The following is a 752,028-nucleotide window of genomic DNA, read 5'->3' on the forward strand; positions in this document are numbered from 1 at the left end:
CAGAATACGATGGTGTTGCCAGTGAGGTATTGACACTTGTGTTAAATAACATTATTGCGGACGAAAGTGTGACATCGGAACAGGCCTTGACCCAGGCCCTGGAGGAGATGCAGAATCGTCTGCCCGACGTGGTTGTTAAATAAGAGCTGACGGCAAAGGCTGCTGCACAAAAATCAAAAGTGATTCTTTGCTGCGGCAGCCTTTTTATGACAGCAGAAAACCCCCAGGGCACATTTTCTGTTGTCTGCATGACATATAAAGGAGATTATTTATGAATAAACGACAGGCGGGTTCAAAAGGGCTTAGAAAATATACACTTTATTGGCCGCTGTTTTTTCTTGGTCCATTTATCATATGCTTTTTGGCTTTTAATCTGTTCCCCATTTTATTTACTCTGCGAACCAGTTTTTTTGAGTGGGATGGTATGGCGGATAAGGTGTTTGTTGGAATTGCCAATTATAAAAGAGTTTTGTTTGAAGATCCTAATTTCAGAAAATCCATTTTATACACCTTACGGATCATGCTGCTTTCTTATCCGATATCCATATTTCTGGGGCTGTTGATGGCAGCATGTCTGAGTAACCTGAAAAGAGGCAGGCATGTAGCTCAGACAGTGAATTTTCTGCCTTATATTACAACCCCTGTTGCGATTGGATTGATTTTTTCCTTTTTATTTGACTGGTCATCCGGCATTGTGAATAAGATCCTTATGGGGTTGGGGTTGATCGACAAAGGATTAAACTGGCTTGGAGATCCAAAGCTGGCTTATTTTGTCGTGGCATTTATGATTATCTGGAAGAGTACCGGCTATTATATGGCAATCTATCTTGCTGGGATCACATCTATCTCAGAGGATGTGTTCGAGGCTGCACGGGCGGATGGGGCCAGTGCCTGGAAAATATTCTGGAAAATAACCATCCCCATGCTGAAGCCAATCACTGTTTTTGTGGTAGTTACCAGTATTATCAGCGGGCTTCAGATGTTCGATGAACCAAACCTTCTTTTTAACGGCAGCGGCATGGGTTCCGCCTCGGTAGGAGGGCCGAACCGTTCTTGTCTGACCATTGTATGGAACTTTTATGATGTATCCTTTAAAACTACCAGCAGACTTGGATATGGTTCTGCGGTAGCCATCGTGCTGTTTGTTATCATTGTACTCTGTGCCGTCATCGGCATGAAACTGATGAATCGGAAGGAGGAAGTATAAATGAAGAAAAGAGTTGCTAAAATATTAGCGGCAGTAGCATTACTTCTGGTATCGTTGATCTCTCTGTATCCTTTTTTTACCATGATATTAATGTCAACTTATAAAACGGAAGAGATATTCAAAGGTATTCCATTTCTCCCCTCCGATTATTTTATGAAAAATGTGAGTATTGTTATGGAGTCAGGGTTTGTAAGGACATACATAAACAGTCTGATCATATCTGTATCCGCTACGATAGGCTGTATACTTATAAGCGCTATGGCAGGGTATGCCTTAAGTGTATATCCCTTTAAGTGGAAGAAGGCACTTTTTAGTTTTGTAATGATGACCATGATGGTACCGTCACAGATTGGGATAATCGGTTATATGATCGAAATGAAGACGCTGCACCTGGCAGGTACCTTATGGCCCATGATCCTGCTCTGGCTGGCCTGTGGTTTCGGGGCATTTTGGATGACACAGTTTATTCAGGGAGCACTGCCCATAGAGATCGTGGAATGTGCCAGAATAGACGGATGCGGGGAATTGAAAATTTTCTTCCGTATTGCATTTCCTTGTATGATATCCGGTATTACTACACTGGCGCTTTTGATCTTTCTGTGGTCCTGGAACAGTTATCTTGTACCTCTTGTGTTTGTCAATAGCCCAAAGCTTTATACGATACCCGTTTATATCCGCAGCCTTGGAAATGCTTACCGAACAGATTATGCGGCGCAGATCACAGGGCTGCTGCTGGCGACGATCCCTCTGATCCTGATGTTCATCCTGGGTTCCAAAAGTTTTATAAAGGGTTTGACTGCCGGAGCTGTCAAGGGCTGACGGAGTTGGTAATTAATACCATAAATTGTATTGAGGCAGGCGGGGTGGTATGATTAAGTAGAGCAATGCTACCATGACAGAATAAGAGGTGTTTGAATCTATGGAGCAAATCAGGATTTTTCTTGTGGATGATGAACCCATGGCAATCCGCCACATTAAAAGGGTACTGGGTGACAACCAGGAGGCATATCAGATCGTGGGGACAGCAGAAAATGGCAGCCAGGCTCTTGAGAAGCTGGAATCCTGCCATCCGGACATGATATTGGCAGATATATGCATGCCGGTAATGGACGGGCTTGAATTGGCAGGGGCGGTGAAGGCACATTACCCGGAGATCAAAGTGATACTTCTGACCTCCTACAAGGATTTTTCTTTTGTACAACAGGGACTTACTCTTGGGATTTCCGGCTATATGATTAAGAATGAGATCACAAAGGAACAGGTGAACGCGGAAATAGAAAGGCTTTTTCTCGAGTCTAAAATGGAGAAGGAAAAAAACAGGATCTATTTTGAAAAAAATATATATAATTTCCTAAATCACGGGGAAAAAAGTGTCGTCACATTTAACGCACCGAAAGGCTGCAGCACTAGTTATGCGGTGATCTCAATTTTTAGAAAAATTCCTGTAAAGCTGTCAGAAATTCAACAGGAAGAATTCAGACTGGATGAAAATCAGATGGAATCCCTTTTTTACACAGAGAATATGAAGTGCAGAGCAGCGGTAAAGATGTCAGCCGCCTCCTATTGCCTGATTTTTTACGTGCGAAATCTTTCCAGTGAACGGCAGCAGCAGGAACAGCTATGCGGCATTGCAGGCCAGATAGAAGAATTTTTAAAAGAAGAAAAGGCAGATTGTGTGCTGCTGGCCTCCTCAGCTAATTTAACATTTGATGAAATTCCAGCCTGTTATCAGAAACAGAAATCCTGGGAGAGGTATATACATACATTGGATAAGGCACGCGTGCTGTATTCCTGGGAATATGAGAAAAAACGGGATATAGGGCAGCAGGTGGATATCTGGAAGTGGATGGAGGAATTTGTGGACCCTGTCAGCAGAGCGTGGGATTTGGAGACAGCCGTGGATAAACTTTGCAGGTACAGAGATACCATACCGGTGGATACTTATCTACATATAGCAGAGCTGTTATATCAGGAGCTTTTAGGTAAAAGGAAAAAATCGTGTCTCTCTACTTATGAGTTAGAGCAGAAGAAAAACTATATTTTTCAGAATCCCCAGGCTCTGGAAAAGTGGCTGTCTGCAGAAATCAGGAGGACAAAGCAGGAAGAAGAGGCCGACAGCGTACAGTCTTACTCGGAGAATGTGAAAAAAGCATTGGATTATATACACGGAAATTATGAAAAACAAATCACACTGGAGGGCATCAGCAGATATATAGGAATCAGCGAAAGCCACCTGAGGAGGCGCTTCCGCAGAGAAACAGGGATGACCGTGGTGGACTATATTACCAGATACCGTATTGAAAAGGCAAAAAGGCTCCTGGAAACAGGGGAGTATGTCATCGGTGAGATTTATGAAAAGGTGGGGTTTTCCACCAGCCAGTATTTCAGTATCGTATTCAAACGGTATGAAAAAATAAGTCCCGGACAATATCAAAAGAAGTGGAGCAGTCGGCGGGAATGAAGCGAAAAGGTATTAAATATAAAATATTAAACCATATACTGCCCCTGATCCTTTTGTCTTTTTTGATCATAGGCGCTGTATGTTTCGGTTCCGTCCATATTATCTTAAAAGAACAGGCTGTCAGCGGCGAAAAGCAGAAATTGGAGCAGTATGTACAGCATGCCGGATATATTCAGGAGACCACAGAAAATCTGGCTCGTTTAGTAGCTCTTGACAAGACAGTGCAGGAACTGTTCTACAAAGACCAGGATGATTCTTTCAGCCGTTTGCTGTACAAGGATAACCTGGAAAAGAAATTGACAGAGTACATGCTTTCTCAGATAGGCTGTGTCTGTATTTCCATTATAAGTGACGGTGTGTGCTATTCAAAAGAAAGAACAGAATATGACTTTGAAAATGCTGCCTGGTATAAGGAGTTTAAAGAATCCGGAAAACGGACAGGGTTCGCGCCTCCTGGAAATATAGCGGTAATAAAAGCGCATTACAAAGTAGACGTGCTGCCTTATATTTTAACGGGTTTTGATGTGACGGGGAAAAGCAGTGAGCCGATTGATATTGTAGTTGAGATACGGAAGGAGCAGTTTACACAGGAAACTACCATTGACGATGGGCTGGTCCAGGCATTCTTGCTGTATGACGGGTACGGAAACCTGCTCTCGGAGAAAGGAAAAAGCACAGTTGCTTATCAGGATCTCCCTGCGTTTGAACAGGGCAGAGATACCGCTGTAAAGGAACTTGAAAACGGAAATATCCTTCTGATCAACGGTAATATGAAAGGCGGTTGGAGATGTGTTGCGGAAATTTCTGCCCAGTCCATGAACAGGAGGATTGCGGATTCCTTAAGGTTTATTCCGATCTGCATGGGAGTTACAGGATTGCTTCTATTGTTTATACTATATCAGGATGTAGGCAGGATCACACGTCCCTTGCACAAACTGTCCGTTGCAAGCAAGAGGATAGGAGAAGGAAACCTGGACACAAGAGTGGCGATAAATACAACAGACGAGGTTTCAGAACTGGGGGACACTATAAATACTATGGCTGAAAATCTCCAGCAGTACATAAAAAAATCCATTGAATATGAAAAAGATATGGTCAATATGGAAATTGACCGCCTGATGCTGCAGATAAATCCCCATTTTATTTACAATACACTGAGTACCATATCGTATATGGCGGAGGAGGAGGGAAATGACAGGATCGCCTGCTTTTCCAATGCCTTTATTGCCCTTCTGCAGGACACACTGAGGGCAGAAAAGGATAATTATTTCACAACACTGCGGCAGGAAATTAAAAACGTGGAAAATTATATTACACTCCAGAAATTTAAATATGAGGACAGGGTGGAAGTGTTCTATGAAATTCCGGAGGAGCTTCTGGAATGCAGGGTGCCAAATATTTTACTGCAGCCTATTGTGGAAAATGCATTATTTCACGGGATAGTCCCCAAAACAGGCCCCGGCATGATCATTATCCTTGCATACCATGACAAGGGCAGGCTTTGCATCTGTGTTCAGGATAATGGAGTGGGAATGACAAAAGAAAATCTGCAGGCAGTCATGCAGGATAAGAAATTAATGGCAGGAACGCAGCGGAAAATAGGTGTGGGAAATGTAAAAAACAGAATTCAGTATATTTACGGAACCGAGTACGGGTTGGAGATAAAAAGTATGCTGGATGTAGGAACAAGTGTTATTCTGCATATCCCGTGCGAATATGAGGAGGAACGGAATCTATCTTGAGCATATGAGAGTCTGGAGCAGTTGAACGGGCCTGCAGGTTTTAAAGGGATACGAAGTGAAAGTGTATGAAATGGATGAGCAGGTAAATGATTGAAAACTTCCGGGATATCCTTCCGGAAGTTTTTTAAGAAAGACTACTTTTTTTGTCCACTTTCGTGTATAATATCTTAGACGGTTTCAGCATACAGAAGAAAAAACCGCCAGGAGGAAAAAAATATGCTAACGATCGGATGTCATTTATCCTCAGCCAAAGGTTATGAGGCAATGGGGAAAGAAGCGGTTAAAATACAGGCCAATACCTTTCAGTTTTTTACCAGGAACCCCAGAGGAGGGAAAGCAAAAGAGATCAGCCAGGAGGATGTGGAGAAGTTTTTAAAGCTTGGGGAGGAGCAGGGGTTCCCCTGTATTCTGGCCCATGCGCCCTATACATTAAACGGCTGTTCCGCGGATGCGGGTATCAGGGAATTTGCCACAAATACCATGGCAGATGATTTAAGACGCATGGAGTATACACCGGGAAACTGTTATAACTTTCATCCGGGCAGCCATGTGAAACAGGGGGTGGAAACAGGGATCTCCTACATTGCGGACATGTTGAATAAGATCCTGACAGAGGAACAGAATACCACAGTGCTTCTGGAGACCATGGCCGGAAAAGGCAGTGAGGTAGGCAGGACTTTTGAGGAACTGCGGGAAATCCTTGACCGGACAGAGCTTTCCCATAAAATGGGTGTCTGCCTGGACACCTGCCATGTATATGACGGTGGCTATGATATTGTGAATGACCTGGATGGGGTCCTGACAGAATTTGACCGGGTGATCGGCCTTGACAGGCTGAAGGCCATACATTTAAATGACAGCATGTTCGGTCTTGACAGCCACAAGGACAGACATGCAAAAATAGGGGAGGGCAAGATAGGGTTTGAGGCCATGAAGCGCATCATCAACCATCCGAAACTCAGGAAACTGCCGTTTTATCTGGAAACCCCCAATGACTTAGAAGGATACGCCAAAGAGATCGCCATGCTGAAAGAAGCCTATATGGAGTAGAATTACGGGAAGTATGCAGTAATTTCTCGGCAGAGGAAAAAGATTGACTGCTCTGCCGGGAAATTTTTGCTGTTTATGAGGGAATGTGCGGGGAAAGAAAAAAAATGTGAAATTTTTGCCGGAGAAAAAGGAAATCCCTGTTTTATGCGTAATAATGTATATGAGAAAGTTTTTTATACTGGCTTTGCTTTTGAAGAGAGAAGGTGAGCTGCCGAATGAATATCCGTGAGGAGATGGAACAAAGGGAGATGGAACTTTTAAGCCCTTACGCTGCCCACAGCAGGGACAGCAGGGGCAGGGACCGTTATGAGGAGGAGTGCGATATCCGGACGGTCTATCAGCGGGACCGGGACAGAATCCTGCACTGCAAGTCTTTTCGGAGGCTGAAGGATAAGACCCAGGTCTTTCTGGCGCCCCAGGGGGACCATTACAGGAACCGTCTGACCCACACCCTGGAGGTCTCCCAGACTGCCAGGACCATTGCCAAGGCTTTAAGGCTCAATGATGATCTGGTGGAGGCCATTGCGCTGGGACACGATTTGGGACATACCCCCTTTGGCCATGCCGGGGAGAGAGCGCTTGACAGAGTGTGCCCCCTGGGATTTGCCCATTACCGGCAGAGCATCCGGGTGGTGGAATGTCTGGAGAAGAACGGGGCTGGGCTGAATCTCACCTGGGAGGTGCGGGACGGGATCCTGAATCACAGGACCAGCGGTTCCCCCCATACCCTGGAGGGACAGATCGTACGGCTCTGTGATAAGATCTCCTATATCCATCACGATATGGATGACGCCCAAAGAGCAGGGGTCATCACGGAAGATGACATTCCCATCACCCTGCGGCTTTTGCTGGGTGAGAACACAAAAGAACGGCTCAACACCTTCATTCATGATATTGTGGACAACAGCAGAGGGAAAGATGCGATACACATGTCCCCTGAGATTGAGGAGGGACTGCGTGACCTTCGGAACATTATGTTCCAGAATGTCTATCTGAATCCCGTTGCGAAAGAGGAAGAGGAAAAGGCAGAGAACCTTGTGGAAGCCCTGTACGGCTATTACAGCACCAAACCGGACAAAATGTCTGAGGAGTACAAACGGCTGCTTAAGGACGGCGAGGAGATGAACCGGGTTGTCTGTGACTATATTTCCGGTATGACGGACCAGTATTCCATGGAAAAATTCAGGGATATTTTTGTTCCGAAAGGATGGAGTGTTTACTAGATGTTTTATTCCGATGACATAATTGAAGAAGTCCGCATGAAAAATGACATTGTGGATGTCATTTCCGGTTATGTGCGGCTGCAGAAAAAGGGCAGCTCCTACTTTGGCCTGTGCCCTTTCCACAATGAAAAATCACCGTCCTTCTCCGTAAGCCCCGGCAAGCAGATGTATTACTGCTTCGGGTGCGGAGCAGGAGGAAATGTGTTTACTTTTATCATGGAGTATGAGAATTTCACCTTTATAGAAGCTGTGAAATACCTGGCCGAGCGGGCCGGGGTGAAACTTCCGGAAGGGGAATACTCCAAAGAACAGAGGGCTGCCGCGGACTTAAAGACAGTTCTTCTGGAGGTGAACAAAAAAGCTGCCGCCTACTATTACTATCTGCTGAAGCAGGAAGGGGGCAGGCAGGCTTATGAGTATCTGAAGAACAGGGAATTGTCAGACGATACCATCAAGGGGTTCGGCTTGGGCTATTCCAGCAAATATTCGGACAGCCTGTACCGGTATCTGAAGGGAAAAGGCTATTCGGATACTATTTTGAAAGAATCCGGGCTTTTTTCCGCGGATGAGAGATATGGCATGCACGACAAGTTCTGGAACCGTGTCATGTTTCCCATTATGGATGTGAATAACCGGGTGATCGGTTTCGGCGGGCGTGTTATGGGCGATGCAAAACCCAAATATCTGAACTCGCCGGAGACGAAGATCTTTGACAAGAGCCGTAACCTTTACGGCCTGAACATTGCCAGAAAGTCCAGAAAGAATTACCTGATCATCTGCGAGGGATACATGGATGTCATCTCCATGCACCAGGCGGGATTTACCAATGCGGTGGCTTCCCTTGGGACAGCCCTCACAAGCGGACATGCCAGCCTTATGAGCCGCTACACAAAGGAAGTGCTGCTGACCTATGACAGTGATGAGGCAGGGCAGAAGGCAGCCCTTCGGGGGATCCCTATTCTCCGGGAGGCTGGCATCAAGCCCAGGGTGGTAAATCTGGCGCCTTACAAGGACCCGGATGAATTCATCAAGGCAGAGGGTCAGGAGGCATTTGAGAAGCGGCTTTCTGAGGCTATGAATTATTTTCTGTTTGAAGTCCAGGTCATGGAACGGCAGTATGATTTGGCGGACCCGGAGGACAAAACAGAGTTTTACAGGGCGATCGCAAAAAAACTGCTGGAATTTCCTGAGGAACTTGAGCGTAACAATTACATGGAGAGTATTTCCAGGAATTATCAGATCCGTTATGAAGATCTGCGGCGCATGGTGAATAACCTGGCCCTTTCGGGCACGGCAATTTCGGCAAAGCCCAGACCGCCGGTTAAAGAGCGGAGAAAGGATAAGAAGGAGGACGGCAGGGACGCTTCCCAAAAGCTGATGCTGACCTGGCTTACTTCCTATCCAAAGATGTTTGACACCATAGAGGGGTATATAAGCCCTGATGATTTTACTACGCCCCTGTTTCGGCAGGTGGCAGAGCTTTTATTTGAACAGCACGAACAAGGAAAGGTCAATCCGGCTAAGCTTTTGAACCGGTTCACTGACAGCGAAGAACAAAAGGAAGTTACATCCTTATTTCACGCAACCCTGCATCTGGAAAATGACCAGGAGCGCATGCGCGCTCTCAAGGAAACCGTCTGCAGGATGAAACGGGACAGCATTGCGCATCAGAGTCAGACTCTGGCGCCGACGGACATTGCAGGCCTGCAGAGACTTGTGGAGGCAAAAAAACATCTGGAAGAAATTGAAAGTGGAAAGGTAACACTGCATATTTCTTTTGATTGAGGCAAAGATATAACTAAGTAATGAGAGGATGGAACATTTTATGGAAATGAACATGGCGAAATTCAGCGAGAAACTGCAGGAATTGGTGGAGCTGGGAAAGAAAAAGAAAAATGTCCTGGAATACCAGGAGATCAATGACCATTTCAAGGAAATGCCCCTGGACCCTGACGCCCTGGACAAAGTATTTGACTATCTGGAATCCTGTGGTATTGATGTGCTGCGTATTCCGGAAAGTGACGAGGATGTTTTTATAATCAGCGATGATGACGGCATCAATCTGGACGAAGAGGAAGAAGTGGATGTGGAGAATATCGATCTTTCCGTTCCGGAGGGCATCAGCATCGAGGACCCTGTCCGTATGTATCTAAAAGAGATCGGCAAGGTGCCCCTTCTGTCCGCAGAGGAGGAGATAGAACTGGCAAAACGTATGGAAGAGGGAGATGAGGCAGCCAAGAAGCGTCTGGCAGAGGCCAACCTGCGTTTGGTTGTCAGTATCGCCAAGCGTTATGTGGGACGTGGTATGCTGTTTCTCGATCTGATCCAGGAGGGAAATCTGGGTCTGATCAAGGCTGTGGAAAAATTCGACTACAGAAAAGGTTACAAATTCTCCACATACGCTACCTGGTGGATCCGTCAGGCCATAACAAGGGCCATTGCAGACCAGGCACGTACCATCCGTATCCCTGTGCATATGGTGGAGACCATCAATAAGCTGATCCGTGTGTCACGCCAGCTTCTGCAGGAGCTGGGCAGGGAGCCGCAGCCGGAGGAGATTGCAGAGAAGATGGATATGTCAGTGGACAGAGTCCGTGAGATCCTGAAAATATCCCAGGAACCGGTATCTCTTGAGACACCCATCGGTGAGGAGGAAGACAGCCATCTGGGAGATTTTATCCAGGATGACAATGTGCCGGTTCCCGCAGATGCGGCTGCCTTCACACTTTTAAAAGAACAGCTTGTGGAAGTGTTAAATACATTGACAGACAGGGAGCAGAAGGTCCTCAGGCTGCGTTTTGGCCTGGATGACGGAAGAGCCAGGACCTTGGAAGAAGTGGGCAAAGAATTTAATGTGACCAGGGAGCGTATCCGCCAGATCGAGGCCAAAGCACTCCGTAAGCTCCGCCACCCCAGCCGCAGCCGTAAATTAAAGGATTATCTGGATTAAGGATGAGCAGTATGAAGAATGTGCAGCTTTCGGACAGGCTTCGCGCTGTGGCATCCCTGGTGACACCCGGCAGCAGGATCGCGGATGTAGGGTGTGACCACGGTTATATTCCCATTTATCTGTATCTGGAAGGAAGGATACCGGGAGCCATTGCCATGGATGTGAACCGGGGTCCTCTTCTTCGGGCAGAGGAACATATCAGGGAATACGGGCTGGGGAACTACATAGAAACCCGCCTCTCTGATGGTGTAAAAGCTTTATCCCGCGGGGAGGCGGATACGGTTATCATAGCCGGCATGGGCGGCCCGCTCATGGAGAAGATCCTCACTGAGGGAAGCCATGTGCTGGAGACTGTATCAGAGCTGATTCTCCAGCCCCAGTCTGAGATTGGCCGTTTCCGGCATTTTCTGCTGGAACATGGGTACAGGATCACAGCGGAGGATATGGTCTTTGAAGACGGAAAGTATTATCCGATGATGAAAGCTGTCAGGGGCGGGCAGAGTTACACGGAAGAGATTGAGTATCTCTACGGCAGCGGCCTTCTGGACAGCAGAAATCCGGTTCTGAAACAGTTTTTGTTAAAGGAACGATCCTCCGTGGAAAAAATCATGGAACATCTTAAGGCTGCAGATACCAGGACAGGCAGCCGGCGGCTTTTGGAACTGGAACAGGAGCTTATCCATATCCGAAAAGCGCTGGAGCATTATAAAGAATAACAGCCCGTATGAAAGTGCAGCAGATGTGCAGCCCATGGCGAAGGGATTTTTTATGGCCGTATGCTTGTAAACGTTCCTATTCACAGCCCTGCAAAAAACGCAGTTCTGTAAACAGTAACACGCTCCGCGATGCACAGATATGGAGTATTCTGTCCCATATCGCGCTGGCTGCCTCGGGATTTTCATGCGCAAGCGCATAAAAACACCTCGCGGGATAGCCGCCGTGAATAGTAACTTGTAAACGTTCCAATATCTGAAATGTTGCAAAACAGGAGACAAGCAATATGAAATGTAAAGAGATAATAGAAATTCTGGAACAGAAATATGCACCCTCTTTTGCTGAGAGTTGGGACAATGTAGGTCTTCTGGCCGGGGATCGGGAGCGGGAAGTGAAAAAAATCTTCCTGGCTCTTGATGTGACGGATGAGACCTTGCAGGCAGCCATTGATTTTGGGGCGGATCTGATGATCACCCACCACCCGCTGATCTTTTCAGGCATGAAACGGGTGGTGGCGGAGGATTTTATCGGCCGCAGGATCATAGGCCTGATTGGAAATCAGATCAGCTATTACGCCATGCACACAAATTTTGATATTCTGGGTATGGCGGATATGAGCGCGGATTTCCTTGAGCTTTCAGAGCGTGAAGTGCTGGAAGTAACCTTTGAGGACGGACAAAGGCGGGAGGGAATCGGAAGGATCGGTTCTCTGCCCCGGGAAATGACACTGCGGGAGTGCGCTCTCTTTGTAAAAGCGCAGTTTCAGCTTCCACATGTAACCGTATACGGCAGTCTGGACGTTGGTGTGAACCGTGCTGCTGTCTGCACAGGCTCCGGAAAGAGCCTGATGAAGGAAGTGCTTAAAAAGAAGGCACAGGTATATATAACAGGGGATGTGGATTACCACACAGCCATTGACGCGGTGGCCCAGGGGGTAAGCATCATTGATGCGGGACACTATGGGACTGAATATATTTTTATGGAATATATGAGGCAGGAGCTTGCCGAAAAGCTGCCCGGACTGGAAGTGGGCAGGATGGAAGTTCTGCATCCTTGTACCGTTCTGTAACGGTGAAGGTGTCAATCAGATACAGAGGCAGAATAATTGCCCTGTAACGTGCATATATTGTAACAGTTCGGGTATCTGAACGGTTCCATAGACTGATATAAGGGAATTCATCTGTGATGCACCGGCGAAACAGAGCCGGTGCGTTTTTATATAAGAGAACAGGAGGTATCTATGAGCGACAGAAATATAGCAGTGAAGATTTTGGGCAAGACAAGAGAATATCCCTATGGTACTCCATACGCAAAGATCGTGGAGGAATATGAGGGGACAACCCGATATCCCATTGTACTGGTAATGAAAAACGGCAAGCTCTGTGAGCTTCACAAAAAACTGAAAAAACCCGGCATACTGGAGTTTATCACCACAGCGGATGAGATCGGGCATAAGACTTACAAGAGAAGTGCGTCGCTGCTGGTTCTGAAGGCGGTCTATCATGTGGCAGGCCATGAGAATATAAAGAAGGCAGTTCTTCATTATTCTGTCAGCTCAGGATATTATTTCACCATTGACGGAAATGTAAAGGTGGATGAGAAATTCCTGGCTGAAGTCAAAGCATATATGCTGCAGCTAGTGGGGGAAAAGATACCCATTCTGAAGCGGAGTGTAAGTACCGATGAGGCCATTGAGATCTTCCATGATCACGGCATGTATGACAAAGAGAAGCTGTTCCGGTACCGCAGGGTATCCAGGGTCAACATATACAGTCTGGGAGATTTTGAGGACTATTTTTATGGTTTTATGGTAAATCACACAGGCTATCTCAAATATTTTGATCTGTATCCATATGACGAAGGATTTGTACTCCAGCTTCCGGAGCAGAAAGACCCGGAGACGGTGCCGCCTTTCCGTCCGCAGCCGAAGATCTTCCAGGTACAGAAGGAATCCGGCCGCTGGGGTGAGATGATGCAGACTGACACGGTAGGAGACTTGAACGGCCAGGTAACACAGCAGGGAGCCAATGAACTGATCCTCATAGCCGAGGCACTGCAGGAGGGGAAAATATCCAAAATAGCAGACCAGATCGTAATGGCAGGAGACAAGAAATTTATCATGATAGCCGGACCGTCCTCATCGGGAAAGACCACATTTTCCCACAGGCTGTCGATCCAGCTGTCGGCTCACGGCCTGCACCCCCATCCAATTGCTGTGGACAATTATTTCCTGAACAGGGACCAGACACCTCTGGATGAACACGGCAATTATAACTTTGAATGTCTGGAGGCCATTGATATCAAGCAGTTTAATGCGGATATGAATGCCCTTCTTAGCGGAGAGCGGGTGGAACTGCCGTCCTTTAATTTTAAGATTGGACAGAGGGAATACAAAGGGGATCATCTGCAGCTTGGCGCGGATGATATCCTGGTCATAGAGGGGATCCATGGGCTGAATGACAAACTCAGCGAGACACTGCCAAAAGAGAGTAAGTTTAAGATCTATGTGAGCGCGCTGACGCAGATCAATATTGACGAACACAACAGGATACCAACTACAGACGGCAGGCTGATCCGAAGGATCGTCAGGGATGCCAGGACCAGAGGAACGTCGGCAAAGCATACCATTGCCATGTGGAATTCCGTGAGACGGGGGGAGGAGCAGTATATCTTCCCGTATCAGGAGTCTGCAGATGTGATGTTTAACTCGGCATTGATCTATGAGCTGGCTGTACTGAAAATGTATGCAGAGCCTCTGCTCTTTGGAATTACGCCGGAAGAACCGGAGTACAATGAGGCGAAGAGGATCCTGAAATTCCTGGATTATTTTGTGGGAATGCCTGCGGACGCTGTGCCTCACAACTCCATTCTCAGAGAATTTATCGGGGGCGGCTGTTTTGATGTATAAAAACACCTGGCGGGATAGCAGCCGTGAATAGTAACGTATAAGACCCATAGTCTTCGTTTTTGCTGTTTACAAATCCGGAGCGCTGTGTTAAAATGACGTTTGTGTCAAGTAGAATGGATAATCGCGGCTGGCAGGACCGAAAGGGGCCAGGTGAGGAAAGTCCGGGCTTCGCAGGGCAGGATGCCGGATAACGTCCGGTGGAGGTGACTCCAAGGATAGTGCAACAGAAATGTACCGCCAGTGTTTTACTGGTAAGGGTGGAAGGGCAGTGTAAGAGACTACCGCCTCTCTGGTAACAGGGAGGGCATATGTAAACCCCATCCGAAGCAAGACCGAATGAAAAGCAATGTGGCTGCCCGTCACGCTTTTAGGTGGGTCGCTTGAGTCTGCTGGTGACAGCAGAACTAGATAGATGATTATTCACGACATAACCCGGCTTATAGTTCTGCTTGATATTTGAAAACCGCAGCTGCGGTTGTAAAACGCCTGGTATGCGTATCGGATCTGGACTCGGAAGAGTTCCTTTCAGATAAGCATACCAGGCGTTTTGTGGTTTTTGTCTATGGCTGCGGCGTCCCTACTGCTGGCCCAGGAGATAGTCTATGAACTGCTGGGCAGTCCGGCCTGAGAAACCGCCGTGCTGGAGTTCCCAGGCGTTGGCCTTCAAAAGAAGCTCATCACGGTCCATGGTGATGCCGTTTCTGGCAGCCAGGGAAGTGACGATCTCCTGGAATTCTTTTTTGTCCGGGGAACCGAAATAGATGGTCACTCCAAACCGGGAAACCAGGGAGAGCTTTTCCTGGACCGTGTCGTTGGTGTGCAGATCATCGTTTCTGTCCTCTTTGTCGCTGAAGCGCTCGCGCACCAGATGGCGGCGGTTGGAGGTGGCGTAGATCAGGATATTATCCGGCTTTTTCTCCAGGCCGCCTTCAATTACAGCCTTCAGGTATTTGTATTCAATCTCAAAATCCTCAAAAGACAGGTCATCCATGTATATGATGAATTTGTAGTTGCGGTTTTTGATCTGGGCGATCACACCGTTTAAGTCCTGGAACTGGTGCTTGTAGACTTCGATAATGCGGAGACCCTGTCCGTAGTATTGATTCAGGATAGCTTTGATGCTGGAGGATTTTCCGGTGCCTGCGTCGCCGAAGAGAAGGCAGTTGTTGGCACGTTTTCCCTCTATAAAAGCCTCTGTGTTGTCTATGAGCTTTTTCTTTGCAATCTCATATCCCACCAGGTCATCTAACTGGACATGGGCTATTTTGGTAATGGGGACAATACGGACATTGGCTTCTGTCTGCAGGTGCTCCAGACGGAATGCTTTATGAAGGCCTAGCTTTCCAACGCCGAAATCCTTGTAGAATTCCACCATGTCATCCATGAACTCCTCCACATCCGCTGCCTGGCCCAGGCGTCTGCTGAGGGTGCAGATGCGGTCGCGAATCCGCTTGTTGAACAGCTTGCTGTTTTCATCCACATTGGTGTAAACGCAGATCAGGGAACAGCAGGAAGTGCCGAAGGCATGGTCAAGGGAGGTCAGGTCAAAGTCGAACAGCTCTTTAAATATAGTAAAATCATGTCTGGCAAAGTCATTGATGCTGCCTTTCACAGGGCCTACGATCTCACAGGCTGTACTGAAGGCATTTTCGTGGTTGACCAGCAGAAAGGTCAGATAGTTGTGCCAGAGGTTTCCGGCAAACCCAAAGGAGCCTGCCATCTCCACAAGCTGGTTGACGCTCTGAAAGAACAGCTCCTTTCGTTCTTTTAATGCCGCCTCCTCTGTCTCAGAGGCGGAAAATATGGAGAACATATTTTCCAGTGTTTCGCCGTGGTCAAAGTTTCGGTATATGATACATTCGTTGATGTTTTTCATGGTTCTTCCTTCTTTTGTTTTTAGTAGTTTCCGTGTACACGAAGATTTTGGGCTTCGGATCTCAGGCCGCGCAGGGCATTTTTAACAGCACTGTCACTTAAATTTCCCTCGAAATCCACAAAAAAGCGATACTCCCAGTTGCGCTCCATGATGGGACGTGATTCAATCTTGGTCATATTGAGGCCATTGTAAATAAAATGGGAGAGGCTGTTGTACAGACTTCCGCTCTCATGGGGAAGTTCATAGCTGACACTGATCTTACGGGCATCCCGGCAGTAGATCTTCTCCCTGGTCACAATAATAAAACGTGTGGAATTATTCACATTGGAGTAAATGCCTTCTTCAAGGACCGTGAGGCCAAAATGTTTTGCCGCGTGGCGGCTCCCAATGGCAGCCTGGGCGGGGTCCTTTTCATCCGCCACCTTCTTTGCGGCAGCGGCGGTATTGCTCCACTCCATCTGCTGCCAGTCTCTGTGCTCCTCCAGATACTCTCTGCACTGCATAAGAGCCTGCGGATGGGAATAGACCGTGCGGATGTCTGAGAGGGAGGTGCAGGGAAGTCCCATGAGTACATGCTCACAGGGAATGATCTGTTCCCCCACGATCACATGGTCATACTCTGTGAGCAGGTCATAGATATCCTGGACGATCCCCGCAGTGGAATTCTCAATGGGAAGTACGGCAAATTCAGCCCTTCCTGTTTTGATCGCTTCCATGGCGTCCTTCCAGGTATCCACGTGAAAGCTCTTGATCTCCTCACCAAAGAAAGTGTGCATGGCAGCAAAACTGTAAGCGCCCTCCACACCCTGGAAGACAACCGTGGCATGTTCCTTTTTCAGATCCTCTATTTTGACAAATTCGGTTTTTTCCTCCATACCATTTTCCTGAAGAAGCTGGTACTGGCGTTTGCGGCTGATGGACATGATCTGTTCAAACAGTTCCTGCACGCCGCAGCGGTTAAAATCATTATGGGCTTTGCCGCCGAGGGACTCCAGCTTTTCCTGTTCCCTGCTTTTATCAAAGACAGGTTTTCCTGTCTCAATCTTAAACTGCGCCACATCCTCGCAGATCTTCATCCGCTCCTCAAAGAGCTTTACGATCTGGGTGTCAATCACGTCGATGTCATTACGCATTTTTTGTAAATCCAACATACTTTTGTAACCTCTCCATTTCTGAATTAAATCCGCCTTGTTGTTTCAAGAGAAAAGAAAGTACGGCAGGCGGACTTTCTTTTATTTATCATACACCGGCACTTTACAGTACGCAAGCTTTTTGTATAATTCCGTAATGATCCGGTTATTTGAACGGTTACATAATTTCAGCTATTAGAATCCATAATAATAAGAAAAAAACAGGAGATAAAAGCATGAAAAAGCATACCTTTCTGCTCTGCGGCACTGCCGGCTGGTGTATGGAGATTTTGTGGACCGGAGTCCATGCTATTCAGAAAAAGGATTTCCGGCTGATCGGACAGTCCTCAATCTGGATGTTTCCTATTTACGGGATGGCTGCCTGTATCAGGCCGGTTTCAAAAAGCCTGAAAGGATGTTCTACCTTCCTTCGGGGCAGCATTTATATGACGGGGATTTTTGCGGCGGAGCTTTCAAGCGGCGCGCTGCTGAAGCATTTTCATATGTGTCCCTGGGATTACAGCAAGGCCAAGCTTAATTACAAAGGACTGATCCGGCTGGACTACGCTCCGGTATGGTTTGTGACGGGTCTTTTTTTTGAGAAGATACTGTCCGATAATTCTTGAAATTACCCTTGAACTGGTATATGATAGTACATGGTAATCACGCAGGAAGAACGCGCCTGTGTGACTGCAACATGATAATTATATACACAGGAGGTAATCTATGAGACACTTGATGAGTCCGCTGGATTTTTCCGTGGAAGAGCTGGATAAAGTCTTAAATCTGGCCAATGATATTGAAAAGAATCCGGAAAAGTACGCTCATGCCTGCGACGGCAAGATCATGGCGACTTTGTTTTATGAACCAAGTACAAGAACACGTTTGAGCTTTGAATCCGCTATGCTTCGTCTGGGCGGCAAGGTTCTGGGATTTTCCAGTGCTGATTCCAGTTCCGCAGCAAAAGGTGAGAGCGTTGCCGATACCATCCGCGTGGTTTCCTGCTACGCAGATATCTGTGCCATGCGTCATCCAAAAGAGGGTGCGCCGCTTGTGGCATCCATGGCATCTGAAATCCCAGTCATCAATGCCGGAGACGGCGGCCACCAGCATCCAACACAGACTTTAACCGATCTGCTCACCATCCGTTCTTTAAAAGGACGCCTAGACAACATCACCATCGGTCTGTGCGGAGACCTGAAATTCGGCCGCACCGTTCACTCCTTGATTGAGGCCCTGGTCCGCTACACAGGCGTCAAATTTGTCCTCATTTCCCCGGAAGAACTTCGTGTTCCCGACTATATTAAAGAGGACGTACTAAAAGCCAGCGGCCATGAATTTGAAGAAGTGGAGCGTCTGGAGGAAGTCCTCCCGGATCTTGACCTTCTCTACATGACAAGAGTACAGAAGGAGCGTTTCTTCAACGAGGAAGATTACGTCCGCATGAAAGATTTCTACATCCTGGACAAAGCCAAAATGGATCTGGCCGGACCGGACATGCTGGTGCTGCATCCCCTTCCCAGGGTAAACGAAATCTCCACAGAGGTGGACAGCGACCCCAGAGCCGCCTATTTCAAACAGGCGCAGTACGGCGTCTATGTCAGGATGGCGCTGATTCTCACACTATTCGAGGAGGTGGACTTATGTTAAATGTTGGCCGTTTAAACGAAGGTGTGGTACTTGACCACATCAAAGCCGGAAAATGCATGACTATTTACAAAGACCTGAAGCTGGACAAACTGGACTGCTGCGTTGCCCTCATCAAAAACGCCAGAAGCCAGAAAATGGGCAGAAAAGACATCATCAAAGTAGAATGCCCCATCGACACCTTAGACCTTGACATTCTGGGCTTCATAGACCACACCATTACCGTCAACATCATAAAAGACGGAGAGATCGTACAGAAAAAAGAACTCCAGCTCCCAAAACAGATCACCAACGTGATCCAATGCCGCAACCCCCGCTGCATCACCTCCATCGAACAGGAATTAGACCAAGTCTTCATCCTGGCCGACCCCGAAAAAGAAATCTACCGCTGCAAATACTGCGAAGAAAAATACCGCGGCAACCGCAACAAATAATTTTTCTCGCCCAAATCATCTTAAAGAAAAAACCTGCCTCCAGCCCTCATAATAAGAATAGGCCATAGACAGGTTTTTTCTTTTCTCTTTATCTTTTATCTTTTTCTTTTTTCTTTTCCTATGTGGAGCTATAAATAACCAGGAGGAGCCGCGGCGGATGGGACCTGGGGTGTATCTCTGTTGGCGAGGTTAAGTGGAGCGGCCCGAAGATCCACTGGCTGTGAGCACTTAGTGAAGAAGGCTCTCCTGATGAACTTAGTGCGAACGCCAGTTAGCTGAGGGACGCGCAACGTCGAGCCAACAGAGATACACCCCAGGTCCCATCCGCCGCGGCTCCTCCGTCCGTTTATTTATATCTCCCCCTCATTTTTCTCCTCCAACACCCGTATCGCATGATAAAAAAACTCATTCAAAGGCGTCTCCACCCCCACTTCCTTCCCCATCCGGATCACAGCCCCCGCAAAGATATCAACCTCCGTCTTCCTCCCGGCCTCAATATCCTGCAGAGTGGACGGTTTATTCCCATAAGGTATTTTAGGAAACACCTGCCTCTGGGCCACGATATCCTCCTCAGACAGGCCAATCCCTTTTTTATTGGCAATGGCCACAACTTCCCGCATGGCTGCTTCCCGAATGGCATTGGCATGTTCGCTGACCACCCATGCCCCGAACGGGATGCCCAGAATGGCGGCACTCTGATTTTCACTCACATTACACATAAACTTGTGCCACATGTCAAACACCATATCTTTTGGCACAATACATTTGATGCCTGCCCGGTCAAACAGATCTTTTACTGCCTGCACCTGTGGGGAGATCACGGTATTCTCTTTTTCTCCGATCTCAAAACGTGCGGTTTCCTGCTGAAAGCTGACCTCATTTCCCTTCATCACCACACTGACCCTTGCGATGGAATAGAGCAGATGTTCCCATCCGTATGTTTCAGCCACCAGTTCTTCACTCTCCACGCCGTTTAAGGGGCACATTAAAATGGTGTCAGGCCCCACCTGGTTTTTTACATCCTGTACAGCCTGCTTCAGTCCGCCCATCTTTGTGATCAGGATTACCAGGTCAGCAGGCTCCATCTCTTCTTCAGGGGAAACGACATGAAAAAACAAAGGCTCCCCGTTTACAAGAATACCGTTTTTCTCCAGACGTTTCCTGCGTTCTTCGCCTGCAATGATCCGCAGGTTACTGTATTCCAGCGCATATTTTAAATGGGATGCCAGAAAACTTCCTATGGCTCCCAGCCCGATCAGGGCAACTGTCTTGATCTCTTTCATATATTCTCCTCCTAAATATGATCGTTACTGTTTATTTTATCCTTAAATGTCCGGTTCTGCAAGAGGCAACAAAATGGGGATACAAAAGTAAGAAAGGAGGGGCATCTTTTAAGGTGAAATTATGGATATGGAAAAAGAGTTACAGATGTGTTAATATATAATACGGTTGGCCTTAAACGCTAAACATAGGTCCCCTTTGGGAAAACATCAGCAGCCAAGCAAAACTGCCACCTAAGGCGGTAGTGCATGGATATTGCCCGTGACTGTGAAGGTACAGAACAGGTACAACAAATATATATAAAGTAAGGAAGGCATTGAAATGAAACAAAAGAAAGAGACAGATTTAGGCAGAGAACCCATAGGCCGGCTGTTATTCAGGCTGTCGGTTCCCGCAATTACAGCGCAGGTAGTAAATGTGCTCTACAACATGGTTGACCGCATGTATATCGGTCATATTCCCGGATACGGAGCACAGGCATTGACCGGAGTGGGTGTCACGTTTCCATTAATCATGCTGATTTCGGCATTCGCGGCACTGGTGAGTATGGGAGGCGCCCCCCGTTCTTCTATTATGATGGGAAAAGGAAAGAAGGATGAGGCGGAGGAGATCATGGGTAACTGCGCCATGGGGCTTCTCATAGCAGGAATTCTTCTGACTGTATTTTTCCTTATATTTTCCAAGGACCTGCTGCTTTTGTTCGGGGCAAGTGAGAATACCATTGAGTACGCGACGGCGTATATGCAGATCTATGCAGTGGGTACCTTGTTTGTGCAGGCTGCCCTGGGGATGAATGCGTTTATTACGGCTCAGGGGTTTGCAACCGTAAGTATGCTCAGTGTGGTGATCGGGGCTGTGTGTAATATTGTACTGGACCCTATTTTCATTTTCGGGCTGCATATGGGGGTACAGGGCGCTGCTCTGGCAACCATTATATCTCAGGGCGTGTCTGCTGTGTGGGTCATCCGGTTTTTGTGCGGAAAGAAGACCACCCTCAGGCTTCGGAAGAAATATATGCGGATAAAGCCTAAAGTATTTTTTCCCTGTATGGCTCTTGGGCTGTCGCCGTTTATTATGCAGTCCACAGAGAGTATCCTGAATATCTGTTTCAACTCCTCTCTGCTGAAATATGGCGGGGATATGGCTGTGGGCGCCATGACTATTTTGTCCAGTGTGATGCAGTTCTCTATGCTGCCGCTTCAGGGGCTGACACAGGGGTCCCAGCCCATCGTCAGTTATAATTTCGGGGCAGGGAACCCGGACCGTGTGAAACGGGCCTTTTTCCTGCTGCTGCGGTCCTGCGTAATCTATGCAGTGGCTATCTGGGCTGTGGCTATGTTTGCACCGGGTGTGTTCGCGGCTATTTTCACAAGTAATGAGGAGCTTATGCGGACTACCAAATGGGCCATGAAGATTTATATGGCGGTGTCCTGTATTTTTGGAGTCCAGATTGCCTGCCAGCAGACGTTTATTGCGCTGGGGAAAGCGAAGGAGTCGATTTTTCTGGCCCTGCTTCGGAAGGTGATCCTGTTGATCCCTCTGATCTATATACTGCCGGTATTCTTTGAGGATAAGACCATGGCAGTGTTTTTGGCGGAGCCGGTGGCGGATATGCTGGCAGTGACAACTACGGCTGTGTTGTTTGGGGTACAGTTTAAAAAGGTGATCGCTCAAATGCGGAAGCGGGAGGCAGCGGCGCACGGACAGCGGTAAGGAAAGGCCTGGCACACAGTTCAGAAAAAACAGACCTCCGGTCAGGGAACCGAATTTATTCCCTGACCGGAGGTCTGTTTTTGTCTGAGCAAGTCTAAGCCTCCCCCGGGATACAGAGGAGATATTAAGAGGAAATAGAATTGACATGCAGAATAGAAGTGCGTATAATGAACAATGTTCAGTTTGAAAATATAAAAGAGTATCAGCAGAAAGTTTGGTGGAAGGAAAACGGGAGGTTTCAGCGTGAATACAGTAGTGACATCCAGGGAGGAGATTTTGAGGACTGCGGGGGAGATGGTGAAGGAGGGAAAGAAAGAGCGGATCAGTATGAGGGGGATTGCCGGGGCATGTGGGATCGCGGTGGGTTCCCTTTATAATTATTTTCCTACAAAGAATGATCTAATGATCGCAGTGGTGGTGGAATTGTGGAAGGAGCTTTTCTGTGTGCCTTTGAGTAAGATAGAGGGGGAGAGCTTTTTGGAGGTCGTGGAGTGTATCGGGAAGCGGATTGGGAGATACGGAGGGGGAAGTCGGGGATTTTTAGCGGAGCACGCCTTTGTTGTGGGGGATAAGGAGAAGGGACACCGGGTGATGGAGGAGTATCTGGGGCATATGAAAAGAGAACTTCTGACCGTATTATTGGGGGATGAGGCTGTGAGGAGAGAAGTGTGGGATGAAGGATTTTCGGCGGAAGATTTTGTAGGGTTTGTGGTGGACTTTCTGGTGGAGGATCTGATGAGGGGGACGGACGGGTCCGTTTTTTTAAGAGAACTGATCCTGCGTGTGGTTTATGGTAAGAAAGAGAGGATTTGAAATGAAAGTGAGAAAGAATTATCTGCTGCTTATAGCAGCGCTTGTCTGGGCTGTGGCCGGAGGAAATATCCTGCGCATTGGTGTGGAGGCATATGAGACTTACTTCGGATTGCTGAATGTTCTATTGTCAGCCGGGGTTTATCTGGTGTTCCAGATTTTTGTGTTTGGGAAGATGGTGCGTAAGCATACCGTGAGGATTGTGGGGTATGAGGAGGAGAGACAGTTTTTCCTGAAGTTTTTTGACAAGAAGGCCTTTTGCATTATGGCGTTTATGATGACTTTCGGGATTGGGCTTCGCGTTTCCGGGTGGTGCCCGGAGGTGTTTATTGCTGTGTTCTACACAGGGCTTGGGGCTTCCCTTTTGACTGCGGGCGGACTGTTTCTGGTAAATTTTGCGGGAGTGATGAGAAAGAGTATCCAGAGCGCATAGGACAGAAAAATAAAATGATGATAATGATTGAAAATTGAATATACTGGTGCTATACTGCTCTCAGGCGTGTTTCCTGCGTTTACGCTGTACTAGTCAGGATGCAGGAGGCGGGTTGAAACAGGCGGCTTTGTAAAAAAGTGTTTCGGTTTATCCGGGACACTTTTCCTATGCGCAGGGAGCCGTGCCAGGGATGGAACATCCGTCCGTTTCCTGTCCGACAGCCGGAATTATACATCTTATATGAAAAGGAGACTATGGCAGCTATGGAAAAAGATATGACGAAGGGAAGTCCGTTTCGGCTGATTCTGGCTTTTACGGTTCCCCTGATCATCGGTAATGTGTTTCAGCAGCTCTATAATATGGTGGATGCCATTATTGTAGGGCGTACGGTTGGGGTCAATGCGCTGGCGGCAGTGGGGATGTCGGGCAGTATCGTATTTTTGATCCTGGGATTTTTAAATGGACTGACAACGGGCTTCACGGTTCTGACGTCCAGAACGTTTGGGGCGGGGAATCTGGATGGGATGAAGAGATCCGTGTACTCCTCCTCTGTACTGGCGGTTGTGGTCACAGTGATCCTGACGGTCATCAGTGTGACAGGGCTGAAAGGACTGCTGCATCTGATGAATACACCGGAAGAAATATATCAGGATGCTTACCAGTATCTGTTTGTTGTGTTTTTGGGGATTTGGACCCAGGTGCTCTATAATCTGCTGGCCAGTTTTCTGAGGGCTCTTGGAAATAGTAAGATACCCCTGTATTTTCTGATCCTGGCGGCCGTGCTGAATATATTCCTGGACCTGTTCTTTATTCTGGTGCTGCGGATGGGAACAAAAGGCGCGGCAGTGGCGACTGTGATCTCACAGGGAGTTTCCGGTATTCTGTGTCTTGTGTACATAGTGAAAAAGGTGCCGCTTCTGCACATGAAAAAGGAGCACAGGGTCCTGGAGAAAAACTCCGTCCGTTTTCAGATCAAGGTGGGAATTCCCATGGGACTTCAGTTCTCTATCACAGCTCTTGGCATCATGATCCTGCAGAGCGCGCTCAATGGTTTCGGAGCCAGGGCAGTGGCCGGATTCACTGCATCCACTAAGGTGATGCAGCTGATCAATCAGGCCATGATCTCCATTGGTGTTACCATGGCAACCTACTCCTCACAGAATATCGGTGCCGGAAGGTTTGACCGGATCAGAAAAGGGGCCAGGGTTTCCACAGGGATGTCTGCTGTGTATGCACTGGTGATAACGGTGGTTCTGCATTTCTGGGGCAAATATATGGTGCGCATGTTTATTGACAGCGGACAGACAGATGTGCTGCAATACTGCGAGATGTATTTTTCCATCATTGCGCCGTTTATGCTGATCCTGGGAACCATTTTTATATACAGGAACATTCTTCAGGGAATGGGATTTGGTTTTGTGCCCATGATGGCAGGGGCGGCTGAACTGGCAGCCAGGACAGCGGCAGCTTTTACGGCCCGCCATTTTGGCTCCTTTGAGGGAATCTGCTGGGCAGACCCTTTGGCCTGGGTGGCGGCGGCAGCGCCTCTCGTGATCACCTATCTGTGGAGAATGAAGAAATTGGAGAAGGAAGCATATGAAAGAAAATAAAAAAACAGCGGGACATATGATGGCTTTGTTCACCGTGGTTGTGTGGGGGACTACATTTATTTCCACAAAGGTGCTGCTTGGGGCGTTTACTCCCATTGAAATCCTGCTGTTCCGGTTCCTCATTGGATTTGCGGCGCTCTGCCTGGCAGATCACCGGAGGCTGAGACCAAAGGATAAGAGACATGAGTTTTTATTTGCCGCCGCGGGTATCAGTGGTGTCACCCTGTATTTTCTGATGGAGAATATTGCGCTGACTTATACATATGCCTCCAATGTGGGGGTGATCGTGGCAACAGCACCTTTTTGCACGGCGATTTTGGGATTTATCTTTCTCAGGGATGAGAAACTGAAGGCCGGATTTTTTGTGGGATTTCTGATCAGTATAGTGGGTATTATCCTGCTCAGCTTTAATGGGCAGAGATCTTTTCATCTGAATCCCAGGGGAGATGTGCTGGCACTTCTGGCAGCCGTTGTGTGGGCCTGTTATTCCGTGCTTATTAAGAAAATCAGCAGTTATGGGTACCAGACCATACAGATCACCAGGCATGTATTTTTCTACGGCATTCTCTTTATGCTGCCAGCCTTGTTCTTTATGGATTTTCACTGGCAGTTTTCCAGGTTTAAGGATCCGGTGCTGCTGGCAAATATCCTGTTTTTGGGACTGTGTGCTTCAGCGCTCTGTTTTGTCACATGGAATCTGGCTGTGAAGATCGTAGGGGCGGTGAAGACGAGTGTATATCTGTATCTGGTCCCGGTGGTGACCATTGCAGCCTCTGTGCTGATACTACATGAAAAAATATCAGCGGTTTCGGTCCTGGGCACTGTGCTGGTGCTTATGGGACTGGTTCTGTCGGACAAAGGAAAGGCAGCAGGGAAAAATAATTAGAAAATGTTGCCAAAACAACTTTTTTAATCAGAAAAAACGTGTATAATAATAAAAACAAACGTAACGATTCAATAGGTCTGCACATTCACTGCGCTGACCGTAAGAAAGTGTACCACGGCCAAGCAAAAATCCCATCGCCAAAGGCGATCCTGCATGGATTTTTGCCTGTAACTGTGAAGGCACTGAACAGTTACAAACAAAACAATAGAAGGCAGGTTCCACGAACTTTCTATTGTCATAAAGAAGAACCGTTTTTCGGACAATTCCGGAGAACGGTTTTACAATATTGGAGAAAACGGGGATAAGCAAAATGAGAGAGATAGAAACAACAAAAGCGGCAGGACATATTCTCTGCCATGATATTACACAGATCATAAAAGGAGAAAAGAAAGGACCTGTGTTCCGCAAAGGGCATGTGGTGAAGGAGGAGGATATTCCTGTCCTCTTATCGGTGGGCAAGGAGCACCTGTATGTCTGGGAAAAGACAGAGGGGATCCTTCATGAAAATGAGGGGGCTATGATCCTGCGCGATCTGTGCAGGAATGATCATATGTCTGAGTCTGAGATAAAAGAAGGAAAAATAGAGCTGAAAGCCCAGATAGACGGGCTGTTTAAAATAGACAGGAAGAAACTGCTTGCTGTCAATTCTCTGGGGGACATGATGATCGCCTCCCGCCATGGGGATTTTCCGGTAAAAAAAGGCGACAAGCTGGCCGGAATGCGGATCATTCCTCTGGTGATCGAAGAAGAGAAGATGAACCGGGCAAAAGAAGCTGCCAAAGGGGCACCGATCTTTCAGATCCTGCCCTACAGGGAGAAGAAAGTGGGTATTGTGACTACAGGCAGCGAAATCTCCAAAGGACTGATTCAGGACACATTCGGCCCGGTCATAGAGGAAAAGCTTGGGGAGTTCCCCACAAAAGTGATGGGACAGGTGTATCCCGGCGACGACAAAGAGAAGATCACAGAGGAGATACTCACCTTTATTGCCCAGGGCGCAGATATGGTCGTCTGTACAGGGGGAATGAGTGTGGACCCGGATGACCGTACGCCCGGGGCGATCAAGGACACAGGCGCTGAGATCATTTCTTACGGGGCCCCGGTGCTGCCAGGCGCTATGCTTTTGGTGGCCTACTATAAGAAAGACGGGCAGAGTATTCCCATCGTGGGACTTCCGGGATGTGTCATGTATGCAAAGAGAACGGTATTTGATCTGGTCCTGCCAAGGATCATGGCGGATGACCCCATTAAAAAAGAAGAACTGGCAGCTCTTGGCGAAGGCGGACTCTGTCTGAACTGCGACGTCTGTACCTTCCCCAACTGCGGTTTTGGAAAAGGAAGATAATATATGGCTGACAGGAAGATGTATCTGCAGATCGCAGAGCTGTTTGCCCGGAGGGATGAGATTACCATAGAGACCACGCTCTCGGGCGGACAGGCCGGAAGGAAAAAGATCCTGTCCGGGGAGGAGCGTATGCTGCCTCCGGAGGAACATGTATACAGGGAAACACTTTACGGGAGAAGCCGGGCCGTTATCTGCGGCGGGGGACATGTGTCCCTGGCTCTTGTAAGATTTCTGAAAATGCTGGATTTCCATGTGACGGTGATCGACCAGAGAGCGGAATTCGCCAACCGGGAGCGGTTTCCCCATGCGGATGAGATCCTGTGCATGGATTTTCCGGAAGGTCTGGATAGGGGGAACTTTGGGGAACATGCCTATTACATCATTGTGACCAGAGGGCATAAAGATGACTATAGCTGCCTAAGTGCCATCCTGAAAATGAAGCGTGATTATGTGGGCATGATCGGCAGCAGGGGAAAGGTTGTCATGTCCTTTGAAAAGCTGCGGCAGGACGGTTTTTCCGAGGAGGAGATCCGGAAGATCCATGCCCCCATCGGGCTTTCCATCGGTGCGCAGACACCTGCGGAGATTGGCGTGAGTATCTGCGCGGAGATCATTCAGGAGAAGAACAAATATCCCCGCAAGACCCTGGAGGAGGAAGTGCTCAGGGGGATCAGGGATGAAAATGCTGTGACTATGGTAACCGTTGTGGAAAAATCTGGTTCTTCCCCCCGGGGAGAAGGCACCAGGATGGTGGTATGCAGGGATGGGAGCATATATGGCACCATCGGAGGCGGCCCCATAGAATTCGCTGCTGTTCGGGAAGCGCAGAGCTTTTCCGATGCAGGCGGTTTTTCCATCCGGGAGTATGACCTCTCTAATTCCAAAGCAGCCACCCTTGGTATGGTCTGCGGCGGGAAGGTAAAAGTGTTGTTTGAAAAGCTCTGATGATTGCCTGCTGCCCTGCGTCCGCCGGGCGGGATGTGCACAGGAGATTTGACGGACGCAAAAACAGCGGCACGCTTTGTTTGAGCCGGAGATAACACAGATATTGACAAAAGTCAGGGAGGATCACACCATGAAAAAAAGAACATCAGGTCTTTTGGGCATTTTTTTGGCAGCAGCTATGATGACTGCAGGATGCGGCAGTGACAGCAGCCAGGAAGCGGCAAAAGACACGGAGCAGAAAACAGAGGCAAAGGATAATGCTTCTGAGGCAGAGGATAAGACAGAGGCAGAAGACGATGCGGGCGCGGCAGATGAGAAGACGGATAACGCGGACAAAGGGGACAGTGAGGAGCCGGTCACGATTTTAATGGCAGCAGCAGCCAGCCTGGAATACTCCATGAAGGATGATCTGATCCCCATGTTCCAGGAGCAGCACCCGAATATCACTGTGGAAGGTACCTACGACAGTTCAGGAAAGCTGCAGACACAGATTGAATCCGGGATTGACGCGGACTTATTCTTCTCCGCAGCGGAAAAACAGATGACAGCTCTGAAAGACGAGAATCTGATTGATGGAGATTCTATCCAAAATCTGCTGGAAAACAAGATCGTTCTTGTAGTTCCTTCAGATAAGAAGGACGATTACACTAAATTTGAGGATGTGGCAAACGCTGAGACTGTCGCAGTGGGAGACCCGGAGAGCGTACCTGCAGGGCAGTACGCCAAAGAAGCGCTCACAACCCTTGGACTGTGGGACCAGGTATCAGCAAAAGCCAGCCTGGGGACCAATGTGACGGAGGTGCTCAACTGGGTTGCTGAGGGCAGCGCAGATGCAGGTATTGTGTATGCTACGGATGCGGCAACCAAAAAGGATACTTTGTCTGTAATTGCGGAAGCGCCTGAGGGAAGCCTTGCACAGAAGGTAATTTATCCGGCAGGTATTGTGACAGGCTCCACCAAGAAGGATGCGGCACAGCTCTTCCTGGATTTCCTGGCTTCGGACGAGGCCTCGGCAGTATTTGAAGAATATGGATTCACACCAGTGAAATAATACACAGCAAAAAGGCATGGCCGGTCCGCATAAACCGGCTGTGTCATTTTTCTACAGGGGGATAGGCAGATATGGATTACTCACCGATATTAATATCAGTTAAGACCGCGGCACTTACTATCGTGATCGTTTTCTTCATCGGTTTGGCGGCAGCCAAGCTGGTGGCAGGGCTCAAAAACGAGAAGCTCAAGATGGTGCTGGATGGTATTTTCACCCTGCCTTTGGTCCTCCCGCCGACAGTGGCCGGATTCTTCCTCCTATATTTATTTGGGATCCGGCGCCCCATCGGTGCTTTTTTTGTGGAATATTTCGGAGTTAAGATCGCGTTTTCTTGGGGGGGCAACCGTGCTGGCGGCAGTGGTGATCTCCTTTCCGCTCATGTATCGTTCCGCAAGGGGCGCTCTGGAGCAGGTGGATGAAAACCTCATATTCGCAGCCAGGACCCTGGGTTTTTCCGAGTGGCGGATTTTCTGGAAAGTTATGTTTCCCGCCGCGCTGCCGGGTATTGCAGGGGGCGGCATCCTTGCATTTGCCAGAGGACTGGGGGAGTTCGGGGCAACAGCCATGATCGCGGGCAATATTGCAGGCAAGACGCGGACCCTGCCTTTGGCGGTCTATTCCGCAGTGGCAGCAGGGGATATGGATACCGCATATAAATATGTCATGATCATTCTGCTGGTATCCTTCCTGGTGGTAGTCCTCATGAATTATTTTACGGCAAAAGAGAGAACATACGGAAAACGGGGGAAGAAGGCATGAGTCTGCAGGTGGATATTAAAAAAAGATGGAAGGGATTTTCCCTGCAGGTCCGGTTTGAAACAGGGGAGGGACTTCTGGGTATCCTGGGAGCCTCCGGCTGCGGTAAGAGTATGACCCTGAAAAGTATAGCAGGTATTGTGACACCTGATGAGGGAAGGATCCTGTTAAACGGCAGGACACTTTTTGACTCGGAAAAGAAAATAAATTTAAAGCCAAGAGACAGGAAAGTGGGATATCTCTTCCAGGATTATGCCCTCTTTCCCAATATGACGGTCAGGCAGAACATAAGCTGTGCGGTCAGGGGAAAAGAGAAGGAGAAGCTGGCAGAGGAACAGATTCATAATTTCCGGTTAGAGGGGCTGGAGGAGCAGTACCCACACCAGCTTTCCGGCGGACAGAAGCAGAGGACTGCCCTGGCCCGGATGATGGCAAATGAACCGGAGGCCCTGCTTTTGGATGAACCGTTCTCCGCTCTCGATTACTATTTGAAAGAACAGCTCCAGGTACAGATGCTTGATTTTTTGAAAGGCTGCAAAAAGGATATGATCCTTGTCACACACAACAGGGATGAGGTGTACCGCCTGTGCGGAAATCTGCTGATCATGGATGAGGGAGAAAAGATCAGCATGGGACCCACAAAGGAAATCTTTCGGTATCCGGGCTGTGTGGCTGCTGCCCGTCTCACCGGCTGCAAAAATTTCTCCAGGGCCAGAAAGCTGGATGACACCCATGTGGAGGCTCTGGACTGGGGGATCGTGTTGCGTGCAGGAAAAAAGGTGACGGACGCAGTCTGCTTTGTGGGAATCCGCGCACACTATTTTACCCCTTCCGATGACAGCAGCCGGGAAAATACGTTTCCCGCTGAATTGGTGGAGACCGTGGAATCTCCTTTTGAGATGAATGTGGTCATACGGAAGAAGGGAATGACAGGGAAGGAGAGGAGCGAACAGATCTGGTGGAAGATGGCAAAAGAGAACTGGGCAAAAATGCATGGAAACCTGCCGGAATTTCTCCATGTTTCTCCTGAGGATGTGCTTCTTCTCATAGATAAAACAGGAGGGGAGCTTTAAAGATATTTGACAACAGACCGATTACGGCGTAAACTAAAAAAAACATTTATGCCGAATCCAAACAAACCTGCGCGGCAGAATGTCCGGGCAGGTTTCTTTCTATTTGGGCGTACAGGACCGGGCGGATCAAAGACCGCCTGACAGGACAGGAGAGGATTATATGGAACAGGATTTGAGAAGACAGGTATTAAATATTCTGGAAAAAAACAGCAGGCTTTCCGCCGCAGAGATCGCAGTCATGACAGGAACCGATGAGAAAAGCGTGGCAGATATGATCACCAAATTGGAAAAAGAGGGGATCATCTGTGGATACCACACCCTGATCAACTGGGATAAGGAGAATGACGACTCTGTGACAGCCCTCATCGAGCTGAAGGTGACACCACAGGGAGGCGACGGATACAACAAGATAGCAGAGCAGATTTATCAGTATCCCCAGGTGGAGACACTGTATCTCATGTCAGGGGCCTATGATTTTCTGGTGCTTTTAAGAGGGAAGAGTATCAAGGACATCTCTCTTTTTGTCTCCGAGAATCTGGCGTCCATAGAGGAGGTGCAGAGCACGGCCACTTATTTCACCCTCACCAAATATAAGGAGCAGGGAGTCAACCTTGCAAGGAAAAAGCAGGACGGAAGAATGGTGATCACTTTATGAGAGAATTTGTCACAGAGAAAGTAAAAGAGATTAAGCCGTCCGGGATCCGGAAGTTTTTCGATATTGTCAGCGAAATGCCGGATGCCATCTCCCTGGGTGTGGGAGAACCGGATTTTGATACACCCTGGCATATCCGTGAGGAGGGAATCCGTTCCCTGAAAGCCGGAAGGACTTTTTATACGTCCAATGCAGGCCTCATGCCCCTCAGACAGGAGATCAGCAGGTACATAGAGGACAGGCTGGGGCTTTTCTATGACCCGGCATCAGAGGTCATGGTGACAGTGGGCGGAAGTGAGGCCATTGACATTGCATTTCGGACAGTTCTGGAACCGGGGGATGAGGTGATCATCCCGGAACCGGCATTTGTCTCCTACGTGCCCTGTGTGCAGTTAGCGGGGGGCGTGCCGGTGACCATTCCCCTGAAAGCTGAGAATGCGTTCCGCCTGAAGCCGGAGGAGCTGGAGGCTGCCGTCACACCTAAGACAAAGGTGCTGCTTTTATCATATCCAAACAATCCAACCGGTGCCATCATGGAAAAAGAAGACCTGGAGGCACTTCTTGACATCATAGAAAAGCATGACCTTCTGGTGATCTCCGATGAGATTTACAGTGAGCTGACTTATAATTCCCAGCATGTGAGTATTGCTTCCCTTCCGGGAATGCAGAAGCGCTGTGTGGTGATCAATGGATTTTCAAAATCCTATGCCATGACAGGATGGCGTCTGGGTTATGCGCTGGCTCCCGCGCAGATCATGGAACAGATGGTGAAGCTCCACCAGTTTGCCATCATGTCATCCCCCACCACAAGCCAGTATGCTGCCGTAAGCGCGCTGAAAAACGGCAATTCCGACGTGATGGAAATGCGTCTGGCCTATGACCAGAGAAGGCGTTTTCTGCTCCACGAGATGGAGAGGCTGGAAATCCCCTGTTTTGAACCGAGAGGCGCTTTTTACATATTCCCGGATATTACGGAATCCGGTATGAGCTCCGAGGAATTTGCCACAGAGCTTCTGAAAGAAGAGAAGGTTGCCGTGGTGCCGGGCAGCGCTTTCGGGGACTGCGGTGAGGGCTTTATCAGGATATCCTACGCCTATTCCATTGAAGAACTGAAGGCCGCTCTGGCCCGGATCGAGGCGTTTATGAAAAAAATACGTCAAAAAAAGTAGAAAATACTGGACAATTGGCAGTTCAGATTATATTATAAGTTTTATACTTTAACTTAGAAAAGAATGTCACTGTTTCGCAGGGTATTACCCGCAGAAATGGGATAAAGCAGCCACAGCGCTGTAAGTCATTCTGTGCCAATATAGAAAATCAGAATGCGGATGGAAAGATACGAGGAGGATATGAAAGCAATGAGAAAAGTAGTAAAATTCGGCGGCAGCTCCCTTGCCAGCGCAGAACAGTTCCGGAAGGTAGGCAGTATCATCAAAGCAGATGAGAGCAGAAGATATGTGGTGCCCTCTGCACCGGGAAAGCGTTTTTCAGCAGACACGAAAGTCACCGATTTATTATACCAGTGTTACCGGGCAGCCAAAGAAGGCGGAGCAGAGTTTGGTGCGCTTCTTTCGGAGATCAAGAGCCGTTATCAGGAAATCATTGACGGCCTTGAACTCTCTATCTCCCTGGAAGAGGATTTTAAGGTGATCGAGGAGAATTTTAAAAACCAGATCGGGGAGGAGTATGCAGCTTCCCGCGGGGAATTCTTAAACAGTAAGGTCATGGCAGATTACCTGGGCTTTGAGTTTGTGGATGCTGCCCGTATTATCCGTTTTGACGGGGAAGGACAGTTTGATGCGGAGATGACCAACCGTTTGACCAGGGAATATCTGAAAAATATGGAGTATGTGGTAGTGCCGGGCTTTTACGGCGCCATGGAGGACGGCACAGTCAAGACCTTCTCAAGGGGCGGTTCCGACATTACAGGGTCCATTGTCTCCGGTGCTCTGGATGTGGACTTATATGAGAACTGGACAGACGTGTCAGGATTTTTAGTGACAGACCCCAGGATCATCAAGAATCCGGAAGTCATTGACACCATCACATACCGCGAGCTGCGGGAGCTGTCCTATATGGGCGCCACCGTGCTTCATGAGGAGGCTATCTTCCCGGTAAGAAAAGCGGGAATCCCCATCAATATCCGCAACACCAACGCTCCGGATGACGCGGGAACCATGATCGTGGAGGACACCTGCAAGAAGCCGGCGTACACCATCACCGGTATTGCGGGCAAAAAAGGGTTCTGTTCTCTGTTTATTGAAAAATCCCTGATGAATTCCGAGATCGGTTTCGGCAGAAAAGTGCTGCAGGTGTTGGAAGAGCAGGGAATCTCCTTTGAGCATGTACCCTCCGGTATTGACACCATGACGGTATTTATCCATCAGGATGAGTTCGCGGAGAAAGAGCAGCAGGTGATCGCAGGCATTCACCGTATGGTCAACCCGGATTATATGGAGCTGGAATCCGATCTGGCGCTGATCGCAGTGGTAGGCCGCGGTATGCGCTCCAACAGAGGAACCGCAGCCAGGATTTTTGCGGCACTGGCACATGCCAACATCAATGTTAAAATGATCGACCAGGGTTCCAGTGAGCTGAATGTGATCATCGGCGTAAAGAATGAAGATTTTGAAGGGGCTGTGAAAGCGATCTATGACATTTTCGTGACAACACAGCTTTAAGAAATGCGATTAGGCAGCAGACAGCAGGAGGAAGCAAATTGAACAGATATATGAATATGAAAAATATGAGCAGGAAAAACGGAACTCTGAAATGGGTTGGCCTGGTGGAGCTGATCATGGGCGCTCTGAACCTTTCAAACGGCTTGTTATCCATGTATGTCCTGTTCTCACAGGGACAGAAAGTGCTGGATGAAATACAGAAGACCAATAATATCACAGTATCCATGCAGGAGATGACCATCTCCGTTGTGGTGACCGTTGTGCTGGGCGCCGCCATGCTGGGAGCAGGTCTGGTCGCCATGATGTTCAATGGCATCAAAGGGAAAGAAAAGCTGCCGTTTATCATGGGTGTTATCCTTCTCGTATGTATCCTGGCATCCAATATCATCAATATTGTCATGCTGAGAAGTTCCTTTAGCCTCTCTTTCATTTTATGGGTAGTCATCCACGGACTGTATCTGTACGGTGCTTACCGCAACAAGCAGAATATAGAAGCTGAGAACCAGTAGGCAGCGTGAAGAGTATGGAAATTTACAGACATAAGACCCAGTATTATGAGACGGACCAGATGGGCATTGTGCATCATTCCAACTATATCCGTTGGTTTGAAGAAGCCAGGACAGATTTCCTTGAGAAACTGGGGATGGGATATGACAGGATGGAGGCAGAGGGGATCATAAGCCCTGTGCTTTCTGTATCCTGCGAGTACAAGACGATGACTTATTTTGGGGAGACAGTGGAGATCGCCATTGCACTGACAAAGTACAACGGCATCAGGCTGGAGCTGGAATACACGGTCAGCAATGGGGATACCGGAGAAGTCCGGGCCGTGGGCACTTCAAAACACTGTTTTCTGGACAGAGACGGCAGAATCCTTTCCCTGAAGCGGAGCAGCCCCGGGTATCACAGGTTGCTGGAAGAATATAAAAAATAATATAAATTTCCGGTTTCTATTGACAGGAGGCCGGAAATTTTTTATACTGTAAGTGTACTAAGACACATAGTACACTAGATACACACAAATCAGAACCGTGAAGAAAAGAGGAAACTCTATGATTGTGATTGATTACCAGAACCGAAAACCCATTTACGAACAAATTGTGGAGCGCTTTCAGATGTTGATCGTAAGAGGCGTGCTGGAAGCTGACTCACAGATGCCTTCTGTACGTTCTCTGGCGACAGAGCTGTCCATCAACCCCAATACCATTCAGAAAGCCTATACGATTCTGGAACAGCAGGGGTATATTTATCCCATAAAAGGCAGGGGGAATTTTGTGTCCGGCAGCAGAAATCTGGTGGAGCAAAAGAAAGAGAACTTTTTTCAGAAGCTGCGGATCGTGATCAAAGAAGGGATTGAACTGGGCGTTACAAAAGAGGAGTGTGTGAGCCGGACTGCGGCGCTGTACGAGGAGGTTAACCATGATTAAAACGGAACATCTGTCTAAGGCCTTCGGGGAGATTAAGGCTGTAGACAATATCGGCATTGAGATAACGGATAACAGCATATTTGGGCTGGCAGGGACCAACGGTGCGGGAAAGAGCACTTTTCTGCGTCTTTTATCCGGTGTTCTGAAACCGGATCAGGGGAGTATTCTGATAGATGAAAAGTCTGTCTATGAGCAGGAAGAGATAAAGAGAGAGATTTTCTTTCTGCCGGACAGTGCTTATTTTATTCCAAATGCAACAGGGAGATCCATGGCTGATTGGTACAGTACCTATTATCCGAAGTTTGACAAAAAGCGGTTTGATGAGCTTTCAAAAAGACTGGATCTGGATACCAAAAGGAAGATACATACGCTCTCCAAAGGAATGAAGCGCCAGGTTTCCATGCTGCTGGGAATTTGCGCAGGCACGAAATATCTCTTCTGCGATGAGACCCTTGACGGTTTGGACCCGGTAATGCGGCAAGCTGCCAAGAGCATACTGGCCTATGAAGTCACAGAGAGGGAATTTACCCCTGTGATCGCCTCCCATAATTTAAGGGAACTGGAGGATATCTGTGATCATGTGGGACTTCTCCACAAAGGGGGCGTTCTCTTGTCAAGGGAAGTGGAGGATATGAAGCTCCATATCCATAAGATCCAGTGTGTGATCCAGAATCCGGTGCTGGAGGAAGAACTGCTTCGGGAACTGGATGTGGTCCAGCATGAGAAGCGGCTCTCTTTGATGACCCTGGTCGTCCGGGGGGAGAAGGACAAGATCATGGAGATCGTGGAGAGCAAGTTCCCGGTATTTGCGGAGATGATTCCGCTGACCCTGGAAGAAATCTTTATCAGTGAAACGGAGGTAGCGGGATATGACATCAAAGATCTCTTTTACTAAAATGGTGATGCAGAATGTGAAAGAAAGAGGCGCGTGGTTCCTTGTCTCATTTTTGGCGATGCTGATGGCACTTCCGGTTCAGACTATGATGCGGCTGGATAGTGTGGCTGCATACGGATTGAAACCCAAGGAGCAGGCAGCGCAGTCCGCGGAAGTATTTTGGAATACCACAGGTTATGATAATGTGGCTCTTATACTTTTAGTGGTCATCGCAGGTTTTTGTCTGGGGATGACAGGGTATATGTATCTGTACTCCAGAGAGAAGACGGATTTTTATCACAGTCTTCCCATGAAAAGGGAGCGCATGTATTTTGTGTCCTACCTGGGCGGCGTATTGATCTTTGCGGTCCCTTATCTACTGAATCTGCTGCTGGCACTACTGGCCGGTGCTGTGAAGGGCACATTCCCCGCACATACGGTTTCACTGGCCTTGGGCGCATTTTTGACACATATGGTATATTTCCTTATCTTTTATCATGTGGGGATACTGTCTGTGATGCTGACAGGGAATCTGTTTACGGGAGCCATGGCATATGCTGCGTTTCTGAGCTATGGATTTATTATAAAAGAAGTCTTTATCAGTATGGCGGGGCGCTTTTTCCAGGCCGCAACGCCCTACACGTTAAGCGGCGGCAGTTACAATTTTCTGCGGTTTACCTTCCATGCGGGAGGATGGACCCTTTCGCCATTATATAGCTATATGGATATCATACGTGAAGCGATAAATTATGATACAAGAAAAACACCGTGGCTTTTGGCCGCTGCAGGCCTGCTGGCAGCAGTTCTGCTTCTGGCACTCTGCCTTTTGGTATATCATCTGCGGCCTACGGAGAGTTATCACAAGGCAATCGCGTTTAAAAGACTGGAACCGATCATTAAAATTGCGGTCGTATTTCCTTTTTCCGTTTTGATCGCGCTTAATATCAGCCAGGGAATCGGTCAGCACGTATTTGTATGGTTTGTAATGGTTCTGGTATTCTCGGCCTGGGTCATCTCAACCGCCATGGATTTTCTGTACCGGATGGATATCAGAGAAAGCCTGCGTCCCCGCATCTCTACAGGTGTGGTGCTGGTCATGCTGGCTGCGATGACGGTCATCTACCGTTTTGATGTGTTTCAAGTGGATACTTATCTTCCGAAAGAAAATAAGATAGAAAGTATGTCCGTCTATATTAACAGCATGAACGGCCTGTACAGCTATCCGTATAATTCCGTTTATTATCAGGGTGACAGTGAGATAAAAGCCTATCTTAAAAATGCCAAATATGAAGAATTTGACAGTATTTATGACCTGGCTGCCATGGGAGTGGAAGCCCAGAAAGAAAATGATGGTTTCCCAAAACTGAAAGACGGAGAAGATCTGTTGTGCTTTTATGTGAAATATCACCTGAAATCAGGCCGGGATGTGTACCGGTACTATGAAGTGAAGCAGGATGACGCCGCGCTTAAGCTGATGGGAAATATTTACGACAGCTGGGAATATAAACAGCAGACCCTTCCTGTGGAATTTATTGATGGGGAGAAGATAACAGAGATTTCCTTAAATGATATTTTCTCTGCCAACAGACAGGTCACAACCTCGGAGACTGCAATGCAGAATATTTTCAAGACCTACAAAAGCGAGTGGGAGAGCCTGGGATTTCAGGAGAGCCTGGATCAGCAGGTGGTAGGCTTTTTAAACATTGACTGTATCAGCGTTCAACAGGGCAGTGGATTTGAAAATGGTACTGCATCCTTAGATATTACCCAGACATTGTCCCTGCCCCTGTATGAGGGATTCCGGGGTACCAGAAAACTGCTGGAAGAGGCGGGATGCCATGTCTATACAAAAGAGGATGTGGATAAGATGGAGAAGATCGTTGTGGTTTCCAGTGATAATAACGGAAACACAGAAGAATTTACATTTTCGGATAAAGAGGATAGGATGGAGATCCTGGCAAAGTCTGTTTTTGACCAGTACAGCAATCCTGCAAAAGATATCTATCCGGATTATTCAAAGAGTCTGCGCATCTACTGGAAGGATGGGGCAGGTGAGACAAAAGAAGGGGTTTACCTGAGCAATGACCTGCCGTCCTGTGTGAAAAAGGTGCTGAAAACAGAAAACTGACGAACCGTCTGACAGATAGAAATACAGGGGCTGCCGCATAAATGTGCGGCAGCCTTTGTCGTGGTTGACAAGGCAGGAAGAAAGAGGGTAAAATATAACTATCAATGATTCCGGCCCCAGTGATATCCGGCGGAAGGAAGAGGAAAACAACATGAAGAGACAATTATCCTTTGAGAATGAAAAGGAACTGATGCTGGTGGGAAAAGCGCTCTCCTCAGAGATTCGGATTCGTATCCTGAAGCTTCTGGATGAAAATCCCCTGTGCGTCAATGAAATTGCAGAGATCCTGCAGATTCCGGCCTCCTCGGCAGCCTTAAATGTCCGTGTGCTGGAGGAAGCAGGGCTGATCCGTACCGAACTGAAGCCCGGAGTGAGGGGGGCCATGAAGCTCTGTATCCGGCAGAATGAGGAGCTGGTGCTCCATCTGCAGCAGCGGCGAGGACCAAAGCATGAGGAAGTCATCTCCATGCCGGTAGGCAATTATGTGGATTATAAAATCACGCCCACCTGTGGTATGGTTAATGATGAGGAGTATATTGACGGGGAGGACGAGCCCCGGTGTTTTTATGACCCAAGGCGGACAACCGCCAAGCTGGTCTGGTTCTCCTCCGGTTATCTGGAATACCGTTTTCCAAATGCGGGGATCCAGGGAAGCAGGGTAAAGCGTCTGGAAATCTCCGCGGAACTGTGTTCCGAGACTGCGGATTATGATCTGGACTGTCCCTCGGACATTACCCTGTGGGTCAACGGTGTGGATGCGGGGACCTGGACCTGTCCAAGCGATTTTGGCGGCAGGAGAGGCAAACTGAACCCTGACTGGTGGGAAGATAAGAATTCCCAGTACGGCAACCTGAAAAAATGGGTGATGGATACAGAGGGAACCTATCTGGACGGTTTAAAGGTAAGCAGTGTGCCGATATCTGGATATGACCTGGTAGAAGGGCCTTATATCTCCGTACGCATTGGTATAAAAGAGAATGCAGAGCATATCGGCGGTGTGAATATTTTTGGCTGCAGCTTTGGAGACTATCCCCAGGATATTCTGATGCGGATTGAATATTGAAAAAAATATTTCCTGTGTTATAATAAAAGAACAGGAAAAATGTTTTAAAACAAAATTAATATAACTAATAAGCCTGCAGACCTATTGGCTATATTGGAACATAGGAGGAGTGGGAGGATGAAGCGAAAACTGCAAAACCGGTTTTGCGAGCTGTTCGGCGCAGACGGCGACATCCGATTCTATTTTTCACCTGGCCGTGTGAACCTTATCGGGGAGCACACAGACTATAACGGGGGACATGTATTTCCATGTGCCCTCACAAACGGTACATATGGAGCGGCGAGGATCCGGAAAGACCGGAAACTGCGTCTTTACTCCGAAAATTTCAGCAACGCGGGGGTTTTTGAGACCAGCCTGGATGATCTTAGATATCATGAGAGAGCCGGTTGGACCAACTATTTAAAAGGTGTTATCTGGACATTCACCACAAAAGGTTATCCTATAGAAAAAGGGCTTGACCTGGTGATTGGCGGCAATATTCCCAATGGATCGGGACTTTCCTCCTCCGCTTCCATAGAACTTCTCATGGCTATGGTTTTAAAAGACTTATATGGCTTTTCAGATTTGACAAAAACAGATATGGCCCTTTTCGGACAGTATGCGGAGAATAAGTTCTGCGGCATGAACTGCGGGATCATGGACCAGTTTACTGTGGCAATGGGGAAGAAAGGCCATGCGATTTTCCTGGATACCAGCAATCTGCGCTATGAATATGCGCCTATCAGACTGGGGAATGCGTCCCTTCTCATTTCGGTCAGCAATAAGAAAAGAAGGCTGACGGACTCTAAGTACAATGAACGCAGAAGGGAATGCGAGGCAGCACTCAAAGAGCTTCAGTCCATTGTGAATATCCGTTCTCTGGGAGAATTGACAGGGGAGGCCTTTGAGGAAGTAAAAGAGATCATCAAAGACCCGGTGCATGTGAAACGCGCGCGTCACGCGGTCTACGAGAATCAGCGGACCATACAGGCAGTAAAAGCGCTGAAAGAGCAGGATCTAAAGAGATTTGGCATGCTTATGAATGAGTCCCACATCTCATTGAGAGATGACTACGAGGTCACGGGAAAGGAGCTGGATGCCCTGGCAGAAGCAGCCTGGGACCAGCCCGGCGTCCTGGGTTCCCGCATGACGGGGGCAGGCTTTGGAGGCTGCACAGTCAGCATCGTGGAGGATGACTTTGTGGAGGCATTTATTCGGAATGTGGGCTCTGTTTATAAGAAAAAAATCGGTTACGGTGCGGATTTCTACAGGGTGGAGATCGGTGACGGGGCCAGAAGAATCGGATAACAGGAAGGGGAAATACTATGTTAAACAACAGTATTAAAAAACTTGTGCAGTACGGATTAGAGACAGGCCTGGTGCCTGCATGTGAGAAAAATTATACCATCAACCTGCTTCTGGATCTATTCCGTCAGGACGACTATGAGGAGCCTCAGGAGGAGTACAGGGACGTGGATCTGGAGGAAACTTTGGGCGAACTGCTGGATGAAGCTGTAAAACGCGGCCTGATCGAGGACAGTATCGGCTACCGTGACCTATTTGACACCAAGATCATGAACTGTCTTATGCCCCGCCCGGCACAGGTGCAGGAAAAATTCTGGAAGGAATATGAGAAATCCCCGGAGACTGCTACGGATTATTTCTACAAACTGAGCCAGGACAGTGACTACATCCGCCGTTACCGCATTAAGAAGGACAGAAAATGGACCGTGGACAGCACTTACGGCACCATTGATATCACCATCAACCTTTCAAAGCCGGAAAAAGACCCCAAAGCCATTGCAGCAGCCAGGAATGCGAAACAGAGCAGCTATCCAAAATGTCTCCTCTGTATGGAGAATGAGGGATACGCAGGCCGTCTGAACCATCCGGCCAGAGAGAACCATAGGATCATTCCCATCACGGTCAATGAAAGCCCCTGGGGATTCCAGTATTCCCCCTATGTGTACTACAATGAACACTGCATTGTTTTCAACGGGCAGCATGTGCCTATGAAGATCGAGAGGAATGCTTTTGTAAAGCTTTTTGATTTTGTAAAGCTGTTTCCCCACTATTTCCTTGGCTCCAATGCGGATCTGCCGATCGTAGGAGGTTCTATTTTAAGCCATGACCATTTCCAGGGAGGCCATTATACCTTTGCCATGGCAAAAGCACCCATAGAGGAGAGCGTGACCATACCCGGATATGAAGATGTGGAGGCCGGTATCGTAAATTGGCCGCTGTCTGTGCTCCGCATCCGCCATAAGGATGAAAAACGACTGATCGACCTTGCTGCGCACGTGCTTGATAACTGGAGAGGTTATACGGATGAGGAGGCCTTTGTCTTTGCTGAAACAGACGGGGAGCCTCACAACACCATCACCCCGATTGCAAGAAAGATTGGGGATACCTTTGAACTGGATCTGACACTGAGAAATAATATCACCACAGAGGAGCACCCCCTGGGTGTTTATCATCCTCATGCACAATATCATCATATTAAGAAAGAGAACATCGGTCTGATCGAGGTCATGGGACTGGCGGTACTTCCGGCCAGGCTGAAAGACGAGCTGGAACTGCTGGCCTCCTACATTCTGGAAGGCAGAGACCCGGCAGAAAATGAAATGTTGGAAAAACACGCAGACTGGGTAAACGAATTCCTGCCGAAATACCGGGATATCAATGAAAAGAATGTGATGGATATTCTTCAGGAAGAGGTGGGACAGGTCTTTGTCAAGGTGCTGGAGGACGCTGGCGTGTACAAATGTACCCCTGAGGGAAGGGCTGCTTTCAAAAAATTCCTTGCCACATTATAAATTCTTGGATATAATAAGATACAAAAAAGACAGGTCGGGTGCCTGTCTTTTTTGTTAAAGGTATGCTATACTGGTAACAGTTCAGACAAGCCGAACCGTTAGGCATCCAGCCATAAAAAATCGCTTCGCGATGGGCTGGAGATCAAGAGTCCGGTGAAACAGACAGAAGAGAGTGTGAAAACATAGTATGAAAGAAAAAAGGGTAGCGGATTCCCAGACAGAGCAGACGTATCTCATGCGTCCAAAGTATCTGAATGGCTACGGCAAGCTTTTCGGCGGACAGCTCATGGGCTGGATTGACGAGATCGCCAGCATTGTAGCCATGCGGCACAGCGAATCCGAGATTACGACTGCTGCCATAGATAATTTAAATTTTAAAGAAAGCGCCTCTGTGGATGACGTGATCGTCCTGAGAGGAAAGATCACCCATGTGGGACGTACATCCATGGAAGTGCGGGTGGACACCTATGTGGAGAGCCGCCGGGGGATCAGAAAGATCATCAACCGCGCCTATGTGGTCATGGTGGCAGTGGATGACTGCCAGCATCCCAAACCGGTGCCGGGACTGCTTGTGGAGACAGAGGCAGAAAAAGCGGAGTGGGAAGGCGGAGAAAAGCGCTATGCTTTGCGCAAACAGAGGCGTATAGAAGGATATTGAGCAACGATGAAGCAGGTCTGCGCATTCACTGCGCTGACCGTAGGAAAGCATTCCGCAGCCAAGTAAAAATCCCATCGCCAAAGGCGATCCTGCATGGATTTTTGCCTGTAACTGTGATAGAACTGAACAGTTACGATATTGATTAAAAGGAGATTAAAATGAGCGAAAAGATCCTGCTGATAGACGGACACAGTATACTGAACAGAGCTTATTACGGCCTGCCTGAACTAACCAACTCAGAGGGGCTTCACACCAATGCCATATATGGATTTTTAAACATCCTGTTCAAGACCATAGAGGAGGAAAAGCCGGATTATCTGACGGTAGCCTTTGATCTGCATGCACCAACCTTCCGGCACCGGATGTATGAGGCCTACAAGGGGACCAGAAAACCCATGCCTCAGGAGTTAAGGGAGCAGGTGCCTGTGATGAAGGATGTGCTTGCAGCCATGGGTGTGTGTATGATCTCCAAGGAAGGGTATGAGGCAGACGACCTTTTAGGCACCCTCGCAAAGAAGAGCGAGGAGAAGGGCATGGAAGTCACCGTCCTCTCCGGAGACAGGGACCTTCTGCAGCTTGCCAGCAGCCATATCTGTATCAGGATCCCCAAGACCAGGTTCGGCAAGACCACAGTGGAGGATTATTTCGCTGATGACGTGAAAGAAAAATATCAGTTAAGCCCCCAGCAGATCATTGAACTGAAGGCACTCATGGGCGATGCATCCGATAACATTCCGGGACTGCCGGGAGTGGGAGAAAAGACTGCCACAAAAATCCTGCTGGAGTACGGAAATGTGGAAAATGCCTACGCGCATGTGGAGGACATCAAGCCGAACAAGGCGAAAAACGCGTTTCTTGAGCACTACGATCTGGCTGTCCTCAGCAAGAAGCTGGCTGCCATTAATATAGACAGCCCTGTGGATTATGACTGGGAAAGTGCCAGGATCAAAGATTTTTACACACAGGAAGCCTATGATTTCTTTAAAGAGCTGGAATTCAAGAACTTTCTCTCCCGATTTGAGGACACCGGTGCCTCCGCTGAGGCGGAGAAAAGCTTTTCAACGGTGACAGAGCTTGATCAGGCTGAGGAGATCATTGGGAAGGCCAGGCAGAAACCGGAGCTGGGACTTCACATTTTAAAGGAAAACGGTGTGTTTCTGGGAATGGGGCTTTCCTTTTCGGATGAGGAAAAAGTGCTGTCTTACTGTTTCCTTCCCCAGGGATTTTTGACGGAGGCCTATCTGCTTGAACAGGCGCAGATGCTTTGTCAGGAGGCAGCCATGGTATCCTCCCTGGATGTAAAATCCATGCTGCGCCATATGGACCTGGAGAACCACACGAAAATGTTTGATGCAGGGATTGCGGCCTATCTGCTGAATCCGCTGAAATCTGCCTACACTTACGATGATATAGCAAAAGAGTACTTAGGAGAAATGCTTCCCGCAAAGGAGGACCTGCTGGGAAAACTGAACTATACAAAAGGGATGAAAGACCAGGAGGAACAGGCAGCGTTGTCTGTCTGCTACATGGCATATGTGGCCCTGAAAAGCAGGGAACCCCTGAAAAAGGCCCTGGAGGAGACAGAAATGCTGCATCTCTTCACAGACATTGAGATGCCCCTTCTCTTTACCCTCTCCGAAATGGAGAAGGAGGGGATCCGGGTAAATGCCCAGGCTTTAAAAGAGTATGGGGACCAGCTCTATGTGAGGATTTTGGAGCTTGAAAAGGAGATCTACCAGGAGGCAGGGGAGGAATTCAATATCAATTCCCCCAAACAGCTCGGTGTGATCCTGTTTGAAAAGCTGAAGCTGCCGGGGGGAAAGAAGACCAAGACCGGTTATTCCACAGCGGCGGATGTCCTTGAAAAACTGGCTCCTGACCATAAGCTGGTGGCAGACATCCTGGAGTACAGGCAGCTGGCAAAGCTGAAATCCACCTATGCGGACGGCCTTGCAGTCTATATCGGGGAGGATGAGAGGATCCATTCCACCTTCAACCAGACAATCACCGCCACGGGGCGTATCAGCAGCACAGAACCGAACCTGCAGAATATTCCCATCCGTATGGAGCTGGGGAGGCTTATACGCAAGGTCTTTATCCCAAGAGACGGGTACGTGTTTACGGATGCGGACTACTCCCAGATCGAGCTTCGTGTGCTGGCACATATGTCGGGGGATGAAAAACTGATCCAGGCTTATCAGGAGGCTCAGGATATCCACCGCATGACAGCCTCCCAGGTATTTCATGTCCCCTTTGATGAGGTGACGGATTTACAGAGGAGAAATGCCAAGGCAGTCAATTTTGGTATTGTCTACGGCATCAGTTCTTTTGGCCTTTCCCAGGATTTGAGCATTACCAGGAAAGAGGCTGCCCAGTATATCGAAAATTATTTCGAGACATACCCGAAGATCAAGGGATTTCTGGACGGTCTGGTGACAGAGGCAAAAGAGAAGGGATATGTGACCACCATGTTCGGCAGAAGACGTCCGGTCCCGGAATTGAGATCCAGCAACTTCATGCAGCGCTCCTTCGGCGAACGGGTAGCCATGAATTCGCCGATTCAGGGAACCGCGGCTGATATTATTAAAATCGCCATGATCCGGGTGGGAAAGGCGCTGAAGGAACAGAATTTAAGATCACGTCTGCTTCTGCAGGTGCACGATGAACTGCTGGTGGAGACCGCAGAGGACGAGACCGCACAGGTTTCTGCCATTTTGGAAAAAGAGATGAAAAATGCCGCTAGGCTTGCTGTATCCCTGGAGATTGATATGCATACAGGAAGCAACTGGTATGAGGCAAAGTAAAGATACAGGGATTAAGGGGAGTACAAGGGATAAAGGAGGAACTGTTATGAGAGTCATAGGTGTGACCGGAGGGGTAGGCTCCGGAAAAAGTTTTGTACTGAATTATATTGAGGAACATTTTGATGCACGGGTGGTGAAGGCGGATGACGTGGGGCATCTGCTGATGATGCCCGGCCAGGTCTGCTATGAGCCGGTTATCCAGCTTTTTGGGGACTGGGTGGTGAATGAGGATGGTTCTCTTAACAGGGAGACGATCGCCCAGATCGTATTTGAAAAGAAGGACATGCTGGAAAAACTGAATAAGATTATTCATCCCGCAGTGAAAAAATATATTATCAGAGAGATTGAGCGCTCCAAAAAAGAGGAGACAGAATTCTTCTTTATTGAGGCGGCTTTATTATTGGAAGATAATTATGATGAAATTTATGATGAATTGTGGTATATTTATTGCGAAAAAGAAGTACGCATGGAAAGGCTTCGCCGCGACAGGGGCTATTCTGAGGAAAAAGCCAGGAAAGTGATGGAAAATCAATTGTCTGAGGATGAATTTGAAGCCAAATGTGACTTTTTATTATATAACGATGAAGATGTGGCCCATACCTATCTTCAGATTGAGCGAAGGATGAGAACATATTATGAATCTATGTAGTATTGCCAGCGGAAGCAGCGGCAATTGTATTTATGTGGGCAGTGACCATGCAGGCATTCTGGTGGATGTGGGCATCAGCGGCAAGAAGATTGAAGAAGGCCTCAATACCATTGACCGCACCACAAAGGACTGCGACGGTATCCTGATCACCCATGAGCACTCTGACCATATCAAGGGTCTGGGTGTTATCTCCAGAAAGTATAAGATTCCCATTTACTGTACCCAGGGAACCATGGAGGAGATGCAGCGCATGTCCACTCTCGGCAAGATGCCGGAAGGGCTGTACCGGGTCATACGGGCAGACGAACCATTTTCTATCGGAGATCTGGACATCCATCCCTTTAACATTTCCCACGATGCGGCAGAGCCGGTGGGATACCGGGTGAATCATGAAGACAAGTCTGTGGGGATCGCCACGGATTTGGGCAAGTATAATGATTACATAGTGGAACAGCTCCAGGGTCTGGACGCCCTGCTGCTGGAGGCAAACCACGACGTGAACATGCTGCAGGTGGGAAGTTATCCCTATTACTTAAAACAGAGGATCCTGGGCGAGAGAGGCCATCTGTCCAATGAGTCAGCAGGCAGGCTTTTATGCCGTCTGCTCCACGGCAAAATGAAACAGATCATGCTGGGTCATCTGAGCCGTGAGAACAATTACGAGGCATTGGCTTATGAGACCGTATGCTCAGAGGTGACTATGGGGGAAAATCCATGGTGTTCCTCTGACTTTAAGATCTCTGTAGCACACAGGGATTGTGCATCAGAGCTGATCACCGTATAGACGGCAACTATAATATGTTACTATTCACAGCCCTGCAAAAAACGCAGTTCTGTAAACAGTAACACGCTTCGCGATGCACAGATATGGAGCATTCTGCCCCATATCGCGCTGGCTGCCTCGGGATTTTCATGCGCAAGCGCATAAAAACACCTCGCGGAACAGCAGCCGTGAATAGTAACTATAATATACATTTACGAGGAGAAAAAAATGAAGAAGACAATCATCAGCGTAGTAGGACAGGATACCGTAGGGATCATTGCCAGAGTCTGCACCTATCTGGCAGAGAATAATATTAACATCCTGGATATTTCCCAGACCATCATTGACGGCTATTTCAATATGATGATGATAACAGATGCCAGCAGATCCGAGAAAAAGCTGGATCAGATTTCCGCAGAGCTTTCAAAACTGGGTGAGGAGATTGGCGTTGTGATCCACGCACAGCATGAGGATATCTTTACAAAGATGCACCGTATCTAATCTGGAAACCCAGGAAAGGACAAGAGAAGAATATGATTAACATGTTTGAAGTAAATGAAACCAATAAGATGATCGAGCAGGAAAATCTGGATGTGCGTACCATTACCATGGGTATCAGCCTTCTGGACTGTATTGACTCTGACCTGCAGCAGGTAAACCGAAAAATCTACAATAAGATCACTACCCTGGCAAGAAATCTGGTGGAGACCGGTGATGAGATCTCCGGAGAGTACGGCATCCCTGTTGTAAACAAGAGGATCTCCGTAACCCCCATTGCATTGGTGGGCGGAGCGGCCTGTAAAGCACCGGAGGATTTTGTGACCTTGGCAGAGACGCTGGACCGGGCGGCAAAAGAGGTTGGCGTAAACTTTATCGGAGGCTACTCTGCCCTGGTTTCAAAAGGCATGACAAAAGCAGATGAAATACTGATCCGTTCCATTCCGGAAGCCCTGGCTGCCACAGAGAGGGTCTGCAGCTCCATCAATCTCGGTTCCTCCAAGACAGGCATCAATATGGATGCGGTTAAGCTCATGGGAGAGATCGTACTGGCTACCGCCCAGGCCACCAGAGAGCAGGATTCCCTGGGATGTGCAAAACTGGTTGTGTTCTGCAATGCGCCGGATGACAATCCTTTCATGGCAGGTGCTTTCCACGGAGTGACGGAGGCGGACGCCATCATCAATGTAGGCGTATCCGGTCCGGGTGTTGTGAAGACAGCGCTGGAAAAAGTCCGCGGAAAAGATTTTGAGGTTCTGTGCGAGACGATCAAGAAGACAGCTTTCAAGGTGACACGGGTGGGCCAGCTGGTTGCCCAGGAGGCCTCCAAACGCCTTGGGATTCCTTTTGGCATTGTGGACTTATCCCTTGCACCCACTCCGGCCATCGGGGACAGTGTGGCGGACATTCTCCATGAGATCGGCGTGGAGTACGCCGGTGCTCCGGGCACAACGGCGGCCCTTGCGCTTCTCAATGACCAGGTGAAAAAAGGCGGCGTTATGGCTTCCTCCTATGTGGGCGGCTTGAGCGGAGCTTTCATTCCGGTCAGCGAGGACCAGGGCATGATCGACGCGGTGAATGCCAATGCCCTGACCATAGAAAAACTGGAGGCCATGACCTGCGTATGCTCTGTAGGACTGGATATGATAGCTATTCCGGGAGACACCAAAGCCAGCACCATCTCCGGCATAATTGCAGACGAATGTGCCATCGGCATGGTGAATCAGAAGACAACGGCTGTCCGTTTGATTCCCGTTATCGGAAAGAGTGTGGGAGAGACCGTGGAATTCGGGGGCTTACTCGGCTATGCGCCGATCATGCCTGTAAACCAGTATTCCTGTGAGGCCTTTGTGAACAGAGGGGGAAGGATACCGGCTCCTATCCACAGTTTTAAAAATTAAAGTAACTGTTAAGTACCCTCACAGTTACAGGTAAAAATCCATGCAGGATCGCCTTTGGCGATGGGATTTTTGCTTGGACGCGGTACACTTTCTTACGGTCAGCGCGGTGAATGCCAGACCTGCTGAATAGTGCAGTGAATGCGCAGACCTGCTGAATAGTGCGGTGAATGCGTAGACCTGCTGAATAGTTACGAGACAATTGAACATGTAAGTAGAAAAGTCATACAGGGACAGTGTTTCATTATATGGAACGCTGCCCCTTCTTTTTTGGAAAAATGCGCCAAAATAGTTAAAAAGTTGTTGACAAGACACGTTAGGGTGTGCTAACTTATAAGTGGTTAGAAAAACCTAACTCGATGATGCATGATAAATAAGGAGTGGTGAAAAATGCCTTTAACTATGGCTTCGGCAGGAGAAACAAAACAGGTTAAAAAAGTGGGCGGCAAAGAAGACGTAAGACGCCATCTGGAGAATCTTGGCTTTGTAACAGGAACGGATGTGACCGTTGTTTCCCAATTGGGCGGCAATGTGATCGTCAATGTGAAGGATTCCAGAATTGCCATCAGCAGTGAGATGGCTAACAGGATCATGGTATAGCAAAGAGAAAATAGATTTGGACCTGCCTTATGGAACAGGTATGGTTACATAGAAAGAGGAGGATATGCAGAAATGGAGACACTGCGGAATGTAAAATGCGGACAGAGCGTCAAAGTGGTGAAGCTGCATGGAGAGGGCGCTGTCAAACGCCGTATTATGGATATGGGGATCACCAAAGGCACAGATGTCTATGTGAGAAAAGTGGCACCCCTGGGTGACCCCATAGAGGTTACTGTGAGAGATTATGAGCTTTCCCTGAGAAAAGCAGACGCAGAGATGATTGAAGTTCAGTAGAAGGGCTGCCGGCTTTTGAAGGCCGCAGCATTTTTCGGGATTTATGGTTAGAATATTCTAACCATATTTTTTGGAAATGAAGTTAGCCAAAGCTAATTTCATAGAATACAAAAGGGGAATAAACCCGCCTGCTGCACTAGACACACTCTAGGGACCAAAAAGATTTCTGCAGGAGGAGAAGATAGAGGAGGAAGAGAAAATGTCAGTTAAAATTGCGCTTGCCGGCAACCCTAACTGTGGTAAGACCACACTGTTCAATGCGTTGACAGGGTCTAATCAGTTTGTGGGAAACTGGCCCGGTGTTACAGTAGAAAAAAAGGAAGGTAAGCTGAAAGGGAACAAAGATGTTATCATCATGGACCTTCCGGGAATTTATTCCCTGTCACCTTACACACTGGAGGAAGTGGTAGCCAGAAACTATCTGATCACAGAGCGTCCGGATGCCATATTAAACATTGTGGACGGCACGAACCTGGAGAGGAACCTGTATCTGTCCACCCAGCTTATGGAGCTTGGTATTCCTGTCATCATGGCAGTGAACATGATGGATGTGGTAGCAAAAAACGGAGATGTCATTAAGATCCGTGAGCTGTCCGGACAACTGGGCTGTGAAGTGGTGGAGATTTCCGCGTTGAAAGGTACCGGGATCCGGGAAGCAGCCGATAAGGCAGTGCAGATTGCCCGGAAAAAAAGTGCAGGGATGCCTGTCCATAAATTCCAGAAGCGTGTGGAGGAGGCACTGGATGAGATCGAAGCTCTGCTGGGCGGAAATATTCCGGAGGAACAGAGGCGTTTCTATGCGGTAAAACTTTTCGAGAGAGATAATAAGATCGGTGAGACCATTTCCGGTCTGCCGGATGTGGAATCTATCATCATAGCCGTGGAAAAAGACCTGGATGATGACTCGGAGAGTATCATCACCAATGAGAGATACACGTACATAGGAAATGTGACCAAGAAGGCATACAATAAAAAGAGCAAGGGGAAGATGACAACCTCAGATAAGATTGACGGGATCGTTACAAACCGTTTCCTTGGCCTTCCCATTTTCTTTGCGGTGATGGCCCTGGTTTATTATATATCTGTGAGTACAGTGGGCGGATGGGCGACTGACTGGGTAAATGACGGTGTGTTTGCGGATGGATGGAACTTCCTGGGGATTTCTTCCCTACACGTTCCCGCCATACCTGAACTGCTGAATAACGGCCTGGAGGCCATCAACTGCGCGGCATGGCTGCAGAGCCTGATCGTGGACGGTATTGTAGCAGGTGTAGGTGCAGTCCTTGGATTTGTGCCCCAGATGCTGGTATTGTTTTTATTCCTGGCATTCCTGGAAGGATGCGGATACATGGCCAGAGTTGCCTTCATTATGGACCGTATCTTCCGTAAATTCGGTCTTTCCGGAAAGTCCTTCATCCCTATGCTGATTGGTACGGGATGCGGTGTTCCGGGCATTATGGCATCCAGAACCATTGAAAATGACAGAGACCGTAAGATGACTATCATGACAACCACATTTATCCCGTGCAGCGCAAAACTTCCCATTATCGCCCTGATCGCAGGCGCCCTGTTCGGCGGTGCATGGTGGGTGGCACCCAGTGCGTATATTGTGGGGGTTCTGGCAATCATTTGTTCCGGGATCATATTAAAGAAAACCAGGAAATTCGCTGGCGACCCGGCTCCTTTCGTCATGGAGCTTCCGGCATATCACATGCCAACCGTGGGAAATGTCCTCAGGAGCATGTGGGAGAGAGGCTGGTCCTTCATTAAAAAAGCAGGTACGGTCATTCTTCTTTCCACAATCTTTATCTGGTTTACCCAGGGATTCGGTTTTGAGAACGGTTCCTTTGGTATGGTTGATGATATGAATCATTCCCTGCTGGCAGCTATCGGCAAAGGTATCTCCTGGCTGTTCATTCCTCTCGGATGGGGAGACTGGAAAGCAGCCGTTGCAGCCGTCTCCGGACTGGTTGCAAAGGAAAATGTGGTTGGTACTTTCGGTATCCTTTACGGATTTGCGGAAGTGGCGGAAAACGGGTCTGAGATTTGGGGAACACTGGCAGGCAGCTTTACAGCCGCTGCTGCATATTCCTTCCTGGTGTTCAATCTTCTGTGTGCACCCTGCTTTGCAGCTATGGGAGCCATCAAACGTGAAATGAACAATGCAGGCTGGTTCTGGTTTGCCATCGGATATCAGACCTTGCTGGCGTACTGCTCATCTCTGGTTGTCTACCAGATCGGACATCTTTTGGAGGGCGGAGCGTTTGGTTTCGGCACCGTTGCGGCAATCCTTGTATTGGCAGTTTTCCTTTATCTGCTGTTCAGGCCGTACAAAGAAAAAGGTACATTAGATGTGAAGATCAAGACAGGTAAGGCGGCGAAGGCATAAATGCCTTCCGGCCTGTCCGGAAAGGTGGGATAGATATGAATGCTGGGACAATCATAGTGCTGTTACTTTTACTCTGTGTTGTGGGGCTGGTCGTCAGAAAGATGGTGAGAGACAAGAAGGCCGGCAATACCTGCGGAAGCTGCGGCGGCAACTGCAGCTGCTGCCACGGGGCAGCAGAAGAGAAAGTAAAATAAAAGTGCTTTTACGCAGCCGGATGGAACACTGGCGTGTGTCGGGCTGAAGTTTCAGACACACGCTAAAGGATAACGGGAGGCTTTTGTATATCATTTACAAAAGTAGTCCCGTTTTTTTGTGTGCGGACCGTTTCATACAGGTTGGAGGCAAACAAGTCCTGCCGGAATTTTTTCCGGGCTGTCTCATCCAGCAGCTTTTGGTAGTCCGCCGCTTTGGTGATGAGAGGAATTTCCGCCTTTTCTTTGATTTCCCGAAGAAGGCCCCTGTCAGCCTTTTTAAAGCCCAGTATTCGAGCATATGGGGGCACGGAGAGAGGGCGTTCCTCTGCTTTTATGTTGAGAAGCACATGGAGAAGCGCCCGGCTGATACGGGTGTACGTCAGCTCTCGTGTTTTTAACAGGGCCGAAAATTGAGAAAAGCTTTGGTATTCGTTTAAACGGGCATGGATACGTCTGGCCAATTCCGGGGACATATCAGAATACATGCTGAGTTCTTGGGGAGTATGCAGCATCAGTTTGTAGCGGAGCAGCAGTGAAAAATCATCCTCCCAAACAGGAGATTCCCCGGAGAGCCTGTCCGCTGCCAGCAGGGCGGCTGAACTTGGCATGGTATTTGTGAGAAATCCATCATAGCCGGACGGTATCTTTTTATCTCCTGCCGGGATTTCCTTTAAAAAGTTTCGGATGGCGGTGGCACTGGGAAAAGAAGCGGACAAGTTCTTGTCATGATATCCCGCGCCTTCGCGCTTCAGTGCAAAGGGCTGTATTTTACTGTTTGACCGCTTCAGGGCCTTTATATATTCCAGGCCAAGGATATTGTTGGGGGAATCCAGAAGCCCGGCCAGAGATTCAGGGCGGTTAAGGTCTGCAAAAGCTTCTTTGCGGGCAGCGGGAAAAGAATAGCCCTTTTTTAAGAGGGAACGGAGCGTATGCTGATAAGCGGTGTGTTCCGTTAAAAGAGCTTCCGCACATGCAGCCAGGGCCGCCGTATCCCCGGATTCGCTTCCAAAACAGAGCGCATCCACACAGCCAAGCCGATCCAGCACCTGGACGGCACCGGAAGCAAAATATTCCGCGCTTGCGCAGGCGCTTGAAACAGGCAGTTCCAGCACCAGATCCGCACCGTTCAAAAGAGCCATGCGGGTGCGGAGATATTTGTCAAACATGGCAGGCGCTCCTCTCTGCACGAAATCTCCGCTCATGATCACTACAAGGTGCTCAGCGTCTGTAAGTTCTCTGGCCTTTTTAAGATGGTACGCATGGCCTTTATGAAAAGGATTGTATTCGGCAACGATTCCGGTGATTCTGCTCATAGGATCCCTATTCCCTTCTTTAATGAAAGTCTGTTCCACTTGTCCTGTATTATTGGTTTAAATATAACAAATATTCTGTCTCCGGACAACCATTTATATTTTCCCGTTACATGTTCCTAAAAGAATACAAAATTTGCCCGTAAATTTAAACAGTGCCCTTGTACCATTTTTTGAAAAGATGTATAATGATACCAAACGTGGCTGTTTTGGCCGCGAAGATGTATGATAACGGAGGAAAAAACATGAACGTATTAGTAGTAAACTGCGGAAGTTCATCCCTGAAATTCCAGTTGATCAATTCTGACACAGAAGAAGTGGCTGCAAAAGGCTTATGTGAGCGTATCGGCATTGACGGAAGACTGGTTTATCAGCCGACAGGCGGAGAGAAAGAGACAACAGAAGCAGCAATGCCAACCCATACAGAGGCCATCAAAATGGTCCTTGACGCTTTAGTAAACCCGAAGACAGGTGTATTAAAGAGCCTGGACGAAGTGGAAGCCATCGGACACCGTGTCCTGCACGGAGGTGCTAAGATTTCCGATTCCTGTATCATTGATGACGAGGTTATCTCTGTTATTGAAGAGTGCTGTGACTTGGGACCGCTGCACAACCCGGCTAACTTGATGGGTATCCGTGCATGTATGGAACTGATGCCCGGCAAACCAAACGTGGCAGTGTTCGACACCGCTTTCCATCAGACTATGCCGGAGAAAGCATACATGTATGCGATCCCGTACAAATATTATGACAAATACAAAGTCCGCAAATACGGTTTCCACGGAACTTCCCATCGTTTCGTATCCAAAGAGACCATTAAATTCCTGGGACTTGACCCGGACAACTCCAAAGTGATCGTAGCGCATTTAGGAAACGGTTCCTCCATCAGCGCAGTTGTGAACGGCAAATGTGTGGATACCAGCATGGGCCTGACTCCTCTGGAAGGTCTTGTGATGGGAACACGTTCCGGTGATCTGGACCCGGCTGTTCTGGAATTCATCTGCGGAAAAGAAAACATTGATGTAAAAGAGATGGTCCGCATCCTGAACAAAGAATCCGGACTGTTAGGTCTGTCCAGAGGTCTGTCCAGCGACTTCCGTGACTTAAACGAAGCCAGAGAGCAGGGCAACCCGGATGCGGGGAGAGCCGTTGACTGCCTGTGCTACCGTATTGTAAAATACATCGGTTCCTATGTGGCAGCTATGAACGGCGTGGACGCCATCGCTTTCACAGGCGGTATCGGTGAGAATGCCATCCCGGTTCGTGAGACGGTTGTCAACAGCCTTTCTTACCTGGGAATCACCCTGGACGAGGAAGCAAACCAGAAACGCGGAGAGAACATGATCATCTCCACAGCAGATTCCAAAGTGAAAGTTGCCGTGGTTCCCACCAACGAAGAGCTTGCAATCTGTCAGGAAACAGCAGAATTAGTCAAGAATGAGAAATAATAGTTGACAAATTGAAAATCCCTATGTATAATTTACTAGGTGTGATTAGGAGACTATTATGCTAATTGATTTATCAGAAATTTTATCCCTAGAAGGAAAGACACAGGTCGTAGAAGCACCTGTTTCCATGGATTCCTTTCAATCGAAACTAGGCAGCTTTCCTGTGAAGGTAAAAGAGCCTGTAGTACTTACAATAACGAATACCGGCAAAAAGGTTCTGCACCTGGAAGCAAGAGGCAGTGTAACTCTGTCCATTCCCTGTGACCGCTGTTTAAAAGAGGTTCCGGTGGACTTTCCCTTTGCACTGGAAAGAGATATGGATATGAAGGTTTCGGAGGAAGACAGGATAAAAGACTTAGATGAAATTAATTATGTCACAGGTTGTAGCCTGGATGTTGAGCAGTTAGTGCATAATGAGATTTTAATCCGTTGGCCTTTACGGGTCCTGTGTAAAGAGGACTGCAAGGGAATCTGCAGCCATTGCGGCAAAGATTTAAATGACGGCCCCTGTTCCTGCGAGCAGGAAAGCCTCGATCCGAGAATGGCAGCAATCCGTGATATATTTAGCAAATTTAAGGAGGTGTAACTATGTCCATCTGTCCAAAAAATAAAACTTCAAAAGCAAGAAGAGATAAAAGAAGAGCTAACTGGAAAATGAGCGCTCCGAACTTAGTAAAATGCAGCAAATGTGGAGCTTTAATGATGCCACACAGAGTATGCAAAGCTTGCGGAAGTTACAACAAAAAAGAAATCATCAAAATGGGTGAAGAATAATCCATGCATGAGAAAGGCCTTCTGGACAACCAGGAGGCCTTTTTGTAATATTTTTGTAATAAATTTATAAAAAACCTTGCGGTTTATGTAAAAACAAGTTAATATAGAACTGGAATTACAACTGATGAAATAAAGATCACATGTAACAGTTCAGACAAGCTGAACCGTTACGCATCCAGCCATTAAAAATCGCTTCGCGATGAGCCGGATGCCTGCCGGTACTACTTTTTCATACGGTCAGCGCAGTAAATGTGCAGACCTGTCTGAACTGTTACGATCACATTTCTATTAAAGGAGGAAGATGGATGAATAAATGGTTAAAGAAAGGGATTCTGCTTCTTGCAGTCGGATGCCTTACTTTTGCCGTGACGGGCTGCAGCGGGGAAAAGGTGATGGACAAGGTTCTGGAAAAGACAGACCCCAAGCCAGAGAATACAGATAAGAGCAGTGAGAAAGAAGATGAGGATAAGACGCAGGAACCGGAGGTTGCGGTTGCAAAACCGGAGTTCACTACAAATCTCAGCGGTTCCGTTACTTATAAGACCGGAGATAAGGCAGAAGCCCTGAAAGTGGAGGTAAAGACATCGGACAAAGGTGTCATCACTTACCAGTGGTACCAGAGCCAGACGAACACCAACGGAGGCGGTACTCCGGTGGAAGGAGAGACAAAGAACACCTTTACCCCTCCTACCAATGAGGCGAAGACCATGTTCTATTATGTGGTGGCCACCAGCACCATCGGTTCCTCCACAAATGGCATAACCAGTGATACGGCAGAGATCATCGTGTCTGACGACGCGGAAAGCAAGGATGCCGAGAAGAAAAAATCAGAGGAAAAGAAGGACGAAAAGAAAGAGAAGAAGGAGAAAACCTCTGGAACCTGGACAGAATCTGATAAAGGCTGGTGGTACGATTACGGAGACGGCACCTATCCCAAGAGCCAGTGGCTGGAGATTGAGGGCAAGTGGTATGCCTTTGATGACCATGGCTATATGAGAAAAGGCTGGTATCAGGAAGGCAGCGCCTGGTATTATCTGAAAGATGACGGTTCCATGGCAGTAGATACCGATGTGGAAGGCTATCATCTGGGCAGTGACGGAAAAATGCAGTAAATAAGAAATAGCAGTAACTATTTAGTAGGTCTGCGCATGCATTGCGCTGACCGTAAGAAAGCGTTCCGCAGCCAAGCAAAGATCCCATCGCCAAAGACGATTCTGCACGGATCTTTGCCTGTAACTGCGAGGATACTGAACAGTTACAAATAGTATAAAAATGGCAGGCGGCTGCTGTAAAAGAATATCTTTTACAGCAGCCCTCTTGCGGTTTTAAAGGATGTCTGGTAAAATTATCTGCAGAATACAGGAGGCAGAATATGGAGAATATGACAATTGTGGCAGTGGATGCCATGGGAGGCGACAATGCACCGGCGGAAATTGTCAAAGGTGCAGTGGACGCTGTGAAAGAAAAAGCAAACCTGAAGGTACTTCTGGTAGGCCTGGAAGAGGCTGTAAAAAAAGAATTGGAGGCCTGCGGCAATCCCGGAGATAGGATTGAAATTGTTCCCGCATCCCAGGTTATAGAGACAGGAGAACCGCCGGTTGCCGCGATCCGGGGCAAAAAGGATTCCTCCATCGTGGTTGGGATGAAGCTGGTGAAGAAAGGGGAAGCAGACGCTTTCGTATCCGCAGGAAGCTCCGGAGCCATCCTGGTGGGAGGCACTACCATTGTGGGCAGGATCAAAGGTGTGGAGAGAGCACCTCTGGCCCCGTTGATCCCCACAAGAGACGGTGTGTCTCTCTTAATAGACTGCGGTGCCAATGTAGATGCCCGCTCCTCCCATCTGGTGCAGTTTGCCCGTATGGGGTCCATTTACATGGAGCATGTTATGGGGGTCAGCAAGCCACGTGTGGGAATCGTGAACATAGGCGTTGAGGAGGAGAAAGGAAATGCTCTGGTAAAAGAAACATATCCGCTTCTGAAAGCATGTGAGGATATTAATTTTATCGGCAGCATAGAGGCCAGGGAAATTCCCAACGGGGCGGCAGATGTCATAGTGACAGAAGCCTTTGTGGGAAATGTGATCCTGAAGCTTTACGAGGGCGTGGGTGCCACTTTGATCTCCAAGGTGAAGCAGGGCATGATGACAACTCTGCGCAGCAAAATAGGCGCCCTTTTGGTGAAACCGGCACTCAAATCCACATTAAAAAGCTTTGATGCCAGCGAGTACGGCGGAGCGCCGCTTTTAGGCCTGAAGGGACTTGTGGTAAAATGCCATGGAAGTTCCAAGTCTTCGGAGGTGAAGAACTCCATCATCCAGTGTATTTCGTTCAAAGAACAGAACATCAGTGAACGGATCGGGAAGAATATTATTTCATCAAAATAGGCCATGCTGTACCCGGTGAATGACCGGGTGCGGAGGGAAACATCAGATAAAAAGGAAAAGCATAAGGAGGAAAAGAGATGGAACTGGAAAAATTACAGAAGATTATTGCGGAGGTTTTAAATGTGGATTCCCATGAGGTTACCATGGAGACCACATTTGTAGAAGACCTGGGAGCCGATTCTCTGGATATTTTTCAAATCATCATGGGCATTGAGGAGGAGTTCGATATCGAGATCCCCACAGAGGAGGCCGAGAAAATCGTATCCGTAGGCGATGCGGTGGAAGAGATTAAAAAACTGATTGGTTAATGACAAATCGGATGTCCCAAATCCGGCTGCCAGATTCAATCTGAATCTTCCGGGGATTTGGTGACATCCTCTTTTTCTAAAACAATAAAAAAATGCGGGATAAGTCCCGGAAAGGAAAACTATGAAAAATTTGAAAAAACTCATGGAACTGGAGGCAAGGACAGGATATAAATTCCAGGATTTCGATCTGCTCATAAATGCCATGACCCACAGCTCCTATGCCAATGAACACAGAATTTCCTATGTGGGAAACAATGAGCGTTTGGAGTTTTTGGGAGATGCGGTGCTGGAACTGACATCCAGTGAATTTTTATTTGAAAAACATCCCCAGATGCCGGAAGGGGAACTGACGAAGAAGCGTGCCAGCATGGTCTGTGAGCCTACATTGGCCCTCTGCGCAAGAGAACTGTCGCTGGGGGAATATCTGCTTCTGGGCAAAGGCGAGGAGGCCACAGGAGGCCGCAGGAGAGATTCCATCGTGTCAGACGCCATGGAAGCACTGATCGGTGCCATTTACCTGGATGGCGGTTTTGCTAATGCAAAAGAGTTCGTTCAGAAATTTATCCTGAATGATATTGAGAATAAACAGCTCTTTTATGATAGCAAGACTACACTTCAGGAGATCGTGCAGGGCAGGTACGAGGAGGATGTGCGCTATGTGCTCCTTCGTGAGGAAGGGCCTGACCACAACAAATCCTTTTATATGCAGGCACTTCTGGGAGAAAAGGTGCTGGGAGAGGGCTGCGGCCACACCAAGAAGGCAGCAGAACAGCAGGCAGCCTACTGCGCCATCAAAAAACTGAAAAACGACAAAGGTGATTTATGTATCTAAAGAGCATTGAAGTGCAGGGATTTAAATCCTTTGCCAACAAGATAACATTTGAATTTCATAACGGCATCACCGGTATTGTAGGGCCAAACGGCAGCGGCAAGAGCAACGTAGGCGATGCCGTCCGCTGGGTACTGGGCGAGCAGAGTGCCAAACAGCTTCGAGGGGGCAATATGCAGGATGTTATCTTCTCCGGTACGGAGACGAGAAAACCCCTGGGATTCGCTTACGTTGCCATTACTCTTGACAACAGCGACCACCAGCTCCCCATCGACTATGAGGAGGTCACTATAGCCAGAAGGCTGTACCGCTCCGGGGAGAGTGAATATCTCATGAACGGCACCTCCTGCCGGCTGAAGGATGTAAATGAGCTGTTCTATGATACCGGTATCGGAAAAGAGGGCTATTCCATCATCGGACAGGGCCAGATCGACAAGATCTTGAGCGGCAAGCCGGAGGAGAGAAGAGAGCTTTTTGACGAGGCTGCCGGAATCGTGAAATTTAAGCGGAGAAAAGCCTCAGCGCTTAAAAAACTGGAGGAGGAACAGCAGAACCTGACCCGTGTCAGCGACATTCTCTCAGAACTCACAAGACAGCTGGCCCCTTTAGAAAGACAGTCTGAGACAGCCAGGATCTATCTAAAGAAAAGAGAGGAATTAAAAGGCCTGGATACCCAGATGTTCCTCTCGGAGATGGAGCGGATCAAAGAGCAGCTCCGTGAGGTGGAGGGAAAATACGGGATCGCCCAAAGCGACCTGGAGGAGACCACCAAAAGCTTTGAAACCACAAAGACTGAGTACGAACAACTGGAAAAAGAGCTGGAGGAGCTGGAGGAGAATATCCAGCAGTTTAGGGAGGAATCCACCCAGAAGGCCTTATTGAAACAACAGCTGGAAGGTCAGATCAATGTGTTGAACGAGCAGATCCACGCGGCGAGGCAAAGCGATGAGCAGTACCGGGAGCGGGTAAAGCACCTGGAAGGCGAGATCGCCAGACGCCGGGAGGATGCAGAAAAATACACAGGGGAAAAGAGTGAGCTGGACGCTAGACTTGCGGAGGCGGAAGCAGCCCAGGAAGGGGCGAAGAAGCAGTTCCGGGATCTGGCCATTGAGATCCACAAACTGGAGGAAAAGATCGAGGAGGACAAAAATGAGATCATAGAGATCCTCAATATGCGGGCCTCCACAAAAGGAAAGATGCAGCGCTATGACGCTATGATGGAGCAGATTTCCCTGAGAAAGACAGAGTTAAACCAAAAGCTCCTGCGCCTGAAAAGTGAGGCAAGCCAGCAGAGGGACGCAAAAGAGCGCTATGAAAAAGAGCAGCAGGAGATAGAGGAGAACATAGAAAAGCTCACCAGACAGAGCAATCACAGCGAGGATGAGATAAAACGCTGTCAGGCGCTGATCTCCAAAGCCGGCAGAGAGCTGGATATGGGACAGACAGCTTATCACAGGGAGGCTTCCCGCCTGGAATCCCTGCAGAACATCACGGAGCGCTACGACGGATACGGCAACAGCATCCGCCGTGTTATGGAGCAGAAGAAAAATGTCCCGGGCATCCGGGGTGTTGTGGCGGATTTGATCAAAGTCCAGAAGAATTATGAGACAGCCATCGAGACTGCCCTGGGCGGCAGTATCCAGAACATAGTTACAGACAATGAGGGCACAGCCAAGGAGCTGATCACCTTCCTGAAACGGAATAAATATGGCCGTGCCACGTTCCTGCCCCTTACCAGCATGAAAAATAAAAAGCCCTTTGCCAATGCCGCGGCCCTGAAAGAGCCGGGCGTCATCGGGGTTGCCAGTGAGCTGGTGACTGTGGATGCGGAATATGAAGGGCTTACCAATTACCTGCTGGGCAGAACCCTGGTGGTGGACCATATTGACCACGGTATCGCCATTGCCAGGAAATATCAGTATACCATCCGGATGGTGACCATTGAGGGGGAATCTCTGAATCCAGGCGGTTCCCTGACAGGCGGTGCCTTTAAGAATAACAGCAACCTGCTGGGACGCCGGCGGGAAATCGACGAGCTCAGAAACAGTGTGGAAATGCTGAAAAAGGATTTGGAGGAGAAGCAGGCGGAACTGGACGGTTATCGGGAGAAGAGGAACCACTTCCGCGACGAGGTGGCCCGTCTGGGAGAGCTTCTGCAGGAACAGTACCTGCGGGACAACACAGTGCGCATGAACCTGCAGTCCATGGATGCCAAAAAACAGGAGATCGCAGATGGCTATGAAAGCCTGAAAAAAGAGAATGCGGAGCTGGAAAAACAGGTGGCTGAGATCTCTGAGAACAGTGATTCCATCCGCCTGGAACTGGAGACAAGCGCGGCGCAGGAAAAAGCCCTGGAGGATGCCATCACCATTAACCAGGAAGCTCTGGATGAGAAGAAAAAGTTGGAGACTGCACATTCCAGAAGTCTGGAGCAGGCACATTTGGAAACGGCCAATCTGACGTCAAAGCGAGGATTCCTGGAAGAAAACCTGTCAAGGCTGAAAGAGGAGACGAACAGTCTGAAGGAGCAGATGGAATCTCTGCTTGGAAGTCTTAAAAACGGCAAGGCCGATATGGAGAAAAAAGTCAGGGATATTGAGGAAATACGGCTGACCATTGAAGGCGCCGAGAAGGAGGCGGTGGAGGACGAGGCAAAGATGCAGGAGTACCTTCAGCGCAAGGAAGAGATGAACCGAACGCATAAATCCTTTTTTGACAAGCGGGATGAGCTGTCGGCCAGAATGAATCTCTTAGACAAGGAGTGTTACCGCCTCACCGGCCAGAAGGAAAAGCTGGAGGAAAGCCAGGAGAATCAGGTCAACTATATGTGGGAAGAATACGAGATGACCTACGGCCAGGCTCTGGGCCAGGAGTTCGGGGAGCTGATGGAGCGTTCGGAGATCAAAAAAGCTCTGGGAAGTGTCAGGGAAGAGATCAAAAAGCTGGGCAATGTGAATGTGAATGCCATTGAGGAGTACAAGGAGCTGTCAGAGCGTCACACCTTCTTAAGCACCCAGCATGCGGATCTGGTACAGGCAGAACAGACACTTCTTGGGATCATAGATGAACTGGACACAGGAATGCGCAATCAGTTTGAAGAGAAATTTTCACAGATACGCATCGAATTTGACAAAGCGTTCAAAGAGCTGTTCGGCGGCGGAAAAGGTACACTTGAACTGGATGAGGATGCGGATATCCTGGAGGCAGGCATCCGTATCATATCCCAGCCCCCGGGCAAAAAACTGCAGAATATGATGCAGCTCTCCGGTGGTGAGAAAGCCCTGACCGCCATAGCACTGCTGTTTGCTATCCAGAACCTGAAGCCGTCCCCCTTCTGTCTGCTGGATGAGATTGAGGCGGCCCTGGATGATTCCAATGTTACCCGCTACGCAAAATATCTGCACAAGTTGACAAAAAATACACAATTTATTATTATAACACATAGAAGAGGTACCATGACGGCTGCGGACCGTCTGTATGGTATCACTATGCAGGAAAAAGGTGTGTCCACACTTGTTTCCGTTGATCTTATAGAAAATGATTTGGACAAATAGGAGGGCATATGGCAGAGGAAAAAGAAAAAAAAGGCTTTTTTCAGCGCCTGGTGGCGGGACTTTCCAAAACCAGGGCAAATATTGTATCCGGCATAGATTCCATTTTCAGCGGATATTCCAGTATTGATGACGATTTTTATGAAGAGATAGAAGAAATCCTTGTTATGGGTGATCTGGGGATCAATGCAACCACCCATATTGTGGAGGAGCTAAAGGCCCAGGTGGCGGAGAAGAAGATCAAAGACCCCCAGGAGTGCAAACAGCTCCTAATGGAAAGCATCAAATCCCAGATGGCTGTGGGGGAGACTGCGTATGAGTTTGAGCACCGCAAGTCCGTGATACTGGTCATTGGGGTAAACGGTGTGGGTAAGACCACATCAGTGGGCAAGCTGGCAGGCAAGCTGAAAGACCAAGGGAAAAAAGTGATCTTGGCAGCAGCAGACACCTTCCGGGCAGCGGCAGGGGAACAGCTTACCCAGTGGGCGAACCGGGCCGGCGTGGAGCTGATCGGCGGTCAGTCAGGCGCAGACCCTGCAAGTGTGGTCTATGACGCCATTGCGGCGGCAAAAGCCAGAGATGCGGATGTGCTTCTGTGTGACACAGCAGGGCGTCTTCACAATAAGAAAAACCTGATGGAGGAGCTGAGAAAGATTTACCGCATCATTGAGCGGGAATATCCGGAGGCCTATCTGGAGACACTGGTTGTCCTAGACGGCACCACAGGGCAGAATGCCCTTCTGCAGGCCAGACAGTTCAATGAAGTTGCCAACGTGACAGGCATCATATTAACGAAACTGGACGGAACGGCAAAAGGCGGAATTGCAGTGGCAATCGAATCTGAGCTAGACATTCCGGTGAAATATATAGGGGTAGGAGAGAGCATTGACGATTTGCAGAAATTTAATTCCGATGAATTCGTAAACGCGCTTTTCGACATCAAGGAGTAAAGGAGAAAAATTATGCTGACCCTGGAGAAATTTGAAGAAGCGTCGGAAATCGTAAAAAAAGTGACGCAGGACACCAAGCTGGTCTACAGCGACTATTTCAGTGCCCAGACCGGCAACAAAGTTTACTTAAAACCGGAAAATATGCAGGTGACAGGAGCTTATAAGCTCCGCGGCGCCTACTATAAGATCAGCACGCTGTCTGAGGAGGAGCGCGGGAAGGGCCTGATAACAGCCTCAGCGGGCAACCACGCCCAGGGCGTTGCTTACGCGGCAAAAGCATTTGGTGCAAAAGCCGTCATCGTCATGCCTACCACCACACCGCTGATCAAAGTGGAACGTACCAAGAGCTACGGGGCAGAGGTGGTGCTCTATGGAAATGTCTATGATGAAGCCTGTGACTATGCCTATAAGCTGGCGGAGGAGCACGGATACACCTTTATTCACCCCTTCGATGACCCGGCTGTGGCCACGGGACAGGGGACCATTGCCATGGAGATCATCAAGGAGCTGCCGTTGGTGGATTACATTCTGGCACCCATCGGGGGAGGCGGCCTGATCACAGGGGTATCCACTCTGGTAAAGCTTCTGAATCCCAATATCAAGGTGATCGGCGTGGAGCCGGCGGGCGCCAACTGCATGCAGGCATCCTTAAAGGAAGGGGAAGTTGTGACCCTGGACGGCGTAAACACCATTGCGGACGGTACTGCAGTAAAACGCCCCGGAGATCACATTTTCCCTTACATCCAGAAAAATGTGGATGAGATCATAACCGTTGAGGACTCTGAACTGATCGTGGCATTTTTGGATATGGTGGAAAATCACAAGATGATCGTGGAGAATTCAGGCCTCCTGACTGTGGCGGCCTTAAAACATCTGAAGTTTACCGGCAAGAAAGTGGTATCCATTTTAAGCGGCGGCAATATGGATGTGATCACCATGGCCTCTGTGGTACAGCTGGGACTGATCGCGCGGGACAGGATCTTTACCGTATCGGTCCTTCTGCCGGATAAGCCGGGTGAACTGGTCCGTGTGGCATCTGTCATTGCCCAGCAGCAGGGCAATGTGGTGAAACTGGACCACAACCAGTTTATCAGCGCCAACCGTTCCGCTGCCGTGGAGCTTAAGATCACCATCGAGGCATTTGGCACAGACCACAAGAACCAGATCATAAAAGCGCTGGAGGATGAGGGATACCGTCCGAAACAGATAACCGCCAATCTGTAAACAACGGAATGATATGATAGGCGGGATGCCGGCATTTTGGTACGAAAGTTACCAAAATGCCGGTATTTTTGTGTTATAAAGATGTCCATTGACTTTCAGATTGCCCTTTGGACCTTTTTGCATGGCAAAACAATCTTCAGATAGAATATGATTTAACCGTAACTATTCAGTAGGTCTGCGCATTCACTGCGCTGACCGTAAGAAAGTGTACCACGGCCAAGCAAAAATCCCATCGCCAAAGGCGATTCTGCATGGATTTTTGCCTGTAACTGTGAGGGTACTGAACAGTTACATTTAACCATTTAATATATCACAGTTGTAAAATGGACTAAAAACAAGACTGTAAAATTGGTATAATTAGATAAATATTCAAAAATTAGGCGTAAAACATTGTAAAAACAATGACGAAATGCTATTGTATATTTAAAAGACTGACCGGTTTCATGTCACTGAAAATACCTTGGAAACAAGGCCGCTGTCAAAGAGAGTGTGATATGTATGAAGGAAAAAGAGGGAAACAGTAAGAGGAGTTCCGGAATCAGTAAGTCATTGAGACGGTTTTTTGGTGTAGGAGATATGGGTTTTAATTTGATGACCAATATTGAAACCTATTATTTCCAGTTTTTCCTGACGGATGTTGCCAAGTTTGCACTTCCAATCGTAACTTTGATCTCCACAGTGTCCAGTCTTGTGGATGCAGCGCTGTCCTGGGCGTACGGCGCGTTTTTAAACACCATGAAGCCCATGAAATGGGGCAGATACAGGTCATGGCTTGCGGTGATCCCATGGCTTGTTCCGTTTCTCTATGCCTTTCAGTTTATAAAGCTGAATGACGGAGTGGCGGCGGTTGTCATTATCATCATTGCCACGATCACCAGCCATATTGCATGGAACATACCTTTTGTGGCAAATATCTCCATGATCAATATTGCGGCAAAGACGCCGGAAGACAGGATGGCACTTTCCTCCACAAGAGCTGTCTGGGCAACCCTGGGAATGGTACTGTACTCCTATGTAGGTCCCGGAACCGTGGCGATCCTGGCATCTGTAGTGGGTGCAAAAAATTCCTACGGTGCAGCAGCGTTTGTGTTTGGCGTGCTGATGGCAGCAGGTTATTTTGCACACTTTAAGATGTTTGAAGGATATGAGGAGACCGGTGCGGAGGAGATCGCACGTCTGCAGAAAGAGAAGGCAGCCCGCAAAGAAGCACACGGCAAGAAAGAACATGGTATGATCAAATCGCTCACATCCAACCCGTATCTGCTGGGTTTGATCGTAGCGGATCTGACGAAGTATGTCTATTTATTTGTATCAAGCGGGATTGCAGTTTACTATTTTACCTATGTCGCAAAGCAGCCGGGACTGACAGCCACATTTATCCTGGTCTCCAATCTTCTGGGCGTTGCGGCATCGTACCTTTCAAAGAGTGTAGCGGGAAAGGTATCAGCCAGAAATACCGTAATATATTCTTATATTGCCATGGTAGTGGTATTGGTATTAGGTTTTGTTTTCTACAGCAGTACATGGGCAGTGCTCATATTCGTCAGTATCGCCCAGTTTTTCTGTACCATGACAAACGCCTGTGCGCCTGCACTCTACGCTGACTGTGCTATCTATAGTGAGTATAAGACAGGTGTCAATGCAACCGGGCTGATCATGGGCCTGAGCAATATCCCGCTGAAAATAGGCGTGGTGAGCCGCGGGATATTGATCAATGCATGTCTTGCAATGGCCGGATTTTCATCAGCGATCGTACAGTCAGGGGAGACGACTGCCAAGCTGGCAAGAGGGATCAGCATGGGATTTACATTGATCCCGGCAGTAGCAATGGTGATCGGTGCAGCTGTTATGGTATTTGGATACCGGCTGACCGGAAAAGCAGTGGAGGGATACTCGGCTGAAATTGAGCAGAGAAAGAATAGGGAATAAACAGGTAAAAAACAGATAGAAACAGATAGAAACAGATAGAAACAGAGGAATAAGGGTGCGGATTGACCGGTAAGTCTAAAAAAGCCCTGCCAATCAGGCAGGGCCGTGAGCCGGCGGAGTCAAAACATCTGACCGCCAAAGCGGAGATGTCTTGGCCCGCCAGGCTCATTTTTTATTTCACTTCTACAAGTTCGTACTCTTTCTGACCGAGACCGATTTTTACACCATGCTCAATGGATGATTCCCAGTTAGTCTCAGGGAAGATGGTGTGGAAGTGGTCGTGATGGGCCTCTTCTTTTTTCAGTTCTCCCAGGCGGCTGTTGGCAATCTCAGGCTGGGCGTTTACTGCATCCGCACAAGCCAGGTCCAGAGCAATGGGGTCAAAGGAGGCAAACATCCCCACATTGGGAACGATCGCTGCGTCGTTTTCCGCATGGCAGTCACAGTAGGGAGATACATCGATCACAAGACTGATGTGGAGGCAGGGACGACCATCCACAACCGCTTTTGTATATTCTGCAATCTTGCAGTTTAAGATGTCATTGGATTCATCCGAAGCCGGCTGTACGGCATCCTTGGGACAGACACCGATACATCTGCCGCAGCCTACACATTTGTCATGGTCAATAAAGGCTTTTTTGTTCTCAAACTGCGGTGCATTATGGGCGCAGACCTTAGCACACTGCTTACAGCCAATACACAAATCCTGATCTACGTGAGGTTTTCCGGCACTGTGCATTTCCATTTTGCCTGCACGGGAACCGCATCCCATACCGATGTTTTTCAGTGTACCGCCAAATCCGGTGGCTTCATGGCCTTTAAAATGGGTGAGGGAAATGAAAACGTCCGCATCCATAACTGCGCGGCCGATTTTGGCCTCTTTCACATACTGGCCGCCCTCCACAGGCACCAAAGATTCATCGGTTCCTTTCAGGCCGTCGGCGATCAATACCTGGCAGCCGGTGGTGAGAGGATTAAAGCCGTTTAGATTTGCGCTGTCCAGATGGTCCAGGGCATTCTTCCTGCCGCCTACATACAGGGTGTTACAGTCCGTAAGAAACGGTTTTCCTCCCAATTCTTTTACCACGTCAGCAACGGCCTTTGCGTAGTTTGGGCGAAGAAAAGCCAGATTTCCGGGCTCTCCGAAATGCATTTTGATGGCAACGTACTTGTCCTCAAAATCAATTTCACCAATACCGGCTGATTTAATCAAACGCTGAAGCTTTGTCAGCAGGTTGTCTCCATTTTTTACACGAAGGTCTGAGTAATATACTTTAGATGCTGTCATTTGTTTCATCCTCCAATCTATGTATTCTGGAGATAATTTTAGCATTTTACGATAAGAGATACAATAGAAAAACTTAAAAATAGCAATATTTGAACAGTTATATGCATATATGTCAATTTCTGACATTTTCAGTTCTGCAAAAGTGTGATAAAATAAATGTAACTGTGAGGGTACTGAACAGTTACAGGCAAAAATCTATGCAGAATCGCCTTTGGCGATGGGATTTTTGCTTGGCCGTGGTACACTTTCTTACGGTCAGCGCAGTGAATGCGCAGACCTACTGAATCGTTACAAATAAATAGCGTATGCGAAGGGACTCATGGGACCGGATGGTGCTCCGGCAAACATCCGATTGATAAAAATATACATAGACAGGAGCAGAAAAATGAGCAGAGAATTATATCTGGAATGTTACTCGGGGATCAGCGGTGATATGACAGTTGCCGCACTTCTTGATCTGGGTGTGGAAGAATCCTATTTAAGGCAGGAACTGGAGAAGCTGCATCTGGACGGCTATGAAATAAAAATATCACGGACAAAGAAAAATCAGATCACTGCAATGGATTTTGACGTGATCCTGACAGAAGAGGGGGAAGGGCATCACCATCACGGAGAGCATGTCCACAGCCATTCCCACAACAGTTTTAAGGAGATCTGTGAGCTGGTCAGCCGGTCGGACTTAAATGCCCATATAAAGGAAATGACCTTAAAGATTTTCCGCGTCATTGCAGAGGCGGAAGCAAAAGTCCACGGTACGCCGGTGGAGGAGGTACATTTTCATGAGGTTGGAGCAGTGGATTCCATTGTGGATATTACAGCAGCAGCCATATGCCTTTACAGGCTGGGATTTGACAGCATAACGGCATCTGAGCTTTGGGAGGGGAAAGGTACCACCTGGTGTCAGCACGGTAGGATCCCGGTACCGGCGCCCGCTGTGCTGGAGATGCTGGCAGAACACAGGGTCCCTGTTAAATTCACACCTGTGGAGGGAGAGATGATCACGCCTACCGGGGCCGGAATTGTGGCGGCACTGTCTGGGAGAAGAAAACTGCCTGACAGCTTTGTGGTGGAAAAGACGGGAACCGGCGCGGGTAAGAAAGATTTTCCCCATGCCAATATTCTGCGCGCTATGATATTGAATACAGAGACAAGGGCCGGGTTCATAGAGTGCAGGATGGACCGGACGGACGCAGAGGCTGCCGGCTGTTTTTCGGGGCAGGCTAAGGAGGCTGATAAAGAAAATACCGGGATCACACAGAACGTGGTATCCGTGTTAGAGACAAATGTGGATGACTGTTCCGGCGAACAACTGGGGTATGCAATGGAATGTCTGTTGGACGCCGGTGCGTTGGATACCTGCTGTATGCCGGTATATATGAAAAAAAACCGCCCGGCCTACATGCTTCAGGTTATATGCAGACCGGAAGATGAGGAGAAAATGGAAACAGTTCTATTCCGGGAGACCACAAGTATCGGCCTGAGAAAATACAGGGAAGAGCGGAGTATACTTCCAAGGGAGATCATAACCGTTACACTTTTGGACGGGCAGCAGGTCAGGGTCAAGAAATGCAGCCATCACGGGCAGGAATTCTACTATCCGGAGTACGAGGATATCAGGGCAGTCAGCAGGGCGGCAAACCGCAGTTTCCCGGAGATGTGCAGGGAAGCCGCAGAAGCGGCAGGCAGGAATAAAGACGGAGAGTGAGAATGGAGCAGAAATTTACAGAGAAAGAAGAAACCTTATTTTCTATTATGAAGAAATATACCGGCGAGGACGTATGTATCGCCTTTTCCGGCGGCACGGACAGCAGTCTTCTGCTCAAGGTGGCTGTGGACTGTGCCAAAAAGGACACAAAAATATATGCAGTGACTTTTGACACAGTCCTGCATCCTTCCTGTGACCTGGAGATCGCAAAAGAAGTGGCGAAAGAGATGGGGGCTATCCACCAGGTGATATTTATCAATGAGCTGGAGAATTCGGATATCAGGCACAATCCGGTGGACAGATGCTATCAGTGTAAGAAAATGCTGTTTGAAGATCTGATGGCATTTGCTGAAAAGGTCCACGCAGCGACGGTCCTGGAGGGAACCAATGAAGATGACCTGCATGTATACCGCCCAGGGCTGAAGGCCGTGAGGGAGCTGGGAGTAAAAAGTCCCCTTGCCGAGGCGGGCCTGACAAAACAGGAGGTGAGAAGCCTTGCCCATAAACTGGGAATATCCGTGGCAAACCGTCCGGCTGCCCCCTGTCTGGCCACCAGGCTTCCTTATGGGGCGGATTTACAGCCGGAACTTTTAAGAATGCTTGAGCGTGGGGAAACTTATCTGAAAGAGGCAGGGTTTTCCGTGGTGAGGCTTCGCCTGCATGGAAATATCGCCAGAATTGAGATTCCCGTATCAGATTTTGCTGCCTTTTTTGAAAAACGGGAGGAAATTACAGAGAAACTAAAAGCGATGGGCTTTTCTTATATCACCCTGGATATGGAAGGATTCCGCAGCGGCAGCATGGATGAGACACTGCAGGAAAGGAAAGTCGAAAAATAAAATACGGTTCTGCTTGCAGACAGGGAAAAAATGGTATATGATATATTCTATGGAAAAGAAAATATAAAATATCTCTAAAACGAGGGCGTTGTGAAACCGGAAAGTTTCGCAGCACCCTCGTTGTGCGTCTGTCCTGCATCCTGCAGTTATGTATCAGGGCAGCATATGAATATGGGAATAATCCAGTCCGGCAGATATTTCATTGGCTTTTTTCTGATTCTGCTGAATGATCACCGGGCTTAATCCTGCAATACGGACCGCTATGGTGGGAAGCAAGTCTAAAAGCCGTTGGAAGTCGCTGCTTCTGATATCTACATCTTTATTTTGTAAGATCAATTCACGTCTTGCACCGTACTCTGCGGTGGCACACCAATAATAAGATTCCGGTGTAATATCCACATGGAAATATTTCAGGATCTCCACCTGTTTTTTTCTGACTGCCTGATGGAATTCGCCGGGAACCAAGTCACTCTCATTGACTTCCAGATGGAAAGAAAGAATGTGCGGATCACTGAAAATCTGCATCATCATAATATTAGACTGCACCATGTGCACCTGCAGCTCATTGTCCAGAAGCCCTTCAACCTGACTGGCAATGAAATCCTTTATTTGATGGAGATAATCCATATATATTCGGTTCAGCAACTCCTGTTTTTTAAAATGATAATTGACCAGCCCTACCGGTACAGCGGCTTTTTGGGCTATCATCTGATAAGTGGTCTTTTTGTATCCGTTTTCGTACATCAGCTCCCGTGCAGTCTGATAGATCATTTCCTTTGTCAAAATCCCATTGGCATACTGCATGAAATCCCCCCTTATTTTTCTGCGTTACGTTTCATTCCGTGACCAGAAATTTTTTACGTTACTGTTTACTCCGTGTCCAGTAACACACTTCGTGATGCACAGATATGGAGCATTCTGTCCCATATCGCGCTGGCTGTCTCGGGATTTTCATGCATCCGGCATGAAAACGCCTCCTGGTACAGTGGCCTGTGAACAGTAACCTTTTTACATCTTTTTTTACATAATATCACAGATTGCGTAGACATTACAACGAAAAACTGTTACAATGAATATTATATAAATTGGAATTTGTTCAAAATTAACCGGAGAAAGAAGAACAGGCGACTGTGCGGAAAAGGAGGATAAGATGGGAGAAAGAAAAGAGAGACTCGGAGGGTATTTGAAGGTTTCATATGGCCTTGCAGATTTGGGATTTATCTTTATGGTTACCATGTCGAACACGTATCTGCTCATGTTTTATACGGACGTGGCCGGGATCACGGCGGCAGCAGCCGGGACGCTGATGATGGTTGGAAGGATCATTGACAGCTGCAGCCCGCCGGTCATCGGGGCTGTGATCGAAAAGAGCCATATGAAGTGGGGGAAATACAGGTCCTGGCTGATCATCGGGGCGCCGCTTATTTTTATCACGAATGCGCTCATGTTTCTGAACAACAGTATTCCCATGCCGGCAAAGGCGGTTCTGGCCTGCATTGTCTATGCTGTGTTCTGCATTTCCACGAATATTGCATACACGGGATATACGTCCATGAATTCGTCCCTTACCAATGACCAGAAAGAGCGTGTGCAGCTTTCCACTTTCCGGGGACAGGGCAACGCACTGGGGAAATGTCTGGCAGGATTTCTTCTGATCCCTATGATAACCATGCTGGGCGGGAGCAAGGAGATGAATGCCAGGGGATTTTTTATGTCAGCCATAGCAGCAGGCATAGTATGTGTACTACTGTACGGAAATCTGGTATATGCTTCAAAGGGAAAAGACATCCGGAGCATTCCCGGGGAATCAGGCGAAAAAGACAGTTTAAAGACAGGAGAGATGCTGGGGCTGGTTTTCAAGAACAAAAACCTGATGCTGCTGTTTTTGACAGATGTGGCCCGTATTTTAAGTATGCTGGTTATGTACGCCATGTTTCCTTATTTCTTTAAATACGTGGTGCACGATATCAATGGCGCGGCACCGTTTTTCGGGATAGTCAATATCCTGGCCTTTGTGGGAGCCAGCAGTGTGCCCTTTGTCACAAAGTTTTTATCCAAGAGAAACGCATATATCACAGGAAATCTCATACTGGCAGCAGGAATGATCCTGGCTATACTGTTCAGCAGCAGTGTCACAGCCATTATCGCACTTATTTCTGTAGGATACATTGGATACTCCTGGGGTAATGTGGTGAATACATCCATGTATGCTGATACGGTGGATTATGGCGAGTGGAAGACCGGGAAGAATGCCAGGGGGCTGTACTTTTCCATGTTCCAGCTTTCCATTAAGATAGCTGCGGTTTTCAGCACAGCCATTGCCGGTTTTGGTCTGTCCATTGTGGGATATGTGGCGAACACGGAGCCGACACAGCAGGTTATACACGGCATTCGTGTCATTTCCATGGGACTTCCGGCGGGACTTTTGATCCTGGGGGCAGTACTGCTTTTGTTCTATGACCTGAGTCAGAAGAAGATGGATAGGATACGGGAGGAACTGGAAGAAAGGAAAAGTGGAAAATAAATGTTGAGATGCAAAAAAACAGGCGGATAACAGTTTATTGCTATGAGGATGCCTGTGAACGGTCATAACAATCCTGTTTTTCAGAAAGATGTCAAGAAAAAATACTTGACACCGTGAAAAAGATGTTGTATGATACACAAGGTGATGACGAGTGGAAAAAATTGTTGAACAGACTTTACTATACGATTTCTATGGTGAGCTCCTAACCGAGCACCAGCGCAGAATATACGAGGATGTAGTGCTGAATGACTATTCTTTGAGCGAGGTAGCCGAGGATTTGGGAATCAGCCGGCAGGGTGTTCACGACAATGTGAAGCGCTGCGGTAAGATCCTGCAGGATTACGAGGACAAACTGCATCTGGTGGAGAAGTTTGTGAGTATCAAGGAAAAGATCCACCGCATCCGGGAATTGACCGGACACTGTGAGGCCATGAGCAAACAGGAACTGGTCACAGAAGTGGAACACATTTCCCAGGAAATATTAGAGGAGTTATAGCAGATGGCATTTGAGAGCTTAACCGATAAACTTCAGAATGTATTTAAAAACTTGAGAAAAAAAGGCCGTCTGACCGAAGCTGATGTAAAAGCAGCGCTGAAGGAAGTAAAAATGGCACTTCTGGAAGCTGACGTAAGTTTCAAGGTGGTAAAGCAATTTATGAAATCCGTTCAGGAGCGGGCGGTAGGTGCTGATGTCATGTCAGGATTGAATCCGGGCCAGATGGTGATCAAGATTGTAAATGAAGAGCTGGTCAATCTGATGGGCAGCGAGACTGCAGAGCTTATGTTAAAGCCGGGCGGAGAGATAACCGTCATAATGATGGCAGGTCTCCAGGGTGCAGGTAAAACCACCACAACAGCGAAGCTGGCCGGAAAGCTGAAGTCAAAAGGACGCAAACCTCTCCTCGCAGCATGTGACGTGTACCGTCCGGCAGCCATCACCCAGTTACAGGTGAACGGGGAAAAACAGGGCGTGGAAGTTTTCTCCATGGGAGATAAACAGAACCCTGTGGATATTGCCAAAGCAGCTTACGAACATGCAAAAAAAGAAAAATTCAATGTTTTGATTTTGGATACTGCAGGCCGTCTTCATATAGATGAAGACATGATGAAAGAGCTTGCAAACATCAAGGAAGCCATTGAAGTGGATCAGACCGTGTTGGTAGTAGATGCCATGACCGGTCAGGACGCGGTAAATGTGGCAGAAACCTTTGGAGAGAAAGTCGGCATTGATGGGGTGATCCTCACCAAATTAGACGGCGATGCCAGAGGCGGTGCAGCATTATCCATCAAGGCGATCACAGGCAAACCCATTTTATTCGTGGGTATGGGAGAAAAACTATCGGATCTGGAGCAGTTCTATCCGGACCGTATGGCATCCCGTATTCTGGGAATGGGCGATGTAATGAGCCTGATCGAGAAGGCCCAGGCGAATCTGGACGAAGAAAAAGCCAAGGAGATGGAGCAGAAATTCCGCAAGAATTCCTTTGGTTTTGACGACTATCTGGAAAGTATGAACCAGATGAAGAACATGGGCGGCTTATCCAGCGTATTGAATATGATACCGGGTATGGGCAGTCAGATAAAAGATATTGACAGCATGGTGGACGAGAAAGATATGGCAAGAAAAGAGGCCATGATCTTATCCATGACACCGAGAGAGCGCTCCCATCCGGAAATCCTGAACCCATCCAGAAAGGCGAGGATCGCCAAAGGGGCAGGTGTGGATATGGCGGAAGTCAACCGTCTGGTCAAACAGTTTGAACAGGCCAAGAAAATGATGAAACAGATGCCCGGACTCATGGGCGGTAAAGGTGGTAAAAGAGGAAAATTCAAACTTCCCTTTTAACATATAGAAGAAAAAATAAGCCAGGAGGTGAAAGAGATGGCAGTAAAAATCAGATTAAGAAGAATGGGACAGAAAAAAGCTCCTTTCTATAGAATCATCGTTGCAGATTCCAGATCCCCGAGAGATGGTAAATTCATCGAGGAGATTGGAACATACGATCCGAACCAGGATCCCAGCGTTTACAAAGTAGACGAGGAGGCAGCAAAAAAATGGCTGGCTAACGGTGCACAGCCTACAGAAGTTGTTGCTAAAATCTTCAAAGCAGCTGGTATCGAAAAATAGGATTCCGGGAGGTAGCTTGTGATGAAAGAATTAGTAGAAGTAATTGCAAAGTCTCTTGTAGATTATCCGGATGAAGTTGCGGTAACGGAAACAGAAGAGGACAATGCCGTACTGGTAGAGCTGAAAGTGGCTCCGGCAGACATGGGCAAAGTCATCGGCCGTCAGGGTAGAATTGCCAAGGCAATCCGTACCGTAGTGAAAGCTGCATCTTCCAAAAGCGACAAGAAAGTAGTCGTAGATATTTTACAATAACTGAACCGGCCGCCGAAAGGCGGAATTCCGGCGCAGGTGAGGAATACGACGGATTTTATCCGTTCTGTGTAAGCGGGAGCTGTCGCGGTAAATTTTACTGCACCAGCCCCCTTTTTTTCATTAAAAAGGAAAATGGCCGCGGCTGGCCGTGTCCGGCGTGAGAGTCCGGCTGTATGGACTCTTTATCCTGATAACGTGATATCTTTATAATAGGAAGGAATTCGATGATGGAAGACTTATTACAGGCAGGTGTGATCACCACAACCCACGGGATCCGCGGGGAGGTCAAGGTGTTTCCCACCACTGATGATGTGCATAGATTTGAGGACCTGGACAGTGTATTACTGGATACAGGCAGGGAATATATGGAGCTGGAAATTGAGAATGTCAAGTATTTTAAACAGTATGCGATCCTGAAATTCAAAGGGATTGACAATATCAATGATATAGAGAAATACAAAGGCAGAAGTCTCTATGTGACCAGAGACCAGGCCATTCCTTTGGAGGAGGATGAGTATTATATTGCGGACCTCATCGGACTTGATATATACCTGGAAAACGGGGAAAAGTTTGGCGTACTGAAAGATGTGATGGAGACCGGAGCCAATGATGTTTACATTGTGGAGACGGAGGAAGGGAAAGAGGTGCTGATCCCTGCGATCCATGAATGTGTATTGGATATTGATGTTGAGGAGAACCGGATGGAAATACATCTGATGGACGGGCTTCTGGATTAGACAGCCGATTTGGGTGGAGATGTTACTATTTGTGCTGCCAACAGGCAGCGGAATGGAGAATGCTATGAATTTTCATGTGTTGACCTTATTTCCGGATATGGTGCGGCAGGGGCTGGATACCAGCATAATCGGCCGTGCCATGAAAGAAAAACATATTTCGCTGGAAACTGTCAATATCCGGGACTTTTCCGATAATAAACATAACAGAGTTGATGATTATCCATATGGCGGGGGAGCCGGCATGGTCATGCAGGCAGAGCCTGTCTACAGGGCCTATGGTTCTGTTGCCGAAAAATCCCTGGCAGCGGGAAAGGGCAGGAAGCCACGCTGTATTTATCTGACGCCTCAGGGGAAGGTCTTTAACCAGACTATGGTGGAGGATTTTGCCCAGGAGGAGGAGCTTATCTTCCTCTGCGGTCATTATGAAGGGATAGATGAGCGGGTTTTAGAGGAGATCGTGACGGATTATGTCTCCATTGGAGATTATGTGCTTACCGGCGGGGAACTGGCTTCTATGGTCATGATAGACGCTATCTCGCGGTTTGTGCCAGGTGTTTTGAGCAATGAGGAATCCGCCCAGTTTGAATCCATGCAGGATAACCTGCTGGAATATCCTCATTTTACACGGCCTGAGACCTGGCATGACAAGAAAGTGCCAAAGGTTCTGCTGACCGGTGATCATAATAAAATTGAAGCCTGGAGATGGGAACAGTCTCTGAGGCGTACAAAAGAGAGGAGACCGGATCTTATGGAAAAAAACAAGACTTTGACTGTGGCGTATTTCAGTCCCACGGAAGGGACAAAAGGAGCAGCGGAGATCCTGGCAGGTATGCTGTCACAAAATCCGCAGTATCTGGATCTGACCAGGAGGAAACTGAGAAAACAGAAACACAATTTTTCAGAGAAGGATCTGCTGCTTGCGGCAGCGCCTGTGTACGGCGGACAATTGCCGAGGCTGAATGAAGCACTGTTTACAAATCTGCATGGGGAGAATACACCGTGTATTCTTATGGCAGCATACGGAAACCGGCATTATGACAATACACTTGCCCAGATGCGGAAAATACTTGAGGACAGAGGATTTCATTGTATCGGAGCCATTGCGCCGGTCATTCCGCATATATATTCCGGGAAGCTGGGGAAGGGGCGGCCGGATGAGTCAGATATACAAAAGTTCCGTAGATTTGCTGTGACAGTGAAAAAACGTCTGGAAGAAGATTTTCATGAACAGATAGAACTTCCCGGGGCCGCTGAACCGGAACCAAAACAGATGAAACCTGTGGCAAAATTCTGGGATGCTGAGAAATGCAACGGGTGTCAGGCATGCGTGCAGAAATGTCCCGCAGCAGCCATTGATAAGGAGACTTATGCGGTGGATGAGAGTCTGTGCATCAACTGTATGAGATGTGCAAAAGTCTGTCCCGCCGATGCCAGGAGTTATGACTGCGGGGATGTTGAGAAATATCTGGAATCCAACTTTATGGAGAGACGGGAAATAGAAAGCTTTTAAGAAAATAAAAGCGCTGGAGGCATAGTGTTGGTACTTTGCCTCCAGTGCTTTTTTATGGAACTTGTCTGCTATTTTCATTTGCTTTACAGTTTAGGATCGGAATAGTCATCCGGAAGGCTGCTGCCGGGTTCTGGGTCTTGGTTAAGCCGATTGATTTGAACCAGACACATTAACAGAATGCCGAACATGGAGCCGACCAGGAACGATACAGCGATAAAAACGATCATACGATAAACCCAGCCCTTCTTTTCATGATTTTTGTGAATACAACGTTCTAATATATATTATATTGCAAATATGGGATGTTTATTCAGTAATAGGAATAATAGACAGATAATCAGGCGGATTTATATTTACAATAAATTTTTTGGAACCGGTAGAAGGAGATGGTTTCGTCTGTGTCCATAAAGAATGCGGCGCTTAGTTCACTGCCTTTAAGTAAGAAGTGATGATGTCAAGTAAATGTGAGAGTTTATCCGGAGGGCAGGTTTCTATCAATGTTTTAATAGAATCTAAATCATTTAGATTTTTTTGTTCACCAAACAACAAATAATCAATATTTATGTGTAAAGCAGATTTGAGTTTACACAAAGTGTTCACGGACATTCCTTTTTGCCCCAGCTCCAGATCATAGCAGAAGCGGGGCGTAATATCTGCCTTTTCCGCCAGTTCTTCCCGTGTATATCCCAGCAGCTCCCGTTGCTGCAAAATCCTTTTTCCTATACTTAGTTTATCTAGTTCATTCATTTTTACATCCTCCGTATATTTTTTAATGGGAAAATATCCCTTTGACTACGATACCAGAAATAAAATGGTTAAAAATGAACTGCAAGGAGATAAAATATGTGCTCAAGGTTCGTTTTCATTACCGCTGTAAGACGATAAAATCTAAGTTACAATTAAATGTTATATTTTTACAGGCACTTTTTATTGGGGTTATTATAGTAGGATACGGAAAGTGCTGTTTTTTATGCGTATGGTCCGTCGAAAGAAATGTATTTTTAAGGTGTGATGTCAAATGCTGGAAGATATATAATCATATTATGGCGGAGGAAATCCTCATAATCCTTTAATAATACTTTGATAAAATGTAGAGGAAATATTTTGTTGTGTTCTTTTTATCAATTAAGGAGTGAATATTTATGGGCTATAGCAAAAAAAGCCGAAAAACTTAAAGCTATATGGTTATATTTTGGAATTATAAAGAAAAAAAGAAACTTGTTGAGATTATTTTTGGTTAATCTGAAAGCAAATGTACAGAAAAAGATGCAGTTCGTTGCTTGACATAATATGTCAAACACGTTAGAATGTACAGGAACAAAGGAATAAATAAGAGATTATTGGCTGGCGCTCCTTGTTGAAAGCGATCGTTTTCATTTTATTACAGGGTGGAGTGTACAGCTTTTCCTATACGGCTGGATTGAACGTGCAAAGTTTTCGGATAATCGTGTAAAATAATTCTGCCAAATGCTGCAAAAATGCGGCAAAATCATTGAGGGATTTGGGAGTTCATTATGTATCAGAAGAATGGTAGTAGTTGGTTAAAACATTTGGATTTTATCATTTTAGATTTAATCTGTATGGAAGTTTCATTTCTGCTGAGTTATGTCTTTAGAAACGGAAAGATGTTTCGGTTATCCGATGACAATTATCGTGACGTGGAGATCATCTTGCTGTTTATCTTTTTCGTTGTTGTATTTTTCAATGAAAGCTACAGTGGCATTTTGAGGAGAGGCTATTTTAAAGAGTTTGTGGCTGTATTTAAACATGTGACTTATATTATAGCTACCATGCTGGTGTATCTGTTTTTTGTAAAACAATCCTCTACATATTCCCGTGTTATTTTTATCAGCATGTGGGGCATTTATATTGTGCTGTCTTATGTTACAAGGCTGGCATGGAAACAAAATATTAAGAGAAGAGTCGACAGGCAGGAAGGGAAGCGTTCTCTGCTGCTGGTGACGTCTGCAGATGTGGCCTCTGAAGTTGTGAAAACGATCCTGAGAAATAACTTTGAAAGTTTATACTTGGACGGGATCGCCATTATTGATGTGCAGATGACCGGCAAGAAGATCCTGGGCGTTCCAGTTGTTGCGGATAAGGACAGCATGGTCTCTTATATCCAGAAGAACTGGGTGGATGAAGTGTTTTTTAATCCTTCTGAAGAGACGGTTATACCAAATGAGATGATAAAGAGCTGCGCTAGTATGGGCGTGACGATACATATGAAGCTGGCTAAACTGGAAGTGCTGGGAAATAACCAGATTGTTGAGAAGATGGCCGGATATACGGTGCTTTCCAGCAGTATTAAGATGGCTTCACCGAGAGATATGTTTTTGAAAAGAGCTATGGATATTGTTGGGGGATTGGTCGGTGTGCTGATGACAGGGATGCTGACTGTATTTATTGCGCCAATTATTAAGATAAAATCTCCGGGACCGGTGTTCTTTTCGCAGATTCGGGTTGGGAAAAACGGGAAGAAATTTAAAATTTATAAATTCCGCTCTATGTATATGGATGCTGAGGCGCGGAAGAAGGAATTGATGGAGAAGAATAAGATTCAGGATGGACTGATGTTTAAGATGGATAATGACCCCAGGATCATTAAAGGGATTGGGAATTTTATCCGGAAGACGTCTCTGGATGAGTTTCCGCAGTTCTGGAATGTGCTGAAGGGTGATATGAGCCTGGTTGGGACAAGGCCGCCGACTGTGGATGAGTGGGAGAAGTATGAGGTGCATCATAGGAAGAGACTGGCGATCAAGCCGGGGATCACTGGGATGTGGCAGGTTAGTGGGAGAAGTGAGATTACGGATTTTGAGAAGGTTGTGGAGTTGGATACGGAGTATATAACTGAATGGAGTTTGGGGTTGGATTTAAAATTGTTGTGGAGGACTGTTGTGGTTGTTTTTAGAGGGGAGGGGTCGATGTAATGTAAATATATTTAGATAAGTAATATTATAATAAATATGAACATTTGAACGCGTAATTCTAGTGGAACAGAATTTTAAAAAATTACCATTTCCGCAATTGGGATAGAAGTCTGGATAAGAATAAAGCCATTTATATTTTAAAACTGTGTGAAATCAAGGAAATATGTGGTTTAGAGAACTGAATTAAAGTGACAGAAAAGATGAGGCTGATTGAGAAAGTGAATAATCTGAAATACTTTGTTGTAGAGAATAAATCATCAAGAAGCACATGAGTATATCAAAGAGGATTTAGTGAAAGAAATAGATAGTTTTAAGATGAATGGGGTTAAAGTAGTGATGGGAAAAAAGAAAATTAGGTGAAGCGTTAAGTGATTTATTTTGATAAATAAAGAATTAGATGTGGCGAAGTAGTATGCTGAAAGGTTTATATGGAGAACGAAGTTATGAATTATAAGGAAAAATACGAGCAGTGGTTAATTGACAGTTTCTTTGATGAAACAACGAGAAATGAACTTGCGGTAATTATTGATGAAAAAGAAATAGAAGATCGATTTTACCGTGAACTTGAGTTTGGTACTGGCGGCCTACGTGGTGTCATGGGTGCTGGAACGAATAGGATGAACAAATATACAATTGGAAAAGCAACTGCTGGCCTGGGAAAATATCTCTTGGATACATATGGAACGCAGGTTTGTAAAGTGCGAGGTGTCGTTATCGCATATGATACCCGCAACAACAGTGAATACTTTTCAAAAATTACGGCTAATGTTTTATCTGGTATGGGAATCCGTGTTTATCTTAACGCACATGCTTGTCCTACGCCCCAGCTTAGTTTTTCTATAAAGTTCTGGAATGCTCTGGCTGGTGTGGTTGTAACGGCTAGTCACAATTCGAAAGAGTACAACGGATACAAAGTATATGACGAGTTTGGTTGTCAGATTGTTCCCAGGCAGGCAAAACAAGTTATAAGTTATGTAAATGCTATAACGGATTACCGCACAATCAACTTTGTTGGCGATGATTCACTAATTATTATAGCTGATGTGACTGAGAATTTTGTTGAGGCAGTCATAGAGCAGAGTAGATATGATAACAGAGAAGCAAAAGCTAATTTGAAGGTCATATATACTCCGCTCCACGGTACTGGAAACGTTCCGGTTCAGAAAGCGCTACGTCTGGATGGTTTTATAAATGTTGATTTTGTTGCGGAGCAGATTATCCCGGATGGTAATTTCCCAACAGTGATATCGCCAAACCCGGAAGATCGTCATGCTTTGGAGTTAGGAATTACACAGGCAAAGCATACAGGTGCCGATATTGTTTTGGGTACTGATCCAGATAGCGACCGAGTGGGCATTGCAGTGAGAACGGCAAATGATGGTTATCAACTTATAACTGGCAATCAGGTTGGTGTTTTGTTGATGAATTTTATTTTAAATCATACAAATATGAGTAAGTATCGGCACCCAGCCGTGGTCAAGACAATTGTTACCTCCGAACTGGGAGCGGATATTGCCCGTAAGCACGATATAACAGTGTTCTCAACATTAACTGGATTTAAGTACATCGGTGAGAAGATCACTGAGTTTGAACAGGCTAAGTTGAATGGCAATAGAGAACAGGATTACGAATTTTTGTTTGGCTATGAGGAATCTTATGGTTATCTTGCCGGAACTCATGCTCGTGATAAAGATGCTGTTGTATCTTGCCTTCTAATTTGCGAAATGGCTGCAGAAGCGAAGGCAAACAGTAGAACGCTCTTGGATGAGATAAATGAAATCTATGCAGAATATGGCTATTACCATGATGCTCTGAACAGCTTCACTTTAAAAGGCAAGGATGGGCAGGAGAGGATTGGATCTATGATGACGGAATTGCGTACATCTGCATCTCCGTTTGAGGGAACGAAGTCTGTGATAGATTATAGCGTTCCTGTTGCGGCAGAGTTAGGATTCGGCACTTTGCCTACGTCTAATGTTCTGAAATATATCCTGGAGGATGGCTCCTGGATTGCAGTGCGGCCATCTGGAACAGAGCCTAAAATTAAGATTTATTACGGCGTCAAGGGTACTGATAAAGAGGCAGTTGAGAAAAGGCTGGAAGAAATCCAAAATACGATTAAGATAAAATTGGGTCTGAAATAGGAGGATAAGACGTATGAATATCATTTTGCTGTCTGGCGGAAGTGGCAAGCGTCTGTGGCCTCTTTCTAATGATGTGCGTAGCAAACAGTTTATTAAGCTGTTAAAAGATGAACAGGGAGAATATGAATCTATGGTTCAGCGTGTCTATCGCCAAATCACTACGGTGGATAAAGACGCTAAGGTAACGATTGCAACCAGTAAGTCACAGGCGAGTGCCATTAAAAATCAACTGGGAGAGAAAGTGGGTATCTGTGTAGAGCCTTGTCGCCGAGATACATTTCCGGCGATTGTATTGGCTGTAACATATCTCAAAGATGAGTTGGGCGTTGACACAGAGGAAACAGTTGTGGTTTGCCCAGTTGACCCTTATGTAGATAATACTTATTACGAAGCTGCTATGGCTTTGCAGGAGATTACTGATGCGGGTGGTGCAAGCTTGACATTGATGGGCATTGAGCCTACATACCCCAGTGAGAAATATGGCTACATTATACCGGAAAATAGTAATTATGTCAGTAAAGTCAAAGAGTTTAAGGAGAAACCGGATACAGAGATGGCAAAGAAATATCTAGCGCAGAGTGCGCTCTGGAATGCCGGCGTTTTTGCATTTAAGCTTGGTTATCTGTTGGATAAAGCACACAGCATGATTGATTTTGAGGATTACCGGGATTTGTTCAATAAATACGATATGCTGACGAAAATCAGCTTCGATTATGCAGTTGTTGAAAAGGAATCTAGTATTCAGGTGTTACGTTATAGCGGTGATTGGAAAGATGTTGGAACCTGGAATATGATGGCAGAGGTTATGGCCAATAAAACTAAGGGAAAGGCAATTCTCGATGAATCCAGTGATAATACTAATGTGGTGAATGAGCTAAATATTCCGATTCTCTGCATGGGTTGCAAGAACATGATTGTTGCGGCAAGCGGCGACGGTATATTGATAGCCGACAAAGAGCGCAGCGGTAATATGAAACCTTACGTTGAAAAAATCGAGACAGAAGCCATGTATGTCGAAAAGTCATGGGGATCCTATACGGTTATTGATGTGCAATCGGGTTCGATGACCGTCAAAGTGTCTATGAAGGCTGGGGAGCATATGAGCTACCATATGCACAATTATCGTGAGGAAGTTTGGACAGTTGTTTCTGGCAAAGGTAAGGCAATAGTGGATGGCATGGAGCAGCAGCTACGTACTGGGGATGTAATCACGATTGCAGCTGGCTGTAAGCATATGATTGAGGCAATAACTGATTTAGACATTGTAGAGATTCAAATTGGTGATGAAATTAGTGCCAGTGATAAGGTAAAGTTTGCAGTGGAATGAGAGGGCAGGAGTTAAGCCATGGAGATTTTTAGATTACAGCCTGCTGGTAAGGATTATCTCTGGGGCGGTGTACGTCTCAGAGAAGAGTATGGGAAGAAAATTGACATTACTCCACTGGCGGAGACGTGGGAATGCTCTGTACATCCAGATGGTTCAAGTATGATCGCAAATGGTTCTTTTAGGGGAGAAACGCTGGCGGAGGTTTTGGAACAGCATCCAGAATATTTGGGGACAAAGGTGAATGGTGGTGAACTCCCTATTCTGGTGAAGTTCATCGATGCAAAGAGAGACTTGTCTGTTCAAGTACATCCTGATGATGAGTATGCAAGGGAGCATGAGCATCAGAATGGCAAAACAGAGATGTGGTATGTCATTGATGCAGAGGATGGAGCAAATTTGATATATGGGTTTCGGCATAGAGTGACAGAGCAAATTTTAAGGAATGCTGTAGAAACGGGAACATTGGAAAAGCAATTGCAAAAAGTTCCGGTACACCGTGGAGATGTGTTCTATGTTCCCGCAGGAACAGTTCATGGAATTGGAGCTGGAATTCTCATTGCAGAGATACAGGAAAGCTCAAATGTAACTTATCGTGTTTATGATTACAATCGGATAGATAAGAGTGGAAAAAGGAGAGAATTACATTTTGACAAGGCTGTTCAGGTCATGGATATGAAGGTTGCATCGGAGGCAAAGCAAAAGCCTCGAATGATAAAGCATTATCCAGGATGTTCACGGGAATTGCTATCCCGTTGTAAATACTTTGAAACGGAACGGATACAGGTAACAAAAGGTTTTTCTTTTTCAGTAAAGGAAGAATCGTTTCAAGTTCTGATGTGCTTGGATGGATATGGACAGATAGAGACGATGGATGCAGATAGGAAGCCTGTACGGTTTTGCAAAGGAGAGACGCTGTTTTTACCTGCTGGATTGGGAAGATGTTTGGTTATTGGTGATTGCACAGCTTTAAAAATAAGATGTTAGGGAATAGTGAATAATGCAGTGTATTGTTATAATGGCATAAAAGCCCAGATACTTTACGGTAATTATTATCTATACATTAGAGATTGCATCGGATTGATAATAGTAATGTCCTATTAAGACGAAAAGTTAAAGCAAATTCTTAGTGGATGGAAATTCTAATGGAGAGGCAGAAAAATAAAATCAATTAGATTAATTATGTTAAGGATAGGAGAAAGCAATGGCTAGAATCAAATTTATGAATACAGAAATTGATAATCTAACAATGGATGAGACCTTGCAGGTAGTCGATAACCTTATTAAAGAGAATAAAAATGCCTATGTTGTTACTCCAAATGTTGATCATATTGTACAATTGGAAACAAATAAGGAACTACAAGCTGTTTATGCCAATGCTTCTCTAATTTTAACTGATGGAAAACCTCTTATTTGGATCTCAAGGTGGTATGGAACACCAATTAAGCAGAAAATATCAGGATCAGATTTATTTCCGCTACTTTGCAAGATGGTGGCCGAAAAAGGATATAAGATGTTCTTCCTTGGCGCGGCAGAAGGTGTTGCAGAACAGGCTGCAAAGAATCTTTCTAAACGTTTTAAGGGACTTAAAGTAGTTGGCACTTATTCTCCGCCATTGGGATTTGAAAAAGACGAAAAGGAAATAGCTAAGGTTAAGCAGCTAATAAAGGATACTAATCCTCACATTTTAATAATTGGTCTTGGGTGTCCGAAACAGGAAAAATTCATGTATTATTATAGCAAAGAACTTGGTGTTCCAATTTCTTTTGGGTTTGGAGCGAGTCTTGATTTTGAGGCAGGTAATGTCAGACGAGCGCCGAAATGGATGGCTGATAATGGCTTAGAATGGCTATTCAGGATAACGCAAGATCCGAAACGAATGGTAAAACGGTATCTTATTGACGATCGAAAGATTCTTGGATTGGCTATTAAATACAAGAAGGAAGGCCTAGAAAGGAAGAAAAGTAAATGCAAGTACTGATTGATTTAACTTCTCTGGCCGATAACTTTTCTGGAATAGAGCGATTTGCATTATGTATTACAAAAGAACTTCTGGTCGCAGAGAATAGAAAAGATATAAAATATATTCTTGTTTTCAAGAATGAAGTACAGAGGGAATTTATAGACAACGAAAATGCAGAAAATATAGTTTTATATGGAAAGAATAAACTGATGTTTAATCAGGTAATTCTACCTACAGCTTTGGCAAAAATTAAGGCTGATTATTACTTTTTTCCCGCTTTTCCAGCTCCATTTTTCTTTTTCAATAAAAATGCAATTAGTGCTATACATGATGTTGGATGTTGGGATAGTCCTAGCAAAAATAAGAAATATATGATTGCATATTTTAAAATCATGTATCGTAAGGCCGCATTCGGAAAAAAGAAAGTTGTGACGGTATCGGAATTTTCTAAAAAAAGAATAGTTACTATCCTAAAAAAGAATCCAGAGGAAATTATGGTGATTTATGATGGCTTATCAGACGGTTTTGATATGTTTCTATACGATACAAGTCGAGAAAAAAAAGCAAAGGATGAATACAAACTACCCCCCAAATATATTCTATGCTTATCTACACTTGAGCCACGTAAAAATTTGAAATTACTAATTAAAGCATATGATGAATTATTGCAGAATAAAGAAATAGATATTGAATTGGTTTTGGCTGGTAGAAAAGGATGGGCAATTGATGATTTGTTGAATAATCTAAATAAAGAGACAGTTGAACGGATTCATTTTACGGGATTTATTGATGATGATTTGTTACCATATGTGTATAGAAATGCTGATTTCTTTGTTTTTCCGTCTGTATATGAAGGATTTGGAGTTCCGCCAATTGAGGCAATGTCTATGGGAGTACCAGTCATCTCTTCAAATGCCGCATCATTACCAGAAGCATTAGGTAATGCGGCAATTTATTTTCGTAGTGACGACCTCATAGATTTAAAGGAAAAAATCATAAATATTCTTTCACTAAAAAAAGAAGAACTTAATACGATTAAAGAAAGGGGATTTATTCAGGCACATAAATTCAAGTGGAAAACAGAGGCAATAAAACTGCGTGATGGTTTGTTTAGATAATCTTAATTAGGTATAATGTCATAACAATTATAAATAATCAATTAATGACGAGAGTTTCACTAAAGGAGTAAACAGCTATGGCAAAAGTAATAGCATTATATTTACCACAATTTCATCCCATTCCAGAAAATGATGAATGGTATGGTAAGGGGTTTACGGAATGGACAAATGTGGCAAATGCAAAACCGCTGTTCAGAGGACATAAGCAGCCTAGGGTTCCGGCTGATTTAGGATTCTACGATTTACGAGTACCAGAAACCCGTTATCAACAGGCTGAAATGGCTAGACAATATGGACTGGATGGATTTGCATTTTATCATTATTGGTTTGGTAATGGGAAACAGCTTCTGGAAAAGCCATTTCAAACTATTTTGGAAGATAAGAAATATAGATTCCCATTTATGCTGCATTGGGCTAATGGCTCATGGTCAAAAAAGATGTGGAATCCTAATGGTGAGGGAGATAAACTTCTTATTGAACAGACATATCCCGGAGAGGAGGATGCTATACTTCATTTTTATGCTTTACTTCCAGCATTTCGTGATGAAAGATATATGCGAATGAATGACAGAATTATGTTTACTGTCGATCAGCCAATGAAGTCACCAGAAATATTATATATGTTTGATATATGGCGGGACTTAGCACGTAAAGAAGGTATAGGGGATTTTTTTTTCATTGCGCACTCTGCGCATAATGAAGAGGTGACAAAATTAAAAGAAGGCGGAGTGGATGCACTTATGTCTAAAGATGGACTCTATAAGGGGGCATATGATGCAATGATTGATTCACAATATAGAAAAATAATGTATAATGATCTGACTGCTAAAGCAAAGTTCATTATGCGTAAGAAACTGGGATTACCGAATGTTTATGAATATAAAGATGCAATCAAGTGCGCGTTTGGGGAATATGATAAGGATGTTCGTGTATTCCCTGAGGTATTTCCTCGATTTGATCATTCTCCGAGGTCAAATGGGAAGGAATTGATTTACATAAATGATACGCCAGAGCTTTTTGGCGAATATATGTCAAAGGCACTTGATATCATTAAAGATAAGCCGGAGGAAAGGCAATTGGTTTATATTAGAGCATGGAATGAGTGGGGGGAAGGGAATTATCTTGAACCTGATTTAGATTCAGGACTCGGATATTTAGAGGCAATAAGGAAGGCTGTAAATGAGTTTAAGTAATATTAATATTATAGGCTATAAGTGTTGTGGATGTGAAGCTTGTTATGCTGTATGTCCAAGGGATGCTATATACTCATTAAGAGGGGCAAGAGGAGAGCTTGTTTACAAAGCGGGTGACTTATGTATCAACTGTGGCAAGTGTCTTAGTGTATGTGCTGCTAAAAGCGCAAAAACATATGAAGCGACTGATGTTTTCTTTAGAGGTATAACAAAACAAAAAGATGTGTTAAAGAAATCTTCGTCGGGCGGGATTGCCTTTGAAATGGCAAGAAAAATCCTTACATACGGGGATATTATATATGCAGCAGTATGGGATGTCGATAAGCAGATGGTGAGGCATTCGAGGATTACTTCATTGCGAGAATTACCTTCTATGCAAGGAAGCAAATATGTACACAGCACAATTGAAAAAGAAACATATGTTAGTATTCTAGAGGATGCAAAAACACACAAAGTGTTGTTTATAGGATGTCCGTGTCAAGTATCAGCCGTAAAAAATATTGTGGGGGATAATGATAATTTGATTTGTATTGACCTTGTATGCCATGGAGTTCCAAGTGCTGAAATGTTAGAAGAACAGCTACGAATCTTAACTAAGAAACCAATTAAAATGCTTTCGTTCAGACACGGATTAGACTTTACTCTTGATATAGAAGATTCTAGTGGCAAGGTTTATTCTGTTAAGGGGTATGACAATCCGTATTATTCTCTTTTTCTTAGTTTTTCTTCGTTAAGGGAAAGCTGCTATTCTTGTAGTTACGCCAATAGGAAGAGAGTTGGAGATCTTACAATTGGAGATTACACTGAGGACGGAACGGGATATTCCTGTGTTATTCCTAATTCAGACATAGGGAAACAGCTCATAAAGGAAACAGTGTCAATTATTGATTACAAAAAAAGAAACGCGTGTTTGTTATTAGAAAATGATGCACTAAATCATCCTACATATAGAAACGCTAAGATGAAAGATTTTACTGATAGATATAATAAGTATGGATTATATTTTGCGTATTATAGAACTTTTTATATTTTTGTTATAAAACGAGTTTGTAGAAGAATTTTGGGAGATAAGCTCTATGATAAGTTTTTAAAACGCATAAAAAAGAAATAGAGGCAGGGAATATGCAGGAAGGTGGTGATAGTTTGGGTTTGTTTTTTTTAACTTGTTACACAGCCATTACATGCGCAATTACAATTAGATCAATAATAAAGAAAAAAAATATAATATACTGTGCGCTATGGTGTGAATATGCACTATCGGCGGTCTTCTGTGTGTTCTGTAAAGTGTACCAGGCTGATTTGGTTGGATTTAGTACATTGCATAATAGATGGTACGATTTATCAGATACAACATGGTGGGGATATTTTCTGATTATTGTATGTAATCTGATTGCATTTAAACCCTTCGAAGTTTTTGACCATGGTTCTTCTTTAGGGAGTATGGGAAAGAGAAAGGGTGCAAAGCAATATATGAGCTTTTATGCATATATTTACATTTTGCTGGCGTTTGTTTTTATTATATTTGCATTTGATAATATTAGAAATATATTAGGAATATCAGACTTGGGAGCGTTACGATCTTCGCTATATGGGAACAGCGATAATGAATCTATACTTGTAATAACAAATAATTTTATTGCAAATTTATGTTACAAACTTTGTACACAATTTAAGTACATGAGCATTTTTGTGGCTTTGCTTATGTTTAAGGAAAGGCATCGTGTGAAGACAGCAGTAGGTTTACTTGTAATGACTTTTGCAATTTATTATATTTATGCTTCTGCAAATGCTGCGCGTGGAGGCCTGCTTATTTTTGTGTTTTGTTCGTTTCTTATGATACTGGCATTCTTCAAATATATGAGTGGTGGATCAAAAAGAAAGCTTATTATTTTGTGCTCTGTATGCTGTGCGCTTGTTGTTTCTTTCTTTTTTGCCGTTACAATGTCAAGAGTTGCAACAGATACTGGTGGAGGGAATCTGTTGCTTAGAAATATTTCGTTTTATTTAGGACATGGACCGATTGAATTTAGTAAAATTACAGGTTCTTTAGAAAATTTTGCATATGGGGAGACAATCATCGGAAGACTAATGAACCACTATTTTGGAACTGCATACAGTTGGGAGCATATACAGTCAGAAATAGGATACCCTGATATCGGCCCTGTATTTATTACATATTTAGGATATATATATACAGACTTTGGTATATTTAGCTGTATTGGTTTTACATGGACTTGGTCATTTTTTATGTGTAGGTGGTTGAAAAAACCGAAATTGCATATCAGCACAATCTTCATTTTTATGTATTATTTGAGTTTCTATGTGACGGGAAATTTCGCAGTAGGGCGTTTGGAGTATGCAGGTCTGATTACTGCACATATTATAGCGTTAATAATTCGCCTAATAGAAGAGCAGTTAAGAATCAGAACTAGAAGAAATTCATTACCTTATGTATGTGGTGATAGTGTGTATGAAAAGAGGTAGCAGTGGTGTTCGGAATAAAGAATAAGATACGAGAAGTTATTTTCAAATATAAATGGAAGAAACATAATCCCCATAATTTCACAAGTGCGAATTCTCTTTTTGATGAACAGCAGGTATCGGTTGGAAAGAAGACTTATGGGAAATTGAATATAAATCTCGGTACTAACCCAGTGCGTACAATAAAGATTGGCAATTTTTGTTCGATAGCCCCAGGTGTTCAGTTTATTATTAATCCCCATAATTATCGTTTTTTCTCATCATGGGGATGGCAGATATATGAGTATCATGAACGATGGTATGAATGGGAAAGGAAGACCAGTATCATTGTTGAAGATGATGTCTGGATTGGTCAAGGAGCGACAATTCTTGGAGGAGCTATTTTGCATCAAGGTTGTGTCATAGGCGCAGGTTCTGTAGTGAGCTGTGAGATTCCACCTTACGCTATATATGCAGGCCACAGGATTATTAAGTATAGGTTTAGCTCAGAAGTATGCCAAAAATTAGAACAGATAGATTATTCTCAATTTGACCAAGAAATTATAGAAAGAATCAAAGGCTGGCACAAGATAGAGATTAATGAATCTAAAATAGATGACTTTCTGAAACTTGTGCCACTAAAGAAAGTGAAAATTTAGTCAAAGATTATATTAAAAGGATGTTTTTGAGATGAGAATATTATTACCATACCATTTGGGAAGCGGAAATCGTGGTTGTGAAGGTATAGCACGGGGTATTGCTAATATTATGAAATTAAAAAAGAACCAGTTTATTTTATTTGATATATCCCCATACGATTATGAAGAAGATTCAAGACTTGAATTAAATAAAATAGGAGAACTGCGGTATACAAAGCAGAGTAAAGTTGTGGAAGTTGCAAGACTGGTAAGCCGTGTGTTACAGAAAATGCGAATATCCTTTTTTTATAATCAAGTAATGAGCAGTTATTATGTAAGCTATGCGAAAACCGATGATGTAATTTTTATTACAGGTGGTGATATCTATTGCTATGAAGGTACAGCAGAGTTACCAAACCTTATTGTGAAGAAAGCAAAAAAGGAAGGAATCAAAACAGTTCTTTTTGGTGTTTCAATGGAAGAGAAGTTCCTTACAAAGGAAGTTGTTAATGGATTGAAAAATTATGACTTGATAATCACACGTGAAACCATTTCAGCAAAGACAATGGCAGAAGCAGGTTTGAGTAATTATCTCTATCCAGATCCAGCATTTTCTCTTAAGCCTTTAAAGTGTTCACTGCCAGAATATTTTGATAAAGATGTCGTTGGTGTTAATTTTAGTCCGTTTACAGATATAGATGAATTATTTAAAGAAAACATGAACAGGCTTATTGATTATATATTATTGCAGGGGATGGAAGTTTGTTTTATTCCACACGTCTTCTGGAAAGAGCAGGATGATCGAAGATCTATTGCAAAGTATATGATGAAATATGGAAATCGAATTCATGTATTAGATTCGGAAAAGATGTCGTATCTTCAAATTCGATATGCCATATCAAAATGTAAGTATTTTGTGGGCGGGCGCACTCATTCTGTTATCTCTGCATACAGTACTCATGTTCCTTGCATCGCGCTTGGTTACTCTGTAAAAGCCAGGGGAATTGCTGGAGATATAGGTATGCCAGAATATACAGTTATTGACAGTAAGCATTTGAAGAGTAGGAATGATTTGTTGGATGCATTTATGAAACTAGAGGAGAGTCAGGTTGAGATAATGCAGATATATAAAGGAATGGATTCTTATATTAAGCAGATAGATGGATTAAGACAATTAGTTCTAAGATAGTGCAAGTAGAGACTATCGGGCAGGAGGAAATTATATAGTGGTACATAAAGATAATAGATACTATAAATTAATCGTGAACACATTTTTATTTGCACTTGGAAATCTCGGATCAAAATTTTTAGTGTTCATTCTCATGCCACTATATACTAATGCCCTTACAACAACAGAATATGGCATTAGCGAACTTGTAATTACAGGAACTAATTTGCTTATACCATTTGTATCTGTCTCTATTCAGGATGCTACGTTAAGATATACATTGGATAAGAATAACAAATCAGGTGAAGTATTAAAAAATACTATCTTAATTCTTGCTGTAGGATCAATTGTAACTTGCGTTTTGTATCCTATTATGGGATTGTATGAAGCTATAGATGGATGGACAAAGTACCTTATGGTTTTGACCGTTGTCTATATGGTACGTAATGCACTTTCAATTTATTTAAAAGCAGTAGGAAAAACGAAATTTTTTGCTATTGATTCAATTCTATATACATTACTCCTTATGATAAGCAACATTCTTCTTTTATCTGTAGCTAAAATGGGACTTAGGGGATATTTCAATGCAATAATCATTTCAACAGTTGGATCAATAATTTTACTGTGCCTTTTTGGGGACATATGTGGGAGTTGTAAAAATAGCCATATCAATAAAAAATTGTTAAAAGATATGGTGTTTTATTCCCTACCTATGATTCTAAATAGTGTTTCGTGGTGGATTATTAATTCGTCTGATAAGGTAATGATAGTATATTTTGGCTCAGCATCGGCTTCTGGTATTTATTCTGTAGCATCTAAAATACCATCAATTCTTACAACGCTTACAAGTATATTTAACCAGGCGTGGATTATTTCCTCGGTGTCAGAATTTGATACAACAAGAGATGGAAATTTTTATTCTAGAATATTTGCAGTATTTAATTGCATGCTGGTTATGGTAGCATCAGGGATTATTCTTATAATAAAACCATTTATGCAGATTTATGTGGGATCTAGCTTTGCAGAAAGCTGGCAATATGTTCCGTTGCTTTTACTTGGAAGTATTTTCCAATCTTATGCTGCTTTTTTTGGAGCCATATACACATCTGCAAAAAAGAATATTAGTATAATGTTAACCACAATAATAGCTGCTGCAATTAACATCATTTTCAATGCAACTCTTATACCTGTGGTAGGAATTCAAGGAGCTGTAATAGCCACAGCTATAGCATATTTTGTTGTATTTGTTTTTAGAATGATTGATTCACAGAAATATATACAGTTTAATGTTCATGTTGGTCGAGTACTTGTATCAATGCTTGGTTTAACAGGCCAGTGTATACTGATGATTACCTTGGATAGCATGCTCAGGTATGTGACGTCTGTTGTTTGCTTCCTATTGTTGTTTACAATAAATAGAAAGGCAATTATTTTGTTTTTTAATATGTTTAAAAGAAATAGAAGGGCGGATAAGCCTTAAAAATAAGTAAAACTAAATAAATTTGGAGAGATGGTTAAGTTAATATTGGGGGAATTTTAGTCATAATTGGATATACCGGTGAGGTAAAAAGGTCTGTCCGTAGTTTGGAGCCCTCCATGCCAAAAGCGCAGGTGATATAGGTCTTACCGCTTCCTGTGGCACCAGTTTTGAACAAATTTTGGCGCTCTTCGATATACTCACGGGTTGCAAATCGTTCGATCGGTTTATTAGTATGGTGGTTATATTTTTTCCTACCATTAAGCGCAGTTTTTGAGTCATCATATGACGCTATTCCGGTTTAAACTGCACGGTATGCTGATGTTATTCAGGGAACGACCTGTTTGAAAGTACACGATTCAGAGCCTTGTATTAAGTATTCCTTGGAAATTTCAAGGCCGTACAAGGCTGTACGACAGATTATTTCAGAAAACAACATTAGCAGCGTTGCAGATATATACGCACTCCTGAAAGACAGTTTTAAGGATATTCTTCAGGAACTTATGGAAGCTGACTGGATGCCACACTTGGATATGAGAAAAATCAAAAAGGGGAGCTGTCTACTGACAACAAGAGAAATGGACATTCTCCAAAGACTCTCAAAAGCCAGTATGGAGAATTCCAGGTAGATATTCCCAGAGACCGCAAAGGGGAATTTGAGCCGAAACTCATCCCTAAATATCAACGCGACATCTCTGGCATAGAGGAAAAGGTGCTCTCTCTTTATGGCCGCGGTATGAACACAAGGGATATCCATGACCAGCTCAAGGACATCTACGGCATTGAAATATCAGCGGAGATGGTCAGAAAGATCACGGATAAAATACTTCCTGAAGGACGGTGTGAAATTTTTTCTGTAAATTCAGATCTTCTATGATAATAGATGCGGCTTGACAGCAGTTTTCTGCTGTTGAGCCGTTGTTTATTTAATAGCAAAAATAAGCTGGCATGTCAAGACCGCCCAGAAAAATCTTGTTATTAACTTGTGATAATGTCTCCTTAAGAATCACTTGAGATTTTTCCCTTTTTGATAAACTATAAAAGTTATGAAAGAAGGTAAAATTTCATTGTCACAAGAACAACTAAAAACATTTACTGTCATCAATCGTTTCATCGACAAGTCTATTTCCAGACAACAGGCAGCTTCACTTCTTGGCCTTTCTACCCGCCAGATTACACGTTTAAAGAAAGGGGTCCTTACTTCTGGCGCTGAATCACTTGAGTATTCCGGGCGTTTTTAAACCGCCATTCCGGAGGCACAGTACCGCGAATCCGGTTTGGTGGATACCGCCATTCCGGGCATTGGATACCGAGATTCCAGCTAAATGATACCGTTTCCTTTATAATGTATCTATGCGCTTTGAAGCGTAAATACATTACAAAGGAGGTCACCTCTTATGACCAAGTATCGTGAGATCATCCGACTGTCTGGATTAGGTCTCAGCCAAACCAACATTGCTCTCAGCTGCAGCGCATCTAAAACAACAGTCAATAAAGTACTGAAGGCCGCAAGAGAGCAGGGCCTTTCATGGCCTCTGGATCCTAAGCTGACGGATCCAGTCCTTAACAAACTGCTTTTTTCTGATGCAAAAGAAAAACCTGCCACATCAAAGCGGATGCCTGATTATAATCACATCCGCAAAGAGCTTCTCCGTAATGGAGTGAACAAGAAACTCCTTTGGACAGAGTATCTTGAGGAATGCCGTCTTGCCGGAGATGAGCCACTTATGTACTCTCAATTCTGCTATTACATCCAGCAGGATGAACAGAGACGCCGTGCTACCATGCATATCAATCGCAAGCCTGCAGAACAGGTTGAGGTAGATTGGGCCGGAGATCCGGCGCATATCATTGATCCAGATACTGGCGAGATCCTGGATGCTCACATTTTTGTAGGAGTAATGACCTATAGCCAGTACCCATACGTAGAAGCATTCAGGGATGAAAAGCAACCGTCATGGATCGCTGCACATGTCCACATGTATGAGTACTTTGGCGGTGTTGCAAAGATCCTCGTGCCGGACAACTGTCGTACTGCCGTGGATCACAACAAGGGCTGGAAAGACCAGCGGATCAATGCTGTTTATCAGGAAATGGCAGAGCACTATGGCACAGCTATTATTCCAGCCCGCGTCAGGGCCCCTAAAGATAAGCCAAATGCCGAGGGCAGTGTAGGTAATATCTCCACCTGGATCACAGCTGCCCTGCGTAATGAGCAGTTCTTTTCTCTCAGCGAATTAAACCAGGCAATCCGTCAGAAACTGGACTCTTTCAGCCGCCGTCCCTTCCAAAAGAAAGAGGGCAGCCGATACGAAATCTTCCGCGATGAAGAACTGCCATTGCTGACACCGTTACCTGCTACCCCATATGAACTGGCGGAATGGAAACAAGCCACCGTTCAATTCAATTATCACATATCTTTTGCCGGAATGCTATACTCAGTCCCTTATGAGTATATAAAACGCAAAGTTGATGTGAGGGTTACAGATAAAACCATTGAGATTTTTTACAACCATAACAGGATCGCGTCCCATCGCCGGCTTTACGGCCGCAAGGGACAATACAGCACAGTTACAGAGCACATGCCGGCTTCCCACCAGCAATATCTGGAATGGAACGGTGATCGTTTCCGCAAATGGGCAGAGCGGATCGGCTCCAGTACCTATCAGGTTGTAGATGCGGTCCTTACCTCCAAACGTGTAGAACAACAGTCCTACCGCAGCTGTATGGGGCTTTTAAAACTGGCCGACAAATATTCTGTAGACCGTTTGGAAGCTGCCTGCCGGAAGGCACTCTCTTTTACGGCAGCTCCCAGCTATAAGAGTATCAAGAACATCCTTGATACCGGAAATGACCAGCCAGAGAAGTTGGACAAAGAGCCGACAACTGGCAGCCATACAGAACCAGCAAAGAGCAGCCATGCGCTTACAAGAGGCGCTGATTACTACAGGAGGTAAGGAATCATGACTACACAAAGCACCATAGATAAGCTCATTGAAATGCGCCTGACTTCTATGTCAGATGCATTCCGTAACCAGATGGAAGACCCCCGGATGAAAGAGATTCCTTTTGAGGATCGCTTCGGGATGCTGGTGGATATCGAATACAGCAACCGTAAGAGCAACAGTCTGAAACGTCTGATCTGCAATGCCGGGTTTGATCAGCCGGACGCATACATAGGCAATATCAATTATACTTCCGGGCGAAAGCTGAACCGGCCACTGATCGAACGGCTTGCAACTTGTGAATATATCGTAGAGCATAGGAATCTCTTTATCACAGGAGCTACTGGGAGTGGGAAGACCTATCTGGCCTGCGCGTTCGGGATGGAAGCCTGTAAACAGCGCTACAAGACGAAATATATCCGTCTTCCGGATCTGCTCCTCGAATTGGAGATGGCACGCAATGACGGCACATATAAGAAAGTCCAAGGGAAATATGCCAATCCAGTCTTGCTGATCATCGATGAATGGCTTCTGCTGAAGCCTACAGAATCGGAACAGCATGACATTCTGGAACTACTCCATAGGAGACGTAGGAGGTCATCCACCATCTTCTGTTCCCAGTATGATCCCAGTGGATGGTACGATCAGTTGGGCGGGGATGACAGCCCTCTTTCGGAAGCAATTTTGGACCGCATCAAACATGATGCATACAAGATCAACATTATCCCGACAGATCCGGCGAATTATAGATCCATGCGGGAAGTATACGGATTAGATCCTGCATTAAGCGAGTAAACTCGCAGGTAACAATCTGCTAAGTATGGTATCTCTATTCCGGACTTGCGGTATCATAGTCCCGGACTTGCGGTATCCGTTCCTCCGGAACAGGGGTACATTTTCATCGTAATATACAATCACTGATTCATAAAAATACTGGTAGAAAGCCTGCTCACGCTGTTACAGATGAAACGAAGGAAGCTGTCCTTAAGATTTATTCCCGCCCGGAATTGTCTAGGGCCAACTTCCTCCATTTCAAAGACATACTGCTCGCAGATTTTGGAATCGCTCTTTCCTATTCTGCACTTTCCAGTATACTAAAAAATGCAGGTTTTGAAAGCCCCAAAAAGAAAAAAATCCGTCACCGGACACCCCGGCGGACGCGAAAACCACACCCCGGCGGACGCGAAAACCACACCCCGGCGGACGCGAAAACCACACCCCGGCCAGCTCATCCAGATAGATGCTACTCCCTATGAATGGTTTGGCGGAAACACGAAATACGCCCTCCATGGGGCAATTGATGATGCCACGGGCAATGTCGTCGGTCTTTTCCTCACACAGAACGAATGCCTTTATGGCTACCTCGAGACGATGCGCCAATGCTGTGTGGACTTTGGTGTCCCTCAAACCATTTACTCAGACAACCACACCATTTTCCGTTCCCCAAAAACAGGAAAGCTCACCATGGATGAACTGATCGCCGGAAAGACGGTCCACCTGACCCAGTTTGGACGTTCCATGCATGAACTGGGAATAGACCTGATTTTTGCGAAGACGCCACAGGCCAAAGGGCGCATTGAACGTTTATGGATAACCTTACAGAGCCGTCTCCCCGTCGAATTCGCTAAGCGTGGAATCACCACCGTAGCAGATGCCAACCGCTTCTTGGAAGAAGAATACAAAGAGCTGTTCAATCAGAGGTTTTCCGTTGAGCCAGAAGCAGAATCTATCTTCGTTCCTCTGGCAGAAGGAATGGATATTGATACCATTCTCTGTGTGAAGCATAAAAGGAAGACCGATGCAGCTGGAACCTTTTCGTTCAAAAACCGATGTTTCCAGATCTTAGACGAAGGATTTCCGATTATTAATGCGAGAAGGGAGATCGAGGTGCTCCTCAATCCCCGGTATGGGATTCGTATTGCTTATGGAGGACGCATATACGAAACCATACGGTATCTAAAGCCACAAAACAAGAATGCCAGCATAAAAGTGTCCAAAAAGGTGGTCAAAACCGTAGAACCCCATTTACAGCTACGCCATAGCAGCGATGAATGGAAAGCCATCTGGTGGATGGAAGATTACAACCTGTCGCTAAAATTTTTATATGAACTATTCTTTGAGAAACAGCGGTCTGCTTCGTAAAAGGGCAAAAGCCCTTTTACAGAAGTGACATTTTCTCAAGTGAAACTGAACAATAAAAAGTGACATTTTCAAAAGTTCTTGACAGACCGCCCAGAAAAATCTGGGCGTATATTTACTCTTGATATTCCAGCTTTTTTTGCTATATCAGCATCCTGTCTGGAAACATAATCTCTAATTCACCACGAACTTTTCCCCAGTTTCTGATCGGCATTGTCCACTTTTTGGCAATCTCGAAAGTACTCAGGTATAGTGCTTTCATCAGCGCTTGTGAGCTTGGGAAGACGCTGCGCTGTTTATTCAGCCTACGATAGCAGGAATTCAATGATCCAATGGCATTTGTGGTATAAAATGCGGTACGTACGTCTTTAGAAATCTTGTAGATTGGAGATATCGCGTTCCAATTCTCATGCCAGCGATTCATGGCGCTTGGGTATTGATCAGACCATTTCTTGGTTACAGCCTCTAACTGCTTCCTGGCAGCCTCCTCATCCGCTGCGGTGTAGATTGTTTTTAAATCCTTTGCGAATGCTTTCATATCCTTGTTTGCAACGTATTTAAGCGTATTTATCACCATATGTACGATGCAACGCTGCTGTTCTGTTTTAGGGAATGCCGCAGAGATTGCATCCTTTATTCCGGTCAATCCGTCTGAGCAGAGGATGAGAATATCCTGGAATCCGCGATCCTTCAGGCTGTTCAATATAGACAGCCAGTACTTACTGTTTTCATTTTCGCCCACGACAATGCTTAGGACTTCTTTCATGCCGTCTTCATTGATGCCAAGTAACACGTATGCTGCCAGCTTTCTGATTACCCCATCATCGCGTACAGAGAAATGTACAGCATCAATGAAAACGATTGGGTATACAGGTGACAGCGGACGATTCTGCCATTCCTCAATTCTTGGGAGAAGCTTATCTGTGATATCGGATACCATGCCTTCACTTACTTCAAAACCATAAATATCCTCTATGGTCTCTGAAATCTGTCGTGTGGTCATCCCCTTTGCATACATTGCAATAATCTTGTCATCAATTGAAGAAATATCTTTTTGACGCTTTGGAAGCACTTGCGGTTCAAAGGAACTCTGGCGATCCTGAGGCACATCTACCTCAAATTCACCGTATTTACTACGAACTGTCTTAGGCTTTGTACCATTGCGGTAGTTAGGCTCACCAGATTTTTCATAGCGATCATAACCAAGATGATTATCCATTTCCGTTTCAAGCATATCTTGAATTGTTCTGGAAGGCAGATCTATTAGTGCATCCTGAATATCCTCTGCAGATTGGATATCGTACTCCTGGAGCAGTCCCTGGATAAGATTTCTTTTTCTTTCGGTCATTGGTTTTGGTTTGTAAACTTCTTTTTTTCTGTTTGCCATAATAAAAGGCCTTCTACTACAATAAGTTTATGGTTAATAACCCTTACAGCCAGTAAGGAATTATCAAACTTATTGCTCAGGCTGTATAATGATGGAGCAATTGGTATCCTCCAGTGACATAAGTTCATTGGTAAATCTGATTAAGTCCGTAGACGGTGAATCTCGTGTTATAATGGAACATACAGGACGCTATTATGAAGCCTTGACTCATCAGCTTTCAAATGCCGGTATTTTCACTTGTGCTATAAATCCTAAACTTATCAAAGACTTTGATAATGATAGTCTCAGAAAAGTCAAATCTGACAAAGCGGACGCTGTTAAGATTGCCCGCTATGCCCTTGACAAGTGGGACAACGTCAAACCACATAGTGTTACGGATGTAATGCGCAACCAATTAAAAACTATGAATCGCCAGTTTGGTTTCTACATGAAGCACAAGACAGCAATGAAAAATAATCTCATCGGTATTCTTGACCAAACATTCCCTGGAGTAAACACCTTCTTTGATAGCCCCGCACGTAGTGATGGTAGCCAGAAATGGGTTGATTTTGCATCTTCTTACTGGCATGCGGACTGTATTCGTAAAATGTCTTTAAATGCCTTCACAGAGCACTATCAGAATTGGTGCAAACGTAAGAAGTATAACTTCGGCAAATCGAAAGCTGAAGAAATCTACGGATTGTCCAAGGAACTTGTTCCTATACTTCCAAAAGATGAGATTACCAAACTTATTCTTAAACAAGCCATTGATCAACTTAAGGTTGTTTCTAAAACTGTAGAAGAATTTCGAAGCATCATGTATAAAACAGCATCAAAACTCCCAGAATTTCCTGTCGTTATGAATATGAAAGGTGTAGGTCCATCTCTTGGTCCCCAGCTTATGGCAGAGATAGGAGATGTGTTACGCTTTACTCACAAAGGAGCGCTCACCGCTTTTGCGGGTGTTGATCCCGGTGTAAATGAATCAGGTTCTTATGCACAAAAAAGCGTGCCTACTACCAAACGAGGATCTTCTGAACTTCGTAAAACTCTGTTTCAAGTCATGGATATATTAATAAAAACAAAGCCACAAGAGGATTGTGTTTATAAGTTCTTGGATATCTTAAAAAAATTTGACTTGACTTTTTATTTGCAGGCTATGATTTTAATATTTTATCATAGAAGACCTTTGTATTGTCTAATTTACAGAAATTTTTTCACAGGCTCTTGGGATGGGATTTTTGCATATTTTTCAAATATTCCGGATACTTCTGAAACGCGGATTCTGGGATATCACAAATGATAAACTGGATATTTTTTTATGGATTTAGTCCATTTACCTTTGTAGTTTCTCAGAGTATATTCAGGTACTGGCTTCCGTTCCTTTGGGGAATTCCAGGTAAAGGCTTCTCTCAGTCTCGATTTTGTAGAATCCCCGCAAATACTTCTTATGTCCATGCTCCCAAAGCCTTCAATGCAGGCTTTCCTGTATCGGATACTATTCTACCTTCCGGTGATAATACCTACAGATTTTCCGGTTTACGGACTGCCTGTGCCGATATGGCTGGCTGCTTGCGGACTATTAACATCCTTTGTTGGAGACTCTACAAAATATCTGTGGAAATGCGTCCATTAGAAACATCCTTTCATGCAGCAGACTATGCTTATATATTACAATACCAAACTTCATCTGTATATCTATTAGTTGAAGGTCTTATTATTCTAAATCTTTTATATCTTTCCCCCATTATACACCAGTTCCTGCTTCAATTTAGCATTAGCTTTTATTCCATAAAAACTACAACCATTTATAGCTATACCAGGCGTATAAAGTATTTCTATAGATTCCCCATGACCAGCTTTTTTTAATAGCATGAGATGATATTGTTCATAACAGGAAAGCAAGGAGTCTGAAAACCAAGGGATTACAGTATCCCAATATGAATATGCTATCTCATCAGAAGTTTTTTCTCCGTTATTGTATACATATCTTTCGGAAGTTGGATGAACGGATAAATCTTTCCAATAAGTGATATTATGATGATCGAATATCTCGATAACTTGGGAAAAATCATTTGAACAATATGAGTAATTGTTACAATTTCTTTCAGTACGGTATTGAGTAGCAAGAGCAAAATCATGACGACAGAATATCATTTGCAACCTTCCGAAATTTTTAGTGATTTTTTGTTCCCGATTACCAATAAACTTACTACAACGGATGTGCCGGAAGGCATCATCATCTGGAAAATCATGCAGAAAGAACCCGCAAGTACACCAGTAAGTTTGATATTCCTTTTCAGTATAGGAGCACCCATTTCCTATATCATAGCTGTAGTGAAGAAAATTTGCTGCGGTCTCATGTGTCAGTGTAGGCATATAGTATCGCCAGTCTTTTTTATATACAGTATTTTTTGAGGTATGATTTACAAAATAGTGGTCGCAGTGTGGTTCAATACGAGGTTTATCATAATTGAAATGTTCCACAATGGCAATGCGTATCATAGGTCTTTCTTCATCTGTATAACTACCGTCTATGAATAATTCGTTATCACCTGCTTTTTCTACTAAAAAGGTTTTCTTAGAAGAGAGATGGTACTCCATGCATTTATCTTCAAGTGTAATCAACAGATATCTTCCGTCAGGATGGAATTGTATGCTTTCCAGTGTTTCGTGGGCAAGGAGTGTAGAAAAAACAATTTCCCGCTTGCTGGTCTGGAGATTAATGATTTCCACATATTCGTGGCTGGCCTTACTGAACATGATTGCTAGGTTTTGTGTGACTTCATGATAACAACAGCCGCTTGCATAATACTCTGTATTAGGATAGCAGTATGCGTTAACCAGTTTTGGAATTCTACCGCTGAAAACGGAGATGCCATTAAACTGATGTACAAGAATCCCGAGATCATGTATTTTATCCAAGATCATATCTCGACATTCATAAAGGGCGGTATTATATCTCCGGCGTAAAGTGTCATTGGCAGTATCCCATTCATAAGTGTTTTCTGAATTTCGTATAATAAAACGATTTCGGTTTGGTATAACATTGGGGTAGAAAATCAGTTCTTCCATTTCACTGTCATTATTTATGAGCTTGCTCAATGCAGATACATCATACTTCATCAGAATTCCATTTTGTTTATGAGTAACAAGATCTACATTATAACTACATTGGGGATAGATAATATAGCATTCTTTTGGATGACCGGGACAGTATTGAATCGAGGAAGGTGAAGCGTTACCGTTTTCTATAGTGAGCTCTTCCCATACAATCTCAGCTTCTTTGTGGGAACAATTAAATTTTTCCAGTTGTCGGTTTTCTTCATTAAAAAGAAGAAAGCAATCAAGTGAAGAAAAGTATTTTGCTATTGGGTAAGTTCCGGGTTCACCTGAAAAACTATAAAGTTCTTCTATTTCTTGAGAAGACGGTATGCATCGTAAGAGCACACAGGGAGTTGGAATTGAATTTTCCTCCCAATCTGTATCGGAATCAATATCTTCAATATATGGAGAATTGATGTTTTCTTCCGGCAGTGATTCCTCGTCTTCATACTCCGGGTAAAATTCAGTACAATCAAAGAAATCATATTCACCACTGAATGCATAAATCACAGAATATGCTGTGGACGCATATAATTCGGTCTGCTTTAGAAATTGCTCACAATGACAGGAGTAGATTTCCTTTTGTGTTTCAATGTCAAAGCAGTATATATCATGTTGGTCAGCTAGATACAGGATACTTTTATTGTCATCTGTAAAGGAAAAACTGGTGATTTTTCTATGCTGTTTGTTGGGGGTCAGGGATACCGGGTTTTTGTCTGGTTTTGCCAGATTAAAAACATACAGGCATGCGGAACAGTCGTTAGCTTCGTTTTGATATACCTTAGCTGCAAGCCATTTCCCGTCTGATGAGATTTTCATTAGCCCGTTAGGGGAATAATCGTATTGACCGTTTGGAGCACCGGAACGTAGTATATATTCCAGACATCCAGAAAAAATATCCCAGCATTTTATTGTTCCTGCATTATCCAGAGTATAACAATACTGACCGGAATAGGCATATTCTTCTATATTGTCTACATGGTCTTCTGGCTGCAGAAAATAGTCAGGCAGTATAGAAGCATCGAAGTGAGCAGCCAGAGTAGAGGTTGCACCTTTTTTACTGCATGGTATAGCAAATATATTGAAGTGTTTGAAATTCAAGTCTGTTAAGTCCATTCCTGATAATTCTTGTCTCCCGTAAACGATTGCCATTAGTGCGTTATGAAGAAGATAGTGAAGCGGATATATTTTCCCGAACATTCTGCAAAAATCTATGGCATCGCTTAGTACTTGCTGTTCATTCGTATCAAATTTTGGAAGATTCCAGTTTTTTGAAACTGAGTTTAGTTTTGGTTTATTCCGGTGTTCCATTAAAATCTGACTAATCAGCTCTTTTTTATTCTGATTCCAGAAATGGGAATTAAGGAATTGGCTATAAGTATATGTAGATAATTCATTTTCAAAAAATAATGGTATCTCTATGAAAGGAAGCATACGCAGCAGTTGTATATCCAGGATGGCGGAAAAATAGTCACGGAAATGATGATGGATAAAGGAATACTGTCGACATTGTGCGATATTTTTTTCCGGCGCATTGTATTGATACAAGATTCCCAGATAATCAAAAGCACATGCGATGATTTTATGTCCGGAATCTTTTCTTTCTGTCAAAGAAAGATGAATGTGATTCAAAATATCTCTGCTGTACATGAAATCTTCGTATGGAAGAGAAGGAACTGCTATCAGCAGGTTTTTAATAATATTCAGAGCATCCTGAATAATTTGTGTTAACTGAGGTTCAGATAATGAAAAAATATCATTCTGTTCCATTATCCAGCCAATGTATGGGAGAATAAAATCAAGAACAAGTGCAGTCTCTAATTCATTCAGTGGATTAGTATGTGTATCTTCAGCGTGCTTTCTTATATTATAGAAGAAAGAATTTCTATGGAAGAAACTATATAGGATTTCTCCGGGAGTTTCTGGGAGTACCAAATTATCGGCCTGCTTGGAATAGGAAAACATACATAGAAACAGGGGGATACGGAGACACTTTACTAGGGTTTTATTGGCAAGCGTAATCCCAATAGACGCGTCAGAAAACATACATTTCCTTAAATAATCTTTTATATCGTCATCTTCCAGTCCAATCAAGTAAACATTCTGGAAGGTGGAGGTAAAGTAAGCGGATTGCGTTTTACGACTGGTAGCAATAATCCTTACATTAGCGTATTCCTGATGAATAACAGAAATTTCGTTGCTCAACAAGGCACGGCAGGATCGTGAAGTACCTTGTTCCGCAATACTTACTTCATTAAAACCGTCTAGGAGAAGCATATATTGTGGAATATCGTCTTCCGGAATACGCTGCATTTCTTTTTCAACTGAGGTTAGAACTTCTGCGGACACAGAATTCAATGAACTATGGTTTTCCAGCATCTGTCCAATATAACGTGTAATGAAATTGGTTTTTTTATAGATATCTTCATACCACTGGTCAATTTGGGCTGGGCAGCGTCTTAATTCTATAAAAATAGGGATTGGTCGTCCACTGGCATACACGGTGGGCTTTTTCTCTTTATCCCAAAATTCTTCCTCCAGAAGCTGTTGAAGGAATGTTGTCTTTCCAATACCCCCTTCTCCGATTACGGAAATATCTTTATTCTCTTCTTTACAAATATCCACTAGAGAACGAATCCTGCCATCTGTTGTTTTGGCACGCATATGAAAATTATTTTTAGTTACATAGCCTTTTGGAAGCAGCCGTTGGATAATATTCAAATCATGGAAACGGTTTCCTTCTTTATGAGAAATTAGAAATTCCTGCTGTGAGCATTTCCATATTTTCTTAGAAAAAGGAATTGTTATGACCTGGCGGTCCAGGTTCATAAAGTCAATTCCAAAGCGGTATTCGGTATCTTTTACTTTCGCATTCATTTGATTTGAATGATAGCTGCCACAAAGAATGCAGGCTGCAATGAAGCGAGCCAGTTGATAAGTGTTTTCCGGCATACAGGATGAAATCAACTGCTCTTTGTAAGACTCAGGGAGCTGTTTGCTGTTTTCTATAAGATTTCTTAATTGATTATAGATTGAAGTATGTTGTCTGACCAATGTGAGATAGTTCTTCTTGATTTTTTCTGTAAGACGGATAAATCCGCTCTCATTACAATACTCCATACTTACTTTTTCGGTCAAACCACGATTACTAAATACCTTCTTAGCTGCGTCATTATAAAAAACCAGGTTTTCATTTGTATCATCAGTAAAAAGCATTATATAAAGGGAAGTGTTTTTTATGCCAATAGAATCAACTTGTTTTTGAAGAATATGCAATACATCACTGAGAATCATAAAATAGTCTCCTTGTCACTGTTTTGGCACCGCCATGTCACCGACAAAAATTGTGACGTGTGGTTCAATTATTTTATAAGAAACTGATAGAACAATTATATCATAATTTCTTATGGCTGTACAAAAAACAATGTCACTTGGGACTTTGGTTCCGCTAATAAAAAAAATAGCGGAATCGGGGTCTGTTTTGTGTAGTTATTGTCTCTATCTGAGAAGATATATGTATACAACCTCGTTGGTTTCCGCTGGCGAGGAGGTATATTGTGATAATTGTATTTACGTTTGTAGATGACCAGAGGTATGAGGTAGAAGTGCAGGGAGAAATCGAAAATTTATATCTTGAATTTGCAGGTGTTAAACCGGAAAATGCCCCGAAAGTGCTTTATCTTAACAAATTAGAAGACCGTATCGATCGCAAACATTTTAGAACTCATAAGCATACTGGTGTTCCTATTTCATATGAAAGTGTTTTTGAAAATGGTGGACAAGTGGCAGACAAAAAGGATGCGTTTGACCAAATTGAATTAAATATAGATTTAAAGAAAGCATTAAGCGAATTAACTGAAATCCAGCGTCATTGTTTTGTGCAAGTATGTATAAATGGTAAGACACAAAGAGATGTTGCAAAAGAATTAAATAAGTCCAAAACAGTCGTTGCACAAGCTATCTTAGGAGCAAGGAAAAAACTCAAAAAATATTTTAAAAGAATATGACCAAACTTCTTCTCCGGCGGCTATATAGTGAAGGGTGAAACAACCCCGAGAATTACCGTAACGCGCGAACGGGAGAAAAGAAATAAAAAATCAGGAGGATTACAAAATGAAAAAAACTAGTAAAAAAATTAATGGTATGGTATCGAGAGCTTCATTGTATTCTGCACGTGCAGGGGCAGGCATTATAAGCCATTGGGGATGGTATCAGCCGAAAGTTCCTAAAAGGATTACCAAATAGCAGGTAAATCTTTACAAATATTTAAGCAAGTGATATCCTTGATATTGGCACCCGCTTTTGCTATTTAAAAGTGGGTGTCAGTAACATTATTTAGCTACCTAATGTGTATATCAGATGGTAGATACGGAGGGGATATGAAAATTGTAATTTGTGAAGATAACAAACCAGAACAGAAACAGTTGGAAAAAAGTATAAAAAACTGGGCTGATGCAAGTGAAGTAGATATAGATATATTATGCTACTGCAGTGCAGAAGAGTTTTTATTTGCATGGCCGGATACAATAGTTGACGTAATATTTATAGATATAAAAATGAAGGAAATGACAGGGCTAAAATTGGCTGAGAAGATACGCGAAGTAGATAAAAACTTGCTTATTGTTTTTATAACAAACCATCTTCAATATAGTACAAAGGGATATGATGTTAATGCCCTTCATTTTTTAGTTAAACCGGTATCAACAGATAAACTTTTTTCAGTATTGGATAAAGCATATAATATTTGGAGCTCCAGTGAAAAAGATATAATAATAGTTACAAACGATTCCGTCCAGGTTAAGTTGCATTGTGGTGATATATATTATGTTAAAATGAATTCACATACAGCCGAATTACATATGAAGAAGCAAATATTTGAAATACGAACTACAGCAGAAGAAATGACTAAACTGCTGCCATATTATTTTGTGCGCAGTCATCGGTCCTATATTGTGAACCTCTTTAAAGCTGATTGTGTATACAAAGATATTATTCTACTGTCAACAGGAGAGAAACTTCCAATCAGTCGTAAAAATTCCAAATATGTAAATGATGCTTTCGTGCGTTTATTCAAGGGTTAAAAGATGAGTAGAGAATGGATAGTAGTAGAAACAATATCAATGTTAGTGGATAATCTTGTATGCATATATTTTCTTAACAGCCGTTTTAAATCTAAATATAACTCTATTTGGCCACAATTAGGTGTATGGGTTGTTTTAGTGGCCTGTGGTTTGATAGGCACAAGTTCCAATATTATGATACTTAGTATTATAATCTATTGCATAATGTTTATATACTTACTGGTTTTCAAACATGGAACGATGTTACAGAAAATCGCTGGAGTATTAATAGTTTGTTCAATTGAGATTGGTACGTCCATTATAGGCGCAGGATTGGCTTCTTCTATTGAGTCTACAACAATAAGTCATACCTTAGAATATCAGGACACATCACGATTGTTAGCTATGCTATTTATTAAAATGATACAGGTGGTTGTTTTCTATGCTCTATCTAAAAAGCATGAAAATATTCGGGATTTACAGAAAGGTCCCGTTATTGTGCTGAGTGGAGTGGTATTAGTCGACTTTATTTTTCTGATTTTGGTTCGCATGTATGTGGAGTCGTCTGATTTCCAACCACGACAAAACCGTTTACTTGTTTGGCTGGCAATTGGAGCATTATTGGTGGTAGTTGCGGTATTCATGATTTATGAATTATTTATCCGTGAAGAGATGAAAAGTGTAGAACTAGCCATGAAATTACAGCGCATAAAATTGGAAGCGAATTATTTAAAGGAAATAGATAATATCTATTCAGATATGCGCACTTGGCAGCATGATTATAAAAATAATCTTAATGCATTACGAATATTGGTAGATAATGCAGAGAAACGAAAAGCACTTGAATATATTGATAATATGTATGGTGAAACCTACAAAAGTGCGATTATGTTACAAACGGGGAATTTAGCTTTGGATGCTATTGTTAGCTCAAAACTGTGTCTGGCTAAATCACAAAATATAGAAGTTAATATTCAAGCTGTTTACCCCGAAAACAACATTATTAATGACAACGATCTCTGTGCATTAGTGGGGAACCTGCTTGATAATGCAATTGAAGCTTGTATCCGCATGGAGAACACAACGGAAAAAAAATATATTGATTTTTCGCTTATGGTCAAGAGAAAAAACTTGCTGATATCAGTAAGCAATAGTTATAGTAATGAGATACAGCGTAAGGGTAACCGCTATATTACAACAAAGAATGAGCCATTTCATGGGATAGGCATTTCACATATTGATGCTATTGTGGCTAAACACCAGGGACATGTTTTACGTTCACATGAGAATGGAATATTTGAAACGCACATTATGCTGCCATTGCTGGCACCCGGTGCCGATTAAGATAGTGAAGAAATATAATGTTAGTAGAGATAGGTTTGGGGAGGGGTGAGGATGTTCACGAGAATCATTCAAAAAACAGTAAGTAATTGGGTATCAGAAAAGTTGATCAGTGATTATGACAGAGATATATACGAATATGGTTTTGAGTTGATTTTGTCTTCTGTCATTAATATAGTGGTAATTCTTATTTCAGGTATATTGGTTGGGCGATTGCCGGAAAGTATTGTATTATTGGTTGTTGTAATCCCATTACAGAGCTGCGGTGGAGGTTATCATGCAAAAACACATCTACGATGTTTCCTTATTATGTATATAGGATGGTGTGTAGTTATTAAAATCCTTCCTTATGTTAATGAGCTAGCTGTGTTATTTATAGCTGTTGCTTCATTAGTGGTTATTTTTGCTTTGGCACCGGTACTTCATGAGAATGTTACAATGAGTGATGAACGGTTTCGGAAAATGAAAATGTTTGTGAGGGGGATTGCTGTTTGTGATGTAACTATGGGGATTTGGTTATCATGGATTACAAAGGGTAGAAATAATATTGGCTATTCTATCATAATTGGAGTGGGTGTAGTTTCACTTTCGATGTTTGTGGCTAAATTTGTGAAATGGTTGCCTAGAAAGTAAGAAATTGTTTATTCTATACGCAATATGAGTAGTTTGGGAGTAATTATTTGATATCTAAAAGCAATAAAAGTAGCGTGGATGGTAAATATAACCATTCACGCTATTTTTGGTGCTCTTTAGGACAAAATAAACTACATATGTCGAAATTGTGCTAAAATGTTACAAATTATGACGATAGAATAAATAAATTTAAAAGGTGTAATTAGCATTGTGACCAATTAACTGCTGGTTTCAATCTATCTGAGTAGAAGGCCCAGTTGTAGAGAGGCATATGGAATACTCATTTTGGGCACTGTTACGGTGTCCTTTTGTATCTATAGGAAGGGAGACACACAGGTGGAAAGAGAAGATGTTCTCGATATATATACAGAATGGTTACAAAGAAATTTAGATAATTATTATTATTTGGATGAAGATGCTGAAATATTAAAAAAAATGATTATTGGATGTGACTTATCAACAGATGATGGCAGAAACGAAATAAAAGATTATTATTTGATATTTGTAAAGATGCTTTCTGACAATCCTTTGAAGACGGTGTTAATTAGAAAAGAAATGACAGGAATAACTTTTCAAGATGTCCAGTATAAGTTTTGCTATAATGACAATCAGATGGCGGTTCCTTTTCCTATATATGTCAAATTGAGCGGCCTGCAGAATAAAGAACGGGCAGACAAGTTTTGGGAGAGTATGCAGAATGATATATTGAATAAGTGGACGGAAGAGGCTAAGCGGGAAGAAATAAAACTAATTAGCATATTAGACGAACAATTCAAGGAGATGGAAGAAAAATATGGGAAAAAGATGAATGGACATCTGATGCCTTATGCAGTGCTAAAGCTATTTTGTGGTGTCCTGATTTTCTATTACAGTATAGTGATTTTTGTAATGAAGCCGGATTCATTGATGAATAGTAATCTAATTTTAATCTCCAGAGGAGTTGCTGGTATGGCAATGGTATATTTCCTGCTTCGTCTGATATTTGGAATCTCTACATTGCCTCATATTCGTGATATAGAAAAGTGTCGCGAAGAATTAAAGAGTCAAGAGAGGCTTGTGAAAGCAAAAGTGAATGATATATGCGAACAATTAAGTGATATGGGAAAGAAAATACAACTGAAAAAAGATTTTGATGAGGATTTTGATAATCTTTATTTGAATGTTGACCCATATAAAGAAAGCAATTGGCAGAGTAGATGTCAGAGGTGTATTTCTGCAAATTCTAATTTTCCCAAAACGTGGCTAAAAGCTAGGCATTTTGTCCTGATTATTTTAACTATATGTCTGTTGGCTTTCCAGACGGAAGCAAAAAATCCGGTATTTTATATGGCAAAAAATATTTTAGGTAATGCTGTGGGTAATTTTGGTGATTTTCTGGAACGTTCACATATGGATGTTTATGCAGCTGATGAATACGGAACACATCAGAGAGAAATCCAGGAAAATCTTCTTGCCCAGCTTACACGGGATACGGAACAGGGGGCAAATAAGACGATTTTTAAAGTTAGAGGATGGGAGAAGAGCGAGAACGGTGAACCGGTAATCAAAGGTGTAAAAGAAGACGGATTAGAAATAAAAGTGACAGCCAATGCATTGACTTTATATTATCCAAATTATAAGGGGATTTTGGACATTCAGGGAAATACGGGAGGAAAAATAATTGAGGATAAGGAAGGATTAAAGGCACTGGGAGACTGGAAAAGTTCTACGGTATGGAAAAATGAGGGGAAAGTACTTCCTGAGTTTACATTTGTATTTGATTTAAACCAGGAAGACATGTTGGTGGATATGATACATATTGGAAACGGAGATCTGACATCTGAGGAAAATTATAAAGCAAACAGCAGAATAAAAAAACTTAAGATAACAGCGAACCAGACGGAGTATTATGTGGAACTGGAGGATAGTTTTGAACCTCTGGGACTCAATATTCCGTTGCCGGAACAAATAACTCCGAATCTTTTGAAAATAGAAATACTGGACGTATATGATGGGGAAAAGGATAAGAAGTTAAGTATAGCAGGATTTGATTTTTATAAAAGTTGACAGAGGATGGAAGAGAATATGAAAAAGTTTTTAAAATATTTTGGGGTAGTAATGATATTTGCATTTATGGGAAGTATTACGGTTTCCGCAGCACAAAATGATTATGTGGATAAGGGAATGGATGTAGTTATTGTCATGGACGGAAGCGGTTCTATGACAAGAAATGATCCGGAACGTTTGGCTATTGAAGCCGCAAAAATGTATGTGGATTTGATGGAAAACGGATCTTCCCGTGTAGCAATTGTACCCTTTACCCATGAACTGGGAGGAATTACGGAACTTACGGATGCCAATACACCAGAACAGAAAGAGTCACTGAAGACTAAACTGGATAAACTCGTGTATGACAAGGATGGAGATACGGATATTGGCTTAGCGCTTAAAAAGAGTTGTGATATATTAGAAAAAGAAAATGATAAAGACAGAAATCAGTTAATCCTATTCTTTACAGATGGACAGATAGATCTGCCAAAGAGTGAAATCAGGACAAAAGATGCTTCTTTAAGGGATACAGCATCTTCCATTGAAAAGGCATCCGGGATGGGAGTAAAGATATATACAATTGGTCTGAACGTCAATGGAGAGGTTGATACAGAACTGATAAAAGGTATGGCTGACCAGACTCTGGGACGTAGTTATGTGGTTACAGATGCGGCGGGATTGCCTGATATTTTCAATGAAATTTTTGCGGATTTTATTAATTCCATTACCATTGAAATGGGAATTATTAAGACAGACGGAAAAAAATTTTCCGATTTGAAGTTTAACATCTCCAATGACAATGTCATGGAGGCAAATGTTATCATGCTGTCTTCTAAAAAGGTACAGGAGATACATCTTCTGGACACCGATGGAAACGAAGTGGAAGTAGGAGGGAACAAAGCCACTGTCAGCCAGTCTGATAAATACGGAATACTTAAGATATATTCTCCTGAAAAAGGCGATTGGACTCTGCGTGTCAAAGGAGAAGAAGGATGCACCATTCATGTTAATATGATTTTTAATTACAAATTGGAATTGAGAGTAGAGGTTAAGAGCGAAAAAGGGAAAGCGGCCATAGAGGCATATTTTGAGAATGAAGGTCAGAAGGTCGAAGATGAGGGGCTGTATAAACAGTTCAAAACAGTAGCTAAAGTAAAAAATAATAAGAAAGAAGAGAAATACGAGCTCACTCTGAACGGAACCTCCTTTATCGGTGAAGTTCCGGTTCCGGAATCTGGCAAAACAGAAATCGTAGTTTTAGCGGAAAGTGACAGTTTATATCGGGAATCGGAACCAGTTGTTTTAAGCAGTTCTGAGATAGCGGCTAAAACAGCTGGAGCAGAACAGAAAAAACAGGAGACAAATAATAAATCAAAAAGTAATTCCAATATTTTTCCGGTAGTGGCAATCATTATTACGGTTTTGCTTTTAGCCGCATTGGTTAGTTTAGGTATTATAAAAATTAAAAAGAAAAACCACAGGAATTTTGGGAATATTTTATGGGCAATGATAGATAACAATAATTTCGGCGCGGGTTCCAAAGTGCAGAATTATAATCTGGGGTATGAAAGAGGTGATGTACGTCTGAAAAAAATTATAACAGACATGTCAGCCCAAGCTATGGGGCTGGAGAAGATTTATGTGGGAACAAACCCAAAGACGAACAATTCCTTGTTAATTACGAATAATTCCGAATGTGAAATGTGCCAGGGATTCGGCGGGGCACCTGTGAAAAAGGCAGAACTTCAGGAGAACGACTTTGTTTTAATTACCAAACATGGTGATATGGAAGATACAACATTGAAGCTTACCTTTACTTCTTATGATACTATATAAAATGTAGTGAAAAGACAGAATATTTGGGTAATAAACTAGGAAAAGAATAATATAAAAGGAGCGCAGAAAATGGATATTGATCAAAAGAAAAAATTAAAGGCGAGTATGGATTATGACGGGGGAGGAAAACTTTCTACGGTTGCAAATAAGTCGAATGCGCTGGATGCACCTATTCTCATTGTAGGGCTGGGGGGGACCGGTTTTGATGCCTTGCTGGCTACAAAAAAGTTGATTTACGATACACTAAATTGTGATAAAACCGGTGAAGTTTTTTCCGATAAGCCAAAGAATATAGAATATCTGGCGATTGATACGGATAGAGATGACGAGACAAAATCTCTGCAGGGGATAAGTTTCAATAAAAGCAATAAGGAGTTACAGATTTATACCTGCCAAGATGTGAAAGGGATTATAAAAAATCCTGACAGACTGCCAACTTCTATTCGTGCTTGGTTGAATACGGACATAACGGAGGAACAGGTTATTAATGGAGCCGGTGCAGTTCGTCAGTTGGGACGGCTGATGTTGATGCAGAACATCCAGGTAGCAACAGAGGCTATTGAAGAAAAAATCAGAAGGATAACCGGTTCATATAATAATTCTACACCGCTCTATGTTTTTCTGTTTGCAGGAATTTGCGGCGGGACAGGAAGTGGAACCTTCCTGGATGTACCATATATTATCCGGTCAGTAGCCCATAAATTGGATAATATGCGACCGGTAAATATTACAGGTGTATTGTTTATGCCGGATGTAAATTGTAGCAAGCCTGGAATTGGTGGGGTAAACAAAGCTGCCATTAAGAAAAACGGTTATGCTGCGTTGAAGGAACTAGAATACCTTATGAATGCTCCGAAAATGGGAGATAAATTTGTACAGGAATATGGCCTCTATTCTGTGGGAATGAATAATGCAGCGGCAGCTGCCCCTTATGATACTTGTATGCTGATGTCTGTTAAGGATAAGCAAGGTGTTGTCCAGACAGGAAATTCTTATGATTATGTTATAAATGTGGCTGCTGAAACTGTTTTAAATTTTGTGGCCTCAGAACCAGCAAATGATGCAGGAGGCAATACATTTGCTATTAATTCGTTCCTTGCCAATGAAGTCAATAACAGGGGTACATACAAAGCACTGCTAGGGAAAAACCGTCGTCCGGTTTCGTATTCATATAGTATTGCTGGAGCATCCTCGGCTATATTGCCTTTAGATGATATTATGAGCTATATGACATATCTGGCATTTAAAAAGATTGATAAGTTCTGGAACAGGCGGCCTGTGGATGCAGAAGTTGTAAAGGTGCTGGAATACTTTGGCCTGGATGACAAAAATCAGGAAATGATGCTGATGTCTAATCTGCCAAGGGTCCAGAATTTAGACAAACATACATTTGTATTGATTAAACAGACGCCTGATGTGATAACAAATGACTTCAAAGCTGTGTATACACGACAGGTGGAATATATTAACCATACTGCAGGAATATTGGTTGAACAAATGAATACTCATATACAAGAACAGAATAACATTATTAATAATCTGTTTAAGAACTTAGAATACGGACCAATTTATGCACAGCAATGCCTGTATACAACGTCAGACCAATTGAGTGTAACAAAAGCACTTGATACAATGGCACAGAAGTTTATGTCTTCCCGTCCCACAGGAAACCAGATAGACACGGCTGCTAGGCAAGCAGATATGGCTTTAAATAATTTGATGTCCAGTACTCCGATACTACCGGGAGCAAAAGAAAAACTAAGAACTGCATATGTGAAGGCTCTTGAGAATCAGTATCAAATGAAAACAACAGCATATGCATATGAGAAACTGGCCTATATTTGTAATGCATATAGAAATTCATTTATTGCAAAGAATAATGAGATTTATGACTCTATTGCTGAATTATTAGGAACCTTGGTAGAATTGTTCCAGAAATATGCCTCCATCAAGACGGAAACAACAATAGATGGAGATGCATCTGGAAACCAGACGATGTCCTGGTCATTAGTAAATACACCCCAATTTATTGACGCTCTTGAAAAAAGAATGTCTGTAGATGACAATTTAAATGTGGATTTAGATTCTTTTATCCGAGGATTTTATCAATATCTGTTTGATAATGCAGATATCTGGTCAGGAGAACGGAAAGAAGACATGGTGCAGAGCTTGAATCGTTTTATATCACAGGCTTTTGCAAATATATTGAATAAATCAATGGATTATTATCTGGATTTTTATGCCGTGTCACAGGGAAAAACTCTGTCATCTTATTGTGATGAGATTGTAAACAAGCTTTATAGTAGAGCTAATATTATGTTTCCTACATCAAATAGTTTTGCCGTACCGGTTCCTCAACCAGGTTACTCTTTTGCATCTATTCCGAATAATGCGCAACAGGTAATCCAATGTATGAAAGACAAAGTGAATAGGGAAAGTATTGTAAAGCAGAGTGGTATTTTAGAACGTATCTTTATGATGAATTTTCTGAGCGCAACACCTTTAAGCTTTTACGCAGATATTCAGGATTGCTATGAAACATATGATCAATTGTCAAAAGATTCTCCGGGTCTCCATTTGTTTGAGAAAAATAAATATAATTCCATAGACTGGAAAGAATTACCTTCTCCATATCCGGAATCAGAATGGGTATCGGGATTCAGCATTGAGGAGGAAAAAAGAAGAAACAGGATTTATAGAGAAGTATTTGATAAGGCTGTCAAATATGGCTTTATCGTCATTGATAACATGGCAATTAAGGCATACTGCTGCTGGGGCGATCCTATACCGGTAAATCAGATTTTGGAATCAGAAGATTTGAATCCTGAAAGTGAAGTGCTGGATATGGGTGCCGCAAAGAAATGTTCCAGAAAGCTGAAAGAGGCTATGGCGGATGAGAAACGATTAAATAAATCTCATGAGGTACCGGAACTGATTGCAGATGAGACATTAGATAAAGATGGTAATGAGCAAGTAGATATCAAATTTGCTAAAAATATGTTCATACAGATGTTCAACATTAGAAATAAGGTAAAAGAGATGGTTGAAAATTATGAATATTGTCAGGAAACACTGAAAAAGATATCGGTAGATGACAGCGTGGCAGAGAACTATGTAAAAGCCATGTACCTGCACCTTATCTTTAAGAAAAGAATCGAATATGTATATCTGAACCGCCGTGGTGAAGTGCAGTCTTTTGTGGAACTTAGTGGAAGACAGAATAAATATGCCGATTTTTATCTGTATCAGGCTTACGCAAAACTGGAACGCAAGCAGAAAGACGAAATAGAACAGCAAATTGATTCTGTCCGCAGGGAAATGAGCAGAGCGGATGAAGATTATGATAAGATGAAATTATGGGCTGAAGAATATCATAAGAGTCTTAAAGATATTTTATATGATTTGAAAATAGACTATCGGGATATTGACGATGGTGAGGCTTATCTGAAAGTATACCGTATGCTGGAAGAAATTGCTGATGCAGAATACAATAACTTTTAAGAAAAGTGGCATTGTGGGAAGAAACTCCCCAATGCCATTCTTCAAAAGGAGATAAAGATGAATTTTATTAAATTTATTGAAAAAAAACAGAAATTGAAACAAAAAAAGAAACAGGAGTATATTAAGCTGAAAAAGCCTGTCCTAAACTATTTTCTGGGCGATTATACAAAGGAAGAGATACATGCTTTGTCGGATACGCTGGAGGAAAGAGTAGGAGGACAGGAGAAAATTTTTTATACATTTTTTAATCAGGAAAGTTTATTGGAAGAATTTACTTCACAGGAATTTCAAAACCAGATGATAGAGGAGTTGGAAGAAAAAGAGTATACACTATTAGCCAGACAGGCTTTACAGGTGAATATAGAAAATTCGTTTGTTCTGGAGCCAAAGCTGCAGGATTTTGCTATATATGTATTTAACCATGCATCAAAAGTACAGTTTATGCATAAAGGAAGAATACATGTTAACATTTTTGTGAAAGCGGACCATAAAAAAGCCTGTCTGTTACGGCAGATGACAGAAGGAATTCGGGAATCCTTTGTGGAATTTTATTCTTCTGGCTGTACTATAGATGTTTTTCTTCTGTTGGATCAGGCAGCTTATGCCAGTACAGAAAAAGGAATGGAAAAAAAAGCCTTTACTTATTTGACCCTGAAAGAGGCAGAGTGCATGGTAAGGGAAAAGAAAATCTCTATGGCTTATTGTATGTCGAATATGAATAGTCAGGGAATCTTAAACCGTGAGCCTTCTGTAGTATATGAAATGCTTTCTAATGCTGCACTGATGACTATTTTAAAAGAAGGAATTCCGGCAGATGTCCAGGGGGATTATGAGGCTTATAAAGATGAGTATATGAAAATGAATGCCAGTGTTAATAAAGGTACTTTTTATTCCATTGGTTCCTTCAAACTGGAAGGAATTATGGATGTGATATCCCTGATAGTGTATCGCACAGTTTTTCTGGAAATGATGAAAGAGAGAGAGCATCTGGATGTAGCGCAGCATATACAGAGATTTGAGATAAGCCGAGAAGGGATTAACCAGTTTTTAAATCAAATTTTTCCACAGATTCCTTTCAATGAGCTTATCTGGGAAGGGATTATCAGAAATAAAAGATATAATGGAACAGAGCTTGCCAATATATCGGCAGGGGATGGAATTAAAAAGATTTATGGCAGAAATCTGGATTTGATGTTGGAATTAAATTGTGTGAAGTTTTTTGAAACACAGGAAAAAGAGTTTATGGTTCAGAAAATATCTCAATTGAAAAACAGAATTAACGATTTGTATTTTTCAGAGAATTTTTCTATCTTTGAAATATGCAAAGTGGTAAACGAAATGCTGTCTGTACTGAAGGAGGAAAAGGAACACAGCAGTCAGATGTACGAGGCTGAACTGAATACTTTAAAGAGCTGGGAGCTTTCAGCATTCCCCTTAGGACAGTTGAAAGATAAGACAGAATATAGCAAAGACTCCAAAATTCTATATGTATTGGCCGGGACTTATTTACAGAAAAAACAAAGAGTTTTAAATAGCAAGGCAAGGATCCAGATTGTAGAACAGATGGAGCAAGGACTTCGGAAAGTGGCTGAAAAATATCTGGCCTTTGCAGACTCTGTCCGTTATACGGCTGAAGAATTACAGAAAAGTATCAGGTATGCAGTAGAGGATGAATTGGAGCTCAGAGTAGGTAATTGTGAAAATTATTATAAAATGATTACAGAAAAGATACTAGATACCAATGAAAATTTCAAAAAGTTTATCCGGGATGTAAATCAATCCATAGGAAGTGGAAATTTTACAGTGGAAGAACTGTTTTCAGAGGTTTTGGATTTTTGTGAGAAGGATATTTTTACACGACCGGAATTCCATAGGGATTTTTCAGAGGAGATGCTTCTGCGTTTGAAGAACTATAGGGAATTTGAGACAGACCAAATGGTCTATGATTTTGCCTTTAATACTATAATGGACAATCAAATTTTTATGGCGGATCAGCATGGGTTTATGGAACCATATAAGGAAGTGTGTTTTCTGATTAACAGAAATAATTTATTTGTCACTGCAACAAACCAAAGGATGGCGGAACTTAAAGAAAGCCATAGAATGAAAATATTTTATGAAAATTATTATGAGGATATGGATGTGCTTTTTATCGAGGGGTGTTTTGATCCGGCAGATTTACACGCTTATGATGTCTACGAAAAAAATTATAACAGGCTGGCCAAACAGGAAGGGGTGTATATAGAATATGGTGAGAATAATAAATAATTTCGCAGAAGATGATATGATAACCAATATTTCCGGAAATGTATTGGATAGTAACGAGGTAGTGTTGAAGTGGGAATTTTCCAGAAATAGACAGTATGATTTATGTGTTATTTTCGATTTAGAAGAAAATGAGGAGTATTCACTGGAAGAATTGATTGAAAAAAAAGTACCAAAGACAGTATATGACGATTCTTTTGGCATTACCCATAAGGTGCAGATTAAAGGGGAAAGTCTTGGATTTGCTATTTACCCTGCAAAAAAATGCAGTGGAGATTTATGCATTGTGAATCAGAAGAAGGGGAACATAACGGAGAGATACCGGAAAAAGATAAAATTATATTATCGTGTTACTTATGAACCCCTGAAAAGTTTATGGGGGTTAAAATCTTTGCCGGCTAAAAAAGCAGTTCTTATGTTTACCAATATAGGTGCTGCTGAGGGAAGTTATTTGTGTTACCGATGCCGAGGAGCAGACCGTGATAACCTGATTTATGCTTTGGATTTAGGAGCATTTGGACAGGAAGCCCGTTTTGAAATTTTTATAAATAAAGACGAACAGATAGTTGTTGAATTAACAGAAGAACAAAAAAAATATGCAGAAATAATATTGAGAAATTAGGAGGAATTACATATGAAAAAGATTATTTGTCCATATTGCTGTAAAGAATTCATGCCGGACCAGGTGGATTTTCGTCTGATGAAACCTGTTTCTAAGGTGGAAGAGACTGAGGAAGCCAACTATGAGAATTATGAGAATGTCTGGGATAAAAAAGAAGAAGGGGGCAGCAGCAGCGGCCTTGTACTCGATAAGCAGTTGGTGAATTATTATATGGAATGTTTAAACTATAAGGAGGAGGATGCGAAAGCAAATGCCATGAGACTTCCTGCTGTGTCCATAGACTATACAGACAATACAAAGGTATGGTTTGATCAAAAAGAGTACTGGGAGTATGGATATGTGATAAAAGTAAAATACCAGGGGCAGGAATTGGATGAAAGATTATGTCCCTATTGCCACAATCATGTGGTTTACCATGCTGGTGAGCATGAGATGAAGCTGATTTCTGTTATCGGGGATACAGAAGTTGGAAAGAGTATATATCTTACAATTTTAGAGCAGATGCTTCAGGAAGATTCCTATTTTAAAGGAACTATGAAATTTATGGGTACCCCAGAAGAAAAAAACCTGTATTTTGGAAAGATAGAAGAACTTTTGAATAAAAAAGAAATGCATGAAGCAACTGAAAGGGAAAAGATTCCACCCATGCCATTTTTATATCAATATAAAACTTCCGATGGAAAAGAACATTCCTATCTTATTGTTTTTTGTGATATTGCAGGCGAGGACTGCCGTGAAAAGGAAACACTCCGGCAAAATGGATATCATTTGAAAGCCTCATCAGGACTTTTGTTTCTGATTGATCCGACACGGTTTGCGAAAGTGAAAAATGCAATAGATGGGGAAAATGATATATCTCAGCGTTATCAACAGGAAATTTTGACGGCAATTGATCAATACCTAATTGCAGAAACACATGGAAAAAAGACAAAAATACCAGCAGCTATAGTGCTTACTAAGTCGGATATGTTAAAAGAAATCGGTGCAGTACGCGGTAGTGAAAAGTATCAGTATGTGTTGGAAGACGCTGAGGGAAATGAAAAACATCCGGGATTTTTCAATAAAGAAGTGGCGGCTAATTTAAATTATGTGGTGCCAAGACTGATGTCAGACTTAGGCGCTGCAACACTTTGCAATGTGGTAGAGGGCAGCTTTGAAACATTTAATTATTTTGTGGTATCTGCTCTTGGAAAAAGTCCCGAAAAAGTTGAAATTGAGGATGGTGGGATTGCAAGAAAAATAAAGCGTATAGAAGGCCATATTGCTCCTTATCGCGTTACGGAACCGCTTTACTGGCTGTTAAGCCAGTCAGGCTGCATTCCCTTTAAATACAGGGAAGTCCTGAAAAATAAAAAAGAGGAAACAAGGGTAATAGAAACTTATTACTACGAAGATGAGTTAGACGGTTCATTTCAGAATCGCCTGGAAGAACTGAGAAAAAGTAAATGTGCAAATTTTTTTGGCAGCATGAGAGGATGGCAGATTATAGAGAGGAGTATTATCTAAGGAGGGGAAAATATGATATATCAATATTTGCATGGCCGTGATCAGGTAAGCGGTAAAGCATATGGTAGTATAAACGAGCTGGATGGCAAAATGTTTTCAAAATCCGATGAAGATAGTTTGCAAAGGACTATATTTTACAAACCAGTTCCTGGCATTAACAATAATGTACCTCCGGAATGTTATTATTATTATTCCGGAGAACTGACGAACGGATATGTCTCAATTGCTGGAAAAACCACGTATCTTTTGCCTGGAGATAGCCCACTCAGTGGAGATAGGACTTCCCTTTTCAGCCACTTGTATATATTTGCAGGAGAAAGCCAAAAAGAAGTTGTGGGGAATGCGAGCAAACTGTTTTCTATAAGCCCGTACTGTTGTCGACTGGAAGATGTTAAAAGGCAGGAACAAGGAAAATTAATTCAGTATTATGATGATAAAAATCAGCAGGTTTTTGGAAAAGAAGAGATAGTAGATGAAAGCCTGCAGGAACTGCTGTCTGCCTTTGGAATTGAGGAAGAAGATTACGATACTCTTATATATTCAATTTTGGATGCCTGTGGCAGCCAGGAAAAAAGGATATGTCTGGTGCTGCCAGAGAACAGCAAAAAAGGGACGGACCTGGCACTGAAATTAATGCAGTGTATTTTTGAAAATTTACCTGTGTGGCTGAAAGAAAGCTGTGGTTATATGACATATTGTTCATCTCTGCAGAATCTTTTTCCGGCGAATATGCAGATTATTTTTATTCCCGAAACGGTAGAAAATGTTCGCTCTTATATGACACAGGAAGTAAGATATTATATATTTGATAAAAAGAACCAGCGCATGCCGCATATACCGGAATTGAATGACCGTGACATTAAAAAAATCGTGGAAAGTTTTAAAATCCTTTTATTTGATAACGAACAGACAAAGTATTATGAAAATATGATATCGCTCATAATGACATATGGAGAATGCCATCGTGCATTTACTCCACTGCAGATAAAGCGTTTGAAGCAATTTTGGTGTGCTATAAAAATGATTTCTGAGGATCGCATTCTTTATAAAGGGAACGAATGGAAGACGATTCTGGATGATATTCTAAGCATGGTGCCAAAACTTTGCATAAAAATCCGGGAGGACATGGAAAATTATGCAAAAACATATATGCAGTGTTTTAGCAAAAAAGGGGAAGAAGACTGGGTTCTGAAAATGTTTTATGCCATTCTTCCTGATATTAAGGAAGAAATCATAAGTTATTTTTGCGGGCAGATTTGCGATTATGACAGTTTCATTTTTGTTATGCACTTTACCGAAGATATGAAAGAACTGAATGGACAGATAAAAAAATCTATCTATAATGATAGGAAATATTTTAAGGCCACAGAAGCTTATGAAAATGAAAAACTGAGACAGAAATTAGAAAGTTTAGAAGATGCTGAGAGCCAATTTGCATGTGTAATTAAATGCATGGAGGAGATATCTCAATTACAATGTATGTTTTTGACAAGCGAAGAGTATTATAATATGTTACGGTCAAACCTGAAGCAAATTATAACATGGGATTCCTGTAATATATTAGAAGTTAGCCAGTTTTATCAGGAATTTCAGGATGCATTAAATAAGTATGAGTTAGACGAAAAAGACGTTTTTTCCCATATGTTTTTTGAGGTGTTAAAAAATTTTGTAAGTGAAATTGGAAATATCCAAAAACTTACGGATAAACAGCTACAGGAACTGAGTTTGTGGAATAATACTATTTTTGACAATCCGCAGTATTTAGAATTTGCGGATATCAAAAACAGTGTTGCGGAAGAAGTAAAACTTCGGGAACAGGCAGCCATCTTTAAGAATGATGACTTAGAAGAAATGTATGGAGATATTAAGAAATTAATAGAAAGTAATCCTAAAGACATAGAAAAGCTATTTAGAAACAAAGAAATTCTTAAAGATACAAATAGGATCAGAGTGCGGTTACAGGAGCTGCCGTATAAAAAATATAAGAAAAATAAGAGAAGCAGTATGGAAGAAGTGTTTGACGGACTTTACGAAATATGTTTTCGTTATGATGTTACGCATCGGGAGGAAATCTGCAGCCAAATCATGAATAGTAAATGGGGTGGTTTTCTTAGTCTGAGTAAAATATATAGAAATGTATGTGGAATGACAAAAGAGGAGAAGAAAGAAATTTCTTTTATGATGAAGAGGACAATAGAATCCTTTTATAATTTTCATCCGTTAAATGCAGAGGAGCGTAACGCATTGAAAGAAGAAATCGGTGTTGCAGAGAAAATCGAAGTGGCACATTTGTTAAAAGAGGAGGAACAGAATCTTTTTAAGAAATTTTTAGGGCACTTTTCTTCAAAAGAGGAAGTTACTTTTTATAAAAACAATAAGGGAAAAAAACAGGAGAAACAGAAAAAAAGCAAAAAAGAGATAACAAAAAAAGAGATAAGAAGCACAGAAGAAGAGCCTTTTGGAAAATAAAAAGCAGGAGGTAAGGGAATGAGTTGGCAGCAAAATAATTCTTCCAATCCATTTGGAAATCAAAATCCTTTCAGTGATTCATCGTTTGATGATACAAAGTCGAATCCTTTTGGTGGAGAGGGTTCTCCATCCTTTGGAGGCAGTCCATCACCCTTCGGGGATGATTCTTCTCCTTTTGGGGAAGAATTCCTCAAAACGCATGGAGAGCAGGGTAGAGAGGATACTTACAAAAAATCATCTGAACTTTTCGGGCGGCAGAGAATAAAAGTTAAAACGAAAAGTTCGGCAAATTATGCGGTTGGTATTATACAAAATTTGCAGGAACGACCGGTGCGTGATTCCGCATGGATTAGATTTACACGTTCATTGGCCCATGGTATTTCTTATGGCAAATATGATACCAGATATTCTTTTAATGTCATTTCGCATGATGTTATGAATTCTGCTGATTCCATGTACGCCCGCAGTGATGCGGTAAATGTATATGGTGAAATCAGAGGAGGGGATTTGTACAATGGACAGAATGTGGAAGTATGGGGTAGCCGGAGCCACGGGGTGCTTATTGCCACTAAAATTGTATGTACCAGTACAGGTGTGCAGACGAAAATGCAGGCAGGTATTCCGGGGGTGGTTATCAGGGCGGTAACGTTAATTGTATTATTATTCCTATTTAGCTTAATAAAAAGGAATGTCGGATTGTTAAACGGATTTTCACCAGGGCAGTTTATCCATGGGATTTTGGGTAAGGTAATGCCGGTTATTTTAATTGCAGGATGTATTGTGGTATTGGTGGCAGGCAGAAGTATATGCCGGACATTTCATATTTCTTATGGTGTGTTGTATATGTTTCTCATCGTGGCGGCCTGCATATTTATACCGTCTATTGGTTCCATTTTTATAACAATAGCAGCTATTGTATATTTGTTGAAAATACTTGTGAAATAATGATTAGGGGAGGTACATGGGAATGGCAGGAAAACTGGATGCATCTCATTTGAATGAAATTTTGTGCAGAACTTTGCTGAGTGAACTGGAAACAACGGGTATTGAAAAACTGTCTGCAGAGCGTTTTCAGAGGTTTGATAACCTGAGATGGTTTCGGATTGACGGCATGACTAGGTTTTGGGAATCAAATGCCAATCTGGAATATAACAATGTATTTGCAGATATATTGAGCAGTCTGGTAGTCAAGAACACAGTATTTGCCTTTTTGCTGGCAGGGACAAAACAAGGTATTCATTTTTATATAGGAACGCAGACAGAAGCTGCACCAGGTCTGGCGGAGACATACCGCTCCTATGTACCAGGAATTGACCTTTTTGCAGATATTGATTTTAAACAGTTAGATATTCCGGTGGAACATGTGGGTGTTATGACCGGGTATCCTGTTGATAAGGCAGGAGAGGGAAAAGGAAATGAAAAAAAGAGTATTCTTCAGATTGATAACATATGCCGTGGCATGCAGGGAGAAACCTTTGCTTATTTAATTGAAGCACAGCGTCTCCCTGCATATTATGGGAACCTGGCCAATGAAAAATTGCGTCGGGATTTGCAACAATGCAGCATGGAGCTAAATGTAACGCAGGCTATTCAATCAGAAGGCGGAAGCTATACGAGACAGACAACGAACTATGAAATGCAGTTTTATGCCGAAAATCTGCAAAAGCTGAGTGCTTTGCTACAAGGGGGAATTGCGAGCGGTCTTTGGAGCATGCAGGGATTTTTTATGGCAAATGAATATTGGACAGCAAAAAAACTACAGGGAATTATCAAAGCGGCATATTGTGGAGCAGACGATGAGAATTTTGAGGAATTCCGCTGCATGATGCTTAAATTTCCAGTGCCTGGTTTAAAAAGTGCGATTGGAATGCTGGGAGATTATGATCCTAAAGGAAATATGCATCCCTTGGGAATAGTGTCCCCAAACAATATAAAAATTTATCAGTATATGTTCCAGACAATTATGAACAGCAGGCAGCTATCCGTTTTCTGCCGCTTGCCCAAAACAGAATTTTCGGGCTTTTATATTGATGATTATGTTGAATTTGATACTTCTATGAGAAAAGAAGTAGAATGTGGTGTTAAAATTGGGAGGATTACAGCACCAGGACGCAACATAGAAAATGCATTAGATAATGATTATGAAGTGGAACTGGATGATTTTACAAGGCATGCACTGATTATCGGAATAACAGGTGGCGGAAAGACAAATACCTCTAAAGCAATACTGAGTGAGTTGTGGCTTACACATAATAAACCTTTTTTGGTTATTGAGTCGGCCAAGAGAGAATACTGGGAGCTTATGAATCTTGCAGGGAAAAAAGTGAGGAGTAGCCAGGGAAATATGGAGGAGAGGGACTTTAGTAAATTAAAAGTCTTTACTTTAGGTTCAGAGGAAAAGGAACGGTCTGTGAAATACCGGATCAATCCTTTTGAGAGAGTGGGTACAGTGGCATTGCAAACGCATATTGATTATCTTTTGTCCACATTTAAAGCTAGTTTTGAGCTTTATGCACCTATGCCGTATATTCTAGAGACAGCAGTTTATGAAATATATAAAGATAAAGGATGGGATATCGTCGAAAACAAAAATATTTATGGCTTGAAAGGTTACCCTACTTTAACAGATTTGTATTACAAGATAGATTCGGTAACAGATAAGTTGGGATATCATGCAGAAGTACAGTCTAATGTAAAAGCTGCGCTGAAAGCAAGAATCCAATCTTTGAGAATCGGTGGAAAAGGCGCTATGATGGATACACCCGGAAGCATGCCTATTCAGGAGTTGCTGAATACTCCTTCTGTTCTGGAACTGGAAGATTTAGGTGATGACGATACAAAATCCTTTGTAATTGGTATTTTACTGGTTCAGTTATATGAATATAGAAAAAGTCAGGTCAGAGCTGGGAAAAAAGGATTACAGCATATCCTAATGATTGAGGAGGCACATAGGCTTTTAAAGAACGTACCAGTTTCCGAAGGGGGAACCAGAGCAAAATCCGTAGAGTTTTTCTGTAATATGCTGGCTGAAATAAGAAGCTTTGGACAGGGCATTCTTATTGCAGATCAGGTACCCACAAAATTAGCGCCGGACACAATAAAAAATACAAACCTTAAAATCCTGCATCGGACGGTTATGAAAGAAGATAGGGAAGCAATGGGCTTTGCTATGAATATGACACAGGAACAGATTGAATATATTAGTTCTCTGCAAAGAGGGTGTGCCTCAGTGTACGCAGAAGGTGACAGTAAGCCCAAATTAGTACGAATGCCCCTTATAAAAGACGGCTTTTCTATGAGTAGAGAAGAAGTCCTGCAACGTGTCAGAGAGAATTTGTATATATCCCAGGGTGAGTACGAGAAAAAATATGATTACCATAAAGGATGTATGATGTGTGGGCAGCCGTGTAGGTATTATGAGAAGATAAAAACTCTTCTAGATCAGTTACCATTTAAGCAGTATGTAAAGATGGTCAAGGAAAAAGGTATTACAATTGCGGAGCTTCAAAAATTTATTAATTCACTTGATAAACGTGAGGAAGATAAGCTATCTGTTTTTGGGAAACTTTGTGCAGTCGGATTTTTTCTTCAGGCTATGAACCTTCCGGAAGAAAAGGAAGCGGAATATCTAGTTAGATATGCGGTATGGTCATTTGAACGTGATTTGAAATTAGAGATAGAGTAGGGGGGACAAGATGGATTTCGGTGGTTATAAAGGAGATAGTTGGCAGGGGAGCTTTGACAGCGGTTTCGATAGTAGTTTGGATAATAGACTGGACAGCGGATTCAATGAAGTAAGCGATGAAGATTTTGAAGGCGACCTGGATTTAGATTTAGAATGCTTTGATAGTTATATGAAAAAGGATGAAGAGTATGCACAAGATATTGGAGAGGATTTTGAACAGGATTTAGATTTTGATTTAGAGAATTATTCTCAGGAAGAAGAAAATGAGCAGTTTGAGGATGTTTTAGAAGCAGATTTGGATTCTGATTGGGAAAATGAAGATGAAGCAGTAAAAGAGGAGAAATTCATAAAAGAAGTATATGTGCAGGCAGATGAAACAAATGACAAGGCAGATGAGGAAATAAACGGAGAAGTAGTGCCATACATGGAACTGGAGGATTCTGGAGAAGAGGCAGAAAAAGGTTTGGAGCTGGAAAAATCTGAAGAAGAAATAAAGGAAAGCAAGGAATTAGAAGATTCTGAAGGTGAAATAGAAGAAAATAAGGAACCAAAGGATTCTGAAGAAGAATTAAAGGAAGGCATGGAATCGGAGGAGTCTGAAGAACAAGTTAAGGGAAACGAGGAATCAGAAGATTCTGGAGCAGAAATAAAGAAAAACAAGGAATTGGAGACGTCGGAAGAGGAAATAAAAAAAGATGTGGAGGTAGAAGCATCTGAAGAAGAAATAAGGGAGGAGAAGGAATCAGAAGATTCTGGGGTAGAAATAAAGGAAGACAAAGAATTGGAGACGTCTGAAGAGGAAATAGAAAAAGATGTGGAGGTAGAAGCATCTGAAGAAGAAATAAGGGAGGAGAAGGAATCAGAAGATTCTGGGGCAGAAATAAAGGAAGACAAAGAATTGGAGGCGTCTGAAGGGGAGATAGAAACAGACGTGGAAAAGGAAAGTGCGGAATCGGAGAAACTCGATAAAGAAATAGAAGAGGATTTGACGCCGAAAGAATCTGGAGAAAAAGAGGAGGAATTTAAAACTCCAAAACAGATTTCTGAGGAAATGCATAGAAGTATACGTGAAACATGGATGAAGGGGTATAATCCGGAAGAGCAGCTTGGAAGTATAAAAAATCAACAAGAACGGATGGAATTATATAAGCAAGGTTTAGCTGAAATGGGAAATTTAGAGCTAAGTCAGGTGAAAGAGTTAACGTCGACAGAAATTGTTGCGTTATATCATTCTTTACAAAAAATGGAAAGTTCTGAAATGAGTTCCAACTTGAGTCAGGAAGTAAAAATACAGAAAGCATATGAAGAAATAAAGGAAAAGAGAGAGAGAGAGCAGATTGTTTACCGGAAAAATTTAGAAGTGGCAGAAGAATACTTGGAACAGGATTCACAGGAATGGAATCGGACTTTTGTTACAAATGATGGACGGGAACTTACTTATAAGGCTGCAGTGGTGGAAGTACAGCGGGATGCTCAAGGCTTGTTGGAGCAGATTGAAAAAGAAAAAGACATTACTTTTAGCGCTGAAATCAGAGATAAGCTAAATGAAAAAATTTTACTGTCACTTGCCATGCAGCAGAAGAAGACAGACCAGCGGGGAATTGGTGAGCATGGTGTCAAACATATATATGGGAATTACCAGAGAACAAAAAATGCTCTTAGTGAACAGAGGCCAGAGGTAAGATTGGCCGGTTTAATTAGTCAGATTCATCATGATGAAGGTTATTCGACCAATGAAATACATAATAGTTCTGATGAAAAAGCACGCAGGGCAGCGGAAAAGCTGCATGATGTGTATAGTGGGGAAATTTTTGCAAGAAATCATGAAAAATTTTATCAAAAAATCTTTGGAAATATTGATGACACTGATAAAAAAGACTTGATGTATGGCATAAAAGAAGCCATAGATAAGCACAACACCAGTCGTCCGAATGAAATAAAAAAGCATATAAATCCTGAAAATAAGGAGGGATTATCAGATGAAGCACACCTGGTTGTATCTGCGGTTCATATTTCTGATAAAATTGCACTTGGTGAGCGTGAAAAAATGGCTGAATTTTATGAAACACCGGAAGTGGCTTCCATCCTTCAGAAAGTCTATGATTTAGACTCCATGATAAAGATAAAGGAGCCTGACCACACACAGGGCAATACAAAAATATATGATTATTTAAAGATGAAATCCGACCAGGCTCATGAAGAGATAAAGTATTCTCTTCAGGATAAATTAGTACAAATAATAAATGAAAATGAAAGCTATCCTAAAGAACTTAAAAAGGATTTTTGCGAGGCAGTCCGAAAGGATGTCAGTCAGCAGTCGGCAAAATTTGTCAATTCCATGAATGTAGTTGATACTCCTCCTGATGCTTTAAAGTATGTAAAGACAAATGAGGGCATAAAAGCAGAAATTTCTCTTAATGCTATTGATGCGGAAACATTAGAAAAGAGTATCGGCAAGAATCTGGTTCAAAGACAGTTTGCTAAATTATTTGAAGATTTGGGGTGCAGTGAAAATGTAAAAGAGCAGTTGGCGGCTGAGTTATTAAAAAATGGGAAAGTGGAGTTGGACGAGCAGAACGTTGTTGTAAATCTTCGGCACTTATCCCTGGAAGAAGTAAGGCAGCAAGCAAATGAGGCAGGTGTATTAGAAAAAAGACTGGATGTTCGGCAGGCATTAGAAAATTTGAAGCTGCACGAGTATAAGAGAAAAGATGAAATTCAGTTGCTGAATGAGACAAACCAAATTTTATCAAAAGGGAAAGAAAAAATAGACAAAGCAGACATTTTAGTTTTGAAGAGATGCTGCAATATAATACAAGGGGATATAGGGCGCAGCACCATGCAATGGATAAATGATTGCATGAGATCAAGCAATTATAGGGAAGCAGCGTATTCTTTAGCAATAGAAATGAAAAAAAATATATTAAAGGGGGTCATATGCAATGAATAGATTAGAAGTATATGTAGCTTTGAAGGAACTTATAAAAGAAATGGATGGAGGGAAAGAAATACTTGAAAGTTCGGGAGAAAGAGGAAGTCTGGCTTATTTTGTGGACAAATATTATGACAAAAAAGGGTTTGATAAAATCTTGGAAGAATTGACATTTTACTGTAATACGAATGAACGTAACCGCTTTTGCTGGAAATTGTGTCAATTAATTTCAGATGCCTACGAGAACGAAATAAGGGAAAAAAGTGAAAATGTGAAAAATGATCTGTATATGTTACACAGTCTGATGTCAACAGCAAAAGAATGTTATCAGGAAAATATATTGAGAGATTTCTGGCTGATACGTACGGAAAATTACCCGAATTGGTTTTTTGCATATGATCAAATTGAGACCTTTGCAGGAGGAAAAGAGGAAAATGGCGAGAAGCATTAATATGGATGGGGAGAAGAAGCTGAATATATCTTTACTGCTTGCTTGTATAATTGGTGGAGTGATTGGGGCTGCCGTTGGAAATGTATTATATAATAAACTCAAAATGGATTGGAATCCAATTATATTAGTAGGGGTATATTTTGCTCAGCTAACCTTGTTTGTGACTTTATTTGGCTTTATAAGTGAATGGATTACCTATCACATGAGAGGAGCTGCATGGGATGGCAAAGAGATTTTAACTGCGCTAGGAGTTATAATGACTGGTGTTGTAGTGATGCTTATTCTCGGAATGCTGTTTCAATTTTTATATGGACTTGGCAGAACAAAGAACGGGATAAAAGATATTGATGATTACATAATTTTGATCGATAATTCAGGCAGCACAAGTGAAACAGATCCTCAAAGTGAACGGTTTTCAGCAATTGTTGACTTTGTAAAGCAGTTGGATAAAAAGCAAAAAATAATGTTGGATGTGTTTGATGACGGTACTCAAAATATACTTCCTTTAAAATATGTAGATAATGAAACTGCGCAGCAGTTGGAAGAGAGTCTGGCTGAGTTTCAGTCAGGCGGAGGAACGAATATTGAGGGAGCGTTACAAGATGCATATAGTCGATATGAAAAAACAGATAGAAAAGGTGCCGTGATTCTTTTATCTGACGGTGCCAGCGGCGGAAGTTATAAAAAGATTATAAGTAAATGTAATGATGCAAATATAAATATTTATACTATAGGATTTTCAGACATTGGTTTTTTTGGAAAAAATGTTTTGAACAAGCTTTCTGCAAGAACGGATGGATGTTATTATCAAATTGAGGAGCTAAATAACTTAACATCGACGATTGAACAGATGACAAAATATGCCAATCAGAGAGTGCTACTTGATTATCGCACCGGTACAGAACATGGAAAAGTTGTATTTATGATTTTGAGGGTGCTGTTTATTCTTCTATTGAGTCTTTGTCTCGGGTGTATTGTGGGTTTTGCTGTTGACTCGGAACAAATTGCTCTGAGACTATTGCCAATGAGACTGGGAATCAGTCTGGTTGCGGGCATAGTCCTGGAAGCAGGACTGTATATGTTTTTTTCTGAAGCACTGATCAGATTTATTATGTGCGTGATTATTTCTATTATTTTTGTTCATTATTATAAAGCCGCATACAGAACAGAAGATTATCAGAGCTGGGGTGGAGCAGATTTACGTTTCGGCCAGGATACCATTGATTTTGGAAAGGATTTTGGAAACGGAATTGGAGATGGTTTTGGAAGCGGTAAGTCTTTTTTATGAGGGGAGAGAAAATGAAAGAGTATAGAGATTCAATAATTACATTTTTTCTATGTGGACTTATTATTATGTTGATTTTTATAAGATTTCTTTAGCTTTAACAGAGAGGAGGATATGTATGGAATGTCCTAAATGTAAAACTCAGCTAGACAGCAAGGATATATATTGTAGTGAATGCGGTTTTGTTTTTGATGATGTAGATGATAGCAGAAAAATAGAAAATGATACAGAAAAAATAGAATTAAAATATAAATTGCTGTTGCTGTTTCTGCCTGTTTTTGTAGTTATTATATGGCAAATACTATAGAAAAGAGGAGTTAAAGTTGCGGAAAGATAAAAGATTTTTTAGAAACTTTATGATAATAATGAGCACATTGATTGCACTAGTTATTTGCATGCTTACTACTACGAAGGAGCATCCGGCATATATGAAGGTGGAGTCATATGCAGTATCTGATTATTTGGCTGAATGGACAGAGAGCAATGTGGTCCAAGCTGAGCCGCAAGGAGATACACAAGAGGGTGAGGATACCTCAAATGAAAATACTCAAAATGAAAATACTGAAAACGAATATATCTTTCAGGATAGCGCTGAGAGATATTTAACAGATGAAGATTTGGAAGGACTTACATTACAGCAAATAAATTATGCGAAAAATGAAATCTATGCAAGACTAGGACGTTTGTTTGTGTCGCAGGAATTAATGGATTACTTTGGGGCAAAGTCTTGGTACGAAGGCAGAATTTCGCCGAAAGAATTTAATGAGGGCATGTTAAATGATTATGAACGTGCCAATGCTAATAAACTAAGTGAGAAAGAATACAGCATGAATAGTGAGGGATATCAACTGTATTAAGGAGTGATTCGGATGAAAGTTAAAGCGGTTATAGTTTGGTGTTTAGCCATAATTCTGTTGATTGTAGGCGGGATTTTTTTAAAAGTAAATTATCAAGAGTTAAAGGAGATACAGACGGATATTAACAAAATTGAGAATAGGATGGCGGATGCCGAAAAAGAAAAGCGTTGGGAAAATGCAGATTCTGCGGCAGTTGATAACAATGAAGCTGAAAATATGAAAGAAAACAATGTGCAGGGAAGTGGCAGCCAAGAGCAGATTCCAGTTAAAGAGAAAAAGATTGCACTGGATCCCGGACATCAAAGTGAAAATGTGGATATGAGCGAGATGGAGCCTATGGGACCAGGTTCTTCTGAAATGAAGGCGAAAGCGAGTACAGGGACAGTCGGTAATACAACGGGAAAGCGGGAGTATGAATTGAATTTAGAAATTGCATTGAAACTTCGTGAGGAATTACAGACAAGAGGCTACGAAGTTATCATGACCCGTGAAGATAACGACATAGCTATCAGTAATAAAGAAAGAGCGGAGCTGGCAGCGCAGGAATGTGCAGATATTTTTGTACGCATTCATGCAAACAGCAGTGAAGACTCTGAAGTACAGGGAGCCATGACAATGGTACCGTCAGAGGAAAATCCATATGTGGGTGCACTGTCTGCAGAGAGTAGCAGGTTAGGACGTTGCATTATTGATTCTTACTGCGAAGCCACAGGGATGCTAAATAAGGGTGTACAGTATTATGATAATATGACGGGTATTAACTGGAGTCAAATTCCAGTCACAATCATTGAAATGGGATTTATGAGTAATGAAGAAGACGATACAAATATGGCAGACGCAGATTATCAAATCTCCATGGTTCAGGGAATTGCAGATGGAATTGATGAATATTTTGGAAATGTAAGCGAATAGAGGTGTCATTATGCGGAGGAATAAGGTAAAGCGATATCGTAAAACACAGGCCTATAAGCTTTGGTCTAAGATTTTTATAGCCGGATGTGTTTTATTGTTTTGTGGTATAATACTGCTTAGTGCAGATTTTTTCTTATATCAGAAAAGAAATGAGAAACAGGAACATCTGAAAGAATTAAAGCAGCAGGAAGAAGAGATGCAACAAGAAGTGACAGCAGTTACAAGTTCGCAAGGAGAAGATAAAGCGGCAGAAAGTTCAGAATCTTACCCCAAAGAATCTTTGGACGAAAATGAACTGACGAAACAACTGACCCAGGAAATCCAACAATTAGATGGAGACTGGTCAATTTACGTAGAGCAGATAAATACAGGAGTTATATGTGACATAAATGATCAGAAGTACCCGGCCGCCAGTCTTATAAAATTATTCATTATGGGAACAGTATATGAAGAGTATGATGAATTATGTGAAAATTATGGACAGGAAGATGTGGACCGATATCTGGAGCAGATGATTACTGCCAGTGATAACGATTCTGCAAATCAGTTGGTTTCCATGCTTGGAGAAGGAATTGACGAAGCTGGAAGAAACAGAGTGAATTTATACTGTCAGGAAAATGAGTATAATAATACCAATATGGGAAGAATGCTTCTTGAGAGTACTGAAAACGGAGAGAACTATACTTCTACAAAAGATTGCGGAGAATTTCTGAAAAAAGTTTATTTGAATAAGTGTAATCATTCTTTAGATATGCTTGAGTATTTGAAACACCAGGAACGTACGGAAAAAATACCATCGGGTGTGCCTGAAGGCATAGAAGTTGCAAATAAAACAGGAGAACTCAGTGATGTAGAAAACGATGCAGCTGTAGTTTTAATAGGAGATGACACATATAGCATTACAGTAATTGCATCCAATCTTTCAGATACTTCATCTGCAAGAGTTAAAATAAGAGAGTTTTCATCAGAAGTGTATCACTATTTTGTAGAATAATCGTTAAAAGAAAATACAAATATTTTTGTATAAAACGTCGGAGATATTTCGTAAATTGTACAAACTTTTAAAGTTGGATTTCTTTAATTATACAGTATATTTGCTAGATAAAGCAGAGGCTGTATTTTTGATTGAGAAAGTTACAATGGTATAAGCTGCTACAAAACGCAGGAGGTTAAAGTAAAACCGGACGAAGATATCGGACATGTGTTAATATGTGCATACGATTCCAAGATCATATACAGATAGCGCCATTATAGATTTACGTTTTGACGCTATCTTTTTCTTGCACCTTATAGTATTTAAGGGTAAAATACTATAAAGAAAGCCATATAAACTGTCTAGATAATTATACCTTAAATAAAGAAAGGATTTCCACATGGATAACTCAGCTGAAACAATAACCCTTAACAATCTATGGGAAGTAATCGCCTCCCATCAGGGAGAAACCTTCTACACAAAGAAAATGCTCCCCTTCACTTATACTATAAAAGGCGGTGAAATGTTTACAGACCGCAGAGAACGTTCCATAACAAAAAGTACTTTTGAAACAGCGTATTCAAAAATAAGAGAAAATCCAGATAAAATAACCGGTCCAAAAGCCCTAAACATGTACGGCGCACCCTATGTATGGGCAGTGTTATCAAAAGTAACAGATATATGTAATACATAATGACAAAATACGTACATCGAAAAAATTCCATTAGAGCCTGAAAACCTACCACCTGACATCTTTATTATAAGTGAGGTAACAATAACCATGCCCGGCTACATCATCCACCTAACCGCAGCGAATTTCTTCCTGAATTCGCTGCCATTCTCCCACCCCCTAAACCAACCAAAAGCCAAAAACGCCTTCCTGGTTGGTAATTTACTCCCCGACACCGTAAAAGACAAATTCCAATCCCATTTCCGAAGTCCGGACACATTACAGGAAATTGTCCAATATCCCATATTGTCTAAGTTTCTTTATAAATACCGCAGACTTCTTCCAGACCCCAGTGTCCAGGGCTATCTTTTTCATCTATACACAGACTACCGTTTTTTCACCGAATACATGCCCCGTATTGTACGCTTCACAGACAAAAGAGGCAGCAGCACTACAAAGAAAGATGACATTGTCTGGGCAGAAATCCAAAAAACAAATATAAAAATAAAACCAGCCGACTTCTTTTCCGAAGACTACTACTATGGCGATTACACACGTATGAACACCTGGCTGGTGATCCATTACAGACTTCCTCTCCAGTTGGATGTCAATGTATGCAATCCCGGAATCGAAGAGGTGTGCTATTCTGATATCGCAGAGATTCTTGAGGAATTAAAATCCTACCTCATTATGCCCCCGAAAGCAGCAGACGACCTTGCCGTCTTTAATAGGAAGGAACTTCTCAATTACATTCGCTCCATTGCCAATCCAAAAGAATTAAAAAAAGTAATTGATTAATGATTTGTGTAATGTTAATATAATAATGTTGTTTGAAATGGGAAAGAATAGAAATTATGGTATAACTACTCAGCAGGTCTGCGCATTTACTGCGTTGATCGTAAGAAAGTTCCCTCGGGAAAAACAGTGAGCAGCACTTTCTTATTTTAAATATATATGAGAGGAATGGAAAGAAGATGAAAAAAGGTTTAATTGCTGCAGCAATTATAGTATGCATCGGGATTACAGCCGGTACCGTATATCTGGTACTTAATCGGGACAAGACAGCACCGGAGATAAAAGTTCCTGCGGACAATACGCTGACTTATGTGGCGGGGCAGGATAAAAAACTTCTGCTGGAAGGTATCACAGCAGTTGATGACAAGGACGGAGATGTATCAGATACACTTATGGTGGAATCGGTTAAACCAACTTCTGATGGTACCCAGGCTGAAGTTACCTATACGGCAATGGATAACAGCCGCAATGTTGCAAAAAAGAAGATCATGGTAAGTTACCAGGCTTCCGGTGAGGCGGCCCCGACAGACAGCGGCCAGACACCGGAAGGAACGGATGCGAACCCGGAAAACGGTGAAGCAGGTACAGAGGCTCCGGCTCCTGAAGGTGAGGGGACCGGCGAGGGCGATGTACCGGCGGACGCCCCGGCAGATACTCCGGCTGACCCGGCTGCTACAGAGCAGCCCCCGCAGGAGACGGCAGGCGGTGCAGAGGCAACGGAAGCGGCGATCGCGCAGCTTCCGGCCGGAAGTCCTCAGTTCAGGTTGAATCAGTATGAAGTGACGCTCCCTGTGGGAAGTAAATTTGATTACAGTACATATATTCAGGATATCACGGATGATAAAGATGACAGGAGCGCTCTTTTCAGACAGATCCAACTGCAGAATCCGGTGGATACCAATACACCGGGAACCTATGAAGTTGTGTATTATGTTGTCGACAGCGACGGAAATCAGTCAAATACTGCCATTTTAAAGGTAAATATCCAGTAGACAAACAGAGCACTTTCCTTTATAATGGTGGATGAATTTATGGTAAAGGTGGATAAGATTATTGATAATAGACACACACTGCCACATTTTGCCCGGTGTAGATGACGGAGCAAAGAATGCGGATGAGACACGCAAGATGCTGCGAATGGCGTTTAAGGACGGCATCGACGAGATTATTGCTACACCACATTTTAACTGTGACATGGATGCATCCGTTCTGGAAAAAAGGATGGGGGCCTATCTGCGTACCTGTAAATACGCTAAGGAAATGAATCCAAAGTCCAGGATATATCTGGGAAATGAATTGTTCTACAGCGAGGAAGTGGTGGATGCCCTTGACAGAGGTGACGCACTGACTCTGAATGAAACAAAATATGTTTTGGTAGAATTTCCTGTCTACGCGGAATTTCGTTATATACGGCACGCTGTGCAGCATTTGCAGTACGCGGGCTATATGCCTGTGATTGCTCATATTGAGCGGTATCAGGGGATGAAGAAGGAAGAACAGGTTGCAGAGCTGGCCGGAATGGGAGCCTGCATGCAGGTCAATGTTTCCAGTGTCATGGGTAAAGCAGGCTGGAGCACAAGATGGTATTTGTTGAAGTTAATGAGACACGGACTCATTCACGTACTGGGCACAGATGCCCATGGAGTGACACACAGACGTCCGGAGATGAGGGACTGCCTTTCTTACATTGATAAGAAAATCGGAAAGACATACCGGGAAGAGATCAGCACAATAAATCCGTCAAGAATTATCAGAGGAGAATACATAAGTGGATAAGTTAGAAATCAAAGGAGAAGTTTCATTATCAAGCCGGGAACGTGAAGTTTACCGTACCTTGAGGACCAACCTGGAATTTACAGGTGTGGAGAACCGGGTCATTACAGTCACAAGCTGTACACCCAATGATGGAAAGAGTACAGTGGCCTATAATCTGGCGCTGGCTTTGTCAGAAAGCGGCAGGAATACACTGCTGATCGATGCGGATATGAGAAAATCCGTATTGGTTCATCGTTTGAGACTGGAAGGAGCGATCAAAGGACTCAGCCATTACCTTTCCGGTCAGGCTGAATTAGGGGATGTGGTATACGGGACAAATAAGAGAAATCTCTTCCTGCTTCCAACCGGAATTTTCCCCAGCAACCCAACAGAGCTTCTTGGAAATGAGAGGCTTCAGAAGCTGCTCACAGGTCTGAAGAACACATTTGATTATATTATCATTGATACACCGCCTCTCGGAAGCGTTATTGATGCGGCGGTAATTGCCCAGGTGTGTGATGGTTCCATACTTGTATTGGCAGCAGATAATTCCTCCAGGGCAGAGGCAAAAGGCGTAGTTGGACAGTTAAAAGCAGCCAACAGCAATCTCCTGGGAGTTGTTCTTAACAAGGTAGATGTACATACAGGAAGCTACTATGGCAAGAAGTATGGCGGGTATTATGGAAATAAATACGGCGGATACTATTAAGATCAACAAGACACCGTAAGAAAAATTTTGCAATGAAAGAGGAACAAAATGAATAATAAAGAATACGATGACGAAATTGAGATTGATTTAGGTGCCCTATTCCATATACTGCTGCGTAAGTGGTGGCTGATTGGTATTTGTGCGATCATGGGTGGCGTACTGGCGCTGGGCGGTACGGCGCTTCTCATCACGCCTAAGTATGAATCAAAAGCTCAGCTCTATATTTTGAACAAGACCACCAGTGTTACATCTTTGGCAGATATTCAGATCGGTAGTGAACTGACAGCCGACTTTGAAGTCATTGCTACCAGTAAGCCGGTTATTGATGCTGCAATAGAGCGTATTAAAGAAGAAGAGGACAAGATATTTTCCAGAAAAGAGATATTGGATGTACTTACTGTAGTCAATAAGTCAGGTACACGAATTCTGGAAGTTAAGGCCATAGATGAAAATCCGGCAGATGCCTGCATCATTGCAAATGCAGTTGCCGAGGAAACGGCAGACAGGATGGCATCTATTATGAAATCCGATCCGCCTACAACAGTGGAGAGCGCTGAAGTATCAGAAAAACCGGTCAGCCCCAGCCTTTTGAAAAATACGGCAATCGGTATTTTGCTGGGTATCCTGCTTGTATGCGGAGTGCTTACCGTGAAGTTTATCATTAACGACAACATTAAGACAGAAGAAGATGTTGAGAAATATCTGGGACTTTCCACACTGGCTATTGTTCCTTATGTGAAAGGTAAAGATAAGAAGAAAGATGAGCTTCGCAAACTGAAAGAGGCAGATAATGGAAAAGAAAAGAAGAAGTAAATTATTCTGGGTATTTTTGATCATATTTCTTGCAGCCGCAGCTTTTGCTGTATATTACTATACAAGCCAGCAAAAGAAAGAAGAAGTTTATGATAAGCTGAAAGAAAACAATAAGAAGACGGAAGAACCAGTAGTCAAAGAAGAACCAAAACAGGAACCGGAGCAGGAGCAGGAAGTGGAGGCAGAACCTGAACCTGTGGATATTCCCATTGATTTTGCAGAACTCCGGAAAATGAATCCTGAAATTTACGCATGGATCCGAATCCCTGGTACAGAAGTGGATTATCCCATTGTGCAGCGGCCTGAGGATGACGCGTATTATCTGGATCACACAATAGAAGGAGAAGCGGGACTTCCGGGTTCCATATACACAGAGTCTCTGAATAAACAAGATTTTACAGACAAAAATACAGTTATATACGGGCATAATATGAAAGACAACACCATGTTTGGCAGCCTGAAGGATTATAAGGACAGCGCTTATATGGATGAGCATTCGGAAGTGTATATTTATACACCGGAACATATTTTTACCTATAAGATTTTTGGAGCAGTAACTTATGACAGCAGGCATATTATGGTGGCCTTTGACTTTAACCAGGATGAGCAGTATCAGGCATATCTGGACTCCCTTAGCCAGGTAAGAAATATGGCGTCTTATATCAATACAGATATTCCGGTCACAACGGCTGACCGTATTATCACAATGTCCACCTGCAATGGAAATAATGACCAGCGTTTTCTTGTAGAGGCGGTATTAATCGATGAAAAGTAAAGAAAAAAAGAGACTGGTTGTGATACTGTCTGTGATGATTCTTCTGCTTTTAGCAGCAGCAGTGGCTGTCTATGTTGTGAAAAATAACAGCAGGGCTAAGACTGTTGCTGATAACATGAAGAAGAGCACAGGCGCATCCGTTTCCCAGGCCAGCGATGATACCATCACTTATGATGGTCAGAAATACAAGTATAATAAAAATCTTACAAATATTTTATTCATGGGCGTGGATAAGAAAGAGACAGTCACACTGAAGGATACTCCGGGAGTGGCTGGACAGGCGGATTGTATTATGATCATATCTCTGGATAAAGAAGCACAGACAGCCCGTATCCTGCAGATATCCAGGGATTCTATGACCGATATTGACATTTATGATGCGAATGGGAATTATTATACATCTGTGAATGCACAGCTTGCCACCCAGTATGCCTACGGAAATGCAGAGCAGAGCAGCTGCTGGGCCATGAAAAAGACGGTTTCAGAATTGCTTTTTGATCTGCCCATTGACGGATATGTGTCGCTGAACATTGATGCCATCAGCACCATGAATGATGCTGTCGGGGGAGTGGAGATTACTATACCGGAAGATTATACAGCCATTGACCCTGCGTTTGTAAAAGGCGAGACTGTAAAACTGACAGGTGAGCAGGCGGAAAAATATGTGCGCTACAGGGATATCAATATGCAGGGCAGTAATAATGGCCGTATGCAGCGTCAGGTACAGTATATTCCGGCCTTGATCTCAGCACTGCGGAATAAAGTTGGTGCGGCAGGTGATTATTATGAAGCATTTTATCCGGTGATCAAGCCATATCTGGTCACAGATTTAAACGCTGATCAGATAAACGATTTAGCGCGCTACCAGCTTGATGACAGTGAGACGGCTTATGTACCCGGTGAAGCGGTTGCAGGGGCGGAACATGAAGAATTTCATGTAGATGATGAAGAATTACAAAAGTTATTGATAGAAATGTTTTACCAATTACGAGAGTAGTGCTATAATCGGATTTCTTCAGATTTAGCAAACAAAAACACCCGTGATCCCAGTAACATGAAGGGATTGCGGGTTTGTTGCTTTGTCCTGTTTTTTTGAGGGATTTACAGTTATTAATCACGGCTGCTATCCCGCGAGGTGTTTTTATGCGCTTGCGCATGAAAATCCCGAGGCAGCCAGCGCGATATAGGGCAGAATACTCCACATCTGTGCATTGCGAAGCGTGTTACTGTTTTCAGAACTTCGTTTTTTGCAGGGCTTTGAATCGTAACGATTTACGGTTTTCCGGTATCTGCTAAAATTAATTTTATTTCGCACAAAGTACGAATCCGCTTTGCTGGTTTCCTATCTGCATTTCGTTATCTTGAAGGACTTTTTAGTCTTCCAACCCCCACGGCAGAAATCTGTAATTTCATCATCCGGTCATACCATATCATTTGCTAAAATAATATAACAGCCATAAAAAGATCTTATTTTGTATTCAGAGTTCAACAAGACGGCCCATATAAATGTGATAAAAACAATTAAAAATTTAGCCTGAACACAAACATATGGTACTGCGGAACTGTGAGAACACAATATATCCCCTGAAAGGCGGCTATGGGGGCCGAGAAGGAAGAATTTCACGTAGATGATAAAAAATTACAAAAATTATTGATAGAAATGTTTTACAAATTACGAAAGTAGTGTTATAATAACTTCAAGCTTGTTAAATGTAATAAAGCAAGAAGAAACAAAAGGAGGATTTTATCATGAAGAAACTTATTGCTTTTGTGTGCGCAGCTGTTATGACTGTTAGTTCAGCCGTTGCAGTATTCGCACAGCCAAGTGTACAGGTTACAGGTGTTGTAACCAAGGCTCAGGCCGCTACAGACGCTGACGGAAACGCAGTTACTGTAGAAATCAAAGCGGTTCCTGACGAGTACAAAGAAGCGGTTGAGAACGTTAAGAAAGAGGAAACTCTGAAAGAAGTTCTCGGAGCAGACTTCAAAGAAGGTATGCAGGTTGTAGATGTTAAAGACATCTCTGTTCCGGACGGAACAACTTTCCCTGTAACCATCACATTTGAAGTTGCTGGTGTTACAGAAGGTTCTTCTGTTGCAGTTCTGCACTACAACGGAAGCGCTTGGGAGAAAGTAGAAGCGAAAGCTGGTGCTGGTACAATCACAGCTACCTTTACATCTCTGTCTCCTGTAGCATTTGTTGTTGACAAAGATGCAGCAGCAAAAGCATCCACATCTCCTAAGACAGGTGAAACAAATGTCATGATGTGGACAGGTATCGTAGCTGTTATTGCAGTAGCTGGAATGGCTGTTACATACAAAAAAAGAAGAGAAGCATAATTTATAATGCTTAGGAACCCGGGCGAAAGCCTGGGTTCTTTTTTTTCTAAAAACGTCTAAAAAACCCTTGACAGTGACCTTACGTCACCCCTTATAGTAACCTTATCAGAGAAAAAGCAAAGGAGAATACCACATGAAAGTATTAGTAACAGGCGGTGCCGGTTTTATCGGAGGAAACTTTGTACATCACATGGTGAATAAATACCCGGATTACGAAATTGTAAACCTGGATCTGCTCACTTATGCCGGCAATCTGGAAACTTTGAAACCAGTGGAAGATAAACCGAATTACAAATTTGTCAAAGGCGATATTGCGGATGAACCGTTTATTATGGATCTGTTTGAGAAGGAAAAGTTCGATATTGTAGTGAACTTTGCCGCAGAGAGCCATGTGGACCGTTCCATTGAAGATCCGGGCATTTTTGTCCAGACGAATGTAATGGGAACCAGAGTGCTTCTGGATGCTTCCAGAAAATATGGTGTTAAGCGCTACCATCAGGTGTCCACAGATGAAGTTTACGGGGATCTGCCGCTTGACAGGCCTGACCTGTTCTTTACAGAGGAGACACCCATCCACACATCCAGTCCGTATTCCTCCTCAAAGGCCAGCGCAGACTTATTTGTACTTGCTTACTACAGAACATTTGGTTTACCGGTGACCATATCCAGGTGTTCCAACAACTATGGACCATACCATTTTCCGGAAAAATTGATTCCGCTGATGATCAGCCGTGCATTGGCGGATGAAGAGCTTCCGGTATACGGAAACGGCGAGAATGTGAGAGACTGGCTGCATGTAGCAGACCACTGTGAAGCCATTGACCTGATCATCCATAATGGAAGAGTCGGTGAGGTTTACAATGTAGGCGGCCATAATGAGAGAACAAACCTTCAGGTAGTCCAGACAATTCTCAAAGCCCTGAATAAACCGGAAAGTTTGATTAAATATGTCAAAGACCGTCCGGGACATGACATGAGATATGCGATCGACCCCACAAAGCTGGAAACAGAACTTGGATGGAAGCCGAAATATAATTTTGATACAGGAATAGCACAGACCATTCAGTGGTATCTGGACAATGAAGACTGGTGGAAACACATCCTGAGCGGTGAATATTCCAATTATTTTGACAAGATGTACAAAGAGCGTCTGTCATAAAAAACGTCGTTTTTCATAGGCGGCTTTTGACCCGCGTGGTATTTCAACGGAAGATACTGCACAATATGCTGTAAATTTGGGGGCAGTACCATGAGAAAAAGGCAGAAGGGAGGGATTTTATGGGGCACTTTTATACCACCGGAGAATTTGCGCGGATGGCACATGTGACGATCCGGACGATTCGGTATTATGATAAGAACGGATTACTGAAACCCAGTTTTGTCAATGAATCGGGATACCGTATGTATTCTGATGAGGATTTCCTAAAACTCCAGAAAATCCTCTCCCTGAAATATCTGGGATTTTCTTTAAAAGAAATTTCCAATATGACCATACATGACACCAGTTCCGATATTCTGGAATCCTTAAAGCTGCAGATTGACCTGGTGCAGAAGAAAATTGAGAATATGAACCAGATGGAGCACGCCCTGCAGAATACCATGCAGATCGTTCAGCAGACAAACCAGATAGATTGGAATGAAATCCTGAACCTGATCCATCTGACCGATATGGAGAAGACGCTGGTAGAGCAGTATAAAAACGGAGCTAACTTAAATATCCGTATTTCTCTGCATGAACAGTATTCCTCTAACCCCAAAGGATGGTTCGCATGGCTGTATGAACAGATTAACTTTGACAAGGTGAAAAATCTTCTGGAGGTGGGATGCGGCAACGGCCAGCTCTGGAAACATGCTCCCGATGCTGTGCTTCATGGCAAGTACATCTGTCTGTCCGATGCGTCTGGCGGAATGGTCCGGGATGCGGCGGCCAATATCGGAAGAGAGAGAAAGAAATATTTTGATTTCAGAGTGCTGGACTGCCAGGAACTACCTTTTCCTGACGGGCACTTTCAGCGGATCGTTGCCAATCATGTGCTTTTCTATGTGCAGAATATGGCGAAGGCTTTGGAAGAAACCAGCCGTGTCTTGAGCAAAGACGGTATTTTTTACTGCAGTACCTATGGGACGGGGCATATGCATGAGATCACGGAACTGGTACAGGAATTTGATCCCAGGATATCTTTGTCGGAAGTGGCGTTGTATAAGCTGTTCGGTTTGGAAAACGGGCAGAAGCTGTTGGAGCCTTATTTCTCCTCCGTGGAAAAACGGATGTATGAGGACAGTTTGTGGGTGGACAAGCCGGAGCCGCTGCTTGATTACATTTTATCCTGTCATGGGAACCAGAGTGAGCTGCTGTATCCCAGGCAGAGAGCGTTTAAGAAGTTTTTGGAGGAGAAGATCCAAAAGAACGGAGGCATCTCCATCACCAAAGAAGCGGGGATTTTTATTTGCAGGAAATAATTTTACTCTGCCGGGCATAATAGGTGCAGAGAAGAGAAAGGATGAAGGTTATGAGAGTTTTAGTGACAGGTGTAAAAGGACAGTTAGGACACGACGTAATGAACGAATTGGCTAAAAGAGGCCATGTTGGCGTTGGTGTGGATGTTGAGGAGATGGATATTACAGATCCACAGGCATGCAGACAGGTGATTGGGGAGGCAGATGTGGAAGCAGTTGTCCACTGTGCAGCCTATACCGCGGTCGATGCTGCGGAGGATAATATAGAAGTCTGCCGGAAAGTCAATGCTTACGGTACGGAAAATATTGCAAAAGTCTGCCGGGAACTTGGCCTGAAAATGATGTATATCAGCACAGACTATGTGTTTGACGGTGAGGGCACAAGACCGTGGGAACCGGACGATGAGAGAGAACCCTTGAACGTGTACGGACAGACAAAATATGAGGGTGAAGTAGCAGTTACGGATCATGTAGAGAAGTTCTTTATCGTGAGGATTGCCTGGGTATTTGGCGTGAACGGCAAGAACTTTATTAAAACCATGCTGAATCTGGGTAAGAAACATACGGATATCAATGTGGTGGAAGACCAGATCGGTTCTCCTACTTATACCTATGATCTGGCTGTCCTTCTTGTAGACATGATCGAAACAGAAAAATACGGTTTCTACCATGCCACAAATGAAGGGCTCTGCAGCTGGTTTGATTTTGCTTCTGAAATATTCCGTCAGGCAGGTATGAACGTAAATGTACATCCTGTCAGTTCAGAGGAATTTCCGGCGAAGGCAAAAAGACCTCATAACAGCCGGATGAGCAAAGATAAGCTGGAGGCAAACGGCTTTAACCGCCTTCCTGCATGGCAGGATGCACTGGCACGTTATTTGCAGACAGAAGAGCTGCAGAACCTGCTTCACGATAAGTAAGCTGCAGAATGATGGGAAAAAGTTCAAAAACTGCGTGAATCCCGCAGTTTTTGGTCGAAAATATAAAATACAGGAAGAAACAGAGGTACTAGTATGAAGGGAATTATTTTAGCAGGCGGATCAGGCACCAGACTGTATCCACTGACCAAGGTGACATCAAAACAGCTTTTGCCTATATATGACAAACCCATGATTTATTACCCACTGTCCGTACTTATGGAGGCAGGGATCCGTGAGATATTGATCATCTCCACACCGGAGGATACCCCCAGGTTTGAGGCACTTTTGAGCGACGGCCATCAGTTTGGCCTGGAGCTGTCCTATGCAGTTCAGCCAAGTCCGGACGGACTGGCGCAGGCTTTTGTTATCGGTGAAGATTTTATCGGTGACGACGGTGTTGCCATGATCTTAGGTGACAATATCTTCTACGGACACGGCCTGAAAAAAAGGCTGTGTGCAGCTGCTTCACGCACGGAAGGCGCCACTGTATTCGGCTATTATGTGGACGATCCGGAGCGGTTTGGAATCGTGGAATTTGACAGTGACGGAAAGGCAGTCTCCATTGAGGAGAAACCGGCGAAGCCCAAATCCAACTACTGTGTGACAGGTCTGTATTTCTACGACAATAAAGTAGTGGAGTATGCCAAGAATCTGAAGCCTTCCGCAAGAGGAGAGCTGGAGATAACAGATTTGAACAGGATTTATCTGGAGCAGAATGAATTGAATGTGGAACTTCTGGGCCAGGGATTTACCTGGCTGGATACAGGGACACATGAGTCTTTAGTGGAGGCAACGAATTTTGTAAAGACCATGGAAGACCATCAGCACAGAAAAATTGCCTGCCTGGAGGAGATTGCCTACCATAACAAATGGATTTCCAGGGAAGAGGTTATGGAAGCGTATGAAGTTCTGAAAAAGAATGAGTATGGTGCTTACCTGAAAGATGTACTGGACGGGAAATACCTGGTATAGTAAAATAGAAAGCATTCCCAAGGCCGGAGCAGTTTACACGGCAGGGAATGCTTTTTTCGGAATAAGGGAAGCCGCGCTTCTGCATAGAAGTATGGAAATGAGAGGCTTTGCCGGTAAGGACAGAATGGGAGCACTTGGATATGGGACAATATACCGTGAAACTGATACACTATGTAATTCAGGATATTGCAGATGTGGGAAAATATTTTTTTGCGGGATTGACGGCGTTTCTGACAGTCGGGATTTTGGCTGTGATCACGGCGAAAGTTCGGGGACAGGTGGGCAGCCGGCGCAGTTCTTTTTTTGCAGCAGCGGTTTTTGCAGGATATCTCTGTATGCTTTTGTTTATTACTTTTTTATCCAGGGAACCCGGCAGCAGGGACGGAATTGACTGGACACCTTTTGGAACGCTGGGCAGCGGTCCCAGGGGTGATGCTTTTGTCCTGGAAAATGTACTGCTGTTCCTCCCTTTGGGTGTATTGCTGCCGTCTGTGTCTATAAAGATGAGGCGGTTTTGGAACGTTCTGGGTATGGGATGTGCGGTCAGCCTGCTGATCGAAGTTTGTCAATATTTCACAAAAAGAGGATACGCACAGTTGGATGACATACTCACCAACGTTTTGGGGACGGCTTTGGGGTATATTTTCTACATTATATTCCGCCGATGGATCAAAAAATGGTAAAAAACGCTTGCATTCTCCCTGTACGCATAGTATAATTATACTCGTTGTAAAAAAGAGATGGTCCTCTGCTGCTGACTGCATTAAGAACATCCAGAGTATAAGGAGAAAAAATCATGAACGATATCATTAAAAACATCGAAGCTGCTCAGATGAAAGCAGAAGTTCCGCAGTTCAATGTGGGAGATACCGTAAGAGTACACGGTAAGATCAAAGAGGGTAACCGCGAGAGAATCCAGATTTTTGAAGGCGTTGTGCTGAAAAAACAGGGCGGAAGCAATCGCGAGACCTTCACAGTGAGAAAGAATTCCAACGGAATCGGCGTTGAGAAAACATGGCCGCTGCATTCCCCGAATGTGGAAAGAGTGGAAGTGATCAGACGCGGTAAAGTAAGACGTGCGAAACTGAACTACTTAAGACAGCGTGTCGGTAAAGCAGCTAAGGTAAAAGAATTAGTAAAATAATAATGTTTTTTAGAAGACAGGGACACATACTTATGTATATGTCCCTGTTTCTGAATGAATAAGAGGATGCTGCCATGAAGAAAAAAGAAAGTAAGGGACCGGAGTTTTCCAAGGACAGTAAAATGCGTCCGCTGCTTATATGGGTATTTGAGATCGCGGTGGTCCTGGTATTGGCTGCAGTGGTGTCCATTTTCTTCTGCCAGACCATTGTCATGCAGGAGGGCGGTATGGAACCCACCCTGGCTACGGGGGATAAGGTACTGATCAATAAAGTGTCGTATAAGCTGGGAGACCCTGAGAGAGGCGATATCATTGCATTTAAGAAGGATGCCAAGGAGCATTCCAGTATGCATATCAAGCGGATCATAGGTCTGCCGGGGGAAACTGTGCAGATAAAGGACGGGCTGATTCTGATCAACGGGGAAACTTATATGGAAAAGAAGGATTTTCCGAAGATCAGCAATCCGGGACTGGCAGAGACCCAGGTCACACTGGGGAAAAATGAATATTTCGTTCTTGGCGATAACCGGAATAACAGCGAGGACAGCCGCTTTGCAGAGGTGGAAAATGTAAAGCAGAAATATATTGTGGGCAAAATCTGGCTGCGCGTTTCCCCGTTTGGAAAATTCGGTCTCATCAAGAGCTGACAGACAGAGAGGAACAAATATGAATTATCAATGGTATCCTGGACACATGACGAAAGCAAAGCGCATGATGCAGGAGAATATAAAGCTGATCGATCTGATCATTGAGGTGGTGGATGCCAGGATCCCTGTTTCCAGCAGGAATCCTGATATTGATGAGCTGGGAAAAAATAAAGCCCGGCTGATCCTGCTGAACAAATCCGATTTGGCGGATGAGAGACAGAATGAAAAATGGACCCAGTATTTTATGGATCAGGGGTTCTGTGTGGTCAAGGCCAATTCCAAGAGCGGGGCGGGCATCCGTCAGGTGCTCCCTGTTATCATGGAGGCCTGTAAGGAAAAAATCGAGAGAGACCGGCGAAGAGGCATTAAAAACCGTCCCATAAGAGCCATGGTCGTGGGAATCCCCAATGTGGGAAAATCCACATTTATCAATTCCTTTGCGGGAAAAGCCTGTACAAAGACAGGAAACAAGCCGGGTGTGACGAAGGGAAAACAGTGGATCCGCATAAACAAAAATGTGGAGCTTCTTGACACACCGGGAATCCTCTGGCCAAAATTCGAGGATCAGAGTGTGGGGGCTAAGCTGGCTATGGTGGGCTCTATCAAGGATGAGATTCTGAATCTGGAGGAGCTTTCCCTGGAACTGCTGGGGTATCTCCAGAAGTATTATGAAGGTATTTTGAAAGAGCGCTACGAAGTGGAAGAGTCGGATGACCGTTTGAAAATGCTGGAGGCAATTGCGGTAAACAGAAACTGCCTGCAGAAGGGCAGTGAACTTGACTATGGCAAGGCATCCAATATTCTGCTGGAGGAGTTTAGAAACGGCAAGATTGGCAGGATCACGCTGGAACAAGTCTGAAACCCCCAGGATCATTACAGTTTGACAAAGGATGAGACAAAAGATGAAAAGTATTCAGGAAATCCGCGCAGAATTTCAGGCTGCAGCGGTGACAGAGCTGGATGCTCTGTGCGCAGTTTATATAGAAGATGAGCGGAAAGGTGTACAAGCCCTGATCGGGAAGGCGAAGAAACAGCGGGAAAGGCTGGAAGCGGAGCGGGCACGCACGGAGAAGATGAAAGCTTATGAGTATCAGTATGAGCATCTGGGCTATGTCTGCGGTATTGACGAGGCCGGAAGGGGACCGCTTGCGGGACCTGTGGTTGCCGGTGCTGTGATCCTTCCCAAGGACTGCGGACTCCTGTATCTCAATGATTCCAAACAGCTTTCCGAGAAAAAACGTGAGGAATTATATGATGTGATCATGGAAAATGCGGTCAGTGTGGGTGTTGGGTTTGCCAGTCCGGCCAGAATTGATGAGATTAATATTCTGCAGGCGACTTATGAAGCCATGCGGGAGGCAGTGTCCAAACTTACGGTCCGCCCCCAGATCCTGTTAAATGATGCAGTGACCATCCCGGGTATGGAGATTCCCCAGGTTCCTATTATAAAGGGGGATGCAAAAAGTATTTCCATTGCCGCCGCCAGTATCATTGCAAAAGTGACCAGGGACAGGCTTATGAGAGAGTACGACAAAATAATGCCTGAATACGGATTTGCCTCCCATAAGGGATATGGGGCGGCTTCCCATATAGAGGCCATAAGGAAATACGGGCCATCTCCCATTCACCGGACCACGTTTATCAAGAATTTTATTACATGAGGGACAGATATGAAAAAATCCGCCAGAGAGACGGGAGCACAGTATGAAGAGAGGGCTGCTCAGTATCTGGAGCAGCAGGGATACCGGATCCTTGAGAAAAATTTCTGCTGCCGGAGTGGCGAAATTGATTTGGTAGCCATGGACGGAGAATACCTCTGTTTTGTTGAGGTGAAATTCAGAGAGAACTCTGACTGCGGTGGTCCGTTTCTCGCAGTGGATAACAAAAAACAGCGCCGGATATGTCAGACGGCGCTGTTTTATCTTATGAGAAGAGGATTGCCAGAGGAAACACCCTGCAGATTTGACGTGGTGGGGATCACACCGGATGACACTGCGCTTATCAAGGATGCGTTTCCTTACCATACATAGAAGGGAGAGCGAAGACATGAAAAACAGTACAGGCGGTACTATGGAAATCAATTGGAAGGCCGGCATAGATGATCACATGAAGGTCCGCAAAGCAAACGGCGTCTGGTACCTGACATACCCGGCTTTTGAGGAAATCCCGGAAATTGTACATGGATTTTCCACCAGGCTGGGGGGAGTGAGCAGGGGGGACTGCACATCCATGAACCTGAGCTTTGCCAGAGGCGACCGTGAGGAAGATGTCAGGGAGAATTACAGAAGGCTTGCTGCTGCTGTGGGATTTTCCCCTGAGCAGATCGTCTGTTCTGACCAGACCCATACCACCAATGTGCGTGTGGTTACAGAGGCGGACAGGGGAAAAGGTATTACTATACCCAGGGATTACACAGATGTGGACGGACTTGTAACGAATGTTCCGGGTCTGGTGCTTGCCACCTTTTATGCGGATTGTGTCCCATTATATTTTGTGGACCCTGAAAAGCGCGTCATTGGTTTATCACACTCCGGCTGGAAGGGAACTGTGGGCAGGATAGGAAAAGTGACGGTGGAGACCATGAAGAGGGGATACGGGTGCAGACCGGAGGATATCCTGGCCGCCATAGGCCCTTCTATCTGCCAGGAATGCTATGAGGTCAGCGGGGATGTGGCAGAGCAGTTTCAGGAGGCATTTCCGGTTTCGGAGCACGGGAAGATCCTGAAGGAGAAAGGCCATGGCAAATATCTTTTAAACCTTTGGGCAGCCAATGCGCTGATCTTCCGGGAGGCAGGTATCCTTCCGGCTCATATCTCTTATCCGGGAATCTGTACCTGCTGTAATCCCCGGTTTTTATTCTCCCACAGGGCCAGTAAAGGAAAAAGGGGAAATCTGGGAGCATTCCTCGGATTGCGCGAAATCAATTGACTTAATGCATAAATTTCAGGGTTGTTTTTTTGTGAATATTACATAGTTGTTACAAAAAATGTAAAAAAGCTTTGCATTTAGTAATCTGTGTGTTATAATTAGGTTCGTAATGAAAAAAGGAGCTTAGAATATGAGAAATAAAAAATGTACAAGCTTATTTTTGACATTCCTGATTGCGAGTCTTACCATAACTCCGGTATACGCGTCTGCAACCCAGAAAAAGATTACAGAAGCGGAACAGCAGAAAACTGAGACACAAAGTAATTTGAACGCCTCACAGGATAAGATCAGCTCTCTGGAAGCCAAAAAAGGTGATCTGGAGGGATACCTTACGGAGTTGAACCAGCAGCTTACGGACCTGAGTAAGAACCTCTCAGATTTACAGGAAAAGTCAGATGCTAAGCAGGCAGAGTTACAACAGATCGAAGAGGAACTGGATGATGCGAAAGCCCGCAGGGAAGAGCAGTATGAGAGCATGAAGCTTCGTATTCAGTACATGTATGAGAATGGAAATGATTCGTACATGACCATGCTGACAGAAGCAAAGGACTTTACAGACTTCCTGAACAAGGCAGAGAACATTATGCAGCTCACAAAGTACGACCGGAAGATGCTGGACCTCTACAAGGAGACACAGCAGGAGATTGAAGACAAAGAAGCCGGTGTGAAAAAAGAGCAGGAAGCGCTTGAAGAACTGAAGCAGGAAAGTATGGACAAGCAGGCGGAGGTATCCGACTTGGTCAGAAATACATCCAAGCAGATCGATACATACAGCTCACAGATCGACAGTGAGCAGAGCGCAGCAAAGGAGCTGCTGGAGAAAGTAAATTCCCAGGAAGCCGTGATTGACAGCCTGATGAAACAGCAGAAGGATGAGGAAGCAGCAGCAGCGCTTGCAGCGCAGAAGGCCCAGGAGGAAGCAGCAAGAAAGGCAGCGCAGGAAGCCGCAGAACAGCAGGCTGCAGAGCAGAGTGCCTCACAGGGATCCTCCCAGGATTATGACGACGTACAGGAAGAAACTCCTTCCAATACGGAAACTTCACAGGAAAGCACAGAGCAGGAAGATACCTCCTCAGATGATTCCCAAGGAAAATATCTGGGCAGATTCAGATTGACAGGTTATTGTAACTGTGCTCTCTGCCACGGACAGGGATACACAGCCAGCGGTACGGTTCCCCAGGCGGGAAGGACCGTGGCTATGAACGGTATTCCGTTTGGGACAAAGCTTCTGATCAACGGAGGCGTATATGTTGTGGAAGACAGAGGTGTACCTTACGGCAATGTGGATATCTACCATGATACACATGACCAGGCACTTTCCTTTGGTGTGGGATATGCGGAAGTATATCAGCTGAATTAAAAAATATCTCCGTACAGGCGTTTAGAAGCGTTATGTACGGAGATTTTTTACTGTATGAGAAAGTGTTCCCCGGAAAAAGATTAAAAAAGCTGTACAAAACCGTATGACGGGCATTGTACAGCTTTTTGCTTTTCGGGCAGAACACCAAACTTTCAGAGTTTGGTTTCTATGATTTTATGTTTAGGAAAAACGGTTCAGCAGCTTATTGATCTTCTTTGTTGTAGAGCGAACCTTTTCTACGGACAGGTCATGGTTCAGAATGTCCATAATGCTTGCCAGATATTTGCTCATATCAGCTTCCAGATAGTAAGGACGGTTCAAAAGATCCGGGTTCCTGTAATTCAGGTTGGTGGTGATGACACGGTAAATATACTCTTTTTCAAAGTAGTCATCAAATTTTTCCAGACCGTCAGTGAAAAGTCCGAAGGTAGTGCAGACAATGACCCGCCTTGCCTTCCTGTCCTTTAACTGTTTTGCCACATCCAGCATGCTTTCCCCTGAGGAGATCATGTCATCAATGACGATCACGTCTTTTCCTTCCACGGAATCACCTAAAAATTCATGGGCCACGATGGGGTTCCTGCCGTTAATAACGGTAGAGTAGTCCCGGCGTTTGTAGAACATACCCATATCCACACCCAGAATATTGGAGAAGTAAACCGCGCGCTGCATAGCACCCTCATCCGGGCTGATGATCATCAGGTGCTCGTTGTCGATCTTAAAGTCGTCAATGGAAGCACACAGTGTCTTCAGGAACTGATAGGTGGGCATAAAATTGTCAAATCCTGAGAGGGGAATCGAGTTCTGTACCCGCGGATCGTGGGCGTCAAAGGTGATGATATTGGATACACCCATCTGCACCAGTTCCTGCAGAGCCAGAGCACAGTCCAGGGATTCCCTTTTGCTTCTCTTGTGCTGACGGCTTTCGTAGAGGAACGGCATGATAACATTGATCCTGTGTGCTTTTCCTGTAGCAGTGGCGATAATACGTTTTAAATCCTGGTAGTGGTCATCCGGGGACATGTGGTTTACATGTCCGCTGACTTTATAAGTCAGGCTGTGATTGCACACATCTACCATAATAAAGAGGTCCGTGCCGCGCACGGATTCATTGATGATGCCCTTCGCTTCACCTGAGCCGAAGCGCGGACACTTGCAGTCAAGTAAAAAAGTATCTGCTGTATAACCGCGGAAATTAAGTCCGGACTGATTGTGAGAATCTAATTCCTTTCTGAATTGTACCAGATGGGAATCCACCTGCTGGGCCAGCTCGCCACAGCTGTCCAGGGCTGCTATTTTAATAGGAGCCACCGGAATGGACTTCTCCAGTAAACTGATATTGACCATAATGACCTCCGTTAGAGTTTTTTTGACATATAATTACACATTAAGTTATAACATCTGAAAGTGAGCAGCGTCAAGGAAATTATTGCTTTTTTTATGCTTTATTGGTATGATAATAAATAGCGGGCATAAAATGACCCGTTTAGAAATGAGGAGAAATTGTGAAAAAATGCAGACATATCATCCGGGAAGTGGAAGCCGGAAGCATTGCCGAGGAGCTGGAACTGGCTTGTGGGGATGAACTTCTGTCGATCAACGGACAGGAGATTGAGGATGTCTTTGACTATCACTACCTGGTGAATGATGAGTATATAGAGGTTCTTGTGCGGAAAGCTGACGGCGAGGAATGGGAGCTGGAGGTGGAAAAGGAGTACGAGGAGGATCTGGGAATCGTATTTGAGAGCAGTCTCATGGATGAGTACCGTTCCTGCAGCAATAAATGCGTCTTCTGTTTTATTGACCAAATGCCTCCGGGTATGAGAGAGACCCTCTATTTTAAAGATGATGATACCCGTTTGTCATTCCTACAGGGAAACTATGTGACGCTCACAAATATGAGTGACCATGATATTGACAGGATCATCCGTTATCATCTTGGCCCCATTAATATTTCTTTCCATACGACCAATCCAAAGCTCCGCTGCCAGATGCTCCACAACCGTTTTGCCGGGGATATTTTCCCCAAGGTACAGAGGCTGTATGAGGCTGGAATTGAGATGAACGGGCAGATCGTACTGTGTAAAGGACTGAATGACGGCAAAGAACTTGAGAGGAGCATTGAGGAGCTGGCAGGCTATCTGCCTCATCTGAAAAGCGTCTCTGTGGTGCCGGTAGGATTGAGCAAATACAGGGATGGGCTGTACCCTTTGGAGCCGTTTGGAAAAGAAGAGGCACAAAATGTCATTTCCCTGATTGAAACATGGCAGAAACGGTTATATGAAGAATATGGCTTACATTTTATCCACGCAAGTGATGAGTGGTATCTGACTGCCGAAAGAGAGCTGCCCCCTGAGGAAAATTATGACGGCTACCTGCAGCTCGAAAATGGTGTGGGAATGCTGCGGCTGTTGGAGAGTGAAGTGCAGGAGGCCATGAAAAACCTTTCCGGGGACGAAAGAAAGCTGGAGGTATCTTTTGCCACCGGTCAACTGGCATATCCCTTTATCCGCAGATACGCGGATCAGGTGGAAAAGTGCTATCCTTATGTTAAGATCCATGGCTACTGTGTGGAGAACCGTTTCTTTGGGGAAAAGATCACGGTGTCAGGGCTTTTGACCGGACAGGATATCATGGAACAGCTTCAGGGCAGGCCTCTCGGGGAATACCTGCTGCTGCCCTGTAATCTGCTCAGAAGCGGTGAGAATGTGTTTCTCGATGATGTGACCGTAGAGCAGGTGGAAAAACAGTTAAATACTCCCGTTAAAATAGTGGAAGAGGACGGCGCCTCCCTGGTGTCGGCACTTCTGGAAAAAGAAGCGGGAAGAGCACATAGAAGGAGACAGATGTATGAGCAAACCGATCGTAGCAATCGTTGGACGACCTAATGTGGGAAAATCCACACTTTTTAACGCCCTGGCAGGAGAGAAGATTTCCATTGTAAAGGATACGCCGGGCGTGACCAGGGACCGTATATATGCGGATGTGAACTGGCTGGATAAATCCTTTACTCTGATAGACACCGGCGGTATCGAGCCGGACAGCAAGGACATTATCCTTTCACAGATGCGGGAACAGGCACAGATCGCCATTGATACCGCGGACGTGATCATTTTCATCACCGATGTGCGCCAGGGGCTGGTGGATTCAGATGCCAAGGTGGCAGATATGCTCAGGAGAAGCGGCAAACCCGTGGTTCTGGTGGTAAATAAAGTGGACAACTTTGACAAGTTTATTATGGATACCTACGAATTTTACAATCTGGGTATCGGAGAGCCGGTGCCTATCTCCTCCACAGGAAAGCTGGGTATTGGTGATATGCTGGAAAAAGTGGTGGAGTATTTTGATGAGGATGCAGAGGACGGCGATGAGGAAGAGATTCCGAAAATCGCGGTGGTGGGAAAACCAAATGTGGGAAAATCCTCTCTCATCAACAAGATGATCGGAGAATCCCGTGTCATCGTATCCGACATTGCGGGAACCACCAGGGATGCCATTGATACCAGGGTGGAATGGAAGGACAGAGAATACATTTTTATTGACACGGCAGGACTGAGAAGAAAGAGCAAGATTAAAGAGGAGCTGGAACGTTACAGCATTATCCGTACCGTGACGGCCGTGGAGCGTGCGGATGTGGTCGTTATGATGATTGATGCCACAGAGGGCGTGACAGAACAGGATGCCAAGATTGCAGGAATTGCCCACGAGAGAGGCAAGGGAGTCATCATTGCCGTGAATAAGTGGGATGCCATCGAGAAAAACGATAAAACGATATACAAATTCACAGATAAAGTAAGGGAAGTGTTGTCCTACATGCCCTATGCGGAGATCATTTTCATATCCGCTGAGACAGGACAGAGGATCCCCAAGCTGTTTGAGACCATTGATATGGTGCTTGAGAATCAGACTTTAAGAGTCCAGACAGGTGTGCTCAATGAGATCATGACAGAGGCTGTGGCAATGCAGCAGCCGCCCTCTGACAAAGGAAAACGCCTGAAGCTGTTTTATATTACACAGGTGGCGGTTAAGCCTCCTACCTTCGTTATTTTTGTCAATGATAAAGAGCTGATGCATTTCTCCTACACCAGATACCTGGAGAATAAAATCAGAGATACCTTTGGATTTAAGGGAACATCCCTGAAATTCATCATAAGGGAACGCAAAGAAAAGGAGTAGGATGACAAATGCTGGTACGAATTGTGAGTCTGCTGATCGGTTATGCGTTTGGTCTGTTCCAGACCTCTTATATTTACGGAAGAAAAAATGGAATTGATATCCGGGAACACGGAAGCGGGAATGCGGGGACAACAAATGCGCTCCGCACCCTGGGCAAGAAGGCAGGAGCTGTTACTCTTTTGGGGGACTGCCTGAAATGTGCCCTGGCGATCCTGGCGGTCTATCTGCTTTTCGGCAGCAGCCACCCTCAGCTGGTAAGGCTGCTGGAGCTGTATGCCGGTGCAGGATGTATACTGGGACATAACTTTCCCTTCTATCTGCGCTTTAAGGGGGGGAAGGGGATTGCGGCCTCTGTCGGGCTGGTGGCAGCTTTTGACTGGCGGTTATTTTTGATCTGTGCGGTTGTGTTCTTTACGGCATTTTTCCTGAGCCACTATGTGTCTCTGGGGTCTCTGCTGGCATATTTCTTTTTCGCTGTGGGCGTGATCGTATCAGGACAGATAGGCAGGTATGATGTGGACCCGGGAGTTCTCCACGAGATGTACATACTGGCACTGCTTTTGATGGCGCTGGCTTTCTGGCGGCACAGACAGAACATTGTGCGTCTGATCCGCGGAAATGAGAATAAGATTTTTCTGGGAAAACATTAAGTGATTATTTGTAACGATTCAGTAGGTCTGTGCATTTACTGCGCTGACCGTAAGAAAGTGTACCACGGCCAAGCAAAAATCCTATCGTAAAAGGCGATTCTGCATGGATTTTTGCCTGTAACTGTGAGGGTACTGAACGGTTACGATTATTTTATGGAGGATAGCATGGCAAAAGTAAGTGTGATTGGAGCAGGGAGCTGGGGAACCGCCCTGTCCATGCTGCTTTGCGGCAACGGACATGACACGGTTTTGTGGTCTCACAGGGAGGAACAGGCAGAAGAACTGCGAAGGACAAGGGAGCATAAGACTAAGCTGCCCGGTGTCAGGCTGCCGGAGGAGATTTGTATAACCAGCAGTCTTAAGGAGGCGCTGGAGGGGAAAGATGTGATCGTCATGGCAGTGCCCTCCGTGGCAGTCCGGGCCACCGCGAGAAAGATGAACCCTTTTATCCGCTACGGGCAGCTCATTGTGAATGTGGCAAAGGGGATTGAGGAGCATACCCTTACCACCCTCACGGATATGATAGAGGAGGAAATCCCCAATTCTCAGGCATGTGTTCTCTCAGGACCAAGCCACGCGGAGGAGGTAAGCAGGAATCTGCCCACAACCTGCGTGGTGGGGGCAAAACGGAAAGAGACTGCGGAATATCTGCAGAATATTTTTATGAGTCCTGCATTCCGTGTATATATCAGCCCGGATATGCTGGGTATTGAATTGGGGGGAGCCCTGAAAAATGTCATTGCCCTGGCTGCGGGAACCGCGGATGGTCTGGGATACGGGGATAACACAAAAGCAGCGCTGATCACCCGCGGAATGGCGGAGATCGCAAGACTGGGAATTGCCATGGGAGCGCGCCCGGATACCTTTTACGGACTTTCCGGGATCGGCGATCTGATCGTTACCTGCGCCAGTGTTCACAGCCGTAACCGCAAAGCCGGATTTCTCATGGGGCAGGGGCGTTCCATGGAGGAAGCAATGGATGAGGTGAATATGGTGGTGGAAGGTGTCTTCTCCGCAAAGGCTGGAAGGGAACTTGCAGAGAAATACAAAGTGGAAATGCCTATCATAGAACAGGTAAACCGGGTACTTTTCGAGGGAAAGACTCCGGCGGAAGCAGTATCTGACCTGATGGTGAGAGACAAGAAAATTGAATCCTGGGACGGCAGTTGGAAATGAGGGCGCAGTATGCCCTCATTTCCTTTCTAAAGAATTCTTTAGAGAACGTTAAGAAAAGTTTTCGGATTTCCAAATTGACAATTTAAGATTTGTGATGTATGGTTGTACTAATGATGTAGTACAATTAAAATTGCACTGCATTTGGAAGATGCAGGGGAGGATGTGTGTATGGAAAACTATACAGAAATGAAAAGAGAAGAAACAGTGCAGAATCTGATACAGCTCTCCGGAATCTGCAAAATATACAATCCGGGTGAAAATGAAGTGCGGGCGTTGGATCATGTGGACCTGCAGATTGATGAGGGGGAATTTGTGGCGATCATCGGGCAGTCCGGTTCAGGCAAATCCACACTCATGAATATGCTGGGCTGTCTGGATGTGCCCTCGGAAGGGTCTTACTGCCTTCACGGACAGGATGTATCTCACCTGAGAGATAACCAGCTGTCAGAAATCCGCAACAGGGAGATTGGATTTATCTTTCAGGGATTTAATCTGATCGCCAATCTGAATGCGCTGGAGAATGTTGAGCTTCCTCTTATCTACAGAGGTCTTGGCAGACAGAAGAGAAGGCAGCTTTCCCAGGAGGCCCTTAAAATGGTGGGGCTGGAGAACCGTATGGACCACAAGCCATCTGAGATGTCCGGCGGACAGCAGCAGAGAGTTGCCATAGCAAGGGCCATAGCGGCCAGGCCGCCGGTGATCCTGGCAGATGAGCCCACGGGTAATCTGGATTCCGCATCCAGCAAGGAAATCCTGCAGATTTTAAAAGAGCTGCACAATGAGGGCAGAACCGTGATCCTGATCACCCACGATGACGGTATAGCCGCACAGGCACGCCGTATCATCCGTATTATGGATGGAAAAATTGAGTCAGACAGATTAAATGAGCATTATGAGGAAGGAGCACATCATGTTGAGAAAGAATAAGGAAAATCTTCCCGACACTGTGAAAACAGGAAAGAAAAAGAAAAAAGTGCCGCTGATCATCGGCGGCGTTGTGGTGGCGATCATTGTTGTCAGCTTTGCAGCGTCCAAACTGACACCCAAGGCACTGCCCCAGGTACCGGTAAGCGCTGTGACAAAAGAGGATCTGACGGCAAATGTGGATACCAGCGGAACGGTGGAAAGTCTTAAGACGAAGACCTATTTTTCTCCGGTCAATGCCACCATATCCCAGTATCCTCTGAAAGTAGGGGAAGTGGTGAAGCCGGGAGACTCCCTGGTTGCCTTTGATGTATCCACACTGGAGCAGGATAACCAGAAGGCACAGTTAAATGTGAGTGCCACGGTCAACGGCTCAAAGGACAGTGTGGCAAAAGCGGCGGAGACACAGCAGAAAGCCAACGAAGCTGCCGGAAAAGTCCCCACACTCCAGGCCAATGTGGACAGCTATCAGGAATACGTGGCGTCTTTGAAGACCGCTATAGCGGACAGGACAAGAGAACTGACTGATTGGGCAAAACAGGAATCCACAGATGCCAGTGTTGCCCTGACCCAGGCCCAGGCGGATCTGACAAAGCTGCAGCAGGAGCTTGAAGGTCAGAAAGCAGAACAGCAGCAGTTAAATGCCCAGGCCGAGGAACTGAAGGCGGCCATTGCTGAGGCAAAGAAAAATAATCAGGATACCGCTGATCTGGAAAGACAATGGAAGGATTTAAATGCCCAGGCGGAAAATATGGATCCGGCCATTGACGACCTGACTTCACAGATGAATGATAAGAGCGATGAGGTGACTCAGCTCCAGATCAACCAGATTGAGAACCAGTCTGCCCAAGATCCCACAAGCGACGCACAGATCGTGGAGTGGCAGAATGAACTGGAGAGTGCTACCACAGAACTTTCGGAGATGCAGTCAGAGCTTGCGGAGCAGAAAAGCCTGGCTAACAGTGCGGACGGTGCGAAGGTGACAGAGGCCGCCAAAGCCCAGATGCAGGCCACCAACAACATTGCTGAGCTGGAAGCAGCATCCCTGGAAGAACTTTTGGAAAAAGGAAAACAGGGCCTGCAGGCAGAGTTTTCCGGTATCGTATCCAAAGCCGACGCCTCACAGGGCTCCGCAGCCTCACAGGGTATGGAGCTGATCACCATTGCCAGCAACGAAGAGGTGGCAGTGAATGTAACCGTGTCAAAATATGATTATGACAAGCTGAAAGAAGGCCAGAAGGCATCTATCACCATAGCGGACCATACATACAAGGGAACTGTTTCACGTATCAGTAAAATGGCAACTACCAACGAAAAAGGTGCACCGGTTATCTGGGCAGAGGTTAAGATCGACAACCCGGATGACAATATCTTCCTGGGTGTGGAGGCAAAGGTTTCCATTGAGACGGGCAGTGCAAAAGGTGTTGTAAGCGTTCCTGTCAACGCTGTAAATACAGGAAAAGACAGTACCTTCTGTTATGTAGTGAAGGATGGCGTGATCGCCAGACAGGATGTTGAGACAGGAATCTCATCCTCCGAGTACACAGAGATCAAAAGCGGCCTGAAGCTGGGGGATTCCGTGATCGCTGAGCTTCCGGACGGATTTGCGGAGGGTATGAAAGTGGAAGAGGCGGCTGCGGGCAGCACATCCGGCGCGCAGACTGCAGATGCGGTAAAGGAGTAGCCTATGGCACAGTTAGCAGAATACTTGAAAATGGCCCTGCAGAATATCAGGGCAAATAAAGGCCGCTCCCTTCTCACCATGCTGGGTATCATTATAGGTATTTCATCTGTCATTACCATTATGTCTGTCGGTTCCGGGTTCCAGGGGGAGATGAACCGGCAGCTGAATTCCATTGCAGGAGGGCAGATTTGTATTTATTCCAATGAAGAGGGAATCAAACGGGAAGAATACATGAATGCGGAGGATTTTGCGGCTATTGAGCAGGAAATCCCGGGAGTTACCGGAACTTCGCCCGTTTTTTCCGATACAGGGACTACCCAGTCCTCAAAAGGCCAGTTTGATCTGTCAGTCACCGGAGGAGGCACAGCGCAGCAGGAGATTTCCAAATGGAAAGTGCTGAGCGGCCGCTATTTTAACCAGAGTGATATTGATACGGGGAATAAAGTCTGTGTGATCAGCAAAAAAGATGCCATTTCCCTTTTCGGCACAGATGATGTTCTGGGAATGAGCCTGGAATTCAGTCTCTATCAAAACACTTCGGACTTTACCATTATTGGCATTGTGGAGCAGGAGAATATGGGCAATATGGTATCCATGGATTACGGGGATGTCAAAAGGATATCTGCAGATATTCCCTATACGGCTATGGAGAATTTCGGCTATGATACTTCGGAGACCAGCTATCTGTATATTACTACAGACGGCAGCGCAGACACTGGTGATGTGGCAAATAAAGCCATTGCGCTTTTAAATCAGCGCCACTACAGCCAGGGAAAGACATATTTTGATATGGAGGACTTCAATGACCAGATGCAGCAGATCAACTCCATGCTGAATATGATCACGGGATTCATTGCCCTGGTAGCCGGAATATCCCTGCTGGTAGGCGGTATCGGTGTCATGAACATCATGCTGGTGTCCGTCACAGAGAGAACAAGAGAGATTGGTATCAGAAAATCCCTGGGAGCCAGAACCTCCTCTGTCATGGTGCAGTTTCTTGCTGAATCGGCCATTATCGCCTGTATCGGCGGTGTGATCGGAATCATTATCGGTGTGCTGCTGGCGTATGCTGTCTGCTCCATACCTACCCTGGGATTTGCACCTGGGATCAAGGTTTCCACAATTCTTATTGCGACCTTGTTTTCTTCGGGAATCGGCATTCTGTTCGGTGTATATCCGGCCAGAAAAGCTGCCAGGCTCAGCCCTATTGAGGCGCTCAGGAGAAATTAAGAAAAGAACAAATAGATTGGGAATAAAAAGTACCGCACAGAGCAAAAAATACTCCTGCGGTACTTTTTATTGTTTGGGAAGAATGCCCAATATGTATGACTGAACCAAAGAGTCAGTCCTTATAGTACGGAATCATATCCTCTGGGATACTGGCAGTACGCTGGTGTGCGTCCATAGCGGTAATGGCCTCCATCTCTTCCTGTGTCAGGGAAAAATCGAAGATTGCTGCATTTTCCAGGATACGTTCCTTGTGCACGGATTTGGGAATCACAGAGATTCCCTGCTGGATGGCCCAGCGAAGGCCGATTTGGGCGGTGGTCTTCTGGTATTTTCTTCCGATTTCCAGAAGCAGCTGGCTGTGCAGATAAGCGCCCCGTGCAAGGGGAGCATAAGCCTGTACCGCAATTTTGTTGTCTCTGCAGTAGGACAGAAGTTCCGGCTGGTTGAACAGGGGATGGAATTCCACCTGATTGACAGCGGGTATCACATCAGATACTTTTTTCAGCATTTCCAGGTCGTGAACGTGAAAATTTGATACGCCGATGGATTTTACCCGCCCCTGGGCCTGTAGTTTTTCCAGAGCTTTCCAAGTGTCTGTGTAACATCCGGGTACAGGCCAGTGGATCAGATATAAATCCACATAATCCAGTCCCAGGCGCTCTAGGCTTCTGTTGAAGGTATCCTCCACATCACCGATCCTCTGTGCCGTGTTCCATATTTTCGTTGTTACGAATAATTCCTCTCTTGGTATGGTAAGTGCCTTGATCCCGCGTCCTACACCGTCTTCGTTTTTATAAACGGAAGCAGTGTCAATGAGACGATAACCGGCATCTGCAGCATCTGCGATCGCCTGTTCCACTTCGTTCTCGCCGACGGCTTTGTAGACGCCTAAACCCAGCAGCGGCATCTGGCGGCCATCGTTCAGAATGACTTTTTCATTGAAAGACATAACAGCCCCTCCTTTAAATATAACCTTAAACACTTAGACAGTTTACCATAGAAATGTGAAATATTTACTCCGAATTTATTAACTTTTTAATAAATCCATGCTACTATTATAAGAAGTGCAAGCTAAAATCCAACGAAATGACAAAATATGGCAATGGAGGATAAAGAATGAAATTTTTTCATATGGCGGACCTGCATCTGGGGAGAAAGCTTTTAGGAGAGCCGCTGTGGAAAGAACAGCAAGATATACTCAGCCAGGTGTTAAGGATGGCGGATGAGGAGAAACCCGGGGCCGTTCTTCTCTGCGGTGATATTTATGATAAGTCCATTCCTTCCCAGGAGGCGGTGGGACTGCTGGACTGGTTCCTGGAAGAAATGTCCGTCCGTGGAATACAGGTGTTTGTGATCAGCGGCAACCATGACGGAGCCCAGAGGCTTCAGTTTGCCAGCGGGATTTTGAAAAAAGAAGGGATCCATATTGCGGGTACCTTTAGAGGCCGTGCAGAGCACATCATGCTGACAGACGAATTCGGTCCGCTGCATGTGTGGATGCTGCCCTTTTTGCGGCCTGGCATGCTGCGCCCCTTTGCGGAGGAAATTCCGGAAACTTATGAGGAGGCCGTGAAAACCGCACTGCCGGGTGCTAAGCTTCACAAAGAAGAGCGGAATGTGCTGCTGGCGCATCAGTTTGTGACAGCCGGCGGGGAGCGGCCAGAGACGTCGGATTCGGAACAGCTTTCTCTGGGGGGCATAGACCGGGTGGATGCTTCGGTCTTTGAAGCGTTTGACTATGTGGCGCTTGGACATATCCACCGACCCCAGAAGATCGGAAATGTAAAGATACGGTATGCAGGTTCTCCCCTTAAATATTCTTTTTCCGAATGGAAACAGACAAAATCCGTGACTGTGGCAGAGCTTGGAGAGAAAGGAACGCTGTCTGTGAGAAAACTTCCCCTTGAGCCTAAAACAGAGATGGCGGTCTTAAAAGACACCATGGAAGCTTTGGTTTCAGATAAATATGAAAGATACAGAGAGGGATATTACCTGTCTGTTGTGGTGACCGATGAGGAGATCCTGGAGCATCCCATGGAGCGGCTTAGAAAAATATTTCCGGGTATGCTGGAATTTGCCGTCGAAAACCGCCGGAGCAGGTCAGGGGGCATTTCGGGCAGCGCGGAGCTGCAGTGTCTGAAAAAAACGCCTCTGGATCTGTTCGGGGAGTTTTATGAGAAACAAAATGGGATTCCCATGTCAGACGCGGAACAGGAACTGCTTCAAGATATTATAGAAAGTATGGAAGAGGTGGGATCATGAGACCGGTAGAACTGGAGATGGAGGCTTTTGGGCCTTATGCAGACAATACACTCATCTCATTTGAAAAGTGTGAAAAGGCGGGTTTGTTTTTAGTCTGCGGAGATACAGGGGCAGGCAAGACCACCATTTTTGACGGCATTGCTTTTGCCCTGTATGATGCCGCCAGCACGGAAGTCAGGAAGCCGGAAAACCTTCACAGTGACTATGTGGAGGAAAAAGCCATGAGCAAGGTGCGTCTGCTTTTTACTCACAAAGGAGAAGCGTATCAGGTTACTAGGACGTTTAACTTAAACAGGAAACATGAAGCACTTTTGGAGTGTCCGGATAAAAGTGTGTTGACGGGAAGGAAGGCAGTGAACCGGAAGCTGCAGGATATACTGGGACTTGACTACCGTCAGTTTAAACAGGTTTCCATGATCGCCCAGGGGGAATTTATGAATCTTCTTCTGGCAAAAAGCGACATGCGCAGTGAGATCTTCAGGAAAGTTTTCGACACGGAATTCTATAAGCTGATTTCCGACCGGCTGAAAAACATGAGTATCAAGGAGCGGGAGGAGGAGAAGTTAAGGGAGGAGCGCCGCAGGCAGGTTCTGGAATCCTGGGATGCGCTGCATCCTGACTGTCCTCTGGCGGACAGGGACACAGAGGAGATTTTCAAGATCCTGGACAGCCGCATCCGCCAGTCACGGGAAAAGGAGAAAAGCGGCAGAAAAGAAGAACAGCGTCTGGAGAAGGAAAAGGACAGGGCGCTCAAAAATCTGGAACGTATCCAAAAGGACAACGGGGAGCTCAAGACACTGCATGCCCTCAGGCAGGAACTGGAGGGCACAAAACTGCGCGCCGGTGAGATCAGAGAGCTGGAGAAGCGGATTTCGGAGGGGAAGAAGGCAAATATTTATATAAAGCCCCTGGCAGATGACTGTACAGAGAAAAAGAAGATTCTTGCTGATGAAGAAGCCCATGCAGGAGAGATAAAAAAAGAGATCAGAGAGCTGGAACAGGAGAAAAAAGCCCTGCTTGTCCAAATGGCGGCAGCCAAAAGGGAAGAAAAGCTTGGGGCAGAGATACAGGAATTGACAGAACGTCTTCTGGTTTACGAAAAGTGGCAGCAGGAGGCAGAGGTGCTCCTGGAACTGGAAAGGCAGAAGGAAAAGCTGCTCGAGTCGGCGGAAGACCAGATCACGGTACAGAAGGAACAGGGGATCGCCTATGAGAGTTACAGGGAAGAATTCTTCAGAAGCCAGGCCGGCCTGCTGGCCAGGAAACTGGAGGAAGGAAAGCCGTGCCCGGTCTGCGGCTCCACAGTGCATCCGGTAAGAGCTGCCTGCGGGAAAAGAGAGCTGAGTGAAGCCGTACTGAAGGAAATGGAGGTTCAAAAGGAAAAAACTTCCGCAAAACTGCAGAAAACCCTTACTGCCCTGGCAGAGAACGAAAAGGAATGGCAGACCAGGATGGAACACCTGCGCAGGGAGACGGCTCTTTCCGGCAAAAAGAGCGGAGCTGCTATGAGTAAAAAAGCAGCTTCCCTGATCAAAGAGGCCGGCGGGCGTCTGGAGAAGAAAAAGGCGAAGAGCACTCCGGGAATCCTCTGTGCGGAGACGATCAGAAAAAACCTGGAGGAGAATGCGCAGCGCCGGGCAGCAGCCGGGAGAGAGATCCAGATTTGTGAAAAACGTGTGACAGAGATCGCAAAGGAACAAAAAGAGGCGGAAGGGAAGCTGCTTTTGGAAGTGAAACAGCAGAAATTCAAAAGCAGGGCAAAAGCTATGGAGGCATGTCTGGACAGTGAAGAGATGGCCCGTATGGAAAAAGAGACGCAGGTTTATGAAAACCATGTGAGAGAACTCCAGATCAGGATCAGAAGCCTGGCTCCTACTCTGCGCGGCAGGAGGCTGTGCCCGGAGGAGGACGTGCGGGAGCAGATCCAGAGAGCAGAGCAGCAGCTGAAAACTGTGCGGATGCAGCTTCGGGAAGAGTTCAGTGCTCTTGACAGGACAAAAGAAGTGCGCAGGCAGCTGGAGGTATTGTTTGAGGAGAGCAGCAGGACGAAAAAACGCCGGCTGTCGCTTCAGAGCCTTTCGGATACGGCGTGCGGCACGCTGAAAGGAAAGCCTAAGATCTCCCTGGAGCGTTATGTACAGTCTGCCTATTTCCGCATGATCGCCCTTGAGGCCAACAGGCGGCTGGAGCGTATGTCCTCCGGCAGGTATGAACTGCTTGTGCGGGAGGAAAAAGAGAACCTGCAGTCCAGGTCCGGCCTGGATCTGGATGTCTATGATTACCACACCGGAAAGGTCAGGAGCATCCGCTCCCTTTCCGGCGGGGAGAGCTTTCAGGCGGCCTTAAGCCTGGCCCTCGGAGTATCCGGAGTCATCGGTCAGTTTGCCGGTGGGATCCGGGTGGAGACCGTATTTATCGACGAGGGGTTCGGCAGTCTGGATGAGCAGTCCCTGGAAACTGCCGTGGAGACTTTGTCGGCCCTATCCAGGGAGGACTGCCTGGTGGGGATCATTTCCCATGTTCCCGAGCTTAAGGAACGTATAGAATGCAGGATCGAAGTGGAAAAAAACAGGGGTGGGAGTTCCGTGTTTTTCACCTCTTGAACCTCTAAAAAAACATAAGAATAACTTGATAAAAAAGCGGAAAGCATGTATAATGAATTTATTGATAAATTATTGTCATTTACTGCGCCCAAACGGGATAAAAGCAGTAGGGAAAGGATGGAAAAATGCATTTAATCAACGACGAAAATGGCAACATGGTTCCTCACGGACATGACCATGAGCATGACCATGGTCACAGCCATGAGCACAGCCACGGCTGCAGCAGTTGTTCAGAGGGCGAATGTGGCGGAAATTGTACAGAGGAAGTGGTAGCACTTTTGAACTATATGCTTTCCCACAATGAGCATCATGCACAGGAGCTTGACCAGATGGCAGAGAATCTGTCAAAGCTTGGAATGGAAGATGCAGCCAAGACCATTAAAGAAGGCGTTGCTGATTTCCAGAAAGGAAATATGCGCCTGGGCCTGGCCCTGACACTGGTAAAAGAACATTTGAAGGAGGCGTAAGCTATGTGTCTTGCAACGGTACAGAGAAGCGATGACAACACGGTCATCTGCAAAAATGTAAGCAGGATCGACGTGGATGGCGAAAAGCTTATCCTACGGGACATTATGGGTGAGGAGAGGACTATTGTCGGTAAAATATTGATGGTAGACCTTGGGAACAGCCTTGTTAAGCTGGACTGCCAGTAAGGCAGCGGAAAAGTTGGAGGACTTTCTGCTGTATCAACAACGGTTTTAGGGCTTCGGCCTTAAAAATAAATAAACAAAGCGGAGGTAGTAACTATGAAATTATCTGAGGCAATGAGGAACAAAATGCTCGTTTCTTTTGAGCTGTTCCCGCCGAAGACAGACAAAGGAATGGAAAATCTTCCGGGAACCATTGAGCATCTTTGCAAGTACCGGCCGGAGTACATTTCCTGTACATACGGTGCGGGCGGAACCAATGTGGGCAAGAACATGGATGTGTGCAAAATGATCCAGAATGCCGGTACCATACCGGTCACACATTTTACATGTATCGGCAATACCGCAGAGGGGATCAAAGAACAGCTTCAGAATTACCTGGACAACGGCATAGATCATATGCTGGCGCTCCGCGGTGACCTTCCATTTGGATGGACAGGGACCGGTGGGGATTTCGCTTATGCAACAGATCTGGTGGCTTATGTCCGCAAAGAATTCGGCGATAAGATCGAGATCGCTGTGGCGGGTTCTCCGGAAGGACATATTGCTTGCCGCAGTCTGGAATCTGACATCGCTGTCCTGAAACAGAAACAGGATAACGGTGCTGACTACATCATGACTCAGCTTTGCTGGGATATGGAGCAGTTCAAACGCTGGCTGGACGCTATCCGCACCGCAGGCATCACAATGCCGGTTGATGTGGGCATCATGCCGATCCTGGATCAGGCTGCTACGATCAATATGGCACTGTCACGTAATGGTTGTGTCATGCCGCGTAAACTTTGCGAGATTATCTCCAAAAACTGGATTTTCCCGAACCCGTTCGACAAAGATCCGTTCGATGCAGCTGCCGATGAAAAGAAAGCAGCATTCAAAGAGGCTGGTATCGAGTATACCATCAGTCAGATTGATGAATACCGTGCACTTGGCGTTAATGGTATCCATCTGTATGCTCTGAACAAATGGAAAGACGTATCTGAAATTATTGACAGATGCGGTCTTCGTACACTTGTTTAAAACGTATTAAAATCATATTTTAGGAGGTGCCCTTTTCATGGCACATGTAATTGCAATTGCCGGCAAAGGCGGCGTAGGCAAGACGACTCTGACAGGACTTATCATCCAGTATCTGGCTGAAAAAGGCAAGGGTCCGATTCTTGCGGTAGATGCAGATGCGAATTCAAACTTAAATGAAGTTCTCGGTATGGAACTTGAGGCAACTCTGGGCGATATCCGCGAGGAAGTGGCCCGTGCGGAGATGTCAAAAGAAAATCCCATTCCGGCCGGAATGACAAAAGCAGATTATATGGAGTTCAAGTTTGATGATGCATTGATTGAAAATGATGATTATGACCTGCTTGTCATGGGACGTACCCAGGGGAAAGGCTGCTACTGCTTCGTGAATGGACTTCTGCAGGCTCAGCTTGCAAAGCTGCAAAAGAATTATCCATATATCATCGTGGACAATGAAGCCGGTATGGAGCATATCAGCAGAGGGGTTCTTCCCAACATGCAGACAGCGATTCTGGTCAGCGACTGCTCCAGAAGAGGTGTACAGGCGGTGGGCAGGATCGCGGAACTGATCAAAGAATGTGACATGCACCCAAGGCAGGTTGGTTTGATCATCAACCGTGCACCGGGCGGGGTACTCAATGCGGGCACAAAAGAGGAGATAGAGAAACAAGGCCTCACCCTTTTGGGAATCGTACCGCAGGATGAAACTGTATATGACTTCGACTGCGACGGTACTCCGATCGTGAAGCTCCCGGAAGATTCACCGGTGAGAACAGCGGTCAGGGATATTGTGAGCAGGCTGGAGTTATAAAAACCGGGGAAGCGGACCCGGATAAAAAAGCAAAAAGAGGCGAAAACAAGGAGGATATTCATGAGTGAATTCAAATTAACCACAGTAGAAGAATTTGAAGCTGCTACTGCACGTCTCCTGGAAACAGGTGCAAAAGTCGGCGCTGACGCTTGGCAGTTCCGCGTAAAAAATCAGACACCCCATTGTAAATTTGGTGAAGAAGGCGTTTGCTGCCGTATCTGTACAATGGGACCATGCCGTATCACAAAAAAGGCTCCGAGAGGAATCTGCGGATGTGATGTACACGGTATTGTAGGTCGTAACTACCTGAAATTTACTGCAGGCGGTTCTGCAACACACTCTGACCATGGCCGTGAAATCTGCCATACCTTATATGAATCTGCAGCTGATGGCTGTTATAAGGTAAAAGATCCGGATAAGCTGATCCGTATCGCAAAAGAGTGGGGGATCGAGACCGAAGGAAAAGACATCTATGATCTGGCACACGAAGTTGCTGAGACAGGTCTGATGGAGTATGGTAAACCTTTCGGAACACAGAGATTCTTAAAGAGAGCGCCGGAGTCACAGCAGGAACTGTGGGAAAAGAATGAACTTGCTCCAAGAGCGATCGACCGCGAGGTTTCCTGTTCCTTACATATGAGCCATATGGGATGCTCTTCCAAACCGGAAGCACTGGTAAAACAGGCTATCCGTGCAGGCTTAAGTGATGGATGGGGCGGTTCCATGATGGGAACAGAGTTCTCAGATGTATTATTTGGAACTCCGAAGCCGATCGAGACAGAAGCAAACTTAGGAGTTATGGTTGAGGATAATGTCAATATCGTTGTTCATGGACATGATCCGAGTCTTTCTGAGATGATCTGTGAATTCGCAGATGATCCGGAAATGATCGCATACGCAAAAGAGCAGGGTGCAAAAGGCATCACTGTATCTGGTGTGTGCTGTACTTCAAACGAAGTTGCAATGCGCCGCGGTATCCCCATGGCCGGTAACTTCCTGCAGCAGGAAAACGTTGTTCTGACAGGTGCATGTGAAGCAATCGTCGTAGACGTACAGTGTATCTTCCCGGCACTTGGTCCTTTAAGCAAATGTTTCCACACAAAATTCATCACAACTTCTCCGATCGCTCAGATGCCGGATTCTGAATTCATCAGATTCGATGCACACACAGCAGGCGAGAAAGCCAAATTGATCGTTCGGACAGCTATTGAGAACTTCAAGAACAGAAAACCTGAACTGGTACATATTCCGCAGATGAAACAGAAAGCAACTGTCGGATACTCTACAGAAGCTATCGTTAAGGCTCTGGACGGCGTAACCAACTCACAGGTAGACGAGCTGGGAACCACAAAACCGTTATTAGAGTGTATCACCTCCGGTGTTCTCCGTGGTGCTGTCGCAATGGTTGGATGTAATAACCCGAGGGTTCGTCCTGACTTAGCTCATATTGAACTTATGAAAAAACTGGTTGCTAACGATATCATCATCATCGCTTCCGGATGTTCTGCACAGGCAGCTGCAAAAGCAGGTCTGATGGACAAGAGAGCGAAAGATGTCTGTGGCGCCGGACTTAAGAGAGTTTGTGAACTGGCTGACATTCCGCCGGTACTGCACATGGGCTCCTGCGTAGATATCAGCCGTATGCTGGTTCTGGCAGCTACCCTGGCAAAAGACGCAGGCCTGCATATTTCCCAGCTTCCGGTTGTTGGATGTGCTCCTGAGTGGATGTCTGAAAAAGCAGTTTCTATCGGTAACTATGTAATCGGTTCCGGTATTGATACCTTCTTAGGTGTTGACCCATATGCCTGCGGTTCCAGTGAAATGGTTGAAATCCTGACCAACGGAACAAAAGAATGGGTAGAGGCTGCATTTACAGTTGAAAAAGATATTGAAAAACTGGGCGATGCTATGATCGCAAAAATCGAAGAGAAGAGAGCTGCTCTTGGAATCTAATCTTTATCAGGAAAGGTGAATGACATGAAAATTGCAGTGACAGGAAAAGGCGGCGTTGGAAAGACTACTTTTGCTGCGACGCTGGCGCGTTTATATGCGGATGAGGGAAGAAAGGTGCTTGCTGCGGATGTGGATCCGGATGCGAATCTGGGGCTGGCACTTGGGTTTGATGATGAAACCCTGGATTCTATCATCCCCATAACAAAGATGCGGAAGCTGGTGGAAGAACGTACCGGAGCTAATGAAGAGAATCAGTTCTACCGGATCAATCCAAAGGTGGACGATATCCCGGATACATATTCCAAAGAAGTGAACGGAGTCAAGCTGCTTGTGCTTGGTACTGTGGAAACCGGCGGCGGCGGTTGTGTATGCCCGGAGCACGTCATGCTTCGCAGAATCATCAACAATTTGGTGCTTCACAGGGATGATGTGGTGATCATGGATATGGAAGCTGGATTAGAGCACCTCGGCCGGGGTACTACGGAATCCATGGACCAGTTTATCGTGGTCATAGAACCGGGTGCCAGAAGCGTACAGACCTATAAGAACGTGAAAAGGCTGGCAAAGGACCTGGGTGTAAAACAGGTGCGTGTTGTGGCCAATAAGGTTCGGAACGAAGAGGATGAGGCGTTTGTCAAAGGACATATACCGCAGGAGGATCTGCTGGGATTCATTCACTATAATACCGAAGTGATGGACGCGGACCGTCAGGGCAAGTCTCCATACGACTTCAGCAATACTGTAAAAGAGGAAATTACAAACATTAAACACATAATCGACCAAGGATTATGAGAAGGTCAGGAGGAAGAGAACATTGACATTATTTGAAACCGTATTTAGTGGAAATGACGCTGTCTATGGATTAACAGAAGGCGCTATTAATGCTGCAATCGAACAGCATGGTGCTGACAAAGCTGTCAGCTTCCCGAACACCGCTTACTGCTTACCGTGCTACTATGCAGTGACAGGTGTGAAGGTTAAAACTTTAGGAGAATTAAAAGAAGCTTTAGGTGTTGTAAAAACTTTGATGACAAGAGAGATGAGATTAAATGACGTATTTATGTCAGGCGTTGCAACTGCTCTCTGCGCAGAGTTTATCGAAGTTCTGAAATATATTGACGGTGCAGAACCGTACACAGAGCCCTGCTACGGACATCTGGCAGATGCTGTGATCCGTGAACTGGGTGTACCCCTTGTAACAGGTGATATCCCTGGTGTTGCTGTTATCCTGGGAAGCGCTCCTACAAAAGAGGAAGCAGTTGCCTTGGTTAAGAGCTATCAGGCACAGGGTATACTGGTAACACTGGTTGGCGGTGTGATCGACCAGGTTGCTGAAGCTGGCATGAAGACCGGTGCAAACTTACGTGTTATCCCTCTGGGCAAAGACGTAACAAGCGTGATCCATGTAGTATCCGTTGCATTAAGAGCAGCGCTTATCTTTGGTAATGTAACACCCGGAGATGCAGCAAATCTGATGAAGTACACCTTCGAGCGTGTACCGGCATTCGTAAACGCATTTGCTCCTCTGGATGATGTGATCGTTGCCTGCGGTGCAGGTGCCATTGCACTTGGCTTCCCAGTTATCACAAACCAGGAAGGCGTATCCACAGTACCGAAGAGCTTGATCTTACAGCCGGATGTTGCTAAATTCAACGCTACATCCCTGGAAGCTCGCGATATCAAGATCAAAATCACCAATATTGATATTCCGGTTGCTTTTGCATCCGCATTCGAGGGTGAGATCATCCGCCGCGGCGACATGCAGGTAGAGTTTGACGGTTCCCGTGTAGACTGTGCAGAGCTGGTTCAGTCAGCAGAGGCTACAGAGATCGAAGACCACAAGATCACCGTGATCGGACCGGAAGCAGATGAAATGGAACTGGGCAGCAAGAACAGCATTGCTTATGTTGTAAAAGTTGCAGGCAAGAACATGCAGTCTGACTTTGAGCCGGTTATCGAGCGTAAATTCCATAACTACATCAACTGTATCGAAGGTGTATATCACACAGGACAGCGTGATATGCAGCGTATCCGTATCAGCAAGGATGCATTCAATGCAGGATTCCGCCTGAAACATATCGGTGAGGTTCTGTATGCATCTGTTAAGAATGAATTTGATGCCGTTGTTGATAAATGTGAAGTTGTTATCTACACAGATCCTGCAGAGTGTAAGAGAATCCGTCACGAAGTGGCAATCCCTACATTCAACAAACGTGATGACCGTCTGAAATCCCTGACAGATGAGTCTGTAGAAGTATACTACAGCTGTATCCTGTGCCAGGCATTCTCCCCGTCTCATGTATGTGTGGTAACACCGGAACGTCTGGGCCTGTGCGGTGCTGTTTCATGGCTGGATGCAAAGGCAACCAACGAGCTGGATCCTAACGGACCATGTCAGGTTATCACAAAAGAGAAATGTATTGATGAGAGAATCGGTGAGTACGAGGACGTTAACGAAGCCGTACGCAAATTCTCCCAGGGTGCTCTGGAAGAGGTATCTCTGTATTCCATCATGGAAAAACCGATGACAAGCTGCGGATGCTTTGAGTGTATCTGTGGTATTGAGCCATTCTCCAATGGTGTAGTTATCACAAACCGTGAGTATGCAGGTATGACACCACTTGGAATGACCTTCCCGGAACTGGCTTCCATGACAGGCGGCGGTGTGCAGACACCAGGCTTCATGGGACATGGAAAACACTTCATCGGTTCCAAGAAGTTCATGAAGGCAGAGGGCGGTATCGAGAGAATCGTTTGGATGCCGAAAGAGCTGAAAGAATTTGTTGCTGAGAGACTGAATAATACAGCAAAAGAATTATACGGTATCGACAACTTCACAGACATGGTTGGTGATGAGACCATCGCAACAGATCCGGAAGAATTAGTTGCATTCTTAACAGAAAAAGGACATCCGGCTCTGGGTCTGGATCCGATGATGTAAGATTTTGGAAGACAAAATCGCTTAATTGTAGTATCATGTAAACGGTGAATGCGCGTTTTACCGTGTTCACCGTTTATAAAAAATATATTAAGGAGGCTAATGAGAAATGCCGTTTAATCAAAAACCACAGAAATTCAATGCAAACATAAACACAGTTGAAATTGGCTGCGGGGACAAAGCAATCAAATTAGGAGGGGAATGTACATTTCCTTTCTATTCCTTTGATGCTCCCACGGAAAATGCACCAAAAGTAGGCGTGGAAATTTCCGATATGGGACTTATCAATGTTCCGGGAATCCAGGAATATTATGCAGGTGCTGCCACAATGGCCGAGATCGCAAAAAAAGCGGAAGCAATGGAAGGTGCGGACTTCGTATGCTTACGTCTTGAAGGCGGGGATCCGAACGGCGCAGACAAATCTATTGATGAACTGATCGCAGTTGTCAAAGAAGTCGGCGAAGCTGTTTCCTGTCCTTTAGTTGTTGAAGGATGCAAGAATGTGGAAAAAGATTCTGAATTACTGCCGAAAGTGGCAGAAGCACTTCAGGGCAAAAATGTTTTAGTCCTTTCTGCAAGAGAAGAAGATTACAAAGCAGTTGGTGCAGCAGCAGGCCTTGCTTACAATCAGAAGGTTGGAGCAGAATCCGCAGTGGATATCAACCTGGCAAAACAGCTTAACGTTGTTACAACTCAGTTAGGCGTAAAAGCTCAGGATATCGTAATGAACGTTGGTTCTGCAGCAGTAGGCTATGGTTTTGAGTACGTGGTATCCACAATGGACCGTATTAAAGGTGCAGCTCTTTCCCAGAATGATAACATGTTACAGATGCCGATCATCACTCCGGTTGCCGATGAGACATGGGGAGTAAAAGAGGCTATGGCTTCTGAGGAAGATATGCCGGAATGGGGACCGCTGGAAGAGAGAGGTATCAGTATGGAAGTACAGACAGCAGCAGCAGTTTTAGCTTCCGGTTCTGACGCTGTCATTCTGAGACATCCCAAATCTGTTGCAACAATCTCAAAAATGATTAAAGAATTAGTGTAATCGTAGAACAGGAGGATAAAAACAAATGGGATTATCAGGTATTCAAATTTTTAAACTGACACCAAAAAAGAACTGTAAAGAGTGCGGCTGCCCAACATGTATGGCTTTCTCCATGAAAGTGGCTCAGGGTGCTCTGGAAATTTCCAAATGCCCGCATATGTCTGAGGATGCTCTGGCTCAGTTATCTGAGGCAACAGCTCCGCCGATGAAGACGATCAAAGTCGGAAGCGGTGACAATGAATTTACTTTAGGCGGCGAGACTGTTTTATTCAGACATGAAAAAACTTTCGTTAGCAAAACAAGATATGCAGTTTCCCTGTGCACATGTATGGATGATGCTGCGATCGACGCTAAACTGGCAGCAATTCCGAAGGTAGACTACGAGCGTATCAGCGAGAGAATGTTCGTTGAAATGATTTACGTGAACTACGAAGACGGCGCTGACAAAGACAGATACGTTGAAATCGTAAAGAAAGCAGCAGCTCTTGGAAGAACTTTAGTTCTGGGCTGCAAAGATATCGAAGCTGCAAAAGCAGCTCTGGCTGTATGTAAAGACGGCAAACCGGTATTAAACGGTGCAGATGCTTCTAACTACGCTGAAATGAGCGCAGTTGCAACAGAAGCAGGTGTTGTACTTGGCGTTACAGGTGCTGACCTGAACGAGTTATATGATACAGTTGCAGCTCTGGAAAAAGCAGGCAATAAGAACCTGATTCTGGATGTTGGAACAAAATCCATCAAAGAAGCTTACGGCAACGCTGTACAGATCCGCCGCGCAGCTTTAAAAGATCAGGACAGAACCTTTGGTTATCCTACACTGGTAAACCTGTCAGTTCTGGCTCATGGCGACAGAAACCTGCAGCAGGCACTGGCTTCCATGTTCACAATGAAATATGGTTCCATTGTGGTTATGGAGCAGCTTGAGTATGCAGAAGCTCTGCCGTTATTCGGTCTGAGACAGAACGTATTTACAGACCCGCAGAAACCAATGAAAGTGGAACCGGGTATTTATGCTTTAAATGGTGCAGACGAGAATTCTCTGTGTCTGACAACCGTAGACTTTGCTCTTACATATTTCGTGGTATCCGGAGAGCTGGAGCGTTCCGGTGTACCGTGTAACCTGATCATCAGTGATGCAGGCGGACTTTCTGTACTGACCGCTTGGGCTGCAGGCAAATTATCTTCCACTTCTGTATCAAAATATATTCAGGAAAATGTAGAAGATAAAGTGAAATGCAGAAAACTGATCATTCCGGGTAAAGTTGCCGTATTAAAGGGTGATATCGAAGCAAAACTTCCGGGCTGGGAAGTGATCGTTGCTCCGTTGGAAGCAGTTCAGTTAGTAAAATTCTTAAAAGACCTGACTGCATAATATGAGAAATACAGGCTGACAGAAAGGAGGCTTTTTCGCCCCCTTTCTGTCCGGCCAAAATGAATAATTTAAAAGGAGAACTATTATGGCAAAGTTTGTTACAATTGGTGAGAGAATTCACTGTATTTCCCCGTCTATCCGCAAAGCGATGGCAGAGCGTGATCCGGAACCAATCTTAAAACGTGCAAAAGAGCAGTTAGAGGCTGGTGCTACCTATTTGGACGTAAACATCGGACCGGCTGAGAACGACGGAGAAGATTTAATGAAATGGGCGGTTCAGTTGATCCAGTCCAACTTCGACAACGTTCCTCTGGCACTGGATACTGCCAACAAAAAAGCAATCGAGGCAGGTATCTCCGTATACAACAGAAGCAAAGGAAAACCGATTGTAAACTCTGCTGATGCAGGCGGAAGAATCGAGAATATCGACCTGGCTGCAGCAAATGATGCTATCGTAATCGCTCTTTGCTCTGCAGAAGGTATTGCAGCAGACAACGATGAGCGTATGATGCACTGCCAGAACATGCTGGAAAGAGGTATGATGCTGGGTATGGAGCCTACAGACCTGTGGTTTGACCCGTTATTCCTGGTTGTAAAAGGAATGCAGGACAAACAGATGGAAGTTCTGGAAGCAATCAAAATGTTCAGCGACATGGGACTGAATTCCACAGGCGGTCTGTCCAATAACTCTAACGGTATGCCGAAACATATCCGTCCGATCATGGATTCCGCAATGGTTGCAATGTGCATGATGCAGGGCTTAACCTCCGCTATCGTAAATCCATGTGATTTAAGACTGATGGAAACAATTAAATCCTGTGATGTTTTCAAAAACAACACATTATACGCTGACTCTTACCTGGAGATCTAATCGCAGGCAGAATCGTGTAACAAAAAAGCGCCGGGGATATTTTTATCGCCGGCGCAGATAAAAATATACAGAAAGGCTAAATTCCTATGTTCAAAGTGACTTTTAAGTTTGAAAATGGCGAAGACGTCACAACTTTCGCCCAGGAAGGAGAAATCCTTTTAGAAGTAGCGAGAAAAACGAATGTGGCTATCGATGCCCCCTGTTCCGGCAATGCCTCCTGCGGTAAATGCAAAGTTAAACTGGTGACAGGTGAAATGAATTCTCCAAAGACCCGCCACATCTCCGATGAAGAGTATGCAGAGGGATGGAGACTGGCATGTGTGAGCAAGCTGACAGGTGATGTGGAGGTACAGGTACCCGACATTGCATCCGCTTACAGAAGCCGGATGAAAGTCGCAGATTTGAGTTCCAAGGAGGAGATTGCCATATTTGAACAGGCAAAATCCGATGTGGAAGCAGCAGGAATTGTCTTGAAAAATAGTCTGGATATTATCCATGTGACCATGGATGAACCGTCTCTGGATGACACCATGCCGGATAATGAGCGTCTGATGCGGGCAATCAAAAGAGAGACCGGTGTGGAAAGGGTGCGTCTGCCCTATTCTGCACTTCGGAAAATATCTGTTGTTTTCCGTGAGAATCATTTTGATGTAAAATGCATTGTGCGCAGAACAGAAGATGATATTTTCGTGTATGATGTCTATGGCAGAGATGAAAAAGTGGTCATCGGCGGTTTGGCTGTTGATATTGGTACAACAACGGTGTCTGCACTGCTGATCAATATGCAGACAGGTGAGATCCTGGGAAAAGCTTCAGCTGGAAACGGTCAGATTCGTTATGGTGCGGATGTTATCAATCGTATTATTGAATCTATGAAACCGGGCGGCAGCGAGAAACTGCAGCGTGCAGTAGTGGAGGAAACCATCAATCCAATGATTGCACAGATGTGCCGTTCCTGTGGATTCAGTCCTCTGCATATTTACCGTATGTGTATTGCATCCAATACTACTATGAACCATCTGTTGACAGGAATGAATGGCGACCCGATCCGTATGGAGCCATATATTCCTACATTTTATAAAACAAATTCACTGTTTGCCTCTGATATTGGAATCAGGGTGAATCCGGATGCACATATTATACTGGCGCCTAATATTGGAAGTTATGTGGGTGGGGATATCACAGCAGGTACTTTGGTCAGTATGCTGTGGAATCGTCCTGAATTTTCTCTGTTTATTGATTTAGGTACAAATGGCGAGCTTGTATTTGGCAATTCAGACTTTATGATGAGTTGTGCCTGCTCTGCAGGGCCTGCCTTTGAAGGCGGGGATATCAGCTGCGGTATGCGCGCTACGGACGGCGCTATCGAGGCCTGTACCATTGATGCAGAAACCATGGAACCCAGTTATTCTGTCATAGGGGATCAGGGTGAGAAACCGATCGGTCTCTGCGGTTCCGGTATCATTGATGTGATCAGCGAATTATTCCGTACCGGTATCATCAATCCGAAAGGAAAGTTTATCCGGGAAGGGAAACGTGTCCGCCATGATGAATATGGCATGGGCAGCTATGTGCTCGCCTTCGAGGAGGAGTCGGGCAGTGTCAAGGAAGTGGAAATCAATGAGGTGGATATTGATAATTTCATACGGGCTAAAGGTGCTATTTTCTCAGCTATCCGTACGATGTTGTTATCCCTTGATTTTGATATTTCCATGATTGATGATGTCTATGTGGCCGGAGGGATTGGCAGCGGCATCAATATGCAGAATGCCGTGAGAATTGGAATGTTCCCGGATATTCCTTTAGAGAAATTCCATTACATCGGAAACTCTTCTCTGTCCGGTGCATATACAATGCTCCTTTCAAAAGAAGCAGAGCAGAAATGTTATGAGATCGCGTCCAATATGACATACCTGGAGCTTTCCGCTGTACCGAGTTATATGGATGAATTTGTAGCATGCTGTTTTATACCACATACGGATACGTCCTTGTTTCCGTCTGTAACAGAAGAATAGAAGTGCGCGATGCGGACTTTTATTGTCACGAATAAATAGACTGACTGAGGTGAAAAGATGAATTTTGAATACGCAAAGGACAGTAAAGAGCAGCGTCCTTATGAACATTATTTGAACGCATACAGAGAGATGGACCCGAAAGAGATCAGCGGGCGAACCGGTATTCCTTATGATGAGGAAAAGGGGCTTTTTACCGTGAAATTGATGGGAAGTACATACCAGGTATCTTTTCCGGATTATGAAATTCATCACGTGGAGGATTCCGCCAAAGTATATCCTCTGGAGGAGGCCATGAACGCTAAGATTCTCATTGTCCGTTTTTTGACAGAGAGAAGTGCAGCACCGGCATCAGGAAAATTTGTGACCTATCATGATGTTCCCTGGGGTGAGGTATACTTCCGGCAGTTCCAGGGCAGGTGCCTGTTCCGTCTGGCATTTGGCTATGGAAACAAGCTGCCTGTGTTCCGGAAGATTATGGAGCACTTGGGAGCAAAAAAATGTTCAGAGGGAGACTGTTCCTATGAACTGGAATTTATGGACAATTTGTATGTGAAGTTTATCTTGTGGGAAGGGGATGACGAATTCCAGCCTTCTGCACAGATATTATTTTCTGATAATTTTGCCGTCTCATTTGCCGCGGAGGATTTGGCGGTTGTGGGCGATATCAGCATTAACATGATGAAAGCATTGGAAAAAAAGTTGTCTTAAATTAAGATTGTTATAGTAGAGTAGGTATTACGCGTTAAGTGTCATGGGATGGGAAGTTGTCCATGAACGAAGGCAGCCGCAAGGCTCCACGATGTAATATTGCGTCCGCTACTACATTAAAGACAGATATGAATTCTTCTCTTTGGTGTAGTAAACTACTATGCCATAAGTACACAACGAGAAGGGACAGTTATGCTGTTCCTAGGAGACAACAGATGAAGGAGGATTTATATCTGATGAAAAAAGTGAATAATGTGAAAGTTTTGGCATTTACAGGTGTTCTGGTGGCAATGAGTATTATCCTGACCAGGGTAGTTGCGATTCCCATTGGTACCAGTATTCGGCTTACCGTAGGTCAGACTCCGGTATACCTTTGCGGCTTTTGGTTTGGCCCTTTGGTAGGGGGAATCTGCGGCTTTTTATCTGATTTCCTTGGGGCGATTCTTCAGGGTTATGCACCAAATCCCATGATTTCTGTCACTGCTGTTCTGGCTGGCGTGCTGCCGGGACTGTTTCGGCATTTTTATGCAAAGAAACTGGAAATCTGGCATGTACTTGCAGTGATCGTAGTTCATGGAATCGTAGGTTCTCTTGGATTTACATGTCTGGGACTTCATATGTACTACGGAACACCGTGGGCTGTTTTGTATGCCCAGAGACTGGTTCAGACGCCTCTTCTGGCAGCTCTGAATACTGTGCTGGTGTTCTTCCTCTACAAGAGCCCTTTGACTGCTATGGTAAATAAGAGCACTATGCTGAAAAATGGGTCTGTAAATGTAACTGACCACGCAAAATAATTCCCGAAAGGGAGTTGATATAAAGCCGGAGAGATCCGGCGATCAAAGAAAGAGAGGTATGTGAGAGATGGGATTTTCAACTGTACCATGTAATGAATTTGTGGAAGTATTAGCATCAAAAGCACCGGTTCCGGGCGGCGGCGGAGCATCTGCTCTGGTTGGCGCAGTGGGAACAGCCCTGGGTAATATGGTGGGCAGCCTGACAGTGGGCAAGAAGAAATACGCAGAAGTAGAAGACGAGATGTGGGAGCTGAAGAAGAAATGTGATGCTCTGCAGAAAGATTTCTTACGTCTGATAGAGAGAGATGCGGAGGTGTTTGAACCCCTGTCAAAAGCCTATGGTATGCCTCGTGCAACCGAGGAAGAGAAAGCGGAGAAAGCCAGAGTGATGGAAATCGTTCTGAAAGACGCCTGCTCTGTACCCATGGAAATAATGGAAAAGTGCTGTGAAGCCATCGAAGTGATCGTAGAATTTGCAGCAAAAGGTTCCACACTGGCCATCAGTGATGCAGGTGTAGGAGCAGCATTCTGTAAAGCAGCGCTGAAAGGTGCCAGCCTGAATGTATATATCAATACAAAATCCATGGCTGATAAAGCTTATGCGGAAGAGCTGAATAAGAAGGCTGACGCGATGCTGGAGAAATATACAAAAATCGCTGATGAGACCTTTGACAGTGTACTTTCCAGACTGAAATAATAGTTACATAGTTTTGCTTTATAATGACACAAGGAAAGACTAGTACAGCATTGCAGAGTGTCATTTCAGAAAAGTCTTATACCGCAGGCGAATGCGATGTAAGTTATGGTATGCCCGGATGGGTATGATAAAAAGATGCAGGAGGATTCATAGAGAATGGCGAAAAGATTACTGGGTAAGGAAGTAACAGCAGCATTAAATGAGAGAATCAAAGCGGATGTGGCAGCACTGGAGGAGAAAGGTGTAAAACCGACTCTTTGTATTATCCGTGTAGGTGAAAATGAAAGCGATATCTCCTACGAGAGAGGCGCAACCAAGCGCTGTGAAACACTGGGTGTTGCATGTGAGAAAATTCTGCTTCCGGCAGATGTAAGTCAGGATGAGCTGTTGGCAGCCATTGATAAAGTGAATAAAGATGACAAGGTTCATGGTGTTCTCTTATTCCGTCCGCTGCCGAAACACCTGAATCAGTCAGTGATTGAAAACGCACTGGATCCGGCAAAAGATGTTGACTGTATGACAGATGGCTCCATGTCAGGTGTATTTACAGGAAAAAATGTAGGCTTCCCGCCATGTACACCCCAGGCATGTATGGAAATTCTGGATCATTACGGAATTGACTGTACAGGTAAAAAAGCAGTAGTTGTAGGACGAAGCCTGGTAGTAGGTAAACCGGCAGCTATGATGCTGATCAAGAAAAATGCAACTGTTACAATCTGCCATACCAGAACTGTGGATATGCCTTCTGTTGTAAGAGAGGCAGATATCGTTATCGTTGCGGCAGGCCGTGCCGGCGTTATTGATGATACTTATTTAAGCGCAGGTCAGACCGTGATCGACGTTGGAATTAATGTAAATGCAGAAGGTAAACTCTGCGGAGATGTTGATTTTGAGAAGGCTGAGCCTGTTGTAGATGCCATCACTCCAGTTCCGGGCGGTGTTGGAAGTGTAACAACTTCCGTTCTGGTTGGACATGTAGTGGAAGCTGCAAAACGTAAATTTTCATAATGGCAGCGTAAAAGTAACGGTTCCGTATCTTCACAGTCACAGATAAAGTTCTTGCTAAATGACCTTTACCAGTAGAATGGTTGCTTGGCTGCGGAATGTTTTCTTGCGGTCAGCGCAGTAAATGCACAGATATACGGAAGAGTTACGAGTAAATACATATGTTTTTTACCCCTGGAAATTCACATTCAATTGGATTTCCGGGGGTTTTTGGTTCATGGGCACGAAGGAAACTGCACGGTTGTGAGGGGAAAGTCTGAGTGTTCAGCAGTTTATAATACTTTAAGAAATGTTCATGGGATTATTCTTGACTTTTTTCACAGAAAGCAGTATGGTGCCCTATGATAATTTCCGGAGTATGATAAGGAAAACAATAAAGGGTGAGAAGAATGAAAAGGTTTAAAATTCGATGGCTGCTGTTTGTGTTGGCGTTTTTTCTGGTTTATCTAATAGCCGGGGCAGTAGGACCGTTTCTTTACTATAAAAAAGTGGCAGAGGAGACAAAAAAGAATTTTTCTGCATCAGACTGTTACAGCGATACTGCAGGTGTGGACAGAGCAATGCTGCTGGAGACAAATAAAAGTGCCTGGGATGAAAGGATTCGCCTGTTTCATCAGGCAAAAGAAAGGATCATACTCTCCACATTTGATATGAGGGATGGAAAGAGTACAAGAGATTTGCTTGCTGTTCTGTATCACAAGGCAGAGGAGGGCATCAAGATAAAGATCCTGGTAGATGGGGTAAGCGGTACGATCCGTATGGAGGAAAATGAACTTTTCTATGCGCTGTCCTCTCATCCGAATGTGGAGATAAAAATATACAATAAACTGAATGTGGCAATGCCGTGGAAGACGCAGGGAAGGATGCACGATAAGTATGTGATCGTAGATGAATTGGCCTATATTCTGGGCGGAAGAAATACCTTTGATTATTTCATCGGAGATTATCCAAACAAGAATATGAGTTACGACAGGGAAGTGCTCATTTATAATACAGATCCTCAACAGCGCCAGGGGGATAAAAGTTCTCTGTATCAGGTGGAAGCGTATTTCAGCCACATGTGGAAGAAAAAAGAATGCAGGTTATTTCATGATGAGGAAAGTCTGAGTAAGGATGAAAAGGTAAAGAGTATGATTGACATGCTCATCAAAAGATATGAGAAGCTGAAGACGAAGAATCCTGACTTATTCAAGCCCTGTGACTATGACTTGATGACCTGTGAGACCAACAAAGTGACACTACTTTCAAATCCCACAGGGATATATGGGAAGGAACCGGTATTATTTTATGAGCTGTCCGAATTGATGAAACAGGCAAAAGAAAGGGTTATCATCCATACGCCCTATGTAGTCCTGAACGGATATATGAAGAGGGAATTGACAGAGATCGCAGGAAAGGTTCCGGATAGCAGGATGGTGATCAATTCTGTGGAAAACGGTGACAATTTTATGGCATCCAGCGATTACCTGTACAGGAAGAAAGGTGTTTATAATACAGGTCTGTCTCTGCTGGAGTATGACGGCGGAGTCTCTTATCACGGGAAGTCTGTTGTGATCGATGAGGATATGTCAATTATCGGTTCTTACAACATGGACCTTCGGAGCACGTATGTGGATACAGAACTGATGCTGGCAGTGCAGAGTAAAGAACTTACGGAGGAATTGACCGGATATATGGATGCGATGGAAAAAGACTGCCGTGTTGTGACCGGACCGGATACCTATGAAGTACCGGTACATATCCGGGTGGAAGAAATAGGGGTTTGGAAAAAGATTGCAATGCGGGTAGTCGGTTTGATCATGCAGCCGTTTCGTAGTTTAGTGTAAAGAATATCAAAAGGAAAGGAGCTGGATATTATGTCCATACGCGGTGCTGTTATGGTGCCTCATCCTCCGCTTATTATACCGGAGGTAGGAAGAGGGCAGGAAAGAGGAATCGTAGATACGATCGCAGCATACGAGAAAGCCGCGCAGCATGTGGCAAAGCTTTGTCCGGATACCGTTGTGGTGACAACTCCCCATTTTGTCATGTATGCGGATTATTTTCACATCTCTCCGGGGAGGGGAGCATCCGGGAATTTTGGAGAGTTTGGGGCAAAGGAGGTACGGATTGAGGCGGAATACGATATGGAACTGCGCAGTCAGCTCTGCGGACTTCTGGACAGGGACGGATTTATGGCGGGAACCAGAGGAGAACGGGACCCCAGGCTGGACCATGCCACTATGATCCCACTGTATTTTCTGAAAAAGCACAATGTCAGATGCCGAGTGCTGAGGATTGGATTGTCAGGGCAGCCATTGGAAGCCCATTATCGGCTGGGGCAGTATATCAGTCAGGCGGCAGATATATTGGGCAGAGATGTGGTCATGATCGCAAGCGGTGATTTATCCCATAAGCTTTTAAAGGAGGGTCCTTATGGTTATCAGAAGGAAGGACCGGAATATGATGGAAGAATCATGCAGGTTATGGGAGCCGGAAATTTTGGAGAATTATTTGGTTTCCAGGATGATTTCTGTGAGAAAGCAGCAGAGTGCGGCCACAGATCCTTTGTGATCATGGCAGGAGCTTTAGATGGAAAATCAGTAAAAACAGAGCGCTTGTCTTATGAAGGTCCCTTTGGAGTCGGGTATGGAATCTGTACTTATGAGGCTTTTGGTAAGGATGACACCAGATCGTATCTCAGGCAGTATGAAAAAATGCAGAGAGAAAATCTGGAGCATAAAAAGGCGGCTGAAGATATCTATGTGAAACTGGCGAGAAACTCTTTGGAGACTTATGTGAGAACAGGTAAAAAAGTTACAGTACCGGATAATCTGCCAAAAGAACTTTGTTTGAGGCGCGCAGGTGTGTTCGTCTCGCTTAAAATGCATGAAAGGCTGCGCGGATGTATCGGAACTATCTCTCCTGTAACAGATTCCGTGGCAGAGGAGATTGTGGAGAATGCTGTCAGCGCAGGGTGCCGTGATCCAAGATTTCCGCCTGTCAGGGAGGCGGAACTAGATAAGCTGGTTTACAGTGTGGATGTGTTGGGAGATACAGAAATCGTATCATCGGCAATGGAACTGGATGTGAAAGAGTATGGTGTGATCGTGAGTAAGGGAAGGAAGAGAGGTCTTCTGCTCCCGAATCTGGAGGGCGTGGATACCGTGGAGGAACAGATATTGATTGCCAAGCAGAAAGCTGGTATTGATGAATGGGAGGAGGGTGTAAAACTGGAGCGGTTCCGGGTAGTCAGACACACGTGAAGATATGAAAGGAATGAGGGGAGCGTCTTATGAGTACAACGTGCAGAGTATGCATGCATCACTGCAGGCTGGAAGAGGGAAAGACAGGAAGATGCAGGGCAAGAAAAAATGTGGAAGGCAAAATAGAGTCTGTCAATTACGGAATGTGTACGGCTCTTGCGCTGGATCCGGTGGAAAAGAAACCGCTGCAGAGGTTCTGTCCCGGAAAAATGGTTCTATCAGTGGGCAGTTTTGGTTGTAATTTGTCCTGCCCGTTTTGTCAGAATCATGAAATTTCCATGTGTGGGGAGAAGGCGCTTCGCTGTGAATATTTCAGCCCTAAGGAACTGGCCCAACAGGCAGAAAAGCTGAAGGCACGGGGAAATCTTGGTGTTGCATTTACATATAATGAGCCTCTTGTGGGATATGAGTATGTGCGGGATACTGCCAGGGAGGTGAGAAGAAGAGGAATGAAAACGATCCTTGTCACCAATGGGGCATTTACAGAAGAGACAGAGGAAGCCGTGCTGCCTTATATAGATGCTATGAATATTGATCTGAAAGGCTTTACAGAGGCATATTACAAAAAGCTAGGGGGCGATTTGGAAACGGTGAAGGCATTTATAGCAAAGGCTGCCAGAGTATGTCATGTGGAGCTTACAACACTTGTGGTTCCGGGAGAAAATGACTCTGCCGGGGAAATACAGGAACTGGCTGAGTGGGTGGCATCTGTGGATTACGAGATTCCGCTGCATGTGACCAGATTTTTTCCAAGGTGGAGAATGACGGACCAAAAGGCAACGGAAGTGGAAGCTGTATACCGCCTGGCCGGGGAGGCAGGCAAGTATCTGAAATACGTTTATACAGGTAACTGCTGAGGGGGACTTTGCTGCCTGCCTCGTCGGCTTCCGCGGGCTTACTGTCCATAACAATAGAATGTGTGCAAAGGCGTTTTCTATTGCTGGAATTCAGGCATATGTTTCCGGTACCAGATTGGGAGCATATTGCGCTGGCAGCGGGGATTTTTGCGCTGTTCGATGCCGATGGTCTGAAAAAAGGATTTCCAGAGGCCAACATATGGGTCGAAGCGGTCTTTTGAGGCTTCCATGTAGGTAAGTTCTTCAGGTGATACAGGGGTTAGGAAGTAGTCGCTGTCGGCAGGATGTACAACAGACAGCATCCGTGTCTTGTCCACGATCATCCAGTGCTCTGAGGGCATACGGTCTTCAAAGTTGGGAGCAAGGATGGTGAGAACATTACATTTTGGTTCAATGATGGACAACAGAATCTGGTTTTTCAGCCGGGAGAAACGGACGAATTCCCGAAACAGGTGTGCTTCATTGGCTACTTTGCGGTTTAGTTCAAAGAGGGCGGAAACGGCGGGATCGCCCAGCATCTGGGAAGTTTTTTCTTTGTAAACAAAGCCCAGGATCATGTAACGGTAGATGATGTCCAGCTTGTCGGGATGGTACGACATGGCGGCACGGTAGATGTCATGGTAGGATTTTTCGGAGATTTTCTGCTGGATGGAACGGATCACTTTTTGGACTTTTTCTTCATCGGGGTCTATGTGGCGGTACTCACAGAAAAGCTCCGGGGACCAGATGGGTTCGGTCCGGAGTTTTATGTTGCTGTGGCCCAGACGGGCGGACCAGGCGTCGTAGATGCAGGTCATCATGGATTCAAAGGTGTCTTGGCAGGTGAATATTACCATGTGGGTGGGCTCCTTTCAAGTGTTTATAAGGGGGGCGGGTGGGAAACTCGGGTGGGAGAGGCCAGGGGCGCCGTGTCTGCGGTGAGCGAAGGGTTCCGCTGGTCCGGAGCTAACCTGCTGCCATTCACTAAGTTCATCGCCAATGGGCTCTTCACTAAGTGACTGGCGCAGGTGGATCTCCGGGCCGCTCCACTGTACATCGCTTACCGCAGACACGGCGCCCCTGGCCTCTCCCACCCGAGTTTCCCTGGGTATTGGCGGTTGAACGGTGTGAAAAAGATAAAAAATAAAAAGATAAAATACAAAAAGATAAAAAATAAAAAGCAAAATAAAAAGATTATAATTGGCCGCTTAGGGTTTTTAGGGGGTCTTCGGGGGCGGGGGTGGTTAGGTTTAGGTCGTCGAAGAGGGAGAGCTGGCGGTAGGTTTGGGGGTGGTCCAGGGACCAGGTGGTCTTTTGGTCGGTGCAGGTGAGCTGGCGGGTGATGAAGTCCTCTTCGATGGGGGTGCGGTAGAGCATTTTACCGCTGCAGGTGATGAAGTATTGGGCGCGTTTTAGGACGACGCCCAGTTTTTTTAGGGCTGGGAAATCCAGACGGTTGGTCCGGCGGGCCTGGACAATCCGATAGGCGGATTTGTTGCCCAGGCCGGGGACTTTCAGCAGGTCTTCGTAAGATGCAGTCTGGATCTCAATGGGAAACAGTTCCAGGTGGCGCAGAGCCCAGTCGCACTTGGGATCCAGGAGGATGTTGAAGTTTGGGCGGCCGGGGTCTAAAAGGTCCTCTGCATGGAAACCGTAAAAACGCAGAAGCCAGTCTGCCTGGTACAGACGGTGTTCTCTTAGGAGGGGCGGGGCTGTGTCCAGGGAGGGAAGGCTGGAGTCTTCGTTCAGCGGAACATAAGCGGAAAAGAAGACTCGTTTTAAATCAAACTGCTGATACAGGGATTGGGTCACCTGCAAGAGCTGGTAGTCGTTTTCCGGGGTGGCGCCGATGATCATCTGGGTGCTCTGGCCTGCAGGGACAAAGGAGCGGCTTTGGGCCGCAGGCAAGGCGGGGGCGTCCTGGCGGAAATAGAAGGACGGACTTCCCGCAAAGGAAGAGGGCGCGGTCATGTTCCGGGAGTCGGAAGGGCGGATGACGGAGGAAGTTACCGTGGTTTCCGTATTTCCTGACAGGGGTGAAGGCGCAGGGGTGGCGGAATGCGGACCGCCAGAGGCCAGAGGACCGTTTAAGGTTCCGGAGCGGGAAGTGCCGGTGATGGTGTCCTGCGTTTCTTTTTTTGCTTTGAAGATGGAATTGGGGAGGTAGCGGTTGGCGCTGCTTCGTTCCATCTGGGCAGACTTGCCGATGGAGAGGCGGTAGTCTGTGATGCCGTGCTGAATCTGCTTTATGGGTTTTAGTATGTTTTCATGGCTTTTTCCGGGAGCCAGGGCCTGGAGAGACTCTCTGGTGGGTAGTTCCATGTTGACACTCATGCGGTCAGCCAGATAGCCGATCTGTTCGATGATCTCCGGGGCGGCTCCGGGTACAGCTTTGGCGTGGATATAGCCGCGGAAATGGTATTTGGTGCGCAGCAGATAAAGGCTCCGGTACATAAGCTCCATCGTGTAGGTGGGATTCTTTACTACGCCGGAGCTGAGGAAGAGGCCTTCTATATAGTTTCTTTTATAAAATTCCACGGTGAGGCTGCAGATTTCGTCCGGGGTGAAGGTGGTGCGTACCTTATCGTTGGAGCGGCGGTTCAGACAGTATTTGCAGTCATAGATGCACTCATTGGATAATAGTATTTTTAAAAGGGAGATACAGCGTCCGTCGGAGGCAAAGCTGTGGCAGATGCCGGCAGCTACGGAATTGCCCAGACTGCCCTTTTCCCCGCGGCGGTCAGAGCCGCTGGAGGTACAGGCCACATCGTATTTGGCTGCATCGGATAATATTTTCAATTTTTCTTCCAGAGTCAGGGATGATGATAAGTACATAGTGATCAAATCCTTCCGAATATATGTTCTGATTACAGAATAACACAGCGGCAAAAAAGTGTCAAGAACAAATGTTCGATATCGAAAATCCCGAGGCAGCCGGCGCGATTTGGGGCAGAACGCTCCATATCTGTGTATCGCGAAGCTTGTTACTGTTTACAGAACTGCGTTTTTTGCTGGCTGTGAATAGTAACGCTTTTTGTTCTTGTTCGCGGTACTGCGTTTTTTCAGGGCTGTGACAGTAACGTTTTTTGAAAGAAAGGGAATATCTGAGGGGCCGGGAGCATATAATTTAGCAGTACGATAAGGGGGTATTTTCATGGATACATATAACATTTATAAAGACATACAAGCCCGCACCAGAGGAGAAATTTACATAGGGGTAGTGGGACCGGTACGGACGGGAAAGTCCACGTTCGTCCGCCGCTTTATGGAGCTGGCGGCACTGCCCAACATGGAAGAGACAGCACAGAAAGAGGTAAGGGACCAGCTTCCTTTGAGCGGTTCCGGAAAACTGATCACCACGGTGGAGCCAAAATTCATTCCAAAAGATGCCGCTAAAATTAAGATCGGTGATGATGTGACTGCGAAAATACGTCTTATCGACTGTGTGGGGTATATGGTGCCCGATGCAGCAGGAAACATGGAGGACGGCAAGGAGCGTATGGTGAAGACGCCCTGGTTCGGCTATGAGATACCTTTCCATCAGGCAGCGGAGACAGGCACAAAAAAGGTGATCGAGGAGCACTCCAACATCGGCCTGGTCATCACATGTGACGGCTCTTTTGGAGAGATTCCCAGGAATAATTACATAGAGAGTGAGGAGAAAACCGTTGCGGAGCTTAAAAAAGCGGGAAAGCCGTTTTTGATCCTGGTAAATTCCCAGAAGCCCTACAAGGAGGAGACACTTGCTCTGTGTGAGGAGCTGAAACAGAAGTACCAGGCAGGTGTCCTCAGTGTAAACTGTGAGCAGCTGCGCAGGGACGACGTGACAAGGATCATGGAAAAGGTGTTATATGAGTTCCCTATTGTGCAGATGGAATTTTTTATTCCGAAATGGGTGGAGATCCTTCCCACAGACCATTACCTGAAGGCAGAACTGTTAAGCTGTATCCGGGAACTTATGGGAAAGATGAAATATGTGAAGGATGCCACCAGGGATAAGATGGTCCTCAAGTCCCAGTATGTGCGCAATCTGGTACCGGAAGCCCTGGATCTGTCCACCGGCAAAGTGCGGATACGGGTGGATATGGATGAGAACTGGTATTATGCAGTTCTAAGTGAAATGACCGGAGTTTCTATTTCAGATGAGTATGAGCTGATCCACACCATGCAGGAGCTGGCTAAGATGAAGGAAGAATATGTGAAGGTGCGTGAAGCAATCTCCTCTGTCAGGGGGAAAGGCTACGGTGTGGTGACCCCAGATAAATCGGAGATCAGGCTGGAAGAGCCCATGGTTATCAAACAGGGCAGCAAATACGGCGTGAAGATCAAGTCAGTCAGCCCGTCCATCCATATGATACGGGCCAATATTGAGACAGAGATCGCACCCATCGTGGGTAGTGAGGAGCAGGCAAAAGATCTGATCGAATATATCAAGACCAGTGATGAGCGGCAGGAGAGCATCTGGCAGACCAATATTTTTGGCAAATCCATCGGACAGCTGGTGGAGGACGGCATTCACACCAAGCTGGTACAGATCAGTGATGAAAGCCAGGTAAAACTCCAGGATACCATGCAGAAAATTGTCAATGACAGCAAAGGCGGGCTGGTCTGCATCATCATCTGACAGAACTTCTTTTTACATTGACTTTTCCTAGGGAAAATTATATAATTACAACAGTGATTATATGACCCGGAAACGTTACGGAAGCAGGTGAAATTCCTGTGCAAGTCCGTTACTGTACAGCCAGATACGTGCGGAGCCGGAGATGGGGACGTCTGCGGCAACCGGACAGTTCAAGACAACAGGATAAGTGTATCATTTTTATTCTGCTGTAACCCAAAAGAGAAAAGATCCGTTGTCAGTTTTCTGGCAGCGGTTTTTATTTTAGAAAGAAAAGCGGCAGACTTTGGCCGATTCGGAGACAAGTACATATGACACATAAGACTGGTTTGGAAGACTATTACATTATCAGGAATAATAAGAAAATGCGTTTTGGCTACACGACCGGAACATGTGCAGCCGCGGCCTCTAAAGCTGCAGTGCAGATGCTTTTGTCAGGAGAGGAGATCCGGGAGATCCCTTTTTTGACACCCAAAGGAATACGGCTGAATCTGGAGATCGGGCATATTGAAAAAGGGGAGGATCATGTGTCCTGCGCCGTGCGTAAGGATGCGGGAGATGATCCGGATATGACGGATGGCCTGGAGATTCTTTCCCGGGTAAGGAAAACAGGGGAAGCAAAGATCGTGCTTGACGGCGGATCCGGGGTGGGACGTGTGACAAAAAAGGGTTTGGAGCAGCCGGTCGGAAATGCGGCGATCAACAAAATACCCCGCAGTATGATCCTGAAAGCAGTGGAGGATGTCTGCTCAGAGTATGATTATGAGGGCGGCCTGGAAATCATCATAAGTGTCCCGGGAGGGGAGGAGGCAGCAAAAAAAACCTTCAACCCTAGACTTGGCATTCAGGGCGGTATCTCCATATTGGGGACCTCCGGTATTGTGGAGCCTATGAGTGAAAGCGCACTGATAAAGACCATAGAAGTGGAAATGCGCCAGCGGGTGGAAAACGGCAGCCGTTTTCTTCTGGTGACCCCCGGCAATTATGGCTCCGCATATCTGAAGGAGCATATGGACCTTCCCCTTGAGGAAGCCATGAAATGCAGCAACTACGTGGGTGAGACGATTGACATGGCAGTTTCTATGGGAGTGGAAGGCATTCTTTTTGTATCCCATATCGGAAAATTCGTAAAAGTGGCAGCAGGTATCATGAACACCCATTCCCGCTGCGCGGATGCCAGAGCCGAGGTTTTGGCCTCCAATGCCATGCGTGCAGGAATATCCGCTTCTGCGGCGCTTAAAATTTTAAATACAGTCACTACGGATGAGGCCTTGGTCCTTATTGAAAGAGAAGGAAAACTACAGGAGACCATAAAGGAGATAACAGACAGGATCTCTTATTATCTGCATCATCGTGCATACGACAGGATGATGTTGGGCGCTGTTATTTTTTCAAATGAATTCGGTTATCTGGGGGAGACAGAAAAGGCCGGGGAACTGACGGCGCTACTGAGGGAACAGGATATTAAAAAAGAGAACAAGTGATAACTGTTCCGTAGGCCTGTGCATCCACTGCATTGACCGTAAGAAAGCATTCCTCCGTCAGGCAAATGCCATGGCGAAAGGCGATCCTGCATGGTTTATTGTGTGACCTTGAGGATTCCGAACAGTTACAACAAGATACTAAAAGATAAAGGAGATAGTACAGATGAAAGGTATATTATTTGGATTAGGGGTGGGACCGGGAGACCCGGAACTGCTGACACTCAAAGCACTCCGCCTGATAAGGGAAAGCGAAGTCATTGCCGTGCCCGGTAATAACGTAAAGGAGAGTGTGGCTTATAAAATCGTAAAGGGCGCCTATGACGGCCTGGATGAGAAAAAACTCATTCCCGTTGCCATGCCCATGACAAAGGACCCGAAGGTTCTGGAGGCAAATCACGACAAAGCGGCAGACGATGTGGAGGCCTGGCTGAAAGAGGGAAAAAACGTGGCCTTTCTCACCTTGGGAGATCCCACCGTGTATTCTACTTACCTCTATGTACATAAAAGGATTGTGGAGCGCGGATATAAGGCGGAGATCGTAAGCGGCATTACCTCCTTCTGTGCAGTGGCGGCCAGACTGAACATGGGGCTTGTGGAAATGGCAGAGCCTCTTCATGTGATCCCGGCCACGTATAATGCGGATACCATGGATGATATCCTGAAGCTTCCGGGCACAAAGGTGCTGATGAAGACAGGAAAGAAACTGAAACAGGTGCGGGAAAGCATACTGGAAAGCGGACAGGCAGCCGTTATGATCGAGGACTGTGGTATGCCCACAGAAAAAATTTATGAGCGTGCAGAGGATATACCGGAACAGTCCGGTTATTATTCCCTGATCATTGCAAAAGAGAAGGAGACATTATGATACATTTTGTTGGAGCGGGGAGCGGTGCCCCGGATTTAATCACCCTGAGAGGGAAAAAATTTCTGGAGGAAGCAGATGTGATCATCTATGCAGGTTCCCTGGTGAATCCGCAGCTTCTGGAATATGCCAAAGAAGGCTGTGAGATTTTCAACAGTGCCAAAATGACACTGGAGGAAGTGCTGGAGGTTATGCGCAGAGCCGAGAGTGAGAAGAAAATGACCGTGCGCCTCCACACAGGAGATCCCTGTCTGTACGGTGCCATCAGAGAACAGATGGATGTACTGGATGAAGAGGATATTGCCTATGACTACTGTCCCGGTGTAAGTTCCTTTAGCGGGGCTGCAGCAGCCCTGGATCTGGAATATACCCTGCCGAATGTGTCTCAGAGTGTGGTCATTACAAGAATGGCAGGCAGAACCCCTGTGCCGGAAAAAGAGAGCATTGAGTCTTTTGCCGCACACCATGCAACTATGGTGGTATTTTTGAGCACAGGCCTTTTGGAGGAACTTTCCAAACGGCTGATCGCAGGCGGTTATACTGCAGATACGCCGGCTGCCATTGTATACAAGGCTACCTGGGAGGATGAGAAATCCTTTGTCTGTACGGTGGGTACCCTGGCTGAGACTGCCAGAGAGAACCATATCACCAAGACGGCACTTATGATCATCGGCGATGTGGTGGCACACAACGGGTATGACCGTTCCAAATTATATGATCCCGGATTTACAACAGAATTCAGAAAGGGTACGGATTCCATATGAAAGTTTCCATTATCAGCTTCAGCCGTGCGGGATACCGTCTGAGCGAAATGCTCTACTGGGTGATGAAAGAGCGCGGGTATGAGGTGGAGTCATATACAAAAAGCAAATATACGAAAAAAGTCATGGACGAGTCACAGCTTGAGGTGGATGATAGATCCTTCCGCAATGTGAAGCAGTTTGCAAAGCCGGTGGATGCCTCCATTAAAGAGTGGGCAGGCAGGAGGTTCCAGGATTCCGACGCCATTGTGTTTGTGGGGGCCTGCGGAATCGCTGTGCGCAGCATTGCTCCTTTTGTGACCAGCAAGAAGATAGACCCGGCTGTCATTGTGGTGGACGAGCAGGGCGGTTTTGCCATTTCCCTGCTTTCCGGTCATATCGGAGGAGCCAATGAACTCACGGAAGAGATCGCCGATATCCTTCACGCCACACCGGTCATAACTACAGCGACGGACATCAATAAAAAGTTCGCAGTGGATGTGTTTGCCAGAAAAAACGGGTGCTATATCTCTGACATGGATCTGGCGAAAGAGATATCAGCCGCGCTTGTGGATGGAAAGGAAGTGGGATTTGCCAGCGATTTTCCGTGGATCGGGGACATTCCCTCTGAATTGGTGCTCCTGGATGAGGAAAAAGAGAAGCCGGAAATCGGTATCTATGTGACAAACAGTTACCAGAAACATCCCTTTGTCCACACGCTGTATCTGGTGCCCAGAGTGGTGACTGTGGGCGTGGGCTGCAGAAAGGATACCCCAAAGGAAACGGTGGAACGGGTCATCAGAAGAGCCTGTGATGAACTTCTGGTCCCCTCTGTATCCATGGAGCGGGTGGCCAGCATTGATCTGAAAAAAGATGAGGCGGGCATTATCGGTTACTGCCGGGACAGAAATCTGCCTTTTGTGACTTACGCAAAGGAAGAATTGGCTTTGGTGGAAGGTACCTTTGCGGAGTCAAGATTTGTGGAAGAGGTCACAGGTGTTGACAATGTCTGTGAACGGAGTGCAGTCCTCGGCAGCAGCCAGGACGGTGTGAAGAGTATGCTGATCTTAAGAAAATACGCGGAGGACGGCGTGACCGTTGCTCTTGCCAGAAGGAAATGGAGTGTGCATTTTGAATAAATTATACGTGGTAGGCATCGGTCCGGGTGCCTATGAGAAGATGACGATCGAGGCCGCAGAGGCCCTGAAGAACAGTGATGTGATCATTGGATATACCGTGTATGTGGACCTGGTAAAGGACCATTTTCCGGGAAAGGAGTTTCTCACAACGCCCATGAAGAAGGAAGTGGAGCGCTGTGTAATGGCCTTTGAGGAGGCTATGAAAGGAAAGACAGTTGCTATGATCTGCAGCGGGGATGCAGGTGTATACGGCATGGCAGGCCTTATGTATGAGGTGGGCACAGGATATCCTGACGTGGAGCTTTCCATCATTCCGGGGGTCACGGCAGCCACCGGAGGGGCAGCAGTCCTTGGTGCGCCCTTGATCCACGACTTCTGTCTGATCAGCTTAAGCGACCTGCTGACACCATGGGAGAAAATTGAGCGCAGGCTGACAGATGCGGCGCACGGGGATTTTGTGGTCTGCCTGTATAACCCGTCCAGCAAAAAACGCCATGACTACCTGATGAAGGCCTGTGACCTGATGATGAAATATAAGGCAGAAGACACGGTCTGCGGAATCGTGGGCAATATCGGAAGGGAAGGGGAGGAGATGAAGGTCATGACCCTGAAAGAGTTAAGGGAGACAAAAGTGGATATGTTTACCACAGTCTTCGTTGGCAATTCCCAGACAAAGGAGATTGGCGGCAGGATGGTGACGCCCAGAGGTTACAAAAATGTGTAAGGTCCTTGTGTTTGCCGGCACCACGGAAGGACGTAAGATCGCTGAATTTCTGGACAGCCAGTCGATCCCTTCCCATATCTGTGTAGCCACGGAATACGGAGAAGAACTGCTGCCGAAGAGCGGGCGTATGACCGTCTCCCATACCCGCCTCGACAGGGAGGAAATGGAAAGGCTTATGGTGGAGATCCAGGCGGACCCGGTCATTGACGCCACCCATCCCTATGCGGCTGAGGTGACAAAGAATATCCGCGCTGCCTGCGAGAAGGCAGGGTGCCGTTATGTACGGCTTCTTCGCAGCAGCAAAGACAGTGGGGAAAAGAATGATCGGGCAGTTTACGTGTCCAGTGTGGATGAGGCAGCAGAGTATCTGAAGGGCACCCGGGGAAATATTTTGGTGACCACCGGGAGCAAGGAGATCGCAAAATACACAGTCATTCCGGGATATAAGGACAGAGTGTTTGCCAGGGTGCTCTCTTTGGCAAATGTGGCAGAGCAGTGTGCGGCACACGGATTTGAAGGGAGAAACCTGATCTGTATGCAGGGGCCTTTTTCAAAAGAGATGAACAGAGCCATGATCGAGCAGCTTGACTGCAAATACCTGGTCACAAAAATGTCGGGCACTACCGGAGGATATCAGGAAAAACTGGATGCGGCCCGGGAGACAGGCTGTGTGCCTGTGGTGGTGGGAAGGCCTCTTTTGGAGGAAGGGATCTCCCTTTCCCAGTGCAGAAAAATGCTCTGCAGTCAGTTTGCCCTTTGCCCGCCAAAAGAGATCTCTCTTGTGGGGATCGGTGTGGGAAGCCCAATGCTCATGACAGCGGAGGCGCAGCAGGTTCTTGAAAAGGCAGAGCTGGTGATCGGCGCCAGACGTATGGTGGAGGCAGCAGCCCTTGAGGGGCAGGATGTCTGCATAGAGTATGACAGTGATAAGATCAGCAGGTACATAGAGGAACACCCGGAATATGAGAAAATTGCGGTGGTATTGTCCGGGGATGTGGGATTTTACAGCGGCGCCAGAAAACTTCTGGAAAAGCTTTCCGGATATCATGTACAGATCATCTGCGGAATTTCCTCCCTGGTTTATTTTATGGGAAAGATTGGGAAATCCTGGGATGATGCGTTTATCACCAGTGCCCATGGAAGAAAGGCAAATCTTGTGGCAGCCATCCGCACCCATGAGAAGGTGTTCTCCATCCTGGGCAGCAGTGACGGTGTGTCGGCTCTGGCAAAAAAGCTGAAGGAATACAATATGGACCGGGTGCGTCTGTTTGTAGGGGAACAGCTCTCCTATGCCCAGGAAAAGATCCTGACCGGATATCCTGAGGATTTTGTCTCTTATACCGGAGACGCCCTGAGCGTCGTATATGTGGAAAATGAAACATATGTGCCAAGGCCTGCCACCCATGGAATTCGGGATGAGGAATTTGTAAGGGACAAGGTACCCATGACAAAAGAGGAAATACGGACCGTTTCCCTTGCAAAACTAGGTCTTTTAAAAGATTCTGTCTGCTGGGATGTGGGAGCCGGAACCGGTTCGGTCTCTGTGGAAATGGCTCTTCGGGCAGCAGAGGGAAGGGTATATGCCATTGAGAAGAAATCTCTGGCAGCGGAACTGCTTCTGAAAAACAAAATGAAATTTGCTGCAGATAACCTGACCATTGTGGAAGGGGAGGCACCGGAGGTACTTCGCGGCCTGGAGGCACCCACCCATGCGTTTATCGGGGGTTCGTCAGGGAACATGAAAGCGATCATGGAACTTTTGCTCCACAAAAATCCCCGTGTCAGGATCGTGATGAATTGCATTGCTTTGGAGAGTGTGGCGGAAGCCCTGCGGTGTCTGAAGGAACTGCCGGTCACAGACACAGAGGTGGTGCAGCTCAGTGTGGGAAGGGCCAGGAAAGCAGGGCCTTACCATATGATGATGGGGGAAAATCCGATCACCATTATTTCCTGCACAGGGGATATCAGATAGGAGAGATGATATGAAAATACCGCGTGTACTTCTTTGTGCCGGTGCCAGCGGCAGCGGCAAGACTCTGCTCACCTGCGGGATCCTGCAGGTCTTAAAAAACCGTGGGCTTAGGACTGCTTCCTTCAAGTGCGGACCTGACTATATTGACCCTATGTTCCATACAAAAGTCATTGGAACCAAGTCCAGGAACCTGGACACCTTTTTTACGGACGGCGATGTGGTGCGGTACCTGCTTGCAAAGAACAGCTGCGATATGGATATTGCGGTCATGGAAGGCGTCATGGGGTATTATGACGGGGTGGGCGGAATCACCAGCAAAGCCAGCGCCTACGAACTGGCCAATGTAACGGAGACCCCTGCGGTCCTGATCGTGAACTGCCGGGGTATGAGCGTATCTGTGCTCCCTTACATCAAGGGATTTGCGGAATACAAAAAAGACAGCCGGATCGCAGGTGTGATCCTGAACCAGATGACAGCCATGTTGTATCCAAGGGTGAAAAAAATGATCGAGGAGGAACTTTCCATACCTGTCCTGGGATATGTCCCCAAAGTGGAGGACTGTGTTCTTGAAAGCCGCCACCTGGGTCTTGTAATGCCGGAGGAAGTGGAGGGGTTCCGGGAAAAGCTTATGAAGCTGGCCGGAATTTTGGAGCAGACACTCTGTGTGGATAAAATCCTTGAGATCGCCGGAAATGCCCCTGAGATTTCACCCAAAAGGCCATGGAAGGAGGACAGCGCCTATGCGTTTTGTCTGCCGGAGAAGGTGAGGATCGGAATCGCCAGGGATGAGGCGTTTTGCTTTGTCTATGAGGACAATCTAAAGCTTTTGGAGCAGATGGGAGCAGAGATCGTATATTTTTCTCCTATCCATGACAAGCGGCTGCCCGAGGGGCTTTGCGGCCTGATCTTTTACGGTGGGTATCCGGAGCTTTTGGGCAAAGAGCTGGAGGATAATTATTCTGTTCGCCGGGCCATTCTGGCAGAATATCAGAGAGGGATCCCTGTTCTGGCAGAGTGCGGGGGATTTATGTACCTCCACGAGTCCATGGAGGATATGGACAAAAATCCATGTGACGGTGTGGGCATCATACCGGGCCATGCGTACAGGACAGAAAAACTGGGACGGTTCGGGTATGTGACACTCACCCAGAGGGAGGGAACCGTTTTTGGAAAAAGGATTGGGAAGAGTCCGGCCCATGAGTTCCATTACTTTGATTCCACCTCCTGCGGAGAAGACTTTCTGGCAGAGAAGCCTATGAGCAGCAGGTCCTGGAGCTGCCTGCACGCTTCCGACCATCTGCTGGCAGGATTTCCCCATTTTTATTACTATGGAAATCCCAAGCTGCCGCAGGCGTTTCTGGAGAAGTGCCTAGAGTACAGAAGAACAGGAAAATAAAGGAAATAGAAATATACAGAGGAAGAGAGGAAAGGAACATGAAACTGGAAGAGGCTTTAAAAAGGATTGAACCGGTCAATGAGAAAGTGATGGAGGAGAGCAGGAAGCGCTGGGACAGCATCGCGCATCCCCTTCACAGCCTGGGTAAGCTGGAGGACCTTCTGGTACAGATCACCGGTATCACGGGATGCCTGGATATCCATCTGGAAAAGAAAGCACTTGTCCCCATGTGTGCGGACAATGGTGTGGTTGAGGAGGGCGTGACCCAGACCGGTCAGGAGATCACAGCCCTTGTGGCAGAGAACTTCCTGCAGACAAAAGCGGTTTCCAGTATTATGTGTAAAACCGTTGGCGCGGAAATCTTCCCTGTAGATGTAGGGGTGGCAAAAGAGGTAAGCATCTTAAACCGCAAGATTGCCTACGGGACAAAAAATATGACAAAGGAGCCGGCCATGACAAGGCAGCAGGCCATCCGGGCCATTGAGACGGGCATCGAGATGGTGGAAATGCTGAAAGAAAAGGGCTATGGCGTGATCGCCACCGGTGAGATGGGAATCGGAAATACCACCACCAGCAGTGCGGTGGCTTCTGTGCTCCTTGATATGCCTGTGGAGAACATGACAGGCCGCGGCGCGGGACTTTCCAGTGAGGGACTGAACCGTAAGATCAATGCGATCAAAAAGGCTGTTGAGGTAAACAAACCGGATAAAAATGATGCGATTGATGTGGTGGCAAAAGTGGGCGGATTTGATATCGCAGCCATTGCCGGACTGTTTTTGGGCGGCGCTGCCCTTAAGATCCCGGTGGTGATAGACGGTGTCATTTCAGCTACTGGCGCGCTGGTTGCAGCCGGAATCTGCCCCACTGCGAAACAATATATGATTGCCAGCCATGTATCCAAAGAGCCTGCGGGCCATCTGCTCCTTGAGGCTCTCGGAAAGGAAGCCTGTCTTCACTGTGACATGTGCCTGGGAGAGGGGACAGGAGCAGTGGCGTTCTTCCCGCTTCTGGATATCGCAACAGCGGTATTTTACGGCATGAGTGATTTCGGCGGTATCGGTATGGATGCTTACGTGCCTTTAGATTGATCCACGGGAAGGTTACCATGTGACGGGTCATAGGCCGCTGTACCGGGAGATTGGAGCAAATTATGATAACTTTGGTGACAGGGGGAAGCGGGAGCGGAAAATCAGCCTTTGCGGAGGATGTGCTGACAGGATTCGGCGATGGCGACAGGATTTATATAGCTACCATGTACCCCTTTGATGAGGAGAGCAAGAAGCGTGTGGAACGCCACAGGCGTATGCGTGCGGAAAAGAAATTTACAACGATAGAGTGTTACACAGGGCTTAAAAACGTGCAGGTGCCAAAAGGCGCCTGCGTACTTCTGGAATGCTTGTCCAACCTGACAGCCAATGAGATGTTTCAGGAAGACGGTGCCGGGAGCCGGACGGTGGAGGCGGTTCTGGAGGGCATTGCCTCCCTGGAAGCACAGGCAGCGGAGCTGGTGGTCGTGACAAATGAGATTTTTTCAGACGGGATCGAGTATGATGAGGAGACCAGGCAGTACCAGAAATATCTGGGGGAGATCAACCGGGAAACAGCACGCCGGGCCTGCCAGGTCACAGAGGTCGTGTATGGACTGCCCCTCACATACAAGAGCAGGACAGATAAAAATGACAGGATGGGGGAAATGTGTGATGAGACAGAGTAAGGCGGGACAATTTTGGAACAGTTTTAAGATAGCGTTTTCCATGTATTCCAAGATTCCCATGCCACAGAGTGAATGGACAAAGGAAAATATGCGCTATGTCATGTGCTTTTTTCCATTGATCGGCGTGGTGATCGGAGTTCTCTCCTGGCTCTGGGGGACATATGCCCCAAACGTTCTGGACAGCCGTGTTTTTATGACAATAGTTCTGCTTTTGATACCCGTTGCCATAAGCGGCGGCATTCACTTGGACGGCCTTCTGGATACCTCGGATGCCCTGAATTCCTATCAACCCAGGGAGAAGAAACTGGAAATATTAAAAGATTCCAATGCAGGCGCCTTTGCCATTATTGTGGGTATCTGCTATTTTCTTCTGTATTTTGGTGTCTACAGTGAGATGACGAGTGCGGGGCTTCCGGTGGTGTGTTTGGGATTTGTTCTCTCAAGAGGGATGGGGGCTTTTTCCATCGCATCCTTTCCCATGGCCAAAAATACAGGGCTTGCGGCAGCTTTTTCAGATGGTGCCCAAAAACAAGCGGTCAGGGTGGTTTCCGTATTATTCTCTCTGGCAGCGGCAGTCCTGATGATCCTTTATCAGCCGGTTATTGGCGGAGCTGCCGTTCTGGGCGCCGGGCTGGAATACCTGTACTACTACCGCATGTCCATGAAACAGTTTGGGGGGATCACGGGGGATCTGGCTGGTTTCCATATGCAGATTTGTGAACTTGCCATTGCCCTGTTCGCAGTGGCCGGTGAGGTGATCGTGCGTCATCTATAAAGCCATTGTTACTATTCACAGTCCTGCAAAAAACGCAGTTCTGTAAACAGTAACACGCTTCGCGATGCACAGATATGAAGCATTCTGCCCCATATCGCGCTGGCTGCCTCGGAATTTTCATACGCAAGCGCATAAAAACACCTCGTGGGATAGCAGCCGTGAATAGTAACAAGCCATTACATAACAAATGATTGGAGGAAAGGCATATGCAGCTTATTATAGGCGGGGCATTTCAGGGAAAAAAAGAATATGCTATGGCAGTACAGGGGTTGGAGGAAAAGGATATGAAGGACGGTGCGAAAGCCTCCTATGAGGATATTTTTTCCGCCAGATGCCTGTATCATTTCCATGAGTGGATACGTGCCAGGCTTTTGGAGAACAGGAATCTGTCCAAGCTGGAGGAGGAACTGTCCGGAAAAAACCCTGAGATCGTGCTCATATCCAATGAATTGGGCTATGGCGTGGTTCCTGTGGATGCCTTTGACCGGAAATACCGGGAGGCTGTGGGCAGGATCTGTACCAGGACAGCAGCCAGGGCTAAGCGTGTTGTCCGGGTGACCTGCGGAATCGGGACGGTGATAAAAGATGCTTAGAATCTTGTTGATCCGTCATTCCATGACAGCCGGAAACAAGCTGGGACGTTACATTGGATCCCGCACAGACGAGCCTCTTAGCAGGGATGGTATCTGTCTCCTTGAAAAATTCTCCTACCCGCCTGTAAAGCGGGTTTTTGTAAGTCCCATGCTCCGGTGCACCCAGACTGCGGAAATTTTGTTTCCGGGGATAGAAAAAGAGACGGAAGAACGATTGAAAGAGTGCGATTTCGGAATATTTGAGAACAAGAATTATAAAGAACTTTCCGGGGAACCCAGATACCAGGCATGGATTGACAGTAACGGAACCCTGCCTTTTCCGGAGGGGGAAAGCCGGGAGGAGTTCAGGATACGTTGTGTGTGGGGATTTGTCCGCTGCCTGGAGCAGTGTCTGGAGGATGGGACTTCTACAGCGGCTTTTGTGGTGCACGGCGGAACCATTATGAGTATCCTCAGTATCCTTGCCGACTCAGACCGAAGTTATTTTGACTGGCAGGTAAAGAATGCCCAGGGCTATGAAATATTGGTTGATGAAGAAAAATGGAAAGAGAGTCAAAAGATAGAGGTGACTGGAAAATATACACAGGAAGGATTTGACAAGACATGGTGAAATGGACAGCACTGGCCCTGGTACTGGGCTTTATGATAGATCTGCTTTTGGGAGACCCCAGATGGCTGTACCATCCTGTCCGCATGATCGGAAACGGGATCACGCTGCTGGAAAAAATGCTGAGGCGGGTTTTTCCAAAAACGCCCAAAGGGGAGAGAACAGCCGGTTTTTTCCTTGTGCTGCTGATTTGTCTGGGCAGCGGAGGGGTTCCGTTTTTACTTCTGTATCTGGCATATCATATCCATACGGTTCTGGGAATTGTACTGGAGACCTTTATGTGTTATCAGATGCTGGCAGTGAAATCCCTGAAGGCGGAGAGTATGCGGGTGTATGAGGAACTGAAAAAGCCGAATCTGCCGGGAGCCAGAACAGCGGTTTCCATGATCGTGGGAAGAGATACCAAAAGTCTGTCCGAAGCAGGTGTGACGAAGGCGGCAGTGGAAACCATTGCGGAAAACACATCCGATGGAATTATTGCCCCCCTGTTTTACATGGCCATAGGGGGCCCTGTCCTTATGTTCCTGTATAAGGGGATCAATACCATGGACTCCATGGTGGGATATAAAAATGACAAATATCTGAATTTTGGACGGTATGCGGCCAGGCTGGACGATATTGCCAATTACATACCCGCCAGGATCAGTGCCTGGCTGATGATACTGGCCTCCCTGTGCGCCGGATTTGACTGGAAAAATGCAAAGAAAATATTTTTAAGGGACCGCTACAATCATGCAAGCCCTAATTCTGCCCAGACAGAGGCAGTCATGGCAGGTGCACTGGATATCCAGCTTGCGGGAGATGCATTTTATTTCGGAAAATTATATGAAAAACCAACCATCGGAGATGCGGTCAGGGAAGTGGAGATACAGGATATTCCGAGGGCAAACCGCCTTCTGTATGTAAGCGCAGCCCTGGGAACCTTGTTTTTTGCACTGATCCGCATGGGCATTTTTTTGTTACTGTAAGGAGAAAATAAATGATAAGTTACCACACCCATGGCGGTGATGTCTACCGCCATCAAAATGTGACGGATTTTTCTGCAAACTGTAATCCTTTCGGCACCCCGGAGTCTGTAAAACAGGCTGTAGCCAGGGCCATGGAGCAGGTCTGCCATTATCCGGATGTAAAATGTGAGCGTCTCAGAGACGCAATCAGTCATTATGAGGGGGTTCCCGCAGAACAGATTATCTGCGGGAATGGTGCGGCGGATTTGATCTTTGCCCTGGTACTGGCGCTGAAGCCAAAAAAGGCGCTGCTTCCTGCCCCCACCTTTGCGGAATATGAGCAGGCGCTTGCCACGGTAGAATGCGGGATTCAGCGGTATGTGCTGGAGGAGAGCCGTGGATTTTCTGTGGGAAGGGAATTTCTGGATGATATCACAGAGGATCTGGATATGGTTTTTCTCTGCAATCCCAACAACCCCACAGGTGTGCTCATGGAGCAGGCATTCTTGAGAGAAGTGCTGCTTCGCTGTCAGGAATGCGGCTGTATCCTTATGCTGGATGAGTGTTTTGTTGACTTTGTGGAACATCCCGAAGCGCACACCATGAAACCTCTTTTAGAGCAGAATAACAGCCTTTTTCTGCTGAAGGCATTTACAAAACGATATGCCATGGCAGGTGTCAGGCTGGGATACGCGCTGTGCGGGAACAGGGAACTCCTTGAAAACATGCAGATGGTGACCCAGCCCTGGAATGTGTCAATTCTGGCTCAGGAGGCCGGCATCGCCGCACTTTCGGAGAAGGAATATGTGGAGCATTCCATGGCCGTGATACACAGGGAACGCACGTATCTTTTGGAAGGCCTTGGGCGTCTGGGGTATGAGACGTTTGCCTCAAGCGCCAACTATATCTTTTTTAAAGGGCCGAAAGACCTTCAAAAGAGCTGTCTTGAAAAGGGAATCTTAATTCGGGACTGCAGCAATTACTACGGGCTTTCCAAAGGGTATTACCGGATTGCGGTGAGACTCAGGGAAGAAAATGATAAACTTCTGCGTGTGCTTGGAGAGATACCGGCCGCAGACAGCAAGTATAGACAGATACCATAAGAGAAAGGCAGGTAACGGGAAATGGCAAAAGCAATTATGGTGCAGGGCACCATGTCCAATGCGGGGAAAAGTCTTTTGACGGCAGGTCTGTGCCGTATTTTCAAACAGGACGGATACAAGGTGGCACCTTTTAAGTCACAGAATATGGCGCTTAATTCCTTCATCACGGAGGAGGGGCTGGAGATGGGCCGCGCGCAGGTGATGCAGGCTGAGGCCGCGGGCATTACACCGTCTGTGTACATGAATCCTATTTTGTTAAAGCCTACAAATGAGACGGGCAGCCAGGTGATCGTAAACGGAGAGGTTCTGGGAACCATGAGTGCGAGAGAATATTTTGCATATAAAAGGAACCTGATCCCGGAAGTTAAGAAAGCTTATGAAAAACTGGCATCAGAATATGATATTGTAGTGATTGAAGGCGCGGGGAGTCCTGCGGAGATCAACCTGAAGCAGGAAGACCTTGTAAATATGGGAATGGCTAAAATGGCGAAAGCACCGGTGCTTCTGGTGGGAGATATTGACCGGGGCGGTGTGTTCGCACAGCTGATCGGCACGGTGATGCTCCTTGAGGAGGACGAGAGGGAAATCGTCAAGGGCATGATCATCAATAAATTCCGGGGAGATAAGACCATTCTGGATCCGGGGATCACAATGCTGGAGGAAAAAAGCGGCATTCCCGTAGTGGGAGTGGCACCCTACCTAAATATTGAGGTGGAGGATGAGGACAGCCTTACTGAACGCTTTGACGGAAAACAGGAAGTAGATGTAATTGATATTGCCGTCATTCGTATTCCGCGCATCTCCAATTTTACAGATTTTAATGCCCTGGAGGTGATACCCGGGGTATCGGTGCGCTATGTGAAAACAGTGCGTGATCTGAAGAATCCGGATATGATCGTGCTGCCGGGTTCCAAAAACACTATGGAAGACCTTCTCTGGATGCGGCAGAACGGTCTGGAGGCTGCAATCTTAAAGAAGGCAGCAGAGGGAAAGATCATTTTCGGTGTGTGCGGCGGTTACCAGATGCTGGGTGAAACTCTGTCGGACCCTGACGGTGTGGAGGCCGGAGGGCAGATCAAGGGCATGGGACTTCTTCCTATGGATACGGTATTTCAGGGGGCAAAGACAAGGACCCGGGTGGAGGGCTGCTTCCCGGAGGTGGAGGGCGCTTTGAAGGGACTTTCCGGCGTGTCACTTGCGGGGTATGAGATCCATATGGGTATTTCGTCCCTGCGGGAAGGGGCCAGACCGCTTGTGAGGATCACGGACACCGTGAAGGGCAGTTCCAAAGAGGACGGGGCTTATGCGGGGAATGTCTACGGTTCCTATGTCCACGGTATTTTCGACAAAGAGGAAGTGGCAAAGAAGATAGTGGAAGCTATAGGGGAAGTAAAAGGCCTGGATGTAAGTCAGATGACAGGTGTGGAGTTTGCAGAATTCAAGGAAACGCAGTATGATATTCTGGCAGATGGGCTGAGAAAGCATCTGGATATGAAAAAGATATATGAAATCCTGGAAGCCGGCATATAGAAAGGGCGGATAAGATGAAGACAGAATTAGAAAATGTAAGACCAAAAGAGATTGAAACCAGAAGTTTTGAGATTATCACAGAGGAGCTGGGGGACAAAAAACTGGTGCCCGGTACAGAGCTGATCGTAAAACGGTGTATTCATACAAGTGCAGATTTTGACTATGCAGATAATCTCTGTTTTTCCGACCACGCAGTGGAACAGGCGATTCAAGCCATTAAAAACGGTGCCTGTATTGTGACCGATACGCAGATGGCAAAAGCAGGTATCAACAAGAAAGCGCTTAAAAAGTACGGCGGGGAGGTTTTTTGTTTTATGTCTGATGAAGATGTTGCCTGTGCGGCAAAAAGTCAGGGATCGACCCGTGCAGTTGCAAGTATGGATAAGGCTGCCTCTATGGGAAAACCTCTTATTTTTGCCATCGGCAATGCGCCCACAGCTCTGGTCCGCCTGTATGAGCTGATAAATGAGAAAAAAATTTCCCCATATCTAATAATTGGGGTTCCGGTAGGCTTTGTAAATGTGGTACAATCTAAGGAAATGATCATGGAGACAGGGGTGCCCTACATTGTAGCAAGGGGAAGAAAAGGCGGCAGCAATATCGCAGCCTGTATCTGCAATGCACTTCTCTATATGATCGATAATGAGAGAGACTACTGGAAATAGAGAACTGTTCAGACCGTTGAGCAGTTACGGAAACAGACCTTCAATACAAAGGGAAAGAACAGGAAGGGGAAGTATAATATGAAGTGTGAAAGATGCGGCCATGAGCTGGACAACGACGATCTATTCTGCTCAAAGTGCGGAAAAGCGGTGTTCGAGGAATACATGGATGAGGACGACATCTGGGAGTTTTATAAAAGCGATGAAGAACTGAAGGATATAAAAAAGGAAACCGCCGCAGCAAAAGAAAGCGATCCTCAAGAACAGAGAGCTGAAAATGCGGCAGCGGAACCAAAAGAAGAAAAAGCAGCGGCAGAACCTCCGAAACCTGAAAGGACAGACCATACAGAAACGGATGGGGAAGGCACTGTTTTCGGGGATACAGTGACGGAGGAGCTGAGTCAGGATACGTTAGAGGATACGGATGCAGAGGCGGCGGAGCGTGAGAGGGAGACGCCTCCAACATTTCTGCAGAAGGAGGAGAACCCAAAAGACCTTGCGGATACGGATGAACTGCCCTTTGAGGATCTGGTAAAGAAAGCGGCAAAAGAATCCTCCTACAAGCCGAAAAAAGAAAAGCGGCAGGGAGAACCGGAGAAGAAAAATCCGGTCTGGCTCATATCCGGATGTATTTTAATTGTCTGTCTTCTCATTGGAGTCCTGTGGGGGGTACACGCCATGCAGCAGATGGATGAGGAAAAAAAGGCATACTACGCCAAAGCAGAACAGGAAGACAAGACCGCCGGAGCCAAGGGGCAGGATTCAGAAAATACGCAGGGTTCAGCCGATAAGGAAGCGGATGCCAAAAAAGAGACGGAAAGCGGAGAGAAGGACAACAGCGGCGCGGAGGCTGAAAAAGAAGAAAAAGACAAAGAGGCAGAGAAAAAGGAAGATAAGCCCAAAGAAGAAAAAAAGGAAGAAAAGAAACAGGAATATTTTAAGTCAGTGGATGCGGACAGCATAGATTTCTCCAAATTTCAAAAAATCTCCATTGCTTCCACGGACCAGAATTCCCAGCAGTCCTCCGATAATTATGATTACAGCGCGGCCAGCGCTGTAGATGGGGATACTGCTTCCTCCTGGCAGGAGGGGGAAGACGGACTGGGGGAGGGTACCGGTATCCGTCTGGATTTTGACAAGGCCCACAAAGTGCGCTACATGGTACTTTACCTGGGGAACTGGAGAAGTGAAGATATGTGGAAGGCAAATGCCAGACCGGCGTCCCTGACCATCAGTGTGGGAGATTCCCAGAAGAAGGATGTGGAGTTTTCCAATGAAAAGAAGGCGTTCTGTCTTTCCTTTGATGAACCGGTGGAAGCTTCTTATGTATCCCTTTATATTAAAAGCGGATTTGAGGGAGACCGGTGGAATGACAACTGCATTTCAGAAGTTGAACTATATGAATAAAAGATCAGGGCAGAAATGATCAAGCCATGAAACAGAAAGCTATAATTCTGTTTCATGGCTTTTTGTCTGCTGCCAAGGTCATCCAAAAGGGGCTTTCTTACAGCCGGACCAGTGAATTCGGAGACCTGTACGACAGTGAACCATATTTGTAACAGTTCAGACAGGTCTGCGCATTTACTGCGCTGACTGTATGAAAAAGTAGTGCCAGCTTTATCCGGCCCATCGCAAAGCGATTTTTAATGGCTGGATGCGTAACGGTTCAGCTTGTCCGAACTGTTACCCTTATCTGTCAACTGCGCGGATGTGGTCAATAAAGAGACGGCGTATGCCCTCGTATTCTCCGAGACCTTTTAACACAGCCTTCACTTCATATCCCTCGTCCTTAAACTGGCTGTACCAGGATTCCGGATCATCCCCCGCCATATCATTTTTGGCGTGGTCACCGGCCACGATCATAAAGGGCGCCAGCACCACTTCCTTCGGCTGGTAGGCTTTCAGCATTTTTTTCAGGCTCTCCATAGAGGGGTAGGCTTCCACGGTGCCCAAAAAGAAGTTGGGATATCCTTTATCTTTGAAGGTGTAATCCAGGGCAGCATAGATGGAGTTGGCAAAATGGGTTGTGCCGTGCCCCATGAATACCAGTGCCTGTTCCTCTGTTATATGAGAGAATTCGTCCGCAATGGCAGCAATAACCTTGTGGCTGTCATCCTCCGTGGTAAGAAGCGGGTCCCCGAAAGAAATCGAATGGAAGGAATCCCGGTAGGTAAGGGCATCCTCTTTCATCAGGTCATTTTCGATGCCGTTGATCACATGGGTGGGCTGTACCAGTACATCTGTAATGCCGTCTGACATCATCTGCTCCATGGCTTCCTTTACCGTGGGAATGATCAAGTTATCCCTGTTCTTAAGCTTTCGGATGATCATTTTGCTGGTCCATGCCCGATAGACAGGATACTCCGGGAAAGCCTGTCTCATAGAATCTTCGATGGCATCAATGGTAACCTTTCTGGTGTCATCATGGCTGGTGCCGAAGCTGACTGCCAGGATCGCTTTCTTTGTCTTCATGTTCACTGGTGATATTCCTCCGTAGTGTGTAGTATTGATATTGACGTCTGCTATGTATTTTTCTAAGGTCTGCAGATTTTTGGGAACAGGCAGCGCGGGCTTTAAGATACCTTTCATACACAGGCTGTCGAACAGTTCCAGCACGGCAGGCGCTTCCAGGTTAGTCTGGGCCAGCACTGCTTTGTTGCTGAACACATCAGCCGGGGTGCCGTGCATGAGAACTTTTCCCTCGTGAAACAGCATGATCTCGTCCGCCCACTCATAGGCATAATTTACATCATGGGTTGCCATGAGGACGGTGATCCCGGCCTCTGTCAGACGGTTTACAATCTGGTTCACCATGGTGGTATGCTTGGGGTCCAGGGCGGCTGCCGGTTCATCTAAAATAATAATGTCCGGATGCATGACAAGGATATCAGCGATGGACACCTGTTTTTTCTGGCCTCCGCTTAAAGAGTGGGTGGGTTTATGGCGGAAGGGGGTGATTTCCAGATGCTCGATGACCTCCTCCACCTCTTTTTTGGCATCCTCCTCTGACACACCCAGATTGAGGATGCCAAAAGAGATCTCCTGGTATACGCTGGCTGAAAAAAGCTGGTTGTCAGGGTCCTGGAACACGATCCCTATTTTGCTTCGCAGCTTTAAAAGGCCTTTCTTGTCATAGGTGACCGGTTCGCCGTTAAAATACAGGGTGCCTGAGGAAGGGCGGTGTATGCCGTTGCAGCACAGAAAGAAAGTGGATTTTCCGGAGCCGTTGGAGCCCATAAAAGCAACCTTCTGTCCCCGTTTGATCTCCAGACTGAGACCATTTAACGAATGGGAATTCTCGTCGTCATATGAAAAAAATAAATTCTCTGCTTTTAATATGATGTCATTGTTCATGCGAAGAACCTCCTCCAGATAGTTATGGAAAATAAAATGATTTCAAATAAAACAATCCACACGATCACTTTTTTCTTGGGAGGATAGGTTTCATTCAAAACATGGATGGTGCCGTCATAGCAGCGTGCCTCCATGGCGCTGTAGAGGGCATTGGAACGCTTAACCGCCCGGATCATCAGGACAGATCCGAGGGCACCGAAGGACTTTAAGCTTGTCTTGTAATTTCTGTTTCCCAGGCGGCTGTTCTGTGACGTGGAAATATAATAGGCAGTATCCAGCAGCACGAAAATAAAACGGTAAATAAGCAGCATCAGCTCAATCATCAGTTTGGGGCAGTGCAGCTTTCCCAGTACATTCAGAATGTCCGGCATGGGGGTCGTCATGGACAGAAAATACAGGCAGGAGACTGCGGACAGAGCTGTCAGAATCAACTGCAGGGCATAAAATAGCGCGTCTACGCTCCCTGTGAGGTACCAACTGCCTATAGAAACGGCAAATAGATCCAAGGGCTCGTGTTTTAAATTCAAAACAATGGCAATGGTGCTCAAGATCAGGAAAGCCAGCGGCACAGTCATAAAGTGGATATAGCGGGAAAAAGGGATTCCCCCCTTATAAACGGTGAGAATCCCTGTGACTGCTAAAACAATGCATGCGACCACGATGGAACGACTCATCACACAGAAAAGAAGTGTAATCATCGCGAACGCAAACTTTTCACCGGCATTTTCATATCTAAGCTTGGAATTGTAACAAAGCTTATCAATGGTTATCATAAGTTACTCCTTTCGCCGGATGCAAAGTATCATTCTCCTTTTCCCAGCTTCTTTCTTTCTACAAAGCGCCCCATAAAGAAGGCCAGGATGCCAACTCCGATGGAAGACTGCACACAGAACAAAAGGCTTTCCACTTCACCGGGAAGCTCGCGGCCAAGTATTTTTTCAAGGATCGGTTCTGCTATGGGCTGAAAACCGGAGTCCACTTCCGCCACCACCTGGCTGCCGGCATCGTCAGAGCCGCCGAATTCTGCGTCCTTTAAAGCGAAGAGCGGTATGAACGCAATTAGAATGATCACAACTAATAATCCAATCACTGTTTTTTTCATATTACTTTGCCTCCTTTAAAAAACCGATGGTACGGAGTTCCGGTTTCGCATAGGTCTCAAGACCCATGATGATAAGAACTGTGATGACGCCTTCGATAATTGCCAGAGGTAACTGTGTGGGTGCGAACACCAGCAGGAATTTTCCCATAGCGCCCATGATGGTAGTGTCTGCATGGTGAGCCAGTGCCATCTGTACGGCAGTTACACAGTATGTAAATAAGTCACCCAAGGTCGCTGCAAGGAAAACAGAAACATATCGGTTCACCTTGCATTTTTTACAGATAAAGAAAATTCCGTAAGATACAAAAGGTCCTGCGATTGCCATAGAAAAAGTATTGGCACCCAGGGTGGTAAGTCCGCCGTGGGCCAGCAGGATAGCCTGGAAGAGGAGCACAATGATTCCCAGAATGGAAACTGCGCTGGGGCCGAAAAGGATAGCGCCAAGCCCGGTTCCTGTCATATGGGAACAGCTTCCTGTCACTGATGGGATCTTAAGGGATGAGATCACGAATACAAAGGCTCCTGACATAGCCAGCAGGGTGATCAGGTTTCTGTGTTCATTCAGGGTTTTCTTGATGGACATAAAACCAGCGATCAAAAACGGGACGCAGATCACACCCCATGCGATGCAGAACCCTCCGGGAAGATAACCTTCCATGATGTGCATGGCACTTACATTCGGCACAATACCAAAGGTCAGTGCGAACATGCTGGCCAATACAATAATTCTTTTTTGTTGCTTACTCATTTTGTCTTTTCCTCCTTCTGATTGAGTAATATAATGCCCAAATGGGTATAAAAAAACCTGGCGGTAAAAACACCGACAGGCCATCAGAAGAACAAATGCGGACAGCAGACCTTATTTTAATAAGCGCCCATACCGCCTGTTCTTACACAAGGCCATCGTTCGTAACCATTGTGTAAATCGCTTGTGACAGGCAGGTCTTCTGACTCGGGCGTCATCACCACATTTTGCCTTCCCAGTTTCCCAGTGACATCATAAAATGTGACTCTTCCCTCACAGCGGCGCGACCGTGTGAGCTTTTAACTCAACTTTCCTATTATTCCGACGTAGCGGACACCTGTGCACACTCAATTCTGTGATTATTGTATCGCCCTGGAAGTTTTTTGTCAATTGAATTCGACAAAAAATCAAGATGTTGCACCAGGTAACATTCTGTGCTAATATGAGAAAACAAAAGGTGTGTATAAAACAGTGCAATGTCCTGGTTTTCTAAGCATCTAAAAAACGGAAACGAAAGATATGGAGTGTAGGAACTATGAGTATTTCCATGATTGGAATTGACCACAGCAGAGCATCCGTGGATATCAGGGCCAGATTTTCTTTCACCAGAAAAAATGCGGTGAGCGCTATGGAGCGGCTGAAAGAGGACAAGGATATCTTAGGGTGTATTATTTTGTCTACCTGCAACCGGATGGAGATCTGGGCCAGCGTGCAGGATGACTGGGAGGGTTCCCTTTACAGTTTTCTGTGCAGGGAAAAAGAAGTTTGCGAGGAGGAGCACCGGGAGTTTTTCATCACAAGAGAAGGCAGTGAGGCAGTGGAGCATCTGTTCTATTTGACCAGCGGTTTAAAATCTCAGATCCTGGCGGAGGACCAGATCATCACCCAGGTGAAGGATGCGCTGACACTATCCAGGGATGCCTACTGTACGGACGGTGTGCTGGAAGTGCTTTTTAGGATGGCAGTGACGGCAGCCAAGAAAGTGAAAACAGAAGTGGCGTTTTCAAGAGCCAATACCTCTGTCATCCACCAGGCAATTGACAGGCTGGAAAACCAGGGATTTTCCATCCAGGGCAAGACCTGTATGGTCATCGGAAACGGAGAGATGGGAAAAGTGACGGCTCTGGCCCTGAAAGAGGCAGGCGCGGATGTGACGGTGACGGTCCGCCAGTACCGAAGCGGTATGGTGACCATTCCCCAGGGATGTGAGCGTATCAATTATGGGGACAGGATGGAACTGCTGCCCAAGTGTGATCTGGTGGTGTCAGCTACGGCCAGCCCGAACTGCACCATAACAAAAGAACTTTTTGAAAATGCGGAGGTTCCCCATCATGTGATCCTGATCGATCTGGCTGTGCCGAGAGACATTGACCCGGAGGTGGGAGAGCTTCAGAATGTGACCCTCTATGATATTGACAGCTTTAAGATCGACGCTGCATCCCCAAGGCTTCAGGCCAGTATGCAGAAGGCAGGGGCTATTTTGAAGGAACAGATGTCAGAGTTTTATGACTGGTTTTCCGGCCGTGATGTATTTCCGAGAATCCAGGATATCAAGACGGAAGCTGTGGAGGATTTGAATGCGCGAATCTTAAAGATCCTGAAAAAGACCCCTATGGAAGACAGTGACAGAGAAAGGCTTCTGAAGGCTATAGACACGGCTGCGGGGAAGGTGGTAGGCAAGATGATCTTCGGGCTGAGGGATTCTCTGGAGCAGGATCTGTTCATGGAGTGTGTGGCCGGATTGGAGAAGGTTTATGAAGACTGAGAAAAAACTGTTTCCGCTGTACACAGACCTGACTGAGAAAAAAGCTGTGGTCATAGGCGGAGGAAACATAGCTTCCAGAAGGATCAAAAGCCTTCTTGGCTTTGTGGGGGAACTGATAGTGATCGCCCCCGATGTACAGCCGGAAATCCGGGAGCTTGCAAAAAGCGGTGAGCTGGTCTGGAAACAGAAAAGATACGAACGGGAAGATTTATATGATGCGGATCTGGCATTGGCGGCCACGGATGACAGGACGGTAAATGAAGATATCTACAGTGCCTGTAAATGTCTGGGCATACTGGTGAACACAGCCAGTGACCAAAACAAATGTGATTTTCATTTTCCTGGAATCATTAACCACGATGGTGTGGTCATTGGGTTCAACGCAGCGGGAAAAGATCATAAGAAGACAAGGCAGATGCGGGAAAAGGTGGAAGAATTTTTAAAGACGCCGGGAGGTAGGAAATGAGCAGCGAAACAGTAGTGATCGGGAGCCGGGAGAGCCGGCTTGCCGTAATACAGAGTGAGATGGTGAGAGACTACATAGAGAAGAACAATGAAGGATTGAAGGCCGAGCTTCTCACTATGAAGACAACAGGGGATATTATCCTGGACAGAACCCTTGACAAAGTGGGGGGGAAGGGCTTGTTTGTAAAAGAGCTGGACCGGGCGCTTCTGGACGGAAGAAGCCAGCTTTCCGTACACAGTCTGAAGGATATGCCCATGGAAGTCCCGGAGGAACTGCCTCTTCTGGCTTTCTCAAAAAGGGAGGACCCAAGGGACGCGCTGGTACTTCCCGAGGGAGTGACAGAACTGGATAAGACAAAGCCCATCGGCTGTTCCAGTCTCAGGCGTACCCTGCAGCTTGGTGAATTGTTCCCTGATATGGAGTGTAAAAGTGTCAGAGGGAATGTACAGACAAGGCTTGGAAAGCTTGACAGCGGAGAATACAGTGCTCTGGTTCTGGCCGCGGCAGGGCTTAAAAGGCTGGGGCTGACCCACAGGATATCCAGATATTTTGAGCCGGAGGAGATGCTGCCTGCGGCAGGACAGGGGATTCTGACCGTACAGGGCAGAAAAGGGAGAGATTATTCTTACCTGGATGGCTACGGGGATGCAGACAGTACCTGTGCGGCCTTGGCGGAGCGCTCTTTTGTAAGATTTTTGGACGGGGGATGTTCCTCACCGGTTGCGGCCCATGCAGTGATGGACCGGGACAGGATCGTGCTTACCGGCCTCTACTATGAGGAGGAGACCGGCGCATATAAAAAGGGCAGCCTGGAAGGGACCAGGGCTGAGGCGGAGGAACTGGGCGTTCGTCTTGCTAAAAAACTGAGGGAGGAGTGCAGAGCGGTATCTATGACAGCAGTTGGACAGGAGACAGACCGTGCATGCTGTAAGGGAAAGGTCTGGCTTGTGGGTGCAGGCCCGGGAGATATCGGACTTTTTACCCTGAAAGGCATGGAAACTTTGAAAAATGCCCAGGTGGTTGTGTATGACAGCCTTGTGGGACAGGGGGTCCTCTCCCAGATTCCGGCCGGTGTGCGCCTGATCAATGTGGGAAAACGTGCGTCTCACCATATTATGCCTCAGGAGCAGATCAACCAGGTACTTGTGGAAGAGGCAAAAAAGGGATATAGGGTAGTCCGGTTAAAGGGCGGGGACCCTTTTCTCTTCGGAAGAGGCGGAGAGGAGCTGGAGCTTCTCACAAAAGAGGGAATCCCCTATGAAGTGGTGCCCGGAGTCACCTCCCCTTTGGCTGTTCCTGCGTATAACGGTATTCCGGTGACACACAGGGATTTCTGTTCCTCCCTGCATATTATCACAGGACATAAAAAGCAGGGGGAGGCCTATGACATTGATTTTGAAGCGCTGGTGCGCACAAAGGGGACACTGGTGTTCCTCATGGGTGTCACGGCGCTTGCTGATATCTGCAATTCCCTGCTGCGGGCAGGTATGCCGGGTGAGATGCCGGCTGCCATACTGCAGAAAGGAACCACGGCAGGACAGAAGCGGATCGTGGCTACCGTTTCCACTCTGGAGGAGGAGGTAAAACGTCAGGGGATCGAGACGCCGGCTATCATCGTGGTTGGCCGGGTTTGTTCTCTTGCTGATACCTTCGGATGGTATGAGAAGCTGCCCCTGGCAGGATATAAAGTGCTGGTCACAAGGCCCAGAGAGACGGTTTCCACTATGTCCAAAAAGCTGCGCCTGATGGGAGCGGAAGTGCTGGAGCTTCCCGCTATCAAAACAGCTCCGCTTAAAGACCAGAGCGCGCTTTTCAGCGCATTCGGACAGCTTGACAGCTATGACTGGCTGGCATTTACAAGCCCCATCGGTGTGAATGTATTCTTTGAGGAGATGAAAAAGGCGGGGACAGACGTGAGAAAACTGGGCGGAGCAAAGATCGCTGCCATTGGAAAAGGTACGAAAAAAGCACTGGAAGAGAGAGGCTTGTTTGTGGATCTGATGCCTGAGGTGTTTGACGGGGAATCCCTGGGAAGAGCGCTGTGTGAAGTCTGCAGCGGTAAGGAAAAGATCCTTCTTCCGAGAGCAAAGATCGGAGGAAAAGAGATCATCCAGGAGCTGGAGAAAAAGCCCGGGCTTTTGATCTGTGATGTGCCGACCTATGACACCTTTTATGAAAAACAGGAAATGATCGATGAGAAAAAGGCTTTTGAGAGCGGAGAGATCAACTGCGCTGTCTTTACAAGTGCGTCTACCGTAAAAGGATTTGCGGAGGCAGTAGAAGGCCTTGATTATACAAAAGTGACGGCTGCCTGCATTGGAAAGCAGACGAAAGCTGCTGCGGACGCATACGGAATGAAGACATTTATGGCAAAACAGGCCACCATTGACAGTGTGGTGGATTTGGTTGTAAACTTGAAAAACAGCAGGTAACTGTGAAAACACGGGACAAATGAATCCCCAGACCTGTCTGGTGTGTTACGAATATACGAATAATTGAAAATTACGATAAGAGAGGATAAAAGGAGTGTAGCAGCATGGAAATGACAGTCAGACCGAGAAGGCTTCGGAAAAACGATACCCTGCGCAGAATGGTGCGGGAAACCAGGATGGATAAGAGTTCCCTGATTTACCCCATTTTTGTCCGCGAGGGAGAGAATATGGAGGAGGAAATCCCCTCCATGGAAGGACAGTTCCGATACAGCATAGACAGACTGCCTTACGCCCTGGAAGGGCTTATGAAGGCAGGAGTGGATAAAGTCATGTTCTTTGGTATCCCGGATGAGAAGGACGAGGTGGGAAGCCAGGCATACGCAGAGAATGGTATTGTGCAGAGGGCGCTTCGGGAGGCCAGAAAACAGTTTCCGGAAATGTATCTGCTCACGGATGTATGCATGTGTGAGTATACATCCCACGGACACTGCGGCGTACTGTGCGGCCATGATGTGGAAAATGATGAAACCCTTAAATTGCTGGCAAAGACGGCCCTATCTCATGTGGAGGCGGGGGCTGATATGGTTGCCCCTTCAGATATGATGGACGGCAGAGTCCGGGCCATCCGTGAAGTCCTGGATGCCAACCAGCATAAGGATATCCCAATCATGTCCTATGCTGTAAAATATGCCTCTGCATTTTACGGCCCCTTCCGGGAAGCCGCGGGTTCTGCCCCTTCTTTTGGGGACAGAAAGAGCTATCAGATGGATTTCCACAATAAAAGGGAAGGTCTGAAGGAGGCGCTTCTGGATGTGCAGGAAGGTGCGGACATTATCATGGTAAAACCAGCCCTTTCCTACCTGGATGTGATCCATGAGGTAAAGAACAGCATCAATCTGCCGGTAGCGGCCTATTCTGTCAGTGGAGAGTATGCTATGGTGAAGGCAGGCGCAAAGCTTGGATATATTGATGAGGCAAAGATCATCTGTGAGATGGCAGTGAGCACTTACCGGGCCGGAGCAGATATTTACCTGACTTATTTTGCAAAAGAACTGGCCGGATTTATGGATGAAGGGAGAATCGGATAATGACAAGATCAGAGGAATTATTTGCGCGCGCCGTAAAACGGATCCCCGGAGGCGTGAACAGCCCAGTGAGAGCTTACGGCGCCATCGGGGAGACCCCGCGTTTTATACAGGGGGCTGTGGGAAGTAAAATATTTGATGTGGACGGCAATTCCTATACAGATTACATTGGCTCCTGGGGACCTATGATCTTAGGCCACAATCATCCTGCCATCCGTGAAGCTGTGATCAAGGCAAGTGAAAACGGATTAAGCTTTGGCTGTGCCACGGCAAAAGAGGTGGAGATGGCCGAATTCATCTGTGAAAGGATCCCCCATGTGGAGATGATCCGTATGGTAAACTCCGGCACAGAGGCCGTGATGAGTGCCCTCCGGGCTGCCAGAGGTTTTACCGGCAGGGATAAGATCATTAAGTTTGCAGGATGCTATCACGGTCATACAGATGCCATGCTGGTGAGTGCGGGAAGCGGTGTCATGACCAGCGGCGTGCCGGACAGTGCCGGTGTGCCAAAGGGCTGCACCCAGGATACCATGATCGCTGTGTATAATAATCTGGGGAGTGTGGAAGAACTTCTGGAAGAGAGCAGAGGCCAGGTGGCTGCTGTGATCGTGGAGCCAGTGGGTGCCAACATGGGTGTGGTCCCACCTGCCGACGGATTTTTAGAGGGACTCCGGACGCTGTGTGATAAGTACGGGGCAGTGCTGATCTTTGACGAGGTCATCACCGGTTTCCGGTTGAAATTTGACGGTGCCGCAGGATTTTACGGCGTGACACCGGACCTTGTCACCTATGGAAAAATCATCGGTGCAGGAATGCCTGTGGGCGCCTATGGCGGCAGAAAAGAGATCATGGAAAAAATCTCCCCGGCAGGTCCCGTATACCAGGCGGGAACACTCAGCGGAAATCCCATTGCCATGGCGGCAGGCCTGGCACAGCTTAAAATCCTGTTTGAGGATCCGGAGATTTATACAAGGCTGTACCAGAAAGGGGAGAGGATGTTCGAGGGGATTCGCAGGATTTTCGTGGAGAATAATATCCCTTATCAGGTGAACCGTGTGGCGTCTCTTGGATGTATTTTCTTTACAAAAGAAAAGGTGACGGACTATGCATCTGCCAAAACTTCAGATACAGATGCTTTTGCCACATATTTTAAATATATGCTGAACCACGGTGTACACCTGGCACCTTCCCAGTTTGAGGCCATGTTCCTGTCAGATGCCCATACAGAAGAGGATATAGAAGCAGCGTTGAAGCTGATCAAGGAATATTTCTGCGCATAACCGGTGAAAGGAAAACGGAGGACAGCTATGAGTGAGACCACTTTGTGGACAGGATTGATCGTCATTTTTATGGCAGTCGTATTTGTGACCATGTTTCAGGAAAACAAGAGAAAACGAAGAGAATTTCTTCAGAAGATCAAAAAAAGCTGGGGGCAGATCCCGGACCGGGAGTATACCTGGGATAAGCTGGAACAGACGGCAGAGTATTTTCGGGAGCGAAAAGACGGATGTTTTTTCATTGATGACATTACCTGGAATGATCTGGACATGGACAGAGTGTTCATGCTCATGAACCAGACCGTATCCTCCCCGGGTGAGGATTATCTGTATTATCTTCTGCGTACTCCCGAATTTGGTAAGGATAAGCTGGTGGAGAGAGAGCGGCTGTATACGTTCTTCCGGGACCATGAAGAGGAACGGCAGAAGGTCCAGGAAATACTCACACATATCAAAAAGCCGCCCACAGCGTCCGTCTATCAGGCCATCCACGTGACAAAAGAGTATGATGCCGGGAAGCCGTGGAAGCAGATTCTTATGTGTCTGGCTTTTCTGCTGTCCATTGGTGCTTTTATAGCGGTTCCCAGGTATGGCGTCTTTGTATTTCTGCTTGTGACCTGTATCAATATGGGCACGTATCTGAAAGATAAAGAGGTCATCCATGTTTATCTGACCGGGTTTAAATGTATGATGCAGCTCATAAACAGTGCAGGTGACCTGAACAAGCTGAAGATAGAGGCACTTCATGGTTATACAGAACGTCTGAATACCTGTGAAAAAGGGTTTTCCAGCTTTAAAAACGGAGCAAATCTGGTTCTGGACCGGGACGGATTTGCCAGCGGTCCGGAGTCCTTCATCCTGGATTATATCAGGATGATGACGCATATTGATCTGATCAAATTTAACTCCATGATGAAGGCCATGAAGGAGCATAAGGCGGAAGCGGAGGAGATGCTGGAAATATTCGGACTCCTGGATGCCTGCATTTCCATTGCATCGTTCAGAGAGGCCATGCCTTATTACTGTGTACCGGAGTTTACGGCATATAAAAAGGGGAGCGATGTGCGGATGAAGGTGGAGAATCTTTATCATCCGCTGATCCATGAACCCGTGGCAAACAGTATTGACGCGTCCGGCGGCATTCTGGTGACCGGTTCCAATGCCTCGGGTAAATCCACATTTTTGAAGAATGTGGCACTGAATGCAATTCTTGCCCAGACCGTATATACTTGTACGGCCACGGAATATGCTGCGCCGTTTTTTAAGATACAGACCTCCATGGCACTGCGGGATGACCTGGAGAGCAAAGAGAGCTATTACATTGTGGAGATCAAGTCTCTGAAGCGGATCCTGGAGGAATCCGGGGATGAGGCACCCCTTCTGTGTATCATTGACGAGGTGCTGCGGGGGACCAACACCATAGAGCGGATTGCGGCTTCTTCCAATATTTTGGCGCACCTGAAAAAGCCTCATGTGCTACCTTTTGCGGCAACACATGATATTGAACTTTCTTATATGCTGGAGGGGGCGTACACCAACTATCATTTTGAGGAGGAAGTCAAGGAGGATGATGTGGAATTTAACTATCTGCTGAAAAAGGGCAGGGTAACCACCAGAAATGCCATCCGCCTGCTCTCTATGGTGGGATATGACCGGGATATCGTAAAAGAATCGGAAGCTGCGGTGGCGGATTTTGAGGCCACCGGAATCTGGAAAAAGGTAGGGAATTAATATGCTTGTAAAAATATATACAGACGGTTCTGCCAGGGGCAACCCGGACGGACCGGGAGGATACGGCTGTGTCCTCCACTATACCGATGCCAAAGGAACGCTGCATGAGCGTGAATTTTCCCAGGGATATGTGCGCACCACCAACAACCGCATGGAGCTGATGGCAGCTATCGTGGGCATGGAGGCACTGACAAAACCCTGTGAGGTGGAACTGTACTCAGATTCCAAATATCTGGTGGATGCCTTTAACCAGCACTGGATTGACGGCTGGCTGAAAAAGGGCTGGAAACGGGGAAAGAATGAGCCGGTAAAGAATGTGGACTTATGGAAACGGATGTTAAAGGCAAAAGAGCCTCACCGTGTTACTTTTATCTGGGTGAAAGGGCATGACGGACACGAGATGAATGAACGGTGTGACTATCTGGCAACCAGCGCAGCGGATGGGAATGATCTGTTGGTGGATCCGGGAGTGTAAAACTGTAATATGTTATGATAGCGCATGGGCCAATACGGGATTTATTCTACACATCGCAAGCGTCCCCTTTGGAAAATGTCCTGCGGGACAGCGGACTGTGAATATTAACCCTAATATTGTAAAAGATAGGTATGGGAACGACCGAGCAATGGATTTCACTGCACGGACGTTCCCTTTTTCGGTTTAATCCATTACTAATGAGATTGTGATGAAAAGCAGAAGCGTTTCCAATATCCTGGTCACAGGCCGCCGGGGGCGTGCATTTTGTGGAATAGACAATAAGCTGCAGCTCATTATATCCGGCAGGTTTTCCCGAGAAATCCGAGAAAGTCTTTTCTATTTTCATTCCCCTATGAGCCATAATGGTTTTCAGCTCAGCCGGGGAATATAATCTTATGGGGTCACCTTCCCGGATCACAGGCATTTTTGTGGGTTCTCCATAAGGGAGTTCCGCTCCGCCGAACAACATGATCCGTGTTTCGGGAACCCACTCGAATGCAGATAAGGATAGGGAACATTCCCCGGCATCCCAACTGCGCATGGGAAAATGGCGTTCTGCAAATTCTGCATTACAGATATCCATAAAATGTTTGCCGCCCGGTTTGAGTGCTTTAGAAATTACATCAAATATTTTTAAATTTTCTTCGTCTGTCTCCAGATATCCAACCGCACCGTCTGCAAGATTCAGAACAACGTCAAATTCTCCGGAAAATTCAATATTGCGGATATCTTCATGAATAAAAGAGACATTTGCAAGAGACATTTTCCCGGCGTTTATTTTGGCATCCAGAATATATTCTTTTGTAATATCAATCCCCGTAACCGTATATCCTTTCTCTGCAAAACGCAGGGCATGGCGGCCATAGCCGCATGCAAGGTCCAGGATCTTTTCGCTGCCGTTCAAGTGTAAGGTTTGAATGATAAAGTCTACCTGGCGCCCCGTATCTTCTGACCAGGATTGTTTTTTTATTTCCAGTGACCAGTTTTCTTTGTACCAGTGTGATGGTTTTGCTTTCATTTTTGTTCTCCCTATTTTTATTGCCGGCAGGATCATCATAACAGAATTATAAAAAATTACTAGACTTGTATTGTGGCCTATGCTATAGTTTTGTAATAGATGCGGACATTTTTAAGGCATGGCTGTGCAGCGGATTTCAATGCACAGCCATGCCTTTATTCATGAAAACAGCATGGCCGCGGGACATGCTTTCTATGGTTTGAGCTTAATATTTTCTATGCGCAGCTTCGTACAAGTGTAAACCACGGATCATGTTTTCTGTGGTTGTGTTTAACTGCCGCTTATGAGACTGCGGCGGAAAGCGGAAGGTGTGATGCCTTTAACGCGTTTAAATGTTTCTGCATAGTAGCTGGAACCGGAAAAACCATGCTTTAATGCAATCTCAGTGATGGACAAGTCTTTTTTCAGCAGGTCCGGGATACTCTGTTCCACACGGTAAGCGTTCAGATACTCAAAGGGTGTCTGGTGCAGGAGCCGTTTACAGATCCTCCCGCATTCACCTGTGCTCAAAGCCGCTGCATCTGCAATATCTGCCAGGGAAATTTTGCGGGTATAGTGATCTTGGATAAATTCCAGAATGGATTTTGCCTTCCCTTCAGCCTCTCTGCTCCGGGCAGAGATTTTCCGCACGGTACCTTTTTCTGTGAATACAGAAAAAAGTGCGCCCCAGCAGGACAAAAGACAGGCTTTGATATGAAGTTCCCAGGCAAGGGGTTTTTCTTCGTAAAGATGCAGGCATTGAAGCAGAAGTTCAGGTATGACACGGCTCTCGTCCGTATTGCCGGCTCTCAGGGGATAGGCGGAAAAAGCTGCGGACTCCAGTAAGGGGGAGATATATTTTTCACGGATCAGGCTGTCCTCATATCCGTACAGAAAGCGGGGATGGAAAATAACAGATAAGGTGGAGGCCTGGCCGCTTACGGCTGTGCCCATATGCAGACAGTTGGAATTGATAAAAAGACCTTCTCCCTCCTTCATATCATAGATGGTCTCGTTGACCTGATACCGCATGGAACCGTCCAGAAGTATCATCAACTCCGCTTCGGGATGCCAGTGGCAGACAAAGTAAGAGGGGGCACCGATTCCCTCTGCCTGGAAAAGCTCACTGTGCACATCCACAGGAAATGCATAATTCCCATGGGATATCTGCTCCTTTAAATTTTTATCCACTGCCACCACCGATGATTTCATAGAATCCTGCCTCCGAATTGAAAATAATGATATTGTGTAACTATTCAGTAGGTCTGCGCATTCACTGCGCCGACCGTAAGAAATCATTCCGCAGCCAAGCAAAAATCCCATCGCCAAAGGCAATCTTGCATGGATTTTTGCCTGTAACTGTGAGGGTACTGAAAAGTTACGATATTGTTATAAAATCCGCCGTAATCCTGATAGAAAATACTACTTTTTGTCATTATACTAGAGACCGGAAAGAAGTACAATAGGATTCCAAATTAAAAAAGTCCCGGCAAACGGTACATATCACTGTTCACAGTAACACGCTTCGCGGCGCACAGTTTAGCCCTGGCCAACTGGGGATCTTGCTTCGCATCGCACAGCATCCCTTTGGGAAAATACCACCCGGGACATTGGTCTGTGAACAGTAATGCCAACATTCCAATAAATAAAACGGAGGATCAGAAAATGGCAAGAAAAAACAAAAAGATCATAATGGCTTTTATCGGTATTATTATGACTGCAGTCAGTGTGGGGATTTTTCGTTATGCGGATTTTGGGGTTGACCCTTACTGTGTTCTGCTGACAGGACTGGCCCGGATGTTCCATACCAGCTTTACCGTCACAGCCAATGTGATGTGTGCCCTGCTTTTGGTATTTGCCTGGAGGATGAAAAAAAGTCTGGTGGGTGTGTCCACGCTTTTAAATCTGCTCATATACGGCGTGGTGGCAGATGGGGTATTTGCAGCGCTGAAAAGTGTTTCCGAGACCCCTGCTCTCGGAGTCAGGATCATATGTCTGGCAGGCGCCCTTTTCCTTCTGGCATTTTCGGGCGCTATGTATTATACCGCAGACTTAGGGGTTTCCACCTATGATGCCATTGCTCTTATCATGGCTGACAGAAAGATTGGAAAGTTTAAATACTGCAGGATCGCCATTGACCTTACCTGCCTGATCGCAGGAATCCTGACAGGTGGGGAAATCGGGATCGCAACCGTTATCATTGCCCTTACAGTGGGTCCGCTTATCCAGTATTTCCGAACCAATTTGGCAGAACCATTCCTGGAAGGCCGCAAAATTCCCGCTTTTCTTTCTTGAAACCTGACAATTCCTGTGCTATTATTAAAAACAGTAATTTATGATAGTAACCATCAGGAGGTATTAACCGTGCAAAAATACGGAGTGAACGAACTTCGGAAAATGTTTTTGGAGTTCTTTGAAGGAAAAGGCCATCTGGCTATGAAGAGTTTTTCTCTTGTTCCCCATAATGATAAGAGTTTATTGTTGATCAATTCCGGTATGGCGCCGCTGAAGCCATATTTTACAGGCGCTGAGGTGCCGCCCAGAAAAAGGGTGACCACCTGTCAGAAGTGTATCCGTACCGGTGATATTGAAAATGTAGGCAAGACTGCCCGTCACGGCACCTTTTTTGAGATGCTGGGAAACTTCTCTTTTGGAGATTATTTTAAGAAGGAGGCTATCCGCTGGTCATGGGAATTTTTGACCGAGGTTGTGGGACTTGACGCGGACCGTCTGTATCCTTCCGTCTATCTTGACGATGACGAGGCGTTTGATATCTGGAATAAGGAAATCGGTATTCCGGCTGACCGTATTTTCCGTTTTGGAAAAGAGGACAACTTCTGGGAGCACGGCGCAGGCCCCTGCGGACCATGTTCTGAGGTATATTATGACAGAGGCGAGAGCTACGGATGCAAGGAACCGGGCTGTACAGTAGGCTGCGAGTGCGACCGTTATATGGAAGTGTGGAACAATGTATTCACCCAGTTTGAAAATGACGGGGAAGGACACTACGAAGAACTGCAGCAGAAGAACATTGACACAGGCATGGGGCTGGAGCGTCTGGCTGTTGCCGTGCAGGATGTGGATTCCATCTTTGATATTGATACGATCTGTGCCCTGCGGAATAAAGTCTGTGAGCTGACACACACAGAGTATAAAAAAGACGAAAACGTGGATATATCTATCCGTCTGATCACGGACCATATCCGTTCCGCTACGTTTATGATCTCTGATGGTATTATGCCTACTAACGAAGGAAGAGGATATGTGCTGCGCCGCCTGATCCGCCGTGCTGCCCGTCATGGCCGTCTGCTGGGTGTCAAAGGGAATTTCCTTGCAGAACTCAGCAGCACAGTGATCGAAGGCTCCAAGGATGGCTATCCGGAGCTGGATGAGAAAAGAGATTTCATCTTCAATGTACTGACAAAGGAAGAGGAACAGTTCAGCAAGACCATTGACCAGGGCCTTCATATTCTGGAAGAGATGGAAGCGGAGATGAAAGCAGCGGGAAGCACACAGCTTTCCGGTGAGAATGCGTTTAAATTATACGATACCTATGGCTTCCCTCTGGATCTGACAAAAGAGATCCTGGAAGAAAAAGGTATCTCTATTGATGAGGCCGGTTTCAAGTCTGCTATGGAAGAGCAGAGGGAGAAGGCCAGAAAAGCCCGCGAAGTGACCAATTATATGGGTGCTGACGCTACGGTATACGATGAAATAGACCCTAAAGTCACCACAGAATTTGTGGGGTATGACAATCTGTCCCATCAGTCCAAAATCACAGTTCTCACAACCGAGACAGAGATTGTGGAGGCTCTGACTGAGGATGAGAAGGGGACCGTATTCGTGGAGGAGACTCCTTTTTATGCCACCATGGGCGGACAGGAAGGTGACAAAGGTCTTATTGTTCTGGGGGATGCCCAGTTTGTTGTAGAAGACACCATCAAGCTGCGCGGCGGCAAGGTGGGCCATGTGGGAAGACTGACAAAAGGTATGTTAAAGACAGGTGATGTGGTGACACTGAAAGTCAGCGCAAAAGACCGTGCAGATACCTGTAAGAACCACAGTGCCACACATCTGCTGCAGAAAGCCCTGAAGACAGTCCTGGGATCCCACGTGGAACAGAAAGGCTCTCTGGTAACACCGGACAGGCTGCGTTTTGACTTTGCACATTTCCAGGCTATGACCCAGGAGGAACTGACCCGTGTGGAGGCAATGGTCAATGAGGAGATCCAGGCAGCACTTCCTGTTGTGACAGAGGTTATGAGCATTGAGGATGCCAAGAAGACAGGAGCTATGGCGCTCTTTGGAGAAAAATACGGGGACAGCGTGCGCGTGGTTTCCATGGGAGAATTCTCCAAAGAATTGTGCGGCGGTACCCATGTATCCAATACAGGTGTGATCACTACCTTTAAGATCGTATCTGAGGCAGGCATCGCAGCCGGTGTGCGCCGTATTGAGGCACTGACCGGTGACGGCGTATTTGGTTACTATAAAGAAATGGAACAGAAGCTGGCTCAGATCTCATCCCTTTTGAAAACCACTCCGGCGGAGGCTGCAGACAAGATCACTCATCTGCAGGCAGAGGTGAAAGAACTTCACAGTGAGAATGAATCCCTGAAAGCCAAACTGGCACAGGAAGCAGTGGGCGATGTGATGAACCAGGTAAAAGAGGTAAAAGGCACAAAACTTCTGGCTGTATCCGTGGCAGATGTGGATATGAACGGGCTTCGTGACTTAGGCGACCAGTTAAAAGAGAAACTGGGTGAAGGTGTGGTAGTTCTTGCCAGCGTGAACAGCGGCAAAGTAAATCTGCTGGCTATGGTGACAGACAGCGCTATGAAGGCCGGGGCACATGCAGGAAATCTGGTGAAGGGCATGGCAGCCGTGGTGGGCGGCGGCGGCGGCGGACGTCCGAACATGGCTCAGGCCGGTGGAAAAAATCCGGAAAAAGTGCCGGAAGCCCTGGAAAAAGCGGCAGAATTGCTGGAAGGCCAGTTAAAATAAAATTTGTATAAAATTTTTTAAAGAAAATAAGTCAAAATAGTTGACGTACGGCAAAAATCTGATATAATATTTGATGTGCAGTAAAAATACCCAGACAGTTGTATTATGCACAATCTACAACTGGAGGGAGGTTAGGTGTGAGACTATGTCAAATGTAATCGTAAAAGAAAACGAAACTTTGGATAGCGCTTTACGTCGTTTCAAGCGTAGCTGTGCAAAAGCAGGCATTCAGCAGGAAATCCGTAAAAGAGAGCATTACGAGAAACCAAGTGTTCGTCGTAAGAAAAAATCTGAAGCAGCTAGAAAACGTAAATATAATTAATGTGCAGTAAAAGCCTCTGGACAATACCAGAGGCTTTTTTACGACTCTGCGGACAAAGAAACGCAAAGAGAGGATGGTGAGAAGATGAAAAAGATTATTGACCTGGTTTCCAGCCGGATCTTTGTATTTGCCCTGGCTGTGTTGCTGCAGCTTGTATGGCTGGTGGCGCTGGCATGGGGAATGAGGAGTATTTCCACCACGGTGGGATGGGTTATGAACATCCTGAGCCTGTTTCTGGTGCTGTGGCTGGTCAATAAGAAAATCAACCCTTCTTACAAGCTTGCCTGGACCATTTTGATCCTTGTCATTCCTGTCTTCGGTGCAATTGTGTACCTGCTGTTCGGTGAATCCCGTGTGGCTAAAAAAATGACAAGGGAATCCGAGGCAGTTCTCACGGAAATCGGCAATTATTTCAAGGAAGATCCCAGAACCAGGTCAGAGCTTCAGGATATGGACCGGGGCGTATCTATTCAGTCCGCCTATATCAGAGACTACGCCGGTTTTCCCCTCCATAAGAATACCACTACCAAGTATTACCCGGTGGGGGATACCATGTTTGTGGACATGCTGGAGGAGATCAAAAAGGCAGAGCATTTTATTTTCCTGGAATATTTTATTATACATGACGGAAGAATGTGGCGGGAAATCCTTCAGGTACTGGAGGAGAAGGTCAGGGAAGGCGTGGATGTGCGCCTGATTTATGACGATATGGGGTGTGTGACTACCCTGCCCCACAGATATTATAAAGAACTGCAGAAAAAGGGGATTAAATGTGCCGCGTTTAATCCGGTCCGGCCTGTGCTGAATATTATCCTCAACAACCGGGACCACAGAAAGATCCTGGTGATCGACGGACATACTGGGTTCACAGGCGGCATCAATCTGGCGGATGAATATATCAATGAGGATGTGCGGTTTGGGCACTGGAAAGATACAGGTGTTATGCTGCATGGGGAAGGTGTCTGGAACCTGACCGTGATGTTTCTGCAGATGTGGGCAGTGATCACCCATACCAGAAGTCATCTGCCGGCTTACGGACCTTATATTTACCATCCGGAAGAATTTGAAAATGACGGTTTTGTACAGCCCTACGGAGACAGCCCTCTGGATAACGAGATCGTTGGGGAGAATGTTTACCTGAATATCATCAACCAGGCAAAACGGTATGTGTATATCTGTACGCCGTATCTGATCATTGACAATGAGATGATGACAGCTTTGTGCCTGGCTTCCAAAAAGGGCGTGGATGTGCGGATCGTGACACCGGGGATCCCTGACAAGAAAATGGTGTTCCTCCTGACCCAGTCCTACTATGAACAGCTTCTGGAGGCAGGTGTGAGAATCTTTCAGTACACACCGGGATTTATCCATTCTAAGTCTTTTGTCTGTGATGATGAGATTGCATCTGTGGGAACTATTAATCTGGACTACAGAAGCCTGTATCTGCATTTTGAATGTGCGGTCTGGATGTACAAAAGCCGGGCTGTTATGCAGGTAAAAGATGATATGGAGGATACTTTTCCAAAATGCAGGGAAATCTGCATGAAGTTCTGCCGCAGCCGGAATATTGTTGTGCGTATGACACAGAGTATTCTCAGGCTTTTTGCCCCCATGCTTTAGTTTTTTTCTTTACAAGCCAGGGGCTCCCATGATAGAATGGGCACATAAAACCGTAACAGTTCAGACAGCTGAACTGCTACAGGCATCCGGCCGTTAAATATCGCTTTGCGATGGTCTGGGTCTGGATGCTTACTGCTGCCACAGGTATGTACGGTCAGCGCAGTGAATGCGCAGACCTGTCTGAACTGTTACATAAAACCTACAATGAAGACACATGTTAAGAGATGCGCCAATGATATAAGGGGAGATTAGTTATGATTTGGACAAAGAGTATGTTTGGGATAGATCTCTACCATGTCACCCAGTGGTTTTTAGTTTACAGCATTCTGGGATGGATCGTGGAATCTATCTACATGTCGATCTGCAACAGGCGGATTACCAACAGGGGGTTTGTAAGAGGGCCGTTCTGCCCCATTTACGGAGTGGGAGCGTTATCTGTGTTTTTTCTGCTGAGACCGTTCTGCGATAACCTTCTGCTGCTATATATACTGGGCTGTGTGTTTCCCACATTGCTTGAGTATCTGACAGCCAGGCTTATGCTTTCCATGTTCGGAGAGGTGTGGTGGGATTATTCGGAGAAGCCTTTTAATTACAAAGGGATTCTTTGTCTGGAAAGCACCATAGCATGGGGATTTTATACCTTAGGCCTGTTTCTGTTCCTGCATGAAGGGGTGGAACGTTTTGTGGACAGCTATCCGTTTTCCGTTGGATACCGGGCAGGGTCCCTGATTCTGTTCTTGTTCACAGCAGATTTTTTACATACTTTATACGAAAAGAAAAAGGACAGTCTGCCATCCTCTTTCGGAGAGGTGCGGGAGGGAATACGTTCCCTGATCTACGGCAGATTTTAAAAAAAGAGGGGCGCCTGCGGGCGTCCCTTTTTATTTTGTGGAAACGGGTTCGGACAGAAAAATTGCAAAGCATTGGTCAAGTTTTTCATCAATGGTCCTTGTATTCATCTCCCGATTATATAGTATATATAATGTACCGCAAGTATGAGCGTGAAACCTATTAGTTAATTTACATAGATGTAATAATAACAGGGGATTGTGCAACAGTTTGGACTTTTATTGACACAATTATAATAGTATAGATTATTTTACTATTGAGGAAAGGGGAAGTGTTAAATGAGAATAAGCAAAAAAGGAAAAACATTTGTCACATTAGGGAGTCTGCTGATATTATGTATATTGATTTTATTTGTCTGTGAACAAAAACGGGATAGGTATTCCCGAGGAGAGGAAGATGATAATAATACTATTATCGGAAAGATCATAGAAGTTCGTGATACTTCGATTCTTTTATTACAGAAAGGGGACGTGAACAAAGGACTTATGGATGCAGGAATAAAAAATGTCAAAATATATAGTCAAAATAAGCAGGAAATAAAAGCAAATGCATTAAAACCCGGAATGAGTATTCGATTGTTACTTCAAGAAGGCAGTGCGGTTATGGAGCGTTATCCCTTGTTGATCAGCGGTGTGCAGGAAGTTCATGTTCTGGAACAGGAGAATGATTACATAGGTTTGTATCTGGATATCATAAAGGAGATTTATGGCAGAGATTCCGCCTTAAACGATGGAATGCGGGTTATGGCCCTGGACTTGACACAGGTAAAAAATCTTTCTGATAGTGAAAAAGAGGTAGTCCGATATTTGCTGGAGCCACTTCTTGAGGCTTGGCAGGAAGATAGTGTTGGCAGCCCGGGTACCGTAAAGTGCCAAAATCCGGATGTGATTCTTGCAACGGAGGAAGAACTGAGGGAAAAAGGGATGTTAGGTGAAGATGGTTCATATTTTGCGGAGGGAATATTGATCAAAATAAGGACAATAAAAAATAGAAAAAACAGCTTTACTTTTTCGGCTGAAAAATGGTGTTCCGGTCTTGCCGCAAATGGGTATGATGACTGCAAAGCTTCTTTTAAGGAGGGCGTAGGAACGTATGAGTTGAATTTTACCTGGATATCCTGAATATAGCAGCGTAGATGAGAAACTATCAGCAAAGGGGAAATGTCGCGGAGTCAAGCTTTCCTTATTCTATTTTTCATACCGATGTAATACAATGCTATAAGAGCATTTCTACGGGAGAGCGGTATGTTTCGGAAAGCATCTGTTTTTCTGGTCTTATTTTCCCTTATAGTCAATATAGCCCTGCCGGTCACGGTGCACGCGGAGGGGGAAGATTTGATCGCAGCACCTCACGGGGTTCTGATGGAGGCATCCACAGGAACCATAATCTACGAGAAGGACAAAGACACCAAGGTCTACCCGGCCAGTATAACAAAGATCATGACTCTGGTGCTGATATTTGATGAGATCGCCAAGGGCACCCTACATATGGAGGATGAAGTGACTACAAGTGCCTACGCCAAATCCATGGGCGGTTCCCAGGTCTATCTGGAGGAGGGCGAGAAGCAGACTGTGGAGACTATGATAAAATGTATTGTCATTGCCTCCGGTAACGATGCCAGTGTGGCCATGGCGGAACACATAGCGGGAAGTGAAGCGGAGTTTGTCAAACGTATGAATGAGAGGGCAGCAGGGCTTAACATGACAGGCACGCATTTCGAGGACTGCTGCGGTCTGACGGAGTCCACCAACCACTTTACCACGGCATATGATGTGGCCCTCATGTCCAGGGAGCTGGTGACAAAATACCCCAAGATCCTGGATTACTCCTCCATCTGGATGGAGAATATCACCCACAACACAGCAAAGGGAAGCAGTGAGTTCGGCCTTACCAATACAAATAAGCTTCTGCGCAGTTATGACGGCTGTGTAGGTCTTAAAACAGGGAGTACCAGTCTGGCAAAATACTGTGTCTCCGAGGTGGCCCAGAGAAACGGGATCACACTCATAAGCGTGGTCATGACAGCGCCTGACTATAAGGTGCGGTTTAAGGACGCAGCGGCAATGCTGAACCTGGGCTTTGGTGCCTGCAGCCTTTATGTGGACGAAAATAAAGACAGCCTGCCAAAGGTTCCGGTAAAGGGTTCTATCCAGGAAAAGACGTCTGTATCTTACGAGGGAGATTTCCGCTATCTGGATACAAAGGGGGAGGCTCTTGACCATATACAGAAGAAGATCAATCTGAAGAAAAGCACAGACGCCCCTGTAAAGAAAGGCAGCAAGGCAGGGACTGCGGATTATTATCTGAATGGAAAAAAAATAGGCAGTGTCAGCCTGCTATTTAACGAGACGGTGGAGAAGGCCGGCTACATGGATTATGTGAAAAAGGTATTCAAAACTTTTTTCTAAAAAATAAAATTTGGGTATTGCAGGATAGAAATGTTTGCATTATAATAGCCCGGTAACAAAAAGACGGAGGGTGCCCGCTGGCACCTTCCTTTTTCGTGAAAAAATGACTTGATGGCAGAGGAAAGCCGCGCCCACGCTTTTTTTGTCTGCCGGCGGACACATTGTTTACAGAGAGAATGAGGAGAGGCATGCAGAAAGATATGACAGCCGGCAGCCCGGCAAAAGCGATTGTAGGATTTACAATTCCAGTATTCATCGGAAATATTTTTCAGCAGTTTTACAGTATGGTGGATACCATCATTGTAGGAAAATTCGTAGGTACCAAAGCACTGGCAGCCGTGGGGAGCGTGGGTACTATTAACTTTTTGATCATTGGTTTTATGCTGGGCCTGACAGCGGGATTCACCGTGCTGACAGCCCAGAGGTACGGAGCAGGGGACATGAAGAATATGAGGCGGACTGTGGGGTCAGCGGCAGTGCTGTCCCTGATCGTCACCCTTGTCATGACATTGGTGAGTATGCTGGGAATGCGTGGGCTTTTACAGTTCATGCACACTCCCGAGGACATTTTTGCCGACGCATATCAATATATTATGATCATCTGCGGCGGCATTTTTGCCACCGTGTTGTATAACCTGCTTGCCAGTGTGCTGAGAGTACTGGGTAACAGCCAGGTGCCGCTGTATTTTCTGATTTTGTCGGCACTGTTAAATGTGGTGCTGGATCTGTTGTTTATCATTGTATTTCACTGGGGAGCCGCCGGAGCAGCCTACGCCACGGTCATATCCCAGGGTGTTTCCGGGATTCTCTGTCTGGTGTATATAGCAAAAAAAATGCCGGAACTGCGCCTTGAGAAAGAGGATTTCCGTCTGTCCGCCCATATTGTGAAAATGCAGGTGGGAATCGGCATCCCTATGGCGCTTCAGTATTCCATCACAGCCATTGGAACCATGATGGTACAGTCTGCGCTGAACATGCTGGGATCTATGGCGGTGGCAGCCTTTACCGCAGCCAGCAAGGTGGAACAGATCGCTACCCAGGCCTATGTGGCACTCGGGACTACTATGGCAACCTTCTGTGCCCAGAATATGGGGGCAGGAAAGCTTGACCGGATACGCAGGGGCTTTCGGGCAACGACCTGGATCGGAGTGGCTTATTCCCTGGTCTTTGGCCTTCTGACCGCCTTTTTTGGAAAATACCTGACTTATCTGTTTGTGTCCAGCGATGTGCAGACACTGATGGGGCAGGTGGATATTTACCTGAAATGTGCATCCTTGTTTTTCATTGCCCTGAATATTGTAAATGTCTACCGGAACGGCATACAGGGGATGGGATACGGCGTCCTGCCTATGATGGCAGGTGTGGCGGAGCTTTTAGGCCGCGGTATCGTGGCTCTGGCCGCAGGATTAAACAGGAGTTACCTTCTGGCCTGCCTGGCAAGCCCGGTGGCCTGGGTATTTGCAGGTGTACTGCTGCTCTTCATGTACCGCGTAGTTATGAAGCAGCAAGAAAAAGTTTTCGGAAAAACCAGATAGTCTTACCTTTTCTTTTTTCTCTTTATGAGTTAAAATAGAGAAAAAACAGAGAGAAAAGCAGGGAGTATTTGTGAAGAAATTTGTGACCACAACTTACAGGATTACAACAGATAAGATAAAAAGACATCCGCTGAGATTCGTGATGATAAGCGACCTCCACAACGTGGTGTTCGGAAAGAAGAATGAACCTGTCTTTGACAGGATAAAGTCTCTTGCCCCGGATGCCATATTGATAGCCGGGGATTTGGTGCTTGGGAAATCCGACGCTTCCCTGAAACCGGCTGCTGCATTTTTGAGTGAGGCCGTGAAGCTGGCTCCCGTATTGTACGGGCCGGGTAATCACGAGCAGCGGATGAAATTATTTACAGAGGATTATGGTGGCAGGTTCTCCGCGTTTGAGAAGAAAATAAAACAGATGGGAGTCACCTATCTGGAAAATGAGCGTATGGTTCTGAAGATAAAAGGTGAAACCGTGGCGGTCACCGGACTGGATCTGCCCTATGAATATTATGAAAGGGGTCCCGTCAAGGGACCGGACAGAACAGAGCTTGAAGGGCTGATAGGCAGGCCGGATAAACAGGTATATGAGATCCTGCTGGCGCATACGCCCAGGTATGGGGATGCATATTTTGCCTGGGGTGCGGATTTGATCCTGTCAGGCCATTACCACGGGGGTATTGTGCGTCTGCCCTTTTTGGGAAGTATTATCAGCCCTGATCTGCGGCTGTTTCCCCGCTACGGATATGGGGAATACAGGAAAAGAGACGGTGCTCCGCCCAAAAAAGCGGGCAGAAGACAGCCGATAACAGGCAGGGAACAGATTATGATTACAGGAGCAGGACTTGGAGAGCATACGCTGCCTCTTCGGATCAACAATCCAAGAGAGCTGGTCGTGCTGGAATGTCTGCCGAAAGAGGTGTGAGATGGAAGAGAAAAACTGTATGGCAAAAATACGCAGGAACATCAGTCAGGTCATTGTGGGAAAAGATAAGGTACTGGAGCTTTTGCTGACGGCTCTGACGGCAGGAGGCCATGTCCTGTTGGAGGATGTGCCGGGAACAGGCAAGACCATGATGGCAAAATCCCTGGCACGTTCCATGGACGGAAAATTCTCCAGGATCCAGTTCACTCCGGATCTGCTGCCTTCAGACGTGACGGGGCTGAATTATTATAACCAGAAAGCAGGGGAATTCCTTTTCAAGGAAGGTCCGGCCTTCTGCAACATCCTTCTGGCGGATGAGATCAACCGGGCTACACCCAGAACCCAGTCAAGCCTTCTGGAGTGTATGGAGGAGCATCAGATTACCATTGACGGGGAAACCAGAACATTGGAGGAACCGTTTTTCGTGATCGCCACCCAGAATCCGGTGGAGACCACAGGTACATTTCCGCTTCCGGAAGCTCAGATGGACCGTTTTTTTATGCGCCTTTCCATGGGCCTTCCTGACAAAGCGGAGGAGCTGGCAATTCTGGAGCGATTTGAGGACAGGCAGCCACTTTCGGAGCTTCCCTGTGTGTGCACACGGGAGGAGCTGTTAAATGCCAGGGAGGCGTATAAGAAAGTATATGTACACCCGGATTTGAAATCCTATCTGGTGGAGGTGGTGCAGGCTACCAGAGCGGCCGGGGATGTGATAGCAGGTGTCAGTCCCAGAGGAACCCTGGCATTATTTAATGGGGCAAAAGCCTATGCCTATGTACAGAACAGGGATTACGTGGTGCCTGAGGATATAAAAACTGTGGCAGTTCCCATACTCGCGCACCGGATGGTCATGACCTCCGGATACGGGCAGGAGGAGAGCGGCAGCCAGGCCATCAAACGGATACTGGAACAGGTCCCTGTACCCACGGAGGAGTGGAAGAGAAAACCATGACGATTTTTTTACTTTTACTGGGAGCTGTCCTGCTGCAGTTTTTGGCGGAATGGTTCTACCGGAACCATTGGGACAGGCATCTGGAAGTGGATGTTAAATTCCAGGATCATCCCGTCCATGAGGGCGGGCGTGCGTATCTGACAGAGACCATTGAAAACAGAAAGTGGCTTCTTCTCCCCATGCTGCAGGCAGCGTTTAGGGTACATAGAAATCTGTTTTTTGAGGAGGAGGAAAATACCAGTATCTCTGACTATACCTATAAAAGAGATATATTTTCCGTGCTTTTTTATCAAAAGATCCAAAGGGAAATCCCATTTCTGGCCAGGAAAAGGGGATATTACGAGATTGGGCAGGCTGAAATACTTACAAGAGGACTGCTCATGAACCGTGAACTGTATCTGACCGTGCCTCTTTCCACCCATTTGTATGTGTATCCCAGGACCATCCCTGTGTCCAATATGGAGATCCCCTTTAAAAAGCTGATGGGACAGGTTTTGGTGCGGCAGCGGATGTACGAGGACCCCTTTTCATTCCGGGGCCTGCGTGAATACCGGCCCGGGGACCCTATGAACAAGATCAACTGGAAAGCCTCCGCAAAAGAAGGGGATATGATGGTGAACCTGTTAGATTCCACCTCCAGCGCCCAGGTCCTTATATTTCTGGATGTGGAGGATGAAACCATATGGAAATACGAGGAAATTCATGAGGCAGGCATATCCCTGGCGGTGTCTCTGGCAGAACAACTTTTGAAAAGAGGCATTGCCACAGGCCTTATCACCAACGGCAGAGACCACCTCACAAAGCTGCCGATCGCAGTGATGCCGGGCACGGGAAGAGGGCAGCTTGTAAAGCTGTACCAGAACCTGGCCAGACTGGATCTGGACCTTCCTGCCGGAAAATTCCCTGAACTTTTAAGTGCACAGAGCCGTCTTTTAGCAGAAGGCCGGGGAATCCCCCTTCTCATCTCCAAAAACCAGGGCAGGTCCCTGTTTGCCGGGATGGAAAGCCTTGCAAAAGCCGGAGGCAGTGCCATGTGGATTTCCACCCTGTACAAGGATATGGAATGGAAACTTCCGTCCTCACCCTATATGGAGATAATACGCTGGGAGGTGCCGAGATGAAACCGGATTTGCTGGTGATATACCGTTTTTTTCATACATTTCTTCTGATGGACAGTCTGGCTTTGATGATTTTGTCTTTCGGCGGGGACATCACGCCCCTTCAGTTTACAAAGAGTCTCCTATTGTTTGTCCCGATACTGCTTTTATACTGGATCGTGCGCCGTTTCAAAAGCCTGTTTCTATTTGCAGTGTCAGGCGCCGCAAGTTTGGCAGTGCTGTATTTTTCAGCTTCAACCATATGGGAGCGGGGTGCATTTACAGTATGCGGAGTCTTTCTGGTACTTCTGTACTTTTTCGAGCGGGCAGGCAGCGGGGAGAGTATCCTCGTGCGCCCTTCCTATGCGGGGCTTCTGGTTTTTGCCGGAATCTATATCTACACACTGGCCTATCACAGAAGTACTCTGGGAACGATCCTATGCATCAATACAGGCGTTTACTGGCTGCTCACCATCCTGTCTGAGAACCGCCGTTCCCTTTTGAAACTCTACGAACAGAATGAAAAACTTCACAGATTTCCCAGAAACAGGATTGCGGAGGGAAACAGGATCGCGCTTGGAGGGTTCTGTGCCCTTATCATTGCAGGTATGGTGTTTCTGCCGATGTCTGGTTTTGACAATGTCCTGAAAAAGCTGGGACACCTGTTTTTGAACATGATCCGAAAGCTTCTGGCGGGTCTCGGCGGTGCAGAGGAAATGATACCCGACGAACCGCAGATGGCGGAACAGATGCCGTTTTTTCCGGGGGAATTCCGTGAGGCTTCCCCTTTCTGGCAGACATTTTTTCAGATACTGGAGAAGGTGTTCATTTTTCTGTTTCTGGCAGCAGCTGTATATTTGGTCTGCCGGATCCTCTACGGATTATATAAAAAATATCACGAAACTGCCTTTGCGGACGGGGACCGTGTGGAGTTCCTCTCTCCCGTAAAAGGTGATAAGAAAGAATCCCTGAAAAGGGAAAAGAGAAGAAGCGGGCTGTTCTCTGCACGTTCACTGGGGGAAAAGATCCGCAGGTGTTATAAAAGGAAGATAGAGAGTTCCATGGAACAGAAGATCAGGGAGGCGTTTACGCCGGAGCAGATAGAAGCAGCTGCAGGGCTTACGAATGCGGAGGGGGTTGAGGAGTTTCATAGGATATATGAGAAGGCAAGGTACGGGAAAGAGGACTGCAGGCAGGAAGAATGGGGGAGGATGAAGGAACTGGGAAAGGGGCTGTAAAGGCAGGCAAGGAATATTCTGGACTTTTCCCTGAAAATAGTGTAAAATGCTGTAAGCGGTATGACCGTGTAATAACTGCAGGAAAAGGATGATAGTAAATGGGAATTCCGGTAAAGCTTCCGGTGTTTGAGGGACCTTTGGATCTGCTTCTGCACCTGATCGAGAAAAATAAAGTGAATATTTACGATATTCCCATTGTGAAGATAACAGACCAGTATATGGAATACATTCACCAGATGGAACGGGAAGACCTGAATATTATGAGTGAATTTATGGTTATGGCTGCAACGCTTATCTCCATCAAGTGCAGGATGCTCCTCCCGAAAGAAGTCAATGAGGACGGCGAGGAGGAGGACCCCAGAGATGAACTGGTGCGCCAGCTTCTGGAGTATAAGATGTATAAGTATATGTCATATGAGCTCAGGGACAGGATGTCAGAAGCGGCAAAGAGTATTTATAAGCTCCCCTCTCTTCCAAAGGAAGTGGAGGATTACAGGGAGCCGGTGGATACCAGTGAGCTGCTTGGCGGACTGACACTGGGGCGTCTTCATAAAATTTTCCAGGATGTGCTGAAGCGGCAGGAAGATAAGAAGGACCCCATCCGAAGCACTTTCGGCAAGATTGAGCAGGAGGAGGTCAGCCTGCCGGAAAAAATGACGGATGTGGAGGAGTATGCCAGACGGCACCGTCGTTTCAGTTTCCGGGATCTTCTGGGAAAACAGGCCAGTAAATTCCAAGTGGTGGTTACATTTCTGGCTATTCTGGAGCTTATGAAGACAGGAAAGATCTTTATCCGGCAGGAGCATATCTTCGATGATATTCAGATTGAGAGCAGGGAGGATAAGAAAGGAGACCCGTATGGAAATTGAACATCTGGAGGGCGCTGTTGAGGCGCTTTTGTTTGCTATGGGAGAATCTGTGGAAGTTTCTGCCATTGCCAAGGCTATAGGACATGATACGGAAACCACCAGAAAGATCATTCGGAATATGATGCTGAAATATAATGCCAAAGACCGTGGGATCAAGATAATTGAGCTGGAGAACGCTTATCAGATGTGTACAAAGGAAGAGTATTATGACTATCTGGTCAAGCTTGCACTGCAGCCGAAAAAGGCGGTGCTTACAGATGTTATGCTGGAAACACTCTCCATCATTGCCTATAAGCAGCCGGTCACGAAGCTTGAGATAGAGAAAATCCGCGGTGTCAAGTCCGACCATGCAGTGAACAAGCTGATGGAATATAATCTGGTCCAGGAGGTTGGACGTCTGGACGCGCCGGGAAGGCCCCTTCTTTTTGGAACTACGGAGGAATTTTTAAGGAACTTCGGGGTGCAGGGGCTGGATGAACTGCCGGAACTGGATCCGGTACAGATCGAAGATTTCAAAGCAGAGGCAGAAGAAGAAATTCAGCTGAAGCTGGATGTATAAACGGGGGAAAGAGACATGCCAACAACTTACACACATGACATTTTCGGCAAGGAAGTTTATAAAAGGCTGCCTTCTGAGATAAAAGAGGCGATCAGGGAATCAAAAAGTATGTATTTAACCGGCCTGCACGGTCCGGATATTTTGTTTTATTATCAGCCCCTGGTGAAGAACCGGGTGAGCGGACTGGGACATCAGGTGCACAAAAGAGAGGCGGCGGAGTTTTTCTGTCAGGCGGTTGTCAAGTACCAGGAGGAGCCCACGGCGCAGATGCTTTCCTATCTGCTGGGGTTTGGGTGCCATTACATTCTGGACAGTACCTGCCACCCCTATGTGCGGCGGTTTGAAAAGGAGACAGGTGCCTCACACGCAGAGATCGAATCTGAGCTTGACCGTTATTATATGCTGCGTGAGGGAAAAGACCCGTTCACCTACAAGCCGGCAGTAAATATCTGTCCCACTTTGGAAGGCTGCAGGACCATAAGCAGGGCCTTTGGGAAGATTACAGTGAAACAGGCGGCAAAAGCGTTAAGGGGCATGAAATTCTATACAGGCGCCCTTGTCTGTGACTGCAGCCTGAAGAGAGAAGGGCTTTGGGGAATGATGAAGCTGTTTGGATGCCGGGATACACTTGGCGGCCATATCATACCGGCCAAACCGGACAGAAGATGTGACATGGCAACAGATGTGCTGCGTCATCTCTACGACGAGGCATTGGATGAGGCTGTGGAGGCACTTACCAATCTGTACGGCTGCATGGTAAAGGAAGAGCGGCTGTCACAGCGTTTCGGCAGGAATTTCGGCTGAGAAAGACGGGGGGTATATGAAAGGATTAAGCAAACTGGAAAAACAGTGGGTGCTGTATGATGTGGGAAATTCAGCATTTGTTATGCTGTGTACCACGATTATCCCGATCTATTTTAAAAATATTGCCACAGCGGAAGGGATTTCCCTGGCGGATTCTACCGCATATTTGAGTTATGCCCTGTCCGTCTGTACGATTCTCGTGGCACTGATGGGGCCGGTGTTTGGAACTCTGGCGGATACAAAAGGGTATAAGAAGCCTATGTTTGCCTCCTTTTTTGTGATCGGCGTGATGGGATGTCTTTCCCTTGCCATACCAAAGGAGTGGCTGGCTTTTCTGGTAGTCCTGGTGATCGCCAAGACCACATACAGTATGAGCCTGATCTTTTACGACTCCATGCTTGCGGATGTGACAACGGATGAGAGGATGGACATGGTATCCTCACACGGGTATGCGTGGGGATATATCGGAAGCTGTATTCCTTTCACCGCCTGCCTGCTTCTTATCCTTTTCGCTGAGAAGCTTGGTATATCGGCTGTCACGGCCACCATGATCTCTTTTGGAATCACGGGCATCTGGTGGTTTGCAGTAACCATTCCGCTTCTGAAAAACTATGAGCAGAAGCATTGGGTGGAAGTGAAGAAAAACCCGGTGAGGGAAAGCTTTGTGAGACTGAAAAATGTTCTTTTTAAGATCAACAAGGACAAAAAGGTACTTTATTTTCTGGCTGCTTTTTTCTTCTATATTGACGGTGTCTATACGATCATTGATTTGGCAACTTCCTACGGAAAAGATGTGGGGATTGACGATACCCATCTGCTTCTGGCACTTTTGCTGACCCAGATCGTGGCGTTCCCCTGCTCTTTGCTGTTTGGAAAGTTTTCGGCAAAGTTTAAGAGTGAGAAGCTGATCAAAGTCTGTATTTTGGGATATCTGGGCATCGCCCTGTTTGCCCTTCAGCTTGACCGGGCGTGGGAATTCTGGTTTCTGGCTGTCTGTGTGGCTGTATTCCAGGGGGCTATCCAGGCGCTGTCCCGGTCTTACTTTGCCAGGATCATCCCAAAGGAAAATTCCAGCGAGTATTTCGGATTCTATGATATCTTCGGCAAAGGTGCGGCATTTATGGGAACCATGCTGATGGGAATTTCCACGCAGTTAAGCGGTAGTTCAAGGACAGGCGTGGGAATGCTGGCAGTGATGTTTATCATCGGATTTTTCCTGTTTGGAAAAACAGAGAAGTTGGGGCGGGCCTGAAAGTCTATTCCGACAATCAGCACATGGCGGACTATAGAGTGCAGTGCGCGATACAAAAGAATAGGAAGCTGTAACAAAGCAGGTAAAAACTGTTTTGTTACAGCTTCTTGTTATTTTGATGCAGAAGCCCGTTAAACCGGATTTTTTGTTATAATTGTCTGAGGACAGGCATATAATGTATAAGAAATTTTGTGTGCAGGGATGGAAGCATGAAAAAAATTATAAGCTGGATTTTGGTATGCGCAGTGATAACAGGATGCTTCGTGGGACATAGAGATATCGTCTGGGCAGGGGAAAATGGACAGGATGTTGGAAGTCTGTATGCCACCTCAGCGGTACTTATGGATGCGGACTCAGGCAGGATACTGTATGAAAAAAACGGGTTTGAGAAAAGGCCCATGGCCAGTACAACCAAGATCATGACCTGTATTCTGGCTTTGGAGAAGGGGAATGCGGAGGATATTGTGACTGCATCCGCCTATGCGGCATCCAGGCCTAAGGTGCATCTGGGGGTGACGGAAGGGGAGACATTCCGCTTTGGGGACCTTCTCTATTCCCTGATGCTGGAGAGCCACAACGATGCGGCAGTGATGATCGCGGAGCATTTGGGAGGAAGTGTGGAGGGATTCGCAGACATGATGAACGCCAAGGCCGGGGAGCTTGGATGTGAGGACACTTATTTCATTACGCCCAACGGGCTGGACGCGTCCGTGACTGTGGGGGAGGAGCAGAAAGTACACTCCACCACAGCAGCAGACCTGGCACGCATTATGCGGTATTGTATTAAGGAATCACCCTGTCGGGAAGAGTTTCTCAATGTGACCAGAACTGCCTCCTACAGCTTTTCAGATGTTGACGGAAAGCGGAGTTTTTCCTGTAATAACCACAATGCTTTTCTGAATATGATGGAGGGTGCGCTCACCGGAAAGACCGGGTTTACAGCAAATGCGGGATACTGCTATGTGGGAGCCCTTACCAGGGACGGCAAGACCTTTATTGTGGCCCTTCTTGCATGTGGGTGGCCTAATAACAAAACTTATAAGTGGAAGGATACTACCAAACTTATGAATTACGGTCTGGAGAATTACAGCTACCGCTCTTTTTCCGATGCAGAGCTGCCCCATATACCGGCAGCCATACCGGTTAAAAACGGGCAGAGTGCTTCACTGGGAAATACGGCATTTACCAATCTGGAGGTGGAGAAGGCAAAGGATTTCGGGATGCTGATGCGTCAGGATGAGGAAATAGAAGTGGGGTATGAGGGGAAAGAATCTCTGAAAGCGCCCGTAAAAGCGGGAACCCAGGTGGGAACCATCACTTACCGGGTTGGAGGACAGACATTTCTCACCTGTCCTGTGAAGGTGAAGCAGTCCGTGAAAAAGATTGATTTTCCATGGTGTCTGGAAAAAACCATGGACAAATGGGCTTTCGGTGCGGCAGGCTGAGAGGCGGACACTTTACAATCTTTGATATTGTGATAAAATAAAGAAAAACACAAGGAGGAATCAGAACATGAATGCAGTAATGGAAAATATTTTGACGAGAAGAAGTATCCGGGCATTTCAGAATAAGGAAATCCCTCAGGAAGAGCTGGAACAGATTGTGCAGGCAGGTCTTTATGCACCCAGCGGCCAGAACCGTCAGACATGGAAATTTACGGTGGTGACGGACAGAGATAAGATCCGGAAACTGGCAGAGGTGATCGGAAGGAAACTTGGCAGAGACGGCTATGACATGTACAGCCCCCAGGTTCTGGTGATTCCGTCCAATGAAAAGGAGAATCAGCATTCCATGGAGGATAATGCCTGTGCCCTGGAAAATATATTTCTGGCAGCCCATTCCTTTGGTATTGGTTCTGTGTGGATCAACCAGATGCGCGATCTCTGCGAGGAGCCTGAAGTGCGGGAGATATTAAGCAGCTGGGATATTCCAAGTTCACATAGGGTATTCGGCATGGCTGCTCTTGGATATGCCGGGGCATCTGAGAACAAGGAAGTGAAAAAAACAGGAGAGGTACATTTTGTAGAATAGGACATTAAGAATGGGACATATCACATCAAAAGACGCATATAAAAATCTGGAAGACAGAATCAACTGGTTTACCCAGGGAGCGCCGCCGTCGGATACTTTTTATAAGATCCTGCAGGTACTCTACACAGAGAAAGAGGCAAAGTGGGTGGCGCTCCTGCCGGTACGTCCCTTTACGCTGAAAAAAGCGGCACGTATCTGGGGGACCACGGAGGTAAAGGCGGAAAAAGTGCTGGACCATCTGTGTGAGAAGGCTCTGCTGGTGGACTCCACATACAGGGGTGTACGCCGTTTTGTCATGCCGCCGCCCATGGCCGGATTCATTGAATTTGCGCTCATGCGGACCAGGGGAGACATTGACCAGAAATATTTAAGTGAACTATATTATCAGTATATGAATGTGGAGGAGGATTTTGTCAAAGACCTTTTCTATGCCACAGAGACGAAGCTTGGGCGTGTTTACGTTCAGGAACCGGTGCTCACCACGGAGAATACGCTGCATATCCTGGACCATGAGCGGGCCAGCCACATTGTGGAGGAGGCGGCGTATATCGGCCTTGGCACCTGCTACTGCAGGCATAAGGCATTCCACGCGGGACATCCCTGTGAGATTGACGCTCCCTGGGATGTATGCCTGACTTTCGGCAATGTGGCTCGCTCTCTGGCAGAGCACGGCGGACATGCCAGGCTCATCTCCAAGGAGGAAGCCATGGATGCTCTGGAGCGTTCTTATGACGCGGGACTTGTGCAGATCGGGGAGAATGTCAGGGAGGACCCGGCATTTATCTGCAACTGCTGCGGGTGCTGCTGTGAGGCTCTCCAGGCTGCCAGAAAATTTTCCCCCATGCAGCCTGTTGCAACGACCAATTATATCCCGTCGGTGGAAGATACGACCTGTATCGGATGCGGAAAATGCGAAAAAGCATGTCCTATTTTTGCCATTTCCATGGAGGAAGTCCGGGAGGGCGGGAAAAAGAAAAAACACCCTGTGGTGGATACGGATATCTGCCTTGGCTGCGGGGTGTGCGCGTCCAGATGCCCCAACGGTTCCCTGAAACTAAAGCGGCGCCCGGTACAGGTCATAACCCCGGTGAACAGTACGCACAGGTTTGTGCTGCAGGCCATTGAAAAAGGGACCCTGCAGAATCTTATTTTTGACAATCAGGCCTTTGCCAATCACAGAGCTATGGCTGCCGTGTTTGGTGTCATTTTGAATCTTCCTCCGTTGAAGCAGGCCTTGGCCAGCAAACAGTTCAAATCCGTGTATCTGGATAAACTGCTGTCCAGTGCTGTGAATAAGAGCAGGAAGAAAAAATAAAAGACTGGTCTTAGAAATGAAAAAGGAACTTTTCGTTTCCATGATCTGCATAAGGTGCAGAAAATGGAAACGGAGGGTTCTTTTTTGATAAGTCGCACAACAAAAGAAAAATGTGAAAAAAGTGTGAAATTAGCACTCGATACTTGACACTGCTAATAATGCGTGCTATATTACAATTAGAACAAGGGAAAAGAAAGAATCCCCTGTTAGATGTAACAAATCGTTGCTTGATATACATGGAAAGGAGAATGACTTATGAGAATGATGCCCAGTATTTTTGGAGAAGATTTGTTTGACGAATGGATGGACTTTCCTTTTGAGAGAGAGTTTTTCGGAAGAAAAAATCCTCTGTATGGAAAGAACGAGAAGAATCTTATGAAGACCGATGTAAAAGAGACGGAAGATTCCTACGAAGTTGATATCGACCTGCCGGGCTTCAAGAAAGAGAACGTATCTGCCAGACTGGAGAACGGATATCTTATCATACAGGCAGCAAAATCTCTTGACAAAGACAAAGAGGACAAGGAAGGAAAATATATCCGCAGAGAGCGTTATGCGGGAAGCTGTTCCAGGAGCTTCTATGTGGGCGAGGGTATCACCCAGAATGAGATCAACGCCAAATTTGAGGATGGGATCCTTCGCCTGACCGTACCGAAGAAAGACAGAAAACAGGTTGAAGAGAACAAGTATATCTCCATCGAAGGATAAGCTTTTTGTTACTCCTCCTTTAAGGGCCGCCGCTTCATTTGGAAGCGGCGGCCCTTTTGGGTGTACGGTTGTGTTACTGTACACAGGCCACTGTACCGGGAGGCGTTTTCATGCCGGAAGCATGAAAATCCCGAGGCAGCCAGCGCGATATGGGGCAGAATGCTCCATATCTGTGCATCGCGAAGCGTGTTACTGGACACAGAGTGTACAGTAACACGGTTGTAACAGCCGGGAGCCTTCACAGTCATGTACGGTTTACAAATTCTGCCCGTCTGTGCTATGGTAAAAGAAAAACAGGAGATGTCCAGACATGAAAACAGTTATCATGAATTTTTCCGGCGTGTATCCGGAGGAGGATTTTTATAAACAGGAGTCTTATGAGATGATGGATCTTACCCGGGCGGAAGGTGTGAACTGCTACTGTACCGGTGAGGCAGAGCAGGAGATTAAGGGGAAAATGGAAACGTACGGCCCTTATGGCATCCATTTTCTGGATTCCGGCAATTATCACTATGTGAGCAAACTCTGGATGGAGATGATAGACACACCCTTTTCCCTTCTTCTTTTTGATAACCATACAGATATGCAGGAGTCTGCGTTTTTCGGGCTTTTGTCCTGCGGGAGCTGGGTGAGGGAGGCCCTGCTGTCCAATCCTATGCTGAAAAGTGTGTGTATTGCAGGTCCGAAAGAGGCGGATCTAAAAAGGGATATCCCTGCAGACCGGGTAACATGGATATCAGGGGAGGAGCTGGGGGAAGGAAGCATGGAGAAATTTTATGAGTTTTTAGAGAAGGAAACCTGGCCTTTATACATTTCTGTGGACAAGGACATTCTCTGCCGTGAGGATGCAGCCACGAACTGGGACCAGGGGGAGGTGAAACTGGACTGTCTCACGGACTGGATCGAGGAGGCCGCGGCCGCAAGGAAATGTATCGGAGCAGACATCTGCGGTGAAAATCCACCGGAAGGCGGTTTCTGTGAAAATAGGGAATTACACATAAACAGTCAGACAAATAAAAGATTACAACAGGTAATGGCTAAAGTGTTGGTAAATTTTACTAATAATAGTAATTCTTATCAGAATGATTGACATGGGGAATTGGATGACTGTATAATAAAAACCAAATTGCAAATGTCGAAAATTGTAGAAATAGGAAGGGTATCCAAGGGGAGAAGGATTCCGGCTGTCCGGGTCCGGTGTTTTATTATGTATACGGAGGAAAAGGGAAAGAATGGAAGAGAGAGCACAAGAGAAAAAAGACATCAGGGAATTTCTGCCATTGTCAAACAGCCAGCAAAATATCTGGAATCTGGAGATGGCCCACCCGGGTACGCCAATCAATACCATATGTACCGTACTGCGCATTGACGGTAATTTTCATGTGGAGTATCTGCAGGAATGTATCCGGCTTTGCTATGAGGACTATCCGGTTCTGCGTACCAGGATCACACGGAGGGAGGGGAAGGCCTGCCAGTACATTGATCCGCATATTCCCGGGAACGCTCCGTTTCTGGATTTTTCCAGGACGAATAAAAAAGGTGCGGATATCTGGGATGTGTCCGTAGCCCGGGAGCACATTACACTTTTGGATTCCCCCCTTTGTCAGATGATACTTTTCAAGAGAGCGGAAAATACCGGCGGAATCCTCACGAAAGTGCATCATATCATTGCGGACGCCTGGTCCCAGACCGTTGTGACCAACAGGATCATCCACAACTATTTCCGCATGTTAAGGGGTGAGGCGCCGCTTAAAGAGCCTATGCCGGACTATGCACTGCATATTGAACAGGAGAACAGATATCTAGCCTCAAAAAGCTTTGCCCGTGACAAGGAATATTGGAAGGCTATGTTAAAGGATATCCATCCGGCAGAAGCAAAAGAGCACCCCTATGCACAGGTGAGTCCTGTGGGGATCCGAAGGTCTTTTGCAGTCTCCAATCGTATGAACCGTATGATCGCAGGTTTCTGCAGGGAAAAGAAAGTGTCTCCCTTTGCGGTATTTTATATGGCTTTGGCTATTTATCTGCGCAGGATCAAAGGGCAGGAGAGATTCTGTATCGGCGTGCCCACCATCAACCGCCTGAATTTCAAGGAGAAACAGATGGCCGGCATGTTTGTAAATACCCTGCCTTTTGTAAATGAGCTGGATGCGTCCATATCCTTCCGGGAATTTAATGAAAAGCTGCAGACAGACTGGTATCAGCTTCTCTATCACCAGAGAATGCCGTTCCAGGAGATAAAGAAAATGGCAGCGGGAAATCATGAAGGGGCAGCACCGGACCAGCTCTTTGGGATTGTGCTGTCTTATCAGAACGGACAGATCCATCATCTGCAGGGGGCACAGGTAACTCTGGAAGGGCGCTGGCTCTACAGCGGCTACCAGGCGGAGCCTCTGTGCATTCATCTGAGCAGCAGGGATGAGGATAACCGGTTTCAGGTGGATTACGATTACCAGACACAGCTTTTTTCCGAACGTGAGATCATGACTCTGCATCAGCACCTGGTGGACATTCTGCACAGTGCGCTGCTGCATCCTGATACCCCCATAAAAGAGCTCTCTGTCATCAGTGAGGAGGAAGAAGAACGTCTTATTTTTGATTTCAACCAGACAGACACCTGGTACCCAAAGAAGCAGAATATAGCAGAACTCCTGCGGGAACAGGCTGTTATGAACCCGAAGAGGGCAGCGGTCATATTCCGAAATAAGAGGCTTACTTATGAGAGACTCGTAAAAGAAGCAGACGCACTGGCAGGAAACATAGCGCATTATTGTTCTGAAGGCGGAAAAAATATAGCCGTCCTGATGGATCGCAGCGACAGGCTTCTGGTTGTTATGGCTGCTGTGGCATTTTCAGGAAATGCCTGGTTGCTCATAGACTGCAGCCAGCCGGCAGCGCGCATCCGTGAACTGCTGGAGGGCAGCCACGCAGCTCTTGTGATCTCAGACAGGACAGCAGAGAACGCCGGTTCCGCTATACCGGTTTTCACGGAGGAAGAGCTTTTAAAGGGGCCGAGTACTGCCTGTGCTTGTGCGGGACCGGATGACCTGGCTTATCTCGTCTATACATCCGGAAGTACGGGAAATCCAAAAGCTGTGGAGGTGGAACAGCACAGTGTACTGAATCTGGCGGCTATTATGGCGCCGCTCTATCCAAAGGGGGCAGTGCTGTCCATCTGTAATGTTGGCTTTGACGCTTTTTTGCTGGAGAGTATCAGTGCACTGCTGAATGGCAGGACCGTTGTGATGGCTGAGGAGGCGGCATGTAATGTGCCGGCAAGGCTGGCGGAGCTGATCCATGGGTATGATGCCGGATTTATGGCCCTGACCCCCTCCAGGCTGCTGGAATATCTGAAGGATCCGGGGTTTGGAAAGGCTTTGTCCCATATAGAGTGCATTGTGTGCGGTGGGGAGAATATGCCGCCGGAGCTTTATCATGCTCTGCGGTTCTGTTCCTCCGTGCAGTTATACAATCAGTATGGTCCCTCTGAAGCTGCTGTGGCGGTGAGCCACAGTGCGGTCACGGGAAATGAAATGATCTCCATTGGAAAGCCTCTCGGCAACTGCCGGATATATATACTGGATGAATCCATGCGTCCCCTTCCTGTGGGTGCAGCAGGTGAACTTTATATTGGGGGAGACTGCCTGGCTCGGGGATATCACGGGGATGAGGAGCTGACGCGGAAGAAATTTGTGGGAGATCCCTATATTCCGGGGGAGCGGCTGTATCGGACCGGAGATATGGGATACTGGACACAGGACGGAGAGATTATATTTACAGGCAGAAAAGACGGCCAGTTGAAGATCCTGGGACATAGATTGGAACCTGCGGAGATAGAAGAAAAACTGGTTTCACATCCCAAAGTGGATATGGCTGCTGTGAAAGCCTTTGATAATCTTCTGGTGGCATATTATACGTCAAAAGAGGGGCTTGACGGTGAGGAACTTCTTTCTTATGCGGCAATCTACCTTCCAAGATACCAGGTGCCCGCCATGGCAGTCCGGCTGGATGAGATACCGATCACTGCCAACGGAAAAGTGGATCATAAAATGCTCCCCAAACCGTCTGTACCGGATGTCAGGGAGGCGCCTGCTGATGAGCTGGAGCGTAAGCTGCTGAGTATATGGAGAAGGTCTCTGCAGCAGCCGGATTTGAGTATCCACTCTGACTATTTTTTAAATGGCGGAGATTCTCTGAATGCGGTGGCTATGCTTACAGAAGTGGAGAGAGAATTTTCTGTTCTTCCTGAGCTGACCAGCCTGTATGCCTGCCGTACGGTGCGGCGATTTGCGAATCTGCTGCGGGGCAGAGAGGCGGATGCGTCCGCTTTCCACACAGAGATACCGAAGGCCCCTGATGGAGATACTTATCCGCTGACAGCCGCCCAGAGAAGCTTCTACGTGCTGGAACAGACGGATGAGACAAAAACAGGATACCATATGCCCGGAATCTTTCTTGTCAAGGGGAATCTGGAGAGAGATACACTTACCCGCGCGTTTCACAAGATCATCCGTGAAGATGAAACTTTCCGCACAGGATTTGAAATTATTGGTTCCGGCGTACAGGCCCGTGTTCACAGCCGGGTGGATTTTGAACTGGAGGAAGTGTCCGGCAATGATATAGAGGAAGCGGCAGGCAGATTTATCCGGCCTTTTCAGTTAGAAAGGCCCCCGCTTATGCGGGCGGGACTTTTTACGGATGGGGAGAACAAATATCTGCTTTTGGACATTCACCATATTATATCCGATGGCATGAGCAGTCAGCTTGTTTTTGAGAGGCTGCACAGAGCATGCCTGCAGGAGGAAACAGTGATGCCGGATACTACATACAGGGATTATGCCTGGTGGGTGGAGAAAAGACCGGCAAAACTGCAGAAGCGGCAGGAAGATTACTGGAGAACAAAACTTTCCGGGAACAGGGAGGAACTTTGTCTTCCGACAGACAGGACACGCCCCGGTGTGTTTGACGGGCGGGGGGCCAGATATTATTTCCATATGCCAAAAGAGATGGAGGAAGCAGGACGCAAATTCTGCGCCCAGCAGCAGGTGACACCTTACATGCTGCTTCTGTCCGCATTCGGCATACTGCTTTTTGGTGTGTGCGGGCAGGAAAAAATCGTGGTGGGAACACCCGTTTCCGGCAGGCGGCACGGAGACTTGAGCAGGGTGACAGGTGTGTTTGTGAATACGCTTCCCGTCTTTTTGGAGCCGGAGAGGAAGAAAAATTATCTGGAGTACCTGCAACGGGTGCGGGAGCGGGTCCTGGAGATGTTAGACAATCAGGATACACCCCTTGAAGATATCGTAGCCATGTCGGATGCTGAGCACAACAGGGACAAAAATCCCTTGTACCAGGTGCTCTTTTCCCTGACTGCGGCACAGACGAAAAATCTGCCTTTGGGAAATGCAAAGCTGTCTATGGTGCAGATGGAAGAGGTATCCGTGAAGATGGACCTCCATCTTGAAGTGGTACAAAGTGAAGAGGAAAGCCGTTTTTGTTTTGAATATGCAAAGGCCCTTTTTGACCGTGAGACCATTGAATTTTACAGCCGCTGCTATTTGGAAATTTTAAGGCAGATTCTTGAACTGCCCCACCGGGAGATCGGAAATTTAAGTCTGCTGGAGCCGGGGGACAGGATCCGCCTTTTAGAGGAGCCGAATTATGTGAGAATGCCTTATGACGGTACCTTTATTGACCAGATGATTGACAGGCAGGCACGCCTTTATCCATCCCGCACGGCTGTGTGCTGGGGGGAGGGAAAGACCTATACATTCGGAGAATTAAAAGAGAGATCAGATGGACTGGCGGCTTTTCTCATAAGCAGAGATATCCGGCCGAAAGACCGGGTGGCGTTTCTTTTGCGGCGGGATGGGGATATGCCGGCAGTTATGCTGGGGATCTTAAAAGCCGGTGCGGTTTATCTTCCTTTGGACCCGGAACTCCCTTCACAACGCATTTGCTATATGCTGGAGAATGCCGGGGTAAAGCTGCTTCTGTGCAGTGAAGGGATCCGGCTGCCGGAGGAGATACCCTGTCCGGCATTGTCCCCTGTCTTTGACGGGAATAAGGAAAAACTTCCTGTAAAGGGACGAGGCAATGGGGATGTACTGAATGTTATCTATACTTCCGGGACGACCGGGCAGCCCAAAGGGGTAATGATGGTGCACAAGGCAGTCTCCAACCTGGCTGCGCATGCAGATGTGATCCTGGGAAAGGAGAACAGCTGTGTGCTCTGTGCTTCCAACTGTGTTTTTGATGTATTCACAATTGAAACTCTTCTGGCTCTTGCGCGGGGCAGGCGTGTCAGTGTTGCAGACGAGGAGGAAATGCTGCTCCCCTGGAAAATGGCGGAGAGAATAAGGCGGGACGGCGCGTCAGTGCTTCAGCTCACACCTTCCAGGATACAGATGTGTCTGCAGGATGCTTCCTTTGCAGAGGTTCTCGGACAGGTGGAAGTGCTGATCCTCATGGGGGAACCGTGGACTTTGGCGCAAAAAGAGAGAATCAGGGCGCTGACAAATGCCAGGATTTTTAATATATACGGCCCTACAGAGACATCCGTTTATAATTGCCAGGGAGACATTACAGACGATAATGCCATCCATATAGGAAAACCCATCGGCAACTGCCGTTATTATCTGCTGGATAAGGAGATGCGGCAGGTAATGCCAACAGGGATAGGTGAGATCTACATAGCGGGCGAATGTCTTGCGAAGGGGTACATCAACAGAGATGATCTTACAGAACAGGCATTTTTACCGGACCCTTTCTTTCCGGGAGAGCGGATGTACAAAACAGGAGATTTGGGACGGCTTCGGGCCGACGGAACCTGGCAGTGCCTTGGGAGAGTGGATGCCCAGTTAAAACTTAATGGGCACAGAATGGAACCGGAGGAGATAGAGGCCCAGATCCTGCAGTCGGGTCTTGCAAAAGAGGCGGTGGTAGTACCTGTTAAACGGGAGGATACGGTACTCTCCCTCTGTGCTTTTGCAGTGCCCAAAGGGGATTTTTCGGAAGAGAATGTGAGAAAATACCTGGCGCAGAAACTTCCTGAGTATATGGTGCCGGCTCAAGTAAAGACCATAGCGCAGATGCCCCGCACATCCAGCGGAAAAGTGGACAGGAAAGTGTTGGAGCGGCAAGCGCTTCAGACGGCCGTGACGCCTGTAACGGGTAAGGAGGAGCAGGAAAGGCCATCAAGGCAAGAGCCGTCCGGGGCAGACCTTACGCCTAAGGATATCTGGCGTGAAGTCCTGGGTAAAGAGCCGGATATGGAGAAGAGTTTTTTTGTGCAGGGCGGAACCTCACTGACTGCCATTGTAGTGCTGAGTCACTATTACAGCCAGCACTGGGATTTTTCACTTAATGATTTTTACCGGCACCCTGCGCTTTGGGAACAGATACAGATGATCGGAAAAAAAGAAACTTATATATCTGCCGGCAATGAGGGAGCATGTCAGCGGGAAGCAGAAGATCGTCTCCCGAGATATGTCTGCAGTCTTTCAATAAAGGCGGAGACAGGCTGCAATCTGCTGCTGACAGGGGCCACCGGCTATCTTGGTGCGCATCTTCTGCGGGAACTGGCAGCGGACGGGCAGAAAACCATATATTGTCTGTTAAGAAAGGGCGGAGATACCAGGCTGGATCAGGTACTTGCTTTCTATTTTGGAAAGAACTGCGCGGACAGAATAAGAAGACAGACCAGAATACTGGAGGGAGATATCACCCTTCCGGATCTGGGCCTTAAAGGAGCAGTCTATGAGGATCTGAAGGATACCATAGACACGGTGATCCACGCGGCAGCGGATGTCCGTCATTATGCGCCCATGGAGGAACTGCTTTTGACGAACCTGGAAGGGACGGAGCATATGCTTTCCCTGGCAGAGAAGGCGGATGCGCTGTTTATCCATATCTCAACCGTCAGTGTGGCGGGAGAATTTTTAAAGAAAGCGCCGGAACTCGCTGCAGTATTTTCTGAGCGGGATTTGGATATGGGGCAGAATTGGGAAGAAAATCCGTATGTTAGGAGTAAGATCCTGGCGGAGGCTTGTGTCTGCCGGGCCATGGACAGGGGACTGAGAGCCGGTATTTTCCGAGTGGGACGTCTCGTTGGCAGAAAAAGCGACGGTGTGTTCCAGATCAATCCGGAGACGAACGCATTTTACCGCCTTGTGAAAGGCGTCCTGGAACTGAAGCTGATGCCGGAAACGTTTCATCAGATACTTCTGGAGATCACACCGGTTGACCAGTGTGCCCAGGCAATCCTAAGGCTCATGGGACAGCCGGGAGGCTCCTGGCATATGGCAAACCCGGACCAGGTGTCATTGGCTGCTCTTTTTGAGGAATGCGGAGGGGTGGAATGCGCCTCCGAACAAGTTTTTGAAGACCGTCTGAGAACGCAGGCGGCTATGGGCGACTCTCCATATATCCAGGCGGCAGCAGAGGCTTATTTTTCCGGCAGGCTGCAGAGAACCACCATATATGTGGATGCAAGAAGGACTGTATGTGAATTAAAGCGTATGCAGTTTGATTGGGAGAGAACAGATTTATACCAGGCAGTACGTTGTTTTAAAAGCTGAGAGGAAAGCAGGGAGATTTTATGGAACGTATCATGACACATATGGTGGACGTGGCAGTCACGATCCTGATTTTCTTTCTTTACAGTTGTCTGAGAAAGGGTCGGCTGCCGCTTCTGCAGCGCCTCTATGTAGCGGCGTCAGCTTTTCTGCTTATCTGGCTTCTGGCGATAGCCGGGATCCTGGGAGGTGCTGACGGCAGTATCGGGGCGCTTACTGTACTGGATGCCGTCACTTGTTCAGCCTGCGCGCTGATGGTGGTTACGGTACTGCTTCTGACGGTGGCGTTTATCTATAATTATGAGAGCCTCCCGAGGCTGTTTTATTTTCTTTATATTCTGCCGGTGGCCACATCTGTCATTGTGTTTACCAATCCATGGCATCATCTGTTCTACCGGCAGTTTTCAATTTACGCTTCGGAGGTAAAATTCGGGCCTCTATTTATTCTGTCAGGCAGCCAATATTATATTTACTGTATCCTGTCTATTGTGCTGGCTCTCAGGAATGGCATTAGAATGAGAAATAAAGGTGCTGTGTGGCAGTCTGTTTTATTTGCCTGGGGGTTGATCGTGCCGGTGGGAGTCAACCTTCTGGCAACCTTGAAAATTGTGGATCTGTCTATTGCGGCTACGCCTATTGCATTTATGTTTACCATTATCTGCCATGGGATCGCTATTTACTACCTTAATTTTCTTAATATTAAACCGATCGCCCTTCAGAATATCATTGACAATATTTCAGACGGTTATGTGATCATATCTTCGGAAAGTCAGATCATCAATATGAATGACGCCTTTCGGGAGGCCTTTGGTGAGAGTTACGGAATGAAAAACAATGCGTATCTGGACAGCCAGGTGGAAATTCTGGATGAGCAGAAAAGAGATGTGATCTACAATCTTTTAAGCTTTTTTGATATCTGCAGGCAGACCGTGAGTGTGATCACATATGAACAGGCTGTGATCAAAGAGGAAAGGAAGATCTATTACTCCGTGGAGCTGACACCTGTGTTCGGGAAGCGGAGAATGATGGGAGTTGTGGCTCTTTTCAAGGATGTGACGCGGGTGAAGGAGGAGATAAAGCAGCAGCAGCAGAAACTGAGCCAGGAGATGGAGCGGGAGCGTCTGGCGTCTCTGGGACAGATGATCGGAGGGATCTCCCACAATCTGAAGACCCCCATCATGTCTGTCTCAGGCAGTGCGGAATCTTTAGAGCGGCTGGTGGATGAGTATACGGCCAGTCTGGGAGATGAGGAAGTGACCGTAGAAGACCATAGAGAAATTGCAGAAGATATGAGAGAGTGGCTGGGGAAGATCAGGGAGAGCTGTGCCTATATGTCTGATATTATCACCACAGTGAAAGGACTGGCTACGAATATGAATACCAACAACATTGTGGAGTTTTCAGTGGATGAGGTGTTCCGAAGAGTGTTTCTGCTGATGAAACACAGTCTGGCGAAGAACCGGTGTGTGCTGTCTATGGAGAACAAACTGCCCGGGGATGCAGTGTTGAAGGGGGATATCAACAATCTGGTCCAGGTGGTCAATAACCTGGTGGAGAATGCCATGGATGCCGTGAAGGGAGAGGGCGGGGAGATCACCCTCTGTGCCAAAAAACAGAACGGAAATATTCTGATCGCAGTGAAGGACAGCGGACCGGGGATCGCGCCGGAGGTTATGGACCGGCTGTTTCACTCCATGGTAACCACAAAAGGGGCAATGGGAACCGGCCTGGGACTATATAGTTCCGCAGGCCTGATCCGGGGTAAGTTCAGCGGCAGGATGTGGGCTGAGAATCGGCCGGAGGGCGGAGCCGCCTTCTACGTGGAACTCCCCCTGCAAAGTTAAAAGAAAAAGATTATTTGAGGTGAAGGTATGCGAAAAAACAAGGCAGGACAGCAGAAAAACGGCTTCACCATGCTGGTTCTGGATGACGACAAGAATATTACGGACGCGCTGTATTCCTATTTTGAATCTTCCGGCTATACTGTGGAAACGGAAAATGATCCGCTGGCCGCATTGGAGAAGATGAAAAACAAATCTTATGATATTCTTTTACTGGATTTTATTATGTACCCCATCTGTGGAGATGAGGTGGTGGCCCGTTTAAGAGCGTTTGATACCAGGATCTTTGTGATCATGCTCACCGGACACAGAGAAGTGGCGCCGCCCCTGAACACGATCAGGGAACTGGATATTCAGGGGTATTTTGAGAAAAGCGACCGTTTTGACCAGTTGGAACTATTGGTGGAAAGCTGTGTTAAATCTATCAGACAGATGCGCACGGTTTACCGTTACCAGGATGGGCTGGGTTCTATCTTAGGTTCCATTCCCAGTATACACCAGCTCTTGTCCCTGGATGTGGTGCTTGGCAGGATCCTGGAACAGGCGCTGAATCTGGGGGACAATGAGCACGGATTTGCCTGGATCAAGCCAAAAGCGCTGATCTCATCCATGCCCGTGGAAAAACTGCCGGATGATATCTTTCAGGGAAACGGAAAGTACCATAAGGAGCTGGAGCAGTTTCTCTGTGAGGATTATCCTCTTTTGAAAAATACGGTGGAAAAGGCAGGCAGTGACGGCGAGATCCTGGAGTTTGACGGCCTTTTTCTGGTGCCGCTCAAGGCGAACCGGGATATTTTTCTCGGAATTCTGGGGATTGGCAGGGATTCCTCTTATCCCGATGTGCAGCAGCGGCTGCTGGCGGTCTATGGGGAACAGGTCACCACAGCGCTCCACAATACGATTCTCCACATGCTGCTGCATATTAACAACAGAAAGCTGAGTCTTACATATGACAGGCTGAAGGAAAGTTATATGCAGACTGTGGAGGCCCTCCGTCTGCTGGTGGATGCCAAGGACGACTATACACGGGGACACTCGGACCGGGTTTCCATGTATGCGGAAAAGATAGCAGAAAGGACCGGAATGGAAGAATCACAGAAAGAATGTGTCAGGTGTGCCGGACTGCTGCATGATATTGGAAAGGTGGGGGTATCTGATGCCATTCTTTGCAAAGATGACAAGCTGACGGAGGAAGAATTTGCGGTGATCCGGAGACATCCTGAAATCGGGGAGAAGATCCTCTCCTGTATTGATATGTTCCACAATCTTGGGGGGATTGTGCGGGCACATCATGAACGGGTGGATGGCGGGGGATATCCTGACGGGCTCTTGGGGGAACAGATCCCTCTGGAGGCAAGAATGATTTCCATTGCCGATGCGTTTGATGCCATGATGTCTGACCGCCATTACAGAAAACGTCTCTCTCTTTCAAAAGCAATGGAAGAGCTTGCGGCCGGGAGAGGCACGCAGTTTGACGAAAGACTGGTAGATGTTTTTCTGGGACTGATAGAGCGTGGGGAGCTGGGAGAACTGGAGGAGACATGAGACTGGATTATCCTTTGAATAACATATATACATATGACACAGTTGGGGAATTTCTGCAGGAGGCTGAGGCACGGTTTGGAGACAGGCCGGCAGTTTCCGTCTATGACGGGGAGGGAAAGGAGCACTGCCATACATACCGGATGCTTGTAAGGGATGCCAAGGCGCTTGCCCTTGTCCTTCTGGATATGGGGATGGCAGGAAAACATCTGGCTATTGTGGGCGAAAACAGTTATGAGTGGCTTTTGATGTTTTTGGCCTGCAGTGCCATCGGGGCGGCAGCCATACCTGTGGATGTGGAGCAGCAGGATGAGAAGATTTGGCAGTGTATCCGTTTTGGAGACTCCTGCATGGCGGCTGTTTCCAGGGAATATGAATTTCTGTTCCAAAATACCCGGTGCTGCCCGGTACTCTATCTGTGGGATAACCACGATGCGCGCAGCCTTCCGGCTCTGCTTTCGGATGGATACAGAGCGCTTAAGGATAGGGAAAAAGAGCTGGATCTGGTGATGGATCAAGTGCAAAAAGAGCAGACGGCTGCCATTATTTACACATCCGGGACTATAAGCGCCCCAAAACCAGTTATGTTGAGCCATGGCAATATCATGTATAATGCCTGTCATGCCCAGGCGCTGGTGGAGACAGGAACAAAGGCATATACCTGCCTGCCCCTCTACCATGCCTATTCCCTGGTGTGCGGCGCCCTGAATGTGCTGACACAGGGACAGCATCTGGGGCTGAATGGAAGAGTGAAAAACTGGATGCGGGATCTGCGCCTGTTTTCTCCTGAGATGATACTTTTGGTACCTATGATGATGGAATCCCTGATCCGGAGCATCCGGCTGGAGCAGACCCGGGACGGTATGCGGGAGGAAGCAAAAAAGGCGCTGAAGAGATACGAGAGCCGGAAACGGCACCATTTGTCCTGCAGTCCTTTCACACACCGTGCTTTGACCCGGGTTCTCGGAGACTCTCTTTTTCTTATTATCTGCGGGGGCGCCCAGCTAAATGAGCGGCTGGCCCGGGAGTTTAGGTGTTATGGGATCAATGTGCTCCAGGGTTACGGTGTCACGGAGTGCGGACCACTGATCTGCGTGAACCGAAACCGCAGGTACCGGGAAAATTCCGTGGGGATCCTGCTGCCGGGAACACGTGTTAAGATTCAGGACGGGGAGATCCTGGTAAAGGGCCCCTCTGTTTTTAAGGGATATTATAAAGCCCAGGAGGAGACAGAAAAAGCCTTTTCGGAGGGCTGGTTCTGCACCGGAGATTTGGGATACAGGGACAGGAAAGGGTTTCTCTATCTCACAGGGAGAAAGAAAAATCTGGTGGTATTCAGCAGCGGGAAGAAAGTGGTGCCGGAGGAACTGGAGGAACTGATCGCACAGATTCCCCTTGTCAGAGAAGTGATGGTATATGGTGCCAGCAACGGGCAGACGGCGGATGATGTGAAACTCTCCGCTGTCATTTACGCGGATCCGCAAAAGACAAAAGGGATGACTTCTTATGAAGTGCTGGAGCGGATTCAGGAGGAGATTTATGAGCTGAATAAAAAGCTGCCGTTCCATAAAAGGATTCAGCTTATCCGCATGACGGAAGCGGAATTTAAAAAGACATCTATCCAAAAAATAAGAAGGGGGCGTTTTTAATGCGCGGGGAAGATTTCCTGTCTGTGATTGAAGAACTGGTTTATCAGGTGACCGGAATCAGCGAACTGACCCCCGATACAGATTTTATCAGGGATCTGGCACTGAATTCTTTGGATGTGGCAAATCTTGTATGTGCCTTTGAGGACAGATTTCAGGTGGAGATTCCCGTGCGGGATGTGTGGAAACTGTCCCAGGTGCGGGATGTGATAGAATACATGCAGAAAAAGGCGCTGCCGTACAGTCTGTAAAAAACAGGTGTAAAATCTTCGGAATTATGGTAAACTGTTAAAAGTGAAAACCGAGAAGAGGTGTAAAGAAATGAAAAAAATAGGTTTTATCGGTGTGGGAGTCATGGGAAAGTCCATGGTCCGCAATCTGATGAAAGCAGGGTATGAACTGTCTGTCTATACCAGAACAAAAGAGAAGGTGGCGGATATTATTGAGGAGGGTGCTTTATGGTGTGACACCATTGCAGACTGTGTCAAAGACAGGGAAGCTGTCATCACCATGGTGGGTTATCCTGAAGATGTGTGGGAGATCTATTTTGGCGGGGCCGGGATCATAGCAAATGCCAGGCCGGGTACCTATGTCATTGACATGACCACCACCAGTCCAAAGCTTTCTGTGGAGATCTACGAGAGAGCCAGGGAAGCCGGAATATACGCAGTGGATGCCCCGGTATCCGGCGGAGATGTGGGCGCAAGACACGGTACATTGTCCATTATGGCCGGCGGAGATGAGGAGGCTTTTGAAGCCTGTCTGGAGCTGTTTAAATCCATGGGCAAGACCATCATCTACGAGGGAAAAGCCGGCAACGGACAGCATACAAAGGCAGCCAACCAGATCGCGCTGGGCGGAGTGATCGCCGGCGTGTGTGAGGCCATCACCTATGCCCGCGCGGCAGGTCTTGACGTGGAGACCATGCTGGACAGCATCAGCCAGGGTGCAGCGGGAAGCTGGCAGATGGATAACATGGCGCCCCGCATGTTAAAAGGGGATTACGACCCCGGATTTTTCATTAAACACTATATCAAAGATATGAAGATTGCGCTGGAGGAATCAGATGCCAGAAAGCTGACACTCCCCATCCTTATGGAAGTGCTTGATATGTATAAGAAACTGGATGAAGAGGGAATGGGCGATCTGGGTACTCAGGCCCTGATAAAGTATTATGAAGAACAGTAGCAGGGAGCCGGATGATAAATTTCTGTCAAGCGGACAGGAAAGTATCCGCCTTGCGATTGCGCTGGAGCGTTTTTTTGAACTGTGCCCCCAGGACACTGTTTTATATGCCCGGTACAGGGAATATCTAAAAAAACGCTTCCGTCCTGCCATGGAAAAGCTGATTTTGACCAGAGAAACAGAGAAAGTAAAGGTTCTGTTCGGCCTGGCGGAGGTGACGCCTGTGCAGATGGATGAACTTTTGGCATTGGCTCAGAAGTATGGAAATACGGAATGTGTTTTATGGCTTCTGTCAAAGAAAGAGGAGCAGTTCGGATTTGGCGGAAAGGATATGGAATTATGAGACAGGCAGAGGAAATTGCGCAGGAAATCTGGGCATTGGCCATTCAGGAAATTTCCTGCGCCTGTCCTTTTTTTGTGTTGGCATGCAGTTATCTGAAAACCGGTGCGGATGAGAAATGCATCTGTCCCTGTACAGACGGCAGGGTGATCCATTATTCCCCGGCGGCTGTTCTGTCTGATTTTCAGGAAAAGGGCAGGAAATACATAAACAGGATGTATCTGCACAGCCTGTTCCACTGTCTCTATCTGCACCCGGCTGACCGGGAAAAGAGAGAGGAAACATTGTGGAATCTGGCCTGTGACATGGTGGCAGAGTATACGGTGGACTGCCTTGGCGTTCCGTTTCTTCTCGGAGAGCCGGGGAGGGAAAAAGAGGAGGTTTACCGTATGTTCTGGAATGAAAAAGAATCCAGGACTGCAGCAGAGATTTACGGAATGCTGCTGGATGGAAAATTTGAGAAGGGCTGTACTGATGCCTGGAGCCGTCTGTTTTTTATGGATGGCCACAGCCTCTGGAGAGACATTTCCGGAGGGGAACTTGCAGGCATACGGGAAATATGGGAAAAGGCTGCAGCCTATACAAGCCGGGATGCAGGCAGTGCCGGCAAAAGAGCGGGAAGTGAAAAAGGGAATATACAGGAATGGTATGAGCTGCAGCAAAAGAGAAGGTATGATTACCGGAAATTTCTGCGGCGTTTTGCTGTGCAGAGAGAAGAGGTGCAGCTCGATATGGAAAGTTTTGATTATATTTCCTATTGCCTTGGGCTGTCCATGTATGGTAACATGCCACTGGTGGAGCCTCTGGAGTATACGGAGGCGTTCAAACTGGAGGAGATCGTCATAGCCATTGATACCTCCAGCTCCTGTTCCCGGCAGACGGTGCAGCGTTTCTTGGAGGAAACGTACTCCATGTTGAGTGAGAGGGAGAATTTTTTCAAAAAGATGAATGTCCATATCATACAGTGTGACTGCTATATCCAGGAGGATGTGACCCTCAGCTGTGAGGAAGACTGGCGGGCATACATGAAACAGATCCGTATCCAGGGAAGGGGCGGCACGGACTTCCGTCCTGTTTTTACTTATGTGGACAAGCTGATCGAGAAGAAAAAAATCAGGAATTTAAAAGGGCTTCTGTATTATACAGATGGGGACGGTATCTATCCCCAAAAGAAGCCGGACTATGAGACAGCATTTATCTTTATAAAGGAGCCTCCCGAAAACGTGAAAATTCCTTCGTGGGCCATCCGGCTGTATCTGGATGAAAGAAAGGCAGGGTCATAAGTATGAATATTGGTCAGGCAAAACAGGAAATTGAAAATACAGTGCGGGCATACACAAAAAAGAAGGCTGACGGAAGTTATGCCATACCGGCGGTCCATCAAAGACCGGTGCTTTTGATCGGTCCGCCGGGAATCGGTAAGACGGCTATCATGGAACAGATTGCAGGAAGTCTGCAGATCGGTCTTGTGGCCTATACCATTACCCACCATACAAGGCAGAGCGCCATCGGACTGCCGGTCATTGAAAAGCGGCTGTTTGACGGAAAAGAATATACTGTGACAGAATATACCATGAGTGAGATCGTGGCATCGGTTTACCGGTGCATGGAGCAAACCGGGTGCAGGGAGGGGATCCTTTTTATTGATGAGATCAACTGTGTCTCAGAGACGCTTGCGCCCACCATGCTGCAGTTCCTTCAGTGTAAGACATTCGGAAGTCATAAGATACCGGAAGGCTGGGTGATCGTGGCTGCCGGAAATCCGCCGGAGTATAACAAATCCGTGAGGGAATTTGACATGGTCACCCTGGACAGGATCAAGCGGATTGAAGTGACAGAAGATTACGCTGTTTGGAAATCCTATGCCAGGGAGCACGAGATACATCCTTCCATTCCTGCATATCTGGATGTGCGGAGGGAGAATTTTTATCGTACGGAGGCCAATGCGGAGGGACATTATTTTGTCACAGCCAGAGGCTGGGAGGATCTATCGCGGATGATGTATGTATATGAGGAGCTTGGACTTTCTGTCACAGACGAATTTGTATTCCAGTATATCCAGCAGCCGGAGGTGGCAAAAGATTTTGCCGGATTTTACAGTCTTTGCAGAAAGTATCAGGAAGATTACGCATTTCTTGAGCTTCTGGACGGAACCATGGAGGAGGCGGCAGTAAAAGCAAAAGAGGAACGGCTGAAAAGAGCGGGTTATGATGAGCGCCTAGCAGTGGTCAGTCTTCTGCTGGGAGCAGTACATGCGGCGCTGGCACAGTATTCCGCTAAAGAAAGAGAGATAAGGAGTCTTTTTGAGGAAGTACGCAGGCTGAAAAACAGTCTGGATATTTTGAGGCCGGAGGAAGCGGATGAAATGCTGTGCCGTGAGATTGAAAAACGCCAGCATGCTTTGGAAGTGAAAAAGGAGGCCGGACTATATCGGGAGGACGAAGCTTTTCTTGCCGGGTATGTGACAGATTGGGTGAGAAGATTCCTTTATGAGTGGAAAAAGGTGAAAAACCGGGAGGAATGTACGGCATCCTCGTTCCTGAAAGAAACGTTTGGAAGGGAAAAAGAAAAACTGGATAAGTCCAGAGAGGATATGCATCGCCTTCTGGAACGGGCGTTCGCATTTGCCGGGGAGGCGTTTGCGGGCGGACAGGAGATGGCTGTATTTACGGAGGAGATTTCCGGGGATGATACCGTGATGAAATTTATCATGGATAACGGCTGCAGGGCATATCAAAAGGCAGGAGAGATCCTGCAGACAGAGAAAAGGGAGCGTGAGCTTAGGGAGGAGATCCGGCAGTTGGCGGATTGCCTTCAGACAGGAGAAAAATTTTCATAAATAACCAAAAAAAGAAGATACTAAGTAACAATTCAGACAGGTCTGTGCAGTCACTGCACTGGCTGTATGACAGGCATCCGGCCAATCTTAATGAGATGATTATTGACCGGATGCTTGTGAAAGTTCAGGGTTCTGAAAGGTTACGATAGGAAACCGTAAAGACGGACGGGCAAAGAACTGGAAAGGACGAAACAATATGCTTAATAATATTTTGACTAGTGTTAATGATTTTATGTACACCTACCCGTTATTGATACTGCTTGTGGGGGCCGGCGTATATTTTACCGTGAGAACCCGCTTTGTACAGGGGCGTCTGCTTGGGGAGGCTTTCCGCGTGCTGCTTGAGAAGGCAGATGTGAAGGACGGTAAAAAGCAGGTGTCCTCTTTTCAGGCATTGATGATATCAACAGCATCCAGAGTGGGGACCGGTAATATTGCCGGAATTGCCACTGCCATTGCTGCCGGTGGTCCCGGAGCTGTGTTCTGGATGTGGGTCATGGCCGTGATTGGCAGTGCATCCGCCTTTATTGAGAGTACTCTGGCGCAGGTATATAAGGTGAAAGACGGGAAGGATTTCAGAGGCGGGCCTTCTTATTATATGGAGAAAGCCCTTGGGAAGAGATATCTGGGGATCATTTTTTCGGTACTGCTGATTGTCTGTTTTGCCTATGGGTTTAACGGACTTCAGTCATTTAATATGTCATCCTCTCTGGAGTATTATATTCCCGGGTATGCGGACAGTATTTATCCTGCTGTCATAGGCGCTGTGCTTGCGATCGCCACAGCTTTCGTTATTTTCGGCGGGGTACACAGGATTGGGTTTATCACCTCCGTGATCGTACCGGTGATGGCAGGGGGATACCTGCTTATGGGGCTTGCCACTATGGTGATGAACGCAAACAGGATCCCGGAGGTGTTCGCCCTGATCTTTAGGGAGGCGTTTGACGGACAGGCTATTTTCGGAGGATTTGCGGGGAGTGCTGTGGTGATTGGAATAAAGAGGGGGCTTTTTTCCAATGAGGCCGGTATGGGAAGCGCGCCCAATGCTTCTGCCAGTGCGGCGGTCAGCCATCCCGCAAAGCAGGGGCTGGTGCAGGTGCTCTCGGTGTTTATTGATACGCTGCTGATCTGTTCAGCGACTGCCATGATGCTGCTGCTTTCCGGTGTGGAAGGAAAGTCCGGGGTTCTGGATGGGATTCCGTATGTGCAGCAGGCGATCTCTGCAAATGTGGGTACCTGGGGAATCCATTTTATCACGTTTTCTATTTTTACCTTTGCGTTTTCCAGTCTGGTGGGGAATTATTATTATGCGGAATCTAATATTAAGTTTATTAAAGATGATAAGAGGCTTTTGTTTGTGTTCCGGGTGAGCTGTCTCTTGGCAGTGTTCTTGGGGGCGCAGGCCGATTTCTCTGTGATCTGGAATGTGGCGGATATCACTATGGGGGGGATGGCTGTGCTTAATATTGTTGTGATCCTGGTGCTTGGAGGGACGGCGGTTAAGGTGCTTCGGGATTATGAGGAGCAGAAGAAGAAGGGGGTGGAGCCGGTGTTTAGGGCTGAGAAATTGGGAATTGAGGATACGGAGTGTTGGTGAGGGGGTGGCTCACGGACGTTAAAACAGAACGGCGCCGGGCAGGGGCATCCCTCTGGAAATATACCTTCGTCGGCAAGTCTTACTAAGTAAAAAACAGCGCCCCGGACAAGGCACCGGGCAGAACCGCTGTCCAGCCTTTATGGCTGAACAGCTCAACTGCCCTGAAATTTCGGATGGTAACCGAAATTTCTCCTTGCCCGGGGCGCTGTTTTTTACTAAGTAAGACTAGGCCTCCTGCGGGATATATTTCCAGAGGGATGCCCCTGCCCGGCGCCGTTCTGTTTTAACTGGCAGTGAAGGCGGAAGGATAAGTGAAGGCGGAAGGATAAGTGAAGGCGGAAGGATGAGTGGAGGCGGAAGGATAAGTGGAGGCAGAGATTTGGGAAGGATTATGGTGATGATGTGGTGAGGGGGATTGTGGGTGTGATATTGGGGTGAAAAAAATGGAAAATTTTTTAATGTTATACTTGACTAATTTAATCCAGATTGTTATAATATTAACAGTCAAAGAAATAATTTGGTAAATGATTAGGAAATTAATTTATTTTTAGGAGGATGTTTGAGATGAATCAGTGTTTTGGTTGTAACACGTGTGCGAGTGCGGATAAGAAGCTGGAGGGGTATATTCGGGAATTGCCGATGGAGACTTCGCATCATAGGGTGGAAGGGCAGAGTACAAAGTGTGGGTTTGGACTGCAGGGAGTCTGTTGCAGGCTTTGTGCCAATGGGCCGTGTAGGATCACACCTAAGGCACCCAGAGGGATTTGCGGGGCTACGGCGGATGTGATCGTGGCTCGTAACTTCTTGAGGGCTGTGGCCAGCGGTTCCGGATGTTATATTCATATTGTGGAGAATACGGCGCTGAATGTGAAGAAGACAGCTATGGCAAAAGGTGAGATCAAAGGGGAGAAATCTCTGAAGAGACTGGCTGAGATCTTCGGTGTGGAAGGAAAGGATAAATGGGAGACTGCCGGGATGGTTGCTCAGAAAGTGCTGGATGATCTGTATAAACCGGAATATGAGAAGATGGAGCTGGTTGAGAAGATGGCTTATGCTCCCAGGTTTAAAAAGTGGCAGGAGCTGGATATTTTGCCGGGCGGTGCTAAGGGTGAAGTTTTCCATGGTGTTGTGAAATGTTCTACAAACCTGAATTCTGATCCGGTGGATATGCTGACGGACTGTTTGAAGCTGGGAATTTCCACAGGTATTTACGGACTGACACTGACTAACCTTCTGAATGATGTGCTGCTGGGTGAGCCTGAGCTTCGTCTGGCGCCGGTGGGACTCAGGGTTATCGATCCCGATTACATAAATATTATGATCACAGGACATCAGCATACCATTTTTGTGGATCTGCAGGAAAGACTCACGTCCAAGGAGGCTGTGGAGAAAGCAAAAGCAGCAGGGGCAAAAGGATTTAAATTGGTTGGATGTACCTGTGTGGGACAGGATCTGCAGCTTCGCGGGGCACATTATACAGAAGTGTTTGACGGTCATGCGGGAAACAACTACAGCAGTGAGGCGGTTCTGGCTACCGGTGGTATTGATGCGGTGCTTTCTGAGTTTAACTGTACGCTTCCCGGCATTGAGCCTATCTGCGAGGAACTGAAGATTAAACAGATTTGTCTGGATGATGTGGCAAAGAAGGCAAATGCAGAGCTGAAACCCTATGTATTTGAAGACAGAGAAAAACAGAGCGAAGAGATCATAGATGAAATTGTTGCGGCTTACAAGGAGAGAAGAGGAAATGTACCTATGAACCTTCTGCCGGAACATGGTAATGATAATACACTTACAGGTGTAAGTGAAGGTTCTTTAAAAGAATTTCTGGGTGGTAACTGGCAGCCGCTTGTGGACCTGATCGTATCAGGAGATATCAAAGGTATTGCAGGTGTTGTGGGATGTTCTAACCTGACTGCAGGAGGACATGATGTGCTGACGGTGGAGATGACAAAAGAACTGATCGCCAAGGATATCCTGGTGCTGACCGCAGGATGTTCTTCAGGAGGGATTGAGAACTGCGGACTGATGACACCGGAGGCTGCCAAATATGCAGGACCCAAGCTGCGGGCTGTCTGTGAAAAACTGAATATCCCGCCAGTGCTGAATTTTGGTCCCTGTCTGGCGATCGGACGTCTGGAGATCGTGGCGACAGAGCTTGCGGAAACAATCGGTGTGGATATACCGCAGCTGCCGCTGGTATTATCTGCGGCACAATGGCTGGAGGAGCAGGCTTTAGCTGACGGGTGCTTCGGTTTGGCTCTGGGACTGCCTCTGCATCTGGGGCTTCCGCCGTTTGTGACAGGAAGTAAGCTGGTGACAAAAGTTCTGACGGAGGATATGAAATCCCTCACCGGCGGACAGGTTATTATCAATGGTGATGCAAAAGAGAGCGCTGAAATTCTGGATAAGATTATCGAGGAAAAACGTGCAGGCTTAAATATCTGATACAGGGGGATGCGGTTATGAAGAGAATTATGGTGGATGCCAGCAAATGTGATGGCTGTAAAAGCTGCTCCCTGGCCTGTATGCAGGCGCACCGGGAAACACCGGGGACAATTTACGACCTGGACGTGACGGATATTTCCAACGAAACCAGAAACTATATCTATAAAAATCCGCAGGGCGGCTATACACCTGTTTTCTGCCGTCACTGCGACCAGCCGGAATGTGTGATGTCCTGCATGAGCGGGGCTCTCACAAAGGATGAGAAGACAGGCCATGTGCTGTACAATGAGGAAAAATGCGGTTCTTGTTTTATGTGTGTTATGAACTGTCCATACGGTGTCTTAAAGCCGGATGATAAGACTCATTTGAAGGTTATTAAATGTGATTTCTGTATTGACAAAGGCGAGGAACCCAGTTGTGTAAAAGCCTGTCCAAAAGAGGCAATCTGGGTAGAGGAGGTGTAGCATGGGATATGTGATTTTAGGTGTGGGTGCTGCCGGCATCACAGCGGCCAAGACCATCCGGAAAGCTGATAAAGAGACGGAAATCACCATGATTTCCACAGATGAACAGGTACATTCCCGCTGTATGCTGCACAAATATCTGAGCCACGAGCGGACAGCCGAAAAGCTTAGTTTTGTACCGGAAGAATTTTTTAGGGACAATCATATTGACTGGATAAAAGGAAAAACTGTGACGGGTCTCGATACTGCAGCGAAGAAGGTCAAGCTGAAAGACGGTACTGAAGTCCCCTATGAAAAGCTGCTGATCGCCACAGGGGCGGAAAGCTTTATTCCGCCTGTAGGCAATCTGCGGGAAGCGGACAATGTATTCGGGCTGCGTCATCTGCGGGATGCAGTTGCCATTGATGAAATGGCGAAAAATGCAGAACAGATTGTCATCATCGGTTCCGGCCTTGTGGGGCTGGATGCGGCTTATGGCCTGATGGAGACCGGAAAGAAGGTTTCCATTGTGGAGATGGCAGAGCAGATTCTGCCCATACAGCTGGATAAAACGGGAGCCTTGGAATACCAGAAACGTTTTGAAGCGGCAGGAGCGTCCTTCTATCTTGGAAGAAAGGCTGCGCAGACAAAAATGAATGAGGCCGGCCGGATTACAGAGGTTATACTTGATAATGGGGAAGCTCTGCCTTGTCAGATGGTGATCGTAGCGGCAGGTGTGAGGAGTGCCACAGCAGGTCTGGAAGGTGAAGGTATTGTGGTTGACAGAGGAATGAAGGTCAATGATCACCTGCAGACTGGCGCAGCAGATGTGTATGCAGCCGGGGATGTGACAGGACTTTCCGGTATATGGCCCAATGCCCAGAAGCAGGGGGAGACGGCTGCTCTCAATATGATGGGCGGAGAAGTGGAGTATACAGACCGTTACGCAATAAAAAATACCATAAATTTCTTTGGCCTGGTATCACTCTGCGTAGGCGTGATCGTGCCGGAGGAAACAGACGTGGTGATCGCCAGGGAGGATGCCGCCAATTATAAACGGGTGATCATCCGCGGCGGAAAAGTGGTGGGTGTGCTTCTTCAGGGGGACATTTCCCATGCAGGTATCTGGCAGTATCTCATAAAAAATGAAATTTCCATTTCGGGAATTGAAAAGGATATTTTTGACTTGAATTTCGGAGATTTTTACGGGATCAAGGAGAATGGAGAGTATATCTGGCGTACTGCAGGCCAGGCCGGATGATTTTTATAAAAAGGGCTTGACAAATAGAAGTTCTTATGGGTATACTTGGTGACATATACAGAAATGCTGTGATGGGAACAAGTAATCCCCGCGGGCTTCTACAGAAAGCTGCCGGTTGATGAGAGGCGCAGAAAGTAGCGGACGATGAATACCTCCCTGAGCATCACACCAAACAGCGGATATGCGGTGGACAGCGGCATGAAGGCTAAGTAGGCTGTGACGGAGTGGCGCACGTTATCGTGCTGATGAGTATCGCCTTATAAAAGGCCGTACTTACTGAGGCAGACGGTGTGAATCGTCTGTGAAAAAAGGTGGTAACACGGAAGCAGATACAGCTCCCGTCCTTTGCAAAGAGGGCGGGGGCTTTTTTGTGCTGTACAAGCGGAAAATAACCGCTGCCAGACGCGCTTCGGCGTGGAAGTTTAGCTTTCGCCCGGTTAAAATTTACAGATAAGTAAAGGAGAAAACAGTATGAAGATCTATGAAGAACTGACGGCCAGAGGCCTGATCGCGCAGGTGACGGATGAAGAAGAGATCCGTGAGCTGGTAAACAACGGAAAGGCGACATTTTACATTGGTTTTGACCCTACAGCGGACAGCCTGCATGTGGGACATTTTATGGCCCTGTGTCTGATGAAACGTCTCCAGATGGCTGGCAATAAGCCCATCGCCTTGCTGGGCGGCGGTACAGGTATGATCGGCGACCCTTCCGGGAGAAGTGATATGCGCCAGATGATGACAGTAGATACCATTCAGCATAACTGCGATTGTTTTAAAAAGCAGATGAGCCGTTTTATTGATTTCTCAGAGGGAAAAGCCCTTATGGTAAATAATGCGGACTGGCTTTTAAATCTTAACTATGTGGAAATGTTAAGAGAGGTGGGAGCACATTTCTCTGTAAATAATATGCTGCGTGCAGAGTGTTACAAACAGCGTATGGAAAAGGGCCTGAGTTTCTTTGAATTTAACTACATGATCATGCAGAGCTATGATTTTTACATGCTGTACAAAAATTATGGCTGCAACATGCAGTTTGGCGGGGATGACCAGTGGAGTAACATGCTGGGCGGAACAGAGCTGATCCGCCGCAAGCTCGGCGAGGATGCCTATGCCATGACTATCACCCTGCTTTTGAACTCAGAGGGCAAGAAGATGGGCAAGACCCAGTCAGGTGCTGTCTGGCTGGATCCAAACAAGACATCCCCCTTTGATTTCTACCAGTATTGGAGAAATGTCAGCGATGCGGATGTACTGAAATGCCTGCGTATGCTTACGTTCCTGCCATTAGAGCAGATTGACGAAATGGACAAATGGGAGGGCAGCCAGCTCAACACAGCAAAAGAAATTTTAGCTTATGAATTGACCAGCCTGGTACATGGAGAGGAAGAGGCCAGGAAATCACAGGAGGCAGCAAGGGCTTTATTTACCAGCGGAAATGCAGCAGATATGCCTTCAGCGGTCATTGAGCAGTCTGATCTGCAGGATGGGAATATCGATCTGATCACCCTTCTGCATAAAAGCGGCCTGGCAGGAAGCCGTTCCGAGGGAAGAAGAGCCATCGAACAGGGCGGTGTTGCCATTGACGGTGATAAGATCACGGATGTGAAATATCTGGTTCCGGGAGAGAAGCTTGACGGTGAAGGAATCGTCCTGAAACGCGGCAAGAAAAATTTCCGGAAAGTGACAATAAAACAATAAAAAATCATCTTTCTGGATGCCGGGAACCTCTGTTAAGAGTCCCGGCATCCGTTACGTTTTGTGCAAAATCATCAAAATTGTTTTTCTTTGTTAATGCCATTGCATTTTGCCGTGGGATGTGTTAATCTGAGTTTACTAAAAGGTCAGCGCTGAACGATCGAAAACGCGCAGAAAACAATTCTAAAATAAGACTGAATGAAACATTTCCAAATTCTATGGAACTCCCAAATTTTTTCCATTTACAATGAATTAGAATCAAAGGAATCTCCCTATTGTTTTTCTGATTGTGAAGCGCCTGCCGGAACAGAGAGGTTATAAATATGAACAAAAAAGGAATGATTTTTGAAGGGCTGAAGGTGCGTAATGAAATCAAAAAAGCAATGCATCAGGAGCATGGTCTGGCGGATTGTATCCGGGAGGAGAACGGATACCTCCAGGCAGGAGAAGCCGGTCCTGCCGGCAAAAGTACAGTTGGTTGTGAAAAGGAACTGTCGCGTGTTCTGGGAAAACTTATGGAGGAGGATGGGGAAGAAATCTGTCTGGATGTGACCTATTTTCTTGTCTTTGCAGCTTCACAAAATCCTGTTTGCCAGGAGGAACTCAAGAAGCTGGCACCGGACCAAATTCTGGGTTATCAGCAGAAATTTTTGGACCATGGCTATCACGGTGATTATTTTTTGTCCTGTTTAGGTTATGAGGCGCATTATTTTGCACAGGTGCTTTTTGGTATGCTCGAGGAGATACGGGAGGGATGCGGTGATAACCCGGAGAATGCCTACCAGCAGTTCATAGGGCTGATCCGTAAAGGCTGGCGCAGTGCCAGGCGCGAACTCTTTACGGAAGAAACCCTGAAATTTGAGCGGATACAGGAGTGGGCCAGCCCCTATACGGAACAGCCGGCCATGGGAATGAGCCAGTTATGCATTATTTATCTGCTGGCTGAGATATTCTGTGTGGAGATAAAGAAAAATGTGAATTATTATCTGATCTTGGAATGCATGATTGACAGAAATACAATCTGGGATTGTAAGAAAGAGGAGATTCTGGAATACGAAGTATGGGGGCGGGCGGGATATGCAGACAGCAGTTTCTGCCGGATACTGACGGAGACTGTGCGGAACCCTTTTCAGGCAGCACTTGGTTTTCAGGTAGAAGGTTATGAAGAATTTGACTGCTATCTTCAAAATCTTTTTCATTTGGGCGGGATAGACCGGAATGTGCTCAGCGGGGAAATCTTGGATGAAAGGTCAAGGCAGATCCTTCTGGAATTGGGGGAATTCGAGAAAAATTCCGGTATAGAAAAGTATGTCTACTCTCTCTATATTGTTCTGCTGTCCGGGTATGTAAAAAAATGTCTCGATAAGATCCGGGAGGAGGACCCGGCCAGATGGCAGCAGAGGATGGACCAGCAGATAAAGGAAAAAGAGGCTATGGAAAAACAGCTGAAAGAGCTGGATGAGCATTGCCGTATTATAAAACATAGAACCAGTGAGCTGGAAGAAAAACTGGAATGTGCAGAACGAACAGTACGGCGTAAAGAGAACCAGTTACTGCGTACAGTAAAACAGCACCAGTCCGAGAAACAGGAATTGATAAAGCTCAGAGAAAGTCAATACAACACAGGAAAAGCCGGGTAATGACTTTTACGGAATGATTCGTTGAAAAGCAATACTGTAAATTGCGAAAGCAATATTTTTAGCAGAATTAACAAAATATAACATGTAAAAATATGCACTATTTTTTGTAATATAAATGGATTTTATCAGCGTAATATGATATACTTTGAATACAAGAAAGGTCAGAAAAAATATGAGAGAAAATCAACTATTAGAACTAATATTTCAAGAATTAACCTTAATAAAAAATAATACTGATTTCATGAAAGAGGAAATCGCTATATTAAAAGAAGATGTCAGTGGTTTAAAAGAAGATGTCATTAGTATAAAAGAAGATGTCAGTGATTTAAAAGAAGATGTCATTGGATTAAAGGAAGATGTCAGTGGATTAAAAGAAGATGTCAGTGGATTAAAAGAAGATGTCATTAGTATAAAAGAAGATGTCAGTGATTTAAAAGAAGATGTCATTGGATTAAAGGAAGATGTCAGTGGATTAAAAGAAGATGTCAGTGGATTAAAAGAAGATGTCAATGGATTAAAAGAAGATGTCAGTGGATTAAAAGAAGATGTCAATGGTTTAAAAGAAGATATCACCAGTATCAAAGCGGCTCAGAAACGCGCAGACCGCCGTATTTCTTACATATACAAAGAACTAAAGAATATGGACGACGCTATTTTAGGTGAGGTTGAACGAGTACATGAAATCCTGGACCGCCATGCGACGGACGGGAGCAAGCATTTGGCATAATATAAATTCACACGTCTTAGCGGGCAGTATGTCATTTGTCTATGAGATGCTGCCCGTTGTCTCTGCTCTTCAGAGAAAATTTTAAATCCCTCTTGACAAATAAAATTCATAGCATTATAATTGAGAAAAAGTTGAATTGATTAACACTTTAAACCGATGAACAAGAAGAGTAAGTGAAAATATTTATTCCCAGAGAGCCGTTGTTGGTGGAAATACGGCAGTAAGAGTTTTCGCTGAATGGACTTGTGAGGGCAGCTTGAAACCTTCCGGGAAGGGAGTAGACGCTGACGGGGAGCTTATCCGTTATCAAGGAGCAGTGTATGATAGTACATGAAAGAGCGGCTCATATTACAATGCGTATATGGGCAATGTGGGTGGTACCGCAGGAGTTGAAATGATACAGCTCTTGTCCCATTGGAGAAATCTGATGGGGCAAGAGCTTTTTTATTTATGGCAATAGAATGTTCGCAAAGCGCGTTTCCTATTGCAGCCGCTCTTTGGAAAAGGAGGAAAAATATGACGATCACACCAGACTGCAACACAATCCTGAAACTTGCAGAGAAATATTCCATTGTACCTGTATGCAGGGAAATCTATGCGGATGTTACAACACCGATCACCCTGCTTCGCAAGCTTACAGGGTTATCCAAAAGATATTATCTTCTGGAGAGTATAGAGGGCGGAGAAACCTGGGGAAGATATTCCTTCCTGGGATATGATCCGGTCATGCGGGTGACCTGCAGGGCCGGCAAAGTATATATAGAAAAGCAGGGAAATACAGAGACCGTGGAAACAGCAAAGCCTTTAAACGTGCTGAGGGAAATCATGAAGGACTATAAATCGCCGAGGCTTTCCGGTATGCCCCCGTTTACAGGCGGGTTTGTCGGATATTTTGCATATTCCATGATCGGCTACGCAGAACCGGTACTCAATATTAAAAAGGGAACATTCCCGGATTATGACGTGATGCTTTTTGATAAAGTTATTGCCTATGACCATTTGAAACAAAAAATATGCATCATTGTGAATATGCGGACTGATAAAGTGATGGAGAATTACGGGGAGGCCACAGCGGAGATAGCCAGGATAGCTGGACTGATCAAAAGTGCACCGGTACCTGCTGTCGATGCTGAGCCGGAACAGATCCATTTCACCTGTAACGTGAGCAGAGAAGAATATTGCAGCATTGTGGAGAAGACAAAGGAATATATAAGAGACGGGGATATTTTTCAGGCAGTTATCTCCAGACAGTTTACCAGCCCTATGAAAGGAAGCCTCTTAAATGCCTACAGAGTTCTGCGCACAACCAACCCGTCCCCGTATATGGTGTACCTCCATTTTGATGAGGAGGAACTGATGAGTACCTCTCCGGAGACACTGGTCCGCCTGCAGGACGGCAGACTGACTACGTTTCCGGTAGCCGGTTCCAGACCGAGAGGAAAAGACGCGGAGGAAGATGAAGCTCTGGAACATGACCTTCTGCAGGATGAAAAGGAATTGTCAGAACATAATATGCTGGTGGATCTGGGAAGAAACGACCTGGGCCGTATCAGCAGGTTTGGTTCTGTGGAAGTGACAAAATATATGATGATCCACCGTTATTCCAAGATCATGCACATTTGCTCCCAGGTGGAAGGCTCCATCGGGCAGGATAAGGACGCACTTGATGCCGTTGAGGCGGTGCTCCCGGCGGGAACCCTTTCCGGCGCACCGAAGATCAGAGCCTGCGAAATCATTGAGGAGCTGGAGAGTACAGAGCGGGGCGTCTACGGCGGCGCTATCGGTTACCTGGATTTTGCCGGTAACCTGGATACCTGCATTGCCATCCGCATGGCAGTGAAAAAAGATGGAAAGGTCTATGTGCAGGCAGGCGGCGGGATCGTTGCGGACAGCGTACCGGATTTGGAGTATGAAGAATCAGCAAACAAAGCGGCTGCGGTTATGCAGGCCATTAAAAATGCAGGGGAGGTGGATGAGTTATGATATTACTGATTGATAATTACGACAGTTTTACATACAACTTAGTGCAGATGATAGGTACCATCAATCCGGATATCCGTGTTATCCGAAATGATGAGATGACACCGGAGGAGATTGAAGGATTACATCCTTCCCACATCATCCTCTCACCAGGTCCGGGATATCCCAAAGATGCAGGCGTGTGCGAGGCAGTGATTCAAAAACTGCAGGGGAAAGTCCCCATTCTGGGTGTCTGCCTGGGGCATCAGGCAGTCTGTGAGGTGTACGGCGCAAAAATCAGCCACGCCAGGCATCTGATGCACGGCAAAAAAAGCAGGGTGCACATTCAGACAGAAAGCCCCATCTTTGCGGGGATGGAGGAGGAAATAGACGCAGCCAGATACCACTCCCTCATTGCGGAGGATGGCACCATTCCCGAATGTCTGCAAATATTGTCAACAGACGTGGAAAAGGGTGAAATCATGGCCGTGGGCCACAGGGAATATCCGGTGTATGGACTGCAGTTTCATCCGGAATCCATTCTTACACCACAGGGAAAAAGCATATTGGAAAATTTTTTGAATATAAAAGCTAAAAGAGGAGACAAGATCATGATCAAAGAAGCAATTCACACACTGATGGACGGTAAGGATTTAAGCTATGAAGTGGCAAAGGCAGTCATGCATGAAATGATGGACGGCATTGCCACACAGGCTCAGATGGGAGCATTTTTAGCAGCACTGCGTATGCAGGGCGAGAGCATAGATGAGATCACAGCATTTGCTGAGGTGATGCGGGAAAAAGGAATTAAGATAAAACCGGAGAGAGAAGTCATAGATATTGTGGGAACAGGCGGAGACGAGGCAGGAACCTTTAATATTTCCACCACAGCCGCCTTTGTGGTTGCGGCAGGCGGCGTGCCGGTGGCGAAACACGGAAACCGCAGCGTATCCAGCAAGAGTGGTGCTGCTGACGTGTTGGAAAACCTGGGAGCCAATGTGGCTCTGGACGCAAAGCAAAATGAAACCATTCTAAACAAGACAGGCATGTGCTTTATGTTTGCCCCTGTTTATCATTCTTCCATGAAGTACGCTGCCCCGGTCAGAAAAGAGATGGGTGTCCGCACTGTGTTTAATATTTTAGGCCCCCTGTCCAATCCGGCAGCAGCTACCATGCAGCTTCTGGGCGTATACGACAAAAACCTGGTGGAGCCTTTGGCGAAGGTGCTGGGCAACCTGGGTGTGACCAGAGGTGTGGCTGTGTGCGGTGAAGACGGTCTGGATGAGATCACCCTGACCGGAGAAACCACTGTCTGCGAAATACGTTTCGGAGAGACCACCTGCTACACCATCTCGCCGGAACAGTTTGGAATGGAACGGTGTGAACTTGCCGAGCTGGTGGGCGGTTCCCCTGCTGATAATGCGCAGATAACCAGAGACATCCTTTCAGGACGCGAGACAGGGCCAAAACGTGATGTGGTCCTTCTAAATGCAGGTATGAGCCTGTATCTCGGGATTGACGGCATTACTCTTCAGGAGGGCATTGATATGGCACGGGAATTGATAGAGAGTGGTAAAGCCCAGGCAAAATTTGATGAATTTGTGAAGGCTACAAGAGAACAGTAAGAGAGGAGATTTAAAATGATTCTGGAACAGATAGCAAGAGATACAGAGATTCGTGTAACCCAGCAGAAGAAAAAAGTCCCTCTCCAAACAGTGAAAAAAGCGGCGTACAAGATGGAAACGGAAACAGGGTTTCCATTTGAAAAAGCGTTGGCGAAAGACGGGCTTTCCTTTATCTGTGAAGTCAAAAAAGCATCCCCCTCAAAAGGAATCATTGCGCAGGAGTTTCCGTATCTGGACATTGCGAAGGAATACGAAGCAGCAGGAGCAGATGCCATCTCCTGTCTGACGGAACCGAAATACTTTCTGGGCTGTGACAGCTATCTGGAGGAGATCGCAAAAAATGTTAAGATCCCAGTCCTCAGAAAAGATTTTGTTGTGGAGGAATACCAGATATATGAGGCAAAGACTTTGGGTGCCGGCGCTGTGCTCCTTATCTGTTCTCTCATCGAACCGGTACTCCTGAAACGTTATATTCAGGTGTGTGACACCCTGGGGATCTCCGCTCTGGTGGAAACCCATGATGAGAAAGAAATCTCCCATGCCGTGTGGGCAGGGGCCAGGGTTATTGGAGTCAATAATCGGAATCTGAGAGATTTCAGTGTTGATGTGGGAAACAGCACAAGGCTTCGCGCTCTGGCACCGAAAGAAGTCTTGTTCGTGGCGGAGAGCGGTATAAAAGGACCTGAGGACATTGCACGTTTAAAGGAAAATAAAGTGAATGCCGTGCTGATCGGCGAGACACTTATGAAGAGCAAAGACAAGAAAAAAATGCTCGCTTACTTAAAAGGAGATGAAACATCCTATGAGCAGTAAAGTGAAAATCTGCGGCCTCAGACGGCCCCGAGATATAGAAATGGCCAATTTGTATAAGCCGGATTATGTGGGATTTGTCTTTGCGGAAAGCAGCCGTCAGGTCACGGAAGAAGAGGCAGAAGCCCTCAAAGCGGAGCTTGCTGATGGGATTTTAGCGGTTGGCGTCTTTGTAAATGCGCCCGTCGTACAGGCAGCCCGCATTGCCGAGAAGGGGATCATTGATATGATCCAGCTCCACGGTGATGAGGATGAGGCATATATCTGCAGCCTGAAAAAACTCACTGGCAGACCGGTGATAAAAGCCGTCCGTGTACAGAGCCGGGAACAGATCCTTCAGGCGGAAAAACTACCCTGTGATCATCTGCTCCTTGATACATATACAAAAGGACAGTACGGAGGAAGCGGAAAGCGTTTTGACCTGTCTTTGATCCCCGGGCTTTCCAAGCCATTTTTTCTGGCCGGCGGTCTGAATGCTGAAAATGTACGGCAAGCACTGGAAATCAGCGGTGCATTTGCTGCGGATGTGAGCAGTGCGGTGGAGACAGATGGATATAAAGACACAGATAAAGTAAAGGCTTTTATTCAGGCAGTGCGGGAAGAGAAGCGGTAAAACCAATGGATTTTTAAGGAAGAGGATGAAAAGCATGAGTAAAGGAAGATTTGGAAATTATGGAGGACAGTATATTCCGGAGACACTGATGAGTGCCGTGCAGGAGCTGGAAGAAGCATATAAGAAATACAGCAAGGACCCGGAGTTTAACAGAGAGCTGGACGATCTGCTGAAAAGTTACGCAGGCCGTCCGTCCCTGCTGTATTACGCGGAGAAAATGACAAATGATCTGGGCGGAGCCAAAATATATCTGAAACGTGAGGATCTGAACCATACCGGCTCTCACAAGATCAACAATGTTCTGGGCCAGGTGCTTCTGGCAAAAAAAATGGGCAAAACAAGAGTCATTGCCGAGACAGGCGCCGGTCAGCACGGTGTGGCCACTGCCACGGCAGCCGCGCTTATGGGACTTGAATGTGAGGTCTTCATGGGACGGGAGGACACGGACCGCCAGGCGCTGAATGTATACCGCATGGAGCTTTTGGGGGCAAAAGTACATCCTGTGGACAGCGGAACAGCCACGCTTAAGGATGCCGTCAATGAAACCATGCGGGAGTGGACCAGAAGGATGGATGACACCCTGTATGTACTCGGTTCTGTTATGGGACCCCATCCCTTCCCTATGATCGTGCGTGATTTCCAGAAGATCATCGGTAAGGAGATCAAAGAGCAGCTGCAGGAAAAAGAGGGCAGACTCCCGGATGCCGTGATCGCCTGTGTGGGCGGCGGCAGCAATGCCATGGGCGCGTTTTATGAATTTATCCCGGATGAGCAGGTACAGCTTATCGGATGTGAAGCGGCAGGCCTCGGTGTGGATACAGAGAAACATGCAGCTACCATAGCCAAAGGGACAGAGGGTGTCTTCCATGGCATGAAATCCCTGTTCTGCCAGGATGAGTACGGGCAGATCGCCCCGGTGTACTCCATCTCGGCAGGTCTTGACTATCCGGGGATCGGACCGGAACATGCCAACTTAAATGAAACCGGCAGGGCAAACTATGTGCCCATTACAGATATGGAGGCAGTGGAGGCATTTGAATATCTTTCAAGAACTGAGGGGATCATCCCGGCCATCGAAAGTGCCCATGCAGTGGCATATGCCAGAAAGCTGGCTCCGGCTATGGATAAGGACAAGATCATTGTGGTAAATATTTCAGGCAGAGGCGATAAGGACGTGGCTGCCATTGCACGGTACAGAGGAGTGGAGATTTATGAGTAAAATATATCAGGCGTTTGAAAACAAAAAGGCATTTATTCCATTTATCACAGGCGGAGACCCAACACTTGAGGTGACAGAACAGCTTCTGTACGCTATGGAGGAGGCAGGGGCAGATCTGATCGAAATAGGCATACCTTTTTCTGACCCTACAGCAGAAGGCCCCGTAATCCAGGAGGCAAATGAGAGGGCACTGAAAGCGGGCTGTACCACAGATAAATTATTTGATATAATAAAAAGAGCAAGAAATAAAGTCACAGTACCCATTGTATTTCTCACTTATGTGAATCCTATTTTTACTTATGGCAAGGAACGCTTTATGAAAAAATGTGTGGAGTGTGGTGTTGACGGCATTATTGTTCCGGATATGCCTTATGAGGAAAAACAGGAGCTGGCACCAGCCTGTGACGCATTTGGGATTGATATTATCCCTCTGATAGCACCCACATCAAATGCGCGTATCACCATGATCGCAAAGGAGGCAAAGGGCTATATCTACTGCGTCTCCTCCCTGGGCGTTACCGGTGTGAGGAGCGAGATCAAGACAGATATCGGCTCCATGGTGGAATTGGTGCGGCAGGCAACAGATGTGCCCTGCGCTGTGGGCTTTGGTATATCCACTCCCCAGCAGGCATATGATATGGCAAAAGTTTCGGACGGAGCTATTGTGGGGTCTGCAATTGTTAAAATTGTGGCAAAATATGGAAAAGATTGTGTGCCGCATGTAGCGGAGTATGTAAAAGAGATGAAGACTGCCGTGGACCGGGCCAATGGCTGAATACAGCGGAGGATGGGCAATTCCATCCTCCATTTTTGTGCAGAAAATTTCAGATGGCAGAGTATTGCTGCCGGGCACTATGCAAGTATGACAAAAAACAGTAACAGTTCAGACATGCTGAATCGTTACGCATCCAGCTATAAAAAATCGCTTCACCATGGGCCGGATAAAGCTGGCACTGCTTTTTCATACGGTCAGCGCAGTAAATGCGCAGACCTGTCTGAACGGTTATAAAAAACATTCGTAATAATTAAATATTTCACAAATTTTTGTTGAAAAATCCCCGGAAACAAGGTACAATTAAAATCGGCAGAAATTGGTTTTGTCTTTTAACTCAACAAAGTAAAACCAGGAGGCGATTTCTGCATGAAAACCGGATTATCACGCAGATTTTTCGTGCAGAATCCAGGTAAATAATAAAAAATGGAGGGCTGATAAATGAGTAATACAGCACAAAGCTTGGCAAGTAAGAGAATTGCTTCTTTACTTGATGAGAACAGTTTTGTTGAGATCGGCGGCTGTGTCACAGCAAGAAACACAGATTTCAACTTATCTGAAAAGGAAACACCGGCAGACGGTGTCATCACCGGTTATGGTGTCATCGACGGCAGCCTGGTGTATGTGTACAGCCAGGACGCTTCCGTTCTGAACGGAACCATCGGTGAAATGCATGCCAAAAAGATTGTCAGACTTTACGATCTGGCAATGAAGACAGGCGCTCCGGTTATCGGACTTGTGGACTGTGCAGGTTTGAGACTGCAGGAAGCTACAGATGCTCTGCATGCTTTTGGTGAAATTTACACCAAGCAGGTTATGGCATCCGGTGTGATCCCACAGATCACAGGTATCTTCGGAACCTGCGGCGGCGGTCTTGCAATCGTTCCGGCTCTTACCGATTTCACCTTCATGGAAGAGAAGTCCGGTAAGCTGTTTGTAAACTCCCCCAACGCTTTAGAGGGAAATGAAATTTCCAAATGTGATACATCCAGTGCAAAATACCAGAGCGAAGAGGCTGGCCTGGTGGATGTACTGGGAAGTGAGGATGAAATCCTTGCACAGATGAGACTGCTGGTATCCATGCTGCCTTCCAACTACGAAGACAACTCTTCTTACGAAGACTGCGCGGATGACTTAAACCGTGTATGCCCGGAACTGGAAAATTGTGTAGGCGATACTGCGATCGCACTTTCCCAGATCGCGGACAATAATGAGTTCTTTGAAGTGAAAGCCGCTTATGCAAAAGATATGGTGACAGGCTTTATCCGTCTGAACGGTGCTTCGGTGGGCTGCGTTGCCAACAGAAGCGAAGTTTACAACGATGAAGGTGAGAAGACAGAGTCCTTTGACAATGTACTCTCTGTAAGAGGATGTAAGAAAGCGGCAGACTTCGTTAAATTCTGCGACGCTTTTGAAATTCCGGTACTGTCCCTGACAAATGTAAAAGGCTACAAAGCAACAAAGTGCGCAGAGGCAAATATCGCTAAAGCTGCCGCACAGCTTACTTACGCATTTACAAATGCAACCGTACCGAAAGTGAACATCGTGATCGGTGAGGCCTTCGGAAGTGCATATCTGGCAATGAACAGCAAATCCACGGGAGCTGACATGGTATACGCATGGCCCGGCGCTCAGATCGGTATGATGGACGCGCGTCTTGCCGCTAAGATCATGTATGCGGACAGCGATGCTGCCACCATCAATGAAAAAGCTGCTGAGTATGCCGACTTACAGTCAAGCGCAATGGCTGCTGCCAAGAGAGGTTATGTGGATGCCATCATCGAGGCAGAAGATACCAGAAAATATGTGATTGGTGCTTTTGAAATGTTATTCACAAAGAGAGAAGATCGTCCCAGTAAGAAACACGGCACGGTTTAGGCGAGGTGAAGCATATGAAGCAGAAATGGAAAAAATTAATTGGTTTGATCCTGATCGGAGTCTGCGCGCTGGCTATGACAGCCTGCGGAAGCAGTAAAGACTCCACAGGCGGTTTAAAAGAGCTGGACGATGCAACCGTTGACTCCCTGGTGGAGAGCTTTGGCAGCGTTGTCGGCAACATTGCGGATCTGGATGAGGAATCCATTGCAGGACTGATGGAAGGCGATGATGCATTCAGCGCCTCTGCAGCCAGTGCATGGGAGGGAGCCGGCGAAGATCTGGGAGCATATGTTGAGACGAACAAAGGCGAGGTGGAGATCAAAGACGGCAGCTATATGCTGACACTGTCATGTAAATTTGAGAACCGCGACGCAGTATGTATCTTTACTCTGGATAAAAACGGCAATCCGCTCAGTGTGACCATTGACCCACAATATTCAATGGGTGAAAAGATGACACAGGCAGGACAGAATACGCTTCTGGGCGTTGGTACTGTTTTTGTAATGCTGGTTTTCCTTTGCTTTGTTATTTCCTTAATGAAATACATTCCGGGCTTTGTGGAGTCCTTTGGCAAGAAGAAAGCTGCTCCGGAAGAGGTTCGCGTTCCGGCTGCCCCGGCTGCTCCTGTTATTCCGGAAGCAGTGGAGGAAGAGGTTGTGGATGACGGTGAGCTGATCGCAGTCATTGCAGCGGCCATCGCGGCATCTGAAAATACATCTACAGACAGTTTTGTAGTTCGTTCCATCAGAAAATCAACAAAAAGAAATTGGCAGAGAGCCTAATCACAGGAGGAAATGGTTATGAAATCTTATACAATTACAGTTAATGGCGTTGCATATGATGTAACAGTAGAAGAGGGCGCAGGAAACGCAGCTGCACCTGTGGCAGCTCCGAAGGCTGCTCCTAAGGCAGCACCAAAAGCCGCTCCGGCAGCAAAACCTGCAGCATCTGCAGCAGGCGCAGTGGCAGTTACCGCATCTGTTCCGGGTAAAGTATTCAAAGTGGAAGCAAATGTTGGACAGGCAGTAAAAGCCGGTGACAACATCATCATCCTGGAAGCCATGAAAATGGAAATTCCGGTTGTTGCTCCGCAGGACGGTACCATTGCAAGTATTGACGTGGCAGTTGGTGACTCCGTAGAAAACGGCGATACACTGGCATCCATGAACTAGAATTTACAAACATTTGTAAATTCCCGACAGCTAAGAGATAAATCTTGCTGATACAATAGAAAGCACAAATCGAAAACTTTCTATTGTCACGAATACGAACAATGGGAGGTAATATAATGTCTAACGTTACAGATACACTGTCTAACCTGCTCCACCAGACAGCGTTTTTCAATCTGACATGGGGAAATTACCTTATGATTTTAGTTGCCTTTGTTTTTCTTTTCCTGGCAATTAAAAAAGGATTTGAACCGCTTCTTCTGGTGCCGATTGCCTTCGGTATGCTGTTGGTTAATATCTATCCTGATATTATGGCGCAGCCATACACGGATGCAGCAGGAATCGAGCATGCAGGTGGACTTCTTCACTATTTTTATCTGATGGATGAATGGAGTATTCTTCCGTCCCTGATTTTCATGGGCGTTGGTGCCATGACAGACTTTGGTCCGCTGATCGCAAACCCCAAGAGCTTTCTTATGGGTGCAGCAGCACAGCTTGGTATCTATATGGCATACTTCCTGGCAATCTTTATGGGATTCAACGGAAAGGCAGCAGCCGCTATCTCCATTATCGGTGGTGCTGACGGCCCGACTTCCATCTTCCTGGCAGGTAAGCTTGGACAGACAGTCCTGATGGGACCCATTGCGGTGGCGGCATATTCCTATATGTCCCTGGTTCCGATCATCCAGCCGCCGATCATGAAACTTCTCACAACTGAGAAGGAAAGAAAGATCAAAATGGAACAGCTCCGTCCGGTTTCCAAACTGGAAAAGATCCTGTTCCCGATTATCATCACCGTTGTTGTTTGTCTGATCCTTCCTACAACAGCTCCGCTGGTTGGTATGTTAATGCTTGGTAACCTGTTCCGTGAATCAGGTGTTGTAAAACAGTTGAGCGAGACAGCTTCCAATGCCCTTATGTATATTGTAGTTATCTTACTGGGAACTTCCGTAGGTGCTTCCACAAGCGCTGAGGCATTCCTGAAACTGGATACTCTGAAAATCGTTGTTTTAGGTCTGGTTGCATTCGCAGTCGGTACTGCAGGCGGCGTGCTTCTTGGTAAGTTAATGTGCAAACTGTCCGGCGGCAAGATCAACCCGTTGATCGGTTCTGCCGGTGTATCTGCTGTTCCTATGGCAGCCCGTGTATCCCAGAAGGTTGGTGCTGAGGCAGACCCGACTAACTTCCTGCTGATGCATGCAATGGGCCCGAACGTTGCAGGTGTTATCGGTACTGCGGTAGCTGCTGGTACCTTCATGGCAATCTTCGGTGTTTAATATATAGAAAGCAGACTTTCTATTGTCATGAGTTATATGGGTTGAAATAACATTTTAGGAGGAAAACAAGATGGCAGAGGTAGTAAAAAAACCTATTAAGATTACTGAAACGATCTTACGTGATGCGCATCAGTCTCTGATTGCAACCAGAATGACCACAGAGCAGATGCTGCCGATCGTAGATAAACTGGATAAAGTCGGTTACCATTCCGTAGAGTGCTGGGGGGGTGCCACCTTTGATGCATCCCTGCGTTTCTTAAAAGAAGATCCCTGGGACAGACTGCGTAAATTCCGTGACGGCTTTAAAAATACAAAACTGCAGATGTTATTCCGTGGACAGAATATCCTGGGATACCGTCCTTACGCAGATGATGTGGTAGAGTATTTCGTGCAGAAATCGATTGCAAACGGTATTGACATCATCCGTATCTTTGACTGTCTGAATGACCTGAGAAACCTGCAGACAGCCGTAAAAGCATCCAACAAAGAAAAGGGACATGCACAGGTTGCATTATCTTATACCTTAGGAGATGCCTATACAATGGATTATTGGGTTGACATGGCTAAAAAAGTCGAGGATATGGGTGCAAATTCTATCTGTATCAAGGATATGGCCGGTCTGCTTGTGCCTTATAAAGCAACAGAGCTGGTGACAGCGCTGAAAGAGGCTGTTGATATTCCAATCCAGCTTCATACACACTACACATCAGGCGTGGCTTCCATGACCTATTTAAAAGCTGTAGAGGCAGGCGTGGATGTACTTGATACAGCTATGTCTCCCTTTGCCCTGGGAACATCCCAGCCGGCTACCGAGGTTATGGTTGAAACCTTTAAAGGAACACCTTACGACACAGGCTTTGACCAGAATCTTCTGGCAGAGATCGCTGACTATTTCCGTCCGATCCGTGACGAGGCACTGGAAAGCGGCCTGCTGAATCCCAAGAACCTGGGCGTTAATATTAAAACTCTGCTGTATCAGGTACCGGGCGGCATGCTCTCCAACCTGACCAGCCAGTTGAAGGAACAGCACGCAGAAGATAAATTCTACGATGTTCTGGAAGAGGTGCCGAGAGTGCGTAAAGACCTGGGCGAGCCGCCTCTGGTTACTCCGTCCTCTCAGATCGTTGGTACACAGGCTGTGTTCAACGTGATCATGGGCGAGCGCTATAAAATGGTCACAAAAGAGACAAAGGACGTTCTCAGCGGAAAATACGGTGCTACGGTTAAACCGTTCGATCCTGAAGTACAGAAGAAGTGTATCGGTGATACAGAGCCGATCACCTGCCGTCCGGCTGATTTGATCCCGGACGAACTGGATACTTTAAGAAGTGAAATGGCACAGTGGTCCGAACAGGAAGAGGACGTATTGTCTTATGCATTATTCCCGCAGGTGGCTACCGAGTTCTTCAAGTATAGAGAAGCACAGAAGACGAAGGTGGACCCGAAGGTTGCGGATACGGAGAATGGGGCTTATCCTGTTTGATGTTTTGAAAATGGAAGGGCGAAGGTGTCGTGATGAGCGGGGCCTTTGCCTTTTTCTTTTTTTGGCAAGTGGGACGGAAGCAAAGGAGGGCGAGCCGGGGGAGGCCATATGCCTGTGAACGAAGCGTTCCGCTGCCAGGGAGCTAACCTGCTCCCATTCACTAAATTCATCGGCAGAGGCCTCTTCATTAAGTGACTGGGGCAGGTGGATCTCCCTGACGCTCCTCTGAGACATCGTTTACAGGCATATGGCCTCCCCCGGCTCGCCCTCCTTTGCTTCCTGTTTTTGGCTGTTCTGCGGTAGTGATAGAGATAATATATGGAATTGTATGTTTTCTATATGTTCTTTTGGTGTTTTACGGCAGGTAATCAGGGAGGCGTTTTCATGCTGAAAGCATGAAAATCCCGAGGCGGCCAGCGCGATATGGGGCAGAATGCTCCATATATGTGCATCGCGAAGCGTGTTACTGGATACGGAGTGTACAGTGACTTGTGATCTTGTGGTGAAAGGGCCGGTTGAAATTTTTTAGTGAAAAATTTTTGGATTTGTGGTATTATAACCCATGTGTGGACAGAATTTGTCTATATGTTACGGAAGGCTGTTGTTTTTGAGGGCTTGTTTAGGGGCTTGTGAATGATGGTGATCAAATACCTTGGGGTATGTTTTGAAGAGAGGACAGACATGGGTAATGCGGAGAATTTACTCAGTAAGATGAATAAGCAGTACCAGAGTTTCAGCAAGGGGCAGAAGAAACTGGCTACTTATATTAATGATAATTATGATAAGGCCGCTTTTCTGACGGCTGCTAAGCTGGGGGAGACGGTTGGGGTCAGTGAGTCTACGGTGGTGCGTTTTGCTATCCATCTGGGGTATAAAGGGTATCCGGAGTTTCAGAAGGCTTTGGAGGAACTGGTGAGGAATAAACTGAATTCGATCCAGAGAATGGAAGTGACTTACGGCAGGGTTCCTCAGTCGGAGATTTTGGATACGGTGCTGCATTCAGATATTGATAAGATTAAACTGACCATGGAGCATATTGACCACGGTGCCTTTGAACTGGCTGTGGAGACTATTTTGAAGGCGAAGAGTATCTATATTGTTGGGATACGAAGCTGTGCTCCTCTGGCAAGTTTTCTGGGATTTTATTTTAATCTTTTGTTTGATCATGTACATCTGATGCATACGAACAGCTCCAGCGAGCTGTTTGAGCAGATGATCCATATCAGTGGGGATGATGTTATTATCGGGATCAGTTTTCCCAGGTATTCCATGCGGACTTTGAAGGCGCTGGAATTTGCCAATAACAGAAGTGCTAAGGTGATCACCCTGACTGACAGTATACATTCTCCTATGAATCTGTATTCTTCCTGTAATCTGATAGCCAGAAGTGACATGGCTTCTATTGTGGATTCCCTGGTGGCACCTTTGAGCGTGATCAATGCGCTGGTGGTGGCACTGTGTATGCGCAAGCAGAAAGAAGTGGTGGCAACTTTGGAGGATTTGGAGAAAATCTGGGATGAATATCAGGTTTATAATAATGACGAGATCAATATGGCGGACGGACAGGATATTGAACTGAAAAATCCGGTCGGCATGGAGGATTAGAGGTTACGGTTCGCACGCCACTGTCCCGGGCGAAGCGTGCTGCTGTACACGGAGTGGACAGCAGCGATTAGATTACGCGAATAAAGGAGCCTGCAATGGCAAAAATAATCATTATCGGCGGCGGGGCTGCCGGCATGTTCGCATCTGTGTTTCTGGCTGAGAAGGGACATCAGGTGCATGTGTTTGAAAAAAATGAAAAATTGGGCAAGAAGCTTTTTATCACGGGAAAAGGTCGCTGTAATGTGACGAATGACTGTGATCCGGAGACGTTTTTTGAATCGGTGGTTTCCAATCCGAAATTTTTGTACAGCGCTTATTACGGATGTACCAGCCAGGATGTGATGGCGTTTTTTTCCTCCATGGGTGTTAAGCTCAAAACAGAGAGAGGAAACCGTGTGTTCCCGGTATCTGACCACTCCTCTGATGTGATCAGGGCATTGGAGCAAAGGATGCGTACAGCGGGTGTGAAGGTACATCTGCATACGGAGGTAAAGGAGCTGCTTCTGGAGGATGGCTGTGCGGCGGGGATCCGGCTGGCAGATGGAGTGGAGATATCCGGAGATAAGGTGATCGTGGCCTGCGGAGGATTTTCTTATCAGGCCACAGGTTCCACCGGGGACGGCTACCGCTTGGCAAAAGAGGCGGGACATACGGTGACGGAGATTCTTCCGGCCCTGGTGCCTCTGGAGGTCAGGGAGGCGTATGTAAGCCGGATGCAGGGACTGGCCCTTAAAAATGTGCGCTTTACTGTGAAGGATGGGAAGAAGGTGCTCTATGATGAGTTCGGAGAGCTTCTTTTTACACACTTTGGTATATCAGGGCCTTTGGTGCTGACTGCCAGCTCAAAGATAGCAAAAAGGTTAAAGAAAAAGGAACTGCAGGGATATATTGATGTGAAGGCAGCCCTTTCCGGGGAACAGCTGGATGGCAGGATCCTGCGGGATTTTGAGGAGAACAGGAACCGGCAGTTTAAGAACTCTGTGGGAGGTCTGTTCCCTGCGAAGATGGAGCCGGTCATGCTGGAGCTCTCCGGAATTCCTTTGGAGAAGAAGGTCAATGAGATAACCAGGGAGGAGAGGCAGCATTTCGTTTCCCTGATCAAGGAATTTCCCCTTACGATCACCGGTACCCGGGATTTTAAGGAGGCAATTATTACCCAGGGCGGTGTGAAGACCGGGGAGATCCAGCCCGGTACCATGGAGTCTAAAAAAGTCCGGGGCCTCTATTTTATCGGAGAAGTTCTGGATTTGGATGCGGTCACCGGTGGATTTAATCTGCAGATCGCCTGGTCTACGGCTTTCGCGGCGGCTTCGTCCATAAATGAGAGCAAAGAATAATGGTACAAAGGAGACAGAAACAAGATGGCATTTAATATTGCGATTGACGGTCCGGCAGGTGCCGGAAAAAGCACCATAGCCAAAGCGTTTGCAAAGAGGCTTTCCTACATCTATGTGGATACGGGAGCCATGTACCGCGCGATGGCGCTTTATCTGCTGAGGGAGGGAATATCCGCGGAGGATGTGAGCGGGATTGAAAAAGCCTGTGAGCATGCGGATATCTCCCTTGTACATGAGGGCGGTGTCCAGAAGGTACTTTTAAACGGTGAGGATGTAAGCAGCCTGATACGGAGCGAGGAGGTGGGCAATATGGCCTCCGCAAGCGCACAGAACGGCAAAGTCAGGGAGAAGCTGGTGGAGCTTCAGAGACAGCTTGCAGCCAGGACCGATGTGGTTATGGACGGCAGGGATATTGGTACCTGCGTGCTGCCGAAGGCAGATGTTAAAATATATCTCACAGCCAGTGTCCACACAAGGGCGGTCAGACGCTATAAGGAGTATCTGGAAAAGGGTATGGAGGCAGATTTGGCCAGGATAGAGGAGGATATTGAGAAGCGGGATCATCAGGACATGAACCGGGAAATTTCGCCTTTGAAGAGGGCGGCGGACGCTGTCCTTTTGGATTCCTCTGATCTGACCATTGAGGAAGTCCTGGATGCCATGATGGAGATCTGTAAGAATAAAAAAAGCTGAAGGAGCTGCTATGGAAGTAAAGACAGCCAAAAGCGCCGGCTTCTGCTTCGGCGTGAAGCGGGCAGTGGAAAAAGTATATGAGGTTGCAGGAGAGAAACAAGCCGGTGTATATACCTACGGGCCTATCATTCACAACGAGGAAGTGGTGGGAGATTTGGAAAAGAAAGGTGTATCGGTCCTGAACAGTGAGGAGGAGCTTAAGGCTCTTGCTGAAGGAACTGTCATCATCCGTTCCCACGGGGTGCCGAGGAAGATTTACGAGCTGCTTCAGGAAAAAGGGCTGGACTATGTGGATGTAACCTGTCCCTTTGTGCTGAAGATCCACAGGATCGTGGAACGGGAAAGCCGTGCGGGACGCCATATTGTCATTATAGGAAATAAAGACCATCCGGAAGTAGAGGGGATCCGAGGCTGGTGTGAAGGTCCCTCGACAGTCATCAAAACCAGGGAAGAGGCTGAAAATTTCCTGCGGGAAGGCCACGAAAATGTATGTATTGTCTCGCAGACGACATTTAATTACAAGAATTTTCAAGAACTAGTTGAAATTTTAGCCAAAAAGAGGTATGATAGACTTGTTTTAAATACGATTTGCAATGCAACCAATGAGCGACAGGCAGAAGCGGCAGAGATTGCAAAGACAGTAGACGCCATGATTGTCATAGGAGGCAAACATAGCTCAAACACCCAAAAGCTGTTTGAGATATGTAAAGGCGTATGTAAAAACACATACTATATACAGACACTTGCTGACTTGGATTCTGATAGTTTTCAATCCATTCAATGTGTAGGTATTACAGCAGGGGCTTCAACCCCAAATAAAATAATTGAGGAGGTTTCAAAACATGTCAGAATTAAGTTTTGAACAGATGTTAGACGAATCATTTAAGACAATCAGAAATGGGGAGGTAGTCGAAGGTACTATCATCGGTGTTAAAGAAGATGAAATTATCCTGAACATTGGCTATAAAGCAGATGGTATCATCACAAGAAACGAATATTCCAACGATTCTAATCTTGACCTGACTACTGTAGTTTCCGTAGGAGACACCATGGAGGCAAAAGTTCTGAAAGTCAACGACGGCGAAGGACAGGTTCTCTTGACATACAAGAGACTGGCAGCTGAGAAAGGCAACAAGAGACTGGAGGAAGCTTTTGAAAATAAAGAAGTCCTGACAGCAAAAGTAACACAGGTTCTGGATGGCGGTTTAAGTGTTGTCTTAGATGAGGCAAGAGTGTTCATCCCAGCAAGTCTGGTATCCGATTCCTATGAAAAAGACCTGACAAAATATCAGGATCAGGAAATTGAATTTGTGATCACAGAGTTCAACCCGAGAAGACGCCGTATCATCGGTGACCGCAAACAGCTTCTGATGGCGAAAAAAGCCGAAATGCAGAAAGAGCTGTTCGAGAGAATCCATCCGGGTGATGTGGTTGAAGGAACAATCAAAAATGTAACGGATTTCGGTGCGTTCATTGATCTGGGCGGAGCTGACGGTCTGCTTCACATCTCTGAGATGTCCTGGGGCAGAGTGGAAAACCCGAAAAAGGTATTCAAAGCCGGTGAGCCGATCAGAGTGCTGATCAAAGATATCAATGGCGACAAGATTGCTCTGAGCCTGAAATTCGAGGATCAGAATCCATGGTTGGATGCAGCAGAGAAATATGCGGCAGGCAATGTGGTAGAGGGCAGAATCGCACGTATGACAGATTTCGGTGCGTTTATCGAGCTGGAGCCGGGCGTAGATGCATTACTGCACGTATCCCAGATTTCCAGAGCACACGTGGACAAACCGTCTGACGTATTGTCCGTAGGACAGATGGTTACAGCTAAAGTTGTGGACTTCAACGGAGAAGAGAAAAAGATCAGCCTGAGCATGAAAGCTCTGGAGCCGGCTTCTGATGACAGAGAAGAAGCTGCATATGATACAGAAGAATAAGAGATATGGATTCAGAGTGGCGGAAGTGCTGTGTGCATGTTCTGTCCTGAAACATAAAAAGACCGGCAGCGGAGCAGATTCGCTGCCGGTCTTCTTTCCCTTTTGTCAGACACGTGCCTGGCTTTTCAGATATTCGTGAAGAAAAGACTTCTGCATCTCCCGGTTTCGGAGAAAGCTGTCCGTCCACTGGATATAGGAATCATCGGAGCCATAGGAGGATTTAAAAATAGGAAGACCGGGTGTGCCAAAGGCTCGGAGAAAATAACCGCTTACTTTTTTGCAGCAGTTGGAAGCTTTTGCTTTTTCCCGGCAGGCAGGGTCCACATATACCCCCACACTTTTATGGACGGCCTCATCCTCCAGAGGAAGATAGTAATAATTCTTATAGTCAGGATAATAGTATTTTAAAGTGCCTTCCAAAAGAGGCATTTTCATTTTGCCGCAGTCCTTCTCCACGGTGACGTAAGCACAGGGCAGAGAAAAAGAAAGCGGGACAGGGAAGGAGAGGGGGAGTTTCAATGTGAAAAGGATCTCCTTTTGGAGGCTTCCGTCCATGGTCCTGTCTGTCACTTCCCGGACGGAAGGAACCTGAAAATCTCCCCGGAAAAGGGCCAGGAGGGAACCAAAAGCCAGAAGATGGCCCATGCCCTCCACATCGTCATGATTGTGAAGAAACAGAAGGTCTAAAAGTGGTTCCTGGCCTGTTTTGGCATAGGTGCGGTAGACTTTTATCAGTTCCTTTCCGCTCATGGTATCCTTTCTTTTGTATCCGGACAGGGGTTCCAGGGATCTCTGGCGGAAATTCTCGGTCCGAAGAAGCGGGCGGAAAGGCTGAAGCGCGCGGTAGAGGTCCACGGATACGGCATCTGTGAAGGGCGCTGTGAGCCCATAGCCCCTATATTTGTGCTGCAGGTAAGGAAGATCAAAGGTACTGCCGTTAAAGTGCAGAAAACAGCTTTTCCCGGCGCACAGCGACTGAAAGGCTTTCAGCATCGCAAGTTCTTCTTCCTCATTCTCCTTTTGTGCGAGAAATTGTATCATTTCCCATTTACCATCTGTACACAGTGCGGCCCCGATCAGATACACCCGGCTGTTATGATGACTCAGCCCCGTTGTTTCAATATCAAAAAATAATAAGTCATCTTCCCGGATGTCTGCAGGAAGAAAGTGTTTAGCATATTCTGGCATAAATTGATAATTAAATATCTTGTTTGTTAGCATTTTAACAATAACCTTTCTAATTGTATCAAAAATAATACGAAAAATAGACAAATCATTGTAGCAGTTTTTTGAAAATAATGTTATATTATATAAAGACGTAATAAATACCAAATGGGGCATCCTTTGATTCATGCATAGTAAATATGCCCCTGAAGAGACATAAGAAGGAGGCATCTATGGATTTAAAAGTTGCAGGAATCTCTCTGTATTATATCATAAACTGGTTTTTTATCTACAGTTTTTTAGGCTGGGTGTGGGAATCCTGTTACGTTTCCGTCAAATCGAAAAAACCTGTGAACAGAGGATTTATCAATGGTCCGTTCTGTACCATTTACGGGTTTGGCGCTGTCAGCGTCTATCTGATCCTGAAGGATTTTGATCAGAATCTTCTGGTGCTCTACATAGGAGGCGTGGTGGTTGCCACTGTGCTGGAATTTATAACCGGATGGCTGATGGAGACAATCTTCCACACCAGATGGTGGGATTACAGCCAAAAAAAGTTCAACCTTCACGGGTACATCTGTCTCGGTTCTTCCCTTGCCTGGGGTATCTTCACCGTTCTGCTGTTTAAGGTGTTCCAGCCTTTTGTGGAATGGCTGACCAATCTTTACCCTGTTACCATCGGAACCATTGCCGTAAGTATTGTTGCGGTTTTGTACGGTGCGGATTTTGTTACTTCCGCAGTCGCTGCGTTTGGCATCAGCAAGAGATTTGCCAGAGTGGAGGATATGCTGGAAGACTTGACCGCATACCTGCAGACTACAAAACTATATGAGACAAAAGAGGAGATCAGGGATAAACTGGAGGAGATCAGAGCGTTCAATCTGGCCGATGCTGCGGAAAAGATCGGCACCAAGAAATCAGAGTTCTCCCAACTGCTTGAGGAGCGCTTTTCCCTTTCTGAGAATTATATGGAAAAGAAGGCGGAGCTGGAGAGACGTATGGATGAGTTTTCAGATAAATATCTGTCCGCAAGGAAAAAATCCAACATTGTCGGAAAGCGTATGATCCACGCTTATCCCGGACTGCGCGCGGAATTCAGGCGTCATAAAGAAAGAAAAGCCAAAAAGCATTAACTGGCTTCTTATAATATTCAATTAAAGGAGGGACTACACATGGCGTTTTTAACCTTTAAGGGCGGCGTACACCCTTATGATGGAAAAGAACTGTCAAAAGACAAGCCTATAACGGATTACCTGCCGAAACAAGAGCTGGTCTATCCGTTATCACAGCACATAGGCGCACCTGCAAAGTCCATTGTGGCGAAAGGTGACCATGTACTGGCCGGGCAGAAAATTGCTGAGACGGGAGGTTTTGTTTCCTCACCCATCCACGCATCCGTTTCCGGTACCGTAACTGCGGTAGGCAAGGTACGGAATAACATGGGAAATATGGTGGATGCCATTACCGTGGAGAATGATGGGAAATACGAGAGCATTGAAATGCAGAAGGTGGACTCTCTGGATTCTCTTTCCAAAGAGGAGATCATCAAAAAGATTCAGGACGGCGGTGTTGTCGGTATGGGCGGAGCCGGTTTCCCCACCCATGTGAAGCTGTCTCCGAAGGAACCGGACAAAATTGAGTATGTCCTGGTGAACGGAGCCGAGTGTGAGCCTTATCTGACATCAGATTACCGACGGATGATGGAGCAGCCTGAGCTGGTAGTAGGCGGGCTGAAATGCATGCTGAAACTTTTTGATAATGCAAAGGGTTGTATCTGTATTGAGGACAACAAACCTGACTGTGTTGCAAAGATGACAGAGTTTGTGAAGGATGAGCCGCGTATAGAGGTGAAGACCCTCAAGACAAAATACCCACAGGGCGCAGAGCGCTGTCTGATCAATGCCGTTACAGACAGAGAACTGAATTCCTCCATGCTTCCCGCGGATGTGGGATGTGTTGTGGACAATGTTGATACGGTATGCGCTATCTGCAGGGCTGTCTTGGAGGGACGTCCTGTAATTGAAAAAATAGTCACCGTGACAGGGGACGGCATAGCCAATCCCCAGAACTTCCGGGTAAAGACCGGCACCAGTTTCGCGGAACTGATCGAGGCAGCCGGGGGCTTTAAAGGCTCTGTGGAGAAAGTGATCTCCGGCGGCCCTATGATGGGCTTTGCCATGTTTGATTATCATGTGCCCATTGTTAAAACTTCATCGGCCATCCTGTGTCTGACAAAAGACGTGGTGGCAGCAAATGAAGAGTCGGCCTGTATCAACTGCGGACGCTGTGTCAGCGGATGTCCCGCAAGGCTGGTTCCTTCCCGTCTTGCAACATATGCGGAAGAGGGACAGGAAGAACTGTTTGTGAAATTCAATGGCATGGAGTGTGTGGAGTGCGGCTGCTGCAGCTTTGTCTGTCCGGCTAAAAGGCCTCTGACCCAGTCTGTCCGTTCCATGAGAAAAATGGTTCTTGCCAACAGGAAAAAGCCAAAGTAGGAGGAGAATAACATGAGTGACTTATTACATATTTCATCTTCGCCTCATGTGCGGTCGAAGGTGAGTACCAGCGGCATTATGGGCACGGTACTGCTCGCACTGCTGCCGGCAGCTTTATTTGGTATCTATAATTTTGGGCCTCACGCGCTTTTGCTGATCTTGATCTCTATGGCAACATGTGTGGCAACAGAGGCAGTCTATGAACATTTTATGCACAAAAAGCTGACGATCAAGGACTACAGTGCAGCTGTCACCGGCCTTCTTCTGGCCCTGAACCTGCCACCGTCCGCACCCTGGTGGATACCGGTCATCGGTGGTGTGTTTGCGGTTCTGGTGGTAAAACAGCTTTTTGGCGGACTGGGACAGAACTTTATGAACCCGGCCCTTGCCGCCAGATGTTTTCTTTTGATCTCTTTTACCGGCAGGATGACAAATTTTGCTGTTCCTGAAAATGCCTGGGGCAAAGTGGTGGATACGGTATCAGGTGCTACCCCTCTGGCAGCCTTAAAAGCAGGGGAGAGCGTTGATGTTATGAGCCTGTTTCTGGGCAATGTACAGGGAACCATCGGTGAGACCTCTGCACTGGCTATCTTGATCGGTGCAGCCATTCTGCTTGGAACAAAAGTGATCGACTGCAGAATCCCCCTTACCTATATCGGTACCTTTGCCGTATTTGTACTGCTGTTCGGCGGACATGGTTTTGATATGAGCTATCTTGCAGCACATCTCTTCGGCGGCGGTCTGATGCTGGGTGCCTGGTTCATGGCAACCGATTATGTGACCACTCCGATCACGAAAAAAGGACAGTTGGTTTACGGCGTCTGTCTCGGTGTGTTTACCGGGCTTTTCCGTATTTTCGGCGGTTCAGCGGAAGGTGTTTCCTATGCCATCATTTTCTGTAATCTGCTGGTACCTCTCATTGAGCGTGTCACCATGCCGGTTGCATTCGGAAAAGGAGGTAAGAAAGCATGAAAAAGAGCACAATTTTAAAAGATACGCTGATTCTTACCGCGATCACTTTGATCTCCGGCCTGCTTTTGGGTCTGGTATATCAGATCACAAAGGATCCTATCGCTGAGCAGAAAGAGATGAAAAAACAGGAAGCTTATATGGCTGTTTTCTCAGATGCGGATTCTTTTGAACCCTATATTCCGGCGGAGGATGCCGATTTGTCTGCATACCTTACCGAGAATGGCTACACAGCGCAGACCGTCAATGAAGTGATGAAAGCTGTGGACGCACAGGGCGAAGTGCTGGGATATGCCATCAACATGACCACGTCCGAGGGATACGGCGGAGATATTACATTTTCAATGGGAATAAAGAGTGATGGTACCTTGAACGGAATTGAAATTCTGGATATCAGCGAGACCGCCGGCCTCGGCATGAATGCCCAGAAGGATGAATTCAAGGATCAGTTTAAAGATAAAAAAGTTGACAAATTTGAAGTGACCAAGACCGGGTCACAGACAGACAGCCAGATTGATGCCTTGAGCGGTGCGACTATCACATCCAAGGCCATGACAGGCGGTGTCAATGCCGGTCTGTGTGCATTCCAGTATTGTGTAGAGGAGGCTGAATAGGATGAGAGAAAATTCACCTGCGGAGCGTCTGTATAACGGTATCATCAAGGAAAACCCTACCTTTGTTCTGGTACTGGGTATGTGTCCGACTCTGGCAGTTACAACAGCAGCCATCAACGGCATTGGCATGGGACTTACCACAACAGCGGTACTTATGATGTCCAATCTGTTTATTTCCCTTCTTCGGAATATCATACCGGATAAGGTACGTATGCCTGCGTATATTGTTATCGTGGCATCCTTTGTTACCGTGGTAGAGCTTTTACTGGAAGGATTTATCCCTTCGCTCTATGATTCACTGGGAATCTATATTCCTCTTATTGTAGTTAACTGTATCATTCTGGGAAGAGCCGAATCCTTTGCTTCCAAGAATACTCCTGTTGCTTCTATTTTCGACGGTATCGGTATGGGGCTTGGATTTACCCTCTCCATTACCATTCTGGCGGCATTCCGTGAGCTGATCGGTGCAGGGACCGTGTTTGGAGTACAGATCATGCCGGGCGCTTATGAGCCGGCAACCATCTTCATCCTGGCACCGGGAGCCTTTTTTGTACTGGCATTTCTGGCGGCTCTGCGTGCCAGGATCCAGGATAAGAAACCAAAGGAAGAGCAGCATCCGGTGCACTGTATGGAAGGCGGCTGTGCAACCTGCGGCAACAAATCCTGCAGCGGCAAATTTTACGACAACACGGAGAAGAAATAGGAGGATAGGAGCATGAAAGAATTATTGATTATTGCGGTCGGCGCGGCGGTAGTAAACAACGTTGTGCTGAGCCAGTTCCTGGGATTGTGTCCGTTCTTCGGCGTTTCCAAGAAAATTGAGACGGCAGCCGGTATGGGCGGGGCAGTTGTCTTTGTTATCACGCTGTCCTCCCTGGTCACCAGCCTGATCTATAAGTATCTGCTGGCAAATCCCCACGTGAACATGCAGTTTCTGCAGACCATTGTATTCATACTGGTCATTGCAGCTCTGGTACAGTTCGTGGAGATGTTCCTGAAAAAATCCATGCCGGCTCTGTATCAGAGTCTGGGTGTATATCTGCCTTTGATCACAACAAACTGTGCCGTTCTGGGTGTTGCTGTCATCAATGTGCAGAAAGAGTACAACGTGCTTCAGAGTACCGTAAATGGTTTTGCCACAGCAGTCGGCTTTACCATCTCCATTGTACTTATGGCAGGTCTGCGTGAGAAGATGGAATACAATGATATCCCCAAATATTTCCAGGGATTCCCCATGGTACTGTTGACAGCCGGTCTGATGGCCATTGCTTTCTTTGGCTTTTCCGGCATAATCTAAGGAGGCGCGAAATATGGTTACAGGAATTGTAATTGCGGCGGTTTTGGTAGGCGGCGTAGGCCTCTTTATCGGAGTCTTCCTGGGAGTAGCAGGAAAGAAATTTGCCGTAGAAGTAGATGAAAAAGAAATTTTAGTCAGGGAAGAGCTTCCGGGCAACAACTGCGGCGGCTGTGGATATCCGGGTTGTGACGGCCTTGCGGCTGCCATCGCAAAAGGAGAGGCTCCCGTAAATGCCTGTCCTGTCGGCGGGGCTCCCGTGGCAGCCAAGATTGGGGCTGTTATGGGCGAGGAAGTGGGAGACACGGTCCGCATGACCGCGTTCGTAAAATGTGCCGGTGACTGTGAAAAAACCACAGAGTTGTATGATTATACCGGTGTAGCAGATTGTAAAATGATTTCCCAGATGCAGAACGGCGGAGCAAAATCCTGCAGCTTTGGATGTCTGGGTTCCGGTACTTGTGTAAAAGTTTGTCCTTTTGATGCAGTCCATATTGTAAACGGCATTGCCCTTGTTGATAAGGAAAAATGCAAAGCCTGCGGAAAATGTGTGGCAGCCTGTCCAAGGCACCTCATTGAGCTGATCCCTTATGATCAGCAGCACGCAGTGGCCTGCAGCTCCAGAGAAAAAGGAAAAGCGGTTATGAATGCCTGCAAGGTAGGCTGTATCGCCTGCAAAAAATGTGAGCGCGAGTGCCCGGCACAGGCCATCACCATTGAGGACAATCTGGCACATATTGATTCAGAAAAATGCACCAACTGCGGCAAGTGTCAGGAAACCTGCCCAAGAAAGATTATCTGCTGATGAATAAGAAACAAATATATATCTTAATATGTCTGACAGCCGTCTGCCTCCTTGCGGGCGGCTGCGGTCAGAAGAAAAAAGACATGGTGTCAAAAAAGGGATTCTTTTTTGACACCATGATTTCTATTTCTGTCCTTTGTGACAGCCAGGAGCAGGGAGAGACTCTGCTAGATGAAGCATTTGCCATGTGCAGCAAGTTTGAAAACATATTCAGCAGAACAAAAGAAGAAAGCGAGCTTTACCGTTTGAATCACAGATCAGGGAATGAGGTTACGGTGTCAGAGGATTTATATGCCCTGCTTTCCTGCGCAAAAGAGTATTATGAGAAGACAAACGGAAGGTTTGATATCTCTGTGGCGCCTCTGTCAGATCTGTGGAATTTTAAAAGTGAAACCCCCAAAGTCCCGGATGATGCGCAAATCAAAAAAACACTGAAAAAAACAGATTATTCCCAGGTACACCTGGAACCGGAGCATAAAGTAGTCTTTGATGATCCGGATACTATGCTGGATCTGGGAGCGCTTGCCAAAGGGTATATCGCGGACAGGCTGAAGGCGTATCTGGTATCTGAAGGGATAGAGGGGGGCTACATTAATCTTGGAGGCAATGTGCTGACCATCGGGAAAAAAGAAGACGGGAGCCCCTGGGAAATTGGGATCCAGAAGCCCTTTGCCGAGAGAAATGAGATTGTGGCGTATGTGGACTCTGTGGGGAGCTCAGTTGTCTCTTCAGGGATCTACGAAAGATATTTTGAAGTGGACGGAAAGCTGTATTACCATGTGCTGGATCCTGAGACAGGGTATCCTGTGGAGACAGACCTAGCACAGGTGACCATTCTTTCGGAAGAATCTTTGGAAGGCGATGCGCTTAGTACCAGTTGTTTGATCCTAGGGTATGAAAAAGGGAGGCAGCTGATCGAAGATACTTCTGGGGTGGAGGCTGTGTTTGTGAAAAAGGATGGAACGGTGGAGACTACGGGTGGGGTGGAATTGAAGAAATAAGGATGGGGGACGGAAAGGGCTGGCGGCGGGTTTGGGGGTGAGGGGGTATGTATCCTTTGGCTCGACGTTCCAGAACCTCCGAGCTAACTGCTAACTGCGACTAAGACGCTCACCAGCGGGTTCGCGCCAAGTCTTAGTAACCAGTGGATCTCGTAGAACCTTCCACTTAACCTCCCCAAAGGATACATACCCCCTCACCCCCAAACCCGCCGCCAGCCCTTTCCTGTTTCTCGGCAATCCGCAGGGCTTTGGCGTTTTTTTGTCAAAGGAAAAAAGCAGTTAAACTTTATGCACCAGATTTTTATTAAAGTGCGCTTAGAAACTTTATTGCATTTCAGCCAACACCTGCCGCAGAAATTTTTTTAAAGATTTTACGGTGAGAAAACCAGGGAAAAGAGGGGGAGGGTGGGGATGTTTGTGGCAGCGAGGTTAAGTGGAAGAGCCTGTGAAATCCACCACTTACGGAGACTTAGGCGAGAGCCCTTTGGGGAGCGTCTTAGTCGTAGTTAGTGGTTAGTTCACTGGCTCTGTAACGTCGAGCGGCCACAAACATCCCCACCCTCCCCCTCTTTTCCCGTCCCCTTTGCCATCATAAAATCCCCCCACTGCGAACGTACATTTGCATTTTCTCTCCTCTTATGTTAGAATGTTAAAATGAAAATGAAAAAAAGAGATATAGGACTGATTGGCATAGTTTTGCTGATCGCTTTTTTATGCTGGTTTATCCCCTACATACGCGGTCAGTTTACATACAAAGAAGCACAGCTTCGCATCACGGTGGACGGAGAAGAATATGGGGTTTATTCCTTGGAGGAGGACCAGGTTATCCACATAGGAGATACGAATGTGTGTGTGATCAAAGACGGTTATGTAACCATGACAGAGGCGGACTGCCCGGATCATCTCTGTATGAAGCAGAAGAGGATCTCAAAAGAAGGCGGTACTATTGTCTGCCTGCCCAACCGGGTTGTGCTGGAGATCACAGGAGATGAGTCTTTGGATGCCCCGGATGTGGTGGCGTCATAATTGATACGGGAGATAAGGATATGAAGAAGACAGCATACATGGGGCTGTTTGCAGCGGTTGCCATTATATTCGGATATGTGGAAACTCTGCTCCCGGTTTTTGCGGGAATCCCTGGAATTAAGCTGGGATTGGCAAATCTGGTCACTGTGATCTTGCTCTACCTGTTTGGATGGAGAGAGGCTGCAGTTGTCTCTTTTATAAGGATACTGGTGATTGGATTTATGTTTGGAAATTTGTTTTCCATATTATTCAGTCTGGCCGGGGCGGCTTTGAGCCTTCTGGTGATGGTGCTGCTGAAAAAAAACGGCGGATTTTCCGTGGCAGGCGTGAGCATTGCCGGCGGCGTGACACATAATATCGGACAAATCCTCATAGCGGTCTGTGTGGTGGAGAATGTGAACCTTTTTTACTATCTACCCGTGCTTCTGATAGCCGGGCTTCTGACCGGACTGCTCATTGGCATATTATCCGGTGAGATTATGAAACGAATACCTGGAAAGGACTTGACATGATTGCATACTTAAAAGGCGAAGTGGTTGAAATAGAAGAGGATAAATTGATTCTGGAGTGCGGAACTATAGGGTATAATATCTCTATGCCTGCATCGGCTCTGGACGGCACCCTCCGTCCGGGACAGGAAGTAAAGATACATACACATCTCCATGTGAGGGAGGATGCCATGCAGTTATATGGTTTTCTCACACGGGATGATCTGAAGATGTTCCGGATGCTTTTGGGGGTCAGTGGGATCGGGCCCAAGGCAGCACTGGGGATCCTCTCCGGACTGTCTGCGGATGAACTTCGGTTTGCAGTGCTGTCTGATGATGTGAAGACCATCTCCAGAGCCCCCGGTGTGGGGAAAAAGACAGCCCAGAAGATGATCCTGGAGCTGAAGGACAAGCTGGATCTGCAGGAGGCCTTTGATACCAAGACCATGCATGTGCAGGATGCTTCCCAGGCGGAGACAGGGGACCTTGCGGATGCCAGAAAGGAAGCTGTGCAGGCGCTCACTGCCCTTGGATATTCCGGCAGCGAGGCTTTGCGGGCTGTGAAGCAGGTGGATATGTCTCCTGACATGAATGTGGAAGAGATACTGAAGCAGGCACTTAAAAAAATGAATTTTTAGCGGGATGAGAGCATGGATAAAAAGAGAGTGATTACCACAGACGTAATAGAAGAAGACCTGAAAATAGAAGGAAATCTGCGCCCGCAGTATCTGGATGACTATATTGGCCAGGAAAAGGCAAAGAATAACCTGAAAGTTTACATAGAGGCTGCAAAACAGAGGAATGATGCATTGGACCATGTATTGTTCTACGGCCCTCCGGGACTGGGGAAGACCACCCTTGCGGGCATCATAGCCAATGAGCTGGGGGTACATATGAAAGTGACCAGCGGTCCGGCCATTGAAAAGCCGGGGGAGATGGCAGCTATCCTCAACAATCTGCAGGAGCATGATGTGCTCTTTGTGGATGAGATCCACAGGCTGAACCGGCAGGTGGAGGAGGTGCTCTACCCGGCCATGGAGGACTATGCCATAGATATTATGATAGGAAAAGGTACTGCGGCCCGCTCTATCCGGCTGGACCTTCCGAAATTTACACTGGTGGGTGCTACAACAAGGGCAGGTCTTTTGACAGCACCTCTTCGTGACAGGTTTGGGGTGGTGCACCACCTGGAATTTTATACGGAGGAGGAACTGAAAACCATCATTCTGCATTCTGCAAAGGTCTTGGGCGTGGAGATTGACGAGGAGGGAGCCTGGGAGATGTCAAAGCGTTCCCGGGGAACGCCAAGGCTGGCGAACAGGCTCTTAAAGAGAGTCAGGGACTTTGCCCAGGTACGGTATGACGGGAAGATCACCAAAGAGGTTGCGGATTTTGCTATGGACCTTCTGGAAGTGGACCGATATGGACTGGATCAGACCGACCGGCTTTTACTCACCACAGTCATTCAGCGTTTCTCCGGAGGACCGGTGGGGCTGGATACCCTTGCCGCAGCGATCGGTGAGGATTCCGGTACCATTGAAGATGTCTATGAACCTTATCTTATTAAGAATGGATTTCTTCTGCGCACCCCCAGAGGCAGGGTGGCAAGTGAGCTGGCATACCACCATTTGGGGCTGAATCAGACAGGGGAATGAGAAAAAGGTTGTTTTTCTGCATATTTCGATTATAATAGACAGTGGAAGTCAATACCCCGCTGCAAGCAACGGAGTATTTGACCCTCGCGGCAGTCAAACGAGCTTGACTTTGGTTCGTTGTTCGCGGAAATAAAATGCAGATGATGGAAAGCGCTCTTTTGATAACAGTTCGGACAGCTGAACTGTTGCCTCTTTTGGTACTTTCTGTTATCATGAATGAAAATCGGGAGGAGCCCTTTAATGGCAGTTAAGAATACTACACAGGTTTTAATCGGAGGCAAGATTATTACCCTGAGCGGATATGAAAGTGAAGAATACCTGCAGAAGGTTGCATCTTATATGAATAATAAAATGACGGAACTGGGACAGCTCCCAGGTTACAGCCGTCAGTCCGTGGAGACAAAACACACGCTTCTGAGCCTGAATGTGGCAGATGACTATTTTAAGGCAAAGCGGCAGGCGGAAATTTTCGAGGAGGATCTGGAGGCAAAGGACAGGGAAATGTATGATTTAAAACATGATCTGATCACCAGCCAGGTACAGCTTGAGAATGCCAGAAAAGATGTTGCCCTAAAAAATGAACAGATAGATAAGCTGCAGAACAGAATAGAGGAACTGGAAAAAGAACTGGAAGAACTTTTAAAATAATAGAAAGTATGCCTGACGTATTTTTTATTGTGAAGAATAATGGCTGCGTGTAAAACTTCCGGAACATAGAATGATAGGGCGCGCTCCGGACAGAAGGAACACGTCCTTTTATTATTTTATATAGAAAATTATGATAACGTGAATTTTGGAGGAGACAGATTATGAGAGCAGAACTGCTGGCACCTGCCGGCTCTTATGAAGGGCTTCGGGCTGCTGTCACTGCGGGGGCGGATGCGGTCTATATTGGCGGCCAGATGTTCGGAGCCAGGGCATATGCCAAAAACCCGGACACGGACCAATTACTTGAGGCTATAGATTATACTCATCTGCACGGCAGGAAAATTTATATGACAGTGAATACCCTGCTTAAAAACAGGGAGCTTACGGAACAGCTATACACCTATCTGGCTCCATATTACCAGCAGGGCGTGGACGGTGTGATCGTACAGGACTATGGTGTCCTGTCTTTTATTAAAAGGGAATTTCCCGGCCTTCCCATCCATGTGAGCACCCAGATGGCTGTGACCGGACCCTGGGGCGCGAAACTTTTAAAAGAGGCAGGGGCGTCCAGGATCGTGACAGCCCGTGAGTTGTCCCTGGAGGAGATCCACAGGATCTACCGGGAAACAGGTGTGGAGATCGAGAGTTTTATCCATGGAGCGCTGTGCTACTGTTATTCCGGTATGTGCCTGTTTTCCAGTATGCTGGGAGGCAGGAGCGGCAACAGAGGAAGATGTGCCCAGCCCTGCAGACTTCCCTATGAAGTGTATGACGGGGAGAAAAAACTGGGCAATAAAGGAGAGGAATACCCTTTGAGCCCAAAGGATATGTGTACCATTGACATCCTTCCGGAGATTTTAAAAGCAGGGGTCTATTCCCTGAAAATCGAAGGGCGGATGAAAAAGCCGGAATATGCGGCCGGTGTTACGAGAATTTACAGAAAGTATCTTGATCTATATGAAAAGAACCCAAAGGGGTACCGTGTTCTGGAAAGTGACAGGCAGGAGCTTTTAAAATTATACCAAAGAGACGGATTCCATGAGGGATATTATAAACAGCACAACGGCAGGAATATGATCGCTGTGCAGAATCTGAAAGCCCAGGACAACAGAGAAAAGGGGGCAGGGAAACGGGATGAGGAATTATTTTCGCAATTGAAAGTTCAATATGTTGATAAGAAATTGCAAGAAAAAATTTATGGAAATGTAATCCTCTTTTGCGGAAGCCCTGCTATACTGGATTTGGAATATGGAACCCGCCATATACAGGTGGAAGGGGAAATGGTACAGGCCGCACAGAAGCAGCCCCTCAGCGCGGAGCGGGTGAAAAAGCAGATGGAAAAGACAGGAAATACCCCATTTGTCTTTGAAGGTCTGGATGTGCAGACCGACGAACAGGGTTTTCTGCCTATGCAGAGTCTGAATGAACTGCGCAGAAAAGGCCTGGAGGCACTGACAAAAGAGTGTCTTTCCCCGTACAGAAGAACTTTGCCTGTGCGGACTGCAAAGCCGGAACGTATAGAGAAGGCAGCAGCCGACTCCAAACGTTTCTATGTATCTGTGGAGACCTGGGAGCAGATGGAGGAAGCTTTAAGACGTGGGGAAGTGGACGGCATTTACTGCAGCATATCCATGTTCTGGGGAGACAGCTTTGAAGAAAAGACCAGGTATGCCATGGAATATATAAAAGAATTCGGCAAAGAGTGTTATCTGGCATTTCCCTATATCCAGAGAGAAAAGATCCTGGAGGGCAAAGAGGCGGAGCTTGAAAATCTGGCAGGGTGTCTGGATGGTTTCCTGGTCCGGAATCTGGAAGAGCTGGGATACCTAAACCGTCTGGGACTTGCAAAAAAAGCAGTCTGCGATTACGCCTTATATGCGTTTAATGATGAGGCGAAGGCTTTTCTGGAGGATCAGGGAGCGCTTCGCACCACGGTTCCTCTGGAGCTGAACGGCGGTGAGATACGCCGCAGAGACAATGAGAACAGTGAATGGATCATCTATGGGTATTACCCCATGATGATATCTGCCCAGTGTCTGAAAAAGACCTGCAGCACCTGTGATAAAAAAAGCGGATTTACCCGCCTGAAGGACAGGTACGGGAATTATTTTCATACCCAGTGTGTATGCGGCTTCTGCTATAATGTGATCTACAACAGTGTTCCCACAGGACTTTTAAGGGAGGCAGACCAGGTAAAAGCCGCATCTGTCTCGGCAGTCCGTATGAACTTTACCATAGAAGGGAAAGCTGAAACTGGAAGACTGCTCGATTTGTTTCTGGATGTTTACAAGAAAAATAAAGACGTGCCCGGCCAGGTGCCTGACTTTACAAAGGGACATTTTAAACGGGGCGTGGAGTAGGTGAAGAATTGATAAATTTAATTGTAGAACTTTCCAAATATCTGCTGCTGATACTGGCAGCCCTCTATACGCTGGAGAGTTTCAGTGTATTCAAATACAAAGCGGAGGATGATAAGCGGTATATATTGAGAAAACAGCTTATTGTGATCTTCTTCATGGACTTTGTGGCTTTTCTTGTTATCTTCCTGAAAACAGAGAAGATGGAAGTCATTTATTTCTTTGGAGCCCAGCTTCTGTATTTTATAGCGGTTCAGGTACTTTACAGGATCTTTTACAAAAAGGCGTCATTGCTTTTGCTGAACCATATGTGTATGCTGCTCTCTGTGGGGTTTATCATGCTGGCAAGGCTGGATACGGATTCTGCGGTAAGACAGTTCCGGATCGTAGTGATCGCCACAGTCATTGCCATGGTAATTCCGGTCATGATAAGAAAGCTGACATTTTTGAACAAATGGACCTGGTTTTATGCCGGAGCAGGTATGCTGCTGCTCCTTGTGGTGCTGGTTCTGGGCAAGAATGTCAATGGAGCCAAGATCAATATTTCCCTGGGCGGGTTTGCATTCCAGCCTTCAGAGTTTGTTAAGATAATTTTTGTGTTCTTTGTAGCCTGCAGACTTTACAGGAAAAAAGCCACCTTTCAGGACCACGTGATCACAACGGCGATCGCCGCAGCTTATGTGCTGGTGCTGGTGGTATCCAGGGACCTTGGAAGCGCCCTGGTGTTTTTTATCACATATGTGGTCATGCTGTATGTGGCCACCAAGAAGCCGCTTTACCTATTGGCGGGACTGGGCTCCGGCTGTGTGGCTGCTGTGGGTGCTTACTTTCTCTTTGGCCATGTGCGCCAGAGGGTGGTGGCCTGGAAGAACCCCTTTTCTGTTTATGAGGGGGCCGGTTATCAGATCGTACAGGGACTTTTTGCCATTGGAACAGGCGGGCTTTTTGGGATGGGTCTTTGCCAGGGTTCCCCCAATATGATCCCTTTTGTAAAACAGGATTATATGTTTGCGGCGATCTGCGAGGAGCTGGGCGGGCTTTTTGCCATGTGCCTGATCCTGATCTGCATGAGCATGTTCCTGCTGGTAGTCAACATTTCCCTACAGATAAAGAAACCATTTTATAAGCTGATCGCGCTGGGACTGGGAACGGAGTATGCGTTTCAGGTATTTCTCACCATCGGCGGCGTGACAAAATTTATCCCCATGACGGGAATTACCCTTCCCCTTGTCAGCTACGGCGGAAGCTCTGTATTAAGCACCATTATTATGCTGGCGATTATCCAGGGGTTATATATTTTGAGAGAAGACGAGGATGAAGAACTTGAAAAGCAAAAAGAAAAAAGAAGAGAAGCGTCTCTTAAAGGAAGAGAAGGCGTTAGAGAAAAAAGAATTAAAGGCTAAGAGAGCCCGAAACCGGGAATATGCCATAGTCAGTTATTTTTTCGTTTGCATCTTTATTTCTTTGATTGGCTATATGGTTTATTTCCAGGTGGTGAAGCGTGAGGGTGTGATCAGCAGCCCTTACAATACCAGGCAGGACCAGTTCGAGGACCGGGTGGTCCGCGGCAGCATTCTGTCAGCCGACGGACAGACTCTGGCCTATACCCAGGTAAATGATGACGGTTCCGAAACCAGGGTATATCCTTACAACAACGTGTTTGCCCACGTGGTGGGATATGATGCCAACGGCAAAAACGGTCTGGAATCTCTGGCGAATTTCCAGCTCATGTCCTCCCATGACGGCTATCTCTCCCAGGCAGCCAACGAGCTGAAAAGCGAAAAAAACCAGGGTGACAATGTAGTCAGTACACTGGACACGTCTCTGCAGCAGACAGCCTACAATGCCCTGGGTGACAACCGTGGCGCCGTGGTGGTCCTGGACCCAAAGACCGGGGCCGTTCTGGCATCAGTAAGCAAGCCGGACTTCAACCCGAACACCGTGGCGCAGGACTGGGATTATCTGGTCAGTGACAGCTCCAACAGCAGTCTCTTGAACCGGGCCACACAGGGGGCGTATCCGCCGGGTTCCACATTTAAGATTGTGACAGCCCTGGCATACTTAAAAGCCCACGGCAGCATAGACGGATTTTCCTACAACTGCAGCGGCAGCATTACCATGGATGACCACACCATCACCTGCTATGACGGAGAAGTACACGGGGAGGAGGATTTCACCACAGCCTTTGCTGAATCCTGCAACAGTGCGTTCGCAAGCATCGGTGTGGACCTGGGCAGATCAAAACTGACACAGACAGCGGAAAGCCTTTTGTTTAACAGCAAACTACCCATTCCCATCGAATACAATAAAAGCAGATTTGACTTAGGTGACCACCCCGGCAATCCGCTCCTGATGCAGACTTCCATCGGACAGGGCAACACCTTGGTTTCCCCCATGCACATGGCTATGATCGTCAGTGCCATTGCCAATGACGGCGTACTGATGAAGCCATACTATGTAGACCACGTGGAAAATGTAAACGGAGACATAGTAAAAACCACCAAGCCTGCAGAATACAAACAGCTCTTGGAGACCAGCGAAGCCCGCACCATGCAAAGCCTCATGGAGGAGGTAGTAAATCGTGGGACCGCATCCTCTTTAAGCGGAGAAAACTACAGCGCCGCCGGCAAAACCGGTTCAGCCGAATACTACGGCTCCGACGGGGATATCAGGACCCATTCCTGGTTCGTAGGATATTCCACAATGGGAGACTCCCAGATCGCCATAGCCGTCATAGCCGAAGGCGCCGGAACCGGCAGCTCCGTAGCCGTCCCCATAGCCCACGAAGTCTTCAACGAATTCTATTATTAAAAATAACCTAGCCCAATAAATGGCCTTTACTTTTATATGTTAGCTGCCCTGCATTTTCATGACCAGAAATGCAGCACCACACATCCCTAAACCTACCGCATGAAACTCTTTTTCCCACCTATGAAACTACGCGGGGCAGTCAAAACCAGGAAGAGGAAGGGAGCGGGCGGGAGGCGGGGTTGCCTGTGAGCGATGTCTCAGTGGAGCGCCGCGGAGATCCACCTGCCCCAGACACTTAATGAAGAGGCCACTGCCGATGAATTTAGTGACTGGGAGCAGGTTAGCTCCGTGGCAGCGGAACGCTTCGCTCACAGGCAACCCCGCCTCCCGCCCGCTCCCTTCCTCTTCCGTCCGCCTTCCCTCCTCCCCCTGTGCAGTTTCCATTTTATCCCTTGCACAGGTATCCAAAAAGAGTTATACTAATACCAACGAAACACAACGCTGACCCGGAAAAGGGTTTTACAGGAGGACTTGCACTATGATTGAAGCAACGAGCTGTGGCGGGGTGGTAATATATCGGGGAAAGATACTGACCTTGTACAAATCCTATAAGCACAAATATGAGGGCTGGGTTTTGCCGAAAGGGACAGTTGAGGAAGGCGAAGACTATAAGGATACAGCGCTGCGTGAAGTGAAGGAGGAGGCAGGCGTAGCTGCGAATATCATCAAATATGTAGGTAAAAGCCAGTATAGTTTTTGTGTGCCGGAAGATACTGTGGAAAAGGACGTTTACTGGTATCTCATGGCGGCAGGCAGCTATTACAGCCGGCCACAGAGAGATGAATATTTTGTAGATTCCGGTTTTTACAAGTTCCATGAAGCTTACCATCTATTACGGTTTTCCAACGAAAAGCAGATTCTGGAAAAGGCTTATAATGAATACCTGGATTTGAAAAAATCAAATCTTTGGGGAAACAAAAAGTATTTTTAGTTATTCAGCTGACGAAAGGGACTGGTTTTTCCAGCCCCTTTTTGTACTTTTACGTTACAGGTTTTGGCACCAGGTAACCCGCTATGACAGCTTTCATAAAAAATGGAGGAGGTAGCCATATGTTAGAGCAGATTGATTTAACAAAAGAGATGGGGAAAGAAGAGTACAAAGAAAAGATGGAGATCCTGGAAGGGACCCTTTCCCGCCTGCAGAGAGAATGCAGAGATTTGGGGATTCCGGTTATGATCCTTTTTGAAGGGTTCGGAGCAGCCGGAAAAGGAGTGCAGATCAATAAACTGATCCATCCGCTGGACCCAAGGGGATTTAAGGTTTTTGCCATCAAGCAGGAGTCTAAGGAGGAGCGCATGTATCCGTTTTTGTGGCGCTTCTGGACTAAGACACCGGAGAAGGGAAGAATCGCTATTTTTGATACAAGCTGGTACAGAAGAGTGTCTGTGGACCGGTTTGAGGAGAAGCTTTCACCGGAAGAGCTTATGTATGCCTACCAGGAAATCAATACATTTGAGAAAACTCTGACAGATGACGGTGCGGTACTGATAAAATTCTTTATGCATATCAGCAGAAAGGAGCAGAAGAGGCGTTTTGACAAGCTTCTGGATAATAAGGAGACAGCCTGGAGAGTCAGCAAGGCAGATTTAAACCGCAACGAGGAATATGGCACTTACAAAGCCATGCTGGAGGAAATGCTGGAGAAGACTGAGACCGAGTGTGCCCCGTGGACCATCATTGAGGCCATGGACCGTCGTTTTGCCACTGTGAAGATCCTCTCCTCCGTGATAGACAGCTTGACGGAGAAGATAGAGGAAGTCAAGGCAGAAAAACTGGCAAAAGAAGAGACAAAGAAAGCGGAAGCCGGGACTGATACAGAGACAAAAGAGTATGAACCTCTACCCAAAAAGGTTTTGGAATCCTCCACTTTAAGCAAAGCGGACCTGACGCTGGCCTATACAAAGGAAGAGTACAAGAAGAAATTAAAGGACTTACAGGACCGCATGGCAATCCTCCACAGCGAGCTGTACAGCCGCAGAATCCCTGTGGTACTGGGATTTGAGGGCTGGGATGCAGGAGGCAAAGGCGGTGCCATCAAACGCCTTACAGAGGCCATGGACCCCAGGGGGTATGTGGTGAACCCTACGGCAGCACCCTCTGCGGTGGAGAAAAACCATCATTACCTGTGGCGGTTCTGGAAGGACATGCCAAAGGCGGGCCATGTTGCCATATTTGACCGTACCTGGTACGGAAGAGTGATGGTGGAACGGATTGAGGGATTCTGTACAAAGGAAGAGTGGCAGCGGGCCTATAAAGAGATCAATGACATGGAAGCCCATCTGGCCCATTCAGGAGCTATTGTACTGAAGTTCTGGATGCACATTGATAAGGACGAGCAGGAGCGCAGATTTAAAGAGCGCATGGAAAATCCGGAAAAACAGTGGAAGATCACGGATGAAGACTGGAGAAACCGGGAAAAGTGGGACCAGTACGAGGAGGCAGTCAATGAGATGGTCATCCGGACCTCAACCTCCTACGCGCCATGGATCATCGTGGAGGGCAATGACAAGTATTATGCCCGCATCAAGGTGCTGGAATCTGTTGTAAATGCAATTGAGAGAAGGCTGAAGGAATCCAAATAAGGATGGAAATTTATGTTAAACTGGTATAAGAATCTGTATGTTGGCGATAATGCAAAAAAGAAACAAAAAAAGCTGATACGGAAGATCGATCAGGGTGCGGGGGTCATTGATGTTTATCTTGTGACCCTTGCTGTCAACCCGGCTAATTCACTGGAAATAATTTCTGCCAATTATTTGCTGCAGAAACCAGTCAGGAGAAACTGTCCCATGATCGTGGGACTCTGCTCGGGATATTATGAGGCTGTGGACCTGGTGGAACAGATTGCAAAAGAAGTCTATGAGGATACAGGCGCTATGGATATCCGCGGCTGGCTCCTTGAAAAGACAGCCCGGGAGAAAAAAAGAGACTGACAGGTGGGAAGATGATGCTGATACATATAATTTTGGGTATACTAAAAATAATCGGAATTCTGCTGCTGGTAATATTGTGTCTGCTTCTTCTCCTTCTGCTGTCATTGGCCTTTGTACCTGTGCGGTACTATGGAAGTGCTTACCGGGAGGACGGAAAATATGAGGCAAAAGTGAGGATCTCCTGGCTGTTCCATTTGATCTTTGTCACAGGCAGATACGGTTCCGAGACGGAGGGAATGCAGCTTTCCATTCGTTTTCTGGGAATACCCGTGGATGTGGTATTGAAAAAAATTGCTGCCTGGAGACAGAAGAGGCAGAAGAAAAAGCCAAAGAAAAAGCCTGAGCTTACCGCAGCGGAGGAGAAAAGATCCGCTGTACCGGAGAAGGAAGGAACAGAAGAACATAAAGCACTTGTGGACAAGGAAAAGGAAACTGCAGAGCAGGCGGAAGCAGTTTCGGAACAGCCGCGCAGCGTTAAGCAGGCGCTGTTGGAAACAAAAGAGCAGGCCGGCCAAAATGCCAAAGCGGCAGCGGTAAATCTAAAGGAAGAGCCAAAGCCAAAGAAAGGGCCAAAGCAAAAGCGGAATCCCCTAGACAAGATTCGCAGGATTTTCGTGAAAATTGCAGAGATCCTGAAAAAGATCCTTGCTCTGCCGGGAAAGATCAAGGCAGCTTTTGCAGATTTTAGGCGGACAGCCAAAGAAATTTATGGTAAAATAAAAGAGGTAAAGGAATTACTGGCTTCCGAATCTTTTTTAGGAGTAAAGACACTGGTATTTGGAGAACTGGGTACCATTATGGGACATGTACGGCCCAGAAAAATAAAAGGTGATCTTTATTTTGGATTTGATGATCCCGCCCTTACAGGGCAGGTGCTTGCAGCGGCCAGTATCTTCTATCCGTTTTACGGAAGGGGATTTTCCCTCCATCCGTATTTTGACAGAGTTATACTGGAGGGCAGGGTACAGTTCTACGGAAGAATGTACGGCGTGGTATTTGTCCGTACAGTCTGGAGACTGTTTAGGGATTCCAATGTAAAGGAATTGAGAAAAAAATTCAAGAAAGACAAGTAACGCCTTCCGGGCCCAAATGCCCGGAATGTGAAAGAAAATGTAACTATTCAGTAGGTCTGCGCATTCACTGCGCTGACCGTAAGAAAGTGTACCACGGCCAAGCAAAAATCCCATCGCCAAAGGCGATTTTGCATGGATTTTTGCCTGTAACTGTGAGGGTTCTTAACAGTTACAAGAAAATAAACAATAAGGAGGAAACAACTATGGCTTCAGATAATAGTTTCAAGACAACGGTGGATTCCCTCTTCAAGGGGATGGACAGCTTTATCACCACCAAAACAGTGGTAGGGGAGGCGATCACGGTGGGAGATACCATTATCCTTCCACTGATCGACGTATCTTTTGGTGTGGCTGCAGGTGCATTTGCGGATGACAAGAAGAACAACGGCGGCGGCGGTATGGGCGGCAAGGTTTCCCCAAGTGCGGTGCTGGTGATCTCCAATGGCAGCACAAAGCTGGTCAATGTAAAGAATCAGGACGGCATTACCAAGATTTTGGATATGGTCCCTGATTTTGTGAATAAATTCACAGATGGTAAAAAAGAGGAAGTGGCTGCTGCAAAAGAGACTGTGAAGAAAGCAGGATCTGAGAAGAAAGAGGCAGAGGAAGCCAAAGAAGAAGACAAAACAGAAGAGTAAAGAGGATACCGCACATAAAAAAGCCGCCGGGAAGTCATTCATGGCGGCTTTGTGCATATATTAAAGTAAACAGGCAAAAGGAGAAACAGAGAACTGTGCAGAGACTCATCGGATTTTTACTTTTTTGGATTGGAGTAGGGCTGTTTCTTGCCTTGATCTTTCCAAAGAGCTTCCTTATGGTATTACTTGCGGCACTCTGTATGCTGGTAGGGTATAATCTTTTCTGCTGCTGAATGAAATAGAAGATAGAAGAGGACAAAAAAAGACCTTGTCTCATCGGACAAGGCCTTTCCTCATTCTTTACGCTCTCTCCACTTTGCCGCTTCTTAAGCAGGAAGTACAAACATACATTTTCTTTGCAGCACCGTTTGCTGTTTTTACTTTAACAGATTTGATGTTGGATTTCCACATCTTGTTTGATCTTCTATGGGAATGGCTCACGTTGTTCCCGAAATGAGCACCTTTTTCACAAATTGCACACTTTGCCATGGTAGCACCTCCTTAACATAGAATAAGTCCGTGTATACAAACTCACAACAATAGTTATTTTAACAGAAGATAAGAGGATTTGCAAGCGAAAATATAAAAATTTTAAATTAATATTTCGTTTTTGGGAAAGATATGTTAGAATGGTTCTATGAAAAAGCGGCTGCCCGGGGAATATGCGAAGCAGCGGCCAAGAAAAAAGCTATGGAGGTGTCCGTGCATGGATGGACTTGTTGATACAGGATTAGGTAAAATAATGATTGATACGGATGTCATCGCTACTTATGCGGGAAGCGTGGCAGTCGAATGTTTTGGAATCGTAGGCATGGCGGCGGTCAGTATGAAAGACGGGCTTGTTAAGCTCCTGAAGAAAGACAGCCTGAAGCATGGAATCAATGTCATCATCACCGATAATAAGATCACTCTGGAATTTCACGTGATCGTAGCATACGGCGTGAGTATCTCTGCCGTGTCCGACAATCTCATCAGCAATGTGAAATACCGGGTGGAGGAATTTACCGGTTTGACTATAGAGAAGATCAATATCCTTGTAGAGGGCGTAAGAGTAATCGATTGATTAAGGAGGAAACTTGTTTTGAATACCAATACCGTTGACGCTAAGATGCTTGGCAGGATGTTTCTGGCTGGTGCCAAAAATCTGGAAGCTAAGAAAGAATGGATTAATGAACTGAATGTGTTCCCTGTACCGGATGGTGATACGGGAACGAATATGACGCTGACAATTCTGTCTGCCGCTTCCGAAGTAAGTGCTCTTGAGGATCCGACCATGAAGACACTGGCAAAAGCCATCTCTTCCGGTTCTCTGCGCGGGGCAAGAGGAAACTCAGGCGTTATCCTTTCTCAGCTTCTGAGAGGTTTTACAAAAACCATTGAACATTACGATACCGTGGATGCTCCTGCATTTGCGAAAGCGTTTGAAAAAGGTGTGGAAACCGCCTATAAAGCTGTTATGAAGCCAAAGGAAGGAACTATCCTGACAGTTGCCAGAGGCGCGGCTGACAAGGCCCTGGAGATCGCGGAGGACTGCAGTGATCTTGGAAGCTTCTTCACGGATGTCATTGCCCATGCAGAACATGTGCTGTCCAGAACACCGGACATGCTTCCGGTCCTCAAGGAGGCAGGTGTTGTGGATTCCGGCGGTCAGGGACTTGTAGAGGTTCTCAAAGGTGCTTTTGACGGCTATCTGGGCAAAGAAATTGACATGAATTTTGAGAAGCCCAAATCCTCAGGCATGAGCAAACCGGTATCCGGGGAGGAGAGCAATATCAAATTCGGTTACTGTACGGAATTCATCATTATGCTGGATAAGACATTTCCGGAAAAAGAGGAACAGGCTTTCAAAGAGTACCTTATGTCTATAGGAGATTCCCTGGTAGTTGTGGCAGATGATGAAATCGTGAAGGTGCATGTACATACCAATGACCCTGGTATGGCAATCCAGAAAGCCCTGACTTACGGCCAGCTCTCCAATATGAAAATTGACAACATGCGTCTGGAGCACCATGAAAAGGTGATCAAAGAGGCAGAAAAGCTGGCAGCACAGCAGAGAGAATCTGTGCCGGAGAAAGAAGTGGGATTTATCTCTGTATCAGTAGGGGACGGCATGGGAGACATCTTCCGTGACCTGGGTGCTGATCATCTTATTGAAGGCGGTCAGACCATGAATCCGAGCACAGAGGATGTGCTGAAAGCCATTGAACAGGTACATGCAAAGAATATATTCGTATTTCCAAACAATAAAAATATTATTCTGGCAGCAAACCAGGCAAGGGATCTGACAGAGGATAAGAATATCATTGTCATTCCAACCAAGACCATACCTCAGGGTATCACGGCTCTGATCAATTATGTGCCGGAGAAGACAGTGGAGCAGAACACGGAGGAGATGCTGCAGTGTATCGGCAATGTAAAGACCGGACAGGTCACTTATGCGGTGAGAGATACCAGGATTGATGATAAGGAAATCCGGCAGGGTGATATTATGGGAATCGGCGACCACGGTATTTTAGCTGTAGGCGAGGGCGTGGAAGGGATTACCATGGAGACCATTGACGCTATGGTGGATGAAGGTACAGAGATCATCAGCGTATATTACGGTTCCGATGTGAGCACGGAGGACGCCCAGCGTCTGGGTGAGAAACTGGAGGAGCGTTATCCGGATTTTGATGTGGAAGTAAATAACGGCGGTCAGCCGATTTATTATTATGTGGTATCCGTGGAATAACCTGCGTGAAGGTACTGAACAGTTACAGAATAAGAGGTGTGGACGCGGCTTTAGCCTGCTGCGGAAACACCTCTTCTTTACACAAGAAGAAGGTTTCACACGGTCAGTCCGGTAAATACCCGGACCTGCCAAAGAGTTACGAGAGACAGCAGTGTCAGACAGGGATGGAGTAACAGATATGAGAGAAGCAGATGCAATCCGTTCCATCAAGGGAATTGGTGAGAAGACGGAAAAATTATTTGCGAAACTGGGGATACGAAGTGTGGGTGATCTGCTTAGATACTACCCCAGGGATTACGAAGAATATGCGCAGCCGGAGAGCATTGCAATGCTGAAGCCCGGGAAAAAGGCTGCTGTGGCCGGCAGGATAGCCGGAAAAGTTGGTGTGCGCAGTACAGGAAGGCTCACGGTGGTGACGGCTGCTCTGAAAGAGGAGGGAAAAAGCCTGGCCCTTACCTGGTATAACATGCCCTTTTTGAGAAATACCATTTCCTCGGGAAGCTGCTACATATTCCGTGGAATGGTCACGGAAAAGAAAGGGCGCCTGACAATGGAGCACCCGGAGGTGTTCACGCCTGAAAAGTACGGGGAGATGCTGCACACGCTGCATCCGGTTTACGGCCTGACCAAAGGACTAACGAATAAGCTGGTGGTCAAGACGGTACAGCAGGCTCTGGAGGAGAAGGAGATCGTGCAGGAATATCTGCCGGAGGATTTCCGCCTCCATTATCACTTGGCGGAATATAATTTTGCGGTTTCTGAAATCCATTTTCCAAGAGATAAAAAGAATATGCTTCTGGGCAGAAGAAGGCTGGTATTTGATGAATTTCTATTTTTTATACTGGCTGTACGCATGATGAAAGAAAAGACCCAGGATGCCGCCAGCCCTTTTACCATGAAACCCGTTTGGGAGACAGAGAATGTCATAGAGAACCTGCCCTACCCTCTGACCAATGCCCAGAGGCGTGTTTGGGGGGAGATCGAGAGGGATATGACAGGGCATACCCTTATGTCCAGGCTGGTACAGGGTGATGTGGGAAGCGGAAAGACCATTATCGCATTTCTTTCTATGATCCTGGCAGCTGTCAATGGATACCAGTCTGCGCTGATGGTTCCCACAGAGGTTTTGGCTGCCCAGCACTTTGAAGCTCTGAAAAAACTGTTAAAGGAGCAGGGACTGGCCTTTGAGCCGGTGCTGCTGACAGGTTCCTGTACAGCAAAGGAAAAGCGGCTGATTTATGAGCAGATATCTTGCGGGCAGGCGAAAATGGTGGTGGGCACCCACGCTCTGATCCAGGAGAAGGTACAGTATGAGAACCTGGCTCTGGTCGTGACGGATGAACAGCACCGCTTTGGTGTGAACCAGAGGGATGACTTGTCTAAAAAGGGGGAGAAGCCCCATGTCCTTGTTATGAGTGCAACCCCCATACCCAGGACGCTGGCCATAATCCTGTACGGGGATTTGGATATTTCTGTCATTGACGAGCTTCCGGCAAGAAGACTGCCCATAAAAAACTGTGTGGTGGATATTTCTTACCGGCCAAAAGCATATGCTTTTATGGAGCGGGAGATTCAGGCCGGAAGACAGGTCTATGTCATCTGTCCCATGGTGGAGGAGAGTGAAGGTCTGGAAGTGGAAAATGTACTGGATTACACAGAGCGCCTGCGAAACATCATGCCTCCGGATATAAAGATAGAGTCTCTTCACGGCAGAATGAAACCCGCTGACAAAAATAAGATCATGAGTGCCTTCGCTTCCGGTGAGATACAGATCCTGGTATCCACAACAGTGGTGGAGGTAGGTGTGAATGTTCCCAATGCCACGGTCATGATGGTGGAGAACGCGGAGCGATTCGGCCTGGCGCAGCTTCACCAGCTCAGAGGACGCGTAGGGCGCGGGGAACATCAGTCTTACTGCATATTCATGCAGGGGCAGGACGCCCGGGAGACAAAGGAGCGTTTGGAGATCCTGGTAAAATCCAACGACGGCTTTGAGATCGCAGGGGAGGATCTGCGGCTTCGGGGTCCGGGGGATCTGTTCGGAATCCGTCAGAGCGGAGACATGGAATTTGCTCTGGCTGATATATACCAGGATGCCCAGGTACTGAAAGAGGCCAGCGAAGCGGGGGGAGCAATCCTGAAGCTGGACCCGGATTTATCACTGGAACAACACAGAAGGCTTAAGGCACGTCTTCTGGATTATGCGAAGGAACGGCTGGAGCTGCCGGGACTATAGAGAAAAGGTGCGTAACGGTGAAGATACTGAACAGTTACAAAGGTGTGACAGCATGAAGAAAAATGCATTAGCAAAAGATTTTTTTATGGAGATAAAAAAGACCAGGAACCGGTTTCTGTCCATTATGCTCATCGCAGCACTGGGCGTTGCTTTTTTTGCCGGTGTGAGGGCAGCGGCTCCGGATATGAATATGTCGGCGGACCTTCTGTATGACAAGAGTAATTTCATGGATATCCGCGTACTGGGTGATCTGGGGCTTACAGAGAAAGACATAGAGGCGATCCGGGAGATAAAGGGCGTGGAGGATGTGCGGGGCGGCTACAGTGCCGACGTGCTCTGCAGTACAGAAGAAGCACAGCTAGTAGTCCGCATGATGTCAGCCTATGAGGATATCAACAAGATAACAGTAAAGCAGGGCCGTATGCCTAAAAAACCAAACGAATGCCTTGCGGATGAACGGTTTTTAAGCCTTTCAGGCTACAAGGTTGGGGATACGATCACTGTAAGATCCGGTACGGATGACGATATCGGGGATACACTTGCGGTCACAGAGTATAAAATTGTGGGAAGCGGGACCACTGCCTATTATCTCAGTCTGGACAGGGGAACCAGCAAGATAGGAAACGGGGAGCTGAGCAGCTTCCTGGTCATCCCTCCGGAAAGCTTTTCCCTGGAAGTATATACAGAGGCCGTGATACGTGTGGCAGGAGCCGGAGAACTCCTGTCAGGTTCTGAGAAGTACGAGGATACGGTAAAAGAAGTGGAAGACCGGCTGGAAGCCATTGCAGACGGCCGCTGTGAGATCCGCTATGAGTCGGTCCGCCGGGAAGGACAGGAAAAACTGGATGATGCGTCTGCGGAGATAGAGGAGAACCGGCAGAAGCTTGCGGATGCAAAAAAAGAACTGGATGACGGAGAAAAAGAACTCACGGAAGCCGAACAAAAACTTGCGGATGCAAAGGAAGAATTAAAAACCGCCAGGGACAAAGTGACTGACGGGGAAGCCCAGCTTGCAGACGGCCAGGCACAGGTGGCGGACGGTGAGAGCCAGATCGCAGAGGGATGGAACTCCTATTATGAAAATGCGTCCACTCTGAAAGAAAAGACGCAGGAGCTGGAAGATGCCCGGGCGCAGACTGCGGACGGTGAGCAGCAGATCGCGGAGGGCTGGCAGGAGATTGCCGCACAAAAGGCAGCGCTTGCGGATGGACGAAGCCAGCTTGAGGAGGGGAAAGCCCAGATAGCCCAGGGCAAACAAAAGCTGAATGACGGGATCGCACAGACAAAAGACGGTATTGCCCAGGTAGAGCAGAAAATCCAGGAGATAGAGGCAGGTCTGCCTGCTGTCCAAAACGGTATTGCAGAGGTTACGGATGGCATCAGCCAGGTGGAAGCAGCACTGTCGGATCTGCAGCAAAAACAGGCGGCTGTCCAGGATGGGATTATCAAGTTGGAAGAGCAGCTTGCCGGTTTGCCCCCTGAGGCGGAGGATATCCGGCAGCAGTTAGAAGCGCAGCTTGGCCAGGCGAGAGAGCAGGAGGCAGAACTTGCAGCAGGAATCACAGCCGCCGAGGAGAAGCATACGGGCCTTCAGTCAACGCTGCAGCAGCTTCAGGAACAGAAGGATCAGATGGATCAGGGCCTTCCGGTACTCAAAGAGCAGCAGAAGACCCTGCCGGCCACACTGAAGGACCTTCAAAAGCAGTTAGCCCAGGTGGAGGAGCAGGAAAAGACCTTGGCATCCAAGGAGGCAGAGCTTGGGGCGGGGGAGAGCCAGCTGGCCCAGGCGGAGGACCTCCTCAAGGAGAAGGAACAGGAGCTGGAAACCGGAAAGTCTCAGGTGGAGGAAGGTGCAGCCCAGCTCGCGGACGGTGAAGATCAGCTGGATGAGGCCAGGGCACTTCTGGAATCCAAAGAAACTGAGCTAGCAAGCGCCAAAAACCAGCTTATCCAGTCTAAGAAAGAACTGGATGACGGAAAAGCCCAGCTTACGGACGGAGAAAAAGAGATCGCGGACGGGGAGTCTGAGATTGAGGAGAACAGGCAGAAGCTTGCGGATGGGCGCAGAGAATACGAAGATAAAAAAGCGGATGCTGACGAGAAGATAGCGGATGCCCGGCAAAAAGTTGCGGATGGGCAGAAGGAACTGGACGAACTGGAAGTGCCGAAATGGCATGTCCTCAACCGTGATTACATACAGACTTATGTGGAGTACGAGCAGGATGCTGACAGGATCAAGGCTATCGGGGATGTATTTCCGGCAATCTTCTTCCTGGTTGCAGCCCTCATTTGCCTGACCACCATGACCCGTATGGTGGAGGAAGAGAGAACCCAGATCGGCACCCTGAAAGCGCTGGGATATAGTAAGTTATCCATAGCGGCAAAATATTTGTGTTACGCCCTCCTGGCGTCTCTTATAGGCAGCCTTGTGGGGCTGGTGGCAGGGCAGAAGATACTGCCGCCTGTCATTATCAACGCTTATGGCATTCTTTATAATAACCTTCCTGAGGCAGTGGCACCTCTTCATGTGGGGTATTCCGTGTCATCCACGCTTCTGGCTATCGCATGCACTACAGCCGCAGCCGGGATTGCCTGTTATAAAGAGCTTATGTCCACACCTGCAACACTGATGCGGCCTGCAGCTCCAAAGTCAGGAAAAAGAGTGCTGCTGGAACGGGTGGGGATCATCTGGAATCACTTAAGCTTTACCAATAAATCCACAGTCCGCAACCTGTTCCGTTATAAAAAGCGGTTTTTCATGACTGTGCTGGGCATCGGCGGATGCATGGGGCTTCTGCTGGTGGGATTCGGTGTCAAGGATTCTGTCCGTTCCATTGGCACGATCCAGTATAATGACCTGCTGTCCTATCATGCAGAGGTGGTTTTGGAGGATAAGGTGACGCAGGAGGAAAAGGACGAAGTGGTGAAAGCCATGGAGAAGGATAAGGACATCAAATCATTCATGGCAGTTTACAAGACATCCATGGATATTGAAAATGAGAAAGAGGATGTGACGAAAAGCGCCTATGTGATGGTGCCGGAAGACGCAAAAGAATTTAAAAAATATGCTGACCTGCGCAGCCGCACAACAAAGGAACATTATGAGCTGTCAGACGACGGGATCATCATATCTGAAAAGCTTGCAAAGCTGCTGGATGTGAAGGAAGGCGATACAGTGGTCCTGAAAGAGGAAGAGACGGACCGTTTTGAAGTGAAGGTTTCCCACATTACAGAGAATTATTTCCTTCATTACATTTACATTTCACCAAAACTGTACAGTCAGGTGTTTGGTGAAACGCCGGAATTTGTGGATTATCTCACGATCAATAGCTCCACGGAAAGTTCTTTTGAAGATAGTATGCAGGAAAAATACATGGCATATGACCAGGTGTCCGAAGTGTTTTTTATCACCAAAACAGCGGACAGGATCGCCAATATGCTGAAAAGCCTTGATACGGTCATCTATGTACTGGTCATCGCTGCAGGCCTGCTGGCGTTTGTTGTATTATATAATCTGAATAACATTAATATCAGTGAGCGGATCCGGGAGCTGGCTACTTTAAAGGTCCTTGGGTTTTATGATATGGAGGTGTCCAGATATGTACTCAGAGAGAATGTCTGCCTGACGCTTATTGGGTGTTTTCTGGGAATTTTCTTTGGAAAGATCCTGCATAGGTTTGTGATCCTCACAGCGGAAACGGATATTATGATGTTCGGCAGAGACATTGAGATCATCAGTTTTGTTTACAGTATCCTGATTACTTTATTCTTTTCGGCAGTGGTAAATTTCTTCATGCATTTCCGCCTAAAAAAGGTGGATATGGTGGAGTCCATGAAAAGTGTGGAGTAAAAAACTTGAAATTTTTTTGAAAAAGGTATATGATTAACGGGAAAATCGAAATTTCAAAGGGTATGTAAAAGGAGGAGATTTATTATGCCTATTAAGAAATCAACGACAAAAGCAGCTGCGACAGAGGCTGTGAAGACAACGACCGAAGAGAAGAAGACAGAAGCAGTTACCGCTGCAGAACCGGTGAAAACTGCCAAAACCACAGAGAAAAAACAGCCTGTAAAACGTGCCGCTGCAAAGAAAGCCGTAGCTGAGAAAAAAGCTGCTGCAAAACCTGCTGCAAAGGCTGCAGAAGCAAAGAAATGTGTTTATGTTCAGTGCATGGGCAGCGAATACAAGGTTGAAGATATTGAGAACAGTGTAAAAAAAGCATGGATGGACGAGACCGGAAAAAAAGAGAGCGACATCAAAGAAATGCAGATTTACATCAAACCGGAAGAGAACGCCGCTTACTATGTGATCAACAAGGAATACAAAGAAGGCGGAAATAAAGTGGATTTATAAGAACGTGCTTTCATAAGGTTTTATGTAAAAGGAAAAGAGGGAGCTCCTTCATTGGGAAGAAGCGCCCTCTTTTTTGAATGAAGGCTCATTCAGTTTTTGTTGAACAGATCACTGTTCAGAGCTTACTTATCAAGCTACTGATTAAAGCTGAGTAGAACCGTTAGACATCGGAGTAGATCCTCCGCTTGACATCTGTCTTTCCTGTGCTTCGATCATTTTCTTAACCATATAACCACCAACGGAACCGTTCTGTTTGGAAGTCAGGTTTCCGTTGTAACCGTCTGTAAGCGGTACACCTAACTCATTGGCTACCTCATATTTAAAACGGTTTAATGCACTCTTTGCTTCGGGTACTGCTGCGCTGTTAGAAGAATTTGTGTTAGACATTTTTTTCTTCCTCCTTAAATGTTTTGTTTTTTTGTTACAATGGTAGTATGTGATTTATTTATATTTTTACACATAGAAGTTCTTTCAAGTTTTGACAAATTTTGTGAATTGTATTACAATAAGGTTTCAGTGAATAAAACATTTAATTTGCGCAGGGCGATTTGTATAAATCTGTAAAATATGTATAAAATTTAAAATAATAATTGCAGTTAGTTGTTATATTTGCTATAATTGTTCTGATAAAAGAAAATGAGGATGATAGAATATGAATGTTGGTATTATAGCGCACAACAGTAAAAAACCTCTGATTGAAGATTTTTGTATTGCTTATAAGAATATTCTGGCAAAACACCAGGTCTATGCCACCGGGACAACGGGCAGAAGGATTGAGGAAGTGACCAATCTGCATGTCCACAAGTTCCTTCCGGGAAGCATGGGCGGAGATAAGCAGTTTACGGAAATGATAGAGCGGGGAGATATAGATATGGTGATTTTTTTCTATAACCCGGCTATGATCGATCAGAAAGAACCGGATGTCTACCAGATTTCCCGGTGCTGTGACCAGTACAATATCCCTATCGCTACGAATATCGCTACAGCAGAATCCCTGATTTTGGGACTTGACCATGGTGATCTGGATTGGCGGCTGAGTAAGTAGAGAAAAGGAATTACAACAAGATGAGAGTGATTGCAGGAAGTGCAAAGAGTATGCCCCTCAAGACAATCCCCGGTACGGACATCCGGCCGACCACTGACAGGATCAAGGAGACGCTGTTTAATATGCTGCAGCCTTACCTATGTGAATGCCGGTTCCTGGATACTTTTTCAGGCAGTGGTGCTATCGGAATTGAAGCATTGAGCAGAGGGGCATATTCGTGTGTCTTTATAGAAAAAAATAAAAAAGCGGCAGAGTGCATTCGGGAAAATCTGAAGTTTACCCGGCTTGCTGACAAAGCAGAACTTTACTGCCAGGACGTTTTTTCTGCCCTGGGCGTTCTGGAGGGCAGTGAGCCCTTCGGCTGTATTTTCATGGATCCTCCCTATAACAGGGAACTGGAAAAACAGGTGCTTTCGGTGCTTTCCAAAGCATCCTATGTGGATGAGGATACCCTGATCGTGGTGGAGGCCTCCTTAGAGACACCCTTTGATTATCTGGAAGAGTACGGCTTCACTATGGTAAAAGACAAGAGATACAAAACGAACCGGCACATTTTCCTGAGAAAGGCATGAGATACGAGCGATGGTGAGAGCAATTTATCCGGGCAGCTTTGACCCGGCAACTTTTGGACATCTGGACGTGATAAAGAGGGCGGCGGAGCTTTTTGATGAGGTAATTGTTGGAGTTTTGATGAATTCTGAAAAAAGTCCGTTGTTTTCTGTCGAAGAACGTGTTAATATATTAAAGAAAGTGACGGCGGATATCCCGAACCTGAAAGTGACATCATTTTCAGGGCTGTCGGTGAATTTCGCAAGAAGCTGTGATGCCAAGGTGATTATCCGCGGTCTGCGGGCAATTACTGATTTTGAATATGAACTGCAGATGGCACAGACCAACCGGGTGCTTGCCAGGGATGTGGATACCATGTTTCTGACTACCAGCCTGGAATATGCCTACTTAAGTTCCACCACTGTAAAAGAAGCCGCCTATTTCGGCGCGGATATATCAAAGTTCGTTCCGGAGTACGTCGTTGAAAAAGTGAGAGAAAAATTCGCACAGAAGGAAAAAAAGTAAGAATACAATAAGGAGAATGATTATGAGTAGCAGAATTGAACAGATTATCGAAGAAATTGAAGAATATGTAGAGAGCTGCAAATATCAGCCATTGTCCACCACCAAAATCGTAGTGAACAAGGAAGAATTAGAAGAACTTCTTCGTGAGCTGCGTATGAAAACTCCGGATGAGATCAAGAGATACCAGAAGATCATCAGTAACAAGGATGCTATCCTGGCAGATGCCCAGGCTAAGGCAGACACCATTATTGCTGAGACAAAAGTTCAGGTACAGGAGATGGTAAAGGAGTCTGAGGTGATGCAGCAGGCATACGCACAGGCCAATGAGACAGTGAATACCGCTAACCGTCAGGCTCAGGAGATCATTGACGCAGCAACCAATGATGCCAATAACCTGCGTCTCAGTGCAATTTCCTATACAGATGAAATGATGGCTAATATGGGCCAGATCATGGCTAACACTCTTGAGGATGCAGGTGCAAAATACAACGAGTTTGTTCGTTCCCTGCAGGCTTCTCTGGATGTGATCAACAGAAACAGAAGCGAACTGCAGCCCCAGCTTGGAGGAGCAGCGCCGGTACAGGAAACTGCACCGACAGAGAGCGTATCTTTGGACGATGATGATCTAGACGATTTCGATGAATAAAAATGCCAGAAGGCCTGTGAGCAGAAAGTTAACGAGTTTTGCCCATATGTAAGGTCCGAAGGAGAGGTCTGTTCCCGCAAGCATGGATTTTGTCTGAGCTGCAACACAGATGCCGCCGAAGGCAGTGATACCCAGCAGCATGGGGTACAGGAGTGTAAGATTCCAGCCGGTACCTGCCAGGGCAGTGATGCCGGTGGTCATTTCCGTGATGCCGCACATGAGATACATAACGGGCCCTAAAGGTGCAAATACCTTTTTAATGACACCCTGGAAGACAGAAAAGAGGATGATATATCCTCCCAGTTTTGTGATGGACTCAAATCCGTTCATAATAGAGGTATCCAGAATTTCTCCCACAGGGGATTGGATGGATATCTCTTTTTCGTTTCTTTTGTTTTCTGCATGATCGTCAGAATCAGCGGCAATGGCCTGGCGGTCGGCTCTCCTTCGGAAAAGGAGGCAGCACAGATAGTTGGCAAGATAGATGATGCCGTAGGTGGGCAGGATCAGTGCCTTCTGGCCGAGGGCCTGCAGACAGACATAGGAAGATAGGAACGAAGGACCGGGGTGGTTGGCAAAGGTGAGCAGGTATTCTGCCTCTTTTTTGGAAATACGTTTTTCCAGGTAGAGGTCAGCAGTCACTTTGGCGCCCATGGGATAGCCGCAGACGAGCCCAAGGATTAGAGCGTAGGCACCGTCACAGGAGAGGGCGAAAAAGCGGTGCCACAGTCCGGTGGGGATACGGATCCAGTTTTTCAGCAGGTCAGTCTTGATCAGCAGGTTTGAGATGATCATAAAGGGCAGCAGGGAAGGCAGCAGGGTTTCAAACCAAAGCATCAGACCGGAGGCTGCGCAGGTGAATGAGGTGTCCGGGAAGAGGAGGAGGAATGCAAGCATAATAAGGAAGGGGAGCAGGGAGAGGGAGCGTTTCATGAGGGGCCTCTTTTGGGTTTTTTTAAGTATATGCGAGGGAATGCGGATGAATGCGGGTGGATGCGGGTGAATGCGGGTGAATGCGGACGGAAGCGTATGGGAGAAGGCCGGGGGAGAGGCGGTATGCGTGTGAGTGAAGCGTTCCGCTGCCACGGAGCTAACCTGCTCCCATTTCCTAAATTCATCGGCAATGGCCTCTTCATTAAGGAACTGGGGCAGGTGGATCTCCGCGGCGCTCCACTAAACATCACTCACACGCATACCGCCTCTCCCCCGGCCTTCTCCCATACGCTTCCTGGTTTTCACTGGCTCAGGGGTGTGTATTGAAAGGTGGACTGCGTTTGAGGAAGTGAATTGGAAGGTGGACTGCGTTTAAAGAAGTGAATTGAAAGATTAACTACGTTTAAGTAGAAGTTTATATTACTGTCAGGGATGTGCCCAGGTAATTGCCGGTAATAAATAGGTACTTAGGGTTTTTGTTTTTATAAAAACGTAGATTGTTTTTTACTACTAATAAAAATTTTTACATGTTTTCTAGTTCCGGAGAGAAGAGCAGGAGAGGTGGGGGGAAGGGGGCTGTGTCAGCGAGGTTAAGTGGAGGAGCCTGTGAGATCCACCGATTACGGAGACTTGGCGCGAACCCGCTGGTGAGCGTCTTAGTCGCAGTTATCGGTTAGCTCACTGGTTCCGGAACGTCGAGCGGACACAGCCCCCTTCCCCCCACCTCTCCGTCCGTGAGCCACACCCCCAAAAAAAACAAGTAAAAAAAAACCACCATCCTATCCCTTGCCAATCAGGGGAGAATGTGACAAAATAGAAGACAGCAGAGGAATAAAATTACAGGAGGAATTGATATGTCAGTATTAGAGAATCTGAAACCGGAAAGAGTTTTTCATTATTTTGAGGAGATTACGAAAATTCCCCATGGTTCTGGGAATACGCAGGGGATCAGTGATTATCTTGCGGATTTTGCCAAGGAGCATGGACTTCGTTATATTCAGGATGAAAGCGGGAATGTGATTATATTTAAGGAGGCTGCCGGCGGATATGAGAATGCTCCGGTGGTGATCCTGCAGGGACATGTGGATATGGTCTGTGAGAAGCTTCCAAACAGTACCCATGATTTTACAAAAGACCCGCTCACACTTTTTGTTGAGGGGGATATGATACATGCGGACGGCACTACGCTGGGCGGTGATAACGGGATCGCTGTAGCCTATGAGCTGGCCATTCTGGAGGATGATAAACTGCAGCATCCGGCCATTGAGGCTGTGTTTACTGTGGATGAGGAGATCGGACTTTTGGGAGCATCTGCTCTGGATACGACTTCCATGAAAGGGAAGTATCTGATCAATCTGGATTCTGAGGAGGAAGGGATTCTCTGGGCAGGCTGTGCGGGCGGTATGACAAGTATTAGTGAGCTCCCTGTAAAGTATCAGGAGAGAACAGGGATCTGCTATGATATTAAGGTGGATGGACTTTTGGGCGGCCACTCCGGGGCAGAGATTGATAAAATAAGGGCAAATGCCACACTGCTTATGGCAAGGTTTCTCCATGAGTTCAGAGAGTATGGGGAGTTTGGACTTATTTCCCTAAATGGCGGACAAAAGGATAATGCGATTCCCCGTCAGGCACAGGCTTCTGTACTGGTGGAAGCAGAAGATGGGGAAAGGCTGGTAAGCTATGCCGAAGAATTTACGCAGATGCTCAGAAAAGAATATACAGGTACAGATGAGGGAATCACGGTGACGACTGTGTGTAAGGGCGAGAAGAGCGCGCAGGTGCTTCACCCTGTAAGCCAGGAAAAAGTGATCTTCTTCCTTGTAAATTATCCAAACGGCATTCAGAAGATGTGCGGATTTATTGAGGGACTTGTGGAGACATCCTGTAATGTGGGTGTTACAAGACTGACGGAGGAGTGTTTGACCTGCTCTGCCAGTGTGAGAAGCTCCGCAGGTTCGGCGAAAAAAGCACTGGGTCAGAAAATACAGTATCTGACGGAATTTTTAGGCGGTGAGTATCATGTGGAAGGGGATTATCCTTCCTGGGAGTATCGTCAGGATTCCGTACTGCGTCCGCTGATGGTCCAGGTTTACAAAGAAATGTTTAAGGAGGAGCCTGCTGTCCAGGTGATCCATGCGGGTCTGGAATGCGGATTGTTCTACGAGAAGATTCCGGGACTTGACTGTATTTCCATAGGACCGGATATGAAGGATATCCATACTTCTGAGGAGACTCTTTCCATCTCCTCCACAGCCAGAGTCTATGAATATCTGCTGGAAGTATTAAAAAGATTGAAATGATAGAAAGCACGCTCCGCGAACTTTTTATTGTCATAAATAATTGAAATAATTGGAATATTTTCCCCTGTCTGTTCATAAAATGATATGTACGGGTAAGAGCTGGCTTTTTTATGCTCTGGTACAGGCACAGCCGAATTTTATGTCAGATGGGGGAATTTTTGTGCGGAAATGGATACTGTTTTTTCTGATTTTGGTGTTTGCGGATGTTTTTGCCATCAGTTCCCTGAAAGAACATGTTTCCCTGGAAACCCTGCGGGAAGCCGGGATTCCTGTTCACGAGATGGAGAAAGCAGGTATGTCTCCTGAGGAGATGCGGCTTTTTCTGCCTTTTTGGCAGGATATGGAGTATTTTCCTCTTGCCGTTTGCCCTGTGGAAAAGGAAGATCCGTTTTCTTTTGCGGATACCTGGATGGAGGAGCGGAATTATGGGGGAAAACGGAAACATGAAGGCTGCGATATTTTCGGTAAAGCAATGCTTTCCGGGTATTACCCTGTCATAAGTGTCACAGACGGAACTGTGGAGAAGGTGGGATGGCTCCCCTTGGGAGGCTGGAGGATTGGAATCCGAAGTCCGGGAGGAGGCTATTTTTATTATGCCCATCTGAGCGGTTACGGCAGAGAATTTCAGGAGGGGGAAGCTGTGAAAGCAGGAGAGCTTCTGGGATTTCTGGGTGACAGCGGATATGGCGAAGAGGGGACACGCGGGAAGTTTGCACCCCATTTACATATGGGATTATACGTGAGATACGGTAGTGAGGAGGAATATGCCTTAAATCCGTATCCTGTGCTTGTATACCTGAAGAATCATACAAAGGAGATAAGTTACTGAATTTCTATGGTGAGAGCTATGGAAATATGCTATACTTAATATACCTTACGCGAAAACCAGGCCGTTATAGGGAAAACAAAGCGCGCGGCTCTGGATACCCATTCGGGCACCCCGTAAATTGTGCCGCAAAAGATGCGGCTGCGATCAGGGACAGAAAAACAGGCGCACTGGTAAGGAGTAATGTCTTATGGAGATACATTTATGGCGTGAACTGCTGATTCCGTATGAACTTGCTGTCAAAGAGCTGGTTATCAAATTTAACCATCTGAAGAAGGAGCACAAAGAAAAGGACCTGTACTCCCCCATCGAACAAGTAAGCGGAAGAGTAAAAACAATTAACAGTATTCTGGAGAAAATGCAGAGAAAAAATATATCCTGGGCAGACCTGGAGGAGAAGGTGGAAGATATCGCCGGCATCCGGGTCATCTGCCAGTTTTATGAAGATATTGAAAAAGTAGCAGAGATAATCAGAAAGCGCCGGGATATGCAGGTGGTGGAGGAGAAGGATTATCTCACACACATGAAAGAGAGCGGGTACAGAAGCTACCATATGATCGTTCTGTATCATGTGGAGACTTTAGACGGCCCAAAAGATATCAGGGCTGAGATCCAGATCCGGACCCTTGCCATGAATTTCTGGGCAACCATTGAACATTCCCTGCAGTACAAGTACAAGGGAAATATGCCGCCTCATTTAAAGGCGCGGCTGAACCATGCGGCCCAGTCCATTCTGCTTTTGGATGAGGAAATGTCATCGGTACGCAGTGAGGTTATGGATGCACAGAATTCTATGCTGCACCAGTCGAATCTGGTGTCCGGAATCCTGAATAATATCGAGAATCTATACCACTATTCCAACAAGCGGGAAGTGGCAAAAATACAGGACGAATTTTACCGGATCTATGAGACAAAGGACCTGTCCAGACTGGAGAGGTTCCACCGGGAACTGGATATTATCGCTGAGGGCTATCGGGCCCAGGCAGTGGCTACAGAAGAGATTATGTAAAGGAAGAGGTAACTGGAAAGGTACAGTCAGTTACACAGAAAGAAAAATGAATCTGCCGAGTGCTTATGAACAAGAGATGAAAGAACTGCTGGGCACGGAGCTGGAGGCCTATAAAAAGAGCCTTGACCTGCCAGTCATGCAGGGACTCCGTGTCAATACAGCAAAGATCACATGTGAAGAATTTGAAGCTGTCACACCTTTCTCCATGGAGAAAGTGCCCTGGATACCCAATGGGTATTTTCTGAAGGATGAGGAGCGTGCATCCAGGCATCCTTATTATTACGCGGGACTATACTACATTCAGGAGCCAAGTGCTATGACGCCGGCAAGCAGGCTTCCTGTGGAACCGGGGGATTACGTGCTGGATCTATGTGCGGCTCCGGGCGGGAAGGCAACGGAGCTGGGCAGCCGGCTCGGAGGAGAGGGGATGCTGTTTGCAAACGACATCAGCAGCAGCAGGGCTAAGGCTTTATTGAAAAATCTGGAGATGGCCGGCATTCCCAATATTTGCGTGACCAGTGAGGACCCGGAGGTGCTTGAGAGAAATTTTTCGGGTTTTTTTGATAAAGTGCTTATTGATGCACCTTGTTCCGGGGAGGGAATGTTCCACCGGGAACCCAGGATGATGGAATACTGGAAGGAGAGAGGGCCTGAGGCTTATGTCCCCATACAGAAAAAACTCATTCTTCAGGGTGCCGGTATGCTGCGCGGGGGAGGGATGCTTTTATATTCCACCTGCACATTTTCAAGGAAAGAGGACGAGGAAGTGATTGAATATCTGCTGCAGAATATGCCGGATATGCGTCTGAAGGAGATTCTTCCCTACGAAGGATTTGCAGAAGGCGCCGGACTTGAAAAATGTGTCAGGATTTTCCCGCACAGAATGCCCGGTGAAGGGCATTTTCTGGCTTTGCTGGAAAAGAGCCAAAAGACTGGGGAAGACAGCAGCAGAGACAGGCGGCGTCCGGGAAAAAGAAAGCCGCAGAAGATGCCGGATTGTGTAGAGGAGTTTCTGTCACTTTTATCCTGCCCCATAGACAGAGAGAGGCTGAAACTGGACCGTGACAGACTTTACCTGCTTCCCGTTAGGGAGGAGATGCCGAAACTCCGCTATCTCCGCACAGGGCTCTATCTGGGTGACGTGAAGAAGAACAGATTTGAGCCTTCCCAGGCACTGGCTATGGCCTTAAAGCCGGAGGCATTTGTCTCCTGCATCCGGCTGGAACCGGAGGATGTGCGGGCGGTCAAATACCTGAAAGGGGAGACCCTGGATGTATCGGATCTGCCGGTCACAAAGCAGAAGGGGTGGCAGCTCATCTGTGTGAAAGATTATCCTTTAGGCTTTGGCAAGCTGGCGGGAGGCGTTCTGAAGAATAAATATTATGCCGGATGGAGATGGCAGTAATGGGAAAGATGCGATTGGACAAATACCTGGCTGATATGGGGCTGGGCACCAGAAGCGAAGTGAAAAAGCTTTTGAAAGGCGGGCAGGTGGCAGTAAACGGCGGGACTGTCACAAAACCGGAGTTTAAGGTTGACCCTGATACCGATGAGATCTTGGCTTCCGGGGAGAAAGTGACATATGAAGATTTTGAATATTATATGTTGAATAAACCCCAGGGCGTAGTCTCCGCCACAGAGGACAACAGGGAGAAAACGGTTCTGGACTGCATAGCTTCAAAAAAGAGGAAAGACCTTTTTCCCGTAGGACGTTTGGATAAAGACACGGAAGGCCTGCTCCTCATCACCAATGACGGGGCTTTGGCCCACAGGCTGCTCTCGCCGAAAAAACATGTGGACAAGACATATTTTGTACGCCTGAGAGAAAAACTGTCACAGGAGGACAGCAGGAAGCTGTGTGAAGGTGTGGATATCGGTGAAGAAAATCTGACCATGCCTGCAGATATCACCGGGTTTGTGCCCGGAGACAGGCAGTGCTGCATTACCATCAGGGAAGGAAAATTCCACCAGGTAAAGCGTATGTTTGCATCTGTGGGTAATGAAGTGGTATACTTAAAAAGGCTCTCCATGGGCCCGCTTATTTTGGATGAAGGGCTGAAACCCGGACAGTACCGGAAACTTTCGGCGGAAGAGATAGAAAGGTTAAAGAACAATGCTTGAAAATATCAATGCAGTATTATTTGATTTGGATGGAACCCTGGTGGATTCCATGTGGATGTGGAAGGCAGTGGACGAGGAGTTTCTGGCCATGAAAGGGCTGGAGATGCCGGAGAATCTGGAAGAGTTCCAGCAGGAGCTGGAGGGAATGGGATTTACAGAGACTGCGGCATATTTTAAAGAACGCTTTGCCCTTCCGGATTCTCTGGAAGCCATTAAAAGCACCTGGGTGACCATGGCGGAACACAAATACTGCCATGAGATTCCTCTGAAAAAAGGGGTGCGGGAGTTTTTAGATTATTTAAAAGAGAAGGAGATCCCCGCTGCCATCTGTTCCAGCAACAGTAAGGAGCTGATCTTGATGGTGCTGAAGGCCCATTCCATAGAAGGTTATTTTTCCGGCATCACTACCTGCTGTGATGTGCCGGCCGGTAAACCGGCACCGGATGTGTACCTGAAGACAGCAGCGGGATTACATAAAAATCCAGAGGAATGCCTGGTGTTTGAGGATGTCCCCATGGGGATACTGGCAGGAAAGAATGCGGGCATGAAGGTCTGTGCCGTGGAGGATGCCTTCAGTGCACAGCAGGCAGATAAGAAGAGAGATTTGGCAGATTACTATATTGCGGATTATTTCCAGGTGATGGACCATACCTATGAGGTGCTCATATGATGACAGAGTTTTTGCCGGTGACCGGAAAAGAGATGGAACAAAGAGGAATCACCCGGCCGGATTTTGTCTATGTGAGCGGTGATGCCTATGTGGACCATCCCTCTTTCGGCACGGCTATCATTACCAGGCTTCTGGAATCCTACGGTTATAGTGTGGGGATCATTGCCCAGCCCGACTGGAAGGATGAGAACAGCATCTCCGTGTTTGGAGAACCGCGCCTTGCCTTTCTGGTGTCAGCAGGCAATATGGATTCCATGGTGAACCATTATACCGTTTCAAAAAAGCACCGCAGCACGGATGCTTATTCCCCCGGCGGAAAAATGGGGCTTCGCCCTGACCGGGCAGTTATCGTGTACGGCAATCTGATACGCAGAACCTATAAACATACCCCTGTGATCATCGGCGGGATCGAGGCTTCCCTCAGAAGATTCGCCCATTATGATTACTGGTCTGATTCCCTGAAACGTTCTGTGCTTCTGGACTCCGGGGCGGATATGATCTCCTACGGAATGGGAGAAAAAAGTATCCTTGCCATAGCAAGAGCGCTCAATGAGGGGACTCCGGTCAGTGATATACACCATATACCGGGTACGGTATACCGTACAAAGGAAATGCCGGGCGGTGTGCTCCTGCCATCCTATGAGGAGCTGTGCAAAGACAAGAAGGCCTATGCCGAGAGTTTTCGTATCCAGTATGAAAATATGGACCCTTTTACGGGGAAAGTTTTGGCAGAACCTTATGAGAAGCAGGGATATCTGGTACAGAACCCGCCGTCTAAGCCCCTCACGACACAGGAGATGGATGAGGTCTATCATCTGCCTTATACCCGCACGTACCACCCCATGTATGAAAAAATGGGGAAAATACCGGCAATTGAAGAAATTAAATTCAGTCTCACCAGCAACCGGGGATGCTTCGGAGGCTGCAATTTTTGCGCCCTTGCCTTTCATCAGGGGCGGATCGTGCAGGCAAGAAGCCATGAATCCATTCTGGACGAGGCTGTCATGTGCACAGAGGAGAAGGCGTTCAAGGGATACATCCACGATGTGGGAGGCCCTACCGCAGATTTCCGTCATCCTGCCTGTAAAAAGCAGATGACTAAGGGGGTCTGCAAAAACCGGCAATGCCTGTTTCCGAAACCCTGCAAAAATCTGGAGGCGGACCACAGGGATTATCTGGAGCTTTTGGCAAAGCTGCGTGAGATTCCGAGGATTAAAAAAGTATTTATCCGCTCCGGAATCCGCTTTGATTATGTGGAGGCAGACCGGGACAAGGAATTTTTGGAAGTGCTGGCACAACACCATGTGAGCGGGCAGCTCCGGGTGGCACCGGAACACGTATCCGACAAGGTGCTTTTCTATATGGGAAAACCGGAACATGCTGTATATGAAACATTTTTGAAGGATTTTGAAAAGGCGAACGCACGCACAGGGAAAAAGCAGTATGCAGTGCCCTATTTCATGTCCTCCCATCCGGGATGCACCATGAAAGAGGCAGTGAAACTGGCGGAATATGTGCGGGATATGGGATTCACGCCGGAGCAGGTGCAGGATTTTTATCCGACGCCGTCCACCATGTCCACCTGTATGTATTACACCGGACTTGACCCAAGGACCATGGAGCCGGTATATATACCGAAAGATCCCCACGAAAAAGCCATGCAGCGTGCACTGATCCAGTATAAAAACCCCGCCAACCGGGAACTTGTAAAAGAGGCCCTCATAAAAGCGGGAAGGACTGACCTGATCGGAACAGACAGAAAATGTCTGATCCGTACAGGAAGGGGAACCGATACAAAGAGAAACGAAGCGGAGCGCGGGGCCGGAACAAAAGACCGCAGAAATACCCAGAAGAAAAAAACAATAAGAAACATCCACAAAAAGAAGAGTAGGTGATCGTTTGAAAATAGCAGTCATAACCGGTGCTTCCTCGGGAATGGGGAAGGAGTTTGTGCGCCAGCTTGCATACAACTACGGCTGGCTGGATGAAATCTGGGCCATTGCCAGACGGGGTGAAGTTCTGGAGGAGCTGAAGAAGGAAATCTGTATAAAAGTCCGTGTCATACCTATGGATATTACGGATAAGAAAAGTATCAAGAAGTTAAAAGAAATGCTGAGGGAATACAAACCTTATGTAAAATATCTGGTAAACGCCGCGGGCTGCGGGGTGCACAGAAGTGTGGAGGTCACACCCACAGAGGACTGTGCCAGAATGGTGGATCTAAACTGTAGGGCGTTGACAGAGATCACCAGGATCATTCTGCCGTATATGAGGCAGAAAAGCCATATCGTCATGACGGCATCCGCGGCTGCTTTTATTCCCCAGCCGGAATTCGCTGTCTATGCTGCTACAAAGGCTTATGTACTCAGTTTTTCACGGGCACTTGCCAGGGAACTGCGGGGGTATATTGCAGTGACCATCGTCTGCCCGGGGCCGGTAGATACGGAATTTCTGGAGAATATGGGTGGAAAAAGCCGTATACCCTCCTACAAACGCAGGTTTATTGCCCGTCCTGAAGCTGTGGTAAGCCAGGCTATTATAGATGCTGCCAGAAAAAAAGAAATCTCTATTTATGGATTTTCTATGAAATGTTTTTTTATCCTTTGCAAAATTGTTCCACATAGGGTATTATTAAAAATTGTAGAACTTGTTTTGTAACTGTTTGGTGCCCACATCCCGCAAGGAAGCGGTTATCATGCGGGGACTGAATAATTACCTTGTTTCTAAATGACACTTATGAGGAGACGGATTTTCAATGGAAAAAAAGAAGAAAATCAGAAAAGGTGATTTCGGCTATATTACTTCCCAGAAGAAAAAAAGAACCCTGTACACCATACTGGCCTTTATCGCCCCGCTTTCAGTTTTTTTTACCGGCCTTATTATCAAGGGAAACCGTAATACGGTTTTTACGGTGGTTGCTGTTGTGGCGTGTCTGCCGGCCTGCAAATTCGCGGTGGGCATGATTATGATGTATATACAGAAACCCATGTCCGAGAAGGATTATCAGCAGATCGAAAAGCATAAAAATGGCCTGACCCTGGGTTATGAACTGGTCATTTCCGCATATGAAAAACAGACCTTTGTGGATTCTATGGCAGTATGCGGCAATACTGTGGTTGGATATACCAGCCGTGAGAAGTCCGACATACCTTTTACGGAGAAGCATATCCAGTCCATCCTTAGACAAAATGGATACTATGTGAATGTGAAGATTTTCCGGAAACTGCCGGATTATCTGAACCGGCTGGAATCCATGTGGGAGCACCACGAATCCTTGGAAAAGGATATCCGTTTTACACCGGATGAAAAATATCCGGACTTGACCAGAAATGAACTGATCCTGCATACTATTTATGCAATTTCCCTCTAGTGCTACATCCGGCCGGAAACAGGACTGTCAGTGCTGGATCTTTTGTCAGTCTGTAAGGCGGAGGAGGGAAACGCAGCGGATCCTCCGCTGACTGACAACAACGCGGCAGATGGCAAAATAGGCAGTGCTGACGGTCTTGTTTCTGGCTGGATAGAGCACTAGTACAGCGTTGCATAAGTTCCAATGATATAGCACCCACTATTTACGCCAGTGCCGCGTTGCCGAAGCTAGTCGTAGGAACCGCTACGCTGTCGCTTCGGCGCCTTGCACTGACGAAAATATCAGACACTCTATCACCGAAACTTACGCAATGCTGTACTAGGAGGAATACATGAGAGAATTGACAGTTAAAGCAGGGGAGAGCGGACAGCGTCTGGATAAATATCTTGCAAAATATCTGAAGGAGGCACCGAAAAGCTTCCTATATAAAATGCTCAGAAAGAAGAATATCACACTGAACGGCAGGAAGGCTGACGGCAGTGAGAAGCTTCAGGCAGAGGACCGTATCCGTCTTTTTTTGGCGGAGGAGACACTGGAAAAATTTATGGGCACCCAGGAGGAAATTCACACCTGCCGCCTGGAGGTTATCTATGAGGATTCCCATGTGCTGTTTATCAACAAGCCGGTGGGAATGCTCTCCCAGAAGGCAGATAAGAAGGATATCTCTTTGGTGGAATATCTGACAGGCTACCTTCTGGAAAAGGGTGCCCTGACCAGAGAAGATCTACAGACTTTTCATCCTGCTGTCTGTAACCGTCTGGACCGCAATACAAGCGGCATTGTGGCAGCAGGTAAAACCATAGCCGGCCTGCAGACGCTTTCACGGGCATTTCAAGACAGAAGCCTGCATAAATTTTATCTTGCGCTGGTATCAGGGAAAGTGGAGCATCCATCTTATATAAAAGGGTATCTGTGGAAGAATGAGCGGACCAACAAGGTGACTGTGACAAGAGAACCAAAAAAGGACGCACTTCCCATAGAGACCCGTCTGCGTCCTCTCTCCTGTTCGCCGGAGGGAAAGGCTACCCTTTTGGAGGTGGAACTTTTAACGGGGCGCACCCATCAGATCAGAAGCCATCTGGCCAGTATTGGGCATCCCGTTATTGGGGACATGAAATACGGCAGCAGAGAGATCAACGAAGTATACAGAAAAAAATATCAGGTATCCTCCCAGCTTCTGCACGCATGGAGGATTGAGATGCCGTCTGTTGAGGGAGAGCTTAATTACCTGTCCGGACTTAAGCTGACGGCGGAACTGCCTGCATTATTTAAAAAAGTCATCAAAGGGGAGAAACTGAAATGAGCAAACAGTATATAGGGCCTTCCATTCTGGAAGAACTCTGGGAATATATAAAAATGATAATTTTTGTAGTTGTTGTAGTTTTCATAGTCAACAATGTGCTTTTGATCAATGCTAAGATACCTTCAGAATCCATGGAGGACACGATCATGACTGGTGACCGTATCTTCGGTAACCGTCTGGCATACATAAATAAAGACCCGCAGCGCTTTGACATTGTTATCTTCAAATACCCGGATGATGAGACCCAGCTTTTTATTAAGCGTGTCATCGGACTGCCGGGGGAGACTGTGGAGATCAGGGATGGAAAGGTGTATATTGACGGTTCGGAAACACCTTTGGATGACAGTTTCACACCGGAGCCGCCCCAGGGCAACTGGGGACCGGAAGTTGTGCCGGAAGGCAGTTATTTTATGCTGGGTGACAACAGAAACCGTTCCAAGGATTCCCGTTTTTGGACCAACACCTTTGTAAAGAAAGAAAAGATTCTGGGTAAGGCTGTTCTTCGTTACTTCCCGTCACCAAAGCTGATAAAATAAAGGTAAGGCTGAAAAAACTTAAGCAGCAAAATACCAAGTGAGGAGGAAGGGAGATGGCGACCTGGAATTCCAGAGGCCTGCGCGGTTCCGCGCTGGAGGACTTCATCAATGAGACATGCGAGCGCTACAGGGAAAAGAATCTTGCCCTGATACAGAAAGTCCCCACCCCCATTACACCTGTCCGTATAGACAAGGAGAGCAGACATATCACCCTGGCGTATTTTGAAAAAAAAAGTACAGTGGACTATATCGGAGTGGTACAGGGTATTCCCGTCTGCTTTGATGCAAAAGAGTGTAATACGGATAATTTTCCCCTGCAGAATATCCATGCCCATCAGGTGGAATTTATGGGTGACTTTGAGCGGCAGCAGGGCATTGCGTTTTTGATATTATTTTTTACACACAGGGATGAGCTTTACTATATGCCATATCGGGAAATGCACCGCTTCTGGGTGAGAGGGCAGGAGGGCGGAAGGAAACATTTTAAGTACGAGGAACTGAATCCCGACTGCTTTTTAAAGAGAAACAAAAATTTCCTGGTGCCCTTTTTGGAAGGGGTTGCCTGGGACCTGGACAGCAGAGAAACATAAAAGAGTTGTGCTTTTTCACTTAATAGTGTATACTATACTAAAAGTATGTGTCCGTGAAGAAAGAAATTGAAGTATACAGGTAAAACAGCCGTATCCGTCTTTAATGGCAGATTGGGCTGTTTTTCTAATTCATGACCATAGAACGGCAGTGTGTGTTCTATGGTTGAATGATTTAGGGACAGCATGAAGAAAGAGGTATAAATTGAAAAAAACAGCTAAGAAACAAAACGGACGGGTGAAAATCATTCCCCTGGGAGGACTCGACAAAATCGGAATGAATATCACAGCCATTGAGTATAATGACACGATCCTTGTGATCGACTGCGGGATATCCTTTCCTGACGATGAAATGCTGGGAATCGACAAGGTGATCCCTGATGTGACATATCTGATTGAAAACAAAGAGAAGGTGAAAGGGTTTGTGATCACCCACGGCCATGAAGACCACATCGGCGCACTGCCTTATATCCTGCCGCAGATCAATGTACCGGTCTATGCCACAAGGCTTACCATGGGGCTTATTGAACATAAGCTGGAGGAAGCGAAACTGATGAAAAAGACAAAGCGCAGAGTGGTGAAACAGGGCGGCCAGATTAATCTTGGAGAGATGCGTGTGGAATTTATAAAGACGAACCACAGTATAGCGGGCGCCTCCGCTCTGGCAATCTATACACCTGCGGGTATCATTTTCCATACTGGGGACTTTAAAGTGGATTATACACCTCTGTTCGGGGAAGCCATTGACTTGCAGCGGATGGGTGTTTTAGGAAAGAAAGGGGTTCTGGCCGTGATGTGTGACAGCACCAATGCCATCAGACCGGGATTTACGCCTTCTGAGACAAAGGTTGCAAAGACGTTTGACACGCTCTTTGCGGAAAACAGGACAAACCGGATCATTGTGGCTACCTTCGCATCCAATGTAGACCGTGTCCAGCAGATCATGAATACGGCTTATAAATATGGAAGAAAAGTGATCCTGCAGGGAAGGAGTATGGAAACCGTTATTAAAATAGCGGAGGAACTGGGGTATGTGACCATCCCGGAAAAGACTCTTATTTCCGTAAATGAAATGAACCGCTACCCGGATGAAAAACTGGTGTTCATTACCACGGGGAGCCAGGGGGAGGCTATGGCTGCGCTGTCAAGAATGGCGGATTCCACCCATAAAAAAGTTGTGATTAAGCCTAATGACGCGATCATTTTCAGCTCCACCCCTATTCCGGGAAATGAGAAAGCCGTCTCAAGAATTGTCAATGAACTGGCAAGGAAAGGGGCTGATGTTATCTTCCAGGATACCCATGTGTCAGGCCATGCCTGCCAGGAGGAAATCAAACTGATCTATTCTCTGCTGAAGCCAAAGTATGCCATTCCGGTGCATGGAGAGTACCGCCATCTGATCGCCGGCGGCAATCTGGCAAAAGACTTGGGAACAGAGGAGGACCACGTATTTATCCTGGAAGCAGGAGATGTGCTGGAGCTTTCCGAAGAAACGGGGAAAGTGGTATCAAAAGTTACCGCAAGAGGTGTCTATGTGGATGGCCTTGGCGTGGGGGACGTGGGAAACATTGTACTCAGAGACAGACAGAGCCTTTCAGAAAACGGAGTTATCATTGTATCACTGACCCTGGAGCGGAAAACAGGCAAACTTTTATCAGGTCCGGATATTATTTCCAGAGGTTTTGTGTATGTGAGGGAGTCCGAGGAGCTTATGCGGGAATTAAAGAAGGTGGCATCAAAAGCTATTGAAAAATGTGATAAGCAGAATCACAGAGAGTGGGGACAGATAAAGTCAGAAATAAGAGACAGCCTTGATGATTATTTGTGGAAGAAGATCAAGAGAAGTCCTGTGATCCTGCCTGTTATTATGGAAATATAGGCAGAGACATTGGAAGCAGAGATATCTGACCCCAAAAAGGGAGGGTATATGATATGTGGAAGAGAGCAGAACTGAAAAGGCGGGGAAGAGAGAAACTTCGGAAGAATTACTGGCCGGCTGTTGCGGTTTCACTGGTTTTGGCAGTCATGCTGACGGATATCAGAGGCCCCTACCTGATCCGCGGTAACAAATATAACTGGGTGTCAATCCTGTGGACGGATTTATTGGTTCCATGGGAGATGCGGACAGGAATCGAAAGATTTTTGATCCGGGGCATCCTGTATATCTTGATCTTTGCCGTGATCGAAGTGGGTGGAGCCGTATTTTTCATCAGGAACAGAGAGGAACAGGCTAAAGCGGGCCTGGTATTTTCCGGATTCTTTGAGGGCAGGTATAAAAAATACAGGAAAGGCATGTTCATGGTTCAGCTGGAACTGTTTTTCTGGTTTCTGATGCTTTTTATTCCGGGCATTATAAAAACGTATGCGTTTCGTATGACACCCTATATTCTGGCAGAAGATCCGGATATCAAATTCGAGGAGCTGCTGCAGATCAGCGAGGATATGATGCGCGGACAGAAGTGGAAGGCGTTTCTTCTGGATGTCTCCTTTCTGGGATGGAGGGTGCTGACCATACTATCCTTGGGATTGCTAGGGATTTTTTACACAGGCCCTTATATAGGGGCTGTCAATGCGGAACTGTATGCAGTGCTGAAGGAGGAGCGGATGAAACAATATGACGGGGACCGTATGGCACCGGCAGACGCAGCACAGAAATCATCCTGATGTACTTTGCATGTGAGTCACTGCGTTTCATCCCTTCCATCATGAATAAGAAAACTTTCCAATCCGGCTTTGATAAAGGAATCTATGGTATTTTGTATCTTTCGCCAATCGCCGCACCGGTTGCGGATGGTCAGTTTATTGATGGTGAGACAACCGTTCATCTGAAAATAAAAGACAGCTTCCGCCTGTTCAAAAGTAAGCAGGCTGTGTGACATCAGCCAGGTCACATAGCCTTCTTTATAAATATTAGCTATCTTCTCAATGATTTTGGAGGAAATGATATCATCCAGAAAAAGCACCTGGTATCTGGGGGTGTTGTGGACCTTATGGCAAAAAGGAAATGTGCAGTTGGAAGCAGCACGCCCGGGGCACGTGAGATGTTCCTCCACGCTCTTGGTATCCTCCAGCATTTCCGTCAGAATGTCGTCCAGCACATCATCCATATCATAATAGTGCAGGTAAAAAGTACCTCTGTTAATCTCTGCCAGTTTGCAGATTTCCGTGACCGTGATCTTAGGATAAGCTTTTTTCTCCAGCAGTTTCAGAAAGGTATCCTTGATGACCTGCCGGGTGTATTTTGTGCGCCGGTCTTCTTTTCGTTCTTTCGTTTCCATGAGTGCCTCCGTTGTTATCAGATATCAACAATTTTCCAGATCTGTTGATAAAATGAACAGATTCCTATTATTGATGATTGTAATTTTCATAATTACAATTATAATCAATTATAGAAAGAAATCAACAGGTTGTTCAGAAATTTGGAGGAAAATATATGGGACATGTAATAGCAGTAGCCGGAAAAGGCGGCGTAGGTAAGACAACTTTGTGTGGTCTGCTGATACAGTATTTGTGTGAGAGCGGCAAGAAACCGGTTTTGGCAGTGGATGCAGACGCAAATTCAAATTTAAATGAAGTTCTCGGAGTTGAGACAGAGATCACTTTAGGGGAACTGCGGGAGGAAATAGAGCGCGCGGGAGTTGACAGCCGGTATCAGATCCCGGCAGGTGTGACCAAACAGGACTATCTGGAAATGAGACTGGCCGATGCGATCACAGAGGAAGATGATTATGATCTAATGGTAATGGGACGCAGCCAGGGACAGGGATGTTACTGTTTTGTAAACGGACTGGTCCAGACACAACTTCAGAGACTCCAGAGTCATTATCCCTATATTGTTGTGGACAATGAGGCAGGGATGGAGCATATCAGCCGTGGCATCCTTCCCACCATGCAGACTGCAGTTCTGGTAAGCGACTGTTCCAGACGAGGGGTACAGGCAGCGGGAAGGATCGCACGTCTGATCGAGGAACTGAATTTAAAACCTCAGAAAATGGGGCTGATCGTAAATCGGGCGCCGGAAGGCACACTGGACGCAGGAACCATGGAAGAGATTGAAAAGCAGAACTTAAACCTTCTGGGTGTAGTTCCCCATGATGATATGGTTTACCAATTTGACTGTGATGGCAAGCCTACGGTACAGCTTCCCGGGGACTCACCGGTGCGGGCAGCGCTGAAAGAAATTGTGGAAAAATTAGGGCTGTAAAGATCATTAACGGGTTACAGGGATTTGTCCTGTGATCCGTTTTTTTGTCATTCAGGAAAGTCTTGTGAACATTCCGGGGTAACAAAAATGACGGACCGCTGGAGTTGTACGGTGCATTAAAAGTTGAATCTAACATTTTTGCAAGATACCTGGAAACACTGGGAGGAAGAGAAAAAATAAGTTATAATTATGACAGAAAACAGTGAGAAGGAGCAGAGCAATATGAAGATCATGATAGTGGAAGATGACTTATCCCTGGCCAGAGAAATTTGCCTTCTCTGCAGAAAGTGGGAGTTTGATACAGAATATATCAGAGCTTTTGAACATGTGGAGGAAGAGTTTATGCGCATCAAGCCGGATTTTATCCTCCTTGATATCAATCTGCCTTATCACGACGGATTTTACTGGTGTGAAAAGATCAGAACTATTTCCAATGTGCCGGTCCTGTTTCTCTCCAGCCGGGAGATGAATGCCGATAAAATCATGGCCATGGCATCCGGCGGAGATGATTATATGGAAAAACCCTTTGATCCGGAACTGCTGCTTGTCAAGATCCGTTCCATGATAAGACGTGCCTATGAATACCGGAAAAATGACAGGGAGTATCTGGCTGACGGAGGGTACTATGACAGCGGGGAAGGGGTCTTTACCTATGAAGATCGATCCGTGGAGCTGACAAAGTCTGAAAATAAGATCATGTGTGCCCTGATGGAGTGCAGGGGAAAAGTAGTGGAACGTGAAAAACTGATGCAGCATCTCTGGAACACGGATGAGTTTGTCACAGATGCGTCTCTGACCGTTCTGGTCTCACGGCTTAGAAGCAAGCTTCGGGATATATCAGGCGGAAAGGAGATCATTGGTACCAAAAAAGGAAGGGGATATTATATATTATGAAAACGTATCTGGAGGACAGAATCCCTGCCATACTGCTTTTTTTCGTGGCGTTTTTGTTTGTCAATCTGTATTTCGGTGTTATCTGTGCCACCAGGGTAAACATAAGTGATCTGCTTTATCTGGATGTTATAGGGACGGTGCTTGCTGTGACCGTTTTTCTGGCTGACTACAGAAAATACAGAAGGTTATGCAGAACGCTTGCCTGTGAGCAGGATATACCGAAAGAAGAGATAAAAAAGCTGTTGGGGCACCAGCCTTATGAGATATGGTGCCGGAGAAAGGAAGCAGATGAGGAAAAGATACAAAGTCTCTATAATGAAATACTGGAACTGAGTGATTATATTACCCTTTGGGCACATGAAGTAAAGCTGCCCCTCTCTGCCCTGCGGCTGATGAATGAGAGAAATCAGGACAGGGTTTTGCAGGAGGAAATGCGGGATTCCCTGGAGCGGATACAGCAGTATCTCAACACCATGCTGATGAGCAGTAAGCTGAAAAAGCCGGAGAATGACATAAAGCTTGAAAAAGTCAGTCTCAAAGAAGCCGCTGCGGAGGCTGTAAAAAATCATTCTTACTTTCTGATACGCCATAATTTTGCCATAGAGATGCATAGAAAGGATATTGCTGTCTACACCGACCGCAGATGGCTGGTGTATATGCTGGACCAGATGATCGGCAACGCGGTCAAATACCGGGGAGAAACGCCTGCGCTCACCTTCGGCGCTGAGACTGCTTCGCCGGGAAGTACGGATTTCTGGATCCAGGATAATGGCTGCGGCATATCCGGTGAGGAACTACCCTATATTTTTGACAAAGGCTTTATTGGAAGCAGTCAGAGGAATGGCAGCTACCGTTCCACAGGGATGGGACTGTACTTTGTAAAACAGACAGCAGACAGGTTGGGGATAGGGATCAGGGCATCTTCATGGGAAAACAATACCAGGTTCACTTTTACCTTTCAGAATGATGCGGAGCATTTTTTCCTGGAGGAAGCAGAGCAAACCTTGCAGAAATGTTAGAAACAGAGGAAAGGTGTTAGACAGATGCAAGGATTTCCCGCTCCTGTTTTGCTACAATCAGAATGTAAAGAAAAACGTAACGATTCAGTAGGTCTGCGCATTCCCTGCGCTGACCGTAAGAAAGTGTACCACGGCCAAGTAAAAATCCCATCGCCAAAGGCGGTTTTACATGGATTTTTGCCTGCAACTGTGAGGGTACTGAACCGTTACAGAAAAGCAAAGGAGCTGAGGAAATGAAAAAAATAGTAGAAATAAAAAATTTAACAAAGACTTATGGCCGCAAAGGGTATGAATCAATCGTGCTGAAAGATGTGACCATGGATATCTACGAACATGATTTTATTGCGATCATGGGACCAAGTGGTGCCGGAAAATCCACCCTATTGAATCTGCTGTCAACTCTGGACAAACCTTCCAGAGGACAGATCATCCTGGACGGGGCCGATGTGACAAGGGTTGGAAACCGGCAGCTCTCTGAGATCCGCAGGGATAAGATTGGATTTATTTTTCAGGAGTATAATCTTCTGGACAACATGACACTGCAGGACAACATCGCACTTCCGCTGTCTCTGAATGGGAAAAAGAGCAAAGATATTCTGGAGAAAGTGGACAGAATGGCAGATATGTTCGGCCTGTCCGCCCATCTGAACAAATACCCATACCAGCTCTCCGGGGGCCAGAAACAGCGCGGTGCCAGTGCCAGGGCATTGATCACAGAGCCGCGGATACTCTTTGCCGATGAGCCTACAGGAGCGCTGGATTCCCATTCCAGCCGGGATCTGCTCTCCAGCCTGAAAGCTGCCAATGACTCAGGAAAAGCCACGATTCTTATGGTAACACATGATGCCTACACAGCCAGCTACGCAAAACAGGTATATTTTCTAAGTGACGGGCAGATTCAGTGCAGGCTGAACAACAAGGAGGACAGAAAGCTTTTCTATGATGAGATTCTGAAACTTCTGGCGTCTATGGGAGGTGAGAGGGAATGAGTCTGATTCGGCTGACTGTGTCAAATTTTAAACGGAATCTCAGAAATTACCTTTCTCTGGTCCTGGCGCTGGCATTCTCTGTGTTTGTGTTTTTTAACTTCCAGTGTGTCCTATATTCAGATTCCATGACGGTACTGAACACCTATAATAAAGAGTATATAGACTTGATCGTGAGAGCATTATCCGTGATATTCGGTGTGTTTTTATTTTTCTTTATCTGGTATGCTACCAATGTATTTTTGAATCAGCGGAAAAAAGAGATCGGCATTTATATATTCATGGGGCTGGACAACAAGAGGATCGGAAAAATGTATGCTCTGGAGGCTTTATTCTCCGGACTGTTTTCCCTGGCAGCGGGACTGGGAGCCGGTGTTGTATTTTCAAAGTTCTTCCAGATGATGCTGCTGCGCATTTCAGATATCAGCGTGGATATTAAATTCTCCTTTTCTTTGAAGCCTGTGCTTGTGACATCCGGCGTCTTCATGGCAATTTATGGTCTTATGGTCTTGAAAGGATATGTATCCCTTGTAAGAAGCAGTGTATTGGATATGCTTTCGGGTGCGAAACAAAAGGAGATGAAGCCGGAACCGGTCGTTCTGACAGCTTTTAAGATCATTCTGGGTGTGGGTGTTTTGGGGGCAGGGTATTACTGCGCGGTTAAGACCGGTGATATTGACAGTCTCGGCTATGCCCTGGCTGCGGTTATCCTGGTCATTGCCGGCACCTATTTCTTGTACGGAGGCCTGATCCCCTGGCTGGTCAGAAGACTTACAAAAAACAAGCAGTATCTCTATCAAAAGCAGAGAAATCTGTGGATGAACAACCTGGCTTTCCGTCTGAAGCGAAATTACAGAACCTATGCCATCGTGACAGTGCTTATGATCTGTTCTGTGACAGTCCTGGGAAGTTCCATGGCTCTGAAACAGAGGTATGAAAGGTCGGAACATTTCAGGACCACGTACACCTGTCAGATCGTAGCTGCAAAAGAGGCGGACGTGGATGAGATACAGAAAGGGATAGAGGAGGAGAATCAGGTAAAGTACAGAAGCAGTATCCCCATTCTGGCTCTTGACCCGGAAAAACTCCATTCAAAATATGTGAGTGCCAATTACGGCATCACTTCAGAATCTGCCTTAAAAAAAGCTGCCGAGGAATCCGGCCTTTCCTATGAATATGCAAAACTGAAAGACGATGAATGTATTCACCTGACCCATATTATGCTCATGAGCTTCATGCCGGAAGAAAATGAAACGGTAACCATCGGTGACCGGGAGTTCAGACAAATCGCGGAGAGTGATGTTCCATATCTGGGAGATCTGCAGAATGGTCTGAGTGTCTATGTGGTGAGCGATGCCCAATATGAAAATCTGAAGCACCTGGGAGAAGTCATGTATATATACAGCTTTAAATTCCAGGATCCTGACAATCTGGAAGCTTCGGTGCCTTATCTTAAATCTCTGGCAAAGACGGACAAAGAGAGATTTGTAGGTGTCAATCTGATCCGCACAGAAGATAAGGAAGGGGCCTGGGTGCGTGTTATGTACTCCCTCTGTGTATTCATGTTCGCGACGTTTATCCTGGCCTGCGGAAGTATTATCTTTATCAAACTGAACAATGAGGCGGCGGAAGATGCGGAGCGCTACAAAGTGCTGCAGAAAATAGGGATCCAGCGGGGAACCCTTTATAAATCCATGAAAAATGAGATTCGTTTCACTTACTACTGTCCCTTTGTCCTTATGGTATTGACTTCTTATTTTGCCATCCATGCGGTGGGTACTGTAATGAAAGAGGATCTGTTTAGGATCAATGTATACAGCGCAGCCGCTATCTTGCTTATATTCAGTATCATTTATTTTATATCCGTCCATGCATTCAGGAAAAAAGTGTTGGATTAAAAACAGGAAGAAAAAGATGCGGCGCCCCATTAGTTAAAAATGGGGTGCCGCATTTAGGCATGAAGAGCCAAAAAACAGGAAGATGTTTTAGTATTTTCCATACCGGTCAACCGCTTCTAAGAGGGCTTCCATATTCTCTTCAGGACAGTCCTCCAGGGAGTAGCCGGTTGTGAATAAGTAGCCACCGCCGGGGGCCATGATCTCCAGATGTTTTTTCACTTCTTCTCTGATACGTTCCGGTGTGCCGTACCTTACCGTATATACCGGGAAGCCGCCCATAAGACAGGCTGTATCCCCCAGTTCTTTTTTTGCCAATCTTAAATCTACGTTCTCAAAATGGTAAACCACCTTGTTCTTTGGCACCTCTTTGAGGTATGTCAGCCTTGTATTATAAGCGCCTTCTGTATAGACTACAGGTGTGATATTGTGGTCGATCAGCGCAAGGATCCATTTCTGCAGGTAAGGCCAGTACAGCTCTTTGTAATCCGTCTCACTGATAAAATTGTCGAATCCTTTGTGCAGCATGACCCATGCGTATCTGCTGCCGGTTGCCTGACAGAATCCAAGGCTCTGCTTTATATGCAGATCTGCAAAAATATCAAGTGCATGTTTAACATTGTCCCGTTCTTCAATCAAATCCGGCATCATGCCAAAAGTTCCTCTCAAGGTATCGCCAAGCATATCAAAAGCCGTGGCAGAACCTCCGCCCATGATGGAATAGTAGCCAAGTCCCCTGAGCTTTTTGTCATACGTTCCAATAACCGCATTCATTTTCTGCGCCTCTTCAGCGGCGGCTAAAAGACGCTTATAAACATGGACAGCCTGGGGAGATGTGAGCATCTGCTGGGCGCCTCCCACGATCAGATCATAATAATCCAGGTCAGCCAGCGGTTCAAAGATCTCCATGGTACGGGGCAGGTGCTTTGTCAGCCAGAATCCTGCCGGGTCCCTGAAAAATTCATCGTATTCCCCGTCCTTTAAGGTGGGGAATTCTATAAATTGATAGGTGTTGTTTTCGTCCAGGCCTTTGGGGTCGCCGGGCCAGCGGGCATTTTTCATACCCAGATTTTCCAGGACCTTTGCGGCAGGGGTGAAACTGCTGATGCTCCCGGTATCTGTGTAAGCGTATTTTTCATAGAAGGCCAGCATGGCACGGCAGGCCTTTTCATGGTCAACCATACTCTCGGCCATTGTGATCCCCGCCTTGTGAAGAGGGTAGGTGCCCACTAAAAGCGTGTTTGGCACCTTATCCGGTTCCCGGTTTGAGACGGCTGTTTCTACACGTTTTTTTCTTTCTTCATAAAGTTTTTCATGATCTGTCATTCGTATTTCCTCCTTTCCCATGAGGAGCAGACATTATTATTTATATGAAGAGTATACCATTGTACTTGGCAGACTTCTACAGCCGGGATACACAAGTCTTGACTTTTTCCGGACGGTTTTTTTGTATGGAACGTACAGAGGTCAAGAGTGTATTGGAATGAATTTTCAAACAAACTCTAGTACAGCATTGCGTAGATAGCGAGTGCTATATCACAGGAATTTACGCAACGTTGTACTAGTACAGCGTTGTGCAAATACCAGTGAATTCAGCACCCGCTATCTACGCCAGGAGCACGCCTGCAAAGCTAGTCGTAGCGCCCACTACGCCGTCGCTTTGCAGACGCACACCTGACGCAGATATCAGGCACTGACTTCACTGGTATTTACGCAACGCTGTACTAGCTTCATGTTCCGGACAGAAAACACCTTTTGGGCAGCAGTTGTGTATAGCAGCGGGAAATCTGCAAAAAATGTTAACAGAACCGTATCAAACAGTGGCAGTGATCAGAAAAAAGGAACGGAGAGTTTCATGGACAGAGAAGAAAATATAAATGAAATTTTAGCTTATTACAGCAGCAGAAAAGACAAAAAAGAGCAGGAAATGATAGTGGCAATGTTAAGGGAACTGCAGGAAATCTGTGGCGGGATCAGCCCGGCACTCCAGGAGAGGGCAGCATCTGCGGCAGGTGTGAAGAGATCGGTGGTGCAGTATCTGGTGCGGATGTACTCTGGCTTAAAAGAAACACCCTATGAGCACACCGTCACGGTCTGTACAGGGAAAAGATGCAGAGACAAGGGAGGGGCAGCCGTTTTACAGGCTGTGAGGAACGAGCTGGGAATTAAAAAAGAAGGGATATCCGCGGACGGGAATGTATATCTGAATGTACGCGGCTGCCTGAGAAACTGTGGAAAATCCCCTAATCTTCTCATTGACGGGAAGATGTTTTCCGGTGTCAAACCGGACCAGATAGGCGAAATTTTCAAAAAATGTTTTTGAATCTCATGTGCTTTTTGCATAATCCGAGCAGATTTCACAAAAGATAGCTAAATAAGGAATGAAATTGAAAGGACGAAAGATTATGGAAGAGTTCGGGATAAAAACATCCATACATTTTGGCAAAAATGCATTGGAATATTTAAAGAAACTGCAGGGTGCCGGGATATTCATTGTTACTGACCCTTTTATGGTGGAGTCAGGGCTTGTGGAGAATATCACCAGGTACCTGAAAGCAGGCAGTTATACCATCTTCAGCAATGTGGTTCCCGACCCGCCCCTTGAACTGGTGATTGAAGGTGTCAAAGAAGTGATAAAGCAAAAGCCTGACACCTTGATCGCCCTGGGCGGAGGGTCTGCCATTGATGAGGCAAAGGCTATCATGCATTTTTCCAGGCAGATCGGGAATCTGCCGGATATGGAGTTTATTGCAGTTCCAACCACCAGCGGAACCGGTTCGGAGGTCACATCCTTTGCCGTGATCACAGACCGGGAGAAGGGAATCAAATATCCTTTGGTAGATTCATCACTATTGCCGGACACAGCCATTCTGGATGCCAGTCTTGTGAAAAGTGTTCCGAAATCCGTGGTGGCGGACACCGGTATGGATGTGCTGACCCATGCGCTGGAGGCTTACGTCTCCACAAAGGCCAACGCATTTACCGATGCGCTGGCGGAGAAGGCGGCGGTGACGGTTCTGCGGTATCTGGTTCGCTCTTATACGAATCCGGAGGACGCAAGGGCAAGGGAGGAGATGCATAATGCCTCCTGTATGGCAGGGCTGGCTTTTGACAAAACATCTTTGGGAGTGAACCATGCCATTGCCCATAACATCGGAGGCAAATTTAAGGTGCCTCACGGCAGGACAAATGCCGTCCTACTTCCCTATGTGGTGGAATTCAATGCGGATATGACAGAGTTCAATCCCAGGGAATACACTCCGGCAGCCGAAAAGTATGCGGCGATCGCCCAACTGGCAGGTTTCGGAGGCGGCAATGTGCGGGCCGGGGTAAAGAATCTCATTCGTGAGATCAGGAAAATGCAGGAACAGTTGAAAATGCCTGCAGGACTGAAAGACTGCGGTGTTTTACCTGAGGAGTACCAGAAGCAGAAAGATGCTGTGGCACAGGGGGCTTTGTCAGATGCCTGTATCCGGACAAATCCCAGAAAGGTTTCCCGGGAAGATATCTTGGAGATTTTAAAACGGGCATATCAGGGAATGCGCTGATACAGCCGGAGTAAGGAGTGCTGCGGATATGGAAGTGAAAGAAAAACAGAGGATCATACAGGAATTTGTTCCGGGAAAACAGATAACCCTGGCCCACGTCATAGCCGGTCCTGACCCGGCCATCTATGTGAAGCTGGGGCTGGAACCGGAACAGATGGACGCCATCGGAATCCTGACCATCACACCCAGTGAGGGGGCGATCATTGCTGCGGATATAGCCACAAAAGCCTCAGATATCACACTGGGCTTTATTGACCGGTTCAGCGGGGCACTGGTGTTCACCGGAGATATCAGTTCTGTGGAGGCGGCAGTGAAGGAAATTCTGGAAACCATGGAAGAACAGCTTGGATTTGCAAAGGCCCCAGTGACCAGAACGTGAGAAGAGGAGCAAGGCAGTGAAAAAAGTCATTTTTATGGGGCAGAGCGGCTGTGGCAAGACGACGCTGTGTCAGAAGCTGAACGAGGAAGAGATCCGATATAAAAAGACACAGGCTGTGGAACAGTATGGAGAATCCATAGATACCCCGGGAGAATATCTGGAGAACCGTCATTTTTACAATGCTCTGATCATGACTGCGGTGGATGCGGGTATCATCGCCTTGGTAGCTGACCCCACATCAGAATACCGGGCGATCCCTCCCGGATTTGCGGGTGTTTTTGGAAAAAAAGTGATTGGAGTTGTCACAAAAATAAAGCAGGCGGGTGGGGAACAGATCAAGAAAGCGGAAAGACAGTTAAAGGAGGCAGGGGTAAGCCGGATCTTTTTGGTGGACACACCGGACGGCACAGGGATTGGAGAACTGTCAGAATTTCTGAACCGGGAAAGGGGAGCAAAATGAAAGAAGAACTATTAAGTGTGGGTATTGACTTGGGCACCAGCACCACGCAGCTTATTTTTTCCAGGCTGACAGTGGAGAATATGGCAACCAGTTATACGGTTCCCCGGATGGTGATAACAAAAAAAGAGATTCAGTACAAAAGTGATATTTATTTTACACCGCTGCTTGACCAAACCAGAATAGACTTTGGCAAAGTCCGGGAGATCGTAGAGAGAGAATATGAGAAAGCAGGCGTAAGAAAAGAGGAGATTGACACCGGGGCTGTGATCATCACAGGAGAGACAGCCCGAAAAGAAAATGCCAGTGAGGTGATCCACGCGCTCAGTGGATTTGCCGGTGATTTTGTGGTTGCCACGGCAGGGCCGGATTTGGAGAGTGTTATTTCCGGAAAAGGCGCGGGTACTGATCTCTATTCAAAGGAGCACCACCTGACAGCAGTAAATATAGATATCGGCGGCGGAACCAGCAACCTGGCGGTATTTAAACGGGGAGATACAGTAGATACCGGCTGTCTGGATATTGGAGGCAGGCTGGTTAAGATTGACAAAGATACCGGACGGATCATATATATCGCACCTAAAATACAGAAGATCATTGATGCAGAAGGATGGGAATTGAGAATCGGGACCATTGCCAGCGAAAATCTTCTGAAACCGCTTTTAATACAGATGACGGAGATACTGGAACAGAGTGTGGGGCTGCGCAGAGACAATCCTTATTATGAAATGATGATCACGAACCAGGGGATTGATCTGTCGGGAGAGACTGCCTGTATCAGTTTTTCCGGCGGGGTAGCGGATGCGGTCTATCATCCGGAAAAATTCAGGGAACCCTTTATGTTCGGCGATATAGGTGTGCTGCTGGGGCGGGCTATCCGGGAGTCAAAATTGTTTCAGGATCTGCAGGTCATTGAGAGCGCGGAGACCATTCGTGCCACCGTGGTAGGGGCCGGAAGCCATACAACTGACATAAGCGGCAGTACGATCACTTACACAAAGGAGCTGTTTCCGGTGAAGAACCTTCCCGTTTTGAAACTGAGCGAGGAGGAGAGCAGTCCAAAAGCCATGGGAAATGCCATCAGAAAAAAGCTGGAGTGGTTTATGGTGGAGGGCAGCATACAACAGGCAGCCATTGCATTTACGGGTGAAAACAATCCCAGTTTTTCCCGGATACAGGAATATGCAAAGGCTCTTCTGGAAGGCATGGAACCTCTTTTACATGCCAATCTGCCTCTGATCGTAGTTGTGGAAAATGATATGGCAAAGGTCCTGGGGCAGACCATGTATCACCTTCTGGAATGGAAGAAGGAAGTCATTTGTCTGGACGGCATCCATCTGGCGGAGGGAGAGTATATTGACATTGGCAGACCCATTGCGGAGGGAAGCGTACTCCCTGTGGTGGTCAAGACATTGGTATTTCATAAATGATAGAAAGTATGTTCCGCGCACTTTCAATCGTCATGAATAAAAAATAACAGGAATCATGTGAACCGTAGCAAACAGAAGAAAGGAAGAAGCCATGATTTTAAAAACGAAATTATTTGGACACGTTTATGCTTTTCAGTCATTAAAAGAAGTAATGGCAAAAGCCAACGAGGAAAAATCCGGAGACAAGCTGGCAGGCCTTGCGGCGGAGTCGGCCGAGGAACGGGTAGCAGCCAAAATCGTGTTATCCCAGATCACACTGGAAGATCTGCGGAACAATCCGGCTGTGCCTTATGAGACAGATGAGGTGACTAGGATCATCCAGGATGACATCAGCGAACCTATTTACAATGAGATCAAAAGAATGACTGTCTCAGAACTCCGTGAGTGGATTCTGGATGAGGAGACCACAGGGGAAATGATCCGCCGGGTATCCCGGGGACTGACATCGGAAATGGTGGCTGCTGTTGCGAAAATCATGTCCAATCTGGACTTGGTATACGGAGCCAGAAAAATCCGTGTCACAGCACACTGTAATACCACCATCGGTGAGGAGGGGACCTTGTCCTCACGTCTTCAGCCGAATCACCCTACCGATGACCCGGACGGTATTATGGCGTCTCTTTTGGAGGGACTTACCTATGGCGCAGGGGACGCCCTTTTGGGGCTGAATCCGGTGGATGACTCTGCCGAGAGTGTTGCCAGGGTACTGCACCGTTTTGAGGAAGTAAAACAAAAACATCAGATTCCCACCCAGACCTGTGTGCTGGCGCATGTGACTACTCAGATGGAGGCCATCAGGAAAGGGGCACCTGCGGATTTGATCTTCCAGTCTATTGCCGGTTCAGAGATGGGAAACACAGCGTTTGGCTTTAACGCAGCTACCATTGAGGAGGCCCGCCATCTTGCGCTGACAAAGGGAACTGCCCAGGGGCCGAATGTGATGTACTTTGAGACCGGGCAGGGCTCAGAGCTGTCCTCCGAAGCCCACCACGATACAGACCAGGTGACCATGGAGGCCAGATGTTATGGATTTGCCCGCCATTTCTCACCGTTTCTGGTCAATACGGTTGTGGGGTTCATCGGACCGGAATATTTGTATGACGGACGGCAGGTGAACCGTGCCGGGCTGGAGGACCATTTCATGGGGAAACTCTCCGGTATTCCCATGGGATGCGATGCCTGCTATACCAATCACATGAAGGCAGACCAGAACACCATAGAGGATCTGTCAGTACTTCTGACCGCTGCCGGCTGTAATTATTTTATGGGAATCCCACACGGGGATGATGTGATGCTCAACTATCAGACAACCGGTTTTCATGAGACCGCGGCACTTCGTGAGATATTCGGCCTGACCGCTATTAAACCATTCCACAAGTGGCTGATGAAGATGGGATATGTGGACGAAAAGGGACATCTGACCGCCAGAGCAGGAGATGCATCCACATTGTTTGTTTAATCGTAACTATCTTACCAGAAGGAGGACTTATCAAGTGAGAGATGATGAAATTAGATCCATGGTGGAAAAAATCCTGGATCAGATGTTAAATACTTCCGCAGCCCCTGAGCCTAAGCGTTCTGAGGTGATACAGACCACTGCGGAAGCACTGAAAAAGAAAGAGATACCGGCTGATTCCGGGGAATGTCTGGAGGATATTACAAAAACAGACCTGCGCCGCCAGCTTCTTGTAAAAGACCCTGTTGATGCAGAGGGGTATCTGGATATGAAAGCAAGGACACCTGCCAGGCTGGGGATCGGGAAGGCAGGGGCCAGATACCGGACAGCCACCATGCTGCGGGTGCGCGCAGACCATGCGGCGGCCCAGGATGCGGTGTTCAGCGATGTATCTGAAGAGTTTATTAAAAAATGCGGTTTTGTCTTTGTAAAAACCCTTTGCAAGGACAAAGATGAATATTTGACACGGCCTGATCTTGGGAGACGCTTTCCCGCAGATGAACTTGAGGTGATCCGAAAGACCTGCGGCAGCCATCCAAAAGTCCTTGTGATCGTGGGGGACGGCCTTTCCTCCTCCGCCATTGAGGCCAATGTGGAGGATATGATCCCTGCTATCCGCCAGGGCCTTCAGATGCATCAGATCACCCTTCCCCCTGTCCTTTTTATCAAATATGCCAGAGTGGGGGCCATGGATGCGGTGGGAGAAGTGACGGATGCGGATGTGATCTGTATGCTGGTGGGAGAACGGCCGGGCCTTGTGACCGCGGAATCCATGTCTGCCTATATTGCATATAAACCTAAGCATGGCCTTGCGGAGGCAAAACGTACCGTGATCAGCAATATCCACAAGGGCGGCACCACGGCCGTTGAGGCAGGCGCCCATGCGGCTGAACTGATCGTGAAGATGCTGGAGAAAAAGGCATCGGGAATAGATCTGAAATAAGCTGGAAATATTGGAGGAAATTATGAAACATGATGAACTGCGTCCCGCGATTCTGGGAATCCGTATGATTTCCAATGTCAGCGAGGATCTGGCAAAAGCACTGGAGCTGGGCCCCAGACATAAAAGCCTGGGGATCGTGACAGCAGATACAGACGATGTGCTCTACACGGCCCTTGATGAAGCTACGAAAGACGCAGACGTGGAGGTGGTCTATGCAAGATCCATGTATGCAGGCGCTGCCAATGCGTCCACGAAGCTGGCAGGTGAGGTCATCGGCATCATTGGAGGGCCAAGCCCTGCGGAAATCCGCAGCGGACTGAATTCCATCAGGAATTTTATGGAATATGGTCCCTGTTTTGTCAGCGCTAATGAGGATGACTCTATTGTTTATTACGCACACACGGTATCACGTACGGGTTCTTATCTGTCAAAGACAGCAGGTATCCCCGAGGGGGAGGCACTGGCCTATCTGATCGCACCGCCTTTGGAGGCGGTTTATGGATTGGATGCTGCGATGAAGGCAGCGGATGTGACCATGGTAGCTTTTTACGGCCCTCCGTCTGAGACCAATTTTGGCGGCGGTCTTCTCACCGGAAGCCAGTCCGCATGCAAGGCGGCCTGCTCTGCGTTCGCCCAGGCAGTGCAGACAGTGGCAGACGGGCCAAAAGATTTTGAATAAGGGAAAAGGAGAGTGAACCAATGGAATTAAAGGATAAAGACTTAGTTTCCGTCCAGGAGACAAGAAATCTGCTTCTGGAAGCGGAAAAAGCACAGCGGGAATTGGCACGTATGGACCAGGACCAGATTGACCGTATTGTAAAAGCGATCAGCGACGCCGGAGCTGCCCATGCAGAAGAACTTGCAAAAGCTGCCCAGCAGGAGACCGGTTTTGGAAAATGGCAGGATAAGGTGATCAAGAATATGTTTGCCGCCAGAGTGGTCTACGATGCCGTAAAGAAGGAAAAGACAGTGGGGATCCTCCATGAGGACAAGGAGCGAAAGGTGTGGGATATCGGCACGCCGGTGGGGGTGATAGCCGGGATCGTTCCCTCCACAAACCCTACCTCAACGGTTATTTACAAAGCAATGATAGCCTTAAAGGGCGGCAATGCCATTGTATTTTCTCCCCATCCGGGAGCTAAAAAATGTATCCTGGAAACAGTGCGGATCATCTCCCGGGCCGCATGTGAGGCTGGCTGCCCAAAAGGGGCAATATCAGCCATCAGTGTGCCTACTATGGAGGCCACACAGGCACTGATGAAGAATGACCGCACAGCTCTGATCCTGGCAACCGGCGGCGGAGCCATGGTTAAATCCGCCTATTCATCAGGAACACCTGCCATCGGCGTGGGCGCAGGCAACGGCCCGGCATTTATTGACAAGAGCGCAGATGTAAGAAGAGCAGTAAAACAGATCCTGGACTCCAAGACCTTTGATAACGGTACCATCTGTGCCTCTGAGCAGTCCATTATTGTGGAGCGCTGCATGGAGGAAAAAGTAGTGGAGGAGCTGAAATCCCAGGGCGCCTTTGTGCTGACCCAGGAACAGTCCAGGCAGCTTGGAAAGTTCATTCTGCGGGCCGGCGGCACCATGAATCCTATGATCGTGGGAAAAACATGTGCTCAGATCGCAGAGTACGCGGGCCTCTGCGGCGTTCCGTCCTCAGCCAGAGTACTGGTGGGAAGAGAGACGAAAGTGGGAGCAGATGCACCCTATTCCAGGGAGAAACTGGCTCCCATCCTGGGACTTTTTGTGGAAGAAAATACTGACAGGGTGCTGGAGAGAAGCATTGAGATCCTTCATATGGAAGGTGCGGGACACACCTTTTCCATGCACGCAGAGGATGAAGCGCTGGTGAGAAAATTTGCACTGCAGATCCCCGCATCCCGTTTCCTGGTCAATACACCGGGAGCGCTGGGCGGTATCGGAGCAACCACAGGTCTATTCCCGGCCCTGACACTGGGCTGCGGCGCAGTGGGAGGAAGTTCCTCCTCCAACAACATCGGGCCTCTTGATCTGATCAACATCAAACGTGTGGCATTTGGTACAAAAGAACTGGAAGAGATCCGCAGGGAAAGCGAGAGCACGCAGGATACTTCACGGATATCCGGCGGCAGCCAGGTAAGCCAGGAACTGATCAATGCCATTGTGGACAAAATTGTAAAAGAATTCGTCTGAATGAATTTAGATAAATGTAGAATACTAACAGAGAAAGTATCGTATCCTGCCAGGCGTTTTCCTAGGGGTACAAAATAGTTAAAGTGTTGAAAATTGGAGAATATTTGGAGGTAAATCATTATGGCAAATACAAACGCATTAGGTATGATTGAAACAAAAGGACTTGTGGGAGCCATTGAGGCAGCAGATGCCATGGTTAAAGCTGCCAATGTGGCGTTAGTGGGAAAGGAAAGCATTGGTGCCGGATTAGTCACCGTTATGGTGCGCGGAGATGTGGGCGCGGTCAAGGCAGCCACCGATGCAGGGGCGTCAGCAGCAGAGCGTGTGGGAGAACTGGTGTCCGTACACGTGATTCCCCGTCCTCACACAGAAGTGGATGTGATCCTGCCTCATCAGCTTGAAAAGAGCACAGGAACTTCCTTTACAGAAGAGGCCTGAGGTAACGGTTCAGCTTGATGAACTGATACGGTCTGAGAAAAAAACGTCCGGCTATTAGGAGCAGAAAAATGGAAGAACAGGAAAAAATCCGCCGGATCGTGGCGGAGGCGGTCAGGGAAACCCTGGATAAAAAACCGGAAAAACCCGAACACATGACCCATTTAAGAGGAGACCAACTGGTATATAAGGACCATCCAAGAATTGCCTTCCGGGGAGCTATTGACTCCCTGGAGGCAGAGATCATCATTTTACAGACTATCACGGAAAAGCAGGATCTGCACACGCTCACGGAGGATCTGGAGGAGATTATCAAAACTATCCGCTGGCTTCTGCGGTGCGAGGTATCCGGGGAGCCTGTGGGTGAGATCACCATGCAGGGGCTGGACACAGACGCCATGCGGGCCCACTCCCATCATCCAAGCCAGTATTATGGTATGAAGCATTTCCTTCCCACCTACTGTCATAATGAAATTGTGGCATATTTAAACAAGCTGAGAACAAAGGCCAGAGAGACGGAACTCATTGCATACCGTGCCTTTAAAACAGATACCGGCGATGTGGAGCGGGAAGATATCATACGCGTTTTAAACCGGCTGTCCTCTTTGTTCTGGATCATGATGTTCAAGTATTTGACTGGAAAATATGGAGGAGCGTATGAACGTTGAGGTAGAGGCAGTAGTTGAGGCAGTTGTCAGGGAGCTGAAAGATAAGATGATGGTGGAGGTGGAGGCCTCCGGCAGACATGTGCACTTGTCACGGGAAGATGTGGAGCGGTTATTCGGCAAAGGATACAGGCTTACAAAAGTCAGGGATCTATCCCAGCCAGGTCAGTATGTCTGCAAGGAGAGGGTATCCCTTACAGGACCGAAAGGAACGATTCACGGTGTGGTTATCCTGGGGCCTGAGAGAGGGGAGACCCAGGCGGAGGTGTCCATGACAGATACCCTTGCCCTGGGGATCCGTCCGCCTGTAAGACTGAGCGGAGATATAGCGGGAACACCGGGAATTACCATCTCAAACGGGGACAGGCAGATTGTCACGGATAAAGGAGTGATCATAGCTAAGCGTCATATGCATATCACACCTGAGGATGCCCGGAGACTGCATGTAAAAGACAAAGAAGCCCTGAAGATCAAAGTTTACGGAAGCCGTCCGGTTATTTTTGAGGATACCATTGCCAGGGTCAGCAGTGAGTTTCAGACCTATGTTCATATTGACTATGACGAGGCAAATGCCTGTGGGTTTGAAAAAGGCACCTTTTGCCGTATCATCCGGTAATTGCCGCGTCTTTCAGGGGTGTAAAGGAGGATGTGCTTATGGATACATGGAAGACAAAAGGAACGGACCGTTTGATCGAGGATGTCATAGAGGAAGTAAAGGCCCGCCTTGGTAAGATACAGGAGGAGTCCTGTGGGGCTTCCCACACCGGAAAAGTCCTGGTACTTGGGAAACTGGATCAGGCAGAAGAAAATATGCTGCGGTCCTTTGCCAATATCTGTACTTCCCCGGAAATAGGAGAATGGGATTTTATTGTGGCTGCACAGGTCTCCGCCGGCCTGCTGGCCTTTACTGCACTGGGAATACCCGGGCAGCCGGAAGCAAAATGGATCCTTGAAGCCCTGCTTGGCGGGAAGAAAGTCTATTTTCTGGAAAAAGGTCTGGAATACCGGAAATACAGGGAGACTTCCTACAAGGCTTTATATCAGAAATACCAGGAATATGAGGAAGAGATCAGACGTTTTGGCGGTGAGATCGTAACCGGTATACAGGAGGCGGCAGAACTTGAAATGCGGGTACAAAAAAATGCCTGCATAATAGCAGAAAATGACAGTGCGCCCTTTGATCTGACAAGGCTTAAACTGCTGGGAGAAGCAGACCTTGGGAGACTGCGCGGGACCGGATACCGGACGGTTTTGATCGGAAGAAAGACTATTATAACACCCCTGGCCAAAGACTATATTTCCAATCATAATCTGACAGTCAGAAGACAGCAGTGAGGTACACGAATGGAAATCGGAACAGTAATCGGAAGTGTATGGGCCACCAAAAAAGACGAGGCGATCAGCGGACAGAAGCTGCTGGTGATTGATGTGATGAAACGGTACAGGCAGGAAAAAGAGTCCCTGCTGGTTGCCGCAGACGTGATCGGCGCCGGTGTGGGAGATATGGTCCTGATCTGCCGGGGAAATTCCGCAAGGATGGTTGTGGGAAACGGAAAAACACCGGTGGATGCAGCCATTGTGGGAATTATAGATACTCTGGATATACATGAGGAGGTATGACGTTGAGCATCAATGAGATAATTATATACATTATGGTAATATTTGCGGCTCTGGGAGCATTGGACAGGATATTCGGCAGCCGTTTTGGATTGGGAGAGAAGTTTGAGGAAGGAATCATGGCAATTGGTGCACTGTCTGTCTCCATGGTGGGGATCATCGCTTTGGCACCTGTCATCGCCAATCTTTTGAAGCCTGTGATCGTGCCGGTATTCGGCCTTTTGGGCGCTGACCCGGCTATGTTTGCCGGTTCTATTCTGGCAAATGACATGGGCGGCGCACCTCTGGCACAGGCGTTGGCTCTGAATGAAGATGCCGGTAATTTCGGCGGTCTGATCGTTGGCGCTATGCTGGGGCCTACCATTGTGTTTACCATTCCAGTAGCCCTTGGGATCATCAGGGAGGAGGACCGGAAATACCTGGCAACAGGTGTACTTGCAGGTGTCATTACCATTCCGATCGGTTCGTTTGTTGGCGGTCTGGTGGCAGGATATTCCATTGTTATGGTGCTTAAGAATCTGATTCCTATCATTATTTTTGCCGTTTTGATCGCTCTTGGGCTGTGGAAGTTTGAAAATGCCATGGTAAAGGGCTTCACGTATTTCGGTAAGTTTGTGGTGGCAGTGATCACTTTGGGTCTCGGGGTGGGTATCATAGAACAGCTCACAGGAATTGTGCTGATCCCCGGTATGAATCCTATCAGTGAGGGATTTGAGGTGGTGGCAGATATTGCCATTGTACTGGCAGGCGCATTTCCTCTGGTGTATGTGATCACGAAAGTGTTTAAAAAGCCGCTCATGGGTCTGGGAAAAGTGCTGGGTATGAATGAGATGGCAGCAGCAGGACTGGTTGCAAGCCTTGCGAACAGCATTCCTATGTTTGGTATGATGAAAGACATGGATGACAGGGGAAAGGTGCTGAATGTGGCCTTTGCGGTTTCAGCGGCTTTTGTGTTTGGAGACCATCTTGGTTTTACTGCAGGATTTAATCAGGATATGATCTTTCCTATGATCGTGGGAAAACTGGTGGGTGGGATTACAGCGGTAATCGCTGCTTTGGTTTTGGTACGGAGCAAAGGGGCGGCAAAAGAAGTGTAGGCGTCGATGTGGTGTGCATAGAGAAGTGTGAAGGTAGGGTGTAGGTAATGGAGATTAGCAGAGAAGTGATCGAACAGATGATAGCACAGGTGCTGGAGGAGAAGATTGGGAGTTTGGGCAGTCCGAAAAATGATGTGCATCGGCAGGAGATAGCCGGTGTCATTAAGATGGAAGTACCAAAGATCCATGTGACGGAAACAGACAGGCTGGATACCGGAAATAGGAATGATAAGGTATATACCCATGATCTGTTTTCTCTTGCTGAGAGTCCCAGGCTTGGTTGCGGTATTATGGAGATGGAGAGAACTACATTTGACTGGACTTTGGATTATGATGAGATTGATTATGTGATTGATGGGGAGCTTACCATCGTTAAGGACAGGATGCAGGTGACGGCTGGGCCGGGAGAGATTATTTTGATCCCGAAAGGGTCCCGGATACAGTTTTCGGTTCCTGAGAGAGCGCGGTTTATTTATGTGACGTATCCTGCGGATTGGAATAAGTAGATAGGTAACGGAAGCGGATGGGAGAGGCCATGGGATGCCATTGGTCCTCTCCCATCTGCTTCCTGTTTTTCGCAGACCGCAGAGGCATTTAGGGCAATGTGTGGGGAGGCATTATGCCCGTAAAAAGCCTTCTATGATTTTTTCTTCTGCCTGTTCCTCTGTAAGACCCAGGGTACGGAGTTTGATAATCTGTTCCCCGGCGATTTTTCCAATGGCAGCCTCATGGATCAAAACAGCGTCAATACTGCCAGCGTATAACTCCGGGGAGGCATTTACCGTGCCCTGGTCAGCCAGGATAGCGTCACATTCAGAATGTCCGCTGCAGCGGCAGTTTCCCATTATGCGGGAATGATACGTCTGCCGGGAGCTGCCTTTTGCCACAGAGCGGGAGATTAGATCAACGGCGGAGTCTTCTCCGTCCATGGAGACAGTAAAGTCCGTCTCTGCAGTCTCATCTTTTTCTGTTAAGATACTTTCATGAATGATCAGTTTTGCCCTTGCCGCCAGTCTGGCTGTTGTTTTTCTCACCGTATTGTCCACACCTTTAAGCTGTACGGTGTCCATCTCCAATACGGAGCCTTCCGACAGAAACGCATTCGTAACGGGATCGATTCGTTTTTCTCCGGTTCCTGATCCTGTGCCGATATGCTTTTCCTTGTACAAAACATGTGCACCCTTTTCCAGAAAAAAACGGTGGATACCGTTATGTCTTGCCATATCGCCGCTGTCCGTATGGACACCACATCCGGCAATGATTGTCACATCGGCTCCTGCTCCCACATAAAAATCATTATACACAAGGTCATCGATAGCACCGTGAGTTACGCAGGCAGGGATGTAAACCACTTCCTTCTGCGCATGGGGGCTTATATGGATGACCAGGCCGGGTGCATCCTTCTTAGTGTCAATGCGGATATTAGGTGTAGACTGCCTGCCGACACACTGGCCGTCTTCCCGGATGTTAAAAGCACCCTTAAAACCATCGGCATAATCCGAGATGATCCGTAATAGTTTTTCTGCAATTTTGTTCATCATGCATCCTCCTGACATATTTTCCCACGGGGCGGTCTTTCATTCTAACATATGAAACTTCCTTTACGTTTTATTCAGATCCATATACTTTAGCGGTAGACCGTATGAATTTATTTTTGCTGTCTGATCATACCTTTGTTTTTGGCGAGATTGACAATGGTATCAGTCCTCCTTTATAATCAGTATAATAAACTGGCAGGCAGTGACATTTTACATCTGCCGGACAGCTTTTATGAACCAAATCTGTGATTTTCGTCTTCTTTGGAAGTTATGAACTGCTGCTGCATACAAGCAGTTTCAGGACAGGGAACAGGCAAATGATTCTGGAAGAGACTTATGACAAGCCGGAAAGGAAGAAATATGGAAGGATTTATGACACCTCCGAAACATGTAAATTTTAATGCGAAAAAATTATTCGGGAAAATGGGCGAAATACAGGACGGTTCTATCGCCTACCTGGAAAACGGAGGCGGAGGCCCCACTAAGAACCATGTGCACATGCATGACCACCTCTTTATTGTAGTACAGGGGGAGGCAAAGGTATTTCTGGACAAAGAGGAGAAGATTATTAGAGAAAATGAATCTTTTCTTGTAAAAGGAACCATTCCCCACTCCATCTGGAACAACAGCCAGTCTACGACTATTATGATCGGGTTATCACTTCATAATAAAGATAACGGAGAGGATAGCTTAGATGAATGAAAAGTTTTCTTCTCTTCCCCAAGAGAAACAGCAGGCCGTCATAAATGCCGCAATGGAGGTATTTGGGAAAAATGAATATAAAAAGGCATCCACGGATCTGATCGCGGCAAAGGCGGGAATCTCAAAAGGGTTATTATTTTACTATTTTCGCAACAAGAAAGAATTATATCTGTACATATACAATTGCCTGATAGAAACCATGCAGGAACAGATCGTTGATGAAAGATTTAGATCCATAACAGATTTCTTTGAACTCTTACGGTATGCAAGCACTTATAAAGTGAAAATGTTGGATAAGTATCCTTTTATACTGGATTTTGCTCTGCGCGCCTTCTATTCTGAAAAGGAAGATGTATCAGATGAACTTAAAAATGTAAATACAATGCAAGAGGACGTATTGTTTCAGATATGTTTTGGTCATATAGATACTTATAAATTTAAAGAGGATATTGAACCATTTAAGGTTTATAAAATGCTGCGCTGGATGGGGGACGGCTATATACATGATATTCAGATGTCAGGTGCAGAATTTTGCCTGGATGAAATGCTGAGGCAGTTTGAGGAGTGGATGGAACTGTTTCAAAAACTTGTGTATAAAGAGGAATACCGGAAAAAATGAGCATTGGGTGAAAAGCGGGCACCGATTTTATCTGATAGTATAACCATATCGTAACTATTTGGCAGGTCAGCACATGAACAGTTACGTCATATCAAATAAGGAGGTGCGCACAATGCACGCATGGGAAGCTATACAAAAGACTTTAGATCACATGGAAGCACATATCAAGGAGGATATCAACGCGGAGACCCTGTCTGACATAGCAGGACTGTCCCCCTTCTATTTTCAGAGGCTCTTTAAACGTCTGGTAAATAAAACGGTCCAGGAATATATCAAACTGCGTCGTCTGGCATTAGTGACAGAGGAATTGGATAAGGATGATATGAGAATTCTGGATATTGCCTTGGAATACGGATTTTCCAGCCATGCAAATTTCACCAGAGCATTTAAAACTGCCTATGGGTTAACACCGGAAGAATACAGAGATACACGTCCGCTTTTGAATACCTTCACAAAGCCTGAGATATCTATGGTCTATACCATGATTGATGAAGGGGTTCCGCTGCTTGCGGGTAATATGGTTTTGGAGATCAATAGAAGAACATTGGACCATCCGGAGGTGTATCTTGGATTTGAGGCAAAGGTGAAAATAGAGGGACAGATTCCGGCAGGTGAAAGCACAGGAGTGGATATACCCGGCCAGTTATGGAAGAGATACCACAAAGAAAAGGAAGCGTTTGCGGATCATCTGAACCCGGAAGTTGAATTGGGAATGTCATACATGCAGGACACACAGAAAGGGGAATTCACCTATTTTGCAGGAGGTCTTGCAGACAGAGCGGGCATGCCGGAAGCGCTGGCGAAACAAGAACTGCCCGCAGGGGAATACCTTGTCTGCAGTATTGAGGCGGAAAGTTTTGAAGTGCTTGTGACAACAGCGCTGGATCAAGCGGGAAAATACCTTTTCGGCACTTGGCTGCCCCACCATAAACTGGCAACAAAGCCTTTCTCTGCTGAAAAATATTATAAAAATATGGACGATATCCATTATATGGAAATCTGGGTTATCCCTGCTGAGACAGAATAACGCACTCTAACGGCAGACGGGATGCATGTGCAGATCGCAGGGGAATACTTCACCCTGCGATCCGGGTTGCTTTCACCGTCTGCTGTAATTATATTAATTCTGACAGACAAATACAGTATAGGAAAGGAACAGATAGATTGAAAGAAAAAATAAAACAGTTGATACTTAAAAACGGTGCCGATGTATGCGGCGTTGCCAATATAGACCGGTTTGACCAGGCCCCGGAGGGTTTTTCACCCCTTGACATTTACCCTCAGTGCAAGGCAGTGATCACCTTTGGAATCGCACTGCCAAAAGGACTTACCTTTGTGGAACCCCGGCTGGTATACGGACATTATAACGGATTCAGCTGTACAGAGGCTGACCGGATCTCCCTTCAGACCGCAAAGAGGATGGAAAAAGAATTCGGCTGTTTCGCTGTACCGCTGCCCAGTGACAGCCCATACGAATACTGGGACAGTGATGCGTCCTGCGGCCGGGGGTTGATTTCCATGAAGCATGCGGCTGTATTGTCGGGAATTGGCGCATTGGGTAAAAACTCAATGCTTTTAAATCCCCGTTTTGGAAATTTACTGACGATCGGTGCACTTCTTACTGATCTGGATCTGCCGTCAGATACTCTTTGTGAGAATATCTGTATAGACGGCTGTACAAAATGTGTCAGCGCCTGCCCTGTTCAAGCGATTGAAAACGGAAGCGTGGATCAAAAGCTGTGCCGCACAAATACATACGGTAAAACGGCCAGGGGATTTGAGACGGTGGACTGTAATACATGCAGGGCGGTATGCCCAATGAGATACGGTAAAACCAAATAACACCGGCCGCCATTTTAGTTCTCACGTATCCTGTGTAAGTTTATCAAATGCCTGGTTAATGGGCAGCAGCCCTTTAAAAAACAAATCCGGTTCTGTCCCGCTCATGACACGGAATCCCATGAATACATAACTTCCGTAAGGTGAGTAGGCTTCAATGCAGCGTTTCACTTCCGCTTCGATCACGGTATCCGGTGCATCTTCTCTTCCGGCTGGGCCGTTGGAATCATATCCTCCAATTACCGCGATCTGTTTTCCGTATTTCTGTAAAATACCGGCAATATCATTTACGGGCTGCGCTGAGGACCAGGCTACAGCGCCCTCGTCTATGAAATCGGGGATCAAGGGTTCACAGTGGCCGCAGGTATGCATGATAGGCAGCATACCGTAAGCCTTTACCGCGTCATTAAGCCTTTTGTGAGAAGGTTTTATGAGGTCACGGTAAGTCTGCGGGCTTAAAAACAGACTCTGCTGAGTAGCCACGTCATCATAGCTGGTAAAAAAGTCAGGCTTAAAATAATGAGCCACCCGTTCTGCCAGCCGTATCTTGTAATCCGTAATAGCCTCGATCAGGCCGCGGCAGGCTTCCGGCTCCTCCGCAAAGGCGCAAAGGCCATCCATAAATCCCATCAAATGTGTCACCCTTAAAAATTGGGCGTTCCAGGCACCATATTCTATAACCTGCCGGTTCCGGTCCGCACCTGCTAACTGCAATTTGGCCTGACCGTCCCAATCATAGGCATCCAGATCCGGAAACTTCACCACATCCTCCCAGGCAGTGATGTCCTCCAGGACAACATGTCCCGGTGCAGGTACAGCTTGTCCGCCGGCAGACTGGGATGCCTCCCAAATAACGCCGAAACCATCAGGGCCGCCTCCGAAAGGCCCGTTTTCAAAGGTTTCCAAAGCTCCTCCGGTCATTACGACCAAACCGCTCATAGCACTTGGCAGATGCTGCGGTTTTTCATGTTCCACCACAGCCGCCATATAATCTTCTTTTGTAAACATAAAAATCCTCCTTTCAAAACTACATTTTGTAGTCAATCCGTGTCTTTTGAACTATAATAACATTTATAATATCAGGAAAAACAGACTTGGATTGTTGAAATACAAAGTACAGTAAGGCTGCGATTTGTACCCCAAAGGAGGAGCAGATGGATTTAAAATATTTGCAGTATCAATTATCGTATTATGGAATGAAAAAAAGTAAGCTGCAGTACCGGAAAAAACAGGAATTTGACAAGTTTGGCTTTTATGAGAATGGCACCTTAGCAGACAACCGGATACTGTATGTGATCGATGCGGAGGAACTGAAGCAGTATACAGGGAATTTAAAAGGATGCGTGGTTTTAGTTACAGGTGGCTGCAGATGGACGGAAGAGTATGCCTGCAGTGCCCTTATTTTGGAGGATGCACACAAGAACAGGGTATGTAATCTTTTAGCTGAAATCTTCCTGTCATACGAAAAGTGGAAGTTTGCGGTGAGTAACGCGGAACTTTTGCTGCCGGATACCATACTGGATGTGACGAGCCCCATACTTCACACTGCAATGACGGTCATAAACAATAGTTATAATTACCTTGCACGTAATGAAATGTATCGGGCTGTGATGCAGCAGGATTCGTTTACGGACGAGGATATTGATAATCTGGTGTGGGACGAAGCATTTTATCTTTGCCAGAACAGAACGGATGTATATGAGTACCAAATGAAGACGGATGGAATGCGGATGCTCTGTTATAACATTCTTTATGAAAAGAAATACTATGCCAGATTTATAGCCACGCGATCAGAGACGGAATATTTTGATGTTTTCATGAAATATTTTACAGTGACGGCAGAGGCGCTTCAGATCCATTTTAATGAACAGGGGATTGCCAGCCGTACAGGTGTGAAAAGCTGGGATTTTTGTGAACAGATACAGGATATACTGAAAGGGCATCCCCCTGCGCACAGGTATGTGATCGGGCAATATAAATGGAATGAGTCACATACATATCAGGTGATCTTGTTTCAGTTTGCGGAAAAATATCCGGTGAGTACAGGCAAAGAATATCTGAGACAAAAAATAGAGACCTTGCTTCAAGACAGTTGTGTCATCATTCAGGATACAGACTATATCTGCGTCCGTAATTTATCACTGAGCAAAGAGACAGACCTGCACGGGGAGCTGGCATTATTTTTGCGGGAAAATATTGCAAAGGCAGGGATCAGCAATACGTTTACCGGATTTCATAATTGGGAGGTATATGAAAAACAGGCATATGATGCCATGGAGATTGGAAGGGAGACAGATACACATTTTTGGTATTATTATTTTCAGGATTATGCCTTTGCGATCATGCTGAGAGAATGCACGGGGAGATATCCCGCAAAAGAATTGATATCTCCTGCACTTATCATGTTGAGAAACTATGACCATACCCATAGGACCAGCCTTTATAGCACATTGAAAGTTTATCTGGAACAAAACTGCAGTGCAACTCACACAGCAAAAATTCTATATATCCAGCGGTCATCGGTTTTAAAGAGAATGGAAAAGATAAAACAGATCACCGGTATCCGTCCAGACTCTTGTGAAGAGAAAGTTTATATTATGGTCTCTTATTATATTTTGGAACAGGCAGAAAAACTGCAGAAGCAGTGATCACATACAAGCCAGGTTTTTGCCTCCTCCATATCCGTACAGAAGTAAAGCTGGCCATCTCCTAATATTGTTTTTTTACGAAAGGTCTTCTGCAGTCTGTGCAGACTTCTTTTGTCTGTGGTTATGGCGAGCTTTACGATTTTATGTTTCATTCTTTCGATATGTTCCACAATCTGCAGGGTCAATTCCTTTGTCAGGCGGGTTTCGTAAAGGTCGATCAAGACGCGGCGTTTTTGGGGAGAATTTAAAATAAAATGTTCCTCATCCTTTATCATGGAAAGCAGAGCCTGTGAATCTTCAAAATAGCTTCCATAATGTATACCGTGAAAATAACCGCCTTTATAGTAATAGGGACTTAGGGCCCCGCTGGGAGATTTTGTTATCATCTTTTTACCTTTCTATTAAATCCGGCAGTGCTTTCTGCATACGGATATGCCGGCACCACTGAATGGTTTTCTGCATAATGCAGATTCCGTAATAAAGAGTGGACAGCTTATAATAAAAACACTCTTTATGTTCCATTCCGTCAAACTTTTTTTCCAAATCTTTTAATTTGCTCAGATAGTTCTTGTTGTTGATCTCATATTCCAATAACTTTTGTTCTCGAATTTCCGGTTCCAGATTGTCAAAGAAATAGACTTTAGCCAGGTGGGTATTTGTACCTTCAAATATATCCATAGGTGAAGATAGCCAGTCGAAAAATTCTTCTCTGCCTTTCTCAGTCATGTGATAAAATATTTTCTGTCTGCCGCCCTGCGGCTTTTCAGAAGTTGTCAAATATCCCTTTTGGGTTAACCTTTTTAAGGCAGGATACAGGCTCCCAAAACTAGCCTTATAAAAAACGCCAATACCGTTTTCTATCAATTTTTTAATATCGTAACCGGTTAGATCACGCTCCAGCAGCATACCAAGTGCAATGGATTCCAGCATTATTCTCCTCCTTATATATCTTATAGATATATAATAGCGCTATATAATGGATTTGTAAAGGAGAAACTGCATGGAATCCGTTTTTATCGGTATATATGTCTTTGGAAACCAAACGTGCATCCGTTGACTTTCAGGTTTTGGGGTAATATAATGCTGTTTATAGACTGATTTTCAGACTAAAGCATACAAAGAGAGGTGCAGCTTAGATGGAAGTGCAATTGGTGACGGACATACAGAAGTATTCCATACACGATGGGGAAGGAATACGCACCACTATATTTTTTAAGGGATGTCCGCTTTCCTGTATCTGGTGCCATAATCCGGAGACACAGGAGTATGGGCAGCAGTTCATGTGGAATCAGGAAAAATGTGCGGGGTGCGGGGAATGTGCTGCAGCTTGTCCAAGCGGAGCTGTTTCCATGGATGGACACAGGCCGGTGACAGATGAAAATAAGTGTGGAATCTGCCATACATGTGAAGAATACTGTCTGCAAAATGCCAGAGAATTCGCAGGCAGAGAATATACAGTGGAGGAACTGGCTGCGGAAGCAGTAAAAGACCAGCCCTTTTATGAACAGTCTCACGGCGGAGTTACTCTCTCAGGCGGAGAGGTATTGGCCAGGGACATGGATTTTGTGGAGCGGCTGATGCTTGAGCTGACTAAGCGGGGGATTCGGGTAAACGTAGATACCTGCGGATACATACCATGGAAGAATATAGAGCGGATAATTCCTTATACGGATACCTTTTTATATGATATAAAGCTCATGGATTCCCGGCTGCATCAGGAAATGACCGGAGTAGGGAATGAAGAGATCCTGGAAAACCTCATAAGGCTTTCCAAAAGTAAAGCAGCCATTTGGATCCGTATTCCCGTTGTGGGCGGTGTAAATGATACGGATAGGAATATGGAGGAAACACTGGAGTTCCTCAGTTCCCACGCCATTTCACCAAAATGGATTCACCTGCTGCCTTACCATAATACAGGGAGCGGAAAGTATCCAAGACTGGGGCAAAAATACCAGGGCAGGGATCTTACCACCCCCAAGGGATCACGTATGCAGGAGCTGCTGGATATGTGTCTGGCGCGGGGATATCAGGCAGGAATAGGAGGTTAATATAGATGGAACAGGGAATGAACGAAAGGATCCGAAGGCTTCGCCGGGAGAGCCTGGAGACAGAAGCACATATTGATATGGAACGTGCAAAAATAGAGACAGAGGTGTACCGCAGATACGAGGGCACCGTATCCGTGCCGGAACTTCGGGCATTGGTTTTAAAACACTATTTTGCCGAAAAGACACTGTACATAGGAGAAGGTGAATTGTTGGTGGGAGAGAAGGGAAACGGGCCGCAGGCAGCCCCTACGTTTCCGGAGCTTTGCTGCCATACTGTGCAGGACCTTCATGTGATGAATGACAGGGAGCTGATCAGCTTCAAGGTGCGGGAGGAGGATTATACGTTTCAGGAAAAGGAGATGATCCCTTTTTGGGAAAGACGTTCCATCCGGCACCGGATCCTGGAAAAAATGACACCGGAATGGAAGAAAGCATATAAATGTGGAATCTTCACGGAATTTATGGAACAGAGAGGCCCGGGTCATACTGTGGGCTCTGAGAATATATACAAGAGAGGGCTTCTGGATTATAAAGAGAAAATCCAAGAGGCAAGGAAGAATCTGGATTACAGCCGGGACCCGGAAGCCCTGGACAAAGAAAATGAGCTTCATGCTATGGAAATTGCCTGTGACGCAGTAATACTTCTGGGCAAGCGGTATCATGACTATGCGCTGGAGCTGGCGGAAAAAGAGGAGGATAGTGTCCGCAGAGAGGAGCTTTTGCAGATTGCCCAAAACTGCAGCGTTGTTCCGGCGCACAGACCGGAGACATACTGGCAGGCCCTTCAGATGTATTGGTTTGTTCATCTGGCTGTGACAAGTGAGCTGAACCCCTGGGATGCATACAGCCCCGGCCGGCTTGACCAGCACTTGATCCCCTTCTACAGAAAGGATGTTAAAGAGGGGGTTCTGAACCGGGAACGTGCAAAAGAGCTGTTGGAATGCCTGTGGGTGAAATTCAACAATCAGCCTGCGCCGCCAAAAGTGGGGATTACATTGAAAGAAAGCGGTACTTACACAGATTTTGCCAATATCAATACCGGCGGGGTGACACCAGAGGGACAAGACGGTGTCAATGAAGTGAGCTATCTGATCCTGGAATGTATGGATGAAATGAAATTACTGCAGCCCAGTTCAAATGTGCAGATCAGTAAAAAGACGCCTCAGGAGTTTTTATTAAAAGCATGTGAGATTTCCAGAAAGGGATGGGGACAGCCGGCCTTTTATAATACAGAGAGTATAATCCAGGAACTCCTAAACGCGGGAAAATCCATTGCAGATGCCAGAAAAGGCGGTACCAGCGGGTGTGTGGAGACAGGTGCTTTTGGAAATGAAGCATATATCCTGACCGGTTATTTCAATCTGCCTAAAATACTGGAAATTACCCTTTGCAATGGATATGATCCTGTTGCAGGGGAAATGCTTGGCCTGCCCCTTGGCAAAGCGGAGGAATTTCAATCCTATGAGGAACTTTTCGAGGCTTATAAAACGCAGATTCTGTATTTCCTGGATATTAAGATGCGGGGCAATCATGTGATTGAAGGGATTTATGCCCGCTATATGCCTGTGCCATTCCTCTCTGTGATCACGAATGACTGCATTGCGGCGGGAAAAGATTATAATGCCGGAGGGGCTAGATACAACACCAATTATCTGCAGGGAGTAGGGATTGGGACCATCACCGACAGCCTTGCAGCCATAAAATATAATGTATTTGACAAGAAAAAGTTCACCATGTCGGAATTGATGCAGGCACTGAGAGACAATTATGAGGGGCATGGCCGAATCCGGAATCTTGTCAGCAATAAAACACCTAAGTACGGCAATGATGATGATTATGCGGACGATATTATGAAAGACGTGTTTCAGTTCTACTATGAAAGTGTGACCGGGCGGCCCAATATGAAAGGCGGAAAATACCGCATCAATATGCTGCCGACCACCTGTCATGTTTATTTCGGGGAAGTCATGATGGCAAGTCCCAATGGCCGCATGGCGCATAAACCCGTATCCGAAGGAATTTCCCCGGAAAAGGGCGCGGATGTGCAAGGTCCTACCGCAGTAGTGAAATCCTGTTCCAAGATGGATCACTTAAACACAGGAGGCACTTTGCTGAACCAGAAATTCACACCTCAGGTGGTGTCCGGTGATAACGGACTGATGCAGATGGCAAATCTGGTACGGACTTATTTTAATCTGGATGGACATCACATACAGTTTAATGTGATCGACCGCAGGACCCTTCTGGAGGCGCAGGCTCATCCGGATGAATATAAGGATCTGATCGTGCGTGTAGCAGGATACAGTGACCATTTCCGGAATCTGAGCAAAGCACTGCAGGACGAGATCATTGACAGAACAGAACAGTCATTTGGCTGATTTTTTCCGGTTCCCAAAGGCCGGGCAAAGATTTACCCTTTGTCCGGCCTGCTCCGGGACATTGGACTGTGAACAGTAATCATTATTTACCTGCAAACATAAAACTTTTATAAAGTCATTGCATTTACGGGATAGAAAGAATATAATGAACCTACATTTCTGAAATAGCAAATTTAATTTTCAACGGCGTGTCAGCCGAAATTTCAGCTTAAAAGCATGTGGAAAACAGATAAAAAGTACAATTGAAATGCAAATTGATATATTGTATAATATAAGAAAAACAGTGCGTATCTTTGACTATATTATATGGTACCTGCATGGAGTCTGTCTGTTTTCCCGAGGAGGACAGATGAAAAAACAAAGAATACCTGAAGTATCATGGAATGCAAAGGATGGGGAAATATATGAGCGCCTGTCTGATAATGAAGTGTTTGCAGACTTGTTTAATGGCGTTGTCTTTCAAGGGGAAGAGATAATAAAACCTGAGTATTTGGAAGAGATGAACGAGAAAAAACAACTAATGATTCCGGGGAGAGACGGTCAGCCTGTGGTGATCAAAAAACTGCGTGACGTGCAAAAAAAATGTGGATTGGATGGGAGCCTTCTGGGTATCATGCTTGCAGCAGAGGGGCAGCGAACGGTCCATTATGGAATGCCGGTGAGACATATGCTTTATGATGCGGTTGATTACACAAAACAAATGCTGGACCTGGAGAAAAAGCACAGAAGAGACAGGGATTTGTCTTCCAGTGCAGAATTCCTTTCCGGGATGCGAAGGGATGACAGGCTCCGTCCGGTCATCACCCTGGCATTGTTTTATGGAGAAGACCAGTTATGGGATGGCCCTATGTGTCTTCACGATATGTTGGAATTGCCAAAGGCACTGGAACCGTGGAAAACATATATACCCAATTATCCGCTGAATTTGGTATACAGCGGTAATGTCTGTCCTGAAAATTTTCGGACAGGTCTGCGGGAAGTGTTCGAGCTGCTGCGGGTAGCAAAGGACAAAGATTCTATGGAGGCATTTCTCAGGGAGAACCAGGAGCGTTACAGAAATCTGGACTGGAAGAAAGGTGAGTTGATCGGAGATTTTTTGGATGTTCCGCTGATAAAAGATAATGCGGATGCCATTAGGACAGAGGAGGGAGGGATGAATATGTGCACAGCATTTCAGCAAATGCGCAGGGAAGGTGAAGTGGAAGGCGAACAGAGAGGTAGAAAAATAGGGGAAGAAAAACTATCCAGGCTTGTGCAGAGTCTTTTCCATGACAACAGGATTGAAGATTTACAGAAGGCTTCTCTGGATGCAGGATATAGAGAGGTCCTGTACAAAGAATATGGGCTGGACCATGAAGAGCTTCCGGATTAGAAAAACATAAAGTATACAAATATTCCTTCATGCGTTATGATATAAAGACGAAGAATAAATGAGAAAAGGAATATGAAGTAATAATGAAGAGGGATTTGACAACAGGAAATATTATTAAGACTATGCTGATATTTGCAGGCCCTATGATCATCGGAAATCTTCTGCAGCAATTTTATAACATAGCGGATACACTGATCGTAGGCAGATTTGTAGGGGCTGATGCCATGGCTTCTGTGGGAGCGGCTTATACGCTGATGACTTTTTTGACTTCCATACTAATTGGATTATGTATGGGCAGCGGCTCACTGGTATCCTTTTATTTCGGAAAACAGGACAAGGTAAAGATGGAGGTATGTGTACAGGGGTCATTTCTGCTGATAGGCGTTGTCACAGTAGTTATTAATGTGCTGGTGTTTGTATTCATTGATCAAATTTTGAGGATACTGCAGATACCAACAGAAATATTAGCCATGTCTCACGAGTATGTGATCATAATTTTTGCCGGTATATTTTTCGTGTTTCTCTATAATTATTATGCTTATCTTCTGAGGTCTATCGGTAATTCTGTCATTCCGCTTGTTTTTTTGGGAACAACCTCGGTTTTGAATGTTGTCCTTGATATCATATTTGTGGTGACCTTTCAATGGGGGATCGGAGGTGCAGCACAGGCGACTGTAATATCACAGGCCATATCCGGGATTGGTATTTCCATATATGTGTGGGTGAAGGAACCGGCGTTCAGGATACGGCTGTTTGGAAAACATCGTGTCTCTCTGACAAGGGAGTCCATGAAGGAGATTACAAGATTTTCATTCGCGGCATCTATCCAGCAGTCGGTAATGAATCTGGGTATACTGATGATACAGGGGCTGGTAAACAGTTTCGGCGTTGCAGTTATGGCTGCCTTTACAGCGGCAGTCAAGATAGATTCTTTTGCCTATATGCCTGCACAGGAATTTGGGAATGCGTTTTCCCTGTTCATATCCCAGAATCACGGCGCCGGGAAAGAAGACAGGATCCGGAAAGGTACCAGGCAGGCTTTTGCAGTTTCCGCAGTGTTCTGCGCAGTGATCTCCGTACTTGTGTTTCTTCTTGCAAAGGAGCTTATGCTGTTATTTGTCTCACCGTCTGATACGGAGATCATAAGTATCGGAATGGGTTACCTGCGGATCGAGGGCACATTTTACATAGGAATTGGGATTTTATTTTTGTTTTATGGATATTACAGAGGAATCAATCTGCCTGAAATGTCGTTGGTCTTAACTATCATATCCCTGGGGACCAGGGTGATTCTTGCTTATATTTTAGCCCCGGTAGAGGCCATAGGGGTTGCCGGGATCTGGTGGGCCATACCGATTGGCTGGTTCTTGGCAGATATTACCGGAATTATTTATATGCGTCACAGAGAACAGAAAAAGCATTTGCGCATATGATTGAGATTTCAGTATTATTTCGCGGAATTTTTTGTGCAATGATACTGCAATAGGCGTACACTAAAACGGGTATATCAAAACAGCCACACCTATTTGTTATCAAATGGTGTGGCTGTTTTATCAGCCCTCGATTCGCTTAAAGCTAACACTTCCTTTTGCCTTTTCCCCCGTCACAGTGATTTTATATGTACCGCTTTCTTCAATAGGGACCTGAAAGGAATTGGATGTCAGGATTTTTTCCGCTGCATATACAGGTGTCTCATGATCTTTTTGGATCTTGATCCACAGTCTGCCGGAATCACATATGATCTCCGCATCTATCACATCTCCTTTTTCCAGTTCCAGCAGTTGTGAATCCGTTGTATTGAAGATTCGGTAGCTCATAATGAGCTGATTTTCGTTTCCGGTCCTGCTGCCGTCAAAAAGTGTTCCTGTGCAGGAAGTCAGAAGTATTGTACATAATATAGAACAAAATATAAAACAAAACAGTTGAAAATACCTTCTCAATCTTTACACCTCCCATTTATTAAATGTACGCTGATCTTCTAAAGAATAATAGGATATAAAGCTAAAGTATTTCTAAAGGATGTATAGTTAAAATTGAATATTTATTAAAATAAACAAAAATACTGCCTTTGTGAGAAAAAATATGGTTTATGCAATAATTTAGTGGACATAAAAAATTATATAATGTTATAATTGAGATGAAAAAATGAATTAAAATACATCGTGTATTCAGGAAAAGGGGTGTAATTGAATATGGCAGAATATGAAAATAATATGTTGAAAAATAATGATTTTATTTGCCGCTATAAATCTGATGACTTTGCTTATTGGAATTGCAATTACATCTACAAAGAGGCCGTTCTTTCAAAGGAGCAGGCATTGCTACTGACCTATCTTCAGAAAATAAGATGGCTGCCCGTATATCGTCTTATTGTATTGTATGAGACAAGTCATATCCATGTACAGGTATATAAAAATATGTTTTATGTATGCAGTGGAACGGAGACAGAGAAGGAAGTAAAGGAGTCGGAAGAGAACTTAAACTATCTGTATCAGCTTGGATTGCTAAAAGCGGACTTCTCGTCAAAAAAGCGGTTGTACATGTATCGTTCTCTGGAGCAGGGTGATATTTTTCGGACGTTTCTTTCAAAATACAAAGAAATCCCGGATACCCGGCCAATTGTGGAACGAGGCGCGGTCATGCTTACAGAAGAAGGGAAGACGGCCTCACTTATTGATTGGGAATAAGAAGAGAGATTACATGTTGAAAAAGAAGGAAAGCGGCTGTTTATGGCTGCTTTCCTTTTTAGCAGGAATCAGATTTTCATCTATTCTGTGAATTCATTCAAGGCTCTGCCTATGCGCATAATACCTTCCGATATTTTATCTTCCGGCATATTAGAAAAGTTTATCCTGAGAGTGTTGCATTTCTTTGTGTTTGGAAAAAAGGATGTTCCGGGAACAAATGCAACGTTGTGTTCCAGGCACTTTTCGAGCAGCCTGGTAGTGTCGATTTTTTCATCCAGCTCAATCCAGAGAAAAAGTCCTCCTTCAGGCTTTGTAAACTTAATATCCGAAGGAAAAGCGCTGCGGATGGCTTCAATAGCTGTGTCACGCCGTTTCCGGTATACCTCACGTATTTTATCAATATGGACATCAATATCGTATTTTTCCAGATAAGCGGAAATTACCATCTGAGCTATGGTATTGCACTGCAGGTCTACACCCTGTTTTACAAGAACATATTTACGGATGACTTCTTTTTCTCCGGCAATCCATCCAATCCGGTAGCCGGGGCAGAAGATCTTTGAAAAGGTCCCTGTACAGAGAACATTTCCTGCCCGGTCAAGGGACTTTACGGACGGCAGGAAATCGCCCTCATATCTAAGCTCCCCATAGGGATTGTCTTCTAAAACCGCCACATGATATCTAGCGGAAATCTCTGCAAGCTGTTGTCTGCGTTCCAGGCTCCAGGTTCTTCCTGTGGGATTCTGGAAATCAGGGATCACATAGATCAGCTTTGCTGTCGGATATTTTTCCAAAGCTTTTTCCAGTTCGGACATGATCATGCCATTTTCATCTGTAGGAATTTCTGCGAATTTACAGCTATATGCTTTAAAAGCGCTGAGGGCAGCCAGATAAGTGGGGCTTTCACACAACACCACATCCCCTTCGTCCAAGAAAACTTTTCCGGATAGGTCAAGGGCCTGCTGGGAGCCGTGGGTGATCAAAATATTTTCATCGCAGAAAGATGTGCCGAGCCGCGCATTCATCCGCCTGGCAATCCATTCCCTGAGAGGCTGATGACCTTCCGTTGTGGCGTATTGCAACGCGTGTTCCCCGTTATGGTCCAGAACATAAGTATTGACAGCCTTGATCTCCTCTATGGGGAAAAGTTCAGGGGCCGGCAGCCCTCCAGCAAAGGAAATGACTTCCGGCTGCTCTGTGAGTTTCAAAAGCTCCCTGATCTCGGAAGCGGTAACAGATGACATTCTTTTCGCATATTTGTATTCCATGAGAAAACTCCTTTACATATTTATAATATAGGGTTTATTTCATTGTCATTCCATGGTTCGTCCTCCTGATGAGCCATGAGCAGTTTTTTTATCACGTCACATAAAATTTTGATGCCATAAACAATTTTATCCTTTGGAGGAAAGGTAAAGTTTAAGCGGATATAGCTCTCCCCTTTTTGTTTTGTCAGATATGCGGGCATTCCGGGTAGAATGGCGACTCCGTTTTTGGCAGCCTGCGAAGCCAGCAGATCTGCTGACAGGCCGTCCGGGAGCCTGCACCAAAGGTAATACCCGCCGTCCGGTATAGCAAAGGACAAGCCCAAAGGAGCATACTGTTTCAGGGCATCCACCATCATATCTCTTCTTTCCCGGTACTCCCTGCGTATGAACTCCACATATTTTTCCATCTCGCCATTTACAATAAACCGTTCCACAATCTGCTGTGATATACAGCAGGAATGCAGATCTACAAGCTGCCGGATACTGGAAAAGTGATGGATCAGTTTTTTATCCGCGCAGATCCAGCCCAGGCGCAGACCGGGATAGATGGTTTTGGAAAAAGAACTGAGATATATGACATTCACGTTCTTATCCATTGTTTTCAAAGGAGCAGTGGTCTGTCCCTCAAAACTCAGTTCACTGTATGGGTCATCCTCCAGAATTGGTATGGCATATTTGCCGGCCAATTCCAGAAGCCGAATCCTCTTGGCAGTGCTCATGCATACACCGCAGGGATTATGGTATGTGGGCATGGTGTAGATTAATTTGGGGTGATACCGGATCAAAAGCTGTTCCAGTATTTTCATGTCCATACCATCGCTTTCCATGGGTACTGCCATAAGTCTGGCACCCATAGCCCGGAAGCTCTGTATTGCAGGGAAAAAGGACGGCTCTTCGATCAGCACAATATCCCCCGGATTGACAAAGGCCCGGGCTGCCAGGTCAATGCCCTCCTGTGCACCGGAAACGATCATGATCTCGGAAGGGTGGCAGAAGCAGGAGCGCTTTTGCATATAGGACGCCATGACCTTTCGCAGGGAAGAAAACCCTGCCACGGGAGAGACAAGCAGTCCTTTGGGATTGGACAGTAAGTCGTGCTCCATTCCTTTGAATGCCTGGATCGGAGGATTTTCAAAGGAGGCGATTCCGGCCGCAAAGGATATGACATCCTTTTGGTTTGCCATTTCCAGATATTTATTCACATCAAAGGTATCACGGTTCTTCAGATAATCACTGAACAGATACTCCCACATGGGTTCTTTACGGGAATCTGTTTTGCGGACTGCAGGTGCTGCCTCTTTGACAGCAATGGTTCCCCTTCCCACGTGGGAGGTGAGCAGCCCGTCGGCCTTTAATTCTTTATATGCGTTCAGCACAGTTGTGCGGTTTACACCCAGTGTATCGGCTAACTGGCGTTCCGATGGGAATTGAAAACCATCGGGAATCTCACCGGATATGATCTGAGACTGTATCTGTTCCGCAATCTGTTTGTAAAGGGGTGTCTTTATTGATTTGTCTATTTGAATTCTCATTGGCTCCTCCATTTGGTTCGGTCCAATGAATAGTATAGATGGAAATTGGCTGTATATCAACAACCAATTGCAGTTAATTTTATACAGCCAATTTTTCTGCTTACGAGTTGGAAGTTTTTAATGCTGTATAGGAGATTTGGTGAGAGAAGTGGAAGAGAGGGTGTCTGCAGCAAAAATTTGTTTTAGGTGCCGGTAAGTTTCATCGCTGATGTGGTGCTCCATTTCACAGGCATCATGGGAGGCTGACGCATCTGATACACCGAGGGATTTCAGAAAATCGCAGATGGTTTTGTATTTTTCCAGGAGTTTTAAAGCCTCTTTTTGACCGTTTGCGGTCAGCCGGATTTCATGACCGGTTACGGTAATATATTCCATCTCCTTCAAAACAGTGACCGCTCTTGTTACGCTTGGTTTGGTATAGCCAAGTGCAGCGGCAATATCAATATTTCTCACAAACCCTTTTTCGTGCTGGATGATATAAATTGTTTTCAGATAATGGTCAATAGAGACTGTTTTACACATATTCTTACCTCAATTCACAGTTTCCGGGAGTGCCCAGTAGATCGTGGCGTCAATCTGCAGTTTTTGTTTGATTTCCGTTTTGATACAGGAGAAATTCCGGGATAAATGGTCTGTTTCCTTCTCCGGGGGAGAGGTAAGCTGAATGAAGACCAGTTTATTTTCGGGGCCGTAATCGTGGAGCGAGATTTCTTTTACTGATTTGGCAGGAAAGTATGCGGTCACAATCCTCATGATCTCCTCTTTGGTAGCCGGGTCAGCGCCTTCCCCCAAAAGCAGGACCATATTTTCACTAAAAGAAGTAAATCCTGATTTTAGGATCACAATACATACAAGGATACCTAAAATACCGTCCGCAGAAATCTGTACATAAGGAACCGCAAGGATTCCGATAAAGGTAACTGCAGTGACAAGTGCATCAGAAAGATTATCTTCCCAAACAGCCTTCAGGGTGGGGGAGGAAACCTTTTGATTCAGGTGTCTCACATACCATGCCATACAGATCTTGCCCAGGATACTGATGCATAAAACCGCCAGCGTGAGACCGGTTACGGTCACATGCCTGGGGTTTAACAGCTGCTTACAGGCGTCAATTCCTACGGAAATACCGGTAAACAGAATCAAAATAGAAATAACGAAACCGCAGATATATTCCATCCGTCCATGTCCATAGGGGTGTTTCGTGTCTTTATCCCTTGCTGCCAGTGAGAAACCCAGAAGCGTTAGAAGAGAGGACGCACAGTCTGTAAGGTTATTCAGGGCATCAGCAGTGATCGCAACGCTGCCGCTTAAGAGTCCGGCAATCCCTTTTATTATGACTAATATTAAATTTCCCAGCAATCCGGCGATTCCGGATTGTTTTCCCACAACATCGCGGCTTACTGTACAAGATTTTTCTTTCATTGGTTTTCCTCCTTCCTTTGCAATGAGGGCTGCTGCAGCAAATACAGCTATCTGCGTGTTTCATCCGATCTGCCGGGGCGGCGCCCGCGCCCAGGACGTTCTTCCCGTTCACTGCGGGTCCGGTCACTTCGGGATCTTGAAAAACTTCTGCTCCGCATGGCCATAAGATGTTCAAATGCATCCTCGCCCATTCGGGAGCGTGCCTGTTCCATCCATTGCTCCATATCCTCTCTGTCATCTGTTCCAAGCATGGTCTCCAAACTGGCAATGATCCGGCTTAAATAGCTGCTGAATGCATCCTGTTCCTCCTCTGAGAGACAGTCAAATAAATCCGGCGAATCCGGCGGTTCCTGCCGGGCATCCCTTCCCTTTTCCGTGAGCTTCACGATCATAACACGTCGGTCTGTTTCCTTTGGGGTTCTGGTAATATAGCCGGCTTTTTCCAGTTTGTTCAGCAGTTCGCTCAGAGACTGCTGGCGGATATCCAGCAGGTAGGATAAATCTTTTGTGCTGATTTCCGGCTGCATCTTCAGGATAGCCAGTACCCGCCCCTGTCCCCTGGTAGGGTCTGCAAAAGGGCCGCGGGCTGCATGGAGCTGCTGGTGCTGGCGATGGAGGAGCCATTGGAGGCGTTCCAGTTTTTTAAATAATTCTTTGTTGTTTATCATATCAGACATAGTGGGTTCTCCTTTCTTGAATTTCACAGGTACCTGATGATTGTATTGTACAGGTACCTGTGAAAAATGTCAAGAACTTTTTTTAAGGTACCTGTATAAATTTGTTACTATTCACGGCTGTTATCCCGCGAGGTGTTTTTATGCGCTTGCGCATGAAAATCCCGAGGCAGCCAGCGCGATATGGGGCAGAATGCTCCATATCTGTGCATCGCGAAGCGTGTTACTGTTTACAGAACTGCGTTTTTTTGCAGGGCTGTGAATAGTAACATAAATTTATATCTCTGAGAGTTACTGCCAATAATACTGCCGTCGAAAAAATGTCGAAAAATATGAGAAATGTCATTGACAATACTGAATACAAGAAATATAATAACTGTATACAGGTGATATGCGGAAGGAGGAATATTATGGAGTTAACGCAGGAACAACAGAATATGCTGGACGGAAAGTATGGGGAGGGTACAGCATATGCAATGAAGATCCAGGTGGCAATCGGGGAATCCTTTGATGCCCCTCGGATGGTGCCCATAACGAGGGCACATGTAGCTTTGTCCAATCAGGACGCAGATTTGTGGTTTGCGGAGAAGCTGCTGAATGCAGGAGCATACTGCAGGGTCTCGCCGACGGTAAACCCCGGTTTTTGTATTTCATTCTTTAAGGAACGGAATATGGTGTCAGAGGAGGATGCTGACTTTATGCAGAGGACACACAATGCCTACAAGGGGTTAGGTGCGACGCTTTCCTATAACTGCACGCCTTATGTTGCCACCAATGTTCCTAATTTCGGTGAAGTTGTGGCTTTTTCAGAATCCAGCGCAACACCGTATGTAAATTCTGTCTGGGGGGCCAGAAGCAACAGGGAGGGGGCAAACAGTGCACTATGTGCCGCGATCACAGGCTATGTACCGGAGTACGGATTACTTCTTGACGAGAACAGAAAGGGAAATATCCTGGTGGAAGTAAAAGCGGATATGAAGTCCGATTTTGAGTATCATCTTCTCGGATACTGCGGGCGGAAGATCGGAAGCGGGATTCCGGTATTTACCGGGCTTCCAAAGCACATAGGGAAGGAAGCACTGACAAATCTGGGCGCACAGCTCAATACATCCGGTGCGTATGGGATGTATCATATTGTGGGTTGTACACCGGAAGCACAGACCTTGGAACAGGCCTTTGGGGGAAAGGAACCGGAGCGTACGGTGACTATCACCAATGAAGATTTGGAGGAGATATTGGAGGAGATTTCGGCAAAAGGCAGCAGAGAAATTGATTTTGCGATGTTTGGATGTCCGCATTTTACTTTGGAACAGACTCAGCACATTGCCGGGAGATTAAAGGGCAGGAAATTGAAAAAAGAAATGTGGATCCTCACTTCTTATCATGTAAAGGAACTGGCTGACAGAATGGGCGTTACGGAGGTGATCGAGGCCGCAGGGGGCTATATTGTGCCGGATTCCTGTCCGGATCAGCCCTGCTGGAAACATTTACAGGGAAAAACAGGTGTGACGGAATCACCCAAGTGTGCATATTATCCCAAGCGCAGAGGGATCAATTTTGTCATACGTGATCTGGACACATGCATTGATGCAGCACTGAACGGGGAGGTGGTCTGATGGAAAAGAAATTCAGATGTCATAAGATCTCAGAGGGGATTGTGGAAGGGGAAGCTTTAGTATCAGGCGATAATATTATGTTTTATCTGATTGAGCCGGATACAGGCAAAGTCATTGAGCCGGCCCATGCACTGGAAGGACAGAGTATAGCGAAGAAGATTTTGATCTTCCCAAGCGGAAAAGGCAGTTCCGTGGTGCAGGCGGACGGACTGTTTCAGCTTAATAAAAAAGATAATGCGCCAAAAGGAATGATCATCCGTTATCCGGAGACGGTTCTTGTCTCCAGTGCCATTATCATGGATATCCCAATGGTGGATAAAGTGGAGGAAGCGTTCTATGAGACAGTAAAGTCAGGGGACCACATTCGGATCAATGCCGATGCAGGTATCATAGAAATCTTAGATTAAAGTTTCTGCGCGGAATGCGCAAGGAGGATAAGAGATGAAAAAATTAGCGGTTTTATTGGCTTGTGCACTTTTTGTCACGTCTCTCTATGGATGCGGAAGCTCCGGCAGTGATGGTAAAAAAGAAGGAACATCGGATACAAAACAGGAACAAAAAGAGGACAGTACACAAAAGGAAGGCCAGGAGGCAAACGCAGAGCTTGACGGTCTGGATCCCATCACTATAAAATTTGCCAGCATAGGACCCGAGAGCGGTACTACCCAGGCAGACGGAGAGGCAAAATTTATTGAATATGTGGAAGAGGCATCCGGAGGCAAGATCAAAGTGGACCATTATCCCAACGGAGCGCTGGGAGGGGATACCGAGATGCTGGAAGGCTGTGCCATGAATACGATCCAGGTCTGTAATCCGGCCATTTCTGTGCTGACTACATACGATGAAAAATTCGGTATTCTGGATATGCCGTTTTTGTTTGATGATTACGAATCGGAATTAAAGGCAGTAAATGAAGGCAAACTGGGCGACGAGTTCGACAAAATGCTGGAGGGAACAGGGATCCGTATTGGCAGCACCTATTATTTTGGCGGATACAGAGGGCTCAGCAACAGTGTGCGCCCGGTAGAATCCCCGGATGACATGAAGGGACTGAAGATTCGTGTAATGGAAAGTCCGGTATATATTACCGCATTTACTCTTATGGGGGCAAATCCCACACCTATGAGCTTCTCAGAATTATTTACGGCACTCCAAAACAAGACAGTAGACGGACAGGATAATGATCCGTCCCTGACCTATACCTCTCAGTATTATGAGGTACAGAAATATTACAGCAACCTGGAACATACCATATCCATCGGATGCCTTGCCATGAGTGAGGAATGGTACAACAGCCTGCCGGATGCATACAAAAATATCATTGACGAGGGGATCAAGCAGCAGTCTGAACTTGTCACAAAAAAGAGTTTGGAAATGTATGAATCTTATTTAAAACAGCTTGAAGATGCGGGCATGGAGGTTACAAAAATTACGGATGAGAACCGTTTGAAGTTCAAAGAGGCGGTAGAACCCATGTATGATGAATACAAGGAAAAGCTGGGGACTGAAATCTTTGATATGGCGCAGGAGTTTAACAAGTAGCCCAGGCAGAAGTAAAGGGGGAAGTTTTTTGAAGAAGGCTAAATTTCTTGTTACGATATGGAATAAAATGGAGGAGTATTTTCTTGTTTATTCCCTGATCCTGATGGTGATCCTGGTTTTTATCCAGGTTATTATGAGGTACATATTTAATAATTCCCTGAGCTGGAGTGAGGAGCTGGTCCGCTATATTTTTATATGGCAGATTTGGCTGGGGGCCAGCGTGGGGGCGAAAAATAATGACCATATCAGGATTGAGATATTCAGTAACAAATTAAAGCAAAAACCAAGAGAAGCTTTGGAAATACTTATCAATGGCATGATCTTTGTATTTTACATATTTCTTATCTGGCAGGGGATCATGTATCTGAAGACCGTGATCTCTACAAGCATGACTTCCACCGGTCTGCAGATCCCTTTGTGGATCGTATATATCTCTCTGCCGGTCGGATCAGCGGCTGTGGCTGTCCGCCTTGCCTGCAGGGTGGTGTATGAGATCATGCATTTCGGGCATCTTCCCGTGCAGGAGACATCACAGGCAAAGGGGGTGGAGTAGAGGATGGAAATAGCAGTTTTATTCGGCAGTTTCTTTATCCTGCTGCTTTTAAGTGTTCCGGTGGGACATGCGATCGGAATTTCGGGTTTACTGAGTTTTCTTATCTGTACGGATTATTCGCCCATGGTATTTATTAAAAGTTCCTTATCGGGGACAGATTCCTTTACTCTTTTGGCCGTTCCGTTTTTTATGCTCGCCGGAAATCTCATGGCTACAGGGGGAATCGCAAAGAGGATTGTGAATTTTGCGGACAGCCTTCTCGGATGGCTGACAGGCGGCTTATCTATTGTCACAACAATTGCCTGTATGTTTTTCGGAGCAGTCTCAGGGTCTGCTGTGGCAACAACTTCTGCCATTGGGTCTTTTATGATACCGGAGATGGAGAAAAAGGGGTATGACAAAGACTTTTCAGCGGCATTGGCGGCAGCCGCAGGCTCTGTGGGTGTGATCATTCCGCCGTCCGTACCTCTTGTTATTTACGGTGTGGCTGTCAATGCGTCCGTAAAAGACTTGTTTACAGCAGGCATATTGCCGGGGATCATGATGGGCATTGCCATGATCATTGTGTGCGTCATCACCTCCAGAAAACATGGATGGAAAGGTGATGCAAAGCGTCCGGAACTTAAAAAAGTGTGGAAGGCATTTAAAGAAGGCTTTTGGGCACTGCTGATGCCGGTCATCATATTGGGCGGAATTTACAAAGGGATTTTTACGCCGACAGAAGCGTCGGTGGTGTCGGTCGTTTACTGTATCGTTGTCAGTATGTTTGTATACAAAGAGATGGACCTGAAAGGCCTGTATAAAGGATTTCTGGGGATTGTGAATCTTTGCGGCATTACACTGTTTATGATGGGATTTGCCAATGCATTTTCTTATTTTCTTACCATAGAACAGATCCCAAACAGACTGACCGAATTATTTTTGGGGATCAGCCACAATAAATTTGTGATCCTGCTTATGATCAATATCCTGCTTTTGATCGTGGGATGCGTCATTGATAATATTCCGGCCACCATTATCCTTGCACCTATTTTACTGCCGGTAGTAAAAGCGATTGGGATGAGCCCGATCACCTTTGGTGTGATGCTGACCATGAATCTGGCCATTGGATTTATCACCCCGCCGTACGGTATTAATCTCTTTATGGCAACCGCCGTCTCAGGGGTGCCTATGGATGCCATGATGAAGCGGATAGGCGGTCTTTTGGTATCGCTTCTGGTGGTGCTGATGCTGATCACTTATGTGCCATGGTTTACATTGGGCTTCCTGAGCTAAGGAAGCCCAAGAGAAAGCGAGGTTGGAAATGCCTTTATTATTACCTGAAGATTATAATACAGTGATCCCTCCTCTCTATAAAGTCCGCCAGGTGTTCGGCAGAGAAACTCTGCCGGACATTGCGGCGGCAATACGAAAAGAGTTTCAAAGAGAAGAGATAAGTGGTAAAATAAAGCCAGGAATGCGGGCAGCTGTGGCAGTGGGGAGCCGTGGTATCCGTAATCTTCCGCTGATCGTAAAAACGATTTTGGAAGAACTGGAAAAACTTGGAGCCATACCCTTTATTGTTTCGGCAATGGGCAGCCATGGGGGAGGGACCGAAGAGGGACAGAGGGAAGTTTTGTATGGCTATGGGATCACAGAGGAGGCCATGCATGTTCCGATCATCACCACCACGGATGTTGTATGCCTGGGTGAGATATCAGGCGGGAGAAAGGTGTATTTTGATAAGTCTGCTATGGAAGCGGATGTGATCATACCTGTCAACAGAGTGAAATTACATACGGATTTCGTGTCTGATATACAAAGCGGCCTCTGTAAAATGCTTGTCATCGGTCTGGGGAACCACAGAGGTTGTACAGCGATCCATGAAGCTGATTTTTCCGTTTTCGGAGAGGTGATAAAGGAAGCTGCTGCATGGATTTTAGAAAAGGCACCGGTTGCTTTTGGGATCGCTGTTTTAGAAAATGCCTACGATGAAACCTGTCTGATCGAAGCTGTTCCCGCGGAAACTTTGGTGGAACGGGAAAAAGAACTGGTGAAAATGGCCAGGGACAAGATGCCGGTTTTGATGATCCCGGAGATTGATATCCTCATAGTGGAGGAGATTGGCAAAGATATATCCGGAGCTGGTTTTGACCCTAATATTCTGGGGAAAAGTTATATTCTCAAGGAGTTTGTCCTGCCGGTCCCCAAGATAGACAAAATGGTCCTGCTGGATATTTCCCCTGCCTCCCACGGGAACGGTATTGGGCTGGGGATATTTGATGTTATCACTAAAAAAGTCTTTGCGCAGTTGGATCATGAGGCCATGTATGCGAATGCCATTGCAGTAAAATGTGTGGATGACTGTAAAATTCCGCTTATAGCAAAAGACGAGGAGGAAGCAGTTAAGATAGCAGTTAAAATTCTCAGAAATGCCAATAAAGATAACCTCAAAATAGTGAGGATCAAGAATACGATCGAGCTGGAGGAGATAATGGTTTCCCGCGCGCTGCTCGGGCAGGTGGAAGAAAACCCCTGCCTGATTCTGGAAAATAAATCATGATATGAGGAGGCCGAGATGAAGGTCAGAGAAAATTTTTGGGAAACGATCCGATATGGAAAGCCGGATGCGCTGATAAATGAATGGGAAGCGTTTTCTTTTATATCGGACCCTGTTACAGCATACATGTCTGTGGCTGAAAGGGGAAAAACAAAGAAAAACCCATGGGGAGTGACAGTTTACTGGGGAGAGGACGAACCCGGTTCTATGCCTTTGATCAATGAAGAAACAAAAGTATGCAAAGACATCTGCAGATGGAAGGAATATGTGAAAGTACCGGACATTAGAAAGGTTCCCATGGACTGGAACAGCGCCAGTGAAGATACCCGGAGAATCCGGGAAGAGGGAAAGCTGACAATGGCGATGATGGCGTCCGGCCTGTTTGAACAGTGCCATGCCTTAATGGGATTTGAGGATGTTTTTATTGCCATGATGGAGGAACCGGAGGCAATGCATGAACTGCTTGACTGTATTATGGACTTTAAACTGACCTGGTGCCATATGCTGGTGGAAAACTGTAAGCCGGACGCAGTCCTCTTTCATGATGACTGGGGGTCCAAGAAGAGTCTTTTTGTCAGCAGAGATACATGGATAGAATTTTTTAAGGAGAGATACAGAAAAATTTACGGATATCTGAAAGAGAATGGGGTACTGGTCGTACATCATGCAGACTGTTACTGTGAAACCATAGCGGAAGATATGGCGGAGATTGGCATTGATGTGTGGCAGGGGGTAACTCCCGAGAATAATATCCCAAAGATGCAAGAGCACCTCAAAGGGAAAATGGCTTTCATGGGCGGACTGGATGCAGCGGTGATCGATGTGCCGGACTTTAATGAGGATATTGTAAGACGGGAAGTAAGAAGGGCCTGTGAGGAATATGTGCCCCAAGGAGGATTCATACCCTGCCTCACTTACGGCGGGGATGACGGCAGCATTTATCCGGCAGTGGATAAGATCGTTCAGGATGAAATTGCAAAGTGGAGTCAGACATATTTCCACATATAATGACGAGGAAATTAAATGGTGTGTCAAGAATGCGGCTTGACGGAGCAGCATAAATGATGCTAAACTTATCCTAGTCTAAAAGCAGGTGGAGGAATATGGAAGTCAGTAATTTTGTAAAGAAGGGAAGTACCAGAAATCGTACGGAGATAGCTTATGATAAGATAAAGGATTCCATATGCAGTGGTGCGATCAAGCCGGGAGAAATTCTCAGTGAGTCCCAAATCGCGGCAGAACTGGATATGAGCCGGACCCCTGTCCGGGAAGCGCTTCGGATACTTGCCAGCGAAGATTTGGTAGTGATAAAAAACGGCATTGGTGCCTATGTGACAGAGATTTCAGAGAAAGGGACGAAGGATTTATTTGCCGTCCGGAAACCTCTTGAGATATTGGCATCCAAGTCAGCGATACATAACATAACAAAAGAGGAATTCGGGCAGATGGAAGAAATATTCCAAAAGCTTCGGGTGTTGGATGAATTAGGGGCGCGGGTGGATAAAAAGATGTTCACAGACATGGACTGGGCGCTGCATGATCTAATCATTGAAAAATGTGATAATCAGTATATAAAAAATATTATGGCAAATATCAATGCAAATATTAAAAGGCTCCAGATATCATCTTTCTACGCGCTGAATGATATGCAGGAAAGCACGGCGCAGCATCTCAGGATTTTACGTCTCCTTGAGAAAAAGGAAGAAGACGCATTGGAGAAAGCGCTGGCAGACCATGTGGAATGGTCTCTGCGGGTGTTACTCAGAACCTAAAATCCAATCACGAAATAAGGCTTTCTATGATATAACATCCATCATAGAAAGCCTTTTATGATCCATATAAAGATCAAGTGAGATCCTTGTCAAAGGCAGGCTCCACATAATCTTTGATAAAAGCGATCCGGTCTTTAACATTCTTCGCAAAAAGAGAAGCAATGGAAACCACCATCTCCCTGTGCGTATTCACATAAATAACATTTCCCCCATCTCCCATGGCAGAAAATCCCTGCTCCGTATCCCCGGATAACCACCATAAATATCCATAGGGAAGATTGCACTTTTCCCATCGGCTGTGTTCTCTTGTGCTCTCCTCTATCCAGCTTTTTGAGACGATCTGTTTTCCGTTCCACACTCCGCCATTTAAGTATAACTGTCCTATTTTCGCCATATCCACAGGTGAGAGCGAAAGTCCCCAGCCTCCTGTATGGTTCCCGGCCGGGTCGGAGGCCCAGCCGCTTAAATCTGTGGACGTGTTGAATGCCATCTGCTCCTCTTTACTTTGAAACGTTAAACTGCGCGCAACGGTAATTCCCAGGGGAGAAAATAAATTCTCTGACGCGAGATCCAATACAGACCGGCCGGTGGAATTGGCAAGGATGCCGGATAAGATATCGGGTCCGATAAGGGGAGTATAACGAAAGTCTCCAATCTGCCCCCGGCCTCCCAACAGATCGAGCGTGAATTTGACGAAATTGTCACTGGTAAAATATTTTATATAAGGCGCAGATTTATATTTGTAAGGCGCAGTCATGGTCAACAGATGTTCCAGTGTTATATCCTGTATGGTTTTTTCTCCTTTTTTCACAGTGTAGTCCGGGAAGAAATCCAGCACTTTTTGACTGACACTTTTGATATATCCCCGGTCTATGGCAATTCCGATCAAGACCGAAAGGATACTTTTTGTAACGGAGTACACATGTATACGGCTGTCAGCCGTGCATCCGTTAAAATACTTCTCATATAAGGTTTCTCCGTTTTTTAGGACAACCATGCCCGCAATATTGCTGTGTTCTTTGCCTATGACATTTTCCAGTTCTGTTATCTTTTCTTGATTCATTCGGTGTTCTCCTTAATGGTTTGTTTTTCTGCCCCGGACTTATAGAGTCTTCTTTTTGACAGGATAATATATTTCGGTGATCAGCTCATTTTCCGATGCGGCCCGGGAGGGATCTGTGATATACACTTCATAAAGAAGGCTGCTTCCTTCATACCCCTCTTTTTCTGCCCATTCCCTCTGCTTGGCATATACAGAGGGCAGTTCTGTGTAGGAGCCGTGCAGGACGGTCTTTATACACAGACCGGGGCAGAAATCTCTGGTTCCCGTGGCGTATTCCTTCACCGGGACAGCAAATTCCGTATCCAGACCAAAGGGGCTGAATTCTTTACTGTGGAAGAGGACCATGGGAGGAGCTGTCGGCGTCAGCCTTTTATCCTTTATCTTTTTAAATAATTGTCCGTAGCACTTTCCATATTCTTCGGAAAATTCATACTCGTGTACCATTTTGCGAATAGATAAAAGATACATTTCAGGTACTTCCGTAAGCCGGATATTAATGTTTTCCATATAAGACATAATGGAGTTTCCTTGTTTTAAGTTGGAGATATCCTGATTGAGCTGCTCCAGTGTCTTTTGGTATTCCCGCACCTGTTTTTCGATTTCTCTTTCTTTTTTCATAAGTGCCAGACAAAGTGCCTCGTCCCGTAATCCTTCTGTGTTTCGTATGGTTTTAATTTCCTCCAGAGAAAAATCATAGGATTTCAGACGATTGATAAACAGCATGGTTTCCAGCTGCTCTATAGAATAATAGCGATATCCGTTTTCCGGATCGATCTGCTCAGGGTGGATCAGCCCGATCTCCGCATAATAGCGGAGCGTCTTAGCAGATACCTTGCATATATTTGAAAATTCACCGATAGTTAACAATGGCAGCCCTCCCTTTCGTGTTTCTTGCTTTATCTTACACCTTGCCCTAAGGGAAAGGTCAATCACCATTTTCAGGAAAAGATGAAGAATCAATGTTCCAAAGATTTTCGGAGGTATCTGGCTGTAATGGTGTCCGCGCTGTCTGCCATTTCCTGAGGAGTACCGGTAAAGACTACCCGGCCTCCGGCAGTTCCGCCGTCAGGTCCCACATCTATGATATGATCCGCCTGTTTCATAACATCCAGATTATGTTCGATCACAATGACCGTGCTGCCCCGCTTCACAAATCCGTCCAAAAGCCTCATGATATTTTTTACATCTGAGGCGTGCAGTCCTGTTGTGGGCTCGTCCAGAAGGTAGATATTCCCTTTTTTATCCAGGTATTTTGCCAGTTTCACCCTCTGGCGTTCACCTCCGGAGAGTGTGGAGAGAGGCTGTCCGAGAGTCAGATAGGAAAGTCCCACCTCAATCATGGCCCTAAGTTGTTTGTGGATCTTTTTGTTTTCCCGGAAGAATTCCGCAGCTTCCTCAGCAGTCATGTTCAGGATGTCTAAAATATTTTTACCTTTAAACCGGTAAGACAATGCTTCTCCGCTGTACCGGCTGCCCTCACAGACTTCGCACACCGTGGTAACAGGGTCCATAAAGACCAGTTCTGTTACCACAATCCCCTTTCCTTTGCAGGCAGGGCAGGCGCCTTTGCTGTTAAAGGAAAAGAGGGAGGCGTCCACTGCGTTTTCTGCTGCCAGCAGTTTGCGGATATCGTCAAAGAATCCCAAAAACGTTGCCGGTGTGGAACGGCCGGTGGCTGTGATAGGAGACTGATCCACCAGGACCACCCGGTCTGCATACTGCTGTGCAAACACATCACGGATCAGGCTGGACTTGCCGGAGCCGGCCACACCGGTGACAACAGTCAGCACATTGGTGGGGATATCAACAGAGACTTGTTTCAGATTGTGAATGTCTGCGTTTCTTACCGGCAGGAACTGGCTGGCTTTTCTGGGGTTTGGCTTGATGGGGATATATTCCAGCATGGCGTTCCCCGTCAGTGTTTTAGAGTGGAGCAGCCCTTCATAGCTGCCCTGATACAAAATCTGTCCGCCGTTTCTGCCTGCCAGAGGACCTACATCGATTACCTCATCCGCAATGGAGATAACATCTTTGTCATGCTCCACCACAAGGACGGTGTTTCCTTTATTTCGCAGGCTCTGCAGCAGTTTAGTCATACGGTGGACATCCCGTGGATGCATTCCGGTACTCGGCTCATCAAAAATGTAAGTCATGCCTGTGAGGGAGCTGCCCATATAGCGGACCAGTTTCAGACGCTGTGCCTCCCCTCCTGACAGGGTAGTGGATTCCCGGTTCATGCTGAGATAGGGCAGTCCGATATCAATCATGCGGGTCAGGGAAGACGTCAGGGTGTTGACGATAGTCTGCCCTCTGGGATCGGTGATCTCCTGCAGGATAGTGCAGAGTTTTATGAATTCCATATCACACATTTCGTCAATGCGGTATCCGTTCACCCGGCAGGAGAGTGCGGCTTTATTCAGCCGCTTTCCACGGCAGACAGGGCATTCCCGCTCTTTTACCAGTTTCTTCAGACGGAGAAGGGAGCGGTCACTGGAGTTTGACAGATCCCGTTTGATAAGAAGCCGGTTCAGGTGATTGTAAATCCCCTCTATCTTTTTATTCACCTGTTCCTGGCCTCGTTCATATGCGCCATAAAGCAGAAGATTTCTCTCTTTTTCAGAGTAGTCCTTCCATTTTTTATCCAGATCAAACAGCCCGCTCTGGGTATATTGTTTCCAGTACCAATTCCCTGCATGGAATGCGGGAAGTTCTACCATACTTTCATTCCAGCTTTTATCCGGAGCCAGAACCTGATCCATATCCAAATCCAGGATCCTGCCGATACCGGAGCATTCCGGACACATACCGTTGGGATCATTAAAGGAGAAGTAGGACGCTGTCCCCACGTAAGGTTCTCCGATCCGGGAAAAGAGCAGACGCAGGGCCGAATACATGTCACTGATAGTCCCAACTGTGGACCGGGCGTTTCCGCCCAGTCTTGACTGGTCTATAATGACAGATGCGGTGAGATTATCTATAAAATCCACCCTCGGTTTTTTGTATTTGGGCAGTCTGCCGCGGATAAATGCCGTGTAGGTCTCATTCATCTGCCTCTGGCTTTCGGCTGCTATGGTATCAAATACAATACTGGACTTGCCGGAACCGGAAACACCTGTAAAGACAACGATTTTTTCTTTGGGTATCTCTAAAGATACATTTTTTAAGTTATTCTGCTTCAGCCCCTGGATGATGATTTTTTCTTTATGAGACATGATGTTCCTCACTTTCTTTTTGAAGTATCGTAACTGTTCAGTGCCCTCACGGTTACGAAATATCATCCATTATAACAGTATATAAAATAAATGTCCTGACTTTTTTTGCTCTTTTATGCCAAGAGCGGTCGGGTCAGATTAGGGCGCCATCCTGTACGGTGATCATGCGGCTGCTGCATTTGGCAGCCTCCGGTGAATGGGTCACCATGATGATCGTCTGTCCGCTGCTGCGGTTGATGTCACAGAGCAGGTTCATGATCTCTGTCCCTGTTTTGCTGTCCAGATTTCCCGTAGGTTCATCTGCAAAAAGGATTTCAGGACTGCCGATCAGTGCGCGGGCGATGGCTACCCGCTGCTGCTGGCCGCCGGATAACTCCCTGGGTGTATGTCTGCGCCGGTCTGACAGTCCGGTGACCTCCAGAATCCGGCTGAGCTGTTCCTGGTGATCTTTTGTTTTTTTGCCGTCCAGAAGCAGCGGCAGCATAATATTTTCTTCCACGTTCAGATTGGGAATGAGATTGTAGAACTGAAAGACAAACCCTATTTTTTGTCTTCGTATCCGGCTCATTTTTTCATCGTCAAAACCGGAGATGTCCGTTCCGTTTAGAAAAACATGGCCGTTGGTAGGCGCGTCCAGTCCCCCAAGGATGTAAAGCAGTGTGCTTTTTCCAGAGCCGGACGGCCCCATAATGGATACAAATTCTCCTCTGTTTACACGCAGGGAGATATCGTTCAGTACCCTTGTGACCGTATCTCCCATGGAAAAATCTTTCATAAGGTGTCTGCCCTCAACGGCAGCGTGGCTGGTTATCTGTTTCATTTCATATCCTCCTGTTAAAGTATCATTCGCATTTGATCTCTTCCACCAGTTTCATTCGTCTGCTCTTGAAAATGGGAACAACAGAGCCGATCAGGGTTATGACAATGCCCATTGCCCCGGAGAGCAGGAACGTTTCTGCAGTTAGTTCCGGCGCCATGGAAATTTTGGGCCCGGCTACTAAAAAGATGGTCTGTATTTCCATATATGAGACAAGGACAGCGGTCACAGAACCGATCAGGCCGGAAGAAAATCCCTCCGCAAGTGTCATTTTTATATTTTGGCGGTTACTCAGCCCCACGGATTTATACATGGCGGTGGTGCGCCGTTTTTGAATATAGTTGATCAGCAGATTATTGATGATCCCCACAGCTGCCAACAGTAAGATAAAATAAGTCATGCTGTGCATAGGCTGTAAAAAAGTGCCCACAGTGGACAGAGCATCTTTGTTGAATTCGTCTACTGTGCGGCTCCAGTTTGGAGTTTCGCCGAACATGCTGCGGATCTGCACCATGACAGCATCCGGGTCTAAAGCGGTATAGGCCAGAAAGTCATATGCCCGAGCACCGAAATCAGAGACTGCGCAGGCGGAGGGAATGACTGCCTGGTTGTCTGTGGCCCGGGATTTGAAACTGCCGGCCACCCGGTACGGGGACTGATCGGTACCGTTTGACAGAGTTAGTGTATCTCCCGGGGAAACCCCGGCCTCTTCCATATAGTTTTCACTGAGAAGGATAACATGCTCTTCATTGTGGAAGGAGGAAAGTGCCTGGGATTTTTCTTCTGTGTCCGTGTAATGGAGAGCGAACATGGAGTTGTATCGATCCAGGTTATCGGTTGCTTCCAGGCGGCTGAACGTGGTGCCCCCTGCCTGGATCCGGTTATCAAAGACATGGACAGGGAGCACTTTCTCAACGCCATCCAGTTCTTTTACCTGCTCTACGAATTCCGGTTCCATATGCCCATCGGCGAATCCCTGAAGTTCTGCTCCGTTGAACACGTCACTGACATAGGTGGTAACAAAATCTCCGACAACCGTGATAGCGATAACAGCGGATATGCTGATAAAGAGCAGGGTGATATTTTGTGTAATGTTTTTATTGCCGCGCAGATTGCGGGCAGCCAGTTTTCCTTCGTTTCCCAGCACGGTTCCATAAACGTGTTCCAGAATAAAAGAAAGCACATGGGTGAGCTGCGGCACAAGAAGAATGGTGGCTGCGATCATACCCAAAAGGGAAAAGCCGCCCAGAATATAGAGCATATTTCCTGCTGCCGCTCTCGGCAGGAGGGCAGAGGCAAGGAACAGCACCATACCGGCTGCTGCCGTCAAATATCCGGGAACCTGTTTTTCTTCCACAATGCCCAGAACAACCTCTTTTACAGGCAGGCGGCTCGCCCGGTGAATGGGCAGCCATGCAGATAAAAGAGAGACAAGAACAGCTGTGGCGAATGAGAAAAGGATGCAAAACGGTGTGATGACAACCGGGATCTCAATTCCCTGAGAGAGGGATTCCCCCATACCCTGCAGTATGAATTTGAGAACCAGGATCCCCACCGGGATGCCCAGCAGTCCGCCTATGCATCCGTACAGGCCGCTTTCCATCATGAGGATGCCGGTGACCGTCTTCTGTGCTGCTCCGATACTTCGGAATGTTCCGATCACCGGAAGCCGGTCCAGGGTAATGACCTTGTAACTGCTGTAAATGATGAAGATACTCATAGTGAGTGAGAAGAAACTGATGAGGAAGAAGGGCATGGTTTTCTGCCTTGCATCGGCTGTTATCTGCGCTTCATTGACGGTTTCGGTTATCCGGTATGTTTCATCCGGTATTGCCTGTTCCAGTTCGTTTTTCAATACAGCAGCAGAAATCCCATCTGCCGGTTTTATAAGGATCTCACGGTATCCGCCTGTATATCCCAGGATATCGGCCAGAGTGGAATATGGCAGAAGAGCAGTAACACCTCTTGTGTGCCGCAGGAAAACCGTATCATAGGCTGCAATTTCCGCCACGCGCAGTTTTGCGGTCTTTCCGTTTATCTGCAGGGATATGGTATCCCCTTTCTTGATGTTATACTTTGAAGTAAATCGGTCCGGCAGTATCACCTGACTGCCAAAGAAATCTTTGATCTCATTGCCGTCCGCAAGCCGCGGCGGATTGATCTGCTCAAGTTCTGTCAGGTCAGCGGCGGCCAGGTCGACGGTCTCGTAATATCCGTCCTCATGGTAAAGTGCAGTTCCTTTCAGAATGCCGGCTTTCGCATCAATGGAAGTCAGATCGGGAATGTCATCTGTATAGACGGCACCGTCTTTTGCAGACACGGAAACGGCGGCATTACCAGCCATTCCCCGTGCCATTTTCCGCTGGGCGCTTTCATAGGAAGCCCCAATGGAGAAGGAGACAAACAGCAGTGAGGAGGAAAGAAGTATGGACAGCAGCATCACGGCTGTCCTCATTTTTTTCTCTTTCACATTTGTCAGAACATATTTTGTTATGATTTTCATGATTCACCTGCTTTCTGCCTGAAGAAGCATCCGGCTTCTCCGGCGCGTTTTCTATCTGCCTTTTTCTGTTTCATTCGTTCACCTCCTCAGAAAAGAAAAAGGCTGACATTTATCACAAGTACATGATAAACTGTCAACCTTAATATGAGTTTCAGTAAACCTTAATTAACCTTAACGCAGAGGGAGATCAATATAAAAGGTGGTTCCTGCACCGGGAGAACCGCATACGGAAATCTTTCCGCTGTGAAGTTCTACAATGTCTTTTGCAATGGCAAGGCCAAGGCCTGTTCCCTCCGGTTTCTGTTCTGTGGATGTTCCCCGGTAATACCGGTTAAAAATCTGCTCTGCTTCTTGGGCAGAAATGCCCTTTCCGTTGTCACTTATGAGGATCCGGAGTACAGGATCAGAAACACATGCCGAGAGGGTGACTTCTGTGTCCGGCTCCCCATGGGCAAAGGCATTGAGGATCAGGTTCCGGAAGGCTCTTGTAAAAAGTGTCCGGTCAAACGTATAGGGGATTGTTTCAAAAGAGGCTTCAAAGTGGATGGTGCGATGCGCAAACTCCGGGGTATTGAGAATATCGATCACCAGCTCTTTTAGAAAGCGTACTACATTTTGTTCCTTTGGTTTCATAGGGACCATGCCATTTGTCAATTGATAAGTAAGCTTCAGATCGTCGATCAGTGTTTCCATATACGCTGCATTTTTCAGCATGATACCAGCGTATTTTCTGCATTGTTCTTCATTTATATGTTGAGATTCCAGCAGTATTTCAGCGTAACCCTTGACAGGAGAGAGGGGTGTCTTCAGATCATGGGTGATGTTGGCGATCCATTCTTCCCTGGTTTTGTCGGTTTCCGCCTGCAGCCGGTCGCTTTCCCTGATCTCCTCATACAGTGTGTCCAGGCTCTCATAAAGGTCCGGAAAAATGCCTTTCCCACGGACGGGGAGGTATCTGCGCGAAGCAATCTCCCGGATGGAGATGGTAAGCTGTTTTACGGCTTTGGCAGTCCGGAAACCATAGAGTATGCCTGATATGGAGATGATGAGGAACAGAACGGCAGTTATGGGGAGTATGACGGACTTTCCGCCGGTAAAATGGTCGCCGTTTAAATACATAGTGATTTTGGAAAGCTTTACAGGGAAGTAAAGGATATAACTGTATTCTTTTCCCTCGTGGGAAAGTGTCCCAAGGAACGCAGAGGTATCACTTTTCTCTGTGGTGCCTGTCCGGTGAAGCGTAAGTAGAGCAGCAACGGAGTAGGATGTTTCTGCCTGAACCGGTTTTTGATAATGAAACAGCTCAAGACCGGAGGCGTCCAAAATCTGTATCCCGATCCTGTTTTTTTTAAGCAGCTCCAGGCCGGTCTGCTTGACTCTGGGGCTGTCATCTATGAAAATGATCTGTTCTTTAAAATTCTCTGAGATCTTGCCGGGCCAGTCACTCCGCGCGTATGTACCGTCAGGTTTTTTGACTGTTATGAGCCAGAAGGTGAGTATTGCGGCAGCAAGGAGGGTGCCCAGAAGAGAGAGGAAAAAAATTAGATAAACATGAAGCATGGTGCGGCAGCCGGATTTTTTCATTAATCAGTCCTTTTCCTGAGTTTGTAACCCAGGCCTTTCACAGTGATAAGCTGTTTGGGTTTAGACGGTGTATCTTCAATCTTTTCCCGAAGATGGCGGATATGGACCATGATAGTATTGTCACAGATACTGCTGTACTCTCCCCATACCTGTTCATAAAGCCGCTCCTTGCTGATGATCTTATCTGTATTTTCCATGAGGTAGGCTAAAAGAAGGAATTCCCGTCCGGTCAACGGGATCTCTTGTCCGGATCTATATGCCCGGCCGCTCTCTTTGTCAAGGGAGAGAGGCCCTGCTTTTAAAACAGGAACGTTTCCCGGGGAGGCTGCCAGCGAGTACTTCTGTCTGCGGAGCTGTGCCTTGACACGATAAACCACTTCACGGGGACTGAAAGGCTTGGTAATGTAATCATCCCCGCCGCAGGAAAGACCCAGGATTTTATCAATATCGTCATTTCTGGAGGAAAGAAACAAAATGGAGCAGTAGGAGAATTCACGGATTTTTCTGCAAACTTCAAGTCCATCCAAGTCAGGGAGCATAATGTCCAGAATGATTACATGAGGCTCAAATTCCCGGCAGACAGCCAGTGCCTCCGCTCCGGTATAAGCTTTCCGGATGTGGCAAAAGCCGTCCTGTGTCAATACTTCTTCCATCAGATCAGCGATATCTTTTTCATCATCTACCAATAGGATTTTTTCATCCATGATTTTCACCTGTTCCTTCCGAGATAGACTGCTTTACGGATAAGCAGCCTTATATTTTGTAAGCTGAAAGTATACAAGAACAAAAGAATAGAGTCAAGTTTGGGATTCGGTAACCTAATTGAGGTTCCGGAAACCCAGAGGCGTTATGCCTGTCATTTTTCTGAAAACAGATATAAAATGACTGGAATCCGTAAATCCCACCTTGTGGGCAATATCCTGGACCTCCATGCGGGGGTTTATGAGCAGGTATTCTTTTGCCTTGTTGATCCTGTAGATCGTCAGATATTCATAAGCGGAGCATCCGAGAAAACGGTTGAACAGCCGTGACAGATACTGAGGCGAGATAAAGACCTGCCGGCTTAATTCCTGCACGGTGAGCTCCGTGTTATAATTTGTTTCGATTTCCTGTATTGCAGGGGCAACATATCTCTGATACAGGGAATCTTCCATCAAGTTACGGGTATAGATGCCGTCCGCAAAAAAAAGCAGCAGCCGGTAACAGTCCGTGGACAGGGCTTTTACATCCATGGGAGGGTTCTCATATTTTTTTACTATATGGGAGATCAGTGATGCAATCTGTATTCCCTGCTCCTTATCTATAAAGAGGAACGGCCTGTTTCCCAGAAGCCTGGGGATGCTGCTCTCGATGGTTCCCGTAAAGGTGGCAAACATGGTAAGCCATTCATCTGTCTTTCTACCATAAGAATGTTGGATGAACGGCGCGATGAATACACCTTCCCCTTCCGGCAGAAGGTACTTTTTTCCCTGAATGGTTATTCTTCCGGTGCCTTTTTCGGACTGAAGGTAATGACAGAGCGGATAGCCTTTGGGGCGGGAGGTACTTTCCTGTACCCAGTGGTTTCCTATGGAATCAAAGGTAAAAGGCTCGCTGACCGGTGTGCTCCTAAAATGGATTGGCATAAGTATCACCTGTTTCAAAATATTATATTATTTAGCTTAACATATTACACAATAATCTGTCCATCTATAATATAATCAAGTTAGCCGATGACAAAGAGATTGGCACGGAGCTTTTGGGTGATTATAAGCAGAATAAGGAGACAGTGACATGAAAGGTAATTTTAAAAGAATTTTATACGGCGGGGACTATAATCCGAACCAGTGGCCAAAGGATATCTGGCAGGAAGATATGAGGATCTTTAAGGACGCACATATCAACAGCGCGACCGTTAATGTTTTTTCATGGGCAAAGATCCAGCCTTCAGAGGAGGTCTATGATTTCAGTGAGCTGGATGAGATCATAGAGATGCTTAGTAGGGAGAAGTATGACATTGTGCTTGCTACGTCCACAGCAGCGCTTCCGGCCTGGATGGTAAAGCGGTACCCGGAGGTGGCAAGGACTGATTATGAGGGAAGACACCACAAGTTCGGACAGCGGCATAATGCCTGTCCAAATTCTCCGGTTTATCAGAAGTATGCCGGGGCACTTGCAGGAGAATTGGCAAAAAGATACGGGAGCAATAAGCATGTCACTTGCTGGCATATTAACAATGAATACGGCGGGGACTGCTATTGTGAGAATTGCGAAAAAGCATTCCGGGTCTGGCTGAGGAAAAAATATAAAACATTGGAAGCGCTGAATAAAGCATGGAATCTGGAGTTTTGGGGACATACCATTTATGACTGGGATGAGGTTGTGCTGCCGAATGCGCTGAGCGAAGGACTGGATAATGATAAGACTGCATTTGCGGGGATTTCCATAGATTACCGCAGATTTATTTCAGACAGCCTTCTCAGCAATTTTGTTATGGAGAGAGACGCGGTACGCTGTTATGATAAGGAAACCCCGGTTACCACAAATCTGATGGGAACATACAAGGGCCTGGACTATTTTAAATGGGCGAAAGAAATGGATGTGGTGTCCTGGGATAACTATCCCAGTTACAATACTCCCTGGAGCCAGACCGCTATGTGCCATGATTTGATGCGGGGACTGAAGGATGAGCCGTTCATGCTCATGGAGCAGACACCCAGCCAGCAGAACTGGCAGCCGTACAACTCCCTGAAAAGGCCGGGACAGATGCGGGCACAGAGCTATCAGACCATTGCCCATGGGGCGGATACCATCCAGTTCTTCCAGCTTCGCCGAAGCGTGGGGGGCTGTGAAAAATTCCACGGGGCGGTGATCGCACATGTGGGAACTGAAGATACGAGAGTTTTCCGGGAAGTAAGTCAACTGGGGCAGGAGTTGGAACAACTGGGAGATATGACACTCGGTTCCGTGAATGAAGCAGAAGTGGGAATCGTATTTGACTGGGATAATTACTGGGCACTGGAATATACCAGCGGACCTACGGTGGATTTGACATATGTGGATCAGATCCATCAGTATTACAAATATTTTTACGAACGCAATATTCCGGTAAATATGATACCTTTTGACGGAGATCTTGACAGGTATAAAATCATTGTGGCCCCTGTGCTCTACATGGTAAAAGAAGGGATGCGGGAAGCCTTGGAGAACTTTGTACGAAAAGGCGGAGTCCTGGTCACCACGTATATGAGCGGAATTGTTGACCAGTCGGATAATGTGTATCTGGGCGGATATCCGGGAGTATTAAGCGATATGGCCGGCGTGTGGGTGGAAGAAATAGATGCCCTGGCACCGGAACAGCAAAATACAGTGATCTTTCATGACGGGGAAAGTGTACCGGGCAGGCTGGTATGTGACATCATTCATCTTAAAGGTGCGGAATGTATTGGCAGATATGGAAAAGATTTTTATGCGGAAAGTCCGGCAGTTACCAGAAACCGGTTTGGAGACGGGCATGTATATTACATAGGCACCGGAATGGACTGCCCGGGAATTGCAAAGGTTCTTGACATGGCAGCAGAAGATGGATGTGTGAAACCGGTTGTGGAGGAAGAGACCGGGCTTGAGATCACCTGCAGAAGGAAAGACGGATACAGGTATTATTTTGTCATTAACTTTAAAGAGGAAGATTTGGAAATCCCGTCCTGTCTTGCGGGAAATACGGATGTTCTGACGGGAGAGCCTGTGCGGAGCGGAGATACACTTTCAAAATATGATGTGAAGATCATTCGTACAAAAGAGTAGAACAGCAGTAATGGAAAAAAGGAGCTGATGTACCAGATGATGGGGCATCAGCTCCTTTTTGGGAAAGAACGCTTGTTCTATACACCCCTCTATGTTATACTGTAAGAAACCAATGTATAAGAATGGATACAGACCGGGAACCGGAATTTCTGTAAGTAGAGGTGGTATGAGGTGAAACGTTGTATTGCAGTGGCCGGAATAGCTTAGAGACCAAATATTGATTCTAGGAGGATTTTATATGACTATTCCGGAGAAAGAGATTTATCCCCGCACAGGAGATAAACAGACTATTTATTTAAAAAGTGTGATCACAGACCCTGGCATAACCGTGGGCGAATATACAATGTATAACGATTTTGTCCATGACCCGGTGCTGTTTGAAAAGAATAACGTATTGTATCATTATCCGATAAACAAGGATAAACTGATCATCGGGAAATTCTGTTCGATTGCCTGTGGTGCGAAATTTTTGTTTAACAGTGCCAACCATACGTTCCGCTCTTTGTCAACATATCCGTTTCCGCTTTTCTTTGAAGAGTGGGGGCTGGATAAAAAGAATGTGACGGATTCCTGGGACAACAAAGGAGATATTGTGATCGGCAATGATGTGTGGATCGGTTACGAGGCTGTGGTCATGGCAGGTGTCACCATTGGCGACGGGGCAGTCATAGGAGCCCGTGCGGTTGTGACTAAGGATGTTTTACCCTATACAATTGTGGGAGGGATACCTGCGAAGCCCATAAGAAAACGCTTTTCAGAGGAAACCATTTCGGCACTGCTTGCACTCAAGTGGTGGGACTGGCCAAAAGAAAAGATCGCGCAGAAGATAGAAGCGATTCAATCCGGCTGTGTGGAACAGCTTCGTGAAAGCAACCAGTAATTACAGCGGCAGTAAGAAGGGGGCCTTTCGGGGCCCCTGACTGATATGTGTGCAGGATATTGTCCGGTAATTGCGTGTAGGATATTGTCCGGTCTTCAAATATGAAAGGATGTGAAGTGATATGAAAATAGATATGGTACCCCGCATTTTGCAATTGGTGTCCCTGGTGCTTATGCTGATCAGTCTGTATTCAAAAGAAGAGATGCCATTGATTCTTGCAGCCATTGTAATGGTCATCTGTGTTGCTCTGAATTTTTATCTGAGCGCAAAAGATAAAAAATAAATTTATCATAGGGAAGTGACAATGGAGAAAGAGATAAAGAATGCCCTGCTTGAAAATCTGGACAAATTACATACAACAGAATTGGGTGTTGTACGGATCAAGAGAAATCTTTCACTGGACACGGATCTGGTGGTGGAATGGTGCAAAACAGAAATACGATCACCACGTGCCGGTATCACAAGAAAAGGAAAAAATTGGTATGTAGATATAGATGGCTGTGTGATAACTGTAAATGCCAATAGCTGGACGATCATAACAGCACACAGGGAAAAGCGCGGAGGGCGCAAGAAATGAATTATATAAAAGAGAACAAAGCAGCATGGGAGGAAGCGTTTGAACACAGGCATCCTGGCTGGGGGGAAGAAAATTATATAGAATTAATACATGAGAGACTTCCGTTTTTCTGCCCGGATGTCATAAAAGAACTGGAAGCAATAGAGTTCAAAGAGAAAACCATTTCCCAGTTTTGCTGCAACAATGGACGTGAACTTCTGTCTTTGATGCAGTTGGGCGCTAAAAATGCGGTTGGTTTTGATATTGCGGAAAACATCATAAAACAGGCAGAAGAAACGGCAGCGAAAGCCGGTATTGATAACTGTCAGTTCGTCTCCTGTAATATACTTGAGATTCCGGATACTTACAGAAGTCAATTTGATTTTATCCTGTTTACTGTTGGGGCCCTCACATGGTTTGAGGACCTGAAGATGCTTATGGGAAAAGTTTCCGATTGTTTAAAACCGGGAGGAATGCTGTTTATCCATGACTTTCATCCGGTCATGAATATGCTGCCACTGCCCGGTGAACCGGCATTTGACGAGCAGCATTTAAATAAAATAGAATATTCCTATTTCAGAAAAGAACCATGGATAGAGAACGAAGGTATGGGATATATGTCGGAGACCTATGATTCAAAGACATTTACCAGCTTCTCCCACACAATGGCTGACCTGATCAATGCAGTCAGTTCTGCACAGATGCGTGTTGTGAAACTGAAAGAGTTTGATTACGATGTTGGATTGACAGAGGCCTATGATGACAAGGGATTTCCGCTGTCTTATCTTTTGATCAGCGAAAAGAGATAGCCGTTCCATTTCCCATACGGGGACCGAAAGGAACGGATTTTATAGTACAGGGGAGAAGAAATGCAGGGAAACGGCGAAAAAAAGTGGGAGCGAAATAGAATCCTATATTTGATCCTGATCATAACAACCATGATCCTAGGAATCTCATCCAGAAAGTTTGGATCATATCTTCCGGTATTGTTCCGGGAATATGCCGGAGATACACTCTGGGCGCTCATGGTATTTTGGGGAATCGGTTTTTTGTTTTTAAAAATATCCACAGGAAAGGCGGCGATCGCTGCCCTGTTGTTTTCCTATGCGATTGAGTTTTCACAGTTATATCAGGCAGAATGGATCAATGTGCTGCGCCATACAACCTTGGGAGGCCTGGTATTGGGGTTTGGCTTTCTGTGGAGTGATCTTGTGTGCTACACCGTGGGGGTTCTGGCCGGAGGGCTGATAGAAAAAGGGTTATGGAGATTCCTGTTACGGCCCAAAAATGAAGCAGGAAATGCATGAATTGAGGATGGAGAATTATGGGGGAATCCTATTTAAAGATCGGAAAAGCTTTTGGGTGGACTGTTGTATATTTGGGAGTTATGCTGTTTTATACATTTTTAGATGTAACAGTATGGCGGAATGTATTTCCTGAGACAGCTGGCTGGCTTAATACAATAACAACGATCATTTGTGTATGCGGATTCATAGAGTTATTGAGAAAAAAGGGATATCGGGTCAATATGCTGGCAAATATAACACCAACCGGTCTTTTGCTTGCGGTTGGATGTTCTGTTTTGTTTTATCTGCTTCTGGATAATTTCCTGGACCCTATATTTGAAAGTCTCTTTCCCGTAAGTGAACAAAACTATCAGGAGACAATACAGAGTTTACGCGCAGCACCGGTTACAAGTCTGCTGCAGGTATGTATCATTGCACCTGTCATTGAGGAAATATTCATGCGGGGGTTTGTTCTTGGCGGTCTGAAAAAAACTTATGGAGGTGCGGCGGCATTGCTGGTTTCGTCTGCCCTTTTTGCCCTCCTTCATTTCAATATGGTACAGACTTTCTCAGCGTTTATATGTGCCATTTTCTTAGGGAGTCTTTATCTGTATAAAGAATCTATATTATGCTGCATCATTGCACACTGCGGTTATAATCTGATATCGTATGTTACGATGATCTATCCATATATAGAAAAGTAAATACCCAAATACCGTGATCATTTCTCACAAGTCCTGAAAAAAACCCTTCATTATAACACCAGACTTTTTGTTGGTGGTACTGTAATTTTGTAAGGAGGTGTTGATCAATGAAAACATATAAAACTTTAGAAATTGCACAACTCATCGGCATTCATCCCAACACGGTCCGTATGTATGAAGAATTGGAGCTGATTCCAAAACCGGAGAGGCAGCCAAATGGTTACAGAGTTTTTACAGATATTCATGTAGAACAATTTCGGCTTGCACGCCTTGCGTTTCAGATTGAGGTGCTGCAAAACGGACTGCGAAGAAAAATCGTGCGTATGGTAAAAACATCCGCAGCAGGCGACTATGATACGGCTTTGAAGCTCACACAGGAATATCTGATGCAGGTCAGGGAGGAAATAGCCAATGCGGAGGAGGCCATTGTGATTGTAAAACAGATTTTAGACGGCCGGACGGAAGAAAACATCCACGCAATGAAAAGGAAAGAAGTATCCGAATACCTGAAAATTTCTATGGATACCTTGAGAAATTGGGAAATGAATGGCCTGCTGACTGTCCGGCGCAAGCGCAACGGGTATCGTGTTTATACCGATGAAGATATAAAACGGCTAAAGATCATCCGTTCCCTGAGATGTGCCAATTATTCACTGGAGGCCATTTTGACGATGCTTGTTCAGTTATCCCAAGATCCTGAGATAGATATAAAAAAAGCACTGGACACACCAAGAGAAGATACTGAAATCATTGCGGTATGTGATAAACTGGTGACGTCCCTCATGGCTGCAATGTGCAATGCGGAGAAAATGATCCTTAAACTAAAAGATATGAAAAGCAGATTTTCTTAACCTCTCTGTTTTACCACCAATGTTATTTTGGCTAATAAGCATTAGGCGCAGTACGCTTCGTTTGACTAAGGCGTGCTGCGCCTTAATTTTAGATATTCCAGAAACCTTTTTTCAAACCCAAGTTGTCGTTTGTTCGTAGCGTTCACCTAATTGCATCAACATTTTAAATATCATTTTGAACACCTTAGGTATTTCAATCATTCCGGCACATTCCCCTTTGCGAACGGTACCTAAATTATGATGATTGAGTTTCAACCCTCCACTTTAACACCAATGTTTTTTTCCGTGATATCCTTGACCTTGATAAAACAATTAGGAGGAAGATCAAATGCAGGAAGTGATCAAAGTCGGGCAGCTTACAAAATCTTACGGTGAACTGACCGCAGTGGAAAACATAAGTTTATCGGTTGACAGGGGGATGGTTTTTGGACTGCTCGGGGCCAATGGCGCGGGAAAATCCACCACAATTGAATGCATTCTGGGTACGAAAAAGGCCGACCGGGGGATTGTCCGTATTTTAGGGACAGACCCATTAAAAGACCGGAAAAAACTTTTTGAGGAGGTGGGAGTTCAGTTTCAGGAGAGCAGCTATCAGGAGCAGATCACCGTGGCGGAGCTTTGTCAGGTGACGGCCTCTTTATACAAAAAATCTGCGGATCCCTTTGAACTGCTTGCAAGGTTCGGAATCGCGGATAAAAGGAAAAGTCTTGTCAAGGATTTATCCGGCGGGCAGAAACAGCGTCTGTTCATTGTTCTGGCACTGATATCCAATCCGGAAGTGGTATTTTTGGACGAACTGACTACCGGACTGGATGCAAAGGCGCGCCGGGAGGTCTGGAAGATCCTTTCAGACCTTAAGGAAAAAGGGTTGACTATTTTTTTGACCTCACATTTCATGGATGAGGTGGAAGCTTTATGTGACTGCATCTGCATTCTGCGGGAAGGGAAAATCGTTTTTTACGGCACGGTTTCTGAGGCTATAGAAAAAAGTCCATATGAGAAATTTGAGGATGCTTATCTTTGGTACACAGACGAGGAGGAACAGAACAATGAAAACATTTAAAACTATGTTAAAAACAGAACTGAGTTTGTCGCTGCGGGGAATGGATATGTTCATTTTTGCAATCTGTGTTCCAATCGTGGTATTGGTTATTCTGGGGATCCTATACGGGGATAAGCCTGCCTATCCGGGTGCGGAATTTACTTTTCTGGAACAATCTTTTGGAGCCATCGCCACGATCTCTATCTGTGCCGGCGGTGTCATGGGACTACCATTGGTTGTATCTGATTACCGCAGCAGACATATACTGAAGCGTTATAAAGTCACACCAGTCAGTCCTTCTATGATCTTATTTGTGCAGGTAGTCATCTATACCCTATATGCGGTGATCTCCTTTTTATTACTGTATCTTACGGCGGCAGTTTTCTTCGGATATGAATTTCGCGGGTCTGTGTTTCAGTTTCTGGGAGGCTATCTTTTAGTGCTGGTATCCATGTTCAGCATTGGCATGATGGTGGGAGGTATTGCGCCTAATACAAAAATAGCAGGTGTGATCGCAAGTATATTATATTTCCCTATGCTGATATTTTCCGGTGCAACGCTTCCCTATGAGGTTATGCCTGATACCATGCAAAAAGCGGCGAATGTGCTGCCCTTGACGCAGGGGATAAAACTGCTGAAGGCAGCTTCTCTTGGAGAAAGTGTAGATCATGTGCTGATTTCCATTATTCTTATGGCCGTGATTGCCATATTTTGTACCGTGACAGCATTTCGTTTTTTTAAATGGGAATAAACACTGAAACTTCATGCGTAAGCGTAACGGGGCGGTTTTCATCCGCTCCGCTTTTCGGATTCTTCTATGGAATAGAAATGTGTTTTGTTGACAAAAACTGTCTATGCTATATAATAAAAAACATAGGAAAAATCAGTCCGGTGCAGGCAAAAAGGAACGGATGATAATATGAAAAAAAGGTATTTTTACCACAGCAAGGAACAGAAGCGCATGAACATATACAAGGATCTGCAGAGAGAGCGGATGAAAGACGAGAGGAGTTAACGCTTATGATATATACAACTGATTATGCCTCACCGGTCGGAAGGATTTTGATCGCTGCGAAACACGAAGCATTGATTGGTCTCTGGATAGAAAATCAAAAATATTTTCTCGGCTCCATCAAAGAGGAAACAAAAACATGTCATGAACTGACAGTGCTTGTCCGGGCAAAAACCTGGCTGGACCGCTATTTTGGCGGGGAAAAACCGGAAACCAAAGAATTACCCCTTGCGCCTGAAGGCAGTGGATTTCGGAAAAGGATATGGGAAATCCTCATGGAGATTCCATATGGTGAGGTCACTACATATGGTGAGATAGCGGAAAAAGTGGCCGCAAGGCAGGGCATTGACAGAATGTCAGCGCAGGCAGTAGGCGGGGCGGTGGGGCATAACCCCATTTCCATCATCATCCCCTGCCACCGGGTGGTCGGTTCCAATGGCAGCTTGACGGGGTATGCAGGCGGCATTGATAAAAAGATAGCGCTGCTCACACATGAGGGTGTTTCCATGGATAAATTCTTTGTGCCCCAAAAGGGGACTGCCCTGTAAAAGGCCCAAAATAGAAGAGGAGTTAAGGGATGTATAGACATGAGACCTGGAGGATTGCGTATGTATGAAAGAATGCTGAATAAACAGGAAGAGCCAACCATAAGCCAAATGACTGCGTTCTGCGGTGAAAACGCAGAACTGTTTACGTTACTGAATGAGTGGTTATCCCAAACATATGGTTCTGCACAGAAGATCACGTTTCCCTACGGCAATCACTATGGCTGGGGAATCGCCCATAGAAAAAAGCAGAAACTGCTGTGTAATATTTTTGCAGAAGATAACGCATTTACCGTGATGATGAGATTATCTGATAAGCAGTTTGATTCTGTATATAGCCAGGTGCGGAAATATACCCAGGACTTTATTGATAACAGATATTCCTGCGGGGACGGCGGCTGGATCCAATACCGTGTCACATGCAGGGAACAATTTGAGGATATTCAAAAATTATTATGTGTCAAATGTTCATAACCACAAATAGGAAATCCCGGAAAGGAATGGGTGCATGAGGAAAATAATCATAATTGAAGACGATAAGCTTCTGAATAAAACCCTTGCCTATAATCTCATTTCTGACGGCTATGAGGTAGATTCTGCCTATACATGTTCTTCGGCAAGAGACTTGCTGAAGAACATGTATGACCTGGTACTGCTGGACATCAGCCTGCCGGATGGAAATGGTCTTGATCTCTGTGCGGAGATCAAGGAACGCAGGCCAAAAACTTACATTATATTCCTGACTGCCAATGACAAAGAGAGTGATATGCTGAGAGGATATGAGGCCGGTGGTGCGGATTATATCACCAAGCCTTTCTCTGTAGCGGTGCTTTGTAAAAAGCTTGCGGCTGTGTTTGATACCTTACAGCCATGTGAGTTGTGCCATGATTTGTTTGATGACGGATTTTTGAGAATTGACTTTTCCGAACAGGCGGCAGTGCTGGGCGGCGAACCCATAGACTTCACCCCAAAGGAATACCGGACACTGCGACTGTTCATTAAAAACAGAAAACTTATTCTGACAAAAACACAGCTTTTAGAAAAACTGTGGGACATTGACGGCGATTTTGTGGATGAACATACATTGACCACGATCATCAGCCGCATACGAAAAAAGATTGAAACGGATGACCATAAATATATCAAAACAGCCTACGGTATAGGGTATCAATGGATTGGCGGTGATGAAAAATGAAGTTACAGCAATGTTCTGTCCGTAAGTTTTTGCTGATGGCTTCTGCCTGTGCGGCGCTGGCTGCGGTCATCATCATTTCAGCCCTGTACTCATTGACCGGGAATACGGCGGTTGTGTTTGGCGGCTTGCTTTTAACTGCCGTTTTTTTTGTGTGCGGAGCGGTCTGCCTGAAATTCTTTCAGGTGAAGTTATCAGAGTTTACGGATAGTCTTTGTACAACGCTGGACAGTATGATGGACGGCGGTGAAAAGCCGGAAGTGGATTTTAACGCGGAAACGTCCTTGGCCCGCATATCCCATCAGCTTGAAAGACTTTACAGTATGATGCAGGTCAGCCGCTCCAGGGTCGAGAAAGAAAAAGCAGAACTCCAGTCACTGGTTTCGGATATTTCACATCAGACGAAAACGCCGATTGCCAATTTAAAAATGATAAATGATACTATGCTTACCAGGTCAGTGCCGGAAGATAAACAGCGGGAATTTCTGCAGGCGTCTGGAAGTCAGTTGGATAAGTTGGCTTTTTTGATCCAGGCAATGGTGAAAACCTCCCGGTTGGAAACCGGCATCATCACGCTTGAGAAAAAACAGGTTTTACTTGCGGATACCCTGTCGGAGGCCATCAACGGTGTTCTTGTCCAATTGGAGAAAAAGAAGATCACGTTATCTGTGCACTGTCCGGAAAATCTGAAATTTTATCATGACAGGCGATGGACAGCGGAAGCATTGTATAACCTTTTAGATAATGCGGTGAAATATACTCCGGAGTGTGGGTGCATTGCTGTGACAGTGGAAGAATGGGAAATCTACCTGAAGATTGATGTGGCGGATTCAGGCAGGGGGATTCCCGAAAGTGAACAGGCAGCTATATTCAAGCGGTTTTACCGTGAGGAAGCAGTACATGACATAGACGGTATAGGGATTGGCCTGTATCTTGCCCGTGAAATAATTGCTATGCAGGGTGGTTATATGAAGGTCACTTCCGGCGTTGGAAAAGGTTCCGTATTTTCTGTTTTTCTGCCGTGCAGATGAAATGTCCTAAAATTGAAGCAATTTGGACGTGATCTCTTTGGTCATTAGGACATTTCTGCAACATTTTAGTTTTATAATATACCTACCAGATTAAGAAAGGCAGGTATTTCTAAATGAATATTCTTCAAACGACGGACCTGAAAAAGTATTATGGCACAAAACCTAATATTACCCGTGCCCTTGACGGCATTAACTTTTCAGTAGAGCAGGGGGGATTTACGGCTGTGGTCGGTACGTCCGGAAGCGGTAAATCCACACTTCTGCATATGATTGGCGGGCTTGACCTTCCAACCTCCGGCAGTGTTATGGTATGCGGTAGGGAACTGGCAAAGATGAATGATGATCAGCTTACTATTTTTCGCCGGCGTAGTATTGGTTTTATTTTTCAGAATTATAACCTTGTGCCGATTTTAAATGTATACGACAATATTGTCCTTCCAGTGGAACTGGACGGCAATAAGCCAGACACTAAGTTTGTTAATGAAGTGGTAGCTATGCTTGGGCTGGAGGACAAGCTGAACAGTATGCCAAATAACCTTTCCGGGGGACAGCAGCAGAGGGTAGCCATTGCCAGGGCACTTGTGACTAAGCCGGCTATTGTTCTGGCTGACGAGCCGACAGGGAACCTTGATACAAAGACCAGTGCTGATGTGTTAGGACTGCTGAAACGCACCGGAAATGAGTTTCATCAGACCATTGTAATGATCACACATAACAACGGGATTGCCCAGCTTGCCGACCGCATTGTGCGTATTGAGGACGGCAGGATTGCAGAGTAGAGGAGGCAGTACGATGACATTACCATTTGAAAATGATACCGGCGGCATCATACGCAAAGTGGCTTCCGCTCAGCTTAAACATGACAAATTAAAAAAAGGGCTATCTGTTTTCGCAATTGCTTTGGCTGCGTTTCTGATGACTGCTGTGCTGCTTTTGACTTCCGGAATTGCTGCGGTTAATAAGAACGGGGGAAATAGTATTACTGGCTCTTACCATGCTCTTGTTTCCGGCATAACGCAAGAACAGTACAAGAACCTATCTTCTGACCGGCGTATCAGATCATTGGGATTTAACGCACCGGTTAAGAGTGTCAGGATGGGAGATAAAACACTTAATGTTTCCTGCTCAAATGAGGACAGTCTCACACTCAATGGATTGTCTCTTTCCAAAGGGAAAATGCCAGAAGAAAAGAATGAAATAGTGATAGAGGAAGAATTTCTGCTTAGTCAAAAGATGAATGCTGAGATTGGCGAGACTATTTCGCTTCCCATAGAAGGCACCCGGGGGACAACGGATTTTGTAATATCAGGTTATCTTAAAACGGCAGCCAAAGGTACGGAAAGAACCTTATACGCAGCTATTGTTTCCATAAAATATTTTGAATTCATGGATGGGTGGAATACATGTTCCGCATCCGCTATGTTCCGAATCAATATGGATGGAGCAGATATATATGATGATATCAAAACCACTGCAGAACAAATTTCTAAAGATGCCCAAATTGAGCAGTTACCATCTATCAACAAAGCTTTTATTGAACTTAGCCGGCCCTCCGTTTTCACGATCGCTGTTGCTGCCGCCGGACTTGTGATCGTCATTATGGCGGGGATACTGGTAATTTACAGTATCTTTTATATTTCTATCATCAATTCGATCAAAGAGTATGGACAACTGCGGACGATCGGCATGACAACAAAACAGATCAAACGGCTTGTAATGAAAGAAGGTACTTCTTTGACACTGGCGGGAGTTCCCATTGGCTTGGCAGCCGGGGTCCTTTTATCCTATCTCCTGATCCCGCAGGGATTTCGGCTGAATCAATTGTTTTGGGTGTGCCCCGTTGTTGCGGTGTTGGTCTATATCACAGTACGTTTGTCGATCAGAAAACCGGCGAGGACAGCAGCGACGGTTTCTCCCATTGAAGCTTCCCGGTATGAGATGGGGGATAGTGCGGTACACATGCGCAAATATAAAAAGTTGACATTGTTTTCTTTGGCAAGATTTCAAATTCTGCGCTATAAAAAGAAAAATCTACTGACCATTGCGTCACTTGTTTTGACCGGTGTGCTGCTGTTGGGTTTATCCTCTGTCCTTTCCTCTGTAGATGCACGGGAGATGTCTTTATCAGGTTTTGAGAGCGGGCAGTTTTTTGTAAGGATCAGTGATGAAGAACTGAGGGATACTGCATTAGAACTGGTGCAGAAGGATAGTCCTTTTACCAAAGAAGTATATGATGCTCTGCGTCATCTCTCCGGGGTCACAAAAGTTACAGCCTATCAGGAGCTGCCTGTATCCCGTGACCTGCAGTCGCAGGAATCCGATAATGCGGTTGTTGGTTTTGGGCAGGAGGATATGGAGCTGATACAAAGCTGCGCTGCAGTGGGCAGAATTCCGGATTATGAGACGATGGCATCGAAAAACCAACTGATCGTCGGCAGAGCGGATGACTTTGAGGAATACTTTAATACAAAACCAAAAGCCGGGGCATTTGTGACGATAAAAGTTTTTGACGGTGAACACAGCAGGGATATGCAGTTTGAAATAGCTGCAGTACTTGACCAAAGCAAAATAGGGAATAATGGGGATAAAATTGATATGATCTTACTGCCTTTGGATGCCATGAACAAGATTGCGCAGAGTAATCTAACATATCAATATGCAGTCAGTGTTGAGGAAAGTTACGAACAGCAGGCAGAAAAGGAAATAAGGCAGTTTATAACAGGCAGTCCGCGCTTGTATGTTTCCTCCCTTTCAGACGCAGTCGCACAGAATGAAAATTTCCTGCAGGGAACCAAGCTTGCACTTGCTGTTGCAATTGTCTTGATTGGCTGCTTTTCTGTAATGAATCTACTGAATACGGTTCTGACAGGCATTATTGTAAGGCGCAGAGAATTTGCGCTTATGCGTTCTGTGGGAATGTCACAAAAGCAGCTCTCTGCCATGGTATACTGGGAAGGAATGCTTATCGTTTCTGTGGGACTTGTATTTTCACTTGCTATTGGGGGAGGCGTCGGATATATGCTCTGCAGTTTTTTGAAAAGCAGTTTTATGACTTATATGAATTATCACTTTCCGGTAAGTGTTACGGTGATCTACTGTTTGATCGTTCTGGCATGTACCGCAGTGATTACGGGAACCGCATTGAAACAGCAAAGTAAATGGTCTTTGATCGAACTTTTGAGGAAGTGATAACCTGCCTTATAAAGTGTGTGGTCATTGGAACGGCGAAAGCGGTACTTGGTTTTTATGTGGACTGATGCAATAACATGCGGTAAAATTTCAGTCATCATGTATATGGAGTTTTTGCCAAATTATTGATACTATAGAAAAGAAGCTATAAATGAAATGCACATAAGGAGGTGATCAAATGAGAGAATGTATTCGCTGCCACACAGAAATGGTTGAGGGCTGTGATCTGAAGGTTCAGGGAGCCGGGTATGGTATTATTTTGGCCGACAGTGAAAAGATATTTGCCAATAGGCTTGGAAAGCCTAAAGTTGCCGTCTGCCCCAAATGTGGGGAGGTTTCTATTTATTTTGATAATGTGGATCTGCTGAAAAAATAAAAATAAATGCCGCATAAGTTCTGGAACCGGCTTTTCTGTACGGGGGCCTCCTAAAGATTTGCGGCATAAGTTCCTGATGACAAAACCAAGCAGGGCGGACTCCCCGGAAAAGGAAAGCCAGCCGGGCATATCAAGCTTTCTTTGATATGCCCGGCTGGCTTTATCAGATGACGCGTATGCCTGTTAAGCGCGAAGCCTTTTGAGCTGCAGTTCGGACCAGTTTTAAGCGGCTGCTTACCGGAAATAAAGGATCACAGGCACCGCGATGAGCACTAAATTGATGATCATACACACAATCTGTACGGGCCTTGATCTTACTTTTTTAACAAAAGCAGTTATTTTTTCGTTTTCCAGCCGCTGTTCTACCTGCTCTTTACAAGCGATTTGAAATACACCGCCGCAAGTCAGGCTGTTGGCGCGAAATACCAGCCACAGGCCGGGATTTCCTGTCAGCAGCACGCTTATTATGGGACTGAGCAGGATGCCGATATGCAGATAGCCGATAGCGGGGCTGAATTCTCCCACAACGAAAAGCCAGTTCCAGATGGTGTAGGCAGCAAGCCAGCACACCGTACCGATGGCCATTACCTGGCTGGTGGTAAATAGTGTATCTGTGTGCGGACCGGCGTTGGCTGTGTAGATGGCGGTGAATGGTCCTGCGACGTTCGGGAACCACTCACCAGCCAGTGTGAAGACGGAGGCGCTGAGAAAGAGGCCGGTTACAAAGTTAAAGGGCTGGTGGTTCTTGAGCAGGTCTGTGATCGTAGCCTCCATACAATTGATGATGAGAAATACCAGAACAATGTTGACGTAAAGCCTGCCTCTCATCAATCCGAACAGGGGCAGGAGGATCAGTACGCGCATAACTACCAGCGTGCTGAGTTTCAATTTTTCAAACATTACCATTTTCAGCTTGCACAATACAATGATGGGCAGGATCACGTTGACGGGAAGGTTCACCCATAACGGAAAATAAGAGGCGAGCATGGACACCGCCAGAATCGCTGCAAACCAGATGAGGAAAGTGCCAAATTGACCTACTTTGTCGAAGAGTTTCCAAATACCGCAGGACTGTTTTTCTTTCATCGTGTTTCCTCCTTTTTTCAAAGCTGAACAATAGTTTCCTTACTATAAGTATAGCTTTTTCCGGTGCTTCTGACAAGTGAAGCGGCCATGATACGGCGTGTAATTTGCCGAACCCTTCCCCATGGCGATTTTTTATAAACATAGTCTCGTATTACTGACCTGTGCGTGGTATATCTGCCATGTGTGGGTCTTTTTTATGATCAGCTCGCAGCTTGATTTCGGCAGACAAAATGGCTAATCATTGATATTCTTAGCGGGATTTGTTATACTGATACTATTATTATGTATGTGAACAAAGATGCAGCAGAAGAAAATGGAACTTGGAAAGATTTCAACATCCCAAAATGCCACCGCACCTGATATCCCTCAGTCGGATTCCATAATAGCATGTGTAGCCGAGGGGAATCAAATACCAAACCAGGATTTCCGCCTGCATTTTAATGTCTGGGATACGGTAAGAGAGTTGAGTCAGCAGCTTTGCCAGGGGCAGAGTGTGGATGAAGTGACAGAAGAATATGATTCCAGGCAGAAGGAGGAAATCGCCCTGTATGGAAAGCAGTGAGGCGCTGCCCATCATTTTGCGGAAAACATGGCCGGTTCATGCCGGGCGCCTGTTTCAGAGCCTGCATGATATTTTGAGTGATAAGGAGAAAAACTATGGATAAGAGGCAATTGGATGCATTGGCAGGGAAGACCGGTGCGGCCGTACCTTTGGAGGGATACCGTGGGGTATGTGATGCCATGAAAATAGAAGCATTGGGCTTTTGGCTTGATGATGACCTCACTATTTTATGGGCAAGCAATTGGTTTTATCAGAAAGCAGGATATACGGAGAACGAGTTTTGCAGGCAGTTTTCAAGCCTGCGGCAGTATTATATGGCCTATCCCAAGGAGTTTCGATACATAAAATGTCATCTTGAGGAGGCTGCTGCAGGCAGGCTGTCAGATGTGGAACTGACGGTACCCATCCCTGTGAAAGAGGACCGGGTAGTATGGGGACGTATGACTGCCACATTTTCAGGTATGCGATCTGATGGGCGGATGGAGTGCCGTGCATTTTATAAAGCAATTGACAGTGAATTTCAGAATATACTGAAGGAAAACTATCATCTGAAGGAGGCTGCAGGGTATTTTAAATGGGTTCTGGATGAATATTCCGGAAATGCGTATATTGCAGATATGGAAAACTATGAGCTGCGTTATATTAACAGGGCCGCCAGCGAAACGCTGCAGCTTCCGGTTGAGAAGGTGGTAGGCCGTAAGTGCTATGAAGTCATTCAGAACCTGAACGCACCTTGTCCGTTCTGTACCAATCACTGCCTGAACAAGGATGGATTTTATGAATGGGAATATTACAACCCGTTTTTGAAACGTTCTTATATGCTGAAGGACCGTATCATTGAGTGGGAAGGCAGGGAATGCCGTCTGGAGCTTTCACTTGACAATTTCAGTCCCCAGTACAAGCTGGAGAAGATGGACAGGGAGAGGGATGCCATAATGCGGACTATTCCGGGAGGCTTTGCCAGGGTAGATGCCCGGGATGGGAAGACCGTTATCTGGTACGGCGGAGATTTTCTCCATATGATCGGCTACACAAAAGAGCAGTTTGAAAAGGAACTGCATTTTCAGTGTACCTATATTCATCCGGATGACCTGCCCCGGGCCACTGAAATGATGAACCATTCAAAAGAGACTCAAATGCCCACTACTGCAGAAGGGCGTATCCTGACCCGTGATGGCACCCAGAAGGTACTGACCATGACATTTTGCTATGTGAGTGCTGAAAACAGTTGGGACGGCATTGAATCTTTCTACAGCGTTGGTATTGACATTACAAAAGAGCGGGAAGTACAGGAGCAGCAGCGTAACGCGCTGGAGGAGGCCTATCAGGTGGCGAGAGTGGCAAATGCGGCAAAGACCAATTTTCTATCATCCATGTCCCATGATATCCGGACACCCATGAATGCGATCATGGGTATGGCTGCAATTGCGCAGGCCAATCTGGATTCACCGGAAAAAATAGAGGACTGTCTGGATAAGATAAACACCTCAGGCAGGCATTTGCTCAGTTTGATCAGTGATGTGCTGGATATGTCAAAAATAGAGAGCGGGAAAGTCTCTTTGGCGCCGGCCCAGGTCAATCTTTCAAATTTGATACGGGAAGTCATGGATGTATGCCGCCCCCTGATAAATGAGAAACACCAGATATTTCAGATGAAAATTGGAAGAATGTGCCATGAGAATGTGATCACAGATGGGGACCGCCTGCGCCAAGTACTGATGAATCTGCTTTCCAACGCCATAAAGTACACCCACAAAGGCGGTGAGATCACACTTAGAATCAATGAGCGGAATTCCTTAGTCCCCAATAAATGCCAGTATGAATTTATCTGTTCGGACAACGGGATCGGCATATCAAAAGAATTTCTGCCATATATATTCGACGCTTTTGCGCGGGCAGATGATTCCAGAATCAGCAGGATTCAAGGCACAGGCCTCGGAATGGCAATTACAGAAAATATCGTGCGTATGATGAACGGCACCATTGATGTCAAGAGTGAGGAAGGCGTGGGGAGTACTTTTACTGTCTCCATACCCATGGATATTTGCGAAGAAGAGGAATCCCGGAGCAGCAGGTTGTCAAAAGTGACCGAAACAGAGACTGCAGTGGAGAAAAAGAAAGACGGGCTTTTTGGCAGGAAGGTTCTGCTGGCAGAGGACAATGATATTAACAGGGAGATAGTGGAAGAACTGCTTCAAATGCATCACATGATCGTAGATTCCACAGAGAACGGCAAAATGGTCAAGGAAGCTTTCGAGGCATCTGCCCCGGGGGATTACTGTGCTATCCTGATGGATATCCAAATGCCGGTCATGAATGGGTATGACGCTGCTGCCGCGATCCGCAAACTGCCCCGGGAGGACGCCCGGACTATTCCGATCATCGCGCTGACTGCCAATGCTTTTACTACAGATGCAGTGAAGGCCCGCAGCGCGGGAATGAATGACCATCTTGCAAAACCTGTTGAGATTGAGCGGCTGCTGGAAGTTCTTCAAAAATGGATAGGGCAGCCTGTTTAAAAAAATAGGGTTACTTTAAAAGAATACGATAGCTATTGGAGTGTGAATCATGTGGAATATGCAATGGTATAAAACAGGTATGAAATTAATAACAGGTTGTCTTCTGTTCTTATTTGTATTCCAATGTGGGACATTGGATCTTTATGCAGAAGAAACAGCTTGGGTGAACAGCAAGGAGACAGAAGAGAAGATCATACGGGTTGCATTTCCGGAAGTGAAGGGTTTTAGTGAGACAGACCAGAATGGAAAGCGTTCAGGCCTGGTTGTCGACTACCTGAATGAGGTTTCAAAATACACGAATTGGAAGTATGAGTATATAGAAGGGGACAGTGGAGAACTGCTTCAAATGCTGAAGAATGACCATGCAGATCTTATGGGAGGCATGTTTTATTCAGAAAGTCTGGAAGGTATTTACGACTATCCGGAATACAACATGGGATACAATTACGGTGTTCTCTTTGCATTAAAAGATAATAAAAGTGTGCGGGAATGGGATCTGGACTCACTGAACGGAAAGACCATCGGTGTATATGCCAATGCAACGGATAAGATTGAACGCCTGCAGCGGTATCTGGACTTTAATAATGTCAAATGCAAGTATCGGTATTATGAACCCAGTGAAGTTTTGGATGATGGGCTGTATCCCTTTTTGGAAAGCGGAGAGGTGGATCTTCTGCTGGGGAATGAACTGGAGGCAGACGGTACATACAGAATTGTAGCAAAATTCCAGGCTCAGCCATACTATTTTGCTACAACAAAAGGAAATAAAGAGGTACTCGACGGCCTGAATCATGCCCTTGCCAGGATAACGGACAATATTCCCACCTTTTATGAAGAGCATTACGATACATCAGAGGATGGACAGCAGAACACGCAAATATGGCTGACACAGGAGGAACAGAAGTATATCCGGGAATCCAAACCCATTAAAGTTGCAGTCATCCCCGGTTCCCATCCCTTTTTCTGTATTGATGACGAGGACTCTCACGATGGGATCATCCCTAATATACTAGACGAGGTGGGAAAGACCACCGGGCTTTCTTTTACTTACGTCTATGCGGATACCTACGATGAGATGCTGGAGCTGGTAAAGGAGGGAAAAGCTGATTTTGCCGGATGTTTCTATGATACAGAGGAAGAGGCGCTGGAGCAGGGACTGGCGCTCAGCGTACCATATTCAACATTTACCAACATTATAGTAAAGAATAAGTTTGTGACCTATCCTGCCAAGGGGCTTACAGCGGTTGCGTTAAAGGGGAGAAAATTACCGGATTCTCTTGGTGCTGAAAAGGTGATCTACTGCAGCACTCCGGAGGAAGGCATACAGATGGTGGGAAAGAGGAAAGCAGATTACATGTACGGTCTATCCACGTATCTGGAGCAGGCTATTCAAAGCCAGCATTTTGCAGATATTTCCGTATTAACCCTTAATGGTCTGAACAGCAAAGTTTCCTTTGCCCTTTCGCGGCCGGTATCCCCGGACCTTCTGGCTGTTTTAAATAAGGCCATTGGAAGTTTATCCTCCCAACAGCGGGAGGAGATCATAAATCAAAATCTGATATCTGTGGCAAACGGTGAAATCAACTTTGAATCGCTTCTGTACTCCAAACCGGAGCAGGTGATCATGATTTTGGCAGTCATTTTGGGGTTGATCATTATTTCCGTCATCTTTATAGCGAGATACAAAATAAGAAATGCGGTGATCACAGGAGAACTGCAGAAAGCGGAGGCGGCAAACGAAGCCAAAACCATTTTCCTTTCTAAAATGTCCCACGAGATCCGTACGCCCATGAATGCCATCGTAGGTCTGTCTGAACTGGCGGCCGGCCATGAGGAGACTCCGCCAAAGATAAAGGACTATCTTACAAAGATACAGGCTTCATCTGATTACATGCTGTCCCTGGTGAATGATATCCTGGATATGTCAAGGATTGAGAATGGAAAGATGATTCTAACACCTGAGAAATTCAGTATGGATTGTTTGCTGGATGATATTTACAGCATGATACAGTCGCTGGCGGATGTAAAGAAGATAACCTGTATTCTTGACAAGCAGGTACGCCATGACAATCTTATCGCTGATGCAGTCCGTTTAAAACAGGTTTTGGTAAACCTTGCAGGAAACGCAGTGAAATTCACATCCAGCGGCGGACAGGTGGAACTGATCGTGCATGAAATGTCCAGTGATGGAATATCGGCTCACTTCCGTTTCTGTGTAAAGGACAATGGGATCGGGATCGCGCCGGAGGCACAGGCGAGAATTTTCCAAGTGTTTGAACAGGCAGGGACATCTACAGCAAAAAGTGCAGGCACCGGGCTTGGACTGCCAATCAGCAAAAGCATCATAGAACAGATGGGGTCTGCCATCCATTTGAAAAGCAAGCCCGGAGAAGGGTGTGAATTTTCCTTTGGGCTGGACATGGATTTGTGCGGGGAGAAGGAGCCGCTGTCCCCATGGAGGGAAAACAGCGGAGAGGATTACTATTTGAAAGGTGTCCGGATTCTGCTGGCAGAGGATAATCTGCTGAATGCAGAAATTGCCACAGAGCTTTTAACGGAACAGGGAGCAGTGGTTGAAACGGCGGAAAACGGACAGGAGGCTATAAACCGTTTTAATGAGAGCATGGCCGGATATTATCAGTTGATCTTAATGGATATTCAGATGCCCGTTAAAAATGGTCTGGAAGCTGCCATGGAAATACGGTCCGGTGCACATCCGGACGCGGGGACCATTCCGATAGTGGCTATGACAGCCAATTCTTTCAAGGAAGATATGGAGGCGGCAAAAAACGCTGGTATGAATGGGTTTATCCCGAAACCGGTAGATGTCCGGCATTTGTATCGGGTCCTGCATGGGATCTTAAAAAATAAGTAGGATTTTTCTCCCTCGCACAAGATGATTTTAGGTCGGTTGAGAGATTAGAAAACGTCGGAAATCCGTATAAATACTATGTCTTTTCGGGTTCTCGGCGTTTCTTCTATCGCCTGTGCTGGTGGTGCTTCCTTTGCCTTTGCCGGGTCAGCCTGTTTGACAGCCCCATGATAAGCATACAGGACTTCCTTTTTTTCGTTCAAGCCGCACGTCCACATAACGGGCGGTAACGGCTTCAAAGTTCATAGACGGCCCAAGCGATACGCCGATACCCACAAGCGTGTGTCCCAACACTTCGCCTACACGGATATGCGGCAGTTCCAAATGATACCCACGACGCGGCAATCGGCGCACCGTCCGGCTTCGCTGCAACAAGGTCGTTGTCATAGTAAGGTTTCCCGTCCTTTTATCCATACTCAATTTCCTTTTTTGCTTTGTCAACTTCAAGTTTCATCACAATTTGATTGCCAAAACCTCCAAGTTTTACTAATAAATTTTTCTTGATGTTCGTCTGTACAAACCCTAGATGCTCATACAGCTTTTTTGCTGTTGTGTTTTTTGACAGCACATCAAGGGTATAACTTTCATACGAAAGTGTGTCGCAAGCATATTTTATGAGCCGTGTTGCAATACCTTGGCCTCGGTAGTTATCATCTGTGGTTATGTAATCAATATAACCTTCGTTTATTCCATGAACGGTTATTTCATGAAGAATTCCACCCATTTGCATATATATCACTGCACCCTTGAAGCTGCCGAGTAAACGCTTACAGGTTTCTTTGCTCAAAGCTATACAGCGTTTATGGCTATTGCCTAAGCCGAGAAAGCCAACCACTCGTCCTTCATAAAGGCAGACATAAACCATATCATAATCAAAGGCGTCAATAAACAACTTTTTCAGTAAAGTTTTATCCTTTGAAACGGCTTTAGCGTAGATGTAATAGAACCCGTCTATAAAAACTGCAACAGCCTGTTCGACTTGCGCGTGGTTCAATTCTGAGAGCTTTTTGATTTCATATTCTGTTTTATTTTGCATAAGCTTTGTCCTTTCTTACAATAAATTCTCTTTGAAATTTTCAAACCATTGAATTTCAAATTTGATTTTATCAATTGAAAAATTGAGCATTGCTAATTGGAAAAAAGCAATATCTTGTACATCTGCTACGCTTTGTATTTCGACAGCACCTTTCTCTTTGAGCATTGATAGATAATCCTCATCAAAATCGGGTTGGATTTCGGCAGCCGACTTTATCTGTTCAAGGCGAATAAGTTCTTTCTTCAACTCAAAGACATATGCTGCAATAAGTTCCAATCGCTCACTCTTTGAGGTAAAACCCATAAAGAAAAATTTACTCAACTCCATATTTCTTTCCTTGTAAAGCATAGGCTCTGATATAGTGGAGAGGAAGTGTTCCTTCCCCTCGTGCGTAATTTCATACACTTTTTTATTTACGCTGTTTTCAACATACTCATTAAAGCATATCATATTTTTGCTCAGTAGTTTTTTTACCGCCGCCTGCATACTTCCTATACTGCTGCTGCTGATATTGCCAAAGTTTTTTTCGATAACCTTCTTCATCTCGTAGATTGTGCAATTCTGAATCATGAGAAGTCCTAAAATGATAATGTCCATGTTAACCTCCATTTGTATTACTAATAGTAATATATCTAAAAGTATACATTGGAGAAACCAGATTGTCAAGCCTGTGCAGAATAGTCTACAAATCGTTAAGCATATATGCGCTATTACTGTCAATGCTGCCCTGCTTTGGCAAAATGGGGCAGCTTGATTATTTTGAACAGCTTTTCCCGGTCGGCGGGGGTGTTCACGGTTACGAGTACGTCCGTCAAGCTGTTTATGATTTCCATGTCGCCGCCCGTCGTTACCCATACCAAGGTTGAGCAGTTAGCTTTCGTTCGAACAAGAAAGTGGCAAAACAACTGCAGCATCCTTTGAAATCCAACTCATAAAGATGGATCAGATTTGACACGGCCCCAGCCGCGGCTGCGCCATCCATGGCGTATTTTAAAAGTGCTGCTGTATTTCGGTCCTTTCTCGGACTACCGTTTATCACGAGCATTTCCATCAATGATCCCCTTTCTTTACATTTAGAAATAAGATGATATAATCAGTATATCTTTAAAACAGAAGAATACAAGTACGCACATTTTTGTGCCCTGCAAGAGGTGAAGAAATGTCAGAAGGAAATTTATATGATGGCTCCTGCCAGGTGGTTACCGCATTAAACCTTCTTAGCGGACGCTGGAAGCTGCCGATTTTGTGGAAGCTGTCCAAGGGCGGTATCCGGTACAATGAACTCAAGCGGCAGGTCCACGGGATCACCAATATTATGCTGACCCGTTCTCTACAGGAGTTGGAGGTCCATGGATTGGTGGAGCGGATCCAATACGAAGAGAATCCGCCCCATGTGGAATATTGTCTGTCAGAAGCAGGGAGAGAATTGATCCCGGCCCTGCGTGAACTGATAAAATGGGCCAGGAATACACCCCATATGACCGAGCAGCAGAAACAATAAGGAGGAAGCAGCAGTATGCCAAAGGAACAGATCACATATCGTTTTGCAGAAAGGGAGGATGTCCCTCTTATTTTGAAATTTATAAAAGAACTTGCAAAATATGAAAAAATGGAACATGAAGTTGTGGCACAAGAATCAGATTTGAAGGAGTGGATTTTTGATAAGAAAAGAGCGGAGGTCATTTTCGCAGTGGTGGATGAAAAAGAAATCGGTTTTGCATTATTCTTCCACAACTTTTCTACCTTTTTAGGGCGTGCGGGAATTTATCTTGAGGATTTATATATTATGCCGGAATATCGCGGGAAAGGTTATGGAAAAGCCACATTGCAGAAACTTGCACAGATTGCGGTTGAGAGAGGCTGTGGGCGTTTGGAGTGGTGGTGTCTTGACTGGAACCAGCCAAGTATTGATTTCTACTTATCCCTGGGCGCAGAGCCAATGAAAGACTGGACGGTTTACCGGATTGCCGGTGATACATTGAAAGATCTGTCCAATAGCAGCCCGGCAAAAATGGGAGATTGCTGACGAAAACAGAAATACCTTTTAAAGGAGAAGATAACAGATGACAGAAAAAGAAAAAATGATTGCAGGCGAGATTTATGATGCCTACGATGAAGAACTGAATTCTTTAAGGAATCATTGCAGGCAGATGACAGCCCGGCTGAACGGACTGGATATTGCGGATCATAAAGAGCGTGCCGAAATCTTATCCGCACTGCTCGGCAGCTGTGGAGAAAACGTCTTTATTATCAATGCCCAGTTTGATTATGGGTTTAATACTTACATTGGCGATGAGTTCAGTGCCAATTTTAATTTCACAGTCCTTGACTGTGCGCCGGTCCATATTGGCCGCCACGTTTTGATCGGACCAAACGTTACAATTGCTCCGCCCATGCACCCATTGGTGGCGGAGGAACGCAATATCCGGACAGACGGGGATGGCAGGCGGCATTTGTATGAGTATGCGAAGCCAATTGTAATAGGCAGCAATGTATGGATTGCCTCAAATGTGGTTGTAATGGGTGGTGTCACCATTGGAGATAACTGCGTGATCGGAGCAGGGAGCGTTGTGACAAAAGATATTCCTCCTAACACCGTTGCAGTAGGCGCACCCTGCCGTGTTATCAGAGAAATAACAGATGACGACAGGATTGGGTTTAACAGATAAAAGAAAAAGAGTCTGATGCTTGCGTCGTTTCATAAATACCGGAGACGCAGTGTCAATGTCATGATATCGGGGGTGAAAAGATGAAGAGAATGTTTTTGGTTTCCATGTTTCAAACGGTTTCCAATCTATTGAAAACCATTGAGCCGGACTTGAAAAATAAGACTGTAACGTACATTCCTACAGCAAGCAAAGTAGAAAAATTGGGCTTTTTTGTAAAAATAAGCAAATGGAAGTTAAAGAGATTAGGCCTGGCTGTTGATGAGTTAGAAGTCTCCGAAGCCTCCTATGAAATGATTGTCAGTAAATTGGAAAAGAATGACATCATTTATGTTACAGGAGGCAATACCTTTTACTTACTGCAGGAGTTAAGGCGGACCGGGGCGGATAAGATCTTGATCCGGGAAATAGAAAAAGGGAAGCTCTACATAGGGGAATCCGCAGGAGCCATTATTGCTGCTCCTGATATCGGTTATTCTGCCAAAATGGATCGTGCAGAAAAAGCCCCTGATTTAAGAGAGTATTCGGGATTAAATTTGATTGATTTTTATGTGGTCCCACATTACAAAAACTGGGAAATGGGGAAGGCTGCTAAGGAGATCATCCATACATATTCCAATAGTCTGGATTTGAAAATCATTCGTGATACCCAGGCAATACTCGTTGAGGACAAAAAGGTTCGGATATTAGATAAGCAGCAAAAGAGGTAGACTGCACAGGTCTGCGATTTTGTATCTGTCTGCAACTGACCATGAAAAGACTTTGGAAGGGTCCCTCCGAAGTCTTTTCATGGTCGGCTGCAGACAGATATTTTATTCGACCTCAAAATTTTCAGAGCTGAAATTTCTATAAAATCTGCCTTCTTTGGCGGTAAACCGCAGTACACAGTAATCCGGGTCAGTAACACCTTCCGGGTAATACATGGTGTCTCCCTCCTGCCATATCATCTCTTTGTGATAACTGTCCTCCAGAACTTCCATAGTGCCGGTCAGCATAGCACCCCTGAAAAATCTTCTGTCGCAAAAATAAATACAGGCCTTTGGATCACTTCGGTACTGTTTTACGCGCATAGAAGATGTATTCGTAGTAAAATAAAACACTTTAATCCCTTCCCTTTTCCGCGGGGGCAGCATGGCTTTTGTGTTGGGATACCCATTTTCATCCACGGAACTTATAAAGGAAACACCCTGCTTGTCAATTAAGTTTCCAATTGTCTTTACTGCATCTTTCACTTTTGCACCTCCTGTCTTAAACCTTATTATAGCCGAAATGGGGAATATGGTAAATTACACACTTTTTTGTTACTATAAAAGTCCCTTATCCCTTAAAAAATCTTCCCGGTTATCCTCAAGCATCATCTCTATGCCTACGCTCTGCATGATGGAGACGGCTTCAAAAATCTTTTGTCCCCGTTGGGTAAGGGAATATTCTGTTTTTAATGGATATCCTTCAGAAGTCGTCTTTTGGATGACCCCGCACTCTAAAAGTTCATTGAGATGCTGCAGCAGCATTTTTTGGCTGATTCCCGGGATGGATTTTTTTAATGCTGAGGGGGAACATCCGCTCTTGCTGAGCAGCCATAAAATAAGAGGTTTCCATTTCCCCTTGATTATGTCATGGGTCAATTCCAGCGGACAAGTGTAATCACTGCGCATTTTCATCTTAAAACCGTCCTTTCGTCTTAGAAATGTATTTGTCTAAATCCGGAAACTACCTTTTATGGCGCATTCACTGCGCTGACCGTAAGAAAGCATTCCGCAGCCAAGCAAAAATTCCATCGCCAAAGGCGATCCTGCATGGATTTTTGCCTGTAACTGTGAGGGGACTGAACAGTCACATTATTTTTAAATAAATCTGTATTATGGCTTCATATTATCATAGAGTAATGATAAAATCTACAGGATGGGAACGGATAAGGCTGATTCATTTGATCCCGGTGTCATATTATGCAAGAAAAAAATGACCGAGGATGGTACAATGATAAAAGCATGACCCAAATAGCAAAAAGCGTTTTGGACGCAGTAACAAATTCAATTGACACCAATGGAGGTTGTATATGGAAGTTAATTTTAAAAAATTAGAACGTGTATTGAGTACAGCAGAAGTGATCTATTTATCAACAAGCAAAAATGACATGGTTTCCTCAAGACCTGTAAGTCCTTTAAATATAGGGCTGCGCTTATATGTAAGAACATCAGCAGCAAGCAGAAAAGCGAAAGATATGTTAAGTAATCCCAATATTGCAGTCTGCGTGGGGAACTTTTATTTTACAGGAAAAGCAAAGGCGCTGGGGTCTGTATTTGATGACAGAAATACGGAAATAAAATCAGCTTATATATTGCGATATCCGGATTCTTTCAGTGAGGAAGATGAATTTATAAAATCAGATGAAGTATTTTTTGAGCTATTGATCGAGAATGCGTCTGAATGGATTTATGAAGATGGTGTTCCCATCGGTTTAGCAGAACGGCGGTCATAAAACACATAGATGGTCAGATACCATGAAACGCGTCCCCGGGATGGGAAAAAAACCTTTCATACCTTTAGAAAAGGAAAACAGAGAAAACTTTGGAACATTCGTGAAAAAAACCTACAAAAAATACGTTTAGAATAGCAAATAGAACCAATATGTGGTACAATAGATATTAATTACAGACATGCCTTATTTGCCCCTTGTAATTTTTTCATTAAAGTGCAGAGAGTGAAAAAATTAACAAAAGTAGATAGGATTTTTGTCTGTAAATCAATTTTATAAGGAAGGTGAACAATTGGAGAATTATACCAAGTATAAGCTGAAGGGGAATGAAGAACTGGCTTCATTACTGGCCGACAAGGATAAGCTGTTCGTCATTGCCTGCAACAAGTGCTTCAAGGAATTTGAGACCATTGACGAACCGGATTGCGGTGAATTTGAAAAAATCGCTGCCGAACATGGAAAAACAGTCACTGGCAGTGCAAAGGTTGATTTTTTGTGCAACAAAACCCAGACTGGGAACAAATTACAGGATATGATTCCTGAAGGCACGGAGCATGTTTTTGTAATATCCTGCGGTCTGGGTATTCAGACAGTTGCAGATATGGCAGAGGTACCTGTATATGCGGCCAGCAATTCATTGAACTATACAGGACATCACGGCATGGCATTGACCCAAAAGCGCTGTGATGCATGTGCCCAGTGTTACCTGAATGTCACCGGGGGAGTCTGTCCAATCGTTGACTGCTCAAAGAGTCTGGTAAACGGACAGTGCGGCGGCGCAAAGAATGGAAAATGCGAAGTGGATCCCGACAAAGACTGTGCCTGGGAAAAGATCAATAAGAAGCTGGAAAAGCAGGGACGTCTTGAAGAATTTTTGAATCAGCCGGTTCAGGTTCGCGATTATTCAAAAACCAATTTTAAAGTTATTAATGACTATGTGAAATCCATTCGTGAGGAAAGATTCGCAGGCTACTATGGCGGTGTTCATCCGTCAGAGCGTAAAGAATTCAGTGAACATATTACGCTTAAAAGGTTCCCGGAGCCGAAGACTGTTGTCATTTCCATGTCACAGCATTTAGGAGCTCCGGCAAATCCCATTGTAGAAGTGGGGGATGCAGTGAAAGTGGGACAGAAGATTGGGGAAGCGGCAGGTTTTATCAGCGCTCCTGTTCACTCCAGTGTCAGCGGAACTGTTGTTGCAGTTGAACCGCGTCTGCATGCCACAAGAGGCAGCGAGGTGATGGCTGTAGTCATTGAATCAGATGGAAAAAATACTCTGCACGAATCAGTAAAACCAAATAAAGATTTTGAAAGCCTCACCCCGGATGAGATTATTGAGATTGTCCGCGAGGCTGGAATTGTAGGTATGGGAGGAGCAGGTTTCCCCACATCTGTCAAATTAAAACCCAATAAGCCAATTGAAGCTATCCTGCTGAACGGCTGTGAATGTGAACCGTTTTTGACAGCAGACCACAGAGTGCTTCTGGAGTTTACAGATGATATTCTTTATGGTCTGAAAGCAATGATGAAAACGGTAGATGCCCAGAAGGGTATTATTGTCATTGAGGATAATAAGCCGGATGCTGTTGCGCTTATGGAAGAAAAAACTGCTGACTGCGACAACATTCAGGTGGTAGTGGCTAAGACAAAGTATCCGCAGGGCGCTGAAAAAATGCTGATCAAGCGCGTTATGGGAAGACAGGTTCCGCGAGGCGGTCTGCCTGCAGATGTAGGTGTTGTAGTGAGCAATATCAGTACCGTAAAGGCTGTTTCTGATGCAATTCAGAAGGGTATGCCGCTGATTGAACGTGTTGCGTCCGTAACCGGTGAAAAAATCAAAAATCCGGGCAATTATATCGTGAAGATCGGTACCAATGTAAAAGAGCTGATCGACTACTGCGGCGGCGTGACAGATGATGATGTTTTGATCAAGATGGGTGGACCTATGATGGGATTTGCCCTTCCGGATTTGAATGTGCCGATGATGAAAGGTTCCAATGGAATCATTGCCATAGATACGGATCAGACACAGGAAGTGGCATGTATCAAATGCGGACGCTGTATGGATGTATGTCCTATGGAGCTTTCTCCGCTGTATTTTGCCAAGCTTGCAGATGAGCAGGACTGGGTAGGGATGCGTGACAGGAACGTCATGGATTGTGTTGAGTGCAGATGCTGTGACTACATATGTTCTTCCAAGATTCCGATTGTCAGCAAGATCAAAGCCGGAAAAAATGCCATAAGGGGGATGAAGTGATATGTTAATTACCCAATTAAAATCAAAGGAAACTATCGTATCACTGGTGGACGGAAAGAAAGTCTTTGTCATTAACTGCCAGGGATGCAAAGAAGTTCATTTCCCTGAAAAAGAAGCCGAAGGATTCCAGAAGGAACTGGCTGAGGTTGGAAATGTGACCGGAATCATTACAACGGATTATATTTGTAATCCGGAAAATATGAAGCTGCGCCTTCAGAAACACAAAAGTGCTATTGATGCGGCAGATGTGGTACTGGTATTCTCCTGCGGCGTCGGTGTACAGACAATTGCCGAGTACCTGGAGGATAAAAAAGTATGTGCAGCATGTGATACATACCCATTACCGGGATTCCAGGGTGTGACACCCTTAGAATATGATTGTGATCAGTGCGGTGAATGCTACCTTAACATCACCGGAGGAATCTGTCCTATCACTGCATGCTCCAAGAGTTTGGTCAACGGCCCTTGCGGTGGCACGAAAAACGGAAAATGCGAAGTGGACAGTGAAATGGAATGTGGCTGGGAGCGTATTTACAGACGGCTGGCACAGCTTGGACGTCTGGATGAACTGAAATGCCCGGTTAAGATACGCAATTACGCAACTGATGATGAAGTGTCTAAACAAACAGAGAACTGTTAACATTCATGTAACTAGGAAGGGACTGAATAGTTACAAATACATAATGATTAGGAGTAGGGTGAATGAATATTAGCGAATTATTTCAACGTGGTGAATTTGTAGTTTCTGCAGAAGTAGGACCGCCGAAAGGAACCAATATTGACCATCTTGTAGAAGAGGCAAAGACTTATCTGAGCGGCGTTACAGCAGTTAACGTAACAGATAACCAGTCTTCCGTTATGCGTCTTGGCTCTCTGGCCACATGTAAAGTTCTGAAAGATGAAGGGCTGACACCGATTTATCAGTTAACCTGCCGTGACAGAAACCGTATTGCACTGCAGTCTGACCTTTTGAGCGCAGCGATGTTAGGAATTGAAAACCTGCTGCTTTTAACCGGTGACCATACAAAAATGGGAGATCATCCTCAGGCAAAACCTGTTTTCGACCTGGATTCCGTTTCCTTGATCCATACAGTGAAGCAGCTGGAATCAGGCTGCGACCTTGGCGGAAACGAACTGGTAGGCGAACCTCCAAAATTTGCAAAAGGTGCAGTAGTATCACCATGTAGTGATTCTGTAGATGCACAGCTTGCAAAAATGGAACGGAAGGTTATGGCCGGTGCTGATTATTTCCAGACACAGGCAGTTTTTGAGCCTGAAAAATTCATATCATTTATGGAAAAAGCCAAACAGTTCGGAAAACCGGTTCAGCTCGGTATTATAATTCCGAAATCCGTAGGAATGGCAAGATTCATGAATGCAAATGTTGCCGGAATCCATGTTCCGGAATCCATGATCGACGAATTGAAGGCGGATAAAGAAAAAACAAAAGCAGGTATTACAGGTGTTGAGATTGCTGCGCGCATTATCAAAGAATGTAAGCCATATTGCCAGGGTATACATATTATGGCATTGGGATGGGAATCCAAAGTACCGGATCTCCTGAAACAGGCCGGACTTTAATGCTGTAAGGGTTATGGATCAATGCCCATTTTAAATTATCTTAATCCCAAATAAAAAAATACCCACCGGAATCAATGCTTTCGCAGTATAGAGATTTCCGGTGGGTATTTTTGTTTTGCCGAATCAGGATCAGCAGAGCCTCCTATTGTCCGGAAAGGCTCTGCAAATATAATCCATACTCCGTAATCTATAGTTTCATAAAATCAAATTCTAGCTGATAGTCACGAGTATCCGTTTGATATAGATCTTGATCTATTACTTTTGTTTCTTCACAACCGATCGCAAAATAAAAAGCTATGAAGACGTTCTTTGAAAAATGCCCCCAACACAATTCCACCGGAACGAATGGTATTCTTTAAGTTTGAAAGATGATCTTCAAAACCATTTGGAAAATCTGTATCTTGATAGTTTATTTCAACAAGCTGTCTGTAACCATCAACATTACGCCAAGCCCGTCCAATATATTGGGAAGCATCAACTTCTCTTATTCTGTCACATTCATCCAATTCTAACGTTCGGTATAATACTTCCATTAAAAAACTCCTGTTCTATAAATCATCTTAGTTCCAAGAGGTTTCCATTGTTAACTCTAAGCACTTCCAGTCTTCATCCATCACGTGGTACGTTTCTGCATGATCGGAGATTTTATCTTGAAAGCCTGCTGCTTTATAGCAATGATAGGCTGAAAGATTGTTCTCGAATACTCCCAGCGATGCTTTTCTGGCTCCATATATTTGAAATACAAACTTCAATCCTTGCTGTATCATTGCTTTTCCGTAACCTTTGCCACGTTTCCCTGGGTCTAGGATCACAAATCCAAAACGCAGTTCATCTAAAGAATCACCGGGATTTCTTAAAGTGAAAAAGCCTACAATACCGGATTCATCAAATGCTGTAAATGCAATCAATGATTTAACTGTATTAAATTCCTTTTCCGTAATAGGATAGTTACCCAAAACCCCTGCCGTCCATTTGTAAAAATCAACTTCATTTTTGCACCAGGAGAGGATTGTATGAGCATCTGTCTCTTTATAAGGTCTTAATCGAATCATTTTCACACCACCAAATTTTCATTTTTTCTTACTGTTAAGCTGGGATTTACAGTTTGAATTTATTATACCATCTTTTGTTGCAAATGAAAAGACAGGTTCTATTTAAATGAAAAGACCGGCATTAAAATGTCCGGCGGAGAACGCCAGCGGATTTGCATTGTGAGGGCAATCCTTAAAAATGCCCCGATCGTTATTTTTGTCGAAGCGACAAGTTTTACCAATGGAGATATTGAACATAAGATATAGCTGGCTTTAGGGGAACGCTTGAAGGGGAAGACCACCATTATTTTAATATTTCTGAAACAAAAGTCTAACATAAAGCAAACAAAAATATTCTATATTTTCACTATCAGCTAAAATACAAATTAATCGCTGCCAAATGGTAATTTAGAAAATTATCAGCATATTTTTTGAAATATATTAGTGAGTTAAATTATAGTCATCTATGTTAAAATATACTTTGAGGAGGCAGCTAGATATGGGCTGTATCAGGAGAGATGGAAAAAAGAAAATACCTGTATTAAAATGGAAATACAGAGGTTTCCTATACATTACCCTGCTTTTTACTGCAGCACTATCTCTGCTGAATACCAGAAATAATGTATTTCCATTTTCGATTGGAATCTTGATTTATGTAATAGCTGCCTGCAGTCTGACGTTTACCTGCTTTTACATCGTGTCAGACATCAAACTGTTCAAATGCAAAGTACAGGAAATCGCCATGCCTGTAATCGTTAAAAACCATTTTACGGAGCGACTTGCAACGAATTATAGATATCGTACTGTTACATTTGCAACAACAGGGCTGCTGATGAATCTGGCATTTGCTGTATTTAACAGTGTGGTTGGCATCAAGAGTCAATCGGCCTGGTATATCACATTATCTGTTTATTATACCCTGCTAAGTATCATGCGTTATTGGGCGGTGAATTATGAGAGGCGTATATCCAAAGCAGAACAGAACAAGAAGTTGATTCTTCTGGAGCTTGCAGTTTACAGAAACTGCAGTATTCTGTTTCTTGTTATGACAGCCGCACTTGGAGGAATGGTGTTCCTTACCCTGCGTTCCCAAGGGGGGAGGCATTATCCGGGATATACCATTTATGCTTTTGCACTCTATGCGTTTATCAAAGTTCCGCTTGCGATCGCAGGCAGGATAAAGGCTGGTAAAATGAAGTCCCCGCTTCTGATGACTATCCAGAGCATTGGATATGCAGATGCCTGTGTTGCCATCTTGTCCTTACAGACTGCTATGCTTTCTTCTTTCGGACAGGGGAATCTGGAGGATAGAGTCGTGGAGCTGATGAATGCAGGTACAGGGGCGTTCATGTGCCTGATGGTTCTGGGCATGGGGATTTACGGAATATATTGGGCACTAAAGCAGAAAAAAGAAATAGGAGATGGAGGAATGAGCAATGATTAACATACTTGTGATAGAAGATGATGCAAACCTGAATAAAATTGTGTGCCAATATCTGAATGACTGTGGCTTTTATGCAAAAGGTTGTCTGGGTGCGAACAGTGCTTATGAAGAAATGTACAACCACCTTTATGAAATGATTATTTCTGATATTATGATGCCGGAAATTGACGGATTTGAATTTGCAGAGACGGTCCGGGCTGTAAATAAAAATATCCCCATACTTTTTATGTCGGCAAAGGATGATCTGCCCTCAAAGCAGAAGGGGTTTCAGCTTGGTATTGACGATTATATGGTAAAACCAATCGAATTGGATGAACTTCTCCTCCGGGTACGGGCCCTTTTGCGCCGCGCTAATATTGAAATGGAGAGAAAGATTGTCATTGGTAATCTGGAGCTGGATGCAGATGGCATGAGCGCAGAAATTGATGGAGAGGAGATCAATCTTACTACAAGGGAATTTAATATTATTTATAAGCTGCTGTCCTACCCCAAAAAAACCTTTTCCAGGGTACAGCTCATGGATGAGTTTTGGGGTGTGGAAAGCGAAACCAGCTTGCGGGCAGTGGATGTATATATTACGAAACTCCGTGACAAATTATCTGCCTGCGACGGATTTGAGATTAAAACAGTCCGGGGGCTTGGATATAAGGCGGTGCTGTCATGAAGCAGACAAAAGGCAATATAAAAAATACGATCAGAGAGTCTAGATTTCCCCCATCCCTTTTCGTCATATATCTGGTGGTTCTTTTATTAATGTCAGGAATGCATATCGGACTTCTGGTGCTGATGGACACACTGGGATGGAATGATTTGATTCAGACTGTTGTTCCCGTTTTATACTGGTCTGCGGTTGCCATCGGATTAACACTATTCACCAGACGGAAGGTGAGAAAGACCTATGATGTTCCAATGAAGCAGCTTGCAGAAGCAACAGATAAAGTAGCACACGGAGATTTTTCTGTTTATGTCCCCCCTATTCACACCATAGAAAAGAAGGATTATCTGGATTTTATGATCATGGATTTCAACAAGATGGTGGAAGAGCTTGGGAGTATTGAGACATTGAAGACAGATTTTTTTTCCAATGTGTCCCATGAAATCAAAACCCCGCTTTCTATTATACAGAGTCACGCAGAACTGTTGCACACAGACGAGCTTTCGGAGGAAAAGCGTAAGGAATATACGGAAACAATTCTTTACGCAACCCGCCGGCTTTCTAGTTTGATCACCAACATGCTGAAATTAAGCAAACTGGAAAAGCAGGCCATCACGCTGATGGCTGAGCCTTATGATGTCTGCAGACAGCTCTGCGAATGTGCTCTGCAGTTTGAAGATGTATGGGAGAAGAAAGAAATTGAATTTATTGCGGATATTGAGGATCGGGTCATGATAGCAGCAGACGAGGAACTCATGGCGCTTGTCTGGAATAACTTGTTAAGCAATGCAGTGAAATTTACGGAGCCGGGCGGAACAGTGACACTGAATCAGACTTCTGATGAAAAAGAAATCCTTGTCCGGATAAAAGACAGCGGCTGCGGCATGAGTAAGAAAACACTGGATCACATTTTTGATAAATTTTACCAGGGGGATACTTCCCATGCAACAGAAGGAAACGGATTGGGACTTTCCATTGTTTTACGGGTGCTGCAGCTGTCAGGATTTACTATATCTGCTGAAAGTGTTGTGGGGAAAGGGAGTACCTTCACGGTACGGATCCCAATTCAGGAAGAGGCGGTATAACATATGAAAGATACCACAGGAGATCGAAAAAAATTTACCGGCTATGATTATAAAGAAGTAGAGATAGAAGAAGCAGAGGTTTCTATGTATCTGGATGGATATATGAATTTTGGGTGGATTGCAGACGGGGACCGCCAGATAAACAAAAAAGGGCACAATGTAACGCTTCGTTTGAAACGGGACCGGGTGATCTTAAACAAAGTGGAACTCACACGTCTGGAACGTCATTTTGAATCCAGCATGAATGAACTCAAGTCATTGAAGAGATCACAAACCTCGGTTCCTACTATGGTTTCGCTGGGAATCGGGATGGCAGGAACCGCTTGCATGGCATGCTCCACGTTCGCGGTGACTGCCAGTCCATCATTAATAGGCTTATGTATCCTGTTTGCTATTCCCGGATTCACAGGCTGGATTCTGTCATATTTTATCTATAAATCATTGGTAAAGAAGCAGAAAGAAAAAATGACTCCTTTACTGGAAGACAAGTATGATGAGATTTATGAAATCTGTAAAAAAGGAAATGACCTGCTGTAGTGATGCTACATGTTTCGTATCAGCTCGTAAGCCATAGAAGTACGGAAAGATTTTCGTCAGCGGATTGACCATAGTTTACAACATGAAATTGGTTGAAAAATTTATATAAATACATGAAGTATCAGGGAAGCATTCTATAAAAAGAAGGCTTCCCTGATACTTATTTATGTAGGATGAGATTCTGCCTGCTATACGGCAATCGCATATACGGTTGGACTGGCGGGCACGGTCTGGATGGAATTTGCCACCTTTGCATATCTGGCAGGCAATGTACCAGCTTGTGTAATCTTTGCAGTACCCGGAATCCTTGGATGGGTCTTGCCTGCGCTTATTTACAAGGGTGCAAGGAATAGAAAAACCAGAAAGGTGAATCCAATGATTGAGCAGCATTATGATGCGATCAACCAGCTAAATGAACAGGGGTATGGTTTTATATAAGAAACACAGAATTAATATAATTCAAACAATTCTGAAGCAATTTGAAAACAGTGAAGCATTATTCTGGTATTGTCAAAGACAAACAACGAAAAAGAGGAGAAAGAGAATGAGCGAAAAAAATTTTATTGGTTATGAGTACAAGGATATCTCAGTGAAACAGGAAATGGAATCGGTTTATGCAGACGGGTATGAAAATTTTGGGTGGAGCCTGGAGGGCACATCTTCCCCAGCAACAGGAATCGGAACTGTCAGCATGAAGTTTAAACGGGACCGAAAAATAGGCAATAAGGCAGAATTGACACGCATGGAGCGCCAGTTTGACAGTAATGTGGAGCAAATCAACAGTCTGGAAGCATCAAAATCAGTCAAAGCATCTGTTGTAGCTTATTCCCTTGGCATTATCGGAAGCGCATTTATGGCAGGATCCGTATTTGCAGTTACCCATCAGCCGCCCATGGTAGCATTATGTATTATCCTGGCAATCCCCGGTTTTATCGGATGGATACTCCCATATTTCAGTTACCGTGCAATCCGTAAGAACAAAACAATTCAGGTAACACCGCTCATTGAGCAGAAGTACGATGAAATTTACCAGATATGCCAAAAAGCAAATGAACTGTTAAACTAAGCAAAAGATACAGATTAATATTACTTTAACAATATACTGACAATCTATAAACACTTGAATGGAATAATCAATTCATCAGAACACGAAAGGGGAACAAGCATATGACATTAAAAGTTGTTGTTGCAGCAATTATTGCAGTTATTGTCGGAGCAGTTGCAGTAATCGTCAAAAAGAAAAAATAACCCGGCATTGAAATCTGAAAGAACAAAAGTGCCCGCATAGCAGGAAAAAGCTGCAGGGGTAGGCACCTTTTGCGCCTATCCAACAAATGAAGAATAATAAAGAAGGCCACGACTGAACTTCCATCGTACCAGAGGAAATTCAAAGCCATCTTCGGGTTCCCCAACAGGATAACCGAGAGCGGCAGTTGCTTTCTGTTTGAACAGTTCAAACCATCTGTTCCATTCTTCATCGGATAGTTTGGCATACAGCTGCAGGCCGCTCGGCTCAGCAGATGCTTCAATCATATCTCATCTGGTTTTTAACGTAGTCAGCCACGAGATCTGTCTGAATAATTGATTATGGAAGGCGCTCCGGCGCCTTCTTTTATGTTGTAACCCGCTAATTTGGATGGTATACTGAAGCTATAAATTTAAATTTGCAAATAGAGGAGATAAAACATGATTGGAAAAGATGTTCATATAGGTGTAAGCCTGTTAGTGGGTAATATGGAAAAAATGGTTCGTTTTTACCGAGATGTATTGGGTTTTCAAACTCAATGGAATGGTGGACCTTTTGCAGACTTTGAAACAGCAGGCGGTGAATTGTCTCTGTTTATGTATAGTAGAGAAGAATTCGTTAAGGCAATTGCAGAGGAGTATGTACCACCAAAAGGTATCAACCAGACTTTTGAAATCGCTCTTTGGCTGCAGAGCTTCGCTGATGTGGATTCTGAATATGAGCGTCTTTCAAGCTTAGGTGTGAAGTTTCCAACAGGAGAACCCATCACTTATCCTTTTGGTATCCGCAACTTTTATGTAGCTGACCCAGAGGGGAATCTGCTTGAAATCGGCAGCACAAAGGATAAATAGATAGAACCCCAGTATATCGAATGGCTTATAGTCAAATTATCTTTCAGACTGACTTGAAAATCAAAATTCCAGCCTTATATTATTATTAAGCTTAAATTCCCGCTTATCAGGGAATTGGGCGAAAATCAGATTCATGGAGGAAGATATAATGAATAAGATATTGACGTTATTCCTTTGTACTATGCTTTTACTGTCAGGCTGCAGCAAAAATACAGCAAGGTCATTAATTGAGATGGAATTAACAGATAGCTATGAAACCTCAGACCCATTTGTCAATGAAAAATCAGTTTATGTATCGGATGATATTGATATTCTAAAATTAAATATTTCATTTCAGATGGAGGGGCAGGAGGGTATTTTAGAAATAGCAGATAATGAAACAGATAAGGTTTTTTGGAGCGAAGTCTGGATCGGAGATACTGATAATACCGTATTTTCTATATCACTTGATAATCTTGAAAAAGAAAAAGAGTATGTTATAAGATTCACCGGTACCCAAATTAAGTATACAAAAATAGTCATTACTTCTGACAATACATTAGTAAAAGAACGGACCAAACCATTAAAGAAATATAAAAATTAGTTGTGTTTAACTCCAGTTTATTAGAAAATTTTGAATTTATAAGGAGAGATATGTTATGGAACATAGAGTAAAGGTTACAATTTTAGAAAAAAAGTTACATTGATGACTGATGTGATATAATATTTCCTGTATAGATTAAAGATAGAGAAATTCCAGTGCTGCATCGTGTTGATAATATAGAATTGAGGAGGAATATATATGGACGGAACAGTAAGAAGCAACATTAAACCAGGTATAAGAGTACAGATAGTACAGAAACAGGATCAGAGAAGCGGGAAATTAACAGATGGTATTGTAAAAAGACTTTTGACCAATTCGGCAAATCATTCAAGAGGAATCAAGGTGATGCTGGAGGATGGAACAGTTGGAAGGGTACAGAATATTTGTGAATAAATTCAGTTTATAAGTTTTTTGTGAAGGCGCTTAGCGGTGTCTTTTTTTGTACTTTTTTATAAGCAGTGTGGGAACAGGAACAATTTCATCAAGATCAATGGATTGATCGAGTAGAGAATAACTGCTTGAATGTCTTGTATATTTCAGATATGCGAAATATAATAAGCAGAGGAGGGATGCGAAATGGATTACTTAACGGCAAAAGAAACTGCTCTAAAATGGAATATTTCCAGCCGTATGGTTGCGTATTATTGTAAAGCGGGAAAAGTAGCCGGAGCAACGAAAAAAGGAAAAACCTGGCTGATTCCCATTCATGCCGAAAAACCGAGAGACAATCGTATATGCGGGAATAAAGTGGTGATTGGAGATAATCCTGAACTGCAGGGGGGATTACGCAAAGTCAACAGCATGGATTCTGATAATGTTTCAGTATACTGTATCAGTGACGTATATAAAAATCTCGGTCTGACAAGAGAAACCTTGCGTTACTATGAGGATATTGGGCTGATTACACCGGAGCGGAATAAGAATAGCCAATACAGAGAATTTACTTTTCATGATGTCTCTCGTCTAATGACAATCGATTTTTATAAAAAGCGTGGGTTTGCGCCACTGGAGATTAAGGAACTTATGAAATCTGGCTCGCATGGCGGTTATAATCAGATTAGTAAAAAAATCAGTGAAATTGAAAATAATATTCGAGTCCAACAGCGCATTGTAAAGCGACTTTCAGAAACAAAGGCATTTTGTGAATATGCAGCCCTGTCTGCAAATATATTTTCAGTGAAAGAACTGCCGCTATACTCAGTCTTTAAAATTTTTGACGCAGTATCTGCACTCAATGATTACAAGGACAGCGTACTTGCTTTCATGGATTTACAGGAGGACGACATTTTATCAAGTCTTGTCCGTGCTGTCACATTTGACCGGTCCGGGTACAAAGGGTCAAAGATGTGTATTGTAAAACAAACCTCTCAAAACAAACAAGCGGAGGGGAAATACTATCTTGAACATGGAAAGTGTTTGCATACGGTATTAGAAGCTGTCAGTCACGATGATTCTCTCATGGAAAAAATGTTTTTCGCTGCCTATCAATGGGCTGAAAAAAACAATGCAGTTTTCAAAGGAGTAGTCTATATCTTTATCCGTTTTGTTGAATTGTCCGGGCAGACGGAACGCAATTTTTATGAGATATTTATTCCTCTGAAATAAAGAATAAACCTCCTATTGACCTGGGGGTCACCACCGCCCTTAAACTGATTGGCATAAGGTGGTGGCTCAGATGATAAACGTAAAAAGTATGGTAAGGTGATCCTGCGCTTTTCCTTGCCGTTGTATTTGCTGCATGAAACAGTTGTTTATTAAAGTCGCAAAGGAGAATGATTATTATGAATCAAAGAAGAACTATTACAAAAGAAGATTCGCGTACCCTATGGGGTTATCTGTTTTATGCTTTTGCACTTGCCTGGGGTACTGAGTTCATTATGATAGCAGTATATCATTTTAACCTGTTAAGCGGCGGAGCAGCATTATTTTTTCATTTCACCATTCTTGGATTCGGCGCAGGGTTAGCTCCAGCTTATGCTGCGTTCATTGTGCAGAGAAAAAGATACGGAATTACAGTAAAAGATTTTTGTAAACAAATCTTATATACTACAGATGTTGGAAAAACGATTTTTTTTATTATTGTATTTGCGTTAATTCAATTTGTGGCATGTGTGGTACAAGAAAGCTATTTGGGGAATCCGTGGTATCTGTTTATTCTCTATATCCCATTGATGATCTTTGGCGGGGGACTGGAGGAAATTGGATGGCGCGGCGTTTTTCAGCCTTTGCTTGAAAAGCGATTTTCTTTCATAATGGCAGCCCTTATTGAGGGAGTCATTTGGAGTTTATGGCATTTGCCGTTATGGTTTGTGCCAAATGCATCCCAAGGAAGCATGAATTTTTTGGCTTTTAGCCTGTATACTGTAACATTAGGTATTACTCTAGCGGCTATATATCGATTGACAGACAGCATTTGGGCGGGAATACTAATTCATGCATGGGGAAATACGGTTTTGGGTGGAATGTATACATTGGCATCTCTTAATAATTTCCCAAATACAAAAACGCTTATCGTCTATGCCATACAGATTTTAGTGATCCTGCTTATCATGACCTTTCAGAAAAAATATGGGAAAGTATCGCAACCGGGTTCCAATGAGTAAAGATCATACTGCTGTGGGTTATGATACTGGCCGGTGCAGGCAGAGGCCAGACCAGAGCACTCCATAGATTTTTATAATGAAAGAGCAGATCAGCGTGTTACATATAGAAATTGACACATAAAAATATATACCGGTATAGCAGGTATTTAAAAGCTTCTCCGCCTTACTTATATCGGAGGAGGTGTAGGAGACAGAAGATCCTGTACATAGGTAATCCTTGTGACAGCCCATAAATATATGTTTCAAATCATTTCCAATTGAAATTTTCCTTTCCGGCACCAATCTCAAAATGATATTTTACAATGCCAGTATCTATTTTGGACATAGGACTCTTGCCTTTTGTGCGAATAGATACGGAATCCCCATTAGCTTCGATAAAAAAAATCTGTTTGTTAAGACCTGTTGGGGCCAGAACAGCGGCATCCATGCCATTTATAAACCATTTATCGCTGCACGGCTTGCATAAATTCTCCTTGCTGTGTCATTTCTTACAAGACAGTAAAAGGTTTATGTGATAAAATAAAACAACCGGATTCCTTTCGCGGTGAGTACAGCACAGAGTTTAATTGGATGAATTTTATGAGATGAACCAGGCGCACATCATAGGAGTGGAAGATGCTGCGTTTGGTTTTGCTTTATCCGTGTTGTATGCAGAGCAGTATAATGGACAGGAGATTGGTTCCATACAGGTAATCAATGGGACAGAACAGGAAAGACATGCTTATGAGAACTGCGATTTTGAAACCCTGAAAAGGGTCATGAAAACCTATGAGGAGCAATATTTTGGCTGGAAGGAAAGAAATATATTTGAAAGGCAGTGGGTATTAAGGGATTTCCGGAAAACGGTTGGCAGCTCAGCGGATGAAGCCTATCCCCGGATAAAAGCAATGGAGGCTGGTAAAGGGGTTTTGTCCACGGGCGATTATGCTTTATTAAAGGCTTTGTCCGGATATTGGCAGCATCAATATAAGTTGCTGAAAGCATTAAAAAATAAAGAGAAGCTGCTGGAAAACAGCGATATTATTAAATGCTGGATTTCAGATATTGAAAGTTGTTGTAGAGGAAAATAAAACCGTAAGAGATTACCGAACAAGTGAATAATCTGTTATTTTGCAGGCGATAGCAAAAAAGAAAGAGGGGAAGGTAAGATGTCTTATTATTTTATGGTGGATACTTATATACCGGAAGACGGTTCCGGAGGAGAGTACGATGATTATATTGTCCAGGTTAGGCCTATTGTAGAGCAGTACGGGGGGAAATATCTTGTCCGTACCAATACTGTGGTTAGCCTGAACGATGGAAGATGTCCGCAAAGAAGCATTGTTATAGAGTTTCCAGATAAGGCGGCACTGGAACGTTGCTTTTCTTCTGCTGAATACAAGGCAATTATGATGAAACGGGTGAACAGTGTTGACAGCAGGGCGATCATCGTGCCGGGAATTGGGGAGGAAATGCTGCTATCTGATTGATTCAGGGACTTATGGGAGCGAAGAAATCATTAAAGATTACTTACATTCCATAGGGAGAAGTGTCTTTGATATCAGAGCAATTTTTCTTACACATGCGCATCCGGATCATATTGGGACAGCGGCATATTTTCAGAATAAAGCAAAATGCAGGATTTATGCCAGTGTAGGAGAAAGGCGCTGGATTGAAGATGTAGACCTGCAGTTCCGGGAACGACCGATACAATGCCACAGCTGATGCAGAATCCGCTGTTTAAGATGACGATTAAAAGCCATTTGGAATCCTGCCAGGAATAACTGATAAATTTGCAAAGCAGGTAGATAAATGAGAAGTTGTGGAGATAAAAAATGGATGCACAAGCATTTTGGAATGTTATTGGTAATTATAATAAGCAGACGTGGATAATTCAAATTATACTGTTCACATTAATGTTGCTAGCGATTATGTTATCTTATATGCAAAAGGTAAAGTGGGCGGCAAAATTTTCATTAGGAATTGTAAATCTGTTTATTGGTATTGCATTTTTTGCATGGTATGGGACAGAACCTATTCAAAAGTTTTTTGCCTTGCCATTATATCTGCTTTGTGGGGGATTGTTTTTTTACGAAAGTTGGCGCAACAAAGATGATATGATTAAAAGACCAAACTTAATTCAGATTACATTGTTGCTCCTTTATTTGCTTTACCCTGCCGTTTCCATGCTTTTGGGTAACTCTTTTCCGCAAATGGTGACATACATTATGCCTTGTCCTGTAATCAGTCTAAGTATAGCTGTCTACGCAGGATATAAAAGAAAAAATAAGGTTCTTCTAACTTTATTGACTATTTGGGGATTGACTGGGATAAAATCAGTGATTTTCACCGCCTATGAAGATATTATTTTATTGATTGCTGGGATATATGGTGTCTGTATACTGTTCAAAATGCATAGAACAAAGAGTGAAAGCTATTAGTGGGCCTTATTGGTAAAAGGCGCACTCAACAAACGGGAATTTTCTTATTTGAAAGGAGTTACAAGAAGGAAGGATTAAAATCTAATATGGAGAAGTTTACCCATTGTATAAAAGAGCTTTGGAATTGATTTAATATTACCATCAATTTATATGGGGAGATAGTAAAACATGACAATAAAAAAGCTGTTCTATATTGCTATCGCAGGGAGCGTACTTTGCTTTTGCGGAGATTTATTATTGGGTTGCTTTTACCCTGTGAAAAAGGTAGGGATGTTTCATCTTTTTCCTGCTTTTTCAGAGGAATGGTCAAACGCTGCACCTATCAGATTTGTTATAGGCGGGATATTGGGTGTGATTGCACTTCTTTTAATGTTTTGCGGGTTTTATGCTATATTTGTTTTGCTTAAAGAAAAAGCCAGTAAATATGATAAAACATTTTTTATAGCGTCTGCTGTATTTGTTGCGGTAGGAACATTATACCATTGCGTATTTGCAATATCCGCATGGCTATACAATCAACTGGCAATAGAGAATATAACATTAGCTAAACAGATTAGTGAACGCTTTTTTGCAACATTTATCTGTGTTGCGCTTTTGGCTGCAATAAGTTTTATGATCTTATCAATTATTATGTTTTATGCTGCAATAAAAGGAACATGGGGAAAGAAAAGATGGGTGCTAATAAATCCCCTTTTGTTTATGGGTCTTTCAATTATGGCTGTAGCCATTTTACCTGCCAATGCCATAATCAATGGTGTGTTTGATTGGGGACAGCAAAGTCTAGCTTTGCTGTTAGTTTTCTGTGCATTTTCAAAAATTCCTTGCACAACTTCCAGTTAAACCAAGTCGGTGCACAGCATTGCTTTCGGTAACATTTAACCGCAGGCTAAGCTGGTGGAAGGGGCTGCTTGCCGGCGTTATTGTTTCAGGTATGATTGAAACTTTCCAATTAATATTCTGCAGAGGAGTATTTGAATGGGATGATATAGTGTATCAAGGAGTATTATGAAGAAAAAACTAAGCTCATTTTGGGATTTTATTCTTTCATTATGTAAAGGGGAATTGGAAATCTGTAAGGCGGCATGGGAACTGTACAGATATATCTGATATAGTGGCTGTTGTTGGCCGGATGAAATAAAAGCTATGTGTCCCTGTTGGAAGGTAGGGAAGATTCATTATGAGAAGTGGTAAAGCTGCTGCATGAACCGGTTACGAATGATTCAGGCGTAGAGACATGCGCCAGTTATTCTGTAAAAGGCGGTGCTGATGGGTAAATATCAAAAGAAACTTATTTAGTGTATTTCGACAAATTTAAAAAGATTGTTTGGGGGATAGCATGACGGAAAGACCGATATTGAATAGAAATTTAGACAGTAAAACATTTCGTGATCATTATTATTTAAAAGAGGAATTGATAGACTTTTGCAGGAAGAATGCGCTGCCTGTTTCAGGAGGAAAGATAGAGATTACAGACAGGATCGCCCATTTTCTTGACACGGGTAAAATATTGTCTGTTCCAAAAACAAAGAAAAAAGTAACTGTAATTTCGGATATTGAGGAAAGTACAGAAATTGAACCGGATATTATCTGTTCAGAGAAGCACAGAGCCTTTTTTAAGAAGCATATAGGAAGAGGCTTTTCTTTCAATGTGGCTTTTCAGAATTGGCTAAAGAACAATAGCGGGAAAACATACAAAGAAGCAATTGCAGCTTATGATCAGATTCTTGAAAATAAGAAAAAGGGTAAAACGAAAATTGACAAACAGTTTGAGTACAATACATATATCCGTGATTTCTTTGCAGATAATCAAGGAAAATCGTTGGAACAGGCAATTCAATGCTGGAAATACAAAAAGCAGTTACCAGGGCATAATCGTTATGAAAGAGCAGACCTTGCGGCTATAAAATGAACGTTTTTGTGTAAATGCTGTGGTTTTGTTGAAAAAGGGCGGGAAGATTCCATATGGTGGTGGCTATAATGTTGAGTATGCCTTATTGGTTAAGGGCACCCTTGGCGGAAAAGGTGTACAAACAAATGGGCATTTGACGGAGGAAGGATATATGTTAGATTTTATTGGAGACTTCATATCAGGAATTATCGAACCTTGGATTACAAAGAGTGTACAAAAAATTGTGAGTAAATTTAGAAAAAAATAAATTTGGTGTTTCTGTTTATTTAGACGAAGTGCCTGATAATGTCAAAATGCACTCGGCATAAGCAAATTTATGGGTGGAAGTGAATTATGCGGTTGATGATGCTTTATGGTGTTAATTGTACGAAACACATATGGTATTACATAAATCCTTATTTAAGAAATTTTGAAATAGATTATGTGGAGTACCCACATAGAATAATACGAAATGCAAAAAAAGTTGATGATATTACGGAAAGGAGGAACTCATGTACCCTTTGTTATTTATTTTTATTATAGTGATTGGTACGCTTTTATTAGTTTTTGCAAATAAAATTGTAAAAAACAACAATGGTTATCAAATTTGTATTAGAGCAGTTGGCGGTATTTTAATTATAGTTGGTTTATTTTTGTTGTATTTTTTATTATCTGGGAAATTAACATTGCCACTATCTGATAAATGAAAATTAGAATTTAAGAGTGAAATACCGGTTTTATCATTAACAGCGTGTGTATCAGATTTTGATAGCAGACGAATAGGAAATGACAGTGAGCAGGTACAATGCTCTGCCAACGGCCAGGAGGGACCGGAAGTATTCCAGTCCTCAAAGGGAAAATATGAGAAAACTAGCTTTAAGTGATGAAATATTATTAAAAATCGAGAAGCCGGCACACTACATCGGCAATGAAGTCAATTCGGTAAATAAAGACATAAGCAAGGTGGACGTGCGGTTTGCCATGTGCTTCCCCGACGTCAACGTACATATGTTTCCGTATAATGCTATTTGAGAAAATATAGTACTTTATAGTGATTGCCAATACAATATATAGAAATTGGTAGTAACGTATGATACTAATTAACACAGAATAGTATTGTGGACAAGGCTTATTTGTGAACAAAATGAAGATATATTATTAACTGATTTTATGCACTGCATTCAAAAATAATGAATAATGAGTAGATGTATCATGACAGGAATTTAATTTGCTCAATTTAGAAACTGTAGCACAATCCCAATTGTGTTATAGTTTCTTTTTGTTTACTACAGTTTTTATTGCAATCTACAGTGATATTATAATTTGGGTTTGACACAGTGAGTCAATAATACTCCTCTTTCTGATTGTTCATGTATAAGTTAACTGCAGATTTTTTCACTTCAAAAAAGGTAACCAACTCATAGTGTTCTCCTCTTTATACAGGAATGTATTTTGTTGTATCATAAAAAGGCGAAATTAATCAAAAAATAGACAGAATGGAAAAACAGGTCTATTTTTTGATATAAACAGATTTTTTTTGATAACAGTAAAACACAAGAATTATTATAATAGAAAAAACGCAATCTATCAGAATATGCAGCATTGTCGTTCTTGATAATAATAACGGGAGGAAGAGAGGCAGGAGAATGGAGATTAAGCAGATAGTAAAAGAATTAACATTAGAAGAAAAAGCGTCATTATGTTCGGGAAGTGATTTCTGGCATACTCAGGAGATTGAAAGATTAGGAATCCCCCGGGTGATGATGTGTGACGGACCGAACGGCTTGCGGAAACAAGAGGGGGAGGGTGACCATCTGGGCATCAATGAAAGCATAAAAGCGGTGTGTTTTCCTACTTCTTCAGCAATTGCATCCTCTTTTAACCGGGGGATGGCAAGGCGGCTGGGTGAAGTTCTGGGTGAGGAATGTCAGGCGGAAAATGTAGCAATGCTGCTGGGACCGGGAGTAAATATAAAAAGGTCACCATTGTGCGGACGGAATTTCGAGTACTATTCAGAGGACCCTTACCTTTCGGCAGAAATGGCATCTGCTTACATAAAAGGGATTCAGAGTAAAGATGTTGGTGCCTGTATGAAGCATTTTGCCGCTAACAATCAGGAAACGCTCCGAATGAGCAGTGACTCCGTGCTGGACGAAAGAACCCTGCATGAAATTTATCTGACCAGCTTTGAGAAAGCAGTAAAAGAAGCAAAACCTGCCGGGGTGATGTGTTCCTATAATAAGGTAAATGGAACATATCTTGCTGAAAATAAAGAACTTTTAACCGATATCCTCCGGGAAAGATGGGGATTTGACGGTTTGGTGGTAACCGATTGGGGAGCGGTAAAAGACCGGGTAAAAGGAATTGCTGCAGGGTTAGATTTGGAGATGCCCGGCGGACCAGGGGCAGTAAACAATGAGCAGAAGATAATAAATGCGGTTAAGAATGGTAAACTATCAGAAGAAGAATTAGAACGGTCAGTATCTGCAATTCTGGAATTAGTCATGAATTATGAGGAACAAAGACGGGAAAAGGCGGTATTTGATCCCCGGAAGGATTATCTGGAAGCAGTATCAGCGGCAGAAGAATCCGCTGTTCTGCTGAAGAATGAACATCAGGTACTGCCGGTTAAGAAAGGCTCCAGAGTTGCTTTTGTGGGTGAATTTGCGGAACGCCCGAGATACCAGGGGAATGGAAGTTCCTATATAAACTCATCTTATGTAAGCACACCTCTTGATACGGTACGGAAGATGTCGGAGGTATCCTATGCAAAAGGTTTTCAGATTGATTCGGAAGAAATCGATGGAAAACTGGTATCAGAAGCAATAGAACAAGCCAGAGGAGCTGATTATGCAGTTGTTTTTGCAGGACTTCCAAATACATACGAGACAGAGGGGAAGGATAGGACCCACTTGAACCTGCCGGCTAATCAAAATTATATAATATCTGAGTTATGTAAGGTACAGGCAAATGTGATCGTGGTTCTTTATAATGGTGCGCCGGTTGTGATGCCCTGGATTGGACAGGTATCAGCCGTACTGGAAATGTATCTGGCGGGGGATGGTGTTGGTGATGCAACAATTTCCCTTTTATATGGGGACGTGAATCCAAGTGGTAAACTGGCAGAAACATTTCCGCTGCAGCTTTCCGATAATCCATCGTTCTTGAACTTTCCGGGAGAAGAGGGAGTGGTCCTTTATAATGAAGGCATTTATGTCGGATACCGCTATTATGATAAGAAAAATATGGAAGTGCTGTTCCCTTTTGGTCATGGTTTAAGTTATACGGCCTTTGAATACAGCAATTTACAGCTTGATAAGATGCAGATAACCGATCTGGAAAGTTTAAGAGTAACGATAGATGTGAAAAATACCGGAGGATGTGCCGGTAAAGAAGTGGTCCAGCTCTATATAAATGATGTGGAAAGTACAGTCAGAAGACCGATACGTGAATTAAAGGGATTTGAGAAGCTGTTTTTAGAACCGGGTGAAGTAAAAACCGCAGAGTTTATATTAGATAAAGGAGCATTTGCTTATTATAGCGTATCTTTGCATGACTGGTATGTAGAAAGCGGAAACTTTCTCATTGAAATCGGTTCCTCTTCCAGAGACATCCGGGCAGCAGAAGAAATTACAGTGGAATCAACAACAAAAATGGCAGTAAAGTTTTCGAGAGAATCAACGGTCGGGCAATTGATGCATCATCCGAAAGGGCAGGCTATGATAGCACGATTAACAGCGAAAGGAGGAGAGAGCAATAACGCCGCCTTAGGTGAGGGAAGCGAGGAGATGACAAAAGCGATGATGGCAGATATGCCATTGGGTGCTTTGGTAAACTTCGGAGCCATGTCGGAAGAACAGCTTGACGGGTTGATTAAGATGTTAAATGCAGAATAGGGAATCATGAGATCATATATGATGAGAAAAAGGAGAGAAATAATGAGTAAAGAAAAAGTTGCAAATCCAAATAAAATAGGAATAGGAAAATTTTGGGCATGGCAGAGCAGGGGTTATTCTTTGGCGGCGAGTGTTATTATCTTTACATATTTGAATCTGTTTTGTACTGATGTACTTCACCTTGCACCGGGACTTGTAGGGACACTGCTATTAGTGAGTAAAGTATTTGATGGTGTCACAGATTTGTTTGCCGGATATTTGATAGACAATACGAATACGAAATGGGGAAAAGCAAGACCATATGAGTTTGCAATATTTGGTGTATGGCTTTGTACCTGGCTGCTGTTTAGCTGTCCTGCCGAAGCAAGTACTTTCGTGAAGGGACTTTGGGTATTTCTATTGTATACGGCAGCGAATTCCATTTTTGCCACACTTTTAAATGCAAGTGCCCAGGCATATACGGTTCGGGCATTCACAAATAAAATTCAGATTGCAAAAGTCAGTTCTTTTGGTGGTATTGTAATTACTTTGGGGTGCGTTATTGTATCTGTTTCCTTCCCGATATTGATGGCAAGCATCGCCACAACTGCAGCTGGGTGGTCTAAATTAGTGGCTATTTATGCAATTCCTTTGGCATTTATCGGAATTTTAAGATTCATATTCGTAAAAGAAACGGTTCAGGTAGAAGAGCAGCAAGAGAAGATAAAGGCTAAAGAGCTCGTTGTTATGTTAAAAAATAATAGACACTTATATCCGATTATCATTATTTCATTTATTTCACAGTTGATTGGCGGGATTAATGTAATTAGTTATTACTTTAAATATATTGTGGGAAATTTACAAATGCTGGGGATATTTAACATGCTTGCCCTGCCAACATTGCTTATTATGGTAATATTTCCAATATTGATGAAGAAACTTACCGTATCACAGATCATATCCGGAGGCGCTTTATTCGGTGCAGCGGGTGGAGTATTGGCATTTTTTGCCGGTGCGAACATACCGCTTTTGGTTGTGGCATATCTGATGACGAGTACAGCGACTCTGGCACCTGCCTACCTGACTGGCCTTATGCTGTTGGATTGTGCTACTTATAATACATATAAAGGCTATTCGCGAATGGATGCCACACTGGGAGCCGTAAATAATTTTACATTTAAAGTCGGTGGCGGAGTGGGAACCGGACTGTTGGGAGTTCTGCTCGGAGCAGCCGGATACAGCGGGACGGCAGCAGTGCAGAGCGGCACAGCACTTACTATGATACGAGGAATCTATGGTCTGGTTCCGGCGATTGGCTGGCTGCTGGTTTTTGTAACAATGAGATTTTATAAACTGGATAAAGAGTTGGCGCAGCTGGAAGCAAAAGAAGCAGAATAGGAAAATTTAGAAAAATAGCTGACGAGATATAGATTCACGAGGAGGAGTATCATTGAGGGCAATTGAGTTAACGAGTATGTATTTAACCAATCCAATTGGAATCGCTGAAACGCAGCCCCGGCTTAACTGGAAAGCCGCCGGGGGAAAGCTGCAAAGTGGGTATGAGATACGGACCTGGAAAAACGGTGTGAAGGACTGGGAGAGCGGAAAAGTCGATACGGCTTCTATGTATGCCCGCTATGCAGGGAACGTAAAGAGTTTCGACCGGATTACCTGGAGTGTACGGTTATATGATGAGCAGGGGAATTATGGTGAATGGAGTGAAAATCAATTTTTTGAACTCGGCTTGTTGTCAGAAACAGACTGGAAAGCGAAATGGATTACTGGTGTGGGAACAGATAAAGAAGAACGTTTACCGGCAGATTATTACCAGAAGCATTTTACATTATCAAAAGAAGTAAAGAGTGCAAGATTGTATATCACGGCGTGTGGTGTATATGAAGCATATGTGAATGGCAAAAAAGCAGGGGATAGTATTTTAGCACCGGGATGTACGCAGTATGACAAGCGTCTTCACTATCAAACTTATGATGTTACAAAGCTATTGTCCAAAGAGAATGAATTGCTGTTGGTTGTTGGTGACGGTTGGTTTAAGGGGAAACTGGGCTGTGATGGTGATGAATATTTTTTTGGGACGCAGACGAAGGTAAAAGCACAGATAAATATTAGGTACACGGACGGGGAACACCAGGTGATTGGTACCGATTCCTCCTTTAGGTGGACGAATGAAGGACCAGTCGGATATAACGATATGAAGGATGGTATTCATCTGGATATGACAAAAGAACTATGCTTTAACACACAGTCGGTGGAAACAGATTATCCTGTTGTGCCGACTGCATCGGAAGCACCGCCGATAAGGGAACAGGAGCATTTCAAACCAGTCATCCAAAAGACACCTTCCGGAAAAGCCGTGTTAGATTTCGGACAGAACATAGCAGGGTATGTAGTTTGTAATATCTGTGGAAAAAAGAATCAGAAAATTGTTCTTCACCTTGGCGAAACACTGGATAGGGGGGAATTTACCCAATCTAACTTTGCCACGCTGCCGGGACGCGGAAAAAGCATTGAACAGAAAATTGAAATCATATGCAACGGCAGGCAGGTGCCTTTCTATCCGAAGTTTTTTTATTCCGGGTTTCGCTATGCTTTAGTAGAAGGTATGGATGAAGTGAAGGAAGGGGATTTTACGGCGTTCGCGATATATTCGGATATCTCGTACCGGAGCAGCTTTAGCTGCTCCAATGAATCAATAAACCGTTTTTTATTAAATACTGTCTGGAGTGAAAAGGGGAATTTTATAGATATCCCTACGGATTGCCCGCAGCGGGAAAAGGGTGGATGGACCGGAGATGCCCAGGTTTTCTTAAGGACTGCAGCTTATTTATCGGAACCGGCGGCATTTTTTAGAAAATGGCTGAAAGACGTGCGGGATTGCCAGCGGGAAGACGGGCGGGTGGATAATGTGTGTCCAAAGGTTCAGAGACCGGGACCGCAGGATGTGATGAACGGATCGGTTGGCTGGGCAGATGCGGCAGTAATTATACCATATACCTTGTGGAAGTTATATGGGGATGATTCCTTTATTACCGATAATTATGAACTGATGCATGGATGGAAGGAGTATATTATCCGCGCAGCATCGGATAAAAGTATCTATCAGCTGCCGGATGAAAATCCCATGAAGCAAATGCAGGGACCGTTCCTGATGGGAGACTCTCCTTACAGTAAGTACCTTGTCGAGTCCGGGGTACACTGGGGAGAATGGTGTGAGCCGGATGGGGTTTTAGACACCGATATTATCATGGAAATGACCAGACCTAAACAGGAAGAAAATGCAGCATATATGCACTATTCCATGACTCTTTTAGCAGAAATGCTGGAAGCTGCCGGAAAACAGGAAGAAGCCGGTGTTTGTCATGAGTATGCAGCCGGAGCCCGTGAAGCATATCAGTATCACTTTGTGAAAGAAGACGATATAGAAACGAACAGGCAATGTAAGCTGGTGCGTCCTCTGGCGCTTGGACTCTTAGATGAGAAGGCTGCCTGCAATGTAGCTGCCAGGCTCTCAGGCACAGCGGCAGAGAGAGACTATAAAATCGGAACCGGATTCCTTTCCACGCCATTTATTCTTCCGGTATTGGCTGATTATGGATATGCAGAGACAGCATACCGGATGCTGGAGAATGAAGAAGAGCCGGGATGGCTGGCAATGGTAAAGCAGGGTGCGACTACTGTGTGGGAAAAGTATAATGGTTATGATGAACAAGGAAAACCTTTGGAACTGTCATTTAATCACTATTCGCCGGGAGCGGTATGCAGCTTTTTATTTTCGCATACAGCGGGAATCCGGATTGTGGGTGAAAGAAAGTTTTTATTCAGACCAATTCCCGGGGGAAGTCTCAATTTTGCAAAGGCACATTGGGACAGTGCCTATGGAATGGCAAAAGCAGAATGGAAATTGACAGGGAGTACGTTTACTTATGAAATAGAGGTTCCATGTAACTGTGTGGCAGTTGTGGAATTGCCAGATGGTTCGACACGAAGTGTGGCAGCAGGTGCGTATACCTGGTCATGTGAAAGATAGACAGGTGTAATTTATATGGAAGGAGGAGATTAAGTATGAGTGAAAAAATAACAGATGAGGCAATGATTCCAGATATTATCCGTGAAATGACTTTAGAAGATAAAGTGAACTTTATAATTACTCCGTCCCCATGCATTACCTATTCAATGGAAGAACTGGGAATAGAGCCAATTGTATTGGCAGATGGGGCGACAGGGGTGAATGGGACTCATATTATGCTGGATTTTTTACAGGAGCTGATGGAGAAGATGCGCCAGATGCCCAAGCAGTCTGCTGGGCAGGCATCCGGTATGGGCAACCCCTGGCTGGAACTGCAGGAACTGATTTCACTTGATGAGACAGAAGCATTAAAGGTTGCTGATGGAAATCCAATGAAAATGGGCTTTATGAAGTTTTTAAAGAGCCGTAGAAATCCAGAAGGCAGATTCGTTGCATTTCCTTCCGGTGTCAATATCGGAGCATGTTTTAACGAGGGAATGGCATATCAGATTGGTAAGGCTGTAGGAAAGGAATTGCGGGCTTCGCGTGTGGATGTGTGCTTAGGTCCCAATGTTGATATTGTGAGAGACCCCCTCGGGGGAAGAAACTATGAAATGTATGGCGAAGACCCGATTCTGGTTGGGAGAACGGGTGCAGCTTTCGTTCGGGGGATGCAAAGTACCGGTACAGCTGCCTGTGCAAAGCATTTTATTGCCAATAACCAGGAAACACGCCGCCAGACAAAGGATACCCATGTTTCCAGCCGCACACTGCGGGAATTATATGCCAAAGGTTTTGAAAAGGCAGTAAAAGAAGGCGGGATTAAATCTGTAATGAGCGCCTATAATGCAGTCAATGGAACTTTTTCTTCTTATAATAAAATGCTTCTTACAGATTGGCTAAAGGAAGAGTGGGGGTTTGATGGGCTGGTTGTCAGTGATTGGGGGGCGGTTACAGGCTGTAATGACAAAGCGGTGGCGGCCGGCATGGATATGGTGCTTCATGGACCATCACCCTGTGATGGTACGGACATTGCAGAGGCAGTTAAAGCAGGAATACTTCCAGAGAGCAGAGTGGATAATGCCGTAGAACGCCTTCTCAGGCTGCTGCTGTGGCAGAAGAAAACCAGAGAAGAGAATCCGGAGACGTATCATCAGGAAGCCCTCTTGAAATGTGCATATGATACGGTCGTAGACGGTATGGTATTACTGAAGAATGAGGGTGTACTGCCACTGGAGAAGTCTGTGAAAGCGGCCTTTTATGGTAAACGTGCGAGGGAAACAATGGAGTGCGGAAGCGGTTCAACATTTGTTACGACATCATTACACAGCAATGTATATGATGAAAGCAGAAAGTTAGGTGTGCAGGCAGCATTCGAGGATATGCAGGATGCAGATGTTGTCATTTATACAGCTGGTGCCGAAGGCGGGGAGAATGCCGACCGTCCGGACATGAATTTAGACCAGGAAGATGCAAAAAAAGTGACAGCAGTTTTAAAACAAGCAAAGGCCGAGGGGAAGAAAACAGCAGTAATTTTGAATATCGCCGGACCGGTAGATATGCGCGAGTGGATACAATACGCAGATGCTGTGCTCGTTCTGTTTGTGCCGGGGTGTATGGGCGGAAAAGCAGCAGCAGATGTTCTGTTTGGCGAGGCGATGCCATGCGGAAGATTGCCGGTTACATTCCCAAACAAGCTTTCGGATTCACCTGCGGCTCCATATCCAATCGGTGAATATGAAGACGTTTATTATGGTGAAGGCATTTTTGTTGGCTATCGCTGGTACGATTATAAAGAGCTGCCGGTACAATATCCATTCGGTTATGGACTTAGCTATACCAGCTTTAAAATGGAAATTCAGGGTATGGCCAAGCAGTGGGATATCCGGGAGCAGGATACACTGCATGTTTCTGTCCGCGTAAAGAATGTTGGAGACCATTATGGCTGTGAGGTGATTCAGCTCTATATGGGACTTCCAAAGGCACGGATTCCCATGCCGGAGAAAGAACTGAAGTCATTTGTGAAGGTATATCTGGAGCCGGGAGAAGAACAGACTGTCACATTAACAGTAAAGAGGGAGGATTTGGAAATCTGTGACCCGGAAAAAGGACTTATCCTTCCGTTAGGTGAGTATGTGGTTAAGATTGGTGTAAACAGTGAAAGCATATTCAGCCAGTCTAATCTGCATGTATTGGGCAATAACCCTTATGTCATAGATGAAAATACAACATTAGGAGAGATTCTGGAGAATCCACATGCAACGGCAATTATGGATAAGTATATCCCCGGATTTGCCATCAGTCTGGGAGAGCATATCAAACTCATGAGCGGAGAAAAGATTGGTCCGTTGCTTTCACGTCAGCTGATTCGTTCTATTCCGGATGCAAATGAGCTGAAAATGCTGTTAGATGGTCTTTTTGAGGAATTGTCACGGTTAGAATAACCCCTGGTGGGTATGTAATGGAGGATATAAAAGCATTGACTATGGAACAGGAGGCGATACATATGAAACAGTTGTTCCCAGAGTTTCTGCTTGGTGCGGCAACTGCAGCACATCAGGTAGAAGGAAATAATATTCACAGTGATTTTTGGGCAATGGAACAAATGAAGTATTCTAGCTTCAATGAGCCATCATTAGATGCGGTGGACCATTATAACCGATATCGGGAGGATATTGATTTACTGGCAGAAGCCGGACTGAATGCTTACCGGTTTTCGATTGAATGGGCAAGGATTGAACCAAAACAGGGCGTGTATGATTTAAAAGAAGTAGAACATTATAAGGATGTGATTACTTATTGCAAAAGCAAGGGAGTGGAGCCGATTGTGACGATGCATCATTTCTCCTCTCCCAAGTGGCTGATTGAAGAGGGCGGTTGGGAGAACGAGAAGACGATTGAGGCATTTGCAAAATACTGTACCTGTGTGATCCAGGAAATAGGAGATATGCTCACATACATATGTACGATTAATGAGGCTAATATGGGTCTTGAGTTGGCGGCAATCATGCGCAGTTATATGAAGCAAGTGCAGCAGGATGCCAAAAACGCAAACAGCGACATTCAGGTTGGGGTGAAGCTGGAGATGCCAGATGATATGCAAGAAAAGATGGCAGATATGTCACAGGTTTTCGGTGGTATCGACCCAACCAAAGTTCATACCTTCTTATCAATGCGGACAGAAGCAGGAGACAGGCTGATCATGCGGGCACATGAAACTGCAAGGAATGCGATGAAGCGATTGTATCCGCATCTGAAAATAGGAGTCACTCTTTCCCTCCACGATCTTCAGGTACAGCCAGGCGGCGAAGTAAATGCAGCAAAAGAATGGGAAGAGGAGTTCCGGCACTATTTGCCTTACATAAAGAACGATGATTTCTTCGGGCTGCAAAATTATACGAGAAAGCTGGTCGGACCAGAGGGTGCGCTGCCAGTGCCGGAAGGGATGGAGAAAACTCAGATGGGATATGAATTTTATCCCCAGGCACTCGCAAATCTGATTCGCAGAGTGAATAAAGAACTGGATATCCCAATTATTATAACAGAGAATGGGGTAGCAGTAGATGATGATAAGAGGCGAGAAACTTTTATAAAGGAAGCGCTGACTGGAGTAATGGACTGCATTGCTGAGGGGATTCCGGTATGTGGGTATATGTACTGGTCATTGTTGGATAATTTTGAATGGCAGATGGGGTACAAGAAAACCTTTGGATTAATTGAAGTTGATCGCAAGACACAAAAAAGGGTTCCAAAAAACAGTTTAAAATTTCTGGGCGATTTCAAATTAAATCGATAAGGAGAAGGTAAATGATAAATATTATACCCTGCCCAAGCGGTAAAACAGAAGAATATTCAGGTACCTGCCGGATACCGCCGGCAATTGGCGTTGCGATGGAGGACTTTGAAGGCTGGTGCCTTAAAGCGTTTCTTAAGCGGACAGAAGTAACCATTGATGAGAGTGCAGTCTGGCTTAAACTGGTAAGAAACCGTAAGTTGGATAAAGAAGGTTATTGTTTGAAAATTAATGAAGAGAATATAACAATAGAAGCGGCTTGTGAGTCCGGAGTAATCTGGGCTTTAACGACAGTCGTGAATTTGTTAGAAGGCGATACCCTGCCCTGCTGCATGATTGTGGATACTCCGAAGTATCCGCACAGGGGGCTGTCTTTAGACTGCACAAGAAATTATTTCTCTCCCGGCACGGTCAAAAAAGTGATTGAGCAGATTTCTCTGGCTAAAATGAATGTACTGCACTGGCATTTGTCCGATGACCAGGGGTGGCGTATTGAGAGTAAGAAATTCCCTCTGCTGCATGAAATTAGCAAGGAGTATTATTCTCAGGATGAGATTAAGGAAATCGTTGATTTTGCCAGAGTGCGCGGGGTAGAAATTATTCCGGAAATTGATTTGCCTGGACATACCATTGGAATATTAGCCGCATATCCTCAGTATAGCTGTTCTGGCAAGGCTGTCGGGCTGGCAGAGAGCGGCGGTATTTACCGTACCATTCTTTGTGCCGGACAGGAGCAGACCTTTGAATTTATCCGCCAGCTTCTGGAGGAAATCTGCACCTTGTTCCCATCGGACCGTTTCCATATCGGCGGCGATGAAGCGCCAAAGAATGAGTGGGCGAAGTGTCCGCACTGCCAAAACCGGATGAAAGAGCAGGGCATTGAGAATTTAGAGGATTTACAGGGGTATTTCGTAGCGAACGTAGCAAAGATATTAGAGGAACTTGGAAAACAGCCGATAGGATGGAATGATGTATTGCTGGCAGAAAATGCACCTAAGGATATTCAGATTCAGTACTGGAGTGTGAATCACGCTGAGTCGATGCAAAGTTTTGCGGGTAAAGGGGGGCGGTTTATTTACTCGGATATGTTTGAACTCTATTTTGATTATCCTTATAGTATGACACCAATTAAAAAGGTCTATGAATGCATTCCTCATATCAGTAAGATTGAATGTAGTGAATATTCCGGGTTTTGCGGTCTGGAGGCGTGTATCTGGTGCGAACATATTAAAGACGGCGAACGGCTGGAACAGCTTTTATTCCCGCGTATTTTTGCAGTGGCTGAAGGTGCATGGACAGGGACCGGGGCAGCAGATTATGAGCAGTTTCTGCAAAGGCTGATACCGATGGCAGAAAGAACGGCAAAGGCGGGGAATGCATGTACTCCGCAGCATTGGTGGGACCCGGAAGGTGAGGCGCGCCGCAAGGAGGCGATTGACTATTTTGTTGGTATTAGTAGTGCAATGGCTCCGGAAACCAGAGAGCAGACGGTAGAAAGTGCAAGACCGAATAAGGAATTTGAGCAGAGTTTCATGACAAAATTTTTTAGGGAAAGTGATTTGCCGATTTTATTGAAACTAATGACGGGAGAATAGGTATAAAACTTGAATTACCTGTCTGAACGGATAAGATAATCAGGAAGCTAGAATGGCTTCCTGGTTTTTTCGTATACAATCATTTACACTGTTTTGCTTGATTAAGTGGAAAAGTCTGGTCACTTCTGCAGTATGAAAAAGGTTTAAAATTGCTATATAAAAGTTTAAAAAATATAATGGTATTTGGAAAATGAAATGATATGATAGGGATAAGACTTGGAGGTGTGCAAAAATAATGAGAAAAGAACTATATGCGGCAGATTTGAAGGTTAATGGGTTGACAGAACCACTGGGAGTTTCTTGTGAAGATACTTGTTTTGGATGGAAAATAAAGGGAATAGGCTGCGGTGTGGTGCAGAGGCAGTTTCGGATACAGGTGGCAGCAGACAGAAGTTTTTGTTCTGAAGCTATGATTGCCGATATCACGGAGGATTCGAGCCGGCAATACTATTATCTGCAGCAGGCTTTACCGGAAAAGACCAAATTTTATTGGCGGCTCATGCTGGTTCTCAGCTATGAAAACTGTGAAGAGCATAATATCGGCTGGAGTAAATGTGCGGTTTTTGAAACAGCTTTAGAAAACCATTATTCCTGGAAAGCCAAGTGGATAGAGGCCGATGAAGATTTTTATAAGGAAGCTGATATGCTTTGCCGTAAGTTCTGGAAGCAGGATGCACAGCATAGGGGGGATGACCAGGGACTTAGACGTAATCCCTATATGCGGAAGCTGTTTTATGTTGAGGATGGTATCGACTATGCCAGATTATATATTACGGCAAGGGGGCTGTATGAAGCATATCTCAATGGAGGGAAGGTCGGAAATTATGCAATGGCACCGGACTTTACTGCCTTTAACAAAGAACTGTACTATCAAACCTATGATATTACTCAGATGCTAAAGTACGGTGAGAATCATTTGCAGGTTATATTGGGGGATGGGTGGTTTGTGGGGCATGCACAGGGGATTCCCGGAACCAACCATCTCTATGGCGAACGCCCTGCTTTACTGCTGCAGGCGGAGATCTGCTACCATGACGGGCGTAAGCAGTTTTTCGTCAGCGATGAAGACTTTGAAGTTTACTCGGGTCCGTTACTCTATGCAGATTTATTTATAGGCGAATACTGGGATTATCAGGAGACAGAAAAACAATTTAAGTCTATTGTCAGAGAATATGATAAATCAATACTTGTGCCGCAAAAGGGGGAAGGAGTTGCCGAAATTGAAATTCTGCCTGCGGTTTCCAGCCGCAAGCTGCGCGAAGGAGAATATATCGTAGACTTTGGACGCATCATTGCCGGACGGGAACGCATTATATTTGAAAATGAAGAGAATCGTAAGATTAAAATAGAATATAGTGAAATGCTGGATGAGGCGAAAGATGGTGATTTGATGGAGTTGATTTCCGGTTTTCCCTATCATGACCAGACAAATTATCTTATGACTGGAAATCAAAGCCATCTTGTTTTTGAGCCAAGATTTAGTTTTCAGGGATTTCGCTATATAAAAATAAGCGGCGTGGAAAATGGTATACGTAAAGAGCAATGTGAGGCGGTGGTATTAGAAACGAAAATGAGAAATACCATCTCCTTTCAGTGCAATAATCCATTGATTAACCAACTAATGGAAAATGTAAAGCGGAGTCAGCAGGGGAATATGATTTCCATCCCAACCGATTGCCCGCAGCGGGAACGTGCCGGCTTTACCGGCGATGCACAGATTTTTAGTGCATCCGCTGCATGGAATCAGGATGTGGAGCAGTTCTATCGCCGCTGGCTTGAACAGTGCCGGTTAGAGCAGTTGGAAAAAGGGCAGATTCCGATAGTAGTTCCATATACAAAGGCATATTCAGAGAACGAGGCAAATCCCGGCTGGACTTCTGCCGGCTGGGGGGATGCTATTATTTTTGCTGCCTGGGATATATATCGTGCTTATGGAGACATCCATATTCTTGAAGAGAACTATGAAGCAATGGAGCGGTGGATGAATTATGTGAAGGAATGCGCCGCTGAGATGATGCCGGAGCGTTTCTATTTTGACTATCATAACCGCTGCTGGCAGAAGTATCTTTGGAATGCAGGATTCCATTGGGGAGATTGGAAACTTCCAGGCTATACAGATGAAGAAGGAGCACAGTTTACGAAAGAAATTACCGGTTCCCTTTTTTATTATCATGAAGCATGTACGATGGAACAAATCTGCCAGGAACTGAAATACCATGAGCAGACAAAGGTTTATAAAGATTTGAAAGAACGGATTAAAACAGCTTTTTACATGGTGTATGTTTCCGAAGATATGCGGATTGTTAAGGAGTTCCAAGGCGCATATGTACTGGCACTGCACTTTGGAATTGCAGAAGGCAGGGAAGCAGAAGCTTTTGCAGCCAGGTTAAATGAAATGGTGAAGCAGTCAGGGTATCATTTGCAAACAGGTTTTTTATCTACGCCATATCTTCTCGATGTGCTATGCCGGTATGGCTGGAAAGATACTGCTGCCCAAGTGTTTTACCAGGAAAGCAGTCCCTCATGGATATATCAGGTTAAACATGGGGCGACCACAATCTGGGAAGACTGGGACGGGGATCTATTGCTTGAAAATGGGAAGACAAAGGGAAGCAGTTTCAACCACTATGCATTTGGATGCATCTGTGATTTTGTTTATCGGAAGATAGCAGGGGTGTCCATTGAAGAAGCAGGATTTAAGAGAATACGAATTGCTCCCGAGTTTCTGCAGGGTATCAATATGGTAGAGTTAGCCTATGAAACTCCATATGGGTTATTGCAGGTCAAATGGAATCAAAGCGAGAAGGGGACAGAGGTCAAAATAATGGTGCCTCATAATACTTCAGCAATAATCGGGGAAGGAAAAGATGTGGCAGTGCTGGGCAGCGGGGAGCATACGTTACTGTACACACCCTTCGGGCATGCACAGTAACGAGCATGACTGTGATAATTCTGGTTTAAAATAGGAAGCAGGCGGAGTATAATTGAGATAATAAGCATACAGGAGGGGAACGGATGAAATACAAAATACCGCATGTATTTGATTATGTTTACGCCAAGGTGATTGCAATAATCCTGCTGTTAATATTTCCGTTAAATATCATCGCAATTAAGCAGAATGCCGGTTCTATGGATGCCATGTTAGAGCAGGCCCGGCTTACGGCGCAGAATCTGGCGGATAACTACATGAGTGATGTAAATGCCCGGATGGAAAATACACAGAGTATCCTGGTTCATTTCTTACAGGAGGATGTGGACTGTATTGTGATGCGGGAGCAGCCGGAAGATGATTATAAATATGAAAGTGCGAAAATGCGGTTTTACTATAATTTAAAAAATATCGGCGGTCTCATCAACGGTGCGGACGGATACTTCTACTACATGAACGGGAAACAGGATATGCTTGCCTGGGGACCGCCGGTAAAAGGGGACAATATCCTTTTGACGATGGAGGATTTTATCACATCCCACTTGGAAAAGAACGGCAGTCAGGGATGGCATATCTATGAACTGAATTCCAAGAAATATCTTGTGCTGGTCATGAAGAGGAAAAATATTTCGTATGGGGCATGGATGAGTCTGGAGGATATGGAAGACCAGATTCAAAAGGGCATCGAGTACCCGGGACAGTCTATATCATTTCATGAAGAGGCTGCAGGAGAGACTGACCGGGAAATGATAAGAGTTTCTTCACAGGAAAAAGGGATTCTGCTGAATATAGATATCCCGGTGCAGGAGGTAACGGGAAAGCTGTCAGGCTATCAGAAAATAATGCGTGCATTAGTTTTTATCTATCTGATGCTGGTACCTGTCCTCTATTTTATTTTGAGACATCTGTTCCTGATTCCTTTGCGTAAGATTAATGAAGCGCATAGCCAGCTCAGGGAAGGGAATCAGGATTACCGTTTATCGGAAGCAGGTAATTCAGTGGAATTTAGGGAGGCATTTCGCTCGTTTAACCAAATGGCGGACAATATTAACCGGCTTAAGATAGAAGGGTATGAAAAAGAAATTGCACGTCAAAAGATGGAACTTAAGAACCTGCAGCTTCAGATAAGGCCGCACTTTTTGCTGAATACGTTTAACCTCATCTATACGCTGATTCAGAGGAAAGAATATAGTGCAATCCAGGATATTGTACTGTATTTATCTGATTATTTCAGGTATATATTCCGAAGCCATAAAGATCTGGAACTGTTTCCGAAAGAAATGGATATGATCAAAAAGTATATTATGCTGACGAAAATCCGGTATGCAGGCTGCATTGATTTTACATGTGAGACAGACCCTGAGCTGGAATTCATCCGTGTCCCTCCGCTTTTGCTCCATAATTTTGTAGAAAATTCAATTAAATACGGGATGAAAAAAGACCAGATTCTGCAGATTACTCTGATTGGGGAATATGAAGACCAGCAGGTCACGATTTACATTATGGATGACGGCAACGGAATGGACAAGGAGACTCTTGAATACGAGAGGAATCTGTTAAGCGGGCAGATAAAGCCGAAGGATCCCAATGCCCATATCGGGCTGCTGAATTCCAGCAAGCGCCTGAAATACTTTTACGGGGATTCGGCATGCATCAGTGTGGATTCAGAACCGGACAAACTGACCTGTTTTAAAATACAATTTCCATATAATCTGGAGGGACAAGATGAACTTACTGATTGTGAATGATGAAGTGCTGACAGCAGATACGATGAAAGCTGATATTGATTGGAAATCATATGGCATTGAGCAGGTGTATGTGGCTTACAATGCGGATGATGCAAAAAAATGTATGACAGAAGTGCGGATAGATATCCTGCTTTGTGATATTGAAATGCCGGAGGAGAACGGCATTTCTGTGTGCCGCTGGGTCAGGGAACACGAAAAACAGACAGAATGCATTTTTCTTACATGCCATGCGAACTTTGAATACGCGAGGGAGGCAATCGAATTAGGCTGCAGGAATTATATTCTGATACCCGCAAAATATGAAGAAATCGGGGCAGAAGTGAAAAGGGTTGCGTTAGAGATTCAGCAGAAGTTGGAGGATAAACGGTATCAAGAGTATGGGCGGCAGGCGGTTCATGACAAGACCAGCCATATCATTGAGCAGTTTGGGGAAAAGAAGGCACCGGAAGAATTGGTTATGGAGACGGTGAATTATATTCATGCCCATATCGGGGATGCCCAGCTTTCGGTAAATGAAATTGCAGAAAAGCTTTATATGCATCCGGTCTATTTAAACCGCGTTTTTAAAAATGAAAAGAATATTTCCATTGGCAAATATATAATCGGCGAGCGGATGGAAATGGCAGCGGGACTTTTAAGGGATGGGCGGATTTGCGCAAATATTGTGGCCCAGCAGGTCGGATATAGCTCTTATCCCAGCTTTAATACGATGTTCAAGAAATATTTCGGCTGTACGCCCGCACAATATCAGGAGGAACACAAATAAGTCTTTGAAAGTTTATTTAGAGAACTTTTAGGTTTGTTTTACATATTTTCAAATTTCTCCAGAAAGGTTATGCTTATCTTACAAGAAAGAGCTTCCGGAAGTGCTCATAAGGTGAAAGGAGAAGAATATGAAAAAGAAAATTGTTGCAGTGGTTATGTGCCTTGCAATGAGCACAGCAATGCTTGCAGGATGCGGCGGCGGTAAATCGCAGGATGGAGCAAAAGAAGGTAAGGATTCAGACAGCGGTGAAATTACAGAGATTGTCTGGCAATATCCGTCAGCGGGCAACTTAGGTGCAGGATTCCAGGATGTGGAGGATGCCCTGAATGAAATGCTGGAAAGAGATATCGGGGTGCATGTGACATTCGAGACGACAGATTTGATGAACTCACAGAAAGAGGCATCTTTGATGATTTCGGCAGGGGAACAGCTGGACATCTGCCTGACGGCATTTACCGGATTAGGTCCAATGGTGGACAGTGAGCTGATTATTCCAATAGATGACCTGGTAGAGACTTATGGAAAAGATATCAGGGAACACTGCGGTGTCCTGCTGGACGGCTGTTCTTACGGAGATAACCTGTATGGCGTCTGTACAGCATTTACAGCAGGGAAAGGATATGGCTATCTGATACGCACGGATTTATTAGAGAAGTATGGTATCACGATAGATGCGAATAAATATTATACGTTGGAAGAACTCGGGGAAATATTTGCACAGATAAAAGACGGCGAAGGGGACAGCTTCTACTGTACGATTCCTTGGAATACGACAACTGACCCGTTGAATAATTCCTATATGGAATACGATAAAGTTACAGGTTCATTGTCAGGCGGTGTCCTGATGCTTAATCGGGGATTTGAAGATTTGACTCTCTATAATCTGTTTGAAACAGAGGAGTACAAGGCATACTGCGAGATGATGTATGACTGGGCTCAAAAGGGATATATATCTGCGGATGCGGCAGTAACGACGGAACTTCCTGAGACGATTTTAAGCAGCGGCAATTATCTGGGGATGTTTTATTGGGCGGATCCGGGTTCAGCAGGAGGGGTGGAGAAAAATACCTCTATGGATTTGACAACAATTAATTTGGTTGAGCCGTATGTCGCCAATAGCGGCGGTCAGGGTATCATGTGGAATATAGCAGTAACATCTGAATACCCGGAAAAAGCAATGGAAACGCTGAACTATATTTACCAGAATAAAGAGGCTGCGTGGCTCCTCCAGTTCGGTCTGGAAGGAGAATCCTATGAAATTGTGGAGGAATCAGAAGAAGGAACGCAGATAAAATATCTGTCTGAAGACACCAGTACACTGCCGTATTTCCAGGTTTATGGAATCTATGGTGACAGATTTGAGTGGCCGGTGGTTTCCCCGGACCCGATTGATTTGAATAAGCAGTTTAAAGAATGGGATGAAAGCATACCGGAAAGCAGATATTCGCCATCCCTTGGTTATAACTTCGTCCAGACTGATGTGACATCGGAAATCGCCGCCGTCGAGACGGTTATTGAGCAATATACGCCAAGCCTAAACAGTGGAGCATTGGATCCGGAAAAAGCCCTGCCGGAATTCATTTCCTCTCTGAAAGCGGCAGGAATTGATAAAATCATTGAAGAGAATCAAAAGCAATTGGACAAGTGGATGGAAAAACAATAAGTAATCATATCATGGGGCTGCAATGAGCAGCCCCATGTTTGTTTTAACGGATACAAAGTTCGGATGAAAACAGGTCAGGCTGAGCGAACCATATGGAGAGCGCATTGTCTGCTGCTGTTATACTTATTTGGGATAAGGAGAAGTAAATGAAATCGAATATTACAAGAAAAAACGGTAAAAAGAAAGTCCGCTGGAAATCTGTCCTGCCATTTTACCTTATGGCGGTGCCGGGACTATTGTATATGATTATAAATAATTATATTCCTATGTTTGGGGTTGTCATTGCGTTTAAGAAGCTCAACTTTAGAAAGGGAATCTGGGGAAGCGACTGGGTCGGGCTGGACAACTTTAAATTTTTATTTGCGACAAAGGATGCATGGACGATTACAAGGAATACGATTTTCTATAATATAGCATTCTTCATAATCGGTACAATTATGGCGGTTACCCTTGCTATACTTCTGAACGAAGTAATGAGTAAGAATGCTTCAAAAGTCTACCAGACATTGATTCTCCTGCCCTACCTTATGAGCTGGGTAGTCGTAGGGTATCTGGGTTATGCATTTTTGTCAGCTGAGACTGGTTTTATCAACAACTCAATTCTGCAGCCGCTGGGGATAAAGTCTGTCAACTGGTATCAGGAGAAGGGATACTGGCCGTTTATACTGGTGCTCGTCAATACATGGAAAGTAGTAGGCTACAGCATGATTATCTATTTTTCCAGTGTGGTGGGGATTAGCCAGGACTATTACGAAGCAGCCCGGATTGACGGGGCGAAGAAGTGGCAGCAGATTAAAAATATCACCCTGCCTCTGCTTAAGCCAACGATTATTACGATGCTGATTCTTGCAATCGGGCAGATATTCCGGTCTGATTTCGGACTGTTCTACCAGATGCCGCAGAACAGCGGCGCACTTTATGAAACGACAAGAACACTGGATGTTTATGTTTACCAGGCATTAATGAAGAACAGTGATTACGGCATGTCAAGTGCCGCGAGCTTTTATCAATCCATTGTTGGATTTATATTGATTGTTGCTGCGAATAAAGTGATTAAGAAGTATCAGTCCGGCAGCGCGTTATTCTAAGGAGGACGAAAATGAAATCAAAAGAGTATAAAACAACACAAATCATAGCGAATGCTGTCTGCGGCATCTTTACTTTGTGCGCTGTGATTCCATTTTTCCTGCTGATTGCAGCATCATTTACGGATAATTCATGGGCGGTTTCAAACGGATTTTCATTTTTTCCGGGAAAACTAAGCTTAGAGGCATATGAGTATATTGCCGTGCAGTGGGGAGTCATCGGAAAGGCATACCTGATGACACTTGTAGTCACAGGGGCCGGTACCGTGCTGAGTCTGGGGATATCCACACTGTTTGCATATAGCATCAGCCATAAAGAAATACCGGGGATGAAGGCACTGAACTTCCTTTTAATATTTACAATGCTCTTTAATGGCGGGCTGGTTTCTACATACTATTCTTATGTGAACTTATATCATTTGAAAAACACAATTTTTGCGCTGATTATTCCCAATCTGCTGATGAATGCCTTTAATGTCATTCTGATTAAGAATTACTTTTTAAACAGTATCCCGGAAAGCCTGCTGGAGGCGGCAAGAATTGATGGGGCAAGCGAACTTAAGATATTTAGGAAGATAGTCATTCCATTGAGCAAGCCCATTATCGCCACGGTGGGTCTGCTGACGGCACTTGCATACTGGAACGACTGGCAGAACGGACTCTATTATCTGACTGACCGGGGCGGGGCACATCTGTATACGATTCAGAATGTCATGAATAACATCAACGAAAATCTGCAGGTGCTCCTCCAGAACGCTTCGCAGGCAGCGGCCATCGGCGCCAATGCCTCCCAGATGCCGTCGACTACAATACGTATGGCCATCGCGGTAGTTGGGATTCTGCCCTTATTGGCACTGTATCCGTTTTTCCAGAAATACTTTGTAAAAGGAATTACGCTGGGGGGAGTGAAAGAGTAAGACTGCAAGGGAAACCGCAAAGGGGTCAGACCCCTTTGCGGTCCAATATCAGAATTTTCTAAAAAATATGGAAGGCATTTTTTCTGTTTTATAGGTTTTCCCGATATTTAAGCGGGGTCATCCCTGTCTGCTGTTTGAAAACTGTCTGAAAATAAGCTTGTGAGGAGAAACCAAGCATTGTTGAAATCTCAGATAAGGACATGCCGGTTGTCTCAAGTAGCAGCTTACTTTCTTTTATTTTTTCCTGATTTACAAAATAGGAGATGGTCAGTCCTGTGTTTTTCTTAAAATGACGGCAGAGGAATTCGATGCTTATGTTCAACTGTTCTGCAATATCCCGGGTTGTGAATTTTTCATAAAGGTGGCTGGTTACGAAGCGGGAGACGGCTTTTACGGTCGGTGTGCTGACCGGCAGTTTCTGGGCTTTTTCTGCCAGCTCAGCAAAGGAAAGGAATACCTGGTTGATCAGGCGCAGGATAGCATCTGCCTGATTTAAGGTCTTATACTGTGCAATGAACCGGTCTGCCATTGAGTTTGCCACATGGAAATCAGCGCCGCCCTGCATCGCTGCCCGGGATGAGAGACTGCAGGTAGTCAGAAAGATATCCTGAAAAGCGCGGTTGGGGTTCCGGGAGGATGTTAAGGGGCGGATATCTGTCTGCTGATATTGGTTCCAAAAGGTTCTTAATTCTTTTGCCTTACCATGTGTAATATAGGAAAGTATCAGTTTTTCAGTCTGTGAGGCAGTTTCATGCTCCGCACCTAAATCAAAAATGAGCGGGTCTATTGTCTCAATTTGGGAGGATGCATTAAAATTGATGACCGGGGCAGAATCTTCATTCATCATATAATTCAGCAGGTCCAGGATTTCGATGAACCGCTTCCCGGATACAAGGGGGAGGCTTCGGTACCAGTTCACAAAAGGTGTTGTCCGGGCGGCATCCCCAAATACGGAGACAAATTCCTCCCGAAGCAGTGCATCGGGAACGGCATGGTCGGATACGGGACCTAATACAACAGACCGCCCGGATTCTTTTAGATGAATCATGCCGCAGTAAAAGTTCAGGTCCGCATTTCCTATAAAGGCAGCAGGACATGGGTGCGGCAGTTTCATTTTCTGTATCATTTTAAACCCTGTCTCCGGACAGGGATTTTTTTTATCAAAATTGTTTAAAATATGGCATTCTTCAAAAAGCGCAATCGGGATTTGAAAGACCTTCTGATATTTGGTTAATAATTTTCCGATATCCATAGATACCCCCTGATTAAATGACATAGATGTAACATGGTAACAGTTCAGACAAGCTCTAAAAGTAGTATAAAGAAAAAGGACAAAAAAGTCAAAATATTATAATAGAATTTAATTTATTGAAATAATAAAATCCTACATTGTGATAAATTACTAGAAAGAGATGAAAAGAAAAATATTTTTTGTGAGTAAAATGCATGAAAAATAAACGTAGGAGGATATTATGAGTGATATTGCGAAAGAGATTTACAACCCAAAGGAAGATGAAAGGTTTCGAGAGCCGTATATTGACTATGAAAAGTGGAAGGAAAGGAAACTGGGCGGCAGTCAGACGGTTCCTTTCCTGCATGTACATGGAGGTTTCAGGAATACGAATGTGAAATTCTCGTTTTGCTTTCCTGAAAAAGGTAAGTTCAGGGGGAGATTTTTTCAGTTCCTGTCACCGTTTCCGGGACCGGATGAGGAGATGGCATCTTTTAGTCTGGAAGGGGAGGATGATAAGATTGCATTTGCTGTAACTCATGGTGCCTATTTTGTAGAAACGAATATGGGGTCAGGCACTGCTTTTGGAGAGAACCCGGACCCGGCCTTGATCTACAAAAGCAGTGCCGCGGCGGCAGAATATTCCCGCGTCAGGGCACAGGAAATCTACGGTGAACAGAGGATTTACGGTTATGTGTACGGGGGCAGCGGAGGCGGTTATAAGACGATGAGCTGTATGGAAAATACCCGTGCCTGGGACGGCGGCGTGCCTTATATTATTGGTTCTCCGGTGGCAATTCCAAATTGTCATACGACGAGGGTGCATGGACTTAGGGTGCTGCGCCGGGCATTGCCGAAAATCGTCGCGGCACTGGAACCGGGCGGGAGTAAGGATATCTACGAGGGATTGTCCGGGGAGGAGAAAGAGGCTCTGCAGGAAGTGACCAGAATGGGAATGCCGCCAAGGAGCTGGTTCTGGTATAAAAATATGGATGACGGTGCATTGCCTGTACTGGCACCGATTGTAAAGATGCAGGACCCGGGATACTTCAAAGATTTCTGGGAGGTGGAAGGATACTTAGGCGCAGAGCCGGACGGAAATGCAAGAAAGGACCGGATTCAGTTCCGTACGGAGATCCGAAGCATCCACGTGTCAAAGGAAGCAGCCCGGGTAGAGAAAAACACGGAAAACGGCGCGGATGACGCATTTAAGAAAATGCTGACAAAGGGAAGTGTTGAGAATATCGAGCTGGAAGATGTACTCCCCGGTGACGATCCATATTTGAAGGGTCTTCAGGTTACGGTGGAGAGCGGAGAAGCAAAGGGCAGTTTTTTCGCTGTGGAGGCACTGCAGGGAAACAGACTGATTCCCGGAGCAACCTTTGGCGCACCTGATTTGGATGAGACATTAGGAAAATTAAAGCCAGGAGATACGCTGTATCTGGATAACTCCGACTATATTGCAATCCAGACCTACCACCGCCACCAGGTTCCGTCAGAGGAATATCATGCATGGGACCAGTTTAGGGACGAGGCAGGCAATCCCATTTATCCTCAGAGGAATAACGTACTTGGAACATCGGTAGCAATGTCAGGGGCAGGTTCCATCCAGAGCGGGGATATACAGGGCAAGATGATTGTCTTAGCATCCATTATGGATGAGAGCGCATTTCCGTGGCAGCCGGATTGGTATTTACATAAAGTGCAGGAACATACAGGAGAAAAATTTCAGAATACCTTCCGTCTGTGGTATGTCGACCACAGCCTGCATGATGACAGGGAGGCGACTGTGGATGAACTGCATTATACTTCATACTGCGGGGCACTTCGGCAGGCTCTTTTAGACTTAAGTGACTGGACCGAGAGAGGAATCGAGCCGATGCCGACCAGTCATTACAAACTTGTGGACAGTCAGGTGATTCTGCCTGAATCAGCAAAGGAAAGAAAGGGAATCCAGCAAGTCGTAAGACTGACAGCAAATGGAGAAGAATCCACGGCTGTGAAAGCAGGAGAAGCCGTTTTGTTCAGGGCAGAAATCGAAATCCCGGAGGGCGCGGGGGCTGTGACGCGGGTAGAATGGAGCTTTGACGGGGAGCAGATGTTCAGGGAAACAAGCGAATTCAGAAAAGAAGGGGAACTTTTTGTTTCAGAAATAAAGCATGCATACCGGGAAGCCGGAAACCATTATGCTGTTGTGCGGGTAAAAGTGAACCGAAACGGTGATGCCGGAGATATATTTACACAGATAAAGGAAATAGGCAGGGTACGGATAGACTGTTCCGGGCGTGTTTGATAGATTGTAAAGTGAAGGGAGAAAGACCATGAGTGAAGCAGCAGATAAAATAGAAAATGTGGAAGCAAATGAAGTGAATAATTCCGGAAAAAAAGATAAGACGGACAGAGTAGGTTTCGGAAAACTGATGCTATGGCAGAGCAGGATGATTTCAGTCACAGTGATTACACTGGTTAATGTATACCTTATGATATATTGTACGGATACCCTGGGGATTCCGGCGGCTATGGTCAGTATGATACTGGTTTTGAGCAAAGCTGTGGACGGAGTAACCGATATGGTGGCAGGCTTCATCGTAGACCGGACCGAAACACGCTGGGGAAAAGCCCGTCCCTATGAAATATTCGTGGTGGGAATCTGGCTGACTACCTGGCTGATGTTTACCTGCCCGGCAAATTTAAGCACATTTGTAAAGTGCATTTGGATTTTCCTGATGTATACACTTGCGAATGCAGTCTGCTATACCTTTTTGAATGCAAATGCAACACCCTACACCGTGCGGGCATTCAGGAACGAGCAAATTGTGAAGCTTACCTCCTATGGGAGCGTAGTCCCCATGCTGGCGGCTGTCATTTTCAATGTGGTCTTCCCTATGATGATGGGAAGCATTGCAACGTCAGCGGCCGGATGGAGCAGGCTGATTGGAATGTGGGCTGTGCCGATGGCAGCAATCGGTCTTCTGAGAATGCTGTTCATCAAAGAAAAATATGATGTGGAAACACCTCAGACAAAAGGGGAAAAAATCAAGGTACATGATGTGGTGACCTTGTTTAAGACCAATAAATATATGCTGTTGATTGCGCTTATGAATTTTGTCTTTAACTTTGTCACCAATATGGGCGTCATTGTGTATTACTATACTTATATCGTGAAAAATGTGGGGCTGATGGGCGTGGCAAGTCTGGCACAGGTGATTGCGATTCCGCTGGCTTTTGTGTTCCCGGTCATGCTGAAAAAAATATCTGTGGCAAGGCTGATGATGATTGGATTCGCGGTTTCTTCCCTGGGTTATCTGATTAACTTCTTTGCAGGGGCGAATTTAATCCTCCTAATTATCGGAGGCATCTTAACGGGAGCTGGGACGATTCCTGCAAGTATGCTGATTGGGCTGCTGATTATCGAGTGCGCGGAATACAATGAGTGGAAGGGTCATCACCGCATGGAAGGAACAATGAGCAGTGTCGTCGGTCTTGGTCAGAAGGTTGGCGCGGCGCTTGGAGCCGGAGCTTTAGGCGTATTCCTTTCACTGGCAGGATACACGGGAACGGCAGAAACTATGCCGGGTTCTGCCTTTACGATGATTCGGTTACTGTTCAGCCTGATTCCAATGGCTCTATTCGTGATTACTGCTTTTTCTCTTAAGGCTTATAATCTGGATAAAAAGATACCTCAGATTCAGGCAGAGAATCAGGCAAGAAGAGAGGAATATAAAAAGCAGAGCGGTATGGAAGAATAAGGCGGCGCAGAATGTCCTGAGATCTACCGGAACAAGCTGGCAGTACCCCGAAATAGTCTTAGGAAAAGCAGGCTATTTTAGCGGTCCTGCCGTTGTTCCGGTTTCGGTCATTTATACAGGAGGTCTTTGACTTGTATCTGTACAGGGGTTCTGAACAAATACGTTTGTTTTTAGTATGAGGAAGTTTGAAATAAGCATAGCTTTTTAAAAGCTGTAATGTAAAATGAAAAGCAAGGATAATGTTCAGGGATCTGAACATATAAAAGTTAAAAATGAAAGGGAGATAATCATATGGATTTTTCAGCGAAATGGATTCGTCCGCGCCAGGATATGGGAGACATCGCACCGGTTTTCCGCAGAACGTGGGCGACAGGGAAAGAAATAACATCAGCAAAGCTGCTGATCACGGCGTTAGGCGTATATGAAGCAGCCATGAATGGAGAGAGGATTGGTGACTATGTTTTGGCCCCGGGTTGGACATCCTATCAAAAACGCCTTCAATATCAGGAATATGACATTACCGCACTGCTGAAGGCAGAAAATGAACTCTGTGTGACAGTGGGGAAAGGATGGTTCCGCTCTCCCATGCCGGGCTGGCTGGAATCCGAAGACAAGAAGCGCAGGAAGGAGCAGTGTGCCGGTCTGTTTGCGGAAATCCGCCTGATATATGCAGACGGCAGTGAGGAAATATTAGCCACTGACCGGGACTGGGAGTGCGCTGAGAGTGCTGTCCGCTTCAGCGAGATTTACGACGGGGAAACATTTGATGCATGTTTCCGGACAGAAAAGTGGGAGCCGGCGGAAGAATTTCTATGGGATACAAAGATTCTGATTCCCCAGGAGGGGGAAATCATCAAAGAGATGGAGTCCTTAGCTCCGAAAAGCATCTTTACCACACCAGCAGGTGAGACTGTCGTAGATTTTGGACAGGAAATTACGGGTTATGTCGAGATTACCCTTGATGCAAGAGCAGGAGAGCGGGTGAAGATTCTGCATGGGGAAATGCTGGATAAAGACGGCAGCTTTTACAATGGCAATTACCGCAGCGCCAAAGCAGAAGTGAATTATATATGCAAGGAAGGAAAGCAGACGTGGCATCCGCGGCTTACTTTCTTCGGATTCCGTTACCTAAAGCTGGAGGAATTCCCGCAGGAACCAAAGCTGGAGCATTTCCGCGCTGCCGTTGTATATTCAGAGATTGAAAAGACGGGCAGCATCCGCTGTTCGGATGATAAACTGAACCGTCTGTTTTCGAATATTTTCTGGGGGCAGAAAGGAAATTTTCTGGATGTACCGACTGACTGCCCGCAGAGGGACGAACGGCTGGGATGGACTGGTGATGCACAGGTTTTTGTCAGGGCCGCCAGCTACAATTATGATGTGGAGCGGTTCTTTCGGAAATGGCTGCGGGATCTGGCTGCGGACCAGCGGCCGGACGGGGCAGTGGGACAGGTCATCCCGGATTATCTGCCGGAAGGAAAAGAAAGTGCTGCATGGGGAGATGCAGCGGTGATTTGCCCGTGGCAGATTTACCAGACATATGGGAATAAAGAGGTACTTTTTGAACAGTTCCCGAGTATGAAAAAATGGGTTGACTTTATCACAGAGAATACGGCTGATCAATTCCTCTGGACAAAAGGGGAGCACTTCGGAGACTGGCTGGGGCTGGATGCACCAAGCGGAAGTTATAAAGGGACCAGCAGGGAAGATTTTATTGCCTCTGCATTTTATGCCTATTCGACGGAGCTTCTGATAAAAGCAGGGCGGGTGATCGGAGAAGATATGGCTGTCTATGAAGAGCTTTACCGCGGGATTGTCCGTACCTTTCGAAAAACGTTTCCGGAGTACCGGACGCAGACTGAGTATATACTAGCGGTGCAGTTTGGACTTGCCGAAGATTTGCAGAAATCGGCAGATGAACTGGCAGAATTGATTCAGAAGGATGGCGTGAAGATGCAGACAGGGTTTGTGGGGACTCCGTATATTCTTCATGTCCTGAGCCGGTACGGGCACACAGAGCTTGCTTATTCCCTGCTGCTGCGTACCGAATACCCGTCCTGGCTGTATTCCGTAGAGAAGGGCGCGACTACGATATGGGAGCACTGGGACGGTATCATGCAGGATGGAAGTTTTTGGAGTGAAGATATGAATTCCTTTAACCATTATGCCTATGGCGCAGTGGCTGACTGGATTTATGAGGCAGCAGCCGGAATCTCCCATGCAGAAGAGCATCCGGGGTTTGAAGAAGTGCGTATTGCACCGAAACCGGACAGGCGTCTGAAATGGCTGGAGGCATCTGTTAAGACGCGGCATGGAGTGGTGGAGTCTAAGTGGACCTGCGAAGAAAAAGGAATCCGTCTGGAAATCCATACCCCTGTTCCTGCGGAAGTAGAATTGGGAGAACACAAGGTCCGGGTAGGGGCAGGAAGCTATACGTTCTGGATATGATAAAGGAGAGGATAAGAAATGAATCATGCAATAAAGCCAGGGCAGGTCTGGCTGGATACAGAAGGGAAACGGATACAGGCACATGGCGGTTCGGTCATGTATATTGACGGCACTTATTACTGGTATGGGGAAAACAAGGAGAAAACGACCGGTGACAGGAATATCTGGCATTGGGGTGTAAAATGTTATGCATCTTCGGATTTATACAACTGGGAGGATAAAGGAATCATCATTCCGCCGGATTTGGAGGATGCGGATTCACCGCTGCATCCTTCGTCTATGATGGACCGCCCGCATATCCTTTACAATCGGGAGACTAAGAAATATGTATGCTGGCTGAAAATCATGAAAAGGGACGGAACACAGAGAGAAACGGTTTTAACGGCTGACCATATTCTGGGACCGTACGAGATGGTCAGGAAGGATATCCGCCCGCTGGGGATGAGCGCAGGGGATTTTGATCTGGCTGCAGCGCCTGACGGAAAGGCATACTACTATTTTGAGCGGGTGCACAGCGAGACAATCTGCGCGGATTTAACGAGTGATTACACAGACGTGACCGGATATTACAGTACGCATTTTCCAAGGGTTTCACCGCCTTATGTGAGAGAGGCAACCGCGCATTTTTACCGGAAAGGAAAGCATTATCTCCTGACATCCGGCACAACCGGATATCTGCCGAATCCTTCGGAGGCAGCCGTCGGCGATACCTGGCACGGACCGTTCCGGGTATTGGGGAATCCCCATCCGCAGGATAAGAGCCGGACATCTTATCATTCCCAGATATCCAGTGTTTTCAAGGTTGAGGGGAAGAAGGACTTATATATTGCCGCCGCAGACCGCTGGGTGCCGGACCATCTGGAATATGAATATGAGGAATATAAGCGGGAATTTGAAAAAATGTTCTGTGAAGACGGTGATGCTTCATGGGATATGGAACGGTTTGGGGAGGACAGCATCCGCAATACCTCGATTGCAGATTATGTATGGCTTCCTATCCGTTTTGACGGCGAGATGCCCTATATTGACTGGCACGATGAGTGGAGAATCGAAGATTATGAGTAGGAGAAAAACATGGAAAAATATTTAAACCCGGAACTGACACCGGAAGAAAGAGCAGAGGATTTACTCTGTAAAATGAGTCTTGATGAGAAAATGGGACAGGTGAACTGTCTGTTTCCATATGGGGACAACAAGGATACTGTAGCGCATGATATGCGGCATGGCATTGGGCAGGTCAGTACTTTAGAAGTGCGGGAAATCACAAGCCTTGAAAAAGCGGCAGCATGGCAGCGCAGTCTGCAGGAGCGGATTATGGAATGCAGCGAGCATCACATACCGGCAATCTTCCATATGGAAGGTCTGTGCGGGGCGTTCATTCAGGACGCAGCGAGCTTTCCGTCCAATATAGGGAGAGGTTCTTCATGGAATCCTGCGCTGGAGCAGAAAATCGGGGAAATTGTCAGCAGGCAGGAACTGGCCTGCGGGATTACGCAGGTGCTTGCGCCGGTTCTGGACATTTCCAGAGATTCCAGAATGGGGCGTCAGTGTGAAAGCTACGGAGAGGACCCGGCACTTGCGGCGGCAATGGGAACAGCCTACACGAAAGGTGTGCAGGAAGGGTCGGCTGCCGGAAGAAAAGCAGAGTCTGCGGCAAAGCATTTTCTGGGATTCCATAATTCCCAGGGAGGAATCCACGGAGCAAACTGTGACGTGCCGGACCGTTTGCTGGATGAGGTCTATGGAAAACCGTTCCAGTGTGCGATAAAAGAAGCTGGCTTAAGAGGTGTCATGCCCTGTTATAGTTCTATTAACGGGGAACCACTGTCCGTTTCCAAGAGAATGCTGACGGGACTGTTAAGGGAGGAAATGGGGTTCGATGGCATCTGCGTCGCGGATTACAGTGCGGTTTCCAATGTACATACGACCCAGAAAATCGGAGAAAGCCTTGCAGATGTGGGACTTCTCAGCATGGATGCGGGGATGGACGTTGAGATGCAGAACTGTGTCTGCTTTAATGAAGAATTAAAGGAGCGGTTCAGGAGCGGGGAAGCCGATATGATGATACTCGACCGGGCAGTCCGCAGAGTTTTGGAGGCAAAGTTCCGCATGGGACTGTTTGAGCATCCTTTCGCCCTGACGGAAAATGAACTGAAAGAAACATTCTATGATGAGAAGGACAAGGAAGTCTCTCTGCAGTCCGCCTTAGAGTCGCTGATTCTTCTCAAAAATACCGGTGTGCTGCCGATTGCAAAAGACGTGAGGAAGATTGCGGTAATTGGATGCCACGCTGATAATGCAAGAGCATTTTTCGGAGGGTATACACATCTGAGCATGGTGGAGGCGGTCCATGCCGTGGCGAATTCTATCGCCGGGCTGGAATCCGGAAGCATGAATGGCAAAAAGGCTGCAATGGTTGCGGGCACACAGGTACAGAGCGATGAATCGGAAGAATTTGACGCGATACTCAAACAGCAGAAGCCGGAATGCAAAAGCCTGCTTAAGAAGCTGAAGGAGGTGCTGCCGGAGGTATCAATCTGCTATGCTTACGGATATCCTGTGGCGGGCAATGATATAACACATTTCCCAGAGGCTCTGGAGGCTGTGCAGGAGGCGGACCTGGTCCTGATGACTTTGGGCGGGAAAAATGGTTCCTGTTCGGTTGCGACAATGGGCGAAGGCGTGGACGGAACCAATATTAATCTGCCGTTCTGTCAGGAGGAATTTATCCGTGAAGCGGCAAAATATGAAAAACCGCTGGTCGGAATTCATTTTGACGGACGCCCGATTTCCAGCGATGCTGCAGACCAGTATCTGGATGCCATCCTTGAGGCATGGAATCCGTCTGAAATGGGGGCAGATGCGATTGTAAAGGTACTGACCGGGGCGTATAACCCATGCGGGAAACTGCCGGTATCGGCAGCCAGGAATGCCGGACAGATACCGATTTATTATAATCATCCCAACGGCTCGGCTTACCATCAGGGGGGGAGTATAGGGTTTAAGGATTATGTGGATATGCCGCATACACCAAGATATTTCTTTGGTCATGGGCTGTCATATACGGAATTCGAGTATACCTCTCTCGTTTTGTCAGCAGATGAAATCGGACCGGATGGAAGTGTGAGGGTGACTGTATCTGTGAAAAATACAGGGGCGTGCGGGGGGACCGAAATCGTACAACTCTATATCAGGGATGTCTATGCAAGCATGACAAGGCCGGTAAAAGAGCTGGCAGGCTTTGCAAAAGTATACCTGGATGCCGGGGAAGAAAAGAAGATAGAATTTGTCCTCAATGCCAGTCAGACAGCCTTTCTGGACCGCAATATGAAATGGAAGGTGGAAAAAGGGGAGATGGAAGTACAGGTCGGAAAATCTTCCGAAGAAATCTGCTTGAAAGATACCGTAATGATTACAAAGGACGCATGGATTCAGGGACGGGAGCGTGCCTTCTATACGATAGGGAAAGTCAATGGATAATATGGGGAATTGAGCGTAACAGCTGTATGGAGGGCATCGGAAAGCCCGAATCCTTAACCGACGAACTGCAAGGCGAATACAGCCGCCGCATCAACAACAAAGATCGGCTAGTCTACCATATGGAAAATGGCCGCATCTATATGGCACATTGCAAAGGACATTACGGAGATAAATAGCCGGCATAATTCCCGCCCTTTCAAATCCCCACAACTCACAACGGGAGAATTGATCGGGCGGGGATTTCATGTTTACCAAATGTGGAAATAAAAATACAGTCCCAGTCATCAGGAAAGATGGAGGCTTGGAACATCCAGAACACATGAAAATCAGGGGCAATACAGTGATGCAGACGAGGTTATCTCTGAGATGAGAACGAAGTATGGTTTATAGCGCGGTTATAAGATAAATACCAGTATAGGCCTGGTGTCATTTCTTTGCCATTCTATACAACTTGGTCAGCAGGGAATCGTATGTGAGATGGAATACTATTTAGCAGTATCTTCCCTATATGTTCGGGCGTATCTGCACAACCAAGAGAAAGCCATTTCCCAATTAAGCTAAAAAATCCTGCCTCAAAAAAGGAAAAGTAATATTTCATATCATCTTCATCCGTAAGCCCTATTTCTTTCATATATTCCCGGGCACCATGTTCCCAAAGCTTTGAAAAAGATTTATGCAGTTGTTCGTAAGAACTATAATTAACATAAATATGAAAGAATTCTTTATTTTCTTTTAGATATGTCAGTAAGTGAAGAAGTTTTTCATGATTCACAAAAAAGCCGATAATATCCTCTTCGTGCTGAAAGAAAGCCATCATGTTATTTATATGGCGTTTCCCCGTTTTTTGTATAAGATCCGGGATATCCAGATAGTGTGCATAAAAAGTTGAACGGTTGATGTTTGCTTGGCTGCATATTTGAATAACTGTGATTTTATTTGGTGAATAAGAGGTACATAATTTTAGCAGTGCTGTTTCTATCTTACATTCAGTATCTTTATATTTTTGATTGTTTGATGTATTCATAAGATTCCTTTCTATCATCCATTGCTGAGCACACCATTCGGATGGACCCGGTTGCTATTATCCCGACAATTGTATGGAATATTGATGGTTGTAACCATTAAGATACCATATTAAAATTAAAATATAAAGAGAAATTGTAAAGGAGATAGATTATGCTGTCTAAATCAGAGGAGTTATTTGAGAAAGGTTCTGTATGGAATTCAATTGCTAAAATGAGTATACCGGCAGTGATTACCATGATTGTCATGCTCGTATATAATATGGCAGACACTTATTTTGTTGGAAAAACAGGAGACCCGCTCCAATTAGCGGCTATTTCACTTGCCTCCCCGGTTTATATGATTATGATGGCAGTCGGGACGCTGGTAGGCGGAGGGGGATGTGCCGCAGCTGCCGGGGCAATCGGGAAAAAGGATATAGAAAATGTAAAAGTAATCTGCAGTGCCTGTACGGTGATTGTCATTGCTGCAAGTCTGATAACAGGTGGGGCAATTCTGATTTTTGCTGACCCCATACTCTCTGTGATTGGAGCTGACCAGTCAACATGGGACTATACAAAATCTTATATGTGCGTTCTGGCTTTGGGAATGATATTTATTGTGTTTTCGAATTCATTTTCTAATATTATCCGCGCGGAAGGTGCTGCGAAGGAATCTATGATTGGAAACAGTATTGGTACACTGATAAACATAGTGCTTGACCCAATTTTTATTTTAGTCCTGAATATGGGGGTTATGGGCGCCGCGATTGCGACAGTGATTGGGAATATGGCTGCAAGTATATATTATTTGGTTTATCTGAATAAAAAACATACATATCTCTGCGTGAATCCAGTATATCTGAAAGGAAACGGGAAAGAGATCTTCACGGTTATTTCATTAGGGATTCCTAATGCCATAAGCAATCTGTTTAGCGGGATTGTGAATACCATAACCAATCATTTACTAATGGCATACGGGGCGGCGACGATAGCTGCCGTAGGTGTCGGCGGGAAAGCGGGGATGATAGTTGCTATGATTGTCATGGGGATATGTATGGGTTCCTCGCCTATTATTGCTTATAATTACGCGGCTGGAAACAGAAAAAGAACTAAGGATGTGCTGATAAAGCTTTCCATTCTCACGGTAATCATAGGAACATTGCTGACGGTATGCTGTTACATAAAGAGCAGTGCCTTGGCGGCTCTGTTTTTGGAAGACGAAGCACTGGTCCAACAAAGCTCCCATATTATGAAAATACAGCTTCTTATGATGCCTGTTGTTGGAATTTATTATGTAGGTATTAATTTCCTTCAAAGTGCAAGAAGAGCAAAGTGGGCGGCCATTCTTTCTGCCTTCCGTCAGTTTATCTGTTTCATCCCTGCTGTTTATCTTCTGCATGGGATATTTGGACTGAGCGGGATATACTGGGTGAATGTACTTTGCGATGGGCTTGCGGTTATACTTTCCCTTATACTAACCTGCAGGAAGTACAGACAAAATGCCAGACTATGAATCATATGTCTGGCACAGGAATTCACTCAGCCTATCATAATCCTCCTTACAACTGGATTCAATAACGCCTGTAAGCATGAGATTTTCATTTCTGACGTTGGAAATAAAAATATATTGCGACAGCATGGAGCTTAAATTCAAAACATCCCCTTCTTCAGTTTTAAGGAATATCTCTCCCTGGCAAGCCTGGACTGCTTTTAAAAAATCGAGAATATCAATATGCTGTTTTAATTTCATCATAGTAATCACCCTTCGTATATTTTCTTTTATTAACATTTTTTCTTTGACAAATCATTTATTCTGTTTTGGAATGTATTTTGTTCGATCACGGTATTCTGCGGGAGTTAAGGCAGTGATATCATGAAAAAGTTTTGTAAAGTAACTTGCTGAACAGAAATGGAGATGTTCGCTGATGTCCGTAATACTCTGTGTAGTATTTGATAATAACAGCTTTGCATATTCTATGCGTTCTTTATTAATATATTGTTTTAAGCTAATATTCATTTCCTTCTTGAATCTTTTCCCGAGGTAATGCTCCGTATAGCCAGTCCGTTCTGCGAGGTCGCTGAGCGAAATGTCATCCTCGATATGTAAATCAATATAATCACAGCACATTTTGGCAAAGACAGACACGGCAGATTCCGTCCTAATTTTATAAACGCGCTGAATAAAGTCGCGCTGCATCATTTGATTAATGGGGACTACCTCTGCTGTGCTTTGGCAGGCTTCAATATCCAGAATATATTTATCGCTGAGCATATAGGCAATTTCTGGGGCAAGTCCCCCTTTGATTGCGGCCCGTGTACACAGAACGATAGAAGCAATAATCATATTTTTAGTCTGACGGAGTGAATCCTTAATACTCATTTTCCCGACTGTTCCAGTATAAGTCGATTTAGATCCCTCTGTTATATAATTAAGATTCCCTTCTTCCACCATTTTCAAAAATCTCTGTTCAAAAAGGTAACTTGAATGTCTGTCGCTTATATCATCAGCGTGTATATTTGAAAGCCTGTTGTTATCAGTGTTTTTTTTAGATGCTTCGTAATAAAAGAAATCGCTGAAACTTATTTTTTCTCTGGTTATACAGTAATGCATCATTGTAGCGTACTGCAGATATTGGCTGATTCCAATCACAGGCAGGGTCTCAATTAGGTTCATAAAGTTGTGTTTTACCAGAGCAGTCAGGGGAATTTTACTAAGTGCCTGTTCCTTTCTTGCGATGGCGCTGGCGTCTGTAAAGGCAGGACCCAATAGGTATACGTATAATAATTCCTTATTTTCTTTTTCAAAAAGAATAATCCAGCTCATGTCAATGCTATTGGAGAATACAAAGGGCATTTGGTTCTCTGAGGCATGTTGCAGGATATGGCCGGAAAGATTCTCCAGCGAAAACACCATATGGAGAGTACTTTCGTCCGGACAATTGCTGGATAGGAGATTCATTTGTGCATCATATTTCCAAATATAAAGATTATTGATGCAAGACATTAACTCCTGAAATAACATAAGCCGTTCATCTATTCTGTTCATATAAAAACCTCCCTGGGTTTTTAGAGTTCTCGACAAACTCTAATACTAAGATAATGGAATATGAATTTATTTTAGTATAAAAAAATGGCAAAATCAATAAAAAATTAGCAATATCACAATAGAAAGTTTCTTTTATTATAGAAAAGCTCTTTTATTGATAACAGTAAGATAAAGAAAAGAATTATAATACCAATATGAAAAAGGAAATTATACCAAAGGACAACCCGTAACCCATACCCTGTGGGTATAAAAATATTCTGTAAATGGAGGGCAAAGAGGTCTGATCCCTTGCTTTCCTTACGATGCGGCTCTATAAGCTTGATAAAGAACTGGCATGGTTTGATCATGTTGGATATAAGAAAGGAATGGGTAGTATTTATGAATTGGATATGGACTCCTGACTGGAGATTTGCGGATAATGAGGAGGCACAGTTTGTCTGCTTCAGGAAAGTAATTGAGGTAAACAGTGCGATACATGGATGTAACATAAAAATATCTGCGGATTCCCGGTATAAGCTTTATGTGAACAACTGTTTTGTGCAGGAAGGACCTGCTAAAGGAGGGCGTAATACATGGTATTTTGACTATGCTGATATCGGTGCATATATGAAACGTGGCAAAAATGTGCTTGCGGTAATTGTTCTTCGTTATCCGGAGGCGTCAAATAAGCGGAATGCAAGTCTGCACCGAACCCCTTATCCCTGTTTGTTCATAGAAGGTGGAATGGAACTGGCGGGAGGGGAACGCATAGAAGTATCCGGTGAATCGGGTTGGAAATGCTTTCATGACAGAAACATTCAAATCGTATCGAAGGAAATTATGCCGGCTCCGCTGCATATTCTGGAGGAGGCGGCCGGAAATCCGCTGCTGTACGGCTGGATGCAGGAAAGCTACAGTGACGAAGCATGGGAAGATGCGAAACCATATGGTATTACAGAATTTATACAGGGATATACAGAAGGACCTTTTGCAATGGAAGAAAGGAAAATTCCTTATCAGAGGCATACTCCGGGAAGATTTAAAAATGTTCTTTGTATAAGACACAAAGAACCGGATGCAAGGAATGACCGGGATGTGCAGGAGGAATGGAATAGAATGCTAGCGGGAGAAGGCTGTGTTGAGATTCCGGCCGGGCAAAAACTGTCTGTAGAAATCGATGCAGGAGAAGAAATGACAGGATTCTTAAAGCTACATTTATTGAAGGGGGCTGGAGCAAAAATTACGCTGAAATGTGCAGAATGTTATGGCTGCTTCTCAGAGGGCTCTTCCTCCAATCCGGATATTCCTTTAAAAAGAGACCGCACAGATTTTAAAAATGGTACTTTATTTGGCTATGAGGATGTTTATCTGTGTGCAGGGTCCGGCAGTCCCGAAAACCCAGAGGTCTACGAACCTTTCTGGTTTAGGACCTTCCGGTTTCTGGGAGTGACAGTCGAGACAGGGAATGAACCGCTTCTGATTGAAGCGTTGGATTACACAGAGACCGGATATCCACTCGAAATTAAAACAAAAATAGAGACATCGGATTGTTCGCTGCGAGATATATGGGATATCAGTGCAAGGACTCTTCAGAGATGCATGCATGAAACTTACATGGACTGTCCGTTTTTTGAGCAGCTTCAGTATATCATGGACTCACGTTCACAGATTCTGTACACGTATATGACGGCTGCGGACGATAGGCTGGCAAGGCAGTGCATGGATGACCTGCGTAAATCCCAACGTCCGGACGGGCTGCTGAATAGCTGTGCACCCTCTTGTACGAATTCAGTGATTCCCGGTTTTTCAATTTACTACATACTCATGGTATATGATCATATGATGTATTTTGGTGATCAGGATTTGGTCAGACTTCATATGCCTGCGGTTGAGGGGATATTGAACTGTTTTGGGAGGAATCTTGCAGAGAATGGCTTAATAAAAGCAATTGGCGGTCCGCTGATGCGCTCCAGATACTGGGCATTTATTGACTGGGCTGAGGATTGGGATACAGGAGTTCCTCCGGCAATCGGCAAGGGGTATCTGACAATGGACAGTCTGCTGTATCTGTATGGTCTGATGCATGCGGCAAGTCTGCTGGAATATATAGGGAGATTCGAGGATGCGAAGATATGCCTTCGGAGGGCAGAAGCAGTCCGGCAGTCTGTCAGGAAAAACTGCATTGGCAGGGAAGGCCTGCTTATGGATGGACCCGGAAGCAGGGAATATAGTGTGCATTGCCAGATATTTGCGGTGTTAACGGATACTGTCAATGAAACAGAGGGTAAAAGATTGCTGCAACTTACCTTACACCAGCCGGAAGCGGCGCAATGTTCAGTCGCTATGAGTTTCTATCTCTTCAGGGCACTCCAGAAGACAGGCTGGTATGAAGCAACGAACCAGGTATGGGAAACCTGGCGGGAAATGATACGCAGGAATATGACAACTTGTGTAGAGAGCGAGACAGAACCAAGAAGTGACTGCCATGCCTGGGGGGCAGTGGCCCTGTACGAGCTGCCGGCCGCTATTCTGGGTGTCCAGCCGGCAGAACCTGGATTTCAAAAGATTGCAGTCCGTCCGGTCAGCGGCTATCTGGATTATGCGAGAGGACAGGTGGCTACACCGAAGGGAATGGTCTACGTTGAGTGGGAGAAAAAGGAAGATGGAAACCTGGATGTACGGTATAAAGTACCCCAGGGTGTGGAGGTAGTAAGTATGAAAAAAAAGCAGATTTATAATCCGTTCCTACCGTTAAATGAGTATATACCTGATGGGGAGCCACATGTTTTTGGAGACAGGGTGTATTTGTTCGGCTCCCATGACAAAGAAGGCGGGGATGCTTATTGTATGCTGGATTATGCCGGATACTCGGCACCGGTAACTGACCTGACCGACTGGAAATACGAAGGAATGATCTATAAGGCGGAGCAGGACCCTTATTATTCCGAAGAAAGAAAGTATATTTATGCACCTGATGCCGTGCAGGGGAATGACGGGCGTTACTATCTATATTACTGCCTTGTCGGGGGAGAAGACTGTATCAGTGTTGCCGTATGTGACACACCTATGGGAAAATATGAATATTATGGGCATGTCCGAAACGCGGATGGAAGCATATTCAAACGCTTTGTGCCGGGCGACCCGGCCGTGATAAATGATGATGGGGTTATCCGCCTTTATTTTGGATGGTCCCTGGCGGTTCCGGAAGAAATGCTTGAGGCACAGATTGCCGAAAGCAGGGAGAATGGAATAGATTTTGAGGAAAAGATGATACAGGCTCAGATGATGCTGTTTAAAAAAAGCAGGGAAGAAATTGTAAACGAGCCAGAAGGAGTTATGGGGGCAAATGCTGTGGAATTAGCGGAGGATATGGTGACGATTGCCTCTGAGCCGGTCCGCATAGTTCCGGGACAGTTTGCAGCGAAAGGAACCAGCTTCGAGGGGCATGCTTTTTATGAAGGCAGTTCCATACGAAAGATAAGGGGAGTCTATTACTTTATCTATTCCTCCCAGTGGAATCATGAACTTTGTTATGCAACCAGTACATTCCCTGACAGAGATTTTGTTTATGGCGGTACAATTATTTCAAACGGTGATATCGGATATCAGGGGAGAAAGCCGGAAGCGCGTCTGAATACTACCGGGACAAATCATGGCAGTATTGAATGCATCAATGGGCAATGGTATGTTTTTTATCACCGGGGAACACACGCTACGGATTATAGCAGGCAGGCATGTGCAGAGCCGATACATATCCTGCCTGATGGTAAGATTATGCAGGTGGAAATAACATCCTGCGGGCTGAATTACGGTCCGCTTCTTGCAGCCGGAGAATATCCTGCGGCAATTGCCTGCAATATTACGAATGGAAGGATGCCCCATATCCAATTTGATAAAATTTCAGAGGGAATTCCGAATGTGACCCACGTTAGGGACGAGCGTTATATCACTGGCATACAGGATGGGACATCCATCGGGTTTAAATATTTTAGGTTTGAGGGACCCATGATACTTACTGTAAAAGTAAGGGGGAAGGGAACAGGTAAGTTCAATGTATCTGATGGCACAGAGATTTTAGCAGAAATCCCGATATTGCCTGCAAAAGAGTGGAAAGAAAGGTCTGCTGCTATAGAAGCTCAAGGGACCGGGGCTTTGTATTTCACTTATGAGGGAAGCGGAGAGATAGAATTTTTATCTTTTCGGTTTGATAACAGCAGTCTAAAGTAAATGTTCACGCTCTAAAGTGTGTTTCCACCGAAGGAAAACCGTAACATGCTCAATATAATGGTATGGCTGGCACGTGGCGGTGCCAGTACAAAGATCCATGCCATCGTAGATGCCTATGGGAATCCTGTATATCTCATGCTAAGTGAAGGATAGCGAAATGATAGCAATTTTGCCATTCCTTTATTGAAACATGTGAATCTGGAAGGGAGCATGGTACTTGCCGGTCGAGGCTATTATGGGAAATAAGAATGGATAAGATTTTTGATTAGCTGAGGATTTATCAAAGAAACATTGCAGGGAAGGTGAAAATAAGGTATCATAAATTTAGAAATAATCATGAAAATATTTTGCCTATCAATACGTATACTTTAATCTTCAGCTTTAGCTGAAAACCCGCCCCTTTAGGGGCATGTGTTACGGGATGCCCTTTTTGGTATACTATATTTTAGAAAGGACTCATTTTATGGCTGCTGTGATGAAAAAAATTATCAGAAAGCATTAGAAGAACAGAAAATAGAAGTTCGTAATCTTGTACTTGCAGGATTAGAGTAGATAAAAGAAAGAAAAACAAAAGATTTTAATTCTGTATGTGACAGACTGGAGAAAAAGTATAGGGATGAAGCATTATAGAATACAAATCACTGATTTGGCAGAAACAGATTTGGAAAATGCAGGTCTGGTTACGTGACATTGCAGTAGTAGAGATGTTTTTGCTACCGGAGCCAGGGTATATGAAATTTCCAATATAAAATATGAATGCATAGACCTTCAGTCTGGCTTGATCTGTATAAAGGGTAAAGGCAATAAAGAAAGATATATTCAAATTGGAAACAGAGAAGTACTGGAATTGTTGAGAAAAATTACGCGATAAGCATCCACGTGATAAAATGAAGATAAAAGCAGCAGCGTAACAATAAATAGTAATGATTATTGACTTTGATCACTTCTAAGATGGTCTTTTTGTCGTGGGAAAAAGTTATTAAATTTTAGGCAAATAATTATAGTACGTATTTAGTTAGAACAAAAAATTGGTATGGAAGGTTACGATATCTGCTTAAAAGGCGAATATGAAGCAAATCTATGTACATTTCTTTCATGAGGGCTATTGAACCGTATGGTTCAATAGCCCTATTTTCATGTCTTCATAAAATTTTCTCTTTATATTTACAGAAATGAAAGCCTTCATTTCTGTAAATTTTGTGAAACCCAGTACCTTGACAATAGAATAAGTACTCCCTTGCAGATTGCAGAAGCTGAGCAATCAACATGATAGAGCAGGCTTCAGGTAAAGAGTGGATAGGATGATAAAAAACAGGAGGAGGAATGTAGGATGATTATAATTATAGGTGCTCTGGCTGTTATTTCCTCATTGGTATTGTATTGCTGTATCAGGGTAGGAAGCCTGAGCGATGCCAAAATAGAAGAATTTTATAACAGAGAGAAAAAGAAAGAAAAATGTGATAAAGGGGGTGAAGAGAATGGGTAAATCTGGGATTGTCACAGAGGACTACAGGATTAAGGAAAATGAGGCATACCATGATGTTGCTGCATTATTCAGGATATATCGTGCGGTGAACTGGAGGATGCAGATTAAAATCAATCAGGTGAAGTACCAGTTCTGGGGCTGGAGTATGGAACGGATGTGGATGCTTTCCTGGATACGCTGTACCAGGCAGGTATGGATATCAACCAGGATATGGAGGATATGAAAGAGCGCGTAGAAGCAATCAATAAATCAAATAAGTTCCTTAAGCTGATTGATGAAGCTGTAGAGCTGATGTGGAAGTATCATCCTGAGGGCGAGAAGTACTATTGGGTCTTGTATTGCGGCTATATGTCAGCTTACAAGCCAGAAAATGTAGAAGAGATCCTGGATAAACTGGAGCCACATTTCCCGAGGGTACATAGGGCCACGTATTTTCGTTGGCGGGAACGGGCTTTTCAGGCCGTTTCCGGGATACTCTGGGGTTACGAGGAAGACAGTAAAAAATTATCTGAATATTTCAGAAAAAATTATGAGTGATACTGTTGACTTGGAAAAAGCAAAAAAACTATATTGATAATGACTAATGCGCATAACATGCGCAATAAACACTTCATAAGGCGTATACGCCGGAAGGGAGTTACCATGTTAGTATTAACAGTTGACACAGGAAACAAGGCAATTAAGACAGAAAACCTGAGCTTCAACAGCGGTATCCAGACTATGGATATGATGCCGGGAGAAAAAGAAGAGGTACTGCGTTACCGTGGAAAGGGGCACTTTAAGGGAGGCGGTTAAGTGGAGAAGCAGAATAAGTACAGGTTTAATCTTGCTTTTGATGAAACTGACGAGGACCACTTGAAGTTCTCCCGTAAAATGTATATAATGGGTAAGATTAAACCAATCACACTGCCTTTCAGTGACATATAGTTATGCATAATTCCGTATAATTATGTATAATGCCTGTTATTTGGAAAAAAGCACTAATAGTGAACGAACCACTGTTTTGAGTGGTTTATGCATAAGATGTATAATTATGCAGTGCAAATAAGGATATATTTTTTCCGAAAACGGGCGCAGTATTGCGGGAAGAAAAAGCGATTAGGTTTGTGGAATATATCCAAAAACGAGAGGAATAACATGAGAAAATTAGCTTTGAGTGATGAAATATTACTAAAAATCGAGAAGCCCGCCCGGTACATCGGGAACGAGGTCAATTCGGTAAATAAGGACGCAGAAAAGGTGGACGTGCGCTTCTGTATGTGTTTCCCGGACGTCTATGAAATCGGAATGTCCCATCTTGGAATTCAGATTTTATATGATATGTTCAATAAAAGAGAGGATGTATGGTGTGAGCGTGTCTATTCTCCTTGGCCTGATTTGGATGCGGTTATGCGTAAAGAGCAGATTCCGTTATTTGCGCTGGAGTCCCAGGACCCGATCAAAGATTTTGATTTTTTAGGCATAACCATCCAGTATGAAATGTGTTACACAAACATACTGCAGATCCTGGATTTAAGCCAGATGCCTCTTCGCGCCAAAGACAGGGGAGAGGAATATCCTATTGTCATTGGCGGAGGACCCTGTACCTATAATCCGGAACCGCTGGCGGAATTTTTTGATGTCTTCTATATCGGTGAAGGAGAAACTGTTTTTGATGAATTCCTGGATGCCTATAAGGAATACAAAAAAGCAGGAAAAAGTAAAAAAGAGTTTTTAGAACGCGCCGCAGAAATTCCGGGAATTTACGTTCCTGCCTTTTACGATGCATCCTATCATGAAGATGGAACACTTGCATCCTTTGCACCGAATAACGCTCATGCAAAACAGGAAATAGAAAAACAGGTTGTGATGAACCTTTCCGATGTCTGCTACCCGGAAAAGCCTATTGTACCATTTATTAAGGCCACACAGGATCGTGTCACTCTGGAAATCCAGCGGGGATGTATCCGTGGCTGTCGTTTCTGTCAGGCAGGAATGATCTACCGGCCTACCAGGGAGCGTGATGCGGAGTTTTTGAAAAAAACCGCCAGGTCCATGCTGGAAAATACCGGACATGAGGAAATTTCCTTAAGTTCCTTAAGCTCCAGTGATTATTCCAAACTGCCGGAATTGATAGATTACCTAATCGAGGAGTGTTCCGCGAGAAATGTAAATATTTCACTTCCCTCCCTGCGTATTGATGCATTTTCCCTGGACGTTATGAGCAAAGTGCAGGACATCAAGAAGAGCAGTCTTACTTTTGCACCGGAGGCGGGAACACAGCGTATGCGTGATGTCATCAATAAAGGGCTTACGGAGGAGGTCATCTTGAATGGTGCGGCAGAAGCGTTTGCAGGGGGCTGGACCAGAGTGAAATTGTATTTTATGCTTGGACTTCCAACAGAGACAGAGGAAGACATGAAAGGCATTGCCCATCTGGCTGAGGAGGTTGCAAAGAAATACTATGAAATTCCGAAAGAACAGCGCCGCGGCCGATGTCAGATAGTAGCCAGCACATCCTTTTTCGTACCGAAACCGTTTACACCTTTCCAGTGGGCTCCCATGTGCCGTAAAGAAGAGTATCTGGCGAAAGCAAAAGTAGTAAAAGATGAAATTCGTGCACAGTTAAATCAAAAGAGTATTAAATACAATTATCATGAGGCAGACGTCACTGTGCTGGAAGGTATTTTGGCAAGAGGAGACAGGCGTATCTGTGATGTGTTGGAAAAGGCTTATAAAAATGGCGCGATTTTTGATGCATGGTCTGAATATTTCCGCTATGATATTTGGATGAAAGCTTTTGAAGAGCTGGGGATCGACCCGGAATTCTATACGCTCAGGGAGCGTCCGTCCGATGAACTGTTCCCCTGGGATTTTATCCATGCGGGTGTATCAAAGAAATTCCTGCGCAAGGAATGGGAGAGAGCAAAAGAGGGAGTTGTAACACCTAACTGCCGTGTGAAATGTTCCGGCTGCGGGGCAGCTTCTTATAAAGGAGGTGTCTGCATTGAAGGTTAGAGTAAAATTTGCAAAAGAAGGGGCTATGAAATTCATCGGCCACCTGGATATTATGCGGTATTTTCAGAAAGCGGTAAAACGCGCAGGGCTGGATGCTGCTTTTTCTGAGGGATACAGTCCTCATATGATCATGTCATTCGCTTCCCCCCTGGGCGTAGGGATAACCAGTACAGGTGAATACTTTGATCTGGAGCTGAAAAGTGTGTATTCATCAAAAGAAATGGTAAATAAGCTGAACGAAGCCATGGTGGAGGGTATGCGCATTTTAAGCGTCCGCCAGGTAGAGGAAGGAAAAGCCGGAAAGGCAATGTCTCTTGTGGCTGCTGCAGATTATGTAATTACTTTCCGGGAGGGAAAGGAACCGTCAGAGGACTGGAAGCAAAGAATTACCGGGTTTATGGACCAGCCATGCATTTCTATTGTGAAAAAAACAAAGAAAAGTGAAAAGGAAGTAGATATTCGTCCGTTTATATATGATATGGAAGAAAAAGAGGGGAGCATTTGTCTGACTTTGGCGGCAGGAAGCTCCAACAACACAAAACCGGAGCTTGTGATGGAAGCTTTCTGTGGTTTTTTAGGCGTACCTTACGATCAATGGGATTTTATGGTGCATAGAAGTGAATTATACGCCGATACCGGCACGGAAGAGGAGCGGAATCTTGTGCCGCTGGAAGATCTGGGTGAGGAAATTGAGTAAACTGATCCTAACCCCTATGGATATTTCCGGCAGGAAACGGTTGACAGCAGCCCTGGTAAAGGATGGACGAATCTGCCAGCTTAATTTATGCCGGTTTGAACATAAGAGTATTCTGGGTAATATTTATGTGGGTAAAGTGAAAAATATCACAGAAAACATCCGTGCTGCTTTTATAGAGATTGCAGATGGCATCATGTGTTATTATTCCATGGATGAGAAAGCAGTTCCGCTTTACATGAATAAAAAGAAAAGCGGAAAGCTGAAACCGGGCGATGAACTTTTGGTACAGGTGTGCAGGGAGCCGATCAGGGGAAAACTTCCCTGTGTGACCTGTGATCTGAATTTTTCCGGAAGATATCTGGTCGTGACGGCTGTTTGGGCAAAGCTGGGTTTTTCAGGCAAATTAAGTGCAGAGGAGAAAAGAAGGCTCAAAGAGATTCTGCAGCCTATTTTGCCGGATGATGCCGGGGTTATTGTACGCACCAACAGCAGAAATGCATCCGAAGAAGATTTACAGTCTGAATTGGAACGTCTTTTAGAATGCCTCCGGCAGGTAAAGGAAAAGGCTGCAACCAGAACCTGCTTTTCTCTCATTCATGAAAATCTGCCGGAATATCTGCAGGTTCTGCAAAATGTTTATGAACAGGATTTAGAGGAGATTGTCACTGACAACAAAGAGCTTTACGCGCAGATCTCCCATTATCTGGAGTATTATGGAATGACGGACAATAGGCTGCGTCTTTATGAGGATAAACTTTTGCCGTTGTCCCGCTTATATTCTCTGGAAACGGTTCTTAAAGAAGCTTTATCCGAAAAGGTTTGGCTGAAGTCCGGCGCATTTCTGGTCATCCAGCAGACAGAGGCGTTTGTGTCCATTGATGTGAACACCGGAAAATATACCGGAAAAAAAGATTATCAGGAGACATTTCGGAAGATCAATCTGGAGGCTGCAAAGGAGATCGCGAGACAACTGCGTCTCCGTAATCTGTCCGGTATGATCTTAATAGATTTTATCAATTTGAAAGAGCAGAAAGATAAAGAGGAACTGCTGTACACTTTACAGAGATACCTGAATCAGGATCCGGTAAAGGGGAATGTGGTGGATATTACAAAACTAAATATTGTGGAAGTCACCCGCAAAAAAATAAGGAAATCCCTGGCAGAAGAGCTTCGGGAAGAATATCAGGAAAGTGTAAGGTAATCATAGTTATGAAAGTAAAATCCATGCTTACAACGCTGTGTTATATTGAAAAAGGAGACAGCTATCTGATGCTGCACCGCATTAAAAAGGAGTCTGATGTAAATAAGGACAAATGGATAGGTGTAGGCGGACATTTTGAGGAGGACGAAAGTCCGGAGGACTGTCTTTTGCGGGAAGTGAAAGAGGAGACCGGACTGACACTCACCTCATACAAATTCAGAGGTATTGTCACATTTATTTTCAAACCCCTTACAGGGGAACCGGACACGGAATATATGTGTCTGTACACAGCAGATGGATATGAAGGCACTCTTTGTGCCTGCAATGAAGGCATTCTGGAATGGGTGCAGAAAAAAGAAGTGCTGAATCTGAACCTTTGGGAGGGGGACAAGATATTCTTCAAGCTTTTAGAGGAGGAACATCCTTTCTTTTCCCTGAAATTAATGTACCAGGGAGATACATTACGCGAGGCGGTGTTAGATGGAAAACGGATACAATGATTTTATGAACCCTCATAAGAAAAAACTGAAGCCGGTACATGGGATTCTTCTTTTTGTTCTGGTTATGGTTTCCTACTATACAATTATTGCCTGGATGCAGATGAGATTCGGAATGTACGGACTGGCCATGACAGAGCTATATCTGCTCTTACTGTCTGTGGGGATCACAGTTCTTGCCGGCGGGGATTTTGCGGAAGTCTTTCCGGTTAAAAAACCGTCATGGAGTAAAATATTTGGGACACTTCTGCTTTGGGCCGGGGCCTATGCTTTGGTCCTTCCGGCAACCATGGTGATCGCATGGCTGTTTCCGGAGCAGATGTTTGGCACAAGCAGCGCCTTAAATGATATAATTGCAAGCGTACCGCTGCTGGTTTCAATCTTTATTACGGCTGTCATGCCTGCCGTCTGTGAGGAAGCCATGCACAGAGGGGTGATTCTTCACAGTCTCAAAAGTCTGAAACGGGAGTGGGTGATCGTGCTGATCATGGGAATCCTTTTTGGGCTTTTTCACGGGAGTGTATGGCGTTTTGTTCCGACTGCGCTTTTGGGCGGTGCTTTATCCTGGCTGATGCTCAGAACAGAAAATATGGTCTACCCGGCACTGTTCCATTTTGCAAATAATTTCCTGCCCACACTTCTCTCTTTTGGACAGACCAATAGCGATACTGCAGCCAGTGCAGAATACTTGATGGAAGCGGGAATTCCGGTGGCTGCCCTGGGTATCTATGTGGCTGTAGGCTGCGCGGCGCCATTTGCTCTTTATACTGCCGGTTATCTGATACGAAGGGAAAAAGGCAGAAAGGTGCCTTATTTTCCGAAAGAACATCAGACTTTTTGGATCGTATTTCTGACGGTATGTTCTGTAGTACCGGCTATGATAGGCGGAATATTGTTTTTGTACGGGGTTTTCTTTGACGATTCCCTGTGGCAGATGATAAGACAGAGTCCCATAGAAAATTTCTCTGTTTTTCTAACAAATTTCTTGTAAAATTTTCAAGTTCATCTTGACGAACAGGTATTCTTGTGCTATTATAAGCGAGTATGCCGCACAAAGAGGTTAGAAGCGCTGTGAAAGAGTCAGCCACCATATTTTGGCGAGTAATGATAATAGGAGGTGCCATATGTACGCAATTATTGCAACAGGTGGTAAACAGTACAAAGTAGCCGAAGGCGATGTTATCAGAGTAGAAAAACTTGGAGCAGAAGCTGGAGAAACTGTTACATTTGACCAGGTCCTTGCCGTAAACAATGATGGGTTAAAAGTTGGTGAAGACGTAGCAAGCGCTACTGTAACCGCGTCTGTAGTTGAAAACGGTAAAGCTAAAAAGGTTATCGTTTACAAATATAAACCGAAAACCGGATACCACAAGAAAAACGGTCACAGACAGCAGTACACCAAAGTTAAGATTGAAAAAATCAACGCTTAATTATGACGTACATTACGTTTTATCAGGACAGTGACGGTGTTGTGACAGGCTTTGACACCAGTGGACATGCCGGATATGCCAGGCAGGGTGAGGATATCATCTGTGCGGCAATTTCCGCTCTTGTCATCAATGCGGTGAATTCCATTGAACAGTTTACAGAGGATGCTTTTAAAGTGGATGTGGACAGAGAAAATGGCGGCATCGTATTTAGGCTGGAGGCAAAACCTTCCAAAGAAGCAGCGTTGTTGCTGAATTCCCTCATTCTCGGATTGCAGAGAATGGAAGACGAAGAAGAAAACAGACAATATATTGATGTCATATTCGAGGAGGTGTAAGGACATGTTAAGAATGGACCTTCAATTTTTCGCTCATAAAAAAGGTGTAGGTTCTACCAAGAACGGTAGAGATTCCGAATCCAAAAGACTGGGTGCAAAAAGAGCAGACGGACAGTTTGTAAAAGCCGGAAACATCCTTTACAGACAGCGCGGAACAAAAATTCATCCGGGTGTGAATGTAGGACGCGGTGGCGACGACACTTTATTTGCATTAGTAGATGGTGTTGTTCGTTTTGAAAGAAAAGGCAGAGACAAAAAACAGGTTTCTGTAGTACCGGTAACAGCAGAGTAACAATAGAATTTACGCTTGGCGGATTTTCTGTTGTAGTGAATTAAGGGAGGCTTCAAATCGTTCTGGTTTGAAGCCGCTTTTTTTAGCAATATATCTGCCAAGGCAGATTTAGAAAGTCAGAGGTTTTTATGTTTGCAGACAGAGCAAAAATCACAATCCGTTCCGGAAAAGGCGGAGACGGCCATGTGAGTTTCCGAAGAGAACTGTATGTTGCCAATGGCGGTCCTGATGGTGGAGACGGCGGCAGAGGCGGAGATGTTATCTTTGAAGTGGATAAAGGTCTGAATGCCCTGACCGATTATCGGCATAAACGCAAATATGCGGCAGAGAACGGACAGGAAGGCGGCAAGAAAAGATGTCATGGCGCCGACGGCAAGGACATTATCCTGAAAGTTCCGGAAGGAACCGTGATCAAGGACGCAGATTCCGGCAAAGTCATTGCTGACATGTCAGGAGAAAACAAAAGACAAATCGTATTAAAAGGCGGAAGAGGCGGCAAAGGGAATATGAACTATGCCACAGCTACCATGCAGGTGCCCAAATATGCCCAGCCGGGACAGCCGGCGCAGGAGCTGGCTGTTATGCTGGAGCTGAAAGTGATAGCGGATGTGGGACTGATTGGATTTCCCAATGTGGGAAAATCAACGCTGCTTACAAGAGTGAGCAATGCCAGACCGCAGATTGCCAATTATCACTTTACAACGATTAATCCTCATCTGGGAGTGGTGGATTTGGAGGGCTGTGACGGATTTGTCATCGCAGATATTCCAGGTTTGATCGAAGGGGCCTCAGAGGGTGTGGGACTTGGTCATCAGTTTCTGCGCCATATTGAGAGAACCCGTGTGTTGATCCATCTGGTGGATGCGGCATCCACAGAGGGAAGAGACCCCATTGATGATATTTATAAAATTAACAAGGAACTGGAAGCCTATGATCCTAAACTCATGGAACGTCCCCAGGTGATCGCAGCCAACAAGACGGACATGATCTACAGTGAGGATGAAGACCCGGTTGAGCGCATCAGACAGGAGTTTGAGTCTCAGGGAATCAAAGTGTTCTCCATTTCTGCGGCAACAGGAAAAGGCCTGAAGGAGCTTCTTTATCACGTGAAGAGCCTTCTGGATAAGATTGATAAGGAACCGGTTATTTTTGAACAGGAATTTTTCCCGGAAGATATGCTGATCGCTGAAAATCTTCCATACACCGTAAAACAGGATGAAGAGGACGAGCACTTGTTTTATATTGAAGGGCCAAAGATTGAGAAGATGCTGGGTTATACCAATCTGGATTCAGAAAAGGGATTTTCTTTCTTCCAGAGATTCTTAAAGGATAGTGGTATTCTGGAAGACCTGGAAGCAGCCGGAATTGAAGAGGGCGACACTGTACGGATGTATGGCTTTGATTTTGATTATTACAAATAGGAGATAACATGACAAGTAAACAGAGGGCTTATTTAAAAAGTCTTGCTATGACCATGGATCCCATCCTGCAGATTGGAAAATCCAGCCTGACACCGGAGAATACGGCGTCTGTAGCGGAAGCGCTGGAAGCCAGAGAACTGATTAAGATAAATGTACTTCAGAACTGTATGGACGATCCGAAGCAAATTGCAGAGGTGCTGGCTGAGAGGACAAAATCCCAGGTGGTACAGGTGATTGGCAAGAAAATAGTTTTATATAAAGAAGGAAAAAAAGAAAAGAAGAAAATATTTCTTCCATAATAGGATATCCTGATAAGAGGAACAGTCATGTGCGAGAAAAGAAAACGAGTGGGCATCATGGGAGGGACATTTGATCCCATCCATATTGGACATCTGATTTTGGGCGAGACAGCCTATGAGCAGTTTGACTTAGACCAGGTACTTTTTATGCCTGCAGGAAATCCTCCCCATAAGAGAAGGCGCCTTCACAGGGCAACGGATGAACAGCGCAGCGAAATGGTGAGAAGAGCAATTGCTTCAAATCCGCACTTCTCCCTCTCTTTGGAGGAGATGAATGAAGATGGATTCACATACACGTACAGAACTCTGGAGCGTTTGAAGGCAGAGCACCCGGATACAGATTATTTTTTTATACTGGGCGCGGATTCTCTTTTTGACTTTGACAAATGGAGGGAGCCTGGAAGAATATGCAGGGCGTGTACCGTGGTGGCGGCAACGCGAAATCATACCAGCCAGGAACGTCTGGATGAAGCGATCCGTTTCCTGGAGGAGAAATACAGCGGAACTTTCCGCAAACTGAATTCCCTGAATATTGATATATCGTCAGCCATGCTCCGCTCCTGGATCGCGGGACAGAGGACAATAAAGTATTATGTGCCTGACAATGTGATCGCATATATCAGGGAGAACCATATTTACGAGGAATGTGATACAGATGAATTATGATTTGAAAGCCTTTTCAAAAAAGCTGAAGAAACATTTCGATGAAGAGCGTTATATACACACTCTTGGGGTTATGTATACAGCGGCGGCTTTGGCTATGGCCCACGGCGGTGATTTGGAAAAGGCCCAGACAGCAGGGCTGCTTCATGACTGTGCAAAATGTATACCTAACGATAAGAAGCTGAAGCTGTGTGAAAAAAAGAATATTCCAGTTTCGGAGATAGAAAAACAAGCACCATTTCTTCTGCATGCAAAACTTGGAGTTTATATAGCCAGGAAAAAATATGATGTAGAGGATAAAGAGATTCTGTCTGCTGTCCGCTGGCACACTACAGGCAAGCCTGAGATGTCACAGCTTGAACAAATCATATATCTGGCAGACTATATAGAGCCTGGCAGAGATAAGGCACCAAATCTGCTTAAAGTACGCAGACTAGCTTTCGAGGATCTGGATGAGTGTATGTATGAGGTGTTAAAGGATACACTGGACTATCTTGGCAGCAATCCAAAGACTCTGGATCCTGCTACAAAAGAAGCATTTATTTATTACGAGAAAATTCATAACAGTAAAATACAGAAGGAGGCGAATATATGAACAGCAAAGAAATTGCGCGGATGGCATGTGAGGCACTGGAAGACAAAAAAGCGCTGGAAGTAAAGATTATCAATATTGAAAAGGTATCTACTCTGGCAGATTATTTTATTATTGCCAGCGGAAGCAACCGGAATCAGGTACAGGCTATGGCAGATAATGTGGAAGAAATTCTTGGAAAAGCACAGATTGAGCCAAAACAGATTGAAGGCTATCAAAATGCAAACTGGATTCTGATGGATTACAGGGATGTGGTTATCCATATCTTTGATGAAGAAAACCGCCTTTTCTACGATTTGGAAAGAATCTGGAGAGATGGTTCCCTGATTGAAAAAGAAGAACTGGATAAATAGATAAATAGAAACCACGCCTTGCCGGTTATCTATTATCATGGTTAATTATAAGAGCTGCCGTGTAGAAGGAGACTTCTGCACGGCGGCTTTTATATTATACTGTGTTGTATGTACCTTGTTTCTGATGACGGGAATTTTGCGGTTTAACATTACTTCATGAATCGGAAAACCCCAATTACCTTTCCCAGTACCTGGAACTGCTGCTCCGGATATATCACAATAGGATCCATATAGTCGTTCTCCGGCTGGAGACGGATATGATCTTTTTCTTTATAAAATGTTTTGATCGTTGCTGAGTCATCAACCAAAGCAACAATCTTATCGCCGTTCTCGGCATTCTCCTGTTTCTCGACGACTACATAGTCTCCGCTGAATATACCTGCATTGACCATACTGTCCCCCTGTACGACCAGCATAAATGTCTGTTTGTTGGGCATATATTCAGACGGGATTGGGAAATAGCCTTCTACGTTCTGTACGGCAAGCAGCGGTTCTCCGGCTGCGACCTTGCCGATAATCGGTACATTTATGGTCTCTCTTCTGACGAGATTGAAGTTATCATCTACAATTTCAATTGCCCGCGGCTTGGTGGGGTCTCTTCTTATATATCCGTTTTTCTCCAGCGTTTCCAGATGGGAGTGTACAGAAGAGGTGGACTTTAAATTGACTGCCTCACAGATTTCACGTACAGACGGCGGAAAACCGCGGTTAAGGATTTCGTTCTTCATATATTCTAAAATTTCGGATTGTTTTTTGCTGATTTTTCCATATGACATATGTAATACCTCCGGTTCTGATCTGATTGGGGTGTGTTTTTGGAGCGATATGGTTTGCTGCCCATGCAATTACTTAAAAATATAATAACATATTTTGATATGAAATGCAAACAGATATTCGGAATATTTGTTCGATTACTATTGACAAACGTGTGTTCTTGTATTATGATTGGTTATAGAAAATAGAACGCATGTTCGCGAACATATATTTGCATGTACGAAGGAGAAAAGCTATGAGGGAAAGCAGAAAAAGAGCAAGAAGACGGAGAACAAACAGAGCAAAACTTTTGGGGATCGGTTTTTTAGCTTTGGTGATAACATTGATTTTTTCCATCCGGGCAGCCGCTACAGCCAATGCGGGAACTGCTGACAGCAGCCGGACCAAATATTATGCCAGTATCCAGATAGAGAAAGGTACCAGTCTGTGGGAGATAGCTGGTGATTATATGACGGAAGAATACAATTCTGAGCAGGAATATATAGAGGAAGTAATACAGATGAATCATTTGGAAAGTGATATTATCTATGAGGGTGCTTATCTTTGTGTTCCTTATTATTCTTCCGAACAAAAGTGAGGGGGAGCTGTGCGTGGAATATAAAGCTTCTGTCTGCAGACAGCGGTTTTGGGTGCTGTTTTCCATAGGGATGCCATACGATACGCTTCAAGACCAGCCTTACGCACCTCAGCGCTAAACAGGTGTATTTCCCAGGTGCTGCACGATGTACGCAAAATCCCCAAATTCTAGGTTGGCTGGCTCCGGAATGCAGTTAGTAGTATTCCTTGCCCGGCAAGACAGAACGGCCATAATGGGCGTACCGGTGCATTGCGAAGCGTGTTGCTGAAAAAAATGTAATTTGATCAAACTGTGAAATTTGATCAAACTGTGAACAGTGACATATGAAACATTGTTTGTATGCATATGGTCATGTCCGCTTTTTTGTGATAAGATAAAAATCAAGTATAGGAAGGATGCTGTTCAAAGGGATGGGATTTTACAGTATGTGAGCAGTGGCATCCGGTTACTATACGGCAATATAGCACAGATGATAAATCACAATAGAGACGGGCGGATACGTGCAGAGGGAAATTTATGAATCGAAAGAAAGTGACATCAACAGATGTGGCCAAGAGGGCAGGGGTATCCCAGGCCACAGTATCAATGGTTCTGAATCAGAAGTACAATGTCTCCTTTTCCAGAGAGACCATCAAAAAAGTTGAACAGGCAGCAAAGGAGTTAGGATATACCAATGAGAAGAAACCGCGTGCCTCCAGAATACGCATGCGTGGTACCATATTTGTTGTCTGTCCTAATTTTACAAATCCCTATTATTTTTCGCTGATACAAGGGATAGAAAAGACAGCGCAGAAAAATAAATTTGATGTTTTTCTATGCAATACCAGAAGGGATTATCAGACAGAAGAGAAGTATTTAAAAAAGATAGAAAAACTGAATCCTTCTGGGGTTATCTATACTTTTGCACCTACTTTTCCGGAATCCCTGCAGAATGTGTCGAAGAAAATCCCTGTGGTTCTGATCGGTGAGAAGGATGTGGTGTCAGGGATTGATACCGTGGAATTGAACAGTGAAAAAATGGGGCGTATGCTTGCAGAGTATTTACTGGGACTGGGGCACCGTAAAGTTGGATTCATTTCAACCCCCTTGACAGAACGGCAGTCAGCCCGCAGAGCAAGAATCAAAGGCTTTTGCGAGACTTTTGCGGAAGCTGGCTGTTCCGATGGGGTATATGTAAGAAGCCTTCCGAAAGAAATGGACATTATGTTTCAGGAAATTGACATGGAATACAGGACAGGATATGAACTGACATTGGAACTGATCCAGCAGGTGCCCCAGATTACCGCGATCGCAGGAACGAACGATATGGTTGCCCTGGGTATCAGGGATGCATTGTTGAAGGAGAAATACAGGATACCGGAAGATATTTCAGTAATTGGATGTGATAATCTTCTTTTTTCAGGTCTCAGAGGAATTGACCTCACAACCGTGGAACATTATGTTTCAAAAAAAGGCGAGGACGCCTGTGAGATCCTTATACAGGAGATGGGAGAACAGAAGGCTAAAAATAACAGCAGTGGAGAAAATATGGTTCATCATATTGAATATGAACCACGACTTGTAGTAAGAGGCAGCAGTTCTTATCCGAAATTAAAATAGATGGTCTGAAAAAGTAGGAGCGATTGAAATACTTGGATGGTTACAAGTCGAACTTAGGGGACCACCAATGTCAGCATTCAGATTCAAAATCTAAAATGCGAGATCAAAAAATACATAAAATAGCTTGTATCAAAAATAGGCAAAAGGCATTTGGAAGATTGAATACATCATATTCTGCAATTGTGCATGAGAAAAAGATGTATTCGGTTTGAGAGATGTCTTTTGCTTTTTTAGTTTTACTTGTTAAAAATGGCAGCAATCTATTTTTTTATAGACGTTATAGGTGCGGATGAAAAAAGGTAACAGATGTGGTGGGGTTCCGACCCCTTCATGAACAGAGCAGTAGTAATATAAATATTAATAGATTTATAGATTCTTATTTATTCTTGAAAATAATTGTAAAAAAGTGTATTATATACTATATAACACCACTGATTGATGGGAAACAGCAAAAATAAGAATAAATAAGCGCAAAGCAAGAACAATATAAGATAAAATAAGAAGAAATAAGTGAGAGGCGGGCACAAATAAGAAATAAGAATTGAAAATCAATTTAAATTATTCCCACATTTATAAAAGCGCGATGCAACAAACAGTATCGGTCCAACATAGAAATAAAGACATTGTTTGTTTTTTACTCGCTGGCAGGGCCTGGAAAGGAGACAGAAGCCATGTTCATGGAAGAACGTCAAAAGATGATTGTCGAGATGGTAAACAAATCCGGTCACATCTCAGTTAATGAAATACAGGAGCGATTTCATGTATCCTCCGATTGTGTCAGAAGAGACCTGCGTTCTCTGGAAAGCAGAGGATTAATAAAAAGAACACATGGAGGTGCGATCAGCACTGGCCCAAAAGGGAAATATCCGGAGGAACTGTATAATCCCAAAGAGATTTCTGATATGAATGAACTCTGCCTTGCAGCGGCAAAAAAAGCGGTAGAATACATTGTGGAAAATGACGTAGTATATCTGACTACCTCTGTGGTTGGTTATTATATGGCAAAATATCTGCCAGCAGATTTTTCCTTCACGGTAGTCACCAACTCCGTGACAGTGGCAGACGAACTGCGGAAACATTTGAATGTGTCTGTCATACTACTTGGCGGGGAGATGTCCCACCGAGGGCACTGCCATGATTTCTATACAATGCAGATGATGAAAAATATAAGTCTGGATAAAGCTTTTTTGTCACATACAGCCTTGTCAATTGAAAATGGAGCATCTATACATAACAGTGCCGGAGTGGAATTTGGAAGGCTGATCATGAAAAACAGCTCTATGAACATAGGCGTGTATCCTTCCGAAAAATTGGGGAAAAATTCAATTCACTCAGTTTGCTCAATCACCGCATATGATCTTCTGATTACCGATGACCAGGTGTCTGAAGACTTTGTCATGCAGGCAGAAAGATTAAAAGTAAAGGTTGACATTGCGGTTGTATAAAGGATTCGTCCGAATGTCTGCTGCGCTAGGAGGAAAAATGTATTGTATATTAGTGAGCGGGATACCCGCGTCCGGTAAGACTGTCCTGGCAGAGTATTTGTCAGCATCCCTGCATATTCCGGTGGTTTCAAAGGACAAGATCAAAGAAATTTTATTTGATACTATTGGTTTTCGCTCCAGAACAGAAAAAGTTGCGCTTGGAACAGGAGCAATGGAGGCTATGTATTATTTTGCTGGCCAGATGATGAGGGCAGGACAGCCGTTCCTGCTGGAAAATAATTTTGAAAACGTCTCAAGACCGGGAATTCAGTCATTGCTTGAAAAATATGGTTATCAGGCTGTAACGGTTCGTCTTACCGGGGACTATAACGTTCTATTCAATAGGATGATAGAAAGAAATAATTCACCAGACAGACACAAAGGCCATATTGTTAATGATTATTATCAAAAGCCGGAAATAAAACTAGAAACAAACCTAAAAGCAAAAGCCAACCCAGTAACAAACCTAAAAACAAAACCAGAAGCCAGCCCAGAAACAAACTTCAAAGCAAACCCGGAAATAAACCAAAAAACAAAACCAGAAGCCAACCCAGAAACAAAAACAAAAGCCAACCCAGTAACAAACCCAAAAACAAAACCAGAAGGAAACCCAGAAATAAACCCAAAAACAAACCCGGAAATAAACATACAGCCAGTTCTCACTCAGGAAGAGTTTATCCGGGGAATTACAGAGCGAGGGATGGTAGAGTTTCAGCTTCCGGGACCAGTTATGGAGATTGACACAACAGACTTTTCAAAAGTGGATTTGCGGCATGTGACAGAAGAACTGCGAAATATAATATCCGACCTAAAACTGCAATGACTGCAATGAGGGCTGCAGTTTGGTAAAAGAATTTATAATTCAAATTATTAATAATACTATCAGTTAATAATTTGAATGGTAGTTTGACATTCTTTAAGATTCTGCTATAGTAAAAACATAGGGTGGGTGAAAATTCAGTACCAATACCCAAAATAGAATCTGACAGAAAGGATCAGAGTGTGGCGCACAGCTTGTTGTTATTTACGCAATGCTGTACTAGATGAAAGTAATGTTTCGCCGCACTCCGGAGCAAAACAATGGAAAAGACAAACTGGAAAAAATATTTGGAGAAACCATATCACTGTTCCTGTGGAAAGACGCATGTGTGCAGCATTGAGGATATTATCATTGAGGAGAATGCCATTGAGCGTCTTCCTGAAATTTTGGGAAAGCATGACTATAAAAAATTCTGTGTGGTCAGTGATATCAATACACAAGAGGTGGCCGGGGAAAAAGTATGTGCAGTGCTGGATAAGACCGCAATTCCATATCAGACAATTGTTTTTCAGGATAAGGAGCTTGTGCCGGATGAGGAGGCAGTCACATATTTTCTTACAGAGATTGACAGGGACTGTGATCTGATCATCGGCGTGGGATCTGGTACTATCAACGATTTATGCCGTTTTATCAGTTTTAAGATGAATCTGGATTATTATATTGTGGGTACAGCACCGTCAATGGACGGCTATGCCTCCAATGTTTCACCGCTTATAATCAAGCATCTGAAAACTACATATGAAGCCCATACAGCAAAAGTGATAATCGGAGATCTGGATATTCTGGCTCAGGCACCGCTGTCCATGATCGCTGCTGGCGCAGGGGATATTCTGGGGAAATATGTCTGCCTGACAGACTGGCAGCTTGCTCATATTATTAATGGGGAATATTACTGTCCGGAGATGGCTGCAATGGTGAGGGAATCTATCCAGAAGGTAGTAGATCATGCAGAGAGGGCAGCAAAAAGGGAGAAAGAGGCAGTGGCAGCCATTATGGAAGGTCTTGTGCTCAGCGGTATTGTCATGAGCTATATCGGCAATTCCAGGCCTGCATCAGGAAGTGAGCATCACATGTCTCATTACTGGGAAATGATGTTTCTGCTTGACCGGCAGCCGGATCCCCTTCACGGCACAAAGGTGGGAATCGGAACTGTGGCTGCTATCAAGATGTATGAAAAACTGCGGGAGCTTGGCAAAGATGCAGTGCCAGGCAGCGCACCGCATTTTGACTACAATACCTGGAGCGAAGAGATTGAGACAGCCTACGGACCGGCAGCGCCTGGTGTCCTGAAATTGGAGCAGTCCATCGGAAAAAATAAAAATGAGGAAGTAACAAGAAGAAGAGCGGCTTATCTGCAGCACTTGGATAAGATTCAGGCGCTGATCGATGAGCTGCCAAAGGCGGAGACCATCATTGACATTCTGAAGTCAATGGACGCGCCATATTATCCGGAGCAGATCAAGGTGACAAAAGATGTTTTCAAACGGAGCATATATTATGCGAAAGATTTGAGAAACCGTTTTGGGCTTCTGCAGCTTTTATTTGACCTGGAGCTTCAGGAAGGATTCAGTAATGACCTGATCAAAGAAATATATAAGGCATAAATCACATTGCACTGCCCCTCCTGTTTGTGATAAACTGGAAGCAATGATAAAAAAAGGAGCTTAGAGTCATGAGACAGATTTTGGAGAACGAATTTCTGAGAGTATCCATAGAGGACCACGGTGCTGAATTAGTCAGTGTGTATGATAAGGAAAATGAGAGAGAAGAGTTATGGCAGGCAAAACCACCTTATTGGAACCGCCACGCGCCTGTTCTCTTTCCAAATGTAGGAAAGCATCACAACGATACATACCGTCTGCAGGGACGGGAATTCCATACCAGCCAGCATGGATTTGCCAGAGACAGGGAGTTTGCCTGTATCAGCAGGACAGATTCGGCCCTTACCCATAAACTGGTTTCGGATGAGGACACCAGAAGCTATTTTCCCTTTGATTTTGAATTTCATATCACACACCGTCTGGAGGATAGGAAGCTTACCGTGGAATGGAATGTGGTGAACAACAGTGGAGATACCATGTATTTCACCATCGGTGGACATCCCGGTTTCAACGTTCCCATTCTGCAGGGCAGTAAACAGACCGATTATTACCTTTTGTTTAAAGAGGGGCCGGCGCTCAAATACAAACTGGTGTATGGGGACAGCGGTACGGCAGATGCTTCCAAAGAATACACGCTGCATCTGGAAGAGGCGGACGGATATTACAGATGCCCCATTACAGATCATATGTTTGACAGGGATGCCCTGATCTTTGATGATACGCAGGTTGAATGGGTGGGAATCGGATACCCCGACGGAAGACCTTATGTGACCATGGAGTGCGAAGGGTTTACCAATTTCGGCATCTGGACAATGCCGGGAGGACCTTATATCTGTCTGGAACCATGGATGGGGCGCTGTGATGACTATGGTTTCACAGGAGATATTTCTGAAAAACCGGATATTATTTCTCTGAAAAAAGGAGATACTTTTCATAAGGGTTATTGCCTTACTTTTCACAGATAAGCGGACGGGACTTTGGAACTTATAAAAAGAAGATTAAAAAGCTGCAGGGCAGAAATGTTCGGCAGCTTTTTTGTAGAGATTTTGTAGAGAATTATTTGTTATCCTGATGTAAGGATTCAGTAGGTCTGCGCATTCCCTGCACTGACCGTAAGAAAGTGTACCACGGCCAAGCAAAAATCCCATCGCCAAAGGCGATTTTGCATGGATTTTTGCCTGTAACTGTGAGGGGACTGAACAGTTACATCCTGATCGTAAAATGGATAGGAATGCTCTTGGCAGGAAAAGTAGTATTCGCGCAGAGCCGGATGGGAGGAAGAATGGCGGAAAAAATTTTGATCGTGGATGACGAGAAGGATATACGCTGTATGCTGAAAGATTATTTTGAGCTGCAGGGATATGAAATTTATACAGCGGCTGACGGGGAGGAAGCGTTGGAAAAAATGAAGATACAGCCTGATATGATCCTCCTCGACATCAATATGCCTGATATGGACGGATATGAGGTCTGCAGAAGGATCAGGGATTATGTGAGCTGTCCCATCCTCTTTCTCACTGCAAGGGTGGAAGAGCGGGACAGAGTGAATGGATTGATGGTTGGCGGTGATGATTATATTATGAAACCGTTCAGTATGGATGAGCTGGACGCCAGAATTATGGCACATCTGCGGCGGGAGAGACGAATGGCATCCAGAGAACAGCTTAGGTTTCAGGGAAAGCTGGTCATCAATTACTCACAGCGGAAAGTGTTTTATGAAAAGGAACAGATACCGTTCACCAAAATGGAATTTGACCTTATAGAGTTTTTATCCATGCATAAAAAACAGGTGTTCAGCAAAGAACGCATTTATGAAGCTGTCCGCGGGTATGACGGGGATGGGGACAGCAGTATTATTATGGAGCATATCAGAAGGATCCGGTTGAAACTGAAAAAATATACAAACCATGACTATATAGAAACTGTTTGGGGAGTGGGATATCAATGGATTGGATAGAAGAATACCTGGAGGATCTGGGAAAGAAGATCAGAAATCTGAATCTCAGGAAATCTCTGCGCCTTTATATTTTCGTGGCGGTACTGGCAATCTGTCTGGCCTCTGCCATGACGATACAGACCTGCAATGGATGGAAACGGATCATTGAGAAGCCGTATGGGCACAAGACATCGCAAATGGTACTGGATAAGGAGAAGAATACTGCCTTTACCTTTGAGTATTCAATACCGGAAAAAGAGCTGACCAAGCTGGATATCCTGTTGCTGGAAGGCATTAATCTTCTGCAGTATGGGTGCGTACTGCTGTATTCTGTGCTGGCAATTGCCTTTGTGTCCAGGCTGTATTACAGGAATAAGCTGAAAAAGCCCATTGATATTATGACAGATGCAGCACAGCATATTTCTAAAAATGACATGGGGTATTCCTGCAGATATGACAGTCCGGATGAAATGGGCCAGCTCTGCAGATGCCTGGATGACATGCGTCTGCAGCTCATTTCGTATCAGGAGAACCTCTGGAAACAGGCAGAAGACCAGAGGACACTGAACGCGGCGTTTGCACATGATCTGCGCACGCCGCTTACCGTTATGCAGGGGTATGTGGACTTGCTGCTTCGCTTTTATCCGGATGACCGGCTGCAAAAAGAAAAGGTTATAGAGATCCTCCATACCATGCAGGAACAACTGGGAAGGCTGGAAAACTTTGGAGGGACCATGAAAGAGATCCACAGTATGGAAGAACGGACGCCAAAGAGGAAACGTATCCGACTTTCCTGCCTCTGTGAAAAAATATGTGAGACAGCAGCGCCTCTTAAGGAGACAAGCGGTACTGAAATTGTAGTGAGGATGAAGGGAAATCCGGAGACGGAACTGCTGGCAGATGATTTTTTTGTTCTGGAAGTGGCTGAAAACCTTCTGTCAAATGCCCTCCGTTATGCAGATAAGAGGATTGAAGTACTTCTGGAAGCCGGGCGTGAGGAGGGTCCTATCCGTCTGTATGTAAAAGATGACGGGAGAGGGTTTTCAAAAGAGGAGCTGGTGAAAGCAGTCTCTCCATATTACAGGGAAAAGAAGGGGGACAACAGCCATTTTGGTATAGGATTGTCCATAAGTGCCCTGCTCTGTAAAAAACACGGGGGAGAGCTGGAACTTGCCAACAGTATCTGCGGAGGTGCAATTGTCTGTGCAGTATTTTCCTGTCTGTAGGGAAAGTATAGAGATTTCCCTGTTAAGATAAGAATCAGATAAGGAGAAAGGAAGTAAGACAAAAATGGATACGAAGATAGAAATCAAAAATCTGAGTAAAAGCTACGGGAAAAAGCAGGCCCTGAAAAATGTGGATCTCACCATCCGTCAGGGAATGTTCGGTCTTTTGGGTCCAAACGGTGCCGGCAAGACAACGCTTATGAAAATCATTGCCACTTTGCTTCAGAAAACAGAAGGGGACATACGCGTATGCGGTATTGATATTGCCAAGGACAGGGAAATCCGAAAGATCATCGGTTATCTTCCGCAGGACTTTTCCATGTACGGAAATATGTCTGTATATGAGGCCATGGATTACCTGGGCGTATTGTCAGACCTTTCCAGGCAGGAGAGAAAAGAGAGGATCCCCTCACTGCTTGAACAGGTAAATCTCTCAGATGATGCAAAAACCAAGGTGCGTGCCATGTCAGGCGGAATGCGCAGAAGGCTTGGCATTGCACAGGCATTGCTGCACGAACCCAAAGTGCTGATCGTGGATGAACCGACCGCGGGCCTTGACCCGGAAGAGAGGGTGCGTTTTCGTAACCTGCTCAGTGAGACGGCAAAGGACAGGGTTGTCATACTGTCCACACATATCGTGGGGGATGTTGAGGCGACCTGCGAAGACATTGCTGTTCTGAACAAGGGCTGTGTGCTTTTTCAGGGGACTGTGACAGAACTTTTGGAGGAGGCCAGCGGCAGGATCTACAGTGCCCAGGTATCGAGGATGGAACTGGAAAGCATCAGGGATAGTTATACGGTCACCAGTATGATGATGCAGGGGAATCATGCCTGTGTCCGTCTGATCGCAGATGAAAAACCTTTCGCCGATGCGCAGGTATGTGAGGCAAATGTGGAGGATGCTTACATGTATCTGATGCAGGAGGAGAGGAGGGGAAAATAATGTTTTTTAAACTGTTTGCCAAGGAATGCGGGCAGATGCTGAAAAGTCTGATCTATTATTTGTTTCTGGCTGCGCTTATTTTCTTCTATGTAAGCCAGGTGGGGAGCTTTACCCCATATTCGGAGCCTTTAAAGGGGCAGGAACAGAGCTATGGGCTGAAAGCCAGCTCTGATAAGCAGGAGATCATGGGAGCAACCCTGGCAATGCTTGCCAGAGGATATGAGGGGAACAGCTATACTGCATATCCGGTGGGATTTTATAAAAATGTGGTCCTGACAGAAGAGAAGCAGGAAGAGATCCATCAGATCTTAACGGCCTGTACAGGTATGGAGGATGGATATACAGAAGCGATCCGGGAGTCAGATGGGAAAACACCCATAGAAAATGGGGCAGTCATCCAGATGACAGGTGTCAATCCGCCAATCCTTGCCCCGGCAGAGGATCTGTCCTACGATAAGTTTTTACGGTACATGAAAAAAGCGGATAAGATCATCGGCGGAGGGACCAGCTATGCTGTTGACAAGATTAAAAATAATGCCATGACCTATGCCACTTACGAGGATGCAAAAAAGATCTATGATGCCAGTCTGTATACGGACCGCATATCCAGAGGAAAAGCCAGGATATTCTGTGACTATATAGGCATTATCCTGGGCCTCCTTCCTGTATTTCTGGCGGTCACCAGAACACTCAGGGACAAACGCTCTATGGCCCGGGAAGTGATTTATGCCAGAAAAGCTTCCTCTGTGACCATTATAGCAGCGCGATATTTTGCCGCTGTATTCCTGATCATAGTTCCACTGTTATTGCTGTCAGTTATGCCTACGCTTCAGTGTATGTATTACGGGCACCAGTTGGGCGTGTCAGTGGATCTGCTGGCCTATGGAAAGTACATTCTGGGATGGATTTTACCGGAGGCGGCGTTTGTTCTGGCGTTGGGATTCTTCCTGTCCGAATCCGTGGGAGGGCCGGCTGCTATTTTAGTACAGGTAGTGATCTGGATCGTAAGCATCAGCGCCGGAGGAACAAAGCTGGTTGGCTCGGTGGGCTGGAACCTGATCCCCCGGTTTAATAATGACCAGTCCACAGACGTATGGCTGTCCGTGTACGGTCAGATGGTCAAAAACAGGCTGCTGTATGCCGGGCTTGCCTTAGCGCTTATGGCAGGTACTATGGTGATCTATCACATGAAGCGGAAAGGAGTGCTGGGAGGCCGTGGAAAGAATTTTATCCATAGAAAAAGAACACTTTAAAAATCATTATGCCGGGCATTTCACAGCAGGTGTGCTGTTCTGCCTTTTCGCTCCGGTGATCGTGGGCATGGAAGCGCTGAACCGGTCTCAGGCCGGACAGGTATTGGATATGTATTTTTCACTGCTGGGCATTGTGCTGCTGACGCCGCTTTTTATGCCGGAGCAGAACAAAGATATCAGGGATTTGCTGGCAAGCAAAGAATATCCGGTAAGAAATGTGCAGCTTTTACGTTTGCTGCAGGCATATCTCATACTGACACTACTGAATCTGCTGGTCTTATTTCGGATGAGGCTTGGGGAGTGCACCTTTCCCTTTGGAACTTACTTTTTTTGCGCCATGGCAAGCTGCGTTTTCCTTGGAGGACTTGGGATCCTGGCTTACGGTATAACGGATAATCTGGCAATCGCTTATATGATACCCGTATTTTATTATATCTGCTGTTATGGTTCAGGGGAAAAGTACATGGGAAAATTTTATTTATTTTCTCTCATGGAGGGAAAGATGGAGAATAAGATATGGCTTGGTACAGCAGGTATTGTGCTGACTGCAGCAGGCCTATGGATAAGAAACAGAAAGAAATAGGAAAAGAGGCCGCTTATGGCAGGTTAATCCTGCCCCAAAGCGGTCTTTTCTTTAGTAAGTTCAGGAACATCCACACACCCGACATAAAGTCCTAAACGGCGGTACTGAGAATAGTCGGTAGCCGGAATGTCGTCAATGGTCCCGTTTAAGGATTTCAGGATGAATCTCTCATGGCTTTTATAAAACCTTCCGATAAACAGCAGACCATTATGGAGTACCAACCATATTTCACCGTTTTTTGGCCGCTGTCCCTCATTGCGTTGAAAGCCCAGGACGGAATTTTTGAAAAATTTTGGCTCCAGTAAATCTGTGCGGAGCCAGACGAGAAAGGTACAGGAGTCTGTCAGAAAGTTTTTATCTACCGTTACATTGTGTGTTTTGGCGCTGTCAAGCTCGGCCCAGCCGTCCACAATGTTGGTGAATTCATAACACCTCAGGGTTATTTTCTTATCGTTCTGCAGATGGATCATGCGGTCATATTCCAGGTCGATCACATACTTGATATATTCTTTCTGGCAGGTGGGCAGCAGCTTGAAGCGGCGGAGGTATTCCTCATAGCAATAGGGAATCAAGACAGGACGCCCTGAAAATTCGTCCAAAGAACAATTAAGCGCTTTGGCTATGGCAGACATAGTTTCATATCCGGGATTCGATGTGATTCCGCTTATGATTTTAGAAAGTGTTCCGACAGGGATATTACTGATAAGAGACAGCATTTCGATCGTATAGCCCTGCGCCTTCATGATTTCCTTTAATTTTTTATTATCCATGTTCCATTCCTTCCAAATATGGAATATTATGGCAGTGAGCTGCGTTGACAAGTACAGGCCGGTTTCTTATAATAGAAACATTCGTGTTTTACAGAACCACTGAGAAATATTCTATTTGGGAGGAAATATACCATGAATCGTGAAAATTTTCAAGAACTGCTGGCAGAGGGGAAGATACTGGAGATGGCGCTGCAATATCTGCTGCAGGCAGAAATATTGGAAAAGAGGGACAGACATACAGGTGATATGACCGGTTATTGTCAGGAACTCATAGAAATGGATGTGGGAGCGCGCACAGGTATCCTGTTGAACAGGCTGGGCATCACTCCCAATCTGAAAGGGCATCTGTATCTGAGAAAAGCAATTGCACTGGAGGTAGAGGGGAACAGCAGCCTGAATGGCATGATGAAGTGTCTTTACCCCCAGGTGGCCTCTCAGTGCAATACAGCTCCCGCCAGTGTGGAACGGAATATCCGCCATGCCATAGAAGTGATGTGGGAGCGGGGCAATCAGGAACTGTATCGTGAAATTGCGAATTATTACATACAAAAACGTCCAAGCAACGGGCAGTTTATCACTTCCATTGCCGCGTATTTCAGGGATGGACGGATACTTATGCACTGAAATGCAAAAACTTAGGATAATGTTAACAAATTCTTAGTGATTTCCTGGTATGATAGATGCAGAAGGAGGAATATGTCATGGCAGAAAAGATACTGGTAGTAGACGACGAGAAGGAGATTGCCGACCTGGTTGCATTGTACCTGGAAAATGAAACGTATCAGGTTTTTAAATATTATACAGCCGAGGAGGCTCTGGCCTGTTTTGACAGGGAAAAGATAGATCTGGCTGTACTGGATATTATGCTTCCCGGTATGAGCGGCCTGGAGATATGCAGAAGGATCAGAGAAAAGTACACGTTTCCCGTAATCATGCTGACGGCAAAAGGGGAGGAACTGGACAAGATCACGGGGCTGAGCCTGGGGGCGGACGATTATATCACAAAACCCTTTCGGCCCCTGGAGCTGGTGGCAAGAGTGAAAGCCCAGCTCCGCAGATATAAGAGATATAATTCGGGTTATGAAGCCAATGAAGATATTCTGGAACATTCCGGCCTTGTGCTGAATATCAGGACACATGAATGTACGCTGGATGAAAAACCTCTTTCCCTGACACCGACAGAATTTTCCATTCTGCAGATACTGTGCAGGGAAAAGGGAAAAGTGGTGAGTGCAGAGGAACTGTTTCACGAGATTTGGAAAGATGAGTATTTCAGCAAAAGTAATAATACCATAACCGTGCACATCCGCCACCTGAGGGAAAAGATGAATGATTCTTTTGAAAGTCCAAGGTATATTAAAACAGTCTGGGGGTATGGTTATAAAATTGAAGGATAGACTGCTATTTCTCTTAAAAGTGATCATTAGTTTTTATGTTATTCTTATAGTATGTTACGTCATCTTTTATCTGGTGGATACGCTGGGAAACGGATTGTTTCTGGATTGGTTTGCCAGAAAATTTTTAGTTACCACAACTCTGGAGAATACAGATTCCGGCATGTCATATGTCAACCAGGATATATCCTGGTCTGTGCTGAAAGACTTTCTGCTGAAGTGTTTCTGTGCCATAGTTTTGTTTATGGCCGCGGTCATTTATTCTGTCGTTCATTTTTATACAAGAAAAAAAGTGAAGGCTGCAGCGAATGAAGCGGGGAAGCTGATCCACACGTATATGGATACAGAAAATGCAAAAGCAGAAGTGATATTTTCACCGCCGTACGGAGAGATTGGAACAGAGATGGAGCGGGTAAAAACCGTTATGGAGCGTCATGAACAGATTTTAAAAGAAGAGTCCAGACGTAAAAGTGACCTTTTGACCTATCTGGCCCATGACCTGAAGACACCGCTTACCTCTGTGATGGGGTATCTGAGCCTTTTGAATGAGGCGCCGGATATGCCGGAAGAACAGAAGGAAAAGTATGTAGGGATTGCCTTTGACAAGGCGTGCCGGCTGGAAAGTCTTCTAAATGAGTTTTTTGAGATCACCCGCTATAATCTCCAGGAGATACCGCTTGAGAAGGAGACCATTGACTTGTATTATATGCTGTTACAGATGATGGATGAATTCTATCCGATCCTCTCGGCTCATGGGAACACGGCAAGTCTGCACGCGGATGAGGATCTTAAACTGTATGGGGATCCGGAAAAACTGGCAAGAGTATTTAATAATATCCTGAAAAATGCAGTGGCATACAGTTATCCGGATACCGTAATTGAGATCAGCGCCAAAGAGACCGATGAAAGTGTAGAGATTTCCATAGGGAACAAAGGGAAAACCATTCCGGCCCAGAAGCTGAAATCTATTTTTGAGAAATTTTTCAGGCTGGATGAGGCCCGGGGCAGTAATACAGGAGGCGCTGGACTGGGCCTGGCAATTGCAAAAGAGATTGTAGAGCAGCACGGGGGAACACTCAGGGCAGAGAGTAAAGAGGAGCTGACTGTATTCTATGTATCACTTCCAAAACGCGGAAACACATAATATCTTAGGATTTTCTTAGGAAAATATCAACTGAATATTAAAGGAAAGAACTCCCCGAAAAGATATAATGTCTTTAAGAACAGGGGAGTTCTTTATATATTCAGAGAGGATGTGCGGACAGATGGATAAGAGAAGGACAACAGTCAGGAAGATGACCGGAAGGCAGAGAAGAAGGCAGAGAAGAAGGAGGAGAATGTTAGCGGCAGCTATGCTGTCTGTGATCTTAATAAGTTTTACCGCGTTTTTTGTTTTAGGTCAGGGCAAAGGGGAGACTGTTTCCCGGACAGAACAAAAAGATGTGGAAAACCTGAACGGGCTGAACAGCCGAAATGCTGTCCTTATGGACCTGGAGGCAGGGGAAATCCTAGCGGACAAAGGTGCGGATGAAAAGGTGTATCCTGCATCTCTTACAAAGATCATGACAGCAGTTTTGGCTGTTGAGAACATTCCGGATCTGCAGGAAAGTATAACGGTTCCAGATGGGATTTTTCCGGGGCTTTACGCGGAAGGGGCCTCTTTGGCCGGCTTTTGTCCGGGTGAGGAAGCTGTAGGTATGGATCTGCTTTATGGGGTTCTGCTTCCCTCCGGCGCGGAATGCTGTCTAACACTTGCGGGCCGCATTGCCGGTTCGGAGGAGGCTTTTGTGGACATGATGAATGAAAAAGCGGGGGAACTTGGCATGGATGGTACCCATTTTACCAATTCCACAGGACTTCAGGATGAGAACCATTATTCTACCGTGAGGGATATCTCCACATTGCTGCAGTATGCGCTGGAAAATGAGACGTTCCGTCAGGTGTTTACCAGCAGCAGACATAGTACAAGTCCATCAGCCTGTCATCCCGAGGGATTTACATTTGTCAGCACCATGTTCCAGGAGATGAGCAGCGCCCAGGTGAACGGCGGCGAGATACTGGGAGGAAAAACAGGGTATACCAAAGAAGCCGGACTCTGTCTCGCCAGTCTGGCGGTGATAGACGGGAAAGAGTATATTCTCGTAACTGCCCATGCCAATGGAAATCACGAGACAAAGCAGTATCATGTGCAGGATGCAGTGAAGGTATATGACCAGATTGGTAAAAGCTGAACGCTTTTATACATAAAGGCGATTCAGCATGAAAGTTACAAAAGGCTTGAAATTTGTATCCGGCTGTGATATGCTGTTTTCAGAATTTAAAGAGAGGTGCTCCGATGAGAAAATAATCTATTTTTTGAAAACATGTGGAAACTGGAAGAACGGTACGATTTCGTATCGAATGTTTGTCATGTTATCAGAAGATAGGTTATATTCGCAGGAGCCCTCTTTTTTTCTGTGCTGAGCGGCTTTATTTTTGCGCGGATATAAAAATCGTCTGGTAACAGGCGATTTTTTAATGGCGGCAGAGACTTAGACATTATGTCTCAGCGCCCGCTGGGAGAGTGATTTTATTATGGCAAAAATAAGCGTATCAGGATTGACCTTCAGCTATGACGGAAGTTATGATGATGTATTTTGTGAGGCTTCCTTTATCTTGGATACCAATTGGAAATTAGGGCTTATGGGGCGGAACGGCAAAGGAAAGACCACACTGCTCAGACTGCTGATGGGACAGTATGCCTACAGGGGCAGTATCAGCAGTTCGGTCTTATTTGATTATTTTCCTTTTCAGATCAGGGAGGAGGAGATGGGACATGACACCATAGAGGTGATAGAAGGCATACAGCCTGATTATGAGCTGTGGAAGATCTGCCGGGAACTGGAACTGCTGCGTGTGGAGGCTGATATCCTCTACCGCCCGTATGAAACCCTGAGCCACGGGGAGCGCACGAAGGTCATGCTGGCTGTGCTCTTTTCCAGGGAAAGTTATTTCCTGCTCATTGATGAACCCACCAATCACCTGGATCTGGAGACAAGGGAGCTTTTGTGTGATTATCTGAAAAAGAAAAAGGGATTTATCCTGGTATCCCATGACAGGTGGCTGTTGGATTCCTGTATTGACCATGTGCTGGCACTGGAGAGGAACCAGATTGAGGTGGAAAAAGGAAATTTCAGTTCCTGGTGGGAGAATAAGCAGAAACGGGACCGGTATGAGATCTCTGAAAATGAGAAACTGAAACAGGAGATCAAGAAGATGGAGGAATCTGCCAGAAAAGCCTCTGCCTGGGCAGAGAAGGCGGAGCGCTCGAAAATCGGCTTCAATCCTTTGGTGGAGCATGACAGGTTTCTTGACACAAGGGCTTATATCGGAGAAAAAGCCAGACGTATGCAGCAGAGGAGAAAAAACCTGGAACGCAGGCAGCAGACAGCGATCCGGGATAAGGAACAGCTTTTAAAAAATCTGGAACAGCCGGCACAGCTCAGACTTACGCCCCTTACCCACCATAAGGAGACCTATGTCAGGGCAAAGGAGGTAACTGTCTCTTATGGCAGCACCCGGGTAATGGAACATTTCAGCATGGAACTGAAACGCGGAGAGCGGATCTTGCTGCAGGGAAAAAACGGATGCGGAAAATCCAGTGTCCTGAAAATGATTCTGCAGGATGCCGGAATCAGCGTTCCGGGTGTGGAGAACCTGTGCATCCGGGGACAGCATGAACTGGCGTCAGGACTGGAAATCTCCTATATTAACCAGGATACCTCTTTCTTAAGGGGGAGCCTTGATGCGTATATGGAGCGGGAATCCATAGACGGCAGCCTGTTCTTGGCTGTGCTTCGTAAGCTGGATTTTGAAAGGACACAGTTTGAAAAGAATATGGAAGAGTATTCAGAAGGCCAGAAAAAGAAAGTTCTCATAGCATCCAGCCTTCTGAAACCCGCCCACCTCTACATCTGGGACGAGCCAATGAACTATATTGATATATTCTCCAGAATGCAGATCGAGGATCTGATCCTGGAGTACGCGCCCACCATGCTGCTGGTGGAGCATGATAAGGACTTTGGGAGCCGCTGTGCCACCCGGGTCATTACGATTTAGAGGTCCGGGTATAATACTGACTTAATTCTGCAAATTTATCAGTAAGTATTCCGGTGGACCAGTCATACATTTGAGTGGTATCATATTGTCTGTAGGTGTACTCCTGGGCAACCAGTACCATCAGATAGATATCATACCAGAGCGCCCGAAGATATTCCTGGGAAGATAAAGTTTCCCTGCCGTAACCGGAGAGGAAATCAGGGTCCTGTCCGTAGGTGCGGAACCCCACTTCCATCAAAGGGTCTGCCCACAGGCTGCGTTCCCAGTCGATCAGGCCGGTGATACTGCTGTTTTTTACGAATATATTGCCGTCCCATAAGTCCCAGTGCACCAGGCAGGGAACCGTAACCTGTTCAAACACGGTCCTGCTGTTTTCAAGATAGCGCTTTAACAGAGGCACAGAGATCTTTAAATCTACGGACATGGCTTCTGCATCCGAGAATGCCATGTCCATCATGCGGCCAAATACGGTATACCAGTTCTTGTCCTGCATAAGAGGCTGGCCGATATAGCCAAAGGTTTCTCCGGTGATGTTGTTTATTTTCCGGTTCAGCATTCCGGTATCTCTACGGATCTTCTTTTTAACAGCGTCCGGTACTGAGTCTCCCAATGAGGACAGGCTGTTTCCCTCCAGCTTTTCCATGAAGAAGTAGGGGGAACTGCACAGGGTAAGACTGTCATCAAAAAAGAGGATCTCTGCCACAGGCACATCCGTCTTTTGGGCAGCAAGCCTCATGGCGGTTACCTCGCTATACATAATATTTTTTTCATAAGACATAATGCGGGCATCTTTTGGAGGGGCAATTTTCAGGACACTTTCCCGGCCGCTGTCAAAAAGCAGAAGGTATGCCACATTGAAATAGCCTTCGGTCAGTTCCCGGATGTTGGTGCAGGACTCACCGGGAAAGGCTTTCTGTGCCATTTGCAGCAGGGTTTCCCGGGACTGTGTGTTTTTCGTCATACTTATCATATTATTACCTCACAATTTATTTTTTTGGTATATCCTAACTGCCCAGGCAGCGGCCACAAGGTCACTTACGACACAGGCAGTAAAGAGAAAGGTTATATTTCCCAGAAGGCCTGCAGCCAGCAGGAGGGGAAGCTGGATAAAACAAATGCTTCCAACGGAGAGCAGAAATGCCGTCCGTGCATTTCCGGTGGACTGGAAATATGCTGCAGCAGTCTGGACAAAGCCTTTTACGCAGAAGGAAAGACTTAGGATCCTTAGGGCCTGCACTCCGATCATACGGATCTCTTCCCGGCTGGTAAAAAGACGGAAGACCAGGCCTGCCCCGGCAAGGGAAAAAAGTGTGATGGCAAGGCCATAGACAAAGTCTGCCAGAAAAGCACAGCGGACGGTGTCCCGTACTCTTTTATAGTTTCTGTCCCCGTAATTGTAGCCGATGATAGGCTGTATCCCCTGCATGATGCCAGTAAACGGAGTGAAGAGGACAGAAGTGATACGGCTTAAAATAGCGTAGGCTCCAAGTGCCATAGCGCCGCCTGCTGCACTCAGCATGTGGTTAAATACCGTGATGATCAGGCTGCTGCCCAGATTATTTAAAAAGGAAGGCAGGCCCACTGAGATGATCTCCCCTGCAAGGGCTCTGTGAAAACGGATATGGCGTATGGTAATACGGCACGGTGTCTTTTTCCTGATGAAAAAGTAATACAGGCTGGTAAGCATGGAAACCATCTGGGAAACCAGGGTTGCCAGGGCAGCTCCGGAAATCCCCATGTGGAAAACATAGATAAAGATAGGGTCCAGCACCATATTCAGCAAGACGGGAAGGGACCACTGCAGGGTGGAGTAGGAGATATCTCCATTTGCCCGCATGACGCCGGAGAATCCGGTGCTGATCAGAGTTCCCGCCAGCAAAATCTTGCCGTAATCCCGTATGTAGGGGAGTATCTGCCCGGCAGCCCCCAAAAGTCTTATAAGCGGCTCAAACAGGCTTAAACCCACAAAGGTGATCAGCCCGGCACAGACGATCCAGAGAAAGAACATGCAGCCAACGGCATCCGCAGCTTTTTCCTGTTCTTTTGCTCCCAGTTTTCTTGAAAGGACAGAGCCGGTCCCTGTGCCGACCGTGGTGGTGATCCCCCCGATCAGGACAGTGACAGGGGAGAAGACCCCAACGGCTGCGCTGGCGTATCCCCCTACACCCCGGGATACATAGAAGGCGTCGGTCAGGCCGTACATACTGTATAATATCAGTGAAAATGTGGTCTGGGTACACATGGTGAGCAGCAGACTCTTCAGAGGCTGTTTTCCCAAACGGTTTTCTGTCAATGTTATCACCGCCTTTGAATGGTTTCCTTATGGTATCAGTATACAAAAAAACAATTAAAATATCTATATTTTTATTCATGACAGTAGAAGTTTGCGCAGCGCGTGCCTTCTACTGTTTGAAAGGAGCATATATGAACTATATTAAAATCACAGACGCTTATGAGGGATGTCTGAAAAATATTTCCCTGGAAATACCGAAAAATAAACTGGTGGTCTTCACCGGGTTATCGGGTTCCGGGAAGTCCACACTGTTGATTGACGTTCTGTTTCATGAGTGCCAAAGGCAGTACCTGGAAGCCATGGCTTTACAAGGGATCCGTAAACCGAAGGTGAGGAGGATACAGGGGGCATCCCCCGCCATAGTGATCCTTCAAACCGCCATGAACCGCAATCCCCGCTCCACAGTGGGAACCATGACGGATGTTTACACAGACCTGCGGATGATATATGAAAAGCTGGGTGTGAGAACCTGCCCCCACTGCGGCCAGGTGATCTCATCCGCTGACTGTAAGGAGGAAACAGAGAAAATAGGAAACGATTTTTATGTCTATATGTACTGCAGCTGGTGCGGCAGGAGAATGGATAAGATCACACGCACCTATTTTTCTTTTAATACCAGGGAAGGCGCATGTCCCGCCTGTGAAGGGCTTGGCAGAGTACATACCATAAAAAAAGAGCAGGTAGTGGATGAAACGTTGTCCCCGGAGGATGGGGCTGTTCGTTACTTTGAAAAACAATATGGAAAATACCAGTCATCCGTACTACAAAAAGCATTTGCCCACTATGGACTAAAACAGGACATCACTTTGCCGGTACAGCAGTTTAGCAGAGAACAGAAAGTGATTTTCTATGAAGGGGCAGACAGCAGTGCGGTAAAAGCGTTTTTCCCTGATCGTGAACCGCCAAAAAGTGTTTCTCTGGGCAGATTTGAAGGCGTATACCCCATATTATGGAGGCGTCTTGCAGAGAAAAACGGGGATACAAAGCAGCTTGGAGATTATTTTGATGTGGTGGAATGTCCCGAATGTAAAGGGGAGCGTCTGGGGGAACTGAGCCGGAAGGTAACCGTGCATGGGATCCGTCTCCCGGAGATATCCCGGTTTTCCCTTGAAAAATTATACACATGGATACAGGAGCTGGGGGATTCCCTTACAAATCAGGAAAGAGAGTTGGTGGAGGATTATCTGACGGACATAGAGACAAAACTTAGCCGTTTTATAAAGACGGGACTTGGATATCTCTCCCTGGACCGCCAGATCATCACTCTGTCCGGAGGGGAGATGCAGCGGCTGCGTCTGGCAGCGGCCCTGGATTCTGAACTCTCCGGGATCATATATATTCTGGATGAGCCCACAGCAGGACTTCACCCAAAAGATACAAAAGGGCTGATGGATATCCTGGAAAGACTCCGTGACATGGGAAATACAGTCCTTGTCATTGAACATGATGTGGATGTCATGTCAGGCGCGGACTACGTCATTGATATGGGTCCGGGTGCGGGAAAATATGGCGGTGAGGTGATCGCAGCAGGAACCATGGCCGACCTTATGCGGCAGAGCACCTCTGTGACAGGAAGATACCTTCTGGCGCCTCAGCCGGGCAGGACGAAATACAGACTTCCTGATGGGGCAATACACATTGAAAATGCAGATACCTATAATTTAAAGCATGTATCCGTGGATATCCCTACAGGCTGTATTGTCTCGGTCACCGGACCTTCGGGTTCCGGAAAATCAACGCTTATTTTTGAGGTGCTGGCAAAGGGAAACCCGGATGGGACGCATAACCGGGTTTCGGGACTTGACAGATTTGAGCAGATTGCAGAGATAGACCAGTCAGCAGCTGCCAGGATGAAACGGTCCAACGTGGCTACATTTTCAGAAGTCTATACGGAGATCCGGACAGTATTTGCCAGGACGGAGGAGGCAAAAAGCGCCGGCTTTTCGGCGAAATATTTTTCTTTCAACACATCCGGCGGCAGATGTGAAAACTGTGAAGGGCTTGGGTATGTGGAGAATAATATGCTGTTTTTTGCTGATACAGAAGTCATATGCCCGGTCTGCAACGGAAACCGTTTTAGCAGAAAAGTGCTGGCTGTGACATACAGGGGGTATTCTATCAAGGATATTCTGGATCTGTCCGTGGAGGAGGCCTGCGAAGTCTTTGAAGGCCATAAAAAGATCACGGGGATCTTGGCTCTGTTACAGGATGTGGGACTTGGCTATCTGCAGCTTGGCCAGTCTCTGACCACCTTATCCGGCGGTGAAGGACAACGGCTGAAGCTTGCAAAGGAATTGATCGGGAACCGCGGTCAAAAAAAGTGTCTGTATCTCATGGATGAACCCACCACAGGCCTGCATCCAAAGGATATTGAGCATTTTCTGGCACTGCTTGACCGGCTGGCTGATGCGGGAAATACCGTGGTTGTGGTTGAACATAACCAGCAGGTGATCAGAAACAGTGACTGGGTCATCGACCTTGGCCCCGAGGGAGGGGATAAGGGGGGCGTTGTCATATTTGAGGGGACACCGGAAAAGATGAAAGCATCCGGCATCGGCATTACTGCGGAATACCTGTAAAAATATCCCCCTGAAACCGGCAGGCCGCTGTCGTTTCAGGGGGATAGAGAAATCAGAATTCAGTGTTTTTGAAAATGCGTAGGCTTATCCGGTACATAACTGCGGTCCATAGGATCAGCACAAGGGGGGAAGCGCAGATGAGGGTAAGAATAACGGTATCTGTCAGTATCACACCCAGACTTCTCAGCAAAAAATACAGACCGGAACACAGGAGTACAGGAAGCAAAAAGGCGGCCAGCATAAGAGCGCGTGCTTTTTCGGCTCCGAATCGAAAAAGCAGAGGAATGACCATACTGCCTAAAAAGAAGGAGATAACCATCCCTGCAAGGCAGACGCATAAAAGCTCCAGCCATTCTGTCAGGGAGAAGATATGGAATTTTCCCATGATCGTGCTGCCTGCGATTCCCAGGATCCCGCCGAATACCATGCCGAAGAGGCAGAAAAAAAGAAGAACGACAAACTTGCTTAAGACAAGGTCTTTTCTGGAAACCGGCATGACCATGGCATATTTTTCCCATTTTGCATTCTCATCAAAGCTGAAGGTGGTGACGATCATCATGGCGCATAGGATACAGCAGGTGATGGCGTAAGCCGCCGCACCGCCTTTGGGGAGTATGAGAAAGAGAAAAACAAAAAGCATCAAAAACAGGGATTTCATATTATGTAAAATATTGTATACATCTTTAATGATCAAACTTTTCATGATAAGACATCCCCCTTCACATATAACAGTAGTATATCGTCAATGGCTGCATGGTCTATAACATAATCTTTGTATTTGCGCGCTGCTTTCTCCTTGTTGGCTACCAGGACATCCCACTGGTAATCTCTCTTTCGGCAGGCCAGGATATCTTCTTTGTCCAGCTTTTCAAACTGGGAAGAATTGCAGCGGATAATACCGTAATTATAAATCAGTTCGTCTTTGCTTTTGTCAAAAATGATCTTTCCCTTATGTATAAACGTAATATAATCCGCTATTTTTTCCAGGTCTGTGGTGATATGGGAAGACATCAGTATGGAATGGCTCTCGTCCTGGACAAAATCCATAAATACATCTAAAATGTCATCACGCATAACCGGGTCAAGTCCGCTTGTGGCTTCATCCAGTATGAGCAGTTTGGGGTCATGTGAGAGTGCCACGGCAATGCTGAGCTTCATTTTCATACCTTTTGAAAAGGTTTTGATCTCTTTATCCGCAGGAAGTGCAAACTGCCTCAGATAGGATTGGTACACTTGGGGATCCCACTGCTTATAGGCTGCCCCGGAGATCTTTTCCACTTTTTTGGGTGTAAGGGTTTCGTGAAAATGAATCCCGTCAAATACCACCCCGATATCCTCTTTTATGTCTTTTCTGTCTTCTGTCAGTTCCTGGCCGAAAAGACAGACTGTCCCGTCATCTTTGCGGATCAAATCCAGTATTGCTTTCAGTGTAGTACTTTTGCCTGCGCCGTTTTCCCCGATCAACCCCACAATGGTACCCCTGGGAACCGAGAAAGAAATATGATCCAGAGTAAACCCGGGATACTGCTTCGTGAGATTCTCCACCTGTAAAATAGGTTCCATATTATTCTTCCTCCTGATAAAAAATAGATAAAAGCTCAATCAGCTTACTGAGCGGGATCCCGCTTGTGCGTCCGATATCAGCAGCTGCCTGCAGGTGTTCCTCAGCCTGGCGCTGCTGCTCTTCCTGATAAAAATCTTTGTTCTGCGCTGCCACAAAACTTCCGCGGCCTATGGTTGTCTCTATAAAACCGTCCCTCTGTAAATCCTCATAAGCTTTCTGAACCGTAATGACACTCACATGCAGAGATTTTGCCAGGGCCCGCATGGATGGAATCGGATCACCGGTCTTTAATTCACCGCTCATTATCAGGGCCTTTATCTGTGATGTGATCTGTTCATAGATGGGTTTGCTTGTGTTGCTGCTGATAATGATTTCCATGTATCCTGTCCTTTCTGTTTTATGGTGTACTTACTGTATAAGTACATTATAGACACGTGGTTACAAACTGTCAAGGGAAACTTCCCCCAGAGCTTCGTGCGTATCAGTGGGTATGATACAGGACAGCAGGGCTTTTTGCGGCGCAGGCAGATATTTATCCTTATGCCACACAGCAAAAAGTTCATTTTCCAGGGAAAGGCCTTTCACATCCAGGGAGATAAGGGAACCCTTCTCCAAATCATTTTTGACCAGAATGTGGGGAAGAACGGCTATTCCCAGCCCTGCTTTTGCCGCTTCGATCAGGGCTGGGGAATTGACACTGACCCACAGCGGGCGTATGCTGTGGCCTGACAAAAGAAGCGTGCTGTCCAGTACATCGCGGATGGCACTTCCCGTTTCACGCAGCAGCAGATTTTCCGAACAGAAAGATTCCATATCCATAGATGTGCAAGCGCAGGGATATTGGGGGGAGCACACCATCTGCAGAGAATATCTGTCAAAGGAGGCATGGGAAAAGGGCCCCTGAGGAACGGAACCCTCCAACAGGGCGAAATCAGCTTTTCCCTTTCGCAGCGTCTCCAGTGCATTGGCGGCGCTTACTACCTCCACCTGAACTGTCACTTTGGGCCACTGCCTTTTGAAATCCGCCAGTATTTTGGGAAGCCAGTGGATCGCTATGGTGATACTGGATACCAGATGGATAGGGGCCTGTTCTTCCAGATTTTTTATGCGGCCGTCAAGGGATTCACAGGCAGCCAGCACGGGCAGGATCTCATCCAAGAGAAGTTCCCCGCTTCTGGTGAGCTGGACCCGTTTGGAAAGTCTGTCAAACAGCGGAGTCCCGGCATATTCCTCCAGTTCCCTTACCGCATGGGAGACCGCGGACTGGGTGATGTATAACCTCTGGGCAGCCTTTGTGAAATTTTTTGTCTCTGTTACCGCCTTGAATATATAGAGATGGCGCAGGGTCATCATAGTAGTTTCCTCCTAATCTATCATGAATAAAATTAATGACTATTACAATATTATATCGTTTTACAGATTGATATACAAGCGTTATACTATTCTTTCAGGGAGGATATGGATATGAGAGAAAAAATAAAGCTTTGCCTTTGGCTGGCGTATATCAATTTGTTTATCAGTGCATTTACATTTGGCGGCGGCTATGTGGTGGTACCTATGATACGGAAATATTTTGTACAGAAAAGAAAGCTCTTTGATGAGGAAGAACTGATCCGCATGGCAGCCATTGCCCAGTCTACCCCAGGGGCCATCGCTGTCAATATGGCATCCCTGGCAGGATACCGGGCAGCGGGAATGGCCGGGCTTGTTATCAGCGGCATCTGTTCCGTCATCCCGCCTCTGGTCATTCTGGCAATTGTTTCAAAATGGTATGCCGCGGTGGCCGCCAATACCGTGATAGCTGCTGTGCTCAAAGGGATGCAGGCAGGTGTTGCGGCTCTGATCGTGGATTTTGTGGTGGATATGACCCGTGCCGTACTGGGGGAGCGCTCCCTTTTTCTGAGTACCATGACGGCTGCAGTGTTTGCCATAAGTTTTCTGACGGATACCAACATTGCCATGATTCTTTTGGTGTGCTGCGGCCTTTGTGCCGGACGTGTGTGGTTTAGAAAGAGAGGTGAGATATATGGGTAAGCTTATCCGGCTTGCAGTGACCTTTTTCCAGATAGGGCTGTTCAGTATCGGGGGAGGGTATGCCATCATCCCTATGATCCAGGAACAGGTGGTGGAGCGGTTTTCATGGGTTTCCCAGAAGACCTTTACGGATATTATCACCATATCACAGATGACACCCGGGCCTCTGGCTGTGAATACTTCCACTTTTATCGGCATACAGATTGCAGGGATACCGGGAGCGGTACTGGCAACATTCGGATGCGTCATATCCGGCATCTGTATTTCTGCTTTATTGTACAAGCTGTTTCAACGCTTTCAGAAGTCAGAGTATATCATGGAACTGCTGAGCGGCCTGAAGGCAGCCTCTCTTGGCCTGATCATATCTGCTGCCGTGACGATCCTTCTTTTGTCTTTTACAGGTACCTCTGTGATATCCGAGATCAGAACCGCAGACTGGACAGCAGCGGCAATTTTTTTGTGTTCTCTGTTCGTATTGAGAAAATGGAAGATAAATCCTATCGCAGTAATGATCGGCACAGGGATTGTAGGACTTTGCATTAGTATGATATAATGACAGAAACGGGCCAAATGGGAGCCTGTTCCCATCTGGCGACTGTGGCAGCTGAATAGAAGGAAGGCAGAATATGGATAAAAAATATGATGTGATCATTATCGGCGCAGGTCCTTCGGGAATCTTTTGTGCCTATGAGCTGAAACGCCAAGATCCGCAGCTTAAAGTGCTGATGATAGAAAAAGGCAGATGCATAGAAAAACGCCGCTGTCCAAAGCGTATCACCAATGTCTGCGCAGGCTGTGTCCCCTGTTCCATCACTACGGGATTTGCAGGGGCCGGAGCATTTTCAGACGGAAAGCTCTCCCTTTCACCGGATGTGGGAGGTACGCTCCCGGATATCCTGGGATATGAAAAGGCGGAGGAGCTGATTCACGAGGCAGATGACATCTATCTGAAGTTTGGAGCAGACCGGAAGGTATACGGAACCGATGACCGGGCAGCTATCTCTGAGATCCGCACAAAAGCGATCCGCGCCAATCTAAAGCTGATTGAATGCCCCATACGCCATTTAGGCACAGAGGAAGGGTATAAGATCTATACACGCCTGCAGGAGCATCTGCTGGCTGAAGGGGTGGAAATCCTGTTTATGACTATGGTGAAGGATATTCTTATTGAAGAGGGCAGGGTGAAAGGCGTTGTGACAGATAAACAGGAGACCTTTTACGCACCCCAGATCGCCGCAGGCGTAGGGCGGGAAGGATCGGAGTGGTTTGCAGGCGTGTGCAGCGGGCATCATATTGAGACAAGAAACGGAACCGTGGATGTGGGGGTCCGTGTTGAAGTCCGGGATGAGATCATGAAAGCGCTCAATGAAAAACTGTATGAGGCAAAACTGGTTTACTACACGCCTACGTTTGATGACAAGGTGCGGGTGTTCTGCACAAACCCATCCGGCGAAGTTTCCGCGGAATACTATGAGAACGGTCTTGCCGTGGTAAATGGCCATGCCTATAAGTCCAAAGACAAAAAGACACACAACACCAATTTTGCCCTGCTTGTCTCCAAAAATTTCACAGAGCCTTTCCGCTCACCCATTGAGTACGGCAAACATATTGCGCAGCTTGGAAATATGCTGAGTGACGGGAAGATTCTGCTGCAGAGATACGGCGATTTCAAGAGAGGCAGAAGGACCACGGCAGAGAGGCTTACCCGGAACAATATAATCCCCACGCTGAAAGATGCGGTTCCCGGGGATCTGTCCCTGGTATTCCCCCACAGGATCATGGTGGCAGTGGTGGAGATGATAGAAGCGCTGGACAAGGTGACACCGGGAATTGCAAGTGATGAGACCCTGCTCTATGGTGTGGAGGTCAAATTTTATTCCAATAGGGTTTTGGTAGATACGGAATTTGAGACAAATATCAAAGGGCTGCGCTCCATGGGGGACGGCGCATCCATCACCAGAGGGCTGATGCAGGCGTCCGCAAACGGCCTCTGCGTGGCGCGGGCCATACTGAAAACGTTCCGGGAGCAGCAGGAAGGAGATACAGCGGATGAAACTTCTGGTAGTTGAGGATGATGCGGTACTTGGCAGGGAACTCTCCAGGGATTTGGAAAGCCATGGATATGAGGTTGTTATGCCCGAAAACTTTGATACTGCAGAGGAGATCGTGCAAAAGGGGGAGGTACATCTTGTGCTTTTAGATGTCACACTTCCGGGCAGGGACGGGTATGAGATCTGCAGGAGCATCCGGCGCTTTTCCGACATCCCTGTTATATTCCTTACCAGCAGGGATACAGATATGGATGAGCTGTACGGCATGACCATGGGCGGGGACGACTTTGTCCGAAAGCCTTACAAAATGCCCATACTGCTGGCCCGGATTGAAGCACTTTTAAGACGCAGTTATCCCGATGCGGGACCGGAGAGAGAAGTCCTGTGGCAGGACTTCCGCCTTCTGCCGGCCAAGGGAAAACTGTGCCGGGGCGGCAGGGAAGTCATGCTGACCAGGCAGGAGACCCTGCTCTTGGCCTGTCTGTTTGCCCGTCCGGGTGAAGTGATCAGGAGGGTGGATTTTATAGAAGAATTATGGGATGATCAGGTTTTTATTGATGACAATACGCTGAGTGTCCATATGACCCGCCTCAGGGGGAAATTAAAGGAACTGGATGCCGGCGATCTTATTCAGACCCGGTACGGACAGGGGTATCTCATATGAACGGGCGGATGTATTGGCGGCAGCAGGCAGTTCCTGTACTTGTGCAGGTGATCTGCCTGTGTGCGGCCTCTTTATATCTGCGGGCTCTTGGCATTACCTGGGTACAGCTTCTGCCCCTGGTTCTGGCCTATATGGCCAGTCTGCTCCTCTGGAACCTGCTGCGTTTTTACAGAAAGAGAAACTATTTTCATAAAATGGCAGTCCTAATGGAAAGCCTGGATGAAAAGTATCTTTTTCCCCAGGTATGGAAGGGTGCAGGTTCTTGGGAGGAAGCAGGTTATTACTGCCTTTTAAAAGAATGTACAAAATCCATGCTGGAGGAGACGGAGGAAGCCAGAAGGGTACAGATGGAATACCGGGAGAGGCTGGAAACTTATGTACATGATATGAAACAACCCATATCCGTAGTCTCCCTGATTGCCGGGAGAGAGAAAAACCGGGAAAACAGAGCTGTACTTTTGGAACTTGAAAAGATGAATCATCTGCTGGAGCAGATCCTGTATTTCGGCAGAAGTGAAAGCGCCCACTCGGATTTTATGATACAGAAAGTAAATACCGGGGACGTTATCCGGGAATGCTTATCCTTAAACAAGCAGCTTTTGATACAAAACAGGGTCTCCCTGGATATTCCCGATACAATACCCGGAGTCTATGCGGATGAAAAGGCGCTTTTGTTTGTCTTAAATCAGATCATCTATAATGCGGTCACCTATCAAAAGCCGGGGGAGGTTCCCAGGATAACCATCTCTTGTCTGGTCTTGAACGGAAAAGAATCCGGTGCATGGGACGGCAGGGAAACACCGGGGGATAAACTGCTGCTCCAGGTCCGTGACAATGGATGCGGCATCTCGCCGGAAGATCTGCCAAGGATCTTTGAGAAGGGATTTACAGGGAGAAACGGCAGAGAAAACCGCCGTTCCACGGGCATGGGGCTGTATCTCTGTAAAAAAATATGCGGCAGGCTTGGCATCGGTTTATCTGCCAGTTCCGAAAAGGGTATTTACACCCAGATCAACATCTGCCTTCCAATCCTTTCGGAAAAGTAAGATTTCTGCAAGAAAGCATGATACATTGAGGAAGACAGATATGGTACCCTGTACCTGAGGTGATAAATATGGAACCATTACTGAATATTGAACATGTCTCCAAATATTATGGAGAGAGCACAAATGTGACAAAGGCATTGGATGATGTGAGCTTTTCTGTGGAACCGGGCGAGTTTGTTGGCATAATGGGGGCCAGCGGCTCCGGGAAAACTACTATGCTGCAGTGTATTTCCACTCTGGATGAGCCTACCGGCGGACGGATCCTGCTGGACCAAAAGGACATTACAAAAATAACGGAAAAGGAGATCGCTCGTTTCAGGAGCAAAAACCTGGGATTTGTGTTCCAGGAATATAATCTTCTGGATACTCTGACTTTAGGGGAAAATATTGAGCTGGCACTGACCATACGCCGGGCGCCAAAGGAGGAGATTGGAGAGAAAGTGGAGGCCATTGCGGGAAAACTGGGAATCCTTTCAGAGCTTGAAAAATTTCCCTATGAAGTGTCAGGAGGCCAGAAGCAGCGCTGCGCCTGTGCCAGAGCCCTTGTCAATGAGCCGCGACTGCTGCTGGCGGATGAACCGACCGGAGCCTTGGATTCCGCATCCAGCGCCAGACTTTTGGACACCATGGATGACCTGAACCACGATATGGGAATCACGATTCTTATGGTTACCCACGACGCATTTACGGCCAGCCACTGCAGCAGGATACTTTTCCTTCGGGACGGGCACATCTTTACAGAGATGCGCAAGGGGAACAAGGACAGGAAAACATTCTTCCAGGAAATACTGGATGTAATGTCTATGTTAGGCGGTGATGTTGCCCATGTACGCTAAACTGGCTATACGGAATGTAAAACGGAGTATAGGCGATTACGCGGTCTATGTGCTGACTCTTGTGCTTAGCATTACCATGATATTTGCCTACAACTCCCTGCTGTTCTCTGATGCTATCAATTCCTTCAGTAAACTGATGCGGCCTATGATGTCTATTCTCATATGTGTCACAGTCATGGTGGTGTTGATCCTCGGATGGCTGATCTCCTATATCACACATTTTATCTTTGAACAGAGAAGCCGGGAATTTGCCTGTTATATGACCATGGGAATGGAGCGGCCGGCCATGAGCCGTCTTTTCCTCATCGAGCAGCTTGTCATTGGCAGTGTGACGCTTGTGGGAGGCATTCTTCTGGGAAATGTTTTTTATCTGGCGCTCAGCCAGGTAATTTTTAAAATGTTTGACAAGACCTATTACATGGATCTATCGTTTCAGCTGCCGGCCATCGGTCTGACTATCCTCTGCTTTTTTGTAATGTTCACATTCTGCCTTTTGAAGCAGAGACGCATACTGAAAAAGGTAAGGATAAAAGAATTGATGAGTTACAGCAGGCAGAATGAGCATGTGGCGGCAGCAGGCAGAAAAAATATCAGGTTAAAAATGACCGCTGCAGTGCTTTTGGGAGTGCTTGGACTGCTCTGTCTGTATGTGGCATTTTCTGTAAGGATAGAACTCTTCGCAGGTTTCGGGAATATGTTCCTTATGGCAGCAGGCGTTTTACTTCAGGGGGCAAGTCTTATGCTCTTTTACCGGCAGCTTGCCCAGGTGATCTTGCAGCGGTATAAAAGGAGCGGAAAAAGACTGCATCATCTGAACATATTCTTTTATCGGCAGTTAACCGCCCGCCTGAACACCAATGGAAGACAAATGGGCGTTATTTCTATTTTGCTGCTGCTTACCTTTATGGGACTGGGGGGCGCCTCCTTTATGGCAAACGCCTACGAAGATGCATTGCAAAAAAAAGTCCCGTTTGACGTGGAGGTGTCCCAGCATTACGGAAAACTGGATGCAGGAGCATGCCGTGATTTTATAAAGGAGCACAGTAAAATTACGGCGGATCTGTCATACGACATCTATTATCTGGAGGACAGCACTCTGATCGCAGATATGCTTGACCGGAAACAGGAACCTGTTGAGGGGTTTGAGGACTGGGCTGCTGAAGAGAATATGGACCGCTGCATCAGACTATCGGATTATAATAAGCTTCGGAGTATCCTGGGCAAAGATCCTGTCAGCCTGCAGGAAGACGAATATGCCATTCAGACAGAGGAAGGGTATTACAGGGATAAGATTGAGAAGGCGGCCACTTCCCTGAAAACAGGCGGAAGAGAATACCGCCTGGGACAGGTGCTGGAAGGTCCTTTTGCCCAGGATGGCATGAACGAGAGCGGATTTAGTTCAAAAACCATTCTTGTTTTGCCGGATCAGGCCTGTGAAACGCTGAAACAGGCGAGAGGATGTTATGTAGCAATGGTGGACGACAGAGAAAAGACGGATTATCAGGACGCGCTCCAGAAAACCATAGAAAAAACAGTAAGTTCTGATGGTCCCAGCTTTATCTTGGCATACACTTATCAGGATCAGAAGGGGGAAATGCAGTCCATTTATATGATGACCGCATTTATCTGCTGTTATGCCGCATTCATCTGCATCTTTATCTGTGCCACAATATTGGCGGTTCAGCTTATCAGCAGCAGCAAAAAGTACAGATACCAATATGACCAACTCAGACGAATGGGAACTATGGACAGTGAAATACGAAAACTTACCGTAAAACAGTCAGCCGTGTATTTCTTCCTGCCTATGATCCTTCCCCTGTTTTTCCTGCTTCTTTATATGGCGGGGATCGGTTTTGCATTTCCTGTGCAGCGCAGTATGCTGATCGCCTCCTTTGCCGGAGCTGCCGGGATCTTTCTGGCGGTGTACGGATGTTATCTGGTCATTACCTGTCTGCAGTACCAGAGAAATGTGCTGAAAGGCACAAAACAGTTTCGTCTGCATGATTTCATCCGGCAGGAAAAATAAGAGGGGATAGGCCTCAGTTTGTGAATCTTACACCGTAAGTATTGCGGTATTCACCGGGGGTAAAACCTGTCAGCTTTTTAAACTGTTTTCCGAGATGGCTCTGGGAGGAAAAGCCAAGGTATGCGGCAATTTCAATATAAGAATATCCGGAATAAATCAGCATATTTTTCGCCAGGTTGATCTTCTCCCTGAGAATAAAATCTTTGATGGATATTCCCTCGCATTTATGGAAAAGTTCAGAGAGATAGCCGGGATTCATTCCCAAATAGTCTGCTATTTCCTGTACAGAGAGCCTGTCGTGTAGATGGGCAAAGATATAATCTTTACAGCGGCGGATATGGGGATTCTTTTCTTTGTTCCCCATACCGCTTTGCTGCTCTTTTTGTTCCCTCACCATATTCGTATACTGGTACTCTGCCTGCCGCAGCAGATGTGTGATGGAGGCCGGATCAGACGCCTCCTCCACTTGGTTGATATAGATATCGCTGAGGGAAAAAGAGATTTCAGGAAGGATGCCTCCACGTATGGCGGCCCGGCTTGCCAGTGTGATCACCACGATCCCGATATTTTTCCAGCTTCTCACCCTGTCCTTTGCCAGTACGCCGATATTGCCGGTGTAGTCTTCCGCCCAGCTTTGTTCTAACTGTTCGATATCTCCGTTTTCAATACTGGAGAATTCCCGCAGTTCCTGGTCATAGGGATTGTGCCCACGGGATGCCTCCCGGTTCTCAAACAGCAGATCTGAAAAATGTCTCTGGATTTCCGTATCCAATGATGTCTCAATGCAGTTAAACAAGATCAAGTCCCGCTCAAGCAGCGTCTGTTCCCAGAAAAGGTTATGGATCAGAAGGACATTTCCCGCTAAATCTTTAAGATCACAGAAGGGGACCGTATCTAAAAAAGCATGGTCAATATCCGGCTGTTCTGCACAGTGGATCAAACGCACGGGAGTCTTGAACTTCACCGGGCCAATGATAAACTGATGACCGGGAACCGTGATCCCGGCATATACCAGTTTATCACCGACGGACAGAAGAAGCGGCAGTGTCTCAGAAGGCCGAAAGAGCAGCCTTTGCTCCAGATAAGCTTCAAAAAAACGGCTGTCCGTAAAATCGGGGCGTCCGCAGAAGCTCTCCTGCAGCTTTTGGTCTTCCCCATAATTCCGTACGATGGTATGCAGGCTGTACGAAATATGCTGCATCAGATAAGAGATATTCATACATAAGAACCTCCTGATCATTTTCTTCCTAATAGTATAACAGATTATATGAAAAAAGTGATAAAAAACAGGAAAAAGTGATATATAAACCGCTGCTTTTATCATAAGATCAAGACAAATAAAAGAAAAGTCCAAAAGGAGAATGGATCATGTATGTAAAAGGTGTGAATCTGGGTAACTGGCTGGTACTGGAAAAATGGATGAGTCCGGCACTTTTTGAGGGAACCACAGCGGAGGATGAATATTATCTTCCCACACAGCTTTCCAAAGAGGTATATGAAGCCAGGATTAAAATCCACCGTGCAGAGTACATAAGCGAGAGGGATTTTACAAGGATCAGATCCATGGGCATGGATGCTGTGAGAATCCCGGTGCCTTACTTTATCTTTGGTGACAGGGAGCCTTTTATCGGATGTGTGGAGGAATTGGACAAGGCATTTAACTGGGCCGAAAAATATGGGCTGCAGATCTTGATAGACCTGCATACAGCACCGGACAGCCAGAATGGATTTGACAACGGCGGCATCTCCGGCGTGTGCAAATGGTCTCAGGAACCGGATGAGGTTAAGTTCGAGCTTGGGGTTCTGGAGCGCCTGGCAAAACGATACGGTACCAGACGGGGACTGTGGGGAATCGAGATATTAAATGAGCCTATCCTGGAAAATATGTGGAAGACCATGGATGTGGAAAACCGCTACAGACCTGCAGATCAAAAAAAAGCAGAGGGGTCCGGGCCGAACACCATGGAATTTATCCGGGCCTTTTACCTGGAGGCTTACGACAGAATCAGAGCATATATGCCTGCTGAGAAATATGTGGTATTCCATGATGCCTTTGAGCTGAAGGCCTGGAAGGACTTTATGCGCGGGGAAAAGTATGAGAATGTTGTGCTGGATACACACCAGTATCTGATGGTGGCGGAAGCTCTTGGCTGTGAGCAGACCGTGGAGTCTTACACCGCCTATATTCGGGAGACTTTGGCAAAGGATATTGAAGAGATGCAGCAGTATTTTCCCGTTATCTGTGGAGAATGGTGTCTGTTTAACTCTCTTGCCTGCGGATGTGACACAAAAGGCGGCCAAAGTGTTTTAAACGGCGTGGAAGGTCCTGCGGCAGAGACAGTCAGCCCTGAGGAGAAACAACGCATTTACAGCGCGCTTGCCAAAGAGCAGCTGAAAGCCTGGAAAAAAGGTTCCGGATATTTTTACTGGAGCTATAAGCTTCTGGTGGATACGGTAAACGAGGCCGGTTGGATCGGATGGGATAGTTGGGATTTTGGAAGATGTGCGGATTTCGGATGGTTTCCAAAGGAATAATAGAATAGATATACATTGTAATTACAATCCTGGTATATTATAATAATACCAGGATTTTTTGTAATGCAAGAGGTGAGAATTACTATTTCGGAGGATGGATATGGAGGCGAAAGCAGTTGTCAACAGTAATAACATAAGCGGCCTGATCGAACGGACGCTGAACTATGTGGACCCAAGGCTGGTGGACCACGGAAAGAGAGTGGCGTCTCTTGTCTATGGAATGTTGGAAGCACAGAAAAAGTATTCTGCAAAAGACATGCAGGATATCTGTATCCTTGCTATGCTGCATGATATCGGCGCTTATAAGACAGAGGAGATCAACCGGATGACCCAGTTTGAATCAGAGGATATCTGGGAGCATTCCATCTACGGGTATCTGTTTCTGGCGAATCTCTCCCCGCTGAAAGAATGGGCAAGGGCAGTTATGTTCCATCACGTGGCAGCCGTCCATCTGCCGGACACCTTGGAAGAGCGGATACGGGAAGCAGCCCAGATGATCAGTCTTGCCGACCGGATTGACATATACCTGCAGGAAAATACAGACCCACAAAATTTGTTTGTATCCCTGGAAAAAGTGAGAGATACAAAATTCGACAGCCATATCCTTGATCTGTTTTATGAGGCGGAAAGACAGTTTTCCCTGCTGGCCTGCCTGGAGGAGGAGAAGGACTTTCATAAAATCCTTCCGAATGTACAGTTGTCAGGGAAGGAATGTGAAGAGTATCTGCGAATGATGATTTTTGCCATTGATTTCAGGAGCCAGCACACCGTGACCCACACCATCACAACGACCCGCATCAGCTGCTGCGCTGCCAGCCACATGGGATTGTCCGATACACAGATACATAATATTTTTTACGGTGCGCTCCTGCACGATTTGGGGAAGATCGGAATTCCGGTGGAGATATTGGAGTATCCGGGAAAATTAAGCAGCCAGGCAATGGCGATCATGCGTACCCATGTGGATTTGACGGAAAAGATTTTGGGCGGCACCATAGATGAGGAGATAACAAGAATTGCGCTGAGGCATCATGAAAAGCTGGATGGAAGCGGATATCCCAGAGGACTCACCGGGGATGCGCTTACCATAGAGGAACGGATCGTGGCTGTTTCGGATATTGTCAGTGCACTGCTTGGCACACGGAGCTATAAGGAGGCTTTTTCTAAAGAGAAGACATTGTCTATTTTAGAGGAGCAGGCTAGGGGAAGAAAAATAGACAGTGATGTGGTAGCGGTTCTGAAAGAGAATTTTGATACGGTTTTGGAGGAAGTGGAGGATAACTGCAGGCCCATATTAGATACCTATTATGGCCTGCGCAAGGAATACCAGTATCTGCTGGGAAAATATCTCTACAGCGGCACAGAAGCTGCGGATCCCAACTGACAGGAGGCATAAGTGACGGGGACAGGGCATAGAATATAGTATCCAGAAAGAAGGAGGCACTGCCCATGTCCGTAAATTATAAAGTTTCTTATTTTCTCGACCATTTTGATTTTCCTGCCCCTCAGCAGCTTGTGGAAAAATATTACCGGTATAAACTGGGACATCCCTGTTTTTTGATGAAACAAAACGGAAGATGGACAATCGTGCCTGTCCGGCAATAGCAGATAGAATCAATCGGGAGACGGCTTTTAGCCGCCTCCCTTTGTTATCATCACTCTTTAAAACATTTCAAGAGTTTAAAGCAGACAGAGATAGTAAGGACCAGAGCACCTGCACCTATGAGAAGGTGCTGTACAGGAATATGATCAGCCAGAGGGCCGAAAAATGCCATACCCAGAGGCAGCGCGCAGGAGGTGGAGATCTGCATGAAACTGAAGATCCTGCCGTGCATATCCGGCTCCACTTTTTCCTGGATGGTCACATTGATGGGCGTGTTGTAACAGGGTGAGGTAACGCCTATCATGGTATTCATGATCAGATAGACAATAAATACAGGTGCTGTTCCCAGGCCAATCATAATTGCCCCATAGACACCTCCGGCCAAGAGCGTAGTGTGCAGATGATTTTTAAACCCACCCCAAGAAGCGATCAGGATTCCCCCCAGCACCATGCCAAGGCTGTAAGTCATTTCACTTACAGTGAGCCGCCAGACTTCCGGTCCAAAGGTCCTGCTCACCATAAGGGGCGTCAGAAAGGCGGAGGGGCTTATGAGAAACAGGATGATGATCTGAAACACCAGCAGTTTTCTGATAAAAGCATGGTCTCTGAGATAAGAAAGGCCACCGGCTATCTTATGCAGACCAGATTCCTTATCTGGGGATGATTTTGTGTAGGGCGGTATTTTAATGGTGGAAGTAAGGCCGATGCCGATAATAGCTGTTATGACATCAATAAAGAGCGCTGCTTCCAAAGGCGCTGCGGAGAGGATGGCACCTCCGGCAGCAGGTGATAAGAACATCATGAAGGAGGATAAGGTACTGTTGAGTCCGTTCATCCTCATGAGATGTTCTTTGGGAACAAGCTGCGGAAAGATGGCGTTCACCGCAGGGGTCTGGATCCCGGTCCCGGCTGATCGGATGATCAGTACAGCAAACAGAAACCAGATGTTTTTATGTCCCGACAGGAAGGCAAGAGCCAGCAAAAGCGTGGAACACGCAATGGCACCATCTGAGAGCATGATCAAGAACTTCCTGTCATAACGGTCAATCCATACCCCGGCGAAAAGTGAAATGATGATCTGGGGAAGGAATCCGCAGAGGGTGGAGATGGTCAGCATCTTTCCTGAAGATGTTGTCAGTGTAATATACCAGACAATGGCGTACTGCACCAGGGAAGAACCGAACAGGGAGATCGTCTGGGCTGTTAAAAAGCGAAAGGTTTTCCCTTTCCATGTATTTGAATCCATAAAATAATACCTCTTTCTAAGAAATAATAAAGTTACTGTACACTCCGTGTCCAGTAACACGTTTCGCGATGCACAGATATGGTGCATTCTGCACCATATCGCGCTGGCTGCCTCGGGATTTTCATGCTTCACACGGTGTTGAAATGTCTCTGCCGGGCAGCAAAAAAGGCAGAGGACATTATAAGCCTCTGCCAGTCAATATACAGACAAAAGGCTGTGGCGAACACATCGCCGCAGCCAGATCCAGAACTGTGGTATCCACGGAAAACAGGTACACAAATAAACGCATCAGAAAATCTGATACGAAGTGCAGCTGTTTCCCGGTGAATGCAGCAGTTCTGCCGCTATCTGAACTCCGTACAATGTCTCACCGGAAACGTTATCTGTACGGAGCTGATTCGTCTTCTCAATTTATCGGTTAAAATGAAATTCATAATAGCCACCTCATTCGGATCATCTTTGTATCTTATCCATTAATATAGCATGTAAAAAAGTTCCTTGTCAATGGAGAGTTTGTATATGTTATAATGGACCAAAATGTATATGGAGTTCTGTTTGACGCGGATATAGGACCTCAGGTGTCATATCATTCAAGATTTTTTTTTTCCAAGGTGCTACAATAGTGAAAATGAAAGGAGGAGGACAAAAGATGCACGCAGAACAAGAACAAAGGCATGTGTATTATGACCATGACCTGGAGATAGAGGCTTATAATTTGAGCGGTATTGTCCAAAAGTTTCCAAACCATTTTCATGATTATTATGTGATCGGGTTTGTGGAGGGAGGTAAAAGGCATCTCTGGTGCAAAGGCAAAGAGTACGATTTGACTGCAGGGGATTTGATCCTGTTTAACCCCAGAGATAACCACTACTGTGCACCCATCAATGGTGAAATATTAGATTACCGTGCTGTGAATATTAATGTGGACGTGATGGAGAGAGCAGTCAAAGAAATTACGGGGAGGGATTTTGTCCTGCATTTTACCAGCAATGTGGTGTATCAAAGTGACATTACACAGTCCATCGGTGATCTGTACGATGCCATCCTTACCCATGCACCTAAACTGAAAAAAGAAGAGGCGTTTTTCTTCCTTCTGGAGCAGATCCTGCAGGAACATGCAGCTCCTTTTGATGAAATTGATATATCAGAGCCAAATCAGCAGATCAAGACACTCTGTCATTATATGGAGAAACATTTTTCCGAGAATATTACGCTGGATGACCTGCTTTCCATGACAAGTTTCGGCAAATCGTATCTGCTGCGTTCTTTTACAAAGCAGGTAGGTGTTTCACCTTACCGATATCTGCAGACCGTGCGCCTGGAAAAAGCAAAAAAGTTCCTGGAACAGGGCGTGGCGCCTATTGATGCGGCAGATATGGCGGGGTTTGCGGACCAGAGCCATTTTACCAACTTTTTCAAAGAATTTATCGGACTGACACCAAAACAGTATCAGAAAATCTTTACGGATAAACCGCTGCCTGTCACTCCGGCAAAGGAGTGGACAAATGAATAAGACAATACATGGGCATATTGCTGCCTTTCTTACCATATTGATCTGGGGCACCACCTTTATTTCCACCAAGGTGCTTCTCAGAAGCTTTGAGCCGGTGGAGATTTTATTTATCCGTTTTATGATTGGATACATGGCTCTTTGGTGTGTCTGCCCGCGCAGGCTGAACATCCGTGAGAGGAAACAAGAGAGGTACTTTGCAGCCGCAGGGCTTTGTGGCGTGACCCTGTATTATCTGTTTGAAAATATAGCGCTGACTTATACACTGGCTTCCAATGTGGGCGTTATCATCTCTATCGCGCCATTTTTTACGGTTATATTCTCCTGCTTGTTTCTGCATGACAAACGGCCAAAAACAAGATTCTTTGTGGGCTTTTTAATAGCACTTACAGGTATCTTCCTGATCAGCTTCGGAGGGGATAAGGATCTGCAGTTAAATCCTATGGGGGATTTGCTGGCTGTGATAGCGGCAATGATCTGGGCCGCGTTTTCAACGATCACAAAAAAGATCAGTGGGTTTGGATATAATACCATTCAGACTACAAGGCGGACGTTTTTTTATGGGCTGATCTTTATGGTTCCGGCTTTGTTCCTGATGGATTTCCATATTGAACTTATGCAGTTTGCCAGTCTTAAAAACGTTCTGAATCTTCTGTTTTTGGGATTTGGGGCTTCTGCATTATGCTTTGTGACATGGAACCTTGCCGTGAAGATCCTGGGGTCTGTGAAAACCAGTGTTTATATCTACATGGTCCCTGTCATCACAGCGGTCACATCAGCGCTTATTTTGCATGAAAAATTAACGATGACAATTATTCTGGGTATCGTTCTGACCTTGATCGGCCTCTTTTTATCCGAGGACAGAAAAACAGAGAAACATACAGCAAAAACAAAGGAGTATAAAGTATATGCAGGCACAAAATGATAAATGCGTCATGGTACTGGACCAGGACCTGCCTCTGGGCATTCTGGCAAACACAGCGGGAATCATGGGGATCACCCTGGGCAAACACATCCCTGAGACGGTGGGACCGGATGTCCTGGATAAGAGCGGAAAAGAACACTTGGGAATCATTGAATTGCCGGTTCCTATCCTGAAAGCAGACCGGGAAAAGATCAGGACGATCCGAGAGCAGCTCTACCAGCCGGAATTCGCTGATCTGATCGTGGTTGATTTTTCGGATGTGGCACAGAGCTGTAATGTCTATGAGGAGTATATTAAAAAAGCAGCGGGGGTGGAGGAAAAAGAAATGACTTACTTCGGTATCGGAATCTGCGGAGCCAAAAAGCTGGTCAATAAACTCACAGGCAGTCTGCCGCTGTTGAGATAGGAAGAAAACGGGCGATACCGCTTTTATGCGGAATCGCCCGTTTTTTGTACAGCAGTAGAAGGGGATCACTGTAATGGTAGGAAAGGACATGGATCTTTTGTATACAGAAGGGTAAGCTTGTGCATGGCTCTGGTGCAGGCAATGTAAAGAAGGCTTCTGTCATATTCGGAAGCATAAGTTTCGCATCCCGCATGAGGAAGGATAACTTCATCAAATTCCAGTCCCTTTGACATCCGCACAGAGGTAACGGATATGCCGTTGTGAAAGCTTGTACTCTTAGGGGAAATAAGCTCTGTTTTATATTGGGAGTACAGGAGATGATAAAACGTTTCTGCCGCCCGGTCTGTTTTCAGGATTATACCCAAAGTAGCAAAGCCGCTTTTCTGAAAACGGTGGATCGCTGCCCGTATGTGCTGCAGTTCCTCCTCATCGGTTTTACAGGAGATCACAGCGGGAGCTTCTCCGTGGCGTTCCACAGGCTGAATCTTTGTGTGATGCAGAATAGATTTGGCAAAATGCATGATTTCCCAGGTGGAACGGTAGCTGGTATTCAGCTCCGCAAACTCCGCATTCTTATATATTGTCCGCAGATCAGCCAGGGTATGGGTATGATCAGGATTTAGGATCTGCCCAAAATCACCCAAGATAGTCTTTGGACATGGAAAGAGCTGATTGATCACAGCGTACTGGATTGGCGTGTAGTCCTGCATTTCGTCTATAACCAGATGCTTGGTGAGTCTGCTTACCTTCAGACCTTCAAAGGAAGCGTGAAGGTAAAGAAACGGATATACATCGGACCATTCCAAAGTCTTTTTTGACGGCAGGACAAACATTTGGGACATGCCCATTTTGCGGTAAAAATCTTTATATAAGGCCAGAGTGCTGCGGAAGGTAAGCATGGAAGTGAGAGATTTTAGAACTGCGCGGGGTCTGGGCAGCTCGTTTTCCATGATATTTTCATCCTCAAACTTGTGGCATATATCCTCTGCGATCATAGGAAGTCTCTGTTTTACCGGATATTTTTTATAAGCCGCAAACCGCTTTCGGATCCAGTCCTTATGGGCAGTAAAAGGGCCAAAGGTGTAATCAGACGGGGCAAAGACCGTGTTATCCAGATCAGCCGTATAGGTATCTATCCTCTTTACGAAATCCAATGTTGATTTAAATCGGACTCTCTGTGAGCGTTTTTCCTCCCGATTCTCCAAAGGATTCTGTTCCTCATCAAAACAGATAAGACCCTCCAGCTGGATTTCTGCGATATCGGAAAAACTGAGCGCATAAATAGGCTCCTCCCCCAGTTCAGGAATGACATTGGAAATGTAGTCCCCAAACACTTTGTTGGGAGAGAGGATAGTTACGTTTTTGGCAGTCAGACGGTTTCTGAATCGGTAGAGTAAAAAAGCGATCCGGTGGAGGGCAATGGAAGTTTTTCCGGAACCGGCCACACCCTGAAGGATGAGTGTACCTGCATTCTCATTCCGGATGATCTTATTCTGCTCTTTCTGAATGGTTGAGATGATGGATTTCATCTTCTCGTCAGAGGTGTGGGAAAGTTCTCTTTGAAGGACGTCATCCTGAATGTTGGAAGCACTCTCCAGGGCATATTCCATGATGCAGTTTTTGATCTTAAATTGTCTTTTTCTGGTCAGATACCCGTCTATCCTTCCGGTGGGGGCCTCATAGCCAGCAGGACCTGTTTCATAGTCATAAAACATACCGGAGACAGGGGCACGCCAGTCATAGATAAGCATCTCATCTCCAAAACGGAACGTAAAGCGGCCAATATATACGTTCATAGATTCCCCATTTTCATGTTTAAAGTCAATGCGGGCAAAGTAAGGGGAATCCTTCAGTCTGGCAAGCTTATCTCTGAATGCAGCGGCAATGGTGCCTGTGTGGTCTGTCTGCTTTAGAAGAAGCTCATTTTGGAACATTTCATGGGGATCCAGTTCGCCCCGGTACTGTGCCATATAACGTTTGGCGTTTTTATATTCCATGTCAATCTTTTCCACATCTAAGCTGGCTTCCTGAAGTGCTGTATCCAGTTTTTGAAGAACTGCGGCAAGATGGGCAGTTTCATCCGGAAATTTATGCATGGGGTTCCTCCTTTGGCAGGACAAAGCGCTGGGTGGGATAACCGTATTCCACCAGCAGCTCTGCTTCGGCAAAGCCCAGATCCTTAATTTCCATGCGGTGTCCGGTATCTGCCCGGTCCCCCTCCCTGTAAGTGGTGATGCTGATCTCTTTTCCATCTAAAAGTTCGTGCATCACTTTGTCCAGAAAAGTCTTTGGAATGCCTTTTTTCTTGTAAAGCGGGTGGGTGCCCATAAAATCTATACTTCCGTTCTCCCGGGAAAACAGCAGAATGCCGATGGCTGTTCGTCCGTCTTTTAGAATGAGGGCCTGTCTTTCGGCAATGCTTCGTCTCAGCACCTGCATATAGTCCTTTTCATCCAAATATGGAAAACCATCTATGACCAGCCGCACCAGCTCCATCCAGCATGGGATGTCACCGTCTTTCGCGTATGTGATGTTCCATGCCGGGTCTCCGTAACTGTTCAGCATATGATAACTCCCTTCTAATTCAAATTTTAACTGCAGGGGATAGAATTTCTCATTCTCCCGGTATTTGCTGGGAGGCTGCTTGTACATGGCAGTAAATATTTTTGTAAAGGCCTGCTGGCTTTCGTATCCGGCAGTCAGTGCAATATCAAGAACCGGCTTGTCAGAGAAGACCAGAAGCTTGGCTGCCTCGGTCAGCCGTCTGCGAAGAACATATTCATGTATGGTCATTCCCACGGTATTTGTGAACATACGGTGCAGATGGTATTTGGAATAATGAAGGGCATCTGCAACAGTATCCAAATCATTTTTCTCCGTTAAGTGTGCTTCGAGATAATGGATGGCAGTCACAATATTTTCTATCGTTTGATTCGGCATAGCGAACCTCCTTTCAGAGAGATATTATATCTTGCTTTGAGGTGGCATGTTTAATCGTTCTTGCGGTTTTTTAGTCAGGGCAGAAGTTGTCGAAATTTTATGGAGATAAAAGCTGAATTTCTTACACTTATCTGATATAATAAAAGATATAGAACACGGATGTTTTGCGGCTCTTATAGGTGACAGGACAGAGAAAAAACGGAGGTGCCGGGATGATTGGAATTGTTATTATTGGTGTTATGATTGCAGTCTGGGGGATAGCTGCTGTTATAAGCGGGAAACTGCCGTTTATCAGCCGGTATCATGGAGTCGAAAAGATTCCCCTTCATTCCCGCATAGAAGGCGGAGCTGCCTTGTTTGTAGGAATTGTTATGACGGCTCAATATTTTATGCTGCTGCAGCCAGTTACGATCATGGTTATTATCTTAATGATCTGTATCACTGCGTTTGTTCTTGAAATAGCTTTAAAGGTATTGTAACATACCGGTCTTATTAACGGACTGCACTGCGTGCAGCAGCCGTGTCACAGGTTCCATTTCTTAAAATCTATAAGCGCTGACTGATATTGTCGGCGCTGCAGGTTTCTGCATTGATTTCCATGATAACATTATCTATATAGATTGTGAAGGCAATTGCTTCAAATATTTCTTGACAGCAGCAGTCGTTGATGATAGTATGAGAACAAATAGACAGACAGTCGGTCTGTAGAGAGGGAGAGTATTATGCGTGTAGTCAAAGAAGCCGGCGAAAGAAAAAATGAGATATTAGATGCAGCAGCAGCGCTGTTCGCTCTGAAAGGGTTTGACAATACCAGTACGAACGAGATCCTGGAGGCAGTAGGGATTGCCAGGGGGACACTTTACCATCATTTTAAGTCAAAAGAAGATATTATGGATGCTATTATAGAAAGACAAAGTGAAAGGATGCTGTCACAGGCCCGCAGGATCGCAGAAGACAAGGGGATTCCTGTTGAGGAGCGTATGCTGCGGGTTGTCATGGCTCTGCGTCTGGAAGAGACGGAAGGGGCGGGAGGAAAAGGCATGATCGAACATCTGCACCGGCCTCAGAATGCACTGATGCATCAGAAGTCAAAAAAGGTCATCATGGGTCAGGTTCCCCCTATCCTGGCCATCGTTCTGACAGACGGAATCGAACAGGGGCTATTTGATACCCCTTATCCATTGGAATGTATGGAAATGGTGGTCGCATATCTGAATACTATGCTGGATGACGGCGTGGTAGAACTGACTGAGGAACAGCGCATGGACCGCATAAAAGCGTTTGTTTTCCATTTGGAGCGGCTTCTCGGTACAGAGAAAGGACGGCTTGCTTACATTATGAAAATGTTTGCAGACGGGGAATAAGAGTAAGCGGATGAAGTCCGATCATTTGCTGGAAAACAGAGGTGTATATGAATCATAAAATTATCCGGAGAGATATTACAGGAAATAAAATAATATCCTTCATCACAGTGTTATTTATTGCCGCTGCGGCTATGCTTTTGTCACTGGCAGGGATTCTTGTCATTCATCTTTTCGGGTCTATTGATTCGCTTATGAAAGATGCGAAAACCCCGCATTTTATGCAGATGCATGCAGGGGATATTGATTTTGAGGAGTTAGAGAGATTTGCACAGGCCAATGGGGATGTAGAGGATTTTCAAGTCCTGGAATTTCTAAATGTGAACAACGAAAAAATCAGGCTGGGAGAGAATTCCCTGACAGCCAGTGTGCAGGATAACGGTTTCAGTGTACAGAGCAGCCGGTTTGATTTTCTGCTGGATGAAACAAACAAGCCGGTGCAGCCAAAAGACGGGGAACTGTTTGTTCCGGTCAGTTATAACAGAGATGGAACTGCAAAAGTAGGTGACAAGGCGGTTGTGGACGGAAAGACCTTTGTGGTAGCCGGTTTTGTCCGGGACTCCCAGATGAATTCTACACTGGCCTCCTCTAAAAGGTTTCTTGTGAGCGCAGGAGATTATAGACAGATGAGGGAGTCCGGCAGCGTGGAATATCTGATTGAATTCCGTCTGAAGGATTTGTCTGATCTGAGCGGTTTTGAGGCTGCCTACAGTGCTTCGGAACTGCCGGCTAACGGGCCGACTCTCACCTGGCCGCTTTTTCGGATGATCAGCGCAGTTTCCGACGGAATCATGATCGCGGTCATTCTGCTGGTCAGTGTGCTTGTCATTTTCATTTCTCTGCTCTGTATACGTTTTACACTGCTGGCAAAAATTGAGGATGATTATCGGGAAATCGGAGTAATGAAAGCGATCGGTATCCGTGTGTCGGATATCCGCAGTATTTATCTGTCTGTCTATGCTGTTCTTGCTGCAGTAGGATGCGGGGCGGGGTTCCTTTTGTCTCTGGTGTTTAGTGGGCCATTGCAGGAGAGTATCCGCGTAAATCTGGGAGAGAGCGGAAAAGACACACTTTCCTTGCTGGCGGGTATAGTTGGAATTTTGCTCCTATTCTTTTTCATCCTTTTCTGTATTAACAGAATACTGAAAAAATTCCACAGAATATCAGCAGTCCAGGCGATCCGCCAGGGAGCGGAGCAGGAAAAAGTGTATGGCACAAAGAAATGCAAGCTGTCCAAAAACAGATGGCTCAGCACCAACCTGTTTTTAGGAGTAAAAGATATATTAGCCAGAAAGCGGCTGTATATCACGATACTGCTTGTGATCATACTGTCATGTTTTATTATGGTGGTACCGCAGAATCTGTATCATACCATTTCAGACAGCAGTTTCATTACTTATCTTGGGGTGGGGCGCTGCAATCTTCGTATGGATATACAGCAGACGGATAAGATAGAAGAAAAGGCCGTGAATGTAGGAGAGTATCTGGAACAGGACACGGCAGTTGAGACCTATGCGGTCTTTGTGACCGAGATCTTCAGTTTAGAACAGAAAGACGGAACAACAGAACATATAAAGGTTGAACTTGGAAACCATGGAGTGTTTCCTCTGCAATACGCCCAGGGTAAGATGCCTTCCTCTGCTGATGAGCTTGCCTTATCCGTGCTCTATGCAAAGGAGCTGGGAAAAGAAGTTGGTGATGAGATAACGCTTCTCACAGACGAAGGGGAAAAACATCTGACTGTCTGTGGCATTTATTCAGACATTACCAATGGAGGGAAAACAGCAAAGGCGGCTTTTACACCGGGGACCCAGGAAACTGCCCGGAGTACCGTCTGTGTGAATTTAAGAGAGCCGGATCTGCTTTCGGAAAAGATTTCGGAATATGGGGATACATTCCCATATGCAAAAGTTTCCGGTATTGAAACATATGTATCACAGACCTTTGGGCAGACGCTTCGTTCGGTAAAAACAGCATCTGTGGGAGCTGCTTTTGTGGCTGTGGCTGTTACCCTTTTGGTTATCCTGTTGTTTATAAAGCTTTTGATATCCAAAGACAGATATTCCATAGCAGTATTAAAATCAATGGGATATACGGACTCGGATATTTCCATGCAATATGTCTGGAGGTCAGCGGCAGTGATGCTTTTGGGGATTCTGCTGGGAACCATACTTGCCGGGACACTGGGGGAAAGAATGGCAGGTGCCGCAATTTCCTCCCTGGGAGCAGCAGCCTTTCAATTTACAGTCAATCCTCTGTCTGCATTTGTATTATCACCGGCAATTTTGATCTTTGCAGCGTTAACAGCAACCATAATAGGTACAGCTAAGGCGGGAAATGTATGTATTTCCCAATCAATAAAGGAGTAGTGAATGGAGCATTTATTATATGGAAAAGAAATCGTAAAATCTTATGGGGAAGGCAGGGAAGAGCATATTGTGCTGGATAGTGTGTCTCTGGAAATCGAAAAAGGTGAATTTGTTTCGGTCATGGGTCCATCCGGGTCGGGAAAATCCACCCTTCTCTATACGCTGAGCGGTATGGATCCCGCTTACAGTGGATCCGTAGTGTTTGACGGCTGCCGGTTGTCAGGTCTGAAGGAGGATGCTTTATCGGATCTGCGCAGGAACAGGATGGGATTTGTCTTTCAGCAGCCGGCCTTTTTGAAGAATCTGAACCTTTTAGATAATATTATCCTGCCTGCCATGCGGGATAATCGCAGAAATGTCAGAGCCGTGACGTTAAAAGCAAAGAACCTTATGAAAAAGGTGGGTATAGAAGAACTGGAAGAAAGAGACATCACCCAGGTATCCGGGGGCCAGCTTCAGAGGGCTGGTATATGCAGGGCGCTTATGAGTGAACCGGATATCATTTTCGGAGATGAGCCTACAGGTGCGTTAAATTCCAAGTCTGCACAGGAAATAATGGCACTTTTAAAAGAAATCAATGCGGAAGGCACCGCGGTCCTTGTGGTCACCCATGACGCAAAGGTGGCGGCAAAAACCAGGCGTGTACTTTTTATGCAGGACGGAAAGATCGTCAGTGAATTGAAATTTGAGAATGAAAAAACAGAAAACTATGACAAACGGGAAGATATCATCATGAAACGGATGCAGCAAATTGGCATTTAGGTTTCGGGCAGTCTGTAAAGGCTGCCTGGAAAAGAAAATGAGCGTTCCACAACTATTCGCGAAATGTCCATTTTACGAATAGTTGTGGACTTTTTTGTCCGGATGGGCTATAATTAGGTAAATTCGCTGCCAAGAACTTAATCATAATGAGGTGTAAATTCATGGAGAAAAAAAACATCAGCTATCACGAGAAAAAATATATTGATAACAATATCCGTCTCAGAAATATTCTGGCGGAGCTTCCTCCGTATGTACAGGATTTCTGCAGAGGCCGCCAGACAACGCTTAGTATGCAGACCCAGATTGCATATTGTTATGATCTAAAGATATTTTTTCAATTCCTTACAACTGCAAATCCCGTTTTGAAAAATTCGGATCTTCGCAGTATATCCCTTGCTGTACTGGAAAATCTTCGTCCCACCGATATTGAAGAATTTCAGAATTATCTGAAAGTTTATGAAAGTCAAAATACAGGCGAGGCAATGACAAACGGTGAAATTGGTATATCAAGAAAGATTTCTGCGTTAAGGAGCTTGTTTGACTATCTCTATAAACATGAAATGGTTAAAAATAATCCAACCCGCATTGTGGACGTCCCAAAAGTTCACGAAAAAGCCATAATCCAACTGGATCCTGACGAAATCGCTATGATCTTAGATTCTATGGAGGAATTCAGTGACAATTTGACACCTCACCAAAAGGGCTATTATTTAAAGACAAAAACGCGTGATATTGCGATCATTACCCTCTTTCTCGGTACAGGCCTGCGCGTGTCTGAGTGTGTGGGACTGGATATTTCGGATGTCAATTTTAAAAACAGTGGTCTCCGTGTCATACGAAAAGGCGGAAATGAGAAAATTGTTTATTTTGGTGAGGAAGTAGAGATTGCCCTTCTGAATTATCTGGAGGAAAGAGAAAATCTGGAGACAAAGCCGGGCCATGAAAATGCACTCTTCCTCTCCCTCCAGGGAACCCGTCTCAGTGTCAGGGCTACGGAGAAGATGGTAAAAAAATACACGCAGCCCATTATCACAAATAAAAAAATCACACCCCATAAGCTGCGCTCTACTTACGGTACTGCCCTTTACGAAGAGACGGGGGATATCTACCTTGTGGCGGACGTTCTGGGACATAAAAGTGTGTCCACAACACAGAAACATTACGCTAAACTGAAAGACTCCAGAAGGCGGGCTGCGGCAAGTGCGGTAAGGTTAAGGGAAAAAGAACAATGAGTGTCAGAGTAATGATAAATAAAGGCAGTTTGCTGCATATATCCAAAGACAGGGAAATACTGATCCGGGAAGAGAATTTTGCATACCTGCTTCCCTGTGATAAATTAAAAAATATCATATCGAATTTTACAATTACTTTTCCCAATAGAACGATCATTTCAGATGATTATACGATTATGCCTCATGGCAGCGTTACACTTGTACTCTTCTATTATCAGACTGAACTTTACAGCCTTTTGTTTGGGCCGGCTACAAAGTCAGTCAAGGTAGGTAATATTGCCAATAAATGTGACAGTATCTTCATTGTTGAATTTCAGCCGGCAGGATTTTACCCTTTAAAAAAGATAAATCAAAATGAACTGACCGATAAGATCATACCCTTTTCCATGATGGATACTTCTCTGGATACGGCAATGAAAAAGATTTTTAGAACTTCTTTATCTGTAGATGAGTTGCTTTATAAATTTGAAAAAATAATTCTGCAAAGTATTCTTTTTCAATACCCGAAAGAGCTTGCGCATGCCATCAAAGTCATCATCCAAACGGAAGGGACGATGGCTTCTGCTGACATTTCAGAAAAGATTTTTTACTGCCCAAGACATTTAAACCGATTATTCAATGTACATCTCGGTATCAGTATGAAATCTTTTTCCCGATTGGTGAGGATAAATAAATCTTTTCAGCTTCTGAATGAAAAGTCAAATTCATTGGCTTCTATATGTGAGAAACTGGGATATTATGATGTCTCCCACTTTGTTAAAGATTTTAAGTTGGTATGTAATATTACACCTCAGCAATACAGAACCAATATGTCCGATTTTTACAATGAAATAGCAAAATTCTAAGTCTATAATATTTCTGTAATGATAAAACAGAAAGAGAGGATTTTGAAATGAAATTTAATGAAACAACAATCCGTGTTCTGGTACGAAAAGATTATGGAGCGTGCTATGACTTTTACACAGAGAAGATCGGCTTGACTGCAGTTTGGGGTGACAGAAACGGACCTTACACTTCTTTTGCCACAAGTATCCAGGAAAAACCTTGCTTTGCTATCTTTTCGGGAGATGCTATGCCTATGTTCCAAGGGTATGAACAGCCAAATGGCAGCACACAGCCGGATACGGTCGTGGCGGTCATTCCCACGCTTGATCTAGACGCGGACTATTTACGTCTTAAAGAGGCGGGTGTTATGTTTCTGGGCGAACCTCAATACATTGAAGCATGGGGGATGCGCTGTACCTATTTTAGAGACCCTGAGGGAAATCTGTTTGAATTGAATGATGCCAACAACGTATAACAGCGGGAACAGATAAAAAGAATCAGAATGGGGTTGTCGGGAAATGAAATTCACATACTATATATTGCGTCAGGCTATGAAGTCGGTTGGGGATATATAATATGGATGATTCATTTTCCGACAGCCCCGGTTATTTTTCATTACATTGGCTTCAGGTTTTTTTCTAATCGGGCAGTCATCCATGTCAATCGCTTAAGTTTACCATCTTCTGTCTTAGCATCTAAATATGCCCGTGTATAAGTCTTTTTTACAGAAGGGGACATTGCTTGAAAATTGGCATAAGCTGCTTCATTTTGTTTTAATAACTCTCCCACCATTTCAATCTGTTCCTCTGTTATTGCGGAAGGTTTTCCGGCATTGTCCCACTGGCCGTTTTTCATGGCCTCCTCTATTTTTTCTCTTCCGAATTCGGTCATCAGGCCGCGTTCCTCTAAACTATTGACCAGTGCCTTATTTTTTTCGGACCATTTGCTGTTTTTACGGCGCAAAGAAAAATATTTCACATATGATTTATCATCAACACGTTTCATAACTCCGTCAATCCAGCCATAACATAAAGCCTCTTCAAGGGCTTCTTGCGCTTTTAAGGTTTTAATCTCCTTGGTTTTTCCGAAAAGCAGCCAGACACCTTCACTGGACCGGCTGTTTTGGGACAACCATATTCTGAATTCATCACGTGTTTTAAAGTAAAGTGGATTATCCATACTCAATACCTCCTTGATCTTGTACCGGCACTCGCTGCACTCCGCGTCATGGAAAGAAATGATACCTCCGCACTTGGGACAGGTGTATGCCGCTTTTTGCTGCTCCAGGAATACGTTAAGGCCCAGTCCCTGTACTGCCCTGCTGTTTGCCATAAGACTGCTGTGATAACGGGTATTGTAGCTTTTTTCCAGCGCTTTTACCTGCTTACATGGATACAAGGCACATTCAAAGCAATAAGACAGACCTTTTTCTTTGATACAATCTTTGATCCTGCATTTTCTGCAATGCTCGGGTTTTCCCCGGTCACCTTTTATACAGCCTTCACAGGGTTTTTTGTGATAACAGTGTTTATAGCAAACCATGCAATTCATTCCGCAGGGCGCAAACATGGCAGGCTCTATTTTTTCCGGCATCTTCATTTTTATTCGCTCCTTATTTAAAAAGACATGAACATATATTTCTGATATTTGTCCATGCCTTCTTTTCTTTGCAGCTTACTGCAATACTATTTTACCAAAATAAATACGCCAACTGTATGTCATGTTTGTTTTTACTTATCCCAGAAACCTGCGGATGGTTATGGCTGCCTGTTCCGCATTGGAATGAATGGCCGGATGGCCGCCCTCTGGGAAAACACAGATCTCTGCTCCTGTTTCACTGGCTATTGTACGGTATTCCGCCTGTAAGTCCTCTCTGGCCATTTCATCCCCTTCACTGCCCATAAGCAGAAGCGGAACCTGCAGGCTGGTCAGGGATTTGGAGAATAATGGAAGTTTCTTTTCGGCACACTGCGTCAATGCCCTGGTATCCATATCCACGATACGCTCCCAGTCTTCGCCCTGACACCATCGGTAAAATTCTACTGCCATGGCATCCTTCTTAGCGTTTATCCGCTCTTTTATCAGGTTTGCAGAAAAATCGTCTGCTAATGTCCGGCCATCAAAACTGTCGGCTACTACCCTGCCGATCAGGCCCGGGCGTTTTAATGCAGCATTGATAGCGACCCACGCACCACCGCTTGTCCCCACAAGATTTACCCGGCCAAGCTTTAGATGTTCCAGTAATGCAATGGTCTGTTCGGCTTCCTCCATCCAGAGTTCCGGGGGAAATTCCTCCAGGCGGTCTGAATTTCCGTGGCCCAGAAAGTCTATGAGAATGATATGGTATGTATCCTCATATAGAGGGAGCAAAGGCTCGAACATTCTGGAAGATGCTGTATTGCCGTGCAGGAATAACACAGGTTTTCCTTTTCCCGTTTCTGTGTAATAAATTTTTTTTGACTGATAATAGAAATATGACATAGTCTGCCTCCTAATCGTTTCTCTGTTTTTGGTTTTCTGATCTGATTAGCAAGGCTTGTAAACACCAACACCTTGCTGTTAGTGTTTTGTGATCCAAATTCCCATAGTTTGCAACCTCCGTTCTTAATATGTTCTCAGTATACCATAGAATCATGGGAATTCCACTTAAACTTACTTATTATGTATGAGCACACTTTGGCCCGGGAAACGTATCTATATAAATTTACCGTATGCGTTATGTTCTGTAAAGCGATTCATTTAAAGGTATCACTAAAACATTTCAGTTCGCACTTAACTTTATCAGACAACTGATTGTATTCAATATCATCAATTGCACCTTGAAGCGTGTATAAATGAACTAAGCAGACATTGGGAAAGTGCATTTTTAAGCGAATGAATGCTTCTTTACTGCCAATCTGTATCAATTCTTCTGTGGAACAGATACCAACTGATTTTAGTTTCTTTTCAATTTCATTTCCAATATTACGCATAGAAGTTAGTTTTGCCACTATATCACATCCTTTCGCTCTTTTGCCAAATGCAAAAAGCTATTTTTTTCTACAAGTGATCTTCTCCGTTATTGTAGCAACTACCGTTACAAAATGCAATAACTTATTATTTCGGGGTAGAAAAACCATTTTCTTCCATCCGTCCAGTATGAGTGCCCTGCTCCACGATCATTTCATTGCAGCCTTCTCCTCTTTTGGCCGGAAAACATGGCGCTCGGCTTTCAAAATTGACAGAATATTTGAACATTGCTATAATCAGTGTAAACTACCCTATAACAGGAAGGCCTAAGTTTAGTACATATACCCATTTAGGAGGTCATCAGATGGAATTACGGGTTCTTCAGTATTTTCTTGCCATTGCCAGGGAACAGAGCATTATCCGCGCTGCGGAATCCCTGCATCTTTCTCAACCGACATTATCCACCCAGATAAAAAACCTGGAGGAAGAACTGGGAAAGCAGCTCTTGATTCGCGGTACAAAAGGTTCACGAAAAGTGACTCTCACCGATGAAGGAATGATTTTGCGAAAGCGGGCAGAAGAAATCCTTGAATTGGTCAAAAAAACAGAAAAGGAAGTTACGCTCACCAATGACATTGTTATGGGGGATATTTATATCGGGACCGGGGAGACAGATGCGGTCCGTATTTTAGCGCAGGCCGCAAAAAGCCTGCAGAACACAGCCCCCGGCATTCATTACCATATTTGCAGCGGGAATTCCACTTTTGTAATGGAACGGCTGGATAAAGGCCTGCTGGATTTTGGCATTGTATTTGGTCCGGTGGACTTGACGAAATACAATGCGCTCAAAATACCTGCCAGAGATGTCTGGGGTGTTTTGATGAGAAAGGATTCACCCCTTGCATTAAAAGAAACAATATCACCGGATGATTTATGGGACCGGCCTTTGATCATATCCCAGCAGGAAGAGAAAGGCGGTGCTTTAGCACAATGGCTGAAATGTCAAATATCGGATCTGAATATAGCGGCCACGTACAATTTGATCTTTAATGCTTCTTTGATGGTAGATGAAGGCCTGGGCTATGCCGTTTGTTTGGACAAGATCATAAATACAACAGGAAACAGCAGCCTTTGCTTCAGACCGCTGGACCCAGGGCTTGAGGCGGAAATGAGTATTATATGGAAAAAATATCAGATATTCTCCAAACCTGCAGAAAAATATATTGCAGTCTTAAAGGAACATCTGAATGCTGACCACACGTAGTTAAAGGATAATAGGATACCGGTTAAGGATGGTGATAACAAGTGAAAAAAATATTTCTGGTTGAAGATGATAAGGAAATTGCCAAGAATCTTACGCTTCTGCTTCGTTCGGAGGGCTTTCAGGTTACCCATGCACCCACCCAACAAGAGGCGGTTTCCATGCTGGCGGAAAATAAATTCGACCTGGCGTTGGTGGACATATCCCTGCCGGACGGCAACGGCTTTACAGTCTGCACGGAAATCAAACAGACACAGAAGATACCCGTTATCTTCCTTACAGCATCCGGTGATGAAGCCAGTGTTGTAACCGGTCTGAATATGGGGGCAGATGACTATATCACAAAACCTTTCCGCCCGCGCGAATTGATCGCCCGGATTGGTACTGCCCTGCGGAAATTCGGGTGTTCGCCGTCTGCCTTTGAAATGTGCGGTCTTTATGTGGATACCTCCAGCAGCGTGGTGAAGAAGGACGGCAAAGAGGTTTTTCTCTCCGCCTTAGAGTACCGCCTGCTGCTGGTGTTTATCAACAATCCCAAGATCATCCTGACAAGGGACAGACTGCTGGATGAATTGTGGGACGCGGCAGGTGAGTTTGTCAATAACAATACCCTGACCGTCTACATCAAACGGCTTCGTGAGAAGATCGAGAGTGATCCTGCAAACCCGCAGATAATCCTTACTGTCCGCGGAACGGGATATCGGCTGGGAGGCAGTTATGTTTCGGAATAGAGAAATCCGGCAGTTTTTGGTCTTATTTGTTATCCTGGCCTTCACTGCAGCGGCAGCCGGATTTGTCATCCATCCCGCAGCAGGGATACTGTCCCTGGTTACTACTGCTGCTTTTGGCACTGCTTTTTTTGTATTTACGAAAGCCCGTTATAAGAACCTGTCACAGATTTCCGAACAGATTGACCTTGTCCTTCATAATGCGGATCATTTGTTTATCAGTGAATCTGAGGAGGGCGAACTTTCTATCCTGCAAAGCGAGATCACAAAAATGACACTGCGTATTCGGGAGCAAAACGAAGCCTTAAAAAAGGAGAAGCAGCATCTTGCCGATTCTCTCGCTGACATTGCCCATCAGCTCCGCACTCCCCTTACCTCTGCCAACCTGATATTGTCTTTGCTGGAGAATGCTTCAGATGTTAAGGAACGAAAGACTCTGCTGCGGGAAACAGAGGAATTATTTGTACAGATGGACTGGCTGGTTACTTCCCTGTTGAAATTATCCCGGCTGGACGCAGGGATCGTGGTTTTTCAGGAGGGAAATATAGAAGTAAAAAGTGTGATTAACGCTGCACTGCGCCCATTTCTGATCCCAATGGAACTGCACAACATCGTTCTGCAAACAGACATCGCAGAAGGAGCCAGGATCCGGGGGGACGCAGGCTGGCTTTCGGAGGCAGTCCAGAATGTGATTAAAAATTGTATCGAAAGTGCCGGTGATAACGGAAAGATTGAAATTGTCTGTGAAGATACCCCGCTGTTTGTTGAGATCACCCTTCATGACAGCGGGACAGGTTTCAAAAAAGAAGATCTGCCCTGCCTGTTTGACAGATTCTACCGTGGAAAAAATACAGACACTGCGGGTTACGGGATCGGCCTGGCACTCTGTAAGACGATCATTACCCGGCAGGGCGGAACGGTCACTGCAAAAAATCATCCCAAGGGCGGTGCTGTATTTTCCATCCGTTTTCCAAAATGATGCATACCTTGGTGATGACAAAATACGGATTGTCCCATATGGCATCAATGCCGGTCCACAGTTTTTTTAAATTTAGGAATGCTTGTTTCCTGACAATTTGCCAGCCAGTCAAGACTCTCCGCAAAATAAAGATACCCCGCATCATGAAACTGCGCTTCCTCCCGGACATTCCCGGGACTTGTGTCAGTCCTCTTCTCTTCTGCGCACCCGCAAAGGCATAATGCCGCAAGGATCTTAAATCGGAACATCCCTTCTGGTAAATCCGTGTCGAAGATGATAGAATAATAAAATACCTGTAACTGTTCAGTACCCTCACAGTTACAGGCAAAAATCCATGCAGAACCGCCTTTGGCGATGGGATTTTTGCTTGGCTGCGGATTGCTTTCTTACGGTCAGCGCAGTGAATGTGCAGACCTACTGAATAGTTACAAATACATCATAATTCCAGGGAGGCATAGGACAGTTGCGAAGTGAACAACAATTTTCTAATCTTATCTATGAATATTTTCTGAAAAGAATTCAATTCCGATATTACAAATGCGGAGACCTTCTGCCCTCAATTGATACACTCTGCCGTGAATTCAGTGTCTCGGCCCTGACAGTGAAAATAGGTCTGCAGCGTCTGCGGGCGGAGGGATATATTGATATGCACAACGGAAGGTCAACAAAAGTGATTTTCAAGCAGACGCAGGCAGAAGCCTATCAGTGCGCAAATCAATATTTTTCCCGGAGGATTGAAAGTTTTAAAGACCTCTATCAAACTACGGAAATGATCATCATGCCGCTGCTGCTGGAAAGTTTCCACAGGATGGACGAGCAGGACTTGGCGTTTCTTGACCGTCTGGCAAAAGGAAGCAGCGCTGATGATATACTCCATTTTTTCTGCTTTGTTCTGCAGAAGATGGAGAATCCTCTGGCTATGAATTTATATTGGGAGACGTCCTTTTTCTGGGGACTGCTTTTTGTGAAACAGGGCGGAAAAAAGGACCTGAGTGATTTGAAGATCATGCATGAGGAAATGGGGGACTGTGTCTTTCTGGCAGGCAGGAAGGACTGGGCTTCCCTGCATAAAAAATTACAGGTCTTCCGGAAGGATTCCGTGGGGAACGCAGTAGAAAGCCTGTCACAGATGATCCCACCGGCAAAGGGGGAAAAGCAGATCCCGTTTGAATGGCGGATATACCGTGAGCGTCCTCAGGTATGCTACAGTCTGGCCTCCCATATCATGCATCATATATATATGGGCAGATATCGTGACACGGATTTTCTTCCATCCTATGAGAGGATGGCGGAGGAATACCGGGTATCGGTCAGTACGGTACGCCGGACAATAAAGGTGCTGAACCAATTAGGGGCAGCCCGTACGATCAACGGAAAAGGGACCAGGATCTTTCGGATCGGGGAGCCTTGTGATGCAACGGATTTTGAAGTACCTGCGATCCGCCGGAATCTGGCTTACTTTATCCAGTCCTTTGAACTGTTTGTATTTTCCTGTGAGACAGTGATGCGGGAGTTTTTAACAGCCGTTTCACAGGAAGAAAGAAATGAGCTGATCAAAGAGCTGGAGGAGAATCTGGACACAGGGCGCTGTGAGCTTTCTCTGTGGTACTGTCTGCTGCTTATCGCCAGATACAGTCCACTGCAGGGAATACGTGAGGTTTACGGACGTATTTACAGCCTGTTTCTCTGGGGATATCCTCTGAAGACGTCCTATGGGAGAAATGTGGATTCCGACCGGGCAATGTATGATTTTACGGTTACAATGATAAGCAGACTGAAAGAGAATGCCATTGATGCCTGTGCCGAGACACTCAGGGAAATGGCAGCCCGGCAGTTTCCTATTGCCCAGCAATATCTGCATCAATGCGGAATCCGGCCGGAAGAACTGAGGCTGACTCCATCCATACGCCTTGTGATAACAGACGAAGTTTAACTAAGACAAAAGCAGCCCGGCAGTTTTTTAATGCCGCGCTGCTTTTGTCTTAGGAAGCATAGATCACAATCCCAGTATCTTCAATATTTCCAAGTGGGGATGTTCCGTATCCGACTGAAATACATCCACATGGTTTATGTCTGCGCTTCTGTCCGAAAAAGCCGGAAAAAGAAAGCCGCACTCCGGTTTACCCGGTTCATAATCGCCCTCCAGCGGACAGATGGCACAAATAAGATATTCAAACATCTCTTCCGACTCCCATAACCGTTCATGGTCTGCTGCCTTTACAGGCACATCGTAGCGGTCATGGAAGACGAGGACCGCGTAGTCATGATCGGATTGATAGGTTTCGGCGATCAGATCATAGAATGTCTCCATCATCACATCATTTTTCAGGCCGCAGGATTTCATCCCCATCAGAAGCTGCCGCATACTGCCCACTTTTATGGAATCCCCGGAAAATTTGTATCTTTTTAAATTTTCATTTGTAGCGGAGAAGGGGACCGCCTTTGCGATCGCAAGGTTCTTTGTTTTATCTCCGGATGAAAGCTTTAGAAAATTAGTATTGAAAGTGCCGTCAATCTCACCGTCTGCATCCATATAACTGCCTGCAACTCTAGTCATGGAAGTCCTTGCCGGTGTCATGCGTCTGGTCAGTTCCAGCATATCCTCTCTGTTTATCATTTCAGTCTCCTTGTGAAGATTATACGTTTCCTATATATTCATATCACAATTTTTCTTTGTCCACAAGAGGAAATCACACGGCCCGGCACCTCAAACTTAACGGTATAGTACATGATCCATCATTTCCCTGGTAAAACCGGCTTCCTTCAGGGCATCCCCCATCTCTGCAGGATACTCTTTGACGGTGAGCCTCTTCTTATCCGGAAAAAGTGCTTTTTCCCGGAATGCGAGAACAAATTCTTTCAGAACAGCCTTTGGATCCGTGTCTTCCAGCACCCTCAGAACTTTTCCCTGCCGCTCCAGTACCATGACTGGAATGCCGCCCTGCAGCGCCACGGCAGTGCCGGGGACATTCAGAAAAGAACGGCCCTCTAAGTGTTCCAGCACCTTTCCCCAAAGCTGCATGGGGTCTGCTGCGTTCAGCCAGATGATCTGAGGATCCGGATGTGCTAGGGCCTGTACGATGCCCTTGTAGTCCTGTTTTCGTATAAACTGCGCACCGGAGAGTCCGCGTACAAAATAACCTCTCCTTACGCGGCCTGTGAACTCCCAGATACGAAGAACTTCCAGGGCCTGCTTCCAGTCAGGATAAGATCCCTGCTCACGGTCCGTATGAAGAGAGAGGGAACGCCGGAAGGTTTCCCGGCACAGGATGATATTTTCCCGGAAAAAGATTTCCAGAAGCTCCTCCATGGACGGCTTTTTTTGAGGGTGGACCACATCCCACCGTCCCTTAGTCATGGCGGCGATCCTTGCATTGACTCGCTGTCTTGCCGCTGATCTTCTGATCTTTTCCCTGTTCAGCCATTGCCTTACAGGAACAAAGCTGTCTGCACTTACCATTCCTTTTTCCGCCAGCTCCATGAGCAGGCTGCGCACATCTTTGGTTAGGGGAAGATGCGTCAGGGCTTTCAGAAAACTGGCCCCACGCCTGCAAAGTTCCCGGTAGAGAATTTGTTCCTCTGCTGCTTTTGATCCCTCGGCCTGCATATCTTCGGAAAGGGGCGCGTCCCAGTCAATCTCTTCATACCGGAGAAAACATAGCATGTCTCCGGGCAGCATTTTCCAGAAATAATCCCCTTCTGTCAGGATCCGGTCAAGCAGACCTTCACTGTATCTGCGGATTCTTCTGGCAAAGATGATATTTTCCCAGAATATTACGGGGAATCCCTGTCCGCAGAATGATTCGATGGTCTGCTTTAACTGCTCCTCCGGTGAGGCGTTGACCAGGACCCGGCCTGCCATCAGGGAGGCATAGTGTTCCGGCGGCTGTGTGACAGCCTCCGTGCGCAATCCCCGGATGGTGGCGTTTCTTGCCCTGTCGTAGAGTTTGGCATGGTAATAAAAGCCGCTGTCCTCCACCAGTTCCTTTTGGGCGCACAAGGTTTCCAGCCATTGGACCATGCAGTCCATGCCCGGCAGATAGCGCTCCTGAATCTGCTTGGCAGTCCGGGGACCCCGGTAATACAGCATCCGCCGTATGATGTGCATACCATCCTGCTTATCCAGATCAGTGAGTGCATTTTTATATTCTTCACGCTGTTCCGCGGCGATCCAAAGTCCCGGCTCCATATAGTCTGCCAGTTCCTGTGCGGCCAGTTCCTCCAGCCAGTCCGGTATACAGCAAAGTTTGGAAGTCCCCGCGTACATATCCTGCAGCTCCGTTACGGTTACATCGCCTTCCATCATCAGAAGCGTGTGCAGACCTGCGGCATCCTCGGGAAGTTTTCTGCGCTCCTGCACCTTTTTGAGTGACTCTGCCGATGGTTTCAGCTTTTCCATATAGCGCAGTTCGTCATATACGGCCTGTCGGATTCCCGGTGTAGTCGGGGAATATTCGTACATCTCTGCTGCCTCCACGCGCCACTGCATGGGCAGTGACATGGGGGAGGGCGTATCCAGATAAACTTCCCTGACAGCTATCTGACCGCTCTGCACTGCATGGAGTATGCCAAGCATACCCTCTATGTCCCACTGGTCTTCCAGACATTCCCTCTGCGTCTCACGTATCAGGGGATGATTCTTTTCCTGAACAAGGGACTCCAGCATTTCCGTGCTGCGAAGGCGCTGCATCCATAGGGGCTGCCTTCCGTTTTGCTTCATCCCCATCATTAAAGCCCTGGCTGCATTGTAACGGAATGTCATGTTAAAGACAGGGGCTGCCGGAAGCATAGCTTCCAGGATCTTCCTTGCCTTTTCCGTATCTATGGAAAATAAAATGCCCTCAGGCAGAACCTCTTCCCCATAGGGATACAGAAGAATTCCGTCCTCTTCCTCCACGCAGCCCACCGGATTTCCTGTTAATTTCTGTGCTGCATCCTGAAGAAGAAGGGACAGGGGCGTATTGATCCTTTTTCCAAAGAGCGCGTGCAGCATGATCTGGCTGCTCCCTGTGGAGTCCTTGAAATGTTCTGCCACGATAGTCCTGTCATCAGGCAGAATGCCGGTGGCCTTTAACTGGCGCTCTAAAAATCCCGATGTATTTTCCCGGGCAGCCTGGTCAAGCCCAAGATTCTCCAGCTCCTCCGTAAGCCTGCCCCTTCGCTCAGCTTCAGATAAGGTTCTCATGATCCTGCCGAATGCCAGACTGGTTCCAAGGCTCCGGCCCTTGATCTCGCCTTTCCAGAAAGGCAGCCTGGCACCCTCCGCACCGGTCTGTGTAACCACCACGGTATCTTTATCCTGCCCCACGATCTTCCAGGCAAAGGAGCCTAACAGGAATCGGTCCCCAAGCTGTGATTCATAGACAAACTCCTCGTCCAGTTCCCCTACTTTTACACCTTCTTCTGTCTTGGCTGTATACATGCCTTTGTCGGGTATGGTCCCTCCTGCTGCCACAGCCAGCATCCGGCTGTAAGTGTTGGCAAAGACCTGTTCGTGCAGTCTGTCATACAGAATGCGGGGGCGCACGGGAATTTCCCGTTTATGCTCATGATCGCCTGCCAGCATGGCCAGGACATCTTTCACATCCTGCCGGGTGACAGAACGGAAGGTGTACGTGCGGGAAAGGATTTCCATTACGTCATCCACCGTGTAGGCAGTACACGGAATACCTCCGGAACCTTTATCTGTCTCCAGGTTTTTGGCTGTGGCAGCCATAGACACCAGATGCTGTGCCAGTACATCCAGACACATACCGGGCGGGCAGGCCTGTTCTATCCCTCCCTGTCTGGCCACCTGGGCTGTCATGCCGCAGTATAAGGTCTCGGAGGCAGTCCGGGGGTACATATACATAACGCTGACCCGGCCGGGATTATGTCCTGCCCGGCCAAGACGCTGCATGGTGCTGGAAATGGTGCGCGGACAGCCAATCTGCAGTACCTGGTCAATGTCACCCACGTCAATTCCCAGCTCCATGGAGGAGGTGGCACACAGCAGGCGCAGGTTTCCTTTCCGCAGGGAGTCCTCCACTTCTGCCCGCTGTTCCTTTGACAGACTGCCATGGTGCACACGGGCGAAATCCTCGCCCCCAAGCTGATTGACATAGTAGGCAAGTTTTTCCGCATATCGCCGCCCTTCGGAAAACGCGATCACGCTCCTGCACTGCAGACACCTGCTGTATACTTTCTCCGCCAGCTCCTCCCAGACCGGGTCTTTTCTTCTTCCGGGCGCCTGTGCTATGCCGTTTACCTCAATTTGTACCTCTTTCTGCATTTTGGGGGCAACGATATGTGCCGGCTCAGGTGAAAGATAGCCGGCTGCGGTCTGAAGAGGCTCTATGGTGGCAGATAATCCAATCCTCTGGAGAGGATGCCCGCATAGGCTGTCTAATCTGGCAGCGGACAGCATCAGGTGGGCACCACGCTTGGTATCGATCAGCGCGTGCAGTTCGTCGATCACCAGTGCCCCGGCTGTTTTTAGGACCGTCCGTCCGGTCCGGCTGGTCAGCATCAGATACAGGGATTCCGGTGTGATGATAAGTATGTGAGGGGGATGTTTTACCATCCTCTGCCGCTCTTTCTGTGGGGTATCCCCAGTCCGTATGCCTACACGGATCTTCCCGGCACCTTCTCCGCCCTCCATAGCTCCGATTCCGTCCAGAGGCCTGTTTAAATTTTCTCTGATATCTCCGGCCAGGGATTTCAGGGGAGAAACATAGATCAGATAGAGCTCCTCCTTCAGTCCCCCCTCTTTTGCCAGTGCCTGCAGACGGTCTATAAATACCAGAAAGGCGGATAATGTTTTTCCGGTTCCGGTGGGCGCGCTGATGAGGACAGGGCCGCCGGCTTTTATGGCAGGCCATGCTTCCTGCTGGACTTTTGTGGGCTGTCCGAAAGCCTGCCGGAACCAGGAAGCGGTGGGCTGTGTAAATAGGTTCAGGCTGTCTTGTGTCATCTCTTTCATGTATTCATCCTTTCCATACCTGTATTTCAGCCGGCAGAAGCCGGGTAAATGTTCTGTTACGATTGTACACCAAAAAGATGGTCTCGTGTAGGGTTTCATTGGCTTTTTCCACCTATTTTGTTATAATTACGTTACTGTACACAGGCCACTGTACCGGGAGGCGTTTTCATGCTGAAAGCATGAATATCCCGAGGCAGCCAGCGCGATATGGAGCAGAATGCTCCATATCTGTGCATCGCGAAGCGTGTTACTGGACACGGAGTGAACAATAACATATAATTACCTGTGCAAAGAGAAAATGGCAAGGAGAACAGATTTGAAAGAAGGATATTATTTGATCGGTGAAGTCAGTAAAATAACGGGAATATCAAAAGATACCCTGCATTTCTATAATAAGATCGGACTTCTGGTACCGGATTACATAGAGGAAAAGAACCAATACCGCTACTACTCCCGCTGGAATCTGTGGCAATTGGATATTATAACCACATGCCGCAAGCTGAGTGTGCCTTTGGACAAGGTAAAACAGATACTGGATTTTCATGACAACAGCAAGATCACACAGCTTCTGCTGGATTACAGAAATGAAGCCCTCCGGCTGAGCAGATATTATCAGCAGGTGGCGGAGGATATCCTGTGGTATGACGAGGAAAATAAAAGGGTCTCAAAAGCGATCCACTCCGATGTGGTAAAAAAGAAATGGCTGAAGGGGGAGACTGTGATCGCCGGCATAATGGCTGGGGACGGTACCTCCTATCACGCCAATCTGCAGGCTGCCGCCAAGGATGAACTTCGGTTTGCGGACACCATACAGAGAAAGTACGGATATATACTGGATCTGGAGGAAATGAAAAAGGGAAACATCTATAAATGCAGGGAATATCTGAAAATCGCGGACAGCAGCTATTCACACGTCAGCCCCGAAAATCTGCACGTCACACCAACAGGGGAGTATGCAGTCTGTATTGTCCGGATCATCCGGGAATCTGCGGATTTTGAACCGCTTTTTACCTGGATGGAAGAACACGGATATACAACAGATGCCGTGTATGCAGATGAACTGGGACTGCAGCTTTTTGACTACATAGATGATTATTACTGTGAAATAAAAGCTCATTTGATAAAAAAATAAAATAGCACTTGACTGTGTAGTTACTCCATCCTTTATTCTTTTTTCGTTGAGAAAGGATGGTTAAATATGAAACAGACACCTATATGGAAATTACTGCTCAAATTATCGCCTCCGGTTATGCTTGCCCTGCTGATCCAGTCTGTGTATAACATAGTGGACAGTTATTTTGTGGCAAAATACTCGGCGGAGGGCCTGACTGCCCTGTCTATTATTTTCCCCGTTCAGCTTCTGATGACTGCCGTGGCAACCGGGACCGGAACCGGCATCAACATTCTGGTTTCACGCATGGATGGAGCTGACGCAGAAGGTTCCCAGAATGATATTATAAAAAGCGGATTCTTTCTGGGGATCGTGAATTTTGCGGTGTTTGCCGCAATTGGACTGCCGGTATTGCATGTCTACTGCCGCTTTTCCTCTGACCAGCCTATGGTCCAGGCAGGGGGAATGCAGTACGGTGCCATTATCTTTCTGTTTTCCCTGGGCATGTTTGTGGAGGCCAATTGTACAAAAATACTGCAGGCAAGGGGAAATATGGTCCTTCCCATGTGCGCACAGATCTTGGGCGCAATGCTCAATATTGTGCTGGATCCGCTTCTGATCTTCGGAAAGTTTGGCTTTCCTGTTATGGGGATCCGGGGAGCTGCCATTGCCACTGTGATCGGTCAATGGAGTGCCATGGCGGTGGTCCTGATCTCAGTGCTGCAGCATGGTCCCTTAAACGGCAGGATAAGAGCAAAAAGCTGTGTCCTGATCTATAAGACCGGGATGCCTGCCATTATCATGCAGTCCCTCTATACCCTGTATATGGTCGGCCTGAACCTGATCCTGAAGCAGTTTACAGAGGATGCCGTCACTGTGCTTGGCCTCTACTATAAACTACAGACTTTCTTCTTTATCCCCCTAATGGGGCTTCAGCAGGTCATCCTGCCTGTCATGAGCTTTAACTATGGAGCCGGAGAACATCGGCGTGTGAAAGATACACTCAAATATTCCGTCGCAGCCTCTGTCATCGTGATGGTACTTGGCTGCGGAATTTTCATGGCAGTGCCGGGCCAACTGCTTTCCATCTTTTCCGGAAAAAAAGAAATCCTGGAGATTGGCTGTACCGCGCTCCGCATAATTTCCCTTAGTTTTATTCCGGCAGCTTTTGTGATCATGCTGACTGTCTATTTCCAGGGGGTAAATATGGGAAAGGCAAGCATCCGTATTACTATACTGCGGCAGATCATACTTCTGGTGCCCTTGGCATGGATCTTTCATTTTAAAGGGCTCTCTTATGTATGGCTGACCTTTCCGGTAACAGAGCTGATCGCACTTGCGTTCTGCGTCCGCTTATATACCGGAAAAAGACCGGAGGATATACGGAAAGAAAAAACAGCGGCGGGTACATATGACTGCAGTGCGGTCTCAGACCTCTGACAGTTCTGTTGGGGATTGTGGCCGGTTTTTAAAGACTGCCCTAAACAGCAGTCTGGTAAGGGGACCTGCTGCAAACAGATTCCAAAGCAGGGCCATGGGAAAGTTTTTGATCAGAGTACCTGCCCATATGGCCGGAAGCTGGCTTACCGGTGCATGAGCCAGTATCAGATTGAAAAGTATGGCAGCAGTCAGGCTCATAGTGGGGCACATAATGAAAACAGTACAGCTGGATATTATCACAGTGATGAAAAACGGATTATCCTTCTCTGAACGGATGATCCGCGCTGCCAGTTTGTGCCCGATTCTGTTCCCCCATAAATTAGAAAACAGGAATACAAATATCCACATATAAGACGCTTCTGCCAAGGCGTCCAGGAACACCTGGTTTGTCATGTTACTGAAGCCTCCCGCCATGGTGTTATACCCCATTTTAACGGCAATGTTATAGACTTCCATCCCGTAGGCCATGGTCATGGACATGATGATCCCGAAAATAATTCCCTGAAACTTTGTTTTGGGCATAATAATAAGTCCTCCTCTTTTTGATGAGAAAAAGGCGTAATCACAGAGGTTACCTCATAGACTACGCCTTGGAGACTTATTTCTATTGATACCGCAAACCATGCACCGGTTGGGAACATGAAGATCACAGCCATTTTCTTGTTGTCAGCCGTTATTTTAGCAGAAATTTTCTCGTTTGTCAAAGGGAGAGAAGAAAATTTATTCTGAGAACCGGATACGCTCAATCATACTCTGCTTTCTGAAATTCTTCATGATCAGATAGGTCAGAAGAATCTGGATGACAAGGATAACGGCCACCAGAATCACCGTCTGCATGACCGGATAATGGTATGCGACGATACCGAACATCCTGTGTTCTTTTGCATATAAAAAGGTAAGATAGCCGAGGATATTTCCAATCCCCAGGGAGAACAAAAGCGTTCCCGCCGTGTAGAAGATACCCTCCATCTGGAGCATGCGCACCATCTGTTTTTCAGAGAGGCCGATGGCCTGCATGATGCCCAGTTCTCTTCTTCTCACATAGATACTGTTGACCATGGTGTTGATCAGGTTCATAATACCCACACCACTCAGAACGATCATGAATACATAGCAGAGCTGGGAGGTAAAACTGGTATTTTTCTCATTGTACGCTACTTCATCCTCATAGCTTTTCAGGTTAAGCAGCCCTGATTCTTTTATGAGTGCCTGGAGCTGTGTTTCAGCATTTTTCAGTTCCCTGCCGCTTGCAGCTATGGACCAGTAATAATCCATATCAAGTCCGGCCAGTTCTTTGATCACGGAATCAGGCAGGGCAAGAAAAGCAAAATGGTTCAGTCCATACGGCATATCAGCAATAGCCGCGATCTCAAATGTTTTTTCAACCGGATCATTTCCGGAAGTGATGGAAATGCGGACCGTATCTCCTATTTCGGTGCCTGGCATATAACTCTGCATATTTTTGTCTATGAGGATTTTATCCCCCTGCTGCAGCTCCTCATAAGTACAGGAACCCTCCACGATGGATTTTTCCATTCTGTCTGCATATTCCTCGGGTATTCCGATTATGCCTGTCTTCCATATGTCATCTCCATCCATATGATCCGGGAGCTCCACATCTAAACGACTGGATTTAGTGATCTTCTCTACACCCGGTATGGCAAGCACCTGCTTTTCAAAATCCGGGTTCAGAGGATTATTCTGGCAGATGGCGGACCATTCCAGTTCCGGATGCATCTTATCTCCAGAAGTGCTGTCTACCGATAAAATAAAGTCATCAAAAATGGAATCTCTTGCAATCTCTTTTGGTTCTAAACAGGACAGGATAGTGGAAATTACCATAAAAAGGATTCCTATCAGACTCAGGGTCACGATGGTCATGATCGTGCGCTTTTTGTTTCTTGAAAGATTGGCTCCTGTCAGATGGATCAGGTTCATTTCCAGGTGGCCTTTACGAACTTTTTTCTTTGTTTTTATACTTCCGTCATACCGCATGGCTTCCACTGGGGAGATCTTGGACGCGATCTGCATGGGGCGAAGCAGGGCAAGCGCTACGGTGAGTAACGTGACAACTACAGCCATAACATACATCCATGGTTTTAACAGGACAATCTCATGATTGTTGACCAGTTCTTTAATTACCGCAGCCATGGCGTCATCGGGACTGAACGCAGTAGTCAGATACCGGTATCCCACGGTGGAAAAAATGCTTCCTGCAATTAATCCGGCCGGTACCGCGATACAGGCCGTCAGCATTCCTTCCCGAAAGACGATCTGCCGTATCTGTTTTTTGGTGGCACCCAATGCCTTTATTTTGCCAAATTCCTGCACTTTATATATCATGGAAATATAGTAAAGGCTGTAAATGGTCATGATGCCTGCCAAGATGACAATAAGAAGGATTCCTGCGATTCCTGTATACAGGGAAGGGTCTTTATAGTTGGCAGCAAGGTAGAGGGAATTATCAACTACATCTGCTTCGGAAATACCCAGCTCTTTTGCTAAATCACCGTATATTTCTTTGATATCCGTGGTGTTCATGGAATCTTCGGCTGCGATCCGAAGCATCACCCTGTATTTGCGCACATCCCCAGGCTGTTCCTGCTCCATAAAATCTTTGGAGACCATGGCGGAATACATATTGGAGTCATCGTTCTCTTTTGGTGAGGGGAGCAGTCCGGTGATAACAAAACTTTGTTTCTTCTCAAATCCGATGCCATCCCCTTCCATTGGCTGATAGGGCAGTTCTATAGTGTCCCCGATATCTGCTGTGATCCCTAATATCTTTAAAAGCGCGTCGGATACGACGATCTCATTTCCGTTTTCGGGAAAGGAACCTTTCTCCAGCTTTATTTTGCCTAACTTCCGGGCTGTCTCATCCATGTAGACCATGACAGCGGTGCCATCCGGTACCGGTATCTGCGCCGGGTCCTGGCGGAGGCCCATGGTTTCCACTTCTGCTCTGTGGGAAAGTTCCTCCGCGGTATTGATATCCACATTTCGGTACATCACATGAAATGTGGGGTAAATTTTGTTGGCAGCTGCCATCTCCAAATCTACAGTGCCAAGCCCAAGTGCCGGAACCACAAAGATAAGGATCGTGGTCAGGAAGATGGCAATGCCTGCCATGATATTCTTTCCTTTGTTCTGTTTGAAGTTGGAGAGTGCCGTTTGGTTTATTGTGTTCATTGGCTCACCACCTTACCGTCCTCAATGACAAGGACCCTGTCAGCCATCTGCGCGATGGTCTCGTCATGGGTGATCATCACCAATGTCTGCCCGTATTCGTTTACACAGGACTTTAAAAGAGAGATGACTTCCAGTTCCGTCCTGGAATCCAGGTTTCCGGTTGGCTCATCTGCCAGAATGATGGCTGGTTTGGCAGCAAGGGCACGGGCAATGGCAGCTCTCTGCTGCTGCCCTCCCGAGAGGGTATTGGGCAGGGATTTCAGTTTGTCCGCGATGCCGATACGCTCGGTAAGGTCTTTTACAAATGTATGGTCCACTTTCTTTTTGTCTAAGCCCATGGGGAGCACTATATTTTCCCAGACATTCAGAGAGGGGATCAGATTATAGTTCTGGAAAATAAATCCGATTTTTCTTCTCCGGAATACAGCCAGCTCCTCGTCTTTTAAATCAAATACGCTCTTTCCTTCTATCAGGACTTTGCCGCTGTCCGGGCGGTCCAGTGCACCCAGCATATGCAGCAGTGTACTTTTTCCGGAACCGGAACGGCCTACAATGGCGGTAAATTCCCCCCGTTGTATGGTCATGGTAGTGTGGTCTATGGCTTTCACCAGATTATCCCCGCTGCCGTAATATTTGCATAAGTCTTTTGTTTCCAATAGCATTGATTTCATAGGGGTTCTCCTTATTTTGTGCTTTATTTGTAACTACATGGATTTTTGCCTGTAACTGTGAAGGTACTGAACAGTTACCTTTATTTTATCTTTATTTTACACGGGCATTCTTACAAAAGCATTTCAGACAGGATAACAGATTTGTAAGAATGCACTCCACAGCCGGGAAAAATCTATGCAGAAATATAAAAAAGCTGCCTGTATGAGCAGCCTTTTTGTATTTCTGCATGACAGGCAGTTTGCGGTGAAATTCAGCAGGTCTTGTACTGGGTTTTCGGGAAGGTGATCTGGAATATACTCCCCTTTTTTCCTTTCTTTACGCAGATACTTCCGCCTTGTTCCTCCAGTATTTTCCGAGTGAGATAAAGCCCTACGCCTGAGCCGTCAACTTCCTGGACAAAAGACGTCCTGCCGCGGTAGAACCGTTTGAATATCTGCCCTCTCTCCTCTCTCGGAATCCCAATCCCTTCATCTTCTATCTCAATGAGGAAATAGCTGACCATGGGGTCCACACGGATCTCTATGGCACTGTCCGGTGCCGAATATTTTACAGCGTTGTCAAGAACATTTACTAGTGCCTCCTGGGTCCAGCGGGGGTCCTGAATGATCTCCTCATCCCGGAATTCATTGACAGATAAGGTTATATGCTTCTGGTAAGCTTTCATATATACACTGCTGACAGCACCCTGGATCGTCTTTTTTAAGCTGGCTTTTACAGGCTCCAGACGGATCATATTGGTCTCCAGGCGGGAGAGCTGAACCAGGGATTTTGTGAGATTTTCTAATTTCGTCACTTCATTTTTCCCTTGCATGAGGAAGGATTGCTGCTCTTCTTTTGTAAAGCTGCTGGTGTCCGCAATCTCATAGCACATTTTCAGAGAGGCAAGGGGCGTCTTTAACTGATGGGAAATATCTGTGACCAGTGTTTTTGTCTCTGCAGCCTCACGCTCTATCTGGGACCGCAGCAGATTGTTCTCCTCTTTCAATTGGGTGGTCTTATCTTTCAGCTCAAAGATTTTGAGTTCTGCCCGGCTCTGGAGCTTATTCTGGTATAAAATCAGAAAAGCAAGCAGAAGGGCAAAAAAGACGGCAGTCAGCAACGGTACCGGCAAAAATGAAATGATGGAAGAGGGAAAGGCTGTAAATCTGCCGCTGTAACCGTGTCTGGCTTCCGCTTCTCTGCCTGCAGCAAGAGCCTTTTGGGGGTCAATCTCTGTTTTACCTTCTACGATGCTGGTATATTCGCCTGTTGTGTCAGGGGCCGCAAGGATAAGTCTGCCTAAAAGCTCCTGTTTTTCTGTATATACGGTATCTATCCAGCGAAATGCAGTGTGCAGAGTTCCCAAAAGGATAACTGCCAGTAATCCCAGAAAGATGATCATTCTTTTGTTACGTCCTTTGTCCATATGTATCCCATTCCTCTCACATTTTGTATAGCGTCACATTCCAGCCTGGACTTGAGACGGCTGATATTGACGGGTATGGTGTTGTCGTCCACAAACTGGCCGTCTATATCCCACACAGCTTCCGCAATCTGTTCTTTAGAAAAGATCTGCTGGGGATTTTCCAGGAAAAAGATCAGCAGCTGCAGTTCTTTTTTACTGAGGGACAAAAGTTCCCCGCTTTTCCAGACTTTCATTTCCTGCAGGGATACACGGATATTACCACAGATAAAGGCAGAGGTTTTGGCAGTCTCAACTCTTTTCATAAACGCATGGACCTTGGAAACCAGGACCATCAGACTAAACGGTTTTGTAATGTAATCGTCAGCACCTATATCATAGCCGGTGACAATATCAATCTCCTGGTCCAGGGCAGTCAGGAAAAGGATATAGACCTTGCTCCTCTCTCTTACTTTGCGGCAGAAATCCAGGCCGCTGCCCTCCTTTAAGTTGATATCACTGATGATCAGGTGGATTTCATTATTTTCAAAAAGTTCTTCCGCTTTGGAGGCACCGAAGGCAGAAAGTACATGATACCCCTCCTTTTCCAGGCGCATGGATATTCCCCGGTTCAGATTTTCATCGTCCTCCAGAAGCAATATGGTCTTTTTCAACAGTATTCTCCTCTTTTCTTTTGATAGTCTGATTATAGTGTAATTCCCGTAAATTTGTCAATCGGCATTCCCTCTTTACGGCAGCAGCGTATCCAGATGTTACTGTTTACAGACCAATGTCCCGGGAGGTATTTTCCAAAAGGGATGCCGGGCGATGCGCAGCAAAATCCCGAGTTGGCCAGCGCCAAGATGCAATTCCTTGCATTTTGTACCCTAAAGGGCAGAACTGTGCATCGCGAAACGTGTTACTGTGCAAAGAATTACCTTTATAGTATACTGTGAACAGTAGCATCCAAATATTTCAGCCAGAAACAAAGCGGAAAAAACAGCCAGAAAACCCGTTCCTGTACAAGTGCGCTGCCATCAGGTACATAAAAAACAGCAAAAGAAAAAGAAAGCAGGAGAAAAAATACAGTCATAGCTGCAAGACCACACAGATTTTTTATCTTGACCCTGTTAAGAAAAAGAGTTCCCAGCAGAGCAGCTCCCAGGCCGGATAATACGGATTTCAGAAAATCCATAAAATAGTGCAGCTCTGGGGTGCTTTTTTCTGTTGTCCAAAGCAGAGATATCTCTTCCGTTTTTTGTTTCAGCAGATCAGACCAGAATTCAAAATCAGACCATTTGGAGGGCAGCATCTCTCTTGGTATGCGGATGTCTAGATCTAAGATCCAGATACAGGCCCCGGCGCTCAAAAGAACTAGGATAAGCAGTAAAAATATGGACTTTATGCTGCCATAAGCTCTGATTTTCACAAATATCCTAAAAAGGAGCAGAAACAGTGTAAGGGAGATCAGGATACGAAGCAGCCCCCTTGTCAGGATCCCGTATAAATGCAGTGGGATTCGTATTCCCTGTAGGCCTGTACTGCTTGAAAAACGGCGGATGGTCTCCTGCACATTTTCTTCATCGGAGATTCTAAGAGAAGCACGGTCGAGAATAGCTTTTGTATCCTGATCTGCCTGTAGCAGTACCGTGCCGCTGTCTCCGTACAGGATTCCCGCCACCTCATATTCTCTGCTGCCGATCATAAGCTTCTCCCCACATATCGTTGTACTTCCGTACAGTTCCATGGAAACTTTTTCGTCGATCAGGCAGCTTTTGGTATCACCGGAATCAAGGATACGGCTTCCGGACATGACAAGGTCTGAATTGCCGGAAACGGTGATCAGACTGGCGTCCGCGGCTCTGTTTAGGTTCGGCACGGTAATAGAGACATTTTTTGACTCACCCCAAAGGGTGAAAAGAAATTCGGATTCTCCTGTTTCATCCGGCAGCGCTTCTGTCTGCAGGATACAAGTGTCTTTCCCTGTATCCGTTTGTCCGTACAGCAGAGTCTGCGCAAGGCATATGAAACATCCGGCTCCCAGCAGGAGTGTTGTCATATACCCTGCGATTTTCCTCATTCGTCCTCCAGGCGTATGCGGTCGCCTGCTTTTATGTTCTTTTGGGAGGAGAGGATGATTTTGCTGTTTCCGCTTAAGTCATCGTTTTTTAAAGCTGCCTTGTCCTTGTTTTTTTCCAAAACCTCCACCTCGGCCCGGACTGCCGTAAGTTCGGTTCCCAGTATATTTTCCCTCTCCTCTGCAAGGAGCACAAAATATTTATTATCTTCTGTTCGGAGTGCTTCGAGAGGGACCACGCAGGAGTAGACAGCGGACTTCTTTTCTGCATAAAGCACTGCGTTCTCATCCGCATCAAATTCTCCATTGGAAATGTCTGCGGTGATGTCTGTCAGTTCAGGATTTTCTTTATTTTCACTCAACGAATGAATGGTAAGTCCTTCCACTGTTTTTTTTCCGTCCGGTGATCTTAAAGTGATCCCGTCACCGTTTGAAATGATCTCTGCCTCCTCTTTTGACAAGGACGCCGTAAATCTGCATCCGGAGGAGATGTCTGCCAGGGTGACGCAGCTTCCCTCCACGGTTGTGCTTCCCGCTTCCACGCCGAGTTTTCTCACGATCCCTTCCGCCGGGGAGCATACCTGCCCGTCCGCCTCCAAAATTGCGGCATACTTCTCCTGCTCCATCTGCAGTGTCTTCAGATCCATTTCCGTGGTTTTTGGCGTGCTGTCGGGGGCAGTGGGTTTCCGGGTATCTTCTATTTTGCGCTGTGCGACGGTAAGCCCCTCCTCCTGCTGCCGCAGGGCATCCTCATAGGCATTCTGCGCCTGCGTATAAGCATCTTCAAGCATTTGCCGCTCTTCCTCTCTCGACTGCCCTTCAAGGGCCGATCTGGACGCCTGATAGTCCTCCAGGGCTTGTTCTGCGGCAGTGCAGGCTTCCCGGGCGGACTGGTAAGCGTTTTCGCTCTCCTTCACGTCATTTTCCAGCTCACTTAAGAGTTCCTGTGGTTTCCGGTCTGCTTTTGCCTGTTCCAGAAGTTCTTTTTTCTGCTCTGCATCTGTCTGGGCCTGCTCCAGAAGCAGGCTTTTTTCTTCGCAGGCTCTTTGCAGTTCTTCCTCCACAGAGTCGGGACTGGCTTCCGAACCTTCCGTGCTCTGGCTGTCAAAGGCATCCAGTCGCTCTTCCGCCTCTGTCAAAGCCTCCCATGCCCGCTGTACCTGGGCGTCCGCTGCATCTGCAGTTTGGCTGTAGTCTTCCTCAGCTCTGTTTTGCTCCCTGCTTTTTTCCTGCTGTTCCAGACTGTTTTTTTCCCGGCTGTCCTTTAGCGCAAGCTTTAATTTTTCAATCTCCCGGTCTTTTAACAGTATTTTTTCTGCCAAATCCTCTGTGTCCAGCTCAAACAGTATGTCCTGTGGGGAAACATGGTCCCCCTCGCTGACAAGGACTTTTTTTACACGGATGCCGGGAACCGTATGGACCGCCTGCTGCTGCTTCTCTTTTACTGTTCCTGCTGCAGTCACCTTATATTCCAGGGCGGTCTTTTCAGGAGCTGTACATGTGACCACAGGCGTAATAAGATTGGTGGCTGCCCGGGACAATACGGTAAGTAAGATCATGGCTGCCAGAAATACTACAAGAGCCTGGCCGGCCTTTTTTTGTATATTTGCCAGATGCTTTTCGTTTTGGATCATGATTATATTCCTCTCTACTCTTTTACTGCGGCGGCCACGATCCCCTGTTCCAGATAATCCTGGCCGCACAGGAACACCAACAGGGCAGGAAGTAAAGTCACTACAGAAGCGGCAAAGGAAATTCCGGCTTTTTCCGGAGTGATCAAAGGAAGATACAGGGAAAGAGGCCAAAGCTTTTTACTTTTCAGAAATGTCATGGGCTGTTCTATCAGATTCCAGGATTCCAGAAAACTCAGAACAACAGCCGAGACAATACCGGATGAGCCAAGGGGCAGCCCTATATGAAAGAATATGGCCCTCTCTCCCGCTCCGTCTATTCTCGCCGCATCCATGAGCGCCTGGGGTACACCACAGAAAAAACGGTACATGATAAAGACGGGAAAGGTGGAGAAGGCCCCCGGAAGGATGACTGCCCAGAGTGTGTCCGTGAGCTTTATCTTGGAGAGAACCAGATAGCCGGACAGCATGGTCACCTGGAATGGCATCATCATAAGCAATATGTATAAGGAGAATAACAGTTTTTTTAAGGGAAAATCATATTTTGCAAATCCCCATGCAGCAGGGATCCCGCACAATAACTGCCCTGCCAGGATTCCCCCGGAAAGGAGCACAGAATTCCAAAACATATGGAAATACTCAGGGGAATCCAGAAGGAGCTGCACATAATGCCTGAGTGTAGGCATAAGGGGCAGAAAGCTCCAGGTCATTGGCTTCGTACCAAGCCCCAGGGCTGCACCAAGATGAGATTTTAATTCACCGCTCCCCATAAGCGAGCCGGTGAAGAGAAAAAATATAGGGTAACAGACAGCCATGCCCAGAAGAAGCAGCAGGAATCCGGTTATTTTTTTACTCATTTTCATTACTCCTCACAGTTCCAGGCACGCTGCAGCAAAAAGACAAAGACAATGATCACAAGGACCATCAGAACCGCCGCTGCTGCCAGCTTGTCAAAATCCATTTCCCGGAACCAGTTGTTAAACAGATGCTGTAAAAGGTACATGCTTTCATCCGGATAATCCCCGGCGGCCAGATATCCCTCCCGGAATACTTTAAAAGAGTTTAAAAAAGACAGAACCGTGATGGTGTAAAGGACCGGTTTCAAATTGGGAAGAGTGATCTTCCAGAAACAAATCCACGCCCCTGCCCCGTCTGTCCTGGCTGCCTCGTACAGGCTGTAGGGAATGCCGGACAATCCGGCCATCCATAGCACAATGTCGTATCCCAGGTTTTTCCAGATGTAGCTGAATACCAGTATCCAGAAGGCGTATTTGGAATTCATCCAGTCCGCCGGGGTCTGCCCCATCTTTTCTATCATGATGCTGAGATATCCTTCCGCGTGGAACACCACTCTCCATAAAAGAACCACAGAGGCCACAGGAACCGCCATGGGAAGCAGGAAAGCGGATTTTAGAAAACTGCCCAGTATTCCCTGCCTGTGCAGAAATACACTGATAAATAGGGATAAGCACACAAGAAGGGGGATACAGATTCCGGTGAAACGCAGGGTGTTTTTTGCTGCCAGCCAAAAGGCAGGGGTTTGGAAAAGCGTTTTATAATTTTCCAAACCCGTCCATCCCCTTGTGACCGCGCTCTGGAAAGAGCGCAGTGTCACGTCCAGAAAGGGGACAAGGACAAAGAAGCAGACACCTGCAAAACTGGGCAGGATGAACAGGATTCCCGTCAGGGCATATTTTTTCCTCCTCATAGGGATCACTCCGCCAGATAGAGATTGAGTTTTTTCAGGATCGCGTCAACCGTATCGGTAACGGACGCTTCACCGGAAAGACATTTGATGCCCTCTGTGATAACGGTCCTGTTTATCATTTCATCTGTGACGGTGGGGGTTGTAAGCGTGTCCATCACATCTTTCATGGCGTTTATTTCCTCCTCTGTGGGTGAAATAAATTCCATATCAAACGAGCTTCCATCCACATCATTTTCTACGTGCCGCATTCCAAGCGGATAATTGGAAGGCATTTTCAGCTTGTCGGCAAAAGCTGTTTTGTTTACCGGCCAGGAGGATAAGGCGGAACTTTGCTGTCCTTCTTTTAAAAGATATCGGATGAAATCTTTGGCAATTTCTCCGCTGCCGGTTTTGGAGCTGATGCCCACAGGGGCAATCGGGATAAATACATCTGCGGACTGGCCCGGTGCGCTTTTGTAGCTGCCGTCACCAAGGTATTTTGCCATGTTCAGGACGTTAGCCAGGCCTTCCACATTCATGAGGTTTCCCAGGGTAATATGGGAGTCCGTGTGGCCCATTTCCAATGCATTAAGCGAGGCGCTAGTCATAAAGGGCGTTATATCCAGGAGCTGTGTATCGGAAATAAGCGGGGACTCATACTCATCGGGTGCATTCTGTGCGTCCGCGATTTTTTTTGCATTTTCAAAGAAGTCCGTTAGTTTCTCTTGGTCCATGGTGCCGTCCTCTGCGATCCAGGAGGGGGAGGAGGAGGGGAGCAGCGCCAGTAAAAGCGTGGTATTTGTCATAGTTCCCAGGACGTGGGAAACCTCCGGGCGATCAGCCCTCTCCTGCTCTGCCGCCAGGGCAAGATCATCCAGATTTTTAATATTGGACAGTAAAGACTGCTTTCCGATCAAAAGAGGTACCGCAAAACTGGTAGGCACCGCACAGACAGCACCGTCTGATTTATAGGCATCCGTGATATTGGTAAAAAGGCCTTCTTCTTTGTCTGTTTCTTTCAAAATATCCTGAATATCCATTAGCAGTCCCTTTTCCGTATAGGAGGAGATGGGAAGACCGTCCAGCATCAGGATATCAGGTCCTTCTCCGGCCATAATATTTGTGTTCAGAGTCTTCAGCGCATCTGTCCTTGTCACCGCATCGTCTCCTGTCATGCCGGTTTCGTATTCCAGCATCACATCCGGATGTCCGCTTTGAAAGGATGTGATAAGCTGACGGACATAAGGTGTGTCATACAGAGAATATACGGTAAGGGTGTGCTCCGGTTTCACAGATGCGTTGGCATCATAGACGTAACGGAACATCCGCTCCTGACCGTCTATATAATAATGGATGACAACAGTTCCGTCCGTCAGTACAGTAGTGTTTACAACAGAGGATACAGGACTGTTCATCTGTCCCATGGAACCGGTGAAAATTTTCTCCGCAGCAGTCCCGTCTGTCATAAAACGGTAAATACCGGATTGGTTAATAAAATACAGAGATTTCCCGTCAGCACCCGGCATGGAAACGCCAATATCGGATAATTCATTCTGCAGAAAATCACCCAGAGCTTCCTGCTCTCCTTTTTCCTCCTGCGTTTCCAGGTCATATACTGTGACTTTTGTGTTATCATATTCAATATTGCCGTCATCCGTAATATCCATATCCCTTGAAATGGTGTACAGGCTGTCACCTGCACAGACATATGAGGTATCTCCCATGATCTCCTCTCCCTGTACCACTTCTTTTTCAAAGGTATGCTTAAGCTGAAAGGTTTCCCCATCTAACTGGTAGAGATTTTCAAAGTCTGCACATAAAAAATCCCCAAAATCGGTAAAGTAAGCAAACCCCATGGACTGCCTCATGGCTGACTGCCCGGATTCATCCGCATTTTCGGCGGGAAGTTCCGTATCTACCGTTTGGATCGTTCCGTCCGTCTGTACCAGCTTGTATACGGTCTGCTCTCCTCTTGTTCCATAGAATATCCTTCCGTCCCCGGCTATGGAAAGAAACTCTAATCCGTATTCTACGGACAGGTCATCTTTCATCTCCTGGGGCATCTCCTGCCAGGGCGTCCAGGTTTCGCCTTTGTCAGCGGAATCAAAGATGCCTGTCCTTGCGGCAATCCTCAGGTTTCCGTTATCCAGTCCCTTCATCTCCAGGATAACATCATCCGGTGCGATCCACTCTTCGCTGCTGCCTGTAGTTCGGAAAATGTCCGTGTTGTCAAACTTTATCTCCTGTTCCACATACCTGCCCTTTGGCACACTGCTGCTTTTGGTATCTCCTTTTTTTTCAGCCTGCTGTTCTTTTTCTCCACATGCAGCCAAGGATGCGGCCAGTGTTATGATAAGTGCGGCTGAGATCATTTTTGTCCACTTTTTATTCATGTATCAATCTATCCTTTCCTAAATACTCCCTGTAAGACCGGTCTTCTTACAAAAGCCAGTATAACACAGCAAACCTCTACACATCATCTATTCAATCTCTAATTTCAATCTAATTCCGGAAAAACAGTGTCTAATCACAGGGGAAAATGCTATACTAACCATAGTCTTATAAGGGACCGGCAGTCCGGACGGATGGGCTGCCTGACAGGAAAGGGGAAACATATTTATGAGGATTCTGATCATTGAGGACGATATACAGCTATGCCAGACACTTGCCTATCGGCTGAAAAAAGAAGGAATTCATGCGGATCACTGCCATGATGGCAGGGAAGGACTGAATCTTGCAAGGGAAAATGTCCATGAGCTGATCCTGCTGGACCGGATGCTTCCGTCTCTTTCCGGGACCGAGGTGCTGAAGCGCCTTAGAAGTGAAGGAAACAGCACACCGGTGATACTGGTCACTGCACTGGGAGAAGTGAAGGAACGTGTGCAGGGGCTGGACTGCGGCGCAGATGACTATCTGGTTAAACCCATTGCCTTTGAGGAACTGATGGCAAGAATACGGAGTATTGGCCGAAGGCCCAGGTTCATAGACCGGGGGGAGAAACTTCATTACCGGGATTTATCTTTTGATGTGAACGCAAAGGTACTCTCCTGCGGGGAAACGTCCTGCAGGCTGTCACGGACAGAGGGAAACCTGATGGAGGTTTTTTTGAAAAATCCGGGACAGGTACTGGCAAGAAAGATCCTTGTTAATAAGGTGTGGGGCATTGATACGGAGATTGAGGATGGGAACCTGGATAATTTCATTCACTTCCTCAGAAGAAGGCTGAAATCCGTTGGAAGCTGTCTGTCTATCCGGACCATACGCGGCGTGGGCTACAGTCTGGAGGAATAAATGTACAAAAAACTCCGAATGAAAATGACGCTTTTCTGCACAGCAGTTACCGGGGTCATTCTTTTGGCAATGACACTTGCCGGGCTTCTGGCTTTTCAAAATCTTTTAGATGCCAATGACGCGGCGGTGCATGACAAAGAGGTTGATTCTGTGCTGGCTTATCTGGAAAAAAGCAGGGTCATAGATTATGGACAGATTGCCACAATGGCAAATCCGCGTTTTTATACCATAGATCTGTATGAAAACGGAGTACTATACTCCTATGATTCTGAAGAGGAAAAGCAGGAAATGATGGATAAAATAATCCATAGGGCAATGGAGCACTATGGATTTGATGTCAATCATCCACCCTTGGGAAAAGGTATTACTAAACCATTGGAATTTTCCTTTGATCATAAGAAAACAGAACATCTGGTAACTTTCGCATCTGTTCCCTATCCCTATGGAACTTTTTGTGTTGTGATTTCCTACGCAAGAGAAACATTGGAACGGCAGATTCTGTATTTATATGTGGTTTTTACGGTCATTGATCTGACTGCGCTGCTGCTTTTGCTTTTATTTTCCTGGTTTTACACAGGCCGTATGCTGGCTCCTATTGAAAAAAACCGGACAAAACAAATACAGTTTGTGGCATCTGCCTCCCATGAACTCCGTTCTCCTCTGGCAGTCATGTTGTCCAGTGCGGATGCGCTGGCAGTGGCCGATGAGGAGGACAGGACCGGATTTCATGAAATCATAAAGGCGGAGGGTCTGAGAATGTCGCGGCTGATCCATGACATGCTGTCACTTGCCAGTGCGGATAATCAGACATGGTCTATGCATTTTGAAAAGATTTCCCTGGATACTATGATCCCTGAAGTATATGAGAGGTATCATATGCTGGCAAAAAGAAAGGGGCTGAAGCTGCAGATCACACTTCCCGACAGTGGGGAGGAGCCGGAGGTCTTCTGCGACGGGCAGCGCCTGGAACAGGTCCTGGGGATCTTACTTGACAATGCGGTGAGCTACACACCAAAGGGCGGTATCATTTATCTGGGATATGAAAAGGACGGTGCACGTTGGAAACTCTGGGTAGCTGACAACGGTCCGGGAATCCCGGATGAATGGAAAGAACGGATATTTGACCGCTTTTTCAGAGGTGATATTTCCAGAAAAGAGAAAAAGCACTTTGGACTCGGACTCAGTATCGCGGGAGAGATCGTACGGCTTCATAAAGGAAAGATTTGGGTAGAGGATAGGGAAGGCGGCGGGTGTGTCTTTTATTTTACGGTCCCGGGCGGCTGAGGCAATTCAATGGGAAGTAAAGTTTACTGTAATAATATTATGTAAACTATATATTATGTGAAACTGTCTTTTCAATGAAAAACAATACTATTATAGAAAATTTTTTCTATAAAAAAACACACATCGGAAATTTGATACACCGATGTGTGTTTTTGGGTTTTATTCAGTCACAGTCCACAGAGCTGCCAATTATTATTTTCAGTCATAGTCCAGAGCTGCATAATTATTTTTTTCAGTCATAGTCCACAAAGCTGTGCAATTATCTTTTTAGTCATAGTCCGAATTGCTATGTATTGACATGGGTGAAGAATAACCCTTACATGCCGTCAGGTCTGCGGATATAATCCCATGGATTTTTATACACGCCGTTTACGCTGACGCCAAAGTGCAGATGATATCCCGTTGCGGCACCTGTCATACCCACATAGCCAATTACCTGGCTGGCTTTGACGGTTTGTCCTTTTTTGACAGCAGGATTTGAGATCATGTGCATATAGATGGTATGAAGGCCGTTCCCGTGGTCGATCTCCACGTAATTGCCCTCTCCTCCCCAGCCATATCCTGCATTGACTACAGTGCCCCCTGCAGCGGCAAGAACTCTGGAATTGGCCGGTGCAGCCAAATCCACACCTTTATGATTGGTAGAACCGATCCCGCCCGGGCTGTCACGGTTTCCGAATTCACTGGATACATAAGTGATACTTGGACAGGGGAAGCACCACGGACCGTTGGTATTTTCCACCTCTGTCCGGATTCCGTTGGAGTCCAGATAGTAGCCGTCCATATAGGTATTGACAGCCATGGCACCGTTTGATTTGAAATAGTAATAATCCTCTTCTATTTTCTGCCAACCGGTAAGCATGACGCCGTTTTTATCCAGATAATATTTGCTTCCTCCCAGTGTGACCATACCGGTCTGCATCACACCGCTGCGATTGAAATAGTACCATTTTCCGCTGATCTGCTGCCATCCGGTGAGTGTGATCCCGCTGCTGTTAAGGTAATATTTTTTATCTTTTATAGTCAGCCAGCCGGAAGACATAGCTCCATTTGACGGATTAAAGTAATAAGAACAGCCGCCGATCTTCTGCCATCCGGTAAGCATGGCACCACTGCCGTTGAGATAATACCAAGTATTGCCAAGTTTCAGCCAACCGGTCTGCATCACACCGCTGCCATTAGAATAATACCAGGTCTTGCCTACCTGATACCAGCCGGTGCACATAGCGCCGCCTGAAGGATTGAGATAGTACCAGGTACCACCCAGATTCAGCCATCCGGTGGCCATGGAACCATTCCCATTCAGATAATACCAGGTACTTCCAACCCTGAGCCACCCGGTCTGCATGGCGCCGCTGCCATTGGAATAATACCAGGTCTTGCCTACTTTATACCACCCGGTCTGCATGGCCCCGCTTGTGGGATTGAGATAATACCAGGTACCACCCAGGTTCAGCCATCCGGTGGCCATAGAACCATTTCCATTCAGATAATACCAGGTATTTCCAATGATAATCCACCCGGTCTGCATGGCCCCGCTGCCGTTGGAGTAATACCAGGTCTTGCCCACTTTGTACCAACCGGTCTGCATGGCGCCGCTGGACGGATTCAAGTAATACCAGGTACCGCCCAGGTTCAGCCACCCGGCTGCCATAGCGCCGCTGCCATTCAGATAATACCAGGTGCCGTTTAAGTTCAGCCATCCGGTCTGCATGGCACCGCTGCCATTAGAGTAATACCAGGTTTTTCCCACCATGTACCATCCTGTTTTCATGACTCCGTCGGAAGGATTGAGATAATACCAGGTACCGCCCAGATTCAGCCATCCGGTGGCGGCAGCACCGTTTCCCTGTAAATAATACCAGCGGTTGTTGATCAGCCGCCATCCCCCTGCCTCCATAACTCCGCTGCCATTCAGATAATACCGGCTGCCGCCTATTTTCTGCCAGCCTGTGAGCATGATTCCATCTTTATTCAGATAGTACCAGGAGCCGTTTAAATTCAGCCAGTTGTTTGTGTGCAGAGATCCATTGGGATATATGTAGTACCAATGCTTGTTATAACTTACCCAGCCATTGCCGGTGAGCATAGCTCCATTGGAATTTAAAAGATATTTTTTTCCATCTGTACTTAAAAGACCTGTTTTCATTTTTCCGTCAGATGCCAGATAATACCAGACACCATTTAAATTCAGCCAGCCTTTATTGTAGAGAGTTTGATCTTTATTCACATAGTAATAGGTCTTGCCGCTTTTCAGCCATCCGGCTTTGGTATATAAGCTGCCGTCTTTATTGATATAGTATAGCTTATCGGATACTTTCAGGATGGTTTTCTGATACATAAGGCCGTCATCCTGGAAATAATATTTCTTTCCGTCAACAGTTCCCCATCCCACGGTTTTCAACCCCTGCTCGTCCAGGTAATAAGTGCCTTCCTCCAAGGTAAGCCATCCGGTAGCCAGGGTACCGTCTTCCTTGTAATAATGGGTACCGTTTTCCTCCTCCACCCAGCCTGTTTTTACAGGGAGCGCCTGATCATTCTCACCCGCGGGCTGTTCGGAGGCCGGTACATCACCGGGATCCCCTTCAGGTTCATTGGGGTCAGCATCCGCATCGTTCTTGTTTTCATCCGGATTCTCTGTATTATCTGTATTCTGATCAGAATCTGGCAGCGGTTCTTCATTCAATGCAGAATCCTGTTCTTCATCTGAACCGGAAATATTCTGGGATGTACCGCTTAGCTGGGCATTGGTATTTGTGGTACTGTCCTCCTGGGCCGCATTTATATTCTGCTGGCTTACCATCAGGGATGCACTCAGGATGGCACCGCAGACTGCTGTCTTGATTAATTTTTTATTCCTCATCTTCTCCCCCTTACGCAAATGTACTTTCATCCAATATAATGGTAAAAGGTCCCTCGTTTACAAGTGATACCTGCATCAGCGCACCGAATCTGCCGGTTTTGACTACAGGTACTTGTTCTCTTGTTTTCTCTATCATATATTCATAAAGTGATTCCGCCATCTGGGGTTCTCCCGCATGGAAGAAGCTGGGACGGTTGCCTTTTTTGCAGTTGGCGTACAGTGTGAACTGGGAGATCAAAAGGACCTCTCCGCCCACATCTGCCAGAGACAGGTTTGTCTTACCCTCTGCATCTGCAAAGATCCGCAGGTTGACCATTTTCTTGATATACTGGTCAGCCATCTCTTTTGTGTCCTCTCTGCCGATTCCCACGAAAACCAGAAACCCGCGGTTGATACTGCCTATGCACTCCCCTTCCACATGGACAGAAGCCTCAGTGACTTTTTGAATGACTAATTTCATTTACGCAAAAAACTCCTTTTTTTCTTTTCGTTCTCTTCCTTTTTTTCCTCGGTTACCAGTTTTACCGGTTCCAGAGTTTCCGGATTAATATAATCCACATCCTGATACAGATTATCCTCAGTGGGCAGGTCTTTCTTTTTCAGCCAGGAATTGCGCAGGTATTTGAGGCCTGCCACGATCACTGCCCATACCGGTACACCGATGATCATGCCCGGAATGCCTAAAAGGCCGCCGAACAGTAAGATAGCCACAATGACCATGAAACTGGACAGGCCCGTGGAGCCGCCCAAGATCTTCGGTCCAAGAATATTACCGTCGAACTGCTGAAGCAGAAGAATGGTGATCAGGAAATACAGGCACTGCATGGGATTGACCAGCAGGATGATAAAGGCGCTGGGTATAGCACCGAGGTACGGACCAAAAAACGGGATAACATTGGTCACACCAACGATCACACTGACCAGGATCGCATAGGGGGTTCCTATGACTGAGGTCAGGATATAACACAAAACACCGATAATAGCGGAATCTACGATCTTGCCGTTTACAAAACCGCCGAAGGTCTTATTCACAAAACGGCATCCTCTGATGATGTCATTGGCCCTCTCCGCATCAAAGGCAGCGTAGATGAACATTTTACCCTGTGTCAGAAATCCTTCTTTGTCAGCCATCAGATAGACAGAGATAATGGCACCGATCAGGAAGTTCTTGATGAAGACCAAGGCGCCGAACACACCTGTGGTAAACTGCTGCAGAACCTCTTTTAACTGGGGCAGGAGCTGTACATTCATCCAGGTTTCCATTTTGGATGAATAGCTGTTGAAGAAATCAATGGCAGTGGAGCGAAGCTCCGGATTATCCTTCAGGATGGAATTCAGCCAGTTGCCCACATTCTGCACATATCTGGGCATATCATTGATAATACTGATGATACTTTCCACAATAGACGGCACGATCATAGCCATCAGGGAATAAATGATCAGCAGCGCGAACATCAGCGCAAAAAAGACGCAGATATAACGGACTGCTTTTTTCTTCTTTTTATTAATTTCTATTTTCCTTCTCTTCATCAGAGGAAAGAAAAATTTCTGCTCCAGAAAGTTGACTACAGGGGTCAGCAGATAGGCTATGACCACTCCGAATATTACCGGCATCATAACACTGCTCAGAATCCGGAATCCCCGTATGAGCACATCCATATGAAAAATTCCAAAATAAAAGAGCATACTGGCACAAATGACGGTCAATGCTGTAACGCCCCAATACAAATATTTTTTATCCCAACGAAACTTCATGATTAAGCCTCCGATTATGCATAAACTGGAATCATTATAACATGAAATTTATTATTTGTGTCATAATTCTGTAAAAAAGTTATTTATTTTTTTAATTTTATATGATATATTCAACGAGATAAGTGAGGATTCTCCCACCCCTACAGGCGGAGAGATAAATCACCCAAAATAAAAGTAACGGCAGTAGCGGACAAAGAAGAAAAGAATTATGCTGCGGAGGATATTGAAATGAAATTACAGAAGTTATTGAGTCTTACCAGAAAAGCGGTGGATGAGTTCTCTCTTATAGAGGACGGAGATAAGATCGCGGTGGGTGTTTCGGGAGGAAAGGACAGCTTGTCTATGCTTTATGCCCTCCACGGACTGATGCGTTTTTACCCTCATCCTTTTTCCATAGAAGTGATCACCGTGGACCTTGGTCATCCCGGGTTCCATGTGGAGAAAATAAAAGAGCTGTGTGATTCCCTCTCCCTGCCGTTCACAGTGGTGAAGACAGATATCGCACAGATCATCTTTGATGAGCGGAAAGAGAGCAACCCCTGTTCCCTCTGCGCCAAGATGCGCAAAGGAGCCCTCAACGAGGAGGCAAAGAGACTGGGCTGCAATAAGGTGGCTTACGCTCACCATAAGGATGATGTGGTGGAGACTATGCTGCTCTCCCTTATTTTTGAAGGAAGATTTCATACTTTTTCACCCAAGACCTATCTGGACCGGATGGACTTGACCGTGATCCGTCCTCTGCTCTATGTGGAGGAGGCTGATGTCATTGGGTTTAAAAATAAATATGACCTGCCTGTGGAGAAAAGCCCCTGCCCAGTAGACGGATATACCAAAAGACAGTATGCCAAGGAACTGCTCCGGGATTTGACAAAAGAACATCCCGGTACCAAGGAACGCATGTTTACTGCCATTTTAAACAGCAGTATAAACGGATGGGACAAAAGAACACCGAAATAAATGCCGTAACAAGAAGCACCGCAGAATGCAGATCCTGCGGTGCTTCTTCATTACGATCATTGCGATCCCCGTAAACCGGTATTTCTGTCAGCCTTTTTTATTTCTCTTATTATCTCTGATCTCAATGGCCTTTTTGATCATTTCCACACAGCCGTCAATACCCAGTATGCCGCTGTTCAGACATAAGTCATAGCTGGTGGCATCGCCCCATTTTTTGCTGGTGTAGTAATTATAGTAACTGGCCCTTCTCTTGTCTGTCTTCTGGATCCTGTCTTTTGCTGCCGAGTCGGTCAGTTCATGCTTCCTGGCGATTCTCTTGATCCTTTTATCCAGATCAGCATGTATAAATACACTGATCGCACCCTCGTAATCAGAAAGCGCATAATCCGCACAGCGTCCAACGATAACGCAGGGAGCTTCAGAAGCCAGTTTTTTAATTGTGTCAAACTGTGCCAGAAACACCTTGTGGTTGATGGGCATATCGGTAAATGCCGCTGAGGAATAGCCAAAGGAATATGTATCCATGACCAGAGAATACAAAAAACTGTTGGTTGGCTTTTCGTCATTATTCTCGAATAATTCCTGGCATAATCCGCTGTCCTTGGCTGCCCTGTCAAGAAGCTCCTTGTCATAACATTTAATACCCAGTTCCTCTGCCAGACGCAGACCAACTTCTTTTCCGCCGCTTCCGTACTGTCTTCCGATTGTAATTACCGTATTTGCTGCCATAATCAAACACTCCTCTCTATTCGATAATCCCTCTCTGAGATTGTTGTAGCAATTCAACAGAGAAATATGGAATTATTATCTTACTATAACTATTATAATCTATTTTATCCAATCTGTATATAAAATTTATATTATTTTATCGGAATTTTATGAGAAGTTTTTCAAAATATTCCGGAAGAGGTGCCGAAAACTCCAGATATTCTTTTGTGGCCGGATGGATAAAACCTAAAATCATAGCGTGAAGTGTCTGGCCTTCCAGACCCGGTACGGGACATTTTTTTGGTCCATACACCATATCCCCCAGAAGCGGGTGCCCAATGCTGCTCATGTGCACACGTATCTGATGGGTACGGCCTGTTTCCAGGCGGCATTCCACATAGGTGTAGTTTCCAAAACGTTCCAGAACCTTATAATGGGTGACAGCAGGTTTTCCGTTCTTTTGATTGACAGCCATTTTCTTCCGCTCTGTGGGGTGACGTCCGATGGGACCTTCCACAACGCCCTCGTCCTCTGTCAGATTTCCATGTACAATGGCACGGTAGCGCCTGGTTATGCTGTGATCCTTGAGCTGCTGCGCCAGATTCCTGTGTGCCAGATCCGTCTTGCATACCAGAAGAGCACCGGTGGTATCCTTATCAATACGGTGTACAATACCGGGACGAAGGACTCCGTTAATGCCGGAGAGATTTCCACGGCAGTGGTATAAAAGAGCATTTACCAATGTGCCGCTGTAATGGCCTGCGCTTGGATGCACCACCATTCCTTTTGGTTTATCCACCACAAGAAGATGCTCATCTTCATAAAGGACTGACAAAGGGATGTCCTCGGGCAGGATATCCGGTTCCCGGCTGTCAGGTATAAAGACACAGATCTCCTCGTCTTCTGAAAGCTGGTAACTGGATTTTACCGGCCGGTCTCCCACAGTGACGTTTCCCTCCTTAAGCTGCTTTTGAAGAAAAGAGCGTGAATAGTCCGCAAGTTCCAATGCCAGATATTTGTCGATACGTTCCCCTGCCAAGGAGGGGTCAACGAACAGGCAGATCTTTTTCATTTCTTCTTTCCTTTCCCTGATAAAAATGCAAAATCCTCTTCTTTGTAGATAAATAAAAAGGAGATCAGGAACAACGCCATGGAGACTACCACATAGATATCCGCCACATTAAAGACAGGAAAATTTATGGGAGAGAAATAAATAAAATCCACAACATAATTCAGCCGGACCCGGTCAATAAAGTTGCCAATCGCCCCTGCACAGATGACAAAACAGATGATCCGGAGAAACAGGTATTTTTTATCTGAGGGCATATGCCAGAGTACATAGATCACAGCACACAAAATGATGACGGTCATAATACCAAAGAAAAGAAACTGGTTCTGAAAGAGGCCAAAAGCAGCTCCCCTGTTTTCCAGATAATGCAGGTAGAGTACATTGTCAATCAGGGGGATATCCGGCTGATTCTTCAGATGGCGGACAGCCAGGTATTTTGTCCACTGGTCAAGACCTGTTAAAAGTGCCACACTGATGAGAAACTGCACCAGCACAGTGATTTTTTTTGTTTTTTGCTTCATGTTCGTCTCCCTGCAGCTATTCCAGTATTTCCCGGATGGCTGTGAGCAGTTCTTCATCTGTCACAGTTTTATCCACCACCGCGTATCCGGGTTCTTTCATGAGAATAAACTTGATCCTTCCCTGCTCCATCTTTTTGTCTGATTTCGTCACGCTTAACACTTCCTCCGCACGCAGACCGTCTGTGGAGACAGGCAGGCCAAAGGCCTCCAGAAGCTTCTTGACCTCTTCATACTCTTCCACTGTGATCATGCCGCGTCTCATGGATAAATATGCTGAGGCCACAGTGCCTACGGCCACGCACTGGCCGTGAAGCAGACGGAAATCCTTTAATTTTTCAACAGCATGTCCAACGGTGTGCCCCATATTCAGCACAGCACGCTCCCCCTGTTCTGTAGGATCATGTTCAACCACCGTCTTTTTGATGACACAGCTTTTGTAGATCATTTCCGACAAAATGTCTGTATCAAGCGACAAGATCCCGGCACGGTTCTCATACAGCCATTGGGAGTATGAGGCGTCACGGATAAAGCCATGCTTTACCACCTCACCCATGCCACAGGAAAACTGCTCCAGAGGCAGCGTGCACAGTGTGCTCACATTCATATACACCATACGGGGCTGGTGGAAGGCGCCTACCATATTCTTATATTTTAAGAAATCAACCCCCGTCTTTCCGCCGATGCTGCTGTCCACCTGGGCCAGAAGCGTGGTGGGGATCTGGATAAAATCAATCCCCCTCAGATAAGTAGCAGCCGCGAATCCGGTCATATCGCCCACCACACCGCCGCCAAGGGCTGCCAGAAAATCTTTCCGGTCAAAATGCATTTCAATTAAATGCTGGTAAATCCCCTGAATCTGTTCCAGGGTCTTGTTCTCCTCCCCTGCAGGCAGCACATAGGTGGTCACAAAATAAGCGCATCTCTCCAGCTCTTTTTTTACTGTATTTAAAAAGAGCGGAGCAACGGTGCTGTCTGTAACAATGCAGAATTTCCTCTTAGCCAGTTCCAGCCGCTTTAGCTGTGCTGATAAATCCGAAAAATCCTTACGGAATATAATGGGATAGGAAAAATCCCCGTCTCTTCTTACCTGTAATATGTCTGCTGTCATTCTTTTCACTCCTGTCTTAACAATATCTGGCCAGGCTTATATGATACCTGTTCTTTTTGGTGATGCCTCCTACTTCCTCAAAACGGAATTTTCCTTTGCCCCGCACAGAGACAATATCTCCCACTTTCAGATTATATCCGTTGGAGAGGATATTCTTTCCATTGACAAAAACTTTTCCCCCTTCTATGAGGGAAATCATACTGCTCCTTGATGAGGAAAATGCCAGGGCGATGACACTGTCCAGTCTTACGGAAGACACCGTTCCCGAAACCTTCTCTGTCTTCAGGGAAGGCAGCTCCTCCAGGGCATTCAAAAGCTCCGGCACTACATTGGTGTGGCGGACACGGCACAACTCCTGTAAAAGAAACGGCGCCATATTCTCATGACAGAAAACATGGGCAGTCTTCCCTTCCACCAAAATATCACCAATCTTGTTTCTCTCTATACCCAGGTTTAATATGGCCCCCAGATAATCTCTGTGGGTCAGGCTTTCTGCAAACTTTTCCGCTGCAGGGCGGATACGGATACAGGAAATAGGATAATCCTGCTGAAAGAAAAGAGCATCAGGGATGAATGCTGCCATCTGACGCTCTGCCAATGCATAGCCTCCGAAAGTTTCCACTTTGACCCCTGATCCGTTCTTTGGCAGGCTCTGCAACATATGCAATTCATTTAAGTCCAAAAAATCAGAGAAAGTAAGAACGCCGCGATAATAGGCATTCTTACTTAACTCTTTCATACGTTTTTCAAATAAAGTTTCTTTTTCCATGGTTTGTCCGCAATTCATTAGTATTCGGTCCGTATGGACGGGATATCAAAAGCACCGTTTAAGATCTGCTGATAGTCTCCGGTAATGTCCACGCTGGCCGGTGTCAGAATAAATATGTAACTGGACACTTTCTGCAGGCTTCCGCCTATGGAATAGCAGGAACCTGAAGTAAAATCAATGATTCTCTGCGCAACTTCCATATCCAGACCTTCCAGGTTCAGGATAACGGTGCAGTTGGCGATCAGTGTATCTGCAATCTCTCTTGTATCTTCCATATTGGTGGGCTTGATCACGCAAACTTCCATTGCGCTGCCTGTTCTTTTTACCTGACGCATCGGGGTAACCTTGGAGGAGGAAGCTGCAGCTGAAGATGCAGACTTGGCAGTCTTTTGTGACTTAACAGGCTTGGACGCCTTGGGAGCAGACTGCTTTTCCGCCTTTTTGTAGCTGCGCGGTTCATAGTCGTCTAAGTCATCATCATCTTCCTCTAATTTTTTGAAGAAACGTCTCTTGGGTTTTTCATCATCGAACTCGTCATCGAACTCATCATCCAGAAATTCGTCGTCGTCGTAATCGTCGTTCACTTTGATCGCATCTAAAAACTTATCTAAAACACCCATGATAAAATCTCCAATCTTATTTGCTATAATCTCTTTCTCCGAAAATGCCTGTCCCTACACGGACCATCGTGGCACCCTCTTCAATGGCAACCTCATAATCACCAGTCATGCCCATGCTGAGCACAGCCATAGTAACATTATTAAATTTTTTCTCTTCAATGTCAACACTTAATTTTCTTAAATTTCTAAAAACTTCCCTGTTTTCTTCAGCATTTTCAACAAACGGGGCAATGGTCATCAGCCCTTTCACCGCAATATTTGGAAGTTTTGATATGGCTTCCGCAAGTGCCGCCGTTTCATCCGGGCTTACACCAAATTTGCTGTCCTCACCGGCCACATTGACTTCGATGAGAATATTGGCAGTTACCCCTTTTTTTTCCGCTTCCTGGCTGACCGTCTCTGCCAGACGGAGGGAATCCACCGAATGGATCAGACAGGCTTTGTCCACGATGTATTTTACTTTATTTCTCTGTAAATGTCCAATCATATGCCAGTGAATCCCTGAGGGAAGTGCCTCCTCCTTGGCTGTCAGCTCTTGTACCTTATTCTCACCGAAATCCACTACGCCCTGAGGCAGCAGTTCCTCGATCATAGACATGGGTTTTGTCTTGCTCACAGCGATGAGGGTAACCTCATCCTGGTTTCTTCCTGCCCGGCGGCAGGCTTCCTTTACTTTTTCTTCCACTGCAAGATAATTTTCACATACACTCATGTTTCATCTCTCCTTACTTTCCAGTCAGTATATCTTCTTCTTTTACGCTCTCTCCGTCCTCCACAATTCTGTCAAAGGCTTCCAGACCGTAAGATGTGTTGGGTCTTACAATACAGTATTCTTCATTCTGATCAATGATATCAATTTGTCTGAATACCGCATATCCTTTGTTCATACTGTAAACACCCTCCAGATAGTCAATCTCACCTACCACAAAGGTTTCCTGTGTTTCCGGCTTATACAGGACATCCCCGTCCTGGAAGGTCTGTTTATCCACATAACAGTACCCATCCTGGGCTGCCGTATTCTCTGTATCCTCGGATACTTCGGCATCCAGGTTCTCCTCTGCTGTGTTCTTATAAATAGTGGCAGATACAAACTCTGTTGTCTTATCTCCGCCTTTCGTGGCTGTCTCACGCAGAAACCCGGCAGAATTTTCATTTCCTCCTTTGGTCAGGAAAGAGGAGGGAATGATATAAAATTCTTTGGTCACAATAGAACTCATGGGGATCTTCAGCCCGCTCTGGGTATTGATGACCAATTCTATTTTGAGGAAACGGTCAGAGGCATAGCGCACCATACCATTTTTCAGTGTGATCTTTGCCACCTTCTGGTTTCCCACGTTCATAATGGAGAGCTGTCCGGTCTGTGTCTCTCCGTCTTTTAGAAACTTCACTTTGATACTCTTGCGGTCTGCCAGTTTAGCAGCCAGTTTGTCGGATAGCGGCACCATGAGCGTCCAGTTGTCATCTTTGACCAGTTTGTACACAGCATCTCCGGCTTTGGCCTGCCCGTCTGTGAGCAGGTCCTTCTTTTCATAGGCTTTTTGATTAAAATCTTCCTCTGTCAGGTCCTCTACGGTTTTTCCTTCATATCCGTCTGTGGAGTATATGACAAGACCAGCGCTGGGGGATGTATGTACCACTTGGTTTCCGAACGTCATGGAACCCCGGATGACGGTCACATCACTGTCCACCTCGTCCTGGTCCTCCACTGCGTCAGCCGGCGCCGTCCCCTGGGAGGATGCCTGCTGAAAGATCAGGCCCTGCATTTCATATTTGAAACTGTAGGCATCGTAAAAATCCGTTCCGCTGAAGTTATTGGAAAAATCAGCGATCCTGGTGCGGACTTGCTCCAGCTGGTCTTTGGACAGGGTGATATCAGCCTTGACGTTTTTGGTATCGCTCAGGGCATAGACATTGCCGCCCTTTCGTACTTTCATGCCTTCCCTGGCATAGTAACGTATATAGCCCGGGCTGTCGGCAGAGACAACCTCCTCGTCGCGTACCGCCAGTGCTGTACAGACAGGGTTCCTGGAGAGAGGACCTGCCGTTACCTGATAGGAGGTGACGTGGGTGGAGGTGATGTAAAGCAGAACGGTGATCAGCATGTAAATAAACAGTGCGCCAAAAAGCAGTGTGGCAATATTAAAAGTAAATAATTTTTTGATGATATTCAGCAAGTTTTTTATAAATGTCAATATTTTTTCTCTCAATTGGAATGAAAATCTCCTTTCATTATCGTTTTCCATTTTAACATTTTCGGCATTTAAGTACAATAGCCAATTTTATTGTATAAAAATTATAAATAATGCAGAAAATAGAAAAAGATAAAGGAGGAATTATCATGAAATCAAATGGATTAGATTATACCGCATTAGTTATTACCGTTATCGGCGCCCTCAATTGGGGGTTGATCGGACTGTTCCGTTTCAATCTGGTTACATTCCTGTTCGGAGACATGACATGGCTTTCAAGAGTTGTATATGTCATTGTAGGAATCTGCGGACTCTATCTGCTGAGCCTGTTCGGAAGGATCACATCTATGGGTGACCGCTGAGCACGCGCAGAAAAAAGCCGCCGCACGCCTGTCTTTTCAGGGTGTGCAGCGGCTTTTTTACTCATTCGTTTTTGTTTATTTATAAAGATGTGACGATCATATGTCTCACATCTTCAGGAAGATCCTTTTCGTCTTTTGAAAGGCTGATAATAAAGGAAACATTATAACGCTCTGCAATCTTCTCAAGGCTGGCCATAACCTTTGAAATGTTCTCCGGGGAATTTTCCAGTCTGGAGATCTTCAGGAAACCATCCAGATACATCTGCTCAAGATCATGATCCTGGGAAACAATACCGCGGATAAAACCAACAAACTCATCACTGTTTTCAATACCGTATTCCATCACATCTATCAGACGGATTTTATTATTCAGCTCATACATATGCTTTGTACTCTTATCTAAGTAAACAACTGAGCCGTTCGCGTTCCTGACCTCAGCATTAGCCTTGTCTAGAAGAATTTTTGTCTTTCCTTTACCTTTTTCACCTACAATTAACTGAACCATCGCATTTTCCTCCTTAGCCGCACGTAATATGTATATTTACTAAAAACGTGGTTATCTTGGAATTAATTATAGTGCATTTCGTTCAAAAATACAATGGTAAAATAAAAAATTTCTGCTATTTTTTGAAATTTCATTATTTCTTTAGGAACGGTTCACTTTCTCAAGAAGCTGGTTCATGCGCTCATACAAAACGGGTTTGTTTTCCGCGTTCAGAACAATGGAAACATAAGGTTCCCCATAGTTATTCTGAACCATAAGAGCCAAACAGTTTCCCGCTTTGGCAGTGGTTCCTGTTTTACCGCCCAGAATAGTAACTCCTTTAGGTGCGCTGGACTCCCCTGTCAGATACTGGTCTGTGGCGTCCAGCCACTTCTGCATCTGGGTACCGTCTGCAGACTTATAGTTGATGGTATAGTTGCTTAGCTGGGTAATATCCGTGAACTCCTGATGTTTCATGGCTTCATTGAGCATCAGATAGATGTCATATACTGTTGTATAGTGCTCCTCATCGTGAAGTCCGTGCGGATTCACAAAATGTGTCCCTGTCATGCCCAGGCGCTGGGCTTCCTCATTCATCATATCCACAAAGCCTTCCACGCTGCCGCCCACGGTCCTGGCAATAGCCATCGCCGCATCATTGGCTGAATAGACAAGAAGTGCATGGAAGAGCTGGTCCATGGATATCTGGTCTCCCTCCGCAAGTCCGCAGACCTGGGAATCCGCCTCCAGCTGGACATCCTGTGCCTGAATGGTCACAATCTCATCCATGTTGGCTTTGCCGAGTGCTACCAGTGCGGTCATGATCTTAGTGATACTGGCCGGATAAGACTTTTCATACAGCGATTTTGAAAAAAGCAGTTTTTTGTCCTGAATATCAAACAGTGCTGCTCTTTCTTCTCCCTGGGTCTCAATCCCTTCCAGAGGTGTATCACCTGCACCCACGCACAGATCTGCTGCCACACCTTTTGCTACCAGGGAATCCTCGCCTATGGTCTGACCAAACACTTCCGTAGTCAGCCTGAACGCCATAGGCGCATCCACGGCCTGTTTTCCTTTCAGCATGAAGATCCCCAGCACACCTGCTAACAGCAGGATAACGAAAAACATGCCAAGAAACAGGGTACGCTTGATCTTACGCTTTCTCTGTGCCTTTTTGGAAAGCCTTTTTTTTGGTTTATTTGTACATTTCACGCCAGTCTAACTCTCCTCTGTCAAGTGATCTGATCATCATTTCTGCTGTGGCAAGATTGGTTGCCAGTGGTATATTATGTGTGTCACACAGATGAAAGATCCGCTTTACATCCGGATCATGTTTCTGAGGCGCCAGTGGTTCCCGCAGATAGATGATGAGATCCATCTGGTTCTGTTCGATCAGCGCTCCCATCTGCTGTTCTCCGCCCAGATGGCCGGCCAGGAACTTGTGTACATTCAAATTGGAAGCCTCCTCAATGAGCCTGCCTGTGGTACCTGTAGCGTATAGCTGATTTTTTGAAAGGATACTCCTGTAGGCAACACAGAAGTTCTGCATTAATTTTTTCTTAGAGTTGTGTGCAATTAATCCGATGTTCACGATTTTTCTACCTCCCTGTAGGTTCTGTTTTTCTGAAGACTGACATTTAATACCAGCCCCATACCGATATAAAGGCTTACCATGGAAGAAAGCCCGTAGCTGACAAAGGGAAGCGGCGTACCTGTGTTGGGGCCAAGTCCCGTTGCCACGCAGATGTTGATAAAGCTCTGTACTGCTATAACGGATGCCATACCGTAGCATATCAGGCTGCCGGATAAATCCTTTGCCCTTCTGCCCGTCCTCATACACTCATATATGATCAGAAAAATAAGAAGGAGCAGGGCTGTACAGCCCAAAAATCCCAGTTCCTCCCCTGCAACGGAAAAGATAAAGTCTGTCTGGCTCTCTGATACAAAGTTGCCTTTGTTTGCCGATGCCACTTCATTGTTGTTCAAACCTTTTCCTGTCAGTTTTCCTGAGCCGATCGCCATGATGGAATTTTGCTGCTGGAGTACATCGTCTGAGTATTCCTCTTCCTCCGGATAGAGAAAGGTCATGATCCGGTCTCTCTGATATTCTTTTATGAGCTTCTGGTCCGGCTGTATGACAATAAACAGAAATACAACCACCAGGGGTATGGCAATCAGCAGCGCCCCGCCTATAATTTTATAGCTCAGCCCTGCAAGATACAGCAGTATACAGAAAAGTATAGCAACTGTAATGGTATTTTTCAAGTCCGGCTGGTTATAAATCAAAAGCAGAGGGATAGCCATCAGCACGACTGTTTTCAATATTGTCTTTAATGTATTCAAATCTTCCTCGTGTTCCATCAGATAGCGTGCGAGAAACAGAATGAGAATGATCTTCGCCAGCTCTGTAGGCTGGAACTGGAAGCTTCCGATCCGCAGCCATCTGGCAGCGCCTTTGGACTCTGTACCAATCAGCCGTACCAGAAGAAGCATGAGGATATTGCCCACATACATGATCCAGTAGAAGTTCAGGATCCAGCTGAAATCCATCAGGGATATGACCGCCATGACAATAAGCCCCAGCATCATACCAAAGAACTGCTTCCTCTGCAAATCCGGTTCCGCACTTCCAACCAGCAGCACCCCCATGAAGGTGAGTACAACCAGAAACAGCACCAGTCTGAAATTATAGTCACGTAGTTTATATTGTTTAATCATGAAAACACCTAGTTTTATCCTTAAAGTCCTTTTTTACCTGTTCCTAAAAACCGGGATAGGATTCCTGTATATCCGCTTTCAGAGGAATCTTTGCCAAAACGGTAGTGGTATCCTTCAAATAACGGATCTCCACTTTTTGTTCCTGTACAGTGAAATATTTACTCACGGCACGGACCATATCGTTTTGAAGCATGGTCATCATTTGTGGAGAACAATCCAGCCTCTCGGATACGAGGAGAAGCTTCAGCCGGTCCTTTGCTACATGACCGGAACGTTTATTCCGAAAATGAATCAACACGCAGGCCCTCCCTTACCTTATTATTTTTTAAAGATACCGGACAGCCTTTTAAACACACCCTGCTTTGTCTGGAAATTCAGGAAAGGTACATCCTCCCCCGCTATCCTGCGGCAGATGTTTAAAAATGCCTGTCCTGACATGGAGTCCTGCCCGCAGAGAGGCTCTCCCTGATTGGTGGCAATGACCACAGCCTCATCATCCGGGATCGCGCCTAAAAGTTCCACAGCCAGGATCTCCGTCACGTCCTCCACAGACATCATTTCCCCGCGCCTTATCATATCCATACGCAGACGGTTGATGATAAGCTGCACTCTCGGCATTTCATTTGCCTGTAAAAGCCCGATAATACGGTCTGCGTCGCGGATGGCGGAAACCTCAGGCGTAGTGACCACAATGGCCCGGTTAGCCCCCGCAATGGCATTTTTAAAGCCCTGTTCAATGCCTGCCGGGCAGTCCAGCAGAATATAGTCAAACTCTTCCGACAGATCATCTGTCAGTTTAATCATCTGTTCAGGTGTGATAGCTGTCTTGTCTCTGGTCTGGGCAGAGGGAAGCAGGCAGAGATTGTCACACTGCTTGTCCCGGATGAGCGCCTGCTTCATGCGGCAGCTCCCCTCAATGACATCAATGAGATTATAGACAATCCTGTTCTCAAGCCCAAGGACCACGTCCAGGTTCCTAAGCCCGATATCCGTGTCCACTACGACAACCTTTTTGTTGAGCTTTGCAAGTCCAAGCCCCAGATTTGCCGTAACGGTGGTTTTTCCGACCCCGCCTTTTCCGGAAGTCACTACAATAATTTCACTCATATCCTATCCTCCTAAATCCTTTTTGAAGCTGCGCAACAGCTCAGATAAGCTGAACTGTTACGAAACTGCGGCATTAACCGCCTTTACTTTTCGTGCGTATTTTCAAGACTCAAAAAAGGTTTAGTCTGTCTGCTGTGTACTTCCGCCTGCGGATGCCGTTCCGGTAACTATCGCATCTTTCTTCACAAGATCGTACTTATAGCTGATTACATCTTTTGCTACTGCTGCCGCATTGGTGGAACTGTATCCATTGGCAATGCGGACTGCCATGGCGATCTCCGGATTGTCCGATGGGGCAAATCCGATGAAAAGTCCGTGGCTGGGCCGGGTTGTTACTTCCTGGGCGGTACCGGTCTTACCGGATACCGGGTAATCAAAGTCCTGGAAGGCTTCATTGTTCTCTACCACTTCCCGCATTCCGGCATGAATGATATCCCACTCATTGTTCGGAATGTCCATAGTAGCCTTTAACTCCGGTGTGTAGTCTTCGATGAGGTTTCCTTTGGAGTCTGTAACTTTATCAAGAAGGGACAACGAATAAATGTTTCCCCGGCTTGCGATTGTGGTGGCATAGCGTGCCAGTTGTGAGGTGGTGTAGTTGTTGGTACCCTGTCCGATGGCAGATGCCACGGCAGCTTCGTCCGTGATCTGTGGTTCGGCCTCTGTGATCTCTATGCCTGATTTCTGGTCTAACTGGAACAGCTCTGCATATTTCCGAAGTTTTTCAAGTCCCAGTGAATCTGAAAAGTTTCCGTCATTGTCGGTTCCCATATCATAGACAACCTGGTTAAAGAAAGTATTACAGGAGTTTTTAATGGCACCCTGTATTCCCAGATATCCATGTCCGGTATGCAGCCAGCACTTAATAGGTGGCGTGACTTTGGTAAATTCACCGGTACAGGTCACACCATAATTATCGTCAACAATTCCTTCTTCCATTCCCGCAACGGCTGTCACGATCTTAAAAGTGGAACCGGGCGCGGTCTTCTGCTGTGTAGCTTTATTAAAGAAGGGTCTTGAAAGGTCAAGGGAAAGTTTAGCGTAATAATCCACATCCATCTGGTTTGCCAGACGGTTATTGTCATACCCCGGATAGGTGACACAGGCCAGAACTTCTCCGGAGTTTGTATCCGTCATGACCAAAGATCCGGAACAGGGATCAAGGGCCAGCTGGGCCGGGGTGATCTCCAGGTTACTGATCTTATCCTTCAGGAAATCATAGGACTTTTTCTGACCGGATGCAAGCGCATTATAGGATTCCTCATCTGCCTCCAGGACTCCCTGATCAAAGAGCACCAGGCAGAGCTGGTTTCCGGATATGGTGTCTGACAGTATCATATATTTATATATGATCTTGGAGAACTCGGAATCGTTTGTCAGGGACTCTGTCAGATACTCAGAAAGAGCATTATAAACTTCCGTGGAATCCAGATAATCCCCCTCTGCGTAAAACTGGGAAATGTCGATCCAGTTCTGGCTTGCCGCATATGTTAAAAACTCTTTTAAGCTTATGGAGCTGTCCTTTGTCCAGGCAATATAAGTGGGATCACTGGCATCAATGGCATCCATGGACAGGATTCCCTTTTTATTCATAAGGAAGTCATTGACAATATAACTCTGGTACTCCTGCATTTCTTTTGGAAGATCTTTGTAAGCTTCCGGTGCAGCAGCGGTAAGCTCCTGCCGGATGGCTTCAAAGACTTCCGCCTGCTTCTGGGTAAAAAGTCCGTAGATCGTCTGCTCTGTCTCAGAGGCGTCCTCCGCTTTAAAATGGCTGGTATCGATCACGCTGTTGCCTATGAGCGCATTATATACATCATAGATCGGTGTACGGATATTACTGGTATCGTTGTTGGTGGAATCCTGGTCGAATTCCTTTGCCATAATGATATTATCGGAAAGGATACCTGCAATCTTCTGTTCCAGAACCTCGTACGCCACTTCCTGGAGGTCTTTGTCAATAGTCAGGTAGACATCATCCCCTGATACCGGGTTGATACGGGAGTCTTCGTTGATCTGCAGTACCTTTCCTAAGTTGTCCACAGTCACCTGCTCCTCCCCGTCTTTTCCCTGAAGAGTGGTTTCCATATATTGTTCAATTCCGGTCTTACCGATCACAGCATCTGTGGAATAATCCGGATTGTCTTTCTGCAGTTCCTCCAGCTCCTCTGCGGAAGCTTTTCCTGTATAGCCGATAATGGGTGCAAAATATACGCCGTCGTCATACACACGGATGGAATCTTCCATAATGTCAACACCCTGAAGTTTGTCTTTGCTCTCCATGACCATGGCAACCGTATTGTCGCTGACGTTAGTGGCAATGGTTGCCGGCACATACTTTTTAAAGCTGTTGGCAGACAGTGCATAACGGATACGGACGATCGCCAGGGTTTCCTCCGGAGTAAAGGATTCCGGCAGGTTATGTTTCTTCAGCTCCTCCGCTGTATACGGGTCATCTTTGTTTACCAGTCCGAAACGCTCGGCACTGCACAGATAATCCATGATCTTTTTAGGAGAAGCGTTGAGCTGATCCTTTTTAAGGGAATCTATTTTCGCCTGTCCGTATACATCGGCTTTGAAACGGTTCAGGGTAAAATCTGTTGCGTCAAAGGCATACTCCCCGTTCTCATCCACCACAATATGAAAGGAGGTGTCCAGGGTCTCGCCGTTGGCTTCCAAGATCTTCATCAGGGAATAGGCCACATAGTTGAGAGTCAGATTTTTCTCCCTGTTGGAGTCATAGCTTCCGTTGTCTTCCAGTATAATGGAATAGGACAACTGGTTGTGGGCCAGAAGCTGGCCGTTGCGGTCCCGGATATTTCCGCGGGTGCTTTTTATGGTACGTGTTTTTGTGGTGCTCAGATTAAAATTGTCGGCGTACTCGTCGCCTTCTATGATCTGAAGTTTGAAAAGATGCTGTATCAGGATAAAAAACATAAGGATAAATACCAGAAACAGCACGGTAGTTCGTTTGATACATAATTTTTTTAAAAAGTTTTTTATTTTCTTAGCCAAATAGAATCTCTCTCCTTCATTTCCAGTTCTGTCAGCCGCTTGTTAATGTTAAAGAGTAACCTGTAGAGAAGAACAGTCATAAGAACCGTATATATCATTTCCGGGATGATGATCCTTCCAAAATAGTAGTAAAACTGTATGCGTCCCCGCATCAGATACTGCATTCCATATACCAGGCCGCCGTAGACCAAATCCCCTGCAGCCATAAGTATGATGGGAACACGGAGTTCCTCATCGTAGAACAGCTTACAGCAGCAGCCTGCCGCATAGCCGATGCACAGATAGACCAAAGCGTAAAAACCAAGCAGTCCGTCTGAGAGCAGATCTTTTAAGATACCGCAAAAAAATCCGATCCAGATGCCGTTCTTCTTGCCCCGCATAAAACCAAAGGAAACTGTCAGGATCAACAGCAGGTTTGGCGTGATGGAGCCGATGGAAAGCGCTTTGAAAAGAGTTCCCTGAAGGATAGCGGAGATCAGAATCAGAAGGAGGGTTACCACTTTCCTTTGAATTCTCATTTATGAATCTCCCTTCTGCTGTTTCAGTTCTTTGATCACAAGTACCTCCTGCAGATGTTCAAAATCCACTGCTGGTGTGAGCGTTCCCGTCTTTGTAAGGTTATTGGGATTTTCTTCTATCTCACTGACATATCCAATCAGGATCCCCTTCAGGAATCTGTCGCTGGTTGCGGATGTGACGATCTTTTCACCCTCCTGTATTTTGTCATCCTCATCTTTGAGATGGATAAACTGCAGTTTACCCTCATCGATCAGACGCAGATCGCCTGACACAATGCAGGTGTCAGAGGTGGTCATGGTCATGGCACTTACATTGCTGGTGTCATCTATGATGGAACGGACCGTTGCCCAGTTTTTTCCCACCTCTGTGACGATGCCCACCAGCCCGCTTCCTGCTATGACATTGCAGTCCTTCTGAATGCCGTCATCACTGCCTTTGTTGATGGTAAAGGTGGAAAACCAGTTGCCGGAGTTCTTGCTGATCACTTCCGCGCCAACCTTGTCATATTCACTGTATTCCTTGTCGAGATCATAGAGCTTTTTCAGACGGTCCAGTTCGCTGATGGACTGGGTCAGACGGCTGTTTTCAGCTGTAAGCTCGTCCACTTTGCTCTGAAGCTTTTCATTTTCCTCCACCAGCTTTTTCTTATTGCGGAAACCGGATGTCATTTCACTTAATGCGGTCCCCACTTTATTGATGCCGTTCTGGAAAGGTACGACTGCGTAACTGGCTGCTTTTCTGACCGGTGCTGCCGGAAATTTCTCTGCAAAGGTGAGAAGCATCAGGCTGATGCACACCAGAATCATGATAACCAGGATATGTTTACTTTTTATGTTCCAATCATGCTTTTTTTTCATTCTATAAAACCTCAGCTTTTTATTCATAACAACAGAAAGTCCATTGGCTGCCTTCCGCTCTCTATTGTTTTACCCATTTTCTGAGAGACTTGCTTCCTATGATCTCTTTGAGTCCGTATATGGTACACAGGTCATAGAAACGTGACAGACAGACCTTCTGCCCTGTTTGGCTGCTTATGAACCATTCGATATCAGGGATCTTTGTAGTGCCTCCGGTGAGATTGATGCCTTCCCTGGAAATATTCTGCCGAATCTGGGGCGGTGTACGCTCCAGAAAAAAGCGAATTTCCTCACAGATGGTGCCAAGGGGCTCCAAGATGGCTTCATAGACCATTCTGGAGGACACGACTCCCTCCTGGGGCAGTCCGGTCAGACTGTCCACACCCACCACTTTCCGGGCCTCTTTTTTATCTTCCTTCAGATAAGCCAGGGAAAATTTCAGGCGCCTGGCCGTACGGCTGCCTATGTTCAGATTACACCGGCGGCGCACCATGTTCTGTATGGATTCATTGAGCTGCTTGCCGCCGATCTCCACGATCTTACTCAGAACCACCCGGCCCTTTTCAATAACAGAGATCTCACAGCTCTGTGCCCCGATGTTCACGACCATGGAGCCTTTTGTTTTGTTAATAGGTATGCCGAGAGCTACCGCGTCGGCAATGGTCTTGTCTACCATATATATTTTATTTTTTCTGCTGGAATTACCTATCGTATAGTAGGCCCTCTTTTCTATCTCGGATAAATCTGCAGGAACTGCAAGATACAGTGTGTTTCCCAAAACCGTACCGGCCCCTGCTTTCTCCAAAAGCGAATGCAGAACCATCTCTGTGTGGTTGATATCTGCAATCTTGCCGAATGTCATGGGAGTGATGACCGAGACATTTGAGGGATTTTTTTCAAAAATCTCATAAGCATCATTGCCGGCAGCCAGAATCTGTTTTCCGTTCCGGATGGCAATCATGTTCTTTTCCGTTAAGATGGTGTCCTGCTGGCAGGAATAGATCTTCACCATACTGGTGCCTAGATCTACACCAAACGTTTTATGAAATGGCATATTGTGCTCCCCTTTTATTTATGACCAGGAAAGAATCACTGTGTGTGCGTTCTTTCTATTCTTTATTCTAATAACCCCTGCTCCCGGAAGCTTATGTAACGGCAGTCTCCGATAATGATGTGATCCAGAAGCGGGATGCCGAGCATTGCGCCGGCACTCTGAACTCTTTTCGTGATTTTAATATCCGCCTGACTTGGGGACGGATCTCCGCTTGGATGATTGTGAACCAGTAGGATTCCCACCGCATGATAGGAAAGAGCGGCAAGAAAAATCTCCCGCGGGTTTACCAGGGACATATTGACAGTCCCCTTAAAAACGATCTCTTCCCCCAGGCGATGATTTTTACAGTCCAGCATCATACAAAGCAGCAGCTCCTGTTCCTGATGGCGGAGCTGCTCCATGTAGAAATTGGCAATGGATGCCGGATGATCAAAAGAAACACCCTTTTCTGCCACAGAGACCGCAATCCTCTTGGAAAGTTCGCCGATGCATTTGAGCTGTACGGCTTTCACTGTTCCAATCCCCCGTATACTTTTTAACTGCTGGAGACTCAATTGGTTGAGGCCGGGAAGGCCCTCTTTATCCCGGGAAAGGTGCAGTACCTCCCCGGCAAGCTCCAGTGAGGAGCTTCCGCTTGAGCCGGAGCGCAAAAGCACTGCCAGCAGTTCTTCATCGGTAAGTGCCTGGGCACCAAGCTTCAGACACTTTTCGTATGGCCGGTTTTCATTTGGTATTTCTTTGATTTTTCTATTGTCATTCATATGATCTTCCACATACTCTCTTCAGCATGGTATGGGCATCATAAAAAAAAATTAGCAGACTTTATTGTAGCACAGATTAAAAACGATGTATATGGCTTAACAAAAATTTATCACTTTTTTCACAATTGCCTCACCAATCTTTAATCCATCCATGGCTGCGGAAGTGATTCCACCCGCATATCCGGCGCCTTCCCCACAGGGATAAACACCACGGATATTGCTCTCCATCTCTGGATTCCTCTCAATACGCACCGGGGAGGAGGTCCGGCTTTCCACGCCGGTAAGCAGCACGTCATCCCTGGAAAATCCGGGGATCATACGGTCAAAATATGTGATCCCCTCCTGCAGGGCATTGCTGATAAATGCAGGAAAAAGCTCTCTAAGATTGGCAAATGCCCATCCACCTTTCAGGCAGGGCGATACAAGTCCCAGACCGGTACTTGGGCGGTCCTCTTTAAAATCCCCGAAAAGCTGAAGGGGGATATTGCCGCCGCCGAGACGGTATGCGGTCCTTTCCAGGCCTCTTTGGAATTCCACGCCGGAGAGCGGGCCGGTATTGCCATAATCCTCCGGTGTTACGGTGACGATCATGGCACTGTTGGCATTTTGGGAGGCACGGTCCTGATAGCTCATACCATTGACTGCCAGCATGTTTTTTTCTGAGGATGCATTGACCACATAACCGCCCGGGCACATACAAAAGCTGTATACGCCCCGTCCGCTCGCTGCCTTGTGTGTCAGCTTATAGGCTGCAGCCCCAAGCTTATCATGTTCTTTCAAACCGTACTGGTACTGGTTAATGAGGGTTTGGGGATGTTCTATGCGCAGACCTACTGCAAAGGATTTGGCCTGCATGGAAAATCCGCTTTTTTCCAAAAGAGAAAAAGTGTCTCTGGCGCTATGTCCGATGGCAAGAACAAGGCAGGAAACAGAAAGCTGCTCTTTGTGATCAATCTCGATGCCGGTCACTTGTCCCTTTTCCGTATGAATACCGGTCAGGGCACTTCGGAAGCGGATCTCACCGCCTAATGCCTCTATCCTGCCCCGGAGATTTTTTACGATCGTTACCAGCAAATCTGTGCCAAGGTGAGGTTTCTGCACATAGAGAATTTCCTGTGGGGCACCACATTCCACGAATAGGCGGAGTACCTCCAGATTTCTTCCGGCAGGGTCTTTGACCAGGGTATTCAGTTTTCCGTCTGAGAAAGTACCGGCACCGCCCTCCCCGAACTGTACATTGGATTCCGTGTCCAGCACACCGCCGTCCCAGAAGGACTGCACTTTTTCCATTCGGCTGTCCACATCATCGCCCCGCTCGATCACAAGGGGGGACAAACCTGCCCGTGCCAGGTAATAGGCGCAGAAAAGACCTGCCGGACCGCTGCCCACCACCACGGGCCGCTGAACCCCGGATAGGTTCCCGGGCTGCAGATACGTGTAAGAGGCCCTCTTTGTTGACATAACTATTTTATGGTCAACTCTTTTTAAGATCGTGTTTTCCTTTTTAACTTCTGCATCAATCGTATATACAAAAAAAAGTTCCGGCTTTTTCCTGGCATCCAGAGATTGTTTGCGGATCGTCCAGGAGAGAAGCTCTTCTTTTTTAATTTTCAATGTTTTTAGGATCTTTTTTTCCAGTTCGCCCTCTGTGTGCGACACGGGAAGTTTTAATTGTTGTATGGTAAGCATAAATCTACCTTTCTTTGTGCTGTCAGCAGGCAGCGTGTGTGCCTGCTGCTGCTGCGCTTGACCAGGCCCACTGCAGGTTATATCCCCCGCAGATACCGTCTGTGTCCACCACTTCCCCGGCAAAGAAGATACCCGGATGAAGGGAGGATTCCATTGTCTCAGGAGATAACTCCTCTGTGGATACGCCTCCTGAACATACCTGTGCCTGTTTGAATGAGCGGGGACCTTTGACATCCAGTTCCAGGCATTTAATCTTTTGTACCAGGGACGTGATATCATCCCGGTTATTCTGGGTCAATACATCTATGAGTTTTTTAGGAAACAGCCCCACCAGGCTTTCTTTTAAAGTTTTGTAAGGACAGTTTTCAAGCCTTGTCCTTAAAAATGATTCCAGGGACTCCTCTGTAAAATCCGGCATAAAATCCAGCAGCAGCCTTACTGGCACACCCTCATCCAGAAGCCGTACCGCATGACCGCTTAGCTGAAAGACGGGAATCCCTGAAACGCCGTATTCCGTGAGCTGCACTTCCCCTCTCTCCTCCCGGAAGATCTCATATCCAACCGCAAGAGAAACACAGGCCTCTGCACGGACACCTGACCATTTGGAGAAAAAACTGCCTTTACAGTTCAGGGGGACCAGGGCAGGAAGGGGTTTTATCAGCGTGTGTCCCAGTTTCCGGGCAAAGGCATAGCCGGATGTGCAGGAACCTGCAATCTCCGAAGCCGGGGAACCGCAGGCAATGATCACACTGTCTGCATTGTACTGCCAGTCTGCGGTTTTGACCTGCCATCTGCCCTGTTTCCGGTCCGGACACGCACAGATGTCTGTCACCTGTTCCCGGCACTTGATCTTTACCCTCAGATAGCGTGCTTCCGCTTCCAGAACTTCCAGGACACTGGAGGCCTGTAAGCTTGCAGGGTAAAGATACCCCTCCCGGTTCTTTGTATAGATCCCCAGTTCTGAGAAAAATGCCACTGTCTTCTGCATAGGAAACTGCTGTATGACTTTCCATGCAAATTCCGGGTGCCGGCCATGGTAGCAGGATGGCTGCTGGAAGGTATTGGTCAGATTACATCTGCCGTTTCCGGTCGCCAGAAGTTTTCTTCCGGGTTTCTCATTTTGTTCCAGCAGGATAACGGACGCATGGTTTCTTGCGGCAAAGATAGCGGATACCAGTCCGGCAGCGCCTCCGCCAATGATACAGACAGTTTTTTTGTTCATGGATCTATGCCTCCTGTTTTGGCAATACTGCGATTTTTTTATCAATGAGTTTTTGCAGGGACATGAGTATTCCCAGTTTAGCGTGATACCAGGTAAGTCCGCCCTGGAAATATACAGCGTAGGGGGGCTTGATGGGACCGTCCGCAGAAAGTTCAATGGAAGAACCCTGCACAAAGGCGCCTGCTGCCATGATCACATCACTGTCATAACCGGGCATGGCCCACGGTTCCGGCTCCACATAGCTGTCCACCGGTGCGGCGGCCTGAATGCCTTTGCAGAATTCTATGACACCTTCCGGCACGCCGAAAGTGACTGCCTGGATGATATCATGACGGCTTTCCGTTCCGTTTGGAACCACCCCGAAGCCAAGACGCTCATAAATATTAGCTGCAAATACGGCGCCTTTCAGCGCACCTGCTACTACGGTAGGGGCCAGAAAGAACCCCTGGAAAAAGGACTGGTTCACCCCCAAAGTGGCACCTACTTCCTTTCCAAGGCCGGGGGAGGTAAGGCGGTAAGCGGCATTTTCCACATATTCCTTTTTCCCCACAATATAGCCGCCGATGGGAGCTAGGCCGCCGCCGGGATTTTTAATGAGGGAGCCTACGATCAGATCCGCTCCCACGTCCGTGGGTTCCACGGTCTCAACGAATTCTCCGTAACAGTTGTCAACCATGCAGATGACATCCGGTTTGATATGTTTCACGAAAGCGATCAGTTCTCCGATTCGTTTTACGGACAGTGTGGGGCGTGTCTGATAGCCTTTGGAGCGCTGAATGGTGACCAGTTTTGTCTTTTCGTTTATAGCTTTTTTTATGTTATCATAGTCAAAGCTGCCGTCGGGAAGCAAATCGGTCTGTCTGTAGGTGACTCCGTATTCTGCCAGGGAACCTCTGGACGGACGGATGCCGATCACCTCCTCCAAAGTGTCATATGGTTTGCCCACGGGGGAAAACAATTCATCCCCGGGCCGCAGATTGCCGGACAGGGCTACCGCAAGTGCATGGGTACCGCAGGCTATCTGGGGCCGGACCAGTGCGGCTTCCGCGTGAAAAGCGTCGGCATATACATCTTCCAGGGTATCTCTTCCCAGATCATTGTATCCGTATCCGCTGGATGCATAGAGACACGCCTCGCTGACTTTATTTTTCTGCATAGCCAGAATCACTTTCATCTGGTTGTATTCTGCATTTTCGTCGATGGCGGCAAAACGCTCCTTCAGTTCTTTTTCTATTTTATTTCCATATGCCAGTACCTCACTGCTGATCCCAAGCTGGCGGTACATTGCATTCATTTCCTGCATCACAAAATTCCTCTTTCCTTACATATTTTCAGCATGTATTTTAAAATGGCATCCTCGTCATAGGAGAATTCCGGTTTATTTACCCAGATAACGTCCTTTTCCCTGCGGAACCAGGTGAGCTGCCGCTTGGCAAAATGGCGTGTGTCTCTTTTTAGGATATAAACTGCCTCCTCCAGGGATATTTCTCCATCCAGCCAGGATAGGATTTCCTTGTAGCCAAGGCCCTGCATGGAAACCATATTTTTGTTGTAACCCATGTCTTTCAGTCTCCGGACTTCCGGTATAAGGCCTGCGTCCAGCATTTCATCCACCCGTCGGTCAATGCGGGCATATAGTTTTTCCCTGTCATCGTTCAAGACAAAGTAAGCGGTGTTGTAGGGGGAAACTTTTTCTGCCTCCCGCTCATTGTGCTTGGAAATAGGCTCCCCTGTCAGTTCATAATATTCAAGAGCGCGTATGACTCGTTTTATGTTGTTCTCGTGTATCTTTTCCGCTGAGACCGGGTCTGTTTCCCGGAGGCGCCGGTGCATCCGGGCTGGGCCATATTCCTGTGCCTCCCGCTCCAGCCGTTGTCTTACCGGGCTTTTTTCCGTATCCTCAGAAAAATCAATGTCTTTTGCCACAGCCTGGATGTAAAAACCCGTGCCGCCTGTCAGGATGGGGATTTTTCCTTTTGCATAAATTTGTGCCATAGCTTCTTTTGCCATCTGCTGGAATCTGACCACATGGAATTCTTCTTCAGGATCCAACACGTCAATGAGATAATGGGGAACACCGTCCATCTCCTCTTTCGTGATCTTGGCAGAGCCGATGTCCATATGGCGGTATACCTGCATGGAATCTGCTGAGATGATCTCCCCGTCTACTGCGTGAGCCAGTGATATGGACAGGCGGGTCTTGCCCACCGCAGTAGGCCCGGTCAATATGATCAAAGGTTGTTTCAAGTCTTTCACCTACACAATCCGTTTAAATTTCTTTTCCAGTTCGTATTTTGTCATGGAGACAATGGTGGGTCTCCCATGTGGGCAGTGATAGGGATTTTCAAGGCCCAGAAGTTCGTCGATCAGTTTGTCAGCTTCCAAAACGGAGAGCATCTGATTGCCTTTTACAGCGGCTTTACAGGCGGCTGTGGCAATTCTGTGGGTGATCAGTTCAGGCGTCTTATTTCTGCCCTCGGATTCCAGGCTGTCCAGGATTTCAATGAACAGTTCCTGGACCGTGACGCCGTACAGGTTAGCCGGAACCGCGCTGATACTGTATTCCTTTCCGCCGAAGGAGGATATTTCAAAACCGAACTGTTCAAATATCTCCATCTGTTCTTTCAAAAGAGCTGCCTCCTGAAGGCTAAGAGCAATGATTTCCGGCGGGCTTACCATCTGGGAAATGATTTCCCGCTGTTCAAACTCTTTCATGAAGCGTTCATAGAGCACTTTTTCATGGGCAGCGTGCTGGTCAATGATGTAAAATTTTTCATCGTATTCCACCAGCCAGTATGTGTCAAAGAGCTGTCCGATGATGCGGTGGTGCTGTCTGGCTTTTTTTGACAGCAGCTTGTCGTCAAAAAGCTCCATCTGCTGGGTGTTTTTCAGTATAACGGTATCCTGGGATGTATCTTCACCGGGATTGGCCGGGCCGTCTGAATTACAGTATTTGGCAGGCTGAATGTCCGGAGCGGGAAAAGGACTGCCTTTGACAGCCTGAACGCCAGGAGCAGAAAAAGAGCTGGTATCTGCCACGGCATTGTCCTTGGACGGCTGTATCTTTTCGTCGGAAACAGGTCTTATGACTGCCGGGTGAACACCAATCGGATTTCCGTTTTCCGGAATCTCAGAATCCGGCCCTATCCCAGACTTTGACGCTGATGTTTCGGAAGCGCTGTCATATTTATATGGGGTGCTCTCCTCTGCAATATGCCCGGGCTGCTGCGTCTGCGGTGCGTTAATCTGCTCTGACCGCTGTGGTTGCTGTACGTTGTACTGCTCTGTCTGCTGCACCTGCGGTGCGTTATACTGTTCTGGCCGCTGTACTTGCTGTGCGTTATACTGTTCTGACCGCTGTGCTTGCTGTGCGTTAATCTGCTCTGTCTGCTGCGTCTGCTGTGCATTAATCTGCTCTGGCCGTTGTACTTGCTGTACGCCAAACTGCTCTTCCCGCTGTATCTGGGAAGTATGGAGAGGGCGCGCCTGCTGTGGGGGAAGGTTCCCGGCACTCTGCTGGTTTGTATGCAACAGGCCTGCTCTGCGTCTCTGCTCAAAGGGTTCCGGGCCGGCAGTTTTTCTGCCGTTTTTTTCTGAAGTTTCTTTCTCCTTCTCCCGGACCAGTTCAATATCAGGGATCAGTTCCCTGTGGGCCAGTACAGAGGTAAGTGCTTCATAGGTAGCCTGATAGACAGCCTGCTGGTTCTGAAACCGCACTTCCATTTTGGTGGGGTGCACATTAACATCTATTTCATCTCCCTGGATATTGTATTGCAGACAGACGAACGGATATTTATGCTGCATCATATAAGGTTTGTAAGCGTCCTCTATGGCTTTCATGATCACCTTGCTTTTTACATATCTGCCGTTAATATAATAATTCTCAAAGGTCCTGTTTCCGCGGGCAATGACAGGCTTTCCTGCGAATCCCTCTATGGAAATGCCGTTTTTCTCATATGTTACCCCAGCCAGTTCCCTGGCAATATCTCTTCCGTAAATGCCATAGATGACATCCTTCAGGCTGGCATTGCCGGAACTGTGGAGCTTTGTCTGTCCGTTTACCATGTATTTAAAAGATATATCCTGGTGGGACAAGGCAAGCTGTTCCATGTAGGTACTCACATATCCCGCCTCCGTCATGGCTGTCTTTAAAAATTTTGCCCGGACCGGTGTGTTGAAGAATAAATTTCTTACAATAATGGTAGTACCGCAGGGTGCTCCGATTTCTTCCAGAGATTTTTCTTTTCCGCCTTCTATGAGATAACGTATCCCGGTAAGGGCTTCCGGGGTCTTTGTTATTAGCTCTACCTGCCCAACGGCGGCAATGCTCGATAACGCCTCCCCGCGAAATCCCAAAGAGGAGATCATCATCAGGTCCTCCACCTTCTCGATCTTACTGGTGGCATGGCGCAGAAAAGCCAAGGGCACCTGTTCCTTCATCATGCCGCCGCCGTTGTCGGTCACACGTATGAAGGAGATGCCGCCCTCTTTGATTTCCACGGTAATGGCTGTGGAACCGGCGTCAATGGCATTTTCCACCAGCTCCTTCACCACAGAGGCGGGGCGTTCCACCACCTCACCTGCCGCTATCTTATCTATGGTATTCTGATCTAAAACAGCAATTTTTCTCAATTCTGTCACCATCTGTTCTTCAGCTTGTTCTGAAGTTTATAAATTGTGTTCAATGCGTCAATTGGCGTCAAATTAGAAACATCAATATTTTTCAGTTCCTCCAGCACATCGTCATCTTTTACCGTATCAAACAGGGAAATCTGCTCCAAATCCAATTCGTCCAAATGTACCTGAGGTTTTGTCTTGGTCTTTTTGTTTTCCGATGCAATATCCTTCACTGCTGCCGTGATGTCAGCGCTGACCAGTTCCTCAACCAGTTCTTTTGCCCGCTCTATGACAATATCCGGCACACCGGCCAGTTTTGCCACCTGGATGCCGTAGCTCTTATCTGCTCCGCCTTTTACGATTTTGCGCAGAAAGACAATGTCATCTCCCCGCTCTTTCACGGCAATACAGTAATTGTTCACACCGGCCAGTTTTCCCTCCAGCTCAGTCAGCTCATGATAATGGGTGGCAAAAAGTGTCTTTGCACCTAATATCTTTGTGTTGCTGATATACTCAATGACTGCCCATGCAATGGAGAGACCGTCAAAGGTACTGGTACCGCGTCCAATCTCATCCAGGATCAAAAGGCTTCTGGCTGTGGCATTGCGCAGGATATTAGCCACCTCCGTCATCTCCACCATAAAGGTACTTTGGCCGCTTGCCAGATCGTCGGAGGCTCCCACGCGGGTGAAGATCCGGTCTGCAATGCCGATGTTTGCTTTCTCCGCCGGAACAAAAGAACCGATCTGTGCCATCAGGACGATCAGGGCTGTCTGCCGCATATAAGTCGATTTACCTGCCATGTTTGGTCCTGTGATGACGGATACCCGGTTCTTATTGTTGTCCAGATACGTGTCGTTTGGGATAAACATATCATTAGGAATCATTTTTTCCACCACCGGATGGCGTCCGTTTTTGATGTCGATAATTCCTTTGGTGTTGATCTTCGGACGGACAAAATTATTCCTGGAAGCCACCAAAGCCAGGGAAATATAGGTATCCAGCTTGGCTACAGCCTTGGCGGTCCGCTGGATACGCTCCACCTCTCTGGAAATAGTATTTCTTACGTTCACAAAAAGCTCGTATTCCAAAGCGTAGAGTTTATCCTCTGCACCCAGGATCATATCTTCCAGTTCTTTCAGCCTGGGCGTAATATAGCGCTCCGCATTGGTAAGCGTCTGTTTTCTTGTATAGTAATCCGGCACCATATCTTTGAAGGAATTTGTGACCTCAAGATAGTAGCCGAAAACCTTGTTGTATTTAATTTTCAGATTGCGGATACCGGTTTTTTCCCTCTCCTGGGCTTCCAGCTCGGCCAGCCAGGATTTTCCCTTTGTCTTAGCCTCCCGGAAATGGTCCACATTTTCATTATAACCGTCTTTGATGATCCCGCCCTCTTTCATGGCAAGCGGCGGTTCCTCCACAATGGCAGACTCCAGAAGCGTATACAGATCCCTCAGATCATCCATATCATCATAAATACACTGCATCTCTTCCGTGGAAAAGCTTTTGACAAGCTGTTTGATATAGGGAATCATGGAGATGGAGGATTTGAAGGAGATCATATCCCTTGGATTGGCTGACTGATAGCTGACACGTCCAATGAGACGCTCCATATCGTAAATGGGATTTAAGTATTCCCTGATCTCCTCCCGGTCCATTTCCCTGGAATTGATCTCTTCCAGAGCGTCCAGGCGCCGGTTGATGGCATCTTCGTCAATGAGAGGCTGCTCAATAAAGGAACGCAGCATTCTGGCTCCCATGGCGGTCTTTGTCTTATCCAGCACCCATAAAAGAGAGCCGCGTTTTACTTTCTCCCGAAGGGCTTCCGTCAGTTCCAGATTCCGTCTGGAGGAACTGTCGATCACCATAAAACGGTCCGTAATGTATGGCGTGATGGCGCGCATATGCTCCAGGGAATTCTTCTGCGTCTCCAGCAGGTAGGTCAAAAGAGCACCTGCCCCGATAGTGGCACACTCGTAATCTTTCAGACCCAGCCCCTCCAGGGTACCCACATGAAAATGTTCTTTCAGCGTTCTTGTGCATAGGTCATCATCAAAGTACCAGCTCTCCAGCGGATACAGAGAGATGTTCAAACGGTTCTTGATCTCATCAAGATCCACACCACTCATGCAGAAAGCCTCATTACAGATGATTTCCGCCGGGGAGAACTTGTATACCTCGTCCAGGAGCGTTCTTATCTTATCCACCTCTGTCACCATAAAATCACCGGTGGTCACATCAGCGATGGCAATGCCGAAACGGTTAGACAGATAGACCACTGCCATAATATAGTTGTTTTTTGTCTCGTCAAGAGCCTGGGTATTTAAGTTGGTTCCCGGTGTGACCACACGGATAACCTCTCTTCTGACCATGCCCTTGGCTTCTTTGGGGTCCTCCATCTGTTCACAGATAGCCACTTTGTAGCCCTTTGCGACCAAACGGTTTATGTAGACTTCCGCCGCGTGATAGGGAACGCCGCACATAGGCGCACGCTCCGTAAGTCCGCAGTCCTTACCGGTCAGGGTCAGTTCCAGTTCACGGGATGTGGTGACAGCATCGTCAAAAAACATCTCGTAAAAGTCGCCCAGGCGGTAAAATATGATACAGTCTTTATTTTCTTCTTTTGTCTTCACGTAGTGCTGCATCATTGGTGAGAGTGATGTCACATCCACGTCTTTAAATGTAAGTCCCATATATTGTCATCCTACTTTCGTACCCATGTAATAAAATCCTCTGCATTCATCAAGATGCACCTGAACCAGGCTTCCGACCAAAGAGGCATCGCCTGGAAAATGCACCAGTGTGTTGTTGGAAAGTCTTCCTGTCATAAGAGATTTATCGTGTTCATTCTGTTCTTCCACAAGAACCTCCTGTACGGTCCCCGTATCTCTGGACGACATCTCCCTGCCTATGACCTGTACCCTTTTAAGCAGCCGGTCAAAGCGGTCTTTTACGTCTTCCTCGGAAATCTGGTCTTCCATGACAGCGGCAGGCGTTCCGGTCCTCTTGGAATAGATGAAGGTAAAGGCGCTGTCATAGCGGACCTTTTCCACCACATCCATAGTCTCCAGAAAATCCTCCTCCGTCTCACCGGGAAATCCTACGATAATGTCTGTGGTAAGGGAAATATCCGGCACAGCGGCGCGGATCTTTTCCACAAGGGCCAGATACTGCTCCTTGTCATATCTTCGGTTCATTCGTTTTAAGATTCGGCTGCTGCCTGACTGAAGGGGCAGATGGAGATGCTTGCAGATTTTTTTGCTGTTCTTCATGACTTCGATCAGCTCATCCGACAGATCTTTTGGATGGGATGTCATGAAGCGGATGCGGCGAAGCCCTTCTATCTTTTCGATTTCCTGCAAAAGACCGGCGAACGTCATAGGTTCTTCCAGATTTTTGCCATAAGAATTTACATTCTGGCCCAGAAGCATAACCTCCACCACACCGTCAGCTACAAGCTGTTCAATCTCTCTTACAATATCTTTTGGACTTCGGCTTCTCTCCCGGCCGCGCACATAGGGTACAATGCAGTAGCTGCAGAAATTATTGCATCCGAACATAATATTGACACCGGATTTGAAGGAATACTTCCGCTCCGCAGGCAGATCCTCCACAATCTTATCGGTATCTTTCCAAATGTCAATGACCATACGGTCAGAAGTGAGGGCACTTACGATCAGCTCTGAGAACTTATAAATATTGTGTGTGCCGAATATCAGATTGACAAAAGAATAGCTTTTTTTCAGCTTCTCCACCACGTGAGCCTCCTGCATCATGCAGCCGCAGAGGGCGATCATCATATGGGGATTTTTCTTTTTCTTTGCGTGAAGCTGGCCGAGGCGGCCATATACACGGTGGTTGGCATTTTCCCGGACTGTGCAGGTATTGAAAATGACAAAGTCTGCATCCTCATCCTGTTTTTCCACATATCCGATATTTTCCAGCACGCCAACCAGTTTTTCGGAATCCCTGGCGTTCATCTGGCAGCCGAAAGTATTTACACAGAAAGTCAGGGGCCTGCCCAGTGCGTCGCTTTTTTTCTTCACAAGAGTCCGTGCTTTTTTCATGAAATAATATTGGCGGTCCGGTTCAAGGACTGGCGCTTCACCGCTTATATCTATATTTCCCAGAATTTCTTCCAAATTTTCCTGATTCATTCCATATCCTTTCCAATTTGCAACTGTTCAGCACCCTCAACGTTACAGGCAAAATCCATGCAGAATCGCCTTTGGCCATGGGATTCTTGCTTGGCTGCTGAATAGTCACCTCGATTTTATCATCAAAACATTCAGACCTATTTTACTATAACGGATTTTAATTTTCAATCATTAAAATTTACATAATATCGTAACAGAATAGAAAAAAAGGTCGGAATGTATCAAATCTTGTCATACACCCAACCTTTTCCTGTGTTCTTTTCTTATAAAATTAATGTTTTGTTTTGAGTCCGTATTTTTGACCGAGGTTCGTGACTGTGCCGTCTTTTTCCTGGATATCAATGTTGTCCAGCTGGGAACGCATATTCATGCGGATAGTGGCAATGTACTCTGTACGGAGCCTTTTCTGCTCCTCTTTCTCCTCCGGTGTCAGCTCTGTAACTTTAGACTTTCTGGCAAGTTCGTTGATTCTGTCTATTTGTTCCTGGTTCATGTATCGTCTCCTCTCTGGTAACTGTCTGCGCATTTACTGCACTGACCGTAAGAAAGCTGTAACAAGTGGTTTCTTCACGGGTAACAATTCAGCCTTTCACTGTCCCGCAAGGGGTTGTCGTTAAAGTTTTTGGATAATATCATCCAGATAAAATTCCTCTTTTTTGTCTGATAAAAACAAAGTGCCATGGTTTCTTCCCTGCATGATCTTATGGATCACATGGAAATCCTCTCCGTTAGCGATCACCATATCGGCACCTGCGCTTGTTGCTATGTGTGCGGCTGTCAGTTTTGTTGCCATACCTCCGGTACCCACAGAACTTCCTGTGCTGCCCTTTGCCATTTTCTCCAGATGGCTGTCTATCCTTTCCACCACGTCAATAAATTGTGCGTCCGGGTTCTGATTGGGGTCGTCTGTAAAGAGGCCGTCAATATCGGACAGAAGGATCAGCATATCGGCATCCACCAAAGCGGCTACCAAAGCGGAAAGGGTATCATTGTCACCAAATTCAATTTCATCCGTGGAGATGGTGTCATTCTCATTTACAATGGGGATCGCCCCCATATCAAACAGCTTATTGAAGGTATTTATGGCATTGTCTCTGGTGGCTGCATTGATCATGGTATATTTTGTCATGAGCACCTGGGCTGCAGTCTGATTGTATTCTGCAAAGAGCTTCTGATAGATCATCATAAGCCTGGCCTGTCCCACAGCAGCGCAAGCCTGCTTTTCGGCCAGTTCCTCCGGACGCCTGCGAATGCCCATGGCACTTCTTCCCACAGCGATAGCCCCGGATGACACCACGATCACATCTTTCCCTTGGTTGTGAAGGTCTGCCAGTTCTCTGACCAAGATTTCCATTTTCGTGAGATTTAAACGGCCTGTCTCCTCATGAGTCAGGGAGGAGGAACCGATTTTTACCACGACTCTTTTTTTATCTTTTAATTTTTCACGTAAGTTCATGCGTTTTCGCTCCATAGTTTTTATGTCTTTTTTATATTACACTATTTTCACCGGTTCGTCCAGAGGAGCTTTGACCCGGTTATGAGAGAAAACCGTTTTCTTTTAAATAATCATATGCCACCTTGTAGGGATCTTTGTTTTCCACATCTATCATATAGTTCATTTCTGTACACAGTTCGTTGCTGAATTTACCTTCCAGAGAATCGAATACCTCTTCCAATTCAGGGTGATCTTTAAATAGGTCAGCTCTCACCAGATAAGCCCCATTGTATTCCGGGAAAAAATTTTTATCATCTTTCAGAGTGGTAAGTTCAAATTTACGGTTCAATCCGTCTGTTGTATATACAATGGTAACATCCATGTTGCCGGAACTCATTCCCGTATATTTGAGTCCTCGGTCGATAGTAATTCCCTCTTGAAAGGAGAGACCGTAAAAATCCACAAACGCATCATAATGGGTAGACCCTTCATCAAAGAACTCATGCTCAGCCGCAAAAACCAGGTCGGGTGCGTGCTTTTTCAGATCGCTGACGCATTTCAGATTATATTTTTCGGCCAGTTCTTTATTCACAGCAACAACATATGTGTTTTCTTCTCCCAGCTTAGGTGTCAGCATAACGTTTGCCGATTCCTTCCCCAGTTGATTGGCATAGTCATAAAGAGAAGTTCCTTTAGGGACATCCGAAGGATCTTTGCCCAGATAGGCTGCCAATAACGAGCCGTCGTAGGACATATAAATATCCATCTTTCCTTCTTTTATCTGTTCAAATGCCAGATTGCTCGCCATTGGGTCCTGTACATCTACTTTTAACGAAGTCTTATCTTCGATCAGGATTTTTGCCACCTGGGTAAAAAACTTCATCTCCGCAAAATCCCCGTCAATAATGGTGACCGTATTCTCATCCTTTTTATCTGAACAACCGGAAAAGGTACATACCAGAACAAGACATGCAGAAAGTAGAAATGCTCTGTTCTTCCATTTTTTCATATTATATTAATCTCCCTATTTTCTTTTCATAAAATCCAAGAAGGTAGTCAAAACACATAGACATGACTAACAATACCAACGTTCCTTCCAGGATCAGATTCAGATTTTGTATCCGAATCCCGCGGTACAGAATGCTGCCCAGTCCTCCGCCGCCCACAAATGTTCCGAAGACAGCCACACCGACTGCATTGACTACAGTAATACGGATACCTGTCAATATGAAGGGAAAAGCCAGCGGAAATTCTACTTTCACGAGCTTCTGCCGGCGGTTCATACCCATAGCGTCCGCCGTCTCTTTCAGTAGAGGATTCACATGATTCAGACCTGTATTCGTATTTCGTACAACAGGCAGCAGCAGGTAAAGGATCATGGCAATAATGACGGTAAGGGAATTTGCCCCGAAGACAGTCATGAGCAGGCCCATTACGGCAAGAACGGGAACCGTCTGAATCAAATCCACTGCGGTGAGCACTATTTTCCCCAACTTCCCATGATAATAGGTAAAGATACCAAGAGGAATGCCTACTGCTATGACAACCGCACAGGAGACTACCACTAAATATAAATGTTCAAGTACCAGTTCAAGACTCATTTAATCCTCCTGTATTCCTTTTGAGACAACTATTTTTTCCAGCCTGTCAATCAGCAGGCGGAACACGATAGCCAGTATTGCAATTGGGATCGAACCAATCACAATATATTCCTTGACATTTGCATCAATTCCCCTGTAAATAAATTCGCCCAGTCCGCCCTGGCCGATCATAGCTGCAAGTATGGCCCAGCTCACGGTATAGATAAGGGACATTCGGATTCCGGAGAAAATCGCCGGCATGGCAAGGGGAAGTTCCACCCGAAAAAAAATCTGCTTGTGGTTCATACCACATCCCTGTGCAACTTCTATGATACCCGGTTCCACTTCTGCAAAGCCTTGGTAAGCATTCTTCAGGATGGGGAATATGGCATAAATGCTCAGTGCCAACACCACTGTAAACTTGGTCATTCCAAATTTAAGCATTAATAGTCCAATAAATACAATGCCGGGAACCGTCTGAAATACACTGATCACAGGCAATATAAACCCGGCGGCTTTCCGGATCCTGGACAGTACCCCTGCCAGAACCAGGGCTATGACAACTGCAATACCTACACTCACCAATACATATCCTATGTGCTGAAGGATGGCGATTCCTAATTTTTCAGCGTATTTATCCATAAATTCCTGCATATCACACCTGCCTGATAGAATTGAGGATCAGGCTCTCCACAGTGATTTCTCCCACCACAGATCCTGACTGGTTTCGGACATAAATTTTCCTGTTGTCAGACAAATCATAATTTCTCCCGATAGTTTCCAGGCTGTCTGTCTCCCGGACAAAAACAGCCCTTGCCGATTCCACGGGTTTTGCAAGGGGCTGCATCAGGTCTTTGGCGGACGTTTGTCCTTTTTCTGCTTCTACTTCCTGCAGACGTATGAACTGGGCAACCGTCTCATTTGCAGGATGCAGCACCATCTCTTTTGGGGAAGCTGTCTGGAGGATTTTCCCCTGATCCATAAAGACAATCCGGTCAGCCAGCTTCATGGCTTCATGCATATCATGCGTGATGAATAAAACGGTTATATGTAAATTTTTCTGAATTTTTTTCACTTCATTCTGCAGAATTTCCCTGGTTATCGGATCAAGGGCTCCAAAGGGTTCATCCATAATAATAATAGGCGGATTGACTGCCATGGCTCTCAAAACTCCGATCCGCTGCTGCTGTCCGCCGGACAGCTGGCGGGGATATTTCTTGGCATAGGAATCATAGGGCATATTCACCATGGACAATAATTCCCTGACCCTCTCTTTTGTTTTCTCCTTGTTCCATTTCAGAATTTGGGGAACAACCGAAATATTTTCCTCCACGGTCATATTAGGGAAGAGACCAATTTGCTGGATCACATATCCAATCATTGTCCGAAGCTGAATCAAGTCCATTTCTTTATTGTCTATGCCGTTGATCAGTATCTTCCCATCCGATGTCTCAAGCAGACGGTTCAGCATTTTAATGGCAGTTGTCTTTCCACACCCCGACGGCCCGATTATAACAACAAACTCTCCGTCTTCCACCTTCATGTTTATGTCCTGAATGATCAGTTGATCACCATAATACTTCCTGACATTTCTGTATTCAATCATTCTTTTTCTCCGTCGAAAACACTCTGTAAGCTGTTGTGATAAATATTGTAATAGTAACTGTTCAGTACCCTCACAGTTACAGGCAAAAATCCATGCAGAATCGCCTTTGGCGAGGGGATTTTTGCTTGGCTGCGGAATGCTATCTTACGGTCAGCGCAGTGTATGCGCAGGCCTACTGAATAGTTATTCGTAATAATCATTCTATCTCATTTGTCTGCAATATTCAATGCATCCATATGTATTCTTGCGTAATGATCAAATGACGGCAGTCCGCACGGGCTGCCGTCATTCCGGTTACAGATATTTTTCAATGATTGCCAGTTGTTCTGCCGAAATATCCGGTGCCTTGTAATCTGCGAGGCGCTGCTTCACCACCTGAGAAGCTTTTTCTTTTACACTAATGCTTCCCTCAGATTCCCAGGATTTGTAATCTTGTTTGACAAAAATATCAGGGACAAAATGTTCCGCGCGGTATTCCTTGGGTGTTCTCCCTTTCAGGAAGCTTCCTCTTGGTCCCACTGTTTGGATTCCGGACGTATAATCTTTCGTCTTATCGATCGCAATACCTTTATACAGCCGTTTAACCATTTTGATCAACTGTTCATCCACCACATATTTCTCAAGGGATGTAACATTAAATCCGCTTAGCATTCCGGCTGCAAAATAAACCAGATCCACATCGCTCAGGGTGCCGCACATGAGATTCAAAGCAGACTCTGCTCCTGCCTGATAATCAATATCTATGGCATCGTTCAGCGCTCCGGATGCCCGGAAAGGCATATGATAATATTTTGCCATTTTTGCCGTAGCAAGAGAGATCAGCGCTGTCTCACTTGAACCCAGAGACATGGATACCTTCCTAAGATTCGTTGATGTGGAGGTATTGCCGTAAAACACGGGAAGTCCCGGTTTCATAAGCTGGATCAGCGTGATTGCGGCCAGCAATTCCGCATTATTCTGAATAACCGTTCCAAGAAGTGACGCTTGGCTTGTCAGTACGGGGAGTGAACAGGTTGCCAACTGAATCGGCTGGTTGCGTTCACAGTAAACATAAAGTGCATCCAATGCCTCTTTGATATAAGCCAGCGGGGAAATAGGACTGACACAGCCAATCAGCACATGGCCTTCCTCCACACCAGTGAACCGGGAAACCATATCGATCAAATGGGAGGCGATCATTCCCGTATCTTCTTTTGCAGTCATCAGGGCAGTGATGGAGATCGGCAGAGTGGTGTACTTCAATAAAGCCGCCATCATATGATAGACTCTTTCGTTCCGGTCGATATCATAGACATCGCACAGATTCAAGTGTGTCATGTCGAGACAGTCACTTGTCTGTACCAGTTTACAGATATTTACATAATCATCCATAACTGCAAAGCGGAACTTCTCCTCATCAAGGATGTATGGCGGACTGCCTGCAGTACACATGGTCTTGCTCCCTCTGCCCATGGAATAAAGAGTTCCATCCGGTCTGTAGATCTCGAAAGAATCAACTACTGTGGAGAGGGCTTTGTCTACTAATTCTTTTGTAAAATACACGGTGACCCCATCAATCTTTGCCCCATTCTTTTTGAAGATCTCAATAGCCCTTGCGTCGTCAAAAACACATCCTGTCTCGGCCAATACTTTCAGGGACTGTTCATGGATAAAGTCTGCGTCTTCCTGCGTAAAGAAAAATTTTTCTAATTCCATATTATTTTTTTCTCCCTTATTCTAAATCTGCTTCTCTAACGTTTTGTACCTTCACAGGTATTATGCCTGTTTCTTTTCCCATTTCTTTTTGTAAACTCTGACCATCCATGCACAGAACAATGCACCTGCAGCGCTTACTGCAAGAACCCCAAAGATTCTCGTATATGCCCCCGCCGTATCATAAGTATCCAGCCATTTTCCGGCAATGGGGGATACAAACATATCCGGAATAAAACCAACCACGGAAAGGATACCGGATGCAGAGCCAAAGATTGCCGTTGGTACTTTTGTCTCAGTCATCATTGAGGAAGTCACTCCATAAGCTCCATTTAGGAAAAATGACAGGGCAATGATCAGGATCACTGAAGGAATAATAAACCCGGAGGTCTTCGGCGCAAAGGCCATGATCACAAGACTTGCTCCGGTGATAATCGTACATACTATAATTGTTTTGGACGGAGTTTTTTTCTCCGCAATGCCTCCTATGATCGGAGATGAAAAAAGGCTTGTCCCATAAGTCCTTATGGTTCCCACAACGGATGCAATGGCTGCCGTGGCCCCAATGGCAGTGAGGAAGGAAACGGTATATGCCAAAGAAGTATATATTGTGTAGATAAAGAACATACATAAGGTGGTGAGCCAGACCCCCGGATGCTTAAAAGCCTGTACAACTTCGTTTAAGTTGAATTTTTGCCGTTCCCCCTCAAATTCATCCTTGAATTTTGGGATAAATATGAAGGATAAAACTGCAAATATTGCATTGATGATTGCAAAGAACATCAATACCACATTAAACCCTTTGGTCGGATCCGCAAACATGCCAAAGATACCGATGGAAACAAAGCTGATAATAAGTCCTACCACGCCCACAATGCCATAAGAGAATCCAATGGTGGTGGCGTAGTTCTCTTCGGTGCTGACAAGACGGATGGCTTTATAACGAATGCCCCAGAAAATCAGTGTTGTACATAATCCGAATAACAGAAATATCACTTTTAATTCTGTATAACTCGGTACTGTTGAATACCAGAATGTGAGTACAGCACTCATGGCAAATCCAAGGGTAGCCAGATATTTAACTCTGACCTTGTCGGCCAGAACACCTCCGGGTAGATAAGCAATTGTGGCTGTAGTTCCATACAATCCATACAAAACACCCAACTGCGAATTTGTAATCTTCAGACCGTCAATAACCTGGTCATAAAACGTATATCTTGCCAGATATGTCAGATAGACCACATAGGCTCCGGAGCTGATGATCGCCACCACCATCCACTTGGTAAATTTGCTGACAGAACCGGCTGATGCTTGTAATTCTTTGCCCATAAAAACCTCCTTCTACACGTTAAAAACTTATGCCAGAGCCTGTTCCCACTCTTTGCAATAGCTGATGGTTGTCTGGGGACTGCTGGCCCACGCATTTGCGCCTGTCTGGTCGCAGACCTCCTGGTTCACCGGTGCCCCGCCAATGATAACCTTCACCTGGTCCCGTATTCCGGCTTCCTGAAATGCGTCTATGGTATTTTTCATGGAATCAATTGCCAGTGTCAGCACTCCCGATAACCCAATGATATGTATATCCTCTTTTTTTGCGGTTTCCACGATCACATCCGCAGGTACATCTATACCTAAATCCAGGACATCAAAGCCGGAGGCTTCCAGCATAGATCTCACAATATTTTTCCCAATGTCATGCAGGTCATCTTTTACGGTACAGAGAATCATCTTTGTTTTTTCTCCGCCGGAACCGTCCTCTGTCACCAGGCCGTCTTTTAATATCTCCACAGCCTTTGTCATCAGTTCACCTGCGTAGATCAAGTCTCCCACGTAATACTCTCCGTCCTCAAACAGGCTGCCTACAATATCCATGCCCTTCTGACAGGCATCCAGGGCTTTTTGGGCATCCGAACCGCCTTCATCCATCACCTGTGTCAGGTTTTCCACCACCACATCTTCATCCAGATCTCCCATTGCCTCTGCCAATACCTTAAAATCAATCATGACGTCTATCCTCCTATTTTTGTTTTTCCTATCAATCCTTTTCTGTAAGCTCTGTTATATTTTCTGCCTCCTTTGTCAAACATACACAGCGCTTCACAGGCATAAATGGTACTCATCATATCCACATTGCAGGGGTCCATGATAGCCGAATCAAGTCCCGCCCGAATGGCATAAGCCATACAGTTTGCGTTTATGTACTTTCTGGCCGGCATTTCATAACTGATGTTTGAGATTGCACCCGTCACTTTTACCTCCGGGGCATATTCGTGGATGCCAACAATACACTGCTCAAAATCTTTCATAGAAGAGGGCATTGTGGACAATGCCATAACGCAGGGGTCAATATGCAGATGATCCAAAGCTACTCCGTACTTCACCGCTTTATCAATGATCCGTTTGGCAATATCCAGCTTTTTATCCGCCTGGGCAGGGATTCCCTCCTTATCGCAGGTTAATCCAAGAACGTTCCATTCAGTCCCTGCGATCAGTGGGAAAATAGTCTCACATTTGTCGCCCTCTTCATTCACGGAATTTACCATGCCTGGTTTTTTAAGGCGCCCCTCCCCGATGATCCTCGCAAGCAGCTTTGCGTCGGGACTGTCAATACTGACAGGCGTATCCGTCACTTCCTGGATTAGGTCGATCAGCCAGACCATGGTATCGTATTCCAGGCTTGGCGCAGTACTCGGTGCACAGTCAATGTAATGGGCGCCTGCCCCGGTCTGGGCAATGGCTCTTTGGCGTATCAAATCTGCATTTTTTTTCGCTATTGCCTCCCTGACGCTTGGAATTGCTCCGTTAATCTTTTCACCTATGATGATCACTTCTACCATCCTCCTCTCTCGTTTTGTATGTATATCTTGTCTATACAAGGATTATAACCTAAATTGGCAATAAGTCAACCTTTTTTTGATTTTTTATCAAAAAAGACTTTAATTTATTTTATTTTTTGTTATAATTGTATAATAACTGCTATAATTCAGCCTGCTAATGGGCTGCAGATTGCTGTTATAAGGATAAAAGACTGCTTTGCAAATAAATATGCAGATGGAGATTAGTATGAATTACCAAGAAGAATTGATAAAATCTATGGCACAACTGGATGAAGAAAACGTTCTCAAGTATATACAACTGATGCTTACATCAGGTTTTTCCAGGGAGGCCATACGCAAATATCTTACGGAAGGCTCTGAAGAAGTCGGATATTATTTCGCAAACGGGGAATATTTTATCGCCGACCTGATCGTGTCGGGAATGATTTATCAACACGCTCTGTCTCTTCTGACTCCACCGTTGGAATCCGGGGACCCCAAGCCTATCGGAAGGGCTGTGATCGGTGTCGTGGAAGGCGATATCCACGATATTGGCAAGGATATTGTAGTCAGTCTGCTGCGCTCCGAACGTTTTGAAGTGATTGACCTTGGAATAGATGTAAGACCCCAGCGTTTTGTTTATGCTCTGCGCAACTATAATCCCGATATCGTTCTGCTCAGCGGCCTGCTTGCCTCCTCCACTTTGTCAGTTGCAAGGACAATGAAAGAACTGAATGCCGACCCCTGCCGCAAAGAGACAAGAATTTTTATCGGCGGCCAATGTGCAAGCAGTCAGCTTTGTTCTCAGACTGGTGCGGATGGCTGGGCATATGATACCATCGTTACCATTGACTTTTGCAAGAAAGTGATAAAAGAACATCATGCCAAGAACAAGTAAGAAGAAACCACTTTACACAACAATCCACGGACAGCTTCGTTCTAAGATTTTCAATGGGTCTTTTCTCCCCGGAGAAATGCTGCCCTCCGAAAGCCAGCTCTGTTTGGAATTTCAGGCCAGCAGAGAGACGGTCAGAAAGGGGTTAAAAGAACTTGAGTCCGAGGGCTTGATCTACTCCCGGGCAAAAATCGGTTACTTTGTCTGTACCCCCCGCCATAGTGATTTTACAGTGAATTTTACGGAATATATCGAGGGGTGTACGACACAGTACAAAAATATCCACGGGATCCTTCCGGACGAACGAGTCCAGAAGGCTCTGGATATTCAGCCTAATCAGGTGGTCATTGAATTTGAGCAGCTCACGATCAATCCGGAGGGGGTTATCATTGCCTACAGCAAGAAATACCTTCCCTATGAGAAAGCGCATCCGTCTGTGGAAGGGGAGTTGAATTACGCTGTATTTCCGGAGATAACCATGCCAAAACTGGATACTTTTTCACTGTATACAAGTATCCGCATTTCGGCTGTTGCAGCGGATGATACGCTGGCTGAAATTATGCAGTGCAGCACGGGCGAGCCGCTGCTGCTTGTGGAGCGCTTTTTTATCCAGCAGGATGAACAACTGGCCGGCTATGCTTTATTCTATGTAAAACAGCCGTACGGGCAGTTAAACGGAATGTCCGGCTACCGTCTTTAAACGGAACAACGGCCGTGAATAGTAAAAGGAGAATGTATGAGCAGAATGATCGTTGCCTGTAAAACACTGAAAAATGAATTGAACACGGCTATGGCCGTCTGCGGATGTTCCTATGAGATCCGGTGGATTGAATCAGGTCTCCATAATTTCCCTAAAAAACTGCACAACACCATTCAGGATATCCTGGACCAGTGCGCCGGCTGTGATGAGATCCTTCTTGTAATGGGAGTCTGCGGAAATTCTGTTGTGGGAATCCGGACGCATGGTTTTAAATTGGTTATACCCCGCATTGATGACTGTATTTCCCTCCTTCTGGGTTCCGGCGCCCAGCGAAGACACAGCTCTGTCAGCGGCAGCACCTACTTTATGACAGAGGGATGGCTTGAGGGTGAACGCAATATCTGGAAAGAGTACGAGTATACAGTCAACAAGTATGGTTCGGAACTGGGGCAGGAAATATTTGATACTATGTTTCATAATTACCGAAACCTGGCGCTTATAGATACCGGCTGTTATGATATGAAAAAGGCCATTGCCGAGACACAGGAGATAGCCAAAAAACTGAATCTTACTTATATTCAGATACCGGGTACCATAGACTATCTGATAGAACTGCTGTCTCTTGAATGGGATCCTGAGAGATTTATCATCGTTGAGCCTCATTCTACTTTGGAAATGTCCCAATGCACTTGTCAGTAGAAAAACACAGGAAAGAACGCCCAGATCACCCTCTGCCGAGAGTGTCAGGACGTCCTTATTTTTTTACCTGTCTTTAGCTGGAATAATTCTCAAGAAAACTGTAAAGCTCATCTGTCCCCACGATCTCCTTGCCGCCCAGGACTTCAGCCTGTTCTTCGCTTGGCAGTGCCTCAAGGGGAATATCCGTGTATTCAAAGACTTCCTTTCCATCCTCCAGGTAAACCACCAGGCTGCCGTTTTCCATACGGATACAGTAGCGGGTCTCTTCATCGGACGCGGATACGTCCCCCAGCTCCTGTCTCAGTACCACCTGATCGTCTGCGTAGGAGGATACCCGATAGCGTTCCTTCACCAGTTTGCCTGTCTCGGAATTAAAAGATTCAAAAACATAATCACTGTCTCTGGAAAACGGGTTGGCGGAAACCTGTTTTCCCATCAAGGCACTCTCCTGCTCCAGGCGGTTCATCCGGTCTCTTAAAGAGGAGAGCTGATAACTCAGGAAAAACCCACAGCTCAGGAAAAAAATGGCAAAGACAAGGCCGATACTATAAAAAATTCTTTTCATGAAAGAATCACTCCTTTATTCATATAAACTCTCTATGAATATTAGTATCGGCCTTTTTTTCCACTTTATTCAGTTATTCCCTGCATTTTCAAAAGCTCTCAAAAGATTTCCCGCTTATTGGGCAGGAGCCGCCTCTGCACCGGTATCTTCCGGTGTCTCCGCCAAGTTTTCTGCTCCCTGCACCGCGTCCTGGTCTGCTGCCGGGTCGGGATTTTCTGCCGCTTCCGGTGCTGCCGGCTCCGGGCCTGTGATCTCCACCTGATCCGCATTGGTATCCTGAATAATACAGATCCAGGTTTTTCCCGGGTTCAGCGTAATTTCATTGCCGTTTGCGTCGTAGTAGTGGGTTGGCGCCCATTCGGAATCCTTTTTCCAGGTAATATCAATGGCCTGGCCTTCTGAGATATATTTACCGCTGCCGCCGGACATGACATTAATGTGCAGATAAGCGCTGTCCTCATAATTTTCCCAGGGACAATACTGCAGGATCACATTTTTGTAGGCAAGCTGTCCGCTTGTCAGCTCATCAATCTGCGGTTCTCCATACTGAAAACGGTAATAGAGTTTTTCCTCCGCATTATAGTCAAACCAGGGAGCATTTACAGAATAGCCGGGTTTTATGGTGGTTGCCGGGGTCCCTCCTGCTGGAGCAGCCTCTTTGCCCACCCATGCGAACTGGAAATGCCCTTTGTAATCCGCAGAATACTCCTGGCTGTAGCCATTGATCTCTATTCCCTTCTGCAGTCCCGCAAAACTAGTGTAAGCATTGTGGGGTGCCACCCGGTCTGTGGTGCGGTAATAAACCTCTGCCCCATAACCGGAAAGGCCGCTTAAATTATTGACTTCCGGAATCTCCAGGTAAGGAAGCGCGTAAGCTGCCTGTCCATAATGGGCATAGAGAGCTTCAAACTCCATTGCGTAGAAGATATAATAATCTCTGCAGCTTCTCACGGAACCAATTTTTTCCAGATTGTCATAATCTTCAAAAATACCCATAAGCCTGGTGATGCCGCCCTCCACAGGTGCCTCATATACCACACCGGCGTTGGCGATCCCCGCCTGGGGAACGGCTGCCTGGATGTTGTTCAGCATAACAGCCACAGGCCTTCTCTGGCCTATGGCAGGGCTTACATACTCCCCTGTCAGGTAGCTCTTCATCATACCTTCCGGAATCTGTTCTGTCTCCGGCTCTTTTGGCTGCAGGACAATTTCCTTGGCTTCTTCTTTTTCTTCCGGCTCCTCAACAGTCTCCTGCGGAACCTCTTTTTTCTCAACCTCTTTCTTTTTCCCACAGCCTGCAAGCAGCGTGGATGCACAGACGGCTCCAACCAGCAGCCATGTGAGATATTTTTTTGTTCTCATAATCTTCCTCCAAATTCTTATCTGCGGATGCCCAGTTCATCAAGGATGGATTCCTGTTTTGCTTCCATGACAGCAGCCTCTTGTTCTGACATATGGTCATAGCCCATCAGATGCAGCATACTATGGGCGACCAGAAACGCAAACTCCCGTACAGCTCCATGTCCGTACCGGTCAGCCTGTTCCAGCATCCTTGGCACTGCGATCATAATATCCCCTAAGATCAGCTCCCCTGTCTCAGGATGGAACGCATCCCCGGACTCCTCCGCAAAGGAGAAATCCCCCGGTGTATCATAATCCAGCATGGGGAAGGACAACACATCCGTTACCCTGTCTATCTCCCGGAATTCCCGGTTCGTTCTATGGATATCCTCATCTGTAGTGAGGACCAGGCTCACCTCCGCCTCATAAGGGCAGTTCTCAGAATCCAGAGCAGCTTCCACAACCTGCCGGGCAATGGCTTCATAATCAAACTCCATATCCCCGGGATACTCCTTGTCAATATTCAGTGTCATACATTTTCCTCCCCATTATTCGCTTTCGTAATTATTTCTGCTTTATTTATTTCTGCGGCTATGCTGCGGTCTGCCGGATTGTCCCGGTTTTTTATCAGCCTCCGCTTTTTCAAATGCCTTAACAATATCCTTTACAAGCCGGTTTCTGACCACATCCCGGTTGTTCAGGCGCACAATGCCGATTCCATCAATGGAACCCAGAATTGCGGCACATTTTTCCAGGCCCGATTCTGTGATCTTTGGAAGATCGATCTGTGTCACATCCCCGGTCAGCACCATTTTGGAACCCTCGCCCAGTCTGGTCAGGGCCATTTTGAGCGTTGAGAGGGAAGCATTTTGACTTTCATCTATTATTATGCTGGCCCTGTTGAGGGTTCTTCCCCGCATGTAGGCCAGAGGTGCAATTTCTATGGTTCCCCGCTCCAGATATTTCTGAACCTGCTCATTTCCCAGGATGTCGTTGAGGGCATCATAGAGAGGACGAAGATAGGGGTCCACCTTCTGGGATAAATCTCCGGGAAGAAAGCCCAGACGTTCCTCACCGGCTTCAATTGCCGGACGGCTCATGATTATGCGCTCAATATTTCCGTTTTTCAAATCTGCAACAGCCTGGGCAACTGCCAGGTATGTCTTGCCGGTACCGGCAGGACCGATACAGATGTTCACTGTGTTTTCCTTCAAGGCCCTGGCATAGTTCTTCTGTCCGATGGTCTTGCATTTGATGGGCCGGTTCCTGTGCGCAAGGACAATGACATCAGACATGGCCTTCATGGTCTCCTCAATCTCCCCTGCCTGAATGGATTCCAGCACACGGTAAACCACATCCCCGTCAATCTTTTCTTTCCTGTCATGAATGTCACGAAGGGATTTGAGTGTGCGCACTGCACTCTGTACCGCAGACTCCGTTTCTCCGAGAATCTCAACGTGAGAGTTTCTGGCGTTTATTGAAACAGACAGGGCGTTTTCAATGAGCTTGGCATTGCTGTCTTGAACACCGAAAACATCCATCTGCTGATCTAGTGTAAATTCTAGTTCCTGCTCCTGCAAATAAATTCTCCTCACTTTCCTGTATCATACAAAAACCCAGACTAAATTATACTGCAACTTACAGGCTTTTTCAAGCCCCGGACATTCTGATCTGATCTATAATATTATAAGGGATACATTTGAGATTATGGCACCGGTTACTGTTCACTCCGTGTCCGGTAACATGCTTCGCGATGCACAGATATGGAGCATTCTGCCCCATACCGCGCTGACTGCCTCGGGATCTTCATGCTTCCGGCATGATAACACCTGGTGCAGTGGCCTGTGTACAGTATCAGGCACCGGACAATGGTTTATACCTGTGTATGATCTAGAAATGCGCTGACGCTCTGCGGGGCAGCCCCCTCGTATTGTGTAAGAAGGGGACGCAGCAGAGCAGAAAAAGAATTACAGGACACAGTGTCCCTTGGCCTGCAGGCAGTTTTTTACTTCGCTGATGCAGTCTACATGAAGGATCATAATAGGCATTCCCGAACTGCGGTTGAAAGAAAGATAGAGATAGTCCACATTGATGTTGCTGTCCAGTAATGATATCAAAAGCCTGTCCAAAGCACCGGGGTTATCATCCAGCTCCACACCCAGAACATCTGTGTCACGGCAGATAAAGCCCTCTTTTGAAAGTGCATCAAGTGCCCTTTGCGGGTCAGAGACCACCATGCGGATAATGCCGTATTCGGCACTGTCGTTGGTGACAGACCCCATAATATTAATGTTTTCTCTTGCAAGGATACCGGTGACTGACTGCAGCATTCCTTTTTTGTTTTCTGCGAATATAGATATTTGCTTAAGCATAGATTCCCCTCCTGAAAATTAACTTATGTTAGTAAAATCGTAACTGTTTGGTACCGCCACAGTTACAAAAATCTAACACAAGTATATGTTCTGTCTCACCGTTCTGTCAACCTATTTCAGAAAAGCCGAAAACGCAAAAACACCCCGGAAGTGTCCCCGGCAGCTGAGGCAGGCTGTCGGGGGCAGATTCATTCTTCGGCTTCCTCTGTAGTTTGTGCGGGCTGTTCCAGTATCTCCACAGGTTGTTTTTCTGTGGATCTTTCTATGATGGTCAATTGTCCTTTTGCCACACAGACATTGTCCAGAACCTGGATCTTTACATTGTTTGCTTCTATCCGGACTTCTTTTTCACGCAGTGTTTCCAGCAGGAGGTCAAGCTGTTCCTGCGCTTTCTTTTCCGCGCCTTCCTTTGTATATTTGTAGGGCTTTGTGACACTCTCGTAATCTATACAGCTCCCATAAAAAATGGGAAGGCGGAAATTTTCGGTCACTCGCACCTGATGTAGTTTTGTCACTGTATCAAACTGGTCAAAGCGGTTTTTTCCTTTTAAGTTGATCACGTAATCTCCAAACTGCAGAACCGGGCCTTTTTTGGCTTCTCCGGTATAGACATTTTTTTGGAAGTGCATATTAAATTCATGGTAATACTGCATCTGTGACTGAATGTAAATATCTGCGTCAGATTCCGTATATTCATACCCCACCACTTCTTTACTGTCATTCATGATATCCACTCTTCCGGATACCAGTGTCTCACCCTTTTCGCAGGTTTCCCCCACCTTTTTGCACGGTGTGCCCTTTCTGGTGATCATGGAAACAATGGTGCCTGATTTTCCGGCAATTATACTGCTGGGATTCTCTTCTGTCTGTTTGATCATCTTGTTTGCCGTGGCATTTTCTTTGACTTCCAAAATGAGCCGTGTACCGGATATTTTTGCGGAAACCCAGGTGATATCAGGAAATTCCTTACGCATCTGTTCCGCTATGTAAGAGCAGTCCACATTCTTTTTTAATATGCCGTGATGGATTTGGATCTCATCCAGATAATTGAGTATGGTCTGGGTGCTATTGTGGCGGTTGCCCTCCACATGAATATTCCAGATATGCTGGGATAATACCATCAGCAGGCAAAAACCCGCTAAAATGCCGATAAAAAATGCCTTTCTTTTTTTGTTGCGGTAAAAAAAGAAGGGCAGTCCGTATTTTTTTATGATCTTCACACGGGAACCGGTCTTTCGGCATATGGGCTTCATCTGGTAGAATCCGGAAATGCTTACATTCATCTCATAAAAACCGCCGCGGTTCTGCAAATCCCAGATGGGGATGTTATGGTGGGCACACATATTCAGGAAACGTTCCGGGCCGCCGCTCTGCAGCCGGATGCGGACATAGCCTTTACAGTAATAATTCCAAGCCTTCAACTTTGTTACCTCCCATTTTCTTATAGAAAGGAAACACAACAGATGCTTCCCGTGATCTTCATTTCCTCGTTGGTGTAGTAGTCAATGGTGAGGTGGGTTCCCTCTATTTTTATAGCATCGTGTTTGGTGAGAAGGACAATGCAGGTGTCCTCGTATTGGCGGATGCATTTGTAATTCTCTATAAAAAGCTCCCTGGAGCCGGTCATGGTGAAGATGGCTTCCCGGTATGCCAGGTCTTTGGGAATTTGGAGGGAGTCGGCGATGCGGCCGGTGAGGGGGGTGGATTTTTTGCGCATGGGGGTCTCCGGGGTGATGTCTTACTATTATGAGTATGCGAAGAGGGGGGAAATGATGACAAAGGGGGAGGGGGAATGATGGAGGTAACGAGGACGGGGAATGACCCGGAAAGCAAAGGGGACAGGGAATAAGCCGGAAGGTCCAGGGGCGCGGATACCGGGTGAGCGAAGCGTTCGCCTGTCCCGAAGCTAACCTGCTGCCATTCTAAGTATATCGACAGTGGGATCTTCACCAAGTGACTGGCGCAGGTGCGTGGGGGATATGGGTCATTTTATGAATATGATGCCGAACCAGAGGATTTGGGTAGGGGACAAGGTGAAGTCAAGTTGGTATTTTTCAGCCAGTTCGCTGACGATGATGCCGTGGCTTTCCACGCAGGGATGCATCTTTCCCGGAAAACGGCAGGGGGCGGATGGGTAGGTGCAGGCTTCACAGATGTCACAGGATTCGGTAGAAAGGGCCATGCATTCACAACCCTGGGAGTTGATGAACTGCTCGATGGCGGCTGTAATATTTTCGTGTTCTTTGCGGGTAGACAGGGTCTCGTCAAAGTTAATGACATCAGTAACTTCCGCTATAGTGGAGAACAGGAAACATTCTTTGTAGGCTAGACAGCGGTGTTTACACTCTTCTACGCTCCCGACAGCAGGTGGGCAGGCCCAGGTCGTGTTGAAGCGTTCACACTCTTTTTCACAGATCCATCTGACACGGTAAGAAAATTCAATTTCTTCCGGGCTGAAAAAGGCGTACTGATAAACCGGATACTGGCAGATGAACGCTTCCAATCTTTCATGTGATATCATTGGTAAATCCTCTTCTTTCTCTCTTATTTCCTCTTTCATTTGTGTTTTATTATACAGGAAATGTCGTATAATGGCAACGCGGCTTTTGATTTTCTGGGATAATGAAATGCAGGAGATGTTGTGCCTGAAAACAAAGGAATAAAAGAAAGAAGGGATGGCTCATGCACAGAGAATCACCATTTGTAACGTGTCCGGTCTATGAGACGAGGTCTTTTAAGCTTAGGCTGGTAAGGAAGGAGGATGCGGCCGGGCTGCTGGCCTGTTATGCAGACAAAGATGCTGTTGGCCGTATGAATGCGGATCGCTGTACCAGCAATTTTTATTATCAGACCATGGAAGAAATGCAGGATTGCATTGCTTTTTGGTTGAGCGAGTATGAAAAAAAGTATTATGTGCGGTTTGCCGTTTTGTTTAAGGAGAACGGAAAAGCTGTGGGGACAATGGAGATTTACCCGGGCGAAAAAAGTGTGCTCCGCCTGGACCTGGCCTCAGAATTTGAACAGGAGGAATATGTGGAGGAGCTGCTGGTAAACGCGCTTGACCACTGGTACTTTGATTTTGGAATTGATGTGATCGTACTAAAGGCAGACAATACACCAAAGAGGCTGCCTGTATATGAAAAACTGGGATTTCGGGAATCTGATTTCAGAGCCGGCTGCGGGTATCTGGAGCGCGGGCAAAAGAAGTATTTTGATGTGAAAAAGGGGATTGCTTTCTGCGGGCTTGCCTGCTGTGTGTGCAGTGAAAATGAAATGTGCAGCGGGTGCAGAGGAGACACATGCATATGTGAAGAGAACTGTACAATACGCCCCTGCTGTCTCCAAAAGGGGATAGAGGGCTGCTGGGAATGCGAAGAGTTTCCCTGTAAAGAGAAGATGTTTGACAGTGTCCGCATCCGGGCCTTTGGTAAATATATAGAAGAATATGGAATGGACCTCCTGATGGAGAGGCTTAAGAAAAATGAGGAAGCAAAGATGCAGTATCATCATTATGGAAAGCTTACCGGGGATTATGACGGCCTGGAAAATGAGACAGCCGTCATAGCCCTGCTGCATGACAGGTAAAGATACGATCAAAATCTCAACGGAAAGGAAAATTACATGATATGATCTTACCATAATAAATTATATCGGTTTTCATGACAAAGGCACATTACTGACAGGCGGCTGCGGAGACACAAACGGCAAACCGCAGATACAAAACACGAAATATTTAAAGGAAGCCTTTGAATTTGGAAAGAATTTGTATGTTGATTAGTTTAGGACTGCGCCTCTGCTGCCTGAGGAGACACTTTTCGCGTATCTTTTCAGATATCCCTTTAATGTCTTTTCTTTTGGTTTCCAACCGGCCTTTCTAAGAGCCAGTTCCTCATCCGAAAGCAGGACATTGATCTTACAGTTTGGGATGTCAATTTCAATCATATCTCCCTCTTGGATCAGACCGATAGTTCCTCCGTCTGCAGCTTCCGGGGATACATGGCCGATGGCGGCGCCTCTGGTGGCACCGGAGAACCTTCCGTCCGTGATCAGTGCTACTTTGTCGCCAAGGCCGCTTCCCATTATGGCGGAGGTGGGATTGAGCATTTCCCGCATTCCCGGGCCGCCTTTGGGACCTTCATAGCGGATGATAACGACATCGCCTGCATGGATTTTTCCGGTATTGATCGCAGAAAGGGCGGCCTCCTCCCCGTCAAAAACACGGGCTTTTCCCGTGTGCTGCATCATTTTCTCGTCAACGGCAGATCTTTTTACCACACATCCCTCAGGAGCCAGGTTTCCTTTTAAGACAGCAATACCGCCCTGGGAACTGTAGGGATGTTTGGCTGTGCGGATAATGTTCGTATTCTTTATTTCACATCCACTGATATTTTCTTTTATGGTTTTCCCCGTACATGTGAGCAGCTCCGTGTGAAGGAGATTCTTCTTACTGATCTCGTTCATCACAGCGGGAATCCCTCCTGCCTCCTCCAGCTCTTCTATAAAATGATTACCAGCGGGGGCCAGGTGGCACAGATTGGGTGTCTTCTTAGAAATGTCATTGGCCATATCAAGGTCGATCTCGATCTCGCATTCATGGGCAATGGCCGGAAGATGAAGCATACTGTTTGTACTGCATCCCAGCGCCATATCAATGGTCAGGGCATTCTCGAATGCCTCTCTCACCATAATGTCTCTGGGCTTTACATCGTTCCTTACAAGTTCCATGATCTTTCGTCCGGTCTCTTTCGCAAGACGCAGCCTTGCACTGTAGACAGCGGGAATGGTGCCGTTTCCCGGAAGAGCCATTCCCAGGACTTCGGTCAGACAGTTCATACTGTTGGCGGTGAACATACCGGAACAGGAACCACAGGTGGGACAGGCCTTTTTTTCGTAAGCACAGAGAGTATCCGTATCTGTTCTGCCTGTTTTGAAGGAACTGACAGCCTCCGATACAGTGGAATAGCTGATCCTCTCTTTCCCGTAAATACCGGCAAGCATAGGACCTCCGCTCACAAAAACAGCAGGGATATTCAGACGAGCCGCTGCCATGAGAAGGCCGGGGACATTTTTGTCACAGTTTGGCACCATGACAAGACCGTCAAAAGGGTGTGCCATGGCCATAGCTTCGGTGGAATCTGCGATCAGTTCTCTGGTTACCAGGGAGTATCTCATCCCTTCATGGCCCATTGCGATCCCATCACACACCGCAATGGCAGGAAATACAACCGGGACGCCGCCTGCTTCGGAAACGCCCTGTTTGACAGCCGCCACCACCTTATCAAGATTCATATGTCCCGGGACGATCTCATTTTGTGAGCTTACAATTCCGATCAGCGGTTTCTCCAGCTCATAGTCTGTCAGGCCAAGTGCATAGAGCAACGCTCTTTGCGGAGCGGCATCCACTCCTTTTTTGATTCTGTCACTGCGCATAAACTTACCTCCTACTTGATTTTCCTGTATTATATCGCATTAGTTGTATACTGTCAATGTTGATGTATGCCCATATTAAGAAATATAACAAAGTAAGTCTTTTGCAAAGCGTAAAAAACGGTACAGCAACCGTATGCTGTACCGCCTGATAAACTCTTTTTTCTTTTCTGTATTACTCTTCTGCCTCTATAGCGTCTGTTTCAATAATAAATTTCACATTGCCGTTCATGTTGTCTGCTTTCCCGCTGAAGGTGTCATACGTGCAGTTTTCGGAATTCAGTGCATTCACTCTGTCCAGTATATTGCCCACTTCATCCTCAATGGTGTCCTTCAATTTTTTAGTGCCCTTTTCATCGAATTCCTTCATGCCGTCTTTCAATGTCTTTGCCCCGTCCTTAAGCTGGGTTATGCCGTCCTGTACCTGGCCGCTTGCGTCCTGCAGAGTGTTGCTGCCTGATAACAGTTCCCCTGTGCCAGAGGTCAGTGTGGCAGCCCCTTCCCGCAGTGTACCGCTGTTTGCGGAAAGCATGGCAGCACCGGAAGAAAGCTCTGTACTCAACTCATCCAGACCCTGGCTTAACTGTGAAGTGCCTCCCTGGAGTGTTCCTACCCCCTGTACCAGTATAGGCGCATTCTGTTTTAATTCCCCTGCACCGTCTAAGAGCTTCTGATTAGCATTTCCCAAGTTCTTAAATCCATCCAGAAGAGACTGGATCCCTTTGCTGGCTTTTGGAAGTGTGGATGTGCTCTGGTCCAGCAGGCTGACACTGCCGGAAAGCTGGCCGATACCGCCTTTTAGCTGCTGCATGCCTGTGTTGATAGCAGATACACTCTCTTTTAAAGTCTCCATAGGTGCTGTTGGGATCTGATCTTTCATGGCGGTGATCCCTTCCAGCTGCTTTTTGATCAACGGAAGTTCATTGCTGCCAAGTTCACTGACGGCTGCTTCAACCGTCTGATAGGAGCCAGCCATTTTTTCTATAGCATTAACGATCCCGGAAGCATCGAAAGCAGGGATATTTACATGGACTGCCGGAGCCTGTATATGTTCCAGTTTTTCCATGTTTTCCACGTCCACTGTCACATCGCCGAGCTGACCTTTGACGGCTGTCAGAGCACTTTTCACTGCCTCATCATCGGAAGCATTAATCTGTGCATCCAAAGCCTCTCTTGCTGCCCGGAGTTCTGCATTGGCTTTCTGTACAGTATTTGTCATGCTCTGGATCTGGGCGTTTTTCATATCAATTTCACTATTTACCTCGTTGGTCATTGCCTGCTCTGCCTGGGCAATAGCGTTTTCTGATTCTGTCTGAACAGTGGTGAGATACGACTGCAGCGAGCTAAGATTGTCCTTCAGGCTCTCACCTGCAGCGATCATTTCACTGACAGGAACGGCAATCTTTTCCTGCATCATGGAGGACAGGTCCTCTGTCTCCCTAAGCAGTTCCCGGCCTGTGCCTGTCATCTGGTCCACCAGCGCCATCATTGCATGGATATCTGTACTGTCCAGCGTATCTTTTAACTGCTGGGTGCCGGCAGCCAGCGTATCTGCAGCAAGGCGGATGTCATCGGTTGTGCTGCCTTTTCCGTCCAGTGCACTGTTCAACTGTCCGACAGCATCTTTTATTTCTGTCAGACCCGTTATAAGGGGCCTGAGTCCTTCTGCTCCGGCAGCCAGCTGTTTCTCCCCGGCAATATAGGCCGTTGTGCCGTCTGCCAGCAAAGAAGCACCGTCGGTATACTGTTTTACCCCATTCACTACGGTATTGACCCCGTCCACATACTCTGTAACCTTTCCAGTGAGAACGCCGCTGCTTCCTAAATAAGTCTGGATCCCGTTATCCAACTGGTCCACACCCTCTGTATAACTGCCGATACCGTCTGCAAGCTGTGCTCCGCCGCTGTTCAGCACATCAATTCCGCTCTTTAATGTGTTCACACCATCATCGAATTCTTTATATTTACTGTCCAGGGTATCAGCCCCTTTAGACAGCTCCGCGGAGCCGTCTACCAGTTTAAGGGCAGCGTCCTCCAGATCATTCAGAGAATCCTTCAGTTTATCCATATCCGTGATGTCTTCTGTATTTAGTTCCTTCATGATATCTGTCAGCGCTATGGTAAAAGTAGGGTCCATAGAAAAGTTTTTCACATCCGCGGACACCTCCAGGCTCTCCGGAAGCGTGATACCGTCACTGTCATTATCTTTATCCAGGTTTTTGTCAAGCCCCAGGCTTTCTTTCAGGCCGGGCATGGCAATACCAAGCACAATATTTCTGCTGCCGTCTGAAATAACCTTTCCGTTATCGATCATAACATTTGAAAAGATATCTTCCGGCAGGATCAGTCCTGTCATCATAACAAAAGGACTATAGAGGGTTTCTTCTTTTCCGTCCACCTTTACGGTCTGTTTGACATGATTTTCATAATGGATCTTGATCTGCAGATGCCCGCTCTTTCCTGCCAGATCTTCGGGACTCATTTTCTTTCCGTCTAAATAGTAGGCCAGATTTACGGAGACCGGCAGGTCTTTGCCGGTTTTTCCCTGATAATAAATGTCCTGCCCCTCGGTATTCCAGATAACGGAATCCCCGTTTTCCGTATATGTCTCCTCGCCTTTAACGTTTTTTATATCTTTTAGATCAGTCCGGTCCTTCAGCCGCTTCTCCACTCCGGCGTTTTTAAGCCAGCTGGACACTGTCACATCCTTTTCTTTGCCGGCTGCGTCGGCATTTACATAGACGGTTTCTTCCTTGGATACTTCTTTCTCCGTTTCCCCTGTTGCATAAACCGGCATGGCACCCACAACAGTGGCCATGCTCACAGCAAGTCCTGTCATCATCTTATTTTTCAGCTTTCTGTTTCTGTTCATTCTATTACTTCCTTTCCTGATGAGCACTGTCTTTTTGTCTTCTTACCCAGAAATCCTATGGATGTCTTGCAGATCACTTTATCAAATATCATAAACATGGCCGGAAGTACCATGATAACTACGGCCATACTGATTAGGGCTCCTCTTGAAAGCAGGGTACAGATAGAGCCTATCATATCCACTTCAGAATAACAGGCAACTCCAAAGGTTGCGGCGAAAAAGCTGCATCCGCTGGTGATAATGGACAGCATGCTTGCTTTATGTGCAATGGATATGGCCTCTTTTTTGCTGTGCCCTCTCTGTCTTTCCTTCTGGTAACGGCTGGTCATCAAAATGGCATAATCAACCGTTGCACCCAGCTGAATGGTACCGATGACAATGCTTGCCACAAAGGGAAGGCTGGTCCCCTGATAAAAAGGTACTGCCATATTCACAGCAATGGCAAATTCTATGACTGCCACCAGGATGACCGGGAGAGACAAGGATTTAAACACCAGCATGATAATTATAAAAATGGCGGCAATGGAGATTATGTTGACATTGCGCAGGTCCACGTCTGTAACATCCTGAAGGTCTTTCATCAGAGGCGCTTCACCGATTACCATGGCAGAATCATCATATGATTTTACGATCTTATCAATGGCCGCAATCTGTTTGTTCACAGTCGGCGTGGCCGATTCATATTCCGAGCACACAAAGGCCAGTTCGTACTTATCACTTTGCAGCATCTTTTTGATATCCTTCGGTATCATGGAATCAGGAATGGACGGACCGAACAGGGAGTTCATGCCAATGGTCCATTTAATGCCGTCTACCTGGTCAACTGCCTCCATCATGTCACGCTTTTCTTTGCTGTCCATATCTTTTTTCATAAGTATCATATGCATGGTGCTCATGTCAAAATCATCCTGCAGCTTTTCATTGGCCACATTACCCGGAAGGGATGAGGGCAGTGACTGCGCAATATTATAGTACACTTTCGTATGATTATTTCCGTATATTGCCGGCAGGAGCAGGAGCAGAAAAACTGCCAGCCATAATTTATAGTGCTTTGTTATGAACCTAGACGGCCCCTCTACATTTCTTATCAGGGGCCTGTGCTTTGTTTTTTCAATCGCCTTATCAAATATAAGTACCATGGACGGAAGCAGGGTGACACAGCATATAACACCGATCACCACTCCCTTTGCCATGACAACACCCAAGTCCCTGCCCAGAGAAAACGTCATACAGCAAAGCGCGGCGAATCCGGCGATCGTAGTCACGGAGCTGCCCACAATGGATTTAAACGTGTTGGAAATGGCATGCCCCATGGCCCTGTTCTTGTCGCCTGGGAAACGAAGTTTATTTTCCTCGTAACTGTTCAGGAGGAATATAGAGTAATCCATGGTGACACCAAGCTGCAGTACAGCGGTCAGAGCCTGCGTAATGTAAGAAATCTTCCCCAAAAACAGGTTGGTCCCCATGTTATATAAAATGGCACATCCGATACTGAGCAGGAAAAATACCGGTACAAGGAAGGACTCTGTGGCAAGCTCCAGAACCAGAAAAGCAAGGCATGTGGCAATGACCACGTAGATGGGCAGTTCCTGCAGGGATATGTTCTTGATATCCGTGACGATCCCCGTCATGCCGCTGATAAAACATTGCTTATCCGCCACTTTTCTCATCTGTGTCACTGCTTCCATTGCCTCATCGGAGGAAGTGGTGTTGTCAAACAATGCCAGCATCATGGTTGCATCGCCGCGGAAAAAGACTTCCCGCAGATCCTTTGGGATCATTTCCACCGGAAGGCTTAAATCTGCCACATCGTCATACCAGAGTACATCCTTTACATGAGGTATTTCGCTGAACTTATCTTCCAGTTTCTGTGCGTCCTTTAGGTCCATATTTTCCACAACAACCATGGAAAATGCACCCATCCCATACTCATCCACCAGGATATCCTGACCCTTTACGGTTTCCAGGTGTTCCGGCAGATAACTGAGCAGATCGTAGTTAATTTTTGTTTTCGCCATACCTATTACGGATGGAACCAGCAGCAGGATTCCCATAAGTAATATGAGAACCCGGTGCCTGGCGATCCATTTGCCCGCTTTGACCATAGAAATCATCCCCTATTCTGTCTTTCTTTGTAACGGTTCAGTGCCTTCACAAGTGACAGGCAAAATTCATGCTAAACCGCCTTTGGCGATGAGGCTTTGCCTGATGCTGAACGCTTTTTCACGGTCAACGCAGAAAATGTGCGGGCCTGCTGAAGTGTTACCTCTCGTATTTCATATCAACCTCCATTATAAACAAAAATGACTAATAGTCAATATTTAAAACTCACAGAAATCCATGAAATAGCAAAATGAATTTTGGTCATTTTTAAGGTATTGACTTTTAGTCATTTCTGTAAGATAATAAAATTAAAATCAAAATTCAGGTGTGATAAAAACACATATGAAAGGTGAGACAGCCATGGGAAAACTGGAGATAAACAAGCGGCAGAAAAAGAGTGCTCTCTTCCAGACCGCATTTGATCTGTTTACAAATAAAGGCTTTGCCAAAACCACGATCTCTGACATCGTCAATCAAGCCGGGCTTGCAAAAGGAACTTTTTACCTTTATTTCAAAGATAAATATGATCTGAGGGATAAATTGATTGCTTACAAAGCCGGACAATTATTTGCGGATGCCCATAAGGCCTTGGCAGCCAAGGAGATCACAGGTTTTGAGAACCAGATGATGTGGATGATGGACTATATTATTGAACGTTTCCAGAAAGAACATGCCCTTCTTCAGTTCATTGCAAAGAATCTCTCCTGGGGTATATTCAAAAATGCCTTTGAACGCACCGTACCGGAAGAATCACAGAAATTTTATGAATACTATCTTGAAATGATGAAAAAAAGCGCAGTGACCTGTGAGGAACCTGAGCTTATGCTTTTTACTTTTATTGAATTGGTGGGGTCCACCTGTTACAACTGTATTTTATTTGAACAGCCGGTGACCATAGACAAATACCTGCCATATCTTCATAAAGCCATCCACCAGATTTTTCTTGCTTATACAACAAGCTGACTGTAAAAGGACCGGCGGCTGTCTGCTTATATGCAGTACAAGTCTCCGGTCCTTTTGCTCTGTCTCTAAAATGTTTCTTTCCATTCCCCGGTCCCGGTCTGTGTACAGAACAGGATTCTCTCCTGCCCGTCCTCCTCCAAAACCCTGAAATGGACCAAATCTGCATATTGTTCCCTCAGTTTTTTCTCTATCTCAACCATACGGGAATCCCAAATCTCCTCATAAGGTACGGGGTCAAAGGCTTCAAGTGCCGGATGATCCGTCAGTGTCCTGAGGATCCCGTACCCTTCCCTGCTGTTTACAGCATTTTCTGGTATTGGCTGAAACCCGAAATCCAGATACATTCGGGCAGCCACCCAGGTATTTGTCTGCGTCGGTATCTTAATGGAGGGATAGCCCAGCTCTTTTAAACGCTGCAGGGTATGGGAGATCAGCGCCTTTGCAATGCCCTGTCCCTGGTATTCTCTCTTTACAGCCACCCAGTGCAGCCATCCCGCGCCGGATAAATCCCGCGGTTCATAAAATGCTGTGGCCGTGGCAACTTTTTCGCCGTCCAAAGTCTCCACAAAAAACATTCTCTCTTCCAGCTCTTTTTCTTTCCCGGCATAGTATTTCTCCCAGGCAGCCTCCCCCTCCATCGGAAGAACAAATTCTCTTGCAGATGTTTCTATGGCGATCCATTCCTTCTTATCACCCTCCCTGTAATAGACATAGCGGTATCCCTTTGGCAGAGAGAAGCCGGGGAGGTTTTCAAGGCTGCTGCTCTTTAGGACCAGCTCATAGTATTTCAGGCGCATATCATGGTTGTCGGGTCTTAACTTCATAAGTTCTTCTCTTTTCGTCATACTCACCTCTCTGCGGCCGGACTATACTGCCTGGCCGGACAGAATACTGTCTATCAGCCGGGAGGCTTCGTTTCTGGTCAGTGTGTCCGGGTTAAAAGTCTGTTTCAAGCCCTTCTGCTTTATCAGACGCATAAGAAAATCCATCTGCTTTTTTGTAGCGGGCGGAGATTTTTTGACTGTGCAGACCAGAGGAGACGGCTCAAACAGATGAGGCTCTTTCTCCTCAAAATAGTGTGCCATGGTCTGGTACAGTTTAGCTGTTGCCAGTGCGTCATGATAGGCCCTGTGTGCAGCTGAATTGTTGATCCGGTAGTGCTCACACAGCTCGCCCAGACTTCTGGACGGAAGGTCCCTGTGCACGGTTCTGGCAATTTTCAATGTGTCAATGCCGTCTTTTTCAAAGGTATGACCCAGAGATTCGGCACTGATCCTGACAAAGCTGTAGTCAAACAGCACATTGTGCCCGATCAAAATATCCTGCTCACAAAAATGCAGGAAATCAGGAATCACCTCTTCCCGGCACCTGGCATTTTCCACCATTTCATTGGTGATTCCGGTAATACCTGTGATATTGGCCGGAATAGAAAGTTTTGGCTTGATAAATTCCATAAAACGTTCCTGTACTTTTCCGTCCCGTACCTTTAATGCACCTATCTCTATGATCTCATTTTCTTCTGGACTTAGACCGGTAGTTTCTATGTCAAAAGCTATGTATGATTTTAACATATCGCGCTGCGTCTTCCTCTCTTTCTCTTCTGTTTGAACTAGTACAGCAAACAGGCGATATTGGCCGCGACACTACGAACGATTGTTGATGAATTTGCAACTGCACTGTTTGCATTTTGGCTATATCATGGCATTCATATTGTTCGTAATAGGATGTTAGGTTTAAAACGTTCGCTGTAGTACTAGTCCGCCCTGCTGCCTGCCTTATAGTTTCCGTCAGTATCCGGCAACGGCTTTCAGGCTCTGAACCTCCAGTCATAGAGGCCTTCTGTGTGCACCATGGACAGCAGCATTTCCCGCAGGGAGTCACTTTCATTATAGACAGCAATACTCAGTGTCCCTCCGCTGATGCTCAGCATAGAGTTTTCCCTGGTCAGGAGAATGTCAATCTGTCCTTTCCTTTTCAGAATGGTCTTTTTCATGATCTTGACTATGGTATCACAGCGTTTATCTTTCAGCCATCCTTCCCTCTGACGGATGAGCGGAATATGCTCCTGCACATACATTTCAAAAGGATAATAGCATAAAAGCTTCAACACAATAGCGATCACCTTATCGCAGAAAACCTGAAGCTGTTTGTCCTGCATAAAATACTGCTCTACTTCTTCAAATATTGTATCCGCTTCATCGGGAACCCTTCCGGGCAGAAAATCAATCACCCGGTAATCCTCATTAAAAAGCTGGCTCATTTTCTCGTATCTTGTCATATACCCCTTACTCCTTTCGGTTTGTAAAGATATCTCTCCCCTTCATATCTTACAAATTATAAACGCAAAACGCCGAATCGACAAGCATAATTATAAACCATGCTTTTTCTTCCTCTTATACTCCCTTATCCTTTCCTCAATTGTGGTGTAATCCCGCTCAAACAATTCTTCACTGATCTGCAGAGCAAGTGTCTCCTGTGGAACCTTCAGCAGTATCTTTTCAATCACAAAGGCCTTGCTTTTTTCCCTGTATTTTGGCATCTTATTCAATTCCTGGATATGTGCCAGTTCCGGGCGCCATAGGATACTGAGCTTTCTCTTCATATCCACTTTCGGATTGGGCTTTGGCTCCCGCAGGGTATAAAAGTCCACGGTATTTCCCATCTTTTCCGCCGTGATGATTCCCCACCATTTAGGAACATACTCTTTGATGTGCAGAGCGTGGGTGGATCCTGCCACAACAAGGTTGCTGTCATAATAGCGGTTGTAATCCCTCACCTGTCTTTTCAGACGCACATAGGTGTCCGCATCGCTCTTTATTTCAATACCGGCAATGGTGTTAGGCAGGACCATCACAATATCCGCACGTGACTTACCCATTTGCTTTTCCTCCAGGATCCTAATCTTACCGTACCTCTCCTCTAAAAAATCAAAGAGGGGCTCCCGGATATCCTTATCGTACAGCATGATCAGGAATTGGAGGAGGAGGAAGCGGCGGCTGCACTGGCGGCGGCTGCAGAGGCGCAGATTGCGGCCTGCTGGGCGATGACCAGAGCCACAACGCCGTTTAATGCCGCTGTCTGCATGGAATGCAGGTCAGGCACATAATCACAGGAAGCCATCATGCCGGCATACATCAGCCTCTGTCTGGCACCCACACCAAAAGCCCCGAATCCTTTCTGGGATTTCAGAAAAGCATCTGCCTCTGTAATGTCCTGTACCAGTATATCTTTTTCCACATCTAAAAGTGCCAGAACACCTAATGTTGCAAGCTCATAGCCTGTTCCGTATTTCAGTCCCCGGGTTTTCAGGGTATCGAATAATTCCAGTGCTCTTCTGCACTTCGGCTCCGCAAAATCCTCACCGAGAGCCAGAATGTGGCTGAGGGACTGCACCGAATTCCCGGAGAAGAAGTAGGGCTTTAAAATATAATAGCACTGCTCCATCTCCCGTTCGATACAGGAATCATTAAGTTCAGACATAGCAAGGAGCGCGGCAAATGCACTGTCCTCACCGGATGTGAGAAATGGATGGGTACTTTTCATACGGCTGTAAATGCTGCCTGTTTTGCGTATGATCTCCTCATACCGGGACGGGTCTGCCATCTCCGCTACAGTGGCAGCCGCCACTGTCAGATATTCGGAACCCCAGAAGTATTCCTTTAGCCGTCCGTAAATCGTCAGCATCTGCTCCATCACCATTTCAGGGTTTGCTGTCAATGAGAGCATGGTAATGACAGCCAGTTTTGAAACACCTCTGAAATTAGAAAAAGGTCCGGTATTGGCCTTTAAAATATCCCGGCAGTTAAGCAGACGGTCCGCTTCTGCAAGAGAACCTCTTGACGTCAGGATTCCCGCGCACATTGGATAGACATAGGGGCTCTCCCACCCAAAGGTGGATTTGATGATATCTCTGTTTTCAATAAACAGATTACAGCGTTTTCTCAGTTCTTCTCTCATGATACATCCCTCCCAAGACTTCTGTCATTTACAAACACACCTTTATACTGCTCCAGCCCAAATCTGGTCACGAACCAAGAACATTTACAGAGAAACATGTAGTAGACATTCAGCCCGCTGTTGTTCAGCGTCTCAAAATTTCCCTGGCCTTTTGAGAGAATCAGGTCCGCAGCAGCGATCAGGTCCCTGGCCTCTTTGGAGATATGCTTCAGGCTTGTGCCTGCAATTTTTGTGCCATTGCCGATGACAACAGGCACCAGATCAGAAAGCCCTGTCATATTGGCATCCTCAATTGTGGCATCATTGATCACCGGTTCACCGCGCACAATAACGGTAACATGAATCTGCGGATATCTTTTCATAAGCTGTTCGATCAAAAGCTTATCAAGAACGATCTCACCGCAGTTATCGGTCAGGTAGACCAGGTTCCCGGCTGTCTCCATCTGTTTCGTGAAATTACTGTATTCGGAGGCATCCAGGGTTTCCTCGGAAGCTGTGTCAATCAGCTCCCAGAGCTTTTCATCGCTCACACTGCCCATGGCTCCAAAATCAATATAATTGCCTGCCCGGGCGTATAGGATCCCCCGGTATACAGGGTCATCTGACTGGACGATCCGGCTGCGTACCGCATCCTCTGCCTCCAGCATCCTATGATTGTAATCTTTTTTCAACTGTTCAAAACTGTATGCGCGCCCGAAATACTTCTGATGGATCACATTTATTTTGGCGATGAGCACGGGTGCTGTGTCTTCCGGCTGCGCTGCACCGATGATCTGAAATACTTCCCGCATATATGCTGACTTTAATTCCTCGGAAGTGATGTCCTTCAGATTCTCCATCTGACGGGTGATCAGACAGCTCATACACTGGGCGCTTAATTTTACATTTGTGGATATTTTCATAGTATCTCCGTTTCAATTTATAGAATGTCCCAGGATCCTTAACTGGTCTTTTATCTATTTACGGTTTCATTATACCCTATTGTGTGTTGATTTCCAATAGTAAAAACCATCCGGCCTGTCTGCTCTTATGGATCATCGTTACTGTTCACAGTATACTAAAAACGTAGCTCTTTGCACAGCAACGCGCTTTGCGATGCACAGTTCTGCCCTTTAGGGTACAAAATGCAATAAATTGCATTTTAGCGCTGGCTAACTCGGGATTTTGCTGCGCATCGCGCAGCATCCCTTTGGGAAAACACCTCCCGAAACATTGGCCTGTGAACGGTAACGGATCATCTTCCAAGATCGCAGCGTGTTAGCAGCGGCGTATTTTGCAGATATTGGGACAAAAAGAAAGCAGGGCATCTGTGGTTCAAACGCCGCTGCTTTTCTTGATCTTTCTTTTCCGTTACCGGATTTAGTTATTGTTTTTTCCTGCCAGTATGGTCATGCACTTTCCTATGCCATATCCGGCAAAGCTTACCGCTCCATACAAAAGGACATAGAATAATGCGGATGTATTCATATACAGGAACACGGCAGGCACAAACAGAAACCCTGATATACATGGAAATAAAAGAATGCTGTCCTGCCTTAAACCGTAAAAAACGGAAATGCTCAGGGTGGCTGCCGGCAGAATCAGAAAGAGAAGAAACATCCCGGAACCGGTATCCCTGATAAATGCCGGCAGCAGATTGTATAAAAGCCCAAGGATGATCCAGCAGGCAAACATAGTCTTTTTTGTTTTCATTGACAGTTCTCCTCTTAAATGTAGTTAATCAGCCAATGCATCCATAAATTCCAGTATATATTCAGCCGTGCTGTCCCACTGCTCTTCACCCGAAATACCGGCTGTTTTATCTTTTTTCTGTTCCCCGTAATTTCCAAAGCCTGCGTGATTGGCTCCCTGTATGATTATTTCATTACAGATTTTTGCATTTTTAATGGATCCTTTGTATTTCTCCCGGTTCAGAACTCCGTCCCTGCTGCCGTAGATGGACAGAACCGGCAGTGATCTGAGTGTATCTGTGGGATACGCCGCAAGCAAAACCAGTCCTTCCAGTGAGTCTTCATGTTTCTGCGCATAAGAGGAAGCCATAGCACCACCGAGTGAATGTCCGCCAAGAAACCAGTTTTTTACATCCGGAAAATCCCGGATCACCGTATCTGCCCCATCGGAGTTAAAAACAGCCAGATGAAACGGCATTTTTACCAGGACGCAAAAGACATTTTTCCCTGCGATCCTTTCAAGCAGCGGCGCATAGCTTTTGGCCTCAACCAAGCCTCCCGGATAAAAGATAAAGCCTGTGCCGCTGTTTTTATCCCCATATGTATAGTAATCGTCCGATTCGGTTGTGACGGTGTCCTTTGTTTCATATGCCTGTGCATGGTAATAATTTGAAACATACAAGGCAAAGCCAAGGACCAGAAGCAGGACTGCGGTTAACAGACTTAATGATAGTTTCTTCCATAGAGGCCAGGGCCTTTTTTTATGCTGCATTTTTACTCTCCGATCTCAAATTATTTAGCTTGTATGCAAGGCCTGTGAGTTCCAGAAGGTGTCGCCAAGAGTGATGGCGTCATCAAATCCGGATAATTTTATTGTGCCATATTCGGAACAATCAAAGGTCAGTGTGTACTGCTGGCCGCGGAACACTGCAGTGGAGGATTCCCTCTCTTCAAAAACCGCAATATTATCCATAAAGATCTGCTGTTCCCCTTGGCCTTCTATATATTTATAAATAGTAAAATAAAAGCTGTTGTCATTGATCCCTGTGATTCGGATGGTTGCATATTCGCCGTCAGAAGCATTTTTGTAATCACCGTCGACAGGCATGTATTGGGTAGTGATAGGTGCAAAATCACCCTGTGGCCAGTTCATCCATGACCATGCGCTGATGGACGCATCAGATACGTCAATGCTTATAATTTTGCTTTCCGAATCTGATATAAATTCTTTATGGCTCGGATCGCTGTCACCCAGATTCCGGTATCCGCTCTGCAGAAGGTTTGTTTCCGCCTCTTTGTACTGCTCTCCGCAGCGGATCCCCTCCATGCTGACACTGCTGTTGTTCTCACAGCTTATACTGATCAGGGCACGTCCTGCAATCCCATTGGTATCCGGATCCCATTCCACATCAATCCCGTTTCCTTCATATCTCATTCCCATGTCACCGAAGGCAACGCCTGACGCCTGCTGAAGCCCCAGGTTCTGAACCATGGAAGGCAGAGCATCTCTGTTCATAAATCCACTCAGTTCTGTGGGCTCTGTCTTTGCCGGAGTCGGTTCTGTTTTTGGCGGGTCAGTGGGTTTTTCCTCCGGCTCCGCCTGGATGGGAGTTTCCGTTTTTGCTTTTGTATCCGGATCAATAACGGCTTTTCCGTTGATGACCTTCTCTTTGCTGTCCTCTTCCTCTTTACCGGATGGCTTTTCATCCTCCTTGGAATCAACATTGTCTGCTGCTGCTTCCGTATCCGCTTTTTTCTGCTTTTCACCGGTATCTTTTAAAGAGCAGCCTGTAAATACATTGGACATAACCAACAGGATAGTAAAACAGATAACGGGAAGAATACCCTTTTTCATCTTTCCTGCTTTCATAATATTCACCATCCTTCTCTTGAATGTGAGGAGGCCGTCATTCAGACTGGTGGACAGTTCGTAAGGATGTCTTCCCAAGGCCGCTGTTTTCAAAAGCAGCTGGTTATATCTGAGCTTATCCTCATGGTTTCTGCCTTTCATGACTGACTCATCACATATGAACTCTATATCACGCTCCGCCTCTTTTTTCATAAAGTAAACTGCAGGATTGAACCAATAAACAGTTGTGATCCATATCATCAGCAGCTTATACCACAAATCCCTGTTGCGGTAATGACATAATTCATGTCTGAAGATCAATTCACATTCATCCCCGGAATAGTCCCGTTCGGGAAGATAGAGATATGTGTTTCTGATCCCTGCCAAAAGCGGACCGGATAACTTGCTGCTTGCCACAAGCTTAGGCGCTTTTTTGATATGCATTTTTTTACACAGTTTATTGTATTCGGCAATCCTCTCACTGTTCGTAAAAGGAATACGCCAACGGCGCAGTTCACGCCTTCCCGCTCTCAGCATAAACAGTTTGTATACCACAGCTACGCAAATACCCGCTCCCCAGATATATGCCATAAACCATGCGATGGTATCTATTTTTATATTCTCCCTGGGAGAAACACTGTCTTTTGCATTTTCTCCTGCGCTGTCCTGCATGTCTGCCTGATCATTGGTCATTGTTTGTTCATTACTGCTGTTTTTTGTGCTGTCTGTCGGAATCTTTGCCGTTTCCGCAGCAAGCGCATTTGTACTACCGGCGTATTCCGTTCTGGTGATTTGTTTTGGTACCTCAATGGTCAGGCCTCTGGCATTTGACGGCAGCCTCACCGGAATGAGGAGAAACACAGAAACGAACAGCCATATGAGATATTTCCATCGGGAGGAATATTTTTTATCCAGCAGTCTTGATACTGCCAGCACAATGAAAATGATGACAGCCGATAAAACATTCACCTTAATTATGTGCAGCATAAACTCTGCCATATACTATTCCCCCTCTCGCTCAAGCTCCTTCAGGAACTCCTCCAGTTCCTGTATCTCTTCCCCGCCAATCTGTTTTCCCTGGTAAAGGGACGCTACAAAATTCTTCAATGAATTCCCATATAGTTTCTCCAGCACGCTTTTCCCTTCCTGCTGCTGGTATTCACTCTGCGTCACAACAGAGCTGTAGAGATTGGTTTTTCCTTCTCTTTTTACCGAGACGAAATTCTTGTTTTCAAGCCGGGTGAGCATGGAGAGGATTGTGGTGGGTGCCAGCTCTTTCTTTTGATTCACAAAGGCCTCCACCTCCAGACGTGTCATGTCTGGATGACCGTTCCATAAAGCCAGCATCACATCCAGCTCTGAATCAGGTAGTTTTTGAATACGCTTTTTCATGTTATCACCTCCTGTACTGTCTGCAGATACCGTATTTTCAGGTTAGGTTACAGAGTATTTTTCTACAATTGTAGTACCTATTGTCATTTTACATTAGTAGTAGATAAATGTCAACGGTTTTTGTAAAAATACTTTGCTGTTATCCGGTCACGATCTGCGCGAATGTGGACATACAGAGAGGCGGGGAATACACATCCCCGCCTCCGGTTTGTATGGATATAGATCAGAAGTCCACTTCTGTTCCGTAGTAAATACAGTTGAATAATCTTTCCATAGTTTCCGGGTCAATCCCACGGGGATTGGAGCCGGTGCAGGCATCACCTACTGCCAATTCTGCGATTTTCTTGATCTTCTCTTTAAATTCCGCCTCGATGATGCCGAATTCTTTTAATGTCCTCGGAATACAGAACTGTTTGTTCAGTTCATCAATTCTGTTGCAGAGGCTGTTGATTAGTGATCTCTCGGAAGCACCTGCCAGGCCCATTCTGCGGGCAATCTCCGCGTAACGTTTTGCCGCGGCTGCATCTTTGGCATTGTATTTAATCACATATGGAAGATACATTGCGTTGGCACAGCCATGTGTGATATGTCCTGTGGAAAACGCAGCTCCTGTCTTATGAGCCATGGAGTGGACAATTCCCAACAGCGCATTGGAAAATGCCATTCCTGCCAGACACTGGGCATAATGCATCTGCTCTCTTGCTTCCATGTTACAGTTATAGGATGCGGGCAGATGATCTAGAACCATCTCAATAGCCTGAAGCGCAAGGGGGTCTGTAAACGGACTGTGCAGTGTGGACACATATGCTTCTATTGCGTGGGTCAAGGCGTCCATTCCTGTGTAGGCCACCTGCTTTACGGGAAGTGCTTTAACCAGATCCGGGTCTACAATTGCCACATCCGGGGTGATATTGAAATCCGCCAGCGGATATTTTACACCGCTTTCATAGTCCGTGATCACAGAAAATGCAGTCACTTCGGTGGCAGTGCCGGATGTTGACGGAATTGCTGCAAATTTTGCTTTCTGACGGAGTTCAGGAAAATTAAACGGGATACATAGTGCTTCAAATGTTGTGTCGGGATATTCGTAAAAGGCCCACATTGCCTTTGCCGCGTCAATAGGGGAACCTCCACCCATGGCTACGATCCAGTCAGGTTCAAATTCCTGCATGGCCCTGGCGCCTTTCCTAACGGTTTCTACAGACGGGTCAGGCTCAACGCCTTCAAAAAGCTGTACCTCCATACCTGCTTCTCTCAGATAGCCAGCCGCTTTTTCCAAAAAGCCCTGGCGTTTCATAGCTCCGCCGCCTACTACAAGAAATGCTTTTTTGCCCTTCAAATTTTTCAGTTCTTCCAGGCAGCCTTTTCCATGATAAATGTCTCTCGGTAATGTAAATCTGCTCATAGTATGCATCTCCTTTTATGTACTATTGTTAATCATTTAACAATATCAGTATAATATATCTGAGTAAATTAGTCAACAATAAATGCACACATTTAGCAATTTTCAGGATGAGCGGTGTCTCCGTTATCTTATAGCGATCACAGACCTGTCCCCAAAATCCAGAACTTCACCGGTCTGTATATCCAGTTTGTGTTTGAAAATCGGTCCGTCCACTGCTATAGTATGGTATTCACCGTTTTCCCCGCAGAGGTCAATACCGCTGGAGGCCATTCTTTCCGCAATCTTTGCATCTAAGGGTTTTCCCAGGATCTCTTTTGGCAGAAGCCGGTTGTTTATGGATTTAATGATACAGCAATAGTCTTTGGAAAGGATTTCCTGCACTATCTTTTCACGTCCCTGCTGCCACAGGGGAAATTCTGCCCTGATCCCTGCTGCGTGACAACGGTCTTCACTCCATCTGCGGTTGTTTTCTATGTCAATATCACCAAACCCCGCCATCTCTGCCCCCAGTTCTATGGCTCTTTTGAGGCCTTTTTCAAATTCCAGATGATATGCCTCCCCGCTTGACGGGCAGAGGATCAGGGGGATTTCCAATGCATCTGAAAATTTATCCAATAATTCATAGTCTGCCCCGTGAAACCAGGACCGGTCCATGTCCTGATTGACCATGACCAGCAGGCCCACCGGCTCATGTCCCCCTTTTATTAGCTTGTGCAGCGCAAGGGTACTGTCCTTGCCGCAGCTGTATGACATGACAAATTTCATTTCTCTACCTCTCTTTTTTCTGTTTTTTGCAGCGTAAAATAATCAATCCTTTCATTTCTGCCTTGTTTTATATATAATAGTTTAAAAGAGTCTATGATAGCTTCTCTGCAAACGGTAAGGAGTGTATTATATTATGGAAAAACAAGGGAATGACAATGAAAATACCTATACGGCTGCCAGCAGCATAAAATGTCCAAAGAACCACCGTGATGCGATACATACTGTAACATATAAAAAAGCCACGTGCACCCGTGTGGATGACATTATTCTGAACTTCCACTGCAGCCAGGATGCCCAATGTCTGGAATGTCAGCGTGATTATCTGTAGCACAGTCTGCCGGACTGTCTGTTTTGGGAGGTCTTTGGTATTCCATAATATCACCCGGCTGACAGTCCAGTACATCACAGATGGCTTCCAGAGTGGAAAATCGAATAGCTTTCACTTTGCCTGTCTTCAGGTTGGACAGATTTACATTTGAAATTCCGACTTTTTCCGATAATTCATTCAGGGAAATTTTGCGGTCAGCCATGACCCGGTCTAATCTTAATATAATCGCCATATTATTTGCTCCTAAAGGATTTCGTCCATTTCTTTCTGCATTTCTGTCCCTTCTTTGATCAGACTGCCCAAGACAAGGAACAGGATACCAAAGACAAACATCTTTCCGTCAATCAACACAAAGCTTCCAAACTGCATGATGACAAAACCGTTTGAGCTGTATGTTGGAAAATGTGTGATGGTAAAGGATGTCCCAATAATGATCCATCCAATCATCAAAAAATAATTGCTCAGTGAATGAATGAAAAATTGTTTGCTGGCATAAATGCGTATCAGGGAAATGAAAATCGTGAAATTTATCAGATATGTAATAAGTTCATACGCTGTGCCGGTTATGTCCTCACTTTTCCATAACTCTTTCTCTAACATTTCATACAAACCAGCGAATCCAACCATAACAAGTATGCCTGTTAAAAAAATAGCAAGCATCAAAAGAAATTTTAGCTTTTTTGAAAACTTCTTTTTGCCCCTATTGACGTTTGTTGAAAAATCATTTTCTCCCATGCATCGTTCCCTCCTCCATCATGAGATCTTATTGGTTCCTCTTATAATCCATTTATACCATACGCCGCACTGACCGTCAATATATTTAATGATTATCATTAAAATATATTTAAATATCATTAAAATTAGAGCAAAACAAAAATTTCATCTTCCTTATCAGTAGGAGCTGATTTCATCATCACCTCCTTGCCGGCAATGTATATTCTGCCTGGAGGGATTTTGGTTCACACGGGAAATCCCCCTGCTTCGATAGAAAAGCAGGGGGATCGTATCTATTCTTATTCCGTTCCATGACTGTCTTTCAGCGCATCATAGGCCTTTTTTGTAAAACGGTGATACTGCAGGCCAAACTCATCTTGTTCCAGGTAATAAACATAAGGATCAATTTCCGGGTTCCGAAAGGAAATGCCCCATTCATGTTCATGAATTTTTTCAACTGCTACATCCTGAGAAAATCTTTTGAAAATATTTACAATATCGTCCACAGTATTCCCGGGGTTAAATATTTCCTCTAAAAAGGCCTTTAAAAATGGGCTGTCATTTACATTTTCATGAACATATCTTACCCCTTCAGAAGGAACATGGACACAATAACGGCCCTTTTCCTCTGTTTCCTTTATGGTCAGCCCGCCCAGCTCTTGTCCTGCAGATTCACAAAATGCCGCGATGGCCTGTGAAAGGTTTTCCTCTGCTGTCAAGAGCAGTTCCTGCAAAGATTCCTTTGGATAATACAGATTCATGTCCTCTTCCCGGTAACCGATCTTTATTTCACACTCTTTGATATTGTCAAAAATATTCTTTTTTAAATCCATGCTGTATGCTCCTGTCTTTCTTATTTGCAGCGGCCAGCAAAGCAGCTTGACTTTGAAACGCCGCGCAAATTCTGTATTGATCTACAAACTGTCCATCACATCCCGAATGGTCTCCAGAAAAGATTCTTCCCCATATGTGTTCAGCTTAAAGACTATCCCCTGACTCCCGCCGGATGTGATCGCGGACAAGTAATATTCACCTCTGCCTCCAACTAAAGTGATGGACAAACTGACTCTGTTACTGCCCATCGCGCTGTAACGCTCATAGATCCTCACGGCACACTGAAAATCTCCATTGCTGAAATTACTGCCGTCCTCGTATGATGCGGACATACTTCCCTTCATTACAGCATCGTGCAGTTTATTTATAATATCATCAAAATCTCCGTGGACTACTTTTTCGTATTTTGCCATATGATATCCTCCTGTTATAACGCGGCAGGTCTGTACCTTTACCACGCTGCACATAAAAAAGTTCCAAATTAATTATATAATATATTAAATATTATGACAATCGTTATCTTTTAGCTGTTCTTTTCTTCTTTAATCGAAACTTAATACCCCTGTCCGGAACTTCACTCCTATTTAATGACCAAACTGCTATAATTTCCATAATCTAAATACAAAGGTTCAGGAGGATATGAAATTGAAAAAGCAAATATTTAAAGGCGTGGGTACAGCGATCGTTACACCCATGAAAGAGGACTTTTCTATTCATTATTCTGTGTTTGAGGATTTACTGGATATGCAGATCGCAGGCGGCGCGGATGCAATTGTAGTTGCGGGCACAACAGGAGAAAGTGCCACGCTCACAGATGAAGAGCATGTAGAACTTATTCGGCACGCAGTCAGACATGTCAAAGGACGTATTCCGGTCATTGCCGGAGCCGGAAGCAACAATACCGCCCATGCAGTCTATCTGTCAAAGGAATGTGAAAAAGCAGGGGCGGATGCCCTTCTCCATGTGACCCCCTATTACAATAAAACGTCCCAGCAGGGGTTGTTTCTGCATTTTACGGAATGTGCCAAGTCAACCAATCTGCCCATTATTTTATATAATGTACCGTCACGTACAGGAGTCAATATCTGTCCGGCCACGTATAAACGCCTTAGCGAAACAGAAAATATCGTGGCTGTGAAAGAGGCAAGCGGCAATTTTTCCCAGATAGCAAGGACTGCAAGCCTATGCAAAGAGGATTTAACGATCTATTCCGGGAATGATGACCAGATCACCTCATCCCTGGCTCTTGGCGGAAAAGGTGTGATCTCTGTTCTCTCCAATCTTATACCAAATGAAACCCACGCTATCTGTGCCTCTTATTTTGAGGGGAACCATGAGGAGAGTGCGCATTTACAGCTAAAATATCTGGAGCTTATCGAAGCACTGTTTTTAGATGTAAATCCTATTCCTGTAAAACTGGCAATGCGCGCCATGGGTTATGATGTGGGTCCCTGCAGACTGCCCCTCTGCAATATGGACAATACCATGGCAGAAAAGTTGTATACTGTGCTGGAAAAATACAGTCTGACGAAAGTATCCAAACACTCACACTCCGATGCCGGGTAACACCGATTCGGTTCTCAAATATAATGTGTGATCTTGTAACCGTGCAGGCTTAGAACCATTGGACACTTTAGAAAATACAAGAAGGAGATTTTATATGAAGGACGCATATATCTTATTTAGAAATGAGTACCCCCAGAATAAAGAAGAGATTTATTCCCTGATCAAAGAATTTTGCCGCAAACATGATCTATATTATTCCGGCCCGATCACAGGGGATCCTTTGCTGGTGAGGATTGAGGGAGAAGTGTATACTGTGGATATCAAGGAGGAAAAGGAGGACTCAGGCAGTGCTTACTGGATCATTTATTGTCTGCAGAAAAAGCACTTGTATCTCTTCCGAAATATTTTAGAGCCGGCTTGATATGATCGCCCCTTGTCAAGTAGACAAGGGGCTGATCCATACCGGCTCTGAAATGAATGTTATGATACCTGAAAGGGGGTATCAGCAATCGTTTTCCCAATGTTACCTTTATTTTCGACCTCCAAATGTAACAAACCTGTGCACTGGTTTATTATGTATTACGCTTACTATTACGTTAAAAAAATATAGTATCTATCAAAACCTCTTCTTTTTTAGTATAATAAATTTGAAACGGAAAGAAACATTTTTTTGATTATATGAAGCATTTCAGAAGGGATCTACTACATGATAGAATTAAGCTTAGAACAAATACGGAATTTCAGGCTGTATACCCATCATCTGGACAGGATATTCGCTAAAACGGATATAGAAAAGCTGGTGGGCGCATGTGGAATGCAGAATACACCGCCCGGTGCCTGGGAAACGGCCCTTTACAATCGCGTACCCGGCTGCAGTTTATCAGAAATGGACGATTTGCTGTATACAGAGAAATCGCTTCTGCAGGCCTGGAGTCTACGGGGTATCCCTGTTGTATTTCCTATTTCACAGAGCCATATCTTTCTATCCGCCCTTATAGCGGAGGAGGAAGAACCCTGGATTTATACTTCCGGAATTTCACTGGCGCTTGACTTTCTGCAGATGGATTTTAATGATCTGTTCCGTATATTACAGCAGGTGATTCCACAGCTTGATGACTGTACGATCATGAGCAAAACCTCTTTAGATCAGACATTGGCAGATTGGATGCTGCCGCTCATTCCTGAAAATAAGCGTGTTTTGTGGTCACATCCTTCCATGTATGGGAGTCCGGATAAGCAGACTGTGGGAGGCGCTGTTGTTTCCTTTTTGCTTCGGCCGTGTGCCTGGAAAGGATTGGTCGTTTTCGGAGAGCGCCAGGGAACCAGCCCGATGTTTACATCCTATAAAAATTGGACAGGCAGGTCTCTCATACCGGAAAAAGACGCCTGTAAAGAGTTGGTACGGAAATACCTTCACTGTTATGGACCGGCAAACGTCAATCATTTTGTGAGCTGGCTTGGGTGCTCCGGAAAACAGGGGCGCCGTATGTGGAATACGGTTTCCGAGGAGATGGAACCTGTTTCCGCTCTTGGTAAAAAGGCCTATATTCTTTCATCCGACAAGGAACGTTTACTTCAACCGGATTCCCCGGAAAGAGAACTGCTTCTTCTCGGCGGACACGATCCTTTTCTTGATCAGCGCGACAGGGAGGTCCTTCAGCCTGACAAAACACTGCATAAACAAATCTGGAAGTTGGTAACCAATCCCGGTGCTGTTTTGTACCGCGGAGAGATCATCGGGATCTGGAACGCCAAAAAGAAAAAGAACGGCATAGAAATCACCATAACTCTGTGGAAATCCATTCCTGACAGACCGTGTCTTCATGCTCTTGCGGAAGCATATGCAGCCTTCCGCCAGATAAGATTATTGGGGGTTGAAATAATGACCTGACCTTGTAAACGCCGTATGGTAGAAATATATTCAGTCCCTTTACAGGGCAAAACCCATACAGGATTACCCCTTATGCTGGGATTTGCTTTGCTGCAGAAGATTTAAATGGGAGTTCTTATAGTCCATACCGTAAATGTACGGACCTTCTGATATGATATGGATAAACAAAGCTGCACATAAAAAGCATGGCCGCATAAGTGACCATGCTTTTACCTGTATGACAGCCTTTTGGCCAAACATTTCACAGAAATTCAATTTCATTCAAATCATGTATCAGATAATCAATCTTCACATTTGTATTGTTTTCTTTGTCCTTGGGATTATACCAGCAGCAGCGGATCTGCGCATTGTTTCCCCCCTGCATATCACTGGTCAGGGAATCTCCCACGATAAGGACGTCCTTCTTCTCATGAGGACCTATCTGTTTCCATACATGATCAAAAAATCTGATATCCGGCTTTTCAAAGCCTATTTGGTCGGAAATAAAAACATCGTCAAAAATAACATCTAAACCCGACTTTTCAAGTTTTCGTTTCTGAGCCACATAGGTACCATTTGTAACCGCATATTGCTTAACGCTTCCTTTCAGTCTCTCCAGCAGACACTTGCTGTTATCGTTAAAAAACACCTGGTCACCCAAACGCATTTGATACTCCGCGTTAAACCCTTTGGCATCCTCAAAGCAAATCTGTTCTTTTTGAAAAAACTCTGTGAACCGGTCGAGTAATACCTGTTCTTTTGTAATTTCTCCGGTCTCCAGACGTTTCCAATAACTTTTGTTTATTTCCGCATATCTGGAGATCATGGCATCTGTGCAGTCATTCAGATTAAATTTCGCAAAACACTTCCGCAATGCATACTTTTCTGATCTGTCAAAATCAAGCAGTGTTCCGTCTACATCCCATAAGATCACTTTAAACATTATCATTCTCCGTTTTTTATATTGTAAGGCTATTTCCTGTAACATTCCCTGATGAAGGGTTCCTCTATAAGTTCAGAAATAAGCAGACCATATTTTCGGGGATGGCGGAATGCATTGCCGTGGACTTCATGTTTCCTGTAGGCACGGATTTCCTCTATCGGGAAATCAGCCAGATAAATCCCTTCCCGTTCCCCTGCTTCCAAAATCAGTGTATCTCTTGAACCGGGCTGCCCCTCCCTGTACGCAATGCCGTCGAAAGCCGTTGAATGCCCGTTGCAGTCAGGTTTTCCATAAGGATAATTGACGGTGGCTATTCCCGTCATATTTTCGTAAGCTCTTGCCCGAAGCTGGGAAATGCGGTTGATTTCCATGGGACAAGCATTGGGAACCAGAATAATTTCAGCTCCTTTCAGCATGAGAATCCTGGCGCTTTCCGGGAACTCCCTGTCATAACAGATCATGGCTCCAACCTTAACCCTGCCCTGCTCCGTATCCAAATCCGCAGTATAAAAATCATCTCCTGCCGTCAGCCTGCACTCATCCCCAAAATCGCAGGTATGTACCTTGGCATACTTTAAGACGCAGCTGCCAAAACGGTCAAACAGGCAGATCGTGTTGCGGGGCAGTGGCTCAAACGTTTCAAGAAATGTGATACCCACAGCCATGTGCAGCTCTTTGGCAAGTTCACCGAAGGTACGGACAAATTCACTGTCAGAAGACACGGCCGCCGCCCTTAACTCCTCTGTATCTTCCGGAATATGGTAGCCGCTGCTCCACATTTCCGGGAACAAAGCAATATCCGCTCCCATAGCTTTAGCTTTCCTGCAGGAATCCATGCCCTTTTTCATGTTTCCTTCCAGAGTGTTCTCCGGCAATAACTGTAGTAATGCTACTTTTAAACTTTTCATTTCAACCATTTTCCTTATAAATCTGTTCTAGTTACATAGATATTTTTAGTATTATTCAATACCCCTGCTAACACAGCTCCATTATTTTTAAATATTTTATTGGAGGCCATGTTATCCACATGCACAAAAGACTTCACCTCCGTGTAGCCAAGGGATTTACATATCTCAATGATTTTGCCAAACAAAATATTGCCATACCCTTTCCCACGGTGTTGTTTTGCTATCCCATACCCAAAATTTCCGACACCTTGTTTTTCTAAAAATACACTTGAATGATGGCGTATTCTGGCTATCCCTACCGGCTGTCCATCCGCATAAAGAAAATATGTAGTTTGTGGGATAAAGTTCTCAGGCAGATTTTGTGACTTGGAGTAATCGTCCTGCTCGATCAGCCATTTCTTATAGTCATTAAATGAGATACCATATACTTCATTTGGAAAACCATTTTCATGACTGCCTATATCCTGAAGCATCTGATATTCTGCAATCCCGTTTTGAACCGAAAGCTGTTTAAATTCCATTTCCATATACACTTCTCCTATACATCCAGATCATAACATCATCCCCATAGTTGTATTTCAGCCGTTTATAAAACTTTCAAATACGCTGCAAAACCTTCTCATATAATCTGAACCAATCCAGTCCGTACTTTCCAAGACCTAGATCAACCGTTGCTATATATTGATACCCGCATTGTTCGTATAATTTAATTGCAGGTATATTGTTTTCATAGACATCTAAGCGGATCGCTTTCATATGATTCTGCATCCCAAGGCATTCGGCAAAATCCATCAATCGGGTGCCGATTCCTGACTTTGTATAATTCGGATGCACTACAAACGTATGTATCACATATACAAGGCTATAATCTCCATCAAATTGCCATTGAGCGCTGTCATAGCCTTTCTCCGGCGTATGGCTTAATATTATAGAACCTACAATTTTATTGTCTATTTTGGCAATAAATAGAGCGTTATTATCAATTCCCACTATGGCATCTTCCCGTATTGGGTACACGCCCTTTTTCCATCCGGGATAATTAATGCCCATTTCCAAAGCTTCATTAACCTCATTATATAAGTGCTCTATTTCATCTAAATCACTGTAAGTACCACGTTCAATCAATAATTCCATGCTCTTTCGCTCATCCTTTCTTATGTGTTCCACGCAATTCTATTTTTAAGTTTCTCGATCGCCCGGACAACTAAGTTTACTGTTCTGTGAGTCATACCCAACAGGCCCTCGGATTTCTATCATATTCTGCCATCTCCTTTCATAGATTGTTCTATCAAACTTCCTTTTAAAGGAGCAGCCATATATGAATAATTGCGGCAGCAGTAAAAATGAATGTAACAATAATGAAAAAGACACAGCCGAAAGCGAAGAGATCTTTGCCTCTCAAAAGCCATACCCACCCGTATGTATAACTGAGAGAAATTGTACATATGGACGTATGATGCTGGATAATATAGGGGGCGCCAATTCGGAAATGTCTGCGGTAAGCCTCTATCTTTACAACAATCTTCTGTTGGATCTTGACAAATATCTGTCTTATGTTTTCCATAAGATCAGTATTGTGGAAATGCATCATTTGGAAATATTCGGACAGCTTGCCAGACTAAACGGAGAAAATCCAAGGCTTTGGACGCACAGAGGGAACAAAATGCAGTATTGGTCACCCTGCTGCAATCGCTATCCCACGGAGTTAAAGCCGCTGCTTATAAATGCACTGGAAGGCGAAAAGAAAGCCGTACAAAAATACACCATGCAATGTGAACATATTAAAGATGTCCATATAGTAAAATGCCTGAAACGCATTATTTTAGATGAAGAACTGCATATTGAAATCTTTGAAAGTCTTTGTAAAAAATACTAAATGTACCGCTGCATCCAGCAGAAATAGGTCTGTCATTTGTGATATGAATGCCCATTGATGATCCGGCAACTCCTGTAAATCTGTTCCAGCAGTACCACCCGCATAAGCTGGTGCGGAAAAGTCATTTTGGAAAAACTAAGGGCAAAATCAGAACGTTTCTGCACCTCTTTACAAAGTCCAATGGAGCCGCCGATGACGAACGTGATGTGGCTTTTTCCCTGGATACCCAGACTCTCTATTTTTTTGGAGAGTTCAACAGAATCCAGCATCTTTCCATTGATCTCCAATGTGATCACATAGGAATCCTCCCGGATGCATTTCAGGATGCGCTCCCCCTCTTTTTGGCGGATATTCTCCTCCAGTGTTTCACTGGCGGCATCCGGGGTCTTCTCATCTGCCACTTCCAGGATTTCAAGCTTACAATATTTGCTCAAACGTTTTGTATATTCCGCAATAGCGTCTCGATAAAATTTCTCTTTGATTTTTCCAACCGTCAGCACAGTGATTTTCATTTGCCGGATTCCTCCCGCTTCCATTTCAAAAGTTTGTCTTTCTCCTCTTTAGAGACCCGGTAGGACTCTCTGATCTTCTGGATGGATTTATTGTGTGTAAAAGTATCCATAGTATCCGTCTGCAGAAACAGTGTCGTTTTTTCCGGGAACTTGATATAACACACAGACACGGCCCAGGCAGCTGCCATCTGCACATAATAGGCATCGCTGTTTATATGGTTCAATCTATCCAGGAGACGGTCTATGTACTCTTCTGTCACAAAATGGTTCAGCATGGACACCAGGGCAAAACGGATTTCATATTCATGTTTCGAGTCCAGAAACCGTTCCAGAAATGCAAACCAGTAGGAAGTATCCTTTCTCATAAACTTGTAAGTGACACAGCTGCAGTCACAAATTGCCCAGTTATTGATTTTAGGAACAAAATCCTTCAATGCCTGGGTCTGTTTTTCCCGATCCATTTTCGCATATCCAATTACAATACCTTTCAGCATCAGCTCCTCATAACAGGTATCATCCGCTTTTTCCAAAAATTCCGTAATATCTTCTTTTGCAATCTTCTTTGCCATTTCCCGGAGCTTTGGCATTCGGACCCCCATCATTGTAGTCAGGCCCGGAACCAGGGACTCTTGAAAATTTTTGTATTTCGCATCAGCAGACTGCCGCAGTTCTTCTCTTATTGCCTCGATCATGATCTCCCTCGTGTTTTACAAAATCGCTTCCATATAGTTGCAAAAAGAGCCGCCACGTCCGGTGACGGCTCCCTATATGCTTAATTAATTATTTTTTCCTTTGATAAATTCATCAATTCCCTGTGCTGCTGCTTTACCTGCACCCATAGCCAGGATAACCGTAGCAGCGCCTGTTACAGCGTCACCGCCGGCGTAAACACCGTCTTTGGTCGTCTTGCCGTTTTCTTCATCAGCGATGATACATTTTCTCTTGTTTGTATCAAGACCGATGGTGGTGGTGGAGATCAGCGGGTTCGGGGAAGTTCCCAGAGACATGATAACAGTATCCAGTTCCATCTCGAACTCGGAATCCGGAATCTCTACCGGGCGTCTTCTTCCGGATGCATCAGGCTCACCCAGTTCCATGCGGACGCACTTCATACCTTTTACCCAGCCGTTTTCATCTGCCAGGATCTCTGTCGGATTACACAGAAGGTCAAAAATGATGCCTTCTTCTTTTGCATGATGTACTTCTTCTGCTCTTGCAGGAAGCTCTGCTTCACTTCTTCTATATACAATATGTACTTCAGCGCCCAGACGAAGTGCTGTTCTTGCTGCATCCATTGCAACATTTCCACCGCCTACAACAGCCACTTTTTTGCCCATTTTAATGGGGGTATCATGGTCATCGCGGAACGCTTTCATCAGGTTGCTTCTTGTCAGATATTCATTGGCAGAGAACACACCGTTGCTGATCTCACCCGGAATTCCCATGAACATAGGAAGTCCTGCGCCGGAACCGATGAATACCGCTTCAAAGCCTTCATTTTCCATAAGTTCATCAATCGTGGTGGATTTTCCGATGATAACGTTTGTCTCAACCTTAACGCCTAAGGCTTTTACATTTTCAACTTCCATTTTTACGACTTTGTCTTTCGGAAGACGGAACTCGGGAATACCGTATACCAAAACACCGCCCGGCTGATGAAGGGCTTCAAAGATAGTCACATCATAACCCATCTTTGCCAGATCGCCTGCACAAGTAAGGCCTGCAGGTCCGGCACCGATCACTGCCACTTTATGTCCGTTTTTCTCCTTGGGAGGTTCCGGTTTGATTCCGTTTTCTTTTGCCCAGTCAGCAACAAAACGTTCCAGTTTACCAATGGAAACCGGCTCGCCTTTGATACCGCGGATACACAGGCCTTCACACTGTGTTTCCTGAGGGCAGACACGTCCGCAGACTGCCGGAAGGGCACTGGACTGTCCGATCACTTTGAACGCTTCTTCAAAGTTACCTTCTTTCACTTCTTTGATGAATCCCGGAATATCAATATTTACGGGACATCCTTTGATACATTTGGCATTTTTACAGGTCAGGCAGCGGGCTGCTTCTTCCATTGCCTCTTCTTTGTTATATCCATAGCAAACTTCTTCAAAGTTTGTTGCTCTCACTTTTGGGTCCTGCTCTCTTACAGGAACTTTCTTTAATACATCACCCATTATTCGTCACCTCCGCAGTTTCCGCATCCGCCGTGATGGGTGTCCCCCTCACGAAGTTTTAATAATGCTCTTCCTTCTTCTGTCTTGTACATCTGCTGTCTCTTCATTGCCAGATCCCAATCAATCAGATGACCGTCAAATTCAGGACCGTCCACGCAGGCGAATTTCACTTCGCCGCCGACGATAACACGGCAGGCTCCGCACATACCGGTTCCGTCAACCATGATCGGGTTCATGGAAACAATAGTGGGCAGGTTCAGTTTTTTAGTTGTCAGGCAGCAGAACTTCATCATGATCATTGGTCCGATGGCAATACATTTTGTATAAGACTTGCCTTCAGCAGTCAGATCCTCGATCACTTTTGTTACCATTCCGTGACGTCCATATGTACCATCATCTGTGGTGATGTATAAATTACCTGCTACTTCTTCCATTTCTTTTTCCAGGATGATCAGGTCTTTTGTCTTAGCACCCACAATGACATCAGCCTCAATGCCGTGCTCGTGCAGCCATTTTACCTGCGGATATACCGGTGCGGTTCCTACGCCGCCGGCTACAAATAAAAGTCTTTCTTTCTTTAACTCTTCCAGATCTTCATTTACAAATTCAGATGGACATCCTAACGGACCTACGAAATCTTCAAAGAAATCTCCTGTCTGCATTTTAGCGAATTTTTCCGTGGAAGCACCTATCGGCTGGAATACGATCGTAACAGTTCCTGCCTCTCTGTCATAATCACAGATAGTAAGCGGAATTCTCTCCCCTGCATCGTCCTTTTTCACGATGACGAACTGTCCGGGCTCACAGTGTTTTGCAACCCTTGGTGCGTCAACAACCATGAGATAAACTATCTCATTAAGCTTTTCTGCTTTCAGAATCTTGTACATAATGTCCTCCTCACAACTCCAAATATGGTAATTCTATTGCTATAGTCGCTCTTTTTAGTATAGAGCAAAATGAACAAAAATTCAATCCGAATTTTAGAAAAATTTCCAATTTACTTTATAAATCATTGATAAATGACATAAGTTGCACTGGCCGGACTACTTATCTTTCCATTTTCATCCACTAAAATAGCGGAGAAGATATTTTCTCCAACCGGCATGGAAACCGGTCCTGTATATTCTGTGCTGTCCGTAGTTGGCGTCCCGTTAAATTCATAATATGCAGTACAGCCCTTTGGCACATATACCTTGATCGTCATGGAATCCTCATACTGTCCGGAGGCAGGTGTTATCCTTGGCGCATCCGGTGCCTTGAACTCTATGGTATAGGTCATAAGTCCAATGTCACTTGGAATCCCCTTGGCATTATATGCCACATATTTCAAGGTATACTCCCCTTCCTCCTCCAACAGGATTCCGCTGGCAGAATCATATAATGTACTTGTAGTATCCGGTTCCTTTCCGTCCAGCGTGTAATACACCTTGGTCCCATCCTCAATGGCACTGAAATCCACTTCCTCTTTGCTGTCATAAGTGCCGCCGTCCAGTGATATGACGGGAAGTGTGCTGATATAGGCGGAATAGCGCTCCTTAACCTCCGTGCTCTCACAGTCGTCCATAAGCTCTTTTATCTTCTTGACTTCGCCCTGTTTTTCATACAGGCGCAGAAGCTCCCCGTAGGCGCTGACACTGTCGGGCGCATTGGCGACCGTAGAGATGAGGATTGCCAGAGCCTTCTCCTCCTCCTGGTTTTTCAGATATATCTTAGCCTGCAGAATATTGGCTTCTGTACTGTCTGGCTGCAGGTTCAGCGCACGCTCCAGGTATTTCAGGGCAGTGTCATAATCTTTGTTGCTGAACTCGGACTCTGCCTGGGCCATCTGGAAATCAAAAGAATTGTATTGTTTCTGGTAAAAGAGGACACCTGCGCCCACTGCCAGCACGCAAACACCGACGGCTGTAAAGCCCACAGCCATACGTTTTTTCTTTCGCCGTTTCATCTCCTGTTCCTGCCGCTTTTTTTCCCGAAGCGCATGCTCTTCCTTTTTCTTCTTTTCTTTTTCCTGTATCTCACGCTGCTGGATGATCGTCTCCAGCGTATTATATTCCGGCACCCATTGAACTTCTTTGCCGCATACGGGGCAGAACAATATGCCATCCTCAAATTCTGTACCGCAGTTCGCACATTTCATGTAAATACCTCATTTCTCATCTATATCAACATTTTACAAATATTCTTTTACCTGTACTGTCCCTTCACAAGTTACAGACATTCTTCTATATACTGTTCAAATTCTTCCATGGACATAAGAACTTTTCTGGGTTTGGTACCTTCCTCCTCACCCACAACGCCGGCCTCACAGAGCTGGTCCATGATTCTGGCCGCCCGGTTAAAGCCAATCTTAAAGACACGCTGCAGCATACCGATAGAGGCCTTTTCTTTCTCAATGATGAACTTGCCTGCATCTGTAAAATAGGCATCCCGGTCATTGCCGCCGGATGCTGCTCCCGCCTGATTGCCGGAAGCATCTTTGGCCGCCTCTATCTTGTCCTGGATCTCCTGGCTGTAGACATGGGCAGGGTTCTGCTCTGATAAAAATTTAACCACAGCCCCCACTTCCTGATCACTGACAAAAGCCCCCTGTACACGGGCCGGCTTTTGGTAACCCTGGGGATAAAACAACATGTCGCCTTTGCCCAGAAGCTTTTCCGCACCATTCATATCAATGATCGTCCGGGAATCCACACCGGAAGATACGGAGAAGGCAATCCTGGAAGGCATGTTTGCCTTGATCAGGCCGGTAATGACATTGACGGAAGGCCGCTGCGTTGCGATGATCAGATGGATCCCCGCTGCCCTGGCAAGCTGTGCCAGGCGGCAGATCGCATCTTCCACCTCACCGGGAGCTACCATCATAAGGTCTGCCAGCTCGTCCACGATAATAACGATCTGTGGCATCTTTTCCGGCTTCCCTTCCTCTTCAATATCTTTGATCTTGTCAACCTTTGCATTGTATCCTTTTAAGTCCCTGACATTGTACTCTGCAAATTTGTTATAACGGTCTGTCATCTCCGCAACCGCCCAATTCAGGGCGCCGGCTGCTTTCTTCGGGTCTGTGACCACGGGGATCAGCAGATGGGGGATGCCGTTATAAACACTCAGCTCCACAACTTTGGGGTCTATCATGATAAGCCGTACCTCTTCCGGGGAGGCTTTGTAAAGGATACTCATAATTAAGGTGTTGATACATACGGATTTACCGGAACCCGTGGCACCTGCTATGAGCAGATGGGGCATCCTGGCAATATCCGCTATGACCGGCTGTCCGGCGATATCTTTTCCTGCCGCGAAAGCCAGTTTTGATCTGCATGTGGAAAAAGCCTCGGACTGTATCAGTTCACGAAGCATAACTGCACTGTTTGTGGCATTGGGGACCTCTATTCCAACAGCTGCCTTACCGGGAATGGGTGCCTCAATACGAATATCCGTTGCCGCCAGATTCAATTTGATATCATCTGTCAGGCTGACAATCTTGCTGACCTTAACCCCCTGCTCCGGCTGCAGTTCATACCGCGTGACCGACGGACCGCAGCTTACATTGGTCACCGTCACATTGACGCCGAAGTTGTGTAACGTTTCCTGCAGCTTTTTAGCTGTACTGCGCAGATGGGAATCAGAATCGCCTTTTACCCCGCTTCCCTTTTTCAACAGTGAGACAGGCGGTATCTCATATTCCTTTTTTATCTCCTGCTCTTTGTCTGCAATCTCATCCTTAATATTTTCAATTCCGTCCGCAATCTCATCTTTGGAGGAACGCGTTTTTTTCGCAGATGCTGCTTTCTGTGGTTTTTCCTCCCGCACCGGTTCTGCAGGAATCTCCTCCACAATTTCTTCCACCTCCGCCGGCGCTGCGTCGGAACGATGGATCGGGAAAGCATTCTCAGGTTTTAACAGGATATCCTCTTCCGGGATCTCCTCCACAGGTTCCGCCGCAAACGCCTCTGCGGCAGCGGCCTCTTTCCGGATATTATCTATATTTTCAGCAGCCGGATCGGCTCCAGTATTGTCTTCGTTCTTGTTTCTTCTTGTTTTCAATTTTAAAGGTTCTGATTCTTGTGTTTTTTCCCCGTGTTTTGCTCTTCTTCCTGTGACCGGCTTGTCTTTTTTCTCTGATACATACTGTTTTCTTCGTGCACGGCCTGCTTTTGCACTTCCATATACACGGGTGCTGCCTTTTTTGAGAAGTGCAAACATAGATTTCTGGGTGATCAGGATCAAAGCAATGATCATTGCAATGATATCGATCACATACGTTCCCACAGTACCGAAGGCTTTTCCGCAGATATTGCAGAGAAGGCCACCCAACATACCTCCGCCGGTCTGGTATGTGGAGGAAGTTTTATAGTAGTCCATAATGGAAGTTCCGCTGAAGTAACCGTCCGTTAAAAGCTGCATCAATGCGCAGGCAGAAATGAACAGCAAAAGAAAGCCTGCCATTTTCCGGTAAGCTTTCGGATTTTGGTTATTCGATATGACAAAGGATACAGCCAAAAATAAAAAGATAGGAAATATGTAAGCCACCAGGCCAAACAGCCCGAAAAACACGCCGCTGACCGTCTTTCCTACCAGGCCTCCCATGCCGAAATTACTAAGCAAAAGCAGGATAGAACCTGCCAGTGTGATCCATAAAATAATCTCCGTATACAGGCCGATCCCCTCGTCCTGTTTTTTCTTATTTCTGCTTCCAGAGCGGGTGCCCGTCTTTTTTCTTGTGTTGTTTTTTTTCGTCGCTGCCATTTTTTCTTGACTCCCCTTAAAGTTCCTGCGGCCTGTGCCTACAGGACAAAATTACACGTTACAGCGGCTATTCCGATGATAAAACAATAAATACTGAAATACCGGAATTTTTTGCGCTGCACAAACCGCAGCATTGTCTTGATGCAGAAGTACCCCGCCGCTCCTGCTAAAACTGCTGCTGCCAGATATTCCCCGAACATGGGAAGTGTGGCTCCCGAGCCGGGTATGTCCTTTAATTCCAGGATAGCTGCCCCCAATACAGCCGGAATGGACATGATAAATGAATATTTTACTGCAAATTTTCTGTTGAGACCGCAGAGCAGACAGGCTGCTATGGTCATACCGGATCGTGAGATTCCGGGAAATACTGCAATTCCCTGAAAAAAGCCGATCGCCAGTGCGATCCCGAAGGATACATCTCTTGGTATTTTATTTCCTGCCGGGAAGAAATCCACCACCAGAAGCAAGATTCCGGTGATAAAGAGTCCAACCCCGGGTGCCAGCAGATTATTGCCGGCTGTCACCACCACGTTCTTTAGAAGCAGTCCCACAACTGCGGTAGGAATGGTAGAAACAATAATAAGCAGGATGAATTTTCGGTAGTTGGTGGACACGATTTTTTTATAACGCTTCGCATCGTGTTCTCTTCGGTTGTGTGACCATATTTTAAAATTCTGAACAATATCATAAATCATCCCACATCCATCCAGAACCAGTTTCTTAATGTCCTTCCAGAACGCAATAAAAATAGCTGTCAGCGTTCCCAAATGTAAAATCACATCGAACAACACGCCTGTGTCCGTGTTGATGTTTAAAAGATTCTGCATAATAGCCAGATGCCCGGAACTGCTCACCGGAAGGAACTCTGTGATTCCCTGCACCAGCCCAAGCAGAAGTGCCTGTAGTAATGACATGTGGTCAACCTCTTCATATGTATTTTCTCCATCTGTTTTTTGTGTAGATCGCACAGATGGAGTGATAAACTTTATCAAATGTTTATTCTATCATAAAATTGCATTTCACACAACTTAAAAGTCTTTACAAAATTTAAGAAATTTCGATCATCCCTCATTTTTTCTGTTTTTTTCAATGAGTTCATACAGTTTTTCCAGAGACTGGGAAATGCCGCCAACCTCATCGATCAGTCCTTCCTTCACTGCTTCTTCACCCTCCAGCATTGTGCCCACGTCCTTTACAAGCTGGGTAGGATCCAGCATCAGTTCCTCGATACGCTCCTGCGACATCTTGGAATGGGAGGAGACAAAACCTGTGATGCGGTCCTGTATTTTTTCTATATTTTTATAGGACTGCATCACACCGATGAACATACCGTTGCTCCGAACCGGATGTATCACCATGGTTGCAGAGGGCACAATAAAAGAATAATCAGCGGAGACTGCCATAGGTACACCGATGGAATGGCCGCCGCCAAGTACCAGGGAAACGGTTGGCTTGCTCAGAGATGCGATCATCTCCGCGATCGCAAGTCCTGCCTCCACATCTCCGCCCACAGTGTTGAGGAGGATGAGAAGGCCGTCCACATCTTTGCTGTCCTCGATCACGGCAAGCTTTGGAAGAACATGCTCGTATTTGGTGGTCTTGCTGTTGTTTGGCAGGGATTCATGGCCTTCCACCTCGCCAATAATGGACAAAAGGTGGATATGATATTGTTTTTCATTGTCGGATAAATCTAACTGCCCCATATCTTCTATCTGCTCATTTTGTTTTTCTGTTTTTTCCAGTTCTTTTTTCTTTTCTTCAGACATAAAACTACCTCCAAGAATTTATTCCTGGAGGTAGGATGCGTAGTTTGGTGATTATTATGCATGACCCAGATCAGAGACATACGCTGCATTTTATTCTGTCGGTTTTGCAGGGTATTGTAAGATTATTTCTTCTTTTTTTTCTTATCACGGGATGGATCAAACCATGATCTGGAAGGAAATCGCTTTAGATAGCGATTAATAACAGGATGAAAATTCATGGAAATGCAGCACAAATACGCCAATATAATATAAAATATAGTGAGCCATGGTGAAAACAGCATTTTACCAAATTCCGATATATATACATCTGTCAGCCAAAGCGCAAGTGCGCCGCCCAATGTAGTGAAAACTGTGCCTCCTGTTTTACTCAAGCCCCCAATATATTCCCCCATTATAACCAAAATAGGCAGCACTAGCGGGGTGAGAGGATACGTTTCTCTGCCTAATTGGGCTGTGCGTTCAGTGATTGGATAGTGTATAGCAGCTTCTATTACACTTATTACCAAACTGATACACCAAGATATCAGCGCTATATTCTGAAAGACATTAAACGCAGAAATAATCTTTCGTGTTTTTTCCGTATGAAGATCAACATATTCTATTTGCTTTTGTTTATTATACTCATCTACCATGCGCCGGATTTCTTCCGGTTCATACATAAGCCTGTCTTCCAGCTCCTTTGATTTCTTCTCATCCGGCATTTATCCCTCCGTTCTTATGATCAAGCGGAATCTATCTTTTCTGGATCAATCTCAAAGTTTCCTCATATAAAGCTTTTGAATTTATAAAGCTTATATACGAAAATATGGCATCCACAAAACAGGATAGGCAAACGCAGGTACACAATAATAATTCTTTATCTCCCCAAATTGTTTTTTCTCTTTTATAAAACAGAAGAACCCGTATCAAATTTAAAATACTGAGACTTCCGTAAATAGCAATGGCGGCATAATAACAGACTTCCCGATTCCATATGTCTTCACGTATTAAGAAATAAAGAAGCATTGCAGGCGGAATAAAGAAAATCAGTCTGCCAAACTTAATCCATATATTTTTCAGTTTTAACTCCATATACATTTCCTGTTCCAATTACTATTTAGAATAGACTGTCCTATATTTTGTTCCGATAAAATCACCGAACACTTTCTATATTTTTATCATACCATTTATGTAAAATAATGTCCAACAGATACAGTATTGCTAAATATAAAAACCAGTCTGTACAAAGTTTTCAATAATTATGAACAAAAAAGCCCCCTCTGCGCCTGTTAAAACGCAAAGGGGGGCTTTTATTTACTCGTCCCAGTTATGCCATACATACTGCACGTCGTCGTCATCTTCCAGTAAATCCAGTGTTCTTTGCAGGTTCTTCACATCCTGCTCATCGGAAAGCTCCACATAAGTCTGGGGGATCATGGCAACATCTGCCTCGGCCATAGGGATTCCTTCCTTTTCCAGGGCTTCACGTACAGCGCTGAAATCATCCGGAGCGGTGAGGACCTCAAAGCTGTCCTCCTCCTCAGAAAAATCCTCTGCGCCTGCATCCAGGGCGATCATCATCAGGTCATCTGCGTCCATCTCGCACTCTTCCTTGTCAATGATGATCTGTCCTTTTTTATCGAACATAAAAGATACACAGCCAGGTGTTCCGATATTGCCGTTTCCTTTTGTGAATGCACTTCTCACATTGCTGGCTGTACGGTTCTTGTTATCTGTCAGGGTCTCCACAATGACAGCCACACCGCTTGGGCCGTAGCCTTCGTAGGTGATATATTCGTAGTTGTCAGCATTGGCATCACCCGCTGCTTTTTTGATTCCACGGTCAATGGTGTCGTTTGGCATGTTGTTGGCTTTTGCCTTCGCGATCACATCACGCAGTTTACTGTTGTTGGCCGGGTCCGGGCCGCCCTCTTTTACGGCTACCACGATCTCTCTTCCGATCACAGTAAAGATTTTGCCTTTTTTAGCATCGTTTTTCTCTTTTTTATGTTTTATGTTTGCGAATTTTGAATGTCCTGACATCTCTCTTCTCCTTCTTTTTTGAGCAGTTTTTCTACCCTTACTTTTTGTATTGTATTATTTTCCACCCCAAGGATGGTAAATAAATATCCGTTTGTCCTGACTTCCTTGTCCTCCTGGATATTGGGGATATGGCCCAGCAAAGAGGTCAGATATCCATTTAATGTCTCATAATCCTCATCCTCAAAATCAATATCCAGCACTTCCCCCACCTCTTCCAGAGGTGTGAGACCTTTCATCAGATAGGAGTCATCAAGCTGTTCCACAATAAAATGGTCATCTTCATCATATTCGTCCAGAATATTGCCCACAATCTCTTCCAGTATGTCCTCCATGGTAACAATGCCTGAAGTCTGTCCATATTCATCCACTACCACAGCCATGTGGATTTTCTTGGCCTGCATCCGTTTGAACAAATCGTTGATGCTCCTGGTCTCAGGAATATAGGAAGCTTCACGGATCAGATCCGGTATCTGGCCCACAGGAACATCTCCTTTATTCTCAAAGGTCATCTGTTTCATAGCATCTTTCAGATGCAGGATGCCGATAATATCATCCATATCTTCTCTGTATACCGGATACCTGGAATTACTTCCGTTCAGCATATAGGAAAGGGCCTCAGCAAGAGGGGTATTTACCTCTATGGCGCTGACATTTTTCCGGTGAGTCATGATATCCTGCGCTTCCTTGTCGGAAAACTCCATGATATTCTGAATCATTTCCGCTTCATTCTCTTCGATCACACCCTGTTCATGGGCATCATCCACCATTGAAATAATCTCTTCTTCCGTCACATCTTCTTCGTTATGATGGGGATCCACACCCAGCAGGCGCACCATCCCATTGGACAGTTTCATGATCAGAAACGTAATCGGATAAAACAGCTTTACGATCAGCCGTACCAGCCCTGCTGTCCGGTAAACCCATTGGTGCGGATTACAGGTAAACAGCTTCTTGGCGGAAATTACGCCTACAGCCACCAGTAAGATCAATACCAGAAGCACCGCGACCACAACGCAGATGCCGCGCAGAACAGCGTCCGGTATGTAGGAAAATGCGGAAATCCCATGCAGTGCCGTATACATATAGGGAACAAGCTCACGGATCCCCACATACCCGGCCAGTATGCTTAAAAGTGTGCCCACAGTGAGAATGGTATTGACAACCATAACCGGATTGTTCACTACATCCAGCAGCCAACGGGACCTCTTATCACCCTCCTGCTGCCGCTTCTCCACTTCACTTTCGCTTACTTTCTGTATGGCAGAGCCAAATCCATATAAAATCCCGTTAATGATGATGAATAATAGAAAAACCATTACCGCCCATAAAGGACTACTCCCGTCATCCATATGATTAAAAAATTCCTTCTTTCTTCCCTCATATTTGCCCTTTTTACAGGGCTGTCCTATAATAAGATACCATTTTCATGCACAGCAGTCAAGAAAAAAGAATGCCCGTCTGGGCTGCAAAACCGTACATGTTACTGTTCACTCCGTGTCCAGTAACACGCTTCGCGATGCACAGATATGGGGCATTCTGCCCCATATCGCGCTGGCTGCCTCGGGATTTTCATGCTTTCAGCATGAAAACGCCTCCCGGTACAGTTGCCTGTGTACAGTAACCCGTACATTCCAGACATACGAATTTGGAACGCCAAATTTTGAATAAATCATTGTTTTTATAAAATTCTGGTGTATAATAAAAGTAACTACGATTAGATGGGAGGTTTTTATATGACACCAAAAGAAAATTTCAGAAAATTTTTTCAGCATGAACGCGGCGAATGGTTCCCCAGCTTTTTCACAGATGCCAACCTGGGCGTGTTCATAACAGGAATGGATGAACGTGCACCCCGCAATCAGTCCGGAAAAGACTTTTTCGGATGTACCTGGGTGTTTGACCCCGTAGGAAACGCAGCCGTTCCTGACACCAGTGTTCCGCCGATTCTGGAGGATATCTGTGACTGGAGGGAAAAAGTGGTATTTCCTGATCTGGATGCTGTGGATTGGGAGGCAAGCGCCAAGGCAGACAATGTAGATCAGTACGATCCGGACAAATTTAATTACACCATGCTCCTGGAAGGTCCCTTTGAGCGGCTTCACACACTTATGGGGTTTGAGAACGCCCTCTGTGCCATGCTCACAGACCCGGATGAGGTGGGCGCATTTTTCGACCGGCTGGCAGAACTGAAATGTAAAGAGCTGGATATCCTGCAGAAATATTACCACACAGAAGCGGTATGCTTTCACGATGACTGGGGTACCCAGAAGAATATGTTCTTCTCCCCTGATATCTGGCGCAGCCTGATAAAGCCACGGATCAAAAAGATTGCAGAGCACTGCCACTCGCTGGGTATGTTTTTCGATATGCACTCCTGCGGCAAAATGGATCAGATCATTGCCGAGTTCCCGGAGATAGGCATTGATTCTTTCCAAGGACAGGGGATCAACGACATTGTTGGCGCAATGAAAAAGACAGGCCATAGCCTGTCCTATAACATCACACCCAAATATCAGGATCTGGAAGCCGCAGCAGCGGCAGGCAGCCTGACTGAGGAGGAAGTCAGAAGCCGTATCCGGGAAGAAGTTTTATCCTGCGCAAAGAACGGAATCTATACAACTGCCTTCGTCCCGGTAAAGACCTGGTGGTTCCCCATCGCCATGCAGGAGGCGAAAGCCTGCGAAAAGGAAATTTTCACTATGTAGTGGGAAGTTCCAGGCTCACGCACAGGGCATGATTGACTTTCTTCAGTATTTCTGCATCCAGATGGCATACCTTGTCTTTTAATCTTCGTTTATCAATGGTGCGAAGCTGCTCCAGCAGGATTACGGAATCCTTCACGATCGCGTAGGAGGATGCGTCAATCTCTATATGGGTGGGCAGCTTCGCCTTATTCATCTTTGATGTTATGGCCGCACAGATAACTGTGGGGCTGTGTTTATTACCGATGTCATTCTGAATGATCAGCACCGGACGGATTCCGCCCTGTTCGCTGCCGACTACCGGCCTTAAATCCGCGTAAAAAATATCACCTCGTTTGATAACCACACATTTCACACTCCGATTTTTTTCTGTTCAGATATAATTCTTCCCAAGTTCTCTCGTGTGTATTCCATGGTTTTTCTTGTTTTTTACTTTTCTGAAGCCAAATCGCCTAGGGCGATGGGATCTTTGCTTGCTGCGGGATGTGTTCTTACGGTTCTGCGGGAATAAAAAGGTGGGGGACACGTTTATTGATACAGCAGGCAAACTCGTAATTAAAGCGGCCTGAAATCTCTCCCAGTTCCTCCAGCGTGATGCTCTCTTCCCCGTCCCGTCCAACTAATGTCACTTCGTCCAACTCTTCCGCTTCCGGGATATCTGTCACATCCACCATGAACTGGTCCATACAGACTCGTCCTATGATCGGCGCACGTCTGCCGCGGATCAGTACACTGCCTTTGTTTGACAGACTTCTGGCATACCCGTCCGCATATCCCACGGGAATGGTGGCAACTCTGGTAGGACGTTTTGTGACAAATGTTCCGCCGTAGCTGATCTCCACGCCGGGTTCCACTGTCTTTATGTATACAACTCTGCTTTTGAGAGCCATTACCGGTTTTAAAGGCACCGGCTCCTTTTCCACCTGACCGGACGGATAGAGGCCGTACAGAATGATACCGGCCCGCACGGCATCCATATTCGCCTCCGGGATCCGGATAATACCTGCACTGTTGGAACAGTGCTTCAAAGGCACATGCAGCCCCTTCTCCTCCAAGGCCCGGACAAATTCCAGGTATCTCTCAAGCTGTGCATAGGCCGGTTCCCTGCCCGTCTCATCTGCCCTGGCAAAATGGGTGAACAGTCCTTCCACTTCAAGCCCCGGCATTTCAGCAATTTTCAGGATCTCCGGTACATCGTGCTGCAGATCGCGGTAGCCGATACGTGTCATACCGGTATCCAGCTTAATATGTATCTTCACTGCTTTGTTCAGCCATTTTGCCGTGTCTGATAAATCTTCAGCCATCTTACAGGTAAAAACAGTGGGGCGGAAGTTATTTTCTATGATGGTCTCATAATCTTCCAGGAAGGTATATCCAAGAATCAAAACAGGCTTTTCAATACCGCCCTCTCTGAGTGCAAGTCCCTCTTCCACACAGGCTACAGCAAAGCCCCAAATATAAGGCAGGGGTTCGATATGCCTGGCAATGGGAAGTGCTCCATGTCCATAGCCATCCGCCTTCAGTACGGCTATGATCTTTGTGTCCTCGCGGATATTGTTCTTCATACTTTCCAGATTATAGGAAACCGCATCCAAATCTATGGAAACGTAAATCCTGTTCGGTGTCTTCATAAAACTGCTCCTCTTTTCTTCAAGATTTCCGTTGTCTGTGTGATCATATCTCCGGCGATCATACTGTACTCCCCCTTTTGGGCAGCTGCCATATCACCTGCCATCCCATGAAAATAAGCGCCCAAAGCCGCGGCTTCCTTTACTGAAAGCCCCTGGGCTAAAAGGCCCATAAGGATACCGGAGAGTACATCCCCGCTTCCGGCTGTTGCCATTCCGCTGTTGCCGGAAGTGTTGATAAATATCTCCTCACCACCGTCAGAAATGACGGTACGGGAATCTTTGCATACTACGGTCAGATGATATTTCTGGGCAAAACGTTTTGTCAGGTAAAGGGGCGCTTCTTTCCACTCCTCCACGGATACCCCTGCGATCCTGGAGAACTCACCCAAGTGGGGTGTTACCAGAATAGGTGCCGGATACTGCGTGAGCACTTCCATTCTGCCTGCCAGAAGATTCAGGCCGTCCGCATCGATCAGCAAAGGTTTACTGCCCTCTGCCAGTATGGTATAGAGGATATCTTCTGCCTGCTGCCCTGTGCCAAGTCCCGGCCCTACTCCTATCACATCTGCCCAGGCCAGTCCTTCCCGGATCTGTTCTTTTTTGATTTCCTCATCGTCATAGAAGCTGTACATAGCCTCCGGCAGCATTGTGGTCAGTGCCTGCCTGTTCTCCTCCCTGGTATGCACCTTGATCATACCTGCACCTGTCCTGAGTGCCGCACAGGCAGAGAGATACGCTGCGCCGCTTAAATCACGGCTTCCGGCTGCCAGAAATATTTTTCCATAAGTCCCCTTGTTTCCATCCGGCTTCCGCTTGGGGATCCGGTACAGATCCTTCTCCTCACAACGCAGTACAGACAGCTCAAAATCATTCTGGGACAGTTTATAGATCCCGATATCCGCAGTCCTGACTTTTCCCGCGCAGGAAGCACCCGGATAGAATAACAGCCCTGCCTTCTCATAGGCAAAGGTCACAGTCACGTCAGCTTTCACTGCACAGCCCAGCACCTTTCCCGTATCTGCACTGATACCGGAGGGGATATCCACTGCCATGATCTTTGCTTCCGACCGGTTAGAGGCTTCGATGGTGTCTCTGTAGATTCCGCCCACTTCTCTGGACAGGCCTACACCAAAGACAGCATCTACTATAGTAGTATATTCAGCAGGTACGGCATTCTTGACAAAGGATATGTGATAATTTTCTGCAATATTCACTTGCTTTCTCATTTCTTCTGTATAATGATCCTTTTTTCCAAGTATACAGATATCTACCGAAACCCCTGCCACATGAAGCATACGCGCCACAGCCACGCCGTCCGCGCCGTTATTTCCCGTGCCGCAGAGGACCAGGACTTTTTCCAGAGGGAAATCTTCCTCCACAAGGGCCCGGTACACACTCAGGGCTGCCCGCTCCATGAGGACCAGGGAGGGGATCCCGATCTTGCGGATGGTATAATCATCCAAAAGTTTCATCTGTCCGCCGGTTACGATTTGTTTCATGTCAACACTCCTCTCTTTTGCTGGTATCAGCCAAAAAAGGCCGCCGCAAAAGTTCCGCAGCAGCCTTTTCTTACTTTTTATGTTCCGTCACATAACAATTCAGATTATAAGACAATCTCATGAGACTCTCGGACAGGTGTACATTTTCCACAATGACATCCTCCGGGACCTCCAGATCCAGATGTGCGAAATTCCAGATAGCCTTGATTCCGTTTTCCACCAGCAGATCAGCTGTCTCTTCTGCATTGTTCTTAGGCAGAGTGAGCGCCGCTATCTGAACATCATTATCCTTCAGATACTGGGGAAGTTCATCCATCATAAGGATTTCGTTCCCACGGATGGAAATGCCCTTCAGAACCGGGTTCACATCAAAGATACCGACTACCTTAAACCCGCGCTTTTCAAACTGCACATAATTTGCCAGTGCCTGTCCCAGATTGCCCGCTCCGATAATGATCATGTTATGGGTCCGGTCAAGTCCCAGGATCTTAGCGATCTCCGTGTACAGGTACTGCACATTATATCCGTATCCCTGCTGCCCGAACCCTCCAAAATTATTCAGGTCCTGGCGGATCTGGGATGCCGTTACGCGCATCTTGGTACTCAGCTCATTTGAGGAGATACGCTCCACACCATCTTCCAAAAGTTCTCCTAAATATCTGTAATATCGGGGAAGTCTTCTGATGACTGCTTTTGATATGCATTTTTCGTCCACGACTTTACCCTCCTTATGTCTTAGTTTTCTGTTTCATATAGGAATATTATATATAATTGTTAAAATAAAGTCAAATACAATTCCAGTTATTGTTGTTTTTATCTGTTGTCAAATTCTGAATTTCAGATATAATAGGAAGGGTGAAGCAAAAATGTTACTGTTCTCTCCGTGTCCAGCAACACGCTTCGCGATGCACAGATATGGAGCATTCTGCCCCATATCGCGCTGGCTGCCTGGGGATTTTCATGCTTTCAGCATGATAACACCTCCCGGTACAGTGGCCTGTGTACAGTAATACAAAAATCCCTCAGCCAAAGTCCATTCCCGGCGGATTTTTGTCTATGACTGTGAAGAGACAAAACAGTTACACCTAAAGATAAAGGAGATACTAAAAAATGATACTGGCATGTCAGAATATTGAAAAATCATTTGGAGGCATGAATTTGATCCATGACGCCTCCTTCCATATAGAGGAACGCGAAAAAGCCGCCTTAGTGGGCATCAACGGAGCAGGCAAATCCACGCTGCTGCGTATTATCATGCAGGAGATCCCAGCGGACAGCGGGGAGGTCATCTTATCCAGAGGCAGGACCATCGGCTACCTGGCCCAGCACCAGGAGCTGGACAGCGCCCTCACCATCTACGATTCCCTGCTGCAGGTCAAACAGCATATTTTGGATATGGAGCTTCATATGCGGGAAACGGAAAAGCAGATGAAGCACGCTTCCGGGAAAGAACTGGAACACCTTATGGAAACGTATTCCCGGCTGACCCATGAATTTGAAATGGAAAACGGCTACGCATACAAAAGCGAACTTGTGGGAGTGCTGAAAGGACTTGGCTTTCCTGAAAGTGATTTTGAAAAAGAGATCTCCACCCTGTCGGGAGGGCAGAAAACGCGGGTTGCCCTTGGACGCCTCCTATTGTCCAAACCGGACATCATCCTTCTGGATGAGCCTACCAACCATCTGGATATGGATTCCATCTCCTGGCTGGAGACCTATCTGCTGAACTATCCGGGAGCTGTCCTGATCGTATCCCATGACCGGTATTTTCTGGACCGGATCGTAACCAAAGTTATTGATATTGATAACGGAAAGGTAAGTTCATTTACCGGAAATTATTCTGCTTACAGTGAGAAAAAGGCCCAGCTACGCAGGGATGCCTATCAGGCGTATCTGAATCAGCAGCAGGAGATCAAACATCAGGAGGAAGTGATCGCCAAGTTAAAGCAGTTTAACAGGGAGAAATCCATAAAGCGGGCAGAAAGCCGTGAAAAACTGCTGGATAAGATTGAAGTCATAGAAAAGCCCACAGAGGTAAACGCTTCCATGCGTATTTACTTAAAGCCCCGCATGGAAAGCGGTACGGATGTACTGACCGTGGAGCATCTCACAAAATCCTTCCCCTCTCTCCCCCTCTTTTCGGACCTGAATTTTTCTGTCAAACGGGGGGAACGGGTAGCGATCATCGGTAACAACGGAACTGGCAAGACCACCATACTAAAAATCTTAAACGAGCTGGTTCCCGCCGACGCCGGGGTCTTCCATCTGGGAAGCAAAGTGCACATCGGATACTATGACCAGGAGCACCATGTACTCCATATGGAGAAAACCATCTTTGAAGAGATCTCTGATGATTTTCCAAAACTCACCAACACAGAGATCCGCAATCTGCTGGCTGCTTTCCTTTTCACCGGAGATGATGTATTTAAGAAGATCTCCTCCTTAAGCGGCGGAGAACGGGGACGTGTATCCCTGGCTAAACTCATGCTGTCAGAAGCCAACTTTCTGATCCTGGATGAGCCTACCAACCACCTGGATATCATGTCAAAAGAGATTCTGGAGGATGCCCTGTGCAATTACACTGGAACTGTGCTGTATGTGTCTCATGACCGGTATTTTATCAACAGGACAGCCACCAGGATCCTGGAGCTGACCAACAAAAGTATGGTGAATTACATCGGCAATTATGATTACTATATGGAAAAAAGAGAAGAACTCACCCGTATCTACGCACCTGGCCAGGAGGAGGAAGAAACTGCAGAATCTGTGTCTGCCACAAAACTGGACTGGAAACAGCAGAAAGAAGAACAGGCACGCCAGAGGAAACGCGAAAATGATCTGAAAAAGACCGAAGCAGAGATTGAACGCCTGGAATCCAGAGACAAGGAGATTGACGCCGAGATGGAGAAGCCGGATGTGGCGGTCAATGTGGCCGAATGCGTAAGGCTGGCCAACGAAAAAGCTGAGATCGCGCAAAAACTGGAAGAACTCTATGAAAAATGGGAAGAACTGGCATAATGCCTGTTCTTCCCGTTTTTCTGTTATAAGGGCAGGTCCCGCTTGCTGAACCGTATGATTCCAATCCCCATAAGTAAAAAACCCGCCAGATACAAAATGCCGCACATCATCCAAGCTTTTCCGTCCCCTGCACTCAGACCGTCTATGTCAAACAAGGTCACAGGTGTGGCATATTTTACTTTCTCAAATTTATCTCCAACCTGCGATATCATCTGCACAAGGACTGAATATACTACGATGGCTGTACTGACTGCAGAGGAAGTTTTTGATTCATTGCTGAAACAAGAAGCACAGAAACATGCGCCGCCAAAGAATACAAGCATTCCCAGCAGACCCACATTGATCCGGATAAACGCTGCTGTTTCCATTTCCCCGGGGAAAAGTACCTCACTGACAACAAGGATCAGGCAAGTCACATAAATGACAATGACAAGCAGAGACACCAGCATGAAAACGCACTGTGTCATCATGATCTTCCAGCGTTTGGCAGGTACCGCCAAAAGGTAAGCCATGGAGCCGTTGTCCACGTATTTGGCTGCCAGTCTGTTTGAAAGAATTATGATGAATACCGCCGGGAAAGCCACATACAGCATTCCATATAAGTATCCCGATACAAATTCCAGCAATGTCTGGCCCACATCAGCCATGCCAAATGCCGCGAACAGATCCGGCATGCTGTCAGCCATCATTTTCAGGCTGTCTCCCATTTCAGGATTGAACATCATAGTGATCATACTGCCATAGACACTGAGGACCGCAAGAAAGATGACGAGCAGCAGCCAGTTTGATTTGATCTCTTTTTTAAATAACGTAGCATTCATGATCGTGCTGCCTCCTCTCCGTAAAAATGCATGAAAAACTCTTCCAGACTCTGTGTGCGCACATCTAAATCTGTGATCGTATACGCGCTGGCCTTTTTCAGGAAAAGATCAATATTTTTTCCCACTTTGGCAGTCACTGCTTTTTCCCCGGCCTGATAAGAGGCCTCAGGAAATGCGGCAGCGAACGCTTCCGCCATAGCTGGCTCCCGGAAAGTGATCACTATCACTTTCTGTCTTCCCTCTTTTAATCTTTCAATCTCCTCCACTGCAACCAGGCGCCCGTCACGGATGATTGCGGCACGGTCACAGGTTCGTTCAATCTCCTCAAACATATGGGAAGACATAAGTATGGTTTTTCCTTTTTTCTTCTCCGAAAGGATCAGCTCTACAAACCGATTCTGCATCAAAGGGTCCAGTCCGCTGGTGGGTTCATCCAGGATCAGGATGCTTGCCAGCGGATTCATGAATGCACAGACGATTCCTATCTTCTGCTTCATGCCTTTTGACATTTTCTTCAGCTTGCCGGAGGGATTCAGTTCAAACATTTTCATTAGTTCCTGAGCCCGGCCCAAATCTCTCATTTTCTTCATCTTTGCCACGAAACGGATAAATTCCATTCCTGTCATGGAGTCAATAAAAGCAATTTCCCCGGGAAGATATCCAAGGGATGTCTGGATCTTATCCGCCTCCTTAAAACAATCCATATCCAGGATAGACAGGCTGCCGCTGTCAGGCTTGATAAAGCCCATGATCTGACGGATCGTTGTGGTCTTCCCTGCTCCGTTTGGGCCTAAAAATCCAAGCACCTCTCCTTGTTTCACCGAAAAACTCACGTCAAAAACACCGCGGTTCTGTCCATAGTCTTTTGTTATATGGCTGATTTCTATTACGTTCATATCTCTTGCCTCCTTCCAACCATTTCTGTCAGATACTCCTCTTTGTATGCGATCCGCTTCAGCATTTCTGACCATTTTCTGAATTGCTGCATCAATAAATCCGCATCCACCGTATCGGTATAGAACATTCTCTGATGCATATATCCGTCTGTAAGCCAGATAAGCATATGCAGTATCTCCCTGGGTTCTATATCCTCCCTGAACTTTGTCATATCTACATTTTTGCAATAGTCCTCAAACATAGTTGCAATCTGATTTTTCATAAAGGAATTCATTTCCTCCGATACATCCTCCCTGGATGTAAAAAATGCCCGGACGCTGTATTCCATAAGATAGGGAAAATCAGAGAGAATGCGGGCCTTCTTCTCGGTTGTGTAAGCCAACAACTCGAAGAAATCCGTGATTTCAAAAAAACGCGAATCCAAAAGGCGTGAACCCACCTTTTCAAAGACATACTCAAACAGATACATATACAGCTCTTTTTTGTTCTTAAAATAATAAAACAGCAGTCCCTTTGAGATTCCGGCTTTGGCGGCGATCAGATCTGTAGAAGCACGTTTATATTCACAGGTGCCGAAAACCTCCAGTGCCGCATTGACGATCGCTTTCTTTTTTTCCTCCGAAAGACTGCTAAGTTTGTCCTCCATATAGAGCCCCCTTTTTGTACTTTACCGATTCGGTTAATACCCATTATAAGAAATTGACTCAGATTTTCAACCCCCCTGTCTGAAAACTTTTAACCAAAAAGAACAAGTCCATGTAAGCAGGACTTATACTCTCTTACATGGACTTGTGAAATCAATAAAGCTTATTTTTTATGCGTATAAAACATCCAGATTTTTTCTGACAGCCAGGATAAATTCACGGCTGTTCAGCACCGTCGGATTCTCCAGTGATGTGATCAGCGCAAGGTCTTTTGTCATTTCGCCTTTTTCGATCGTAGCAAGCGTGGCCTTTTCCAGACGATCTGCAAACTGGCAGAGGCTGCTGTTTTCGTCTAATTCTCCCCGTTTTCTAAGCGCGCCTGTCCAGGCAAAAATAGTTGCCACGGAGTTCGTGGAAGTTTCCTCACCTTTCAGATGTTTGTAATAGTGGCGCTGCACGGTTCCGTGTGCCGCTTCATATTCAAAATATCCGTGAGGGGATACCAGAACAGAAGTCATCATGGCCAGAGAACCGAAGGCAGAGGATACCATATCACTCATAACATCCCCGTCATAGTTCTTGCAGGCCCAGATAAAGCCCCCCTCTGCTTTCATGACACGTGCCACTGCATCGTCGATCAATGTATAGAAATATGTAATACCGGCCTTCTCAAAAGCCTCTTTGTATTCTTTATCGTAAATATCCTGGAAAATATCCTTAAAGGTATGGTCATACTTTTTGGAGATGGTATCCTTGGTGGAAAACCATACATCCTGTTTTGTGGAGAGCGCATACTCAAAACAGCTTCTCGCAAAGCTCTCAATCGAGCCATTTAAGTTGTGCATCCCCTGTGCCACACCGGCACCTGTGAAATTGTGCACCAGTTCCCTTGTCTCCGTGCCGTCAGCAGAGGTATAAACCAGCTCCACTTTTCCCGGTCCCGGAATGACCATCTCCGTATTTTTATAGACATCTCCATAGGCATGTCTTGCCAACGTGATGGGTTTCTTCCAGTTTTTTACACAGGGTTCAATCCCCTTTACTACAATAGGAGCACGGAAGACGGTACCGTCCAGCATGGAACGGATGGTCCCATTGGGGCTTTTATACATTTCTTTTAAGTGGTACTCATCCATACGCGCCGCGTTGGGTGTGATGGTTGCGCATTTAACTGCTACCTTGTACTTCTTTGTGGCATTGGCTGCATCCACAGTAACCTGGTCATTTGTCTCGTTTCTGTATTCCAGACCCAAGTCATAATACTCTGTATTGAGTTCCACATATGGCTCCAGCAAGTCCTCTTTGATCATTTTCCAGAGGATTCGTGTCATCTCGTCTCCATCCATCTCCACTAAAGGTGTTGTCATCTTAATTCTTTCCATTGTTGTCATTCTCCTTTCCGTACTCTTCCCGCAGTATTTCTTCCAGATTATAATGTTTCAGATTCTCAACCGTATTAAAAATATGCCTCGCCGCCACCTGTTCCGCCAAATCTGCATCCTTGTTTTTTATGGCTTCCAATATTTCCGTGTGCTCGTTGCCTGATTTGTTCAGGCGCATACGGTTCATGATGGATACCTGCCGCACACGCTGTACATACTGATGGAAATCAGACAGTGTGTGGGAGAGCATCCGGCTGCCGGAGGCTTCATATAGAAGCTTGTGGAATTTGCCGTCCATCTCACAGACCTGCTCATAATGTTCCTTTTTCGCGTGGTAGTCTGACAATACGATGGCTTCCTCCATGGCTTCTAACTGTTCCGGTGTTATATTTTCCACGGCCATCCGGGCGCAGAGCCCTTCCAGCCGGGAACGGATCAAATAAATATCCGTTACATCCCTTGCGGATATTCCGTTGACAAAGGCTCCTTTGTTTGGTACCAGGCGCACCAGCCCCTCCAGTTCAAGCTGCCTAATGGCCTCCCGCACCGGAGTTCTGCTGACTCCCAGTTCTTTTCCAATGGTGCATTCCACCAGTTCATCTCCCTGCTGGTAATGGCCTTTCAGAATATCAGAACGAATCTTGTCAAATACCTGGCCCCGCAGGGACTTCTCTCTAACTGCCATTTTACTTCCTTCCTCGCTTATGCCTTATAAGGTTATATGCAGTCTCCTGCAGCTCTCCTCAATGACGGATATGAGCTCCTCGTCTGTCAGGACCGTGACACGCCCCTCCTCATACTGGGCATCCACCCAGGCCTTTATCATCTGCACCAGTTCGCTGTTCTTCTGCACCTGGCGCTCACCAGAAAGGCGGTAGTGATTGTTGATCCAGTGGGCAATGCCTGCCAGGCCGGATGTGTTGGAAACAGCCACCTGAGGCGGACGGCCCAGGAATTTATCCGTATCAAAGATATTGTAGATCTCCTCGTTTTTCAGCAGACCGTCTGCGTGGATACCGGCTCTTGTCACATTGAATGCGCTTCCCACAAACGGTGTGGTGGAGGGAACCTTGTATCCGATCTCTTTTTCATAATATTCTGCAAGCTCTGTGATGACCCTTGTATCCATGCCGTCCAGGGAGCCTTTGATCTGGGCATACTCAAATACCATGGCTTCCAGGGGGGTATTGCCGGTTCTCTCACCAATACCGAACAGGGAACAGTTCACACCGCTTGCGCCGTAGAGCCATGCGGTTGTAGAGTTGCTCACAGCTTTGTAAAAATCATTATGGCCGTGGAACTCTATCAGCTCAGAGGGGATTCCGGCATGTGTCAAAATACCGTAGATAATACCCGGTATGGAGCGGGGGATCACAGCACCGGGATAGTTGACGCCATAACCCATAGTATCGCAGCAGCGCACTTTGATCGGTATGGAATACTCCTCCATCAGTTTGTTCAGCTCCAAACAGAAGGGGATCACATAGCCGTAGATATCGGCTCTTGTGATGTCCTCCAGATGACATCTGGGGCTGATCCCTGTCTCCAGGCATTCACGGATCACACTCAAATAGTGCTCCATGGCCTCTTTTCTGGTCATTTTCATTTTATAGAAAATATGGTAATCCGAACAGCTTACCAGGATACCTGTCTCCTTAAGTCCGATGTCCTTTACCAGTTCAAAATCTTTTTTGCTGGCGCGTATCCAGCTTGTGACTTCCGGGAATTTGTATCCCCGCTCCAGGCATTTATATACGGCGTCTCTGTCCTTTTTGCTGTAGAGGAAAAACTCGCTCTGACGGATCCTTCCGTTTGGACCGCCCAGTTTGTGCAGGTAATCAAAGATGGTCACAATCTGCTCAGTGCTGTAAGGAGCTCTTGACTGCTGCCCGTCACGGAACGTGGTGTCAGTGATCCAAATGTCATCCGGCATATGGTGGGGCACGATCCGGTCGTTAAACGCAATCTTTGGTACCTCTGTGTAAGGAAACAGATTGTGAAATACATTCGGCGTCTGTACATCCACCAGGGGATACATATGCTCTTCCAGTTCCAGTAAATTTGTATGGTAATTCATTCTGACAGCTCTGTTTATCATTTTCGTCACTCCTCATCCTAACTTCCGGGATATCCCGGCATCACATTTTCAATATGCTATCACTTTATCCTAATGAATTTCTTGTATCATTGTATACAATGATACATTATTTGTCAATATAAATTTTCAATTCTTTTCGTCATATAAAAAATGCTCTAACTGAAAAAGCCCCCAACCCTGCAGGTTGTGGGGATAACCTAAATCCTTTGCTGTCTGCATGAGTCTTTTTTTGACTTGCAGATTTGTCAGGGCGGGATCTTTTTCAAGAAGCAGGGCAATCCCTCCCGACACCATGGGCGTGGACATGGAGGTGCCGCTTTTCACTGCATAGGGCATACTGCCGCTTCTGTTGGCGCAGGAGACGATGGCATTGCCCGGTGCCACAATATCCGGCTTGATAATACAGTCACAGGTAGGCCCTCTCCCGGATATACCCTGATGGCGCACCAGCATATCCGCAGAACCTACGGTAATAACCTTCCGGCTGCTTCCCGGAGCTGTGATGCTCCCCTGCCCCGGTCCCATATTGCCTGCTGCTGCCACAACAATGAAGCCATCGTCCCAGGCTGCTTCCACTGCATGGATCAAATCCCGGTGAGATTCTTTTTGTGTGGTGCCCACGGAAATATTGATGATCCGGATATTGTACTTTATCCTGTTTTCCTTGATCCAGTTCAGTGCTTCGATGACCTGCTCTTTATTTCCATTGCCGCTTTCATCCAGCACCTTCACAGCAATGATATCGCAGCCGGGCGCCACACCTTTGTATTTTCCGTTCAGCGCAGCCCCGTTTCCGGCCAGAATACCGGCCACGTGTGTGCCATGCCCATTGTCATCATAAGGGAAGGTTCTCCCGTGTACCATATCCAGAAAAGCACGGATCCGGCAGTCGAAATCTATATGAGGATAAATCCCGGTGTCCAGGATGGCGACACCTATATTTTTTCCAGTAAGCCATTTCTGCATCATTTCTCAAAGCTCCGTATATTAGTTCTTCTTTATGGTATTCAGAAAACGGCTTTACTGCCAATATTTTCCCGGCTTTCCTCATAGACTTATTAAAAACAGACAGTATGGAAATTTTATGGCTACAATAAAGGAAATGATTTTATCCGAGGACTATGCAGATTATATCCTCCCCATATATCCGCAGTTTCTGGATGATTACCGGCAGTACGGTGCCCAGCTTTTCAATAACTATTACGGGATGATCCATGGGCTTCTTCCCTCCTCTGATATCAGAGACTACTATGCAAACGGGCTTTTTTACAATACAGTCCCGAATCTCTATTCACTTTTGGATACCGTCAATCTGGAGGTCTCAGGAATCACCACGGTCCAGAACCAGCCGGCCCTCAATCTGAAAGGACGGGGGATTCTCATCGGCTTTATTGACACGGGAATTGATTACACCCATCCGGCCTTCCGGCGTTCGGACGGAAGCAGCCGTATATACGGACTGTGGGACCAGACCATCCAGAGCGGCACGCCGCCATATGAAATGCTGTATGGAAGCGGGTATACAAATGAAGATCTGAATAACGCGCTGGCTTCGGAAGATCCGCTGGAACTTGTCCCCTCCCAGGATACCATTGGACACGGAACCTTTCTGGCCGGCGTTGCGGCAGGAAGCAGCATACCTGAAAATGATTTTATCGGAGCGGCCCCGTCCAGTATGCTGGCAGTGGTAAAACTAAAAGAAGCCAAAAATTATCTGAAAGAACTCTTCTACCACACAAGCGACAACCCTGTTTACCAGGAATCAGACATTATGATGGGAATCCGTTATCTTCTGCTCCTCTCCAATGAACTGCAGGCACCGCTGGTCATCTGCATTGGCCTGGGTTCAAACCAGGGCGCTCATTCAGGACAATCTGCCCTGGCAATTTCCCTGACCTTATCCGCCAATTACTGGGGGGTCTACTCTGTTGCAGCCGCAGGGAATGAGGCGGGGAAGGCACATCATTTCTTCTCGGACGCACCTGCACCCGATACCAGCGTGACAGTGGAGATACTGGTTCCGGAAAATACCAGGGGATTTACCGCAGAGTTATGGGGTGCTCCTCCCGAAATCTATTCCGTGGGGTTTGAATCCCCTCTGGGCGAAGTCATCCAAAGGCTGCCTACCAGGATCAATTACACAGATACCATACAATTTGTATTGGAAGATACAGAGATTTTCATTGCCTCAGAGCTGATCCAAACGGTATCCGGGGATCAGCTGATATTTTTCCGGTTCTCAAATCCAACGCCCGGCGCCTGGAAGATCAATGTTTATTCCAGCAGCAACAATGCGGGGAACTTCCATATCTGGCTTCCGGTCTCCGGTTTTATGCAGCCGGACGTGACTTTTTTAAGACCGGACCCCAACACCACCATCACAGCCCCCTCCGCCGCTCAGGTGGCTCTCACAACCGCTACTTATAATGGATACAATAACAGCCTGTTCGTCAATTCCAGCAGAGGATATACCCGCACAGGGATCATCAAACCCGATATAGCGGCTCCCGGTGTAAATGTCCCCGGTCCGGCTCCGAACGGACGTTTTACCACCATGACAGGCTCCTCCGCGGCGGCGGCCATCACTGCAGGTGCCTGTGCCCTGGTGATCGAATGGGGCGCAAAGAGAAATCCGCCTAAGATTTTTAACAACGCAGAACTCAAAGCCCTTTTCATCCGGGGAGCCCGGAGAAGCCAGGTGCAGCTTTATCCCAACCGGGAATGGGGTTTTGGCGCCCTGGATGTGTACCGGATCTTTTCGGTCTTCACGAATATTTAAACTTTTTTTACACAAAGATGCACCAATTCCTCCCCGGCACATATCATGTAAGTGTAATCAAAAATTTTTGGAGGAAACAAAATGAGTGATTTAGCTGCTACAAACTGTGGTTGCGGATGCGAAGATAATTGTGGAGGAGGATGTGGAGTTTCCCGTGGATTCGGCGGCGACTGCAGCTGTATTATCTGGATTCTTCTTCTGCTTTGCTGCTGTGGAAATGGAAACGGCGGCTGCGGCGGTGGCTGTGGAAATGATTGTGGCTGTGGCGGCGGCTTTGGCGGCGACTGCAGTTGTATCATCATCATCCTGCTGCTCCTGTGCGGATGCGGCGGAAATGGATTCTGCTAATCCAAACAGAGTATAAAATACCAGTGTGGGGCTGCTGTCAAGCAGCCTCATCTTAGAAAAGCCGGGGTGATGAGCCCCGGCTTTTAATTTGCTTACATTTCTTTTGTTTTACTGTTTTCCAGATCCAATTTTCTTTTTTCTTCCGCCTCCATGGCTCTTTTGGCTGCCAGCTGCTTTCTTTTTACACAGTCCATATCTATTTCATAAATGGTGTTGTCTTCCTCCACCAGTCTGATTTCATGCTGTTCCATGTTTAAACACCCCTTTCCCTATTATACTATGGCAGAACCGGTTTTTCGTCATATCCTGTATAGTGGAAACATAAGGTTTAAAAAGCGGAAGTTTTGGAAGGAGCGAGAATGGAAGAACATAATATTCTGGACGAAATGATATCGGAGGATCAGGTAGAGATTCTAAAAGCGGCCATGCCTTATCTTCCGGCGCAGGGCCAGAGGCTTATATCCGTCTATGCCAAATTTCTGGAGTTATCCAATACCATACGTCTTTTCTCACGGCCGCAGGCAGATATGCAGATGCATGCCCAGGAACAGATCAATGCAGATCCACTGGAAATGCTTTCAGCCTGCAGTAAAGTATGCAGCGGGCCGGCAAAAGAAAGAATAGAGAATCTCATCAACACCATGGCTATGCTGCAGCTCTTCGAGCTGGCACAGGATATGCCGAAACAGTAAACGGAGGTAAATATGAATAATCAAAATTACAGGCAGAATTCTAAAAATCCTGCCGGAAAGCCCGGGGCAGACGAGCCGCAGCAGGCCAATCACCGCCAGGGCGGTTTAAACAAGACCAGCTTCCGGCAAAATGGTCCCGGTTATCCCCAGGGAAACCAGCAGCCCTATCACGCCGGCCCGCAGCCCGGTTCCCAGACAGAATCCACGGCTTATCCGAACAACTCCCCGTCTGGTTCCCGGCCATTTCAGAACAGTCCTCAGCAGGGCAAGACGTCCCGCCCAAATAGTTCCCAGCAGGGAAATACATCGAATCAAAATGGTCCGCAGAAGGGAAATGCTTCTTATGCTAACGGCTCCCAACAAGGAAATCCCCCCTACCCAAATGGGCCGCAGCAAGGAATCCCACCTTATCCAAACGGCTCACAGCAGGGAAATGCCTCTTATGCTAATGGCTCCCAACAAGGAAATACACCCTACTCAAATGGCCCACAGCAGGGAGCCTCACCTTATCCAAGCGGCCCGCAGCAGGGAACCCCGCCTTACCAAAACGGCACACAGCAGGGAACCCCGCCTTACCAAAACGGCCCGCAGCAGGGAACTCCACCCTACCAAAACGGCCCGCAGCAGGGAACCCCGCCTTACCAAAACGGCCCGCAGCAGGGAACTCCGCCTTACCAAAACGGCCCGCAGCAGGGAATTCCGCCTTACCAATCCGGGCCGCAGGCATACGGACAGTACCAGCAAAATGCGCAGCAGCAGGGAAATACACAGCAGCAGAGCAATTCACAGGATAACTGGATGAACAATCCTAATCTGAAAGGCATGGACCCGGAAAAACTAAAAATGCTCAACAATATAGCAAATCAGGGCAGTCAGAAGGGAATGAATGAATTGATGCCCTTTCTTATGTCAGCAGTTTCACAGAACAAAAATCAACCCGGGGGACTTGATTTTTCGCGTCAGGAGATGGACACCATAATAGAGGTATTAAAAATGGGAAAATCACCGGAAGAGGTGTCCCGCATCAACCGTATGATGCAGATCGTTAAAATGATGCATTGATATAACCGGGACGCAGGTCTGCGCCTTCATTAAAAACAGCCGTCCGGCATACAATACCGGACGGCTGTCTGTACAGCTGCTATTCTCTTACGTTCAGCGTCTTAACGGCACAGACCTGCCGAACCGTTACGCTTTCTCTTCATTGCGGCGCTCAAAATTTTCCAAAATACACTCTCTTAAAAGGATCAGTGCATACGTTGCTGCCTGCTCCCTGATCTTGCTGCGGTCTCCGCCAAAGTGGAATTCCCGCACCACAGTCTTTCCTTTTAAACAACATCCGATAAATACTGTGCCCACAGGAGCCTGCTCGGTACCGCCGTCCGGCCCGGCAAATCCGGTAATGGAGACTGCGGCATCGGAGCCAGTGACGAAGCATCCGCCTTTTGCCATTTCCTTTGCGCATTTTTCGCTGACTGCCCCATATTCCTTCAGGGTACTTTTCTTTACCATGACGTATTTTCTCTTAGCCCGGTTGGTGTATGTGACGAATCCTTGTTTCAGTACATCAGAAGCGCCCGGTACATCCACGATCCTGGCTGACAGGGCACCGCCTGTGCAGGATTCTACGGTGGTCAGGGAAATATCCTGGTTTCGGAGCAGGTCCACCACAGCACACTCCAGGGACTTATCCTCGTCGGTGGTGTAGATATTGGCACCAAATCGCACCTTCAGTTCACGCACAACCGGTTTGATCAGCTTTCTTGCCGCTTTATCATTTTCCGCCTTGGCTGTCACACGCAGGTGTACCTCCCCTGTCTTGGCGTATGTGGCTATCGTCGGGTTGGACTGCTTCTCGATCAGATCTGCAATATCTGTCTCCACCTGGCTCTCACCAATGCCGCAGACCTTGACCATCTCGGAGGCGATCACTTCCGGCTGCTTTTTCCTGAGATAAGGATAGATCTTATCCTCAAACATGGGGATCAGTTCGTTCGGCGGACCGGGAAGCAGGATCAGAATGGTTTTGTTTTCCTCCATGATGATCCCCGGTGCAGTTCCGTTTTCATTGTCCACTGCAATGGCCCCCTCCGGGAGAAGTGCCTGCTTCCAGTTGTTTTCTGTGATCTTGGTGCCCGGATGGCTTCTCACATAGTTTTCCATATAGGCCTGGATGCGCTCTCTGGAGTGTTTATCCTCTGCCAGCTTTTTCCCCATAACCTTTGCAGCCACCTCTTTTGTCATGTCATCTTTGGTCGGCCCGAGGCCGCCGCAGAGAATCACCACATCCGAACGATTTACCGCGGTCTGGATCGTCTCCTCCAGACGTTTGTCATTGTCACCCACAATACTCTGATGATACATAGAAAGCCCAAGGGCGGCACATTTTTTTGCCAGGTAGGCCCCATTCGTATTCACAATATTGCCCAACAGCAACTCTGTTCCCACACATATTAATTCCGCTGTCATAAGTCTCTCTCCTTCCCAGGCAGCATAGCCGAAGTTTCTCTTTCTTTAGTCCTGCATGCTTAACACACTTTTGTTCTTCATAATATAATCCACAAGAGAAATCAGGGTGAGCGCAACTGCGATTACCACAAAAATCTGGATCAGGATCTGGAATGCCTGATTCTGGATATCCATGATCATGAGAATGATCATGATCATCTGTGAAACGGTTTTGAATTTGCCCCAGTAACTGGCAGCGATCACAATGCCGTTGTCCGCAGCCACCAGACGGAAACCGCTGATGATGAACTCACGGGCTATGATAACAATGGTGATCCAGGCCGGCAGTTCACCCAGGCCGGTAAAGCAGATCAGAGCGGAGCAGACTAACAGCTTGTCTGCCAGCGGGTCCATGAACTTGCCGAAGTTTGTCACCAGATTATCTCTCCTTGCCAGATATCCGTCCAGGGTATCTGTGAGACTGGCAACAATAAAGATAGCCAGAGCGATCCACTTTCCGGCACTGCCTGCAATATCATACATTAAAAAAGCCACAAAGAACGGAATCATAACGACTCTTGCGATCGTCAGTTTATTCGGTGTATTCATCTTTTAACTCTCCTATCAAATCATATTCCAGAGCGCCGGTTATATGCACCATGCACAAATCTCCTGAGATAAGCTCCGTATCCGTATTGACAAAAATATAACCGTCCACACCCGGTGCATCACCGTATGTGCGGCCCACATAAGCATTTTCCTCCGCCACCTTGCCTTCAATCATGACCTTAACTTCCGTGTGGATCTTATCCTGGCCCTTATCCAGGGAAATCTCCTGCTGAAGCTCCATAAGCTCTGCCTGGCGGTCCTTTTTCACTTCCTCGTCAATCTGATCCGGCATAACAGCCGCAGGGGTATCCTCCTCCGGCGAATAGGTAAAGACACCGAGCCTGTCAAACTCTATCTCATCAATAAAGTTCATCAGCTCCTCATGCTCCTGCTGCGTCTCCCCCGGAAATCCGGTGATCAGCGTGGTGCGCAGTACAATATCTGGAATCTCCCGTCTGAGAAGTGAGATCATATCCACAAGCTCCTGTCTGGTGGTGCGCCTTCCCATACGTTTTAAGATCCTGTCGTTGCAGTGCTGTATGGGCAGATCCAGATAATGGCAGATTTTCGGCTCCTCCTTCATCACTTGGATCAGTTCGGGATAGATTTCTTCGGGATAACAGTAGAGCACACGGATCCAGGCAATACCCGGGATACGGCACAGCTCTTTTAAAAGCTTGTGCAGTGATTTCTCCCCGTACAGATCACAGCCGTATATGGTTGTCTCCTGCGCCACTATGACCAGTTCCTTGACGCCCTGCTCTGCCATATATTCAGCCTGTTTTACCAGTTTTTCCATGGGCACGCTGCGGTATCTGCCCCTGAGTTTCGGGATGATGCAGTAGGTACAATGCTTGTCACACCCCTCCGCAATCTTCAGGTATTCGTAGCAGCCCCCTGTGGTGATCATCCTCTTTGTATCCACATCCGGCAGATAGGAGATATCCTTGAATTCCAGGTATTTTTCTCCCTCAAAAGCTTTATCAAGTGCCTCAATGATATCATCAAAGCTTGTGGTCCCCAGAACGGCATCCACCTCAGGGATCTCCTTTATGATCTCCTCCTTGTACCGCTGCGCCAGACAGCCTGTCACCAGCAGAACTTTCAGAGAACCTGTCTCCTTATACTTTGCCATTTCCAGAATGTTGGAAATGCTCTCCTCTTTGGCATCATGGATGAAGGCGCAGGTGTTGACAACCGCCACATCAGCCTCTGTCTCATCATTTACGATGGTATAGCCATGCGCCACAAGCATACCCAGCATTTCCTCAGAATCCGCCAGGTTCTTGTCACATCCAAGAGATATAAATAAAACTTTCCTCATGCATACTCCTTGTCAGTAATGGTAGAAAGGACTGCCCGCATCTGGCGGCAGTCCCCGTATCACTCATAACCATAAAAAGTCCGCCAAGCGTACTTTCTATCATATCTTAGTTTTCTTCGTTACCTTCTTCTTCCTCCGGATCTTCCGGCATGATCCTCACCTTGCCCTGATAGATCTCTTCCACGGCTGTGGAAAGCGGCTTTTTGCCTGAAGAGTGTACCATAGCCTCACGGCCTGCAATAAGCTGTCTGGCTCTTTTGCTGGTAGCCAGTACGACAGAGTAACGGCTGGTGACTAAAGGTTCGTCCTCAATATTGCCCTCCTCATTGATTGCGTCCATTAATTCTGTGTAAGACGGATGTATCATATCTCATTCTCCTTTCGCAAATACTGCTACTTCACTTGTTATTTTTTCTATAAAAGGCTCACTGTTTTTTACAGTGTTGTGCTGGCTTTGAATAATGCCGTGCATCCTGTCAACGCATTCTTCCAGATCGTCATTGATCAACACATAGTCATAGAGCGGCATTCCCTTTGCTTCCTCAGATGCTCTGCGAAGCCTGGATCCTATCACTTCCGGTGTTTCCGTTCCTCTGTCAGTCAGGCGGCGTTTCAGCTCCTGGGCTGTGGGGGGAGTGACAAACATCAGCAGGGTATCCGGCATTTTTTCTTTTACCTTCAGTGCACCCTGGATCTCAATTTCCAGGATCACATCCCTGCCTGCTTCCAGCTGCTTTTCTACATATGCCTTAGGTGTACCGTAATAGTTTTCCACATACTGGGCATATTCAATCAGCGCATCCTGGGAAATCAGCTCCTCAAACTCCTTTTTTGTGTGAAAAAAATATTCCCTTCCGTGCTCCTCGCCATTCCGCGGTGCCCTGGTGGTCGCGGAAATAGAAAGAGAGTAATTGTCGTATTTCTCCAGAAGACGCTTCATGAGCGTCCCTTTCCCCGCGCCGGAAAAACCGGATACCACGGTTAAAATTCCTCTGTTATCCATCCTGTTCCCCTTTTGCATCATTTTCATAAAACGTACCGAAACGTTTTGCGATGGTTTCCGGCTGCAGTGCCGATAGGATCAGCATATCACTGTTTGTGATGATCACTGCTTTTGTCTTGCGGCCCTGTGTGGCATCTATGGATCTGCCAGCTTCTTTTGCTGACTGTACCATACGCTTGATGGGCGCAGCATCCGGACTCACAACTGCCACTACTTTGTCCGTGTTCACCACATTACCGAAACCGATATTGATCAATTTAGACATATTTTTCCTGCCTTTATTCAATGTTCTGAATCTGTTCCCGGATTTTCTCTATCTCTGTCTTCAAGTCAATGGCAAGATTCGAGGTTTCCAAATCATTGGCTTTTGACAAAATGGTGTTAGCCTCCCGGTTCATCTCCTGGGCAATGAAGTCAAGTTTTCTGCCGATGCCGTCCTGGGTTTCCAGAACATCCCTCATATGGGAAATATGGCTCTTCAGGCGTACCGTCTCCTCGTCCGTGCAGATTTTATCCGCAAAGAGGATCACTTCCGCTGCAATGCGGCTCTCCTCTATCTGGGTATCCTGCAGAAGTTCTCCCACTTTTGTCTCCAGCTTTTCCCTGTATTCCCGCAGAATCTCAGGGGAACGGGCCTCCACCTGCTCTACTTTGCTGTACATGCCGTCAAGCTTCTCAAGAATATCATTCTTTAAATGTCCGCCCTCTTTGATCCTGGTATCCACAAACTGCCGGGCAGCTTCCCTTAATGCTTCCTCTAAGGAAGTCCACAATTCTGTCTCATCCACAGTCTGCTCTTCCATGGTGAACACCTCCGGGCAGCTAAGGAGCCTGGACGCTCTTATGTCATTTTCCAGATGGAATTCTTCACTCATCTGTTGTAAGTATTCTAAATATTGTCCTGCAATCTCCCTGTTGTACTTTACGGAAACACGGGACTGGGTGTAGTCCTCATAGGCGATGAAGAGGTCTACTTTGCCGCGCTGGAGATATTCCTTCAATACGGCACGTATGGAAGCCTCAAAACTGCTCAGCTTTTTAGGCATGCGCATATTGATATCCAGATAACGGTGATTTACGGATTTCATTTCAACCGTAACTTTTTTTTCTTCGTCAATCACCTCGGCTCTTCCAAAGCCTGTCATGCTCTTTATCATGTCTTTCTCTTTTCTGCTGTTTTATTTGCACATGGCATATACCTGTTACTATTCACAGTGACAGTTCCGCGAGGTGTCTTGCAAAGCAAGATCCCGAGTCAGTCAGCGCCGGAATGCAATTTATTGCATTCTGTGTGCATCGCGAAGCGTGTTACTGTTCGCAAAGCTGTCTGTGACGGCTTTGTGAATGGTAACATAAACATACATGGTTATTATAAAGCAATCACAATTGCCCGTCAAATCTTTTTTTCATTTGCTTTGTGTTTCCATTTCGTATATAATCGTGATAGCGGAATCGGAAGGAGAATTTATATGGCATTTGACGGAATTACCATTGCAAATATAGTGAAAGAATTAAATGACACCATTGTGGGAGGCAAAATAAACAAGATCGCCCAGCCTGAGGCGGACGAACTGATCCTGACCATTAAAAATAACAGGACACAGTACAGGCTGCTCATATCAGCCAGCGCATCCCTGCCCCTGATCTATTTTACGGAAAAAAATAAAGTGAGTCCGCTTACCGCCCCGAATTTCTGTATGCTGCTGCGCAAACATGTGGGAAGCGGCAAGATCACGGCTGTGACCCAGCCCGGACTGGAACGTGTCATAGAAATAAAAATAGAACATTTAAATGAACTTGGAGACTTGTGTTTTAAGACCCTGGTGGTGGAGATCATGGGCAAGCACAGCAATATCATTTTCCTCAATGAGGAGCGGATGATCCTGGACAGCATCAAGCATGTGTCCCTGAATATGAGCTCTGTCAGGGAAGTTCTTCCGGGAAGAGATTATTTTATTCCGCAGACTCAGGACAAGAAGGACCCCCTCACCATCACAGAGGAAGAATTTTATCAGACCGTATACCGAAAACCCTCCAACCTTGCAAAGGCCATCTATACCTCCCTCACAGGGCTGAGTCCCGTGGCTGCGGAGGAAATCTGCACCCGGGCACAGGTACACGGAAGTGACCCGGCAGACGGGCTTGGAACAAAGGAAAAAGAACAACTCTTCCTGGCATTCATACGTTTTATGGAGGATGTCCGGACCGGGCGCTTTACGCCCAATATCGTATACAGTGCCTCCGGGGAGCCTGTGGAATTCGGAGCGGTCGCCTTAACCCAGTATACCGATTATACGGTTAAGCAGTATGATTCCATCTCCCAGGTTCTGGAACAGTACTATGCCCAGAAAAATATCATTACCCGTATGCGCCAGAAATCAGCGGACCTGCGCAAGATCGTGCAGACCGCCCTGGACCGCAATTGGAAAAAATTTGACCTGCAGACAAAACAGATGCAGGATACAAAAAAAATGGATAAATATAAAGTCTACGGGGAACTGATCAACACATACGGCTACAACCTAGAGGAGGGATGCAGATCCTTCAAAGCCCTGAACTATTACACCAATGAGGAGATCACCATCCCTCTTGACCCCACCATGACTCCCCAGGAAAATTCCAAGAAATACTTTGACAGGTACAACAAGCTGAAACGTACGGCCCAGGCTCTGAAAGAACAGCTTGAGGATACAGAAAGCGAGATCCGCCACCTGGAATCCATACAGGCTGCCCTTGATATTGCCCAGCAGGAAAATGACCTGTTCCAGATCAAAGAAGAGCTGACAGAATACGGGTATATTAAAAAGCATTATACCGGCGGCAAAAAGAAAATGCAGGCCAGATCAAAGCCTCTGCATTATATATCCAGTGACGGTTATCACATGTATGTGGGAAAAAACAATTACCAGAATGAGGAACTGACCTTCAAATTTGCCACAGGCAATGACTGGTGGTTCCATGCCAAAAAAATGGCCGGTTCCCATGTGATCGTAAAATCCGGCAGTGATGACCTGCCTGACCGCACCTTCGAGGAGGCCGGCCGCCTGGCAGGGTATTACTCCAGCGGACGCACTGCGCCCAAGGTAGAGATCGACTATATCCAGAAAAAGCATGTAAAAAAACCAAACGGCTCCAAACCCGGCTTTGTAGTGTATTACACCAATTATTCCCTGATCATTGAACCCGATATCACCGGGATCAAGCAGGCGGACGACTAAAAGCAGACAGGGTCCCTGCGGTAAATGACTTCCCCGTCTTTTATGGTGGACAGGACCCTGATCTCTCTTATCTTCATCTTTTCTTTCTCCAGAGGGTTTTCTGACAGGATCACAAAATCAGCCCTCTTTCCCGGCGCAATGCTGCCTCTCTCCCGCTCCTCAAAATACTGGTATGCCGTATGCAGGGTAACAGCCTTCAGCGCCTCCTCCACAGAGATGCGCTCCTTACTTCCAAGCACTTTTCCGTCCTTTGTGCAGCGGTTCACAGCGCACCACACAGTTTCCAGCATATCCGGTTCAATGACCGGAGAATCCTGGTGGAAGGTGTAGACAACCCCCTCTTTTTGGGCGGAAGCTGCCGGACTTATATGGGAAGCGCGCTCCATGCCGAAATTGGCTGTATGGATATCTCCCCAGTGGTACACATGTGCGGCAAAGAAGGAGGGGATCATACCCATGGCCTTTACACTCGGTATCTGATCAATTCCAAGAAGCTGCGCATGTATCATAACCGGGCGGATATCAGCGGGAAGTACACTGCCATCCATGGAAACAGCCTTTTCAAAAGCGCGGATATACTGTTCGCAGGCTGCATCTCCGTTGCAGTGAGCCAGTATCTGCATGTGTTCTTCCATGGCCCGGCGCACAAAAGCGAGAATCTCTTCCTCTGTGTGTACCGGATATCCCCGGTATCCCGCGCCTTCCTCTCCCTGTGTATAAGGAGTCCTCATCCAGGCTGTCCTGCCCTGGGGCGAACCGTCCAGGAAGATTTTGTATCCCCCGATCTTAAAGTGGCGGAAAAATCCTTCTCTGTGTTGTTTCATGGCATCCAGAAATTTCCCTGTGCCTTTCATATCCAGATATCCCACAATATCCAGCTTCAAAATTCCGGCACTTATGATCCCCTGATAAAGAGGGAGCATCTCGTCCACCATAAGTCCTTCCTGAACCAGGGTGATTCCGTGGGAGGCATATCTTTCCTGTGCCTTTTTTACAGCCTCCATAAATTCTTTGGGTGAGGGAAGCGGGATCTTCTTCTGAAAGGTAAGGAATGCATTTTCCTCCATGTACCCTGTGGGGATTTGGTCCTGCACTGCAATCTTTCCCCCCGGTATCTCCAAAAGGTCTCCGGTCCCGTCCATGGGAATGCCTAACTGCCTGAGGGCCTCTGTGTTAAAGACCCCCATATGGCCGGACTGGTGCTGGATGACCAGAGGATTGTCAGGTGCCGCCTCATCCAGAAGATGCCTGTCAGGATGGGATCTCTCCTCCAGAAAATTGTGGTCATATCCTTTTCCCACCAGCCATGTCCCTTTTTCTATCTGCCTGCTGCTGACATAATTCTTTATGCGGTCCGCAATCTCCTTGAAACTTCCCGCACCATCCAGTGAAATCTGCAGTTCCCCATTGGCGCAGGCCATAAAATGACTGTGGGCATCCAAAAAGGCCGGCATCATAGTCCTTCCTTCCAGGTTTATCCGCTCTGCATCCGGGGAGGCAAAAGCCTCCACAGCCTCTTTCCTTCCCACCGCCGCGATTTTATTGTCCCTGACAAGTACCGCTTCCGCATACATCTGCTTTTCCATCGTCAGGATCGTTCCATTTTCATATAGTTTCTGTCCCATATTCATACCTCCGGGTCTATAGATCATCTTCTTCTACTTCTTCCATAACCTGTGCAAAATGTTTTGCCGCTTCTTCTATTTTACCCCGGTCCCTTGTATTTAACACCATTTCAAATTTCTGTATCTCATATTCCATCCGCCGTCTGTTATCACCTACAGTCTCTTCATATAGCCGCTCCCCTTTCAGGAGAAGCAGCTTGTTTTCCTCCTGTTCCCTGGGATGGATTTTCAGATAGGACAGCTCTCTCATACGCTCCTCGATCTCCCGGTCTGTCATGTCATTTTCACGGCCTTTTATAATGCGGCGCTGTCTAAGCCCGCTGGATGTCACACAGACTTCCACTTCCAGGATCGAGTTGATATCATAAGTATAGGTCACGTCAACGCTCTCCTCACCTGCTTTGTTTTTGGGGATCTCAATATCCAATTCGCCCAGAAGCAGGTTATTTTTGGCGTACCGGCTCTCGCCCTGGAGCACACAGATACGGACACGTTCCTGATCATCATACAGTGTGTAAAAACGCTCTGTGCGGCTGGCCGGGATCACGGTGTTCCTCTCTATGATCGGACAGAAATGTCCCTCATCTGTTTTGCCGTCCTTAAGCCTGACGGCAGTCTCTGTCCCCAGGGTAAAGGCGCAAACATCGGTTAAGATCACCTCTCTTACTGCCTCCTGCCGCTCTTTCATAGCGCCCTGGATGGCAGCACCCAGCGCAACCGCCTCGTCGGGGTTCATGGCGGTATCGGGAAACTTTTTGAACATGCGGATAATAAAATCCCTTACAACAGGAAGTCTGGTGGCGCCTCCCACCAGCACGATCTCATCAATATCTGCCAATTTCACATGGGCATCCGACAGGCTTCTCTGCACAGGTTTTCTGATTTTTGCCAGCAGGGGTTCACACATCTTTTCATACGATCTCAGGGGGATCTTAAGAGATTTTTCCTCCCCGCCGATCCTGCAGCTCATAACCCCTGTGGCTGTCCCGCTGTACGACAGTTTGCAGGCCTCCGCCTGGCTGTATATCTGTCCCAGTGTCTTCTGGGTCAGTTCCGTGAGTTTTAAATCCATCTGCTCCATATAATGCTGTACCAACAGCTCTGTAAAATCCTCGCCTCCCAGATAGTTGTCCCCGGCCACTGCCCGGACCTCCAAAATATTCTCAAACAGTTCCAGGATTGAGACGTCAAAGGTTCCGCCTCCCAGATCAAAGACCAGAAATTTTGTATTTTTCTGTTTCTCATACAGACCGTATGCAATGGCAGCGGCTGTAGGTTCACTGATGATCCTCTCCACTTTCAGACCGGCCAGTTCCCCGGCTCTTTTTGTGGCCTTCCGGCGTTTGTCGTCAAAGTACGCAGGTACGCTGATGACCGCTTCCTCCACTGTTTCCCCCAGATATACCTCCGCATCCTCCTTCAGGGTACGAAGGACAAAAGAGGACAGATCCTGTGCTGTAAATTCTTTCCCGCCTAACCGGTACTTCTTGTCACTCCCCATATCACGTTTAAACACAGAGGCAGTCATGTGGGGATACAGAAATCCCCGCTCTCTGGCTGTCTCCCCCACATATACCTGGTTCTCTTCATCCACGCTCACCACCGACGGCGTCAGATGTCTGCCGAGGCGGTTTGGGATGATCTTCGGCCCCTCCTCTGTAAAATAAGCTGCCAGACTGTTTGTTGTCCCTAAATCTATTCCAATGATCAATTTTTCTGTTCCTTTCCGTCACTGCATTCTTCTGCGCCCGTAATTTGCTTGGATATTTAAAAAACCGCTCTGCTCCAGTCTTGTGTAATATGTAAGGGCCTCCTGTCTCTTTCCTGTAAATTCGCAGATAAGCGCCATGAGATGAAGGGCTTCTGCACAGGTTTCCCCATGCGTGCCGCAGCAGACATCTTCACATTTCACAGCGTCCGATATAAGATGTACCTGTTCTAATGCTTTCTCTCTTTGTCCGGTAAAAAGATACAGGATTCCCAGCTCATACAAACGTCTTCTGCGATACTTCCATTTTTTCAGCTCCGCTTCCCCATACTGTGCCTGCCACACAGACATGAGACGCTGCGCTGTCTTTTGGGCTTTTGCCTGTTTCCCGTTTCTCATATAAATTTCCGCCATTAGAAAACCGGCGTGGAAATACGCTTCGGTACCTGCTTTCGTCTCTTTCAGAACACTTTTAGCCATTTTCAGGGCTTCCCTCTCTTTACGGAGCAGATAGTAGGCATTATAGGAGGCCAAAAGCTTTGTTCTGCCGGGATTTTCCCTGCTTTTCAGGATATCATGGAGACAGAGACCGGCTTTCTCTCCCTCCCCCAGCCTGTAATATACCTGGGCTTTCCTGTAGAGAACTTCCTGTTCCTCTTCATAAGCCTTTCCGATCCAGTAAAATGCTGCGTTCAGATTCCCAAGCCTTATATAAACTTCAATAAGGGATTCTTTTGGAGAACGCCCGCCCGGAAACTGCTTCTGATGCTTCAGGTAGTATTCCTCGGCCTGATGAAAGCAGCCAGTCTCCATATAGCAATCCCCCAGATTGCCGTACACACGGACTTTGTCCTGTTCTCCAAGCACATGCTCCGCTTTTTTTCCTGCCTCAATGGCCTTCTCATACTCTTCCAGCATTCTGCAGCAGACGCAGATATTGTTGTGTGCATACACATTTTCAGGTTCCAGACGCAGTGCTTCCTCAAAATCCTTAACTGCCCTGCAGTAATGTGCAGCGGCCATATGGAGCAGCCCCCGCTCCACATAGTAATAGGCCTCAGGCCGAAGTTCTAACTGTCTGTCCGCAAAGACAAGGGCTTTTTCATAATAAGCCAAATCCTCTTTCTCCTCCAGCAGATCCCGGTAGATTTCTGCCAGTTTACTGTTGGCCCGCCCATTTTCCGGATCGATCTCCAGGGTTTTATTCAAATAGACGGCAGCCTGTTCCATTTTGCCCAGTCTGTGAAAACATTCTCCGATACGGAACATGACCATATCCCCCTCCGGAAAATCCATTTCGCAGGATTGCAGGATCTTAAGTGCCTCCTGGTATTTTTCCAGATCAAACAAGAAGCTGCCTTTCATCCATTTGAAGAAAGGGCGGTCATCCTGTGCCAAGGCTCTGTTGATATAGGCCAGGGCTGCTTTACCGTCCCCCAGATTGTTCTGCACTCTGGCAGCCTCAGCGTAGATTTCTCCGCGGATCTTGGCATTTTCCCGGGACTCCTCCATACCGGCAAGAAGGGCAGCCGCGTCATCCAGGATTTTTTCTGCTTCGCCTCTGGTCTTTGCCTGCCTGCTGCGTGCACGCAGACGGAACAGGGAAAGCTTTGGTGTGGAGATATTTTCATGCTCCGCCTGTTTTATAATATCCAGGACATCCTCAAACTGCCCGCTGCCGTCAAAGACTTCTGCTGTCATCTCATACAGAGGCGGATAAGCCGCAAAGATTTTCTTTGCCCGGTAAAAATCATCAATGACGCCCTGCCCTTCTTTTAAAGCTAAAAATGCCTCCATCCGGTTCACATATCCCCAAAAGTTCTCCGGCTCCAATTCCAGAAGCCGGTCACAGGCATCACCTGCTTCCCGGAACCGCTTCATCCTGTTTAACAGAAGCGCCTTCTGCAGATAGGCATCCGCATTCTTATCATAAAAGGCAATGGATGTTTCCAGCAGCTTTAACGCATGTTCCTCCTGCTGCATCACCTGCATCCAAGCCCTGCCCATAATATAGTAAGCCGCCGCGATCCGCTCCGGCACACGCAGTTTTTCCTCCTCCGGGAGAGAAGGTTCTTCTCTGCGGATACTTTGAATCCAGGCATTTCCTTCCTCCTCAGCTTTTTCAGGTATCCCGGCAGCAAAATAAAGCCGCTCCAGCACGCTGTGATATCCGGTCTCATTGGCCTCATCCGGCGTCACACCGGAAAGGCAGTCTATTCCTGCCTGATTTTCCTCATTCTGAAGGCAGCACCAGCCGAATTCAATATAATCCTCCATATCTGCAGTCTGACGTCTGAACTTCTCCTGATATGCTTCTATCAGGTGTCTGTTAATTTCTTTCAGACAGTGAAGCATATCCGGGTCCCGGGAGTTGACGCGGCTGGCACTGCTGATAAACTCTTTTGCCTTTTTGTACTCTTCTCTCCCCGCGTAATAGTTCCCCAGCCGCAGGTTCGTCACAAAATGGTCCGGATAACGGCTGTGTATCTTTTCATAGTTAGCCGCAGCGCGGTCCGTCTCCCCGCATTCCCACAGGATACCGCTGCCAAGGATCAGGATCCTTATCTCGTCCGGATATTTTTCCAGGAGAAGGGATGCGGTCTGAAATGCATCCTCCTTCTCCCCCTTCAGCATCATGATCCTGGCTCTTTCCATCTCAGCAAGGGGATGGCGGATTTCCATCCCCTCCATATTTTTGATCAATTCTTCCGCCCGGGCTATGTTCTTTTCCTCCACAGCCTCATAGAGTTGAAAATAAGAGGCAGTCCAGGTATCATAGTCCACGTCATCCCGGCCTTCAAAATATTCATAAGGAAAATGTACCTCCCCATGTATCTGGCTCAGCATATACCGCACAAATTCCGCCGGAAGATGTTCCTCAAACGCATCCTTTTCCTCCTCTATCAGAAAATGCTCATCCAGTATCCTCCAGATATCCGGCAAAAGCCGGAAATGCCCAGCCAGGAACCCAAAAAGCTTTGCCCTAACCTCCTCCTCGTCTGCCAGACTTTGGCATACATCTGCCCTGAGAAGGTCCTGCCAGCACACAGGGTTCATCCGTCTGGAAAATGAGCGGTAAACTGCCTCCACCTGCTCCATCCAAATATCGGTCTCTGTCTTTTCTTCCTGCCGCTGTCCATCCTCCGCTGTGCGGGCGTACTGCAGCGCAGTCTCATAAGCCTGGCGCAGCCGCTTAAATCCCTCCGGGTTGTCCTCCGGGTTATTATCCGAAAGATGCGCTCTGTAAGCCTGCCGGATGCATGACTCATCCTTGATTGGCTCTGTTCCTAATATTTGAAAAGCCTGTTTAACCTCCATATGTCCCTCCCGGTGTCTCCCGTCTTTTCTCAGCCGCCTGTAACTGCTTCATCTGCATCTTACAGTTGTACATTTTTCTGTCTGCGTGAATAAATGCCTTATCTATGCCTTCCTCACCGCTTTTCACATAACCGTAGGCAGCGGAGAAAGAAAACGCATATTCTCTGTCCGCTTTCTCCACCTCATCCAGGAATCCCCGGATCCGCTGATCAAATATCTCATCTGTCTCCCCTTCCCCTAAAACGCAGAACTCATCTCCTCCGATCCGGTATGTATGCAGCGGCTGTCCGAAATGCCTGTCCAAAAGCTGCGCAATGCGGATGATTGCCGCATCCCCCGCTTTGTGCCCGTATGTATCATTAATTTCTTTCAGGCCGTTCAGATCCACGATCATAACCACAGGCCTCTTCTCCGAATGTTCTGTCCTGTACTGCTCCATCTGCTTTTCAAATGCCGTTCTGTTTGGCAGATTGGTAAGGATGTCAAGATAGGCTATCTTTTTCAACGCCTCATTTTCGATCATACGGGTCTGTTCCTCTGAAGACTGTTTCACCACGGAATAGCCCAGGGAACAGATAAAGCATATAAGTCCCGCCTGTGTAAATCCCACATGACTCTGCATGGTCTTCTCAAAATAAAACCGGTAAATGTCCACAGCTCCCAATCCCGCGAAAGCAAAGCAGGCCACAAAGACAGAAATGTCCTCAATCTTTTCCCCCCTTATTTTTTTCCGGATACAGATACCTGCCATTCCTATCACGATCAGCAGGAAGTTTATGTGGTTCATGGATACTGTCTGTGTATAATCCATCACGTTTGCAAGCTGCAGAAACTGCATGACAAAATAGCAGACAATGGAAAACCAGTAAAGCCCTTTCATATAAGTGCTCTTTGAAAAGCTGTCAAAAGTCAGCAGAAAACTGATGGTAAGAACAGGCATCAGGCCGAACAGCAGATAAAGTACGTTCATACTCATCAAGATATTTCCGCTGAATATCTGTCCCACCCCTGATTTAAGCAGGATCCAGGTACAGGTAACAATAGCAAAGATGCCAAGATACCGGATTCGGCTCACGGTCCGGGCTTCTCTGAAGAAGAAGCTGCTCATGATCAGAAGCACTCCCATAATAAACAAAAATAAGTCCACCAGAAGAGAGACCATCTTCTGCTTTGCCACCATAAATACAAGCGACGTTTTCGTGCCCATATACACAAGCTCCTGCTTGCCGGAATAGGAATCATACACCCCTTTTGTCTCAATGCGCAGTTCCTTTCCTTCCCAATCCGCGGGAAGCCTGGTAAACTGCCATGCGCTGCCCACAGAAAAATGCACAGGCATACTCTGCCCATACCCAAAGGTATAGAGCAGTTCTCCGTCCAGATAAATTTTAATCCTCTGATGGGAGGAATGAAACATGATCATATTGCAGTAGGAATCCTGTGCTTCCAAAGTTTTTGTGTAGGAAACCGTCTCTTTTTTTGACGCAGTGCTGTCCATCGGAAGTGTTACCAATGACTTCTCCTGACTGCGTTCCATTGTCCATCCGTCACGGAGCGTATATACATTTTCATTGTCAAACCCAATATTAATTGCAGCAGTCTCTCCATTCATCCAGATAAGGAGCACTATGACCATTGCCAGTATGAGATAAAGCGCAAACACCCTCAATCTCTCTTTGCTCTTCTCCTTCAACTCTGCTGCCGGTATTTTTCCGTTCTGCCGATCCCTCATAGGCTGCTCCCTCCGCTGCTGTCCTAACCGTTTATCTCTTCATGCCTTCCCGGCTTTGTTTTATTAATTATAGCATAAGAAAAAGCATAAAAAAACACCAACAGAGCCTGTTTTTTCTCTGTTGGTGCATCAACGGTTACTGTTCACAGGCCACTGTACCGGGAGGCGTTTTCATACCGGAAGCATGAAAATCCCGAGGCAGCCAGCGCGATATGGGGCAGAAGGCTCCATATCTGTGCATCGCGAAGCGTGTTACTGGACACGGAGTAAACAGTAACCATCAACACTTCCTAAACTGGGGGATACGGTCAGGGATAAAAGACCATGCCTTCCAGTGTCTTTTCCACATCAATGACGGAAAACAATTTGTCCCTGAACCGGTAAAGGCCCTTCTCTTTCCATCTCTCTGAAGCAGCGACGCCCAGTGGATTTGTTATCTTTTCCGCATCGGTATAGGAGATGATGTACGGCTCTCTGGAAAGCCGGATGCCCAGAAAATACTTCCGGTGCTTTACGATCACCACGATCACCCGGCTCTGATTCCCCTCATCCGCTTCCTGTGCCTCCTCTATCCTTATGACAGGAATCATAGCTCCCTTGTAGCTGCACACCCCCTCAAAATCCAGTGGCATACACGGGATCTTTGAAATCTTAAAGTCATAGCTGATCTCCACCACGCAGGAAAAGTCCACTGCATAATTTTTTCTGCTGCCGGGAAAACACAGGATTTCCGTTATCTCACTCTCGCTCATGGACTGCCTCCTTCGTAAACTTTTCGATCAGGGTTTCAATATCAAGGGCCGCACATATTTTGCCGTTCCCCATAATACTGCATCCGCTGATGCCCGTATGCCGCCTAAAGCCAGGGCCAAACAGAGCCGGAAGCTGCTTTACCACGATCCTCTTCTGCTCATACATAGAGTCAATGATAAGAACCCCCTCCCGTTTGGCGCTTTTTACATATACCAAAAGGGAGGTGTCGGGATATGCACCCTCTATCCGGTAAGCTTCCCTCAAATCCAGCAGGGGAAGCATCCGGCTGTCATACAGGATATACTTTTTGTCATTTCTCCAGTGTATAAAATCCCTGTTCTCCTCATAGCTGAAGAAGCGCTGTACATATCTGGATGGAACAGAAAAGCGGTATTCTCCCACCCGGAACCTGGTACACTCAATCGTGGCCAGGGACAGGGGGAGCGTGATCGTGAAGGTGCTTCCCTTCCCCTCCTCACTCTGGATATACAGATGGCCTCCTGCCTCCTCCAGAATACTCTTCACCACATCCAGACCAACGCCCCGGCCTGAATACTCTGTCACCTCCTGATTGGTGGTAAACCCGGGGGAGAGGATCAGTTCCAGCGTCTCCTGGGCATCGTACTCTTCTTCCGGTTTTGTAAGGAGATGTTTTTCCTTGGCTTTTTCCAGGATCTTTGCTAAGTTTATGCCTCTTCCGTCATCGGTAACGGAAATCATCAGCTCACCTATGGTATTTTCCGCACTGAAAGTAATGCTGCCTTTAGGATTCTTACCTGCTGCCTCACGCTCTTTCGGAAGTTCCAGTCCATGGTCCACCGCGTTTCTGATAATATGGAGCAGCGATTCTGAGACATAGTCCACCACACTTTTATCCGCTTCAATATCGCCGCAGTTTACGATCAGTTCCGCTTCTTTTCCCTGGTCCCTGCAGATATCCCGCAGAATCCGCTTCAGCTTTGGTATGACCTTTGACACGGGGACCATACGGATCTCCATGACGGTGCGCTCCATCTCCTCGATCAGACGGTTGACCTGATAGGCCGTCCCTTCTCTTATATCATCCATACCACGGCTTTTCAGCTCCTCATCCAGGGTCAGCATCAGTATCAGCAGTTCTCCCGACAGGTTTTGAAGTCTGTCCAAACGGTCTGTCCGTACATTGAGAAACTCCACCTCTTTTGTCTCCAAAGGACTGTCCGCTTTCTGTGCTTTCTTTTCCGGCGGCGCTTCCGGTTTCTTCTCTTCATCTCTTAGGACTTCATGATCCTTTACAAAAAGTCCGCGTCTGACTGCATCCAGGACTTCTTCCTTTTTATCACTTTCAAAGCGGATGAAAACCCCGTTTTTGTTGATATACTCTGCTCCCTGCTGAGATTTTTCCAAATCCTGGGGATAGCTCTCCACACTGCTGCAGAGACTTCCGATCTTTCTGATGATCATATAGGCACGGATGTTCTCCATACGGCAGCCTTCTTCAAACCGGATCCGTATGACAACACCTGGCTTTTTCTGAAAGATTTCCGGGATTCCCACGGGTATGAATCCCGCTTTTTTCTCTGTATTTTCTGTCTGGGCGGTAACCGGATCTACTTCGGATGGCTTCTGCATATCCTGGCCATCTTTTACGCCATTTGGTTCCTCCAGACTTTTCAGATAGTCTTCTATTTTCTTCTCTATCTCGTTTGTATCCCTTGGAGAATAATGATCCTCCGGCATCTGTTTCAGTTCATTCTCCACAAAATCAGACACTTTAAACAGCAGGTCAAACAGTTCCGGCTTTATCCGGCTGATTTCCCCCTTCTGCTCCCTGTAATAGGAAAAAAGGTCTTCCAGTTTATGCGCCATGCCGGACAGGGCGTGAAGCCCCATCATGGCAGAAGAGCTTTTGATGGTGTGCATGATCCTGAAAACCGTATTGATATCATCCTCCGAAAACGTCTTATTTTTATCCGCTTCCAGCAAAACTCCGTTTAGCTGTTCCATAAGCTGTCGTGTCTCCAGAAGGTAGACCTCCAGCATTTCTTCTGCATCTGCATCGAAATATCCCATATCTGCTCACCGCTCACCGTATGTCCTTGTACCAGACACTGCAGTTCTTTCCGTTTCGTTTCCCGTAGTAAAGTGCCTTATCCGCACAGTTGACGCTGTCCTCTATCCTGTCCGGTTCCTTATAAGTATGTAGTCCCATAGTCAGTGTGCAGGAGAATTCTCCGTCCGGATGATAGATCCGAAATGCCTCCACTTCCCTGCGGATGCGCTCACTGATCTCAAAAGCCTCCTCCTCCGTCACGGCGAAGAGGACGATCAGGAACTCTTCCCCGCCCCAGCGGATGACCCTGTGGTCCCTGCACTGTTCTTCCAGTATATTGGCAATGCACACAAGGGCTGCATCCCCGGCGTCGTGACCGTATGTATCATTGATCTTCTTAAAGTCATCAATATCTGCCATGATCAGAACTTCCGTGGCTTTCTCCGCATTGTGGTCTCTCATATCCTCCATTAGATTTCCAACCACATATCTCCTGTTGTACAGGCCGGTAAGGCCGTCCCTGAAAGCCATAAAATTCAGCTTTTCCATATTGGTGAGCAGTTCTTTATTCTGCCGGTTCAGGATATCCTTCTGCTTTTTCATTTCCAGATGCGCATGGACCCTGGACCGCAGTTCCGCGGTGGCGAAGGGCTTCTTAATGTAATCACACGCCCCCATGGAAAATCCTTTTACCACATCCTCGTCCCTGTCTTTAGAGGTGAGGAACAGAACTGCTGCTTCGTTCTGGCCTACTTCCTTCAGTTTTCCGATCAGCTCATATCCCTCAATATCCGGCAGCACCACATCCAGAAGGATCAGATCCGGCTGATACTGCATAGCCATATCCACAGCCTCCTGCCCATTATGTGCCTCACAGAGAAAAACAGGCTCTTCTTTCAGTGCTGTCTGAATCTGTTTACATACCATCAGGCTGTCATCAACAGCCAAAACGATATTCTTACCATTAAAATCCATATCTGCCTCCCATACTCTATTATAAATTTACTGTTTTTCTTCTTACTGTTTTTACCTGGACTGTGCCGTCATCTGCACAAAATTCCAGGGTCCTGCCATAATCGGCCCCTGTATCCTCGGCAATGATGCGGATACCTGCCATACGCAGTGTCTGCCTGACAGCCGCCGTGTTCTTTTCACCGATATCCCATGCCGCGCTGCCTGTACGGAACATTTTGGCTCCCCCGGCAATCTTAGCCGTCATCCTTTTTTTGTCAGCTCCGTGTTTCTGCATTTCCGTGACCAGTGCGGGAATCCCGCTTTTTGCAAACTTATAGGGATTACTTTTTACGGTAGCGCTGTTCTCATCCGGCAGCACGATATGAGCAAGTCCGGCTATTTTTATTTTGCTGTCGTACAGGCAGATGCCCACACAGGACCCCAGTGCGTAAGTGACCAGCATCTGTCCCCCAAAGGCAATCCGGCCTTCCGCAATACCTACTGTAATTTTATCCATTTTGCAACTCCTCAAGTTTCCGGAGCAGATCATGCAGTGTCTCCATTTCCGGAAGGAACAGGATACGGCCTGAAAAGGTTCCTGTATCCATACAGAACACATTGTCTATCATCAAAAGTTCCTCACTTGTTCTTAGAAAACGTGACATGGCGGCAGTGAGTATGGCGCCGCCCATATCAACGCTGATCTGGGGAACCGAAACATCCATCTCCATATCCAGAAGCTGGGACAAGGCCCGGATATAAGAGCCGCACATAATGTTCCCCAGTTCCAGCAGCAGGGATTCCTCCATCTCTGTCAGGCTGGTGAAATCCGTTATCTCCTCACCCAGTACCAGGTGCACCACCTGGCCGGTAAACGTCTCATCCAGAAGGAAGAGAAACATACCGTTTATCTCCCCGAAAACTTCCACCATAATTCCCGTGAGCGGTGTTTCCGCTTCGGCAATGATCTCTGTTATCCGCTGAAAAGGCAATACTCTCAGATTGGGCGTATCAATCTCCAGCGGACAGTTCAGAAGCTGAGACAGGGCATTGACCGCATTTCCGGTCCCGATGTTGCCCAGCTCCTTTATAAAATCCTTAGAAAGTTCCTCCAATTCCACTTCACAATTCATTCTCTTCCCCTTTATCCGTCAAATCTCAAATTGTTCCACCAGTTCCTTTAACATCTGTGCCTGTGCGGACAGCTCCTCACTGGCAGCCGCGCTCTCCTCCGAGGATGCCGAATTGCCCTGTACAATATCAGAGATCAAATCCATGCTTTTGCGCACCTGCATGATCGCTTCCGCCTGCTGGACCGATACTTCTGAGATTTCATCCATCATCTGATTCACTTCCTGTGCCCTCTCCACAGAGGCCTTTAAAGAATCAGCCGTGGTGTGGACAGTATCCATCCCCGCATTGACTGCCTCTGAATTCTTATCTACCAGTCCTGCCGTCAGTTTGGATGCTTCCGCTGTCTTTGATGCCAGGCGGCGGACCTCTCCGGCCACCACAGAGAAACCTCTTCCGGCCTCCCCGGCCCTTGCTGCCTCCACAGATGCGTTCAGTGCCAGTATATTGGTCTGGAAGGCAATATCCTCTATTTCCTTTACGATCCCGGTGATCTCCTGAGAATTGTTCTTGATCTCTTTTATGGCCGTCAACAGTCTGTGCATCTGCTGGTCATTGCTTTCCAGGCTGCGTCCTACGTTATCTGCCAATTTGCTGGATCTTACGGCTTTCTCCGCATTGCCGTTGATGCTCTCTGTGATCTCGCTGATGCTGACAGCCAGTTCCTCAATGGAGCTGGCCTGCTGGGATGTTCCCTGTGCCAGGGCCTGTGCCGCGTTAGATACCTGTTCCGCGCCGCCTGCCACCTGCTCCGCACTGCCGTTGATCTGCTGGATCGCATTGCGCAGCAGCTCCCCGATTTCATCCAGGGCATCTCCCAGGGCTACAAAGTCTCCTTTGAATTTTACTTTGGTACGGTAGTTCAGCTTTCCTTTGCCAAGGGCTGTCATCCCTGTCTTAATTTCCGACACATAGGCATTCAGGGCCATTGTGGTCTGACGGATGCTTTCCGCAAGCTGTCCCAGCTCATTTCGGGAGGTAAAGGACAGATTGGCCTGTAATTTCCCCTCCGCCACGGACTGCGCTGCTTTTTTTATCTCATTTACAGGTCTTAGGATACTTCTGGTAATGGTCAGCCACAGGATACAGGTGATCAGGATACTGACAAAAGCCAGGATAAGGATCATGAGCCTGGCCTCCGCGTTGGATACCAGGGAAGTATTCAGCGTATTCTCCGCATCCATGACACATTCATCGGTCACCTGGGAGAGGGTATCGCTTACACGTTTCATTTTCGATGCGTATTCATTTACATAGATATCCAGTGCCTGTTCTGCATCACCGCTCTCCAGCAGGGATATGATCCTGTCCCTGGGTATTTTCATAGCTGCGAATTCTTCGCCCAGACTCTTCACCAGTTCTGTATCACTTCCGTATCCGGTCTGCAGGATCTCCAGCTTTTTTTCCACTTCCTGGCTGGCTGACTTGGTCTCCATCATCAGTTCATCTTCATCCATGACATTATCCGTTGCCGCCATAATGGTCAGATTCTTTCCAACCAGATGAAGGTTGGACAACATACTCATGGACGCTTCCACATTGGCGAAAGGCTGGTTATAAAAATCATTCATTTTCCCGGACATATTCTGGATGGTATGCAGAGAGATGAAAACAGTAAATATGTATAAAACAATAATTGACGCAAAAGCTGCGATCAGTTTTGTTCCTATTTTCAGATTCAAAAAGTAGTTTTTCATCACACTTTGTCCTTTCACTCATCTATGGGGAAACAACTGTCCACGATCCTTAAAAACTCATCCTTCTTAAACGGCTTTACAATAAAATCTCTGGCCCCCATAACAATGGCTTTCTGAATTACAGTTTCCTGACCCATAGCTGAACACATTACGACTGCGGCGTCCTCATCCTGCCTTAAAATCTCTTCCAGCACTTCCAGTCCGGATCTGCCCGGCATGGTGATATCCAGAAGGACCAGATCCGGGCTGTATTCCCCGAACATGGCAATTGCCTCATCGCCGTCCCTGGCCTCCTCCACATTGGCATATCCTCCTTCGGACAAAATTTTCCGGATGGATTTTCTCATAAACATGGCGTCATCCACAATCAAGATTTTCTTTTCCATATACTCACCTTTGCTTCTCTCTATTTTTTTTATACACAGCAGGAAATACCGGTTCCAGTTTGATCTCACCGCGGTTTAAAAGTTCAGCGTGCCCGATCACCAGATAGCCCCCCGGCTTCAGGCTGGCCTCCAGTTTCTTCACCAGGGTCTCCTTGGCTTTTTTATCAAAATATATCATAACATTTCTGCAGAAGATCAGATCAAACTGCTCCGTCCCCATATAAGGTGACAGCAGATTCTGATTCTGAAACCGGATATTCTGCTTCAGCCGCTCTTCCACACAGAATGTTTTTGCATCCGCTGACCGGAAGTATTTATTCTTCCACTCCGCCTGAAGCCCTTCCATTTCTTTTGCCGTGTAGATCCCCTTCCCGGCCTTTTCCAGCACCTGGCCGGAAATATCTGTTGCCAGGATCCTGTAATTTAACAGGTTTCCTGTCCGGTCCCTGTAATCCTGCAGGATCATGGCAATGGTATAGCACTCTTCTCCGGTGGAACATCCTGCGCACCAAACATTCAGAAACCCTCTGCTGCTGCTTTTGGAAAATTCCGGAAGGATATGGTCACGCAGGATTGTAAAATGAGCCGGTTCCCTCATAAAATATGTATAATTGGTAGTCAGACGGCTAACCATATTGGAAGCCGTCAATCCTGATTTATCTTTCTTTAAAAGCTCCATATATCTGCCAAAGGTTGTCACACCCTGGGATTCCAGTTCTTTGGACATGCGGCATTCGATCAACGTCTTTTTTTTCTCCAGATTAATGCCGTAATTCTGACGCATATATTCCACTATCTCAGCAAATTCTTCTTCTTTAAGCCTGATCACTTTTTCTCTCCCATATTCCCGGTTTCACTTCTGTCAATTCTTCCCGGTCAATCTCCTCTTCCCCGGTCAGTTCCTCTGCAGCAACCCCCACGATCAGATCACCTTGCGGCTTCATAAGGATACCGCATTTGGCATCTCTTCCGCTGCCCAGGCAGTAATATACGGCAAGGCGGCCTTTATAGACAGAGATTCCCAGTATCTCGTCCCTGGCTCCCGGAACTTTCCATATTTTAGGATTCAGGTAAAGGGTTTCCGTTTTCTCTTTCTCTATATACAAAATCCTTTCCCCGGTCCTCACCTTTATAACTTCCATTGTCTCTCCTTCAATATCTCCGGCTTCAGCACATAGGCCAGCACTTCATCCTCCTGCCCTGTCTGAAGCAGTACAGCTGCCTCCAGATACCGGTTCGTCTCATTCCATGCCGGTTCTGTCAGAGAGAGGAAAGCTCTTTTGTCAAGGACCCGGATCCCCAATACCTTTTCCGCCAGAAACCCTGCATTCTCCTCATCCGCCAGGATCAGGTATTCCTGTGGTTTTCCTTTATATCCGGGGCTGGTAAGTCCGGCAAGATCTATCAGGTTAGTTTTCCCTTTTTTCTTCGTCCTCTCGCTGATCCTGTCCACCCAGGACAGGGGAAGAAGATAATGCACTTCATCTGCCAGAAATTCCAGATATTCCAGCTGCTGGTCTCCCATTACAACGCCGCCTTTCCTAATGAATTTCTACTACTTCTATAATACTTGATTGCCGCGGAAAAGACAATATAAATATAAAAACAGCGCAGGCAATGGTTTGTTTTCATTGCCTGCGCCAAATAAGGTCATAGATTATTTCTGCACAATGTTGATTATCTTTTTCGGAACATAAATCTCTTTTACTATGGTCCCGGTAAGCTTATCTGCAATGGCTTCTTTTCCTGCGGCAATGGCCTCCTCTTTGGATGCCTCTGCGCTTATACTGATGACAGCCCTTGTCTTGCCGTTGATCTGTACCGGCACTTCGATCTCGTCGTCCTTCATAGCCTCCTCATCAGCCTTTGGCCACTCTGTGTGGAATACGGAATTTTCATGTCCGTATGCCTCCCAGAGCTCCTCTGTCAGGTGTGGTGCAAAAGGAGCCAGAAGCTTGATAAAGGTCTCAATGGTCTCCTTATCAATACCGCCTGTCTTCTTGGCAAGCTCGATCAGCTTGTTGTTGTATTCCATAAATCCGGAGATAACGGTATTCAGGCTGAAGCTCTCCAAACGCTGTGTGATCTCAAAGACAAGTTTATGGCGCAGCTTCACCATCTCTTTTGTCTCAGCAATGCCAGCTTCCAAACTGTCCATGGACAGCTTCCAGAAACGGTTCAGGAAACGGTATACACCGTCAATCCCTCTGTCATCCCACTCTGCGTCCAGTTCCGGCGGTCCTACAAACAGTTCATAGAGACGCAGGGAATCGCATCCGTAGTCCCTTACCAGGTCGTCCGGGGAAACCACATTTCCTTTTGACTTGCTCATCTTAATGCCGTTCTTGCCGGTGATCATACCCTGGTTGAACAGCTTCTGGAAAGGCTCATCAAAATCAATCGCTCCGATATCATAAAGGAACTTGGTATAAAAACGGGAGTACAGAAGGTGGAGGACCGCATGTTCCACACCGCCGATATACATATCAACCGGCAGATATTTATCTGCTTTTTCTTTGGAAACCAGTTCCTCATCATTTTTATTGTCCACATAACGCAGGAAGTACCAGGAGGACCCTGCCCACTGAGGCATGGTGTTGGTCTCACGTTTCGCAGCAGCACCGCAGACCGGACAGGTGGTGTTGACCCACTCATCAATAGCGGCCAGCGGTGACTCGCCAGTGCCTGTAGGCTCGTAGGATTCCACCTCCGGCAGTGTCAGCGGAAGCTGGTCTTCCGGAACTGGAACATTTCCGCAGTGCGGGCAGTGGATAATGGGAATAGGCTCGCCCCAGTAACGCTGGCGGGAGAATACCCAGTCACGCAGTTTGTAATTTACGGTCTTCTTGCCGATTCCCATTTTTTCTATCATGACAGGCGCCTCTTTTTTCAGCACTGAGGATTCCATGCCATTCCACTCACCGGAATTGATCATAGTACCGCTGGCCTCTGTATAGGCTTCCGTCATGTTTTCAATCTCTTTGCCGTCCTTGGCGATCACCTGGATGATCGGAATATTAAATTTAGTAGCAAACTCAAAGTCACGGTCATCATGGGCAGGTACACACATGATAGCGCCTGTGCCATAGTCCGCCAGTACATAATCTGACAGCCAGATGGGAACTTTTGCTCCGTTTAACGGATTGATTGCATAGGTTCCTGTGAACACACCTGTTTTCTCCTTATCCTGGAGACGGTCCACATTGGACTTCATAGAAGCATCATAGATGTATTTTTCCACAGCCTCCTTGGTTTCCGGTGTTGCAAGAGAGGCAGCCAGTTTGTGCTCCGGTGCTAATACCATGAAGGTAGCGCCGTGGAGCGTATCCGGTCTTGTGGTATATACTGTGATCTTCTCATCGCTTCCTTCTACCGGGAAGTCCACCTCTGCACCGTAGGATTTTCCGATCCAGTCGGACTGCATCTTTTTCACCTTTTCCGGCCAGTCCAGTTTGTCCAGGTCGCTTAAAAGACGGTCTGCGTATTTTGTGATACGGAGCATCCACTGGCGAAGGTTCTTTTTCGTCACCGTGGAACCGCAACGCTCACAGCATCCGTTAACGACCTCCTCATTGGCAAGGCCTGTCTTACAGGAAGGGCACCAGTTGATGGGGAATTCCTTCTCATACGCAAGGCCTTCTTTGAACATTTTTACAAAAATCCACTGAGTCCATTTATAGAAGCCCGGGTCTGTGGTGTTGACTTCCCTGTCCCAGTCATAAATAGCAGCAATATCATTGATCTGCTTTTTAATGTTTGCCACATTCTGCGCTGTGGATTTTGCAGGATGAACGCCCATCTTGATGGCGTAATTCTCAGCCGGAAGGCCGAACGCATCCCATCCCATTGGGTGGATCAGATAATAACCCTGCATCATTTTATAACGGCTCCACACATCAGAGATAACATAACCTCTCCAGTGTCCTACGTGAAGTCCGTTTCCTGACGGATACGGGAACATATCCAGACAGTAGTATTTTGGCTTCTGGCCGTCATCTGTGTTCACCGGCTTCTCTTCCCAGTTTTTTTTCCATTTCTGTTCAATCGCCTTATGATTATAAGGTACTGCCATAATTTTTATTCCTCCTGATTTTCATTTTTCATGCCTGTTCATTTTTCATGCCTGTTCGGGCAGCTATCATTTATGCCGAAGCATAGAAAAAGCCCTTTAGTCACTATACTTAGAGACGAAAGGGCTTATTTTTCCGTGGTACCACTCTAATTCATCCGTAATGCCGGATGCACTCATTCCGGTTCTGTAACGGGAACTCCCGCCCGCACTTACCTGCTCGTCGGCTATCAGTACGGGAACTCCGAGGCCAGTTCAAAAGCTTCTCTATACTGCCTTGCACCGTCCGGCAGCTCTCTGGAATAAAGAATACTCTCTACTACTCCTCATCACAGTCTCTTCCATATTGGCTATTCAATAAACTATCTGTTATTCTACCGATATCGTCAGATTTTGTCAAGACTCTATGGCGTATCTTTCCAAAAAATCCTGTTTATGACTGTGAAATACAGTTTTTATTCGTAACTATAGCACGTCTGCGCATTCACTGCGCTGACCGTAAGAACGTGTACTACGGCCAAGCTAAATCCCATCGCCAAAGGCGATTCTGCATGGATTTTTGCCTGTAACTGTGAGGGTGCGGAACAGTTACTTTTATTCTTCCAAAGAAAGCACCGTACACACTGGCTCCCCTTCCGTATACTCAATGGTAAGGGAATCTCCCACATCATACTTCACAATCTCCGGGTACTCGGTCACCGGCAGATCAAATACCAGATCTTTGCTCTCCAGCACCACATAGAAATGGGAGTTTCCGTCAATGACCGCCTGGGCCACACGCTTGATCTTGCCGGATACTTTCTGTGCCGTAAGCTCTCCGCCGTCGGAGGCGAGGCCGTTGGCTGACAATAGCTTCACATAAGCCTTCTCACATTCAGCTACTGTATCCCCGATGGCCACATTCTGGTACTTCTGGATATTGACCATAGCATATTTTTTTACCAGTCCCGCGCCGTCTTTTAAGGCCATAAAATAGGTTGGCTCCCCGGAGATATTCAGAAGCAGCGGGAATGCTGCCGTGTATTTTAAGTTCTGTACCTGCCCTTCCGCGGATTCCATGGCGGAATACTCCTCCGCACCGGCACAGGAATAATACCGGGTCTCCATGGTACGCTGGTTCATCAGCACAAATCCCACATTGGAACGGTCACCGCTGACTGAGGTAATGCCGGTGTATACCCACACATCATCCTCCAGCGCCAGGTAATTATACCCGTCTGTTGTCTTGAGACATCCCTTCTGTCCAAGAATGCTGTTGAAAAATCCGTTTTTCAGCATTCCGTGATAATTGTAGAGCTGGATCAAAAGGTCTGCCGGATAGGCACGGTCTACCCACTGGGGACAGTCCTCTATCTTATATTCTGTGGTCTCTCCTGTGATGGCGTTGCAGAGGACCACCTTGCCGATGGTCTGTCCGCCGAAAAGGCCTATGTTGAATTTCTTAACAGGACAGATCCAGTAAGGAACTCCGTCATCGTTGATCTCAAAGCTCAACTGGTCAAACATGTAAGTCGGATAGCTGAACCGCAGATGCCTGTAAATGTTCCTGTTGAAATACTCGGATTCGGAATATTTGATCCCATCCTCCAGCTTCACAAGCTCTGTGTTCTGTGTGGCCATATCAATGCGGATATAGGCAGGAATTCCCTCTTTCTGGTTTGTCAGCCATTTGATGGGGCTGGCGTACACAAGAGGAGTCACTCTGTATGGCTGTCCCTGGTAGTTGATCTGTGAATAAATATTGCTCACCTCAAACTGGGAGACCATATCCACCATACTTCCCATTTTTCTGTTGCCCAGAAGTTCTGCGGAATCTTTGTCAAGGAGTGGGATCTGATTATAACTGATCTCCTCAATATCTTCTGTAAAATCCCTCTCCTCCGGTGTTGCAAGCTGCTGATACTTGTTGGCGTTTATGATCGGGGAGGACAACAGGGTTCCAATGGCATAAACTACAATGATCGCTGCGATCACCAGCAGTCCGCCCTTCATCACCTTATTCTTTTTTATGTCCCCCACACTGTGGAAGCGCTTCCTGATTCCGTACACTACCAGGATCACCACTACGATGGCTGCCAGGAAGAACCAGAAGCCGCTTTCATGAATGTTGATGGCAGGCAGCGTAAAATAGTAATAGAGGAATGCCAGGATTACCACAGCAAGACCCGCCGCAATTTTTTTCTTCATACTTTTACCAAATCCTTTCCGGGTGCTTACCCGATTTGTTTAGCATACAGTTTACCATGAGAGAACGCCGGATACAAGTTTTTTTCATATAAAGACCCCGGAAAACCGAATCTTTCGGTTTCCGGGGTAAAAAAATCTGATTATTCGTTCTCTTCTGCACTTGCGCGGGCTGCAATTTCTTTCTCCTGGATATCAGAAGGTGCCTGCTCATAACGTGAGAATTCAAAGGAGAAGTTTCCGCTTCCGCCTGTCATGGAACGCAGGTCTGTGGAGTATCCGTAGATGGATAACATCGGTACATCCGCTTCCACCACGGTGCATCCCTTATGGTCAGGATCCGGATTCATGCCCAGCACACGGCCGCGGCGTTTATTCAGATCGCCCATAACATCACCGGTGTATCTGTCCGGAACCATAACTTTCATGGATACGATCGGCTCCAATAGTACCGGAGACGCTTCCATAAAGCCCTTCTTAAATGCCTGGACAGCAGCTGTCTTGAACGCCATCTCAGAGGAGTCTACCGGGTGGTAAGAACCATCGTAGAGCACTGCCTTCACACCAACTACCGGATAAGATGCCAGCGGTCCTTTCACCACGGAATCCTGAACACCCTTTTCCACTGCCGGGAAGTAGTTCTTAGGAACTGCGCCGCCGACTACGATCTGTTCAAACACGTAAGGCTTCTCCAGATCACCGGAAGGCTCAAAGGTCATTTTTACGTGGCCATACTGGCCGTGGCCGCCGGACTGTTTCTTATATTTCGCCTCCACGTCAGCTTTCTTACGGATCGTCTCGCGGAACGGAACTTTAGGTTTGGAAAGTTCAATATCCACTTTATAGCGTTCTTTCATTTTACTCATCACAATGTCAAGATGCTGTTCACCGATACCATAGATCAAGGTCTGGCGGTTGGCGGAATCATTCTCCACACGCAGCGTCAAATCTTCCTGCATCATTTTGGACAGCGCCTGGGAAACTTTGTCGTCATCGCCCTTGTTCACAGTTTTGTATCTCTTGTATGTATACGGAACGGAAATCTCCGTCTTGCCGAACACAAGAGGAGTGCTTTTTGTTGAAAGGGTATCTCCGGTAGCCACGGTGTTTAATTTGGCAATGGCACCGATATCGCCTGCATGGAGCTCCGGTACCTCGATGGGTTTGGAACCTTCCAGCACATACAGTTTATTTAATTTTTCTTCCGAATCCTTGGTCGCATTGTATAAGGTGTCGTCACCTTTGATAACACCGGAGCAAACCTTAACCAGTGAGTATTTGCCCAGGAACGGGTCCACGATGGTCTTGAACACGTATGCGGATTTTGCTTTGGCGAAATCATAGTTCGCCTGGTAAATTTCATTTGTCTTTGCATTCATGCCTGCGCATGTCTTCTGGTCCGGGCTTGGGAAATAGCCGCATATATCATCCAGCAGGTTGGCAACGCCCTGTACGTTCACGGTGGAGCCCATACATACGGGGATAATGCTGCCGTCTGAGATATTCATCTTCAGAGCTGCGGAAACCTCTGCCACGGAGAACTCTTCCCCTGCAAAATAACGGTCCATGAACTCTTCACTAATCTCAGCAACGGATTCCATCAGGATGTCATGATACTGCTCCAGATATTCCTGCAGATAGTCAGGAACCGGGCATTCCTTTTTCTGGCCTCTGTCAATGTATCTTCTTCCGGCCTGTTTTACAATATTTACATAGCCCACGAATTCTTCATTTTCACGGATCGGCATATGGATGGGTGCAATTTTCTTTCCGTACAGTTCGGTCAGGCTTTCCACTACTTTTCTGTAGCTTACATTGTCCACATCCATTTCTGTGACAAAGAACATGCGGGGCAGATTGTATTTCTCACACATCTCCCAGGCTTTCTGGGTTCCCACCTGTACGCCTGCTTTTCCTGAAACCACAATGATCGCTGCATCGGCTGCCGCAACTGCTTCCTCCACTTCCCCTACAAAGTCGAAATAGCCCGGGGTGTCCAGTACATTGATCTTTACTTTTCCCCATTGAATCGGAACCACAGATGTCGAAATTGAGAATTTTCTTTTGATCTCCTCTTTATCATAATCACTTACCGTGTTACCATCTGTTACCTTTCCCAAGCGGTTCGTAATACCTGACAAGTAAGCCATTGCCTCCACCAGACTTGTCTTTCCGGCACCGCCATGACCGAGCAGGACCACATTTCTAATTCTGTCGCTTCTGAAAACGTCCATATGTAATACCTCCCAATTTTTGATATGTATATATTTTACTAAAAAGATAGCAACAATTCAAGTATTTTATTCAAATTAGACAAGAAATTTTTCTTTCTGTTTGGTCAAAATTGCAGTGTATCACTTTAAAGCGCAAAATCGTTGACAATTGACGCTCCTTGTCATAAAATAATAATGTTTGGCGGACATAAGATCCGCTGTTTATTACGGCAGAAATGCATCTGTTACAGGCTTTCTGCTGTCACAAAAAGAAGAAGGGTAACTACGCTTATACACGGTCAGCGCAGGCAACGCGCAGATTTGATGGAACAGTTACGAAAAAGGAGCATATATCTTATGGAAACAACTACGATTGGCTTTATCGGTCTCGGCTTGATCGGCGGCTCTATAGCCAAAGCCATCCGGAAATTTCATCCGGAATACCAGATTCTCGCATACAACCGGACCAGGGACACTTTAGAGGACGCCGTCTTCGACGGTATTGTGGATATTGCCTGTGATGAACAGGATTCCAAGTTTGCCCTCTGTGACATTATTTTCCTGTGCGCCACCGTGGACTATAATATAGAATGTCTCCCCTGGCTGAAGCAGATCATACGGCCCGGCTGCATTCTGACAGATGTGGGAAGTGTAAAGGGCGAGATACATAAAGAGATCACAGCCCTCTCCATGGCCCCGAATTTCATTGGCGGGCATCCCATGGCGGGAAGCGAAAAGACCGGATATGAACATTCCACTGACCATCTGATTGAAAATGCGTACTATATCCTGACCCCTTCCGAGGAGGTAGGCCTTGATAAGATAGGGGTCTACACAGAGCTTGTGACCTCCATCGGTGCCCTGCCCATGATATTGACCTTTGAGGAACACGACTATATTACCGCAGCGGTCAGCCATCTCCCCCATGTGGTGGCAGCCGCCCTTGTGAATCTGGTCCAAAAGCTGGATTCTCCCTCGGAACATATGAAAGCCATTGCGGCCGGAGGTTTTAAGGATATTACCAGGATTGCCTCCTCTTCCCCTTATATGTGGCAGCAGATCTGCATGGAAAACCCGGAGAACATCTCCCAGGTCCTGGATGAGTTTATCCGCCTGATCGTACAGGCAAAATATCTGGTGGACCAGCATGACGGGGATGGACTTTTTCAGATGTTCTCGAACTCCAGGGAGTACAGGGATTCCATCAGTGACACCTCCAGCGGACCTATCAAGAAGGAATATGCCCTCTACTGTGATATTATTGACGAGACGGGTGCCATTGCCACCATTGCCACCATATTGTCCATGAACCATATCAGCATTAAAAATATCGGCATCATCCATAACCGGGAATTTGACGAGGGCGTGCTGAAAATCGACTTCTATGACCAGGCCGCCCAGAAAGAGGCAGCAGAACAGCTTGGAAAACGGAACTATATCATATATGAGCGTTAGGAGCAGCACATGAAATTCACAAAAATAAATGCCCTGAAGGGCGAAGTTACCATACCCGGAGACAAATCCATCTCTCACCGGGCGGTCATGCTGGGAGCCATCTCACAGGGCACCACCCGTATCACCAATTTTTTAAGGGGCGCGGACTGCCTCTCCACCATAGCCTGTTTCCGAAAAATGGGGATTGACATTAAGGAGTCCCCGGATCAGATCCTGGTGCACGGAAAAGGCCTCCATGGACTGAAAGCCCCGGCGGATACCCTGGACGTGGGCAACAGCGGAACCACCGCAAGGCTCATATCCGGCATTCTGGCCGGTCAGTCCTTTGAAAGTACACTGACAGGAGACGCATCCATCCGGAAGCGCCCCATGAAACGGATCATCACCCCCCTGTCTATGATGGGAGCAGATATTGAGAGCCTCCATGGAAATGATTGTGCTCCTCTGCGCATCCGGGGCAGTCATATAAAAGGGATCCATTACGATTCCCCCGTGGCCTCGGCCCAGGTAAAATCCTGTATCCTTCTGGCCGGACTGTATGGGGACAGCGTAACAAGCGTCACAGAACCTTATGTCTCCAGAGACCATTCGGAGCGTATGCTGTCAGGCTTTGGAGCCAGCCTTCAAACAGAGGGCTGCACCGTAAGCATTCAGCCGGAACCGGAACTGGTCGGACAGGAGGTAGCCGTGCCGGGAGATATCTCTTCCGCTGCTTATTTTATCGCTGCTGCCCTTTTAGTGCCGGGCTCTGAACTGCTGATCAAAAATGTGGGCATCAATCCCACCAGGGATGGTATCCTGCGCGTATGCCGTCAGATGGGCGCTGACATCACGATCCTGAACCAAAGGGAACATGGCCAAGAGCCGGTGGCGGATCTGCTGGTAAAGCACAGTGCACTCAAAGGAACAGTCATTGAAGGGGCGGTGATCCCCACACTCATTGATGAACTTCCCATACTTGCAGTGATGGCTGCCTTCGCGGAAGGCTGTACCATGATCCGTGACGCGCAGGAGCTTAAAGTCAAGGAATCCAATAGACTGGATATTCTGGTGCACCATTTAAGCGCAATGGGTGCTGATATCACGGGAACAGAGGATGGTATGATGATCCAAGGCGGCAGACCCCTCCACGGTGCTGTACTGGAAAGCCATTTAGACCACCGAATCGCCATGTCCTTTGCCGTGGCGGGGATTGCCGCAGAGGGGGAGACAGAGATCCTGCAGGCTGACTGTGTAGATATCTCCTACCCCGGATTCTACAGGGATCTATTGAACCAATAAACCCTGCTGCTGAAAGGAGCCAATATGTCGCAGACTACAAAGCGGGCCCTTGCCCAGTCCCTGAAACATCTCATGGAACAAAAACCCCTGGAGAAGATAACTGTGGTGGACATTTCAGAAGACTGCGGCGTGAACCGTCAGACCTTTTACTACCATTTCCAGGATATCTATGATCTGATCGAATGGATCTATATCAATGAGGCAGAAAAGCGGTTGGGGGAAAAGACCACATACGATACCTGGCAGGAGGGCTTTCTCCAGATCCTCTCCTACATTTTGAGCAACCGGACTTTTGTAAAAAACACCTACCACTCTGTCAGCAGGGAATATCTGGAGCATTTCCTCTTCCGGCAGATGTACCGGCTCCTGCTGGGAGTCATAGAAGAAAAAGCGGAAGGCATGGCTGTCCGCGACACGGATAAACAGTTTATCGCCAACTTTTATAAATATGCCTTTGTGGGTTTGATCTGTGAGTGGATCGAAGATGGCATGAAAGAAAATCCCCAGGCCATGACCGACCGCCTGAGTCTTCTGGTCCACGGTACCATCACCGGAGCACTGGAACGGTTTCGGACAGATAAGAGGCATTGATTTTTTATACACTTTATGCGCAGTGTCAAAACTTTTGACACTGCGCATTTTCTGTGTATGGCAGTCTTCTCTCTCAGCGTTTATAGTAAAGACAGATAAACAAAAAACATAGTCCCCAAGAACAAGGAGGTATTCCTATGTATTACAGCAATGGCAATTACGAAGCATTCGCGCGCCCGGTAAAGCCCGAAGGCGTTGACAAAAAATCCGCATATCTGGTAGGTTCCGGACTGGCCTCCCTGGCAGCCGCCTGCTTTTTGGTGAGAGACGGACAGATGAAAGGGGAGCATATCCATATTCTGGAGGAATTATCCCTGCCCGGAGGCGCCTGTGACGGCATCAAAGACGCACAGAAGGGCTTTATCATCCGGGGCGGCCGTGAGATGGAAGATCATTTTGAATGTCTCTGGGATCTTTTCCGCTCCATTCCATCACTTGAGGTGGAGGACGCCTCTGTGCTGGATGAATTTTACTGGCTGAACAAAAAAGACCCCAACTACTCTCTCATGCGTGTGACCGAGAACAGGGGGCAGGATGCCCACACAGACAATAAATTCGCATTGAGCGACAAGGCAGCCATGGAGATCATGCAGCTCTTCTTCACAAAAGATGAGGATTTGTACGACAAAAAAATAAATGATGTTTTTACGGAGGAATTCTTCAAATCCAATTTCTGGCTCTACTGGAGGACCATGTTTGCATTTGAAGACTGGCACAGCGCTTTGGAGATGAAGCTGTATATCCAGCGTTTCATCCACCATATCGGCGGGCTTCCGGACCTGTCTGCCCTGAAGTTCACAAAATATAACCAGTATGAATCCCTGATCCTGCCCATGGTGAAATACCTGGAGGCTCACGGGGTGCAGTTCCAGTATGACACCAGAGTGACCAACGTGGTCTTCGACATCACACCGGAAAAGAAGGCTGCCAGAAAGATCATGATGATCCACAACGGCCGGGAAGAGTGCATTGATCTGCTGGATGACGACCTGGTTTTTGTCACCAACGGAAGCTGTACGGAGAATTCCAGCCTTGGGGATGATGACCACGCCCCGGTATTCAATGACACCCCCGGCGGATGCTGGGAGCTGTGGAAAAACATTGCAGCTCAAGACCTCTCCTTCGGAAATCCTGACAAGTTCTGCAGTGAAACAGATAAGACCACTTGGGAGTCCGCAACCGTCACCACCCTGGATGACAGGATCCCCCCCTATATCCAGAAAGTCTGCAAAAGGGATCCCTTCAGCGGCAAAGTGGTAACCGGAGGCATTGTGACCTGCAAGGATTCCTCCTGGCTTATGAGCTATACCCTAAACCGACAGCCCCACTTTAAGGAACAACCCAAAGATCAGCTCGTGGTCTGGGTCTACGGTCTGTTCACAGATGTTCCCGGGGACTATGTAAAAAAGCCCATGCGTGAATGTACCGGAAGAGAGATCACGGAGGAATGGCTGTACCATCTGGGCGTCCCTGTAGAAGAAATCCCGGATATGGCAGCCAATTCGGCCCGCTGCATCCCCTGCATGATGCCGTATATCACAGCGTTCTTCATGCCGCGGACAGCAGGCGACAGACCTAAGGTCGTGCCGGACGGCTGTGTGAATTTTGCATTTATCGGACAATTTTCAGATACCGTCCGCGACACGGTATTCACCACGGAGTATTCCGTGCGGACAGCCATGGAGGCAGTCTACACGCTCCTGGATGTGGACCGGGGCGTACCCGAAGTCTATGGTTCCTGTTATGATATCCGCGCCCTTCTGGATGCCACATCCAAAATGCTGGACGGCAAGAAAGCCATCGAGATGAAGGTGCCGTGGATCATGAAGCTCGTGGAGAAGAAAGCGCTGCGAAAGATTTCCGGCACGGTGATCGAAGACCTGCTGAAAGAATACAATGTGATATAAAAAAAGACGCATCCAAGTCCTCCCTATATATCCGGGGGACTTGGATGCACCTCTATCAAAGAATCTTATTATTTTTTTCTCCTGTTTCCAACAATCCTGTCAATCCGTTTCTCATCATTTTTTCTTCATGCTTTAACAGGGATTCCCACTTTTCTGCAAATGCCTTATAATCCCTTTGATGCAGATCCTCTGCAGCCTTTTGGATTCGTTCTTTATATTCATCATGAAGTGAACGTGCCTTGAGCCGGTGCAGAGTAAACGAGTATCCCCAGGCCAGCATCTCTCTTAATTGTCCATAGCATTCCCGCACAATGGAAAGCGGACATTTTTCCTCTATAAAAAAGAGACAGATTTCAAAAGAACGATAGCTTTTTCCTTCTCTCAGCATCTTTAAAAATTCTTCCTCCAGCTGTCTTCTCTCATCCTCGCAAATATGCTCCAGCGTATAAAAAGAAATCCGGCGTATGGTCAGAGCCAGGACCTCCATACTTTCCAGATACAGACGCATCCCTTCCCTTATCTCTGTTTTGGAGAAATCCATGGGACGCACCGTTGTACAGATCTGTGTCCCCTTTCCATGAAAAGATTCTATCAGCCCCAGACTTTTCAGAATACTGAGGGTACGGCGCACTGTGCTGACAGACACACCATATATCTCTGCCATCTTGGGCAGTGACGGCAGATAGCTCCCTGCTGCATATATACCCCGGTTGATTTCCCTGATGATCAGGGATACCATCGTATAGCAAAGCTGAGGTCTCTGTCTGTAGATATTCCAGTGGAAAGGTAACTGTTCCGTACCCTTGGGGAATACTGCTTCCTCATTTTTTCGGAGAAAAGTCTTGATCTCCTGCACTGCTTCGCAGTAAAAATCTGCGAACTGCTCATGCAGCCATGTGACTACGTCTTCCCGGCACCTGTCTGTGCCGGTGTAGGGTGTGATCTCGTTTTCATCCTTGTTCACCAGATACGGGAGCCGGATATAGCCGATGACCTCCCAATAAAAATTCAGGGCCAGACCATTATTCAGGCTCAGAAGCGCCAGATAGTAAAGTTCCACCGGAAGGGATACGGCATTGCCCGATGGAGCCATGAGTTTTTTCGTAAACCACTGCCAGTTTTTTTCATCCCATCTGCGGACTCCTTCCTCCCAGAGAGGTTCCAGGAGAAGTCTCCCCGATTCACACAGCTCCCGGACGCCTGCTTCTCTGGGAGCAAAGTATTTCACCGCATTTCTCCTGAAGCCTGCGGGGCTGCTTTTATAAATGACTTTTGCAGTTTTTCTCGCATCCACCCGGATCAGTCCCTTTTTCTCAAGGACAGAAAGTGCGTTTCTAACCGTTGCGGGAGCCATCTGGAAGATATCACAGATTCTGTTGATGGAGGGCAGATGCTCCCCGTATCTATAATATCCAAAAAGGATCCTGGTCTCATAATATTCATAAACTAGTCTGTAAATTCCGCTTTCAAGCAGCATAATTCTTCACCTCAATGGATTCGCTGATATCTTTAGTCTTCTTTTCTGAAGATGAAATCATATAATGTCTGGAATAGTCTTGCCGGGTCTATGGGCTTAGCCAGATGCGCATTCATTCCTGCAGCTTTGCTCTTCTCAATATCGTCGTCAAAGGCGTTGGCCGTCATGGCAATGATCGGAATGGTCTTGGCATCGGTATTACTCAGATGACGGATATTGGTGGCTGTTGTCAGGCCATCCATGAGAGGCATACGGATATCCATCAAAATTGCATCATAGTATTTCTCCTCTGATTTGCTGAACAGCTCCAGGGCACGCAGACCGTTTTCCGCAGTATCCACAATAAATCCTTTCCCTTCCAGGAGCATGACCGCAATCTCCGTGTTCAGGGGATGGTCCTCAGCCAGAAGCACACGTTTTCCTGTAAAATCATAGTCCATCTCTGCCTCTTTTTTCTCTGCCTTCTCCTCATCCTTTTTGCCCAGTGCCTTGGAAAATGCAGATATAAGGGAGGATTTGAACATAGGTTTGCTGATCAGCAGATTAACACCTGCCAATTTCGCCTCATGCTCAATGGAACTCCAGTCATATGCCGTCATTATGATGATCGTCACCTCAGGTCCCACAATGCCGCGGATACGCCGGGCTGTCTCGATACCATCCATCTCCGGCATTTTCCAGTCAATCAATATCATATCAAAATATTTTCCGTCATTCCACAAATCCCGGACCCGGTTCACCGCTTTAAGCCCGCTGTCCGCCCACTCCGCGGATATTCCCATCTCTTTCAGGGTAACCATGGCACTCTCGCACACTGCCACGTCATCATCCACCACCAGTGTTTTAAGATTGGCAAAATTATAGGTTTGTTTCTTCTGGTTATGATGCAGTTTCTCCTCCTCTGTGATGCCCAGCTTTACATCCACAGTGAATTCCGAACCGATCCCCTTGATGGAGCGGACAATGATACGCCCGTCCATCATATCCACAATATTTTTAGAAATGGCAAGGCCAAGGCCTGTTCCCCCGTAAAGCGCGGTAGTCCCTGTACTTTCCTGGGAAAAGGGCTCAAATATATGGGGGAGAAACTCCTCGTTCATCCCTACGCCTGTATCGTTGATGACAAACCGCAGGACAGCATCATTCTTTGTTCTGCGCATCTGGGCAGCCGAGAAGGTCACTTTACCGCCCTCACCGGTAAATTTTATGGCATTTGACAGGATATTGATGAGCACCTGCTGCAGTTTCATGGCGTCTCCCATGTAATAATCATCCAACACAGGATCCACAATACACTCATAGTCCACACCTTTTGCAGATGCCTGCGCATGGCAGATGGAGTTGATCCCATTTAGGAATTCCTCTGTGGGGATCTTCTCATTTTTCAGCAGCATCTTGCCGCTCTCGATCCGGCTCATATCCAGGATATCGTTGATCAAGGACAGCAGGAAACGGGAGGAAATGCCTATCTTGGCAATACAGTCTGCCACCTGCTCATCATCCCCGATCGACTGGGCCGCTATGGTGCTCATGCCGATGATGGCATTCATAGGTGTACGGATTTCGTGGCTCATGCGTGACAAAAAGTCTGATTTTGCCGCGTTGGCCTGTTCCGCTGCAACCAGGGCTGCCGCCATCTCTTCCTTCTGACGCTGCTCCTGGCGCACCACGTCAGTCACATCCGTTCTCGCAAGACAGGCCCGTCCCAGTTCCCTGTCTATGTAGAAAACCTCACAGCGCTTAACCCGCAGATCCCCGGTCTCATTCTTCATCTCCACAATGAAGGAATAGGATTCACATTCCTCCAGGTGTTCTTCCATATAGCTGTATTCCAGGTGCTTCAGATAGGAGGTACAGATCGGTTCCTCCATGGTGCCTTCTGCCACTTTTTTGATCTCACTTTGGAAACGCCCGCTCCTTGGCAGAATTCCGTATGCCCGTTCATCAAAAGAAATGAGATGATAGGTATCACGGCGGATATCAATATCCGCGATCAGCTCAAAGCCAAGATCCGTGATCTTTTTCAAGAGCTGTTCCTGCATTTTCTGTTCCGTCACATCAAAGGTGTAAAAAAAGGTAATGATATCATCGCTCTGTGGATTTAAGTGGGAACGGAAGTTGGTATTGCTCCAGAATACGCTCCCATCCTTTCTCCTTCTTAAAAATTCAAACCTGTAATCCACTTTTCCCGCATGATAATCCGCCAGCACTTTCTCCCGGTCAAGGGCGCTGCTGATCTTTTCCCCGTACTGCCAATCCACAGCAGACTGTGCCATATTCTGCACGGTCTCCTCATATGTGGCCCCCACATGGGTAATGGCATCATCAAAGGCGGATACATAGCTCTCCACACAGTTTTTCGTCACATTGATCCGGCCCCGGAAATTTTTCTCTGAGGAGGACAGCTCCGCAAAATAAGCCATCTCTTTTTCAAACAATTCCCTGGACTTCTCCTGAATCTGTTTTTCCTCTGTAATATCCACAAAAACACAGTAAAAATACTGTTCCCCTGTTTTTTCGGTAAAAAGCTGGGCCTTTATGGAGATCCATTTGACAGTACCGTCTTTGCAGATCAGGCGGTTTTCATTATGTATGGTGTTGCCGTGCTTTAACTGGGTCTTCAGCTTGTCTGTCATGACCGCCAGGTCTTCGGGATAAATAACAGAAGACATGCGGCTGCCCATGCCGGCAAATTCCTGTCTGGTATAGCCAAGGAATTCAAAAAGACCGTCATTGGCTTCAATGACGGAAAAGAACTCGTCAAATCTGCAGCGGAATACTGCACCGGGTATATTATTATAGATACGCAGCAGATCTTCATGGATTCCCCCTGTATCCCATAGACAGATATTCTTTATCAGCCATTTTTCCTGATCCAGGGCCAGTGTGAAATGTCCCTCCATCTGCCAGGTATATGTCTCATTTCTTAAATCCAGCCTGCAGGAAAGACTGCAGATCCCATGGCCCAGAGACTGTTCATATATGACAGAGACTTCCGGATAAAAAACAGCTTTTATATTTTCTATATCTCTGCGGATATAATCCAGTACCTCTTGTTTTCCATGAGCATGTTCCCTTTTTCCGGCTTCCTCAAAGCGAATATCACTGTCCAAAAATTCTGCCGCCTTCTCAGGCTCCCGAAGCGCAAACCAGGTATTACAGAATTCTTCTACAGCCAGCCCGGCATCTCTTTTCTTTCCCATTCATCCATTCCTCTCATTACAGCATTTTTCCTGCTGCTTGTCTCTTTTGCCTTTACATTTTATCTTAACACTTATCGAAATTGTTGTAAACTGTGCATTTCATGTGCGCAGGCACATATGTCACGATGCCAGTCATCAAACGGCTGTACGCTTGTCATGTGCATTTCATGCGCGCAGGCGCATATGTCACGACCCAGCGTTTTTTTTCTTCCTGCTATTCCATCATTGCTTTTTTCTGCCCCATCCTCTATCATGTATCTGGTCCTATAATAAAAAATCATTTTTTCTGTCACAAGCCATACATTTTCCTGTCTAAATCAATAGGAGGTAATCATTATGAATATAAAAAATAACGAGGAACTGACCACATTGCTGGAAAAAGCAACCGCCGGAGACGAAAGATCCCTGGAAACCGTTATCCTGAGCATACAGGATCTGGTGTTTAACCTGTCACTCAGGATGCTGGGAAGTTTTCCCGACGCGGAGGACGCCACCCAGGAAATACTGCTGAAAGTCATCACCCATCTATCCTCTTTCAGAAAAGAGAGTTCTTTTACTACATGGGTCTTCAGCATAGCATCCAATCATCTGAAAAACTACAAGAAAAGTATGTTTGCCCGCCATCCTCTCAGTTTTGAGTTTTACGGCAATGACATTGAAAACGGCAGTGCCAAAGATATTCCCGATTTGTCCCAGGACATAGAAAAAGCGGTGCTGGCGGAGGAACTAAAGATGTCATGCACCAATGTGATGCTGCAGTGTCTTGACACAGAAAGCCGCTGCATTTTCATCCTTGGCACCATGTTCAAAGCGGACAGCCGTATCGCAGGCGATATTCTGGGCATCAGCCCGGAGGCATACCGCCAGCGTCTCAGACGAGTACGAAAAAAAATGGCCGATTTCCTGGAAGAATACTGCGGGGAGTACGGACACGGAAGGTGCCGGTGTAAAGACCGGGTCAGCTATGCCATCCAAAATCACCGGCTCCATCCATCCAAAACAGAATATACCTCCTCCACGGAAATTCCGGCTGAGACACTTATGGATGTCAAAAATGCCATGGAGGATATTGACGGGCTTGCCGGCAGCTTTCAATTCTGCAAGGCTTACAGATCACCGGATCATGCCAAACGCTTTATACTGGATTTTCTAAAGTCCACCCAGATATCTATTGTCAAAAACAACGAAACGGAGGGCGCGTAAATGAACACAGGACTTATACTAAATTATCTCACCGACCTGGAGCAGAACAACTGCCGTGACTGGTACCATGGGCACAAGGAGGAATACAAAGCAGCCAATGCAGAGTTTGAGGCACTGATACAGGAATTGATACTCCGCATCGGCGTCACCGACAGCAGTATTCTGCACAACGAACCGAAGAATCTCACGTTCCGGCTTACAAGAGATACCCGTTTCAGCCATGATAAATCCCCATACAATCCCGCTTTCCGGGCCCATATTGCGCCCATGGGCAAGCTGCCCGTGCCTGTGGGATATTACCTCATGATAAAACCCGGCGGCAGGTCCTTTTTAGGCGGTGGATTATTTGCAGATATGTTTAAGGATGCCACCTCCATGATAAGGGATCACATAGCAAAACATCCGGACCGGTGGGAAACGGTCATCACTGCCCCCGGATTCACAAAAAATTTTACTGTCAGCGGCACATCCCTGAAAAATGTACCTGCCGGATACGACAAGACACATCCTCAGGCCCAATACCTGAAATATAAAAGCTGGTATCTGGAATATCCCATAAGTGATGAGCTTCTGTGTTCCCCTGAAGATTTCCTTGCCTTGGCAGCAGATGTGTTTACGCAGATGCAGCCGTTTAACCGTTTTCTGAATACTGCATTGGATGGCTTTAAAATGCCGGAGAGACCTTAGTTTTCTAAAACGCAAAAAAGGAGAAGCCCCTTCCGTTTCACGGACAGCAGGCTCTCCTTTTTTTCTTGGGTGCTTATCACAATATGCTAAACTTCAGAGAATGTACCCCGGCGTTCCTTATTCCGCTGCCAGGTATTGATACAGAAGTTTATCCAGGGCATCCATGTCTATGGGTTTTGGAAAATGGGCATTCATGCCTGCCCGGATAGCTGCATGTGCATCTTCAGCAAATGCGTTGGCAGTCATGGCTATAATAGACATTTTTTTCACGTCCTCCCGGTCCATCCCGCGGATTATTTTGGTAGCCTCATATCCGTCCATCTGCGGCATCTGGATGTCCATGAGTATCATATCATAATACCCTTCCCCGGAATCTGATACCATCTTCACGGCTTCCTCCCCGTCACACGCTTCCTCTATCCTTGCTCCCGTTTCCCCAATCAGTTCCCGGGCAATCTCTCTGTTGATCTCGTTATCCTCCACCAGCAGGATCCTTTTGTCTGAGTAATCTTTTCTGACAGAAGGCCGCATCATTTCCTTTGGTGACTTTTCGCCGCTGAGCTCCTCCAGCAGGCCGCACAACTTTGCATGGTAAAACGGCTTTGCCAAAAATGCTGTGACCCCGGCTTCCACAGCCTCCCGCTCTATCTCTGACCAGTCGTAAGCAGTCAGTACGATCACGGGAATCCCGGCTCCTATAACTTTTCGGATACGGCGGGTCACTTCCACTCCGTCCATATCCGGCATCTTCCAGTCCACGATCACCAGGCCATAGGGGTCTGCCTTCTTCTCTGCCTGCAGGACTTTATGGACAGCAGTGCTGCCGTCTGTGACAAATTCAGCTCTGAGTCCCATATCATCCAACAGTTCCGCCGCATTTTCACAGATAAGTCTGTCGTCATCCACCATGAGACAGCGCACACCGATCCACTCCTGGGGCACTTCCTCCTCCCCGTTCTCCTGCAGCTTCAAAGGAAGTGTCACCGTAAATGCAGAGCCTGCCCCCGGTGTACTCTCCACCTGGATATCACCGTTCATCAGATCAACTACATTTTTTGTGATAGCCATGCCAAGCCCGGTACCGGTAACTTTGCTGCTTGTGGAATCCTGAGCGCGCTCAAACGGCTGAAAGATCCGTTCTATAAATTCTCCGCTCATGCCGATTCCGGTATCTTCACAGCAAAATACATAATTCAGATAACCCTTGCGGTTCCCTGCTTTCTGCGTCACGGTCACATGGATGTTTCCCCCTGCAGGCGTATATTTAATAGCATTGCTCAGAATGTTGATGCATACCTGCCGGACACGCAGAGGATCTCCGATGACCTTTTCATTCCGCAGTTTGGTAAGCTCCACTTCCAGGTTCAGCCTGTTTGCGTCTGCCTGGGGTTTTAAAAGCTCCGTGAGTTCAGATATAAGCTCCCCGAAATTAAACGGTTCATATCTTAGGGAGAGTTTTCCGCTCTCGATCTTTGACATATCCAGTACATCATTGATCAGACTGAGCAGATGTTTGCTGGATAGCCCGATTTTTTTCAAGCACTCTGCCACACGGTCCCTGTCGTTGAGATGGGCTGCCGCGATAGCTGCCATTCCCACAATGGCATTCATGGGGGTCCGGATATCATGGCTCATATTAGACAAGAACTGACTCTTTGCCCTGCTGGCCGCCATGGCATTGTCCAGGGCACTCTGAAGCGCTTGACGCTGCTGTTCCTCCTCATAACGCTGCTCATCTATACGGCGTGATATAAGGATTGCCAGCCTGTCCTCAGAATACGGGTTATCCACATGGATGATCTGTGTGGAGGTCCAGTGGTAGACATCGTCTGTGAGCATTTGCCTGGCTTCCATAAACACTTCTTTTTTTGTCCCCAGCACCTCTCTTAGATTTTTAAGGGCAAACCGGCTGATATAATCACTGAGGCTGTCCTCATGTATGGTATGCAGCATGTCTTCAAAAAGTTCACTGTATGTTTCCTGTTTTCCTATATTCAGCTTCAGTGCCGGGTCGATATAGATAAATCCAAGCGAATCTCTTGTAAGGTTCACACTGATGATAACCGGATAGGCATTGGAGATCGCCCCTACCAAAGTCAGACGCTCCTGAAGCTTTTGTCTCTCTGCTTCCTCTGCTCTTAACTTTTCCTCCGTCACATCATGGAAGGTCGCGATCAAAACCGGATTTTCATTTTCGTCCAGAGTTTTCTCAACGATCCCGGCAGCCCAGAAGTACGTGCCGTCTTTTTTCATGACCCTGTTTTCAAATATATGCTTATTATCCCTGTCCGCTTTTACTTTAGAAAGTCTTATTACCTGTTGATATTCATCCGGATGGATGATCTCCTGAAGGCTGACCCCTTTGGGAGCATCATTGGAGGCGCTGTCCGGATAAGACAAAAGGCGCAGTCCCTCTCTGTTCAGCTGAAGCAGATGATAGGGCTGATCCACGGTTAGGAGAGCAACGCCCTCCGGAATGGCATTATATAAATGTCCGATATAATTCGCCTGGCTTCTCAGCCTTTTATTGGTTTTATTTACATAGTGCAGGTAGAATGCAAAAAGCAGGAAAATCCCCACCAGTATACTGGCAATAAGTGCCAGAGAGCGCAGCAGGATAACATTGGTCTGTGCATCCACCACCTGCTTTGGTATGATGGATATGAGATACCAGTCTGTATCCAGCTTCAGAGGCGTATAGCAAAAAACCGTATCCTCCTCCTGATAGTAAAAAACAGCCCACCCGGTACGGAGGTCTTCCAGAGACTGCCGGAATTCCGTAATACCAGCCTCCTCATTTTGGGCGGCCGGCAGCATATCGAACAGATTCTGGACCGTTTTATTACTGTTCGGATGAGGCGAACGTATCAGCACATCCCCCTGGGTATTGACAACATAAGAAAATCCGGCATCATTGTAAAAGGACAGGCTGAAACTGTCCACAATACTCTCCACCTCATACTGTTTTATCAGGTATCCGGTGGTATCATCCTGCAGTTTTACCCGGACAAACAGTTCAAAAACATTGACGCCCGTAACACTGCTGATATGGGGGTCCAGGATTCCGGAATCCTGCTTCTTATCCTGCAGGGCCTTCTCCACCGCTTCATCCTTTTCGGACTGTTTAGGAATACAGGTGCCGTCTGAGAGATAGAGCTGCACACCGCTTTCTAAATTACTGTAATCTTCCATCACATCAGCCAGCTCTTGTTCCTGTTCCTTTGTATATTGCTCCACATAACCGGCTATGGTATCCATAGACTCATAATTTTTCCCAAGCTGAACCTTCAGTGTGCTGCATCCTTGCCGGGTGCTCTCCATGATCGTATTGATCGACTGTTCCCAGAGCTGTTTTTTAACCCCCTGCACAAAAAGAAAAGTAAGAAGGAAAAGTACACTACCCACCAGCACTGCAGCCAGTGCCGTCTTTTTCTTTATGCCTGAAGCTTCTTTGTTTTGAATCACTGTGATCCCCTTTCTGCGGCATTTTGTTCATCCATCCATTCCATCGTCTCATCCAGAGTCTCCCCGGAGAGCAGTTTGACAGAAACCTCTTTTGTCCATTCCCATATGGGAAGTTCTAAAAGCCCGTCAGTTCCTATCACCGTTTTTCCTGACTGATAACAGGAGATCAGAGGCTGGATCTCCTGGACAGAGGAGGGGCTTCCACCCTTTAAGGGACTGAAGGAAGACTGCTGGTCTGCAAACTTCTGTATATTTTCCGGCCTGGTAAAATATTCAACGAACTGAAGTGCAGCATCCAGGTGTTCACTGTCCGCATTCACACCCAGCCTGGTATCCGCATTGATGACCAGAAGGGAACCATCCTCCAATACCGGATAGGGCGCCACCTCAAACTCAAATTCCGGATCCATACTCTTCACCCGACCGGCAGCCCAGGCTCCGGTCAGCATAAACGGGGATTTCCCCCTGACAAACTCCGCCAGATCATCGGAAGTCTTATTCGTCTCCAAAGCTGCTGCTGCTTTGATATATCCTTTGGTGATCATATCCTCCGCCAGAGAAAAACCGGGGGCCAGATAATCACTGAGCTTTCCCTTGCCCTGATTGAGCTGTTCAAACACCTCTGCCTGGCTGTTGTCCTGATATACGGAATAGAATCCCTTTCCAATGGCCAGTGTTTTTAAAGAGATATCATTGTTGGCGATCACAGGTGTAATTCCCTCTTTTACGAAATAACTGCATACCTGTTCCCACTCCTCAAGATTCTCCGGAACCTCCTGTTCATGTTCTTTCAGGAGGGACAGATTACAGTACAGACCAAACGCAGACACTGTAGTGGGAACCCAGTAAATACCTCCGTCATCCTCCATCTGCCCCCTCATGGCCTCCGTGTAGTTTGATATGGAGTCCAGCCCTGACAGCTCCGCAAGTTTTCCCTCGTGCTCCAGCTCCAGCACCACATCGTGATTCACCATAAAAACATCATCACCTTTTTGGGCATCCATTCTCTTATTCAAAGCCTCAAAATATTCATTCCCCTTCAGACTTTCATACGACACACGAATATCCGGATTCTCATCCATGAATCCGGATATGATCTCCTCAATGACCGTTACATTTTCAGGCTCATATTTATTTCCAAAAAAAGTTATGGATGTAACATTCTCCGGCAACTCCTGATAATTTGTCACGGTATTTCTTTCACCGCATCCGCCAAGTGTAAAAATGCTGCTCCATATCACCAGCGAAAGCAGTACACACTCTCTTCTTCTCATCCGGTCCGCACTCCTTTGTCCCTCTATGTTCTGTATATGTATGACAGTCACCCGAACATCGCAGACTCTGCTCATATATGTTTCATTCTAACATAAGAGTGCAAAATGTGCAATCAATCTGTAACCCCTATTCTGCTGTCTTATGAGGCAGTGATAAAACAGTGCCGCCCTCCTCCGAAAAATAAAGTTTCTCAAATTCGCCGGCACTCACAGGCCTTCCGAATAAAAATCCCTGTATATAATCCGGTGAAGCCTGCATAACTGTCTCAAACTCTTCTTTTGTCTCCACACCCTCCACACAGACCTTTAAATGAATGATATGTGCCAGCTTGACAATATACTCCAGAAAAATATACTCATAACTGTCTTTGCAGAGGCCCTTGATAAAGCTGCGGTCTATCTTAATGACATTGGCCGGCAGTTCCTTGAGGTGGCTCAGAGAAGAATAACCTGTCCCAAAATCATCAATGGCGATTCCGTATCCCATCTCATGCATATCCTTAAATTCCTGGTTCAGGAAATGCAGATTAGGCACCCAGCAGCTCTCTGTCAGCTCCAGGATCAGATTTTTTGCGGATACCTTGGGCACATGTTCGTTTTTCAGATATTCCAGCAGGGCATTTTCTTTCAATTGGATGTAAGACACATTGATGCTCATAGTAAAATCAGGATTATATTTCTGCCACTCCCGGCACTGCTTTGCGCCCTCCTCCAATACCCATTTTCCCACCTGGATGATCAGATGATTTTCTTCCAAAAGAGGAATGAATTCAATAGGCGAGACCTCGCCGTGGTCAGGGGAATGCCAGCGCAGCAGGGCTTCCGCTCCCACTACTCTCTTATTTTCCGCATCGATCTGGGGCTGATAAAACAGCTCAAATTCACTGCATCCGTTGTTTACACAGGTGTGCAGACTTTCCTGCAGTTCCATGATCTTCCGCTTTCTGTTGTACATTTCCCTTGAAAAGAACACAAGCTGGTTCTTTCCGTTCATCTTCGCGATCTCCACTGCATTTTCCGCGTGCCTGAATAATTTCTGATAGGTCCGTCCATCTCCGGGTATCACACAGGCCCCGGCAGAAACAGATATGAGCAGTGTCTGGTCATCCACAGTAAATTGATTGGCAACGAACAACTGAATATTATCATAGATCTCCTGGATGCTCTCCCTGGTACCACCCTCCATCCAGAAGGCAAACTCATCGCCGTCCAAACGGTACATCTGGCATCCCGGGGGAAGCAGTTCTGATATGCGTGTGGAGATCATGTTGAGTGCCCTGTCACCAAAAGCATAACTATATTTTTCATTGATATTTTTAAAATTGTCTATATCCAGGACCACCATGACTCCCTGCATACGTTTCCCGCATTTTAAGACCTGGCAGATATCGTGTTCAAACTGGTTTCTGTTCATCAGTCCTGTAACATTGTCGAATTTGTTCTGCTTACCAATGTTGGAAATCCTGCCAAGCATAAAAAGGGGCCGGTGCTGTTCATCGGTCTTCACTTTTCCCCTGCACGATACCCATATGATCTGTCCTGTTTTTCGATAAACCCTGTATTCCATATCATGATAGTCTTTGACACCATCCTGGATAAGCTGCAGGTCCTCAAGCCATAGCCGCAAATCTTCCGCTACCATCACGCTTCCCCAGACAGCAACCACATCCTCCTCTATGCCCCGGTCTACATTAAAATCTTCGTATGCATTTTCCGATATGTAAAAAGTCCCGTTCTGGATATCCCACATATAAAGATAATCATCTGTCGTCTCGGAAAGCAGATCCAAAAATACACCGGCTGAAAATTCCGTTTGTTTAATTAAATTAGGCATGGCAACCTCCTGTGCACCTTAATAAATACATTATAACTTAATTTATTTGTCTTTACCAGGTGGTTTTCTGTAATATTATGCCTATTTGCGTAAAGAAAAGAGCAGAAAACAGCCTCAGCCTTTTTCTGCTCCGTATCATATTTTTGATAAATTAACTTGTTGTGCTACTTTTAATTGAAAGACCTGTAAGCTGCCAAAAGCCCAAAAAGACCCCTTGTTGTTTTATGACTGTTTTGAATCAGAAGATGAGCTGTTTTATTTTTCCCATTTCACAGTTCT

At 46.1% G+C, this 752,028-nt stretch carries 671 protein-coding genes, 1 other RNA gene, 13 pseudogenes, 2 riboswitches and 2 other annotated features (1 of these 689 cut by a window edge); of the genes and pseudogenes, 474 read left to right on the plus strand and 211 right to left on the minus strand.

The genetic code is table 11. The features are described 5' to 3' along the window. The 13 genes from CI595_RS07310 to rnpB all read left to right on the plus strand — a co-directional run. Positions 1-143: the 3' portion of an ABC transporter substrate-binding protein gene (locus tag CI595_RS07310; RefSeq protein WP_162291824.1), read on the plus strand. Its footprint begins 1,192 nt before the window's first position; the window shows 143 of its 1,335 coding nt (coding positions 1,193-1,335); the start codon falls outside the window, past its left edge; its stop codon occupies positions 141-143. Positions 144-271: 128 nt separating this feature from the next. After that, positions 272-1,207, plus strand: a complete 936-nt coding sequence (locus CI595_RS07315) for a carbohydrate ABC transporter permease (protein ID WP_095172627.1) — start codon at positions 272-274, stop codon at positions 1,205-1,207. Further along, positions 1,208-2,026 (plus strand): carbohydrate ABC transporter permease, encoded by an 819-nt coding sequence (locus CI595_RS07320; protein WP_095172628.1) that lies wholly within the window; start codon positions 1,208-1,210, stop codon positions 2,024-2,026. It begins immediately after the preceding gene. 100 nt (positions 2,027-2,126) lie between these two features. After that, a complete protein-coding gene (locus CI595_RS07325; RefSeq protein WP_095172629.1) occupies positions 2,127-3,668 on the plus strand; it encodes a response regulator transcription factor in 1,542 nt (513 codons plus the stop codon). Beyond that, positions 3,665-5,410, plus strand: coding sequence for a sensor histidine kinase (locus CI595_RS07330; RefSeq protein WP_095172630.1), 1,746 nt, complete (start codon positions 3,665-3,667; stop codon positions 5,408-5,410). The genes CI595_RS07325 and CI595_RS07330 overlap by 4 nt, the downstream gene beginning before the upstream one ends. Before the next feature lie 216 nt (positions 5,411-5,626). Then, a complete protein-coding gene (locus CI595_RS07335; protein WP_095172631.1) occupies positions 5,627-6,460 on the plus strand; it encodes a deoxyribonuclease IV in 834 nt (277 codons plus the stop codon). Positions 6,461-6,675: 215 nt separating this feature from the next. Next, complete coding sequence (locus tag CI595_RS07340) at positions 6,676-7,683, plus strand: deoxyguanosinetriphosphate triphosphohydrolase (RefSeq protein ID WP_095172632.1); 1,008 nt, start codon at positions 6,676-6,678, stop codon at positions 7,681-7,683. Next, positions 7,684-9,468, plus strand: a complete 1,785-nt coding sequence (gene dnaG / locus CI595_RS07345) for a DNA primase (RefSeq protein ID WP_095172633.1) — start codon at positions 7,684-7,686, stop codon at positions 9,466-9,468. Positions 9,469-9,508: 40 nt separating this feature from the next. Continuing rightward, complete coding sequence (gene rpoD / locus CI595_RS07350; protein ID WP_095172634.1) at positions 9,509-10,633, plus strand: RNA polymerase sigma factor RpoD; 1,125 nt, start codon at positions 9,509-9,511, stop codon at positions 10,631-10,633. A gap of 11 nt (positions 10,634-10,644) precedes the next feature. Beyond that, entirely contained in the window at positions 10,645-11,349 is a 705-nt protein-coding gene (locus tag CI595_RS07355) for a tRNA (adenine(22)-N(1))-methyltransferase (protein ID WP_187144007.1), read from the plus strand. 284 nt (positions 11,350-11,633) lie between these two features. Then, complete coding sequence (locus CI595_RS07360) at positions 11,634-12,416, plus strand: Nif3-like dinuclear metal center hexameric protein (RefSeq protein ID WP_095172635.1); 783 nt, start codon at positions 11,634-11,636, stop codon at positions 12,414-12,416. A 171-nt stretch (positions 12,417-12,587) separates the two neighbouring features. Further along, positions 12,588-14,255: a nucleoside kinase gene (locus CI595_RS07365; RefSeq protein ID WP_095172636.1), complete on the plus strand. Its 1,668-nt coding sequence runs from the start codon at positions 12,588-12,590 to the stop codon at positions 14,253-14,255. A 105-nt stretch (positions 14,256-14,360) separates the two neighbouring features. Next, positions 14,361-14,711: RNase P RNA component class A (rnpB, locus tag CI595_RS07370), an RNA gene on the plus strand. A gap of 121 nt (positions 14,712-14,832) precedes the next feature. Here the strand turns inward: rnpB and CI595_RS07375 are convergent. Both CI595_RS07375 and pheA read right to left on the minus strand, forming a co-directional pair. Beyond that, a complete protein-coding gene (locus CI595_RS07375; RefSeq protein ID WP_095172637.1) occupies positions 14,833-16,131 on the minus strand; it encodes an ATP-binding protein in 1,299 nt (432 codons plus the stop codon). Positions 16,132-16,151: 20 nt separating this feature from the next. After that, on the minus strand, positions 16,152-17,282 hold the full coding sequence (gene pheA, locus CI595_RS07380) for a prephenate dehydratase (protein WP_095172638.1): 1,131 nt from the start codon (positions 17,280-17,282) through the stop codon (positions 16,152-16,154). A gap of 215 nt (positions 17,283-17,497) precedes the next feature. Here pheA and CI595_RS07385 point away from each other — a divergent pair, with 215 nt between their 5' ends. The 3 genes from CI595_RS07385 to CI595_RS07395 all read left to right on the plus strand — a co-directional run bounded on the left by CI595_RS07385 (position 17,498) and on the right by CI595_RS07395 (position 19,342). Then, a complete protein-coding gene (locus CI595_RS07385) occupies positions 17,498-17,887 on the plus strand; it encodes a putative ABC transporter permease (RefSeq protein WP_095172639.1) in 390 nt (129 codons plus the stop codon). Between the two features lie 100 nt (positions 17,888-17,987). Beyond that, on the plus strand, positions 17,988-18,911 hold the full coding sequence (gene pyrB, locus CI595_RS07390; RefSeq protein ID WP_095172640.1) for an aspartate carbamoyltransferase: 924 nt from the start codon (positions 17,988-17,990) through the stop codon (positions 18,909-18,911). Continuing rightward, positions 18,905-19,342, plus strand: a complete 438-nt coding sequence (locus CI595_RS07395; protein WP_095172641.1) for an aspartate carbamoyltransferase regulatory subunit — start codon at positions 18,905-18,907, stop codon at positions 19,340-19,342. The genes pyrB and CI595_RS07395 overlap by 7 nt, the downstream gene beginning before the upstream one ends. Before the next feature lie 350 nt (positions 19,343-19,692). On the opposite strand, the gene CI595_RS07400 is transcribed toward CI595_RS07395, so the two are convergent. Next, positions 19,693-20,625, minus strand: coding sequence for a ketopantoate reductase family protein (locus CI595_RS07400; protein WP_095172642.1), 933 nt, complete (start codon positions 20,623-20,625; stop codon positions 19,693-19,695). A 319-nt stretch (positions 20,626-20,944) separates the two neighbouring features. On the opposite strand from CI595_RS07400, the gene CI595_RS07405 reads away from it, so the two are divergent. The 32 genes from CI595_RS07405 to CI595_RS07555 all read left to right on the plus strand — a co-directional run bounded on the left by CI595_RS07405 (position 20,945) and on the right by CI595_RS07555 (position 53,111). Beyond that, a complete protein-coding gene (locus CI595_RS07405; RefSeq protein WP_288890721.1) occupies positions 20,945-22,336 on the plus strand; it encodes an MATE family efflux transporter in 1,392 nt (463 codons plus the stop codon). Between the two features lie 243 nt (positions 22,337-22,579). Next, complete coding sequence (locus CI595_RS07410) at positions 22,580-23,149, plus strand: TetR/AcrR family transcriptional regulator (protein WP_095172644.1); 570 nt, start codon at positions 22,580-22,582, stop codon at positions 23,147-23,149. A gap of 1 nt (position 23,150) precedes the next feature. Then, positions 23,151-23,579, plus strand: a complete 429-nt coding sequence (locus CI595_RS07415) for a hypothetical protein (protein WP_095172645.1) — start codon at positions 23,151-23,153, stop codon at positions 23,577-23,579. 263 nt (positions 23,580-23,842) lie between these two features. Then, on the plus strand, positions 23,843-25,189 hold the full coding sequence (locus tag CI595_RS07420; RefSeq protein WP_095173238.1) for an MATE family efflux transporter: 1,347 nt from the start codon (positions 23,843-23,845) through the stop codon (positions 25,187-25,189). Beyond that, positions 25,176-26,075 (plus strand): DMT family transporter, encoded by a 900-nt coding sequence (locus CI595_RS07425; RefSeq protein ID WP_095172646.1) that lies wholly within the window; start codon positions 25,176-25,178, stop codon positions 26,073-26,075. Before CI595_RS07420 ends, CI595_RS07425 begins: the two co-directional genes overlap by 14 nt. A 310-nt stretch (positions 26,076-26,385) precedes the next feature. Further along, positions 26,386-27,420, plus strand: a complete 1,035-nt coding sequence (locus tag CI595_RS07430) for a molybdopterin-binding protein (RefSeq protein WP_095172647.1) — start codon at positions 26,386-26,388, stop codon at positions 27,418-27,420. Positions 27,421-27,423: 3 nt separating this feature from the next. Next, entirely contained in the window at positions 27,424-28,365 is a 942-nt protein-coding gene (locus CI595_RS07435) for an XdhC family protein (RefSeq protein ID WP_095172648.1), read from the plus strand. A gap of 130 nt (positions 28,366-28,495) precedes the next feature. Continuing rightward, a complete protein-coding gene (gene modA / locus CI595_RS07440; RefSeq protein ID WP_095173239.1) occupies positions 28,496-29,416 on the plus strand; it encodes a molybdate ABC transporter substrate-binding protein in 921 nt (306 codons plus the stop codon). A 71-nt stretch (positions 29,417-29,487) separates the two neighbouring features. Then, on the plus strand, positions 29,488-29,835 hold the full coding sequence (locus CI595_RS26575) for a hypothetical protein (RefSeq protein WP_243135146.1): 348 nt from the start codon (positions 29,488-29,490) through the stop codon (positions 29,833-29,835). Further along, a complete protein-coding gene (locus CI595_RS07445) occupies positions 29,723-30,175 on the plus strand; it encodes a molybdate ABC transporter permease subunit (protein WP_243135142.1) in 453 nt (150 codons plus the stop codon). The genes CI595_RS26575 and CI595_RS07445 overlap by 113 nt, the downstream gene beginning before the upstream one ends. After that, on the plus strand, positions 30,172-31,245 hold the full coding sequence (locus tag CI595_RS07450; RefSeq protein WP_095172650.1) for a sulfate/molybdate ABC transporter ATP-binding protein: 1,074 nt from the start codon (positions 30,172-30,174) through the stop codon (positions 31,243-31,245). The genes CI595_RS07445 and CI595_RS07450 overlap by 4 nt, the downstream gene beginning before the upstream one ends. Before the next feature lie 160 nt (positions 31,246-31,405). Beyond that, positions 31,406-31,900 (plus strand): Lrp/AsnC family transcriptional regulator, encoded by a 495-nt coding sequence (locus CI595_RS07455; protein WP_095173240.1) that lies wholly within the window; start codon positions 31,406-31,408, stop codon positions 31,898-31,900. Continuing rightward, entirely contained in the window at positions 31,897-33,066 is a 1,170-nt protein-coding gene (locus CI595_RS07460; RefSeq protein ID WP_095172651.1) for a pyridoxal phosphate-dependent aminotransferase, read from the plus strand. Before CI595_RS07455 ends, CI595_RS07460 begins: the two co-directional genes overlap by 4 nt. Before the next feature lie 189 nt (positions 33,067-33,255). Continuing rightward, positions 33,256-34,578: an aspartate kinase gene (locus CI595_RS07465; RefSeq protein WP_095172652.1), complete on the plus strand. Its 1,323-nt coding sequence runs from the start codon at positions 33,256-33,258 to the stop codon at positions 34,576-34,578. Positions 34,579-34,616: 38 nt separating this feature from the next. Then, complete coding sequence (locus CI595_RS07470) at positions 34,617-35,087, plus strand: hypothetical protein (RefSeq protein WP_095172653.1); 471 nt, start codon at positions 34,617-34,619, stop codon at positions 35,085-35,087. Between the two features lie 14 nt (positions 35,088-35,101). Beyond that, a complete protein-coding gene (locus CI595_RS07475; RefSeq protein WP_095172654.1) occupies positions 35,102-35,512 on the plus strand; it encodes an acyl-CoA thioesterase in 411 nt (136 codons plus the stop codon). 118 nt (positions 35,513-35,630) lie between these two features. Further along, complete coding sequence (locus tag CI595_RS07480; RefSeq protein WP_095172655.1) at positions 35,631-36,005, plus strand: GntR family transcriptional regulator; 375 nt, start codon at positions 35,631-35,633, stop codon at positions 36,003-36,005. Continuing rightward, positions 35,998-36,900 carry an ABC transporter ATP-binding protein gene (locus CI595_RS07485; RefSeq protein ID WP_095172656.1) on the plus strand — a complete coding sequence of 301 codons (903 nt, stop codon included), beginning with the start codon at positions 35,998-36,000 and terminating at the stop codon, positions 36,898-36,900. The genes CI595_RS07480 and CI595_RS07485 overlap by 8 nt, the downstream gene beginning before the upstream one ends. Beyond that, on the plus strand, positions 36,875-39,007 hold the full coding sequence (locus CI595_RS07490) for a DUF6449 domain-containing protein (RefSeq protein ID WP_095172657.1): 2,133 nt from the start codon (positions 36,875-36,877) through the stop codon (positions 39,005-39,007). The genes CI595_RS07485 and CI595_RS07490 overlap by 26 nt, the downstream gene beginning before the upstream one ends. A gap of 151 nt (positions 39,008-39,158) precedes the next feature. Next, complete coding sequence (locus tag CI595_RS07495; RefSeq protein ID WP_095172658.1) at positions 39,159-40,070, plus strand: ArsR/SmtB family transcription factor; 912 nt, start codon at positions 39,159-39,161, stop codon at positions 40,068-40,070. A gap of 117 nt (positions 40,071-40,187) precedes the next feature. Next, complete coding sequence (locus CI595_RS07500; protein WP_095172659.1) at positions 40,188-41,357, plus strand: galactokinase; 1,170 nt, start codon at positions 40,188-40,190, stop codon at positions 41,355-41,357. A gap of 17 nt (positions 41,358-41,374) precedes the next feature. After that, entirely contained in the window at positions 41,375-42,865 is a 1,491-nt protein-coding gene (gene galT, locus CI595_RS07505; RefSeq protein ID WP_095172660.1) for a UDP-glucose--hexose-1-phosphate uridylyltransferase, read from the plus strand. Between the two features lie 187 nt (positions 42,866-43,052). Next, entirely contained in the window at positions 43,053-43,523 is a 471-nt protein-coding gene (locus tag CI595_RS07510) for an acyl-CoA thioesterase (protein ID WP_095172661.1), read from the plus strand. Positions 43,524-43,681: 158 nt separating this feature from the next. Next, a complete protein-coding gene (gene polA, locus CI595_RS07515) occupies positions 43,682-46,327 on the plus strand; it encodes a DNA polymerase I (protein WP_095172662.1) in 2,646 nt (881 codons plus the stop codon). 46 nt (positions 46,328-46,373) lie between these two features. After that, the gene (gene coaE, locus CI595_RS07520; protein ID WP_095173241.1) at positions 46,374-46,976 is read left to right on the plus strand and encodes a dephospho-CoA kinase; all 603 of its coding nucleotides are present in this window, start codon (positions 46,374-46,376) and stop codon (positions 46,974-46,976) included. Next, positions 46,963-47,760, plus strand: coding sequence for an MBL fold metallo-hydrolase (locus CI595_RS07525; protein WP_095172663.1), 798 nt, complete (start codon positions 46,963-46,965; stop codon positions 47,758-47,760). Before coaE ends, CI595_RS07525 begins: the two co-directional genes overlap by 14 nt. Before the next feature lie 207 nt (positions 47,761-47,967). Beyond that, positions 47,968-48,240 (plus strand): ACT domain-containing protein, encoded by a 273-nt coding sequence (locus tag CI595_RS07530; RefSeq protein ID WP_095172664.1) that lies wholly within the window; start codon positions 47,968-47,970, stop codon positions 48,238-48,240. A gap of 32 nt (positions 48,241-48,272) precedes the next feature. Next, entirely contained in the window at positions 48,273-49,637 is a 1,365-nt protein-coding gene (locus CI595_RS07535) for a PFL family protein (protein WP_095172665.1), read from the plus strand. Between the two features lie 387 nt (positions 49,638-50,024). Beyond that, on the plus strand, positions 50,025-50,234 hold the full coding sequence (locus tag CI595_RS07540) for a FeoA family protein (protein WP_095172666.1): 210 nt from the start codon (positions 50,025-50,027) through the stop codon (positions 50,232-50,234). Positions 50,235-50,306: 72 nt separating this feature from the next. Beyond that, positions 50,307-50,528: a FeoA family protein gene (locus CI595_RS07545; protein WP_095172667.1), complete on the plus strand. Its 222-nt coding sequence runs from the start codon at positions 50,307-50,309 to the stop codon at positions 50,526-50,528. A gap of 199 nt (positions 50,529-50,727) precedes the next feature. Then, positions 50,728-52,917 (plus strand): ferrous iron transport protein B, encoded by a 2,190-nt coding sequence (gene feoB / locus CI595_RS07550; RefSeq protein ID WP_095172668.1) that lies wholly within the window; start codon positions 50,728-50,730, stop codon positions 52,915-52,917. A gap of 35 nt (positions 52,918-52,952) precedes the next feature. Next, a complete protein-coding gene (locus tag CI595_RS07555) occupies positions 52,953-53,111 on the plus strand; it encodes a FeoB-associated Cys-rich membrane protein (protein WP_095172669.1) in 159 nt (52 codons plus the stop codon). Between the two features lie 62 nt (positions 53,112-53,173). Here CI595_RS07555 and CI595_RS07560 read toward each other — a convergent pair whose 3' ends face one another. Beyond that, positions 53,174-54,424: a nucleotidyltransferase gene (locus CI595_RS07560; RefSeq protein WP_095172670.1), complete on the minus strand. Its 1,251-nt coding sequence runs from the start codon at positions 54,422-54,424 to the stop codon at positions 53,174-53,176. Between the two features lie 242 nt (positions 54,425-54,666). Here CI595_RS07560 and CI595_RS07565 point away from each other — a divergent pair, with 242 nt between their 5' ends. From CI595_RS07565 to CI595_RS07615, 11 genes are all read left to right on the plus strand, one after another. Beyond that, positions 54,667-55,869, plus strand: coding sequence for an acetate/propionate family kinase (locus tag CI595_RS07565; RefSeq protein WP_095172671.1), 1,203 nt, complete (start codon positions 54,667-54,669; stop codon positions 55,867-55,869). Positions 55,870-55,927: 58 nt separating this feature from the next. After that, positions 55,928-56,455, plus strand: coding sequence for a YceD family protein (locus tag CI595_RS07570; protein ID WP_095172672.1), 528 nt, complete (start codon positions 55,928-55,930; stop codon positions 56,453-56,455). Positions 56,456-56,457: 2 nt separating this feature from the next. Continuing rightward, positions 56,458-56,643 (plus strand): 50S ribosomal protein L32, encoded by a 186-nt coding sequence (gene rpmF / locus CI595_RS07575; RefSeq protein ID WP_018597460.1) that lies wholly within the window; start codon positions 56,458-56,460, stop codon positions 56,641-56,643. 305 nt (positions 56,644-56,948) lie between these two features. Further along, a complete protein-coding gene (locus CI595_RS26580; RefSeq protein ID WP_243135120.1) occupies positions 56,949-57,755 on the plus strand; it encodes a hypothetical protein in 807 nt (268 codons plus the stop codon). 260 nt (positions 57,756-58,015) lie between these two features. Next, entirely contained in the window at positions 58,016-59,026 is a 1,011-nt protein-coding gene (gene plsX, locus CI595_RS07585; RefSeq protein WP_095172673.1) for a phosphate acyltransferase PlsX, read from the plus strand. A gap of 77 nt (positions 59,027-59,103) precedes the next feature. After that, complete coding sequence (acpP, locus tag CI595_RS07590; protein WP_095172674.1) at positions 59,104-59,334, plus strand: acyl carrier protein; 231 nt, start codon at positions 59,104-59,106, stop codon at positions 59,332-59,334. A gap of 121 nt (positions 59,335-59,455) precedes the next feature. Beyond that, positions 59,456-60,166, plus strand: a complete 711-nt coding sequence (gene rnc / locus CI595_RS07595; protein ID WP_095172675.1) for a ribonuclease III — start codon at positions 59,456-59,458, stop codon at positions 60,164-60,166. Next, positions 60,157-63,717, plus strand: a complete 3,561-nt coding sequence (gene smc, locus CI595_RS07600; RefSeq protein ID WP_095172676.1) for a chromosome segregation protein SMC — start codon at positions 60,157-60,159, stop codon at positions 63,715-63,717. Before rnc ends, smc begins: the two co-directional genes overlap by 10 nt. A gap of 8 nt (positions 63,718-63,725) precedes the next feature. Continuing rightward, on the plus strand, positions 63,726-64,664 hold the full coding sequence (gene ftsY, locus CI595_RS07605; RefSeq protein ID WP_095172677.1) for a signal recognition particle-docking protein FtsY: 939 nt from the start codon (positions 63,726-63,728) through the stop codon (positions 64,662-64,664). 12 nt (positions 64,665-64,676) lie between these two features. Beyond that, the gene (gene ilvA / locus CI595_RS07610; RefSeq protein ID WP_095172678.1) at positions 64,677-65,888 is read left to right on the plus strand and encodes a threonine ammonia-lyase; all 1,212 of its coding nucleotides are present in this window, start codon (positions 64,677-64,679) and stop codon (positions 65,886-65,888) included. A 498-nt stretch (positions 65,889-66,386) separates the two neighbouring features. Beyond that, on the plus strand, positions 66,387-67,817 hold the full coding sequence (locus tag CI595_RS07615; RefSeq protein WP_095172679.1) for an MFS transporter: 1,431 nt from the start codon (positions 66,387-66,389) through the stop codon (positions 67,815-67,817). A 172-nt stretch (positions 67,818-67,989) separates the two neighbouring features. On the opposite strand, the gene CI595_RS07620 is transcribed toward CI595_RS07615, so the two are convergent. Then, a complete protein-coding gene (locus CI595_RS07620; protein WP_095172680.1) occupies positions 67,990-69,105 on the minus strand; it encodes a DUF362 domain-containing protein in 1,116 nt (371 codons plus the stop codon). A 385-nt stretch (positions 69,106-69,490) separates the two neighbouring features. Here CI595_RS07620 and larC point away from each other — a divergent pair, with 385 nt between their 5' ends. Then, the gene (larC, locus tag CI595_RS07625; RefSeq protein WP_162291825.1) at positions 69,491-70,810 is read left to right on the plus strand and encodes a nickel pincer cofactor biosynthesis protein LarC; all 1,320 of its coding nucleotides are present in this window, start codon (positions 69,491-69,493) and stop codon (positions 70,808-70,810) included. A gap of 2 nt (positions 70,811-70,812) precedes the next feature. Continuing rightward, positions 70,813-71,649: an ATP-dependent sacrificial sulfur transferase LarE gene (larE, locus tag CI595_RS07630; protein WP_095172682.1), complete on the plus strand. Its 837-nt coding sequence runs from the start codon at positions 70,813-70,815 to the stop codon at positions 71,647-71,649. A 153-nt stretch (positions 71,650-71,802) separates the two neighbouring features. Here the strand turns inward: larE and CI595_RS07635 are convergent, their stop codons facing one another. Then, positions 71,803-72,453 (minus strand): TetR/AcrR family transcriptional regulator, encoded by a 651-nt coding sequence (locus CI595_RS07635; RefSeq protein WP_095172683.1) that lies wholly within the window; start codon positions 72,451-72,453, stop codon positions 71,803-71,805. 346 nt (positions 72,454-72,799) lie between these two features. Between CI595_RS07635 and CI595_RS07640 the strand changes: the two genes are divergently transcribed. The 8 genes and pseudogenes from CI595_RS07640 (at position 72,800) to CI595_RS27320 (ending at position 78,800) form a co-directional block, all read left to right on the plus strand. Next, positions 72,800-74,173, plus strand: a complete 1,374-nt coding sequence (locus CI595_RS07640; RefSeq protein WP_095172684.1) for an MFS transporter — start codon at positions 72,800-72,802, stop codon at positions 74,171-74,173. Between the two features lie 151 nt (positions 74,174-74,324). Further along, positions 74,325-74,669 (plus strand): YlxM family DNA-binding protein, encoded by a 345-nt coding sequence (gene ylxM, locus CI595_RS07645; protein WP_095172685.1) that lies wholly within the window; start codon positions 74,325-74,327, stop codon positions 74,667-74,669. Positions 74,670-74,672: 3 nt separating this feature from the next. Next, positions 74,673-76,019 (plus strand): signal recognition particle protein, encoded by a 1,347-nt coding sequence (gene ffh, locus CI595_RS07650; protein WP_095172686.1) that lies wholly within the window; start codon positions 74,673-74,675, stop codon positions 76,017-76,019. Between the two features lie 36 nt (positions 76,020-76,055). Beyond that, entirely contained in the window at positions 76,056-76,301 is a 246-nt protein-coding gene (gene rpsP, locus CI595_RS07655) for a 30S ribosomal protein S16 (RefSeq protein WP_095172687.1), read from the plus strand. 21 nt (positions 76,302-76,322) lie between these two features. Beyond that, positions 76,323-76,553 carry a KH domain-containing protein gene (locus CI595_RS07660; RefSeq protein WP_018597481.1) on the plus strand — a complete coding sequence of 77 codons (231 nt, stop codon included), beginning with the start codon at positions 76,323-76,325 and terminating at the stop codon, positions 76,551-76,553. A gap of 227 nt (positions 76,554-76,780) precedes the next feature. Then, positions 76,781-77,290, plus strand: a complete 510-nt coding sequence (gene rimM, locus CI595_RS07665; protein WP_095173243.1) for a ribosome maturation factor RimM — start codon at positions 76,781-76,783, stop codon at positions 77,288-77,290. A gap of 64 nt (positions 77,291-77,354) precedes the next feature. Further along, positions 77,355-78,047 (plus strand): annotated as a pseudogene (gene trmD, locus CI595_RS27315) (tRNA (guanosine(37)-N1)-methyltransferase TrmD); the annotation flags it as partial. Positions 78,048-78,560: 513 nt separating this feature from the next. Beyond that, entirely contained in the window at positions 78,561-78,800 is a 240-nt protein-coding gene (locus CI595_RS27320; RefSeq protein ID WP_408608186.1) for a 4Fe-4S binding protein, read from the plus strand. 420 nt (positions 78,801-79,220) lie between these two features. Here CI595_RS27320 and CI595_RS07675 read toward each other — a convergent pair whose 3' ends face one another. Further along, complete coding sequence (locus CI595_RS07675) at positions 79,221-79,547, minus strand: helix-turn-helix domain-containing protein (protein WP_095172688.1); 327 nt, start codon at positions 79,545-79,547, stop codon at positions 79,221-79,223. Positions 79,548-80,314: 767 nt separating this feature from the next. On the opposite strand from CI595_RS07675, the gene CI595_RS07685 reads away from it, so the two are divergent. From CI595_RS07685 to CI595_RS07740, 12 genes are all read left to right on the plus strand, one after another. Further along, positions 80,315-81,733: a sugar transferase gene (locus tag CI595_RS07685; RefSeq protein ID WP_095172690.1), complete on the plus strand. Its 1,419-nt coding sequence runs from the start codon at positions 80,315-80,317 to the stop codon at positions 81,731-81,733. Between the two features lie 443 nt (positions 81,734-82,176). After that, on the plus strand, positions 82,177-83,877 hold the full coding sequence (locus tag CI595_RS07690; RefSeq protein ID WP_095172691.1) for a phospho-sugar mutase: 1,701 nt from the start codon (positions 82,177-82,179) through the stop codon (positions 83,875-83,877). Positions 83,878-83,890: 13 nt separating this feature from the next. After that, complete coding sequence (locus tag CI595_RS07695; protein WP_095172692.1) at positions 83,891-85,204, plus strand: sugar phosphate nucleotidyltransferase; 1,314 nt, start codon at positions 83,891-83,893, stop codon at positions 85,202-85,204. A gap of 18 nt (positions 85,205-85,222) precedes the next feature. Further along, on the plus strand, positions 85,223-86,188 hold the full coding sequence (locus CI595_RS07700; protein ID WP_095172693.1) for a type I phosphomannose isomerase catalytic subunit: 966 nt from the start codon (positions 85,223-85,225) through the stop codon (positions 86,186-86,188). A gap of 217 nt (positions 86,189-86,405) precedes the next feature. Next, positions 86,406-87,182, plus strand: coding sequence for a WecB/TagA/CpsF family glycosyltransferase (locus tag CI595_RS07705; protein WP_095172694.1), 777 nt, complete (start codon positions 86,406-86,408; stop codon positions 87,180-87,182). Beyond that, positions 87,170-88,282 (plus strand): glycosyltransferase family 4 protein, encoded by a 1,113-nt coding sequence (locus CI595_RS07710; protein WP_095172695.1) that lies wholly within the window; start codon positions 87,170-87,172, stop codon positions 88,280-88,282. Before CI595_RS07705 ends, CI595_RS07710 begins: the two co-directional genes overlap by 13 nt. A 77-nt stretch (positions 88,283-88,359) precedes the next feature. Further along, positions 88,360-89,475: a glycosyltransferase WbsX family protein gene (locus tag CI595_RS07715; protein WP_095172696.1), complete on the plus strand. Its 1,116-nt coding sequence runs from the start codon at positions 88,360-88,362 to the stop codon at positions 89,473-89,475. Continuing rightward, the gene (locus CI595_RS07720; RefSeq protein ID WP_095172697.1) at positions 89,462-90,586 is read left to right on the plus strand and encodes a Coenzyme F420 hydrogenase/dehydrogenase, beta subunit C-terminal domain; all 1,125 of its coding nucleotides are present in this window, start codon (positions 89,462-89,464) and stop codon (positions 90,584-90,586) included. The genes CI595_RS07715 and CI595_RS07720 overlap by 14 nt, the downstream gene beginning before the upstream one ends. An 11-nt stretch (positions 90,587-90,597) precedes the next feature. Next, positions 90,598-91,959 (plus strand): O-antigen polymerase, encoded by a 1,362-nt coding sequence (locus tag CI595_RS07725; protein ID WP_095172698.1) that lies wholly within the window; start codon positions 90,598-90,600, stop codon positions 91,957-91,959. A 5-nt stretch (positions 91,960-91,964) separates the two neighbouring features. Next, positions 91,965-92,594: an LbetaH domain-containing protein gene (locus CI595_RS07730; protein ID WP_162291826.1), complete on the plus strand. Its 630-nt coding sequence runs from the start codon at positions 91,965-91,967 to the stop codon at positions 92,592-92,594. 31 nt (positions 92,595-92,625) lie between these two features. Next, complete coding sequence (locus CI595_RS07735) at positions 92,626-93,762, plus strand: polysaccharide pyruvyl transferase family protein (protein ID WP_095172700.1); 1,137 nt, start codon at positions 92,626-92,628, stop codon at positions 93,760-93,762. A gap of 37 nt (positions 93,763-93,799) precedes the next feature. Next, positions 93,800-95,221, plus strand: coding sequence for an oligosaccharide flippase family protein (locus tag CI595_RS07740; protein WP_095172701.1), 1,422 nt, complete (start codon positions 93,800-93,802; stop codon positions 95,219-95,221). Between the two features lie 103 nt (positions 95,222-95,324). On the opposite strand, the pseudogene CI595_RS27070 reads toward CI595_RS07740, so the two are convergent. Beyond that, a pseudogene (locus CI595_RS27070) lies at positions 95,325-95,441 on the minus strand (ATP-binding protein); the annotation flags it as partial. A 166-nt stretch (positions 95,442-95,607) separates the two neighbouring features. On the opposite strand from CI595_RS27070, the pseudogene CI595_RS07750 reads away from it, so the two are divergent. The 5 genes and pseudogenes from CI595_RS07750 to CI595_RS07765 all read left to right on the plus strand — a co-directional run. Next, positions 95,608-96,053: pseudogene (locus CI595_RS07750) on the plus strand (transposase); the annotation flags it as partial. Between the two features lie 211 nt (positions 96,054-96,264). Continuing rightward, positions 96,265-96,438, plus strand: a pseudogene (locus CI595_RS27475) (ISNCY family transposase); the annotation flags it as partial. 177 nt (positions 96,439-96,615) lie between these two features. Beyond that, positions 96,616-98,175, plus strand: a complete 1,560-nt coding sequence (gene istA / locus CI595_RS07755) for an IS21 family transposase (RefSeq protein WP_095172702.1) — start codon at positions 96,616-96,618, stop codon at positions 98,173-98,175. A gap of 6 nt (positions 98,176-98,181) precedes the next feature. Then, a complete protein-coding gene (locus tag CI595_RS07760; protein WP_095172703.1) occupies positions 98,182-98,958 on the plus strand; it encodes an ATP-binding protein in 777 nt (258 codons plus the stop codon). A 116-nt stretch (positions 98,959-99,074) separates the two neighbouring features. Next, a pseudogene (locus CI595_RS07765) lies at positions 99,075-100,305 on the plus strand (ISNCY family transposase); the annotation flags it as partial. A 139-nt stretch (positions 100,306-100,444) separates the two neighbouring features. Here the strand turns inward: CI595_RS07765 and CI595_RS07770 are convergent. Continuing rightward, the gene (locus CI595_RS07770; protein ID WP_095172704.1) at positions 100,445-101,689 is read right to left on the minus strand and encodes an IS256 family transposase; all 1,245 of its coding nucleotides are present in this window, start codon (positions 101,687-101,689) and stop codon (positions 100,445-100,447) included. Positions 101,690-101,795: 106 nt separating this feature from the next. Here CI595_RS07770 and CI595_RS07775 point away from each other — a divergent pair. Then, a pseudogene (locus tag CI595_RS07775) lies at positions 101,796-102,788 on the plus strand (IS110 family transposase); the annotation flags it as partial. A 611-nt stretch (positions 102,789-103,399) separates the two neighbouring features. On the opposite strand, the gene CI595_RS07780 reads toward CI595_RS07775, so the two are convergent. Further along, on the minus strand, positions 103,400-108,067 hold the full coding sequence (locus tag CI595_RS07780; protein ID WP_095172705.1) for an NACHT domain-containing protein: 4,668 nt from the start codon (positions 108,065-108,067) through the stop codon (positions 103,400-103,402). 263 nt (positions 108,068-108,330) lie between these two features. On the opposite strand from CI595_RS07780, the gene CI595_RS07785 reads away from it, so the two are divergent. The 42 genes from CI595_RS07785 to CI595_RS07990 all read left to right on the plus strand — a co-directional run bounded on the left by CI595_RS07785 (position 108,331) and on the right by CI595_RS07990 (position 155,414). Continuing rightward, the gene (locus CI595_RS07785; protein ID WP_162291827.1) at positions 108,331-108,780 is read left to right on the plus strand and encodes a sigma-70 family RNA polymerase sigma factor; all 450 of its coding nucleotides are present in this window, start codon (positions 108,331-108,333) and stop codon (positions 108,778-108,780) included. A 106-nt stretch (positions 108,781-108,886) separates the two neighbouring features. Further along, positions 108,887-109,018 (plus strand): AgrD family cyclic lactone autoinducer peptide, encoded by a 132-nt coding sequence (locus CI595_RS26000; protein WP_147737698.1) that lies wholly within the window; start codon positions 108,887-108,889, stop codon positions 109,016-109,018. A gap of 134 nt (positions 109,019-109,152) precedes the next feature. Next, complete coding sequence (locus tag CI595_RS07790; protein WP_162291828.1) at positions 109,153-109,854, plus strand: LytR/AlgR family response regulator transcription factor; 702 nt, start codon at positions 109,153-109,155, stop codon at positions 109,852-109,854. A 3-nt stretch (positions 109,855-109,857) separates the two neighbouring features. Beyond that, complete coding sequence (locus CI595_RS07795; RefSeq protein WP_095172708.1) at positions 109,858-111,177, plus strand: sensor histidine kinase; 1,320 nt, start codon at positions 109,858-109,860, stop codon at positions 111,175-111,177. Positions 111,178-111,228: 51 nt separating this feature from the next. After that, the gene (locus CI595_RS07800) at positions 111,229-111,807 is read left to right on the plus strand and encodes an accessory gene regulator B family protein (RefSeq protein ID WP_095172709.1); all 579 of its coding nucleotides are present in this window, start codon (positions 111,229-111,231) and stop codon (positions 111,805-111,807) included. 336 nt (positions 111,808-112,143) lie between these two features. Beyond that, entirely contained in the window at positions 112,144-113,853 is a 1,710-nt protein-coding gene (locus tag CI595_RS07805; RefSeq protein WP_095172710.1) for an NADase-type glycan-binding domain-containing protein, read from the plus strand. A gap of 18 nt (positions 113,854-113,871) precedes the next feature. Further along, positions 113,872-115,671 (plus strand): vWA domain-containing protein, encoded by a 1,800-nt coding sequence (locus CI595_RS07810; RefSeq protein WP_162291829.1) that lies wholly within the window; start codon positions 113,872-113,874, stop codon positions 115,669-115,671. Positions 115,672-115,740: 69 nt separating this feature from the next. Next, positions 115,741-119,172: a tubulin-like doman-containing protein gene (locus CI595_RS07815; RefSeq protein WP_095172712.1), complete on the plus strand. Its 3,432-nt coding sequence runs from the start codon at positions 115,741-115,743 to the stop codon at positions 119,170-119,172. 57 nt (positions 119,173-119,229) lie between these two features. Beyond that, positions 119,230-121,440, plus strand: coding sequence for a hypothetical protein (locus tag CI595_RS07820; RefSeq protein WP_095172713.1), 2,211 nt, complete (start codon positions 119,230-119,232; stop codon positions 121,438-121,440). Beyond that, entirely contained in the window at positions 121,421-122,059 is a 639-nt protein-coding gene (locus CI595_RS07825; protein ID WP_095172714.1) for a hypothetical protein, read from the plus strand. The genes CI595_RS07820 and CI595_RS07825 overlap by 20 nt, the downstream gene beginning before the upstream one ends. A gap of 339 nt (positions 122,060-122,398) precedes the next feature. After that, complete coding sequence (locus tag CI595_RS07830; protein WP_147737700.1) at positions 122,399-123,565, plus strand: TRAFAC clade GTPase domain-containing protein; 1,167 nt, start codon at positions 122,399-122,401, stop codon at positions 123,563-123,565. A gap of 12 nt (positions 123,566-123,577) precedes the next feature. Beyond that, complete coding sequence (locus CI595_RS07835; protein ID WP_095172716.1) at positions 123,578-126,034, plus strand: hypothetical protein; 2,457 nt, start codon at positions 123,578-123,580, stop codon at positions 126,032-126,034. 18 nt (positions 126,035-126,052) lie between these two features. Continuing rightward, complete coding sequence (locus CI595_RS07840) at positions 126,053-126,979, plus strand: hypothetical protein (protein ID WP_095172717.1); 927 nt, start codon at positions 126,053-126,055, stop codon at positions 126,977-126,979. Positions 126,980-127,001: 22 nt separating this feature from the next. After that, positions 127,002-129,719, plus strand: coding sequence for an ATP-binding protein (locus tag CI595_RS07845; protein ID WP_095172718.1), 2,718 nt, complete (start codon positions 127,002-127,004; stop codon positions 129,717-129,719). Between the two features lie 10 nt (positions 129,720-129,729). Continuing rightward, positions 129,730-132,669 (plus strand): putative sodium/potassium/calcium exchanger, encoded by a 2,940-nt coding sequence (locus CI595_RS07850; protein WP_095172719.1) that lies wholly within the window; start codon positions 129,730-129,732, stop codon positions 132,667-132,669. Continuing rightward, on the plus strand, positions 132,662-133,102 hold the full coding sequence (locus CI595_RS07855; RefSeq protein ID WP_095172720.1) for a hypothetical protein: 441 nt from the start codon (positions 132,662-132,664) through the stop codon (positions 133,100-133,102). The genes CI595_RS07850 and CI595_RS07855 overlap by 8 nt, the downstream gene beginning before the upstream one ends. Further along, positions 133,086-134,390, plus strand: a complete 1,305-nt coding sequence (locus CI595_RS07860) for a vWA domain-containing protein (protein WP_162291830.1) — start codon at positions 133,086-133,088, stop codon at positions 134,388-134,390. The genes CI595_RS07855 and CI595_RS07860 overlap by 17 nt, the downstream gene beginning before the upstream one ends. Before the next feature lie 115 nt (positions 134,391-134,505). After that, a complete protein-coding gene (locus CI595_RS07865; RefSeq protein ID WP_095172722.1) occupies positions 134,506-134,694 on the plus strand; it encodes a hypothetical protein in 189 nt (62 codons plus the stop codon). 121 nt (positions 134,695-134,815) lie between these two features. Then, on the plus strand, positions 134,816-135,244 hold the full coding sequence (locus tag CI595_RS07870; protein ID WP_162291831.1) for a YARHG domain-containing protein: 429 nt from the start codon (positions 134,816-134,818) through the stop codon (positions 135,242-135,244). Positions 135,245-135,256: 12 nt separating this feature from the next. Next, the gene (locus CI595_RS07875) at positions 135,257-136,156 is read left to right on the plus strand and encodes an N-acetylmuramoyl-L-alanine amidase family protein (RefSeq protein WP_095172724.1); all 900 of its coding nucleotides are present in this window, start codon (positions 135,257-135,259) and stop codon (positions 136,154-136,156) included. Positions 136,157-136,166: 10 nt separating this feature from the next. Then, positions 136,167-137,150: a serine hydrolase gene (locus CI595_RS07880; protein WP_095172725.1), complete on the plus strand. Its 984-nt coding sequence runs from the start codon at positions 136,167-136,169 to the stop codon at positions 137,148-137,150. 379 nt (positions 137,151-137,529) lie between these two features. Continuing rightward, a complete protein-coding gene (locus CI595_RS07885; RefSeq protein WP_095172726.1) occupies positions 137,530-137,823 on the plus strand; it encodes a hypothetical protein in 294 nt (97 codons plus the stop codon). Positions 137,824-138,207: 384 nt separating this feature from the next. Further along, the gene (locus CI595_RS26245) at positions 138,208-138,597 is read left to right on the plus strand and encodes a hypothetical protein (protein WP_162291832.1); all 390 of its coding nucleotides are present in this window, start codon (positions 138,208-138,210) and stop codon (positions 138,595-138,597) included. Positions 138,598-138,773: 176 nt separating this feature from the next. Continuing rightward, positions 138,774-139,586 (plus strand): immunoglobulin-like domain-containing protein, encoded by an 813-nt coding sequence (locus CI595_RS07900; protein WP_095172729.1) that lies wholly within the window; start codon positions 138,774-138,776, stop codon positions 139,584-139,586. Between the two features lie 61 nt (positions 139,587-139,647). Continuing rightward, complete coding sequence (locus CI595_RS07905; protein ID WP_095172730.1) at positions 139,648-140,370, plus strand: CpsB/CapC family capsule biosynthesis tyrosine phosphatase; 723 nt, start codon at positions 139,648-139,650, stop codon at positions 140,368-140,370. Then, complete coding sequence (locus CI595_RS07910) at positions 140,363-141,058, plus strand: CpsD/CapB family tyrosine-protein kinase (RefSeq protein ID WP_095172731.1); 696 nt, start codon at positions 140,363-140,365, stop codon at positions 141,056-141,058. Before CI595_RS07905 ends, CI595_RS07910 begins: the two co-directional genes overlap by 8 nt. A 48-nt stretch (positions 141,059-141,106) precedes the next feature. Further along, the gene (locus CI595_RS07915; RefSeq protein ID WP_095172732.1) at positions 141,107-141,871 is read left to right on the plus strand and encodes a YveK family protein; all 765 of its coding nucleotides are present in this window, start codon (positions 141,107-141,109) and stop codon (positions 141,869-141,871) included. Further along, a complete protein-coding gene (srtB, locus tag CI595_RS07920; RefSeq protein ID WP_095172733.1) occupies positions 141,849-142,646 on the plus strand; it encodes a class B sortase in 798 nt (265 codons plus the stop codon). The genes CI595_RS07915 and srtB overlap by 23 nt, the downstream gene beginning before the upstream one ends. Beyond that, positions 142,636-143,643, plus strand: coding sequence for an LCP family protein (locus CI595_RS07925; protein WP_095172734.1), 1,008 nt, complete (start codon positions 142,636-142,638; stop codon positions 143,641-143,643). The genes srtB and CI595_RS07925 overlap by 11 nt, the downstream gene beginning before the upstream one ends. A gap of 752 nt (positions 143,644-144,395) precedes the next feature. Further along, on the plus strand, positions 144,396-144,986 hold the full coding sequence (locus CI595_RS07930) for an LPXTG cell wall anchor domain-containing protein (protein ID WP_084043439.1): 591 nt from the start codon (positions 144,396-144,398) through the stop codon (positions 144,984-144,986). A gap of 133 nt (positions 144,987-145,119) precedes the next feature. Next, positions 145,120-146,145 (plus strand): dTDP-glucose 4,6-dehydratase, encoded by a 1,026-nt coding sequence (gene rfbB, locus CI595_RS07935; RefSeq protein WP_095172735.1) that lies wholly within the window; start codon positions 145,120-145,122, stop codon positions 146,143-146,145. A 119-nt stretch (positions 146,146-146,264) separates the two neighbouring features. Beyond that, positions 146,265-147,446, plus strand: a complete 1,182-nt coding sequence (locus CI595_RS07940) for a MerR family transcriptional regulator (RefSeq protein ID WP_095172736.1) — start codon at positions 146,265-146,267, stop codon at positions 147,444-147,446. A 50-nt stretch (positions 147,447-147,496) separates the two neighbouring features. Further along, the gene (gene rfbD, locus CI595_RS07945) at positions 147,497-148,363 is read left to right on the plus strand and encodes a dTDP-4-dehydrorhamnose reductase (RefSeq protein ID WP_095172737.1); all 867 of its coding nucleotides are present in this window, start codon (positions 147,497-147,499) and stop codon (positions 148,361-148,363) included. A gap of 93 nt (positions 148,364-148,456) precedes the next feature. Next, positions 148,457-149,335 (plus strand): glucose-1-phosphate thymidylyltransferase RfbA, encoded by an 879-nt coding sequence (rfbA, locus tag CI595_RS07950; protein WP_095172738.1) that lies wholly within the window; start codon positions 148,457-148,459, stop codon positions 149,333-149,335. 140 nt (positions 149,336-149,475) lie between these two features. Next, positions 149,476-150,018 carry a VanZ family protein gene (locus CI595_RS07955; RefSeq protein WP_095172739.1) on the plus strand — a complete coding sequence of 181 codons (543 nt, stop codon included), beginning with the start codon at positions 149,476-149,478 and terminating at the stop codon, positions 150,016-150,018. A 113-nt stretch (positions 150,019-150,131) separates the two neighbouring features. Next, positions 150,132-150,479 (plus strand): 50S ribosomal protein L19, encoded by a 348-nt coding sequence (gene rplS / locus CI595_RS07960; protein ID WP_065541444.1) that lies wholly within the window; start codon positions 150,132-150,134, stop codon positions 150,477-150,479. 74 nt (positions 150,480-150,553) lie between these two features. Further along, complete coding sequence (gene lepB / locus CI595_RS07965; RefSeq protein ID WP_095172740.1) at positions 150,554-151,126, plus strand: signal peptidase I; 573 nt, start codon at positions 150,554-150,556, stop codon at positions 151,124-151,126. Positions 151,127-151,145: 19 nt separating this feature from the next. Then, positions 151,146-151,985, plus strand: coding sequence for a ribosome biogenesis GTPase YlqF (gene ylqF / locus CI595_RS07970; RefSeq protein ID WP_095172741.1), 840 nt, complete (start codon positions 151,146-151,148; stop codon positions 151,983-151,985). A gap of 43 nt (positions 151,986-152,028) precedes the next feature. Further along, complete coding sequence (locus tag CI595_RS07975; protein WP_095172742.1) at positions 152,029-152,787, plus strand: ribonuclease HII; 759 nt, start codon at positions 152,029-152,031, stop codon at positions 152,785-152,787. Between the two features lie 9 nt (positions 152,788-152,796). After that, entirely contained in the window at positions 152,797-153,156 is a 360-nt protein-coding gene (locus CI595_RS07980; protein ID WP_095172743.1) for a YraN family protein, read from the plus strand. Positions 153,157-153,172: 16 nt separating this feature from the next. Continuing rightward, positions 153,173-154,054 carry a peptidoglycan editing factor PgeF gene (pgeF, locus tag CI595_RS07985; RefSeq protein WP_095172744.1) on the plus strand — a complete coding sequence of 294 codons (882 nt, stop codon included), beginning with the start codon at positions 153,173-153,175 and terminating at the stop codon, positions 154,052-154,054. A gap of 130 nt (positions 154,055-154,184) precedes the next feature. Continuing rightward, positions 154,185-155,414, plus strand: coding sequence for a PcsB-like coiled-coil domain-containing protein (locus CI595_RS07990; protein WP_095172745.1), 1,230 nt, complete (start codon positions 154,185-154,187; stop codon positions 155,412-155,414). A gap of 180 nt (positions 155,415-155,594) precedes the next feature. Here the strand turns inward: CI595_RS07990 and CI595_RS07995 are convergent, their stop codons facing one another. Beyond that, positions 155,595-156,761: a ribose-phosphate pyrophosphokinase gene (locus tag CI595_RS07995; RefSeq protein ID WP_095172746.1), complete on the minus strand. Its 1,167-nt coding sequence runs from the start codon at positions 156,759-156,761 to the stop codon at positions 155,595-155,597. A 158-nt stretch (positions 156,762-156,919) separates the two neighbouring features. On the opposite strand from CI595_RS07995, the gene CI595_RS08000 reads away from it, so the two are divergent. The 7 genes from CI595_RS08000 (at position 156,920) to CI595_RS08030 (ending at position 165,254) form a co-directional block, all read left to right on the plus strand. Then, positions 156,920-158,302, plus strand: a complete 1,383-nt coding sequence (locus CI595_RS08000; protein WP_095172747.1) for a DUF512 domain-containing protein — start codon at positions 156,920-156,922, stop codon at positions 158,300-158,302. Next, positions 158,265-159,590 (plus strand): ribosome biogenesis GTPase Der, encoded by a 1,326-nt coding sequence (gene der / locus CI595_RS08005; protein ID WP_095172748.1) that lies wholly within the window; start codon positions 158,265-158,267, stop codon positions 159,588-159,590. Before CI595_RS08000 ends, der begins: the two co-directional genes overlap by 38 nt. An 8-nt stretch (positions 159,591-159,598) precedes the next feature. Then, complete coding sequence (gene plsY / locus CI595_RS08010; RefSeq protein ID WP_065541453.1) at positions 159,599-160,240, plus strand: glycerol-3-phosphate 1-O-acyltransferase PlsY; 642 nt, start codon at positions 159,599-159,601, stop codon at positions 160,238-160,240. Between the two features lie 165 nt (positions 160,241-160,405). Then, positions 160,406-161,416, plus strand: a complete 1,011-nt coding sequence (locus CI595_RS08015) for an NAD(P)H-dependent glycerol-3-phosphate dehydrogenase (protein WP_095172749.1) — start codon at positions 160,406-160,408, stop codon at positions 161,414-161,416. 186 nt (positions 161,417-161,602) lie between these two features. Further along, a complete protein-coding gene (locus tag CI595_RS08020; RefSeq protein ID WP_369861312.1) occupies positions 161,603-162,343 on the plus strand; it encodes an ABC transporter ATP-binding protein in 741 nt (246 codons plus the stop codon). Next, positions 162,327-164,024, plus strand: coding sequence for an efflux RND transporter periplasmic adaptor subunit (locus tag CI595_RS08025; RefSeq protein ID WP_162291833.1), 1,698 nt, complete (start codon positions 162,327-162,329; stop codon positions 164,022-164,024). The genes CI595_RS08020 and CI595_RS08025 overlap by 17 nt, the downstream gene beginning before the upstream one ends. 3 nt (positions 164,025-164,027) lie before the next feature. Then, positions 164,028-165,254 (plus strand): ABC transporter permease, encoded by a 1,227-nt coding sequence (locus CI595_RS08030; protein ID WP_095172751.1) that lies wholly within the window; start codon positions 164,028-164,030, stop codon positions 165,252-165,254. A gap of 112 nt (positions 165,255-165,366) precedes the next feature. Here the strand turns inward: CI595_RS08030 and CI595_RS08035 are convergent, their stop codons facing one another. Further along, positions 165,367-166,203 (minus strand): aldo/keto reductase, encoded by an 837-nt coding sequence (locus CI595_RS08035; protein ID WP_095172752.1) that lies wholly within the window; start codon positions 166,201-166,203, stop codon positions 165,367-165,369. Between the two features lie 167 nt (positions 166,204-166,370). Between CI595_RS08035 and CI595_RS08040 the strand changes: the two genes are divergently transcribed. The 20 genes from CI595_RS08040 to amrS all read left to right on the plus strand — a co-directional run bounded on the left by CI595_RS08040 (position 166,371) and on the right by amrS (position 190,097). Beyond that, positions 166,371-167,516: an exonuclease SbcCD subunit D gene (locus tag CI595_RS08040; protein WP_095172753.1), complete on the plus strand. Its 1,146-nt coding sequence runs from the start codon at positions 166,371-166,373 to the stop codon at positions 167,514-167,516. After that, positions 167,513-170,119, plus strand: coding sequence for an AAA family ATPase (locus CI595_RS08045; RefSeq protein ID WP_095172754.1), 2,607 nt, complete (start codon positions 167,513-167,515; stop codon positions 170,117-170,119). The genes CI595_RS08040 and CI595_RS08045 overlap by 4 nt, the downstream gene beginning before the upstream one ends. Positions 170,120-170,244: 125 nt before the next feature. Continuing rightward, on the plus strand, positions 170,245-170,586 hold the full coding sequence (locus tag CI595_RS08050; RefSeq protein ID WP_095172755.1) for a DUF8180 domain-containing protein: 342 nt from the start codon (positions 170,245-170,247) through the stop codon (positions 170,584-170,586). Positions 170,587-170,589: 3 nt separating this feature from the next. Further along, the gene (locus tag CI595_RS08055; protein WP_095172756.1) at positions 170,590-170,772 is read left to right on the plus strand and encodes a CooT family nickel-binding protein; all 183 of its coding nucleotides are present in this window, start codon (positions 170,590-170,592) and stop codon (positions 170,770-170,772) included. Between the two features lie 93 nt (positions 170,773-170,865). Beyond that, positions 170,866-171,783 (plus strand): methylenetetrahydrofolate reductase, encoded by a 918-nt coding sequence (locus CI595_RS08060; protein WP_095172757.1) that lies wholly within the window; start codon positions 170,866-170,868, stop codon positions 171,781-171,783. Positions 171,784-171,820: 37 nt separating this feature from the next. Then, positions 171,821-172,591, plus strand: a complete 771-nt coding sequence (locus tag CI595_RS08065; protein ID WP_095172758.1) for an ATP-binding protein — start codon at positions 171,821-171,823, stop codon at positions 172,589-172,591. Positions 172,592-172,651: 60 nt separating this feature from the next. Then, entirely contained in the window at positions 172,652-174,544 is a 1,893-nt protein-coding gene (cooS, locus tag CI595_RS08070; RefSeq protein ID WP_095172759.1) for an anaerobic carbon-monoxide dehydrogenase catalytic subunit, read from the plus strand. A 24-nt stretch (positions 174,545-174,568) separates the two neighbouring features. Further along, entirely contained in the window at positions 174,569-175,336 is a 768-nt protein-coding gene (locus tag CI595_RS08075; RefSeq protein WP_095172760.1) for an ATP-binding protein, read from the plus strand. 22 nt (positions 175,337-175,358) lie between these two features. Beyond that, positions 175,359-177,485, plus strand: a complete 2,127-nt coding sequence (gene acsB, locus CI595_RS08080; protein ID WP_095172761.1) for an acetyl-CoA decarbonylase/synthase complex subunit alpha/beta — start codon at positions 175,359-175,361, stop codon at positions 177,483-177,485. Between the two features lie 106 nt (positions 177,486-177,591). Next, a complete protein-coding gene (gene acsD, locus CI595_RS08085) occupies positions 177,592-178,530 on the plus strand; it encodes an acetyl-CoA decarbonylase/synthase complex subunit delta (protein ID WP_095172762.1) in 939 nt (312 codons plus the stop codon). Positions 178,531-178,555: 25 nt separating this feature from the next. Beyond that, complete coding sequence (gene acsC, locus CI595_RS08090) at positions 178,556-179,902, plus strand: acetyl-CoA decarbonylase/synthase complex subunit gamma (protein ID WP_095172763.1); 1,347 nt, start codon at positions 178,556-178,558, stop codon at positions 179,900-179,902. Between the two features lie 85 nt (positions 179,903-179,987). Then, entirely contained in the window at positions 179,988-180,773 is a 786-nt protein-coding gene (gene acsE, locus CI595_RS08095; protein ID WP_018597554.1) for a carbon monoxide dehydrogenase/acetyl-CoA synthase methytransferase subunit, read from the plus strand. An 86-nt stretch (positions 180,774-180,859) separates the two neighbouring features. Beyond that, positions 180,860-182,788: a corrinoid activation/regeneration protein AcsV gene (acsV, locus tag CI595_RS08100; RefSeq protein WP_095172764.1), complete on the plus strand. Its 1,929-nt coding sequence runs from the start codon at positions 180,860-180,862 to the stop codon at positions 182,786-182,788. A 57-nt stretch (positions 182,789-182,845) separates the two neighbouring features. Further along, entirely contained in the window at positions 182,846-183,496 is a 651-nt protein-coding gene (locus CI595_RS08105) for a DUF3786 domain-containing protein (RefSeq protein WP_095172765.1), read from the plus strand. 14 nt (positions 183,497-183,510) lie between these two features. Continuing rightward, a riboswitch (THF riboswitch) is annotated at positions 183,511-183,609 on the plus strand. Positions 183,610-183,711: 102 nt separating this feature from the next. Next, a complete protein-coding gene (locus tag CI595_RS08110; protein ID WP_158661691.1) occupies positions 183,712-184,293 on the plus strand; it encodes a folate family ECF transporter S component in 582 nt (193 codons plus the stop codon). 67 nt (positions 184,294-184,360) lie between these two features. Next, the gene (locus tag CI595_RS08115) at positions 184,361-184,990 is read left to right on the plus strand and encodes a cyclodeaminase/cyclohydrolase family protein (RefSeq protein ID WP_095172767.1); all 630 of its coding nucleotides are present in this window, start codon (positions 184,361-184,363) and stop codon (positions 184,988-184,990) included. A 156-nt stretch (positions 184,991-185,146) separates the two neighbouring features. Next, a complete protein-coding gene (locus CI595_RS08120) occupies positions 185,147-185,998 on the plus strand; it encodes a bifunctional 5,10-methylenetetrahydrofolate dehydrogenase/5,10-methenyltetrahydrofolate cyclohydrolase (RefSeq protein WP_095172768.1) in 852 nt (283 codons plus the stop codon). A 386-nt stretch (positions 185,999-186,384) separates the two neighbouring features. Continuing rightward, complete coding sequence (locus CI595_RS08125) at positions 186,385-187,821, plus strand: phospholipase D family protein (RefSeq protein ID WP_095172769.1); 1,437 nt, start codon at positions 186,385-186,387, stop codon at positions 187,819-187,821. Positions 187,822-187,851: 30 nt separating this feature from the next. Further along, on the plus strand, positions 187,852-189,240 hold the full coding sequence (amrA, locus tag CI595_RS08130; protein WP_095172770.1) for an AmmeMemoRadiSam system protein A: 1,389 nt from the start codon (positions 187,852-187,854) through the stop codon (positions 189,238-189,240). Between the two features lie 29 nt (positions 189,241-189,269). After that, complete coding sequence (amrS, locus tag CI595_RS08135; RefSeq protein ID WP_095172771.1) at positions 189,270-190,097, plus strand: AmmeMemoRadiSam system radical SAM enzyme; 828 nt, start codon at positions 189,270-189,272, stop codon at positions 190,095-190,097. A gap of 77 nt (positions 190,098-190,174) precedes the next feature. Here amrS and CI595_RS08140 read toward each other — a convergent pair whose 3' ends face one another. Continuing rightward, positions 190,175-190,933, minus strand: a complete 759-nt coding sequence (locus tag CI595_RS08140) for a TIGR03915 family putative DNA repair protein (RefSeq protein ID WP_095172772.1) — start codon at positions 190,931-190,933, stop codon at positions 190,175-190,177. Positions 190,934-191,270: 337 nt separating this feature from the next. Then, positions 191,271-192,911, minus strand: coding sequence for a putative DNA modification/repair radical SAM protein (locus CI595_RS08150; protein WP_095172773.1), 1,641 nt, complete (start codon positions 192,909-192,911; stop codon positions 191,271-191,273). Positions 192,912-193,230: 319 nt separating this feature from the next. Between CI595_RS08150 and spoIVA the strand changes: the two genes are divergently transcribed. The 18 genes from spoIVA (at position 193,231) to CI595_RS08245 (ending at position 212,352) form a co-directional block, all read left to right on the plus strand. Next, entirely contained in the window at positions 193,231-194,700 is a 1,470-nt protein-coding gene (gene spoIVA, locus CI595_RS08155) for a stage IV sporulation protein A (RefSeq protein ID WP_095172774.1), read from the plus strand. Positions 194,701-195,008: 308 nt separating this feature from the next. Next, a complete protein-coding gene (cbiD, locus tag CI595_RS08165) occupies positions 195,009-196,181 on the plus strand; it encodes a cobalt-precorrin-5B (C(1))-methyltransferase CbiD (RefSeq protein WP_095172776.1) in 1,173 nt (390 codons plus the stop codon). Positions 196,182-196,344: 163 nt separating this feature from the next. Then, positions 196,345-197,046: a precorrin-2 C(20)-methyltransferase gene (gene cobI, locus CI595_RS08170; protein WP_095172777.1), complete on the plus strand. Its 702-nt coding sequence runs from the start codon at positions 196,345-196,347 to the stop codon at positions 197,044-197,046. Then, the gene (cobM, locus tag CI595_RS08175; RefSeq protein ID WP_095172778.1) at positions 197,043-197,807 is read left to right on the plus strand and encodes a precorrin-4 C(11)-methyltransferase; all 765 of its coding nucleotides are present in this window, start codon (positions 197,043-197,045) and stop codon (positions 197,805-197,807) included. Before cobI ends, cobM begins: the two co-directional genes overlap by 4 nt. After that, positions 197,804-198,922 (plus strand): cobalt-precorrin 5A hydrolase, encoded by a 1,119-nt coding sequence (locus tag CI595_RS08180; protein WP_095172779.1) that lies wholly within the window; start codon positions 197,804-197,806, stop codon positions 198,920-198,922. The genes cobM and CI595_RS08180 overlap by 4 nt, the downstream gene beginning before the upstream one ends. Next, complete coding sequence (gene cobJ, locus CI595_RS08185; RefSeq protein ID WP_095172780.1) at positions 198,915-199,646, plus strand: precorrin-3B C(17)-methyltransferase; 732 nt, start codon at positions 198,915-198,917, stop codon at positions 199,644-199,646. The genes CI595_RS08180 and cobJ overlap by 8 nt, the downstream gene beginning before the upstream one ends. Further along, the gene (gene cobK / locus CI595_RS08190; protein WP_095172781.1) at positions 199,639-201,618 is read left to right on the plus strand and encodes a precorrin-6A reductase; all 1,980 of its coding nucleotides are present in this window, start codon (positions 199,639-199,641) and stop codon (positions 201,616-201,618) included. The genes cobJ and cobK overlap by 8 nt, the downstream gene beginning before the upstream one ends. Before the next feature lie 10 nt (positions 201,619-201,628). Further along, positions 201,629-203,014: a cobyrinic acid a,c-diamide synthase CobB gene (locus CI595_RS08195; RefSeq protein WP_095172782.1), complete on the plus strand. Its 1,386-nt coding sequence runs from the start codon at positions 201,629-201,631 to the stop codon at positions 203,012-203,014. A 38-nt stretch (positions 203,015-203,052) separates the two neighbouring features. Next, on the plus strand, positions 203,053-204,102 hold the full coding sequence (gene cobT / locus CI595_RS08200; protein WP_095172783.1) for a nicotinate-nucleotide--dimethylbenzimidazole phosphoribosyltransferase: 1,050 nt from the start codon (positions 203,053-203,055) through the stop codon (positions 204,100-204,102). Between the two features lie 62 nt (positions 204,103-204,164). Then, positions 204,165-204,728: a bifunctional adenosylcobinamide kinase/adenosylcobinamide-phosphate guanylyltransferase gene (locus CI595_RS08205; protein WP_095172784.1), complete on the plus strand. Its 564-nt coding sequence runs from the start codon at positions 204,165-204,167 to the stop codon at positions 204,726-204,728. Next, entirely contained in the window at positions 204,715-205,503 is a 789-nt protein-coding gene (gene cobS, locus CI595_RS08210; protein WP_095172785.1) for an adenosylcobinamide-GDP ribazoletransferase, read from the plus strand. The genes CI595_RS08205 and cobS overlap by 14 nt, the downstream gene beginning before the upstream one ends. Before the next feature lie 206 nt (positions 205,504-205,709). After that, complete coding sequence (locus tag CI595_RS08215) at positions 205,710-206,096, plus strand: bifunctional adenosylcobinamide kinase/adenosylcobinamide-phosphate guanylyltransferase (RefSeq protein ID WP_095172786.1); 387 nt, start codon at positions 205,710-205,712, stop codon at positions 206,094-206,096. Continuing rightward, positions 206,089-206,706 (plus strand): histidine phosphatase family protein, encoded by a 618-nt coding sequence (locus tag CI595_RS08220; protein ID WP_095172787.1) that lies wholly within the window; start codon positions 206,089-206,091, stop codon positions 206,704-206,706. Before CI595_RS08215 ends, CI595_RS08220 begins: the two co-directional genes overlap by 8 nt. Continuing rightward, positions 206,700-207,671, plus strand: a complete 972-nt coding sequence (gene cbiB / locus CI595_RS08225; RefSeq protein WP_095172788.1) for an adenosylcobinamide-phosphate synthase CbiB — start codon at positions 206,700-206,702, stop codon at positions 207,669-207,671. The genes CI595_RS08220 and cbiB overlap by 7 nt, the downstream gene beginning before the upstream one ends. Before the next feature lie 11 nt (positions 207,672-207,682). Further along, a complete protein-coding gene (locus CI595_RS08230; protein WP_095172789.1) occupies positions 207,683-208,753 on the plus strand; it encodes a pyridoxal phosphate-dependent aminotransferase in 1,071 nt (356 codons plus the stop codon). A gap of 21 nt (positions 208,754-208,774) precedes the next feature. Next, positions 208,775-210,283: a cobyric acid synthase gene (locus CI595_RS08235; RefSeq protein ID WP_095172790.1), complete on the plus strand. Its 1,509-nt coding sequence runs from the start codon at positions 208,775-208,777 to the stop codon at positions 210,281-210,283. 14 nt (positions 210,284-210,297) lie between these two features. Next, the gene (locus tag CI595_RS08240; RefSeq protein WP_095172791.1) at positions 210,298-210,948 is read left to right on the plus strand and encodes a precorrin-8X methylmutase; all 651 of its coding nucleotides are present in this window, start codon (positions 210,298-210,300) and stop codon (positions 210,946-210,948) included. A gap of 78 nt (positions 210,949-211,026) precedes the next feature. Then, positions 211,027-212,352, plus strand: a complete 1,326-nt coding sequence (locus CI595_RS08245) for an NADase-type glycan-binding domain-containing protein (RefSeq protein WP_095172792.1) — start codon at positions 211,027-211,029, stop codon at positions 212,350-212,352. Positions 212,353-212,634: 282 nt separating this feature from the next. On the opposite strand, the gene CI595_RS27075 is transcribed toward CI595_RS08245, so the two are convergent. The 5 genes and pseudogenes from CI595_RS27075 to CI595_RS08265 form a co-directional block, all read right to left on the minus strand. Then, positions 212,635-213,423 (minus strand): sirohydrochlorin cobaltochelatase, encoded by a 789-nt coding sequence (locus CI595_RS27075; RefSeq protein ID WP_242987222.1) that lies wholly within the window; start codon positions 213,421-213,423, stop codon positions 212,635-212,637. A gap of 273 nt (positions 213,424-213,696) precedes the next feature. Then, positions 213,697-214,299 (minus strand): annotated as a pseudogene (locus CI595_RS27080) (energy-coupling factor ABC transporter ATP-binding protein); the annotation flags it as partial. Next, positions 214,296-215,072 (minus strand): cobalt ECF transporter T component CbiQ, encoded by a 777-nt coding sequence (cbiQ, locus tag CI595_RS08255; protein WP_095172794.1) that lies wholly within the window; start codon positions 215,070-215,072, stop codon positions 214,296-214,298. The pseudogene CI595_RS27080 and the gene cbiQ, both read right to left, overlap by 4 nt. A gap of 29 nt (positions 215,073-215,101) precedes the next feature. Beyond that, on the minus strand, positions 215,102-215,401 hold the full coding sequence (locus CI595_RS08260; protein ID WP_095172795.1) for an energy-coupling factor ABC transporter substrate-binding protein: 300 nt from the start codon (positions 215,399-215,401) through the stop codon (positions 215,102-215,104). Position 215,402: 1 nt separating this feature from the next. After that, complete coding sequence (locus tag CI595_RS08265) at positions 215,403-216,149, minus strand: energy-coupling factor ABC transporter permease (RefSeq protein ID WP_065541496.1); 747 nt, start codon at positions 216,147-216,149, stop codon at positions 215,403-215,405. Positions 216,150-216,321: 172 nt separating this feature from the next. Continuing rightward, positions 216,322-216,502, minus strand: a riboswitch (cobalamin riboswitch). A gap of 179 nt (positions 216,503-216,681) precedes the next feature. On the opposite strand from CI595_RS08265, the gene hemA reads away from it, so the two are divergent. From hemA to rnhA, 8 genes and pseudogenes are all read left to right on the plus strand, one after another. After that, a complete protein-coding gene (gene hemA / locus CI595_RS08270; RefSeq protein ID WP_095172796.1) occupies positions 216,682-217,911 on the plus strand; it encodes a glutamyl-tRNA reductase in 1,230 nt (409 codons plus the stop codon). Next, positions 217,901-218,377 (plus strand): precorrin-2 dehydrogenase/sirohydrochlorin ferrochelatase family protein, encoded by a 477-nt coding sequence (locus CI595_RS08275; protein ID WP_095172797.1) that lies wholly within the window; start codon positions 217,901-217,903, stop codon positions 218,375-218,377. The genes hemA and CI595_RS08275 overlap by 11 nt, the downstream gene beginning before the upstream one ends. After that, positions 218,374-219,237, plus strand: a pseudogene (gene hemC, locus CI595_RS27085) (hydroxymethylbilane synthase); the annotation flags it as partial. The gene CI595_RS08275 and the pseudogene hemC, both read left to right, overlap by 4 nt. A gap of 30 nt (positions 219,238-219,267) precedes the next feature. Next, a complete protein-coding gene (cobA, locus tag CI595_RS27090) occupies positions 219,268-220,809 on the plus strand; it encodes a uroporphyrinogen-III C-methyltransferase (RefSeq protein ID WP_242987220.1) in 1,542 nt (513 codons plus the stop codon). A gap of 104 nt (positions 220,810-220,913) precedes the next feature. Next, complete coding sequence (gene hemB, locus CI595_RS08285; protein WP_187144008.1) at positions 220,914-221,897, plus strand: porphobilinogen synthase; 984 nt, start codon at positions 220,914-220,916, stop codon at positions 221,895-221,897. Next, positions 221,897-223,174, plus strand: coding sequence for a glutamate-1-semialdehyde 2,1-aminomutase (hemL, locus tag CI595_RS08290; RefSeq protein ID WP_095172799.1), 1,278 nt, complete (start codon positions 221,897-221,899; stop codon positions 223,172-223,174). Before hemB ends, hemL begins: the two co-directional genes overlap by 1 nt. 27 nt (positions 223,175-223,201) lie before the next feature. Beyond that, entirely contained in the window at positions 223,202-224,902 is a 1,701-nt protein-coding gene (locus CI595_RS08295; RefSeq protein WP_095172800.1) for a MutS-related protein, read from the plus strand. 1 nt (position 224,903) lies between these two features. Beyond that, positions 224,904-225,377, plus strand: coding sequence for a ribonuclease HI (gene rnhA, locus CI595_RS08300; protein WP_095172801.1), 474 nt, complete (start codon positions 224,904-224,906; stop codon positions 225,375-225,377). A gap of 46 nt (positions 225,378-225,423) precedes the next feature. Here rnhA and CI595_RS08305 read toward each other — a convergent pair whose 3' ends face one another. Both CI595_RS08305 and CI595_RS08310 read right to left on the minus strand, forming a co-directional pair. Then, positions 225,424-226,395, minus strand: coding sequence for a class I SAM-dependent methyltransferase (locus CI595_RS08305; protein WP_095172802.1), 972 nt, complete (start codon positions 226,393-226,395; stop codon positions 225,424-225,426). A 270-nt stretch (positions 226,396-226,665) separates the two neighbouring features. Then, complete coding sequence (locus tag CI595_RS08310) at positions 226,666-227,586, minus strand: helix-turn-helix domain-containing protein (protein WP_162291834.1); 921 nt, start codon at positions 227,584-227,586, stop codon at positions 226,666-226,668. A gap of 453 nt (positions 227,587-228,039) precedes the next feature. Between CI595_RS08310 and CI595_RS08315 the strand changes: the two genes are divergently transcribed. The 53 genes from CI595_RS08315 (at position 228,040) to rpsA (ending at position 296,016) form a co-directional block, all read left to right on the plus strand. Beyond that, positions 228,040-228,669, plus strand: coding sequence for a YczE/YyaS/YitT family protein (locus CI595_RS08315; RefSeq protein ID WP_095172804.1), 630 nt, complete (start codon positions 228,040-228,042; stop codon positions 228,667-228,669). Between the two features lie 69 nt (positions 228,670-228,738). Then, positions 228,739-231,378 carry an alanine--tRNA ligase gene (alaS, locus tag CI595_RS08320; protein WP_095172805.1) on the plus strand — a complete coding sequence of 880 codons (2,640 nt, stop codon included), beginning with the start codon at positions 228,739-228,741 and terminating at the stop codon, positions 231,376-231,378. 145 nt (positions 231,379-231,523) lie between these two features. Continuing rightward, a complete protein-coding gene (gene rpsU, locus CI595_RS08325) occupies positions 231,524-231,700 on the plus strand; it encodes a 30S ribosomal protein S21 (protein ID WP_004222305.1) in 177 nt (58 codons plus the stop codon). 84 nt (positions 231,701-231,784) lie between these two features. Then, the gene (gene cls, locus CI595_RS08330; protein ID WP_095172806.1) at positions 231,785-233,320 is read left to right on the plus strand and encodes a cardiolipin synthase; all 1,536 of its coding nucleotides are present in this window, start codon (positions 231,785-231,787) and stop codon (positions 233,318-233,320) included. Between the two features lie 254 nt (positions 233,321-233,574). Then, the gene (locus tag CI595_RS08335; RefSeq protein ID WP_289071379.1) at positions 233,575-234,171 is read left to right on the plus strand and encodes a putative ABC transporter permease; all 597 of its coding nucleotides are present in this window, start codon (positions 233,575-233,577) and stop codon (positions 234,169-234,171) included. Between the two features lie 276 nt (positions 234,172-234,447). Further along, positions 234,448-235,290 carry a hypothetical protein gene (locus tag CI595_RS08340; protein ID WP_095172807.1) on the plus strand — a complete coding sequence of 281 codons (843 nt, stop codon included), beginning with the start codon at positions 234,448-234,450 and terminating at the stop codon, positions 235,288-235,290. A gap of 123 nt (positions 235,291-235,413) precedes the next feature. Then, a complete protein-coding gene (locus tag CI595_RS08345) occupies positions 235,414-236,577 on the plus strand; it encodes a D-alanyl-D-alanine carboxypeptidase family protein (RefSeq protein ID WP_095172808.1) in 1,164 nt (387 codons plus the stop codon). 188 nt (positions 236,578-236,765) lie between these two features. Next, entirely contained in the window at positions 236,766-238,112 is a 1,347-nt protein-coding gene (locus CI595_RS08350; protein WP_095172809.1) for an MATE family efflux transporter, read from the plus strand. 70 nt (positions 238,113-238,182) lie between these two features. Beyond that, positions 238,183-239,034 carry a metallophosphoesterase gene (locus CI595_RS08355; protein WP_095172810.1) on the plus strand — a complete coding sequence of 284 codons (852 nt, stop codon included), beginning with the start codon at positions 238,183-238,185 and terminating at the stop codon, positions 239,032-239,034. A gap of 1 nt (position 239,035) precedes the next feature. Then, entirely contained in the window at positions 239,036-239,986 is a 951-nt protein-coding gene (locus CI595_RS08360; RefSeq protein WP_095172811.1) for an AAA family ATPase, read from the plus strand. After that, positions 239,983-241,107: a DUF58 domain-containing protein gene (locus tag CI595_RS08365; RefSeq protein WP_095172812.1), complete on the plus strand. Its 1,125-nt coding sequence runs from the start codon at positions 239,983-239,985 to the stop codon at positions 241,105-241,107. The genes CI595_RS08360 and CI595_RS08365 overlap by 4 nt, the downstream gene beginning before the upstream one ends. Then, a complete protein-coding gene (locus tag CI595_RS08370; RefSeq protein ID WP_095172813.1) occupies positions 241,104-242,321 on the plus strand; it encodes a hypothetical protein in 1,218 nt (405 codons plus the stop codon). The genes CI595_RS08365 and CI595_RS08370 overlap by 4 nt, the downstream gene beginning before the upstream one ends. A gap of 98 nt (positions 242,322-242,419) precedes the next feature. Then, positions 242,420-243,190 (plus strand): segregation and condensation protein A, encoded by a 771-nt coding sequence (locus CI595_RS08375; protein ID WP_095172814.1) that lies wholly within the window; start codon positions 242,420-242,422, stop codon positions 243,188-243,190. Then, a complete protein-coding gene (gene scpB, locus CI595_RS08380; RefSeq protein ID WP_018597613.1) occupies positions 243,180-243,749 on the plus strand; it encodes an SMC-Scp complex subunit ScpB in 570 nt (189 codons plus the stop codon). Before CI595_RS08375 ends, scpB begins: the two co-directional genes overlap by 11 nt. A 15-nt stretch (positions 243,750-243,764) precedes the next feature. Beyond that, on the plus strand, positions 243,765-244,553 hold the full coding sequence (locus CI595_RS08385) for a zinc dependent phospholipase C family protein (protein WP_095172815.1): 789 nt from the start codon (positions 243,765-243,767) through the stop codon (positions 244,551-244,553). Between the two features lie 16 nt (positions 244,554-244,569). Beyond that, complete coding sequence (locus CI595_RS08390; protein WP_095172816.1) at positions 244,570-245,805, plus strand: MFS transporter; 1,236 nt, start codon at positions 244,570-244,572, stop codon at positions 245,803-245,805. A gap of 209 nt (positions 245,806-246,014) precedes the next feature. After that, a complete protein-coding gene (locus tag CI595_RS08395; protein ID WP_095172817.1) occupies positions 246,015-247,250 on the plus strand; it encodes a D-alanyl-D-alanine carboxypeptidase family protein in 1,236 nt (411 codons plus the stop codon). Positions 247,251-247,317: 67 nt separating this feature from the next. After that, positions 247,318-247,836: a nitroreductase family protein gene (locus CI595_RS08400; protein ID WP_095172818.1), complete on the plus strand. Its 519-nt coding sequence runs from the start codon at positions 247,318-247,320 to the stop codon at positions 247,834-247,836. A gap of 10 nt (positions 247,837-247,846) precedes the next feature. Next, positions 247,847-249,151, plus strand: a complete 1,305-nt coding sequence (locus CI595_RS08405; RefSeq protein WP_095172819.1) for a 4Fe-4S dicluster domain-containing protein — start codon at positions 247,847-247,849, stop codon at positions 249,149-249,151. Positions 249,152-249,406: 255 nt separating this feature from the next. Continuing rightward, a complete protein-coding gene (locus CI595_RS08410; RefSeq protein ID WP_095172820.1) occupies positions 249,407-249,859 on the plus strand; it encodes an Hsp20/alpha crystallin family protein in 453 nt (150 codons plus the stop codon). A 310-nt stretch (positions 249,860-250,169) separates the two neighbouring features. Next, positions 250,170-250,949, plus strand: coding sequence for an arginase family protein (locus tag CI595_RS08415; protein WP_095172821.1), 780 nt, complete (start codon positions 250,170-250,172; stop codon positions 250,947-250,949). Positions 250,950-251,091: 142 nt separating this feature from the next. Continuing rightward, positions 251,092-258,438 (plus strand): non-ribosomal peptide synthetase, encoded by a 7,347-nt coding sequence (locus tag CI595_RS08420; protein ID WP_095172822.1) that lies wholly within the window; start codon positions 251,092-251,094, stop codon positions 258,436-258,438. 20 nt (positions 258,439-258,458) lie between these two features. Then, the gene (locus tag CI595_RS08425; protein WP_095172823.1) at positions 258,459-260,279 is read left to right on the plus strand and encodes a histidine kinase N-terminal 7TM domain-containing protein; all 1,821 of its coding nucleotides are present in this window, start codon (positions 258,459-258,461) and stop codon (positions 260,277-260,279) included. Positions 260,280-260,306: 27 nt separating this feature from the next. After that, positions 260,307-261,821, plus strand: a complete 1,515-nt coding sequence (locus CI595_RS08430; protein WP_095172824.1) for an HD domain-containing response regulator — start codon at positions 260,307-260,309, stop codon at positions 261,819-261,821. After that, on the plus strand, positions 261,818-263,467 hold the full coding sequence (locus tag CI595_RS08435; RefSeq protein ID WP_095172825.1) for an AMP-binding protein: 1,650 nt from the start codon (positions 261,818-261,820) through the stop codon (positions 263,465-263,467). The genes CI595_RS08430 and CI595_RS08435 overlap by 4 nt, the downstream gene beginning before the upstream one ends. After that, complete coding sequence (locus CI595_RS08440; RefSeq protein ID WP_065541522.1) at positions 263,467-263,715, plus strand: acyl carrier protein; 249 nt, start codon at positions 263,467-263,469, stop codon at positions 263,713-263,715. Before CI595_RS08435 ends, CI595_RS08440 begins: the two co-directional genes overlap by 1 nt. 70 nt (positions 263,716-263,785) lie before the next feature. Further along, entirely contained in the window at positions 263,786-264,652 is an 867-nt protein-coding gene (locus tag CI595_RS08445) for an NAD(P)-dependent oxidoreductase (RefSeq protein WP_095172826.1), read from the plus strand. Next, the gene (locus CI595_RS08450; RefSeq protein ID WP_095172827.1) at positions 264,639-264,992 is read left to right on the plus strand and encodes a hypothetical protein; all 354 of its coding nucleotides are present in this window, start codon (positions 264,639-264,641) and stop codon (positions 264,990-264,992) included. Before CI595_RS08445 ends, CI595_RS08450 begins: the two co-directional genes overlap by 14 nt. Then, entirely contained in the window at positions 264,989-266,272 is a 1,284-nt protein-coding gene (locus CI595_RS08455; RefSeq protein WP_095172828.1) for a vWA domain-containing protein, read from the plus strand. The genes CI595_RS08450 and CI595_RS08455 overlap by 4 nt, the downstream gene beginning before the upstream one ends. Positions 266,273-266,274: 2 nt before the next feature. Beyond that, complete coding sequence (locus CI595_RS08460) at positions 266,275-267,828, plus strand: ATP-binding protein (protein ID WP_095172829.1); 1,554 nt, start codon at positions 266,275-266,277, stop codon at positions 267,826-267,828. A 196-nt stretch (positions 267,829-268,024) separates the two neighbouring features. Beyond that, positions 268,025-269,425, plus strand: coding sequence for an alanine/glycine:cation symporter family protein (locus CI595_RS08465; protein WP_095172830.1), 1,401 nt, complete (start codon positions 268,025-268,027; stop codon positions 269,423-269,425). Between the two features lie 564 nt (positions 269,426-269,989). After that, on the plus strand, positions 269,990-271,873 hold the full coding sequence (gene cooS / locus CI595_RS08470; protein WP_095172831.1) for an anaerobic carbon-monoxide dehydrogenase catalytic subunit: 1,884 nt from the start codon (positions 269,990-269,992) through the stop codon (positions 271,871-271,873). Between the two features lie 17 nt (positions 271,874-271,890). Beyond that, positions 271,891-272,337: a 4Fe-4S dicluster domain-containing protein gene (locus CI595_RS08475; protein WP_095172832.1), complete on the plus strand. Its 447-nt coding sequence runs from the start codon at positions 271,891-271,893 to the stop codon at positions 272,335-272,337. 1 nt (position 272,338) lies between these two features. After that, on the plus strand, positions 272,339-273,577 hold the full coding sequence (locus CI595_RS08480) for an NAD(P)/FAD-dependent oxidoreductase (protein ID WP_095172833.1): 1,239 nt from the start codon (positions 272,339-272,341) through the stop codon (positions 273,575-273,577). A gap of 471 nt (positions 273,578-274,048) precedes the next feature. Then, complete coding sequence (gene tyrS / locus CI595_RS08485; protein ID WP_095172834.1) at positions 274,049-275,275, plus strand: tyrosine--tRNA ligase; 1,227 nt, start codon at positions 274,049-274,051, stop codon at positions 275,273-275,275. A 320-nt stretch (positions 275,276-275,595) separates the two neighbouring features. Then, entirely contained in the window at positions 275,596-276,912 is a 1,317-nt protein-coding gene (locus tag CI595_RS08490; protein WP_095172835.1) for a hypothetical protein, read from the plus strand. A 172-nt stretch (positions 276,913-277,084) separates the two neighbouring features. Then, positions 277,085-277,639 carry a coiled-coil domain-containing protein gene (locus tag CI595_RS08495; protein ID WP_147737703.1) on the plus strand — a complete coding sequence of 185 codons (555 nt, stop codon included), beginning with the start codon at positions 277,085-277,087 and terminating at the stop codon, positions 277,637-277,639. Between the two features lie 147 nt (positions 277,640-277,786). Beyond that, positions 277,787-278,056: a binding site (T-box leader), on the plus strand. A gap of 99 nt (positions 278,057-278,155) precedes the next feature. Beyond that, positions 278,156-279,622, plus strand: a complete 1,467-nt coding sequence (gene trpE / locus CI595_RS08500; protein WP_095172837.1) for an anthranilate synthase component I — start codon at positions 278,156-278,158, stop codon at positions 279,620-279,622. Next, on the plus strand, positions 279,619-281,223 hold the full coding sequence (locus CI595_RS08505) for a bifunctional anthranilate synthase component II/anthranilate phosphoribosyltransferase (RefSeq protein WP_095172838.1): 1,605 nt from the start codon (positions 279,619-279,621) through the stop codon (positions 281,221-281,223). The genes trpE and CI595_RS08505 overlap by 4 nt, the downstream gene beginning before the upstream one ends. Before the next feature lie 15 nt (positions 281,224-281,238). After that, entirely contained in the window at positions 281,239-282,036 is a 798-nt protein-coding gene (gene trpC, locus CI595_RS08510; protein ID WP_095172839.1) for an indole-3-glycerol phosphate synthase TrpC, read from the plus strand. Then, positions 282,026-282,646, plus strand: coding sequence for a phosphoribosylanthranilate isomerase (locus CI595_RS08515; RefSeq protein WP_095172840.1), 621 nt, complete (start codon positions 282,026-282,028; stop codon positions 282,644-282,646). The genes trpC and CI595_RS08515 overlap by 11 nt, the downstream gene beginning before the upstream one ends. A 34-nt stretch (positions 282,647-282,680) precedes the next feature. After that, on the plus strand, positions 282,681-283,865 hold the full coding sequence (gene trpB, locus CI595_RS08520; RefSeq protein ID WP_095172841.1) for a tryptophan synthase subunit beta: 1,185 nt from the start codon (positions 282,681-282,683) through the stop codon (positions 283,863-283,865). After that, positions 283,858-284,640, plus strand: a complete 783-nt coding sequence (gene trpA, locus CI595_RS08525) for a tryptophan synthase subunit alpha (RefSeq protein WP_095172842.1) — start codon at positions 283,858-283,860, stop codon at positions 284,638-284,640. The genes trpB and trpA overlap by 8 nt, the downstream gene beginning before the upstream one ends. Before the next feature lie 438 nt (positions 284,641-285,078). Then, positions 285,079-286,515, plus strand: a complete 1,437-nt coding sequence (locus tag CI595_RS08535; protein WP_095172844.1) for an acyl-CoA carboxylase subunit beta — start codon at positions 285,079-285,081, stop codon at positions 286,513-286,515. Between the two features lie 14 nt (positions 286,516-286,529). Then, positions 286,530-287,297 carry an OadG family transporter subunit gene (locus CI595_RS08540; protein WP_095172845.1) on the plus strand — a complete coding sequence of 256 codons (768 nt, stop codon included), beginning with the start codon at positions 286,530-286,532 and terminating at the stop codon, positions 287,295-287,297. Positions 287,298-287,315: 18 nt separating this feature from the next. Then, complete coding sequence (locus tag CI595_RS08545; protein WP_095172846.1) at positions 287,316-287,687, plus strand: biotin/lipoyl-binding carrier protein; 372 nt, start codon at positions 287,316-287,318, stop codon at positions 287,685-287,687. 116 nt (positions 287,688-287,803) lie between these two features. After that, positions 287,804-288,961 (plus strand): sodium ion-translocating decarboxylase subunit beta, encoded by a 1,158-nt coding sequence (locus CI595_RS08550; RefSeq protein ID WP_095172847.1) that lies wholly within the window; start codon positions 287,804-287,806, stop codon positions 288,959-288,961. 70 nt (positions 288,962-289,031) lie between these two features. Next, complete coding sequence (locus CI595_RS08555; protein ID WP_095172848.1) at positions 289,032-290,444, plus strand: oxaloacetate decarboxylase subunit alpha; 1,413 nt, start codon at positions 289,032-289,034, stop codon at positions 290,442-290,444. A 681-nt stretch (positions 290,445-291,125) separates the two neighbouring features. Beyond that, positions 291,126-292,049: a MurR/RpiR family transcriptional regulator gene (locus tag CI595_RS08565; RefSeq protein WP_095173248.1), complete on the plus strand. Its 924-nt coding sequence runs from the start codon at positions 291,126-291,128 to the stop codon at positions 292,047-292,049. Positions 292,050-292,144: 95 nt separating this feature from the next. After that, complete coding sequence (locus CI595_RS08570; RefSeq protein WP_095172850.1) at positions 292,145-293,386, plus strand: BaiN/RdsA family NAD(P)/FAD-dependent oxidoreductase; 1,242 nt, start codon at positions 292,145-292,147, stop codon at positions 293,384-293,386. A 24-nt stretch (positions 293,387-293,410) separates the two neighbouring features. Continuing rightward, positions 293,411-294,079 (plus strand): (d)CMP kinase, encoded by a 669-nt coding sequence (cmk, locus tag CI595_RS08575; protein ID WP_095172851.1) that lies wholly within the window; start codon positions 293,411-293,413, stop codon positions 294,077-294,079. A gap of 10 nt (positions 294,080-294,089) precedes the next feature. Continuing rightward, on the plus strand, positions 294,090-294,941 hold the full coding sequence (gene ispH / locus CI595_RS08580; RefSeq protein ID WP_095172852.1) for a 4-hydroxy-3-methylbut-2-enyl diphosphate reductase: 852 nt from the start codon (positions 294,090-294,092) through the stop codon (positions 294,939-294,941). Beyond that, positions 294,922-296,016, plus strand: a complete 1,095-nt coding sequence (rpsA, locus tag CI595_RS08585; protein WP_095172853.1) for a 30S ribosomal protein S1 — start codon at positions 294,922-294,924, stop codon at positions 296,014-296,016. Before ispH ends, rpsA begins: the two co-directional genes overlap by 20 nt. A gap of 105 nt (positions 296,017-296,121) precedes the next feature. Here the strand turns inward: rpsA and CI595_RS08590 are convergent, their stop codons facing one another. Further along, the gene (locus CI595_RS08590; protein WP_162291835.1) at positions 296,122-297,237 is read right to left on the minus strand and encodes a ribonuclease H-like domain-containing protein; all 1,116 of its coding nucleotides are present in this window, start codon (positions 297,235-297,237) and stop codon (positions 296,122-296,124) included. Between the two features lie 176 nt (positions 297,238-297,413). Between CI595_RS08590 and CI595_RS08595 the strand changes: the two genes are divergently transcribed. From CI595_RS08595 to CI595_RS08695, 21 genes are all read left to right on the plus strand, one after another. Then, a complete protein-coding gene (locus CI595_RS08595; RefSeq protein ID WP_095172855.1) occupies positions 297,414-298,313 on the plus strand; it encodes a putative ABC transporter permease in 900 nt (299 codons plus the stop codon). 39 nt (positions 298,314-298,352) lie between these two features. After that, entirely contained in the window at positions 298,353-299,675 is a 1,323-nt protein-coding gene (gene rsxC / locus CI595_RS08600; RefSeq protein WP_095172856.1) for an electron transport complex subunit RsxC, read from the plus strand. Between the two features lie 12 nt (positions 299,676-299,687). Beyond that, the gene (locus CI595_RS08605) at positions 299,688-300,647 is read left to right on the plus strand and encodes an RnfABCDGE type electron transport complex subunit D (RefSeq protein WP_095172857.1); all 960 of its coding nucleotides are present in this window, start codon (positions 299,688-299,690) and stop codon (positions 300,645-300,647) included. Continuing rightward, entirely contained in the window at positions 300,644-301,258 is a 615-nt protein-coding gene (locus CI595_RS08610; RefSeq protein ID WP_095172858.1) for an RnfABCDGE type electron transport complex subunit G, read from the plus strand. The genes CI595_RS08605 and CI595_RS08610 overlap by 4 nt, the downstream gene beginning before the upstream one ends. A gap of 1 nt (position 301,259) precedes the next feature. Then, positions 301,260-301,961, plus strand: coding sequence for an electron transport complex subunit RsxE (rsxE, locus tag CI595_RS08615; RefSeq protein ID WP_095172859.1), 702 nt, complete (start codon positions 301,260-301,262; stop codon positions 301,959-301,961). 12 nt (positions 301,962-301,973) lie between these two features. Further along, positions 301,974-302,555 carry an electron transport complex protein RnfA gene (locus CI595_RS08620; RefSeq protein WP_018597988.1) on the plus strand — a complete coding sequence of 194 codons (582 nt, stop codon included), beginning with the start codon at positions 301,974-301,976 and terminating at the stop codon, positions 302,553-302,555. Positions 302,556-302,568: 13 nt separating this feature from the next. After that, positions 302,569-303,357, plus strand: a complete 789-nt coding sequence (locus tag CI595_RS08625; RefSeq protein WP_095172860.1) for an RnfABCDGE type electron transport complex subunit B — start codon at positions 302,569-302,571, stop codon at positions 303,355-303,357. Beyond that, complete coding sequence (locus CI595_RS08630) at positions 303,357-304,358, plus strand: FAD:protein FMN transferase (RefSeq protein ID WP_095172861.1); 1,002 nt, start codon at positions 303,357-303,359, stop codon at positions 304,356-304,358. Before CI595_RS08625 ends, CI595_RS08630 begins: the two co-directional genes overlap by 1 nt. Positions 304,359-305,012: 654 nt before the next feature. Further along, entirely contained in the window at positions 305,013-305,384 is a 372-nt protein-coding gene (locus CI595_RS08635; RefSeq protein WP_187144009.1) for a NusG domain II-containing protein, read from the plus strand. Between the two features lie 20 nt (positions 305,385-305,404). Next, entirely contained in the window at positions 305,405-305,896 is a 492-nt protein-coding gene (locus CI595_RS08640) for a Gx transporter family protein (protein WP_095172862.1), read from the plus strand. Then, a complete protein-coding gene (gene ruvA / locus CI595_RS08645) occupies positions 305,893-306,510 on the plus strand; it encodes a Holliday junction branch migration protein RuvA (protein ID WP_095172863.1) in 618 nt (205 codons plus the stop codon). Before CI595_RS08640 ends, ruvA begins: the two co-directional genes overlap by 4 nt. Before the next feature lie 12 nt (positions 306,511-306,522). Then, positions 306,523-307,527, plus strand: a complete 1,005-nt coding sequence (ruvB, locus tag CI595_RS08650; protein WP_065541560.1) for a Holliday junction branch migration DNA helicase RuvB — start codon at positions 306,523-306,525, stop codon at positions 307,525-307,527. 240 nt (positions 307,528-307,767) lie between these two features. After that, positions 307,768-308,175 (plus strand): cell division protein ZapA, encoded by a 408-nt coding sequence (locus CI595_RS08655; protein ID WP_065541561.1) that lies wholly within the window; start codon positions 307,768-307,770, stop codon positions 308,173-308,175. Between the two features lie 161 nt (positions 308,176-308,336). Further along, positions 308,337-310,535: a U32 family peptidase gene (locus CI595_RS08660; RefSeq protein ID WP_095172864.1), complete on the plus strand. Its 2,199-nt coding sequence runs from the start codon at positions 308,337-308,339 to the stop codon at positions 310,533-310,535. Between the two features lie 8 nt (positions 310,536-310,543). Continuing rightward, the gene (locus CI595_RS08665; protein ID WP_095172865.1) at positions 310,544-311,935 is read left to right on the plus strand and encodes an FtsW/RodA/SpoVE family cell cycle protein; all 1,392 of its coding nucleotides are present in this window, start codon (positions 310,544-310,546) and stop codon (positions 311,933-311,935) included. After that, entirely contained in the window at positions 311,847-313,343 is a 1,497-nt protein-coding gene (locus CI595_RS08670) for a peptidoglycan D,D-transpeptidase FtsI family protein (protein WP_095172866.1), read from the plus strand. The genes CI595_RS08665 and CI595_RS08670 overlap by 89 nt, the downstream gene beginning before the upstream one ends. Before the next feature lie 478 nt (positions 313,344-313,821). Further along, on the plus strand, positions 313,822-314,274 hold the full coding sequence (locus CI595_RS08675; RefSeq protein WP_065541565.1) for an NUDIX hydrolase: 453 nt from the start codon (positions 313,822-313,824) through the stop codon (positions 314,272-314,274). A 119-nt stretch (positions 314,275-314,393) separates the two neighbouring features. Beyond that, positions 314,394-315,926: a polyphosphate:AMP phosphotransferase gene (gene pap, locus CI595_RS08680; RefSeq protein WP_095172867.1), complete on the plus strand. Its 1,533-nt coding sequence runs from the start codon at positions 314,394-314,396 to the stop codon at positions 315,924-315,926. A gap of 12 nt (positions 315,927-315,938) precedes the next feature. Further along, positions 315,939-316,277: a hypothetical protein gene (locus CI595_RS08685; RefSeq protein ID WP_065541567.1), complete on the plus strand. Its 339-nt coding sequence runs from the start codon at positions 315,939-315,941 to the stop codon at positions 316,275-316,277. 14 nt (positions 316,278-316,291) lie between these two features. Beyond that, positions 316,292-317,350 (plus strand): hypothetical protein, encoded by a 1,059-nt coding sequence (locus CI595_RS08690; RefSeq protein ID WP_095172868.1) that lies wholly within the window; start codon positions 316,292-316,294, stop codon positions 317,348-317,350. Between the two features lie 203 nt (positions 317,351-317,553). After that, positions 317,554-317,988 (plus strand): GerW family sporulation protein, encoded by a 435-nt coding sequence (locus tag CI595_RS08695; RefSeq protein ID WP_095172869.1) that lies wholly within the window; start codon positions 317,554-317,556, stop codon positions 317,986-317,988. 300 nt (positions 317,989-318,288) lie between these two features. On the opposite strand, the gene rpmB is transcribed toward CI595_RS08695, so the two are convergent. Next, a complete protein-coding gene (rpmB, locus tag CI595_RS08700; RefSeq protein ID WP_018598007.1) occupies positions 318,289-318,477 on the minus strand; it encodes a 50S ribosomal protein L28 in 189 nt (62 codons plus the stop codon). 217 nt (positions 318,478-318,694) lie between these two features. Between rpmB and CI595_RS08705 the strand changes: the two genes are divergently transcribed. The 5 genes from CI595_RS08705 (at position 318,695) to CI595_RS08725 (ending at position 327,309) form a co-directional block, all read left to right on the plus strand. Further along, on the plus strand, positions 318,695-319,051 hold the full coding sequence (locus CI595_RS08705) for an Asp23/Gls24 family envelope stress response protein (RefSeq protein ID WP_033141735.1): 357 nt from the start codon (positions 318,695-318,697) through the stop codon (positions 319,049-319,051). A gap of 18 nt (positions 319,052-319,069) precedes the next feature. Further along, positions 319,070-320,719, plus strand: a complete 1,650-nt coding sequence (locus CI595_RS08710; RefSeq protein WP_095172870.1) for a DAK2 domain-containing protein — start codon at positions 319,070-319,072, stop codon at positions 320,717-320,719. Positions 320,720-320,897: 178 nt separating this feature from the next. Further along, positions 320,898-322,955 (plus strand): ATP-dependent DNA helicase RecG, encoded by a 2,058-nt coding sequence (gene recG, locus CI595_RS08715; RefSeq protein ID WP_095172871.1) that lies wholly within the window; start codon positions 320,898-320,900, stop codon positions 322,953-322,955. 52 nt (positions 322,956-323,007) lie between these two features. Beyond that, complete coding sequence (locus CI595_RS08720; protein WP_095172872.1) at positions 323,008-326,805, plus strand: FtsX-like permease family protein; 3,798 nt, start codon at positions 323,008-323,010, stop codon at positions 326,803-326,805. 84 nt (positions 326,806-326,889) lie between these two features. Next, on the plus strand, positions 326,890-327,309 hold the full coding sequence (locus CI595_RS08725) for a DUF6465 family protein (RefSeq protein ID WP_243135123.1): 420 nt from the start codon (positions 326,890-326,892) through the stop codon (positions 327,307-327,309). Positions 327,310-327,450: 141 nt separating this feature from the next. On the opposite strand, the gene CI595_RS08730 is transcribed toward CI595_RS08725, so the two are convergent. Beyond that, positions 327,451-327,696 (minus strand): alpha/beta-type small acid-soluble spore protein, encoded by a 246-nt coding sequence (locus tag CI595_RS08730; protein ID WP_018598013.1) that lies wholly within the window; start codon positions 327,694-327,696, stop codon positions 327,451-327,453. A 265-nt stretch (positions 327,697-327,961) separates the two neighbouring features. On the opposite strand from CI595_RS08730, the gene CI595_RS08735 reads away from it, so the two are divergent. The 4 genes and pseudogenes from CI595_RS08735 (at position 327,962) to CI595_RS08750 (ending at position 330,074) form a co-directional block, all read left to right on the plus strand. After that, positions 327,962-328,354, plus strand: a complete 393-nt coding sequence (locus tag CI595_RS08735; protein ID WP_065541573.1) for a methylglyoxal synthase — start codon at positions 327,962-327,964, stop codon at positions 328,352-328,354. 14 nt (positions 328,355-328,368) lie between these two features. Beyond that, positions 328,369-328,926 (plus strand): annotated as a pseudogene (gene rsmD / locus CI595_RS08740) (16S rRNA (guanine(966)-N(2))-methyltransferase RsmD); the annotation flags it as partial. Positions 328,927-328,936: 10 nt separating this feature from the next. Then, positions 328,937-329,428, plus strand: coding sequence for a pantetheine-phosphate adenylyltransferase (gene coaD, locus CI595_RS08745; RefSeq protein WP_065541575.1), 492 nt, complete (start codon positions 328,937-328,939; stop codon positions 329,426-329,428). A gap of 22 nt (positions 329,429-329,450) precedes the next feature. Then, positions 329,451-330,074, plus strand: coding sequence for an ATPase (locus tag CI595_RS08750; RefSeq protein WP_065541576.1), 624 nt, complete (start codon positions 329,451-329,453; stop codon positions 330,072-330,074). Here the strand turns inward: CI595_RS08750 and CI595_RS08755 are convergent. Next, the gene (locus CI595_RS08755) at positions 330,054-331,007 is read right to left on the minus strand and encodes a sporulation protein (RefSeq protein WP_095172874.1); all 954 of its coding nucleotides are present in this window, start codon (positions 331,005-331,007) and stop codon (positions 330,054-330,056) included. The two genes, CI595_RS08750 and CI595_RS08755, sit on opposite strands and share 21 nt — an antisense overlap. Before the next feature lie 12 nt (positions 331,008-331,019). On the opposite strand from CI595_RS08755, the gene CI595_RS08760 reads away from it, so the two are divergent. From CI595_RS08760 to CI595_RS08830, 15 genes are all read left to right on the plus strand, one after another. Beyond that, a complete protein-coding gene (locus tag CI595_RS08760) occupies positions 331,020-331,334 on the plus strand; it encodes a hypothetical protein (RefSeq protein ID WP_095172875.1) in 315 nt (104 codons plus the stop codon). 527 nt (positions 331,335-331,861) lie between these two features. Then, on the plus strand, positions 331,862-333,310 hold the full coding sequence (locus CI595_RS08765; RefSeq protein WP_095172876.1) for an aminoacyl-histidine dipeptidase: 1,449 nt from the start codon (positions 331,862-331,864) through the stop codon (positions 333,308-333,310). Positions 333,311-333,470: 160 nt separating this feature from the next. Continuing rightward, on the plus strand, positions 333,471-334,139 hold the full coding sequence (locus CI595_RS08770) for a M23 family metallopeptidase (protein WP_242987137.1): 669 nt from the start codon (positions 333,471-333,473) through the stop codon (positions 334,137-334,139). Between the two features lie 187 nt (positions 334,140-334,326). Continuing rightward, positions 334,327-335,145 carry a GTP pyrophosphokinase gene (locus CI595_RS08775; RefSeq protein WP_095172878.1) on the plus strand — a complete coding sequence of 273 codons (819 nt, stop codon included), beginning with the start codon at positions 334,327-334,329 and terminating at the stop codon, positions 335,143-335,145. A gap of 46 nt (positions 335,146-335,191) precedes the next feature. Further along, complete coding sequence (locus CI595_RS08780; RefSeq protein ID WP_095172879.1) at positions 335,192-336,550, plus strand: RsmF rRNA methyltransferase first C-terminal domain-containing protein; 1,359 nt, start codon at positions 335,192-335,194, stop codon at positions 336,548-336,550. Continuing rightward, positions 336,550-337,266, plus strand: a complete 717-nt coding sequence (locus tag CI595_RS08785; protein ID WP_095172880.1) for a pseudouridine synthase — start codon at positions 336,550-336,552, stop codon at positions 337,264-337,266. Before CI595_RS08780 ends, CI595_RS08785 begins: the two co-directional genes overlap by 1 nt. Then, positions 337,259-337,936, plus strand: coding sequence for an HAD family hydrolase (locus tag CI595_RS08790; RefSeq protein ID WP_095172881.1), 678 nt, complete (start codon positions 337,259-337,261; stop codon positions 337,934-337,936). Before CI595_RS08785 ends, CI595_RS08790 begins: the two co-directional genes overlap by 8 nt. Next, complete coding sequence (locus CI595_RS08795; RefSeq protein WP_095172882.1) at positions 337,933-339,831, plus strand: YgiQ family radical SAM protein; 1,899 nt, start codon at positions 337,933-337,935, stop codon at positions 339,829-339,831. Before CI595_RS08790 ends, CI595_RS08795 begins: the two co-directional genes overlap by 4 nt. 4 nt (positions 339,832-339,835) lie before the next feature. Beyond that, positions 339,836-340,594, plus strand: coding sequence for an SDR family NAD(P)-dependent oxidoreductase (locus tag CI595_RS08800; protein WP_095172883.1), 759 nt, complete (start codon positions 339,836-339,838; stop codon positions 340,592-340,594). Between the two features lie 97 nt (positions 340,595-340,691). After that, positions 340,692-341,306, plus strand: coding sequence for a hypothetical protein (locus CI595_RS08805; RefSeq protein WP_095172884.1), 615 nt, complete (start codon positions 340,692-340,694; stop codon positions 341,304-341,306). Positions 341,307-341,637: 331 nt separating this feature from the next. Beyond that, positions 341,638-342,609 carry an RluA family pseudouridine synthase gene (locus CI595_RS08810; protein ID WP_095172885.1) on the plus strand — a complete coding sequence of 324 codons (972 nt, stop codon included), beginning with the start codon at positions 341,638-341,640 and terminating at the stop codon, positions 342,607-342,609. Continuing rightward, positions 342,606-343,145, plus strand: coding sequence for a signal peptidase I (gene lepB, locus CI595_RS08815; RefSeq protein ID WP_095172886.1), 540 nt, complete (start codon positions 342,606-342,608; stop codon positions 343,143-343,145). Before CI595_RS08810 ends, lepB (CI595_RS08815) begins: the two co-directional genes overlap by 4 nt. A 53-nt stretch (positions 343,146-343,198) precedes the next feature. Then, on the plus strand, positions 343,199-343,735 hold the full coding sequence (locus CI595_RS08820) for a Holliday junction resolvase RecU (protein ID WP_095172887.1): 537 nt from the start codon (positions 343,199-343,201) through the stop codon (positions 343,733-343,735). Between the two features lie 202 nt (positions 343,736-343,937). Continuing rightward, positions 343,938-345,611: a ribonuclease J gene (locus CI595_RS08825; RefSeq protein WP_095172888.1), complete on the plus strand. Its 1,674-nt coding sequence runs from the start codon at positions 343,938-343,940 to the stop codon at positions 345,609-345,611. 53 nt (positions 345,612-345,664) lie between these two features. Then, the gene (locus CI595_RS08830) at positions 345,665-346,396 is read left to right on the plus strand and encodes a DUF975 family protein (RefSeq protein ID WP_095172889.1); all 732 of its coding nucleotides are present in this window, start codon (positions 345,665-345,667) and stop codon (positions 346,394-346,396) included. A gap of 17 nt (positions 346,397-346,413) precedes the next feature. Here CI595_RS08830 and CI595_RS08835 read toward each other — a convergent pair whose 3' ends face one another. Next, complete coding sequence (locus tag CI595_RS08835; protein ID WP_095172890.1) at positions 346,414-347,010, minus strand: TetR/AcrR family transcriptional regulator; 597 nt, start codon at positions 347,008-347,010, stop codon at positions 346,414-346,416. Positions 347,011-347,165: 155 nt separating this feature from the next. Here CI595_RS08835 and CI595_RS08840 point away from each other — a divergent pair, with 155 nt between their 5' ends. The 5 genes from CI595_RS08840 (at position 347,166) to CI595_RS08865 (ending at position 352,733) form a co-directional block, all read left to right on the plus strand. Beyond that, the gene (locus tag CI595_RS08840) at positions 347,166-347,936 is read left to right on the plus strand and encodes an ATP-binding protein (protein ID WP_095172891.1); all 771 of its coding nucleotides are present in this window, start codon (positions 347,166-347,168) and stop codon (positions 347,934-347,936) included. A gap of 222 nt (positions 347,937-348,158) precedes the next feature. Next, the gene (locus tag CI595_RS08845; protein WP_095173251.1) at positions 348,159-348,830 is read left to right on the plus strand and encodes a response regulator transcription factor; all 672 of its coding nucleotides are present in this window, start codon (positions 348,159-348,161) and stop codon (positions 348,828-348,830) included. After that, positions 348,827-349,849, plus strand: a complete 1,023-nt coding sequence (locus CI595_RS08850) for a sensor histidine kinase (protein ID WP_095172892.1) — start codon at positions 348,827-348,829, stop codon at positions 349,847-349,849. The genes CI595_RS08845 and CI595_RS08850 overlap by 4 nt, the downstream gene beginning before the upstream one ends. A gap of 233 nt (positions 349,850-350,082) precedes the next feature. Further along, positions 350,083-350,838: an ABC transporter ATP-binding protein gene (locus tag CI595_RS08860; RefSeq protein ID WP_095172894.1), complete on the plus strand. Its 756-nt coding sequence runs from the start codon at positions 350,083-350,085 to the stop codon at positions 350,836-350,838. Then, positions 350,835-352,733 carry an FtsX-like permease family protein gene (locus CI595_RS08865; RefSeq protein WP_095172895.1) on the plus strand — a complete coding sequence of 633 codons (1,899 nt, stop codon included), beginning with the start codon at positions 350,835-350,837 and terminating at the stop codon, positions 352,731-352,733. The genes CI595_RS08860 and CI595_RS08865 overlap by 4 nt, the downstream gene beginning before the upstream one ends. A gap of 87 nt (positions 352,734-352,820) precedes the next feature. On the opposite strand, the gene CI595_RS08870 is transcribed toward CI595_RS08865, so the two are convergent. Next, on the minus strand, positions 352,821-354,056 hold the full coding sequence (locus CI595_RS08870; RefSeq protein WP_162291836.1) for a uroporphyrinogen decarboxylase family protein: 1,236 nt from the start codon (positions 354,054-354,056) through the stop codon (positions 352,821-352,823). 529 nt (positions 354,057-354,585) lie between these two features. On the opposite strand from CI595_RS08870, the gene CI595_RS08880 reads away from it, so the two are divergent. From CI595_RS08880 to CI595_RS08955, 16 genes are all read left to right on the plus strand, one after another. Further along, positions 354,586-355,053, plus strand: a complete 468-nt coding sequence (locus tag CI595_RS08880) for an NADH-quinone oxidoreductase subunit NuoE family protein (RefSeq protein ID WP_104805503.1) — start codon at positions 354,586-354,588, stop codon at positions 355,051-355,053. Between the two features lie 82 nt (positions 355,054-355,135). Next, positions 355,136-356,278 carry a 1-propanol dehydrogenase PduQ gene (locus tag CI595_RS08885; protein ID WP_095172898.1) on the plus strand — a complete coding sequence of 381 codons (1,143 nt, stop codon included), beginning with the start codon at positions 355,136-355,138 and terminating at the stop codon, positions 356,276-356,278. Between the two features lie 28 nt (positions 356,279-356,306). Continuing rightward, the gene (locus tag CI595_RS08890) at positions 356,307-356,657 is read left to right on the plus strand and encodes a BMC domain-containing protein (RefSeq protein WP_171285709.1); all 351 of its coding nucleotides are present in this window, start codon (positions 356,307-356,309) and stop codon (positions 356,655-356,657) included. A 16-nt stretch (positions 356,658-356,673) separates the two neighbouring features. Continuing rightward, positions 356,674-357,117: a EutP/PduV family microcompartment system protein gene (locus CI595_RS08895; RefSeq protein ID WP_095172899.1), complete on the plus strand. Its 444-nt coding sequence runs from the start codon at positions 356,674-356,676 to the stop codon at positions 357,115-357,117. Next, entirely contained in the window at positions 357,114-358,544 is a 1,431-nt protein-coding gene (gene eutA, locus CI595_RS08900; protein ID WP_095172900.1) for an ethanolamine ammonia-lyase reactivating factor EutA, read from the plus strand. Before CI595_RS08895 ends, eutA begins: the two co-directional genes overlap by 4 nt. A 91-nt stretch (positions 358,545-358,635) precedes the next feature. Continuing rightward, positions 358,636-360,003, plus strand: a complete 1,368-nt coding sequence (locus CI595_RS08905) for an ethanolamine ammonia-lyase subunit EutB (RefSeq protein ID WP_065541601.1) — start codon at positions 358,636-358,638, stop codon at positions 360,001-360,003. A 34-nt stretch (positions 360,004-360,037) separates the two neighbouring features. Then, entirely contained in the window at positions 360,038-360,943 is a 906-nt protein-coding gene (eutC, locus tag CI595_RS08910; protein ID WP_095172901.1) for an ethanolamine ammonia-lyase subunit EutC, read from the plus strand. A 22-nt stretch (positions 360,944-360,965) separates the two neighbouring features. Next, entirely contained in the window at positions 360,966-361,622 is a 657-nt protein-coding gene (gene eutL / locus CI595_RS08915; protein ID WP_095172902.1) for an ethanolamine utilization microcompartment protein EutL, read from the plus strand. A 20-nt stretch (positions 361,623-361,642) separates the two neighbouring features. Beyond that, a complete protein-coding gene (locus tag CI595_RS08920; RefSeq protein WP_095172903.1) occupies positions 361,643-363,121 on the plus strand; it encodes an acetaldehyde dehydrogenase (acetylating) in 1,479 nt (492 codons plus the stop codon). 120 nt (positions 363,122-363,241) lie between these two features. Next, positions 363,242-363,559 (plus strand): BMC domain-containing protein, encoded by a 318-nt coding sequence (locus tag CI595_RS08925; RefSeq protein ID WP_095172904.1) that lies wholly within the window; start codon positions 363,242-363,244, stop codon positions 363,557-363,559. A gap of 68 nt (positions 363,560-363,627) precedes the next feature. After that, entirely contained in the window at positions 363,628-364,224 is a 597-nt protein-coding gene (locus tag CI595_RS08930; RefSeq protein WP_095172905.1) for a cobalamin adenosyltransferase family protein, read from the plus strand. Beyond that, positions 364,214-364,837: an ethanolamine utilization phosphate acetyltransferase EutD gene (gene eutD / locus CI595_RS08935; RefSeq protein ID WP_065541607.1), complete on the plus strand. Its 624-nt coding sequence runs from the start codon at positions 364,214-364,216 to the stop codon at positions 364,835-364,837. The genes CI595_RS08930 and eutD overlap by 11 nt, the downstream gene beginning before the upstream one ends. Positions 364,838-364,875: 38 nt before the next feature. Then, a complete protein-coding gene (locus tag CI595_RS08940) occupies positions 364,876-365,556 on the plus strand; it encodes a hypothetical protein (protein WP_095172906.1) in 681 nt (226 codons plus the stop codon). A 9-nt stretch (positions 365,557-365,565) separates the two neighbouring features. Continuing rightward, on the plus strand, positions 365,566-365,841 hold the full coding sequence (locus CI595_RS08945; protein ID WP_065541609.1) for a EutN/CcmL family microcompartment protein: 276 nt from the start codon (positions 365,566-365,568) through the stop codon (positions 365,839-365,841). 2 nt (positions 365,842-365,843) lie between these two features. Continuing rightward, positions 365,844-366,935 carry an ethanolamine utilization protein EutH gene (eutH, locus tag CI595_RS08950; protein WP_095172907.1) on the plus strand — a complete coding sequence of 364 codons (1,092 nt, stop codon included), beginning with the start codon at positions 365,844-365,846 and terminating at the stop codon, positions 366,933-366,935. Positions 366,936-366,982: 47 nt separating this feature from the next. Further along, a complete protein-coding gene (locus CI595_RS08955; RefSeq protein ID WP_095172908.1) occupies positions 366,983-367,441 on the plus strand; it encodes a EutQ-related cupin domain-containing protein in 459 nt (152 codons plus the stop codon). Positions 367,442-367,552: 111 nt separating this feature from the next. Here CI595_RS08955 and CI595_RS08960 read toward each other — a convergent pair whose 3' ends face one another. Continuing rightward, positions 367,553-368,476 (minus strand): SufB/SufD family protein, encoded by a 924-nt coding sequence (locus CI595_RS08960; RefSeq protein ID WP_330397260.1) that lies wholly within the window; start codon positions 368,474-368,476, stop codon positions 367,553-367,555. A gap of 333 nt (positions 368,477-368,809) precedes the next feature. Between CI595_RS08960 and CI595_RS08965 the strand changes: the two genes are divergently transcribed. The 4 genes from CI595_RS08965 to CI595_RS08980 all read left to right on the plus strand — a co-directional run bounded on the left by CI595_RS08965 (position 368,810) and on the right by CI595_RS08980 (position 371,636). Beyond that, the gene (locus tag CI595_RS08965; protein ID WP_243135124.1) at positions 368,810-369,175 is read left to right on the plus strand and encodes a cupin domain-containing protein; all 366 of its coding nucleotides are present in this window, start codon (positions 368,810-368,812) and stop codon (positions 369,173-369,175) included. Beyond that, positions 369,168-369,794 carry a TetR/AcrR family transcriptional regulator gene (locus CI595_RS08970; protein WP_095172910.1) on the plus strand — a complete coding sequence of 209 codons (627 nt, stop codon included), beginning with the start codon at positions 369,168-369,170 and terminating at the stop codon, positions 369,792-369,794. Before CI595_RS08965 ends, CI595_RS08970 begins: the two co-directional genes overlap by 8 nt. A 112-nt stretch (positions 369,795-369,906) precedes the next feature. Continuing rightward, entirely contained in the window at positions 369,907-370,821 is a 915-nt protein-coding gene (locus CI595_RS08975) for an AraC family transcriptional regulator (RefSeq protein WP_095172911.1), read from the plus strand. A 137-nt stretch (positions 370,822-370,958) separates the two neighbouring features. Further along, the gene (locus CI595_RS08980) at positions 370,959-371,636 is read left to right on the plus strand and encodes an epoxyqueuosine reductase (RefSeq protein WP_095172912.1); all 678 of its coding nucleotides are present in this window, start codon (positions 370,959-370,961) and stop codon (positions 371,634-371,636) included. Between the two features lie 21 nt (positions 371,637-371,657). On the opposite strand, the gene CI595_RS08985 is transcribed toward CI595_RS08980, so the two are convergent. After that, on the minus strand, positions 371,658-372,641 hold the full coding sequence (locus tag CI595_RS08985) for a uroporphyrinogen decarboxylase family protein (protein WP_095172913.1): 984 nt from the start codon (positions 372,639-372,641) through the stop codon (positions 371,658-371,660). A gap of 146 nt (positions 372,642-372,787) precedes the next feature. On the opposite strand from CI595_RS08985, the gene CI595_RS08990 reads away from it, so the two are divergent. Continuing rightward, positions 372,788-374,281: a PucR family transcriptional regulator gene (locus CI595_RS08990; protein WP_095172914.1), complete on the plus strand. Its 1,494-nt coding sequence runs from the start codon at positions 372,788-372,790 to the stop codon at positions 374,279-374,281. On the opposite strand, the gene CI595_RS08995 is transcribed toward CI595_RS08990, so the two are convergent. After that, complete coding sequence (locus CI595_RS08995) at positions 374,242-374,667, minus strand: STAS/SEC14 domain-containing protein (protein WP_095172915.1); 426 nt, start codon at positions 374,665-374,667, stop codon at positions 374,242-374,244. The genes CI595_RS08990 and CI595_RS08995 overlap by 40 nt on opposite strands. A gap of 4 nt (positions 374,668-374,671) precedes the next feature. After that, positions 374,672-375,211, minus strand: a complete 540-nt coding sequence (locus CI595_RS09000; protein ID WP_095172916.1) for a PadR family transcriptional regulator — start codon at positions 375,209-375,211, stop codon at positions 374,672-374,674. Positions 375,212-375,417: 206 nt separating this feature from the next. Here CI595_RS09000 and CI595_RS09005 point away from each other — a divergent pair, with 206 nt between their 5' ends. From CI595_RS09005 to CI595_RS09020, 4 genes are all read left to right on the plus strand, one after another. After that, positions 375,418-376,329, plus strand: coding sequence for a glycyl-radical enzyme activating protein (locus CI595_RS09005; RefSeq protein WP_095172917.1), 912 nt, complete (start codon positions 375,418-375,420; stop codon positions 376,327-376,329). Between the two features lie 5 nt (positions 376,330-376,334). After that, positions 376,335-378,707 (plus strand): trans-4-hydroxy-L-proline dehydratase, encoded by a 2,373-nt coding sequence (gene hypD, locus CI595_RS09010; RefSeq protein ID WP_095172918.1) that lies wholly within the window; start codon positions 376,335-376,337, stop codon positions 378,705-378,707. 349 nt (positions 378,708-379,056) lie between these two features. Continuing rightward, positions 379,057-380,079, plus strand: coding sequence for an RpnC/YadD family protein (locus tag CI595_RS09015; RefSeq protein WP_095172919.1), 1,023 nt, complete (start codon positions 379,057-379,059; stop codon positions 380,077-380,079). Positions 380,080-380,162: 83 nt separating this feature from the next. Then, positions 380,163-381,512, plus strand: a complete 1,350-nt coding sequence (locus CI595_RS09020) for an MATE family efflux transporter (protein WP_095172920.1) — start codon at positions 380,163-380,165, stop codon at positions 381,510-381,512. Positions 381,513-381,632: 120 nt separating this feature from the next. On the opposite strand, the gene CI595_RS09025 is transcribed toward CI595_RS09020, so the two are convergent. Further along, positions 381,633-382,019: a hypothetical protein gene (locus tag CI595_RS09025; RefSeq protein ID WP_243135125.1), complete on the minus strand. Its 387-nt coding sequence runs from the start codon at positions 382,017-382,019 to the stop codon at positions 381,633-381,635. 252 nt (positions 382,020-382,271) lie between these two features. Between CI595_RS09025 and CI595_RS09030 the strand changes: the two genes are divergently transcribed. Beyond that, a complete protein-coding gene (locus CI595_RS09030) occupies positions 382,272-382,766 on the plus strand; it encodes a hypothetical protein (RefSeq protein WP_095172921.1) in 495 nt (164 codons plus the stop codon). A gap of 80 nt (positions 382,767-382,846) precedes the next feature. Here CI595_RS09030 and CI595_RS09035 read toward each other — a convergent pair whose 3' ends face one another. From CI595_RS09035 to CI595_RS09055, 5 genes are all read right to left on the minus strand, one after another. Beyond that, the gene (locus tag CI595_RS09035; RefSeq protein WP_095172922.1) at positions 382,847-384,034 is read right to left on the minus strand and encodes an aminotransferase-like domain-containing protein; all 1,188 of its coding nucleotides are present in this window, start codon (positions 384,032-384,034) and stop codon (positions 382,847-382,849) included. Positions 384,035-384,054: 20 nt separating this feature from the next. Further along, the gene (gene pdxR / locus CI595_RS09040; RefSeq protein ID WP_095172923.1) at positions 384,055-385,566 is read right to left on the minus strand and encodes a MocR-like pyridoxine biosynthesis transcription factor PdxR; all 1,512 of its coding nucleotides are present in this window, start codon (positions 385,564-385,566) and stop codon (positions 384,055-384,057) included. A 117-nt stretch (positions 385,567-385,683) separates the two neighbouring features. Further along, entirely contained in the window at positions 385,684-386,088 is a 405-nt protein-coding gene (locus tag CI595_RS09045; protein ID WP_095172924.1) for a metal-dependent transcriptional regulator, read from the minus strand. Positions 386,089-386,097: 9 nt separating this feature from the next. Beyond that, positions 386,098-386,988: a cation diffusion facilitator family transporter gene (locus CI595_RS09050; RefSeq protein WP_095172925.1), complete on the minus strand. Its 891-nt coding sequence runs from the start codon at positions 386,986-386,988 to the stop codon at positions 386,098-386,100. A 47-nt stretch (positions 386,989-387,035) separates the two neighbouring features. Continuing rightward, positions 387,036-387,665: a MarR family winged helix-turn-helix transcriptional regulator gene (locus tag CI595_RS09055; protein ID WP_242987129.1), complete on the minus strand. Its 630-nt coding sequence runs from the start codon at positions 387,663-387,665 to the stop codon at positions 387,036-387,038. Positions 387,666-388,072: 407 nt separating this feature from the next. On the opposite strand from CI595_RS09055, the gene CI595_RS09060 reads away from it, so the two are divergent. From CI595_RS09060 to CI595_RS09095, 8 genes are all read left to right on the plus strand, one after another. Then, positions 388,073-389,278: an aconitase X catalytic domain-containing protein gene (locus CI595_RS09060; RefSeq protein ID WP_095172926.1), complete on the plus strand. Its 1,206-nt coding sequence runs from the start codon at positions 388,073-388,075 to the stop codon at positions 389,276-389,278. Further along, the gene (locus tag CI595_RS09065; RefSeq protein WP_095172927.1) at positions 389,278-389,685 is read left to right on the plus strand and encodes an aconitase X swivel domain-containing protein; all 408 of its coding nucleotides are present in this window, start codon (positions 389,278-389,280) and stop codon (positions 389,683-389,685) included. The genes CI595_RS09060 and CI595_RS09065 overlap by 1 nt, the downstream gene beginning before the upstream one ends. 34 nt (positions 389,686-389,719) lie before the next feature. Then, entirely contained in the window at positions 389,720-390,820 is a 1,101-nt protein-coding gene (locus CI595_RS09070; protein ID WP_095172928.1) for a TRAP transporter substrate-binding protein, read from the plus strand. 28 nt (positions 390,821-390,848) lie between these two features. Further along, positions 390,849-391,373, plus strand: a complete 525-nt coding sequence (locus CI595_RS09075; protein ID WP_158661684.1) for a TRAP transporter small permease — start codon at positions 390,849-390,851, stop codon at positions 391,371-391,373. 3 nt (positions 391,374-391,376) lie between these two features. After that, the gene (locus CI595_RS09080; protein WP_095172930.1) at positions 391,377-392,648 is read left to right on the plus strand and encodes a TRAP transporter large permease; all 1,272 of its coding nucleotides are present in this window, start codon (positions 391,377-391,379) and stop codon (positions 392,646-392,648) included. Between the two features lie 28 nt (positions 392,649-392,676). Beyond that, on the plus strand, positions 392,677-393,915 hold the full coding sequence (locus CI595_RS09085; RefSeq protein ID WP_095173255.1) for a nickel pincer cofactor-dependent isomerase, group 22: 1,239 nt from the start codon (positions 392,677-392,679) through the stop codon (positions 393,913-393,915). A 15-nt stretch (positions 393,916-393,930) separates the two neighbouring features. Then, positions 393,931-394,920 (plus strand): uroporphyrinogen decarboxylase family protein, encoded by a 990-nt coding sequence (locus CI595_RS09090; RefSeq protein WP_243135126.1) that lies wholly within the window; start codon positions 393,931-393,933, stop codon positions 394,918-394,920. A gap of 95 nt (positions 394,921-395,015) precedes the next feature. Continuing rightward, positions 395,016-395,684 carry a GntR family transcriptional regulator gene (locus tag CI595_RS09095; protein WP_095172931.1) on the plus strand — a complete coding sequence of 223 codons (669 nt, stop codon included), beginning with the start codon at positions 395,016-395,018 and terminating at the stop codon, positions 395,682-395,684. A 73-nt stretch (positions 395,685-395,757) separates the two neighbouring features. Here CI595_RS09095 and CI595_RS09100 read toward each other — a convergent pair whose 3' ends face one another. The 8 genes from CI595_RS09100 to CI595_RS09135 all read right to left on the minus strand — a co-directional run bounded on the left by CI595_RS09100 (position 395,758) and on the right by CI595_RS09135 (position 406,488). After that, a complete protein-coding gene (locus CI595_RS09100; RefSeq protein ID WP_095172932.1) occupies positions 395,758-396,747 on the minus strand; it encodes a serine hydrolase domain-containing protein in 990 nt (329 codons plus the stop codon). Positions 396,748-396,786: 39 nt separating this feature from the next. After that, a complete protein-coding gene (locus tag CI595_RS09105; protein ID WP_095172933.1) occupies positions 396,787-397,614 on the minus strand; it encodes a MerR family transcriptional regulator in 828 nt (275 codons plus the stop codon). A gap of 89 nt (positions 397,615-397,703) precedes the next feature. Then, on the minus strand, positions 397,704-399,959 hold the full coding sequence (locus CI595_RS09110; RefSeq protein WP_095172934.1) for an ATP-binding cassette domain-containing protein: 2,256 nt from the start codon (positions 399,957-399,959) through the stop codon (positions 397,704-397,706). A 133-nt stretch (positions 399,960-400,092) separates the two neighbouring features. Then, entirely contained in the window at positions 400,093-400,779 is a 687-nt protein-coding gene (locus CI595_RS09115; RefSeq protein ID WP_095172935.1) for an ABC transporter ATP-binding protein, read from the minus strand. A gap of 22 nt (positions 400,780-400,801) precedes the next feature. Further along, entirely contained in the window at positions 400,802-403,279 is a 2,478-nt protein-coding gene (locus tag CI595_RS09120) for an ABC transporter permease (protein ID WP_095172936.1), read from the minus strand. Positions 403,280-403,450: 171 nt separating this feature from the next. Beyond that, entirely contained in the window at positions 403,451-404,863 is a 1,413-nt protein-coding gene (locus tag CI595_RS09125) for a sensor histidine kinase (RefSeq protein WP_095172937.1), read from the minus strand. Beyond that, positions 404,863-405,567 carry a response regulator transcription factor gene (locus tag CI595_RS09130; RefSeq protein ID WP_095172938.1) on the minus strand — a complete coding sequence of 235 codons (705 nt, stop codon included), beginning with the start codon at positions 405,565-405,567 and terminating at the stop codon, positions 404,863-404,865. The genes CI595_RS09125 and CI595_RS09130 overlap by 1 nt, the downstream gene beginning before the upstream one ends. Positions 405,568-405,681: 114 nt before the next feature. Continuing rightward, the gene (locus CI595_RS09135) at positions 405,682-406,488 is read right to left on the minus strand and encodes an AraC family transcriptional regulator (RefSeq protein ID WP_095172939.1); all 807 of its coding nucleotides are present in this window, start codon (positions 406,486-406,488) and stop codon (positions 405,682-405,684) included. Positions 406,489-406,636: 148 nt separating this feature from the next. Between CI595_RS09135 and CI595_RS09140 the strand changes: the two genes are divergently transcribed. The 17 genes from CI595_RS09140 to CI595_RS09215 all read left to right on the plus strand — a co-directional run bounded on the left by CI595_RS09140 (position 406,637) and on the right by CI595_RS09215 (position 421,310). Then, complete coding sequence (locus CI595_RS09140) at positions 406,637-408,646, plus strand: beta-galactosidase (RefSeq protein WP_095172940.1); 2,010 nt, start codon at positions 406,637-406,639, stop codon at positions 408,644-408,646. A 238-nt stretch (positions 408,647-408,884) separates the two neighbouring features. Then, positions 408,885-409,526: a CatB-related O-acetyltransferase gene (locus CI595_RS09145; protein ID WP_095172941.1), complete on the plus strand. Its 642-nt coding sequence runs from the start codon at positions 408,885-408,887 to the stop codon at positions 409,524-409,526. 121 nt (positions 409,527-409,647) lie between these two features. After that, positions 409,648-409,809 carry a hypothetical protein gene (locus CI595_RS26010; RefSeq protein WP_156087459.1) on the plus strand — a complete coding sequence of 54 codons (162 nt, stop codon included), beginning with the start codon at positions 409,648-409,650 and terminating at the stop codon, positions 409,807-409,809. Positions 409,810-409,830: 21 nt separating this feature from the next. After that, on the plus strand, positions 409,831-410,103 hold the full coding sequence (locus tag CI595_RS09150) for a DUF3781 domain-containing protein (RefSeq protein WP_187144011.1): 273 nt from the start codon (positions 409,831-409,833) through the stop codon (positions 410,101-410,103). After that, positions 410,100-410,891, plus strand: coding sequence for a class I SAM-dependent methyltransferase (locus CI595_RS09155; protein ID WP_095172942.1), 792 nt, complete (start codon positions 410,100-410,102; stop codon positions 410,889-410,891). Before CI595_RS09150 ends, CI595_RS09155 begins: the two co-directional genes overlap by 4 nt. A 60-nt stretch (positions 410,892-410,951) precedes the next feature. Next, the gene (locus CI595_RS09160) at positions 410,952-411,389 is read left to right on the plus strand and encodes a ribosomal maturation YjgA family protein (protein ID WP_095172943.1); all 438 of its coding nucleotides are present in this window, start codon (positions 410,952-410,954) and stop codon (positions 411,387-411,389) included. A 17-nt stretch (positions 411,390-411,406) separates the two neighbouring features. Beyond that, complete coding sequence (locus CI595_RS09165; RefSeq protein WP_095172944.1) at positions 411,407-412,072, plus strand: CPBP family intramembrane glutamic endopeptidase; 666 nt, start codon at positions 411,407-411,409, stop codon at positions 412,070-412,072. Between the two features lie 107 nt (positions 412,073-412,179). Next, positions 412,180-412,923, plus strand: a complete 744-nt coding sequence (locus CI595_RS09170; RefSeq protein WP_095172945.1) for a MerR family transcriptional regulator — start codon at positions 412,180-412,182, stop codon at positions 412,921-412,923. A 328-nt stretch (positions 412,924-413,251) separates the two neighbouring features. Next, entirely contained in the window at positions 413,252-413,986 is a 735-nt protein-coding gene (locus CI595_RS09175; protein WP_095172946.1) for an ABC transporter ATP-binding protein, read from the plus strand. Further along, positions 413,973-414,716, plus strand: coding sequence for an ABC transporter permease (locus CI595_RS09180; RefSeq protein WP_095172947.1), 744 nt, complete (start codon positions 413,973-413,975; stop codon positions 414,714-414,716). Before CI595_RS09175 ends, CI595_RS09180 begins: the two co-directional genes overlap by 14 nt. A gap of 269 nt (positions 414,717-414,985) precedes the next feature. Further along, complete coding sequence (locus CI595_RS09185; RefSeq protein WP_095172948.1) at positions 414,986-415,525, plus strand: methylated-DNA--[protein]-cysteine S-methyltransferase; 540 nt, start codon at positions 414,986-414,988, stop codon at positions 415,523-415,525. A gap of 60 nt (positions 415,526-415,585) precedes the next feature. Next, entirely contained in the window at positions 415,586-415,996 is a 411-nt protein-coding gene (locus tag CI595_RS09190) for a DUF3788 domain-containing protein (RefSeq protein WP_095172949.1), read from the plus strand. Between the two features lie 34 nt (positions 415,997-416,030). Continuing rightward, positions 416,031-416,717: a response regulator transcription factor gene (locus CI595_RS09195; RefSeq protein WP_095172950.1), complete on the plus strand. Its 687-nt coding sequence runs from the start codon at positions 416,031-416,033 to the stop codon at positions 416,715-416,717. Further along, the gene (locus CI595_RS09200; protein ID WP_095172951.1) at positions 416,714-417,745 is read left to right on the plus strand and encodes a sensor histidine kinase; all 1,032 of its coding nucleotides are present in this window, start codon (positions 416,714-416,716) and stop codon (positions 417,743-417,745) included. Before CI595_RS09195 ends, CI595_RS09200 begins: the two co-directional genes overlap by 4 nt. A 113-nt stretch (positions 417,746-417,858) precedes the next feature. Continuing rightward, positions 417,859-418,524, plus strand: a complete 666-nt coding sequence (locus CI595_RS09205) for an ABC transporter ATP-binding protein (protein WP_095172952.1) — start codon at positions 417,859-417,861, stop codon at positions 418,522-418,524. A gap of 13 nt (positions 418,525-418,537) precedes the next feature. After that, on the plus strand, positions 418,538-420,934 hold the full coding sequence (locus tag CI595_RS09210; RefSeq protein ID WP_095172953.1) for an ABC transporter permease: 2,397 nt from the start codon (positions 418,538-418,540) through the stop codon (positions 420,932-420,934). Positions 420,935-421,112: 178 nt separating this feature from the next. Continuing rightward, on the plus strand, positions 421,113-421,310 hold the full coding sequence (locus CI595_RS09215) for a nucleic acid-binding protein (protein ID WP_095172954.1): 198 nt from the start codon (positions 421,113-421,115) through the stop codon (positions 421,308-421,310). A 234-nt stretch (positions 421,311-421,544) separates the two neighbouring features. On the opposite strand, the gene CI595_RS09220 is transcribed toward CI595_RS09215, so the two are convergent. Next, entirely contained in the window at positions 421,545-422,396 is an 852-nt protein-coding gene (locus CI595_RS09220) for a hypothetical protein (protein WP_095172955.1), read from the minus strand. Positions 422,397-422,694: 298 nt separating this feature from the next. Between CI595_RS09220 and CI595_RS09225 the strand changes: the two genes are divergently transcribed. From CI595_RS09225 to CI595_RS09235, 3 genes are all read left to right on the plus strand, one after another. Beyond that, the gene (locus CI595_RS09225; protein ID WP_243135127.1) at positions 422,695-422,958 is read left to right on the plus strand and encodes a hypothetical protein; all 264 of its coding nucleotides are present in this window, start codon (positions 422,695-422,697) and stop codon (positions 422,956-422,958) included. A 95-nt stretch (positions 422,959-423,053) separates the two neighbouring features. Continuing rightward, positions 423,054-425,477, plus strand: a complete 2,424-nt coding sequence (locus CI595_RS09230; protein ID WP_243135128.1) for a hybrid sensor histidine kinase/response regulator — start codon at positions 423,054-423,056, stop codon at positions 425,475-425,477. 163 nt (positions 425,478-425,640) lie between these two features. Beyond that, on the plus strand, positions 425,641-428,352 hold the full coding sequence (locus CI595_RS09235) for an ATP-binding protein (RefSeq protein WP_162291837.1): 2,712 nt from the start codon (positions 425,641-425,643) through the stop codon (positions 428,350-428,352). A 44-nt stretch (positions 428,353-428,396) separates the two neighbouring features. Here the strand turns inward: CI595_RS09235 and CI595_RS26610 are convergent, their stop codons facing one another. The 4 genes from CI595_RS26610 to CI595_RS27095 all read right to left on the minus strand — a co-directional run bounded on the left by CI595_RS26610 (position 428,397) and on the right by CI595_RS27095 (position 430,436). Continuing rightward, positions 428,397-428,552 carry a hypothetical protein gene (locus CI595_RS26610; RefSeq protein ID WP_243135129.1) on the minus strand — a complete coding sequence of 52 codons (156 nt, stop codon included), beginning with the start codon at positions 428,550-428,552 and terminating at the stop codon, positions 428,397-428,399. Between the two features lie 203 nt (positions 428,553-428,755). After that, positions 428,756-429,385, minus strand: a complete 630-nt coding sequence (locus tag CI595_RS09245; RefSeq protein WP_095172957.1) for a GNAT family N-acetyltransferase — start codon at positions 429,383-429,385, stop codon at positions 428,756-428,758. 15 nt (positions 429,386-429,400) lie between these two features. Then, positions 429,401-429,982 carry a hypothetical protein gene (locus CI595_RS09250; protein ID WP_095172958.1) on the minus strand — a complete coding sequence of 194 codons (582 nt, stop codon included), beginning with the start codon at positions 429,980-429,982 and terminating at the stop codon, positions 429,401-429,403. Positions 429,983-430,232: 250 nt separating this feature from the next. After that, complete coding sequence (locus CI595_RS27095; protein ID WP_095172959.1) at positions 430,233-430,436, minus strand: NAD(P)H-dependent oxidoreductase; 204 nt, start codon at positions 430,434-430,436, stop codon at positions 430,233-430,235. Positions 430,437-430,544: 108 nt separating this feature from the next. Here CI595_RS27095 and CI595_RS09260 point away from each other — a divergent pair, with 108 nt between their 5' ends. The 4 genes from CI595_RS09260 (at position 430,545) to CI595_RS09275 (ending at position 432,761) form a co-directional block, all read left to right on the plus strand. Continuing rightward, complete coding sequence (locus tag CI595_RS09260; RefSeq protein ID WP_095172960.1) at positions 430,545-430,886, plus strand: winged helix-turn-helix transcriptional regulator; 342 nt, start codon at positions 430,545-430,547, stop codon at positions 430,884-430,886. A 15-nt stretch (positions 430,887-430,901) separates the two neighbouring features. Then, the gene (locus tag CI595_RS09265) at positions 430,902-431,411 is read left to right on the plus strand and encodes a GNAT family N-acetyltransferase (protein ID WP_095172961.1); all 510 of its coding nucleotides are present in this window, start codon (positions 430,902-430,904) and stop codon (positions 431,409-431,411) included. 37 nt (positions 431,412-431,448) lie between these two features. Next, a complete protein-coding gene (locus CI595_RS09270) occupies positions 431,449-432,054 on the plus strand; it encodes a sugar O-acetyltransferase (protein WP_095172962.1) in 606 nt (201 codons plus the stop codon). Positions 432,055-432,134: 80 nt separating this feature from the next. Then, positions 432,135-432,761 (plus strand): Type 1 glutamine amidotransferase-like domain-containing protein, encoded by a 627-nt coding sequence (locus CI595_RS09275; protein ID WP_095172963.1) that lies wholly within the window; start codon positions 432,135-432,137, stop codon positions 432,759-432,761. A gap of 102 nt (positions 432,762-432,863) precedes the next feature. Here CI595_RS09275 and CI595_RS09280 read toward each other — a convergent pair whose 3' ends face one another. Beyond that, on the minus strand, positions 432,864-433,283 hold the full coding sequence (locus CI595_RS09280) for a pyridoxamine 5'-phosphate oxidase family protein (RefSeq protein ID WP_095172964.1): 420 nt from the start codon (positions 433,281-433,283) through the stop codon (positions 432,864-432,866). A gap of 72 nt (positions 433,284-433,355) precedes the next feature. Continuing rightward, positions 433,356-433,712 carry a winged helix-turn-helix transcriptional regulator gene (locus CI595_RS09285; RefSeq protein ID WP_095172965.1) on the minus strand — a complete coding sequence of 119 codons (357 nt, stop codon included), beginning with the start codon at positions 433,710-433,712 and terminating at the stop codon, positions 433,356-433,358. Between the two features lie 395 nt (positions 433,713-434,107). On the opposite strand from CI595_RS09285, the gene CI595_RS09290 reads away from it, so the two are divergent. From CI595_RS09290 to CI595_RS09305, 4 genes are all read left to right on the plus strand, one after another. Then, positions 434,108-434,530 carry a pyridoxamine 5'-phosphate oxidase family protein gene (locus CI595_RS09290; protein ID WP_095172966.1) on the plus strand — a complete coding sequence of 141 codons (423 nt, stop codon included), beginning with the start codon at positions 434,108-434,110 and terminating at the stop codon, positions 434,528-434,530. A gap of 289 nt (positions 434,531-434,819) precedes the next feature. Beyond that, on the plus strand, positions 434,820-436,784 hold the full coding sequence (gene rsxC / locus CI595_RS09295; protein WP_095172967.1) for an electron transport complex subunit RsxC: 1,965 nt from the start codon (positions 434,820-434,822) through the stop codon (positions 436,782-436,784). A 1-nt stretch (position 436,785) separates the two neighbouring features. Beyond that, positions 436,786-437,424, plus strand: coding sequence for a methylenetetrahydrofolate reductase C-terminal domain-containing protein (locus tag CI595_RS09300; protein WP_095172968.1), 639 nt, complete (start codon positions 436,786-436,788; stop codon positions 437,422-437,424). A gap of 62 nt (positions 437,425-437,486) precedes the next feature. Continuing rightward, positions 437,487-438,365: a methylenetetrahydrofolate reductase gene (locus CI595_RS09305; protein ID WP_095172969.1), complete on the plus strand. Its 879-nt coding sequence runs from the start codon at positions 437,487-437,489 to the stop codon at positions 438,363-438,365. 269 nt (positions 438,366-438,634) lie between these two features. Here CI595_RS09305 and CI595_RS09310 read toward each other — a convergent pair whose 3' ends face one another. Both CI595_RS09310 and CI595_RS09315 read right to left on the minus strand, forming a co-directional pair. After that, entirely contained in the window at positions 438,635-438,898 is a 264-nt protein-coding gene (locus CI595_RS09310) for a hypothetical protein (RefSeq protein ID WP_243135130.1), read from the minus strand. A 27-nt stretch (positions 438,899-438,925) separates the two neighbouring features. Continuing rightward, positions 438,926-439,417, minus strand: a complete 492-nt coding sequence (locus CI595_RS09315) for a GNAT family N-acetyltransferase (RefSeq protein ID WP_095172970.1) — start codon at positions 439,415-439,417, stop codon at positions 438,926-438,928. Positions 439,418-439,543: 126 nt separating this feature from the next. On the opposite strand from CI595_RS09315, the gene CI595_RS27100 reads away from it, so the two are divergent. The 6 genes from CI595_RS27100 to CI595_RS09350 all read left to right on the plus strand — a co-directional run bounded on the left by CI595_RS27100 (position 439,544) and on the right by CI595_RS09350 (position 444,183). Continuing rightward, the gene (locus tag CI595_RS27100; protein WP_095172971.1) at positions 439,544-439,663 is read left to right on the plus strand and encodes an ATP-binding cassette domain-containing protein; all 120 of its coding nucleotides are present in this window, start codon (positions 439,544-439,546) and stop codon (positions 439,661-439,663) included. A gap of 232 nt (positions 439,664-439,895) precedes the next feature. Next, entirely contained in the window at positions 439,896-440,840 is a 945-nt protein-coding gene (locus tag CI595_RS09325; protein WP_095172972.1) for a hypothetical protein, read from the plus strand. Beyond that, a complete protein-coding gene (locus CI595_RS09330) occupies positions 440,833-441,504 on the plus strand; it encodes a response regulator transcription factor (protein WP_095172973.1) in 672 nt (223 codons plus the stop codon). Before CI595_RS09325 ends, CI595_RS09330 begins: the two co-directional genes overlap by 8 nt. Continuing rightward, positions 441,501-442,580 (plus strand): HAMP domain-containing sensor histidine kinase, encoded by a 1,080-nt coding sequence (locus CI595_RS09335; protein ID WP_095172974.1) that lies wholly within the window; start codon positions 441,501-441,503, stop codon positions 442,578-442,580. The genes CI595_RS09330 and CI595_RS09335 overlap by 4 nt, the downstream gene beginning before the upstream one ends. A gap of 3 nt (positions 442,581-442,583) precedes the next feature. Further along, on the plus strand, positions 442,584-443,117 hold the full coding sequence (locus CI595_RS09340; protein ID WP_095172975.1) for a hypothetical protein: 534 nt from the start codon (positions 442,584-442,586) through the stop codon (positions 443,115-443,117). 544 nt (positions 443,118-443,661) lie between these two features. Next, positions 443,662-444,183: a hypothetical protein gene (locus CI595_RS09350; RefSeq protein ID WP_095172977.1), complete on the plus strand. Its 522-nt coding sequence runs from the start codon at positions 443,662-443,664 to the stop codon at positions 444,181-444,183. Positions 444,184-444,440: 257 nt separating this feature from the next. Here CI595_RS09350 and CI595_RS09355 read toward each other — a convergent pair whose 3' ends face one another. Further along, the gene (locus CI595_RS09355; protein WP_095172978.1) at positions 444,441-444,650 is read right to left on the minus strand and encodes a hypothetical protein; all 210 of its coding nucleotides are present in this window, start codon (positions 444,648-444,650) and stop codon (positions 444,441-444,443) included. Between the two features lie 153 nt (positions 444,651-444,803). Here CI595_RS09355 and CI595_RS09360 point away from each other — a divergent pair, with 153 nt between their 5' ends. The 5 genes from CI595_RS09360 to CI595_RS09380 all read left to right on the plus strand — a co-directional run bounded on the left by CI595_RS09360 (position 444,804) and on the right by CI595_RS09380 (position 448,400). Continuing rightward, on the plus strand, positions 444,804-445,214 hold the full coding sequence (locus CI595_RS09360; protein ID WP_095172979.1) for a VOC family protein: 411 nt from the start codon (positions 444,804-444,806) through the stop codon (positions 445,212-445,214). Positions 445,215-445,362: 148 nt separating this feature from the next. Continuing rightward, positions 445,363-445,797 carry a DUF4624 family lipoprotein gene (locus CI595_RS09365; protein ID WP_162291838.1) on the plus strand — a complete coding sequence of 145 codons (435 nt, stop codon included), beginning with the start codon at positions 445,363-445,365 and terminating at the stop codon, positions 445,795-445,797. Between the two features lie 198 nt (positions 445,798-445,995). Then, complete coding sequence (locus tag CI595_RS09370) at positions 445,996-446,190, plus strand: YwbE family protein (RefSeq protein ID WP_095172981.1); 195 nt, start codon at positions 445,996-445,998, stop codon at positions 446,188-446,190. 183 nt (positions 446,191-446,373) lie between these two features. Beyond that, on the plus strand, positions 446,374-447,402 hold the full coding sequence (locus CI595_RS09375) for a MerR family transcriptional regulator (protein WP_095172982.1): 1,029 nt from the start codon (positions 446,374-446,376) through the stop codon (positions 447,400-447,402). A 176-nt stretch (positions 447,403-447,578) separates the two neighbouring features. Next, positions 447,579-448,400: a CPBP family intramembrane glutamic endopeptidase gene (locus CI595_RS09380; protein ID WP_095172983.1), complete on the plus strand. Its 822-nt coding sequence runs from the start codon at positions 447,579-447,581 to the stop codon at positions 448,398-448,400. A gap of 247 nt (positions 448,401-448,647) precedes the next feature. Here CI595_RS09380 and CI595_RS27105 read toward each other — a convergent pair. Next, positions 448,648-448,860 (minus strand): annotated as a pseudogene (locus CI595_RS27105) (nitroreductase family protein); the annotation flags it as partial. 124 nt (positions 448,861-448,984) lie between these two features. On the opposite strand from CI595_RS27105, the gene CI595_RS09390 reads away from it, so the two are divergent. The 21 genes from CI595_RS09390 to CI595_RS09490 all read left to right on the plus strand — a co-directional run bounded on the left by CI595_RS09390 (position 448,985) and on the right by CI595_RS09490 (position 475,103). Further along, entirely contained in the window at positions 448,985-449,470 is a 486-nt protein-coding gene (locus CI595_RS09390; RefSeq protein ID WP_147737704.1) for a hypothetical protein, read from the plus strand. 78 nt (positions 449,471-449,548) lie between these two features. Beyond that, positions 449,549-449,869: a DUF1330 domain-containing protein gene (locus tag CI595_RS09395; RefSeq protein ID WP_095172985.1), complete on the plus strand. Its 321-nt coding sequence runs from the start codon at positions 449,549-449,551 to the stop codon at positions 449,867-449,869. Beyond that, positions 449,808-450,104 carry an MBL fold metallo-hydrolase gene (locus CI595_RS27325; protein ID WP_095172986.1) on the plus strand — a complete coding sequence of 99 codons (297 nt, stop codon included), beginning with the start codon at positions 449,808-449,810 and terminating at the stop codon, positions 450,102-450,104. Before CI595_RS09395 ends, CI595_RS27325 begins: the two co-directional genes overlap by 62 nt. 110 nt (positions 450,105-450,214) lie before the next feature. After that, on the plus strand, positions 450,215-450,820 hold the full coding sequence (locus tag CI595_RS09405; RefSeq protein ID WP_095172987.1) for a DUF6064 family protein: 606 nt from the start codon (positions 450,215-450,217) through the stop codon (positions 450,818-450,820). 168 nt (positions 450,821-450,988) lie between these two features. Further along, entirely contained in the window at positions 450,989-451,660 is a 672-nt protein-coding gene (locus CI595_RS09410; protein WP_095172988.1) for a DUF6796 family protein, read from the plus strand. Next, positions 451,623-451,829 (plus strand): VanZ family protein, encoded by a 207-nt coding sequence (locus tag CI595_RS27110; RefSeq protein ID WP_147737705.1) that lies wholly within the window; start codon positions 451,623-451,625, stop codon positions 451,827-451,829. Before CI595_RS09410 ends, CI595_RS27110 begins: the two co-directional genes overlap by 38 nt. Positions 451,830-452,156: 327 nt before the next feature. Continuing rightward, positions 452,157-452,729 (plus strand): DUF6434 domain-containing protein, encoded by a 573-nt coding sequence (locus CI595_RS09420; RefSeq protein ID WP_095172989.1) that lies wholly within the window; start codon positions 452,157-452,159, stop codon positions 452,727-452,729. 491 nt (positions 452,730-453,220) lie between these two features. Then, a complete protein-coding gene (locus CI595_RS09430) occupies positions 453,221-453,415 on the plus strand; it encodes a hypothetical protein (protein ID WP_095172990.1) in 195 nt (64 codons plus the stop codon). Positions 453,416-453,569: 154 nt separating this feature from the next. Further along, positions 453,570-453,740 (plus strand): hypothetical protein, encoded by a 171-nt coding sequence (locus tag CI595_RS26020; protein WP_156087461.1) that lies wholly within the window; start codon positions 453,570-453,572, stop codon positions 453,738-453,740. 614 nt (positions 453,741-454,354) lie between these two features. Further along, positions 454,355-456,604, plus strand: coding sequence for a glycoside hydrolase family 3 C-terminal domain-containing protein (locus tag CI595_RS09435; protein WP_095172991.1), 2,250 nt, complete (start codon positions 454,355-454,357; stop codon positions 456,602-456,604). A gap of 42 nt (positions 456,605-456,646) precedes the next feature. After that, complete coding sequence (locus tag CI595_RS09440; RefSeq protein WP_162291840.1) at positions 456,647-457,981, plus strand: MFS transporter; 1,335 nt, start codon at positions 456,647-456,649, stop codon at positions 457,979-457,981. Between the two features lie 52 nt (positions 457,982-458,033). Next, a complete protein-coding gene (locus tag CI595_RS09445) occupies positions 458,034-460,628 on the plus strand; it encodes a family 78 glycoside hydrolase catalytic domain (RefSeq protein WP_147737706.1) in 2,595 nt (864 codons plus the stop codon). Positions 460,629-460,663: 35 nt separating this feature from the next. Continuing rightward, complete coding sequence (locus tag CI595_RS09450) at positions 460,664-463,051, plus strand: glycoside hydrolase family 3 N-terminal domain-containing protein (protein WP_095172994.1); 2,388 nt, start codon at positions 460,664-460,666, stop codon at positions 463,049-463,051. A gap of 62 nt (positions 463,052-463,113) precedes the next feature. After that, complete coding sequence (locus tag CI595_RS09455; RefSeq protein WP_095173259.1) at positions 463,114-464,403, plus strand: glycoside hydrolase family 1 protein; 1,290 nt, start codon at positions 463,114-463,116, stop codon at positions 464,401-464,403. An 11-nt stretch (positions 464,404-464,414) separates the two neighbouring features. Further along, positions 464,415-465,995: a beta-N-acetylhexosaminidase gene (locus tag CI595_RS09460; protein ID WP_095172995.1), complete on the plus strand. Its 1,581-nt coding sequence runs from the start codon at positions 464,415-464,417 to the stop codon at positions 465,993-465,995. Positions 465,996-466,230: 235 nt separating this feature from the next. Continuing rightward, on the plus strand, positions 466,231-468,927 hold the full coding sequence (locus CI595_RS09465; protein WP_095172996.1) for a family 78 glycoside hydrolase catalytic domain: 2,697 nt from the start codon (positions 466,231-466,233) through the stop codon (positions 468,925-468,927). Between the two features lie 83 nt (positions 468,928-469,010). After that, positions 469,011-470,672 (plus strand): sensor histidine kinase, encoded by a 1,662-nt coding sequence (locus tag CI595_RS09470; protein ID WP_095172997.1) that lies wholly within the window; start codon positions 469,011-469,013, stop codon positions 470,670-470,672. Next, positions 470,650-471,438, plus strand: coding sequence for a response regulator transcription factor (locus CI595_RS09475; RefSeq protein ID WP_095172998.1), 789 nt, complete (start codon positions 470,650-470,652; stop codon positions 471,436-471,438). The genes CI595_RS09470 and CI595_RS09475 overlap by 23 nt, the downstream gene beginning before the upstream one ends. A gap of 127 nt (positions 471,439-471,565) precedes the next feature. Next, positions 471,566-473,101: an ABC transporter substrate-binding protein gene (locus tag CI595_RS09480; protein ID WP_095172999.1), complete on the plus strand. Its 1,536-nt coding sequence runs from the start codon at positions 471,566-471,568 to the stop codon at positions 473,099-473,101. A 146-nt stretch (positions 473,102-473,247) separates the two neighbouring features. Continuing rightward, complete coding sequence (locus CI595_RS09485; RefSeq protein WP_095173000.1) at positions 473,248-474,189, plus strand: ABC transporter permease; 942 nt, start codon at positions 473,248-473,250, stop codon at positions 474,187-474,189. 11 nt (positions 474,190-474,200) lie between these two features. Then, on the plus strand, positions 474,201-475,103 hold the full coding sequence (locus tag CI595_RS09490; RefSeq protein WP_095173001.1) for a carbohydrate ABC transporter permease: 903 nt from the start codon (positions 474,201-474,203) through the stop codon (positions 475,101-475,103). A gap of 88 nt (positions 475,104-475,191) precedes the next feature. Here CI595_RS09490 and CI595_RS09495 read toward each other — a convergent pair whose 3' ends face one another. Beyond that, positions 475,192-476,355, minus strand: coding sequence for a helix-turn-helix transcriptional regulator (locus tag CI595_RS09495; RefSeq protein WP_162291841.1), 1,164 nt, complete (start codon positions 476,353-476,355; stop codon positions 475,192-475,194). Between the two features lie 220 nt (positions 476,356-476,575). Between CI595_RS09495 and CI595_RS09500 the strand changes: the two genes are divergently transcribed. From CI595_RS09500 to CI595_RS27115, 6 genes are all read left to right on the plus strand, one after another. Next, the gene (locus tag CI595_RS09500) at positions 476,576-478,627 is read left to right on the plus strand and encodes a hypothetical protein (protein WP_095173003.1); all 2,052 of its coding nucleotides are present in this window, start codon (positions 476,576-476,578) and stop codon (positions 478,625-478,627) included. Between the two features lie 28 nt (positions 478,628-478,655). After that, positions 478,656-480,083: an MFS transporter gene (locus CI595_RS09505; protein ID WP_243135132.1), complete on the plus strand. Its 1,428-nt coding sequence runs from the start codon at positions 478,656-478,658 to the stop codon at positions 480,081-480,083. Positions 480,084-480,374: 291 nt separating this feature from the next. Further along, the gene (locus tag CI595_RS09510; protein ID WP_095173004.1) at positions 480,375-482,531 is read left to right on the plus strand and encodes an alpha-L-rhamnosidase; all 2,157 of its coding nucleotides are present in this window, start codon (positions 480,375-480,377) and stop codon (positions 482,529-482,531) included. A gap of 18 nt (positions 482,532-482,549) precedes the next feature. After that, complete coding sequence (locus CI595_RS09515) at positions 482,550-483,596, plus strand: family 43 glycosylhydrolase (RefSeq protein ID WP_095173005.1); 1,047 nt, start codon at positions 482,550-482,552, stop codon at positions 483,594-483,596. Positions 483,597-483,605: 9 nt separating this feature from the next. Next, the gene (locus CI595_RS09520; protein WP_095173006.1) at positions 483,606-486,011 is read left to right on the plus strand and encodes a glycoside hydrolase family 3 N-terminal domain-containing protein; all 2,406 of its coding nucleotides are present in this window, start codon (positions 483,606-483,608) and stop codon (positions 486,009-486,011) included. Then, positions 485,957-486,187: a type II toxin-antitoxin system YoeB family toxin gene (locus CI595_RS27115; protein WP_095173007.1), complete on the plus strand. Its 231-nt coding sequence runs from the start codon at positions 485,957-485,959 to the stop codon at positions 486,185-486,187. Before CI595_RS09520 ends, CI595_RS27115 begins: the two co-directional genes overlap by 55 nt. Before the next feature lie 266 nt (positions 486,188-486,453). Here CI595_RS27115 and CI595_RS09530 read toward each other — a convergent pair whose 3' ends face one another. Continuing rightward, positions 486,454-487,035 (minus strand): TetR/AcrR family transcriptional regulator, encoded by a 582-nt coding sequence (locus CI595_RS09530; protein WP_162291842.1) that lies wholly within the window; start codon positions 487,033-487,035, stop codon positions 486,454-486,456. Between the two features lie 152 nt (positions 487,036-487,187). Between CI595_RS09530 and CI595_RS09535 the strand changes: the two genes are divergently transcribed. After that, the gene (locus CI595_RS09535; protein WP_095173009.1) at positions 487,188-488,528 is read left to right on the plus strand and encodes an MATE family efflux transporter; all 1,341 of its coding nucleotides are present in this window, start codon (positions 487,188-487,190) and stop codon (positions 488,526-488,528) included. Here the strand turns inward: CI595_RS09535 and CI595_RS09540 are convergent. Next, a complete protein-coding gene (locus CI595_RS09540) occupies positions 488,523-488,768 on the minus strand; it encodes a polya polymerase (protein WP_095173010.1) in 246 nt (81 codons plus the stop codon). The genes CI595_RS09535 and CI595_RS09540 overlap by 6 nt on opposite strands. 51 nt (positions 488,769-488,819) lie before the next feature. Beyond that, entirely contained in the window at positions 488,820-490,061 is a 1,242-nt protein-coding gene (locus CI595_RS09545) for a helix-turn-helix domain-containing protein (protein ID WP_095173011.1), read from the minus strand. 378 nt (positions 490,062-490,439) lie between these two features. Between CI595_RS09545 and CI595_RS09550 the strand changes: the two genes are divergently transcribed. The 19 genes from CI595_RS09550 (at position 490,440) to rsfS (ending at position 506,530) form a co-directional block, all read left to right on the plus strand. Further along, positions 490,440-494,267, plus strand: coding sequence for an alpha-L-rhamnosidase-related protein (locus tag CI595_RS09550; RefSeq protein ID WP_162291843.1), 3,828 nt, complete (start codon positions 490,440-490,442; stop codon positions 494,265-494,267). Positions 494,268-495,027: 760 nt separating this feature from the next. Continuing rightward, complete coding sequence (locus CI595_RS27120) at positions 495,028-495,138, plus strand: hypothetical protein (RefSeq protein ID WP_243135145.1); 111 nt, start codon at positions 495,028-495,030, stop codon at positions 495,136-495,138. Positions 495,139-495,597: 459 nt separating this feature from the next. After that, the gene (locus tag CI595_RS26025) at positions 495,598-495,753 is read left to right on the plus strand and encodes a hypothetical protein (RefSeq protein WP_156087462.1); all 156 of its coding nucleotides are present in this window, start codon (positions 495,598-495,600) and stop codon (positions 495,751-495,753) included. Further along, positions 495,746-495,976, plus strand: a complete 231-nt coding sequence (locus CI595_RS26900; protein WP_330397261.1) for a hypothetical protein — start codon at positions 495,746-495,748, stop codon at positions 495,974-495,976. The genes CI595_RS26025 and CI595_RS26900 overlap by 8 nt, the downstream gene beginning before the upstream one ends. After that, on the plus strand, positions 495,973-496,290 hold the full coding sequence (locus tag CI595_RS26905; protein ID WP_330397262.1) for a hypothetical protein: 318 nt from the start codon (positions 495,973-495,975) through the stop codon (positions 496,288-496,290). Before CI595_RS26900 ends, CI595_RS26905 begins: the two co-directional genes overlap by 4 nt. A gap of 105 nt (positions 496,291-496,395) precedes the next feature. Further along, positions 496,396-496,548, plus strand: a complete 153-nt coding sequence (locus CI595_RS26030; RefSeq protein ID WP_156087463.1) for a hypothetical protein — start codon at positions 496,396-496,398, stop codon at positions 496,546-496,548. Positions 496,549-496,890: 342 nt separating this feature from the next. Next, positions 496,891-498,750, plus strand: a complete 1,860-nt coding sequence (locus CI595_RS09565) for a TIGR03960 family B12-binding radical SAM protein (RefSeq protein ID WP_095173014.1) — start codon at positions 496,891-496,893, stop codon at positions 498,748-498,750. After that, the gene (locus CI595_RS09570; RefSeq protein WP_095173015.1) at positions 498,740-499,447 is read left to right on the plus strand and encodes a TIGR03936 family radical SAM-associated protein; all 708 of its coding nucleotides are present in this window, start codon (positions 498,740-498,742) and stop codon (positions 499,445-499,447) included. Before CI595_RS09565 ends, CI595_RS09570 begins: the two co-directional genes overlap by 11 nt. After that, positions 499,431-500,648 (plus strand): ribonuclease E/G, encoded by a 1,218-nt coding sequence (locus tag CI595_RS09575; RefSeq protein WP_095173261.1) that lies wholly within the window; start codon positions 499,431-499,433, stop codon positions 500,646-500,648. Before CI595_RS09570 ends, CI595_RS09575 begins: the two co-directional genes overlap by 17 nt. Positions 500,649-500,656: 8 nt before the next feature. Further along, positions 500,657-501,148, plus strand: a complete 492-nt coding sequence (locus tag CI595_RS09580) for an NUDIX hydrolase (protein WP_095173016.1) — start codon at positions 500,657-500,659, stop codon at positions 501,146-501,148. Then, complete coding sequence (locus CI595_RS09585; protein WP_095173017.1) at positions 501,129-502,136, plus strand: CPBP family intramembrane glutamic endopeptidase; 1,008 nt, start codon at positions 501,129-501,131, stop codon at positions 502,134-502,136. The genes CI595_RS09580 and CI595_RS09585 overlap by 20 nt, the downstream gene beginning before the upstream one ends. A 133-nt stretch (positions 502,137-502,269) precedes the next feature. Continuing rightward, the gene (gene rplU / locus CI595_RS09590; protein ID WP_033139570.1) at positions 502,270-502,575 is read left to right on the plus strand and encodes a 50S ribosomal protein L21; all 306 of its coding nucleotides are present in this window, start codon (positions 502,270-502,272) and stop codon (positions 502,573-502,575) included. Between the two features lie 2 nt (positions 502,576-502,577). Further along, positions 502,578-502,910: a ribosomal-processing cysteine protease Prp gene (locus tag CI595_RS09595; RefSeq protein WP_095173018.1), complete on the plus strand. Its 333-nt coding sequence runs from the start codon at positions 502,578-502,580 to the stop codon at positions 502,908-502,910. A 4-nt stretch (positions 502,911-502,914) separates the two neighbouring features. Then, a complete protein-coding gene (gene rpmA / locus CI595_RS09600) occupies positions 502,915-503,202 on the plus strand; it encodes a 50S ribosomal protein L27 (RefSeq protein WP_018598162.1) in 288 nt (95 codons plus the stop codon). 128 nt (positions 503,203-503,330) lie between these two features. Beyond that, the gene (obgE, locus tag CI595_RS09605; RefSeq protein ID WP_095173019.1) at positions 503,331-504,623 is read left to right on the plus strand and encodes a GTPase ObgE; all 1,293 of its coding nucleotides are present in this window, start codon (positions 503,331-503,333) and stop codon (positions 504,621-504,623) included. 8 nt (positions 504,624-504,631) lie between these two features. After that, the gene (gene yhbY / locus CI595_RS09610) at positions 504,632-504,922 is read left to right on the plus strand and encodes a ribosome assembly RNA-binding protein YhbY (RefSeq protein WP_065541642.1); all 291 of its coding nucleotides are present in this window, start codon (positions 504,632-504,634) and stop codon (positions 504,920-504,922) included. 27 nt (positions 504,923-504,949) lie between these two features. Beyond that, complete coding sequence (gene nadD, locus CI595_RS09615) at positions 504,950-505,588, plus strand: nicotinate-nucleotide adenylyltransferase (RefSeq protein ID WP_095173020.1); 639 nt, start codon at positions 504,950-504,952, stop codon at positions 505,586-505,588. Next, entirely contained in the window at positions 505,578-506,180 is a 603-nt protein-coding gene (gene yqeK, locus CI595_RS09620) for a bis(5'-nucleosyl)-tetraphosphatase (symmetrical) YqeK (protein WP_095173021.1), read from the plus strand. The genes nadD and yqeK overlap by 11 nt, the downstream gene beginning before the upstream one ends. After that, positions 506,177-506,530, plus strand: a complete 354-nt coding sequence (rsfS, locus tag CI595_RS09625) for a ribosome silencing factor (protein ID WP_018598167.1) — start codon at positions 506,177-506,179, stop codon at positions 506,528-506,530. The genes yqeK and rsfS overlap by 4 nt, the downstream gene beginning before the upstream one ends. 149 nt (positions 506,531-506,679) lie before the next feature. Here the strand turns inward: rsfS and lexA are convergent, their stop codons facing one another. Then, the gene (gene lexA, locus CI595_RS09630; protein WP_095173022.1) at positions 506,680-507,306 is read right to left on the minus strand and encodes a transcriptional repressor LexA; all 627 of its coding nucleotides are present in this window, start codon (positions 507,304-507,306) and stop codon (positions 506,680-506,682) included. 233 nt (positions 507,307-507,539) lie between these two features. Between lexA and CI595_RS09635 the strand changes: the two genes are divergently transcribed. The 11 genes from CI595_RS09635 (at position 507,540) to CI595_RS09685 (ending at position 519,326) form a co-directional block, all read left to right on the plus strand. Continuing rightward, complete coding sequence (locus CI595_RS09635) at positions 507,540-507,881, plus strand: LysM peptidoglycan-binding domain-containing protein (protein WP_095173023.1); 342 nt, start codon at positions 507,540-507,542, stop codon at positions 507,879-507,881. Between the two features lie 516 nt (positions 507,882-508,397). After that, a complete protein-coding gene (locus tag CI595_RS09640; RefSeq protein ID WP_095173024.1) occupies positions 508,398-509,480 on the plus strand; it encodes a LacI family DNA-binding transcriptional regulator in 1,083 nt (360 codons plus the stop codon). A gap of 671 nt (positions 509,481-510,151) precedes the next feature. Continuing rightward, positions 510,152-510,925, plus strand: coding sequence for a DeoR/GlpR family DNA-binding transcription regulator (locus CI595_RS09645; RefSeq protein ID WP_095173025.1), 774 nt, complete (start codon positions 510,152-510,154; stop codon positions 510,923-510,925). 37 nt (positions 510,926-510,962) lie between these two features. Beyond that, a complete protein-coding gene (locus CI595_RS09650) occupies positions 510,963-511,787 on the plus strand; it encodes a P-loop nucleotide/nucleoside kinase family protein (RefSeq protein WP_095173026.1) in 825 nt (274 codons plus the stop codon). A gap of 257 nt (positions 511,788-512,044) precedes the next feature. After that, entirely contained in the window at positions 512,045-513,388 is a 1,344-nt protein-coding gene (locus tag CI595_RS09655; protein ID WP_095173027.1) for a sn-glycerol-1-phosphate dehydrogenase, read from the plus strand. 68 nt (positions 513,389-513,456) lie between these two features. Next, positions 513,457-514,350 carry an aldose 1-epimerase family protein gene (locus CI595_RS09660; protein WP_095173028.1) on the plus strand — a complete coding sequence of 298 codons (894 nt, stop codon included), beginning with the start codon at positions 513,457-513,459 and terminating at the stop codon, positions 514,348-514,350. Positions 514,351-514,667: 317 nt separating this feature from the next. Then, positions 514,668-515,342, plus strand: a complete 675-nt coding sequence (locus CI595_RS09665) for a response regulator transcription factor (protein WP_095173029.1) — start codon at positions 514,668-514,670, stop codon at positions 515,340-515,342. Then, entirely contained in the window at positions 515,330-516,547 is a 1,218-nt protein-coding gene (locus CI595_RS09670; protein WP_095173030.1) for a HAMP domain-containing sensor histidine kinase, read from the plus strand. The genes CI595_RS09665 and CI595_RS09670 overlap by 13 nt, the downstream gene beginning before the upstream one ends. Before the next feature lie 64 nt (positions 516,548-516,611). After that, complete coding sequence (locus CI595_RS09675; protein ID WP_095173031.1) at positions 516,612-517,490, plus strand: ABC transporter ATP-binding protein; 879 nt, start codon at positions 516,612-516,614, stop codon at positions 517,488-517,490. Continuing rightward, the gene (locus tag CI595_RS09680) at positions 517,490-518,743 is read left to right on the plus strand and encodes an ABC transporter permease (protein WP_095173032.1); all 1,254 of its coding nucleotides are present in this window, start codon (positions 517,490-517,492) and stop codon (positions 518,741-518,743) included. The genes CI595_RS09675 and CI595_RS09680 overlap by 1 nt, the downstream gene beginning before the upstream one ends. Then, the gene (locus CI595_RS09685; RefSeq protein WP_147737708.1) at positions 518,706-519,326 is read left to right on the plus strand and encodes a hypothetical protein; all 621 of its coding nucleotides are present in this window, start codon (positions 518,706-518,708) and stop codon (positions 519,324-519,326) included. Before CI595_RS09680 ends, CI595_RS09685 begins: the two co-directional genes overlap by 38 nt. 23 nt (positions 519,327-519,349) lie before the next feature. On the opposite strand, the gene CI595_RS09690 is transcribed toward CI595_RS09685, so the two are convergent. Beyond that, positions 519,350-520,096, minus strand: a complete 747-nt coding sequence (locus CI595_RS09690; RefSeq protein ID WP_095173034.1) for a helix-turn-helix domain-containing protein — start codon at positions 520,094-520,096, stop codon at positions 519,350-519,352. Between the two features lie 132 nt (positions 520,097-520,228). Between CI595_RS09690 and CI595_RS09695 the strand changes: the two genes are divergently transcribed. The 5 genes from CI595_RS09695 to abc-f (CI595_RS09720) all read left to right on the plus strand — a co-directional run bounded on the left by CI595_RS09695 (position 520,229) and on the right by abc-f (CI595_RS09720) (position 525,588). Next, on the plus strand, positions 520,229-520,720 hold the full coding sequence (locus CI595_RS09695) for a sporulation initiation factor Spo0A C-terminal domain-containing protein (RefSeq protein ID WP_095173035.1): 492 nt from the start codon (positions 520,229-520,231) through the stop codon (positions 520,718-520,720). A 77-nt stretch (positions 520,721-520,797) separates the two neighbouring features. Then, the gene (gene vanR, locus CI595_RS09700) at positions 520,798-521,493 is read left to right on the plus strand and encodes a VanR-ABDEGLN family response regulator transcription factor (RefSeq protein ID WP_095173036.1); all 696 of its coding nucleotides are present in this window, start codon (positions 520,798-520,800) and stop codon (positions 521,491-521,493) included. Then, positions 521,471-522,634 carry a sensor histidine kinase gene (locus CI595_RS09705; protein WP_095173037.1) on the plus strand — a complete coding sequence of 388 codons (1,164 nt, stop codon included), beginning with the start codon at positions 521,471-521,473 and terminating at the stop codon, positions 522,632-522,634. Before vanR ends, CI595_RS09705 begins: the two co-directional genes overlap by 23 nt. A gap of 121 nt (positions 522,635-522,755) precedes the next feature. Then, positions 522,756-523,721: a D-alanyl-D-alanine carboxypeptidase family protein gene (locus tag CI595_RS09710; protein WP_243135134.1), complete on the plus strand. Its 966-nt coding sequence runs from the start codon at positions 522,756-522,758 to the stop codon at positions 523,719-523,721. A 343-nt stretch (positions 523,722-524,064) separates the two neighbouring features. Then, positions 524,065-525,588: a ribosomal protection-like ABC-F family protein gene (abc-f, locus tag CI595_RS09720; RefSeq protein ID WP_095173039.1), complete on the plus strand. Its 1,524-nt coding sequence runs from the start codon at positions 524,065-524,067 to the stop codon at positions 525,586-525,588. Here the strand turns inward: abc-f (CI595_RS09720) and CI595_RS09725 are convergent. Beyond that, positions 525,578-526,558, minus strand: coding sequence for a phosphotransferase family protein (locus CI595_RS09725; RefSeq protein ID WP_095173040.1), 981 nt, complete (start codon positions 526,556-526,558; stop codon positions 525,578-525,580). The two genes, abc-f (CI595_RS09720) and CI595_RS09725, sit on opposite strands and share 11 nt — an antisense overlap. Before the next feature lie 9 nt (positions 526,559-526,567). Next, positions 526,568-527,881 carry an MATE family efflux transporter gene (locus CI595_RS09730; RefSeq protein ID WP_095173041.1) on the minus strand — a complete coding sequence of 438 codons (1,314 nt, stop codon included), beginning with the start codon at positions 527,879-527,881 and terminating at the stop codon, positions 526,568-526,570. 131 nt (positions 527,882-528,012) lie between these two features. Between CI595_RS09730 and CI595_RS09735 the strand changes: the two genes are divergently transcribed. After that, a complete protein-coding gene (locus CI595_RS09735) occupies positions 528,013-530,460 on the plus strand; it encodes an ATP-binding cassette domain-containing protein (RefSeq protein ID WP_095173042.1) in 2,448 nt (815 codons plus the stop codon). Positions 530,461-530,512: 52 nt separating this feature from the next. On the opposite strand, the gene CI595_RS09740 is transcribed toward CI595_RS09735, so the two are convergent. Genes CI595_RS09740 through CI595_RS09755 form a run of 4 tightly spaced genes read right to left on the minus strand, consistent with a single transcriptional unit; the run spans position 530,513 to position 533,377 of the window. Continuing rightward, the gene (locus CI595_RS09740) at positions 530,513-531,163 is read right to left on the minus strand and encodes an ABC-2 transporter permease (protein ID WP_095173043.1); all 651 of its coding nucleotides are present in this window, start codon (positions 531,161-531,163) and stop codon (positions 530,513-530,515) included. Next, positions 531,160-532,023 (minus strand): ABC transporter ATP-binding protein, encoded by an 864-nt coding sequence (locus tag CI595_RS09745; protein WP_095173044.1) that lies wholly within the window; start codon positions 532,021-532,023, stop codon positions 531,160-531,162. Before CI595_RS09745 ends, CI595_RS09740 begins: the two co-directional genes overlap by 4 nt. A 1-nt stretch (position 532,024) precedes the next feature. Next, positions 532,025-532,402 carry a GntR family transcriptional regulator gene (locus tag CI595_RS09750; RefSeq protein ID WP_095173045.1) on the minus strand — a complete coding sequence of 126 codons (378 nt, stop codon included), beginning with the start codon at positions 532,400-532,402 and terminating at the stop codon, positions 532,025-532,027. Positions 532,403-532,462: 60 nt separating this feature from the next. Then, positions 532,463-533,377, minus strand: a complete 915-nt coding sequence (locus tag CI595_RS09755) for a LysR family transcriptional regulator (protein ID WP_242987118.1) — start codon at positions 533,375-533,377, stop codon at positions 532,463-532,465. 111 nt (positions 533,378-533,488) lie between these two features. On the opposite strand from CI595_RS09755, the gene CI595_RS09760 reads away from it, so the two are divergent. The 7 genes from CI595_RS09760 (at position 533,489) to CI595_RS09790 (ending at position 540,681) form a co-directional block, all read left to right on the plus strand. Further along, positions 533,489-534,058: a chromate transporter gene (locus CI595_RS09760; RefSeq protein ID WP_095173046.1), complete on the plus strand. Its 570-nt coding sequence runs from the start codon at positions 533,489-533,491 to the stop codon at positions 534,056-534,058. Then, positions 534,051-534,611 carry a chromate transporter gene (locus tag CI595_RS09765; protein WP_095173047.1) on the plus strand — a complete coding sequence of 187 codons (561 nt, stop codon included), beginning with the start codon at positions 534,051-534,053 and terminating at the stop codon, positions 534,609-534,611. Before CI595_RS09760 ends, CI595_RS09765 begins: the two co-directional genes overlap by 8 nt. A 73-nt stretch (positions 534,612-534,684) precedes the next feature. Beyond that, positions 534,685-536,127 (plus strand): NAD(P)/FAD-dependent oxidoreductase, encoded by a 1,443-nt coding sequence (locus CI595_RS09770; protein ID WP_095173048.1) that lies wholly within the window; start codon positions 534,685-534,687, stop codon positions 536,125-536,127. Further along, positions 536,108-536,773 carry a response regulator transcription factor gene (locus CI595_RS09775; protein ID WP_095173049.1) on the plus strand — a complete coding sequence of 222 codons (666 nt, stop codon included), beginning with the start codon at positions 536,108-536,110 and terminating at the stop codon, positions 536,771-536,773. Before CI595_RS09770 ends, CI595_RS09775 begins: the two co-directional genes overlap by 20 nt. Beyond that, a complete protein-coding gene (locus CI595_RS09780) occupies positions 536,770-537,819 on the plus strand; it encodes a sensor histidine kinase (RefSeq protein ID WP_095173050.1) in 1,050 nt (349 codons plus the stop codon). Before CI595_RS09775 ends, CI595_RS09780 begins: the two co-directional genes overlap by 4 nt. A gap of 68 nt (positions 537,820-537,887) precedes the next feature. Beyond that, positions 537,888-538,655, plus strand: a complete 768-nt coding sequence (locus CI595_RS09785) for an ABC transporter ATP-binding protein (protein ID WP_095173051.1) — start codon at positions 537,888-537,890, stop codon at positions 538,653-538,655. Continuing rightward, positions 538,645-540,681: an FtsX-like permease family protein gene (locus tag CI595_RS09790; RefSeq protein WP_162291844.1), complete on the plus strand. Its 2,037-nt coding sequence runs from the start codon at positions 538,645-538,647 to the stop codon at positions 540,679-540,681. The genes CI595_RS09785 and CI595_RS09790 overlap by 11 nt, the downstream gene beginning before the upstream one ends. A 13-nt stretch (positions 540,682-540,694) precedes the next feature. Here the strand turns inward: CI595_RS09790 and CI595_RS09795 are convergent, their stop codons facing one another. Next, positions 540,695-541,900 carry an AraC family transcriptional regulator gene (locus CI595_RS09795; protein ID WP_162291845.1) on the minus strand — a complete coding sequence of 402 codons (1,206 nt, stop codon included), beginning with the start codon at positions 541,898-541,900 and terminating at the stop codon, positions 540,695-540,697. Between the two features lie 149 nt (positions 541,901-542,049). Between CI595_RS09795 and CI595_RS09800 the strand changes: the two genes are divergently transcribed. The 3 genes from CI595_RS09800 to CI595_RS26340 all read left to right on the plus strand — a co-directional run bounded on the left by CI595_RS09800 (position 542,050) and on the right by CI595_RS26340 (position 544,821). Next, positions 542,050-543,216, plus strand: a complete 1,167-nt coding sequence (locus tag CI595_RS09800; RefSeq protein WP_095173054.1) for a glycoside hydrolase family 5 protein — start codon at positions 542,050-542,052, stop codon at positions 543,214-543,216. A 100-nt stretch (positions 543,217-543,316) separates the two neighbouring features. Then, positions 543,317-544,600, plus strand: coding sequence for an HD domain-containing phosphohydrolase (locus tag CI595_RS09805; RefSeq protein WP_162291846.1), 1,284 nt, complete (start codon positions 543,317-543,319; stop codon positions 544,598-544,600). A 65-nt stretch (positions 544,601-544,665) separates the two neighbouring features. Further along, the gene (locus tag CI595_RS26340) at positions 544,666-544,821 is read left to right on the plus strand and encodes a hypothetical protein (protein WP_167388451.1); all 156 of its coding nucleotides are present in this window, start codon (positions 544,666-544,668) and stop codon (positions 544,819-544,821) included. Positions 544,822-544,871: 50 nt separating this feature from the next. Here the strand turns inward: CI595_RS26340 and CI595_RS09810 are convergent, their stop codons facing one another. Next, positions 544,872-546,065 (minus strand): MFS transporter, encoded by a 1,194-nt coding sequence (locus CI595_RS09810; RefSeq protein WP_095173056.1) that lies wholly within the window; start codon positions 546,063-546,065, stop codon positions 544,872-544,874. Positions 546,066-546,714: 649 nt separating this feature from the next. Here CI595_RS09810 and CI595_RS09820 point away from each other — a divergent pair. The 3 genes from CI595_RS09820 to CI595_RS09830 are packed head-to-tail and all read left to right on the plus strand — an operon-like array spanning position 546,715 to position 548,906. After that, a complete protein-coding gene (locus CI595_RS09820; RefSeq protein ID WP_065541676.1) occupies positions 546,715-547,578 on the plus strand; it encodes an AraC family ligand binding domain-containing protein in 864 nt (287 codons plus the stop codon). Further along, entirely contained in the window at positions 547,571-548,500 is a 930-nt protein-coding gene (locus CI595_RS09825; RefSeq protein WP_095173058.1) for a DMT family transporter, read from the plus strand. The genes CI595_RS09820 and CI595_RS09825 overlap by 8 nt, the downstream gene beginning before the upstream one ends. Continuing rightward, entirely contained in the window at positions 548,484-548,906 is a 423-nt protein-coding gene (locus tag CI595_RS09830) for a DUF2000 domain-containing protein (RefSeq protein ID WP_095173059.1), read from the plus strand. The genes CI595_RS09825 and CI595_RS09830 overlap by 17 nt, the downstream gene beginning before the upstream one ends. 65 nt (positions 548,907-548,971) lie before the next feature. Here CI595_RS09830 and CI595_RS09835 read toward each other — a convergent pair whose 3' ends face one another. Both CI595_RS09835 and CI595_RS09840 read right to left on the minus strand, forming a co-directional pair. Beyond that, entirely contained in the window at positions 548,972-551,002 is a 2,031-nt protein-coding gene (locus CI595_RS09835) for a HelD family protein (RefSeq protein ID WP_095173060.1), read from the minus strand. Further along, a complete protein-coding gene (locus CI595_RS09840) occupies positions 550,995-551,846 on the minus strand; it encodes a helix-turn-helix transcriptional regulator (protein ID WP_095173061.1) in 852 nt (283 codons plus the stop codon). The genes CI595_RS09835 and CI595_RS09840 overlap by 8 nt, the downstream gene beginning before the upstream one ends. 212 nt (positions 551,847-552,058) lie before the next feature. Between CI595_RS09840 and CI595_RS09845 the strand changes: the two genes are divergently transcribed. The 7 genes from CI595_RS09845 to CI595_RS09875 all read left to right on the plus strand — a co-directional run bounded on the left by CI595_RS09845 (position 552,059) and on the right by CI595_RS09875 (position 558,870). Next, the gene (locus tag CI595_RS09845; RefSeq protein WP_095173062.1) at positions 552,059-552,325 is read left to right on the plus strand and encodes a hypothetical protein; all 267 of its coding nucleotides are present in this window, start codon (positions 552,059-552,061) and stop codon (positions 552,323-552,325) included. A 243-nt stretch (positions 552,326-552,568) separates the two neighbouring features. Then, positions 552,569-553,210, plus strand: coding sequence for a TetR/AcrR family transcriptional regulator (locus CI595_RS09850; RefSeq protein WP_095173063.1), 642 nt, complete (start codon positions 552,569-552,571; stop codon positions 553,208-553,210). A 47-nt stretch (positions 553,211-553,257) separates the two neighbouring features. Further along, the gene (locus CI595_RS09855; protein ID WP_095173064.1) at positions 553,258-555,576 is read left to right on the plus strand and encodes an ABC transporter permease; all 2,319 of its coding nucleotides are present in this window, start codon (positions 553,258-553,260) and stop codon (positions 555,574-555,576) included. A gap of 3 nt (positions 555,577-555,579) precedes the next feature. Next, positions 555,580-556,338, plus strand: a complete 759-nt coding sequence (locus tag CI595_RS09860) for an ABC transporter ATP-binding protein (RefSeq protein WP_095173065.1) — start codon at positions 555,580-555,582, stop codon at positions 556,336-556,338. A 161-nt stretch (positions 556,339-556,499) separates the two neighbouring features. Beyond that, complete coding sequence (locus CI595_RS09865) at positions 556,500-557,570, plus strand: tyrosine-type recombinase/integrase (protein WP_095173066.1); 1,071 nt, start codon at positions 556,500-556,502, stop codon at positions 557,568-557,570. Next, the gene (locus CI595_RS09870) at positions 557,567-558,415 is read left to right on the plus strand and encodes a helix-turn-helix transcriptional regulator (protein ID WP_242987117.1); all 849 of its coding nucleotides are present in this window, start codon (positions 557,567-557,569) and stop codon (positions 558,413-558,415) included. The genes CI595_RS09865 and CI595_RS09870 overlap by 4 nt, the downstream gene beginning before the upstream one ends. 47 nt (positions 558,416-558,462) lie before the next feature. After that, entirely contained in the window at positions 558,463-558,870 is a 408-nt protein-coding gene (locus CI595_RS09875) for a VOC family protein (protein WP_095173067.1), read from the plus strand. A 140-nt stretch (positions 558,871-559,010) separates the two neighbouring features. Here the strand turns inward: CI595_RS09875 and CI595_RS09880 are convergent, their stop codons facing one another. The 4 genes and pseudogenes from CI595_RS09880 to CI595_RS09895 form a co-directional block, all read right to left on the minus strand. Next, a complete protein-coding gene (locus tag CI595_RS09880; RefSeq protein WP_095173265.1) occupies positions 559,011-559,574 on the minus strand; it encodes a YdeI/OmpD-associated family protein in 564 nt (187 codons plus the stop codon). Between the two features lie 12 nt (positions 559,575-559,586). Further along, positions 559,587-559,994 (minus strand): annotated as a pseudogene (locus tag CI595_RS27125) (DUF3795 domain-containing protein); the annotation flags it as partial. Positions 559,995-560,129: 135 nt separating this feature from the next. Then, positions 560,130-560,876: an alpha/beta fold hydrolase gene (locus CI595_RS09890; RefSeq protein WP_095173068.1), complete on the minus strand. Its 747-nt coding sequence runs from the start codon at positions 560,874-560,876 to the stop codon at positions 560,130-560,132. A 254-nt stretch (positions 560,877-561,130) separates the two neighbouring features. Beyond that, complete coding sequence (locus CI595_RS09895) at positions 561,131-561,385, minus strand: TfoX/Sxy family DNA transformation protein (protein ID WP_095173069.1); 255 nt, start codon at positions 561,383-561,385, stop codon at positions 561,131-561,133. A 323-nt stretch (positions 561,386-561,708) separates the two neighbouring features. Here CI595_RS09895 and CI595_RS09900 point away from each other — a divergent pair, with 323 nt between their 5' ends. From CI595_RS09900 to CI595_RS09920, 4 genes are all read left to right on the plus strand, one after another. Further along, a complete protein-coding gene (locus CI595_RS09900) occupies positions 561,709-562,608 on the plus strand; it encodes a LysR family transcriptional regulator (protein WP_095173070.1) in 900 nt (299 codons plus the stop codon). A gap of 41 nt (positions 562,609-562,649) precedes the next feature. After that, entirely contained in the window at positions 562,650-563,336 is a 687-nt protein-coding gene (locus CI595_RS09905; RefSeq protein WP_095173071.1) for a response regulator transcription factor, read from the plus strand. Then, positions 563,323-564,312 carry a sensor histidine kinase gene (locus CI595_RS09910; protein WP_095173072.1) on the plus strand — a complete coding sequence of 330 codons (990 nt, stop codon included), beginning with the start codon at positions 563,323-563,325 and terminating at the stop codon, positions 564,310-564,312. Before CI595_RS09905 ends, CI595_RS09910 begins: the two co-directional genes overlap by 14 nt. A gap of 463 nt (positions 564,313-564,775) precedes the next feature. Then, positions 564,776-566,245, plus strand: coding sequence for a GntR family transcriptional regulator (locus tag CI595_RS09920; protein ID WP_095173074.1), 1,470 nt, complete (start codon positions 564,776-564,778; stop codon positions 566,243-566,245). 63 nt (positions 566,246-566,308) lie between these two features. Here CI595_RS09920 and CI595_RS09925 read toward each other — a convergent pair whose 3' ends face one another. After that, a complete protein-coding gene (locus tag CI595_RS09925) occupies positions 566,309-566,929 on the minus strand; it encodes a DUF4317 family protein (RefSeq protein ID WP_095173075.1) in 621 nt (206 codons plus the stop codon). A gap of 96 nt (positions 566,930-567,025) precedes the next feature. After that, positions 567,026-571,264: a DEAD/DEAH box helicase gene (locus tag CI595_RS09930; protein ID WP_095173266.1), complete on the minus strand. Its 4,239-nt coding sequence runs from the start codon at positions 571,262-571,264 to the stop codon at positions 567,026-567,028. Between the two features lie 325 nt (positions 571,265-571,589). On the opposite strand from CI595_RS09930, the gene CI595_RS09935 reads away from it, so the two are divergent. Together CI595_RS09935 and CI595_RS09940 are read left to right on the plus strand one after the other, a co-directional pair. Next, complete coding sequence (locus tag CI595_RS09935; RefSeq protein WP_095173076.1) at positions 571,590-572,405, plus strand: MerR family transcriptional regulator; 816 nt, start codon at positions 571,590-571,592, stop codon at positions 572,403-572,405. A 66-nt stretch (positions 572,406-572,471) separates the two neighbouring features. Then, on the plus strand, positions 572,472-573,824 hold the full coding sequence (locus tag CI595_RS09940) for an MATE family efflux transporter (protein WP_095173077.1): 1,353 nt from the start codon (positions 572,472-572,474) through the stop codon (positions 573,822-573,824). Here the strand turns inward: CI595_RS09940 and CI595_RS09945 are convergent. The 10 genes from CI595_RS09945 to CI595_RS09990 all read right to left on the minus strand — a co-directional run bounded on the left by CI595_RS09945 (position 573,813) and on the right by CI595_RS09990 (position 586,854). Further along, positions 573,813-574,346, minus strand: coding sequence for a DUF2798 domain-containing protein (locus CI595_RS09945; RefSeq protein ID WP_095173078.1), 534 nt, complete (start codon positions 574,344-574,346; stop codon positions 573,813-573,815). The two genes, CI595_RS09940 and CI595_RS09945, sit on opposite strands and share 12 nt — an antisense overlap. A gap of 198 nt (positions 574,347-574,544) precedes the next feature. After that, positions 574,545-577,013 carry an ABC transporter permease gene (locus CI595_RS09950; protein WP_095173079.1) on the minus strand — a complete coding sequence of 823 codons (2,469 nt, stop codon included), beginning with the start codon at positions 577,011-577,013 and terminating at the stop codon, positions 574,545-574,547. Continuing rightward, complete coding sequence (locus tag CI595_RS09955; protein WP_095173080.1) at positions 577,010-577,684, minus strand: ABC transporter ATP-binding protein; 675 nt, start codon at positions 577,682-577,684, stop codon at positions 577,010-577,012. The genes CI595_RS09950 and CI595_RS09955 overlap by 4 nt, the downstream gene beginning before the upstream one ends. 251 nt (positions 577,685-577,935) lie before the next feature. Continuing rightward, a complete protein-coding gene (locus CI595_RS09960; protein ID WP_095173081.1) occupies positions 577,936-579,090 on the minus strand; it encodes a sensor histidine kinase in 1,155 nt (384 codons plus the stop codon). Continuing rightward, entirely contained in the window at positions 579,063-579,740 is a 678-nt protein-coding gene (locus tag CI595_RS09965; RefSeq protein WP_095173082.1) for a response regulator transcription factor, read from the minus strand. The genes CI595_RS09960 and CI595_RS09965 overlap by 28 nt, the downstream gene beginning before the upstream one ends. Positions 579,741-580,006: 266 nt before the next feature. Continuing rightward, positions 580,007-581,146: an ABC transporter permease gene (locus CI595_RS09970; RefSeq protein ID WP_095173083.1), complete on the minus strand. Its 1,140-nt coding sequence runs from the start codon at positions 581,144-581,146 to the stop codon at positions 580,007-580,009. Continuing rightward, a complete protein-coding gene (locus CI595_RS09975; protein ID WP_095173084.1) occupies positions 581,143-582,777 on the minus strand; it encodes a biotin/lipoyl-binding protein in 1,635 nt (544 codons plus the stop codon). The genes CI595_RS09970 and CI595_RS09975 overlap by 4 nt, the downstream gene beginning before the upstream one ends. Before the next feature lie 14 nt (positions 582,778-582,791). After that, positions 582,792-583,631: a carbohydrate ABC transporter permease gene (locus CI595_RS09980; protein ID WP_095173085.1), complete on the minus strand. Its 840-nt coding sequence runs from the start codon at positions 583,629-583,631 to the stop codon at positions 582,792-582,794. Positions 583,632-583,636: 5 nt separating this feature from the next. Further along, positions 583,637-584,482, minus strand: coding sequence for a carbohydrate ABC transporter permease (locus tag CI595_RS09985; RefSeq protein WP_095173086.1), 846 nt, complete (start codon positions 584,480-584,482; stop codon positions 583,637-583,639). Positions 584,483-584,487: 5 nt separating this feature from the next. Then, complete coding sequence (locus CI595_RS09990; RefSeq protein ID WP_095173087.1) at positions 584,488-586,854, minus strand: ABC transporter substrate-binding protein; 2,367 nt, start codon at positions 586,852-586,854, stop codon at positions 584,488-584,490. A 226-nt stretch (positions 586,855-587,080) separates the two neighbouring features. On the opposite strand from CI595_RS09990, the gene CI595_RS09995 reads away from it, so the two are divergent. Together CI595_RS09995 and CI595_RS10000 are read left to right on the plus strand one after the other, a co-directional pair. Continuing rightward, positions 587,081-587,752: a response regulator transcription factor gene (locus tag CI595_RS09995; RefSeq protein WP_095173088.1), complete on the plus strand. Its 672-nt coding sequence runs from the start codon at positions 587,081-587,083 to the stop codon at positions 587,750-587,752. Continuing rightward, positions 587,753-589,036: a sensor histidine kinase gene (locus CI595_RS10000; protein ID WP_095173089.1), complete on the plus strand. Its 1,284-nt coding sequence runs from the start codon at positions 587,753-587,755 to the stop codon at positions 589,034-589,036. Between the two features lie 316 nt (positions 589,037-589,352). Here CI595_RS10000 and CI595_RS10005 read toward each other — a convergent pair whose 3' ends face one another. The 3 genes from CI595_RS10005 to CI595_RS10015 are packed head-to-tail and all read right to left on the minus strand — an operon-like array spanning position 589,353 to position 593,654. After that, positions 589,353-591,899, minus strand: a complete 2,547-nt coding sequence (locus tag CI595_RS10005) for a peptidoglycan DD-metalloendopeptidase family protein (RefSeq protein WP_162291847.1) — start codon at positions 591,897-591,899, stop codon at positions 589,353-589,355. A gap of 10 nt (positions 591,900-591,909) precedes the next feature. Continuing rightward, complete coding sequence (gene dtd / locus CI595_RS10010) at positions 591,910-592,359, minus strand: D-aminoacyl-tRNA deacylase (RefSeq protein ID WP_095173091.1); 450 nt, start codon at positions 592,357-592,359, stop codon at positions 591,910-591,912. Beyond that, positions 592,356-593,654, minus strand: a complete 1,299-nt coding sequence (locus CI595_RS10015) for an AI-2E family transporter (RefSeq protein ID WP_095173092.1) — start codon at positions 593,652-593,654, stop codon at positions 592,356-592,358. The genes dtd and CI595_RS10015 overlap by 4 nt, the downstream gene beginning before the upstream one ends. Before the next feature lie 228 nt (positions 593,655-593,882). Between CI595_RS10015 and CI595_RS10020 the strand changes: the two genes are divergently transcribed. Further along, on the plus strand, positions 593,883-594,611 hold the full coding sequence (locus tag CI595_RS10020) for a tRNA 2-thiocytidine biosynthesis TtcA family protein (RefSeq protein WP_095173093.1): 729 nt from the start codon (positions 593,883-593,885) through the stop codon (positions 594,609-594,611). 87 nt (positions 594,612-594,698) lie between these two features. On the opposite strand, the gene CI595_RS10025 is transcribed toward CI595_RS10020, so the two are convergent. From CI595_RS10025 to CI595_RS10060, 8 genes are all read right to left on the minus strand, one after another. Continuing rightward, positions 594,699-595,340, minus strand: coding sequence for a cytidylate kinase-like family protein (locus CI595_RS10025; protein ID WP_065541699.1), 642 nt, complete (start codon positions 595,338-595,340; stop codon positions 594,699-594,701). A 136-nt stretch (positions 595,341-595,476) separates the two neighbouring features. Further along, a complete protein-coding gene (locus tag CI595_RS10030) occupies positions 595,477-596,391 on the minus strand; it encodes an RluA family pseudouridine synthase (RefSeq protein WP_095173094.1) in 915 nt (304 codons plus the stop codon). Then, positions 596,388-596,909 (minus strand): signal peptidase II, encoded by a 522-nt coding sequence (lspA, locus tag CI595_RS10035; RefSeq protein WP_095173095.1) that lies wholly within the window; start codon positions 596,907-596,909, stop codon positions 596,388-596,390. Before lspA ends, CI595_RS10030 begins: the two co-directional genes overlap by 4 nt. 16 nt (positions 596,910-596,925) lie before the next feature. Next, positions 596,926-598,017 carry a 3-dehydroquinate synthase gene (gene aroB / locus CI595_RS10040; RefSeq protein ID WP_095173096.1) on the minus strand — a complete coding sequence of 364 codons (1,092 nt, stop codon included), beginning with the start codon at positions 598,015-598,017 and terminating at the stop codon, positions 596,926-596,928. 16 nt (positions 598,018-598,033) lie between these two features. Next, positions 598,034-598,786 (minus strand): YlmH family RNA-binding protein, encoded by a 753-nt coding sequence (locus CI595_RS10045; protein WP_095173097.1) that lies wholly within the window; start codon positions 598,784-598,786, stop codon positions 598,034-598,036. A gap of 17 nt (positions 598,787-598,803) precedes the next feature. Continuing rightward, the gene (locus CI595_RS10050; RefSeq protein ID WP_095173098.1) at positions 598,804-599,406 is read right to left on the minus strand and encodes a cell division protein SepF; all 603 of its coding nucleotides are present in this window, start codon (positions 599,404-599,406) and stop codon (positions 598,804-598,806) included. A 16-nt stretch (positions 599,407-599,422) separates the two neighbouring features. Continuing rightward, complete coding sequence (locus CI595_RS10055) at positions 599,423-600,118, minus strand: YggS family pyridoxal phosphate-dependent enzyme (protein ID WP_095173099.1); 696 nt, start codon at positions 600,116-600,118, stop codon at positions 599,423-599,425. A 13-nt stretch (positions 600,119-600,131) separates the two neighbouring features. Then, a complete protein-coding gene (locus CI595_RS10060; protein WP_095173100.1) occupies positions 600,132-601,613 on the minus strand; it encodes a biotin/lipoyl attachment domain-containing protein in 1,482 nt (493 codons plus the stop codon). Positions 601,614-601,744: 131 nt separating this feature from the next. Between CI595_RS10060 and CI595_RS10065 the strand changes: the two genes are divergently transcribed. After that, positions 601,745-601,957 (plus strand): DUF378 domain-containing protein, encoded by a 213-nt coding sequence (locus tag CI595_RS10065; RefSeq protein ID WP_065541707.1) that lies wholly within the window; start codon positions 601,745-601,747, stop codon positions 601,955-601,957. 79 nt (positions 601,958-602,036) lie between these two features. Here CI595_RS10065 and CI595_RS10070 read toward each other — a convergent pair whose 3' ends face one another. The 28 genes from CI595_RS10070 to CI595_RS10205 all read right to left on the minus strand — a co-directional run bounded on the left by CI595_RS10070 (position 602,037) and on the right by CI595_RS10205 (position 633,310). Next, positions 602,037-602,462 carry a twitching motility protein PilT gene (locus tag CI595_RS10070; RefSeq protein WP_095173101.1) on the minus strand — a complete coding sequence of 142 codons (426 nt, stop codon included), beginning with the start codon at positions 602,460-602,462 and terminating at the stop codon, positions 602,037-602,039. A gap of 141 nt (positions 602,463-602,603) precedes the next feature. After that, positions 602,604-603,653, minus strand: coding sequence for a D-alanyl-D-alanine carboxypeptidase family protein (locus tag CI595_RS10075; RefSeq protein ID WP_095173102.1), 1,050 nt, complete (start codon positions 603,651-603,653; stop codon positions 602,604-602,606). Then, on the minus strand, positions 603,637-604,032 hold the full coding sequence (locus CI595_RS10080; RefSeq protein WP_095173103.1) for a methylglyoxal synthase: 396 nt from the start codon (positions 604,030-604,032) through the stop codon (positions 603,637-603,639). The genes CI595_RS10075 and CI595_RS10080 overlap by 17 nt, the downstream gene beginning before the upstream one ends. Then, the gene (locus CI595_RS10085) at positions 604,029-605,159 is read right to left on the minus strand and encodes an FtsW/RodA/SpoVE family cell cycle protein (protein WP_095173104.1); all 1,131 of its coding nucleotides are present in this window, start codon (positions 605,157-605,159) and stop codon (positions 604,029-604,031) included. Before CI595_RS10085 ends, CI595_RS10080 begins: the two co-directional genes overlap by 4 nt. A 43-nt stretch (positions 605,160-605,202) precedes the next feature. Beyond that, positions 605,203-605,454: a cell division topological specificity factor MinE gene (gene minE, locus CI595_RS10090; RefSeq protein ID WP_065541712.1), complete on the minus strand. Its 252-nt coding sequence runs from the start codon at positions 605,452-605,454 to the stop codon at positions 605,203-605,205. A 23-nt stretch (positions 605,455-605,477) separates the two neighbouring features. Then, on the minus strand, positions 605,478-606,266 hold the full coding sequence (gene minD, locus CI595_RS10095) for a septum site-determining protein MinD (protein ID WP_095173105.1): 789 nt from the start codon (positions 606,264-606,266) through the stop codon (positions 605,478-605,480). A 120-nt stretch (positions 606,267-606,386) separates the two neighbouring features. After that, positions 606,387-609,281: a penicillin-binding transpeptidase domain-containing protein gene (locus CI595_RS10100; RefSeq protein WP_095173106.1), complete on the minus strand. Its 2,895-nt coding sequence runs from the start codon at positions 609,279-609,281 to the stop codon at positions 606,387-606,389. Further along, a complete protein-coding gene (mreD, locus tag CI595_RS10105; protein ID WP_095173107.1) occupies positions 609,266-609,799 on the minus strand; it encodes a rod shape-determining protein MreD in 534 nt (177 codons plus the stop codon). Before mreD ends, CI595_RS10100 begins: the two co-directional genes overlap by 16 nt. Then, positions 609,800-610,657 carry a rod shape-determining protein MreC gene (gene mreC / locus CI595_RS10110; protein WP_095173108.1) on the minus strand — a complete coding sequence of 286 codons (858 nt, stop codon included), beginning with the start codon at positions 610,655-610,657 and terminating at the stop codon, positions 609,800-609,802. A 61-nt stretch (positions 610,658-610,718) separates the two neighbouring features. Continuing rightward, complete coding sequence (locus CI595_RS10115; protein WP_095173109.1) at positions 610,719-611,711, minus strand: rod shape-determining protein; 993 nt, start codon at positions 611,709-611,711, stop codon at positions 610,719-610,721. Positions 611,712-611,773: 62 nt separating this feature from the next. Next, a complete protein-coding gene (gene radC / locus CI595_RS10120) occupies positions 611,774-612,472 on the minus strand; it encodes a RadC family protein (RefSeq protein ID WP_095173110.1) in 699 nt (232 codons plus the stop codon). Between the two features lie 96 nt (positions 612,473-612,568). After that, on the minus strand, positions 612,569-614,161 hold the full coding sequence (locus CI595_RS10125; protein WP_095173111.1) for an NAD(P)/FAD-dependent oxidoreductase: 1,593 nt from the start codon (positions 614,159-614,161) through the stop codon (positions 612,569-612,571). Positions 614,162-614,183: 22 nt separating this feature from the next. After that, positions 614,184-615,383, minus strand: coding sequence for a BaiN/RdsA family NAD(P)/FAD-dependent oxidoreductase (locus CI595_RS10130; protein ID WP_095173112.1), 1,200 nt, complete (start codon positions 615,381-615,383; stop codon positions 614,184-614,186). Positions 615,384-615,387: 4 nt separating this feature from the next. Next, complete coding sequence (locus CI595_RS10135; RefSeq protein WP_095173113.1) at positions 615,388-616,686, minus strand: methionine gamma-lyase family protein; 1,299 nt, start codon at positions 616,684-616,686, stop codon at positions 615,388-615,390. Then, complete coding sequence (miaA, locus tag CI595_RS10140) at positions 616,686-617,630, minus strand: tRNA (adenosine(37)-N6)-dimethylallyltransferase MiaA (protein ID WP_095173114.1); 945 nt, start codon at positions 617,628-617,630, stop codon at positions 616,686-616,688. The genes CI595_RS10135 and miaA overlap by 1 nt, the downstream gene beginning before the upstream one ends. 9 nt (positions 617,631-617,639) lie before the next feature. Continuing rightward, the gene (gene mutL, locus CI595_RS10145; RefSeq protein WP_243135135.1) at positions 617,640-620,027 is read right to left on the minus strand and encodes a DNA mismatch repair endonuclease MutL; all 2,388 of its coding nucleotides are present in this window, start codon (positions 620,025-620,027) and stop codon (positions 617,640-617,642) included. After that, a complete protein-coding gene (gene mutS / locus CI595_RS10150; RefSeq protein WP_095173115.1) occupies positions 620,021-622,696 on the minus strand; it encodes a DNA mismatch repair protein MutS in 2,676 nt (891 codons plus the stop codon). The genes mutL and mutS overlap by 7 nt, the downstream gene beginning before the upstream one ends. Positions 622,697-622,702: 6 nt before the next feature. Continuing rightward, positions 622,703-624,160 carry a tRNA (N6-isopentenyl adenosine(37)-C2)-methylthiotransferase MiaB gene (miaB, locus tag CI595_RS10155; RefSeq protein WP_095173116.1) on the minus strand — a complete coding sequence of 486 codons (1,458 nt, stop codon included), beginning with the start codon at positions 624,158-624,160 and terminating at the stop codon, positions 622,703-622,705. Positions 624,161-624,431: 271 nt separating this feature from the next. Continuing rightward, positions 624,432-624,653 carry a DUF896 domain-containing protein gene (locus CI595_RS10160; RefSeq protein ID WP_065541721.1) on the minus strand — a complete coding sequence of 74 codons (222 nt, stop codon included), beginning with the start codon at positions 624,651-624,653 and terminating at the stop codon, positions 624,432-624,434. A 120-nt stretch (positions 624,654-624,773) separates the two neighbouring features. Continuing rightward, on the minus strand, positions 624,774-625,616 hold the full coding sequence (proB, locus tag CI595_RS10165) for a glutamate 5-kinase (protein ID WP_095173117.1): 843 nt from the start codon (positions 625,614-625,616) through the stop codon (positions 624,774-624,776). A gap of 79 nt (positions 625,617-625,695) precedes the next feature. Next, on the minus strand, positions 625,696-626,604 hold the full coding sequence (locus CI595_RS10170) for a glycine betaine ABC transporter substrate-binding protein (protein WP_095173118.1): 909 nt from the start codon (positions 626,602-626,604) through the stop codon (positions 625,696-625,698). 1 nt (position 626,605) lies between these two features. Beyond that, positions 626,606-627,196 carry an ABC transporter permease gene (locus CI595_RS10175; protein WP_095173119.1) on the minus strand — a complete coding sequence of 197 codons (591 nt, stop codon included), beginning with the start codon at positions 627,194-627,196 and terminating at the stop codon, positions 626,606-626,608. Beyond that, entirely contained in the window at positions 627,197-627,829 is a 633-nt protein-coding gene (locus CI595_RS10180; protein ID WP_095173120.1) for an ABC transporter permease, read from the minus strand. A gap of 1 nt (position 627,830) precedes the next feature. Then, positions 627,831-628,781 (minus strand): ABC transporter ATP-binding protein, encoded by a 951-nt coding sequence (locus CI595_RS10185; RefSeq protein ID WP_095173121.1) that lies wholly within the window; start codon positions 628,779-628,781, stop codon positions 627,831-627,833. A 294-nt stretch (positions 628,782-629,075) separates the two neighbouring features. Continuing rightward, a complete protein-coding gene (locus CI595_RS10190) occupies positions 629,076-630,476 on the minus strand; it encodes a trimethylamine methyltransferase family protein (RefSeq protein WP_095173122.1) in 1,401 nt (466 codons plus the stop codon). Between the two features lie 60 nt (positions 630,477-630,536). Next, positions 630,537-631,802, minus strand: coding sequence for an MFS transporter (locus CI595_RS10195; protein WP_095173123.1), 1,266 nt, complete (start codon positions 631,800-631,802; stop codon positions 630,537-630,539). A 27-nt stretch (positions 631,803-631,829) separates the two neighbouring features. Then, entirely contained in the window at positions 631,830-632,477 is a 648-nt protein-coding gene (locus CI595_RS10200) for a cobalamin B12-binding domain-containing protein (RefSeq protein WP_095173124.1), read from the minus strand. Between the two features lie 5 nt (positions 632,478-632,482). Next, positions 632,483-633,310, minus strand: a complete 828-nt coding sequence (locus CI595_RS10205) for a dihydropteroate synthase (protein WP_243135136.1) — start codon at positions 633,308-633,310, stop codon at positions 632,483-632,485. A gap of 226 nt (positions 633,311-633,536) precedes the next feature. On the opposite strand from CI595_RS10205, the gene CI595_RS10210 reads away from it, so the two are divergent. The 3 genes from CI595_RS10210 to CI595_RS10220 are packed head-to-tail and all read left to right on the plus strand — an operon-like array spanning position 633,537 to position 635,583. After that, positions 633,537-634,187 carry a cobalamin B12-binding domain-containing protein gene (locus CI595_RS10210; RefSeq protein WP_162291848.1) on the plus strand — a complete coding sequence of 217 codons (651 nt, stop codon included), beginning with the start codon at positions 633,537-633,539 and terminating at the stop codon, positions 634,185-634,187. Further along, a complete protein-coding gene (locus tag CI595_RS10215; protein ID WP_095173126.1) occupies positions 634,171-634,884 on the plus strand; it encodes a GntR family transcriptional regulator in 714 nt (237 codons plus the stop codon). The genes CI595_RS10210 and CI595_RS10215 overlap by 17 nt, the downstream gene beginning before the upstream one ends. Positions 634,885-634,920: 36 nt before the next feature. Continuing rightward, complete coding sequence (locus CI595_RS10220; protein ID WP_095173127.1) at positions 634,921-635,583, plus strand: DUF1638 domain-containing protein; 663 nt, start codon at positions 634,921-634,923, stop codon at positions 635,581-635,583. Between the two features lie 73 nt (positions 635,584-635,656). Here the strand turns inward: CI595_RS10220 and CI595_RS10225 are convergent, their stop codons facing one another. The 9 genes and pseudogenes from CI595_RS10225 to CI595_RS10260 form a co-directional block, all read right to left on the minus strand. Continuing rightward, entirely contained in the window at positions 635,657-636,148 is a 492-nt protein-coding gene (locus CI595_RS10225) for a hypothetical protein (RefSeq protein WP_095173128.1), read from the minus strand. 114 nt (positions 636,149-636,262) lie between these two features. Then, positions 636,263-636,814: a DUF3048 C-terminal domain-containing protein gene (locus CI595_RS27330; protein WP_390409413.1), complete on the minus strand. Its 552-nt coding sequence runs from the start codon at positions 636,812-636,814 to the stop codon at positions 636,263-636,265. A gap of 57 nt (positions 636,815-636,871) precedes the next feature. Continuing rightward, positions 636,872-637,510 (minus strand): annotated as a pseudogene (locus tag CI595_RS27335) (DUF3048 N-terminal domain-containing protein); the annotation flags it as partial. A 17-nt stretch (positions 637,511-637,527) separates the two neighbouring features. Then, on the minus strand, positions 637,528-638,022 hold the full coding sequence (gene ybeY, locus CI595_RS10235; protein WP_095173130.1) for an rRNA maturation RNase YbeY: 495 nt from the start codon (positions 638,020-638,022) through the stop codon (positions 637,528-637,530). A gap of 42 nt (positions 638,023-638,064) precedes the next feature. After that, positions 638,065-639,069 (minus strand): PhoH family protein, encoded by a 1,005-nt coding sequence (locus CI595_RS10240; protein ID WP_330397266.1) that lies wholly within the window; start codon positions 639,067-639,069, stop codon positions 638,065-638,067. A gap of 387 nt (positions 639,070-639,456) precedes the next feature. Beyond that, on the minus strand, positions 639,457-639,861 hold the full coding sequence (locus CI595_RS10245; RefSeq protein ID WP_095173131.1) for an ACT domain-containing protein: 405 nt from the start codon (positions 639,859-639,861) through the stop codon (positions 639,457-639,459). Between the two features lie 188 nt (positions 639,862-640,049). After that, the gene (locus CI595_RS10250; RefSeq protein WP_095173132.1) at positions 640,050-641,282 is read right to left on the minus strand and encodes a sporulation protein YqfD; all 1,233 of its coding nucleotides are present in this window, start codon (positions 641,280-641,282) and stop codon (positions 640,050-640,052) included. Positions 641,283-641,302: 20 nt separating this feature from the next. Beyond that, positions 641,303-641,578: a YabP/YqfC family sporulation protein gene (locus tag CI595_RS10255; protein WP_065541832.1), complete on the minus strand. Its 276-nt coding sequence runs from the start codon at positions 641,576-641,578 to the stop codon at positions 641,303-641,305. Between the two features lie 267 nt (positions 641,579-641,845). Continuing rightward, the gene (locus tag CI595_RS10260; RefSeq protein ID WP_095173133.1) at positions 641,846-642,382 is read right to left on the minus strand and encodes a DUF2284 domain-containing protein; all 537 of its coding nucleotides are present in this window, start codon (positions 642,380-642,382) and stop codon (positions 641,846-641,848) included. 161 nt (positions 642,383-642,543) lie between these two features. On the opposite strand from CI595_RS10260, the gene CI595_RS10265 reads away from it, so the two are divergent. After that, a complete protein-coding gene (locus tag CI595_RS10265; RefSeq protein WP_095173134.1) occupies positions 642,544-643,446 on the plus strand; it encodes a DUF3795 domain-containing protein in 903 nt (300 codons plus the stop codon). A gap of 189 nt (positions 643,447-643,635) precedes the next feature. On the opposite strand, the gene ilvD is transcribed toward CI595_RS10265, so the two are convergent. The 3 genes from ilvD to CI595_RS10280 form a co-directional block, all read right to left on the minus strand. Next, positions 643,636-645,291, minus strand: coding sequence for a dihydroxy-acid dehydratase (gene ilvD / locus CI595_RS10270; RefSeq protein WP_095173135.1), 1,656 nt, complete (start codon positions 645,289-645,291; stop codon positions 643,636-643,638). Between the two features lie 172 nt (positions 645,292-645,463). After that, complete coding sequence (locus CI595_RS10275) at positions 645,464-648,160, minus strand: YhgE/Pip domain-containing protein (protein WP_095173136.1); 2,697 nt, start codon at positions 648,158-648,160, stop codon at positions 645,464-645,466. Next, positions 648,157-650,265, minus strand: a complete 2,109-nt coding sequence (locus tag CI595_RS10280) for an efflux RND transporter permease subunit (RefSeq protein ID WP_095173137.1) — start codon at positions 650,263-650,265, stop codon at positions 648,157-648,159. Before CI595_RS10280 ends, CI595_RS10275 begins: the two co-directional genes overlap by 4 nt. Positions 650,266-650,623: 358 nt before the next feature. Here CI595_RS10280 and CI595_RS10285 point away from each other — a divergent pair, with 358 nt between their 5' ends. Continuing rightward, positions 650,624-651,226: a TetR/AcrR family transcriptional regulator gene (locus tag CI595_RS10285; protein WP_095173138.1), complete on the plus strand. Its 603-nt coding sequence runs from the start codon at positions 650,624-650,626 to the stop codon at positions 651,224-651,226. A gap of 65 nt (positions 651,227-651,291) precedes the next feature. Here the strand turns inward: CI595_RS10285 and CI595_RS10290 are convergent, their stop codons facing one another. From CI595_RS10290 to CI595_RS10365, 16 genes and pseudogenes are all read right to left on the minus strand, one after another. After that, on the minus strand, positions 651,292-652,071 hold the full coding sequence (locus CI595_RS10290; RefSeq protein WP_095173139.1) for a GNAT family N-acetyltransferase: 780 nt from the start codon (positions 652,069-652,071) through the stop codon (positions 651,292-651,294). Positions 652,072-652,092: 21 nt separating this feature from the next. Further along, positions 652,093-652,797, minus strand: a complete 705-nt coding sequence (locus tag CI595_RS10295) for a 3'-5' exonuclease (RefSeq protein ID WP_095173140.1) — start codon at positions 652,795-652,797, stop codon at positions 652,093-652,095. A 236-nt stretch (positions 652,798-653,033) separates the two neighbouring features. Next, positions 653,034-653,504 carry a hypothetical protein gene (locus CI595_RS10300; RefSeq protein ID WP_095173141.1) on the minus strand — a complete coding sequence of 157 codons (471 nt, stop codon included), beginning with the start codon at positions 653,502-653,504 and terminating at the stop codon, positions 653,034-653,036. A gap of 90 nt (positions 653,505-653,594) precedes the next feature. Continuing rightward, the gene (locus tag CI595_RS10305; RefSeq protein WP_095173142.1) at positions 653,595-654,191 is read right to left on the minus strand and encodes a sce7726 family protein; all 597 of its coding nucleotides are present in this window, start codon (positions 654,189-654,191) and stop codon (positions 653,595-653,597) included. Between the two features lie 2 nt (positions 654,192-654,193). Continuing rightward, on the minus strand, positions 654,194-655,183 hold the full coding sequence (locus CI595_RS10310; RefSeq protein ID WP_095173143.1) for a DUF4003 family protein: 990 nt from the start codon (positions 655,181-655,183) through the stop codon (positions 654,194-654,196). Further along, on the minus strand, positions 655,180-656,085 hold the full coding sequence (locus CI595_RS10315; protein WP_243135137.1) for a damage-control phosphatase ARMT1 family protein: 906 nt from the start codon (positions 656,083-656,085) through the stop codon (positions 655,180-655,182). Before CI595_RS10315 ends, CI595_RS10310 begins: the two co-directional genes overlap by 4 nt. A 457-nt stretch (positions 656,086-656,542) precedes the next feature. Next, positions 656,543-656,875, minus strand: a complete 333-nt coding sequence (locus tag CI595_RS10320; RefSeq protein ID WP_095173144.1) for a DUF2651 family protein — start codon at positions 656,873-656,875, stop codon at positions 656,543-656,545. A gap of 24 nt (positions 656,876-656,899) precedes the next feature. Next, positions 656,900-657,625, minus strand: a complete 726-nt coding sequence (locus tag CI595_RS10325) for an alpha/beta fold hydrolase (RefSeq protein WP_095173145.1) — start codon at positions 657,623-657,625, stop codon at positions 656,900-656,902. 24 nt (positions 657,626-657,649) lie between these two features. Continuing rightward, a complete protein-coding gene (locus CI595_RS10330; protein ID WP_095173146.1) occupies positions 657,650-659,701 on the minus strand; it encodes a M56 family metallopeptidase in 2,052 nt (683 codons plus the stop codon). A 3-nt stretch (positions 659,702-659,704) separates the two neighbouring features. Beyond that, positions 659,705-660,094 (minus strand): BlaI/MecI/CopY family transcriptional regulator, encoded by a 390-nt coding sequence (locus CI595_RS10335; RefSeq protein WP_095173147.1) that lies wholly within the window; start codon positions 660,092-660,094, stop codon positions 659,705-659,707. A 223-nt stretch (positions 660,095-660,317) separates the two neighbouring features. Next, complete coding sequence (locus CI595_RS10340) at positions 660,318-661,499, minus strand: iron-containing alcohol dehydrogenase (protein ID WP_095173148.1); 1,182 nt, start codon at positions 661,497-661,499, stop codon at positions 660,318-660,320. Positions 661,500-661,622: 123 nt separating this feature from the next. Next, entirely contained in the window at positions 661,623-662,264 is a 642-nt protein-coding gene (locus CI595_RS10345; RefSeq protein WP_095173149.1) for a Dph6-related ATP pyrophosphatase, read from the minus strand. 359 nt (positions 662,265-662,623) lie between these two features. Continuing rightward, positions 662,624-662,824, minus strand: a pseudogene (locus CI595_RS10350) (helix-turn-helix domain-containing protein); the annotation flags it as partial. An 11-nt stretch (positions 662,825-662,835) separates the two neighbouring features. Further along, positions 662,836-663,327: a DUF2975 domain-containing protein gene (locus CI595_RS10355; protein ID WP_095173150.1), complete on the minus strand. Its 492-nt coding sequence runs from the start codon at positions 663,325-663,327 to the stop codon at positions 662,836-662,838. A 278-nt stretch (positions 663,328-663,605) separates the two neighbouring features. Next, positions 663,606-664,139: a DUF3877 family protein gene (locus CI595_RS10360; protein ID WP_095173151.1), complete on the minus strand. Its 534-nt coding sequence runs from the start codon at positions 664,137-664,139 to the stop codon at positions 663,606-663,608. Positions 664,140-664,220: 81 nt separating this feature from the next. Next, positions 664,221-664,553, minus strand: a complete 333-nt coding sequence (locus CI595_RS10365; RefSeq protein WP_095173152.1) for a DUF6054 family protein — start codon at positions 664,551-664,553, stop codon at positions 664,221-664,223. 226 nt (positions 664,554-664,779) lie between these two features. Here CI595_RS10365 and dapA point away from each other — a divergent pair, with 226 nt between their 5' ends. The 3 genes from dapA to CI595_RS10380 all read left to right on the plus strand — a co-directional run bounded on the left by dapA (position 664,780) and on the right by CI595_RS10380 (position 667,537). Next, entirely contained in the window at positions 664,780-665,706 is a 927-nt protein-coding gene (gene dapA / locus CI595_RS10370) for a 4-hydroxy-tetrahydrodipicolinate synthase (RefSeq protein ID WP_334293486.1), read from the plus strand. Between the two features lie 94 nt (positions 665,707-665,800). Beyond that, on the plus strand, positions 665,801-666,067 hold the full coding sequence (locus CI595_RS10375) for a DUF4318 domain-containing protein (RefSeq protein ID WP_095173154.1): 267 nt from the start codon (positions 665,801-665,803) through the stop codon (positions 666,065-666,067). A 285-nt stretch (positions 666,068-666,352) separates the two neighbouring features. Continuing rightward, positions 666,353-667,537: a winged helix DNA-binding domain-containing protein gene (locus CI595_RS10380; protein WP_095173155.1), complete on the plus strand. Its 1,185-nt coding sequence runs from the start codon at positions 666,353-666,355 to the stop codon at positions 667,535-667,537. A 241-nt stretch (positions 667,538-667,778) separates the two neighbouring features. On the opposite strand, the gene CI595_RS10385 is transcribed toward CI595_RS10380, so the two are convergent. The 4 genes from CI595_RS10385 to CI595_RS10400 form a co-directional block, all read right to left on the minus strand. After that, positions 667,779-668,459, minus strand: a complete 681-nt coding sequence (locus CI595_RS10385; RefSeq protein ID WP_095173156.1) for a YjjG family noncanonical pyrimidine nucleotidase — start codon at positions 668,457-668,459, stop codon at positions 667,779-667,781. Between the two features lie 29 nt (positions 668,460-668,488). Then, positions 668,489-669,367: a carbon-nitrogen hydrolase family protein gene (locus tag CI595_RS10390; RefSeq protein ID WP_095173157.1), complete on the minus strand. Its 879-nt coding sequence runs from the start codon at positions 669,365-669,367 to the stop codon at positions 668,489-668,491. A gap of 14 nt (positions 669,368-669,381) precedes the next feature. Beyond that, complete coding sequence (locus CI595_RS10395; protein ID WP_095173158.1) at positions 669,382-669,894, minus strand: GNAT family N-acetyltransferase; 513 nt, start codon at positions 669,892-669,894, stop codon at positions 669,382-669,384. A gap of 70 nt (positions 669,895-669,964) precedes the next feature. Further along, positions 669,965-670,501 (minus strand): GNAT family N-acetyltransferase, encoded by a 537-nt coding sequence (locus CI595_RS10400; protein ID WP_095173159.1) that lies wholly within the window; start codon positions 670,499-670,501, stop codon positions 669,965-669,967. Between the two features lie 184 nt (positions 670,502-670,685). Between CI595_RS10400 and CI595_RS10405 the strand changes: the two genes are divergently transcribed. Next, entirely contained in the window at positions 670,686-671,243 is a 558-nt protein-coding gene (locus tag CI595_RS10405) for a ferritin-like domain-containing protein (RefSeq protein WP_330397267.1), read from the plus strand. Between the two features lie 32 nt (positions 671,244-671,275). On the opposite strand, the gene rlmH is transcribed toward CI595_RS10405, so the two are convergent. From rlmH to CI595_RS10465, 11 genes are all read right to left on the minus strand, one after another. Continuing rightward, the gene (gene rlmH / locus CI595_RS10410; protein ID WP_095173160.1) at positions 671,276-671,755 is read right to left on the minus strand and encodes a 23S rRNA (pseudouridine(1915)-N(3))-methyltransferase RlmH; all 480 of its coding nucleotides are present in this window, start codon (positions 671,753-671,755) and stop codon (positions 671,276-671,278) included. Continuing rightward, the gene (locus tag CI595_RS10415; protein WP_095173161.1) at positions 671,752-672,447 is read right to left on the minus strand and encodes a DNA alkylation repair protein; all 696 of its coding nucleotides are present in this window, start codon (positions 672,445-672,447) and stop codon (positions 671,752-671,754) included. The genes rlmH and CI595_RS10415 overlap by 4 nt, the downstream gene beginning before the upstream one ends. Before the next feature lie 84 nt (positions 672,448-672,531). Beyond that, positions 672,532-673,926, minus strand: a complete 1,395-nt coding sequence (gltA, locus tag CI595_RS10420) for an NADPH-dependent glutamate synthase (RefSeq protein WP_095173162.1) — start codon at positions 673,924-673,926, stop codon at positions 672,532-672,534. Then, positions 673,926-674,813 (minus strand): sulfide/dihydroorotate dehydrogenase-like FAD/NAD-binding protein, encoded by an 888-nt coding sequence (locus CI595_RS10425; RefSeq protein WP_065541852.1) that lies wholly within the window; start codon positions 674,811-674,813, stop codon positions 673,926-673,928. The genes gltA and CI595_RS10425 overlap by 1 nt, the downstream gene beginning before the upstream one ends. Before the next feature lie 122 nt (positions 674,814-674,935). Continuing rightward, a complete protein-coding gene (locus CI595_RS10430; protein WP_095173163.1) occupies positions 674,936-676,063 on the minus strand; it encodes a chitobiase/beta-hexosaminidase C-terminal domain-containing protein in 1,128 nt (375 codons plus the stop codon). A 71-nt stretch (positions 676,064-676,134) separates the two neighbouring features. Next, a complete protein-coding gene (locus CI595_RS10435) occupies positions 676,135-678,669 on the minus strand; it encodes an FtsK/SpoIIIE family DNA translocase (RefSeq protein WP_095173164.1) in 2,535 nt (844 codons plus the stop codon). Positions 678,670-678,707: 38 nt separating this feature from the next. Then, positions 678,708-679,583: an undecaprenyl-diphosphate phosphatase gene (locus tag CI595_RS10440; RefSeq protein WP_095173165.1), complete on the minus strand. Its 876-nt coding sequence runs from the start codon at positions 679,581-679,583 to the stop codon at positions 678,708-678,710. Between the two features lie 147 nt (positions 679,584-679,730). Then, a complete protein-coding gene (locus tag CI595_RS10445; protein WP_065541856.1) occupies positions 679,731-680,435 on the minus strand; it encodes a ClpP family protease in 705 nt (234 codons plus the stop codon). Positions 680,436-680,557: 122 nt separating this feature from the next. Continuing rightward, on the minus strand, positions 680,558-681,136 hold the full coding sequence (locus CI595_RS10450; RefSeq protein WP_095173166.1) for a hypothetical protein: 579 nt from the start codon (positions 681,134-681,136) through the stop codon (positions 680,558-680,560). Positions 681,137-681,728: 592 nt separating this feature from the next. Beyond that, the gene (locus CI595_RS10460; RefSeq protein WP_033140304.1) at positions 681,729-682,457 is read right to left on the minus strand and encodes a YebC/PmpR family DNA-binding transcriptional regulator; all 729 of its coding nucleotides are present in this window, start codon (positions 682,455-682,457) and stop codon (positions 681,729-681,731) included. Beyond that, complete coding sequence (locus CI595_RS10465) at positions 682,427-683,806, minus strand: hemolysin family protein (RefSeq protein ID WP_095173168.1); 1,380 nt, start codon at positions 683,804-683,806, stop codon at positions 682,427-682,429. The genes CI595_RS10460 and CI595_RS10465 overlap by 31 nt, the downstream gene beginning before the upstream one ends. Positions 683,807-684,190: 384 nt before the next feature. Between CI595_RS10465 and CI595_RS10470 the strand changes: the two genes are divergently transcribed. Beyond that, positions 684,191-685,162: a uroporphyrinogen decarboxylase family protein gene (locus tag CI595_RS10470; RefSeq protein ID WP_162291849.1), complete on the plus strand. Its 972-nt coding sequence runs from the start codon at positions 684,191-684,193 to the stop codon at positions 685,160-685,162. On the opposite strand, the gene CI595_RS10475 is transcribed toward CI595_RS10470, so the two are convergent. From CI595_RS10475 to CI595_RS10490, 4 genes are all read right to left on the minus strand, one after another. Beyond that, entirely contained in the window at positions 685,155-685,505 is a 351-nt protein-coding gene (locus tag CI595_RS10475; protein ID WP_018594007.1) for a type II toxin-antitoxin system PemK/MazF family toxin, read from the minus strand. The two genes, CI595_RS10470 and CI595_RS10475, sit on opposite strands and share 8 nt — an antisense overlap. 145 nt (positions 685,506-685,650) lie before the next feature. Beyond that, positions 685,651-686,790, minus strand: a complete 1,140-nt coding sequence (alr, locus tag CI595_RS10480; RefSeq protein WP_095173170.1) for an alanine racemase — start codon at positions 686,788-686,790, stop codon at positions 685,651-685,653. Next, positions 686,787-688,289 carry an NAD(P)H-hydrate dehydratase gene (locus tag CI595_RS10485; RefSeq protein ID WP_095173171.1) on the minus strand — a complete coding sequence of 501 codons (1,503 nt, stop codon included), beginning with the start codon at positions 688,287-688,289 and terminating at the stop codon, positions 686,787-686,789. Before CI595_RS10485 ends, alr begins: the two co-directional genes overlap by 4 nt. Before the next feature lie 70 nt (positions 688,290-688,359). Beyond that, positions 688,360-689,004: a redox-sensing transcriptional repressor Rex gene (locus CI595_RS10490; protein WP_095173172.1), complete on the minus strand. Its 645-nt coding sequence runs from the start codon at positions 689,002-689,004 to the stop codon at positions 688,360-688,362. Positions 689,005-689,399: 395 nt separating this feature from the next. On the opposite strand from CI595_RS10490, the gene abc-f (CI595_RS10495) reads away from it, so the two are divergent. After that, entirely contained in the window at positions 689,400-691,307 is a 1,908-nt protein-coding gene (abc-f, locus tag CI595_RS10495; RefSeq protein ID WP_095173173.1) for a ribosomal protection-like ABC-F family protein, read from the plus strand. Positions 691,308-691,330: 23 nt separating this feature from the next. Here the strand turns inward: abc-f (CI595_RS10495) and CI595_RS10500 are convergent, their stop codons facing one another. The 7 genes from CI595_RS10500 to CI595_RS10530 form a co-directional block, all read right to left on the minus strand. Continuing rightward, entirely contained in the window at positions 691,331-692,128 is a 798-nt protein-coding gene (locus CI595_RS10500; RefSeq protein ID WP_187144012.1) for an ABC transporter permease subunit, read from the minus strand. Further along, positions 692,125-693,024 (minus strand): ABC transporter ATP-binding protein, encoded by a 900-nt coding sequence (locus CI595_RS10505; protein ID WP_095173175.1) that lies wholly within the window; start codon positions 693,022-693,024, stop codon positions 692,125-692,127. Before CI595_RS10505 ends, CI595_RS10500 begins: the two co-directional genes overlap by 4 nt. After that, positions 693,021-693,671, minus strand: coding sequence for a TetR/AcrR family transcriptional regulator (locus CI595_RS10510; protein WP_095173176.1), 651 nt, complete (start codon positions 693,669-693,671; stop codon positions 693,021-693,023). The genes CI595_RS10505 and CI595_RS10510 overlap by 4 nt, the downstream gene beginning before the upstream one ends. Before the next feature lie 168 nt (positions 693,672-693,839). Beyond that, positions 693,840-695,051, minus strand: coding sequence for an NADP-dependent isocitrate dehydrogenase (locus CI595_RS10515; RefSeq protein WP_095173177.1), 1,212 nt, complete (start codon positions 695,049-695,051; stop codon positions 693,840-693,842). Continuing rightward, the gene (locus tag CI595_RS10520) at positions 695,038-695,736 is read right to left on the minus strand and encodes a GntR family transcriptional regulator (protein ID WP_095173178.1); all 699 of its coding nucleotides are present in this window, start codon (positions 695,734-695,736) and stop codon (positions 695,038-695,040) included. Before CI595_RS10520 ends, CI595_RS10515 begins: the two co-directional genes overlap by 14 nt. 24 nt (positions 695,737-695,760) lie before the next feature. Then, positions 695,761-697,149, minus strand: coding sequence for a hydroxymethylglutaryl-CoA lyase-like TIM-barrel protein (locus CI595_RS10525; RefSeq protein ID WP_095173179.1), 1,389 nt, complete (start codon positions 697,147-697,149; stop codon positions 695,761-695,763). A gap of 126 nt (positions 697,150-697,275) precedes the next feature. Continuing rightward, positions 697,276-698,118 (minus strand): S8 family peptidase, encoded by an 843-nt coding sequence (locus tag CI595_RS10530; protein ID WP_095173180.1) that lies wholly within the window; start codon positions 698,116-698,118, stop codon positions 697,276-697,278. 115 nt (positions 698,119-698,233) lie between these two features. Here CI595_RS10530 and CI595_RS10535 point away from each other — a divergent pair, with 115 nt between their 5' ends. Together CI595_RS10535 and CI595_RS10540 are read left to right on the plus strand one after the other, a co-directional pair. Next, positions 698,234-699,928 (plus strand): S8 family peptidase, encoded by a 1,695-nt coding sequence (locus CI595_RS10535; RefSeq protein ID WP_095173181.1) that lies wholly within the window; start codon positions 698,234-698,236, stop codon positions 699,926-699,928. A gap of 81 nt (positions 699,929-700,009) precedes the next feature. Further along, positions 700,010-700,276, plus strand: a complete 267-nt coding sequence (locus CI595_RS10540; protein ID WP_095173182.1) for a chorion class high-cysteine HCB protein 13 — start codon at positions 700,010-700,012, stop codon at positions 700,274-700,276. A gap of 92 nt (positions 700,277-700,368) precedes the next feature. Here CI595_RS10540 and CI595_RS26035 read toward each other — a convergent pair whose 3' ends face one another. Further along, complete coding sequence (locus tag CI595_RS26035; RefSeq protein WP_156087464.1) at positions 700,369-700,527, minus strand: hypothetical protein; 159 nt, start codon at positions 700,525-700,527, stop codon at positions 700,369-700,371. Between the two features lie 108 nt (positions 700,528-700,635). On the opposite strand from CI595_RS26035, the gene CI595_RS10545 reads away from it, so the two are divergent. Together CI595_RS10545 and CI595_RS26615 are read left to right on the plus strand one after the other, a co-directional pair. Continuing rightward, positions 700,636-700,968: a hypothetical protein gene (locus CI595_RS10545; RefSeq protein WP_095173183.1), complete on the plus strand. Its 333-nt coding sequence runs from the start codon at positions 700,636-700,638 to the stop codon at positions 700,966-700,968. 12 nt (positions 700,969-700,980) lie between these two features. Next, positions 700,981-702,030: a hypothetical protein gene (locus tag CI595_RS26615; RefSeq protein ID WP_243135138.1), complete on the plus strand. Its 1,050-nt coding sequence runs from the start codon at positions 700,981-700,983 to the stop codon at positions 702,028-702,030. 126 nt (positions 702,031-702,156) lie between these two features. Here the strand turns inward: CI595_RS26615 and CI595_RS10555 are convergent, their stop codons facing one another. From CI595_RS10555 to CI595_RS10585, 7 genes are all read right to left on the minus strand, one after another. Continuing rightward, on the minus strand, positions 702,157-703,437 hold the full coding sequence (locus CI595_RS10555) for a competence/damage-inducible protein A (protein WP_095173184.1): 1,281 nt from the start codon (positions 703,435-703,437) through the stop codon (positions 702,157-702,159). Between the two features lie 45 nt (positions 703,438-703,482). Then, entirely contained in the window at positions 703,483-704,025 is a 543-nt protein-coding gene (gene pgsA, locus CI595_RS10560) for a CDP-diacylglycerol--glycerol-3-phosphate 3-phosphatidyltransferase (protein ID WP_095173185.1), read from the minus strand. Next, entirely contained in the window at positions 704,009-705,349 is a 1,341-nt protein-coding gene (gene rimO / locus CI595_RS10565) for a 30S ribosomal protein S12 methylthiotransferase RimO (RefSeq protein ID WP_095173186.1), read from the minus strand. The genes pgsA and rimO overlap by 17 nt, the downstream gene beginning before the upstream one ends. Before the next feature lie 106 nt (positions 705,350-705,455). Further along, positions 705,456-705,716 carry a DNA-directed RNA polymerase subunit omega gene (gene rpoZ, locus CI595_RS10570; protein WP_095173187.1) on the minus strand — a complete coding sequence of 87 codons (261 nt, stop codon included), beginning with the start codon at positions 705,714-705,716 and terminating at the stop codon, positions 705,456-705,458. Between the two features lie 3 nt (positions 705,717-705,719). Continuing rightward, positions 705,720-706,352: a guanylate kinase gene (gene gmk / locus CI595_RS10575; protein ID WP_095173188.1), complete on the minus strand. Its 633-nt coding sequence runs from the start codon at positions 706,350-706,352 to the stop codon at positions 705,720-705,722. Beyond that, positions 706,345-706,617 carry a DUF370 domain-containing protein gene (locus tag CI595_RS10580; protein ID WP_095173189.1) on the minus strand — a complete coding sequence of 91 codons (273 nt, stop codon included), beginning with the start codon at positions 706,615-706,617 and terminating at the stop codon, positions 706,345-706,347. The genes gmk and CI595_RS10580 overlap by 8 nt, the downstream gene beginning before the upstream one ends. Before the next feature lie 13 nt (positions 706,618-706,630). Beyond that, the gene (locus CI595_RS10585) at positions 706,631-707,509 is read right to left on the minus strand and encodes a YicC/YloC family endoribonuclease (RefSeq protein WP_095173190.1); all 879 of its coding nucleotides are present in this window, start codon (positions 707,507-707,509) and stop codon (positions 706,631-706,633) included. Between the two features lie 312 nt (positions 707,510-707,821). Between CI595_RS10585 and CI595_RS10590 the strand changes: the two genes are divergently transcribed. Beyond that, the gene (locus tag CI595_RS10590; RefSeq protein WP_095173191.1) at positions 707,822-709,570 is read left to right on the plus strand and encodes an Rqc2 family fibronectin-binding protein; all 1,749 of its coding nucleotides are present in this window, start codon (positions 707,822-707,824) and stop codon (positions 709,568-709,570) included. On the opposite strand, the gene CI595_RS10595 is transcribed toward CI595_RS10590, so the two are convergent. The 17 genes from CI595_RS10595 to CI595_RS10675 form a co-directional block, all read right to left on the minus strand. Then, a complete protein-coding gene (locus CI595_RS10595; RefSeq protein ID WP_095173192.1) occupies positions 709,567-711,195 on the minus strand; it encodes an amidohydrolase in 1,629 nt (542 codons plus the stop codon). The genes CI595_RS10590 and CI595_RS10595 overlap by 4 nt on opposite strands. A 16-nt stretch (positions 711,196-711,211) precedes the next feature. Continuing rightward, positions 711,212-712,906, minus strand: a complete 1,695-nt coding sequence (locus CI595_RS10600; protein WP_095173193.1) for a molecular chaperone HscC — start codon at positions 712,904-712,906, stop codon at positions 711,212-711,214. Between the two features lie 18 nt (positions 712,907-712,924). Beyond that, positions 712,925-716,221 (minus strand): tetratricopeptide repeat protein, encoded by a 3,297-nt coding sequence (locus CI595_RS10605; RefSeq protein ID WP_095173194.1) that lies wholly within the window; start codon positions 716,219-716,221, stop codon positions 712,925-712,927. Next, positions 716,211-717,953 (minus strand): GGDEF domain-containing protein, encoded by a 1,743-nt coding sequence (locus tag CI595_RS10610; protein WP_095173195.1) that lies wholly within the window; start codon positions 717,951-717,953, stop codon positions 716,211-716,213. The genes CI595_RS10605 and CI595_RS10610 overlap by 11 nt, the downstream gene beginning before the upstream one ends. A 308-nt stretch (positions 717,954-718,261) precedes the next feature. Then, positions 718,262-718,705, minus strand: a complete 444-nt coding sequence (locus CI595_RS10615; RefSeq protein ID WP_095173196.1) for a chemotaxis protein CheW — start codon at positions 718,703-718,705, stop codon at positions 718,262-718,264. Beyond that, positions 718,692-720,758 (minus strand): chemotaxis protein CheA, encoded by a 2,067-nt coding sequence (locus CI595_RS10620; RefSeq protein ID WP_095173197.1) that lies wholly within the window; start codon positions 720,756-720,758, stop codon positions 718,692-718,694. Before CI595_RS10620 ends, CI595_RS10615 begins: the two co-directional genes overlap by 14 nt. Before the next feature lie 13 nt (positions 720,759-720,771). After that, complete coding sequence (locus CI595_RS10625) at positions 720,772-721,713, minus strand: GGDEF domain-containing response regulator (RefSeq protein ID WP_095173198.1); 942 nt, start codon at positions 721,711-721,713, stop codon at positions 720,772-720,774. Positions 721,714-721,732: 19 nt separating this feature from the next. After that, positions 721,733-722,209: a chemotaxis protein CheD gene (locus tag CI595_RS10630; protein ID WP_095173199.1), complete on the minus strand. Its 477-nt coding sequence runs from the start codon at positions 722,207-722,209 to the stop codon at positions 721,733-721,735. Beyond that, positions 722,202-722,825 carry a chemotaxis protein CheC gene (locus CI595_RS10635; protein ID WP_095173200.1) on the minus strand — a complete coding sequence of 208 codons (624 nt, stop codon included), beginning with the start codon at positions 722,823-722,825 and terminating at the stop codon, positions 722,202-722,204. Before CI595_RS10635 ends, CI595_RS10630 begins: the two co-directional genes overlap by 8 nt. An 18-nt stretch (positions 722,826-722,843) precedes the next feature. Beyond that, a complete protein-coding gene (locus CI595_RS10640; RefSeq protein ID WP_095173201.1) occupies positions 722,844-724,520 on the minus strand; it encodes a methyl-accepting chemotaxis protein in 1,677 nt (558 codons plus the stop codon). Between the two features lie 14 nt (positions 724,521-724,534). Beyond that, positions 724,535-724,906 carry a response regulator gene (locus CI595_RS10645; protein WP_095173202.1) on the minus strand — a complete coding sequence of 124 codons (372 nt, stop codon included), beginning with the start codon at positions 724,904-724,906 and terminating at the stop codon, positions 724,535-724,537. Between the two features lie 4 nt (positions 724,907-724,910). Beyond that, positions 724,911-725,735 carry a CheR family methyltransferase gene (locus tag CI595_RS10650; RefSeq protein WP_095173203.1) on the minus strand — a complete coding sequence of 275 codons (825 nt, stop codon included), beginning with the start codon at positions 725,733-725,735 and terminating at the stop codon, positions 724,911-724,913. Further along, positions 725,722-726,048: a hypothetical protein gene (locus CI595_RS10655; RefSeq protein ID WP_095173204.1), complete on the minus strand. Its 327-nt coding sequence runs from the start codon at positions 726,046-726,048 to the stop codon at positions 725,722-725,724. Before CI595_RS10655 ends, CI595_RS10650 begins: the two co-directional genes overlap by 14 nt. After that, positions 726,036-726,431, minus strand: coding sequence for a hypothetical protein (locus CI595_RS10660; protein ID WP_095173205.1), 396 nt, complete (start codon positions 726,429-726,431; stop codon positions 726,036-726,038). Before CI595_RS10660 ends, CI595_RS10655 begins: the two co-directional genes overlap by 13 nt. Before the next feature lie 132 nt (positions 726,432-726,563). Then, positions 726,564-728,978 carry a leucine--tRNA ligase gene (leuS, locus tag CI595_RS10665; RefSeq protein WP_095173206.1) on the minus strand — a complete coding sequence of 805 codons (2,415 nt, stop codon included), beginning with the start codon at positions 728,976-728,978 and terminating at the stop codon, positions 726,564-726,566. Positions 728,979-729,086: 108 nt separating this feature from the next. Then, positions 729,087-729,317: a binding site (T-box leader), on the minus strand. A 252-nt stretch (positions 729,318-729,569) separates the two neighbouring features. Then, entirely contained in the window at positions 729,570-731,162 is a 1,593-nt protein-coding gene (locus CI595_RS10670) for a hypothetical protein (RefSeq protein ID WP_095173207.1), read from the minus strand. Between the two features lie 140 nt (positions 731,163-731,302). Further along, positions 731,303-733,393, minus strand: coding sequence for an elongation factor G (locus CI595_RS10675; protein ID WP_095173208.1), 2,091 nt, complete (start codon positions 733,391-733,393; stop codon positions 731,303-731,305). A 336-nt stretch (positions 733,394-733,729) separates the two neighbouring features. Here CI595_RS10675 and CI595_RS10680 point away from each other — a divergent pair, with 336 nt between their 5' ends. The 4 genes from CI595_RS10680 (at position 733,730) to CI595_RS10695 (ending at position 738,606) form a co-directional block, all read left to right on the plus strand. Continuing rightward, on the plus strand, positions 733,730-734,827 hold the full coding sequence (locus CI595_RS10680) for a prephenate dehydrogenase (protein ID WP_095173209.1): 1,098 nt from the start codon (positions 733,730-733,732) through the stop codon (positions 734,825-734,827). 9 nt (positions 734,828-734,836) lie between these two features. Further along, on the plus strand, positions 734,837-736,108 hold the full coding sequence (gene aroA / locus CI595_RS10685) for a 3-phosphoshikimate 1-carboxyvinyltransferase (RefSeq protein ID WP_095173210.1): 1,272 nt from the start codon (positions 734,837-734,839) through the stop codon (positions 736,106-736,108). Between the two features lie 24 nt (positions 736,109-736,132). Continuing rightward, on the plus strand, positions 736,133-736,699 hold the full coding sequence (locus CI595_RS10690) for a TetR/AcrR family transcriptional regulator (protein WP_095173211.1): 567 nt from the start codon (positions 736,133-736,135) through the stop codon (positions 736,697-736,699). Positions 736,700-736,836: 137 nt separating this feature from the next. Beyond that, positions 736,837-738,606, plus strand: coding sequence for an oleate hydratase (locus CI595_RS10695; RefSeq protein WP_095173212.1), 1,770 nt, complete (start codon positions 736,837-736,839; stop codon positions 738,604-738,606). Positions 738,607-738,661: 55 nt separating this feature from the next. On the opposite strand, the gene CI595_RS10700 is transcribed toward CI595_RS10695, so the two are convergent. After that, positions 738,662-740,083, minus strand: a complete 1,422-nt coding sequence (locus CI595_RS10700; RefSeq protein WP_095173213.1) for a GntR family transcriptional regulator — start codon at positions 740,081-740,083, stop codon at positions 738,662-738,664. Positions 740,084-740,115: 32 nt separating this feature from the next. Beyond that, on the minus strand, positions 740,116-743,286 hold the full coding sequence (locus tag CI595_RS10705; RefSeq protein ID WP_095173214.1) for a response regulator: 3,171 nt from the start codon (positions 743,284-743,286) through the stop codon (positions 740,116-740,118). A gap of 336 nt (positions 743,287-743,622) precedes the next feature. Between CI595_RS10705 and CI595_RS10715 the strand changes: the two genes are divergently transcribed. Next, entirely contained in the window at positions 743,623-744,489 is an 867-nt protein-coding gene (locus CI595_RS10715) for an RNA polymerase sigma factor (RefSeq protein ID WP_095173216.1), read from the plus strand. Continuing rightward, positions 744,490-745,176, plus strand: a complete 687-nt coding sequence (locus CI595_RS10720; protein ID WP_095173217.1) for a DUF2461 domain-containing protein — start codon at positions 744,490-744,492, stop codon at positions 745,174-745,176. Positions 745,177-745,293: 117 nt separating this feature from the next. On the opposite strand, the gene CI595_RS10725 is transcribed toward CI595_RS10720, so the two are convergent. The 3 genes from CI595_RS10725 to CI595_RS10735 form a co-directional block, all read right to left on the minus strand. Further along, positions 745,294-748,641, minus strand: a complete 3,348-nt coding sequence (locus CI595_RS10725; protein ID WP_095173218.1) for a response regulator — start codon at positions 748,639-748,641, stop codon at positions 745,294-745,296. Beyond that, positions 748,638-749,915: an ABC transporter substrate-binding protein gene (locus tag CI595_RS10730; RefSeq protein WP_095173219.1), complete on the minus strand. Its 1,278-nt coding sequence runs from the start codon at positions 749,913-749,915 to the stop codon at positions 748,638-748,640. Before CI595_RS10730 ends, CI595_RS10725 begins: the two co-directional genes overlap by 4 nt. A 127-nt stretch (positions 749,916-750,042) precedes the next feature. Then, complete coding sequence (locus tag CI595_RS10735; protein ID WP_095173220.1) at positions 750,043-751,749, minus strand: putative bifunctional diguanylate cyclase/phosphodiesterase; 1,707 nt, start codon at positions 751,747-751,749, stop codon at positions 750,043-750,045. Between the last annotated feature and the right edge of the window lie 279 nt (positions 751,750-752,028).

The organism is Blautia hominis (assembly GCA_002270465.1).
In the GTDB taxonomy this organism is placed as follows: domain Bacteria; phylum Bacillota; class Clostridia; order Lachnospirales; family Lachnospiraceae; genus Blautia; species Blautia hominis.

What these genes read in the sequence shown, in the direction of transcription:
- ispH (WP_095172852.1), top strand. Translation starts at nt 294,090, where the DNA reads ATGGAAGTAAAGACAGCCAAAAGCGCCGGCTTCTGCTTCGGCGTGAAG.
- CI595_RS08360 (WP_095172811.1), top strand. Translation starts at nt 239,036, where the DNA reads ATGGAAGAGAAAAACTGTATGGCAAAAATACGCAGGAACATCAGTCAG.
- gltA (WP_095173162.1), bottom strand. Translation starts at nt 673,926, where the DNA reads ATGGGTGATGTATTAAAGAAAGTTCCTGTAAGAGAGCAGGACCCAAAA.
- CI595_RS10485 (WP_095173171.1), bottom strand. Translation starts at nt 688,289, where the DNA reads ATGAAACAAATCGTAACCGGCGGACAGATGAAACTTTTGGATGATTAT.
- CI595_RS09480 (WP_095172999.1), top strand. Translation starts at nt 471,566, where the DNA reads ATGAAAAAGAAAATTGTTGCAGTGGTTATGTGCCTTGCAATGAGCACA.
- CI595_RS08925 (WP_095172904.1), top strand. Translation starts at nt 363,242, where the DNA reads ATGGCAAATACAAACGCATTAGGTATGATTGAAACAAAAGGACTTGTG.
- CI595_RS10290 (WP_095173139.1), bottom strand. Translation starts at nt 652,071, where the DNA reads ATGACGAAAAGAGAAGAACTTATGAAGTTAAGACCCGACAACCATGAT.
- CI595_RS09410 (WP_095172988.1), top strand. Translation starts at nt 450,989, where the DNA reads ATGACAATAAAAAAGCTGTTCTATATTGCTATCGCAGGGAGCGTACTT.
- CI595_RS07425 (WP_095172646.1), top strand. Translation starts at nt 25,176, where the DNA reads ATGAAAGAAAATAAAAAAACAGCGGGACATATGATGGCTTTGTTCACC.
- CI595_RS09910 (WP_095173072.1), top strand. Translation starts at nt 563,323, where the DNA reads ATGTTTCGGAATAGAGAAATCCGGCAGTTTTTGGTCTTATTTGTTATC.
- CI595_RS08730 (WP_018598013.1), bottom strand. Translation starts at nt 327,696, where the DNA reads ATGTCTAACACAAATTCTTCTAACAGCGCAGCAGTACCCGAAGCAAAG.
- CI595_RS07530 (WP_095172664.1), top strand. Translation starts at nt 47,968, where the DNA reads ATGAAGAAGACAATCATCAGCGTAGTAGGACAGGATACCGTAGGGATC.
- CI595_RS09195 (WP_095172950.1), top strand. Translation starts at nt 416,031, where the DNA reads ATGAGGAAAATAATCATAATTGAAGACGATAAGCTTCTGAATAAAACC.
- CI595_RS10460 (WP_033140304.1), bottom strand. Translation starts at nt 682,457, where the DNA reads ATGTCAGGACATTCAAAATTCGCAAACATAAAACATAAAAAAGAGAAA.
- CI595_RS10045 (WP_095173097.1), bottom strand. Translation starts at nt 598,786, where the DNA reads ATGGAAAAAGAAACTTTATTTGAAAAACGTATGAAAGAGTTAAGTAAG.
- CI595_RS10615 (WP_095173196.1), bottom strand. Translation starts at nt 718,705, where the DNA reads ATGAGCGAGAGTGAGATAACGGAAATCCTGTGTTTTCCCGGCAGCAGA.
- CI595_RS09500 (WP_095173003.1), top strand. Translation starts at nt 476,576, where the DNA reads ATGAGTGATATTGCGAAAGAGATTTACAACCCAAAGGAAGATGAAAGG.
- CI595_RS08775 (WP_095172878.1), top strand. Translation starts at nt 334,327, where the DNA reads ATGGAGATACATTTATGGCGTGAACTGCTGATTCCGTATGAACTTGCT.
- CI595_RS08995 (WP_095172915.1), bottom strand. Translation starts at nt 374,667, where the DNA reads ATGATAACAAAATCTCCCAGCGGGGCCCTAAGTCCCTATTACTATAAA.
- CI595_RS08865 (WP_095172895.1), top strand. Translation starts at nt 350,835, where the DNA reads ATGAGTCTGATTCGGCTGACTGTGTCAAATTTTAAACGGAATCTCAGA.
- CI595_RS09140 (WP_095172940.1), top strand. Translation starts at nt 406,637, where the DNA reads ATGAAAGGTAATTTTAAAAGAATTTTATACGGCGGGGACTATAATCCG.
- CI595_RS09565 (WP_095173014.1), top strand. Translation starts at nt 496,891, where the DNA reads ATGAGAAAATTAGCTTTGAGTGATGAAATATTACTAAAAATCGAGAAG.
- CI595_RS07565 (WP_095172671.1), top strand. Translation starts at nt 54,667, where the DNA reads ATGAACGTATTAGTAGTAAACTGCGGAAGTTCATCCCTGAAATTCCAG.
- CI595_RS09215 (WP_095172954.1), top strand. Translation starts at nt 421,113, where the DNA reads ATGAGAGAATGTATTCGCTGCCACACAGAAATGGTTGAGGGCTGTGAT.
- CI595_RS10345 (WP_095173149.1), bottom strand. Translation starts at nt 662,264, where the DNA reads ATGAAATTTGTCATGTCATACAGCTGCGGCAAGGACAGTACCCTTGCG.
- CI595_RS09460 (WP_095172995.1), top strand. Translation starts at nt 464,415, where the DNA reads ATGATAAATATTATACCCTGCCCAAGCGGTAAAACAGAAGAATATTCA.
- CI595_RS10405 (WP_330397267.1), top strand. Translation starts at nt 670,686, where the DNA reads ATGAATAATTGCGGCAGCAGTAAAAATGAATGTAACAATAATGAAAAA.
- CI595_RS26905 (WP_330397262.1), top strand. Translation starts at nt 495,973, where the DNA reads ATGAAAGAGCGCGTAGAAGCAATCAATAAATCAAATAAGTTCCTTAAG.
- CI595_RS07560 (WP_095172670.1), bottom strand. Translation starts at nt 54,424, where the DNA reads ATGAGCAGAATCACCGGAATCGTTGCCGAATACAATCCTTTTCATAAA.
- rfbA (WP_095172738.1), top strand. Translation starts at nt 148,457, where the DNA reads ATGAAGGGAATTATTTTAGCAGGCGGATCAGGCACCAGACTGTATCCA.
- CI595_RS09180 (WP_095172947.1), top strand. Translation starts at nt 413,973, where the DNA reads ATGAAAACATTTAAAACTATGTTAAAAACAGAACTGAGTTTGTCGCTG.
- istA (WP_095172702.1), top strand. Translation starts at nt 96,616, where the DNA reads ATGACCAAGTATCGTGAGATCATCCGACTGTCTGGATTAGGTCTCAGC.
- CI595_RS08415 (WP_095172821.1), top strand. Translation starts at nt 250,170, where the DNA reads ATGAAAACAGTTATCATGAATTTTTCCGGCGTGTATCCGGAGGAGGAT.
- CI595_RS08515 (WP_095172840.1), top strand. Translation starts at nt 282,026, where the DNA reads ATGAGCAGTAAAGTGAAAATCTGCGGCCTCAGACGGCCCCGAGATATA.
- CI595_RS09585 (WP_095173017.1), top strand. Translation starts at nt 501,129, where the DNA reads ATGGAAAACGGATACAATGATTTTATGAACCCTCATAAGAAAAAACTG.
- CI595_RS09750 (WP_095173045.1), bottom strand. Translation starts at nt 532,402, where the DNA reads ATGGAAATCATTATCAGCAGCAACACAAGCAAACCCATCTATGAACAG.
- gmk (WP_095173188.1), bottom strand. Translation starts at nt 706,352, where the DNA reads ATGGATAACAGAGGAATTTTAACCGTGGTATCCGGTTTTTCCGGCGCG.
- abc-f (WP_095173039.1), top strand. Translation starts at nt 524,065, where the DNA reads ATGGCAAAAATAAGCGTATCAGGATTGACCTTCAGCTATGACGGAAGT.
- smc (WP_095172676.1), top strand. Translation starts at nt 60,157, where the DNA reads ATGTATCTAAAGAGCATTGAAGTGCAGGGATTTAAATCCTTTGCCAAC.
- CI595_RS10540 (WP_095173182.1), top strand. Translation starts at nt 700,010, where the DNA reads ATGAGTGATTTAGCTGCTACAAACTGTGGTTGCGGATGCGAAGATAAT.
- CI595_RS10310 (WP_095173143.1), bottom strand. Translation starts at nt 655,183, where the DNA reads ATGAGAGAAGAACTGAGAAAACGCTGTAATCTGTTTATTGAAAACAGA.
- CI595_RS10220 (WP_095173127.1), top strand. Translation starts at nt 634,921, where the DNA reads ATGAGCAGAATGATCGTTGCCTGTAAAACACTGAAAAATGAATTGAAC.
- CI595_RS07555 (WP_095172669.1), top strand. Translation starts at nt 52,953, where the DNA reads ATGAATGCTGGGACAATCATAGTGCTGTTACTTTTACTCTGTGTTGTG.
- CI595_RS08750 (WP_065541576.1), top strand. Translation starts at nt 329,451, where the DNA reads ATGAGTAGCAGAATTGAACAGATTATCGAAGAAATTGAAGAATATGTA.
- CI595_RS10635 (WP_095173200.1), bottom strand. Translation starts at nt 722,825, where the DNA reads ATGAATTGTGAAGTGGAATTGGAGGAACTTTCTAAGGATTTTATAAAG.
- rpoD (WP_095172634.1), top strand. Translation starts at nt 9,509, where the DNA reads ATGGAAATGAACATGGCGAAATTCAGCGAGAAACTGCAGGAATTGGTG.
- CI595_RS10135 (WP_095173113.1), bottom strand. Translation starts at nt 616,686, where the DNA reads ATGCAGGAAATGAATGCAATGTACCGCCAGCTTGGGATCAGCAGTGAG.
- CI595_RS07885 (WP_095172726.1), top strand. Translation starts at nt 137,530, where the DNA reads ATGGATAACTCAGCTGAAACAATAACCCTTAACAATCTATGGGAAGTA.
- CI595_RS09650 (WP_095173026.1), top strand. Translation starts at nt 510,963, where the DNA reads ATGTATTGTATATTAGTGAGCGGGATACCCGCGTCCGGTAAGACTGTC.
- CI595_RS07405 (WP_288890721.1), top strand. Translation starts at nt 20,945, where the DNA reads ATGAAACAAAAGAAAGAGACAGATTTAGGCAGAGAACCCATAGGCCGG.
- CI595_RS08240 (WP_095172791.1), top strand. Translation starts at nt 210,298, where the DNA reads ATGAAGACAGAATTAGAAAATGTAAGACCAAAAGAGATTGAAACCAGA.
- mutL (WP_243135135.1), bottom strand. Translation starts at nt 620,027, where the DNA reads ATGGTGACAGAATTGAGAAAAATTGCTGTTTTAGATCAGAATACCATA.
- CI595_RS07355 (WP_187144007.1), top strand. Translation starts at nt 10,645, where the DNA reads ATGAAGAATGTGCAGCTTTCGGACAGGCTTCGCGCTGTGGCATCCCTG.
- CI595_RS07400 (WP_095172642.1), bottom strand. Translation starts at nt 20,625, where the DNA reads ATGAAAGAGATCAAGACAGTTGCCCTGATCGGGCTGGGAGCCATAGGA.
- CI595_RS09155 (WP_095172942.1), top strand. Translation starts at nt 410,100, where the DNA reads ATGAATTATATAAAAGAGAACAAAGCAGCATGGGAGGAAGCGTTTGAA.
- CI595_RS08820 (WP_095172887.1), top strand. Translation starts at nt 343,199, where the DNA reads ATGGCGACCTGGAATTCCAGAGGCCTGCGCGGTTCCGCGCTGGAGGAC.
- CI595_RS07695 (WP_095172692.1), top strand. Translation starts at nt 83,891, where the DNA reads ATGAATATCATTTTGCTGTCTGGCGGAAGTGGCAAGCGTCTGTGGCCT.
- CI595_RS08295 (WP_095172800.1), top strand. Translation starts at nt 223,202, where the DNA reads ATGAGTGAGACCACTTTGTGGACAGGATTGATCGTCATTTTTATGGCA.
- CI595_RS07535 (WP_095172665.1), top strand. Translation starts at nt 48,273, where the DNA reads ATGATTAACATGTTTGAAGTAAATGAAACCAATAAGATGATCGAGCAG.
- CI595_RS09165 (WP_095172944.1), top strand. Translation starts at nt 411,407, where the DNA reads ATGGGGGAATCCTATTTAAAGATCGGAAAAGCTTTTGGGTGGACTGTT.
- CI595_RS09370 (WP_095172981.1), top strand. Translation starts at nt 445,996, where the DNA reads ATGGACGGAACAGTAAGAAGCAACATTAAACCAGGTATAAGAGTACAG.
- ruvB (WP_065541560.1), top strand. Translation starts at nt 306,523, where the DNA reads ATGGATAAAAAGAGAGTGATTACCACAGACGTAATAGAAGAAGACCTG.
- CI595_RS09250 (WP_095172958.1), bottom strand. Translation starts at nt 429,982, where the DNA reads ATGGACATTATCATTTTAGGACTTCTCATGATTCAGAATTGCACAATC.
- CI595_RS09530 (WP_162291842.1), bottom strand. Translation starts at nt 487,035, where the DNA reads ATGAATACATCAAACAATCAAAAATATAAAGATACTGAATGTAAGATA.
- CI595_RS08840 (WP_095172891.1), top strand. Translation starts at nt 347,166, where the DNA reads ATGGGACATGTAATAGCAGTAGCCGGAAAAGGCGGCGTAGGTAAGACA.
- CI595_RS26010 (WP_156087459.1), top strand. Translation starts at nt 409,648, where the DNA reads ATGAAAATAGATATGGTACCCCGCATTTTGCAATTGGTGTCCCTGGTG.
- CI595_RS08850 (WP_095172892.1), top strand. Translation starts at nt 348,827, where the DNA reads ATGAAAACGTATCTGGAGGACAGAATCCCTGCCATACTGCTTTTTTTC.
- CI595_RS07735 (WP_095172700.1), top strand. Translation starts at nt 92,626, where the DNA reads ATGAGAATATTATTACCATACCATTTGGGAAGCGGAAATCGTGGTTGT.
- pdxR (WP_095172923.1), bottom strand. Translation starts at nt 385,566, where the DNA reads ATGAGAATTCAAATAGACAAATCAATAAAGACACCCCTTTACAAACAG.
- CI595_RS08335 (WP_289071379.1), top strand. Translation starts at nt 233,575, where the DNA reads ATGATTTGGACAAAGAGTATGTTTGGGATAGATCTCTACCATGTCACC.
- CI595_RS08365 (WP_095172812.1), top strand. Translation starts at nt 239,983, where the DNA reads ATGACGATTTTTTTACTTTTACTGGGAGCTGTCCTGCTGCAGTTTTTG.
- CI595_RS08405 (WP_095172819.1), top strand. Translation starts at nt 247,847, where the DNA reads ATGGGACATATCACATCAAAAGACGCATATAAAAATCTGGAAGACAGA.
- cobT (WP_095172783.1), top strand. Translation starts at nt 203,053, where the DNA reads ATGAAACTGGAAGAGGCTTTAAAAAGGATTGAACCGGTCAATGAGAAA.
- CI595_RS07430 (WP_095172647.1), top strand. Translation starts at nt 26,386, where the DNA reads ATGAGAGAGATAGAAACAACAAAAGCGGCAGGACATATTCTCTGCCAT.
- CI595_RS09220 (WP_095172955.1), bottom strand. Translation starts at nt 422,396, where the DNA reads ATGAAAGAAAAACAGTCCTGCGGTATTTGGAAACTCTTCGACAAAGTA.
- CI595_RS10620 (WP_095173197.1), bottom strand. Translation starts at nt 720,758, where the DNA reads ATGGGATATTTCGATGCAGATGCAGAAGAAATGCTGGAGGTCTACCTT.
- CI595_RS08345 (WP_095172808.1), top strand. Translation starts at nt 235,414, where the DNA reads ATGTTTCGGAAAGCATCTGTTTTTCTGGTCTTATTTTCCCTTATAGTC.
- CI595_RS07815 (WP_095172712.1), top strand. Translation starts at nt 115,741, where the DNA reads ATGGATATTGATCAAAAGAAAAAATTAAAGGCGAGTATGGATTATGAC.
- CI595_RS07700 (WP_095172693.1), top strand. Translation starts at nt 85,223, where the DNA reads ATGGAGATTTTTAGATTACAGCCTGCTGGTAAGGATTATCTCTGGGGC.
- dapA (WP_334293486.1), top strand. Translation starts at nt 664,780, where the DNA reads ATGAAATTGAAAAAGCAAATATTTAAAGGCGTGGGTACAGCGATCGTT.
- obgE (WP_095173019.1), top strand. Translation starts at nt 503,331, where the DNA reads ATGTTTGCAGACAGAGCAAAAATCACAATCCGTTCCGGAAAAGGCGGA.
- CI595_RS09115 (WP_095172935.1), bottom strand. Translation starts at nt 400,779, where the DNA reads ATGAAACAGATAACCAGCCACGCTGCCGTTGAGGGCAGACACCTTATG.
- CI595_RS26020 (WP_156087461.1), top strand. Translation starts at nt 453,570, where the DNA reads ATGAGAAAACTAGCTTTAAGTGATGAAATATTATTAAAAATCGAGAAG.
- CI595_RS07875 (WP_095172724.1), top strand. Translation starts at nt 135,257, where the DNA reads ATGAAAGTTAAAGCGGTTATAGTTTGGTGTTTAGCCATAATTCTGTTG.
- CI595_RS09825 (WP_095173058.1), top strand. Translation starts at nt 547,571, where the DNA reads ATGAATAAGACAATACATGGGCATATTGCTGCCTTTCTTACCATATTG.
- CI595_RS07675 (WP_095172688.1), bottom strand. Translation starts at nt 79,547, where the DNA reads ATGAATGAACTAGATAAACTAAGTATAGGAAAAAGGATTTTGCAGCAA.
- leuS (WP_095173206.1), bottom strand. Translation starts at nt 728,978, where the DNA reads ATGGCAGTACCTTATAATCATAAGGCGATTGAACAGAAATGGAAAAAA.
- CI595_RS26575 (WP_243135146.1), top strand. Translation starts at nt 29,488, where the DNA reads ATGGATTACTCACCGATATTAATATCAGTTAAGACCGCGGCACTTACT.
- CI595_RS10320 (WP_095173144.1), bottom strand. Translation starts at nt 656,875, where the DNA reads ATGAAAACAAAAAAGACTATGTTTGCCTGCTGGATCATCCTTGGGCTT.
- CI595_RS09830 (WP_095173059.1), top strand. Translation starts at nt 548,484, where the DNA reads ATGCAGGCACAAAATGATAAATGCGTCATGGTACTGGACCAGGACCTG.
- CI595_RS08025 (WP_162291833.1), top strand. Translation starts at nt 162,327, where the DNA reads ATGTTGAGAAAGAATAAGGAAAATCTTCCCGACACTGTGAAAACAGGA.
- rsfS (WP_018598167.1), top strand. Translation starts at nt 506,177, where the DNA reads ATGAACAGCAAAGAAATTGCGCGGATGGCATGTGAGGCACTGGAAGAC.
- CI595_RS08465 (WP_095172830.1), top strand. Translation starts at nt 268,025, where the DNA reads ATGCTTAATAATATTTTGACTAGTGTTAATGATTTTATGTACACCTAC.
- CI595_RS09265 (WP_095172961.1), top strand. Translation starts at nt 430,902, where the DNA reads ATGCCAAAGGAACAGATCACATATCGTTTTGCAGAAAGGGAGGATGTC.
- galT (WP_095172660.1), top strand. Translation starts at nt 41,375, where the DNA reads ATGTTAAACAACAGTATTAAAAAACTTGTGCAGTACGGATTAGAGACA.
- CI595_RS07570 (WP_095172672.1), top strand. Translation starts at nt 55,928, where the DNA reads ATGCTAATTGATTTATCAGAAATTTTATCCCTAGAAGGAAAGACACAG.
- acpP (WP_095172674.1), top strand. Translation starts at nt 59,104, where the DNA reads ATGGAACTGGAAAAATTACAGAAGATTATTGCGGAGGTTTTAAATGTG.
- CI595_RS09515 (WP_095173005.1), top strand. Translation starts at nt 482,550, where the DNA reads ATGAATCATGCAATAAAGCCAGGGCAGGTCTGGCTGGATACAGAAGGG.
- rsxE (WP_095172859.1), top strand. Translation starts at nt 301,260, where the DNA reads ATGAGAGAAAATTCACCTGCGGAGCGTCTGTATAACGGTATCATCAAG.
- coaD (WP_065541575.1), top strand. Translation starts at nt 328,937, where the DNA reads ATGGTGAGAGCAATTTATCCGGGCAGCTTTGACCCGGCAACTTTTGGA.
- CI595_RS09070 (WP_095172928.1), top strand. Translation starts at nt 389,720, where the DNA reads ATGAAAAAATTAGCGGTTTTATTGGCTTGTGCACTTTTTGTCACGTCT.
- CI595_RS10130 (WP_095173112.1), bottom strand. Translation starts at nt 615,383, where the DNA reads ATGAACAAAAAAACTGTCTGTATCATTGGCGGAGGCGCTGCCGGACTG.
- CI595_RS09015 (WP_095172919.1), top strand. Translation starts at nt 379,057, where the DNA reads ATGAAAAAACAAAGAATACCTGAAGTATCATGGAATGCAAAGGATGGG.
- CI595_RS10265 (WP_095173134.1), top strand. Translation starts at nt 642,544, where the DNA reads ATGCACAGAGAATCACCATTTGTAACGTGTCCGGTCTATGAGACGAGG.
- CI595_RS09305 (WP_095172969.1), top strand. Translation starts at nt 437,487, where the DNA reads ATGAATATTAGCGAATTATTTCAACGTGGTGAATTTGTAGTTTCTGCA.
- lexA (WP_095173022.1), bottom strand. Translation starts at nt 507,306, where the DNA reads ATGTCATATGGAAAAATCAGCAAAAAACAATCCGAAATTTTAGAATAT.
- CI595_RS07385 (WP_095172639.1), top strand. Translation starts at nt 17,498, where the DNA reads ATGAAAAAGCATACCTTTCTGCTCTGCGGCACTGCCGGCTGGTGTATG.
- CI595_RS08275 (WP_095172797.1), top strand. Translation starts at nt 217,901, where the DNA reads ATGAAGACTGAGAAAAAACTGTTTCCGCTGTACACAGACCTGACTGAG.
- CI595_RS08115 (WP_095172767.1), top strand. Translation starts at nt 184,361, where the DNA reads ATGGGATTTTCAACTGTACCATGTAATGAATTTGTGGAAGTATTAGCA.
- CI595_RS10630 (WP_095173199.1), bottom strand. Translation starts at nt 722,209, where the DNA reads ATGGATAAAATTACAGTAGGTATTGCGGAAGGCCGGATTGCCTTTGGG.
- CI595_RS27095 (WP_095172959.1), bottom strand. Translation starts at nt 430,436, where the DNA reads ATGGAAATGCTCGTGATAAACGGTAGTCCGAGAAAGGACCGAAATACA.
- CI595_RS10435 (WP_095173164.1), bottom strand. Translation starts at nt 678,669, where the DNA reads ATGGCAGCGACGAAAAAAAACAACACAAGAAAAAAGACGGGCACCCGC.
- trpE (WP_095172837.1), top strand. Translation starts at nt 278,156, where the DNA reads ATGACGATCACACCAGACTGCAACACAATCCTGAAACTTGCAGAGAAA.
- CI595_RS09970 (WP_095173083.1), bottom strand. Translation starts at nt 581,146, where the DNA reads ATGAGGAAAATCGCAGGGTATATGACAACACTCCTGCTGGGAGCCGGA.
- CI595_RS09390 (WP_147737704.1), top strand. Translation starts at nt 448,985, where the DNA reads ATGAACCAGGCGCACATCATAGGAGTGGAAGATGCTGCGTTTGGTTTT.
- CI595_RS07415 (WP_095172645.1), top strand. Translation starts at nt 23,151, where the DNA reads ATGAAAGTGAGAAAGAATTATCTGCTGCTTATAGCAGCGCTTGTCTGG.
- CI595_RS10400 (WP_095173159.1), bottom strand. Translation starts at nt 670,501, where the DNA reads ATGGAATTATTGATTGAACGTGGTACTTACAGTGATTTAGATGAAATA.
- CI595_RS09275 (WP_095172963.1), top strand. Translation starts at nt 432,135, where the DNA reads ATGAAGAGAATGTTTTTGGTTTCCATGTTTCAAACGGTTTCCAATCTA.
- dtd (WP_095173091.1), bottom strand. Translation starts at nt 592,359, where the DNA reads ATGAAATTAGTCATTCAAAAAGTCACTGAGGCTTCTGTCCATGTGGAA.
- CI595_RS08940 (WP_095172906.1), top strand. Translation starts at nt 364,876, where the DNA reads ATGGATACATGGAAGACAAAAGGAACGGACCGTTTGATCGAGGATGTC.
- CI595_RS09655 (WP_095173027.1), top strand. Translation starts at nt 512,045, where the DNA reads ATGGAAAAGACAAACTGGAAAAAATATTTGGAGAAACCATATCACTGT.
- recG (WP_095172871.1), top strand. Translation starts at nt 320,898, where the DNA reads ATGAGAGAAGCAGATGCAATCCGTTCCATCAAGGGAATTGGTGAGAAG.
- rpsA (WP_095172853.1), top strand. Translation starts at nt 294,922, where the DNA reads ATGTCAGAATTAAGTTTTGAACAGATGTTAGACGAATCATTTAAGACA.
- CI595_RS08780 (WP_095172879.1), top strand. Translation starts at nt 335,192, where the DNA reads ATGAATCTGCCGAGTGCTTATGAACAAGAGATGAAAGAACTGCTGGGC.
- CI595_RS08805 (WP_095172884.1), top strand. Translation starts at nt 340,692, where the DNA reads ATGGAAAAAAAGAAGAAAATCAGAAAAGGTGATTTCGGCTATATTACT.
- CI595_RS09550 (WP_162291843.1), top strand. Translation starts at nt 490,440, where the DNA reads ATGAATTGGATATGGACTCCTGACTGGAGATTTGCGGATAATGAGGAG.
- CI595_RS09435 (WP_095172991.1), top strand. Translation starts at nt 454,355, where the DNA reads ATGGAGATTAAGCAGATAGTAAAAGAATTAACATTAGAAGAAAAAGCG.
- CI595_RS09085 (WP_095173255.1), top strand. Translation starts at nt 392,677, where the DNA reads ATGCCTTTATTATTACCTGAAGATTATAATACAGTGATCCCTCCTCTC.
- lepB (WP_095172886.1), top strand. Translation starts at nt 342,606, where the DNA reads ATGAGCAAACAGTATATAGGGCCTTCCATTCTGGAAGAACTCTGGGAA.
- CI595_RS09645 (WP_095173025.1), top strand. Translation starts at nt 510,152, where the DNA reads ATGTTCATGGAAGAACGTCAAAAGATGATTGTCGAGATGGTAAACAAA.
- CI595_RS09045 (WP_095172924.1), bottom strand. Translation starts at nt 386,088, where the DNA reads ATGTGTAAAACAGTCTCTATTGACCATTATCTGAAAACAATTTATATC.
- CI595_RS10610 (WP_095173195.1), bottom strand. Translation starts at nt 717,953, where the DNA reads ATGAGGGATCGGCAGAACGGAAAAATACCGGCAGCAGAGTTGAAGGAG.
- pheA (WP_095172638.1), bottom strand. Translation starts at nt 17,282, where the DNA reads ATGTTGGATTTACAAAAAATGCGTAATGACATCGACGTGATTGACACC.
- CI595_RS08920 (WP_095172903.1), top strand. Translation starts at nt 361,643, where the DNA reads ATGGAATTAAAGGATAAAGACTTAGTTTCCGTCCAGGAGACAAGAAAT.
- CI595_RS10300 (WP_095173141.1), bottom strand. Translation starts at nt 653,504, where the DNA reads ATGACAAGATACGAGAAAATGAGCCAGCTTTTTAATGAGGATTACCGG.
- CI595_RS07325 (WP_095172629.1), top strand. Translation starts at nt 2,127, where the DNA reads ATGGAGCAAATCAGGATTTTTCTTGTGGATGATGAACCCATGGCAATC.
- CI595_RS08455 (WP_095172828.1), top strand. Translation starts at nt 264,989, where the DNA reads ATGAGACAGGCAGAGGAAATTGCGCAGGAAATCTGGGCATTGGCCATT.
- CI595_RS09300 (WP_095172968.1), top strand. Translation starts at nt 436,786, where the DNA reads ATGTTAATTACCCAATTAAAATCAAAGGAAACTATCGTATCACTGGTG.
- CI595_RS08555 (WP_095172848.1), top strand. Translation starts at nt 289,032, where the DNA reads ATGGCAGAGGTAGTAAAAAAACCTATTAAGATTACTGAAACGATCTTA.
- CI595_RS09995 (WP_095173088.1), top strand. Translation starts at nt 587,081, where the DNA reads ATGAGGATTCTGATCATTGAGGACGATATACAGCTATGCCAGACACTT.
- CI595_RS10695 (WP_095173212.1), top strand. Translation starts at nt 736,837, where the DNA reads ATGTATTACAGCAATGGCAATTACGAAGCATTCGCGCGCCCGGTAAAG.
- CI595_RS09900 (WP_095173070.1), top strand. Translation starts at nt 561,709, where the DNA reads ATGGAATTACGGGTTCTTCAGTATTTTCTTGCCATTGCCAGGGAACAG.
- CI595_RS10390 (WP_095173157.1), bottom strand. Translation starts at nt 669,367, where the DNA reads ATGAAAAGTTTAAAAGTAGCATTACTACAGTTATTGCCGGAGAACACT.
- CI595_RS07545 (WP_095172667.1), top strand. Translation starts at nt 50,307, where the DNA reads ATGGAGACACTGCGGAATGTAAAATGCGGACAGAGCGTCAAAGTGGTG.
- CI595_RS10245 (WP_095173131.1), bottom strand. Translation starts at nt 639,861, where the DNA reads ATGCTTAAGCAAATATCTATATTCGCAGAAAACAAAAAAGGAATGCTG.
- radC (WP_095173110.1), bottom strand. Translation starts at nt 612,472, where the DNA reads ATGAATGACAATAGAAAAATCAAAGAAATACCAAATGAAAACCGGCCA.
- CI595_RS08400 (WP_095172818.1), top strand. Translation starts at nt 247,318, where the DNA reads ATGAATGCAGTAATGGAAAATATTTTGACGAGAAGAAGTATCCGGGCA.
- CI595_RS08450 (WP_095172827.1), top strand. Translation starts at nt 264,639, where the DNA reads ATGAAGAACAGTAGCAGGGAGCCGGATGATAAATTTCTGTCAAGCGGA.
- CI595_RS08305 (WP_095172802.1), bottom strand. Translation starts at nt 226,395, where the DNA reads ATGAAAGCAAAACCATCACACTGGTACAAAGAAAACTGGTCACTGGAA.
- CI595_RS10360 (WP_095173151.1), bottom strand. Translation starts at nt 664,139, where the DNA reads ATGGATTTAAAAAAGAATATTTTTGACAATATCAAAGAGTGTGAAATA.
- CI595_RS10200 (WP_095173124.1), bottom strand. Translation starts at nt 632,477, where the DNA reads ATGATTGATTTTAAGGTATTGGCAGAGGCAATGGGAGATCTGGATGAA.
- CI595_RS09695 (WP_095173035.1), top strand. Translation starts at nt 520,229, where the DNA reads ATGAATCGTGAAAATTTTCAAGAACTGCTGGCAGAGGGGAAGATACTG.
- CI595_RS10375 (WP_095173154.1), top strand. Translation starts at nt 665,801, where the DNA reads ATGAAGGACGCATATATCTTATTTAGAAATGAGTACCCCCAGAATAAA.
- CI595_RS09490 (WP_095173001.1), top strand. Translation starts at nt 474,201, where the DNA reads ATGAAATCAAAAGAGTATAAAACAACACAAATCATAGCGAATGCTGTC.
- CI595_RS09000 (WP_095172916.1), bottom strand. Translation starts at nt 375,211, where the DNA reads ATGCTGGAATCCATTGCACTTGGTATGCTGCTGGAGCGTGATCTAACC.
- pgeF (WP_095172744.1), top strand. Translation starts at nt 153,173, where the DNA reads ATGAAAAACAGTACAGGCGGTACTATGGAAATCAATTGGAAGGCCGGC.
- CI595_RS08215 (WP_095172786.1), top strand. Translation starts at nt 205,710, where the DNA reads ATGCAGCTTATTATAGGCGGGGCATTTCAGGGAAAAAAAGAATATGCT.
- acsV (WP_095172764.1), top strand. Translation starts at nt 180,860, where the DNA reads ATGTTCAAAGTGACTTTTAAGTTTGAAAATGGCGAAGACGTCACAACT.
- CI595_RS08625 (WP_095172860.1), top strand. Translation starts at nt 302,569, where the DNA reads ATGGTTACAGGAATTGTAATTGCGGCGGTTTTGGTAGGCGGCGTAGGC.
- CI595_RS08420 (WP_095172822.1), top strand. Translation starts at nt 251,092, where the DNA reads ATGGAAGAGAGAGCACAAGAGAAAAAAGACATCAGGGAATTTCTGCCA.
- CI595_RS10525 (WP_095173179.1), bottom strand. Translation starts at nt 697,149, where the DNA reads ATGATAAACAGAGCTGTCAGAATGAATTACCATACAAATTTACTGGAA.
- CI595_RS08075 (WP_095172760.1), top strand. Translation starts at nt 174,569, where the DNA reads ATGAAAATTGCAGTGACAGGAAAAGGCGGCGTTGGAAAGACTACTTTT.
- trpA (WP_095172842.1), top strand. Translation starts at nt 283,858, where the DNA reads ATGAGTAAAATATATCAGGCGTTTGAAAACAAAAAGGCATTTATTCCA.
- CI595_RS07870 (WP_162291831.1), top strand. Translation starts at nt 134,816, where the DNA reads ATGAAGGTGGAGTCATATGCAGTATCTGATTATTTGGCTGAATGGACA.
- CI595_RS09770 (WP_095173048.1), top strand. Translation starts at nt 534,685, where the DNA reads ATGGATAAAAAATATGATGTGATCATTATCGGCGCAGGTCCTTCGGGA.
- CI595_RS09175 (WP_095172946.1), top strand. Translation starts at nt 413,252, where the DNA reads ATGCAGGAAGTGATCAAAGTCGGGCAGCTTACAAAATCTTACGGTGAA.
- CI595_RS10470 (WP_162291849.1), top strand. Translation starts at nt 684,191, where the DNA reads ATGACACCAAAAGAAAATTTCAGAAAATTTTTTCAGCATGAACGCGGC.
- CI595_RS08265 (WP_065541496.1), bottom strand. Translation starts at nt 216,149, where the DNA reads ATGAGTAAGCAACAAAAAAGAATTATTGTATTGGCCAGCATGTTCGCA.
- CI595_RS10280 (WP_095173137.1), bottom strand. Translation starts at nt 650,265, where the DNA reads ATGGTCAAAGCGGGCAAATGGATCGCCAGGCACCGGGTTCTCATATTA.
- CI595_RS09160 (WP_095172943.1), top strand. Translation starts at nt 410,952, where the DNA reads ATGCAGGGAAACGGCGAAAAAAAGTGGGAGCGAAATAGAATCCTATAT.
- CI595_RS09660 (WP_095173028.1), top strand. Translation starts at nt 513,457, where the DNA reads ATGAGACAGATTTTGGAGAACGAATTTCTGAGAGTATCCATAGAGGAC.
- CI595_RS09545 (WP_095173011.1), bottom strand. Translation starts at nt 490,061, where the DNA reads ATGAACAGAATAGATGAACGGCTTATGTTATTTCAGGAGTTAATGTCT.
- CI595_RS07800 (WP_095172709.1), top strand. Translation starts at nt 111,229, where the DNA reads ATGTTCACGAGAATCATTCAAAAAACAGTAAGTAATTGGGTATCAGAA.
- CI595_RS07955 (WP_095172739.1), top strand. Translation starts at nt 149,476, where the DNA reads ATGGGACAATATACCGTGAAACTGATACACTATGTAATTCAGGATATT.
- CI595_RS10215 (WP_095173126.1), top strand. Translation starts at nt 634,171, where the DNA reads ATGCCAAGAACAAGTAAGAAGAAACCACTTTACACAACAATCCACGGA.
- CI595_RS08410 (WP_095172820.1), top strand. Translation starts at nt 249,407, where the DNA reads ATGAGAATGATGCCCAGTATTTTTGGAGAAGATTTGTTTGACGAATGG.
- CI595_RS08635 (WP_187144009.1), top strand. Translation starts at nt 305,013, where the DNA reads ATGAAAATGAAAAAAAGAGATATAGGACTGATTGGCATAGTTTTGCTG.
- CI595_RS07525 (WP_095172663.1), top strand. Translation starts at nt 46,963, where the DNA reads ATGAATCTATGTAGTATTGCCAGCGGAAGCAGCGGCAATTGTATTTAT.
- CI595_RS10325 (WP_095173145.1), bottom strand. Translation starts at nt 657,625, where the DNA reads ATGCAGCATAAAAAAAGGCCCTGGCCTCTATGGAAGAAACTATCATTA.
- CI595_RS09355 (WP_095172978.1), bottom strand. Translation starts at nt 444,650, where the DNA reads ATGATTGAAGCATCTGCTGAGCCGAGCGGCCTGCAGCTGTATGCCAAA.
- CI595_RS08930 (WP_095172905.1), top strand. Translation starts at nt 363,628, where the DNA reads ATGGAAGAACAGGAAAAAATCCGCCGGATCGTGGCGGAGGCGGTCAGG.
- CI595_RS09230 (WP_243135128.1), top strand. Translation starts at nt 423,054, where the DNA reads ATGGATAAGAGGCAATTGGATGCATTGGCAGGGAAGACCGGTGCGGCC.
- cooS (WP_095172759.1), top strand. Translation starts at nt 172,652, where the DNA reads ATGAGTGAATTCAAATTAACCACAGTAGAAGAATTTGAAGCTGCTACT.
- CI595_RS07930 (WP_084043439.1), top strand. Translation starts at nt 144,396, where the DNA reads ATGAAGAAACTTATTGCTTTTGTGTGCGCAGCTGTTATGACTGTTAGT.
- CI595_RS10440 (WP_095173165.1), bottom strand. Translation starts at nt 679,583, where the DNA reads ATGTCATTACTACAGGCACTTCTGCTTGGGCTGGTGCAGGGAATCACA.
- CI595_RS08970 (WP_095172910.1), top strand. Translation starts at nt 369,168, where the DNA reads ATGAATGAAAAGTTTTCTTCTCTTCCCCAAGAGAAACAGCAGGCCGTC.
- rpsP (WP_095172687.1), top strand. Translation starts at nt 76,056, where the DNA reads ATGGCAGTAAAAATCAGATTAAGAAGAATGGGACAGAAAAAAGCTCCT.
- CI595_RS09890 (WP_095173068.1), bottom strand. Translation starts at nt 560,876, where the DNA reads ATGTCATATTTCTATTATCAGTCAAAAAAAATTTATTACACAGAAACG.
- CI595_RS09755 (WP_242987118.1), bottom strand. Translation starts at nt 533,377, where the DNA reads ATGATGACCCTGCGCCATCTCTATATATTCAAGGCGGTAACAGAGACA.
- larE (WP_095172682.1), top strand. Translation starts at nt 70,813, where the DNA reads ATGGAGCAGAAATTTACAGAGAAAGAAGAAACCTTATTTTCTATTATG.
- CI595_RS10190 (WP_095173122.1), bottom strand. Translation starts at nt 630,476, where the DNA reads ATGGAATTAGAAAAATTTTTCTTTACGCAGGAAGACGCAGACTTTATC.
- CI595_RS08505 (WP_095172838.1), top strand. Translation starts at nt 279,619, where the DNA reads ATGATATTACTGATTGATAATTACGACAGTTTTACATACAACTTAGTG.
- feoB (WP_095172668.1), top strand. Translation starts at nt 50,728, where the DNA reads ATGTCAGTTAAAATTGCGCTTGCCGGCAACCCTAACTGTGGTAAGACC.
- CI595_RS10595 (WP_095173192.1), bottom strand. Translation starts at nt 711,195, where the DNA reads ATGGGACAGAAACTATATGAAAATGGAACGATCCTGACGATGGAAAAG.
- CI595_RS08670 (WP_095172866.1), top strand. Translation starts at nt 311,847, where the DNA reads ATGAAGAACTTGAAAAGCAAAAAGAAAAAAGAAGAGAAGCGTCTCTTA.
- CI595_RS10530 (WP_095173180.1), bottom strand. Translation starts at nt 698,118, where the DNA reads ATGATGCAGAAATGGCTTACTGGAAAAAATATAGGTGTCGCCATCCTG.
- CI595_RS08030 (WP_095172751.1), top strand. Translation starts at nt 164,028, where the DNA reads ATGGCACAGTTAGCAGAATACTTGAAAATGGCCCTGCAGAATATCAGG.
- CI595_RS09330 (WP_095172973.1), top strand. Translation starts at nt 440,833, where the DNA reads ATGATTAACATACTTGTGATAGAAGATGATGCAAACCTGAATAAAATT.
- CI595_RS10195 (WP_095173123.1), bottom strand. Translation starts at nt 631,802, where the DNA reads ATGGGCAAAGAATTACAAGCATCAGCCGGTTCTGTCAGCAAATTTACC.
- CI595_RS07840 (WP_095172717.1), top strand. Translation starts at nt 126,053, where the DNA reads ATGAGTTGGCAGCAAAATAATTCTTCCAATCCATTTGGAAATCAAAAT.
- CI595_RS08620 (WP_018597988.1), top strand. Translation starts at nt 301,974, where the DNA reads ATGAAAGAATTATTGATTATTGCGGTCGGCGCGGCGGTAGTAAACAAC.
- CI595_RS07480 (WP_095172655.1), top strand. Translation starts at nt 35,631, where the DNA reads ATGATTGTGATTGATTACCAGAACCGAAAACCCATTTACGAACAAATT.
- CI595_RS08765 (WP_095172876.1), top strand. Translation starts at nt 331,862, where the DNA reads ATGTCAGTATTAGAGAATCTGAAACCGGAAAGAGTTTTTCATTATTTT.
- CI595_RS08035 (WP_095172752.1), bottom strand. Translation starts at nt 166,203, where the DNA reads ATGTCTTTCAATGAAAAAGTCATTCTGAACGATGGCCGCCAGATGCCG.
- eutA (WP_095172900.1), top strand. Translation starts at nt 357,114, where the DNA reads ATGAAAGAAGAACTATTAAGTGTGGGTATTGACTTGGGCACCAGCACC.
- eutD (WP_065541607.1), top strand. Translation starts at nt 364,214, where the DNA reads ATGAACGTTGAGGTAGAGGCAGTAGTTGAGGCAGTTGTCAGGGAGCTG.
- CI595_RS08150 (WP_095172773.1), bottom strand. Translation starts at nt 192,911, where the DNA reads ATGTACTTATCATCATCCCTGACTCTGGAAGAAAAATTGAAAATATTA.
- CI595_RS07500 (WP_095172659.1), top strand. Translation starts at nt 40,188, where the DNA reads ATGAAGCGAAAACTGCAAAACCGGTTTTGCGAGCTGTTCGGCGCAGAC.
- ftsY (WP_095172677.1), top strand. Translation starts at nt 63,726, where the DNA reads ATGGCAGAGGAAAAAGAAAAAAAAGGCTTTTTTCAGCGCCTGGTGGCG.
- CI595_RS09430 (WP_095172990.1), top strand. Translation starts at nt 453,221, where the DNA reads ATGTACCCTTTGTTATTTATTTTTATTATAGTGATTGGTACGCTTTTA.
- CI595_RS08495 (WP_147737703.1), top strand. Translation starts at nt 277,085, where the DNA reads ATGAGAGAAAATCAACTATTAGAACTAATATTTCAAGAATTAACCTTA.
- CI595_RS10125 (WP_095173111.1), bottom strand. Translation starts at nt 614,161, where the DNA reads ATGCTTACCATACAACAATTAAAACTTCCCGTGTCGCACACAGAGGGC.
- CI595_RS09120 (WP_095172936.1), bottom strand. Translation starts at nt 403,279, where the DNA reads ATGAAAATCATAACAAAATATGTTCTGACAAATGTGAAAGAGAAAAAA.
- CI595_RS08245 (WP_095172792.1), top strand. Translation starts at nt 211,027, where the DNA reads ATGAAGTGTGAAAGATGCGGCCATGAGCTGGACAACGACGATCTATTC.
- CI595_RS09960 (WP_095173081.1), bottom strand. Translation starts at nt 579,090, where the DNA reads ATGGACAAAGGACGTAACAAAAGAATGATCATCTTTCTGGGATTACTG.
- tyrS (WP_095172834.1), top strand. Translation starts at nt 274,049, where the DNA reads ATGAAGATCTATGAAGAACTGACGGCCAGAGGCCTGATCGCGCAGGTG.
- hemB (WP_187144008.1), top strand. Translation starts at nt 220,914, where the DNA reads ATGGAAATGACAGTCAGACCGAGAAGGCTTCGGAAAAACGATACCCTG.
- CI595_RS09955 (WP_095173080.1), bottom strand. Translation starts at nt 577,684, where the DNA reads ATGAAATCAATGCTATTGGAAACAAAAGACTTATGCAAATATTACGGC.
- CI595_RS08370 (WP_095172813.1), top strand. Translation starts at nt 241,104, where the DNA reads ATGAAACCGGATTTGCTGGTGATATACCGTTTTTTTCATACATTTCTT.
- CI595_RS08385 (WP_095172815.1), top strand. Translation starts at nt 243,765, where the DNA reads ATGCCAACAACTTACACACATGACATTTTCGGCAAGGAAGTTTATAAA.
- CI595_RS08020 (WP_369861312.1), top strand. Translation starts at nt 161,603, where the DNA reads ATGAAAAGAGAAGAAACAGTGCAGAATCTGATACAGCTCTCCGGAATC.
- CI595_RS09470 (WP_095172997.1), top strand. Translation starts at nt 469,011, where the DNA reads ATGAAATACAAAATACCGCATGTATTTGATTATGTTTACGCCAAGGTG.
- CI595_RS09335 (WP_095172974.1), top strand. Translation starts at nt 441,501, where the DNA reads ATGAAGCAGACAAAAGGCAATATAAAAAATACGATCAGAGAGTCTAGA.
- CI595_RS26000 (WP_147737698.1), top strand. Translation starts at nt 108,887, where the DNA reads ATGAAAAAAACTAGTAAAAAAATTAATGGTATGGTATCGAGAGCTTCA.
- CI595_RS07710 (WP_095172695.1), top strand. Translation starts at nt 87,170, where the DNA reads ATGCAAGTACTGATTGATTTAACTTCTCTGGCCGATAACTTTTCTGGA.
- CI595_RS10295 (WP_095173140.1), bottom strand. Translation starts at nt 652,797, where the DNA reads ATGTTAAAATCATACATAGCTTTTGACATAGAAACTACCGGTCTAAGT.
- CI595_RS09860 (WP_095173065.1), top strand. Translation starts at nt 555,580, where the DNA reads ATGGAGCATTTATTATATGGAAAAGAAATCGTAAAATCTTATGGGGAA.
- CI595_RS08350 (WP_095172809.1), top strand. Translation starts at nt 236,766, where the DNA reads ATGCAGAAAGATATGACAGCCGGCAGCCCGGCAAAAGCGATTGTAGGA.
- CI595_RS10605 (WP_095173194.1), bottom strand. Translation starts at nt 716,221, where the DNA reads ATGGAGGTTAAACAGGCTTTTCAAATATTAGGAACAGAGCCAATCAAG.
- CI595_RS09705 (WP_095173037.1), top strand. Translation starts at nt 521,471, where the DNA reads ATGGTTATAAAATTGAAGGATAGACTGCTATTTCTCTTAAAAGTGATC.
- lepB (WP_095172740.1), top strand. Translation starts at nt 150,554, where the DNA reads ATGAAGAAAAAAGAAAGTAAGGGACCGGAGTTTTCCAAGGACAGTAAA.
- CI595_RS09880 (WP_095173265.1), bottom strand. Translation starts at nt 559,574, where the DNA reads ATGGATAATCCACTTTACTTTAAAACACGTGATGAATTCAGAATATGG.
- CI595_RS09375 (WP_095172982.1), top strand. Translation starts at nt 446,374, where the DNA reads ATGGATTACTTAACGGCAAAAGAAACTGCTCTAAAATGGAATATTTCC.
- CI595_RS10645 (WP_095173202.1), bottom strand. Translation starts at nt 724,906, where the DNA reads ATGGAAAAGAAAATCTTGATTGTGGATGACGCCATGTTTATGAGAAAA.
- CI595_RS08230 (WP_095172789.1), top strand. Translation starts at nt 207,683, where the DNA reads ATGATAAGTTACCACACCCATGGCGGTGATGTCTACCGCCATCAAAAT.
- CI595_RS09110 (WP_095172934.1), bottom strand. Translation starts at nt 399,959, where the DNA reads ATGTCTCATAAAGAAAAAATCATCATCCAGGGGCTGAAGCAGAATAAC.
- CI595_RS07720 (WP_095172697.1), top strand. Translation starts at nt 89,462, where the DNA reads ATGAGTTTAAGTAATATTAATATTATAGGCTATAAGTGTTGTGGATGT.
- CI595_RS10660 (WP_095173205.1), bottom strand. Translation starts at nt 726,431, where the DNA reads ATGGGAGACCAGCAGCTGGAATATCTGGAATTTCTGGCAGATGAAGTG.
- CI595_RS08790 (WP_095172881.1), top strand. Translation starts at nt 337,259, where the DNA reads ATGCTTGAAAATATCAATGCAGTATTATTTGATTTGGATGGAACCCTG.
- CI595_RS10735 (WP_095173220.1), bottom strand. Translation starts at nt 751,749, where the DNA reads ATGCCTAATTTAATTAAACAAACGGAATTTTCAGCCGGTGTATTTTTG.
- der (WP_095172748.1), top strand. Translation starts at nt 158,265, where the DNA reads ATGAGCAAACCGATCGTAGCAATCGTTGGACGACCTAATGTGGGAAAA.
- ylqF (WP_095172741.1), top strand. Translation starts at nt 151,146, where the DNA reads ATGAATTATCAATGGTATCCTGGACACATGACGAAAGCAAAGCGCATG.
- CI595_RS09640 (WP_095173024.1), top strand. Translation starts at nt 508,398, where the DNA reads ATGAATCGAAAGAAAGTGACATCAACAGATGTGGCCAAGAGGGCAGGG.
- CI595_RS08795 (WP_095172882.1), top strand. Translation starts at nt 337,933, where the DNA reads ATGATGACAGAGTTTTTGCCGGTGACCGGAAAAGAGATGGAACAAAGA.
- CI595_RS08605 (WP_095172857.1), top strand. Translation starts at nt 299,688, where the DNA reads ATGAGTGACTTATTACATATTTCATCTTCGCCTCATGTGCGGTCGAAG.
- CI595_RS09635 (WP_095173023.1), top strand. Translation starts at nt 507,540, where the DNA reads ATGAGGGAAAGCAGAAAAAGAGCAAGAAGACGGAGAACAAACAGAGCA.
- hypD (WP_095172918.1), top strand. Translation starts at nt 376,335, where the DNA reads ATGGAACAGGGAATGAACGAAAGGATCCGAAGGCTTCGCCGGGAGAGC.
- srtB (WP_095172733.1), top strand. Translation starts at nt 141,849, where the DNA reads ATGGAAAAGAAAAGAAGAAGTAAATTATTCTGGGTATTTTTGATCATA.
- CI595_RS07845 (WP_095172718.1), top strand. Translation starts at nt 127,002, where the DNA reads ATGGCAGGAAAACTGGATGCATCTCATTTGAATGAAATTTTGTGCAGA.
- CI595_RS08140 (WP_095172772.1), bottom strand. Translation starts at nt 190,933, where the DNA reads ATGGTAATATTCACCTGCCAAGACACCTTTGAATCCATGATGACCTGC.
- CI595_RS08535 (WP_095172844.1), top strand. Translation starts at nt 285,079, where the DNA reads ATGAGTAATACAGCACAAAGCTTGGCAAGTAAGAGAATTGCTTCTTTA.
- rnc (WP_095172675.1), top strand. Translation starts at nt 59,456, where the DNA reads ATGAAAAATTTGAAAAAACTCATGGAACTGGAGGCAAGGACAGGATAT.
- ybeY (WP_095173130.1), bottom strand. Translation starts at nt 638,022, where the DNA reads ATGACACTGAATATTGACAAGGAGTATCCCGGGGATATGGAGTTTGAT.
- CI595_RS07925 (WP_095172734.1), top strand. Translation starts at nt 142,636, where the DNA reads ATGAAAAGTAAAGAAAAAAAGAGACTGGTTGTGATACTGTCTGTGATG.
- cooS (WP_095172831.1), top strand. Translation starts at nt 269,990, where the DNA reads ATGAATCAGTGTTTTGGTTGTAACACGTGTGCGAGTGCGGATAAGAAG.
- CI595_RS09840 (WP_095173061.1), bottom strand. Translation starts at nt 551,846, where the DNA reads ATGCCGAATCAAACGATAGAAAATATTGTGACTGCCATCCATTATCTC.
- CI595_RS09290 (WP_095172966.1), top strand. Translation starts at nt 434,108, where the DNA reads ATGGAAGTTAATTTTAAAAAATTAGAACGTGTATTGAGTACAGCAGAA.
- CI595_RS08610 (WP_095172858.1), top strand. Translation starts at nt 300,644, where the DNA reads ATGAAAAAGAGCACAATTTTAAAAGATACGCTGATTCTTACCGCGATC.
- CI595_RS09340 (WP_095172975.1), top strand. Translation starts at nt 442,584, where the DNA reads ATGAAAGATACCACAGGAGATCGAAAAAAATTTACCGGCTATGATTAT.
- CI595_RS08055 (WP_095172756.1), top strand. Translation starts at nt 170,590, where the DNA reads ATGTGTCTTGCAACGGTACAGAGAAGCGATGACAACACGGTCATCTGC.
- CI595_RS07495 (WP_095172658.1), top strand. Translation starts at nt 39,159, where the DNA reads ATGAAGAGACAATTATCCTTTGAGAATGAAAAGGAACTGATGCTGGTG.
- CI595_RS09540 (WP_095173010.1), bottom strand. Translation starts at nt 488,768, where the DNA reads ATGATGAAATTAAAACAGCATATTGATATTCTCGATTTTTTAAAAGCA.
- CI595_RS08990 (WP_095172914.1), top strand. Translation starts at nt 372,788, where the DNA reads ATGGATTTAAAATATTTGCAGTATCAATTATCGTATTATGGAATGAAA.
- CI595_RS08985 (WP_095172913.1), bottom strand. Translation starts at nt 372,641, where the DNA reads ATGTTTACAAAAGAAGATTATATGGCGGCTGTGGTGGAACATGAAAAA.
- CI595_RS08045 (WP_095172754.1), top strand. Translation starts at nt 167,513, where the DNA reads ATGAGACCGGTAGAACTGGAGATGGAGGCTTTTGGGCCTTATGCAGAC.
- CI595_RS09845 (WP_095173062.1), top strand. Translation starts at nt 552,059, where the DNA reads ATGATTGGAATTGTTATTATTGGTGTTATGATTGCAGTCTGGGGGATA.
- CI595_RS08315 (WP_095172804.1), top strand. Translation starts at nt 228,040, where the DNA reads ATGGCAAGAAAAAACAAAAAGATCATAATGGCTTTTATCGGTATTATT.
- cmk (WP_095172851.1), top strand. Translation starts at nt 293,411, where the DNA reads ATGGCATTTAATATTGCGATTGACGGTCCGGCAGGTGCCGGAAAAAGC.
- CI595_RS10185 (WP_095173121.1), bottom strand. Translation starts at nt 628,781, where the DNA reads ATGATTGAATACAGAAATGTCAGGAAGTATTATGGTGATCAACTGATC.
- CI595_RS09875 (WP_095173067.1), top strand. Translation starts at nt 558,463, where the DNA reads ATGAAATTTAATGAAACAACAATCCGTGTTCTGGTACGAAAAGATTAT.
- CI595_RS09510 (WP_095173004.1), top strand. Translation starts at nt 480,375, where the DNA reads ATGGATTTTTCAGCGAAATGGATTCGTCCGCGCCAGGATATGGGAGAC.
- CI595_RS07640 (WP_095172684.1), top strand. Translation starts at nt 72,800, where the DNA reads ATGGGAGAAAGAAAAGAGAGACTCGGAGGGTATTTGAAGGTTTCATAT.
- acsD (WP_095172762.1), top strand. Translation starts at nt 177,592, where the DNA reads ATGCCGTTTAATCAAAAACCACAGAAATTCAATGCAAACATAAACACA.
- CI595_RS08890 (WP_171285709.1), top strand. Translation starts at nt 356,307, where the DNA reads ATGGAAGTGAAAGAAAAACAGAGGATCATACAGGAATTTGTTCCGGGA.
- CI595_RS09810 (WP_095173056.1), bottom strand. Translation starts at nt 546,065, where the DNA reads ATGGATTCAAATACATGGAAAGGGAAAACCTTTCGCTTTTTAACAGCC.
- rplS (WP_065541444.1), top strand. Translation starts at nt 150,132, where the DNA reads ATGAACGATATCATTAAAAACATCGAAGCTGCTCAGATGAAAGCAGAA.
- CI595_RS10335 (WP_095173147.1), bottom strand. Translation starts at nt 660,094, where the DNA reads ATGAAAAAGCGTATTCAAAAACTACCTGATTCAGAGCTGGATGTGATG.
- CI595_RS10000 (WP_095173089.1), top strand. Translation starts at nt 587,753, where the DNA reads ATGTACAAAAAACTCCGAATGAAAATGACGCTTTTCTGCACAGCAGTT.
- CI595_RS07795 (WP_095172708.1), top strand. Translation starts at nt 109,858, where the DNA reads ATGAGTAGAGAATGGATAGTAGTAGAAACAATATCAATGTTAGTGGAT.
- CI595_RS09310 (WP_243135130.1), bottom strand. Translation starts at nt 438,898, where the DNA reads ATGGAAGTATTATACCGAACGTTAGAATTGGATGAATGTGACAGAATA.
- CI595_RS07995 (WP_095172746.1), bottom strand. Translation starts at nt 156,761, where the DNA reads ATGGTCAATATCAGTTTACTGGAGAAGTCCATTCCGGTGGCTCCTATT.
- CI595_RS09595 (WP_095173018.1), top strand. Translation starts at nt 502,578, where the DNA reads ATGACGTACATTACGTTTTATCAGGACAGTGACGGTGTTGTGACAGGC.
- CI595_RS08425 (WP_095172823.1), top strand. Translation starts at nt 258,459, where the DNA reads ATGGAACGTATCATGACACATATGGTGGACGTGGCAGTCACGATCCTG.
- dnaG (WP_095172633.1), top strand. Translation starts at nt 7,684, where the DNA reads ATGTTTTATTCCGATGACATAATTGAAGAAGTCCGCATGAAAAATGAC.
- CI595_RS08260 (WP_095172795.1), bottom strand. Translation starts at nt 215,401, where the DNA reads ATGAAAAAAACAGTGATTGGATTATTAGTTGTGATCATTCTAATTGCG.
- CI595_RS07940 (WP_095172736.1), top strand. Translation starts at nt 146,265, where the DNA reads ATGGGGCACTTTTATACCACCGGAGAATTTGCGCGGATGGCACATGTG.
- plsY (WP_065541453.1), top strand. Translation starts at nt 159,599, where the DNA reads ATGCTGGTACGAATTGTGAGTCTGCTGATCGGTTATGCGTTTGGTCTG.
- CI595_RS09735 (WP_095173042.1), top strand. Translation starts at nt 528,013, where the DNA reads ATGAACTATATTAAAATCACAGACGCTTATGAGGGATGTCTGAAAAAT.
- CI595_RS07705 (WP_095172694.1), top strand. Translation starts at nt 86,406, where the DNA reads ATGGCTAGAATCAAATTTATGAATACAGAAATTGATAATCTAACAATG.
- CI595_RS09805 (WP_162291846.1), top strand. Translation starts at nt 543,317, where the DNA reads ATGGAGGCGAAAGCAGTTGTCAACAGTAATAACATAAGCGGCCTGATC.
- CI595_RS09450 (WP_095172994.1), top strand. Translation starts at nt 460,664, where the DNA reads ATGAGTGAAAAAATAACAGATGAGGCAATGATTCCAGATATTATCCGT.
- CI595_RS09930 (WP_095173266.1), bottom strand. Translation starts at nt 571,264, where the DNA reads ATGACACAAGACAGCCTGAACCTATTTACACAGCCCACCGCTTCCTGG.
- CI595_RS10730 (WP_095173219.1), bottom strand. Translation starts at nt 749,915, where the DNA reads ATGAGAAGAAGAGAGTGTGTACTGCTTTCGCTGGTGATATGGAGCAGC.
- CI595_RS08220 (WP_095172787.1), top strand. Translation starts at nt 206,089, where the DNA reads ATGCTTAGAATCTTGTTGATCCGTCATTCCATGACAGCCGGAAACAAG.
- CI595_RS08630 (WP_095172861.1), top strand. Translation starts at nt 303,357, where the DNA reads ATGAATAAGAAACAAATATATATCTTAATATGTCTGACAGCCGTCTGC.
- CI595_RS10305 (WP_095173142.1), bottom strand. Translation starts at nt 654,191, where the DNA reads ATGCTGTACGATAAGGATATCCGGGAGCCCCTCTTTGATTTTTTAGAG.
- CI595_RS08110 (WP_158661691.1), top strand. Translation starts at nt 183,712, where the DNA reads ATGAAGGAGGATTTATATCTGATGAAAAAAGTGAATAATGTGAAAGTT.
- CI595_RS08120 (WP_095172768.1), top strand. Translation starts at nt 185,147, where the DNA reads ATGGCGAAAAGATTACTGGGTAAGGAAGTAACAGCAGCATTAAATGAG.
- CI595_RS07685 (WP_095172690.1), top strand. Translation starts at nt 80,315, where the DNA reads ATGTATCAGAAGAATGGTAGTAGTTGGTTAAAACATTTGGATTTTATC.
- CI595_RS10005 (WP_162291847.1), bottom strand. Translation starts at nt 591,899, where the DNA reads ATGAGGAATAAAAAATTAATCAAGACAGCAGTCTGCGGTGCCATCCTG.
- lspA (WP_095173095.1), bottom strand. Translation starts at nt 596,909, where the DNA reads ATGAAGCAAAAAACAAAAAAAATCACTGTGCTGGTGCAGTTTCTCATC.
- nadD (WP_095173020.1), top strand. Translation starts at nt 504,950, where the DNA reads ATGTGCGAGAAAAGAAAACGAGTGGGCATCATGGGAGGGACATTTGAT.
- CI595_RS10030 (WP_095173094.1), bottom strand. Translation starts at nt 596,391, where the DNA reads ATGAAAAAGATCTGCCTGTTCGTTGACCCCTCCTTGGCAGGGGAACGT.
- CI595_RS10260 (WP_095173133.1), bottom strand. Translation starts at nt 642,382, where the DNA reads ATGATATCACATGAAAGATTGGAAGCGTTCATCTGCCAGTATCCGGTT.
- cobS (WP_095172785.1), top strand. Translation starts at nt 204,715, where the DNA reads ATGAGACAGAGTAAGGCGGGACAATTTTGGAACAGTTTTAAGATAGCG.
- CI595_RS07365 (WP_095172636.1), top strand. Translation starts at nt 12,588, where the DNA reads ATGAGCGACAGAAATATAGCAGTGAAGATTTTGGGCAAGACAAGAGAA.
- CI595_RS09130 (WP_095172938.1), bottom strand. Translation starts at nt 405,567, where the DNA reads ATGGATGAAAAAATCCTATTGGTAGATGATGAAAAAGATATCGCTGAT.
- pap (WP_095172867.1), top strand. Translation starts at nt 314,394, where the DNA reads ATGTTAGAGCAGATTGATTTAACAAAAGAGATGGGGAAAGAAGAGTAC.
- CI595_RS09090 (WP_243135126.1), top strand. Translation starts at nt 393,931, where the DNA reads ATGAAGGTCAGAGAAAATTTTTGGGAAACGATCCGATATGGAAAGCCG.
- rpmA (WP_018598162.1), top strand. Translation starts at nt 502,915, where the DNA reads ATGTTAAGAATGGACCTTCAATTTTTCGCTCATAAAAAAGGTGTAGGT.
- CI595_RS10085 (WP_095173104.1), bottom strand. Translation starts at nt 605,159, where the DNA reads ATGATTAAACAATATAAACTACGTGACTATAATTTCAGACTGGTGCTG.
- CI595_RS08845 (WP_095173251.1), top strand. Translation starts at nt 348,159, where the DNA reads ATGAAGATCATGATAGTGGAAGATGACTTATCCCTGGCCAGAGAAATT.
- minD (WP_095173105.1), bottom strand. Translation starts at nt 606,266, where the DNA reads ATGAGTGAAATTATTGTAGTGACTTCCGGAAAAGGCGGGGTCGGAAAA.
- CI595_RS10670 (WP_095173207.1), bottom strand. Translation starts at nt 731,162, where the DNA reads ATGAAGAAAAAAATTGCGGCGGGTCTTGCTGTGGTAATCCTGGCATTC.
- mutS (WP_095173115.1), bottom strand. Translation starts at nt 622,696, where the DNA reads ATGGGACTTACATTTAAAGACGTGGATGTGACATCACTCTCACCAATG.
- CI595_RS07340 (WP_095172632.1), top strand. Translation starts at nt 6,676, where the DNA reads ATGAATATCCGTGAGGAGATGGAACAAAGGGAGATGGAACTTTTAAGC.
- rimO (WP_095173186.1), bottom strand. Translation starts at nt 705,349, where the DNA reads ATGAGGAAAGTTTTATTTATATCTCTTGGATGTGACAAGAACCTGGCG.
- miaB (WP_095173116.1), bottom strand. Translation starts at nt 624,160, where the DNA reads ATGAATCAGGAAAATTTGGAAGAAATTCTGGGAAATATAGATATAAGC.
- CI595_RS08885 (WP_095172898.1), top strand. Translation starts at nt 355,136, where the DNA reads ATGGAAGAGTTCGGGATAAAAACATCCATACATTTTGGCAAAAATGCA.
- CI595_RS08475 (WP_095172832.1), top strand. Translation starts at nt 271,891, where the DNA reads ATGAAGAGAATTATGGTGGATGCCAGCAAATGTGATGGCTGTAAAAGC.
- CI595_RS10385 (WP_095173156.1), bottom strand. Translation starts at nt 668,459, where the DNA reads ATGTTTAAAGTGATCTTATGGGATGTAGACGGAACACTGCTTGATTTT.
- CI595_RS07335 (WP_095172631.1), top strand. Translation starts at nt 5,627, where the DNA reads ATGCTAACGATCGGATGTCATTTATCCTCAGCCAAAGGTTATGAGGCA.
- CI595_RS09795 (WP_162291845.1), bottom strand. Translation starts at nt 541,900, where the DNA reads ATGAATATCTCTTATCTGATGCAGCATATTTCGTACAGCCTGCATACC.
- CI595_RS09820 (WP_065541676.1), top strand. Translation starts at nt 546,715, where the DNA reads ATGCACGCAGAACAAGAACAAAGGCATGTGTATTATGACCATGACCTG.
- yqeK (WP_095173021.1), top strand. Translation starts at nt 505,578, where the DNA reads ATGAATTATGATTTGAAAGCCTTTTCAAAAAAGCTGAAGAAACATTTC.
- yhbY (WP_065541642.1), top strand. Translation starts at nt 504,632, where the DNA reads ATGACAAGTAAACAGAGGGCTTATTTAAAAAGTCTTGCTATGACCATG.
- CI595_RS09380 (WP_095172983.1), top strand. Translation starts at nt 447,579, where the DNA reads ATGAATCAAAGAAGAACTATTACAAAAGAAGATTCGCGTACCCTATGG.
- CI595_RS10425 (WP_065541852.1), bottom strand. Translation starts at nt 674,813, where the DNA reads ATGTACAAGATTCTGAAAGCAGAAAAGCTTAATGAGATAGTTTATCTC.
- CI595_RS08015 (WP_095172749.1), top strand. Translation starts at nt 160,406, where the DNA reads ATGGCAAAAGTAAGTGTGATTGGAGCAGGGAGCTGGGGAACCGCCCTG.
- CI595_RS26035 (WP_156087464.1), bottom strand. Translation starts at nt 700,527, where the DNA reads ATGGAACAGCATGAAATCAGACTGGTGGAGGAAGACAACACCATTTAT.
- CI595_RS09465 (WP_095172996.1), top strand. Translation starts at nt 466,231, where the DNA reads ATGAGAAAAGAACTATATGCGGCAGATTTGAAGGTTAATGGGTTGACA.
- CI595_RS10210 (WP_162291848.1), top strand. Translation starts at nt 633,537, where the DNA reads ATGAATTACCAAGAAGAATTGATAAAATCTATGGCACAACTGGATGAA.
- CI595_RS10415 (WP_095173161.1), bottom strand. Translation starts at nt 672,447, where the DNA reads ATGATCGAGGCAATAAGAGAAGAACTGCGGCAGTCTGCTGATGCGAAA.
- CI595_RS08870 (WP_162291836.1), bottom strand. Translation starts at nt 354,056, where the DNA reads ATGACAGATCATGAAAAACTTTATGAAGAAAGAAAAAAACGTGTAGAA.
- CI595_RS08725 (WP_243135123.1), top strand. Translation starts at nt 326,890, where the DNA reads ATGCCTATTAAGAAATCAACGACAAAAGCAGCTGCGACAGAGGCTGTG.
- CI595_RS26025 (WP_156087462.1), top strand. Translation starts at nt 495,598, where the DNA reads ATGATTATAATTATAGGTGCTCTGGCTGTTATTTCCTCATTGGTATTG.
- CI595_RS07395 (WP_095172641.1), top strand. Translation starts at nt 18,905, where the DNA reads ATGTTAAATGTTGGCCGTTTAAACGAAGGTGTGGTACTTGACCACATC.
- hemA (WP_095172796.1), top strand. Translation starts at nt 216,682, where the DNA reads ATGAGTATTTCCATGATTGGAATTGACCACAGCAGAGCATCCGTGGAT.
- CI595_RS10395 (WP_095173158.1), bottom strand. Translation starts at nt 669,894, where the DNA reads ATGGAAATGGAATTTAAACAGCTTTCGGTTCAAAACGGGATTGCAGAA.
- CI595_RS09520 (WP_095173006.1), top strand. Translation starts at nt 483,606, where the DNA reads ATGGAAAAATATTTAAACCCGGAACTGACACCGGAAGAAAGAGCAGAG.
- CI595_RS10500 (WP_187144012.1), bottom strand. Translation starts at nt 692,128, where the DNA reads ATGAATGCTACGTTATTTAAAAAAGAGATCAAATCAAACTGGCTGCTG.
- CI595_RS10315 (WP_243135137.1), bottom strand. Translation starts at nt 656,085, where the DNA reads ATGAAAATATCCACAAATGTAAAATTAAGCGCCCAGTGTATGAGCTGT.
- CI595_RS08490 (WP_095172835.1), top strand. Translation starts at nt 275,596, where the DNA reads ATGAACAAAAAAGGAATGATTTTTGAAGGGCTGAAGGTGCGTAATGAA.
- CI595_RS09135 (WP_095172939.1), bottom strand. Translation starts at nt 406,488, where the DNA reads ATGCCAATCCATTTTAGGAGCACACCGGTCAGCGAGCCTTTTACCTTT.
- CI595_RS10175 (WP_095173119.1), bottom strand. Translation starts at nt 627,196, where the DNA reads ATGAGTCTTGAACTGGTACTTGAACATTTATATTTAGTGGTAGTCTCC.
- CI595_RS10680 (WP_095173209.1), top strand. Translation starts at nt 733,730, where the DNA reads ATGGAAACAACTACGATTGGCTTTATCGGTCTCGGCTTGATCGGCGGC.
- CI595_RS09030 (WP_095172921.1), top strand. Translation starts at nt 382,272, where the DNA reads ATGGCAGAATATGAAAATAATATGTTGAAAAATAATGATTTTATTTGC.
- CI595_RS27320 (WP_408608186.1), top strand. Translation starts at nt 78,561, where the DNA reads ATGAAACCTGTGGCAAAATTCTGGGATGCTGAGAAATGCAACGGGTGT.
- CI595_RS07770 (WP_095172704.1), bottom strand. Translation starts at nt 101,689, where the DNA reads ATGGCAAACAGAAAAAAAGAAGTTTACAAACCAAAACCAATGACCGAA.
- CI595_RS09420 (WP_095172989.1), top strand. Translation starts at nt 452,157, where the DNA reads ATGACGGAAAGACCGATATTGAATAGAAATTTAGACAGTAAAACATTT.
- CI595_RS08675 (WP_065541565.1), top strand. Translation starts at nt 313,822, where the DNA reads ATGATTGAAGCAACGAGCTGTGGCGGGGTGGTAATATATCGGGGAAAG.
- CI595_RS09975 (WP_095173084.1), bottom strand. Translation starts at nt 582,777, where the DNA reads ATGATCCAAAACGAAAAGCATCTGGCAAATATACAAAAAAAGGCCGGC.
- CI595_RS09080 (WP_095172930.1), top strand. Translation starts at nt 391,377, where the DNA reads ATGGAAATAGCAGTTTTATTCGGCAGTTTCTTTATCCTGCTGCTTTTA.
- aroB (WP_095173096.1), bottom strand. Translation starts at nt 598,017, where the DNA reads ATGACAGCAGACATATTACAGGTAAGAAGAGACGGGGATTTTTCCTAT.
- CI595_RS09270 (WP_095172962.1), top strand. Translation starts at nt 431,449, where the DNA reads ATGACAGAAAAAGAAAAAATGATTGCAGGCGAGATTTATGATGCCTAC.
- CI595_RS08060 (WP_095172757.1), top strand. Translation starts at nt 170,866, where the DNA reads ATGAAATTATCTGAGGCAATGAGGAACAAAATGCTCGTTTCTTTTGAG.
- CI595_RS08125 (WP_095172769.1), top strand. Translation starts at nt 186,385, where the DNA reads ATGAAAAGGTTTAAAATTCGATGGCTGCTGTTTGTGTTGGCGTTTTTT.
- CI595_RS09985 (WP_095173086.1), bottom strand. Translation starts at nt 584,482, where the DNA reads ATGAGGAGGAAAAAATATGCCCTGACGGGAATCCTGTTCATCCTGCCC.
- CI595_RS09200 (WP_095172951.1), top strand. Translation starts at nt 416,714, where the DNA reads ATGAAGTTACAGCAATGTTCTGTCCGTAAGTTTTTGCTGATGGCTTCT.
- cobI (WP_095172777.1), top strand. Translation starts at nt 196,345, where the DNA reads ATGAAAGGTATATTATTTGGATTAGGGGTGGGACCGGGAGACCCGGAA.
- CI595_RS10050 (WP_095173098.1), bottom strand. Translation starts at nt 599,406, where the DNA reads ATGGGTGTTTTAGATAAGTTTTTAGATGCGATCAAAGTGAACGACGAT.
- CI595_RS10545 (WP_095173183.1), top strand. Translation starts at nt 700,636, where the DNA reads ATGGAAGAACATAATATTCTGGACGAAATGATATCGGAGGATCAGGTA.
- CI595_RS09260 (WP_095172960.1), top strand. Translation starts at nt 430,545, where the DNA reads ATGTCAGAAGGAAATTTATATGATGGCTCCTGCCAGGTGGTTACCGCA.
- spoIVA (WP_095172774.1), top strand. Translation starts at nt 193,231, where the DNA reads ATGGATACATATAACATTTATAAAGACATACAAGCCCGCACCAGAGGA.
- CI595_RS09775 (WP_095173049.1), top strand. Translation starts at nt 536,108, where the DNA reads ATGAAACTTCTGGTAGTTGAGGATGATGCGGTACTTGGCAGGGAACTC.
- CI595_RS08205 (WP_095172784.1), top strand. Translation starts at nt 204,165, where the DNA reads ATGATAACTTTGGTGACAGGGGGAAGCGGGAGCGGAAAATCAGCCTTT.
- CI595_RS09835 (WP_095173060.1), bottom strand. Translation starts at nt 551,002, where the DNA reads ATGCATAAATTTCCGGATGAAACTGCCCATCTTGCCGCAGTTCTTCAA.
- CI595_RS09065 (WP_095172927.1), top strand. Translation starts at nt 389,278, where the DNA reads ATGGAAAAGAAATTCAGATGTCATAAGATCTCAGAGGGGATTGTGGAA.
- CI595_RS08195 (WP_095172782.1), top strand. Translation starts at nt 201,629, where the DNA reads ATGAAAATACCGCGTGTACTTCTTTGTGCCGGTGCCAGCGGCAGCGGC.
- CI595_RS08460 (WP_095172829.1), top strand. Translation starts at nt 266,275, where the DNA reads ATGAATATTGGTCAGGCAAAACAGGAAATTGAAAATACAGTGCGGGCA.
- CI595_RS09950 (WP_095173079.1), bottom strand. Translation starts at nt 577,013, where the DNA reads ATGAACACAATAAACCAAACGGCACTCTCCAACTTCAAACAGAACAAA.
- CI595_RS10720 (WP_095173217.1), top strand. Translation starts at nt 744,490, where the DNA reads ATGAACACAGGACTTATACTAAATTATCTCACCGACCTGGAGCAGAAC.
- trpC (WP_095172839.1), top strand. Translation starts at nt 281,239, where the DNA reads ATGATTCTGGAACAGATAGCAAGAGATACAGAGATTCGTGTAACCCAG.
- CI595_RS08720 (WP_095172872.1), top strand. Translation starts at nt 323,008, where the DNA reads ATGAAGAAAAATGCATTAGCAAAAGATTTTTTTATGGAGATAAAAAAG.
- CI595_RS09365 (WP_162291838.1), top strand. Translation starts at nt 445,363, where the DNA reads ATGAATAAGATATTGACGTTATTCCTTTGTACTATGCTTTTACTGTCA.
- CI595_RS07620 (WP_095172680.1), bottom strand. Translation starts at nt 69,105, where the DNA reads ATGACAGCATCTAAAGTATATTACTCAGACCTTCGTGTAAAAAATGGA.
- CI595_RS10380 (WP_095173155.1), top strand. Translation starts at nt 666,353, where the DNA reads ATGATAGAATTAAGCTTAGAACAAATACGGAATTTCAGGCTGTATACC.
- amrA (WP_095172770.1), top strand. Translation starts at nt 187,852, where the DNA reads ATGTCCATACGCGGTGCTGTTATGGTGCCTCATCCTCCGCTTATTATA.
- CI595_RS10535 (WP_095173181.1), top strand. Translation starts at nt 698,234, where the DNA reads ATGGCTACAATAAAGGAAATGATTTTATCCGAGGACTATGCAGATTAT.
- CI595_RS09745 (WP_095173044.1), bottom strand. Translation starts at nt 532,023, where the DNA reads ATGGAACCTATTTTACAGGTGGAGAATCTCACGAAGCAGTATCCCGGG.
- plsX (WP_095172673.1), top strand. Translation starts at nt 58,016, where the DNA reads ATGGAGAATATGACAATTGTGGCAGTGGATGCCATGGGAGGCGACAAT.
- CI595_RS10225 (WP_095173128.1), bottom strand. Translation starts at nt 636,148, where the DNA reads ATGAAAAGAATTTTTTATAGTATCGGCCTTGTCTTTGCCATTTTTTTC.
- modA (WP_095173239.1), top strand. Translation starts at nt 28,496, where the DNA reads ATGAAAAAAAGAACATCAGGTCTTTTGGGCATTTTTTTGGCAGCAGCT.
- CI595_RS09940 (WP_095173077.1), top strand. Translation starts at nt 572,472, where the DNA reads ATGAAACAGACACCTATATGGAAATTACTGCTCAAATTATCGCCTCCG.
- CI595_RS26030 (WP_156087463.1), top strand. Translation starts at nt 496,396, where the DNA reads ATGTTAGTATTAACAGTTGACACAGGAAACAAGGCAATTAAGACAGAA.
- CI595_RS07690 (WP_095172691.1), top strand. Translation starts at nt 82,177, where the DNA reads ATGAATTATAAGGAAAAATACGAGCAGTGGTTAATTGACAGTTTCTTT.
- CI595_RS08375 (WP_095172814.1), top strand. Translation starts at nt 242,420, where the DNA reads ATGGGAATTCCGGTAAAGCTTCCGGTGTTTGAGGGACCTTTGGATCTG.
- CI595_RS10355 (WP_095173150.1), bottom strand. Translation starts at nt 663,327, where the DNA reads ATGGGAGAAAATGATTTTTCAACAAACGTCAATAGGGGCAAAAAGAAG.
- aroA (WP_095173210.1), top strand. Translation starts at nt 734,837, where the DNA reads ATGAAATTCACAAAAATAAATGCCCTGAAGGGCGAAGTTACCATACCC.
- CI595_RS10580 (WP_095173189.1), bottom strand. Translation starts at nt 706,617, where the DNA reads ATGTCTAAATTGATCAATATCGGTTTCGGTAATGTGGTGAACACGGAC.
- larC (WP_162291825.1), top strand. Translation starts at nt 69,491, where the DNA reads ATGAGCAGAGAATTATATCTGGAATGTTACTCGGGGATCAGCGGTGAT.
- CI595_RS07490 (WP_095172657.1), top strand. Translation starts at nt 36,875, where the DNA reads ATGACATCAAAGATCTCTTTTACTAAAATGGTGATGCAGAATGTGAAA.
- CI595_RS27100 (WP_095172971.1), top strand. Translation starts at nt 439,544, where the DNA reads ATGTCCGGCGGAGAACGCCAGCGGATTTGCATTGTGAGGGCAATCCTT.
- abc-f (WP_095173173.1), top strand. Translation starts at nt 689,400, where the DNA reads ATGATACTGGCATGTCAGAATATTGAAAAATCATTTGGAGGCATGAAT.
- cobA (WP_242987220.1), top strand. Translation starts at nt 219,268, where the DNA reads ATGACAGCAGTTGGACAGGAGACAGACCGTGCATGCTGTAAGGGAAAG.
- CI595_RS10015 (WP_095173092.1), bottom strand. Translation starts at nt 593,654, where the DNA reads ATGAAGTTTCGTTGGGATAAAAAATATTTGTATTGGGGCGTTACAGCA.
- CI595_RS07780 (WP_095172705.1), bottom strand. Translation starts at nt 108,067, where the DNA reads ATGATTCTCAGTGATGTATTGCATATTCTTCAAAAACAAGTTGATTCT.
- CI595_RS09665 (WP_095173029.1), top strand. Translation starts at nt 514,668, where the DNA reads ATGGCGGAAAAAATTTTGATCGTGGATGACGAGAAGGATATACGCTGT.
- CI595_RS10510 (WP_095173176.1), bottom strand. Translation starts at nt 693,671, where the DNA reads ATGGAGGACAAACTTAGCAGTCTTTCGGAGGAAAAAAAGAAAGCGATC.
- CI595_RS07360 (WP_095172635.1), top strand. Translation starts at nt 11,634, where the DNA reads ATGAAATGTAAAGAGATAATAGAAATTCTGGAACAGAAATATGCACCC.
- CI595_RS09285 (WP_095172965.1), bottom strand. Translation starts at nt 433,712, where the DNA reads ATGAAAATGCGCAGTGATTACACTTGTCCGCTGGAATTGACCCATGAC.
- rimM (WP_095173243.1), top strand. Translation starts at nt 76,781, where the DNA reads ATGGAAGACTTATTACAGGCAGGTGTGATCACCACAACCCACGGGATC.
- polA (WP_095172662.1), top strand. Translation starts at nt 43,682, where the DNA reads ATGAGCGAAAAGATCCTGCTGATAGACGGACACAGTATACTGAACAGA.
- CI595_RS08830 (WP_095172889.1), top strand. Translation starts at nt 345,665, where the DNA reads ATGTGGAAGAGAGCAGAACTGAAAAGGCGGGGAAGAGAGAAACTTCGG.
- CI595_RS09395 (WP_095172985.1), top strand. Translation starts at nt 449,549, where the DNA reads ATGTCTTATTATTTTATGGTGGATACTTATATACCGGAAGACGGTTCC.
- CI595_RS09690 (WP_095173034.1), bottom strand. Translation starts at nt 520,096, where the DNA reads ATGGATAATAAAAAATTAAAGGAAATCATGAAGGCGCAGGGCTATACG.
- CI595_RS07915 (WP_095172732.1), top strand. Translation starts at nt 141,107, where the DNA reads ATGAATAATAAAGAATACGATGACGAAATTGAGATTGATTTAGGTGCC.
- ilvA (WP_095172678.1), top strand. Translation starts at nt 64,677, where the DNA reads ATGCTGACCCTGGAGAAATTTGAAGAAGCGTCGGAAATCGTAAAAAAA.
- CI595_RS09740 (WP_095173043.1), bottom strand. Translation starts at nt 531,163, where the DNA reads ATGAAAAGTTTGATCATTAAAGATGTATACAATATTTTACATAATATG.
- CI595_RS07810 (WP_162291829.1), top strand. Translation starts at nt 113,872, where the DNA reads ATGAAAAAGTTTTTAAAATATTTTGGGGTAGTAATGATATTTGCATTT.
- proB (WP_095173117.1), bottom strand. Translation starts at nt 625,616, where the DNA reads ATGAACTTACGTGAAAAATTAAAAGATAAAAAAAGAGTCGTGGTAAAA.
- CI595_RS08040 (WP_095172753.1), top strand. Translation starts at nt 166,371, where the DNA reads ATGAAATTTTTTCATATGGCGGACCTGCATCTGGGGAGAAAGCTTTTA.
- CI595_RS09325 (WP_095172972.1), top strand. Translation starts at nt 439,896, where the DNA reads ATGGGCTGTATCAGGAGAGATGGAAAAAAGAAAATACCTGTATTAAAA.
- CI595_RS07315 (WP_095172627.1), top strand. Translation starts at nt 272, where the DNA reads ATGAATAAACGACAGGCGGGTTCAAAAGGGCTTAGAAAATATACACTT.
- pyrB (WP_095172640.1), top strand. Translation starts at nt 17,988, where the DNA reads ATGAGACACTTGATGAGTCCGCTGGATTTTTCCGTGGAAGAGCTGGAT.
- CI595_RS09980 (WP_095173085.1), bottom strand. Translation starts at nt 583,631, where the DNA reads ATGAGTAAAAAAATAACCGGATTCCTGCTGCTTCTTCTGGGCATGGCT.
- CI595_RS07880 (WP_095172725.1), top strand. Translation starts at nt 136,167, where the DNA reads ATGCGGAGGAATAAGGTAAAGCGATATCGTAAAACACAGGCCTATAAG.
- CI595_RS09190 (WP_095172949.1), top strand. Translation starts at nt 415,586, where the DNA reads ATGTATGAAAGAATGCTGAATAAACAGGAAGAGCCAACCATAAGCCAA.
- CI595_RS09760 (WP_095173046.1), top strand. Translation starts at nt 533,489, where the DNA reads ATGAGAGAAAAAATAAAGCTTTGCCTTTGGCTGGCGTATATCAATTTG.
- CI595_RS07455 (WP_095173240.1), top strand. Translation starts at nt 31,406, where the DNA reads ATGGAACAGGATTTGAGAAGACAGGTATTAAATATTCTGGAAAAAAAC.
- CI595_RS10465 (WP_095173168.1), bottom strand. Translation starts at nt 683,806, where the DNA reads ATGGATGACGGGAGTAGTCCTTTATGGGCGGTAATGGTTTTTCTATTA.
- CI595_RS07460 (WP_095172651.1), top strand. Translation starts at nt 31,897, where the DNA reads ATGAGAGAATTTGTCACAGAGAAAGTAAAAGAGATTAAGCCGTCCGGG.
- CI595_RS10180 (WP_095173120.1), bottom strand. Translation starts at nt 627,829, where the DNA reads ATGCAGGAATTTATGGATAAATACGCTGAAAAATTAGGAATCGCCATC.
- CI595_RS10555 (WP_095173184.1), bottom strand. Translation starts at nt 703,437, where the DNA reads ATGACAGCGGAATTAATATGTGTGGGAACAGAGTTGCTGTTGGGCAAT.
- CI595_RS07375 (WP_095172637.1), bottom strand. Translation starts at nt 16,131, where the DNA reads ATGAAAAACATCAACGAATGTATCATATACCGAAACTTTGACCACGGC.
- CI595_RS09050 (WP_095172925.1), bottom strand. Translation starts at nt 386,988, where the DNA reads ATGAAAGAAAAATCTTGTACAGTAAGCCGCGATGTTGTGGGAAAACAA.
- rplU (WP_033139570.1), top strand. Translation starts at nt 502,270, where the DNA reads ATGTACGCAATTATTGCAACAGGTGGTAAACAGTACAAAGTAGCCGAA.
- acsE (WP_018597554.1), top strand. Translation starts at nt 179,988, where the DNA reads ATGGCAAAGTTTGTTACAATTGGTGAGAGAATTCACTGTATTTCCCCG.
- CI595_RS07475 (WP_095172654.1), top strand. Translation starts at nt 35,102, where the DNA reads ATGGAAATTTACAGACATAAGACCCAGTATTATGAGACGGACCAGATG.
- CI595_RS07850 (WP_095172719.1), top strand. Translation starts at nt 129,730, where the DNA reads ATGGATTTCGGTGGTTATAAAGGAGATAGTTGGCAGGGGAGCTTTGAC.
- rpmF (WP_018597460.1), top strand. Translation starts at nt 56,458, where the DNA reads ATGTCCATCTGTCCAAAAAATAAAACTTCAAAAGCAAGAAGAGATAAA.
- CI595_RS08655 (WP_065541561.1), top strand. Translation starts at nt 307,768, where the DNA reads ATGGCAGTTAAGAATACTACACAGGTTTTAATCGGAGGCAAGATTATT.
- rpmB (WP_018598007.1), bottom strand. Translation starts at nt 318,477, where the DNA reads ATGGCAAAGTGTGCAATTTGTGAAAAAGGTGCTCATTTCGGGAACAAC.
- cobM (WP_095172778.1), top strand. Translation starts at nt 197,043, where the DNA reads ATGATACATTTTGTTGGAGCGGGGAGCGGTGCCCCGGATTTAATCACC.
- eutL (WP_095172902.1), top strand. Translation starts at nt 360,966, where the DNA reads ATGAAACATGATGAACTGCGTCCCGCGATTCTGGGAATCCGTATGATT.
- CI595_RS10715 (WP_095173216.1), top strand. Translation starts at nt 743,623, where the DNA reads ATGAATATAAAAAATAACGAGGAACTGACCACATTGCTGGAAAAAGCA.
- CI595_RS08590 (WP_162291835.1), bottom strand. Translation starts at nt 297,237, where the DNA reads ATGCTAACAAACAAGATATTTAATTATCAATTTATGCCAGAATATGCT.
- CI595_RS07835 (WP_095172716.1), top strand. Translation starts at nt 123,578, where the DNA reads ATGATATATCAATATTTGCATGGCCGTGATCAGGTAAGCGGTAAAGCA.
- CI595_RS09095 (WP_095172931.1), top strand. Translation starts at nt 395,016, where the DNA reads ATGGAAGTCAGTAATTTTGTAAAGAAGGGAAGTACCAGAAATCGTACG.
- CI595_RS09185 (WP_095172948.1), top strand. Translation starts at nt 414,986, where the DNA reads ATGATATATACAACTGATTATGCCTCACCGGTCGGAAGGATTTTGATC.
- CI595_RS08445 (WP_095172826.1), top strand. Translation starts at nt 263,786, where the DNA reads ATGAAAAAAATAGGTTTTATCGGTGTGGGAGTCATGGGAAAGTCCATG.
- CI595_RS07980 (WP_095172743.1), top strand. Translation starts at nt 152,797, where the DNA reads ATGAAAAAATCCGCCAGAGAGACGGGAGCACAGTATGAAGAGAGGGCT.
- CI595_RS07465 (WP_095172652.1), top strand. Translation starts at nt 33,256, where the DNA reads ATGAGAAAAGTAGTAAAATTCGGCGGCAGCTCCCTTGCCAGCGCAGAA.
- CI595_RS09535 (WP_095173009.1), top strand. Translation starts at nt 487,188, where the DNA reads ATGCTGTCTAAATCAGAGGAGTTATTTGAGAAAGGTTCTGTATGGAAT.
- CI595_RS09680 (WP_095173032.1), top strand. Translation starts at nt 517,490, where the DNA reads ATGTTTTTTAAACTGTTTGCCAAGGAATGCGGGCAGATGCTGAAAAGT.
- CI595_RS08050 (WP_095172755.1), top strand. Translation starts at nt 170,245, where the DNA reads ATGCATTTAATCAACGACGAAAATGGCAACATGGTTCCTCACGGACAT.
- CI595_RS09350 (WP_095172977.1), top strand. Translation starts at nt 443,662, where the DNA reads ATGAGCGAAAAAAATTTTATTGGTTATGAGTACAAGGATATCTCAGTG.
- mreD (WP_095173107.1), bottom strand. Translation starts at nt 609,799, where the DNA reads ATGAGAATTCAAAGGAAAGTGGTAACCCTCCTTCTGATTCTGATCTCC.
- scpB (WP_018597613.1), top strand. Translation starts at nt 243,180, where the DNA reads ATGGAAATTGAACATCTGGAGGGCGCTGTTGAGGCGCTTTTGTTTGCT.
- CI595_RS09005 (WP_095172917.1), top strand. Translation starts at nt 375,418, where the DNA reads ATGGAAGTGCAATTGGTGACGGACATACAGAAGTATTCCATACACGAT.
- CI595_RS09020 (WP_095172920.1), top strand. Translation starts at nt 380,163, where the DNA reads ATGAAGAGGGATTTGACAACAGGAAATATTATTAAGACTATGCTGATA.
- amrS (WP_095172771.1), top strand. Translation starts at nt 189,270, where the DNA reads ATGAGTACAACGTGCAGAGTATGCATGCATCACTGCAGGCTGGAAGAG.
- CI595_RS10585 (WP_095173190.1), bottom strand. Translation starts at nt 707,509, where the DNA reads ATGATAAAGAGCATGACAGGCTTTGGAAGAGCCGAGGTGATTGACGAA.
- CI595_RS09855 (WP_095173064.1), top strand. Translation starts at nt 553,258, where the DNA reads ATGAATCATAAAATTATCCGGAGAGATATTACAGGAAATAAAATAATA.
- cbiD (WP_095172776.1), top strand. Translation starts at nt 195,009, where the DNA reads ATGACACATAAGACTGGTTTGGAAGACTATTACATTATCAGGAATAAT.
- CI595_RS09125 (WP_095172937.1), bottom strand. Translation starts at nt 404,863, where the DNA reads ATGAAAAAATCCGGCTGCCGCACCATGCTTCATGTTTATCTAATTTTT.
- CI595_RS09060 (WP_095172926.1), top strand. Translation starts at nt 388,073, where the DNA reads ATGGAGTTAACGCAGGAACAACAGAATATGCTGGACGGAAAGTATGGG.
- CI595_RS08065 (WP_095172758.1), top strand. Translation starts at nt 171,821, where the DNA reads ATGGCACATGTAATTGCAATTGCCGGCAAAGGCGGCGTAGGCAAGACG.
- CI595_RS09035 (WP_095172922.1), bottom strand. Translation starts at nt 384,034, where the DNA reads ATGGAATACAAATATGCGAAAAGAATGTCATCTGTTACCGCTTCCGAG.
- CI595_RS10020 (WP_095173093.1), top strand. Translation starts at nt 593,883, where the DNA reads ATGAAATTACAGAAGTTATTGAGTCTTACCAGAAAAGCGGTGGATGAG.
- rpsU (WP_004222305.1), top strand. Translation starts at nt 231,524, where the DNA reads ATGTCAAATGTAATCGTAAAAGAAAACGAAACTTTGGATAGCGCTTTA.
- CI595_RS10700 (WP_095173213.1), bottom strand. Translation starts at nt 740,083, where the DNA reads ATGCTGCTTGAAAGCGGAATTTACAGACTAGTTTATGAATATTATGAG.
- CI595_RS10055 (WP_095173099.1), bottom strand. Translation starts at nt 600,118, where the DNA reads ATGAGTGTATGTGAAAATTATCTTGCAGTGGAAGAAAAAGTAAAGGAA.
- rlmH (WP_095173160.1), bottom strand. Translation starts at nt 671,755, where the DNA reads ATGAAAATCACTGTGCTGACGGTTGGAAAAATCAAAGAGAAATTTTAT.
- CI595_RS07725 (WP_095172698.1), top strand. Translation starts at nt 90,598, where the DNA reads ATGCAGGAAGGTGGTGATAGTTTGGGTTTGTTTTTTTTAACTTGTTAC.
- CI595_RS08785 (WP_095172880.1), top strand. Translation starts at nt 336,550, where the DNA reads ATGGGAAAGATGCGATTGGACAAATACCTGGCTGATATGGGGCTGGGC.
- CI595_RS08835 (WP_095172890.1), bottom strand. Translation starts at nt 347,010, where the DNA reads ATGGAAACGAAAGAACGAAAAGAAGACCGGCGCACAAAATACACCCGG.
- CI595_RS10515 (WP_095173177.1), bottom strand. Translation starts at nt 695,051, where the DNA reads ATGGAAAGAATTAAGATGACAACACCTTTAGTGGAGATGGATGGAGAC.
- CI595_RS10285 (WP_095173138.1), top strand. Translation starts at nt 650,624, where the DNA reads ATGGGAAAACTGGAGATAAACAAGCGGCAGAAAAAGAGTGCTCTCTTC.
- CI595_RS07820 (WP_095172713.1), top strand. Translation starts at nt 119,230, where the DNA reads ATGAATTTTATTAAATTTATTGAAAAAAAACAGAAATTGAAACAAAAA.
- CI595_RS08640 (WP_095172862.1), top strand. Translation starts at nt 305,405, where the DNA reads ATGAAGAAGACAGCATACATGGGGCTGTTTGCAGCGGTTGCCATTATA.
- rsxC (WP_095172856.1), top strand. Translation starts at nt 298,353, where the DNA reads ATGGCGTTTTTAACCTTTAAGGGCGGCGTACACCCTTATGATGGAAAA.
- CI595_RS09800 (WP_095173054.1), top strand. Translation starts at nt 542,050, where the DNA reads ATGTATGTAAAAGGTGTGAATCTGGGTAACTGGCTGGTACTGGAAAAA.
- CI595_RS09210 (WP_095172953.1), top strand. Translation starts at nt 418,538, where the DNA reads ATGACATTACCATTTGAAAATGATACCGGCGGCATCATACGCAAAGTG.
- mreC (WP_095173108.1), bottom strand. Translation starts at nt 610,657, where the DNA reads ATGAAAAAAAAGCATGATTGGAACATAAAAAGTAAACATATCCTGGTT.
- CI595_RS09945 (WP_095173078.1), bottom strand. Translation starts at nt 574,346, where the DNA reads ATGCCCAAAACAAAGTTTCAGGGAATTATTTTCGGGATCATCATGTCC.
- CI595_RS08755 (WP_095172874.1), bottom strand. Translation starts at nt 331,007, where the DNA reads ATGAAACGCTCCCTCTCCCTGCTCCCCTTCCTTATTATGCTTGCATTC.
- CI595_RS09785 (WP_095173051.1), top strand. Translation starts at nt 537,888, where the DNA reads ATGGAACCATTACTGAATATTGAACATGTCTCCAAATATTATGGAGAG.
- trpB (WP_095172841.1), top strand. Translation starts at nt 282,681, where the DNA reads ATGAGTAAAGGAAGATTTGGAAATTATGGAGGACAGTATATTCCGGAG.
- CI595_RS09170 (WP_095172945.1), top strand. Translation starts at nt 412,180, where the DNA reads ATGAAAACATATAAAACTTTAGAAATTGCACAACTCATCGGCATTCAT.
- CI595_RS09850 (WP_095173063.1), top strand. Translation starts at nt 552,569, where the DNA reads ATGCGTGTAGTCAAAGAAGCCGGCGAAAGAAAAAATGAGATATTAGAT.
- CI595_RS08340 (WP_095172807.1), top strand. Translation starts at nt 234,448, where the DNA reads ATGAGAATAAGCAAAAAAGGAAAAACATTTGTCACATTAGGGAGTCTG.
- pgsA (WP_095173185.1), bottom strand. Translation starts at nt 704,025, where the DNA reads ATGAATACACCGAATAAACTGACGATCGCAAGAGTCGTTATGATTCCG.
- CI595_RS08955 (WP_095172908.1), top strand. Translation starts at nt 366,983, where the DNA reads ATGGAGATTAGCAGAGAAGTGATCGAACAGATGATAGCACAGGTGCTG.
- CI595_RS26900 (WP_330397261.1), top strand. Translation starts at nt 495,746, where the DNA reads ATGGGTAAATCTGGGATTGTCACAGAGGACTACAGGATTAAGGAAAAT.
- CI595_RS08960 (WP_330397260.1), bottom strand. Translation starts at nt 368,476, where the DNA reads ATGATGAACAAAATTGCAGAAAAACTATTACGGATCATCTCGGATTAT.
- hemL (WP_095172799.1), top strand. Translation starts at nt 221,897, where the DNA reads ATGACAAGATCAGAGGAATTATTTGCGCGCGCCGTAAAACGGATCCCC.
- CI595_RS27115 (WP_095173007.1), top strand. Translation starts at nt 485,957, where the DNA reads ATGGATTCAGGGACGGGAGCGTGCCTTCTATACGATAGGGAAAGTCAA.
- CI595_RS09360 (WP_095172979.1), top strand. Translation starts at nt 444,804, where the DNA reads ATGATTGGAAAAGATGTTCATATAGGTGTAAGCCTGTTAGTGGGTAAT.
- ilvD (WP_095173135.1), bottom strand. Translation starts at nt 645,291, where the DNA reads ATGCGCAGTGACAGAATCAAAAAAGGAGTGGATGCCGCTCCGCAAAGA.
- CI595_RS10025 (WP_065541699.1), bottom strand. Translation starts at nt 595,340, where the DNA reads ATGGCAGCAAATACGGTAATTACAATCGGAAGACAGTACGGAAGCGGC.
- CI595_RS07615 (WP_095172679.1), top strand. Translation starts at nt 66,387, where the DNA reads ATGAAGGAAAAAGAGGGAAACAGTAAGAGGAGTTCCGGAATCAGTAAG.
- cbiQ (WP_095172794.1), bottom strand. Translation starts at nt 215,072, where the DNA reads ATGATAACCATTGATAAGCTTTGTTACAATTCCAAGCTTAGATATGAA.
- CI595_RS08435 (WP_095172825.1), top strand. Translation starts at nt 261,818, where the DNA reads ATGAGACTGGATTATCCTTTGAATAACATATATACATATGACACAGTT.
- CI595_RS26615 (WP_243135138.1), top strand. Translation starts at nt 700,981, where the DNA reads ATGAATAATCAAAATTACAGGCAGAATTCTAAAAATCCTGCCGGAAAG.
- rnhA (WP_095172801.1), top strand. Translation starts at nt 224,904, where the DNA reads ATGCTTGTAAAAATATATACAGACGGTTCTGCCAGGGGCAACCCGGAC.
- CI595_RS26580 (WP_243135120.1), top strand. Translation starts at nt 56,949, where the DNA reads ATGAATAAATGGTTAAAGAAAGGGATTCTGCTTCTTGCAGTCGGATGC.
- CI595_RS07860 (WP_162291830.1), top strand. Translation starts at nt 133,086, where the DNA reads ATGGCGAGAAGCATTAATATGGATGGGGAGAAGAAGCTGAATATATCT.
- CI595_RS10445 (WP_065541856.1), bottom strand. Translation starts at nt 680,435, where the DNA reads ATGTCTGAAGAAAAGAAAAAAGAACTGGAAAAAACAGAAAAACAAAAT.
- alr (WP_095173170.1), bottom strand. Translation starts at nt 686,790, where the DNA reads ATGAAGACACCGAACAGGATTTACGTTTCCATAGATTTGGATGCGGTT.
- CI595_RS07825 (WP_095172714.1), top strand. Translation starts at nt 121,421, where the DNA reads ATGGTGAGAATAATAAATAATTTCGCAGAAGATGATATGATAACCAAT.
- CI595_RS10205 (WP_243135136.1), bottom strand. Translation starts at nt 633,310, where the DNA reads ATGGTAGAAGTGATCATCATAGGTGAAAAGATTAACGGAGCAATTCCA.
- ffh (WP_095172686.1), top strand. Translation starts at nt 74,673, where the DNA reads ATGGCATTTGAGAGCTTAACCGATAAACTTCAGAATGTATTTAAAAAC.
- CI595_RS08105 (WP_095172765.1), top strand. Translation starts at nt 182,846, where the DNA reads ATGAATTTTGAATACGCAAAGGACAGTAAAGAGCAGCGTCCTTATGAA.
- CI595_RS09245 (WP_095172957.1), bottom strand. Translation starts at nt 429,385, where the DNA reads ATGCAAAATAAAACAGAATATGAAATCAAAAAGCTCTCAGAATTGAAC.
- CI595_RS07760 (WP_095172703.1), top strand. Translation starts at nt 98,182, where the DNA reads ATGACTACACAAAGCACCATAGATAAGCTCATTGAAATGCGCCTGACT.
- CI595_RS10330 (WP_095173146.1), bottom strand. Translation starts at nt 659,701, where the DNA reads ATGGCAGAGTTTATGCTGCACATAATTAAGGTGAATGTTTTATCGGCT.
- cbiB (WP_095172788.1), top strand. Translation starts at nt 206,700, where the DNA reads ATGGTGAAATGGACAGCACTGGCCCTGGTACTGGGCTTTATGATAGAT.
- CI595_RS09055 (WP_242987129.1), bottom strand. Translation starts at nt 387,665, where the DNA reads ATGTCTGATATGATAAACAACAAAGAATTATTTAAAAAACTGGAACGC.
- CI595_RS10640 (WP_095173201.1), bottom strand. Translation starts at nt 724,520, where the DNA reads ATGAAAAACTACTTTTTGAATCTGAAAATAGGAACAAAACTGATCGCA.
- CI595_RS09710 (WP_243135134.1), top strand. Translation starts at nt 522,756, where the DNA reads ATGGATAAGAGAAGGACAACAGTCAGGAAGATGACCGGAAGGCAGAGA.
- CI595_RS09725 (WP_095173040.1), bottom strand. Translation starts at nt 526,558, where the DNA reads ATGATAAGTATGACGAAAAACACACAGTCCCGGGAAACCCTGCTGCAA.
- CI595_RS07330 (WP_095172630.1), top strand. Translation starts at nt 3,665, where the DNA reads ATGAAGCGAAAAGGTATTAAATATAAAATATTAAACCATATACTGCCC.
- CI595_RS09580 (WP_095173016.1), top strand. Translation starts at nt 500,657, where the DNA reads ATGAAAGTAAAATCCATGCTTACAACGCTGTGTTATATTGAAAAAGGA.
- CI595_RS09990 (WP_095173087.1), bottom strand. Translation starts at nt 586,854, where the DNA reads ATGAATAAAAAGTGGACAAAAATGATCTCAGCCGCACTTATCATAACA.
- rfbD (WP_095172737.1), top strand. Translation starts at nt 147,497, where the DNA reads ATGAGAGTTTTAGTGACAGGTGTAAAAGGACAGTTAGGACACGACGTA.
- CI595_RS10170 (WP_095173118.1), bottom strand. Translation starts at nt 626,604, where the DNA reads ATGAAAAAATGGAAGAACAGAGCATTTCTACTTTCTGCATGTCTTGTT.
- CI595_RS08975 (WP_095172911.1), top strand. Translation starts at nt 369,907, where the DNA reads ATGCACGCATGGGAAGCTATACAAAAGACTTTAGATCACATGGAAGCA.
- CI595_RS08695 (WP_095172869.1), top strand. Translation starts at nt 317,554, where the DNA reads ATGGCTTCAGATAATAGTTTCAAGACAACGGTGGATTCCCTCTTCAAG.
- CI595_RS10675 (WP_095173208.1), bottom strand. Translation starts at nt 733,393, where the DNA reads ATGGACGTTTTCAGAAGCGACAGAATTAGAAATGTGGTCCTGCTCGGT.
- CI595_RS08810 (WP_095172885.1), top strand. Translation starts at nt 341,638, where the DNA reads ATGAGAGAATTGACAGTTAAAGCAGGGGAGAGCGGACAGCGTCTGGAT.
- CI595_RS10590 (WP_095173191.1), top strand. Translation starts at nt 707,822, where the DNA reads ATGGCATTTGACGGAATTACCATTGCAAATATAGTGAAAGAATTAAAT.
- CI595_RS08310 (WP_162291834.1), bottom strand. Translation starts at nt 227,586, where the DNA reads ATGAAATCATCGGTGGTGGCAGTGGATAAAAATTTAAAGGAGCAGATA.
- CI595_RS08860 (WP_095172894.1), top strand. Translation starts at nt 350,083, where the DNA reads ATGAAAAAAATAGTAGAAATAAAAAATTTAACAAAGACTTATGGCCGC.
- CI595_RS07855 (WP_095172720.1), top strand. Translation starts at nt 132,662, where the DNA reads ATGAATAGATTAGAAGTATATGTAGCTTTGAAGGAACTTATAAAAGAA.
- CI595_RS10065 (WP_065541707.1), top strand. Translation starts at nt 601,745, where the DNA reads ATGAAATCAAATGGATTAGATTATACCGCATTAGTTATTACCGTTATC.
- CI595_RS10255 (WP_065541832.1), bottom strand. Translation starts at nt 641,578, where the DNA reads ATGCGCAAAAAATCCACCCCCCTCACCGGCCGCATCGCCGACTCCCTC.
- CI595_RS08480 (WP_095172833.1), top strand. Translation starts at nt 272,339, where the DNA reads ATGGGATATGTGATTTTAGGTGTGGGTGCTGCCGGCATCACAGCGGCC.
- rfbB (WP_095172735.1), top strand. Translation starts at nt 145,120, where the DNA reads ATGAAAGTATTAGTAACAGGCGGTGCCGGTTTTATCGGAGGAAACTTT.
- CI595_RS09405 (WP_095172987.1), top strand. Translation starts at nt 450,215, where the DNA reads ATGGATGCACAAGCATTTTGGAATGTTATTGGTAATTATAATAAGCAG.
- CI595_RS09145 (WP_095172941.1), top strand. Translation starts at nt 408,885, where the DNA reads ATGACTATTCCGGAGAAAGAGATTTATCCCCGCACAGGAGATAAACAG.
- CI595_RS08705 (WP_033141735.1), top strand. Translation starts at nt 318,695, where the DNA reads ATGGATGGACTTGTTGATACAGGATTAGGTAAAATAATGATTGATACG.
- CI595_RS10690 (WP_095173211.1), top strand. Translation starts at nt 736,133, where the DNA reads ATGTCGCAGACTACAAAGCGGGCCCTTGCCCAGTCCCTGAAACATCTC.
- CI595_RS10275 (WP_095173136.1), bottom strand. Translation starts at nt 648,160, where the DNA reads ATGAACAGAAACAGAAAGCTGAAAAATAAGATGATGACAGGACTTGCT.
- CI595_RS08685 (WP_065541567.1), top strand. Translation starts at nt 315,939, where the DNA reads ATGTTAAACTGGTATAAGAATCTGTATGTTGGCGATAATGCAAAAAAG.
- CI595_RS09150 (WP_187144011.1), top strand. Translation starts at nt 409,831, where the DNA reads ATGGAGAAAGAGATAAAGAATGCCCTGCTTGAAAATCTGGACAAATTA.
- CI595_RS10070 (WP_095173101.1), bottom strand. Translation starts at nt 602,462, where the DNA reads ATGGTTCAGTTAATTGTAGGTGAAAAAGGTAAAGGAAAGACAAAAATT.
- CI595_RS09675 (WP_095173031.1), top strand. Translation starts at nt 516,612, where the DNA reads ATGGATACGAAGATAGAAATCAAAAATCTGAGTAAAAGCTACGGGAAA.
- CI595_RS08180 (WP_095172779.1), top strand. Translation starts at nt 197,804, where the DNA reads ATGAAAGTTTCCATTATCAGCTTCAGCCGTGCGGGATACCGTCTGAGC.
- CI595_RS08565 (WP_095173248.1), top strand. Translation starts at nt 291,126, where the DNA reads ATGGGTAATGCGGAGAATTTACTCAGTAAGATGAATAAGCAGTACCAG.
- CI595_RS08965 (WP_243135124.1), top strand. Translation starts at nt 368,810, where the DNA reads ATGACAAGCCGGAAAGGAAGAAATATGGAAGGATTTATGACACCTCCG.
- CI595_RS07435 (WP_095172648.1), top strand. Translation starts at nt 27,424, where the DNA reads ATGGCTGACAGGAAGATGTATCTGCAGATCGCAGAGCTGTTTGCCCGG.
- CI595_RS26340 (WP_167388451.1), top strand. Translation starts at nt 544,666, where the DNA reads ATGTCCGTAAATTATAAAGTTTCTTATTTTCTCGACCATTTTGATTTT.
- ruvA (WP_095172863.1), top strand. Translation starts at nt 305,893, where the DNA reads ATGATTGCATACTTAAAAGGCGAAGTGGTTGAAATAGAAGAGGATAAA.
- CI595_RS07485 (WP_095172656.1), top strand. Translation starts at nt 35,998, where the DNA reads ATGATTAAAACGGAACATCTGTCTAAGGCCTTCGGGGAGATTAAGGCT.
- CI595_RS09505 (WP_243135132.1), top strand. Translation starts at nt 478,656, where the DNA reads ATGAGTGAAGCAGCAGATAAAATAGAAAATGTGGAAGCAAATGAAGTG.
- CI595_RS08545 (WP_095172846.1), top strand. Translation starts at nt 287,316, where the DNA reads ATGAAATCTTATACAATTACAGTTAATGGCGTTGCATATGATGTAACA.
- CI595_RS10365 (WP_095173152.1), bottom strand. Translation starts at nt 664,553, where the DNA reads ATGGCAAAATACGAAAAAGTAGTCCACGGAGATTTTGATGATATTATA.
- cobK (WP_095172781.1), top strand. Translation starts at nt 199,639, where the DNA reads ATGTGTAAGGTCCTTGTGTTTGCCGGCACCACGGAAGGACGTAAGATC.
- CI595_RS10430 (WP_095173163.1), bottom strand. Translation starts at nt 676,063, where the DNA reads ATGAAATGTGCGAACTGCGGTACAGAATTTGAGGATGGCATATTGTTC.
- CI595_RS08660 (WP_095172864.1), top strand. Translation starts at nt 308,337, where the DNA reads ATGAGAGCAGAACTGCTGGCACCTGCCGGCTCTTATGAAGGGCTTCGG.
- CI595_RS08595 (WP_095172855.1), top strand. Translation starts at nt 297,414, where the DNA reads ATGGATTTAAAAGTTGCAGGAATCTCTCTGTATTATATCATAAACTGG.
- rpoZ (WP_095173187.1), bottom strand. Translation starts at nt 705,716, where the DNA reads ATGATACATCCGTCTTACACAGAATTAATGGACGCAATCAATGAGGAG.
- CI595_RS09440 (WP_162291840.1), top strand. Translation starts at nt 456,647, where the DNA reads ATGAGTAAAGAAAAAGTTGCAAATCCAAATAAAATAGGAATAGGAAAA.
- CI595_RS09475 (WP_095172998.1), top strand. Translation starts at nt 470,650, where the DNA reads ATGAACTTACTGATTGTGAATGATGAAGTGCTGACAGCAGATACGATG.
- CI595_RS07540 (WP_095172666.1), top strand. Translation starts at nt 50,025, where the DNA reads ATGCCTTTAACTATGGCTTCGGCAGGAGAAACAAAACAGGTTAAAAAA.
- CI595_RS07975 (WP_095172742.1), top strand. Translation starts at nt 152,029, where the DNA reads ATGAAAAGTATTCAGGAAATCCGCGCAGAATTTCAGGCTGCAGCGGTG.
- CI595_RS07900 (WP_095172729.1), top strand. Translation starts at nt 138,774, where the DNA reads ATGAAAAAAGGTTTAATTGCTGCAGCAATTATAGTATGCATCGGGATT.
- CI595_RS10115 (WP_095173109.1), bottom strand. Translation starts at nt 611,711, where the DNA reads ATGCCATTTCATAAAACGTTTGGTGTAGATCTAGGCACCAGTATGGTG.
- CI595_RS09485 (WP_095173000.1), top strand. Translation starts at nt 473,248, where the DNA reads ATGAAATCGAATATTACAAGAAAAAACGGTAAAAAGAAAGTCCGCTGG.
- CI595_RS08735 (WP_065541573.1), top strand. Translation starts at nt 327,962, where the DNA reads ATGAATGTTGGTATTATAGCGCACAACAGTAAAAAACCTCTGATTGAA.
- CI595_RS09865 (WP_095173066.1), top strand. Translation starts at nt 556,500, where the DNA reads ATGGAGAAAAAAAACATCAGCTATCACGAGAAAAAATATATTGATAAC.
- CI595_RS09205 (WP_095172952.1), top strand. Translation starts at nt 417,859, where the DNA reads ATGAATATTCTTCAAACGACGGACCTGAAAAAGTATTATGGCACAAAA.
- CI595_RS08540 (WP_095172845.1), top strand. Translation starts at nt 286,530, where the DNA reads ATGAAGCAGAAATGGAAAAAATTAATTGGTTTGATCCTGATCGGAGTC.
- CI595_RS09765 (WP_095173047.1), top strand. Translation starts at nt 534,051, where the DNA reads ATGGGTAAGCTTATCCGGCTTGCAGTGACCTTTTTCCAGATAGGGCTG.
- CI595_RS07990 (WP_095172745.1), top strand. Translation starts at nt 154,185, where the DNA reads ATGAGAAATAAAAAATGTACAAGCTTATTTTTGACATTCCTGATTGCG.
- CI595_RS10505 (WP_095173175.1), bottom strand. Translation starts at nt 693,024, where the DNA reads ATGAACGTAATAGAAATCAGCCATATAACAAAAGACTATGGACAGAAC.
- CI595_RS07450 (WP_095172650.1), top strand. Translation starts at nt 30,172, where the DNA reads ATGAGTCTGCAGGTGGATATTAAAAAAAGATGGAAGGGATTTTCCCTG.
- CI595_RS08430 (WP_095172824.1), top strand. Translation starts at nt 260,307, where the DNA reads ATGCGAAAAAACAAGGCAGGACAGCAGAAAAACGGCTTCACCATGCTG.
- CI595_RS09925 (WP_095173075.1), bottom strand. Translation starts at nt 566,929, where the DNA reads ATGATAAACAGAGAGGATATGCTGGAACTGACCAGACGCATGACACCG.
- CI595_RS10520 (WP_095173178.1), bottom strand. Translation starts at nt 695,736, where the DNA reads ATGGCAGTTAGAGAGAAGTCCCTGCGGGGCCAGGTATTTGACAAGATT.
- CI595_RS10340 (WP_095173148.1), bottom strand. Translation starts at nt 661,499, where the DNA reads ATGAGCAGATTTACATTACCGAGAGACATTTATCATGGAAAAGGCTGC.
- CI595_RS09790 (WP_162291844.1), top strand. Translation starts at nt 538,645, where the DNA reads ATGTACGCTAAACTGGCTATACGGAATGTAAAACGGAGTATAGGCGAT.
- CI595_RS10655 (WP_095173204.1), bottom strand. Translation starts at nt 726,048, where the DNA reads ATGGAAGTTATAAAGGTGAGGACCGGGGAAAGGATTTTGTATATAGAG.
- CI595_RS08390 (WP_095172816.1), top strand. Translation starts at nt 244,570, where the DNA reads ATGAAAGGATTAAGCAAACTGGAAAAACAGTGGGTGCTGTATGATGTG.
- CI595_RS07635 (WP_095172683.1), bottom strand. Translation starts at nt 72,453, where the DNA reads ATGCAGTATGCCAATGGGATTTTGACAAAGGAAATGATCTATCAGACT.
- CI595_RS09870 (WP_242987117.1), top strand. Translation starts at nt 557,567, where the DNA reads ATGAGTGTCAGAGTAATGATAAATAAAGGCAGTTTGCTGCATATATCC.
- CI595_RS07320 (WP_095172628.1), top strand. Translation starts at nt 1,208, where the DNA reads ATGAAGAAAAGAGTTGCTAAAATATTAGCGGCAGTAGCATTACTTCTG.
- CI595_RS08945 (WP_065541609.1), top strand. Translation starts at nt 365,566, where the DNA reads ATGGAAATCGGAACAGTAATCGGAAGTGTATGGGCCACCAAAAAAGAC.
- CI595_RS09670 (WP_095173030.1), top strand. Translation starts at nt 515,330, where the DNA reads ATGGATTGGATAGAAGAATACCTGGAGGATCTGGGAAAGAAGATCAGA.
- CI595_RS09780 (WP_095173050.1), top strand. Translation starts at nt 536,770, where the DNA reads ATGAACGGGCGGATGTATTGGCGGCAGCAGGCAGTTCCTGTACTTGTG.
- CI595_RS09100 (WP_095172932.1), bottom strand. Translation starts at nt 396,747, where the DNA reads ATGAATCAAGAAAAGATAACAGAACTGGAAAATGTCATAGGCAAAGAA.
- CI595_RS07790 (WP_162291828.1), top strand. Translation starts at nt 109,153, where the DNA reads ATGAAAATTGTAATTTGTGAAGATAACAAACCAGAACAGAAACAGTTG.
- coaE (WP_095173241.1), top strand. Translation starts at nt 46,374, where the DNA reads ATGAGAGTCATAGGTGTGACCGGAGGGGTAGGCTCCGGAAAAAGTTTT.
- CI595_RS07660 (WP_018597481.1), top strand. Translation starts at nt 76,323, where the DNA reads ATGAAAGAATTAGTAGAAGTAATTGCAAAGTCTCTTGTAGATTATCCG.
- cls (WP_095172806.1), top strand. Translation starts at nt 231,785, where the DNA reads ATGAAAAAGATTATTGACCTGGTTTCCAGCCGGATCTTTGTATTTGCC.
- CI595_RS26245 (WP_162291832.1), top strand. Translation starts at nt 138,208, where the DNA reads ATGCCCCGTATTGTACGCTTCACAGACAAAAGAGGCAGCAGCACTACA.
- CI595_RS09455 (WP_095173259.1), top strand. Translation starts at nt 463,114, where the DNA reads ATGAAACAGTTGTTCCCAGAGTTTCTGCTTGGTGCGGCAACTGCAGCA.
- CI595_RS08570 (WP_095172850.1), top strand. Translation starts at nt 292,145, where the DNA reads ATGGCAAAAATAATCATTATCGGCGGCGGGGCTGCCGGCATGTTCGCA.
- CI595_RS08440 (WP_065541522.1), top strand. Translation starts at nt 263,467, where the DNA reads ATGCGCGGGGAAGATTTCCTGTCTGTGATTGAAGAACTGGTTTATCAG.
- CI595_RS08235 (WP_095172790.1), top strand. Translation starts at nt 208,775, where the DNA reads ATGGCAAAAGCAATTATGGTGCAGGGCACCATGTCCAATGCGGGGAAA.
- CI595_RS07510 (WP_095172661.1), top strand. Translation starts at nt 43,053, where the DNA reads ATGAAAGAAAAAAGGGTAGCGGATTCCCAGACAGAGCAGACGTATCTC.
- CI595_RS10625 (WP_095173198.1), bottom strand. Translation starts at nt 721,713, where the DNA reads ATGGATTTTAATGGTAAGAATATCGTTTTGGCTGTTGATGACAGCCTG.
- CI595_RS08395 (WP_095172817.1), top strand. Translation starts at nt 246,015, where the DNA reads ATGAAAAAAATTATAAGCTGGATTTTGGTATGCGCAGTGATAACAGGA.
- CI595_RS07865 (WP_095172722.1), top strand. Translation starts at nt 134,506, where the DNA reads ATGGAATGTCCTAAATGTAAAACTCAGCTAGACAGCAAGGATATATAT.
- CI595_RS10450 (WP_095173166.1), bottom strand. Translation starts at nt 681,136, where the DNA reads ATGCCGGATGAGAAGAAATCAAAGGAGCTGGAAGACAGGCTTATGTAT.
- CI595_RS08550 (WP_095172847.1), top strand. Translation starts at nt 287,804, where the DNA reads ATGTCTAACGTTACAGATACACTGTCTAACCTGCTCCACCAGACAGCG.
- CI595_RS07420 (WP_095173238.1), top strand. Translation starts at nt 23,843, where the DNA reads ATGGAAAAAGATATGACGAAGGGAAGTCCGTTTCGGCTGATTCTGGCT.
- vanR (WP_095173036.1), top strand. Translation starts at nt 520,798, where the DNA reads ATGGCAGAAAAGATACTGGTAGTAGACGACGAGAAGGAGATTGCCGAC.
- CI595_RS07715 (WP_095172696.1), top strand. Translation starts at nt 88,360, where the DNA reads ATGGCAAAAGTAATAGCATTATATTTACCACAATTTCATCCCATTCCA.
- CI595_RS08905 (WP_065541601.1), top strand. Translation starts at nt 358,636, where the DNA reads ATGATTTTAAAAACGAAATTATTTGGACACGTTTATGCTTTTCAGTCA.
- CI595_RS09315 (WP_095172970.1), bottom strand. Translation starts at nt 439,417, where the DNA reads ATGATTCGATTAAGACCTTATAAAGAGACAGATGCTCATACAATCCTC.
- CI595_RS09225 (WP_243135127.1), top strand. Translation starts at nt 422,695, where the DNA reads ATGCAGCAGAAGAAAATGGAACTTGGAAAGATTTCAACATCCCAAAAT.
- CI595_RS08690 (WP_095172868.1), top strand. Translation starts at nt 316,292, where the DNA reads ATGCTGATACATATAATTTTGGGTATACTAAAAATAATCGGAATTCTG.
- CI595_RS09495 (WP_162291841.1), bottom strand. Translation starts at nt 476,355, where the DNA reads ATGGATATCGGAAAATTATTAACCAAATATCAGAAGGTCTTTCAAATC.
- acsC (WP_095172763.1), top strand. Translation starts at nt 178,556, where the DNA reads ATGGGATTATCAGGTATTCAAATTTTTAAACTGACACCAAAAAAGAAC.
- CI595_RS08880 (WP_104805503.1), top strand. Translation starts at nt 354,586, where the DNA reads ATGGACAGAGAAGAAAATATAAATGAAATTTTAGCTTATTACAGCAGC.
- CI595_RS10705 (WP_095173214.1), bottom strand. Translation starts at nt 743,286, where the DNA reads ATGGGAAAGAAAAGAGATGCCGGGCTGGCTGTAGAAGAATTCTGTAAT.
- CI595_RS10160 (WP_065541721.1), bottom strand. Translation starts at nt 624,653, where the DNA reads ATGAACCAGGAACAAATAGACAGAATCAACGAACTTGCCAGAAAGTCT.